The 906,737-nt window shown below is 72.6% G+C and carries 796 protein-coding genes, 3 tRNA genes, 26 pseudogenes and 4 riboswitches (2 of these 829 only partly in view); of the genes and pseudogenes, 400 read left to right on the top strand and 425 right to left on the bottom strand.

Going from position 1 to position 906,737, the window contains the following annotated elements; all coding sequences use genetic code 11:
- Positions 1 to 1,085 carry the 3' portion of a pectinesterase family protein gene (locus OG753_RS35175; RefSeq protein ID WP_405791408.1) on the top strand. Its footprint begins 1,255 nt before the window's first position, so the window shows 1,085 of its 2,340 coding nt (coding positions 1,256-2,340); its start codon lies beyond the left edge, outside the window; its stop codon occupies positions 1,083 to 1,085.
- Positions 1,086 to 1,209: 124 nt separating this feature from the next.
- Positions 1,210 to 1,323: pseudogene (locus OG753_RS35180) on the top strand (SigE family RNA polymerase sigma factor); the annotation flags it as partial.
- A 279-nt stretch (positions 1,324 to 1,602) separates the two neighbouring features.
- Here OG753_RS35180 and OG753_RS35185 read toward each other — a convergent pair.
- Positions 1,603 to 3,033: a DUF2252 domain-containing protein gene (locus OG753_RS35185; protein WP_405792922.1), complete on the bottom strand. Its 1,431-nt coding sequence runs from the start codon at positions 3,031 to 3,033 to the stop codon at positions 1,603 to 1,605.
- A 512-nt stretch (positions 3,034 to 3,545) separates the two neighbouring features.
- A complete protein-coding gene (locus OG753_RS35190) occupies positions 3,546 to 4,640 on the bottom strand; it encodes a glutamate--cysteine ligase (RefSeq protein WP_405791409.1) in 1,095 nt (364 codons plus the stop codon).
- An 897-nt stretch (positions 4,641 to 5,537) separates the two neighbouring features.
- Here OG753_RS35190 and OG753_RS35195 point away from each other — a divergent pair.
- Positions 5,538 to 6,353 carry a sulfite exporter TauE/SafE family protein gene (locus OG753_RS35195; protein ID WP_327265835.1) on the top strand — a complete coding sequence of 272 codons (816 nt, stop codon included), beginning with the start codon at positions 5,538 to 5,540 and terminating at the stop codon, positions 6,351 to 6,353.
- A 145-nt stretch (positions 6,354 to 6,498) separates the two neighbouring features.
- Here OG753_RS35195 and OG753_RS35200 read toward each other — a convergent pair whose 3' ends face one another.
- Both OG753_RS35200 and OG753_RS35205 read right to left on the bottom strand, forming a co-directional pair.
- Positions 6,499 to 7,749, bottom strand: coding sequence for a PP2C family protein-serine/threonine phosphatase (locus tag OG753_RS35200; RefSeq protein WP_405791410.1), 1,251 nt, complete (start codon positions 7,747 to 7,749; stop codon positions 6,499 to 6,501).
- 326 nt (positions 7,750 to 8,075) lie between these two features.
- The gene (locus tag OG753_RS35205) at positions 8,076 to 8,471 is read right to left on the bottom strand and encodes an ATP-binding protein (protein ID WP_405791411.1); all 396 of its coding nucleotides are present in this window, start codon (positions 8,469 to 8,471) and stop codon (positions 8,076 to 8,078) included.
- A gap of 353 nt (positions 8,472 to 8,824) precedes the next feature.
- Here OG753_RS35205 and OG753_RS35210 point away from each other — a divergent pair, with 353 nt between their 5' ends.
- From OG753_RS35210 to OG753_RS35230, 5 genes and pseudogenes are all read left to right on the top strand, one after another.
- On the top strand, positions 8,825 to 9,154 hold the full coding sequence (locus OG753_RS35210; protein WP_405791412.1) for an STAS domain-containing protein: 330 nt from the start codon (positions 8,825 to 8,827) through the stop codon (positions 9,152 to 9,154).
- Between the two features lie 134 nt (positions 9,155 to 9,288).
- On the top strand, positions 9,289 to 10,956 hold the full coding sequence (gene tal / locus OG753_RS35215; RefSeq protein WP_405791413.1) for a transaldolase: 1,668 nt from the start codon (positions 9,289 to 9,291) through the stop codon (positions 10,954 to 10,956).
- 370 nt (positions 10,957 to 11,326) lie between these two features.
- Entirely contained in the window at positions 11,327 to 12,373 is a 1,047-nt protein-coding gene (locus tag OG753_RS35220; protein ID WP_327265840.1) for an acyl-CoA desaturase, read from the top strand.
- Positions 12,374 to 12,961: 588 nt separating this feature from the next.
- A pseudogene (locus tag OG753_RS35225) lies at positions 12,962 to 13,507 on the top strand (hypothetical protein); the annotation flags it as partial.
- A 238-nt stretch (positions 13,508 to 13,745) separates the two neighbouring features.
- A complete protein-coding gene (locus OG753_RS35230) occupies positions 13,746 to 14,249 on the top strand; it encodes a peptide ligase PGM1-related protein (RefSeq protein WP_405791414.1) in 504 nt (167 codons plus the stop codon).
- 66 nt (positions 14,250 to 14,315) lie between these two features.
- Here the strand turns inward: OG753_RS35230 and OG753_RS35235 are convergent, their stop codons facing one another.
- Entirely contained in the window at positions 14,316 to 14,684 is a 369-nt protein-coding gene (locus OG753_RS35235; protein WP_405791415.1) for a PRC-barrel domain-containing protein, read from the bottom strand.
- A gap of 366 nt (positions 14,685 to 15,050) precedes the next feature.
- Positions 15,051 to 15,212 carry a hypothetical protein gene (locus OG753_RS35240; RefSeq protein WP_030302035.1) on the bottom strand — a complete coding sequence of 54 codons (162 nt, stop codon included), beginning with the start codon at positions 15,210 to 15,212 and terminating at the stop codon, positions 15,051 to 15,053.
- A 220-nt stretch (positions 15,213 to 15,432) separates the two neighbouring features.
- Here OG753_RS35240 and OG753_RS35245 point away from each other — a divergent pair.
- Positions 15,433 to 15,877, top strand: a pseudogene (locus tag OG753_RS35245) (hypothetical protein).
- Positions 15,878 to 15,973: 96 nt separating this feature from the next.
- On the opposite strand, the gene OG753_RS35250 reads toward OG753_RS35245, so the two are convergent.
- On the bottom strand, positions 15,974 to 16,555 hold the full coding sequence (locus tag OG753_RS35250) for a DUF2231 domain-containing protein (RefSeq protein WP_405791416.1): 582 nt from the start codon (positions 16,553 to 16,555) through the stop codon (positions 15,974 to 15,976).
- Positions 16,556 to 16,827: 272 nt separating this feature from the next.
- Here OG753_RS35250 and OG753_RS35255 point away from each other — a divergent pair, with 272 nt between their 5' ends.
- Together OG753_RS35255 and OG753_RS35260 are read left to right on the top strand one after the other, a co-directional pair.
- Positions 16,828 to 17,142, top strand: coding sequence for a hypothetical protein (locus tag OG753_RS35255; RefSeq protein WP_405791417.1), 315 nt, complete (start codon positions 16,828 to 16,830; stop codon positions 17,140 to 17,142).
- Positions 17,139 to 17,405, top strand: coding sequence for a DUF4235 domain-containing protein (locus OG753_RS35260; RefSeq protein ID WP_405791418.1), 267 nt, complete (start codon positions 17,139 to 17,141; stop codon positions 17,403 to 17,405). Before OG753_RS35255 ends, OG753_RS35260 begins: the two co-directional genes overlap by 4 nt.
- A 167-nt stretch (positions 17,406 to 17,572) precedes the next feature.
- On the opposite strand, the gene OG753_RS35265 is transcribed toward OG753_RS35260, so the two are convergent.
- The 7 genes and pseudogenes from OG753_RS35265 to OG753_RS35295 form a co-directional block, all read right to left on the bottom strand.
- Positions 17,573 to 17,737 carry a hypothetical protein gene (locus OG753_RS35265; RefSeq protein WP_327265848.1) on the bottom strand — a complete coding sequence of 55 codons (165 nt, stop codon included), beginning with the start codon at positions 17,735 to 17,737 and terminating at the stop codon, positions 17,573 to 17,575.
- 107 nt (positions 17,738 to 17,844) lie between these two features.
- On the bottom strand, positions 17,845 to 18,078 hold the full coding sequence (locus OG753_RS35270) for a DUF6479 family protein (protein WP_327265849.1): 234 nt from the start codon (positions 18,076 to 18,078) through the stop codon (positions 17,845 to 17,847).
- A gap of 125 nt (positions 18,079 to 18,203) precedes the next feature.
- Positions 18,204 to 18,578 (bottom strand): annotated as a pseudogene (locus OG753_RS35275) (cysteine hydrolase family protein); the annotation flags it as partial.
- Positions 18,579 to 18,848: 270 nt separating this feature from the next.
- Positions 18,849 to 20,168, bottom strand: coding sequence for an alcohol dehydrogenase catalytic domain-containing protein (locus OG753_RS35280; RefSeq protein WP_405791419.1), 1,320 nt, complete (start codon positions 20,166 to 20,168; stop codon positions 18,849 to 18,851).
- A 206-nt stretch (positions 20,169 to 20,374) separates the two neighbouring features.
- A complete protein-coding gene (locus OG753_RS35285; protein ID WP_405791420.1) occupies positions 20,375 to 21,526 on the bottom strand; it encodes an aromatic acid exporter family protein in 1,152 nt (383 codons plus the stop codon).
- Between the two features lie 72 nt (positions 21,527 to 21,598).
- Positions 21,599 to 22,003, bottom strand: a complete 405-nt coding sequence (locus OG753_RS35290) for a DUF1622 domain-containing protein (RefSeq protein WP_405792924.1) — start codon at positions 22,001 to 22,003, stop codon at positions 21,599 to 21,601.
- 120 nt (positions 22,004 to 22,123) lie between these two features.
- Complete coding sequence (locus OG753_RS35295; protein WP_327265853.1) at positions 22,124 to 22,894, bottom strand: VOC family protein; 771 nt, start codon at positions 22,892 to 22,894, stop codon at positions 22,124 to 22,126.
- Positions 22,895 to 23,310: 416 nt separating this feature from the next.
- Between OG753_RS35295 and OG753_RS35300 the strand changes: the two genes are divergently transcribed.
- The 3 genes from OG753_RS35300 to OG753_RS35310 are packed head-to-tail and all read left to right on the top strand — an operon-like array spanning position 23,311 to position 24,945.
- A complete protein-coding gene (locus OG753_RS35300; RefSeq protein WP_405792926.1) occupies positions 23,311 to 23,967 on the top strand; it encodes a HemK2/MTQ2 family protein methyltransferase in 657 nt (218 codons plus the stop codon).
- Complete coding sequence (locus OG753_RS35305) at positions 23,951 to 24,208, top strand: CDGSH iron-sulfur domain-containing protein (RefSeq protein WP_405791421.1); 258 nt, start codon at positions 23,951 to 23,953, stop codon at positions 24,206 to 24,208. The genes OG753_RS35300 and OG753_RS35305 overlap by 17 nt, the downstream gene beginning before the upstream one ends.
- The gene (locus OG753_RS35310) at positions 24,208 to 24,945 is read left to right on the top strand and encodes an iron-containing redox enzyme family protein (protein WP_405791422.1); all 738 of its coding nucleotides are present in this window, start codon (positions 24,208 to 24,210) and stop codon (positions 24,943 to 24,945) included. Before OG753_RS35305 ends, OG753_RS35310 begins: the two co-directional genes overlap by 1 nt.
- 26 nt (positions 24,946 to 24,971) lie before the next feature.
- On the opposite strand, the gene OG753_RS35315 is transcribed toward OG753_RS35310, so the two are convergent.
- The 3 genes and pseudogenes from OG753_RS35315 to OG753_RS35325 all read right to left on the bottom strand — a co-directional run.
- On the bottom strand, positions 24,972 to 25,292 hold the full coding sequence (locus OG753_RS35315; RefSeq protein ID WP_327265856.1) for an STAS domain-containing protein: 321 nt from the start codon (positions 25,290 to 25,292) through the stop codon (positions 24,972 to 24,974).
- 249 nt (positions 25,293 to 25,541) lie between these two features.
- Positions 25,542 to 25,976, bottom strand: coding sequence for a PP2C family protein-serine/threonine phosphatase (locus OG753_RS35320; RefSeq protein WP_405791423.1), 435 nt, complete (start codon positions 25,974 to 25,976; stop codon positions 25,542 to 25,544).
- A gap of 106 nt (positions 25,977 to 26,082) precedes the next feature.
- Positions 26,083 to 27,432, bottom strand: a pseudogene (locus tag OG753_RS35325) (GAF domain-containing protein); the annotation flags it as partial.
- On the opposite strand from OG753_RS35325, the gene OG753_RS35330 reads away from it, so the two are divergent.
- The 6 genes and pseudogenes from OG753_RS35330 (at position 27,372) to OG753_RS35355 (ending at position 32,279) form a co-directional block, all read left to right on the top strand.
- Positions 27,372 to 28,595, top strand: coding sequence for a glutamate-cysteine ligase family protein (locus tag OG753_RS35330; protein WP_405791424.1), 1,224 nt, complete (start codon positions 27,372 to 27,374; stop codon positions 28,593 to 28,595). The pseudogene OG753_RS35325 and the gene OG753_RS35330 sit on opposite strands and share 61 nt — an antisense overlap.
- Positions 28,596 to 28,714: 119 nt before the next feature.
- Positions 28,715 to 29,104, top strand: a complete 390-nt coding sequence (locus OG753_RS35335; RefSeq protein WP_327265860.1) for a hypothetical protein — start codon at positions 28,715 to 28,717, stop codon at positions 29,102 to 29,104.
- Positions 29,105 to 29,249: 145 nt separating this feature from the next.
- Positions 29,250 to 29,699, top strand: coding sequence for an SRPBCC family protein (locus OG753_RS35340; protein WP_405791425.1), 450 nt, complete (start codon positions 29,250 to 29,252; stop codon positions 29,697 to 29,699).
- Between the two features lie 98 nt (positions 29,700 to 29,797).
- Positions 29,798 to 29,992 (top strand): annotated as a pseudogene (locus OG753_RS35345) (GlxA family transcriptional regulator); the annotation flags it as partial.
- A gap of 98 nt (positions 29,993 to 30,090) precedes the next feature.
- Positions 30,091 to 30,615 carry a GlxA family transcriptional regulator gene (locus OG753_RS35350; RefSeq protein ID WP_405791426.1) on the top strand — a complete coding sequence of 175 codons (525 nt, stop codon included), beginning with the start codon at positions 30,091 to 30,093 and terminating at the stop codon, positions 30,613 to 30,615.
- A 971-nt stretch (positions 30,616 to 31,586) separates the two neighbouring features.
- A complete protein-coding gene (locus tag OG753_RS35355) occupies positions 31,587 to 32,279 on the top strand; it encodes a peptidylprolyl isomerase (RefSeq protein WP_405791427.1) in 693 nt (230 codons plus the stop codon).
- A 747-nt stretch (positions 32,280 to 33,026) separates the two neighbouring features.
- On the opposite strand, the gene OG753_RS35360 is transcribed toward OG753_RS35355, so the two are convergent.
- On the bottom strand, positions 33,027 to 33,764 hold the full coding sequence (locus OG753_RS35360; RefSeq protein ID WP_405791428.1) for a D-Ala-D-Ala carboxypeptidase family metallohydrolase: 738 nt from the start codon (positions 33,762 to 33,764) through the stop codon (positions 33,027 to 33,029).
- The gene (locus OG753_RS35365; RefSeq protein ID WP_327265865.1) at positions 33,761 to 35,050 is read right to left on the bottom strand and encodes a helix-turn-helix domain-containing protein; all 1,290 of its coding nucleotides are present in this window, start codon (positions 35,048 to 35,050) and stop codon (positions 33,761 to 33,763) included. Before OG753_RS35365 ends, OG753_RS35360 begins: the two co-directional genes overlap by 4 nt.
- Before the next feature lie 1,079 nt (positions 35,051 to 36,129).
- Between OG753_RS35365 and OG753_RS35370 the strand changes: the two genes are divergently transcribed.
- From OG753_RS35370 to OG753_RS35395, 6 genes are all read left to right on the top strand, one after another.
- The gene (locus OG753_RS35370; protein WP_327267026.1) at positions 36,130 to 36,543 is read left to right on the top strand and encodes a phospholipase; all 414 of its coding nucleotides are present in this window, start codon (positions 36,130 to 36,132) and stop codon (positions 36,541 to 36,543) included.
- A gap of 572 nt (positions 36,544 to 37,115) precedes the next feature.
- Positions 37,116 to 37,736, top strand: a complete 621-nt coding sequence (locus OG753_RS35375; RefSeq protein ID WP_405792928.1) for a 2Fe-2S iron-sulfur cluster-binding protein — start codon at positions 37,116 to 37,118, stop codon at positions 37,734 to 37,736.
- A gap of 4 nt (positions 37,737 to 37,740) precedes the next feature.
- Complete coding sequence (locus OG753_RS35380; RefSeq protein WP_327265866.1) at positions 37,741 to 38,760, top strand: xanthine dehydrogenase family protein subunit M; 1,020 nt, start codon at positions 37,741 to 37,743, stop codon at positions 38,758 to 38,760.
- Positions 38,761 to 38,787: 27 nt separating this feature from the next.
- Positions 38,788 to 40,899: a xanthine dehydrogenase family protein molybdopterin-binding subunit gene (locus OG753_RS35385; RefSeq protein ID WP_405791429.1), complete on the top strand. Its 2,112-nt coding sequence runs from the start codon at positions 38,788 to 38,790 to the stop codon at positions 40,897 to 40,899.
- A gap of 136 nt (positions 40,900 to 41,035) precedes the next feature.
- Positions 41,036 to 42,031, top strand: a complete 996-nt coding sequence (locus OG753_RS35390; RefSeq protein WP_405791430.1) for a magnesium and cobalt transport protein CorA — start codon at positions 41,036 to 41,038, stop codon at positions 42,029 to 42,031.
- A gap of 423 nt (positions 42,032 to 42,454) precedes the next feature.
- Entirely contained in the window at positions 42,455 to 42,697 is a 243-nt protein-coding gene (locus OG753_RS35395; protein ID WP_327265869.1) for a DUF6480 family protein, read from the top strand.
- A gap of 475 nt (positions 42,698 to 43,172) precedes the next feature.
- Here OG753_RS35395 and OG753_RS35400 read toward each other — a convergent pair whose 3' ends face one another.
- Positions 43,173 to 44,024, bottom strand: a complete 852-nt coding sequence (locus tag OG753_RS35400; protein ID WP_405791431.1) for a LysR family transcriptional regulator — start codon at positions 44,022 to 44,024, stop codon at positions 43,173 to 43,175.
- An 81-nt stretch (positions 44,025 to 44,105) separates the two neighbouring features.
- Between OG753_RS35400 and OG753_RS35405 the strand changes: the two genes are divergently transcribed.
- The 3 genes from OG753_RS35405 to OG753_RS35415 all read left to right on the top strand — a co-directional run bounded on the left by OG753_RS35405 (position 44,106) and on the right by OG753_RS35415 (position 46,574).
- Positions 44,106 to 44,600 carry a cupin domain-containing protein gene (locus tag OG753_RS35405; RefSeq protein ID WP_405791432.1) on the top strand — a complete coding sequence of 165 codons (495 nt, stop codon included), beginning with the start codon at positions 44,106 to 44,108 and terminating at the stop codon, positions 44,598 to 44,600.
- A gap of 185 nt (positions 44,601 to 44,785) precedes the next feature.
- Entirely contained in the window at positions 44,786 to 45,145 is a 360-nt protein-coding gene (locus tag OG753_RS35410; protein WP_405791433.1) for a DoxX family protein, read from the top strand.
- A gap of 295 nt (positions 45,146 to 45,440) precedes the next feature.
- The gene (locus OG753_RS35415) at positions 45,441 to 46,574 is read left to right on the top strand and encodes an FAD-dependent oxidoreductase (protein WP_405791434.1); all 1,134 of its coding nucleotides are present in this window, start codon (positions 45,441 to 45,443) and stop codon (positions 46,572 to 46,574) included.
- A 101-nt stretch (positions 46,575 to 46,675) separates the two neighbouring features.
- Here OG753_RS35415 and OG753_RS35420 read toward each other — a convergent pair whose 3' ends face one another.
- Positions 46,676 to 46,888 (bottom strand): hypothetical protein, encoded by a 213-nt coding sequence (locus OG753_RS35420; protein ID WP_327265874.1) that lies wholly within the window; start codon positions 46,886 to 46,888, stop codon positions 46,676 to 46,678.
- A 128-nt stretch (positions 46,889 to 47,016) separates the two neighbouring features.
- Between OG753_RS35420 and OG753_RS35425 the strand changes: the two genes are divergently transcribed.
- A complete protein-coding gene (locus OG753_RS35425; RefSeq protein ID WP_405791435.1) occupies positions 47,017 to 49,758 on the top strand; it encodes an NACHT domain-containing protein in 2,742 nt (913 codons plus the stop codon).
- A gap of 402 nt (positions 49,759 to 50,160) precedes the next feature.
- On the opposite strand, the gene OG753_RS35430 is transcribed toward OG753_RS35425, so the two are convergent.
- Both OG753_RS35430 and OG753_RS35435 read right to left on the bottom strand, forming a co-directional pair.
- Complete coding sequence (locus OG753_RS35430; protein WP_327265876.1) at positions 50,161 to 50,628, bottom strand: OsmC family protein; 468 nt, start codon at positions 50,626 to 50,628, stop codon at positions 50,161 to 50,163.
- 167 nt (positions 50,629 to 50,795) lie between these two features.
- A complete protein-coding gene (locus tag OG753_RS35435; protein WP_405791436.1) occupies positions 50,796 to 51,107 on the bottom strand; it encodes a hypothetical protein in 312 nt (103 codons plus the stop codon).
- Between the two features lie 446 nt (positions 51,108 to 51,553).
- Between OG753_RS35435 and OG753_RS35440 the strand changes: the two genes are divergently transcribed.
- The 4 genes from OG753_RS35440 to OG753_RS35455 all read left to right on the top strand — a co-directional run bounded on the left by OG753_RS35440 (position 51,554) and on the right by OG753_RS35455 (position 54,163).
- The gene (locus tag OG753_RS35440) at positions 51,554 to 52,033 is read left to right on the top strand and encodes a BlaI/MecI/CopY family transcriptional regulator (RefSeq protein WP_405791437.1); all 480 of its coding nucleotides are present in this window, start codon (positions 51,554 to 51,556) and stop codon (positions 52,031 to 52,033) included.
- 436 nt (positions 52,034 to 52,469) lie between these two features.
- The gene (locus OG753_RS35445; protein ID WP_405791438.1) at positions 52,470 to 52,943 is read left to right on the top strand and encodes a MarR family winged helix-turn-helix transcriptional regulator; all 474 of its coding nucleotides are present in this window, start codon (positions 52,470 to 52,472) and stop codon (positions 52,941 to 52,943) included.
- Between the two features lie 67 nt (positions 52,944 to 53,010).
- Complete coding sequence (locus OG753_RS35450) at positions 53,011 to 53,415, top strand: DUF6153 family protein (RefSeq protein WP_327265879.1); 405 nt, start codon at positions 53,011 to 53,013, stop codon at positions 53,413 to 53,415.
- A 121-nt stretch (positions 53,416 to 53,536) separates the two neighbouring features.
- On the top strand, positions 53,537 to 54,163 hold the full coding sequence (locus tag OG753_RS35455) for a DUF305 domain-containing protein (protein WP_405791439.1): 627 nt from the start codon (positions 53,537 to 53,539) through the stop codon (positions 54,161 to 54,163).
- A gap of 294 nt (positions 54,164 to 54,457) precedes the next feature.
- On the opposite strand, the pseudogene OG753_RS35460 reads toward OG753_RS35455, so the two are convergent.
- Positions 54,458 to 55,316: pseudogene (locus tag OG753_RS35460) on the bottom strand (class I SAM-dependent methyltransferase).
- Between the two features lie 117 nt (positions 55,317 to 55,433).
- Between OG753_RS35460 and OG753_RS35465 the strand changes: the two are divergent.
- Positions 55,434 to 56,042: a TetR/AcrR family transcriptional regulator gene (locus OG753_RS35465; protein WP_405791440.1), complete on the top strand. Its 609-nt coding sequence runs from the start codon at positions 55,434 to 55,436 to the stop codon at positions 56,040 to 56,042.
- Positions 56,043 to 56,273: 231 nt separating this feature from the next.
- Here the strand turns inward: OG753_RS35465 and OG753_RS35470 are convergent, their stop codons facing one another.
- On the bottom strand, positions 56,274 to 56,645 hold the full coding sequence (locus tag OG753_RS35470) for a helix-turn-helix domain-containing protein (protein WP_327265882.1): 372 nt from the start codon (positions 56,643 to 56,645) through the stop codon (positions 56,274 to 56,276).
- 92 nt (positions 56,646 to 56,737) lie between these two features.
- On the opposite strand from OG753_RS35470, the gene OG753_RS35475 reads away from it, so the two are divergent.
- Entirely contained in the window at positions 56,738 to 57,577 is an 840-nt protein-coding gene (locus tag OG753_RS35475; protein WP_405791441.1) for an SDR family oxidoreductase, read from the top strand.
- Positions 57,578 to 57,587: 10 nt separating this feature from the next.
- On the opposite strand, the gene OG753_RS35480 is transcribed toward OG753_RS35475, so the two are convergent.
- Positions 57,588 to 57,710, bottom strand: coding sequence for a hypothetical protein (locus OG753_RS35480; RefSeq protein WP_405791442.1), 123 nt, complete (start codon positions 57,708 to 57,710; stop codon positions 57,588 to 57,590).
- 868 nt (positions 57,711 to 58,578) lie between these two features.
- Complete coding sequence (locus OG753_RS35485; RefSeq protein ID WP_327265884.1) at positions 58,579 to 59,478, bottom strand: GNAT family N-acetyltransferase; 900 nt, start codon at positions 59,476 to 59,478, stop codon at positions 58,579 to 58,581.
- A 414-nt stretch (positions 59,479 to 59,892) separates the two neighbouring features.
- Here OG753_RS35485 and OG753_RS35490 point away from each other — a divergent pair, with 414 nt between their 5' ends.
- Positions 59,893 to 60,273, top strand: coding sequence for a transposase (locus tag OG753_RS35490; RefSeq protein WP_405791443.1), 381 nt, complete (start codon positions 59,893 to 59,895; stop codon positions 60,271 to 60,273).
- A 310-nt stretch (positions 60,274 to 60,583) separates the two neighbouring features.
- On the top strand, positions 60,584 to 60,925 hold the full coding sequence (locus OG753_RS35495) for a hypothetical protein (protein ID WP_405791444.1): 342 nt from the start codon (positions 60,584 to 60,586) through the stop codon (positions 60,923 to 60,925).
- Between the two features lie 79 nt (positions 60,926 to 61,004).
- Here the strand turns inward: OG753_RS35495 and OG753_RS35500 are convergent, their stop codons facing one another.
- The gene (locus OG753_RS35500; RefSeq protein ID WP_327265885.1) at positions 61,005 to 62,021 is read right to left on the bottom strand and encodes an MASE1 domain-containing protein; all 1,017 of its coding nucleotides are present in this window, start codon (positions 62,019 to 62,021) and stop codon (positions 61,005 to 61,007) included.
- 95 nt (positions 62,022 to 62,116) lie between these two features.
- Positions 62,117 to 63,453, bottom strand: a pseudogene (locus OG753_RS35505) (PP2C family protein-serine/threonine phosphatase).
- Between the two features lie 452 nt (positions 63,454 to 63,905).
- On the opposite strand from OG753_RS35505, the gene OG753_RS35510 reads away from it, so the two are divergent.
- Positions 63,906 to 66,386, top strand: a complete 2,481-nt coding sequence (locus tag OG753_RS35510) for a SpoIIE family protein phosphatase (RefSeq protein WP_405791445.1) — start codon at positions 63,906 to 63,908, stop codon at positions 66,384 to 66,386.
- A gap of 128 nt (positions 66,387 to 66,514) precedes the next feature.
- Here OG753_RS35510 and OG753_RS35515 read toward each other — a convergent pair whose 3' ends face one another.
- Positions 66,515 to 67,789, bottom strand: coding sequence for a PucR family transcriptional regulator (locus OG753_RS35515; protein WP_405791446.1), 1,275 nt, complete (start codon positions 67,787 to 67,789; stop codon positions 66,515 to 66,517).
- Between the two features lie 411 nt (positions 67,790 to 68,200).
- Here OG753_RS35515 and OG753_RS35520 point away from each other — a divergent pair, with 411 nt between their 5' ends.
- A complete protein-coding gene (locus OG753_RS35520) occupies positions 68,201 to 69,538 on the top strand; it encodes a lipase family protein (protein ID WP_405791447.1) in 1,338 nt (445 codons plus the stop codon).
- A gap of 363 nt (positions 69,539 to 69,901) precedes the next feature.
- Here OG753_RS35520 and OG753_RS35525 read toward each other — a convergent pair whose 3' ends face one another.
- From OG753_RS35525 to OG753_RS35535, 3 genes are all read right to left on the bottom strand, one after another.
- Positions 69,902 to 70,615 (bottom strand): VOC family protein, encoded by a 714-nt coding sequence (locus OG753_RS35525; RefSeq protein ID WP_327265890.1) that lies wholly within the window; start codon positions 70,613 to 70,615, stop codon positions 69,902 to 69,904.
- 992 nt (positions 70,616 to 71,607) lie between these two features.
- Positions 71,608 to 72,027, bottom strand: coding sequence for an arsenate reductase ArsC (locus OG753_RS35530; RefSeq protein WP_327265892.1), 420 nt, complete (start codon positions 72,025 to 72,027; stop codon positions 71,608 to 71,610).
- 47 nt (positions 72,028 to 72,074) lie between these two features.
- On the bottom strand, positions 72,075 to 72,272 hold the full coding sequence (locus OG753_RS35535) for a hypothetical protein (protein WP_327265893.1): 198 nt from the start codon (positions 72,270 to 72,272) through the stop codon (positions 72,075 to 72,077).
- Between the two features lie 82 nt (positions 72,273 to 72,354).
- On the opposite strand from OG753_RS35535, the gene OG753_RS35540 reads away from it, so the two are divergent.
- The 3 genes from OG753_RS35540 to OG753_RS35550 are packed head-to-tail and all read left to right on the top strand — an operon-like array spanning position 72,355 to position 74,637.
- The gene (locus OG753_RS35540) at positions 72,355 to 72,669 is read left to right on the top strand and encodes a metalloregulator ArsR/SmtB family transcription factor (RefSeq protein WP_327265894.1); all 315 of its coding nucleotides are present in this window, start codon (positions 72,355 to 72,357) and stop codon (positions 72,667 to 72,669) included.
- A gap of 40 nt (positions 72,670 to 72,709) precedes the next feature.
- Positions 72,710 to 73,486, top strand: coding sequence for an aquaporin (locus OG753_RS35545; RefSeq protein WP_405791448.1), 777 nt, complete (start codon positions 72,710 to 72,712; stop codon positions 73,484 to 73,486).
- Positions 73,483 to 74,637 carry an ArsO family NAD(P)H-dependent flavin-containing monooxygenase gene (locus OG753_RS35550; RefSeq protein WP_405791449.1) on the top strand — a complete coding sequence of 385 codons (1,155 nt, stop codon included), beginning with the start codon at positions 73,483 to 73,485 and terminating at the stop codon, positions 74,635 to 74,637. The genes OG753_RS35545 and OG753_RS35550 overlap by 4 nt, the downstream gene beginning before the upstream one ends.
- Here OG753_RS35550 and OG753_RS35555 read toward each other — a convergent pair.
- Entirely contained in the window at positions 74,580 to 75,077 is a 498-nt protein-coding gene (locus tag OG753_RS35555) for an N-acetyltransferase family protein (protein WP_327267029.1), read from the bottom strand. The two genes, OG753_RS35550 and OG753_RS35555, sit on opposite strands and share 58 nt — an antisense overlap.
- Positions 75,078 to 75,082: 5 nt before the next feature.
- Entirely contained in the window at positions 75,083 to 75,451 is a 369-nt protein-coding gene (locus OG753_RS35560) for a helix-turn-helix transcriptional regulator (protein ID WP_030724816.1), read from the bottom strand.
- A gap of 634 nt (positions 75,452 to 76,085) precedes the next feature.
- Between OG753_RS35560 and OG753_RS35565 the strand changes: the two genes are divergently transcribed.
- The 3 genes from OG753_RS35565 to OG753_RS35575 all read left to right on the top strand — a co-directional run bounded on the left by OG753_RS35565 (position 76,086) and on the right by OG753_RS35575 (position 78,953).
- On the top strand, positions 76,086 to 76,295 hold the full coding sequence (locus OG753_RS35565; protein ID WP_327265897.1) for a hypothetical protein: 210 nt from the start codon (positions 76,086 to 76,088) through the stop codon (positions 76,293 to 76,295).
- 62 nt (positions 76,296 to 76,357) lie between these two features.
- A complete protein-coding gene (locus tag OG753_RS35570) occupies positions 76,358 to 77,728 on the top strand; it encodes an NAD(P)-binding domain-containing protein (RefSeq protein ID WP_405791450.1) in 1,371 nt (456 codons plus the stop codon).
- 1 nt (position 77,729) lies between these two features.
- Entirely contained in the window at positions 77,730 to 78,953 is a 1,224-nt protein-coding gene (locus tag OG753_RS35575) for an MFS transporter (protein ID WP_405791451.1), read from the top strand.
- Positions 78,954 to 79,114: 161 nt separating this feature from the next.
- Here the strand turns inward: OG753_RS35575 and OG753_RS35580 are convergent, their stop codons facing one another.
- From OG753_RS35580 to OG753_RS35610, 7 genes are all read right to left on the bottom strand, one after another.
- Positions 79,115 to 79,381: a metal-sensitive transcriptional regulator gene (locus OG753_RS35580; protein ID WP_383193679.1), complete on the bottom strand. Its 267-nt coding sequence runs from the start codon at positions 79,379 to 79,381 to the stop codon at positions 79,115 to 79,117.
- Positions 79,382 to 79,448: 67 nt separating this feature from the next.
- Positions 79,449 to 80,021 carry a rhodanese-like domain-containing protein gene (locus tag OG753_RS35585; RefSeq protein WP_405791452.1) on the bottom strand — a complete coding sequence of 191 codons (573 nt, stop codon included), beginning with the start codon at positions 80,019 to 80,021 and terminating at the stop codon, positions 79,449 to 79,451.
- Positions 80,022 to 80,107: 86 nt separating this feature from the next.
- Positions 80,108 to 80,854, bottom strand: coding sequence for a sulfite exporter TauE/SafE family protein (locus OG753_RS35590; RefSeq protein WP_405791453.1), 747 nt, complete (start codon positions 80,852 to 80,854; stop codon positions 80,108 to 80,110).
- A complete protein-coding gene (locus OG753_RS35595; RefSeq protein ID WP_405792930.1) occupies positions 80,851 to 81,213 on the bottom strand; it encodes a rhodanese-like domain-containing protein in 363 nt (120 codons plus the stop codon). Before OG753_RS35595 ends, OG753_RS35590 begins: the two co-directional genes overlap by 4 nt.
- Positions 81,214 to 81,253: 40 nt before the next feature.
- Complete coding sequence (locus OG753_RS35600) at positions 81,254 to 82,630, bottom strand: rhodanese-like domain-containing protein (RefSeq protein WP_405791454.1); 1,377 nt, start codon at positions 82,628 to 82,630, stop codon at positions 81,254 to 81,256.
- Positions 82,631 to 82,900: 270 nt separating this feature from the next.
- Positions 82,901 to 83,554: a CBS domain-containing protein gene (locus tag OG753_RS35605; protein WP_405791455.1), complete on the bottom strand. Its 654-nt coding sequence runs from the start codon at positions 83,552 to 83,554 to the stop codon at positions 82,901 to 82,903.
- A gap of 287 nt (positions 83,555 to 83,841) precedes the next feature.
- Positions 83,842 to 84,777 carry an MBL fold metallo-hydrolase gene (locus OG753_RS35610; protein WP_405791456.1) on the bottom strand — a complete coding sequence of 312 codons (936 nt, stop codon included), beginning with the start codon at positions 84,775 to 84,777 and terminating at the stop codon, positions 83,842 to 83,844.
- Positions 84,778 to 84,971: 194 nt separating this feature from the next.
- On the opposite strand from OG753_RS35610, the gene OG753_RS35615 reads away from it, so the two are divergent.
- From OG753_RS35615 to OG753_RS35660, 10 genes are all read left to right on the top strand, one after another.
- Positions 84,972 to 86,048 carry a zinc-dependent alcohol dehydrogenase family protein gene (locus OG753_RS35615; protein WP_405791457.1) on the top strand — a complete coding sequence of 359 codons (1,077 nt, stop codon included), beginning with the start codon at positions 84,972 to 84,974 and terminating at the stop codon, positions 86,046 to 86,048.
- Between the two features lie 5 nt (positions 86,049 to 86,053).
- Positions 86,054 to 86,740: a helix-turn-helix domain-containing protein gene (locus tag OG753_RS35620; RefSeq protein WP_405791458.1), complete on the top strand. Its 687-nt coding sequence runs from the start codon at positions 86,054 to 86,056 to the stop codon at positions 86,738 to 86,740.
- Positions 86,737 to 87,498, top strand: coding sequence for an HAD family hydrolase (locus OG753_RS35625; RefSeq protein WP_405791459.1), 762 nt, complete (start codon positions 86,737 to 86,739; stop codon positions 87,496 to 87,498). The genes OG753_RS35620 and OG753_RS35625 overlap by 4 nt, the downstream gene beginning before the upstream one ends.
- Positions 87,495 to 89,894: a glycoside hydrolase family 65 protein gene (locus OG753_RS35630; protein ID WP_405791460.1), complete on the top strand. Its 2,400-nt coding sequence runs from the start codon at positions 87,495 to 87,497 to the stop codon at positions 89,892 to 89,894. Before OG753_RS35625 ends, OG753_RS35630 begins: the two co-directional genes overlap by 4 nt.
- A 119-nt stretch (positions 89,895 to 90,013) precedes the next feature.
- Positions 90,014 to 90,463, top strand: a complete 450-nt coding sequence (locus tag OG753_RS35635; RefSeq protein ID WP_405791461.1) for a universal stress protein — start codon at positions 90,014 to 90,016, stop codon at positions 90,461 to 90,463.
- A 201-nt stretch (positions 90,464 to 90,664) separates the two neighbouring features.
- A complete protein-coding gene (locus OG753_RS35640; RefSeq protein WP_405791462.1) occupies positions 90,665 to 91,162 on the top strand; it encodes a flavodoxin domain-containing protein in 498 nt (165 codons plus the stop codon).
- 39 nt (positions 91,163 to 91,201) lie between these two features.
- The gene (locus tag OG753_RS35645) at positions 91,202 to 91,798 is read left to right on the top strand and encodes a hypothetical protein (protein WP_405791463.1); all 597 of its coding nucleotides are present in this window, start codon (positions 91,202 to 91,204) and stop codon (positions 91,796 to 91,798) included.
- Positions 91,799 to 91,881: 83 nt separating this feature from the next.
- Complete coding sequence (locus OG753_RS35650; protein WP_401689355.1) at positions 91,882 to 92,184, top strand: dsRBD fold-containing protein; 303 nt, start codon at positions 91,882 to 91,884, stop codon at positions 92,182 to 92,184.
- Positions 92,185 to 92,224: 40 nt separating this feature from the next.
- Positions 92,225 to 92,368, top strand: coding sequence for a hypothetical protein (locus OG753_RS35655; RefSeq protein ID WP_405791464.1), 144 nt, complete (start codon positions 92,225 to 92,227; stop codon positions 92,366 to 92,368).
- Positions 92,365 to 93,375, top strand: a complete 1,011-nt coding sequence (locus OG753_RS35660; protein ID WP_405791465.1) for an AAA family ATPase — start codon at positions 92,365 to 92,367, stop codon at positions 93,373 to 93,375. The genes OG753_RS35655 and OG753_RS35660 overlap by 4 nt, the downstream gene beginning before the upstream one ends.
- 7 nt (positions 93,376 to 93,382) lie before the next feature.
- Here OG753_RS35660 and OG753_RS35665 read toward each other — a convergent pair whose 3' ends face one another.
- The 4 genes from OG753_RS35665 to OG753_RS35680 all read right to left on the bottom strand — a co-directional run bounded on the left by OG753_RS35665 (position 93,383) and on the right by OG753_RS35680 (position 96,981).
- Positions 93,383 to 94,402 (bottom strand): Acg family FMN-binding oxidoreductase, encoded by a 1,020-nt coding sequence (locus OG753_RS35665; RefSeq protein ID WP_405791466.1) that lies wholly within the window; start codon positions 94,400 to 94,402, stop codon positions 93,383 to 93,385.
- A 344-nt stretch (positions 94,403 to 94,746) separates the two neighbouring features.
- A complete protein-coding gene (locus OG753_RS35670; RefSeq protein ID WP_405791467.1) occupies positions 94,747 to 95,349 on the bottom strand; it encodes a CBS domain-containing protein in 603 nt (200 codons plus the stop codon).
- 59 nt (positions 95,350 to 95,408) lie between these two features.
- Positions 95,409 to 96,278: a universal stress protein gene (locus OG753_RS35675; protein WP_405791468.1), complete on the bottom strand. Its 870-nt coding sequence runs from the start codon at positions 96,276 to 96,278 to the stop codon at positions 95,409 to 95,411.
- 34 nt (positions 96,279 to 96,312) lie between these two features.
- Entirely contained in the window at positions 96,313 to 96,981 is a 669-nt protein-coding gene (locus OG753_RS35680; RefSeq protein WP_405791469.1) for a CBS domain-containing protein, read from the bottom strand.
- Positions 96,982 to 97,243: 262 nt separating this feature from the next.
- On the opposite strand from OG753_RS35680, the gene OG753_RS35685 reads away from it, so the two are divergent.
- From OG753_RS35685 to OG753_RS35700, 4 genes are all read left to right on the top strand, one after another.
- Entirely contained in the window at positions 97,244 to 98,152 is a 909-nt protein-coding gene (locus OG753_RS35685) for a universal stress protein (RefSeq protein ID WP_405791470.1), read from the top strand.
- Positions 98,149 to 99,006, top strand: coding sequence for a universal stress protein (locus OG753_RS35690; protein WP_405791472.1), 858 nt, complete (start codon positions 98,149 to 98,151; stop codon positions 99,004 to 99,006). Before OG753_RS35685 ends, OG753_RS35690 begins: the two co-directional genes overlap by 4 nt.
- Before the next feature lie 8 nt (positions 99,007 to 99,014).
- Positions 99,015 to 99,251 carry a hypothetical protein gene (locus OG753_RS35695; RefSeq protein WP_405791474.1) on the top strand — a complete coding sequence of 79 codons (237 nt, stop codon included), beginning with the start codon at positions 99,015 to 99,017 and terminating at the stop codon, positions 99,249 to 99,251.
- Positions 99,252 to 99,451: 200 nt separating this feature from the next.
- Positions 99,452 to 101,182, top strand: coding sequence for a GAF domain-containing protein (locus tag OG753_RS35700; RefSeq protein WP_405791476.1), 1,731 nt, complete (start codon positions 99,452 to 99,454; stop codon positions 101,180 to 101,182).
- A 302-nt stretch (positions 101,183 to 101,484) separates the two neighbouring features.
- Here OG753_RS35700 and OG753_RS35705 read toward each other — a convergent pair whose 3' ends face one another.
- From OG753_RS35705 to OG753_RS35720, 4 genes and pseudogenes are all read right to left on the bottom strand, one after another.
- The gene (locus tag OG753_RS35705) at positions 101,485 to 102,198 is read right to left on the bottom strand and encodes a response regulator (protein ID WP_405791478.1); all 714 of its coding nucleotides are present in this window, start codon (positions 102,196 to 102,198) and stop codon (positions 101,485 to 101,487) included.
- A gap of 50 nt (positions 102,199 to 102,248) precedes the next feature.
- The gene (locus OG753_RS35710; protein WP_405791480.1) at positions 102,249 to 102,914 is read right to left on the bottom strand and encodes a CBS domain-containing protein; all 666 of its coding nucleotides are present in this window, start codon (positions 102,912 to 102,914) and stop codon (positions 102,249 to 102,251) included.
- Positions 102,915 to 103,060: 146 nt separating this feature from the next.
- The gene (locus tag OG753_RS35715) at positions 103,061 to 103,474 is read right to left on the bottom strand and encodes a hypothetical protein (protein WP_405792932.1); all 414 of its coding nucleotides are present in this window, start codon (positions 103,472 to 103,474) and stop codon (positions 103,061 to 103,063) included.
- Between the two features lie 53 nt (positions 103,475 to 103,527).
- A pseudogene (locus OG753_RS35720) lies at positions 103,528 to 103,719 on the bottom strand (hypothetical protein); the annotation flags it as partial.
- A gap of 242 nt (positions 103,720 to 103,961) precedes the next feature.
- Between OG753_RS35720 and OG753_RS35725 the strand changes: the two are divergent.
- Positions 103,962 to 104,837, top strand: a complete 876-nt coding sequence (locus OG753_RS35725) for a universal stress protein (protein WP_405791482.1) — start codon at positions 103,962 to 103,964, stop codon at positions 104,835 to 104,837.
- 79 nt (positions 104,838 to 104,916) lie between these two features.
- Here the strand turns inward: OG753_RS35725 and OG753_RS35730 are convergent, their stop codons facing one another.
- On the bottom strand, positions 104,917 to 105,624 hold the full coding sequence (locus OG753_RS35730; RefSeq protein WP_405791484.1) for a response regulator: 708 nt from the start codon (positions 105,622 to 105,624) through the stop codon (positions 104,917 to 104,919).
- Between the two features lie 265 nt (positions 105,625 to 105,889).
- Here OG753_RS35730 and OG753_RS35735 point away from each other — a divergent pair, with 265 nt between their 5' ends.
- Together OG753_RS35735 and OG753_RS35740 are read left to right on the top strand one after the other, a co-directional pair.
- Positions 105,890 to 106,216, top strand: coding sequence for an STAS domain-containing protein (locus OG753_RS35735; protein WP_405791486.1), 327 nt, complete (start codon positions 105,890 to 105,892; stop codon positions 106,214 to 106,216).
- A 10-nt stretch (positions 106,217 to 106,226) separates the two neighbouring features.
- Positions 106,227 to 106,721, top strand: coding sequence for a pyridoxamine 5'-phosphate oxidase family protein (locus OG753_RS35740; protein ID WP_405791488.1), 495 nt, complete (start codon positions 106,227 to 106,229; stop codon positions 106,719 to 106,721).
- 17 nt (positions 106,722 to 106,738) lie between these two features.
- Here OG753_RS35740 and OG753_RS35745 read toward each other — a convergent pair whose 3' ends face one another.
- Complete coding sequence (locus OG753_RS35745) at positions 106,739 to 108,457, bottom strand: GAF domain-containing protein (RefSeq protein ID WP_405791490.1); 1,719 nt, start codon at positions 108,455 to 108,457, stop codon at positions 106,739 to 106,741.
- A 145-nt stretch (positions 108,458 to 108,602) separates the two neighbouring features.
- Between OG753_RS35745 and ppk2 the strand changes: the two genes are divergently transcribed.
- Together ppk2 and OG753_RS35755 are read left to right on the top strand one after the other, a co-directional pair.
- On the top strand, positions 108,603 to 109,397 hold the full coding sequence (gene ppk2, locus OG753_RS35750) for a polyphosphate kinase 2 (RefSeq protein ID WP_405791492.1): 795 nt from the start codon (positions 108,603 to 108,605) through the stop codon (positions 109,395 to 109,397).
- Between the two features lie 488 nt (positions 109,398 to 109,885).
- A complete protein-coding gene (locus tag OG753_RS35755; protein ID WP_405791494.1) occupies positions 109,886 to 111,394 on the top strand; it encodes a DUF4246 domain-containing protein in 1,509 nt (502 codons plus the stop codon).
- Positions 111,395 to 111,555: 161 nt separating this feature from the next.
- On the opposite strand, the gene OG753_RS35760 is transcribed toward OG753_RS35755, so the two are convergent.
- From OG753_RS35760 to OG753_RS35770, 3 genes are all read right to left on the bottom strand, one after another.
- On the bottom strand, positions 111,556 to 113,598 hold the full coding sequence (locus OG753_RS35760) for a protein kinase domain-containing protein (RefSeq protein ID WP_405791496.1): 2,043 nt from the start codon (positions 113,596 to 113,598) through the stop codon (positions 111,556 to 111,558).
- 848 nt (positions 113,599 to 114,446) lie between these two features.
- Entirely contained in the window at positions 114,447 to 115,331 is an 885-nt protein-coding gene (locus tag OG753_RS35765; RefSeq protein WP_405791498.1) for an alpha/beta fold hydrolase, read from the bottom strand.
- A 320-nt stretch (positions 115,332 to 115,651) separates the two neighbouring features.
- Positions 115,652 to 115,725, bottom strand: a tRNA-Ala gene (locus OG753_RS35770).
- 404 nt (positions 115,726 to 116,129) lie between these two features.
- On the opposite strand from OG753_RS35770, the gene OG753_RS35775 reads away from it, so the two are divergent.
- A complete protein-coding gene (locus OG753_RS35775; RefSeq protein WP_405791500.1) occupies positions 116,130 to 116,783 on the top strand; it encodes a hypothetical protein in 654 nt (217 codons plus the stop codon).
- 374 nt (positions 116,784 to 117,157) lie between these two features.
- Positions 117,158 to 117,820, top strand: coding sequence for a hypothetical protein (locus OG753_RS35780; RefSeq protein ID WP_405791502.1), 663 nt, complete (start codon positions 117,158 to 117,160; stop codon positions 117,818 to 117,820).
- Between the two features lie 36 nt (positions 117,821 to 117,856).
- On the opposite strand, the gene OG753_RS35785 is transcribed toward OG753_RS35780, so the two are convergent.
- The 3 genes from OG753_RS35785 to OG753_RS35795 all read right to left on the bottom strand — a co-directional run bounded on the left by OG753_RS35785 (position 117,857) and on the right by OG753_RS35795 (position 118,920).
- Positions 117,857 to 118,144 (bottom strand): hypothetical protein, encoded by a 288-nt coding sequence (locus OG753_RS35785; RefSeq protein WP_327265905.1) that lies wholly within the window; start codon positions 118,142 to 118,144, stop codon positions 117,857 to 117,859.
- A complete protein-coding gene (locus tag OG753_RS35790) occupies positions 118,141 to 118,545 on the bottom strand; it encodes a hypothetical protein (RefSeq protein ID WP_405791504.1) in 405 nt (134 codons plus the stop codon). The genes OG753_RS35785 and OG753_RS35790 overlap by 4 nt, the downstream gene beginning before the upstream one ends.
- A 108-nt stretch (positions 118,546 to 118,653) precedes the next feature.
- Positions 118,654 to 118,920 (bottom strand): hypothetical protein, encoded by a 267-nt coding sequence (locus OG753_RS35795; protein ID WP_327265907.1) that lies wholly within the window; start codon positions 118,918 to 118,920, stop codon positions 118,654 to 118,656.
- Between the two features lie 152 nt (positions 118,921 to 119,072).
- Between OG753_RS35795 and OG753_RS35800 the strand changes: the two genes are divergently transcribed.
- Together OG753_RS35800 and OG753_RS35805 are read left to right on the top strand one after the other, a co-directional pair.
- Positions 119,073 to 120,086 (top strand): SPFH domain-containing protein, encoded by a 1,014-nt coding sequence (locus OG753_RS35800; protein WP_327265908.1) that lies wholly within the window; start codon positions 119,073 to 119,075, stop codon positions 120,084 to 120,086.
- Positions 120,083 to 120,982: a hypothetical protein gene (locus tag OG753_RS35805; protein ID WP_327265909.1), complete on the top strand. Its 900-nt coding sequence runs from the start codon at positions 120,083 to 120,085 to the stop codon at positions 120,980 to 120,982. The genes OG753_RS35800 and OG753_RS35805 overlap by 4 nt, the downstream gene beginning before the upstream one ends.
- A gap of 405 nt (positions 120,983 to 121,387) precedes the next feature.
- Here the strand turns inward: OG753_RS35805 and lanKC (OG753_RS35810) are convergent, their stop codons facing one another.
- Positions 121,388 to 124,033, bottom strand: coding sequence for a class III lanthionine synthetase LanKC (gene lanKC, locus OG753_RS35810; protein ID WP_405791507.1), 2,646 nt, complete (start codon positions 124,031 to 124,033; stop codon positions 121,388 to 121,390).
- Between the two features lie 167 nt (positions 124,034 to 124,200).
- Here lanKC (OG753_RS35810) and OG753_RS35815 point away from each other — a divergent pair, with 167 nt between their 5' ends.
- The 4 genes from OG753_RS35815 to OG753_RS35830 all read left to right on the top strand — a co-directional run bounded on the left by OG753_RS35815 (position 124,201) and on the right by OG753_RS35830 (position 133,130).
- Positions 124,201 to 127,473: a type 2 lanthipeptide synthetase LanM family protein gene (locus tag OG753_RS35815; RefSeq protein WP_405791509.1), complete on the top strand. Its 3,273-nt coding sequence runs from the start codon at positions 124,201 to 124,203 to the stop codon at positions 127,471 to 127,473.
- A gap of 304 nt (positions 127,474 to 127,777) precedes the next feature.
- The gene (locus tag OG753_RS35820; protein WP_327265912.1) at positions 127,778 to 127,978 is read left to right on the top strand and encodes a hypothetical protein; all 201 of its coding nucleotides are present in this window, start codon (positions 127,778 to 127,780) and stop codon (positions 127,976 to 127,978) included.
- 120 nt (positions 127,979 to 128,098) lie between these two features.
- Positions 128,099 to 131,062, top strand: a complete 2,964-nt coding sequence (locus tag OG753_RS35825; protein WP_405791511.1) for an AAA family ATPase — start codon at positions 128,099 to 128,101, stop codon at positions 131,060 to 131,062.
- Positions 131,063 to 131,297: 235 nt separating this feature from the next.
- Positions 131,298 to 133,130 carry a BTAD domain-containing putative transcriptional regulator gene (locus OG753_RS35830; protein ID WP_405791513.1) on the top strand — a complete coding sequence of 611 codons (1,833 nt, stop codon included), beginning with the start codon at positions 131,298 to 131,300 and terminating at the stop codon, positions 133,128 to 133,130.
- Positions 133,131 to 133,185: 55 nt separating this feature from the next.
- Here OG753_RS35830 and OG753_RS35835 read toward each other — a convergent pair whose 3' ends face one another.
- The 6 genes from OG753_RS35835 to OG753_RS35860 are packed head-to-tail and all read right to left on the bottom strand — an operon-like array spanning position 133,186 to position 141,265.
- Positions 133,186 to 135,339, bottom strand: coding sequence for a prolyl oligopeptidase family protein (locus tag OG753_RS35835; RefSeq protein ID WP_405791515.1), 2,154 nt, complete (start codon positions 135,337 to 135,339; stop codon positions 133,186 to 133,188).
- Positions 135,340 to 135,350: 11 nt separating this feature from the next.
- Positions 135,351 to 136,913, bottom strand: a complete 1,563-nt coding sequence (locus OG753_RS35840; RefSeq protein WP_405791517.1) for an MFS transporter — start codon at positions 136,911 to 136,913, stop codon at positions 135,351 to 135,353.
- A complete protein-coding gene (locus OG753_RS35845; protein ID WP_405791519.1) occupies positions 136,910 to 137,839 on the bottom strand; it encodes a DUF6895 family protein in 930 nt (309 codons plus the stop codon). The genes OG753_RS35840 and OG753_RS35845 overlap by 4 nt, the downstream gene beginning before the upstream one ends.
- A gap of 2 nt (positions 137,840 to 137,841) precedes the next feature.
- Positions 137,842 to 139,038, bottom strand: a complete 1,197-nt coding sequence (locus tag OG753_RS35850) for a radical SAM protein (RefSeq protein ID WP_327267030.1) — start codon at positions 139,036 to 139,038, stop codon at positions 137,842 to 137,844.
- A 38-nt stretch (positions 139,039 to 139,076) separates the two neighbouring features.
- Positions 139,077 to 140,051: a DUF6895 family protein gene (locus OG753_RS35855; RefSeq protein WP_405791521.1), complete on the bottom strand. Its 975-nt coding sequence runs from the start codon at positions 140,049 to 140,051 to the stop codon at positions 139,077 to 139,079.
- Between the two features lie 8 nt (positions 140,052 to 140,059).
- Positions 140,060 to 141,265 carry a glycosyltransferase gene (locus OG753_RS35860; RefSeq protein ID WP_327265919.1) on the bottom strand — a complete coding sequence of 402 codons (1,206 nt, stop codon included), beginning with the start codon at positions 141,263 to 141,265 and terminating at the stop codon, positions 140,060 to 140,062.
- Between the two features lie 552 nt (positions 141,266 to 141,817).
- On the opposite strand from OG753_RS35860, the gene OG753_RS35865 reads away from it, so the two are divergent.
- The 6 genes from OG753_RS35865 to OG753_RS35890 are packed head-to-tail and all read left to right on the top strand — an operon-like array spanning position 141,818 to position 148,428.
- On the top strand, positions 141,818 to 142,903 hold the full coding sequence (locus OG753_RS35865) for a radical SAM protein (protein WP_405791523.1): 1,086 nt from the start codon (positions 141,818 to 141,820) through the stop codon (positions 142,901 to 142,903).
- Positions 142,900 to 143,562 carry an iron-containing redox enzyme family protein gene (locus tag OG753_RS35870; protein ID WP_405791525.1) on the top strand — a complete coding sequence of 221 codons (663 nt, stop codon included), beginning with the start codon at positions 142,900 to 142,902 and terminating at the stop codon, positions 143,560 to 143,562. The genes OG753_RS35865 and OG753_RS35870 overlap by 4 nt, the downstream gene beginning before the upstream one ends.
- Positions 143,563 to 143,573: 11 nt before the next feature.
- On the top strand, positions 143,574 to 143,801 hold the full coding sequence (locus OG753_RS35875; protein WP_401275469.1) for an aroma-sacti cluster domain-containing protein: 228 nt from the start codon (positions 143,574 to 143,576) through the stop codon (positions 143,799 to 143,801).
- Between the two features lie 40 nt (positions 143,802 to 143,841).
- Complete coding sequence (locus OG753_RS35880) at positions 143,842 to 146,991, top strand: adenylate/guanylate cyclase domain-containing protein (RefSeq protein ID WP_405791527.1); 3,150 nt, start codon at positions 143,842 to 143,844, stop codon at positions 146,989 to 146,991.
- Positions 146,988 to 147,821, top strand: coding sequence for a S8 family peptidase (locus tag OG753_RS35885; protein WP_405791529.1), 834 nt, complete (start codon positions 146,988 to 146,990; stop codon positions 147,819 to 147,821). The genes OG753_RS35880 and OG753_RS35885 overlap by 4 nt, the downstream gene beginning before the upstream one ends.
- 25 nt (positions 147,822 to 147,846) lie before the next feature.
- Positions 147,847 to 148,428, top strand: a complete 582-nt coding sequence (locus tag OG753_RS35890; protein WP_383198764.1) for a GAF domain-containing protein — start codon at positions 147,847 to 147,849, stop codon at positions 148,426 to 148,428.
- Positions 148,429 to 148,547: 119 nt separating this feature from the next.
- On the opposite strand, the gene OG753_RS35895 is transcribed toward OG753_RS35890, so the two are convergent.
- Positions 148,548 to 149,381 (bottom strand): PIG-L family deacetylase, encoded by an 834-nt coding sequence (locus OG753_RS35895; RefSeq protein WP_405791531.1) that lies wholly within the window; start codon positions 149,379 to 149,381, stop codon positions 148,548 to 148,550.
- 203 nt (positions 149,382 to 149,584) lie between these two features.
- Here OG753_RS35895 and OG753_RS35900 point away from each other — a divergent pair, with 203 nt between their 5' ends.
- Entirely contained in the window at positions 149,585 to 150,172 is a 588-nt protein-coding gene (locus tag OG753_RS35900) for a hypothetical protein (RefSeq protein WP_405791533.1), read from the top strand.
- Between the two features lie 36 nt (positions 150,173 to 150,208).
- Here OG753_RS35900 and OG753_RS35905 read toward each other — a convergent pair whose 3' ends face one another.
- The 6 genes from OG753_RS35905 to OG753_RS35930 form a co-directional block, all read right to left on the bottom strand.
- Entirely contained in the window at positions 150,209 to 150,802 is a 594-nt protein-coding gene (locus OG753_RS35905) for an RBBP9/YdeN family alpha/beta hydrolase (protein WP_405791535.1), read from the bottom strand.
- A gap of 17 nt (positions 150,803 to 150,819) precedes the next feature.
- Positions 150,820 to 152,202: an MFS transporter gene (locus OG753_RS35910; protein ID WP_405791537.1), complete on the bottom strand. Its 1,383-nt coding sequence runs from the start codon at positions 152,200 to 152,202 to the stop codon at positions 150,820 to 150,822.
- Positions 152,203 to 152,240: 38 nt separating this feature from the next.
- Complete coding sequence (locus OG753_RS35915; RefSeq protein WP_327265929.1) at positions 152,241 to 153,158, bottom strand: TauD/TfdA family dioxygenase; 918 nt, start codon at positions 153,156 to 153,158, stop codon at positions 152,241 to 152,243.
- A 37-nt stretch (positions 153,159 to 153,195) separates the two neighbouring features.
- Positions 153,196 to 154,170: a quinone oxidoreductase family protein gene (locus OG753_RS35920; protein WP_405791539.1), complete on the bottom strand. Its 975-nt coding sequence runs from the start codon at positions 154,168 to 154,170 to the stop codon at positions 153,196 to 153,198.
- A 66-nt stretch (positions 154,171 to 154,236) separates the two neighbouring features.
- Complete coding sequence (locus OG753_RS35925; RefSeq protein ID WP_405791541.1) at positions 154,237 to 155,295, bottom strand: 3-keto-5-aminohexanoate cleavage protein; 1,059 nt, start codon at positions 155,293 to 155,295, stop codon at positions 154,237 to 154,239.
- A gap of 327 nt (positions 155,296 to 155,622) precedes the next feature.
- Positions 155,623 to 156,651: an AraC family transcriptional regulator gene (locus OG753_RS35930; protein ID WP_327265932.1), complete on the bottom strand. Its 1,029-nt coding sequence runs from the start codon at positions 156,649 to 156,651 to the stop codon at positions 155,623 to 155,625.
- Positions 156,652 to 156,858: 207 nt separating this feature from the next.
- Between OG753_RS35930 and OG753_RS35935 the strand changes: the two genes are divergently transcribed.
- Positions 156,859 to 158,352, top strand: a complete 1,494-nt coding sequence (locus OG753_RS35935) for a long-chain-fatty-acid--CoA ligase (RefSeq protein ID WP_405791543.1) — start codon at positions 156,859 to 156,861, stop codon at positions 158,350 to 158,352.
- 137 nt (positions 158,353 to 158,489) lie between these two features.
- On the opposite strand, the gene OG753_RS35940 is transcribed toward OG753_RS35935, so the two are convergent.
- The 3 genes from OG753_RS35940 to OG753_RS35950 all read right to left on the bottom strand — a co-directional run bounded on the left by OG753_RS35940 (position 158,490) and on the right by OG753_RS35950 (position 161,997).
- The gene (locus tag OG753_RS35940; RefSeq protein ID WP_405791545.1) at positions 158,490 to 159,218 is read right to left on the bottom strand and encodes a DUF1775 domain-containing protein; all 729 of its coding nucleotides are present in this window, start codon (positions 159,216 to 159,218) and stop codon (positions 158,490 to 158,492) included.
- A gap of 50 nt (positions 159,219 to 159,268) precedes the next feature.
- Positions 159,269 to 159,931: a hypothetical protein gene (locus OG753_RS35945; protein ID WP_405791547.1), complete on the bottom strand. Its 663-nt coding sequence runs from the start codon at positions 159,929 to 159,931 to the stop codon at positions 159,269 to 159,271.
- Between the two features lie 197 nt (positions 159,932 to 160,128).
- Positions 160,129 to 161,997: a copper resistance CopC/CopD family protein gene (locus OG753_RS35950; protein WP_405791549.1), complete on the bottom strand. Its 1,869-nt coding sequence runs from the start codon at positions 161,995 to 161,997 to the stop codon at positions 160,129 to 160,131.
- Positions 161,998 to 162,416: 419 nt separating this feature from the next.
- Here OG753_RS35950 and OG753_RS35955 point away from each other — a divergent pair, with 419 nt between their 5' ends.
- Positions 162,417 to 162,875, top strand: coding sequence for a hypothetical protein (locus OG753_RS35955; RefSeq protein ID WP_405791551.1), 459 nt, complete (start codon positions 162,417 to 162,419; stop codon positions 162,873 to 162,875).
- Here the strand turns inward: OG753_RS35955 and OG753_RS35960 are convergent, their stop codons facing one another.
- The gene (locus OG753_RS35960) at positions 162,876 to 163,538 is read right to left on the bottom strand and encodes a TetR/AcrR family transcriptional regulator (RefSeq protein ID WP_327265938.1); all 663 of its coding nucleotides are present in this window, start codon (positions 163,536 to 163,538) and stop codon (positions 162,876 to 162,878) included.
- Between the two features lie 461 nt (positions 163,539 to 163,999).
- On the opposite strand from OG753_RS35960, the gene OG753_RS35965 reads away from it, so the two are divergent.
- Positions 164,000 to 165,247, top strand: a complete 1,248-nt coding sequence (locus OG753_RS35965; protein WP_327265939.1) for a cytochrome P450 — start codon at positions 164,000 to 164,002, stop codon at positions 165,245 to 165,247.
- A 60-nt stretch (positions 165,248 to 165,307) separates the two neighbouring features.
- On the opposite strand, the gene OG753_RS35970 is transcribed toward OG753_RS35965, so the two are convergent.
- The 9 genes from OG753_RS35970 to OG753_RS36010 all read right to left on the bottom strand — a co-directional run bounded on the left by OG753_RS35970 (position 165,308) and on the right by OG753_RS36010 (position 181,269).
- Positions 165,308 to 168,304 carry a condensation domain-containing protein gene (locus OG753_RS35970; protein ID WP_405791554.1) on the bottom strand — a complete coding sequence of 999 codons (2,997 nt, stop codon included), beginning with the start codon at positions 168,302 to 168,304 and terminating at the stop codon, positions 165,308 to 165,310.
- Entirely contained in the window at positions 168,294 to 170,090 is a 1,797-nt protein-coding gene (locus OG753_RS35975) for an amino acid adenylation domain-containing protein (RefSeq protein WP_405791556.1), read from the bottom strand. The genes OG753_RS35970 and OG753_RS35975 overlap by 11 nt, the downstream gene beginning before the upstream one ends.
- A 1-nt stretch (position 170,091) precedes the next feature.
- Entirely contained in the window at positions 170,092 to 172,110 is a 2,019-nt protein-coding gene (locus OG753_RS35980; RefSeq protein ID WP_405791558.1) for a non-ribosomal peptide synthetase, read from the bottom strand.
- Positions 172,110 to 175,295 carry a non-ribosomal peptide synthetase gene (locus OG753_RS35985; protein WP_405791560.1) on the bottom strand — a complete coding sequence of 1,062 codons (3,186 nt, stop codon included), beginning with the start codon at positions 175,293 to 175,295 and terminating at the stop codon, positions 172,110 to 172,112. Before OG753_RS35985 ends, OG753_RS35980 begins: the two co-directional genes overlap by 1 nt.
- A gap of 301 nt (positions 175,296 to 175,596) precedes the next feature.
- Positions 175,597 to 176,916 carry a condensation domain-containing protein gene (locus OG753_RS35990; RefSeq protein WP_405791562.1) on the bottom strand — a complete coding sequence of 440 codons (1,320 nt, stop codon included), beginning with the start codon at positions 176,914 to 176,916 and terminating at the stop codon, positions 175,597 to 175,599.
- Positions 176,917 to 177,051: 135 nt separating this feature from the next.
- The gene (locus tag OG753_RS35995; RefSeq protein WP_327265945.1) at positions 177,052 to 178,428 is read right to left on the bottom strand and encodes an MFS transporter; all 1,377 of its coding nucleotides are present in this window, start codon (positions 178,426 to 178,428) and stop codon (positions 177,052 to 177,054) included.
- A 310-nt stretch (positions 178,429 to 178,738) separates the two neighbouring features.
- Positions 178,739 to 178,975, bottom strand: a complete 237-nt coding sequence (locus OG753_RS36000; RefSeq protein WP_405791565.1) for a hypothetical protein — start codon at positions 178,973 to 178,975, stop codon at positions 178,739 to 178,741.
- A 50-nt stretch (positions 178,976 to 179,025) separates the two neighbouring features.
- Entirely contained in the window at positions 179,026 to 179,994 is a 969-nt protein-coding gene (locus tag OG753_RS36005; protein ID WP_405791567.1) for a TerC family protein, read from the bottom strand.
- A gap of 141 nt (positions 179,995 to 180,135) precedes the next feature.
- On the bottom strand, positions 180,136 to 181,269 hold the full coding sequence (locus OG753_RS36010; RefSeq protein WP_327265948.1) for a glutamate--cysteine ligase: 1,134 nt from the start codon (positions 181,267 to 181,269) through the stop codon (positions 180,136 to 180,138).
- Between the two features lie 472 nt (positions 181,270 to 181,741).
- On the opposite strand from OG753_RS36010, the gene OG753_RS36015 reads away from it, so the two are divergent.
- Both OG753_RS36015 and OG753_RS36020 read left to right on the top strand, forming a co-directional pair.
- Positions 181,742 to 182,482, top strand: coding sequence for a class I SAM-dependent DNA methyltransferase (locus OG753_RS36015; protein ID WP_405791569.1), 741 nt, complete (start codon positions 181,742 to 181,744; stop codon positions 182,480 to 182,482).
- 278 nt (positions 182,483 to 182,760) lie between these two features.
- On the top strand, positions 182,761 to 183,801 hold the full coding sequence (locus OG753_RS36020) for an alpha/beta hydrolase (RefSeq protein ID WP_405791571.1): 1,041 nt from the start codon (positions 182,761 to 182,763) through the stop codon (positions 183,799 to 183,801).
- A 100-nt stretch (positions 183,802 to 183,901) separates the two neighbouring features.
- Here the strand turns inward: OG753_RS36020 and OG753_RS36025 are convergent.
- Positions 183,902 to 184,104: pseudogene (locus OG753_RS36025) on the bottom strand (hydroxyurea phosphotransferase); the annotation flags it as partial.
- 153 nt (positions 184,105 to 184,257) lie between these two features.
- Here OG753_RS36025 and OG753_RS36030 point away from each other — a divergent pair.
- From OG753_RS36030 to OG753_RS36050, 5 genes are all read left to right on the top strand, one after another.
- Positions 184,258 to 185,769, top strand: coding sequence for an MFS transporter (locus OG753_RS36030; RefSeq protein WP_405791573.1), 1,512 nt, complete (start codon positions 184,258 to 184,260; stop codon positions 185,767 to 185,769).
- A 188-nt stretch (positions 185,770 to 185,957) separates the two neighbouring features.
- Entirely contained in the window at positions 185,958 to 187,433 is a 1,476-nt protein-coding gene (locus OG753_RS36035; RefSeq protein WP_327265952.1) for an APC family permease, read from the top strand.
- Positions 187,430 to 187,879, top strand: a complete 450-nt coding sequence (locus OG753_RS36040; RefSeq protein WP_327265953.1) for a hypothetical protein — start codon at positions 187,430 to 187,432, stop codon at positions 187,877 to 187,879. Before OG753_RS36035 ends, OG753_RS36040 begins: the two co-directional genes overlap by 4 nt.
- A gap of 67 nt (positions 187,880 to 187,946) precedes the next feature.
- Positions 187,947 to 189,299 (top strand): dipeptidase, encoded by a 1,353-nt coding sequence (locus OG753_RS36045; RefSeq protein ID WP_405792935.1) that lies wholly within the window; start codon positions 187,947 to 187,949, stop codon positions 189,297 to 189,299.
- 126 nt (positions 189,300 to 189,425) lie between these two features.
- Positions 189,426 to 190,421, top strand: a complete 996-nt coding sequence (locus OG753_RS36050) for a hypothetical protein (protein WP_405791575.1) — start codon at positions 189,426 to 189,428, stop codon at positions 190,419 to 190,421.
- Positions 190,422 to 190,448: 27 nt separating this feature from the next.
- Here the strand turns inward: OG753_RS36050 and OG753_RS36055 are convergent, their stop codons facing one another.
- A complete protein-coding gene (locus tag OG753_RS36055) occupies positions 190,449 to 190,877 on the bottom strand; it encodes a VOC family protein (protein WP_405791577.1) in 429 nt (142 codons plus the stop codon).
- Positions 190,878 to 191,364: 487 nt separating this feature from the next.
- Between OG753_RS36055 and gdhA the strand changes: the two genes are divergently transcribed.
- The 5 genes from gdhA (at position 191,365) to OG753_RS36080 (ending at position 197,620) form a co-directional block, all read left to right on the top strand.
- Positions 191,365 to 192,768 (top strand): NADP-specific glutamate dehydrogenase, encoded by a 1,404-nt coding sequence (gdhA, locus tag OG753_RS36060; RefSeq protein ID WP_405791579.1) that lies wholly within the window; start codon positions 191,365 to 191,367, stop codon positions 192,766 to 192,768.
- A 167-nt stretch (positions 192,769 to 192,935) separates the two neighbouring features.
- The gene (locus OG753_RS36065) at positions 192,936 to 194,150 is read left to right on the top strand and encodes a hypothetical protein (protein ID WP_405791581.1); all 1,215 of its coding nucleotides are present in this window, start codon (positions 192,936 to 192,938) and stop codon (positions 194,148 to 194,150) included.
- 92 nt (positions 194,151 to 194,242) lie between these two features.
- Positions 194,243 to 196,282: a UvrD-helicase domain-containing protein gene (locus OG753_RS36070; RefSeq protein ID WP_405791583.1), complete on the top strand. Its 2,040-nt coding sequence runs from the start codon at positions 194,243 to 194,245 to the stop codon at positions 196,280 to 196,282.
- A gap of 133 nt (positions 196,283 to 196,415) precedes the next feature.
- Positions 196,416 to 197,150: an SDR family oxidoreductase gene (locus OG753_RS36075; protein WP_327265959.1), complete on the top strand. Its 735-nt coding sequence runs from the start codon at positions 196,416 to 196,418 to the stop codon at positions 197,148 to 197,150.
- Positions 197,150 to 197,620 (top strand): nuclear transport factor 2 family protein, encoded by a 471-nt coding sequence (locus tag OG753_RS36080; protein ID WP_405791585.1) that lies wholly within the window; start codon positions 197,150 to 197,152, stop codon positions 197,618 to 197,620. Before OG753_RS36075 ends, OG753_RS36080 begins: the two co-directional genes overlap by 1 nt.
- Before the next feature lie 28 nt (positions 197,621 to 197,648).
- Here OG753_RS36080 and OG753_RS36085 read toward each other — a convergent pair whose 3' ends face one another.
- From OG753_RS36085 to recQ, 5 genes are all read right to left on the bottom strand, one after another.
- Positions 197,649 to 200,501 (bottom strand): NHLP bacteriocin export ABC transporter permease/ATPase subunit, encoded by a 2,853-nt coding sequence (locus OG753_RS36085; protein WP_405791587.1) that lies wholly within the window; start codon positions 200,499 to 200,501, stop codon positions 197,649 to 197,651.
- Between the two features lies 1 nt (position 200,502).
- The gene (locus tag OG753_RS36090) at positions 200,503 to 202,785 is read right to left on the bottom strand and encodes an NHLP family bacteriocin export ABC transporter peptidase/permease/ATPase subunit (RefSeq protein ID WP_327267032.1); all 2,283 of its coding nucleotides are present in this window, start codon (positions 202,783 to 202,785) and stop codon (positions 200,503 to 200,505) included.
- Positions 202,786 to 202,814: 29 nt separating this feature from the next.
- Positions 202,815 to 203,621, bottom strand: coding sequence for an HlyD family efflux transporter periplasmic adaptor subunit (locus OG753_RS36095; protein ID WP_327265962.1), 807 nt, complete (start codon positions 203,619 to 203,621; stop codon positions 202,815 to 202,817).
- Between the two features lie 99 nt (positions 203,622 to 203,720).
- Positions 203,721 to 203,960 (bottom strand): hypothetical protein, encoded by a 240-nt coding sequence (locus OG753_RS36100; RefSeq protein ID WP_327265963.1) that lies wholly within the window; start codon positions 203,958 to 203,960, stop codon positions 203,721 to 203,723.
- A gap of 501 nt (positions 203,961 to 204,461) precedes the next feature.
- Positions 204,462 to 206,516 (bottom strand): DNA helicase RecQ, encoded by a 2,055-nt coding sequence (gene recQ, locus OG753_RS36105; RefSeq protein ID WP_405791589.1) that lies wholly within the window; start codon positions 206,514 to 206,516, stop codon positions 204,462 to 204,464.
- A 215-nt stretch (positions 206,517 to 206,731) separates the two neighbouring features.
- Between recQ and OG753_RS36110 the strand changes: the two genes are divergently transcribed.
- Positions 206,732 to 207,202, top strand: coding sequence for a DNA starvation/stationary phase protection protein (locus OG753_RS36110; RefSeq protein ID WP_327265965.1), 471 nt, complete (start codon positions 206,732 to 206,734; stop codon positions 207,200 to 207,202).
- Between the two features lie 76 nt (positions 207,203 to 207,278).
- Here OG753_RS36110 and rph read toward each other — a convergent pair whose 3' ends face one another.
- The 10 genes from rph to OG753_RS36160 form a co-directional block, all read right to left on the bottom strand.
- Positions 207,279 to 209,873: a rifamycin-inactivating phosphotransferase gene (gene rph / locus OG753_RS36115; RefSeq protein ID WP_405791591.1), complete on the bottom strand. Its 2,595-nt coding sequence runs from the start codon at positions 209,871 to 209,873 to the stop codon at positions 207,279 to 207,281.
- A 176-nt stretch (positions 209,874 to 210,049) separates the two neighbouring features.
- On the bottom strand, positions 210,050 to 211,135 hold the full coding sequence (tsaD, locus tag OG753_RS36120; RefSeq protein ID WP_405791593.1) for a tRNA (adenosine(37)-N6)-threonylcarbamoyltransferase complex transferase subunit TsaD: 1,086 nt from the start codon (positions 211,133 to 211,135) through the stop codon (positions 210,050 to 210,052).
- 54 nt (positions 211,136 to 211,189) lie between these two features.
- Positions 211,190 to 211,972: a sulfite exporter TauE/SafE family protein gene (locus OG753_RS36125; protein WP_327265968.1), complete on the bottom strand. Its 783-nt coding sequence runs from the start codon at positions 211,970 to 211,972 to the stop codon at positions 211,190 to 211,192.
- A 52-nt stretch (positions 211,973 to 212,024) separates the two neighbouring features.
- Entirely contained in the window at positions 212,025 to 212,945 is a 921-nt protein-coding gene (locus OG753_RS36130; RefSeq protein WP_405791595.1) for a cobalamin-binding protein, read from the bottom strand.
- Between the two features lie 120 nt (positions 212,946 to 213,065).
- A complete protein-coding gene (gene metE, locus OG753_RS36135) occupies positions 213,066 to 215,390 on the bottom strand; it encodes a 5-methyltetrahydropteroyltriglutamate--homocysteine S-methyltransferase (RefSeq protein WP_327265970.1) in 2,325 nt (774 codons plus the stop codon).
- A 160-nt stretch (positions 215,391 to 215,550) separates the two neighbouring features.
- A riboswitch (cobalamin riboswitch) is annotated at positions 215,551 to 215,777 on the bottom strand.
- A gap of 131 nt (positions 215,778 to 215,908) precedes the next feature.
- Complete coding sequence (gene xdhC / locus OG753_RS36140) at positions 215,909 to 216,769, bottom strand: xanthine dehydrogenase accessory protein XdhC (RefSeq protein WP_405792937.1); 861 nt, start codon at positions 216,767 to 216,769, stop codon at positions 215,909 to 215,911.
- Position 216,770: 1 nt separating this feature from the next.
- Complete coding sequence (gene xdhB, locus OG753_RS36145) at positions 216,771 to 219,170, bottom strand: xanthine dehydrogenase molybdopterin binding subunit (RefSeq protein ID WP_405791597.1); 2,400 nt, start codon at positions 219,168 to 219,170, stop codon at positions 216,771 to 216,773.
- On the bottom strand, positions 219,167 to 220,630 hold the full coding sequence (locus tag OG753_RS36150) for a xanthine dehydrogenase small subunit (RefSeq protein ID WP_405791599.1): 1,464 nt from the start codon (positions 220,628 to 220,630) through the stop codon (positions 219,167 to 219,169). The genes xdhB and OG753_RS36150 overlap by 4 nt, the downstream gene beginning before the upstream one ends.
- Before the next feature lie 454 nt (positions 220,631 to 221,084).
- Positions 221,085 to 222,185 carry a Gfo/Idh/MocA family protein gene (locus OG753_RS36155; RefSeq protein ID WP_405791601.1) on the bottom strand — a complete coding sequence of 367 codons (1,101 nt, stop codon included), beginning with the start codon at positions 222,183 to 222,185 and terminating at the stop codon, positions 221,085 to 221,087.
- Positions 222,186 to 222,216: 31 nt separating this feature from the next.
- Positions 222,217 to 223,041, bottom strand: a complete 825-nt coding sequence (locus OG753_RS36160; protein ID WP_327265974.1) for a hypothetical protein — start codon at positions 223,039 to 223,041, stop codon at positions 222,217 to 222,219.
- A 308-nt stretch (positions 223,042 to 223,349) separates the two neighbouring features.
- Here OG753_RS36160 and OG753_RS36165 point away from each other — a divergent pair, with 308 nt between their 5' ends.
- Positions 223,350 to 223,556: a hypothetical protein gene (locus OG753_RS36165; protein WP_405791603.1), complete on the top strand. Its 207-nt coding sequence runs from the start codon at positions 223,350 to 223,352 to the stop codon at positions 223,554 to 223,556.
- A 9-nt stretch (positions 223,557 to 223,565) separates the two neighbouring features.
- Here the strand turns inward: OG753_RS36165 and OG753_RS36170 are convergent, their stop codons facing one another.
- Both OG753_RS36170 and OG753_RS36175 read right to left on the bottom strand, forming a co-directional pair.
- Entirely contained in the window at positions 223,566 to 224,150 is a 585-nt protein-coding gene (locus OG753_RS36170) for a DinB family protein (protein WP_405791605.1), read from the bottom strand.
- A 224-nt stretch (positions 224,151 to 224,374) separates the two neighbouring features.
- Complete coding sequence (locus OG753_RS36175; protein ID WP_405791607.1) at positions 224,375 to 225,706, bottom strand: DUF3533 domain-containing protein; 1,332 nt, start codon at positions 225,704 to 225,706, stop codon at positions 224,375 to 224,377.
- Between the two features lie 133 nt (positions 225,707 to 225,839).
- Here OG753_RS36175 and OG753_RS36180 point away from each other — a divergent pair, with 133 nt between their 5' ends.
- Entirely contained in the window at positions 225,840 to 226,571 is a 732-nt protein-coding gene (locus OG753_RS36180) for a MerR family transcriptional regulator (protein ID WP_327265979.1), read from the top strand.
- A gap of 13 nt (positions 226,572 to 226,584) precedes the next feature.
- Here OG753_RS36180 and OG753_RS36185 read toward each other — a convergent pair whose 3' ends face one another.
- Together OG753_RS36185 and OG753_RS36190 are read right to left on the bottom strand one after the other, a co-directional pair.
- Complete coding sequence (locus OG753_RS36185; RefSeq protein WP_405791610.1) at positions 226,585 to 227,352, bottom strand: 4'-phosphopantetheinyl transferase superfamily protein; 768 nt, start codon at positions 227,350 to 227,352, stop codon at positions 226,585 to 226,587.
- A gap of 117 nt (positions 227,353 to 227,469) precedes the next feature.
- On the bottom strand, positions 227,470 to 228,273 hold the full coding sequence (locus OG753_RS36190; protein ID WP_327265981.1) for a BTAD domain-containing putative transcriptional regulator: 804 nt from the start codon (positions 228,271 to 228,273) through the stop codon (positions 227,470 to 227,472).
- Positions 228,274 to 228,374: 101 nt separating this feature from the next.
- Between OG753_RS36190 and OG753_RS36195 the strand changes: the two genes are divergently transcribed.
- Genes OG753_RS36195 through OG753_RS36205 form a run of 3 tightly spaced genes read left to right on the top strand, consistent with a single transcriptional unit; the run spans position 228,375 to position 231,863 of the window.
- On the top strand, positions 228,375 to 229,907 hold the full coding sequence (locus tag OG753_RS36195) for an FAD-dependent oxidoreductase (RefSeq protein ID WP_405791612.1): 1,533 nt from the start codon (positions 228,375 to 228,377) through the stop codon (positions 229,905 to 229,907).
- Positions 229,908 to 229,920: 13 nt separating this feature from the next.
- Complete coding sequence (locus OG753_RS36200; protein ID WP_405791614.1) at positions 229,921 to 231,024, top strand: DUF1611 domain-containing protein; 1,104 nt, start codon at positions 229,921 to 229,923, stop codon at positions 231,022 to 231,024.
- The gene (locus OG753_RS36205; protein WP_327265984.1) at positions 231,021 to 231,863 is read left to right on the top strand and encodes an SMP-30/gluconolactonase/LRE family protein; all 843 of its coding nucleotides are present in this window, start codon (positions 231,021 to 231,023) and stop codon (positions 231,861 to 231,863) included. Before OG753_RS36200 ends, OG753_RS36205 begins: the two co-directional genes overlap by 4 nt.
- A gap of 6 nt (positions 231,864 to 231,869) precedes the next feature.
- Here the strand turns inward: OG753_RS36205 and OG753_RS36210 are convergent, their stop codons facing one another.
- The 3 genes from OG753_RS36210 to OG753_RS36220 are packed head-to-tail and all read right to left on the bottom strand — an operon-like array spanning position 231,870 to position 234,104.
- Entirely contained in the window at positions 231,870 to 233,060 is a 1,191-nt protein-coding gene (locus OG753_RS36210) for an MAB_1171c family putative transporter (RefSeq protein WP_327265985.1), read from the bottom strand.
- Positions 233,057 to 233,602: a toxin gene (locus OG753_RS36215; protein ID WP_327265986.1), complete on the bottom strand. Its 546-nt coding sequence runs from the start codon at positions 233,600 to 233,602 to the stop codon at positions 233,057 to 233,059. Before OG753_RS36215 ends, OG753_RS36210 begins: the two co-directional genes overlap by 4 nt.
- Before the next feature lie 7 nt (positions 233,603 to 233,609).
- Positions 233,610 to 234,104, bottom strand: a complete 495-nt coding sequence (locus OG753_RS36220) for an XRE family transcriptional regulator (RefSeq protein WP_405791617.1) — start codon at positions 234,102 to 234,104, stop codon at positions 233,610 to 233,612.
- 178 nt (positions 234,105 to 234,282) lie between these two features.
- On the opposite strand from OG753_RS36220, the gene OG753_RS36225 reads away from it, so the two are divergent.
- Together OG753_RS36225 and OG753_RS36230 are read left to right on the top strand one after the other, a co-directional pair.
- Positions 234,283 to 235,488 carry a sensor histidine kinase gene (locus OG753_RS36225; RefSeq protein WP_405791619.1) on the top strand — a complete coding sequence of 402 codons (1,206 nt, stop codon included), beginning with the start codon at positions 234,283 to 234,285 and terminating at the stop codon, positions 235,486 to 235,488.
- Positions 235,467 to 236,192: a response regulator transcription factor gene (locus OG753_RS36230; RefSeq protein ID WP_327265989.1), complete on the top strand. Its 726-nt coding sequence runs from the start codon at positions 235,467 to 235,469 to the stop codon at positions 236,190 to 236,192. Before OG753_RS36225 ends, OG753_RS36230 begins: the two co-directional genes overlap by 22 nt.
- Before the next feature lie 218 nt (positions 236,193 to 236,410).
- Here the strand turns inward: OG753_RS36230 and OG753_RS36235 are convergent, their stop codons facing one another.
- Positions 236,411 to 237,115, bottom strand: a complete 705-nt coding sequence (locus OG753_RS36235) for an SDR family oxidoreductase (RefSeq protein ID WP_327265990.1) — start codon at positions 237,113 to 237,115, stop codon at positions 236,411 to 236,413.
- Between the two features lie 58 nt (positions 237,116 to 237,173).
- Positions 237,174 to 238,229: a ketoacyl-ACP synthase III family protein gene (locus OG753_RS36240; RefSeq protein ID WP_405791621.1), complete on the bottom strand. Its 1,056-nt coding sequence runs from the start codon at positions 238,227 to 238,229 to the stop codon at positions 237,174 to 237,176.
- A gap of 279 nt (positions 238,230 to 238,508) precedes the next feature.
- On the opposite strand from OG753_RS36240, the gene OG753_RS36245 reads away from it, so the two are divergent.
- The 7 genes from OG753_RS36245 to OG753_RS36275 all read left to right on the top strand — a co-directional run bounded on the left by OG753_RS36245 (position 238,509) and on the right by OG753_RS36275 (position 245,525).
- A complete protein-coding gene (locus tag OG753_RS36245) occupies positions 238,509 to 238,781 on the top strand; it encodes a phosphopantetheine-binding protein (RefSeq protein WP_327265992.1) in 273 nt (90 codons plus the stop codon).
- Complete coding sequence (locus tag OG753_RS36250) at positions 238,774 to 240,009, top strand: beta-ketoacyl-[acyl-carrier-protein] synthase family protein (protein ID WP_327265993.1); 1,236 nt, start codon at positions 238,774 to 238,776, stop codon at positions 240,007 to 240,009. The genes OG753_RS36245 and OG753_RS36250 overlap by 8 nt, the downstream gene beginning before the upstream one ends.
- Positions 240,006 to 241,205 carry a beta-ketoacyl synthase N-terminal-like domain-containing protein gene (locus OG753_RS36255; protein WP_405791624.1) on the top strand — a complete coding sequence of 400 codons (1,200 nt, stop codon included), beginning with the start codon at positions 240,006 to 240,008 and terminating at the stop codon, positions 241,203 to 241,205. The genes OG753_RS36250 and OG753_RS36255 overlap by 4 nt, the downstream gene beginning before the upstream one ends.
- Positions 241,206 to 241,286: 81 nt before the next feature.
- Positions 241,287 to 242,354: an aldo/keto reductase gene (locus OG753_RS36260; RefSeq protein WP_327265995.1), complete on the top strand. Its 1,068-nt coding sequence runs from the start codon at positions 241,287 to 241,289 to the stop codon at positions 242,352 to 242,354.
- Between the two features lie 167 nt (positions 242,355 to 242,521).
- Positions 242,522 to 243,718: an MFS transporter gene (locus OG753_RS36265; protein WP_405791626.1), complete on the top strand. Its 1,197-nt coding sequence runs from the start codon at positions 242,522 to 242,524 to the stop codon at positions 243,716 to 243,718.
- 94 nt (positions 243,719 to 243,812) lie between these two features.
- Positions 243,813 to 244,775: an AfsA-related hotdog domain-containing protein gene (locus OG753_RS36270; RefSeq protein ID WP_327265997.1), complete on the top strand. Its 963-nt coding sequence runs from the start codon at positions 243,813 to 243,815 to the stop codon at positions 244,773 to 244,775.
- A 63-nt stretch (positions 244,776 to 244,838) separates the two neighbouring features.
- A complete protein-coding gene (locus tag OG753_RS36275) occupies positions 244,839 to 245,525 on the top strand; it encodes an HAD family hydrolase (RefSeq protein WP_405791629.1) in 687 nt (228 codons plus the stop codon).
- Between the two features lie 35 nt (positions 245,526 to 245,560).
- On the opposite strand, the gene OG753_RS36280 is transcribed toward OG753_RS36275, so the two are convergent.
- The 3 genes from OG753_RS36280 to OG753_RS36290 all read right to left on the bottom strand — a co-directional run bounded on the left by OG753_RS36280 (position 245,561) and on the right by OG753_RS36290 (position 248,029).
- Positions 245,561 to 246,085 carry a hypothetical protein gene (locus tag OG753_RS36280; protein ID WP_405791631.1) on the bottom strand — a complete coding sequence of 175 codons (525 nt, stop codon included), beginning with the start codon at positions 246,083 to 246,085 and terminating at the stop codon, positions 245,561 to 245,563.
- A gap of 280 nt (positions 246,086 to 246,365) precedes the next feature.
- Positions 246,366 to 247,316, bottom strand: a complete 951-nt coding sequence (locus tag OG753_RS36285; RefSeq protein ID WP_327266000.1) for an RNA-binding protein — start codon at positions 247,314 to 247,316, stop codon at positions 246,366 to 246,368.
- Positions 247,317 to 247,549: 233 nt separating this feature from the next.
- The gene (locus OG753_RS36290) at positions 247,550 to 248,029 is read right to left on the bottom strand and encodes a MarR family winged helix-turn-helix transcriptional regulator (protein ID WP_327267034.1); all 480 of its coding nucleotides are present in this window, start codon (positions 248,027 to 248,029) and stop codon (positions 247,550 to 247,552) included.
- Positions 248,030 to 248,240: 211 nt separating this feature from the next.
- Here OG753_RS36290 and OG753_RS36295 point away from each other — a divergent pair, with 211 nt between their 5' ends.
- From OG753_RS36295 to OG753_RS36310, 4 genes are all read left to right on the top strand, one after another.
- On the top strand, positions 248,241 to 249,371 hold the full coding sequence (locus OG753_RS36295; protein ID WP_327266001.1) for an NADH:flavin oxidoreductase: 1,131 nt from the start codon (positions 248,241 to 248,243) through the stop codon (positions 249,369 to 249,371).
- A gap of 163 nt (positions 249,372 to 249,534) precedes the next feature.
- Complete coding sequence (locus OG753_RS36300) at positions 249,535 to 250,209, top strand: HEAT repeat domain-containing protein (RefSeq protein ID WP_327266002.1); 675 nt, start codon at positions 249,535 to 249,537, stop codon at positions 250,207 to 250,209.
- A 3-nt stretch (positions 250,210 to 250,212) separates the two neighbouring features.
- Entirely contained in the window at positions 250,213 to 251,253 is a 1,041-nt protein-coding gene (locus OG753_RS36305) for a MerR family transcriptional regulator (RefSeq protein WP_327266003.1), read from the top strand.
- Between the two features lie 359 nt (positions 251,254 to 251,612).
- A complete protein-coding gene (locus OG753_RS36310) occupies positions 251,613 to 252,038 on the top strand; it encodes a subtilase-type protease inhibitor (RefSeq protein WP_327266004.1) in 426 nt (141 codons plus the stop codon).
- A gap of 250 nt (positions 252,039 to 252,288) precedes the next feature.
- On the opposite strand, the gene OG753_RS36315 is transcribed toward OG753_RS36310, so the two are convergent.
- Positions 252,289 to 252,714, bottom strand: coding sequence for a hypothetical protein (locus OG753_RS36315; protein ID WP_327266005.1), 426 nt, complete (start codon positions 252,712 to 252,714; stop codon positions 252,289 to 252,291).
- 319 nt (positions 252,715 to 253,033) lie between these two features.
- Here OG753_RS36315 and OG753_RS36320 point away from each other — a divergent pair, with 319 nt between their 5' ends.
- Entirely contained in the window at positions 253,034 to 255,946 is a 2,913-nt protein-coding gene (locus tag OG753_RS36320; RefSeq protein WP_405791635.1) for a BTAD domain-containing putative transcriptional regulator, read from the top strand.
- Here OG753_RS36320 and OG753_RS36325 read toward each other — a convergent pair.
- The 4 genes from OG753_RS36325 to OG753_RS36340 all read right to left on the bottom strand — a co-directional run bounded on the left by OG753_RS36325 (position 255,897) and on the right by OG753_RS36340 (position 263,359).
- The gene (locus tag OG753_RS36325) at positions 255,897 to 256,796 is read right to left on the bottom strand and encodes an alpha/beta fold hydrolase (protein WP_405791637.1); all 900 of its coding nucleotides are present in this window, start codon (positions 256,794 to 256,796) and stop codon (positions 255,897 to 255,899) included. The genes OG753_RS36320 and OG753_RS36325 overlap by 50 nt on opposite strands.
- A gap of 177 nt (positions 256,797 to 256,973) precedes the next feature.
- The gene (locus tag OG753_RS36330) at positions 256,974 to 259,325 is read right to left on the bottom strand and encodes an ADP-ribosyltransferase domain-containing protein (protein WP_405791639.1); all 2,352 of its coding nucleotides are present in this window, start codon (positions 259,323 to 259,325) and stop codon (positions 256,974 to 256,976) included.
- Between the two features lie 214 nt (positions 259,326 to 259,539).
- Positions 259,540 to 261,984, bottom strand: a complete 2,445-nt coding sequence (locus OG753_RS36335; RefSeq protein ID WP_327266009.1) for a SpoIIE family protein phosphatase — start codon at positions 261,982 to 261,984, stop codon at positions 259,540 to 259,542.
- A 196-nt stretch (positions 261,985 to 262,180) separates the two neighbouring features.
- Entirely contained in the window at positions 262,181 to 263,359 is a 1,179-nt protein-coding gene (locus OG753_RS36340) for a PP2C family protein-serine/threonine phosphatase (RefSeq protein WP_405791641.1), read from the bottom strand.
- Positions 263,360 to 263,487: 128 nt separating this feature from the next.
- Between OG753_RS36340 and OG753_RS36345 the strand changes: the two genes are divergently transcribed.
- Positions 263,488 to 263,922: a hypothetical protein gene (locus OG753_RS36345; protein ID WP_327266011.1), complete on the top strand. Its 435-nt coding sequence runs from the start codon at positions 263,488 to 263,490 to the stop codon at positions 263,920 to 263,922.
- A 144-nt stretch (positions 263,923 to 264,066) separates the two neighbouring features.
- On the top strand, positions 264,067 to 264,432 hold the full coding sequence (locus tag OG753_RS36350) for a hypothetical protein (protein ID WP_405791644.1): 366 nt from the start codon (positions 264,067 to 264,069) through the stop codon (positions 264,430 to 264,432).
- Positions 264,433 to 264,588: 156 nt separating this feature from the next.
- Here OG753_RS36350 and OG753_RS36355 read toward each other — a convergent pair whose 3' ends face one another.
- The 3 genes from OG753_RS36355 to OG753_RS36365 all read right to left on the bottom strand — a co-directional run bounded on the left by OG753_RS36355 (position 264,589) and on the right by OG753_RS36365 (position 267,879).
- On the bottom strand, positions 264,589 to 265,386 hold the full coding sequence (locus OG753_RS36355; RefSeq protein ID WP_327266013.1) for a VOC family protein: 798 nt from the start codon (positions 265,384 to 265,386) through the stop codon (positions 264,589 to 264,591).
- Positions 265,387 to 265,533: 147 nt separating this feature from the next.
- Complete coding sequence (locus OG753_RS36360) at positions 265,534 to 266,754, bottom strand: D-alanyl-D-alanine carboxypeptidase family protein (protein WP_405791646.1); 1,221 nt, start codon at positions 266,752 to 266,754, stop codon at positions 265,534 to 265,536.
- A gap of 123 nt (positions 266,755 to 266,877) precedes the next feature.
- Positions 266,878 to 267,879: a hypothetical protein gene (locus OG753_RS36365; protein ID WP_327266015.1), complete on the bottom strand. Its 1,002-nt coding sequence runs from the start codon at positions 267,877 to 267,879 to the stop codon at positions 266,878 to 266,880.
- 240 nt (positions 267,880 to 268,119) lie between these two features.
- On the opposite strand from OG753_RS36365, the gene OG753_RS36370 reads away from it, so the two are divergent.
- The 4 genes from OG753_RS36370 to OG753_RS36385 all read left to right on the top strand — a co-directional run bounded on the left by OG753_RS36370 (position 268,120) and on the right by OG753_RS36385 (position 271,340).
- Positions 268,120 to 268,413 (top strand): hypothetical protein, encoded by a 294-nt coding sequence (locus OG753_RS36370; protein ID WP_405791649.1) that lies wholly within the window; start codon positions 268,120 to 268,122, stop codon positions 268,411 to 268,413.
- Entirely contained in the window at positions 268,410 to 269,000 is a 591-nt protein-coding gene (locus OG753_RS36375) for a hypothetical protein (RefSeq protein ID WP_405791651.1), read from the top strand. The genes OG753_RS36370 and OG753_RS36375 overlap by 4 nt, the downstream gene beginning before the upstream one ends.
- Before the next feature lie 766 nt (positions 269,001 to 269,766).
- Positions 269,767 to 270,591: a hypothetical protein gene (locus OG753_RS36380; protein ID WP_327266018.1), complete on the top strand. Its 825-nt coding sequence runs from the start codon at positions 269,767 to 269,769 to the stop codon at positions 270,589 to 270,591.
- Entirely contained in the window at positions 270,588 to 271,340 is a 753-nt protein-coding gene (locus OG753_RS36385) for a class F sortase (RefSeq protein WP_327266019.1), read from the top strand. Before OG753_RS36380 ends, OG753_RS36385 begins: the two co-directional genes overlap by 4 nt.
- Positions 271,341 to 271,439: 99 nt before the next feature.
- On the opposite strand, the gene OG753_RS36390 is transcribed toward OG753_RS36385, so the two are convergent.
- A complete protein-coding gene (locus tag OG753_RS36390; protein ID WP_405791653.1) occupies positions 271,440 to 272,417 on the bottom strand; it encodes a hypothetical protein in 978 nt (325 codons plus the stop codon).
- 252 nt (positions 272,418 to 272,669) lie between these two features.
- Between OG753_RS36390 and OG753_RS36395 the strand changes: the two genes are divergently transcribed.
- On the top strand, positions 272,670 to 273,404 hold the full coding sequence (locus OG753_RS36395; protein ID WP_327266021.1) for a type II CAAX endopeptidase family protein: 735 nt from the start codon (positions 272,670 to 272,672) through the stop codon (positions 273,402 to 273,404).
- A 6-nt stretch (positions 273,405 to 273,410) separates the two neighbouring features.
- On the opposite strand, the gene OG753_RS36400 is transcribed toward OG753_RS36395, so the two are convergent.
- The 6 genes from OG753_RS36400 to OG753_RS36425 form a co-directional block, all read right to left on the bottom strand.
- The gene (locus tag OG753_RS36400; RefSeq protein ID WP_405791656.1) at positions 273,411 to 275,033 is read right to left on the bottom strand and encodes an alpha/beta hydrolase; all 1,623 of its coding nucleotides are present in this window, start codon (positions 275,031 to 275,033) and stop codon (positions 273,411 to 273,413) included.
- Between the two features lie 221 nt (positions 275,034 to 275,254).
- Complete coding sequence (locus OG753_RS36405) at positions 275,255 to 277,033, bottom strand: SulP family inorganic anion transporter (RefSeq protein WP_405791658.1); 1,779 nt, start codon at positions 277,031 to 277,033, stop codon at positions 275,255 to 275,257.
- Positions 277,034 to 277,047: 14 nt separating this feature from the next.
- Positions 277,048 to 279,792 carry an HAD-IC family P-type ATPase gene (locus OG753_RS36410; RefSeq protein WP_327266024.1) on the bottom strand — a complete coding sequence of 915 codons (2,745 nt, stop codon included), beginning with the start codon at positions 279,790 to 279,792 and terminating at the stop codon, positions 277,048 to 277,050.
- Between the two features lie 60 nt (positions 279,793 to 279,852).
- Entirely contained in the window at positions 279,853 to 280,845 is a 993-nt protein-coding gene (locus OG753_RS36415) for a polyphosphate kinase 2 family protein (RefSeq protein ID WP_405791660.1), read from the bottom strand.
- Positions 280,845 to 281,135, bottom strand: a complete 291-nt coding sequence (locus OG753_RS36420; protein WP_405791662.1) for a three-helix bundle dimerization domain-containing protein — start codon at positions 281,133 to 281,135, stop codon at positions 280,845 to 280,847. The genes OG753_RS36415 and OG753_RS36420 overlap by 1 nt, the downstream gene beginning before the upstream one ends.
- Positions 281,136 to 281,274: 139 nt before the next feature.
- On the bottom strand, positions 281,275 to 281,817 hold the full coding sequence (locus tag OG753_RS36425; RefSeq protein WP_405791664.1) for a MarR family winged helix-turn-helix transcriptional regulator: 543 nt from the start codon (positions 281,815 to 281,817) through the stop codon (positions 281,275 to 281,277).
- Between the two features lie 145 nt (positions 281,818 to 281,962).
- On the opposite strand from OG753_RS36425, the gene OG753_RS36430 reads away from it, so the two are divergent.
- From OG753_RS36430 to OG753_RS36440, 3 genes are all read left to right on the top strand, one after another.
- Positions 281,963 to 283,027 carry an alkene reductase gene (locus OG753_RS36430; RefSeq protein ID WP_405791666.1) on the top strand — a complete coding sequence of 355 codons (1,065 nt, stop codon included), beginning with the start codon at positions 281,963 to 281,965 and terminating at the stop codon, positions 283,025 to 283,027.
- 97 nt (positions 283,028 to 283,124) lie between these two features.
- Positions 283,125 to 283,577, top strand: a complete 453-nt coding sequence (locus OG753_RS36435) for a DUF2809 domain-containing protein (RefSeq protein ID WP_327266029.1) — start codon at positions 283,125 to 283,127, stop codon at positions 283,575 to 283,577.
- A gap of 107 nt (positions 283,578 to 283,684) precedes the next feature.
- Positions 283,685 to 283,918 (top strand): hypothetical protein, encoded by a 234-nt coding sequence (locus OG753_RS36440; RefSeq protein ID WP_405791668.1) that lies wholly within the window; start codon positions 283,685 to 283,687, stop codon positions 283,916 to 283,918.
- 13 nt (positions 283,919 to 283,931) lie between these two features.
- Here the strand turns inward: OG753_RS36440 and OG753_RS36445 are convergent, their stop codons facing one another.
- The 6 genes from OG753_RS36445 to OG753_RS36470 form a co-directional block, all read right to left on the bottom strand.
- On the bottom strand, positions 283,932 to 284,615 hold the full coding sequence (locus tag OG753_RS36445; RefSeq protein ID WP_405791670.1) for a potassium-transporting ATPase subunit C: 684 nt from the start codon (positions 284,613 to 284,615) through the stop codon (positions 283,932 to 283,934).
- A gap of 22 nt (positions 284,616 to 284,637) precedes the next feature.
- Positions 284,638 to 286,737 carry a potassium-transporting ATPase subunit KdpB gene (gene kdpB, locus OG753_RS36450; RefSeq protein WP_405791672.1) on the bottom strand — a complete coding sequence of 700 codons (2,100 nt, stop codon included), beginning with the start codon at positions 286,735 to 286,737 and terminating at the stop codon, positions 284,638 to 284,640.
- Positions 286,734 to 288,398 carry a potassium-transporting ATPase subunit KdpA gene (gene kdpA / locus OG753_RS36455; protein WP_405791675.1) on the bottom strand — a complete coding sequence of 555 codons (1,665 nt, stop codon included), beginning with the start codon at positions 288,396 to 288,398 and terminating at the stop codon, positions 286,734 to 286,736. Before kdpA ends, kdpB begins: the two co-directional genes overlap by 4 nt.
- Positions 288,399 to 288,406: 8 nt before the next feature.
- Complete coding sequence (gene kdpF / locus OG753_RS36460; RefSeq protein ID WP_037789535.1) at positions 288,407 to 288,496, bottom strand: K(+)-transporting ATPase subunit F; 90 nt, start codon at positions 288,494 to 288,496, stop codon at positions 288,407 to 288,409.
- A 324-nt stretch (positions 288,497 to 288,820) separates the two neighbouring features.
- On the bottom strand, positions 288,821 to 289,966 hold the full coding sequence (locus OG753_RS36465; RefSeq protein ID WP_405792940.1) for an RNA polymerase sigma factor: 1,146 nt from the start codon (positions 289,964 to 289,966) through the stop codon (positions 288,821 to 288,823).
- Between the two features lie 8 nt (positions 289,967 to 289,974).
- On the bottom strand, positions 289,975 to 290,382 hold the full coding sequence (locus OG753_RS36470; RefSeq protein ID WP_327266034.1) for a YciI family protein: 408 nt from the start codon (positions 290,380 to 290,382) through the stop codon (positions 289,975 to 289,977).
- Between the two features lie 604 nt (positions 290,383 to 290,986).
- Here OG753_RS36470 and OG753_RS36475 point away from each other — a divergent pair.
- Positions 290,987 to 291,595: a response regulator transcription factor gene (locus OG753_RS36475; RefSeq protein ID WP_327266035.1), complete on the top strand. Its 609-nt coding sequence runs from the start codon at positions 290,987 to 290,989 to the stop codon at positions 291,593 to 291,595.
- 43 nt (positions 291,596 to 291,638) lie between these two features.
- Here the strand turns inward: OG753_RS36475 and OG753_RS36480 are convergent, their stop codons facing one another.
- The 5 genes from OG753_RS36480 to OG753_RS36500 form a co-directional block, all read right to left on the bottom strand.
- A complete protein-coding gene (locus tag OG753_RS36480; RefSeq protein WP_405791678.1) occupies positions 291,639 to 293,417 on the bottom strand; it encodes an ATP-binding cassette domain-containing protein in 1,779 nt (592 codons plus the stop codon).
- On the bottom strand, positions 293,414 to 295,237 hold the full coding sequence (locus tag OG753_RS36485; protein WP_405791680.1) for an ATP-binding cassette domain-containing protein: 1,824 nt from the start codon (positions 295,235 to 295,237) through the stop codon (positions 293,414 to 293,416). The genes OG753_RS36480 and OG753_RS36485 overlap by 4 nt, the downstream gene beginning before the upstream one ends.
- A gap of 66 nt (positions 295,238 to 295,303) precedes the next feature.
- Complete coding sequence (locus OG753_RS36490; protein ID WP_327266038.1) at positions 295,304 to 295,450, bottom strand: SapB/AmfS family lanthipeptide; 147 nt, start codon at positions 295,448 to 295,450, stop codon at positions 295,304 to 295,306.
- The gene (gene lanKC / locus OG753_RS36495; RefSeq protein ID WP_405791683.1) at positions 295,447 to 298,161 is read right to left on the bottom strand and encodes a class III lanthionine synthetase LanKC; all 2,715 of its coding nucleotides are present in this window, start codon (positions 298,159 to 298,161) and stop codon (positions 295,447 to 295,449) included. Before lanKC (OG753_RS36495) ends, OG753_RS36490 begins: the two co-directional genes overlap by 4 nt.
- Before the next feature lie 159 nt (positions 298,162 to 298,320).
- Positions 298,321 to 299,577: a TerD family protein gene (locus OG753_RS36500; protein ID WP_405791685.1), complete on the bottom strand. Its 1,257-nt coding sequence runs from the start codon at positions 299,575 to 299,577 to the stop codon at positions 298,321 to 298,323.
- A gap of 125 nt (positions 299,578 to 299,702) precedes the next feature.
- Between OG753_RS36500 and OG753_RS36505 the strand changes: the two genes are divergently transcribed.
- Complete coding sequence (locus OG753_RS36505; RefSeq protein ID WP_327266041.1) at positions 299,703 to 300,017, top strand: NIPSNAP family protein; 315 nt, start codon at positions 299,703 to 299,705, stop codon at positions 300,015 to 300,017.
- A 96-nt stretch (positions 300,018 to 300,113) separates the two neighbouring features.
- Here the strand turns inward: OG753_RS36505 and OG753_RS36510 are convergent, their stop codons facing one another.
- From OG753_RS36510 to OG753_RS36520, 3 genes are all read right to left on the bottom strand, one after another.
- On the bottom strand, positions 300,114 to 300,326 hold the full coding sequence (locus OG753_RS36510) for a hypothetical protein (protein WP_327266042.1): 213 nt from the start codon (positions 300,324 to 300,326) through the stop codon (positions 300,114 to 300,116).
- A 224-nt stretch (positions 300,327 to 300,550) separates the two neighbouring features.
- Positions 300,551 to 301,732, bottom strand: a complete 1,182-nt coding sequence (locus OG753_RS36515; RefSeq protein WP_405791688.1) for a beta-ketoacyl-[acyl-carrier-protein] synthase family protein — start codon at positions 301,730 to 301,732, stop codon at positions 300,551 to 300,553.
- Positions 301,733 to 301,755: 23 nt separating this feature from the next.
- Complete coding sequence (locus tag OG753_RS36520; RefSeq protein WP_327266044.1) at positions 301,756 to 302,007, bottom strand: acyl carrier protein; 252 nt, start codon at positions 302,005 to 302,007, stop codon at positions 301,756 to 301,758.
- Positions 302,008 to 302,208: 201 nt separating this feature from the next.
- On the opposite strand from OG753_RS36520, the gene OG753_RS36525 reads away from it, so the two are divergent.
- Positions 302,209 to 303,000: a lysophospholipid acyltransferase family protein gene (locus OG753_RS36525; protein WP_405791690.1), complete on the top strand. Its 792-nt coding sequence runs from the start codon at positions 302,209 to 302,211 to the stop codon at positions 302,998 to 303,000.
- 51 nt (positions 303,001 to 303,051) lie between these two features.
- Here the strand turns inward: OG753_RS36525 and OG753_RS36530 are convergent, their stop codons facing one another.
- The 3 genes from OG753_RS36530 to OG753_RS36540 are packed head-to-tail and all read right to left on the bottom strand — an operon-like array spanning position 303,052 to position 307,049.
- Positions 303,052 to 304,068: a beta-ketoacyl-ACP synthase 3 gene (locus OG753_RS36530; RefSeq protein WP_405791692.1), complete on the bottom strand. Its 1,017-nt coding sequence runs from the start codon at positions 304,066 to 304,068 to the stop codon at positions 303,052 to 303,054.
- Positions 304,069 to 304,081: 13 nt separating this feature from the next.
- Positions 304,082 to 305,584, bottom strand: coding sequence for a hypothetical protein (locus OG753_RS36535; RefSeq protein ID WP_405791694.1), 1,503 nt, complete (start codon positions 305,582 to 305,584; stop codon positions 304,082 to 304,084).
- Positions 305,585 to 305,603: 19 nt separating this feature from the next.
- The gene (locus tag OG753_RS36540; protein WP_405791696.1) at positions 305,604 to 307,049 is read right to left on the bottom strand and encodes a lipase family protein; all 1,446 of its coding nucleotides are present in this window, start codon (positions 307,047 to 307,049) and stop codon (positions 305,604 to 305,606) included.
- A 298-nt stretch (positions 307,050 to 307,347) separates the two neighbouring features.
- On the opposite strand from OG753_RS36540, the gene OG753_RS36545 reads away from it, so the two are divergent.
- Positions 307,348 to 307,608: a hypothetical protein gene (locus OG753_RS36545; RefSeq protein WP_405791698.1), complete on the top strand. Its 261-nt coding sequence runs from the start codon at positions 307,348 to 307,350 to the stop codon at positions 307,606 to 307,608.
- Positions 307,609 to 307,622: 14 nt separating this feature from the next.
- Here the strand turns inward: OG753_RS36545 and OG753_RS36550 are convergent, their stop codons facing one another.
- Positions 307,623 to 308,714 carry a polyprenyl synthetase family protein gene (locus tag OG753_RS36550; protein ID WP_405791700.1) on the bottom strand — a complete coding sequence of 364 codons (1,092 nt, stop codon included), beginning with the start codon at positions 308,712 to 308,714 and terminating at the stop codon, positions 307,623 to 307,625.
- 49 nt (positions 308,715 to 308,763) lie between these two features.
- Positions 308,764 to 309,198: a hypothetical protein gene (locus tag OG753_RS36555; protein ID WP_327266051.1), complete on the bottom strand. Its 435-nt coding sequence runs from the start codon at positions 309,196 to 309,198 to the stop codon at positions 308,764 to 308,766.
- A 267-nt stretch (positions 309,199 to 309,465) separates the two neighbouring features.
- On the opposite strand from OG753_RS36555, the gene OG753_RS36560 reads away from it, so the two are divergent.
- The 4 genes from OG753_RS36560 (at position 309,466) to OG753_RS36575 (ending at position 313,330) form a co-directional block, all read left to right on the top strand.
- On the top strand, positions 309,466 to 310,755 hold the full coding sequence (locus OG753_RS36560) for a sensor histidine kinase (protein WP_405791702.1): 1,290 nt from the start codon (positions 309,466 to 309,468) through the stop codon (positions 310,753 to 310,755).
- Positions 310,756 to 310,770: 15 nt separating this feature from the next.
- Positions 310,771 to 311,478, top strand: a complete 708-nt coding sequence (locus OG753_RS36565; protein WP_327266053.1) for a response regulator transcription factor — start codon at positions 310,771 to 310,773, stop codon at positions 311,476 to 311,478.
- 68 nt (positions 311,479 to 311,546) lie between these two features.
- A complete protein-coding gene (locus tag OG753_RS36570; protein ID WP_405791705.1) occupies positions 311,547 to 312,329 on the top strand; it encodes a crotonase/enoyl-CoA hydratase family protein in 783 nt (260 codons plus the stop codon).
- A gap of 260 nt (positions 312,330 to 312,589) precedes the next feature.
- Positions 312,590 to 313,330, top strand: a complete 741-nt coding sequence (locus tag OG753_RS36575; protein ID WP_405791707.1) for a DJ-1/PfpI family protein — start codon at positions 312,590 to 312,592, stop codon at positions 313,328 to 313,330.
- A gap of 22 nt (positions 313,331 to 313,352) precedes the next feature.
- Here OG753_RS36575 and OG753_RS36580 read toward each other — a convergent pair whose 3' ends face one another.
- From OG753_RS36580 to OG753_RS36595, 4 genes are all read right to left on the bottom strand, one after another.
- Positions 313,353 to 313,706 (bottom strand): UBP-type zinc finger domain-containing protein, encoded by a 354-nt coding sequence (locus OG753_RS36580; protein ID WP_327266056.1) that lies wholly within the window; start codon positions 313,704 to 313,706, stop codon positions 313,353 to 313,355.
- Positions 313,703 to 315,250, bottom strand: a complete 1,548-nt coding sequence (locus OG753_RS36585) for an ATP-binding protein (protein WP_405791710.1) — start codon at positions 315,248 to 315,250, stop codon at positions 313,703 to 313,705. Before OG753_RS36585 ends, OG753_RS36580 begins: the two co-directional genes overlap by 4 nt.
- The gene (locus OG753_RS36590; RefSeq protein ID WP_327266058.1) at positions 315,247 to 316,923 is read right to left on the bottom strand and encodes an FAD-dependent oxidoreductase; all 1,677 of its coding nucleotides are present in this window, start codon (positions 316,921 to 316,923) and stop codon (positions 315,247 to 315,249) included. The genes OG753_RS36585 and OG753_RS36590 overlap by 4 nt, the downstream gene beginning before the upstream one ends.
- Positions 316,924 to 317,138: 215 nt before the next feature.
- Positions 317,139 to 318,674: a helix-turn-helix domain-containing protein gene (locus OG753_RS36595; RefSeq protein WP_405791712.1), complete on the bottom strand. Its 1,536-nt coding sequence runs from the start codon at positions 318,672 to 318,674 to the stop codon at positions 317,139 to 317,141.
- A 216-nt stretch (positions 318,675 to 318,890) separates the two neighbouring features.
- On the opposite strand from OG753_RS36595, the gene OG753_RS36600 reads away from it, so the two are divergent.
- Positions 318,891 to 319,589, top strand: coding sequence for a DUF4232 domain-containing protein (locus OG753_RS36600; protein WP_327266060.1), 699 nt, complete (start codon positions 318,891 to 318,893; stop codon positions 319,587 to 319,589).
- On the opposite strand, the gene OG753_RS36605 is transcribed toward OG753_RS36600, so the two are convergent.
- Positions 319,584 to 320,321: an ABC transporter ATP-binding protein gene (locus OG753_RS36605; RefSeq protein ID WP_327266061.1), complete on the bottom strand. Its 738-nt coding sequence runs from the start codon at positions 320,319 to 320,321 to the stop codon at positions 319,584 to 319,586. The genes OG753_RS36600 and OG753_RS36605 overlap by 6 nt on opposite strands.
- A 197-nt stretch (positions 320,322 to 320,518) precedes the next feature.
- Between OG753_RS36605 and OG753_RS36610 the strand changes: the two genes are divergently transcribed.
- The 3 genes from OG753_RS36610 to OG753_RS36620 are packed head-to-tail and all read left to right on the top strand — an operon-like array spanning position 320,519 to position 327,638.
- The gene (locus tag OG753_RS36610) at positions 320,519 to 323,803 is read left to right on the top strand and encodes an FtsX-like permease family protein (protein ID WP_405791715.1); all 3,285 of its coding nucleotides are present in this window, start codon (positions 320,519 to 320,521) and stop codon (positions 323,801 to 323,803) included.
- A complete protein-coding gene (locus OG753_RS36615) occupies positions 323,800 to 326,685 on the top strand; it encodes a hypothetical protein (protein WP_405791717.1) in 2,886 nt (961 codons plus the stop codon). The genes OG753_RS36610 and OG753_RS36615 overlap by 4 nt, the downstream gene beginning before the upstream one ends.
- A complete protein-coding gene (locus tag OG753_RS36620; RefSeq protein WP_327266064.1) occupies positions 326,682 to 327,638 on the top strand; it encodes an ABC transporter ATP-binding protein in 957 nt (318 codons plus the stop codon). Before OG753_RS36615 ends, OG753_RS36620 begins: the two co-directional genes overlap by 4 nt.
- Positions 327,639 to 328,018: 380 nt before the next feature.
- Here OG753_RS36620 and OG753_RS36625 read toward each other — a convergent pair whose 3' ends face one another.
- On the bottom strand, positions 328,019 to 328,477 hold the full coding sequence (locus tag OG753_RS36625) for an LIC_13387 family protein (RefSeq protein WP_327266065.1): 459 nt from the start codon (positions 328,475 to 328,477) through the stop codon (positions 328,019 to 328,021).
- A 15-nt stretch (positions 328,478 to 328,492) separates the two neighbouring features.
- Between OG753_RS36625 and OG753_RS36630 the strand changes: the two genes are divergently transcribed.
- Positions 328,493 to 328,975 (top strand): hypothetical protein, encoded by a 483-nt coding sequence (locus OG753_RS36630; protein WP_405791720.1) that lies wholly within the window; start codon positions 328,493 to 328,495, stop codon positions 328,973 to 328,975.
- A gap of 55 nt (positions 328,976 to 329,030) precedes the next feature.
- Here OG753_RS36630 and OG753_RS36635 read toward each other — a convergent pair.
- Positions 329,031 to 329,134: pseudogene (locus OG753_RS36635) on the bottom strand (TraR/DksA family transcriptional regulator); the annotation flags it as partial.
- 65 nt (positions 329,135 to 329,199) lie between these two features.
- On the opposite strand from OG753_RS36635, the gene OG753_RS36640 reads away from it, so the two are divergent.
- Positions 329,200 to 329,847 carry a hypothetical protein gene (locus tag OG753_RS36640; RefSeq protein WP_405791722.1) on the top strand — a complete coding sequence of 216 codons (648 nt, stop codon included), beginning with the start codon at positions 329,200 to 329,202 and terminating at the stop codon, positions 329,845 to 329,847.
- A 131-nt stretch (positions 329,848 to 329,978) separates the two neighbouring features.
- Here OG753_RS36640 and OG753_RS36645 read toward each other — a convergent pair whose 3' ends face one another.
- Positions 329,979 to 331,721 (bottom strand): immunity 49 family protein, encoded by a 1,743-nt coding sequence (locus OG753_RS36645; RefSeq protein WP_405792942.1) that lies wholly within the window; start codon positions 331,719 to 331,721, stop codon positions 329,979 to 329,981.
- 282 nt (positions 331,722 to 332,003) lie between these two features.
- Positions 332,004 to 333,005: a LacI family DNA-binding transcriptional regulator gene (locus OG753_RS36650; RefSeq protein ID WP_405791724.1), complete on the bottom strand. Its 1,002-nt coding sequence runs from the start codon at positions 333,003 to 333,005 to the stop codon at positions 332,004 to 332,006.
- A 197-nt stretch (positions 333,006 to 333,202) separates the two neighbouring features.
- Between OG753_RS36650 and OG753_RS36655 the strand changes: the two genes are divergently transcribed.
- Both OG753_RS36655 and OG753_RS36660 read left to right on the top strand, forming a co-directional pair.
- Entirely contained in the window at positions 333,203 to 334,144 is a 942-nt protein-coding gene (locus tag OG753_RS36655) for a nitrilase-related carbon-nitrogen hydrolase (RefSeq protein WP_405791726.1), read from the top strand.
- A gap of 99 nt (positions 334,145 to 334,243) precedes the next feature.
- A pseudogene (locus tag OG753_RS36660) lies at positions 334,244 to 334,438 on the top strand (hypothetical protein); the annotation flags it as partial.
- A 27-nt stretch (positions 334,439 to 334,465) separates the two neighbouring features.
- On the opposite strand, the gene OG753_RS36665 reads toward OG753_RS36660, so the two are convergent.
- Positions 334,466 to 335,458, bottom strand: a complete 993-nt coding sequence (locus tag OG753_RS36665) for a hypothetical protein (RefSeq protein WP_405791728.1) — start codon at positions 335,456 to 335,458, stop codon at positions 334,466 to 334,468.
- Between the two features lie 603 nt (positions 335,459 to 336,061).
- Between OG753_RS36665 and OG753_RS36670 the strand changes: the two genes are divergently transcribed.
- Both OG753_RS36670 and OG753_RS36675 read left to right on the top strand, forming a co-directional pair.
- Positions 336,062 to 338,209 (top strand): PIG-L family deacetylase, encoded by a 2,148-nt coding sequence (locus tag OG753_RS36670; RefSeq protein WP_405791730.1) that lies wholly within the window; start codon positions 336,062 to 336,064, stop codon positions 338,207 to 338,209.
- Positions 338,210 to 338,390: 181 nt separating this feature from the next.
- Entirely contained in the window at positions 338,391 to 338,897 is a 507-nt protein-coding gene (locus tag OG753_RS36675) for a hypothetical protein (RefSeq protein WP_327266072.1), read from the top strand.
- A 12-nt stretch (positions 338,898 to 338,909) separates the two neighbouring features.
- Here OG753_RS36675 and OG753_RS36680 read toward each other — a convergent pair whose 3' ends face one another.
- Positions 338,910 to 340,388, bottom strand: a complete 1,479-nt coding sequence (locus OG753_RS36680; RefSeq protein ID WP_327266073.1) for a hypothetical protein — start codon at positions 340,386 to 340,388, stop codon at positions 338,910 to 338,912.
- Between the two features lie 288 nt (positions 340,389 to 340,676).
- Here OG753_RS36680 and OG753_RS36685 point away from each other — a divergent pair, with 288 nt between their 5' ends.
- Positions 340,677 to 342,188 (top strand): hypothetical protein, encoded by a 1,512-nt coding sequence (locus OG753_RS36685; RefSeq protein WP_405791732.1) that lies wholly within the window; start codon positions 340,677 to 340,679, stop codon positions 342,186 to 342,188.
- Positions 342,189 to 342,191: 3 nt separating this feature from the next.
- On the opposite strand, the gene OG753_RS36690 is transcribed toward OG753_RS36685, so the two are convergent.
- Positions 342,192 to 342,689, bottom strand: coding sequence for a methyltransferase domain-containing protein (locus OG753_RS36690; protein WP_405792944.1), 498 nt, complete (start codon positions 342,687 to 342,689; stop codon positions 342,192 to 342,194).
- Between the two features lie 118 nt (positions 342,690 to 342,807).
- Here OG753_RS36690 and OG753_RS36695 point away from each other — a divergent pair, with 118 nt between their 5' ends.
- Complete coding sequence (locus OG753_RS36695) at positions 342,808 to 344,037, top strand: molybdopterin molybdotransferase MoeA (RefSeq protein WP_405791734.1); 1,230 nt, start codon at positions 342,808 to 342,810, stop codon at positions 344,035 to 344,037.
- A 380-nt stretch (positions 344,038 to 344,417) separates the two neighbouring features.
- Here OG753_RS36695 and OG753_RS36700 read toward each other — a convergent pair whose 3' ends face one another.
- Positions 344,418 to 348,671, bottom strand: a complete 4,254-nt coding sequence (locus OG753_RS36700) for a molybdopterin-dependent oxidoreductase (RefSeq protein WP_405791736.1) — start codon at positions 348,669 to 348,671, stop codon at positions 344,418 to 344,420.
- Positions 348,672 to 348,892: 221 nt separating this feature from the next.
- A complete protein-coding gene (locus OG753_RS36705; protein WP_405791738.1) occupies positions 348,893 to 350,011 on the bottom strand; it encodes a serine hydrolase domain-containing protein in 1,119 nt (372 codons plus the stop codon).
- 183 nt (positions 350,012 to 350,194) lie between these two features.
- Here OG753_RS36705 and OG753_RS36710 point away from each other — a divergent pair, with 183 nt between their 5' ends.
- Positions 350,195 to 350,854, top strand: a complete 660-nt coding sequence (locus OG753_RS36710; RefSeq protein ID WP_327266078.1) for a TetR/AcrR family transcriptional regulator — start codon at positions 350,195 to 350,197, stop codon at positions 350,852 to 350,854.
- Positions 350,855 to 351,044: 190 nt separating this feature from the next.
- On the opposite strand, the gene OG753_RS36715 is transcribed toward OG753_RS36710, so the two are convergent.
- A complete protein-coding gene (locus OG753_RS36715) occupies positions 351,045 to 351,737 on the bottom strand; it encodes a hypothetical protein (RefSeq protein ID WP_405791741.1) in 693 nt (230 codons plus the stop codon).
- 12 nt (positions 351,738 to 351,749) lie between these two features.
- Positions 351,750 to 352,097 (bottom strand): S26 family signal peptidase, encoded by a 348-nt coding sequence (locus OG753_RS36720; protein ID WP_327266080.1) that lies wholly within the window; start codon positions 352,095 to 352,097, stop codon positions 351,750 to 351,752.
- 166 nt (positions 352,098 to 352,263) lie between these two features.
- Between OG753_RS36720 and OG753_RS36725 the strand changes: the two genes are divergently transcribed.
- Together OG753_RS36725 and OG753_RS36730 are read left to right on the top strand one after the other, a co-directional pair.
- Positions 352,264 to 352,767 (top strand): hypothetical protein, encoded by a 504-nt coding sequence (locus tag OG753_RS36725; RefSeq protein WP_327266081.1) that lies wholly within the window; start codon positions 352,264 to 352,266, stop codon positions 352,765 to 352,767.
- 35 nt (positions 352,768 to 352,802) lie between these two features.
- The gene (locus tag OG753_RS36730) at positions 352,803 to 353,627 is read left to right on the top strand and encodes a hypothetical protein (protein WP_405791744.1); all 825 of its coding nucleotides are present in this window, start codon (positions 352,803 to 352,805) and stop codon (positions 353,625 to 353,627) included.
- Positions 353,628 to 353,661: 34 nt separating this feature from the next.
- Here the strand turns inward: OG753_RS36730 and dacB are convergent, their stop codons facing one another.
- The 4 genes from dacB to OG753_RS36750 form a co-directional block, all read right to left on the bottom strand.
- Positions 353,662 to 355,311 carry a D-alanyl-D-alanine carboxypeptidase/D-alanyl-D-alanine-endopeptidase gene (dacB, locus tag OG753_RS36735; RefSeq protein WP_405791746.1) on the bottom strand — a complete coding sequence of 550 codons (1,650 nt, stop codon included), beginning with the start codon at positions 355,309 to 355,311 and terminating at the stop codon, positions 353,662 to 353,664.
- A gap of 87 nt (positions 355,312 to 355,398) precedes the next feature.
- On the bottom strand, positions 355,399 to 356,847 hold the full coding sequence (locus OG753_RS36740; RefSeq protein ID WP_405792946.1) for a carotenoid oxygenase family protein: 1,449 nt from the start codon (positions 356,845 to 356,847) through the stop codon (positions 355,399 to 355,401).
- A gap of 312 nt (positions 356,848 to 357,159) precedes the next feature.
- Positions 357,160 to 357,537: a hypothetical protein gene (locus OG753_RS36745; protein ID WP_405791748.1), complete on the bottom strand. Its 378-nt coding sequence runs from the start codon at positions 357,535 to 357,537 to the stop codon at positions 357,160 to 357,162.
- Positions 357,538 to 357,684: 147 nt separating this feature from the next.
- Positions 357,685 to 358,803: a hypothetical protein gene (locus OG753_RS36750; protein WP_405791750.1), complete on the bottom strand. Its 1,119-nt coding sequence runs from the start codon at positions 358,801 to 358,803 to the stop codon at positions 357,685 to 357,687.
- A gap of 177 nt (positions 358,804 to 358,980) precedes the next feature.
- On the opposite strand from OG753_RS36750, the gene OG753_RS36755 reads away from it, so the two are divergent.
- Together OG753_RS36755 and OG753_RS36760 are read left to right on the top strand one after the other, a co-directional pair.
- The gene (locus OG753_RS36755) at positions 358,981 to 359,394 is read left to right on the top strand and encodes an Ig domain-containing protein (RefSeq protein ID WP_405791752.1); all 414 of its coding nucleotides are present in this window, start codon (positions 358,981 to 358,983) and stop codon (positions 359,392 to 359,394) included.
- A 79-nt stretch (positions 359,395 to 359,473) separates the two neighbouring features.
- The gene (locus OG753_RS36760) at positions 359,474 to 360,094 is read left to right on the top strand and encodes a nucleoside/nucleotide kinase family protein (RefSeq protein ID WP_405791754.1); all 621 of its coding nucleotides are present in this window, start codon (positions 359,474 to 359,476) and stop codon (positions 360,092 to 360,094) included.
- 94 nt (positions 360,095 to 360,188) lie between these two features.
- Here OG753_RS36760 and OG753_RS36765 read toward each other — a convergent pair.
- The 3 pseudogenes from OG753_RS36765 to OG753_RS36775 all read right to left on the bottom strand — a co-directional run.
- Positions 360,189 to 360,512, bottom strand: a pseudogene (locus OG753_RS36765) (hypothetical protein); the annotation flags it as partial.
- A pseudogene (locus OG753_RS36770) lies at positions 360,510 to 360,788 on the bottom strand (hypothetical protein); the annotation flags it as partial. The pseudogenes OG753_RS36770 and OG753_RS36765, both read right to left, overlap by 3 nt.
- A gap of 39 nt (positions 360,789 to 360,827) precedes the next feature.
- Positions 360,828 to 361,070: pseudogene (locus tag OG753_RS36775) on the bottom strand (hypothetical protein); the annotation flags it as partial.
- 539 nt (positions 361,071 to 361,609) lie between these two features.
- Between OG753_RS36775 and OG753_RS36780 the strand changes: the two are divergent.
- Positions 361,610 to 362,929, top strand: a complete 1,320-nt coding sequence (locus tag OG753_RS36780; protein WP_405791756.1) for an NAD(P)/FAD-dependent oxidoreductase — start codon at positions 361,610 to 361,612, stop codon at positions 362,927 to 362,929.
- A 34-nt stretch (positions 362,930 to 362,963) separates the two neighbouring features.
- Here OG753_RS36780 and OG753_RS36785 read toward each other — a convergent pair whose 3' ends face one another.
- Positions 362,964 to 363,488, bottom strand: a complete 525-nt coding sequence (locus tag OG753_RS36785) for an NUDIX hydrolase (RefSeq protein WP_383197662.1) — start codon at positions 363,486 to 363,488, stop codon at positions 362,964 to 362,966.
- A 142-nt stretch (positions 363,489 to 363,630) separates the two neighbouring features.
- Between OG753_RS36785 and OG753_RS36790 the strand changes: the two genes are divergently transcribed.
- Positions 363,631 to 364,203, top strand: coding sequence for a hypothetical protein (locus OG753_RS36790; RefSeq protein ID WP_405791758.1), 573 nt, complete (start codon positions 363,631 to 363,633; stop codon positions 364,201 to 364,203).
- A 13-nt stretch (positions 364,204 to 364,216) separates the two neighbouring features.
- Here the strand turns inward: OG753_RS36790 and OG753_RS36795 are convergent, their stop codons facing one another.
- The 3 genes from OG753_RS36795 to OG753_RS36805 all read right to left on the bottom strand — a co-directional run bounded on the left by OG753_RS36795 (position 364,217) and on the right by OG753_RS36805 (position 365,683).
- On the bottom strand, positions 364,217 to 364,537 hold the full coding sequence (locus OG753_RS36795; protein ID WP_327266093.1) for a CPCC family cysteine-rich protein: 321 nt from the start codon (positions 364,535 to 364,537) through the stop codon (positions 364,217 to 364,219).
- 75 nt (positions 364,538 to 364,612) lie between these two features.
- The gene (locus OG753_RS36800) at positions 364,613 to 364,939 is read right to left on the bottom strand and encodes a hypothetical protein (protein ID WP_405791760.1); all 327 of its coding nucleotides are present in this window, start codon (positions 364,937 to 364,939) and stop codon (positions 364,613 to 364,615) included.
- 138 nt (positions 364,940 to 365,077) lie between these two features.
- Complete coding sequence (locus tag OG753_RS36805; RefSeq protein ID WP_383197669.1) at positions 365,078 to 365,683, bottom strand: GPP34 family phosphoprotein; 606 nt, start codon at positions 365,681 to 365,683, stop codon at positions 365,078 to 365,080.
- Positions 365,684 to 366,381: 698 nt separating this feature from the next.
- Here OG753_RS36805 and OG753_RS36810 point away from each other — a divergent pair.
- The 5 genes and pseudogenes from OG753_RS36810 to OG753_RS36830 form a co-directional block, all read left to right on the top strand.
- Positions 366,382 to 367,140: pseudogene (locus tag OG753_RS36810) on the top strand (CHAT domain-containing protein); the annotation flags it as partial.
- Positions 367,141 to 367,225: 85 nt separating this feature from the next.
- Complete coding sequence (locus tag OG753_RS36815) at positions 367,226 to 367,897, top strand: hypothetical protein (RefSeq protein WP_405792998.1); 672 nt, start codon at positions 367,226 to 367,228, stop codon at positions 367,895 to 367,897.
- A 91-nt stretch (positions 367,898 to 367,988) separates the two neighbouring features.
- Positions 367,989 to 368,561, top strand: a complete 573-nt coding sequence (locus OG753_RS36820; RefSeq protein ID WP_327266100.1) for a PadR family transcriptional regulator — start codon at positions 367,989 to 367,991, stop codon at positions 368,559 to 368,561.
- A gap of 106 nt (positions 368,562 to 368,667) precedes the next feature.
- Entirely contained in the window at positions 368,668 to 370,398 is a 1,731-nt protein-coding gene (locus OG753_RS36825) for an acyl-CoA dehydrogenase family protein (RefSeq protein WP_405791764.1), read from the top strand.
- Between the two features lie 186 nt (positions 370,399 to 370,584).
- Positions 370,585 to 371,286: an aspartate/glutamate racemase family protein gene (locus OG753_RS36830; protein WP_327267038.1), complete on the top strand. Its 702-nt coding sequence runs from the start codon at positions 370,585 to 370,587 to the stop codon at positions 371,284 to 371,286.
- Between the two features lie 216 nt (positions 371,287 to 371,502).
- Here OG753_RS36830 and OG753_RS36835 read toward each other — a convergent pair whose 3' ends face one another.
- From OG753_RS36835 to bla, 3 genes are all read right to left on the bottom strand, one after another.
- On the bottom strand, positions 371,503 to 372,018 hold the full coding sequence (locus tag OG753_RS36835; protein WP_327266102.1) for a putative immunity protein: 516 nt from the start codon (positions 372,016 to 372,018) through the stop codon (positions 371,503 to 371,505).
- A 95-nt stretch (positions 372,019 to 372,113) separates the two neighbouring features.
- A complete protein-coding gene (locus OG753_RS36840) occupies positions 372,114 to 373,034 on the bottom strand; it encodes a DUF6891 domain-containing protein (protein ID WP_405791767.1) in 921 nt (306 codons plus the stop codon).
- 86 nt (positions 373,035 to 373,120) lie between these two features.
- A complete protein-coding gene (gene bla, locus OG753_RS36845; protein ID WP_405791769.1) occupies positions 373,121 to 374,059 on the bottom strand; it encodes a class A beta-lactamase in 939 nt (312 codons plus the stop codon).
- Between the two features lie 130 nt (positions 374,060 to 374,189).
- On the opposite strand from bla, the gene OG753_RS36850 reads away from it, so the two are divergent.
- From OG753_RS36850 to OG753_RS36875, 6 genes are all read left to right on the top strand, one after another.
- A complete protein-coding gene (locus tag OG753_RS36850; protein ID WP_405791770.1) occupies positions 374,190 to 374,864 on the top strand; it encodes a TetR/AcrR family transcriptional regulator in 675 nt (224 codons plus the stop codon).
- The gene (locus OG753_RS36855) at positions 374,854 to 375,471 is read left to right on the top strand and encodes a hypothetical protein (RefSeq protein ID WP_327266105.1); all 618 of its coding nucleotides are present in this window, start codon (positions 374,854 to 374,856) and stop codon (positions 375,469 to 375,471) included. The genes OG753_RS36850 and OG753_RS36855 overlap by 11 nt, the downstream gene beginning before the upstream one ends.
- Complete coding sequence (locus OG753_RS36860; RefSeq protein ID WP_405791773.1) at positions 375,464 to 376,072, top strand: GNAT family N-acetyltransferase; 609 nt, start codon at positions 375,464 to 375,466, stop codon at positions 376,070 to 376,072. The genes OG753_RS36855 and OG753_RS36860 overlap by 8 nt, the downstream gene beginning before the upstream one ends.
- 285 nt (positions 376,073 to 376,357) lie before the next feature.
- Positions 376,358 to 377,770: a family 2B encapsulin nanocompartment shell protein gene (locus OG753_RS36865; protein ID WP_327266107.1), complete on the top strand. Its 1,413-nt coding sequence runs from the start codon at positions 376,358 to 376,360 to the stop codon at positions 377,768 to 377,770.
- 104 nt (positions 377,771 to 377,874) lie between these two features.
- Complete coding sequence (locus tag OG753_RS36870) at positions 377,875 to 379,236, top strand: family 2 encapsulin nanocompartment cargo protein terpene cyclase (RefSeq protein WP_405791775.1); 1,362 nt, start codon at positions 377,875 to 377,877, stop codon at positions 379,234 to 379,236.
- A 15-nt stretch (positions 379,237 to 379,251) separates the two neighbouring features.
- Entirely contained in the window at positions 379,252 to 380,139 is an 888-nt protein-coding gene (locus OG753_RS36875) for a geranyl diphosphate 2-C-methyltransferase (RefSeq protein WP_327266109.1), read from the top strand.
- A gap of 89 nt (positions 380,140 to 380,228) precedes the next feature.
- Here OG753_RS36875 and OG753_RS36880 read toward each other — a convergent pair whose 3' ends face one another.
- Positions 380,229 to 381,842, bottom strand: a complete 1,614-nt coding sequence (locus OG753_RS36880; RefSeq protein ID WP_405791778.1) for an FAD-binding oxidoreductase — start codon at positions 381,840 to 381,842, stop codon at positions 380,229 to 380,231.
- Between the two features lie 64 nt (positions 381,843 to 381,906).
- Between OG753_RS36880 and OG753_RS36885 the strand changes: the two genes are divergently transcribed.
- Positions 381,907 to 382,548 carry a TetR/AcrR family transcriptional regulator gene (locus tag OG753_RS36885; protein WP_327266111.1) on the top strand — a complete coding sequence of 214 codons (642 nt, stop codon included), beginning with the start codon at positions 381,907 to 381,909 and terminating at the stop codon, positions 382,546 to 382,548.
- Between the two features lie 33 nt (positions 382,549 to 382,581).
- On the opposite strand, the gene OG753_RS36890 is transcribed toward OG753_RS36885, so the two are convergent.
- Positions 382,582 to 383,046 (bottom strand): MarR family transcriptional regulator, encoded by a 465-nt coding sequence (locus OG753_RS36890; RefSeq protein ID WP_327266112.1) that lies wholly within the window; start codon positions 383,044 to 383,046, stop codon positions 382,582 to 382,584.
- 88 nt (positions 383,047 to 383,134) lie between these two features.
- On the opposite strand from OG753_RS36890, the gene OG753_RS36895 reads away from it, so the two are divergent.
- A complete protein-coding gene (locus OG753_RS36895; protein ID WP_405791780.1) occupies positions 383,135 to 384,001 on the top strand; it encodes an SDR family oxidoreductase in 867 nt (288 codons plus the stop codon).
- A gap of 558 nt (positions 384,002 to 384,559) precedes the next feature.
- Positions 384,560 to 385,294: an NPP1 family protein gene (locus tag OG753_RS36900; RefSeq protein ID WP_327266114.1), complete on the top strand. Its 735-nt coding sequence runs from the start codon at positions 384,560 to 384,562 to the stop codon at positions 385,292 to 385,294.
- 65 nt (positions 385,295 to 385,359) lie between these two features.
- Here the strand turns inward: OG753_RS36900 and OG753_RS36905 are convergent, their stop codons facing one another.
- The 5 genes from OG753_RS36905 to OG753_RS36925 form a co-directional block, all read right to left on the bottom strand.
- The gene (locus OG753_RS36905) at positions 385,360 to 386,496 is read right to left on the bottom strand and encodes a substrate-binding domain-containing protein (RefSeq protein WP_327266115.1); all 1,137 of its coding nucleotides are present in this window, start codon (positions 386,494 to 386,496) and stop codon (positions 385,360 to 385,362) included.
- A 41-nt stretch (positions 386,497 to 386,537) separates the two neighbouring features.
- Positions 386,538 to 387,614, bottom strand: a complete 1,077-nt coding sequence (locus OG753_RS36910) for an ABC transporter permease (RefSeq protein ID WP_405791783.1) — start codon at positions 387,612 to 387,614, stop codon at positions 386,538 to 386,540.
- Positions 387,611 to 389,176, bottom strand: coding sequence for a sugar ABC transporter ATP-binding protein (locus tag OG753_RS36915; protein WP_405791785.1), 1,566 nt, complete (start codon positions 389,174 to 389,176; stop codon positions 387,611 to 387,613). The genes OG753_RS36910 and OG753_RS36915 overlap by 4 nt, the downstream gene beginning before the upstream one ends.
- A 123-nt stretch (positions 389,177 to 389,299) precedes the next feature.
- On the bottom strand, positions 389,300 to 392,101 hold the full coding sequence (locus OG753_RS36920) for a SpoIIE family protein phosphatase (RefSeq protein ID WP_405791787.1): 2,802 nt from the start codon (positions 392,099 to 392,101) through the stop codon (positions 389,300 to 389,302).
- 101 nt (positions 392,102 to 392,202) lie between these two features.
- Positions 392,203 to 393,150, bottom strand: coding sequence for a cyclase family protein (locus OG753_RS36925; protein ID WP_405791789.1), 948 nt, complete (start codon positions 393,148 to 393,150; stop codon positions 392,203 to 392,205).
- A 91-nt stretch (positions 393,151 to 393,241) separates the two neighbouring features.
- On the opposite strand from OG753_RS36925, the gene OG753_RS36930 reads away from it, so the two are divergent.
- Both OG753_RS36930 and OG753_RS36935 read left to right on the top strand, forming a co-directional pair.
- Positions 393,242 to 394,183 (top strand): NAD-dependent epimerase/dehydratase family protein, encoded by a 942-nt coding sequence (locus OG753_RS36930; RefSeq protein WP_405791791.1) that lies wholly within the window; start codon positions 393,242 to 393,244, stop codon positions 394,181 to 394,183.
- Positions 394,184 to 394,202: 19 nt separating this feature from the next.
- Positions 394,203 to 397,568, top strand: coding sequence for an aminotransferase class I/II-fold pyridoxal phosphate-dependent enzyme (locus tag OG753_RS36935; RefSeq protein WP_405791793.1), 3,366 nt, complete (start codon positions 394,203 to 394,205; stop codon positions 397,566 to 397,568).
- Positions 397,569 to 397,604: 36 nt separating this feature from the next.
- Here the strand turns inward: OG753_RS36935 and OG753_RS36940 are convergent, their stop codons facing one another.
- The 8 genes from OG753_RS36940 to OG753_RS36975 form a co-directional block, all read right to left on the bottom strand.
- Positions 397,605 to 398,183: a toxin gene (locus OG753_RS36940; protein WP_401679388.1), complete on the bottom strand. Its 579-nt coding sequence runs from the start codon at positions 398,181 to 398,183 to the stop codon at positions 397,605 to 397,607.
- Complete coding sequence (locus OG753_RS36945; protein WP_327266122.1) at positions 398,180 to 398,656, bottom strand: helix-turn-helix domain-containing protein; 477 nt, start codon at positions 398,654 to 398,656, stop codon at positions 398,180 to 398,182. The genes OG753_RS36940 and OG753_RS36945 overlap by 4 nt, the downstream gene beginning before the upstream one ends.
- A 298-nt stretch (positions 398,657 to 398,954) precedes the next feature.
- On the bottom strand, positions 398,955 to 400,106 hold the full coding sequence (locus OG753_RS36950; protein ID WP_405791796.1) for an MAB_1171c family putative transporter: 1,152 nt from the start codon (positions 400,104 to 400,106) through the stop codon (positions 398,955 to 398,957).
- Between the two features lie 40 nt (positions 400,107 to 400,146).
- On the bottom strand, positions 400,147 to 400,878 hold the full coding sequence (locus tag OG753_RS36955; protein WP_327266124.1) for a TetR-like C-terminal domain-containing protein: 732 nt from the start codon (positions 400,876 to 400,878) through the stop codon (positions 400,147 to 400,149).
- Positions 400,879 to 401,007: 129 nt separating this feature from the next.
- Complete coding sequence (locus OG753_RS36960; protein WP_405791798.1) at positions 401,008 to 401,733, bottom strand: LmeA family phospholipid-binding protein; 726 nt, start codon at positions 401,731 to 401,733, stop codon at positions 401,008 to 401,010.
- On the bottom strand, positions 401,730 to 404,039 hold the full coding sequence (locus OG753_RS36965) for an MMPL family transporter (protein WP_405791800.1): 2,310 nt from the start codon (positions 404,037 to 404,039) through the stop codon (positions 401,730 to 401,732). The genes OG753_RS36960 and OG753_RS36965 overlap by 4 nt, the downstream gene beginning before the upstream one ends.
- 208 nt (positions 404,040 to 404,247) lie before the next feature.
- A complete protein-coding gene (locus tag OG753_RS36970) occupies positions 404,248 to 405,627 on the bottom strand; it encodes a histidine kinase dimerization/phospho-acceptor domain-containing protein (RefSeq protein ID WP_405791802.1) in 1,380 nt (459 codons plus the stop codon).
- Positions 405,624 to 406,310, bottom strand: a complete 687-nt coding sequence (locus OG753_RS36975) for a response regulator transcription factor (RefSeq protein ID WP_401679410.1) — start codon at positions 406,308 to 406,310, stop codon at positions 405,624 to 405,626. The genes OG753_RS36970 and OG753_RS36975 overlap by 4 nt, the downstream gene beginning before the upstream one ends.
- A gap of 224 nt (positions 406,311 to 406,534) precedes the next feature.
- On the opposite strand from OG753_RS36975, the gene OG753_RS36980 reads away from it, so the two are divergent.
- From OG753_RS36980 to OG753_RS36990, 3 genes are read left to right on the top strand one after another with little or no spacing between them, the layout of a single operon-like run.
- Entirely contained in the window at positions 406,535 to 407,395 is an 861-nt protein-coding gene (locus OG753_RS36980) for an ABC transporter ATP-binding protein (protein ID WP_405791805.1), read from the top strand.
- Positions 407,392 to 408,369 (top strand): iron-siderophore ABC transporter substrate-binding protein, encoded by a 978-nt coding sequence (locus tag OG753_RS36985; RefSeq protein ID WP_327266130.1) that lies wholly within the window; start codon positions 407,392 to 407,394, stop codon positions 408,367 to 408,369. The genes OG753_RS36980 and OG753_RS36985 overlap by 4 nt, the downstream gene beginning before the upstream one ends.
- Positions 408,370 to 408,373: 4 nt before the next feature.
- Positions 408,374 to 410,440, top strand: a complete 2,067-nt coding sequence (locus OG753_RS36990; RefSeq protein ID WP_405791807.1) for an iron ABC transporter permease — start codon at positions 408,374 to 408,376, stop codon at positions 410,438 to 410,440.
- 89 nt (positions 410,441 to 410,529) lie between these two features.
- Here the strand turns inward: OG753_RS36990 and OG753_RS36995 are convergent, their stop codons facing one another.
- From OG753_RS36995 to OG753_RS37020, 6 genes are all read right to left on the bottom strand, one after another.
- Positions 410,530 to 411,303, bottom strand: coding sequence for an enoyl-CoA hydratase (locus OG753_RS36995; RefSeq protein ID WP_405791809.1), 774 nt, complete (start codon positions 411,301 to 411,303; stop codon positions 410,530 to 410,532).
- Positions 411,300 to 412,202 (bottom strand): 3-hydroxyisobutyrate dehydrogenase, encoded by a 903-nt coding sequence (mmsB, locus tag OG753_RS37000; protein WP_405791811.1) that lies wholly within the window; start codon positions 412,200 to 412,202, stop codon positions 411,300 to 411,302. The genes OG753_RS36995 and mmsB overlap by 4 nt, the downstream gene beginning before the upstream one ends.
- A complete protein-coding gene (locus tag OG753_RS37005; RefSeq protein ID WP_405791813.1) occupies positions 412,199 to 413,296 on the bottom strand; it encodes an enoyl-CoA hydratase/isomerase family protein in 1,098 nt (365 codons plus the stop codon). The genes mmsB and OG753_RS37005 overlap by 4 nt, the downstream gene beginning before the upstream one ends.
- Positions 413,293 to 414,438, bottom strand: a complete 1,146-nt coding sequence (locus tag OG753_RS37010; protein WP_405791815.1) for an acyl-CoA dehydrogenase family protein — start codon at positions 414,436 to 414,438, stop codon at positions 413,293 to 413,295. Before OG753_RS37010 ends, OG753_RS37005 begins: the two co-directional genes overlap by 4 nt.
- Positions 414,439 to 414,442: 4 nt before the next feature.
- A complete protein-coding gene (locus OG753_RS37015; RefSeq protein WP_327266136.1) occupies positions 414,443 to 415,942 on the bottom strand; it encodes a CoA-acylating methylmalonate-semialdehyde dehydrogenase in 1,500 nt (499 codons plus the stop codon).
- Between the two features lie 185 nt (positions 415,943 to 416,127).
- Positions 416,128 to 416,313: riboswitch (cobalamin riboswitch) on the bottom strand.
- A gap of 64 nt (positions 416,314 to 416,377) precedes the next feature.
- Entirely contained in the window at positions 416,378 to 417,793 is a 1,416-nt protein-coding gene (locus OG753_RS37020; protein WP_327266137.1) for a short-chain fatty acyl-CoA regulator family protein, read from the bottom strand.
- Between the two features lie 385 nt (positions 417,794 to 418,178).
- Here OG753_RS37020 and aceA point away from each other — a divergent pair, with 385 nt between their 5' ends.
- The 3 genes from aceA (at position 418,179) to OG753_RS37035 (ending at position 422,104) form a co-directional block, all read left to right on the top strand.
- Positions 418,179 to 419,465: an isocitrate lyase gene (gene aceA, locus OG753_RS37025; protein WP_327266138.1), complete on the top strand. Its 1,287-nt coding sequence runs from the start codon at positions 418,179 to 418,181 to the stop codon at positions 419,463 to 419,465.
- Between the two features lie 180 nt (positions 419,466 to 419,645).
- A complete protein-coding gene (aceB, locus tag OG753_RS37030) occupies positions 419,646 to 421,238 on the top strand; it encodes a malate synthase A (RefSeq protein ID WP_405791818.1) in 1,593 nt (530 codons plus the stop codon).
- A complete protein-coding gene (locus tag OG753_RS37035) occupies positions 421,235 to 422,104 on the top strand; it encodes a 3-hydroxybutyryl-CoA dehydrogenase (protein ID WP_405791820.1) in 870 nt (289 codons plus the stop codon). Before aceB ends, OG753_RS37035 begins: the two co-directional genes overlap by 4 nt.
- Before the next feature lie 107 nt (positions 422,105 to 422,211).
- Here the strand turns inward: OG753_RS37035 and OG753_RS37040 are convergent, their stop codons facing one another.
- Positions 422,212 to 422,847 carry a TetR family transcriptional regulator C-terminal domain-containing protein gene (locus tag OG753_RS37040; protein ID WP_327266141.1) on the bottom strand — a complete coding sequence of 212 codons (636 nt, stop codon included), beginning with the start codon at positions 422,845 to 422,847 and terminating at the stop codon, positions 422,212 to 422,214.
- A gap of 96 nt (positions 422,848 to 422,943) precedes the next feature.
- Here OG753_RS37040 and OG753_RS37045 point away from each other — a divergent pair, with 96 nt between their 5' ends.
- The 4 genes from OG753_RS37045 to OG753_RS37060 all read left to right on the top strand — a co-directional run bounded on the left by OG753_RS37045 (position 422,944) and on the right by OG753_RS37060 (position 428,180).
- Complete coding sequence (locus OG753_RS37045) at positions 422,944 to 424,392, top strand: amidase (RefSeq protein WP_405791823.1); 1,449 nt, start codon at positions 422,944 to 422,946, stop codon at positions 424,390 to 424,392.
- Positions 424,393 to 424,460: 68 nt separating this feature from the next.
- Positions 424,461 to 427,190 (top strand): LuxR C-terminal-related transcriptional regulator, encoded by a 2,730-nt coding sequence (locus tag OG753_RS37050; protein ID WP_405791825.1) that lies wholly within the window; start codon positions 424,461 to 424,463, stop codon positions 427,188 to 427,190.
- Between the two features lie 178 nt (positions 427,191 to 427,368).
- Entirely contained in the window at positions 427,369 to 427,566 is a 198-nt protein-coding gene (locus OG753_RS37055; protein ID WP_189744317.1) for a hypothetical protein, read from the top strand.
- Between the two features lie 152 nt (positions 427,567 to 427,718).
- A complete protein-coding gene (locus tag OG753_RS37060) occupies positions 427,719 to 428,180 on the top strand; it encodes a hypothetical protein (RefSeq protein ID WP_405791827.1) in 462 nt (153 codons plus the stop codon).
- Between the two features lie 279 nt (positions 428,181 to 428,459).
- Here the strand turns inward: OG753_RS37060 and OG753_RS37065 are convergent, their stop codons facing one another.
- The 14 genes from OG753_RS37065 to OG753_RS37130 form a co-directional block, all read right to left on the bottom strand.
- Positions 428,460 to 429,869 (bottom strand): FAD-binding oxidoreductase, encoded by a 1,410-nt coding sequence (locus tag OG753_RS37065; protein WP_405791829.1) that lies wholly within the window; start codon positions 429,867 to 429,869, stop codon positions 428,460 to 428,462.
- Positions 429,866 to 430,189: a hypothetical protein gene (locus tag OG753_RS37070; protein ID WP_327266145.1), complete on the bottom strand. Its 324-nt coding sequence runs from the start codon at positions 430,187 to 430,189 to the stop codon at positions 429,866 to 429,868. The genes OG753_RS37065 and OG753_RS37070 overlap by 4 nt, the downstream gene beginning before the upstream one ends.
- The gene (locus OG753_RS37075) at positions 430,186 to 430,554 is read right to left on the bottom strand and encodes a cupin domain-containing protein (RefSeq protein ID WP_327266146.1); all 369 of its coding nucleotides are present in this window, start codon (positions 430,552 to 430,554) and stop codon (positions 430,186 to 430,188) included. Before OG753_RS37075 ends, OG753_RS37070 begins: the two co-directional genes overlap by 4 nt.
- Positions 430,555 to 430,722: 168 nt before the next feature.
- Positions 430,723 to 431,490, bottom strand: a complete 768-nt coding sequence (locus OG753_RS37080) for a response regulator transcription factor (RefSeq protein ID WP_327266147.1) — start codon at positions 431,488 to 431,490, stop codon at positions 430,723 to 430,725.
- Between the two features lie 195 nt (positions 431,491 to 431,685).
- Positions 431,686 to 433,410, bottom strand: coding sequence for a tryptophan 2-C-methyltransferase (gene tsrT / locus OG753_RS37085; RefSeq protein WP_327266148.1), 1,725 nt, complete (start codon positions 433,408 to 433,410; stop codon positions 431,686 to 431,688).
- 40 nt (positions 433,411 to 433,450) lie between these two features.
- A complete protein-coding gene (locus OG753_RS37090; RefSeq protein WP_405791832.1) occupies positions 433,451 to 434,665 on the bottom strand; it encodes an acyl-CoA dehydrogenase family protein in 1,215 nt (404 codons plus the stop codon).
- A 32-nt stretch (positions 434,666 to 434,697) separates the two neighbouring features.
- Positions 434,698 to 435,912 (bottom strand): acyl-CoA dehydrogenase family protein, encoded by a 1,215-nt coding sequence (locus tag OG753_RS37095; RefSeq protein WP_327266150.1) that lies wholly within the window; start codon positions 435,910 to 435,912, stop codon positions 434,698 to 434,700.
- 65 nt (positions 435,913 to 435,977) lie between these two features.
- Positions 435,978 to 437,294, bottom strand: coding sequence for an ATP-grasp domain-containing protein (locus OG753_RS37100; protein ID WP_405791834.1), 1,317 nt, complete (start codon positions 437,292 to 437,294; stop codon positions 435,978 to 435,980).
- Positions 437,294 to 438,574 carry a SidA/IucD/PvdA family monooxygenase gene (locus tag OG753_RS37105; protein WP_327266152.1) on the bottom strand — a complete coding sequence of 427 codons (1,281 nt, stop codon included), beginning with the start codon at positions 438,572 to 438,574 and terminating at the stop codon, positions 437,294 to 437,296. The genes OG753_RS37100 and OG753_RS37105 overlap by 1 nt, the downstream gene beginning before the upstream one ends.
- Positions 438,571 to 439,881 carry an ATP-grasp domain-containing protein gene (locus tag OG753_RS37110; RefSeq protein ID WP_327266153.1) on the bottom strand — a complete coding sequence of 437 codons (1,311 nt, stop codon included), beginning with the start codon at positions 439,879 to 439,881 and terminating at the stop codon, positions 438,571 to 438,573. Before OG753_RS37110 ends, OG753_RS37105 begins: the two co-directional genes overlap by 4 nt.
- The gene (locus OG753_RS37115; protein WP_405791837.1) at positions 439,878 to 441,245 is read right to left on the bottom strand and encodes an MFS transporter; all 1,368 of its coding nucleotides are present in this window, start codon (positions 441,243 to 441,245) and stop codon (positions 439,878 to 439,880) included. Before OG753_RS37115 ends, OG753_RS37110 begins: the two co-directional genes overlap by 4 nt.
- Positions 441,242 to 442,309 carry an FAD-dependent oxidoreductase gene (locus OG753_RS37120; RefSeq protein WP_327266155.1) on the bottom strand — a complete coding sequence of 356 codons (1,068 nt, stop codon included), beginning with the start codon at positions 442,307 to 442,309 and terminating at the stop codon, positions 441,242 to 441,244. Before OG753_RS37120 ends, OG753_RS37115 begins: the two co-directional genes overlap by 4 nt.
- Positions 442,306 to 443,841, bottom strand: a complete 1,536-nt coding sequence (locus OG753_RS37125; protein WP_405791839.1) for a class I tRNA ligase family protein — start codon at positions 443,839 to 443,841, stop codon at positions 442,306 to 442,308. Before OG753_RS37125 ends, OG753_RS37120 begins: the two co-directional genes overlap by 4 nt.
- Positions 443,841 to 445,181, bottom strand: a complete 1,341-nt coding sequence (locus tag OG753_RS37130) for a lysine N(6)-hydroxylase/L-ornithine N(5)-oxygenase family protein (RefSeq protein WP_405791841.1) — start codon at positions 445,179 to 445,181, stop codon at positions 443,841 to 443,843. Before OG753_RS37130 ends, OG753_RS37125 begins: the two co-directional genes overlap by 1 nt.
- Before the next feature lie 324 nt (positions 445,182 to 445,505).
- Here OG753_RS37130 and OG753_RS37135 point away from each other — a divergent pair, with 324 nt between their 5' ends.
- Entirely contained in the window at positions 445,506 to 445,745 is a 240-nt protein-coding gene (locus OG753_RS37135) for a chaplin (protein WP_327266158.1), read from the top strand.
- A 66-nt stretch (positions 445,746 to 445,811) separates the two neighbouring features.
- Here the strand turns inward: OG753_RS37135 and OG753_RS37140 are convergent, their stop codons facing one another.
- From OG753_RS37140 to OG753_RS37150, 3 genes are all read right to left on the bottom strand, one after another.
- Entirely contained in the window at positions 445,812 to 446,552 is a 741-nt protein-coding gene (locus OG753_RS37140) for a carbonic anhydrase (protein WP_327266159.1), read from the bottom strand.
- A gap of 117 nt (positions 446,553 to 446,669) precedes the next feature.
- Positions 446,670 to 447,056: a PadR family transcriptional regulator gene (locus OG753_RS37145; RefSeq protein ID WP_405791844.1), complete on the bottom strand. Its 387-nt coding sequence runs from the start codon at positions 447,054 to 447,056 to the stop codon at positions 446,670 to 446,672.
- Between the two features lie 46 nt (positions 447,057 to 447,102).
- Positions 447,103 to 447,483, bottom strand: a complete 381-nt coding sequence (locus tag OG753_RS37150; RefSeq protein WP_405791846.1) for an ATP-binding protein — start codon at positions 447,481 to 447,483, stop codon at positions 447,103 to 447,105.
- Positions 447,484 to 447,636: 153 nt separating this feature from the next.
- Between OG753_RS37150 and OG753_RS37155 the strand changes: the two genes are divergently transcribed.
- From OG753_RS37155 to OG753_RS37165, 3 genes are all read left to right on the top strand, one after another.
- Positions 447,637 to 448,287 (top strand): hypothetical protein, encoded by a 651-nt coding sequence (locus tag OG753_RS37155; protein ID WP_405791848.1) that lies wholly within the window; start codon positions 447,637 to 447,639, stop codon positions 448,285 to 448,287.
- A 129-nt stretch (positions 448,288 to 448,416) separates the two neighbouring features.
- Positions 448,417 to 449,742 carry an MFS transporter gene (locus tag OG753_RS37160; RefSeq protein WP_405791850.1) on the top strand — a complete coding sequence of 442 codons (1,326 nt, stop codon included), beginning with the start codon at positions 448,417 to 448,419 and terminating at the stop codon, positions 449,740 to 449,742.
- Between the two features lie 5 nt (positions 449,743 to 449,747).
- Complete coding sequence (locus OG753_RS37165; RefSeq protein WP_405792948.1) at positions 449,748 to 450,986, top strand: anhydro-N-acetylmuramic acid kinase; 1,239 nt, start codon at positions 449,748 to 449,750, stop codon at positions 450,984 to 450,986.
- On the opposite strand, the gene OG753_RS37170 is transcribed toward OG753_RS37165, so the two are convergent.
- The 3 genes from OG753_RS37170 to OG753_RS37180 form a co-directional block, all read right to left on the bottom strand.
- Positions 450,962 to 451,372 carry a hypothetical protein gene (locus OG753_RS37170; RefSeq protein ID WP_405791852.1) on the bottom strand — a complete coding sequence of 137 codons (411 nt, stop codon included), beginning with the start codon at positions 451,370 to 451,372 and terminating at the stop codon, positions 450,962 to 450,964. The genes OG753_RS37165 and OG753_RS37170 overlap by 25 nt on opposite strands.
- 113 nt (positions 451,373 to 451,485) lie before the next feature.
- A complete protein-coding gene (locus OG753_RS37175) occupies positions 451,486 to 452,943 on the bottom strand; it encodes an amidase (protein ID WP_327266164.1) in 1,458 nt (485 codons plus the stop codon).
- A 66-nt stretch (positions 452,944 to 453,009) separates the two neighbouring features.
- Positions 453,010 to 453,510: a hypothetical protein gene (locus tag OG753_RS37180; protein WP_405791854.1), complete on the bottom strand. Its 501-nt coding sequence runs from the start codon at positions 453,508 to 453,510 to the stop codon at positions 453,010 to 453,012.
- 227 nt (positions 453,511 to 453,737) lie between these two features.
- Between OG753_RS37180 and OG753_RS37185 the strand changes: the two genes are divergently transcribed.
- Together OG753_RS37185 and OG753_RS37190 are read left to right on the top strand one after the other, a co-directional pair.
- Entirely contained in the window at positions 453,738 to 455,180 is a 1,443-nt protein-coding gene (locus OG753_RS37185; protein WP_405791856.1) for a hypothetical protein, read from the top strand.
- Between the two features lie 136 nt (positions 455,181 to 455,316).
- Positions 455,317 to 456,522: a cellulase family glycosylhydrolase gene (locus tag OG753_RS37190; RefSeq protein ID WP_405791858.1), complete on the top strand. Its 1,206-nt coding sequence runs from the start codon at positions 455,317 to 455,319 to the stop codon at positions 456,520 to 456,522.
- Between the two features lie 41 nt (positions 456,523 to 456,563).
- Here the strand turns inward: OG753_RS37190 and OG753_RS37195 are convergent, their stop codons facing one another.
- From OG753_RS37195 to OG753_RS37235, 9 genes are all read right to left on the bottom strand, one after another.
- Complete coding sequence (locus OG753_RS37195; RefSeq protein ID WP_405791860.1) at positions 456,564 to 457,682, bottom strand: glycosyltransferase family 4 protein; 1,119 nt, start codon at positions 457,680 to 457,682, stop codon at positions 456,564 to 456,566.
- Positions 457,679 to 458,953 (bottom strand): polysaccharide pyruvyl transferase family protein, encoded by a 1,275-nt coding sequence (locus OG753_RS37200; RefSeq protein WP_405791862.1) that lies wholly within the window; start codon positions 458,951 to 458,953, stop codon positions 457,679 to 457,681. The genes OG753_RS37195 and OG753_RS37200 overlap by 4 nt, the downstream gene beginning before the upstream one ends.
- Positions 458,950 to 460,347, bottom strand: coding sequence for a lipopolysaccharide biosynthesis protein (locus OG753_RS37205; RefSeq protein ID WP_383192470.1), 1,398 nt, complete (start codon positions 460,345 to 460,347; stop codon positions 458,950 to 458,952). Before OG753_RS37205 ends, OG753_RS37200 begins: the two co-directional genes overlap by 4 nt.
- Positions 460,340 to 461,536 carry a glycosyltransferase family 4 protein gene (locus OG753_RS37210; RefSeq protein ID WP_405791864.1) on the bottom strand — a complete coding sequence of 399 codons (1,197 nt, stop codon included), beginning with the start codon at positions 461,534 to 461,536 and terminating at the stop codon, positions 460,340 to 460,342. Before OG753_RS37210 ends, OG753_RS37205 begins: the two co-directional genes overlap by 8 nt.
- Complete coding sequence (locus tag OG753_RS37215) at positions 461,533 to 463,824, bottom strand: DUF2206 domain-containing protein (RefSeq protein ID WP_405791866.1); 2,292 nt, start codon at positions 463,822 to 463,824, stop codon at positions 461,533 to 461,535. The genes OG753_RS37210 and OG753_RS37215 overlap by 4 nt, the downstream gene beginning before the upstream one ends.
- A complete protein-coding gene (locus OG753_RS37220) occupies positions 463,821 to 464,963 on the bottom strand; it encodes a glycosyltransferase family 4 protein (protein ID WP_405791868.1) in 1,143 nt (380 codons plus the stop codon). Before OG753_RS37220 ends, OG753_RS37215 begins: the two co-directional genes overlap by 4 nt.
- A complete protein-coding gene (locus OG753_RS37225) occupies positions 464,963 to 465,388 on the bottom strand; it encodes a hypothetical protein (RefSeq protein WP_405791870.1) in 426 nt (141 codons plus the stop codon). Before OG753_RS37225 ends, OG753_RS37220 begins: the two co-directional genes overlap by 1 nt.
- Complete coding sequence (locus tag OG753_RS37230; protein ID WP_327266174.1) at positions 465,385 to 466,098, bottom strand: glycosyltransferase family 2 protein; 714 nt, start codon at positions 466,096 to 466,098, stop codon at positions 465,385 to 465,387. Before OG753_RS37230 ends, OG753_RS37225 begins: the two co-directional genes overlap by 4 nt.
- A 257-nt stretch (positions 466,099 to 466,355) precedes the next feature.
- Positions 466,356 to 467,483: a LamG domain-containing protein gene (locus OG753_RS37235; protein ID WP_405791872.1), complete on the bottom strand. Its 1,128-nt coding sequence runs from the start codon at positions 467,481 to 467,483 to the stop codon at positions 466,356 to 466,358.
- 276 nt (positions 467,484 to 467,759) lie between these two features.
- Here OG753_RS37235 and OG753_RS37240 point away from each other — a divergent pair, with 276 nt between their 5' ends.
- The 3 genes from OG753_RS37240 (at position 467,760) to OG753_RS37250 (ending at position 471,118) form a co-directional block, all read left to right on the top strand.
- Positions 467,760 to 468,965 carry a serine hydrolase domain-containing protein gene (locus OG753_RS37240; RefSeq protein WP_405791874.1) on the top strand — a complete coding sequence of 402 codons (1,206 nt, stop codon included), beginning with the start codon at positions 467,760 to 467,762 and terminating at the stop codon, positions 468,963 to 468,965.
- A 118-nt stretch (positions 468,966 to 469,083) separates the two neighbouring features.
- Positions 469,084 to 470,085 (top strand): MsnO8 family LLM class oxidoreductase, encoded by a 1,002-nt coding sequence (locus OG753_RS37245; protein ID WP_405791876.1) that lies wholly within the window; start codon positions 469,084 to 469,086, stop codon positions 470,083 to 470,085.
- A gap of 199 nt (positions 470,086 to 470,284) precedes the next feature.
- Positions 470,285 to 471,118: a polysaccharide deacetylase family protein gene (locus OG753_RS37250; protein WP_327266178.1), complete on the top strand. Its 834-nt coding sequence runs from the start codon at positions 470,285 to 470,287 to the stop codon at positions 471,116 to 471,118.
- Here OG753_RS37250 and OG753_RS37255 read toward each other — a convergent pair.
- The 3 genes from OG753_RS37255 to OG753_RS37265 all read right to left on the bottom strand — a co-directional run bounded on the left by OG753_RS37255 (position 471,082) and on the right by OG753_RS37265 (position 473,807).
- Positions 471,082 to 472,395: an FAD-dependent oxidoreductase gene (locus OG753_RS37255; RefSeq protein WP_405791878.1), complete on the bottom strand. Its 1,314-nt coding sequence runs from the start codon at positions 472,393 to 472,395 to the stop codon at positions 471,082 to 471,084. The genes OG753_RS37250 and OG753_RS37255 overlap by 37 nt on opposite strands.
- A gap of 81 nt (positions 472,396 to 472,476) precedes the next feature.
- The gene (locus tag OG753_RS37260; RefSeq protein WP_405791880.1) at positions 472,477 to 473,184 is read right to left on the bottom strand and encodes a TetR/AcrR family transcriptional regulator C-terminal domain-containing protein; all 708 of its coding nucleotides are present in this window, start codon (positions 473,182 to 473,184) and stop codon (positions 472,477 to 472,479) included.
- Between the two features lie 401 nt (positions 473,185 to 473,585).
- On the bottom strand, positions 473,586 to 473,807 hold the full coding sequence (locus tag OG753_RS37265; RefSeq protein ID WP_405791882.1) for a hypothetical protein: 222 nt from the start codon (positions 473,805 to 473,807) through the stop codon (positions 473,586 to 473,588).
- 34 nt (positions 473,808 to 473,841) lie between these two features.
- Here OG753_RS37265 and OG753_RS37270 point away from each other — a divergent pair.
- From OG753_RS37270 to OG753_RS37285, 4 genes and pseudogenes are all read left to right on the top strand, one after another.
- Positions 473,842 to 474,189, top strand: a pseudogene (locus tag OG753_RS37270) (DUF4259 domain-containing protein); the annotation flags it as partial.
- A gap of 30 nt (positions 474,190 to 474,219) precedes the next feature.
- Positions 474,220 to 475,050, top strand: a complete 831-nt coding sequence (locus OG753_RS37275) for an SMI1/KNR4 family protein (protein WP_405792950.1) — start codon at positions 474,220 to 474,222, stop codon at positions 475,048 to 475,050.
- Entirely contained in the window at positions 475,047 to 476,474 is a 1,428-nt protein-coding gene (locus OG753_RS37280; RefSeq protein ID WP_405791884.1) for a TerD family protein, read from the top strand. Before OG753_RS37275 ends, OG753_RS37280 begins: the two co-directional genes overlap by 4 nt.
- 497 nt (positions 476,475 to 476,971) lie before the next feature.
- Positions 476,972 to 477,769, top strand: a complete 798-nt coding sequence (locus OG753_RS37285) for a rhomboid-like protein (protein WP_405791886.1) — start codon at positions 476,972 to 476,974, stop codon at positions 477,767 to 477,769.
- Positions 477,770 to 477,816: 47 nt separating this feature from the next.
- On the opposite strand, the gene OG753_RS37290 is transcribed toward OG753_RS37285, so the two are convergent.
- Positions 477,817 to 478,773 (bottom strand): ankyrin repeat domain-containing protein, encoded by a 957-nt coding sequence (locus OG753_RS37290; protein ID WP_405791888.1) that lies wholly within the window; start codon positions 478,771 to 478,773, stop codon positions 477,817 to 477,819.
- 549 nt (positions 478,774 to 479,322) lie between these two features.
- On the opposite strand from OG753_RS37290, the gene OG753_RS37295 reads away from it, so the two are divergent.
- A complete protein-coding gene (locus OG753_RS37295) occupies positions 479,323 to 480,822 on the top strand; it encodes an MFS transporter (protein WP_405791890.1) in 1,500 nt (499 codons plus the stop codon).
- Between the two features lie 64 nt (positions 480,823 to 480,886).
- Here OG753_RS37295 and OG753_RS37300 read toward each other — a convergent pair whose 3' ends face one another.
- Positions 480,887 to 482,827: a hypothetical protein gene (locus tag OG753_RS37300; protein ID WP_405791892.1), complete on the bottom strand. Its 1,941-nt coding sequence runs from the start codon at positions 482,825 to 482,827 to the stop codon at positions 480,887 to 480,889.
- A 164-nt stretch (positions 482,828 to 482,991) separates the two neighbouring features.
- Between OG753_RS37300 and OG753_RS37305 the strand changes: the two genes are divergently transcribed.
- Entirely contained in the window at positions 482,992 to 483,795 is an 804-nt protein-coding gene (locus tag OG753_RS37305) for a peptidoglycan recognition family protein (protein ID WP_405791894.1), read from the top strand.
- A gap of 161 nt (positions 483,796 to 483,956) precedes the next feature.
- Entirely contained in the window at positions 483,957 to 484,340 is a 384-nt protein-coding gene (locus tag OG753_RS37310) for an STAS domain-containing protein (RefSeq protein WP_327266188.1), read from the top strand.
- 45 nt (positions 484,341 to 484,385) lie between these two features.
- Here OG753_RS37310 and OG753_RS37315 read toward each other — a convergent pair whose 3' ends face one another.
- From OG753_RS37315 to OG753_RS37325, 3 genes are all read right to left on the bottom strand, one after another.
- On the bottom strand, positions 484,386 to 485,366 hold the full coding sequence (locus tag OG753_RS37315) for a helix-turn-helix transcriptional regulator (RefSeq protein ID WP_405791896.1): 981 nt from the start codon (positions 485,364 to 485,366) through the stop codon (positions 484,386 to 484,388).
- Between the two features lie 135 nt (positions 485,367 to 485,501).
- Positions 485,502 to 486,002 carry a hypothetical protein gene (locus tag OG753_RS37320; protein ID WP_405791898.1) on the bottom strand — a complete coding sequence of 167 codons (501 nt, stop codon included), beginning with the start codon at positions 486,000 to 486,002 and terminating at the stop codon, positions 485,502 to 485,504.
- Positions 485,989 to 486,441 carry an Ohr family peroxiredoxin gene (locus OG753_RS37325; RefSeq protein ID WP_405791900.1) on the bottom strand — a complete coding sequence of 151 codons (453 nt, stop codon included), beginning with the start codon at positions 486,439 to 486,441 and terminating at the stop codon, positions 485,989 to 485,991. The genes OG753_RS37320 and OG753_RS37325 overlap by 14 nt, the downstream gene beginning before the upstream one ends.
- 75 nt (positions 486,442 to 486,516) lie before the next feature.
- Positions 486,517 to 486,579, bottom strand: a riboswitch (guanidine-III (ykkC-III) riboswitch).
- A 154-nt stretch (positions 486,580 to 486,733) separates the two neighbouring features.
- Between OG753_RS37325 and OG753_RS37330 the strand changes: the two genes are divergently transcribed.
- Positions 486,734 to 486,949, top strand: coding sequence for a hypothetical protein (locus OG753_RS37330; protein ID WP_405792952.1), 216 nt, complete (start codon positions 486,734 to 486,736; stop codon positions 486,947 to 486,949).
- A 182-nt stretch (positions 486,950 to 487,131) separates the two neighbouring features.
- Entirely contained in the window at positions 487,132 to 487,989 is an 858-nt protein-coding gene (locus OG753_RS37335) for an SDR family oxidoreductase (protein ID WP_327266193.1), read from the top strand.
- Between the two features lie 34 nt (positions 487,990 to 488,023).
- Here OG753_RS37335 and OG753_RS37340 read toward each other — a convergent pair whose 3' ends face one another.
- The 3 genes from OG753_RS37340 to OG753_RS37350 form a co-directional block, all read right to left on the bottom strand.
- A complete protein-coding gene (locus OG753_RS37340) occupies positions 488,024 to 488,215 on the bottom strand; it encodes a hypothetical protein (protein ID WP_327266194.1) in 192 nt (63 codons plus the stop codon).
- A gap of 103 nt (positions 488,216 to 488,318) precedes the next feature.
- Complete coding sequence (locus OG753_RS37345; RefSeq protein WP_405791903.1) at positions 488,319 to 488,525, bottom strand: hypothetical protein; 207 nt, start codon at positions 488,523 to 488,525, stop codon at positions 488,319 to 488,321.
- A gap of 288 nt (positions 488,526 to 488,813) precedes the next feature.
- The gene (locus OG753_RS37350; protein WP_405791905.1) at positions 488,814 to 490,304 is read right to left on the bottom strand and encodes a cellulose binding domain-containing protein; all 1,491 of its coding nucleotides are present in this window, start codon (positions 490,302 to 490,304) and stop codon (positions 488,814 to 488,816) included.
- A gap of 261 nt (positions 490,305 to 490,565) precedes the next feature.
- Between OG753_RS37350 and OG753_RS37355 the strand changes: the two genes are divergently transcribed.
- Complete coding sequence (locus OG753_RS37355; protein WP_405791907.1) at positions 490,566 to 492,266, top strand: serine/threonine-protein kinase; 1,701 nt, start codon at positions 490,566 to 490,568, stop codon at positions 492,264 to 492,266.
- A gap of 95 nt (positions 492,267 to 492,361) precedes the next feature.
- Here OG753_RS37355 and OG753_RS37360 read toward each other — a convergent pair whose 3' ends face one another.
- The 3 genes from OG753_RS37360 to OG753_RS37370 form a co-directional block, all read right to left on the bottom strand.
- Positions 492,362 to 492,736, bottom strand: a complete 375-nt coding sequence (locus OG753_RS37360) for a VOC family protein (RefSeq protein WP_327266198.1) — start codon at positions 492,734 to 492,736, stop codon at positions 492,362 to 492,364.
- Between the two features lie 37 nt (positions 492,737 to 492,773).
- Positions 492,774 to 493,880 (bottom strand): PP2C family protein-serine/threonine phosphatase, encoded by a 1,107-nt coding sequence (locus tag OG753_RS37365; RefSeq protein ID WP_327266199.1) that lies wholly within the window; start codon positions 493,878 to 493,880, stop codon positions 492,774 to 492,776.
- 129 nt (positions 493,881 to 494,009) lie between these two features.
- Entirely contained in the window at positions 494,010 to 494,837 is an 828-nt protein-coding gene (locus OG753_RS37370) for a LysR family transcriptional regulator substrate-binding protein (protein WP_405791910.1), read from the bottom strand.
- A 58-nt stretch (positions 494,838 to 494,895) separates the two neighbouring features.
- Here OG753_RS37370 and OG753_RS37375 point away from each other — a divergent pair, with 58 nt between their 5' ends.
- Entirely contained in the window at positions 494,896 to 495,300 is a 405-nt protein-coding gene (locus tag OG753_RS37375) for a DUF5997 family protein (RefSeq protein ID WP_327266201.1), read from the top strand.
- An 88-nt stretch (positions 495,301 to 495,388) separates the two neighbouring features.
- On the opposite strand, the gene OG753_RS37380 is transcribed toward OG753_RS37375, so the two are convergent.
- Positions 495,389 to 495,961 carry a YdeI/OmpD-associated family protein gene (locus OG753_RS37380; RefSeq protein ID WP_327266202.1) on the bottom strand — a complete coding sequence of 191 codons (573 nt, stop codon included), beginning with the start codon at positions 495,959 to 495,961 and terminating at the stop codon, positions 495,389 to 495,391.
- A 61-nt stretch (positions 495,962 to 496,022) separates the two neighbouring features.
- Between OG753_RS37380 and OG753_RS37385 the strand changes: the two genes are divergently transcribed.
- Positions 496,023 to 496,190, top strand: coding sequence for a hypothetical protein (locus OG753_RS37385; protein WP_327266203.1), 168 nt, complete (start codon positions 496,023 to 496,025; stop codon positions 496,188 to 496,190).
- A 183-nt stretch (positions 496,191 to 496,373) separates the two neighbouring features.
- On the opposite strand, the gene OG753_RS37390 is transcribed toward OG753_RS37385, so the two are convergent.
- Positions 496,374 to 496,829, bottom strand: coding sequence for a DoxX family protein (locus tag OG753_RS37390; protein WP_327266204.1), 456 nt, complete (start codon positions 496,827 to 496,829; stop codon positions 496,374 to 496,376).
- A gap of 447 nt (positions 496,830 to 497,276) precedes the next feature.
- Here OG753_RS37390 and OG753_RS37395 point away from each other — a divergent pair, with 447 nt between their 5' ends.
- From OG753_RS37395 to OG753_RS37420, 6 genes are all read left to right on the top strand, one after another.
- Complete coding sequence (locus tag OG753_RS37395) at positions 497,277 to 498,233, top strand: tellurite resistance/C4-dicarboxylate transporter family protein (protein ID WP_327266205.1); 957 nt, start codon at positions 497,277 to 497,279, stop codon at positions 498,231 to 498,233.
- Positions 498,234 to 498,297: 64 nt separating this feature from the next.
- Complete coding sequence (locus tag OG753_RS37400; RefSeq protein WP_405791913.1) at positions 498,298 to 498,732, top strand: VOC family protein; 435 nt, start codon at positions 498,298 to 498,300, stop codon at positions 498,730 to 498,732.
- Between the two features lie 70 nt (positions 498,733 to 498,802).
- Positions 498,803 to 499,489, top strand: a complete 687-nt coding sequence (locus OG753_RS37405) for an epimerase (RefSeq protein WP_327266207.1) — start codon at positions 498,803 to 498,805, stop codon at positions 499,487 to 499,489.
- Positions 499,490 to 499,546: 57 nt separating this feature from the next.
- Positions 499,547 to 500,755, top strand: a complete 1,209-nt coding sequence (locus OG753_RS37410) for an RNA ligase (protein ID WP_327266208.1) — start codon at positions 499,547 to 499,549, stop codon at positions 500,753 to 500,755.
- A gap of 3 nt (positions 500,756 to 500,758) precedes the next feature.
- A complete protein-coding gene (locus tag OG753_RS37415; RefSeq protein ID WP_327266209.1) occupies positions 500,759 to 501,733 on the top strand; it encodes an AAA family ATPase in 975 nt (324 codons plus the stop codon).
- A gap of 12 nt (positions 501,734 to 501,745) precedes the next feature.
- Positions 501,746 to 502,096, top strand: coding sequence for an NTP pyrophosphohydrolase (locus tag OG753_RS37420; RefSeq protein WP_405791916.1), 351 nt, complete (start codon positions 501,746 to 501,748; stop codon positions 502,094 to 502,096).
- Positions 502,097 to 502,149: 53 nt separating this feature from the next.
- On the opposite strand, the gene OG753_RS37425 is transcribed toward OG753_RS37420, so the two are convergent.
- A complete protein-coding gene (locus OG753_RS37425) occupies positions 502,150 to 502,593 on the bottom strand; it encodes an SH3 domain-containing protein (RefSeq protein WP_327266211.1) in 444 nt (147 codons plus the stop codon).
- A 536-nt stretch (positions 502,594 to 503,129) separates the two neighbouring features.
- On the opposite strand from OG753_RS37425, the gene OG753_RS37430 reads away from it, so the two are divergent.
- Positions 503,130 to 503,498 carry a YbjQ family protein gene (locus OG753_RS37430; protein WP_327266212.1) on the top strand — a complete coding sequence of 123 codons (369 nt, stop codon included), beginning with the start codon at positions 503,130 to 503,132 and terminating at the stop codon, positions 503,496 to 503,498.
- A gap of 47 nt (positions 503,499 to 503,545) precedes the next feature.
- Positions 503,546 to 504,046: a GNAT family N-acetyltransferase gene (locus OG753_RS37435; protein ID WP_405791918.1), complete on the top strand. Its 501-nt coding sequence runs from the start codon at positions 503,546 to 503,548 to the stop codon at positions 504,044 to 504,046.
- Positions 504,047 to 504,086: 40 nt separating this feature from the next.
- Here the strand turns inward: OG753_RS37435 and OG753_RS37440 are convergent, their stop codons facing one another.
- Together OG753_RS37440 and OG753_RS37445 are read right to left on the bottom strand one after the other, a co-directional pair.
- Complete coding sequence (locus OG753_RS37440; RefSeq protein ID WP_405791920.1) at positions 504,087 to 504,551, bottom strand: hypothetical protein; 465 nt, start codon at positions 504,549 to 504,551, stop codon at positions 504,087 to 504,089.
- Between the two features lie 51 nt (positions 504,552 to 504,602).
- Complete coding sequence (locus OG753_RS37445; protein ID WP_405791922.1) at positions 504,603 to 506,411, bottom strand: serine/threonine-protein kinase; 1,809 nt, start codon at positions 506,409 to 506,411, stop codon at positions 504,603 to 504,605.
- 101 nt (positions 506,412 to 506,512) lie between these two features.
- Here OG753_RS37445 and OG753_RS37450 point away from each other — a divergent pair, with 101 nt between their 5' ends.
- The gene (locus tag OG753_RS37450) at positions 506,513 to 507,142 is read left to right on the top strand and encodes a class I SAM-dependent methyltransferase (RefSeq protein ID WP_405791924.1); all 630 of its coding nucleotides are present in this window, start codon (positions 506,513 to 506,515) and stop codon (positions 507,140 to 507,142) included.
- Between the two features lie 126 nt (positions 507,143 to 507,268).
- Here the strand turns inward: OG753_RS37450 and OG753_RS37455 are convergent, their stop codons facing one another.
- Positions 507,269 to 508,285 carry a DMT family transporter gene (locus tag OG753_RS37455; protein ID WP_405791926.1) on the bottom strand — a complete coding sequence of 339 codons (1,017 nt, stop codon included), beginning with the start codon at positions 508,283 to 508,285 and terminating at the stop codon, positions 507,269 to 507,271.
- A gap of 29 nt (positions 508,286 to 508,314) precedes the next feature.
- Between OG753_RS37455 and OG753_RS37460 the strand changes: the two genes are divergently transcribed.
- The 4 genes from OG753_RS37460 to OG753_RS37475 are packed head-to-tail and all read left to right on the top strand — an operon-like array spanning position 508,315 to position 511,532.
- Positions 508,315 to 509,850 carry a PLP-dependent aminotransferase family protein gene (locus OG753_RS37460; RefSeq protein WP_405791928.1) on the top strand — a complete coding sequence of 512 codons (1,536 nt, stop codon included), beginning with the start codon at positions 508,315 to 508,317 and terminating at the stop codon, positions 509,848 to 509,850.
- A 43-nt stretch (positions 509,851 to 509,893) separates the two neighbouring features.
- Positions 509,894 to 510,340, top strand: coding sequence for an LPXTG cell wall anchor domain-containing protein (locus OG753_RS37465; protein WP_405791930.1), 447 nt, complete (start codon positions 509,894 to 509,896; stop codon positions 510,338 to 510,340).
- An 8-nt stretch (positions 510,341 to 510,348) separates the two neighbouring features.
- Positions 510,349 to 511,011, top strand: coding sequence for a SigE family RNA polymerase sigma factor (locus OG753_RS37470; RefSeq protein ID WP_327266220.1), 663 nt, complete (start codon positions 510,349 to 510,351; stop codon positions 511,009 to 511,011).
- A complete protein-coding gene (locus OG753_RS37475) occupies positions 511,008 to 511,532 on the top strand; it encodes a hypothetical protein (RefSeq protein WP_405791932.1) in 525 nt (174 codons plus the stop codon). Before OG753_RS37470 ends, OG753_RS37475 begins: the two co-directional genes overlap by 4 nt.
- Positions 511,533 to 511,598: 66 nt before the next feature.
- On the opposite strand, the gene OG753_RS37480 is transcribed toward OG753_RS37475, so the two are convergent.
- Entirely contained in the window at positions 511,599 to 512,051 is a 453-nt protein-coding gene (locus OG753_RS37480) for a MarR family winged helix-turn-helix transcriptional regulator (RefSeq protein ID WP_405791934.1), read from the bottom strand.
- 190 nt (positions 512,052 to 512,241) lie between these two features.
- Here OG753_RS37480 and OG753_RS37485 point away from each other — a divergent pair, with 190 nt between their 5' ends.
- Genes OG753_RS37485 through OG753_RS37495 form a run of 3 tightly spaced genes read left to right on the top strand, consistent with a single transcriptional unit; the run spans position 512,242 to position 515,687 of the window.
- The gene (locus OG753_RS37485) at positions 512,242 to 513,492 is read left to right on the top strand and encodes an MFS transporter (RefSeq protein WP_405791936.1); all 1,251 of its coding nucleotides are present in this window, start codon (positions 512,242 to 512,244) and stop codon (positions 513,490 to 513,492) included.
- Positions 513,493 to 513,552: 60 nt separating this feature from the next.
- Positions 513,553 to 513,987: a heme-binding protein gene (locus OG753_RS37490; protein ID WP_405791938.1), complete on the top strand. Its 435-nt coding sequence runs from the start codon at positions 513,553 to 513,555 to the stop codon at positions 513,985 to 513,987.
- Positions 513,988 to 514,046: 59 nt separating this feature from the next.
- Positions 514,047 to 515,687, top strand: coding sequence for a beta-N-acetylhexosaminidase (locus OG753_RS37495; RefSeq protein ID WP_405791940.1), 1,641 nt, complete (start codon positions 514,047 to 514,049; stop codon positions 515,685 to 515,687).
- An 89-nt stretch (positions 515,688 to 515,776) separates the two neighbouring features.
- On the opposite strand, the gene OG753_RS37500 is transcribed toward OG753_RS37495, so the two are convergent.
- Positions 515,777 to 516,085: a DUF3040 domain-containing protein gene (locus OG753_RS37500; RefSeq protein WP_327266225.1), complete on the bottom strand. Its 309-nt coding sequence runs from the start codon at positions 516,083 to 516,085 to the stop codon at positions 515,777 to 515,779.
- Positions 516,086 to 516,199: 114 nt separating this feature from the next.
- On the bottom strand, positions 516,200 to 517,036 hold the full coding sequence (locus OG753_RS37505; protein WP_405791942.1) for an endonuclease I family protein: 837 nt from the start codon (positions 517,034 to 517,036) through the stop codon (positions 516,200 to 516,202).
- Between the two features lie 217 nt (positions 517,037 to 517,253).
- Between OG753_RS37505 and OG753_RS37510 the strand changes: the two genes are divergently transcribed.
- Positions 517,254 to 517,820, top strand: coding sequence for a DJ-1/PfpI family protein (locus OG753_RS37510; RefSeq protein WP_327266227.1), 567 nt, complete (start codon positions 517,254 to 517,256; stop codon positions 517,818 to 517,820).
- A 110-nt stretch (positions 517,821 to 517,930) separates the two neighbouring features.
- Here the strand turns inward: OG753_RS37510 and OG753_RS37515 are convergent, their stop codons facing one another.
- Positions 517,931 to 518,746 (bottom strand): glutamate ABC transporter substrate-binding protein, encoded by an 816-nt coding sequence (locus OG753_RS37515; protein WP_327266228.1) that lies wholly within the window; start codon positions 518,744 to 518,746, stop codon positions 517,931 to 517,933.
- Between the two features lie 467 nt (positions 518,747 to 519,213).
- On the opposite strand from OG753_RS37515, the gene OG753_RS37520 reads away from it, so the two are divergent.
- Complete coding sequence (locus OG753_RS37520) at positions 519,214 to 519,756, top strand: TerD family protein (protein WP_405791944.1); 543 nt, start codon at positions 519,214 to 519,216, stop codon at positions 519,754 to 519,756.
- 157 nt (positions 519,757 to 519,913) lie between these two features.
- Here OG753_RS37520 and OG753_RS37525 read toward each other — a convergent pair whose 3' ends face one another.
- Positions 519,914 to 520,546, bottom strand: coding sequence for a TetR/AcrR family transcriptional regulator (locus tag OG753_RS37525; RefSeq protein ID WP_327266230.1), 633 nt, complete (start codon positions 520,544 to 520,546; stop codon positions 519,914 to 519,916).
- Positions 520,547 to 520,701: 155 nt separating this feature from the next.
- Here OG753_RS37525 and OG753_RS37530 point away from each other — a divergent pair, with 155 nt between their 5' ends.
- From OG753_RS37530 to OG753_RS37565, 8 genes are all read left to right on the top strand, one after another.
- Positions 520,702 to 521,553 carry a phosphatase PAP2 family protein gene (locus tag OG753_RS37530; protein WP_405791947.1) on the top strand — a complete coding sequence of 284 codons (852 nt, stop codon included), beginning with the start codon at positions 520,702 to 520,704 and terminating at the stop codon, positions 521,551 to 521,553.
- The gene (locus OG753_RS37535) at positions 521,550 to 522,452 is read left to right on the top strand and encodes a hypothetical protein (RefSeq protein ID WP_327266232.1); all 903 of its coding nucleotides are present in this window, start codon (positions 521,550 to 521,552) and stop codon (positions 522,450 to 522,452) included. Before OG753_RS37530 ends, OG753_RS37535 begins: the two co-directional genes overlap by 4 nt.
- A gap of 133 nt (positions 522,453 to 522,585) precedes the next feature.
- Positions 522,586 to 522,852, top strand: coding sequence for a GlsB/YeaQ/YmgE family stress response membrane protein (locus tag OG753_RS37540; RefSeq protein WP_030390536.1), 267 nt, complete (start codon positions 522,586 to 522,588; stop codon positions 522,850 to 522,852).
- A 32-nt stretch (positions 522,853 to 522,884) separates the two neighbouring features.
- The gene (locus OG753_RS37545) at positions 522,885 to 524,033 is read left to right on the top strand and encodes a hypothetical protein (RefSeq protein ID WP_405791949.1); all 1,149 of its coding nucleotides are present in this window, start codon (positions 522,885 to 522,887) and stop codon (positions 524,031 to 524,033) included.
- Between the two features lie 89 nt (positions 524,034 to 524,122).
- Positions 524,123 to 524,602, top strand: a complete 480-nt coding sequence (gene rraA / locus OG753_RS37550; RefSeq protein WP_405791951.1) for a ribonuclease E activity regulator RraA — start codon at positions 524,123 to 524,125, stop codon at positions 524,600 to 524,602.
- A gap of 151 nt (positions 524,603 to 524,753) precedes the next feature.
- On the top strand, positions 524,754 to 526,382 hold the full coding sequence (locus OG753_RS37555) for a peptide-N4-asparagine amidase (RefSeq protein WP_405791953.1): 1,629 nt from the start codon (positions 524,754 to 524,756) through the stop codon (positions 526,380 to 526,382).
- Between the two features lie 27 nt (positions 526,383 to 526,409).
- A complete protein-coding gene (locus tag OG753_RS37560) occupies positions 526,410 to 528,116 on the top strand; it encodes a serine/threonine-protein kinase (RefSeq protein ID WP_405791955.1) in 1,707 nt (568 codons plus the stop codon).
- Between the two features lie 81 nt (positions 528,117 to 528,197).
- The gene (locus tag OG753_RS37565) at positions 528,198 to 529,103 is read left to right on the top strand and encodes a phytoene/squalene synthase family protein (protein WP_405791957.1); all 906 of its coding nucleotides are present in this window, start codon (positions 528,198 to 528,200) and stop codon (positions 529,101 to 529,103) included.
- Positions 529,104 to 529,219: 116 nt separating this feature from the next.
- On the opposite strand, the gene OG753_RS37570 is transcribed toward OG753_RS37565, so the two are convergent.
- Positions 529,220 to 529,918, bottom strand: coding sequence for a LysM peptidoglycan-binding domain-containing protein (locus tag OG753_RS37570; RefSeq protein ID WP_327266238.1), 699 nt, complete (start codon positions 529,916 to 529,918; stop codon positions 529,220 to 529,222).
- Positions 529,919 to 530,312: 394 nt separating this feature from the next.
- Complete coding sequence (locus OG753_RS37575; protein ID WP_405791959.1) at positions 530,313 to 531,221, bottom strand: dihydrodipicolinate synthase family protein; 909 nt, start codon at positions 531,219 to 531,221, stop codon at positions 530,313 to 530,315.
- Positions 531,222 to 531,291: 70 nt separating this feature from the next.
- Here OG753_RS37575 and OG753_RS37580 point away from each other — a divergent pair, with 70 nt between their 5' ends.
- From OG753_RS37580 to OG753_RS37595, 4 genes are all read left to right on the top strand, one after another.
- The gene (locus OG753_RS37580) at positions 531,292 to 532,251 is read left to right on the top strand and encodes a LysR substrate-binding domain-containing protein (RefSeq protein ID WP_405791961.1); all 960 of its coding nucleotides are present in this window, start codon (positions 531,292 to 531,294) and stop codon (positions 532,249 to 532,251) included.
- Positions 532,252 to 532,324: 73 nt separating this feature from the next.
- The gene (locus OG753_RS37585) at positions 532,325 to 533,410 is read left to right on the top strand and encodes an S-(hydroxymethyl)mycothiol dehydrogenase (RefSeq protein ID WP_327266241.1); all 1,086 of its coding nucleotides are present in this window, start codon (positions 532,325 to 532,327) and stop codon (positions 533,408 to 533,410) included.
- 137 nt (positions 533,411 to 533,547) lie between these two features.
- Positions 533,548 to 534,852, top strand: coding sequence for an alpha/beta fold hydrolase (locus OG753_RS37590; protein WP_405792954.1), 1,305 nt, complete (start codon positions 533,548 to 533,550; stop codon positions 534,850 to 534,852).
- 120 nt (positions 534,853 to 534,972) lie between these two features.
- Positions 534,973 to 536,757 carry a DNRLRE domain-containing protein gene (locus OG753_RS37595; protein WP_405791963.1) on the top strand — a complete coding sequence of 595 codons (1,785 nt, stop codon included), beginning with the start codon at positions 534,973 to 534,975 and terminating at the stop codon, positions 536,755 to 536,757.
- Between the two features lie 33 nt (positions 536,758 to 536,790).
- Here the strand turns inward: OG753_RS37595 and OG753_RS37600 are convergent, their stop codons facing one another.
- Complete coding sequence (locus tag OG753_RS37600) at positions 536,791 to 537,609, bottom strand: MBL fold metallo-hydrolase (protein ID WP_405791965.1); 819 nt, start codon at positions 537,607 to 537,609, stop codon at positions 536,791 to 536,793.
- Between the two features lie 18 nt (positions 537,610 to 537,627).
- On the opposite strand from OG753_RS37600, the gene OG753_RS37605 reads away from it, so the two are divergent.
- Both OG753_RS37605 and OG753_RS37610 read left to right on the top strand, forming a co-directional pair.
- Positions 537,628 to 538,389 (top strand): PIG-L deacetylase family protein, encoded by a 762-nt coding sequence (locus OG753_RS37605; RefSeq protein WP_405791967.1) that lies wholly within the window; start codon positions 537,628 to 537,630, stop codon positions 538,387 to 538,389.
- 51 nt (positions 538,390 to 538,440) lie between these two features.
- Positions 538,441 to 539,307, top strand: coding sequence for an enoyl-CoA hydratase/isomerase family protein (locus OG753_RS37610; protein ID WP_405791969.1), 867 nt, complete (start codon positions 538,441 to 538,443; stop codon positions 539,305 to 539,307).
- On the opposite strand, the gene OG753_RS37615 is transcribed toward OG753_RS37610, so the two are convergent.
- The 4 genes from OG753_RS37615 to OG753_RS37630 all read right to left on the bottom strand — a co-directional run bounded on the left by OG753_RS37615 (position 539,294) and on the right by OG753_RS37630 (position 543,734).
- Positions 539,294 to 540,094 carry a hypothetical protein gene (locus OG753_RS37615; protein WP_327266246.1) on the bottom strand — a complete coding sequence of 267 codons (801 nt, stop codon included), beginning with the start codon at positions 540,092 to 540,094 and terminating at the stop codon, positions 539,294 to 539,296. The two genes, OG753_RS37610 and OG753_RS37615, sit on opposite strands and share 14 nt — an antisense overlap.
- A gap of 276 nt (positions 540,095 to 540,370) precedes the next feature.
- Positions 540,371 to 541,555 carry an IS701 family transposase gene (locus tag OG753_RS37620; RefSeq protein ID WP_405788671.1) on the bottom strand — a complete coding sequence of 395 codons (1,185 nt, stop codon included), beginning with the start codon at positions 541,553 to 541,555 and terminating at the stop codon, positions 540,371 to 540,373.
- Positions 541,556 to 541,608: 53 nt separating this feature from the next.
- Positions 541,609 to 542,505 carry an SDR family oxidoreductase gene (locus OG753_RS37625; RefSeq protein ID WP_327266247.1) on the bottom strand — a complete coding sequence of 299 codons (897 nt, stop codon included), beginning with the start codon at positions 542,503 to 542,505 and terminating at the stop codon, positions 541,609 to 541,611.
- Positions 542,506 to 542,618: 113 nt separating this feature from the next.
- On the bottom strand, positions 542,619 to 543,734 hold the full coding sequence (locus tag OG753_RS37630) for a hypothetical protein (protein ID WP_405791971.1): 1,116 nt from the start codon (positions 543,732 to 543,734) through the stop codon (positions 542,619 to 542,621).
- A 212-nt stretch (positions 543,735 to 543,946) separates the two neighbouring features.
- Here OG753_RS37630 and OG753_RS37635 point away from each other — a divergent pair, with 212 nt between their 5' ends.
- From OG753_RS37635 to OG753_RS37650, 4 genes are all read left to right on the top strand, one after another.
- Positions 543,947 to 544,924 carry an NADPH:quinone oxidoreductase family protein gene (locus tag OG753_RS37635; protein ID WP_405791973.1) on the top strand — a complete coding sequence of 326 codons (978 nt, stop codon included), beginning with the start codon at positions 543,947 to 543,949 and terminating at the stop codon, positions 544,922 to 544,924.
- Entirely contained in the window at positions 544,921 to 546,114 is a 1,194-nt protein-coding gene (locus tag OG753_RS37640) for an acyl-CoA dehydrogenase family protein (protein ID WP_405791975.1), read from the top strand. Before OG753_RS37635 ends, OG753_RS37640 begins: the two co-directional genes overlap by 4 nt.
- Positions 546,111 to 547,244, top strand: a complete 1,134-nt coding sequence (locus tag OG753_RS37645) for an acyl-CoA dehydrogenase family protein (RefSeq protein ID WP_405791977.1) — start codon at positions 546,111 to 546,113, stop codon at positions 547,242 to 547,244. The genes OG753_RS37640 and OG753_RS37645 overlap by 4 nt, the downstream gene beginning before the upstream one ends.
- 429 nt (positions 547,245 to 547,673) lie before the next feature.
- Positions 547,674 to 548,765 (top strand): IS630 family transposase, encoded by a 1,092-nt coding sequence (locus OG753_RS37650; protein ID WP_405787552.1) that lies wholly within the window; start codon positions 547,674 to 547,676, stop codon positions 548,763 to 548,765.
- Here the strand turns inward: OG753_RS37650 and OG753_RS37655 are convergent.
- Both OG753_RS37655 and OG753_RS37660 read right to left on the bottom strand, forming a co-directional pair.
- Positions 548,762 to 549,829: a hypothetical protein gene (locus tag OG753_RS37655; protein ID WP_405791979.1), complete on the bottom strand. Its 1,068-nt coding sequence runs from the start codon at positions 549,827 to 549,829 to the stop codon at positions 548,762 to 548,764. The two genes, OG753_RS37650 and OG753_RS37655, sit on opposite strands and share 4 nt — an antisense overlap.
- Positions 549,826 to 550,386: an RNA polymerase sigma factor gene (locus OG753_RS37660; RefSeq protein ID WP_405791981.1), complete on the bottom strand. Its 561-nt coding sequence runs from the start codon at positions 550,384 to 550,386 to the stop codon at positions 549,826 to 549,828. Before OG753_RS37660 ends, OG753_RS37655 begins: the two co-directional genes overlap by 4 nt.
- Before the next feature lie 175 nt (positions 550,387 to 550,561).
- Between OG753_RS37660 and OG753_RS37665 the strand changes: the two genes are divergently transcribed.
- The 3 genes from OG753_RS37665 to OG753_RS37675 are packed head-to-tail and all read left to right on the top strand — an operon-like array spanning position 550,562 to position 552,423.
- Positions 550,562 to 551,101 (top strand): GNAT family N-acetyltransferase, encoded by a 540-nt coding sequence (locus OG753_RS37665; protein WP_327266254.1) that lies wholly within the window; start codon positions 550,562 to 550,564, stop codon positions 551,099 to 551,101.
- Between the two features lie 59 nt (positions 551,102 to 551,160).
- The gene (locus OG753_RS37670) at positions 551,161 to 551,529 is read left to right on the top strand and encodes a tyrosinase family oxidase copper chaperone (RefSeq protein ID WP_327266255.1); all 369 of its coding nucleotides are present in this window, start codon (positions 551,161 to 551,163) and stop codon (positions 551,527 to 551,529) included.
- A gap of 30 nt (positions 551,530 to 551,559) precedes the next feature.
- The gene (locus OG753_RS37675; protein WP_405791983.1) at positions 551,560 to 552,423 is read left to right on the top strand and encodes a tyrosinase family protein; all 864 of its coding nucleotides are present in this window, start codon (positions 551,560 to 551,562) and stop codon (positions 552,421 to 552,423) included.
- Between the two features lie 71 nt (positions 552,424 to 552,494).
- On the opposite strand, the gene OG753_RS37680 is transcribed toward OG753_RS37675, so the two are convergent.
- Both OG753_RS37680 and OG753_RS37685 read right to left on the bottom strand, forming a co-directional pair.
- Entirely contained in the window at positions 552,495 to 552,779 is a 285-nt protein-coding gene (locus OG753_RS37680) for a chaplin (RefSeq protein WP_327266257.1), read from the bottom strand.
- A gap of 97 nt (positions 552,780 to 552,876) precedes the next feature.
- A complete protein-coding gene (locus tag OG753_RS37685) occupies positions 552,877 to 553,173 on the bottom strand; it encodes a hypothetical protein (protein WP_405791985.1) in 297 nt (98 codons plus the stop codon).
- A 137-nt stretch (positions 553,174 to 553,310) separates the two neighbouring features.
- Between OG753_RS37685 and OG753_RS37690 the strand changes: the two genes are divergently transcribed.
- The gene (locus tag OG753_RS37690) at positions 553,311 to 554,786 is read left to right on the top strand and encodes a carboxylesterase/lipase family protein (RefSeq protein WP_405791987.1); all 1,476 of its coding nucleotides are present in this window, start codon (positions 553,311 to 553,313) and stop codon (positions 554,784 to 554,786) included.
- Here OG753_RS37690 and OG753_RS37695 read toward each other — a convergent pair.
- On the bottom strand, positions 554,764 to 556,041 hold the full coding sequence (locus tag OG753_RS37695; RefSeq protein WP_405791989.1) for an alpha/beta hydrolase-fold protein: 1,278 nt from the start codon (positions 556,039 to 556,041) through the stop codon (positions 554,764 to 554,766). The two genes, OG753_RS37690 and OG753_RS37695, sit on opposite strands and share 23 nt — an antisense overlap.
- A gap of 266 nt (positions 556,042 to 556,307) precedes the next feature.
- On the opposite strand from OG753_RS37695, the gene OG753_RS37700 reads away from it, so the two are divergent.
- The gene (locus OG753_RS37700; protein ID WP_405791991.1) at positions 556,308 to 557,336 is read left to right on the top strand and encodes a TolB family protein; all 1,029 of its coding nucleotides are present in this window, start codon (positions 556,308 to 556,310) and stop codon (positions 557,334 to 557,336) included.
- 63 nt (positions 557,337 to 557,399) lie between these two features.
- Here the strand turns inward: OG753_RS37700 and OG753_RS37705 are convergent, their stop codons facing one another.
- Positions 557,400 to 558,086, bottom strand: a complete 687-nt coding sequence (locus tag OG753_RS37705) for a GNAT family protein (RefSeq protein WP_327266262.1) — start codon at positions 558,084 to 558,086, stop codon at positions 557,400 to 557,402.
- Positions 558,087 to 558,226: 140 nt separating this feature from the next.
- On the opposite strand from OG753_RS37705, the gene OG753_RS37710 reads away from it, so the two are divergent.
- The 4 genes from OG753_RS37710 to OG753_RS37725 all read left to right on the top strand — a co-directional run bounded on the left by OG753_RS37710 (position 558,227) and on the right by OG753_RS37725 (position 561,743).
- Positions 558,227 to 559,027 (top strand): alpha/beta hydrolase, encoded by an 801-nt coding sequence (locus OG753_RS37710; RefSeq protein WP_327266263.1) that lies wholly within the window; start codon positions 558,227 to 558,229, stop codon positions 559,025 to 559,027.
- A 58-nt stretch (positions 559,028 to 559,085) separates the two neighbouring features.
- Positions 559,086 to 559,496, top strand: a complete 411-nt coding sequence (locus OG753_RS37715; protein WP_405791993.1) for a VOC family protein — start codon at positions 559,086 to 559,088, stop codon at positions 559,494 to 559,496.
- Between the two features lie 33 nt (positions 559,497 to 559,529).
- Positions 559,530 to 560,213: a (2Fe-2S)-binding protein gene (locus OG753_RS37720; RefSeq protein WP_405791995.1), complete on the top strand. Its 684-nt coding sequence runs from the start codon at positions 559,530 to 559,532 to the stop codon at positions 560,211 to 560,213.
- 135 nt (positions 560,214 to 560,348) lie between these two features.
- A complete protein-coding gene (locus OG753_RS37725; RefSeq protein WP_405791997.1) occupies positions 560,349 to 561,743 on the top strand; it encodes an alpha/beta hydrolase family protein in 1,395 nt (464 codons plus the stop codon).
- A gap of 184 nt (positions 561,744 to 561,927) precedes the next feature.
- On the opposite strand, the gene OG753_RS37730 is transcribed toward OG753_RS37725, so the two are convergent.
- Both OG753_RS37730 and OG753_RS37735 read right to left on the bottom strand, forming a co-directional pair.
- Positions 561,928 to 563,700, bottom strand: a complete 1,773-nt coding sequence (locus OG753_RS37730) for a S8 family peptidase (RefSeq protein ID WP_405791999.1) — start codon at positions 563,698 to 563,700, stop codon at positions 561,928 to 561,930.
- A 286-nt stretch (positions 563,701 to 563,986) separates the two neighbouring features.
- Positions 563,987 to 565,417 carry a cation:dicarboxylate symporter family transporter gene (locus OG753_RS37735; RefSeq protein WP_327266268.1) on the bottom strand — a complete coding sequence of 477 codons (1,431 nt, stop codon included), beginning with the start codon at positions 565,415 to 565,417 and terminating at the stop codon, positions 563,987 to 563,989.
- A 105-nt stretch (positions 565,418 to 565,522) separates the two neighbouring features.
- Here OG753_RS37735 and OG753_RS37740 point away from each other — a divergent pair, with 105 nt between their 5' ends.
- Both OG753_RS37740 and OG753_RS37745 read left to right on the top strand, forming a co-directional pair.
- A complete protein-coding gene (locus OG753_RS37740) occupies positions 565,523 to 567,151 on the top strand; it encodes an ATP-binding protein (RefSeq protein WP_405792001.1) in 1,629 nt (542 codons plus the stop codon).
- Positions 567,148 to 567,852 carry a response regulator gene (locus OG753_RS37745; RefSeq protein WP_327266269.1) on the top strand — a complete coding sequence of 235 codons (705 nt, stop codon included), beginning with the start codon at positions 567,148 to 567,150 and terminating at the stop codon, positions 567,850 to 567,852. Before OG753_RS37740 ends, OG753_RS37745 begins: the two co-directional genes overlap by 4 nt.
- On the opposite strand, the gene OG753_RS37750 is transcribed toward OG753_RS37745, so the two are convergent.
- Entirely contained in the window at positions 567,807 to 568,655 is an 849-nt protein-coding gene (locus OG753_RS37750; protein ID WP_405792003.1) for a tyrosinase family protein, read from the bottom strand. The genes OG753_RS37745 and OG753_RS37750 overlap by 46 nt on opposite strands.
- Positions 568,652 to 569,038 (bottom strand): apotyrosinase chaperone MelC1, encoded by a 387-nt coding sequence (locus OG753_RS37755; protein ID WP_383198783.1) that lies wholly within the window; start codon positions 569,036 to 569,038, stop codon positions 568,652 to 568,654. Before OG753_RS37755 ends, OG753_RS37750 begins: the two co-directional genes overlap by 4 nt.
- A 335-nt stretch (positions 569,039 to 569,373) precedes the next feature.
- On the opposite strand from OG753_RS37755, the gene OG753_RS37760 reads away from it, so the two are divergent.
- A complete protein-coding gene (locus OG753_RS37760) occupies positions 569,374 to 570,765 on the top strand; it encodes a glutamate decarboxylase (RefSeq protein ID WP_327266272.1) in 1,392 nt (463 codons plus the stop codon).
- A gap of 58 nt (positions 570,766 to 570,823) precedes the next feature.
- On the opposite strand, the gene OG753_RS37765 is transcribed toward OG753_RS37760, so the two are convergent.
- Together OG753_RS37765 and OG753_RS37770 are read right to left on the bottom strand one after the other, a co-directional pair.
- Positions 570,824 to 572,485 carry a sigma-70 family RNA polymerase sigma factor gene (locus tag OG753_RS37765; protein ID WP_401679767.1) on the bottom strand — a complete coding sequence of 554 codons (1,662 nt, stop codon included), beginning with the start codon at positions 572,483 to 572,485 and terminating at the stop codon, positions 570,824 to 570,826.
- A gap of 125 nt (positions 572,486 to 572,610) precedes the next feature.
- On the bottom strand, positions 572,611 to 573,408 hold the full coding sequence (locus tag OG753_RS37770; protein ID WP_405792006.1) for an IclR family transcriptional regulator: 798 nt from the start codon (positions 573,406 to 573,408) through the stop codon (positions 572,611 to 572,613).
- Positions 573,409 to 573,500: 92 nt separating this feature from the next.
- Between OG753_RS37770 and OG753_RS37775 the strand changes: the two genes are divergently transcribed.
- Both OG753_RS37775 and OG753_RS37780 read left to right on the top strand, forming a co-directional pair.
- Positions 573,501 to 574,190, top strand: a complete 690-nt coding sequence (locus tag OG753_RS37775) for a bifunctional 4-hydroxy-2-oxoglutarate aldolase/2-dehydro-3-deoxy-phosphogluconate aldolase (RefSeq protein WP_405792008.1) — start codon at positions 573,501 to 573,503, stop codon at positions 574,188 to 574,190.
- 2 nt (positions 574,191 to 574,192) lie between these two features.
- Complete coding sequence (locus OG753_RS37780; RefSeq protein WP_327266276.1) at positions 574,193 to 575,197, top strand: PfkB family carbohydrate kinase; 1,005 nt, start codon at positions 574,193 to 574,195, stop codon at positions 575,195 to 575,197.
- Here the strand turns inward: OG753_RS37780 and OG753_RS37785 are convergent.
- Together OG753_RS37785 and OG753_RS37790 are read right to left on the bottom strand one after the other, a co-directional pair.
- Positions 575,163 to 576,419 (bottom strand): serpin family protein, encoded by a 1,257-nt coding sequence (locus OG753_RS37785; protein WP_405792010.1) that lies wholly within the window; start codon positions 576,417 to 576,419, stop codon positions 575,163 to 575,165. The genes OG753_RS37780 and OG753_RS37785 overlap by 35 nt on opposite strands.
- Before the next feature lie 132 nt (positions 576,420 to 576,551).
- Positions 576,552 to 577,877: a glycoside hydrolase family 18 protein gene (locus OG753_RS37790; protein ID WP_405792012.1), complete on the bottom strand. Its 1,326-nt coding sequence runs from the start codon at positions 577,875 to 577,877 to the stop codon at positions 576,552 to 576,554.
- Positions 577,878 to 578,104: 227 nt separating this feature from the next.
- On the opposite strand from OG753_RS37790, the gene OG753_RS37795 reads away from it, so the two are divergent.
- From OG753_RS37795 to OG753_RS37845, 11 genes are all read left to right on the top strand, one after another.
- Complete coding sequence (locus OG753_RS37795; protein ID WP_405792014.1) at positions 578,105 to 578,662, top strand: hypothetical protein; 558 nt, start codon at positions 578,105 to 578,107, stop codon at positions 578,660 to 578,662.
- 156 nt (positions 578,663 to 578,818) lie between these two features.
- Positions 578,819 to 579,691 carry a heavy metal-binding domain-containing protein gene (locus OG753_RS37800; protein WP_405792016.1) on the top strand — a complete coding sequence of 291 codons (873 nt, stop codon included), beginning with the start codon at positions 578,819 to 578,821 and terminating at the stop codon, positions 579,689 to 579,691.
- A gap of 1 nt (position 579,692) precedes the next feature.
- Positions 579,693 to 580,556: a heavy metal-binding domain-containing protein gene (locus OG753_RS37805; RefSeq protein ID WP_405792018.1), complete on the top strand. Its 864-nt coding sequence runs from the start codon at positions 579,693 to 579,695 to the stop codon at positions 580,554 to 580,556.
- On the top strand, positions 580,549 to 580,941 hold the full coding sequence (locus OG753_RS37810; RefSeq protein WP_405792020.1) for a hypothetical protein: 393 nt from the start codon (positions 580,549 to 580,551) through the stop codon (positions 580,939 to 580,941). Before OG753_RS37805 ends, OG753_RS37810 begins: the two co-directional genes overlap by 8 nt.
- A 181-nt stretch (positions 580,942 to 581,122) precedes the next feature.
- The gene (locus OG753_RS37815; RefSeq protein WP_405792022.1) at positions 581,123 to 583,687 is read left to right on the top strand and encodes a molybdopterin-dependent oxidoreductase; all 2,565 of its coding nucleotides are present in this window, start codon (positions 581,123 to 581,125) and stop codon (positions 583,685 to 583,687) included.
- Positions 583,684 to 584,646, top strand: a complete 963-nt coding sequence (locus OG753_RS37820) for an FAD binding domain-containing protein (RefSeq protein ID WP_405792024.1) — start codon at positions 583,684 to 583,686, stop codon at positions 584,644 to 584,646. The genes OG753_RS37815 and OG753_RS37820 overlap by 4 nt, the downstream gene beginning before the upstream one ends.
- Before the next feature lie 118 nt (positions 584,647 to 584,764).
- Positions 584,765 to 585,199 carry a nucleoside deaminase gene (locus OG753_RS37825; RefSeq protein ID WP_405792026.1) on the top strand — a complete coding sequence of 145 codons (435 nt, stop codon included), beginning with the start codon at positions 584,765 to 584,767 and terminating at the stop codon, positions 585,197 to 585,199.
- Between the two features lie 447 nt (positions 585,200 to 585,646).
- Positions 585,647 to 588,178: a twin-arginine translocation signal domain-containing protein gene (locus tag OG753_RS37830; protein ID WP_405792028.1), complete on the top strand. Its 2,532-nt coding sequence runs from the start codon at positions 585,647 to 585,649 to the stop codon at positions 588,176 to 588,178.
- The gene (locus OG753_RS37835; RefSeq protein WP_405792030.1) at positions 588,133 to 589,185 is read left to right on the top strand and encodes an NAD(P)/FAD-dependent oxidoreductase; all 1,053 of its coding nucleotides are present in this window, start codon (positions 588,133 to 588,135) and stop codon (positions 589,183 to 589,185) included. Before OG753_RS37830 ends, OG753_RS37835 begins: the two co-directional genes overlap by 46 nt.
- Positions 589,186 to 589,279: 94 nt before the next feature.
- Positions 589,280 to 590,023, top strand: coding sequence for an ankyrin repeat domain-containing protein (locus tag OG753_RS37840; RefSeq protein WP_405792032.1), 744 nt, complete (start codon positions 589,280 to 589,282; stop codon positions 590,021 to 590,023).
- Positions 590,024 to 590,069: 46 nt separating this feature from the next.
- Positions 590,070 to 590,143 (top strand) — tRNA-Trp (locus OG753_RS37845).
- A 129-nt stretch (positions 590,144 to 590,272) separates the two neighbouring features.
- On the opposite strand, the gene OG753_RS37850 is transcribed toward OG753_RS37845, so the two are convergent.
- Complete coding sequence (locus OG753_RS37850) at positions 590,273 to 590,509, bottom strand: hypothetical protein (protein ID WP_405792034.1); 237 nt, start codon at positions 590,507 to 590,509, stop codon at positions 590,273 to 590,275.
- Between the two features lie 114 nt (positions 590,510 to 590,623).
- A riboswitch (cobalamin riboswitch) is annotated at positions 590,624 to 590,697 on the top strand.
- 73 nt (positions 590,698 to 590,770) lie between these two features.
- Between OG753_RS37850 and OG753_RS37855 the strand changes: the two genes are divergently transcribed.
- Genes OG753_RS37855 through OG753_RS37870 form a run of 4 tightly spaced genes read left to right on the top strand, consistent with a single transcriptional unit; the run spans position 590,771 to position 595,113 of the window.
- Complete coding sequence (locus OG753_RS37855) at positions 590,771 to 591,766, top strand: ABC transporter substrate-binding protein (RefSeq protein WP_405792956.1); 996 nt, start codon at positions 590,771 to 590,773, stop codon at positions 591,764 to 591,766.
- A complete protein-coding gene (locus OG753_RS37860; protein ID WP_405792036.1) occupies positions 591,763 to 592,791 on the top strand; it encodes a FecCD family ABC transporter permease in 1,029 nt (342 codons plus the stop codon). The genes OG753_RS37855 and OG753_RS37860 overlap by 4 nt, the downstream gene beginning before the upstream one ends.
- Positions 592,788 to 593,609, top strand: a complete 822-nt coding sequence (locus OG753_RS37865; protein WP_405792038.1) for an ABC transporter ATP-binding protein — start codon at positions 592,788 to 592,790, stop codon at positions 593,607 to 593,609. The genes OG753_RS37860 and OG753_RS37865 overlap by 4 nt, the downstream gene beginning before the upstream one ends.
- Positions 593,578 to 595,113, top strand: coding sequence for a PE-PGRS family protein (locus tag OG753_RS37870; protein WP_405792040.1), 1,536 nt, complete (start codon positions 593,578 to 593,580; stop codon positions 595,111 to 595,113). The genes OG753_RS37865 and OG753_RS37870 overlap by 32 nt, the downstream gene beginning before the upstream one ends.
- Before the next feature lie 73 nt (positions 595,114 to 595,186).
- Here the strand turns inward: OG753_RS37870 and OG753_RS37875 are convergent, their stop codons facing one another.
- The 3 genes from OG753_RS37875 to OG753_RS37885 all read right to left on the bottom strand — a co-directional run bounded on the left by OG753_RS37875 (position 595,187) and on the right by OG753_RS37885 (position 598,057).
- Positions 595,187 to 595,588 (bottom strand): VOC family protein, encoded by a 402-nt coding sequence (locus OG753_RS37875; RefSeq protein ID WP_383197258.1) that lies wholly within the window; start codon positions 595,586 to 595,588, stop codon positions 595,187 to 595,189.
- 167 nt (positions 595,589 to 595,755) lie between these two features.
- Entirely contained in the window at positions 595,756 to 597,375 is a 1,620-nt protein-coding gene (locus tag OG753_RS37880; RefSeq protein WP_405792042.1) for a N,N-dimethylformamidase beta subunit family domain-containing protein, read from the bottom strand.
- Positions 597,376 to 597,475: 100 nt separating this feature from the next.
- Entirely contained in the window at positions 597,476 to 598,057 is a 582-nt protein-coding gene (locus OG753_RS37885; protein WP_405792044.1) for a hypothetical protein, read from the bottom strand.
- A 241-nt stretch (positions 598,058 to 598,298) separates the two neighbouring features.
- On the opposite strand from OG753_RS37885, the gene galT reads away from it, so the two are divergent.
- Together galT and galK are read left to right on the top strand one after the other, a co-directional pair.
- Positions 598,299 to 599,345, top strand: coding sequence for a galactose-1-phosphate uridylyltransferase (galT, locus tag OG753_RS37890; protein WP_327266296.1), 1,047 nt, complete (start codon positions 598,299 to 598,301; stop codon positions 599,343 to 599,345).
- The gene (galK, locus tag OG753_RS37895) at positions 599,342 to 600,502 is read left to right on the top strand and encodes a galactokinase (RefSeq protein ID WP_405792046.1); all 1,161 of its coding nucleotides are present in this window, start codon (positions 599,342 to 599,344) and stop codon (positions 600,500 to 600,502) included. Before galT ends, galK begins: the two co-directional genes overlap by 4 nt.
- A gap of 336 nt (positions 600,503 to 600,838) precedes the next feature.
- Here the strand turns inward: galK and OG753_RS37900 are convergent, their stop codons facing one another.
- The gene (locus OG753_RS37900; RefSeq protein WP_327266298.1) at positions 600,839 to 601,417 is read right to left on the bottom strand and encodes a GNAT family protein; all 579 of its coding nucleotides are present in this window, start codon (positions 601,415 to 601,417) and stop codon (positions 600,839 to 600,841) included.
- 198 nt (positions 601,418 to 601,615) lie between these two features.
- Here OG753_RS37900 and OG753_RS37905 point away from each other — a divergent pair, with 198 nt between their 5' ends.
- Entirely contained in the window at positions 601,616 to 602,569 is a 954-nt protein-coding gene (locus OG753_RS37905; protein ID WP_405792048.1) for an aldo/keto reductase, read from the top strand.
- Positions 602,570 to 602,591: 22 nt separating this feature from the next.
- Here OG753_RS37905 and OG753_RS37910 read toward each other — a convergent pair whose 3' ends face one another.
- The 3 genes from OG753_RS37910 to OG753_RS37920 form a co-directional block, all read right to left on the bottom strand.
- Positions 602,592 to 603,323, bottom strand: a complete 732-nt coding sequence (locus OG753_RS37910; protein WP_405792050.1) for a carbonic anhydrase — start codon at positions 603,321 to 603,323, stop codon at positions 602,592 to 602,594.
- A 194-nt stretch (positions 603,324 to 603,517) separates the two neighbouring features.
- Positions 603,518 to 604,390 carry an ABC transporter permease gene (locus OG753_RS37915; RefSeq protein WP_405792052.1) on the bottom strand — a complete coding sequence of 291 codons (873 nt, stop codon included), beginning with the start codon at positions 604,388 to 604,390 and terminating at the stop codon, positions 603,518 to 603,520.
- Positions 604,387 to 607,137 (bottom strand): alpha/beta fold hydrolase, encoded by a 2,751-nt coding sequence (locus tag OG753_RS37920; RefSeq protein WP_405792054.1) that lies wholly within the window; start codon positions 607,135 to 607,137, stop codon positions 604,387 to 604,389. Before OG753_RS37920 ends, OG753_RS37915 begins: the two co-directional genes overlap by 4 nt.
- Before the next feature lie 152 nt (positions 607,138 to 607,289).
- On the opposite strand from OG753_RS37920, the gene OG753_RS37925 reads away from it, so the two are divergent.
- Positions 607,290 to 608,822 (top strand): ATP-dependent DNA ligase, encoded by a 1,533-nt coding sequence (locus tag OG753_RS37925; RefSeq protein ID WP_405792056.1) that lies wholly within the window; start codon positions 607,290 to 607,292, stop codon positions 608,820 to 608,822.
- Between the two features lie 396 nt (positions 608,823 to 609,218).
- Positions 609,219 to 610,658 (top strand): alpha/beta hydrolase, encoded by a 1,440-nt coding sequence (locus OG753_RS37930; protein WP_405792058.1) that lies wholly within the window; start codon positions 609,219 to 609,221, stop codon positions 610,656 to 610,658.
- A gap of 36 nt (positions 610,659 to 610,694) precedes the next feature.
- Here OG753_RS37930 and OG753_RS37935 read toward each other — a convergent pair whose 3' ends face one another.
- Positions 610,695 to 611,675: a CorA family divalent cation transporter gene (locus OG753_RS37935; RefSeq protein ID WP_405792060.1), complete on the bottom strand. Its 981-nt coding sequence runs from the start codon at positions 611,673 to 611,675 to the stop codon at positions 610,695 to 610,697.
- Positions 611,676 to 611,962: 287 nt separating this feature from the next.
- Between OG753_RS37935 and OG753_RS37940 the strand changes: the two genes are divergently transcribed.
- From OG753_RS37940 to OG753_RS37955, 4 genes are all read left to right on the top strand, one after another.
- Positions 611,963 to 612,595 carry a helix-turn-helix domain-containing protein gene (locus tag OG753_RS37940; protein ID WP_405792958.1) on the top strand — a complete coding sequence of 211 codons (633 nt, stop codon included), beginning with the start codon at positions 611,963 to 611,965 and terminating at the stop codon, positions 612,593 to 612,595.
- A 16-nt stretch (positions 612,596 to 612,611) separates the two neighbouring features.
- Positions 612,612 to 612,845, top strand: coding sequence for a DUF6126 family protein (locus OG753_RS37945; RefSeq protein ID WP_405792062.1), 234 nt, complete (start codon positions 612,612 to 612,614; stop codon positions 612,843 to 612,845).
- A gap of 70 nt (positions 612,846 to 612,915) precedes the next feature.
- Complete coding sequence (locus OG753_RS37950) at positions 612,916 to 613,998, top strand: dihydrodipicolinate reductase (RefSeq protein ID WP_327266306.1); 1,083 nt, start codon at positions 612,916 to 612,918, stop codon at positions 613,996 to 613,998.
- A complete protein-coding gene (locus OG753_RS37955; protein ID WP_327266307.1) occupies positions 613,995 to 614,474 on the top strand; it encodes a carboxymuconolactone decarboxylase family protein in 480 nt (159 codons plus the stop codon). Before OG753_RS37950 ends, OG753_RS37955 begins: the two co-directional genes overlap by 4 nt.
- Before the next feature lie 147 nt (positions 614,475 to 614,621).
- Here the strand turns inward: OG753_RS37955 and OG753_RS37960 are convergent, their stop codons facing one another.
- The 3 genes and pseudogenes from OG753_RS37960 to OG753_RS37970 all read right to left on the bottom strand — a co-directional run bounded on the left by OG753_RS37960 (position 614,622) and on the right by OG753_RS37970 (position 618,474).
- Positions 614,622 to 616,271, bottom strand: coding sequence for a GMC oxidoreductase (locus tag OG753_RS37960; protein ID WP_405792065.1), 1,650 nt, complete (start codon positions 616,269 to 616,271; stop codon positions 614,622 to 614,624).
- 91 nt (positions 616,272 to 616,362) lie between these two features.
- Positions 616,363 to 617,039, bottom strand: a pseudogene (locus tag OG753_RS37965) (DUF6629 family protein).
- Positions 616,993 to 618,474 (bottom strand): MFS transporter, encoded by a 1,482-nt coding sequence (locus tag OG753_RS37970; protein ID WP_327266309.1) that lies wholly within the window; start codon positions 618,472 to 618,474, stop codon positions 616,993 to 616,995. Before OG753_RS37970 ends, OG753_RS37965 begins: the two are co-directional and overlap by 47 nt.
- Positions 618,475 to 618,723: 249 nt before the next feature.
- On the opposite strand from OG753_RS37970, the gene OG753_RS37975 reads away from it, so the two are divergent.
- Entirely contained in the window at positions 618,724 to 619,167 is a 444-nt protein-coding gene (locus OG753_RS37975; RefSeq protein ID WP_405792067.1) for a hypothetical protein, read from the top strand.
- Between the two features lie 67 nt (positions 619,168 to 619,234).
- On the opposite strand, the pseudogene OG753_RS37980 reads toward OG753_RS37975, so the two are convergent.
- Together OG753_RS37980 and OG753_RS37985 are read right to left on the bottom strand one after the other, a co-directional pair.
- Positions 619,235 to 619,333, bottom strand: a pseudogene (locus tag OG753_RS37980) (IS5/IS1182 family transposase); the annotation flags it as partial.
- Between the two features lie 184 nt (positions 619,334 to 619,517).
- Complete coding sequence (locus OG753_RS37985; protein ID WP_405792069.1) at positions 619,518 to 620,048, bottom strand: DUF6584 family protein; 531 nt, start codon at positions 620,046 to 620,048, stop codon at positions 619,518 to 619,520.
- A gap of 237 nt (positions 620,049 to 620,285) precedes the next feature.
- On the opposite strand from OG753_RS37985, the gene OG753_RS37990 reads away from it, so the two are divergent.
- From OG753_RS37990 to OG753_RS38020, 7 genes are all read left to right on the top strand, one after another.
- Positions 620,286 to 620,576: a hypothetical protein gene (locus OG753_RS37990; protein ID WP_405792071.1), complete on the top strand. Its 291-nt coding sequence runs from the start codon at positions 620,286 to 620,288 to the stop codon at positions 620,574 to 620,576.
- Between the two features lie 370 nt (positions 620,577 to 620,946).
- On the top strand, positions 620,947 to 624,555 hold the full coding sequence (locus OG753_RS37995; RefSeq protein WP_405792073.1) for a S8 family serine peptidase: 3,609 nt from the start codon (positions 620,947 to 620,949) through the stop codon (positions 624,553 to 624,555).
- Between the two features lie 124 nt (positions 624,556 to 624,679).
- A complete protein-coding gene (locus OG753_RS38000; RefSeq protein ID WP_327266313.1) occupies positions 624,680 to 624,877 on the top strand; it encodes a hypothetical protein in 198 nt (65 codons plus the stop codon).
- Between the two features lie 103 nt (positions 624,878 to 624,980).
- Entirely contained in the window at positions 624,981 to 625,751 is a 771-nt protein-coding gene (locus OG753_RS38005) for a hypothetical protein (RefSeq protein WP_405792075.1), read from the top strand.
- 50 nt (positions 625,752 to 625,801) lie between these two features.
- Complete coding sequence (locus OG753_RS38010; protein ID WP_405792077.1) at positions 625,802 to 626,578, top strand: hypothetical protein; 777 nt, start codon at positions 625,802 to 625,804, stop codon at positions 626,576 to 626,578.
- A 50-nt stretch (positions 626,579 to 626,628) separates the two neighbouring features.
- The gene (locus tag OG753_RS38015) at positions 626,629 to 627,909 is read left to right on the top strand and encodes a cytochrome P450 (RefSeq protein ID WP_405792079.1); all 1,281 of its coding nucleotides are present in this window, start codon (positions 626,629 to 626,631) and stop codon (positions 627,907 to 627,909) included.
- A 253-nt stretch (positions 627,910 to 628,162) separates the two neighbouring features.
- Positions 628,163 to 629,122 carry a hypothetical protein gene (locus OG753_RS38020; protein ID WP_327266317.1) on the top strand — a complete coding sequence of 320 codons (960 nt, stop codon included), beginning with the start codon at positions 628,163 to 628,165 and terminating at the stop codon, positions 629,120 to 629,122.
- On the opposite strand, the gene OG753_RS38025 is transcribed toward OG753_RS38020, so the two are convergent.
- Both OG753_RS38025 and OG753_RS38030 read right to left on the bottom strand, forming a co-directional pair.
- The gene (locus tag OG753_RS38025) at positions 629,108 to 630,505 is read right to left on the bottom strand and encodes a gluconate:H+ symporter (RefSeq protein ID WP_405792081.1); all 1,398 of its coding nucleotides are present in this window, start codon (positions 630,503 to 630,505) and stop codon (positions 629,108 to 629,110) included. The genes OG753_RS38020 and OG753_RS38025 overlap by 15 nt on opposite strands.
- A 12-nt stretch (positions 630,506 to 630,517) precedes the next feature.
- Positions 630,518 to 631,039: a gluconokinase gene (locus tag OG753_RS38030; protein WP_327266319.1), complete on the bottom strand. Its 522-nt coding sequence runs from the start codon at positions 631,037 to 631,039 to the stop codon at positions 630,518 to 630,520.
- 131 nt (positions 631,040 to 631,170) lie between these two features.
- Between OG753_RS38030 and OG753_RS38035 the strand changes: the two genes are divergently transcribed.
- Positions 631,171 to 631,893, top strand: coding sequence for a FadR/GntR family transcriptional regulator (locus OG753_RS38035; RefSeq protein WP_405792083.1), 723 nt, complete (start codon positions 631,171 to 631,173; stop codon positions 631,891 to 631,893).
- 101 nt (positions 631,894 to 631,994) lie between these two features.
- On the opposite strand, the gene OG753_RS38040 is transcribed toward OG753_RS38035, so the two are convergent.
- Both OG753_RS38040 and OG753_RS38045 read right to left on the bottom strand, forming a co-directional pair.
- A complete protein-coding gene (locus tag OG753_RS38040; protein WP_405792085.1) occupies positions 631,995 to 633,209 on the bottom strand; it encodes a hypothetical protein in 1,215 nt (404 codons plus the stop codon).
- An 85-nt stretch (positions 633,210 to 633,294) separates the two neighbouring features.
- Positions 633,295 to 634,179, bottom strand: a complete 885-nt coding sequence (locus tag OG753_RS38045) for a sigma-70 family RNA polymerase sigma factor (RefSeq protein ID WP_405792087.1) — start codon at positions 634,177 to 634,179, stop codon at positions 633,295 to 633,297.
- Positions 634,180 to 634,313: 134 nt separating this feature from the next.
- On the opposite strand from OG753_RS38045, the gene OG753_RS38050 reads away from it, so the two are divergent.
- Positions 634,314 to 634,661, top strand: a complete 348-nt coding sequence (locus OG753_RS38050) for a hypothetical protein (RefSeq protein ID WP_327266322.1) — start codon at positions 634,314 to 634,316, stop codon at positions 634,659 to 634,661.
- Between the two features lie 2 nt (positions 634,662 to 634,663).
- Here the strand turns inward: OG753_RS38050 and OG753_RS38055 are convergent, their stop codons facing one another.
- The gene (locus OG753_RS38055; RefSeq protein ID WP_327266323.1) at positions 634,664 to 635,209 is read right to left on the bottom strand and encodes an HIT family protein; all 546 of its coding nucleotides are present in this window, start codon (positions 635,207 to 635,209) and stop codon (positions 634,664 to 634,666) included.
- A 28-nt stretch (positions 635,210 to 635,237) separates the two neighbouring features.
- Positions 635,238 to 636,602: an AMP-binding protein gene (locus tag OG753_RS38060; protein ID WP_327266324.1), complete on the bottom strand. Its 1,365-nt coding sequence runs from the start codon at positions 636,600 to 636,602 to the stop codon at positions 635,238 to 635,240.
- 179 nt (positions 636,603 to 636,781) lie between these two features.
- Between OG753_RS38060 and OG753_RS38065 the strand changes: the two genes are divergently transcribed.
- Complete coding sequence (locus tag OG753_RS38065; RefSeq protein WP_405792090.1) at positions 636,782 to 637,417, top strand: hypothetical protein; 636 nt, start codon at positions 636,782 to 636,784, stop codon at positions 637,415 to 637,417.
- A gap of 90 nt (positions 637,418 to 637,507) precedes the next feature.
- Here OG753_RS38065 and OG753_RS38070 read toward each other — a convergent pair whose 3' ends face one another.
- Together OG753_RS38070 and OG753_RS38075 are read right to left on the bottom strand one after the other, a co-directional pair.
- Positions 637,508 to 637,891: a VOC family protein gene (locus tag OG753_RS38070; RefSeq protein ID WP_327266327.1), complete on the bottom strand. Its 384-nt coding sequence runs from the start codon at positions 637,889 to 637,891 to the stop codon at positions 637,508 to 637,510.
- A gap of 7 nt (positions 637,892 to 637,898) precedes the next feature.
- On the bottom strand, positions 637,899 to 639,788 hold the full coding sequence (locus OG753_RS38075; protein WP_327266328.1) for an ABC transporter ATP-binding protein: 1,890 nt from the start codon (positions 639,786 to 639,788) through the stop codon (positions 637,899 to 637,901).
- A gap of 140 nt (positions 639,789 to 639,928) precedes the next feature.
- On the opposite strand from OG753_RS38075, the gene OG753_RS38080 reads away from it, so the two are divergent.
- Positions 639,929 to 642,079 (top strand): AMP-binding protein, encoded by a 2,151-nt coding sequence (locus OG753_RS38080; protein WP_405792092.1) that lies wholly within the window; start codon positions 639,929 to 639,931, stop codon positions 642,077 to 642,079.
- 128 nt (positions 642,080 to 642,207) lie between these two features.
- Here the strand turns inward: OG753_RS38080 and OG753_RS38085 are convergent, their stop codons facing one another.
- Complete coding sequence (locus OG753_RS38085; RefSeq protein ID WP_405792094.1) at positions 642,208 to 643,995, bottom strand: GNAT family N-acetyltransferase; 1,788 nt, start codon at positions 643,993 to 643,995, stop codon at positions 642,208 to 642,210.
- Positions 643,996 to 644,090: 95 nt separating this feature from the next.
- Here OG753_RS38085 and OG753_RS38090 point away from each other — a divergent pair, with 95 nt between their 5' ends.
- Together OG753_RS38090 and OG753_RS38095 are read left to right on the top strand one after the other, a co-directional pair.
- Positions 644,091 to 644,513, top strand: a complete 423-nt coding sequence (locus OG753_RS38090; protein WP_030384867.1) for a DUF350 domain-containing protein — start codon at positions 644,091 to 644,093, stop codon at positions 644,511 to 644,513.
- A gap of 156 nt (positions 644,514 to 644,669) precedes the next feature.
- Positions 644,670 to 645,110: a VOC family protein gene (locus OG753_RS38095; protein WP_405792096.1), complete on the top strand. Its 441-nt coding sequence runs from the start codon at positions 644,670 to 644,672 to the stop codon at positions 645,108 to 645,110.
- A gap of 57 nt (positions 645,111 to 645,167) precedes the next feature.
- Here OG753_RS38095 and OG753_RS38100 read toward each other — a convergent pair whose 3' ends face one another.
- From OG753_RS38100 to OG753_RS38110, 3 genes are all read right to left on the bottom strand, one after another.
- Entirely contained in the window at positions 645,168 to 646,571 is a 1,404-nt protein-coding gene (locus OG753_RS38100; RefSeq protein ID WP_405792960.1) for a DUF4157 domain-containing protein, read from the bottom strand.
- 357 nt (positions 646,572 to 646,928) lie between these two features.
- Positions 646,929 to 648,158 carry an acyltransferase gene (locus OG753_RS38105; protein WP_405792098.1) on the bottom strand — a complete coding sequence of 410 codons (1,230 nt, stop codon included), beginning with the start codon at positions 648,156 to 648,158 and terminating at the stop codon, positions 646,929 to 646,931.
- Positions 648,155 to 649,198: an alpha/beta hydrolase gene (locus OG753_RS38110; RefSeq protein ID WP_327266333.1), complete on the bottom strand. Its 1,044-nt coding sequence runs from the start codon at positions 649,196 to 649,198 to the stop codon at positions 648,155 to 648,157. Before OG753_RS38110 ends, OG753_RS38105 begins: the two co-directional genes overlap by 4 nt.
- Before the next feature lie 245 nt (positions 649,199 to 649,443).
- Here OG753_RS38110 and OG753_RS38115 point away from each other — a divergent pair, with 245 nt between their 5' ends.
- A complete protein-coding gene (locus OG753_RS38115; RefSeq protein ID WP_405792100.1) occupies positions 649,444 to 650,598 on the top strand; it encodes a calcium-binding protein in 1,155 nt (384 codons plus the stop codon).
- A gap of 72 nt (positions 650,599 to 650,670) precedes the next feature.
- On the opposite strand, the gene OG753_RS38120 is transcribed toward OG753_RS38115, so the two are convergent.
- The gene (locus OG753_RS38120; RefSeq protein ID WP_327266335.1) at positions 650,671 to 651,351 is read right to left on the bottom strand and encodes a response regulator transcription factor; all 681 of its coding nucleotides are present in this window, start codon (positions 651,349 to 651,351) and stop codon (positions 650,671 to 650,673) included.
- Positions 651,348 to 652,706, bottom strand: a complete 1,359-nt coding sequence (locus OG753_RS38125; protein ID WP_327266336.1) for a sensor histidine kinase — start codon at positions 652,704 to 652,706, stop codon at positions 651,348 to 651,350. Before OG753_RS38125 ends, OG753_RS38120 begins: the two co-directional genes overlap by 4 nt.
- A gap of 191 nt (positions 652,707 to 652,897) precedes the next feature.
- Here OG753_RS38125 and OG753_RS38130 point away from each other — a divergent pair, with 191 nt between their 5' ends.
- The 4 genes from OG753_RS38130 to OG753_RS38145 all read left to right on the top strand — a co-directional run bounded on the left by OG753_RS38130 (position 652,898) and on the right by OG753_RS38145 (position 655,137).
- Positions 652,898 to 653,122 (top strand): hypothetical protein, encoded by a 225-nt coding sequence (locus OG753_RS38130; RefSeq protein ID WP_405792962.1) that lies wholly within the window; start codon positions 652,898 to 652,900, stop codon positions 653,120 to 653,122.
- A gap of 63 nt (positions 653,123 to 653,185) precedes the next feature.
- Positions 653,186 to 654,133: an AEC family transporter gene (locus OG753_RS38135; protein ID WP_401679944.1), complete on the top strand. Its 948-nt coding sequence runs from the start codon at positions 653,186 to 653,188 to the stop codon at positions 654,131 to 654,133.
- On the top strand, positions 654,130 to 654,735 hold the full coding sequence (locus OG753_RS38140; protein WP_405792103.1) for an HXXEE domain-containing protein: 606 nt from the start codon (positions 654,130 to 654,132) through the stop codon (positions 654,733 to 654,735). The genes OG753_RS38135 and OG753_RS38140 overlap by 4 nt, the downstream gene beginning before the upstream one ends.
- A 6-nt stretch (positions 654,736 to 654,741) precedes the next feature.
- Positions 654,742 to 655,137, top strand: a complete 396-nt coding sequence (locus OG753_RS38145; RefSeq protein ID WP_327266340.1) for a hypothetical protein — start codon at positions 654,742 to 654,744, stop codon at positions 655,135 to 655,137.
- Here the strand turns inward: OG753_RS38145 and OG753_RS38150 are convergent.
- The 3 genes and pseudogenes from OG753_RS38150 to OG753_RS38160 form a co-directional block, all read right to left on the bottom strand.
- Positions 655,088 to 656,323, bottom strand: a complete 1,236-nt coding sequence (locus tag OG753_RS38150) for a trypsin-like serine peptidase (protein ID WP_405792106.1) — start codon at positions 656,321 to 656,323, stop codon at positions 655,088 to 655,090. The genes OG753_RS38145 and OG753_RS38150 overlap by 50 nt on opposite strands.
- A 12-nt stretch (positions 656,324 to 656,335) precedes the next feature.
- Positions 656,336 to 656,995, bottom strand: a complete 660-nt coding sequence (locus OG753_RS38155) for a BBE domain-containing protein (protein ID WP_405792964.1) — start codon at positions 656,993 to 656,995, stop codon at positions 656,336 to 656,338.
- A 287-nt stretch (positions 656,996 to 657,282) separates the two neighbouring features.
- Positions 657,283 to 657,858 (bottom strand): annotated as a pseudogene (locus OG753_RS38160) (FAD-binding oxidoreductase); the annotation flags it as partial.
- Positions 657,859 to 658,018: 160 nt separating this feature from the next.
- On the opposite strand from OG753_RS38160, the gene OG753_RS38165 reads away from it, so the two are divergent.
- Both OG753_RS38165 and OG753_RS38170 read left to right on the top strand, forming a co-directional pair.
- On the top strand, positions 658,019 to 659,218 hold the full coding sequence (locus tag OG753_RS38165; RefSeq protein ID WP_405792108.1) for a cytochrome P450: 1,200 nt from the start codon (positions 658,019 to 658,021) through the stop codon (positions 659,216 to 659,218).
- 44 nt (positions 659,219 to 659,262) lie between these two features.
- Positions 659,263 to 659,808, top strand: coding sequence for a YrhB domain-containing protein (locus tag OG753_RS38170; protein ID WP_327266344.1), 546 nt, complete (start codon positions 659,263 to 659,265; stop codon positions 659,806 to 659,808).
- Between the two features lie 49 nt (positions 659,809 to 659,857).
- On the opposite strand, the gene OG753_RS38175 is transcribed toward OG753_RS38170, so the two are convergent.
- The 4 genes from OG753_RS38175 to OG753_RS38190 form a co-directional block, all read right to left on the bottom strand.
- Positions 659,858 to 660,736 carry a hypothetical protein gene (locus OG753_RS38175; RefSeq protein WP_405792110.1) on the bottom strand — a complete coding sequence of 293 codons (879 nt, stop codon included), beginning with the start codon at positions 660,734 to 660,736 and terminating at the stop codon, positions 659,858 to 659,860.
- A gap of 456 nt (positions 660,737 to 661,192) precedes the next feature.
- On the bottom strand, positions 661,193 to 662,146 hold the full coding sequence (locus OG753_RS38180) for an IS481 family transposase (protein WP_405792112.1): 954 nt from the start codon (positions 662,144 to 662,146) through the stop codon (positions 661,193 to 661,195).
- Positions 662,147 to 662,255: 109 nt separating this feature from the next.
- The gene (locus OG753_RS38185; protein WP_405792114.1) at positions 662,256 to 662,939 is read right to left on the bottom strand and encodes a methyltransferase domain-containing protein; all 684 of its coding nucleotides are present in this window, start codon (positions 662,937 to 662,939) and stop codon (positions 662,256 to 662,258) included.
- Between the two features lie 58 nt (positions 662,940 to 662,997).
- Positions 662,998 to 664,512 carry an IucA/IucC family protein gene (locus OG753_RS38190; protein WP_405792116.1) on the bottom strand — a complete coding sequence of 505 codons (1,515 nt, stop codon included), beginning with the start codon at positions 664,510 to 664,512 and terminating at the stop codon, positions 662,998 to 663,000.
- Positions 664,513 to 664,629: 117 nt separating this feature from the next.
- Here OG753_RS38190 and OG753_RS38195 point away from each other — a divergent pair, with 117 nt between their 5' ends.
- On the top strand, positions 664,630 to 666,243 hold the full coding sequence (locus OG753_RS38195; RefSeq protein WP_405792118.1) for an IucA/IucC family protein: 1,614 nt from the start codon (positions 664,630 to 664,632) through the stop codon (positions 666,241 to 666,243).
- Positions 666,244 to 666,452: 209 nt separating this feature from the next.
- Here the strand turns inward: OG753_RS38195 and OG753_RS38200 are convergent, their stop codons facing one another.
- From OG753_RS38200 to OG753_RS38210, 3 genes are all read right to left on the bottom strand, one after another.
- On the bottom strand, positions 666,453 to 667,319 hold the full coding sequence (locus OG753_RS38200) for an SDR family oxidoreductase (RefSeq protein WP_405792120.1): 867 nt from the start codon (positions 667,317 to 667,319) through the stop codon (positions 666,453 to 666,455).
- Positions 667,320 to 667,370: 51 nt separating this feature from the next.
- Positions 667,371 to 667,766 (bottom strand): hypothetical protein, encoded by a 396-nt coding sequence (locus tag OG753_RS38205; protein WP_405792122.1) that lies wholly within the window; start codon positions 667,764 to 667,766, stop codon positions 667,371 to 667,373.
- Positions 667,767 to 668,051: 285 nt separating this feature from the next.
- The gene (locus OG753_RS38210) at positions 668,052 to 668,570 is read right to left on the bottom strand and encodes a MarR family transcriptional regulator (RefSeq protein WP_327266351.1); all 519 of its coding nucleotides are present in this window, start codon (positions 668,568 to 668,570) and stop codon (positions 668,052 to 668,054) included.
- Between the two features lie 325 nt (positions 668,571 to 668,895).
- Here OG753_RS38210 and OG753_RS38215 point away from each other — a divergent pair, with 325 nt between their 5' ends.
- The 3 genes from OG753_RS38215 (at position 668,896) to OG753_RS38225 (ending at position 672,937) form a co-directional block, all read left to right on the top strand.
- Positions 668,896 to 669,678 (top strand): GntR family transcriptional regulator, encoded by a 783-nt coding sequence (locus OG753_RS38215; RefSeq protein ID WP_405792124.1) that lies wholly within the window; start codon positions 668,896 to 668,898, stop codon positions 669,676 to 669,678.
- Between the two features lie 404 nt (positions 669,679 to 670,082).
- Positions 670,083 to 671,144 carry a glycine betaine/L-proline ABC transporter ATP-binding protein gene (locus OG753_RS38220; protein WP_327266353.1) on the top strand — a complete coding sequence of 354 codons (1,062 nt, stop codon included), beginning with the start codon at positions 670,083 to 670,085 and terminating at the stop codon, positions 671,142 to 671,144.
- Positions 671,144 to 672,937 (top strand): ABC transporter permease/substrate binding protein, encoded by a 1,794-nt coding sequence (locus OG753_RS38225; RefSeq protein WP_327266354.1) that lies wholly within the window; start codon positions 671,144 to 671,146, stop codon positions 672,935 to 672,937. Before OG753_RS38220 ends, OG753_RS38225 begins: the two co-directional genes overlap by 1 nt.
- Before the next feature lie 120 nt (positions 672,938 to 673,057).
- On the opposite strand, the gene OG753_RS38230 is transcribed toward OG753_RS38225, so the two are convergent.
- Positions 673,058 to 675,265, bottom strand: coding sequence for an MMPL family transporter (locus OG753_RS38230; protein WP_405792127.1), 2,208 nt, complete (start codon positions 675,263 to 675,265; stop codon positions 673,058 to 673,060).
- Positions 675,266 to 675,553: 288 nt separating this feature from the next.
- On the opposite strand from OG753_RS38230, the gene OG753_RS38235 reads away from it, so the two are divergent.
- Complete coding sequence (locus tag OG753_RS38235) at positions 675,554 to 676,795, top strand: sensor histidine kinase (protein ID WP_405792129.1); 1,242 nt, start codon at positions 675,554 to 675,556, stop codon at positions 676,793 to 676,795.
- Positions 676,792 to 677,460, top strand: a complete 669-nt coding sequence (locus tag OG753_RS38240; RefSeq protein WP_327266357.1) for a response regulator transcription factor — start codon at positions 676,792 to 676,794, stop codon at positions 677,458 to 677,460. The genes OG753_RS38235 and OG753_RS38240 overlap by 4 nt, the downstream gene beginning before the upstream one ends.
- Positions 677,461 to 677,824: 364 nt before the next feature.
- Here the strand turns inward: OG753_RS38240 and OG753_RS38245 are convergent, their stop codons facing one another.
- Positions 677,825 to 679,045, bottom strand: a complete 1,221-nt coding sequence (locus OG753_RS38245; RefSeq protein ID WP_405792131.1) for an FAD-dependent oxidoreductase — start codon at positions 679,043 to 679,045, stop codon at positions 677,825 to 677,827.
- A gap of 165 nt (positions 679,046 to 679,210) precedes the next feature.
- Here OG753_RS38245 and OG753_RS38250 point away from each other — a divergent pair, with 165 nt between their 5' ends.
- Entirely contained in the window at positions 679,211 to 682,093 is a 2,883-nt protein-coding gene (locus OG753_RS38250; RefSeq protein ID WP_405792133.1) for a TIM-barrel domain-containing protein, read from the top strand.
- 5 nt (positions 682,094 to 682,098) lie between these two features.
- Here OG753_RS38250 and OG753_RS38255 read toward each other — a convergent pair whose 3' ends face one another.
- Positions 682,099 to 682,638 (bottom strand): DUF6817 domain-containing protein, encoded by a 540-nt coding sequence (locus OG753_RS38255; RefSeq protein WP_405792135.1) that lies wholly within the window; start codon positions 682,636 to 682,638, stop codon positions 682,099 to 682,101.
- Between the two features lie 248 nt (positions 682,639 to 682,886).
- Here OG753_RS38255 and OG753_RS38260 point away from each other — a divergent pair, with 248 nt between their 5' ends.
- Complete coding sequence (locus OG753_RS38260) at positions 682,887 to 683,795, top strand: LysR substrate-binding domain-containing protein (protein WP_405792137.1); 909 nt, start codon at positions 682,887 to 682,889, stop codon at positions 683,793 to 683,795.
- Here the strand turns inward: OG753_RS38260 and OG753_RS38265 are convergent.
- Positions 683,766 to 685,061 (bottom strand): annotated as a pseudogene (locus tag OG753_RS38265) (MFS transporter); the annotation flags it as partial. The gene OG753_RS38260 and the pseudogene OG753_RS38265 sit on opposite strands and share 30 nt — an antisense overlap.
- Entirely contained in the window at positions 685,058 to 685,660 is a 603-nt protein-coding gene (locus OG753_RS38270) for a TetR/AcrR family transcriptional regulator (RefSeq protein WP_405792139.1), read from the bottom strand. The gene OG753_RS38270 and the pseudogene OG753_RS38265, both read right to left, overlap by 4 nt.
- Positions 685,661 to 685,818: 158 nt before the next feature.
- On the opposite strand from OG753_RS38270, the gene OG753_RS38275 reads away from it, so the two are divergent.
- Positions 685,819 to 686,061 carry a DUF6158 family protein gene (locus OG753_RS38275; protein ID WP_327266363.1) on the top strand — a complete coding sequence of 81 codons (243 nt, stop codon included), beginning with the start codon at positions 685,819 to 685,821 and terminating at the stop codon, positions 686,059 to 686,061.
- A 46-nt stretch (positions 686,062 to 686,107) separates the two neighbouring features.
- Here the strand turns inward: OG753_RS38275 and OG753_RS38280 are convergent, their stop codons facing one another.
- The gene (locus OG753_RS38280; RefSeq protein WP_405793000.1) at positions 686,108 to 686,299 is read right to left on the bottom strand and encodes a hypothetical protein; all 192 of its coding nucleotides are present in this window, start codon (positions 686,297 to 686,299) and stop codon (positions 686,108 to 686,110) included.
- Between the two features lie 60 nt (positions 686,300 to 686,359).
- Between OG753_RS38280 and OG753_RS38285 the strand changes: the two genes are divergently transcribed.
- Positions 686,360 to 686,941, top strand: coding sequence for a TetR/AcrR family transcriptional regulator (locus tag OG753_RS38285; RefSeq protein ID WP_405792141.1), 582 nt, complete (start codon positions 686,360 to 686,362; stop codon positions 686,939 to 686,941).
- Between the two features lie 23 nt (positions 686,942 to 686,964).
- Positions 686,965 to 688,512, top strand: coding sequence for an MFS transporter (locus tag OG753_RS38290; RefSeq protein WP_405792143.1), 1,548 nt, complete (start codon positions 686,965 to 686,967; stop codon positions 688,510 to 688,512).
- Here OG753_RS38290 and OG753_RS38295 read toward each other — a convergent pair.
- The gene (locus OG753_RS38295) at positions 688,475 to 689,854 is read right to left on the bottom strand and encodes a helix-turn-helix transcriptional regulator (protein WP_327266366.1); all 1,380 of its coding nucleotides are present in this window, start codon (positions 689,852 to 689,854) and stop codon (positions 688,475 to 688,477) included. The genes OG753_RS38290 and OG753_RS38295 overlap by 38 nt on opposite strands.
- Positions 689,855 to 690,004: 150 nt before the next feature.
- Between OG753_RS38295 and OG753_RS38300 the strand changes: the two genes are divergently transcribed.
- On the top strand, positions 690,005 to 691,420 hold the full coding sequence (locus OG753_RS38300) for a M64 family metallopeptidase (protein ID WP_327266367.1): 1,416 nt from the start codon (positions 690,005 to 690,007) through the stop codon (positions 691,418 to 691,420).
- Positions 691,421 to 691,477: 57 nt separating this feature from the next.
- On the opposite strand, the gene OG753_RS38305 is transcribed toward OG753_RS38300, so the two are convergent.
- Positions 691,478 to 692,044: a DUF4291 domain-containing protein gene (locus OG753_RS38305; RefSeq protein ID WP_405792146.1), complete on the bottom strand. Its 567-nt coding sequence runs from the start codon at positions 692,042 to 692,044 to the stop codon at positions 691,478 to 691,480.
- Positions 692,045 to 692,156: 112 nt separating this feature from the next.
- On the opposite strand from OG753_RS38305, the gene OG753_RS38310 reads away from it, so the two are divergent.
- Entirely contained in the window at positions 692,157 to 693,308 is a 1,152-nt protein-coding gene (locus OG753_RS38310) for an SMI1/KNR4 family protein (protein ID WP_405792148.1), read from the top strand.
- Positions 693,309 to 693,435: 127 nt separating this feature from the next.
- Here the strand turns inward: OG753_RS38310 and OG753_RS38315 are convergent, their stop codons facing one another.
- Complete coding sequence (locus tag OG753_RS38315; RefSeq protein WP_405792150.1) at positions 693,436 to 694,410, bottom strand: zinc-binding alcohol dehydrogenase family protein; 975 nt, start codon at positions 694,408 to 694,410, stop codon at positions 693,436 to 693,438.
- A 95-nt stretch (positions 694,411 to 694,505) separates the two neighbouring features.
- Here OG753_RS38315 and OG753_RS38320 point away from each other — a divergent pair, with 95 nt between their 5' ends.
- Complete coding sequence (locus OG753_RS38320; RefSeq protein WP_327266371.1) at positions 694,506 to 694,991, top strand: MarR family transcriptional regulator; 486 nt, start codon at positions 694,506 to 694,508, stop codon at positions 694,989 to 694,991.
- Positions 694,992 to 695,244: 253 nt separating this feature from the next.
- Here the strand turns inward: OG753_RS38320 and OG753_RS38325 are convergent, their stop codons facing one another.
- The 4 genes from OG753_RS38325 to OG753_RS38340 form a co-directional block, all read right to left on the bottom strand.
- The gene (locus OG753_RS38325; protein ID WP_327266373.1) at positions 695,245 to 695,628 is read right to left on the bottom strand and encodes a hypothetical protein; all 384 of its coding nucleotides are present in this window, start codon (positions 695,626 to 695,628) and stop codon (positions 695,245 to 695,247) included.
- A 295-nt stretch (positions 695,629 to 695,923) separates the two neighbouring features.
- Positions 695,924 to 696,763 (bottom strand): rod shape-determining protein, encoded by an 840-nt coding sequence (locus OG753_RS38330; RefSeq protein WP_405792153.1) that lies wholly within the window; start codon positions 696,761 to 696,763, stop codon positions 695,924 to 695,926.
- Positions 696,733 to 697,074 carry a TraR/DksA family transcriptional regulator gene (locus OG753_RS38335; RefSeq protein ID WP_405792155.1) on the bottom strand — a complete coding sequence of 114 codons (342 nt, stop codon included), beginning with the start codon at positions 697,072 to 697,074 and terminating at the stop codon, positions 696,733 to 696,735. The genes OG753_RS38330 and OG753_RS38335 overlap by 31 nt, the downstream gene beginning before the upstream one ends.
- A gap of 51 nt (positions 697,075 to 697,125) precedes the next feature.
- On the bottom strand, positions 697,126 to 697,452 hold the full coding sequence (locus tag OG753_RS38340; protein ID WP_327266376.1) for a TraR/DksA C4-type zinc finger protein: 327 nt from the start codon (positions 697,450 to 697,452) through the stop codon (positions 697,126 to 697,128).
- A 301-nt stretch (positions 697,453 to 697,753) separates the two neighbouring features.
- On the opposite strand from OG753_RS38340, the gene OG753_RS38345 reads away from it, so the two are divergent.
- The 5 genes from OG753_RS38345 to OG753_RS38365 all read left to right on the top strand — a co-directional run bounded on the left by OG753_RS38345 (position 697,754) and on the right by OG753_RS38365 (position 702,886).
- Positions 697,754 to 698,734, top strand: coding sequence for a histidine kinase (locus OG753_RS38345; RefSeq protein ID WP_327266377.1), 981 nt, complete (start codon positions 697,754 to 697,756; stop codon positions 698,732 to 698,734).
- A gap of 2 nt (positions 698,735 to 698,736) precedes the next feature.
- Positions 698,737 to 699,447: a response regulator gene (locus OG753_RS38350; RefSeq protein WP_405792157.1), complete on the top strand. Its 711-nt coding sequence runs from the start codon at positions 698,737 to 698,739 to the stop codon at positions 699,445 to 699,447.
- 99 nt (positions 699,448 to 699,546) lie between these two features.
- A complete protein-coding gene (locus tag OG753_RS38355) occupies positions 699,547 to 699,987 on the top strand; it encodes a hypothetical protein (RefSeq protein ID WP_405792159.1) in 441 nt (146 codons plus the stop codon).
- Positions 699,988 to 700,059: 72 nt separating this feature from the next.
- Complete coding sequence (gene secD / locus OG753_RS38360) at positions 700,060 to 702,354, top strand: protein translocase subunit SecD (protein ID WP_405792161.1); 2,295 nt, start codon at positions 700,060 to 700,062, stop codon at positions 702,352 to 702,354.
- A 280-nt stretch (positions 702,355 to 702,634) separates the two neighbouring features.
- On the top strand, positions 702,635 to 702,886 hold the full coding sequence (locus tag OG753_RS38365) for a hypothetical protein (RefSeq protein ID WP_405792163.1): 252 nt from the start codon (positions 702,635 to 702,637) through the stop codon (positions 702,884 to 702,886).
- Here OG753_RS38365 and OG753_RS38370 read toward each other — a convergent pair whose 3' ends face one another.
- On the bottom strand, positions 702,887 to 703,228 hold the full coding sequence (locus tag OG753_RS38370; protein WP_327266383.1) for a hypothetical protein: 342 nt from the start codon (positions 703,226 to 703,228) through the stop codon (positions 702,887 to 702,889). It abuts the gene before it with no gap.
- Positions 703,229 to 703,352: 124 nt separating this feature from the next.
- On the opposite strand from OG753_RS38370, the gene OG753_RS38375 reads away from it, so the two are divergent.
- The gene (locus OG753_RS38375) at positions 703,353 to 704,561 is read left to right on the top strand and encodes an IS701 family transposase (RefSeq protein ID WP_405787262.1); all 1,209 of its coding nucleotides are present in this window, start codon (positions 703,353 to 703,355) and stop codon (positions 704,559 to 704,561) included.
- 223 nt (positions 704,562 to 704,784) lie between these two features.
- Here OG753_RS38375 and OG753_RS38380 read toward each other — a convergent pair whose 3' ends face one another.
- Complete coding sequence (locus OG753_RS38380) at positions 704,785 to 704,973, bottom strand: DUF6381 family protein (RefSeq protein ID WP_327266384.1); 189 nt, start codon at positions 704,971 to 704,973, stop codon at positions 704,785 to 704,787.
- 107 nt (positions 704,974 to 705,080) lie between these two features.
- The gene (locus OG753_RS38385; protein ID WP_327267052.1) at positions 705,081 to 705,827 is read right to left on the bottom strand and encodes a VOC family protein; all 747 of its coding nucleotides are present in this window, start codon (positions 705,825 to 705,827) and stop codon (positions 705,081 to 705,083) included.
- Positions 705,828 to 706,074: 247 nt separating this feature from the next.
- On the opposite strand from OG753_RS38385, the gene OG753_RS38390 reads away from it, so the two are divergent.
- Positions 706,075 to 707,052 (top strand): 2-oxoglutarate and iron-dependent oxygenase domain-containing protein, encoded by a 978-nt coding sequence (locus tag OG753_RS38390; protein ID WP_327266385.1) that lies wholly within the window; start codon positions 706,075 to 706,077, stop codon positions 707,050 to 707,052.
- Between the two features lie 89 nt (positions 707,053 to 707,141).
- A complete protein-coding gene (locus tag OG753_RS38395) occupies positions 707,142 to 708,380 on the top strand; it encodes an alpha/beta hydrolase family protein (protein WP_405792166.1) in 1,239 nt (412 codons plus the stop codon).
- A gap of 17 nt (positions 708,381 to 708,397) precedes the next feature.
- Here the strand turns inward: OG753_RS38395 and OG753_RS38400 are convergent, their stop codons facing one another.
- Complete coding sequence (locus OG753_RS38400) at positions 708,398 to 709,678, bottom strand: sulfite oxidase (RefSeq protein WP_327266387.1); 1,281 nt, start codon at positions 709,676 to 709,678, stop codon at positions 708,398 to 708,400.
- 149 nt (positions 709,679 to 709,827) lie between these two features.
- Here OG753_RS38400 and OG753_RS38405 point away from each other — a divergent pair, with 149 nt between their 5' ends.
- From OG753_RS38405 to OG753_RS38415, 3 genes are all read left to right on the top strand, one after another.
- On the top strand, positions 709,828 to 710,361 hold the full coding sequence (locus OG753_RS38405) for a GNAT family N-acetyltransferase (RefSeq protein WP_327266388.1): 534 nt from the start codon (positions 709,828 to 709,830) through the stop codon (positions 710,359 to 710,361).
- 163 nt (positions 710,362 to 710,524) lie between these two features.
- On the top strand, positions 710,525 to 711,145 hold the full coding sequence (locus OG753_RS38410; RefSeq protein WP_405792169.1) for an ankyrin repeat domain-containing protein: 621 nt from the start codon (positions 710,525 to 710,527) through the stop codon (positions 711,143 to 711,145).
- On the top strand, positions 711,142 to 712,332 hold the full coding sequence (locus OG753_RS38415) for a hypothetical protein (protein WP_405792171.1): 1,191 nt from the start codon (positions 711,142 to 711,144) through the stop codon (positions 712,330 to 712,332). Before OG753_RS38410 ends, OG753_RS38415 begins: the two co-directional genes overlap by 4 nt.
- Positions 712,333 to 712,395: 63 nt before the next feature.
- Here OG753_RS38415 and OG753_RS38420 read toward each other — a convergent pair whose 3' ends face one another.
- Both OG753_RS38420 and OG753_RS38425 read right to left on the bottom strand, forming a co-directional pair.
- Positions 712,396 to 712,677 (bottom strand): hypothetical protein, encoded by a 282-nt coding sequence (locus tag OG753_RS38420; protein WP_327266391.1) that lies wholly within the window; start codon positions 712,675 to 712,677, stop codon positions 712,396 to 712,398.
- On the bottom strand, positions 712,674 to 713,420 hold the full coding sequence (locus tag OG753_RS38425) for an HNH endonuclease family protein (RefSeq protein ID WP_327266392.1): 747 nt from the start codon (positions 713,418 to 713,420) through the stop codon (positions 712,674 to 712,676). The genes OG753_RS38420 and OG753_RS38425 overlap by 4 nt, the downstream gene beginning before the upstream one ends.
- A gap of 202 nt (positions 713,421 to 713,622) precedes the next feature.
- On the opposite strand from OG753_RS38425, the gene OG753_RS38430 reads away from it, so the two are divergent.
- From OG753_RS38430 to OG753_RS38450, 5 genes are all read left to right on the top strand, one after another.
- Positions 713,623 to 714,489 carry a DUF4132 domain-containing protein gene (locus OG753_RS38430; RefSeq protein WP_327266393.1) on the top strand — a complete coding sequence of 289 codons (867 nt, stop codon included), beginning with the start codon at positions 713,623 to 713,625 and terminating at the stop codon, positions 714,487 to 714,489.
- A complete protein-coding gene (locus OG753_RS38435; protein WP_405792173.1) occupies positions 714,486 to 719,411 on the top strand; it encodes a DNA-binding protein in 4,926 nt (1,641 codons plus the stop codon). The genes OG753_RS38430 and OG753_RS38435 overlap by 4 nt, the downstream gene beginning before the upstream one ends.
- Positions 719,412 to 719,596: 185 nt before the next feature.
- Positions 719,597 to 720,754 carry an AAA family ATPase gene (locus OG753_RS38440; protein ID WP_327266394.1) on the top strand — a complete coding sequence of 386 codons (1,158 nt, stop codon included), beginning with the start codon at positions 719,597 to 719,599 and terminating at the stop codon, positions 720,752 to 720,754.
- Complete coding sequence (locus tag OG753_RS38445; protein WP_405792174.1) at positions 720,751 to 724,641, top strand: vWA domain-containing protein; 3,891 nt, start codon at positions 720,751 to 720,753, stop codon at positions 724,639 to 724,641. The genes OG753_RS38440 and OG753_RS38445 overlap by 4 nt, the downstream gene beginning before the upstream one ends.
- Entirely contained in the window at positions 724,638 to 726,515 is a 1,878-nt protein-coding gene (locus OG753_RS38450; RefSeq protein ID WP_405792176.1) for a hypothetical protein, read from the top strand. The genes OG753_RS38445 and OG753_RS38450 overlap by 4 nt, the downstream gene beginning before the upstream one ends.
- 25 nt (positions 726,516 to 726,540) lie before the next feature.
- On the opposite strand, the gene OG753_RS38455 is transcribed toward OG753_RS38450, so the two are convergent.
- Entirely contained in the window at positions 726,541 to 726,963 is a 423-nt protein-coding gene (locus OG753_RS38455; protein ID WP_405792966.1) for a hypothetical protein, read from the bottom strand.
- Positions 726,964 to 727,056: 93 nt separating this feature from the next.
- Here OG753_RS38455 and OG753_RS38460 point away from each other — a divergent pair, with 93 nt between their 5' ends.
- Complete coding sequence (locus OG753_RS38460) at positions 727,057 to 727,731, top strand: hypothetical protein (protein WP_405792178.1); 675 nt, start codon at positions 727,057 to 727,059, stop codon at positions 727,729 to 727,731.
- Here OG753_RS38460 and OG753_RS38465 read toward each other — a convergent pair.
- Positions 727,715 to 729,325: a carboxylesterase/lipase family protein gene (locus tag OG753_RS38465; RefSeq protein WP_405792180.1), complete on the bottom strand. Its 1,611-nt coding sequence runs from the start codon at positions 729,323 to 729,325 to the stop codon at positions 727,715 to 727,717. The two genes, OG753_RS38460 and OG753_RS38465, sit on opposite strands and share 17 nt — an antisense overlap.
- A gap of 168 nt (positions 729,326 to 729,493) precedes the next feature.
- Between OG753_RS38465 and OG753_RS38470 the strand changes: the two genes are divergently transcribed.
- Positions 729,494 to 730,447, top strand: a complete 954-nt coding sequence (locus OG753_RS38470; protein WP_405792182.1) for a hypothetical protein — start codon at positions 729,494 to 729,496, stop codon at positions 730,445 to 730,447.
- Positions 730,448 to 730,532: 85 nt separating this feature from the next.
- Here the strand turns inward: OG753_RS38470 and OG753_RS38475 are convergent, their stop codons facing one another.
- From OG753_RS38475 to OG753_RS38485, 3 genes are read right to left on the bottom strand one after another with little or no spacing between them, the layout of a single operon-like run.
- A complete protein-coding gene (locus OG753_RS38475; protein WP_405792184.1) occupies positions 730,533 to 731,564 on the bottom strand; it encodes an NAD(P)/FAD-dependent oxidoreductase in 1,032 nt (343 codons plus the stop codon).
- The gene (locus OG753_RS38480) at positions 731,561 to 732,166 is read right to left on the bottom strand and encodes an isoprenylcysteine carboxyl methyltransferase family protein (RefSeq protein ID WP_383195758.1); all 606 of its coding nucleotides are present in this window, start codon (positions 732,164 to 732,166) and stop codon (positions 731,561 to 731,563) included. The genes OG753_RS38475 and OG753_RS38480 overlap by 4 nt, the downstream gene beginning before the upstream one ends.
- A 4-nt stretch (positions 732,167 to 732,170) precedes the next feature.
- On the bottom strand, positions 732,171 to 733,232 hold the full coding sequence (locus tag OG753_RS38485; protein WP_327266402.1) for a 3-oxoacyl-[acyl-carrier-protein] synthase III C-terminal domain-containing protein: 1,062 nt from the start codon (positions 733,230 to 733,232) through the stop codon (positions 732,171 to 732,173).
- Positions 733,233 to 733,308: 76 nt separating this feature from the next.
- On the opposite strand from OG753_RS38485, the gene OG753_RS38490 reads away from it, so the two are divergent.
- Positions 733,309 to 734,190 (top strand): UbiA family prenyltransferase, encoded by an 882-nt coding sequence (locus tag OG753_RS38490; RefSeq protein WP_405792187.1) that lies wholly within the window; start codon positions 733,309 to 733,311, stop codon positions 734,188 to 734,190.
- A gap of 19 nt (positions 734,191 to 734,209) precedes the next feature.
- On the opposite strand, the gene OG753_RS38495 is transcribed toward OG753_RS38490, so the two are convergent.
- A complete protein-coding gene (locus OG753_RS38495) occupies positions 734,210 to 735,244 on the bottom strand; it encodes a PHP domain-containing protein (protein WP_405792189.1) in 1,035 nt (344 codons plus the stop codon).
- Between the two features lie 53 nt (positions 735,245 to 735,297).
- Complete coding sequence (locus OG753_RS38500; RefSeq protein WP_327266405.1) at positions 735,298 to 735,783, bottom strand: MarR family transcriptional regulator; 486 nt, start codon at positions 735,781 to 735,783, stop codon at positions 735,298 to 735,300.
- A gap of 128 nt (positions 735,784 to 735,911) precedes the next feature.
- On the opposite strand from OG753_RS38500, the gene OG753_RS38505 reads away from it, so the two are divergent.
- Both OG753_RS38505 and OG753_RS38510 read left to right on the top strand, forming a co-directional pair.
- Complete coding sequence (locus tag OG753_RS38505; protein ID WP_327266406.1) at positions 735,912 to 736,322, top strand: organic hydroperoxide resistance protein; 411 nt, start codon at positions 735,912 to 735,914, stop codon at positions 736,320 to 736,322.
- 78 nt (positions 736,323 to 736,400) lie between these two features.
- On the top strand, positions 736,401 to 738,053 hold the full coding sequence (locus tag OG753_RS38510; protein WP_405792191.1) for an FAD-dependent monooxygenase: 1,653 nt from the start codon (positions 736,401 to 736,403) through the stop codon (positions 738,051 to 738,053).
- Between the two features lie 4 nt (positions 738,054 to 738,057).
- Here the strand turns inward: OG753_RS38510 and OG753_RS38515 are convergent, their stop codons facing one another.
- Positions 738,058 to 738,417 carry a DUF6204 family protein gene (locus tag OG753_RS38515; RefSeq protein WP_327266408.1) on the bottom strand — a complete coding sequence of 120 codons (360 nt, stop codon included), beginning with the start codon at positions 738,415 to 738,417 and terminating at the stop codon, positions 738,058 to 738,060.
- A 192-nt stretch (positions 738,418 to 738,609) separates the two neighbouring features.
- Here OG753_RS38515 and OG753_RS38520 point away from each other — a divergent pair, with 192 nt between their 5' ends.
- Both OG753_RS38520 and OG753_RS38525 read left to right on the top strand, forming a co-directional pair.
- A complete protein-coding gene (locus OG753_RS38520) occupies positions 738,610 to 739,887 on the top strand; it encodes a VWA domain-containing protein (RefSeq protein ID WP_327266409.1) in 1,278 nt (425 codons plus the stop codon).
- The gene (locus tag OG753_RS38525) at positions 739,887 to 740,687 is read left to right on the top strand and encodes a hypothetical protein (protein ID WP_405792194.1); all 801 of its coding nucleotides are present in this window, start codon (positions 739,887 to 739,889) and stop codon (positions 740,685 to 740,687) included. The genes OG753_RS38520 and OG753_RS38525 overlap by 1 nt, the downstream gene beginning before the upstream one ends.
- A 53-nt stretch (positions 740,688 to 740,740) precedes the next feature.
- Here the strand turns inward: OG753_RS38525 and OG753_RS38530 are convergent, their stop codons facing one another.
- A complete protein-coding gene (locus OG753_RS38530) occupies positions 740,741 to 743,347 on the bottom strand; it encodes a serine hydrolase (protein WP_405792196.1) in 2,607 nt (868 codons plus the stop codon).
- A gap of 244 nt (positions 743,348 to 743,591) precedes the next feature.
- On the opposite strand from OG753_RS38530, the gene OG753_RS38535 reads away from it, so the two are divergent.
- Positions 743,592 to 744,254: a lysophospholipid acyltransferase family protein gene (locus tag OG753_RS38535; protein WP_327266412.1), complete on the top strand. Its 663-nt coding sequence runs from the start codon at positions 743,592 to 743,594 to the stop codon at positions 744,252 to 744,254.
- Positions 744,255 to 744,326: 72 nt separating this feature from the next.
- On the top strand, positions 744,327 to 744,569 hold the full coding sequence (locus OG753_RS38540) for a hypothetical protein (RefSeq protein ID WP_405792198.1): 243 nt from the start codon (positions 744,327 to 744,329) through the stop codon (positions 744,567 to 744,569).
- A gap of 59 nt (positions 744,570 to 744,628) precedes the next feature.
- Here OG753_RS38540 and OG753_RS38545 read toward each other — a convergent pair whose 3' ends face one another.
- From OG753_RS38545 to OG753_RS38560, 4 genes are all read right to left on the bottom strand, one after another.
- Positions 744,629 to 745,522, bottom strand: coding sequence for a 2OG-Fe(II) oxygenase (locus OG753_RS38545; RefSeq protein WP_405792200.1), 894 nt, complete (start codon positions 745,520 to 745,522; stop codon positions 744,629 to 744,631).
- A 154-nt stretch (positions 745,523 to 745,676) separates the two neighbouring features.
- Positions 745,677 to 746,375, bottom strand: a complete 699-nt coding sequence (locus tag OG753_RS38550; RefSeq protein ID WP_405792202.1) for a hypothetical protein — start codon at positions 746,373 to 746,375, stop codon at positions 745,677 to 745,679.
- A 118-nt stretch (positions 746,376 to 746,493) separates the two neighbouring features.
- A complete protein-coding gene (locus OG753_RS38555) occupies positions 746,494 to 747,381 on the bottom strand; it encodes a PhzF family phenazine biosynthesis protein (RefSeq protein WP_405792204.1) in 888 nt (295 codons plus the stop codon).
- A 71-nt stretch (positions 747,382 to 747,452) separates the two neighbouring features.
- A complete protein-coding gene (locus OG753_RS38560) occupies positions 747,453 to 747,884 on the bottom strand; it encodes a GNAT family N-acetyltransferase (protein WP_327266417.1) in 432 nt (143 codons plus the stop codon).
- Positions 747,885 to 748,083: 199 nt separating this feature from the next.
- On the opposite strand from OG753_RS38560, the gene OG753_RS38565 reads away from it, so the two are divergent.
- The 4 genes from OG753_RS38565 (at position 748,084) to OG753_RS38580 (ending at position 751,438) form a co-directional block, all read left to right on the top strand.
- Positions 748,084 to 748,503, top strand: a complete 420-nt coding sequence (locus OG753_RS38565) for a YciI family protein (protein WP_327266418.1) — start codon at positions 748,084 to 748,086, stop codon at positions 748,501 to 748,503.
- An 80-nt stretch (positions 748,504 to 748,583) separates the two neighbouring features.
- Entirely contained in the window at positions 748,584 to 749,918 is a 1,335-nt protein-coding gene (locus tag OG753_RS38570) for an RNA polymerase sigma factor (protein ID WP_405792968.1), read from the top strand.
- Between the two features lie 92 nt (positions 749,919 to 750,010).
- Positions 750,011 to 750,193 carry a hypothetical protein gene (locus tag OG753_RS38575; protein ID WP_327266419.1) on the top strand — a complete coding sequence of 61 codons (183 nt, stop codon included), beginning with the start codon at positions 750,011 to 750,013 and terminating at the stop codon, positions 750,191 to 750,193.
- 90 nt (positions 750,194 to 750,283) lie between these two features.
- Positions 750,284 to 751,438: a serine hydrolase domain-containing protein gene (locus tag OG753_RS38580; protein ID WP_327266420.1), complete on the top strand. Its 1,155-nt coding sequence runs from the start codon at positions 750,284 to 750,286 to the stop codon at positions 751,436 to 751,438.
- Positions 751,439 to 751,505: 67 nt separating this feature from the next.
- On the opposite strand, the gene OG753_RS38585 is transcribed toward OG753_RS38580, so the two are convergent.
- Complete coding sequence (locus OG753_RS38585; RefSeq protein ID WP_405792207.1) at positions 751,506 to 753,044, bottom strand: AMP-binding protein; 1,539 nt, start codon at positions 753,042 to 753,044, stop codon at positions 751,506 to 751,508.
- Between OG753_RS38585 and OG753_RS38590 the strand changes: the two genes are divergently transcribed.
- The 3 genes from OG753_RS38590 to OG753_RS38600 all read left to right on the top strand — a co-directional run bounded on the left by OG753_RS38590 (position 753,043) and on the right by OG753_RS38600 (position 755,890).
- On the top strand, positions 753,043 to 753,789 hold the full coding sequence (locus tag OG753_RS38590) for a class I SAM-dependent methyltransferase (RefSeq protein WP_327266422.1): 747 nt from the start codon (positions 753,043 to 753,045) through the stop codon (positions 753,787 to 753,789). The genes OG753_RS38585 and OG753_RS38590 overlap by 2 nt on opposite strands.
- A gap of 93 nt (positions 753,790 to 753,882) precedes the next feature.
- Positions 753,883 to 754,293, top strand: coding sequence for a rodlin (locus OG753_RS38595; protein WP_327266423.1), 411 nt, complete (start codon positions 753,883 to 753,885; stop codon positions 754,291 to 754,293).
- Positions 754,294 to 754,624: 331 nt separating this feature from the next.
- Positions 754,625 to 755,890, top strand: a complete 1,266-nt coding sequence (locus OG753_RS38600; RefSeq protein ID WP_405792210.1) for a tryptophan 2,3-dioxygenase family protein — start codon at positions 754,625 to 754,627, stop codon at positions 755,888 to 755,890.
- A gap of 7 nt (positions 755,891 to 755,897) precedes the next feature.
- Here the strand turns inward: OG753_RS38600 and cynS are convergent, their stop codons facing one another.
- Both cynS and OG753_RS38610 read right to left on the bottom strand, forming a co-directional pair.
- Complete coding sequence (cynS, locus tag OG753_RS38605; RefSeq protein ID WP_327266425.1) at positions 755,898 to 756,368, bottom strand: cyanase; 471 nt, start codon at positions 756,366 to 756,368, stop codon at positions 755,898 to 755,900.
- 58 nt (positions 756,369 to 756,426) lie between these two features.
- Positions 756,427 to 757,032, bottom strand: a complete 606-nt coding sequence (locus OG753_RS38610; protein WP_405792212.1) for a carbonic anhydrase — start codon at positions 757,030 to 757,032, stop codon at positions 756,427 to 756,429.
- A 126-nt stretch (positions 757,033 to 757,158) separates the two neighbouring features.
- Here OG753_RS38610 and cynR point away from each other — a divergent pair, with 126 nt between their 5' ends.
- The gene (cynR, locus tag OG753_RS38615) at positions 757,159 to 758,127 is read left to right on the top strand and encodes a transcriptional regulator CynR (RefSeq protein ID WP_327266427.1); all 969 of its coding nucleotides are present in this window, start codon (positions 757,159 to 757,161) and stop codon (positions 758,125 to 758,127) included.
- On the opposite strand, the gene OG753_RS38620 is transcribed toward cynR, so the two are convergent.
- Positions 758,094 to 758,744, bottom strand: a complete 651-nt coding sequence (locus OG753_RS38620) for a DUF4360 domain-containing protein (protein WP_327266428.1) — start codon at positions 758,742 to 758,744, stop codon at positions 758,094 to 758,096. The genes cynR and OG753_RS38620 overlap by 34 nt on opposite strands.
- 301 nt (positions 758,745 to 759,045) lie before the next feature.
- Entirely contained in the window at positions 759,046 to 759,435 is a 390-nt protein-coding gene (locus OG753_RS38625) for a response regulator (RefSeq protein ID WP_327266429.1), read from the bottom strand.
- 98 nt (positions 759,436 to 759,533) lie between these two features.
- On the opposite strand from OG753_RS38625, the gene OG753_RS38630 reads away from it, so the two are divergent.
- Positions 759,534 to 759,812 carry a hypothetical protein gene (locus OG753_RS38630; protein ID WP_327266430.1) on the top strand — a complete coding sequence of 93 codons (279 nt, stop codon included), beginning with the start codon at positions 759,534 to 759,536 and terminating at the stop codon, positions 759,810 to 759,812.
- Positions 759,813 to 760,040: 228 nt separating this feature from the next.
- Here the strand turns inward: OG753_RS38630 and OG753_RS38635 are convergent, their stop codons facing one another.
- Complete coding sequence (locus tag OG753_RS38635; RefSeq protein WP_405792970.1) at positions 760,041 to 763,514, bottom strand: M28 family peptidase; 3,474 nt, start codon at positions 763,512 to 763,514, stop codon at positions 760,041 to 760,043.
- A gap of 184 nt (positions 763,515 to 763,698) precedes the next feature.
- Here OG753_RS38635 and OG753_RS38640 point away from each other — a divergent pair, with 184 nt between their 5' ends.
- Positions 763,699 to 764,658, top strand: a complete 960-nt coding sequence (locus tag OG753_RS38640; RefSeq protein ID WP_327266431.1) for a LysR family transcriptional regulator — start codon at positions 763,699 to 763,701, stop codon at positions 764,656 to 764,658.
- A 9-nt stretch (positions 764,659 to 764,667) separates the two neighbouring features.
- Here the strand turns inward: OG753_RS38640 and OG753_RS38645 are convergent, their stop codons facing one another.
- The 7 genes from OG753_RS38645 to OG753_RS38675 all read right to left on the bottom strand — a co-directional run bounded on the left by OG753_RS38645 (position 764,668) and on the right by OG753_RS38675 (position 770,136).
- Complete coding sequence (locus OG753_RS38645) at positions 764,668 to 765,498, bottom strand: class I SAM-dependent methyltransferase (protein WP_405792216.1); 831 nt, start codon at positions 765,496 to 765,498, stop codon at positions 764,668 to 764,670.
- A 164-nt stretch (positions 765,499 to 765,662) separates the two neighbouring features.
- Positions 765,663 to 765,893 (bottom strand): antitoxin MazE7, encoded by a 231-nt coding sequence (locus OG753_RS38650; protein WP_327266433.1) that lies wholly within the window; start codon positions 765,891 to 765,893, stop codon positions 765,663 to 765,665.
- Positions 765,894 to 766,048: 155 nt separating this feature from the next.
- The gene (locus OG753_RS38655) at positions 766,049 to 767,284 is read right to left on the bottom strand and encodes a serine hydrolase domain-containing protein (RefSeq protein WP_405792218.1); all 1,236 of its coding nucleotides are present in this window, start codon (positions 767,282 to 767,284) and stop codon (positions 766,049 to 766,051) included.
- A 109-nt stretch (positions 767,285 to 767,393) separates the two neighbouring features.
- A complete protein-coding gene (locus OG753_RS38660; RefSeq protein WP_405792220.1) occupies positions 767,394 to 768,659 on the bottom strand; it encodes a mannosyltransferase family protein in 1,266 nt (421 codons plus the stop codon).
- A 114-nt stretch (positions 768,660 to 768,773) separates the two neighbouring features.
- Positions 768,774 to 769,232, bottom strand: a complete 459-nt coding sequence (locus OG753_RS38665) for a hypothetical protein (protein WP_405792222.1) — start codon at positions 769,230 to 769,232, stop codon at positions 768,774 to 768,776.
- Positions 769,225 to 769,722 carry a SigE family RNA polymerase sigma factor gene (locus OG753_RS38670; protein ID WP_327266437.1) on the bottom strand — a complete coding sequence of 166 codons (498 nt, stop codon included), beginning with the start codon at positions 769,720 to 769,722 and terminating at the stop codon, positions 769,225 to 769,227. Before OG753_RS38670 ends, OG753_RS38665 begins: the two co-directional genes overlap by 8 nt.
- Before the next feature lie 340 nt (positions 769,723 to 770,062).
- Positions 770,063 to 770,136 (bottom strand) — tRNA-Met (locus tag OG753_RS38675).
- A gap of 288 nt (positions 770,137 to 770,424) precedes the next feature.
- Between OG753_RS38675 and OG753_RS38680 the strand changes: the two genes are divergently transcribed.
- Positions 770,425 to 770,628 carry a cold-shock protein gene (locus tag OG753_RS38680; RefSeq protein ID WP_030384970.1) on the top strand — a complete coding sequence of 68 codons (204 nt, stop codon included), beginning with the start codon at positions 770,425 to 770,427 and terminating at the stop codon, positions 770,626 to 770,628.
- 162 nt (positions 770,629 to 770,790) lie between these two features.
- Here the strand turns inward: OG753_RS38680 and OG753_RS38685 are convergent, their stop codons facing one another.
- Positions 770,791 to 772,065 carry an MFS transporter gene (locus OG753_RS38685; RefSeq protein ID WP_405792225.1) on the bottom strand — a complete coding sequence of 425 codons (1,275 nt, stop codon included), beginning with the start codon at positions 772,063 to 772,065 and terminating at the stop codon, positions 770,791 to 770,793.
- A gap of 50 nt (positions 772,066 to 772,115) precedes the next feature.
- On the opposite strand from OG753_RS38685, the gene OG753_RS38690 reads away from it, so the two are divergent.
- A complete protein-coding gene (locus tag OG753_RS38690) occupies positions 772,116 to 772,508 on the top strand; it encodes a MerR family transcriptional regulator (protein WP_405792227.1) in 393 nt (130 codons plus the stop codon).
- Between the two features lie 86 nt (positions 772,509 to 772,594).
- On the opposite strand, the pseudogene OG753_RS38695 reads toward OG753_RS38690, so the two are convergent.
- Positions 772,595 to 772,765: pseudogene (locus OG753_RS38695) on the bottom strand (response regulator transcription factor); the annotation flags it as partial.
- Positions 772,766 to 772,811: 46 nt separating this feature from the next.
- On the opposite strand from OG753_RS38695, the gene OG753_RS38700 reads away from it, so the two are divergent.
- Together OG753_RS38700 and OG753_RS38705 are read left to right on the top strand one after the other, a co-directional pair.
- Positions 772,812 to 773,828 carry a sensor histidine kinase gene (locus OG753_RS38700; protein WP_405792229.1) on the top strand — a complete coding sequence of 339 codons (1,017 nt, stop codon included), beginning with the start codon at positions 772,812 to 772,814 and terminating at the stop codon, positions 773,826 to 773,828.
- Between the two features lie 65 nt (positions 773,829 to 773,893).
- Positions 773,894 to 774,598, top strand: a complete 705-nt coding sequence (locus tag OG753_RS38705; RefSeq protein ID WP_327266441.1) for a ribonuclease H — start codon at positions 773,894 to 773,896, stop codon at positions 774,596 to 774,598.
- On the opposite strand, the gene OG753_RS38710 is transcribed toward OG753_RS38705, so the two are convergent.
- Positions 774,578 to 775,309, bottom strand: a complete 732-nt coding sequence (locus OG753_RS38710) for a beta-glucanase (protein WP_327266442.1) — start codon at positions 775,307 to 775,309, stop codon at positions 774,578 to 774,580. The two genes, OG753_RS38705 and OG753_RS38710, sit on opposite strands and share 21 nt — an antisense overlap.
- A gap of 205 nt (positions 775,310 to 775,514) precedes the next feature.
- On the opposite strand from OG753_RS38710, the gene OG753_RS38715 reads away from it, so the two are divergent.
- The 4 genes from OG753_RS38715 (at position 775,515) to OG753_RS38730 (ending at position 781,192) form a co-directional block, all read left to right on the top strand.
- Entirely contained in the window at positions 775,515 to 775,922 is a 408-nt protein-coding gene (locus OG753_RS38715; RefSeq protein WP_327266443.1) for a GNAT family N-acetyltransferase, read from the top strand.
- A gap of 89 nt (positions 775,923 to 776,011) precedes the next feature.
- The gene (locus OG753_RS38720) at positions 776,012 to 776,872 is read left to right on the top strand and encodes a hypothetical protein (protein WP_327266444.1); all 861 of its coding nucleotides are present in this window, start codon (positions 776,012 to 776,014) and stop codon (positions 776,870 to 776,872) included.
- A complete protein-coding gene (locus OG753_RS38725) occupies positions 776,872 to 779,028 on the top strand; it encodes a bifunctional serine/threonine-protein kinase/ABC transporter substrate-binding protein (RefSeq protein WP_327266445.1) in 2,157 nt (718 codons plus the stop codon). Before OG753_RS38720 ends, OG753_RS38725 begins: the two co-directional genes overlap by 1 nt.
- Positions 779,029 to 779,035: 7 nt before the next feature.
- The gene (locus OG753_RS38730) at positions 779,036 to 781,192 is read left to right on the top strand and encodes a bifunctional serine/threonine-protein kinase/ABC transporter substrate-binding protein (RefSeq protein WP_405792232.1); all 2,157 of its coding nucleotides are present in this window, start codon (positions 779,036 to 779,038) and stop codon (positions 781,190 to 781,192) included.
- A gap of 31 nt (positions 781,193 to 781,223) precedes the next feature.
- On the opposite strand, the gene OG753_RS38735 is transcribed toward OG753_RS38730, so the two are convergent.
- The gene (locus tag OG753_RS38735; RefSeq protein ID WP_327266447.1) at positions 781,224 to 781,844 is read right to left on the bottom strand and encodes an L-threonylcarbamoyladenylate synthase; all 621 of its coding nucleotides are present in this window, start codon (positions 781,842 to 781,844) and stop codon (positions 781,224 to 781,226) included.
- 160 nt (positions 781,845 to 782,004) lie between these two features.
- Here OG753_RS38735 and OG753_RS38740 point away from each other — a divergent pair, with 160 nt between their 5' ends.
- Together OG753_RS38740 and OG753_RS38745 are read left to right on the top strand one after the other, a co-directional pair.
- Positions 782,005 to 783,549, top strand: a complete 1,545-nt coding sequence (locus OG753_RS38740) for a sensor histidine kinase (protein WP_405792235.1) — start codon at positions 782,005 to 782,007, stop codon at positions 783,547 to 783,549.
- Positions 783,546 to 784,244, top strand: a complete 699-nt coding sequence (locus OG753_RS38745; protein WP_327266449.1) for a response regulator transcription factor — start codon at positions 783,546 to 783,548, stop codon at positions 784,242 to 784,244. Before OG753_RS38740 ends, OG753_RS38745 begins: the two co-directional genes overlap by 4 nt.
- A gap of 96 nt (positions 784,245 to 784,340) precedes the next feature.
- Here the strand turns inward: OG753_RS38745 and OG753_RS38750 are convergent.
- Positions 784,341 to 784,931, bottom strand: a pseudogene (locus OG753_RS38750) (phosphatase PAP2 family protein); the annotation flags it as partial.
- Between the two features lie 284 nt (positions 784,932 to 785,215).
- Between OG753_RS38750 and OG753_RS38755 the strand changes: the two are divergent.
- From OG753_RS38755 to OG753_RS38775, 5 genes are all read left to right on the top strand, one after another.
- Positions 785,216 to 787,303, top strand: coding sequence for a SpoIIE family protein phosphatase (locus OG753_RS38755; RefSeq protein WP_405792237.1), 2,088 nt, complete (start codon positions 785,216 to 785,218; stop codon positions 787,301 to 787,303).
- Positions 787,304 to 787,430: 127 nt separating this feature from the next.
- Positions 787,431 to 788,234, top strand: a complete 804-nt coding sequence (locus OG753_RS38760) for a methyltransferase domain-containing protein (RefSeq protein ID WP_405792239.1) — start codon at positions 787,431 to 787,433, stop codon at positions 788,232 to 788,234.
- Positions 788,235 to 788,261: 27 nt separating this feature from the next.
- Positions 788,262 to 788,786 (top strand): GNAT family N-acetyltransferase, encoded by a 525-nt coding sequence (locus tag OG753_RS38765; RefSeq protein WP_327266451.1) that lies wholly within the window; start codon positions 788,262 to 788,264, stop codon positions 788,784 to 788,786.
- Between the two features lie 69 nt (positions 788,787 to 788,855).
- Positions 788,856 to 789,662, top strand: coding sequence for a class I SAM-dependent methyltransferase (locus tag OG753_RS38770; RefSeq protein ID WP_405792241.1), 807 nt, complete (start codon positions 788,856 to 788,858; stop codon positions 789,660 to 789,662).
- 759 nt (positions 789,663 to 790,421) lie between these two features.
- On the top strand, positions 790,422 to 790,823 hold the full coding sequence (locus tag OG753_RS38775) for a DUF4440 domain-containing protein (RefSeq protein ID WP_405792972.1): 402 nt from the start codon (positions 790,422 to 790,424) through the stop codon (positions 790,821 to 790,823).
- A 39-nt stretch (positions 790,824 to 790,862) separates the two neighbouring features.
- Here OG753_RS38775 and OG753_RS38780 read toward each other — a convergent pair whose 3' ends face one another.
- From OG753_RS38780 to OG753_RS38790, 3 genes are read right to left on the bottom strand one after another with little or no spacing between them, the layout of a single operon-like run.
- A complete protein-coding gene (locus OG753_RS38780) occupies positions 790,863 to 791,216 on the bottom strand; it encodes a hypothetical protein (protein ID WP_327266456.1) in 354 nt (117 codons plus the stop codon).
- A gap of 58 nt (positions 791,217 to 791,274) precedes the next feature.
- Positions 791,275 to 792,264, bottom strand: a complete 990-nt coding sequence (locus OG753_RS38785; protein ID WP_405792243.1) for a hypothetical protein — start codon at positions 792,262 to 792,264, stop codon at positions 791,275 to 791,277.
- Positions 792,265 to 792,295: 31 nt separating this feature from the next.
- Positions 792,296 to 795,469: an amidohydrolase family protein gene (locus tag OG753_RS38790; RefSeq protein WP_405792245.1), complete on the bottom strand. Its 3,174-nt coding sequence runs from the start codon at positions 795,467 to 795,469 to the stop codon at positions 792,296 to 792,298.
- 134 nt (positions 795,470 to 795,603) lie between these two features.
- Between OG753_RS38790 and OG753_RS38795 the strand changes: the two genes are divergently transcribed.
- A complete protein-coding gene (locus tag OG753_RS38795; RefSeq protein WP_327266459.1) occupies positions 795,604 to 796,503 on the top strand; it encodes an aminoglycoside phosphotransferase family protein in 900 nt (299 codons plus the stop codon).
- Positions 796,504 to 796,569: 66 nt separating this feature from the next.
- On the opposite strand, the gene OG753_RS38800 is transcribed toward OG753_RS38795, so the two are convergent.
- Both OG753_RS38800 and OG753_RS38805 read right to left on the bottom strand, forming a co-directional pair.
- Positions 796,570 to 797,100 carry a hypothetical protein gene (locus OG753_RS38800; protein WP_327266460.1) on the bottom strand — a complete coding sequence of 177 codons (531 nt, stop codon included), beginning with the start codon at positions 797,098 to 797,100 and terminating at the stop codon, positions 796,570 to 796,572.
- A 126-nt stretch (positions 797,101 to 797,226) separates the two neighbouring features.
- A complete protein-coding gene (locus OG753_RS38805; RefSeq protein WP_405792248.1) occupies positions 797,227 to 797,865 on the bottom strand; it encodes a sigma-70 family RNA polymerase sigma factor in 639 nt (212 codons plus the stop codon).
- A 78-nt stretch (positions 797,866 to 797,943) separates the two neighbouring features.
- Between OG753_RS38805 and OG753_RS38810 the strand changes: the two genes are divergently transcribed.
- Entirely contained in the window at positions 797,944 to 798,771 is an 828-nt protein-coding gene (locus OG753_RS38810) for an alpha/beta hydrolase (protein ID WP_327267058.1), read from the top strand.
- Positions 798,772 to 798,881: 110 nt separating this feature from the next.
- Here OG753_RS38810 and OG753_RS38815 read toward each other — a convergent pair whose 3' ends face one another.
- The 6 genes from OG753_RS38815 to OG753_RS38840 all read right to left on the bottom strand — a co-directional run bounded on the left by OG753_RS38815 (position 798,882) and on the right by OG753_RS38840 (position 806,071).
- On the bottom strand, positions 798,882 to 800,066 hold the full coding sequence (locus OG753_RS38815; RefSeq protein WP_405792250.1) for a cytochrome P450: 1,185 nt from the start codon (positions 800,064 to 800,066) through the stop codon (positions 798,882 to 798,884).
- A complete protein-coding gene (locus OG753_RS38820) occupies positions 800,056 to 800,796 on the bottom strand; it encodes a tRNA-dependent cyclodipeptide synthase (RefSeq protein ID WP_327266463.1) in 741 nt (246 codons plus the stop codon). Before OG753_RS38820 ends, OG753_RS38815 begins: the two co-directional genes overlap by 11 nt.
- A gap of 342 nt (positions 800,797 to 801,138) precedes the next feature.
- The gene (locus OG753_RS38825) at positions 801,139 to 802,404 is read right to left on the bottom strand and encodes a serine hydrolase domain-containing protein (RefSeq protein WP_405792252.1); all 1,266 of its coding nucleotides are present in this window, start codon (positions 802,402 to 802,404) and stop codon (positions 801,139 to 801,141) included.
- Positions 802,405 to 802,493: 89 nt separating this feature from the next.
- Entirely contained in the window at positions 802,494 to 803,381 is an 888-nt protein-coding gene (locus tag OG753_RS38830; RefSeq protein ID WP_327266465.1) for a PhzF family phenazine biosynthesis protein, read from the bottom strand.
- A gap of 94 nt (positions 803,382 to 803,475) precedes the next feature.
- A complete protein-coding gene (locus OG753_RS38835; protein WP_327266466.1) occupies positions 803,476 to 804,309 on the bottom strand; it encodes a hypothetical protein in 834 nt (277 codons plus the stop codon).
- 124 nt (positions 804,310 to 804,433) lie between these two features.
- A complete protein-coding gene (locus OG753_RS38840; RefSeq protein WP_405792255.1) occupies positions 804,434 to 806,071 on the bottom strand; it encodes a carboxylesterase/lipase family protein in 1,638 nt (545 codons plus the stop codon).
- A 209-nt stretch (positions 806,072 to 806,280) separates the two neighbouring features.
- Between OG753_RS38840 and OG753_RS38845 the strand changes: the two genes are divergently transcribed.
- The 3 genes from OG753_RS38845 (at position 806,281) to OG753_RS38855 (ending at position 809,219) form a co-directional block, all read left to right on the top strand.
- Complete coding sequence (locus OG753_RS38845; protein ID WP_405792257.1) at positions 806,281 to 807,282, top strand: MerR family transcriptional regulator; 1,002 nt, start codon at positions 806,281 to 806,283, stop codon at positions 807,280 to 807,282.
- A 251-nt stretch (positions 807,283 to 807,533) separates the two neighbouring features.
- Positions 807,534 to 808,220, top strand: coding sequence for a DUF4389 domain-containing protein (locus OG753_RS38850; RefSeq protein WP_327266469.1), 687 nt, complete (start codon positions 807,534 to 807,536; stop codon positions 808,218 to 808,220).
- A gap of 27 nt (positions 808,221 to 808,247) precedes the next feature.
- Positions 808,248 to 809,219 carry a TAXI family TRAP transporter solute-binding subunit gene (locus OG753_RS38855; RefSeq protein WP_405792259.1) on the top strand — a complete coding sequence of 324 codons (972 nt, stop codon included), beginning with the start codon at positions 808,248 to 808,250 and terminating at the stop codon, positions 809,217 to 809,219.
- Positions 809,220 to 809,223: 4 nt separating this feature from the next.
- Here OG753_RS38855 and OG753_RS38860 read toward each other — a convergent pair whose 3' ends face one another.
- The 3 genes from OG753_RS38860 to OG753_RS38870 all read right to left on the bottom strand — a co-directional run bounded on the left by OG753_RS38860 (position 809,224) and on the right by OG753_RS38870 (position 812,830).
- Positions 809,224 to 810,612 (bottom strand): ATP-binding protein, encoded by a 1,389-nt coding sequence (locus OG753_RS38860; RefSeq protein ID WP_405792261.1) that lies wholly within the window; start codon positions 810,610 to 810,612, stop codon positions 809,224 to 809,226.
- Positions 810,609 to 811,334, bottom strand: coding sequence for a response regulator transcription factor (locus OG753_RS38865; protein ID WP_405792263.1), 726 nt, complete (start codon positions 811,332 to 811,334; stop codon positions 810,609 to 810,611). The genes OG753_RS38860 and OG753_RS38865 overlap by 4 nt, the downstream gene beginning before the upstream one ends.
- A 116-nt stretch (positions 811,335 to 811,450) precedes the next feature.
- Positions 811,451 to 812,830, bottom strand: a complete 1,380-nt coding sequence (locus OG753_RS38870; protein ID WP_405792974.1) for an MFS transporter — start codon at positions 812,828 to 812,830, stop codon at positions 811,451 to 811,453.
- Positions 812,831 to 813,240: 410 nt separating this feature from the next.
- On the opposite strand from OG753_RS38870, the gene OG753_RS38875 reads away from it, so the two are divergent.
- Positions 813,241 to 814,575, top strand: coding sequence for a phytase (locus OG753_RS38875; RefSeq protein ID WP_405792265.1), 1,335 nt, complete (start codon positions 813,241 to 813,243; stop codon positions 814,573 to 814,575).
- Between the two features lie 84 nt (positions 814,576 to 814,659).
- Entirely contained in the window at positions 814,660 to 815,502 is an 843-nt protein-coding gene (locus tag OG753_RS38880; RefSeq protein WP_405792267.1) for a PaaX family transcriptional regulator C-terminal domain-containing protein, read from the top strand.
- 39 nt (positions 815,503 to 815,541) lie between these two features.
- On the opposite strand, the gene OG753_RS38885 is transcribed toward OG753_RS38880, so the two are convergent.
- Positions 815,542 to 816,045, bottom strand: coding sequence for an allene oxide cyclase barrel-like domain-containing protein (locus tag OG753_RS38885; RefSeq protein ID WP_405792269.1), 504 nt, complete (start codon positions 816,043 to 816,045; stop codon positions 815,542 to 815,544).
- A 291-nt stretch (positions 816,046 to 816,336) separates the two neighbouring features.
- The gene (locus OG753_RS38890; RefSeq protein WP_405792271.1) at positions 816,337 to 818,004 is read right to left on the bottom strand and encodes a carboxylesterase/lipase family protein; all 1,668 of its coding nucleotides are present in this window, start codon (positions 818,002 to 818,004) and stop codon (positions 816,337 to 816,339) included.
- Between the two features lie 228 nt (positions 818,005 to 818,232).
- Between OG753_RS38890 and OG753_RS38895 the strand changes: the two genes are divergently transcribed.
- The 5 genes from OG753_RS38895 to OG753_RS38915 are packed head-to-tail and all read left to right on the top strand — an operon-like array spanning position 818,233 to position 822,736.
- Positions 818,233 to 819,408, top strand: a complete 1,176-nt coding sequence (locus tag OG753_RS38895; protein ID WP_327266477.1) for an ABC transporter substrate-binding protein — start codon at positions 818,233 to 818,235, stop codon at positions 819,406 to 819,408.
- A 1-nt stretch (position 819,409) separates the two neighbouring features.
- Positions 819,410 to 820,288 (top strand): branched-chain amino acid ABC transporter permease, encoded by an 879-nt coding sequence (locus OG753_RS38900; RefSeq protein ID WP_327266478.1) that lies wholly within the window; start codon positions 819,410 to 819,412, stop codon positions 820,286 to 820,288.
- Positions 820,285 to 821,256, top strand: a complete 972-nt coding sequence (locus OG753_RS38905) for a branched-chain amino acid ABC transporter permease (RefSeq protein WP_405792274.1) — start codon at positions 820,285 to 820,287, stop codon at positions 821,254 to 821,256. The genes OG753_RS38900 and OG753_RS38905 overlap by 4 nt, the downstream gene beginning before the upstream one ends.
- Complete coding sequence (locus tag OG753_RS38910) at positions 821,253 to 822,029, top strand: ABC transporter ATP-binding protein (protein ID WP_405792276.1); 777 nt, start codon at positions 821,253 to 821,255, stop codon at positions 822,027 to 822,029. Before OG753_RS38905 ends, OG753_RS38910 begins: the two co-directional genes overlap by 4 nt.
- Positions 822,026 to 822,736 (top strand): ABC transporter ATP-binding protein, encoded by a 711-nt coding sequence (locus OG753_RS38915; RefSeq protein ID WP_405792278.1) that lies wholly within the window; start codon positions 822,026 to 822,028, stop codon positions 822,734 to 822,736. Before OG753_RS38910 ends, OG753_RS38915 begins: the two co-directional genes overlap by 4 nt.
- Before the next feature lie 29 nt (positions 822,737 to 822,765).
- Here OG753_RS38915 and OG753_RS38920 read toward each other — a convergent pair whose 3' ends face one another.
- The 3 genes and pseudogenes from OG753_RS38920 to OG753_RS38930 form a co-directional block, all read right to left on the bottom strand.
- A complete protein-coding gene (locus OG753_RS38920) occupies positions 822,766 to 823,050 on the bottom strand; it encodes a hypothetical protein (protein ID WP_405792280.1) in 285 nt (94 codons plus the stop codon).
- A pseudogene (locus tag OG753_RS38925) lies at positions 823,028 to 823,186 on the bottom strand (two-component sensor histidine kinase); the annotation flags it as partial. The pseudogene OG753_RS38925 and the gene OG753_RS38920, both read right to left, overlap by 23 nt.
- Positions 823,182 to 823,522, bottom strand: a pseudogene (locus tag OG753_RS38930) (response regulator); the annotation flags it as partial. The pseudogenes OG753_RS38930 and OG753_RS38925, both read right to left, overlap by 5 nt.
- Positions 823,523 to 823,647: 125 nt before the next feature.
- Between OG753_RS38930 and OG753_RS38935 the strand changes: the two are divergent.
- Both OG753_RS38935 and OG753_RS38940 read left to right on the top strand, forming a co-directional pair.
- A complete protein-coding gene (locus tag OG753_RS38935) occupies positions 823,648 to 824,073 on the top strand; it encodes a secondary thiamine-phosphate synthase enzyme YjbQ (RefSeq protein ID WP_327266483.1) in 426 nt (141 codons plus the stop codon).
- A 125-nt stretch (positions 824,074 to 824,198) separates the two neighbouring features.
- Positions 824,199 to 824,606 carry a hypothetical protein gene (locus tag OG753_RS38940; RefSeq protein ID WP_405792282.1) on the top strand — a complete coding sequence of 136 codons (408 nt, stop codon included), beginning with the start codon at positions 824,199 to 824,201 and terminating at the stop codon, positions 824,604 to 824,606.
- Between the two features lie 62 nt (positions 824,607 to 824,668).
- Here OG753_RS38940 and OG753_RS38945 read toward each other — a convergent pair whose 3' ends face one another.
- Together OG753_RS38945 and katG are read right to left on the bottom strand one after the other, a co-directional pair.
- Entirely contained in the window at positions 824,669 to 825,127 is a 459-nt protein-coding gene (locus OG753_RS38945) for a hypothetical protein (protein ID WP_405792284.1), read from the bottom strand.
- A 105-nt stretch (positions 825,128 to 825,232) separates the two neighbouring features.
- Positions 825,233 to 827,470, bottom strand: a complete 2,238-nt coding sequence (gene katG, locus OG753_RS38950) for a catalase/peroxidase HPI (RefSeq protein WP_405792286.1) — start codon at positions 827,468 to 827,470, stop codon at positions 825,233 to 825,235.
- Between the two features lie 411 nt (positions 827,471 to 827,881).
- On the opposite strand from katG, the gene OG753_RS38955 reads away from it, so the two are divergent.
- Positions 827,882 to 828,292 carry a Fur family transcriptional regulator gene (locus OG753_RS38955; RefSeq protein WP_327266487.1) on the top strand — a complete coding sequence of 137 codons (411 nt, stop codon included), beginning with the start codon at positions 827,882 to 827,884 and terminating at the stop codon, positions 828,290 to 828,292.
- Positions 828,293 to 828,310: 18 nt separating this feature from the next.
- On the opposite strand, the gene OG753_RS38960 is transcribed toward OG753_RS38955, so the two are convergent.
- A complete protein-coding gene (locus OG753_RS38960; RefSeq protein WP_405792288.1) occupies positions 828,311 to 828,871 on the bottom strand; it encodes a hypothetical protein in 561 nt (186 codons plus the stop codon).
- 235 nt (positions 828,872 to 829,106) lie between these two features.
- Here OG753_RS38960 and OG753_RS38965 point away from each other — a divergent pair, with 235 nt between their 5' ends.
- The gene (locus OG753_RS38965; RefSeq protein WP_405792290.1) at positions 829,107 to 833,015 is read left to right on the top strand and encodes a Pls/PosA family non-ribosomal peptide synthetase; all 3,909 of its coding nucleotides are present in this window, start codon (positions 829,107 to 829,109) and stop codon (positions 833,013 to 833,015) included.
- 87 nt (positions 833,016 to 833,102) lie between these two features.
- Positions 833,103 to 834,515, top strand: a complete 1,413-nt coding sequence (locus OG753_RS38970; protein ID WP_405792292.1) for a M1 family metallopeptidase — start codon at positions 833,103 to 833,105, stop codon at positions 834,513 to 834,515.
- Between the two features lie 19 nt (positions 834,516 to 834,534).
- Here OG753_RS38970 and OG753_RS38975 read toward each other — a convergent pair whose 3' ends face one another.
- The gene (locus OG753_RS38975) at positions 834,535 to 835,719 is read right to left on the bottom strand and encodes a sensor histidine kinase (RefSeq protein WP_405792294.1); all 1,185 of its coding nucleotides are present in this window, start codon (positions 835,717 to 835,719) and stop codon (positions 834,535 to 834,537) included.
- A 113-nt stretch (positions 835,720 to 835,832) separates the two neighbouring features.
- A complete protein-coding gene (locus OG753_RS38980; RefSeq protein ID WP_405792296.1) occupies positions 835,833 to 837,671 on the bottom strand; it encodes a protein kinase domain-containing protein in 1,839 nt (612 codons plus the stop codon).
- Positions 837,672 to 838,047: 376 nt separating this feature from the next.
- Here OG753_RS38980 and OG753_RS38985 point away from each other — a divergent pair, with 376 nt between their 5' ends.
- Both OG753_RS38985 and OG753_RS38990 read left to right on the top strand, forming a co-directional pair.
- Positions 838,048 to 839,892 (top strand): VanW family protein, encoded by a 1,845-nt coding sequence (locus tag OG753_RS38985; protein ID WP_327266493.1) that lies wholly within the window; start codon positions 838,048 to 838,050, stop codon positions 839,890 to 839,892.
- A gap of 122 nt (positions 839,893 to 840,014) precedes the next feature.
- Positions 840,015 to 842,702, top strand: a complete 2,688-nt coding sequence (locus OG753_RS38990) for a SpoIIE family protein phosphatase (RefSeq protein ID WP_405792298.1) — start codon at positions 840,015 to 840,017, stop codon at positions 842,700 to 842,702.
- A gap of 72 nt (positions 842,703 to 842,774) precedes the next feature.
- Here the strand turns inward: OG753_RS38990 and OG753_RS38995 are convergent, their stop codons facing one another.
- The gene (locus tag OG753_RS38995) at positions 842,775 to 843,662 is read right to left on the bottom strand and encodes a S41 family peptidase (RefSeq protein WP_327266494.1); all 888 of its coding nucleotides are present in this window, start codon (positions 843,660 to 843,662) and stop codon (positions 842,775 to 842,777) included.
- A 129-nt stretch (positions 843,663 to 843,791) separates the two neighbouring features.
- Between OG753_RS38995 and OG753_RS39000 the strand changes: the two genes are divergently transcribed.
- The 3 genes from OG753_RS39000 (at position 843,792) to OG753_RS39010 (ending at position 845,662) form a co-directional block, all read left to right on the top strand.
- On the top strand, positions 843,792 to 844,793 hold the full coding sequence (locus OG753_RS39000) for an RNA ligase family protein (RefSeq protein ID WP_327266495.1): 1,002 nt from the start codon (positions 843,792 to 843,794) through the stop codon (positions 844,791 to 844,793).
- 29 nt (positions 844,794 to 844,822) lie between these two features.
- Positions 844,823 to 845,323: a hypothetical protein gene (locus OG753_RS39005; RefSeq protein WP_327266496.1), complete on the top strand. Its 501-nt coding sequence runs from the start codon at positions 844,823 to 844,825 to the stop codon at positions 845,321 to 845,323.
- Between the two features lie 117 nt (positions 845,324 to 845,440).
- The gene (locus tag OG753_RS39010) at positions 845,441 to 845,662 is read left to right on the top strand and encodes a hypothetical protein (protein WP_327266497.1); all 222 of its coding nucleotides are present in this window, start codon (positions 845,441 to 845,443) and stop codon (positions 845,660 to 845,662) included.
- Positions 845,663 to 845,674: 12 nt separating this feature from the next.
- On the opposite strand, the gene OG753_RS39015 is transcribed toward OG753_RS39010, so the two are convergent.
- Positions 845,675 to 846,529: a hypothetical protein gene (locus OG753_RS39015; RefSeq protein WP_327266498.1), complete on the bottom strand. Its 855-nt coding sequence runs from the start codon at positions 846,527 to 846,529 to the stop codon at positions 845,675 to 845,677.
- Between the two features lie 77 nt (positions 846,530 to 846,606).
- Complete coding sequence (locus OG753_RS39020) at positions 846,607 to 846,966, bottom strand: hypothetical protein (RefSeq protein ID WP_327266499.1); 360 nt, start codon at positions 846,964 to 846,966, stop codon at positions 846,607 to 846,609.
- Between the two features lie 195 nt (positions 846,967 to 847,161).
- Between OG753_RS39020 and OG753_RS39025 the strand changes: the two genes are divergently transcribed.
- The 3 genes from OG753_RS39025 to OG753_RS39035 all read left to right on the top strand — a co-directional run bounded on the left by OG753_RS39025 (position 847,162) and on the right by OG753_RS39035 (position 849,795).
- Positions 847,162 to 847,818, top strand: coding sequence for a DUF4232 domain-containing protein (locus OG753_RS39025; RefSeq protein ID WP_405792302.1), 657 nt, complete (start codon positions 847,162 to 847,164; stop codon positions 847,816 to 847,818).
- Positions 847,819 to 847,955: 137 nt separating this feature from the next.
- Positions 847,956 to 848,309, top strand: a complete 354-nt coding sequence (locus tag OG753_RS39030; RefSeq protein WP_327266501.1) for a hypothetical protein — start codon at positions 847,956 to 847,958, stop codon at positions 848,307 to 848,309.
- Between the two features lie 82 nt (positions 848,310 to 848,391).
- A complete protein-coding gene (locus OG753_RS39035) occupies positions 848,392 to 849,795 on the top strand; it encodes a pyridoxal phosphate-dependent decarboxylase family protein (RefSeq protein ID WP_405792304.1) in 1,404 nt (467 codons plus the stop codon).
- Here the strand turns inward: OG753_RS39035 and tap are convergent.
- The 7 genes from tap to OG753_RS39070 all read right to left on the bottom strand — a co-directional run bounded on the left by tap (position 849,792) and on the right by OG753_RS39070 (position 859,885).
- Positions 849,792 to 852,248, bottom strand: a complete 2,457-nt coding sequence (gene tap / locus OG753_RS39040; protein WP_405792306.1) for a telomere-associated protein Tap — start codon at positions 852,246 to 852,248, stop codon at positions 849,792 to 849,794. The genes OG753_RS39035 and tap overlap by 4 nt on opposite strands.
- Entirely contained in the window at positions 852,235 to 852,750 is a 516-nt protein-coding gene (locus tag OG753_RS39045) for a hypothetical protein (RefSeq protein WP_405792308.1), read from the bottom strand. Before OG753_RS39045 ends, tap begins: the two co-directional genes overlap by 14 nt.
- Before the next feature lie 185 nt (positions 852,751 to 852,935).
- Positions 852,936 to 854,270: a cytochrome P450 gene (locus OG753_RS39050; protein WP_405792310.1), complete on the bottom strand. Its 1,335-nt coding sequence runs from the start codon at positions 854,268 to 854,270 to the stop codon at positions 852,936 to 852,938.
- Positions 854,271 to 854,381: 111 nt separating this feature from the next.
- Positions 854,382 to 856,469 (bottom strand): SpoIIE family protein phosphatase, encoded by a 2,088-nt coding sequence (locus tag OG753_RS39055; protein ID WP_405792312.1) that lies wholly within the window; start codon positions 856,467 to 856,469, stop codon positions 854,382 to 854,384.
- A gap of 163 nt (positions 856,470 to 856,632) precedes the next feature.
- The gene (locus OG753_RS39060; RefSeq protein ID WP_405792314.1) at positions 856,633 to 858,012 is read right to left on the bottom strand and encodes an LCP family protein; all 1,380 of its coding nucleotides are present in this window, start codon (positions 858,010 to 858,012) and stop codon (positions 856,633 to 856,635) included.
- A 175-nt stretch (positions 858,013 to 858,187) separates the two neighbouring features.
- A complete protein-coding gene (locus OG753_RS39065) occupies positions 858,188 to 858,619 on the bottom strand; it encodes a VOC family protein (protein WP_405792316.1) in 432 nt (143 codons plus the stop codon).
- A 177-nt stretch (positions 858,620 to 858,796) separates the two neighbouring features.
- A complete protein-coding gene (locus tag OG753_RS39070) occupies positions 858,797 to 859,885 on the bottom strand; it encodes a DUF5954 family protein (protein ID WP_405792318.1) in 1,089 nt (362 codons plus the stop codon).
- Positions 859,886 to 860,385: 500 nt separating this feature from the next.
- Here OG753_RS39070 and OG753_RS39075 point away from each other — a divergent pair, with 500 nt between their 5' ends.
- The gene (locus OG753_RS39075) at positions 860,386 to 860,739 is read left to right on the top strand and encodes a hypothetical protein (RefSeq protein ID WP_327266510.1); all 354 of its coding nucleotides are present in this window, start codon (positions 860,386 to 860,388) and stop codon (positions 860,737 to 860,739) included.
- Between the two features lie 19 nt (positions 860,740 to 860,758).
- Here the strand turns inward: OG753_RS39075 and OG753_RS39080 are convergent, their stop codons facing one another.
- The 8 genes from OG753_RS39080 to OG753_RS39115 all read right to left on the bottom strand — a co-directional run bounded on the left by OG753_RS39080 (position 860,759) and on the right by OG753_RS39115 (position 868,978).
- Positions 860,759 to 861,382: a TetR/AcrR family transcriptional regulator gene (locus OG753_RS39080; RefSeq protein ID WP_405792320.1), complete on the bottom strand. Its 624-nt coding sequence runs from the start codon at positions 861,380 to 861,382 to the stop codon at positions 860,759 to 860,761.
- Positions 861,379 to 862,341 carry a 3-hydroxybutyryl-CoA dehydrogenase gene (locus OG753_RS39085; RefSeq protein ID WP_405792322.1) on the bottom strand — a complete coding sequence of 321 codons (963 nt, stop codon included), beginning with the start codon at positions 862,339 to 862,341 and terminating at the stop codon, positions 861,379 to 861,381. Before OG753_RS39085 ends, OG753_RS39080 begins: the two co-directional genes overlap by 4 nt.
- A 94-nt stretch (positions 862,342 to 862,435) precedes the next feature.
- Positions 862,436 to 863,608 (bottom strand): acyl-CoA dehydrogenase family protein, encoded by a 1,173-nt coding sequence (locus tag OG753_RS39090; protein ID WP_327266513.1) that lies wholly within the window; start codon positions 863,606 to 863,608, stop codon positions 862,436 to 862,438.
- Between the two features lie 38 nt (positions 863,609 to 863,646).
- Entirely contained in the window at positions 863,647 to 864,882 is a 1,236-nt protein-coding gene (locus OG753_RS39095) for an acyl-CoA dehydrogenase family protein (RefSeq protein ID WP_405792324.1), read from the bottom strand.
- 44 nt (positions 864,883 to 864,926) lie between these two features.
- Positions 864,927 to 867,041: an acetate--CoA ligase family protein gene (locus OG753_RS39100; protein ID WP_405792326.1), complete on the bottom strand. Its 2,115-nt coding sequence runs from the start codon at positions 867,039 to 867,041 to the stop codon at positions 864,927 to 864,929.
- Between the two features lies 1 nt (position 867,042).
- Positions 867,043 to 867,234 (bottom strand): ferredoxin, encoded by a 192-nt coding sequence (locus OG753_RS39105; RefSeq protein WP_327266516.1) that lies wholly within the window; start codon positions 867,232 to 867,234, stop codon positions 867,043 to 867,045.
- Positions 867,231 to 868,568: an NADH-ubiquinone oxidoreductase-F iron-sulfur binding region domain-containing protein gene (locus OG753_RS39110; RefSeq protein ID WP_405792328.1), complete on the bottom strand. Its 1,338-nt coding sequence runs from the start codon at positions 868,566 to 868,568 to the stop codon at positions 867,231 to 867,233. The genes OG753_RS39105 and OG753_RS39110 overlap by 4 nt, the downstream gene beginning before the upstream one ends.
- Entirely contained in the window at positions 868,565 to 868,978 is a 414-nt protein-coding gene (locus OG753_RS39115) for a hypothetical protein (RefSeq protein WP_327266518.1), read from the bottom strand. The genes OG753_RS39110 and OG753_RS39115 overlap by 4 nt, the downstream gene beginning before the upstream one ends.
- Before the next feature lie 435 nt (positions 868,979 to 869,413).
- On the opposite strand from OG753_RS39115, the gene OG753_RS39120 reads away from it, so the two are divergent.
- From OG753_RS39120 to OG753_RS39150, 7 genes are all read left to right on the top strand, one after another.
- Positions 869,414 to 870,766, top strand: coding sequence for an aromatic ring-hydroxylating dioxygenase subunit alpha (locus OG753_RS39120; RefSeq protein WP_405792330.1), 1,353 nt, complete (start codon positions 869,414 to 869,416; stop codon positions 870,764 to 870,766).
- Between the two features lie 246 nt (positions 870,767 to 871,012).
- Positions 871,013 to 872,143, top strand: coding sequence for a spermidine/putrescine ABC transporter substrate-binding protein (locus tag OG753_RS39125; RefSeq protein WP_327266520.1), 1,131 nt, complete (start codon positions 871,013 to 871,015; stop codon positions 872,141 to 872,143).
- Position 872,144: 1 nt separating this feature from the next.
- Positions 872,145 to 873,149 (top strand): ABC transporter permease, encoded by a 1,005-nt coding sequence (locus OG753_RS39130; protein ID WP_405792333.1) that lies wholly within the window; start codon positions 872,145 to 872,147, stop codon positions 873,147 to 873,149.
- On the top strand, positions 873,146 to 873,982 hold the full coding sequence (locus tag OG753_RS39135) for an ABC transporter permease (RefSeq protein WP_327266522.1): 837 nt from the start codon (positions 873,146 to 873,148) through the stop codon (positions 873,980 to 873,982). Before OG753_RS39130 ends, OG753_RS39135 begins: the two co-directional genes overlap by 4 nt.
- A gap of 5 nt (positions 873,983 to 873,987) precedes the next feature.
- On the top strand, positions 873,988 to 875,127 hold the full coding sequence (locus OG753_RS39140; RefSeq protein ID WP_327266523.1) for an ABC transporter ATP-binding protein: 1,140 nt from the start codon (positions 873,988 to 873,990) through the stop codon (positions 875,125 to 875,127).
- A gap of 83 nt (positions 875,128 to 875,210) precedes the next feature.
- Positions 875,211 to 876,548, top strand: coding sequence for a flavin monoamine oxidase family protein (locus OG753_RS39145; RefSeq protein ID WP_405792336.1), 1,338 nt, complete (start codon positions 875,211 to 875,213; stop codon positions 876,546 to 876,548).
- A 109-nt stretch (positions 876,549 to 876,657) separates the two neighbouring features.
- Positions 876,658 to 878,013 (top strand): aminobutyraldehyde dehydrogenase, encoded by a 1,356-nt coding sequence (locus OG753_RS39150; protein WP_327267061.1) that lies wholly within the window; start codon positions 876,658 to 876,660, stop codon positions 878,011 to 878,013.
- On the opposite strand, the gene OG753_RS39155 is transcribed toward OG753_RS39150, so the two are convergent.
- Together OG753_RS39155 and OG753_RS39160 are read right to left on the bottom strand one after the other, a co-directional pair.
- Positions 878,003 to 878,395: a hypothetical protein gene (locus tag OG753_RS39155; RefSeq protein WP_405792338.1), complete on the bottom strand. Its 393-nt coding sequence runs from the start codon at positions 878,393 to 878,395 to the stop codon at positions 878,003 to 878,005. The two genes, OG753_RS39150 and OG753_RS39155, sit on opposite strands and share 11 nt — an antisense overlap.
- 415 nt (positions 878,396 to 878,810) lie before the next feature.
- Positions 878,811 to 879,794 carry an aldo/keto reductase gene (locus OG753_RS39160; RefSeq protein ID WP_405792340.1) on the bottom strand — a complete coding sequence of 328 codons (984 nt, stop codon included), beginning with the start codon at positions 879,792 to 879,794 and terminating at the stop codon, positions 878,811 to 878,813.
- Positions 879,795 to 879,896: 102 nt separating this feature from the next.
- Here OG753_RS39160 and OG753_RS39165 point away from each other — a divergent pair, with 102 nt between their 5' ends.
- Entirely contained in the window at positions 879,897 to 880,487 is a 591-nt protein-coding gene (locus OG753_RS39165) for a TetR family transcriptional regulator (RefSeq protein ID WP_327266527.1), read from the top strand.
- 27 nt (positions 880,488 to 880,514) lie between these two features.
- Here the strand turns inward: OG753_RS39165 and OG753_RS39170 are convergent, their stop codons facing one another.
- The 13 genes from OG753_RS39170 to OG753_RS39230 form a co-directional block, all read right to left on the bottom strand.
- The gene (locus tag OG753_RS39170; protein ID WP_405792342.1) at positions 880,515 to 881,279 is read right to left on the bottom strand and encodes a hypothetical protein; all 765 of its coding nucleotides are present in this window, start codon (positions 881,277 to 881,279) and stop codon (positions 880,515 to 880,517) included.
- A gap of 303 nt (positions 881,280 to 881,582) precedes the next feature.
- On the bottom strand, positions 881,583 to 882,662 hold the full coding sequence (locus tag OG753_RS39175; protein ID WP_405792344.1) for a sensor histidine kinase: 1,080 nt from the start codon (positions 882,660 to 882,662) through the stop codon (positions 881,583 to 881,585).
- Complete coding sequence (locus tag OG753_RS39180; RefSeq protein ID WP_405792346.1) at positions 882,655 to 883,350, bottom strand: response regulator transcription factor; 696 nt, start codon at positions 883,348 to 883,350, stop codon at positions 882,655 to 882,657. Before OG753_RS39180 ends, OG753_RS39175 begins: the two co-directional genes overlap by 8 nt.
- 172 nt (positions 883,351 to 883,522) lie before the next feature.
- A complete protein-coding gene (locus OG753_RS39185; RefSeq protein WP_405792348.1) occupies positions 883,523 to 884,239 on the bottom strand; it encodes a VanZ family protein in 717 nt (238 codons plus the stop codon).
- Between the two features lie 98 nt (positions 884,240 to 884,337).
- The gene (locus tag OG753_RS39190; protein WP_405792350.1) at positions 884,338 to 886,068 is read right to left on the bottom strand and encodes a fibronectin type III domain-containing protein; all 1,731 of its coding nucleotides are present in this window, start codon (positions 886,066 to 886,068) and stop codon (positions 884,338 to 884,340) included.
- Positions 886,069 to 886,233: 165 nt separating this feature from the next.
- A complete protein-coding gene (locus OG753_RS39195) occupies positions 886,234 to 886,446 on the bottom strand; it encodes a hypothetical protein (protein ID WP_405792352.1) in 213 nt (70 codons plus the stop codon).
- Positions 886,447 to 886,534: 88 nt separating this feature from the next.
- On the bottom strand, positions 886,535 to 887,059 hold the full coding sequence (locus OG753_RS39200; RefSeq protein WP_405792354.1) for a hypothetical protein: 525 nt from the start codon (positions 887,057 to 887,059) through the stop codon (positions 886,535 to 886,537).
- Positions 887,060 to 887,111: 52 nt separating this feature from the next.
- A complete protein-coding gene (locus OG753_RS39205) occupies positions 887,112 to 887,555 on the bottom strand; it encodes a glutaredoxin domain-containing protein (RefSeq protein WP_405792356.1) in 444 nt (147 codons plus the stop codon).
- A gap of 243 nt (positions 887,556 to 887,798) precedes the next feature.
- Positions 887,799 to 889,322 carry a glucose-6-phosphate dehydrogenase gene (gene zwf / locus OG753_RS39210; protein ID WP_405792358.1) on the bottom strand — a complete coding sequence of 508 codons (1,524 nt, stop codon included), beginning with the start codon at positions 889,320 to 889,322 and terminating at the stop codon, positions 887,799 to 887,801.
- A gap of 235 nt (positions 889,323 to 889,557) precedes the next feature.
- The gene (locus OG753_RS39215) at positions 889,558 to 889,908 is read right to left on the bottom strand and encodes a hypothetical protein (RefSeq protein ID WP_405792360.1); all 351 of its coding nucleotides are present in this window, start codon (positions 889,906 to 889,908) and stop codon (positions 889,558 to 889,560) included.
- Between the two features lie 191 nt (positions 889,909 to 890,099).
- The gene (locus OG753_RS39220) at positions 890,100 to 891,635 is read right to left on the bottom strand and encodes an adenosine deaminase (RefSeq protein WP_405792362.1); all 1,536 of its coding nucleotides are present in this window, start codon (positions 891,633 to 891,635) and stop codon (positions 890,100 to 890,102) included.
- 260 nt (positions 891,636 to 891,895) lie between these two features.
- Positions 891,896 to 892,288, bottom strand: coding sequence for a hypothetical protein (locus OG753_RS39225; RefSeq protein ID WP_405792364.1), 393 nt, complete (start codon positions 892,286 to 892,288; stop codon positions 891,896 to 891,898).
- 258 nt (positions 892,289 to 892,546) lie between these two features.
- On the bottom strand, positions 892,547 to 893,596 hold the full coding sequence (locus OG753_RS39230) for a winged helix-turn-helix domain-containing protein (protein ID WP_405792366.1): 1,050 nt from the start codon (positions 893,594 to 893,596) through the stop codon (positions 892,547 to 892,549).
- Between the two features lie 177 nt (positions 893,597 to 893,773).
- Between OG753_RS39230 and OG753_RS39235 the strand changes: the two genes are divergently transcribed.
- From OG753_RS39235 to OG753_RS39245, 3 genes are all read left to right on the top strand, one after another.
- Entirely contained in the window at positions 893,774 to 894,049 is a 276-nt protein-coding gene (locus OG753_RS39235; protein WP_327266541.1) for a hypothetical protein, read from the top strand.
- A gap of 282 nt (positions 894,050 to 894,331) precedes the next feature.
- Entirely contained in the window at positions 894,332 to 894,685 is a 354-nt protein-coding gene (locus tag OG753_RS39240) for a VOC family protein (RefSeq protein ID WP_405792368.1), read from the top strand.
- Between the two features lie 494 nt (positions 894,686 to 895,179).
- Positions 895,180 to 895,728 (top strand): hypothetical protein, encoded by a 549-nt coding sequence (locus tag OG753_RS39245; protein WP_405792370.1) that lies wholly within the window; start codon positions 895,180 to 895,182, stop codon positions 895,726 to 895,728.
- A gap of 103 nt (positions 895,729 to 895,831) precedes the next feature.
- Here the strand turns inward: OG753_RS39245 and OG753_RS39250 are convergent, their stop codons facing one another.
- On the bottom strand, positions 895,832 to 896,764 hold the full coding sequence (locus OG753_RS39250) for a hypothetical protein (protein ID WP_405792372.1): 933 nt from the start codon (positions 896,762 to 896,764) through the stop codon (positions 895,832 to 895,834).
- Positions 896,765 to 896,930: 166 nt separating this feature from the next.
- Here OG753_RS39250 and OG753_RS39255 point away from each other — a divergent pair, with 166 nt between their 5' ends.
- Both OG753_RS39255 and OG753_RS39260 read left to right on the top strand, forming a co-directional pair.
- Positions 896,931 to 897,884, top strand: coding sequence for a hypothetical protein (locus OG753_RS39255; protein WP_405792374.1), 954 nt, complete (start codon positions 896,931 to 896,933; stop codon positions 897,882 to 897,884).
- 189 nt (positions 897,885 to 898,073) lie between these two features.
- Positions 898,074 to 900,512 carry a SpoIIE family protein phosphatase gene (locus OG753_RS39260; RefSeq protein ID WP_405792376.1) on the top strand — a complete coding sequence of 813 codons (2,439 nt, stop codon included), beginning with the start codon at positions 898,074 to 898,076 and terminating at the stop codon, positions 900,510 to 900,512.
- Between the two features lie 70 nt (positions 900,513 to 900,582).
- Here the strand turns inward: OG753_RS39260 and OG753_RS39265 are convergent, their stop codons facing one another.
- The 3 genes from OG753_RS39265 to OG753_RS39275 form a co-directional block, all read right to left on the bottom strand.
- Positions 900,583 to 901,146, bottom strand: a complete 564-nt coding sequence (locus OG753_RS39265) for a hemerythrin domain-containing protein (protein WP_327266547.1) — start codon at positions 901,144 to 901,146, stop codon at positions 900,583 to 900,585.
- 534 nt (positions 901,147 to 901,680) lie between these two features.
- Positions 901,681 to 902,196 carry a hypothetical protein gene (locus OG753_RS39270; RefSeq protein WP_327266548.1) on the bottom strand — a complete coding sequence of 172 codons (516 nt, stop codon included), beginning with the start codon at positions 902,194 to 902,196 and terminating at the stop codon, positions 901,681 to 901,683.
- 2 nt (positions 902,197 to 902,198) lie between these two features.
- Positions 902,199 to 902,741 carry a hypothetical protein gene (locus OG753_RS39275; protein ID WP_405792378.1) on the bottom strand — a complete coding sequence of 181 codons (543 nt, stop codon included), beginning with the start codon at positions 902,739 to 902,741 and terminating at the stop codon, positions 902,199 to 902,201.
- A 373-nt stretch (positions 902,742 to 903,114) separates the two neighbouring features.
- Between OG753_RS39275 and OG753_RS39280 the strand changes: the two genes are divergently transcribed.
- From OG753_RS39280 to OG753_RS39290, 3 genes and pseudogenes are all read left to right on the top strand, one after another.
- Positions 903,115 to 903,738: a hypothetical protein gene (locus OG753_RS39280; RefSeq protein ID WP_405792380.1), complete on the top strand. Its 624-nt coding sequence runs from the start codon at positions 903,115 to 903,117 to the stop codon at positions 903,736 to 903,738.
- A pseudogene (locus OG753_RS39285) lies at positions 903,738 to 904,441 on the top strand (NAD-dependent epimerase/dehydratase family protein); the annotation flags it as partial. The gene OG753_RS39280 and the pseudogene OG753_RS39285, both read left to right, overlap by 1 nt.
- 102 nt (positions 904,442 to 904,543) lie before the next feature.
- Entirely contained in the window at positions 904,544 to 904,912 is a 369-nt protein-coding gene (locus tag OG753_RS39290; protein WP_327266551.1) for a PRC-barrel domain-containing protein, read from the top strand.
- Positions 904,913 to 905,028: 116 nt separating this feature from the next.
- Here the strand turns inward: OG753_RS39290 and OG753_RS39295 are convergent, their stop codons facing one another.
- Positions 905,029 to 906,737: the 3' portion of a glycosyl hydrolase 2 galactose-binding domain-containing protein gene (locus OG753_RS39295; protein ID WP_405792383.1), read on the bottom strand. 1,072 nt of this gene lie beyond the right edge of the window; the window shows 1,709 of its 2,781 coding nt (coding positions 1,073-2,781); the start codon falls outside the window, past its right edge; it ends in the stop codon at positions 905,029 to 905,031.

The following is a 906,737-nucleotide window of genomic DNA, read 5'->3' on the forward strand; positions in this document are numbered from 1 at the left end:
GGCGGCCCACCCTCACCGCCGGACTGGAACCCGCCGCCGGACTGCCGGCGAAGCTGGCGGCGAAGGCGGGCGCCGGAGTTCTCACCGAGACCGGCGGCAAGGCCGCTCCCGCCCCGTCCGGTCCGGCCGGCGGCCGGACGCTGACGGTCGCCGCCGACGGCTCCGCGGCCCACCGTTCCGTGCAGGCCGCCGTCGACGCCGCCACCGCGGGCGACACCGTCCTCGTCTCGCGCGGCACCTACCGGGAGACGGTGAACGTCCCCGCCTCCAAGCACGGACTGACCCTCAAAGGCGCCACCGGCAACGCCGAGGACGTCGTCATCACCTACGACAACGCCTCCGGCACACCGAAGCCCGGAGGCGGTACGTACGGAACCGCGGGCAGTGCCACCGCGACCTTCTCGGCCAACGACATCACCGTCACCGGTGTGACGGTCGAGAACACGTGGGAGAGGTCGGCTCACCCGGACGTCAGGGACACGCAGGCCGTGGCGGTCAACGCGTCCGGCGACCGCCAGAGGTACCTCAACTCGCGTTTCATCGGCCACCAGGACACCGTCCTCAACTGGGCCCCCTCCGCCACCGGCCAGTACCGGCAGTACTTCCGACACTGCTTCATCGCGGGGGACGTCGACTTCGTCTTCGGCAACGCCACCGCCGTCTACGACCAGGTCAACATCACCCTGCGCGACCGGGGAGCCGCGGCCGGCGGCCACAACGGATACCTCGCCGCACCGAACACCGATGCCGCCAAGCCGTACGGAATCCTCATCACCGACAGCACGATCAGCAGCCCCGCCCGGCCAGGGACCTACTACCTCGGCCGGCCCTGGCACCCGGGCCCGAGCGCGGTCGGTCAGCTGGTCATCCGCAACACGAGCCTGCCCGCAGCCGTGAAGACAGAGGGGCCGTGGACGGACATGGGGGGCTTCTCCTGGAAGTCCGCCCGGTTCGCCGAGTACGCCAACACGGGCCCCGGCGCCGGAACCGGAGCGAACCGTCCCCAGCTCGCCCCGGACCGGGCCACAGCCCACACCGCCCGCGCCTACCTGGCCGGCACCGACGACTGGAACCCGACGGACTGATGGGCGTCACCGTGTGGACCAGGCCCGGGCGAACCGAAGTGCCCGAACGATGCTCGAACAGACTGCTACGCTCCGGCCCCTGCCTGAGAAGGCACCCGCCGCACCGAGAGGCCGTACCGAAGCCATGGCCGAGGACGAGGCGGCCGCAGAGTCCCACGCATTCTTCGAACGCCACCACGCCGAACTGTCCCTCCTGGCGTACCTGCTGACCGGGGAGGCGGACGCCGCCGACGACCTGGGGTGGCTCTTGTCCGGCCAACCTCATTTTCGCCTCCTTCGCCGCACATCGCCATGTGGTGCGGATCGCACGGCCGTCGCCGCAAGCTCGGGGCGGTGGACCTGCGCAACCTCAAGGACGCACCTGGAGACGGGCCGGCGTCCGGCGCCTCGTGAACCCGACCTCACGGCGTGGCCTCATGGTCTGGACCGCGATCGCCGGCGAAGAGGCGGGCCGGAGCGAGTGCAGCGCGAGCACCGGTGGACCCCGGTGCGGCCCGGCGCCGGCTGTGCCGAGGGGTCAGGCTGCGGGGAGTTCCTGTGCAGGCAGTCGGCCTGCGTGTACCGCGTCGACCAGGGCCTGGTGGTCGCGTTCGTTCTGGTCGGCGTAAGCCTCGGCGAAGGCGACGAGCGCCCGGTCGAAGGATTCACTGCGGCCCAGGTACGCGGCGATCGCGATCCGGTCGCCCGACCGCGCGTGCGCACGGGCGAGGGTGATGCCGCACACCTCGCCGAACGTCTCCAACTGTGCGGGCGACATGGTCTCCGGCATGGCGATGCCCTTCCAGTCGCGCAACTGGCGGATGTAGAAGTCGCGCTGCTTGCCGTCGATCCCGTCCACCCGCTCCCAGCCGAGGAAGATGTCGCTCGCCGCCTGCATCAGCCGCTGTCCGGAGACCACGCGCTCACCCTGGTTGCGGTATTTGCTCGCGCCGAGGTGGGCGGCGAGCACGGAGGTGTCGGCTTCCTTGGCCTGCAGGAAGAGCGGATCCCTGCCGTCGCGGCCGAGCAGCAGCAGGATCCAGCAGCGGGTTCCGACGCTGCCGACGCCGACCACCTTGCGGGCCACGTCGACGAGCCGGTAGTCGTCCAGGAGCGCTCGCCGGTCACTCGCCATCGTGAGGCCGTAGCGTTCGACCAGCCGGCGGAGCTGGCGCTCGAACGTGCTGCGCTCGGCGTCCGGCAGCAGGTCCGCGAGCGGTACCAGCAGTGGGGGGTCCGCCGCGATCCTCGGTCGGCCGTCGACCAGTTCCGTGAGTTTCTCGAAGACGTGCAAAGTGTCATGCGTGCGGGCCTTCGCCATGGCGCCGGTCAGCTTCTTCCGCCCGCTCTTGCCGAGCCGACCGGTGGTCAGGGCCTCGAGGCGGTCCGCGTCGATCTTCGCGTACCAGACGTCGAGGTTGCCCATACCGGCGAAGCCGCGCATCGCCTCGCGGTACGAGCGAACGGCAGCGCTCACGATGCCCGCGCGCTCGGCGTCGTCGAAGCCGTTCGCCCGGCCTGCGATGACGAGACTCGCCGCGAGTCGTTTGACGTCCCACTCCCAGGGGCCGGGCAGGGTCTCGTCGAAGTCGTTGATGTCGAACATCAGCTGACGCTCCGGAGAGGCCAGCAGCCGGAAGTTCAGCAGGTGCGCGTCCCCGCACAGCTGGGCCGTGATCCCCGAGTCCGGGCTGCCGGCCAGGTCGGAGGCCATGATCGCGGCGGCTCCCCGGTAGAACCGGAAGGGCGACTCCGTCATCCTGCTGTAGCGGATGGGGACCAGCTCGGGAACCCGGGCCGCAGATTGCTCCTCCAGTATCGCCAGCGGGTCCGGCCTGTCCGGAGACGGCCGGTACTCGGCGTGCCCGGACCGCGGCGAGCGGCGCCGTGCCTCCTTGCCGTGGTCCGCGCGTTCCTGGGACGTGCTGTGGGGTACCGCGCGCATCGCGGTGGTCGCGCTCTGGGACATCAGTGCACTCCTGCCTGCTCTGCTGCCCTCAGGACGGGAACGGCTCTGCGCGAGCTGTCCTTGGGCATCGGCGACGGCATCGGCGGTGCCGAGGGCCGCGATGGCGTTGACGGCGGCCGTCACGACGCGGGCGGTGCCCACGACGGGGGCGGAAGAGACCAGTACGTCCTGCCACTGCTGGGCAGCGGACCTGCCTTGCGGGCGGGTCGGGTACGGCCCAGGGGCAGGCGAACGACGTGCGACAGTGGGTGTCCGCAGACCACCCGCATGCCTTGCTCCAACTCTAGAACCCCTCCCGATCCTGCGCGCGGGGCAGGCGTGCGAGCGGCCCATGCGCGCCGCGCGATACCGGACACCGCCCTGAACCCCCACGGAACTCGTCGACGGCGCGGGCTGCGCGGGCGCGTCCGGATCTGCAGGCACGTCATCCGCACGGCTCGGCCGGGAGGACCCCGGTGGAGCCTGCAACGCCCCGGTTGCGCCGGCATCCCCCTCGCACAGCCGGCCGGGACTCAGACGATGGTGGCTCCTGAGGTGATCAAGGCACCGACCGCCGGTAGGCCGGCCCCGGCCAGGGCGCGGCGCTGGCGGTCGGCCGACGTTCCCCGCAGGAGCAGCCGATGGACGAGCGAGGTCACCTCGCGGTGGTCACCGCTCTCTTCAAGGGCGGGGCCGATGTAACGCAGGAGCGCGCACAGCACGTCCCCGCTGCTCCGAAGCCGCCCTATCGGGTCCACCAGCGTGCCGCTGATCCCGTGCCGGGCCGCATGCCACGTCGCCGCTTGCAGCAGCTCCGGTCGGCACGGCGTGTGAGCGACTCCCACGCTTTCCTCGGCCATCGCTGTGGTGGCGAGCCCGCGGATGACACCGGCGAGCATCACTGCCTCGTCCGCCTCCAGCTGCACATCACAGCAGCGCACCTCAACAGTGGGGTAGCGCTCGGAGAGCCGGGCCTGCCAGTACAGCTGGCCCCGGTCCGGAATCACCCCGGGCCCCACCAGCGCGTCGGCCCGCGCCTCGTAGTCCGCGAGCCCCGCGAAGTGCGGTGGTGGACCGCTGACCGGCCAGCGGCCGAAGATGATCGTGCGCCAGCTGGCGAAACCGGTGTCCCGCCCGTCCCACAGGGGCCCGTTCGCGGACATCGCCAGCAGCGTCGGAAGCCAGACGCGCAGCCGGTTCAGCACGGCTACCCCGGTCTCGCGGTCGGGCATCCCCACATGGACGTGCATCCCGCAGATCAGCTGCTCGTCGACCAGCAACCGGGCCTCTTGTTGCATCTTCACATATCTCGCCGTGCCGGTGATGGGTACGGGTACGGCATCCCTGACCGGCGCGGTGGCAGAGATGGCGATGCGGCAGCCGTTCGCCTGCGCGGCGGAGGCGACCGCGTGGCGCAACCGCAAGAGATGCCCTCCGACCTCCTCGAGAGCCGTGCACACGGGGGTGGCGACTTCGATCTGAGCCTGGAGCAGCTCGTCCTGGACCTCTTGCTCGTCCGAGAGGGGTGCCAGGCGGGCCGTGGCACGCACCTCTTGCACGAGCGGTGTGGGAAGGAGCGTCTCCGGGTCGACCAGCAGGTACTCCTCTTCGACCCCAACAGTGATCATGCTGGGTGGTACCCCGACCCCGCAGTGATCACCCACAGAAAGGGCCACTACGGCGCATTAGGGCGTATTGGCGCTCTTTTGTAATAGGTTGATCCGGGAGGCATTCCCGCCCGGGCCGTGGAGCGTGGACAAGGTCGTCCGGCCCCGCCGGTAGATGGCGGACCGGTCGTGTCCGCAGGGCATCCTGTACGTCCTCGACAGCGAAGCCAGCCGGCAATTCCTGCGGTGCGTCATGCCGCCAGGGCCTGTGCGGGCGCGGGCCTCGGATCTGCCGGACGGAGGCGGGCTGATCCTGAGGATCACGACGACGTAGTCGACCACCGGCGACGATGACCACCGGCATGACGGTGAGTCCGGACTGACCGTCTCCGGGCCGCTCTGATCCGCCTTCGGCGGCAGCGGCTCCACCGGCTCGGTCGGCTCCACCACCTGCGGGGAGACCGGAGCGGGCTTGCCGGGGATGCCGTCCTCCGGTCGGCGGGGCGTCGCCGTGCAAGGCACCGGCGATCTTGTCAGTAACTGCCTTGACTGGATTCTTCTCGGCCATCACATCTCCAGACACAGGGGACAGGCCCTGCACCCGTGACCCGAAACCATGCGTTCGGAAGCGGGGCTAGCCTGTCCGGCCCTGTGACCAACGCCGAAGACACCGAGACCCGCTGACCGCCGTCCGAGCGGCAGTGAGCCAGACCGGCCTTCTGGCCGGCGTGCCCGTGCGGGGACCCAGCTCTCCTGGAGAGTCACCCGCGACGCAGCCGCCGCCTGCCTGGTCCGTGTCCCGCCCTGTGCAAGGGGTACTCGGAGGTCCTGACAAGTACTGGGCCCGCATCCAGTGGCTTCTCCTGAAGGCGGGGCCGGGCCATAGTAGGTGGGCCGGTGACCAGCAAAGATTCCATCATGCGCACTGACCGGAACATTGCCTCCCTCCGCCCGACGCACACGGCACCCGTGGTGTTCGGTGCGGGAGCCGCCATCGGTGTTCTGGGCGGAATGATCGGACTGGGTGGCGCGGAGTTCCGCCTGCCGCTGCTGATCAGCCTCTTCGGATTCGCAGCGCTCTCGGCCGTCATCCTGAACAAGGCGATGAGCCTGGTCGTGGTCCTGGTCGCTCTGCCCGCCCGTCTGGCGGCGGTCCCGGCTGCCGAGGTGGTCGCACGCTGGCCCGTCGCGGTCAACCTGCTGGCCGGAAGCCTGCTGGGTGCCTGGGCCGGAGCGTCCTGGGCGGTGCGGATGCGCTCCTCGACCCTTTACAAGGTGCTGGCTGCTCTGATGGTGCTCATGGCGGTCGCCCTCGTACTCACGCACACCACCGCCCTGGGCACGCTCGACCTGCCGCTCTGGGCGCAGGTGCCTGCCGGTGTCGTGGCCGGGTTCGGCATCGGCGTTGTCGCGGCGATCATGGGCGTGGCCGGCGGCGAGCTGCTGATCCCGACGATCGTGCTGCTGTTCGGCGAGGACATCAAGACCGCCGGGAGCCTCTCCTTGCTGGTGTCCCTGCCCACGATGCTCGTGGCCTTCGCCCGCTACAGCCGCGACGGCAGCTTCACCGTCCTGGGCGCGAACCGCCGCTTCACCGTGGTCATGGCCGCAGGCTCGATCGCCGGCGCGGTTCTGGGCGGGCTGCTGCTCGGAGTGTTCCCAGACGTGGTCCTCATCCCCGCGCTGGCCTTGATCCTGCTCGCCTCTGCGGTCAAGCTCGCACGTCACAACTGACTCCGCCAGCCTCCCCCGACCCTCGCCGCTTCGGGATGCCTCCCGCTCACGATGCTGCGCACGAAACCTCCGGAGGCATCCACCAGGCGGCGGACAGCGTCACGGAGACGGCTCAGCAGATCGCGGGGAGCGTGCAGGAGGGCGTTCAGCAGGCCCGGTGGCGTACTCGGTGGCCGCGAGACGGATCCGGGTGGCCAGCGCCCGAGAACCCTGCTGCCCCCTGCGTGCCCGGGTGGAGCTCTCCGATCGATGGTCGTGAGGCATCCGTGAGGTCGGCGCCGGTAGCCGCGTCACGCTGCGAATTGCCGATCCCGCGCCAGTCCAGGCACATGACGGTTGCGTCGTCGTCCAGATGGCCGTTACCGGCGTCCACGATCGCCCCGATGAGGGTGCGGGCGGCTTCGCGGGGATGCAGGGCGCGGGTGCGGAGGATCAGGTCCGACAGGTCGAGATTCTCGGCGTTGCGCTCCAGCATGCCGTCCGTCAACATCACCAGCCGGTCACCCGGCCGCAGGTCCAGCGTCTGCACCCGGTAGGTGCCGGCCGGTGATCCATGGACATTCAGGCCGAACGGTCGATCAACTTCGGGAACGATCTCCTGTACCTGCCCCTCGCGCATCCGCAGCGGCCAGGGATGCCCGGCGTTGACGAACTCGGCCCGGCCATCGAGCAGACTGATGCGCAGTAGCTGACCGGTGACGTAACCGCCACGGCCGTGATCGTGCATGGCCTGGTCGGCCTGATGGGCCTGTGCCTCGAGGTCGCCGCCCGCCCGCCGCGCCCGCCGCAGAGCACCTACGACGAGGGTGGCCAGCAGCGCGGCGTCGACGTCGTGGCCCATGGCGTCGGTAACGGAGAGCTGGACCGTATCCCGGTCGATCACGTAGTCGAAGGTGTCGCCCCCGACGTGGTCGGCGGGTTCCAGGGCACCTGCGACCGCGAACTGTGCCGCCTCACATGCCAGCGACGCCGGGAGCAGCCGGTGCTGGATCTCCGCGGCCAGACTCAGCGGCTTGGTGCGCCGGCCCCACTGGTACACATCGGTATGGGACCGGTTGGCGATGACGATGTACGCCAGCGCGTGCGCGGTCTCACCGATCTCCCGCATCACTTCGGCGCCCGGGGCGGTAGGCAGGAACAGCTCCAGGAGCCCGATGGCGTCCCCGCGGTTGGTCACCGGGGCGACGACCCGCACCAGCTCACTGCCGCCCCTGTCTTCCACCTGCGGCCGCTGGCTTCGGATCACGTCGTCGTACAGGGTGCCTCGCAGTCGAATGCGCCGGGCGGGCTCACCGGTCTCGACGCTGCCCGCAGCTCCCAGCCTCACGACCGAACTGCCGGTGAAGTCGGCGATCAAGAATGACACCGAGGCTGCCCCGAGGTGCTCCTTGAGCATGCGCGCGACCACATCGAGCGACTCCACGGGCGCCGCGGCCTCCGCAGCCTCCAACGTCCCGGCCAACGTCATCGCCCTGCCCCGGCGGTTCCGGCTGGTGGAGTGACGAGACTCCTGCCCGTCCTCCGGCTCTCCTGCGGTCACAACGACCCCTTATTGCGTGATGGCGGCCGGGACTCGGTCCCGGGTCGGTAAGACCCGCGCCAAGGCGACGTCGCACAGTCACATTGCACCACGAGACCCTGGGAGGCCGGAGATCCCGCAGCCTGCGCGGCAATCAGTAAAGACGTTGGCTCGGGCCGGGTTCGGCCACAGGCCGACATCTGCTACCAGGGGAGTTCCGCGCAGATGATCTTTCCGCCACCGGCTGCTGGTCTGATCCGGATGTGGGTTGCGAGGCGCTGAATCATGAACCATCCCCACCCACCGGTCCCGTCCGTGCGAGGGGTCCTCGGCTCGGGTGGCCGGGGGCTGGGGTCGGAGACGCAGACGTCGACGGCGTCATCGAGCAGTTCCAGGTGCAGGGAAGAGGGGCCGTCGGTGTGCCGGATCGCGTTAGCAACGAGCTCGGCCACCACCAGGAGCACGTCATCCATGCTCCCGTCCCTGGCGGGTGCCCGTAGGCGGGCTGCGCGCGCGAGGAAGGCGCGGGTGGCCTCACGAGCTGCTGCTCCAGGCCATCCGATACGAGACAGGGACTGGTCCAGGACGGTCGTGGTCACCTGTTCCTCCTTCGCCCGGCGTGCCTGTCTGGCGGATGCCCCGCTTCGCGAACGGAAACCGCGTCACAGTCTGCCGAGTGCAGACAGATGCGGCAGTGGATTGCTGTGGCACGGTCCCGGGCACTTCCGCGGCCCGGGCTGACAGGGGGCCTGGTGTTCCCGGCGTCGGCGTGACAGGCTCGAGGGGAACCAGCCTGGTCTGGTGGGAGACCTCGTGCGCCTGAAGGTGACCGGCGGTACGGGTGGTCTCGCTCGGCTGTGAGTGGCCTTCAGACGGCTGCACGCTTGACGGCCTCTCCGCGTACGCCGGGAGCCGACCGTAATGGGCTTCGATCCCGAACGGCGGACCAGTGATGCTCCCCATCAGGCTTGACCTCGATGTCAGTGTGCAACCCGACGTGACGGCCGTGACCGTGGCCGGTGAACTCGACATGACCACCTGCCCCACTGTCACCCAAGCCACCGACACCCTGGCCCTGGAGGGTCAGACCCTTGCCCTTGACCTGTCGGCCGTGACCCACATGGACTCCAGCGGCCTCAACATGCTCCTCACCCTGCGCAACCGTGCCCGCGCCGAGCACGGCGTGCTGCACTTGTGCGGCGTCCCGCGCCAGGCACTGCGCGTCCTCGAGCTCACCGGCACCCGCAGTCTCTTCACCCTGCGCCCCTGCCTCACTCCGTGAGTGCCGCGCTTGCAGCCGGGCAGGGCGGGCATGCGCGAAGGGAACCACGGTGTCGAGTGCCGCCGCCGACAAGCCCGCCCGTCGGGCGAGAAGCACCTCGGCGCGAGCGGCGCCGCACCATCTGGAGGTCTCACATGTCCGTTCCCGCTGGCACCGCCCCCCTTGCAGCACTGTCCGCGGCCGGAGTGGCGGTCTGGCTCGACGACCTGTCCCGCGAGCTCCTGGCCGGTGGACAGCTCATCGAAGTGGTCGCGGAAAAGCACGTGGTGGGGGTCACGACCAACCCCACGATCTTCGCCTCCGCCCTGTCCAAGGGTGACCGCTACACCGAGCAGCTGCGCCGCCTCGGCGACGGGGGAATCAGCGTCGACGACGCGGTCTTCGCCCTGACCACGGACGACGTGCGAAGCGGCTGCGAGGTCCTCGCCCCCGTCCACCAGCGCACCGACGGCATCGACGGACGGGTCTCCATCGAGGTAGACCCGCGCCTGGCGCAGGACGCCGACGCCACCACTGTCCAGGCCCGGAAGCTGTGGCAAACAGTCGACCGGCCGAATCTGCTCGTCAAGATCCCGGCCACGCGTAAGGGGCTCAAGGCGATCACCGCCGTCATCGCCGAGGGCATCAGCGTCAACGTCACGCTGATCTTCTCACTGGACCGCTACCGCGACGTGATGGACGCCTACCAGGCCGGTCTGGAACGGGCGCAGGCAGCGGGACGCGATCTGTCGGCCATCCACTCGGTCGCCTCATTCTTCGTCTCCCGCGTCGACAGCGAGGTCGACCGCCGCCTCGACGCCCTCGGCACCCCAGAGGCCCTGGCACTCAAGGGCAAGGCTGCGGTCGCCAACGCCCGGCTGGCACACCGGGCATTCGAGGAGATGACCGCGGAGCCGCGTTGGCAGCGCCTCGCGGCGGCCGGAGCACGCGTTCAGCGGCCCCTGTGGGCGTCCACCGGGGTGAAGGACCCGTCCTACCCCGACACCATGTACGTCAGCGAACTCGTCATCCCCGGCACCGTGAACACCATGCCCGGCGCCACCCTGGCCGCGTTCGCAGACCACGGAATCCTCGCCCACCCCCCGACCGGGGACGACTACGCGGCCGCCGCTTCCCACCTCGACGCTCTGGGACGCGCCGGCGTCGACTTCTCCGACGTCACCGACACCCTGGAACGCGAAGGACTCACCAAGTTCGAGGACAGCCGGAAGGACCTCGGAGCCTCGGTGAAACGCGAGATGCACCCCGAAGCCGTCGACACCTGCGACGACAACGGGAGCCCGCAGGGAGGATCCGAAAGCGCCCAGCTACTCGCGATCTACCTCAACGACCACTACTCCGCCGCCACTGGGGGCCTGGAACTCTTCCGGCGCTCCGCAAAGGCGCAGACGAGCACAGAAGCGCACACGGTACTGACCGAACTGACCCGTCAGGCCGACGAGGACCGTGACGCGCTGGCACAGATCATGACCGACCTGGACGTCCCGATCAGCCACTCCAAGGCGGCCATGGGCTGGCTCGCCGAGAAGGCGGGCCGCCTCAAGACCAACGGCCACCTCCTCACCCGCTCGCCCCTCAGCGACGTCCTGGAAGCAGAGTCCATGCTCCTCGGCGTCCAGGGCAAGAAGGCCTGCTGGCGGACCCTGAGGACCCTCGCCGACACCGGCGAACGCTATTCCACCACGCATCTGGACGCCCTCGCGGCGCGCGCCGAGAAGCAACTCGCGCTCTTGGAGGAGCTGCGCAGCGCGGCAGTCACTCAGGCGCTGCGCCCTCACCCCTCCAGCACGCGCTCGCGGTAGCCCCGGGGAGTCGCCGTTTCTGCCGTGAGAGGGGAGTGGACGCCCCCTCTGCGTACGCGCGGTGACCGGGCTATGCCGTCTCCGGGGCCTTTGGGCCCCACCTGGGCCCGCAAGCCAAGCGAGTCAGGGCAGAGGACTCCCGACAGGGGCTGCGCTCGGCAGCACAACCGTGCCGGCTCGGTCTGTCGGGCCGCCGACGGGTTGCCCTAGGCCGGACCATGGCGCAGGGCTGGGGGTACGTCAAGGTCGTTATCCCGGGTATGCGCAGTACGAGGGGAGCGACACCCGCGAGCCGGCGGGGCCCGGCACAGGGAGTTCCGCAGGTGATGTGGCCGCTCCTCCGAGACCGACCAGAAAGCGACCTCTGATCATGAATTTCTCCCAGACGGTGCGTCCTCCTCCCGTACGGGCGGAGTCGGGGAGCGACTTCGCCCGACTCTCCCGGAAGATCCAGGAGGCGGGTCTCATGGCCCGGCGCCCCGGGTACTACGCACTGCGCATCGCGGCCGTGACGGCCCTGTACGCCGCCGGGTGGACGGCCTTCGTCCTGATCGGCGACAGCTGGTGGACGCCAATGGCGGCTGCCTTCCTTGCTTTCGTGTTCGGGCAGGTGGCCCTGCTCGCGCACGACCTCGCCCACCGGCAGGTGTTCCGACTGCGCAAAGCCAGCGAGGTGTCCGGGCGCATCGCCGGCAACTTCGGCATCGGCATGGGATACGGCTGGTGGCAGGACAAGCACACACGGCACCACGCCAACCCCAACCACGAGGACCTCGATCCCGACCTCGACCCGGACATCCTCGTCTGGACGCAGGACCAGGCCCGCACGGCCAGAGGACTGCCGCGGCTGCTCGGCCGATCGCAGGCCTACCTCTTCTTCCCGCTACTCCTGCTGGAGGGGTTCAACCTGCACGTGTCCGGGGTGCGGTCGCTGTTCGACCGCTCGCTCAAGCACCGGGTGTGGGAGGGGGTCCTGCTTGCCGCTCACATCGCCGCCTACCTCGGCGCGCTGTTCCTGGTGCTGCCGCCGGGCAAGGCGGTCGTGTTCCTCCTCGTCCACCAGTGCCTCTTCGGCGTCTACCTCGGCTCGATCTTCGCCCCGAACCACAAGGGCATGCCGGTCCTGCGGGGTGACGAGCGGCCCGACTTCCTCAGGCGTCAGGTCCTGACCTCCCGGGACGTTCGCGGCGGCCGGTTCACCGACATCGTCCTGGGCGGTCTCAACTACCAGATCGAGCACCACCTCTTCCCGAGCATGCCCAGCCTCCACCTGCGCAGGGCCCAGACCATCGTCCGCGCGTACTGCCAGGAGCTCGGGGTCAGCTACTTGGAGACCAGCCTGGTCACCTCCTACCGGCAGACCCTCGCCAGCCTCCACGCGGCCGGAGCCCCACTCAGAGCGCCGCAGACCACCTGACTGCCGCCACGGCCCCCGACAGGGACGCGGGACACCGTTCCACCCCGGTCACGGGCAGGCCGTGGCCGCCGAGGGCCCACCCCTTCGATAGCCTCCTCAGCACAATCCCTCCCGATCACCGTTGAACCCCCATCACCGTCCGACGCGCTCCACTGCTCCGGTCGCAATGCGCCAGGGGGTACCTCGCGGCTCCGTCAACATGTAGCGGGCACATTCGTGACCCAGGGGCAGAGGCGGCGTTAAGGAGTCTGCCGTCGCCGACCGACCCCCCGCTCGGCGCGCGACGGCTTCCCGGCGTTGGGGCCCTGCCAGGACGCCCGCCGCCGGGACATCTCTCTCCAGCAGTGGGGGTTCGGCGTGGAGCGACCGCGGACGGCGCCCGGGCGACAGCTGCCCCGTGAAGGTCACCCGATTGGACGTGAAGGGGTGCCAAGGAGCTTGGTGCGGCGGAGGCTTGGCCCATGGCCGCCCAGCTGATCATCTACCCGCCCCGACCAGCAGGGCTGGCGACGTGTCCGCTACGGCGTTGTTGCCATCGGAGTGGCGCATCGGCCTGCCGATGTTCGAGCCCTTCTCGCCGCGGCCGGTATGGAGAACGCCGAGGGTGTCGACCTCACCGACCCTGACTTTGTGGAGTGGCGGGGGGCCGGTCCCGAGGCGTGGGAACCGTTTCCCCGACCTGCCTCCCTGGTCTGCTCGGATGTGCCGGGGGATGCGGCTCCCCCTCCTGGGCCCGGCCGCGCCCGGAATGGGCTGAGCGGGGGATCTCAGGCTGACCGTGGACGGCCGTGCGGCGACCAGAGGAGCAGAGCGGTGACGGAGACGGGCCCGATCGTCGTTTTCGCGAACTTCCTCTCGGACTTGGCGGTGGACCTCGACGAGGGTCAGATCCTGACGACGTGGGCCCAGCAGGCACCGCGGAAGGCGTGGCTGCTGCGGCCGGGGGACGTGTTCGTCACTCCCGTGCCGCTGAGCCGGGAGTTCCTGCGGTACGTGTACGACCTGACCGGGGTGCCCCCGGAATCGGTGGCGGTCGTCGAGGTAGCACCCGCCGGAGCCGTTCCGCTGGCGCGGGCGGTGCGCGAGGCAGGCCTCGTCGAGCAGGTCCGGGCTCTCGCCGGTGACCGGGGTGCGGCGCTGCTGCCGACGGCGTTGGACGCGTCGGCGATCGCGTTCGCCCGGGACATCGGCATCGACGTCCACCCGTATCCCACGGTCGAGGCCGCAGAGGCCGCCCTGAGGACGACCATGCTGCTCAAGACGAAGACCGGATTCCGCGAGACGGCCGAGCAACTGGGCATGCGGCTGCCGATGGGCCGGATGTGCCGACGCCCGGAGGCCGAAGGGGTGGCACGCGCTCTTCAACGGAGCGATGCGCACGGTTCAGGGCTCCCTCACGGGATACGCCTCTCCGCTGCCGCCGTCCGGCGCGCACGTGGCCGACGCGCTGGAGGAGTGGGGGGCGGCCCTGGGGCGTCACCTGGCCGATCACGGCTACGCCGGGCCCTTCGGGCTCGACGCGCTGGTGGACACCGAGGGTGTCGCGTACGCGAGTGAGAGCAACATCCGCCGTACGGCCACCACCACACCCCACGCCATGGTCACCCGGCTGACTGCGGGATCGGCCGCGCCGCCCCCGGCATGGTCGGTGGCGAAGGGCTCGACCCGGACCCCCATGGACTTCGATGAGGCGCTCGCCCGGCTGCGCGCTTCCCGCCTTGCGTTCGACCCGGATCTCGGCGAGGGCGTGGTCCTCTACGCGGACGCGCCGCCCGACGGCCGTTCCTGGAGGTACGCGGTGATCGCCAGGAGTGCCGGGGACGTGGAGGAGCAGGAAACCGCGTTGGCGGAGGTCCTCGAATTCGAGGGTGGCTGAGCAGCATGATGCCGGGCCCGGCACCCAGGAAGGGTGCCGGGCCCGGCATCATGCTGCGGGACGGGATCAGGCGGGGCGGCCGCCGAAGGGGGCGCCGGTGCCGTAGTACGTGCCCAGCTCGTCGCGGTAGCCCGCGTCGCCGAGGTGCTTGTCGCGGTGGAACTCGGGGGCGTCCTTGATCTGGCCCCTGGTCCGGTCGACGAAGACCTTCCGCTCCTCCGGGTCGATCCTGACGACGGTGCTGGCCGGCAGCAGGACCTCCTTGCCGAAGATCCAGACACCGGTGTCGACCACCAGGTAGGCGTCACCGACCTCGTCGGAGTGCTTGTCGACCTTGCCGATGCTGCCGTCGGTCGCCTCGACCTTGTAGCCGGTCAGATCCGTACCGGCCAGGTGGCCCGAGGTCGGCTGGTAACTCCACACATGCTCAGTCACGCGAAAAACAACTCCTCCGGTCAATGGAGGACGACGGCGAAATGCTTCTCCGCCGACCCTCCTTGTTCCGTACGTCGTGCTCGGCGGATGTGCTGCGTACCGCCTGGACTTCACCTGCCCCGCCTTTACGACTTCACGCACCAGGATTGAATGCGGGACCGGAGCGGCCGTCGATCATTGGAGGTGAGCAGGTTCCCTGCTGCATCACGGCGACCGTCCCGGCTGCCGTCCGGATTCCCTCTATATGCGCCGCTATTCGTTCCGTGTCGGTGACGGCTCGTCTACAACGACATGGCGGTGGCCGGTCACCCTAAGAAGGAGTGACCGGCCACCGCCATGCAGTGTCAGAACTGCGCTGTCGTACGGCTACCAGCGGTACCAGCGGCCGCTACCGCCCTTGGGCCGGGCGACGAAACCAATCAGCCACAGGATCAGGACTGCGATAGCCACCCACCAGAGAATCTTCACCGCGAAACCCGCGCCGAAGAGGATCAGGACCAGCAGAAGAACGAGAAGCAGGGGAACCATAGTTATCAACCTCCGAAGCACCGTCTGCCCGACCGCATCCAGGAAATGCGTTCGATTCTTATGTGTTTTTTATCCCGGTGGCTGGGCAGGAGATCTTGCCTGCATTCCACGAGCCCGCTTCGGCGGAGCCACCTCGGAGCCGATGCATCCGGGGAGACCTTCTTACGCTGGTTGGCCCAATCGCCCCACCGGAGAGGCGTCCTTCGGGCACAACATCCCCATGGACAGCAATCAGGAGATGGATCCGGCACACCGAGTTCCGGACGCGGTCGACGAGAAGACGGTGCGTGCTCTGGGTGTGCTTTCGAAGGCCCTCGAGACCACGGAGCGGGCCCGTGGCCACCTCTACGGGTTCCATCAGCTGACCGGGACGGCGGACTTCGAGCTCGGCGACGCGGCGCGACTCTTGCGGGAGGCGGGCTACGAGGAGCAGGCTGCCCGGGTCGAGCGCGAGATCGTGGGCCGCAACGTCATCCCGGGTCATTGGACGTTCCAGATCATCGAGGCTTACAACTCCACGTACTACCAGCCCTTCGCTGCGGTGGAACGCGCAATCGTCGACGAGGTGGCCGGCGGGCGCGACCACCTCCTGGAGGCCCGCCTCAAAACGCTTCGCCGCACCCCCCCACCATCCTGACCACACCGCAACACCCCCTCCTGAATGACGGCCCGGCCCGGCGAAGGATCCGGGGAGGCCTACCGGAGCCCAGCTTCGATCGGGGCTCATCAGGGCGTACGGAGCGGGTGCGCAAAGGCCTCCCTCACGTTGCAGCGTGCGCTCCTACGGCCTGCCGGTAGGCCACGTGTCCGCCCAGCGCGCCGCTGACGGCTACGGCAGCCAGCCCGCCCAGGGCCCACAGCCGGCCCTTCGCCGAGCGGCTGCGGAGCCGTGCGGTCAGGGACGCGGTGTAGCAGGCCACCGCGGCGACATTGGAGGCCGCGTGGACCAGGCCGACCCGGGCCTGCTCGGGCGGCAGGTCCGCCCAGTCCGCCCAGCCGGCGACCGCGGCCGGTGCGACACCGGCCAGGCCGACGGCGGTCAGGGCGGTAGCCGCGTGGTGTGTACCGGGCACGAAGTCGAGTACCGAGGCCGACAGCCAGCATCCGATGGGTACCTGCACGAGCACGGGGTGCACGGGGTGGCCCAGCGGTCTGCCGCGCAGCAGATCGCGCATGCCGCCCAGGGGGAGTGAGCGGATCCCCCGCTGCAGCACCCTGATGGCCGGATCGGCCACTGTCGTCCGCTCGAGCCGGTCCAGGGTCTTCAGCCAGCATGCCGAAGCAGTGTCGAGGGCCGCGGCCGGCCCGGCAGTGGGAGAGGTGTCGAGGGTGCGTGAGTTCATACACGACGCCTACCCGCTGCCACGCTGCCATCCCGGCCTGGCGCCGACTGCACCCGAACGACAGGCCCGCCGACGGGCCGTGGTCCCTTCATCGCAGTCCTGCTGCGAAGGCGCGCGCAGAGCTCTTGCTCGTGGGGCGGGTGCTGGGGCCGTGCCGGGGTAAGCGCGGCGCAAGAACGTCGAGCGCACTCGCGACGAGCTCAGCCAGACCGTCGAGGCTCTGGCAGCCAAGGCCGACAAGCAAGGCCCGAACCAAGGAGGAGACCGCCGCCATGAAGCAGCAAACCGTCGAAAAGGCTTCCCTCATCGCCGACCAGATCCGCGAGAAGGCGGAACAAGCCGCCCGGCTGGTGCGGGACAGTACCCCCCACTCGGTCCTGGACAAGACCGCCCAGGCCGCCACGCAGGTGTGGGACGGCGCGACCCGCGCCGGACAGTACGCGGCGGACATGACCCCCGACCCGCTGCTCGAGAGGGCCGACCAAGCTGCGAGGGCCACACGAGGCAACCGCACTCCGCTCCTGGTCGCCGGCGCTGTGATCATCGCCCTCGTGCTGGTGCGTCGCAGCCGCGCACGTCGCCGATGAAGGCCTCCGGCGCTGCCTACAAGCCCGTCGGATTCCTCCTCGGGGCGGCGAGCGGCATGGTCGCGGGGGCCGTGTTCAAGCAGGCCTGGAAGATCATCGAAGGTGAGGGTGATGCCCCGGAAGCCACTGACGAAGACCGCACGTGGACGCAGATCCTGCTCGCCGCTGCGATTCAGGGAGCGATCTTCGCCGTGGTCAAGTCGTCGGTCGAGCGATCGGGCGCAGTGGCCATACGTCGTGTGACCAGAGCCTGGCCGGGCTGACCCACCGGCGGTGCCGGTCCTCTTCCCCGATCAGGCCGGCGCCGCCCGGACCGTCCAGCACCCCCGCCTTCACCGGAGAGGGTGACTCACCATGGCTGAACGTGCGCTCGGGGCGCGGCCGGGCGGCCACGCCGACACCTCGGAGCCCTGCCGGGTGGGCGGACGCTTCAGTCGATCTGGCCCTGGGTGATGACCTGGATTTCGTTGGTCTCCTCGTTCCGCACCCGGTACACCGCATGCGGGCCCTCGTCGCGGATCTCCTCGATCCGCCCCTTCTGCGGATCCGGCCGCCCGTCGTGATAGGTGATGCGGTCGTTCTCTCCGTGCGTCATTTTTCCTCCGGTGACGTCTCTTCTTCTAGCAACCGAACGAGACTGCGGGTCCCTGATATCCATCTGGCCATTCCGGGTCCACGGATCAGTGGGTCCGGCCCGTCCACTCAAGGCCGGGGATACTCTTGGTCCTTTTGATCGCGCGCATGCTCTTCCGGGGTCTGCCAGGAGTCCGCGCGGCTTTGTGCGACGGGATTCTGCTCGGTCGGCGGTACTTCGCGGCGCCTGCGCCGGCTCCCGTACCAGAAGGCACCGATCAGGAGGATGACCAGGACCACTCCGGCGAAGATGAGGAAGAGCGAGGCCTGGCCGTCGGCCGCGAGCGTGTCGATAGCTGTCATGCGCGGCCCCTACCCGCGATCCGTGGACATACCAGCAGTCCAACGGGTTTATACCGACTGTGCGCCAATGCCGCGGACCATTGAGGGGCGGGACGCTCCCGCCCGCGCGTGATGGCGCTGCTTCTTCAGTCGAAGGCCTCTGTCGCGGGCACGATGCGGGCCGCCATGTTGATCTCCATCATGGTCAGGGCGGCGTCTGCCAGGTCCGAGCGGATGTGGGCGACGGCATCGCGAGCGATGGTGACGGACAGGTGCCTGATGTGGGCTTCGAGGGCGGAGTACATCACGCACTGCTCCGTCACCTGCCCGCACAGTACGAGATGGTCGATGCCCAGTGTTCCCAACAGGTAGGCGAGGGGCGTTTCGTAGAAGGCGGAGTGGCGTGCCTTGACGATGAAGTAGGAATCCTCGTCCGGCCGTACAGGTTCGACCAAGCCGGCGTGGGGGCCGGCCAAGGCGGCTTCGAGGATCTCCCCGTGGTGGGAACGCCATTTCCCGAAGCGAGCCCGAGGCAGACACCGCACCACCGGTTCGAACGGGTCTCTTGGGCAGCCCGCAGCAGGCCCCGAGCCGTGAAGGCTATGTAGGCGAAGACGAAGAGCGGATTTCCGTGAATCTGGGCATCGGTGCTTGATGGGACCCTTCAGAAATGTTGGTGGCAACTGGCACCACTCGTTCGGGCGTGGGACTTGTGGCGGCTCGGGTGATGAACTGACGGGTGCTGTCCGGGTTCAGCGCCGCCGGCCTGCGTACGACCCAGCCTGTGGTGATCAATGCTTGAGGGCCCGCTCCAGCTGTTGCTTGTTCATGTGCGAACGGCCTTCGATGCCCTGAGCCTTGGCCTCCTGGCGCAGCTCCTCCACGGTATGCCCGGAGGAACCCCCCGTGGCGCGGCTGCCTCGCTTGTCGGCGGATGCCCGGCGGCTACTGCCGTTGGTGCCGTTGGGGTGGAGGACGACCTTGGTCCAGCCGTCGTCGCGGTTGTCGAAGTGTTCGTAGGCCGATGAGGCCTCGTCGAGGCCGAGTTCGTGGGAGACGAGGAAGCTGGGCTCGGCCCTGCCGCCGGCGATCAGGTCACGCAGGGCCCGGTTGTAGCGCTTGACGGGTGCCTGGCCGGTGCCGATGCGCTGGCCCTTGAACCAGAGCATGCCGAAGTCCAGCGGTATCTTTCCCTGGGCTTCGAGCTCGCCCTGGGCCTCGGCGCCTCCGGGGTCCTCGGGCAGGAACACGCCGACGACGCCGATTCCACCGGTGAACCGGACCGAGTCGATCAGCCCGTTCATCGTCAAGGTGGCGTCCTCGTGCCCCTGCGGGTCGTGGGCCTGGTAGCCGACGCACTCGCAGCCGTTGTCCGCACCCAGCCCGAGGGTGGCTTCCTTGACCACCTCGGCCGGATCCTGCTCGGCGGTGTTGATGGCGATGGCGCCGATCTCTTCGGCGATCCGGAGCCGATCGGGCTGGTGGTCGGCGACCCATACACGGCCGGCGCCCTTGAGGATCGCCGAGTAAGCGGCCATGAGGCCGACCGGACCGGCGCCGTAGACGATCGTCTGGTCACCGGGCTTGACGCCCGCCATCTCGGTGGCGTGATAGCCCGTGGGGAAGATGTCCGCCAGCATCACGTAGTCGAGCTGGCGCTCGGCGGCGTCCTCGCCCAGGCGCAGGGCGTTGAAGTCGCCGTACGGGACCCGCAGCAGCTCTGCCTGGCCGCCCTGGTACGGGCCCATCTCGGCGAAGCCGTACGCGGCGCCGGCCATGTCCGGCTTGGGCTGCATGGTCAGGCAGTAGTTGGTGAGGCCCTGTTCGCACTGCTTGCAGAAGCCGCAGGCGATGTTGAAGGGCAGCACCACCCAGTCTTCGACCTTGATCTTGCTGACGGCATCGCCCACCTCGACGACCTGGCCGAGGTTCTCGTGGCCGAGGGTCCGGCCCGTCTCGAAGGAGGTCCGGCCTTCGTACATATGGAGGTCGGAGCCGCAGATGTTGGTGGTGGTGATCTTCACCAGGATGTCGCCGGGGTGCTCGATCTTCGCGTCGGGGACGTCCTTGACCGTCACCGTCCGCGGTCCTTCGTACACTGCCGCTTTCATGGTCGTTCCTTGCCGACGCCACGCTTCACCGGACGCTTCACGGCGGGTGGTGGCACCTTTGTGGGGTGTTGGCGCGGTCAGTCCTACGGGCGACTCGATCGCGGGGCGGCGTCCGGCTGCCTCGGCGGCTGACGCCTCTCTTGTCGCGCCTACCCCGCCCCCCGCTCACCTCACACCACGCCGGGACCACGGGGGAGTGAAGGACCTCAGGTCCTGGCGCGGATCTGCTGGCCCGACCGGAGATCGGCCAGGAGGCGGCCGGCATCCGTGAGGAGCGTGCCCTGCAAGGCGTGTACGGCCGGGGAGGCTTCCGGGGTGGTCCGTTCCTGCTGTTGCACACGGTCGAGTTCTGCGGCCGCTTCGTCGATCCTCGCGTCGAGGAGCTCCGGATCGGTGGGAGACGCCTGGCCCATCTCCTCCATCACCGTGCCCACGGCGCGCAGGACAGCGCTGAAGCCGGGCCGGAAAGCGGCGGGGAGATTCCCGAGTTCGCCGCTGTCGAGGGCGTAGTCCAAGGCCCGGGACATGGAACGGAGGTGGTCCATGCTGCGTTCGGCGACGGTGATTGCCTCCCGAGCGCGGGGGAGGACCTCACCGGATCCGCTGATGGCCGGGCGCGGGTTCATACGGCCGTTTTCGATCTCGGCTTCGATGGTGTGGCGGATGCGCTCACACTCGGCGGACAGGCTGCGCCAGTCGCGGCGCCACTGGCGGAGGTGATCCCGGTCGGGATCGTCCGCTTCGAGGGTGTCGGCGAGGTCGTCGAGGCGCCGGGACATGGTGCTGTAGAGGCCGGTGACGGCTTGCTGACGGTGGTGGGTGTGCCGGGCGGGAGCGAGGACGAGATGGGCGGCGAGGCCGCAGAGCGCCCCGATGCCCACGGACGCGACCAGGTGGCCGATGTAGTCGATCTGTCCCTGGCCGGAGGAGAACGCGAAGAAGCCGACGATGGCGACTTGGAGGCCCTGCTGGCCGAAGCGCCGGATCCTGCCGATGCAGAGCGCGATCAGGGTGAGAAAGGCGAATGTCCAGCCGTGGATACCGGCCACGGCCGCCAGGGTGGCGGCGAGCGTGACTCCCGCTGCCATGGCCACCACGTACTGGAGGCAGTCCCGGACCGACCGGTACACGGTCGCCTGAAGCGCCACCAGCGCGGTGAACGGCGCGAACGTCGAAACTGCAGGCGGTAGCAGGTACCGCGCGAGGATCCACGCCGCCATCGCCGCGACCACGGTCTTGGCGACCAGCAGCACCTGGTCCCGCTCGCTCCCGGCTCCCCGCACCGCGCGCCGCAGATAGTCGGCTTGCTCTGTGGCCGCCGACCAGATCCTTCGCGCCGCTTCCACCCCTCCGGGCAAGATCGACCACCTCCGATGCGCGCCTGCCCCGCAAGCTGCGATCAACGCTCAGATCCGCGTCACAAAGGGCCTTCAGGGAGCTGCGAGGCGAGGCTCGGACCCTTTGCGGACCTGTTCGATCTCGGCCCGCTCCTCCGCGATTTCCCGGGTCAGGAAGAAGTTCAGGAGGGTCCGGATCGCGGCGATGGCAGCCAACTGCCCGATCTCCGTAAAGCCGGGGGCGACGGCGGTGCGCAGCACATCACCCGCGAGCTGGAATTCCAGTCCCAGAACGAGGAAGCGCCCCAGGCTCAACCGAATCTTGTTGAACTCACCGATGAGCGATCGCCTGCGGAGCCCGGTCGAGGCGAAGCGGGCGAACGCCCACAGCGCACCGGTGAAGATGATCAGTGTGCCGGCGGCCTCGATCACACGGACGAGCCATCCGATCAGCTCCTGAACCCCGGACTCGGACAGTAGGTATACGGCCAGTGTCATTGCGCCCGTCCACCCGGCCGCAGCCGTTGCACGGGCGATCCGCGGCACGAGACTCAGCTCACGCCGGAACCTTCTGCGCTTAGCCTCCCCACGCGGCATCCCGGCGTGCAAAGGGCGGTGTCATCCTTGTGGTGCCAGCACTGTGAACAGGGCGCCCTCCGGGTCGCGGAGGGCGGCCCACCGGCTGGCGCTTGAGGTCTCCACTGGAGAGGCGATGCTTCCTCCTGCCGTGGTGGCCGCCTCGACCGCGGCCTCCAGGTCGGGTACCCGGAAGTGGACGTGCCACCGAGGTCGCACGTGTGGGTCGGGGTCTGTGTCCACCGCTCCGCCACTGATCCGTGCCACCGTGTTGTCTCCGTGGCGCACGACGACGTGATCGTGTTCGTAGGCCGGTACGCAGGATGTGGGCGATTCGCCGGCCCAGTCCAGGACCTCCCCGTAGAAGATGGCGGCGGCGAAGGCGTCGCGGGTGCGGAGTTCCAGCCAGGCGGGAGCGGCGCCGCGGCCCACCCCCCAATCCCTGAAGATTCCGCCCTGCCAGAGCCCGAAGACAGCCCCGTCGGGGTCCGCGGCCAGCACGGCCCGGCCCCGACGGAAGGACAGCGGGCCAACCGCGACGGTTGCGCCGCGCTCGCGGATACGTGCGGCGGTGACGTCGGCGTCGTCGACGGCGAAGTACGGCGTCCAGGCAGCGGGCAGCGATGGATTCTCCACGAAACCGGCCACGGGAGCACCGTCGCGAAAGGCGAAAGAGAACCACTCGCCACGTCGGGTCCGTCGGAACGTCCAGCCCATCACGGCACCGTAGAACCGCTGAGCAGAAGTGAGGTCCGCGGTCGTCAGACTCACCCAGCAGGGTGCGCCGGCGGCTTCATGACTTGACGTGGACACAGTTACGGGCCGCCCGCCTATCCTGCTGCTCACCTCGTACGAGACCTTCCCACCGTAGCTCGGTCGGAGGGTTCAGGCGGTGCGGTGGGGCGCCCCTCCGGCAAGCACCCTCCTCATCCACAGGCCTGCCAAGCTATCCCGCACCTATCCCGCACCTATTTCGAGATCGATTCGCATTCGATGCGCCATCTTGATGAGCGTCTTGGATCGAGAGGCGAATCTGCGCTTCTCAGGTCGACGTGCGGTCTGAGAAATGTTGGCGCCAATTTGGTCTGATCCTCCGAAGATCGACGCTCAATTGGATGGGGCGCACGGGTCAGGGCAGGTGCCGTACCTCAAGCAATCGCTGCGGCTCGCCGGCGGGCCGCGGTGACACCGGAGGTACGGTGCCCAGTACTGCTCTTTCCGTGACCACGCTGCCCGGCGGCCTGGTGGCCCTGCCGGGCGTTTACCAGCCGCAGGCGGACACCAGGCTGCTGGCCGCGGCCCTCGCCGATGAGGACCTCGGGTCCCATACAGAGATCTTGGAGATCGGTACGGGCACCGGCGCCCTGGCGCTGCACGCCGCGACCAGGGGTGCCCGGGTCACGGCAGTCGACGTGTCCTGGTCCGCGGTGGCCACGGCCCGGCTGAACGCCTGGCTCCACCGTCTTCCCCTGCGTGTCCTGCACGGGGATTTCGAGGCTCGCGCCGCCGGACGGCACTTCGACGTCGTCTTCTCGAACCCTCCGTACGTCCCTGCTCCGGACAACCGACTGCCCTCGCGCGGGCCGGAGCGGGCCTGGGACGCCGGACTCGACGGGCGCGCGGTCATCGACCGGATCTGCGGGCGCGCCCCGGCCCTGCTGCGGCCCCGCGGAGTCCTGTTGATGGTGCACTCGGGGATGTGCGGCGCCGAGGAGACCCTCGACCGGCTGGCGGGGGCAGGGCTGGCCGCTGAAGTGACGGCGACGGCATCCGTGCCGTGGGGCCCGGTCCTGCGGTCGCGGCGGTCCTGGCTGGAACAGCGGGGCCTGGCGGCCGAAGCCGAGGAGCGGGAAGAGTTGGTGGTCATCCGTGCCCGGCGCCCCTGACCCCGCCCGGTGCCCAGTCCCCGTCACCGCGGAGGTCCGTCGGGTGTCCGTCGAACCGCAGGGCCCGGTGCTGGTCGAGGGCCCCGTCGAGGTTGTCCTGGACGACGGGACGGTGGCCCGGTCCGACCGCTTCGTGGTCGCGCTGTGCACCTGCCGCCGCAGTCGCACGTATCCCTGGTGCGACACCAGCCACCGCCGCCGCGAGAGGACCGCGACGCCGCCCGAGGACAGGAACCCGTGATGACCCCACCCAGCCCGACCGTCACCGACGCCACCACCACGGCAGGCGCCGCCGGCCCGCGCCTCGTCGCGGGCCGGGGCGAGCTGTCGGGCGCCGTGACGCGCGCCCTGCGATCGGGCACGGCGCCGGTGTACGCGCCCGGGGCCGTCCTGAAGGCGGACCCGTGGGGCGAGGACCTGCAACTGTCGCTCCACCTGCTGTACGAACTGCACTACCGCGGCTTCGACGGCGTGGACGGCGAACGCGAATGGGATCCGGACCTGCTGCGGCTGCGCCAGGCCCTGGAAGCCCGCTTCCTGCACGCCCTGCGCACCGAACTGTCCGACGCACCCCGGTCCGTCGAAGAGGCCTTCGCCCCGCTGCTCGCGACCGTCAACCTGATGTCCCTCTTCGGACTGCACCGGGCCATGCGCGGAGCGCTCGTCGGTCACTTCGCGTGCGTCGAGGTCACCTCGTCGCCGGGGTCCCGCCGCCTGGCCAGGGCCATGCGGCGCTGCGGGGCGGGCCCCGCGGCCGAGCACTTCTACGCCGAGCACGTCGAGGCCGACGCCGTCCACGAGCAGGTGGTCCGCCACGAGGTCATCGGTGGCCTCCTCGCGGACGAACCGGAGCTGGAGGGGGACGTCGCGTTCGGCTGCGCGGCGACCGTCCTGGTCGAGGACCGGCTCGCCGCCCACATCCGCGGGGCCTGGGATTCGGGCCGCAGCGCCCTGCGCACGGCCCTGCCGGAGCACTGAGACCCCGCCGGGGCGGCGCGCCGGGCTCAGACCCGGCGCGCCGCTTCGACGTCGGGGGTGATGCGCAGGACCGCCGCAGCGCCGCTGATCTCCAGCAGCCGGCGCAGCTGGGGCGGGAGGGGGCCCGCCACCGCGAACCGGGGGATGCGGTGGTGGGCCTGGACGAGGAGCCGGAGCAGTCCGGTGTCGGCGTAGCTGACTGCGGACACGTCGATGATGGTCCGTGCGGCCCGGGAGGTCCGGGCCTCGGCCAGGGCACGGCGGAACGGAGCGACGGTTCCGCCGTCGAACTCCCCGGCGAGGACGAGGACCAGGGAGCCGTCCCCACGGTCGGGCAGCCGAGTCACGCCGGTCCCGCTCAGCGTGCCCGCCAGCCAGGAACCGTACGTAGGTCGCGGTCTGCGCCGAGAGCGCCCGACTCGGGCGGATCGGAAGCCGAACAGAAACCGCATGCGCACCACTATCGTCGAGGCTGAGGAAATCTGAGGGGCGCCTTGGGAAACCTGCCGCGGGGCCCGCGCCCAGGTCGGCGGCGGGTATGGGTGGCGGCCGTCGTGTGAACCGACAGCGAAACGGAAATCGCCGCTCCTGCCGTCTCAGCACCGCTGTGGCTGCGGGATTGAGGGAGTTCGCACAGCGAGCAGGACGACGTCGTCCTCGGGCGTCGGGTGCGCCAGCCGGTTGCTGATCCGGCGAAGCACCTCGTCCAGGGGGCGGTTCCCGTGGCGGGCGAGCAGGGCGACGAGCTGCGAGACGGCGGCGTCCATGTCCCGGCCGCGGCGTTCGACGAGCCCGTCGGTGTACAGCAGGAGCGTCGAGCCCGGAAGCAGGGCGCGCCGGTGCTCCGTGCGATCGAACGGCCCGAGCGACCCGTGCAGCAGTACGTCGTGTTCGAGCAACTGGGCCACATTCCCATCCGGAGTGCGGAGCAGGGGCGGCGGGTGACCCGCGTTGGACCAGGTCAGCGTCCAGTCGTGGTTGCCGTCGACGGGGTCGAGGCGGGCGTGCACCAGGGTGCCGCTGGTCTCCATGGGCAGGACCGAGCAGGCAGCGTCGAGCGCGGTCAGCGCGGTGGCGGGACTGTAGGGGGGGATGGTCGAGGGTTGCCTGGCGCAGCATGCTGCGGACCTGCCCCATGATCGTGGCGGCGTGCATGTCGTGTCCGGTGATGTCGCCCACCGTGATCATGAGCGAAGCGGTCTCGCCGTCGGAGGCCGCGGCGGTACGGGGCAGGTGATAGGCGTCGTACCAGTCGCCGCCGATCATGTGGTCGTCCGCGGCCGCCTGGTACAGGGCGCTGATCTCGACGTGGTCGGTGAGGGGCAGGTCGGTGAGCATGGCGGCCTGGAGCTCCCGGGCGACGGAGATCCGCTCGTCCAGGTACAGGGCGCGTTCCACCGCCTGTGCGACGTAGCCGGACGCGGCGGTGAGGGTGGCCCGCTCGGTGACGCCCACCTCGTGCCGTTTGGACCAGCAGATCGCGAGCACGCCCAGCAGAGCGCGACTGCCCCAGAGCGGCAGGCACAGCACCGTGGTGAGGCCCATGCGGTCGAAGAAGCGAACCGCCTCGGTGCCGTAGTCGGCGACCATCGCCTCGCGGTCGGGAACGAAAACCGCCCTGCGTTCCCGCATGGCCCGGGTGCTCGGGAACGCCGCGTCCACGGACAACGTGAGAACGCCCCGTTCCACCGCGTTCTCGATATCCGGGTCGGCAACCCGGTGCAGTTCGTCTTTGTCAGCGACCAGCAGACCGACGTACGAGGGCTTCCCGACGCCGACGAACAGGTCCCGCACTCGTCGTCGTACGTCCTCCAGCCCGGACGTCTGGGCCAGCTCCTCCGAGGCCCTCAGCAGGAGCTCGGCATGATCCATCCCGGCCTGGGCTTGTTGCTCCAGACGCTGCGCATCGCTTCTGGCCTGCTCGGCGGCGGCCCGCGCGGTCTCCAGCACCTGCTGCGCGGACCGGCTCTTCGCCGACAGGACGCGCAGACGCAGCTCGGCAGAGCATGCCGCGGCCAGATCCTCCAGGTCGGACAGCTCGCCCGGCTCCCAGGCCCGCGGTTCGTGGCCGATGGCACACAGAGAGCCCACGACGAGTCCCTCGGCGTCGGTCAGCGGCATTCCCGCGTACGCGATGACCCCGAGGTCCGTGATGGCCGGATGGGTGCGGAGCCGTTCGTCGGCGCGGGCGTCCGGCACCACCAAGGGCCGCCCGGAGGCCACCACGTACCGGCAGAGCGAATGAGACAACGGCAGTGCGCGGCTTTCCGCCCAGGGCTCTCCTAGGCCGACCAGTCCGGGCAGGATCTGACGGTCCTCCTCGACCAGCGAAACGAAGGCCACCGGCGCGTGGAGCAATCGGGAAACCAGCCGGGCGAAGCGGTCCATTCCGGTATCGGAGGCAGCTGTCAGTCCGGCCCACCGCAATGCCCGCTGCTGGGCGGCGCTGTCTGCGTCAGCCTCCGTTGCTCGGCCCTGCTCAGGCATGTGCCCTCCGGTCCTGCTCGTCCCGAGGCCCTCAACGGCATCGTAGGACAGCCGCGGGCTGCCGGTCGCGCCTTGCCGGCGCCGGCAAGCACGGGAGGTGCCTGTGGGCCGACTGCCGGCTGCTCGGAGGGGTAGACGCGAGGCAGTGGGGTGAGCCTGAAGCGGCCCGCTCCAGCCTTTGTCCTGCTCGTGGACCGGCGCACGGGTATGCCCATGGCCCGGGGCCCCGCGTCGTCGAAGCCGCGATTCCGATTCCGGGCGGGCAGGCGCAGACGGAGTTCTTCGGACCACAGGTCGAGGTGTGTACCCGTCCCTCGGCGACACCGGCCGTGCTGAGGTCCGAACTGGCCTTGCTGCGGAGGGTGATGGCCGAGGCCGCGGCCGGCGAGGGGTGCCTGCTCGTCGCCACCGGCACTCCCGCCGTCCCGCCGGGGCGCCCGCTGACCGTGACCCCCGGCGAGCGCTACGAGCGGATGGCCGCCCGGTGGTCCTCCCTGGTGGGTGGGTACGACGGGATGGTGTGTGGTTGCCACATCCACGTCGGAGTGACGGGACACGCCCAGGCGCTCGCGCTGGCCAACCACATGCGCCCTTGGCTGCCGACGCTCCAGGCGATCGCCGCCAATTCCCCGTTCTCCCTGGGCCGGGACACCGGCTGGGCCAGCCGCCGTTCGGTCGAGTGGGCCCGGTGGCCGGGCGTCGGCCCCGCGCCCCTGCTCGACGAAGCCGGCTACGAGCGGCTCGCAGGCCACTTGGTCCGCACCGGCACCCTGCTGGACCGCCGGATGATCTACTGGCACGCCCGCCCCTCCGAGCACATACCGACGCTGGAGATCCGCGTCTGCGACGTCAACGCCGACCTCGACGTGGTCGTGCTGCTCACCGCCCTCGTGCGAGGCCCGGCCACCTCACTGCTGCCCGACATCGGCAACGGACGGCCCCCCGGCCTCCCCATCCGCTGCCCTCCAAGCCGCTCACCAGAGGTTGCTGAACCTCGCGGCGCCCGGACCGGCTGCCAGCGGGGACCTGGACCTCACGGCGGAGTTGTCCGACCGGTTGCAGCGCTCTGGGGCGGAGCCGCGAGTCAGCGCACCGCCCATCTCCGCAGAGGGCGCCTGACCGACGTGGTGGGCGAGCTCGCGCGCACCACAGCCCCGGCCTGACGGGCGCCCCGACCGGAGTCGACACGACCACTTGGGTGGACGGTGGGACGATGAGAAGAGCAACGGCAGCGCGCCGACACCGATGCGCGCATTTCCCGAATAAGACAGCAGGCCAGGCCATGACAAAGCAGCCGAAGCCGTCCCAGCCGAAGCACGGCAAGGGACCGAGTCCTCACGAGGGCACCAAGCAGCACGGCTGGTCCCCCGATGTGGACGAGACCCGTCAGCAGGAGAACCCGAGCGCCCACCGTTCCTTCCACCCGGACCAATACGCCCCGGACAAGGGCCCCGGACGTACGGTCTCCAAGGAAGAAGCCGGGAACCCCCACGGCAAGCCGACTAAGAGCCACGGCACACGAGGCGAAGATCAGAGCAAGGGCTCCGGGGAGAAGGGCATGCACGACTTGGGCCCCCGCGGTCGGTCCCAGCGGCCCAGCGGAACGAAGGACGCGTCGGCCACGACGGGCGTGGACCCCCAGGATCCGCCCGGCAAGCGCAGCGCCGGGTAGCGCCGCTCGGCATGAGCCGGCGAGTGTGCCGTGCACTGTGAAGCCGTACTCCCCCTCTCGTGCTGCGATCGCGCTGTCGACGGCACGAGGCGGCTTCGGTAAGTCCTCCGAGTCCGATCGTCGCTTACGCGAGAAGGACCTGCTCATGGCCGTACGAAACCAGCTGATTCACCGTTTGCCACCGGCCGTCTGGACGGTACTCGCCGACCCAAACTGCTACGGGGAGTGGGTGGTGGGACCCTCCGAGTCCACGCCACTTGATCAGGCCTGGCCCGAAGTCGGCTCCCAGCTCCTCTACACCGTGCGACTGGGCCCGTGGTCGACTGAAGGGGTCACAACAGTCAGGCACCAGGTGGCAGGCCGTGAGCTTGAACTGGAGGCGGCTTTCAAGGCTTTGGGCACGGCGAGGATCTTCCTGCAGCTGAGGCCGTGGGGCGAGGAGACCTTGGTCGTGTGCGACGAGCACCCCCTGCGCGGCTTGGGCGGAGCTCTTCACAACCCCGCCGTCGAGGCCCTGCTGCAGCTTCGGCACAGGGGGATGCTGGCCCGCTTGGCCAAGATCGTGGAGCAGCGCGACGAGGTCGGGCATGCTTGACGGGCGACGACCGCGCGAACCTGTCCGTGCGGCACCGGCGAAGTGCTCAGAAGGGCTGTCGCAGCTCGGGAGGCGGCGCCGCGGAGGCACCTTCCGGTGTGACGCTGGGGGCGGACGGAGACCTGGCCGAGGCTGTTGCACCTGACATTCTGATCGTTCCGGGAGGCACGAGGTACCTGACGGGACCGACCGACTGCGATCCTGAGGTCGTCCAGTGGCTGCGCGACCACGCGCCGAAGTCTCAGCGCGTGGTGTCGGTGTGCACGGGCGCGTTCTCTTGGCCGAGGCCGGGGTGCTCGCTCTTGGCCGAGGCCGGGGTGCTCGCCGGCAGGCGTGTGACGACGCACTGGAGTCGCCCGAGGAATTGGCGAAGCGGTACCCCGATGTATCGGTGGACCCGACCCCGATCTTCGTCCAGGACGGCACTGTCTGTACGGCCGCCGGTGCGATGGCTGCGATTGACTTGGCTCTTGCCTTTGTGGAGGCGGACATTGGGCGTGACGCAGCGATGATGGTGGCTCGTTACATGGTCGTCTTTCTGCGCCGCTCGGGTGGGCAGTCGCAGTTCAGCGCCCAGATGCGAGCCCAGATCGCAGAGCGTCCGGTGTTGCGCGAGATTCAGCAGCGGATTGCCGATCACCCCGACGCGGACCTGTCCGTGGAGGCGTTGGCTCACCGGGCGAACCTGTCGCCTCGCCAGTTCACACGCTCGTTTTCCAGCGAAACGGGAACCACCCCAGGGTGCTATGTGGCGCCCACACGCCTAGAAACTGTGCGACGCCTACCGGAGGACACGCAGGACGATGTCGGGCACGTCGCTTCCTCCAGCGGTTACTCCACCACGGAAGCGATGCGCCGCGCACTCCAGCGTGCCCTCGGGCTCTCGCCGAGCCAGTGCCGAAGCCAGCACAGCTGAGGGATTTGCCCTGGCCCTCCTGGACGGCTTCCTCCTATGGCGGTCTCGAACAGGGGCCCAACTCACCCGATCATCCAACAGAGTTGGCCATGGTGGTACTGCTGACCTGGTCGCGTAGGTCTCTCAGGAGGTTCGTGGCGTCGTCCACGGCGCTGACCGGCTACCTGCTCAAGGCTGTGGCCCGGCAGCTGACGCAGGCGAGGCCGCTCGACCGGCCGTATCGGTGAATCGGCTCCGCGCAGAGCATGCACGGTCCGATCTCCCATGCGGGGCAGCCAAGTTCCATCGCGATGACGGCACGTTCGCGGACGGACAGACGGCGCATCTGCACCGGACGGCTGGGGGCTCGGTAGGGGGGATGTTGCGGACCCGCACGGCCACGTGTTCTCCGTCGGCACTGGTCACGACGAGTTCATCCAGAGCGGTAGCGCGTTCCTGCGGGACGCACAGGGCGGGCAGGAACCAGCCACTGTGGAATTTGCCGCAGGGGGAACCAGCTTCAGGGCAGGATCGCTCGCTGGTCGCGGTGCACTTCCAGATCTGAAGGTGCCGTACACCGCCTCGGACGATCATCGCCAAGGGCGAGACGATGCGCTGCCAGGGCACGTCGTCGACCCTGGTCCAGGGTGCGCGATCGATGATCTCCGAAGATGCGTCGCCGGTCACCCAGAGGCGCTATGCCGTTCCCGGGTGGCCCAAGTCTTCGAAGGTCAGGTGGATCGTGATGCCGTACTTGGTGTGGTACACCCCGTTCGCCATGGAAAAGACGATAGGCACTCGCGCGAAGTGCGGGAAGGGCGACCGCAGTCCGAGGGCGCAGAAGACCTGAGCCGGGCTGTGGCGCCGCTGATCGGCCGGAAGTTGCACTCCCGCCGCCCGAACCGCGCCCTAGACTGCGACCGCTCCAGAACCTGGCGATCATCGGGAGGGCGTGCAAGATGAACCGAACACTCATCAGTACATTCGCGGCCGTGGCGTTGGTCGTGTCCGGCGGGAGTGTCGCCACCGCTTCCGACGGCGCTCCGCCGCGCACCACGCACGGCCCTTGCCAGTACACGCAGACCCCGGACGAGCCACCGGCGCGCACTGTTCCGCTGCCGCCCGACCCGCGGCGCACCCCCAGTCGTGGCACGGTCGATATGGCTGTTCCGACCAGCCGGGGCGCGCTCCCGCTGCACTTGGACCGGGCCAAGGCGCCGTGCACGGTCCAGAGTTTCCTGCACCTGGCACGGCATGGGTTCTACGACCGCACGGTGTGCCACCGTCTGACGGCGTATCCGACGCTGAAGGTTCTGCAGTGCGGCGACCCGACCGGTACGGGTGAGGGCGGGCCCGGCTACAAGTACAAGGACGAGCTGCCGGTGGACCTGCCGCCGGCGCCGACCGATCCGACCGGCGCGCGCCGTCTCTATGGGCGCGGCCTGCTGGCGATGGCCAACGCCGGGCCGGGTACGAATGGTTCACAGTTCTTCGTCGTTTACGGCGACTCCGCGCTGCGACCGAACTACACGGTGTTCGGCACGGTCGGCGCCGACGGCCTCAAAACACTCGACAAAGTCGGCGCCGGAGGCATCGAGCCGACTGCGGACGACCCGGCACCGGTCGACGGCACCCCCGTGCTGCGGACCGAGCTGCTTCGCGTCCGGCCGTCCTGCTGGCATTGACGCACCGCGACGTGGCCGCGTCCGCTATGAGCATGCCTGGCGCCTGTGGCTGCCTGGGGCGGACATGCTGGCCGGGTGAAGCGCCCGGGTGCGGAAGCGGAGGGATCCGACTCTTGTGCCCGGACTGCTCCGGCCGGGGCCGGACTCCGGGACGGGCAGAGCCAGATGCCGGGCCATGGAGCCCCGAGCGTATTCAGCCGGCGGCCGTCGCCGATGCCCCTCGGGCCGCCCCGGCCGGCGTCCGGGAGGCCCCCGGATCGTCTCGTGGTCCTGGGTGACGGGTCTGTCGCGCCCGGACGGGGTGCGGCGTACGGAGTCGGTCCGCCGGCGAGGTGAGTTGGCCGGCCGGGTGAGGCGATGGAACGGGGCCGGTGAGGCAGGGGTGCAGGCGGAGCGGCTGCCCCGGCGTGCAGGAACGCGGGGGACGCACACGAGTCCTTGCCGGCTGATCGGGCTGGAGGGCGAAGGGGCGTCGGGCTGCTGCCGTCGGGACTCGTTGCCCGGGGACGGCGGTATGAGCGCCGACGCCGAGGGCTTGCCGGGCGGCCCGGGTTCCCGGCCGGGGAGGGGGCCGGGGCGCGGGGTGCCAAGGTGCCGTACGGATCCGGGCGGCAGCCCGTCGTGCGGGCGAACCTGCCGCACGCTGCCGGGGGAAAGGGCAGCATGCGGCGGGTTCGCTCCAGAAGGCCCCACCCGTGGGGGGTTCTTTCTCCTCTCACCCGACGCGGCCGACGGGGAGGCCCCGGATCAGATGCCGCAGGAGGGCGCCGACCAGAATCGGCTCGGCCGGTGGTCCACGTGGGTGTGGTCGTCGTGGCCCGGGTAGCCCGGCCCGAGGATGCCGGCGAATCCGTGGTTGCGTGCGGCCTGGGCCAGCTTGCACAGGGAATGCGGTCCGGCCGCGAGGTCAGCCGAGTCTCCGTACAGGTGGCGGCTGTCGGCTGCGCCGCCGACCGCCGCGTTGCAGGCGCGTGAGCGGAAGCCGCTGGTCACTGTGATCGGCGCATCGCCGAGCGCGTGCCGCATGGCCTGCAGCTTCCACATGGTGCGCAGGGCATTGGACTTGGCCGTGGCAGCGGAGACCGCGCCTCCGGACCATGTGGTGTTGCAGTCGTTCAGTTCCGCGTACGAGAAGTTGACGGGTGTGCAGTCGTTGTCCTGCAGGGCGTAGATCTTGCTGAAGGTGGCGCTGTCGGCGACGCCGTTGGCGGGCAGCCCGTAGGCCTGCTGGAAGCGGGTGACCGCGGCCGCTGTCGCGGGGCCGAAGGCGCCGTCGATGCCGAGGACTCCTCCGGAGCCGGGATAGCCCGCGACCCGGATCTGCAACTGGGTGACGTCCGCCCCGGAGGATCCCCGTGCCAGGGTGCGCGTCCAGGTGAAGCAGCCGTCGGCATGGGCGGCTCCCGCCGTGGCCACGGTGGTGACGAACAGGCTCACGGCGACCAGCAGCACGGCCAGGAACGGTGTGAAGAGGCGACGGGTCATGAGGGGCTTCTCCCTGGTTCGTTGATCGGAGGGACGCGTGAATCGAGGGACGGGTGGTGAGGAGGAGCGTCGGAGTCGTCGACCCTGGAGGAAGAAAGGTTCGCGGCCGTCATCGCCGCCCGAAGGAGCTGGATGCCGTGCGGACTGCTGGGATCGAGCCCGCTGAACTCCCGGATTTTCTGGAGGCGGTAACTCAGGGTTCTTCGGTGGATGTTCAACGCATTGGCGGTCCGTTCCCGGTCCAGCTCGTGGAAGAACAGCTCGTCGAGGGTGAGACGCAGATCGGTCCCCCTTTCGAGCGGTCCCAGGAAGTCGACGAGGCGGTTCTGCAGTGCCGGCTGTCGGGAGATGGCGAGCTCTATCACCAGTTCGGCCGCCTTGTAGGGGCGCGCCTGTGCATCGGGCATCGCCACCACCACGGACATGATCTGCCGCAGCTCTCGCAGCGTTTCGGGTACCGATCCCACCGTGGTGGCCAGGGCCTGGGCGGCACGTACGGATCGCACCTTTCGAGATGCTGCGGTCACCAGCTCGGCGGACAGCGCTTCCGCGGCGTCCTCGTCACCGTTCACCGGTAGCAGCACCAGCATCTCGTCCCGCCGCGCCTCGGTGGACCAGAGGATTCCGGGCGAAGACCCGAGCACGCCCCGGCTCGCGTCCAGCGCACGGTCGAGGGCTCCCTCCTCCTGCAAGAACCTGCAAATGAGGATGAGATAGCCCTCGGGGAGGAGGATGCCCGCCGCCGCGGCCATCGCCGCGGACTCGGTCGACGCGCGTAGCACCTCGGCAAGGAGCTGACGGCGGGCCTGGATGGTCTCTCCCCGTTCGACGCGAGCCGTGTCGTGGTAGCCCGCCATGGCGGCCGCGAGGATCCGGGCGTTCTCCTGAGCCCCGTACGTGATCAGCTTTGCGAACTCTGCGTAGTTCTCGGAGTTCGCCACCGACAGAACGTCTCGCAGGCCGGCCAGATGTCCCACCTCGAATGCGTCTCGCACGTCGGACGCGGAGAACGAGTCGAAAAGGCACCGGCGCGCCCCCATGTTCCGGAAGACCTCAAGATCGGAGTCGAGGAGGGGAGCTCGGCCGTTGTCGAACATGTCGAGCATGCGGACCGTAGCGAAATCCAGTTCAGCCGGGATCTCTTTGGGGCGTTTCGCATGCAGCTGCGCCACTTTGGGGATTTCGCTCGCCGTCATTTCGAGGACCTTCGAGACAGTGACGTCACGTCGCGCCTTCAACTGCCGGACGAGTTTGGAACCGTTGATGTGACACACCTCTATCGACACCGAAGGAACGCCCGAATCGCACCAGAATGGAGCGGGCGGCCCGAGCTCTGACTGGTAATTTCCAGCACATAGATGCCAATTCGCGAACGCCGAGGGGGTGATCGCCGACCTGCGGGAGAGACTCAAGGGCCTTCCGCCCGGCCGGACATGGCGGTTCACGCCCATCCCGGAAAGCCCGGGCATACAGGTACAACAAACCGTGGTTCCGCTTCATTTCGGCGGCGATGCCAGCCGCCTGGCGGGCCGTCCGGGAAGGCAGTCGCGGGGAATGAAGTACCACCCCGGCCGGCCGACGCCGTCGGGGCTGTCGGCCCGCGGGGCGCGGATCATCACCCACTTGACGTCGCGCGAGACATGGCGCCACAGGACGGTCTGACCGAGGGCCGTCCGGCCGTTCAGTGGCGAACTGGCCGCCGTGGGAACCCTTCCAGGGCTGCACGTTGCCGTAACCCCTGACGTGCGATCCGTCCCAGGTCCGGCACCCGGCCCGTGCGACCGTGGCCACGGCCGCACGGGCCGGGTGCCGGACCTGGCCGTTGGTGAACAGCGAGGTCGACAGCGTGGCAGAGGCGCCACAGCCATCGGCGGCGGACGCGCAGCCGGCGACCGCTCCGACGCGTCTCGACATGGACATTCCTTCCCCCTGGCATGAAGTGGATACCGGGTGACGGCCCGACAGCATGGTGACGCGGCTCGGCATTACGCAGCAGCGGTCAAAGCGGTATTCCCGCCGCCATCCGCGGCGACCGCGCGCACATTCCTCTGCGGAAGAGCAACCAGGAGGTGTTTCGGCCCCCTTTCATCGGGATCAGTGTCGTGCACCTGACAGATGAGCCCAGCATTCATGACGGCAGTCACGACAGGCAAGGGTTGCAGGGAAGAAGATCCGTTCCCGAAGGCGCTTTGCGCAGACGGGTAATTGTCGGACCGTCAGGTCTTCCTGGATGCGCATAGGCCGATGCCGCCGTACGTGATGCACTCCTGCCGATGCGCCGCCCGCTCAATCGCGGGCCGCCAGCTCCCGGAGGTAGCGAGTGATACGTCGCATGTCCGCATTCCTGACCATTCCGGCCGCCACCATGCTCGCCTGGGCCGGTGCCACAGCGACGGCTTCGGCGGCTCCCGCCGACAAATCCCAAGTCCTGTCCAGCTGGACCCAGACCAGCGCCACCAGCTACAGCGCCTTCATCTCGGCGCGCAACAACCAGGGTTCCTGGGCGGCGTACGGCTTCGACTGGTCCACGGACTACTGCTCCTCGTCGCCCGACAACCCGCTGGGCTTCCCGTTCAACCTCTCCTGCGCCCGGCACGACTTCGGCTACCGCAACTACAAGGCCGCCGGACAGTTCGACCCCAACAAGCCCCGGTTGGACACCATGTTCTACGAGGACCTCAAGAGGGTGTGCAGTTCAAACGGGTACGGCGCCACGAAGAAGGCGTCCTGCAACAGCCTCGCCTGGACGTACTACCAGGCGGTCAAGCAGTTCGGCTGACCTGCGGGTGCGCAGACGCGGCCAGGCGGCCGGTGCCGTCCGGGTCGGCGGGGTGCGAGAGGCTCGCGCAGCATCTCGAAGAGCAGATGGCGGTTCGCCGGACCGCTCGCACGTAGCTGCGCCGGGGTGCTCGCGGACCGATCCGTGCCGCAGTCGAGGGGAACGCGGCGTAGCGGGATGCACACCGGGCGTGGCCGGGTGGGTGCGGCAGGGTTTCGGCGGCGGCTCCCTGCTGCCGAGATGTGCCGGAAGTGCAAGCCGTCCGGTACGCGGCCGGTCTTCCCGCCCTCCCCGCGCCCGGCACGCTCCTCGCGCCGAGGTTCCGGCTCCGGGCCGGATGCCGATGCGGGACGGTTCCGGAGCGCCGGGCTCGACCGAGCGAGATGGGGGGCGGCCCGCTGCAGGTGCGGGCCGCGCGATATCCGGAGGGCCGAACGACCGCCCCGCGCTCTCGGAGGAACGCGACGCGACGCGAGGCCGTCACGGCGGGGACGTGTGGCGCGGCCGGGCCGGGGAAGGTGCTAGAGCATACCTCCCGATACCGGACATGGAGGACGGTTGTGGCGGCACGCATACGCAATCCCCTGCAACAGCAGCAGGCCGACCGGCCCCCTCCCGTCGGCCCCTTCCGATCGCGCGTCGTGCTCCGCGTCAACGGCCGGACTCACGTCCTCGACCTGGACAACCGCGTCACCCTTCTCGATGCCCTGCGGGAGCTGCTGGACCTGACCGGTTCCAAGAAGGGCTGCGACCACGGGCAGTGCGGAGCCTGCACCGTCCTCGTCGACGGTCGGCGCGTCAACAGCTGCCTGCTGCTGGCCGTGACCCTGGACGAATCCGAGATCATCACCGTCGAAGGGCTTGCCGCCCCCGACGGCGCCCTCACCCCCCTTCAGCGGGCCTTCCTCGACCACGACGCCTTCCAGTGCGGCTACTGCACTCCCGGCCAGCTCTGCTCCGCCGTCGGCGTACTGCGGGAAGCCGCCGCCGGACACCCCTCGCACGTGACGGACGCGGCCACCGCAGCCGACACTGCCCGCCCGGTCGTCCTGAGCCCCGAAGAAATCGCGGAGCGGCTCAGCGGAAACCTCTGCCGCTGTGGCGCCTACAACGGGATCGCGGACGCCGTGGCGGCCTGCGCCGCCCCTGCGACCCCCGAACGGACCCCGCCACCGACCCCACGCCGGACGTGATCGCGTGAAGCCCTTCGCCTACATAAGGGTCACGAGCCTCCAGGAAGCGGCGGCCGCCTACGCGAGCCACCCCGGCTCCCGCTACATCGGCGGAGGCACGAACCTGGTCGACCTCATGAAGCACGGCGTGGAGACCCCCGACGCGCTCATCGACCTCACCCGGCTGCCCCTTCGCGACATCCAGGAGCTGCCCACAGGAGCGCTCCGGGTCGGAGCCGGCGTGTCCAACACCGATCTGGCCGTGCACCCCCTGGTCCGGACCCGCTACCCCGCCCTGTCCCAGGCCCTCCTGGCCGGCGCGTCCGGACAGCTGCGCAACGTCGCCACCACCGGTGGGAACCTGCTGCAGCGCACCCGGTGCCCGTACTTCCAGGACGTGTCCAAGCCCTGCAACAAGCGGGAACCCGGTACCGGCTGCGCAGCCCGCAACGGAGTGCATCGCGACCATGCCGTGCTCGGCCACTCCGCGCACTGCATCGCCACCCACCCCTCGGACATGGCAGTGGCCCTCACCGCCCTCGACGCCGGTATCGAGCTCTACGACGGTGAGCACGGCACCCGTGAGGTGGCGGCGGCCGACTTCCACCGGCTCCCCGGCGAGCACCCCGAACGGGACACAGTCATCCGCCCGGGCGAGATCGTCACCGCCGTGCTCCTGCCCCCGGCCGCGCCCGGAGCCGTCTCCCTCTACCGCAAGGCCCGCGACCGCGCCTCGTACGCCTTCGCGCTCGCCTCGGTGGCCGCCGTGCTCGAAATCGACGACGGCCGCGTACGCCACGTCGCCCTTGCCTTCGGCGGTCTCGCCCACCGGCCCTGGCGCGCCAGGACCACCGAGGAACGGCTCACCGGCGCCGTACCCACCGACGAGGCCGTCCGGGAAGCCGTGGACGCGGAGCTGACCGCGGCCCGGCCCCTGCCCGGCAACGCCTTCAAGGTCGACCTCGCCCGCAACCTTGCCCGCGACGCCCTCGGGGCGCTGGTCCGCTCCGCCTCCGGAGCCCCTCCCGCCCGCCCCCGGCCGTGACCGCCCCAACTGCAAAGGGGACCCGCGATGCCCACCACGCCCGACAGCCCGTCCGCCCTCGGCAGCCCGGCACGGCGCAGCGAGGGACGCGAGAAGGTCACCGGAGCCGCCCGGTACGCCGCCGAACACACACCGCCCGGTTGTGCCTACGCCTGGCCGGTGCCCGCCACGATCGCCCGCGGCCGTGTCACCTCGGTCGACACCGCGACCGCCACCGCCGTACCCGGAGTGTTCGGCGTACTGACCCCGTACGACGCGCCCCGCCTCGGCGCGGCCGACGACCCCACCCTGCACCTCCTCCAGGACCTGGCCGTGCCGCACCGCGGCTGGTACGTGGCGCTGGCCGTCGCCGACTCCCTGGAGGGCGCGCGGGCCGCAGCCGCCGCGGTACGCGTCAGCTACGAGACCGCCCCCCACGACGTCACCCTCAGCGTCGACCACCGGCGCGCCTACACCCCCGAAGAGGCCAACGGGGGCCACCCCGCACATCGCGAGCAAGGGGATCCGGACGCGGCGCTCGCCGCCGCCCCCGTACGGATCGACTGCGCCTACGCGGTGGCGCCCCTGCACAACCACCCCATGGAACCGCACTCCGCCCTCGCGGACTGGGACGAGCAACGCCACCACCTCACCGTGCACGACTCCAGCCAGGGCGCCGGCCCCGTACGTACGGCGCTGGCCGCACTGCTCAAGCTGACCGACGAGGAGGTCACCGTCGTCTCCGAGCACGTCGGCGGCGGATTCGGCTGCAAGGGCACCCCGCGGCCGCACGTGGTCCTGGCGGCGATGGCCTCGCGTCACTACGGCAGGCCCGTCAAACTCGCCCTCCCGCGCGCCCACCTGCCCGCCACCGTCGGCCACCGCGCGCCCACCCTGCACCGCATCCGGCTCGGCGCCCGGACCGACGGCACCCTGACCGCCCTGACTCACGAGGTCACCACCCACACCTCCCGCGTCCGCGAGTTCGTCGAACAAGCGGCGGTGCCGGCCCGCGTCATGTACGCCGTCCCCGACATCCGCACGTCCCACCGGGTCGTCGCCCTCGACGTACCCACCCCGTCGTGGATGCGCGCCCCCGGCGAGGCACCGGGCATGTACGCCTTGGAGTCGGCGATGGACGAGCTCGCCGACACCCTCGGCATCGATCCGATCGAGCTGCGCGTACGCAACGAACCCCGCACCGAACCCGACAGCGGCCTCCCCTTCAGCAGCCGTCACCTCGTCGAGTGCCTGCGCGAGGGCGCCGAGCGCTTCGGGTGGGCAGCCGGCCGAGAGCCCCGTCGGCAGGGACCGCACCTCATCGGGAGCGGAGTGGCCGCCGCCACCTACCCCGTTCTCATCGCGCCCTCCACCGCCCGTGCGCACGCCTTCCCGGACGGCCGCTACCTCGTCGAAATCAATGCCACCGACATCGGAACGGGCGCCCGCACCGTCCTGGCCCAGGTGGCAGCCGATGCCCTGCGGGTTCCGCTCGACCGTGTATCCGTTGCCATCGGGCACACCGGCCTGCCCGCGGCCTCGCTCGCCGGAGGCTCCTCGGGCACCGCCTCCTGGGGGTGGGCCGTCCACAACGCCTGCACTGCCCTCACCGCGCGCCTTGAGCGCCACCACCATCCCCTGTCGGCCGAGGGACTGTCCGCGTCCGCCGACACCACCCAGTCCGCCAAGCAGAAGTCCCCGTACTCCCGGCACGCCTTCGGTGCGCACTTCGCCGAGGTGCGGGTCGACACGACCACCGGTGAGGTCCGCGTACCGCGCATGCTGGGCGTCTTCGCCGCGGGCCGCATCCTCAACGCGCTCACCGCGCGGTCGCAGTTCAAAGGCGCGATGGTCATGGGACTCGGCATGGCGCTGACCGAACACAGCACGATGGACGCGGAGTTCGGCGACTTCGCCGAGCGTGACCTCGCCTCCTACCACGTACCGGTCCACGCCGACGTGCCCGCCATCGAAGTCCATTGGATCGACGAACACGACAAGCACCTCAACCCCATGGGAAGCAAGGGGATCGGCGAGATCGGCATCGTCGGAACGGCGGCCGCGATCGGAAACGCGTTCTGCCGCGCCACGGGCCACCGTCTGCGTGAACTCCCCCTGACGCCGGACCGCGTACTGACCGCACTGGGCCGTGCCGACTGAGACGCGCGTCACGAGGGCCGCCCCGGATGCCCTGCGGAGATCCGGAAGCCCGCGTGGACCCGGGTCGTGGCGCTGTACGAGGCCGCGGGCATGAAGTGGCAGGCATGAAGTCGGGGCTTTGAAGCATGCGCGATCCATGGAATGTGTGCTGTACCAGGAACGGTCGGGCAGGGCGGAGACAGTCGAGTGCGGGCTGGAGGACGAGGCCTGCCGAACGGTGTTGAAGCGACTGCGCGGGCTCGGCGACGGCGAGTTTGGCTGGGTGCGTCTGGTCGACCCGTCCGAGGAGGAGCTGGTCCAGCTGGCCGAGGAGCTGGGCCTGCACCCGCTGGCCGTCGAGGACGCCGTCCAGGCGCGGCAGCGCCCCAAGATGGAGCGGTTCGGCGAGGTCCTGGCCATTGCGCTCAAGACGCTCTGGTACGTCGAGGAGGAAGGGGCGGTGGAGACCGGCGAGATGATGCTCTTCATCGGGCCCCGCTACGTCCTCACCGTCCGCCACGGCGACATGGACCCGGCTGCCGAAGCGGCCCGCCGACTGGACGCCGAGCCGTCCATGCTGCGCTTCGGCCCGCTGTCCGTCCTGCACGCCGTCCTCGATGTCGTCGTCGACGCCTACGGTGAGGCCGCCGAGACGGTGCGCGGAGCGCTCGACCGGCTGGAGGACCGGGTCTTCTCGTCCGCCCGCGTCGACCACACCGAGGAGATCTACTCGCTGAAGCGGGAGATACGCGAGTTCCGTGACGCCGTACAGCCGCTGGTCCCGGTTCTGCCCGGCCTGCTGAACGGGCTCGGTGAGCAGGAGCGGCCGGCCAAGGTGATCCCGTACTTCCGTGACGTGACCGATCACCTCCACCGCACCGACATCGAGGTTCGGACGCTCGACGAGCTGCTGAACTCGGTCCTCGACGCGCAACAGGCCCGGGTGGGTACCTGGCAGAACGACGACATGCGGCGCATCTCCGCCTGGGCTGCGATCTTCGCGATCCCCACCATGGTCGCCGGCGTCTACGGAATGAACTTCGCGCACATGCCGGAACTCGGCTGGCGCTTCGGCTACCCGCTCGCCGTGTGCCTCATGGCCGTGGCTTCGGGCCTTCTTCACCGCGCCTTCCGTCGCAACGGCTGGCTCTAGTAGTGCCTTGTTACCAGGTCTTGTCACGTCGGGTGTTCGGTCGTTCGCTGGCTGTATGAGGGCTGGGGAGCTTGCCGCGGTGCGGGTCCGGTTGGAGGAGTTCACTTCCGAGGTGTTCGCGCCGTTGGTGCGGCGGGACTGGCTGGCGAGCCGCGTCCGGACCGAGGAGGCCTTGCGTCGCCTGGGGGAGTGTCGGGCGCGTCGCGTGACGGCTCCCGAGGACATCGCCGCCTTGCCGTACCGGCTCCGTAGCGGGGACGGTTCCGACTCCCGAACCGGTCGAACCGGTCGAACGGGCCGATCCGCGAGGAGTGAGCGGAGAGGCTGAGGGTAGCCGCCGAGTGCCCGTCCTTGTGCCTGCGTGCCGGACCGGACCGGACCGGTGCCTGTGGCAGGCGGGGCGGTTATGAGGAGGTGCACGTCATGTCCGCATCGAACCCGGCCTCCGACCCTGACCCGCGCCGGTTGATTCCGCCCGGTGCCCGAGAAGGAGGAGGCGTCCCGCCGGGCGAAACCCCGCCCGGGGAGTCGAGCACCGGTACCGGGGCCGGACCGTACAGGCCCCTGTCACGCGGCTGGGGCAAGGGCCCCTTGGTGCTCATCTGCCTGATCGCGTTGGTGTTCGCCCTGTTCTTCCTCGCCTACGCCATCATCCTGAACATCTGAGCCCCAGCGGTACGGGGAGGACAGGGACCATGTCACCGGACACCGAGACGTACGGGATGCCCGGCGCTGCCGCCGCCGCGGACCGGCCGCCGGCCGTGTACGACGAGCGGCTCTACAACGCGGCTGCGAGCGAGCTCGCGCGCTGACGCCGGGCCGGGGAACCCTGACGGCCTTCTGGCACGCGGCTGGCTCCCCGCCCGACGTCGCGCACCCGTCGTCCGCGTGACCCGCGGCGACGGCCAGGGGAACGGAGGCGTGGACGCCGCGGGGTGCGCTCCGGCTCCGATCCTGAGGGTGCGGCGGGGCGGCGCCACGCGGTGGCCTCGGCCGCCGAGGCGAACGGCTGCTGGACCGCTGCCACGGGCGCGGTACCACTGCGCAGTGCCGCTCGCTGCTGGAAGTCAGCGACGCCTGGCCCTACTTGGTCCCGGACGAGGTCGGCAGAAGAGCACCACCGGGAATACGGATCAGGTGCTCAGTGGCGGTAGGCGGTTGTCGCGGTCTCGACGAAGGATCGGATCAACGGGTTGGTGTCGCCCTCGTTCCACGCCGCCACCACTCGGCTCGGAGGCATGTCGGTCAGCGGCACCACGGCCAGCTCCGCGGACAGGTCGTGTCCGAGCGGGGCCAGGCCGACCGTGCCGTTCCACAGCACCGCCTGCAGACACTCCTGGACGGCACGTACCACTGGGCCCTCGCGCGGTGTGCCGCCGTTCCAGTACGACTGCCAGGCGGGGTCGGTGCCCCGCGGGAATTGGAACCAGTGGCGGTCGCTCAGCTCGGCCAGTCGTAGGCCGTCGCGGCGGGCCAGCGGATCGTCGGCGCGCAGGACCACGCCGACGGGATCGGTCCGCAGCGCACGGACCGTCAGGGCGGTTTCGTCGAACGGCGCCCTGGTCAGGGCGACGTCGACCAGTCCGGCGCGCAGCCCGCACGTCGGGTCGGTCAGATCGGTCTCACGGATGCGGATGTCGATGTCGGGGTGTTTTCGACGATAGGCGGCGGCCAGCCTGGACACTCCCCGGTCTGTGCCGTCGCCCAGGATGCCGATGGTGATGGCCGCGGCGCCGGCCGCCGCGCTCACGCGTACCCGGACGCGGTCGGCATGGTCGAGCAGGGCCCGCGCCTCGTCGAGCAGCACCGTGCCCACCGGAGTGAGCGTGACGCCGGTCGGCGAGCGGGCGAAGAGCAGGGCTCCGACTTCGGCTTCCAGCCGCTTGACCGCCCGGCTCAGCGGCGGCTGGCTCATGTGCAGTCGGGTGGCGGCCCGGCCGAAGTGCAGTTCCTCGGCGACCGCCACGAAGTAGCGCAAGGTACGAAGCTCCACGCTGCAACGATACCCGCCGGGTATCGGCGCCGTGGAACGGGTCTTGGACAGTGAAGCAGCTCGGGCAGTGCACTGGTGAGCATGACCGAACAGGCACGAAACACCGAGCCGCGGACCGGAATCGCCCTGTCCGTGGTGGGTCCGGGCGAGGGCGAGAGGATCGTTCTGGGCACCACGCGCATGCGCGTCCTGGAGGACGGCAGCCACACCGGGCACCGCCTCGCGATCACCGAGTCCGTCCTCGCCCCGCACACCCAGGGGCCGCCTCAGCACCGCCACGGCCTGCACGACGAGGGCTTCTACGTCCTCTCCGGCACCGTCCGGTTCACCGTAGGGGACGAGGACCACGACGCCACCACGGGCACGCTCGTGATGGTTCCTCCCGGTACCCCTCACACCTTCGCCAACCTGACCGACCGGCCCGCCGTCCTGCTCAGCACCTTCACCCCCGACCTGTACGTGCAGTACTTCCGAGACCTCCAGGAGGTGCTCGCCGGCGGCCGGCCGCTGACACCACAGGCCACCATCGACGCGATGAGCCACTACGCGACCGAGCCCGCCACCGACCGCGACTGAAACCGACGGCATGGCACGCCCCGGCCCGGCCACCTTTCTCTTCAGCAGGCCAGGCGGCGTCCCCTCGAACGGCTGCCCCAATATGCCCCAATCTGCCCCGGCCTGCCCGAGCCTGCGCGGGCGCTCTTCTGACACGCAACACAATCGACGGGTCCCCGTGAACCGGTGGACCACGAACGGGAACCATGAACATCGCCTACTGGATCGTCGCGGGACTGCTCGCGCTCTTCTACTTCTACGCAGGCACCCTGAAGGTGATCCGCAGCCGCGATCAACTCCGACCGATGATGACCTGGGTCGACCGGATACCCCTGCCCGCCCTCAGGGCGCTCGGCGCGGTCGAAATACTCGGCGCGACCGGCCTGGTACTGCCGCCGCTGACCGGCATCGCTCCCTCGCTGGCGCCGGCCGCGGCCATCGGCTTCGTACTCCTGCAAATCGGCGCGATCACCGTCCACCTGAGCGGCCGGGACCGCCGGATCGCACTCAACGCCGGACTCACCGTAACCGCGGCCGTGACCATCTGGCTGGCCGTCCGGCTGTGACCAAGCACGGTCTTCGACCGGGGAGTGCGGCTGCCGGGCCGGCCCGGCCCGGCCTCACGGCCGCTGTCACTTCTCGGTGCGGCACCGGGCGACTCGATGCGGCACCCGGCGCCGTCGCACCGGGCGGGAGGCCGGGCCGCATCCCGTTTCGATCAGGTGTCGGGACCGACATGCGGTGTCGGTCAGCCATCGGCGGCTGCCGGTTCGACGTCGGTGGCCTGTCGGTGAGGTCCGGCAAGGTTCCAGGAACGGCCGACCAGAACTCGCTGGGCGGCCCCGATCCCCAGGAGTCACCATGCACATGCCCGTCACGATCATCGGCGCCGGACTCGGCGGACTCACTCTGGCCCGCGTCCTGCACGTCCACGGAATCCCGGCCACGGTCTACGAGGCGGAGTCCTCCCCGGCCATGCGCACGCAGGGAGGCCTGCTCGACATCCACGACTACGACGGACAGCTCGCCCTCGAGGAAGCCGGCCTGATGGACGACTTCCACGCCATCGTCCTGGAGGGCCGCCAGGCAATGCGGGTACTCGACCACGACGGGACCGTCCTGTTCGACAAGGCCGACGACGGCACGGGCAGCCGCCCCGAGGTGCACCGCGGCGAGTTACGGCAGATCCTGCTCGACTCGCTCCCGGCCGGCACGGTCCGGTGGGGGCACAAGGTCAGCAGCACCCGCACCGTCGGCCCGAGCCGCCACGAGGTGACGTTCACCGACGGCGGCACCGTCGTCACCGGCCTGCTGGTCGGCGCGGACGGCGCCTGGTCACGGGTACGGCCGCTGCTCTCCGAAGCCACACCTGAGTACGCCGGCACGTCGTTCGTCGAGACGTACCTGTTCCACGCCGACACCCGCCACCCGGCCACCGCGAAAGCGGTCGGCGGCGGGATGCTGATCGTGCCCGCGCCGGGCAGGGAGATCTTCGCTCACCGGGAAAGCGAAGACACCCTGCACGCCTACATAGCCCTGAGCAGGCCGCAGGAGTGGTTCGCCGCCATCGACTTCACCGACGCCGCCGCGGCCACCTCGTCCATCGCCGCCGAGTTCGACGGCTGGGCACCGGAACTCACCGCGCTGATCACCGACGGCGATACGGCGCCGGTCCTGCGCCCCCACTACGCTCTGCCCACCGGGCACCGGTGGGACCGGGTTCCAGGAGTCACCCTGCTCGGCGACGCCGCCCACCTCGCGCCCCCGAACGGCGAAGGCGCCAACCTGGCCATGTACGACGGCGCCGAACTCGGAAAGGCGCTCGCCGCGCACCCCGACGATGTCGAGGCCGCGCTCACCGAGTACGAGCAGGCCATGTTCCCCCGTAGCTCCGAGCCCGCCACCTTTGAAGGCGGAGAAGTCCCGGGGATCGACGCCGAGCACAACACCGCCCAGGGTCTGATCAACATGATCGCCGAGCAGGGCCGCCAATGAGCCGCTGAGGCACCGCAGTCGTGCTCGCTTCGCTGATCGCGCTCACGCCCGCTCGCGGAGGTGGTTGCTGAAGTCGCTCGGCGCCGCTCCGGCCGTCACGATCACGAGAGGACTTGCGCGAGTACCCCGGTCAGGGTGGCCGCGAGAGTGAACGTCACGGCGAACGCGGAGGCGGCCCGGGCGAGAGCGGCGGGGTACGTGGCGCCGTCCAAGCGTGCGAGCTTGGCGGCGCCGGCGGCGGCCAGCAGCGCGAGCAGGAGAGCGACGACCAAGCCGAGGGCCAGGAGCATCAGATGCGTGGGCGAAGTGGTCACGGGGTCTTCCCTTCCGAGATGGCGGATGAGGGGAACAACATGACCGAAGCGCCGTACGGCGGCGTTCTGGGTGAACCATGATGAACGCATCCGAACAAGGACAGCGCCGTCCGTGAAGGAGCCGCCAGGTGGGGGAGAGCGAAGGCCTGCCGGATGCCCTGGCCGAGTTGAAGGCACGGCTGAGGCTCTTGCATCTGGAGAGCAGACGTGGGCTGTCGATGGCCGGGCTGGCGCGTGAGGCGAGGCGGGGGCGCACCACCGTCAGCCAGGCCCTGCACGGGCCGACCGTGCCCAGCGAAGCAACCGTGGTGGCGCTCGCGCGGGCGCTCGGGACCGATGCGAAGCCGCTGCTGACGTTGCTGGAGCAGGCAAGGCGGCAGCGTCCTGCGCCGGACACGGCGGCGCACGGACCGAGCGGCAGGCGGAAAGCGGCCGCACAGGCCGAGGACCGGCGCCCGCAGCATGCGGAGCAGCGGCCCGGGCAACTGGACACGTACTTGAGAACGGTTGAGCCCACACTCGATGCCCAGCCCTATCCCGGCGTCATCGACGACGGCGTGCCGGCCCTCAGCGCGGTGTACCTGCGCCAGCAGATCCGCTGCCTGGACGAGAAGCCGGACCGGAACAACGCGGACGGCCCGCCACTGGTGTCCAGCGCCGCTACCGTCCCGGCGGACCAGATCCTGACCGGCGCACGCACCTGTGTCGTCATGGCAGGTCCCGGCGCAGGCAAGTCCAGCCTCCTGCGCACCTGGCTCGCCGAAGGTGTCGGGCGCCGCCTGGGCGGAGAAGAACCTGCCGCGCCCGTACCGGTGCTCGTCCCGGCACAGGCCCTGATCGCGAGCGGGAAGGCCCTGCGCGGCGGTAGCCTGCCGGAAGCCCTGACCCGGGCGGTGTCCCGCGAGTACGAGCTCGAGATCCCAGGGCTCTTCGCCTCGCCGCCCCAGCACGGTGTCCCCTGGCTGGTACTGGTCGACGGACTCGACGAGATACCCCGCGCCGAAACCCGCCAGAACCTGCTGCGCCACCTCGCCGTGCACGCCAACGGACCCGACGCGGATCTTTACCGGCTCGTCGTCGCCACCCGTCCGCTGCCACAGGGCGAACTGGACCGGCTCGGCTCCCACGTTCCGCGATTCGATCTGCTGCCGTTCCGACGCGAAGAACTGTCGCGGGTCGCTCACAGCTGGTTCACGGCCCTGGCAGTCCCCGATCCCGTCGGACTCACGAAGCTCTTCATCACCGAGCTGTCGGCCATGGAACAGCTGACCGAGCTGGCCCGCACCCCCCTCATCGCCGGGCTGCTGTGCCAGCTCTACGCCCATCACCGGAGAATGCCCCGCGCCCGGGGCGGGATCTACGACGAGTACGCCGCACTGCTGCTCCTGCAGCACGAACGACGAGCGCAGGACGCGCCCGAGATCCCGGGCATCGGAGAACTCGCCCTCGACATCGCAGGACACATCGCGGCCCGCCGTCTGGCTCCCCAGAACGAACAGAACGAACAGAACGAACAGGACGCCGGCCCGACCCTGACCGGCCTACTGCGCTCCTGGCCCGGCGCATCGCCGGCAGGCATGACACCCAAGGAGACCGTGCTCCGCACCGGCATGCTCACCCAGCGCGCCGGAGAGCTCGAGTTCGTCCATCAGACCCTCCTCGAATACTGTGCCGCGCGCCACGCCACCCGGACGCCGCAGGCGCGCGCCGAGGCGACCGCCCGTCTCTTCGATGACAAGTGGGCTCGGCACTGGCCCTGGAAACCGGTTCCGGACGTCACTCTCCTCGGCACCGGCCAACGGTTCTGGACTCCGCCGGGTGAGAAGGAAACGTCCTACACCGGCTTCCTGCTGGACCGGCTGCTGGCCGACCCGGACGGTGCCGCCCGGGTACAGAAGAAGCTGCTGCGGCTCGCCGGCAGGCGCAACCTGGACGGCTGCCGCTTCCTGGCCGAGCAGAAACGGCTGGGAACCGGTCTGCCGGAGCCCGTCGTCCGAGCCGCCGCGACGTCACTCACCTTCCTCGCCCGGATCACCGACGACGACAGACGCCGTGCGGACCTCAGGGCGAATCCTGACCGCCTGCACCCGGAAACAGACCCTGGGCTGGCGGAGGTGTTTCTTTCCCAGGCCCAGAGGAACCACCGGGTGAGCGCGGCAGAGGCCCTTGGTTGGCTCGGCGGCGAACATGCGGCGGACATTCTGGCCGAACTCGCCGAGGTCCCGTACCTGGCCACCGGCCCGTGGAGAGTGCAGGCCGCCGACAGGCTGGCGGGCGCCGGCGACCCACGCGGTCTGCTGCTGTTGCACCGCCTGGCCACTGACACCCGGCTCCGTGACGATGCGCGGGTCGATGCCGCCGGCTTCCTGGTGGAGCACGGAGATGAGCACGGCGTGGAGCTGCTCCACAACCTGGCCCGTGACGTGAAGCTGCTGCCGCAGGACCGTGCCCTGGCCGTCTCGGTGCTGGCCGCGATCGGCGACCAACCGAGTGCGGACACGCTCGCCGCCCTGGCCGACAGCGCGAGCACATCGCCCGACGTCCGTATGCGCGCGGCCACGATGCTCGCCGTCGTCGACGATGAACGCGGCCCCGACCTGCTCGCGCGCCTGGCCGAGGACATCGACCTGCCCATCGGGACACGCCTGTGTTCGGCCCTGGGGCTGGCACAGTTCGAACCAGCACGCGGCGCGGACACGCTGGCCTCCCTCGCCCACGACAGGACCCTCAAGAGCGCCTGGCGCCTGGCAGCCGTCCGGGAACTCGCCGGCCGCGACCCCGAACGCGCCGCCGCTGTCGTCGCGGTCCTGGCCCACGATCCCACGGTCGGACGCCGCCACCGCCGAAAAGCCGCACGGCTCCTGCGCTGAGGCGAGGGACGTGCCGGCCGCGCGCAGGCTCCGGCCGGTGCCCGGTGGGCCCACCCGGGTCATGGACCTGTTGCGAGTGCCCCGGCCGCCTTCGCCGTAGGCCTACGCGTCCCGGGCGGTGATCCCGCAGCCCGCCGCCCAGGGTGCCAACCGCAAGCGACTCGGCCGGCTCGGCAGCGGGCCTTCGGCCGCGAGGCCTGCCGGCAGCGCAACGCGGGGTCGAACGGTGCACCAACAGGCTCAAGCAATTGGGCGGCCTGGCCACGCGCTACGACAAGACCGCGACCATCTCCCTGGTCGCCATTTGATCTGGTCGCCATTTGATCCGGTCGGCGAGGTGATCCGGAGGAAGCGGCCCAGGTCCGTCGCGGGACAAGGGAGTGGCCGTGCCCGGCCGGACGCTCAGCCCACCGTCACGGTCGGTTCGTGCCGGACGGGGAAGTTCACCGAGTTGGCGATGAAGCAGGCCCGGTGGGCCTCCTCGTGCAGTGCGAGCGCCGCGACCACCATCGACTCCTCGCTGACGGTGATCCGAGGGTGCACCACGGCCTCCGTGAACTGCCCGCCGTCCCCGGCGGTGGCCATCGTTGCGGTCGCCTCGTCGACGTACGAAGTGACCACCACGCCGTTGACCGTGCAGAAGTGCAGGTAGGAGAGCATGTGGCACTGGGACAGCGCGGCGAGCAGCAGTTGTTCGGGGTTCCAGCGCGAGGCATCGCCGTGGAAGGTCGGGTCGGAGCTGCCCAGGATCGCCGGCAGCTCTCCGGCGGCCACCTCGTGTGCCCGTGAGAAGGCGCGGTAGTGGCTGGTGCCGGTGCCGAGGTTGCCGGTCCAGGTGACGCGGGTGGCGTAGGAGTGCAGTCGGGCCATAGCGGCTGCTCCGTCTCTAGATACGGGAGTGGGCGGCGGCGCAGCACAGTGTCCGGGGTGCGGTGCGGTGCGGTGCGGTGCGGGTGCAGGGGCGGCGGCTGCGCCGAGCGGCGCGCGTTGCCGGGCGCCGACCTGGATCGTACGGCCGTCCTGGGAGCGCCGTGCCGTCATACCTCGGCGGCCAGCCGCCGGAAGAACTCAAACCCATGGCCTCCGGGGCCCTTTGGGATGACCGGTCCGGGGACGATGTGCTTGGTGGGCAGGGATGCAGCGGTGTCCAGCAGGATGCTCGGCATGACCATCCGCAACAGTGCGTCGGCCAGGCGTTCGAGAGGCAGGCGCAGCTTGTTCCGCTCGTGCTCGAACGAGGCGAAGAGCGCGGTACGCAGTGACGCGAAGGTCGCCTCGAACTGTCCGGCCCGGCCGGTCTCCCAGGCGGCGGCCAGACCTGGGGACGAGGGCGCGGTCATCAGGGTCACGCGCGCCGCACCGCCGCGCATCACCTCGGCGGCCGCCGTGAGCCGGGCCTCGATGGGCTGGTCCTGCGGGCTCGCAGCGATCAGCGCGACGACCTCTGCAGGGCGGGTGGCCTCCGGAGCGCGGCCGTGAGGATGAGCTCACGGTCCCGGTCGACCCCCGAGCCTTCGATGCGCGGGGACGCGCCGGGTGCGTGTGCCATCCGTCCAGCGTAGAAGGGCGGGCGGGCGCGGGGCCGCAGTGTCCGGGATGTGACGTTGAGCGAAACCGCCCCCGGACGGATGGAGGCCGGTACGGATCTTCCGCTGCGCCCGAGCCTGCCTCGCGCCCGCCCGTAACTGGCCACGGCCGGGCCGGACCCGATCCACGGCCCATAGAGTGAGATAAGGCAAACCTAAATTCGAATCGCGGGCATAGTCGTCCGGGACAGCAGTGGGGCGGTACCGGGATGGTGAGGAATGGACGGGACGCGCGGCGTCCGCATGGTGAGCTCGTCGCGGACGTGCTGGCGATCTTATGGGCGGCAGAGGAGCCTTTGACGCCGCACCAGATCAATGCCGCGCTCGAACGAGACCTGGCCAGGACGACGGTCACCACGATCCTGACACGTCTGCACGAGAAGGGGACGCTCGTTCGCACCCGCGCGGGGCGGGGCTTCGCCTACGCAGCGGCGGATGATGCCGCCGGGCTGGCAGCCGGGCGCATGCGGCAGGAGCTGGAACGGGAGCCGCAGCGTCACCTGGTGCTGAAGCGGTTCGTGTCTTCGCTGTCCGGGGACGACGAGGAGGCATTGCGGCGCCTGCTCCTGGAGCGCGAGCACGGCGATCGACGCTGTCCCGGTTGTGGCCCTGGCCATGCTGACGCGGGTGCATCCATGGGCGCGGCCGCAGCCACGCGCCGGTCGCTGCTGCCGCCGGAGCAGTGCTGACAGGCCGGACAGCACCGGTGGTTCGCCGCTGGTACGGGCACCGTTCGCTGCTCGCGCGCCCGGTCCGTCGCAGGCGAACGAGGTGTCCGGCGACGACCTGTTGGTCCGGGCCTCGCAGGGCTCGCGACGGTGGTGGCCGCATCGGTCGTACTGGGACTGGCCTGGCGTACGGGCTGTACGAGTAGGCGGAAGGCTCGCGGCTCAAGCCCTGCGACGCCGCTGAGACCGTGAGCGTCGACTGCGATGTAGACCAGCCGCCTTGGGCGTGAGTATGGTGAGCCTAGGTTTATTCCACATCCTGCCATCCCCGGAGTGCCGTCTGAGTCCGGGGATATGTGCCCCCGTGACCGGCGTACTGCTGCGGGCTGCGGGAACGACTGACCGCGGCGGGCCGGTTCGGGGGTGACGTCCCCCTCCCCAGTGAGTTGGAGGCGACGTGTACGACAGGGGGAGCGGATCGTCGAATCCCTCCGAGCAGACCGTGGAACTCCTGGCGGCAGCCGGCAGGGCCGTGGAGACGCTGGTGGCCGAGCGTATCGGTGTGCGCGGGTCGAGCCCCCTCCACCAGTCGGTCCTCAAGGCGCTCGCCGATCTGGGGCCGCACGCCCACCTCGATCTCGCCACGCAGACAGAGGCGCCGCTGGATGATGTCGTGCGGGTGATCGATGAGCTCATGGAGCAGGGCCTGGTCCACGCGATGGTTGTCAACATCGGTGGCCGGCATGAGGTGGTGACGCTCACGGAAGCCGGTACTGAGGCCCTGGCGGCCACAGTGGATGACGTGAAGAGCCTGCAGGACGCTCTGCTGGCCTCGATCACGAAGGGTGAGCGCGCACAGCTGCACTACCTGCTGCGGCGGGTGTACACGACTGCCACCCGTGCCGATGGGCTGCGCTCGGTTTCGCCCTGAAGGCGCAGGCGGCCAAGGCGGAGACGACCGCGCCGGTGGCCGTGGCGAGCACCCGTACGATGAGCGCATGACCTTCGCCGCGAAGCCGCTGGGACGACGCCCTGCCGGGCGGGGCTTCCTGCTGCTCGTCCTCGCGGTGCTGGCCGGTGTCCTGGGCATGCACGCCCTGGCCCCGAGCCCCCTGCCGACGGCGCACGCCGGTAGCGGGCACACCATGGTCATGGCTCATACGGAGGCCGACCCGGACGCGGCGGGCGACTGCTCGCACCCGGCCGGTGGATCGGATCATCTCGATCACGCGGACGGAACGTGCGCCGCCGCCGGGGTGAGCTCCTCCTACGCCCCGCCCGCGCTGAGCGCCGCGTTCGGTGGTGTTCCCGCTGCTGTTGTGCAGGCTGGGGCGGCGCCGGAGGCGCCGGTGAGTACGCGGGCGCCACCCGACCTTTCCGAGCTGCAACTCCTGCGGATATAGAGCGGCCCACACGGCATCTGCCGGTCCGGTGACCGGTGAGCGATGCCGTGCCCCGGCACGCCCTGTTCCGTACGCGCGCACGTCCTGACCGTAGGACTGCGCATCAAGGAGTCGCACCCACATGAACCGCAACCGTTCCCTCGTCCGCCGTACCGCCGCCGTCGGGGCCGTCGCAACGGCCGCCCTCGTGCTGGCCGCATGCGGCAGCACCGACAGCCCGGCCGGTCACGGAGGCCACGCTTCCGCCTCGCCGTCGGCTTCGGCCTCCGCCGCACAGGGCCAGCACAACGCGGCCGATGCCGCGTTCGCCAAGGGGATGATCCCTCACCACAGGCAGGCCATTGAGATGGCCGACCTCGCCCCGACCCGTGCGGACTCCGCCGAGGTCAAGCAGCTCGCCGAGGAGATCAAGAAGGCCCAGGACCCGGAGATCAAGACGCTCTCCGGTTGGCTGGCTTCCTGGGGCGAGCAGGTGCCCGCCGAGGGTGCCATGGACCACTCCATGCACGGCGCGGGCGGCGGCATGATGACCGCCGAGGAGATGGAGAACCTGAGGAATGCCTCGGGCAAGGCGTTCGACACCGCTTTCATGGAGCTGATGATCAAGCACCACGAGGGTGCGGTCGCCATGGCCAAGACGGAGCAGAAGGACGGCTCCTACCAGCCCGCCAAGGACATGGCCGACGCCATCGTCACCTCCCAGACCGCCGAGATCGCCCGGATGAACGGGCTCCTCGGCAAGGACTGACTCTCACGAGCAAGAGGCGGGGCGGGCGGGCGTCGCACCCGGCGCCCGCCCGCCCGGTACGCCTGGGCTCTCTCCCACCGTGCCCACCGTGCCCACCGGGGCGGACCGACGGAGGCCGACGGCACGGGCTTGTCGGTACGGGTCACGGACGGCCGGCGGTGTGATTCGTCGTGGTTCGAACCGATCTGTACGGGCGCGGGATCAAAGCCACCAGTTGGTACCGGACGGACCGCGACCGCGACCGCAACCGGCTCGTGCGACACCGGGTCCTTGCCCGGCCCGCATCTGACAGGCTCAGTCGCCCGCGGTGTCCTTCCGGACGGCGGTGACCAGCCACGAGCTGCTGCGCAGCCACACGGCCCCGGCGTTTTCGTAGGGGCGCAGCGCGTCGATCAGTGCCTGTCGGGCCTGCTCCTGGGCATCGGGTGCGACCTGGCCGAGCAGGTGGCGGCCAGGGCCGGAGTCGATCAGGAAGGCCGAGGCGTCCTCGGCATCCTTACCCCAGTTGCCGGCGGCTTCCACCCGCTCCGCGCGGGCGTTCCCGAAGCCGGCGGAGGTCAGGAGGGCGAGCGTGTGGTCGGGGTCGGTCAACGAGAACATGCCCGGTGCGCCGGGCGTGCCGAAGTCTCCGAGCGGCAGGATGCCGTCCAGCGAGGCCAGCGCCCGGAGCCACTCGTTGGCCCCGGCTTCTGCCGCGCAGATGAACGCCAGCCGGCCGCCCGGGCGCAGCGCGCCGCGGATGTTGGCGAAGGCGCCGACAGGGTCTGCGAAGAAGGGTCATGCCGTAGCGGCTGACGGCCGCATCGAATGCCCCGGGGTCGAACGGGTGGACCTGTGCGTCGCCTTGGACGAAGGACACGTTGTGCACTCCTTCGCGTGCCGCACTCGCCCTGGCCCGCTCGAGCATCGGACCCGACAGATCCACTCCCATGGCCCGCCCCCCGCCGCATCGCTGTGCCGCCAGGCGGGTCGTGCGGCCGGCTCCGCAGCCGATGTCGAGCACCTGGTCGGTGTCCCGGATGCCGGCGGCGTCGAGCAACGGCTGGTTGAAGCCGTCGTTGATGGCGTCCCAGCGTTCCTGACTACGGGCCCACTGTGCTCCTTCGTAGCCGTTCCATGCCTCGGCCTGCGTCGTGTTGGTGATTCGGCCCATGGGTGAACTCCCTCCCGTCCGTGCGCAGTACGGCGCCCGGACCCTTAGTATGGGCAAGTGCCCAAACGGTATGGGCGATCGCCCGTACTGGCAATGGGCTTGAGGGAAGGGGCTGTTGTGTCACCTCGTGGAGTCGCGATTCCGGATCTGCGTGAGCGGTTGTTCGCGGCGGCGGAACGGGTGGTGGCGCGAGACGGTGCGGCGGGCCTCACGAGTCGCTCCGTCACGGCTGAGGCGGACTGCGGCAAGGGCGTCCTGCACGCGCACTTCGCGGGCCTGGACGAGTTCGTTGCCGAGCTGGTCCTGGACCGGTTCGCGCGCGGTGCCCGCCAAGCCGAGGCGCTGGACGCGAAGGTGGGGCAGGCCACGGCTGCGGCCAATCTCCAGGAAGTCGTCCTTGCCTTGCTGGATGCCCTGCCCCCGGCGGTGGTGGGTCTCTCGCTGACACGCCCGGCGGCCGCGCTGCGTACCAGGGAAGGTTTCCAGGCGGGAGCGCCCGCGTTCGATGCGATCCAGCACGCCTTTGTCGCCTACCTGCAGGCGGAGCAGCGTGGCGGCCGGATCGCCGCGGACGCCGACGTCGCCACGATCGCGCTGGCGCTGGTCGGCACGATGCATCACCTGCTGATGACGCGCGTTCCCGGCCGCAGCGAGGAGCCGGAAGTGATCGTAGGGCGACTACTGGCCGTACTGCTGGGTGGCGCCGGGCAGCCGCCAACGGCGTGAGCGTCGGATTGGGTGTCGCTGCACGTCCCGCAGCCAGGTACGGCTCGGTGGGGTCCAGGGGGCGGCGTAACGCACTGTGCGACTGGACCCACCGCTACCTCGGCCACATCGAGGCCTCCCGCCACCGCTTCGGCACCTGACGGGCGGAGCCCCGCGCCCGAAGCCGTCCGCCGCACGCATCCGGCAGCCGCGTTGGGGCCGTTGAGGGCGGGCGGCCGGGCTTGTGCGGCACTATGCCGGGCTGCGCGGCGGTAGCCGTTGTGTGATCCGGTCGAACAAGTCCGTCAGCGGCTCGCTGATGTCCTGGCCGAAGTCGGTCAACCCGTAAGTGACCTGAGGCGGCGTCGTCGGCTCGACCTCCCGCCAGACCAGGCCGTCCTGCACCAGCGCGCGCAGGGTCTGAGCCAGCATCTTCTCGCTGATGCCCTGGATGCCGTCGCGCAGTTCGTAGAACCGAAGGTCATTGCTCCGCAAGGAGATCAGAACCCAGATGCCCCACCTGCTGGTCACATGGTCGACCACGTCACGCGCGGGGCAGTCGGTGTGAAACACCTCACGCCCATGGTTCGTCGCGACCGGTTTCAGCTGCGCGCCTTCCCTCATGTCAGGAGCTTACCTCTGGGTATGTCCTTACGGAAAGTAAGCCCAGCTCCTAGCGTCCATCACGGAAGCGCACGACGAATCAGGAGCTGAACATGATCGTGGTAACCGGGGCTACCGGGAATGTGGGCCGACCGTTGACGCAGGCCCTGACAGAGGCGGGCGAGCAGGTGACGGCGGTGTCGCGGCACCGGGCGGAGCTGCCGGAGGAGGTCCGGCACCTGTCGGCCGACCTGGCCGAACCAGCCGCTCTCACAGCCGCGTTGACCGGGGCGAAGGCGCTCTTCCTCCTGCTCTCCGGCAACCTGCACGCCCCCCGAGCCAGGCCGACCGACATCATCCGCCTTGCCGCGTCCAGTGGCGTCCGCCGGGTCGTGCTGCTGTCCTCGCAGGGCGTGGCGACCAGGCCGCTCGGTCCGTCGCGGGTCGCGATGCGCACGGTGGAAGACGCGTTGCGGGACTCCGGAATGGACTGGGTCGTCCTGCGGCCGGGAGGGTTCGCCTCCAACGCCTTCGCCTGGGCCGAGTCCGTCCGCACGCAAGGAACGGTCGCCGCGCCCTTCGGCGATGTAGGGGTTCCGGTCGTCGATCCGGCGGACATCGCCGAGGTCGCGGCGGCCTGCCTGCTGGACAATCGGCACACCGGCGCGGTGTACGAGCTGACCGGGCCGGAAGTGATCACGCCGCGTCAGCAGGCGGAGGCGATCGCAGCCGCGCTCGGCTCGCCCGTACGGTTCCGCGAACTCACCCGCGAGGAGGCCAAGGCCACGATGGCCCGGTTCGTGCCGATCGAACTCGCCGACGACACCCTGGACATCATCTCTGCTCCGAACCCGGCCGAACTGCGGATCAGCCCGGACGTGGAAGGAGTCATCGGCCGTGTCCCGCGCTCCTTCAACGACTGGGTTGCCCGCCATGTCGCCGCATTCCGCTGACGCGGAACTCTCATGAACGGGCGCGCCAGTTGACCTCGAGGTGGACCGACTCGACCTTGTCGAAGGCGCTGGTCCCGGTGTCCATGCCCGCGATGAACGCTGCGTGTGACCAGGCGTCGAAGTTGCCGAACACGAAAGGGAGTTCCAGGCAGTGCGGGGAGCCCAGCCGGCCGTCTTGGGCGGGGGTGGGGCAGTCGAACTCGTCGGCACAGGCCGGGCGGCCACCGGCTGCCCGCGCTTGCGCGAACGCCAGGGTGGGCTTCCTGGCCAGCTCGTCGGTGTTCAGGTCGATGAGGACGTCGACCGGCCGTGCGCCCGGGCGGGCGGCCTCGTAGGCGGCGTACGCTTCGGCGCCTTCGCCGAACGACGCGGCGGCCGCCTCATCGACCGGAGTCCGACGATCCAGCCCGGTGAAAGCCCGCCCAGTGCGGGGGCCCTATGTCTTTGGTCAAGGCGGTCGGGTGGCAGTGTGGCTGTCATGAGTGATGACGTGCCTGTTCGGGAGTCGGCGGGCGAGGCGAGGGCACGCGGTGGTGCGACTCTTGCGGTCATCCGGGCGTGCTGCTTTCCGCCCTCCCCGGCGTTCCCCGAATCCGACTACCCTCGGCTTCTGCCTGGCCGCTGCGACGGCCTGGCGGTGGAGATCTCTCGCCTTCACTCGAGTGCGTGACGCTTCGTGGCGCACCTTCTTGTCGTAGTAGGCCCGCGATGCCGGGGCCCCCAGGGCCGCGAAAGCGGAGAGGAAGGAAGCCCGTTTGAGCTGCTCGTTTCCCCGTCTGGAGGTCCTAGTACTCCAGCTGTAGATCGTGATCTTGCTGGTGGGGCCTGCAAGGGAACGGGCGCGGCCGCCGTTGATCATCGTCGATGTGGACTGACGACGAGACGGTGGCCACTCCACAGCGTAGAACCTGCACGTTCACTGTCGGCCGGCATGCCGCCGGGCACCGCAAGCGGTCCGGACCTGCCCTCGGACCGGACCGCTCACCGCGTGCTACTCCTCGCTAGGCTGCTTGGCCCGCCGGGTGGAAGTTGATGCGTTCACGGATGACGGGGAAGCCAGCCTTGGCGAAGTTTGCGGCCATGGGGAAGTTGGCCTGGTCCGTCGCTCCGCTGACGAACTCCGCGCCCTGCTCGACGAGGAGGTGGGTGCACTCCGCGAGGAGGTCGTAGGCGTAGCCGCGACCGCGCTGTTCCGGGACGACTCCGACGAAGCCGATCGTCGGGCCGGAGGGGTTGTGGGCCGGGATGTGGATGCCGGCCAGGTCGCCCTCCGGCGTGTGTGCGATCTGCCACCATTCCCGTGGGGAGGGGCACCAGTTGAAGAAGTCGAGTTCCTCCTGGGCGGCCTGGTCGAGGCCGCCCTCCTCGATGGCCCTGAGCGCGTGGGCGTCCAGAGTGGCGGAGTGGATGCGGCGCAACGCGTCGAAGAACACGGTGTCGTCGGGTTCGGCGCTGAAGCGCAGGCGTCCGGGCCGCTCGGGCAGACCTCGCTCGGGGGTCCAGCGGTACAGGAAGCGTTCCACCAGGAGCTCGTACCCTGCGGCTCGTGCGGCGGCGAAGCGCGCCTCGGCTCCGGCGCGCAGGTAGGTCTTTTCCCGCCAGCCGCCGGGCAGGTTGATCTCGAGTTCGACTTGCCAGGGAGCGGAGCGCAGGAGTTCGGCCCCGGCCTCCTCCTCGCCCTCGGCCACGTCGAACCAGTTGATGTTGACGGGCTCCGAGTCGTCGGGGCCGCCCCACCACGCACCGCGTGCGACGACCTCGCCGTCGCGCAGGGCGACGCGCTTCCAGTCGGGGCGGAACCGGGTACGTCGGTGGCCTTCACCGGCGCCGAGGGGGTCGGGGTGTGCGTCGAAAAGATGTGCGTCGCTCGCGGAGAGCGCGCGGATGACCGTATCGGTCATGGATTCCTCCGGGATACAGGCTGCTTGGAGCGCTCCCGGTCAGAACTGACGAACTACGCCGGGATAGCGGAAGAGGGAGCGCTGGAAAGGTGTGAACTGCACGGCACTCGCCTCCTTCCATCCATCTCAGGGCGTGAAGCCACACGGTACGTGATCTTCCGCGGGTCCGTCCACGGATTTCCGCGCCCCTTGAAGGAGGGGTTCGCGGGACGATGCAGAGCGCCCTCAAAGGCCCGCGGGGCCGTAGGAGGACTGTAGTACTCCAGCTGTGTGGATTGTGATCTTGCTGGTGGGGCCGGTACGGGAACAGATGCGGCCGCCGTTGATCATCGTGGGTGTGTGGACTGACAACGAGACGGTGCCCACTGGTCACAGCATAGATCCGCGCGTTGGCGGGAGGCGTTTGAGGTGGCCATGGGGCGCATCGCGGGCCGGTTCGCCCGCTATGAACCTCGCCTACGGGCCGGGCGGTTGGTGCTGGGCCTGCTGTCGGACCTGCCGCGCAAGAACTGCTGGACGATCGCGGAGTGGGCCGGCGAGGCAACCCCGCACGGCATGCAGCACCTGCTGTGCCGGGCGTCCTGGAACGCTGATGCCGTCCGCGACGACGTCCGAGAATACGTCGTCGAGCACCTCCACGACGATGCGGCGGCGCTGGTCGTCGACGAGACCGGCGACGTGACCGGGAGCTGTACGTCCCGCGCTTCTGGACGGGCGACCCGGACCGCTGCCGGGCGGCAGGGCTCGGTGAGGAAACCGTCTTCGCGACCAAGCCGGAGCTGGCCCGCACGATGATCGAACGGTTCATGGGATGCCGGACACCGCGTGGACTGGGTCACCGGTGACGAGGTCTATGGCGGCAACCCGAAACTGCGATCCGCCCTGGAGGAAACGCCGCATGGGCTATGTCCTCGCGGTGGCCTGCTCGGCCGAAGTGACCACCGGTGCGGGCACGTTCCGCGCTGATGCCCTGGCCCGGAAGCGGTCCTAGGACTGGGCGGTCATCGACCTGGCCGATCCCTGCCCGGGTCACCGCCAGCTGCTGATCCGCCGCGACCGCACCTGCGGCGAACTCGCCCACTACCGCTGCTACTCGCCGGATCCGGTGCCGCTGACGACGATGGTGCGGGTCGCGGGATCGAGAGGGCGGGTCGAGGAGACCTTCCAGAGCGAGAAAGGGCTGGCCGGCCTCGATGAGCACCAGGTCCGCCTCTACCCCTCCTGGATCTTCCTCGCGGTGGTCCGTGCGAACGAACACGCCCGACAGTCCACCTCTGACGACTTGGTCCCGCTGTCCTGCAACGAGATCCAGCGCTTGTTCATCACCCTCGCCATCCGGCCTCTCCGCGATGCGGCCCACCGGCTCGGCTGGTCCGACTGGCGACGCCGCCGTCAAAAGCGATCACGCATCAGCCATTACCAGCGACAAGCCGCATCCCAGACATGAAGATCACGATCTACAGCTGGAGTACTGGCAGCCTCCGGCGGCGTGTACTGCTCCTGGCGCACGGTCGGACACTGAGCCATCACGTCGGCCACTCGGTTCGTCCGTCGTCCGCTTCCGTCTCGCCCCCGCGATCGGGGAGCCTGGGATGGTGGTCACCGGCGGTGGCCCTGGCCGCCATCTCGGCCAGCAGCATGCAGGCTCGCGCGATCTCTTTCTGGGTCTGGTCGCGCTGGCTGACGGCAGCCGCGACCAGCAGCGCGGTCAGCGAGGAAGCACCGTTGAACGCTTGCAGGGTGATCATGTTGGTGAGCAGATCATGACCGGCGAACGGGCCTGAGCCACGGGCAGCGGCGACGATGGCGAAGGTCGACACGGACAGGGCGCAGAGCGCAGCCCCGGCCAGCTGGAAGCGGAAGGCCGCCCAGATCAGCAGCGGGAAGCCGAGGAACATGAGCGTCGTACTGCTGGTCTCGAGGAAGCCGACGCAGACCGTGGCTGCCAGAAGCAGCAGTCCCTCCGCCCAACGGGACGGCCGCGCACCTTTCGGCCAACGCGCGAAGCGGAGAACGAGCAGGACGGGCGTCACCACCAGTACCCCCATCGCGTCGCCCGTCCACCAGACCGACCAGGTGGGCCAGAATTTCTCGGTGCTCAGCGCGCCGGCGAGGGCCAGGGTCCCGCTGCCCACCGTCGCGCTGATCAGCATCCCGGTGAGCGCACCGAGGAAGATCAGCCCCAGCGCATCCTGCAAACGGTCCAGTTCCGTACGGAAGCCCGTACGGCGGAGCAGCGCGTACGAGCAGACGGGCGCGAGGGTATTGCCCGCCACGATCGCGAGCACGGCCGGGATCGATGGGCCGAGCGGGACGTTGACCAGGAAGGCACCCAGCGCGATCCCGGGCCAGACCCGCAGACCGCGCAAGAGCAGGCTCGCCACGGCGATACCGGTCGGCGGCCACAGGGGGGTGACCTGGCCCCCCACCAGTTGCTGGACCAGTCCCAGCGCGGCTGAGCCGTAGTACAGCCCGGCAACGACGCAGATCTCCAGGGCGGCCAAGCCGGCCTGTCGGAGCCGCTCAGGCCGCGCTGCAGTCATCAGGCGGCACCTCCGCATCAATCGGCCCGATTCCATCATCCGCCGGATCTCTCGGATCCTCCATGGCACTGGTGAGATGGACGCGGACACGGGGATCAGAGGTGCGGGGTGCGCAGGGCGAGGATGGCCAGGTCGTCATGACCGTCGCTGGGGTGGTGATCGGCCAGAGCCTGAACGAACTCCTGCAGGGGCAGGGCGGCGTACATCGTGGCGAGATCGGTGAGCCGGTTGAGACGCTCGTCGATGGGGTGCTCAGGATGTTCGACCAGCCCGTCCGTGAAGAAGACCACGGTGGCGTCCGGGGCAGGAAGCGGGAATGGTCGGGGCGGGGCTGCTCGGGGTCGACCCCGAGCGGTACGCCGGGCTCGGCGAAAAGGTACTCTGCCGGGCGCCCAGGGGCGATCAGCAGGGGTGGGACGTGGCCCGCGCTGCTCCAGTGGAGTCGCCACCCCGGTTCCTCGGGTTCGATGCGTGCCAGGGTCGTGGTGGTGACGGGATTGCTCGTGATGGCGTGCAGGGTGCGGTCGAGCTGGGTAAGGATGGCGCTGGGCGGATTGCTCTGGTCGAACAGCAGAGCCCGCAGCATGTTGCGGGTGGAGGCCATGGAGGCCGCGGCCTTCAGGTCGTGACCGACCACGTCGCCGATGACGAGCGCCACGACGTTGTCGGCCAGTGGGATGGCGTCGTACCAGTCCCCACCGAGCTGACTGGGCTCGGCAGCGGGCCGGTAGATGGCGGCGGCGGCGAAAGGCCGCAGGTCCGGCAGGGTCGGCAGCAGAAGCCGTTGGAACTGCTCGGCGCCGAGGCGAACCCGTTCGAACAGGCGTACCTTCTCGATCGCGATTCCCGCGGCACTGGCCAGGGCAAGGACGACGTTCTCGTCGTGGACGTCGAAGGGATGTCCATCGCGCCGCTCGGAGAGGTAGAGGTCACCGTAGATCGCGCCGCGGACGCTGATGGCGACGCCGAGCAAGGTGTGCATGTGCGGGTGGCCGGCCGGAAACCCGACGGACGACGGATGGGCCGGGATGCTGTCGACCCGCAGGGGTTCGGGGTGGTGGATCAGGTGCCCGAGGACCCCCAGGCCTCGGGGCAAACCGGTCTCGGCCAGATCGGCGCGTTCCTGTTCGGACAGGCCGGCGGTGATGAACTGCTCCAGATGGTCGCCGGACTCGCTGAGTACGCCCAGTGCCCCGTAGCGAGCGCCGACCAAGTCCATGGCGGTGGTCACGATGCGGTGCAGCACGTCGGGCAGCTCCACCTCCCGGCTGATGGACACCACCGCGTCCAGCAGGCCCTGCAGCCGGTCCATGGCGGCCAGCAGGGAGCGGAGTTGCTCATCGATCCTGGCCAACTCGGTGCGCAGACGTACGTGCAGGTCGGGAAGGTGCGGTTGCTGCCCCCGGTGTTCGCCTTCCTCGTTTCCTGCCATCACGAGCGACCGGTGTCAGGATCGCTCCGCTTCCGCACCGACGTCCTCGGGTCTGCCCGCGGGGCACGATGGATCCGCTCGAACAGCCCCTCACCTGAGCGGTGCATTCCGGTCTCCTGACACGACCCTGGTCAATCGGGACCACAGCGTGGCACGGCGATACAGGCAAAACGGCCATTACGCCGAAGGCGGCATGCCCCTGCTGGTGCGCCGCCGCAGTCGGTCGCGCGGTGTCCGAGTCGCAGGCCCTGGCGGGCCGGGCCCTCCGAACTCGGGGCCGATGGCGAACGACCTCCTGCCGACGTACGGCGGCGCGGGGATACTGAAGGTAGGCCGACTGCTCAACCTCCGGTCTCTGGTCTCTGATCGCTCTGGGTAGTCGCCGCGGCAATGCCCGCTGTGCGGTCCGTTCGGCAGGTGGAGCAGGTCGAGCAGGTCGAAGGGTGGCAGTGATGGACGCACCGGCGCCGGGATCGGGCGAGGTGCCCGAGGACCCGTTCGAGCTGCACAACTCCGTCTCGGCGGTCCTGGACGACCACGGCAGGGTCGTCGGCTGGAGCGAGCGCGCACAGGAGCACCTCGGCTACCTGCCCGATGAGGTGCTGGGTCGTATGGCCTTGGAATTGTTGGTCGACTCTCGTGACCATGGGATGGTCCGGGACGCAGCGGCCGAGTGCGCGCGCGACCGGGGCTGGTCCGGCGTCCTGCCCGTCCTGCACCGCGACGGGCGGCGGGTGGAGCTGGGCTTCCGCGTCCGCGCCGTCATCCGCGCCGGCTCGACCCGTGAGTGGTTCCTCGTCGTCGCCCCGGCGGAGGAAGTGCTGCGGTGGGAGACGGACCGGTCGGTCCTGGACGGTCTCTTCCGGCGCTCCCCGATCGGCCTGTCCGTCCACGCCCCCGATCTGAGCATCCTGCGCATCAACCGGGCGCTGGCCCGGTTCACGCAACTTCCCGCGGCGGAGATCCGGAGCCGGCGCATCGGCGACTTCCTCATCGGTCCGGACCTGAAGACCATCGAAACCCGGCTGCGCCGGGTGCTGGATACCGGCGCCCCCCTGATCTTCACCGAGCAGCCCTGTCGCCTGAGAAGCGACCCCGACCACGAGCGGGTGGTGTCGGTGTCGGCGTTTCGGATGGAGGACCCCTCCGGCGGGATCCTCGGAGTCACCCAACTGGTGGAGGACGTCACCGACCGCTACCGGGCCCGGCGGCGGCTCGCCCTGCTCAACCAGGCGAGCGCCCGCATCGGGACCACACTGGATCTCGGCAAGACCACCCGGGAGCTGGCCGACGTCGCCGTCCCCGACCTCGCGGACGCCGTCTCGGTGGATCTGCTGGATTCGGTCGCCCGAGGCGATGAGACCACCGAGGAGGCGAGCGGTCCGGTCCGCAGGATGGCCGTGCACTCGGTCGTGGCAGAGGCGCTGCGGGTGATGTACCCCGCCGGAGAGGTCTTCCGCTTCGACCCGCGCACCCCGCAGGCCAGGTGCCTCGCCGAGCAGCAGCCCATCCTCGAACCTGTGCTCCAGAGCAGTCCCGGCTGGTATTTTCAGGATCCGGAGCGCACGCAGCGCGCCCTCGATCTCCGCGCTCACTCACTGATCGTCGTACCGCTGACGGCCCGCGGTCTGCTCCTCGGCCTGCTCAGCCTGTGGCGGGCCCAGCGGCCGGAGCCGTTCGAGGAGGACGACCTCACGCTCGCAGAGGAGTTCGCCGCGCGGGCCGCCCTGTGCATCGACAACGCCCGCCGCTACACCCAGCAGCATCAGGCCGCTCTGACCTTGCAGCGCAGCCTGCTGCCGCAGGAGTTGCCCGAACACAGCGCGGTCGAGGTCGCGCACCTGTATCTGCCGGCCGATCCGGCCGCCGGCGTCGGCGGCGACTGGTTCGATGTCATCCCCCTTTCCGGAGCACGCGTTGCCCTCGTCGTCGGCGATGTCGTCGGTCATGGTCTGCACGCCGCGGCCACCATGGGCCGCCTCCGCACGGCCGTGCACACCCTGGCCGGCCTCGACTACGCTCCGGACGAGCTCCTCTCCCACCTGGATGACCTGGTCAACCGCCTGGCAGCTGAGCAGGAGCCTGCCGACGGACGCTCGCGGGGCCGGCAGATCGTCGGCGCGACGTGCCTCTACGCGGTCTACGATCCCACCTCCCGGCGCTGCACCCTGGCCCGGGCGGGTCACCTGCCACCCGCCGTGGTGACCTCCGACGGCAAGGTGACCCTGCCCGACCTTCCCGAGGGGCCTCCGCTGGGCCTGGGCGGACTCCCGTTCGAGTCCGCCGAATTGGAACTCGCCGAGGGAAGTCTGCTGGCGCTGTACACGGACGGCCTGGTCGAGGCCCGTGGCCTCGACCTCGACGAGGGACTCGAGCGGCTGCGAGAAGCCCTGTCCCGCCCCGGCCGCTCGCTGGAGGAGACCTGCACGGACGTGCAGAACGCCCTGCTGCCGGATCACCCGCCCGATGACGTAGCACTGCTCCTCGCCCGCACCCGCGTGCTGGCGCCGGAGCAGGTCGCCTCTTGGGAACTGCCCGCGGAGCCGACCTCCGCCGCCCGGGCACGGCACCTGGCAGACACCACACTGACCGGGTGGGGCCTGGGGGAGCTGGCCTTCACCGCCGAACTGGTCGTCAGTGAACTGGTCACCAACGCCTACCGGTACGGCGGCGGTACCCCGGTGACCCTGCGGCTCATCCGCGACCGCAGCCTGATCTGCGAGGTCTCCGACAGCAGCAGCACCGCTCCCCACCTACGACGGGCGCGCACCACCGATGAGGGCGGGCGCGGCCTCTTCCTGGTGGCCCAGCTCACCGAACGGTGGGGCACCCGCTACACCCGGGACGGCAAGACCGTCTGGACAGAGTTCCCCCTCGGCACAGCGGCGGAGGGACACTCGGCGGCTGTGGCGAACCCTGCGCTCGACGGGTGACGCCAGGACTGTATGCGCTCACTGTCCACGGGGTGCCGTGGCGGTGATGGATCGGTCGCGGCTTTCCCCCCGCCCGGTGGCGCTTCATCGCCGGTGTTGCAGGTGCTCATTCAGGCCACCCCGCCATGTCAGCCGGTGTCGGGCTCGCCCTGCCGTACGGAGTCGTGGGCGGCCAGTGCGGCGTGCAGCGTCAGCAGGTCGGCGCCCCGGGCCGCGTCCAGTCCGGTGAGCTCCGTCGCCTTGCGCAGGCGGTAGTCCACCGTGTTGGGGTGTACCTGGAGCCGGGCGGCGGCCCGGCGTCGGTCGAGGCCACAGGAGAGGAAGGTGCGCAACGTGTCGAGCAGTTCCGGGCGCCCGGCCAGTGGGCCCAGCAGCGCGGCGAGCCCGTCCCTGGCCCGGCTCGGGCGGCTCAGCTGGTACTCCAGCAGCACATCGTCGAGCAGGTAGAGTCCGGGCCCTCGACCGGATGCCTGGGCCACCCGCCGTACTTCACCGACCATCCGGGCGGCGTCCGCGACGGAGTCCGGTGCGGCAGCGGCAGCTGCCACCAGCAGCTCCGCGCCGCAGATCCGACCGAGCTGCTCGACGAGCCGGGTGAGCCGCTCCCGGTCCGCGGCGGCGAAGTCGGCGGCCGGCGTCTCGTACGGGATCAACACCAGCCCCCCGTCGCCGGACAGCACGGACAGCGGGACACCCGGTGTCTGGCGCTGCAATTCGTTGCGCAGCCGCCGGAGTTTGCGGCGAGCGGCAACAGAGTGGTTCACGCCGGGCCGCAGCTCATCCGGGTGCGGTCCCATGGCGATGCTCAGGGCGAGGTACGTGGGGGGCAGCCGGATGCCTGCACGGTCGGCCGCGGCCTGCGGGTCGCCGCCCTCCATCAGCCGGGACAGCAGGGACTGCCGGGCGACCTGCTCGTCACCGAGGGCCGCCTGCCGCTCCTGCACGTACCCTGCCGCGACCGCGCAGCTCACCTGTCGGAGGTAGCCGAGCAGTCGGCGCTGGACCAGCAGCACGTCCGGCAGGTCGCCCGGCTCGGCCGTCGCAAGGATCTGGGCCGCGCACTCCTCCGCACCGAAGTGGTAGGCGCCCACGACGGCTTCCAGCGGCACGCCCTCGTCGGCGCGTCGAGCCGACGACTCGCTGATCCTCGCCAACTCGGCCTCCTCCGGCAGCTCGCCGTGGCGCAGCACCCGGATGAAGGCCCGGATTCCACGGTCCACCTCCTTGGTGATCTCACCGTGGAGCTGTTCCGAGGGCAGTGCTCCGTAGGCGGGCAGCTGCTCGACGAGCCGGGCCGTCACCGCCGGCGCCAGGGCCGGCGCGGCGGCCAGAAGCCGCTTGTGAACCGGGACGCCGCCGAACTGCGGCCCCACCGCGCTTTCCGCGGGTTTGGATGCGGTCACAATGCACCTCGCGAATCTCTGTTGTGCGACCCGGAGACATGGCCCCGCCGCGACCCCATGCTGGTTTCCGGGACGTTACTTACTAGTTGGTAACACGCCTGCCCGGTGGATCACCAGACGCGTTCGGACCCAGACCGCATCCTCCACCGGATCCCCACGCCCCCACCCGCACCGGAGGACCGCCGTGCCCGTGCAACAGCCGCCGCGCGCCCCCGCCCGATCACGCCGCCGCCCTGCCGGGGCCGCCTGCGCCACCTGATCCGGGCGCATTCCGCGGACCGGAACCCGAGCACACGTCAGGCCCGGCGCGCGGCTGCCGATGGAACGCCACGACGGCGCCATCAGTGCCGCCCACCGACACCCTTCATCTCCGAGAAGTCCAGCGTTCCCATTCCACGATTCGGGGGAGTCATGCCCAGAAACACTGTTCGTCTCCTGGCCACCGCCCTTGTCGCCGCGATGGTCGTGACCGCCGCTCCTGCGGCAACGGCCGCCGCGGTCACGCCGTCGAGTGCCGGCGCGAGCGACCCCTTCTACACCTACACCGGCAGCGAGCCCCTGTCCTCGTTCGCGCCGGGCACCGTGCTGAAGACTCGGACGCTGCAGTACCACCTCGTGGGCCTTCCCACGTCGCTCAGGGCGATCCAACTGCTCTATCGCACGACCGACGCCCAGGGCCGTCCGTCCGCCAACGTGACCACGGTGGTGCGCAGCCTGACGGGCGACGGCAGCAAGGCGGTGTCCTACCAGTCGTTCTACGACTCGCTCAACCCCGAGGACGGTCCGTCCCGGGCCATCGCCGGTGACCTCACCCTGGGCGGCGTCATTGCGAATGCCGAGGCCGTCTTCATGGCTCCGCTGCTGCTGCAGGGCTACGACCTCGTCATCCCGGACACCGAGGGACAGACCGCCAACTTCGCGGCCGGCCCCGAGTACGCGACCAACACGCTGGACTCGATCCGTGCCGCGACCCGGTCCGCGGAGACCGGCATGGACGCCGACACCAGGTTCGGCCTGATGGGATACTCCGGCGGCGCCATCGCGACCAACTGGGCGGCCGCGCTCGCACCCTCCTACGCGCCCGAGGTCAACGGCAAGCTGGTGGGTTTCGCCGAGGGCGGTCTGCTCGTGGATCCGGCGCACAACCTCAAGTACGTCGACGGCTCCCTCGTGTGGTCGGGTGTCATCCCCATGGCGGTCATCGGCGTCTCCCGGTCGTACGACATCGACCTCAAGCCCTACCTGAACGCCTACGGCCTGGAGGTGTACAAGAAGCTGGAGCACGGGTCGATCGTCGACGCGCTGGGCCACTACCCTGGCCTGACCTGGAAGAAGATGGCGAAGCCGCAGTACTCCGACCCGAATTCGGTGCCTGCCTTCGTCCAGGCGGTGAACAGGATCAACCTCGGCTCGGCACCCACCCCCACCATCCCGGGGTTCATCGCGCAGGGCAACGGGGGAGTCCTGGAAGGAACCTTCAGCAACCGCCCGGGCATCGGCACCGGTGACGGGGTCATGGTCGCCGGAGACGTGCGGACGCTCGCCCGCCAGTACTGCGGAGCCGGCAACGGATCGATCAAGTACCAGCAGTTCGACCTGCTCAGTCACGTCGCCGTGCCCGTCGTCTGGGCGCCCGTCGCGATGGGCTGGCTGAACGACCGTTTCGCAGGCGGCAACGCCCCGTCCGACTGCGGCCGCATCCCCGCAGGCAACTCGCTGGCACCGGAGAGTCCGGTGCCTGCCTCCTGATGCGCCCTGGGCACTCCGGGCCCCGCCGCACCCGCTTCCGCGGCGGGGCGGCATCGCAGCGGGCGCAGGATGCGCGGCGGCAGGAGCGGTTGCTGCAGGAGCAGTGGCGTGCCGCCCGTCCGCAGGCCCTGCGGTGAGTAGCGTCCGGCTGCGACCTCCTCTTCGGCCGGGCCGAACTGCGCCAGCCCCAGCCGGCCGCCTGATCCCACCCGCTCGCCCTTCGCGCAGCAGGCCCGGGACCCGACCTCCATGGGGCAGGCCCGACAAGGTCCAGCCGCAGGCGGCCACTCCGGCACTCCGATCAGCCGCCCCGGCTCGGAGCGGACGCTCCCCGCGTCACGCTCCTGCAGCCGCCGGACGGACTCATTGCGGCGGTTGGTTTCGGAGATCCTTCAGGCGTGCGATGTCATCGTGGACCGACTCCTGCTCCTCGGCGGTGAGGTGGACCGCAGCGGCCTCATCGAGGGCGGTCGTCATGGTCTCCCTGTCGCCCAGGCGGCCGGCGGTATCCGCTCGCAGGACCAGGAGGCGGACCAGTTGCACCGGGGTGGGTCGTTCGCCCTCCATGCGGAGGGCGCGATCGATGATCCTTGCGGCGCCGCTCGGGTCGTCCTTCGAGTCCGCGAAGAGGGACGCCATGTGGAGAGCGCGGGCGAAGGTCTCGTCCGGGGCGGGTCGGTGGTGTTGGTCCGCGCTCGTCGGCTGCCCGACACGGATGCAGTTGCCGCCCGGATCGGTCATGAGGAACTGCCGCACGCCGTACGACATGTCCTTCAGCGGCCCGATGCGTGGCAGCCCGCGGGTCGGGACCCTCCCGTACGCCGACCTGAGGCCGGTCCGGAAGGCATCGTGCAGGCCGTCGACGTCATCGGTCACCACGTAGCACGTGCTGACCGACTGGGTCGGCTCGTACTGCTTCAGGCCGAAGAACTGGAGCTCGATGCCTCCTCGTTCCACGACCGCGTAGGGATTGGGGCTCCGTTGCTGAAAGGTCACCTCGAAGCCGAGCGCGAGGTAGAAGTCGAGGACGGGCTGGAGGGTGCGGCACGGCAGGATCGGAATCGTCTTCTCGGTCATACGGCCACTCTAGTCAACTTTGACTAGAGTGGGGAGCGGATATGGGTGATCCGATCGCCCGGGCGTCGAATGGCCGGTGAGGGTCGGCGGCTCGCGGCGGAGGCCGACCTTCCCGAGGTGCTGCCCCTTGTGACTGCGCGCTTCAGCCGGCGGATGCGTGGTTGAGTCGGCGGCCCTGGCGTCGAAGGTGGCGGACAGGGTGGCCGTCCGGTCCGGCTGCTGCAATCCTCCGTGTGCGCCCCGCTCTCGGGGCGCACACGGGTGAGGAAACGCTCGTGCGATACGGACTTCGTACTGCCTTCGGGGCTGCGGTACCGCTGGTCACGGCTTCGACGGGCTGCTCGGGTGGAGACGGGAGCTCTGCGGTGCCGTCGCCGCGTGGAGGCCGCGCGGGCCGGACCGACCCGGGCCTGTTCGGGAGGAGGGTCCGCCCCGACCCAGCCGGCCACGGCTGCCGGGGCGATCCCGGCCGGTCCGGCGGTGAGGGTCTTGCTCGCGCGCTGCGTCCCGGGGGCGACGTCCAGCACGGCGGACGAGAGCCGGCATCCGATCGGTACCTGCACCAGTACGGGATGCAGAGGGTGCCCGAGCGGCCTGCCGCGCAGCAGATCAGGCATCCCGCCCGGGGGAGCGCGCGGGATGCCCCGCTGGAGCACCCTGATCGCCGGGTCGGCCACCGCGGCCCGTTCGAGCCGGTCCAGCGCGGTCAGCCGCCGGGTCGAGGCAGCGCCGGGTACCGCGGTCCGCCCGGCCGAGGCGCCGGGGGTGTGCGAGTTCATACTCGACGCCTGCCCGGTGTCACGCCGCGATCCCGCTCCGGCCAGGGCCGGCACCCGAACGACGCGCCTCCCGGCCGGGCGCTCGCGCGGGCGTGTCCTTGCCCCCGGATCTCGGCTGTCCGGCGCGGTCAAGTCCTCGCGTCGGGCGGCCACGTGCGCCCCCGGCCGCTGACACTTCAGGCGGTCGCCGCCAACCCGCCCTTCTCGTGCGCCTCAGGCGTTCGGCCTGGCGGCGATCTCGGCGATCAGGCCCTCGATGAGGCCCTTGATCTCGTCGCGGATGGGGCGGACCGCCTCGACGCCCTGGCCGGCCGGGTCCTCGAGCTGCCAGTCGAGGTAGGTCTTGCCGGGGAAGTACGGGCAGGCGTCGCCGCAGCCCATCGTGATGATGTAGTCGGACGCCTGGGCGGCCTCGGGGGTGAGGATCTTCGGCTTCTGGTCGGAGATGTCGATGCCCAGCTCGGCCATGGCGGCGACGGCGGACGGGTTGACCTGCTCGCCGGGCACGGACCCGGCGGAGCGGACCTCGACGCGGTCGCCGGCGAGGTGGCGCAGGAACCCGGCCGCCATCTGGGAGCGGCCGGCGTTGTGGATGCAGACGAACAGGACGGAGGCGGCAGGGGTGGAGGACATCGGTGCTTCCTTGGGGTGAGGCGACTGCGGTGGGGAGCTGTGGGGCTTCAGGGGGCGAGCCGGGTGCGCAGCTCGGAGATGCGGACGTCGGTGGCGTCGTGGATGCCGTGGATGCCGTGGGCGACGGCGATCGGCGCCCCGTCGGGGTCGGCCACGGGCCGGTCGAGGTGGCGGCGGCCGGGCATGGCGGGACGGGCGGCCCCGGCGGACAGGCGTTCGTCCGGCAGGAGGGGCGAGGAAGGCAAGGGCACGGCGATCCCGTTCAAAGGAGCCAAAAGGATCAGCTGGGGCTGGTATCAGCTCCAGCTGATGTGACAGTATCAGTCCATGATGACGTCAGTCGACACTGATCTGTTCCGGGTTCTGGCCGACCCGCTCAGGCTCCGGATCGTGACCCTGCTCGCCCGTGAGACCCTCTGCACCACCCACCTCGTGGAGGAGACGGGCGCCAAGCAGACGAACCTCTCCAACCACATGAAGGTGCTGCGGGAAGCGGGGGTCGTGGAGACGGAGCCATGCGGCCGGTACATCTACTACCGCCTGCGCCCGGAAGTCATCGAAGCCCTCGCCGGTCAGTTCGCCGACCTCGCCCGGACCGCGCGTGCCACCGCAGAAGCGAACCGCAAGCGGTCCTGCCCATAACCTTCCGCGCTTTGCCTCACCTTCCCGAGGAGAACCAGCCTTGACCGCCACCGAGCCCGTCGGCACCCCGATACCTGCCGACGAGCCCCAGCCCGCACCCGGCGCGACGCCGCCCCGCACCCCGCTGATCGCCCGCGCCGCCGCCGAGCTGGTCGGTACCGCGGCCCTCGTGGCGGTCGTCGTCGGCTCGGGAATCCAGGCCACGAAGCTCACCCAGGACGTGGCCCTGCAGCTGCTGGCCAACTCCACCGCCACGGTCTTCGGGCTCGGCGTCCTCATCGCTCTCCTCGGCCCGGTCTCCGGCGCGCACTTCAACCCCGCCGTGACGCTGGCCGAGTGGTGGACCGCCCGCCGAGGCGGCGCCGGCGTCACCGCCCGTGAGCTGGCCGTGTATGTGCCCTCGCAGATCGTCGGCGCCATCGCGGGCGCCGTCCTCGCGGACGCAATGTTCGGTGAGCCGCTGGTCAAGTGGTCCACCCACGACCGCTCCGCCGGGAACCTCCTCCTCGGCGAGGTGATCGCCACGGCCGGGTTGATCCTGCTGATCTTCGGCCTGGCGCGAACCGACCGCCTCCGCTTCGCGCCCGTCGCTGTCGCCTCGTACATCGGCGCCGCGTACTGGTTCACCTCCTCCACCTCTTTCGCCAACCCGGCCGTCACCATCGGCCGCGCCTTCACCGATACGTTCGCGGGCATCGCCCCGGGCTCGGTGCCCGGCTTCATCGGCATGCAGCTGATCGGCGCCGCGGTGGGCCTGGCCCTGGTAGCGGTCATCTTCATGCGCCCCAGGACTCACGACGGAACGCCCTCGGCATGACGCGGCGCGCGGACGTGGTGGTGATCGGCGGCGGCCAAGCAGGGCTCGCCGCCGGATACCACCTGCGCCGTCTGGGCATCGAGCACGTCATCCTCGACGCCCAGACGGCGCCCGGCGGAGCCTGGCAGCACACCTGGGACTCCCTGCGCCTCTTCTCCCCGGCGCAGTACTCCTCCCTGCCCGGACGGCTCATGCCCTCTCGGCCGGGCGAGCTCTACCCGGACGGCGCCCACGTCGTCGACTACCTCACCGACTACGAGAAGCGGTACGCGCTCCCCGTTCAGCGCGGCACCCGGGTCGACAGCGTGCACCGCGACGGGCCCGGCCTACGGGTCGAGACGTGCTCCGGATCGTGGACGGCCCGGGCGGTCATCAGCGCCACCGGAACGTGGACCCGCCCCTTCCTGCCCACCGTCCCCGGCCGGCGGGACTATCAGGGCCGCCAGCTGCACACCGTGCAGTACCGCAGCCCGTCCGGGTTCGCCGGGCAGCGCGTGGTCGTGGTGGGCGGGGGCAACTCCGGCGCGCAGATCGCCGCCGACCTCGCCCACGCCGGGGTCGATCCGACCTGGGTGGCCCAGCGCCCGCCCCGCTACCTCGCCGACGACATCGACGGCCGCGCCCTCTTCGACCACGCGACCGCCCGCCGTCGCGCCCTCGACGAAGGCCGCACCGACGCCGGCGGCGTCGCCTCCCTCGGCGACATCGTGGCCGTCCCGCCCGTACGCGCCGCCCGCGACGCCGGACTCCTCAGCGCCCGACCGATGTTCACCCGCCTCACCACGACCGGGGTCGAGTGGGCCGACGGCACCCGGGCCGAGGCGGACACGGTCATCTGGTGCACCGGCTTCCGCCCTGCCCTTGCCCCCTTCGCCTCGCTGCGCCTGCGCGGGAGCCGTGGCCGCATCGCGATGGACGGCACCCGCACCGCGGACGAACCCCGCCTGCACCTGCTCGGCTACGGCGACTGGACCGGCCCCGCTTCAGCCACCCTCATCGGCGTCGGCCGCCCCGCCAGGGATGCGGCCCGGGAGATCGCTCGCTTCCTCGAGTGTGCACCGGACCGCCGACACCGAAACCGCGTACCGGGCAGTCAGCCCGCCACGGAACTGCGGCGCTCCAGCAGTACGACGTTGCGCCAGACCCCGTGATGGCGGCCGATGCGCTCACGCGTGCCGATGATGCGGAAACCGGCTCGTGCGTGGACGGCGAGGCTGGCGGTGTTCTCGGGAAAGATCCCTGACTGGATGGTCCAGATCCCGGCTGCCTCGGTCGAGGCGGCCAGTGCGTCCAGCAGCGTGCGGGCGACGCCGCGGCCGCGGGCGTCGGGGTGGACGTAGACGGAGTGCTCGACCACGCCCGCGTACGCGCACCGGTCCGAGACCGCGCTCGCCGCGACCCAGCCCAGCACCCGGCCGTCGTCGTCGAGGGCGACGAAGCGGTGGTCGGGCAGCTTGGCCTTGTCGAACGCGGCCCACTCGGGGGCCTTCGTCTCGAAGGTGGCGTTGCCCTCGTCGATCCCCGACCGGTAGATGCCCAGCACCTGCTCGGCGTGCTCGGGGAGCAGCGCCTCGATCCGCACGCCGGTCACGCCGGTCACGCTGTCTTCGCGGCGCCGGCCAGCAGCGCGCCCATGGCGGCGAGCACGGACGGCTCGACCCGGTAGTACACCCACGTACCCCGGCGCTCGGAGGACAGCAGCCCGGCCTCTTTGAGCTTCTTCAGATGGTGGGAGACGGTGGGCTGGGAGACACCGACGTCGGAGATGTCGCACACGCACGCCTCCCCGCCCTCGTGGGAGGCGACAGCGGAGAACAGTCGCAGGCGCACGGGGTCACCGAGGGCCTTGAACATCTTCGCCGCGACCTCGGCCTCCTCGGCCGACATCGGGCGCTCGTTCAGAGGCGGGCAGCAGGCCGCGACGACGTCGGGCTCCAGCAGCGGCAGAACCTTCACATTCGACATACGTCTATGTTGACACACATCGAACCAAGAGGGCAGGGGGTCGGCTGCGGGTCAGGTGGGAGGCCGGAGGGCGGGCCGTCCGGGCGGCGCTCCGGCCGGCGACCTCGCCCCCGGTGCGGGTAGGTCGTCTCTTTCGGATCTTGCTCCCCCAGCTACCGCTGGGAGGTGCCCCCAGGCCCGCGTCGCCCGGCACCGCACCTCGCCGCGTTGTCGGAGCACCGCAGTACGTCCAGTACAACGGCACTCCTCCGCCTTGCGATGCACGGCACCGGGCGACGCGGGCCCGACCGACAAGATCCAAAAGAGACGACCTGGCGGTCCAGGTCCCCGCCGAACGGCATGCCGGGCGGTGCGCCGAACCGGGTCGGGGAGAACAAGGGTCGGGCTGTCGTAGTAGTACGGCCATGAGCCCGGCCCCCGGTCCGGCGCCTCCGGCGCCACCGGCTTCGGTCCTGCCCTGGCCGGCGCACGCGCCGCGGCCGGCCCCGGCTGCCCGCCCCCGATGACGACGGCTTCCACGTGTTCCGCAGCAGCCTCCAAGAATTAGATGAATGTCTATGTTGACGTCTATCGATACAAGTGCCATGCTGATCACGCAAGCCATAGACGAACTTCGAAACAAAAGGGAGTTGTCATGAACGAGTGGACCACCGCCACCAGCCCGAACCGCGCCGCGACGACGGGCTCCTGTTGCGGCACCGCCCCCGCGCAGCCCGCCGCCGAGGTGGCGCCCGCCCAGTCCTCACCCTGCTGCGGCAGCAGCGAGGGCGCGGAAGCAGCCGGAGCCTGCTGCGAACCGCAGGCCAAGCGCGAGGCCGTCGCCACCGGCGCCGGCTGCTGCTGACCACGTAGAGCCCTCGCCCACCCGCCCATCCGCCCACCTGCACTAAGACCCGGAGACATGTCATGAGTGAGACCACCACCGAGCTGCCCGTCGTCGTCATCGGGGCCGGCCCTGCCGGACTCGCGGCAGCAGCCCACCTCCTCGACCGCGACATCACCCCCCTCGTCCTGGAAGCCGGCCCGCTCGCCGGGGCCGCGGTGCGCGAGTGGGCTCACGTACGGCTGTTCTCCCGCTGGGGCGAGCTCGTCGACCCGGCCGCCGAGAAGCTCCTGGCCCCGACCGGCTGGACCAAGCCCGCCGAGGACACCTACCCCTCAGGCGGTGACTGGGCCGAGCGCTACCTTCAGCCGCTGGCCGACGTGCTCGGCGAGCAGGTCCGCTACGGCGCGCGCGTCACCGGCGTCTCCCGCACCGGCCGCGACCGCGTCGTCGATGCCGAACGGGACGCGCAGCCCTTCGTCGTCCACTACGAGAACGCCGACGGCCGCGAGCAGCGCCTCTTCGCCCGCGCCGTCATCGACGCCTCCGGCACCTGGTCCACCCCCAGCCCCGCCGGCGGCAGCGGAATCGCCGCCCTCGGCGAGAAGGCCGCCGCCGACCGCATCACCTACCGCGTTCCGGACCTGAAGGACCCCGCCGTCCGCGCCCGCTACGCCGGGAAGCGCACTGCGGTCATCGGCTCCGGCGCCTCCGCCTTCACGGCCCTCGCCTACCTCGCCGACCTCGCCAAGTCCGAGGACGGCCGGGGGACTCACGCCACGTGGATCCTGCGCCGCGGGATCTCCGGCTCGACCTTCGGCGGCGGCGCGGCCGACCAGCTGCCCGCCCGCGGAGCCCTCGGCCTGGCGGCCAAGGCAGCCGTCGACGGCGGCTACGCCGACGCCGTCACCGGCTTCCGCACCGACACCATCGAGAAGACCGGCGACGGCCGCGTCGCCCTGGTGGGCGAGGACGGCCGCCGCCTGGACCCGGTCGACGAGATCATCGTCCTCACCGGCCTCCGCCCCGACCTGTCCTTCCTGGACGAGCTGCGCCTGGGCCTGGACGAGCGGCTCCAGGCGCCGGTGGAGCTGGCGCCGCTGATCGACCCGAACCAGCACTCCTGCGGCACCGTCTACCCCCACGGCGTGAACGAGCTCTCCCACCCGGAGAAGGACGTCTACCTCGTCGGCATGAAGTCCTACGGACGCGCCCCCACCTTCCTCGCCATGACCGGCTACGAGCAGGTCCGCTCCGTCGCCGCCCACCTCGCCGGCGACCAGGAAGCCGCCGAGCGCGTCGAACTCACCCTCCCCGAAACCGGGGTGTGCGGGGGCGCCGGCCTCTTCGACGAGCCCGCAGCCGCGGAAGAGACCGGTGGCGGGTGCTGCGCGGCCCCGGCCACCCTCACCATCGGCGCAGCTCCCGCTCCCGCTTCGACCGGCGGCTGCTGAGGTGAGCGACCTTCAAAGCGGCGTGGCCGCGACCGGGACGGAGGTCCGGTCGCGGCCACGCGCCGTCCTGCCCGCCCTCTGCCTCACCCAGATCACCAGCTGGGGCATCGTCTACTACGCCTTCATCGTCCTCAACCCGGCCATCACCGCCGACACCGGCTGGAGCGCGGGCGCAACCACCGCGGCGTTCTCCGCCGCCCTCGTCGTCTCCGCCGTCGCCGGGATCTACGTCGGCCGCGCCCTGGACCACCGCGGCCCCCGCATCGTCATGACGGCAGGCTCCGTCCTGGGTTCGCTGAGCCTGCTGGTGATAGCCGCGGCGCCCAACCTGGCCGTCTTCTTCGCCGGATGGCTGCTCGCCGGAGCTGCCATGGCCGCCATCCTCTACCAGCCCGCCTTCGCCGCCCTCACCCGCTGGTGGGGCCCCGACCACATCCGCGCGCTCACGATCGTCACCCTCGCCGGCGGCCTCGCCTCCACCGTCTTCGCACCCCTCACCGCGATGCTCGCCGACCACATGTCCTGGCGCGCCACCTACGTAGTGCTCGCCGGCATCCTCGCGGCTCTGACCGTCCCGGCCCACGCGATCGCACTGAAAGCCCCCTGGCCGCCGGCTCCGCCGAGCCCGCCGCACGTCACCGGCGGCCACGAGGGCGTGGTGCGCAGCCGGGCGTTCTGGATGCTGGCCGTCACCTTCACCCTGTCCGCGTTCGCGATGTACGCCGTCGTCATCGGCCTCGTCCCCCTCCTGATCGAACGCGGCTACACCACCACCCAAGCCGCATGGGCGCTCGGCCTCGGCGGCGCCGGCCAAACCGTCGGCCGCGCCCTGTACGCGATGCTCGCCCGCCACCTCGGCGTCACCGCCCGCACCGTCACCCTGATCGCACTCGGCGCCCTCACCACCGCAGCCCTCTCCACCGTGGCCGGCCCCTACGCCCTGCTCGTCGCGGTGTCCGTCCTCGCCGGTGTGATCCGCGGCAACCTCACCCTCCTCCAGGCCACCGCCGTCACCGACCGCTGGGGGACCACCCACTACGGCCGACTCTCCGGACTCCTCGGCGCACCCGCCCACGCGGCCGCAGCCCTCGCCCCCTTCGCCGGTGCCCTCCTCGCCGGACCCCTCGGCGGCTACCCCGCACTCTTCGCCCTGCTTGCCGCACTGTCGATCACCGCCGCTGTCGCAGCATTCGGGACTCGTCCGGGCAACGGCCCGAGCGGATGACCTTCAGCGTCTCCCGGATCGAACTGGCGCGGCCGACCGGCCAGTTCTTCGAGGACGCCGGCATAGTGCCCTGGTGATGTGCACGGCGGTCACGGCCACTGGTTCGCACACGGCGGTTGACGACCGCAGGGCGGCGTGCGGGAGCGTCTTCCGGGTGGCTGTCAGGCGAGGGCGAGGAAGAGCTTTTCGAGTTCTTCCTCGGTCATGGGGGCCTGGGTTCCGTCGGCGTTGTTCATGCACTGGCGCATGCCGCTGGCCACGATCTTGAATCCGGCGCGGTCGAGTGCCTTGGAGACGGCCGCGAGTTGGGTGACGACGTCCTTGCAGTCGCGGCCGGCTTCGATCATGGCGATCACGCCGGCGAGCTGTCCCTGGGCACGGCGCAGCCGGTTGAGGACTGAGCTGACCGCGTCGTCGTCGACCTTCACCGGGTGCCTCCTGTGTGGTGTGCTGTTCGCCTCCATGGTACCCCAGGGGGTATTCGCTCCTCGCGGGTCAGCGGTTGAGGAGGCTTGCGAGGGTGGCATTGATGTCGCCGGGACGAGGCCGGTTGTGGGGGAGTTTGGCGAGGACGGCCGCCATGCCGCAGGTGTTGGTGAGGGCCGAGTAGGCGAGGCCGCCGGCGACTGCGGCGGAAATGAGCTGGAAGGCGGGGTGGATCAGCCCGAGCCCGAGACCTGCGAGGACGAGGGCGCCGGCGGTCAGACGGACCTGGCGTTCCATGCCCCACGCCGTGCGCGAGGCTTGCTCGGGGTGGTGGAGGTCGTGTCCCGCTGCGGTCCACGCGCCGGTTCCCCCCGTGAGGGTGGCAGTGACGATGCCGTGCTCGGCGAGCGTCCGGCAGGCGCTGTCGGAGCGTGCTCCGGAGGCGCAGACGACGAGAACGTCGCCGCGGTCGGCGGCGTGGCGGATGGCGGGAAGGGCGCGTGAGATCCGGTCGAGCGGGATGTTCAGGGCTCCGGGCAGGTGACCTGCGGTGTACTCGCCGGGAGTGCGCACGTCCAGAACGGTGAGCTCGTGCACGCGGGCGTGGGCCTGGTGGGCGCTGAGGGTGTGGGGGGTGGTCATGGCGGACTGTCTCCTGCTGGTTGTGGGCGGTTCCCGGTGCGGATACCGGGCGTGCTGCGGGGTGTGGCCGTGGGGTGGATCCGCTGTCAGCGGACCGCGTCGGTGAGCATGAGGACCGCGACGCACAGCAGCACGACCGCGAAGATCCGTTGCAGGCTCGGGCCCTTGATCGCGGCGGCCAGGCGCTGCCCGTCCCGGGCGGCGAGGATCGCCGCCCCGGTGAAGGGCGCGACGACCGCCCAGTCCAGGGGCGCGGCGCCGCCCGTACGGACGGTGAGTGCGGCGAGCGAGTTGACGGTGATGACGAGCAGGCTGGTCCCGACGGCCACCCGCATCCTCAGACCCAGTATTCCTACGAGGGCGGGGACGGCGAGGAACCCGCCGCCGACGCCCAGGAACCCGGTGACCGCACCCAGGCCCGCGCCGGCTCCGGCGGCCCGTACGGGACGGACCGGGCGGAGCCCGTTATCGGGCGCGGGGGACGTGAACATGCGCAGCGCAGCGAGACCCGCGACGGCTGCGAACGCCGCAGTGAGCAGTCGTCCGGGCAGGTGTGCCGAGAGGGCGGCGGCCGCCACGGCGGGAGGGATGCCGGCGGCTGCGAAGAGGGCGCCGGTTCTCCAGCGGACGTTGCCGGAGGTGGCGTGGGCGTAGAGAGAGGCGGCGGAGGTGGCGGTGACGATGATCAGGGATGCGGTGGTGGCGGCAGCCGGGGTGAAGCCGAGCAAGTAGATCAGGGCCGGGACGGCGAGCACGCTGCCGCCGCCTCCCAGGGCGCCGAGTGCCAAGCCGACAACGGCTCCGGCGATCAGGGCGAGGACGAGCGTGCTCACGCTATCGAGCCGCGGCTTCCGCGGGCGTCGACGACCGGAAGTCCCGCTGCGGCCCAGGCGTTCATGCCGCCCGTGATGTCGACGACGGCCACGGCGCCCCGTTCGGTCAGGAGTCTCGCGGCCTGCTGGGACCGGTGCCCGGAGCGGCAGATCACCATCAGCGGCCGTCCCTGGGCGGCCCGGGGCAGGTCGGCGCCGGCCAGCAGTGCGGAAAGCGGTGCGTGCACGGCGCCGGGTGCGTGCCCGGCTGTCCATTCCGCCCCTTCGCGTACGTCGAGCAGGACGACGCCCTCGTCACGGGTGCGCTGATGGGAAGCGGCTGGGGTCGTGCGGGCGGGGCGGCGCCGGAAGAGGAACATCATGGGTCCTTCTCTCGTCGGGAACGGGGAGGGCGAGTCGTCAGCTGTCGGTGCGGGGTCCGGTGGCCATCGGGAGGCCGGAGCGCCCGGCGGCGTCGAAGGAGTCGTCGATGGCCACGACGTCGCGCCCGGCGGCGTCGAGCAGGGAGGCCGCGATCCCCGCGCGCATGCCGCCCGCGCAGTGGACCCACACCACTCCGGCCGGTACCTCGTCCTGGCGGCGGTGGAGCTGGTGGATCGGGATGTGCACCGAGTCCTTGATCCAGCCCTCCGCGCGTTCGGACTCCCGCCGTACGTCCAGGACGATCCGGTGCTCGTACGGGTCCAGGGCGGCGAGGTCGGCGAACGTCGCCCGCGGGAAGCTCCGGAGCCGCTCACCCGCCGCAAGCCACTCGGCCGGCTCCCCGGTGGCTGCGGCCGCGGGCCGGTCGATACCGACCCGGGTCAGTTCGCGCTGTGCTTTCGCCAGCTGCTCGGGGGATTCGGCGAGGAGGGTGACGGGCTTGCCCCACGGGATCATCCACGCCAGGTACGTGGCGATCTTCCCGTCGGCCTCGAAGTTGAAGGACCCCGCGACGTGCCCCTGCGCGAAGGCGATGCGGTTGCGCAGGTCGACCACCCACTCCCCGGCGGCCAGGCGGGCGGCGATGTCAGCGGCGTCCGCCACGGGCGGTGCGGTGAGGTCGACCGGAGCGGGGCCCGCGGCGTTGGCCGGCCCCATGTGGGCGTAGTAGGCGGGCACGTCTTCGAGCCCGGCCAGCAGGGCGGAGACGAAGGCGTCGACGTCCTGGACCAGGGCGTCGTTGCCCGCCTTCTCCTTGCCGATGGTGGTGGCGTCCCCGTCGGCCTGGGCCGAGGAGCAGAAGCTGCCGAACCCGTGGGTGGGCAGCACCTGGGTTTCGTCCGGCAGTTCGGCGGCCAGTCGGCGTGCGGAGGCGTGCTGGGCGCGGGCCAGCTCCTCGGTCAGTCGCGGCTCCACCAGGTCGGGCCGTCCGACCGTGCCGATCAGCAGGGAGCCTCCGGTGAACACGGCGACGGCCGCACCCTGCTCCTCCAGGACGTAGGAGGTGTGGTGCGGGGTGTGGCCGGGGGTGGCCAGCGCCCGCAGCGTGATTCCCGCGTCCACCGTCACGGTGTCGCCGTCCCGGACCGGCGTGCGGGCGAAGGACACCGCAGCAGCGGCGGGCACCAGGTAGGCGGCGCCGGTGAGGCGGGCCAGGTCCAGGCCGCCGGTGACGTAGTCGTTGTGGATGTGGGTCTCCACGACGTGGGAGATCCGCACGCCGCGCCGGGCCGCCGCCGTGAGCACCTGGTCGATGTCGCGCGGCGGGTCCACCACCACGGCTGCGCGGGCGCCGCCCGCCAGGTAGCTGCGGTTGCCGAGCCCTTCCAGATCAAGGGTGTCGATGAAGAACACGCTGTCGCTCCTTGCGTCGAGAATTACCCCCGGGGGTATATTTCGAGCGTAGCACGAGTACCCCGGGGGGTATTTTTTTCGCCCTGTCCAGGGACGGTGCTCCGCTCGCTGCCTGTCGGTCCGGGCCGGTTCGCAGCCCGGTGGGCTGGGCGCCATGGATGCGATCGAGCTCGGCGGACCGGCCAAGCGCTACGGGGCGGTGGTCGGGGTGGAGGAACTCACACCCGGCATCGGGCGAGCTGGCCGGCTTCCTCGGGCCGAACGGGGCGCTCACGCGGATGGGGGGCCTTCGAGCCGGCAGTGCACGCCGACCACACCTTCGACGGCTCGGGCGAGGCGTGTGGCGACGGGGACGAGGTGCGGGTCGCGGGTCCTTCCCGTCAGGGTGACGATGCCGTGCGTGACGTCGACCGTGATGTCACGGTGCGAGAGCGGGAAGAGACGCTCGACGACCTCGCGGCGGACCTCGGCGGCCAGGTCGTCGTCGGAGCGGAGGAAGACCTTCAGGAGGTCGGCGCGGCTGACGATGCCGAGGAGGGTGCCATCGGCGTCGACCACCGGAAGCCGTTTGATGTGGCGGTCGGCCATCAGGCGGGCGGCCTGGGGGAGCGTGGCGTCGGGGCGGACCGTGACGGCAGGGCTGGTCATCAGCTGTTCGGCGCGGACCGATCCGGCCTTCGCGGTGTCGCCGAGGCGGCGCATCTGCTCGATGAGGCTCGGCCCTTGTGCGTGGAACTCCTCCTTGGTGAGGAGGTCGGCTTCGGAGACGACGCCGATGACATGGCCTTCGCCTTCGATGACCGGGACCGCGGTGACCTTCCAGCGCTCCATCGCGGTGGCGATCTCCTTGAATTCGGCGGCGGCGGTGACGGTGACGACCGTCTTTGTCATGACGTCGTCGACGGTGTACGGGGTGGAGGTCATGGCTGGTCCTCAGCTGCGTGGGCCGGCATGTCGCTTAGGTGGGGGCGTGATCCAGAAGCGGGCGGCCCGCTGTCGTTCCTTGGAGATGCGGGGTCCGGCGGGGATGTCCACGCGGTGGGCGTGGGCGTGGGCGGGAAGGGCCTGGCGTGCTTCGGGTTCCCTCCCGTCGAGGAGAGGGGTGATGGCGGTCATGACGTGCCTCCAGCCGTTCCCCGTCAGTGTCGCGCCGGCCCCCTGGGATCCGGGAGGGCCTCGCGGTGCACACCGCGGGGGCCGTTCGGCCCCGGTCAGCGGACCAGGACGGCCTCGCCGGAGCGGCTGAGCAGGGCCTTGCGGTACACCTCAAGGGCGGCCAAGGCCATGGGGCTGTCCACGTAGACGGGCACGTGGAGGGGCAGCGTGCCGTCGCTGCGCAGAGCGGCGAGCTCGTGCAGGACCACCTCGGTGCGGTCGATCGCGAAGGCGGGGATGACTATGGTGCCGCCGCGGGACAGTGCCCGCATGATCACGGAGGCGAATTCGCGCTGCGCGCTCGCGTGATCGTGCCGGCGGTTGCCGTACGTCGACTCCATCAGCAGCACGTCGGCGCCGGAGAACGGCTCGGGCGGCAGGAGGAGCGGGTGGCCGGGGCGGCCGAGGTCGCCGCTGACTGCGAGGGTGTGGCCGTCCTCCAGGGTCAGGTGCGCCCAGGCGGAGCCGAGGATGTGCCCGCCGTGGTGCAGCAGCAGCTTCGTACCGGCCATGATCTCGATCTCGCTGCCCACCGGTACGGGGTCGAAGAATGTGACGGTGCGGTCGACGTCGTCATCGTCGTAGAGCGGTTTGGCGGGCCGGTGCTTGGACCAGCCGTGCTGATTGGCGTGCTCGGCGGCCTCCATCTGCAGGCGGGCGCTGTCACGAAGGACGATCTCGGCGAGGCGGGCGGTGGCCGCGCTGGTCAGGATCGGGCCGCGGAAGCCGTGCCGTACCAGGCGGGGAAGGTAGCCGCAGTGGTCCAGATGGGCGTGCGTGACGACGACGGCGTGGATGTCGGAGGCGTCGCAGGGCAGCTTGTCCCAGTTGCGGCGGCGCAGGTCCGCGACACCCTGGAAGAGCCCGCAGTCGACAAGGAGCCGGGCGTGGTCGCTCTCGACCAGGAACTTGCTGCCGGTGACCGTCCGGACACCGCCGAGGAACCTCAGCAGCGCCGGACGGGAGGCGGGAGGCGGGGCCGACCGGGACATGGCAGCGGCCCTCCTTTCGCGGACGGTGCCGGATTCCATGGACGGGTGCCGGATTCCACCCTCGCTTCCACCACGACGCGACAGCGAGAGCCCACTGGTCCCCTCGGAGGGACCGACCGGCCCATGCGGGACGGAGGCCCTTGGGCAGAGCCTTGCGGTGACCCCTTCCCGCCCAGCACAGAGAGGCCGCAGCCATGAAGGCACTCGTCTTCCAAGGTCCCGGGCAGACGTCCTGGCAGGACGCCCCGGACCCCGCGATCAAGGACGCTGCCGACGCGATCGTCCGGGTCGACGCTGTCACCATCTGCGGCACCGACCTGCACATCATCAAGGGCGACGTACCCGAAGTGACACCCGGCCGGATCCTCGGCCACGAGGCCGTCGGAACCGTCGTCGAGATCGGCGGCGACGTGCGCAACGTCCGTCCCGGCGATCGCGTGCTGATCTCGTGCATCTCCTCGTGCGGCCGCTGCCGGTTCTGCCGCGAGAGCCGCTACGGCCAGTGCCGCGGGGGCGGCGGCTGGGTCCTGGGCCACACCATCGACGGCACCCAGGCCGAATACGTACGCGTCCCGTTCGCCGACCTCTCCGTCCACCCGCTTCCCAGCGCCGTGAGCAGCCACGATGCCGTACTGCTCGCCGACATCTTCCCGACCTCCTACGAGGTGGGCGTGCTCAACGGCAACGTGCGCCCCGGCGACACGGTCGTCGTGGTGGGTGCCGGCCCCATCGGTCTGGCCGCCATCGCCACCGCAGGGCTCTACAGCCCCGGGCGGATCATCGCCGTCGACCTCGCCGCATCCCGGCTCGGCGCCGCGCGGGACCTCGGTGCCGACGCGACCGCGAACGCGGAGGAGGAGCCCGAGCGGCTGGTGGAGGACCTGACCGACGGGCTCGGCGCCGACGTGGTCATCGAGGCCGTCGGCGTACCCGAGGCGTTCGAGATGTGCACCCGCATGGTCCGCCCCGGCGGACGCGTCGCCAACATAGGCGTCCACGGAAAGCCCGCAATCCTGCACCTCGAAGACCTCTGGATCAAGGACGTCACCATCACCACCGGCCTCGTCGACACCCACTCCACCCCCATGCTGCTGCGCATGATGGCCGCCGGCCGCCTCCCCGGGGCCGGAATGGTCACCCACCGCTTCGAGCTCGACCAGATGGAAGAGGCGTACGACGTCTTCTCCCGCGCGGGAGAAACCGGTGCCCTCAAGGTCGTCCTCGGCGGACCGCAGCACGACACGGTCGCCGTACCGTCCCAGGAGCGGTGAGTGCGGTGAAGAGCACGCCGAGTACCAACCCGCAGGACGTCGGCGAGACGGCCGGACGCACCGACCTCGGCCGCCGTATCGCAGCCCACCGCACCGCTCTCGGTCTCAGCCGTGAAGAACTGGGCCGAAAGTGCGGAGCCGACGGCAACTACATCGCCTACCTGGAGGAGCACGCGGCCTCTCCCGCCATCGGCACCCTCGTCCGCATGGCCGACGTACTCGGCGTCAGGGTCGACGACCTGACCGGTGCGAGCGCCGACCGCGTCCGCGGCCGTTCCACCGCCCGCCGCGACACCGCGCTGGCGCCGCTGGAGGAGGACGAGTGCCGACGGCTGCTGGGCACGCACGGAGTGGGACGCGTCGCCGTTTTCACCGCCGAAGGGCCGGCCGTCCTCCCGGTCAACTACCTGATCGCAGGCCCCGACATCGCGTTCCGCACCGCCGTGGAAGCCCTCGTGGCCCGAGCGGCGGGCACACAGGTCGCCTTCGAGATCGACAACATCGACGACGTCACCGCAGGCGGTTGGAGCGTCCTGGCCGTGGGCGAGCTGGAAGCCGTCACGGACTCCGAGGAGATCCAGCACCTGACGGCCACGGCCCGCTCCCAGCCCTGGGCGGGCGGACCGCGCACCCACTGGATGAAACTCACCCCCGTCCGGCTCACCGGCCGACGCGTCGCCCACGCGTCATGAGCCATGTGGACGCGGTCGTCTTCGACACCGACGGGGTGCTTCTCGCCACGGCGGTCCGCCACGCGGCCGCTTGGAAGACGACCTTCGACGGCTGCCTCGGGCCATGGCAGCCGTCCCCTGCCGCCGGACCGCCGAGGGCGTTCGACGCCGTCCGCGAGTACCGGGACCTGGTCGACGGCAGGTCCCGCCTCGACGGCGTACGCGCGTTCCTCGCCTCACGCCACATCGACCTGCCTCCCGGCACGCCGCAGGACCTGCCGGGGTGCGCCACCGTCCACGCGGTCGCCGCCCGCAAGGAGCAGATCCTCTCCGAGGCGCTCCGGATCCACGGTGTCGACGTCTTCGACGACGTCCGCCCTGCGCTCCGGCGGCTGCGGGAGATGGGCGTACGGTGTGCGGCCGCCTCGGCCTCCCGGCACGCCCGCCTCCTCCTGGAGGTCACACGCCTCGACGCCCTCTTCGACGCCGTGGTGGATGGTCAGGACGCCGCCGCACTGGCCCTGCCGGGAAAGCCCGACCCCGCCCTCTTCCTCGAAGCCGCAGACCGCCTCGGCACGGATCCGGCGCGGGCCGCCGTGGTGGAAGACGCCCTCGTCGGCGTGGAAGCGGGGCATCGGGGCCGCTTCCACCTGGTCGTGGGACTCGACCGGGATGACGATGCGCACACGGACAAGGCGCTGCTCGCGCACGGTGCGCACCTCGTGCTCCGCGGACTGGCCGGGCTGCCGGCCGCCCTCGAAGACGGCCGTTACCCATGAACGCGCACTGGCACTGGGAGTACCGCCGCTACGATCCCAAGGCCGAGCAGCTGGTCGAGTCCCTGTGCACCCTCGGAAACGGCCGGTTCGCCACCCGGGGATCAGCCCCCGAGAGCGTCGCCGACGGCATCCACTACCCGGGCACGTACCTGGCCGGCTGCTATGACCGGCTCACCTCCACCGTCGCCGGGCGCAAGATCTCCAACGAGGACATGGTCCGACTGCCGGACTGGACCGGCCTGCGCTACCGCTGCCTGCCCGACGGCGCACCACCCGGCGACTGGCTCACCCTGGACCACCCCGCCCTGCGCCGCTGTCGCGTCGCGCTGGACCTGCAGGCGGGAACGCTCACCCGCCGCATGCTCTTCCGCGATGCCGAAGGCCGCCGCCTGGCCGTCACCCACACCCGTCTCGTCCACATCGGTGACCCGTATCTCGCTGCACAGCGCACCGTCTTCGGCGCATACGGCTGGCACGGCAGGATCGAGATCGAGTCCGTGCTCGACGGGGACATCGCCAATGCGGGCGTGGACCGCTACCGCGCGCTGGCCGGGCGGCACCTCGTCGAGCACCGGGCCGGAGTGGAGGCGGAAGGCACTGCCTGGCTGGCCTGCACCACCGCCACCTCACGAGTGAGGATCGGGCTCGCCGTACGCACCTGGGCACGGCCGCCGGCCCCCGTCGGGAAGGCCTGTACGGCCACCACGGCCCGTCAATCGTTCGTCCTGCCGGTCGGGCGCGCGAAGCCGGCAGCGGTGGTGAAGACGGCGGCCCTCTTCACGTCGCTCGACCGCCCCTGGGACGACCCCGTGAGGAGCAGCGTCGAGCATGTAGGACACGCGCCGGACTTTCCCGCCCTGCTGGCCTCCCACACGGCGTCGTGGCAACGGCTGTGGAACGAGGGCGAGGTGAAAGCACCGGGCGAGACCGGACGGGTCCTGCGCCTCCACACCTTCCACGTCCTGCAGACCCTCTCGCCGCACACCGCGGAACTCGACGCAGGCGTCCCGGCCCGGGGCCTGCACGGCGAGGCGTACCGGGGTCACGTCTTCTGGGACGAACTCTTCGTCGTGCCCTACCTCGCACTGCACTTCCCCGAAACCGCCCGCGCCCTGCTGATGTACCGGCACCGACGCCTCCCCGCAGCCCGGGAGGCTGCCCGTCGGGCCGGAGCGCACGGGGCGATGTTCCCTTGGCAGAGCGGCAGTTCCGGGGCCGAGGAGACACAGCGGCTGCACCTCAACCCGCACTCCGGCCGCTGGCTGCCCGACCACTCCCGCCTCCAGCACCACGTGGGCTCCGCCATCGCCTGGAACGTGTGGCGGTACGGCGAGGCCACCGGCGACACCGGTTTCATGCACGGCCCCGGCGCCGAACTCCTTCTGCACATCGCCCGCTTCTGGGCCGGCGCCGCGAGCTGGGACACCGGCCTCGGCCGGTACCGCATCCGCGGCGTCGTCGGCCCGGACGAGTACCACGACGCCTACCCGGACGCCCCCGCGCCCGGCATCGACGACAACGCGTACACCAACGTCACGGCAGCGTGGGTGCTCGCCCGCGCCCTGGACCTGTACGGAACACTTCCCGCGGCCAGGCGCGCCGAGCTCCGCACGCAACTGGGCATCGGCCCCGACGACCTCCACGGCTGGGAAGACGTCTCGCGCCGCCTGTTCGTGCCGTTCCACCGTGACGTGATCAGCCAGTTCCACGGCTACGGCGACCTCGCCGAGCTCGACTGGGACACCTACCGCTCCCGCTACCACGACATTCGCCGCCTCGACCGGATCCTTGAAGCGGAAGGCGACACGCCGAACCGCTACCAGGCGTCCAAGCAGGCGGACACCCTCATGCTCGGATACCTCTTCCGCCCCGCAGAACTCGCCCGCCTGTTCTCCCGCCTCGGCTACCGCTCGGACGACGAGCTCTGGCGGCGGACGGCGGCGTACTACCTGCGGCGCACCTGCCACGGCTCGACGCTCAGCAGCCTCGTCCACGGCTGGGTCCTCGCCCGGCAGCAGGGCGAGGGCGCGTGGCGCTACTGCCAGGAGGCCCTGCTCAGCGACATCACCGACGTCCAGGGAGGCACCACCGGCGAGGGCATCCACCTCGGCGCCATGGGCGGCACGCTCGACCTCGTCGAGCGCGGCATCGCCGGCCTCGATCCCGGCCCGGACGGACTGCACGTCGACCCGGTACCGCTCTCCGAGGTACCCGCCTCCTCGTTCTCGGTGGGCTACCTCGGACACCGGGACATCCGCATCAGCTTCCGGCCCGGACGGATCGGCATCAGGGTTCCGCCGTCCCCGCTGGGCCCCGTACCCCTCGTGCTGCCCGGAGACAGGCGAGTGAGCGTTTCAGCAGGTCAAGAAAGGTGGTTCTGCCTGCCCAAGCAATAGACGGAGTCCCGCCGGCATCCGCCGGAGCGGGCAGCGGTCGCGGCTACGGCCGCTCCGCACTGCGGGGCGTACCCGCCTCGTGCCGTGTGGTGGTACAGCCATCGAAAGGGTGAGCCGAGATGGATGAGCAGCTTGAGATTCCGCGGGTCGTCGTGGGGGTCGACGGATCGGCTTCGTCCCGGGCCGCGCTGCGCTGGGCGGTCCGGTACGCAGGCCTGGTGGGCGGGAAAGTGGAAGCGGTGACTGCCTGGGACCTGCCCGGTGCCGGAACGTGGTCGGCTCCTGCGGTCGACACCGACTTCGACGAGGAGGAGGCCGAGCGGCGCCTGGTGGAGGAAGTGCGCACGGTCCTCGGAGAGGGCGGTGCCTCCCAGGTCCACGAGCGCCTGGTACGGGGCAATCCCGCCGAGGTCCTGGTGGACCAGGGAGCGGGTGCCGACATGCTGGTCGTGGGCAGCCGCGGCCACGGCGGCTTCCGACGGGCCCTGCTCGGTTCGGTCAGCCAGCAGGTGGCACTCCATGCTCCGTGCCCGGTCACGATCATCCGGCCGGACGGACCCGTCGAGTAGTTCCTCGGCGGTCTCCGGGTGCGTTGGCCCGCCGTGTCAGGCGCGAGGTGCGCTGGCGTGCCCTGGTCCGCCACGGTACTGAGCCGCGGTTGCGGGAGGACCGAATGGCCCCGGCCGGGATCCGTCCGGCCCATGCGGTACCGCCGCCGGTTGCGTGACAGTGGCAGCAGTCCCTCATCACGCAGCCGAGGAGTACCCGTCATGAGCACGAAGCGAGTTCTGGTCGCCTACGGCACCAAGCACGGTGCCACTGCGGGCATCGCCGAGCAGATCGGCGAGACCCTCCGCGAGGACGGTCTGGACGCCGTTGTCCTGCCCGCCGACGATGTTCGGGACGTCCGCGCCTACGACGCAGTCGTTCTCGGAGGTTCCCTGTACGCCGGGCACTGGAGCAACAAGGCCAAGCACTGCGCGGAACGCAATGCGGACTCCCTCAGGCACCGGCCGGTGTGGTTGTTCAGCAGCGGCCCCCTCGACCGTTCCGCCGAGGAGCACGACGTCCCTCCGGTCGCGGCCGTCGCCCGGCAGATGCAGCTCATCGGGGCGCGCGAGCACATGACCTTCGGCGGCAGCATCACGGCCCGGACCCCCGGGTTCCTCGCCAAGGCCATGGTCCGCCAGGGCAAGGGCGGTGACTTCCGCAACCCCGAGCGGATCCGGACCTGGGCGCACCACATCAGCGCCGAGCTCGCCGCCTGAGCCGGCGCTCCGGCACGGACACGACCACGGAGGCGCGCCATGCACCACCGCAGGCCGGGGGCGCAGGGCAATCCGCTCAGGCGCGACGCCGACCGCACACGTGCCCGCCTGCACGCCGCCTTCATGCTGGCCTGCCTGCTGGCCGTGATCTGCGGTGCCGCGGTCGGACGAAGCGCCTGGACGGACGCCGGCCGCGCCGCCGCAGAGATCGCTCGCCACCGGAATTCCGTCACGGCAGTGACCGTCGGCGAAACCACCTACCGAGTAGGGTCGGCGCCGAGCACCCGACCTGTCCCGGTCGCTCCCGCGACCTGGCGCGATACCTCCCACCGCGTCCACACGGAAACCGTGCCGGTCCCGGCAGCGACCCGAAACGGTGAAACCATCCGCCTCTGGGTCGACGACCAGGGCAACGCGACCACCGCCCCGCCCGGCAGGGCCCACATCGCTCTGAACGCCATCAGCCTCGGCACCGGCGCCTCGGCCGGAATCGTGCTTGCAGCGGGCGCCATCGTCCGCGCACGCCTGTGCATCGTCGACGCACGCAGCGGACGGGCGTGGGCAAGCGAATGGGCGAGCGTCGAGCCCGGGTGGTCCGGCCGCCTGCGACCCGGACAGGACAGCGGCGATGACTGAGACCGCAGCCGACCAGCGCCTCCGCGCTTTTCCCCCGCAGACCGGCGACGCCGCCACCGCTCCCGAACCCATGGAGGAACACCATGTCGCACACGGCCGAATGGAAGACCCGCATGTACCTGTTCGAGGAGGAACACACCACCAAGGTCCGCATCGAACTCGACACCGGAACCAACCGGCTCACAGGGCACGGCACTGCCCGCTGCAACCCTGCGGACGAGGACGTTCCCGAGATCGGCGACGAACTCGCCGCAGCCCGCGCGTTGGAGGATCTTGCCGCTCAGCTCAAGCGCTTTGCCTACGGCGACATGATGAGGGCCGGGGCCATGCCGCAGGAGGCGCCGCTCACGCTCTCCGGCGGCTGGACGAACGGTGCGTTCGGGTAGCGAGCAGGCGGTCGCCCGGGCAGGGGACGAAACTGGGAGCATGGGTGACGGACCGGCGATCGAGCTGACCGGACTGACCAAGAGGTACGGGCCGGTGGTGGGCGTCGACCGCCTGAGCCTCACGGTGAGACCAGGTGAGGTGTTCGGCTTCCTCGGGCCGAACGGCGCTACTCGCGCGGCATGAAGCAGAAGCTCGGCCTGGTGCAGGCGCTGCAGCACGATCCGCCACTGGTCGTACTCGACGAACCGACCGAGGGGCTCGACCCCTTGGTGCAGGAGACGTTCTTCGCCCTGCTCCGGGAGGCGGCCGCTGCCGGTCGCACCGTCCTGCTCTCCAGCCACATCCTGCCGGAGGTGCAGCGCACCTGTGAGCGGGTGGCGATCATCCGGGAGGGACGGCTGGTGACCGTCCAGAGCGTGGCCGGCCTGCGCGAGGCCCGTGCCCGGCGGATCCGGCTGGCCTTCGTCGACGGGAAGGTGGCCCGGTCCCTGGGCGTCGCCCAGCGGTGGAACCCGCTCATCGTGGTGGTCGCCAACGCGATTCCTCCGGGGCAGCTCTTCACGGCCGGCGGCAAGGGCCCGCCCTCTGCCTACCGGGCGTTCAGCGGATCGAGTGGCGACGTGTCCATCGCCAGCCATCCCGGGCTGCTGGGGGCCGGCCTCACGCACCCGTTCTGGATCGCCATGCAGCTCACCGCGATCGGTTCGCTCGCGGCGGCCGCCGTGGCGGCGGACGTGGAGTCCGGGACGGTGGAACTGGTGATGGTGCGTCCCGTCAGCCGCACCCGGTTGCTGGCCGAACGGACCGCCGCGCTGGTGATCGCGGCGCTCGCCCTGAATGCCGCAGCGACCCTCACCGTCGCGGTGGGGGTGGCGCTGTCACCGGACATCCACGGGCAGGTGCCGATCGGCGGAGTGTTCGCTGCCGGCCTCATGGGGATGGGGTTCGCACTGTGCCTGATCGGGCCGGCGATGGCCGTGTCGGCAGCGGGACGGCGGCGGGCCCAGGTGGTCGGGGCGACGATCGCGATCGGAGCGGTCGGGTTCGCCGTCAACTTCATCGCTCTGGCATGGTCACCCGCAGCACCCTGCGGTGTGCTCTGGCCCCGGCTCGGCATTCTGGTCGGTGCCGGCGTGCTGGGCCTGGCATTCGCCCATCTGGCGATGCAACGCAGAGATCTCGCGCCGTAAGGGGTGCCTACCCCCGGATCTCCAGAACGTCTGTGACGGAACGGCGGGGCGTTTCGGGCCCGGCGGGCCCGTAGCCGAGGCGCAGGACCATCTGGACGTGGCCCATGACCTCCAGCGGGTCGCGGACCGTCCACCGCAGTTCCGGCCATTCGAGGGGCTGTGAAGTCATCGAGGTGGCCAGGCCGTCGGCGGTGGCCTGGAGGAGGACACGCTCCAGCGCCTGTCCGGCCCGCATCCAGTCGACTCGCGTGTCCGCCGGGGTGCCCAGCAGGGCCAGCTGCGGCCGCTTCTCGAACACGGCCCAGCCGCGATCCGCCGCAGGACGGTCCCGGCCGAAGTCGCGTACGGGGGAGGGACCTCGGGAACTGCGCGGACCGAACGCGGCGGCGGGAATGCCGTCACGGCGTGTTCCGGGCGTCCCGGCTGTTCCGGGTCGTCCGGCCGGGGCTTCTGTGTCGCCAGACCAGGCAGAGGTCTCGGCCCGGACGAGCGGATCGATGTCCTCCCGGTGCTCCGCGTCCCGCACCAGCCCGAGCACGGTCTCGATGTGCCAGTCACCGGGGACGGTCAGCCGGCAACCCTCCAGGAGGGCGGCGCTCTTCAAGCCGTCCATGAGGGCGTCCGGCACCGGCTCGTCACCGAACGGGAAGCGACTGGTGTGCCGGCGCCGGAGAGCGGCGTGCAGGGCGGCGAGCTCGTGGTCCTCGTCGGAGGGCCCATCGAGGGTTGCCGTCGCCAGCAGCCACGGCCGCGAGTCGTCGGGCAGCAACCGCACGCGGGCCCGCAGTCCGTGCTGGACCGCCGACACGCGCAGATTGAACAGGGCCGCCGCACATCCGAGGTGGAGAGCCCGGTGATTCGGATCGGTTCGTGTCATGGCGCGGTCCGGATCACCGTGCAGCTCGATGACATTGCCCTCAGGACTGAACACGAACTTCCACGGCTGCGCATTGTGCATGGACGGGGCGGTGACGGCGTCGCCGACGAGCTCGGCGACGGTGCCGGGGGCGAGGATGGTTGCGGTCACTGGACTGTTCCTGTCTGTGCGGCCTCAGTCGTGTGCCACGACGGCGACCGGTGAGCGGGCGTGGTGCATCACCGCAGGGTGATGGGGCCGATGCGGGCGCCGCGCGGTTCGGCCTCGCGCGCGGCCCGGTCGGCCGCGGCGCCGGCGGCGCCCGATCCGTCCGGACCCGCCGTGATCCGGTTCGACATGGCGTGCCTCCTGTGGCTGATCGGCTCTTACAGGCTCCGCCGTTCGCCGTGCTCCGGCCAGGGCCCGAGCGGCCCTACCGGGGACCGAATGGCCCCTGGTCCTGGCCAGGTCTCCCCGGCCCCAGTGCAGGTCCGGTGCCTCATGCGGGCGCTTCCTCATGCGGATACGGGGACGCTGAAGTCCGCCTTCACGTCCACCACGCCGGGTACGGTGCCGACAGCGCGCACGACGGTGTCCTCCAGCGCCGGCTCCGGCAGCGAACCGTTGAGGTAGACGACACCGTTGGCGACGTGGACGTGCACCTCGACGGAGCCCCGTGGAACCAGCTGCTGCACGAACATTTCGCGGATCTCGGCAGCGATGTCCGCATCGGGGCGCAGGTAGACCTTCAGCAGGTCACCGCGGCTGACGACGCCGGTCAAGCGGCCGTCGCCGTCGACGACGGGAAGTCGTTTGAGGTGGCTGCGGGCCATCAGCCGGGCCGCGGCGGGGATGGCGGCGTCCATCGTCACGGTCACGGCCGGGCGGGTCATCAGCTGCTCTGCGGTAGTGACGCCGGCGGTGCCGGTGCCCTGTTCCCTGGGCAGCAGGTCGGCTTCCGAGACGACACCGATGACGCGCCCCTCCTCGGACAGGACGGGCAGGGCGCTGACGTTCCACATCCGCAACGCCTCCACGATGTCCTTGAACGCCGTCCCACGGTCGATGGAGACCGCGGCGTGGGTCATGACGTCATCAACGGTTCGAAGGTGTTTCATGGCCTCTGCTCCGTAAACGTGTGGCCGTTGCTCCGACGGTGTGCAGGTGCTCCGGCCGTCTACTCGTGGGCGACGACGGCCACGGGAGCGGCAGCGTGGTGCAGGACCGCGTGGGCGACAGAGCCCAGGTGCGTGCCGAGGGGGGAGCGGCGCGAGTGGCGTCCGACGACGACGAGTCCGGCGCCCCGGGAAGCCCGGACCAGATGGTCGCCCGCGGATCCCGTGAAGACGCTGTGAGCGATGTCCACGTCCGGGAACTTGTGCCGCCAGGGCAGCAGCATGTCGTCCACCATGTGCATGATGCTCCTGCCGATGTCCTTCTCGTTGTCCGGGTCGAAGAACGGGACGTACGTGTACGCGAGCGGCATCTTCCAGCCGTGCACGGCCCGTAGCGCGCAGCCCCGACGGGCGGCCTCTTCGAAGGCGAAGGCGAGCACGCGGTCGCACGATTCGTGGATGTCGACCCCCACGACGACCTCGGAGCCGGAAGCGCTCCGAGGGCTGTCCGGGTCGTCGGCGACCCGGACCATGACGACCGGGGTGTCCGTGGCCACCAGGGCGGACATCGCGACTGAGCCGACGAGGAACCCCACCAGCCCGCCCAGGCCCCGCGAACCCAGGACCAGCAGTCCGGCGTCGGCGGCTTCGGCCCCGAGGGCCGCCACCGGCCGGGCCGCGAGGCAGCGAGTCGTGATCTCCAGCTGGGGATGGCGTCGGCGCAGCTCCTCCGCCGCCTCCGTCAGCGCCCGGTCGGCCCAGCGATCCACGTCCTGGCGGCCCAGACCCGGGAACACCGGGTCCAGGGGCCAGTCGACGGCGTGGACGAGACGCAGGGGCACGTGCCTCAGAGCGGCTTCCTGTGCGGCCCAGCGCGCGGCTGCCCGGCTCTCGGGGGAGCCGTCGACTCCGACGGTCACGTGGTGTTTCACGGCTGCGATCCCTCCCATGCGGGTCGGTACCTCTTCACCACGGCTGCGCATCGCGTGCGTGGCCGGCGTGCGTGGCCAGTGTGTCGTCGGTCCGGGCTCCGACGTGCGATGCCACAGCGACGACTCCATCGAGTTGTTCGACGAGGCTGAGGAGCACAGCCAGCTGACTCCGGCGCTCGACGCGACCGTTCAGCGTGACGAAGCCGTCCACCACGTGGACCTCGATGTCGCCGGCCAGTACACCGAGTACCTCTGTGAGGACCTCGTCGGTGACGCGCCGGCGTATCTCGGAGTCGGGGCGGACGAACAGGCGCAGCAGGTCCCTTCGGGTGACGATGCCGACCAGCCGGTCCTCCTCGTCCACGACGGGCAGCCGCTCGATACCCCGGCGGGTCATCAGCCGGGCGGCGTCGGCGGCCGTCCCTTCGGCGTGGACGGTGACCGCGGGTGCGGACATGACGTCTCTGGCAGTGGGCGGGCCGGCCGGTGGAACGGCCGGCCGGGTCGTGCGCGGGTCCGGCGCCGCGTGGGCCAGGATGTCCGTCTGCGAAACGACACCCACCACCCGGTCCTCTTCGTCCAGGACGGGCAGCCCTGAGACGCCGTACTGGGCGAGGAGCTTGGCGACATCCTTGAAGGCGGTGTCCGGGGCCACTGAGACGACTTCGTCGGTCATCAGATCCGCCACCTTTATGTGTTTCATGACGCCCTCCTGCTCCGCCGTGTCACGCGAGGCATGTGTCCGAGTCGGGTGTGCCCCCACCATCCGCCCGGGCCCGCCGGCGATCGAGGGCCGAACGGCCCCGTCCGAGGGCCGTGAGGGCCATGCGGGCCCGAGGAACGGGGCGGCGCCGGAGCCATGGGGACCATTGGTCCCGATCGTGGTCCCGTGCGGCCCTCTGCATCGGGCGCTGCCGGTGCCAGCGTGAGGGGTGTCCGCATCGGCTTCTCGGTTGGGAGGAACCGTGGAAAGCACATTCCGCACCCCGGACACAAGCACGGTGGTCGTAGGCGTGGACGGCTCGGATACGGCCCGCGCCGCCGCCATGTGGGCAGCGGAGGAGGCCGTACGCCGCGATCGCCCCCTGCACATCGTCTACGGGGCCGACACCGACGGCAGGACCCTCTACCTGTCGGCGGAGACCGTCGAACGGGTCCGCGCCAACGGCCGGCAGCTCTTGGACGACACGGCGAAGGCTGTGGCGGACGAGTACCCCGGTCTGCACGTGAGCACGGAATTCAGCCGCGCGGACGCCGCCCACAGCCTGCACCGGGCCGGAGCCCTGCACGGCACGATCGTGGTGGGCAACCGCGGCCTGGGCGGCTTCAGCTCCCTCATGCTCGGCTCGGTCGGCCTGGACGTTGCTGCTGCCGCCATGACCCCGGTCATCGTCGTCCGCGGCATCGACGGGGCAGAGGAGACCGGCACCGTGCTCGCCGCCGTCCGTGACGAGCACGACCTCCTGCACGCCCGGTACGCCGCGCGCGAGGCCGAACTGCGCAAGGGATCCCTCCGGCTCCTGCACGTGTGGAACGTGCTGGAGTCCGTCGGCGAGGTGGTCGGCATGCTCGACGGCATCGACGAGATCGCCAGTGCGCACGCCGACGCCCTGCGGGCCGTCACGGACGCGGTGTGCCAGGAGTTCCCCGATCTCGAAGTGCGGGCCGACGCCGAGAAGAGCACCTCCGTCGCCGGCGTCCTGGTCGAGGCCTCCCGCGACGCCGACCTGCTCGTCATGGGCGGCCGCCGTGTCCCCACCGCCCTCGGACTCGCCCGCGACCTGGGCAGGGCCACGCACAGCGTGCTGCACCACGCGCACTGCCCCGTCCTCCTGATCCCCCGGACCGGCAGCGACTTCGGGAGCCGGTCATGACCGGCCACCCAGGCCGTGACATCGTCGTCGGGATCGATCCGGTCAGGGACTGGCACCTGCCCCTGGCCTGGGCCGCCGACGAGGCGCAACGCCGCCGGCTCCCCCTGCGTCCGGTGCTCGCGGTGCCGCCCCGGCACGACACTCACCACGTCGACGACACACCCGGCAGGACAGCCCTGCGGCGGGCGGGGGCCGACCGGCTCGAACAGGCCTGCAGCTGGGTACGCGACCGGCATCCGGAGGTGGATGTCACCGGTGATCTGCTGGGAGGGTCTCCCGCCCCTGTCCTGGGCGGGGTGGCCGAGGAAGCGCGCTTGATCGTGCTCGGCTGCCGGCACCTGAACCGCACCGCGGAGTTCTTCAGCGCCGGATCCATCACGGTCCCCGTGAGCGCCCAGGCCCGCTGTCCCGTCGTCGTCGTGGGCGACGCGGAGCACATCAGCCAGCAGCCGCCGTACGTCGTCGCGGGCATCGACGGCAGCGCGTCCGCCACGGCTGCGGTGGCGTTCGCCTTCGACGAAGCCGATCTGCGCGGGGCCGGGCTCCGGGTCGTCTGCGTCCGGCAGCGGCCGGTGTTCATGCCGGACGACGAGGAGGTGGCTCTGCGGGCTCAGCGCAGCATGCTCTCCGAGGCCACCGCCGGCCTGTCGGACAAGTATCCGGACGTGCACGTCACCCACGAGGTCCTGACCGGCCACCCCGTCGAGGAGCTGGCACGCGCGGCCGAGCATGCCCTGGCCGTCATCGTGGGCCGACGTGGTCGTGGCGGATACACCGGCATGCGGCTCGGTTCCGTCGTCCACGGCCTCCTGCACCGGGCGCACTGCCCGGTGATCACCGTACCGACGGAGTGAAGCCCGCCGTGAGCAGTCGCACGAGTGGAACCGCCCCGGCCGACTCCGCTTCACCAGAGGTCCGGGTCTTCGCCCGGACCGACCCGCAGCAGAAGCTGGACATCGTCCACGCCATCCATGCACCGCCCGCCCCGCCCCCCGGGACGGCGTTCAGCCTGATCACCGGCGTCGTCGCGCGCGCCATGGACCTGCCCCGGCAGAGGAGGCCCTTCGGGTGGACCCACCGTCGGGGCACCGGGCCGTGACGGCGAGGGTGCTGGTCGGACACCGGCCGCACCACCGTGTTCCTCCCCGGCCCCGACGCCCACGTCCGTCATCCGCACGCCGGGTTGAACCGGTCCCGCCGTATGCAGCAGTAGCACCTCTGCGGGAGGGAGCTCCGCTCCTGCCGGGACTACGGTGAAGGAGGTGGTCCTCCACCGTTCCTGTCGGCCGGAGGTGTGACATGTGCGCAGACGGCCGGCCCGCGCAGGGCGGCGTGCCACGGCTGCGGCTGGACGAGCTGCTCGACGAGCTCCAGGTACGCATGGACGAGGTCCGGGGCACCCGCGACCGGCTGAACGGCCTGCTCGAGGCCGTCATGTCGGTCGGCCGCGAGCTGGACCTGCCCCAGGTCCTGCGCGGCATCGTCGAGGCCGCCGTCGTCCTGGTCGACGCCGAGTACGGCGCCCTCGGCGTCATCGGCGACGACCGCAAGCTGGCGGAGTTCCTGCCCGTCGGCATCACGGACGACCTCCGCGCACAGATCGGCGACCTGCCCTCCGGCCACGGCATCCTCGGCGAACTGATCCGGCACCCGGAAACCCTGCGGCTGTCCGAGCTGTCCGATCACCCCGCCTCCTACGGCTTCCCGGCGCACCACCCGCCGATGCACTCCTTCCTCGGCGTCCCCATCCGGGTACGCGAGGACGTCTTCGGCAACCTCTACCTCACCGAAAAGCGCGGCGGCGTCGCCTTCGACGAGGAGGACGAGGCGGTCCTGTCCACCCTCGCCGTCGCCGCCGGCATCGCCATCGAGAACGCCCGCCTCTTCGAGGAGGTCCGCCTGCGCGAGCGCTGGCTGGCCGCCAGCTCGGACATCACCAGCGCTCTGCTCTCCGGCGCCCCCCAGGACGACGTCCTCGAAGGCATGCTGGAGCGGGCCAAGGACATCACCAGAGCGGACATGGGTGTCTTCTACCTGCTCGGACCATCCGGAGAACTGCGCGGCTCCCTGGCGCTGGGGGACGGCGCCGAAGCACACCGGGGCATCATCCTGGCGAGCACCGCCGGGACCCTGGCCGAGGCCGCCGTGGCGAGGGACGGTCTGATCAGGGTCGCGGACGTGGCGACCGACCCGCGCGTCACCGTCCAGCCGGAGCGGTGGACGGGGTTCGGCCCGGCCGTCGCCGTCACCGTCGGCACCAAGGAAAAGCTCAGCGGAATCCTGGTCCTGGCCCGGCGCCACGGACTCGCGGGGTTCGCCACCGCCGAAGTCGCAGCCCTACCCGGATTCGCGAGCCAGGCGGCCCTCGCCCTCGAACTGGCGCAGCGGCGCCGCGACGCCGAGCAGATGAGCTTGCTCGAAGACCATGACCGCATCGCCCGCGACCTCCACGACCTGGCCATCCAGCGCCTCTTCGCCACCGGCATGACTCTCCAGAGTGCCCAGCGCTTCGTCGACCACCCCCAGGCAGCCGAGCGCCTCGCCCGCGCCATCGACGACCTGGACGCCACCATCAAGATCATTCGTTCGACCATCTTCGGACTCCGCGATCACGAGGCGCCCGGCGCGAAACCCAAGCTGCGCTCCCGCACGGCCCAGGCCGTGGACGAAGCCGCCGCGGCCCTCGGATTCGCCCCGGCCCTGCGGATGGAGGGGCTCATCGACACCGACGTACCGTCCGCAGTCGCCGACGAGGTCCTCGCCGTACTCGGAGAGGCCCTGACGAATGTCGCCCGCCACGCCGAGGCCACCCGTGCGGAGGTTTCGATCGTCGCGGCCGACGGCGTCCTCACCGTCACCGTGGCCGACAACGGCGTCGGCCTGCGCGAAGGCGGCCGGCGCAGCGGCCTGAGCAATCTCGCGGAACGCGCCGACAGGCTCGGCGGCAGCATGAAGGTCAGCTCACAGGTGGCCGACGAGTCGGGTACCCGCCTTGAGTGGTGGGTACCGCTCGCGTCACCACCTGCGTGACCGAAGGAGGCAGCCTGTTCGTGGCCTGCCGAACGCAGGGCGCCCAGCACGTCTCGGGGCTCGGTCGGCGAGGACGCGGAGAGTCCGCGCGGATTCATACGGGCGGCGGCCCGACGGTGCCCTGAGGGCTTGGAGGCTCCTCGAGAGCGCTCCGGGCGACGGAGATCCGGGGCAGTCGGCCCTTGGAGGGCCGAGCGGACCTGCGCGAAGGGACCATATGGCCCTCCTGTGCGGTGCGGCCCCTGCTCGGCAGGACGACGAGCAGGGGCCGGTACGCAGTCCAGCTGCGAGGTGATCCGTGGCTAGTGCTGCGGGGGCGGCGCCCCGTCGCCTGGGTGTCCTTGATCGTGGACCTGTGCGGCGATGACGGCTGCCTGGACCCGCCGTTCGACCCCCAGTTTGGCCAGCAGCCGGGAGATGTGGTTCTTGACGGTCTTCTCCGACAAGTAGAGCCGCTTGGCGATCTGGCGGTTGGTGAGGCCGTCGCCGATCAGTTCGAGGACGGCGCGCTCCCGCTCGGAGAGGGCGGCCAGGCGGGTGTCCTCGGGAGCCTTCGCGGCTTCGGGATCGCGCAGGGAGTGCATCAGGCGAGCGGTCGTGGCCGGATCGAGCATGGACTGCCCTGTGGCCACCGTACGAATCGCGGAGACCAGGTCGGACCCCTTGATCTGCTTCAGCACATACCCGGCGGCCCCGGCCATGATCGCGTCCAGCAGGGCGTCCTCGTCGTCGAACGACGTCAGCATCAGGCAGGCCAGGTCGGGCATCCGGGAGCGCAGCTCCCGGCAGACAGCGATTCCGTCACTGTCGGGCAGTCGTACGTCGAGGACGGCGACGTCCGGGCGGAGTGCCGGCCCGCGGGCCAGGGCCTGCTCTGCCGTGCCCGCCTCGCCCACCACGGTGATGTCCTCCTCGGCATCGAGAAGGTCCCGCAACCCGCGCCGGACCACCTCGTGATCGTCGAGGAGGAACACCTTGACGGGGGCCTCCGCGGAGGCGCTCGGTACGTCGGACATGTTCGCCGCCTGATCCGGATGACGCTGCGCATGCTTCCACCCGGATTGTCTCAGGACGGGGTCGTATGTACCCGCCAGGCCGGCGAGGTCACCCCGTCGAGTTCCATCTGTACGTCGACGACCCCCTCGACGCCGCGGATCGCCCGGGCCAGGAGCGGGACCAGAGCCCGGTCCCGCAGCGGTCCCCGCAGGACGACGACGCCGTCCTGCACGGAGAGGTCCAAGCGCGCGCCCGGTGCGAGCTCGGCCAGCACGGACCGGCGGATTTCCTCCTCCAGCTCCTCGTCGGGACGCAGGAACACCTTCAAGAGGTCGCCGCGGCTGACGACGCCCTCCAGCAGGCCGAGCTCGTTCACCACCGGAAGGCGCTTGACGCCCTTGCGGGCCATGATGCGGGCGGCTTCCGTGACGGTGGCGTGGGCGTGGACGGTGACTGCCGGGCTCGACATCAACTCCTCGGCGAGCACGCCGGCGGCCTTGGAGGCTTCGTCCAGCTGGTCCGGCAGAACGGGCTCCTCGCGGCGGAACTCCTCCTTGGGCAGGAGGTCCGCTTCGGAGACGACCCCGACGACGCGACCCTCGCCCTCCAGGACGGGGACGGCGCTGACCTTCCATGCGTTCAGCAGTTCGACGATCTCCTTGTAGGACGCCTCACGGCCGATGGCGATGGCGGTGTGCGTCATGACGTCACTGACGGTGGACTGAGAGGCGGGCATGACCGGCTCCTTCGCCGTGGTCGGTCCGTAGGGTCCTGACAATTCCAGTGTCGGCATTCGGACCTGCGCGTCGGCAGGGTCCCTGTGGGCCGAGGCGGGGACCGACCGGCCCTTGGCCGGTCCGTTCGGCACCGCCCGGCGCGCGCTCAGTACGGCCAGGACCAGTCCGCGGCCTCCGGCAGGCCGGTGCCGTGCTCGCGGATCCAGCCGTGGTGGCGGATGCGCCGGTCGGCCATGGCCCGGCGCAAGGCCTCGGCGCGGCCGGCGAGGCCGGGAACGCGGTCGATGACGTCCATGACGAGCCGGTGGATGAGCCACGGGTAGCCGTGGTAGGCGAAGACCACCGGCCTGTCGGTCGTGAAGAGCGCGTCGTGCTCGGCACTAGCCAGTCGAAGCGGGACTGCTCGCCGGCGACGATCACATTGACCGGGTCGCGGCTTCGCAGGGCGTGATCGGCCACGGCGTGCGCGTCGAGCGCGGGCAGCGGCGGAGGCCGCAGCAGACGGCCTCCGTTCGCGTACGGCACGGCGGCCGGGCGGCGCCCGCCCTCCGGGACACAGGCCAGGACCTGCGCCGTCGGGCGGCCGTCGGCGTCGAAGAGCTCCTCCGGCCGGTGCGTGTGCACCAGGTTCAGGCCGGGGGAGGTGCCCCCATGGCCGAGCAGCCGCGGCTTGATGTGCTCCGGCCGAAGCGGTTCGGCCAGCAGGGGATGGCCCATGAGGTAGATCCGGCCGACAGCCAGGTAGTCGGCGGCGCGCCAGTGGGCATCCAGCTCCGAGATCGAATACGCGGTCAACGCGGTCATGTCCGCTCCTGCGTGCGGAGGTCCGGGACGTTCGTCGACCGAGCCGATACCGGCATCCTGCGCCGTGCCAGGGTGCCGCCGGCAGGGGAGGACCGTCCCTCGGAGAGGGACGATCGGCCCTTTTCCGCAGCTGCCCGGCCCGAGGAGGGTGAATCCCGGTGGCGCCCGGTCCTCCCCCGGCCGGCGCCACCGACCCTGCCGGTGACCCCGATGCCTCGCGCATCAGTACGGAGGACAGACCTGTGAAGCGCACCTTCGTCGTCGGAGTGGACGGTTCCCCCGAGAGCCGGGCCGCTGCCGACTGGGCCGCGCGGGAAGCCGTGCGCCGCGACATGCACGTGCACGTGGTCCACGCCTGGCTGTGGCAGCCGCTCGCCGTCCCGGTCGTCCAGGACCGCGGCACCGAGGCCCGCCGGGCCCAGGAGATCCTCGAGGAGACGGAGGCCGGGCTCACCCACCGCCATCCGCGGCTCTCGCTCTCCGCGGAAGTCGTGCCGGACGTCCCTGTGCCGGCCCTGCTGGGCGCCGCCAAGAACGCGGAGATGCTGGTGCTCGGCACCCGCGGGCACGGCGCGCTGGCAGGCTTCCTGCTGGGCTCCTACGGGCAGCAGCTGATCGCCTCCGCCGAGTGCCCCGTCGTCTCCGTCCGGGCCCGGGACGGCAGGACGGTGTCCGGGGGAGCCGAGGGCGAGGTCGTCGTCGGGCAGCAGGGCGGTGTGGAGGAGTCCGCCGAGGTACTGCGCTTCGCCTTCGAGGCGGCCGCGGCGCGCAGAGTCCCGCTCCGCGCGGTCCGGGCCTGGAGCCTGCCCCCGGTCTACGGCTACAGCCCCGGCTCGATGTGGATCGCCCAGCAGTTCGGCGGGCTGGAGCCGTTCGAGACGGCCGCCCTGGATCAGGCGCTGGAGCCGTGGCGGCTGAGGTTCCCCGAGGTGGAGGTCGTCGCGCACGTGGAGCGGGGCAGCGCCGGCCACGTGCTGCTGTCCGAAGCGTCGGACGCCCGGCTGGTCGTCGTCGGCCGCCGGGTCCGGGAGTCGGCGGTGGGCGCGCGGATCGGGTCGGTGGCCCACGCCGTGCTCCACCACGCGGCCTGCCCCGTTGCCGTCGTCCCGCACCGCTGACCACCGGGCCGACGGCGGGCGAACGACGGAGCCGGGGACGCGGTCGTAGGGCGTGCCCCGCCCTTCCCGCGGACGGCTCCTACTCCGCGGCAGGGGCCGGGTGCCGGCCGGGCCGGGTCAGCGCGTGGCTGGCGATCACCGCGGCCTGGACGCGCCGCTCCACGCCGAGTTTGATGAAGAGCCGCGAGATGATGTTCTTGACGGTCTTCTCCGCGAGGTGCAGTTGCTTGCCGATCTCCCGGTTGGTGAGACCCTCACTGACCATGAGGAGGATCTCCTTCTCCCGGTCCGTGAAGCCCGGGAGCCCCGGTACGTGCTCCTCCTCGGGAACGTCGCCGCGCAAGCGGGCCATCAGCCGCGTGGTGGCGCCGGGGTCGAGCATCGACTGGCCGGAGGCCACCGTCCGGACGGCGGTCACCAGGTCGGTGCCGGTGATCTGCTTCAGGACGTAGCCGGAGGCCCCTGCCATCACGGCGTCCAGGAGTGCCTCCTCGTCGTCGAACGACGTGAGCATCAGGCAGGCCAGCTCGGGCATCCGTGAGCGCAGCTCCCGGCAGACGCTGACCCCGTCGCCGTCCTGGAGCCGTACGTCCAGGATCGCGACCCGGGGGCGCAGTGCGGGGATGCGGATCAGCGCCTGTTCCGCCGTGCCCGCTTCACCGACCACGGTGAGGTCGGGCTCGGCGTCCAGCAGGTCGTGGACCCCCCGGCGGACGACTTCGTGATCGTCGAGGAGAAAGACGCTGATGGGCTCCGTCGCGGGGGAGGGGGCACTGCTGCCGGTCATGACGCAACTCCTTCGCCTGGGTTCGTCCTGGGCACACGAACACCGGCATCCTGCCTTCTCCACGGGCCGAACGGACAGGGCCGATCGGCCCCTCAACGGTGGGGCTGCCCGCGCGGCGGTTACCGGGCGGCCTCGTGAGAAAGGGACCTTCGGCCCTGTCCGGAGGGCCTGCCGGGCCTTCCGGAGTGCACTCGCCCCCCGATGAACTGATGGCGGACGGGGAACGGCGCGACTCGACGGAGCCGCACGCAGCGCGGAGGACGTCATGACGACCGCCTTGATCGACCTGAAGACCGTGGCCCAGGACGACCGCGGCCTGAGAATCGCCCTGGCCGGAGAGCTCGACTTCTACACGGCGGAGCAAGTGGGGCCGCGCCTGCGCGAACTCGCCCGATCCGGCCACCGGAACATCATCCTGGACCTGTGCGACCTCTCCTTCTGCGACAGTGCGGGCATCGACCTCTTCATCGGTCTGCACCGCCGCTGTCGTGCGGAGGGAACGCGGCTCCTGCTGTGCGATGTGCCGCCCTTGGTGGTGAGGTCCATGCGGGTGCTCGCCGCAGACCGCGACCTGCAGCTCGTCGCTTCGTGAGGTGTACGCCATGGATCAGGAAGCCATACAGGGACCCGGCGGTCGGTTCGTCGGGACGACGGCCGCCCGGCACATGCGGGAGCTGGACAGGGCCGAGGCCCTGCGGCTGCTCACGACGGTGTCCTTGGGGCGCATCGTCTTCACGCACCACGCGCTGCCCGCCGTCCGTCCGGTGAACCATCTCGTCGTGGGCGAGGACATCATCATCCGGATCCATGAGGACGGGGCACTGGGCTCTCTGGCGGCGCCCTACGACGCCCCCGGTGTGGTGGTGGCCTACGAAGCGGACGTCATCGATCCCGTCACGCACCTCGGCTGGAGCGTCGTCGTCACCGGTTACGCGAGGGTGGTGGCCGACACCGAAGAGGCGGACCGGTACGCGCACCTGCTGTGTCCCTGGGTGACGCACCCGATGACCGGCGCCCTGCGGATCCGCCCTGATCTTGTCACCGGGTTCCGGCTGGAGGCGGACCCGACGCGGCCCGTGCCGGCGGTCCGGAGCTGACCCCCTCGCCCCCGTTCTCAGCTCCCCGTGGGCAGAGGTGCCCGCCAGACGAGCCTGGTGCCACCCTCGTCGGGCCTCTCGTGGGTGAAGGACCCGCCCAGGCCCTGCGCCCGCTCGTCGAGGTTGCGCAGGCCGCTCCTGCGCCCCTGGGCCGCCATGCCCTTCCCGTTGTCCGAGACGGTCAGCAAGACCTCACCCCGCCCGGCCTTGAGGGTCACGCCGACCCGGGTCGCCTGTGCGTGGCGGGCCGCGTTGCTGAGGAGTTCGCCCAGTACCGCCATCACGTGGTCGGCGATCTGCGGCGGAACGTCGGTGTCGAGCAGACCCTCCATGCTCAGACGTGGCGGGTGACCGAGGGTGGTGGCCGCGTCGCCGACGGCGCGGGCGGCGCGTGCCCGCAGGCCGGGGCCGCTCTCGCGGTCCTTGGTGCGCAGCCCGAAGATCGTCGACCGGATGATCTTGATCGTCTCGTCCAGGTCGTCGACCGCCCGGCCGACCCTGTCGGCGGCCCCCTCGTGCTCGACGAGACGAGCGGCACTCTGCAAGGTCATGCCGGTGGCGAAGAGCCGCTGAATGGCCAGGTCGTGCAGGTCACGGGCGATCCGGTCGCGCTCCTCCAGCAGTGCTATCTGCTCGGCGTCCCGGCGCCGCTCCGCCAGCTCCAGGGCAAGTGTGGCCTGACCTGCGAAGGCGACGAGGGGCTCCAGCTCTCCCTCGCCGAACACCGGTTCTCCCGCCGCGCGGGCGAGCAGCAGGACGCCCCTGCTCTCGCCGGCCGCGGTGCCCAACGGGACGGCCACTGCGGGCCCCAGTCCGTCCTGCACCTGGGCCTCGGCCGGGTAGCGTGCGTCGGCCGGGGCCAGCACGGCCGTCACGGGCCTGCCGGCCGCGTGCGCGGCTCCGGAGAGCGTGCCGGCGAAGGGGACGACGAGGCCTTGCCGCGCGCGTGCGTCCGCACCGACGGCGAACTCCACGACCAGGCCGTCGATACCGGCCACGGGCATGGCGATGTCCGCGAGGCGTGCCGCGGTGATCTCCTGTGCGCGGCGGGCGATGAGCTCCAGCACCGCCGGGCGGGAGCTGCCGGACAGCAGGCTTTCGGTGATTTCCGCATTGGCCCTGAGCCATCGCTGCTGGCGCTGCGCGCCTTCGTAGAGCCGCGCGTTGTCGATCGCCACGCCCGCCGCCACCGAGAGGGTGGAGATCACTGCCTCGTCCTCGGTGTCGAAGTCGATCCCGCCGCGCTTGTCGGTCAGGTAGAGGTTGCCGAACACCTCGTCGCGGACCCGGATCGGCACACCGAGGAAGGTGCGCATGGGCGGGTGATGGGCCGGAAAGCCGTGGGAAGAGGAGTGCGCGCCGAGATCGGTCAGGCGCAGTGGCTCCGGGTGGTGGATGACCTCCCCGAGCAGGCCGTGGCCGGCCGGCAGGGGACCGATCTCGGTGATCTCCTCATCCATGAGTCCCACGGTCAGGAACTGCGAGAGCGTGCGGCCGTCGGGGCCGATCACTCCCAGCGCGCCGTATTCGGCGTCGACGAGCAGCGCGGCCGCCTCCACGATCCGCCGGAGCACCTGGGCGAGATCCAGCTCCCGCCCCACCGACACCACGGCCTCCAGGAGGCTGTGCACCCGGTCGCGGGTGCCGCGTACTTCGTCGATGCGCACCTGGAGTTCGTCCAGCAGTTCGTCCAGCCGCATCCGCGGTACCCGGGTCAACGGATCCCCCACACCCACGCGCTTCCCCTCCTACGGCCCGCTCGGTTGCCCGATCCACGGTCAGCGTATCGACACGCCCGGGCCCGATGGGCGTCGTTGCGCGCGGATGCCCGCCGTGACTGACTTTGATCGAAGCGCCGGACGACGACGGGGAGGATGCGCCATGAGCCTGAAGAAGGCCGTCTACGAGGACGAGCTGCTGCGGCTCCAGACGGAGCTGATCAAACTCCAGGAGTGGGTGCGTGCGGAGGGTGCTCGGCTCGTGGTCGTCTTCGAGGGCCGCGACGCGGCGGGCAAGGGAGGAACGATCAAGCGTGTCACGGAGCACCTCAACCCCCGTGTCGCACGCATCGCGGCCCTGCCCACGCCGACGGAGCGGGAGCGCAGCCAGTGGTACTTCCAGCGCTACGTCGAGCACCTGCCCGCCGCCGGTGAGATCGTCCTGTTCGACCGCAGCTGGTACAACCGCGCCGGAGTCGAGCACGTCATGGGCTTCTGCACACCGGCGGAACACCGGCTCTTCCTGCGTCAGTGTCCGCTCTTCGAGCGCATGCTCGTCGAAGACGGGATCCTGCTCCGCAAGTACTGGTTCTCCGTCAGCGACGCAGTGCAGGAGGAGCGGTTCCGCGCCCGGGCACAGGACCCGCTGCGGCGCTGGAAGCTCTCCCCGATGGACCTGGAGTCCCTCACGCGCTGGGAGGCGTACTCGCGGGCCAAGGACGAAATGCTCGTCCACACCGACACGGTGGACGCCCCCTGGTACGTGGTCGAGAGCGACGACAAGCGCAGCGCGAGACTCAACATGATCGCCCACCTGCTGTCCTCGCTTCCCTACGCGGACGTGGCCCTGCCGTCGCTCACCATGCCGCCCCGTCCTCCTTCCTCGGGATACCAGCGACCTCCCAAGGACCTCCAGAACGCCGTCCCCGACCACGCGTCCACGCTCGGGAACGACTGAAGCGCGGCAGATGCCGACGCGGAGTTGCCAAGTGCACCGTCAGCGGGGAGCCCGGTGTCCGCACGTGGGAGGCCGTCCCCGCTGCCTCCCGGTCTCAGGGGGTACCGCCGGGCGTGGCTCGGTCGGGGTACTGGCCGGGGTCAAACAGGAACTCCGCGAGGACCAGGACGCTTACGGTCTGAGCGCTTCGGTGGGCGTCGACCGCATCTACCCGACCCTGCCCACCGCTCCGGAGGCTTACCGGGCATGGAGCCGCCGGGGGGGCGGGGTCCGAGGCGGAATGAGCAGGACCTGCTGTCCCGGAGAAGGGCCGTCCGGCCCTGCTGGTGACTGAGCCGGGAAGCGCAGTGCGGGAGAGGAGGGGCCGCACACCGCAGCTGAAGCGGCCCTGGCTCCCGGGCCAGCGATGACAGGACCACGGGCGGGCGGTGTCAGTCTGCTGCACTATCCTTCCCGCCACCGCACACCGACTGCAAGGACCAAGAGAATTGACCGGCCTGTCTGCTTTTCCGCTGCCCTTTACTGCGTCCCGTTCCATATCGTTTGCGAAACCCCGGACCCTGCGGGAACTCGGGATCATGCAGTGCAGCGCGCACCTCAGGGCGAAGCCGGGGTGGTTCGACAAGATGAACGACGCCGACATCGTGGCCCGGTGGACGCAGGAGGCGCTCGCCCAGGGCCTCACCGAAGCGCAGCTTCGCTACGTCTTTGCCGAACTCGGGCACTACGCCGCGCTGCGGGACGGACGAACGGGCATCGAGGTGTCCGCCGTTGACGGGGTGTGGCAGTCGGACGCACTGGTCGACGACACGCTCAGGTTCCGGCTGCGCGAGGCGGTCCGGGTTCTGGAAGAGGTGCCCGAAGAGGAACAGGACTGGCACCCCGGATCGGACGGCCAGGTTCTGGATCTGGTTCATCCCTCGATGTTCTGCCTGGTGAGGGAGGCGAGCGGCGCACCGGAGCGGGCCTGGCAGAATCCGACGACCCGCTACTCGAAGTACGAGTTCTCGGAGAGGTTCCAGTGGCTGCCCACGGACGTGGACGTCAGTGACGACGGCGATGTCGCCTTCCGCTCGTATGTCAACAACGTCCATCCCGAGACGCATCACGAACTGCATTCCGTCCTGCCGGACTTGTTCGCACGGATGCTCCCGCTGTGGGAGAAGGTGCTCACGGATCTGCGTCATCCGCGGCCCCTGCGGATCGAGGCCGATCCCTACGGGTGGTACGACTCGAAACCGGAGTATCCGAACAAGTCCTCGTACAGCGATCCCGCGGCCCACCAGGAAGCCCTCCGTGCGTGGGAATCCGCCCACGAAGAATGGTGGGAGAACCGCCGCCCGGTCATCCCGGAGGCCCCGGAGTTCACCGTGCCCGAGGCGCCCGACGAATCCGCCCGGGTCGACCTGCGTGGCCGCCGCCTTCAGGTCATCGTCAAGCTCGCCACCATCCACCTGACCCCGGACAAGCCCGAGTACGCCGGTGGTTCCTGGCACGTCGAGGGCATGCTGAACGAGCGGATCGTCTCGACCGGCATCTACTACTGGGACAGCGAGAACATCACCGAAAGCCGGCTGAGTTTCCGGGCGGCACTCGACGACCCGGACTACGAGCAGAACGACGACGACGGGCTGCGTGAGGTCTACGGCCTGGAGGACGAGGACGCGCTGAACCAGATGCTGGGATCGGCATCGACGCCGGCGGGCCGCTGCCTGGCGTTCCCGAACATTCTGCAGCACCGCGTCGGCGACTTCCGCCTCGCGGACCCCACCCGCCCGGGATACCGCAAGATCCTCGCGTTCTTCCTGGTCGACCCGTCGGAGACCATCGTCTCGACGTCCGACGTGCCTCCGCAGCAACCGTGGTCCGACACCTCGACCATGACGCTTGAACAGGCCGCGGTCTACCGCGAACAACTCATGCAGGAACGCAAGTTCTTCGTCGCCGAACACAACGAGCAGCTCTACGAGCGGGAATTCTCCCTCTGCGAGCACTGAACCTCGCGGCCTGGCGCAGGGCTTCGGCGGGGTGACCCGCGAGGGGGCGGCCGCGGCTTCGAGCTGCCGCCCCCCTCCCATGGATTCGGCTTCAGCCCATCCGGACACGTCCCGCCGGCCTCCGACACCCGGTCACCACCCGGTCCCCCCGCCGACGGGAGTCAGCGCCAGGCGGGATGCCCCTCGGTGGTGGCGCCGGTGGTGAGCGCGCGCTCGCCGGTCTTGTCCGCGCGCACGGCCCAGATCACGGGCTTCTCGTACGGACCGCGGACGAAGGCCACCCACGTGCCGTCGACGGACCAGGCGGGGTCCATCTCATGGGCACTGGTGGCGACCAGTTCACGATCGTCACTGCCGTCGGCGCCCACGAGGCGGATGTCGCCCTGAGTGTTCGTGCCGTACGTCCCCGCCGTGTAGGCGAAGGTGGTGCCGTCGGGTGACCACACCGGGTCGAGTGCCGGATGGGGCAGCCGGGTCACCTGCTGTGGCGCCCGGTTCGGGTCGGCGGGGTCGACCACGTGGATCTGCCAGTTCCCGGGCCCCGTCTCCAGGCAGACCGCGATGCTCTTGCCGTCCGGCGACCACGCGGGATCCTCGACCTGGCCCCCGCCCGAAGTGAGCTGGCGAGCCGTGCCGTCGGCGACGCCGACCACGAACAGCTGCTGGACACCGTCCTTCTTGCGGAGCACGGCGAGCCGGCTGCCGTCCGGCGACCAGGACACCCTGCCGCCGACGATGGAGGTGATCCGCCGAGCGTTCGAACCGTCGGCACTGGCGGTCCAGACGGCCGTGCCCTCGGGCGTGCTGCGGGTGAACGCGAACGACCTGCGGTCGGGGGACCACTGGGGCAGGGTGTCGCATGCGCCTGCGCTCCCTGCGATGAGCCCCACGGGCTTCTCCGTCGCCGCGTCCCGGCGGGCGATGACGCCGTGGCACGTCCCGGGCCAGCCCGGGGCGGTGTCCTGCCGGATCAGCAGGGGATCGGCCGGGAACGGGGCAGGGACGGGGGCAGCGGCGGATCCGGTGGGCGTGGCGGCGCCGGACTTGGAACGGTCCTTGGCGGAGTCCCTCCAGGGCTGCCACACGTACAGGCCGACGACCGCGAGAGACGCCACGAGCACCGCCGCCACCACCGCGCGGCGCCGCCGCCGGGGCTTCTCCGCAACCGCCTGCGGCACCTGTGCGGGGGCGGGGGCGGGGGAGAGCCGCGCCGCGGGTCCCGTCACCGTGCGCGGCTGTTCCGTACGGGGCTCCGCGACGACGGGCGGGACGGCGTCCGGTTCCGCGAGGTCCTGCGCGGTGCCCGACGGGCCGTCCGGCCCGGTGGGACGCACCGCCGGTTCCGGGGCGGGAAGCAGCTGCGTCGCCGCCTCCGGCAGCCAGGAGCCACCGTCTGGGTGGCGGACGGTGAGGGTACCGAGGAAGGCGGCCGGTGTGGGCCGTGCCGCCGGATCCTTGGACAGGCAGGCGCCGATCGCTGCGCGGAGTTCACCGGGCACCGCGGCCAGGTCCGGCTCCTCGTAGACCACCTTGTAGTGCCTGGCCGCGGACGGGCCGTCGCCGAAGGGGGCGCCGCCCGCCGCCTGGGTGAGCACGACCCCCAGAGCGAACATGTCGACCGCGGGGGTGAGCACGCCACTGCCGGTGAGCTGCTCGGGTGCCAGGAATCCCGGCGTGCCGACCTGCAGGCCGGTCTGGGTCAGGGACGTTCCGTCCAGGGCGCGCGCGATGCCGAAATCGATGACACGCGGTCCGTCCTCCGCGACGATGATGTTCGCGGGCTTGAGATCGCGATGGATGACCCCCGCTCGGTGGATCGCCTCGAGCGCCTCGGCCAGGCCGGCGGCCAGCACGGTGAGCGTGTCCAGGGGCAGCGATCCGACGCGCGCGAGTACCGCTTGCAGGGTGGGACCGGGCACGAAGGCCGTCACCAGCCAGGCCGGCTCCCCCTCCGGGTCGGCGTCGACCACCGGCGCGGTGTGGAAGCCGCCGACCCTCCGCGCGGCCGCGACCTCGTCGGCGAACCTGCGCCGGAACCCGGGCTCGGTGCTCAGCTCGGGACGTACGACCTTGACGGCGACCGCACGGCCGGACCGGGAGCGGCCCAGGTAGACCACGCCCATGCCGCCCTGGCCGAGCCGTCCCACCAGCCGGTAGCGGCCCTCGCCGAGCGAGGTGGGATCGCCCGTTTCGAGCGGCTTCATAGGTCCCCCGTTTCACACCTTGCGCGATGAACAGCCTCTCCCTACCTGTCGTGCCGACCACCAGTCAAGCGGAGCCCTTGCGGAGACCCGGCCGGCGTGCCTCCGAGAGCCTGTCCTCCTGGTCGGCCGGGGGCGGGTGTCGGCGTGTGACCGGCGGGGTGGTGGCCGCGCCGGCAGCCGTTCTGGGGGGCGCGATGTCCCCCGGCCGCCGGGGCTGCGCCCAGCGCGAACCGGATGGCGCTGTGCGTGCGGGGGAGGGGCCGCGACGGCCCCCCGATCCCGGCTCCGCAACTCCCGCCGGTGCCCCTCAAGGAACGCGTCCAGGATGCGGGTCGGCCGCACGCGGCGCAGGACGGACGAGGACGTCCCAGGAGCAGCGGCGGCCAATGCCGAGCGGGGGGCCGGCCACTCCACGCGCACGGGCGTCTTCCTTCACACCGCACGCGCCCGACCCGGGAACTTCGAGCGCGAGAACGGGGACGACCCGTGAGGTAAAACCTGGTGGCCGCGCTTGCCGCGGCCACGTCCGTGACGGCCGTCCTGCTGGCCGGCCCTGTGACTCCCGCGAGTGCCTCGTCCGCGTACTGCAACCAGACGACGCCGAACAGCTCGATCCTCTTCTCCAAGGCGAGCACGGGTGTCCAAGGCCGAGGACGGCGGCGGCATCTCCTTCCGCAAGATCGGTACCAGCGGTATCCGGGACAAGGTGGGCCGGACCTCGGACAGCCTGTTCTTCTGCAAGAACAACGGCACCGCGTGGATCTCGACGCTCGTGAACGGCAACTACACCAACGTCGGCCCGCTGCCCCAGCCCTCCGGCTCGAGATTCCCTCGAGCCGGAGGGCCGGTCATGCCTGTTCCAGCACCCCGCGCAGGGCCTGTGCGAACGCCTCCGGCTCGCCGTGCTGGCCGTACTCGCCGCCCAGGAAGCCGCCGTGGTCGCCGGGGAACAGCGTCAGCTCGGTGCCCAGCTGCTCGGCGACGCCCACCGCGGCCCGCGCGGGGAACTGGCCCTCCGACTCCTTGCCGACCGCCACGACGATCCGTGTCTCCGCGGCGCGAAGCGCCTCGAATTCGGGCCGGTACGAGGTGCAGCCGCGCATGTTCTGCCCCAGCAGCGGGTCCCCGCGGGTGCCGTCGTCCTCGGTCGGCAGGCCGAAGGCCGCCGGCTCCGGCGCGGGCTCGTCCTGCCAGTCCGCAGGGAAGGGGCCCTTGCGGCTGGCCGCCGCGATGAACTTGGCCATCGCCGGGCCGGTGCCGGCGCGCAGGTAGGTGGCGTGGATGTCGGCGCACACCTCGAGTACCGCCTCCCGGTCCGGGAGGACCTGGGCCGCGGGCGGCTCGTGCGCGACGAGGGTGCGGACCAGATCCGGGTGGCGGGCGATCAGGGCCAGCGCGTTGACCGCGCCGCCACTGCTGGCGAACACGTCGACCGGGCCGGTTCCGGCAGCCTCGATCACCCGCCGGAGGTCCTCCGCGTGCTCCTGCGGCAGGTTCTCCGAGGCCCCGTCGGTACGGATGCTGCGGCCTGCGCCCCGCGGGTCGTACGTGAGCACGGTCCGGTCGGTGAAGTGCGAGGCCAGCGTGCCGAAGCCGGAGGCGTCCATGGGGGAGCCGATCAGGAACAGCGGCGTGGGCCGGACTCCGCCTGCCACCCCGGCATCCGCGGCACGTACGTCGTACGCGAGCGTGGCGCCGTCCGACTCCAAGGTGCGGGTCACGGTCTCGGTCATGGTGCTTCTCCTTCGGCTGTCGGGCCTTTCGTAGGTAAGACCGTCCCCGCGCACCGAACTCATCGGTGCTCCCGAAGCAATTTCTTCAGCCCGTGCCGAGGGTGACCGACACCTGTGAACGAAGGCCTGACCCGAGGGGCCCGGCCGGATGAGAGGATCGGCAGCACGTACGTCGGTCGGTGCCAGCGTTGCACAGGGCGAGGACGGTCCGGGCTGTGCCTGCGGGCTCGGTCTTCCGGGCCGGCCGTACCCCGACGCAGTGGGCGGTATCGATGCACGCGCGTCCGGGGGCGCCGGTCGTTCCGGAATACGCGCGGCGGGGGAGCAGGCCGGATTCGAACCGGCGTCCTCCCCTCTTGCCAAGAGGGCGCGTCTACCTCTGCGCTACAGCCCCCCGCCGCGGTACGCACACCCTATGGGTGCGGAACGGGATCCGCGTAACAGGTTTTCAGAGCTGTTGTCGGCCGTGCAGTGAACGGCAACGCCGCCTCCAGCATGGCTACGCGCTGCCCGCCCCTCGGGCACCCCGGGGCTGTCCTGCGGATCGGGATCCGCCTATCCTCCCCGTGATTCGGCACAGCGGACAGGAAGGGCGCGTGGATGAGTGCAGAGGGCAGTGGCGGCCGAACGCCGTGGAATCCGTACGGAGAAGGGCAGCCGCCCGTTGCGGGGTGGCCTCCGGCGGCTTCGGCTTCCGCTCCCGCGCGCCGACTGACCTTCGGGCGCCTGTTCAACCCGATCGCCGTGGGGCGCGCCGTGTTCACGCCGTCCCGGCCGGACCGTGTGCACGATCCGGTGGTGAAGAAGGTCCAGGTCCTGCGCACGCTCATCGGACTGGCCGCCCTCACCTGGATGTTGCTCTCCTACGGGGTGGTGCCGGACGCCGATGCCGTCGTCGACGACCGCTTCGCCCAGATCCGCACCACACTCATCGTGCTGGCGGTGACCTTCCCGGTCGCGGTCGCCGCGTTCATCGCGGCGGCCCGCCCGCCCCACCGGCGCATGTTCCTGCGGCGCGCGGTCAAGCCCGCCGGGGCGCTGCTCGTGCTGGTCGTCACGCTCGGTGCGCCGCGGCTGATCACCGGGCTCGGCTACGTGACCGAGGAAACGGACTGGACGTCTTCCGCGGGGCGGGTGGCCCTGCTGTTCGCCCTGGGTGCCTTCCTGTTGTGGCTCGCCCCCTTCGGCCTGTACGGCATCGGCCAGTCGCTGGTCCACGTATTCCGTACGGCGGACCTCCATGAGACGGTCCCGCCGCTCCTCGCGGCGCTCCTCGTATGGGAAGTGGCCCTCTTCGACATGATCCGGGGCACCTACGAAGGCGTGCCGTTCGCCGTCCGGATCGTCTTCATCCTCGGAGCGCCCCTGTCCGTCACCGCCGTGGCGATGTGGGAGCTGAGGCGGCTGCGCACACGGCACGGCATCACCCTGCGCGGAGCGCTGCTGCGCTGACCCGTCCCGGAGCGCACGCCGAACCAGGACGTCGAGCAGTTACCCGCTCCGACGGGCCCTGCACGCGCGGCAGTTCGCGACCGCGAGGGCGAGACCCAGGGGAACCAGCACGAAGAAGAAGAGCAGAACCGCAACCAAGTCGATGGCTGAGAAGTACACGTGACCCCCTTGAACGCGCTTGATCTGAACGCGTTCAAGATAACCTCTGGCCCGCCTTCTCGGAAAGGGGCGCCGAGGGTCCCCCTCGCTCACATCAAGCCGGCGATTCGCCCGAGCCGTGTCCGTGCCCGACCGGCGGGCGGCCGCGGCCCGTAGCGGGTACGTGTCCGGGTCCTCCGGTCCGCCGTTCCGTCGCCGCGTGAGGGGATGGCCCGATGAACGCTCGTGATCTCGCTCGCCGACTGCCGGATATCGCCTCCCTGCGAGACCTGTGCCGTTCGATGGCGATGCTGGACGCGATCCTCCAGCCCGGTGCACCGGAGCTGCGCCACCACCGGTTCGACGCCCACTGGTCCGCGACGCAGGAGCTGGCCTCGATGGAGAACGGCGGGGGAGACGCGTACTCCGTCGTCTTCTCGGCGGCCGGAGCGTACATCCGCGGATTCGACCACGCGTCCCCGATGAGCCCGTACGCGGGCGACGGGACGCCGTGGCCCGGTGTGGTCGACACCGTCCCGGAGGTGTTCCGGTCCTGCGTCGAGGATCCGGCGTTCCGGCGGGAGGGCATCCCGCACATCACCGTCTGCCTGTGGCGGGAGACCGCTGACGAGCAGTGGCGGACGGGAGAGGTCGATTCCGACGGCGGCCGTGCCGTTCCGGACGGATCCGACTGGCTTTTTCGCCGCCTGGTCGAGGGGACGCCAGAGAACTACCAGGCATGGGCCCAGAGGTACTACGGCAGACCGGTGCACCTGGACGCAGTCATCGACGTCTACCGGCTGCGGCCTCTCACGCCGGATGCGGTGGCTGCCCTGAATCCCGCCGTGACGCTGGCGCAGCTCGGTGACACCATCGCGTCGATCGGCTACCCGACCTGAGCGCGGCTCTCAGCGGGCCGCCCCGCACGTCTCCCGCTACCGGAACCGCTCCACGGGTGTACGCCTGCCGGCCCGGAAGTCGATCAGGGCGGCGCCGATGTCGAGCGCGGAGCCGGAGAAGAGCACCGACCGGTCGGCTGCCACGAGGATCGTCCCACCGCCCCGCGCGCGGTGCACGACAGCCACCGCGTCGTCCTCGGGCAGCAGCACGTGAGCGGTATCGGCTTCTGCGGCGATGCGACGGTGCAGCGCCTCCCCGAACTCGATGAGGCTCTGCTGCTCCGGCGTGGGCGCCAGGGCCTTTCCCGTGCTCCCTTCCGTCATTCCGCTGCCACCTCTCCACCGTGGACCGCCGCGAGCCCGGCGATCAGGTCCGCGTCGCGCATCCCGGGCAGGGCGTACCCTTCGGCCTCGTCCCACGGGACATCGAGGTCGTCCATGTGCACGCGCCACTCCGCATCCGGCGTGGCCCGGCGCAACTCCGTCATGCTGTCCAGCACATGGGCGATCACGGGCATCAGGCGACCGGGATCGCGTGGCATTTTGGTGGACCCGGCGACGATCTCGTGCGGCCCGGCCGTACGCCGGTCGTACAGGTACAGGCTTTCCTCGTCGTCGTACGGAAATGACGCCGCGTGCGCGGCGACGACGCGGGCGACGGAGGCCGACTCGGCCTCGGTCAGCGGTGTCGTGCGGTGCGCGCTGTAGTAGAGAGAGACGCTCATGACGGGAAGCGTATGACGGGGGTGTGACAGCCCGGGACCGAGCGCCCTGCAGGGCTCTGCTCGGTTCGGAAGCCGGCCGGGCGCGCCGAGCTCCCTCCCTGCTCGTGACTACGCTGTCGGTGTGTTGCGCTCGAGACGGGCCCGGAGTTCGTTTTCGGCCGCGGCGCACTCGGCCGGTAGGCCGGGCAGGAGGGCAAGGGCGGCCGCCATGAGCTGTGCCGAGGCCCGCGGGTCCTCTCGGACCGCCCGGAACAGCACGGTCGCGTCCATCGGGGCCAGTTGGTAACGCCACGCGGGGTGGCTGTGCGTCGCCGCGTAGTGGTCGGTCAGGATCTCGACGGGGGACAGCTCGGCTCCGCAGCGGCGCAGGAGCATCGCCAGGCCGTGCCGGTTGATGAACCCGCAGATCTCCTCGGCGTCCGCCTGAAGGACTGCGGTGCGGGGCCGGGGCCGGTTCTCTTTTCGTCCCCTTGACGATATGGGCGGGGTCCCTTATCGTCGCGTTGACGAAATGAAGGGGGTCCGCCATGGCCGACATCACCCGGCGCTTCGGATGGCGCCATCTGCGCTCCGCGCCCACCACCCACATACGCCACCACAGGCGCGGCCGGCTCGTCCACGACGGGCGGGGGCTCAGCTTCTGGTACAGGTCGCTCTCGGCGGCGCTTTCCGAAGTGCCGGTCGACGACCGGGAGCTGGCCATGGCGTTCCATGCCCGAACGTCCGACTTCCAGGACGTCGCCGTCCAGGCCACCGTCACCTACCGGATCAGCGACCCGGCCGAAGCCGCGGAACGGCTCGACTTCTCCGTCGACCCGGACACCGGGAGCTGGCGCGGGGCCCCCTTGGAGCAGATCGCCACCCTCCTCACCGAGAGCGCGCAGCAGCACGCGCTGGACGTACTGGCCCGGACTCCGCTGGCCGTCGCCCTGGTCGACGGTGTCACCTCGGTGCGGACGAGCGTCGCCGCCGGCCTCGCCGCCGAGCCCAGGCTCCCGGCCACCGGCATCGAGGTGGTGGCCGTAAGGGTCGTGGCGATCCGCCCCGAGGCCGACGTGGAGCGCGCCCTGCGCACTCCGGCCCGCGAGCAGATCCAGCAGGAGGCGGACCGGGCCACCTATGAACGGCGGGCCGTCGCCGTCGAACGTGAGCGCGCCATCGCCGAGAACGAACTGGCCAGTCAGATCGAACTGGCCAGGCGCGAGGAGCAGTTGATCGACCAGCGCGGCACCAACGCCCGCCGCGAGGCCGAGGAGAAGGCGGCGGCGGACGGAATCCGGACCGAGACCGAGGCGGCGCGCAAGGTCAGCCTGGCACGCGCGGACGCCGAGGCGGCGCGCGAGACGGGTGCGGCGCGCGCCGAGGTCCAGGCCGCCTGGCTGCGCGTACACGACGAAGCCGCCCCCGGAACCCTGCACGCCCTGGCGGCGACCCGGCTGGCGGAGAACCTGCCGCGGATCGAGAGCATCACGCTCTCGCCCGACGTCCTCACGGGGCTCCTCACCAGGCTCGGACGCTCGGAAGGCGGCACGGGCGCGTGAGCCTGGCCCCGCGGGCGGTCCTCGTGCACCGCCGGACCGAGTACGAGGAACTGCTCGCCCGGCACGGGACGCACGGGCAGGCCGCGTTCTTCCTCTCCAGCCGCGGCCGGTCGATCGACGAGGTGCACCGCCGCCACGAGCGCACCCTGCATGCTCTGCGCCAGGTGGCGGCTGCGGTGCCGCTCACCTGGCGCAGCTCCCGGGTGGAGCGGGCGGACCTGGACCGCTTCCTGTTCGCTCCGGAGGACGTGGTGGTCGTGATCGGCCAGGACGGTCTGGTCGCCAACACCGCGAAGTACCTGCACGGACAGCCGGTGGTGGGCATCGACACCGACCCGGGGCGCAACCCGGGGGTCCTGGTCCGCCACCGCTGCGCCGACGCGGCCGCCCTGCTGCGTGCGGCGACCGCTGCCGGTGGCACGGCAGATGAGCTGACCATGGTCGAGGCCGTCGCCGACGACACCCAGCGCCTTCTCGCACTCAACGAGATCTACCTGGGGTCGCCCGGTCACCAGACCGCCCGCTACCGCCTCGGCCCCGACGGCGACACGGGCCCGGGCGAGGCCCAGGCATCCTCCGGGGTGCTCGTGGGCACCGGCACGGGCGCCACCGGCTGGCTGCGTTCCCTGTGGCAGGAGCGCGGCAGCCGGGCGGAGCTGCCGGCCCCCGGCGACCGGCGGCTCCTGTGGTTCGTACGGGAGGCCTGGCCCTCTCCCACGACCGGCACGACGATGGTCGCCGGTGAGCTGGGACAGGGGCAGAGGTTGCAGTTGACCGTGGAGTCGGACCGGATGGTGGTGTTCGGCGACGGCATGGAGGGCGACGCCCTGGAGCTGACGTGGGGCCAGAGCATACGACTGGGCATCGCGGGAACGTCACTGCACCTGGTGACGTGACGTGAGTCCCCTGCCCGACTGCGCCCGGCGCGCGATGGTGCCGCTACGTGTCGGAGAGCACCGCGGCCGCTCGTGCCGACCGGGCCATCGCCATCCGCGACCAGCCCTCCTCAGGTCCTGTCGTCAGGCGCTCCCTCAGAACGCACCGGGCCGGGACCGGTGGCAGGGCCACCCGTCCCGGCCCTTCCGGGTACCGGCTCGCTCGTTACATCGGGTCCGGGAAGATGTCGGTGATGCTCCAGGCGACGCTGAAGCAGGGGAAGACGGAATCGGACTCCGGCTCGGTGTCCAGTGCCTGGAGCGCGAGGATCTGGCTCATGGGTGCTCTCTGCTTTCTTCTCGGGGTTGTGTCGGTCGGTAACTGCACGCCTCGGCACGGAGCTGCTCGCCGCCGTACCGAGGCGGTCATGGGACGCCCGCCCGGTACCGCCGGTCGGCGGCAGGGATCCGGGGACGCGCGTGGTGGGGCTCCGTCAGGAGCGGGCCGGCCAGCAGGCGGTGCAGGGCCAGCAGGACACCGGCCCCGCCACTGGACAGGTCGGCGGTGAACCGCTGCGAACCCGCTCCGAGGAAACGGACGCCGCGCCGGTACGGGACGGCGTACTTCAGCAGGCCGGTCGCCGCGCGCACGGCGTCGCCGCGGGCGGCGTCCGTACCGGTGAGCTCGGCGTGCTCGGTCAGGAACCAGGTCAGGCCGGCGAGCCCCCGGTACAGGCCCGCCTCCTTCGTGGCGCAGGAGACCCGGATGCCGGCGACCAGCCTCGGCAGCGCCGCGGCGCAGCGCTCGTCCGGGGCGGTGGCGACGTAGCGGGTGAGCACCGCCGCGACCCCGGCCGCACCCGTGGCCAGGTACGGCATGGCGCGGGTGAGCTGCGCGTTGTCGGAGATGGACAGGGCACCGTCGTCCAGCGGGAAGGTCCGGTCCAGCTCCTGATGGAGCAGCAGGCGACCCGCCTCGAGGCACCGGGCGTCGCCGGTGTCGCGGGCCAGGCGATGGAGGAAGAGGGCGAGCCCCGAGCGGCCGTGCAGCAGACCGCGGGCATCGTGTGCGCCGAGGGTGGCGGGCAGGTCGCGGGTGCGCAGCAGGCGCTCCCCTGTCGCGGCGGCCCGCTCCAGGTGGCTGTGGTCCCCGGTCAGCCGGTACAGGGCGAGCCAGCCCAGGCCGACCCCGGCCCGCCCGCCGGCCAGCGTGCCGCACGAGTCGGTGAGCGGGTGGTCGTCTGCGTCCCGGAGCAGGTCGAGGGCCTCGTCCAGCAGGCCGAGCCCCGCCAGCACCCGGGCGATGCCGGCCGAGCCGACGAGCAGTCCGGGGGGCAGCGTGCCGCGCAGCGCCAGCGTGTCGCGGCGCAGGCGTTCGCGGATCTCCTCCGGCACCGGGGCCCCGGCGCGGTGCAGGGCGTGCACCACCCCGGCCGTGCCGTAGGCCAGGCACACGTTGTTGGTCCGGAACGCCTCGGGCGAGGGCGGGAAGGCCCAGTCCGGCCGGCCGGCGTCAGCCATCTCCAGCAGCCCCGCGGTCACCTCCTCGGCCAGCCGCTCGAGGCAGCCGCGCGGATCGGTGTCCGGTTCGGCGGGGGAGGGCAGGCGGCGGCCGGGGGCGTCCTGGCCCTCCGCCCGGCCCGTCAGGTCCTCCGTCCGGTCCTGCGTCAGGTGGAAGGCGGTCGCCCGCTGCCACAGGTCGTGCGGCGGAGCCAGGTCCGCCAGATCGCGGCGCAGCAGTACGAGGTTGGCGGGCGCGTGTGCGGCGGTCTCGTTGAACGGCGCCAGGCAGGCGAGCGCGACCGCCGACATGCCGTACCGGTCCTGCAGCAGTGGGTCGGTGTCGGCCCGGAGCAGGCCCGGCGGCGGCGCGAACCCCGGGGTGCCCATCGCGGAGGGCGCCGCGGACAGGGCCGAGGCCGCTTCGAAGTCCACCAGCCGGGCCCCGCCCGAGGGCGTGACCAGGACATTGCCCGGGCTGAGGTCACCGAACCGGTAGCCGGCGGAGTGCAGCCGCTCGAGCGAGGAGTCCAGCGAGGCCAGCAGGCGCCGGCACGCCTCGTAGTACGCGGCGACGGACTCGGCCGTGCGATCGGCGCGGGCCAGCGGGGAGGACCGGCTCAGCCAGCCCACCAGCGGCTGCCCCGCGACGTATTCGGTGACGAGGAAGTCGTGTTCCCACTCCGTGAAGTGGTCCAGCGGCTCCGGGCCCACCCCGGGAGCGGCCGCGTGCAGCTCGCGCAGCACGCGGTACTCGTGCCGCAGCCGCTGCTGCGCGTCGGTCCCGTCGAAGACCAGCCCGTTGTGGGCGCGGGCCTCCTTGACGAAGACCGTGCGGCCGGTCCGCCGGTCCCGGGCCTGGTAGGCGCCGCCGGCGTTGCTCAGGCGCACCGCGCGGGTCACTTCGTAGTCGCGGATCAGGATGGGGCCCGCGTGCGGCTGTTCCTCGTGCTCGACGAAGGGGTCCGTGATCCCCGGGGGCAGCTGGAAGGCGGGCAGCCGCAGGTCCGCGACCTCGCGGCCGGAGCCGTCGCGCACGACCCCCTCCCGGGTGCCGTCCGCCCGCAGCCGGCTGCGGGCACCGAAGGAGCCGTAGCGGTAGTGGACGGTCCGCGAGTCGCGAAAGCGCCGGTCGGTGAGGACGTACGGTCCCTCCTCCCCGTCGAGCGCGCCGCTCAGGCGCTCCAGCAGCCGGCGGGCCGTTGCCGTGTCGGGCGGGTAGACGGCGCAGAACTTGCCCGACTGGGCCCGCCCGGCGTGCTTGTGATGGAGGAACAGGAAGAAGAGCCGGGCGCTCAGGTGCTTGAACGGAACGCCTTCGGAGAAGCAGATGCCGGCGACCGTGTCGAGCACGTGCTGCGCGCGGTCCAGCCGCGCGGACACGTGGATCTTCCAGCCCTGCTCGGCGAGCCCGGTCCGCGGATCGCCCCAGAGCGTCCAGATGCCCTGGGCGGCGCCGCGCACGCCCGGTGGCACCTCGCGGGGAGCGAAGCGCGGACCGGGGTCGGCCGCGCTGGTCAGCGGCAGGTAGTACTCCCGGTCCGCGAGCGCTTCGCCGAAGCCTTCGAGCACGGGATCTCCTCGCAGGGTGGTGGTGGGCGGCCGCGGTGGCTGCGGTGGTCGTGCAGGACGCTAGGACCGGCAGGTATGGGAACGGTTCGGCGACGGCATGCGACTGGTATCCGGTATCCCACCGTTTCGCCGCAGGGCGCGGGTGCTCGAGGCCTGGTGGAGAAAACATGGGGGTCTCTTCCCCATGTGGGGGAGGCACCCCTCGTACCAGGATCGGGCGTGGCGCGGAGCGCTGGGGACGGGCTCGGGGAGGGGCACGGGTGGCTGGGCAGGGGCGGGCCGGGGTTGAGCTGTCGGCGGTCGAGCGGTGGTGGGAGGCCGGTCTCGTCGGTGGTGGCGGGGGTGAAGGGCGGCCGGACTGGGCCGTGTTCGCCGAGGAGGCGTCGGCGGTCGCGCCGGAGGAGGCCGTGGCCCCCGAGGAGGCCGCGGCCCCCGAGGGGAACGTGGCGAACGAGGAGACCGTGGCGCCCGAGGGGAACGAGGAGACCGTGGCGCCCGAGGGGAGCCGTCCGGGGCTGAGCGGTTTCGAGTGGGTGCTGCGGCCCTTCACCGTCTGCGCGGGGGAGCGGCTGGAGCGGGGCGTGTCGGAACGGGCCCGCAGGCTCGTGGACATGACGGCCGTGCGGGACGACCTGGAGAGGCACCTCAGCGGCAGGCTGGCACGGGCAGCGGCGCGGACGCTGGTGCTGGAGCTGTACGAGGCGCGGAGCGCCGGGCGGCTCGACGGGGACGACACGCGGGCCCGGTTCCGGGACTTTCTGGGGCGAGTCGCGTCCCGGAGCGGCCTGACGGCCCTGCTGGCCGGCCGCCCGGTGCTGGCGCGGATCCTGGGGCGGGCTGCGCTGGATGCGGCGGACGCCGTCGCGGAGGCGCTGGAGCGGCTGGCGGACGACCACGCCCGACTGACCGCCGGTCTCCTGGAGTCCGGCGGGGACCCGGGGCTGGTCGTGGGTGTCGAGCCGGGGGCCGGCGACGGTCACCGCGGCGGGCGGAGCGTGATGCTGCTGCGCTTCGCCGACGGGACCCGGCTGGTGTACAAGCCACGGCCCCTTTCCGTGCACGGCCACTTCAACGACCTCGTCGCCTGGTTCAACGGCCTGCCCGACTCCGTGGACCTCCGTACGCTGCGGCTGCTCGACCGGGGTGACTACGGGTGGGTGGAGTTCGTCGGCTCGGCGCCCTGCGCCTCTGCCGAGGAGGTCGAGACGTTCTACCGGCGCCAGGGCGCGCTGCTGGCGCTGCTGCACCTGATCGACGGGACCGACCTGCACCACGAGAACCTGATCGCCGTCGGCGCCCACCCCGTGCTGATCGACGTCGAGACGCTGTTCCACCCGCCGACGACGGCCACCGCCACGGAGGACCCCGCCGCCCGCGCACTCCACGAGTCGGTGTACCGCGTCGGGCTGCTGCCCCAACTGCTGGTGGGCGACGACAGCGCCCTGGACGTGTCCGCGGTGGGCGGCGGTCTCCAAGCGGCGTCGCCCGTCCTCCGGGCGGACTGGGCCGAGGCCGGTACCGACCGGATGCGGCTGGTGCGCAGGGCCGGGAGGTTCGGCGAGTCCGCCAACCGGCCACGTCTTGCGGGCGGCGGGCCCGTCGAGCCGGCGGCCCACATCGAGGCGCTCTGCGCCGGATTCCGCGCCGGGTACACGGCCATCGCCGCGGCCAGGGAGGAACTGTTGCACGAGACTGCCCTGTTGAAGGCGTTCGCCGAGGACGAAGTGCGGGTGCTGGTCCGTCCCACCTGGGTGTACAGCACGCTGCTCGACGAGTCGACGCACCCCGATCTGCTCAAGGACACGGGCGAGCGGCAGCGGGTTCTGGAGACCCTGCGGACCGACGTGCTCGGGACGGTCCTCGCGCCCGACCTGGTGGACGAGGAGATCGCCCAGCTCTGGGCGGGGGACGTACCGCTGTTCACCGCCCGTCCGGGCCGGGACCGCCTGTGGGGCGCGCCGGAGCAGGCCCTGGCCGGCCGTACGGACCGGACCGGGATCGCCCGGGTCGCCGCGCGGCTCGCCGCCCTGGACACGGTCGACCGCCAGGACCAGGAGTGGATCGTGCGGGCCGCGATGGCGACGGCCTCCCGCGCGCCCGTGCACCGGCCCGTCCGGGACCGGCGCAGCCGTACGGCGGAGCGCGCCCCGGAGCCGGAGCGGCTGCTGTCGGCGGCCCGTTCCGTCGGGGACCGGCTGGTCTCCCTCGCGTACCGCGAAGGACCGCGCAGCAACTGGATCGGCCTGGAGCTCCTGGACGACCGTTACTGGCGGATCGGCCCGATGCCGGCCGACCTGGCAGGCGGGTACACCGGGACGGCACTGTTTCTGGCCGAATTGGCGGCGCTCACCGGGGCCGGACACTACGCGGAGGTGGCCCGTACGGCCCTGGCGCCGGTGCCGAAGCTGCTCGACGCGCTGAGCGGCCGGCCCGCGGACCTCCGCGCGGTGGGCTCGGGGGCCTTCTCGGGCCTCGGCGGCATCGCGTACGCGCTCGCCGGGACGGCACGGCTGCTGGACGATCCGGAGGTCGGCTCATGGGCGTCCGCGATGCTGCGGCTGGCCGGCGCGGCGGCTCTCTCCGAGGGGGAGCACGGGGTGGGCGCGGGTGTCGCGGGCGGGCTCGTCGCGCTGCTGGCGGCGCACCGGGACGGCTCCGGCAGTGGCTCGGGAGCCGCTGCCGGTGCGGAGGGGCAGGAGATCCGGAGGAACGCGCGGGCCTGCGCGGACCGGTTGCTGGTCGCCGACCCCACGGCCGGCGGGCGGGGCTTCACGACGGGGGCCGCCGGGCTCGGCTGGGCCCTGCTGCGGTTCGCCGAGGCAGCCGAGGCCGAAGCCGGTGCCGGGGTCGCGGCCGGGGTCGGGAACGCGGCCACCCGCGGCTCCGGGGTCGGGGCGGCCGAGGGCAGCGAGCGCTACCGGCTCGCGGGCCTGTCCGCGCTGCGGGCCGCCGTGGCCGGAGAGCCCGACGGAGCCCGGGGGCCGGGCGGCCGCGGGGGATCCTCCCTGCGGGTTCCCGCCGACGGGCCCCCGCCCGGAGCCCGCGCCTCGGCCTGGTGCGGGGGTCGTGCCGGCATCGCGCTCGCGGTGCTGGACGCGCCGGGTGCCCTGGACGACCCGCACCTCGCGGCCTGGTCCCGCAGGGCCGCCGAAGGGCTGGGCAGGGACAGGCCGGCTCCCGACGACAGCCTCTGCCACGGCGAGGCCGGACTGTGCGAACTCCTGGGCCACAGCGCGGTCCCGGAGCTGCGTGCGCACTGGATCCGTCGGGCCGGAGCACTCCTCGCATCCGTCGAGGAGACCGGTGCCCGCAGCGGCGCCCCGGACGGGGTTCCGCATCCCGGCCTGCTGACCGGGCTGGCGGGGATCGGGCACGGACTCCTCCGGGCGGGGTTCCCGGAGCGCGTGCCGTCCGCGCTCCTCCTGAATGCAGCCGGCTAGGCCGTCTCTTCCGGATCTTGTCGGCCGAGCGCGGGCCCGGGGGCACCTCCCAGCGGTAGCCGGGGGAGCAAGATCCGGAAGAGACGGCCCGGGCGGACCGCGCACCCGGCATCATGCAGGGCCGCCGCCTGCGATGCCCCCCCACGAAGCACCCGACCGCACGACCCGACACACCGCACGACCCGACACACCGCACGACCCGACACACCGCACCACCCGACACACCGCACCACCCGACACACCGCACCACCGCACAGCTCAGCAAGACCACCACTCCTGCGGCTACGAGGAACGGACGACGACCATGCAGATCAACGACTCGGTGAGGTACGTCGACAGCAGCGCCGGCGCGGAGACCGCCGCCCACGACCACCCGTTGGGCGAGGTGACGTTCGGGGCGAGCGGGACGCTGGGACTGCGCAGCCGCCTGCTCAGGACGTCGGACTCCGACACCGCCGCCTCCCTGGACATGCCCTTCACCACCGGATCCCTCACGCTGTTCTGAAGGGAGGACGGGAACGTCGACCGGTGATCTGGCCGGGATGACGTCTTGACTGATCGAGCGGAGGCCGGGGGGTCCCCCGGCCCTCTGCCGTGCGTGAAAAAGATCAAGTAGCCTGCGCCCATGCGAGCGACGTCGTCGGTCATCGTGGGGCGGGACGCCGAGATCCGGCTGCTGGACGAGGCCCTGGAGAGCGTCAGGAAAGGTGCCGGACGGGCGGTGTTCCTCGTCGGGGAGGCGGGGATCGGCAAGTCCCGGCTGGCCGGCGAGTGCGCCCTGCGCGCGTACGACCGGGACATGCCGGTGCTGCGCGGCCGTGCCACGTCCACCGGGCTCGTCGTGCCCTTCCGGCCCCTGGTCGAGGCGCTGTCCTCCCGGTTCCGGGCGGCGGGTGCTCCGGACGATCCCGAACTCCAGCCCTACCGGCCCGCGTTGGCCGGCCTCGTACCGGAGTGGCGGGCCGACGCGGTGGCGCCCGGATATGCGATCTCACTGGTCGAACTGGCCGAGGCGCTGCTCAGGTTACTGGCGGTGCTCGGCCGCGAGCGGGGCTGCGTGATCCTGCTGGAGGACCTGCACGACTCCGACACCGAGACGATCGCGGTCGTCGAATACGTCGTCGACAACGTGGCGGAACTGCCGGTCCTCCTGGTCGGCACGCTCCGGCCCGACCCCGGCCCCGCACTGGACCTCGCGCTCGCCGCCGAGCTGCGCAACACCGCCTCGTTGGGTGAGATGGGGCCGCTGGACGAAGCCGCCGTACGGGACATGGCGGCCGCGTGTCTGGACGTCGGACCGGGTGAGGTGCCCCCGGCCGTGCATCGGCACCTCGCGCAGTGGGCGTGCGGGAACCCGTACCTGGTGGAGGTGCTCCTCGCCGACCTGCTGGACACGGGACGGCTGAGCAGGGCCGACGGCGGGTGGCGGCTCGAGGAGGACGGCGAGGCGACGGTACCGACGGGCGCGGTCCGCAGTTGGGCGCGCCGGCTGGACCGGCTCGACGAACCGGTGCGCGAGTTATTGCTCGTCGCGGCGACGCTCGGCGGCCGGTTCTCCGTCGGGGCTCTCAGGGCGGTGACCGGACTCGACGACCGGGCGCTGTTCGCCCATCTCCGGTCGGCCTCCGAGGTGGGGATCATCGCCCCGGACGGGGCCGCCCACGACCACTACACTTTCCGTCACGTTCTGACGGCGGACGCGCTCAGGGCCTCGCTGCCGCCCGCCGAGCAGGCCGCGCTGGCCCGGCGCGCGGCCTCCGCCATCGAGGATTGCGCCGCCGAACTGCCGGGTGATCATCGTCAGTTGGTGGCCACCCTGCGGCTGGCGGCGGGCGACAAGGTGGCGGCGTCCCGGCAGTTCGCCCAGGTCGGCCGGCAGATGCTGGACGCCGGTGCGTCCGGCTCGGCCGCCGTGCTGCTGGAGCGCGCCCGGGGGCTCGCGGCCGACGAGGAGCGGGACGAGGTCACGGTGCAGCTGGCGATCGCCCAGGCCGAGTCCGGGCGGCTTGACGAGGCGGCCGCCCTGCTCGACGATCTTGCGCCGGCGCCCATCGGATCGCGTGCCGCGGAGGAACGGGCCCAGGCGCACACGCAGGTCGCGTGGGTCGCCACCATGGCGGAGCAGCAGGACGAGGCGCGCCGCCGGATCCGGGCGGCCCGCGCCGTGCTGGGGGTCGCCCCGCGCCCGGAGCAGGAGGCGGCGCTCGCGGTGGTCGAGGGCCACCTCGCGCTGCTGCCGGAGCGGGACGGCCGGGGCGAGGGGCGCGGCCCGGTGGACCGGGGCGGCGAGGGCGATCGTGAGCGGCTGGAGCAGGCGGAACGTTCCGCCCGAAGCGCCGCGCTCACGGCGGAAGAACGCGGCCGGCCCGTGGTGGCCTGCCAGGCGTGGCAGCTGCTGGCCGTGCTGTCCCGGGAACGCGGGTTCGACGAGGCCGACGCCTGCCTGGAACGGATGCTGGCGGTCGCCGAGGAGCACCGGCTCGCGGTGTACCGGGCCGAGGCGCTGGTGCGGCTGGGCACCAACGCGTTCATGCGGACCGGTGGGGCGACCCGTCTGGAGACCGCCCGTACGGCGGCTCACGAACTCGGTTCGCTGGCCCTGCTCCAGGCCGTCGACGGGTTGCTCGCCATGCAGAGCGTGCTGGGCGGACGATGGGACCGGGCCCGGGGGATCGTCGAGCGGTCGGTGGAGGCCAGCGCCCGACTCCAGAACCTGTCGACCCACCGCTACCTGTTGCTCGTCGACGCCACGCTCGCCGCCCACCAGGGGCGGGCCCGCGATCAGGAAAGAGCCCTGGCCCGCTTCCGCCGGGCAGGTGGGGAGGAGTCCATGCTCGTTCCCCTGCAGCGCGGACTGTGCCAGGCCATGGGCGCGCTGATGGGGGAGGACCGGGAGCGGGCGAGGACCGAGCTCGACGCGGCGCTGGCGTGGGAGCGGGAGCACCCGAGCTTCTTCTACCTCAGCGGCCGGTACGGCCTCGGACCCCTGTTACGGATCCTCGACGGCGAGGAGGGCGGCCGTGAGGCGTACCGGGAGGCGCTGGCCTCGCCGGGCGGGCAGCTGGCCTGGAACAGGATGTTCCTCGGCATGGCCGACGCGGTGCTGCGTGGCCGGGACGGCGACGCGGCCGGTGCGCAACGCGCCGTGGAGCGGGCCGGCCGTGCGGCCACGGTGTTTCCGCAGGCGTGGCACCTCGCCCTGCGTCTGACCGCAGAGGCGGCGCTCGCCGATTCCTGGGGTGAGCCGGTCGCCTGGCTGCGGACCGCCGAGGAGTACTTCCACGAGGCGGGCGTACCCCCGCTGGCCGGGGCCTGCCGGGCCGTCCTGCGGCAGGCGGGGGCCAGCGTCCCGCAGCGCCGGGGCGGCCGGGAGCGGATCCCCGCGGCTCTGCGCACCGCGGGCGTAACGCCGCGCGAGTACGAGGTGTTCGTGCTGCTCGCACAGCGGCCCGGCAACCAGCAGATCGCCCAGAGCCTGTCCATCTCGCCCCGTACGGTGGAGAAGCACATGGCGAGCCTGATGACCAAGACCGGCTCCGCTGACCGCTCGGCCCTGTGCGCCCTGTCGGCGGAGCACGCGGATGTCTGAAGGGCGTCCGGCCCTCAACACCCCACCCCTGCAGTGAAGATCCCCGCCCCCGGTGCTCTGCGACACCCTGCGCCGCCGGGATGGGGGACGCCCCCGACTTTATGGGGGCCCGGTCCCCCATGACACCGTCACGGGCGGCACGACTGTACGGGCCCGGCCCCGATGTGTGACGGGTACGCGCCGTGGATCATCGAGGGGACCGACCCACTCCCGTACCCCTACGGAGGTCCGCTCGATGCCGAGTCCGTCAGCGCAGACCGCAGTGCCACCCGGCCTGCTCAGGTTCTCCGTCCTCGGCCCGCTCACGGTCCACCGGGACGACCGGACGCTGCCCCTCGGCCCGTTGAAGCAGCGGGTCGTGCTGGCAACCCTGCTCGGCTCGGCCAACAGCCCGGTGACCGTCGACGCGTTGACCGACGCGGTCTGGCAGGACGAGCCCCCGCGCACCGCCCGCAAGAACCTCCAGGTGTACGTCAGCGCCCTGCGCGCGCTGCTCGCGGATGACGACCGCGACCGGCCGCGGCTCGCCCACACAGGCGGCGGCTACGTGCTGCGCGTGGCGGAGGACGAGCTCGACCTCCTGAGGTTCCGCTCCCTGGTGCGGGCCGCCGAGGGGCAGGAGCCCCGCACGGCCGCCCGACTGCTGCGCCAGGCCCTCGACCTGTGGCAGGGGCCACCGCTGGGCGACGATCTGCGGCAGTCGCCCCGGCTGACGGAGGAGGCCGAGCGGCTGGAGCTGCACCACCTGAGCGCCTACGAGAGCTGGGCGGAGGCGGAGCTGGAGCTGGGCGGCGCGGCGGCGGTGGTCGAGGGGCTGCGCGACCTGGTGGAGCGGCACCCGCTCCGGGAGCGGCTCCGGTCCGCCTGGATGTGCGCGCTGAGCGGGTCGGGCAGGCAGGCCGAGGCGCTCGCGGCGTACGACGACTACCGGCAGCTCCTCGCCCGGGAACTGGGCCTGGATCCGGGCGGCGCGATGGCGGCCCGGTACCGGATGATCCTCGCGGGTGACGGCCGGTCCGGGGCGGGCGGGGCCGCCCGGCCGCCGGCCGCTGTGTCATCGGCGGCAGGGCCATCGACGGCCCTGCCGCCCGACCTCGTCGACTTCACCGGACACGGCGAGGAACTGGGCGCTCTCATGGACCTCTTGGAGGCAGACGGTGCCGGCCGCACCGTACTGCTGTCCGGCCCTGCCGGGGCCGGCAAGACCGCGCTCGCCGTGCGGGCCGCCCATCTGCTGGGCGACCGGTTCCCCGACGGGCGGCTCTGCGTCTCCCTGCGTGACGAGGACGGCCGTACCCGCCCGCTGCCGACGGTGCTCGCGGAGCTCGGCGAACGGACCGGCCGGATCGGGCTGTCCGGGCCCGAGGCGTGGCGGGAGTGGCTTGCGGAGCACCGCGTGCTGGTGATCCTGGACGACGTGCCCGACGAACGCGCCGTACGACCGCTGCTCCCGTGCGGCGGGCGGGGCAGGATGCTGCTCACCGCGCGCGGCCAGCTGGGCGGTCTCGCGCCCGTGCACCGGATCTGCGTCCCACCGCTCGGCACCGCCGAGTCGATGCAACTGCTCGCCGGGCTCGTCGGCCGGAGCCGGGTGCGGGCCGACCGGGAGGCCGCCCTGCGCATCGTGCGCGCCTGCGGCGGCTCGCCCCTGGCGGTCCGGGTGAGCGGGATGCGCCTCGCGGTGCTCCGCCACGTGCCGCTGCGGGAGTTCGCGGACCGGCTCACCGACCCCGCGGGGGCGCTGGACGAACTGGCCTCCGGGGACGTGTCCGTCCGGCGGTGGCTGGCCCACGGCTGGGAGGCGCTGCCGGAGGAATGGGGCCGGGACACGGGACGGCTGGCCGCGGGCACCGGGGAGGGTCCCTTCGGCCTGACCGAGGCGGCCGAGGCCCTCGGCTGCGACGAGCGGCACGCCGTACGGAAGGTGGAGGCGCTCATCGACGCCGGAATGGTGACTTCGCCCTGCGGTGAGGTGACCGCGCACGCGGCGCAGTACGAACTGCCGCACCTGATACGGATGTACGTGCGCGGCTCGGGGCTCGGGATCCCCGTGCCGGTCTCGGGCTGAGCGGCGCCCCGAGGCCCGCTCCGGCCGCCCCCGTCGGGCGACCGAAGCAGGCGTGTCACGGGGTCGCCGGGCCGGGCCCTCCCGGGGCGGGGAGCCCCACCTGTTCCGCGAGGAAGGCGAGGCATTCGGCCTGCAGCGCCACCCCGCGGGACGCGGACCGGTCGCCGTGACCGACGCCGCGCTCCAGCCGCAGCAGCACCGGACCGGTGCCACGAGAGGCGTGCTGGAGGGCGGCGCACATCTTGCGGGCGTGCAGCGGATCGGTCCGGGTGTCGCCGTCCGCGGCCACCAGCAGCACCGCCGGGTAGGCGGTCCCGGGCGTGACCCGGTGATAGGGGGAGTAGCCGAAGAGCGTCGGCAGCAGGGCAGGATCCTGCGCGCTGCCGTACTCGGGCGTCCAGCTCGGCCCGAGGCCGGACCGTTCGTAGCGGACCATGTCCAGCAGGGGGGCCATGCACACCACGGCGGCGTACTTCCCCGGTTGCTGGGTGAGCGCGGCGCCCACCAGCAGCCCGCCGTTGGAGCCGCCCATGATCGTGAGGCGGCCCGGCTCGGTCCAGCCCTCCGCGAGCAGGCAGTCGCCGGCCGCGGCGAAGTCGTCGAAGGTGTTCTGCTTGTTCCGCCCGCTTCCCGCCCGGTGCCAGGCATCGCCCTCCTCGCCGCCGCCGCGCAGGCCCGCCCAGGCGAACACCCCACCGGCCCTGACCCAGGCGAGGACCTGGGCGCGGTACCGGGGGGACATCGTCTTGCCGAAGCCGCCGTAGCCGGTGAGCAGCGCGGGGCGCGGCACGTCCGGACGGCCGCTGGGGGAGATCACGAACATGCGCACCGTCGTGCCGTCCCGCGAGGGGAAGGCGACCTGGCGGGTGACCGCACCGCCGACGCCCGGGGCGTCCGGGGCGTCGCGCTCCCAGCGCGTCGCCCGACCGGTCCGGGCGTCGAAGCGCAGCACCCGCGGCGGTGTGACGAAGTCGGTGTAGGCGAAGTAGGCCTCGTGACCGCCGGGCGCTCCGGCCGAGAAGTCGCCGACCGCTCCGGTGCCGGGCAGCGGGACCGTGGCGGTCTGCCGGCCCTCGACCAGATCGTGCACGGTCACCTCGGCAACCGTGTCGCGGGTCCAGGCGGCCAGGCCGAGCGGGTGCTTCAGCTCCGGGCCGGACAGTACGACGAGGTGGGTGAGCACCGCGTCGGGCCGTTCGGGGATCACCTCGCGCCAGGCGCCGGGGCCCAGGTGCAGTTCCGCCGGCCGGCACGCGACGACGCGTCCGCGGGCGGCGTCGCGGTCGGTGCGCAGCCACACCAGGTCCCGCGGTCCCGTGCCCGGCACCGCGTGCAGGCGGGTGGCGGCGTCCATGCCCTCCTGGACGGGCCGCAGCTCCGGCCGCTCCAGCGGCCCCTGCGACAGGTCGGCTAGGTACAGATCGGTGCCGCGGCCGGTGCCGAGCGTGGCAGTGACGCCGAGCCAGCGGCCGTCCGCAGTCACGCTGACGCTGTAGAACTGGGTCCTGTCCCGGCCCTCGCCGAAGACAAGGGCGTCCGCCGCGGGGTCCGTGCCGACCCGGTGGAGCCACACCCGGCGGTGGTAGCGCCCCTCGCCGGGGTGCAGCGCAGGGGCGAGGTTGCGGACGTAGTAGTACGCCTCACCGCCGGGCAGCCAGCCGATCGACGACCTCCGCACCCGGTCCACCGGCCCGTCGACGATCCTCCCGGTGGCCACGTCGAGCACCTGGAGCACCGAGTCCTCCGTGCCGTTCCGGGACACCTGGAAGGCCAGCAGGTCGCCCTCCACGGAGGGCTCCCAGGCGTCGAGCACGGTGCGTCCGGACGGGTCGAGGGCACCGGGGTCCAGCAGCACCCGCTCCGGCGTGTCCGCCCCGGCCTCCGCCACCATGAGTACCGGATGCTCCTGACCGGCGTCCTGCCGCAGCCAGAAGACCCGGCCGCCGCGGACCTCGGGAGCCCGGGCGCGGTCCACGGCGTCGATCGCCGCCACCTCCGCCCTCCAGTGCTCCAGGTCCGTCCAGGACGCCCGTTGCGCCTCGTAGAGCGCGTCCTGCTCCGCGCCCCACCGGAGTGTCGCGGGGGACTCGGCGTCCTCCAGCGGGCGGTACGGGTCGGGAACGCGCAGACCGTGCAGTTCCTCGACGACGTCCTGCCGCTCCGCGTGCGGGTAGCGGCGGGGCTCCGGGCTCACTCGTTGCTCCCTCATCCGTCGGTGGGTCAGAGGTCGTTGGACCGGTTGATGACGCAGGCGGAGAGCTCCTCGTCGTCGTTGTGGGCGACGACCTCGATGTCCTCGCTCTCCGTCGGCCCAGGGTCCGCCGTACCGGTGTCGGGCATGTCCGTCCTCCTTCGTGTCAGGCGTCCGTGCGCGAACGGACGGGTCTTCTGCCGGGACTTCGGTGGGGTCTGCGGCCGTGTCTGCGGCCGTGTCTGCGGTCCGGTCCTCGGCCGGGAATCGTCGTGCGACGAGCCCTGCCTGCCGGGCAGGGCCGCCATCGCGAAGAAACCGGCCAGGACGACGATCAGCCCCGACGCGGCGATGATCGTGTCGACGGGGCCGAACCGGAGCCCGCCGAGCGAGCCCCCGACGTCATGCAGCACGGATCCGGCGAGCCAGCCGGAGAGGGCCGCGGAGAGCATCGACGCGAGCCGGGTCACCGGATAGAACACGGCCATCACCCGGCCCCGGTACTCCGGGGGCGCCGCCGCGAGCAGCAGCGGTGACATCGCGGTGTTCAGCATGGTGAGCGGAACGGTGAAGACGAAGAGCAGGGCGACACCGCCCAGGAAGCCGGTCTGCCGGGAGTAGGCGACCAGCAGCACACCGCTCACCAGCAGGCCGGTCCAGGTGGTCCGCCGCGCCCCGATCCACTGCACCATCCGGCCCCCGCACAGCGCTCCCACGATGCCACCCGCACCCATGGCCATGCCGAGGTATCCGTAGAGGTGGGCGTCCGCGTGGAGGTTGTCGGTGGCGAAGAAGACGTTGAGGGTGCCCAGGGTCCCGACCCCGAACTGGCCTATGACGGCGAGCAGGAGCAGCGCCACCAGGAACCGGCTGCCCGCGAAGAAGCGCAGCCCGTCCGTGAACTCCCGTCGCAGCGCGCCCTTCCTGCGCTCGGCGGGCTTCTGCGCCTCGCCCTGCCGGGCCGGGCCCGCGCCGGGAGCGCGTACGCCGATGGAACGGATCGCGACGTAGGACACGGCGTACGTGAGGCCGTTGAGGAGCAGGGCCCACTGCAGCCCGGCGGTGAACAGCAGCGGCGCGGCGAGCGGCGGCCCGACGATCCAGGCCGTCTCGGCGGTCGCCTGCCCGATGCCGGCCGCCCGGGCGCGGTCGGCGTCCCCGGTCACCAGGTCCGCGAGGACCGCGAAGCGCGCGGGGGAGAAGAACTGGCCGGCCGCGTGGAGCAGGAGCACGGTCGCGTAGATCAGGGCCAGCCAGACACCGCTCGGGAGCGTACCGGCCGGCAGGAAGGTGACGGCCGCCAGCACGGCCACCAGGCCGCCGCGGAGCACCTCGGTGCGCAGCATCGTGGCGCGCTTGTCCCAGCGGTCGACGAACACGCCGGCGAGCGGACCGATGGCCAGCACGGCTACACCCGACGCCATCACGATCCCGCTGACCGCCAGCGGCGCCCACGACTCGTCCTTCGCCAGCACGGTGGCCACCCACAGCACCAGCGTCGTGCTGAAGACGGCGTCCCCGACGGACGAGACGGCCTGGCCGATCCAGAGCCGGGTGTAGTCCCGGTTGATCAGGGTCAGCCGCGGTCTCATGACGGCCTCGGCGACGAGACGATCAGAGCCATGAGGGCGGTGACCAGGGTCGTGTGGTAGGCCTTCCGGAAGAACTCACCGCCCGGGGCCGACGGGTGCGCCGCGAGCGCCGCCGACCGCCCCGGGATCGCCCCGTCGGGCCGCTGGGCCCGGACCAGGCACTCCACTGCGGCGGCTCCCGAGGGCGTGTCCAGCGGTTCGCTCCCCAGAATGAACCGGGTGAGGACCAGCTCCGCGGCCAGGTCCCACTGCTCGCGCCGGACGCAGTGGCGCAGCAACCGGTCGACCAGGTCCCCGGCGTGCGCGAGGGCGTCCTCGCCCAGCCCGGGGGCGGTCCGGCCGAAGTCGCCGAGGTAGAAGGCGGTGTGTGTCACGGCGTACGCCTGCGGGCCGGTGAGCGGCGCCCCGTCCTGCGCCGCCGCCTCCTGGGGCCCGGCCGCACGGAACGCGACGAGCGGGCTGTGCGGCAGGAGCTCGGCGTACGGCTCGACGGTGTGGCGGACCCCGGCCTTGTCCGCGTAGTGACGGATCTCGATGCGCTGGTACGGGGACTTCCCGAGCGGTGTGAGGAACCCGGGGTCGAGCCCGGCGAGCGTCGCCCGGACCTGGGCGGTGTCGATCGCGGCGGGGGCCAGCGCGGCGTAGATCAGCCCGTATGCGGAGGCGTGCTTGGGGACGTCGGCGAACAGCCGCGGGAAATCCGGGTCCTGCCAGAGCCCCCGGACCAGGGACCCGGCCTCGCCCAGCGCCTCCGGGGGGTCCGCCAGGCGGGCCGCACAGTGGCAGAGGAGGGCCAGTTCCAGCGCCGCCTTCGCTTTGCCGTGGGTCGCCGACCGGGCGCTCGCCGAGAACGGGTCGAAGTGGTCCAGGTTCCCGCGCAGCCAGCCGAGAGCGCCGGCGCAGAGCCGCTCCAGGGGTGAGGACATGGCTACAGGCGCCCCGTCTCGTCCAGGTAGTCCAGCAGGGCCGTGTCGACGTCGTCGCCGAACCTCGCGAGCGTCCGCGCGTCCTCGTCGTAGCGGTAGAGGTCCTGGCAGCCGATCCAGCGGTCGCGGGTCTTCGCGCCCGGCAGGTAGCCGTCGGCAACCGTGCCGACCTCCCAGTCGGGTTTGCCCGCGGTCTCCCAGCAGCTGGCCAGGGTGCCGTCCGCGCTGACCACCGCGCCGTAGCGGCCGTCGGTGTGACCGCAGGTGGCACAGGACTTGCGGGCGCCGGGGCGGCTCACGGTGAAGCCCAGGTCCAAGGCCCGGCGCTGCCACCTGGCGAAGGCGGCCGGGAGTTCGCCCGTGTGCAGCAGGCTGTTGGCGTAGCCGACCCCCACGTCGCCGATGCGGGCGAAGTACAGCGTGCACCGGGCGGGGTCGAGCGCGGCGGCGAGCCGGTCGACCAGGGCGTCCACGCCGTGGAAGGTCTCCTGGGAGACGTTCACCCGCAGCGTCCACTGGAGCGCGGTGCCCTCGGAGGCCTTGGCGATATTGCCGACGATCTTGTCGAAGGTGGCGCCGCCGTCCGCCCGGCCGACCCGGATCCGGTCGTGGTCGGCGCGGTCGCCGTCGAAGGTGACCTGGACGGACGTCAGTCCGAGGTCCGCGAGCCGACGGGCGAGGGACGGGGTGAGCAGCGTCGCGTTGGAGATCATCCAGGCCGAGGTCGGCGCGATCCCCGCGGCCCGTTCCAGCAGTTCCAGGCAGCCGCGCGGATTGAGCAGGGGTTCTCCGCCGAAGAGCAGGATCCTGAGCTTCTCCAGGCCGACGGCGGCCATGTGCCGCTCGGTGAAGCCGAGGATCTCGGTGATGGTCTTCGAGGTGAGGCGGGTCTGGGCGATCCGGGGCGGCCGGCTGCCGCCCAACTGGTCCTGGGCGGTGTTCTGGAAGCAGTAGCCGCAGCCCAGGTTGCAGTGCGTGCTGGTGAGGACGGTCAGCGAATAGGCGCTGATCCGGCCGGGGGTGAACATCCCGCTCTCGTGCAGCCGCTGCTCCGCGTCGGGGCGCAGGGCTCCGTCGGCGGAGACGTGGTGGTCGCGGAGACGGGCCACCCCGCCCGGGCCCAGGAACCACCAGTTCCGCTCGCCCTTCAGGAGACGGGCGCCAAAGGGGAGGGGTGCGGGCGGGGCGGCCGGGCTCAGTTTCACGGGCAGGCCGATATTCACCGCTTGGTCGATGCTCACAGGGTCTCCCGTATTGCCGTTGCCGTTGCCGTTGCCGCTGTCAGGGCGGGGTCGTCGGTCCGGCCGCCGGTGACGATCAGCGTCACCAGCGCCACGACGAGGGTCACTTTGTAGGACTTGCGGAAGTACTCGACGGGCGTGGCGTCCGCCGGGAGCCGCTCGGTGGCGGAGCGTCCGGGGATCGCTCCGTCGGGGGCCTGGGCCGCGGCGAGCATTCGCAGGGCGGCCGCGCCGGAGGGGGTGCGCAGCGGATCCGCGCCCAGGCAGTACTGGGCGAGCAGCAGCTTCGCCGCGACGTCCCAGTCGCCGAGCGCCACGCAGTGGTCCGTCAGCCTTTCCACCACGCGCAGCGCCCGCGCCCGTTCCCCCTCGGGAAGGAGCGGATCGCGCAGGCCGAAGTCGCTCAGGTAGAGAAGGGTGTGCGCAACCTGGCAGCCGTCCAGGTCGGCCACGGCCAGTGTGGCGGCGCGGGGGAGCGGACTCGCCTCGTACAGCTCCTCGTACGGGGCGAACCCGTGCGGGGCGCCCGCGAGATCGGCGTAGAACCTGGCCTCGAGATGCAGGAACGGCGGCTTGCGGCCCGGCGTCAGGTAGTTGCCGGCAGAGAGCCGGGCCAGCACGGCACGGGGCGCGTCGGCGGCGGCGCCGGCCGGTGCCAGTGCCGCGTACATCAGCTCGAACTGCCGTGCGTACCTGTCGTCGAGGGTGAGGAGCTGCGGGAAGTCGGGCCGCTGCCAGACGTGTTCGACCACCTTGGTCACCTCGGCCAGGGCGGGGTCCGAGGGCGCGCACTTCTCCCAGTAGCGGCGGAGCATCGCGAGCTGCAGGAGGGCCTTCACCCGTGGGGTCACCGGCAGTTCGGCGTGCGCGGCCGGGGAGTCGAGGTAGGCCGCGTGCAGCCCCATCCACCGCCGCGCGCCCGCCGACAGGCCGGCCGCGGCCTCGTCCATGCCTACTGATCGCGTACTCATGGTTCTCCTCAACAGACGGCCTGGGCCGGGAAGGCGGGGGGTGCGCCGGCCGTGGGAGCGGCGGACGCGCCGGCCACCCGCTCGGCGATGTCGGCCGCGCGTGCCGCACTGTCGGTGGCGGCCAGTCTGCCGCCGAGTGCGTGGGCACGGGCCCGCAGACCGTCGTCCCGCCACGCGGACTCCAGCAGCGCCGAGGCCTCCACGGCCGGGTTGTTCGGGAAGTGCACGGCCACGCCGGCCCGCAGGCAGGCGCCGGTGAGCAGGGGCTGCTCGGAGCCGTTGGGTGACAGCGCGAGGGGCCGGCCGCGCAGGAGCGCGGCCAGCACGGGCGCGGAGGTGCCGCTGCTCAGCACGAGCCCGGCGCGGTCGACGAGCGGGCCCATCCATCGTTTGCGGACCAGCAGGATGTCGGCCTCCGCGGCGGGCCGCGGGTCGGTCGAACGGCCCTGCTCGACCACGGCCTGGAACCGGCCACCGGTGAAGGCCTCGTTGAGCCGCGGCCACAGGCTCCTGCCCTCGAAGAAGCGGCCGAGATGGACGTAGACGACGGGCTTGCCGTTGCGCGCCAGATGGTCCCCGATCGCCTCGACCTCCGCCGGGTCGGGCGCCGGTTCCCAGGACAGGGGCCCCACGTGCCGGACCCGCTCGGGCAGCCGCGCACCCGGATACTCCAGCTCCGGATCCCCCCGCAGCAGCAACGCGTCGCCCAGCAGCGGCTCGTCCCCCCACCGTGAGGCCCGTCCCGCCAGACCGACCTCCCCCCGGACATCGGCGTGGATCCGCAGGCAGTCATGGGTCCGGCTCTGCCGCGTCCGCCCCAGATGCGGCTCGTCGTCGCCGCCGGCCCGGTAGTCCCACAGGTGCACCGAGAGCCCGACCACCACCACCGGGATGTCCAGTGCCTCGGCGGCGAGCAGGGCGCCGTTGCACAGTACGGAGGTGACCAGCAGGTCGGCCCCCGTCTCCTTGGCCACGCGCAGCGTCGCCCGGTACTGCGCCGCGCCGGTCGGCCCCCACCACGTGGCGGAAAACGCCCGGTGGCCGCCGAAGTCCTCCGCCGCCGCGAACGGCAGTCCGGCATCGGCGGCGACGGACGCCGCGGTGGACCGGCCCAGCACGCTGACGTGATGGCCCCGGCGCCGTAGTTCCCGGCCGGCCGCGATCGCCGGATGGAGGTAGCCGCCGTCACTGAGCGGGCAGAGAAGGATCTTCATGAGGTGCCGCTCCCTACGGCGTGGCGCTGCTCCGGTGCCAGGGTGGCCGCGGGCCCCCGGCTCTGGGCAGGATCTGCCAGAGCCGGGCGGCCCGCGCGGTGCTCAGGCTCGAGGAGGAGTGATCACATCTCCGCGGAGTGGTTGACGATGCAGCCGGCCTCGGCCTCTTCGTCCTCGCGGTGGGCGACGACCTCGATGTCCTCGTTCTCGGTCTCGGGGGTGATGTTCTCGCTCATGTTCTTCTCCTTTGGTTGTCGGCGTCGTTCCGCCGGCTGAGAAGGAAGTTACGGACGCCCGGTACGGGAACGCCTGGCCACCGGTTCGGCGCCGGTATACGCCGAGCACACGGACGCAGTACGGCCCCCGGACCCCGCGGTGCGCCCCGCCCCGCCCTGTCGCACGCGCCGCCGCGCACCGGCGTCCGGCCGTCCCGACCTGCGGACCAACCGATCACCAGGCGTTCGTGAACCGGTAGTTGGCCGCGCACCGGCACGATCCGGGGCATGGTCCGCGCGCGGCACGAGCGCGCGGCACGAGTACAGAGGGGGAGACGTGGAACTGGCGGAGCTCATCGGCCTGCGACCGGTGCCCTGTGGCGGCCTGCTGGTGGCGCTCACCCGCCGCTGCCCCATGAGCTGCGCGCACTGCTCCACCAGCTCCTCCATGGCGGTCTCCGAGCAGCCCGACCCGGAACACCTGCTGCGCTTCATCGGTTCGTTCGGTACGCAGGACCGCCCCGAGGTGGTCATGCTGACCGGCGGCGAACCGTTGCTGCTCCCGGAACTGGCCGCCCGCCTGGCCGGTCTCGCCCGCGCCGCGGGCTCCCGCGTGGCGCTGCTCAGCGGAATGTTCTTCGCCCGTGACGGGCGCGTCCCGGACCGGATCATGCGGGCGATCACGGCCCTCGACCACTTCTCGGCGAGCCTGGACGTCCACCACGAGCGCGAGGTTCCCCGTACGGAGGTGCTGCGCGCCCTGCGGGCCGTGCTCGACGCAGGGATTCCCGTCAGCGTCCACCTCACCGGTACCGGACCCGACGACCCGTATCTTGCGGACGCCGTCGCGGACGTCCGCCGCGTCTTCGCCGGCCGGGTGCCCCTGCTCGTCAACGAGGTCCGGCCGCTCGGCCGCGCCGCGGGCCTGGTCCGGGCGACACCTGCCGGACCGGACGGCTCCCGGGCGACGCCGTGCACCCTCGCGGCCTGGCCCGTGATCGCCTTCGACGGGACCGTGGCCGCCTGCTGCAACCAGTGGACGGTGGACCGCCGTCCCGTACCCCCGCACCTGCGGCTCGGACACATCGCCGACGACGACTGGCCGGCCGTCCGCGAACGATCCCTCGGCTCCCCGGTGCTGCGGATGCTGCGCGCCGTCGGCCCCCGGCGGCTGCACGCCCGCTACGAGACCTCGCCGCCCCCGGACGGCTACTGCCGCAGCTGCCACGCACTCGCCGACCGCCCCGACGCGCTCGCGGGCGCGGCCCGCGACGCCGGCGGCCGTGTCGGCGAACTCCTCGACCGGCTCAGCACGGAACAGCAGCTCGCCGACGGACCCGCCGCCCTGGTGCGCCGCATGGGGTGCGCCCGCTACGCGCACCTGGTCGAGTCCCTTCCCGCCGAGGAGGGGAGCAGTCGATGACCGCGACCGCATCCTTCGCGCTCAGGACCAAGCTCGCGCCCACCACCACCGCCCTGAGGGCCGCGACCGCCCTCCTGTGGCGACCGGAAGGACTGCGGCAGCGGTACCTGCGCTACCTGGCAGCCATGCATCCGCTCGTACGGGCCTCGGTGCCGTTGTTGGAGCGGGCCGCCGAGCGGTGCGCCGAGCTGGACGACCCGGCCGCGCGGAGCCTCGCGGCCTATTGCACACGCCACGCCGAGGAAGAGCGCGACCACGACGCCTGGCTGCTCGACGACCTCGCCGCCGCCGGTGCAGGGCCGGCCGCCGTGCCGCCCCCCGTCGTCGTCGAACTCGCCGGGGCGCAGTACTACCGGATCGAGCACGAGCACCCCGTCACGCTGCTCGGGTACATGGCGGTGCTGGAGGGCAACGCCCCCGGGCCCCGGCTCGCCGACCGCCTCATCGAGACCACCGGGCTCCCCGACGGCGCGTTCCGCACCCTCAGGGAACACGCCGAACTCGACGGCGGCCACCTCGAGGACCTTCACCGGGTGCTCGACGCACTCGCGCCGACCGCGGCACAGCAGACCGCCGTCTCCGTCAGCGCGCTGCACACGGCCAACCTGCTCACCCGCCTCTTCCTCTCCCTCGCCGCCGACCCCGGAGGACACCCGTGACCGAGGACACCGTGCCGTACGAGGACGCCCCGTCCGGCGATGCCCCGTCCGAGCCCACCCTGGAGGCGCTGACCGCCGCGGGGTTCGACCTCGACGCCCTCAGCGAGGAGCAGTACGAGGTCCTGCGTGCCCTGGCCCCTGAAGAACTGGCTCTGCTGGTCGACATCAGGGGGCGGCTCGACGCGGCGGCTCCCGAGGTCCAGGCCCATGCCGACGTGGCGGGCGGCGCTCTCTTCTGACCCCGGCCGCGCCGCGGTCCCGCGTCCACCGGAGGAATCCATGCCTTGCGCCTCGTGCCGGAGCGAACTGCCGCCCGACGCCCGGTTCTGTCCCTTCTGCGGCAGCCCGTGCGCCCCCGGGCCGGTCACGGCCAAGCCGACCGGCCGCAAGGTCGTGACCGTCCTCTTCTGCGACCTGGTGGGTTCCACCGCGCTCTCCGGAGCACTGGACGCCGAAACCCTGCGCTCGGTCACGCTCCGCTGGTTCGACCTGATGAGACTGCGGATCGAGGAGCAGGGCGGCACCGTGGAGAAGTTCATCGGGGACGCCGTGATGGCCGTCTTCGGCGTGCCGACCGTGCGGGAGGACGACGCCCGGCGCGCGCTTGCCGCCGCCCTGGCCATGCGGGAGGCACTCGCCGAGTTCAACGACCGGCTGGAGCAGGGCGTCGGCGTACGGCTGGAGATGCGCATCGGCCTCAACACCGGTCAGGCGGTCACGGGTTCGGCAACCCTTCGGCAGGCGATGGTCTCCGGCGAGGTGGTCAACGTCGCCGCGCGCCTGGAACAGAACGCCGCCGCCGGGGAGATCCTCATCGGAGCGGACACCCTGGCCGCTGCCGGACCGGGCGTCCGGACGACGGAGAGAGGCCGGCTGCTGCTCAAGGGCAAGAGCGACCGGGTCGCCGCGCACCGTCTGCTCGGCCTGGACGAGGAGAAGGGCCCGGAGGCGCTGCGCCGCTTCGACCTCGCCTTCGTCGGCCGGACCCACGAACTGGCCCTGATCGAAGCCGCGTTGGACCGTGTGGTGCGGACCCGCCGGGCCGGTCGCCTGGTGGTCGGCGGGGAGGCGGGCCAGGGCAAGACCAGACTCGTGCGGGAATGGCTCCACCGGGCCGCGGTCAAGACCGCGGCCGGCGGCCCCCGTCACGGCGTCGGGCGCTGCCGGTCCCGGGGCGAACAGCCCAGCCTCGGACCGCTCGCCGACGCCGTGGCCGACCTGCTGAGGCGCGGTGGCACACCCGTACCGTCGCCCGAACTGGACCTGCTCCGCCAGGGCCTGCTTCTGAACGGGACTCCCCACCCGTCGCCGGAGGACACCTGCGCCGCGCTCGCCAGGCTGCTCGCCGGGCTCTCCGAAACGGAGCCCGTGGTGCTGGTGATCGACGACTGCCACTGGGCCGCGCAGCCGCTCTTCGACGCCCTCGACCGGCTGCTGCGGGCACTCACCGACGCGGCCGTCCTCGTCATTGTGCTCACCCGCCCCCAACTCTTCGACGCACGGGCCGAACTGGCCCTGGACGCCGTGCCGCTCGGCGGGCTCTCCGACGCCGAGGCACAACTCCTCGCGGCCGAGCTGACCGGAGGCACGGTGCACGGTGAGCCGCTCGGCCCCCGGGTCCTGGCACGGGTGGGCGGAAACCCGCTGCACCTGGAACAGCTGCTGGCCACGGGCAACCCGGTCGACGCGGACAGTGTCCCGCTCCCCCTCCAGGCCCTGATCGGCGCCCGGATCGACGCGCTCGACCCGCCCGAGCACCGGGCGCTGGGCCTCGCGTCCGTCCTGGGCGGCGACTTCACCGCCGACGAACTGACGGCGCTCGCCGGACATCCCGCACCTTCGTGGACCGGGCCCGAACTCCGGCCCCTGCTGCACCGGCTGGTCCGGCACCGCCTGATCCGGCCGGACGGCGGAGCGTTCCGCTTCGCCGGAGGACTGATCCAGGAGGTCGTCTACGCCAGCCAGTCCAAGCAGAACCGGGCCGACCAGCACGAACGGGCGGCCCGACTGGACTCGGTCCGTCAGCGGGGCAGCGCGGCGGTCGGGGGCCATCTGGAACAGGCGTACCGCTACCGGGTCGAGCTGGGCGCCCAGGACGCGCACACCGACGGTCTGCGTCGGCGCGCCGCCGACGCGCTCGCCGAGGCCGGGCGGCTGGCGCTGGCCCACGCCGACCCCGTGTGGGCGGCCGACGTGCTGTCCCGTGCCACGGCCCGGTACCTGGCGGGCGAGCCGGGAAGTACGGCGACACGCCGGCGGCTCGGCCAGACGCTGCTGGACCTGGGGCGCGGCCCGGAAGGCCGGGCGCTGCTCGAAGAGGTGCTGGCCGAAGCCCTGGCCGGCGGCGGGGAGGCGGTGGAGACCGCGCACGCCCGCCTCGCCCTGGCCTCGGTCGGCCGGTCCGCGGGGCCGGACGAGTCACCGGCGGAGGCCGCCGACGCCACGCTGCCGGTCTTCGCGGCGGCCGGTGACGACCTCGGCCAGGCCAGGGCCTGCCTGCGGCTGGCCCAGCGCGCCCAGGAACATGGCCGGCACCGTACGGCGGAGCGCCTGCTCGCCTGCGCGCTGGACCACGCCGTACGAGCCGACGCCGAGCCGGAGCGGGCCGCGGCCCTCGGAGCCATGGGGGTCTCGCTCTGGCGCGGCCCCCAACCGGTCGCGGACGCCGTGTCCCGTTGCCGCGAGCTCCTCGCCGACCAGGGGGCCGGCCGCCGGGCCGTCCGGCTGACGCTCAACTGCCCGCTGGCCGTGGTGCTGGCCCTCCACGACGACCGCGACGGGGCCCTGGCCTGCCTCGCGGAGGCGGAGCACCTCGCGAAGAGGCTCGGCTACGCCGAGGCCGACGCCTTCCTGCCGATCTTCACCGCGACCGTGGCCGACCTGACCGGCCGCCGGGAGGAGGCGCTCCTGAGCTTGGAGCGGGCCGCCACCGCCGCGCGGGACCTGGGCGCCACGGCGTTGCTGCGCAGTGCCCTGCGGGACACCGCCCGCATCCGGCTGGACCTGGGCGACTGGCGCACCGCCCGCGGCGTCCTCGCCGAACTGGAGGGGGAGCGGGCGCAACCGCCCCGCCCGCGCGCCGAGTCGGCGGACCTCGACGGCCTGCGCGCCCGGATCGCCGCCGCCCGGGGGCTGGCCAAGACCGCCACCCGGCTGGCCGCCAGGGCGCTCGCCTCCGCCGCCCGCACCGACTCGCCCGTCGTCCAGGGCACCGCCGCCCTCGACCTCGCCCGTACCGCCCTCGAACTGGGGCGCCCGGCCGACGCGGCCGCGGCGGCGGCGCGCGCCCGCCGGCGCTTCGCGGGGAAGGGCCACCTGCCCGCCGTACGCCAGGCAGAGGCCGTGGTCTCCCGCTGCCACGGCCGCCCGCCCGGGCACGGCCGCACCGTCGGACGCGTCGGCGGAGCCGGAAAGGAAGCACCACGATGACCACCGCGCAGCACCCGGCGTCCGCACTCACCTGGGCCCTACGAGGGCGGGGCCCCGCGGACGTACCCATCGAGGCCGACGGTCCGCCCGCCCCGCCCGAGAGCGGCCTCCTCGGAGGCACCGGACGCGGCGTACGCGTCTGCGTGGTCGATTCGGGGGTCGAACGGGACCACCCGATGGTCGGCCCGGTCGACCGGTCATGGCGAGTGTTCAAGGACGACGACGGGGTCCACGTCGAGGAGACGGAGGAGGGAGACGCCTGCGGTCACGGCACCGCCTGCGCCGGCATCATCCGGCGCACCGCGCCGGACTGCGAGCTGTCGAGCATCCGGGTGCTCGGCGACCGCTTCTCCGGCAGCGGGGACGTCCTGCTCGAAGGCATCCGGTGGGCCGTGCGCCAGCGGTTCGACGTGGTGAACCTCAGCCTGTCCACCACCCACGACCGCTTCGTGGGCGAGCTGCGCCGGCTGGCCGACGAGGCGTACTTCCAGCAGACCGTGATCGTCGCCGCTGCGCACAACACGCGCGTGGAGAGCTTTCCCTGGCGCTTCTCCTCGGTGATCTCGGTCGGCAGCCACCAGGAGGACGACCCGGATCTCCACCTCTACAACCCCGAGCCCCCGGTGGAGTTCTTCGCCCCCGGTCAGAAGGTCCAGGTGGCGTGGCTCGGCGGCACGTCGATCCGCAGCTCCGGCAACAGCTACGCCACCCCGTTCATCGCGGGGCTCTGCGCGCGGATCCTGTCGAGCGGCCCCCGGCTGACGCCGTTCCAGCTGAAGAACGCCCTGTACCTGTCCGCAGCCAACGTCCGTGTCCACGGAAGCCGGTAACGACCGGCGCCGGAAGGGAAATCCCATGGCTCAGACGATCACCCCTGTCGTGTCCGCAGCACCCCGGCCGGATCCGGTGGTGGCGGAGCTCCTGCAGTCGGTGGTGGACACCGCGCGTGCCATCTTCGGCGCGCAGGCGAGTTCCATCATGCTTCTGGACCCCGCGGCGGACGAGCTCATCTTCGAGGCCGTCTCCGGGCAGGGGCAGGAGTTCCTGGTGGGCCGTCGGTTCCCGGCGGGCCGCGGGATCGCCGGATGGGTCGCCGCCTCGGGGGAGCCGATGGTGGTCGACGACCTGCACGACAGCGTCTCCTTCGACAGGGCCATCGCCGAGTCCACCGGCTACGTCCCGAACGCGCTGATGGCCGCCCCCCTCATCCGCAGGGACCGGGTCCTCGGCGTCCTGGAGGTGCTCGATCCGTCCCCGCAGGCCCGCTCCGGCCTGCCGGAGCTCGACCTGCTGGGCCTCTTCGCCCGTCAGGCCGCCGTCGCCCTGCACGTCCTGACCGCCTACGGGCCGCGGTCGGCCCCGGCAGCCCCGGACGACCCTTCGCGCACCGAACTCCTGCGCCTGCTCTCGGAAGCCCGCCGCCTCGTCGGGGAGTGAGCGGCGCACCTCACGCGGGGACCGTCCTGACGGGGAGGGACCCCGACCGCCGCCGTTGCCCGAGCGGCGGGGCAGGGCCGCCGCCGGGAAGGGGCGGCCCGCCCGGCGGCCCCGCCGGGTCAGCGCAGGCCGGCGAAGAGATCGTTCTCGGGCACGGCCGCGCCGGTGGTGTCCCGGACGCGTACGAAGGTTTCCATGCCCATCAACTCGCCGAACCTCTCCTTGCCCATCCGGAGGAAGAAGATGTTCTCGCCCTGACTGGCGTGTGCGGCCAGCGCGTCGAACTTCTGACCGCTGAACGCGGTGGTGTCCACCCACGTGGTGATCTCGTCGTCGGGGAGGCCGATCTCGGCCAGCGCGGCGGTCTCGGCCGGGTCCGGTTCCGGCATGTCCCCCGCGAACTCGCGCATGATCTTGCCGAACCGCTCCATCGCCGAGCGCGGCATCGTCGTCCAGTACACCTTCGGCGTCAGCGTGGTCATCTCGAGCGCCGCCATCGTGATGCGGTGGGCCTGGATGTGGTCGGGGTGGCCGTAGAAGCCGTTCTCGTCATAGGTGACGACCACATCGGGCCGGTAGTGCCGCATGAGGGCCGCGAGCCGGGCGGCGCCCTCCTCCACGGGGGTGTGCCAGAAGGATCCGGGGGCGTCGTTGGTCGGCCAGCCCATCATCCCGGAATCGGCGTAGTCCAGCATCTCCAGGTCACTGACCCCCAGGACGGCGCAGCTCGCGTCCAGTTCCTGCCGGCGCATCGAGGCGACGGCCGCCGGATCGTGCCCCGGAGCCCCTGGCTTGGCACCCCCCGGCCCGTCACCGCAACCGCCGTCGGTACAGGTCACCAGAACCGTGCGGATGCCCTCTGCCGCATACCGTGCGAGGACTCCTCCGGTTCCGGTGGCCTCGTCGTCGGGGTGGGCGTGCACGGCCATGAGCGTCAAGGGCCGGTGAGTCATGAGGGAGTCCTCCTGCAGAGACATGTGCTGGTCCGAGCGCGCGGCGTGTGTTCCGCGCTCCCGGGAGGCCGGATCCTGCCGGAGCGGATGACATCGTTCCCACCCCTGCAGCACCGGACCCCCGAACGGTGCAACGACGCAGGCCGGACCGGCTGTTCCCGGCCCGGCCGCCCGGCTTTCCCGGCTGCGGATAGCGTGCGGGCATGGCAATGACAAGGAAGCGGCAGGTCCTGTACCGGCAGGGCACCGGATTCTGGCGGATGACGGCGAAGTGGGTTCTGGTCTTCGGGGCCCTGTACCTGCTGGACGGCGGGCTGCTCCGATCGTGGGGCGACGCGCTGGTCTGGCCGATGATCGGGATCCTGCTGTGGGCGCCGTTCGGGATCGGCGTCGTCTGGTACCCGAAGAAGGACCAGAAGATCGCGCTCACGACGCGTGAACTGCGTGTGCGGCGCAAGCGGCTGCCCATGGAAAAGGTGAATCTGCTGCACGTGGCACGGCTGTGGCTGGAGGGGCGGTCGACCGTGGACGACCAGCCGGTGGCGGAATGGCGGCGGTGCGAGCGGGGGGTGTGGGTGCCGCTGCTGGACGGCCGGGCGTACGGCGTGGAGTTCCGCGACCCGGCCGCGTTCGCAGAGGCTTTCGGCGCCTTCGCGGTGGCGGCGTGCGGCGGGCCGGACATGGTCCGCGCGAGGGCCGCGGCGGAAACCTACCCGGACCCGCGCCCGATGCGGGCCCGCTCCAGCGGCGACGACGGATCCTGGACGGACCTCCTGGACATCTTCAACTGAGATGTCCGTCGGGCGCTGGGGCGGGACTACGCGGACCTACGCGGCGGGCTGTGGAGCCCCGTGGTGCCGGCCGTGTTCGAGCGCCGCAACGAGTTCCTCGGCCCGGGGCCACGGGCCGTGTCCGGAGGCGGGGTTGAGGTGTCCGACGGGGCCGAGTTCCACCAGCCGGCTGCCCCACTCCCGAGCGAGTTCCGCGACGCGCCCCGGGGATGCCAGGGGATCGTCGGAGCCGGCCGCGACGATGCTGGGGAAGGGCAGCGGTGTGCGGGGCACCGGTGTCCAGCCGTGCGTCGCCAGCTCGCCGGGGGTGGGGTAGCCGTCCGGCAGCGGTGTCCCGAAATCCGGCGGAGCGACGAGCAGCGCACCCCGGACGTCCGCTTCGTGCCATCGGGCCCACTGCACCGTGGTCATGACGCCCGCGCTGTGGGCGACGATGATCACGGGCCCGGTGATCCGGAGCATCACCTCGACCACATGGGCGACGTGTGCGTCGCGGCTGAGCCGGTTGCGCACCAGCGGGGGAACGGTGCGGACGGTGCGGCCCGCATCACCGAGCCGCTCGGCCAGAATGGTCTGCCAGTGGTCCTCGACGTGTTCCCGCATGCCGGGAACGATCACGATCGTCGGCACGGTGGGCCCGCTCCCCGTCATGAGCGCGCCTCCGGTTCTGCGGCCTCCGCCGTCGCGGCGGGCGCGGTGAGGCGCCGGAGATCGCGTGTGTACCGGCGGCGTCCGGCCAGGAAGGCCGCGGTGGCAGCGATCGCCACGAGCGGGACGATCCGGAGCGCGCCGAGCAGGCCGAGGCGGTCCGCGAGCAGGCCGGTGACGGCGGGGCCGGGGGCCAGTCCGAGCAGGCTCTGGGCCAGCGTGAGCGTGGCGAACGCCGTCGCGGCGATGGCCGCGGGGGTCAGGTTCGCCACCATCGCGGCTCCCGGTCCGGCCGTACCGGCGCACAGCAGGGCCCCCAGCGCCAGTACCAGCAGCTGGACCGGGCCGGCGGGCAGGCGGAACGCGGTCATCAGCAGTACGAGGGAGCCCACGCTGCAGCAGATGGCGACGGTCCACTTGCGGAGGGGGTCGCGCCGGCTGAACCGGTCCGAGGCGATTCCGCCGGCGATCATACCGATGCCGATCATCAGGGCGAAGAGCCCGGCGGTCGCACCGGCCTTCGCGGTCGGCATCTCGTAGTAGCGGTTGAAGTAACTGGGCAGCCAGGCGATCAGGGCGCCCGCGATGAACAGCTGCAGGCCGCTGCCGATGTAGGCGCTGACCACCGAGACGGAGGAGAACAGCCGTGGCAGGAGCACCCGGAGCCGGACGTCGGAGCCGGTGCCGGTACGGGTGCCGGTGCCGGCTGCCCCGTCCTCGGACGGGGCCGTCCGCGGTGTCAGCCTCTTCTCCGTGACCACGACGGCGTAGACACCGGCGAGCACCAGGCCGAAGACACCCATCACGCCGAACGCCCAGCGCCAGCCGTATGCCTGGGCCACGGCGCCGCCGATGGATATGCCCAGGACCGAGCCGAAGGCTCCGCCGGCGATGAAGGCGCCCGAGAGCGTCGCGCGCAAGGTGCGCGGGAAGACGCTGAGGACCACGGCGATGCCCACGCTGCCGTAGGCGGCCTCACCGATGCCGACGAAGAGCCGGCCGATGAACATCTGGCCGTAGCTCGCCGCCACCGCGCAGCCCAGGGTCGCCAGACTCCACATCGTCGCCGCGATGACGAGGGACCTCACCCTGCCCCACCGGTCGGCCAGCAGGGAGAGGGGGAAGGTGAGCAGGCCGACCATCAGTGCCACGACGCCGCTGAGGGAGCCCAGCCGGGCGTCCGAGAGCAGCCAGTCGGCCTTCAGCATCGGGAAGACGGCGTTGAGCACCTGCCGGGACATGTAGTCCGAGAGCAGGAGCGCGAAACTCAGTGCGAAGACCACCCAGGCGTAGCGCCGGGGCACGGGCCATTCCGAGGAGCCGGTGGCCGTGCCGGTACCGGTTCTCTCCGGGGCGGGTGCCGCAGTGGTGAGAAACCCCATTGTCATCACCTCAACTGCTGTTGACGGAAAAAGCAGGGTCAGAAGGTCTTGTCGCCGACGATCCCGGCGCGCTCCATCCTGCGGACGGCCGGCCAGTAGTCCTGGACGGCGTAGTGCTGGGTGGAGCGGTTGTCCCAGATGGCCACGCTGTTCCTCCGCCAGCGCCAGCGGACCTGGTACTCGGGCACCGCGGCCTGGCTGATCAGGTAGTTCAGCAGCTGGGCGGCACCCGGCGCGTAGTCCTGGCCGAAGCGGACGTTCGCGGGCGTGTGGTAGTTGACGAAGTGGGTCGTGAAGGCGTTGACGAAGAGGATCTCCTCGCCGGTCTCCGGGTGGGTGCGCACCACCGGATGCTCCGCGTCCGGGTACCGGGCCGCCAGCGCGTGACGCTGCTCCCCGGGCATGACCGCGCCGAAGGTCGCCTCGATGCTGTGCCGGGCGCGCAGGTCCTGGATCTGCGTCTTGATGTGCTCCGGGAGGCGGCGATGTGCCTCGACCATGTTGACCCAGATCGTGTCGCCGCCCACGGGGGGCGTCGAGACGCAGCGGAGTACGGCCCCCATGGAGGGGTTCTCGCGCCATGTGCCATCGGTGTGGAGCGCGTTCTCGTAGTGCTCGGGCGCGCTGTCCAGGTCCTTGTAGATGCGGACCAGGCCCGGGTGGTCCGGGTCGCTGCCGGCCACCGGGTGGTCCTCCAGCGGTCCGAAGCGTTCGGCGAACGCGACGTGGTCGGCGCGTGTGATGTCCTGGTCGCGCAGGAACAGCACCTTGTACTCGAGCAGAAGCAGCTTGATCTCTGCGAACAGGTCGTCGTCGTGAGCGGCGTCGGCGAGGCTCACGCCGGAGAGCTCGGCGCCGATGGAACAGGTCAGCGGCTCGACGGTGAGGGAGGTACGGAGCGCGTGCGGGCGCACCAGGGCCAGAGCGTTCTGCTGCGGCCGGAGGGTTTCGGGCATGGGACTCACTCCTCGGGTGGCGTGTGGCGGGATGTCCTCAGAGGGCGAAGACGGAGGATCCCGTGGTCCGTCCGGCTTCCAGATCGCGATGTGCCTGTGCGGCGCCCGTGAGGGAGTAGCGCTGGTTGATCTCGATCGTGATGCGGCCGGAGGCGACGTGACCGAACAGTTCACCTGCAAGGGCGTCGCGCTCCGCCGGTTCGGCGATGTAGTCGGCCAGCGCAGGACGGGTGACGAAGAGGGATCCGTTCACGGCGAGCTGCATGGCATCGATCGGTGGCACGGGACCGGAGGCCGTGCCGAAGCAGACGAGCAGTCCGCGCCGCGACAACGAGGCCAGCGAGCCGGGATAGGTGTCCTTGCCGACACTGTCGAAGACGACCGGCACGCCGGCGCCGTCGGTCAGTTCGCGCACCCGCTCGGCCACGTTCTCGCGCCGGTAGTGGATGATGTGCTCGCAGCCGTGGGCCCGCGCGAGCTCCGCCTTCTCCTCGCTGGACACCGTTCCGATGACCGTGACGCCCAGCAGCCTGGCCCACTGGCTGACGATGAGGCCGACGCCGCCCGCCGCCGCGTGCAGCAGCACGGTGTCACCGGCCTTCAGCGGGTGGATCCGGCGCAGCAGATACGCCGAGGTGAGACCGCGCATGGTCATGGCGGCGGCGGTCTCGAAGCCGATCCCGTCCGGTAGTTTGATCAGGTGTGAGGCGGGCATGACCCGCTCCGTGCTGTACGCCCCCAGCGGGCTGCCGGTGTAGGTGACACGATCGCCTTCGGTGACGTGGGTGACGCCGTCGCCGACCGCCTCGATCACTCCGGAGGCCTCGACGCCGATGCCGTCGGGCAGCCGGACCGGGTAGAGGCCCGTACGGAAGTACGTGTCGGCGAAGTTGAGGCCGACGGCGACGTGCCGGATGCGCACTTCGCCCGGACCCGGGTCACCGACGGTGACCTTTTCCCAGTTCAGGACGTCGGGTCCACCGGTTTCGTAGAAGCGGACTGCGTGGGCCACGGGGTTGCTCCGATTGCTCGTGTGTGAGGGCTGGCGGTGGCAGGCGGCGACCGGCGGGTGGCCGGGTCAGCTCGTGAGCTCGCGCAGCATGAAGCCGCGCTGCCCGGGCCGCCGGTTCGGGACCATGCCGAGACGGTCGATGGTCTCGTCGGCGTCGGAGTAGTACGCGCCGATCCTGTAGATCTCCTTGGCCTCCGGGCCGGTCGCGATGTCGCGTCCCAGGGTGTCCGCGAGCCGGACCATCTGCTCGACCTGCTCGACGGAGGACATCCGCTCGCCCTTGCGCCGCCACAGGTTGTCCTCGTTGCCCACCCGGACGTGCACGCCGAGGGCGATGGCGATCGCGTTCATCGGGGCCACGGCGCGCATGGAGCTCTCGATGGTGAGGACCGCGCCGTCCGGTACGCGGCGGATGAACTCGATCAGGTCGGAGGGGTGCCGCCCGGCGAAACCGCCGCCGATCGCGACGTAGTTGAGGACCAGGGGGCCCGTGTACACACCGGCGCGGATGAGCCGCTCGACGGTTTCGAGCTGGGCGATGGTGGCGAGCTGGAAGTGTGGCTGGATGCCGCTCGCCCGCAGGCGCTCGAGGTGCTCGAGGTAGAAGTCGGGACCGGCCTCGACGACCATGTCACGGTAGGCCCGGTAGTACTCGGGCTTCGCGATCGAGGTGCCCTCCAGGTCCTCGTCGGTCATGATCTCGACGATGTTCATCTGGCTGGTGTTGATCGCGATGGTCACCTGGTCCGGCGCCGGCGTGAGGTCGGCCAGCAGGTGCCGGGTGTCGTAGGAGAGCCACTTGGCGTCGCCGCCCTCGCCCTCGGGGGCGAAGGAGATCGAGCCGCCGACCTGCAGGACCATGTCCGGCACCGCTTCGCGCAGCCGGCCCATCAGCTCGTTGAACATGGACATCCGCTTGGAGCCCTTGCCGTCGAGCTCGCGTACGTGGATGTGGAGCACCGTGGCGCCGGCGTTGTAGCAGTCGACGGCCGCCTGGACGTGCTCGTCCATGGTCAGGGGCAGGTCGTCGGCGTCGCCGGGCAGCCACTCCGGCCCGTACGGGGCGGCCTGGATGACGAGCTTCTCCTGGTTCTCGGGGAAGAGCGAGTCGTCGTGAAAGTGCACGGTCCTTCTCCTTCGCGTACGGGTGATCACCGGCCGCGGCAGTCGGTACCTGCGGAGTCGGAACTTCTGGACGGCAGGGACCGGCGCGGGCGGGTCGGGGAGAACATCGGGCGCGTGGGCCCGGGTGCCATCGGCTGGTCCGGAGGAGAGCGGGCGGTAGGGGATACGGCCCGTCTCACCTCCGGCAGCCGACCGCCGTGAGCGGTGCAGCCAAAGTAGGGCCGGGCGAGTACGGCTGCTTGACCCGTGGTGACGGACGACTTGTCATTTGGGGACAGCAGACGGGGGCGGCCCGGGTGCCGTCCGCCGTGCGTGCTGCCGTGGGAGTCAGCCCGTACCCGGGTGCTGGTGCTCCCGGGATTTCTCCTTGCGCCACTGCCTCGGGCTGCACCCGAACTGTTCGTGGAACCACCGGGAGAACGCGCTCAGGGAGGAGAAGCCCAGGAGGTCGGAGATCTCCGTGAGCGAGCGGCGGGGATGGGCCACGAACTGCTCCGCGAGGCGCATCCGTGTGGCATTGAGCAGCGACGAGAACGTCTCTCCCGAGTGGGCCAGATGACGGTGGACGGTGCGCCGGTCGACGCCGAGGCTGCGGGCGACCTGCTCGATCGAGCACCGGCCGGTGGGCAGGAGGGCCTCGATGAGTTCGCGCACGCGGTCCGCCACCGAGGTGTCCCTGGGAGTGGCGGCGATGGAGTCGAAGTACTGCCGGGCGTAGTTCCGCAGCTGCGGGTCCGCCATGGCGTTGGGGGCGTCGAGGTCGTCGGCGTAGAAGACGATGCCGTTGAACTCGCGGTCGAATTCGAGCCCGGGGCCGAACAGGCGGCGGTGCCTGCCGGGGTCCGCCGGAGCGCTGTGGGCGAACCACACCGAGAGGGGCTGCCACCGTGTGTCGAGGAACCCTCGCAGAATGCGGGCGAAGGCACCCACCGCCAGCTCCGTGGCCTGCCGGGCCGGCGCCGTCTCGCCGACCCTGAGGTCCACCTTGATGGTGGCCAGGCCGTTCCCCTCGGACAGGCGGGTGTGGAGGAGCTCGTTGTACATGTGCTCGTGGCGCAGCAGCAGCGCCAGCGCACTGCGTACGTCGGGCTCCTCACGGACGACCAGGCTGATCGGACCCAGGTTGGAGAAGCGGCGCAGCTCGGCCATCCGCAGGCCGAAGTCGTCGTGGTGCGAGCGGGCCGCGGAGAGCTCCAGGAGGCGGACGGCGGCCGGGCCGGAGATCCACCGGTCCTGGACGGCGAGGTCCGCGGTGTCCAGACCGACGCTCTTCATCAGCGCGCGCGGATCGATGCCGAGGGACCGGCTCAGCTCGACGTAACCGTTCAGCGCTGCGGTGCGGACAAGGGGCCTCATCACGTGCTCCAGGTGTTCGGTCCCCAGAAGTTAAGTTTCCCGTCCCGGCACGTCAAGCATCGGGAGTTCGCCCGCCCTAGCATCCCCTCAGCGCGGCCCCGGCTCATGACCCGGAGGAGCAGGCATACCGGACATTCCACGCATGCAGGACTGCCGCCCGCATCGCGGCGACGGCCGATACGAACAGAAGAAAGGGAGACTGCCGGCATGACCAACCTCGCCGCATTCCTGGTGAACTCCGCGGCGGCCCGCCGCGATCACGTCGCCGTGCGCCACGACGACACCACCTTGACCTACGCCGAACTGGACGACGCGAGTGCCAGGTTCGCCGCGGTGCTGCACGGCCGCGGAGTGCGGCCCGGTGACCGTGTGGCGATGACCGTGCCCAACGTGCCGCTGTTCCCCGTCGTCTACTACGGGATCCTGCGGGCCGGGGGCGTGGTCGTGCCGATGAACCCGCTGCTCAAAGCCCGGGAGGCGGCGTACGTGCTGCGGGACTGCGGGGCCCGCGTCGCGGTGGCGTTCCCGCTGTTCGCGCAGGAGGTCGCGACCGCCGCCGCCGAGCTGGGGACCGAGTGCCTGGTGGCGGAGACCCAGGCGTTCCGGGAGCTGCTCACGGCCACCGAACCGCTGTCCGGCCTCGTCGACCGGGAGGACGGGGACCCCGCACTGATCCTCTACACCTCCGGCACCACCGGCACGCCCAAGGGCGCCGAGCTGACGCACGGCAACCTGGTCTCGAACACGGCCGTCACCGCCGAGACCCTGATCCAAGTCGGCCCCGACGACATCCTGTTCGGCGGCCTGCCGCTCTTCCACGCGTTCGGCCAGACCTGTGCGCTCAACGCGGCCATGGCCGCCGGGGCGACGCTGACGCTGCTGCCGCGGTTCGATCCGCGGCGGGCGCTGGAGGTCATGCACCGTGACGGGGTCACCGTGTTCCTCGGCGTACCCACGATGTACTCGGCGCTGCTCCACGCCGAACTCCCCGACGGCTTCGACGCCTCCCGGCTGCGCCTCGCCGTCTCGGGCGGCGCCGCGATACCCGTCGAGGTGCTGCACGGGTTCGAGCGGCGCTTCGACGCCACGGTGCTGGAGGGGTACGGCCTCTCCGAGACCTCGCCGGTGGCCTCCTTCAACCACCCGGACCGCCCGCGGAAGGCCGGCTCCATCGGGGTTCCGATCCGCGGGGTCGAGATGAGGCTCGTCACCGAGAGCGGCTCCGAGGCGGGCCCGGGCGAGGTCGGCGAGATCGCGATCCGCGGTGAGAACGTGATGAAGGGCTATTTCAACCGCCCGGAGGAGACCGCGGAGGCCGTACGCGACGGATGGTTCCACACCGGCGACCTGGCCCGCGTCGACGAGGAGGGGTTCTACTTCATCGTCGACCGCAAGAAGGACCTGATCATCCGAGGCGGCTACAACGTCTACCCGCGGGAGGTCGAGGAGGTCCTGTACGAGCACCCTGCCGTGGCCGAGGCCGCAGTGGTCGGCGTGCCGCACGAGGTGCACGGGGAGGAGATCGCGGCGGTGATCACCCTGCGCGAGGGCGCCGGGGCGACGGCCGAGGAGATCCGGGCCCACGTCAAGGAGCGGGTGGCGGCGTACAAGTACCCCCGGATCATCACCTTCACGGCCGAACTCCCCAAGGGGCCCACGGGGAAGATCCTCAAGCGCGAGATCGTCGTCACCCGCCCCTGAGGAGGCGAGTGGTTGCCGCCGTCCCATGCGAACGTGCCGACGGGCAGCAGCGGGTCCGTCGCGGTGTCGCAGGCGGGGCAGCGCCGGGGCCGGGGCCGGTGTACGGGCGTGCCGTACACCGGCCCCGGCCCTTCGGCTCAGGACTGCCGGCTGCGGCGGGCCCACCAGAAGGCGGCTGCGCCGGCGAGCAGTACGACGGCTGCGACCGCGGCCGCGATGAGGCCGGTGCTGCTGCCTGTTCCGGTTTCGGCCGCCGTCCGTGTCGCGGGGGACTCGGCCGCCGCGGCCGGAGCCGGGGACGGCGGCTCGGCGGACGGGGTGCTCCGGGCCGGTGTGGGCGACGTACTCGGGGCGAGCGGTTTCGCGCCGGGCGCCGCGGGCTTCAGGTCGAGTACCGGGGCCGGATTGTCGACCTTCCGGCCGTCGGCCGGCACCTCGATCCACCGCGAGACCTTCCCGTCGCCGTACGACTCCAGGGTCTTGAACGGCAGGGACTTGACGTCGGGCAGCTGGCGCACGGTGATGCTGTACTCGGCGTCCGTGCCGGTGGCGAGCGCCGCGCCCCCGACGCTGTACCCATCGGGGGTGACCGTCAGCTTCCAGCCCGTCGGTGCCTCCTTGAGGGTCACGGCGTCCGGGGTGATGCCGTCGGGGAGGACGACACGCAGTTCGGTGATGCCCGCGGTGTCCGACTCCGCCTCGGAGGTGAAGGACAACGTGACGTTCTCGGCGAGAGCGCGCGGGTCGGAGGCGCTGACCTCGGCGTGTGCTGCCGCCGGGCCGGCCGCGATGCCCAGGAGCACCAGGGACCCGACGGCCGCGACGACCGGCCTGCGGACGTAACGGCGGTTGTTCGATGCATGCATGGTGAAGGAACCCTCTCGGTACGCGGAGCGGGCCTCACGGAGGCAGCCGTTCAGCCCGCCAGGATCAGGGGAACGTCTCCCGCACACCGGCCAGGGGGCCCTCGGCGCGTCACCGCGTGGCACAGCATCGCCGTCACCGCAGGGGGGACCGTACGGCGGCCGAGCGGGACCGCCACGGCGCGCGGGCCGGCTCCGAACCGCGGCTGCCACCGGGCGCCGAAGGCCACGGCGGCAGCCGCGACGGCCGTCCGGGCCCATCGCCCCATGATCCCCGGCAGCCGGCTCAGTGCCCGGTCCGCGCGGTACATCAGGAGTGCCATCAGGCACGCGGCCGCGCAGTGGGCCAGCGTCATGGCCGACGTGTCGTGGTGTCCTGCCGCACGAGTGAACTCCGGCGTCGCCCAGGCCTGTTCGGGCCCGTGGTCCGGACCGTGCGCGGACAGGGCCCGATGCAGGAGGAGCTGGACGAGGCAGGTGGCCGCGACCACGTACCATCCCGGGCGGCGCGAGCGTGCGGCGAGCCACGAGACGGCGTACACGGTGAACGCACCGCCGCCCGCCCGCTGCCAGGACACCGGATCCTCCGAGGCCAGGCGATGTGCCACGACCGCCAGCGTCGAGCTGAGCAGGGTGAACACGGCAGCCCGCAGCCACCGTCCGCCCCACCGCTCGGGCCACGGGCTGGGGCGCTTCCTCGCGGGGGCTCCGGCCATGTCGGGGCCATCATCCACCGCACCTCGTACCGGCAGGTCCCCACTGTCAATTGCGGAGCAGTTTCCGGGCCGACCGGGCCGACGGGGTCGACCGGGCCGACGGGGTCGACCGGGCTGGCCGGCCCGGCCGGGGCGCCTGATCGACGGACGCCCTCCCGGCGGAGCGCCGTCCGCGAGCGGTTGCGACCGGCCTGCGGTCACGGTGTGACGCGGAGATCCGTGCTCACCGTGACCTGGTCGATCTCTGTGGTGCGAACGGTCACGTCCAGCTTCCATTGACCGGCCATGGGAATCTGCAGGTCGTATGTGGCCCAATAGCCCTTCTGGCTCTTGAGACCGGCGTCGATCGGGCCGATCCCCTGATCGACCTGGGTGAGGGCGAGCCGTAGCTCGGGGACGCTGGAGATGCCGCCGTCCTGCGTGAACACCACCGCTTCCACCATGTTCTCGCCGACGCGCCCCGGCGCCAGAGTGATCTGCACCGTGCCCTGATGCTTCGCGGTACCCATGTCGAAGGGGACCATGACCACCTTCACGTCCGGCTCCTGCCCGGAAGGTGCTGCTGCGGTCGTCGTGGCGGCGCGGCTCGGCGGGGTACCGGTGAGCATGGTGGAGATCACCAGCACGGCGGCGCCGACGACGGCCTCGACCGCCACGGTTCGACGCAGGCGGCGCCGGTACGCGTCGGCATCGTAGGCCGGCGGCTCATCGTCGTCGCCGGGCCCGGTGCGAGCGGGCGCGGCCCCCTCGCCGCCCGGCCCGGCTCCGGTTCGCCCGCTCGGCGCGCCGACGGTCTGGGGGACCCGCACCTCCCGGACCTCGACGACGGCAGCCGGCTTCGTCGTGCCCGGCGAAGCCGCGCCCATCAGGCGGGCGGTCCACCGCCGGGAGAGAGCCGCCACGCACACCAACAGGACCACTGCGGCGACCTTGAGGCCGAGCGTCCGCCCGTACGAGGTGGTGGTCAGCGCTGCCAAGGAGCCCACCTGCCGCCAGGACTGGTACACCCCGGTGCCGACCAGAACGACGACGGCGGCGAAGGCCAGCGCCGAGAAGCGGGTGATCGCGGCAACCGGGATCTCGCTGTTGTCGCAACCGCGGTGACGCAGGGAGGTGAGCAGAGTGATCAGACCGCCCAGCCACACCGCCATGGCCAGCAGGTGCAGCACGGAGACGGGGATGGCGAGGGGCACCTGGATTCCGGCGGACGCGTGCTCGGCGCCGGCCCAGGTGAGAGCCAACGCCAGGGCGAGGACCGGTCCGCCGAGGAGCCGGAAGCGAAGGCGGATGCGGACACCGGGCCTCAGCGGCGTCCTCCGCGACAGCACTGCGGCGAGCGCGAGGAGTACGAGGAGCGCGAGCCGCACGGTCAGGGCGATCCCGGATCTCCCCGTGAGCGTTCGGCCCAGCACGGACGGGTCGAAAGCCGACGACAGGGACCCGCCCGCCTCGTACGGGCCGCGCAGCAGCAACAGGGCCACCGTCGACGCCATCAGCGTGGTCCAGCCGGCGACCACCAGCCGGCGCAGCGGACGGATCCCGCTCGCCGCCGGCCAGCAGACGAGGACGAACGTCGCGGCTCCGACGAGCAGCGCCAGGCCGCTGTAGGCGAGGTAGCGGAAGAAGCCGTACAGGCGGCCGGCCGCCGTGCCGTCCGGAGGGGACTTCGCGACCACCACAGTGGTGTCGGACGGCTTCCCGATGGAAAAGGTGAAGGCGCCGGAGATCGGGTGACCGTCGGCGGAGACCACTCGCCAGGCGACGGTGTAGGTGCCTTGGGCCAGATCGTCCTGCAGAGCCACCTGAGCCGTGTTGTCCTTGCCGTCCGCGTGCTGGGCGGGGCGCGGGTTCACGCGGTCGTTGGCGGGCGACAGTACGCGCAGGGACCCGTCGGGGAAGCTGACCGATTCGGTGAAGGTGAGCGTGACCTGCTTCGGAGCCGATGCGAGGACGGCGCCTTCGGCGGGGTCGGAGCCGCTGAGGGCGGAATGCGCGAGGGCGGGGGAGGCCCCGCCGAGGGCCAGGCCGCACAGGGCGGCCAGCAGCGTCAGGACTACGGCGGACATCCTCGCGAGGCTCGATCCGCTGGGCGTCAAGGGCGGCCTCCGTGGCGGTCGTCATCGGCGGCGTCGCCGTCCGCGCCGGTCGCCGGGGGTGCAGCCGGACGGTGTGGCTCGCCTGAGGGTGCTGGGGACTGCGGCCGGTACGGGGCCGTACCCACCGCAGTGGTGGACGATAGCCCCGCCCCGTCCGGGGCCGGCCGGGTTGCGCAACTTCCGCTAAAGCCGGTCCGCGACCGGTGGGCCGGCGGCCTCTTCCTGTATGGGTACGGCCGCCGGGCGGCCGGGCCGCTGTGCCGCCGGGCCGGCTCCGCCGCGGAGGCAGGGGCTTGACGATTCGCAGCCAAAGATATGACACTCGAAGTGCAAGTTGTTTTGTGGTTTTTCGTAGCTGTTCTTTACCGTCTGTAAGGAAAGGCCCAGACATGTCCGCATACAGCGCCCGATCCTGTTCCCGGCCGAGCAGCACCGGCCCGCGTACACCGTCGGCCGGGCTCGCGCGAAGGTCGGCGTACGCCGCCGTGGGTGCGGCCGTGGGCGGCGTGTGGGCGCTCGGCGCGGACATGCCCGCGTGGGAGCACGCCCTGCGCGTCCTCGTGGTGGTGCTCTGCGTCAGCGTGGCCGGACGTCTGGTCGGCCGCCGTCTCGCCCGGGGCGGGCGGGCCCCCGTCGACCGCGGGCTGTTCTTCGGCCTGGTGGCGGGGAAGGTGCTCCTCGTGGCCGTGGCCCTGATCGTCGACCGGATCGCGGGGCTGTGGTTCCCCGAACCGGCTCTGATCACGGCCGGGTTCCTGTTCGTCCTGGTGGCCGCGGGCGGCCCCGCCCTGCACGGCCGGCTGTCGCGCGGTGTCGGAGGGCGGCGGGAGCGGGCCGCGCGCGCGTAGTTACCGGGAGTGAGCGGGGCTCGGCCGGCCGTCGGAGGGAAGCGGGTCCGTGGTGGCGAGCAGGGCGTGCACGGCCGTCTCCATCGTGCGGGCGGCCGCTTCGGCGCTCAGGCCGCTGCTGCGCCAGTGGTACCAGGCGCCCCAGGTCGTCACCGCGTCCAGTGCGTGCAGCACCTCGGATCCGCGTGCGGCGGGCAGGCGTTCGAGTTCCTCCGCGAAGACCTCGGCCAGTCGCCCCCGGGCGAGGTCCAGTACCTCTCGGGTGACCTCGGTGACGCGGTCACCCGGTGTCGCCAGGCGCATCAGCGTCAGCTGCGCCGGTGTGATCCACTCCAGGATCCGGGCCCGCTGTTCCGTCAGGGCCGCTACCCGCGTGGTACGGGGCCCCGTGGTCGGAAGGGGCCTGATCTGCTCGATCAGTTGCTCCAGCCGGCGGGTGATGGCCGTCTCCACCAGCTCGGACATGTCGGCGAAGTGGTGGAACACGAGGCGTCGGGACACGCCGGCGCGCTCGGCGACCCGCTCCGCGGGGAAGGTGGATTCCCCCTCGTCGAGCAGGGACAGGACGGCCTCGGCGATCTTCACCCGGGACTGCCGGCCGCGCTCGGCGCGCCCGTCCGTGGCGCGCTCCTCGGACCGCGGCTGTCGACCCGGCTGATTCACGGCGCCCCTCCCCGTCTCGCTGGACGCCATTGTCGCAAACGATCGAGCGGCAGCCGGGCTGCGGAGGACACCGGGGCGTAGTGGTTGCTGAACAGGGGCCGCAGCCGACCAGCCGGCTCCGCACCCGCTCGCCGGTCCGTACGTCCGGCGCCGTCAGGTACCAGGCGTCGGGCATCGCAGACGAAGACGCGAGGGGGGCGACGGCTGTCGGGGGTGTGACCTGCGGTTCCGTTGTCCGGCAGGCGGTCCCCGGGGCCGCCGTGCATGCTGGGGAAAGCGGGATCCGAAGTCGCCCGACGACCTGTGCGGACGACGACGGAGGCGGACCCGCTCGATCGCTCCGTGGACGCGCAGCGCACCGTGGGCGCCTGCGCATGAATGCGCCGGCCCTGCACGCCGGCGGTCCGCGGCCCTTGCCACGCCCCGATCCGCCGATCCCGCGAGCCGCACGAGGACGCCCCATGAGCCAAGCCATGCTCCGGCAGATCATCGACTACGCCCACCGCGCCGACCCGTACCCGCTGTACGAGGAGCTGCGCAGGACACCGGTGTTCCACGACGAGGACGGGCCCTACGTCGTCAGCACCTACCACGAGATCCAGGCCCTGCTGCACGATCCGCGCATCAGCTCCGACCCCCGCAACCTCACACTGTCGGCGAACGACCCGCTGGCGCAGTCCGAGGGCGACGACTCGACCCTGCCGCCGGTCTTCATCAGGCGCGACCCGCCGGAGCACGACCGGCTGCGCCGCATCACGAACCGGCCCTTCGGGCCGCCGCACTCCCCGCACCGCATCCACGACATGCGCGGCGAGCTCGACGGCATCGTGTCCGGCCTCATCGACGGCATCCTCGGCACGGGGTCCCTGGAACGGATCGACCTGGTCGAGCAGTTCTCCTACCCCTTCCCGGTGACGGTGATCTGCCGGCTGCTGGGCGTGCCGCGCGAGGACGAGCCGCGCTTCCACGGCTGGGCGGACACCATCGCCGCCAGCCTGGACCCCGATCCGGACGCCGACCCGGCCGACAAGTCCAAGGGCGCCGCCGACGCGCAGGTCGAGCTCGGCATGTACCTGGCCGGCCTGATCGAGGAGCGCCGCAAGAACCCGGGCGAGGACATGCTGTCCCAGCTGGCGGCCGTCAGCGAGGAACCGGACGGGGCCATGGACACGCTGGAGGTCATCAGTACCGCGGCGCTGCTGCTGATCGCGGGTCACGAGACCACGGTCAACCTGATCACCAATGGCATGCTCACCCTGCTGCGCCACCCGGACGTGCTCCAGCGGCTGCGCGAGGACCCGCAGCTGTCCGTGCCGATCGTGGAGGAACTGCTGCGCTACGAGCCGCCCGTGCAGCTGCTGCCCCGGCGCAGCACGCTCGCCGACATCGAGGTGAACGGGGTGACCATCCCCAAGGGCGCGACGGTTTCGCTGATCCTCGCGTCCGGGAACCGCGACCCCAAGCGGTTCGAGAACCCGGACCGCTTCGACCCCGACCGCAAGGACATCCAGCACCTCGGCCTGGGCAGTGGCATCCACAGCTGCTTCGGCGCCCCGCTGGCCCGCCTCGAGGCCCAGCTGGCGCTGAGCGAACTGGCCCGCCGGCTGGAGAACCCCAGGCTGCTGGAGGACCCGCCGCCGTACCGTCAGAACGCGGTGCTGCGCGGACCCCGCCACCTGCCCATCGCCTGCGACGGCATCCGCCCCTGAGCGTGCACGTGCCGCGCCGCGCCCGGAGCACCCGCAGGGGGCTCCGGACGCGGCGGTGCGTCAGGCGCCGTCGGCCGTCATGGCGCCGATCATCTCGGCCAGCACGGTCCTCCGGTCCTCTCCCGCGCGTGCGCGCAGAGGCCGGGCCAGGCGTGCGCTGTCGTAGTGCCAGCGGTGGTCGAGGTCCTGGGGTACCGCCCCGGTCGTACGGAAGTCCGCGCGGGTGCCGAGGAGTTCCATGAGGTCCTGGGCCAGGTCGTGCCAGGACACGTGGCCGCTGCACGCGTTGGCGACTCCGTGCACGGGCCGGTCCAGGCATTCGGCCACCGCACGGGCCAGGGCGGCCGCGTGCACCCAGGCGGCGCCGTACCAGTCGTGTCCACCGGTACCGGGACGCGGCAGTTCGATCGCCAGGCCCTGGCGGGCTGACTGGTAGAGGGTGCCGATGGCGCCCCAGCGCATCTGCTCGCGCAGCCGGTCGTGCGCGCCCCAGACGATCGGTGACCGCACGGCGCTCGCGCCCCCGCGTCCCTCGGTCCCCGCGGCGCGCAGCACCATGGCCTCGCAGTCGAGCTTCGCCCTCCCGTACGGGCTCACGGGCTCGTGGGGCGCCGACTCCTCGGCGACCCGCTCCGTCGCGGGGTGACCGTAGGCGTCGACGCTGCTGACGAAGACGAACGGGCCGCGCCGCCAGGCGTCGACCATCGCCTCCGTCGCCGCCCGGTCCACGTCGTGCCGGGTGAAGGTGCAGGCGGCGTGGACGACCGCGTCCGCCTGCGCGACGGCCTCCCGCAGCCCGGCCAGGTCGGACAGGTCGCCCTCGATGACGTCGACGCCCTCGGTGGCGATCAGATGGGCGGACTCGGGCCGCGCCAGCGCCAGTACGGGGCGTCCCTGCGCGGCGAGTTCACGTACGACGAACGCGCCCACGCCGCCCGTCGCGCCGGTGACAAGCACCGTGCCCGGGCGGACGTGCCGGGAGCGGGGGGCCGGCCTGCTCGCGGTCTTCGCAGCGCTCTGCCGTGCCGCCCGCTCGTCGAGGAGCGCGGCCAGCGCCCGGGGCGTACGGGCCTGCAGCACGTCGAGACCCGTGAGCGGCAGTCCGAGGTCCGTACGCAGCCGTTCGGCGAGCTGCACCGCCTTCAGAGAGTGGCCGCCGAGGGCGAAGAAGTCGTCGTCCGGCGACGGTGCGACGCCGAGCACCGCCGCGAAGGTCTCCCTGACCGCTTCGGCCCGGGGGCCGGACGGAGCGCCGGGCGCGGACGGCCCCGGCAGCCCGGGCAGCCGGGCGTGGTCGAGCGGCCCGGCGGCCGAGCGCGGCAGCGCGTCGAGCACCGTGACCGTGGCGGGTACGGCCTCGGGCGCGAGCGACCGGCGCAGCAGGCCCAGCAGCTCGTGACCGGAGGGGCCGACGCTGTCGCGCAGGACGGCGTAGGCCACGGGCGGTCCCTGCTCGGGCCGGACCACCGCGGCGTCGGCGACGCTCGGGTGGGCGCGCAGCGCCAGCGCGGCGGGGTGGCCCTCGCCTTCCGGGTCAGCGCCTTCCGCAGCAGCGTCCTGCGGGTTGTCGCCGTCCGGATCGCCGCCTTCCTGATCGGCGGCGTCAAGGGGGCCGGAGCCGTCGATCGGGCCGGGGAGCGGCAGCTTGCTCAGGGCGAGTTCCGGGTCGGCCACGACCGCGTGCAGCAGCGCCGCGTAGTCCCGTACGGCCGCCTCCGCCACGGTGTCGTCCAGCGCGTTCGCGTCGTACTGGACGAGCGCCAGCGGCTGCGCGGCGTCGGCGTCGCCGCCCGGCACCAGACCGTAGGACAGGGTGAACTTCGCGCCGTCGGAGGGGACGTCGACGTACTCGGCCGACGTACCCGGCAGCCGCAGCACCGTCGGTTCGCCGAGTACGTCGGCGGTGACGCGGACCAGGGCGGTCCCGTCGGCGCCGCGGGCACCGGCGCCGAGGCGTTCGAGGACCAGGTCGAAGGGGATGTGCCGGTGGCCCTGGGCTTCGAGGAGCGCGTCCCTCACCCGTCGCAGCAGTTCGGCGAAGGACGGGCCGCCGGAGAGGTCCACCCGCACGGGCAGCGTGTTGACGCACAGGCCGACCAGGTCACGCATGGCGGTTCCGCTGCGATGGGTGCCCGCCACGCCGATGACCAGGTCCTCGTCGCCGGTGAGGCGGTGCAGTGCGGCGAAGGCCGCCGCGAGCGACACCGCGAAGAGCGTGGCCTGCCGCTGCGCACCCAGCGCCCGCAGGGCGTCGGGCACGGTCGGCGCCAGAGGCACGCTGCGCACGGCCCCGGGACGCACGGCCGTCCGCGGCGCTGCCGCCGCCGGCCGGGGCAGGCGCGGCGGGGCGGCGTCGGCCAGCAGGTCGCTGCAGCGCTTCAGTTCCGCCTCGAGGCCGGGCAGGCCGTCGTGCTCGCGCCGCGCGTGGTCGGCGTACTGCGGTGGAGCGGACAGCATGTGCCGGCCCGTTCCGTCGGTGGCCGCCGCGTAGAGAACGGCGAGTTCGGCCGCCACGGTCACCAGCGAGGCGCCGTCGACAGCAATGTGATGGAACGTCAGCAACAGGGTGTGATCCTGCGGACCGTGCCGCAGGACGAGTGCCCGGACGGCGTCGCCGGCCGCGAGGTCGAACGGCCGGGCCGTCTCGCGCCGCAGCAGCTCCGGGGCCTGCGCCTCGTCGGTGTCGACGACGTGTACGGGGACCGTCCGCGGCGTCGGGAGCACCTCCTGGCGGGGCTCGCCCTCGTGCTCCGTGTAGCGGGTACGGAGGATGGCGTGCCGGGCCACCAGCCGGGTGAGGGCGGAGGCGAACGCGGCAGCATCGAACGGACCGCGCACACGGGTGGCGAACGGCACGTGGTAGGAGTCGCCCGCGCCGCCGAGCCGTTCCATCAGCCACATGCGGCGCTGAGCGCGGGAGAGGGGGACGCCGGCGGCCGGCGCGGCAGCGGTACCGGCCGTCGTGCGTCGGGCGGTGCCGGCGCGGGCCCGGCGCAGCAGCTCCTGCTGGAGCGCTTGCTTGCGGTCGCGCGCCGCGGAGTCGGTGTCAGTGGACATCGCTGTGCTCCGGGGTCTCGGGGTGGAGGTCCGTGTGGGCGGCCAGGAGGGCGCGTTCGACCAGCGCGGCCTGCGCGGCGACGGTCGGGGAGGAGAAGAAGTCGGCGAGGGAGATCTCCACGCCGAGTTCCTCGCGCAGGTCCTCGGTGACGGCGAGCGCGAGGAGGGAATGGCCGCCGACGAGCAGGAACTCGTCCTCGGCGCGGGTGACCTCGATGCCCAGCGCCTGGCTCCACACCGAGGCGACGGCTTCCTCCAGCGGTGTCATCCGGGCCGCCACCGGCTCATCGGCGAGCCCGTTCCCGGCGGCGTGCGCGCGTCCGGTGAGCGCGCGCCGGTCGACCTTGCCGGCCGGGGTCAGGGGGAGCCGCTCCAGCACGGTGACCACGTCGGGAACCAGGTGGGCCGGCAGGACAGCGGCGAGCCGCTCGCGCAGCGCCGCGCCGTGGGGCACCGGGCCGGGCGCGGCGACGACGAACGCGACGAGGCGTGCCTCGGGGGAACCGGCGCCGTCGACGGTGACGGCGGCGTCGTCCACCTCCGGCTGCTCGCGGAGGGCGTGTTCGACCTCGGCCGGTTCGATGCGGAAGCCGCGGACCTTCACCTGGTCGTCGTTGCGGCCGTGGAACTGGAGGATGCCGTCGGGCCGGACGGAGACGATGTCGCCCGTACGGTAGAGCCGCCCGTCGGCGGCGGGATGCTCGACGAACCGTTCGGCGGTGAGTGCGGGCAGGCCCGTGTACCCGTGGGCGAGCCTGCTGCCGCCGATCCACAGTTCGCCCCGGTCGCCGTCGGCCACCGGGTGACCGTCGGGGTCCAGGACGTGCGCCGTGGCCCCGGCGACGGGCCTGCCGATCGGTACGGGGCCCTCGCAGTCCCGCGCGGTGACCCGGTGGGCGGTGGCGAATGTGGTCGTCTCGGTCGGCCCGTAGCCGTTGACGAGCTCCAGCCAGGGGAACGCGGTGAGCACCTCGCGCGCCTGCGCGGCGGCCATCGCCTCGCCGCCCACGACGACCGAACGCAGCTGGGCGAAGACACGGGAGCGGCGTGCGGCGAGCTGGTGGAAGAGGGCCGTGGTGAAGAACGCCACCGTCACGCCGTACCGCTCGACGTGCCGGGCCAGGTCCTCCAGGGAGGGCCGCTGCTCGGTGCAGACGACGACCGCGGCGCCGTTGGCGAGCGCGACCCAGACCTCGAACGTCGAGGCGTCGAAGGTCATGGACGAGTGGAACAGGACGCGGTCGCGGCCGGTGAGGGTGACGTAGTCCGGTCCGGTGACCAGCTCGGCGATGGCCCGGTGCGGCACGAGGACGCCCTTGGGGCGGCCGGTGGAACCGGAGGTGAACATGATGAACGCAGGGCTGTCCGGGTCGGACTCGTCGACCGGCCGGCCGGTCGTGAGCGGCTCCTCGGGCAGGGCGAGCACGGGACCGGGGAACGCGGCCGCGTCCAGCAGCTTCGCGTCGCCGACGGTGAGCTTCACCTCCGCGTCCGCGATCACCGCCTCGGTGCGCGGGCGGGGCTGGGCAGGATCGAGCGGCACGCACACGGCTCCCGCCAGCCACAGCCCGAGCTGCGCCACGATCGTGCGGGACGAACGCGTCGTCAGGAGCGCCACCCGGTCGCCGCGCGTCACTCGGTGTTCGCGCAGGTGTGCCGCGAGGGCGCGGCCGGCCCGGAGGAGACCGCCGTAGGTGAGGGTGGTGTCGCCGTCCACGACGGCGAGGGCGTCCGGGGTGAGCTCGGCGTGCCGCGCGACGAGCGCGGGCAGGGCGGTGGGCGTCATGTCAGGCTCCTTCCGGGCGCGGGGTCCGGCGCTGGTCGAGGAGGGCGGCGAAGGCCCGCAGGTCGGTGCTGCGCAGCAGCTCGGGGGCGCGCAGGCGGACCCCGGTCTCGCGTTCGACCGTCGCCAGCAGGCGTGCGGCGACAACGGAGGTGCCGCCGGCGTCGGTGAAGTGGTCGCCGAGGCCGGTGCCGGGCCGGCCGAGGAGCTCGCGCACGGTCGTCAGCACGAGTCGCTCGCCGGCGGTTGCGGCGGCGAGGTCGTCGGCAACGTCGTCGGCGAGGCAGGCGGCGTCGTCGTCCGTGGCCGTGCCCCCGGACAGCGCGGCGGCCGGGGACTGTGACGGGTCCTGTACCTGGGCCGAGGCCGGGGCCTGGGCCCGGGCTGCCAGGGCGGGGCGATCCACCTTGCCGTTGGCGTCGAGCGGGAAGCCGTCGACCATGCGTACGGCGGTGGGGACGGCCTGCTCGGGGAGCCAGGCCCGGACCGCGGCGAGCAGATCTGCCGCAGCCGGTTCGGCGCCGTCGGCCGGCCGTACGTGCGCGACGAGGCGACCGTGGCCGGAGCTGTCGCGCAGCACGGTGACGACCGCGGTGCGCACCCGGGGGTCCTGCTCGAAGGCGGCTTCCACCTCGACCGGTTCGATCCGCACTCCGCTGATCTTCACCTGGTCGTCGAGGCGGCCGAGGAACTCCAGACTGCCGTCGGCGTTCATCCGTACCCGGTCGCCCGTGCGGTAGAGGCGGTCGACCGCAGGCAGCCCCAGGTCCTGTGGAGGCGCGGTGAACCGGCGTGCGGTGAGTTCCGGGTCGAGGTACCCGAGCGCCAGGCAGTGCCCGCCGACGCGCAGTTCACCCTCCTGCCCGAGGGCCACGGGGCGGCCCTCGGCGTCCGTGACGACGAGGATGACGCCCGGCAGCGCGGTGCCGATGGGCGGCGGGCTCTGGTCGCCGGCCTGCGCATCGGTGCCGCGCATGGTGTGGGTGGTGGTGACGACGGTGGCTTCCGCGGGACCGTAGGCGTTGTGGACGGTCGCGGTGACGTCGGCGGCCGGGCGGCGGCGCATGCGGTCGCCGCCGACGACGAGGTGACGCAGCTTCAGGTCCTGCGGCCACGGCCGGTCCAGGAGCGGTTCGACGGTGGGAGTCGCCGCCACGGCGTGTGTGAGGGCGCTGTCACGCCACCAGTCGGTGAGGACGTGCGAGTCCCAGCGGGTGTCGTCCGGGGCCGGCACGAGGGCGGCGCCCGAGGTGAGGCCCGCCCAGAGTTCCAGCAGATGTGGGTCGAACGCGACACCGATGAGCAGGGACTGGCGGTCGCCCGGTGCGAGACCGGTCTCCGCCCGGTACCAGTCGAGGGCGACGGAGAGCGAGGACTCGGCCACGGCGACCGCCTTGGGGCGGCCGGTGGAACCGGAGGTGAGGACGGCGTACAGGGCGCCTTCGGGTGCGCGCCGGGTGCCGCGGACGGAGTCGGCGAAGGCCGCCACCGCGGTGGCGGGGGCGTTCACCCCGTTGGTGGGCAGCGGCAGCACGCTGTGCTCCCCGCCGCGGTGGTCCGCGGGCAGGACGTCGGGGTCGCCGATGAGGCAGGCGACGTCGAGGTCCTCTGTGACGGCCTGGATGCGGCGTTCGCCGGGGCGGGGGCCGAGCGGCAGGTAGACGGCGCCGAGGCGGGCGAGCGCGACGGCGGTCACCACCAGGGCGGTGGACCGGTCGAGGCAGACGCCGACCAGGTCACCGGGCCGGACGCGGTCGGCCAGATCGGCGGCGACCAGGGCGGCCGCCGCGTCGAGGTCCTGGTACGTCCAGATCTGAGCGCGGTCGATCACCGCCGGGGCCTGCGGGGTACGCCGGGCCCACTCCTCGAAGCGGCCGAGCACACGGGTCGGTTCGGCGCGGGGGCCCCGGGCGATGCTCGGCAGGCCACCGCTGACGAGGCCGGTGACGAGGCCGGTGTCGAGGGGCGTCCCGGGGATGGCGGGGACGGCGGGGATGGTGGGCGCGGTCGGGGACTGGGTCATCACGACTCCGTGGAAAGGGCGGTGGCGGCGAGGGCATCGGCCTGGTCGGCGAGGACGGGGTTGCGGAAGAGCACCCGCAGCGGCGGGCGGGTGCCCAGCCGGGGCTCCAGCCAGGCGGCCAGCTCGGCGGCCAGCAGGGAATGGCCCCCGCTGTGGAAGAAGTGGGAGCGGGCGTCGAAACGGCTGTGGCCGAGGACCTTGCACCAGCCCTCCGTGAGCAGGGCCGTCATCGGGTCGTCGGACACGGCGCCGGCCGCAGGCCCGGGCTCGGACCCGGAGCCGGTCCCCGGCTCGGTGCCGCGATCCGACGCCGTGGCGTCGCCGGCGTCGAGCGCCGCCGCCCGGCGGGACAGCGCCGTACGGTCGGGCTTGCCGCCGGCAAGGGTCGGCATGACGTCCAGCCCTGCCCACCGGGCGGGCACGAGGGGGCCGGGCAGGCGCCTGCTCAGCTCGGCGTGCAGCGCCTTCTCGTCGAAGGCCGCGCCGTCGGCGCCGCCCTCGAGGAAGCCGACGAGCCTGGGCCCGCCGGGGCCCTCCCGGTCCAGTACGACGGCGCAGGACCGGCCGCCCAGCACCGCGGACGCCGCCGCCTCGATCTCCTCCAGCTCGATGCGGTGGCCGCGCAGTTTGATCTGGTTGTCGCGCCGTCCGAGGAAGTACAGCAGGCCGTCCAGCCCGCGGTAGCCGAGGTCGCCGGTCAGGTAGACGCGCTGCCCGCCGAGCGCGTCGACGGTGACGAACCGGGCGGCCGTCACCTCCGCGTTGCCCGCGTAGCCCTCGGCGAGACCGGGCCCTGCCACGGCGAGTTCACCGACCGCCCCGGACGGCAGCGGGCGGTGGTGGGAGTCCAGGACGTGGATCCGCTCGCCCGGGAGCTCGGTGCCCAGGGGGATCTCGGCGCCCGCCCTGCCCTCGGCGAGGGCGTCGCGGGAGACCTCGTGGACGGTCGAGCTGATGGCCGCCTCCGTGACGCCGTACACGTTGAGCACGGTGGCGTCGGTGTCGGCGAGGACGCCGCGCAACGCCTCCACGGGCAGGCGCTCACCGCCGAGGACCAAGAGCCTGGGCGCCCAGCTCTCCTCGCGCAGTGCGGGACGCAGGTCCTCGCGGGTGGCGAGGAAGTAGCTGGTGGGCAGGTTGGCGACGGTGACCCGGGCGGACACCAGCAGTTCGGTGAGCTCCGCGCCGGTGGGCACCTCGTACTCGGGCAGGACCAGGCACGCACCGGCGTGCAGGGCCGGCAGCACCTCCTCGAGCGCCACGTCGAAGGACGGCTGGGCGAACATCAGGACCCGGTCCGAGGTGGTGAGGCCGAACCGCTCTGCGGCCGACGTCAGATGGTGCACCAGCGCCGCGTGACCGACGGCCACCGGCTTCGGCGTCCCGGTGGAGCCGGAGGTGTGGATGACGTACGCGGTGCCGGGAAGTCCGGCGGTGCCGCGCGCGGGAGGCAGTACGGGGGCGTCGATCCGGGCGGTCGGCAGCGCGTCCGGCAGGGCCGGGGTGCCGTCACCGGTGAGGACCAGCGCCGGGTCGAGCCGCTCCAGCAGCAGGCCGAGCCGGGCCGGCGGATCGGACGGGGACAGCGGGCAGTAGACGGCGCCGGTCCGCAGGCACGCGAGCAGGGCGACGAGCGAGTCGGCCCCCCGCGGCAGGACCACGGCCACGGGCCGGCCGGCCGTCACACCGGCGGTGCGCAGCCGCTCGGCGAGCGAGCCGACGCGGTCGTCGAGCTCGCCGTAGGTGAGGCGGCGGGCTCCGCACAGCAGAGCCGGCAGCGACGGGTGCTGCGCGGCCACGGGATCCAGCGGATCCCGGTCGGACGGGACGGGCACGGGCTCGGCGGCCGGTTCCACCGCGGTCGGATCCAGGTCCGCCAGCGGGGTCTCGGGGCTGTCGAGATAGGCACGCAGCAGGTCCAGGAAACGGCCGGAGAGCAAGCGGGCGACGTCCTCGCCGAACAGGTCCATGTCGTAGTCCCAGACCAGGGTCATACCGGGCGAGCCGTGGCGCGGGGTGACGCCGCGCCGGTCGTCGGGGAGCAGGACCACGTCGAGGTCGAAGCGGGTGGTGCCGGTGTTGAAGCCCTCGAAGAGGGTGATGTCGAGGCCCGGTACGTCGATCTCGGGCAGCGGCGCGTCGTGGGCGCTGAACATCACGGAGAAGAGGGGGTTGTCGGCGCCGGAGGTGTGCATGCCGAGCGCCCGGGTGAGCTCCTGGACCGGCACGTCCTGGTGCGGCAGGGCCCGGATCAGGGTGTCGGTGACCTCGTCCATGGTGTCCTGGGCGGGGACGGCGCCGTCCAGGGCGAGCGGCAGCGGGATGGTGTTGACGAACATGCCCACGGCGTCCTCGTAGCCGAGGGGGCGGTTGCCGACCGCGGTGCCGATGACCATCCGGGAGCGGCCGCTGTGCCGGCGCAGGAGTTCGGCGAACAGCCCCAGGAGCGTGGAGAAGGGGGTGAGACCGCGTGAACGGGCGTGCGCGCGCAGGCGTTCGGCGAGATCGGCGCCGATGGTCTGACGCAGCTGCCCGCCGTGGTGCTTGCGGCGGGCACCGGGCCGGGTCAGGCCCGGCAGCGGCAGGTCGTGCTGCTGGCCCTGCAGTTCGGCCCGCCAGAAGTCGAGGGATTCGGATGCGTACGCGGCCTCGGTCCGCTCCAGGACGTGGTCCGCGTACGACGAGGCGGGCGGGAGCGTGAGGGTCTCGCCCAGGACGTGGGCGCGGTAGACGCGGAAGACGTCGTCGAGCAGGATCGCGAAGGAGTGCCCGTCGTGGATCAGGTGGTGCTCGACGTGGATCAGACGGTGGTGGCGTTCGGCCAGGCGTACGAGAGTCCAGCGGATCAGCGGTGCCTCGAACGTGTCGAGCGGCGTCTCGGCCTCGGTGCGCAGGAGACGGGCGAAAGCCGCCTCGGGGTCCTCCTCCGTGGCGAGGTCGACGGTGTGCAGCCGCGGCGCGCACCGCGGCGCGACCCGCTGCGCCGGCACGGACCCGGCGGAGGCGACGAGTTCGAGCCGCAGACCGGGGTGGCGGGCCAGGGTGGCATCGAGCCCCCGGCGCAGCGCCTCGGTGTCGAGCGTGCCCCACAGGTCCAGTGAGGCGGTGAAGTTGTAGGCGCGACTGCCGGGCTGCATCTGCTCGTGCAGCCAGACGATCTCCTGCGAGGAGGAGAGGGGAAGCATGGGCGATCCCTGAGGTTGTCGGGTCGGTCTCCGTGCCGGTCACGGTCGTGTCCGGTGGTCGTGCGGGCGGCTTCGCGGGTCGCGCGGTGCCGTTTTCTGCGTGGGGGTGGGGGATGCCGTGGGGGAAGTCCGGGGTGCGCGGCGGTGTCGGGCCGCGCTGGGGTGCGGTGTGCGGGATGTGCGGGGTGTGCGTGGTGCCGGGTGGCCGTGAGTGCCGCGGCCGGGCAGGCGGGGTTCCCGCCGGGGGAGTCGGGGACCTGCGGCGGCGGGGCGGCGTCCGGGTGGCGGTGCGGCGGCGGGGTCACCGCACGGTGGGCTCCGAAGGGCGCAGCGCGTGGGTGAGCGCGTCGAACGCCCGCTGCGCGGCCCCGTCGTCGAGCACCGCCCGGTCCCACACCATCCGCAGGCGGATCTCCGCTCCCTGGGTGATGGAGACGGCGAAGGGACCGCGGACCGGCCGGCCGTCGACGTGGATCTCCCGTCCCTCGACACCGGCCAGCACCAGCGGCGGGCGACGGCTGTCGTCGTCCACGGTGAGCAGGCCGTCCAGGCCTCCGGTCCAGCCCGAGCCGGCGGCCCGCGCGGCGGCCACGACCGCGTCGAACGGTACGTCGGCCCGGTCGAGATCGTCCCACCAGGCGTCGGCCGTCGCCTCCGAGCGGGGGCCCGTTCCGAGGCCCGTTCCGAGGCCCGCCTCGGGGCCGGTTTCGGCCGGGAAGACGAGGGTGTTGAGGAAACATCCGACGACCGGTTCCGCTCCCGGGGGACGGCCGCCCCACGGGTAGCCGAGCGGGACCGTGCGGCCGGGGCCGTACAGCTCGCGCGCCGCGGAGCGGCAGGCGTCGAGCAGTCCGGGGAAGGACACGCCGCCGTCGTACGCGGGCAGCCGGGCCTGCGCGACGCCGCTGGGCCGTGCGCCCTCGGGCAGGCGGGCCGGACCGGGCGCCGGGGCGTGGGCACGCAGCGTACGCAGCCTGTCCGCCCAGTACGCGGCGGCCTCGGGCGTCTCCGCCCTTTCCTCGGCGGCGAGTTGACGCAGGACCGCGTCCCGGTAGGCGGCGAGTTCGTTCTCCGTCTCCCCTGGTGCGGCGTGGGAACCGGTGGCCTCCTCGCTGTAGGCGGCGCCGAGTTCGCCGACGATCCGCGCCAGCGAACGGCCGTCGCAGACGGCGTGGTCCAGGGCGACGGCGAGGATCTCCTCCTCGCGCTCCTCGTCGCGTACGAGGAAGAGCCGCAAGGGGGGACCCTGGGCGTCCCAGGATTCCAGCGCACGACGGAGCGCCTCGGCGGGCGACTCTCCCGGCGCGAGGGCCGGCCGGGTTACGCCGACGTCCGGATCGGCCACGCACAGCACGGGCGTGCCCCGTACGACGGAGGGCCGTGAGCGCAGGGCCGTGTGCCGTGCGGCGAGCCTGGACGCCGCTGCCCGCAGGCGTTCGGGGTCGATGGTTCCGTGAGGGAACGCGAAGAACATCGGCACCACGTCGGGGCGTCCCGACGGGTCCAGCGAACGCACCAGCAGGAAGCGGCGCTGTGCTCCGGTGACCGGCAGCACGGTGTCGGACCGGTCGCCGGTGAGACGTCGGTAGCGGGCCAGGTACTGACTCGTGATGCTGCGCACGTGGTCCTCTTCGTCGCGGCAGAGGTCGCGCGGAACGCCGGCGCGGCCCCTGCGGGCATGGCGGTGTGGTCGGTGGCGGCGGGCGGTGCCCGCGCAGGGGTAGTCCCCGGCGGCCGGGCGGCGGCCGGCCCGTGGTCAGCCGGCGGGTGCGGGGGCGGGCCGTTCGTCGCCGTCGGCGGAGGCCGTGTCCCGCTGCGTCCCGCGGCCGGCACCCGCCTCGGCCTCGGGATCGGCCTCAGGACCGGCGCCACCGTCGTCCTGCGGCCCGGGCAGGTCCCGCATCCGGCGCAGCGGCGAGAGCAGCAGTGGCAGTGGTACGGCGAGGATGCCGACGGCGCACCAGGCGAGAGCCGTACGCGACCCGTAGGACTGGGCGAGGGCTCCGCCGAGGAGCGCGCCCAGCGGCAACGTGCCCCACATGAGGAAGCGCAGGGTGGCGTTCATCCTGCCGAGCAGCCGGGGTGGGCACATGCCCTGGCGGAAGCTGACCTGGGCGACGTTGTAGACGACGGCGCCGAAGGAGACGACCGCCGATCCCGCGGCGAACAGGACCGCCCCGGCGAGACCGGGCCCGGACAGGGGCCACAACAGCGCGAACGGGCCGGTCACGAGGACGGACAGGAGCATGACCCGGGCCTGTCCCAGGCTTGCCGCGAGGCGCCCGGCGCACAGGGCGCCCAGGAGGCCTCCCACGGCCGACGCGGAGAGCACCAGCCCGAGTCCGCCGGCCTCCAGCCCGACGACGCGGACGAGATGCACGGTCTGCGTCGCCATGAGGACGGCCGTGCAGAAGTTGGCGAGGCCGGTGGTGAGGGCGATGACCCGGAGCAGCGGATGGCCGAAGACGAAGCGGACACCCTCACCGATCTCCTTGCGCAGCGAACCCCCGGCGGCCGCGGGTTCGGGCGCCTTCTCGGCCTGGTCGATGCGTCGGAGGAAGAGGGCGGAGAGCAGGTAGCCGATGGCGTCGACGATGACGGCGAACTGGGCTCCGACGAGCTGGACCAGTCCGCCGCCGATGCCGGGTCCGGTCACGTGGGCGGTGGAACGGACGGTCTCCAGGGCGCCGTTGCCGGCCATGAGCTGATCACGGGGCAGGATCTGCGGCAGGTAACTCTGGTGGGCGACGTCGAAGAACACGGTGGCCACGCCGGTCACGAGGGCGACGGCGTAGAGCTGGGCCATGGTCAGGACGTCCGCGACCGCGGCCGCGGGGATGCTGGCCATGGCCGCGGCGCGCAGCAGATCCGTGCGGATCATCAGGGGCCGCTTGCGCATCCGGTCGGTGAGCGCTCCGGCAGGCAGCCCGACGAGCAGGAAGGCGGCGGTCTCCGCAGCGGTCAGGAGGCCCACCTGGAAGGCAGGAGCATCGAGTTCGAGGACGGCGACGAGGGGCAGCGCCACCAGTGTCACTTGTGCACCGAGCTGTCCGGTGGCAGCTCCCGCGAGTAACAGTCGGAAGTCGCGCAAGCGCATAGGGCCACCGGCGGTGGCTCGGGATGTGTCGGACATGTGAACGACATTCACGGATGGATCGCACAAGAGTCAAAGCAAACCTGTCATTTTCGGACTTGTTTTGCGGCATAGCGATCGCAGATCGGGAAATTCTTCGCACTACCCGGGGTGCAGCCGCGTGAATTCCTGTCGGTAGCACTGCAACGCGGGACGGGTGGGGCAAGGGGGGACAGGGTGTGCGGAGATGTGCCGGGCGAACTCCCTTACCCTGAGTAACGGGTTCCATCCTGTCCGAAAAGGCTCACCCGTGATCAGGCCCCCGCGGAATCGTCAATTCCGTCCGCTATGGGCGCTGCTCGGCGCCCGGTCACGCTCCGTCCGGACCGGGGTCGGTGGCGGGGCCCCGGGTGACGTCGCCCTCCGGGGCCCGCCGGTCCGCCGTTACGGCCCGGCTGCACGAAGGGTTGTCGCAGGGGGCGTCGGCGTACAGCGGGACGTAGACGCCCATCGTCTTGTGCCGCTGGACGGTGGTCGGCAGCGGTTGCTTGCAGGACGGGCAGAGCTGCCCGGGGCGGGTTGCCGCAAAGTGCTTTATTCCATCCATAATCAGACTTTAGCTCCACTTTGCCCTATTTTGAATAGTTTTTAGGTGAGTCATCGGTCCTCGTGTGCTGCGTCGTGGTGATCGGCGGGTGGCGGTCGCAGCAGGCTGAGCACGACGGACACCGCGAGTACGACGACGATCACGGCGAGGCTCACGGGTGAGGGGATCTCCGGGATCGCCGGGCTGATCAGCTTGTGCGAGGCCTGCAGCACCAGCTTCACGCCGATGAACGCGAGGATCAGGGCCAGCCCTTTGCTGAGGTAGTGGAACCGTTCCAGCATCCCGGCGAGCATGAAGTACAGCGCCCGGAGTCCGAGAATGGCGAACGCGTTGCTGCTGTAGACGATGAAGGCGTCACTGCTCACCGCGAGCACGGCGGGCACGCTGTCCACCGCGAAGACCAGGTCGGCCGCCTCGATCGCGGCCACCACGGCGAGCAGCGGCGTCGCGACGCGCTTGCCCGCTTCCTTGACGAAGAACTTGGTTCCGGCGTAGTCGTCCCGGACGGGCATGATCTTCCGCAGCAGCCGGACGGCGATGCTCCGCCCGGGGTCGAAGCTGTCGTCCTCTCCTCTGAGGATCTTGATCGTGCTCCAGAAGAGGATGGCGGCGAAGACGTACAGAACGGCCGTGAAGCGGCTGACGACGGCGACGCCGGCGGCGAGGAACAGGCCCCGGAAGACGAGGGCGCCCAGCACCCCGAGGAACAGCACGCGGTGCTGGTAGGCCCGCGGCACCTTGAAGTAGCCGAAGATCAGGGCGAAGACGAAGAGGTTGTCGACCGACAGGCTCTTCTCCAGCAGCCACGCCGTCGTGTACTCGACCCCGGCCTGCGTGCCCACGACGGCGAAGACGACACCACCGAAGACGAGAGCGAGACCGACCCACACCCCGCTCCACGCGGCCGCCTCGCGGAAGCCGATGACGTGTGCCTCACGGTGGGCAAGCAGATCGATCGCCAGGGACACCAGGACGGTGGCGGCGAAGACGATCCACAACCAGTACGGCACATCGTGCACAGCGGCCCCCGCAGGACGGCAGGGTAGGGCGGCTCTCCTAACAAATTCTGGAGGACCCGCGCCGAGCTGTCCTCCGGAGGGCCGCTCCGGAGGCGGGGGCGGGGAGGTGGCGGGTTCCCGCGGGCGCGGCGCGGTTCCTCGTCAGCTCCGTGCGTCCGGGCCCGGCCGGTCGGCGCCGGCCGTGGTCCGGCGCGCGCACTGCCGGACGACCGAAGCCAGGTCCCCCTCCGACCGCAGCAGGCTCCGCTGGACGCGCGCGCCGTTGCCGTGCTCCAGGAGGCCGGCGATTCCTGCCCGTACGAGCTCCTCGTCGCCGGAGTCGGCCAGCGCGTCGCCCACGTGCCGGTACAGCGCGTCGACGGCGGCCTCGGGCGCGGACTCCCGCAACGTCTCGGGATGCAGCAGCGGACCGTCGAGCCCCGAGCGGCCCGCCTGCCACGACGCGAGCCGCAGCAGCCCGGTGCTGACCCCGGCCGGGGGTTCGCCCGCCCGCCACTCCCGGGCCGCGGTCTCCACCAGGCCCCGTACGAGGGCGGCCAGCAGGACGGGGGTCGAGGCATCGAGACACACGTCCGCCACCCTGACCTCCACCGTCGGGTAGGAGGCGGACAGCCGTGCGTCGAACCAGATCATCCCCCGGTCGCGCAGCACCCCCGACTCGACCATGGCCCGCACCTCCGCGTGGTAGCGCTCGGCGGAACCGAAGACGTCCACCGGCCCGGCCGCGGGCAGCCGGTTCCAGACCCGGCTGCGATAGCTGCCGTACCCGGTGTCCTCGCCCTGCCAGAACGGGGAGTTCGCGCTCATCGCGGTCAGTACGGGCAGCCAGGGCCGCATGCGGTCCAGTACGGCCACGCCCTCCTCGTCCGACTCCACCGACACGTGGACATGGCAGCCGCAGGTCAGCTGCTCCTGTGCGGTCATGCCGAACTGCCGCGCCACCCAGTCGTAGCGGTGCCCGGGGGACATGGAGGGGCGGACGGCCAGCGGTGAGGTGCCGATGGCCGCCACGACCGCACCGGCCGCCGCGGCGTGCCGGGCGGCCTCGGCGCGCCACCGGAGGATCTCGTCCCGCACGTGACCCATGTCCGTCGCCGGTTTCGTGCCGAACTCGACCTGCTCCTCCTGGAGCTCAGCCTCGAATGTGTGGCCGGCTGCCTTTTCACGGGCCGCCTTTTCGTCGGCTGCGGCGAGCACGGCTCCCGAAACGGCCAGCGGCTCCCCGCTCTCCCCGTCCGCCAGCAGCAGCTCTTCCTCGACGCCCACGCTCCGCATGCAACCGCCCATCGTTCTGTCGTTCTGTTCGCCGATCGGTTGCCACCGTCTGCCCGGGCCCACCGTGAACATGCGCAGGGGCCCGGCAGGGCCGGCCGGGTATGCCCCCTTAACGCCGAACCGAACCGTGAACCGCCGCGCGCTGCTGCCCGGGGGCGGCAGCGCGTAACTATAGGTCGCCGACCACCCCGGCCCCCACGGGCACATATGCGCGAAGTGTCACCCCGAGACAACGCTCGGGCCCACCACACCGCAGGCGCGTGCCGGGACGACCTCGTCGAGCCTCTGCCATGGGGCCGGGCCGCAAGTCGACTGCCGTCCGGCGCGTCGCTGCGCGAGTTCGTCATCCGCTCCGGCCGGGCTGGCACGGAGCCCCGAGGCTGTCGCGGACCGTTGTGGGCGTGCGCTCCGAGTCGGGGAGGACCTCAAATACGTCGACAGTGCCCCGTGGCACCCGGCAAGGTGGCTGCCCATGACCAGCAGCGAACTGTGGACCCGTGCGACCGCCGACCGCTACGACGGCGAGGAGACCGAGGCGTCCTCGGCTGCCGTTCTCGGACCGACCCTCGCCTTCCTCGCCGACCTCGCCGGAGACGGCCGGGCACTGGAGTTCGCCATCGGAACCGGACGAGTGGGCGTCCCGCTCCGGGAACGCGGCGTGCAGGTAGTGGGCATCGAACTGTCCGAGCACATGGTTGCGGTGCTGCGGCGCAAGATCGACGAGAGCACGCTCCCGGTAACCATCGGGGACATGGCCACCACCGTCGTCCCCGGCGAGTTCAGCCTCGTCTATCTCGTCTACAACACCATCACGAACCTGCTCACGCAGGACGAGCAGGTCGAGTGCTTCCGGAACGCCGCGCGTCATCTGGAGCCCGGCGGCCGGTTCGTCATCGAGCTGGGTGTGCCGCCGCTGCGGTTCCTGCCGCCCGGCCAGGTCGCGGTGCCGTTCGACGTCTCCGAGCAGCATCTCGGCCTCGACACCTTCGACCTGGTCGAGCAGATTCTCGTCTCGCACCACTTCACCCGTGACGGCGACGACGGCCGCTACCGCCGCGAGCTGTCCCGGCACCGGTACGCCTGGCCGGCAGAGCTCGACCTGATGGCACGGATCGCCGGGCTCGAGCTGGAACGTCGCGTCGCGGACTGGGACGGGGATCCGTTCACCCAGGACTCCGCGAAGCACATCTCGGTGTGGCGCAAGCCGGCCTGAGACCCGAGGGCGGGAAGGCATCGTGGGCGTCGTCGCGTATCGCTACGGCTTCGATACCCACCGCGGCAGCCCGGCTCGCCGCCCAGACGGACAAGGGGCCGATGACGACAGCGCAATACGTCACCTTCCGGCGGCGATTTGCAACCTTGAGGGTGGAAAAACACATCCAAGTAGGTGGACCCACCCGTTCTGCCCGCTCGAGGGCAGCCGCACTGTTCGGAGCGAAGTTCGTGCACCCTAACCCGCAGCCGCAGCAACCCAGCCGATCCCGGAAGAAGATGTGGATCGGCTCCGCGGTGGCCGTGGCCCTGCTCGCCGGTGCCGGCGCCGGGTTGATCCACTGGAAGACGGACTGGTTCGACGGGAACGGCGAGTCCGTCCTCTATGCGAAGCCCCCCGCCGGAGCGGCCAAGAACGAGGAGACCGGAGGCGGGAAGCAGAGCGCCGCGCCCAGCGTGGACCCGGATCTGTCCCTCCCCGCCGGCCCGTTCACCGACTTCAAGCAGGCGGTCAAGCTGGACGACGGCACCCGCATATCCAAGGCCCGGGTGAAGGGCCCGAAGTCCGGCTTCGAGGGCAGCGTCTGGGTGTGGACGCCCAAGGAGTACGACCGCCCGGAGTACGCGAAGAGCGCCTTCCCGGTCATGATCGCGCTGCCCGGAGGGAACGGGAACGCCGACAACTACTGGGCGACCATGCCGCAGCTGGGGCTCCAGAAGGCCATCGCCGAAGGCGCCGCAGCAGGCAAGAGCCTCCCGTTCATCCTGGTCATGCCGATCCTCAACCCGGACGCCAAGTACTACTACGACGGCTCCGACATCCCCGGCCAGGCCAAGATGGGCACCTGGATAGGCGAGGACGTACCCGACCTCGCCCGGGCCAACTTCCGTACCTACAAGTCCCGTGACGGCTGGGCCTTCATGGGCAACTCCTCCGGCGCCTTCGTCGGTCTCAAGCAACTCCTGCAGAAGCCTGACCGCTTCCGGGCCGTCATAGCCAACGGCGGCGAGATCGTCCCGGACTCCCCGCTCTGGAAGGGCCACCAGGCGGAAATGGACGCCAACAACCCCGAGAAGCTCGCCCCGAAGCTGATCGCCAACAAGGGTCCCGAGGTGAACGTCCTCTTCCAGTACGGCACCAAGGAGGGCGGCCGCGACCGGATGGAGAAGTTCCAGCAGCAGGTCGGCAATGGCCCGGTCAAGGTCACGATCCACGAGATCCAGGGCGGCGACCACAACGGCTGGGACTACGTCCGGGGCATGAAGGAAGGCCCCCTGGAACAGCTCAGCAAGCTGATGAAGGGCCCGAAGCCGCAGTAGCAGCGCAGGTGTCCCGGTCGGAGCCGAAGCCGGCGGTGGCGCCGGACCGCCTCGCGTCGAGGCGGTCCGGGGTGCGTGTCGCGCTCGTCGGGTGCGCGGCTCAGTGGCGGGGCAGCGCCTCGGCCACCTCCGTCTGGGAGGGGTCGATGGCGGTACGCCTGTCCTCGATGTCCCACAGCGTGTTCTGCAGCAGCCGGGCCAGGGTCCAGCCCGCAGCGCGCCGGCGGTCCAGCCCGAGCGCCTCGGTCAGCAGGCCGAAGCGGCGCCGCACCACCCGGGAGCGTCCCCGGTGGCGCGGAGCCTCGGTCGAGCAGCTGCGGGCGAAGCCGGAGAGGAACAGGACGTGTTCGAGCTGCCGGTTTCCGCCACATCGGGGATGCGGTCCTGGCCGAGCTCCTCCTCGGCCGCGGCCGGCTCCGAGCTGCAGGGCGGTGCGGGGCGTGTGAACCTGCCTGTGTGGAACTGCAAGCAGGTCACCCGGCACCCCCGGACCCCGGCCGGTCGGCGCAGAGCGCCGTGCTGATCGCGACCTGTGTCTCGACCCTGGTCGTCAACGCGAACACCTCCGCGGTGAGCATCCTGCTGCCGGCGATCAGCGCGGACACCGGCACGTCCCTGGACACCCTCCAGTGGGCCGTCACCGGGTATTCGCTGGTGGGCGCAGCGGTGATCGTCACCTCGGGGGCGCTCGGCGACGTGTTCGGGCGCCGGCTGGTCTTCCTGGGCGGCCTGGCCCTGTTCATCGCCTCGTGCGTGCTGATCGCGCTGTCCGGCGGCGGTGCGGGCGTGATCGCGGGCCGGGCGATCCAGGGGGCGGCGGGAGCCACCATCCTGGCGTGCGGGATGAGCCTGCTGTCCGTGTCCACCTCGGGGGCGGGGCAGGTACGGGCGGTGACCCTGTGGGGCGGGGCATCGGCGGTGGGTGCCGCGGCCGGGCCGCTCGTCGGTGGTCTGCTGGTGGACGGGACGGGCTGGCAGGGCCTGTTCTGGATCGACGCGGCGATCGCCCTCGCCTGCGTCCCGGTCACGCTGAAGGGTGTCGCCGAATCCCGCGACCCCGACCGCAGCCGCTCCATCGACTTCGCCGGAACGGTGCTGATCGCCGCCGTGCTCGCCCCGGCGCTGCTCGCGCTCAGCGAGGGAGCCGCATGGGGCTGGCTCTCGGCCGAGGTGCTGGGATGCTTCGCCGTCGCATTGGTGTCGGCCTTCGCGTTCGTCGCGGTGGAGCGACGGGTCGAGGCGCCGCTGGTGGACCTGCGGCTGCTGAAGGAACGCGTGCTGATCGGAGCGACCGTCGGGATCCTGCTGAGCGCGGGTGTGATCAACGGCCTGATGTATCTCGTCAGCCTCTACTTCCAGAACCCCGCCACGCTCGCGCTCAGCCCGCTGGAGGCGGGCCTCGCCACGCTCCCCGCGACGGTGGGCCTGATCGCTGTCACACCACTCGTGCCCCGGGCGGTCCAGCGGCTGGGCATCGGACCCGTGATCGCCGCGGGGTTCGCGGCGGCGACGGCCGGCTGCGTGCTGCTCGTGTTCGTCCAGGGCGACTGGCGCTACGGGGCGTTCGTCCTGCCGCTCGTGCTCCTGGCCGCAGGCCTCGGGCTCGTCAACGGTCCGGCGAGCTCCGCGTCCACCTCATCGGTGTCCGCCGACGACGTCGGAGCGGCGTCCGGCATCTCGAACATGGCCCGCTACATCGGAGCGGCCGCGTTCACGGCGGCCGTGGCCACGGTCAACGCGACCGTGGGGGAGTCGCGGAGCGCGGCCGGGGACGAGGCGGCGGACGCGCTCGCGGCAGGTCTGTCCGGGGCGTGCCTGCTGCTCGCGATCGCATCCGGGGTGGGCCTGCTGCTGTCCGTCCTGGCGATCCGCGCCCGACGCCGCCGGGCCGGGCCCGGGGCGTACGGGGCGGCCGCGGCCTCGCACGCCCACACCGTCCCGGTCGGGGGCCCGGCGACCACCGGGTGACGTGCTGCCGAATCCCTCCGGTACGTCCGACGCATCACGGCCGGGAAAGGAGTGCGCCGACGCGCCGGTCACCCGCGCCGCCGGGTCATCGCAGCGCTTCCGCCCCCGGACGGCCGTACCCGAGTCGCCGACGGCGGGAGCGCGGGCGAGCCTGGACAGAATCGGCCCCTGTCGACCCGGAGGTCCCCTTGAGCGCTGCGGATGTGCCCGTCCCGGACGACGTCCCGCAAGGAAAAGCGGCCGGGACCGTGGCGGCCAAGGCCGGTTCCTCGACGCTCACCTGGGTGACCCTCGCGATGATGACGACGGCCTCCGTCGCCAGCCTGCGCGCGGCGCCCACCATGGCGGTGTACGGCCTGGCCTGCGTGTTCCTGTACCTCGTACCCGCGATCGTGTTCCTGCTGCCGACCTCGCTGGTCTCGGCGGAGCTCGCGTCGGGCTGGTCGGGCGGCGTGTACCGGTGGGTGAGCGAGGGACTGTCGAAGCCCCTCGGGTTCCTCGCCGTGTGGTGCCAGTTCGCCATGACGATCTTCTACTACCCCAGCCTGCTGGCGTTCGTCGCGAGCACCCTGGCGTATGTCATCGACCCGTCCCTGGCCTCCAACGGCGTCTACACCGCCATCGTGATCGTCGTCCTGTACTGGACCGGCGTCTGGGTGTCCTCGCAGGGCACCAAGGCGCTCTCCGGGCTCGCCTCCTGGGGACTGATCATCGGCACGCTCATCCCGGGATCCCTGCTGGTGGTCCTCGGCATGGTGTTCCTCGGCCAGGGCAACCCGTCCGCCGCCCCGATGGGCGCCTCCAACATCTTCCCCGTGTGGACGGGTCTGGCCAGCCTGGTGCTCATCGTCAACAACTTCCTGAGCTATTCGGGCATGGAGATGAACGCCGTCCACGTCTCGTCGCTGAAGGACCCTCCGCGGGAGTTCCCGAAGACGATGTTCCTCGCGATGGGGATGGTGCTGCTGATCTTCATCCTGCCGGCCCTCGCCATCAGCTGGGTGGTCCCGGCCGACCAGCTGTCCCTGACCGCGGGCGTCATGCAGGCCTTCGACGCGTTCTTCTCCTACTTCCACATCGGCTGGCTGACCCCGATCGCCGCGGTCGCCCTGGTGGCCGCTTCCCTGGGCGGGATGCTCACCTGGCTGGCCGGGCCATCCAAGGGACTGCTGCTGATCTCGCGTCAGGAGGGTTACCTGCCGCCGTTCCTGCAGCAGCTCAACAGCCACGGCGTCCAGCAGAACATCCTGGTCACCCAGGGCATCGTCACGACGGTCATCGCGCTGATGTACGCACTGATCCCCAATGTGTCCAGCGTCTACTGGATCTTCTCCGTGATCACCACCCAGGTGTACCTGATCATGTACCTGCTGATGTTCCTGGCGGCCATGCGGCTGCGCAAGACCCAGCCCGACCATCCGCGCGGCTACCGCGCCCCGGCACTGAGCCTGATCTGCGTCGTGGGCTTCCTGGCCTCCGCCGCGGCCATGGTCATCGGATTCGTGCCGTCCTCGCAGTTCGGCGGCGGCAGCGTCTGGAGCTACGTCGCCATCGTGGGCGGCGGTCTGCTGCTCCTCGGTGTGATCATCCCCTGGCTGTGCCTGCGGTTGCGCAAGCCCAGCTGGCGCAACCCGGACGCGCAGGCGACAGGAGAGGTCGCATGAGCCCCACCGCCTTCGCCTCCCGGCACAAGTTGATCTACATCGTCGCCATCATCCTGCTCGTCGGCTTCGTCGTGGTGGGGCTGATCCAGTACAAGGCCGTACGGTCCACCAACCAGGCCCTTGACAAGGCCAACCAGCTCACGGACGAGCTGGTGGCCGCCGGGTTCTCCCGGCCCGATCCCAGCACCCTGGCCCGTGCGCTCGGCGAGGACGGGGGCATCGTCTGCGAGGACCCCGCCTCCGCCCTCAAGTCGGCCCTGTGGAAGATCAACATGTCCAACGGGGCCACCGGCCCCGGCCAGCGACCGGTCATCGCCGACAGCCGGGCCCTGCAGGCGGAGGCCCTCGTGCTGAAGGTCTACTGCCCCGACACGCTGCACCGCATCCAGGAGCAGATCGCAGACCTGAAGACCGACCAGACGGTGAAGCGCGGCAACGATGGCTGACCGCGACCAGGACCCTGCCCTTGGCCCCGACCGCGACCAGGAGCCTGTCCTCGACCGGGGCAGCGACATGCCGGACGCCCGCGGCCTCGCCGAACGCATCGACGCGCTGATGCCCCGCGCCAAGGCCGACCTCGCCGAACTGGTCGCCATTCCCTCGGTCGCCGACCCCCGGCAGTTCCCTCCCGAGGAATGCGCGCGGGCCGCCCGGTGGGTGGCCGACGCGTTCACCGGGGCGGGCCTGCTCGACGTACGCCTGGAGGAGACCCCCGACGGCAGCCACGCCGTACTCGGTCACCGGCCGGGCCCGGCGGGCGCCCCGACCGTCCTGCTGTACTGCCACTACGACGTACAGCCCCCGCTCGGCGAAGCCGCCTGGACCTCACCGCCGTTCGCGCTCACCGAGCGCGACGGACGCTGGTACGGGCGGGGCACCGCCGACTGCAAGGGCAACATCGTCATGCACCTCACGGCGCTGCGGGCGCTCGGCGACCAGCTGTCCGTCGGGCTGAAGTTCGTCGCCGAGGGCTCCGAGGAACAGGGCACCGGCGGGCTCGAACAGTACGTCGTCGCGCACCCGGACGAGATCTGCGCCGACGCGCTGCTGATCTGCGACACCGGCAACGCCGCCGTGGGCCGCCCCACCGCCACCACCGCACTGCGCGGCCTCGCCAACGTCGTCGTCACCGTCGCCACCCTCCGCGGCGACCTGCACTCGGGCATGTTCGGCGGACCCGCCCCCGACGCGCTGGCCGCCCTGATCCAGATCCTGTCGACGCTGCGCGATCCCGACGGCGGCACCCGCATCGACGGCCTGGACTGCACCGGCACCTGGACCGGAGTGCCGTACGAGGAGGAGCAGTTCCGCACCGACGCCTCCGTCCTGGAGGGGGTCCGCCTCACCGGATCCGGCTCGGTGGCGGACCGGCTCTGGGCGCGCCCGGCCGTGACGGTCCTCGGTATCGACTGCCCGCCCGTGGTCGGCTCCGCCGCCGCGGTTCCGGCCACGGCCCGGGCCCGGGTCAGCCTGCGCGTGCCACCGGGGACGGACTCCGACACCGCGCTGGCCGCCCTCACCGCGCACCTGACGGCCGCCGCTCCCTGGGGCGCCCGCGTCTCGGTCGAGAAGGAGGGCACCGGCTCGCCGTTCCGCCCGGCCACCGACGGGCCGGCCTACCGGGCCATGGGCCGGGCCATGCAGCAAGCGTACGGCCGCCCGATGGAGTTCCTCGGCCAGGGCGGCTCGATCCCCCTGTGCAACGTGCTGGCCGGAACCTGCCCCGACGCCGAGATCATCCTCATGGGAGTGGAGGAGCCACGCTGCCTCATCCACGCGCCCGACGAGAGCGTCGACCCGACCGAGATCCGCAACATGGCCCTCGTGGAGGCACTCTTCCTCCTGGACTACGCGTCGCAGCGCTGACCCGGACGCCACCGGGGCTCCCGTTCGGTCGGCGTCGTTGTCAGTGGGCGGTGCCATCCTGTTCGGAGGACGGCCGGCGTGCCCGGGCGGGGCGGGTGGCGGGGGCCGAGGGTGAGGGGAAGCAGCATGAGGATCATGCTCGACAACAACATCTGGTCGTACCTGGGGGACGAGCGGGCGGGGGACCGGTTCAAGAAGGTCGCCCGTTCCCTCGGACATCGCGTGGTGACCGCGCCGAGCGTTCTGCTGGAGGTGCTGCAGCATCCGCGGGCGGACAAGCGGGCGGCGATCGTCGAGGCGATGACGACCGCGACGGACGAGCGGCTGCGCAGCGAGGCCGACCGGGAGGGCGCCGAGGTCGTCGCCGAAGTGCGCCGCCTGCACCCGGAGTGGATGCGGTCCATGCCCGACACCGGGCGCGAGGCGACGTGGCGGACCTACTGGACGAAGAGGTTCTGGCGCCAGGCGGTGGAGCACCACGACCGGTTCCGCGATACGGAACCGGCCCGGCGCACTGCGCGCACGGCGCGGTTCGTGGTGGACAACCAGAAGGAGCAGCGCGAGCGTATGCGCGAGGTGGGGTTCGATCTCCGCGACCTCTCACGGATCACCACTTCTCCCCATGAGGAGACCACGGCGGAGCAGCGGGCCGGCTGGGGAGACGGCGAAGGCGTCGCGGCCTGGCGGCCGTACAGCCAGGAGGTGTACTGGTGCGCGTTCGCCACGGGCCGCCGGTCCGTGCTCACCCACGAGGACACCACCTACGCCGACTGGGTCGGTGCCCGGGTCGACCTCCGCGCCATGTGTGCCTCGCGCGAGGCGTTCAACCGGTTCTGGCTGCACGAGGTGGAAGCGGCGCACATGCCGCGCAACTGGCTCCGGTGGGCGGCGGACACGGTGCAGGCGGACATGAAGATCACCGACGGCAACCCCGTCGATGTCCAGCACGCCGCCTATCTGCCGGACTGCGAGGTGTTCCTCACCGCCGACAAGAACTTCCTTCGGGTACTGGACCGCATCGCGGAGCAGTCCCCGGTTCCCGTGGGAAGGGCCCTCCGGGTGGCGCCGGCGGCCCACGACGGCATCGTGGAGGCGATCGAGAGCGCGCTCCGTACCCTCTGAGGTCCCGGCGGGGCCCGCCCCCGGAGATCACGTGACGGGTTCGCCGATGCCCAGGAGGTTTCCCTCGCTGTCACGGAACCAGGCGGCTCGCTCGCCCCGTGCCCCCTTGCTCGGGTAGTTCCCCTCGACCTCGGCGATCCCTTCTTCGTCCGTCCGGAGCCCCGGTAGGTCGACCTGTTCGAAGGTCACGCCGCGCCCCTTGAGTTCGGCCACGACGGTCTCGAGGTCGTCGACCTCCCACCCCATCTGCGTGAAGGTGCCGGGCGAGGATCCCGTCGACGCGAACAGGGCGAAGTCGGTGTCCCCGCACCGGTACAGCAGCCCACCGGGCCGCTCGTCGACGGGCTCCAGCCCGAGGGTCTCGGCGTAGAACCGCCGTGCCCGCTCCAGATCCCGTGCCGGCAGCCTCGTCGCCACGCGCCCCCGGGCCAGAACGTTCCTGTCGTCTGCGTTCATCTCCCCACTGTGGCCCGCGCCCGGCCGTACGCGGCGTCGACAGGCGGGGCGCCCGGGCGCCCGGTCGTGTCTTCCGGTGCTCGAGGCCGGCCCCGTCCCTCCCGTGGGGTGTCGAAGCCGCCGCCTGCCTGATCGCCGTACTCGCCGCCCCGCCCTCAAGGCCCCCCACCGCCACCGCCGGAGGAATCCTCGTTGATCACGAATCGCCGGCGAGCCACCGGTGGGAGAGGTAGAGGCCGGCCGGGCGGGCGAGGTGCTCCCATTCGGCGGCGGGGACCTCGTGGACGGACTCGACGATGGCTCACAGCGGTCGCCGGGCACCGTCGCACGCGACGTTTTTGTCCGCGGGACAGAAGCCTTGCCCAGAGCAGCGTCGTGCGGGGTAGCCTCCAGAAAGGGGCCGATCTCCGGAAAAGCTTTTCCGAAAGCGTGCGCTTGCCGCGCGCTGCACTCGAAATCGACCGGTACTCGCGGCCCCGCGGACACCATGGACCTGCCGTCGTCTGCGCACCGCGCACTCCCTGGAGGGACACACGTGAAGGACTCGAAGGACAGGCTGGAAGCACTGCGGGCCGAGATCGAGCGCCGCAACCCCGCGCAGCCCGAGTTCCACCAGGCGGTACGGGAGGTCCTCGAGACCCTGGCCCCCGTCTTCACCGCCCGGCCCGAGTACGCCGACCCGGCCGTGGCCCTGGTGGAGCGGCTCACCGAGCCCGAACGGCAGATCCTCTTCCGCGTCCCGTGGCAGGACGACCGCGGGCGGGTCCACGTCAACCGCGGCTACCGCGTCGAGTTCAACAGTGCGCTCGGCCCGTACAAGGGCGGACTGCGCTTCCACCCCTCGGTGGACATCGGCGTGGTGAAGTTCCTCGGCTTCGAGCAGATCTTCAAGAACGCCCTGACCGGCCTCGGCATCGGCGGTGGCAAGGGCGGCAGTGACTTCGACCCGCACGGCCGCTCCGACGCCGAGGTCATGCGGTTCTGCCAGTCCTTCATGACCGAACTGCACCGGCACATCGGGGAGCACACCGACGTGCCCGCCGGGGACATCGGAGTCGGCGGCCGTGAGATCGGCTACCTCTTCGGCCAGTACCGGCGCATCACCAACCGCTGGGAGGCCGGTGTCCTGACCGGCAAGGGGCAGGGCTGGGGCGGCTCCGCGATCCGGCCCCAGGCGACCGGCTACGGCAGCGTGCTGTTCGCCGCCGAGATGCTGAAGGTCCGGGGCGAGTCGCTGGACGGGCTGACCGCCGTGGTCTCCGGCTCCGGCAACGTCGCGCTCTACACGATCGAGAAGCTCCAGCAGCTCGGCGCGAACCCGCTGACCTGCTCGGACTCCCAGGGCTACATCGTCGACGAGAAGGGCATCGACCTCGCACTGCTCAAGCAGATCAAGGAGGTCGAGCGCGGGCGCGTGAGCGAGTACGCGGAGCGCCGCGGATCCTCGGCGCGGTTCGTGCCCGGCGGCCGGGTCTGGGAGGTGTCGGCGGACATCGCCTTCCCGTCCGCCACGCAGAACGAACTGGACGCTCAGGACGCCCGAACGCTCGTCGCGGGCGGGGTCAAGGCGGTCTCCGAGGGCGCCAACATGCCGACCACTCCCGAGGCCGTACGGATCCTGCAGGAGGCCGGGGTCGCGTTCGGGCCCGGCAAGGCCGCGAACGCGGGCGGCGTCGCGGTCAGCGCCCTGGAGATGAGCCAGAACGCCGGCCGCGTGGCCTGGAGCGCCGAGCGCGTGGAGGACGAGCTCGCCGCCATCATGCGCTCGATCCACGCCGTCGCCCACGAGACCGCCGAGCGGTACGGCGCCCCGGGCGACTACGTCACGGGCGCGAACATCGCCGGCTTCGAGCGGGTCGCGGACGCGATGCTGGCGCAGGGCGTCATCTGATCCGGCGACCACGCCGCGCCCGGATCCTCCGGGCGGGTTCGTCGCCCACGTGACGCGGTGGAGCGGTCCGGGAGTTGCCTCCCGGGCCGCTCCGCCGCGTCACGGGAGGCGATCGCGCCTCCGAAACGGGAAGGTGCCCGCCCGGTGCTGCCGGGTAGCATCCCCGGATGCCGACGACGATCAAGACGCTGAGCCCGGAAGTCGGGCGGATCGACACCGCGGGCCTGCGCGGGTACGACGCGGACGCCCTTGCGAAGTGCGCGCTCGATGCGGGCCAGCCGTGGTGGCGCCGCACGGCATGCGCGGAGGCGTTGGCCGGACGGGTGCCGCAGCGGCGCGTGGACGAGTTGACCGCCTGCCTCCAGGACACCGGCGACGTGGGCACCGTACGCATCGCACTGCTGCACCTCCTCGCGGACCGCACCGAACTGCTGCCCTGGCTGCGGCACGAGGACCGTGGCCAGGACAGCGCGTACGGCATGGCCGAGGCGGTACTGGAGGCCCGCAGCGCACTCGGCGACCTCACGGCGGTGGGCGCCCTGTCCACGCTCGCCTTCGGTCCCTGGCGTCACCGGCGGGAGATCGGCGAGGCGGAGCTCGACGAACTGACCGCACGCCACGGCGCCGAGGCAGTGCTCGCCCGGCTCGACGTGGCCCGGCCCGAGGACCGCTCCGTCATCGTCCGCATGCGCCGCCACGCGGGCGAGGACGTCACCGACGCGCTCGCGGACCCCGACCGGGGAGTCGCCCACCGCGCCCAGGAGTTCCTGGCCGACCCCGTGCGGCTGCGCGGCGCTCTCGCAGCGGCGCCCACCGAGGAGGCGAAGCTGTGGGCCGTGTACGCGCTGCACCGGCTGACCGATGACACCGCCGAGACCCGGCACCTGTACGAGGAACTGGGGCGGCCCCGCGTCGAGGTGAGCGGCCTGGACGAGGAGCTGCGCGCGGCGATCGTCCACGAGTACGGGCCGTGGGCCGAGGAGCGGAGCGATCCGCGGTGGCGGATCGAAGCCCTGTGCACGCAGCCGCCGCCGGCCGCCGACCCGGCCGAGCGGCTTCAACGGGCCTCGGCCGCGCTCACCGCCGCGGGCCTCGCACCGAAGCCGCCGCTCTCCTGCGGCGAGGCCCACCGGCAGGGGGATGGTACGTACGACGTGATCGGCTACGGCGAGAGCGGCGGCGAGGTGCACATCAGCACGCTCGGCCGCTTCGCCGCCGACCACGACGAGGACCCGGACGTCCGCCGCGCCCTCGAATCGGCCGGCTTCCGCTGGATCGACGACGCCGTCGGCTCGATCCGGGTCACCGACCTGGGGGTGTACCACTTCGGCAGCCGCAACCCGCTGGACGTCCGCACCCTGCTGTTCTACTGGCAGGACTAGAGGGCATTCTCCGCGGCAGGCCCGGCAGGCGCCCTGCCGCCGTGGTTGCGTTCCGTCCTATGATCGCCACTCCGCGTACGAGGGGGCTGGGTATGGGGACAGGCGGGGCGGCATCGCAGCGGGCGCAGGACGCGCGGCGGCAGGAGCGGTTACTCCGGGAGCAGTGGCAGGCCGCCCGTCGGCAGGCGCTGCGCCGGGACGCGGTCGGCGAGGGCGAGCAGCGGGTCCTCGCCCAGCTGTTGGTACTGACCGCGCGCGGATGGCGGCTGCTCGTCGACCGGCAATGGTCCGGGACACGGACCGCCGACGCGGACATGCTGCTCGTGGGACCCGGCGGTGTCTTCGTCATCGGCGTCACGGCCGGCGGCGAGCCGGGGGACGTACACGCGGCCGGGATGCTCGCCGCCACGAAGGCCGCCGAGAGTGCGGTGGCATCCCTCGGAATGTCACCGGTGGCGGTCCAGCCGCTCATGGTGTTCGCCGGGCGGCGCCTCGACGGAAACCTCGGCCGGATACGGCTCCTGGGTGAACACGAGATCGGCCCCGTGCTGATCTCGCAACGGCACAGGCTGCGCGCGGAATCGATCCGCGCGATCGCCGACCACCTCGAGCGGGTCTTCCCGGCCTATGCGGGGTCGGCGATCGACCAGCAGATGACGTCGCCGGCGCGCGAGGGCCACCCACAGACCTCCTCGGACGGGCTGTTCGACCTCGAAGGGCTGCGTGACGCGGTCCTGAAAGGGGCGATGCGAGCACCGATCGAACAGTGGATGACCTTCCTCCACCCCGATCAAGTCGCACTGGTACGCCGCAACTGGTCGGGCCCGGCACGCATCAGCGGACCGGCGGGCACCGGCAAGACGGTCGTCGCCCTGCACCGGGCGGCCCACCTGGCCAGGCGGACGACCGGACGCATCCTGTACGTCACCTTCGCCAACAACCTGCCCCGTGTGCAGAGCACCTTCCTCAAGGCCATGGCCCCGGCCGTCGCCGACCGGGTGGACTTCCGCAGCCTCCACTCCTGGGCACAGGATTTCCTCCAGGAGCGGGGCGTACCGGTGCGGCTGCACGGGGACAAGGCCGAGACCGCCTTCAGTCTCGCCTGGAAACACGTCGGCCGCGGGAGCCGACTGGCCGAGCTCGACCCGGCCCCCACCTACTGGCGCGAGGAGATCGACTACGTCATCAAGGGGCGCGGCCTCACCCGCTTCGAGCAGTACGCGACCGTCCCCAGGCGGCGCCGGAGGGCCGGCCTCCACCGCACCCACCGGCAGGCGGTGTGGGAACTGTACGAGACCTACGAATCGCTGCGCGGCGAGCGCGGCGTCCATGACTTCAACGACATCCTCTCCCTCGCCCTGGCCGAAGCGACCCGCCGGCGCGAGCGGCCCCCGTACTCGGCCGTCATCGTGGACGAGGTCCAGGACCTTACACTCGTCGGCGTGCGCCTCCTGCACGCGCTCGTCGGCGATGAGCCCAACGGTCTGCTCCTCGTCGGCGACGGCCAGCAGACCGTGTACCCGGGAGGCTTCCGCCTCACCGACGCGGGCATCGACATCCGCGGCGACCGCGGCCAGGTGCTGCGCACCAACTACCGCAACAGCAGGCAGATCCTGGACGCGGCCCTCGCCGTCGTGGCCGACGACACCTTCGAGGACCTCGACGGCATGCGCACCCCGGGCCGCCGCGATGTCGACCTCACCTACCACGACGGCGACGTCGTACGCGTCACCAGGCCCACGGTGGAGGCCCATGACAGGGAACTCCTGGACGCACTGCGCTCCCTGCCGGACGGCGCGCTCGCCGACACCGCCCTGCTGTGCCCCTCCATGCGCGCCATCACCCACTACCAGCGGCTGCTCACTCAAGCCGGCATTTCCGTATGCCAGTTGGAGCACTACGACGGCCACGCGGTCGACTCGGTGAAGCTGGGCACCTACCGCAGGGCCAAGGGACTGGAGTTCAAGAACGTCTTCCTGCCCCAGCACGACTCGGTGTTCGCCAGCGGGACCGCAGGCGGCACGGCGACGCCGGAAACGGCCCGGGAACGCGAGGAACTGCTGCGCAGCATGCTCTTCGTGGCGATGACCCGGGCCCGCGACCTGCTGTGGCTCGGCGGCGTCACCGGGTAGGGAGAGGACAGGACGCGCCCCTACGGGGTGGGACGGGCGCTTGCCAGGGTGCGATGCGTCCTGGTTGGCCCGCAGCGGTGTGCCCAGACTCGGTGAGGCGGAGCCATCCGCCTCGAACGAGGAGTGGGACAGCATGAGGAACGAAGCCAGGGCCGTGGCCATCACCGGAGCCAGCAGCGGGATCGGGGAGGAGACGGCCCGGCGGCTCGCCGCCGACGGCCACCGGTTGTTCCTGGGCGCGCGGCGCACCGAACGCCTCGACGCGCTCAGCCGGGAGATCAACGAGGCAGGCGGTACCGCGGCCTTCCGGCGGCTGGACGTCACCGACGCCGCCGATGTACGGGCCTTCGTGGCCGCCGCCCGGGAGCAGTACGGCCGCCTGGACGTGATGGTCAACAACGCCGGGGTGATGCCGCTCTCGCCGCTGGACGCGCTGAAGGTCGACGAGTGGGACCGGATGATCGACGTCAACGTGCGGGGTGTGCTGCACGGGATCGCCGCCGCCCTGCCCGTGATGCGCGCCCAGGGCGGCGGGCACTTCGTGAACGTCGCCTCCGTCGGTGCGTACGAGGTGTCGCCCACGGCGGCTGTCTACTGCGCCACCAAGTTCGCCGTCCGGGCCATATCCGAGGGGCTGCGCCAGGAGTCGGACGGCTCCGTCCGGGTCACACTGGTCTCTCCGGGCGTGACCGAGTCCGAGCTGGCGGAAGGGATCTCCGATCCTGCCGCGAGGGAGGCCATGAAGGCCTACCGCGCCGTGGCGCTGCCGGCGTCCGCCATCGCCGGGGCCATCGCCTACGCCGTCGCCCAGCCGGCCGGGGTCGACGTCAACGAGATCGTCGTACGTCCCGCCGCGAGTGCCCAGTAGTGCCCGCCGGGACGTACCAGGACCTGCTGCACCGGCTGCGGGTCCTGGAGGACAAGGAAGCCCTGCGGGCGCTCATGATCCGCGGCTGGCGGGCGCTGGACCGCAAGGACTGGCGGACCTGGATCGAGTGCTGGGCCGAGGACGCGGTGCTGGAGTTCGGGCCGTGGGGAGAGATCCGCGGCCGGGAGGCGGTCCGGGCGAAGGTGGAGGAGGCGGAGGCGCACTTCCCGAGCATGCAGCACCACATCCTGAACATGGACTTCCGGGTGGAGGAGGACCGGGCGACGGGCATCGGCTACATGTGGTTCGTCGCCGTGACGGGGAGCGCGCCGGGCTCTTCGCCCTACTCCATGGGCGGTCCGTACGACTGGGACTTCCGCCGGGATCCCGAGGGCGGCTGGCTCCTGGTCCGCCAGCGGCTGGGCGTCTGGTGGACCGACGGGGAGGAGACACCCGAGGGCCTCGGGTAGCCGCTGCACCCGGTGAGGGGGCGGTCCGTCAGCGCAGTTGGCGGCGGACCAGGCCGTGGAAGAGACCGGTCGTGTCCGCGAGCAGGCCGGCCGGCGGGCCCTGCTGGACGATCCGCCCGTCCGCCATGACGATCACGCGGTCGGCGTCCATCACCGTGGAGAGCCGGTGGGCGATGACGAGGCGGGTGGTCCGCAGGACGCGGGTGGACTCGATCACCACGCGCTGGGCCTGGTTGTCCAGCGCGCTGGTGGCCTCGTCGAAGAACAGGATGCGCGGCTTGCGGATGAGGGCCTGGGCGATCATCAGCCGTTGGCGCTGGCCGCCCGATACGGTGCCCCCGCCGTCGGACAGGATGGTGTGCATGCCCATCGGCATGGCCTTGATGTCCTCCGCCAGGCCCGCCATCGCCGCGGCCTCCCACGCCTCCTGGAGCGAGAACGTCCCGGCGCCGCGAATGCAGTCGAGGATCGATCCGGTGAGGGGCTGGGCGTTCTGCAGGACGACGCCGCACTGGCGGCGCACGGCCGCCTGGTCGAGCGCGGCCAGGTCCTGGCCGTCGTAGAGCACGCTGCCCGCGACGGGCCTGTCGAAGCCGATGAGCAGCCGCAGCAGGGTCGACTTGCCGCAGCCGCTGGCCCCGACGATCGCGACGAACTCGCCCTGTACGACCCGGAGACTGATGTCGTCGAGCACGAGCGGGCCGTCGTCGCCGTAGCGGTAGGACAGGTTCTTGGCCTCCAGGGCACCGGTCAGTTCCCCCGGCCGGGTACTGGAGCGGCCCACCTCGGGGGTCTCCCGCAGGACCGGTGCGATCTGCTCGAACATCGGCAGCACCGCGGCGGCCGAGATGAGCGCCCCGGTCAGCTGTGTGACCGACGAGAGCAGCATCGTCAGCGCGGTGCTGAAGGTGAGGAACTCACTGGCGGACATGGTGCCGCGCGCCGGGCCGGCCAGCAGCACGAACATGACCAGCGTGCACAGCGGCAGGCAGACGGCCCCGAGGACGGTGATGAGGTTCTGGATCCGGCCGATGCGCTGCTGCAGGTCGCGGGTACGGGCGAACTCCCCGGCCCAGGCGGCGTACGCGAAGCTCTCGGCCGCGGCGACGCGGAGCTTGGGCAGGCCGCGCAGGGTCTGGAAGGCCTGATTGGCCAGGCGGAGGCCGAGGGTGTTCAGCCGGCGCTCGTGGCGGAGCTGCCACAGCCCCAGACCCAGGAAGATCCCCCCGATGACGACCAGCATGGCCAGCGCCGCCATCGCCAGCGGCACGCTGTGTACGAGGAGCAGTACGAGGTTCACCAGGCCGACCGCGCACGCCTGTACGCAGACCGGGCCGATGCCGGACAGCACGCGGCGTATCGCGCTGATGCCCATCGCCGCACCGGCCAGTTCGCCGGTGGAGCGGCCCGCGAAGAACTTCGCCGGCAGCCGCAGCAGCCGGTCCCACACGGCCGGCTGCAAGGTGGCCTCGATGCGGCCCTCCATGCGCAGGAGGGAGACGTTCTGCAGCAGCATGAAGACGGCCGAGACGACGCCGGCCGCGATCAGTGCCAGCCCGGTCTGCACGATGAGGCCGTTCTCGGCCTGCGGCACGTACCGGCCGAGGACCTGGCCGGTGCCGATCGGCACCAGGGCGGCCAGCACCACCGAGACCAGCCCGCCGAGCATCAGGCTGCGCAGCTCGGGGAAGGTGCCGCGCACGCTGAAGCGGATCAGGGCGGGCAGGCCCACCCGCCCGTCGGGCAGGGGGCGGTACAGCATGACGGCGCGCGGTTCGAAGGCTGCCTCGTTGGCCTTCTTGACGCGCTCGCGCCTGCCGGTGGCGGGTTCGACCGCTTCGTAACCGCCGCGCCGCCACAGCAGGGCGACCGGCGTGCCGTCCTTCTCGCGCCGCCCCACCAGCGGACCGCTGTTCTCCCGCCACCAGCGTCCGTCGAGCCCGACCGCGCGGGTGCGGATCCGCGAGGCGAGGGCGATGCGTTCGACGGGATCCAGCTGCTCGGGGGTGGCGCCGGCCTCGCCGGGCGGGGACAGGGTGATGCCGGCCGCTCGGGCGACGACGCGGCACGCGGCGAAGGTCGCGTCGTCGCTCCCGCCCCGGTGGGGGTCCCGGCCGGAACCGGCGATGGACGCCAGCAGGGTCCGGTCCGCCCGGGTACGCGCCGCCCGGCCCGCCTCGATCCCGGCGGCCGTGCGGTCCTCGTGCGCGCGCTCGAGCTGTTCGATCCAGCCGTCCAGGGCGTACAGCAGCCGGTGCTGCTGGTCGACCATGCCCTGCCACATCGCCGCGTCGACGAGGAGGGTGCCGACCGCCTCCGCCTCGTAGGCGGCGCCGTACTGCACGCTGCCGGGGGCGATCTGCATCCACAGGATGTCGTCGTCGGCTCCGCCGTGCCCGGTGGTGGCGATGCCGTCCAGCGGTGCCTGGTAGAGCACGCGCAGACCGCGGCCGATGCCGCGCGCGAAGGCGTCCTCGAGGGGGCTGGGTCCTGCAGGGGCGTAGTGCCCTTCGTCGGCGTACCACGGTCCGCCGGGGATCGGGCTCCCGTACGCCGGGTACTCGGGGCGGTACAGCTCCCGCAGTTCGATGCGGCGCAGCCGGCAGCCCTGCACGGGCCGGCCGACCAGGGTGTGACCGGGGCCCTCGGCCGGACCGAGCAGCAGCGTGCCCGGCTCCAGGCGGCCCAGGAAGTGCCAGTGCCCGGCCTGCGCGGCGTCCACCGCGAACAGGTCCAGCTCGCCCTGGACGACCAGCCACAGGACGAGCGGGCCTTCCAGGAACAGACTGCCCGCGCCCGCGCGGTCGACGGGGGTGCCCAGTGCGCCCAGGGCCGCGACGACCGGGTCCGGGGCCCCGCCCGGCTTGTGCTCGTGCGTCACCTCAGTGCTCCTTGACCAAGGAGGCGTACGGGCCCTGTGCGGCGACGAGATGCTCGTGCCGGCCGCGTTCCACGACCGTGCCCCGGTCGAGCACCACGATCTCGTCGCTGTCGCGCACGGTGCTCAGCCGGTGGGCGATGACCACACAGGCACAGCCGCGGCGGCGCAGGTTGTCGATGATGGTCTGCTCGGTCACCGCGTCCAGGGCGCTGGTCACCTCGTCGAGCACCATGACGCTGGGGCGGCGCACCAGCGCCCGCGCGATCTCCAAACGCTGGCGCTGGCCGCCGGAGAAGTTGCGGCCGTCCTGCTCGACACGGCTGTGGATGCCACCGGGGCGGCGGGCCACCACCTCGTGCACGGCGGCGTCCTCCAGGGCGGCGACGACCGCCTCGTCCGGGATGGAGGGGTCCCACAGCGTGACGTTGTCGCGGACGGTGCCCTCGAAGAGGAAGACGTCCTGGTCGACGAAGGAGACGGAAGCGGCCAGCGCGCCGCGCGGGATGTCCTCCAGCCGCATCCCGTCGATGCGTATGGCCCCTGCCCAGGGCGTGTGCAGGCCGGAAATCAGCCGGGAGACGGTGGACTTGCCGCTGCCGGAGCCGCCGACGAGCGCGACCTGCTGTCCGGGCCCGACCGAGAGCGAGAAGTCCTTGAACAGCGGGGCGTCCAGAGGGCTGTAGCCGAAGGTGATGCCGTCCAGCTCCACATGCCCCTTCAGGCGTCGGGTGGAGGCGGCGGGCTCGCGCCGGGCGTAGACCGGGTCGACCGGAAAGTTCTCGACGTCCCGCAGACGGGCGACGTCGGCCGCGAAGTCCTGGATCCGGCCGGCGACGCCGCCGAGCCGGGAGATCGGCGCGGTGAAGCTGGTGACCAGGGCCTGGAAGGCGACGAGCAGGCCCACGGTGAGATGGCCCTCGACCGCCCGCAGGCCGCCGATCGTCAGGATCAGCGCGCTGTTGAACGCCGCCAGCGTGGGTGCGACGATCGCCAGCCACGCACTGGGCACGCCGAGCCGCTGCTGTACGTCGAGGGTGACCGCGTGCTGTCCGGCCCAGCGGCGGAAGAAGCCGTTCTCGCCGCCCGTGGCCTTCATCGTCTCGATGAGCTGGAGACCGCCGTAGGAGGTGTTGGTCAGGCGGGCGCTCTCGGCGCGCAGCTTCTGGGTCCCGGTGGCCCTCATACGGATCGCGACCCGCAGGGCGATCACATTGAGCAGCGCCACGGCCACGCCGACGAGCGTGAGCTGTGGATCGTAGGTCCACAGCAGCACCGCGTAGAGCACCACCACCACGGCGTCCACGCCCGCGGCGGACAGATCCCGGGCGAGGGTCTCGGCGACCGTGTCGTTGGACTGCAGGCGCTGGACCAGGTCGGCCGGGTTGCGCTGGGAGTAGAAGGTGACCGGAAGTCTGAGCAGGTGCCGGAAGAAGCGGGCACTGCCCAGGGTCGAGGAGATGATGCGCCCGCGCAGCAGGTTGGCCTGCAGGAGCGCGGTGAGGGTCGCGGTGAGTACGAGGGCGACGGCCATCGAGGCGAACAGGACGCCCAGCAGGGACGTCTGCTCCCCGATGAGGAACATGTCGATGTACGTCCGGCTCAGGGCCGGTACCGACACACCGACCGCGACCAGGAGGAGGCTGGAGACCACGGCGGCGGCCATGGTGCCCGAAGTGCCCCGGAGGCGGTCCGGCATGGTGCCCAGGATGCCGGGCCTGCGGCCGCCGCGGCGAAAGCCCTCACCGGGCTCGAAGGTGAGGACGACGCCGGTGAAGCTGGTGTCGAACTCCTCCATCGGGACGAACCGGCGGCCCTTGCCGGGGTCGTTGACGTACACGCCCCTGCGACCGAACCTCCGGGCCGTGCCCTCGTAGACGACGTAGTGGTTGAACTCCCAGAAGAGGATCGCCGGGGCGCTCACCCCGGCGAGCGCGGCCAGGTCCATCTGCATGCCCTTGGCCCCCAGTCCGTACCCGCGGGCGGCCTTGAGGAGGTTGCTGGCGCGGGAGCCGTCGCGGGAGACGCCGCAGGCGATGCGCAGTTCCTCGAGGGGGACGAAGCGTCCGTGGTGGCCGAGGACCATGGCCAGGGCGGCGGCGCCGCATTCCACCGCCTCCATCTGCAGCACGGTGGGGGTGCGTACGGGGCGGGGTGTCCGGCCCCTGGGAGCGGACGTGGGTGTGGGGGCGGACCTGCGGCGCGTGCCGCCCTTCGGCTCGGGGCGGTGTCGGCGGCGTCCGGCGGGCGGGAGCTGCGGCGCCCGCGTCTGCGCACCGGTCTGCACACCGGCCTGCGTCCCGGTCTTCGGCGCGGTCACGGCAGCAGCCAGTCGACCGGGCGCTGTGCGGCGAGGTGGACGGCTCCGGTGACCGGTGTCCTCGACCCGACCTCGTACGGGGGCCCGTCCGCGGAGGACCAGCGGTAGCCGGACGTGGTGGAGGAGGAGCGCTCGAGCCGTACGACCACGGCCACCGGGCTGCCGTGGCGGGAGAACTGTCCGGCGAGAGCGGCGTCGCCGAGGAAGCCGCCGATCTGTGCCTGTGTCAGGGGCGCCCGGCCGACCGCCGTGACGCGCCCGCGCAGCATGCCGAACCGCTGCTGCGGGACGGACTGGACGTTCAGGTCGACCGCGGCGCCCACGGGGATCGCCGAGCCGCTTCCGCCCGGTACGTACAGCACGGCCACCAGCGGGTCCTCCGGATCCTTCACACGTTCCACGGTGGCCACGTCCGCACCTGTGGCGACGACCGAACCCACCTTGGCCACCAGGGTCGTCAGCCGCCCGCCGGTCACCACGCGCACGGGCCGTTCCCCCTGGTCCGTACGGACGTTGAGCAGGGGCGCACCGGCGGCCAGCAACTGGCCCTCCTCGGCGAGGACTCCGGTCACCTGTCCCGCGACCGGCGTCTGCAGTACGTAACTGCCCTCGGCCCGGGTGAGGATGCCGGGTGCGCTCAGCTTGGAGGACACGGTGCCCGTGAGGGCCCAGAAGCTCGCGGCCGCCATGACGACGACCGTGACGGCAAGGACGAGCCGCCCCTGCGGGCGGGCGAAGCGAACGGGCAGATCGAGTTCTTCGGGCGATTGCAGCTTGGAAAGAGCCTTTTGGCGAAACTGCACGGACTATTCCTTCAGCTGCATTCGTATCGGTGGGGCGCGGGGACGCCGGTGAACCCCGGAGCCGTGGGGGACGCTCCGGGGTTCACCGGGATATCCCGATCAGAGACCGGCGCGACCGGTGTTCACCGAAACGCCGGTGATGCCCGTGACGAGGCCGGGGACGTGGGAGACGATGCCCGTGGCCGCCTGGACGGTGTGGAGAGAGCCCACGACACCCACGACGTTGTTGACATCGCTGGTCACGGCGCCGGCCAGGCCGCCGGACACGCTGATGATGCCGCCGGAGACGGCGTCCAGCTCGGTGTCGTCGATCTCGCGGGTCTCGATGTCGTTACGCATGGCGCGCACCTTTCATTGGGGGGAGGAATTCATCACTGCGGGGCCGGCGGCCCGAATTCCGGCCGCCGTGCCCGATTGCTGCGATGGGCACGATGAAAGCATGCGAACGAGGTCTCCACCCAATCCTGTTGACTCCCCATCACGGGCAGACGATCACCTCTGGTGATGGACGTGCAGCTTGATTCACCGAATGGTGGCGACTTCTTCACGAGATCGAGTAACAGATAGGGGCCGCGCGCTTCCGGCGCGGAAGGAATCGTTGTGAACCATCACAAAATGGACTGCGTGGAGTCCGCGTATCGAGGAGTGAGGGAGGCCGCCTGTCGAGATCGCGAACACGATGTGCAGGTTTCCGGAGGGCGCGGGGGGTGACGGATGCGTCACGCCCGGTGCGCGAGCAGGCGGCGCTGCGAGGAGTGCCGCAGAGGGTGCCGCAAACGCCGCCGCGGCGCCCTTGTGCAGGGCGCCGCGGCTCCAACTCCTCCCGGAACGGTGAAAGGGCTACTGCCAGTCGTCCCAGGGCGGCGGCGCCATCTCGTCCAGGTCGAAGGGGGGTTCATCGGGGTCCGGCTCCGCGAGCCGTGCCGCGGACGAGGGCGCCGAGGGGGCCGGAGCGGGGCGGGCCGGAGCGGCCTGCGCCGGACCGGAGGATGCCGGGGCGACGGACTCGGCCGGCGGCGCCGGGGCCGGGCCGGGAACGGTGGCGCCGCACTCCGCCAGGGTGTCGAGGACGCCCTGGGCGTACTTCGCGAGCTTGGCCTCGCCGATTCCCCCGATGGTGCCCAGCTCGTCCGCCGTGGCGGGCAGGAGCGTCGCGATCTCCCGCAGCGTCGCGTCGTGGAAGACGACGTATGCGGGTACGCCCTGCTCCCGCGCCGTCTCGGCCCGCCAGGCGCGCAGGGCCAGGAAGACCGGCTCGGCCGCGGCCGGCAGATCGACCGGCACACGGGCGCCCTTCCCCGAGCGCGACCCGGACTCCTTGCGGGACGCGGCGGCGGGCGCCTTCTCCTTCCGCATCGGGACGCTGCGGCGTCCTCCCAGGACCTCGCCGCTGTCCTCCGTGAGCACCAGCGTCCCGTAATCGCCCTCCACCGCCAGCAGCCGCTGCGCCAGCAACTGGCGTACGACGCCCCGCCATTCCGCGGTGCCCAGGTCCGCCCCGACGCCGAACACCGAGAGGGCGTCATGGTCGAACTGGATGACCTTCGCCGTCTTCTTGCCCTGGAGGATGTCGATGATCTGGCCGGCGCCGAACTTCTGCCGCCGTTCCTTCGCCAGCCGCCACACGGTGGACAGCAGCTTCTGCGAGGCGACCGTCCCGTCCCAGGACTCGGCCGGCGTCAGACACGTGTCGCAGTTCCCGCAGGGCGTGCCCGACTGCCCGAAGTACTCCAGCAGCCGCACCCGGCGGCAGTCGACCGTCTCGCACAGCGCCAGCATGGCGTCCAGGTGCATGCCCAGGGAGCGGCGGTGCGCCTCGTCGCCCTCGGAACCGTCGATGAGCTTGCGCTGCTGGACCACGTCCTGCAGGCCGTACGCCAGCCACGCCGTGGCCGGCTCGCCGTCGCGGCCGGCACGGCCGGTCTCCTGGTAGTAGCCCTCGACCGACTTCGGCAGGTCGAGGTGTGCCACGAAGCGCACGTCCGGCTTGTCGATGCCCATGCCGAAGGCGATCGTGGCCACCACCACGACCCCGTCCTCCCGCAGGAAGCGCGCCTGGTTCTCCGCCCGCGTACGGGCGTCCATCCCGGCGTGGTACGCCACGGCGTCGATGCCCTGCTCCACGAGGGAGGCCGCGGTCTTCTCCACCGAGGCCCGGGAGAGGCAGTAGACGACACCGGCGTCCCCGGCGTGCTCGGTCCGGATCAGTTCCAGCAGCTGCTTGACCGGGTTGTTCTTCGGGACGATGCGGTACTGGATGTTCGGCCGGTCGAAGCTGGCGACGAAGTGCCGGGCGTCCTCCAGACCGAGCCTCGCCACGATCTCGGCGTGGGTGGCCTCCGTGGCCGTCGCGGTCAGTGCGATCCGCGGCACCTTGGGCCAGCGCTCGTGCAGCATGGACAGCGCGAGGTAGTCGGGCCGGAAGTCGTGACCCCACTGGGCGACGCAGTGCGCCTCGTCGATCGCGAAGAGCGACACCTTGCCGCGGTCGAGCAGCCGCTGGGCGCTCTCGGTGCGCAGCCGCTCGGGGGCCAGGTACAGCAGGTCCAGCTCGTCGGCGAGGAAGGCCTGCTCGACGGCCTGCCGCTCGTACGTGTCCTGCGTCGAATTGAGGAATCCGGCCCGCACCCCGAGGGCGTTGAGCGCGTTCACCTGGTCCTGCATCAGCGCGATGAGCGGCGAGACCACGACGCCCGTGCCCTCCCTGACCAGCGCCGGGATCTGGTAGCAGAGCGACTTGCCGCCGCCGGTCGGCATCAGGACGAGGGCGTCGCCGCCACCGGTGACCTGCTCGATGATCTCCTGCTGCTCACCGCGGAAGGAGCTGTATCCGAACACGCGGTGCAATACCTGCAGAGCGTCGGAGATCTCGGGGGAAGTGTCCGGAAGTGCCATCCGCGAAGCCTAGCGGCACCCACCGACACCTCGGCTCCGGCCGCCGGGCGGGTGCGGGCGTCAGGACGTCGCCGAGGTCCCACGGGCAGCGCACGGACATGCCGCCGCCAGGACTCGACCGAACGGACCAGCCAGGGACAAAGGCCCGTTTTGTGCCCCACGCATCGGGTAGTCGCAGTCTGATCGACACCCATCCCGATACGAATGGAGACGTTGTGTCCGTCGTCAAGAATGCCCTCCCGGAAGCCGATCTGAAGGTCGTCGGTGAAGCGCTGCAGGGCGCTCTGGTGGACCTGGTGGACCTCTCGCTCGTCGCCAAGCAGGTGCACTGGAACGTGGTGGGACCCCGGTTCCGGTCCGTGCACCTCCAGCTGGACGAGGTGGTCACCACGGCGCGCACCCACTCGGACGTGGTCGCCGAGCGTGCCTCCGCCCTCGGGATCACCCCGGACGGCAGGGCCGCGACGGTGGCGTCCGCCACCGCTGTCACCGGCGTGCCCGAGGGCTGGATCAAGGACGTGGACGCCGTCCGCATCCTCGTCGACGCCCTCAGCACGGTGATCACCCGCATGCGCGAACGCATCCGGTCCACGGACGAGCCCGACCCGGTCACCCAGGACCTCCTGATCGCCGTGACCGGCGAGCTCGAAAAGCACCATTGGATGTTCGCCGCCGAGAACGCCTGAGGGGACCGGGGCGCGGCTCCGGCCGCCCCGGAGGACTTCCCGGGGCGGCCGTGGCGCGGTCGTGGGGCGGTTTCGATCAGGGCAGGATCTCGACGTACCCGTCGGTTCCGTGCACACGGATCCGCTGCCCGTCCCGGATCAGCCGGGTGGCCCGCTCCACGCCCACGACGGCCGGCAGGCCGTACTCCCGGGCGATCACCGCGCCATGGGTCATCAGGCCGCCCACCTCCGTCACCAGGCCCGCGATGCCGACGAACAGCGGGGACCAGCTGGGATCCGTGAAGGCCGTGACCAGGATGTCGCCCGCTTCCAGATCGGCCTGCGCCATGTCGAGGACGACGCGCGCCCTGCCCTCGACGGTCCCGGCCGAGACCGGTACGCCGACCAGGGCGCCCGGCGGCACGTCGTCGCGCCGGTACGCACCGGTCAGGGCCTCGCCCTCCGAGGTGAGCACCCGCGGCGGTGTCAGCGCGTGGTACGCCCTGAACGCGTCCTTGCGCTCCTGGAGGAGCTCTTGCCCGACCTTGCGGTGCGAGCGCACGACGTCGTGGAGTTCCTGGAAGGTGAGGTGGAAGACGTCCTCCCGTTCGGGTACCAGACCCGCCTCGACGAGGCGCCCGGCTTCCTCCAGCAGGGCCTGCTTGTAGACGAAGTAGCGGCTGATGATGTTGTACTTCGGGTACTCCCGGTACCCGATGAAGGTTCGGACCCGGTCGATCATCCGCTTGGCCTCGTCGGCCTTCAGGTCCCCGTCCGGCAGGACCCGCAGGCGTGACAGCACGTCCTGTTCCTTCTCCTGCGCCCTCTGCCGCCCTTGCTCGAAGCGCCGCTCGGCGGCGCCCGGCCCGAAGTTCCGCACGTTGTCGAGGATCACGGGCACCAGAGTGACGGGCCGCTCGCGCCAGCGCGGCCTGGTGATGTCGATCTCGCCGACGCAGCGCATGCCGTACCGGTCGAGATACGCCTCGATGGCGTCGCGCGCCTCGGTCCCGCCCGCGAGTTTCGCCAGCCCGTCCAGGAAGTCCTCGTCCCGGGTGTCCTGCAGGTACGCCACCACCTCCGGCAGCGGGCGGATCACATCGGCGACGTCGAGCAGGGCCAGCCCCATCTCCGACGTGATGTTGTCAGGGGCGGAAAGGGTCAGCGTGTCGGCCGCGTTCTTCTCGCCCAGCCACTCCTGCAGCCTGTCGTTGAGCCACCAGGTGGCCTCCATGCCCGCCATGATCGCCTGATGGCTCAGCGGATCGCCGAGGATCCGCTTGTGCTCCTCGAATGCCTCCAGCAGGAACGCGAACAGCGCCGGTCCGGTCTTTGTCCGGATGTCGCGCTCCAGGGCGGCGGTGGACACCCGGCTGCGCTCGATCAGATCGGTCACGATGGCCGGATCGGTCTCGATCGGGGCGGGCGCAGCAGCTCCCGGCGGCGGCCCGCCGGGACCCGTGTCCGGGAGCGAGGGGACGAAGCCGTCGCGGTCGAGGACGGTCTCCAGGGCATCCCTGATCAGCGGATCGCCCTTCCCCAGGGCGTCCAGGAGACCGGCGCGGCTCGCGGGCGAGGCCAGGCGCCGGGTGACGTCGACGAACAGCCTCCCGCCGGCCTCCTGCATCGGGACCATGGCCGTCAGCTGCCACATGGAGAACCCCAGGGACTTCATGGGGTCGGTCATCATCTGTCCGTGACCGACGGAGACGTAGACGTGGTTCTCCCGGTCGCCGGTCTCCGGGACGGGGAACAGCGTCGTGATCGGCCGGCTCTGGACGATCCGGAAGCCGTCGTCGACCAGACACCATTCGATGTCCTGCGGGCGGCCGAAGTGTGCCTCGATCCGCCGCCCGAGCTCCACGAGCCGCACGGCCTGAGCGTCCGTCAGCGCCGGCTGCTCCCGGCGCTCCGCGTCGACCGCGACTTCCTGTGTACCGCCGCCCGGCAGGGCCTGCAGGGCACGCTGTTTGGCGGCGATCGATCTGGCGACGACGGCGCCGCCGCGCACGGCGAAGACGTCCGGGTTCACCAGGCCGGAGACCAGGGCCTCCCCGAGGCCGAAGCCGGCGTCCACGGTGGAGACCGTCCGGTTGCCCGTGACGGGGTCGGCCGTGAACAGGATGCCGGACGCCTGCGGGAAGACCATCTGCTGCACGACCACGGCCATGTGCACCGTACGGTGGTCGATGCCGTTGCGCTGACGGTAGGTCACGGCCCGTTCCGTGAACAGCGAGGCCCAGCACCGGCTGACGTGCCGGAGGACCGCCGCCGGTCCCACGACGTTCAGGTACGTGTCCTGCTGGCCGGCGAAGGAGGCCGTCGGCAGGTCCTCGGCCGTCGCGCTGGACCGGACGGCGCAGGCGGCCCGCTCGCCGAGCGCGGCGAGCGCGCCGGTGATCTCCGCCGCGAGATCGTCCGGGATCACGGTCTCTTCGACCACCCGACGAATCTCCGCGCTGAGCGTGCGGATCGCCTCCCGCTCGTCCGGGCCCACGCGCGCCAGCCGGTCGAGCAGGTCGCCGATCGACGGCGCCTGCGCCACGATCCGCCGGAAGGCGTCCGTCGTCACGCAGAAGCCGCGCGGCACGTCGATTCCTTCGATCCGTGACAGCTCGCCCAGGTGCGCGCCCTTGCCGCCGACGACGGCGACCTGAGTCTCGTCGACCTCTTGAAGATCCAGCACGTGCACGTCGTGGCCCCGTTTCCCCAGGTTGTGGCTTTGATCGACAATTCTGCGCCGTGACCCGGGTCTTGTGGCAAGCCCCCCTGCGCGCTATAACTTGAGAGTGGCAAGGAGAGCGCTCTCCTTGCCTTTGTCATTTCCACCGCCCGCCGGTGAGCCCCGGACACCAACCCGCGACGCCCCTATGCGGCGGACGGGAGCGGCGTCAGGGAGGCGTACTCCAGTGGTGCGGACGGGTCGATGGACACGTCCAGCGGCGCAGGCTCCGCCCCGGAGCGCACCAGCAGGTCGCCGACGGCCGCGATCATGGCTCCGTTGTCCGTGCACAAGGTCAGGGGCGGAACGCGCAGTTCGATGCCCGCGGAGGCGCATCGTCGCTCCGCCAGGGCCCTGACCCGCGAGTTGGCGGCCACGCCGCCGACCACGATCAGCGTCTTCACGTCGTAGGCGCGGCAGGCCGCCAGAGCCTTGCGGGTCAGCACGTCCGCGACGGCCTCCTGCAGGGCCGCTGCTCCGTCGGCCACCGGCGGCTCCTGACCGAGCTCGCGGTGCTTCTCTGCCCAGCGGGCCGCGGCCGTCTTCAGGCCGGAGAAGGAGAAGGCGTACGGGTCGTCGCCCGGCCGGGTCAGCGGGCGCGGGAAGGTCACGGCCTTGGGATCGCCGTCACGGGCGGCCCGGTCGATGGCGGGCCCGCCCGGATAGGGCAGACCCAGGATCCGGGCCACCTTGTCGAAGCACTCGCCGGCCGCGTCGTCGAGGGTGTCCCCGAGGTGCAGGATCGGCTCGCGCACCAGGTCCCGTACGAGGAGCAGCGAGGTGTGGCCCCCGGAGACGATCAGCACCACGCACGGGTCGGGCAGCGGCCCGTGCTCCAGGGTGTCGGCGGCGACGTGCCCGGCCAGGTGATGGACGCCGTACAGCGGCACCCCGGCCGCGTAGGCCAGGGTCTTGGCCCCGGCCAGGCCGACCTGCAGCGCGCCCGAGAGGCCGGGCCCGGTGGTGACGGCGACCACGTCGATCTGACTGAGCCGCAGTCCGGCCCGGTCGAGGGCCTGCCGGACGACCGGGTTGAAGGCGTGCAGGTGCGCGCGGGCGGCGATCTCGGGCACGACGCCGCCGAAGCGGGCGTGCTCGTCCATGCTCGACGCCACCACGTGCGCGAGGAGCCTGCCGTCCTGCACGATGCCCGCGCCGGTCTCGTCGCACGACGACTCGATCCCCAGCACCACTGGTCCGCTCACAGCTCCCCGCCTTCTTCTGCGCCACATCCGCAATTGCGCACTATATGTAATAAGAGTCGGATGGTGGCCGCCCGGTGCGGGTCAGCGCAGGATCTGGACGGCGTAGAGGGTTCCGACGCCTACGGCGAGGGTGCCGAGCAGGATGCGGAGGGCCGTCTCGGGCAGGTGCGGCTGGAGACGGGCACCGAGGTATCCGCCGACCAGACCACCGGCCCCGCACGTCAGGCCGAGGAGCCAGTCGGGGGCGACATCGCCCGTGGCGGCCAGGGAGAGCAGCGCATAGGTGACCGCGCCGACGACGGAGGTGATGAAGGTGGCGGCCAGCGCCGCGGGCGCGACGGTGGCAACCGGCGCTCCACGGCCGACGAGGACCGGGCCGAGCAGGGAGCCGCCCCCGATCCCGTAGATGCCGCCGACCATGCCGACGGCCAGGGCCAGCGAGGTCGTGGAACGGGGGGAGGGCCGGCGGGTCGCGCGGGCCGGCGCGGGGCGCAGCGTGCGCAGCAGCAGCCACAGCCCGAGGGGCAGCAGCAGTGCGGCGATGAGGAGGCGGAAGACGCGCGGGCCCGGCACGGCGAACACCCGGATCACCGCGCCGATGATCACGCCCGGCACGGTGCCCACGACCAGCAGGCGGGTCAGCGGACCTCTCAGACTCCCCGCTCTGTGGTGACGCAACAGCGCACCGGGCCCCGCCACGACGTTGAACAGCAGGTTCGTCGGCGTCACCGCCGGGCTCGGCACGCTCAGGACACTGATCTGCACGGGCAGCAGGAAGACGGCTCCGGAAACACCCACGGGCGCGGTGACCACTGATATCAGCAGCCCGGCGGCGAACGCCAGCAGTCCCGTCGACCACGTCACGAAAACCCCCTGGAGAGAACACTTCGGGCCGGAAGCGGCCCCGGCCCGTCCGTCAGTCGCGGTCGAGGCGGAGCGCCTCCGTCGGGCGCACCGGATCACCTGCCGACACCCCGTGCAGGACGTGCGCCAGCACCTCCGCGCCCCGTACGACGCGGGGGCCCGGCCGGTTGAAGCAGGCGGGCCCGTCCAGGACCCACACCTCACCGGCGCGCACCGCGGGCAGCTCCTCCCACCCGGGCAGGGAGGTCAGCAGTTCCCGCTCGCGCAGGGTGCGCTCCGGGCCGAAGCCGCAGGGCATGACCAGGAGCACGTCCGGGCGCGCGGCCCGGACCGCCTCCCAGTCCATCGGCCGGGTGTGCTCACCCGGGGCGGCGATCAGGGCCTCCCCGCCCGCGCACGCGATCTGCTCCGGCACCCAGTGCCCGGCCGGCCAGAGGGGGTCGAGCCATTCGATCGCCACCACCCGGGGCCGCCGCCGCCCGGCCACCTGCGACCGTACGGCCTCGAGCCGCGCGGCGAGCACCTCCCGGCGCTCCCGCGCGTACCGTCCCACGCCGAGCAGTTCGCCCACCGTGACCAGGCAGTCCAGTACGTCGCCCAGCGTGCGCGGCTCCAGGCTCAGCACGCGGGGCCCGCCGTCGAGGACGCGCACCGCCCGGCTCACCCCCGCGTAGGACACCGCGCAGACGTCGCACAGGTCCTGGGTCAGGATCACTTCGGGAGCCAGGGTGGCGAGGGCGTCGGTGTCGAGGGTGTAGAGGGAGGAGCCGCTGTGCGCGGCGCCGCCGACCGCGTCGGAGATCTCCCTGCTGCTCAGGGTGTCCGCGGAGAACTCGGCGGAGGTCACCACGGGCACCCCGGCCACCACCTGCGGAGGCCAGTCGCACTCGTGCGTACGGCCCACCAGATCGGCGGCCAGGCCGAGCTCCGCCACGATGTCGGTGGCCGCGGGCAGCAGGGAGACGATGCGCATCCCCCCGACCCTAGGGGATCCGGCGGCTCGCCGGTCCCCGTCGTCGCGGACGTCGGCCGGTGTGCGTTCGAGGCCGGTCCGGGCCGGACGCGCGGGGCGTCCGGCCCGGAGCCGCGGGTGTCAGGAGCCGTCGCCCGACAGGTCCGCGCGGACCTCGTGCGCGGCCGCGACGAGGTTCTCCAGGGAGGCGCGGGTCTCTGTCCAGCCGCGGGTCTTCAGACCGCAGTCGGGATTGACCCAGAGCCGTTCGGCGGGGATGGCAGCGAGCCCCTTGCGCAGGAGGGCCGCTGCCTCCTCGGTACCGGGGACGCGCGGGGAGTGGATGTCCCAGACGCCGGGACCCGCCTCGCGCGGGTAGCCGTGCGCCGCCAGTTCGTCCGCGACCTGCATGTGGGAGCGGGCGGCCTCCAGGCTGATGACGTCGGCGTCGAGGTCGTCGATGGCCTGGACGATGTCGCCGAACTCCGCGTAGCACATGTGGGTGTGGATCTGGGTGTCCGGCCGGACTCCACTGGTGCTCAGACGGAAGGACTCGGTGGCCCACTCCAGATACTCCGCGTGGTCGGCGGCCCGCAGCGGCAGGGTCTCGCGCAGCGCGGGTTCGTCGACCTGGATGACCGAAGTGCCGGCCGCTTCGAGGTCGCCGACCTCCTCGCGCAGGGCGAGGGCCACCTGGCGGGCGGTGTCGCCGAGGGGCTGGTCGTCGCGGACGAAGGACCAGGCGAGCATGGTGACGGGGCCGGTGAGCATGCCCTTGACCGGCTTGGTGGTCTGCGACTGCGCGTACGTGGTCCAGCGGACGGTCATCGGCTCGGGGCGGGAGATGTCCCCGGCCAGCACCGGCGGGCGGACGTAGCGGGTGCCGTACGACTGCACCCAGCCGTGCTGCGTGGCGAGGTACCCCGTCAGCTGCTCGGCGAAGTACTGGACCATGTCGTTGCGTTCGGGCTCGCCGTGCACCAGGACGTCGATCCCGGTCTTCTCCTGGAAGGAGAGCACCTCGCGGATCTCGTCCTTGATGCGCTCCTCGTAGCCGGCGGCGTCGATCCGTCCGGCGCGGAGGTCGGCGCGCGCGGTGCGCAGCTCGTTCGTCTGCGGGAACGAGCCGATCGTGGTGGTCGGCAGCAGTGGCAGACCCAGGTGCGCCCGCTGGGCGGCGGTCCGCTCGGCGTACGGCTGCGAGCGCCGCCCGTCGGCGTCGGTGATGGCCGCGGTGCGGGCGCGGACCGCGGGGTCGTGGGTGATGGCGGAGCCGGCGCGGGAGGCGAGGTCGGCCCGGTTGGCGGCGAGTTCGGCGGCGATGGCGCCGGTGCCCTGGGCGAGACCGCGGGCGAGGGTGGTGATCTCGGTGGTCTTCTGGCGGGCGAAGGAGAGCCAGCGCCGGATCTGCGGGTCGATGTCGCGTTCGGCGCTGGCGTCCAGCGGGACGTGCAGGAGGGAGCAGGACGAGGCGACGTCGACGCGGTCGGCGAGGCCGAGGAGGGTGCCGAGGGTGGTCAGGGACTTCTGGAAGTCGTTGATCCAGATGTTGCGGCCGTTGACCACACCGGCGACCAGCCGCTTTCCGGGCAGCCCGCCGACGGCGGCGAGGTCGTCGAGGTTCGCGCGGGCGCTGCCGGTGAAGTCCAGGGCGAGGCCTTCGACGGGGGCAGCGGCGAGCACCGGGAGGGCGTCGCCGAGCCGGTCGAAGTACGAGGCGACCAGCAGCTTCGGGCGGTCGGTGGCCGCCCCCAGGTCGCGGTAGGCGCGGGCGGTGGCGCTCAGGTCGGCCGGGGTGCGGTCCTGGACCAGGGCGGGCTCGTCGAGCTGGACCCAGTCGGCGCCGGCGGCGCGCAGATCGGCCAGGACCCGGGCGTAGACGGGCAGCAGCCGGTCGAGCAGGGTGAGCGGCTGGAAGTCCGCGGCCACCCCCGGGGCGGGCTTGGCCAGCAGCAGGTAGGTGATGGGGCCGACCAGGACCGGGCGGGCGGAGTGCCCGAGAGCCAGGGCTTCCTTCAGCTCGGCGACCTGCTTGGTGGAGTCGGCGGTGAAGACGCTGTCCGGGCCGAGTTCGGGGACCAGGTAGTGGTAGTTGGTGTCGAACCACTTGGTCATTTCCAGCGGGGCGACGTCCTGGGTGCCGCGGGCCATCGCGAAGAGGCCGTCGAGCGCATGGGCCTCGACGGCTGCGCGGTGCCGCTCGGGGACGGCGCCGACCATGACACTGGTGTCCAACACGTGGTCGTAGTACGAGAAGTCACCGGTCGGCACCTCGTGGATGCCGGCGTCGGTCAGCTGCTGCCAGTTCGAACGGCGCAGGTCGGCCGCGGTCCGGCGGAGGGCGTCGGCGGTGACGCGGCCCTTCCAGTAGCCCTCGACGGCCTTCTTCAGTTCGCGGTTCTGTCCCTGGCGGGGGTAGCCGTGAACGGTGGCTCGTGCTGCCGTGGCGGCGGGCTTGGGTGTCACGGAACTCTCCTTCGCGAGATGTGTCCTGAACATCCCGGTGACGGGACGCGGACGCGAAGGAACGACAGAACGGGCGGTCCACGCCGCGGGGATGCCGCAGGTGCCGCTCGCTGTGTACGCCGACCCGCCCACGAGGTCACCGAAATGGCCGCATGCGAACGTTCGCGTGCGGGCAACGGGCAGGTCTTCGGACTCGCGGGCACGCCTGCCGGTCTCCCGGCGGGCACCTACTGGCCGTCGCTTCCCAGGACCGTTGTCCGGACCCAGTGCTCATGACGGCGGTCGTTCCCGCTCACCGCTGCGGGGCAGTCCCGGATTCCCACCGGGTTCCCTCTTACGACGCATCCCGCCTGGCGGACGGGGCGAACCAGCTGCGCGAGCAACACTAGGTCGATTTCGTGGAGTTCGAGTACAGCGGTCCACATGCCGGACGCATGAAATGAGACACGGCGGGCCCGGGGCGGGCGTTCCCGGCTTCCGGCCCCGGGCCTGCAGGAACCGGGACTCCCGCGTTCCGGTCAGGCAGGGGCGCGGAGACGGAGTTCGGCGTCCACCGGGTCCGACACCTCCTGAAGGACGGGCTGTTCGAAGGTCCGGAGCAGGTCCGCCGCGACACTCACGGCGATCGTGGCGGGTTCCTTGCCGGTGATCCCGGCCGTCCCGATCGGGGTCTTGATCCGGGCGATTGCGGCCGCGTCATGGCCGCCCTCGGCGGCCAGGCGCTGCCGGAACCGTGCCCATTTCGCAGACGAGCCGATCAAACCGATCGAGCCGAGACCGCTGGTGCGCAGGGCGGCGTCGCACAGTGCGGCGTCCTCGGCGTGATCGTGGGTCATGATCAGGACGTGAGCGCCGGGCGGCAGCTCCGAAAGCACCTCCTCCGGAAGCAGCGGGGTGTGGTGCACATGAATCTGCGCCACCGCGTCCGCGAGCACGCCCAGCCGCTCACCCGTGAGCATGTCGGGGCGGCTGTCGGTCAGGTGCAGGTCGAGATCGTGCCGGGCCAGGATGCGGGCCAGCTCCAGTCCCACGTGCCCGATGCCGAAGACCGCCACCGCCTGGACCACCGGGAGCGGTTCGAGCAGCACGGTGACGGACCCGCCGCAGCACTGCACGCCGTGCCGTCCGGTGACCTTGTCGTTGAGGGCGAACTCCATCATCTCCGGCTCCGGACCGGCCGTGCCGGACAGCTCGCGCGCCCGGTCGATGGCGACGGCCTCGATGTTGCCGCCGCCGATCGAACCCCACGTCTCGGTCCGTCCCACGACGAGCTTGGCACCGGCCCGGCGGGGCGCGTGGCCGCGCACAGCCGCGACGGTCACGAGCACGCCGGGTTCCCGGCGTGCCCGCAACCGTGCGACCGCGGCCACCCAGCTCATGTCAGGCATGGCTCAAGGCGTTTGCGTCGGCGGGGACCACGCTGCCGTCGGCTGCGGGAGCGCACGGGCGCGCGCCGCCCCCGCGGGCCGCCTGGATCGCCCAGTACACCGCTTCGGGCGTCGCCGGGGAAGCGAGCTCGACGCTGGCTCCGGCCGGCCCGAACGCCGCGGCGGCCTGCCGCAACGCCTCCCGTACCGAGAAGGCCAGCATCAGCGGAGGCTCACCGACCGCCTTGGACCCGTAGACCGCGCCCTCCTCCGTGGCGTTCTCCAGCAGCCTGACGTTGAACTCCTCGGGCATCTCCGAGAAGCTCGGCAGCTTGTAGGTGCTCGCCGCCTGGGTCAGCAGCCGGCCCCGGTTCGGCCCGTCGCCCGCGTCCCACCGCAGGTCCTCCAGCGTCAGCCAGCCCGCGCCCTGCACGAAACCGCCCTCGACCTGACCGATGTCGATCATCGGGGAGAGGCTGTCGCCGACGTCGTGCACGATGTCCACCCGCCGGATCCGGTACGCGCCGGTGAACCCGTCCACCTCCACCTCGGCCGCTGCGGCCCCGTAGGAGAAGTACTTGAACGGCGAGCCGTGGAACACCTTCGCGTCCCAGTGCAGACCCTCGGTCCGGTAGAAACCGGCCGCGGACAGCTGGACCCGCTGGAAGTACGCGGTGCGCACCAGGTCGTCCCAGGCGAGCTCCTTGTCGCTGCCGAGGACGCGTGCGACGCCGTCGACGATGCGCACGTCCGGGGCGCCCGCACCCAGCTGGGTGCCGGCCACCTGGAGCAGCCGCTCGCGGATCTGCTCACAGGCGTTCTTCACCGCGGCGCCGTTGAGGTCCGCCCCTGCGCTGGCCGCGGTGGCGGAGGTGTTGGGCACCTTGTCCGTGCGGGTCGGGGCGAGCCGCACCTTGTGCAGTGGAATGCCCAGTGTGGTCGCGGCCACCTGCAGCATCTTGGTGTGCAGGCCCTGCCCCATCTCGGTGCCGCCGTGGTTGATCAGGACCGAGCCGTCCTTGTAGACCAGCACCAGCGCGCCGGCCTGGTTGAAGGCCGTGAGGTTGAACGAGATCCCGAACTTGATGCCGGTGAGCGCGAGGGCGCGCTTGGTGTGCGGGTGCGCTGCGTTGAAGGCCGCAATCTCGGCCCTGCGATCGGTGATCGCGGCGTCGCCCCGGACCTGGTGCCAGACGGTGGAGATCCGTTCGGGGTGCAGGACCGGCTGTCCGTACGGCGTGGACTGGCCCTGCCGGTAGAAGTTGCGTTCGCGCAACTCCATCGGGTCCAGGCCGAGCAGCGGCGCGCAACGACCCAGGATGTCCTCGATCACCAGCATGCCCTGCGGTCCGCCGAAACCGCGGAAGGCGGTGTTGGAGACCTTGTTGGTCCTGGCGATGCGCCCGGTGACGCGCGCGTGGGGAATCCAGTAGATGTTGTCGATGTGGCACAGGGCGCGGGCCACCACCGGCTCGGACAGGTCCAGGCTCCAGCCGCCGTCCGCGGTCAAGGTGGCGTCCAGGGCCTGGATGCGGCCCTCGGTGTCGAAGCCGATCCTCCACGAGGCGTGGAAGCCGTGGCGCTTGCCGGACATGGTCAGGTCCTGCGTCCGGTTGAGGCGCACCCGGACCGGCCGGCCGGTCAGCATGGCGCCGAGCGCGGCGACGGCCGCGAACCCGTGGGGCTGCATCTCCTTGCCACCGAAGCCGCCGCCCATCCGCAGGCACTGCACCGTCACCTCGTGGCTGTGCAGGCCGAGCACGTGCGCGACGATCTCCTGCGTCTCCGAGGGGTGCTGGGTGCTGCTCTGGACGAACATCTGCCCGTTCTCGTCGACTTGGGCCAGCGCCGCGTGCGTCTCGAGATAGAAGTGCTCCTGATCGGAGAACTGGAACGCGCCGGTGAACACGTGCGCGGAGCCGCCGAAGCCGGCGTCGACGTCGCCGGTCAGCATCATGGGCCGGGCACCGTGGAAGCTCCCGGCCGCGATCGCCTCCTCTAGGGTGATCACGGAAGGCTTCTCGTCGAGGTCCACCTCGACGGCCGCCGCACCGAGCCGGGCCGCCTCCAGGGTCTCGCCGAGCACCCAGGCGACCGCGTGTCCGTGGAACATGACCTCGTCGGGGAAGAGCGGTTCGTCGTGCTTCATCCCGGCATCGTTCACGCCGGGCACGTCGGCACCGGTCAGTACGCGGACCACACCCGGCACGGCGAGCGCGGGCCCGGTGCGCAGCGCGGTGATGCTGCCGTGGGCCTTCATGACCTGGACCGGGTAGGCGTGCAGCACGTCCTTGGTGCGGTGCACCAGGTCGTCGGTGTAGAGCGCGGCGCCGGTGACGTGCAGGCCGGCGCTCTCGTGCGGCATCGGAAGGCCGACGACGGGCTTCTCGGGACGCTCGGACAGATGACTCATGACGACACCGCCTCGGTGGATCGCGCGTACAGCTTCAACAGGCTCTGACCGAGCATCGCGGAGCGGTAGCCGGCGCTGGCGCGGTGATCGTCCATGGGCGTGCCCTGGGCCCGCAGCACCTGGGCCGCGGCCTCCACGGTCTCCGCCGCCCAGGGCCTGCCCTCCAGGGCAGCCTCGGCGTCGACGGCACGGATCGGGGTGGCGGCCACACCGCCCAGGCCGATGCGTGCCTTGCGGACCGTCCCGTCCTCGATGTCGAGTGCGAAGGCCACGGCCACGCTGGAGATGTCGTCGAACCGCCGTTTGGCGATCTTGTGGAAGGCCGCGACCGGTGACAGCGGTAGCGGGATGCGCACCGCACGGATCAGCTCGCCGGGACGGCGCACGCTCTGCCGGTAGCCGGTGAAGTAGTCGCAGAGGGGGACTTCGCGTTCCCCGTCGGCGCCGGTGAGGACCACCAACGCCTCCAGCGCGAGCAGCACCGGCGGGCTGTCACCGATGGGGGAGCCGGTACCCAGATTGCCGCCGAGGGTCGCACTGTTGCGGATGAGCCGGGAGGCGAACTGCGGGAAGAGCTCCGCCAGGAGCGGGACACGGCCGTCGAGGCGGCGTTCGATCTCCGTGAGCGTCAGCGCCGCCCCGATCTCGACGTGACCCGACTCGACGCGCAGCGCCCGCAGTTCGGGCAGCCGGTCGACCGCGACCACACAATCCGCACGACGGGAGCGGATGTTGACCTCCACACCCCAGTCGGTGCTGCCGGCCACCACCACCGCGCCGGGCCGCTCGCGCAGCAGCCGCAGCGCCTCGGCAAGGGTGCCGGGCCGCAGGAACGTGCTGTCGTTCCGGGTGTATTCGGTGGCGACCGGTGCGGGCGCAGCCTGTTCTCGGCGCTGCGCCAGGGCGTCGTCCTCGGCCGGCGCACCGACGGCGAACGCGGCGTCGCGGATCGGGCGGTAGCCGGTGCAGCGGCACAGGTTGCCGCTCAGCGCGTGCAGGTCGAAACCGTTCGGGCCGTGCTCGGAGTCGGTGGCGCCGGCCGGCTCCGCGTGCGCGCAGCGGTCGGGACGGTAGTACTCGGCGGCCATGCTGCAGACGAACCCCGGTGTGCAGTAACCGCATTGGGAGCCGCCGCGGACGGCCATCTCCTCCTGTACGGGGTGGAGCGTGGCAGGCGTACCGGCAGGGCCCGCGGTGGCGAGGCCCTCCGAGGTGATGACCTCCTGACCGTCGAGCGCCGCGACCGGCAGCAGACAGGCGTTGACCGCCACCCAGTCGGTGGGCCTGTTCACTCCGGGACGGGCCACCATGACCGAACAGGCGCCGCATTCACCCTCGGCGCAGCCCTCCTTGGTGCCGGTGAGGCCGCGCTCGCGGAGAAAGTCCAGCACCGTGGTGTGGGGTGAGGCCGGTGAAATCGGTGTTTCTTTCCCGTTGACCGTGATCCGCGCCGCTACCATGGCACGTCCTCATTTCGGCGCGCGATCGAGATGACTGTCCTAGTCGCCATTTCAGGTGCTTTCTATTCTGGGGTGCGCAGCTCGAGATCCCGGAGCGCGACACAACGGCACGCGACAACGTGCCGTGGGTGGTGACGGAGACGAAAAGATGCCGGGGCCGCAATCGGGCACGCCGGGAAGGGGCTGCTCAGCAGCCGTGTGCTACACGACCCGGAGCCCAGGCGATCTGGTGCGCGAGGCGAAGCAGCGCGGAGATGGTCGACATCCGGCTTCGCCTCCTTCCAGCAGCTCACGAGTGGGTGGGTGCGGTCGAAGTTACGTTGCCGCAGGTTCGCCGGTCAAGCGCCTCTGGGTGGATTCCACGAAGGCGGGCCGCTTCCGGCGGCATGTGTTCGTAGGGCCGACCAGGGGCGCACCGTGCCGCGGCGCGGCGATCCGCGCGCGGCGCCCGCCCTCACCGCTTCCCGTCCAGGATCATCCGCTCGAGGACCTGCTGCACGCGCAGGCCGTCCGCGAACGAGGGTGTCGGCGGGCGGCCCGCGCGGATCGCCGCGGCGAAGTCGCCGACCTGGTGGATGTGCGCGCTTCCGTACCCGACGGGCTGGCCCGGTTCCCACCACAACTCCTGATACGGATGCGTGCGCTCGGTCACCAGAACCGTCCGCTCCACCACGCCCTGCAGGCCGTCGGATCCCTGCACGAAGACCAGCTCTCCGGGACGCTGCAGCTCGAACGACAGGCGGCCTCGGCTGCCGAACACGTCGATGCCGAGGTCCACCTTGCGCGAGACGGCGACCCGTGACATGCGCATCTCGACCAGCGCCCCGGAGGCGAGCGAGCCGTTGCTCACCGCGATGTCCTCCGTCTCCGAGAAGGGAACCAGGGGAGCATCGGTGGGCCGACGCGGGTAGGGCGCGGTCATCGTCGACGACATGGTGGGCATCTCGCCGGTCAGATGCGCCACCAGATCGACGAGATGGGCACCGAGATCTCCGATGACGCCCGACCCGGCCACCTCCTTGGAAGAACGCCATGAGCCGGGCCGGGCCGGGTCGAGCCGCACATCCTGAAGGAACCGGGCGCTGACGAGCAGGACGTCCCCGAGCTCGCCCCGGTCCATGAGCTCCTTGGCCAGCGCGACCGCGGGAATGCGCCGGTACACGAAACCGATCGAGGAGTGGACTCCCCGCTCGGCCGCCACCGATGCCGCCGCTGCCATGCGTTCGGCGCCGCCGAGGCTGTTCGACATGGGCTTTTCGCACAGCACGTGCCGTCCGGCCCGGAGCGCCGCGACGGAGATGAGCTCATGGGAGTCGTTGGGGGTGCACACGTCGATCACGTCGACGTGTGCGTCGATCAGGTCCTCCGTCCGGCACACCGGAGCGCTCCACCCCCACCGGCGGGCGAACGACCGGACGGCTTCCTCGGAGTCGTCCGGACCGCCGGCCACCGCGACCAGTTCGACGGGTTCCGCGCCGAAGAGGCTGGACGCGTTGCTCCACGCGTACGAGTGCAGTCGCCCCATGAAGCCGATCCCGGCCATTCCCACGCGCACGGTGCCCCTCCCTTTTCCGTCGAAGATCGGACTACGGCGCCCACCACCAGGCGTCGGGTGACCTCCCCGGAATTCCGGCGGCGCCGGGGTCGGCCAGGATCTCGGCCTCCAGAGCACGAAGCCCCTCGGCGTGGTCCGCGAGGGAGAGCCCGGGCGCGAACTCCAGCGTGGTGGCGACACTGCGGATCAGGTCGCCCCGACGCAGCCCGGCGAGTTCCGCATCGTGCATGCGCCACTTGAACGGTGGCGGATAGGTGTCGTTGAGCAGGTACTCGACGAGCACGAGATGGTCCAGCGCGCGACGCGCCAGATGGCTGCCTACCAGCGGCTCACCCCGCCGCAGACCCTGTTTGGCGACACCCCAGGCGTGCTTGACGTAGGACTCGAAGGCGTACGGAAGGAGAGCGGCCAGATCAGCCGGTCTGCGCCGCACCGCGCGATCGATACGGCACAGTCCGTCGCCCGAGTCGTCGATGATCACCCGGTAGTGGTGGAGCGAATGCATCTTCTCGAGGTACAGCTCGTCGAGGTTCGGCGGTGCCGCGAGAACGGCGTCGACGGTGGACCACCGCATCACCTTCAGATCGATCTCGGGCAGATCGGTGAGCACGTAGTGCAACTCCAGGAACGCGGAACGCTCCCGGACCACACGGCGGACCCCCGCCCCCCGGAGCGTGTCGGCCAGCCGCGGCATGCGCGCGTACAAGCCATCACCGCAGAACGCGTAGAGGTCCACGTCCGACGCCTTCGGCTCGACGGCGGTCTCCTGCCATGCGCGACGGCCGCCCAGGACGATGGACGAGAGACCGGTGTGAGCCTGCAGATCCAGGCACCATCGGGTCAACGCCTCGTGCACGCGGCACTCCCCGCCGTCGGACCCCGATTGCTGGTCGGTTGGATGTCGCTCGCCGGTTGCACCGGGATGCTAGCCGACGGATCGTGTCCACCGCATCGATGCGAACTACCTTAAATTTGGCTCCGATTGGCGGTTTCGAAAGGAGAAGGCTCCGCCTGTCGGTCCGCCGAGGTCCCGAGGTCCAGGGGGAACGCGGTGCCCCGGCTCGCGTGCCTGCTGGATGTCGCCCATGCTGAAGAGGAGGGCTTCCGTCGGCCCGAGACTCCTCACCCGTGGCCGAACAGAGGGGCCCGCCAGGAGGAGGACACATGCGGATACGAAGAATGCTGGGACTCGCCCTGGCCGCGGCCACCGTCGCCGGCATCAGCGCCTTCGGCGCCGGCGGTGCTCAGGCCGCCGGGGCTCCGAACATCACCAGAGAAGAGTGCACGGCCGCGGGCGGACAGATCACGGCACGCCCCTACGCGGGCGAAAGCTGTACCTTGCCCGATGGAAGCGCGCAGCCGATCACTTGACGACAGGACCTAGGCCTTGACCGGTGCGGCCGACCTGGCGGCCTGCTCGATCTTCGCCCAGTGGGCCGCCCGGGCTTCCTCGTCGATCTGCTTCCCGTGTTCGGCGCGCAACCCGGTCCGGCCGTCGAGGCCCTCGCGCAGGATGTCGGCGTGCCCGGCATGCCGGATGGTCTCGCCGAGGACGTGGACCATGACGGCGAACAGGTTCGTACGGGGATACGGCTCGGGCCACCAGGGCACGTGGCCGGGGGCGTCGAGGGGAAGCTCGTCGATCGTCGCGTCCGAGTGTTCCCACGTGCGCCGGTAGAACCCGATGATCTGATCGCGGGTCTCGTCCTCGGCCGCCCACTGATCGCTGCCGTCGGAGTCCTGCCACCGGGGCAGCGGCTCGGGGGAAGGACGGTCGAAGACCTCGCCGAAGTACCTGGCCTCGACGTTGGCCACGTGTTTGACCAGGCCGAGGAGGTTGGTCCCGGTCGCCGTCAAAGGCCGGCGGGCGTCGTATTCGGACAAGCCGTCGAGTTTCCAGAGCAGCGCCTCGCGGTCCCGCCGCAGTCTCCCGTGCAGGTTGTCCTTCGCGAATTCATCGATCATGCGGAATGAGCCTGCCATGGGCTGCTCGGGGTCTCAAAATCCCGTACATGGTCCGCAACGAGATGACCGCTCAGTGTCCCGATCGATCTGCTCGACGGGGCGCCCGGGCTCGACTGCGGGATCGGCCGTCCGACCTCGCGTGAGCGCGCCGTCGACGCGCTGTGCGCACAGTTCGATTTCGAGTTCGACGACGACCGCGAAGGCGCAGTGGAGGCCCGCCGGCCTCAGGCCGTGGCCGGCGCAGGGGCCTCCGGGGCCTCCGCGGGGGCACTGGCCTCGGCAACCGGGCGGGGGATGCGGTGCAGGCCCCTGCGGTCGTAGATGCGGGTGACGGCGAAGCCGAAGAGCAGCGCGGCGACGAGGGCGACGCCCATCGAGGCCCAGGCCCGGGTCAGGCCCGCGTCGGCCTGGGCTCCGTAGTAGAGGAGGGAGCGCAGCCCCTCGGTGATCTGGCGCAGCGGCTCGAACTCGGCCAGGGCGCGGAAGAATCCGGGCAGCGCCTGCACGGGCACGGTGGCGCCGGAGGAGGGTACGGCCATCGCGACGAAGACGATGGTGGCCAGCAGCATGCCGGGCGTACCGAAGGCGGCGAAGAGGGCCAGGCTTCCGATGCCGACCACCGCGATGGTGGCGACCGAGTAGAGCCAGAGCAGGCCGAGGTGGGAGGCGTCCATGTCGAGGATGCCGACGGTGGCGACCTCGACCAGCGTGCCCATCACCAGTGACAGGCCGAGCATCATCGCGATGCCGATGGCCAGGGTCCGGACGCGGCTGGTGTGCTGGACGGGCTCGCGCTTGCGGATGGGGCCGAAGTCGGTGTGCAGGTAGCCGAGCGCGGTGTCCACCTGGGAATTGACCACATTGGCGCCGAGCATGCCACAGACGACCAGGACCAGCGCGTAGTAGAAGGCGCTCAGGCCCATCGCGCTGCGGGGGCCGACCGGGTGGCCGTCGGCGACGTTCACCGTCACCGGGTCGCCCAGCTTCAGCTGGGCGGCCGTCGGGAGAGGGGTCTTCTGGGAGCCGGCCTGCTTGAGGAGCTCCTGGCCGAGCTGGGCGGAGGCGGCGTGAGCGGCCTTCTGGGAGGCCTGGGAGGCCATGGAGGAGCCGATGCTGCCGGCCGCCTGGTTCGTCAGCACGGTCAGGGTCGGCGGGGCGGCCTTGCCCGGGGCCGCGGGCTGCGGGGCGGTGAGTGCGGCCACGGTGGCGGAGTAGTCGCCGGGTATGACGAGCGCGCCGAAGACCTTGCCCCGGCCCAGCAGCTTGTCGGCCTCCTCGCGGCTCACGACCTGCCAGTCGATGCTCCTGTCGCCCTTGGCGGCCTTCTGGATGCCGGAGACGACCTGCTCGCCCAGGTTGACGCGGCGGCCGTTGACGTCAGCTCCGCTGTCGGTGTTGACCAGGGCGACGGGCAGGTCGCGGAGGTTGCCCCTGGGGTTGACGTTGCCACCCACGTAGAGCAGGGCGAACAGCATCGAGACCACTGCGGCGATGAGTCCCGTACCGATCCACAACGTGGGTCGGCGGAGCACGGAGGGGGGCGTGGGGTGAGGCATCGACTTCTCCGGTGCGGCTGCGTTCCTGTGCTGGATACTTGCAGTATCCAGATACTGGATAGTGGCAGTATCTTGCTGTGGTGTCCAATCGCCGACGACCGACACCGGACCGCGTGACCAGCAGGGAAGCCGTATGAAGATCTCGGAGCTCAGCCGGCGGACCGGTGTGCCGGTCGCCAGCATCAAGTACTTCCTGCGCCAGGGACTGCTGCCCGCGGGGCGGGCGACGGCCGCGACCCTGGCCGAGTACGGGGACGAGCACGCGCAGCGGCTGCGGCTGATCAAGGCACTGACCACGCTCGGCGGGCTGTCCATCGCCGCCACCCGGGAGGTGCTCGGGGCCGTCGACCACGCCCACAGCTCGGAGAGCGCCCTCGGAGCGGTCAGCTACGCGCTCCCCGTGCCGGTGGCCGCCCAGGGGCAGGGGGCCGCCGGCCACGAGGAGGAGGCCGGGGCCGATGCGGGCGCCGGCGCCGAGGTGGCGGAACTGCTCGCGGCCCTGGACTGGCAGGCACCCGGCAGCTCACCGCACGTGAAGGGGCTGACGGTGGCCCTGGAGGAGCTGCGCCGGCTGGACGCCCAGTACGCCCCGGGTGAACTCGCCGCGTACGCGCGACTGGCCGAGTCCGTGGCCCGGCTGGACCTGGAGCGCGCGGCCGGCCTGGACGACCCGGTGGCGCTGGCCGAGCGGGCGGTCATCGTCTTCGCGATCTGCGCCCCGGTGTTCGAGCTGCTGCGGCGGCTGGCCCAGGAGGACCAGGTCAGGCGCCGGGTCGCGGGCGGCACCGGCCTTGGCGGGCGGCAGGCGCATGACGCGCATGACGGGTGCGACCCGCTCGACCCGCGCGACGGCACGCCTTTGTAGCGTGCCCACCGGCTCATGAGGGGCCGTTGCCGGACCGGAGCAGCACCGTCGTCCAGACGTACGGGCCCACGCAGCGCACCTGGCCCCGGATGATGCATCCGTCGGGGAGAAGTCCTGGCGCGGGCGTCAGGCGCAGCCCGTTGCCCTTGCCGTAGGCGCTGCGGTCGCGGCTGCGGTCGGCGTCGACGCTCTCGTGCGCGCAATCCGGGAGCACCTCCAAGTCGTGGAAGACCGGCTCGCGGGGGAGGACCAGGGCGGTGGCCGCCTTGTAGAAGGCCTCCTTCGCCGAGAACATCACCGTGAGGAGCCATGCGCCCGCGTCGCTGCCCGCCACCAGGGCCTGCTCCCGTGGCGTGCAGACGAGTCCGGCGCTCTCCGGTGACAGCCGGCCGACGCGCTCCACGTCCACCCCCACGCCGGACACGTCCGTCCGTGCGGTGGCCAGACAGGTGGCGGCCGCGCCCCGGCAGTGGCTGATGGATCCCCGCACCCCCGTCGGGAAGAGGGGGCGCCGGGCCTCGCGCAGGACCGGTCCCGACCGGCCCAGCAGCCGCAGGGCGTCGGCGGCCGCGGCGCGCCCCGCGACGAAGTCACGGCAGCGGGCCGGTGAACCTCCCCGGATCAGGGCCCGCTCCGCCGGGTGCAGGACGGCGGCCCCGTATCCGCCCGACAGCCGCAGGACGGCGATCACGCCGCGCGCGGGGCGCACCGCCAGGACCGCGGTTCCCGTGCTCCTGAGGGAGGGGTCGCCCGTGTCTCCAAAGTGACAGATCGCGTCCATCCGGCCCTTCCTCCCCTCGCTTTTATCGGGCTTTCATGGCGACGCCCCACCATCAGGACTCCGGACAGAGCGACGAGGAGGAGGTGGAGCTCCATGTCCGCAGGGCACGCGACGCCGTCACGCCGGCACGCGCCACGACGCACCGTCGGCGGGTTCGAGCCCCAGCTCGTCCCGGAGCATGGTCCTGAGCGCCTGGAAGGCGCTGAGCGCCTCACCGCGCCGGCCCGACTCCCGCAGCGACTCGATCAGGGAGTGGTGGAACCACTCGTTGAAGGGATGTGCGGCGACCAGGCCGCGCAGTTCGGGCACGAGGTGGGTGTGGCGGCCGCGGCGCATCTCCGCCTCGACGCGCACCTGGTGGGCCCGTACGCGCAACTCCTCCAGGTACTGGACGTGACCGGTGAGGACCCGGCCCGGGCGCACCGTGGCCAGGGCCCGGCCCTGCCACAGCGCCAGCCCCTCACGGCATGCGGCGACGGCCTCGTCCGGCCGGTTCCGGGCGAGCAGCCGCTCGCTCTCCCCGAAGAGCCGCGTGAACCGGGTGGCATCCAGCTGCTCCGGATCGATGTCCAGGAGGTAGCCGGACCGGCTGGTGCGCAACAGCTGTTGGGCCGGGAGGTCCAGGACCTCGTCGAGCTGGCGGCGCAGGTGGTAGACGTGCGTGCGCACGGTGCTGAGCGCCCAGCGCGGCGGCCGCTCCTCCCACAACTCGTCGACGAAGGTGTCGACCTCCACCACCTGGCCCGCCCGGAGCAGGAGCAGGGCCATCACCTTGTTCACCATCGGGCCGCGCAGGGTGTGAGGGGTGGGGGTGCCCGCGGAGACGCCGAGAGCTCCGAGCACCGAGAAACAGATCTGGCCGGCCACTGCTGCCAGCACCTCCGTCAGTCCGTCGGCGACACCGTGCGCATCGCCGTTCACCGGCTGGAATACAAGCACGCACACAAGCCGTGGCCAGCGGTTATGCCCCGCAAGAAGCGCACGGCTGCGTCTAAAGAGACATCCGCACAGAAGGTGGAATCATGACCGAATCGTCGCAGGTGCTCATCGTCGGAGCGGGCCCGGTGGGGCTCGTCACGGGGATCGAACTCCTCAGGCGCGGCGTGCCGGTGCGCGTCGTCGACCGCTCCGAGCGCCCCAACCCCCACTCCAAGGCGATCGCCCTGTGGCCACGGGGCATCGAGGCCCTCGCCCGGTTCGGTGCCGCTGACGAACTGCACCGGCGCGGCGTGGTGTTGCGGGCACAGAACTACCACTCGCAGGGCGAGCGCGTCGCCCGGCTGGCGTTCGGTGGCATGCGCCGCACGCGCTACCCGTACGCCCTGTCCATTCCGCAGCAGGAGACGGAGGCGGTCCTGCGGGACGTCTTCCGTGGGCTGGGCGGGACGATCGAGTTCGGGACGTCCCTGACCTCCTTCACCCAGGACGGCGCCGGCGTCAGCGCCGAACTGGAGACGGCGCGGGGCCGGGTGACCGAACGCGTCGGCTGGCTCGTCGGCTGCGACGGCGCGCACAGCAGGGTCCGCGAAGTCCTGGGCGTGCCCTTCCGGGGCAGTTCGTACCCGCAGCAGTTCCTGCTCACGGACGGTCCGGTCCGTACCTCGCTGGCCCATGACGAGGTGCACTACTTCATGTCGGCCGCCGGAGTGCTGGTGGTGGTCGGACTGCCGGGCGGCCTGTACCGGACCTTCGTGAGCGCGGCGCCCGACCAGACGGTGGACGACCCCCGGGACGCCGTGCAGCGCGCGGCCTCCGAGCGGTGCCCGGTGCCGATCGAGCTGGTCGGCGAGCAGCGCACCGGGGTGTTCCGGGTGCACCGCAAGGTGGCCGACCGGCTGTGGTCCGGCCGGGTGCTGCTGGCGGGCGACGCCGCGCACATCCACAGCCCGGCGGGCGGACAGGGGCTGAACACCGGTATCGAGGACGCGGCTTCGCTGGCCTGGCGCCTCGCCGGAGTGCGCGAGGGGCGGTGGGGGGACGAGGTGCTGGCCCAGTGGGAGGAGGAGCGGCTCAGGGTCGCGCGGGCCGTGGTCGGCGACACCGACCTGCAGACACGGATGTGGACGATGAGCGGCTGGCGTGCGCGGGCCCGGGACGCGGCGCTGGGAGCCGCGGGACGCAGCGGAGTCCTCAACCGCGTCGTCGTGCCGCGCCAGGCGCAGTTGTCGTTCGCCCATCCCGGGCCGCGGCAGCAGGCCGGTCATCTGCGGACCGGGATGAGGCTGCCGGACGTACCTCTCGACGCGGAGCGAGGGCGCTGGCTGCGCGACGAGCTGGGCGCCCCGGCGCCGCTGTTGCTGCTGTTCCCCGGAACGGGCAGGCACCGCCGGGACGTCCAGGGCGTGGCCGAAATCTTTCGAAAGGCGCACGAGAGCCTTCGCGTCACCGTGATTTCCGATGCGAACAATTTCGGCCACTCCTTGCTGAGGCTGAGCCGCCCGCGGGCCGTTCTCGTACGTCCCGACGGGACGATCGCCGCGCTGGTCGACCCGTTCCGTGACGAACTCCACTCGGAAGTACGGCATTTGGTCGGGCGAACCGATCGTGTGCGCTAGTTAGGATGACACGGTGCTTATTTCAGAATTCTCGCAATTGCCTCTCCCTGCCGTTCTGTTCGCCGACGGAGTATTCGCCCACCCCGAGGGAAAGACCGTCCAGGGTGTGATCCGGCACAGTACGGTGCTCCGCCCCGTGGCGGTCGTCGACCGCTCCCACCCCCACCCGACCTCGGCTTCCGTACTGCCGGGAACCGATGTCCCGGTCGTCGGTTCCGTCGCCGAGGCCATGAAATACGGCCCCCGGGCGCTGGTGATGGCACTGACCGAGTCCGATTTCGGCGAGTCGCTCGATGGCAAGTTCCTGCACATGCCGAGAGATCCGGGCGACCTGCCCGACCTCTGGTGGGACGAGATACGCACCGCCGTTCGCGGCGGCCTTCACATCATTTCCTGCCTCCATGTGCAGCTCCTCGAAACGGAACTTGCCGGGATGCTCTCGGAAGGGCAGCGCATTGTCGATGTGAGACGTCCGCACGACGTGCTGCCCAAGTATTCCGGGCGGGTTCCCAGGAAGCGCGCCAAACTGATTCACGTCGCGGGCAGCGACTGCGTCGTCGGAAAGCGCACCACCGCGCTCCAGATACACCGGGAAGCCCTTTCCCGCGGGGTCGACTCCGGCTACGTGGGCACCGGCCAGACCTGTCTGCTCGCCGGATGCACCGAAGGGGCGATCATCGACCGGACGCCGGTGTTCCAGGCGGCCGGCCTCGTCGAGCATCTGGTCCAGCAGGCCGACGCCCGCCACGATCTGCTGATCATCAAGGGGCAGGCGTCCGTCATGCACCCCGCGTTCGGCGGCCTGGCCGGCGCGATCCTCCAGGGTTCGCAGCCCGACGCGGTCGTCTTCGCGCACGACGCCGAGCGCGCGTCGCGCTACCACTGGGACCATCTGCCCCTCGCCGACCTGGAGACGGAGATCCGCGCGGTCGAAGCCCTCGGCGGCGCCCCCGTCGCGGCCATCGCCACCCGCGGCCGGGACAACGTACGCCGGCTCCGCCATCTGGGACTTCCCGTCGCCGACGTCCTGGACGGTGACGGCGCGGCCGTCCTGCTGGACGCGGCCCGGTCCGTGTGGTCGTACGAGGACACCGGCCGGGCGGGGGCCGTCCGGTGAGCGTGGAGGTGGTGCTGCGCGCGGCGGCCGGCTTCGCCGAGTGCCCGACCTGGGACCCGGCCGACGGAACACTGCTGTGGGTCGACATGAACCGCAGCGAGGTGCACCGGCTGCGCCCCTCGGACGGCGCCGACACGGTACTCCGCTTCGAACAGCCCGTCGCCGCGGCCAAGCCCCGGGCCGGCGGCGGCCTGGTGCTCAGCCTGCGCGACGGTGTGGCGGTGTGCGGTCCCGACGGGCCGCTGCGGCCGCTCGCCGACTGGTCGGCCGAGGGCGTACGGGGCAACGACGCGGGCATCGACGGCCGGGGCCGCCTCTGGGTCGGCACCATGGCCGGCCCGTCCGCCCCCGGCTGGCTGGGCCGCGTCTCCTCCGGGGGCGTGACGCACCGCGCGCTCTCGGGAACCCGTCTGAGCAACGGCATCGCCTGGAGCCCGGACGGCCGGCGGATGTACTTCGTCGACACCCCGACGTGCCGTATCGACGTGCTCGACTACGACCTGTCGACGGGGGAGGCCCGCGACCCGCGTCCGTTCGCAGAGCTGACCGGGACGGCCGGGGTGCCCGACGGCCTGTGCGTCGACACCGACGGCGGCGTCTGGGTGGCCCTCTTCCGCGGCGGCGCGGTCCGCCGCTACACGCCGCGGGGCACGCTCGACCGGGAGATCCGGTTCCCCGCCGCGCTCACCACGGCGTGCGGCTTCGGCGGGGCGGACCTGACCGACCTCTACGTCACCACGGCACGGCGTGCGCCCGAACACGACGAGCCGCTCGCGGGCAGCGTCTTCGTCGTGCCGGGCGCCGGACAGGGCCTCGTTCCCACGGCGTTCGCAGGCTGAGGACGCTCACGGGGCGACCGCGCGGTCGGGCTCCGGTCGCGCGGCGGGGGAGAGGGCGAAGGCCCGGGAGACCTGCACCAGCCACCGCACATCGGCGGAGAAGTCCAGGTCGTCCGGGCTCATCACCGACACGGGCGCGGCGTCGGTGTCGTCGTCCCGGTCCTGCCTCCCGTCGCGTCCGGGCCCTGCCGCAAGGGCTGCCGCGATGCGCGCCGCCTCCCAGCGCGCCCGCTCCTCCTCGCTCCCGTCGGGCCCCGGGGCGGGAGCCAGCCCGGGGGATACCAGGCCGCCCAGGGCCAGGCAGCCGTCCCGGATCTCGATCACCCGCCGGTGCAGGCGGAAGCGAAGGTCCCAGAGGGCGAACAGGTCGCTGCGGGGCGCGGGCTGCAGGGACGTCTCGGGGTGGGCCCGGTACAGGGCGTACCAGAGCGGGCGCAGCCGCCGGAAGCGGCGGTAGTCGGCCCACCAGGCCGAGGCCGCCTGCACCCGCGAGCCCCACAACGGAGCCGTCCATCCGATGGTGTTCAGGGTCAGCCCCACCGTCAGACAGGTCCGGGTGATGTCCGCCCAGTCGGTGGGGTTCCATCCGCGGTGCACGAGGAACACGTCCGCGAACCGCCCCAGGGAGTACACGAGGTCGAGGCACGCACCGACGGCCGCGGTCCGCAGCCCCCGACGCACCCAGACGTCCTCGGTCAGCCGGGCGTAGAACCAGCACGCCTTCGCCACCACGGCCTTGCCGAGGGCGAACGCCGAGAGGTAGACGACCTGGTAGGCCACGAAGTACGGCTGCTCCCGCGGGTGTACGAAATTGTTGCGCGGGTGCCCGTGCAGCAGGGCCAGTTCGAAGAGGACGGCCATCGCCAACGGCACACAGGCCAGCAGGGCCAGCCGGCGGCGCGCGCGGACGCGGGCCTCCTCGCGCGGGTGCAGCCAGTGGATGAGCAGCACCTGCTGGCAGGCGATCGCCGCGATGATCCACATCTGGACGGACACGTTGTACCAGGTGACCGTGCCGAAGAGCTTTCCGGTCAGGTGGGTGGGCGTGGACATGGCCAGGTACATGCCCTGGCAGCCGAAGGACGCGCACAGCGCCACGAGCGCCGGTTCCCGCTCGCGCCGGAAGACGGGCGGGAGCGTGCGGGCGAACGCCAGCCAGCAGACCAGCGCGCCCAGCGGGTAGCGAATACTGTTCATGTCCGGTCCCGGCGCCGCCAGTCGAGGGACCCCTGGATGCGTCCGAGCACCCCGTCCGCCTCCGCGGCGGTCGTGCCGGGCTGCGAGCGCAGGCCTTCACCGAGGAGGAAGGCCATCACCTCCGCCTCGCGCTCCTGGGTGTCGGAGTAGTTGTCCCGGCACAGCAGGTCCTGCACGAGCGAGGGATCGAGGTCCGGGAAGAGCATGGCGACGGCCGGCGAGCCGGCGGTGCCGCTGCGGTGGCCGCACAGCATGTGTGCCAGCTCGTGGGCGATGATGTGCTCCTGGTGGTGCCGGCTGGTGTGCTGCTCGTAGACGACGTAGTCGGCGTCCGAGAAGGCCAGCCACAACCCGCACGGACCGGACGCGTCCAGGGGCATCGGCAGCAGATGGATGGGCCGCCCCCGGGAGTCGCTGAGGTGGTCGCACAGGGTCATCAGGTCGTAGGACGCGGGCAGTCCGAAGGAGGCCAGCCGCTGCCGGCTCTCCCGGCGCAGCGCCTGGAGGTCGGACCGGCGCCGGTGTCGCTGCAGGAATCGCATGGGCCGTCTATTCCCCGGCACCCGCCGCGGCGTCGGTGCCTCTTTCCTCCGGGCCGTCGCCCTTCGCGTTGTCGCTCTTCGCGTTGTCGCGGCCCGCCGGGCCGCGGGAGGAGGCCGCCGAGTGCAGCAGGCTGACCTCGCGGATGATGCGCGCCAGGTGCTTGCGGCCGGAGTCGTCCATGCTCATGGCCCGCAGGGCGATGTCACGGACCTCGGCGTTGCCCATCGCCGAGGCGATGGCGAGCTGTGCGTCGACCCGCTCGGCGGTGTCGTCGTCGAAGAAGTAGGCGGCGGGCACACGGAAGAAGGCCGCCAGGGCCTCCAGATGCCGCTTGGTGGGGTTGTCGCGCTGTCCGGTGCGCAACTGCCAGACGTACGTCTTGGAGAACGTACCGCCGCTGAGCTCGCTGCAGCCACGAGCGACCTCGTCGTAGGTGTACTCCCGGCCGTTGGTGCGGATGGTCCTGAAGAGTTTGTCGACCTTGTCGGCCAAGGGGGGCATCAACACTCCTTCTCGTCCGCCAGCGTGAACCAGCAGGGTGATGGCGTCCCATCGTAGTTGACAGGCCGCAGGCCCGCACCTACGGTCGGATCGTTAGCTGAGATGAACAGGCGGGTGTATGCCGGCAGCCGTCAACAGTCGGCAGGCCGGTACGGGGGCCCGATTCGGGGAGGCTTGGGTGGGAAACATCTCTGCGCCGGACCACGGTGACGCGCAGCGTGCGGCGGGCGGCGCGGCGCACCGCGCGGATGCCACAGCGCACCGGCCGGGGCCGCGGCTGAGGGCGGCGGCCGCCGGCGTGCTCGCCCGCCACGAGGACGCCCTGAACGCCGATGGCCATCCGCTCATGGAGCTCCCGGAGCTGTGGCAGGAAACCCGCACCCGGGCCGCGCTGCTCCTGGAGGAGTGCGCCCGCGCCCTCGACGCGAGCGCCCGCTCCCGGACGCGCGGGCATCTGGGCCGCGTACGGCCGCCGGAGGGCTCCTTCCGCGAGCTCGGCATCCGGTGGGCCGCCGCGGAACTCGGGCTCGCCGACTGCCTGTCCGTCATGGACCGTCTCACGGAGGTCCTCGTGGCCACCGTCGCCACCGTCGACGCGGCGGGCACCCGGGAGCCGCACACCGAACCCGCGGCGGACATCGTGCGCCGGGTGTGCGCCCGTCACACCCGGGCCGCGGCCCACGGCTACGAGACCCGGCTGCGGGCGCACCGACCCGCCCCGGGCGACGACTGCTGCCGCCGCATGGCCCGCGACGTCCACGACCACCTGGGCGGCAGCCTCGCCCTGGCCTTCCGCCACCTGGAACTCCACCGGCTCAAGGCCCGGACGGCAGGCGCGGGCGATCCGGGAACGGACCGGCACCTCACGGCGATCCACGACGCGCTGCAGGAGGCCACCGCCCTCACGCGCGGCCTGGTGACCGGACTGCGCGACACCCGCAGCGCCGCGCAGCCCGGCCTCGAGGAGGCGCTGCGCCGCCACGCGGACCGGCTCAACCTGGCCGGACTGCCCGTTCGGCTGACGGTGGAGGGCGACGCGTCACGGGTACCGCCCGCCCACCGCCGGGAGATCGTCCTCGTCGTCGGGGAGTTCCTGCGCAACTCCTTCGCCCACGCCGATCCGCAGGCCGTCACGATCGGCGTCCGGATCTCGCACCATCGCGTCGAGGTCCAGGCCACCGACGACGGGCGGGGCTTCCGGTACGACGCCCTCCGCGAGCACCCCGGCGGGCTGACGGCCATGCGCGAGCGGGTGGCACAGATGGGCGGGCGCAGCCTCTTGCTCAGCGCTCCGCGAAAGGGCACCCGGCTGCTGCTGTGGGTGCCGCTGACCAGCGGCCACGGGCCGCATCCGGGGGAGACATGGAACTCATTCGCATCCTGATAGCCGACGACCACACCCTGCTGCGCGACGCGCTGGCGGAACTCCTCGACGCGGAGGAGGACTTCGAGGTGGTGGGGGTGGCGGGCAACGCCGCCGAGACCGTGCGCCTGGCCGCCGAACTCCGGCCCCGCGTCCTCCTCCTGGACATCGAGATGCCCGGCAACCAGGACCCGGCCACCACCGTCCGGCACCTGCGCCAGGCCGCGCCGGAGACCCAGGTCATGGTGCTGACCATGCACGACGACCCCGGACTGGTCCAGGCGCTGCTGCCGCTCGGCATCCGGGGGTTCCTGCACAAGACCGTGAGCCACCAGTCGCTGGCCGGCACGGTACGTGACGTGAGCGCCGGCGGGAGCCGGGTCACCATCTCGCTCTCCGCCCGGAGCCTGGCCGCTCCCGCCCCCACCGACGTCGCGCCGCTCTCGGTCCGCGAGACGCAGGTGGTGGAGCTCGCCGCCGGCGGTCTGAGCAATTACCGCATCGCACGCCGGCTCGACATCGCCGAGGGAACGGTGAAGCGCCACATGCGCAACATCTTCGACAAGCTGGACGCGGGATCCCGGGTGGAGGCGGCCAACAAGGCGGTGGAGCGCGGCCTGATCGCTCCTCCTGTGACCGCCCCCCGCGGCATACGGGACACCCGCCGCCTGCAGGACGCCGTACTCCGCAGCCCGCGCGGCCTGCCGGAAGCCGCCCTGCGCTAGGTCCTGTCGTCAAAGTCCCGCCTGGCCCGCGGCGCTACTTCGACGACAGGACCTAGGTCCTGGGCGCCGGCTGCCCGGCCAGGGTCACGGGACGCGCTTCAGCGACCCGGCGGACCGGGTCCGGAACCGGGCCCGGCCGGACCGGCCCTACGGACCGCATCGCGCGCCCCCGCCGGACCGCGCCGGTGACGCCGCTCGGCACCACCGGCGCGCTCGGCTCAGATGCCCATGCCGATGCCGCCGCCCACCGGCAGGACCGCACCGGTCACATACCCGGCCTCCTCCGAGGCGAGGAAGCGGACCGCCGCGGCGACCTCCTGCGCCGTACCGGGCCGGCCCAGCGGAGTCATCCCCATGACCTCCTTCATGCGCCGCTCGCTCAGCCCGCTCGTCATGTCCGTGTCGATGATCCCCGGCGCGACCAGGTTCACGGTGATGCCTCGGGAGCCCAGCTCCCAGGCCACCGAGCGGGCGAAGCCCACGAGCGCGGTCTTCGCCGCGGCGTAGTTGGTCTGCCCCGGGGAGCCCAGGAACCCCAGCGCGGACGACACCAGCACGATCCGGCCCCGGCGGGCGGCGAGCATCCCGCTCGCCGCGGCACGCACCGTACGGAACACGCCCTTCAGGTTCGTCTCCAGCACCTCGTCGAACGTGGCGTCGTCCATGCGCAGCAGCAGCGTGTCCCGGGTGATGCCCGCGTTGGCCACGAGCACCTCCACCGGACCCTGTTCCTCCGCCACTTCGGCGAACGCGGCCCTGACCGAGGCGTCGTCCGTCACGTCGCAGCGCACCCCCCACAGCCCGTCCGGTGGCGTCCCGGTCCGATGGCCGACCGCCACCCGGTCGCCGTCGGCGGCCAGGGCCCGCGCCACGGCCAGACCGATCCCCCTGTTGCCACCGGTGACGAAAACGGAACGTGACATGTGTTTCTCTCCTTCTGGGACACCGGGCGCCCGCCCGGTCTCGTGAACGGCGCGAAGGTCATCGCGCCGGGGACTCCACCAGCAGGCACGACCAGGTGAAGCCGGCCCCCGCGCTGAAGACGAGGGCCCGGCACCCGGGCTCGGGCAGGCCCCGGGCCACCAGGTCGGCGAGGCCCGCGACCGCGTCGCCCGCGCCCAGGTGCCCCGTCTCCCGGCCGAGATCGAGCAGTTGGGCGCCGCCCACCTGCTCCGCCAGGACCGGGATCCACGACTCGGCCAGCGTCTTCGCGCCGAACCGGGGCAGGACCACATGGGTCAGACGCGGGTCGCGCCCGTCCATGCCACCGTCGGCCAGCGCCTGCGAGACGACCGTGCGGATGGCCCGGCGGTTGGAGGAGGTGAACGGCAGCGTGCCGTGGGTGCGCAGGTAGGCCCGCTTGGTGGCGCGCATGTCGACCCGGTCGCGATGCCCGCGGGCGACCGGCGAGAAGGCATCCGCACCGCGGTGCATCTCCTCCAGCAACGGATCCGCGACCGTCGCGACCGACCGCAGCAGCAGTACGTCGCCGTCCGCAGCGGGCCGGCGCAGCAGCACGGCCGTCCCCGCGTCGCCGTACGCCACCCCGAAGTCGCCCGCCCAGCGGTCGAATCCGGGCTCGGCGAAGCGGTCTCCCGTCGTCACCAGGCCCAGCCGCGGCCGCGCCGAGGGGGACGGGTCCGACGAGGCCAGCCACGCCATCACCAGCCCCATGGCGGCGGCGCCGCCGTTGCACACCTGCTGGATGCCGACGGGCAGGGCCCGCAGGGCGTCGAGCCGGCGGGCCACGTAGTGGGCGGGCGACCACAGGTCGTGCCCTTGGTAGTACATCCACGCGTGCGCCAGCACATCCAGCCGGTCCGGCGCCAGGCCGGCCGCGTCCAGTACCCCGCGGGCCGCGAGGACCGCGGCGTCGGGCGGGGCGACGGTGCGCGCGTCCGGAACGCTCTCATGGCCCAGGGCCGCCGCGTCGCGCTCGCGCAACCGCCCCGCGGCGACCGCGTCCGAGGCGCGGGAGCGCCCCTCGGGCAGCCACAGCCCGGCCGTCACTATGCCCACCGGCTCGGTCGGTCTCATCCCCCGCACCACCTGTCCGCACATCGGATCGTCTTCATCGCCGGAATGCTCGGGCGCCCCGATGAAAGTGCGGGCAAAAAGCGGCCGGAAACCTCCTTACCCGGTGCGGAACACCCCCATGGGCAGAGGGAACGGACCCCGGCGGAGGCACCACCCATGTCACTTTCGGAGTGCTTGCCGCTGCCTCCGGACCTGGGATTGGCTGGTTCAAGCCGCACCGGGGACACGTAGACGCCCCGGCCACGGCCTCCCAGAACCAGCGAATCGAAGGGCCATCAGATGAGTGACATCGCGATATCCGAGGACCGGCGCGCACAGGTGCGGGCCATCGTGGCGGACGTCCTCGAAGTGGACGTGGACGCCCTGACCGACGAGAGCAGCTTCGCCGAGGACTTCGACGCGGACTCGCTGCTCATCATCGAGATCTTCTCGCGCTTCGAGCGCGACCTCGGCATCCGCATTCCGCAGGAGGACCTCACGGAGCTCGACGAACTGCCGAGCGCCTACCTCCTGGTCGAGAAGCACAGCACCCCGGCGGCGCTGGGTGTCTGACGAGGCCTCCGCCACCGGGCGCCGGGTCGTCGTCACCGGGCTCGGCGCGGTGAGCAGCCTCGGGCTCGGCGCCCGTGCGCTCACCGCGGCGATCCGGGCCGGGCGCAGCGGCATCGGCCCGATCGGACAGTTCGACGGTACGGGCTTCGAGCGCGTCCTCGCCGGTGAAGTCCGCGGCTTCCACGCCGAGATGCACCTGCGGGGAACGGACCCCGCGCAGTGGGGGCGCAGCGGCCGCTTCGCCGCCGCGGCGGCGCGGATGGCGGTCACGGACGCCGGACTGAATCCGGCCGTCCTGTCCGCGGGAAACACCGCGAGCTGCTTCGGAACGACCAACGGCGAGTCCCAGGTACTGGAAGAACTGACCCGGCAGTGGGTCGACGACGGCCTCGCCGCGCTCGACCCGGTGCTCGCCGGTCAGGCCGACGCCGGCCGGATCGCCGCCGCCGTCAGCGCCGAACTCGGCCTGAGCGGCGAGTCCATCACCCTCGGCACCGCCTGCGCCGCCGGCAACTACGCCATCGGATACGGCTACGACCTGGTCCGTACGGGGGAGGCGGACGCCGCACTGTGCGGCGGAGCCGACGCCTCCAACCGGGCCACCCACGCCGGCTTCCACCGCCTCGGGGCCCTCGCCGCCGACGTCCCGCGCCCCTTCGACGAACACCGCGACGGCATCGTCACCGCGGAGGGCGGCGCGGCACTGCTCCTGGAACCCCTCGACACGGCGCTGGCCCGCGGGGCCCGCATCTACGCCGAGGTCCTCGGGTACGGCATGACCTGCGACGCGAGCCACATGACCAACCCGGACGCCGCATCGATCGCCGAGTGCATCCGGCGCGCCCACCGGCACGCCGGCATCAAGCCGGGCGACGTGGACTACATCTGCGCACACGGCACCGGCACCAGGGCGAACGACTCCACGGAGACCGCCGCCGTGCGCGAGGTGTTCACCGACGGCCCGCCGCCGATCAGCTCGATCAAGTCCATGCTCGGGCACACGATGGGAGCGGCGGCCGCCTTCGGGGCCCTGGTGTGCTGCGCCGCCCTGTCCGAAGGCTTCCTCCCGCCGAGCGCAACGCTCCGACAGGTGGATCCGGCGCTGGGACCGGGACTCGACTGCGTCCAGGGGCGGGGCCGGAACGCCCGGCCGCGCATCGTGCAGAACCACGGCTTCGCCTTCGGCGGGAACAACGCCGTGACGATCTTCGGGGAGTTCACCGTATGAGCATCGTGGACGAACATCAGCAGCGTCCGGCCCTCCCCTCGCGGACCGTGGTCCCCCTGGCCCTGGACACGGCGGGTGTGGTCAGTGCGGCCGGCGTGGGACTGCAACCCCTCGCCGACGCCCTGCGCGCGGGCGCGGTGGCCGGCGGAGCGCCGCCCGCCGCGCACGAGGCGGAGGACTACCCGCCCCTGAGCCTGCGCCCGGCGGACTTCGCGGCCGCCGACCTCCTCGGCCCCAAGGGACTGAACCGGCTCACGCGCGCCGAACAACTGGGCATGGCCGCCTGCACCCTGGCGCTCGGACCGGTCGCCGACCGCTCCGCGACGGGCGTGGTCCTCGGCAGCTCCGTCGGCAGCAGCGGCGGTGTCGGCCGCTTCACCCGGGACACCTTCGTCCAGGAACGCCCGTACATGGTGAACCCGTCGGCGTTCCCGGGCACCCTGATGAACGCGGCGGCAGGCCGCACGGCCATCCGCCACGGCCTCACCGACGCGAACGCCACCGTCTCCGGCGGCCCACTGGCCTCACTGCACGCACTGCGCTTCGCCCGGAACGCGTTGGTGGCCGGCCATGCCCGCCGGCTGCTGACCGGGGGAGTGGAGGAGCTGTCGCCGCAGAGCGCCTGGGCCTGGCAGCGGGCCGGATCGCTCGCACCCGGCACCGCACTCGGCGAAGGCGCAGCGGTGTTCGCCCTGCGGACCCTCCAAGGCAGCGGCGACGGCGAGAGCCCCCTCGCCCTCGTCATGGCGGTCCGGACCGGGTTCGCCGCAGGCGGCCCCCTCGCCGTCGCCCGCCGCCTGAGCACGTGCGTACGGGACGCCCTCGCCCGCAGCGGTGTCGGCGCCCAGGACATCGCCGTGGTCGCACCCGGTGCGGCCGGCCGGCGGGGCTGGGCGGCCGTGGAGGAACGCGCCCTGCGCACAGCGCTCGACGGCTCCGACGGCTCCCAGTGCTCGGACGGTTCCGGCGCCCCCGGGGGCTCCAGGGGGCGTGACGGGCGGTACGTGCTGCGCGTGCAGGAGGTGCTCGGCGAGACCCACGGCGCGAGCGCCGCCCTGCAGATCGCCGCCGTCGTCGCCCGCTGGCACGACCCGCACCTCGACACCCGTGGCGAGCGGGCCGGCCTCGTCACCTCCGTCGGCCCGGACGGATCGGTCGGCTGCGCCGTCCTGATGCACCCGCACGCGGGGCTCTGACGGCACGCGGCCCCGGCCGCCGTTCCTCCCCTCCCATCCCTGCCTCATCGATCCACCACCAGGTAAGGACATCCCCTCCCCATGCGTTACCGCTACCTCGGCCGAACCGGCCTCCAGGTCTCCGAGCTGTCCTTCGGGGCGGCCACCCTCGGCACCCCCGGCGCGTTCGGCGGACTGCCCGGTGCGAACTGGTCCCAGTTCGGCGTCAACGCGGGCGACGACGCCGTCCGCCTCGTCCACGCCTGCCACGACGCGGGCGTCAACTTCTTCGACACCGCCGACGTCTACCGGGACGGCGAGTGCGAGGAACTGCTCGGCCTGGCCCTGAAGGACCGCCGGGACAAGGCCGTCATCGCCACCAAGGCCCGCTTCAGCACCGACCCCGACGACGTCAACGCGGCCGGCTCCTCCCGGCACCACCTGGTGCGCGCCGTCGAGGCCAGCCTCCGCCGCCTCGGCACCGACTACATCGACGTGCTCTACCTCCACGGCACCGACCCGCGCACGTCCCTGGAGGAGACCCTCGGGGCCCTGGACGACCTGGTGCGCGCCGGAAAGCTGCGCTACATCGGCTGCTCGAACTTCCCCGGCTGGCAGCTGATGAAGGCACTCGACATCTCCGACCACCGCAATCTCACCCGTTTCGCCGCCTATCAGGGCTACTACAACCTGGGCGCGCGGGAGCTCGAGCACGAGATCGTGCCCGCCGCAGCCGACCAGGGCGTGGGCATCACCGTCTGGAGCCCGCTGGCCGGCGGCTTCTTCACGGGCAAGTACCGGCGCGGGCAGGACATCTCCACCGACTTCCGCCTGGCGCACGAGGGCCCCGCCTCGATCGCCCCTCTCACCGATCGCGAGCAGGCCTACGACGTCGTGGAAGTGCTCGACGGCATCGCCCGCGAGCGCGGCGTCTCGATCGCTCAGGTCGCCCTCAACTGGGTGCTGAGCCGGCCCGCCGTCACGTCCGTGGTCTTCGGCGCCAGCCGCCCCGGCCAGCTCCAGGACAACCTCGGCACCGTCGAGTGGGAGCTCACCACCGAGGAGCGGCAGCGCCTCGATGCGGCGAGCGAGCGGCCCGCGCCCTACCCGTACTGGCACATGCGCGCCATCGCCGGCGACCGGAACCTGCCCGGAGACATCCAGCCCTGACCACGGCCGCGCCCGGCCGCGCCCGGCTCCACCCCGCCGCGCCCGGCATCACCCGGCCCACCCGGCCCCACCCGTTCCGCGGAAGCCAGGCCCGAAAGCCCGCCCGAGAGCCGCCCGAAGGCCAGGCCCGGAAGCCCAACCCGGAAGCCCAACCCAGGAGCACAGCCGTGCCCATTGCCGTCATCGCCCTGTCCCTCAGCGGCTTCGCCATCGGAGTCGCCGAGTTCATCATCGCGGGGATCCTCCCCGACATCGGATCCGACCTCTCCGTCTCCATCCCCACCGCTGGACTGCTGGTGTCCGGGTACGCGCTCGGCGTCGTCATCGGCGCCCCCGGCCTCACCGTCCTGTGTGCCCGCACCGAACGCCGTAGCCTGCTGATCCGGCTCATGGTGCTCTTCCTCGCCGGAACGGTGCTGTCCGCCGTCGCCCCCACCTACGGGCTGCTCATGGCGGGCCGGGTGCTGTCCGCCCTCGCCCACGGCGCGTTCTTCGGCGTCGCGATGGTGGTCGCCTCCGATCTCGTTCCCGAGGACCGCAAGGGCCGCGCCGTGTCGATGGTCGCCGCGGGTCTCACCCTCTCCACCATCCTCGGCGTCCCGGCGGGCACCTTCATCGGCCAGCACTTCGGCTGGCGCTGGGCCTTCTGGATGGTCGCCCTCTTCGCCGCGATGGGCCTGGCGGGCATCATCTCGCTCGTGCCCCGTACCCCGGCGCCCGAGGGCACCGGGCTGCGCGCCGAACTGACCGTACTGCGCCGCCCCCAGGTGCTGCTGGTCCTGCTCACCACCGTGCTCGGCTTCGGCGGCGTCATGACCTCGTACACCTACATCGCCGAAATGGTCACCCAGGTCACCGCTTTCGCCGACGACGCCGTCACGCTGATCATGGTGCTCTTCGGCGTCGGCATGTTCGTCGGCAACCTGGTCAGCGGCCGGATCGCGGACCGCGCCCCCAAGAGCGCCATGTGCGGTGCGCTGGCCCTGCTCACCCTCGTGCTCGGCGCGTTCACCTTCACGGTGCACGACAAGACGGCCACCTGCGTGACCGTCTTCCTCTTCGGCGCGGCCACCTTCGCCACCATCGCCCCGCTCCAGATGCGGATCATGACCAAGGCCGACGGCGCCCCCACCCTCGCCTCGGCGTCGAACATCGCCGCCTTCAACCTCGCCAACGCCGCCGGCCCGCTGCTCGGCGGCAGGATCATCTCGGCCGGCCTCGGCTACCCCGCCCTCAACTGGGCCGGTGCCCTCGTCACCCTCGCCGGACTCCTCCTCGCCGGGCTCGGCGTGGCGGCGGAGCGCAGGGAGCGGGCGGCCACGTCCGCCGTCGCCTCACCGAGCGGCAGCGCAGCCGTGCACTGAACGCCCGTGGATCCGATCCGTGGATCCGATCCCTTGTGGATCCGATCCCTTGATCCATCGAGCTGTTGAGCCATCGATACGAAAGGAACTCACCGTGGAAGCAACCGTCCTCGACGCACCCCCCGGCTCCACCACCCCCGCCTACGACCGGACCGTGTCGCGCTCGCTCGTCCACCGCTGGTCCCTGTCCGAGGTGTTCCTCACCGATTCCGTCGCCACCGGCGAGGGCACCTTCACGGCCGCCGCGCAACTGCCCCTCTCCCACGGGTACTTCCGCGACCACACGGCGGGACGTAGCTTCCACGACCCGCTGCTGGTGCTGGAGAGCTGCCGCCAGGCGGTCACCCACGCCGCGCACATCTACGAGGCGGTGCCGCGCGACACCACGTTCATGGTCACGTCCTGGACGCTCGACATCACCGAGCCGCAGGCGCTGCGATGCGGTGAACGGCCCGGGGAACTGCGCATGGACGCGGAGGTCACCGAACGCGGCCGGCGCGGCGGACGGCTGCGCCGGCTGGCCTTCGCCATGGACCTCACGCTCGACGGCCACGTCCTGGGCCGGCTCACCATGGACACCAACTGCACCCCCACCGACCAGTACCACGCCCTGCGCCGCATGCAGCGCGGCACCGCCGTCCCCACGGCGTTCACCCTGCCCGCCGAGCCCGACGGAGCGCCGGTCGAGCCGGCCCGGGTACGCCGGCTGGACCCGGCGAACAGCGTCCTGGACGCCGTACACATGGACCCGGCCACCCTCACCGCCCGGCTCAGCCCCCGCACCTTCCGCAACCGCAGCATGTACGACCACCCCTACGACCACGTCCCGGCCATGGTCTTCAGCGAGGCGGCGCGCCAGTGCGCCCTGCTGCTCGGCCCACAGGACACCGCCGCCCGCGTCCTGCAGCTGCACGGCCGCTTCCTGAAGTTCGCGGAACTGGACGACGAGGTGCGCCTGTCCGCCGTACGCGAGGAGGACGGCGGCCGGGGGGCCCTGCGGATGAGCGCCGTCCAGCAGGACGAAACAGTGGCCGAAGTACTCGTGGCACTGGGCTGACCCGGCCTCCCCTTCCCTCCCCTTCCCTCCCCTTTCCCCTCTCTCCTTCCTCCGGAGTTCTCCGTGACCACGGCACTGCCGACCACCACACACGCCGTCGCGTTCTTCGACGTCGACGAGACGCTCACCACCGTCAAGACCATGTTCGACTTCTACGACTTCTTCCTGAACGCCGTCGGGCACACCCCGCAGGAACAGCAGAGGCTTCAGCAGGACGCCCGCGACCTGCTCCGCCCCGGCCTGCCCCGGGAGCAGGGCAACCGGCTCTTCTACCGGCGATTCGCGGGCTACGGGGCGGAGCGGACGGCGGCCGTCGGCCGGGACTGGTTCGCACAACACCTGCGCAGGGGCGGCTTCTTCCACCAGGACGTCCTCGCGGCGCTCACCGTGCACCGGGAGCGGGGGCTGGCCACCGTCCTCGTCTCCGGTTCCTTCCCCGCACCCCTGGAGCCCGTGGCCGCCCACGTCGGCGCCGACGTGGTGCTGTGCACGCGCCCGGAGATCCGGGACGGGGTGTACACCGGGGAGGTGGAGACGACGATGATCGGCGATGCCAAGGCCCGGTCCGCCCGGGAGCTCCTGTCCGCGCGCGGCATCCGCCCCGAGGAGTGCCACGCGTACGGCGACCACGTCTCCGACCTGGGGCTCCTGCGCCTCGTCGGCCATCCGGTCGTCGTCGGCGACCACCCGGACCTCCTGACGGAGGCCGAGCTGCACGGCTGGCCCCACCTGGCGGGCGTCCCGTCCTGACCCACCCGCCACCCCGCCCGGCCCGCCGGAGCCGGCTACACGCAGACCGGCGGGTCCGGGTAGGAGCAACCGGCGTAGGTGGCGCCCTCGTAGGTGATGCCGCCTTCCATCGGCTGGTCGCAGGTGCCGCAGTTGACGGCGAAGGACGGGTTGACGCGGAGGAAGGCGGCGTTCTTCAGCTCGAAGATCGCCTTCACCGCCTCCGCTCCGTGCTCCTTGATCCCGTGCTGCAGGAAGTCGAACGCGCTGAACTCGTGGCCCTTCTTGCACGCGAACCGGCCGAACCGGAAGGGGCCGATGTCCGGGATCCCCAGCTCGGACTCGATCCGCGCCTTCTCCTCGGCCGACACCGGTTCGAGCCGGGAGGCCTTGACCAGTTCGGGAGTCCAGTGCAGGTCCCGGAGCGTGCGGGCCTGCTCACGGGACAGGTAGAAGGAGGCGGTTCTACGGCTCTTGATGGTCTCCTGCACGAGGGCCACGATCGCGTCGTCGTCCGCCGAGACGACGACCTTCCCCCTGCCGACAGCTGATTCGATCTGGGCCAGCAAAGAATTGTCCACGACGCATCCTTCCAGGTCTGCATCCTGAATCCGGTCTTGCGTTCGCGGGGAACTATTCCGTTCGGCGGCCCTGTTGGGCAGCCGCCACACGGGGGGCCTCACCCACACGGCAGTCCCACCGGCCCGCAGGCCGCGGTGCCCGGCCGGCGGGACGCGCGCCCTCCGGTCCAGGGGGCCTACGGGCAGTTGGACTTGCCGGCCCGCCGCCCGGGCCGTACGGCGCAGGGGGCGGAGCCGCCCGCAAGCTCCTCCAGAGCTGGCCCATCCCGGACTGACCGGGTCACCACCGGGCGCGCAGTACTCCGTCGTCGTCGGGCAGGACGCCGCAGAGCAGCGGTTCGCGTGCGTCGACGTAGAGGGACAGGGTGCACGCCGCCCGCGCCCCGGCCAGCAGGACGGCGAACTGCTCGTATTCGGTGTCGTCGACGATCGCGGCGCTGATCGTCCCGTCCTGCGCCTCCCAGACGATCTCCACGGATTCGTCCTCGGGCAGCGCGGCGAGGACCGCGCCGACGTCAGGGGTCAGGTCGGGCCATACGGCCAGCATGGCGCGCGGGCCGAGACCGGCGCGCACCGTGTCGAGGTTCTCGGCCGTGAGCCGGTGCCAGCGTGCGGCGTTGCGGACGAAGGTCTCCTCCAGGAGCGCCGTCTGCCGTGACGCGAGCACCGTGCGTACGCGTGCCCAGAAGTCCTCGTCGGCGGCCTCGGTCATTTCCGGTTCATCGAGATCCGCCGCGTAGGGCGAGCCCGTGATCGGCTCCGGGAAGAGGCCGAGTTCCCGTGTGCGGGCCACGGCTTCGGTGCAGGGCCGGTCGCTGACCACGTACACGTACTGGTCCCATCCGACGTGGACGGCGAACGCGTCCCCCACCTCCAGCCGGCACCAGGCGCCCTGGTCACGGAGCATGCCCCGGATCAGCTCCAGCGCCACCGGGAGGGAGACCTCGGCCCCGTCGTGGTAGCCGGTGAGGTCGGGCGGGAAGAGCCCGGCGAGGCCGTGCCCCTCCGCGGCCGGCTCCAGGCCGAAGTGGACGAAGCCGGTGACCCCGGGCTCGCGGATCTCCAGACGGTCGATGCCCGAGGCCTCCGCGAAGGCGGCGATCGCCGCCAGATACGCCGCTTCGACCGGCCCGTGGTCACTGGCCGTGTCCTCGGCGCCGTCGTAGTGGCCGTGCTCGTCGCGGTCGGCGGGGTCGTACTTGGTGATCCGGTGGACGATGGACGGCGGCACGCTGCTCCCTGGACGGTCAGAAGGGGGGCCAGCGTAGTTCCCCGGTCCCGTCCGTAAGAGAGGCACCCCCGGCGGCGGGCCCGGGCCGTCTCCTCCCCGGATCCTGCCGGGCCCGCGGCGCCCGGGTGCCACCGGGTCCGCGTACGGCCGGCGTACGGGTGATGCCCCTGGCGTCGCCACGTGACCTCGGGACCTGTGAGCCCGTGCCGAGGGAGTCGGCCGCGCGGGCGTCTCTACGGGGCGGGAGTCACGGGTGCCCGAGGGGCCGTCGGGTGGCATGCGGCGGGGGTGTCGTCTTCCTCCGTGCGCGGCCAGTACCGTCCCTCGAGGGCCTCCGCGCTGCGGTTGAGCCGGACCAGGACGTCCTCCAGCTCCCGTACCTCCTCGGGGGACCAGCCGGCGACCACCCGGGCCAGGCAGGACCGGTTCACCTCACGGTCTTCGGCGAGCCGGCTCCCGCCCTGGACGGTGATGCGGAGCTTGCGGGCCATGCCGCCGTCCGGGTCCGCGACGCGCTCGGCCAGTCCGCAGCGCAGGAGCGCGGCCGTCTGGCGGTTCACGGTCGAGGTGTCGAGCCCGAAGGCCTCCGCCAACTGTCCGATGGACATGGGGCCTTGCGTCTCGATCCGGCTGAGCAGCAGGTACGCCGACCGCTCCAGACGTTCGGGGTCGCGCTCGCGCCGCGCAAGCACCTGGTGCCGCGAGAGCAGCATCAGCTCCCGCTCCAGTTTCTCCAGCACTGAGCCTCCCGCTCCTTCCGGCGCCCCATTATCGCCGACCCGTGGACCGGCGGACCCCTGCCGGGGTGGCCCGTGGGCGGCGCCGTGCGAGGGCCGGGCGGCAATATGCATGATACATAGCGTGTGTACTATGCACTTCTCGTTGTCACCCCGACGAGCCACAGCCTCACCCCGGAGGACCCGCATGACCATCACCACGTCCACCGCCTCCCGCGCGGCCGAGATCCTGTCCCGGCCCGTCACGCTGAACGGCCTGACCGTCCCCAATCGCATCGCGATGGCTCCGATGACGCGGATGTTCTCCCCCGGCGGTGTGCCCGGCGAGGACGTGCAGGCGTACTACGCCAGCAGGGCCGCCGCGGGTGTGGGCCTGATCGTCACCGAGGGCACCTACGTCGGCCACGACTCCGCCGGGCAGAGCGACCGCGTCCCGCGGTTCCACGGCGAGGACCAGCTGGCCGGGTGGGCGAAGGTCGCCGCGGCCGTGCACGAGGCGGGCGGCACGATCGTGCCCCAGCTGTGGCACATAGGCATGGTGCGCAAGCAGGGCGAGGCGCCGTACGCCGACGCGCCCGCCGTCGGCCCCTCCGGCATCCGCGTGGACGGCACCGAGGGGACCGGCAGGGCGATGACCCGCGCCGACCTCGACGACGTCATCGGCGCGTTCGCCGACGCCGCCGCGGAAGCCGCGCGGATCGGCTTCGACGGCGTCGAACTGCACGGAGCCCACGGCTACCTGCTCGACCAGTTCCTGTGGGAGCGGACCAACCGGCGCACCGACGCGTACGGCGGCGACTCGGTGGCCCGCACGAAGTTCGCGGCGGAGATCGTGGCGGCGGTCCGCGAGCGCGTCCCCGCCGACTTCCCGGTGATCTTCCGCTACTCGCAGTGGAAGCAGGAGGCCTACGACGCCCGACTCGCGCAGACCCCGCAGGAGCTGGAGGAGATCCTGGCCCCGCTGGCGGCGGCGGGCGTCGACGCGTTCCACGCCTCCACCCGGCGCTACTGGCTCCCGGAGTTCGAGGGCTCGGACCTGAACCTGGCGGGCTGGACCAAGAAGCTCACCGGCCGGCCGGCCATCACCGTCGGCTCGGTCGGCCTCGACGGCGACTTCATCCGCGCCTTCGCCGGCGAGGGCGCGGCGCTCGGCGACATCGACAACCTCCTGGACCGCATGGAACGCGACGAGTTCGACATGGTCGCCGTCGGGCGGGCGCTGCTCCAGGACCCGCACTGGGCGGCGAAGGTCCTCGGCAACCGCTTCGACGAGCTGAAGCCGTACGACGCGGCGGCGCTCAGGTCGCTCAGCCGGTAACCGTCCGGACGGCCCTGTCCGAGGGACGGCCCGTGACGTCGGTCCAGCTGACGCTCTGGCCCGGGCCGGCCGGCCGGATCGGCTCGATTGCACGGGCAGGGCGACGAGCTCTTGACCTTGACACGGTGACAAGGCCTTCACTGCGGTCGAGGAGGTGGTTGCGATGACCACGGAAGAAGAGGGACAGGACCCCCGGACGGTGCGAGCGCTCCGAGGGCTGGAGGACGGCAACGCGTCGGTGCGGCTGCGGGTGGCGATGGGGATCGGCCTGGACCCGCAGCCGCGTTTCGTCGAGAAGCTCGTCGAGCAGTGTGCGATCGAGCCCGATTTCTCCGTGCGCGAGACGCTGACATGGGCGCTCGCCCGTCACCCGGCGTCCGTCACGGTCCCGCGGCTGATCGACGAGCTCCGTTCCGAGCGGGCGCAGGCGCGCAGTCAGGCGTTGCACACGCTGTCCAAGATCGGGGAACGGCAGGCGTGGCCGGCGATCACCCGGGCGCTCCTGGCCGACACCGACGACGAGGTGGCGCGGAGTGCCTGGCGGGCAGCGGTCGTGCTCGTGCCCGAAGGGGAGGAGGCCGGGCTGGCCGGAGTGCTGGCGACACAGCTCGGGCGCGGCGGGCGTGAGATGCAGCTCAGCCTCAGCCGGGCGCTGATCGCCCTGGGGGAGGCCGCATTTGCGACGCTGGGCGCCGCGATGACGGATACGGACCCGCGCGTGCGCCATCATGCGGTCGCGACGGAAAGGCTGCTGCGCGACCCGGATGCCGGGTTCGACCTCGCGATCGAGGAGGCGAAGCGCGTTGCGGTCCTGCAGGACACGCCAGGAGGAGCGTAGGCAGTGTTGATCGGTGATGTGGCCAGGCGGTCCGGGGTCAGCGCCCGCATGCTCAGGCACTACGACTCGCTGGGCCTGGTGCGGCCGACGGGACGCACCGTCTCCGGATATCGGGAGTACTCCGGCGAGGACATCCGGCGGATCTTCCACGTCGAGAGCCTGCGGTCGTTGGGGCTGTCGCTGCGCGAGGTTGCGCGGGCCCTGGACGACCCCGGGTTCAGGCCCTCCGAACTGGTCGACGACCTCGTCCGCCAGACCCGGGAACGCATCGCCGCCGAGACGGCGCTGCTCACGCGGCTGCGCCGGATCGGCTCCGCGGAACCGGCCGACTGGGCGGATGTCCTGCAGACCGTCGCGCTCCTGCACGCGCTGGGCTCGGAGAGCGCCGGGAAGCGTCAGCGCGCTGCGCTCTCCTCGGGCGAGGACGTGCCGGTACCTGTGGAGGCACTGGTCGAGGCGGCGTTGAACGAGGCGGACACCAACGTCGCCGGTGCCCTTCGGTGGGCCGTGGCGCAATCGGGCGATGCCGCGCTGGACCTGCTGGCGGAGGGCCTGGTCTCCTCACTGGCCGAGGTGCGGGAACGAGCCGTCCGCTCCATCGCCGAGATCGAGCACGAGCGGGCGACCGCCCTCCTGCAGGACGCCCTCGCGAGCTCCGACATCGTGGTCCGCAGGCATGCGGCCCTCGCGCTCGGAGCGCGCGGAGTGCTCGGAGTCGGAGGGGGCGCAGAGCCTGGGGCGGCCGACGCGGTCCGGACGCTCGTCGACATGATCGTCGAGGGGGTGAGCGACGTGGACGCGGCCGACGCGCTGAGCACCCTGGCGGGCAGCCGCCCGGCGATGGCCGACCGGATCGCCGCGACCCTCGTGGGCCGCCTCCCCCACGGCCCCGAGGGGGCGCCCGCCCGGCGACGGCTGACCCAGGCGCTCGCGGACATCCCCGGGGGTGCGGCCGCACAGGCCCTCGCGCGGCTCGCGCACGACGAGGATCCCGCCGTTGCGCTGACCGCGAGGTACATCCGCACGCTCCGCGAAGCGCGGTAGCGGGTCCGAGATCCGAACGCGGAATGGTTGATTCCGTGAGCAGTGCGGACGTGCCACCGCATCGATCCGGTCACTCTGATGAACAGTGTGATGAACGGTGAGTAGCCGCCACCTGGGCCGCAGGTGCGGGAGGCCGGGTCGCGCCGGTCGATGTGCGCTGCTCCCGCACGGCCTGGACCTGCGGGCATCCGGCGGGAGCTGCGCGAACATCCCCGGGCTACCGATATTCGAACGAACTGTCCGTAAAACGACCGCACTTGTGCGGCGTGCCTTTGGATCTGACAGGCTCGGGCCCCGTTGAGTGCCGCACAAGAGCTGCGGCGCGCCTCACAGCCTTCGAATCGAAAGCGAGCCTTCTCATGCGTCACCGCTTAGCCAGCGTCTCCGCCGCCGCCCTGCTGTGCCTCGCCGGCGCCACGGGTGTGGCGGAGGCGAGCCCCGAGAGCCTGCACGCCCCCTCCGCGATGGTCTTCACCGTCATCCAGGGGGACAACGCCGCCACGGGCACGGTCGTGCGGGCGACCGTCCTCAGCTGCGCCTACACCGCCGAGGGAACGCACCCCGCCCCGAGGGCCGCGTGCGACGCCCTCAACGCCACCGGCGGCGACTTCAACCGCCTGCTGGCCGCTCCGAACGCGGGCCGGGCGTGCCCGCGGCACTACGCCCCCGTGACCGTCACCGCGGACGGCGTCTGGCGTGGTGGCCATGTCGCGTGGAAGCACACCTTCTCCAACGCGTGCACGATGTCCGCGAGGCTGAACGGCAACGCGGTCTACGCGTTCTGACGCCGCCGGGCGTTCGCGCAGCGGACGGTTCGCGCTGCGAACGGCTGCGCTACCGACGGGCCCCGGCGTGGTGGGGGCGGGGCCGGCGCCGGGGCAGGCCGCCTCGGGGGACGGGCGGCCGGCCCCGGCGGACCGGGGGACGCGGTCGTGGGGGAGTCGGGATGCCTGCCGCCGGGCCGGGGACACCCCCGTCACGGGCGCAGCGTGCTCTCCCCGGATCGGCGGTCGGCGGCCCGCCGGAGTGGACGGGTCAGTTCTGCCAGGGGGTCCAGCTGCCGCTGTTCAGGCGGTGCCGGGACCAGCGCTCTCCGTCCATGCCGACGATGGAGATGGTCGGGTTCCAGGTGTTGTTGCCTTCGATGCGGACCCCGCTGCGCACGGTGCCGCCCATGGAGGTCCAGTCGCTCCAGGAGCCGCCGGCGTACTGCCAGCGGGTCCACACCGCGAAGTCGGTGCCGATGATGAAAACCTGACGGTTTCCGGCCGGGTACGTCATCCAGGCCTCACCGTACTCACAGATGTAGTCACCGCCGAGACCGGACACGTGGCAGTAGCCGGCAGCGGCGGCGGGCGCCGCGGCCTGCGCCGGGGCGGCGGCGACACCGACCAGGGCGGCCCCGGAGAGTGCGAGGGTGGTGACCGCGAGGGCGGACCGGCGGAGGATGGCCAAGGTCATGTGTGTACTCCCCAATCGGGATGCTGGCGGAACGACTTGACGTTCCGAACACTTCCACCGGCCGCAAACGAAGCTCTAACGGCCCGCTAACGGTCCCCTCCTGCGCCCGGCCTCCCCGCCCGCCTCCCCGCCCGCCTCCCCGCGCCTGCCACCCGCTCCCGATGCCGTCCTTCCGGACGTTCGACGGCGGAACGAGCCTTCCGCGATTGGCCGAGGCCGTACTCATGCCGCCGGATCAATCCGACTTATCCTCAGTCGGGGGCTGTCACTGCAGGAACAGACCGGTACGAAGCGGTACGGATCGACAAGGGTGGGCTTTGTGCAGTTCCGCGTGTTGGGGCCGGTCTCCGTGACGACGGCGAACGGAGGTCCGCTCCCGCTCGGCCCTGCCAAACGCCGGAGCCTGCTGGCCATGCTGCTGGCCCACCCGAACACGCCCGTCGGGGTCGACCGGCTCACCGAGGCGCTGTGGGACGAGGAGCCGCCGAGGCACGCGCGCACCGTGCTGCAGGGACACGTCTCCCGATTACGGGCGGTCCTCGCGCAGCACGGCGCCGCCGCACACGGCGTGGAACTCCTCACCCAGGGAGCGGCCTACCGGCTGCGCCTGCCCGAGGCGCTCGTGGACGCCCACCGCTTCGAGGAATCGCTCCGGCTCGTCCCGCGGCACGCGGACCCGGGGGAGGCCGTGGCACTCCTGCGCGAGGCACTGGCCCTGTGGCAGGGGCCGGCGTTCTCCGGGACCGTGCACAGCGCACCGCTGGAGGCCCCCGCGCACGCGTTGGAGGATTTGCGCCTGACGGCCGTCGAGGCGCTGGCGCACGCGTACGGGCGACTGGGCGACCACGGATCGGCCGCGTCCGTGCTGCGCGCCGAGGCCGCCGCGCACCCCTTGCGGGAGCCGCTCGTGGCCCAGCTGATGCTGGCCCTGGCCCGGGCGGGCCGGCAGGCGGAGGCGCTGGACCGGTTCCACCGCACCCGGAAGCTGCTCGCCGACGAGATCGGCGTCGACCCGTCGGCGGTGCTCACCGACGCGTACAACACCCTCCTGCGCGCCGACACCCGCACGGACACGCACATGGACGCCCACGCGGACCCCCACAAGAGCACCCGCACGGACACCGGCACCGACGCCCGGACGGCCCGTGCGGCGGCCGCCACACCGCACGCTGTCGCAGTACCGCGCGCGGCCACCATGCCGCACGGGGCCCCCGCCGGGCCCGCTGCCACCCCCCACCTACTGCCCCGCCGGCCGCGGGGCTTCACCGCGCGGCAGGACGAACTCGCCGCACTCGACCGGATCACGACCGCGACACCCGGCCCCATCGCCACCCTCACGGGCAGCGCGGGCGTCGGCAAGACCGCGCTCGCCGTGCACTGGTCGCACCTCCGCCGCGGCGACTTTCCCGGCGGCACGCTCTTCGCCGACCTGTGCGGCTTCAGCCGCACACCGGCCCGCGACACCTGCGCCGTGCTCCGCGAGTTCCTGCTCGCCCTCGGCGTCCCGGTCGAGCGGATGCCGGGCTCGCCCGCCGCCCTCGGAGCCCGCTACCGCGAACTGACCGCCGGGCGCCGGCTGCTGGTCGTACTGGACAACGCCCTCGACTCCGAGCAGATTCGCCCGCTGCTGCCCGGCGGGGACGACTGCGTCACCCTCGTCACCAGCCGCGACCGGCTCGACGGCCTGGTGGCCACGGACGCCGCCCGCCCCGTGCCGGTCGGCGCGCTGCCCGCCGCCGACTCCACGGCACTGCTGGCCGCCGTACTGGGCCCGGAAGCGGTGGCGGCCGAACCGGAAGCCGCCGCGCGACTGGCCGGTCTGTGCGACGGACTGCCGCTCGCGCTGCGCGTGGCCGCCGCCCGCCTCGCCACCCGACCGCACCGGGGCCTGGCCTCCTTCGCAGGTGAACTCGCCGACGAGCAGCACCGGCTGGACCTGCTCAAGGCGGAGGACACCGGCGTCGCCGCGGCGCTCGGCCTCAGCCTGCGGCATCTGCGCGAACCGGCGCGAGGGTTGTTCCACCACCTCGGACCGCACACCGGCACCACGCTCGACACCCCGCTCGCAGCAGCCCTCGCCGACTGCCCAACGTCCCAGGCCGCCCTGGCGCTGGACCAGTTGGCCGCGGCCCAGCTGGTCGTCGAGACGGGTCCGCAGTCCTATGTCGTGCACGACCTGGTACGCCTCTTCGCCCGCAGCCTGGCTCCCGATCACGAACCGGGCGGACTGCTCCGGCTGCTCGACCACTGGGTGCAGACCCTGCTCGGGGCGTGCGCGGCCGCGGAACCGGGGGGCGAGCCGTGCTGCGCCCTCCCTCCCGGGGCCCGGCGTTCGGCCCGGATCCGCCGGTTCGCCGACCGGACGGGCGCGCTCGCCTGGTACTCCGCCGAGCGAGGCACCTTGCGGGCAGCGGTCGAGGCTGCCGTCGCGGCGGGCTTCCACGACCGGGCCTGGCGTCTCGTCCTGCTGCAGTGGCCGCTCGTCGTGTGGCAGGTCCGCGACGGCTGGGTGCCCTTGCTCGAACAGGGCCTGGCCTCCGCGGAGCTCGACGGTGATCCGGCGGCCCAGTCCCGGGCGTTGGCGCTGCTCGGCTGGGTGCTGTCCGAGGAGGGCAGGCCGGAAGAGGCGCTGCTGCGGCTGGAGCGGGCCCCCGGTCTCGCCGTCCGGGCGGGGGACGCCGAGGGGGAGGCGGTCGCCCGGATCAACCTGGCCGTCGCGCTCATGCGGCAGGGGGACCGCGAGCGGCCCGGCGCGCTGTTGGCCGGCGCACTCGCCCTGGCCGAACGGGAGGGCCTCACCGAGACGGTCACGCTGGCGCACCAGCACCTCGCCCAGCACCTGCTGTCGGTCGGCGCCGCCGAAGCCGCCGCCGAACACGCGGCCCGCGGACTGGCCCTCGCCGCGCCGGTGCTGGCGGCTCCCCGGCGGGTGGCCCTGCGCACCCTCCACGGTGAGGCGCTGGCCGCCGTCGGGCGTACCGGCGAGGCCGTACGCCAGCTCTCCGAAGCGGTCCGGGAAGCCCGGGCCAACGCCTACGAGGAGGGCGAGGCCGCGGCGCGGGCGGCACTGGACGCGCTGGCGGCCCCGGCACCCGAGCCGAAGCCCGAGCCGGTGCCAGTGCCGGTGCCCGAGCCCGATAGGCGGCCGGCGTGGAGCGTGGGCGCGCGGGGGCTCGTCCCGCTCAGCGGGTGCCGCTCCGGTCCACGATCAGGCGGATCGCCGCGATCGTGAGGTCCGGGTCGTGGAGCTGGACGTAGTGGTCGCTCCCGGTCGCCAGCAGGTGAGGGGTCTGGGGCCGCAGCTCCACCAGCGCCTGCTGGGCCTTCGGCCAGGCCGTCTCCAGCTCGGCGAGCAGCTCCCTGGACATGGTGGGAGGCGCCGCGAAGGGCTCGGTCTTGCTGAGTACCGCGACCGGGACCGGCGGGAGCGGACCACCGCCGTCGATGGCGCCGACCCCGCCGTCGATGTCGACCTGCTCGAAGGCCGGGTCGTCGTCGAACGGCGTCCCGGGGTGCCGCAACGCCTCGACGTACGCCGCCCAGTGCGTCCCCATCGCGGGCTTCAGCGCGGGCCCGAGCGCATCGACCAGGACCAGCCCGCGGACCTGTTCCGGGTGCGTCTGCGCGTACCGCAGGGCGAGCATCCCGCCGAAGGAATGCCCCACCAGCAGGTACGGGCCCGGCACGCGCCCGGCGGACAGCAGCCGGTCCAGGTCCTGGACCATGGCGGCCAGGGGCCGGGTGCCGGTCACGGGCGTACTGCGCGTCGTGAGCGTCGGTGGCTGGGTGTAGCGGATGGTGCCGGGCCGGTCGTAGGTGCACACCCGGGTGAACGCCGCGACGCCGGGCAGCACCGCCGGGGACTTCGGAACCGGCGGCGTGGTGTCGGTCAGCGACCACGGGTCGGAGGCCTCGTGCAGCCCCGCCAGCAGCACCACGGTGGGGCTTCCGGACCCCGAGCACTGCAGGTACAGGCTCCGCCCGCCGCCGATGTCCACCTGCCGACCGGAGTCCGCGGAGTCCCCGGATCCCGGTCCGGCGACGGCCGTCACCAGCAGGACGGCGGCCACCGCAGCTGCCATCCCTCCAGGCACACGCCATCGCATACCCCCAGCCTCCCGCGCCACCCGCTGCCCCGCCAGCCGGCGTACCGGCGGGGGGCGTCCCCGAGGCCCGGGTCAGGAACCCGGGCCATGAACGATCAGGATCCGCGCTGCCGACCACGGGTGCCCGTGACCGACAGCCTCCGCGGCGGTGGTTCAGGACACGAGGGGAGCGGCGTCCACCTCCGTCAGCCTGACCGTGCACAGTCCGCCGCGCTCGCTCTTGACGTCCGTCACCTTGAGCTGAGTTCCCGGCGCGAGGATGTACTCCTCCTCCCCGGTGAAGGCGGAGAAGTTCCGGATCCCCACTGCCTGGGCGGGCGTCACCTCGAAGAGCGTCCGCCTGCCGCGGCTGCCCAGGAAGGCCCGGGCCACGTTCCGTTCGGAGGTGCAGGAGGAGACGCCCCACCACGTCACCGTCCGGCCCACCGGGTACTGGGCCCGAAGGTCCAGCGACACACCGCGCCACAGCGGCTGGGTGTGGGCCGGCAGCCCCGAGACCGCCGAGAACAGCAGCCGCAGGTACGGCAGATAGGGCGTGACCCTGCTGCGGTCCGGGGAGCGCAGGACGGCATTGATCTCGCGGTAGAAGGCTGACTCGCAGGTGTAGAGGTAGAGCGCGGAGATCGCGTCGGCGGACGGGCCGCCGGCCGTCTCGTCCGCCCGCCGCTTGCCGAAGTCGCGCGAGCGGTCGATGTGTCCCGCGAGCCCGGCCAGTGTCTCGGCGACGGGCGCGACCGCGTCCTGGAAGTCCATCAGCGGAGTGTCGAACACACCGGTGATCGCGGGGAGGACCAGGCCCTCGTCCTTGACGCTGGTGAGTCGCTCCAGATACATCTGGTGCAGGTTCATGGTCGACTCGATGAAGGCGCCCATGCGTGCCGCGACGCCGCCGTCCGAACCACCGCCGCCGGCCGACCCTTCGTTCCAGCCCTTGCTCGGCAGCCAGTCGACGCCGTCCGAACCCAGCGACGTGAGGGCCTCGTTGACCAGGGCGAAGTGGTCGCCCTCGCAGAAGATGTCGCCCTGTGCCGCCGGGTTCGCGTGGTCGATGTGCCGGACCTCGACGTCCGGGTACTTCTCCTGGAGCCGCAGGACGACCTTCTTGAGGCTGCGCGCGTGCGCCCCCCACCAGGCGAACACGACCCCGCGGTCCTCCTCGTCGGCATCCTGCTTGGCCTTGAGGATCTCCTCGGCGATCCGTTCGGCGACGGGCCGCCAGAACGCCGTGTGCTGGTCGGCCCCCATCGCCCCGTCCCCGCTGGCGGTGAGCGAGGCGTTCAGCAGCAGCACGCCCTGCGTCAGCATCGCCTGGAACCACTCCGGCGGCTGGACGGTCTCCCGCTCCTTCAGCAGCGCGCGAACGTCGGCGATGGGCGTCTTCTTCGCGATGCCGTACTTCCACATCGCCGCCGCCTTGATGATGCAGCGGATGCTGACGACCCTGCCGAACTGACTGTCCTTCCAGTCGTTGAAGGTGTTGTCGAACATGGCTATGCCCGTCGCGCTCTCCGGTCGCGGGTACGGGTTCTGACCGAAGACGACGACCTTCCACTTGTGCGGGGGATGGGGCTTGAGCGCCTGGAAGGTCAGCTCACGGACCGGTACGACCTCGGGGCTGCGTCCCTTGCCGATGAACCCGGCGGCGTTCGGCTGGGCCTCGATGACCGGCTTCAGGAGCGGAAGCCACGGCTCACCGCCGCCGTTGAAGAGTTCGGCGAGAGACAGGGGGTCGTTCGCGTCGGTCACGGTGGAAGCGCCTTCGGTCGTTGTGATGGTGGCGGTGCTTGCGGACGTTGTCGCCGGCGGAACGTGGCCGGAGGGCTGAGCCGGAGCCGGAGCCGGGGCGGCCTTCGGCGGCACGATGCGCACCCGCTCCTCGACCGGCGCGTTCTCGATGCCGTTCAGCTGCGTGACGATCGTGGCGCGCAGTTCGTCGTCGTCCTCGAACCAGTGGTCGTGGAAGAGCGTGTAGCCGGTCCACATCAGATTGGCGCACACCCGCGCCGGCACCTGGCCGGTCTGCGCACCCATCCCGACCAGCGCCACCGACCGGATGCTGCCCGGCACCTTCCGGTTCTGCCGGTGGACGGCCTGGAACGCGGCGGCGCACGCCAGGGCCACATTCAGCGTGGCGCTCACGTTCTGCGAGGAGCGCACCATGGTCGGCGTCGATATCAGGTACCGGGGAACGGTCGCTTCCGACGGGACGCAGACGGCGCTGCCCACCGGAAGCGTGCCGGCGAACCGGTCGCGGATGGCACGCTGCACACGCACCTGGATGCCGGAGCCGAGATGACGCTTGATGACGGCGTCGACCCCGCCGTCCATCCGGCCGCGGGAGTTGGTCGGGGTGACCCAGGCGTCGACGTCCTCGTCGAGGATCGAGCCCCGGTGGATCTCGATGGCGGGGGTGTCCGCGAACGCAGCTCGCCACGCCTCCACCACACGCTCGTTGACGTCTGTCAGCACCACCCTGAGCGCGGGCTGCGTACTGCTGTCGGTCATCGTCCACTCCTTGTCGGGAAACGGCCTCTGCTACACCCCGAACGTAGCCGCCACCACTGACAACGCAGCTGCTGGAAGAGGAGGATGACCTGCTGTCACGGCTCCGCGAACGCCCGCCGCCGCACCATCTCCGCAACCGGCCGCACCGAGCCGGGCCGTCTCCGAAGTGGGCCGTCTCCGAAGTGGGCCGTGCCGTGCCGTACCGGGCTTCGCCTCAGCCCGTGCGCCGGCCGTTCGTGCGGTGACAGAGGATTTCGGCCCACACCTGCTTGCCGCCGCTGAGCGGCACCGAACCCCAGGCCGCCGTCGTCGCCTCGACGATGAGCAGCCCGCGTCCGCCGGTCGACTCCCAGCTCACCCACACCGGTTTGACGGGGCTGCGCGGCGACGCGTCGTTCACGGCGATCCGCAGCCGGTCCGCCGACAGGGTCAGGTCCATCCCCACCTCGCCCTGTGTGTGCGCGATGGCGTTGGTCACCAGCTCGGACACGACCAGCAGGGCCGCGTCGATCTCCTCCACCACGCCCCACGACCGCAGGGTGCGCGCGGTGAAGCGGCGCGCGTGCAGGACCGCGTTGGGCAGCCGCCACACCGTCCAGTGGCTGCGCTTCGGCCGGCCCGCTGTGCCGTCGTACCGCAGCAACAGCAGGGCCACGTCGTCGTCGCGACGGCCCACGCCCGCCACCAACTCGTCGGCGACCGCTCCGGTGTCGACCGGGTCGGCCGCGGCGAGCACCTCGCACACCCGCCGCATGCCCTCCTCCAGAGGCAGCCTGGCGGACTCGACCAGGCCGTCCGTCAGCAGGACCAGCACGGTGCCGGGGACCAGCCCCGCCTCGGTCATCGGGAATTCGGCCTCCGCGAGCACGCCCAGCGGAGGTCCGCCCTCGACGGCCATCTCCTCCGCGACACCGTCGGGATGGCGCAGAATCGGCGGCAGGTGCCCGGCCCGTACGACCCTGGCGATGCCCTCCTCCATGTCGAGGTCCACATACCCGCAGGTGGCGAACAGATCGGTCTCCATGCCGACGAGCAGCCGGTTGGCCCGGGCGACCACCACATCGGGCGGATGGCCCTCCACCGCGTAGGCCCTGACCGCCGTACGCATCTGGCCCATGATGGTGGCGGCTCCCGCGCTGTGCCCCTGCACGTCCCCGATGACGAAGGCCACGTGACCGTCACGGAGCGGAATGACGTCGTACCAGTCGCCGCCGACCTCGAGGCCGGCCGTCGCGGGAAGGTAGCGGGCGACGGCGATCCCGCCCGGCAGCTCCGGGAGCTTACGGGGCAACAGGCTGCGCTGGAGCATGGTGGCGAGCTCGTGGCCCGCGTCCAGCGCGTGGGCGCGCACCAGCGCCTGTCCCACCAGACCTGCGGTCGCGGTCAGCAGTGACCGCTCCTCCGGGCCGAACCGGTGCTCGGCGTCCCACCCCACCAGACACACCCCGACCATCCGGCCGTCGGCGGGCAGCGGCAGCACCGCGAGGCCACCGGGCCCGACACCCAGCAGACCGGCCTCGAGCGCCGCGCCCGGCGGCCACAGGCTCATGTGCCCGCCACGCAGTGCGCTCTGCAGGGTGGGCAGGTCGCTGAGCGACACGTCCGGCCACTCGGACCGCCAGTCGGAACGCCAGACCTCGGGCCATGCATCGGGCTCCGGAGGATCGAGGGCGGTGACGATGAGCCGCTCGCTCTCCAGTTCGCCGACGGCGACCCGGGAGGCGCCGAGCGGCTCGCGCAGAGCGGCGACCGCCAGCCGGCTGACTTCCCGGATGGTCGCCGCTCCCGCGAGCGTGGCCGACAACCGCTGCACCAGGGAGACCTCGTCCGCACTGGGGCGCAGATAGGTGGCGTCGGCGACCACGCCCAGGACGCGCCGTGGCGTGCCGCCGGAGTCCACCTCCACCCGGCAGCGCAGCCCCAGCCAGCGCAGCTCGCCGTTCGGGCGGCGGATACGGAACGCCAGCTGCTGTCCGGTGGCGGCCAGCCGGTCCGGCTCCACGATCGCCATCAGCGCCGGCATGTCGTCGGGGACGGCGCAGGCGAGCAGGGTCTCCACCTGCCCGTCGAACTGCTCGGGAGGCAGACCGAGCAGTTCCAGCACGTGCGCGTGGGCCTCCATGCGGCCGGTTCCCAGTTCCAGGATGAAGGCGCCGCCCTGGTCGGGCACGAGCGACTGTCCCAGATGCGCCTGCGGGGCCTTGCGTCCGGTGAAGCGAGCGGCGACCGATTCGAGTCCGGCCGCCACCTGGTCGGCGTAGAGCTCCAGGAGGCTGCGGTCGTCGGCGCTGAAGCCGTCCAGGGCCTCCCCGGCGACGATCAGGCATCCGAGCTCCTGGTCGCCGTGTCCCAGGGGCAGCGCGCCCAGCGAGATCCTGGCCGGCGATTCGGGGTCACCGCCCCGGACCCGGGTGGGGAAGTGGTGGGGGTCGTCCTCGATGAACGTGGCGAGTTCCTTGGGGGTCAGCCACAGGGGGCTGCCGGAGCGCAGGGCGTTGGCGGCGGGCGAATGGCTGGCCAGGGCGAGGATCGCGGGCAGTCCGTAGAGGATGCCGCGGTTCCCCGTCAGCTCGGCCAGATGGAGCTCCCTGCCCTGGTCGGCGACCACGTAGACAGCGGCGAGCTCAGCCCCGCAGAACGCAAAGCGATGACTGGTCACCTTCTGTATCACCTCCTTCCGAGGGCAGGCCGGGGACCGTCCTGTCTCCATGCTGTCGCGCCCGGGACCATCCGGGCGAGTCGGGGCGCGCGCCGGAGGGCCCGATACCGCCAGCCGTCACGCGGACCGCACGGACCGCACGGACCGCACGGACCACGCGGTGACGGGGCAGGGTCGCGGGCACGCTGGGCGGCCACTACGCCCGGCCCCCGTCCGGGTGGTCCGCCGCGACCCCGTCCTCCTCCTGCCGGTCGACGATGAGGATCGCGACGTCGTCCGCCAGACGGCTCCGGGTGTGCCGCAGCAATGCCTGGTGCAGGCCCTCCAGGAACGCCTGCCGCGTGTGGTCGCGCATGGTCACCATGGCCGCAGGCAGGTCGAAGAAGGTGTTGTTCCGGTCGCGTGCCTCGAGTACGCCGTCGGTGCACAGCAGCATCCGGTCCCCCGGTGCGAAGGGGTAGCTGTCGATGCGCCCGGGAGGACCGCTGATGAAATCCTCGAGACCGAGCGGGGGCAGGGGGGTGGTGGGGACCAGGGAGCGGACCGTGCCGGCGTGCAGCAGCAGGGGTGGCGGATGGCCGCGGTTGATCACCTCGACCAGCGGGCGGTACGGGCCGTCCGGGACCTGGGCCACGAGCGCGGTGACGAACCCCTCCAGGAGGACGTCGTCACTGGCGGCCGCCCCCGAGACGATGGCGTCCCGCCGCAGGGCGGCCCCGCAGTGGCTGATGACCTCCACCAGGTCGTCCTCGTAGTGCGCAGCCTCCCGGAACGCGCCCAGCACGACCGCGGCGGCCCGTACGGCGGGCAGCCCCTTGCCCCGGACGTCCCCGACGATCATCCGGACGCCGTACCGGGTCTGGACCACGTCGTACAGGTCGCCGCCGATCTGCGCGCCCGTCTCGGCCGCCAGGTACATGCTGGCCGCCCTGAGGGAGCCCAGCCGGTCCGGCACCGGCCGCAGCAGGACGTCCTGGGCGGCCGCGGCGATCCGGCGGACCTGGTTGAGCTCGTTCTCGCTGCGGGTGCGCGCGGCCCGGCTGGTCATGAAGCTCGCCGCCGAGACCAGGAACAGGGCGAGGAAGTTCGTATAGACCTGCTGGCTGCCCCAGGCCTGGTTGTAGGTGGCGGTGGTCACGCTGACGGCGACGGCCGTCCCGGCCGCCGCGAGCGTGCCCCGGGGACCCATCGTCACGGCCGCCAGAGCGGGTGTCGCCACGAGGAGGGGGCCGGTGTACAGGACGTGCAGGGGCGTGAACTCGACGAGGAGCACCAGCAGGGCGATCGCGAAAGGCACGCACTCCGCCAAGACGAAGAGGACCTGGTGGTGGCCGTCGGCTCGCGGGCCGGAGGGCGAGCGCAAGGGCGCTCTCATGACTACAGCCTGCCTCGCCCGCACCCCTGGCCGCCACTCCGGCCGCCGCTCCGGCCACCGGATCCGGGGTGCGCCGGCCCGGCCGGCCCGGTTACTGTCCATGCGAACGACGGGCACCAGGGGGTCGGATGATGGCATCGGCATGGGACGAGGCACTCGCGCGGCTGTGTGCGGTCCACCTGCCGGAGCAGGCCGACGCCGACTTCCCGGACGAGCTCTTCGACCGTGTGGACGAGCTGATCCACGCCTACGGCGCCGACGACATCGCCGAGATCGTCGCCGAGGCAGTGGTGGCCGGGCGGGCGACGGTGCAGCAGGCGATCGTGTTCCTGAACGTGGCGGTGTGGTCGGGGACGGACAACGGCACCTCCATGAAGCGCACCACGGACGAGTGGGTGCGCACGTCGGACGACACGCTGCGGCTGGGCCTCGCGCTGCATCACGATGCCTATCCCCTGCCCACACGGGCCGAGATGGTTGCCGTGCTCGCCGGGACCGCCCTGCGCTTTCCCGAGCATCGGGCGGTCTGTGAGCGACTCGTCGCCGGCCGCCGCCCGGACTGAACCCGGCCCGCCCCCGGTCCATCTGCTCGCGCGACGGGTGCCGGGTCCTTTGCCGGGTAGGCGCGCCAGGACAGTGGCGTACGCGTCCCACCGCCGGCCGCCAAGGCCGACGTGACGGCGCAGGAGAAGGAGAGGGCAAAAGACGTGAAGGAACACACCGTCGAGAAGGCCGCCGAGAAGACCGCCGAAAGGGCCGCCCTGGTCGCCGACCAGATCCGCACGAAGGCCCAGCAGGCCGCGCAGGTGGTGAAGGACAGGACCCCCGAGCCCGTCCTGGACCGCGCCGTCCAGGCATCCGGGCTGGTCGCGCAGGCCGCGGCCCGTGCCGGTCGACTGGCGTCGGACAAGACCCCGGACCCGGTGCGGGGCGGGGCGGGGCGGGCCGCGACCGTGGCGCGGGCCAACCGCAAGCCGCTGCTCACCGGGGGCGCCGTGCTGGCCGTCCTCCTGCTCGCGCGGCTCGCCCGTGGACGGGGACGGGGACGGGGCCGCGCCCGCGGACACCGATGAAGGCGACCGTTCGGGCGGGGCCGTGGCGACGCGGCGCATGACGGGCACCTTTCCGGTCCCGACCAGCCCGTACGCGGGGGGCGGCGCGGCCCGCGGTGAACACCCGCGGGCCGCGCCGCCCTTCGGTCCGGCGTCAGGCCCGCCGGCTCGTCCGGCTCAGCTGCGGACCGGGGTGAGGACGACGAAGTCGGCGTTCGACGGGTCGAGGCAGACGGCGAGACGGCCGACGCCTTCCGCGTCCTCCGGTCCCATCTGTACGCTCCCGCCGTTCTCGGTGACCTTGGCGACCGCGGCGTCGCAGTCGGCGACGGCGAACACGGGGTGCCAGTACGGCCGCCCGGCCGAGAGGGCGAGGTGCTCCTGCGGGAGCTGCATGAGGCCGCCGTGCATGCGCTCCTCCGGAAGCCCGGCGGGAGTGATGAGGACGTAGGTCCCTCCGCCGCCGGGCAGCTCCATGTCGCTGTACTGCCAGCCGAAGAGTCCGCCGTAGAACTCCTTCGAGGCCGCGGCGTCACTCGTGTACAGCTCGGTCCAGGACAGTGAGCCCGGCGCGTCCACCAGCTCGACGCCCTTGTCCTTCCCCGGCTGCCAGACGGCGAACTGTCCCCCCAGCGGGTCGCTGTACTGGGCCATCCGGCCCCACTCGTCGAGATCCCGCGGGGCCACCCGGACCGTGCCGCCCGCGCTTTCCACCGCCCGGGTGGTGGCGTCCGCGTCGGTGACGCTGTAGTAGATCATCCAGGCCGGGCGGGCGCCCTCCTCGGTGAGTTTGCCGAGTCCGGCGACGATCTTTCCGTCCTTGCGGAACATCCCGCCTTCCATGTCCTCCCCCTCGCCCATGGACTCGTAGTCCCACCCGAGGACGGCCCCGTAGAAGGCCGCGGCCGCACGGACGTCGGGGGCCCCGAGGTCGAGCCAGCAGGGCGAACCGGGTACGAAGTCAGTGGTGATCATGCGGATTGCCTTTCGGACGTCGGGTGACCTCAGCCTGGCACCGCACACCACCCCTCGCGCGTCGGCCGCCGCGCCCGGTGCCGTGCCCGGTGGGGCGGCGCATGGGGGCGGTGGTCCGTTCCCGTCACCGCCCCCGCCCTGCCAGCGTCACGGCAGGCGCGTGTCAGGAGCGCCCGGACTCCTGCGTCGTCGGCTTCGCAGGGCGGCCGCGCCGGCGAGGGCCACCGTGACGAGGAACGCTGCCGACCAGCCGTAGGCCGACGGCGAACCAGCCGGGGAATCCTCCGGCACGACGCCGCCCGCGGTCACGGGGGCGACGGCGGCGACGGCACTCGGCTTCCCGGGCGGCGCCGTGGGCTCCAGCGACCCGACCGGATCCACCCGTCCCGCCGCGGCGAATCCCCAGTCGAGCAGGGACCACGCCTCCTCGTACACGGCGTTCGCGCCGCCCCGCTGAGGGTTCATCACCGTGGCGATCAGGGTGCGGCCGCCCCGACGGGCCGCCGCGATCAGCGTGAAGCCCGCCCGTGAGGTGTAGCCGTTCTTGACGCCGATGATCCCCGGGTACCGGCCCACCCCGTCCTCACCGGTCACCAGCCGGTTGGTGTTCTCGATCCCGTACGTCCAGGTGGGGCTGCCGTCGCTGTACGTGCCGCCCGGGAAGCGGGCGTCGGCGGTCGCCGCGTACTCGGCGAAGGCCGGGTCCGCGAGACCCGTACGGCCGAAGACGGCAAGATCGTAGGCCGAGGAGGCCTGGCCCTCCGCGTCGTAGCCGTCCGGGGAGACGACGGTGGTGTCCCGGGCGCCCAAGGAACGGGCCTTGGCCTGCATCTGCGCCGCCGTCACCTCCCACCCGCCGTTCATCTCGGCCAGCACGTGAACGGCATCGTTGCCCGAACTGAGGAAGACGCCCCGCCACAGGTCCGCCACCCGGTAGGTGTGATCCGCGGAGAGACCGACCGTGCTGCTGCCCTCCGGTACGTCGTCCAGCTCGGCATCGGTGACCGTGTGCCGGTCCGAGCCGGGCAGCCGGGGGAGGGCGGTGAGGGCGAAGAGGGTCTTCAGGGTGCTGGCGGGCGGCAGACGGCGGTGTGCGTCGTGGGCCGCGAGCACCTCACCCGTACGGACGTCGGCCACCAGCCACGAAAGGGCGGACACGTCGTCCGGCAGCGCGGGCGCTCCCTGCCGCGCCCGCACATGGGTTCCGGCCCCGTGCAACAGGGATGTGCCGACGGGGGAGGCGGGTCGTGGCGGCAGCGGCTCGGCGCGCGGGGTGCCCGCGGCTGTCGGTGCGAGGAGAACCGATGCGCCGACGGCGAGTGCCGCCGCGCCCGCGGCGGTTCTGCGGCCAGATGATCTGATGCTCATTCAGTCAGCGTAGGAATGGATCGGTCCGCTCGCAGCGACGTGTACGCCGACCAGCGGTAGGCCGGCGCCCCTCCGCCCCGGACACACAGGCGTCGGTCCGGGGGCGGCGGGGCGCCGGCCGGATCACACGAACTCGCTCTTGTGGAAGACGCTGGCGTGACGGACGCCGTCCGTGTTCGAGTGGAAGCCGAAGGCCAGTCGTGGCCCGGCCGGCGACTGCCAGATCGCCATGCCCTGCGGTTCGCGGCCGGGCAGGGACTGTCCGGCCGTGGTCTCGAACCGGTCGACCACCGTGGACTCGCCGACGTCGTTCAGGTCGATCGTGGTGAGGTACGAGGGATTGCCCACCGGGCCCTCCAGCAGGTAGGCGTAGCGGCCGTAGGCGGCGAAACCCTGGAAGGGATGCGCGTCGCCCCAGGCGCCCCGGAACGGCAGCGCACGTTCGGCCAGCCGGTACTCGCCGGTCAGGCGGCCGGCGCGGGCATCGCTCAGGGCGAAGGCGACGATGCGGCGCCGGCCGTCGCCGACGTTGTAGCGGACCACCAGCCGGTCGGTGGACGGGTCGATCACGGGCTGCGGGTTGCCCATCGGGTCGCCGATGGAGGGCGTGCGGTCCTGGATCGACGGGTCGTTCTGCTCCAGCACGCCACCGTTGACGAACCGGAACCGGCCGATCTTGGTGCCGTATCCCGAATCCGTGTTCACCTTCCACTCGGTCCACAGGTAGACCTGGCCGTCGTACGGCTCCACGGCGATCGAGACGCCGTGGCCGAAGCCGTGCAGCGCCATCGAGCCCAGTTCATTGCCCGCCGTATCGGTCCTGGTGACCCACAGGTCGCCGCTCTTGGACCCGGGCTTCGTCTGGAGGAAGTAGACGTGCTGGTGCACGTTGTCGTAACCGAAGGACTGCAGCACCCAGTTGGTGTGCAGGGACTTCTTCCATATCGGGTTGCCGCCGGCGCCGTCGAGCCTGAACCGGGGGGAGTCGGGGACGGCCGCCTCGGCGGCGGGGGCCGCGATCAGGGGCAAGGAGGCGCCGCCGAGCAGGGCGACGGCAAGGCCGCCGCCGGCCCTGAGGATCCCGCGCCGGCCGGTCGTGCGCTTCGCGGTTTCGTCGGTACTCATGAGCTTCCCCTCGTCGGAAACGGGTCGTCTGCGCGGTCTTGAGGACCGGACCCCGTGAACACCCCCGGGTCGGTCGCTCGGGCACCTGACTGACAAACGGTCAGGATTTTACTTCCTTCCTTCTGCGACCGATGTGGTGGTCGGGAAGGGGGGAGGTGTGCAAGGGCCTTGGAGTGCCGGCCCGAATGCCTCTGTCAAGGAAGTCTTGACAGAGGGTGAGTGTCAAGGTTTTCTTGACACATGCCGATCTTGAAGTCGAAGCCCTCCTCCGGGGACCTCCCGCACAGCAGCAAGTCCGCGGCCACGGCTGCCCTGCCGCCGCTCGCGGTGGCCCTGCCCGCCGTGGCGGTCATGTTCCACGACCGCTTCGGCGTTGCCGTCTCGGTCGCCCTGGTCGTCGTGTCCCTCGTGCTCGTCGCCGCCGCGGGCGCCATGGTGGCCCGGGCCGCTGCGGCGCAGGCCGACGCCGTCCGTGCCCGCCGCGACGCGGACGTGCTCGACGCCCTCGAACCGCTCGCCGGTGCGCGGCGATGAGCGACGAGCCCCTGCTCGGCCCGCTGGAGGCCGCCCGGATCCGCGAGGGCATCGCCGCGGCCGTCATCGGCGTCCCCGAGGGGCTGGCCGATTCCCTCGAACACGATGCGGCGGGCTATCTGCGCCTGGTGGACGCGTCGCGCGTCGGGGCCGAAGAGGCGAGCAGGCTCCTGCGCGAGGCCGTACAGGGCGCCAGGGCCGCCGGGCACAGCTGGGAAACGGTGGGCCGCATCCTGGGGGTCAGCCGTCAGGCCGCGCAACAGAGGTTCGCGGGGCCGGCCGCACCCGGTGCACCGACCGGCGGGGGGCCGGGCTCTCCGGAGCGCCGCATCCTCAGCCCGCTCACCGCGTTCAACGAGATGGCCGCCCTGGACGAGGCCGGACGCGACGGATGGCACCTGGTCGGCTACGGATCCTTCTTCCACGAGGTGGAGGCCTCCGGGCACCCGTGGGAGCACTGCCGTGTGACGCTCTCCTCCGGCGGCCGCCACCGGCGGATGGAGGCGGCGGGCTGGATCCCCGTCGGTGAGGGCTGGTTCCCCTGGCGGTACTACAAGCGGCCGCTCGGCCCCGTGAAGGAGAGCTGAGGGCAGCGCGGGCGACCCCGCGCGCCGGCTCCGTGCCCTCACAGGGCGGCATGGCGGGCGCCGTACCTTGCCGGGACCGGACCCTGCGCACCGGCCGGAGCGCGGCGGGTGAACACGGGCGGCCCGCAAGGTTTTTGGCATCAGAGGCCAACTATTCGTCGGGCCGGCTCCGGGGCGACTACAAAGGTCGTCACCGAACCGGACCCGGCGATGGGGAAGACGCCCCGTCGACGACCGGAATGATGTCGAAAGCGGTGGATGCGCGTGCATGCGTACGGCAGGATCGAATGGGGCGCCGGCCGAATATCGCCGAGGAGTCCGAGTTCCGGCCCCTTCGCCTAATACGGACGGTCATGCCGACGCTCGCGCCGCTCATCCCCGCATACGCATCGACGGGCGCGTGCCGGCGGCAGGGGGCCCGGTCGAACGGAGCAACTACGGCCCGGAGAAGGCCGATGACGTGCACCGATCGGCGCTCTCCCCCGAGCCGAAAGCACCTTGGGCAGCGTGATGGTCCGGCTGCCGCGTGAGCGCGAACCGCAGTGCACCGCACGCGGAATTGCGCTGCTCACGGAAAGACTTCGCGCATCCGGACGGCCGGCGCACGTAAGGCCGGTCGCAGAAGTCGCAGAAAATTTTTCATATAGGCACCCATCCGCAGGCGTTGGGGCAACGAATGAGGAACGAGGGCCTCTCCAGGGTCACTCGATTCCATCCCGTACGATCTGCGATTCCCTTCCTGGGGATCCACGGAACAGGAGCGAATGTGATAGTCAAGCGCACCGGTCGCCTCGTGGTTCTCGCCGCCGTACCCGCAGCCGTGTTCCTGACGCTCGGCCTTTCCGGACCAGCTCTCGCGGAGGGCGGAAAGGCGTACCAGATCGACCTGGCGCAGTTGAACGCTTCGGGCTCCAGTGGAACGGTCATGCTCAGCCTCAAGGGCAATCAACTCACGGTGCAGATCGAGTCCGAGGGCATGGTGCCCGGACAGCCGTCGGCCCAGCATCTGCACGGTTCGACGAAGGGGCACGACTTCAAGTGCCCTGACGCCACCGACGACACCGACGGCGACGGCGTCCTCAGCAACACCGAGGCCACCCACGACTACGGCGACATCAACATCTCGCTCACCACCGCCGGCGACACCAAGGCGACCAGCGGCCTGGCCGTGGACCGGATGCCCGTCGCCGACAAGAAGGGCAAGCTCTCCTACAAGCGGACGATCGCCGTCGGCCAGGATGTGGTCGACCACATCAAGGACCTGCACGTCGTCCAGCACGGCATCGACCGCAACAAGAACAAGAAGTACGACTTCGAGGGCGCCGGCAAGAGCGAGCTCGACCCGAAGCTGCCCCAGGAGGCCACGGCTCCGACCAACTGCGGAGAGGTCAAGGGCGCGGCCGTGGGCTCCGTTCCCGTCGGCGGCATCGAGACCGGCGGCGGTTCGCCGGAGCGCATGGACGTGCCCGTGACGGTGCGCGACGGCGTGGCGATCACCGTACTCGCGGTGGTGGCCGGTGCGGTGGCCATCGGGCGCAAGCGCGTCGGCGGCCTCCCCGGCCGCCGGGAGACCACCGGGAGCGGCGCGTGAAGCCGGTCCCCGAGTTCTCCACGGCCTACGCGTCCGGCACGCGGCCCCGCCGCCGCCGGATCGCAGGCCCCCTGGCCGCCGCCGTCCTCGCCGGCTTCCTCCTCGTGGGGTGCGGCGGCCAGAACGCGGCGAAGCCGCCCGTACCGGAGGGGACGCTGCGGGGCGGGGCACCGGCCGCCGCTGACGCCGCACCCACGGGGAAGGCGCCCGCCGGTGGTGTCCCGGCGGCACCCGCGGACGGATCCCAGAACGGTACGGCCGGGGGTGCGGGCGCGGGCAAGGCCGAGCAGGCCCTGGCCCGGTCGGAGCCGCAGAAGATCACGATCCCCTCACTCAACGTGTCCAGCTCCCTGGAGACGCTGCGGCAGAACACGGACGGCACCATGCAGACCCCGAAGGATCCCGCGCTCGCAGGCTGGTACGAGCCGGGGCCCACGCCCGGCTCCCAGGGGCCGGCCGTGATCGCCGGGCACGTCACGTGGAACGGAGCGTCCGCCGTGTTCGAGAAGCTGAAGACGATGAAGGGCGGCGACACCATCAAGGTGACACGGCGGGACGGCAAGACGGTCACGTTCACGGTGGACCGGGTCGCGGAGTACCCGAAGGCCGAGTTCCCCACGCTGGAGGTCTACAAGAACCTCGACCACGCGGGCCTTCGACTGGTCACCTGCGGAGGCAACTTCGACGCCGGTAAGCACTACTACGACAGCAACGTGGTGGTGTTCGCCCGGATGACGGGCGCCGCGTAGCCGGACCGGACGCGAGGACGGGACGTACGACGGGGCGGCGAGGACGTCCGTCGGCCGCAGGGCCCCACTGCGGCCGACGGGCCCGCCGGTGACCGTCCGTCAGCCTGCCGGACCTGCGGGTGCGGACGGCAGTGGTGCGCGGGACCGGCGGACGGGCGGACCGTCGGGGCCGCCGGTGAGCCAGGAGCCGTCGCCCAGGGGTTCCACTTCGTACGGGTGCCTCGCCTCGACGGCGAACTCACCGCTGACCGTGCCCGTGTGCACGTCGATCAGGTAGTGGCGGAACCACTCCTCCTCGTCCTCGCGCTCACCGCCCAGGGTGACGACGGCGGTGTCCGGGGTCAGGTAGCCCCCGCTCCATTCCACACAGGTGTCCTCGGGGTCGTACCCGAAGGCCCCGACGGGCAGGGTGAACAGCACGTCCCCGCTGGGGTGGTCGTGGAAGGCGACGTCCTCCTGCCCGTGGTCGACGGTCATGAACTGCCGTCCACCCGGCGCCAGGCCGATCAGGCAGCGGTCCCACGACGGATACGTCACGAACCGCACCTCGCCGTCGGCGCCGGGCACACCCCTGAGAATGACGGATCCGTCCTGGCCCTCACCGATGCCGAGGTAGACGCTGCCGTCCACGGGGTGCACGTGGTGGCCGGCCCCGTGCCCGGCCGTCTCCAGCTCGCGGCGTGCGAGGACCGCCCCGCTGTCGGCGTCGTACACGACCCACTGGTCCCCGCCCCCGCGCAGCGCCATCGCGTCCGGCCGGTACACCCACACGGTCCGGCCGTCCAGGGACAGCACGCAGTCGGGCCGGTGGCCGTGGGGCACGTCGGAATGCGGCTCGAACGCCGACTCCCACACCAGGTCGCCGTCGCGCGTGAGGCAGACGACCGCGTTCCGCGTCGTGTACACGACGCGCTCCAAGTCGGACCGGACGGCCGATGCCACGGCCTCGTCGCCGGCGCGCGGCCGGAACACCGCGGCGGGCTCCAGCGCCCCGAAGGAGCCGGCGGCCATCACATAGGCACGGATCCACCCGTCGTCCTCGCGCGTGACGATCTTCGGGGGCTGTTCGGGAATCATCCGCCGAGCCTAACGCCCGGGCGCGGCCCGCCCGGCGGCCGGGGACCCGGGCCGCAGCGCACCGGTCCCGCCCTGCACGAGCCGCCCCTCCCGAGCCGACACCCCCGACCGTCAGATGATGCTGACCTGCGTGAAGCCGGAAACAATGGGGATGTTCCGGCACGGGATCGGCCGCTCGAACGAGGAGGTCCAGGGTTTCGCCGGGGGACCGGCCGCGTGCGCCGACTGTCGTCACGACCGAGGTGGGATCCCATGCCCCGCAGTACCCCCGATGGCGCCCGGCGGCTCCGGCGGCCGCTCGGTACCTGGACGGCCGTGGCCATCACGGTCGCCGTCCTCGGCGTCACCAATCTGGCAGTGCACCGCTGGTCGGGCCTGTGGGGCGTGGTGACGGCCGTCGTGGTCAGCTGCCTGTTGCTCGGGGTGCTGCGCCGGGCGGGCGGTACCCTCGCGGACGCCGGCCTGGCGCCGGGCACGCTGGCCCGCGGTGCCCGCTGGGCGCTGGCCCTGATCGGCCTGGTCGCTGTCGTCTACCTGGCCGGGGCCCTGCTGCCGGCCACCAGGACGCTGTTCGAGGACGAGCGGTACAGCGGGATGGACGGCAGCGAGGTGATGCTGCGCGCCTTCGTGCTGGTCCCCCTCGGCACGGTCCTGCTGGAGGAGGTCGCCTTCCGCGGCGTGCTCTACGGTCTCGTGCTCCGCGTCCGCGGCGCGGTGTGGGCGACCGCCGTGTCGAGCCTGCTGTTCGGCCTGTGGCACGTGCTCCCGTCGCTGAACCTGGCTACCGCGAAGCCGGCCCTGACCTCGGTCGTCGGTGAATCCGAGCTCGGAGCCGCGCTGGCCGTTGCGGGGGCCGTGCTCTTCACGGCGGCGGCCGGCGTCCTGTTCTGCGAACTGCGCCGCCGCAGCGGCAGCCTGCTGGCTCCCATGGGTCTGCACTGGGCGGTCAACGCGCTCGGCTACCTCGCCGGGTTCCTGCTTCGCTGAGCGGGCTCACTCCGGCGGCGGCGAGACGATGTTCTTCAGCCGGTCCAGGTCCTGCGCGGTGAACCCGTCGGGCCGCATGACGGCGTTCCAGGCGTCGACGTACGCGGCCTTGTACGTGTGGCCGTGGCCGTCCGGCACGCCCGTGGAGAACGGCAGGTCGGCGGTGACCTGCCAGAAGGTCACGAACGGGATCCAGACCATCGCGCCGAGCACGTCCGTCCCGGGCTTCTCGCCGATCCAGTCGGGCTCGGAGAGCGCCAGCCGCGGGCTCCACCAGACGATCGGGTCGGACGGGTGCATGAGGTAGAGGACCCGCGTGCCGTCCCACGGCCGGTCCGCCGGAGGCAGCCCGGCTTCCGGGTCGTCGGTGAAGCGGACGGTGCGGCCCTCCCGGTAGACGGGCTCGATCTCGGGGCTGCCCGCGTCGCGGTGGTCGCTGAACTCGCGGAACAGGGTGTTGAAGTTGGGCGGGCCGGCGAAAACGGTGCCTGCCGTGCGGTTGCGCAGGTCGTACTCGCCGCTGAAGGCCGTCTCACCGCCGAACGACCCCAGGCTCTCACCCGCCACGAACAGCCGCGGGCGCTGGTCCTGAGGCAGCTTGGACCACTTGTCGTAGACCGCGTCGAAGAGGTCGCGGCCCGCCTCGCGCGCCTTGGACTGGTCGACGAGGTACGACATCCACGACGGCAGGTACGAGTACTGGATCGCCACACTGGCGGAGTCCCCGTTGCCGAGGTACTCGAAGGAGTCCACCGCGGCGGGATCCACCCAGCCGCTGCCCGTGGTGGTCATCACGAGGAGGTTCTCGCGCTCGAAGCCGCCCGCCCGTTCGAGGTCCGCGACGGCCCGTGCCGCCCGGGTCTCCGTGTCGCCGGAGGTCTCCAGCCCGGCGTACGCCCGGACGGGCTCCTGCGCCGTGCGGCGGGTGAACGCGCCGATCTCCTGGGCGGTCGGTCCCTTGCCGGTGAACGCCCGGCCCTCCCGGCCCAGCGAGTCCCACGGCACCAGCGAGCCGGGCCCGCCCGAACGCAGGGACGACGTGGGCTGGTGCACGCCTTCCGGGGTTTCGGTGTCCCGCAGCGAGAAGGCCTCGTTGGAGGCGTTCACGAAGCCGTTCAGCAGCAGCCCGGAGAACGCGGCCCACGCCAGGCCCGCCACCAGGAGCCAGCCGACCACCTGGGCCGCCCTCCGGCCGATCCAGCGGTCGAGCAGATCGGCGGCCCGGCGGTACAGGGCTCGTAGCCCGCGCCCGGCCAGCAGCAGGAGGAGGAAGACGAGCGCGGCGACGAAGGGGCAGGCGACGGTGGCGAGCGCGCTGTAGTCGGTGACCCCCATGAGCCCGCGGATACGGTGCTGCCAGTACTGGCCGAGCCCGAACGCGACACCGAAGAGGACGACCGCGCAGACCGCCAGGACGATCCAGGACCGGCGCGAGGGAGTGCGGGCGTCACGGTCGGCGAAGGCGCGCCATACGTAGGCCGAGATCACGCCCAGCCCGTAGCCGATGGCCGCGCCGATGCCGCAGACCAGTCCTTGAAGCACGCCTCCGCGGGGGAGCAGTGACGGGGTGAAGGACAGGCACGCCAGGAGGAGCGCGCCCCAGCAGCCGGGCAGCGTCAGGCGGGGCACGAGACGGTGTGTGCGCGGTGCCGGCTCTCCTTGCGCGGGCTCTCCCGGTGCAGGCGCCGGCTGGTCATCGGTCATCGCTTCCTCCGTCGTCATGGTCCCGCGGCCCGGCCGGTCCTGCCATCCGGGGCGAAAGCCCGCGGTCGGCGGGCCGCGGCGGGCGCGTTCCACGCACCCGTCGGGCCGTCACCTCCCGCCTCGCTCCTCTCCGTCACCCCTCGCCGTCACTTCTCGTCGGCGGGCGGTTCCTCCGGGGTGGCGGCGGTGGCCGACGCAGAGGTCCACTGCGCTCCGGTACGCAGGCGGAAGGCGGCGACGGCGGCCTCCACGGTGGGGAAGAAGTGGCGGGGGTCGATGGTCCGGGTGAGTTCGTACCGCTCGATCTTCTGCCGCACCGGGTCCTTGAGCTCCGCGAACACGAGGTGCACGTCCTCCTCGTTGAGCGCTTCGTCGAGCTCCTCCAGCACGTCGGCGGCGGTGGTGTCCACATCGGTCATGGGCTCCGCCGCGACCACGATCCAGCTCGGCCGCGGATCCGCGGCGGCCAGCCGCCGGATCTCGTCGCGGAAGGTCTTGGCGTTGGCGAAGAAGAGCGGGGCGTCGAACCGGTAGATGACCAGGCCCGGCAGCTGTTCGGCCTGCGGGTAGGAACGGATGTCGTGGTAGCCCTCCAGGCCCCGCACCCGCCCCAGTACGGTGTCGTACGGCCACCAGGCGCGCCGGAAGACGTTGAGGACGGACAGGCCCACGGCGATGGCGATCCCGGGCAGCACGCCGAGCAGGGCGACCCCGACGAAGGCCGCGAAGCACAGCAGGAACTCCGCCCGGCGCTGCCGCCAGAGCCGTACGGCCCCCGGGACGTCCGCCAGGGACAGTGACGCGGTGATGACCACGGCGGCCAGGGCCGGCTGGGGGAGGTTGCGGAACAGGCCCGGCGCCACCACGAGCATGAGGATGATCAGCGCCGCTCCGACGACCCCGGTGAGCTGGCTCCTGGCCCCCGCGCGCTCCGCCACGGCCGTCCGGGACCCGCTGCTGCTGACCGGGAAGCCCTGGAAGAGCGCGGCCGCCAGGTTGGCCGCACCGACGCCCGCCATCTCCTGGTTGCCGCGGATCTCCTGGCCGGAGCGCGCGGCGAAGGCGGAGGCGTTGGAGATGGTGTCGGCCAGGGACACCAGAGCGATGCCCAGCGCGCCGCCGAGCAGCGGCGCGACGTCGGCGAGCCGTACCTCGGGGATCGTGAACGGCGGGAAGCCCTCGGGCAGTACCCCGACCAGGCCGACGCCGTGCTCGCCGAGGCCGAAGGCGGTGGCCGCGGCGATCGCCAGGACCACCATCACGAGGACGGCCGGGACCTTCGGCAGGAAGCGCTGCAGGATCAGGACCAGGGCGATCCCGCCGAGACCCACGGCGGCCGCCGCCGGTACGACCGCCCCGTCGGCGATCTTCTCCACGAGGCCGACGCACTCGCCGATCAGGTTGTCCGCCTCGACCTTGAAGCCGAGAAGCTTGGGCAGCTGACCGATCAGGATGGTCAGGGCCAGGCCATTCATGTAGCCGATCATCGTCGGTTTGGAGATCAGGTCGGCGATGAAACCGAGCTTCGCCACCGAGGCCAGGATCATGATGGCCGCCACCATGACGGCGAGCATCGACGCCAGTGCGACGGCCCGGTCGGGATCCCCGTCGGCCGCCACCAGGGGCAGCACGGTCGCGGCGATCATCGGTCCCAGCGAGGAGTCCGGGCCCAGCACCAGGATCCGGGAGGGCCCGCACACCGCGTACCCGAGCATGCAGAGGATCGTCGTGTACAGGCCGGTGATGGCCGGCAGGCCCGCCAGTTCGGCGTACGCCATGCCCTGCGGCACCAGCAGCGTGGTCAGGACGACTCCCGCGACCAGGTCCTTCGCCAGCCACTCGCGCCGGTAGGACGACACCGCGCGGATACCGGGAACCGCCCGGAAGCGGGAGAGAACGGCGTGGCCGTCGCGCCGGGTGGTCACGTACCGGCCCTTCCTCAGGCGGCTCTCGACCGGCGGGCCACGAGCTTGCCCAGTTCCCAGACGAGCAGGAGTGCGACGGCGGCCAGCAGCGCCCATCCGAACTGCCGCGCGTCGATCTCGGTCGTCCCGAGGACGCGGCCGAAGCCGTCCATCTGGGTCACCAGCACGGCGAGCACGAACTGGGCCAGGGCGACCCAGTTCATCTGCTTGCTGTCGAAGGTGGAGGTCGTCAGCACGGATTCGGTCTCGCTGCGGCATTCGAAGGCCGCCACGATCAGGCAGAGCGAGAAGGCGGTGAAGGCGATCGACCGGCCGGTCTCGATATCGCCGAAGTGGGTCTCGCCGAGCGTGATCAGTCCGAGCAGGAGGATGGTGATCGCCAGCCCGCCCAGGCCGACCGTGACGAGCACGGGCCGCGTGAGCACCGACTCCCCGCGCGGACGCGGGCGGCGCCGCATGAGTCCGGCGCTCTCCCGGTCGAAGCCGAGCGCGAAGCCGAACGAGGCGTTGACGACGAAGTGGATCCACAGCACTTGGGGCGGGGTGAAGGGCTCCCCGGCGGCGATGTTGAAGACGGTCGCGCCGAGGAACGTCAGCACGAACGTGACCAGCAGGAGCAGCACGAACCGGATGTACTTGGTGAGGTTGTCGTAGATCGTCCGGCCCTGCTCCACGGCGTAGACGATGGTGGCGAAGTTGTCGTCGGACAGGATCATGCGCCCGGCGTTCTTGGCCACGTCCGTGCCGCTGCCCATGGCGATGCCGATGTCGGCGGCCTTGATGGCCGGGGCGTCGTTGACGCCGTCCCCGGTCATCGCCACGACCTCGCCCTTCTTCTTCAGCGTGTTCGCGAGGAGCACCTTGTGCTCCGGGGCGACCCGCCCCACCACACCGATTCCCTCGATGCGGGCGAGCTGCTCCTCCTCGCTCATGGCGGCGAAATCGGAGCCGAGGACGGCCTCGCCGGGGATCCCGATCTGCCGGGCGATCGCAGCCCCGGTCGTGACGTCGTCCCCGGTGACCAGGCGGACCCGGATGTGCGCCGCCTGCGCGTCGGCCACCGCGGCCCTGGCCTCCTCCCGCGGCGGATCGACCATGCCCACGAGACTGGCCATCCGCAGCTCGGTGACGTACCCGAGCAGGTCGCCGTCCGGATCGAACTCGTCCGGGTCCAGGTCACGGGTGGCCGCGGCCATCACCCGGCGTCCCTCACTGCCCATCCGCTCGCTCTGCGACTCGGCACGGCGCAGCAGACCGGCGTCCCAGGGGACCGTCTCGCCCGCCGCGAGCGCGCTGGCGGCCCGCGCCATCACCGCCGGGGCGGCGCCCTTGACGAAGCAGCGCACGACCTGCCGGCCGGAGGGGTCGGTGGCCGAGTGGAAGGTGGCCATCAGCTTGTACTCGGGGTCGAACGGGAGGGTCGCGAGCCGGGGGAGTGCGTCACGGGTGGCGTCGGTGTCCAGGCCGGCCTTGTGCGCGAGCACCAGCAGCGCGCCCTCGGTGGGATCGCCCACCACCTCGCCGCCCACCAGCTTGGCGTCGCTGGCCACCACGTACGGCAGGATCGCGTCCTCGATCCCCGCCGCGGCCCCGGCGGACCCGGACCCGGTGGAGCCGGCGGCGTGGTGGACCTTCCCCGCGAGCCCGTAGCCCGTCCCGGACACCGTGTACCGGTCGGTGGGACTCAGCACTTCGACCGCGGTCATCTGGTTCATCGTCAGGGTGCCGGTCTTGTCCGAGTTGATCGCCGACGTGAACGCCAGCGTCTCGACCGACGGCAGTTCCTTGACGATGGCGTTCCGCTTCGCCAGATTCAGACTGCCGACGGACAGGATCGCCTGGGTCACGGTCGGCAGGGCCTCGGGGATGGCCGCGATGGCCAGGGAGACCGCGCTGACGAACAGGACGTCCCAGGCCTGGTCCCGCTGGCGTCCCAGGGCGAACATCACGATCATGGTGAGGCCGGCCGCCGCCGTGATCCACAGCGTCAGCCGGTCGAGCTCCTTGGTGAGCGGCGGCACCTCCTTCTCGGTGGCCGACAGCATCCCGGAGATCTTGCCCAGCTCGGTGTCCGCGCCGGTGGCGGTGACGACCATGACTCCGCTGCCGTGCGTGACCGGGGTGTTCATGAACGCCGTATTGGTCTGGTCGCCGGGCGACAGCCGGCTGCCCGCCAGCGGACCGGTGTCCTTCGCGGCGGGGACGCTCTCGCCGGTGAGCGCCGATTCGTCGATCTGCAGGGCACTGGCCTCGACGAGACGCCCGTCCGCCGGCACCTGGTCTCCGGCCGAGATGAGCACGACATCGCCGTCGACGAGCTGCTCGGCGGGGATCTCGGCCTCCCTGCCGTCCCTGCGCACCCGAGCCGTCGTCTTCATCATCGACTTCAGCGCGTTCATGGCGCTCTCGGCCTTGCCCTCCTGGCGCAGGCCCACGACCGCGTTGAGCAGGGTCAGCACGATCAGCAGGATCGCGGTGGTCCACTCCTGGATGACCAGGGAGACGATCGCGGCGACCACGAGGACCAGCTGCATGTAACTGCGGTACTGGGCGAGGAACCGGCGCCAGGCCGGGGTCCGCCGCTCCTCGGGCAGCGCGTTCGGGCCGTTCGCGGCCAGGAGTTCCGCGGCCCGCGCCGCGGACAGACCGGCCGCGGTATCGACACCGAACGCCGCCACGACCTCCTCGGGGGAGCGCGCGTACCAGCCGTCCCCGCCGGCCCGGGGCGCCTGCCCCGCGGAATCCGACCGCACCGTCATGGTTGTGCCTCCGATCCGGGGCCGCGGACGCGTCCGGGCCGGTAGCGTGCCATCCGGGGGTTACCGGCCACGCTTCTTCTTCGGCCCGCGGCCGTGCCGGCCGGTCTCCTCCGATTGCGGGTGCCGGTCGGCGTAGGGATCGGCCGGTGCCCCCTCCGGGGCCTCCTTCTCCAGAGCCCGTTTCGTGCCGAGGAGATCCTTCCGCGCCTCTTCGGCCAGCTCGGGATACCGCGGATCGATGTCCATCAGGGTGTGCGCGAGGACCGCCGCCGCGCAGATCCGTGCGAACCACTTCCGGTCCGCCGGAACGACGTACCACGGAGCCCACTTCGTGCTCGTGGCCGACAGCATCTCGGAGAAGGCCTCCTGGTAGTCGTCCCACCGGTGGCGTTCCCGGACGTCGGCCGCGGAGAACTTCCAGTTCTTCTCCGGCCGGTCGATCCGCTTCAGGAAGCGGGTGCGCTGCTCCTCCTTGGACAGGTTCAGGAAGATCTTCACGACCTTGAACCCGTTGTCCGTGAGGTAGCGCTCCCAGCGGTTGATCTCGCGGTACCGCCGGTCCCAGATGCCCTCCCCGAGTGCGCGCTCCGGCAGCTTCTGCCGGAGGAGGAGCTCGGGGTGGACCCGTACGACGAGGACCTCCTCGTAGTGCGAGCGGTTGAAGATGGCGATCTCGCCGCGCTCGGGCAGCCGCCGGGCGTACCGCCACAGGTAGTCGTGGTCGAGCTCTTCGGTGGAGGGCACCTTGAAGCTGCTGACCCGTACGCCCTGGGGATTGACCCCGCTCATCACGTGGCGGATCGTCCCGTCCTTGCCCCCGGCGTCGAGCGCCTGGAGGCAGAGCACCACGCCGTACGCGTCCTGGGCGGCCAGCCGCTCCTGGTACTCGGCGAGCAGTGACACCCCGGTCCGCAGCAGCTCGGCCCCATCGCGCTTCTTGAGGCCGGCCTTGTAGCGGGGGTCGAAGTCCCGCTCCAGGTCCACCTCCGATCCCGGCGGTACCCGCAGCGGCTCGATGAAGTCCGCGATGCGCTCGGCCCTCTTGTCGGACATCAGCTCCCGGCCTCCACATCCGTCCGGACGGCGCCGAGCGCCTTCCGGGCCCGGCGCTCGGCCAGGATCGGTACGTAGGCCCTGACCCTGGCCTCGCGGAACCAGTGGTAGGCGGCCGTGACCGTCGCCTCGACGACGGCCGCGTCGATCAGGGGGTAGGCGGCCCTCAGCCGGTCCACCGTGGGCCGCGCGGAGGCGAGTTCGTCCGGGGCCGCCGGGCGTGCCACGGGATCTTCCGGGCTCGGGCAGGCCGTGGTCAGCTCGGTGCTCTGGAGTGTTGCAGTAGCCATGTCCCACGACCTTCGGGCCGCCGCCGATCCACACATGCCGACATCGGTTGAGGATGCCCCTCATGGGCATTCTCTGTCATGCCGGGTGAAATCGCCCCCCATGGCCATCGCGGGCCCGACGGGGTCCGAAAGGGACGGCTCAGCAGTCGACGGGCCCCTTGTACGCGGCATCGCACTCCGTGTCGCCGCCCCGGACGGCCTCCGCGCACAGGCTCGCTTCGACCTTGCCCAGGAGGCGGGTCAGTTCGGCGCGTTCGGTGTCGTCCAGGCCGTCCAGGGTCTGGCGTTCCAATGCGCCCCACGCCCTGCGGACCTCGACCAGGAGCCCGCAACTGGCGTCCGTCGCCTCGACCAGGGAGGCACGCCGGTCCGAGGGGTCCGGGCGGCGCCGCACGTGGCCGGAGTGCTCCAGGCGCTGGAGCATCTTGGTCACCGTCGAGGGGTCGAGTCCGACCGCCTTGATCAGCTCGGACTGGCGCACGGCCCCGCTGTCCCAGAGGTGCATCATCAGGAACTCCTGCCCCGGGTGCAGCCCCAGGTCCCGCAGGACCCGGCCCGCCGCGATCCGGTGGAGCCGGGCGACGCGGCTGATCGCATGACTCACCGGCCCGTCCAGCACGGCGCCGGGCGCTGCCGCGCACTGCGGGGCGGCAGTCGGCTCCTGTGCGGATTCCGCGGTCATGGGAGTGCTCCTCCAGGTCGTGGGTCCGGCGGTTCCGGGGTGGATTCTACCGGCCACCCACATTTTACCTTGGTCGGCCAAGTAATGAGGTACGCTGCATCCCGGAGCCAATCATTGGCCGACCAACTAACTCTGTGAGGCGAAAATGACCAGCGCTTTCGAACCCGTCCACCTGGCCGGTGCCACCCTCTCCAACCGGATCGCCCTGGCGCCCATGACCCGCAGCCGCGCAGGTGAGGGCGGTATCGCCACCGAACTCGTGGCCGAGTACTACACCCAGCGCGCATCCGCCGGTCTGATCATCACGGAGGGCATCCAGCCGTCCGTGGTCGGGCAGGGCTACCCCTTCACCCCCGGCCTGCACAGCGCCGAGCAGGTCGCGGCATGGCGCCGGGCCACCGACTCCGTGCACGCGGCAGGCGGCCGGATCTTCGCCCAGCTGATGCACTCCGGCCGCATCGGCCACCCGAGCCTGCTGCCCGACGGCCTGGTTCCCGTGGCCCCCTCGGCCGTGGCCGCCCAGGGGCAGCTCTTCACCGGCGACGGCATGAAGGACTTCGTGACCCCCCACGAGCTGACCGGAGCCGAGGTACGGCAGACCGTCGCCGACTACGCGGAGGCCGCCCGCAACGCGGTGGAGGCCGGGTTCGACGGCGTGGAGCTGCACGGCGCCAACGGCTACCTGATCCACCAGTTCCTGGCCCCCGGTTCCAACCTGCGCACCGACGAGTGGGGCGGCCCGGTGGAGAACCGGATCCGCTTCGCGGTGGAGGTCGTCAAGGCGGTGGCAGCCGCGATCGGCGCCGAGCGCACGGCGCTGCGCGTCTCGCCCGGGCACACGTACAACGACATCTCCGAGCCCGACCCCCAGCCCGCCTACGAGGCCCTGGTCAAGGAGATCGACGGGCTCGGCCTGGCCTACCTGCACGTCCTGGAACACGGCCCCGAGGCGCGCGAGGCCACCCTCGCCCTGCGCAAGCAGTTCTCCGGCCCCCTCGTGCTGAACCCGGCGACCGAAGGCCCCACCGACCACCGCGCCCTCACGCTGGTCGACGACGGAGTCGCCGACCTCCTCGCCTTCGGAGCCCTCTTCCTGGCCAACCCGGACCTGCCCGAGCGCCTGCGCACCGAAGGCCCTTACAACACCCCGGACCCGTCCACCTTCTTCGGCGGCGACGCCCGCGGCTACACGGACTACCCCACCCGATAGGGGGTGTTCTGCGAAGCCCGGTCCCCGGGGCGCCGTCCAGCGCTCCCCGGGGCTCCAGCAGTATGACCCCGTGAAACGCGCGAACCCCGTACATCCTGTGTCCCGACGCCGTGACAGTGCCGCCGGCGCCACCCCGGCCTCCGCCACCGACCCCGCACGGACCCGGCTGGTGGCCGCGGCGGCCGCCGCGGTGACCGTGGCCGCGGGGCTCGGGCTGCGGGCCGTCGCGGCGGGGAGCGTGGCGAAGTACGGCGGAGACGCGCTGTACACCGTCCTGCTGCTGGCCCTCGTCGTATCGGTCGCGCCCCGGATGACACCCGTGCGGGCGGCCGGGGTCGCGCTGGCCGCCAGCTGGGCCGTCGAGTTCCTCCAGCTCAGCGCCGTACCGGCAGAGCTGTCCCGGCACAGCACGGTGGCCCGACTGGTCCTCGGTTCCACCTTCAACGCACCCGACCTGTTCTGGTACGTGGCCGGCGCGGCGGCGGGCCTGCTCGTCCACACCGTCATCCTTCGGCGGCGACCCCGGACCGGGGCCGTCGACGCGAGGTGACCCCCCGCACCCAGGTCGGATTCGATCAACAAGGCAGAATCGTCGGACAGTTCCCCGACCGCAGTGGCCCTCGGCGCCGGCCGGCGGGCCCACCAGGGAGGTCAGACGTGCACCACGACGACGAGCCGGTCTTCAAGCGGAGCAAGTGGGGCACGAACCGCTACCACCTCAACCCCGACAACCCGGTGGGGCTGGCCCTGATCGTCATCACCCTGATCTTCGTCGCGACGATGATGATCCTCATGACCAACCGGGCCGGGCCGTTCGCGCCGGAACCCACGCCCACGAGATGGGCCCCGACGCCGGCGACTTCGCCGGCCTACGTACCGACGGCGCCCTGACCCGCAGCGCGGATCACCCGCTCTCGGCGGCCAGTGCCTTGAGGGCGACGTTCAACCGGAGGACGTTGACGCGGGGTTCGCCCAGGAAGCCGAGGGTGCGGCCCTCGGTGTGCTTCTCCACGAGCCTCTCGACCTGCCTGACGTCGAGGCCGCTGCGCTCGGCGACCCGGTGGACCTGGAGCCTGGCGTAGGCCGGGGAGATGTCCGGGTCGAGGCCGGAGCCGGAGGAGGTGACGGCGTCGGCCGGCACGTCCTGCGGCTTCACCGTGTGTGCGGCCGTGGTGTTGTCCGCGATCACGGCGGCCCTGGCGTCCTCGACCTGCCCCACCAGGTCCGGGTTGTCGGCGGCCTTGTTGGTGGCGCCCGAGAGGATCAGCGCGTACTGGGTGTTGACGCTGTTGGCGCCGAGACCGTGGGAAGGACGAGGCTGGAACCACCGCAGGTCCGGCCGGGCGACTTCCTCCGGGTCGTCAGGGTTCTGCTTCGGCAGGTCGTAGCTCTGCCCGATCAGGGACGAGCCGACGACCCGGCCGTCCCCGTCCTTGATCTCGGAGCCGTTGGCCCGGTCGTCGAAGGCGACCTGGGCGATACCGGTGACGGCGAGGGGGTAGAGGACCCCGCACAGCACCGTCAGGACGAGGAGTGCCCGCAGGCCCGCGCCGATCAGGCGCGCGGTGTTGGCAACTGAGTTGGTCATGGCGGATCAGCACTTTCCTGATTCAGGCGAGTCCGGGGATGAGGGTGATGATCATGTCGATGAGCTTGATGCCGATGAACGGGGCGACGAGGCCGCCGAGTCCGTAGACCCCGATGTTGCGACGGAGCATCCTGTCCGCGCTGGTCGGCCTGTACCGCACGCCCTTCAGGGCGAGCGGCACGAGCGCGATGATGACCAGCGCGTTGAAGACGACGGCGGAGAGGATGGCCGACTCGGGAGAGGCCAGGCCCATGATGTTGAGCTTGTCGAGTCCCGGGTAAACCACTGCGAACATGGCCGGGATGATCGCGAAGTACTTCGCGACGTCGTTGGCGATGGAGAAGGTCGTGAGCGCGCCCCGCGTGATGAGGAGCTGCTTGCCGATCTCCACGATCTCGATGAGCTTGGTGGGGTCCGAGTCCAGGTCCACCATGTTCCCGGCCTCCTTGGCGGCCGAGGTGCCCGTGTTCATCGCCACGCCCACGTCCGCCTGGGCCAGGGCCGGCGCGTCGTTCGTTCCGTCGCCCGTCATCGCGACGAGCTTGCCGCCCGCCTGTTCCCGCTTGATGAGGGCCATCTTGTCCTCGGGAGTGGCCTCGGCGAGGAAGTCGTCGACGCCGGCCTCCTCTGCGATCGCCCTGGCCGTGAGCGGGTTGTCGCCCGTGATCATGATCGTCTTGATGCCCATGCGGCGCAGTTCGTCGAACCGCTCGCGCATGCCCTCCTTGACGACGTCCTTGAGGTGGACGACGCCGAGGATCCGGGCACCCCTCTCGTCCTCCACGGCCACCAGGAGCGGGGTGCCGCCGGCCTCGGAGACACGGGCCGCGAGCAGGTCCGCGTCGGCGGCGACCCGTCCGCCCCGTTCCACGACCCAGGCGATGACCGAACCGGCCGCGCCCTTACGGGTCTTCCTCCCGTCCACGTCGACCCCCGACATACGGGTCTGGGCCGTGAAGGTGATCCATTCCGCGTGGGCGAGCTCGCCCCGGCGGCGTTCGCGCAGGCCGTACCTCTCCTTCGCCAGGACCACGATCGAGCGGCCCTCGGGGGTCTCGTCCGCGAGGGACGACAACTGGGCGGCGTCCGCCAGTTCGGCCTCCGACGCGCCCTTGACCGGGACGAACTCGGACGCCTGCCGGTTTCCGAGCGTGATGGTGCCGGTCTTGTCGAGCAGCAGTGTGGAGACGTCGCCCGCAGCCTCCACCGCGCGTCCGCTCATCGCCAGCACGTTGCGCTGGACGAGGCGGTCCATGCCCGCGATGCCGATGGCCGAGAGCAGGGCGCCGATGGTGGTGGGGATCAGGCAGACGAGGAGTGCGGTGAGCACGATCATCGACTGCTCGGCGCCTGCGTGGATCGCGAACGGCTGCAGGGTGACCACGGCCAGCAGGAAGACGATTGTGAGCGATGCCAGCAGGATGTTCAGCGCGATCTCGTTGGGCGTCTTCTGCCGGGCCGCGCCCTCCACGAGCGCGATCATGCGGTCGATGAAGGTCTCGCCCGGCCTGGCCGTGATCTTCACGACGATCCGGTCGGAGAGGACCTTCGTACCGCCGGTGACGGCGCTGCGGTCGCCGCCGGACTCCCGGATGACGGGTGCGGACTCGCCGGTGATGGCGGATTCGTCGACGGAGGCGACGCCTTCGACGACATCACCGTCACCGGGGACGATGTCCCCCGCCTCGCACACGACCAGGTCGCCGACGCGCAGCTCGGTGCCGGGCACCCGCTCCTCCGCCGTCCCCTTCAGCCGCCGGGCGACGGTGTCGGTCCTGGCCCTGCGCAGGGTGTCGGCCTGGGCCTTGCCGCGGCCCTCTGCCACTGCTTCCGCGAGGTTCGCGAAGATCGTGGTCAGCCACAGCCAGGCGGTGATCGCCCAGCCGAACCAGTTGGCCGGGTCGGCCAGCGCCAGCGCCGTCGTGACGACGGAGCCGACGAGAACGACGAACATGACCGGGGACTTGATCATGATGCGCGGGTCGAGTTTCCGCACCGCGTCGGGGAAGGACTTGAGGAGTGCCTTCGGGTCGAACAGACCCCCGCCGACGCGCCCGGCCGGCTTGTCTGCGGTGGGCGGGCCGTCCTGGTGCGGGGCACGGATCGGTGTGATGGTGCTCATGAGGCGAGCCCTTCGGCGAGCGGACCCAGCGCGAGGGCGGGGAAGTAGGTCAGACCGGCGATGACGAGGATCGTGCCGACGAGCAGCCCGGTGTACAGCGGCTTGTCCGTGCGCAGGGTTCCCGCGGTGGCGGGTACGGGCCGCTGTTCGGCGAGCGAGCCGGCCAGCGCGAGGACGAACACGATCGGCAGGAAGCGGCCGAGCAGCATGGCGATGCCGATGGTGCTGTTGAACCACTGCGTGTCGGCGTTCAGGCCCGCGAAGGCGGAGCCGTTGTTGTTGGCGCCCGAGGTGTAGGCGTAGAGGATCTCGGAGAAGCCGTGCGCTCCCGGGTTGGCCATCGAGTTGCCCGGGGTGGGCAGGGCCATCGCCGCGGCGGTGAAGCAGAGCACCAGCGCCGGGGTCACCAGGATGTAGCAGGCGGCCAGCTTGATCTGCCGAGTGCCGATCTTCTTGCCCAGGTACTCCGGGGTACGGCCGACCATGAGGCCGGCGATGAACACCGCGATGATCGCCATGATCAGCATGCCGTAGAGGCCCGAGCCCACGCCGCCGGGCGCGATCTCGCCGAGCTGCATGCCCAGCAGGGTGATGCCGCCACCGAGGCCGGTGTAGGAGGAGTGGAAGGAGTTCACCGCTCCCGTCGAGGTCAGCGTGGTCGCGACGGCGAAGGTCGCCGATCCGGCGATGCCGAAGCGGGTCTCCTTGCCCTCCATCGCCCCGCCCGCGGCCTGCAGCGCCGGGCCGTGGTGCGCGAACTCGGTCCACATCATCAGCGCGGTGAAGCCGATCCAGATGGTGGCCATCGTGGCGAGGATCGCGTAGCCCTGCCGCAGGCTGCCGACCATCCGGCCGAAGGTACGGGTCAGCGCGAACGGGATCAGCAGGATCAGGAAGATCTCGAAGACGTTCGAGAACGGGTTGGGGTTCTCGAAGGGGTGGGCGGAGTTGGCGTTGAAGTAGCCACCGCCATTGGTGCCCAGTTCCTTGATGACCTCCTGCGAGGCGACCGCCCCGCCGTTCCACTGCTGACTGCCACCCGTGAACTGGCCGACCTCGTGGATGCCGGCGAAGTTCTGGATCGCCCCGCACGCGACGAGGATCAGCGCGCCCGCCACCGAGATCGGCAGCAGGATCCGGACGGTGCCGCGCACCAGGTCCGCCCAGAAGTTGCCGAGCTCCCCGGTGCGGGAGCGCGCGAAGCCCCGTACGAGGGCCACCGCGACGGCCATGCCGACCGCGGCGGAGACGAAGTTCTGGACCGCGAGGCCACCGGTCTGGACGACGTGGCCCATGGCCTGCTCGCCGTAGTACGACTGCCAGTTGGTGTTGGCGACGAACGACGCGGCGGTGTTGAACGCCTGGTCCGGGTCTATCGAGGCGAAGCCGAGCGAGCCCGGGAGGCTGCCCTGCAGACGCTGCAGGGCGTAGAGGAACAGGACGCTCACCGCCGAGAAGGCGAGGACGCCGCGCAGGTAGGCGGGCCAGCGCATCTCGGCGGACGGGTTGGCGCCGATGGCCTTGTAGATCCACTTCTCCGGACGGTAGTGCCGCTCGGACGAGTAGACCCGGGCCATGTGGTCGCCCAGCGGACGGTGGGCCAGCGCGAGCGCGGCGATCAGCGCGAGGAGCTGGAGCGCACCGGCGGTTTCGGGGCTCATATCGGTGCTCAGAACCTCTCCGGGTACACGAGGGCGAGGACGAGGTATCCGAGCAGGGAGACGGCCACCACGAGACCGACGATGTTTTCGGCGTTCACAGCTTGGCCACCCCTCGGGCGACGAGAGCCACCAGCGCGAAGACCGCGACCGTGGTGACGACGAAGGCCAGATCGGCCATCGTGAGCTCCTGGATGAAGTGATGAGACGGAATCGGCCGTATGGCCGAAGACGAGCAAACCGCGAGCTCAGCGGTGGGTTAAGCCCCTTTGACGCGCTCCATACGGGCACGGCGGAACTCTTGATGCCGCCCTGACGCGGATACGGCGCGCGGGGGCTCGGCAGCGGTGCGCGAGGCCGCGGGTGCGCGAGGCCGAGGTGCGCCGGGCCGCCGCCGGCAGCGGCGACCGTGGCCCCGCGAGGCGTCAGCGAGGACGGTGGGCGTTGAGCCGGGCCGCCCGGCGCGTCAGGTGATCGCGTTCGGCGAGGTTGGGTGCCTTCCGGGCCGCCTCGGCGTACAGCCGCGCGGCCGTCACCGGGTCGCCGTCGCGCTCGTGGAGGTACGCCGCCACCGCGGCGTGGCGGGGCAGCGAGGCGTCCAGTTCCGCGAGCGCCGCCAGCCCGGCGCGCGGACCGTCGGCCTCACCGACGGCCACGGCGCGGTTGAGCCGCACGACCGGGCTGTCGGTCAGGCGCGCGAGCTCGTCGTACCACTCGACGATCTGAACCCAGTCCGTCTCCCCGGACGTGGGCGCGTCGGCATGGAGCGCCGCGATGGCGGCCTGTGCCTGGAACTCTCCCAGCCGGTCGCGGGCCAGGGCCGCATGCAGGATCCCGATCCCCTCGGCGATTGCCGCGGTGTCCCACCGGCCGCGGTCCTGCTCGGCGAGCGGCACCAGGCTGCCGTCCGGCGCGGTCCGGCTCGCCCGCCGGGCGTGGTGCAGCAGCATGAGGGCGAGCAGCCCGGCCACCTCGGGATGGTCGATCGCGGCCGCGAGCTGCCGGGTGAGCCGGATGGCCTCGGCGGCGAGGTCGACGTCGCCCGAGTAGCCCTCGTTGAACACGAGGTAGAGGACGCGCAGCACGGTGGCGACGTCGCCGGGCCGGTCGAGGCGCACGCCGGAGACCGTGCGCTTGGCCCGGCTGATCCGCTGCGCCATGGTCGCCTCGGGCACCAGGTAGGCCTGGGCGATCTGCCGGGTGGTGAGTCCGCCGACGGCGCGCAGCGTGAGCGCGACCGCGGACGACGGCGTCAGCGACGGGTGGGCGCACAGGAAGTACAGCTGGAGCGTGTCGTCCGCCGCGGGCGCGGGCCCGGGCGGCGGCTCCTCGTCGACCAGGTCCTCACGCCTGCGGCGGGCGGTGTCCGTACGGGTCGCGTCGAGGAACCGGCGCCAGGCCACGGTGACCAGCCAGCCCTTCGGCTCCCGTGGCGGGTCGGCCGGCCAGGTGCGGACCGCTTCGATCAGCGCCTCCTGCACCGCGTCCTCGGCCGCCGCGAAATCGGCTCCGCGACGGACGAGGACGGCGAGCACGCTCGGTGTGAGGCTCCTGAGCAGGGCCTCGTCCATGGACGAGGTCACTCGGTGATGGTGGGCGGCGCGGCCAGGAACGGGCGCAGCTCGAGCCACTCGTGGATCGGCTTCCCGCCCGCCCCGGGGGCGGCCGACAGCTCTCCGGCCAGCTCGAGGGCGCGCTCGTAGCTGTCGACGTCGATCACCATCCAGCCGGCGATCAGGTCCTTGGTCTCGGCGAACGGGCCGTCGGTGACGGGCGGGCGCCCCTCGCCGTCGTACCGGACGAACGTTCCCTCGGGGGCGAGCGCCTGGCCGTCGACGAACTCACCGGTGGTCTCGAGCCGGGCCGCGAAGTCGTGCATGTACTGCATGTGCGCCGAGATCTCCTCGGGCGTCCACCGGTCCATGGGCACGTCGTTGGCCGGAGCCGGGGCGCCGCGGTAGTGCTTGAGCAGCAGGTACTTGGCCATGGTGCTTCTCCTCGGAGCTGGTGCGACCCATTGTGGCCGCCTTCACCCCGGGGACGGAGCAGACTCCGGGTTCTCGACATCGCCCGCCGAAGTTTTTTCTCGAGCGCTCCGCCGAGCCGCCCCCGTCCCGGTCCTCGGCCGGTGCGCGCGACTCAGAAGCGGCTCGCCCGGTGGCGTGCGCGGTGGCCGCCGCCGCGGTGGACGAGCAGCAGGGCCAGCACCATGGGTGCGATCAGCAGGGCCATCGTCGTCATGGAAGTACTCCTGTCCTCGTGGTCCGTGCTCCGTACTGCGTGTTCGGTACTCCTACGCGTCTGGCCGCCGGGCGGCATCCGAAACCTCCCGCCCTGACAACCGCACCGGCGGTGGATCTTGCCGAATGCGCACGGAATCAGCCCGTCCGGATATTGGCGTCCAGAAGGCTTCGGCGGCGCCTTCCCGACGCCCGCCGAGGTGGGACGGCCACGAGGCACCCGGGGGTGGCACTGGCGGAGCGTCTGCCTCAGGCCACGCGCCCCCGCACGCCTCCCGCGGAGACGTTCCCGCACGGTGGTAGCTGGGCAGCCGCTTGATGCTGATCGATCGTCACATGAGGGGAACCCCGATGACCAAGGTCCTGGTGCTGCACAGCGTGTGCCTCGTAAGGTCCGCACTGGCCGCGCTCCTGAGATCCGAAGGCGACTTCGAGGTCACCTCCTCCGGCTGGCGGGCCGCCGCGCGCCAGGCGGAGTTCTTACGACCCGACGTGGCGGTCGTGGACCTCGACTGTCCGGGGGTCTCGACCGCCCTCCTCGCGGACACCGACGCCGCCCGTCTGCTGCCCCACTCGCCCACCCCCTTACTCGTACTCGCCCGTGCCGACACGCCCGGCTCGCTGCGGCGCGCCTTCCGGACCCAGGCACTCGGCTACGTCGACAAGGACGGCTCGCCCGCCCGGCTGATCCGGGCCATCGGCAAGGTCTCGGCCGGTGAACGCTTCATCGATGCCACACTCGCCTCGGCCTTCATGGAAGCCGATCCGATGCCGCTCAGCCCGCGCGAACTGAGCGTGCTGGCCCGGGCCGCCGAGGGCGACTCGATCGCGGAGATCGCCCGCGCCCTGCACCTGGCCAGCGGAACCGTTCGCAACTACATGGCCGCCGTGACCCGCAAGACCGGCGCCCGCAACCGGATCGACGCCATCCGGATATCCCGCCGGGCCGGCTGGGTCTGAGCCGCCGGCCGAGCCGCCCGCCGTCCGGTTTCCTCCCGCGCCGTCATGCGTGCGCGTTCCACAGGCCCACCAGATCCCGGTACAGGGGCGACCTGGCCGGGAGCTCCGCATGCGTGCCCAACACCGCCCGGGTCCCGTCGAGTACGAGGACCCGGTCGGCCCTGGCCGCGGAGGAGATGCGGTGGGCGACCACCACCAGGGTGCCCGGGCGCTCGGCGAGCGCCCGCTCGGCGCGTTCCTCGGTCCGGGGGTCGAGGTGGCAGGTGGCCTCGTCCAGCAGCAGCAGGGGGGCGGGGGAGAGGTAGGCGGCGGCGAGGGCGAGGTGCTGCCGCTCGCCCGGTGAGAGCCGGCCCGGGTCGACGACCGCGTCCAGCCCGCCCAGCCGGGCCACGAGTCCGTCCGCGCCGAGGACGGACGTGGCCCGCTCCACCTCGTCGCCGGGCACCGGCCCGGGGACGAAGTGGGTCAGGTTCTCGCGGACCGTACCCGTGAAGACGTACGCCTGCTGGGGCAGCAGTGTCCGGCGGCCGTCGGGACCGTGCCCCGGCGCGCGTCCCGCGGGGGCACCCGCCACCCGTACGGTGCCCCGGCCGGGCGGCAGCAGGCCTGCGATCAGAGCGGTGAGCGTGGACTTGCCGATGCCGCTCGGCCCCACGACGGCCAGGTGCTCGCCCGGCCCGACCACCAGGTCGAGGCCGTCGATCACGGGGTGCGCACGGGGACCGTAGGCGAAGCGGACCCGACGCAGTTCGACGGCGGGCGCGGGCGGCGCGGGCGGCGCGGGTGGGACGGGTAGCGCGGGTGGCGCGGGAGGAGAGGGCAGTGTGGGCAGCGGGGCGTCCCCCCGCGGCGCCGTCGGCCGCGGCTCGCAGAACCGGTCCAGCACCACCAGCAGCCGGGTGCCCGCCGCGCCCACCGCCGTCATCAGCGCGTCCAGGGCGGGGAGCAGCGACTGCACGAGGTAGGTGAGGGCCCCTGCCACCGCCCCCGTACTCACCCCGCGCCCGAGCAGCCACGGCGTTCCCGCCAGCAGGACGACGACCGGCAGACGGCCCGCGACGCCCAGGGCCAGGGTGCGCAGGGCGGTCCACCGCGCGAGGCGCCCGGTCAGCCGTTCCTGCTCGGCGATCAGCAGCTCCACCCTCGCCCCGGCGCTCGCCCCGCCGCCGCACGCGACGACGTCCCGCAGTCCCGCCGCCAGTTCGCCGGCGCGCGCGGACAGCGCCTCGTCGGCATCGAGCGCCGCACGCTGCACTACGGCCATCGGGTGCAGCGTGGCCAGGAAGGCGGCCGTGCCCAGGAGCAGCGCGGGCAGGACGAGGACCAGCAGGACGGGAGCCAGCGCCGCCAGGCCGAGCAGCGCGCCCAGGGCGGTGAAGACGAACGACCGGGCGATCAGCACCAGTCCGGCGAAGGAGTCCCGGGCCATCTCGGTCTGCTGCGTGAGCCGGGAGACCGCACCCGAGTCACCGGCCCGCCCGGGATCGGCGACGGCCCGCCCGATCGCCTGCCGCACGGAGCGCCGCACCAGACCGTCCCGCAGCGGTTCGACCAGGTCCGCGAGCCCGCCGAACACCCCGCGCAGCGCGAGGGCTCCGAGCAGGGCGCCCGCGCCGGCCACGGCCAGCCAGCCGATGCCGGTACCGGTGCGGCCGGCGAGGAAGCCGTCGTCGAGGGCGCGGGCCACCGCGTAACCGCCGAGGAAGGTGTGCGCGGACTCCAGCAGGGACCACAGCGCGAGCCGGCGCAGCGAACGGTGCCGGCCGCGCAGGAAGCAGCGGCCCTCACGGGCCACCCGGCGCCACGTACCGGTTTCGCTCATCGGACCGCCTCCCGGCCGGGCGGCTCCGCGGCCGGCCGCGGGTGCGGGCCGGGCTCCGCCCCGTCGCCGAACACCGCCCGGTAGCCGGGGTCCCGCCACAGCTCCGCGTGCGTACCGGTCGCCCTGACCCGTCCCGCGTCGAGCCACACCACGAGGTCGGCGCGGGCGGCCGAGGAGATGCGGTGCGCGACCACCAGACGCGTGCCCGGCCGGACGTCGTGGGTCAGGGCCCGCTCCACCTCGCGGGCGGTGACGGTGTCCAGGCTCGACGTCGCGTCGTCCAGCACGAGCAGCCGCCCCGCACGGCAGAACGCCCGTGCCAGGCCGAGGCGTTGCAGCTCGCCACCGGACATGGGCGCGTCCGGGAGCGCCGTGTCGTAGCCCTCGGGCAGGCGGCGGACGAACGCATCGGCACCGGCGGCCCGCGCGGCCGCTCGCACGGCGTGCCGGTCCGGTGCCGCCCGTCCGCCGCCGAAGGCGACGGCGGCCGCGACGTCCTTCCCGAAGAGGGCCGGGCGTTCGAAGGCGTGGCCGGTCTCGCGGCGCAGCTCCTCGCCGGACAGTTCGTCCAGCGGCACACCGTCGAGCAGTACGCGGCCCGCGTCGCACGCGGTGAGCCGCCCCGCCACGGCGGCCAGGGTCGTCTTGCCCGAGCCGGAGCGGCCCACGACGGCGGCGGTCGTCCCGCCGGGGATCAGCAGGTCCACGTCGCGCAGCACCACGGCGCCCGCGCGCACGACCCGTACGCCCTGAAGTTCCAGGGTGCCCGGTCCGTCCTCGGGCAACCAGCGATCGCCCTGGGGGAGTTCGGGCAGGTCGAAGAGGGCCGCCGTGCGGCGGGCGGCGGCCCGGCCGCGCACCACGGCCGCCAGCCGACCCGTCACGGCGCCGACCCCGGCGGCGAGCCCCGCGTAGCGGACCGCGGCGAGGAGCCCCCCGACGCCGAGGGCCCCGTCCGCAAGGCGCATCCCGCCCACGCCGAGGACCACGTAGAGCAGCATCGGCATGAGGGCACTGGTGCGTGCCACGGTCGTGCCGTAGATCCGCCACGTCCGCCGTCCCTCGGCTCCGAGCTCCGGCAACCGGGCCAGTACGCGCGCCTGTTCGCGCTCGGCGGTGCCGGCGGCGGCGATGGTACGGGCGCCCGCGAGCGCCTCCACGAGGCGGCCGGCCATGGCCAGCTGCACCTCCTGGTAGCGGCTGACGCTGGCGCCCGAGTCCCGCGCGAACGCCCTCAGCAGCAGGACGAGCAGCGGCAGTCCGGCGAGGAATGCCAGCCCCGTCCACACGTCGACCAGGAACAGCGCCACCAGTGCGCCGAGCGGAGGAAGCAGAGCAACGGCCGTGCCCATGACGGCAGTCGGTACGGCGCCGGCGGTGGTGGCCTGTGCCGTCAGCCGGGCGGAGAGTTCACCGGGGGAGTGGCGGGCGGCGTGGTGCGGGGCGGTGCGCAGCAGCCGCCCGAGTCCCAGGCGCCGCAGCCAGGCGGTGGAGCGCGCGTCGACGCCGCCGCCGAGCCGGGCCGTCGCCGCGTCGAGCAGGACCTCGGCGGCTATCACCGCCGCGCACCAGGCGGTCCACCGGGCGCCGGAGGGGTCCTGCCGCAGCAGCAGGTCGAGGGTGTGGCCGAGGACCGCCGGTTCGGCCAGGGCCGCGCCGGCGGCGGCCACCGAGCAGGCGGACGCGGCCGCGAGGCGGCCGGCGCTGTGCCGCGCGGCCGCCCGCAGGGCCCGGTCGGCACCGCGGGCCGCCGCTGCCTCGCCGGAGGGGCCGGGCGGGTCGGCGGGGCCGGGCGGGTCTGCCGGGTCTGGCGCAGTCATGAGCGCAGGCTCCAGGGGTGTGGTGCGGGCCCGGGCGGTGAACCGCCCGGGCCCGGGAGGACCTGATCAGTTACAGGTCGTGATGCTCAGGCTGCTGTCGCCGCAGAGGAGCAGGCTGGCGCGGCTCCCGCCGCCACCGCCACCGGTGAGGTGCGCGGCCTCCGTGGCCTCTTCCTTCGGGGTGTCCATCGACTGCAGGTCGAGAAGCGTCATGTCCGATTCCTCTTCACTGTTGTGTTCCGATGGGTCACGGCCCCCGCGAGGGGGACCGGCTCTGGGGCCGCCGCGGTCGACCGCGGCGGCGGGAGGAACGGCAGGTGTGCGCGCCCACCGGGCGCTGCGCCGCCGAGGGCGAGGAGCGCGCCGGCGGTGCCCGTGGACAGGTCCATGGACAGGCGCATCATCTGCTCGCCGGGAAAGGCCAGGAAGCCCTTGTACGGGACCGCGTGCCGGGCCAGTGCCTCCACCTGCCGGGCGATGTCCCCCGGGGCGGAGCCCGGGCCGGGCGTCGTGGTCCGCGCCAGGTGGAGGATCATTCCGGCCGCGCCCCGGAACAGTCCGGGCTGCGCGTAGAAGGTCGCCTGGGCGGCGCGGACGATCTCCGGCCGGGCACGTTCGAAACGGTCGTCCCGCGCGTGCTCTAGCCAGTCGTCCAGCACCATGCCGATCCCCACGCTGCCGGCCCCGAGGTACGGCATCGTGCGCCATCCCTCGTCGACCTGCAGGGTGCCGAAGGCGCTGGTCACGCAGCGGTCGAGATCGCGGTGCAGGGCGTGGCCGGCCCGGATCAGCGACTCCGGGTCGCCGGTGCGTTCGTGGAGCCGCAGATGGAGGAGGGCGGGGCCGGTGCGGCCGTACAGCAGGCCGGCCCGCTCCTTCCCTGCCGCGGCCCCCGCCGCCGCGGCGGGATCGGTCCCGGATCCGGCCCCGGGTTCGCAGAGGAGCTCGGCGCAGCGCAGGGCCGCGGCGTGCAGCGCGCCCTCGCCGGTCGCCGAGCCCAGGGAGTCCAGGGCCAGTCCGATGCCGGCGAGCCCGCTGTGCAGGTCGGGCCCGGCCGACTGCCAGGGCTGGCACAGCAGTTGTTCGGCGAGGGTGAGTGCGCGGTCGCGGTGGCCGAGCCGCTCCAGGGTCCATGCCAGTCCGGCGAGGCCGTCGTAGAAGCCCAGCGGCATGCCGGAGGCAGGCTGTTTGGTCCGGGCCAGCAGCCATTCCTCGGCCTCGGGCCACGGGTCGGCGCCGGTCTCGGCGAGGGCGTACAGCACACCGGCCGCTCCGTTGCCGAAGCCGGTGCCGCCGCCGGCGGTTGCGAACTGGGCCGTGTCCCCGGGGAAGAGCCGGTCCTCGCGGTCGAAGTCGGCGCTCGCCCGGATCGCCGCCGTCATCGAGGCGCGGGCGGCTTCCCAGTCGCCCGGCTCGACCGGCAGGTAGGGGCGGTGGGGGCGGTGGGGAACGATCGCGCGACCGCCCGGTCCGGTGCTGCTGCGACTGCTACTGCTGTCGGCACCGGACTCGGCGAGGATCTCCCGTACCGCCTCGTCGAGGAACTCGCGGGGCACCGGGAACTGCTCGGCGGCGATGTCGGCCAGGTGCGCCGCCTTGGCCCGGTCCATCACCAGCAGGCTGGTCAGCGGCAGGAACAGGGCCAGGCGCAGGCAGGCCAGGGCGTACCGGTCGACGGAGAATCCGCGCCGGTCGGCCGGGGCGACGAAGGCCGGGTTGGCGACGGTCTGACGCAGTCCCTCGCCGACCGGGGCGGCGGCCTCGAAGTCGAGCAGCGCGACCGACATCTCACCGGTGGCACCGTCCTCCGTGACCATGATGTTGAACAGGTGCAGGTCGTTGAAGACGATGCCGCGGGCGTGCACCGCCTCCACGGCCTCCGTCACCCGCCGGTGGACCTCCAGCGCCCATCGGGTGTACCGGGCGAGCTCCGCGGGAGCGGGGTCCGCCTCGATCAGCGGGTGCCGCCGGGCGAAGTAGGTGTTGAGGGGTTTGCCCTCCAGGTGCTGCATCACCAGGAAGTGGTGGTCGCCGACGGTGAAGGTGCCGTGGACCGAGGGCACGCAGTCCAGCCCGGCCAGCTGCTCCAGGGCCCTGCGTTCGCGGTGCAGCCGGGTCACGGCGTCGGCCCCGTCGGCTGCGAGTCCCGCGAAGGGGCGCGCTTCCTTCAGGACGACCGGCTCGCCGGTGCGGACGTCACGGCCGGCGTAGACACCGCCCCCGTTGGAGAAGTGCAGGGCCCGTTCGACCGTGTACGGGAGGCCTTCGAGGGTGACGGCGGCCCGCCGCGCCAGATGGGGCGCCAGGAACGAGGGCGGCTCGACCCACGAGGGCGGCTGGAACACCGGGCCCCGCTGGTCCGGCACCAGCCGGCCGTCCGGATCCTCGATCGCGGGAACGAGCTCGCCGCGGTCGTCGTAGCAGTGGCGCAGCGTGAAACTGCCGTACCGCAGGTGCACGGGACCGTCGTTCCAGCGCAGATCGCTCAGGATGTACGGGCCGGGCTCACCCGCCAGCAGCCTGTCGAGGTCCTCGGCGATGCGCCGGCACTGCTCCTCGTCCGCCGGGTACACGGTGAGGAACTTGCCGCTCGCCGCGCGGTCGGCGTACTTCGCGTTGCGCAGGTGCAGCAGGTACCGGCTGGGCACGAACTTGAACGCGATCCGCCGGTCCACGCAGTAGCGGTGGACCCGTTCGAGGACGGACTCGGCGTTGTCCAGGCACGCCGAGACGTGGATCTTCCAGCCCTGCGGGGGCAGCCGGACGTCGACGGGGCGCAGCGCCAGCCAGTCCCCGCTGCGGTGCGTCTGCCACCCCGCCGGTACGGGGGCGAGCGCGGCCGGGTAGTTCTGCTCGGCCCGCCGGTACGGCGCGTCGTAGAACCAGCGGTCGGCGTCGCAGAAGGCGGCGTACCCCTTGTTCACTCCTGCTCCCTCGGTCGGTGACGTTCCCACGCTGTCACTCGGACCGAGGGCCGCGACAGTCACGGCTGTCACTGATGAGGTGTGCAGTACGCATGAGTCACCAAGGCCTCACCGGGCCTCGACCTACTCCGGGCGGGGCGGCCCGAGGGCAGTGGGGGGTCAGTCCTTGCTGGCCGACTGCCAGCTCATGCCCCAGCCGTACTCGAGGTCCGCCGCCTGCTGCTTGAAGACGCCGGGCGCCAGCAGCAGGTACTTCGCCTCACGCCGGACGATCAGTTCCCCGCCGACGTTCTCGATCAGCGCGATCGCAGCCACCGGTGAAGGAACGGTGCATTCGTCCAGGCGGACCTCGATGGACGGACCCACGGGTGGATGGAGCGTCGCGACACCCTGGAGCCCCGCGAAGCTCGTGGCGCCGGAGTAGATGACCACGAACACGAGGAGGCGTTTGATCTCGGCCGCGTGATCAAGATTGATCATGAGGTTCTCGCCGCCCTCACTCGCGCCGGTCCGGTCGTCGTGGTCCAGCTGGACGTACGGCGGCTGGTCGAAGGAGCCGAACTGGTTGTTGATGGGGTGGACGATCCCCAGCGTTCCGTTCTGCAGCTCCCACAGGCAGGAGAGGTCCAGATCGACGTCCTCCAGCCGGACGGCGTCCCGCCCCTTCCGCATCCAGCCGCGCGGCGGCTGGGCGGCGCTCCAGGTGAGATTGACCCGCATACCGCCGGAGGTGGCCCCCTGTTTGGCCAGCGACACCGCGGGCGCCGCCTTCGTCAGAGTGATCTTCGACAGCCGCACCGGCTGGGCGGGCGCGGGCGGGGGCGCGGGCGCAGGCACGGGCGCGGACAAGGACAAGGTTGGGGCCGGGGCCGGGGCCGGGGCCGGGGGAGCAGGATCGTCGACCGTGATGCCGAAATCGGTGGCGAGCCCGGCCAGCCCGGAGGCGTACCCCTGGCCCACCGCCCGGAACTTCCAGGCCCCGTTGCGCCGGTACAGCTCCCCGAGGACGAACGCGGTCTCCGACGTCGCGTCCGTGGCGTCGAACCGAGCCGTCTCGGCGCCGCTGTCCGCGTCCAGCACGCGCACGAAGAGGCCGGACACCTGACCGAACGTGCCGTCGGTGGAAGCCGCGACCACCACGGTCCCGATCTCCTGCTCCAGCGCCGACAGCGTCACGCCGATCGTCTCGAGCACGCCCGTGCCGTCCTGGCGCCTTCCCTCGTGGCGTACCGCGCCACTGCGGTGCACGGGCTGGTTGTAGAACACGAAATCGTCGTCCGACCGCACCTTGCCGACCGCCGTCAGCAACAGGGCCGACACGTCCACATCAGGTGCTCCGGGCCCGCCCCGCCAGCCCAGTTCCACCCGGACCCTGGCACTCGGCACCGGTACGTTGGCACCCTTTTGCATGGACATGGAGGTCCCCCTTCCGTGACTGCTCCCACCTCTCGCAGCGTACGAGGCTTTGGCGGGCTCCCCTCGTGGAAGTCGCCAATTGGTGATGCCGCAGTGGAAGTTGCGGGAGACGGCATGATGGCGTGGTGATCACCATTCATCTGAAGTACGAGATCGACGTCGACAAGCTCGAGGACTTCGAGGAGTACGGGCGCCGATGGGTCCGGTTGGTCAACCGGTTCGGAGGCACCCACCACGGCTACTTCCTGCCCAGCGAGGGCGACAGCGACATCGCGTACGCCCTCTTCTCCTTCCCCGGCTTCGCCGCCTATGAGAAGTACCGCGAGGACAGCATGTCCGACCCGGAGTGCCGGGCCGCTTTCGAGCTGGCGCGCGAAACCCGCTGCATCAAGCGGTACGAGCGCCGCTTCCTGAGGCCGCTCGACACCCCCGGGGCCTGAGCAGCAGACGGACGCCGGACTCCCGCTCCCGGGAAGTCCGGCGTCGGGCGTCCGGGGTCCGGCGGCCGGAGGATCAGAGCGATCCGTGCGGCCGTCTCATGATTCACGGCCCATGACACGACGGGCCGCCTCTGCCTCTGCCGCGGGCGGCGACAGTTCGTCGAGGGTGTCGAGTTCGTCGTCCGACGCCAGCTCCTGCTCCCAGGCGGCGGCGAGTCGCTCCTGCTCCTCCTGCGGTCTGCCGCTGACGGCCTCCCGCTGGTGCGGTTCCAGAGCCGCGAGGAAACGCCCGACCGCATCCGTCGGCATGCCGTACTCCTTGTCGCCGTGGGGGAGGGGCAGCGGCCGTCGCGAGGCCGTGCCCGGCCCAGGATGGCGAACCCGGCGCGCGCCGTCGGCCCGACACGACGGGCCGCCACCCGAATGCCTGCGCCCGGGCCCGGGAGGCGGTCGGACCGGCCGAGCCGGCCGGACCGGCCGACCCGATGCAGCGGTGCGGGCGGGTCCGCCCACGGGCCTCTCCGCCGCCCGGCTCAGGCGCGTGCCAGGACCGCCACCGCGTTGTGGCCGCCGAAGCCGAAGGAGTTGCTGATGGCGACCGGCGACGGGTGGATCCGGGCCGCTCCGCTCACCACGTCGATGTCCAGGCCGGGGTCGGTCTCGCGCAGCCCGGCGACCGGCGGCACGGTGCCCTCGGCCAGGGCCAGGACGGTGAGTGCCGCCTCGATGACGCCCGCCGCGCCGAGCGTGTGGCCGAGGGCGCCCTTCGCCGAGGTGACGGGCGGCCGGTGGGCGAGGACGCGCCGCAGGACGGCGGCCTCGATGTCGTCGTTCTGCCGGGTCGACGTGCCGTGCGCGTTGACGTGGCCGACGTCCCCGGGGCCGATGTCCGCGTCCGCGAGCGCGGCGCGCACGGCCTGTTCGGCTCCGCGCCCCTCCGGGTGCGGGGCCACCAGGTGATGGGCGTCGGTGGAGGCCGCGTAACCGATCAGGCGGGCGAGCGGGCGGGCCGTACGGGCCGCCGCATGCCCGGGGCGTTCCAGGACGACGGCGCCGGCCCCCTCGGCGATGACGAAGCCGTCCCGAGCGGCGTCGAAGGGCCGGGATCCCTTACTCGACAGGGTGCCCAGCTGGGCGAATCCGGTCACGTTCAGCCGGGTCACGGCCGCCTCCGCGCCGCAGACGAGCGCGATGTCGCACTGGCCGGTCGCGAGCAGGTCCCGGGCGAGGCCGAGGGCCGAGGTGCCCGATGCGCAGGCCGTCGAGAGGGACAGCGCCGGGCCGGTCACCCCGAAGCGCAGCGCGATGTTGGCGCACACCATGTTGCCCAGGTAGCCGGTGAGGAAGTAGGGGGAGACGAACTCCGGTCCGTGCTCGACCAGTCGGGCCTGCGCGGTCTCCTGTGTCCGCGACCCGCCGAAGCCGCCGCCGGTGACGACGGCCACCCGGTCGCCGTCCCATTCCTGTGGATCCAGCCCGGCCTGGTCGAGCGCCTGTGCCACGGCGGCGAGGCCGAAGCGCGAGACCGGATCCAGCCGTGCCGAGCCGCGTTGACGCAGGACCGGGTGGTCCAGCTCCGGGACGCGGCAGCTGAGGGAGACGGGCAGACCGTCCAGGACGGGGTCGGGGGCCGTGGTGGAGCGGCCGGCACGTACGGCCGACCAGGTGCTCTCGCGGTCGCACCCGGCCGCCGTGACCAGGCCGAGCCCGGTCACGACGGCCTCAGGGCGGCATCGGGTCAACGCTCCGTCCGCCGCGCCGCGACGGATCCGGCGAACTCGGCGAGGGTCGCCTCGCGCAGCTCCTCCTCGTCGACCTTGACGCCCAGCACCTCGTGAACGGCGATGGCCATCTCGACGACCATGAGGGAGTCGGTCAGCAGGCCGCGCATCGGCGCGTTCGCCCGTACCTCGTCGGAGGGGACTTCGAACTTCTCGACGAGCAGTTCACTGATCACGTCGAGGACGGATTCCTGCGCTGAAGTGGTCACAAGGGGCTCTCATTTGCGGTATCGAGGCAGTTGCAGCATTGTGTCGCAACGGCCGGCGGTGAAAGGGGAGTGCGATGAGCGGAAGTCGGAATCCGCCTCGGGTGTTCTCGTGCTCAAACAACTATCACGGCACGGTATTTACTCAAAACCCGTCCTCTGTTGACTTCTTGATGATTCAAAGCATGAGAGCAGGGATCATTTATGTCGGAAAGCTTAAGTGATGTGATCGAGGTGCTCGATGCGGCCGGCGCCGAACTCAGGAACGTGAAGCGGCTGCTCGGGGACTCCGGGGAGGTCGCCTGGGGCCGCCTCCTCGACTGGCTGGTGGACGACTGGTTCCGGCTGGACGTGCTGGGGCTCGAGAACATTCCGGCGGACGGTCCGGCGGTCGTCGTCGCCAATCATTCGGGTGCCTGGGGCCTCGACGCCTTCGTCCTCCAGAGGGTTTTCGCCCGCACCCTCCACCGCCCGCTGCACGTCCCCGCGGCCCCCGTGCTGTTCCGAGTTCCGGTGATCGGTTCGTACGCCCGTAAGAAAGGCGCCATTCCGCTCGACCCCCTGCTGGGGCTGGAACACCTGAACGCCGGGGAACTCGTCGGAGTGTTTCCGGAAGGAATCTCCGGACTGGAGAAGCCTTTTCGCAAGCGCTACCGGCTCCGCCCCTTCAGTCCGGGATTCGCGGTCACCGCACTCCGGGCCGGCGCCCCGGTCGTGCCCGTGTCCGTCATCGGCGCCGAGGAGGCCTGCCCCCGGATGGGGGAGATCCCGGCCCTGGCACGCCTTTTCGGCCTGCCCTTCTTCCCGGTCACCCCGCTCTTCCCGCTGCCCTCGAAGTGGATCGTCACCGTCGGGGAGCCGATCCCCGCGCCGGCCCGGTCCCAGTCCTTCGCGGAACGGTCGGCCGCGGCCCGGCAGCTGTGCGCCGACAGCCGGGCCGCCGTGCAGGCCCTGGTGGACCGGGAACGGCGCAGGCGGGACACCCCGTTCTGGTAGAGCGGCCGCGGTGACCGGCCCGGTCCGGCGCCGCAGCGTCGGGCCTGCGGTTCAGCCGCACTCGGTGACCGCCCGCACCTCGGGCCAGACCAGCGTGGTCGAGCCCCAGGCCAGCCCGGCTCCGTACGCGGTGAGCGCCACCCTCTGCCCGGGCACCAGGGTCCCGGCAGCGGCCGCCTGGGCCAGCAGTACGGGCACCGACGCGGCCGCCGTGTTCCCGTACGCCTCGATGTGCGACAGCACCTGCCCCGGGGCCAGCCCCAGCTCGTCGGTGATGCCGTCCAGGATGCGCTGGTTCGCCTGGTGGGCGACCACCACGTCCAGCCCGCCCGGCGGCCAGCCCGCACGGACGAGGGCCCGCGTCAGCGAATCGCACATGCCGACGACCGCCTGCTTGAGTACGGTCGGCCCGTCCATCCGGAAGTACGGCGAGGGCTCCTCCCCGCCCGGCTCCGCCAGCATCCGCTTGCGGGCCCGCGTACCGCCGCCGGGGACCTCCAGCAGGTCGGCCTGCGCGCCGTCGCTGCCCAGGTCGAACGGCCCGAACGCGCCCGGGGTGTCCGGCCCGCCGGCCCGGAGCAGCACGGCGCCCGCCCCGTCGCCGAAGATGGCCGACATCAGCCAGTCCTGCGGATCGAGGAAGGCGCTGAACACGTCCGAGGCCACCACGAGGACGCTGCCGCAGGTTCCGCTGATGATCATGGAGGAGGCCACGGCCAGGCCGTACAGGAATCCGCTGCAGCCCGAGGCCAGGTCGAACGCCGGTACGGTGCCCAGCCCCAGCCGCGCCGCGACCTCCGGGGCCCCCGCCGGCAGCAGCCGGTCCGGGGAGGTCGTCGCGAGGACGACCGCGTCGGCCCGGGACGTCCCGGCGGCCGTCAGCGCGTGCCGGCCCGCCCGTACGGCCAGGTCGACGGTGGCCTCCCCGTCGGCGATGCGCCGGCTCGCCACGCCGATGCGCCCGCGGATCCACTCGTCGCCCAGCGGACGGTGCCCGCACAGCTCGTCGTTGGTCACGGCACGCGGCGGTACGTAGCCGCCGAGCCCGGCCAGGACCGATGTACGCATGAGGGCGGCCACCTCAGTCCGTCAGCCGCTCGGCGGCCCGGCGGACGCCGTCGGCGGCCTTCGCGCACCGCTCTGCGTGCCCGAGCAGGACCATGCGGAACCGCTCGCCGGCCTCGTCCTTGTTCCAGCCGCTGTTCGCGGCGCAGGCCGCGAGGCTCTGCGCGTGCCGCTCCAGCCGGTCGGCGCTGGCGTGGGCCAGCGCACCGTAGGACTCCGGCGCGTACCCGTACGCGGCGGGAGGTGCGGCCGTCGCCGCGCCGCCCGCCGGCCGCCCTTCGCCCGCTGCACGGCCGCAGTCGTCCCGCGGACCGGCGAGGTCCTCGAACGCCACGAGCAGCGTCCGCGGGTCGAGCGTGTCCGGCAGCCGGTCCGCGGTGAACCCCGGCGCGATCAGCACCGGGCGGACCCGCGTCGTGACCGTCCGTACGACGCCCTCGGCGACGAGCGCCGCGAACCGCGCCGCCGCGCACCCGGCCGGGGACCCGCACAGCGCCGCGGGACCCGGATCCCGGTCCGGGCCGACCGCGTCGTCCGGGCCGCGCAGCCAGGCGGGTGCCCGCAGGATCTCGGTCCCCGCCCCGATCGCGAGGTCCTCCCAGACGAACGGCGCCCGCACCGGGTACACGGCTGCGGTCACCGGCGGATAGCGGCGCAGGGCCTCGCCCACGGCGTCCCGCGGGGACACGGCGGCGCCCGCGGCGAGCAGCGCCAGCGCCTGCAGCGCGGTCCCGGCGGCGGCCTCGGAGACCAGGGCGAGAGTGTGCGCGAGGGCCGGGACCGCGGCGTCCGCACCGACACCGCGGGCCGTCAGCCGCCCCGCGAGCGAAGCGGGGTCCGGGTCGGCCAGGTGCAGGTCCAGCCGACGGCGCAGGGCCGCGGACCCGGCGCCGTACGAGCGGTCGCCCGCGGCCGCCGTCGCGACCGCGATCACCTCGCTCAGCAGGGTGTCCGGGGCGGCCCCGGCGCCCGCCACCACGCGCCGGCTCAGCCGCAGCATGCTCCGGTACCACGCGTGCCACTCCAGGGTGCCGTCCCCGCGGCGGGCCGCGACCGCCCGGTCCACGTCCTCGGCGAGCAGGGCGTCCAGCGACTCCGGCGCCTCCAGTGCCTCCGGGCCCTCGGCCGGTGCAGCCGATGCCTCGCGGTCCAGTGGTGCGTGCGGGGACAGGCCGTACCGCTGTCCGCCCGCGGTGAGTCCGGACACGGGTCCCAGCGCGCCCGCCTCGTCGGCCCGGGTGAGCAGCCCTTCGGTGTCACCGGCGGTCAGCGGCACCAGGAAGGAGCCGTACGGGGTGCTCAGCCGGACCGGGCGTCCGGACCGGGTGCGGCGCAGGTGCGCGAGCAGCCGGCGCGTCAGCCCGTCCCGGGTCAGGGCGTCCAGCCCCAGCGCGCGGGCCGGGGCGTCCGTCCACGGCAGGCGCTGGGCGACCATGGCCGCGCTGAACACGGCGTTCTCCAGGGGCCGGGCCGTCGCGGGCCGTCGCGCCGCCGTGGCCGGGCTGTCGGCAGTGGTCATCGGTCGGTCTCCCTCGTGGTCACTTGTCGCGGAGCATGTACGGCTGGTTGCCGACGACTTCGCCGTCGTAGGCGCTGATCAGCTTGTTGACGTGCTCCCGGTAGTGCGTCAGCTCCCCGCGCAGCGTGTCGGAGTACGCCTGCGGGGCGTGCGACAGCGGGTAGTCGTACGACTCGTCCAGCCAGGCCAGTTCGACCCAGCTCGCGGGGATGTCGTTGGGCGAGGCCGGTCCGCGGCCGTCCAGCATCGGGATCACGTCGTGCTTGTTGACGAGGCTGATGACCCGAGTGGTGTGGTCGGCGGGCCGCTTGCCGTCGATCGGCGAGCCCACCGTGATCACGTGGGTGACCCGGTAGGTGGACGACACCTCGACGTCGGCCGCGAGGTTCATCGCGGTGAGACCGCCCAGGCTGTGCCCGACGATCATGAGTTCCGACCCGGCCGGGACCCCGGCGCGCAGCAGCAGCTTCCTCGCGGCGCGCGTGTACGTGGTGTCCGTGCGCAGCAGTCCGTCGAAGGCGCCGACCAGGTCCTGCGGGGTGCTGTTGCTCAGCAGGCCGAAGCTCGTCCCCGGAAGCAGCAGGACGTGCCGGACGGCGCCGTCGGCGCAGGCGACGCGGCGCAGCAGCACCAGGCCGTGGTTGCCGAGGGCGCCGATGTCGCCCACGTAACTGACGATGTCGTTGCGGGACGTGGCGAGGACCTTCGCCAGGATCGCGTCCGGCTCGGTGCGTTCGGCCCGGCCCGGCCCGGGGTTGAGGAACTTCAGCACGGAACTGGGCAGTCCGAAGAAGGGGTCGGTGGTCGGCACTCCGCCGGCGAGCGTCACCCAGGAGAACTCGTCGTTGACGGGGTTCTCGTCGAGCAGCCCGAGCAGGGCCAGCAGTTCCATGATCACGGGACTGATCGTGGTCAGGGCGCGGGTCACGCCGAGCAGCTCGGTCAGCGCGTGCATGGCCCGCAGCGCCTCCAGCCGGTTCCCCGCCACCATCGCGTCGGTGACGCGCCGGGCCGGCGGCGAGTCCAGGTTGGGGTGCTCGACGGCGGCCGCCTCGATGCGCAGGGCGAAGGCGTCCACGGCCATGGCCACCTTGGCGGGGCGACGGTGGGTCATGCTCCCGGCCATCCGGGCCAGTTCGCCGATCAGGCCGCCGTTGGCGCCGAAGGCGAGCCCCGACGGGCTGGTGAGCGCCCGGGCGCAGGTCACCGCCGTGCCCAGCGCCCAGCCGGGGCGCCGCAGGACCTCCAGCCCGAACCGTCGGCTGAACAGGGCTCCCGTGAGCTCGGCGCCCGACTGCCGGGCGGTGAGGGCCGCGTCCGCGAGCAGGACGGACGCGAGGACGAGGAGCCCGGCGTCGGTCCGGTCCGGGGCCGGGGCGCCTTCCGGGACCCGGGCCGCCGGGACGGCCGCGGCCGCGGGGGCCGCCCGGTCGCCGACGGCGTCCGGCCCCTCCCGTGCGGGCAACCGCTGATCCGTGTTCCCGACCACCCGAGGCGTCACTTTCCGTACCTCTCGTCCCTGCGCACCGGCCTCGCAGCCGCGCCCGCCCGTACCCGCTGTGTGCGCTGGCATGGTGGCACCGAATGTGATCGTTTCCGCCCGCTCCGAGGGCGTCCGCCTGCGGTGGAGACCGCGCGGGGCGGTGACGGTCGCCCACCGGACACCCCCGGGAGCCCGGATCCACGGGCTGTCCGCCGCTCCGCGAGCCGGCGGTGCGCCTGACGGGAGCCGACGGGATTCGACGGGCCCCGGGGGCTGAACGGTGAGCACGGGTGTTGACGCGGGGGTGCGACAGGGGGCGCTGTCGGTGGTGACGCTCAGGAGGCAGGCCGAGGGCGTGGCGGGCGCCGACGGAGCCTCCCCGCTCACGGCCGGCCGGGCCCTGGTGGCCGTCCACGACTGGACGTTCCTGTTCGGGCCGATCCCGGTGGCCGGATCGCTCGCGGCCCTCCTCGTCTTCGCCCGGGAGGTGACACCGGCCGTCCGGCTGCTCGCCAAGGGCTTCGACGGGAACGCCGGATGACGTTCCCGGCGGGCTCAGGCCATCCGGTCCACGTTCCACATCGGCAGGCTCCGGAAGAAGTCCACGGCGTCCGCGCGCCAGTACGGCTCCCAGGACGCGGCCTCGGCCGCCGCGGCCTCCGCGTGCCGCCGGATCTCCGCCTTGAGCCCGCGGTCGACCCCGGCGGTGCGGGCGATCTCCCTGATCCGGTCGAGAACGCCGTCGGTGCATCCGGGGTCGCCGAGCGCGCCTTCGACCACGGCCGCCTCGGTCCCGGTCGTGGCGGCCAGGAGCGCGCGGACGGCGTAGGTGCGGCGGCCCGAACGGATGTCGGCCCCGGTGGACTTCGCCTCGGCCGCCGTGTCGTCGCCGGACGGGCCGAAGAGGTCGAGGAAGTCGTCGCGCATCTGCTCGGAGATGCCCACCAGCCGTGCGTACCGGTGCAGTCGGGCGCGGTGCGGCGCAAGATCCTCGCCCGCGGCCAGCAGGCCCATCGTCAGAGGTGCGAGGACCGAGTACCGCGCGCTCTTGAAGTCGGTGACGGTGTGCAGGAATTCCTCGTCGGGCAGTGCATGGGAGTCCCGTTCCAGGTCGGCCAGCTGCCCGGCCACGGTCTCCGCCGCGGTGCGGGTGTGTATGCCGAGCAGGGCCTGGCGGAGCTCGGCCGGAACCGGCGCCTCCAGCAGCACCTGCGTGGACAGGAACGCGGCGAGGTCCCCGGCCAGCACCGCGAGCCCGAGGGCGGTGGCGTCCTGGCCGGGGAACTCCCGGCGGTACGCGTAGTACGTCGAGGGGCCGCCTCGGCGCAGGGGCGCGTCGTCGATGATGTCGTCGTGCACGAGCCCGTGCGTCTGGAGCAGCTCGATGCTCAGCGCCGCCTCCAGCAGCCCCGGCACCTCGTCGGTGGTGACCAGCCGGGCCGCCTCGTACAGCAGGACGACCCGCAGCCGCTTGCCGCCGCGCATCGAGAACTCCCGCAGGAGCTCGAGGCACCGGGGGACGTACCGGCTCGGCACGGGGACGTCGAAGCGCCCGGGGAGGCCGTCGAAGTACTGCTCGAACCGGGCGTCGAAGCGGGTCCGGTGCGCGGCGACGCGCTCGAAGGCGGCGGTGACGTTGGCATGCATGGAGATCAGTATCGGTGACCGCCGGGAGCCACCGCCCGGCGCGCACTTCCTACCAGGCGGCCCGGCAGTTCAGCAGCTTGGTGGTGCCGACCTTGCGGTCGCAGGCGTAGGCCTTCACGTCCTTCTTGTTCTTGAAGGTCCAGCTCTTCGAACCGTTGACCACCGCCACGTAGTTGGTGACGGGGTGCCAGGCACCGCCCTTCCAGTCCTGGTACGAGAGGGCGAGAACGGCCTCGTAGCCGTCGCCCGCCACCTTGTCCCTGGCCGTGGCGCCCTTGAACGATCCGGCGTAGATCTTCTCGTTGGTCTGGGGGATCGTCCCCGACACGTGGTACTCGTACGTACCGCTGATCTCGGCCTTGCCGGTGGAGGAGGTCTTGTTGAAGCCGAAGGTGGCCGCGGCGGCGGTGCCGGCCAGCCCGATGACGAGGGCCGAGGCGGCGGCGGATGCTCCGACGAGCGTGCGCTTCGCGAGCGAGGTCATGGCTGTGTCTCCCTTTTCCGGGGAATCGAAGGACGAGCGGGTGCGCCGCCACCATCCCGTGCTGCGTTGGGTGGCCGGCCAGACAGAAAGCTAGGCGAGCAGGGGGCCACACAGCGGCACGCACCGGGATGATTCGGATCTCCACCCGGTGCGGGTGTCGCGCGGCCCGCCTGCAACCGTGGCGGTAGCGGGGGATGCGGGCGCGGTAGGGCCCGGTCCTGCGGCAGGACCATGGCCCGGCCGTGCGCCGGCCCGTAGGCTGCGCCGATGCACGCTCGATTCGGATTCCCCGACGGGCTCGGGGGACGGCGGTCGCTGGTCGTCGACTCGCTGCTCGCGCTGGGCTACGTCGGCGCCGGGCTGCTGCTCGGGCGGGAGCAACCACCGGCCGGCTGGCGGTCCGTGGACGAGCTCGGGGCGGTCCTGACCGCGCTGGTGGGCCTCGTCCTGCTGGCCCGCCACATCGCGCCCGTCGCGGTGTTCGCCGCCAGCTGCGCGCTGTGGACCCTGTTCATCGCCTGCGGCTACTGGCCGGTGGTCAATTCGATGCCCCCGCTCCTGGGCCTGTACACGGTGGCGGCGACCCGCCGCGCGCGCCCCTCCGTCGTGTGCGCGGCCGTCGTGGCCGGGATCTGGGTGTACGCGGGGCTGAGCAACCCCGACAACAGCTCCATGCCCACCGTCCTCGCCCAGGCCGTCCTGTTCCCGGCCGTCGTCCTCGTCGTCGGGCGCGGCTCGGGAGCCCTCGCCGAGAGGAACCGGCAGTTCGCCGAACTGACCGCCCAACTGCGCGCGCAGCAGGAGGAGAACGCCCTGCGGGTGCTCACGGAGGAGCGGGTGCGCATCGCGCGCGAACTGCACGATGTGGTCGCGCACCACATGTCGGTGATCTCGCTGCAGGCCGGCATGGCCTCGTACGTCTTCCCCACCGACCCGGCGTCGAGCCGGCGGGCCCTGGACACCATCGCCGACACCAGCAGGGAGGCGCTGGAGGAGATGCGCCGCATGCTCGTACTGCTGCGTGTCGGCCAGGAAGGGGCGGGACAGCGGGAAGGGCGGGCGCATGCGGACGGGGCGGACGCGCTGGAGGACGGCGCCGCCGACGCCCCGGCCCCCGGGCTCGACCTGCTCGACAGGCTGCTCGAGCGGGTGCGGGGCGCGGGGGCCGAGGTCACCATGGAGGTCACCGGATCCCCCGCCCGGCTTCCGCAGGGCATGGCCCTGTGCGTCTACCGGGTGGTCCAGGAAGCGCTGACGAACGTGCTCAAGCACGCGGGGCCGACCAGGGCCGCAGTCACGATCGGCTACGAACGACACACCGTCGTGGTGTGCGTGACGGACGAAGGAAGCGGCAAATTCCAGCCAAACACCGGGGTTTCACCTGGTCACGGCTTGATCGGCATGCGGGAACGCGCGAGCATCTACGGCGGGTCGGTCACCGCCGGCCCCCGCGCCCTCGGCGGGTTCGAGGTACGGCTCACCCTTCCGGCACCCACCACCAGTGACCGGCCGGGTGGCCTCCCGGCCCCGGGTTCCGGGGACGTCCGTTCCCGATGAGGACTGGAATCTCCGATGCCCACGGTCCTGGTGGTCGACGATCAACTGCTCATCCGTGCCGGGCTCGTGTCCCTGCTCAACGCCGCGCCGGGGCTGACCGTGGTCGGTGAGGCGTGCGACGGGGACGAAGCCGTCCGCCGGGCCGAGGCCACCGCGCCCGACGTCATCCTCATGGACCTCCGGATGCCGGGCACCGACGGCATCACCGCGACCCGACGCATCCTCGGACGGGCGGGTGACACGGCGCCGAGGATCCTGGTGCTGACGACCTTCGACCTCGACGAATACGTCTACAACGCCCTGCGCGCGGGCGCCTGCGGCTTCCTCCTCAAGGAGACGCCGCCCGAGCGCCTGATCGCCGCCATCCACACCGTGGCCTCCGGCGACATGCTCTTCGCGCCGACCGTCACCCGACGCCTGATCGAGGCGTACCACCCGGGGCCGACACCGCCGGAGGCCGTCGCCCCCGAGTGGGACACCGTCACCGGCCGGGAACGCGACGTCCTGCGGCTCGTGGCCACCGGCGCGACGAACACGGAGGTCGCCGGACGGCTCTTCATCAGCGAGGCCACCGTGAAGACCCACCTGAACCGGGCGATGGCCAAGCTCGGACTGTCCAGCCGCGCCCAGGTCGTCGTCTTCGCGTACGAGACCGCACTCGTGACGCCCGGTGGCCCGACGGCCCTGCCCTCCCCCCGGAGCCCGGCGGGCGGGGCGGGCTGACGGCAGGATCCGAAAGAGACGGCCTGGCTGCCCCCACAATGGAGGCCGGTGAGCGGGAGGGGCGCGGCATGGCGGACGATCAGGGCTCGGTACGGGTGGAGCGGGAGGGTCCCGTATTCACGGTGATCCTGAGCAGGCCGGAGGTGCGCAACGCCGTCGACGGCCCGACGGCGCAGCAACTGGCCGACGCCTTCCGTGAATTCGAGAACGACGAGAACGCGGCCGTCGCCGTCCTCTGGGGCGAGGGCGGAACCTTCTGCGCGGGCGCCGACCTCAAGGCCATCGGCACCGAACGCGGAAACCGCGTACGCCCCTCGGGCGACGGGCCCATGGGACCGACCCGGATGCGGCTCGGCAAGCCGGTGATCGCCGCCGTCGCGGGGCACGCGGTCGCAGGAGGCCTGGAGCTGGCGCTCTGGTGCGATCTGCGGGTCGCGGAGGAGGACGCGGTGTTCGGCGTCTTCTGCCGCCGCTGGGGCGTGCCGCTCATCGACGGCGGCACGGTGCGCCTGCCCCGCCTGATCGGCGAGAGCCGCGCCATGGACCTGATCCTGACGGGCCGTCCGGTCACCGCCGCGGAGGCGCACGGGATCGGCCTGGCCAACCGCGTGGTCCCCGTGGGCCGCTCGCGGGCGGCCGCCGAGGAACTGGCCCGCGAGATCGCCGGGTTCCCCCGGCTCTGCCTGCGCCACGACCGGATGTCCGTCCTCGAACAGCACGGACTGTCCGAGACGGACGCTTTGGCGGGCGAACTCCGGCACGGGATGGTGCCCCTGACCGCGGGCGAAACGCAGGCGGGAGCGGGCCGGTTCGCCTCCGGGGCGGGCCGGCACGGCACCTTCGGCCCCTAGGTCCTGTCGTCGAAGTCTCGCCTGGCCCGTGGCGCCCGGCCGGCGCTACTTCGACGACAGGACCTAGGCGGACCGGGCGCCGCCCCGCTGCGCGGCCCACGCCGCCCGGGAGCGGGCCGCTGACAGGTCCGGGCCGGGCCCGGCAGGCCAGGGCGGTGTGGTCGCGGCCACAACCGGGTTCGGGAACCCGGGCATTCACGCCTCCGACTCCTGTCACAGGGGCGGCGTGACCGCCCGGGCGATCGGAAGGCAGTCATCGGATGAATCGCAGGAACGTGCTCCGGGCCCCCGTCGCGGCCGGCGCCGCAGCCACCCTGGCGGCAGCCACCGGGGTGGCCGCGGCGGCTCAGCCGCCGGCCGCCGGGAACGCGGCGGGGCCACTGCGCGTGCAGGTCGTCATGTACGACGGGGTGGAGGAGCTCGACTTCGCGGCGCCCTACGAGGTGTTCGGCGCGGCCCGGTTCTTCACGGGCCGCGAGATCGACGTCCGCTACGTCACCGCCGGACGCCCCGGCGTCGTACGCGCCGCCTACGGCACCCGGGTGGGCGTCGAGTACGCGTGGGCCCCGCGTGAGGCGGACGTCCTCCTCGTACCCGGCGGGGGATACGCACGCCGCGACAGCCCCGGGGTGTGGGCGGAGATCCGCAGCGGGGTGCTGCCGCGGAAACTGGCCGCGGCGGTGCGCCCGGGCCTGACCGTCAGCGCCGTCTGTACGGGCACCATGCTGCTCGCCGCCGCCGGACTGACGACGAACCGGCCCTGCACCACCCATCACAAGGCGCGGCCCGACCTGGAGAAGCAGGGCGCACTGGTGAAGAACGCCCGGGTGGTGGACGACGGGGACCTGGTCACCGCCGGTGGCATCACCTCCGGCCTGGACCTCGCCCTGTGGCTCGTACGCCGGGAACTCGGCGCCGACGCGGCGACCGGTGTCGAGGCGATGCTCGAGTACGAGGCCCGGGGCACGGTGTGGACTCCGCCGACGGCCGGGCGGCCGTAGCAGCAGGCCGGGACGGGGGTCGTCAGCGGTGGAGTTGCCGCGTCCAGTCCTGGGGGACCCGGTCGGCCGGCCCCGGGGCCGGCTGGTCCGCGGGGTGCTCGCCCGGAGGGGCCAGCCCGGGACCGGAGTCGTACAGGGCGTCGGTGTCGTAGTTCCAGAACCACTCCTCGCCCGGCTCGAAGCTCTGCACCAGGGGGTGGCCGGTGGACTTCCAGTGGGCGGTGGCGTGCTGGGCCGGGGAGGAGTCGCAGCAGCCGATGTTCCCGCACTGGGCGCAGCGCCGCAGGTGGAACCACCAGCCGCCCAGCTCGTCGCACTCGGCGCAGCCGGTGCCGGTGGGCGGGGCGCTCGGGTCGATTCCCTCGATGTCGGTCATGCGGGCTCCTCGGAGTTCTGAGTTGCGGTCGCGGTCTCGGGTGGGGTCTCGGTCGCGTTCTCGGGTGGGGTCGCGTTGCCGGTCCCGGCGCCGGGACCGGCCTCCGTCTCCGTCTCCGGCGCGGTCAGCGGCAGCAGCACCTGGAACCGGGTGTCGCCCGGCACGGACTCGACCTGCAGGCTGCCGTGGTGCTTGCTGACGACGATCCGCCAGGAGATGTCGAGGCCGAGACCGGTGCCCTCGCCGACCGGTTTGGTGGTGAAGAAGGGGTCGAAGATGCGGCTGCGGATGTCCGCCGGGATGCCGGGTCCGGTGTCGCGGAACTCCACCAGCAGGCGGTCGCCCTCCCGCGCCGTGCGGACCGTCAGCGTGCCCTCCCCGCCCGTGCTCCCGATGGCGAAGACGGCGTTGTCGATGAGGTTGGTCCACACCTGGTTGAGCTCCGCCGGATAGGCCGGCACATCCGGTACGGAGCGGTCGTAGTCCTTGACCACCCGCACCCGGGAGCCGATCTTCCCGGACAGCATCAGCAGCGTGCTGTCGAGGAGTTCGTGGACGTCCACCACCCGGTACGGTGCGCGGTCGAGCTGCGAGTACTGCTTGGCCGCGTCCACGAGGTGGGAGATGCGGGTGGTGGAGTCGTCGATCTCGTCCATCAACAGCTCGGTCTCCACCGTGTAGTTGAGCCAGCCGATCGCCGAAGGCAGGATCTCCTCGGACACCGTCGCCGCGACGTGCTCCAGCCAGTCCGTGTCCAGTCCCGCCTGCACGAAGGTCGGGGCGAGCCGCCAGCCCTCCTGGATGCCGTGGTCGTCGAGCCAGTCGGCGAGCTCGTCCTCCCGGTCGGAGGCCTCCAGAGGACTGAGCGCCGTGGCCTTCGCGACGCGTTCGACCGTGCGCTCCTGGATCTCGATGAGGTCGGCGATCACCTCGCGCGAATACTGGCCCTGGGAGATGTGGGCCAGCTTGTGCCGCATCTTGCCGACCCGTTCGCGCAGCGTCGCCGTGGCCCTGACGGCCGCCGCCGCCGGGTTGTTGAGCTCGTGCGTGAGCCCGGCGGACAACGACCCCAGGGCCAGCAGCCGCTCCCGCTGCCCGATCGCCCGCTGGGTGTTCTTGGAGCCGAAGAACAGCCCCTCCAGCAGGTGCGCCGCCATGGGGAACCACTCCCGCATGATGTCCGCGAACGACTGGGCGGGGAGCACGAAGAACCGCGTAGGCTCCGTCACCCGCATGGAGTTGACGTACGTCTGCGGGACCTGTTCGCCCAGGTACGCCTGCATGGCCCCCGCGTACACGCCCCGCTGCGAGGTCCGGCTCACCTCGACGTCGTCGCCCCCGACCCGGCGCGACAGTACGACGGTGCCCTCGATCATCACGTAGAAGCAGGTGGCCGGGGCGCCCTCGGCGTACACCAGCCCCATATCGAAGCGCTCCACCCGCCCCTCGCCGCACAGCCGCCCGAGCTGCTCCGGGGAGAGCTTCTCGAACAGGAACAGCGAGGAGATCTCCTGCGGGCTGCAGGGCATGACCTCTCCGCTCATGACTGCTCCAGGTACCGGTGGACGAGCATCACGGCCATGGCTCCCTCTCCGACGGCGGACGCGACGCGTTTGGCGGACTGGGCGCGCGCGTCGCCCGCCACGAACACGCCGGGAATGTTGGTCTCCAGGTGGTACGGCGGCCGGTCCAGCTCCCACTCTGCCGGTGGCCGCCCGTCCGGGGTGAGGTCCGGCCCGGTCAGGATGAAGCCGTGCTCGTCGCGGAGCACCGTACCGTCCAGCCAGTCGGTCAGCGGGGCCGCGCCGATGAACACGAACATCCACTGCGCGTCGACGAGTTCGGTCCCGCCGCTGTCCACGTCCCGCAGCGTCAGCTGCTCCAGGTGCCCCTCGCCGTGCGCCGCATCGACGACGGTCCGGGTGCGTACCGTGATGTTCGGCATCTCCTCGATCTGCTGGATCAGGTAGTACGACATCGAGGCCGCCAGGGACTCCCCGCGCACCAGCAGCGTCACCGACTTGGCGCCCCGCGCCAGGTACATAGCCGCCTGTCCGGCCGAGTTGGCGCCGCCCACGATGTACACGTCCTGCCCCTGGCAGGAGGCCGCCTCGGTCAGCGAGGAGCCGTAGTACACCCCGCAGCCGGTCAGCTGGTCGCAGCCCGGCGCGTGGAGCTGCCGGTACGACACACCGGTCGCCAGGATGATGCTGTGGGCGGCGATCGCCGAGCCGTCCGAGAAGTGGACGACGCGCGCCGCGCCGTTCACCTCCAGCCCGGTGACCTCGCGCGCCGTGAGGATCTCGGCGCCGAACCGCCCGGCCTGGCGGCGGGCGCGCTCGGTGAGCTGCGCACCCGACACCCCGTCCGGGAAGCCCAGGTAGTTCTCGATGCGGGAGCTCTGCCCGGCCTGTCCGCCGGTCGCCGAACGCTCGATCAGTACGGTGCGCAGGCCCTCCGAGGCCCCGTACACCGCCGAGCCGAGCCCGGCCGGGCCGCCGCCGATGACCACGAGGTCGTAGAAGTCGGCGGTCGGCGTCGTCGCGAGTCCCACGTGGGCGGCCAGTTCGGGGGCGTCGGGCTCGATCAGCACCTTGCAGTCGGGGGTGATCACCAGCGGCAGCCGCTGCCCGTCGGCCCCGGCCGCCTCCAGGAGCCGCCGGCCCTCCGGCTCGTCGGAGGAGTACCAGCGGTACGGCACCTGGTTGCGGGCCAGGAACTCCCGTACGTGCGAGGAACGCGCCGACCAGCGGTGACCCACCACCTTCGTCGCGGGTACCGGCCGGTAGTCGCTGGAGCGCCAGGCCGTGAGCAGATCGTCCAGGACGGGGTAGAGCTTCTCCTCCGGAGGGTCCCAGGGCTTGAGCAGGTAGTGGTCGAGGTCGACGACGTTGATCGCGTCGATCGCCGCATTGGTGTCGGCGTACGCCGTCAGCAGCACCCGCCGCGCCCCCGGGTACACCTGCAGGGCCTGTTCGAGGAACTCGATGCCGTTCATCTGCGGCATGCGGTAGTCGGCCAGGACGACCGCCACCAGGTCGCCCCGCAGCTTGAGCTCGCGCAGCGCCTCCAGCGCGGACTCACCGGACTCGGCGCGCACGATCCGGTAGTCGGCGCCGTAGCGGCGCCGCAGGTCACGGGCGATGGACCGGGAGACTCCCGGGTCGTCGTCCACGGTCAGAATCACGGTCCGCGCTGCGTCGGCGGCCTGTGCCATACGTCTCCACCCCGAGAGCTCTGGGCAGGCGGCACGGCAAGCCGCCCGCGCCGGTTCCCGTTCATCGTAGGGTCGATCCTCCCCGACCGCTCCGGGACGACGCGGGCCGTGCGCTCCCGGTGCGCGGCCGGTCGCTCCTGGTCAACGGCCCGGAGCCTCGGGGGTGTCTTGCCGATCACGCCGGGCTCGCCCGATCGCAGGACACCCCCGAGGGCTCAGGAGGCCTTCCCCGCCCTGACCCACCCGTCGCCGCCGAGGGGGAACACGTAGCCGGGCCGCCCGTTGTGACCGCTGGTGCGGAAGGGCTTGCCGTTGTGGTCGATCCGGAGGGTGCCGCGCCGGGATCCGCTGGACCAGGACAGTTCCAGGTACCAGCTCACGTCGTACGCGGAGGTGTCCGCCCTGATGTGGAGCACTTCCGGTTTGGACTCGCTCACCGTGTACGGGAAGCCCCGCTGGTCCGCCTCGGGCACGACGGCCGGGCGCGCGGCGTCGAGGGCCACGGTGAAGGAGCGGGTCGGGACGTCGGCCCCGCAGCCGACCCCCGGGTAGCCCATGGCGTAGTCGTTCCAGGCGAGGGGCGCGCGCCTGCCGACCGTGCGGACGGTCAGGCCGTCCAGGACCACCGTCTCCCTGCCGGCGCCCTGCAGGGTGACGGTGACGTACTGCTCGCCCGCGGACACGGCTCCGGCCGCCGCCACCCATGCGGGTGCGTCACGTTCCACGGGCGGCGGTCCGACCTGGGCCGGAGGCTTCTCGATCAGGTAGTGCTGGGCGCAGGGCGTCTCCCAGCTGTACGGCTGGGTGGTCACCTTCACCGGCGTGCCGGAAGCGCTCCCGGGGTCGGGGGCGGAGCCGGGGGCGGCGGGTGCGGAGCCGGGGGGCGAGGCCGCGGGGTGAGTCCCGGCCGGGCCGTCCTCCGGGGTGCCCGCAGGGTTCCCGGACGGCGATGCGGGGGCCGCAGCCGGGCCGCCCGTACGCTGCTCCGCTCCGCCCGGAGCGAGGGTCGCGGAGCCGACGGGGCTGTCGCGGACGTCGGCGCTCCGGGTCAGGAGGTCCGTGGAGAGGGCGAGAACCCCGGCGACGGCGGCGACGGCGACCATGGCGGTTCCGGCGAGGACGGCCCTGCGCGGGCGGCGCCGCCCCGTCGGCGCGGTCTCGCCGGAGGTCTCGGTCGTGCCGACGGTCGTGTCGGTCTCGCCGGTGATGTCGGTCGTGCCGGCGGTGCCGGCGGCGTAGGCGGCGTAGGCGGTGTCGGCAGGAAGGGCTTCGGCGGGTACCCGATCGGCTGCCTGCTCGGCTGCCTGCTCGGCCGCCTGCTCGGCCGCCTGCTCGGACTCCTCCGCCGCCGGAGGCGTGGGCTCCGCCTCCGCCTCAGTTCCCGCTTCCGCTTCGGCCTCCGCTTCGGCCTCCGCCCGCGTCCCGGCCGTGGCCGGCCCGGCCCCGTCCCGGGCGGTCGCAGCGGCTCTCTCCGCGCTGCCCGTATCGCCGCTCCTGCGGCTGCGGTTGGTGTCCGCCAGCACCCAACTCCTGTGCAGGGCGACGAGTTCCTCGGGCGTGGCCCTGCAGAGGCGCGCGAGACGTTCGACCGGTGCGTAGTCCGTCGGGACCACGGCGCCGCTGCAGTACCGGTGCAGGGTCGACGTACTCATGTGGAGCCGCTTGGCGAGTGTTCCGTAGCTGTGGCCGGACCGGTCCTTCAACTCCCGCAGCAGTCCGGCGAACTCGGACTCGGCCGTGTCCTCGGGCACTGTTCCTCCCACCCGGTGTCCCGTTCCGCATCCCAGGAACAGGTTGTTTCAGCAGCTCAGAGCCTGTCTCGGCATTCCAGCGTCCCTGACCGCCGAGCAGATGTGGCGGCCGGGACGGATCTCGGCACAGGCTGAGGTCATCCAAGCACACCGCTCCCGGCGCCCGGTTCCCACCGGTGGGTCCCCGCGGTCGTGCCCTATGAGAGGCCGTCAGTCATGCACGCGTTCCACCTCCTCCCCACCTCCTCCTCCCGGCGCCATGCGGCTGCCGCCGCTGCCGCCCTCGTCGTCCTCGCCCTCACGGCGTGCGAGGACGGCGGGGGATTCAAGGACGGGGGAGCCGCAGCCACCTCGGGCGCCGCCACGGCCGCCCCTTCGGGCACCCCGGACCCGGGCTCCGCGACGCCTCCCGCCGGGACCACGGCGAAGGCCACCGCCACTCCCACCGGTGGTGCGAAGGGCTCGCCGGACGCGTCGGGTGCCGGGAGCCACGTCCTGTGCAACGGCTCCAACACCGGCGTCACCGTCCAGCCGGTCTCCCGCCCGCTCAACCACATGCTGATCACGGTGAGGAACACCGGCTCGAAGACCTGCGACCTGACGTACTACCCGCTGCTCCGCTTCGACGAGATGCAGTGGGCGCCCGCGGCCCGGGAGGAGACCCGGCCCCAGGCGGTGGTGTCCCTCGCACCCGGCGAGTCGGGTTACGCCGGAGCGCTGCTCTCCGCGGCCGACGGAAGCGGCGAGGGCGGGACGACCGGACACCGGCTCACGATCGCCTTCCAGGGCCGGACGCCCAGGAGCGACGGCGGTGCGTCCGCCACCCCATCCCTCCCGGCGGCCGGTGTCCCCTACGACAGCTCGCTGACGGTCACGTACTGGCAGCGGAACGCCGCGGACGCGCTCGGCTCATGAGCCGGTCTCGACGATGCGGCCGTCGCGCAGTTCCACGACCCGGTCGGCGAGCTCGATCAGGTTGGGGTCGTGGGTGGCGACCAGGATGGTCACCGCCTCGCTGCGCACCACCGCGCGCAGCAGTTCCATGACCGACCGGCCGGTCTCGGAGTCGAGCTGGCCCGTGGGCTCGTCCGCGATGATCAGGTCGGGGTCGTTGGCCAGGGCGCGGGCCACCGCGACGCGCTGCTGCTGGCCGCCGGAGAGCTCGCCGGGGCGCTGCTCGGCGTGGTCCGCGAGACCGACCAGGGCGAGCAGGGTCCGGGCGCGCTCCTCGCGGACCTTGGCGGGGACGCGGCGCAGCCGCATCGGGACGCCCACGTTCTCGGCGGCGGTGAGGACGGGTATCAGTCCGAACGACTGGAAGACGAAGCCGATGCGGTCGCGGCGCAGGGCGAGCAGGCCCGGCTCGTCGAGGGCCGCGAGGTCGGTGCCGTCGAGGGTGATCCGGCCGCCGGTCGGGGTGTCGAGGCCGCCCACGAGGTTCAGCAGGGTGGTCTTCCCGGAGCCCGACCGGCCCCGGAGGGCGGTGAGTTCGCCGCGGCGGACCTCGAAGGACACGCCGCGCAGGGCGTGGACGGCCTGCGGTCCGCTGCCGAAGCTGTGGTGCACGTCCTCGACCACGACGATCGGTGAGCCGTCGCCCTCCCGCGCCGCCGTCGCGACCGTCGCCGGTGCCTGCTGATCCCTCATCGCGTCTGTTCCCCCGTCGTGTTGTCCCCGTGGGGCGTCCCGCCCCACGGTCCGCACACGCTGCCGCTGCAGCTTTCTGATCGCATTTGCGCATCCGCCACACCAATCACGCAAGCCCCTTCCCCCTATCGCCCGTATCTGGCAGCATCGTCCGCTATCCGGTACCGAGGGTCCGGACAGGGGGAGGAATTCAACACGTGCTCGGCTTCGTCGTGCGCCGACTGCGCGGGCGGTGGCCGCTCGCCGTCGCCGTGCTGCTCACCGTACTGATCACCGCGACCACTCTGACCGCCTTGACGGCCTTCACCCGTGGCGTGGGCGAGGAAGGGCTCCGACGGGCCCTGACCGGCGCCGAACAGCCCCGGACCACCGTCGTCGTCACCAGCGGCCGTCCCGTCTCCTCCCGCGGCCAGGACGACGAGTCCGTACGGGCCTTCGCGGACCAGGTGTTCGGCCGGCTCCCGGTGGCCTCCGAGAGCGTGGCCCGCAGCCGCTCGTACGGACTCCCCGGCGTCGCCACCTCGGGCCGCGACGCCGACCTGACGCTGCTCGCCGCCCTCGGCAAGGACCACGTGCGCCTGCTCGCCGGCCAGTGGCCCGCTCCGGTGGCCGCACCCGCCGCCGGCGCGCCGGCCGCGCCCACCCAGGTGGCGGTGCCGCGCGCGGCGCTCGCCCGGCTCGGGCTGACCGAGTCCGCGCTGCCCGCACCGGTCCGGCTGGAGGACCGGTTCGGCGGACCACCGCTGACCGTGCAGATCACCGGCGTGTACCGGGCCGCCGACCCGGACGCCGCGTACTGGCGGCTCGACCCGCTCGGCGGCCGGGAGGTGCAGGCCGACTCCTTCGCCGTCTACGGCCCGCTCCTGGTGGACGACAGCGCCTTCACCACGGGCGGCGTGCTGCAGAACCACCGCCTCACACTGCTGACCCCCGACCTGCGCACGATCACCGCCGCCGAGGCCGAGGCCGTCCGGACCGCGACCGAACCCGCGAGCGTCTCCCTCGAAGGCGCCGCCTCGCTCCGGACCGCCACCGAACTGCCCAAAATCCTGGGCGAGCTGAGCGCCGGCACCGTCGTCGCCCGGTCCACCCTGCTGATGGGCGCCCTCCAGCTGGCCGTCCTGTCGACCGCCGCGCTGCTGCTCGTCGCCCACATCCTGACCGTCCGCCAGGAACCGGAACGGGTCCTGCTCACCGCCCGCGGCGCCTCGCGCCGACGCCTCGGTGCGCTGACCGCCGCCGAGTCACTGCTGCTCGCCCTGCCCGCGGCCGTCCTGGCACCCCTGCTCACCCCGCCCCTGCTGCGCCTGTTCGGCCGGTTCGGACCGCTCGGCCGCGTCCACCTGGACATCCCGGACACCTGGCTGGTCTGGCCGGTCGCCACCGGCTGCGCCCTGGCCTGCGTCCTGCTGACGACCCTGCCCTCCGTCCTGCGCGGAGCCTCGGCCGCAGTCCTGCGCCGCGCGGGCAGCAGGCAGGCCCTGGTGACGGGCGCCGCCCGCTCCGGCGTGGACCTGGCCGTCCTGGTCCTCGCCGTCCTCGGCTACCAGCAGCTGTCGCAGTACGGCAGTACGGACGCCCCCGCACCCGGCGCCTCGGCCGGCGGCGGGCTCGGCATCGACCCGGTCCTGGTCGCCGCACCCGCCCTGGCGCTGTGCGGCGGCACCCTGCTGGTCCTGCGGCTGCTGCCGTTCGCGGCGCGGGCCGGCGGCCGGCTGGCGGCCCGCGGCAAGAGCCTGGCCCCGGCGCTGTTCGGCTGGCAGCTCGCCCGACGGCCCGGCCGGGCCACCGGACCCGTACTGCTCCTCGTACTCGCCGTCTCCAGCGGGATCCTGGCCCTCGGCCAGCACACCGCGTGGTCCGCCTCCCAGCGCGACCAGGCCGACTTCGCGAGCGCGGGCGGCCTGCGGATCTCCGGGAGCAGCATGTCCCCGATGGGACAGGGCGGACGCTACGCGGCACTGCCCGGCGGGGACCGCCTGACCCCGGTGGTCCGCCGTGAGCAGAAGCTGCCGGACGCGAGCCTCGCCGACGTCGTCGCACTGGACGCCGCCAAGGTCGGCGAACAGGTGCCGCTGCGCGCGGACCTGCGCGGCGGGCGCACGATGCAGGAGCTCTTCGCACCGCTCGCGGAGCCGCTCGCCGCGGGCGCGGACCCCGCCCCCGCGAGCCCCGGCGTCGCCCTGCCCGGCTCCCCCCGCAGGATCGACCTCGACGTGTCGGTACGGGCCTCCGGTACGAGCTGGGCCGCCGTGAGCCTGCTGCTGCGCGACCGGTTCGGAGCCACGTACGGGACGGCCTCCGTCACGCTGCCCGCCGAAGGCAACGCCACCCTCCCCTTCCTTCTGGACGCGCTGACCGGCGCCCCCGTCGGATCGGCGGCCACCCCGCTGACGCTGGCGGGGATACGCCTCTCGTACGCGGGGGACGGCGACCACCCGGGCGACGGCAGTGCCCTCACCCTGCGCCGGATCGCCGTCTCCGACACCGCGGACGGCCCCGCCGGGAGCGTCACCGTGCCCGCCGGCAGCTGGCAGACGTCCCCCCTGCCGGGCCCCGGATCCCCGCGGGCCCCCGAGCCGTCCCCCGTCCCGGCCGGCTCCACGGACCTGCTGCAGCTGCGCTACTGGGGAGGCTTCGGCACCCTGCAGGGCGTCACCACCGTCCTGTTCCCGGCGCCCCCCGCGCCGCCCGGCGCCGCGGTCCCGGCCGTCGCCACCACCCGTTACCTGCGCTCCCTGGGCGCCAAGGTGGGCGATACGGTCCCCATCACCGTGGACGGCGCGAACGTCCCGATGCGGATCACCGCCTCCGTGGAGTCCCTCCCCGTGGCCGGACGCTCGGCGATCGCCGTCGACCTGCACGTGCTCGGCCGGTTCCTCCTGGAGTCCTCCGGCCGGCAGCCCGCCTCGCCCACCGAGTGGTGGCTGCCCGCCACCTCGGCGGCCGACCCGGTACCGGCCCGCGCGGCGGCCCAGCTGCGCGACGGCGCCCGGATCGAGCGCGTCCAGCTGCGCGAGGAGATCACCGAACGGCTGCTGGACGACCCGCTGAGCGCCGGCCCGCAGAGCGCGCTGGCCGCCCTCGCCGCCGCGTGCGCGGTCCTTGCGGCCATCGGCTTCGCCACCTCCACCGCCGCCGAACGGCGCGTACGCGGCAGGGAGTTCTCGGTCCTGCTCGCGCTCGGCACGCCGCGCCGCTCGCTGGCCCTGGCGTCCGCCGCCGAGGGCGGCGTACTGATCGCCATCGGGACCGCGGTCGGCACCGGCCTGGGCATCGCCCTCGTCCACCTGATGGCGCCCCTCGTCGTACTGACACCCGCCGCCGGCCGGCCCTTCCCACCCGTACAGGTGGACATGCCGTTCTGGCAGACCCTGCTGACGGTCGCCGCCATCGCCGCCGTCCCCCTTCTGTCGGCCGCGCTCAGCGGCCCCCGGGGCCGCGACATCGCCGCCCGGCTGCGCCCCGTGGAGGAGATGTGACCACCCCGCCGCCGTCCGCCACCCCGCCGTCCGCCACGCCACCGCCGTCCACCACCCCGAGGCCCGCGCCCTGGGTCAGGACCCGGCTGCGGGCGGCTCCGCTCGGCACCGTACTCGGCGCAGCACTGGCCTTCGTGGCCGTCCTGCTGGCCGCCGCACTGCCGCGCGCCCAGGACAGGGGCGCCGACCAGGCCCTGCGCTCCTTCCTGGAGCAGCGCGGAGTCGCCAACACCAGCCTGCAGGTGACCGCGCCCTCCCCGGACAGCGGGCAGAGCGCCCAGGCCCTGGATGCCACGCTGGAGAAACTGCTCGCCCCCACCGGCACCGGATCCGCCTTCCGCGTGGACCCGGAGGCGACGGTCCACGGCACGCGCACCACCAAACGGCAGCCCCTGCAGAATCCGGAACTCTCCCGCCCCTCCGGCCTTCCGCCCGCGATGAACCTCCTGCACGTCCGCCAGGCGGAGGCCCACGTGAAGCTGGCCGAGGGGCGCTGGCCCGCCGGCACACCCGCGGCCCCTCCCCGGGGCGGCACCGGGGGCACCGCCCCCCTGCAGATCGTCCTCTCGCAGAAGGCCGCGGCGACCCTCGGCGCCCGCGTCGGATCCGTCCTGCAGAGCGCCCCCCGCGTCGACGGCACACCCTCCGTCGAGGTCGTCGGCCTGTACGCCGTCCTCGACGAGACGGACGACTTCTGGACGGACAACCTGGGATGCCTCGCCCGCGCCTGCGCGCACTACAGCGGGGAGAACCTCTCCTGGCACGTCGACGCCCTGGTCGGCACCGGGGACCTCGACCGGATGGCCGACTGGAGCCGCGCCGCCGAGGACTTCTGGCGGCTGCCCGTCGACGTCGGCCGCCTGCGCGCCGACCGGCTCGACGCCACGAGGAAGGAGATCGCCTCGTACGTGGCCGGGCCGACCGCCGCCACCCTCGCCCGGGAGACCGGCCGCACCCGGCTGCACACCACCTCGTGGCTGCCCGAGCTGTTCGAACAGGCCCGCGCCCGTACCCAGGCCGCTGCCCCGCTCGCCGCCATCGGCCCCGCCGGGGTCGCAGGCGTTGCCTTCGTCGTGCTGTGCCTGGCCGGCGCACTCGCGGCCGACCGCCGCGACGCCGAACTGCGCCTGCTGCTCGCGCGCGGCGGCTCGCGCGCCGCCATCGTCGGCCGGCTCCTCGGCGAGGGCGCCGTCACCGTGCTCCCGGCGGCCGCGGCCGCCACCGCGCTCGCCGTCCTGCTGCTGCCCACCCCCAGGCTCGTGCCCGCACTGCTCTCGGCCGCGGCCGTCGCCCTGGTCGCACTGCTGGCCTTCCCCGTACGGGCGGCCGTACTGCTGACCCCGGCCCGCCCGGCCGGGCGGTGGCGCAGGCCCGTGGCCGAACTGCTCGTCCTCATCGCCACCGCCGCCGCCGTCCTGGCGGTGCGCCGCCGCGGGGTCGCCCCGCCCGGCAGCGACGTCGACCCGCTGCTGATCGCCGCCCCGCTGCTGCTGGCCCTGTGCGGAGGGCTGCTGCTGGCCCGGATCCAGCCGGTCGTCACCGGCTGGCTCGCCCGGGCGGCCGGCCGTGGCTCCGGACTCGTCGGCTTCCTCGGACTCGTGCGCGCCGCCCGCGGCGCGGCGGCGACTGGCACCGGTGCCCGCGGCCGCAGCGGCCCCTCCGTCCTGCCGATGGTCGCGGTGCTCCTCGCCATCACCACCGGCGGCTTCGGCGCCGCCGTCCTGCAGTCGGTGGACTCCTCCCGGCTGGGAGTGGCCCGGCTGACCGTCGGGGGCGACGCGGCGATCTCCGCGAGCGGGAAGTCCCCGCTCCCCGAGGGCCTCGCGAAGGCCGCCGGCGAGCTGCCGGGCGTGCGGACGTCCGTACCGGTGTGGGTCGACCACGACTCCTCCGTACTGGGCACCCCCCAGCGCTCCGGCCAGGTCACCGTGATCGTCGCCGAACCGGCCGCGTACGCCGAGCTGTCCCGCGTCATCGGCTGCGGCGCCTTCGACCCCGCCCTGCTGGCCACCAAGAACGGGCAGTCCGCCGACGTCCCGGTGCCCGCACTGTTCAGCGCGGGCCTGGCCGGACGGGACGCGCGGGGCGGTACCTACCGGGTGCTGCCGGGCGAGGGCGGAGAGCTGCAGGTCCGGGTCGCGGGCGTGATCGACTGCACCCCGGCCCATCCGGCCCGGGACGCCGCGACCGTCATCCTGCCGGCCGGTGCCGCGAAGGCCCTCACGGGCGTCGCCGACCACCCGAACCGCTGGTTCGGCCTCGGTTCCGTCGACGGTGACCGGCTGCGCGCGCTGGTCCGCTCCAAGCTCCCGGCGGCGTCCGCGACTCCCGGCCCGGCCCCGGCCCCCATCCCGGGTTCCGGTTCCGCCGAGGGCCCGGCCCCGGTCGACGAGGTGTACCCCGTGAGCACCAGTGCCGAAGCCGTCGACGGGCTCGGCGCCGATCCCTTGCAGCGCTCGGCGCAGCGCCTGTTCTGGGCCTCCGTGGCCGGAGCGGCGGGCTTCGCGCTGCTGGCCGTACTGCTGACGCTGATGCGGACCGTCCCCGAACGCGCGGCCCTGCTGGCCCGGCTGCGCACCATGGGGCTGCGCCGCAGGCAGGGCGTCGCGCTGATCCTGGCCGAGACCCTGCCGCAGACCCTGGCCGCGACGCTGGGCGGGGCCCTGGTGGCGGCAGCCGCCGTGGCCCTGCTGGGCCCGGCGATGGACCTGTCCACGCTGGTCGGCGCGCGCGTGCCGAACGGAGTACGGCTCACGGCGGGGCCCGTACTGACCCAGGCCCTGGGCCTGGCCGCCCTGGTCGCCGTCGCCGTAATCGTCGAGGCGGCGACATCCGGGCGACGGCAGATCACCACCGAGTTGAGAGCGGGAGACCAGCGTTGAACACCGACCAGCCGACGTACGAGGAGCTCCGCCGCCGGGCGACGGCCGCCGCGGAGCCCCGCACCCCGGCGGCCGACGCCGCGATCGCCTGCGACCGCCTCGTCCGGATCTTCAGCCAGGACGGCATCGAGGTACAGGCCCTGCAGGGGCTGGAGCTGACGGTCGACCAGGGAGACCTGATGGCCCTGGTCGGCGCCTCCGGCAGCGGCAAGTCCACCCTCCTGAACATCCTGGCGGGCCTGGACGTCCCGACGGCGGGCAGCGCGGCGGTCGCCGGCTACGACCTGCTGGAACTGTCCGCCCGGGACCGGCTGCGCTACCGCCGCGAAGCGGTCGGATTCGTCTTCCAGCAGACCGCCCGCAACCTCCTGCCGTTCCTGACGGCCGCCCAGAACGTCGCCCTGCCGATGCAGTTGAAGGGCGGCGGCTCCCGCCGCGGCTCCGGCGCCCGCCGCGCCGCCCGCGTCGGGGAGATCCTGGACGCCCTCGGGATCGGCGACCTGGGGCACCGCCGCCCGGCGGAACTGTCCGGCGGCCAGCAGCAGCGCGTCGCGATAGCCGTCGCGATGGCCAACGACCCCAAGGTGCTCCTCGCCGACGAACCCACGGGCGAGCTGGACTCGGAGACGGCCGCGGCGGTCTTCGAGACGTTCCGCACCGTGAACAAGGAACTCGGCGTGACGGTGGTCATCGTGACGCACGACCCCATGGTGGCGGGCGAGGTCCGCCGCACGGTCGCGATCCGCGACGGCCGCACCAGCAGCGAGGTCCTGCGCCGCCTGGTCACCGACGAGCACGGCGAGGAATCGATCAGCGAACGGGAGTACGTCGTCCTCGACCGCTCCGGCCGGGTCCAGCTCCCACCGAAGTTCCTGGAGGCCCTGGGCATGGAACACCGTGTGGCGGTCGACCTGGCCCCGGACCACATCGAACTGCGCCCGGACCGCAGCTAGGCTCTGTCTCCTGGGTCAGCGTCCTGGCCGGATGAGTCGCCGTTGGCCGCGCTGCGCGCCGTCGGCATGCTGGATCGGATCGCCGCCCGGGCCGGCCGGAAGGCCGTCGGCGTGCTGTGGACGGCCCGCCCCTGCTCGTGCGGTTTCCAGCCGGGGTCGATGGCGGCGACTTCAGCTCGGCCGCGCGCCTGCCGGTCCTGGTCTCAGCCCGGTAGGTGCGCCGTCGATCCGACAGCCACCGCCGCCCGGGCGGGAACGTCCCCTCGGCTCTACGTGCTGGTGCGGCACGTCGAGGTGGTGCACCCGGTGGCCCGGCCGATGCGCGGCGGGGTGGCCGGGCCGGCCGGCGGGGGTGCGGCGCACATCCTGCCGAGACCGGATCAGGGTGTCGCCCGGCGCAAGGACAGGGCGAAGGCGCAGCTGGTGACAGTGAGGACGACGATCGGCGGCATGGGCAGGAGCAGGACGGAAAGCGCCAGGCCCACCAGTGAGGCGACGAGCGGGATCCATCCGAAGGGGGTGCGCCGTTCGATCAGTGCCGGGGCGTGCCGGACGGCGGTGAGGGCGAGGAGCCCGCACACGATGACGAACAGAGCCATGACGAGGCTCATGCCCTGGACGATGTCGAGGGTGCTGCGCTCCAGACCGAGGAGGGTCGTCCTCGACTCCCGCATGGCTGCCGAGGAGGCTTGCTGCTCGGGGGTGGGGTCGGCCAGCGCCGTCGCGGCTGCAAGAGCGAGGTGTCCCGTGCCCAGCAGGAGGAAGCCGCCGGCCCCGACTCTGAAGGGTCGCAGCGGCTTGGGCCGGGGCTTGCGCTCGAGGACGGGTGTGACGGTCACGCTCACCGTGGCTCCTTGAAGTCGAACGAGGCCGCCCTCTACAGCAGTAGAGGGTGTGCGCCGCACTCTACACATGTAGAGGCCTGGTTGTGGGGGCGGCTGCAGCTCGCACACCGGATGCAGGTCGTCCTCCTGCACCGAAGCCGGACTGGTAACGGGACCTTCGCAGCGACCTTCGCGCCCGTTGATGGTGGTGGATGGCGGATCGACAGTGCCTTGGTCGAGCGCGACGTCGAACGCTATCGAGGAACGAACGATGCCTATGACTGCGTCATGCTTGAGTTGGTGATCAGCGCCATCGTGCTCGGTGAGCCGGCGACAGACCTCCGTTCGAAGCTGGTCGAGTTGAAGCGTCGGGAGTCGGGTTCCGATGCTCCGGCCGGCGTGATCCAGCACAGCGCCCTGGGGCTGCGCTCGGACTCCCAGCCGATCACTCCGGGACCGCTGAAGAGACGTCGGATGCAGATCAGGCTGCAGGCGATCGGCTTCGCTGCTTGATCGCCCGTCAGCCCTGCCTGCGCACGCAGCCGAGTGAGTTCAGCCCCGAGCCGATCACGTGAGACCGCTCGAAGGCGGTGCTGCCTCCTTCGGGGTCGTGCTCGTCGTCGACCGCGACCATGCGACAGCCGCGCCGATCCCGTCGAAGTCGCGGCTCAGCCCGGCCGCCCGCGCGAGGCGCCCTCGCCCCCGGGCCTGTCACAGGCGGCCAGTAGCCTCTCGCCATGCAGACAGCACTGATGATCTACGACGGCTCCGCACCGGCCGATTCCGACGTCGCGCGTACCGGGGGCCTGCCGCTGGCTCCTGCCGGATTCGCCTGGCCCCTGTGCGGCTGCGGGGGACCGCTTCAGTTCTTCGCCCATCTCCCCGTCGAAGACGGTGTCCTGTCGGTGTTCCTGTGCCAGAACGACCCCGGGGCGTGTGAGTTCTGGGACGCGAGCTCCAGCGCGAACAGGGTCTATCTGTTTCCCCGGGAGGAACTGCGGCCGGTAGCCGTACCCGAAGCGGGACTGACGCTGCTGCCCGCCACCTCCGCCATCCGCACCCACGTCGTGACGATCGACCCCGAAGATGCCTGCGACGAGGAAGGGATCGAGCCTGACGCCTACGACCTTGCCCGCTCGGGATGGAAGCGGGAACCCGAAGAACGATTCGGGAAGCAGCGCGAAGTGCTCGGGTCACTCGGGGGCAGCCCCTCCTACCTCGAGGACGACCGCCTGCCCGTGTGCCCCGCCTGCACCGGCACCATGGAGTTCGCGGCACACCTGGAGGAGGGGACAACCCGGGAGACCGCGATGAACCTCGGCGGTCAGCTGGGCTACGTCTTCGTCTGCCGCCCTTGTCGTGAGGGAGCCTTCCTCACGGACTGAGGGCCACCTGCGAGGAGTACGTCGACGTCAAGAGACTCGGCCGGATCCCCGTCGGAGGCGGCCACAACCCCCACCGGCATCAGTGGCCAGACATCCGCCGGCCGCGTCACCAACCTGTCCGGACAGCACACCTAGAAGGGTTCGGCGGCCTGCAGGAGCGCCTGCGGCAGGTACGGGGATTCGACGCGGATGTCCCAGCCGCGGCGACGGGCGTGGCAGGCGAGTGCGAGGACGTCGAGGTTGACGGAAGCGGCCGGTTCGGCGGAGCGGTCGGCGACCTCGTAGTACGCGCGGTGGGCTTCGAGCGCGTCGGCCAGGGCGAGGTTGAAGCTCTCCTCGTCGCCCTCCACGAGCTGCGAGAGCAGCACGGTCGGCGGCATCGCGAAGCCCCAGTCCTTGGCCTGCTCGGTCTGTTCCAGCGCCCGCTGCGCGGCCGGTCCGGCATCGACGCCCTTCAGATAGGCGTGCAGGGCTTCGCAGTACCCGTTGACGGCGGAGCCGTCCGGGCGGGCGAAGGCGGGGCCGGTGAGGACCAGCGGGGCGAGGTCCTCGCGTGCGCCGGTGATCAGGGCGAAGGCGGTGGCCCGCTGCCAGTTCGCCGCGCCGGCCTCCTCACCGCGCCCGGCCGGGTAACGCAGCGTCCGGCCGCCGACGCTCACCTCGGCCTCGGTGCCCGGCTCCGCCAGCGCGATGCGGAACAGGGCCGCCCCCGCGCCGGAGGCCAGACGAAGGGTGGCGAGCTGGGCATCCGTGATGTCGCCGGGGTTTCCGGCCCGCCACTTGAAGAGGCGCTCCTGATCGGCCATGACGTCGGCGAGACACCCGACGGCAAGGGGCTTTCCGTCGGCGGGGGTGAACGCCTCTCGCACGTGTTCCTCGTACATGGCCTCGACCCGCCGCAACCCGTCACGCTCACGCTCACAGGCGGGCCGCTCCACCACCAGCGGGCCCGCGGCGAGGGCGGCGACCGCGTCCGGCCGGCGGTTCCGGCCGAAGCCGGCGACCCGCGGACCCCGGGTCTCGAAGCCGGTGATCAGCGCGTGCGGGAGGTAGTCCGTGCGGACGGCCGGCGCCCAGCCCAGGGTCCGGTACGCGAGCGCCGCCAGGGCGATGGGGACGAGCGGGAGAAGGCTGCTCGTGGAGGCCGCCGGGCCCTGCCGGGCGGCGTGCCCGGCCAGGAGATCGGCCAGTCCGGCGCCGAAGGCCTGCCGGTCCTCGGCGGCCAGCGCGCGCAGCGTCCGCAGCGCCAGGCTGTTCGGCCGGTCCAGGAGGGGCTCGCCCGTCTCAGCGGCGTGGGTACGGATGCGATCCAGGGCCGCGTCGACGGCGGCGATCTTGGCCTGCGCGCTCGGCGGGTACTCCTCGTCATCGCCGGTGTAGTCCAGGACCACGGCCGTCAGTCCTGTGGCGAGCTCGCCCGTGGGTGTTCCCTTCTCCTGCGCGGCGAACTTCTCCCGGGCGAAGTGGAAGGCCTCGCCGTGCCACTGCGCCTTGCCCCTGAGGACCGCCAGGCAGAGCGCGTCGATCCAGTCCCCGGGCGTGACGCTCTCCTCGTGGTCGTCCTCACCCGGGTCGTAGCGCACGCCGAAGTTCACGTAGTCCAGGAAGACGTTGAAGCTGCAGTGCGGGTGGTAGGCCGCGTAGGCGACGGCGCCGGCCGCGGCCTCGGAGGCGTCCTTGAGGGCGGCTTTCGCCTCCGCGGTGCCGAGGCCGGGCGTCTCGACGGAGAGGGCACCCAGGTAGTCGAGGAATTCGTCGGCGATCGACTGCCACTCGTAGGCGGCCATCCGGCCGGCCCGCGACATGGACCGCACCTGGCCTCCGATACGGTTCGTGAAGTCCTCGCGCGCTGCCGACACGACGGCCCCGCTCACCTGGTGACGTTCTATTCGCACTGCCCTGCTCCTTGATCGAATCTCTGCGGACAGCCTAGGTGCGGGATCTGACAGGCCGTGTGGTGTCGGGCGGCGACACCTTTGTCACCCGGGTGACACCGCAAGCCCTGCTCCGGTGCATGGACAGCGCCGGACTGACGCTGGTCGCGTTCGCGTGGGCGGTCGCCGACGACCGCGTCGCCGTGGGGGGCTCGGGAGGTGCGCGCGGGATCCTGGCGGGGATCGATCCCGTCCTTCGCCCCTCGGGGCGCGGGCGGTCCGTCAGCCGGCTCCCGTCGTGGAGGGCCTGGTTTCCAGGACCCAGGTGTGGTGGCGGACGGTGTCGGGCGCCGCGCGGCCGGCGAGGATGTCGGACAGGAGTTCCGCGCAGGCCCGTCCGTAGCCGGCCGGGCGCAGATCGACCGCTGTGACGGGCGGCTCGGCACTGCGGTTCGCGACGCCGTCGACGCACGAGGCGACCAGCAGATCGGCACCGACCGTGCGGCCGAGGGCGGTTGCGGCGCTCAGGGCTCCGGGGGCGGCTCCGTCAGGGGCGCAGATCACGGCGTCGATCCCCGGATCGGATGCGAGCAGCCGACGGGTGGCGGCCTCCGCGTCGGCCGCGGTCGCCGCGAACGGCACGGTGCGCAGGGCGACTTCGGTGCCGTACGAGGTGCCCCAGGCGGCCGCGGTCTCGCGCAGGGCCCGGGCCCAGGCCGAGGTGCCCTCGGGGGCGAGCAGCGCGGGGCGGCGGGCGCCGCGGTCGCGCACGTGGTCGAGGAGGGCGGTCAGCGAGGCGGCGTTGTCGCAGACCACCGCGCCCGTGGGGGTGGGGGAGGGGCCGAGGTAGCGCTCCCCGGTGACGACGGGGACGCCCGCGTCGAGCAGACCCGGTACCGCGCTGTCGCCGACCTCGGGGTCGATCACGAGGAGTCCGTCGACCCGGGAGGCGAGCGGGCCGGAGGCGCCGCCGGCCGGGGCGAGCAGGACCACGTCCAGGCCGCCCTCCTGGGCGCGCTCGACGGCCCCGAAGGCCAGGTTCATGTAGTAGTCCAGCCGGGTGGCGGTCTGCGGCAGGTGCAGGCCGATGGCCCCGGTGCTGGAACGGCGCAGCCGGCGGGCGGCGCTGTTGGGGCGGTAGCCGAGCTCCTCCGCGATCTCGCGGACCCGTTCACGGGTGGCTTCGGCGACCCGGCCCGAGCCCTGGAGCGCGTCGGAGACGGTGCTCTTGGAGACGCCGGCGGCGCGGGCGACATCGAGCAGGGTCACGGCAGGTGGGGTCACGCCCCGAATTCTAGACGTTCGGTTCGGCCTTGCCGGAACGTTCCGGCAGGGTTTACATTCGTTACGCCGGAACGTTCCGGCACCACCATGGCCCTCCATCCGTCGCGCGGTGCCGCGCCGGGTGCCCCTTGACCGATCGTTTCCGCGTCCCGCATCCTGACTGAAAATTCAGTCAGATCTTCGAAAGCAGCCCGCCCGTGACCTCGTACGCGCTCCTCACCTCCTACGGATCCCCCCTCGGCTCCCCGGGCCGCACCCAGCCCGGCGAACGCGACCCGCTGCGCGTCGGCCTCGTCCAGATGCGCTGGTACGCCGACGCCGCCGCGCACGACAACCGGCTCCGCGAGGGCGTCGCCCTGGCCGCCGGGCAGGGCGCCACCGTCGTCTGCCTCCCGGAGCTCACCCGCAGCCCCTACTTCTGCAACACCGACGACCCCATGGCCGACGGCGCCGCCCGCTACCTGGAGGACGTGGAGACCGGCCCCACCGTCGCCCTCGCGGCCGAACTCGCCACCGGGCTCGGCATCACCGTCCACGCCTCCCTCTACGAGCGCGCCGAGGACGGCGGCCTCGGCTACAACACCGCCGTCTGCGTCGACTCCGACGGCAAGCTGATCGCCCGGACCCGCAAGAACCACATCCCCGCCTTCCCCGGCTACCGCGAGGACCTGTGCTTCCGCCCCGGCGACAGCGGATTCCCCGTCGTCAGCCACGAGGGAGCCCGCTTCGGCTTCCCCACCTGCTGGGACGAGTGGTTCCCGGAGCTCGCCCGCGCCTACTCCCTGGCCGGCGCCGAGATCCTCGTCCACCCCACCGCCATCGGCTCCGAGGTGGACCTCCCGGACTTCGACACCCGGCCCATGTGGGAGCACGCCATCACCGCCAACGGCCTGGCCAACGCCCTCTTCGCCATCGTGCCCAACCGCGTCGGCACCGAGGGCCGTTCCACCTTCTACGGCTCCTCCTTCATCTCCGACCCCTACGGCCGCGTCATGCTGCGCGCCCCGCGCGACCGCGAGGCCGTCCTCGTCGCCGACCTCGACCTCGACCAGCGCCGCGACTGGCTGGAGTTCGGGCTCATGCGCACCCGCCGCCCCGCGCTCTACGGAAGCCTCACCGAACGGCTCGACGTCCTCTAGAGGGGCGCCCTGCCGTCGTCGTACTCCGCCTTGCCGATGACGGCCCGCCGGATTCCGGAGCCGCCCCCTCATCGCCGCGCCGCTCGCCCGCCCCGTCTCCGCCGACGAATGGCCCCGGAGCAGGTCCGGGTCCTGGAGCAGCGGAACATCGCCAAGTGCGGCAACCCGCTGGGCCCGACCGCGGACCGGCTCTGCGCCAAGTACGGCTCCTGGCGGCAGGTCACGGACGCGTCGATGCGCACCGGCTACGCCGTCGACCGCGAACTCGGCCTCGCGTACCGGCCCTGCCCGGTTTGGGGAGTGTCGCGCCGATCGCGCCGGTCACTTCGGTGCGACGGCACCGGAGTCCGGCGACTGCTGGAGCCCCGAGGCGTCGACCGCCTCGAAGTCCGATCCCTTGAAGTTCTTGAGCGCGTTGAGCTGGGAGTTGTCCCAATGGGGGTTCTCCTCACCGGTGATGTACCAGGGCGAGCCGTTGTCCGCGACGATGACGCCGTACTTCTTGAGCGCCTCGGCCACGGCCTTGGCCTGCGGGGCGAGTGATGAGGTGTCCACCGAGCCCTTGAGCCGCAGGCGCAGCCCCATGGGAGGCAGTGAGCTGTCCGCCGCCGAGCCCGCCTGGTGCCGTGCGGGCCAGAGATGGCTCTGGTCCGAGCGAGGGACTGTGATGCGGATCGCGTGGTCGATCCGCCCGGCCGCCGCCTCGTCGTGGCGTACCAGGCCGGGGAGGATGGCCAGGCCGGCGGCGTCGGCCGAGGTCCATCCGTCGGGCCGCAGGGCGTTCGACCGCAGGTCGAAGACCGCACCCGAGCCGGCGTGCCAGGCGCTGCCGCCCTGCTTCTCGGCGTCGAAGAGCTCGTAGGACTTGCACAGGGCGCGGTCCCAGACGACGACGTGACGGTCCCCGTCGCTCGCCGGACCGTTCTCGATCCTGGCGTCCTGCGGGATCCGGTACCCGGCGGGATCGCTCTCCTCCGGGTAGTCGAAGGAGAGCGTGGACTCCGGCACCGTCGTGTCCGAGACATTGATGGGAATGCCGAAGGGCTGCCCCTCGACGAGTCCCGCCCCGAAGTCCGGGTGGAGGGGCTCTGCGGCCCCGATCGAGGCGACGTACCGGTCGGAGCTCGGGTGCACGGGAAGGGTGTCCACCGGGGCGTGCCAGAAGCTGTCCGGTGGCGCCGTGGTGCACGAAGACGCCTGCCTGCCCGGCTGCGCGGCGCCCGACAGGACACATGCGGCGGTCACGGTGACGACGGTGGCCACGGCGGGGATCCCCCTGCGAGGGCGCGAGGCCCTGGTGCGCTGCATCGACATCGACCGTCCTCGGGGCCGGTCGGTCGACTCGGATCGGCTCGATCCGCCCAATCCGAATGTGCGAAATGGGTCATATCGGTCGTTCTCATCCATGTTAGTGCCGGAGGGGGCGGGCCGCCTCGGCTTCACCGATCGGTGCGCCGGGTCGATCCGGACGGGAGGGGAGGGGGTCGCGTCACCGATGGTGGGTCGTGCGTGGGTTCGGGGCTCGGGCGGGCCGGGCGGCAACGGGTGTCGCGGGGTGCCGCCGCGCCCTCGGCCGCCCCGAGGAGCGGTGTGCGATGCGACACGTGCAAGGGGGGAGGGTGGGGGAGTGGTCGTGCTCGTCGACTCGCCGATGCCGGGTCAATCGGCTGGTGGCCAGCGCATATACCGGTTCCGGCGCCATTGGCGGGCGTATTACCCAAGAGGTGATAAATCGGGCAAGCCGTATGCATTTCTGGCACAACTGGCTTTCCCGTCATAAGTGACTTGAGGGTGTGTCAGCCACAAACGTGCGGGACATAATCGGCGCCGGTCGTCTCCAGGAGCAGTGGAGCCAGCGGGGCACCGACCGACCTCCCCGCGGATTGCCGCACCGGACCGACCCCCAAGGCGCTGTACATGTCCCTGGCCAGCCGCACCCGACTCGCGGCCCTGCTCGCCGCGTTCTCCGTCGGCGTCGCCGGCGTCACGACCTGGGCCTACGGGCACGGGCAGGCGGGCGAGCCGCAGGCGCTGGCGCCCGAGGCGATGGTCAGCCCGAGCGTGACCGAGGGCTCCGCCCTCCAGGTCGTCGCCCACCCCGACGACGACCTGTTCTTCATGAACCCCGACCTGAGCCGCTCCATATCGACGGGCATCAAGGTCACCACCGTCTACCTGACCTCCGGCGAGTCCGACGGCCGGAACGAGGCCCACAGCCCTCACCTCCAGGACGCGGCAGGTCCCGCCGACCGCGCCGCCTACGCGGAGGCCCGGCAGAACGGCATACGCGCCGCCTACGCGCAGATGGCCACCGGGGACCGGACCAGCGCCTGGGAGCGGAGCTCCATACCCACCGCCGGGGGCGGCAGCGCCGAGGTGGACGTCCTGGTCGCCAGGCCCCAGGTCAACCTCGTATGGATGCAGCTGCGCGAGGCCCGCAGCATCTCCGGGGACAATCCGGACAGCCTCCGTGGCCTGTGGGACGGCCGCACCCCGGCCCTCGGCGCCCAGCTGACCTCCGGGACGCCGGTCGAGCAATGGTTCTCGTACACCAAGGACCAGGCCGTGGCCGCCATCGCGGGCGTGTTCGAGGCCTACCGGCCGACGACGATACGCACGCAGGACCCGACCCCGGGCCGGGCCGAGGGGGGCGGCGCCTTCCTCGACCACCAGGACCACATGTACGGCGCCCGCTTCGTGCAGGCCGCCGCCGACCGCTACGCGAAGTCCACGGACCGGCCCCACTTCTCGGTCCAGAACTACGTGAGCTACCCCAACAGCTCGCTGCCCCCGACGCTCGACCCGCAGACCGCCGAGGAGAAGCTCGGCTACCTCAAGACCTACGCCTGGACGGACCACCAGGACTGGTGCGGCAGCCCCGCGGGCTGCGGCGACCGCAAGACGGCGACCAGGCCCGCCGGGGCCGGCTGGAGCCAGACCATCCGCTACAGCCGCGGTGACGGCACCTCCTGGATGACCGAGGGTGTCTCCGGACGGCTCTGGGCCTTCGCCGCCCTGGACGGCCGGATGGCCTACTGGTCGCGCAGCGGCCCGCAGGCCCTGTGGGAGGGTCCCGCGTTCCTGCCCGGCGACGGCATCGACTCGGGGGCATCGGCCGTCCGGCTCTGGGACGGCCGGATCGGCGTGTTCGCCACCCGCACCACCCTCGGCGCGACGCCCCAGGACTACGGCCGGGAGATCGTCTACGCCCTCCAGAGCGAGGTCGACGGCGGATTCGGCCCGTGGCAGTCGCTGGGCACCCCGGACACCGTGGACCCGTCCGGTACCTCGGCGATCGGCGCGCCGTCCGTCGCCGTGGATCCCGAAGGCCGGATGACGGTGTACGTCCGCGACTCCCGGCGTACGCTGCGCGCCCGGGCGCAGGCGGCGCCGGGCGGTGCCTTCGGGGAGTGGCGGGCCCTGGGCGGCGCGGGTCTCCAGGGCGACCCGGTCACCGCCACCGACGAGTCGGGCCGGCGCCACGTGTACGCGGCCACGGCGGGCTCCGTACTGGCCTGGGTCCAGCCGGCGCCCGGCGCTCCGTTCGGCGGCCCCTTCCCGACCGGACTGCCCCAGACGACGGGCGCGCTCTCCGTGCGCCCGGAGGGCGACGGCGTCCGCCTGTTCTTCCGCCGGCCCGGCATCGGCACCGTCGCCACCGGTCTGGCCCGCGTCGCCGGGTCCGCACCGGAGTTCTCCCCGGTCGCCGAGGCCGGCGGCCTGGGCGGCTACGGGGCGGTCGGCATCGCGGGCGACCTGCTCGCGGGCCGCGCGGGCGCGGGCACGATCGGCGTGGCGGGCATCGACGGTCCGCAGCCCTGGCAGGAGTCCCAGATGCTGTACACGGGCGCACCGGCCGCCGTGGCGGGGTGGGCCGGTACGGCCGTCGCGGCCGCGCTGGGCCTGGACGCCGACCTGCACGTCATCTCGGCGGTCCCGCCGGGCGGCTCCCTGCCGCCCGGCAGCCGGACGCCCTCCCCGTGGCACCGGGCGGTCCAGCCCTGGACGCTCGCGCAGGCCGGAAGGCCGGGCTCGACGGTCGCCGGAGGCCAGCCGCCGCAGTGACCTGCGGCGGTTGCGGCAGCCCGCTGCGGCTGCGACCGGGCCTGAGCCCGACGCCCGACGCCCGCCGGGTGGCACGGCGGATCGGGGCGGGTGAGGATGGCGGGCGGACCACCTCACGGATCAAGGGCGGCCGCACTCCAGCCAATCGGACCCATCGGACCAACGGGCGATCGGGGCTTTCATGACCCCTCCTCACACCTCGTGCCGACGCGCGTGCGGCGGACCGGGGCGGCCCCGGGCGCTGTCCGCCCTCACCGCCTTCGCCACCCTCACGGCCCTGGTGGGTGCATGCAGCAACGACACCGCGCCCGACTGGGGATACCCGGAGCTCGGAACGATCCTCGGCTCGCTCTCCCGCGACCTCGAAGAGGGCTGCGGCGCGACGACCGCCCCCGCGAGCTGCGCGGAGCGGCTCGACAGGCTCACCGCCCCGACGGAGCGGGCCTTCGCCGAGGTCCTCGATCACAGACTGCTCGATGTCGCGACCGTGGCCGCGATGAACGATCTGGACCGTGCGAGGGAGGTCCGCGTCGGCGCCGCCGAGGAGGCCCGGTCCCGGCAGGAGCCGGACCACCTCCCCCTCCGGCGCGCGGTGGAGGCCGAGAGGCTCGCGTACCAGAGGCTGCTCTCCGAGCTGCAGCGCCTGCGCACCGCCCCACCGCCCGGTGACGGAACGGATCCCGTCTGAGGCGGCGCCGCCCTACTTCCTCGGCGGAGGGGTGGGGAGCGTGCTGCCGTCGAGGGCCACCAGGGAGAGGACGACGATCGAGCCCGTCCAGGCCAGCGGCGCGACCGACGAGGGCCTGCCCGTCCGGTCCACCTTCTCGGGGAGTTCCCCGAGCGGGTTCCGCTTGGAGAGGACCCAGTCCAGCACCCGCCCGGCCTTCGCCGCCTTCCCCGTACAGGCCCAGGCGAGGGCGAAGAACGAGGTACTGGGCGTCCAGGCGTTCGCGCCCCAGGGCGCCGTCGGGTCGTTGCCGGGGGTGAGACCCCCGTTGGGCAGGAGCAGCGCCTCGTACGTGGAATCCAGCGCCCGGGGCAGGTCCGCCGGGGCCGTGTTGAAGGGCGGCGCCATGAAGGCCACGGCGCTGTCCCGGCCGTGCTGCCCGTCGACGGTGCGCTGGTAGCCGAGGGGGGCGAACCTCCGGGAGATCCCGGCGGAGAGCCGTCCGGCGGCGGCGCTCCAGCGTGCGGCGTCCGCGGGCCGGTTCAGCTCGGTGGCGAGGTCCGCGGCGGAGTTGAGCCCGGCCAGCAGGGGCGCGGCCGTGCCGATGTTCGTCGTGTTCGTCATCACCTCCCAGTAGTCCGGGGAGGCCGGGGGCAGGCCGTCCGCCCCCAGGGAGGCCGCCGCACGGTCGGCCGCCTTGACGATCATCGGGTAGAGGCCGGCCAGCCGGGCGCGGCGGGTGACGGGAGGCGCCGTCCGGTACCACTGCCAGGTGGCCCAGGGAACCCAGCCGTTGGCGTCGAGCTGCCGGCGCCTGCCGTCCGGCGGGCCCGATCCGTCGAGCTTCGTGCGCGCCTCCCACGTACCGTCCTTGCGCTGGGTCGCAGCGCTGTACAGCAGGATCCGGTGGGCCTCGGCGTCGTGGCCGGTGTGGGCGAAGGCCGCGGAGGCGAAGCTGGAGTCGCGCGGCCAGGAGTACATCCAGCCCGGGGACCATCCCGCCGCCATGGCCCCGTTCGGCCGCAGCAGTCCCCTCATGGCCAGCAGGGCCCGCTCGGCGGTCGCGCGCTGCGCCGGCGTGCTGCCCGGGACCCGGCCGGCGGCCAGCCAGGCGCGGCTCTCCGCGATCTGCAGACGGGCCGTCGGATCCTCGGGGGCCACCACGGCCGACGCGGTCCGGCCCGCGGGGAGGTACTTCCACCGGCCGGACAGCAGCCGCAGTACGTGGCTCCCCTCGACGTACCGCGCGCCCTGGGCGACGGACGAGGGGATGCCCTCGGCGGCGGTCGTGTTGGACAGGAGCCCGACGGCCGGCGCGACGAGCATCGACAGGGGCGCGTAGCGGCCCTCGGCATCGCCGTGGCTCTGGTGTCCGAGGGGCCGGACGAAGAACACCGGCCGTTCCTCGTCGGAGTGCCGGCCGACGGGGCCCGCCGCGACGCACACGGGCAGGGCGACGCTCGCGAGTGACGCCGTGACGGCCGCCCATCGAACGAGCGGGGCAGCAGTCATCGCCACTCCTCCTGTCGGGCTTCCGTTCGCGCGGCCCCCGGATCTCCCATCGTGGGACAGCCGTGCCGGGCCCGCCACGACATGCCCGCCGCCCGGGTGACCGGGGGACCCGGAGCGATCCTCGCGTCCACGCACGGAGCAACGGCGCAACGGCCGTGGCAGGGCCGAAGTCCCCCGTGGCGCACGGAACGAGGGGCCGCGGGCCCCGTTGCGGCGAGCCCTCTCCCGGATGCCGCCGGACGGCGGGCCGGGCACATTGGTGTGACCGTCGCTGCGAAGGGCTGGTGAATGAGCACTGCTTCGGCCGAGGGCAACCGCCGGTTCGTCCGCAGGCTCCTGCTGGGCGCGGGCGGCTGCCTCGCCGCAGCGGCCGGGGCCCTGATCGCGGTCGGGTGCTTCCTCGGGCTCTACGTCCGGCCCACGTCGGACGACTGGTGCGCCGCCTGGAAGTCCCGCGATCTGGGAGTCCTCGGCATCACGCACGACTTCTACGCGACACAGAACGGCCGGATCACCAATGCCTTCCTGAGCGGCATCGTCTACGGCGACGGACTGGCCGGGGTGAAGATCCTTCCCACCGTCATCGCCGTCACCTTCACGGCCGGTCTGGTCCTGCTCGGCATCCAGTTCTTCCGCTACCTCGGTGAGAGACCCCGGGTGATGTTCCTGATCGCCGCAGCCCTGGCCCTCCAGGCACTGCTCTACTACGGCGGCACGCGCACCTATCAAGTACTGCTGTGGGCGCCGGCCACGATCTCCCACACCGTTCCCGCCGTCATCGGGGCATGGGCCCTGCTGCTGGCGATCCGGACGGTCCGCCGGCCCCGTGGCGCCCCGCGCACGGCGGGCTTCGCCGCCGCGTTCGCCATCGGGTTCGCGATCGGCACCCTGAGCGAGTCGTTCGCCCTCGTCAGCGGCCTCCTCGCGGCCGCGATCGCCCTGCTGGCCCTGCCCGGCCTCAAGCTGGCGCGGACCTGGCTGCCGTTCACCTGGTGCCTGCTCTGGTGCGCCGGACTCGTCGTCGGACTGGCCGTGCTCTACACCTCCCCCGGTGCCCGCTGGCGCCGGGCCCAGCAGCCGCCCAAGGAGCCGATGCTCTCCGCGACCGAACTCCGGGGCGCCTTCGAGGACTGGCAGCTCATGTGGGACTCCGTCAGCGGCCAGTGGGCCTACCTCGGCGCCGTCGCCGTCGGTCTCCTGCTGGGCCTGGCGGCAGGGCTCGGTGCGTCCGGGCCCGCGCCATCGGCGGTGCGCGGGAGCCGGGAGCCGGGCCGGGCCGTCCCGCGGAGGATGCTGATCGCCCTGCTGCTGCTCCCCGTGCCCGTGGTGGTGCTCGGCTCGTTCGCGGTGGTGCTGGGCCTGCGCAGCGGCTACGGCCCGAGCGGATGGACCTACGCCCGTACCTGGACCAACTACCTCGTACTGATGGAACTGGCGCTGTGCGTCTACGGGGTGCTGCTGGGGGCGTGGGCCCGCCGGTTCCTGGCGCGCCGGGAGGCCGCGGCCGTGGCCCTGCCGGCCGCCGCCGTGGCCGCGGCCGGCCTGGCGGTGGCCTCGCTGGCCGTGCTCGTCCCGAACGTGAAGCAGCTCACCACCACCACCGTCACCCGCGCGGTCGCCTGGGACGCCCAGAACTCCCGGATCCGGACCGAGGCCGCGGCGGGCGCCGGAGACCTCGGCTACCGGCGCATGCCCATCGGAAGCCTGGCCGAGCCCTTCTTCACATCGGACTACGAGCGGGACTGGGTCGCCGCCTGCATCGCGCACTGGTACGGCATCGACCGGATACACCGCCTCTGAGGGTCAGCCGCGCGGCATCGCACGGGCCAGGAAGCGGGCGGCGCGCTCCGCGCGGCCCGAGGGATGGAAGAGCAGCAGGACGCCGTCGGCCGCGGTGACACGGGCCCATTCGCGCAGGGCCGCGGACGGGTCCGGGAGATGGTCGAGCAGTCCCGCCGAGAAGATCCCCTGAACGGACCCGCCGGGCAGGGGGGAGCCGGGTGCAGTCGGCGGCGACGAGATGCCCGTGGCGGGTGCGGCCGTGCCGGGCGGCGGCGGCCGGCATGGCCGGTGGCCGGGGTGAGGTCGACACCGAGTACGTGGCCGCGGGCGCCGACCTGCGCCCGCAGCGCGGGCACGGCCCGTCCGGTGCCGCAGCCGAGGTCCGCGGCCCGCCCGCCGGGCCGCAGCCGCAGCCGGGCGACCGCGGCCTCGTACGCGGGGGTCTGGTCGGCGAACCGCTCCTCCCAGGCGTCGGCCCTCGGGTGAGATCGGGACGCTCGCGATCCGGGCGCTCGCGATCCGGGACGCTCACGAGCGGGGCGCTCACGCGGGCAGGCCGTCGGCGGTGAGCGGATCGGAGCGCAACCGCAACCCTCCCGCGGGGACCCGGAAACGCGACCGCCCGACAGTGGGGTCCATGCTTCCCACGACCGCCGCCACCGCCGTCCGCACACCCCGGATCCCGGCACGGCCGCCGGCCGTGTCCTGGGCGCGGGCCCGGGCGCTGGCGCACGGCGCGGCGCGTCCGTTGCCGGCCCGTACGGTGGCGCTGGCCGGCGCGGCCGGGCTCACCCTCGCCGACGGCCTGCGCACCCTGCAGCCGCTCCCGGGCTTCGACACGGCCGCCATGGACGGCTACGCGGTGTCCGGCCCCGGTCCCTGGCGGGTGCGGGCCGTCGTCCGCGCGGGCACGTCCTGGCCGGGCGTGCTCGGCCCGGCGGAGTGCGTGGAGATCTCCACCGGGGCCGAAGTGCCGGCCGGGGCGCAGGCCGTACTCCCCCTGGAATCTGCGGTGACCGGGCACGACGGCCGGGTGTCCGGACCTCTGCCGCCGCCGGGCCGGCACATCCGGCGCGCGGGCGAGGACGCTCCCGCGGGCCGCACGCTCGCCCCGGCGGGCACCGGGATCGGGCCCGCGCTGCTCGGGCTCGCCGCCTCCTGCGGCCACGATGCGCTGGCGGTACGGCCGCGCCCCCGGGTCGGCGTACTGATCACCGGGGACGAGCTGGACCACGCCGGCGTTCCCGGCCGCGGCCGGGTGCGCGACGCCCTCGGTCCGCTCCTGCCGTCCCTGGTCACCGAACTCGGCGGTGAGCCCGGCGATGCGGCCGGACCGGTGCGGTACGTCCCCGACCGGCCGGCGGGAAGCCTGGCCGGGGCCGTGCACGAGGCCCAGGGGCACTCCGACGTCGTCGTGGTCACGGGCTCCACCTCCGTCGGCGCCACCGACCAGCTGCGCAGGCTGCTGGACGACTGCGGGGCGCGGATGGTCGTCGACACGGTCGCCTGCCGGCCCGGCCATCCCATGCTGCTCGCCGAACTCGCCCCGGACCGATGGGTGGTCGGTCTCCCGGGCAACCCGTACGCCGCCCTGGTGGCCGCCCGTACCCTGCTCGGCCCCCTGATCGCGGGCCTGTCCGGACGCGTCCTCGATCCCCTGCCGCAGGTCCCCGTGCGCGGGTTCATGCGGCCGGCGCCCGGCCTGACCCGGCTGGTACCCGTCGCCTGGGACGGCGTGCGGGCCACGATCGCCGACGGGCACCGCGCGGCCTTCCTCCAGGGCGCCGCCGTGGGCGACGCGCTCGCCGCGATCACCCCGGACTGGACCGACGGCAGCCCCGCGCCGCTGGTGCTCACCGCCCGCTGACGGCCGTCGGGCGAGATCGAGCCGCCGCTTGTACGAGCCGCCGAAACCGCGGAGTTCGTCCACGGGGCGGACCTCCAGCAACCAGTGGGCCTGCCACCCTCCCGCGACCGTGCGGCGCAGGGGGCGGTCGTTCTCCGGGCAGATGTACGCGTGGCTCGGAGAGCCGGGCGGCGCGTCCCCGATGTCCGCCGACGGACCGGTCCCGGTCAGGTGGCCGGCGTGCCAACCGCCCAGTGTCCAGACCGCTTTGGCCGCGAGCGCCCGGACCTCGGCGTACAACTGCCCGCCGGTGATGCCCGGATCGGCGAGGAGCAGCTCGCGACAACGCGCACGCGGTGGCGCACGGGCAGGGGAGAGGCGTGCGCGTTGCCCGGACGCGCTCAGTACACGTCGCGCGCGTACCGCTTGGCGGCCGAGAGCTGCTTCAGGTACGCGGCCGCCTCGTCCGCGTCGAGGCCGCCGTGCGCCATCGCGATCTCGCGGAGCGCCCGGTCCACGTCCTTCGCCATCCGGCTCGCGTCACCGCACACGTAGAAGTGGGCGCCGTCCTGGAGCCAGGACCACAGCTGGGCTCCGTGCTCCCGCATGCGGTCCTGGACGTAGACCTTGGTCCGCTGGTCCCGGGAGAAGGCCAGGTCGAGGCGGGTGAGCGTGCCGTGCCGGTGGAGTTCCGCCAGCTCCTCGCGGTAGTAGAAGTCGGTGGCCTCGCGCTGTTCGCCGAAGAACAGCCAGTTGGCGCCCTGGTGCCCGAGCGCGCGGCGGTGTTCGAGGAATGCCATGAACGGCGCTATTCCGGTCCCCGGGCCGACCATGATGGCCGGAGTGTCCGCGCCCGCGGGCGGGCGGAAGTGTGCCGAGCTCTGGACGAACAGCGGTACCGGCGTGCCGGGTTCGGCGTCCGCCAGGAAGGTGGAGGCCACGCCCTTGCGGTGGTGGCCGCCCGGCCCCTCGTAGCGCAGGACCGACACGGTCAGGCCCACCTCCCGCGGGTCGACGAGGGGGCTGGAGGAGATGGAGTACAGGCGCGGCTTCAGCCGCCCCAGACGCTCGGCCCATTCCTGGGCGCTGAGCCGCACCGGGAACTCGGCCAGGACGTCCACTGGCCCGCGGCCCCAGGTCCACCGGGCGAGGCCGTCCTTGTTGTCGGGGCGCGTCAGCTGCTTGAGCCGGCGGTCGCCGGTGTGCTCGGTGACGAAGCGCAGCAGGTCGGGCGTGAGGCGGGTGATGTCGAGGTGCCGGTGGAGCGCCTCGGCGAACGGCATGGGGTCGCGGCCGGGTACGGCGACCTCGGCGTCCGGGGCGAGGCCGGTGGCGGCCAGCCATTCCGTCACCAGACCGGGGCAGTTGACCGGCTGGACCGCCAGAGCGTCGCCCGCCTCGTACGCGGGACCGTCCTCGCCCAGGTCGAAAGCGAACCGGCGGACCTCCTTCGTGGCGCCGGGCAGGCTGAGCAGCCGGTTGCCGGACAGCCGGGCGACGTACGGGGAGTTACGGTCGGCCACCGGCCGGGTCCGGGGTCCCGCGGCGGCGCCCGGGTCCGGGGCGGCGGCCGCGAGCGCCGCGCGCACCTGCTCCAGCCACCGGCCCGCGGGCTCCTCGTAGTCGGGCTCGCAGTCCACCCGGGCCAGGAGGCGCAGGCCGCCGAGTTCTTCGAGGCGCTGGTCGAGCCGGCGGCCGTGGCCGCAGAAGGCGTCGTAGGTGGAGTCGCCGAGGGCGAGTACCGCGAACCGGACGTCCTTCAGGCGTGGCGCGTCGGTGGCGCTGAGGGATTCCCAGAACGCGGCTCCGTTGTCCGGCGGGTCACCGTCACCGAAGGTGCTGGTGACGATCAGCAGATCCGTGCCGGGTTCCAGGGAGGTCGGAACGCGCTCCGCCATGCTGTGCACGCTCGCCGGGGCGGCGGCGGCAGTGCCCAGTTCCGCCGCGATGCCGGCGGCGAGGTCCTCGGCGTTCCCCGTCTGCGAGGCCCACAGCACGACGGTCCGCCGGGTCCGGCGCACCGGCCGGGCCGGGGGGTCCGCCTCGGCCGGGGCCGGTGCCGGAGCGGCCGGGGGAGCAGCGGCCAGGGCGGTCGCCGTGCGCGAGTACGCGCCGGCGAGGACACCGTCGACCCAGAGCGCGTGCCCGGCCTCGAAGGGGGCGCCGGCGGGGAGCGACGGGACGTCCGCGCCGGGCGGGGCGGAGGCGAGCCCGGTCAGGAACCCGGCGAGGTACTGGCGCTCCCGGTCGGAGAGGGCGGGCGGTGTCCGGTCCTGCAGCCCGAACACGTCGGTGAGGGCCGTGAGGGCGGTCACCGCCGGGGCCGTGCCCGGACGGGGCAGTGTCGCGGTGGTGCTTCCCGACGACGCCCGGGCGGGAGCAGGGGTGCCGAGGCCGTCGGGGCCGGGATCGCCGCCGACGGGTGCGGGTGCGGTGGCAGGCGGCAGGGCCGCCACCACGGGGACCGGGGCTGTCGTCTTCGTCAAAGTCACCGCGCACATCTTGAAACCGGGCTGGAAGGAGATCGGGTCGACGGCGTCGTCGGTGACGGCGTTGACGCTGAGGTACTCGCCGAACAGGTCGTTCCAGTGGAAGGGGGCGAAGCAGTTCCCCGGCCGGACCCGGTCGGTGACGACCGCCGGCAGGACGGCCCGCCCGCGCCGGGAGGCCACCTCCACCCCGTCGCCCTCCACGATGCCGAGGGCGGCCGCGTCCTGCGGGTGGATCTCCACGAAGGGTCCGGGGTCGAGCCTGTTGAGCTTGGCGACCTTGCCGGTCTTGGTCAGGGTGTGCCACTGGTGCTGCAGACGCCCCGTGTTGAGGACGAACGGGTAGTCCTCGTCGGGGAGTTCGCCGTCCGGCAGGTGGGGGCGGGCGAAGAAGACGGCCCGTCCCGTCGCCGTCGGGAAGGCCAGCCGGGGGCGGCTGCCGTCCGGACGCTCGGCCGGGGCCCGGCTGACCCCGTCGTTGAGGTAGCGGACCGGATTGCGCTCCGGCCCGTCCGGGGCGGCCGGCCACTGCACCGGGCCCGAGCGCAGCCGCTCGTAGGTGACACCGCGCAGGTCCCAGCCGGTCTGCGGGTTCCAGGCCTGCCGCAGCTCCTCGAACACCTCCTCGGCGCACGTGTACGTGAAGGCCTCGGCGAATCCCATCGCGCAGGCGACCTGTGCGATCAGCTGCCAGTCGGGCAGGGCCTCGCCGGGCGGATCGGCCGCGCCCTGCACCAGGGTGAGGTTGCGCTCGGAGTTGATCATCACTCCGTCCGACTCGGCCCAGAGGGTGGCGGGCAGCGCGATGTCGGCGTAGGCATTGGTTTCGGTCTCCGCGAACACATCCTGGGTGATGACGAGTTCGGCGGTCTCCAGGGCCCGGATGACGGTGCTGCGGTTGGCGACGGAGGCGACCGGGTTGGTGCAGATGATCCAGCACGCCTTGATCTCACCGTCCGCCATCTTCTCGAACATCTCGACGGTGCCGCGTCCGGCGTCGGTGCGCAGGGTGCCCTTCGGCACACCCCACAGCTCCTCCACGTACGTGCGGTCCTTCTCCACCAGGACCGAGCGCTGACCGGGCAGACCGGGTCCCATGTATCCCATCTCCCGTCCGCCCATCGCGTTGGGCTGGCCGGTGAGGGAGAAGGGGCCGCTGCCCGGGCGGCAGATGGCGCCGGTGGCGAGGTGCAGATTGACCAGGGCGTTGGTGTTCCAGGTGCCGTGCGTGGACTGGTTCAGGCCCATGGTCCAGCAGCTCATCCACTCGCCCGCTTCGCCGATCCAGCGGGCGGCCAGCCGGATGTCGGCCTCCGGTATGCCGGTGATCTCGGCGACCTGCGCGGGCGCGTAGTCCCGTAGGAAGGCGGGCATCTCCTCCCAGCCCTCGGTGTGCTCGGCGATGAACGCGGGGTCGGTCCAGCCGCCCTCGACGAGCAGGTGCAGCAGTCCGTTGAGGAGTGCCAGGTCGGTGCCGGGCCTGATCTGCAGGAACAGGTCGGCCTTGGCGGCGGTGGCGTTGCGCCGGGGATCGACCACGATGAGTCTGGCTCCGGCGGTCTTGACGCGGTCCATCATCCGCAGGAAGAGGATGGGGTGGCAGTCGGCCATGTTGGAGCCGATGACGAAGAAGGCGTCCGCCCGGTCGAAGTCCTCGTAGGAGCCGGGAGGGCCGTCCGCGCCCAGCGAGAGCTTGTAGCCGCTGCCGGCGCTGGCCATGCACAGCCGCGAGTTGGATTCGATCCGGTTCGTCCGCAGGAAGCCCTTGGCCAGCTTGTTCGCCAGGTACTGGGCCTCCAGGGACATCTGGCCGGAGACGTAGAGCGCGAGTGCGTCGGGGCCGTGCGCGTCGAGGATCCGGCGGAGCCGGGCCGCCGTCTCCGCGATGGCCGTCTCCACCGGGGCGGCGGCGGGCTCGGCGCCCCGCTCGCCGCGGACCAGTGCGGTCGTCAGCCGGCCGGGCGCGGCCAGCATGTCGGCGTGCGTGGCGCCCTTGGTGCACAGGCGTCCGCCGTTCGCGGGGTGCTGCCTGTCGCCGGTGACCTTGGCCACCGTACGGCGCCCGTCGCCGCCCGTGACGATGTCCAGGACGATCCCGCAGCCGACGCCGCAGTAGGAGCAGACCGTACGCACCTGCTGCCCGGCCGCTGCCTCCGCCTCCGCCACAGCAGACCTCCTCGCGCCACCGGCCGACACCGCCCCGGGCCGCTGCTGCCCGGTGCAGGTCGATCCCGTTGCGGTCCACCGTAGGAAATCCCTGTTGCGTACATGTGTCGGGCGGTGCCACCCGGGGGTTACGAGTGGCTTCGCCAAGATCGCGACGGGCGGTGAGGCGATCAGCGGCCGGGTGCGTCCGCCCCCGGGCCCGGCCGGGATGGTGCGGCCGGTCAGCCGTACATCGCCACGCGGTGCAGGGCCTCGAGCGCGCCGTCGATGGGATGGGGCTGCGGCCTGCCCGAGGAGTCGAGCCGGTTCCACCTCTGCGCGTTCACCGCGACCGCCATCTGCCGCATGCCGTCGGCGCGGGTCATGGCGAGCGCTCCACCGCCCCAGACCGTGCCGCCATGACCCCAGAAGGTGTCCTGCCCCGGCTCCTGGACCGGGTACAGCCCCAGGCCGTAGTCCATCGTCTTGCCCTCCTGGGACACGACCCGGACCGTGCGGCGCATCTGCGCGAGCGACGACGGGCTGACGATCTCCCCGGCCAGCAGCATGCGGTAGAAGCGGTTGAGGTCCGCGACGGTCGATATCAGCGAGGCCGAAGGACCCGTCCATGACATGTCGAAGACGCTGTAGTCGCGCGGCGGGTCGATCATGCCGAACCACGCCTCGTAGAGCAGTGAGTGCGGCCCGTTCACCTGCGGCCCGGTGGGGATCTCGGTGTCCCGGAGCCCGGCGCGCTCGATGACGTTCTCGGTGATGTACCGCTCGGCCGTGGTGCCGGTCACCTGTTCCAGCAGCTCGACGAGGAGCAGGTAGTTGGTGTTGGAGTACAGCCCCGGCGCGCCGCCCGGGGTGCCGACGGCAGGTGCGGCGACCCCCAGCCCGATCAGCTCGACGGGGTCGAACCGTGTGAACCGGTGGTCGTCCAGGCTCTGGGGGCCGGTGTTCGCGAGGTCGGGGAGCGCCTTGAGGGAGGGGTAGGCGTAGGGGAGGTACTCGGCGAGGCCGCTGGTGTGGTTGAGCAGCATCCGGACCGTGATCGCGTCACCGCGTTCCCCGGGCACCAGCTTCGGAAGGTACCGGCCGACCGGGGCGTCGAGACCGATCCGGCCGCTCTCGACCTGCTGCAGAACCGCGGCGGCGGTGAAGGTCTTGGTGATGCTGCCGACGCGGTGCCGCATGTCGGCGGTGACAGGGCGGCCGGTGGAGACATCGGCGACCCCGGCGGCGCCGCGCCAGATCTGGTCGCCGTCGCGCACTTCGGCGAACAGCCCCGGCATCCCGGCGCGGTGCACGTTCTCCAGGGCGGCCTTCAGCTTCGCGGGATCCAGTGGGTTCCTCACGGTATGCGTCCTTTCGTATTCCGCGGGTGGAGCTCCACGTCGGGAGCCCGGCCCGGGTCAGAGGGCACGAGTGGCGTGCCGGCCCGCCTGCTGCCGGGCCGGCACGCTCATGTCCTCATTATGCACGCGGTGCGTGCAACACCAAGTGCATGGGTTAGGGTGAGACCCGGAAAGAGGAGTGAGATGGCACCGCGAAGGCGTTGGTCGACCGACGAGATCCTGGACGCGGCGGCGGAGTTGCTGCGCACGAGCGACGCCGAGTCGTTCAGCGTGCGCAAGCTCGCCGCTGCCCTGGGAACCGATTCCTCCAGCCTCTACCGGCACTTCCGCAGCAAGACCGAACTGCTGCGCGCGGTCGCCGACCGGATCCTCGCGGCCGCCATGGACGGCTACCGCCCCGAGGGCGACTGGAAGCAGCGCATCACCGCCCTGGCCCTGCGCGTGAGAGAGGCCTTCGGGCAGCAACCCCAGCTCGCCGGGGTCTGGGGACGCTATGCGTCGGGCGGCGCAGGTTCCCGGCTGGTCATGGAAGAACTGCTGCAGGCCCTGCGGGCGTCGGGACTGCCCGACGAGCAGATCCCGGCGCGCTACCACCGGATCGCGGTCCTCATCGCCTCGCTGATCGCTTCCGAGGCCGGGGTCAGCACCATCACCGCCGAAGAGTACGAACAGGGCATGGAGCTGTTCCGCGTCGCGGTACTGGGCGCCGACCCCGAACGCTTCCCCGCCCTGGCCCACTTCGCGCGCGACATCCGACCCCTCGGGGCGGACCGCCGCGCCGCGTTCGAAGAGATCCTCGCCGCCCAGCTCGCCGACATCGAGGCCGCGGCCGGCCCCCGCTAGGTCGTCTCTTTCGGATCTTGCTCCCCCAGCTACCGCTGTGGGAGGTGCCCCCAGGCCCGCGTCGCCCGGCACCGCACCTCGCCGCGTTGTCGGAGCACCGCAGTACGTCCAGTACAACGGCGCTCCTCCGCCTTGCGATGCACGGCACCGGACGACGCGGGCCCGACCGACAAGATCCAAAAGAGACGACCTAGCCTCCCGGCTCTGGAACGTCGTCCGTCGCCGCCTGCCACTGGTCCGAGTACTCGATGTGGATCTCGCGCGCGTCACCCAGCACACCGGCGTTGGAGTGGAGTGCGGTGCAGAAGTGCGGGTAGCCCCGATGGACCGGCACATAACCCGGGCCATTGCGGGCGACGTCGAAGAAGTGGCGGGCGGTGGCCCTGAACACCGGCGCGCTCCCCGTCATGAACAGCGTCTCGGCGTGCACGTGCTGGTGGAACAGGTCCCGGTTCTCCCGGTAATGCCGAGCCTCGGCGTCGGCCGGCTGCTCGTCGGCCTTCGCCGGACGGGGCAGGGTCACCGTCTGCGGGCGGCCCCGGCCGAGGCGGGAGCGTACGTCCTTCCAGCGCGCGGGCGGGAACTGGAGCGAGTGGTGCAGCAGCACGAGATCGAGCTGCCGGCTCCCCGGCTTCGGCAGCTCGCGCCCGGGAGCGCGGTTGCCCCGCATCGGCAGGTGGACCAGAGAGCGCGGGGACGAGGCGGCGAGCGTCCACAGGCCGCCGACCAGCTTCGCCGCCTGCTGGTCGAAGTAGGCGTCCATGTGGCTGTCGTGGTCGACGAGGACGGCGCGGACCAGCGGCCGCGCCGGTCGGATCACCTTGAACTCCACCGGTCCGAGCCGTGCCCGGTGGATGGTGACCGGTAGCTTCAGTTCCTGCACCGGAACGGCCCCCTACGCCGCACGCGTCTTGTCCGCGGCGCCCGCCCGGGGGACACCGTCGACCGCCACGCAGATGCCGAAGACCCGGTCGTGGCCGGTCCAGCCGTTCACCCGGCCCCGGTTGTTGCTGATCTGCACCCGCCTGCGCACCGGATCCACGGCGGACACCAGGTGCAGGTACACGGTCCCGGCGACCCGGGCGAGGACGATGTCCCCCGCCTTCAGCCTCGCCGGTTCCACCGGAGCGACCACCACCTGCTGACGACTGCGTATCAGCGGGACCATCGAGGAGCCGCTCGGCCGGAACTCCACGGTGGCTCCGCCGGCGACCCTGCCGGCAACTGCGTCCAATGCACCCATCCGAGGATGCTGACAGATCCCGCCGCGGGACCCCACCGATTTACGTCCGGGTCCCGGCCCGGTCCCGCTGCGGCGGGCGTTCGGTGTGTCTGCGGCGGTCCGCTCGGCGCCGGCGGTATGGATGGTGGGGTCATGCGGGGCGGCGGGCGAGAGCGAGGAGCGGCACGTGGCGGCGATGGTCGGACTGTTCTGGGTCACCCCGGACGCGGTGTACGTGGGCTCGCCGCCGAACGCCATCGGGGTCTGCGTCCGGCTCACCGCCGACGGACTGGAGGCCGCGGACCCGGACGGTTCCCTGACCTGGACCTGGCAGGGGGTGCGCTCCGCGGTGGTCGAGGACGCACCCAGCGAGAGCCGGACGAGCCGCGCGTCGAAACTCCTCGGGTCGGTGGTCTCGGCCGCGATCGGCGGCCTCACCGGCGAGGGGCCTCCCGAGATGACGCTGCGCCTGGACACGGCCGACGGATCGCAACGGCTCACCGTGTACTCGGCGGCGGCCGGCGGGTACATCGACGAGGAGGTGCGGCTCTCCCAGGAGCTCCTCGACCGCTTCGTCGCGGGAACCGCGGACCCGCGGGCCCCCGGGGCATGGGGCCGCGTGCACGCAGGGGAGGGCACCCCCGAACCCCGTGCGCGGGAGGCACTGCTGCGTGCCTGGGCACAGACGTAGCCGGGTGCCCCGCAGCCCGTCTCTAGGGTGGCGGGATGACCCACCTGCACGATGCCGACCGGCTTGCCCTGAATCTGCTCGACGCCCGCCTGCAGGCACTGTCCGACGGAGCGACGAAGCTCCCGCCGCCGCAGGTGCCGGCCTGCCCCGACGGCCGGCCGGGCGCGGCCGGCGACCTCGTCCGCCGGACCCTGGATCAGCTGCACCGCATCCCGCGCGAGCCTGCGGACGCCTTCGGTCTCCGGGTACGCACCCTGCTCCTGGAGTTCCGCAGCCGCCGCTGCCCCTGGAACGCTGCCGCGACACGTCTGCTCGACGACGTCTACGCCTTCGTGTCCACCGGACCACGCCGCCACGCGGACTGGAAGCACGACGTCCTCGCCGTGATGAACCGCCGGGTCCGTGATCCCCGGGGCTGGGTGCGGCTGGACGGGGACCGTACCGAGGACACCCGTTGGGGTCTGCCCGCATATCCCTTCGACCCGCCCGCCGTGGCGCGATGGCCCGACCTCCTGTACCCGCTGGAGGCGGAAGCCGCCCACGGGGCGCTCGCCGTCATGACGGAGGAATGGCAGGCGGAGCCGCGCCCCGTCCGCGGCAGGCCGGACCGGGACGCGGTACTGGCCGATGCCCGGACCCTGCTCGACCGGTACGGCCCCACCGCCCGCTACTGGACCAACGCGCGGGCGGCCGCCCATGACCGGGCCCCGGACTTCGTCGCGGCCGGCCTGCAGGGCACCGCCTCGCACACCTTCCTCACCTCCGCCTACGTCCGGGGGCTCGACCTGTTCGACGATCTGGGCCTGATCGCGGTCGGCGACGAGGAGGTGGGCGTCTTCTGGTCGATCGGGGCCTACTGACGCGCTCCCCGCACCGTGCTCCCGGCACCGGCCGTCAGGGCGAGGAGGACTCCTGGAGATAGGCGGCGATCAGGGCGAGGTCATTGGCGATCGACAGCACCTCGGTGGGGTCGGCGCCCGGCGTTGACGCGCCGTTGACGCCCGCGTAGAAGGTGTCGAACCGGCCGCCGCCCTTGTCCAGGTAGCCCGCGATCGTGATGGCGCCGACGGCCAGCCGGTCGTTGAGGGCGTCCCCGCCGACGGCCGCGCCGGTCTTCGCGAACACCTTGCCCCGGGCCGGACAGCTGCGGCAGTTCTCGGCCAGCAGGCCGTCGACACCCAGGATGGGCAGGGCCTCCCGGAACAGCTGCGCGTCCGGCGTGCGCTGCCAGTACGCCAGCATCTGCACCAGGACCTGCGGGGTGGCCCGGTCGGCCGGGTTGCCGCCGCGGCCGTCCATGAGCTGCGCCTGTTTGCGGTCGACGCCCGCCCGGTCCAGGAAGTCGGCCAGTACGGGGAAGCCGGCCTCGCACTGGTTGCCGTCCGCCGTGACGGCCAGCAGGCAGATGCCGAGGTTCGCGCCCAGGTTGTGGCTGACCTTGAGGATCAGCTTGGCGTACTGGGCGTAGGGCGGGGAGGTGTACGCGGCCACCCGCGGGCGCCCGTCGTAGTCGCGCGGCAGCCGTCCGACCGGGTTGGGGCCCGACGGGTCGGCGGTGACGTGCACCCCCGCGCGTTCGAGCGCCTCGATCAGCGCGACGCGTCCGAAGGCGGCCGGGTCGCCGATCGGGGAGGTCCGCAACAGCGGTTCGGCGTCCGCCGCGATGGTGCCGGTCAGCCGGATCCGGGTGCCGCCGTCGGTCGCCGTCGCGGTCACGGCGGTCGGTTGCCCGGCCGCCACGGTCTTCACCGCCGAAGTGACCTCGTACGGAGCGACCTTCGGCCGCCAGTCCAGCCGGGCGTCCGCGCCCGCCCGGCCCCCGGGGGTGGTCATGAGGTCGATCAGGTTGTCGTTGATGATCAGCGGTGTCGGGGTCGGCACGAGCTCCGGGTCGGGGAGGAACAGCCGGCTGTCGACGATCACGTCGCCGTCGACGCGGGTGATGCCCGCCTCGCGCACCTGCCGGGCGAGCCGGTCGATCCCGTCGAGGGGGTTCTCCGGGGTGAGGGTCGCGCCGGGGAAGTCGTTGGCGTAGGTGTGGTCGAGGTCGGTGTACGCGACCGTACCGTCGGGGCGGGTCCTGCCGCCCATGGTGAGGTCGCCCTGGGCGACGAGGTCGAGGTCGCCGGTCAGGGTGGCGCCGTCGCGCTCGCCGACCGCGTAGAGCGGGGTCACGAAGCGGTGGTCGGCGCCCAGGGTCTGCCACGGGCCCGAGACGCTGAGCAGTTTGGCGGTGGAGCCGGGGATGAAGAACTGCCCCGGGAAGAGGCTGTGCACCACACGGCCGCCGTCCGGTTCGGTCTGCAGCAGGCCCCACTGGGCGTTGCGGTACTCCGGCTTCCGCATGATCGCCGTGATGCGCGGGTCGAGGCCGGCGAGGCCCGTGTCACCGGCCGGTGGAGGCGGGGACGACGACGTCGAGGACGGGGCGGGGGTGGGGTCCGCGCCGCTCGCCGTGCCCGGGGCGAGGGCCACGAACAGCAGGGCGGCGCAGGCGGCGGCCGTACCGCGCCGCAGGGGTGCGGGGTGGATCGGTCTGCTCACAGCGCGCTCCGTTCGTCGCGGCTGCCTACTCCCGAGGCCAAGCAACAGGGTGGCACGGTCGGGACGCGGGGGCGCGCCGGGCGGGTTTCACTCCTCGGTGGGCAGCCAGCAGCCGTGCAGGCCGAGCGGGACGCGGACGGGGATCCGGGCGCGGGCCACCGGGCCGGAGGCGGGGTCCTCGGCGGGGATGACCAGGAACCAGCTCGACCCGTCGGTACGGTCGGTGGCGAAGGTCAGCCAGTGGCCGCGCTCCTCCGACCCGGACCCGGAGCCTTGCCCGGGCTCCGGCGCGAAGACCGGTTCACCGACCGAGAGGTTCCCGGCCGCCCAGACGCGGGAGGTGCCGGTCTCCCCGTCGTACCAGCGCACGGCGTCGTACTCGCCCGGCAGCAGGTCCGTCCGCCCGGTGGCGGTGGCCAGAGCGGTGTACCGGTGGCGCCGGCCGATGCGCCGGTCGTCGACCCGCGGGAACTCCACCCGCGAGTCGTCCAGCAGGGTGCGGGTCATGCTGCCCGCGGCCGGGTCGATGCGCGCCCGTACCAGGCCCCCGTCGGCCGGTCCGCCGTCCTTGTCCGCTCCGCCGTCCTCGTCCGGGCTGCCGACGGTCAGCCGGCTCCACTGCACGTAGTCCAGGACCACCGGGGCGTCCGCTCCCGGGCCGTCGTCGTACGCGTTCACCGTGTGCCACACCCAGAAGGCCTCGTCGGACGCCCAGCGCAGCGGCCCGCCGTCGCGAGGGATCAGGGCCACGCGGGTGCCGCGCTCCGGGCGCCAGGCCAGGAAGGAGCCGCCCGCCATGGCCGCGGCGAGGTCGAAGAAGGCCGGAGCGAGGACGAGGACCGCGTAGCGGTCCGTCAGGGCCATGTCGTGGATCATCATCGGCTCGTCCACCCCGTCCACGGGCGTGGGCCCACGGCCGACCGTGCCGTCGGGGCCGATGACCGACCAGGTCAGGTAGGGCGGCTCCAGGCCGTAGCAGAAGACGACCATCTCGCCCGTGATCGGATCGATCTTGGGGTGGGCGGTGATGCCCGCCGGCAGGCTCCCGGCGAAGTCCTCGCGGCCGAGCGTCGCCAGCTCCGTGTCGATGCGGAAGGGGCAGGCCGACTCGGCGAGGGCCAGCAGGCGGCCGGCGTGCCGGACGACGTTGATGTCGGGCAGCTCCCGGAAGGTGCCCGCGAGCTTCGGACCCACCTGCTCGGCGTCCGGCACGATCATCGATTCGAGGCCGCCCCACAGGGCTCGGCCGGCGCGTTCCTCGGCCACCAGCGCGGGGGTGCGGACGAAGCGGTTGCGGTAGCGGGCCCGGCCGCCGGAGAGCCACACGCCGTGCAGCATGCCGTCGCCGTCGATGGGGTACAGGTACGAGCCGATCGGCGTGAACCGCGGATTGGGGCCGTTGCGCAGGTACAGGCCGTCCAGGGTGTCCGGCAGCGCGCCCGTCACCTCCAGGTCCGCGACGTCGACCTCCTCGGACACGGGCGCGAAGGTTCCCAGCAGGTGGGGGACGCGGGTGGGGTCGAAGAGGGGTGGCACGTACGTGTTCACGGGACCTCCCGGGGCGCGTGGTCTCCTCCGCCGGCGCGCTTGCAGCCACCTTCCAGTGAAACGCGCGTCGGGCGGGGCTGCCAGGCGGCTCGGACCGGCCCGGGATCCCGTGGGCGGCCGGCCCCGGAATGCGGCCGGCCGCGGGCCCCCGCGAGCCGGTGGCGCGCGAGCACGGGGACTCGCCGTTGTTCCGCCGGACGAACCGCGTGCTGACGGCCGTGTGGGGCGGTGGAGTTCACCGCCCGGTACCCGGAACACGTACGCGCGCAGGCGCAGGCCGCGGGGCGGGCGGCCTGAACCTCAGGTGGAGGTGAAGAGTTCTTCCCGCACGCCGTCGAGCACGAAGCCGTTGTCGAAGCGGACGCGAACCGTCACGCGCGGCCGCTGCTCCTGGAAGGCGGTCCACGCGGGTTCCAGGGCGCCGACCTTCTCCTCGAGCTGCTTCCGGCTCTCCGGCGGCATCTGATGCCCGAAGGAGTCGAGGAGCGACTTCAGGCGCTCGTACTCGCGGACGTCCTCGCTGCTCTGCGGCCGGTGCTCGTCCACCCGCTCGACGGTGCCGGCGGTGCCTGCCCCGAGGGCCAGGAAACCGCCGACGGCCTCTCCCTCCGAGACGACCGGACCGGTCAGTGCGAGATCCGCGGCCAGCGTCACCCGGAGGCCTTCGTGCAACGTCATCGATCCTTCATCTCCCAGGTCGGTGCACGAGCCTAGCGGTGGTCCGCGCGCCGGCCGCGACCGGCACCGCTCGGCACGAGACGGCCATCGGCCGGTCCGAGCCGTCGTGGTCGCCGCCGACCCGCGCGGGGTTGCCCCGGACGGTCGTCAGCCGCGGGCCGACAGGTGGTCGGCGATGGCCTCGTGGGTCAGGTGGAGGCCCGTCCGCAGGACGGCATCGTGCCGGTTGGGGTGGGCCTCGCGCTGGGCGAGGTCCAGGCCGCGGGCCCGCTCGAGTTCGAGCTCCGCGGCGCGGTCGTCACCGCGCAGGGCGGAGTCGAGGCTGAGGGCGGTGGACCGGAGCAGCGGGGCGAGGTCGCGCAGGGCGGGATCGGGACGGGCGGAACCGTCGGGTCTGTCAGGTCCGTTGGGACCGGTGGTCCTGGCCGTCGTGGCGGCCCTGGCGCGTTCCCGGAGCTCCTGGGTGAAGAACTGGAGGGTGAGGGCGGTCCGGGCGGCGAGCCGCAGCCGCTCCCCGACCCCGTCGGGCGGCCGGCTCGGCGTACGGAGGTACAGCCGGGGGAGCCGCGTGCGTCGAGCGGCCCGTTCGTAGGCCGCGAGGCCGCCCTGTGGCTGCAGCCACAGATCCTCGGCCTCCCCGGGGAGCTCCGGGGCGGCGGGCGGTGCCCCGGCCGCGAGCCGGGAGGCGACCGCGGCGAGGAGTCCACTGAGTTCTCTCCGGTAGGCGTCGAGCCCGGTCACCGCCGACCGGTACGGGTCCGGCGGCCACAGCAGCGGTCCGAGCACGACGACGGTGACGATGCCGACCGCGCTCTCCACCAGGCGGGCCAGGGGGTAGCCGGGGGCGGCGGTCGCGTAGATCACCAGTGCGGTGATCAGGACCTGCTGGTTGGGGGAGCCGCCCCGGTACATCAGGTACATGCCCGCGCAGCCGCAGACCAGTACGGCGAGGAAGGACAGCGAGGCCGATGCCGACGCCGAGGTCACCGAGGAGGCCGAGGGCGGCGGCAGCCAGTGCAGGACGAACGTGCTCAGCGCCACGCCCACGACGACGCCCACGAGCCGGTCCCACGCCAGGCGCGGAGCGGCGTACACGTCCTCGCGAAGGATCAATACGGCCGGCAGGGCGGCGGGCACCGGGACCGTGCTCGTGCCCCACCACAGGCAGAGGAACCAGGGCACGGCGGCGCACACGGCCAGGCGGGCGGCGGACCGCAGCCGTGCGCGGGGCGGCGGGTTGTGCGGAACGGCGGCCGTACCGGGCATAACGGACATCGTAGGGGCCGCGGAGCCGGTCCACGCGCCTTCTGGCGGACGCGGCCCGCCCCGCCTATGATTCCGACGCGCCACGCACCTCGAACATTCATACCCACAACGGGCGATGACGGCCTCCGGGACCCGTACCGGAACTGCCGCCCCCGCCCGACGAGTTCGGAGGTCCTGTTGAGCACATCCACGCGCGCTCCACGCAGACTGGCGGCCCTGGCAGTCGGCCTGACGGCCGTCCTGGCCGCATCGGTGGGCCCGGCCGTCGCCGCGCCGCACAGCACGACCGCCCCGGTGACACGTACGGCGGCCGCCGCCCCGTCCGTGGTCAACCCGGGCAATCAGGTGTCCCTCCAGTACGACTACGCGCACTTACAGATGACCGCCACCGGCGGCGCGGCTCCCTACACATGGTCGGCGGTCAGCCTGCCTGCCGGTGCCACGATCAACGCCTCGACCGGCTTGATCTCGGGCCTCCTGCGCAGCAGCGGAATCCGTACGGTGACCGTCACCGCCAAGGACGCCAAGGGCGCCGTCGCCTCCACCACCTTCACCTGGCGCGTGATCCGGGACGCCTGCCCCCGCTGCTGACCCGGCGCACGCTCCCGGTGCCCCCGGCCGCGATGCCGGTCGGGGGCGCCGGGGCGTGCACCTCGGGCAGGATGTGCGGATGCGCACGACGACGGAACCGGTAGTGAGGGCCGAGGCGCTGGCCGCCCCGGGCGGGCGGCGCATCCTCGGCATCGCCGGCCCCCCGGGGGCCGGAAAGTCGACACTGGCTGCCCGGATCGCCGACGCGCTCGGGCCGGAGCGGGCGGTGGTGGTCCCGATGGACGGGTTCCACCTCGCCCGGGCCGAACTGGACCGGCTGGGCCGGGCCGACCGCAAGGGCGCCCCGGACACCTTCGACGCCGCCGGCTACGTGGCCCTGCTGCGCCGGCTGCGCGCAGCGGACGGACCCACGGTGTACGCGCCCGCCTTCGACCGCTCGCTCGAGGAGCCGATCGCGGGCAGCATCCCCGTCGCCCCGCACGTACCGCTGGTGATCACCGAGGGGAACTACCTGCTGCACGACGTGGGGGAGTGGGCGTCGGTACGCCCGCTGCTGGACGAGGCCTGGTACCTCGCCCCGGCCGAGGACCTGCGCCTGGACCGGCTGATCGAGCGGCACGTGCGCCACGGCAAGGACCCCGCGTACGCGCGCGAGTGGGTGGCCCGGTCCGACGAGGCCAACGCCCGGCTCGTCGCCCCGGGCCGCGACCGCGCCGACCTGGTCCTCGACACCGGCTGACCGGACGCCGGGCCGGCCGCCGAACCGCCGCCGGGGCGGTGTGCCCCTGCCCCGGCCGCGGCTTTGATGGTGGCCCCGCATCGGTTCCGGCTGCTCAGCCGACGCGTTCGATGCGTGCGCGTCGGATGAGGTTCTTGCCGGGTTCCCGGACCTGTTCGAAGGCTGCGTTGTTGAGGAGGGCGCAGCTGCCGGAGGGGCCGTTGACGGTGACTGTGGTGGCCTTGCCGTTGTCGAGGTTGGTGACCTTGAGCTTGGTGCCTACGGGGAACTGGCCGCTGCTGGCTGCGGGTGCGCCTCCTTCGCCGGAGAGGGTGACGGTGGAGCCGGGGCATACGACTTCGCCGGTGGCGGGCGGTACTTGGGCGGTGGGCGCGGCGGGGGCGCCGGCTGCGGGGGCTTGGGCGTCGGCGCCGCCGCCGACGCGTTCGATGCGTGCGCGTCGGATGAGGTTCTTGCCGGGTTCCCGGACCTGTTCGAAGGCTGCGTTGTTGAGGAGGGCGCAGCTGCCGGAGGGGCCGTTGACGGTGACCGTGGTGGCCTTGCCGTTGTCGAGGTTGGTGACCTTGAGCTTGGTGCCTACGGGGAACTGGCCGCTGCTGGCTGCGGGTGCGCCTCCTTCGCCGGAGAGGGTGACGGTGGAGCCGGGGCATACGACTTCGCCGGTGGCGGGCGGTACTTGGGCGGCGGGCGCGGCCGGGGCGCCGGCTGCGGGGGCTTGGGCGTCGGCGCCGCCGCCGACGCGTTCGATGCGTGCGCGTCGGATGAGGTTCTTGCCGGGTTCCCGGACCTGTTCGAAGGCTGCGTTGTTGAGGAGGGCGCAGCTGCCGGACGGGCCGTTCACGGCGACGGTCGTCGCCTTGCCGTTGTCGAGATTGGTCACCTTGAGCTTCGTCCCCACGGGGAACTGCCCACTGCTCGCCGCCGGCGGACCCGCCTCACCCGACAAGGTCACCGTCGATCCCTGGCAGACGACATCGGGTGCGGCGGCGTTGCCGGTCGCGATCGTGACGACGACCCCTCCGGTCACGAGGGTTCCCGTGACGACAGAGAGCACGAGCTTCTTCTTGAGACTCATAGTCCGTTTTCTGGACACCTGACACTCCTCGATCCGATGGACGCTGTCCCCCCGACGTCCTGCATACGGCCGCCGTCACACGCGAGTTCGGTCCTGTTGCCTTTTTACGAATCCGGCCGCGAGGAGGTTTGGGCCACTGCACACGGGCATACCGCGGGGCTCGTGGCCGAGGGGCGACGGGCAAAGTGGCAGGTCACGCGTGCGGCGTCCGCTGTGGCTGCAGGTGCGCCGTGCACACACCGCCCGCCATGAGCCGATGCGGGGCGGGCGAACACAGTCAGCTTTAAGGTTCAGTTGATCTGCCCTTAAGCAACGGGGGTGATGGGGGCGCAACCCCTGCAACCCTTGACACATGGTCATGTTCCTGACAGCAGTTGCACTGCGCACTGCACCACTCTCACGAACGAACGGCACGGCATTCAGAAGGGGGAGATCGGCGCATGACCAAGCCTGAGAACGCGGGGGACGACTACGACATCGTCATCGGCGGAGCCGGCCTCGCCGGCAGCGCCGCGGCGATCCTGCTGGCACGCCGCGGCGCACGCGTCGCACTGCTGGAACGCCGCTCGGACCCCGAGGCGTACAAGGTGCTGTGCACCCACTCCCTCTCGGCCAACGCCTACCCGGTGCTGGACGAACTCGGCCTCGTCCCCGCCCTGGAGGAGGCGGAAGCCGTGCGCAACGAGGTCCGCTGGTACACCCGTTGGGGATGGATCGAGCCGAAGGCGGCGCCGGGAGGCCCTGGGCTGCCGTACGCGTACAACGTCCGGCGCAGCACTCTGGACCCCTTGATCAGGTGCCGTGCGGCACAGACCCCCGGCGTCGATCTGCTCCTCGGTCACCAGGTGACGGGGCTGGTCCGGGAGGCCGGGCGCACCGTGGGCGTCCGCGCGTCGACGTCCCGGGGGGAGCGCGAGATCCGGGCCCGCCTGGTGGTCGGTGCCGATGGCAAGGAATCGGCCGTGGCGAAGCTCGCCGGGGTGCCTGCCCGTCAGTTCGAGAACGGCCGGTTCGGCTACCTCGCCCAGTTCCGTGACCTCCCGCTGCCCGACGGGATCAGTCACACCTGGTTCCTCGAGCCCGACATGGCGTACGCCTTCCCGAACGACGGCGGGGTGACGGTCGTGGCAGTGCTCCCGGACAAGAAGCGCCTGCCCGCCTTCCGGGAGGACCTGGAGGGCAGCTTCCTCGCATTCGTCCGCGCCCTGCCCGAGGCGCCTCCCCTCGACTCCGCAGAGCGCATCTCGAAGATCATCGGTTTGGTCGACTACCCGCTGCACAGCCGGAGGCCGATCGCACCGGGTGTCGCGCTCATCGGCGACGCCGCCCTGACCGGCGATCCCCTGTGGGGCGTGGGATGCGGGTGGGCGCTGGAGTCCGCGCAATGGCTGGCGGAGGCGGTCGCCGGGGCCGTCACCGGTCGGGGCGACCTCGACAGGTCACTCGCGGCATACGCCCGGGGGCACCGGCGCCGGCTCCGTGGTCACCAGTACCTGGCCGCCGACTTCGCCAAGGTGCGCCCGTTCAACCCCGTGGAGCGCCTGATGTTCTCGGCGGCGGCGCGCGATGCGTCGCTCGCGCGGCACATGCACCTCTTCGCGTCACGCCTGATCGGTCCGCTGCGCTTCCTGAACCCCCTGGTGCTGGCCAAGGCGTCGGTGATCAACATCAAGCACCTCCGCCGGTCAGGTGCCGGGGCGGGTGCGGATTCGCCCATTCCTGCATCAGGGAGCCGAGATGTGCACGGGGCGGGCCGCTGAAGGAACGGGGACAAGGCCGCACGGGCCGGGCGCTCTACGGTGCACCCGACCCGTGCGGCGCGACCATTCCATGACCGGGCGTCAGGTACCGGCCGAACGCCTTCTGCCCGTCCGGAACGAAGAGCCACTGCCGCACGGCCTCCTGCAGCTCCGTCTCCGTCAGCCAGCCGTGCCAGGCGACCTCCTCGGGGTCGGGCGTCACCTCGCCGGTGATCACGGCCTCGTGCACGCCGAGCCAGTACGGGCTGATCGCCCCCCGGCACAGGAACTTGAACAGGAAGCGCACCGGCGCATCAACGCCGAGCTCCTCGGCCAACTCCCGCGCGGCCGCCTGCTCGTAGGTCTCGCCCACTTCCACGGCCCCGCCGAACATCACCTCGTGATGGCCGGGGAACCGGGACCGGTTCTCGGGCCGCCGGTAGACCAGGACCCGCCCGTGCTGATCACGGCAGATCGTCGTCGCGATGCGGTGCAGCCAGCCACGGCGGATGGCCTCACCGCGTTCCACCACCGCCAGCACCCGGTCCTGATCGTCCACACGTTCCACCGGCTCACCCATGGCGCCCACGATCGCACACGCCCCGTCAACGCTCCCGCCCTGCCGGTACCCGCCGACCCCGATCCCGGTCCGGGGGAGCCGTAGGGTGGCGGTGGGGGCCCTGCGGTGCGTGAGGGCCGTGAACGAGGGATGGGGTCTCCTTATGCTGAGCAAACAGGCGCGGACCGAGTGGTGGGCGCAGCTGCCGCAGGGGATCCGCGACGAGGTCGACGGGTACGTGCTGCAGGACGCCATGCTCGCGGCGATCCGGATCCTCGTCGATATCGGCTTCGTCCGGCACGGTGTCGGGGTGGGCACCGCTGAGGCCATCGTCAGTGAGCGGTACGGCCATTACGGCGACAGGATCGCCCGTGCCCCGGATAGCCCTCTCGACCTGGAGTCCTTGGCCCTTCGGGCCGGTGGGACGGCCGGTCGTACCGTGGCGGTCGAGGCGATCTGGGACGGCGACACCAGCGGGTGGTTCGTGGTGTTGCTGGCCGTCACCGCCGAGCCGGCGGAGGAGAGCGTACTGGCCACGATCACCTGGAGCAGCGCCGAACGGTACCTCGGAGAAGGCGCCGACCGGGGCGGAAGGTACCCGATGGCGGTGGTCGCCGAACGCGTGGGCGGCGCCCTGGCCGACCGACTTGATGTCCCCTTCCACTTCGCGAGCCCGGACGACCCTGATGACGAGGCGCCGCGCTGGAAACCGGACCGGGGCGCCGCTCGGGAGTAGCCCGGCGCAGCGCCTACTCGGCCGGGTCCGGGATCCGGCGCCGGGCTTCCGACCGCCAAAGCCCATCACCACCCAGGGTGATGGACTCATCGGATTCCTCGGCCACCTCCTTCACGTAGTCCAGCCGGGCCTGCGTCAGGCTCAGCCGGCCGTTGGGCCCGCCCCGGACGAAGTGCGCGTCCGCATCGTCCTGCCCGTCGTCCTCCCAGCCGCACTCCGGGCAGATCTCGAAGTCGGCCCGCTCCTTCAACGTCCGCTGGAAGCAGCACGGACATGCGACAAGGCCACGCGCGGTGTCGATCGGGGGAGTGTGGGGCGGTTGTTGAGAAGCCATGGCCCCATTGTTTCCCTCCCCCGAATCGTCCAGGGCCAGCCCGCCAGCCCGCCAGCCCGTCGGCCCGGCGGGGTGTCAGAGTGCGGGCGCGAGGAGGGTCAGACGGAGGATCGCGGCCAGGGCCGCCACCGCGGGAAGGGCGAACCACCCTCTGCCGCGCAGCCATTCGGCCTTCATGAACACCCCTGAGAGGAGCGCCGTCACGACGGTGAGCGCCAGCGCCAGTCCGGCCGCGATACCCGAGTGGGCGACCGCCTCGCTGTCCCAGGGGCCACGCGGCTGCGCCGCGTAGGCGAGCAGGACGAGGTAGCCGGAGGCGAGGTTGCCCACGGCCAGGACGAGCACGCACACGACGGTGCCCATGACGTGGGAGGCGGCGCCCCCCACGGGGCGCTGACGCACCGGGTTCCGTGCGTCGTCCCCCGCTGTGCCCTCTCCCCTACCCAGGACGACATCCGCCGCTCGTACCCAGGGCCGGACGGCGCTCCGGTGAGCACGGTCGGGCCGCGCGGCACCGGAACCGACCGGGCGCAATGCACCTCACGGGACTCGCCAGACGTTCGCGAAGGCCGCGTTCTCGATGGACCGCCGCTGGCGTACGGCTTCCAGTTCCATCACCGCGTCGTTGACGATGGCCAGTACGGTCGTCACCGCTTCGTCGTCGCGGCGCGGTTCGTCCTCGGAGTCCTCTCCCCCGATGCCGACGGCCGAGGCGAGGGCGGCGAGGACGGGCTCGTCCGCCTCCCAGCGGCCGAGGGCCTGGCGGCGGGCGGGCGTATCGGCGAGCTCCAGACGGTCGGTTCCGAAGGGCAGCAGGCCGCGGCGGCCCCGCGTCAGCTGACCGGCCTCCTCGAGGGCGGCCTGGTACGCCGTGGAGAGATCGCGGCCCCGGCGCCACAGCCAGTCCTCGACCCGCTCGTACGGAGGCTGCCGGGTGAGCACCGTCTGGGCCTCGGCCAGGAGCTCGTCGTGCAGTTCCGGCTGCTCGCCCGGCACGATGCGGTCGCCGTCCAGGGCGGCGGCCCGCGCGTCGAGAAGATCGATCAGCTCGGCGCCGGCGAGCGCGAGCGACAGGTCGCCCTGCCCCACGGACCGGTCCGGCTGCGGGTCCATGGCGATGATGAACAGGTCCTTCGCCGTGCTCATGAACGGCTCCCCTCGAAGTCATCGGAAGTCGGATCCGCTGATCACCTTCCCATGGTTGCACCAACGCTCACCATCGCCGCCGTGTTCCGCGCACCCGGCGTCCGGCGTGCCGTCGGGAGGCGCCCGGTCCCGCCGAACCGGGGACATGCGCCGGGCGGATTGTCTACCCTCGCTTTCGGGCGGGGGAGGGGCGCGTGGACGAGGGTGACCGGCGGGGCGCGGATCCGGTGGACCGGCGCGTGGCGCTGTCCCGGGAATGGGACCGGCTCGTCGGCGAGGTGCGCGAACTGGGCCGCGCCCGCGGCATTCCCGAACTGGCCGGTTTCCTGGATCCCCCGCGCGCGGCCTCGCTCACGGCCGCGAGCCGCGACGGGGCCGTGGTGGTGGTCAACATCAGCCGCCTGCGCTGCGACGCCCTGCTGATCACGGAGTCCGGTGTACGGGGCCTGCCGCTGCCCGGAGTGACGGCCGACGCGGTGGAGGAACGCACGGTCGCGTACGTGGCGGCCCTGCGCACCCTGGAGCAGGCGGGCCGGGAACTACAGGCGGCGAAGGGGCGGTTCGACGACGGCGACCAGTCCCCGGAAGTGTTCTACCGGGTCTCCGCCGCGCGGGTCGCGCTCTCCGCGGCGCGGACGGCGGCCGAGAGCGAGCTCGACGCCGTCACCGGGTGGCTCTGGGACGGGATCTGCGGTTCCGTGCTCGACGCGCTGGGGCACACGGGGAGCCCGGCCGCCGGAGCACCGCTCCCGCGGCTGTGGTGGTGCCCCACCGGCCTGCTCAACCTGCTGCCCCTGCACGCTGCCGGACATCACGGCGAGATCGTGGACGGCCCGCCTCGAACGGTCCTGGACCGGGTCGTGTCCTCGTACACGCCGACCGTCCGCGCGCTGCTCACGGCGCGCGCCCGCCCCGGCGCCGCCGCGACGGGGAACGGGGACGGGAGTGGGGACGAGGTCGGCCGGATGCTGTTCGTCGCGCCGGAACCGGTCGGCCTGCCGCCCCTGCAGTCGATCGACGCGGACCGCGAAGCACTGGCCGGGCGCTTCGGCGAGCGCCTGACCCGGCTGGAGGGCCCCGACGCCACCTCCGAGGCGGTGCTGGCGGCGCTGCGCCGCCATCCGTGGGTGCACTTCAGCAGCCATGCCGGACAGGACATGAACGATCCCGGGCTGGGCACCATCGCCCTGCGGGAGGACGGCCTCACCGTGCACGACCTCGCGCAGCGCAGCTACAGCGGGGAGTTCGCGTTCCTGTCGGCCTGTCAGACGGCCGTCGGGGGCATGGACCTGATCGACGAGGCGATCACCCTGGCCAGTGCCCTGCACATCGCGGGCTTCCGCCACGTGATCGGCACCCTCTGGTCCGTGTACGACGGAGCCACCGCCGACATCACCCGGGAGTTCTACGCGAACGGCGCCACCCCGGCCGGCGGACCGGGGCCCGCGCGCGCGGCGGACTTCGACCCCGCCGACGCGGCACGCAACCTGCACCGCGCGGTGCGCGCGATGCGTGACCGCGACCGTTCGAGGGCGGGCAGGGGTGGAAGGCTCCGCCGACGGCCTCGGGGAGGCCGTGGACATCCTGGAGGCGGCTGCCGCACAGGACGGGCCCGACGCGCACGAGGCGCTGATCCGGCTCGCGGCGGCGCTGCGCCAGTGGGCCGCCCATGTACGGGAGAACCCGCCGGTGCGCGGCGGGGCGGGGGATGGGGGTCCGCAGCCGGACTTCGCCACGCTCCGGCGCAGGTCTACCGATGCCTGGCGGCTCGCCGCCCGGCGGGAGGCGGCCCCCGCCTTCCGCCGCCTGCACGCGGCGTCCCTGTGGAGCGCGCAGACCACGGAGGAGCACCCGGGCTCGGCCGAGGCGGCGGAGGCGAGCGCCCTGGCCGTGCGGTTGCTGCCGCTCGCGGCATGGCGCGGCCTGGACCGGCTCAGCCAGGAGAGCCGGCTGAAGTCGGTCCGGTTCGGCCTGGCCACCGGCGCGGCCGCCGACCAGCTGGCACAGGGGGATCCGGCACAGGCTCTGGAGCTGCTGGAACTGGGGCGCGGGGTCCTCTGGTCCCAGAAACTGGACGGCCGCACCGATCTGAAACTGCTCGGGGCCGCGTCGCCCGAGCTGGCCGAGAGCCTCACCAGGGTCCGCGTACTCCTGGAGGAGGCGCGGGACCCGTCGGCGCACACCGGGCGCAAGCGTCTGCTGCCGACACCGTGAGGGGCCGGCGGTCCCCTGCGATCGGGTGAGCCGCGTCTCACCTGACCGGTGCCGCTTGTCTATGCAACGAGTTGCATAGAAAGATCGGGGCATGGCGCTCGACCACGCGATCCTCGTCTCCCTGCTGGAGAAGCCGGGCTCCGGCTATGAGCTGGCCCGCCGGTTCGACCGGTCCATCGGCTACTTCTGGACCGCCACCCACCAGCAGATCTACCGCGTCCTCAAGCGCATGGAGGGCGACGGGCTGCTCACCGTCCGCCAGGTGCCGCAGCAGGGCCGGCCGGACAAGAACGAGTACTCCGTCGCCGGCCCCGGCCGCAGCGCCCTCGCCCGGTGGCTGCACGAGCCGATCGAGCCCGAGAGCCTGCGCCACGACCTCGCCGTCAAGATCCGCGGCGCGGCCTTCGACGACCCGGCCGCACTGATCCACGAGGTCGAGCGGCACCACCGGGCACACAGCGACCGGCTGGCCCGCTACCTCGCCGGTGAACTGCGCGACTTCACCGGGCCCGACGCACCCGCACCGCTCGACGCCGGCCAGGAGCTCCAGCACGTCGTGCTGCGCGGCGGCATCGCGTACGAGCGGATGACGATCGCCTGGCTCGACGACGTCCTCGCCACCCTCCACCGGCTCGGCGGCACACCGCCGCCCGCCACCACCTGAACCGCACCGCACCGCGCTCGGCCACACCGCACCGCACCTCGCCGTGGCCGCCGCCGCGCCGTCCCTCCACGCGTCCGACCCCCAACCCCTCGGAAGGTGAACCTCCATGGCAGACGCCCTGCTCTTCAACCCGCACACCTACGACCCGGCGCACTTCGACCCCGAGACCCGCAGGCTGCTGCGCGCCACGGTCGACTGGTTCGAGAGCCGCGGCAAGCGCCGGCTGATCGAGGACTACCGCTCCCGCGCCTGGCTGGCGGACTTCCTCGCCTTCTCCGCGAAGGAGGGGCTCTTCGCGACCTTCCTGACCCCGGCCTCGGCCGCCGGTGAGGGGGAGCCGGACAAGCGCTGGGACACCGCACGGATCGCGGCCCTGAACGAGATCTTCGGTTTCTACGGGCTCGACTACTGGTACGCGTGGCAGGTCACCATCCTCGGCCTCGGTCCGGTCTGGCAGAGCGACAACGCCGACGCCCGCGCCCGCGCCGCGGAACTCCTCGCCGGGGGCGAGGTGTTCGCCTTCGGTCTGTCCGAGAAGACCCACGGCGCCGACATCTACTCCACCGACATGCTGCTGCAGCCGTCCATCGACGGGGACGGCGGTTTCCGCGCGAGCGGCTCCAAGTACTACATCGGCAACGGCAACGCCGCCGGCCTCGTCTCCGTCTTCGGCCGCCGCACCGACATAGAGGGCCCCGACGGCTACGTCTTCTTCGCCGCCGACAGCCGCCACCCGGCGTACAAGCTCGTCAAGAACGTCGTCGACTCCTCCAAGTACGTCAGCGAATTCCGCCTCGATGACTACCCGGTCCGCGCCGAGGACGTCCTGCACACCGGCCGGGCCGCCTTCGACGCCGCCCTGAACACCGTCAACGTGGGCAAGTTCAACCTCTGCACCGCCTCGATCGGCATCTGCGAGCACGCGATGTACGAGGCCGTCACCCACGCGCACAACCGCGTCCTGTACGGGCGGCCCGTCACCGCCTTCCCGCACGTGCGCCGGGAGCTGGCCGACGCGTACGTCCGCCTGGTCGGCATGAAGCTGTTCAGCGACCGCGCCGTCGACTACTTCCGCGCCGCGGGCCCGGACGACCGCCGGTACCTGCTCTTCAACCCGATGACGAAGATGAAGGTGACCACGGAGGGCGAGAAGGTCATCGACCTGATGTGGGACGTCATCGCCGCCAAGGGCTTCGAGAAGGACAACTACTTCGCGCAGGCGGCCATCGAGATCCGCGGACTGCCCAAGCTGGAGGGCACGGTCCACGTCAACCTCGCCCTGATCCTCAAGTTCATGCGCAACCACCTGCTGGACCCGGCCGAGTACCCGGCCGTGCCGACCCGCCTCGACGCGGCCGACGACGCCTTCCTGTTCCAGCAGGGTCCGGCCCGGGGCCTGGGCTCCGTACGCTTCCACGACTGGCGCACCGCCTACGAGGCGTACACCGAGGTGCCGAACGTGGCCCGGTTCCGCGAGCAGGCCGACGCCCTCTGCGCGTTCGTGGCCACGGTCGCCCCGGACGAGGAGCAGAGCCGCGACCTCGACTTCCTCCTCTCCGTGGGCCAGCTGTTCGCGCTGGTCGTGTACGGCCAGCTGATCCTGGAGCAGGCCCGCCTGACGGACCTGGACGAGTCGGTGCTCGACGAGCTGTTCTCCGTCCTCGTACGCGACTTCTCCGGCCACGCCGTCGAGCTGTACGGCAAGGACTCGGCCACCGCGCCCCAGCAGGAGTGGGCGCTCGGCGCGGTCCGCCGCCCGGTCGTCGACGAGGCCCGCGCGGCGCGCGTCTGGGCCCGGGTCGAGGCCCTGTCCGGCACGTACGAGATGGCCCCGTAGGAACGCCCCCCGGGGACCGGCATCGCCGCCGGCCCAAACCGAAGCCGGTCCCCGCCAGGCCATTGACCTGGGTCGTAGTCGCGGCTTCTTCCTGCGCCGCATCGGTGCACGCCCGCCACACCTGATCAAAGTAATTCTTATGGATGGATCGCATTGCTAGGATCCATGCTTATGGATGGCATCTCGATGAAGACGATCGGCCTGCTCGGCGGGATGAGCTGGGAGTCGACGGCCGAGTACTACCGGCTGCTCAACGAGTTCACCCGCGAGCGGCTCGGCGGACTGCACTCGGCGCGCTGCGTGCTGTATTCCGTGGACTTCGCGGAGATCGAACAGCTCCAGGCGCAGGGCCGCTGGGACGAGGCGGGCCGGGTGCTGGCGGCGGCCGCCCGGTCGTTGGAGGCCGCGGGCGCGGACCTCGTACTCCTGTGCACGAACACGATGCACAAGGTTGCCGACCAGGTGCAGGCGGCGGTCTCCATTCCTTTGCTGCACCTGGCCGACGCCACCGCGGACGCGGTGCGGGCGCAAGGCCTGCAGCGGGTCGGTCTGCTGGGCACGGCGTTCACGATGGAGCAGGACTTCTACCGGGGGCGCCTCGCGGCGGGTGGACTGGAGGTGTCCGTGCCGGATGCCGGCGGACGGTCCCTGGTGCACCGGGTGATCTACGAGGAGCTGTGCCTCGGTGTCGTGCGGGAGGAATCCAGGACCGCGTACCGGGAAGTCATCGCGGGCCTCGTGGCGGCCGGCGCCCAGGGGATCATCCTCGGCTGCACCGAGATCGAACTGCTGGTGAGCGCCGAGGACAGCCCGGTGCCCGTCTTCCCCACGGCACGGATCCACGCGGCGGCGGCCGTAGACGCCGCGCTGGGCCGGGGCGTGCGGTGAAGGTGCTGATCACGAACGGGCCGGCGTACACGGCCGTCGGCGTTGCCAGTGGCGTCGTGCACGATCAGTGAGTCAGTTCTTCCACGGGGACGGGGAAGACGCAGAGGCCGGCCGGCGAGCATGCAGTGCGGGCCCCGGGCCGCCTTGGCCGGCGCGGGGCGGGCCCGGGCTGATCGATGGTGGCCTTGCTTCGTGCGGGCGGTGTTGAAGGTCGGGTCAGCAGTCGAACACCGACCAGCAGATGTCGTTGCGCAACCGCTGGTCGTCCAGTACCAGCTCGCGAATCGCCGTGGGGAGCTGCGTGCGCTGCCACTGGCACTCGAGTCGCCCTGCCGTCTCGCTCTCGGCCTTCGGTGCGGCAGCGCGTGCGGCCTTGATCGCATAGGCGGCCGCGCCGAGTTCGTGCGCTGCGACGTGTGCGACGACTGCGGCCTGGCCGGCGGCGTAGGCGGCATGCCGTGCTGCGCCACGCAGGTCACGGGCCGCGCCCATCGCATGGCCGCCTGCCGCGCGGGCCTCCATCATCTTGACCTCGCCCCGCACCCAGGCACGGGCGTGCTCGATCGCCTGACGCGGCCGTGGGTCATCGGGCCTTGCCGACTCGAAGAGTTCGAGGACGTGCTCCGCGCACGCTGCCGCCCACAGGGCGAGGAGATGGTGATCCGGATCGGTGAGGGTCCCACCGCGGCGGATCGTCACGAAGCGGGGGTCCCTGACCTTCGGGAGGATCATGGTCGGCATTCCTTCCTGCTGGGATGGAGCGAAGCCTGCGAACCAGGAGGCCGATCCGCAAGCCCGGCCGACATCAACCTGTCCGGAAAGCACACCTAGCCGACGAGGCGTCTGTGCCAGGTCAGCGGGGTGACGGTGATGGACTGGCCCGGATCGCCGTCCCAGCGGGTGGGCAGGCCCGCACGGGTCAGGGCGGCGACGACCTCGCGGCCCACCGCGGCGGTGGTCGCGGACGTCCCGTCGAAGCTGCCGTACAGGAGGGTCAGGCCGTGGCCGGCCGTCGCGGAGTCCGTGCACTGGTCGTGGAAGTACACGAAGCCGCGGGCGTCCGGGCCGCCCTCCGCGCCGATCTCGGCCTCCCCGCAGCTGCGGCAGCAGGTGAAGTTCTCGCGGGCCGTGATGCCCGCCGCGTCGAGCTCGGCGAACGCCCGGGACAGCCGCTCCGGGTCGGTCTCGCCCGCCCATCCCGTCTGTTCCTCGACCCGCTCGAGCCACATGCGGTCGGCGAGCGCCTCGGCCTGGGCGCGGGAGACGGGCCGGTGGTCCCCGGAGACGAGGTAGTCCTCGGCCAGTTCGGTGAGCCGTGCCCGCGTCGTGTACCCGCCGGCCAGCACCTCGCGGATCCGGTTCTCCAACAGCACCCGCTCCTCCTCGTCGAGTTCGAGCGGGGGCGCGGGCTGCGCGGGCGGGAACTCCACGCGTTCCCAGACCCGTCCGGCGTCCCAGCCGTCCCGTCGGCCGTCCGCCCAGGCGGTCATGGCGGCGATGACGGCCTCGGGTCCGTCGACGGACGTCCCGAAGTGCCGCTCCGGGCTGCCGGCGCGGTGCTCCAGGGTGTAGTCGCCGCCGGTGCGGTGCCACACCTGGACGAAGACATCGGGCAGGTCGGGAACCGTTTGGACGACGAGGAACCGGTCGCCCTCACGACCGATCCGGTGGACCAGCGCGGCGAGTTCCCCCGCGGAGGGTCGTACGTGCCGGGGGCCGGGTTCGGTCAGGACCGTGATCGCGAGCATGGTCACCAGTGTGCCGGGCGGCACTGACGGCGGGCCGCGGGGGTGGTTCCGCTGCCTGCGCCCCCGCCCCCGCCCCCGCCCCGGCCTCAGGCGAGCGCGTCCGCCAGCAGCTTCGCGGTCCTGGCGATCAGTGTGTTGTCGCGCGGTGCGTTCGCCTCCGGCAGGGTGCTGAGGATGGCCAGGACCACGGGCGGGCGTCCCGGGGGCCAGGCGATGCCCACGTTGTTGTTGGTCCCGTACGACCCGGCGCCCGTCTTGTCCGCGACGGCCCAGTCCTTGGGCAGGCCGGCCCGGAGCCGTTCGCCGCTGGTGGTGTTGGACAGCAGCCACCGGGTCAGCTGCTCCCGGTGCCCGCAGGACAGGGCGTCCGCGAGCGTGAGCCGTGCGTACGTCCGCCCGATCGCGCGGGGGCTGGTGGTGTCGGTCACCCGATCCGGCTCGGCCGAGTTCAGTTCGGGCTCCATGCGGTCGAGCCGGGTCGTACGGTCCCCCACCGAGCGGCAGAAGCGGGTGATCGCGGTGGGGCCGCCGAGCTCGCGCAGCAGGAGGTTGGCGGCCGCGTTGTCGCTCTGGGCGATGGCGGCGGAGCAGAGCTCCGCCACGGTCAGGCCACCCGCGATGTTCTCGGGAAGCTTCGTGATCTCTCCGCCGCCCGCTTCGGTGACGTCCTGGAGGGTGTAGTGGATGCGCTTGGCGAGGTACGTGCCGTCGTGGTCGAGGTCCCGCATCACGGCGGCCGCGGCGACCGTCTTGAACACCGAGCACATGGGGAACAGTTCGTCCGCCCGGTGGAGCACGGTCCTGCCGGTGGCGGTGTCCCGTGCGTACACCCCCAGCCGTGCCCCGTACTCGCGCTCCAGTCCGCGCAGTTGCGCCACGACACCGCCTGCTTCGCCGTACGACGATGCGGCACGGGCCGTGCCCACCGGCAGGGACGCGGCCAGCGCGGCCCCCGCCCCCACGGTCAGCAGTGCGCGGCGGGAGGGTGATGCGCCCGTGGTCGGGGTCGGGATCGGGGTGTTCACGTCGGGTTCTCCTCTTCCTGGCCGGCCATGTGATCGCGAAGACGTCAAACGTGATCATTTCGGTTCCCCGGAGGAGGGAAGGAGGAAGAGTGTACTGGTGGTACACACTGCTGGTGTGTACCGTTGGTCCATGACTCCGCTCCCTCGATTCCATCGACTGCCGGCCGAGCGACAGGAGGCGATCCTGGGCGTCGCCCGCGCGCATTTCGCCGAGCACGGACCCGAATCCGCCTCCTACAACAAGATCATTGAGGCGGCCGGCTTCTCGAAGACCGCCGCCTACCAGTACTTCGACGGCCGCGAGGACCTGCTCGCCGCCGTGCTCGACGACGTACTGGACCGCCTCCTCGGTGTCCTCGGGCCGTGGACCCCGGCCCGCGACGAGGCGGAGTTCTGGGTACGGCTGGAAGCGGGAACGCGCGCCCTCGTCGCTCATCTGCAGGACCATCCGGATGATCTCTCCCTCGCCGACGCCGCCGTCGGCCGGGCCCGGGGCGGTGCCTGGCTCGGCTGGTTCCAGGCCGTGGTCGAGGACGGGCAGCGGCTCGGGTTCATCCGGACGGACGTGGACCGGGCGCTGCTGGCCGGTGCCACCGCGGCTGTCATGCGGGCGGCCGACGCATGGGCGCTGAGCGCACTGCGCGCGGCGCACCCGACGACGACGCAGCTGACGACGCACCCGACAACGGCGTACCCCACCACGACGCAGCCGCCGGCCGCCGCGCCCGGGAGCGAACAGGTGTGGAGCCTGCTGCGCGGGCTGTGGAGCGGTGGAACGGACGGAGGGCTCGGGCGTGCGCACTGATCTGGAGATCCACTGGGAGATACCGCCCACGCCCCCGGGCGTGCTCGGACGGCTGGAGCGCTTCATGGGGCCGGGCAAGTCCCGCTCCGAGTCGGTGGTGGAACTCGTCGGCGCGGGCGGGTGCGCCGTGCTGCTCGCCGCCGGGGTGTGGTCGTCGGGCATCCACCGCGACTGGTCCGCCCTGCAGTCGGCCGTGGTCGTGCTCATCGGCCTCGACCTGCTCGGCGGGATCCTCACCAACGCGACCAACTCCGCCAAGCGCTGGTACCACCGCCGGGACCCCGGCGCCCGGCGCGCCCGCCTGCTCTTCGTCGGCGCGCACGTGCTGCACCTGGCCGCGATGGGCCTGGTGGTGCTCGACGGTGACCGCGGCTGGACCCTGGGGAACACCGCGCTGCTGCTCCTCGCCGCCGTGGCCGTGGAGTTCACTCCGCTCCACCTCAAGCGCCCGGCCGCCATGGCTCTCTACTCGGCCGTCGTCGTGGTCGGCCTGTTCTGGCTGCCCGTGCCCTCCGCCCTCGCCTGGTTCGGCCCCCTCTTCTTCCTCAAGCTCCTGGTGTGTCACCTCGTACCGGAGGCGCCCATGGAACGGCGGCGCGATGCCTGAGCCCGACGCCGGACACCTGGAGTGCGACGACGCACCGTCGCCCGCGCGATGCGCGCCCGTGCTCGCCGCCGCCTTCGTCCGCGAACCCGCCATGGCGTGGATCTCGGGCGGATCGGATCCCGTACGGCAGGCGTGGTTCGGCGCCACGCTGCGCACGCACGCCACGCTCCGCGGCGGTCGCCGCCACCTGCTGGCCGACCGGCAGGGGCAGCCTGTCGCCGCGGCCCTCCTGACCCCGCCGTCCGCCGTGCCCTCGGGTGCGGCCCGGGCGGCCTGGGCGGCCCGCACCCTGGCCGGCTGCGGGCCGCGCGCCCTGGTGCGGACGCTGCGCTACCTGCACCGCACCGAGGCCGAAGTCCCGCCCGGAGCCTGGACCCTTGAGTTCATCGGTGTGGAACCGGAGTCGGTGGGACGGGGTGCCGGAGGGCGGCTCCTCGGTCACGTGATCGCCGAGACCCCCGCGCCCGGCGGTATCTTCCTCACCACCGCCGACGAGGCGAACGTCCGGCTCTACCGCCGCTTCGGCTTCACCACGCTGCGGCGCCTGCAGGTCGGCCCGCTGGAAGTGACCGCGATGTGGCGGCCGAACACCCGGCCGTAGGTGCCTGCTGACAGGGGCGGGCGGTCTCCCGGGCCGCCCGCCGCGCCGCGTTTCGGCCGTGTTCGCCAGCAAGGCCGAATATCACCTATAACCCCGGCAAACCACCTGCAGGACAAGATCACTGCATCGAGGTAACGCCAACGATTTTCAGGCTCAAGTGGGCGTACCGGCCGTTACTGTTCCCCCGGATCTGTACGGATTCCCGGATAATTCGCCCCCTTTTTCCTCGTTCCCTGGTGACGCGCGCGTCCGCCGTCACCACCCTTACGAAGGAGAGCTCGCCCGATGACCGTTGACACCAGCCCGGAAGCGCAGTTGGAGCCGCCGCGGCAGTCCAGCCTGAGCACGGCGGCTGCCCGCAACCTCGCCAGCACCACCAAGTCCGCCCCGCAGATGCAGGAGATCACCTCCCGGTGGCTGCTGCGGATGCTCCCCTGGGTGGAGACCAAGGGCGGCACCTACCGGGTCAACCGCCGGCTGACGTACACCGTGGGTGACGGCACCATCGAGTTCGTCCAGGACGGCGCGGACGTCCGGGTGATCCCGCGCGAGCTCGGCGAACTGGCCCTGCTGCGCGGCTTCGACGACGACGAGGTGCTGACCGCGATCGCGCACCGCTGCGTCCAGCGCGACTTCCGGGCCGGTGAGGTGATCGTCGAGCGCGGTACCGCCGCCGACCAGATCCACCTGATCGCCCACGGCCGGATCAGCCAGACCTCCGTCGGCAAGTACGGTGACGATGTCGCCGTCGCCGTCCTCGCCGACGGCGACCGGTTCGGCGAGAACGCCCTGCTGGACGCCGACGCCACGTGGGACTACACGGCCACCGCCGAGACCCCCGGCGTCCTGCTCACCCTCTCCCGCGGCGACTTCGCCTCCGTGCTCGCCGCGGCGCCGCAACTCCAGGCCCACATCGACCGGTTCAGCTCGCTCCCGCAGCAGCGCCAGAACCGGCACGGCGAGGCCGAGATCGCGATGTCCGCCGGCCACAGCGGTGAGGCGGACCTGCCCGGCGCGTTCGTCGACTACGAGCTCAAGCCGCGCGAGTACGAACTCTCCATCGCGCAGACCGTGCTGCGGATCCACACCAGGGTCGCCGACCTCTACAACGGGCCGCACAACCAGACCGAGGAACAGCTCAGGCTCACCATCGAGGCGCTGCGCGAGCGCCAGGAGCACGAGCTGATCAACAACCGGGACTTCGGCCTGCTCCACAATGCCGCCTTCAAGCAGCGGATCCAGACCCACTCCGGCCCGCCGACCCCGGACGACCTCGACGAGCTGCTCTGCCGTCGCCGCGGCTCCAAGTTCTTCCTCGCCCACCCCCGGACGATCGCCGCGATCGGGCGCGAGTTCAACGCCCGCGGGCTCTACCCGGACCACGTCGACGTCGGCGGGCAGCAGGTGCCGGCCTGGCGCGGGGTCCCGATCCTGCCCTGCAACAAGATCCCGATCAGCAAGGAGAACACCAGCTCGGTGCTCGTCATGCGCACCGGCGAGGACAACCAGGGCGTCATCGGCCTGCGCCAGACCGGTCTGCCCGAGGAGTACGAGCCCGGCCTGTCGGTGCGGTTCATGGGGATCAGCGAGCAGGCGATCATCTCCTACCTGGTCACCACCTACTTCTCCGCCGCGATCCTCGTGCCGGACGCCCTCGGTGTGCTGGAGAACGTGCAGATCGCCCGCAGGCGGGACTAAGAGGACCAGCCCGACGGCCGCGACAGCCCAAGCCCCTCCTGTCCCGGCCGGCCGAGCACGCCCGGGATCCGGGACAGCCCACTTACCTCTCCAAGGAGTTACGGATGCCCGATCCTGGGCCTTCCCCTCTGCAGTCGAGCCTGCCCGCCGCCGTGGCCTCCTTCGGGGCCCACGTTCTCGCCAACACCCTCGCCGCCGGCGTCGAACCCCCGTCCGGCACCGGGCCCGCCCGTCCTGCGCCGCCCGCCCCGCCCGCTCTTCCCGCGGGGCCGCCCGCACTGACCCCCGCGCCCGCACCCGCCCCCGTACCCGTACCCGTACTCGACGAGGGTGCGGCCGCGGCCGCCGCGCCGCAGCCGAGCCCCGCCCTGGCGCGGATCCTGCGCGGACCCAGTGGACTGGGCACGGCGAGCCTGCACTGGGGCCGGAGCGAGGAGCCCGCGGCGCCCTCGGCCACCGGGACACCGGGTGCGCCCACGCCGGCGGCCGGCCGTCCGATCCCGGGCCTCTACCACCACCCGGTGCCGGAGCCCGATCCGGCGCGGGTGGAAGAGCTCAGCCGCAGGATCAAGGCCTGGGCCATGGACGAGGTCGCGTTGTACCCGGAGGACTGGGAGGACCAGTTCGACGGCTTCTCCGTCGGGCGCTACATGGTCGCCTGCCATCCGGACGCACCCAGCGTCGAGCACCTGATGCTCGCCACCCGGCTGATGGTCGCCGAGAACGCGGTCGACGACTGCTACTGCGAGGACCACGGCGGTTCGCCCGACGGCCTCGGCGGACGCCTGCTGCTGGCCCACACGGCCCTCGACCCGCTCCACACGACGAAGGAGTACGCGCCGCAGTGGGAGGCGTCGCTGCTCTCGGACGCGCCACGGCGCGCCTACCGCTCCGCCATGGAGTACTTCCTCCAGGCGACCACTCCCTCGCAGGCCGACCGGTACCGGCACGACATGGCCCGCCTGCACATGGGCTACCTCGCCGAAGGGGCCTGGGCGCAGACGGAGTACGTCCCGGAGGTGTGGGAGTACCTGGCGATGCGGCAGTTCAACAACTTCCGCCCCTGCCCCACCATCACCGACTCGGTCGGCGGCTACGAACTGCCGGCGGACCTCCACGCGCAGCCCGCCATGCAACGGGTGATCGCGCTCGCCGGCAACGCCACCACCATCGTCAATGACCTGTACTCCTACACCAAGGAACTGGCCAGTCCCGGACGCCACTTGAACCTGCCGGTAGTCATCGCCGAACGCGAGGGCTGCTCCGACCAGGACGCCTATCTGAAAGCCGTCGAGGTCCACAACGACCTCATGCGCGACTTCGAGGCCGCGGCCGCCGAGCTGGCCGTCACCTGCCCCGTTCCGACCGTGCAGCGCTTTCTGCGGGGAGTGGCCGTATGGGTCGACGGCAACCACTACTGGCACCAGACCAACACGTATCGCTACAGCCTGCCCGATTTCTGGTAAAGATGGGAATTGTTCATGACTAGCACCGATCTCACCGCCGCCACCGGTACCTCCTCCGTGTTCATCCCCAGCCCGGTGACTCCCTACCAGGGGGACATCGCCCGTTACTGGGACCACGAGGCAAGGCCCGTGAACCTCCGCCTCGGCGACGTCGACGGCCTTTACCACCACCACTACGGCATCGGCGACATCGACCACGAGGCCCTCGGCGACACCGCGGACAGCGCATACGAGAAGAAGCTGATCGCCGAGCTGCACCGCCTGGAGTCGGCGCAGGCCGAACTCCTCCTCCAGCACCTCGGCCCCATCGGGCGCGACGACACCCTCGTCGACGCCGGCTGCGGCCGCGGCGGCTCGATGGTCATGGCCCACCAGCGCTTCGGATGCAAGGTCGAGGGCGTCACCCTGTCGGCCAAGCAGGCCGAGTTCGCCAACCGGCGCGCCCAGGAACTCGGCATCGAGGACCACGTCCGGGCCCGCGTCTGCAACATGCTCGGCACGCCGTTCGAGACCGGACAGGCCGCGGGCTCGTGGAACAACGAGTCGAGCATGTACGTCGACCTGCACGACCTCTTCGCGGAGCACTCCCGCGTCCTCGCCGTCGGCGGCCGGTACGTGACCATCACCGGCTGCTGGAACCCGCGGTACGGCCAGCCCTCTAAGTGGGTCTCGCAGATCAACGCGCACTTCGAGTGCAACATCCACTCCCGCCGCGAGTACCTGCGCGCGATGGCCGACAACCGTCTCGTCCCGCAGGCCGTCATCGACCTGACCCCCGAGACCTTGCCCTACTGGGAGCTGCGGGCCACGTCCTCCCTGGTCACCGGCATCGAGGAGGCGTTCATCGAGTCGTACAAGGACGGCTCCTTCCAGTACGTCCTGATCGCCGCCGACCGCGTCTGACCGAGCGTGGCCTCGCCGGGCCGGGGCCGTCGTCCGACGGCCCCGGCCCTTCGGGCTGTCCGGGGATCTCCCGGGCGTCCCGGACCCGGTCAGTCCACGAGCACGCCGGGGTTGAGGATGCCCCGCGGATCGAGTGCCCCCTTCGCGGCCCGCAGTGCGAGGGCGAAGGGCTCGGGGCGCTGACGGTCGTAGCCCGGGCGGTGGTCCCGGCCGACGGCGTGGTGGTGGGTGATGGTGGCCCGGTGGCGGTGCAGGACCTCGCTCGCGACGGCCTTGAGGTCGTCCCAGACGGCCAGCTCGTCACCGGGCCGGCCGGCCGCCAGGACGGTGAAGTAGGGCGCCGCGCCGTCCGGGTACACGTGCGTCAGGCGGCAGTTGACGGTCGCCGGGTGTCCGGTGGCCTTCAGCGCCGCCTCGCCGACCTCCCTGCGCACCTCGTCGATCAGGGCGGGGATCCGGTCCCAGGTGGCCGCCGTCTCGAAGGTCTCCGCGACCGCGCCCATCCGGGCCAGACCGTCCCGGAGGTAGGGCATCCGCAGGAACGCCGAGCGCCAGGCGCTCACGGCCGCGTCGCCGTCCGGGGACTCCTCGCGGCCGCCGCTCCCGTCCGCCCCGCCGTACCGGCCGCCGTGCGAGCGGGCCAGCGCGACGGCCCGTTCCAGTCGGCCGGTCACCGGCTCGTCCGCCGACTCGAACCCGAGGACCAGTACGGAGCTGCCGTCGTGCGCGGCGCCCGACAGCGCGGCCTCACCGGAGTCCAGCAGGCGGCAGTTGGCGGGGGAGAGGTCGGACTGGGCGAGGGCGCGCACCGCCCGGAGCGCGTCCTGGAAGTCCGTGAAGGCGACCGCGGCGGACGCCTTGTGGCGGGGGCGTTCCTGCAGGCGGACCCATGCCTCGGTGATGACGCCGAGGGCTCCTTCGGAGCCGAGGAACAGGCGGTCGGGAGAAGGGCCCGCCCCGGAGGCGGGCAGCCGCCAGGAGCTGCTGGTGCCGGCCGGGGTGACGACCCGCAGCGACTGCACGAAGTCGTCGATGTGCGTACGGCCGGTGGCGTAGTGGCCGCCCGCCCGAGTGGCCAGCCAGCCGCCGAGGGTGGAGAACTCGAAGCTCTGCGGGAAGTGCCGCAGGGTGAGGCCGTGGGGGCGCAGCTGATCCTCCAGGCTCGGCCCGAGGGTGCCCGCCTGGATGCGCGCGGCCCGGCACTCGGTGTCGACCTCCAGGACGCGGCCCATGGTGGTCAGGTCCAGCGACATGACGGCCCCGTGGGCGTCGCCGCGGTATTCGACGCCCCCCGAGACCGAGGAGCCGCCGCCGTACGGGACGACGGCGACCTGCCGCTCACCGGCCCAGTCCAGCAGATCGGCGACGTCGCGGTCGCCGGTGGGGCGGGCGACGAGGTCGGGGATGCGGCCGGGGCGTCCGCGCAGGGCGCGCACCACGTCGCGGTAGGCCTTGCCCATGGCGTGCGCGGCGCGGTCCCCGGGATCGGCGCTGACCAGGTGGGCGAGGCTCCGCGGGGGCTCTGCGGCGGGGCCGGCGATGCCCAGGTCGCCGACGCGGGGCACGGGGAGCGGGCGGCTGAGCGTGCCGGGGAGCAGGGCGCCCATCGCGGCGCATTCCGCGTCGTCGGGATGTGCGTCCGTCCAGCCCCAGCCCCACCAGGAACGGGTGCGGGACGTCGGCTGCGGGGTGGTGCCGGCCATGGCGGCGCTCCAGGGGTCGAGGTAATTTACCTAGCGGTAAATTACCTACTGATAATATCCACTCATGGCAACCCCGTCCTCGAATTCCTCCAAGGCCGGCACCAAGGGAGTCCCGCGGCAGCACCGCCGCCGGCAGATGCTGGAGGCGGCCACCGAGGAGTTCGGCACCCGCGGCTTCGCCGCCGCGTCGCTGCCCGCGATCGCCGCGCGGGTGGGTGTCACGAAGACGCTGCTGCATCAGTACTTCGGCACCAAGGAGGACCTGTACGTCGCCTGCCTGGTCCCCGTCGGGGACCGGCTGCTGGAGACGGTCCGCGCGGCGATGGGCGAGGGCGGGACCGCGCCGCACACGCCGCTGCGCGTGCTCCACGGCATCTTCACCGCCCTGGAGGGGCAGCGGGAGGCGTGGTTCGTGCTCTACGACACCACCCTGCCGCCCGGTGGCGAGGCCGTCCGCCGGGCCTCGGAGTACTGGGCGGCCATCGACCGGCTCGCCGCCGGCGGCACCGCGGAGCTGCTGCGCGCGGCCGGATCCGCCGACCCGCTGGACGCGGACGCGCTCAAGTACGTCTGGCGGGACCTGGTCGCCACCCTCGTCCGCTGGTGGGTCAAGCACCCGGAGCAGACCCCGGAGGCCATGACGCAGCGGTGTGCCCGCCTCTTCGCGGCCGCCGCCACCCTCACCCCGGACGGGCGTTCCGGCTGAGGGCCGCCAGGCCTGCCAGGCCTGCCAGGCCTGCTAGGCCGGTGCGTCTTTCGCGGCCTTGAGCTTGCGCCAGACGGTGCCCAGCGCCTCCAGGTCCCGCTCGTCGAGGAGCTCGGTGAAGACCGGGGCCAGGGCCTCGCGCCGGGTGGCGTCGGCCTCGGCGAACACCGTACGTCCCGCGTCCGTGAGGGAGACCTCGACCGACCTGGCGTCGCGCGCCGAGGGGGTGCGGGTCACCAGGCCCCGGGTCTGCAGGGCGTCGACGACGCGGGAGACCTGGCTGCGGCTGAGCAGGGTGCTGTTGCCGAGTACGGAGGCGGGCACCGGCTCGGGGCTGGAGGCCAGCCACAGCATGACCTCGAACCATGACACGGGGAGGTCGTGCGCCCTGACCAGGGCGCGGTCGACGCGGTCGGTCATGACCGTGCCGGCCCACACCAGCCCGTAGAAGGCGTAGTCGGCCGCCGGCTTCTCGGTTTCGGTGAGCTTCTTCGGCATGTCGGCAGTCTAGAGCTTGCGTGCGCACGCACATAATTTTATGGTGTGTGTGCACGCACATAAATCACCCTTCGTGAAAGGCCTCGTCATGTCGACCATCCCCGCCACCCCCGGCACCCCCTCCCGCACCGTCCTGATCACGGGCACCTCCTCCGGCATCGGCCTGGCCGCCGCGATCGCCGCGGCCCGCGCGGGCTGGCGGACGATCGCCACCCTGCGTGACACCGGCCGCGCCGACGCCCTGCGCAAGGCGGCCGCCGAGGCGGGCGTCGACATCGACATCCGGCAGCTCGACGTCGTCGACGCGGACTCCGTCGCCGCCGCCGTGGAGGGCGTGATCGCCGACTACGGCCGGCTGGACGCCGTCGTGAACAACGCCGGCGCCGGGCATGTCGGCACCCTCGAACTCGAAACCGTCGCGGACGTCCGCGAGGTCATGGAGGTCAACTTCTTCGGCGTGCTGAACGTCTCCAAGGCCGCAATGCCGCACCTGCGGGCCACCGGCGGCCGCCTGATCACGGTCACCAGCGTCGGCGGCGTCATCGGCCAGCCGTTCAACGAGGCCTACTGCGCGGCCAAGTTCGCGGTGGAGGGGTACATGGAGAGCCTGGCCCCCGTCGCGAGCGCCGTCGGCGTCAGCGTCTGCGTCATCGAGCCGGGCGCCGTGGCAACCGAGTTCGTGAACAACATCGGCCTGGACCTCGAAGCCCGTATCGCCGCGGCCGGCCCCTACTCCGACGCGCTGCGCCACTACGTCGAGCGCACGGTCGGCCGGTTCCTGGACGGCGCGCAGACTCCGGACGGTGCGGCCGAGTCCGTCATGGAGGCGCTCACGGTCGACCGGCCCGCGTTCCGCATCCAGACCTCGCAGTGGGCCCGCGATTTCACCGGCAACAAGCTGGCCGACCAGGACGGCTCCGCGGTCGTCGGCATGACCGGAACCTGGGTCGCCTGACCCGCCGACCTGTGCTCCGCGCGGAACCGGGTCATCATGGCCAGAGGTGGACGAGTCCCCCGTGCGGTCCCCGGATCGCGCGCGGTGGCCCGCCCCCGGTCGGGAGGTGACCCGTACGCATGGACGAATCGCGCAGAGCCTGGTTCATGATCGGCGTTGTCATCGCCGTCATCCTGCTGGACCTCATGGCCATCATCCTGATGAACGCACTCGGGTGATGGCCGTGTGACGGTACGCCGCCGCTCCCTGTGCTCCACGGTGCGGCGGCGCCCGTCCGTGCCGCGCGAGGGGGTCGGCACATCTCGCCGGTCAGGCCGTCGTCCCGCTGCCGCTTCCATCCCTGACATTCAGTCAATTTTCCTTGCCTTCAAGGCTTTTACGATCCTTCACCACGCAAGGTACGGAGTCTGTCCGGCCCCTTGCTGTGCCGCCCCGGTTCGCGAATGATGCTCCCGGCGTGTCGGTCGACGGTGCTCGGTCCTGATCTGGCCGCCACCCTCGCACCCGGCGGCCAGGAGGCCTGTTTTGCGGACGAACCGTCACATCAGGAGAGCGACCATGGTCGTCGGCGCCGCCCTCGCGGTGGTGATCGCCGTTCCCCAGACGGCCTTCGCGGCGCCGCCCCCGGCGCTCCCCGGCAAGGCCGAGGCGATCGAGCTGACCTACCAGCCGGCCTACGACTACGACACCGACGGCTGCTACCCGACACCCGCCATAGGACCGACCGGAGTTCTGAACGGCGGACTCAAACCGACCGGCGCCCTCAACGGCAACTGCCGGGACGCCTCGGACCTCGCCAACACCAACGGCTACTCCCGCTGGACCTGCAACAACGGCTGGTGCGCCGTCGTGTACGCGCTCTACTTCGAGAAGGACCAGGCCCTGCCCGGCATCGAGCTGGGCGGCCACCGCCATGACTGGGAGCACGTGGTCGTGTGGATCCAGGGCAACGAGGCCAAGTACGTCGCGACCTCCGCCCACGGCGACTTCAACATCCACTCGCGCGATCAGATCCGCTGGGACGGCACCCACCCCAAGATCGTCTACCACAAGGACGGCATCGGCACGCACTGCTTCCGTGCGGCGAACACCAACGACGAGCCGCCCGAGAACCACCGCCGGGCTTGGCAGTTCCCCACGCTCGTCGGGTGGTCGGGCTACCCGGCGACCCTGCGGGACAAGCTCACCCAGGCGGACTTCGGCAGTGCGCACTTCGGGCTGAAGGACGGCTCGTTCGCGTCCCACCTGGCGGAGGCCAAGCCGGCCGGCATCCCCTTCGACCCGTACCAGTAGCGCCCGGTGCGCGACACGGGCACCGGCCCCGCTCCGAGCGGGCCCGGTGCCCGTCCGGCGTGTCGTCAGCCGCCCCAGATCCTGCGGTACGCCTCGCGGTACCCGGACGGGTCCCAGGACGTGGCGCCCTTGCTGTTCCCGGCCGTGGCGACGTGCACGGGCGCCACGTACCCGCTGGCGGGCCCGCCGCTGAAGGCGCGGTTGAACTCGTCGATGATCTGCCAGCCCTGCTGGTTCAGCGGTTCGGGAACGGTGGCGGCCTGGTACTGCTCGCTGTTGATGCGCTGGAAGGCGGAGGGGTCCCCGTCGCCCGCGCCGATGTTGAAGGGCGGCCCGGAGCCCGGCTTCCCCGCCGCCCGCAGGGCCGGGGCCGCGTCGGCGAAGTACAGGTCGTTGATCGCGGCCGAGTACGTCCAGTCGTCCTGGAAGCGGGAGAGCAGCGAGGAGACCGTCTGCGGGGTACGGCTTCCGGCGTCCGGGATGGGGATGTTCTCGTAACTCAGCAGCCGTACGCCGGAACAGGTGGCGAGCTGTTTGCGGATCAGCTCGGACTTGTTCCTGGCGAACGGGATCGAGTCGTCGGTGAAGAGGACGACTCCGGCATCGCCCCGGGAACGGGCGATGATCCAGTCCGCGCTGATCCTCGCCACGTCCTCCACCTTCGTGGTGATGTTGGTGAACAGCTTGGGCTTCGTACTCGGGCCGGGGGTGCCCACCGCGTGCCAGCCGATGACGGGGACGTCCGCGGCTTCGGCCCGCGCCATCTGCCGCGAGGTCAGCTGGGGATCGAAGCCGCCGATGACGATGCCCGAGGGCCTCAGCGTGATGGCCTGGCTGAGCGCCGCCTGGATCCCGGCGGGAGTGCCCTCCCCGTCGATCACCCGGACTTGCCAGCCGATGGCCTTCGCGGCCTCCTCGACGCCCTTGGCGACGCCCGCGACACCGGGGTTGGTCATGGTCTGGGCGACGTAGACGATGGACTTGCCGGGCACCGCGGCGGGGCCGGTCGTGGGGCCGTGCCAGGCGGTGTCGGTGTTCTCGGCCTGCGCGACGGCCGAGATGGCGCTCGCGAGGGCGGTGGGGCAGCCCGCCGCGGGAGGCGCGGCGCCGGTCGGGACGCCGTTCCCGCAACCTGCGACGAGGGCGGCGGCCGCGGTCAGCAGTGCGGCGGTCGTGAGGGGAGTCCTGCGGTGCGGGGCCATCGGGTACACGGTGCTCCTGACGCGGTGCGCGTACGAACTTCCTAGGGGGTGTCCTTCGTCGGTGCGGCGGACGGCTCTGCGGGCGGCCGGCCGGACGGGGTGGCGCCGACCCGCAGCCGGCGGCGGGCGGAGTAACCGGCCAGGCCGACGGCGATGAGCAGAGTGGCGCCGTTGAACAGCGGCGTGGCCCAGAAATCGGCGCCGAGCTGGCCGATGCCGGCGAGCCCGATGGCGAGGACGGCGACGGCCACGACGGTGCCGAGGGCGTTGACGCGGCCGGGTTTGATCGTCGTGGACCCGAGCAGGGCGCCGACGAAGGCGGGCAGCAGGTAGTCGAGGCCCACGCTCGGGTTGCCGGTCTGCTGCTGGGCGGCGAGGAGGACCCCGGCGAGCCCGGCGACCAGGCCCGATCCGGCGAAGGCGTAGACGGAGTACCGGTGGCTGGGGATGCCGATGATGTCGGCGGTGCGCCGGCTGGAGCCGATGACGTACATGTACCGGCCGAGCGGCAGCCGTTCCAGGACCACCCAGAGCGCGGCCGCGAGGGCCAGGACGTAGTAGGCGGGCAGCGGCAGGCCGAGGAACCGGGAGTCGTAGAGGCCGGTGAAGGCGGCGGGCAGGCCGTCCGGGCCGGGGACGATCCGGGAGCCGTCGGTGATCCAGCCGGTGGCGGCGTACATCATGCTGCCGGTGCCGAGCGTGGCGATGAAGGAGTCGATCCGCACGTACTCGACGATGACGCCGTTGAGGACGCCGACCAGTGCCCCGCCGAGGACCACGGTGAGGCAGGCGAGCGGCCAGGGCCAGCCCGTGTGGACGATCAGCTGCATCACCATCACGTGGGCCAGGCCGAGGCCGTAGCCCATGGACAGGTCGAACTTGCCGGTGGCGATGGGGATGGTCGCTCCCAGCGCCAGGATCGCGGGGATCGACTGGTTGAACAGGATCGAGGAGACGTTGTCCCGGGTGGGGAAGGTGCCCGGCAGGACAAGGGAGAAGACCAGGAAGAGCAGGGCGGCGAGGGCCACCAGGCCGTAGGTGCCGATGTGGTGACCGCGCAGGCGGTCCAGCAGGGTTCGCGGCGACGGCGACGGCGACGGCGAGGGCGGCATGGTCATCGGTCCGTCGCGGTGCCGGTGATCGCGGGCATGGCCGAGGCGGTGCGGGTCAGTTCGGCGACGGTGAGGGTCGCACCGCTCAGCTCCGCGCTCACGGTCCCGCGGACGAACACCAGCGCGCGGTGGCACACGTCCGCGACCTCCTCGAAGTCGGTGGAGATGAGCAGGACCGCGAGGCCGGAAGCCAGGGCGTCGTCGAGCAGCCGGTGGATGCCGGCCTTGGCGCCCACGTCCACCCCGGCGGTCGGCTCCTCGAGGATGAGCAGGCGCAGGTGCCCGCGGAGCCACCGGCCGACCATGACCTTCTGCTGGTTGCCGCCCGACAGGGTGGCGATCGGCACCTCGCTGTCGCGGGGGTGCACCGAGAACCGGTCGATGAGGGCGGCGGCCTCGGCGCGCTCGCGGCGGGGGCTGATCCAGTGCGTCGCCGGCCTGCCGGACGCGCGGGGGTTCGCCAGGAAGTTCTCCCGTACGGTCAGGTCGGCGGCGCAGCCCTCCTCCTGACGGTTGGCCGCCACGAGGCCGACGCCGCATGCGAGAGCGGCGTGGACCGTACGGGGGTGGTAGGGCCGCCCGGCGAGCCGTACCAGCCCGCCCCGGACCGGCCGCGCGCCGGCGAGGGCGCGCCCCAGCTCCATGTGGCCGGCACCGGTCAGGCCCACCATGCCGAGGACCTCACCGGCGCGCAGGTCGAGGCTGATCTCCCCGGTGGACGCGGTCCGCACCCGGTCGAGGCTCAGGAGGGGCGCGCCGGTGTCGGCCTCTGTGGCGGCGGGCGGTGTGGCGGGTGCCCGGCCCGCCGGTGTGTGGCCGACGATCGCCTGCACGAGACGGGCCGGGCTGTGGCCGGCGAGCGGGCCCCGGTCGACGAGCCGTCCGTCGCGCAGGACGGCGAAGGTGTCGGCGACCTCGTAGACCTCGTCGAGCCGGTGGCTGACGTAGAGGATGCCGTGCCCGCGGTCGCGCAGGGTGTGCAGTACGTCGAAGAGCCGCGCGCAGTCCGCGGCGGGGAGGGTGGCGGTCGGCTCGTCGAGGACGATGAGCTCGGCGCGGGTGGCCAGCGCGCGGGCGATGGCTACGAGCGAGCGCTCGGCGGGGGCGAGGCCGGTGATCCGGGCGTCGGCGTCCAGATGGCCGGCGACGATCCGCAGGGCGGCGTCGCAGCGCTCCCGGGTCCGCCGCCAGGAGATCAGTCCGCGGCGGCGGGGGTAGCCGGTGCCCAGGGCGATGTTCTCGGCCACCGTCATCCACGGGACGAGACCGAGGTCCTGGTGGATGAAGGACATGCTCCGGGCCGCCGCGTGGCTGCCGAGGGGGTGGCCGGCCACCGTGACCTCGCCCTCGTCGGCGTGGTGGACCCCGGCGAGCACCTTGATGAGGGTGGACTTCCCGGCCCCGTTGGGGCCGAGCAGCGCGAGGACGCTGCCGCGGTGGATGTCGAGGTCGACGGAGGCGAGCGCGACGGTGCCGCCGAACCGCTTGCTCAGGCCGCGCATCCGGACCAGGGGTGCGGCACCGGATCGCGAGGATGGACTCGCCCAGGTGTCGGGAGCGTCATGCACAGACTTCTCCGGGGGTCGGCCTCCGAGTTCTTCCCGACGGTACGGGGCACTCTACGGGGATATGGGCGTCCGTTCCCGGCATGTCGCCGCGCCCTGTGACCCCGATGGGCGAACGATCAGGGGTCAGGCCGCGGCCAGGGTGCACTCGGCCCAGATGACCTTGCCCTCGGTGGTGTAGCGGGTGCCCCAGGCCTCGGCGAGCTGCGCGACGAGGAACAGGCCGCGGCCGCCCTCGTCGGTGGTGGCCGACAGACGCATGCGCGGGGCGCTGCTGCTGGCGTCGTGCACCTCGCAGATCAGGTTGCGGTCGTGGATGAGGCGTACCCGGATGGGCGCGGTGCCGTAGCGGACGGCGTTCGTGACCAGCTCGCTGAGCAGCAGTTCCGTGGCGAACGCGGACTCCTCAAGCCCCCACCGGCTCAACTGGCGCACGGAGGCGGCGCGGACCTCGGAGACGAGGGCCGGGTCGGCGGCCAGGTCCCAGGTGGCGATCCGGTCCGGGGGCACGGCGTTGGTGCGGGCGACGAGGAGCGCGATGTCGTCGCAGGGGTGGTCGGGTGCGACGGAGTCGAGGACCGCCTGGCAGGTCTCCTCGGGGGCGCGGTCGGGGTGGGCGAGCGCGCGGTTCAGCGCGTCGAGGGCCACGTCGAGGTCGCGGTGGCGGTCCTCGATGAGCCCGTCGGTGTACAGGACGAGCTGGCTGTGCTCGGGGAGCCGCAACTCGACCGACTCGAAGGGCAGGCCGCCGAGGCCGAGCGGGGGACCCGCGGGCAGGTCGAGGAGCGAGACCGTGCCGTCGGGCCGGACCAGCGCGGGCGGCGGATGGCCCGCCCGGGCCATCGTGCACTGCTGGGAGATGGGGTCGTAGATGGCGTACAGGCAGGTGGCGCCGACGATGCCGGTGCTGCCGGAGCCGGGCTGGTCGCCGCCCTCCTCACGGTCGAGGCGCACCATCAGGTTGTCCAGGTGGGTGAGGAGCTCGTCGGGAGCGAGTTCCAGTTCGGCGAAGTTGCGGGCGGCGGTGCGCAGCCGGCCCATGGTGGCGGCGGCGTGCAGTCCGTGGCCGACGACATCGCCGACGAGGAGGGCGACGCGGGCGCCGGACAGGGGAATGACGTCGAACCAGTCCCCGCCCACCCCCGACTCGGCGGGCAGGTAGCGGTGGGCCACCTCGACCGCGCTCTGTTCGGGGAGGCCGCGCGGGAGCAGGCTGCGCTGCAGGGACAGGGCGAGGGTGTGCTCGCGGGTGTAGCGGCGGGCGTTGTCGATGCAGAGGGAGGCGCGGGCGGCGAGCTCCTGGGCCAGCGAGCGGTCGTCGTCGCCGTAGGGGGCGGGGTCCTGCGAGCGGTAGAAGCAGGCGACGCCCAGGATGGCGCCGCGGGCGAGCAGGGGGACCGTGATGAGGGAGTGGATGTTGTGCGCGAGGAGCAGTTCGGCGTGTGCGGGATCCTGGGCGATCCAGCCGAAGGCGGCCTTCAGATCGGGCTCCAGCACGGGCTGGCCGGTGGCGACGGCGCGCATGTGGGGCGTGGTGGGGCGCAGGCTGACCCGGGCGCCCACCGGGTAGAAGGGGCAGTCCTGGCGGATTCCGTGGACGACCGTGCGGTGCATCTCGGTGGTGGGGCGGGGGGACTCCTCGCCCAGCAGTACGGCTTCGGGGAGGTCGATGGTGACGAAATCGGCCAGTCTCGGGACCGCGGTCTCGGCGAGCTCCCAGGCGGTGCGGCTCACGTCCAGGGTGGTGCCGATGCGGTTGCTGGCCTCGGCCAGCAGTTCCAGACGCCGCCGCGCAGCGACGGCGTACTTGCCCACCTCGGGCTCGCCCACCAGCACGAGCCCTCTGACCCTGCCCGGGGCGGGGTCGCCGGACGGCTCGTCGGCCGGCCCGTCGGCGCGCGCTGCGCCGTGTACGCGGACGGTCGCGGGACCGGGACCCGGGGTGACGAGGGGATGCGGTCCGGGCGGCGCGGCGGCCGGGGCGTGGGTGTGGTCCGGGCCGGGGGCGTGCCGCTCCGAGTCCTCGGGGAGCAGCGCCTCGACGACCACGCCCTCCACCCCGGAGGCACTGGTCACGGGGCGGCTGACCAGCGTGACCCATCGGCCGCGGGACAGGGGCACCTCGGCGGCGGCCCGCCGGTCCGCGGACATCAGCTCCGTGGCCTTCTCCTTGAGGGTCGTCTGATCGCTCTGCTCCAGTTCGCTCTGGAGGAACTCGTCCATGCCGACCGGGTGTCCGTTGAAGCCGTACTCGCCGGTCCGGGCCAGGCTCGCGGCGTCGAGGTAGGCCTGCAGCAGGCCGTGCTCGCGAGCCGAACTCTGGTCCATCAGCCGTCGTTCGATGGCTTCGGCGGCCTTGCGCACCACGGGGATCAGCGCCGGGTCCGCCTCGGTGTAGGGGTAGCCGAGGCACAGGACGCCCTGGATGTGCCCGCTGAGCTGGTCGCGCAGGGGGATGGCGGTGCAGGCGCTCGACTGGGACCGCTCGGCGAAGTGCTCGGCGCCGTAGACCTGGCACAGTCGCCGCTCCGCGAGGGTGAGCCCGATGCCGTTCGTGCCGGCGACCTGCTCGGCGAAGACGAACCCGGGAACGATCTGGATCGGGGCGAGCTGCCTGAGCATGGACTTCTCGCCGAAACGGCGGGCGAGCACCATGCCGTGACCGTCGGCGAGACAGATGTTGGTCCGGCTGCCCGCGAAGATCGACTGGAGCCGGTCGAGCACGGGCTCGGCCGCCCGAAGCAGGGGACCGTCCGGGTCGATGTCCTGCTTGAAGGGGAGATCCAGCTGGTCCGGCGACAGCCCCAGCAGACGGCTGCGCTGCCACGAGCTGAGGATCGGACTTCTCACGCTCCCCTCGACGGACTCGCCCTGCAGGAACCGGTCACGAAAACGCACGGGGCCGATGCGGTCCCCGACGACCCCCATGTGCATCACTTCCCCTCACCGGAGCACCCTCGATCGCCAGATTTGAGTATATTCCTCACGTTTCGGCAATGAGCAGGGGAGCGAAGGGAACAGCGCCGCCGTCACAGGATCGCGACCGGATTGACGGGCGAACCCGTCCCGCCGGGCACGTTCAGCGGCGTCACGACGAGCATGAACGCGTACCGTCCCGCTTCGGCGCAGGCGGCGGCCAGCGGTTCCAGGTCGAGGTTGTCCAGCAGCGGTACGCCCATCGCCGCGACCGCCAGCGCGTGGACGGGGGAGTGCAGCCCCTCGACCGGGGAGGGCCGTACGTCGCTGTCCCCGTCGGCGCCGAGCAGTGCGACGGCGCGCTCGGCGAGCAGGGGCACGGCGTCCACGTGCCAGCCCGCGCTCGCCACGTCGGGGTTCCAGGGGCCGAGTTCCCGGCGCCTGCGCAAGGCTCCCGAGCGCAGCAGCACCGCATCGCCGTCGCCGACGGTCACGCCGAGTGCCCGTTCCGCGGCGACGAGGTCCCGCGCGTGCACCGCACGCCCCGGTTCCAGCCATTCGATCCCGAGGGCGGCGGGCAGGTCGATCAGGACGCCCCGCGTGACCAGCGGGCCGAGTGCCGAAACGGAGCCGAAGCGGGCTCCCGCGGCATCGACCTCGTCGCGCGCCGCGCGGCCGCCGTACAGTCGCCCCCGGTAGGCGACGTGTGACAGTGCGTCGAGGTGGCTCACCCCCTTGCCGTGGTAGTCCACGGCGAGGAAGTCCTTGTAGACGGACGGCTCCGGTGGCTCCACGTCGCCCAGCTCCGACATGTGGTGCAGGGCGGGCTTCGTGTTGTCAGGCCCGGGGCGGGTGTCCCAGGGCCTGCCCAGCGGGACGACCGTGCCGGAGCGGGCCGTGGCGGTGGCCCTGCGCACGTGCTCCGCCGTCACCCGGTTCCAGGCGCCGCGATCGGCCGCCGCCCACCGGCCCCACGTACGGACCGTCTCGAACAGCGCGTCGAAGTCCTCCCGGGAGACGGCGGGCCCGTTCGCGGGGCCCTCGGCGTGGTTGCTGCCCATGTGCCCAGTGTCCGGCGGTTCGCGTCGGCGCGCTGGCCGGTACGCGATCTACCCGGCCGGGGGCGCCGGGCGCTCGCGCTAGTGTGCGCACGTGAGCTTTCATGTCGTCATAGGTTTTGGACCGGCCGGCGCAGCCACTGCCCGGATCCTCGCCGAACAGGGCCATACCGTAAGGGTCGTCACCAGATCGGGGCGAAGCCCGGAACCGGGAATCGAGCACGTAGCGCTGGACGCGACCGACTCCGGGCGGCTGACCGACCTGGCGCGGGGCGCGGCCGCCCTCCACAGCTGTGCGGCGCCGCCCTACCACCAGTGGGTGGGCCAATGGCCGCCGCTGGCCTCGTCGCTGTGCGCCGCGGCCGAGGCGACCGGGGCCGTACTGGTCATGCTGGGCAACCTCTACGGCTACGGCCCGGTGGACGGTCCCCTCACCGAGGAGCTGCCGCTCGCGGCGACCGGCCCCAAGGGGCGGGTGCGCGCCGCGGTCTGGGAGCAGGCCCGGTCACTGCACGAGCAGGGCCGGATCAGAGCGGTCGAGGTGCGCGCGTCGGACTTCTTCGGACCCGGCGTCACCGATGGCGGCCACCTCGCCGGACGGGTCGTGCCGCCGCTGCTGCGCGGCAAGCCGGTCACCACGCTGGGGGACCCGAACGCCCCGCACAGCTGGACGTACCTCCCCGACGTGGCCAGGACACTGGCCGAGGTCGCGGGGGAGGAGCGGGCGTGGGGGCGGGCCTGGCACGTGCCGACCCAACCGGCTCTGTCCGTAGGAGAGATGGTCGACCGCCTCGCGGCCCGAGCGGGAACGGGGCCGGTCGCCGTGCGCAGGCTCCCGTCCGCCGTGGTCGGCGTGGCGTCGCTCGTCTCCCCGCTGCTGCGTGAACTGAAGGAAGTCCGCTACCAGTTCGACCGCCCGTTCATCGTGGACTCGAGCGCCTACGAGAAGGCGTTCGCGGCGGCGGCCACGCCCGTCGACGAGCAGGTCGAGGCGACGGTGGACTGGTGGCGGGAGCGACTGGCGACCGGCGGATGACGTGCGTGACGGGACGGGCATGGACCACATAGAGGACCCGAGGGGCCCGCGGCGGGAGGACATCGCCGTCGTGGGGATGGCGTGCCGGTTCCCGGGAGCGCGCAATGTGAACCAGTACTGGCGGCTCCTGACGGACCCGCAGCCACAGTTCGGGGCGATCCCGGACGCGCGCTGGCGTTCCGCGGCCTTCCTCAGCGACAACTTACGTGACACCTCGTCGGCGTACACGGACACCATGGCGCTGCTGCCGGACGTGGGCCACTTCGACGCGGCCCACTACGGCATCCCGCCGCGCCGGGCCCGGGCGATGGACCCGCAGGCCCGGCTGCTGATCGACCTCGCCCGCGAGGCGATCCAGGACGCGGGGTGGGAAGCCGACGGCTTCGACCGCGAGGAGACCTCCGTGATCACCGCTCTCACCGAGGGCGGCTACCGAGAGCTCAGCACCCTGCAGGTCCGGATGCGCCAGCTGGCCGGTGGCGAGTTCGGGGCGCGCATCGCCCACCCCCGCCTGCCGGATTCGGTCCGCGCGGTGGACGGGCTGAGCGGCACCTCCGTGGCCGGGCTCCTGCTCAACATGGGCCCGAACACGATCAGTTCCGTCTTCGACCTGCACGGCGAGAGCTACGCCCTGGACTCGGCGTGCTCGGGCGGACTCATGGCCGTCGCCAACGCGGTGCACGCACTGCGCGCGGGCCGCTCCCGCATCGCCCTCGCGGGCGGCGCCCAACTGGTACTCACCCCCGACCTGCTGGTCGGGCTGTGCCGGATCGGCGCCATCTCGCGCAGCGGACGGTGCCTGCCCTTCGGCGCCGGGGCCGACGGCTTCGTCCTGGGCGAGGGGGCGGGGGTACTGGTGCTGCGGCCCCTCACCGACGCCCTGGCGGCCGGTGACCGGGTCTACGCGGTGATCCGCGGTGTGGGAACGGCCAACGACGGGACCGTGCAGGGCGGCATGCACCCGCAGGCGGCCGGGCAGCTGCGCACGCTGCGCCGGGCCTACCGGGACGCGGGCCTGGCTCCGGACGCGGTGGGCTACCTGGAGGCGCACGGCACCGGGACCACGGTCGGCGACCCCGTCGAACTCGCCGTCCTGCGCGAACTGCGCGGTGAGGGAGCCGAACCCGCCTACCTCGGAGCCGTGAAGGCCGTGGTCGGGCACTCGCTGAACTCCGCGGGGATCGCCGGGCTCATCAAATCGGTCCTGGCCGTGCAACGGGGCGTGATACCCCCGCAGCCGGACTGCGACCTCGCCGATCGCTCCGGGCTCGACGCCGCGCGGCTGACCGTACCGACGGCCCCGACCCCGTGGCCGGACCGCGCCGGTCCGCGCCGGGCGGGGGTGAGCGCCTTCGGCTTCGGAGGCACAGGTGTCCACCTGGTGGTGGAGCAGTGCACCGCGGCCCCGGCCGCCCCGGCCGCCCCGGCAGCACCCGTCGCAGCCGACGGCGCACCGCACGTACTGTTCCTCAGCGCGCGCGACCGGGAAGGGCTGGCCCGCCACGCCCGGGAGCTCGCCGAGACCATCGCAGCAGACCGGCCCCCGCTGGCCGCGGTCGCGGACACGCTCGCGCGCCGTACGCCCCTCACGGAACACCTCCGCGTGGTGGTGCGGGACACGGCCGACGCCATCGCCCGGCTGACCGAGGCGGGCCGTAGCGAGGGCCGCGCGGAGGGCCGCGCGGAGCACAACGCCACCGGCCCGGCGCCCCGGCCCACGGGGGTGCGGACACCCCCGTGCACCCTGCCGCCGAGCCCACTCGCCCCGCGCCGTCACTGGGTCGTGGACGAATCGGCGCGGGACGTGCCGCATCCGGTCGTCACGGAGCCCGTCGCACCGGCCGTGAGCCGGTCGGACGGAGCGTCCGGCGCAGCGGCCGTCTCCGCCGCCTCCGCCGCTTCCGTCGTGCTCGAAGAGGTCTCCCGGGCCGGCGTCTTCCCGCTCTCCGAGCTTGGCGAGGACCTGCTGCTGGTGGCCGACCTCGGCTTCGACTCCCTGATGCTGCAGGAGCTCGAAGTCAACATCGGCAGGCGCATACCGGGTTTCCGGGCCGAGGAGCTGTTCTCCCGCGAACTCACGGTCGGCCGGCTGGTCGAACTCGTCGATCCGGACCGGACGCGGAGCGCGGCGGCCCCCGCCGGAGCGGCGACCGGACCGGGGCCCGCCGAATGGAGCGCCGGCACGGCCGACATCGACGAGTTCCCGGAGGTCGGCGAGCTGGAACGACGCCTCGGCTGGATCACCGACAGCGGCGCGGACAACCCGTACTTCCGGGTCCACGAGGGCAACGTCCGCGACACGACCGTCATCGCGGGCCGCGCCTTCCTGTCCTTCGGCAGCTACAACTACCTCGGGCTGTCCGGTCATCCGGCGGTCAACGAAGCCGTGCACCGAGCGGTGGAGCGGTACGGCACCTCGGTCTCGGCGAGCCGCGTGCTCTCCGGCGAACGGGACCTGACCGTACGGCTGGAGCGGGCGCTGGCGGACTTCCTCGGCGTCGGCGACTGCCTGACGCTCGTGAGCGGCCATGCCACCAACGTCACCGCGATCGGACACCTCGTCGGCGCGGAGGACCTCGTGGTGCACGACGCGCTCGCCCACGACAGCATCCTCCAGGGCTGCGCGCTGTCCGGGGCGGCCCGACGTCCCTTCGCCCACAACGACATCGGCCAGCTGGAGCACATGCTGCGGCTCAACAGGTCCCGCTTCCGGCGCGTGCTGATCGCGGTCGAGGGCGCCTACAGCATGGACGGCGACCTCGTCGACCTGCCCGCCGTGATCGAGCTGAAGAAGCGCTACGGGGCCCTGCTGATGGTCGACGAGGCCCACAGCATCGGCACCGTGGGCGAACGCGGGCGCGGAGTGGGCGAGTTCCACGGCGTCGACCGATCCGAGGTGGACCTGTGGATGGGCACCCTCTCCAAGGCCTTCGCCAGCTGCGGCGGTTACCTCGGCGGCTCGGCACGGATGGTGCGCTGGCTGCGCCACACGCTCCCCGGCTTCGTCTACAGCGTCGGCCTGACCCCGCCCAACGCGGCCGCGGCACTGGCCGCCACCGAGCTGCTCATCGCGGAGCCGGAGCGGGTGCGCGCGCTCCGGCGCAACTCCGGGCTCTTCCTCGAACTGGCCGCCTCGGCCGGTCTGGCGACGGGCACCAGCGCCGACACCCCGATCGTTCCGTGCATCTTCGGCGACTCGGAGCGGACCCTGCGCGTCGCCGACGCACTGTTCGCCCGGGGCGTCGTCGCCGACCCGATCTTCCACCCCGCCGTCGCGGAGGGGCTGTCGAGGCTGCGGTTCTTCATCACCGCCGAACACCGCGCGGACGACATCCGGCGCGCCGTGTCGATCCTGGCCGAGGAGGTGGCGGCCACCGGGCGATGAGGGAGCCACGTCAGATCACCACGTCAGATCGCCGCGTCAGATCAGCGTGCGTTCGATGCGGCTGAGCGTCGCGCTCCTGGCGGGATTGCCGTCCGTGCCCGGTTCCGCGGCCGGCTCCGCGTCGTGCCGCTTCCCGGCGTCGTCCATCCGCTGGGAGAGGAGGTAGGCGATGATCTCCGCCTCCTGCTCCTGGACGTCGTCGTAGGTGGCGCGCAGGAGCATGTCGCGTACGAGTTGGGGGTCGAGGTTGGGGAAGAGGAGGCGGGCGGCCGCCTCGTCCAGCCCGCCCGCGCCTCGATGGCAGCAGATGATGTGGCCCAGCTCGTGCAAGATGATGTGCTCCTGATGCGCGCCGGTGGTGTTGGCGTCGTAGAAGATGAGGTCCTCGTCGCGTGCGGCGACCCACATGCCGCACGGATGCGACGAGGGCATCTGCATCGGGACCAGCGTGATCGGCCGGTCGCGCACCTCACCGAGGTGGCGGCAGAGCTCGGCCACATCGGCCACCTTCGGCAGGCCGAGCTCGGCGATCCGCTGCGCGCCGGCCTTCCGGAGCTTCTTGAGCCGGCTGCGGCGGTCCTGGTCGGCCGACCGTTCCTTGCGGGCGCCCCTCATCCCGGCTCGGAGGGGTCGGCGACGGGCGGCAGGCCCTGCATCTGCCGGTACTGGTCCATGATGGCCGTGATGGCCTGGAGGTTTTCCTTCTTCATCCCGGCCGCCCGCATCGCCACGGCGCGGACCCCGGACTGCCGCAACGCCTCGATGGCGGCGAGCTCACCGAGCACGGACTCGGCGACCTTGTCGTCGAAGAAGTAGGCCACCGAGACGCCGAAGAATCGGGCCAGGGCGGACAGGAGGTCGGGCGACGGGTTGGAGCGCTTCCCCGTGCGCAGCTGCGACAGGTACACGCCCCCGACCTTGAGGTCGGGGCTGACCCGCTTGAGCTCGTCCGCGACCTCGGCATTGGTCCAGTGCCTGCCCTTGGGGCGGACCGTCCTGAACAGGTCGTCGAGGCGCACCGCGAGCAGGGGACGTTCGGCACTGCCGGTCCCGGAGCCGCTCTCGCCGTCGTTCTCAGTCCCGGTCATGGTGAACCTTCCTCCGTCGCCTCCTCGGTATAGCCCTCAGCTAAGCGCAAGTCTCACAGATTAGCGGTCAGTTGACAATTGCGCCTGACTCGGCCAACGTTGGGGACCGGTCGATAGCTGACAGCTAACTTGGCTCACGGGGGATGCCAAGTTGGTCGTCGGTGACATCGAACTGGCCCGACCCTCGGGGGATGGGCCGGGCCAGTCCGGGCGGGAGCCACCCGTCCGGCCGCCCGAACAGCGGGGGAAACGGGAAACCCGCCCGGTTTGACGGGGGATGCAAACCGGGCGGGAGTTCTCAACTCGCCTTGCCGAGCTTACTGTAGGCGGCTGCCACTTTGGTGAGCCATGCGAGCTCTGCCGCGAAGTTGTTCGTATCGCGGTCGTCGAAATCACCGGCATCCTTGTTGTACTGGGGCACCGTGTCGGTCAGTTTTGCCTGCAAGGCCCGCTTGATCCGTGCCGCTTCGGCGAAAGCCTGCCGGGACTCCGCGCTCCCCTCCTTGTCCGGATCGCGACCCCCGTGGGTGCTGCGGTCGATGTACGGACGCAAGTCCCGCCAGCCGTCGCGTATTTCGACGACCCGGCGGTGCAGCCGGTAGTCGAGGTCGGAGACCGAGGCACCGGGCGGTTCCAGGGCGATGTCCGGGGATGACTCGTAGAGGTCGCGCCAGAGCGGGTAGAGAGCCCGGTACGAGCGGTAGGTGCGGGACCAGTCCAGGAGCCGGGTCGCCGCCGGCCCCCAGGAGGAGTTGGTCAGGCTGAGCGAGAGCATCACGATGCCCGCGGCGCTGAAGACCGAGGCGGCCACCTTCCAGGCGCCGATGTCGACCCCGCTCGCCGCCGTGAGGATGTTGACCGTCCTGGCCGCGCAGTAGAGGAACAGGACCACCGCGGTGACCGAGAGCAGCCGCAGGGCCTGGCGCAGCGAGGCGTTGTCCGTCATCCGGGCGTACGGGCCGCACTGGAGGTAGATGGTGACGCAAGGAATCGCCTGGGAGACGATGAACGCCAGGAGATAGGTGAGGAGCAGCGGCTCGCTCGTGCCGTCGAAGTCCGATGCCGGCCGGCCGGTGCCGTCGGCGAGGAAGAAGAGGGCCGTCAGCAGCACGTCGAGGACGATGCCGGTGACCAGCCAGTAGCGGGTCCTGCGTACCGACTCCTCGTCCGCGGCGGCCCAGCGCAGCAGGATGATCTGCGCGCTGACGCAGAAGGCGACCGCCGACAGGTGCATGAGGAGGATGGCCAGATTGCCGACTCCCAGCAGGGGGGCGCCCCCCATGGCCAGGGCCCCCATGGTGAAGGTGAGGCACTGGAGCAGCAGGGTGGCGATCAGCGTGCGGTACGCGCCGTCCCTCCAGCTGCGCCGCGCCTGGCACAGCCGGTAGACGAGCGCCGCGTACGACGAGAGGGCGGCTATGACGAAGCACAGGGTTCTGGTGGTGTTCACGTCCCGGATTTCTGCAGCAGCCGCACGTGCGGCGGAAGGGTCAGTCGGTCGTCTCGGGCAGGGGGACCACGAGGCCGATGCTCTCGGCCGCCACGGCGATGGCGTAGTCGAAGAAGGCCGCCTCGTCTCGGACACTGTCGTGGGTACGGCTGAAGACCTGGAACACCAGGAGGCCGATCAGATTGCTCCACAGGACGATGCCGCGCTCGATGATGTCCGAGAACGGAGCCTCGGGCGCGCCGCCGAAGAGCTGCACGGCCTCCGGCAGGAGCAGCGGCGGGCCGGGCACCGACCGCCGGGGCGGGGTGAGTTCACCGGCCTCCAGCGCGGAGCGGACGATGCCGGCGAGGACCGCGGGGGTCCGCGAGGCGGAGGGGACCGTGTCCTGCGGGGCGTGGTAGCCCGGCACGGGCGAACCGTAGATCAGGGTGAATTCGGCGGGGTTCTCGAACGACCACCGCCGCAGCGCGCGGGTGACCGCGAGGAGCCGTGCGCCCCCGGACGCACCGGCCTCCCGCGCCGCGCCGTCGGCTTGTTCCATCGCCTCGCCGGAGGCGTCGTAGGCGTCGATGACCAGGGCGGTCAACAGATCGTCGCGGTGCGGGAAGACGGCTTCGACATCGGCGACGGGGAGGCCGCTGTCGCGCGCCACGGTGTCCGGGGACAGGCCTGCCGCCCCGAGTTTGACCAGCTGCCCGCGCGCGACGTCCTTGATCACCACCGCCGGGGTGATGTCGTCGTCGCCGGTCGGACTCATTGCGGAAACGTCCATGCCGGAACCGTACCCGCCGGCCCCCGCAGCGGTGAGTGCGCTCTCGCCGACGCCCAGGTCATGCACTGTTTTCCGGCCACCGGGCGGGTTCGGAACGTTCCGGGCGAATGCGGTCGACCGGGGTCGGTGTCAGCTGTCGGTGAGGGCGCTGGGCCCGCCCGTCAGGGCGACGTGCAGGCCGTCCGGCCGGACCTCCGCGGAGGTGGCCGCGAGTCCGAGGGGATAGTCCGTTGGCGCACCCGCTCCTGGCCCGAAGCCATTGGCCCCGATCCCCAGCCGGTCGGTGGACACGGAGCGGCCGAACAGGGTGAGCCCGTCGACGGCGAGGGTGACCTTGCCGTCGGCGAGTACGGGACGCAGCGTCAGCCGCCCGACTCCGCCCGGGCCGACGTCCGCGAGTACGGTCCCCTTCGCCGGATCGGTGGTCACCGCCGCGACGGCCACGGACGGTACGGCGTCGCGGATCGCGGCGGCGAGGGACTGCGTCGAGACCGTCACGTCCACGTGGGAGCTGCCGACGGTGGTCGCCGCACCGAGACGGACGTCGTCCAGCCTTGCCCGGACGCGGACTTGGGAGAGCCGCCCGACCCGGGCGTCGTCGCTGCTGATGTCGAGCCGGGGGATGTTCTCGTGCGCGAGGCCCCACAGGGCCCAGCCGTCGGTGACGCCGACCGCCACGTCGTCGCCGAGGCCGGGCGCCGCCTTCGCGACACGGCTCTGGATCAGGCCGCGGACGGTGTACTCGGCCGCGCCGGTGGCGACGACGGCCAGCAGGACCACGGTGGCCGTGACCGTGAGGACGAGGTGGCGGCGCAGCGCTGCCCAGGTCCCGGTCTTCGTCAGGGCGCGCTTCATCGCCGGTCTCCTCGGGCGGGTGCGACATCGAGTGCGGGCGCGGGTTCGGGTTCGGCTGCGACTTCGTGTCCCGGTGCGGGTGCCCGTGCGGGTCCGGCTTCGGGTGAGGGCGGGGGAAGGACCTCCGGCCCGGCGGCGGGCCCCTCCGGGTCGAGGTGCGGAAGGAGCCGGTCCAGCCAGCCGGGGAGCCACCAGTTGGCGCGCCCGAAGAGGTACATGGACGCGGGTACAAGGAGCAGGCGGACCACGGTGGCGTCGATGATGACGCTCACCCCCAGGCCCAGCGCGAGCATTTTGACGGCGACGTTGGTGGAGAGCAGGAAGGCCAGGAAGACACTGGTCATGATCAGCGCCGCACAGGTGATCACGCGGGCGGTGGCGGCGATGCCGGTGGCGACGGCCAGGTGGTTGTCCCCGTGCTGCAGCCACGTCTCGCGGATCCGGGACAGCAGGAAGACCTCGTAGTCCATGGAGAGCCCGAAGACGATCGCGAACATCATCATCGGTACGTAGGACTCGACGGGCACCTTCTCGCCGAGGCCGAACAGCGAGCTGCCCCAGCCCCATTGGAAGACGGCGACGACCACTCCGTAGGCAGCGGCGATGGAGAAGAGGTTGAGCACGGCGGCCTTGAGCGCCACCAGCGGGCTGCGGAACACGGCGAGCAGCAGCAGGAAGGCGGCCGCGACGACCACCGCGATGATCAGGGACAGTTTGGCGGTGAGCGTGTCGGTGAAGGTCTGGGCGGCGGCGGTCGTGCCGGTGAGGTAGCCGGTGGCTCCGGTGCCCGACAGCGCCTGCGGCACCGTCTCGTCCCGCAGGGTGTGGATCAGGTCGGCGGTGGCCCGGTCCTGCGGCCCGGTGGTGGGCACGACGGTGGTGATGAGCAGGGCGTGATCGGGGCTCGCGACCGGGGGAGTGACGGAGGCGACGCCCGGTACGGCGGCCAGGTCCCGCTGCAGGGCGGCGGCGAGGTCCTTGCGCAGGCCCTCGCTCGCGATGTGACGGCTGTCGAGATGGGTGACGACGGTCAGCGGGCCGTTGGCGCCGGGGCCGAAGCCCTCGGTGATCAGGTCGTAGGCGCGGCGGTCGGTCCTGCTGGTGGACTGGGCTCCGGCATCGACGTGGCCGAGCTGCAGGGAGGCGACCGGGACGGCCAGGACGCCGAGGACGAGCAGGCCGCTGACCAGGAAGAGCCAGGGCCGCCGGCTGACCCGGAGCGCCCAGCGGTGCCAGACGTCCGATTCACCGGTGGGTTCGGCGACCGGCCTGCGCACGTGGAAGCGGTCGATCCGGCGGCCGAGCAGGCCCAGCAGGGCGGGAGTCAGCGTCACCGACGCGGCGGCGGCCACGACGACACTGAGTCCGGCGGCGAAGCCGAGGGCGCCGATGAACCCCACGCCGGAGGCGCAGAGGCCACCCAGGGCCATGGCCACCGTGGCGGCGGCGACCAGTACGGCCCGGCCGCTGGTGGCGACCGTACGCCCGACCGCCTCGAGGGTTTCCGTTCCGGCGTGCAGCAGGGCCCGGTAGCGGGTGGCCAGGAAGAGCGCGTAGTCGATGCCGACTCCGAGGCCCATCATCGCGGCCAGGGTCGGGGCCGCCTGGGCGAAGCCGAACTGCCCGGCGAGCAGGCCGAGACCGGCCAGGCTGACGGCCAGGCCGATCACGGCCGTCAGCAGCGGCAGCCCGGTGGCGGCGATGCTGCCGAAGCCGATCAGCAGCACGAGCACGGCGACGGCCAGGCCGATGGCCTCCGAGGCACGGTCGGCGGACTTGGGCGTGGCCAGCTCCCCGAGCGGGGCCCCGTACTCGACGGTGACGTCGGCGGCGCGCAGCGGCTCGACGGCGGTGTCGACCCCGGTGAGGTAGGAGGGGTCGAAGCTCGCCGGGTTGCCGTCGAAGCGGACGGTCACCTGGGCGCTCCCGCCGTCCGCGGAGACCGCCCCGGGCGTGGTGAACGGATCGGTGACTGACAGGACGTCCGGCAGCCGGCGCAGGTCGGCGACGGCCGAGTCGATCGCCGCCCGGTGCCCGGTGACCGGTCCTTCGTCCGTGGTGAGCACGACGGCGGAGGCCGTGCCGCCGGATCCGGTGGTGTGGGCCGCCAGCAGGTCGGCGCCGGTCTGGGTGCTGGTCCCGGGCAGGGAGAAGCTGTCCGCGAAGGAGCCGCCCCATGTGTGGTTGGCCAGCCCCAGGCCCATCAGTGCCAGCACCCACAGGGCGACGACCCGCCAGGCGTGCCGGGCGCACCAGCGCCCGCTCCGGTGGAGCAACCCCGGCCCCTGGGCCGATTCAGTGTTCATGGGGGTCACTGTGCGCGGTGTGTGTAAGGGAGCCGTGGGCGCATTGTTCGGGGAATGTACGGGCTTACGGGCACGCGGGCGTACGGGCACCCGGGCCTACGGGCACGCGGGCGTACGGGCACCCGGGCCTACGGGCGCGCGGGCGTACGGGCGCGCTCCCCGTGCCCGGCGAGGCGGCGGGGGCGGGGGCGGGCGGATCCGTGATTCCTCAGCCGGGGGCCGGTGCCGACGGGAGGGTGACGGTGAAGCAGGCGCCGCCCTCCGGACCGTGCCCCTCGACGCGGATGGCCGCGCCGAGCCGGCCGGTCAGGCGGTGGGCGATGGCCAGGCCGAGGCCGCTGCCGACCGGGCGGGTGCCCCGGTAGCGCTCGTGGAGGGCGCCGTGGGCGAAGGCGATGCGCACGTCGTCGTCGGTGAGGCCGGGCCCGCCGTCACGGACCTGCAGTTCGGCCCCACCGCCCGTGGCGGCGGCGCGGACGGCGAGGACCAGTGGTGCGCCCTCGGGGGTGACCCGCAGGGCGTTGCGGACCAGGCCGTCGATCAGCTGCCGGACCCGGAAGGCGTCCGTCGCGACGACGACGGGCGCCTCGGGCCGCTCCAGCCGGAGGTCGACGCCGTGGCGTGCGCACAGCCCGGTCCAGAACGCGGCGGCCTCGGAGACGACCGCGCGCAGGTCGGCCGGGGCCACGGCCAGGCGGAAGTCGTCGGCCTCCAGCCGGGCCAGGTCCAGCAGGTCTCCCAGGAACCGGTCCAGGCGCCGGGTCTCGTCGGCCAGGATGCCGCCGACCTCGGGCACCCGGTCCGGCTCGATCAGGTCGTCGGCCAGAGCCTCGGCGTAGCCCTGGAGAGCGGTCAGCGGGGTGCGCAGGTCGTGGGAGACGGAGAGCAGGAACTCCCGCTGCCGGTTCTCGCTGTGGGCCAGCGCCCCGTCCAGGACGTTGAGGGCGCGCCCGATGTCGGCAGTCTCCCGGGGGCCGTCGACCGGGGCCGGTACGCCGCGTTCGCCGTCGGCGAGCCGGTGCGCGATCTGTGCGGCCGTCACGAGCGGACGAGCGATCCGGCGGGCCAGCAGCGCGCCGGCGAGGGCCGCTCCGAGCATGCCGAAGACCAGCGGCACGATCACGTTGCGGCGGATCCGGTTCGTGTCCTCGGTGACCACGTTGTACGGCTCGGTCAGTACGACCGCGCCGCCCCGTACACCGGGCTGCCCCACCAGTAGTACGTCCTGGCCGCCCAGGATGCCGGTGGTGGAGACCGGATCCCCCGCCAGCAGAGCCGACTTGGAGACCCGGTCGAGGGCCGGGCTGGCGGTACCGCTCACGGCGCCGTCGGGCGAGACGACCGCGATCTGCACGCCGTTCGGCCCCGCCAGGGCCTGGGCGCCGGTGAAGAGCGCCTCGGACAGGGCGGGCAGCCGGCTGAGGACCCGGGCCTGACGCGTCAGCCGGTCGCGTTCGCGCTGCTCCGCTCCGTGTGCGGCGGTCTGCCAGGCGATCAGACCGGTCAGGGCCACGGCGAGCGCCGCCACCACGGTGGTCAGCACCACGATCTTGCGCGCCAGGGAGCCGGGGCGGCGGGTTCGGCTCACGGGCCGGGGGCCGTCGCGCTGTACCCGACGCCGCGGACCGTACGGATCGGGCTGGCGTCGCCGAGCTTGGCGCGCAGCTGCGAGACGAAGACGTCGACCATGCGGGTGTCGCGGTAGCCGGGGTATCCCCACACCTGGGCGAGCAGTTGCTCGCGGGTGAAGACCTGGCCCACGTGGTGGAGGAGGTGGGCGAGCAGGTTGAACTCGGTGGCGGTGAGCTCGACCGGCTCGCCGTCGCGGCGCACCGTGCGGCTGACCGGGTCCAGGTGGAGCCGGCCGGTGCTCTCGGGCGGCGGGCCGGGAGGGCCTGCCGCGCGCCGCAGGACGGTCCTGACCCGGGCGACCAGCTCGCGCGGCGAGAACGGTTTGGTGAGGTAGTCGTCCGCGCCGAGTTCGAGGCCCAGGATCCGGTCGGCCTCCTCGCCGCGCGCGGTCACCAGCAGGACCGGTGTCCAGTCGCCGGCGTCGCGCAGGGCGCGGCAGAAGGCGATGCCGTCCATGCCGGGCAGGCCGATGTCCAGAATGATCGCCACCGGGTGCATGCGCCTCGCGGCCGCGAGACCCGCGGCCCCGTCCGCCTCGACGTGGACGCCGAAGCCGTCGCGCGCCAGGTAGAGGCGCTGCACGTCAGAGATGTGACGCTCGTCCTCGACGATCAGCACGAGGCCCCTGGACTCCGTCATAATTGCCTCTCGCACGGTGGGCAGCATCGATGCTAACCGCGTGAACCCGCCGTTCCGGTGGGCGCGCCGCCACCCGTACATTCCCCGAACAATGCGCTGACGGCGCCGACGGCATGCGGCCTGCACGGGTTTGTCCGGATGTGCGGTCTTGGCTGGTTCCGGCCCTTGCGATCGAGCGGCCGAAAGTGCTTGCAGTGTTCTGAGGGTAGGCTAACCTAACCATCGTGCAAGCAGCTGAAGAGACCTCCGCGGACACACGTCCCCTCGGTCATGAACTCTCCGCCAAGGGCGTCACCGTGGCGTACGACGGAGTCGACGTCGTACACGACGCCTCCATGACGCTCCGGCCCGGCGAAGTGACCGTCCTCGTGGGGCCGAACGGCAGCGGCAAGTCCACCGTGCTGCGCACGATCGCCAGGCTGCAGCGCCCCCGGGCCGGCACCCTCGTCATCGACGGGGACGCCGACGGATTCGCGCTGAGCCCCCGTGAGTTCTCGCGCCGCGTCGCCCTCCTGACACAGGGACGCCCCACCCCGAGCGGCCTGACGGTACGGGACCTCGTCGCATTCGGCCGGTACCCCTACCGCGGACGCTGGGGCCGGGACGACCCGGGCGGCAGGGCCGCGGTGGAGCGCGCGCTCGCCCTCACGGGCGTGGAGGACCTCGCCGAACGCGGCGCCGAGTACCTGTCCGGCGGACAGCTCCAGCGCGTCTGGCTGGCCGGCTGCCTCGCCCAGGAGACCGGCGTGCTCCTCCTCGACGAGCCGACGACCTACCTTGACCTGCGCTACCAGGTCGAACTCCTCGACCTCATGCGCGATCTGGCGGACGGCCACGGGATCGCCGTGGGCGCCGTACTGCACGACCTCGACCAGGCCGCCGCCGTCGCGGACCGGATCGTCCTGCTCCACGCGGGACGGATCATCGCCGACGGCGCACCCGAAGACGTACTGACGCCCGAGCGGCTGACCGACACCTACGGCATCCGCATCGACGTCGAAACCGACCCTCTCACCGGACAGTTGCGCACCCGCGCGATAGGCCGGCACCACTTGCGAAGCGAAAGGCTCAGTACCACCTCATGAGACGACTCCTCCTCACCGCGGCGGCCGCCACCGTCGCGGCCCTCACGCTGACCGCCTGCGGCACCACCGAGCCCGCCGCCGACGACGCGAAGAAGACCGCCGAGCCCCTCGTCCTCACCGACGCCTCGGGCGCGAAGGTGGAGCTCGCCGGCCCCGCCAAGAAGGTCGTCGGCACCGAGTGGAACGTCGTCGAGAGCCTGATCTCGCTGGGTGTCGAGCCGGTCGGCGTCGCCGACGTCAAGGGCTACAAGACCTGGAACACCGCCGTCCCGCTCAAGAACGAGCCCAAGGACATCGGCACCCGCGGTGAGCCGAGCATGGACACCATCGCCTCGCTCAAGCCCGACCTCGTCATCGCCACCTCCGACCTGCCGCCGGCCGCCCTGGAGCAGCTGCGCAAGGTCGCCCCGGTCCTGGAGGTGCGCCCCGGCGACGCCGCCGACCCGATCGGCCAGATGACCAAGAACCTGGACCTCATCGCCCAGGCCACCGGCACGACCGAGCAGTCCGGCAAGCTCAAGCAGGCCTTCCAGACGAAGCTGGACGCGGGCAGGAAGGCGCTCGCCGACGCGGGCAAGGCCGGCGCCCCGTACGCCTTCGCGGACGGCTACGTCGTCTCCAACCAGGTTTCGATCCGCCCGTACACCAGCGGTTCGCTCATCGGCGGGGTCAACGAGAAGCTCGGTCTGAAGAACGCCTGGACCGTTCAGGGCGACCCGGCCTACGGCCTGGCCACCAGCGACGTCGAGGGCCTCACCAAGCTCGGTGACGTCGAGTTCGCCTACATCGGCAACGACGGCGACAAGGACAGCAACCCGTTCGCCGGTGTCCTCGCGCAGGACAAGGTGTGGACCTCCCTGCCGTTCGTGCAGAAGGGCAACGTGAACCGCCTGCCCGACGGCATCTGGATGTTCGGCGGAACCGAGTCGATGAACAAGTACATCGATTCCGTCGTCGCCGCTCTGACGAAGTAACACCATGGCCGTCACCGCAACAGCCGCCGCCGCCCGTCCGTCGTCGCTCACGTCCCGGACGGGCGCGGCCGCGGTGACGGCCGTGCTGGTCCTCATCGTCACGGGCCTCGCCGCCGTCGACATCACCCAGGGCACCGCAGCCGTCGGCGCCCCCGAGGTGTGGCGGGCGCTCACCGGCCGGGCCGAGGCGGGCGACGCGTCCGTCGTCATCGCCTCCCGGCTGCCGCGCATGGCCGCCGGACTGTTCGTCGGCGCCGTCCTCGGCATGGCGGGCGCCGCCCTCCAAGCGGTCAGCCGCAACGTCCTCGCCTCGCCCGACACCCTCGCCGTCAACGCCGGCTCCTACTTCGGCCTCGGCCTCCTCGCCGTCTCCGGCGTCTCCCTCCCGCTGCTGGCCTCCTCCGGCGTCGCCTTCGTCGGCGGCCTCGCCGCGGCGGCCGTCGTCCTCGGGCTGTCCGGCCTCGGCGCCGGTACCGTCCGGCTCGTCCTCGCGGGCAGCGCCCTCACCCTCGGCCTCTCCGCCATCACCGAGGGCCTGCTCCTGCTGTTCCCCCAGCAGACCGACGGCATCTTCCGGTGGAACCAGGGCAGCATCGCCCAGCACGGCTTCGACGGAATCCTGCAGATGGCGCCGATCGGCCTGATCGCCCTCGTCGGCCTGCTGCTCCTCGCCCGCCGCGTCGACGCCCTGGCCCTCGGCGACGACGCCGCCCGCGGCCTCGGCGTCCCCGTCCGGTCCACCCGGGTCACCGCCGTCGTGCTCGCCGCCCTGCTCTCCACGGCCGCCGTCACGCTCGCCGGACCCGTCGGCTTCGTCGGCATGTGCGCCCCCGCCCTCGTACGGCCGCTCGCCCGCCGCATCCGCGGGTTCACCAGGAGCCGTGCGAGCCTGCCGGTCGCGGGACTCACCGGTGCGGCGCTGGTTCTCGGATCCGACGTCCTGCTGCGCGCCTTCGTACGGTCGGACGTGGCGGTCGCGGTGCCCACCGGCGTCGTCACCAGCCTCGTCGGCGCCGTCTTCCTGATCGTCATGGCCATCCGGGTCAAGGACACCGCCGGAGCCGCCGCAGTCGACCGGCTGCGCATCAGGAGCCGGGCCGTCTTCCTCACCACCACGGCCGTCCTCGTGGCCGTCCTCGTCGGCGTGATCCTCGCCGCCGTACTGCTGGGCGACACCAAGCTGCTGCTCGGCGACGTGCTGAACTGGGCCCAGGGACGGGCCGGACGGACGATCACCTTCGTCCTCGACACCCGGGTGCCGCGCATCCTCGCCGCCCTCCTCGCCGGAGCTGCGCTCGCCCTCGCCGGAACCCTGGTGCAGGCCGTGACCCGCAACCCGCTCGCCGAACCGGGCATCCTCGGCGTCTCCGGCGGCGCGGCGCTGGGCGCCGTCCTCCTCGTGACGACGGTGCCCCTGGCCGGATCCTGGAGCGTGGCGGGCGCCGCGTTCGCGGGCGCCGCCCTCAGCTCCGTCATCGTCTTCGGACTGGCGGCGCGCGGCGGGTTCCAGCAGAACCGCCTCGTCCTCGTCGGGTTCGGCGTCGCCACCGCGTCGGCCGCCCTCGTCAGCCTCCTCATCATCCTCACCGACCCGTTCAACGCGACGAAGGCGCTCACCTGGCTCTCCGGCTCCACCTACGGCAGGACCCTGCCCGACGTGGTGCCCCTCGCGATCGTCCTGGCCCTGGGCCTGGTCATCGCGGTCGCCCGGCGCACCGAACTCGACCTCGTGTCGCTCGACGAGGACACCCCGAGGCTGCTCGGACTGAGCCTGGGCCGCGGACGCTTCGGCTTCCTCCTCATCGGCGTCCTGCTCAGCGCGACCGCCGTGGCCGCCGCCGGCACGATCGGCTTCGTGGGGCTCGTGGCGCCGCACGCGGCCCGCGCCCTCGTGGGCCGGCAGCACACCCGGGTGGTCCCGGTCGCGGTGCTCCTCGGCGCCGTCCTGGTCTGCACCGCGGACCTGGTGGGCCGCACCGTGATCGCACCGGCCCAGCTCGGCGCCGGCCTGATGACCGCCGTGATCGGTACGCCGTACTTCCTCCATCTGCTCGTGCGCAGCCGCCGTTAGGCGCATGCACGCGGGCCCGCCCGAGGGCAGATGGAAAGGACCGGGTACGACGCGCACCGGCGCGCCGTACCCGGTCCTTCGTGCATGGCTCAGCCGTGGCTGAAGCGGGGCGGGCGCTTGTCCACGAAGGCGGCCATGCCCTCCTTCTGGTCGGCCGTGGCGAACACAGCGTGGAACAGGCGGCGTTCGAAGCGGACGCCCTCGGTGAGGGTGGTCTCGAAGGCCCGGTTCACGGCCTCCTTGGCCATCATCGCGACCGGCTTGGACATCCCGGCGACGGTCTCGGCGACCGCGAGGGCCTCGGTCAGCAGATCGTGGGCCGGGACGATCCGTGACACCAGGCCGGCCCGTTCGGCCTCGACGGCGTCCATGGTGCGGCCCGTCAGGCACAGCTCCATCGCCTTGGCCTTGCCGACGGCCCGGGTGAGCCGCTGCGAGCCGCCGATGCCCGGGATCACCCCGAGCCTGATCTCGGGCTGACCGAACCTCGCGCTGTCGGCGGCCAGCAGAATGTCGCACAGCATGGCGAGTTCGCAGCCGCCGCCCAGGGCGTGGCCGGATACCGCCGCGAGGGTGGGCGTGCGTACCTGGCCCAGCCGGTCCCAGGCGGTGAACCAGTCGGAGAGGTACATGTCCATGTAGCTCTGCGGCCGCATCTCCTTGATGTCGGCCCCCGCCGCAAAGGCCTTCGCGGAGCCGGTGAGGACGATGCACCCGACCCCGGGGTCCCGGTCCAGCTCCTCTGCGGCGGCCACCACCTCGGTCATGACCGTGAGGTTCAGGGCGTTGAGGGCCTCCGGCCGGTTGAGGGTCAGGACGGCCACCCGCCCCTTGCGCTCCAGCAGGATGGTTTCGTACGTCATGCGGGTGTTCCGTTCCGGGGTCGCAGGGTGCGGACGATCGCCGAGAAGTCGAGGCCGGCGCCCTCGCCGGCGGCGAAGGCCTCGTACAGCTCGGCGGCCTTCAGGCCCAGGGGCGCCTCCACCCCGCAGGCCCGCAGGGCGGTCGCCGCCAGGGCGAGGTCCTTGGCCATGAGCGGTGCGGCGAAGCCGGGCAGGTAGTCACGGTTCGCGGGGCTGCCCGGAACCGGTCCGGGCACGGGGCAGTTGACGGTCAGGGCCCAGCACTGGCCGGAGGCGGTGGACGCCACGTCGTAGAGGGCCTGGTGGTCCAGGCCGAGGCTCTCGGCGAGGACGAAGGCCTCGCTCACCCCGATCATCGAGACGGCGAGGATCATGTTGTTGCAGATCTTCGCGGCCTGCCCGGCGCCCGCCGCCCCGCAGTGCACGGCCTTCTTTCCCATCGCGCCGAGCAGCGGCTCCGCGGCGGCGAACTCGGCGGCGGCGCCGCCCGCCATGAAGGTGAGGCTCGCCGCCTGCGCACCGACCACTCCGCCCGAGACGGGTGCGTCGAGGGACCGGTGCCCGGCCGCCACTGCCGCCTCGTGAGCCGCACGGGCGTCGGCCACGTCGATGGTGGAGCAGTCGACGAAGAGCGTGCCGGGCCGTGCGGCGGCCAGCAGCCCGCCCTCCCGGTACAGGGCCAGGACGTGCTTGCCCGCCGGCAGCATGGTGATCACCACGTCGGCCCCGGTGGCCGCCGCGGTGGCCGAGGAGGCCGGCTCCACCCCCGTCGCTGCCGCGCCGGCCAGCAGCTCCGGCACCAGGTCGAAGCCGAGGACGCGATGTCCGGCCTTCACCAGGTTGGCCGCCATCGGGCCACCCATGCGGCCCAGTCCTACGAACGCCACGGTAGTGCTCACCAGGGCACCTCCTGAGTCGAATCCGGATGCGTCAGAGCCAGTTCGCGCTCGCCGAGCGGTGCGAAGAACCGTTCCACGTCGGCCGGACCCACCTCCGCCAGCGAGGGTGGTGACCACCGCGGGTTGCGGTCCTTGTCGATGACCTGCGCCCGGATCCCCTCCACCAGGTCGGGCGAGGACAGCGCCGCGCAGGAGATCCGGTACTCCTGCTCCAGCACCCTTTCCAGCGGGCCGAGTGCGCGGACGCGCCGCAGGGCGGCCAGCGTCACCTTCAGCGCCGTGGGCGACTTGGCCGCAAGGGTGGCCGCGGCCTCCTTCGCCGCCGGGACGCCGCTGCGCAGCAGTCGCTCCACGATGTCCTCCACCGTGTCCGCCGCGTAGCAGTGGTCGATCCATGCGCGGTCGCCGTCGAGTACGCCGCCGGGTGCGGGCCCGACGTACCGTTCCAGCACCTCGTGCACGGAGCTCCGCGCAAGGTCCCGGGACAGCCCGGGCAGCAGCTCCGAGGGCACGAAGTGATCGGCGAGCCCGACGAGCAGCGCGTCCGCCGCACCGGCCGGGGCACCCGTCAGGGCCAGGTGCGTGCCCAGCTCGCCGGGCGCCAGCGCCAGCAGGTAGGTGCCGCCGACGTCGGGGACGAAGCCGATGCCCGTCTCGGGCATCGCCACGCGGGAGCGTTCGGTGACGATCCGCACGGTGCCGTGGGCGGAGATCCCGACGCCGCCGCCCATGACGATGCCGTCCATGAGGGCCACGTACGGCTTGGGGTAGCGGGCGATGCGCGCGTTCAGCCGGTACTCGTCGCGCCAGAAGTCCGCCGACGCCCTGCCGCCGGTGCGGGCGTCCTCGTGGATCGCGCGAATGTCGCCGCCCGCGCACAGGCCGCGACCGCCGGCGCCCTCGATGACGACGGTCGCGATGTCCGGGTCGTGCTGCCAGAGCGACAGCGCCTCGTCGATGCGCAACACCATGGAGTGGGTCAGGGCGTTGAGCGCGCCTGGGCGGTTGAGGGTGATGTGCGCGGCGCGGCCCTCGGTCCGCAGCAGGACATGGCCGGGCTCGCGCTCGTGGTGAGCGTGGGATTCGTGGTTCATCGCAGGGCCTCCGTGAGCCCGCGGGCGACGATGATGCGCATGACCTCGTTGGTGCCTTCCAGGATCTGGTGGACCCGAAGGTCGCGGACGATCTTCTCGATGCCGTACTCGCTCACATAGCCGTAACCGCCGTGCAGTTGGAGGGCCCGGTCGGCGACCGCGTAGCCGGTGTCCGTGGCGAACCGCTTGGCCATCGCGCACAGCTGCGGGGCCGGCGGGTCGCCCCGGTCCAGCGCGTCGGCGGCCTGGCGGACCAGGGCGCGGGCCGCGGCCAGCTCGGTGGCCATGTCCGCGAGGCGGAACTGCAATGCCTGCGCGTCCAGCAGCCGGGCCCCGAAGGCCTCCCGGTCGGCCAGATACGCCAGACTGCGGTCCAGTGCGCTCTGCGCACCGCCCAGCGAGCAGGCGGCGATGCCGAGCCGGCCGCCGTTGAGAGCGTTCATGGCGATGCGGAAGCCGTCGCCCTCGGCGCCGAGCCGACGGTCGGCGGGGACGCGGACCCCGTCGAGGATCACCTGGCGGGTGGGCTGGGCGTTCCAGCCCATCTTTCGCTCGTTCGGACCGAAGGAGACCCCGGGGTCGTCGCGTTCGACGACGAAGGCGGAGATGCCGCCCGAGCCCTGCGTGCCGGTGCGTGCCATGACGATGTAGACCTCGGAGGCACCCGCGCCGGAGATGAACTGCTTGACCCCGGTCAGTACGTAGCCGTCACCCGTGTGCTCGGCCCGGGTGCGCAGTGCGGCGGCGTCGGATCCGGCGCCGGGCTCGGTCAGGCAGTAGCTGCCCAGGGACCGGGCGCTGCACAGATCGGGGAGCCAGCGGGCCCGCTGCGCCACGTCCCCGTACCGGTCGATCATCCAGGCGACCATGTTGTGGATGGAGAGGTACCCGGCGATGGACGGACAGCCGGTGGCGAGGGTCTCGAAGACGAGGACGCCGTCGCTGCGGCTGAGCCCGGACCCGCCGTGCTCCTCGCGGACGTAGACGCCGCCGAGCCCGAGGTCCGCCGCCTTGCGGATCACGTCCAGCGGAAAGTGCTTGTCCTGGTCCCAGGCGACGGCGTACGGGCCGAGCTGCTCCTGGGCGAAATCGAGGGTGACCGCGGCGAGGGCGAGCTGATCGGGGGTGAGCGTGAGGGGCACGGGCTCAGCCCATCGTCGGGATGGTGAAGCTCGCGCTCTCCTTGGCCCCGGAGGGCCAGCGCGAGGTGACGGTCTTGGTACGGGTGTAGAAGCGGATCGAGTCGGGGCCGTGCTGGTTGAGATCGCCGAAGCCGGACCGCTTCCAGCCGCCGAAGGTGTGGTAGGCCACGGGAACGGGGATCGGCACGTTGACGCCGACCATGCCGGCGCCCACCCGGCGGGTGAAATCGCGTGCCGTGTCGCCGTCACGGGTGAAGATCGCGACGCCGTTGCCGTACGGGTGCTCGGTGGGCAGGCGCAGGGCCTCCTCGTAGTCGGCGGCCCGTACGACGGACAGCACCGGGCCGAAGATCTCCTCGCGGTAGATCCGCATCCGGGGGGTCACGCGGTCGAAGAGGGTGGCGCCGGCGAAGTAGCCGCTCTCGTGCCCGGGGAGGGTGAACCCGCGTCCGTCCACGACGAGTTCGGCGCCCTCGGTGGCACCGATGCCGACGTAGCGGTTCACCCGGTCGAGGGCGTCCCGGCTGACCAGCGGCCCGAAGTCGGCCCCGGGGTCGTCGGAGCGGCCGACGCGCAGGGTGGCAATGCGCTGCTTCAGCTTCGTCACCAGCGCGTCCGCGGTCTCCTCGCCGACGGGGACGGCGACGGCGATGGCCATGCAGCGCTCGCCCGCGGAGCCGTAGCCGGCGCCGATGAGCGCCTCCACGGCCTGGTCGAGATCGGCGTCGGGCATCACGATCATGTGGTTCTTGGCGCCGCCGAAGCACTGGGCGCGCTTGCCGTGGGCGGCGGCGGTGGCGTAGATGTGCGCGGCGATCGGGGTGGAGCCGACGAAGCCGAGAGCCTGGACGCGCGGGTCCTCGAGGAGGGTGTCGACGGCCTCCTTGCCGCCGTTGACCACATTCAGCACACCGGGCGGCAGACCTGCTTCCAGGAACAGCTCGGCCAGGCGCAGCGGTACGGACGGGTCCCGTTCGGACGGCTTCAGGATGAAGGCGTTCCCACAGGCCAGGGCGGGGGCGGCCTGCCACAGGGGGATCATCGCGGGGAAGTTGAAGGGGGTGATCCCGGCGACCACGCCCAGTGGCGAGCGCAGCGAGTGCACGTCGATCCCGCTGCCCGCGTTGTCGGTGAACTCGCCCTTCAGCAGGTGCGGGACGCCGGCGGCGAACTCCACCACCTCCAGGCCGCGTTGCAGATCGCCGTGGGAGTCGGCGACGGTCTTTCCGTGCTCGGAGGACAACAGCCGGGCGAGGGAGTCCCGTTCGCCCTCCACCAGCTGGAGGAACCGAAGGAGCACGCGCGAGCGGCGCTGCGGGTTCCACTGCCCCCAGTCGGCCTGCGCCTCTTCGGCGTCGGCGATGGCGGCCTCGGTGTCGGCCCGCCCCGCGAGCGGGACACGGGCCTGGACGGCGCCGGTGTTGGGGTCGTGGACGTCGGTGAAGAGACCGGAGGATCCGGTGGTGTGCTTGCCGCCGATGAAATGGGTGAGTTCGCGGACCATGGGTGCCTGCTCTCGTCAGGTTGGATCCGGGGATGGCACGGCGGACCCGCGGACGGCACCCGATGGGGTGCGCCGCTGGGAGGGCCGTGGGACTACGAGCGCGCGAAGGCGTGCGTGCGCTCCGCCGGATCACCAGGGTCGTGGGTACAAACCGGTGCCATGCGTGTCTGCTCCATCCTCGTGGAAAACACGGAACGTTCCGCGGCCGGTATCCTGACTCCCGGATCCCCGCGCGCCGCCCGCCTTCCCGACAGACCTCGTCAGTGGCGTGTGGATGGCAGCACACTCCCCGGTCACAGTGGCGGGACCGTGCCGGATTCTCACCGGCTTCCCTGCACCGCGGACCTTGTGCCACGAACATATAGTTGGACGTCCTAGTAAGTCCAGAGCCGCCGCCGCGCGCCTTCGCCGGCCCCGTGGCCGACTGACGTCCCCTCAGTCCTGTGCCGGGGCGCGGCTCCTGGTCACCGGGTACGGGATGAAGGTGCTGCTGTTCTCGTCGACGGCCAGCGCCCGGCCGAGCGGCGGAACGGCCCGCTGCGGGCAGTCGAGCCGTTCGCACAGGCGGCAGCCCATGCCGATGGGCGTCGCGGCCGCCGTGTTGTCGAGGTCGAGCCCGTCGGCGTACACGAGCCGCGATGCGTGCCGGATCTCGCAGCCCAGCCCGATCGCGAAGGTCTTGCCGGGCTCGCCCCATCCGCCGCGGTGGCGGGTGACGGCGCGCGCGGTCCACAGGTACCGCTGCCCGTCGGGCATGGCGGCCACCTGGACGTGGATGCGGCCCGGCGCGGCGAAGGCCTCGTAGACGTTCCACAGTGGACAGGTGCCGCCCGCGCGGGAGAAGTGGAACCCGGTCGCCGACTGCCGCTTGGACATGTTCCCGGCCCGGTCCACCCGGACGAAGGAGAAGGGAACACCGCGCAGCCTGGGACGTTGCAGGGTGCTGAGCCGGTGGCAGACGGTCTCGTAGCCGATCCCGAAGTGGTCGGTGAGCCGCTCGATGTCGTAGCGGAACTCCTCGGCGGCCGCGTGGAACGCGCGGTACGGGAGGATGAGCGCGCCCGCGAAGTGGTTGGCGATGCCGATCCTCGCGAGGGCGTGGACGGGAGAGCCGGGCGGGAAATCCTCGGCGGCCAGCCGGTCGAGCTCGGCCCCGTACTCGATCAGCGCCAGCTGGGTGGCCATCCGGAACGCCTGCTGCCCCGGCCGCAGCCGGTTCGACAGGTGCAGTACCCGGGAGGAGGGGTCGTAGTGGTGCAGCCGGTCGGAATCCGTGGCCGTCCTGACGCCGTGCCGCTCGGAGAGCCGGCGGGCCAGGGCGCTGACCACGTCCCCCGGGCGGATACCGATCTCGGCGGCGAGACCCTCGGCGGCGAGATCGGTGTCGTGGAGGTAGTTCTGCCGGCGGTAGAAGAACTCGCGGATCTCCTCGTGGGGTGAGCGCGGGCTGTCGGCCGCCACGTCCCGGCCGTCGGCGGCGTCGGCGAGGCGCTCGGCCAGCAGCCGGCTGCGCCGGCCGAGGTCGAGCAGCACCGAGGCGACCGCGGGCATACGGGTGGCCAGTTCGGCCAGGTCCGAGGGGGAGACGCGGGCCTGGGCCACCTCGTTCGCGAGCGCCTCGCGCAGATCGGCGACCAGACGGCTGGTGTCGCGCTCGGAGAAGAAGCCCGGATCCACCCCGAAGGCCTCGGTGAGCCGCAGCAGGACCGGGACGGTGAGCGGCCTGGAGTCGTGCTCCATCTGGTTGAGGTAGCTGGGGGAGATGGCGAGCATCCGGGCCAGGTCGGCCTGGGTCATCCGGCGCTCCTCGCGCAGCCGCCGCAGCCGCGCTCCCGCGTACGTCTTGCTCACCGCACTCCTTCGCCGCCGGGCCGGACACGCGACGCCAGGATACGGGGATCTGTCTGCCCGACGGCCTTCGCAACCTTGGCAATTGTGGCGCCGAAGATTCGCAAAGCTTGGCAGATGTACCTGCTTGATGGCACTCGGTGTCGGTGCCAGAGTCGATGCAGCGGCCCGCCGGACACGGTGGCCGGGAAGGACTGACCGGCCCGGCTCACGCCCTGATTTAGGGGATCCGGGCAGTCCGCCCCGGCGGCTCGGCAGCATTGCTCACGCTTCGGCCCCAGGCCGGGTTCGGCGGCCGCGATCCCCAGCTGGGCACAGAGTGCCAATGCTTTCGATCCCTCGGGCGGCGCATTGGCAAGACACGCGACGGACAGAAACGGTGACGGTCATGGCAGAGGCGAACACGACGGCGGCGGCCGAGCAGCTGAGGCAGCGGTGGGCCGACGACCCCCGCTGGGCGGGCATCGAGCGCACCTACACGGCCGAGGACGTGGTGCGGCTCTCGGGCAGCGTCCGCGAGGAGCACACCCTGGCCCGGCGCGGCGCCGAGCGGCTGTGGCGACAGCTCCACGAGCAGGACTACATCCACGCCCTCGGCGCCCTCACCGGCGGCCAGGCCGTCCAGCAGGTGCGGGCAGGCCTCCAGGCGATCTACCTCTCCGGCTGGCAGGTCGCAGCCGACGCCAACCAGGCCGGGCACACCTACCCGGACCAGAGCCTCTACCCGGTCAACTCGGTCCCCCAGGTGGTCCGCCGGATCAACAACGCGCTGCTGCGCGCCGACCAGATCGCCACCGCCGAGGGCGGCACCGACACCACGGACTGGCTCGCGCCGATCGTCGCGGACGCCGAGGCCGGCTTCGGCGGCCCGCTGAACGCCTTCGAGCTGACGAAGGCGATGATCGCGGCGGGCGCGGCCGGCATCCACTACGAGGACCAGCTCGCCTCCGAGAAGAAGTGCGGCCACCTGGGCGGCAAGGTCCTCGTGCCGACCGCGCAGCACGTCCGCACCCTCAACGCGGCCCGGCTGGCGGCCGACATCGCCGACACCCCGACCCTGATCATCGCCCGTACCGATGCCCTCGCGGCCACTCTGCTGACCAGCGACGTCGACGAGCGCGACGCGGAGTTCTGCACGGGTGAGCGCACCGCCGAGGGCTTCTACCACGTGCGGAACGGCATGGCCCCGGTGATCGCCCGCGGCCTGGCGTACGCCCCGTACGCCGACCTGATCTGGGTGGAGACCGGCACCCCGGACCTGGCCCAGGCCCGCGAGTTCGCCGAGGCGATCCACGCGCAGTACCCGGATCAGATGCTGGCCTACAACTGCTCGCCGTCCTTCAACTGGAAGGCCGCGCTGGACGACGACCAGATCGCCAAGTTCCAGCGCGAGCTCGGCGCGATGGGCTACCGATTCCAGTTCATCACCCTGGCCGGCTTCCACTCCCTCAACCACGGCATGTTCGACCTGGCCCGCGGCTACGCGGAGCACGGCATGACCGCCTACGTCGACCTCCAGGAGCGCGAGTTCGCCGCCCAGGCCCACGGGTTCACCGCCGTCAAGCACCAGCGCGAGGTCGGCACCGGCTACTTCGACCTCGTCTCCACCGCCGTCAACCCGGCGTCCTCCACCACCGCGCTCTCCGGCTCCACCGAGGAGGAGCAGTTCCACTAGGACCCGCCCGATCCGGGCCGCAGGCCGCCCGGAACACCCCGGGCACCACCTCGCCGTAGGGCCCGGGGTGCCCGAGTGCACGCAGTACCCGGGCGCCCCGCCGGCACCGTCACCCGCGTTCCTCGAAGGCCGGAGAAACCAGCTCCCGTCCGGCCCTCCCCTCTCCCGGAGGAGACCCGCATGTCCATTCACGCACCGACCCGCCGCGTCGAGGTCCTCGGGACACCGGGCGACCGCCACGACGAGATCCTCACCCCCGAGGCCCTGGACTTCATCGGCCGGCTCGACGACGCGTTCGCCGGCCGCCGCCAGGAGATCCTCAAGGAGCGCACCCGCCGCTCGGCCCACCTGGCCGGTGGCACCCCCCTCGTCCTCCCCCTCGCCACCCGCGCGATCCGGCAGGACCCCGAGTGGAGGATCGCGCCGCCGGCGCCCGGTCTCACCGACCGCCGCGTGGAGATCACCGGCCCGCCGGACCGCCGGATGGCGGTCAACGCCCTCAACTCCGGCGCCCGCGTGTGGATGGCCGACCTCGAGGACGCCACCTCGCCCACCTGGGACAACGTCATCGGCGGCCAGCTGGCCCTGCTCGACGTGATCGAGCGGCGGATCGACTTCACCACCCCGGAGGGCAAGGAGTACCGCCTCGGTACGGACCTCGCGACCATCATGGTCCGCCCGCGCGGCTGGCACCTCCTCGAAGAACACCTGGAGATCGACGGCCGGCCCATGTCCGCGTCCCTCGTGGACTTCGGCCTCTACTTCTTCCACTGCGCGCAGCGGCAGATCGACGCCGGCCACGGCCCGTACTTCTACCTCCCCAAACTGGAGAACCGGTACGAGGCACGCCTGTGGAACGACATCTTCCTGTTCGCCCAGGACCTGCTCGGCATCCCGCGCGGCACCGTCCGCGCCACGGTCCTCATCGAGACGATCACCGCCGCGTTCGAGATGGAGGAGATCCTCTACGAACTGCGCGAGCACAGCGCCGGGTTGAACGCGGGCCGCTGGGACTACCTCTTCAGCCTCATCAAGACCTTCGGTCACCGCACCGATTTCCAGCTCCCCGACCGGGCCGCGGTCACCATGACCGCCCCGTTCATGCGGGCCTACACCGAACTCCTCGTCCGTACCTGCCACAAGCGCGGCGCCCACGCCATCGGCGGCATGGCCGCCCACGTCCCCAGCAGGGACGCGGAGGCCAACACCGCCGCCCTGGCGAAGGTCCGCCTCGACAAGGAGCGGGAGGCCGAGGACGGCTTCGACGGCTCCTGGGTCGCCCACCCCGGTCTGGTCCCCGTCTGCCGTGAGGTCTTCGACGGCGTGCTGGGGGAGCGGCCGAACCAGCTGGAGCGCACGCGCGAGGACGTCGAGGTCGACGCCGCCGATCTGCTGTCGGTCCGCCGGATCGCGGCCCCGCCGACCTCCGAGGGCATCCGTTCCAACGTGGCCGTGGCCCTGCGCTACTTCGACGCCTGGCTGCGCGGCCGCGGAGCCGTCGCGCTCAACGGGCTGATGGAGGACGCCGCCACCGCCGAGATCGCCCGCGTCCAGATCTGGCAGTGGCTGCGCCACGACCGGGTGGAGCGCTCCACCGTGCTCACCCTCCTCGACGCCGAATGCGAGGCACTGGCGGAGGAGGACCCGCAGGCCCTGGTCACCGAGGCGCGGGACCTCTTCGTGGACACCGCGCTCACCCCCCGCCTGCCCGCCTTCTTCACCCCCGAGGCCTACACCCGCCACCTGGTCCGCCGGACGGAGACCTCCGCATGAGCATGGACATCAGCAGGGTCGGCATCGTCGGCGGCGGCCAGATGGGCTCCGGCATCGCCGAGGTCTGCGCCCGCGCAGGACTCGACACCGTCGTCGCCGAGGCCGACGCCACCACCGCCCGGGCCGCCCGGGAACGCGTCGCCGTCTCCCTCGAACGCGCCGTGCAGCGCGGCAAGCTGGACCGGATCCCCGCCGAGGACGCCCTGGCCCGGCTCGTCTTCACCGGCGACCTGGAGGACCTCGCCGACCGGCAGCTCGTGATCGAGGCCGTCACCGAGAACCCCGGAGCCAAGTCGGAGGTCTTCACCCGCCTGGACAAGATCGTGGAGGACCCGGAGGCCATCCTCGCCACGAACACCTCGGCCATCCCGATCATGCGCCTCGGCATGGCCACCGGCCGCGCCGACCGGGTCGTGGGCCTGCACTTCTTCAACCCCGTACCCGTCCTGCCGCTCGTGGAGGTCGTCTCCTCCCTCCACACGTCGCGGCAGACCGTCGCCGCCGTGGAGGCCTTCGCCCGCGACACCCTGGGCAGGACCACCGTCCGCTCCCAGGACCGGGCCGGCTTCGTGGTCAACGCACTGCTGATCCCCTACCTGCTCTCGGCCATCCGGATGGCCGAGTCCGGGTTCGCCGCGCCCGAGGACGTGGACGCCGGAATGGAACTGGGCTGCGCCCACCCGATGGGACCGCTCAAACTCGCCGACCTGATCGGCCTGGACACCGTCGCGGCCATCGCGGAGTGCCTCTACGAAGAGTTCAAGGAACCCCTGTACGCGCCGCCCCCGCTGCTCCAGCGGATGGTGCAGGCGGGGCTGCTCGGCCGCAAGAGCGGCCGCGGGTTCCACACGTACGGCCGGGGCTGAGGGGCCCCGGCCCGTCTCCTGGGCAGAGGGTGCGCCGGAGACGCAGGAAGGCGGCGCGGGTGGGGCGAGTGGTGTCGCCCCACCCGCGCCGCACCCCGTACGGCGTGTCAGGCGGTCCTTCCGGGAGGGCCGGCGGGGAGGCGTTCCCAGAGGCGGACCACGTGCATGTGCAGGGCGTCCTCGGCCTCCTCGGCGGTCAAGTGCCCTATGAGCACATGGCTGGTCAGGCCGTCCGCGAGGGCGAGCAGGGCCCGGGCCTCGTGCTGCGGATCGGGCGTTGCGGCGTCATCGTGGGCCGGGCCGCTCCCGCCCGCCTCCGTGATGAGGCGGGCGAGGAGGCCCTGGAGAGCCGCGTAACTGGTTCTGAGCCGGGCGGCGAGCGGCTCGCTGACGGCGGCCTGGGCGACGAACGCGAGCCACACCCGTGCCTCGGCGCGGTGCTCTCGGCGGAGCAGGGCGATCTCGGTGGCCGCATGACCCAGGGCGGTGGCGGCCGACTGGGCCGGGCTGCTGGACAGACGGGCCCGTACTCGCTCGGTGATGCGCTCGCCGACATGGTCGACGGCGAACAGGAGCATCTCCTCCTTGGTGCGGAAGCAACGCTGAACGGCGCCCAGGGAGACCTCCGCGCGGGCGGCGACGTCGCGCATGGTCACTCCCTCGGGGCCGTGTTCGTCGGCGAGGAGGCAGACGGCCTCGGCGATCCGCCGACGTCGGCTCTCGTAGTCCACCTGCTTGGGCATGTTCGGGCGCCTCCTTTATTCGATACGAGCGTATCGCATCTGGGTTATGGTTCCGACGCGAGCGCTCAGATCACAGGAACGGGGAGGACAGGAATCGTGCAGGACGCCCTATGGAAGATGCCGGCCGCGGCCCAGGCGGAGGCGGTGCGGAACGGAGACGTGTCGGCCGTCGAACTGGTCGACAGTCACCTGGACCGCATCGCCGACGTCAACCCGCAGGTCAACGCGGTCACTCAGCTGATGGCCGAGCGTGCCCGCGACGCCGCGGCGCGGACGGATGCGCGCCGGGCCGCAGGCGAAGAACCGGGGCCGCTGGCAGGGGTGCCGTTCACCGTGAAGGAGACGACCCCCGTCGAAGGCGTGCCGACCACGATGGGAGTCACGCGCTTCCGCGACCTGGTGGCGGCGGCCGACGCACCACCGGTGGCCCGGCTGCGTGCCGCCGGAGCCATTCCGATCGGGCACAGCAACGTACCCACCCTGATCCTGGCCGGGATGCACACCCGCAGCGAACTGTTCGGCGACACCGTCAACCCGTGGGACCGGTCCCGGACTCCGGGAGGCTCCAGCGGCGGCGACGCAGTGGCCGTCGCCACCGGCATGGCCGCACTCGGGCTCGGCAACGACTCCGGCGGATCAGTACGGATCCCTGCCTCGTTCTGCGGTGTGGCGGGACTGAAGCCCACCCCCGGGCGGTTCCCCGCCGACCACCGTGTTCTCGGCCCGGAGGACCCGGGACCGGCCTCGCAGATGCTGGTCACCGACGGGCCCCTGGCCCGCAGGATCGCCGACCTGCGGCTGGCCTACGAGGCACTGGCCGGGACCGACCCGCGGGATCCGCGGGCCGTACCGGTGCCCGTCCGCGGTGAGCCGCTGCCGGGACCGGTGAAGGTCGCGGTCGTCGCCGATCCCGGCGGCCACGGTGTCCACCCCACGGTCCGCGGTGCTGTCACGGCAGCGGCAGACGCGCTGCGCGACGCCGGGTACGACGTGCGTGAGATCGCGGACGTTCCGCGGCTGGACGAGGCCCTCGATGCCTACCACCGGATCGTCGTGACCGAATTCGCCCCGACCTGGCCGGTGGTGCGGACCCTGCTCGGAGAGGGCGGAGACCGCTACATCGGGATGACGATGGAGAAGACCCCGCCCGCGAGCGCGGCGGAGTTCATGCGGCTGATGGGCGTCCGGCTGGGCATCCGCCGCTCCTGGGCGGAGTTCCTCGACGAATACCCGCTGCTGCTCGGGCCGGTGTTCACCGAGCCGGCCGTGGAGCCGGGGCTGGAGTCGCGCGACCGGGCGGGACGGGAACGGGTCGGCTCGGGCATGCGCCTGTGCACCGTGACCAGTTTCGTGGGCGTACCCGCGGTCTCCGTACCGACCGGAGTGACCGACGGCCTGCCCTCCGGCGTGCAGATCGTCGGGCGCGCCTTCCGGGAGGACCTGTGCCTGGACGCCGCCCAGGAGGTCGAGGACCGCCTCGGAGTGCTCACACCGATCGACCCCCGCCCTGCCGGCGCGCCACCCCGTATCCCCCGAACCGGGTGACACGACTGGTGATCACCACCGATCACCGGTTCAGTGGGGTGCGTGGACCGATCACAGTCCGTACCTCCGTGGGAACACCGGTGACCTCCATGGACCACCGGGCACCGACCGGCGACCCCATGCTCACCGCCAGGTTCGCGCCTCCCGCCGTGCCCGGACTGCTGGTGCACCGGCCCGAACTGCTGAAGCGGCTGACGGCCGGGGTGCGCGGGCCGCTCACCCTCATCAACGGTCCGGCCGGATCGGGCAAGACCGTGCTCACCGCCCACTGGGCGGCCGACGGACGCGCGCCCCGTCCCCCCATGTGGCTCACCGTGGAACCCGACGACGCACCCGGCGCCTTCTGGGCGTACGTCCTGGAGGCCCTCCACCGGGGCGGGGTGGCGCTGCCGGCCGGAGTGGGCAGGCCGACCCGCGCCGAAGGGGTGACCCGATCGTTCCTGGTGCGCCTGGCGGACGGGCTGGCCGCGACCGCGCAGCCCGCGGTGCTCGTGCTCGACCAGTTCGACACCGCGCAGCCGCCCGCGACCACCGAGGGGCTGGACTTCGTACTCCGGCACGCGGGCGGGGGCCTGCGCATCGTGCTCACCAGCCGGTCCGACTCGTTGCTGCCCCTGCACCGCTACCGGGCGGCCGGGGAGATCACGGAGATCCGGCACGCCGACCTGCGGTTCACCGACGAGGACGCCGAGGCCCTGCTGGGGGAGCACGGCCTGGACATCTCACAGGCCGGGGTCCGGCTGCTGATGGAGCGCACCGAGGGCTGGGCGGCCGGGGTCCGCCTGTGCGCCCTGGCCATGCAGCGCAGCGCCGACCCGGAGGCCTTCCTCCGTCAGTTCGCGGCCGACCGCACCACCATCGCCGACTACCTCCTCAGCGAGGTGCTCGACGCACAGCCGCCCCTCACCCGGGACCTGCTGCTGCGCGTCTGCGTCACGGACCGCGTCCACCCGGATCTCGCGGACGCGCTGACCGGACGGGACGACGGCGCGCAGACACTTGCCGGACTGGCCCGCGACAACGCGTTCCTGGAGCAGATCGACGCCTCGGCCTGGTACCGGCTGCACCCGCTGTTCGCCGAGGTCCTGCGCGCACACCTGCGCCAACGCCGCCCCGGTCTGGAGCCGCGGCTGCACGGGCGGGCGGCGCGCTGGCTGGCCCGCACCGGCCGGCTCACGGAGGCGGTGCTCCAGGGCGCGGCCGCCGGGGACTGGCAGTTCGCAGCGGCCCAGCTGGTCGACAACCTTGCGATCGGCCGCCTCCTCACGGGCCTGGAGGCGGATCAGCTGGGCCGTGCGTTCGCCGGAATGCCGGCCGGGACGCCCGGAGCGGCACCGGCGCTGGTCGGCGCGGCCTGCCGGCTGGCCGAACAGGACGTCGCCGGTGGCGAGGCAGGGCTGCGGCGGGCGGACACCTCCCTGACCGCGTCGAGCGGTCCGGCGGCCCGGCTGGGCCGCGCCTTCCTCGGCGTACTCGCCGGGCGGCTGGCCGGTGATCCGAAGGCCACCGAACGGGCGGCCGCCGACGCCGACCGGCTGCTGAGGGAGATCGCGCCACCGCTGCTCGCCGGGCACCCCGAGCTCCGCGCCCTGCTGCTCGCGCATCTCGGTGCCGCCGAGCTCGCCGCCGGGCGCCTGGACCGGGCCGGGTCCACCCTCACTGCCGCCGTCGCCGCGTGCGGGGCGCCGGGAGGCGAGGACGCGGCCGGCGAACACCCGGCGGGAGAGCATCCGGGGATGGAACACCCGCTCTGCGACGCGCTCGGCTCACTGGCCCTCGCCGAACTGCTGCGCGGCCGGTTGCGGCAGGCGGCCGAGCACGCCCGCGCCGCGCTCGCCGTCGCCGAGCAGTCCGCCCTTCCGCCCGGGCGCCGGACCGGTGTCGACCACCTCGTCCTGGCGGGAGTGGCCGTCGAGCAGGACGACCTCGCGGCCGCCCGCCGCCACCTCGACCTGGCGGCCGCGGCCGTCGGATCCCGCCCGGACCCCGCGACGGCCGCCCGGGCCGCCGTCATCGGCGCCCGGATCGCCGCGTCCGAGGGCGACGCGGACACCGCGCTCGCCGCCCTCCGCGCGGTGGACGCGGCCGGGCTGTCCGCCCGGGTGCGGGACGAGCTGGCTGTGGCCGAGTCGGCCGTGCACCTGGCGCGCGGCGACGCCGTCGCGGCCCTGCAGGTCCTGGACGCCGTGGAGGCCGCGTCCGCGGAGGCCCCCTGGGAGACACCGGAGGGCGACCGGCCGGAGTACGCGGTGGCCCGCGCCCGCGCCCTGCTGGCCGCCGGCCGGGGCGCGGACGCGGGGCAGGAGCTGGACGGAGTACCGGGCGACGACAGCGTCCCGGCACCGGTACGGGCCCGGGCGTGCCTGCTCCGGGCGCAGATCGCCGCCGCGGACGGAGACCCCGACGGTGCGCACCGTCGGCTGGGCGAGGCGCTGGCGCTCGCCCGCCCCGAGGAACTGCGCCGGATGTTCGTCGAGAGCGGCCCCTGGACGGGCCGGACCCTGCGGAAGGACCCGCAGCTGACCCGGTCGCACGGCTGGCTGAATCCGCGCACACCGGTGCGTACGGCACGTACCCCGCAGGACGGCGGAGCGCCCCCGGTGGTGGAGCCGCTGAGCCCGCGGGAGACCGACGTGCTGCGCAAGGCCGCGGATCTGCTGTCCACGGAGGAGATCGCGGCCGAGCTGTACGTATCGGCCAACACGGTCAAGACCCACCTGAAGAGCATCTACCGCAAGCTGGGCGTCGCCCGGCGCAGCGAGGCCGTCCACCGGGCGCAGGACCTCGGGATGCTCTGACGAACAGCGGGGGCGGAGGCCCGCAGGTGCGCCATTTCGCCCGCACCGGGCGATGCCGAGCGTCGCGCGGGCGCCCACGATGGCGGGTGAAGGCCGGGACCGGGCCGGGGGCCGCTCTCGCCCCGGCCCCCGTACGCCCGCACCCGATGCCTTCGATCCGAGAGGAGTGAGTGCTCCCATGCGCTACGAATTCCGCATCTCGGGGGTCGTACCGGACACACTCGCCGCGAGCTTTCCCGAGCTCGACCGGATTCCCGTCCCCGAGCAGACGCTGCTGTTCGGCAGCGTGGCGGACGAGGCCCACCTGTACGGGCTTCTCACCCGCTTCCAGTCCCTGGGCCTGCGGGTGCTCGAAATGCGCCGGCTGCCGGCCTGAGCGAGGACGGGCAGCCGGCGCGAAGACCACCCGCTTCGGGTGATCACAGCCACCGGCCCGCCGGACGAGACTGCGATGTGGGCACCGAAGCCTGTGACCGACGAGCGAGCAGGACGGTCCTGCGCTGTACCGCCAACTGTGAGGTGAATTCCATGGGCCAGCCGACACCGACCGGGGGTAACTGGAACACCGGCCCCGCGCCGGGCAACACGCCGCCGTACCCGAGCGGCGACGGCCAGGGCGCCGGGAACGTGGGCACGATGTTCGCCGCGGTCCTCCTCCTGGTGACCGGATGCCTCGCGGTGTTCCAGGGCATCGCGGCCATCGCCAACGACGATGTGTACGCCCGCATCGGCAGCTACGTCTTCGAATTCGACCTGACGGCGTGGGGGTGGATCCACCTCATCATCGGAATCCTCGTCGTCCTCACCGGAGTGGGCCTCTTCGCCGGCTCCAACGTGGCCAGGGGCGCGGGCATCGCCCTCGCCGCCATCAGCGTGATCCTCAACTTCATGTGGCTGCCGTACCAGCCCTGGTGGTCGATCATCATCATCGCGATCGACGTGTTCATCATCTGGGCCCTGTGCACGAGTTGGACGCACGAGACCGAGTGACGCACAGCGCCCGCAACATCGGCGGCACCCGATCCGGAGACGGCTCGGGTGCCGCTGCGTTGCGCCGACGGTCCCGCTACGCGTACACCGGGAAGGACTTCGAGCTCCGGGACGCGCTTGTTCTGCAGCGGAACACAGGCCGCCCGGCCGGCCTGTCGGGTCCGCCGTACGGGGCCGACCACCCCTGCCGCAGGGGCAGGAGCTGGGACGACTCCTCGGGCGGGGCTCCGGAGGACGAGCGGCAGCGGCACGCTGACCGACACCGCCCGCAAGGACACCTCAGGTTCCGACGGCCTGCCCGAAGGTGAAGAAGCCGTCCGGGTCCACCCGTTTCTTGATCTCGACGAGCCGCGGGTAGTTGGCGCCGTAGTACGCCGTCCGCCAGTCCTCCAGATCCGGGTCGATGAAGTTCTGGTACGCCCCCTCGCCCACGTACGGCGCCATCGCCTCCCGCAGCTCCGTCAGCCAGCGGAGGTTCGCCTCCACGATGGCGGCCCCGTCCTGCTCGGACCAGGAGGTGTCCATGCTGACCAGGCTCAGCGCGTCGCGGTGGACGAACGCGGTGTCGCCCGGCGCCACCCGGTTGATCGCGCCGCCCCAGGTGTAGAGGGCCAGGCCGCAGCCGTCCGGGTTGCCGCTGCCGGGGCGGCGTCCCAGCAGGGAGAGGACGGTGGAGAGGGCCTCGGCGGGCAACGGCTCGGTGGCGAACCGCGTCCGTACCGCGAACGCCCCGGCGGAGGTCTCGTGCAGCAGATAGTCCTTGGCCTCCCAGAACGTGCGGTCGGCGATGTCCTCGCGCACCGGACGGGTCGCCGCGAGGGCCGGGGCGAGCAGCTCGCGCAGCTCGCCGGCCGGGCCCAGGTGCAGAGCGACGGCCGACACCGTGGCCCCGGGCCCGTCCGCGGCGCTCACGCCGAGCCTCAGCGAGAACTCGTCCGGTGCCTTCCGCGCGATCTCCTGCATCACCGTGAAGACCTCCGGTGCGTCCGCCCCGTCCCAGAGCAGCAGGCAGGTGGATACGTCGCGGACCGGGCTCGCCCGGAAGGTGAAGGACAGGTTGATGCCGAAGTTGCCGCCGCCGCCCCCGCGGCAGGCCCAGTACAGGTCGGGGTTCTCCTCGGCGTCACAGGTCAGCAGTTGCCCGTCCGCCGTCATCAGCGTGGTGCGCACGAGCGCGTCCGCCGTGAGGCCGAGCTTGCGCGAGGTGGAGGAGGAGCCCCCGCCGAGCGTGAGGCCGGCGATGCCGACGGACGCGCCGTTGCCCAGCGCGAATGCCATCTCGTGGGGCTGGACCGCGGCGCACACGTCCGCCATCAGCGCCCCGCCCGCGGCCGTGACCAGCCCGGTGGATCCGTCGGCGGTCACCGTGTTCAGGGCGCGGAGGTCGAGGACCAGGCCGGTGTGGGCCGAGTATCCGGCGTAGCTGTGCCCGCCGCTGCGCGCGACGAGGCCGATGCCGCTCTCGCGTGCCCACTCGACGGCGCGGCGCACATCGGCGGTGTTCGCCACCGACAGCACACCGCTCGGTGTGGTGCTCGCGTACCGCTTGTTGAACGGGGCTCCGGCCGAACGGAATCCGGTGTCGCCGGGGCGTAGCACGCGGCCGGTCACGGCCCGCTCCAGTCGTCGCCAGTCGCTGTCGGACGCGCCCTGTGCCGCGCCCGTGCGCGCGCCCGGGTCCGGGCTCACCGGACCTCCTCGATGTAGGAGATCCCGGTCGCGGCGTGCGGGCCGTAGCGCTCCCACTCCTCACGCAGCAACAGGCGTCCGTCCTCGGCCACTTCGGGTGTGTTGACGGTGCGGCCGCAGACGACCTCGCCCGTCGCGAAGACGATGGTGTAGCCCATGGAGAGGGTGCCGTCCGCCTCGCAGGTACCCACGGTCCAGCCGCGGCGCACCTCGCCGCCGACGACCTCGCCCCACACCAGGTCGCCCTGCTGGTGGTAGACGGCGACGGTCCGGATGTCGCCCTTGGGCTTGCGGAACCTCCGCCCGTCGTAGTTGATCACGGGGCCGCCTCCGGCTGGCGGGCGAGGAAGTCGGCCGACATGTCCGGGCCCCACCAGATCGCGTAGTAGGAGAAGTCCTCGTCGTGCTCGTTGACGATGTGGTGCTCCACCCCGCCCCGCATGAGCGCGATGTCCCCGGCGGCGAGCGCGTGCCGCCGGTCGTCACAGACGACCTCGGCGCGGCCGGACATGACGATGAACATCTCGCGTTCGTGGTGGGCGTGGGAACCCGTCACATCGCCGGGGCGCAGCACGCACCAGGCTCCGCGAAAGGGGGTGTCCAGTCCGGGCCACGGGTGGAGCAGTTTCAGATCCAGCCCGTGGTCCCGGACCAGGTTTTCCGGCTCACTTCTCCGAATGGTCACATCGGATTGTTCCTGGTCGGTCAACGTCCCACTCCGATCGACGTCCCTCATATTCACGGCGGCGCGTGACGTCGTTCAGGCTAGAAGGCCGAGACTCCCTGTCGACAGGGGAATTGTTCCCTTGTCGAACGGGAATTGCCGGTACGGGAATGATCGCCGATCAGTGGATCAGCCGTGCCCGAGACCGGCATCCCGGGCGAGCACGATGGCCTGCGAGCGATCGGCCACACCGAGCTTGCCGAATATCACCGAGACACGGTTGCTCACCGTCTTCGAGGCGAGCACGAGCTCGCGGGCGATGGTGGTATTCGACTTGCCCGCGGCGATGCGTTCCAGCACGTCCCGTTCCCGGTTGGTCAGTTGCGGGAACGGATAGTAATACTGCTGCCCGGACGTCGCGCGCATCAGTGCGCCCAACCGCCCGGCGATCGACTTGTCGATGATGGCCTCGCCGGCCGCCACGGCCTGGATCCCTCGCAGGATCTGGTCCGCGTCGGCCCGTTTGAACAGGTAGCCCCGTGCGCCCGCCTGGAGCGCCGAGGTGATGGCCTGGTCGTCGTCCACGGCGCTGAAGACGAGGATGCCCGTATCGGGCCATAATCGCAGTACCTCGGGAATGACCTTCGCCCCGGCCGCCCCGTCCATCTGCGGGTCGAGCACGAGGACGGCGGGCCGGCACCGGCACATCTCCTCGATCACCTCGTCCGCCGTCGAGGCCTCTCCGACGACCGCAATGCCCCCGGACCGTTCGAGAACGGAACGGACACCGTGGCGAATTGCCGGCTGGGCGTCGGCGAGGACGACGGAAACCGAGGTGGGGACCCGGCGGACGACCGGGAAGTCCTGGTCGGGCCGGAGCGGCGCACCCTCTCTTCGTGTATCGGCTTGTGGCGAGAGTGGCCACAGTAATCTCATGGTGGTTGATTTCTGGTTCATTCGTACCTTCCCCCCACTCGATGGTGCAAGGCGGGCCAGACGGCCGACCGGTACCCAGAATGGTGCAGAGGTCCAGCCCACCGCAACGGTGAGGAGTGCGAGAAGAACTGCGATAGTTATACCTGTGAGAGCATCGCTATTCGCGGCTTATTCGGCGGGCTTCGCACATGCACCGACAATTGAAATCGAGCAATCTCAAGCGCCCACTGATCCGACCGCTCCGACATCCTGCGCGCGGCGCAGGATTGCCTCCCGGTCGCGCCAGTGCGCCCAGAATGCGCCGGTGTATCCGAGCCCTCCCAGACTGGTCAGGAAGGGATTGTCCGCATAGTTGTTGTCGTGCTCGCTGGAGCCGGCCAGCGTCGGCAGCATCACCCGGTGGTGGTCGGACGGGTCGACGAGCTCCCACAGGAGATCCACGGACCGGCTCCAGCGTCCGGAGGGATCGGCGACCGTACCGGTGTCCTCCAGCAGATCCGGCGAGAAGTAGCAGACCAGACGGAAGTTGCCCGACTCGTCGAACATGAACTGCCGCTCGTACTCCACAGGCCCGGAACACCGGGACAGCGGCTTCAGCACGATCGGCCCGGTGGCCGTGTTGGACTGCAGCCCCGGCACCGTCCGCACCCCGTCGCACCGCTCGGCCATCGCGATGCCCAGCGGAGTGTGGGGGAAGAGCCGGAGCCCCAGCGAGAAGCCGGTCACGGTGGCGTCCAGTGCCATGAACGCGTCTACGCATTCGCGCATGGTCTGCGGCGTCTCGCCGGGCATTCCGAAGAGCGCCTCGACCATGGTCAGCATGCCGTTGGCGTGGCAGAGCCGCACCAGCCGCTCGGTGTCCGCGAAGCTGTAGTAGGTGGTGCCCTTCTCCGTGATCTTCCAGCCGCTCAGCATGTCGGCGCGCACGTGGTCCGAGCCGACGTTCACCCCGCGACAGCCGGCCGCCGCGAGCAGCTCGGCGAACTCTTCGTCGAACGGGGAGGGCTGGCAGTAGACCCACAGCCGCAACGCGTTCAGCGGATTGCCCGCGTCGGCGTGCTTGCGCCGGACGATCTCGCGCAGCAGGTTCTTGGCGTGGGATATGGACAGGTTGAACTCGCTGTCGGTGGTGTGCTGGTCGAGGATCCCCTGCGCGGCCAGGGACTGCATCTCGTCGACTACGGCCGCGACGTCGCGCCGGCCCGTCCGGATGCCCTTGGCGTCCGGCTCCACGCAGTGCGAACAACGGTAGGTGCAGCCGTTCTTGGTGAGGATCCCGGCCAGCCCGCCGCGCTGGTAGTACAGCAGGTTGTCCACCTTGAGCGGCGCCCCGGAGCGGCGGACGTACGTCCCGGAGCGGTCCACCTGCCAGCTCCGGTCCTCGAACTGCCCGGCGGGCAGCGGCGCCGCCACCGTACGGCGCCCCGCCGCGGTGAGCGCGGGCGGCGGCACCCTGGTCACTCCCTCCGGGGTGTTGCGGATGAGCCCGCTCACCGTGTCCGTGCCGCGTCCGGTGACCAGCGCGTCGGCGAGGTCGCAGATGATCTGCTCACCGGGCCCCTTGACGCCGAAATCGATGCCGAAGTAGTCGACCAGCGCGAAGGGCATGGACGAGAATCCGATGCCGCCGCCGACGATCGGCGCATCGGTCAGCCGTCTGATCTCGGTGATGATCTCCTTGTGCTCGCCGACGAAAGGGCGCTGCTCGAAGGCGTAGACGGTGTCGGTATTGCGGATGGTGACACCGACCAGCACCGGACTGCGCGCTCCGAAGTACTCGGAGAGGCAGGACTTCCAGTCCTCCCGGTGGAACGTGAGGTCGACCACCTCGACCTCGAAGTCGGCGGCCTCCAACGAGGTCGTGAGCACATCGAGCGCGTAGGGCGCGATCGGTGGGTGCACCTTGTTGGGATTGACCAAAAGCACCAGGCCTCGGCCCATCGGACTTTCTCCCCCCTGGCCTGCACGCAGGCGAATCGCGTTATCTGACGATGCCGAGGCAGATGCCGAACTCGGGCTTCCCGCCCAGCAGATAGGCGCCGGCCGACTGCAGGATGCGGTCCTGTGCGGTGGCGTGCTGGCACATCGTGGTGGTGTCGCGCATCCAGCGGTCCATCGGCGACGACTGGTGGATCGACCAGGTCTGGAGCAGGTCGCAGAGCCGGCCGACGATCGACCGCGACGTGCGGAAGGCGTGCACCCAGGCGATCGGCGACGCCGCCCGTTCCTCGGGCGTGAGGTCGTCCAGGGTGCCCCCGGCGGCCAGCACCTCCCACTGGCGGCGCTGGCTCGCGTACACCGCGCTGCGGGTCGCGAGGAAGTCCGCCTCGCACTCGGCGAGCGTGGTCTGGGCCCGGAAGTGGTCCTTCCACGCCACCCCGGTCATCCGGTCGACCCGGGTCCGGGCGATCTCCCGGGCGTGGTCCAGAGCGGCCCTGGCCACCCCGAGCGCCACGCCGCACATACTGCGCGTGAAGGCGTCCGGCTGGGCGAGCGGACCGGGCCGGCCGCGTACCCTGCCGAAGCTGTAGGTGTGCTCCTCGGGTACGAAGACATCGGTCATCGTGTAGTCGCAACTGCCGGTGCCGCGCATGCCCATGGTGTGCCAGTTGTCGATGACCTCCACCTGCGACCGCTCGACCAGGAACTGCCGCGACTCGTGCGGATTGCTGCCGTCCGGGCTCGCATACGGCTTGCCGTCCTCGAAGACGAACGCACCGGAGGTCACCCGGTCGCAATGGGTGATCCCGCTGCCGAACGACCAGCGGCCGGAGAGCCGGAACCCGCCCGGCACCCGCTCGGCGTGCCCCGTCGGCTGCAGCAGCCCGGCCGTGATCGTGTCCGGGGTCGGGAAGACCTCCTTGGCCACCGTCTCGTCGAGGAAGGCGCTGAAGATGCCACTGCTCGCGCCCATCACCGAACACCAGGCCGCGGAGGCGTCCCCGTACGCCAGCGTCTCGACGACCTCGGTCTGCTCCATCGTGGTCAGCGCCAGGCCGCCCAGCTCACGGCCGAAGGCCATCCGGAACACCCCGGCGTCGCGCAGCATGTCCACCACGTCCGCCGGCAGCCGCCGAGCCTCCTCGATCTGCGCCGACCGCTCCCGAAGCAGCGGCGCCAGCTCCTTCGCACGGGCCAGCAGCTCCGCCGCACTGGCGGCGGGAACCTCGGCCCCCGGGGTCCGGGTCGTGGTCATGTGATCGCCTTTCATCAGGGAGCGTCCCGGGCCTACTTGACGATGCCGAGGCTCATCCGGAACTTGGGCGGCCGGCCCAGCAGGTAGGCGCCGCCGGATTCGAGGATCAGGTCCGAGGCCGCGACGTGCTGGCACATGGTCGCGGTGTCGCGCATCCAGCGGTCCATCGGCGAGGACCGGTTGATCGACCAGGCCTGCAGCAGGTCGTAGAGCCGGTTCACGATCGCCCGCGAGGTACGGAAGGCGTGCACCCAGGCCAGCGAGGACGCGGCCCGCTCGGTGGCCGAGAGATCGTCCAGCGTGCCGCCTCCGGCCAGCACGTCCCAGTGTCGCTGCGAGCTGCTGTGGACGCCGCTGCGTGCGGCGTTGAACTCCGCCTCGCACTCGGCGAGGGTGACCTGCACACGGAAGGTGTCCGCCCACACCGTGTTCGTCATCCTGTCCACCCGGGTGAGCGCGGTCTCCCGGGCGTGGTCCAGAGCGGCCCTGGCCACCCCGAGCGGCACCGCGCACAGGCTGCGCATGAACGAGTCGGGCTGGGCGATCGGAGTGTCCGTGCGGCCCCGCACCTTGTAGAAGGTGTAGGTGTGCTCCTCGGGCACGAACACGTCGGTGATCGTGTAGTCGCTGCTCCCGCTGCCGCACAGGCCCGTGGTGTCCCAGTTCCCGACGACCCCGACCTCGTGGGCCGGCACCAGGAACTGGCGCGACGCGTGCGCGTTGCTGCCGTCCGGGCTCGCCCACGGCTCGCCGTCCTGGTAGATGAACGCCCCGGAGGTCACCCAGTCGGCATGGGTGATCCCGCTCCCGAACGACCACCGGCCCGTCAGCCGGAAACCCCCGGGAACGCGTTCCGCGTGTCCGGCCGGCGCGATCAACCCGGCGGTGATCATGTCCAGGCTCGGGAACACTTCCTTGACCACGGCAGGATCCAGGAAGTTGCTGATCGCGCCGGTCATCGCGCCGATCGCCGCGCACCAGCCGGCCGAGGCGTCCCCGTAGGCCAGCGTCTCCACGACCTCGGCCTGCTGCACCGACGTCAGTTCGGGACCGCCCCACTCCGGACCGAAGCACATCCGGAACACTCCGGTGTCGCGCAGCATGTCCACGACGTCGGCCGGGAGCTGTCGGGCCTGCTCGATCTCCGCCGACCGCTCCCGCAGCCGCGGAGCCAGCGCCCTGGCCCGCTCCAGGATCTCCGCCGCGGTGGTGGGTGCTTCCGTGCCCGGGTTCCGGGTCGTGCTCATGTGTTCCCCCTCGGGTGATGGTGTGCCGTGTGGCGCCGCGGTCCCTCGCGTCCTCGCGGTGCCGGTCATTCGTCCACGTCGAGCAGTCCGGCGGGCATCGCGAACGGGGCGTCCGGATCGGGCGGGCCGATCGGCCCGGCAGCCACCTCGACCAGTCCCGCGGCCGTGTCCAGCCGGTCGAGGCAGGTCCGGGTGTCGTCGGCCTCGCACACCACGAAGGAGTGGCGCGCCAGATAGCCGCCCGGAGGCAGCCGCAGGGTGGTGCCCGGCTCGGCCATCGGCGCCGCGGCGACCAGGCCGGGGGCCCCGGCCGGTACGCGAACCGAGCGCAGCACGCAGTCCCGCTCCGGGTAGCCGAACCGGATGCCGGCCACCGCCCGCCGGGTGGGTCTGGTGTCGGGCCGCTGCCCGGTCGCCACGTCGAACAGCACCTCACCCGGCTCGATGCCGGTGGCGGTCCTGCCGAGGAACGGGATCAGGTCTCCGCCCAGGCGGCCGTTGATCTCGATGACGAGGGGACCGCGCGGGGTCAGCCGCAGTTCGCTGTGGGTGATGCCGTCCTCGATGCCGAGCGCCCGGTGGGCGCGGGCCAGGGTGCTCATCAGCTCCTGATCGGCCATCAGCGGGTCGGCCGCGTCGACCAGGTGCCCGACCTCCTCGAAGTACGGCTGGTCGCTGCTGTGCTTGCGGGCGAGGAACATCGGAAGGTACTCGCCCTTGTGGACGGCGCCGTCGACGCTGATCTCCGGGCCGGGGGCGTACCCCTCGACCATGGCGCTCGCGCGGTAGGGCCCGGGATCGACCTCGCTCGCGGCCAGGGCGATCCGGAAGGCCGCCTCCACCTCGGCCGCGTCGGCCGCGAACACGACACCGATGCTCGCACCCATCGCCCGGGGCTTGACCACGACCGGATATCCGATCCGGTCCGCCGCCGCCCTGGCCTGTCCGGGCGTGGTCGTCAGCTCGAAGCCCGGCTGGTAGAGGCCCGCGGCGGTGAGCTCGGCCCTGGTGCGCCGCTTGTCGCGGCAGCCGCGCACGCCCGGTACGGACAGACCCGGCACCCCGAACTCGGCCGCGAGCAGCCCGGCGTCCAGGACGAGCGGCTCGTCCCAGCACATCAGTCCGACGATGCGGCGCCGGCCGGCCACCTCACGGGCCGCAGCGGCCATCGCCCCGGAGTCGAAGACGTTGGCGACGATGATCTCGTCGAAGTAGTCGCGCTGCCAGGTGGGCTTCAGGTTGTTGAGCAGCACCATGTCCAGCCCCGCGGCCCGGGCGCGCCGGCGGATCGGCGCGATCAGGTACTCCCGGTACACCTTCAGCCCGCTGCCGATGACCAGCAGGGTGTCGTTGCCGCCCGTGCCACCCCGGCCGGTGCCCATCACACCCTCCCGGAGCCGGCGTCGGCGCGGCGGGTGAGGAGGTCGGTGAGGATGTCGTGGGAGCGGTGGGCGAGGACGCTGATGAGGGAGTCGGCGATGCCGTGGGTCTCTTCGTTGACGCCTTGGAGGTAGACGGCGCCCCAGGCGGATTCGCCGAGGTCCACCCGGTAGTTGCGGCTGACGGTGACCTCGTCCAGGCCGACCCGGGCGGCCAGCTCCCGTACGAGCGCCGGCTTGCGGGCGTCGAAACCGGTCCCCAGCACCACCAGGTCGCAGCGCAGCGGCTCGACCTTGCCGCTCAGCCGGTCCCGCAGATCGAGAACGACCTCCCCGCCCTCGGTCCGCGCACCCGCCACCTCGGTCATCGCGCGCACCTCGGAGCGCTGCGGCCCCACCATCTTCTGGCGGTACAGCATCGTGTAGAGCTCGTCCAGGAAGGGCGGTGCGAGCCCGGCGTAGTTCGTGAACCGCATTTCGTCCAGGAGCTGTGCACGGACCTCGGCCGGGCTGTCGTAGAACTCGTCGACGAAGGACGGGTAGAACAGCTCGTTCACGAACTTGCTCGACTGGTAGTTCTGCAGCCCGATCGAGCGCACCACCATGGTGATCCGGCTCGCCGGCAGGTTCTCGTGCAGCGCGAAGAACATCTCCGCGGCGCTCTGCGCGCCACCCACCACCACGACGCGGACCGGTTCGTCCTTCGGTATCTGTGTGATGCGGGTCCGGTACTGGGCGCTGTGGATCAGGCGGTCCGCGGGGAGGCCGGCGAAGACCTCGGGAACCCGGGGGTCGCGGCCGCCGCCGATGACGAGGTCGCGGCAGCGGATGGTGTCCCCGTCGGTGAGCCGTACGCTCCAGCCGGTCAGGGAGCCGTCGGCGCCGTGCACGGGATCGACCCGGGAGGCGCGGGCGTCGTAGCGGATCCGCACCTTTTCCAGGGAGGCGGCTACCCACTGGAGGTAGTCGGAGAACTCCCACCGGAAGGGGTGGAAGGTCCCCAGATTCACGAATTCGTCCAGCCTCCCCTGCGCATGCAGGAAGTTGAGGAAGGAGAACTTGCTGCTCGGATTGCGCAGTGTCACCAGGTCCTTGAGGAAGGACACCTGGCTGCGCGCCCAGGGCATCAGCAGATCGCGCTGCCATTTGATGTCCGGTCCCTGCTCCAGCAGCAGTGTGCCGTCCGCCAGTTCGGCCGGTCCCGACTCCTCGATGGCCACCGCCAATGCCAGATTGGCCGGACCCGCACCGATCGCCAGAACACCGACTTCCCGATCAGTCACTCTTCCCCCTCGATATCGATTCGGACCATGCCGGCGGCGGCCTCGGCCCGCCGGAGCGCCTCGGCCGGGCTGTCCGCGGTGGCCATGACGATCCCCGCCCGGTGCCAGGAGTGGCGCAGCTCCGCGACCGGGTGGCCCGGCTCCACGGTGACCGCGGCCAGGAACACGCCGTCCGCCCGCCGGGCGGCCTCCACACCGTGCACGGCGGCCACCCGGCCCGGTGCGGCCGCGAGGAACCGCACGGCCGCACCGCCCTTGGCGCGCCGGGGCAGCCCGCCCGGCAGCGCCTCGCCCTTCAGTACCGCGTAGTAGCTGCGCAACAGCTCCACCGGATAGGCGAGTTGGATCGTGTCGAGGATGCCCCCACCGGGCAGTCGCCCCGCACACTCCACGAGGTACGGAACACCGTCGGAGACGATCCACTCACCGTGGACGAACCCGTCGCGGAATCCGACGGCCTCGACCAGGAGCGCGGTCCGCGCACCGAGCAGCCGCGCGAGTTCGTCCGGGATGTCGGCCGGCACGACGTGCGCCAGCTCCACCGGATGGGGCCCCGGGAACAGCTGCTTGCCCGTGACGTTGACGAACAGTGCGACGCCGTCCCGCACCAGCATCTCGACGCTGTACTCGGGCCCCTCGACGTACTGTTCGGCCAGCATGGCCAGCGCCATGGGCCGGTCGGGCACGAAAACGCCCTCGTCCTGGACGAGGCAGTCCGCCCACGCCCCTTCGACCTCGGCCGCGTCACGGATCACCCTGGTGCCCACCGATGCCTGACGGTTCGCCGGCTTGAGCACGACGGGCCCCGGCCGGCCGCGCAGGAAGGCCCGTACGTCGTCCGGACCCCGGACCGGGACACTCACCGGGTTCGCGATGCCCGCGGCCGCGCTGACCTGCCGCAGCAGCGCCTTGTCACGCAGGATCTGCGCGGCGCCGAGGCCTGCGCCCGGCAGGCCGTAGCGTTCCGCGAGCCGGGCGGCGAACGGGGTCGCGTACTCGATGGCGGGGACGACCGCGGCGGGGTCGAGTCCGGGATGGGCGTTGAAGAACTCGTCGGCCTTCCCCGCCAGGTGGTACTCCCACTCGATGAGGCCTCGGACGAACGCCACCCCCTCGAGCTGCTCGTGCACCCGCCGCTTGCGGACGACGTCCGGCTCCTCGACGTAGATCACCGAGTCGTCCGGCTGGAACGCCCCGATCGCGGCGAGGGTGACGCCCACGAACCCGACCACCAGGACCGGCCTGCCCGCTCCGGCCACCGCCGCAGGCCGTACTCCGGGCCCGGCCCCCGGACCCTGCCCGGTCACGAGGCACCCCCGACGACTTCAGGCTTTCCGGCGGAGTCCGGCTCGGGGTCCGTCACGGCGACCGGTTCGGGCGGCCGTCTCACGCCCGCCAGGGCGAGCAGTCCGGCGACGGCCGTGACCACACCGCACAGCACCCAGAAACCGCTCCCGAGCCGGCTCCAGGCGTAGACCCCGAACAGCGGGGCGAGGGCCCCGGCCGCGCCGCCCACCGCCTGCATCGTGCCGATGTAGCGGGCCTTCACCGTGGAAGGGAACGTCGCGGGGTGGGCGAACATGCTCGGAGCGGCGATCATGATGCCCGCCACGACCAGCACCGCGCCCGCGATCGTGAACGCCCCGGACCGGGAGGACAGTGCGTACACGGCGAGTCCGACGGCTTCCACCAGGTGGCCGGTGATCACGCGGACGTGCTTGGGCAGCCGGCTCAGGTACGCGGTGATCTTGAGCTCGCACGTGATGAGCACGACGGAGGACACCGTGAGCACCGTGCTGTAGAAGCTGGTCGGGTAATCGCTGGCGGCGAGCTCCAGCGGCAGGGCGATATGGCCCTGGGCGTAGGTGAGCGAGCCGAGCAGGACGGCGGCCAGGTAGGAGAGGTACTTGCGGTCGCGCAGCATCGCGGCGTAGCCCGAGGCGGCGGGCCCGGCGGGCCCGGCGGGCCCGGCCGGCTCGCCACCGTCGGCCGGGGCCTCGGCCGCGGCTGTCGCCGCTGTCGCCGCCCCGGCGGAGGAGTCCTGCCCGTCCTCGTCCCCGGCCCCCTCCGGCGTGGTCTTCCGCGGCAGCAGGACGAAGGCCAGCAGGGCGTAGACCAGCGCGGTACCGCCGTCGATCCAGAACAGCAGGTCCCAGTCGACCAGGATGAGTCCCGCGGCGATCAGCGGCGCCAGCGCCGCGCCCATGTTCAGCGCGATGCGCATCATCGAGAACGCCATCACCTGGTACCGGTCCGGCATCAGGTCGCTCAGCATCACGGCGGCCGCCGGCCGGTAGGCCTGGGTGAACAGGCCCGCGAGCCCGACGACGACGAGCAGCGGCCACAGCATCCCCGGCCCGCTCAGCCACGAGATCGCCGCCACCAGCGGGGCGGAGCCGGCCATCGCCGTCACGATCGTGGCCCGCGGACCGAACCGCTGCGTGAACTCCGCGCCCAGCATCGTTCCGAAGATCGACCCTGCGCTGTAGGCGACGAGGGTCAGACCCGCCGCGGCGACCGACATGCCGCGGAAGGTCAGGTACAGCACGAGGAACGTCTGGACGAACGCGCCGAGCTGGTTGACCAGCACGCCGCCGAGGAGATACCGCACCGGCGTCGGGGTCGCCCTCAGCGCCTCGAACACGCCGATCGGGGTTTCCTCCTTCTTCATGCCGCTCCCTTCATCAAGGCATCGACGATCCGCCCCGCGACGAGCGGAGCCTGGCTGAACCCGGAGCCGCCGCAGGCCGCCCGTGACCACACGGCGGGACCCACGCGGGCCAGAACCGCGCCACCGGTGTCCGCGGCGCACGCGTAGTGGCACTCCTTGACCGCCGCCACCGTGTAGCGCTCCAGCCCGGACAGCGGCGCCGCCCGCGCCAGCCGCTCCACCCAGGGCGCCTGGTCCTCGCGCGTACTTCCCGACGTACTGGGCACTTCCCGGGCGACGGCATCGGAGCTGATCTTCAGGAGCGCGCCCCCTCCGGGCGGCATCGCCCACGCCCGCCCGTCCGCGCCGATGCCGCCCGCGGCGGGCGCCGTCCGCCACCACCGCGCCGCATCCGCGGGCGGCCGCAGGTAGACCATGGTCTGGCGGTGCAGGACGACCTGATGCTCCACCAGATCCCGGGTCCACGGCCCGGCCGCGACCAGCACCAGATCGGCCCCGAGCTTCTCACCGCCGGCCAGCAGCACGTGAGCGCAGTCCACGTCGATCCGGACGACCGGGCTGTACGGCCGCACGCTCACCGCGGGATGCCCGGTGAGCCACCGGACCGCGGCCCGCAGCACCCGGTCCGCCAGCAGCACCCCGCCGTCGGCCTCCAGCACCGCGGCCGAGCCGGCGGGGAACGCCAGGTGCGGCAGCCGCTGGGGCTCCACCGTCCGTACGGGCACACCCGCGGCGGCGGCCGCCGCGGTCACCGAGGCCAGCTGTTCCCGGGGCCGAGCCGTGACCACCCCCACACGCCGGTAGAACCCGGCCCCCAGCAGGGCCTCCAGCTCGAGCCACCGCCGGTGGGCGGCGACCATCCGCCCGGTGGCGTCCGCGTCGTCCGCGCTGAGAGTACGGATGACCCGGTGCTGGTCGGACGAACTCGACCCCGGATTGGGGACCGGGCCCCGGTCCAGCAGGGTCACCCGGTGGCCCGCCCGCGCGCATTCCACCGCGGTCAGCAGCCCGGTGACGCCCGCTCCCACCACGATCACCTGCCGGGAGGCGGCGGCCGCCCTCACGTTCCCGTCTCCGCCAGCCGCGGCAACCGTACGGGCGTGACCCGCGTGGCGTACGACCGGGCGGGGACAGTCCGGTCCGGCAGGGCCACCCCGGCCAGGTCGATCAGCACCGGCGCCGCGCAGCGCAGGAACACCTCCACCTCGTGGCAGAAGTCGCCCGCGTCGCCCGGACCCACCTCCCACCGGTCCAGCCGCGCCAGCTGCTCGGACAGGGTGAAGGCCACCGAGGTCAGGCTGAACCGGCGCACGTCGTAGGCGGCGGAGAATCGTTCCAGCATCAGTCCGGCGGCCACCCTGGACCGCTCGGACACCGGCAGCGGCCCACGGCCCGCCCACGCGGCGGCCTTGTCCGCCACCCGGTTCCAGGGCCGCACGAGCCGGGTGCCCGTCACGTGCTCCAGGGCAGCGCGGCCGAAGTTGGTGCGCTGGAAGTCCGGGCCGGTCACGGCGAGGTAGAAGCGGATGAGATCCCTCGGCACCTCGGCGGCCAGTTCCCGCCCCGTGACGACATGGCCGCGGCTGGTGGAGAACTTGTCGTGGTCCAGCTCGTAGAACTCGTTCGTGACGAAGTGCTCGGGCAGCGTGTAGCCGCCCAGCGCCAGCAGCATCGCGGCCCCGACCACCGCGAAGGCGAAACCGGCGTCGGAGCCGAAGAAGTACGCCACCTGCGTGCCGGCATCGGAGAACCACAGCTCGTCGTCGGCGGCCGGCACCGCCCCGCGCTGCTCCGCCGCGAGCGCGGTGCAGTGCATGCTCCAGGCGATGGCCTCGGCATCCGCGTAGATCACCTGGCCGGCGACCTCCGGGAACGGCGCGGGGATGCCCCAGGAGATCGGCAGGGTGACGGGATAGTCCGGGAGCGGCCGGGACAGGATCTCCTCGATCATCTGGGCCAGGCGCGGCCGCATCGTCGCACTGCGCCCGGCGAAGTACTCCACGAGCGCGTCGCGATGGTCCTCCAGGGGGAGCACCAGGACCTGCTGCTCCCGCAGTTCGACCGGATCGTCGGGGTCCAGGGTCGAGCGCGGTGCGATGAGGTCGGCGGATGCGATCCAGTGGCCGCAGTTCTCGCACAGCCCGGCGCAGCCGTCGGCGAGGCACACCGGGCAGCCGCCGCGCACGTAGGCGTCGGTGAGGTACTCGCCCGTGCGCGGAGCGTACGGGAACCTCACGGCCTGGAGCCGGAGCCTGCCCGCGCCGTGCAGGCGTTCGAAGAAGTGCCGGACCGTCTTCACGTACCGGTCGTCGAACCGCACGAACCCGTCCGGTTCAATGCCGACGGCCGTCAGGGTCTCCTCCACCTGCGCGGCCGAGCGGACGCGCAGCTCCTCGGGCGGCACGCCCAGTCTCCGGGCGGTGGTCACGATGTAGTTCTGCGTGAAGTGCACGCCCGTGCCGAACAGCACGTCCTGGCCGGCGGAACGCGCGTACCTCGCACAGACGTCCGCCGCGAGGAACGGGCCGGCCAGGTGGCCCAGGTGCAGATCGCCGTTCGCGGTGGGGCCGGGGGCGATCACCAACGTCCGCTTCATCACGCGCTCCTGTACTCGGTGACCGCGGCGGCGACGGCCCGGCCGTCGGTGCTGCCGGTGCTGTCGGTTCGGTCCGTGCTGTCGGCGCGGCGGGTGAGGAGGTCGGTGAGGATGTCGTGGGAGCGGTGGGCGAGGACGCTGATGAGGGAGTCGGCGATGCCGTGGGTCTCTTCGTTGACGCCTTGGAGGTAGACGGCGCCCCAGGCGGATTCGCCGAGGTCCACCCGGTAGTTGCGGCTGACGGTGACCTCGTCCAGGCCGACCCGGGCGGCCAGCTCCCGTACGAGCGCCGGCTTGCGGGCGTCGAAACCGGTCCCCAGCACCACCAGGTCGCAGCGCAGCGGCTCGACCTTGCCGCTCAGCCGGTCCCGCAGGTCGAGAACGACCTCCCCGCCCTCGGTCCGCGCACCCGCCACCTCGGTCATCGCGCGCACCTCGGAGCGCTGCGGCCCCACCATCTTCTGGCGGTACAGCATCGTGTAGAGCTCGTCCAGGAAGGGCGGTGCGAGCCCGGCGTAGTTCGTGAACCGCATTTCGTCCAGGAGCTGTGCACGGACCTCGGCCGGGCTGTCGTAGAACTCGTCGACGAAGGACGGGTAGAACAGCTCGTTCACGAACTTGCTCGACTGGTAGTTCTGCAGCCCGATCGAGCGCACCACCATGGTGATCCGGCTCGCCGGCAGGTTCTCGTGCAGCGCGAAGAACATCTCCGCGGCGCTCTGCGCGCCACCGATCACCACGACGCGGACCGGTTCGTCCTTCGGTATCTGTGTGATGCGGGTCCGGTACTGGGCGCTGTGGATCAGGCGGTCCGCGGGGAGGCCGGCGAAGACCTCGGGAACCCGGGGGTCGCGGCCGCCGCCGATGACGAGGTCGCGGCAGCGGATGGTGTCCCCGTCGGTGAGCCGCACGCTCCAGCCGGTCAGGGAGCCGTCGGCGCCGTGCACGGGATCGACCCGGGAGGCGCGGGCGTCGTAGCGGATCCGCACCTTTTCCAGGGAGGCCGCGACCCATTGGAGGTAGTCGGAGAACTCCCACCGGAAGGGGTGGAAGGTCCCCAGATTCACGAACTCGTCCAGCCTCCCCTGCGCATGAAGGAAGTTGAGGAAGGAGAACTTGCTGCTCGGATTGCGCAGTGTCACCAGGTCCTTGAGGAAGGACACCTGGCTGCGCGCCCAGGGCATCAGCAGATCGCGCTGCCATTTGATGTCCGGCCCCTGCTCCAGCAGCAGTGTGCCGTCCGCCAGTTCGGCCGGTCCCGACTCCTCGATGGCCACCGCCAATGCCAGATTGGCCGGACCCGCACCGATCGCCAGAACACCGACTTCCCGATCAGCCACACTTCCCCCTCGAACACAGAGATCCGACTCGCGGACGGGCAGTAGCGAGGCTAGATTTCCGCCGTTCCCGATCGATAGGGGAACTTGTCCCGTCGGCTGGGGAATCTCGGGCCGGGAAGCGGCACTGACCGGGGAACCGGTCGGGTGGTCCGACAAATGGGGGGCCGGGTACCCCCAAACGGAGGGTGCGGTGACACCCCTTCGAGGGAACCGGGCAGCTCGAACCGGGCCGGAAGGCCGTCAGCTGCCGAAGGAAAGGGCGACGGCCCCGCTCGGGGCCGTGCGGTGCTCCGGCATCGCTGTGCGGTTACAAGGAGATGTCACGTGTCGCGTGTTCTGAAGAGTGCGGGCCTTGCCCTGGTGCTGGGCCTGGCGGTCATCGGCGGTGCGTCCTCGGCGTCGGCGGACGCCACCGCGGAGGGCATCGCGGCCGGCTCGCCCGGTGTGCTTTCGGGCAACCTGATCCAGATCCCGGTCCACATCCCGATCAACCTGTGCGGCAACAGCATCAACGTGATCGGCGCGCTCAACCCGGCTGCCGGCAACGTCTGCGTCAACGCCTGAAGCTCGTGAAGCGCGGCTCATCCCGGTCGGAAGGTCGACCGGGATGGGCCCGCGCCCGGGCCGCCGTCAGGTCAGGGTGCGTACGTGCTGGTCGCGCAGCTCGTAGCGGGCGGCGTGCACGGCCAGTTCGCCCGTCGCCACCCTCCGCGCGAGGTCGGGCTCGGCCGCCAGTCTGCGCCGTACGTTGAGCACATGGGCGTTGATCGTCGCGTCGACGCGGGCCTCGCCCTGCGTGCTGCGGTCGATGGAAGGCCGTATCTGATCGGCCAGGTACTGGACATGAGCGGGGAGCGGTTCGCCCGTCCCGTCGGCGCGGACCGCCGCGGTGACCGCCCCGCACGACTGGTGCGCCAGGACGAGCACCAGCGGTACGCGCAGCTCCAGAACCCCGTACGCGATGCTCCCCAGCACGGCCTCGTCTAGCACCTCACCCGCCGACCGGACCGTCAGCAGATCACCCAGCCCCTGGTCGAAGACCAGTTCCGGCGGAACCCGCGAATCGATGCAGCCCAGCACGATCGCGAAGGGCTGCTGGCCGTGGGCGAGCCGGCGGCGCAGGGACGCGGACTCGTGCGGGTGCTCCTGTCCCTGGGTCCTCCACCGCCGGTTGCCGGCCACCAGCCGGCTCAAGGCCTGCGCGGGGGTGCTCACGCGCTCGGCGCCCTCCTGGTCCCATGAGGTGGCGAGAGCGGGAAAGGCCGCACCGAGGGTCAGACCCGCTCCGGCGGCCGCCGTACCCGCAACGGCGGTGCGCAGCAGGGCGCGTCGGCTGCTCCGAGCCGGTGCGGTTCGTGTGTTCGAAGACATGGCCGGACCGTAACCCGCTCTTCCCGTAAGGGAGTTGATCAGGCGGGCACAATGGCGTGATCCGCTCGCGGGCGGGCCTGATGGGGGCGGGATCTTCTCAGCATGCGGGCGCCGGGGTCAGGGAGCGCCTTCCGTGCCCGTGGGCCGCGCCGGAAGAGTGTCGCCGTCGGCCTGCCCGGCGCCGATCCGGGAGGCGAGTCGCCGGGTCGCGGCCTGCGCGCCCGATGCCATCCGCCGGGCCTCCGCCTCGAGTGCCGCTTCGCCGCGGCCGGTCAGGCGGTAGTACTTGCGAAGCCGGCCCCGGTGGGTCTCCTCGCGGTCGAGCTCGATGGCTCCCTCGGCCGTCAGCCGGTCCAGCACCCCGTAGAGCGTCCCGATGCGCAGCTGCACCTGCCCTTCGGACAGGGCGGTGGTCTCCCGGACGATGCCGTAGCCGTGCCGGGGCTCGTCGGCCAGCGCGGTCAGTACGTAGAACGCCGTACGCGTCATCTCTCGCGGGGCCATGAAGCCAGCATATCCTGACAATCAGGATATATTGGATGCATCTCGGTCAGGCGGCGGCCTGTGCCTGCAGGGCCGGGTGCCAGACGGCCCGTACGGACTTCCCGGACCGGTGGGGCCGTACGGTCACGGACGAGGCCAGCTGCTGCACGATGCCCCAGCCGAACCCGCCCCCGTTCTCGGCGTCGCCCGGCCGCGGCGCCGGGAGGGTACGGCTGCCGTCGTGGACCTCCACCACGAGGCCCTCCTGCCGGCACGACATCCTCAGCAGCCAGGCGCCCTCCGTGTGGCGGACGGCATTGCCCAGCAGCTCGCTCACCACGAGCAGCACATCGTGCACGTCGGCCCACGGACACCTCGCCTGCAGGAAGCGCCGTGCGGCGCGCCGGGCCAGCGCGGTGTTCGTGCGGGAGGAGTCGAGGACGAGCATGGCAAGAGGCTCCTGCTCAGGAGGGAACGGTCGGAGGCGGGCCGAAGGGCCGTACACCAGGTTCCCAGCGGCCGAGCCGGTAGGGCCATCGGCATTTCGGCCGACCCGGGCCCACGTGCGAGGCTTGCCCCGCACCCGGGAGGAGACCACACCATGCACACGCCGAGCCGGCCCGAAGACCTCGAACACCCCGAACTGCTGTGGGCCAGGGCGGTGACGATGGCGGTGGTGGACACCGCCTGTTCCACCGGCACCGAGTTCGCCCTGGACGACGACGGTCTGTGGTGCCACTCCACCGGTGGCGACGGCTGGTGGCGCCTGACCGTACTGGACGGGGGACACGCGGTGTTCTGCGGCCAGGACCCCGACGGCAGCCACACCCACGTCGACGGCGAGCAGATCGACTTCCTCGCGGACGGACCCGACTGGCTGCCCTGGGACCTCCTGCGGGACGACGCCGCGGGCAACCTCTTCGGCTTCGTCTACTGGTGGCAGGACGGTGCCTGGCACCGCATCCCGTACCCGGCCGAGCTGCAGGAGGACGGACTGGAGGGGGCCGCCGCCTGGGTCGGCGCGGACGAGGAGGAGTTCCTCGGACTGACCGTGTCCTCGTTCGACGTGCCGGGCAGGATTCCCGCGAGCCTGACCGGGGCCGTCGCCCGGTTCGCGGCGCTCGCGCGGGAACGCAAGGCCGACGCGGCCGCCGTGGCGGCCCTGTTGGCGGCGGGCCACACCGAGGGGCGGCCCGCCCCGCGCCTCGACGCGGCACTCGACCTCGCCACCCGCGCGGGCATCCTCGCGTAGGGACCGTCGGACCGCCGGTCCCCGTGGCGTGACGGGAAGCACCCGGCATGACCGGGGACCGGGGGACCGGCGTACGGCAGATGGCGGACGGCACTTGTGGAGCCGCGCTGCGGTCAGCACGCTTGATCCATGACCACTCCCGCCCCCGGTCCGGTGCGGCCTCCTGCGACGGCCCGGCCGGACGAAGCACGCCGGGCGCTGGTGGCGGGATCCGTGGGCAACTTCATCGAGTGGTACGAGTTCGGGATCTACGGCTACTTCGCCACCGTCATCGCGGCGCAGTTCTTCACCCCGGAGGGCGGCAGCGCGGTGGAGGGGCTCGTCAAGGCGTACGCGTCGTTCGCCCTGGCCTTCTTCTTCCGTCCGGTCGGCGCCGCGGTGTTCGGGCGGTTCGGTGACCGGGTGGGCCGGCGGCCCGCGCTGGTCCTGGTCGTCTGTCTGATGACCGGTGCCACGGCGATGATCGGCGCGCTGCCGACGTACGCCTCGATCGGCGCGGCCGCGCCGTGGCTCCTGACGCTGCTGAGGATCCTGCAAGGGCTTTCGGCGGGCGGGGAGTTCGGCGGGGCGGTCTCGGTCATGACGGAGTGCGCGCCACCGGGCCGCCGGGGCCTGTACGGAGCCTGGCAGTCCTTCACGGTCGCGCTCGGCCTGCTCGCGGGCGCCGGTGTGGCCGTGGTCCTGGCGAGCGTACTCACCACCTCGCAGCTGCACGGGTGGGGCTGGCGGGTGCCCTTCCTGCTGACCCTGCCGCTCGGGCTCGTCGCGCTGCGGCTGCGGTTGCGGCTGCCCCCGGACGAGCCGCCGGCCCCGGCGCGGCCCGCCCTCACGGCGCCCGCCCTTGTGTCCGGGCGTCGTTCGGCGGAGACGGTCCGGGCCGTGGCGTCGGGCATCGGGCGGATGATGGGCTGGTCGGCGGCCGGATACACCTTCCTGGTGGTCCTGCCCTCCTACCTGCAGAGCACGCTCGGCACCACCTTCCAGCAGGCACTGCTGGGCACCGTCCTGGCGAACCTGGGGTTCGCCGCGTCGATCCTGCCCGCCGGCGGGCTCAGCGACCGGATCGGGCGACGGGCGGTGATGGTGGCGGGGGCCCTGCTGGTGGCCGTGCTCGCGCTCCCGCTGCTGCACGTGGTGCAGGACCCCGACGGGTCGCCGTACGCCAAGGGAGCGGCGCTGTTCGCCGCCGGGGCCTGCGTCGGCCTGATGGCGGGTCCGGGACCCGCGATGCTGGCCGAGATGTTCCCGGCCAGGGTGCGCTGCACCGGGCTCGGGCTGGCGTACGCCCTGTCCAACGCCGTGTTCGCCGGCTGTGCGGGACTGATCATCACCGAGGTGGCCGAGCGGACCGGGGACGTCGACGTCCCCGGCTACTACGCCGCTGCGACCTGCGCGGTGAGCGTCGCCGCACTGCTGACGCTGCGCGGGGACGACCACGAGCGGGCGCTGCGGTGAGCCGCCTGCGCGTGATCGGGCTGATGTCCGGCACGTCGTACGACGCCATCGACGCGGCCGCCGCCGACCTCTCCCTCCATGGCGACACGCTGGTGCTCACGCCCCTCGGGATGATCAGCACGGCCTACGACGACGAGCTGCGGGCGGACCTGGCCGGGGCCCTGCCGCCCGCCGCGGCGGACCTGGCCACGGTGTGCCGGCTCGACACCCGCATCGGGCGCGCCTTCGCCGAGGCGGCGGTGCGCGCGGACGAGGAGCTGTGCGGCGGACGGGCCGACCTGGTGGCCTCGCACGGGCAGACGGTCTTCCACTGGGCCGAGGACGGCCGGGTGCACGGCACGCTCCAGCTCGGCGAGGCGGCCTGGATCGCCGAGGCGACCGGCCGGCCCGTCGTCTCCGGATTCCGCACCCGCGATGTGGCGGCCGGGGGACAGGGAGCGCCGCTGGTCAGCGTCGTCGACGTGATGTGGCTGCGGGGCCGGCCCGGGGTGCCGGTCGCACTCAACCTGGGCGGGATCGGGAACGTGACGGTCGTACCGGGCGGCGCGGAGGGGGCCGGGGGAGAACCGCTGGCCTTCGACACCGGACCCGCGAACGCGCTCATCGACGCGGCCGTGCGCGCGCTGGCGGGGCGCGACCCCGCGGACGCGGCGTACTCGATGGACGCCGGCGGAGTTCTCGCCGCGCGGGGCACCGTCCACCCACCGCTGTTGCGCAGGCTGCTGGACGAGCCGTACTACGCCCGTCCGGCGCCGAAGACGACGGGCAAGGAGCTCTTCCACCTGCCCTATCTGCTCTCGGCGCTGGACTCGTGCGGGCCGCTGCCCGTCGAGGACGTCGTCGCCACACTGACCCGGCTCACGGCCCGCACCGTGGCCGATGCGATCCGGCCCTTCGGGGCGACCGAGGTGATCGCGTCGGGCGGGGGGACGCGCAACCCGGTGCTGATGGACCGGCTGCGGGAGGAACTGGGCGGGGCCGGCGGTTGCGCGGTGCGGTCCTCGGGCGAACTCGGGCTGCCCGCGGGGGCGAAGGAGGCGTACGCGTTCGCCGTTCTGGGCTGGCTCACCGCGCACGGCCTGCCCGGCACCGTCCCCTCGTGCACCGGCGCCCGGCACGCGAGCGTCCTCGGCTCGATCACGCCGGGCGGTCCGGGGCTGCGCCTGCCGGGGCCGCCGGCGGCCGCGCCGGTCCGGCTGACCGTCGGGGCACGGGGGGATCAGCCGGGCCGGCGGCGTTCGTGACGTGAGTGGCGTCCGTAGCGGGCGCGCCAGCGCGCAAGGAGCTCGGCCGGAGTGCGGGGCGAGGGCGTCGGCTCCGCGGGCCACTCCTCGCTCCGCGTAAGGGGCAGGAGCGGCATGAGGGAGCGCGTTCCCCCGATCTCCAGCGAGCAGAGCGGTGCGCCGCCGGGGATGTCGGCGCGCCCGATCCGGACCGTGAAGGGGCGCGGTGCGCCGCCGTCGGTGAGCTCGCCGCGCAGTTCCGTCACCGCGCGGCTCTCGGATGGCGTGGAGGACACCACCTTGCCGTAGACGAGCAGCTCGGTACGCCCACGCCCCGGACTGCGCACGACGGTGATCGAGTGGCCGTCCTGGTCGAGGTGGAAACGCTGATGGGCCCGAGCCTGCATGGCCGCCTCCTGGATCCGTCCCGCGACTCCAGCCTAGGTCCTGTCGTCGAAGTAGCGCCGGTTGCGGGCCAGGCGGGACTTTGACGACAGGGCCGAGGGGGCTGGGCGGTACCTCACCCGGTCGGCAGCGGCGGCCGGTGCTGCGCCCACGGCCGGACGGCCTCCAGCTGCGCCGCCACCCGCAGGATGCCCAACTCGTCGTCGCGGCGGCCGACCAGCTGCACGGCGAGCGGCAGACCGTCCGCGCCGACACCGGCCGGGACGGACGCCGCCGGGTGCCCGGTGACGTTCCACAGGGCGGTGTAGGCGACCATCGGGCGCGAGCGCACCATCGCCGTCAGCAGTCCGGCACCGTCCAGTGCGCCCGCCGGGCGGGGCCGCTCGGCGATGACCGGGGTCACCAGCAGGTCCATGGTGGTGAACATCCGGTCGGCGCGCTCCGCAAGCCGCTCGCCCGCCCTGATCCCGCGCTCCACGGCGGACTCGGGCACCAGCCGGGCCAGCGCGAGGGCGCTGCGGGTCCGCCGCTCCAGGAGATCGGTGCGCTCGACCGCGGCGGCCTCCGCCCGGACGCCGCCGCAGAACTGGGCGACGAACGGGGCCGTCGCGTCGGGGTAGCGGGGGTCGACCTCCCGCACGTCGTGGCCCAGTTCGCGCAGCGCCCGTACGGTCTCCAGCAGGGCTTCGACGTGCTCCGGATGCGGGCGCACCCCCGGCACGGCGGGCTTGGCCGAGTAGCCGATGCGCAGCCTGCCGGGCGGGGTCTCCAGGGCCCGTACCCAGCCGGTGTCCGCGGGGCCGGGGCCCGGGCCGGCGCTCCACCGGTCGGTGGGGGTGGTGCCGGCGAGGACGTCGTAGAGCAGGGCGGAGTCGCGCACGGTCCGGGTGAGGGGGCCCACGGTGCCGAGGGCGTACCAGAGGTGGGCGTTGGGGGCGGTGGAGACGCGGCCGCGCTGGGGTTTGAGGCCGAACAGACCGCAGCAGGCGGCCGGGATGCGGATGGAACCACCGCCGTCGCCGCCGAGCGCCGCCGGGACCAGACCGGCCGCGACGGCGGCGGCGCTGCCGCCGCTGGAGCCGCCGGGGGTGCGGGTGGTGTCCCACGGGTTGAGGGTGCGTCCGTACGCGGCGGATTCGGTGAAGGGCCACTGGCCGAACTCGGGCATCGCCGTCTTGCCGATGACGACGGCCCCGGCGGCGCGCAGGCGGCGTACGGCCTCGGAATCGGCGGTGACGGGGCTGCGGTTGGCGGCGCCGCCGAAGGTGGTGACCTGCCCGGCGACGTCCAGTTCGTCCTTGACCGCGATCGGCACGCCGTGGAGGGGGCCGAGGGGCTCCTGCGCGTCCCGCGCGTCGGCCTCGGCGAGGGCTTCGCGGGCCAGGACGATGCGGAAGGCCCCGAGGGCCGGGTCGGAGCGGGCGATGCGGCGCAGGGCGGCTTCGACGAGGGCGCGGGAGGTGGCCTTGCCGGTGCGTACCTGTTCGGCCTGCTGCTCTACCCCGAGGAACATCGACTCCGCGTCGTCCCGGTCCTGTTCCCTGCCCGCCGCGTCGTCCCTGTCGATGGCCACCACGTGTCCCCCTCGTCCTTACCTGCCGGTAACTGCGGCCAAGGCTGTCCTTCCACGGACCGCGCGTCAAGCGCGTGGGGCCGAAGTCGGCCTGTGAGCAGCCTGGTTGGGGGCGACATGGTCTGACGTCCCGCAGGGTGGCGGGTGCTCCTGGCCGCCCGGGTCCGTTCGGAGTTCGGCCACCAACCGGTGCGCGTACTCGTCCTGCGGAGCGAGGGACCGGACCGCTTCCCAGGCCTGCTGGAGCCGGCCCGTCTCGCCCAGCAGCCTCACGAGCCGGTACAGGGCGCCACTGTCGCCGCCCTCGGCGCGATGGCGCAGCGCCTCGTCCATCCCCCGCTCGTGGAGCGATCCGTTGAGTCTGCGACGTGCGTGGACATCCGTGAGTGCGAGTTCCGTGAGCTCCGTGAACCGCTCCGCGCAGACGAGTAGACGCATGTGCCACAGATGGCTGTCGTGTGCGTGGTAATCGGCGGAGTAGCACTCGGCATGGGCACTGACCAACGCGATGGCCGTATCCCAGTCCCGGATCTGTTTCGCGGCCCGTGCCTGCTCGTACCACTCCATGCGAGGAGTATCGCGCAGTGCTTCTCGTCGGCGCATCGTGAGCGTGGTGGCCGGCCGGCACCGTCGGCGAACCGGCGGGACTCGCTCGTTCAGGTGACCCCTCTGCTCTCCGCCCCGGCGGGAGGGGACCCGGTGCCACGATGTGGCTCGAAACGCACGTGCGAGCGCCGTGGCATCCGCCGCTGACCGGGGGAGGGCCCTGATGCGCGGAACAGGGAGGCCCGGCGGTGACCGACTCCATGACGGACACCCGGTCCCGGATCCTCGGCGCCGTCCTGCTCGTGGTCGGCTGGCTCGTCGTCGCCTGGGCGCTGACGGCGGCGTACGACGCGCCCTGGGCCACGTACACCGGATCGCCGGAGTGCGACGGGAGGGCGATGCGCCCGGGCGACGTGTGCATCAGCACCGGATCCAACAACGGTACGTACGAGGAGATCGTCGCCCGCAGGAAGGCGAACGCGAAGGCGAACGCCTGGAACACCGTGGAGGCCGCCGGGTTCGTCGGCGCGGGCCTGGTCTACGCCGGGGCGGCCGTCGCCGGGGTCGTCGGCCGCCTGCGGGAGCCACTGCGCACCTCGCTCGTCCTCGGCGCCGGTACGGTGCCGATGCTGGGCGTCGCCGCGGCTCTCTGGCCGCTGCAGGCCCGGGTCGAGGCGGCGTCACCCGTGCCGATCGGACTGCTGGGCCTGCCCGCCGCTGCCGTCACGGCCGCCCTGGTCGTTTTCGCCCTGTCGTCCTACCTGGCCGCCCTCTGGGACGGGCCGCAGCAGGAGGACGCGCCCCACGGCGGAGCGCTTCCGCCGACGGGCGAGGAGGTCGAGGCCCGGCGCACAGCCGCGTCCGCGGCCTTCGACCTGGGTGAGTCGGACGACCCCTGGGCCGCCCGGCGGATCACGAAACCGCGCCCGGCCCACTACCCGGTCTTCGCCGTTCGCGGCGTACAGGCCATGGGAGTCCTGGTGTTCGCGGCGTCCTGCCTGCTCGCCGTCGCCCTCCGGGCGGGGGCGGCCGACCTGCCCGGCTGGCTCCCGGCCCTCGGGGCGGGCGCCGGCGGCCTGTTGTTCACCGTCCACGGACTGCGCTTCCCGCACCGGGGCGGCGGACCGGTGCGCCGGGGGTACGCCGTGGCGGCCGTGTCGGCCCTCGCCGTCGCCGCGGGTGAGCTGACGTCCCTCTCCGCGGTGACCTGGCCCGGCCTGCTGAACGCGATGGCGTTCTCGGCCGCGTTCTGGACGCTCGCCTCGTGGTTCGGCACGACCCTGCCGAACGCGCCGGTCGCGGGGAGGGTGGTGTACACGCTGCTGGGCCTGACGCAGCTCCAGACGGCTGCCGTGGTGGTGTCGGCGGCGAGTGCCTCCGCGTCCTCGGTGGTGTCCGAGGTGGCGGCGTACGTCACGGGCGCCGTCGTGTTCGCGTGGGCAGGCCGGTCGTTCGACCGCGCGTCGAAGGCGGAGGCCCTCGGCGCGGTGCCGCCGACCGTCTCCGTCACCTGCCTGGCCGCCTCGTCGGTGCTGCTGGCCGTCACCGCCTACCGGACCGCTGTCGGGGGCTCGGGCTGGTTCGTGTGGGCGGTTGCCGCGGGTTGCGCCCTGGTCGGCGCCGTCCAGGCCCACGCGGCGGCCGCCCGCGTGGGCGCCGCCGACCGGTCCTCGCCGTCGGGAAGCGGCTGAGTACACGCGACGGCGGAGGGGGTTGGCCGCCGCCTGCAACACGCAGAGCGGTCGAGCGTGAGCACGCAGTGCGGGCGGGACGCGGACCGGACCGGGAGGGGGAGGAGCATTCGCACACTTGGCTTAGGCTGACCCCATGGTGGGGCACTCAAGTACACGTCAGCGGCTCGTCGTCGCCTTCGTCTCGTTCGTCCTGGCGACCGCCGCGACGGTCGTGGCGGCGGCTTCGTCGACGGGTCCGGCGTCCGAGGCGGACGCACCATCCGCCGGCGGATTCCAACGGCCCCCCGAGCCGCCCAAGGAGCACGACCTGCGACTCGGCCTCTCCTACGGTGACACCCTCACCTGGAAGTCCGACGACGGCCTGGCCGCCGCCCTCAACGACGCGGTGGGCCTGGGCACCACATGGATCCGGGTGGACCTGTCCTGGAACAACATCCAGCCGGACAGCCCGCGCACCTACCAGTGGCAGCGCTTCGACCGGATCGTCAAGGCCGCCCGCGAACGCAACCTCGACGTCCTCGCCACGGTCGCCTACACCCCCGGGTGGGCACGGGCCGCGTCCTGCACCGGGCACCGGCCCACGTGCCCGCCGGCCGACCCCAAGAAGTTCGCCGCGTTCGCGAAGCTCGCCGCCCTGCGCTACGCGCCCCAGGGCGTGCACACGTGGGAGGTCTGGAACGAGCCCAACCTCCCCCAGTTCTGGCACCCCAAGCCGGACGCGAAGGCGTACACGACCCTGCTGAAGTCCACCGTCGCCTCGCTGCGCGAAGCCGATCCGACGGCGTACGTGCTGATGGGCGGTCTGGCGGCCGTCGGCACCTGGGAGTCGATCAAGTACGTCTCCCACGTGGACTTCCTGGAACAGGTCTGCCGGCTCGGCGGGAACAAGGTGGTCGACGCGCTCAGCTACCACCCCTACGCCTGGCCCCAGCTCCCGCACGACGGCAAGGTGTTCAAGGAGATCAGCAGCGCCGGGGAGAACCTGGTCGGCGTCGCCGAGCGGCACGGAACACCCGGCATACCGGTGTGGCTGACGGAGACGGGTGCGCCGACCAACGGTCCCGGCAACGCCGCCGCCGACGAGAAGTCGCGGACTGAGAACATCACGCACGTCACCGAGCAGCTCCAGGCGCGGATCGCCACCGACACCGTGCCGACCGCCGCGAAGGAGAAGTACGTGGCGGCCGCCTTCTGGTTCGCCCATCAGGACACGGCCACCGGAAACGACAAGAGCCACTCCAAGTACTACGGGCTGCGCCGCTACGACGGTTCCGCGAAGCCCGCGTTCGCCGCGCTCCGGGCGGCCATCGAGGAGTACGTGAAGAAGCAGCCCCGGTAGCACCGGTAACCCGGGCAGTACCGGGGGCCGGCGCGGCGGGGTCACAGTGAGCGGAACAGTGCCACGTACCGGGCCAGCAGGCCGTCCCAGGAGAACCGTTCGCGCGCGCTGCGCAGCCCCGCCTCGCCCAGCCGGTCCGCCAGGGCGCCGTCCTCCAGGAGGCGCCGGCAGGCCCCCGCCAGGGCGCCGGGGTCGCCGGGAGGCACGAGCAGACCGGTCCGCCCGTCCTCGACGACGTACGGGATGCCGCCGACCCGCGAGCCGACCACGGGGGTGCCGCAGGCCATCGCCTCCACGAGGACCATGCCGAACGACTCGGCCTCGGTGACGGAGGGCAGTACCAGCACCGCCGCTTCGCGGACCGCCCGGACGAGGTCGGGTCCGGTCAGTTCGCCCGCCGCGGTGACCCGGTCCGCGAGGCCGAGGGACGCGGCCAGGGCGAGGTGGTCGGCGACCGCGTCGCCGCCGCCGACCAGGCGCAGCCGGGCCCCGGGTACTTCGGCCAGGGAGCGGACGAGGACGTCGACTCCCTTCCATGCCGAGGACCGGTCCATGCGGCCGACGTACAGGAGCGTCGGGGGGCGGGTGGAGGGCGGCGAACCCGGCGTGAACCGGCCGGTGTCGACACCCGGGCTGATCTCCAGTGCTCCCGGCCGTCCGGCGGCCAGCGAGACCGGGGACACGGCGACCAGGGCGCGGGCCCGTGCGAACACCCGGGGCAGCACGCGGCGTTCGTACACGCCGATGAGGCGGTCCGCGGCGCCGGTGCCGGGGCCGCCCTTGAGCATCGAGCCCGCGTGATAGGTGAGCACGGCGGGGCGGCCTCCGGCCACGGCCACGGCGATGTCGCCGAGGCCCGGTACGGGGGCGTGGGCGTGGACCACGTCGGCGCCGGTGCGGCGCAGCCAGTACCGCACCTGGAGCGGCCACAGGGGACTCAGGGGGGTGTTGGACAGCCGGAGCCAGGAGCCGAGCCGGACGACCCGCACCCCGTCCTCGACGGAGGTACGGGTGCGCAGCCCGGGGCGGCTGGTGAGGACGACCGCGTCGAGACCGGGCGCGTCGTGCACGGCCCGGGCGACCCGGGCCGCGTACTGCTCGACTCCCCCGAGGTGCGGCGGGTAGTAGGGGGCGACGACCGCCACGGTGCGGGGGTTCACCGGTCGGCCCGCGGCAGGCCGGCCGGCTGCACGGCCGACCTCAGCAGCTCGGGGAAGCGTCCTGCCTCGGCGACGTATTCGGGCAGGCGGCGTCGCAGCTGCTCGCGGTAGCCGGAGTCGTCCTGGAGCAGCGGTTCGACCAGCGCCCACAGCCGGGCGTGGGTCACGTCCTCGATGGGCAGCACGTGGGCGCCGAGGCCGAGGTCGGCCATGATGCCGCGGGTCTTGTGCTCGTACTCGATGGCCACGCAGGGCACGCCGCTGGTCAGGGAGAAGATCACCGAATGGAAGCGGGTACCGATCAGCAGGGCGCACTCGCCGTAGACGCCCTTGAGGTCGCGGTAGTCCACCCGGTCCTCGATCAGCAGGGGCGCCGCGGTGCAGTGGGCGGCGATCCGGCGCTCCACGATGCGGTCGTCGTCGCCCAGGTAGTCGGTGCTGACCTGCGGGATCAGCACGACGCGGGCTCCGGTGGCCTGGACGGCGTCGATCGTCGCGGCCAGGGCCCGTTCGTACGCGTCCTGGGCGGCCGGGGCCAGCCAGCGCCTGGCCGTGACCCCGACCAGCCGCTGCTCCGGTCCGACGCCGAGCCGGGCCCGCCAGTCGGAGGACGGCGGCGGGGCGAACGCGAAGCCCGAGTCGACGCCCCGGGTGACGGCCGCGTCCGGCAGGCCGCATCCGCGCAGCTGGGCCACGCTGACGTCCTCGCGGGCCAGGACGAGCGGGGACCGGCCGAGGGCGCGGGCGACCAGGCGCCGCTGGACGGGCGAGGGGAACGGACCGTAGGACTGCGGCGCGAAGACGACGGGCACGCCGGCTCGCTGGGCGAGCAGGACGGGCAGCAGGACGAAGAAGACGTTCTGGTGGCCGTCGAGCCCCGGGCGGGCCAGGACGTACGCGCCTCCGTTGGACACGACCAGGTCCGCGTCGGCCAGGGCGTCGGCTTCGCGCCGGGCCTCGGCGGGCAGCGCCCTGCGCAGGAGACCGGCCGCGGTGCGGGGCAGCAGGAGGAGGCCGGCGGCGGCCGCGCCGACGCACACCTTCCGCAGGATCCGGCGGGACAGCGAAGCGGTTCCGTCGGCGACGTGGCGGCGGATCGAGCCGAGGTTCGGGGCGTCCTCGAAGGCGGGGTGGACGGCGGGATCCTCCATGCCGGCGACGCGGACCTCGGCGCCGGGGAACGCCTCGCGGATCTGGCGCAGGCAGACGGAGAGCAGCGCGGCGTCGCCCGCGTTCTCCCGGACGTAGGCGTTGATCACCACGATCTTCACGGGCGGTACCTCTCGGCTGGTGGTGCGGCAGGTGATGCGGCGGCGGACGGCGCGGGCGGGGCCGTCGGCCCGGGCAGGCGCACGGCGCGCAGCTGAATGGTGTCCACGGGGGACCAGGCGGGTCCGGGGTCGACGTCCGGCTCCGGCGGGCGGGGCGCGGAGGGCCGGCCGCGCAGCAGCGCGGCGGTGGCGAACAGTCCGGCGGCCAGGTTGCCGATGCCCCAGGCGCAGCCGACCCAGACCAGCCCGCGCGGCGCCCACCACGCGGACAGGCCGATGGTGGTGCACGCGAGGATGGCGTTGGCGGTGATGAGCTGCTTCATCCGCTGGGCCAGCTTCAGCCCGAAACACGCCCAGGTGTTGAGGGCGACGGCGAGGGCGGCGACGGCGAGCACGCTGAGCAGCCCGCTCGCGGCCGTCGTGTAGCCGCCCCCGAACACCAGCAGGAGCAGCCCGCTGCCGGCCGCGACGACGGCGACGGCAGGTACCTGCACGGCGGCGATGATCTTCGCGGAGCGGCGCAGTAGTTCACCGAACCGCGACGGGTCGGAGGAGACCTCGGCGAAGACGGCCTCACCCACGGCGGTGGAGACGGAGTTCAGGAGGGCCGCGATCTGGAAGGCGACGAAGTAGTAGCCGGCTTCGGCGGCGCCCAGCTTCTGGAGCACGATCAGCGGAGTGACGAGGACGGGCGCCAGGTTGATCAGGCTGGAGACGTAGCTGGCGACGGAGAAGCGGAGTTGTTCGCGCAGCCGGGTCCCCCGGGTGCGGAAGTCGAACCGGAAGCCGAGGCGGCGCCGGAGCAGGATCAGGGCCGCCGCTCCGGCGACCGCGTAGCCGATGCCCGCCGAGCCGAGGATGCCGGCCGCGCCGAACCCGACGAGGGCGGCGGGCGCGGCGAGTTTGGCGAGGCCCTGGAGGATCCCGTCGAACAGCACGTTGTACTGCGCCATGCGGGCGCTGATGAAGACCGACTTGACCAGGAGGTTCAGCGAGGCACAGGTGCAGGACAGCACGAACAGGGCGGCGAGGAGCGGGTGGTCGCGGACGAAGAGCAGCTTGTGCCCGTACCAGGGCAGCCCGAGCAGGTAGATCCCTGCGGCGGCGCAGGAGACCAGCAGCACCAGGGCCGTGGACTGGGTGATCTGGCCGTTGCGGGCCGTGCCCTCGGCGGGGAACCGGATCAGGGTGCTGTTGAGGCCGAACATGCTGAGGTAGGAGAGCAGCGAGGTCGCGGAGATCAGCGAGGTGGCCAGCCCGACCTGCTCGGGCGGGTAGAAGCGGGCCACGACCACCCAGAAGAGGAAGCTCAGCCCGGCCGTCGTGACGGTGGACGCCAGCAGGAAGAACGAGCTCCGGAACATCTGGTCCGCGGGCCGGGCGTGCCTACCCACGGCCGACGTCCCGGTAGTGCCCGAGCAGCGCCGTGACGTGCCGGTCCCAGCCGAAGGACGCCTCGGCGAACGCGCGGGCGGCGGCGCCCGTCTCCGCCCGCCCGGCGGGGTCCGCGACCAGCGCGTCGAGCGCGGCGCGCAGTGCGGGGACGGTGCGGGGCACCAGCAGGGCGACCCCGCGGTCCAGGCCGTACGGGGCGTAGCCGGGGTCGTCGGTCGTGACGACGGGCAGGCCGGAGGCCATGGCCTCCTGGACGGTCAGCGGGAAGCCCTCGGCGGTGGAGGGCAGGGCGAAGATGTCGCACGCGCGGTAGGCGTCGGCGAGGTCCTCGGCGGACAGGGTGCCGAGGTGGTGGACGCCGGAGCGCCCGGTGAGGGCCGCGCTGTCACCGTCACCGGCGAAGACGAGGTCGTAGGCGGCGGCGTGGCCGTCGCGGTTGTCGAGGGCATCGCCGGAGCCAGCGGAGTCACCGGCGTGGGCGTCGAGGAGGAGGCCGTACCCCTTCTTGGGGACGAGCCGGCCCGCGAAGAGCACCAGGGTGCGTCCGGCCGGCAGACCGAGCCGCGCACGGGCCGCGGCGCGCTCCGCCGGGTCGGCGGGCGGCCGGAACAGGCCGGTGTCCACACCGTTGGCGAGGTGGTGGCGGGCCTCGGCGCGGGCGCCCAGCTTCCGGACGAACGCGGCCACGTCGGCGTTGAGGGTGAGCACCCGGCGGGCGCGGCGGAGCTGGGGCCTGCCCGCGACCGCGTAGACGACCCGCTGGACGGCGCGTACGAGGGCCGAGGGGTGCGCCACCAGGCCGACGTGCTGGGTCACCACGGTGGGGGTCCGGGTGACGGCCGCGGCGAGTCCGGCCGCCCAGGAGGAGGCGTAGAGGCAGTCGTGGACGTGGACGACGTCGGCGTGGCGGGCCCAGCGCAGGGCGGTGGGCAGCAGGGCGGGCGAGAACAGCGGGAAGGGGACGCCCGACCGGCGCTCCACGACGTTGGACGCGGCGACGCGTACGACGCGGACGCCGTCCTCGTCGTGCGTTCCGGCGCGGTCGCCGCTGGTGAGGACGGTGACGTCGGCGCCGTGCCGGGCCAGGTGCAGCGCCTCGTTGCGGACGACGTTCTCGATGCCGCCCAGGTGCGGCGGGTAGTAGTGGCTGACGAGCAGGACCCGGGGCCGGCGCCGGACGTTTCTCACCGGTAGATCACGGCCCCTTCATTGCTGTAGATCAGGTTGCGCGTGGTGTCGAGGAGCTCGCGCGGATACCGGTACGTCACGAGGTCGCCCCGGAAGAATACGGTGACCTCGTCCTTGCGGGTGGGGGTGGATCCCAGCAGGACGTACGACTGCGAGCGCAGCAGCGCGGGGTGGACGCTGTCCTGCGTGCGGACGGTGAAGAGGGTCTGCAGCCGGCTGAAGGAGTACCGGTCGGTCTGGACGACGAGGTCGTCGCCCGCCGCCCGCTGGTTGAGCCACATGGCGGCCCGGCGGTCCTCGGCGTGCGGGTAGTAGATGTCGTAGGAGGGGCCGGAATTGCTGAGCGCGAGCTGCGCGGGGTAGCCGCCGAGTGCCTTGGGGACGGCCCCGGTCAGGTCGAGCAGCAGCCCGGCGACGAGGACGCACAGCACGGGGACGGCCCGGTGGCCCGCCCAGCGCACCGCCCACAGGGCGCCGGCCGCGATGAACGGTGCGAAGAACAGCAGGCCCTGCTGGAAGGCGCGGAGCACGCTGTAGTCGACCGACAGCTGCGGCACCAGTGTGAACAGGCCCATCATCGCGAGGGCGCCCACGGTCAGGGTGGTCTGGTCGCGGACGGGCGTGAACGGGCTCCGGCGGCCGCGCAGGGCGATCACGAACCCGACCAGGACCAGGACCTGGAGCAGCAGGGCGGCGGCCTGGCGCAGCACTCCGTTCAGGGCGGGCACGCCGATGCCTACGGTGTCCAGCGCCCGGCCGACGGGGGTCAGCGGCAGGTTCTCCTTCTCGGCCACGGGCGTGGGGTACTTCGAGAGACCCTCCAGCGGCAGGTACTTGCCTTCGGCGCGGTCCGCCCGGGTGTAGCCGATGGTGTCCTCGCGGTACTCGGCGAGCCGCTCCTCGGGGGTGACTCCGGCGCCGCCGAAAAGGCTGTAGCGGGTGTCGGAGGAGCCGCCGCGGGCGTCGCCGGACCCGAAGAGGTCGCTCGCGACGACGCGCAGGGTGCTTTCGAGCTGGCCGCCGGTGTGGGTGAGCGGACCCGCCCAGAGCAGGGCGAGAACGGCCGGTACGGCCACGGTCCACCAGGTCAGGAAGGTCCGCATGTGGTCGTGGCCGCGGGCGCGGTGCGGACGGGCGCGGCCCCGGCGCGAGGCCAGCCGCCAGGTCTTGTCCACGATGAACGCGGTCGCCAGGGTGCCGACGATCACGTAGATCGTCGAGTAGTGCGACAGGACCACTCCGGCCAGCAGCACGGTGAACATGACGCGCCGCAGGGGCAGCGGGCGCCGGGAATCCGTCAGGACGAGCATGGCGCAGGCCAGGAGCAGGAAGGCGATGGCCTGCCGGCCCAGGAACGGCATGTCGGTGAAGAAGGTGGGGAACGCCATGAAGAACACGGCGGAGAGCAGCGCCACGAGCGGGGACGCCACATGGCGCACCGCGCGGTGGACCAGCACCGGAGTCAGGGCGAACAGCAGGGGCAGGACGGCCTTGAAGACGTAGATGTCCTCGATGCCCGTGAGCCGGAACACGCTGACCGGGAGCAGGGTGATGCTCAGGCACGCGTTGTAGGGGTCGGTGTAGGCCGAGATGTCCCAGAACTCGCCGCCGAGGGTGAGCCGGAAGTAGAGGTACTCGCGCTGGATGTCGTGCCCGGTGATGTACCAGCCGCGCAGGGAGGTGAGCAGCAGCAGGGTGGCGGAGGCCACGTAGATCCCGGCCTCCAGTACGACCGCGGAGGAGCGGCCGTGGCGCACCAGCAGAAGGACGACCAGCGCTGCGACGAGGACCAGGGCGGCCGTGCTGACGCCGCCGCCCAGGCCGTTGTTGAGCCTGATGGGACCGGCCACGGCGAGCAGCAGCGCGACGGCGGACACCCAGGCCACCGGGCGGGCGCCGCGCAGGGGTGCGCCGCGAAGGAGGGGCCGTTGCGACTGGGGGGCGAGGATTCCGAGGACGAGGAGCACGACGGTCGTCGCCGAGGCAAGGACCAGCCGGGTCAGGGGCCGTTCCACGCCGAGCAGCGGCAGCAGGGTGTTGACGCCCAGCGCCACGAGGATGTCGAGGAGCACGGCGAGGCCGGCCGCCAGCATGAGGGAGCCGCTGCGGGTGGAGACCACCTTGTCGGTGAGTCCGCGCAGCAGCAGTACGGGGGCGGCGAAGAGCAGCCACAGGCCGACCGGCGCGAGCAGGAGGGCGGGGACGCCGGGCAGCGTCTCGACGGCGCAGGCGGGGCCGAGGCTCAGCAGGACACCGAGTCGTCCGCGCAGCCAGTGGGGCGGGTTCATATCCCTGCTTTCCGGTACACGAGCTCCACCTGCCGGGCGACTTCCTCCCACGTGTGACGGCGGGCCCGCTCCGCGCTGCGGCCGGCCAGCAGGCTGCGCAGGCCGGGGTCGGCCGCGAGGCGGTCCACCGCGGCGGCGAGCGCGGCCGGCTCCGGTGCGGCCAGCAGGCCGACGTCGTGGAGCAGTTCCGTGTTGCCGGGTACGTCGGTGGCCAGGACCGGGAGGGCGCCCGCCATGGCCTCCAGTGCGGCGAGGGGCATGCCCTCGCGGTCGGAGGGCAGGACGAAGGCGTCGGCGTCGGCGTAGGCGGCGAGGAGGTCCGTACCGTGCAGGGGCCCGGTGAACTCGACGCGCTCGTCCAGGCCGAGGCGGTCGGCCCGGGCGCGCAGGTCGGCGTCGAGTTCGCCGCCGCCGACGACGCGGAGCCTGACCGGGGAGTCGACCAGGCTGATCGCGTCGAGCAGGCGCGCGAGGTTCTTCTGGGCGCTGAGGCGGCCGACGTAGAGCAGGCGCAGGGGCCGGGTGGCGGAGGCGTCCGCGCCGGCCGGGTCGGTGGATGGGTCAGCGGCAGGGCAGGGGTCGGGGGCGGGCCGGAAGAACTCCGGGCCGACTCCGTTGGGCACCACGTGCACGCGCGCGGGCGGCACCCGGTAGGTCTCCTCGACGAAGCGAGCCTGCTGCTCGGTCAGCACGATGACCGCCGCTGCGGCGCGTGCCACGCGTCCGAAGACGTGCTTCTTGTAGGCGGGCAGGAGTCGGCCGAGGCGTCCGCTGGCGTCCACGTCGAGGTGGAAGTGGAGCACGAACGGCTGCCGGCGCAGCCGGGCGGCGAGCGCCACGGTCTCCGGCAGGAGGGCGTGCGCGCAGTGCGCGTGCAGAACGGCGCCGCGCGGCGCGGCCAGGAGCGAGCCGAGCAGCCCGGGTGCGATCGCGGTGTGCGCGAACTCGGTGGCGCGGTGCCTGCGTACGGCCACACCCTCCTCCCGGGCCCGCCGCGGCGCGCCGCCGGAGCCCAGCGTGGTGGTGACGACGCGGACGTCGTGGCGTTCGGCGAGGCGGCGGGACAGGTGCAGCACGACGCGCTCGAGGCCGCCGAGGTGCGGGGGGTAGTAGGGGGTGATCTGGAGAACGGTGCGCATCAGAGTTCCGGGGGCGGGCCGAAGCGGAAGTGAAGGGTCTGGGGATGCCCGGTCAGCGAGACCCGGACCAGGGCGACGTCGGCCCCCTTGGCGCGGACCCGCGCCGTGACCGGGACCGCGGCGCCCTGGTGGGGTTCGACGGGGTAGGTCTCGGTCGCCAGCACCTTGCCGTTCGCGGCCTCGACGGTGAGCGTCGCCACCAGCGAGCGGGCACCGGAACCGCGGTCGTTCACGGCGAAGGGAACGAGGACGCTCGCTCCGTCGAAGCGCGGGTTCTCGGTGAAGTAGAGCTCGATGAAGGCGGCCTGCCGACGGGTGAACGAGTCCAGGAGGACGCCCCGCACGGGCGGCAGCGACCAGGCGCCCGCGCACAGGCCGGCGGCCACGACGAACGCCAGGGCCGCCCGGATCAGACGCTTCCTCATGCCGGGGTGTGCCGCCGTTCGTAGCGCGTGGAGCGGTCCTCACTGGGCCGGCGGAAGCGGTGCTCGAAGAGCTGACGCAGGTTGGCCATGCCGTCGGGCAGCGCGTTGAGCTTCACCTGGCCCTGGCGGTTGCGGTACTCGATGGGCACTTCGAGGTAGCGGTAGCCGGCCCGGGTGGCGGCGTTCTTGATCTCCTGGGAGAAGGCCATGCCCGTCGACTTCACGTCGACGCCGTCCCAGACGTAGCGCCGGAAGACCCACATACCGGACTGCGAGTCGCGCAGTCCGTTGCGGAACAGGGCCCGGCTCAGGGCGCTCAGGGCGTGGTTGGCGACGGTGTGGGACCGCTTCATCGCCGAGCGGTTCTCCCGGCGGAGCCGATTGGTCGTCATGAACTCGACGTCGGCCTCGGCCAGGGTGCCCAGCAGCTCGGGCAGGTGGTCGAACGGGTAGGTGCAGTCGGCGTCGCCGGTGGCTATGACATCGCCCTTCGCCGCGCGGAACCCGGCGTGGTAGGCGTTGCCGTAGCCCCGCTCCGGCTGGGAGACGACGATGGCGCCGAGCGAGGCGGCCACCGCTGCGGTGTCGTCGGTGGAGGCGTTGTCCACGACGATGACCTCGGTCTCCCAGCCCAGGGCACGGAGCGCGCCCGTGGGAACGGAGTTCATCACGGTGGGCAGGTTGGGCGCCTCATTGAGCGCCGGAATCACGACGGAAAGCGTATTCAATTCATCCCCCGGTGCCGGACAAGGACTACGGCCGTACGAGCGCCGCGGCAACTGAGGGCCTTCACATCGTGGAGTCTCGGCCGCACACGTCAAGCCGGGCGGTCTGCTGGGTGTTCACTGCTACGGACGTCAACCCGGTATCCGGGCCAGCGGTGACCTTATCCGACTAGTGAGACGACGATCCACCAGGGTGATCTGCCCGTGATGATCGAATCGGTGCAAATCCGTGCGGAAAAGGATCAACCGATGAGCCACGAACCGACAGGCTTGATCTCCTTGTCCAGCTTTCCGCCCTTCAGGGCGAGAACCTGATCCGCGGTCAGGGGCTTGTCCCACACCAGCACGTGACCGATGACACCCGCCCACGGCCCGCTCCAGATCCCGTGGTGGCGGGAGCGGCCCAGCTGCAGCGGCCCCTGGCCCGCCCAGGCGGCCGCCACCGGGGCGCGGCCGGCCTCCTTGCCGTCGACGTACAGCGTCAGCGTCTTGGCCTGGGCGTCGTACACGCCGGTCAGCAGGGCCCAGGTGCGGACGGTGTTGAACCCGTCGGAGACCGCGCCCACGGCGGTCGAGGCCGCGCCCTTCTGGTCGGTCTGCATCCGGAACACCCACGACTTCTTGCCGTTGCTGTCCTCGCGGCCCAGCTCGAAGGAGTACGAGGCGCCGTCGCCCTGGCTGATGGCGAACCGCGAGCCGGCGTCGGCCTCGTTGTAGACCCAGGCGGAGACCGTGAAGCTCTTGGACGCGTCGACGACCTGCTCGGCGGCCTGCGCGTAGGAGTTGCCGTTGCTGCGCAGGCGCAGCACGTTGCCGTTGTCCACCTTGCCGAGAACGGCGTCGGGGCTGAGCGCGATGTTGATCTGGCCGGAGCGGTCGCGCAGCAGGTTCGGCTCGCCCGGCACGGTGGGCGCGTTGGCGTCCGAGGGGTCCCCTCCGGGGGCGGCGGTCGCCGACTGCGAAGGGCCGGGGCCCGGACCGTCCTTGTCGCCCTTGTCCAGGATGAAGAACCCGGCGCCGACGCCGAGACCGCAGGCCGCCACCCCGATGGCGATCATCCATATCCGCTTGCGCGTCCGCAGCTGCGACTCCGAACGGTCCGCCAGCGCCTGCCAGTCGGGCTGGGGAGAAGGCGTGAACCCGGCCGGAGAAGGCACCGGCTGCGGCTGGGGTGCCTGGGGTGCCTGGGAGTAATGCGGCGGCTCTCCGGCAGGCCCGGGCTGGGGCAGCGGTTGCTGGTACGGATTGGGCTGCCCGGGCTGCTGCGGGAACCCGTAACCGCCGGGCGTCCCCTGGGGGTATCCATAGCCCCCCTGCCCCGCCGAGGGGTCCTGCTGGGGAGTGTTCGCGCGATCCGTACCGTCAGTCATGGGACGGATCGTAAAACATGACTGCCGGGACGCCACCAGACGGTATGCCACGAGCTCCGGAGCACCGCACGGACACGGCCCCCGGCCACCGGCCGCGCCCGCCCGCCAGGAGGGGTCCCGGCCCCGCGGCAACCCCGGTCCGGAGGCGAATTGCGCAGCCAACCGGGGGTCCGCGGCGCGCGCCGCGGACCCTGCGCACCGCTCGGGCTGCTACTGCTGGGCCGGGCCGGGCGCCGCCCGCCCCGGCCGTCCCCGCGCACACCAGGAGCCACGCACATGCCGACCCGTGTCGCCCGCGCCAGCCGAAGCCGCCTCCGCACCGGGCTGTCCGCCACCGCCCTGACCGCCGCCGCTCTCGGAGGACTCCTGCAGCCCGCCCAGGCGGCCGGCGACCCGGGCCCGGGCGACGGCCGCCCGCGCCACGAGAAGGGCCTGCAGCGGCAGCTCGACGGGCTGGTCGCCCAGGCGGACGGCCCGCCCGGAGTAATCGCCATGCTCACCCGGGGCGACCGTACGCAGGTGTACACGGCCGGTGTCGGCGACATCGAGACCGGCCGCGCACCGCACCCCGACGACCACATGCGCATCGCCAGCATCGCCAAGGCGTTCAGCGGGGCCGTCGCCCTCCGGCTCGTCGACCAGGGCCTGCTCTCCCTCGACGACACCATCGGCGAGCGCCTGCCCGACCAGCCCGAGGACTGGCACGCGGTGACGCTGCGCCAGCTCCTCCAGCACACGAGCGGCCTGCCGGACTACTCGGCCGACCCCGAGTTCCTGGAGATCCTCACCGCCGACCCGCGCCACGTCTTCGACCCGCGCACCCTCCTCGACTTCGTGGCCGACGAGCGGCTGCGCTTCCTCCCCGGCTCCCTGTACGAGTACTCCAACTCGGACAACATCGCCGTCGCGCTGATGGCCGAGGCCGTCACCGGCCGCCGGTACGAGGACCTCCTCAAGGAGCTCGTGTACCGCCCTCTGGGGCTGCGCCGAACCAGCCTGCCCCTCGGCTACCGGCTCCCGCGTCCGTACCTGCACGGCTACGACGTCCTGCCGCCGGCCGAACCGGAGGACATCAGCGAGGCCCTGAGCGCCTCGGGCGTCTGGGCCTCCGGCGGCATCGTCTCCACACCCAGGGAACTGGGCGCATTCATCCGCGGTTACGGCGGCCCCTCGCTGCTGTCGCCGCAGACCCGCAAGGAACAGCTGACCTTCCGTCCGGGCGACTCCTCGGAGCCGGCCGGCCCCGGCACCAACGCCGCCGGGCTGGCGATCTTCCAGTACACCACCCGCTGCGGCGTGCTCTACGGCCACACCGGGAACTTCCCCGGCTACACGCAGTTCGCCGCCACCACTCCCGACGGCACCCGGTCGCTGACCTTCTCCATCAACACCCAGACCAGCAAGAGCAACAAGCCCGCGCTGCTGGCCCGACTGCGCACCGTGCAGGAGAACTTCGTCTGCGCCCTGCTCAAGGACCACTGAGCCGCAGCGACGCAGCGACGCAGCGACGCAGCGACGTGGCGACGTGGCGGTGTGGCGGTGTGGCGCGAAAACGATCACGCTCGCCCGCACCGCCACCCGCGATCCCTATGCTGACGCCATGCTCGACATACCCCTTTCAGCGCTGGAAGTCGCGATGGTGCAAACGGGCACCCGAGCCGTCGACACCCTGCGGGACACCGCTGCCTTCGCCCAAGGACTGGAGGCGCTCGGCTACCACCGCATCTGGTACGCGGAGCATCACCACTCTCCCGCGATCGGCGCCTTCCCCCCGGTCGTCCTGACGGCGCACGCGGCCGCGTCGACCTCGGCCGTCCGTCTCGGTTCGGGTGGAGTGTTGGCCCCCAACCACGCCCCCATCACGCTGGCGGAACAGTTCGGCACGCTGGCCGCCCTGCACGAGGACCGCATCGACCTGGGCATCGGCCGCGGTCCCGGCACGTTCGACGAGGCCACCGCGCGGGCGCTGCGCCGAGGCGCCGGCCCGGCGACGGATGCCGAGTACCGCGACGACGTGGCGGCGATCCTGTCGTTCCTGGTGGACGAGGTGGCGCTGGGTCCGCTGCCCGAACCGTGGCTGCTGGCCTCCAGTCCCGCCGGGGGCGCGATCGCCGCGGAACTCGGCCTGCCGATCGCGGTCGCGCACCACATCCGGCCGGACAACACCCGTGCGGTGCTGGAGCGTTACCGCTCCGCCTTCACCCCGTCCCGCTGGTGCGAGCGGCCCCGCGTCCTGCTGTGCGTGGAGACGGTGTGCGCGGAGACGGAGGAGGAGGCCGTCCGGCGTGCGGGGCCGATGAACGTCGTCAAGGCCGGCCTCCTCAAGGGGGAGAGCCAGGCACCCTTCCCCACTCCAGCGCAGGCGGCCACCCACCCCTTCACCGAGCAGGAACGGCAGGCGCTGGCGGGCTTCCGGTCCCAGCAGGCCGTCGGCACACCCGAGACCGTCGTCGAGCGGCTCGCACACCTGGCCGCCGAGACCGGGGCGGACGAGCTGATGCTGGCCACGCCCGTCCATGACCTCGCCGACCGCATCGCTTCGTACGCCCTCATCCGAAAGCACGCCGGAGCCGCGACGGCGCCGTGGACCGGCGGGCCGTGAGACTGCTCACAGCCGACGCGGCACCGCGGAAGCGCCCACAGGCGTTGGCGCTCCGCGGTTGTCGGCCTCCCGCCGGGCCGCTCGTGTGCACTGAACCACACAAAATGGGCCATTTGGTTGAGGGAGTGCTCCAAACGGATGACCTAGCCTGGACCGACCAGCGAGATCCGGGGGCTGAGGGCAAAGGAAGAGCACGTCCATGCGCATCACCACCAGTTCCGCACGTCGTCGACGGGCGGGATACGCCGCTGCGGCCGCCCTCCTCGGCCTCCTGGCGGCAGCCGGCACCCCGGCGTACGCGGCCACGGACGGCTCGGCGGACCGCGCCCCGGACGCACCCCCCGCCGGCAAGCCCGCACCGGCCCGTGCCGCGGGCACGGCCGCGGGCGCCGCTCCGGGAGCCGCCCAGGGGGCCTCCGGGGTGCCGGTGGGGATCTCCCGGCTGGCGCAGGGCGCGGGCCGTCAGGTCGCGATCACCATCGACGACGGCCCGGACCCCCGCTGGACGCCGCAGGTCCTGGAGACGCTGCGAAAGAACCACGTCAAGGCCACCTTCTGCATGATCGGCACCAAGGCGCAGAAGTACCCGGAGCTGGTGCGCGCGGTCGCCGCCGACGGGCACCAGCTGTGCGACCACTCCGTCGATCACGACGTCACGATGGACCACAAGCCCGTCGCCTACCAGCGGCAGCAGATCCTCGAGGGCAAGGCCATGATCGAGAAGGCCGTTCCCGGGGTCCCCGTCACCTACTACCGCGCGCCGGGCGGAGCATTCACCCCCGAGAGCCGCGCGATCGCCGCCGCGAACGGGATGCGGCCGCTGGGCTGGAGCGTCGATCCCCAGGACTGGAACAGGCCGGGCCTGAAGGCCATCCTCTCCAGCGTGGAGGACAAGCTCCCCCACCGGCCGACGGTCCTCTTCCACGACGGGGGCGGCGACCGCAGCGAGACCGTCGCCGCGCTGAAGAAGTACCTGCCCTGGCTCACCGAGCAGGGCTACGGCTTCTCCTTCCCGGCCCGCACCACCCCGTAGCGCCCCGTAGCACCCGGTTTCGACCCGTCCGCCCCCTGCGGTGCGGGGAGGCGGAAGCCGTTGAACAGGTCGTCCATGCCGCGCAGGGCCAGGCGGGCCGGCGTGGCGCGGACCGCGAGATCACGGACGGCCACCACGACCGGATTGCGCAGCACTCCCAGACGGCCGACGCGGCGGGCCCGAAGACGCACGGCGTCGGTGCGGTCGAGCCGGGCGGCGGTGTACGCGGCCAGGGCGGCCGGGACGGCCGTGTCCACGCCGTCCGCACCCTCCCTGGCGCTGGCGCTGTCGCTGTCGCCGCCGATTCCGCCGTCTCCGGGTTCTCCTCCGGCGGGCAGCAGGGCGGCGAGGATCACCGCGTCCTCGATGGCCTGGCAGCCGCCCTGGCCGAGGTTGGGGGCCATGGCGTGGGCCGCGTCGCCCAGCCAGGCGATCCGGCCGTGGTGCAGGCGCGGGAGCGGGGCCGCCAGGTCGTAGAGGTCGTTGCGCAGGACTTCGGACGGGCCGAGGCGCCCGACGCGGTCCAGCAGGGCCGGAATGGGTTCGTGCCATGACCCGAAGCGCTGCCGCAGTTCGGTGCGCGGGTCGGCGAAGCCGGTGTCCGGCGGGACGACGGCCGTGGCGTAGAGGTAGTAGCGGCCGTCGACGAGCGGGGTCACCCCGAACCGCCTCCCCGGCCCCCATGTCTCGCTCATCGCCGGGATCCGCAGGTCGGGAGCGTCCACGATGGTCCGCCAGGCCGTCTCGCCGATGTAGTGCAGTCCGGGGTGCGCGGGGAAGTGCGCACGGCGCAACGGGCTGTGGATGCCGTCGGCGGCGACGACCAGATCGGCGGGAAGGTCCGGCCCTGCCGCCGTACGGACGGTCGGACGGCCCTCGGCGTCGTCGACGCCGGTCACCTCGGTGCCGTAACGGAGGGCCGACGGCGCAAGAGCGGCGGCGAGGGCGGCGGTGAGGGCCGGCCGCGGGACGGCGAGGGGCGCCCGGCCGTAGCGGGCCCTCATGTCCGCGGTGCCCGCCCGGGTGAGCCACCGGCCGTCGGGGCGGCGTACACCCATCGCCGTGGGTACGGAGCCGCCGATCGCGCGGGAGACGTCCACGCCGACGGCCTCGAGCGCGCGCAGGGCGTTGGGGGCGAGGCCGATGCCGGCGCCGGTGACGGGGGGTTCGGGAGCGCGTTCGCAGACGGTGACGTCCCAGCCCCGGCGGTGCAGTGCGACGGCGCTCGTGAGGCCGCCGATCCCGGCTCCGACCACCACCGCACGACGGTTCGTCATGACCAACCCCCCTGTTCGGGCTACCACTTTAGAACGGTGGGTCCGTGCACACACCCGCAGCCGGTCCCGGGCCCGGCCTTGTCAATGGGCGAGCCGGGTGGCGAGGCCATCGAGGACGATGTCGAGACCGTCGGCGAACTTCCGGTCGCGGTACGCGGCGTGGTCCGGGGCGGGGTCCGGGGCGGGCTGCCCGCGGTCGGTGCCGGGCTCGGTGGGGAGGATGTGGGCGAGGAATTCGGCTTCGGTGCGCCCGGAGCGGGCCACGGTGGTCAGCCAGGCGGATTCGGTGGTGCTCATGCCGATCGCGTAGGAGAACACGACGTCGATCGCGCCGTGGGGGTCGGGGAGGCCGACGGTGGTGAAGAGGTCCGCCAGCCGTTCGGAGATGGCGGCGAGGTTGGGCCCGAGGTAGGCCAGGCCGGCCCGGCCCAGTTCCGCGCACAGCCAGGGATGCCGCAGGGCCGTGCTGCGGAAGGACATGGCGCACTCGGATACGCCGGCCCGCCAGTCCGGGCCGTCGGTCCGCGGCAGGACGACCTCTCCCAGGATCTCGTCCACGGCCAGTTCCATCAGCTCGTCCCTGTTGGCGACGTGCCGGTAGAACGAGGTGGCACCGGCGTTCAGCCGGGCACCGAGCTTGCGCATGCTCAGCGCTTCACCGCCGGCCTCGTCCAGGATCGCGATCGCCTCGCGGACGATCACGGCGCGGCTCAGCGCGGGCTGGCGCGGCGCCACCTGGGGGCGTGTCCACACGGAGGGGACGGGATCGCTGTTCGTCTTCGCTGCCACGCGGGCTTCCTTCCAGGGTGCGCACAGTGTTCGCCTGAAGGGTACAGGTGGACCACAGCCCCTCCGGGGGACCGTCGAACTGCCTCCGGAAAAGCATTTGCGCACAGTGTGCTCATGTGCATACGGTGTGCTGGCTGTGGTGCTCGGCACGCCATTCCGGCCGGTGCCGGTGGCAACGTAATAGGCGTACCCGACGGGGGTGGGTACGCACTGTGCGAGGACCGCGGGCGTGGGCGGGCCCCTCGGAACCGACTGCCGCTCCGAGGTGCCCGGCACCGCGCGCCCCCCGGTCGGGGGAGGGTCCACAACGTCCACCGCCTCGAGCGGGACGAACGTACGGCTGTCCCGGGAGGGGACCCTACGGGTTCGGTGCCCCGCCCTCACCGTTCAGATGGACATGGTCACCGGGGCGGCTCGCACCGTCGGGGAAGCGTCACGGTTCCGGGCCGGTGCTCGAAGGTGTCCATGACCAGCCACTCGTCGAGCTCGGGGTCGTAGAGGTTCTGGACACCGAACTGCAGCACCTGCCAGAAGGTGCCCCGGTTGTTCTCGTTCACGTAGATGTCGCCCAGTGCGAGCGGCAGACGCGGGTGGTTCCCGGGAGGCAGCTCCGGGAGGACCACGCCCACCCTCCCGTGGTTCACGTGCCGCTGCGGGGTGCGCCGGAGGGTCTCCCGCCCCACGAACCGGGCGTTCTCGAACCCCTCGTTCAGCGACTCCAGGCCGAAGCCCGGCGACAAGGCGGCGGACTTCTGCGGTTCGCTCGACGAGACCGCCGCACCCGGCAGGCCCGGCCTCCTCCGTGACGCGCTCGTCCGGGTCCTCGACGCCGACGACCCGCTCGATCAGCACCTGGCGGTCGAGGCGGTGGCCGCGGCGGCTCTCGTCGCCGCCTAGTGCCCCGGTGGCCGCCCCGTCACCAGCGGCTACGGGCGGGACCTGCCCGTCCCGGCGCTCCCGGCCGACCTGCGCGAGACCGCCGTCCGTGCCCTGGACCGGATCACGGCCGAGCCGTCGGAGCTGCGGGAACTGTGGATGACGTCCGACCGCTACCTCTACTGGCTGCACAGCCTGCACCTCCTGCGCCGGGTGCTCACCTTCCCGGCAGCGCAGCCGGTGGCCGATTCCTGGGCCAGGATCGACGCGTGGATGCAGCGACACGCCCCCGCCTCCTACGCCCTGCTCGCGCCCCCCGCCGATCCCGCCGAGGTCGAAGCCGCACAGAAGGCGATGGGGATACGTTTTCCCGCTGACCTTCTGGAATCACTGGCCTGTCACAACGGGATCACCGAGTGGGACAACCTGGTCCCGGGCCGGCCACCCATGTCCGTCGCGGGGATCCTCGCCCACTGGCAGATGTGCGTCGAGATCGCAGGGGACGATCCCGACCTGGCCGAGGTGTCCGACGGGAGCGACGAGGAGCCCTGGTGGCACCCGCAGTGGATCCCGTGGGCGCAGAGCGACGGCGACTCCGACGTCATCGACATGCGTGAAGGGCCCGGCCAGGGCCGCCTGGGCAGCGCGGCCCACGATGACACAGGCCACTTCCATGACGGCTGGCCCAGCCTCGCCACCTACCTGGCCGCCGTTGCCGACGCCTTCGAATACGGCTCCGAGGTCGATGGGGACGTCCCGTTCCTCACCACGGAGGGCACGGTGTGGTGGGACGGGTCCGGGACGACCGTACTCAACGGGACCCCCCCTCACCCCCGCGCCACGCTCGCCGGGGCAGGCCGCTGCGCGCCGGCCGTAGCACGGCGGCCCGGCCGGTGCTCCGGGCGTTCCGGCCGGTTTTCCCCAGGCCTTGTCCCGGAGGCCCGATGGCCGCAGGATCGGCACATGATCCATTCTGGGGAGGGGAAATGATCAAGGGGGGCAACGGCTTTGTTCCGACGGTGCCGCTAAGGCTCGCCGTGCGGAGCGGAGTTGATGTCGCAGTCCTGCTTCTGACGGAGCAGGGACGGGTCAGGGGGGACGGCGACATCGTGTTCCACGGTGCGCCGGTTCATCCTGCGGGTGCGGTGCGGCTGTTGGGGGAAGAGGCCGGCACCGTGTGGGTGGAGACCGGACTCGCCGCCATCGAGGAGCAGATCGTCCGGGTCCTGGTGGTGGGATCCACGGAGGTCGGGTCGCTGCGGGATGCGGGCGAGTTGTCCGTGGAGGCGTTCGCGCCGGACGGCACGTCGGTCGCCCGGTACGACGTGACGGACGCGGGCGGCGAGACGGCGATGGTGCTCGCGGAGGTTTACCGGCGGGCGGGGGGCTGGAAGTTCCGTGCGGTGGGCCAGGGTTATGTGAACGGCCTCGCAGGCCTGGCGAAGGACCACGGCGTGGACGTGGCGGAAGGGGCCTCGGCGCCCCCGCACCAGGTTCCGGTGCCGGCCCCGACGCAGTGGCAGGGCGTGGCCCAGGCTCCGGGCGTATCCCAAGCTCCGGTTCCGTTCCAGGTCCCGGCGTCGGCTCCGGCTCCGGTTCCGTTCCAGCCGCCGGCCCCGGCCGCCCCGGCGCCGGCCTTCGCGCCCGCCGCCGCTCCGGCGCCCGTGTTTCAGGCCCCCGGCGCTCCGGCGCCGGCCGTGGCCGAGCAGCGGCCGAGCGGCCAGGACTGGATGTTCGGCGCCGTCTTCGAGCCGCACACGTGGACGGGCCGGGACAACGACGTCATCACGGCGAACGGGCTGCCGCCGGGGGCGGTCGTGGTCGATCTCAGCATTCGGGGAGACGGGTACACGGGTCTGTGGCCCCTCACCCGGTTCAACAAGGAGGGGGAGACCCTCGTCAACAGCACGGAGGAGAACTTCCGCGGCCGCGTGCTCGTCCAGGTCCCGGAGAACGGACGCCTGCGTCTGCAGCTGAAGGCGGAGGGTCCCTGGCAGCTCCAGGTGCTGCCACTGGCCGCAGCCACGCTCCTGACGGAGGCCGAGCTGGAGTGCCGCGGCCCCGACGTCCTGCTGCACACCGGCGGCATAGCCGATTTTGCACTCCATTACCGGGGCGACGACAATCTCATAGTCAATCTCTTCGAACTGGAGGGACACGACGACCCCGCGACCCTGCCCACGAGCGACAACGTCGTGAATGAGATCGGCAAACGGCGGGAGACCGTTCCGCTCCCCGAGGGTCCGGTCATCGTGCAGTTGGAGATGGCGGACGGTCCGTGGAAGGCGAGGCTGAAGCACCTGGAGCCGCACAGCCGGCCGTCGCACGGCGGCGGTACGCCGAGGGGCGCCGGTCCGGTGCCGGTGGCCGACGTGGGCAAGACCAAGGGCTGGCTGCGACGCACCCGAGGCTGAGCCTCCCCCCTGCCGGTCGCCCGCCGCACAGGGAAGCCGGTATGGCGGGCGACCGGCCGGGCGAGTGTGCCTGCCTTGGGTCCGGACGACACGGATCCATGGCCGGCAACCCCTCTGAGCGCCGCTGTGGCGCCTTCGCGGGTTGGTGTGCTGCCGGTCGGGTCAGCAGCACTGCCAGGCGAAGCCCGCCCGGTCGAAGCGGCCCGCGGCGAGGTCGGCGGGGGTCTTGCCGGGAGGCGCCGGGCCCGGACACCGCGTGGGCGATCTCCCACTCCGCCGTCCCCTGTACGGGCACGGGGTGGCCCCCGAGCCGGTGTCCCACGTCGCCCGGGCCCGAGTCGGTGTCGACCCTGCCGACGGTGATCGTGCCTGCGTGCCGGGCGACGAGTCGGCGCGCGTGCCGCGGTGCAGGAGTCGGCTGTCAGGGTCCGCCGGGCGGCGGCATCGGCGGTACCCGCCGACCTCCGCCCCCGGCTCGACCTGCAGAATGCCACGGTATGAACTCTCAGTCACTGCGGGGTCCTTCGGACAGAGCGCTCCGCGCCGTGCGGGGATACCCGCGCCGTGCGCCGCTCACTCTCGCCTATGTCTGCCTGCTCCTGATCAGCCATGCCTGGGTCGGCTACGGACTGTCCGACGAGCGGGCGGCCGCCGTGTTGGGCCACGTCAGCACCAACCTGGACAACCTGCGAGATCATCCGGTTTCGGCGCTGCTCGGCAGCGTGATGTTCTTCGACGGCACGCTCACGGATGTCACCTCAACCGAATTCGTGGGTACCTTCATCACCTTGGGCCTCGGTGTCTGCTGCTGCCTGGCCTGGGCTGAGCACCGGTGGGGGAAGCTGCGCGCCGTGGCCGTGTTCCTCGGCGGGCATGTCGCGGCGACTCTCCTCACCGCGGTCGTCATCGCCGTTGCCCTGCGACACGGTTGGTACCCGACCGCCGTGCGGCAGTCCTTGGACTACGGGGTCAGCTACGGAGCCCAGACCGTGCTGGCGATCGGGACGCTCGCCCTGCCGCGCTGGGGCCGCCTCCCTTGGGCCGTCTTCGTCCTCGCATGGCCTCTCGGTGGCGCCGAATGGACGACCGGGCCGCTGCCGGACTTCACCACGATCGGCCACCTCATGGCAGCGGTCCTCGGCTTCGGGCTGTTGGGCGTCCCGGCTCTCAGGCGGCAACGGCTCCGCCCCGCCGAACCGGCCGCCCCCACGGGCGACTTCGAGCCGCTCAGCCGAAGCTCCGCACCTGAGTCGGCGTCATCGGCGTCCGGAACGGAAACACCTCCATCGGTCTGAGATCTGAGCCCCAGCGACGGCGAGAGCGAAACTCGCCGCCGGCTCGGTCAGTCACTCCAGTAGTTGCGTTCCGGCAGCTCGACCCACACGTCCGGAGGGCCCACCACAGCGCGCGCATCGGTCGGACTCACTCCGACCGCGGCGCAGGAGTGGGCCACGGCCCTGTGCCGGTAGAGGTAGGAGTTCAGCACTCCCGCCGAGGTGTCGTTCTCGTACGGTCCGCCGCCCGGGTGGCCGTCCCGGCTCTCGATGGTTCCGTGGCGCGCGAGGCTCCCCTGGTTGCCGCTCTTGGGGTTGGCGTACAGGCCGTAGCAGACGGTGCCGACGGACAGCCGGGCCAGCACGCCTGGCATCTGTGGTGCGTATCCCCAGGGCTGGGACACGATGCAGCCGCCCGGCACTGACGTCACGCCGACGATACGCAGGCTCTCGTCCATGTCGTACTCGTACGGGGCCTCGAGCAACTCGTCGATGACCTCGTCCTTCACCGGCACCGCATCCAGGCGGCGAACAGCTTCGGCGGCGTCGATCCCCGCCACGCAGGCCAGTCCCGTGCCGTCGTAGTGGAACTCGCCCAGCGCCGCCACGAGTCGAGCGGCCTCCTCGGCCGCCGCGCGCTCCGTGGTGGTCAGGTCCACCCCCGCCGGTATCGCGAAGAGCCCCGGCGTCGGTCCTGCGAGACTCAGCCGCCCCGGCGACCACCCGCCGATCGACGGCTGCCAGGGATCGGCCCCGGCGGCTGCAAGGGCGCGCGCGTTCTCCGGCTTCCGGGAGACGACGGCCTCCCACAGGGCCGTCACCCCGCCCTCCAGCGCGTCCACGTCGGCCACGCGACCGGCGATCTCCGCGACGACCTCCGAAGAGCCGAACACCGCCGCACGATGCAGTGGGCGGCCCCCGCTCCATCTCTCCGGGTCGGCTCCCTCTTCGAGGCGCCGACGGATGTCGTCGTGGTCCGTCCACTCCCAGCCCATGCCGGCCCAGCCGTCATCCACTGCTGACATCGATACCCCTCCATCGCCTGACGCCACGGTTTCCCCGCCCGTACACGCCCTCACACGCTCGCACACGGGTCTGACAACCCGCCGCTCGTCGTCGGCCTCCTCGGCCCCCGCCGGGGCGGCCGCCGACACCCGCCCCGCACCGTCCCTCACCTGCCGCGGGGTCGGCACCCCCGACGCCCGCGTCCGCCACCGGGCCGAGATCCTCATCGACACGCCGATGGGCGCGGTCTGGAACCTGCAGACCGACATCGAGCGCCGGCCGTCCTGGCAGGCCCCCGTGACGACCGCCGAACGACTCGACCGCGGCCCGATTCGCCGGGGTTCGGTCTTCCGGTGGACCACTCCCGATGGACCCCGCGTGGGCCGGCAGCGCCAGGTGTGTCGCGGTCATTGCGGCCGGGGACCGCGCGCAAGCTGGGAGCAGTGGCGGCCGGGTCCCGCCGAGCGCCGGACCCTACGGGGAGATGTCCCCGGCCGGGGCCGCATGACCGGCCGGTTCGAGGGAAACCGGCAGGGCGGGGGCGATCGAGCAGGAGGGATCAGAAAGCGATGGCATCCACCGCCTCGTCGCCGGAGGACTCCGTACCGGCCGGAACGGGTACGGTCACCACGGCCGTGCCGGCCCGTCTCGACCGGCTGCCGTGGTCCCGGTGGCACTGGATGATCGTGATCGGCCTCGGCACCGTATGGATCCTCGACGGGCTCGAGGTCACCATCGTCGGCAACGTCGCCGGCCGTCTTGCGGAGGAAGGCAGCGGCCTCGACATCACGGCCGCCCAGGTCACCGGTGTTGCCGCCGCCCTCTACGTGGCGGGTGCCTGCTCCGGGGCGCTGTTCTTCGGCTGGCTGACCGACCGCTACGGCCGTAAGAAGCTCTTCATGGTGACCCTGGCCGTCTACCTCGGCGCGACCGCCATGACCGCGCTGTCGTTCGAGTCCTGGTGGTTCTTCCTCTTCCGCTTCCTCACCGGCTTCGGCATCGGCGGCGAGTACGCGGCCATCAACTCGGCGATCGACGAGCTGATCCCGTCCCTCTACCGGGGCCGGGTCGACCTCATCATCAACGGCAGCTACTGGCTGGGCGCGATCGGCGGCGCCCTGCTGTCCGTGGTGATGCTGGACACCGACATCTTCCCGCAGAACCTCGGCTGGCGGCTCAGTTTCGCCCTCGGGGTCGTCCTCGGCCTCGTCATCCTCCTCGTACGACGGCACGTTCCGGAAAGTCCGCGCTGGCAGTTCATCCACGGCCGGGCGGAGGACGCCGAGGAACTGGTCTCGTCCGTCGAACAGCGGATCGAGGACGAGAAGGGCGAGCCGCTCCCGCCGCCGGCCGGTGAGATCACCATCCAGCAGCGCAAGAGCATCGGCTTCGGCCTGATCGCCAGGACGGTCTTCGGCCGCTACCCGCGCCGCGCCGTCCTCGGCCTGTCGCTCTTCATCGGGCAGGCGTTCCTCTACAACGCCATCACCTTCGGCTTCGGCACCATCCTCACGACGTTCTTCGACGTCCCCACGGGCCATACCGGCTACTACTTCGCCGTGATCGCCGCGGGCAACTTCCTCGGCCCCCTGCTGCTCGGGAAGCTGTTCGACACGGTCGGGCGCCGGATCATGATCTCCTCCACGTACCTGCTCTCGGGCGTGCTCCTGTTCGCGACGGCCTGGCTGTTCGACCGCGGCTCGCTCACGGCGACGACGATTACGGTCTGCTGGTGCGTGGTGCTGTTCTTCGCGTCGGCGGGTGCCTCCAGCGCGTACCTGACCGTCTCGGAGGTGTTCCCCATGGAGACCCGTGCCATGGCCATCGCCTTCTTCTACGCGCTCGGCACCGCGGCAGGAGGCATCAGCGGTCCGCTGATCTTCGCGGACCTCACCGAGTCGGGCGTGGTTGGCGACACGGCGCTCGCCTTCCGGATCGGTGCCGCACTGATGTGCGCGGCCGGTCTCGTGGCGGCGTTCCTTGCGGTCAAGGCCGAGCGGCGCTCGTTGGAGGACATCGCCGAGCCCCTGTCGGTGGCGAAGCCGGCTCCGACCTCCGCCTCCGGCTGACCTTCGCCCCCGTGCCGGACGCGCCTCCGGCTGATCGCCGCCCCCGTCCAGGACCCGCCGCCGGTCAGTCCCGGCCGCCTCCCGCTCCGTCGAGGGCGCTGAGCGTGCCACCGCCGGCCAGGGTTCCCGTCAGGGTCACCGGCCCGTCCGCGCCGGACCAGGGAGCCGCCAGAGTACGGGTGGCGGCTTCGGCGCGGACGGCCCCCGTCGCCGTGATGCCCGTGACCTGACGGCTTCCGGCGGCCAGCAGGTACCAGCGGCCGGCCGGTGAGCGCCAGCGGAAGCCCGCGAGCAGGTGCTGCCCGAACCGTCCGCAGGCGGCGGTTGACCGGGCGCTCGCCACGTCCTGCGGAGCTCCGGACTCGGGGCGCAGCCGGACCAGCACGTCGCCGGGCCCGGCCCATCCGGAGGCCCGCGTGCAGGACCAGACCGCGCGCCCGCCGCCGTCGGGCAGCTGGCCGGCGGCGAAGTCCCAGACGTTGACGGCCCGGTACGCACCGCCGCGCAGTTCGCCGAGCCGGCAGGCCTGGGGCGCCCAGGCAGCTCGGGCCTCGGGGCCGGTGGCCTCGCGCGGCTGGCGGGCGGGCGCCGCGCCGGGCCCGTCCGGCAGGGGCGTGTACGTCAGGTGCACGGGGGACAGCGCGCCGAGGTCGGCCAGCACGAAGGAGTGCTTCTCGACGATACGGGTCGAGGAGGTGAGTTCGAGGACGGGCCAGGACGCGCAGGGTCCGGTGGCGGGGGGTACGGCGGCCGGGGCGGTGACCCCGTCGGCGGCCACGGCGAGCGGGCGGGCCGGGTCGCCCGGTCGCTGCAGGTCGCGGGTGGCGGCGCGGGCGATCCAGGGGGCGAGGAGATAGCGGGCCGCCGCCCCGCCGGGGTCCCGGGACAGGCTGAGGGCGGCCGCGGTGGTGACCCCGGCCTCGTCGGTACGGGCGACGTCGAGCGTGCGGGCGCCGGACCCGGTGGCGGGCTCGGCGTAGCGCACTATGCGGTCCCCGTCGCGCAGCAGCACCACGGCCCGGCCGTCCAGCTCGCCCGCGTACAGCAGTTGGGGCGGCCGCGCCGGCGGGTCGGCCGTGGTGCGCGGCGTCGTGGTGACCGGGTTCGTGCCCGGGGCGGCCCATACGCGCAGGGCACGGGCGAGCAGGTCGCGGTCGCCGGTCCGGCCGCCTCGGGCCGGCCAGGCGGTGAAGTCGACGCGGGCGGTGTCGGCCCATGCCTCGGCGGGCACGCGCTCGAGCCGGGCGGGGTCCAGCACCCCGGAGGCCGCGGGGCCGGCCGTCGGCCGCATGCCGGGACCCTGGGGCGGCCCGTGGAGGGAGAGCGCGGTGAGGGTGACCGCAAGGGTGGCGAGCGCGGCCCAGGCGGCCCGTGCCCGGCGGCGACGGCGCAGCAGGTCGGTCGGGCGGGCGCTGACGACGCTCGCGTCGAACTCGGGTCGGCGCAGGGCCAGGAGGAGCGGCTCCCCGACCGGCAGGGCGAGGGCGTCTTGCACGGCGCCCGCCGGATCGGCGGCCCCGGCCCGGGCGAGGAGACGTACGGCCTCGTCCTCGGCGAGGTCGTCCAAGTGGTGCAGGACGAACGCCGCCCGGACCGGGGCGGATGCGCCGGCCAGCGTCCGGGCGGCCTCGTCGATCCCGCCCGCGGGCGGCCACAGCCGTAGCCCCCACACGAACGGCGGGACCGGTGGCCATCCGGCGCGGGCCCGTACGAGGGCCGCGGGGCCTGCAGGGGTGAGGGCGGCGCGCAGGACGCGGGCACGCACCAGCGTCAGGGGCCCGTCGGGGTCGCCCGCGGAGCCTTCGGCCGGTGCGGAGGCCACCGGAGAACCGGAGCGGGGCAAGGCCCGCTGCACGGCCTTGTGGGCCAGCAGGACGCGGGTGTGCCGGCCCAGGGAGTCCGGGAGCGTCAGGTAGGCGAGCCGGACCAGGCGGGGGTACTGCTCGACAAGGACCGCCTCGGCGTGCTCGACGGCGGCGGAGCCGAATCTCTGAGAGGTGCTCACGCCCGCGTCAAACGAGTGAATCCTGCGATGGTCACACGTCGCGCGCCCCACCCGTACGGAGTCGGCCCGGTCACGCTTCGGGGCGGGGCCGGTCGGGGACAGTCCGCATGCGCGCGGTGTGTCTGCGCGGCCCGTGGTGCCGAGGTCCCCTTCAATGGCGCCGCATGACCTTCTCCGCACTGCACCAGCCGCCGGAGCGCGCCGCGGCCCCCCACACCCGCCGGTCGCTGCTCACGGGAGCCTTCGCCCTGGCCGCCGCCGCGGCCCTGCCGCTCGCCGCGGCCGGGCGGGCGTACTCCGCCGCCGCCACCCCGGACATCATCGGCTGCGCCGCCTGGGGCGCGCGGGCGGCGTCCGAACCCGTTGCCATCCTCGCCAACCGCCCCGAGCGGATCGTCGTCCACCACACCGCGACGGCGAACGTGACGGACTACTCGAAGCAGCGCGCCTTCGCCCTCGCCCGCGCGATCCAGACGTACCACATGGACGCGCAGGGCTGGATCGACACGGGTCAGCACTTCACCATCAGCCGCGGGGCCTTCGTACTGGAAGGACGCCACCACAGCCTGGCGGAGCTGCGCGGCGGCACCCGCCAGGTGCGGGCGGCGCACTGCGTCGGCCAGAACACGGTGTCGATCGGCATCGAGAACGAGGGCACCTACACCTCACAGGTCCCGCCCGCGGCGCAGTACGCGGCGCTGGCCGACCTGTGCGCCCACATCTGCGACCAGTACGGCCTGCCCGCCTCGGAGATCTACGGCCACCGGGACTTCAACGCCACCTCCTGCCCCGGAGACCGCCTCTACGCCCTGCTCCCGACCCTCCGCAAGGACGTCGCCGCCCGCCTCGGCACGCCGGTGCCGGAATCCGAGGAGGCCGCCGATCCCATCGGGGACCTGATCCGCCAGGCCACCGGTGGGTCGGCCTCGACATACGACGAATACCTCCCGGCGGGTCTGCTGCCCTGACGGGACGCCGCCCCGGCGCACCGCCGGGGTGGCCGCCTGTCCACGAAACGAACACATGCGTTCCTTCGTTTCCGGGGCTGTGCGCCGCCCCGGGCCCGGATAGCGTCGTGTCCGGGTGGTCGCCGGCGAAGGTCCACCCGTGCATCGACGGGAGGAGCGAGATGAGCCCGCTGGCCGACCACGGTCCGCACAGCGTCACGGTCGTCACCGGCGTCGACCGCAGCGTGGTCACCGTGACCGGTGACATGGACCTCGACCACGTCGACGCGTTGAACAGCGCGCTCCTGGGGGCGTGCGCCGATCCCGGGGCTCCGGAGCGGGTCGTCATCGACCTCACGCGGCTCGCGTTCTGCGACTCCGCCGGCCTCAACGCCCTCTTGCGCGCACGCGCGTTGTGCGAGTCGAACGGGCGCACCCTGATCCTCGCCGGCCCCGGGCCCCAGTTCATGCGCCTGCTGTCCATCACGGGCGCCGATCTGCTGTTCAACCTGGGCGTCCCCGGGCCGGGGGAAGCGGGCGACGGGACGGCCCGCGCGACGCCCTGACCGCGACGCCCTGACCGCGGCGCCCCGATCGTCGTCGCGGTCGGGTCAGCCGGGTCCGGCGGCTCTGAGGGTGACGGACGGCGCCACTCCGTACGTCTGACGATAGGCGGCGGCGAAGCGGCCCTGGTGGGCGAAGCCCCACCGTCCGGCGACGGCGGCGACGGTCGTGGGGCCGAACGGCTCGGCGGCGCGGAGTTCGGCGTGGGCGCGGGCCAGCCGTACGCGGCGGAGGTGGCCGAGCGGTGTGGTTCCGGCGTGGCGGGTGAAGGCGTACTGGACCGCACGCGGCGTGACCGGTACGGAGGCGGCGATGTCGGCGAGCGTGATGTCGCGGTGGGCGTTGGCCTCGATGAACGAGACGGCCCGGCGCAGGGTGTCGCTGTGTGCGTCGCGCGTGTCCGCCGGGGTGGCCCGGTCGGCCCGGGCGCTGTTCGGCAAGGTCCGGAGCACCGTGGCCGCGAGGTGCTGGACGGCTGTGGACACCAGCAGGTCGTCGCCGTCGCCGTCGCCGTCACCGTCGGCGTACGCGGCGGTGTCGTCGAGGACGTGGTCGCGGAGGTAGGCAACGGCCGCGCCGAGCCGCCGGTTCTCGGCCGGACCGACCGGCCGGGCCCCGGTGATCCGTACGTCCTTCTCCCCCGGCAGTGAGGCGACCCGGTTCAGCAGGCGGGGGTCGAACATCGTGATCGTGTACCGGGCCGCGCGGACCTGCCCCTCGTAGGGCCGGTCGTGGGGGGCGAGGAGGAAGGTCTCGCCGGGACCGTAGATCTCCTCGCGGCCGCCGGTGGTGTCCACGATGCTGCCGCTGTGCATCGTTACCAGGCACACTTTGCCCAGGCAGCCCGCGTCGTAGCCCATCGTGTAGCCGAACGACAGACGGTCCACGCTGAGCCCGCCGACCGCGGTACGGGAGATCCGCGCCCTGGTGTCGGCGGGGCGGCCGCCGATCTGCATGGGGGTGTACGCGGAGGACAGGAAAGCCTCCGTGGCCCCGAGGTCACCGCTCTCGAACAACAGGTGCGTCATCCGAGCCCTCCCTCACCGGTCTGCTCGGCGTGGCCTGCCGACGTCATTCGCCTGTCAGTATGCCGTGGCCCGGGCGGGAGGGGTGGGCCGAGGGGGTGCCCGGCGGGCCCTCACCGGGCGGGAGCGGTACGGGGGTTACAGCCGCCAGTACGCGCCGGCGCGGGAATCGACGTGCACCACGTGGCGTCCGACGCGCACCACGTGATGGTCCTGGCCGGACCAGGAGCCGCAGACGCCGTCGGCGTCGGCGTCGGGCAGAGGGGTCCAGATCTCCAGGAAGGTGGAGCCGTCCGGGTTCGTGCCCCGCTCGACGAGGTTCGCACCGTCCCACCGGAAGGTACCGGCGTCCTCGCCCGGCTCGCCAGTGAGGTGGTGGAAGTGCACCTGGGAGCCGTCGAAGGACGTCGTACCTGCGAAGCCGCGGCTGTCGGCGTAGTACGACCCGGCCTGCAGCCACACCACTTCGCGGTCCTCGGCGAGGGGTCCGCCGTTGCGGCTGATGCCGCGCCGCAGCCAGGCGCCGTGGTCGGGCACGCGGACGCCGGGCACGTCCGGGCCGTCCGGGCCGTCCGGGCCGTCCGGGAGGTCCGGGAGGTCCGGCCGGCGCCCGGCCGGCCCGGGCTCAGGCGCGGTCATCGGCGGCGGGCTCGTCCACGGCCAGGAGCGTCAGCGGCACGTTGCCGCGCACGGCCTGCGAGTACGGGCAGACCGCGTCGGCCCGGTGGAGCAGGGGCTGGAGGTCCGCCGCCCGCCACCCGGGCAGGCCGACGGTGAGGGTCACCGCGAGGCCGTAGCCGGCGGGTGTGTCCGTGGTGCCGAGCTCCACCTCGCAGGCCACCCGCGCGGCGGAGGCGTCCGCCCCGAACTCGGCGGCGACCTCCGCGAGCGCGGAGGTGAAGCAGGCGGCGAAACCGGCCGCGAACAGCTGCTCGGGGTTGGTGGTGCCGGGCACCTTCTTGCGCGGCGGGGCCAGGCGTACGTCCAGGCGTCCGTCGTCCGTGCGGACGGATCCGGTACGGCCCCCCGCGGCGTGTGCGGTCGTCCGGTACAGGCTGCGGGTGCGTGGCACGGTCATGGCGTTCGGCCCATCTTGCTCGACGAGGACACTGCCCGGGTACGGACAGCGGACGGCGCTGCTCGTGCAGCACCTCGCGCGTCGTCGTGCGTAACCGGGTACGGCGCATCTCGTCCGGGGCCTTGGACCGGCCGCCGGACAATCTAGCAACGAGGGCCGCGGTCCGGGGGCACCCCCCGCGGTGAAGTTCCTCACCCGGCCGCCTACCCGCCGGACCTGCGGGCGGCGGGTAGGCGGCCGGGTGGGTGCGTTGTGGCCGCGGCCCGCTTCCTAGACTCGACCCGTGGACGCGATGAGATGCACGTACTGCGATGCCGTCGGCCTGGAGCCGGGTTTTGTCGAGGACACGGGGGAGGGGGCCCGGGGGTACGCGCGCTGGATCGCCGGGCCGCTGGAACGCGGTCTGTTCGGCGGTGCCAAACGGCTGGGCAGGCCCCGGCGGCGCATCGAGGCGTACCGCTGCCCGCGCTGCTCCCACCTGGAGCTCTTTGCGACCGACCCCGTCTGAGGACGTCCTGGCCCGGCGGCGGCCCGGGGGTGGTCCGGGGGTGGGGCCGCGCTCTGCGCGCCCGTACGTGCGCCCGCGCGCCTCCGCACGCCCCCGCGGGAGGGGATGACCGCGGAGGGCCGCCCCCCGACGATGGCCGTCATCACCACGGTCCGGAACAACTCACTCGTCACGGGGGAACGATGGGACGACGCTGGCTGGTCACGGGATGCTCCTCCGGCCTCGGGCACGCGCTGGCCACGGCCGCGGCCCGGGCAGGGGACGAACTGGCTGTCACCGCCCGCAAGACCGCAGACCTGGAGGACCTCGCGGCCGCCTGGCCCGGCCGCATCGTCCCGGTGCCGCTCGAACTGCGGGACGCCGCCTCCTGCGAGGAGGCCGTCCGTAGCGCCGTCGACCGTCTCGGCGGCATCGACATCCTCGTCAACAACGCGGGCATCGGAATGTTCGGTGCGGTCGAGGAGGTCTCGGACACCGAACTGCGCGACCAGTTGGAGACCCTGGTCGTGGGCCCGTGGCGGCTCACCCGGCTCGTCCTGCCGCTGATGCGCGCCCAGGGCCACGGCCACATCGTCAACATCTCCTCCGTGGTCGGCCGGATCGCCTTCCCGGGCCTGGGTGCCTACGTCGCCGGGAAGCACGCCCTGGAAGGCATGAGCCAGACCCTGGCCGTCGAGGCGGCCCCGCACAACATCCGCGTCACGGTGGTGGAGCCGGGGATGTTCGCCACCCGCTACGGCACGTCCATGGCCCAGTCGCAGCGTCGGGTCCCGGCCTACGACGTGACGAACCGCGAGATGCTCGAGGGCGCCCGCGGTCTCGCGGAGAACCCGGAGACCGGGCGCCCCGAGGACTTCGCCGCGCGGGTCCTCGACATCGTCGCGGCCCAGGGACCCACGCCGTTGCGGATCCCCGTCGGCGACGACGCCTACGGCTACCTGGAGCTGGCCGAGGAGGCCTCCCGCGAGGAGTTCGCCGCGGCCCGGATCCTCGCGCAGGGCCCGCTCGTGCCCCAGCTCCCGCCCCCGCCGTCGGTCTGACGGCGGGGGCGGGCGGCCGCAGTCCGTCCCGCCGTCAGCGCGCGTGGTGCTGGATGCCCCGCTGCGGGGGTACCCGGTTCGACCGGGGAGTGCGCGAGCGGCGGTGCCCGGCCCGCTGTCGGCGGCCCGGGAAGGGGTTGCGCCGGACGGTGGCGCTGGGGGCCGCGATCAGAAGTCCGACAACTGCGAGGACCACGACGAGGATGAGCACGGTGCCGAGGGTCATGTTCCTGCCTTCCGTCGGGTATTGACTGCCTGTCACTACTTCTTGTTACCGAATTTCGGGCCGCTAAACACAGAGGGTTACCGGACGTGCCGTCATGGGGGCCTCAGCGGCCCGGGGCGGCACGGATCGTCAGGCCGTGGAGACGGCGCGGACGATGCATTTCCCAGCAGGCCAGGGCCGTGAGGGTGACGGGGGCTCCGAGGATGAACAGGGCCCTGGCGCCCGCCGGGACCTGGGGGTGGGCGCCGGTGATGACGTCCAGGAGGGCCATCCCCCACACCAGGACGCCGGCCAGCACCGGCGGCACCACCTCGTGGAAGTTCGGCGGTACGGAAGACGTGCACGAGGGACAGGACGATGCCGTAGAGGGCGATCCTTCCGGGCGGCCCGACGGCGTTGTAGGTGACCATCAGGCCCACCAGGGTGCCGAGTCCCGGCCCGGTCCGCCACCGCTGGAGCCTGCGGACCGCAGGTCGGTCACGAGGCCCGGGCGCGGGGGACGGTCACGAGGGACGGGCGCGACGGCGGAGCCGACGGGTCTCACCGCCGCCGCGGTACCCGTCGGCCGCCGTTCGGGCCTCGAGCGGCGCGCGAGCGGCTACTTGAGCGCCGAGAACGCCTTGGTGAAGGCCAGCGGTTCCTGGAGGATGGAACTGCACGTCGCATCCGCGTGGTTGACCGCACCGGCCGCGCACTGCTTGTCGCGCGTGGAGGACCACATGGCCAGCCGGCCGATTCCCTTCGACGCCGCGAAGCCCACGAGCTGCGTCGCGTCCTCCACCGTGAAGATCTCGCTCACGACGTCGTTGACGCCGATCATCGGGGTGACGGCCACGGCCTTCCACGCCGCAGCGTCGGAGAGCCCGAGCACGCCCTTGATCTGCGCCTGGGTGGCGGTCGCGGCCGAGATCGCGTACTGCCCCATGTCCCCGCTGTACGCGGGCCCGTAGTCCATCGCCATGATGTTGACCGCGTCGACCCGCACGCCGTTCTTCTTCGCGTCGGCCAGCAGGGCCACGCCCGGCTGGGTCAGGCCCTCGGGCATCACCGGCAGCGTGAAGGCGACGTCCAGACCCGGGTGGGACTTCTGCAGCCGGGCGATGGCCTGCGCGCGGCGGGCGTTGGCCGCGGTGTCGGGCAGGGCGGCGCCCTCGATGTCGAAGTCGACCTTGGTGAGCCGGTAGTGGTCGACGACCTTCCCGTACGCGGCGGTCAGGTCGTCCACGGTGGCGCAGTTCAGGGCCAGTTCGTGCCCGGCGGCCCCGCCGAACGACACCCGTACGTCGCCGCCCCTGGCGCGCAGCGCACCGGTCTGGGCGGCCACCTTGTCGTTCGCGAGATCCGTGACGCCGCCCCACAGCGGTGCGCAGCCGCCGCCGGAGGTGATGAAGGCGAGGTGGAACTCCTTCACGCCGGTCTTCGTCGCGGTGTCGAGCAGGTCGTACGAGGGGTAGAGCGAGGTGTCCACGTACGGGGCGAAGCGCGCGCCGCCGCCACCGGGGGCGGGAGTGGGGACGGGGGCGGTCGCCGTGGGGGAGGGCGACTTGGTCCCGGTGGGCGCGGCGGACGTCGCGGGTGCGGTCGGCGCCGGGCTCGCGGTGACGGTGGGCCGGACGGTGGGGCGTCCGCTGGGCTGGGCCGTGGCGCCCTGGTCCACCGAGCACTTCACCCCGTTGATCAGGCACCCCGTGGGGTCGCCGAGGGTACCGGTGCCGCTGGTGACGAAGCCGACGGTGACGGAGGCCCCGGCGGCCAGCTGCGCGTTCCAGGCGGCGGGCTTCACGGTGACGCGGCTGCCGGAAACGGTGTGGGTGCCGTTCCACAGCGAGTCGATCTTCGTTCCTGCGGGCAGGTCGAACTGGAGGGTCCAGTCCGACTGCGCCCGGCCGGTGCCGTTGGTGATCACGTACTGGCCGGTGTAACCGCCGCTCCAGGAGCTGGACTTGGTGTACACGGCGCCGACGGAGGTCGCCTGCGCCGTACCGGTGAGCGCGAAGGCCGCCCCACCAATCACCGCCGCGGCCACGATCGCGCCCGTGACCTTCGCCGTACGACTCGTCCTGCGCCGGTGCCCGACTGTGCTGCCCATCACGTGCCTGCCTCTGTGTTACTGGGGAGTTGGGGGATCGAGCAGCACGCTAGCCGCACCGAAACGGACATTCGTTCGTTTCTGTATGGCGGCGATGAGCCTTAGGTTCCACTTAAGGTGGAGGTAAGGGCGGGCTACGGAAGCCGGGGGGAAGCCGGGGGAGGGCACGGTTACGGCGCCCGTCGGGGTCGGTGACGGACTAATATCCACCTGCCCGGCCGACCGGGCGCACGGGGCGATTTCGGGGGAAGCATGGCGGAGATGGTGGACACGTCGCTGAGTGTGGGTGTCCTGGCCGTGGCCGGTCCGGCGCTCGTGGTGCGGCTGTTGTCACTGCCGCTGCTCCTGCGCGCCCAGGATGCCGTGCGTGAGCGGGTGTCGGCCGCCCGGGACGGGCGTGCGGCGCCAGGCAGGGCGGCCGTCGTCGGGGAGCTGGCGGTACAGCTCGGCGGCGGCGCCGTCCTGGTGGCGCTGCTGCTGATGCTGCGCCGGTCCCTTCCCGGCCTGGACATGCTGGCGGAACCGGCCGCCTGGGGGCAGGCGTTCCCCCTGGCCATCGAGTTCGGCCTGCCTCTGACGCTGGCCCGGACCTACTTCGTCGGCGGGGCGATCGTCGCCCTAACGCTCTGGCTCCTGCTGTGGTTCCTGACGCAGCGCAACCTGCTGACCGCCGGTGCACCCGCGCAGCCCGGGGCGCCGTCTCCGAATGGCCCGCGGACGGCCGCCCTGCTCGCCCTCCGGGTGGCCGTCGGCGTGTTCGCACCCGTCGGGGTGCTGCTGGCTGCCCTCGTGTTCCAGGCCGTCGCCCTCATCGCCAGCTCCAGGGCCCGGGGGACGGCCCGTGCTGGCGGAGGTCTCCCCGTCACGGTCACGCCCTCGGTCGTGCCTTCGATCGCTCCGTCGGTGACGCCCGCGGCCGCGGCCACAGCCACGGCCCCGCCGCTTGCGCCGCTGACCCCGCTGGTTCCGCCGGCGCCCTCGTTCCCGCCCGCGCGGCAGGTCCCGTACCTTCCGACGCAGGCCGACCGGAGCACCGGAGCGGTGCCGCAGGTCGCCTGTCAGGAGCTGAACCCGAACGAGCCGCGCACGATCGCCGGATACCAGCTGCTCGGCCGGATCGGGGCCGGCGGGATGGGAACGGTGTACCTGGCCCGGCGCGAGGGGGCGGCGACCCAGGTGGCCCTGAAGACGATCCACCCCGAACTCCTGGACCACGCCGAGCTGTTGCTGCGCTTCGAGCGCGAGGTGGAGGTGCTGTCCATGGTGTCCGGCGCCTACACCGCCCGGGTGCTCGACGCCGGGGTGGACGCCGGACGCCCGTACCTGGCCATGGAGTTGCTCGACGGACGGCCCCTCGACGTCCACCTGCGGGAGCAGGGCCCGATCCGCTCCCCGGAGGCGCTGCGCGCCCTGGCCCTCGCGCTGGCCGTGGCGCTCTCCGGTGTGCACAGGCTCGGCCTCGTGCACCGGGACCTCAAGCCCGCCAACATCATGCTCACCACCGCCGGACCGCGCCTGCTCGACTTCGGGATCGCGGCGCTCGTGGACGGCACCCGGCTCACCCGCACCGGCGGCGGACCGGGCACCCTGACCTACATGGCACCGGAGCAGTTCGGCGACGAGCGTGTCGGGACGGCCGCCGACGTGTGGGCGTGGGCCTGCTGCGTGGTGTGCGCGGCCCACGGCACCAGTCCGTTCTCGGCGACGAGCACGGGCGCGGTGATCCGCCGGATCGTGGACACCGGTCCCGAGCCCGCCGCGCTGGAGGCGGTACGGGCGCTCGATCCGGCCCTCGCGGCCGCCGTCGGGCGGGCGTTGACCGCGGATCCCGCCGGGCGCCCGGCGGACGGCGCGGCCCTGGTCGAGCTGCTGACCGGGCCCCAGGGGCCGGACCCGAGGCTGCCGGACGCGGGCGCGGTCCGCGAGCAGATCACGCAGGGCTGGCGCACGCTGACCCTCTGACCCTCTGACCCTCTGACCCTCTACCCCCTGGCCCTCTGACCTGACCCGGCCGACTCGGTCGTCCGGACCGTTCCCGTTGTCCCGGCCGGCCCGGGTCAGCCGTGCGTGGCGTCGATGACGCAGAAGCGGTTGCCCTCGGGATCGGCCAGCACGACGAAGTCGGGGTCCTCCGGATAGGAGTCCCAGTCGACCTGCCGGGCACCCAGTGACACCAGTCGCGCCACCTCCGCCCCCTGCTCCGCGGCGTCCGCCGCGTACAAGTCGAGGTGGACGCGCGGGTGTTCCTGTACGGGGCTGACACTGCGGCCGAGGGCCAGGCCCGGACCGCCTGCCCCGTCGGCCGGGACGAGGACGGTCCAGCCGTCGTCCACCTCGCCGTCGCGGGGTACGTATCCCAGCGCCCGGGTCCAGAATTCGGCGGCCCGGCGCACGTCCGCGGCGCCCATGACGATCGTTCCGAGGGTCAGCATGATCCGATTCTGGCAAACCGGGGCCGGCCCGACACCTCTAAGGGCGCAACGGACGAGAGATGGCCACCATCGCAGCGTCGTCGTCGAGCCGGTGCCCGGCCGCGTGCGCGAGCAGGTCCTCGCACAATCGGTCCAGCAGGGCCTGCGGCGCCAGGCCCGACCACGCGGTCACGCGCTCCGCCAGGGGGTAGAAGGCGCCCGACCCGTCGCGCGCCTCCAGGACGCCGTCCGTGTAGAGGAGCAGGACGTCGCCGTCGCCGAAGGCGAAGGTCTGCGCGGTGACGTCCGAAGCCACGAGTCCGGCGAGACCCAGCGGCGGCGCGGGCCGCGGCACCTCCAGCTGGACGGCTCCGCCCGCGCGCAGCACGAGCAGCGGCGGCGGATGGCCGCAGCTGACGAGGTGCAGCACTTGCCCGGCGTCGGGGATCTCCAGGACGGCCGCGGTCACGAAGCTCTCCCCCTCGTCCCCGGCGCCGCCGTCCAGGTCCGCGGAGACCGCGGCTTCCAGGTAGTCCACCAGGCCCGGCAGCCGGGCCTCCTGGTGGGCGGAGGCCCGGAAGGCGCCCATGACGAGGGCGGCGTCCCCGACCGCGTCCAGCCCCTTGCCCCGGACATCGCCGATGATCAGCCGCGTTCCCGTGGCCGTCCGGGCGGCGGCGTACAGGTCGCCGCCGATCTGGGCCTCGGCCGCGGCGGCGAGGTAGACGGAGGCGACACCCAGCGGACCGATCCGGTCCGGCAGGGGCCGCAGGACCACCTCCTGCGCGGTCTCCGCCACCGAACGCAGCTGGACCACTTCCTTCTCGTGCACCTCGCGCAGGTGGGCGAAGAAGGTCACGAACACCGAGATCATCACGAGCGCGATGATCTGGAAGGTGTGGTTCAGGTCGGTCACGGTGGTACTGCCCACCGCGACCACGATCTGCGCCAGTACGGCGACCACACCCACCAGGGCCGTCATCCGGGGACCCGCGAACGACGCGGTCACCGCCGGTGCCGCGGCCAGGAAAGGTCCCAGGTGCACCTCGGGGGGAGCGATCAGGTCGACCGCCGTCACCAGGGCGATCAGCGCGAACGGAACCGCCAGCTGTGCGTGCCTCACCTGCGGGTGGTGGTGTCGTGCGTGCGACCGCCGGAGATACATCCCCCCCTGCATACACCGAGAGGCGATCCGGACCCCCGAAGCCAGGCCGTCACGGGCCCAGCCGGTACTGGACCGGGCCCATCCCGTGCTCGGTCCGTACGGGCTTCGCTCCCCAGGCCCTACGTCCTCCTACGGACGGCGCCGGGGCTTGCCGCTCTTGCCGCCGCCTTTGGGGGCACCGGAACCGCCGCGGGTGTTCTTGCCCGCCGGCTTCCCGGACCCCGACCTGCCGGCCCCGGCCTTGCCGGCCCCCGACTTCCGCTGAGCCCCGCCGGCGCCGCCCGCTCCCGCACCCGTTTCCGGGCGCTTGCGCTTCGTCTTGGGCTGCGGCGGGGTCGGCGCGCGGCCCCGCGTGCTGTTCACGGTCCGGCCGCGGACGATCCCGATGAACTCCTCCACCAGATCGGTGGTCTCCTCCTGCGGCCACGACAGCGCGACCCGCGATGCGGGCGCGTCCGAGACCGTCCGGTAGGTCAGGTCCTTGCGGTGGTGCAGACGGGCGAGCGACTGCGGGACGACGAGCACGCCCACCCCGGCCGCCACCAGCTCGATCGCGTCCGCCGTCGTCTCGGGGCGCTCGATCGCGGGCTTCCCCGGCAGCTGCTCCCAGGCCAGGGTGTCGTCGAGGGGGTGGAACACGATCTCGTCGGCGAGGTCCTCGGTGGACACCTCCTCGGCCGCGGCCACGAGGTGATCCTTGGGGACGACGACCACCGTGGTCTCGGTGTAGAGGGGGATCGCGCTGAGGTCGTCACGGTCGACCGGCAGCCGCACGAACCCGGCGTCGGCGCCGCCCGCCCGCAGTACGCCGAACGCCTCGGTCGGGGACACCGCGACCAGGGTCAGGGGGACGTCGGGCAGCCGCTCGTTCCAGATACGCACCCATTTGCTGGGTGTCACCCCGGGGACATAAGCGAGCCGGAACGAAGGGGGTACTGGTACTTCCGAGCCTGTCACCCCGCAAGGTTACCGGTCGTGGTCGGAGGTAGCGCACACGCTCGATACTCTTGACACCATGACGTCGCACCAGAACACCCAGACGATGAAGCCCGCGACCGCGGCGAAGAAGCTGGGCGTGTACCTCGAGGCCACCCCCGCAGAGTTCCAGGAGGGTGTCGTCTCGCGCAGCGAATTGAGTGCGCTCCAGGCCGAGCCGCCCCAGTGGCTGCAGGAGCTGCGCGCCAACGGTCCGCACCCCCGACCGGTGGTGGCGGCCAAGCTGGGCGTCTCCATCGCAGGCCTCGCCCGCGGCGGGGTCACCGAGCCCCTCACCACGGAGCAGATCGAAGCGCTGAAGCAGGAAGCCCCCGAGTGGCTGCAGCGCGAGCGCGCCACCCAGGCCGAGGTCCGCAAGGAAACGGTCCGCATCAAGGAGAAGAACGCGGAGCGCGCCGAGAAGGCCCGCGACCAGCGCTCCTGACCTGCGGCTCCGCCTCCCGCCAGGCCTGGCTCCCCCACGGGGAGGCCAGGCCTGACGCCTTCCCGCGTCCTGCGCCCGCGCCCCGCGCCTATGGGGCGTCCTCCCGAAGCAGCCGCACCGCCCGGTCGAGCCGGGCCCGCCTGGTCTCCGGCGTGAGCGCCTGGAGCAACGGCAGGATCACCTGGTAGCGCCCGGTCCGGTCGAGCGCCTCGAACGCCTTCCGGGCCTCCGGATCCGCCTCGAACGCCGCCGCCAGATCGGGTGGCACCGTCGCCGTCCGCTGGGACTCGTAGGCGTGCGTCCACCGTCCGTCGGCCTGCGCCCTGCGCACCTCGGCCAGACCCGGCTCGCGCATCCGCCCCGCGGCCGTCAGCTCCGCGACCTTGTCGACGTTCACCTGCGACCACAGGCTCCTGGGCCGGCGGGGTACGTACTTCTGCAGGTAGTGGCGCTCGTCGAGGGCACGCCGCTGCCCGGAGATCCAGCCGTAGCACAGCCCGATGTCGACCAGCTCGTCGTCGGTGACCGACGCGATCCCGGACTTCTTCTTGGCCAGCTTGATCCACACGCCCTCGTGGCGCGTGTGGTGCTCGGCCAGCCAGCTCTCGAAAGCCTCGGCGTCCGCGAAGCCGACGATCTCCACCCCACCCAGTTCCTCCATGCACCCAGGCTATCGGCCACCGTCCGGGCGCCGACGCGTTCGCCCTCGTCATGGTGTTCGCGTGGAGTGCCCGGACGCCGCACTGCTGTCGGTCGGCCCGAACGGCTCGATGAACACGAGCCTGATCCCGTACCTGTCCCTGGGTGTCGCCTGCATGACCGGCCATCGGTTCCGTGAACACCGGCAGCACACCGCCGAGTTGCGCACGGAAGACACCGCATGCAGCTGACGGGTCAACGTGCCCGGCAGGGCACGGCCGTCCGACAGGCCGCGTTCAGCCGCAGCTTCGTCCGCGCGTCCGGGCCCGCGGAGCCGCAGGAGCGGGGCGCCGCGGGCCGTGGCGAGGGATTGCCGAGCGCGACCCCGGCGGGGCAGGGCGTTCGAACGGTCAGATGGCCGAGGAGCTGTTCATCTAGGCGGTCACGGTCTCCGGGCGGTTCTCGTCCCGGCGTCCGACCGAGGCCGAGGACCGCGAGGAGAACAGCCCGTCCACCGCCAGCGCGCCGGGGCCGGTGAACACCAGCAGGAGGAAGGCCCAGCAGAACATCGCCGAGGCCTCGCCGCCGTTCTGCAGCGGCCACAGCGCACCCGGCTGGTGCACGGTGAAGTACGCGTACGCCATCGAGCCGGAGGCGACGAAGGCGGCCGCCCGCGTGCCGAGACCCAGCAGGATCAGGGCGCCGGCGACGAGCTGGATGGCGGCGGCGTACCAGCCGGGCCAGGTTCCGGCCGCGACGGTGCCACCACCGTGCGCACCGCCGAGGACACCGAAGAGGGAGGCCGCACCGTGCGAGGCGAAGAGCAGTCCGGTGACGATCCGGAACAGGCCGACGGCATAGGGCTGGGCATGGTCGAGACGGGCGTTCATGGGGGAGGCTCCTTCGGTAGGGGACGGGTCCCGAAGTCGTGCCGAGGCCCTCGATCGAGGGCGAGCCATAGGTTAGGTAGGCCTTACCGGGCTGACAAGCGCGAGTTCCGGCCACCACCGAGGGCGTCCGACGCTACAGCGCGCCCCTCGGGCCACGCCGTCGGCGCGCGCGGCGGCCGGCGGGCCGGGGACCCGGGCGGCCCACCCTGACGCGGCAGCGCCCGCCCGGCGCACGGGGGACGGGGACCCGCCGGTCCGCCCCCGGTGACGGACCGACAGGTCCGCGCCCGACTCCGATCCCAGGACCGGCCCGGATACCCGCATGTGCATCGCGCGCAGGCTCGCTCGAACCGGCGCGCAGGAACCATGCCCACCCGGCCGTGTGGTTCCCGCGCCGGTCGGCCCTGTCCACTGGCGGCCCGCGGAACGGTGGGGTCCGCTGGAGGCGTGAGCATCCTCCCCGGCCGTGACTGGTGGACCGGACTCCCGCCGGCGGCGGGAGCCGCCGTCATGGCCACCGGCATCATCTCCGTCGGCCTGCACCTGACCGGGTACGAGGTGGTGTCGCTGGCCGCGCTCGCCGTCGCCGGGGCGCTGTGGCTCGTACTCGCCGCCGACTTCACCTTCCGGCTGCTGGGCGACCGCGGACGGTTCCGGGCGGAGGCCGACACCCCGGCCGCGCTGACGGCCGTCGCCGCCACAGCCGTCATCGGAGCCCGGCTCTCGGCGCAGGGGTGGCAGACGGCCGCTGCCGTGCTGCTCGTGCTGGCGACCGTGGTGTGGCCGGGACTGCTGATCAACGTCGTCCGGCACTGGGGGCAGCGCATGCCCGGGGCGGCGTTCCTCGGCTGCGTGGCCACCCAGGGGCTCTCCGTCCTCGCCGCCTCCCTCGCCACCGCCGAGCATGTGGACTGGCTGGCCTGGGCGGCACTGGCCGCCTTCTGCCTCGGGCTGTTGCTCTACCTGGCGGCCCTCTTCCGTTTCGACCTCCGAGAGGTGGTGGGCGGGGCGGGGGACCACTGGGTGGCGGGCGGTGCGCTTTCCATCTCGGCCCTTGCCGGATCCAAGCTCACGGCCTCACCCGTATGGACCGGTTCGGCGCACGGCACCCTGCGTACCGTCACGCTGGCCCTGCTCGTCCTGTCCCTCGTCTGGTACGTCGTCCTCCTCGCCGCCGAACTGCGCCACCCGAGGCCGCGCTACGACATCCGGCGCTGGGCCACCGTCTTCCCGCTCGGCATGACGGCCACCGCCTGCCTGTCCGTGGCGGACCCGGCCGGCATCCCCTGGCTGCGCCCGCTGGGCGAGGTACTGCTCTGGGTCTCCGTGGGCGCCTGGCTGCTGACCTTCGCCGCCCTGGTCGCCTCTCATCTCGGCGCCCGGCGCGGGGCGGAGCGCCGATGACGCGGCCCCGGTTGGCGCACGCCGCCGTGTGGCAGTCACGACGGCACCTCAGTAGGGTCCCGGCATGGCCTACACATTCCAGGTGACCATCGACTCGGCCGACCCGCACAGCCTCGCCGACTGGTGGGCCGACGCCCTGGGCTGGGAAGTGGAGCCGAGCGACGAGCCGTTCATCCGCGGCCTGATCGAAGCGGGCCACGCGACCGAGGACGACACCAAGACCCACCGCGGCACCCTCGTCTGGAAGGTGGGAGCCGCCATCCGCCACCCGGAGGGTCTGGAGGGCGCGCCCCGCGTCCTGTTCCAGCTCGTCCCCGAATCCAAGACCGTCAAGAACCGGGTCCACCTCGACGTCCGGACCGGCTCCGACGACCCGCAGACGGTGGTCGAACGCCTCATCGCCCGCGGCGCGAAGCACCTCCACGAGGGCCGCCAGGGCCCGAGCGTCTGGACCACCCTCGCCGACCCCGAGGGCAACGAGCTCTGCGTCTCCCACTAGGTCGTCTCTTCGAGATCCTGCCGGACCGGGTCGTCCGGCGAGATGTCGGCGAGACGCCTACGCTGCCCGTGTGAACGTCATCCTCTTCGGTGCGACCGGCATGCTCGGCCGGGGCGTCCTGCGCGAATGCCTGCGCGACGATGCGGTCGGGAGCGTCCTCGCGATCGGACGCACACCGCTCGGAGTCAGCCACCCCAAGCTGCGCGAGTGCGTCCAGGACGATCCGTCCGACCTTGCCGCGGCCGGGGTCGACCCGGCCGCGTACGACGCCTGCTTCTTCTGCCTCGGCGTCTCCTCCGTCGGCATGACGGAGGAGGCCTACCGGCGCGTCACCCACGACCTGACGCTCGCCGTGGCCCGGCCGCTGGCCGCCGCCAACCCCGGCATGACCTTCGTCTACGTGTCCGGCGTGGGCACGGACAGCACCGTGCAGGGCCGTTCCATGTGGGCCCGGGTCAAGGGGAAGACCGAGAACGACCTGCTGGAACTGCCCTTCCGCGCCTACATGTTCCGCCCCGGGATCGTCCAGCCGGTGCGCGGCGTGCCCTCGAAGGCCCGCATCTCCCGGATGTTCTACGCGGTCCTCGGCCCCCTGGTCCCCCTCGTCCGATGGGTCGCCCCGAACAGCGTCATCACCTCCGAGGCCTTCGGCCGAGCCATGATCGCCGTCGCCACGCCCGGCACCGAGGTCCCCGGCCACATCCTGCGGCCCGCCGACATCAACCGCCTGGGCGGTGCCCCGACCAGGCATAATTGACTACCGGGCACACCCTCCCGCACGTGAGAATGAGCCATCTCAAACCGGGAGGACCCCATGAGCCAGGAGACCCTGACTCTGCATGACCTGCTGCCCGCACAGGCGCTGGCGGACTCGATCGACGCCGGGTACGTGACCCGCAAGTCGCACCCCGAACTGCCGCTGTCCATCTACACCTACACCCGGACGGCCCAGTACGAACGCGTCTGGAACGAGGTCACCACACGCTGCCGCGGACTCGTCGCCGACGACACCACCGGCGCGATCGTCGCCCTGCCGCTGCCGAAGTTCTTCAACGTCGGCGAGCACGAGTCCGGCCAGCCGTACGCCCCCGCCCTCCCGGACGAGCCGTTCGAGGTGTACGACAAGGTCGACGGCAGCCTCGCCGTCGTCTTCCACTACGCGGGCCGCTGGCGGGTCGCCTCCAAGGGGTCCTTCATCAGCGCCCAGGCGACCTGGGCCCAGCGCCGGCTCGACGGCCGGGACACCGCCGCTCTGCGTCCCGGCACCACGTACCTGGCGGAGATCCTCTACCCGCAGAACCGCATCGTGGTCGACTACGGCGAGCGCCGGGACCTCGTCCTCCTCGCCGCCTTCGGCCAGGACGGCACCGAGGTCCCGCTCGCCGAGGCCGCGTCCCACTGGGAGGCGATCGGCTCGGTCGTCACGGTGTGGCCCGCCATGCCCATCGACGAGCTGGTCGCACTGACCGAGTCCAACACCCTGCCCGGCGGCGCCGCCGCGACCGGCACCCAGGCGGAGGGCTTCGTGCTGCGGTTCGCCTCCGGCGTGCGCGCGAAGGCCAAGCTGTCCGAGTACGTACGGCTCCACCGCGTGCTCACCAAGGTCACCGAGCGGGACATCTGGCGCGCCCACGGCATCCAGCGCTTCGCCGGCCTGCCCGCCAAGCAGGTCGCCCAGGGCCTCGGTTCCACGGTCGCCGAGATCGAGGCCTCGGGCGGCAAGCCGCTGGACGCGCTGCTGGACCAGGTGCCGGACGAGTTCGACGCCTGGGTGCGCGAGGTGATCGACCGGATCGAGGGCGAGGCCGCACGGCGCGAGCGCGCCATCGACGAGGCGTACGCGTCGCTCGCACACCTGGCCGCCGACCGGGGGGCCTTCGCCCGCGCCGTGAAGGAACTGCCCGACCGTGAGGTCAGGCCCGCGATGTTCCTGCGCCTGGACGGCCGGCCCACGGAGCTCGCCGTGTGGCGCAACGTACGGCCGGAGACCTCCGACCCCTTCACGAACGACGAGGAGAACTGACCCGTGTCCGAAGAGACACCCGTGGCCGCTGCCGAGGAGGCCCCGCTGCCCGTCGTCCACCTGATGACGGGCCTGCCGGCTTCCGGCAAGACGACTGCCGCGCGCGCCCTGCAGGCCGAGGCCGGCGGCCGCATGCGCCGCGTCAACCTCGACGACCTGCGACTCATGCTCGACCTGCCCGACCCCGGGCGGGGCCGCAGCTACGCGCACGAGCAGACGGTCCTGACCGTCCAGGACGCGGCGGTCCGCGCGGCGGTCGACGGCGGTTTCGACGTGGTCGTCGACAACACCCACCTGACCAAGCACATCCCCAAGCGGCTCAAGGCCGCGGTCGGCGGTCTGGCGACCTTCGTCGTGCACGACTTCACCGACGTCCCGCTGGAGGAGTGCCTGCGCCGGGACGCCGCCCGGGAGCGTCAGGTCGGCGAGGAGATCATCCGCATCCTGGCCGAGAAGCACGCGAAGGTCCGCAAGGGTGGCTGGCGGCTGACGGCGGAGTGGATGAACGGCGGGGCGAGCGGAGTGGCCGCGCCTCCGGTGACGGAGTACGTCCCCGACCCGGCACTGCCGGCCGCGGTGATGTGCGACATCGACGGCACCCTCGCCATCACCGGCGACCGGGGACCGTACGACTTCTCGCGCTGCGAGCTCGACCTGCTCAACGAGTCGGTGCGGCACGCGCTCGACGCCTTCCGGCGTGCCGACGGCGACGTGATCGTGCTGCTGTCGGGGCGCGGCGAGGAACACCGCCCGCAGACCGAGTCCTGGCTGCGGCGCCACGAGGTGCCGTACGACGAGCTGTGGATGCGCGCGGCCGGTGACACGCGCCGCGACGACGTGGTGAAGGCGGAGCTGTTCGACGCGCACGTGCGTCACCGGTACGCCGTACGGGTCTCGCTCGACGACCGCGACCGGGTGGTCGCGATCTGGCGCCGGATGGGCCTGCCCACCTGGCAGGTCAACTACGGCGACTTCTGAGGGTCCGGCCACGTGGCGAGCGTGCTGATCGTGGACGGCGCGAACGTCGTCGGCTCGGTGCCGGACGGCTGGTGGCGGGACCGGCGGGGCGCGGCCGTCCGGTTGCGCGACCTGCTGGCCGCGCGGGTCGGGGACGAGGAGATCATCCTCGTCGTCGAGGGCGCCGCCCGGGGCATCGAGTCCGTTCCCGGCGTACGGGTGGACCCGGCGCCCGGGAGCGGGGACGACCGGATCGTGGAGCTGGCCGCCGCCCATGCGGAGCGCGGCTGTGTCGTGGTCACGGCCGACCGCGAACTGCGGGAGCGGGTCCGGGCGTACGGAGTGCGGTGCGTGGGCCCGCGTGCCGTACGCCCGGTGGACTGACTGCCTACTGCCTACTGCCTACTGCCTACTGCCCCATGCCGACTGCGGTCGGGTCAGCGGCAGTACTTCACCTCGGAGAGGTTCTTGACGTAGCGGGCGGAGACCCAGCGCTCCTTGTCGTACGCGATCTTGGGCATCGCGGCGTCCTGGCCCCAGTCGCTGTTCCGCTCGGCCAGGCGGTACCAGATGCTGTTGCCGTTCACCTTGTCGCCGTGCTTCTTGCAGGCGATCTGGACCTTGGTGTTCGGGTACACGTGGCCGAGGGACTGCGCGCGGGTGCTCGGCCTGCTGCGGACCGTCAGCGGGCCCTTCGACACGACCCGGCCGGTGGCACGCTGGGCGGGGTACACCCCGGGCTGCGCCCCGCCCACGACGATCTCCTGCGGCGCCGGATTGTCCGTCGGACCGTCGTCCGCGACGGCGCCGCCCGCTCCGACCAGACCGAGAACCAGGCTGCCGGTGGCGAGAGCGAGGGTGGTTCTGGTGGGCTTCAGCATGAGCCGGCTCCTCTACGAAGACATCCACCCGGCCGCGACGCGCGGCACGGGGCGGCAACCAGGTGGTTGCCAGGGACGACTATGGAGAGGACGGGGCGCTTAGTGCCGGTGGCTCACCGCCGTTTAACCCGATATGACCAATTTGGCCACTCGGGATGCGCCGGCCGTGCCCTCCCCCGAACGGGCACGGCCGCGCACACCGGGACCCGTGAGTACAGGGCCTGTACCGGCCGGTGAACCGGCAGAGGAAAATCTACGGGCGGACCGCCCCCACCGCGCCCCTCCACGGGTGGAGACCCGCCTACTGTCCTGGGGGGCGACGCCATACAACCTGGGGAGTACGCGCAAGGGTTCGCGTGCACGTCACCGCCCACCCTGCGGCGTGACAACGCAGGTGCACCGCTGCGGGGGCAGGGCGGTATGTCCGGCCACGCCGGGCCGGGGTCCTGGCGTACGGGTCCGGGCGTGGCCGCCCGGATGCTACGAACGCGCGGTTCGGCGTGCGGGAGGCGACGGCCCGCGCCAGAGTGGGGGCCATGGGTATCGAAGACTACGGCGGCGGCGCCGGCGCGCACGAGAGCGGCGTCCTCGTCGTGACGACCAATGACGTCCCCGGCTACCGGGTCGAGCGGGTGATCGGCGAGGTCTTCGGCCTCACCGTCCGCTCCCGTCACCTGGGCAGCCAGATCGGCGCAGGCCTGAAGTCGATGATCGGCGGCGAACTGAAGGGCCTCACCAAGACCCTGGTGGAGACCCGGAACCAGGCCATGGACCGCCTCATCGAACAGGCGAAGGCGCGCGGCGGGAACGCCGTGCTGATGATGCGCTTCGACGTCACCGACGCGCAGGACGTCGGCACCGAGGTCTGCGCGTACGGGACGGCCGTGGTCCTCGTCCCCGCCTGACCCCTCCGGCCGGACGGCTGTGCGGCGGGGATGCGATGCTCGGTGGCGTGAATGCTCAACGCGAGGTCGTCGTCGTCCGCGTGCCCGGCAGTGCCCTCGCCGCCCGGGACGGGCTGGCCGAACTGCTGGCCGCCTACCATCTGCGGACCCAGGCCGAGAAGGGCGAGGCCGTGGCCGGGGTGGAGGAACTGCCCGGCCGCTACCGGGCGGAGATCGCGGATCCACGAACCGCGTTCGCCGCGGACACCGTGCTGCTCGCGATGAGCGGGGACGCCGCCGTGGGCTGCCTGGTGGTGACCGCCCCGGCCGAGGGGCGGTCCGAGGTGAAGAGGCTCTGGACGGCCCCGGAGTTCCGCGGGCTGGGCATCGCGTCCCGCTTGGTCGCCGCCGCCCTCGCGCAGGCCGCGGAGAGCGGGACCGGTGCGGTGCGGCTGTCGGTGTGGAAGTGGCGGGCGGGCGCGATCGCACTGTACGAGCGGCTCGGGTTCGCCCGCACCGATTCGTGGGACGAGCGGGACCTGCTCGTCTGCATGGAACGGCCCGTGTGACAGGCGTGCGGGGCCATGGGTGCATGGCCACGACGCCCGGTCACGGGGCCGGCCGCCGCTCCCCGCGGTCCTCGGCGCTCCCGCGGGCGAGGATCGTCCTCAGCGCCGCCAGGTCGGCCGGCTCGGTGCGGCGCAGACGGCCGCGGCCGTCCGCGTCGAGGTCGGCGGGGCGGACGACGACCAGCCGCAGCCCGTGCGCCGGGATCTCCACGTCGCGCCGCGCGTCGTACAGGGCACGCTGCTCGCCGCGGTGAACGCCGCTGATCGTGAGCCGGTCCGGCTTGTCGAAGTGGGGCACGGGCCGGTCGTGCTGCAGTTCGCGGTATTCCACCACGAGCTCGTGGCCGGGCCAGTAGGCGTCGACCGGCAGCCTGGCGCGGCGACCGCTCGTTCCGGGGTCGCCCAGCAGCCAGTCGAACCTGTGCTGCGGCAGGGCGTCCTCGCCGAGGATCCGGTCGCACAGCCCGATGACGTACGCCTCGTCGCTGTCGTCTCTCGTTCCCATGACCGGGCATCCTGCCACTCCGACCGGCCGATGCCCCGTCTTCGGCAGCAACTACCGCTTCCAGAGCGTCACTTCGGTGAGGTACGTCGGGACCTTGTGCAGCCTGTCCGTCGAGGGTTCGACGCCGACGATCTTGATCATGGCCAGGTTGCCCTTGGACGTGACGGTGCAGAGCAGGTCGCCCTGGACGATGGCGCTGTCCGCACCGCTGAGGTCGGACTGCGGCAGGCGGTCCGGGATGGGATCGGTGGCCGCACCGGTCTCGCACGCCTCGGGGGTGGCACCCTTGCTCTTGCCGAACGAGGTTCCGTTCTTGATGTCCTCGAAGCCCATGGCCAGTTCCCGGTCCTTCCAGCCGATCTCGTCGGAGGTGGCCACCTTGGGGAAGTCGAGGTCGACGTCGTTGACCTTGCCGAACTCCCTGGGTGCCAGGAGCTTCAAGGGCCTGTCCTTGAACACCGCGGTGTAGGTGCGACCGGAGGGCGAGGCCGACGCCGAGGCGGACGCCGAGGGGGTCCGGCCGTCGGCCTGCGCCACCGGCGCCGCGGAGTCCTTCGGGGCGTCCGCCGTCTGCTTCGCGCCCTTGTCCTCCTCGCGCGTCAGGTACCAGGTACCGCCCGCGGCGACGGCGACGGCCAGGACTCCCGCACCCACGGCCAGGGGTACGCGGCTTCGGCGCGCCGGGGGAGCGGGCGCGGGCGCCGCCGGAGCGGCGTGGGCGGAGGAGTGGGCATAGGCCGGTGCGGTGGCGGCGGCGGTGGGCGCGCCGTACACCGGGGCCTGGGTCGGCGCGTAGGCCATGGGGACCGGCCCGGAGGCCTGCGTGGGCGCGTACGCCGGGGGCGGGGGCGGGGTCCGAGCCGACGCCGGGGCAGGCGCGGCGGCAGGCGCCGGGGCCGGGGCCGGGGCCGGAGTCGTGGACGGAGCCTGCGCCTGGGCTTGTGCCTGCGCCGACTGCTCGCGGCGGGCGATCTCCGCGGCCAGCGGCCCGGGCAGCCACCCGTTGAAGTCGCGCAGGTCCCGTCCCGCCACTCGGCCGCACCACTCCGCGAGCTCGGCCGGGCGCGGCCGCTGCTCGGCGTCGGCGTGCAGGCAGCGCTCCAGCAGCTGTCGCAGCGGCTCCGGGTAGCCGGTCAGATCCGGCGCCTGCTGCGGGGTGTTGGCTATCGCCGCGGCGATGGACAGGCCCGCCCCGTCGCCGTACGGGTGGCGGCCGGTGGCCACGACCGCGGCGATCAGCCCGAGGGCGAAGACATCGGTCGCCGGGGTGACCGTGCGGCCGAGCGCGTGCTCGGGCGACATGTACTGGGGCGTCCCGATGAACCCGCCGCTGCGCGTCAGCTGGGTGGTGTCGGTGGCCCGTGCGATCCCGAAGTCGATCACCCAGGGGCCGTTCGAACCGAGCAGGATGTTGCTCGGCTTCAGATCGCGGTGCACCACCGAGGCGGCGTGGACGGAGTGCAGGGCCTGCGCCGTGCAGCCGATCAGCTGGAACATCGCGGGCAGCGGCAGCGGGCCGTGGGTGGCGAGGGCGTCGTCGAGCGCCAGGCCCGGCACGAACGCGGTCGCCAGCCAGGGCTGTTCACCGCTGGTGTCGTGGTCGAGGACCGGCACGATGTGGTAGCCCTGCACCCGGCGGGCCGCCTGCACCTCACGTTCGAAGCGGACCCGGAAGTCCTGCTCCTGGGCGAACTCCCGGCGGATGACCTTCAGGGCGACCGGCTGGTTCCCCCGGGTCCGCGAGAGGTAGACGGAGCCCATGCCGCCCTCACCGATCTTCGCGAGCAGCCGGTATCCGGAGATCTCCTGCGGATCCTCCGGTCCGAGCGGTTTCAGTACGGCGGCGTCGGCGTTGGACATGGGCTCCCCCTTGATGATCACTGGCACCAGATCCTAACGGGGGCGTCGCCCGCCACCGCACCGGCCGGTACGGTGGTCGCCCGAGACGAAGGGGCGGCCCGATGAGTCAACGCAAGTCGGCGGCAGACGTGTTCGACGAGCTGGGGGAGCGCTACGAGGAAGTGTTCGGCCGAGTGCCCGGTCAGCTGGCGGCACTTGACTGGCTCACCGCCCGACTGCCCGCCGGGGCGCGGGTGCTGGACGTGGGCAGCGGCACGGGACGGCCCACCGCCGAGGCGCTGGTCCGGGCCGGCTGCGCCGTCACCGGTATCGACGTGTCGGCGGCCATGGTCGAACTGGCCCGCGCCAGAGTCCCGCAGGCGAACTTCGAACAGGCCGACGTACGCACATACACGCCCCGGCGGGCCGGCTTCGACGCCGTCTGCTCCTTCTTCCCGCTCCTGGTGATGGACCAGCCCGAGGTCGCCGGAGCACTGGACCGCATGGCGTCCTGGGTCGCCCCGGGCGGGTACTTCGTGATGGCCACGGTGCCGGGGGACATCCGGGGCCTGGACATCGAGTGGATGGGCCACGAGGTCACCGTCAGCAGCCTCTCCACGGCGGACCACCTGGCCAGGCTCGCCGACCGCGGCCTGGAGGTGCTGCACCACCACACCGCGCACTTCCAGCCCGCCGACGACCGGGCGGGCCCCGAGGAGCACCTCTTCTGCTACGCGCGCCGGAGCGTGTGACCGGACGCCGGCCGCGCCCGGTACGGACTGCCGTGCGCGGGAGCGGACCGCCCCCGCCGTCCCCGCCTGCCGCCCGGACAGGCGGCTGACGCGGGCCGGATCCTCGTCACCGGCCCGCCGGGCGCCTCAAGGGGACGCGGGAGCCCGGTCGGTGCGGGGCTCCCGCGCGTCCGCCGACGGGGCACGTTCCGGACGCAGGCCCGCGGCCAGCCCCACGATCACCACCAGCAGACCCACCCACACCGTCGGGCCCGGGACCCCGCTGCCCGCGAGGACCCCGGCACCGGCCGCGGCCAAGGGAGCGATCCCGGTCAGCAGCCCGGCGCGGCCCGCGCCCACGGCGGCCACCGTGCGGTACCAGAGCAGGAAGGCCACCGCCGTCACCATGACGGCGAGGTATGCGGCCGCCGCCCACTGCGACCGATCGAGCGAGGTCACCTCGGCCGGGCTCTCGAAGAGGACCGTGAGCCCCACCAGCATCAGCGCCCCCAGCCACACCGCGTGCACGGACACACCCCACGCGCCGTGCCGACGCAGCACCGGCACCGCGAGCAGGGTGAACGCCGCCTCGCAGCCCAGCGCGAGCGCCGCCCAGGCGACCCCGGCGGCGTCCGTCCGGCCCGTCCCCTCGACCAGTACCGCCCCGGCCACCACGACCGGAGCCGCCAGCAGCACCCGACGGCTGGGCCGCCGCCCCTCCAGTACGGGCCCGATCAGACCCAGCAGAATCGGTACGGAGGCCACCGCGACGGCGATGACGGCCGGTTCGGCATGCGCCACCCCGCGGACCACGGCCACGTTGAACAGCACCAGCCCGGCCGCCGCGATCCCCGCCAGCCACAGCCACTCCCGGCCGCGCGGCAGGTGGACCGGCACCCGGGCGGCCCGGGCCAGGGCGAACAGCAGCAGCGCGGCGGCCGTGTACCGGACAGCCTGGGTGGCGAACAGCGGGGCGTCGACGAGCGCCCGCGAGACCGTGACGCTGCTGCCGACCAGTGCCATCCCGGCGATGCCCGGCGCCAGGTCCCGGAGCGCCGTGGAGGCGGGCGCGGCACCGGAGTCTGATGCGGAGCCGTAGCCGGGGGAGGGGACGGGGCCGGCGGTGGGTACGGAGCCGGAGGCAGAGGCGCGGGGTGAGTGCATGCGATCCAGCGTGGCCGCACAATGGCCCCATGAGCAGGTCCAATGAGGGTGCCTCCGAGGGGTCCAAAAGTCCGAGCGGTTCGGACTTCCTCCAGCTCGACGTGGGTCCGGTCCCGCCCGGCGGCCGTACCGAATGGCTCGCGGGCCGGCTGCGGGCCGCCATCGCCGACGGCACCCTCCCGGTCGGCAGCCGGCTCCCGGCCAGCCGCGTCCTCGCCGCCGAACTGCGCGTCTCCCGCGGGCTCGTCACCGAGGCCTACCAGCGCCTCGCGGAGAGCGGCCAGGTCAGCGGGCGGGGCCGGGGCGGCACCGTGGTCGTCGCCGCCCCACCACCCGTCTCCGCCCCCACCCCTTCCGCCCCCTTTGCCGCCCCCGCGCGCGGCGGGCCGGTGGACGCCCTGCGCGCCGTACCGTGCCGGATCGACCTCTCGCCCGGGGTGCCCGACCTCACCGCCTTCCCGCGTACCGCCTGGCTGCAGGCCGAGCGCCGGGTGCTCGGCGCGCTCACCTCGGCGGACTTCGGCTACGGGAACCCCCAGGGCGCGCCCGCGCTCCGCGAGGCGGTCGTCGGCTGGCTGGCCCGGAACCGGGGGATCCGCGCCGACCCCGACGAGGTGGTCGTCGTCGCGGGCGTGGCCCAGGCGCTGGCGCTGCTGGCGCACGTCCTGCGGGAGGAGGGCGTGCACCGGGTCGCGGTCGAGGACCCCGGCTCGCTCGGCGCCCGGCAGCAACTGGAGTACGGGCGGCTGGAGACGGTCCCCGTACGGGTCGACGGGGCCGGGCTGGACGTGGCCGGGCTCCGGGCGAGCGGGGCCGGCGCCGTCCTGCTCACACCGGCGCACCAGTTCCCGACCGGGGTCGTCCTCGACGGCGAGCGCCGCCGGGACCTGCTCGGCTGGGCGGCCGCCGGGGGACTGGTCATCGAGGACGACTACGACGCCGAGCATCGCTACGACCGCGCCCCCGTCCCCGCCCTGCGCGCCCTGCTGCCCGAGGGGGTCTGCTACGCGGGGAGCGTGTCCAAACTCCTCGCCCCCGCCCTTCGCCTGGGATGGCTGCTGGTCCCGCCGCGCCTGCTCGACGCCGTGACCGCCGCCAAGCGCTACGCCGACCTCGGCAACCCGGTCCTCGCCCAGCTGGTCCTGGCCCGGCTGATGGACTCCGGTGATCTGGAGCGGCATCTGCGCTTCGTCCGGCGCCGCCACCGCCGTCGCCGTGACGTCATGCTCCGGGCGGTCACCGAGCTGTTGCCCGGCGCCCGGGTGCACGGCGCCGCGGCCGGACTGCACCTGATGGTCACCTTCGAGGGAGCCGGATTCGAGGACACCGCCCTTGCCTCGGCGGCCCTGGCCCTGGGCGTCAAGACCCACCCGCTGTCCTGGCACCGAGTCCGGCCGGGCCCGCCGGGCCTGGTCCTCGGCTACGCGGCGGGCCCGGCCGGTGAGATCGAGGAGGGCATCGCGGTCCTGGCCACGGCCCTTGCGGGTGTCCTTCCGGAAAGCGGCCGGAAAGTTCTTCCGAAGCGGCGGCAACCTCCCGGGGGGTCGCGCGTCGTGCGGGGGTGAAGGGCGTGGTCCCGCGCCCCCGACCCGACCGTGGAGAACCACCGTGAAGAACCTGAAGCGCGTCCACCCGGCCTTCCGCCGGACGGCCGTCACCGCTGCCGCCGCCGGGGTGGCCGTCGCCCTCGCCGGCCCGGCCTTCGCCGCCGGCGGTGGCGCGGCCGCGCCCTCCCCGGCCGTCAGCGTGCCCGCGAGTGCCTCACCCAGCGCGGGCGTGGCCAAGCCCTCCCCGTCGGTGAGCACCCCGCCGAGCGCGGGATCGGACACGAGGAGCGCGTCCCCCAGCGCCGCCCCCAGCGCCAGTCCGTCGGCCCCGGGGTCGAGCGTCCGCCCCAGCGCGTCGCCCTCCGAGCCGGCCGCCGCCCCCGGCACCCCGGAGCTCGCGCATACTGGCTCCTCGGCGACCACCGTCGCCATGGGAGCGGGGGCCACCGGTCTGGTCCTGGCCGGCGCGGGAGCCCTGTACGCCGTGCGGCGCCGCGCGAACAGCTGAGGAACCCCGTGCTCCAACTCGCACCACACGTCGGCCCCCTCACGCCCGGCTTCGGCCGGGGGTGGCGGGGCCTGTGGTCGTTGCTGCGGCGCGAGCGGTCCGCCCCGCCCGTCTCCCCGCGGCCGTACGGCGGCCCGTACGGGTCCTCGTACCCGCACGACCACACGGTCCACGCCGACCTGCGGCCGCCCACCGTCACCGAGCTCTACCACGCGCACCGGCTGCGGATGGTCCGGCTGGCGGTGCTGCTCGTCGACGACCTGGCCACCGCCGAGGACGTGGTCCAGGACGCCTTCACCGCCCTCTACCGGCGGCACGGGGAACAGATCACCGAGGTCGACAACGCCCTGGGCTACCTGCGCACCGCGGTGGTCAACACCTCGCGCTCCGTGCTGCGCCGCAGGCGCACCGCCCGGGCCTGGACCCCGCCCGTGGCGGCCGACATTCCGTCCGCCGAGGACCGCGTGGTCCTGGACGAGGCGCACCGCGAGGTGCTCGCCGCGCTCGGCCGGCTCACGCCGCGCCGCCGCCAGGTCCTGGTGCTGCGGTACTGGGCCGATCTCAGCGAGGCGGAGATCGCGACCACCCTCGGGATCAGCCGGGGAGCCGTGAAGTCCAACGCGAGCCGCGGCCTGGACTCCCTGGAGAAGATTCTGGAGGGACGGATATGACGGGTGACGGCGAACGCCTCGCCGAGCGTCCCGTCGAGCGCAGGCTGCGGCAGGCACTCGACGCACGCGCGGACAGCATCGACGTCCGTGGACTGCGGCCCGCGGATCCGCCGGGGGCGCGGGCCGGACGGCTGCCGATGGCCGGGCTGCGGAGGTTCGCGCTGCCGCTGGCGGGCCTGGTGGCGGCCGCCGCAGCCGCCGGGGTCGGCTACCTGCTGCTGGCCCCGGACGCGTCGCCGGGCCCGGGGCTGCCGGCCACTCCACCGAGGATCACGGCCCCCGGCCCGTCCTCGGAGCACTCGAAGTCGCCGACTCCGGCGCCGTCCGGATCCGGGCGGCCCAACCCGGGCGTGGACTCCTCGGGGAGCCCGTCCGCTTCCTCGTCCCCCTCCCGGTCGGGGAGCCCGTCGGCCACGGGCTCTCCCCGGTCGCCGGGATCGGCGAGCCCGTCGGCGAGCCCGTCCGGCGCGCGAGGCGCCTCCGTGACGCCCTCACCGCCGTCGGCATCGGCCTCGCGCTAGGTCCTGTCGTCGAAGGAGCGCCGGTTGGTGCCGGGCGCCCGTAGCTCGTCGCCCGGCGTCCGGCCCTCAGCGGCGGAGGTTCTCCACCGCCGCCACCAGCGGGGCGAGTTCCGGCTTGCGCGAGGCCGCGTCGAGGGCCTCGCGCAGCGCGGTGTCATTGGTGGGGCGGGCCGCGGCCAGGAGGGCCAGGCCCGCCTCGCTCACGTCGGTGTAGATGCCCCGCCGGTCGGTGTCGCAGATGTAGCGGTTCAGCAGGCCGCGGTCCTCCAGCCTGCTGACCAGCCGGGTCGTCGCGCTCTGGCTGAGGACCACCGATTCGGCGACCTGGTGCATGCGCAGGTGCCCGCCCGGTCCGCTGTGCTGGCGGCTGAGGACGTCGAGCAGCGAGTACTCGCGCACGCTGAGGCCGTGCCCGGCCTGCAGGGCCCGTTCGATGTGCGCCTCGATCCGCCCGTGCAGGAGGGAGAGGGCGCACCAGCCCTGGGAGAGGGCGGTGAGCGCGCTGTCCGTGGCCGTCATGGGCTCCTCCATCGAAGCGTCCCGGGCTGGGTCTGTGTCCACCAGGATAGTCCACATGCGCAATAGCCCGCGCTTGCAAATATCCCGCGTCTGCAATTAATGTGGACGCATGCAAGTGGCGAGCGCAACCAATTGCGTCATGTCGGCGCCCGCCCCCGCACCACCTCCTCCCCTGAAGGACACCTCCCCCATGCCTCTCGCACTCCTCGCCCTCGCCGTCGGGGCCTTCGGGATCGGCACCACCGAATTCGTGATCATGGGCCTGCTCCCCGAGGTCGCCGGCACGTACGGGGTCTCGATCCCCACCGCGGGCTTCCTGGTCACCGGCTACGCCCTCGGCGTCGTCCTCGGCGCGCCGCTGATGACCGTGCTCGGCACCAGGATCCCCCGCAAGCGCATGCTGATGCTGCTCATGGGCCTCTTCATCGCGGGCAACGTGCTCTCCGCCCTGGCCCCCGTCTTCGGCTTCATGCTCGCGGGCCGCGTCGTCGCCTCACTCGCCCACGGCGCCTTCTTCGGCATCGGCGCGGTCGTCGCCGCCGAACTCGTCGCCCCCGAGAAGAAGGCCGGCGCGATCGCCATGATGTTCACGGGACTGACGGTCGCCAACGTCGTCGGCGTCCCGCTCGGCACCTTCGTCGGGCAGACCATCGGCTGGCGCGTCACCTTCCTGATCGTCGCCGCGCTCGGCGTGGCCGGTCTGCTCGGCATCGCCCGGCTGGTCCCCGATCTGCCCAGCCCCGAGGGCGGCGTGCGGATCCGCCGCGAGCTCGCCGCCTTCCGCAACGTCCAGGTGCTGCTCGCGATGGCGATGACCGTCCTCGGCTTCGGCGGAGTCTTCGCCGCGATCACCTACATCACCCCGATGATGACCAACGTCGCCGGCTTCGCCGACTCCTCCGTCACCTGGCTCCTCGTCCTCTTCGGCCTGGGCATGGTCGCCGGCAACCTCATCGGCGGCCGGTACGCCGACCGCGCACTGATGCCGATGCTGTACGTGGCCCTGGGCGCCCTCGCCGTCACCCTCGCCGTCTTCACCCTCACCGCACACACCAAGGCCGGCGCCGCCGTCACCGTCGTCCTCATCGGCGCCCTCGGCTTCGCCACCGTGCCGCCGCTCCAGAAGCGCGTCCTCGACCAGGCCGCCGGGGCACCCACCCTGGCCTCGGCCGTCAACATCGGCGCCTTCAACCTCGGCAACGCCCTCGCCGCCTGGCTCGGCGGACTCGTGATCACCGCCGGCCTCGGCTGGACCGCCCCCAACTGGGTCGGCGCGGCCCTGGCCGCCTCCGCCCTGGTGCTCGCCCTCGTCTCCGGCGCACTGGAACGCCGCACGGCGGGACGCCCGGCCCGGGGCGAGCGCGGCGACGGGCCCGAGCGCGGCGCCGTCGTGGCGGCCGGAGCGCCCGGGCCGTCCGAGGCCGTCCCCGCCCGCCACTGATCCATCCACCGGTCCCTCCCGATCGCGCGTAGGCACCCCCCCCGCAAGGAGAAACACCCCGTGTCCACCCCCACCCCCACACGCACCGCCGTCGCCCCCCTGACCACCGAGGACGCCGACCTGCTCGTCGCCACCGCCGCGTCCGCCGCCCAAGCGGCCGGGGTCAGCGTCAGCGTCACCGTCCTCGACGCCGGGGGCCACCTGCTCGCCTTCCGCCGCGACGACCGCGCCGTGCTGATCTCCGGCGAGACCAGCACCCGCAAGGCCTACACGGCGCTCCAGCTGAAAGCGCCCACCGCCGACCTCGTCGAGGCCGTCCTGCCCGGTGGCCCCTTCCACACGCTGCCCACGGCCCTCGACCGCCCGCTGCTGTTCATCGCGGGCGGGTTGCCGGTCCACCGCGAGGGCCGTCTCATCGGCGCCGTCGGCGTCGGCGGCGGCGCCCCCGACCAGGACCACCGCTTCGCCGCCGCCGCGCTGGAAGCCCTTGTCTGAGGCCGCCGGGTCGCGCGCCCGTGTCCCCCGTGCCAGGTTGGTACGGGGGAAACAGGCACATGATGAGCAAACCGAGGCGGAACAAGAGGGTCCACGTCATCGCGACGGCCACGGTCGCCGCGCTGGTCACCCTTGCCCTCCCGGGCTGCACGGCCGCCTCGGACGAGGTGCGCACCCCGGGCGCCAGGGACTCCTCCTCCACCACCGCCGCCCGCACCACGGCGGCCGCCCCGGCCGAGGCCGCCCCCACTCCCACACCCAGCCCGACCCACGCCCTGTCCACGGCCCCGCGCACCATCCCGGCGGTCCGGGAGCACGTGCCCGCGCGCGGCCCCGGCTGGAAGCCCGCCCCCGACGCCCGTGTCGTCGTCGCACCGGACGACACCGCCGCACTGTCGGACGAGGCGAAGCTGCTCGCCGGTGAACTGCGCATCGGGTACGGAGAGTCGGCGGCGCCGCGCGCCGGTGACGTGGAACTGTCCCTGGACGCCGGGGCGGCGGGAGGTCCCGAGTCGTACACCCTCGACGTCAAGGACGGCCGCGTCCGCATCAACGGACCCGACCAGGCCGGGGTCTTCTACGGCACCCGCACCCTCAAGCAGGCGGTGAAGAGCGCCGGATCGGCCCCCGAGGGCACCGTGCGCGACGCCCCCGCCAAACCGCAGCGCGGCCTCAACCTGGACATAGCGCGCAAGCACTTCACCCCCGAGTGGATCAAGGACCGGCTGCGGGAGATGGCCGACCTCAAGCTCAACCAGCTGGGCCTGCACTTCTCCGACGACCAGGCCTTCCGGATCCAGTCCGACACGCACCCCGAGATCGTCTCCACCCCGCACCTCACCAAGGCCCAGGTCCGCGACATCAACGCGCTCGCCGCCCGGCTGCACATCACGGTGGTCCCCGAGATCGACTCGCCCGGCCACCTCGGCGCGGTGCTGCGCGCCCACCCCGACCTCCAGCTCCGCGACACGCAGGGCCGGGCGGTCAAGGGCGCCGTCGACATATCGAACCCGGCGTCCGCCAAGCTCGTGGACGAGCTGCTGCGCGAGTACATTCCGCTCTTCCCGGGACAGGCCTGGCACCTGGGCGCCGACGAGTACCAGGCCCTGGTCTACCGCGACCCGCAGGCCTCCTTCCCCCAGCTCGCCCGCGCCGCCCAGCAGCGGTACGGGCCCTCGGCGCGGGTCCAGGACCTGGCGACGGGCTGGCTGAACGACCGCGCGGACGTCGTCCGGCCGTCGGGGAAGGCGCTCAAGGCGTGGAACGACGGGTTCTTCGCGGGCGGGGTGACGAGCGCCGCCAAGGACATCCAGGTCGAGTACTGGACCGGTAAGGAGACGGGCGCCCGGCCGCCGCTGGAGTACCTGCGCGAGGGCCGCAAGGTCGTCAACCTCAACGACGAGTTCCTGTACTACGTGCTGGGGGAGCCCAACCAGTTCACGTACCCCACCGGGAAGCGGATCTACGAACAGTGGACCCCGCTCGTCCTGCGCGGCACGACCCCCGTCCCGGCCTCGTACGGGCCGCAGATCCTGGGCGCGCGCCTCGCCGTCTGGAGCGACCTCGCCAACGCCCAGACCCAGGCCCAGGTGGCCCAGGGCATCCGGACACCGCTGGCCGCGCTCTCGCAGAAGGTGTGGGACTCCCGCACGCCCCAGCTGCCCTGGGCCGACTTCAAGGCGCTCGCCGACCGGCTCTGAGGGGCCCGGGGGGGAGGGGCGCCGCCGTTCACGGACGGCCCCGGACCGGCGGCCATGACCGCGGACGGATCCTACGGCTCCTACGGCCCCTACAGCTGCCCGGTGCGCCCGCGGCCCTGCCCGCGACGCCGGAGCCATTGAGTGACCAGCGGCAGCGCCAGCAGGGCCGCCGCCGTCCACACGGCGGCGAAGGCCCAGAGCAGGAGCCGGGACACGGTGACCGAGGCCGCCACGAAGAGGGCCACCGCCACCGCACCGAGCAGCCAGGCCGCCACGGTGCGATGACGTCGGTGCGACGTGGACCGCAGGATCCGGTCGAGCGAACGGTCACCCTTGAGTTCGGCCTCGATCGCGGAGAGGGCGCGCTGCTCACGATCGGAGAGTCCGGCTCCGTCCATCACGACGTACCTCCGCCGGCTGCTGCCGTCGGGCGCGGATCGCAGCCTCTGGCCTGGGAATACCCGGCCTGACGCGGCCCAACCCCCGCAGGACGCCGTGACCGGCGGCGGCGGTCACCAGATGGAGTTGACCCACTCCGGGTGGTCGATGAACGGGTTCCGGTTGTGCTGGTACACATCGAATATGACCTGGTTGCGGCGCTGCTCGAAGGCGTCCGGCGGGTCCATCTGGTTCCACTGCTTCAGCAGGCTGATCCGCCCGTGGGCCGGGGCGGAGCCGTTGTTGACCTGGTCGTTCAGCTCCAGGTTCGCGAAGCCGTCGCCGCCGTCGTAGCGGACGGCCATGTAGAGCAGCATCCGTGCCACATCGCCCTTGACGGCGTCGCGCGGCTCGAAGGAGTCTCCGTCGGTCAGGCTGCCCGGCGCCTCGCCGACCGGGCTGCCGCCCTTGTCGAAGTCCTTGTTGCCGCGGGTGCTGTTGACGGTGACGTCCTCGGGGCGCAGGTGGTGCAGGTCGGTGCCCGGGCCGGTGGCTGTGCCGAAGTCGCCGTGGCTCTTGGCCCAGACGTGCTCGCGGTTCCAGTCGTTGGACCCGCCGCCGTTCGTCGCCTTGGACTGGGAGCGGCCGGAGTAGAGCAGGATGACGTTGTTGGCGTTCGCCGGATCCTGGTCCGTCACCTTCAGGGCGTTCCACACGCCGTCGTAGCTCACCTTGGACTGGGTCTTGATGATGTCGTGCAGTGCGCTCTTCAGGGCGGGCCCCGTCTTGCCCTGGGCGCCCGCGTAGTAGTCGGCGTAGTCGGTGTATGCGCTGTACGGGTCGGCCGCGGCGGCCGTCGGGTTCTCGGGGGCCGCTGCCGGCTGCTGGCCGGCGGACGCGGCCGCCGGGACGGCGAACAGGGCGACGGCGGCGAGGCCGGCCGCCCAGGGGGTGACGCGCGAGATCTTCATCTGGTGGGGGGTACCTCTCCAAACGCACCGTCCCCGCCCGGGGAATTGGCGGAGTGTCAGTGGCAGTGCGAGGGTCACATTGTCATGTGCCGAACAGATGAAGACCATGTGTCGGGACTGCGGATCTTCGTGTGTGCCGGCCACCCGCCGCGGGCAGGGTAGCGATGGCCCCCGGCGGGGCCGGACCCACCATGACCAGCCCTATCGGGAGCAGCCCATGGCAGTGAAGATCCTCATCGTGACCGGCGACGCGGCCGAATCGCTGGAAGTGCTGTATCCGTACCAGCGCCTGCGCGAGGAGGGGTACGAGGTCCACATCGCGGCGCCGCAGGTGAAGAAGCTGCGGTTCGTGGTCCACGACTTCGAGGACGGCTTCGACACCTACACCGAGAAGCCCGGCTACACCTGGCCCGCCGATCTGGCCTTCGTCGACGTGGTCACCGAGGACTACGCGGCCCTGGTCGTCCCGGGCGGCCGGGCGCCGGAGTACCTGCGCAACGATCCCGAGGTGCGCCGGATCCTGGCCGCCTTCGCGGAATCGGACAAGCCGATCGCCCAGATCTGCCACGGCCCGCTCATCACCGCGGCGGCCGGGGGGCTGACCGGCCGCCGGGTGACCGCCTACCCGGCACTGGAGCTGGACATGAAGGCGGCCGGCGCCGAGTTCGAGGACTCCGAGACCGTGGTCGACGGCACGCTGGTCTCGGCCAGGGCGTGGCCCGACCACTCGCGCTGGATGAGGGAGTTCCTGACCGTACTGCGGAGCAAGGCTCCGGTGGTCTGAGCGGGATCACGCGGGCGGCCGTGACCCCATGGGCGGGGTCACGGCCGTCACATCGTGGGGCGGGGGCCTATTTCAGGCCAGACGGGCGGGCGTCACCGCCGCGGCGATCGTCAGCCGACGGGGGCCACCGGCGGAGCCGGCTCGTACTTGTAGCCCGGACCGAAGTTCTTCTTCACGGCAGCCTCCCAGGCGCCGTCCGAGACCATCTTCTTCAGCGCGTCGTTGATCTTGCGCTGGAGGTCCTTGTTGCCCTTCTTGACGCCGATGCCGTAGTTCTCGTTGCTCAGGTTCTGGCCGAGCAGCTTGAACTTGCCCTCGTTGCCCTTGCGGGCGGCGTATCCGGCCAGGATGGAGTTGTCCGTGGTCATGGCGTCGACCCGGCTGTCCTGGAGGGCGACGACGCAGTCCGAGTAGCCGCCGAGCTCCAGCAGGCCCGCCTTGGGGGCGAGGTTCTTGCGGAGGTTCTCGGCGGAGGTGGAGCCGCTCACCGAACACAGGCTCTTGGAATTGAGGTCCTCGGGCTTGGTGATCGACGCGTCGTTGGCGCGGGTCAGCAGGTCCTGGTGCGCGACGAAGTACGGGCCGGCGAAGTCGACCTTCTCCTTGCGCTTGTCGTTGATCGAATAGCTCGCCACGACAAACTTGACCTCGTTGTACTGCAGGAGCAGCTCACGGTCATTGCTGTAGACCTGCTTGAATTCGATCTTGTCGGGCTTGTAGCCGAGTTCCTTGGCCACATAAGTGGCGACGTCCACGTCGAAACCGGTGAAGGTGCCGTCGGTCTCCCGCATACCGATACCGGGCTGGTCGAACTTGATCCCGATCGAAAGGGTCCCGGCCCCCTGGTCCTCGTCACCGACGCACCCGGAGGCGGTCAGGGCGATTGCGATCACTGCGGCGACCGCACCGGCCTGGGGAACCTTCATGCTGCACTCTTTCCTGAGGAACGCGGGACGCGTCACCGGGATCGCCGGAGGCGTGTGGAACCGCGCGAATAACGGGGACGTCGGGACGCGTGTACGAGGAAGCTAGGAAGCGGACGGGCACAGCGTCACTACATTTGAGGAAAACTTGAGGATAACGATCCGGTTGTGCTGCAGATCTTGCGGCCGGCCTGGCGCGGGGCGGGTGAAAAGGGCAGGCGCGGGAGCGGGTCCGGTGCAGGTGCATGGGAATCTGCTGCTCTTGGGCGAAGGGGTGTAAATCCCTTTCATCCGCACTCTCCGGTTTCCCGAATGTGAGGCACGCGTACGTCCGCCGCCCGGCGGCCCGCCGGACCGGGTGGGCGCGGTTCGGCCGGCCGAACTGGCCGGGAACGTACGATCGTTCGGCCCGGGCCCGGGGGCTCGTGGGATCATGAACGGGCAATGCCCGTGAGTGAAGGGGGAGTTCGATGACCGGTGTGCGCAAGGGCCTGGCCAAGGTGGAGTTCGCCCTCCGGTGGGATCCCAGCCCGGCCGGAACGCCCGCGAACGACCTCGACATAGTGGCCGCGGTCTACGGCGCCGCGGACCCCCACGGGGCGCCCGTCCAGCTGGTGCACTTCGGCAGCCGGTCGCCCGACGGCACCATCGCCCTGAACCGGGACAGCCATACCGGCCAGGGCTTCGGCTTCGACGAGGTGATGACCATCGAGCTGCACCGGATGGCGTCGCGGTCGAGCCGCGTGGTGGTCGGTGTGGTCATCCAGAACGCCGATGCCGGTGACGGGGGCCGTGCGAAGACCTTCGCCGACATCGCCGGCACCGGGTTCCGGATCCGCGAGGGCCACACGGACCTCGCCCAGGGCGATTTCGCCACCGTGTCCGCCGCCACCGCGGCCACCGTCGCCGAATTCAGCCGCGACACCTCGGGTGCCTGGTCCTTCGAGCCGTGGCTGCACGGAGTCGAGGCCGATCCGGAGGAATTCGCCCGGACCATGGGCGCCCTGCGCTGAGACGGGCCGCCGGACCGGCGGGGGATCCGTACAGATCGGGCGGCGGCCACTCCTGGGGTGAGTGGTCGCCGCCCGATCCGGGTGGCGCGCTGCCGCCGTCCCCACGAGGCAGCGCGGGCAGGTCGCCGTCAGGTCATCAGGACGGCGGCCCGCCGGTTCAGGGGGCCTGACCGGCCGGGGGCCGGGTGGGGCCGGAGGGCGCGAGGCCCAGGGACGGGAGCATCACGGCGTCGACGAACCGGACCAGGTAGTCGGCGTCCGCGTACCGCCCCTCCAGTACCGGCCGGATGCGGAGCACACCCATCAGTTGTGCAGGCAGGAACTCCACGGCCGGATGGTCCGCGGCGATCTCGCCGCGCTCCACGGCCCGTCCGACCATCACGGCGAACGCCGCCAGCTCCGGCTCGACCAGCGCCTCGCGCAGGGCGGCCTGGAGCTCCTCGTCGCTGAGCACGGCGTGCCCGAGGGCCTGCGTCAGCCGGGTGTCCCTGCCCGAGGTGCCGGCGGCGATCCGGGCGGCCTCGCGCAGGTCGCCCGCCAGCGAACCGGTGTCCACGGCGACGAGCGTGCCCCGCCGGCCGGCGCGCAGGGCGGCGGCGACCAGCCGGGGCTTGGTCTTCCACTGCCGGTAGAGCGTCGACTTGCCGCAGCTGGCCCGGGCGGCGACGCCCTCCATGGTCAGGGCCTCGTAGCCGTGCTCGCGCAGCTGCTCCAGGACGGCGTCGAAGAACTCCTGCTCACGCTCCGGTGTGATCTTGGAGCGACGCGCGGGGGTCGGTGTCGACGTCATGGGATGCGGCTCTCCTCGAGGGCGTCTCGGCGGCAGGTTCCACTGAAAGAAGTGTACGGGAACGCGAGCGTATCGGTACACCGGCGTATCGATACGCGAATGTATCGATACACTGGCGTGTCGCTGTGTGCGTCAACAGGAAGAGAGACCGGGGGATGAGCTCCTACCCCACCCCTGCAGGGCCGGCAGCCGGACCGAGAGCCGCGCGCCGCCGCCTCGTACGCGAGCTGCTGCTCGTCGCGGGCTTGTTCACCGTCTACAAAGCCGGCCGGCTCCTCTCGACCGACCGCGCCGACGAGGCCCTGCGCAACGCGGCACGAATATGGGACGCCGAGCGCGCCCTGCACCTGCCCGGCGAAGGCGCGGTCCAGCGGCTGCTGCTGCACGGGGACGCCCTCGTCACCACCGCCAACACCTACTACGCGGGTGTCCACTTCCCCGCGACCGCGCTCTTCCTGATCTGGCTCTACGTCCGCCGCCCCGCCCACTACCTGTGGGCGCGCCGCGTCCTCGCCGGGCTCACCGGCGCCGCCCTCGCCCTGCACCTGGCCTTTCCGCTCGCACCCCCGCGACTGCTCGGCGCCGCGCGGCTCATCGACACGGCGCAGGTCTACGGGCCCAGCGTCTACCGGGCCGCGCCGGCCGAGGACACCCTGGCGAACCAGTTCGCCGCCATGCCCTCACTGCACTTCGGCTGGGCGCTGATGCTCGCGCTCGGCATGATCGCCGCCACCTCCTCGCGCTGGCGCCCGCTGTGGCTGCTGCACCCGCTGCTGACCCTGCTCGTGATAGTCGGCACGGCCAACCACTACTGGCTCGACGCCGTCGTCGCCGCCGCCCTCCTCGGGGCGGCCCTGCTGTTCGTCCCGCGGCCGCGCGCGGGCGACGACCCGGGCAGGGGCTCCGGTCCGGACCCGGAAACGGGCTCGGAGACCGGCTCCGGCACCCCCGTACGAGGCCTGCCGCGCCCGCGGAGCACGGTCGTGGCCGTAGGGGCCGGGCGATGAACGACACCGCCCTCGCCGTCGGCCTCTGCCTGGCGTCGGCCGTGGCCTACGCGGCCGCAGCCGTGGCCCAGGAACGGCTCGCCCGGGCCGCCGTCGCACGCAGCGCCAAGGCCCTGCTGGGCTCCGGCGCCTGGTGGTGGTCGGCCGGGCTGAACGCGGCCGCGGCGCTGCTGCACGCGGCAGCCCTGCGGTACGGCCCGCTCACCCTGGTGCAGCCGCTCGGCGCCCTCACCCTGGTGGCCGCCGTCCCGCTCGGGGCGCGCAGGTCCGGCCGCCGGGTGGCGGCCACCGAATGGCGGGGCACCCTGGCCACCGTCGCCGGGCTCGGCCTGCTCCTGCTCCCGGCCTCCGGGCCGGCCCCCGACGACACCCTCACGCTGGTCGAGGCACTGGCTGTCTCCGGGGCGACGACCGCCGTGATCCTGATGCTGACCGCGGCCAAGGACCCGGGGGCGGGACTGCGCCACGCGACCGCGTCGGGCCTGGCCTCCGCGGCGGCCTCCGCCCTGACCCAGACGGTTGCCGTGGCGGCCGGCCGCGGCGGAGCCCTGCTCAGCTTCCGGGTCGTCTCGGTGGCCCTGCTCGTCGTGGTGTTCGCGGTCGGCGGGATGCTGCTGTCGCAGCGGGCCTACCGCGGCGGACTCGGCGCCCCGCTCGCCGTGGTGAACCTGGCCAATCCGCTGGCCGCGGCCGCCATCGGCATGGTCCTGCTCGGCGAGCGGCTGCAGGGCGGAGTGGCGGGGCTGCTCTTGGCGGGGGCCGGAGCCTTCCTGGCGGCGCGCGGGGTGCTCCTGCTCACCCGGGCGCCCGCCGCCGGTACGGGTGCCGGTGCCGCTGCGGGTGGAGGTGCCGTCGGGAGTGCCGAACTCTCCGTACCGGCTGGGCGCGTGGCGCTCTGAGTCCGTGGCGCCCCACGTCCGCGAGGGCCTGAGCCGATGGGGGGCAGGGCCCGCGGAGAACCGATTCAGCCCAGGTGGCGTCCTCCACGGAGAACGCCCGAACGACTGAACGACCGAAGCGGAGTGACTGGACATGGGGATCGTCAGCTGGATCATCCTGGGACTGCTGGCCGGGGGAATCGCCAAGGTCCTGCTGCCCGGCCGGGATCCCGGTGGCCTGATCGGGACCACCCTCATCGGCGTCGCCGGAGCCTTCATCGGCGGCTGGCTCTCGGCGAAGGTGCTGGACAAGCCGATCCAGACCGAGTTCTTCGACCTGGCGACCTGGGGCTCCGCCATCGCGGGCTCGCTGGTCCTGCTGATCGGCTACCGCATCCTGTTCGGCAACTCCCGGGACTGACCCGCGCACCCGCCGGCCGTAGGGTCAGCCGCATGAGGAGATCCACCCCGCTCGCCCGCGTCCTGGGCGCCGCCGCACTGCTGTGTGCCGCCGTCGCCCTCGGCGCCACCCAGGCCGCCCGGGCCGGAACCGCCACCGGGGCCGCCCGCCCGGACATCCTCATCCCGCTGCTCGCGGCCGGTGTCCTGGCCGCCGGCTGGGTGCTCGCCGTCCGGGTCGCGCCCCTGGTCGAGCCGCTGCCGGCGGCCCCCGCCCGTACCGGGATACCCGCCGTGCTCGCCGCCGTCCGCCGCGACCCCGGCCACCTGGCCGGCGCCCTGCTGTTCGTATGGGCTCCGTACGCGGCCGCCGCGGCCGCCTATGCCGGCAGCGGGTCGGCCGCCGGCAGCCTGATCTGCCTGATCGCCTTCTTCTTCGCCATCGGCACCTCCCCGTACGCACTCCGCGATCTGCTCGGCAGGCAACTCGGATCCGCCGAGCGGCTGCTGCGGGAGGACGCCGCCGCCGGGCGGGTGCACGCCGTGCGCGTCCGGATCGACCGCGCCGTGCGGGAGGACCCGCCCGGCCCCGCCGCCACCGGCATCCGCCCGCCCCGGGCCGATGCCTCACGCCGCCTCGAGCTCATCCCGGGTACGCCGGACGGCGCCCCGCCGCCCGTCGGGTTCCGGCCGATGTCCGGCTCCGGCTTCCGGACCCTCACCGGTGACAAGCACCTGGCCGAGGCCGCCGCCCAACTCGTCGGCCACGAGGCCTGGCTGTGCTGGCCCGCCCGGTGGAAGCTGGCGCTGGCCGCCCCCACCGACCGCAGGTTCCCGCTGCCCGCCGCCCTGGTCACCGACAGCGGACACGTCGTATGGGGCCGCACCTTCGAGGAGGACTGGGACCGCTACCTGCGTTCCGGCGCGGCCCCCGAGCACCCGACCGACCCCGGCCTCACCGCCGTTCCCCTCCCGCGCCCCGCACGCTTCGTCCCCCGGGCGCACGGCCGGGGACTGCTCGCCCTGGCCGCGGCGTTCCTCACCGCCCTGCCCTGCCTCCTGGGCCTCGTCACGCCGCCGGTGGCGCTCTTCCTCGCGGTGAGCGCGGGCCTGCTGGTCCTCGGCGCGGGCCTGTGGATCAGCGGCAGCGCGACCCGGGCGGACCCGCGGCTGTGGACCGTACGGGAACAGACGCGGCCCTGAGACGCCCCGCCGCGCCGGACCACCGGCCGATTACGCTGACCGCACCAGCGCGACGGACGAGTACGAGCAGCGAGGAAACCGGTATCCCGATGAGTGTCACCCCCGTTCCCACAGCCGACCTGTACGACGAGTACGGCGAGTCCCTCGGCATCTGCGCCACCGGCTTCCGCCAGTTCGGCGGCCGCCGGCTGTTCGCCGGCCCCGTACGGACCGTCCGCTGCCACGAGGACAACGCACTGCTGCGCACGCTCCTCCACACGCCGGGCGAGGGCGCGGTGCTCGTCGTGGACGGCGGCGGCTCACCGCGCACCGCCCTGGTCGGCGACCTCATCGCGGGCGCGGCCGAGGCCAACGGCTGGGCCGGCCTGATCATCAACGGCTCGGTCCGCGACAGCGTCGCCCTCGGCGGACTCGACCTCGGCATCAAGGCGCTCGGAACGGTCCCCCGCAAGAGCGGCAAGACCGGCGAGGGCGCGGTCGACGAGCCCGTCACCATCGGCGACATCACCTTCCGCGCCGGGGACACCGTCCACGCGGACGACGACGGCGTGGTCGTCCTGCCCCGCTGACGCCCGGAGCGGACCGAACGTACGGGAGCACACCGGAGCGGACGGGAGCGGCCCGCTGCGGCCCGCGGCGGCCCGCAGCGGATCAGAACCGGCCAGGGCCGGAGCCCGGGCCCTGGCACGGCCGCGGCGGGCCGGGTTTCACTGCGGGCCCATGAGACGACGACACCGCATCACCGGCCTGCTCGGCGCGATCGCGCTGACCGCCGCCACTCTGGCCACCGCGGGACCCGCGTACGCCGGGACCCCGGCGGCGGACCCGCCGCCCGCCGAGTTCGGCACCGACTGGCACGACCCCCTCACCGCGGCCCCGCCCGTCGCCCGCCCCGCGACCCGGTCCTGCCAGGTCACCCTCGCGGAGGCGCAGTTCCGCGACTTCACCCCGTACCGCGGCGGCTACACGCCGCCCGTCGGCTGCGGCACGGCCCGCTGGGCCAAGGTGGTCCTCCGCCTCGACGGCAAGGTCAAGGGCCGCCAGTACGACCGCCTCGGCCATCTCTCCCTCGGCGGGGTGGAGGTCCTGCGCACCTCCACCCCGCAGCCCTCGCCCGACGGCATCACCTGGTCCGTCGAGAAGGACGTCACCCGCTACCGCGACACCCTCGCCCGCCCGCAGCCCGTCGAGATGCTCATCGGCAACGTCGTCGACGACACCTACACCGGTGTCATCGACGTCAAGGTGACCCTGACCTTCTACGCCGCCGACGCCCGCACCCCGGCCCCCGACACCCCCGACCGCGTCCTGCCCCTCACCTCCCCGACGGTCACCACCCCGCGCAACACCGAGCGGCTCCTCGCCGAGGTGTACGCCACCGGCTCGGGCGGCGGCTGCGAGGAGTACTGGTACATGACCACCCCGGAGGCGGCCCCGTACTCCTGCAAGGCCGCCGACGGCCCGCACCGCGAGGTCCGCGTCCTCGTCGACGGACAGCTCGCCGGCATCGCCGCGCCCTTCCCGACCGTCTGGACCGGCGGCTGGTCCAACCCGTTCCTCTGGTACGTCACCCCCGGCCCGCGCGCCTTCGACGTCCAGCCCGTCCGCTACGACCTCACCCCCTACGCGGCCCTCCTCAACGACGGCCGGCCGCACCGGATCGAGGTGTCCGTAGCCGGGGTGCCGGCCGGACAGAGCGGCTGGAGCACTCCCACCAACCTGCTGCTCTGGCAGGACGAGACGCGCAAGGTCGTCACCGGCGCCCTGACCCGGCACGAGGAGAGCGAGCCGGCCGGCCACTCCCGGTGGACCCCCGCGGCGCCCGGCGCCCGGCACCGCCTGGACACCGAGGGCGGACACGGACTGACCGTCGCCGGGTACCTGAACACCTCCCACGGCCGGGTGGCCACCACCGTCTCCCGCACCGTGCGCGGCACCTCGGTCCACCACTGGACCGACGGCGAGAACCAGGACGCGCTCAACGCCACCTGGACCGACGAAGAGAGCGTGACGCACGGGCCGGCCACCACCCGCACCGCCCGCACCTACACGATGGACGGCGAGACCACCCTCGGCGCCGGCGACCGGCTGCGCACCGTCCTGTCGCTCGGCGACCGCGCGGACACCATCACCCTGCGCGGCGGCAGGGCCGTCGACAGCTCGCGGCTCGACGACCGGTACACCGGCGATGCCACCTACACCGCGAACGTCCCGCGCGACCAGCGGCACGCGGTCGCCACGACCTCCGCCCGCTACCGGCTGTACGGGTCGGCAGCACCGGGCGGCTGTTACGACCGCACCGTGGAGACCGCCCAGGGCACGCTCACGGTGGACCGCCGACACTGCTGAGCCGGCCGCCCCCTACGATATGCGGCCATGGACACGAGTGAGGCCGGCAGACAGCTGATCGACGGCCGTTTCGAGCTGGTCGCACCCCTGGGAAGCGGCGGCATGGGTACGGTGTGGCGCGCCCGCGACATCGCCCTGCACCGCGAGGTCGCACTGAAGGAGGTGCGCCCGCCGGACCCGGCCACGGCCGCCGCGCAGCCCGGTCTCGCCGACCAGCTGCGCGAACGGGCCGTCCGCGAGGCCCGTGCCCTCGCCCGCCTCGCCCACCCCCACGTGGTGACCATCCACCACATCGTGGAACCGCCGGACGGCGCCGACGGCCACCCGTGGATCGTCATGGAGCTGGTCCAGGGCGGCTCCCTGCACGACCGGCTGGCGTCCGGGCCGATGCCGCCCGCCGACGTGCTGCGGCTCGGCCTCGACGTGCTCTCCGCGCTGCGCGCCGCTCACGACGAAGGCGTGCTCCACCGCGACGTGAAGCCGGCCAATGTGCTGCTGCGCCCCAACGGGTCGGCCGTGCTCACCGACTTCGGCATCGCGGCCCTGCACGGTTCGACCGGGCTCACCTCGACCGGGGTGCTGATCGGCTCGCCCGAGTACATCGCGCCCGAACGCGTCCGCGGCGAGGAGGGGCTGGCCGCCTCCGACCTGTGGTCGCTCGGCATGCTGCTCTACGTGGCCGCCGAGGGCGTGCACCCGCTGCGCCGGGCCACCAGCCTGGCCACGGTCGTCGCCGTGCTCGACGAGCCGATCCCGGCGCCCGTGCGCTCCGGGCCGCTGGCGCCCGTACTGGAACGGCTGCTCGTACGGGACCCGGCGGCGCGGCCCGACGGGGCGCAACTGGAACAACTGCTCCGGGACGCGAGCGCTGCTCTCGGTTCCGGCTACGGGGCGGGCGTCCCGCCGGTCGCGGCCGCACCCGTATCGGCCGCACCGGTCGCACCGGTCGCCGCGCCGGCGGTCCCGGGCCAGTTCGGCCCGTACGGCGGCCCCTACGGCTCACCCACCCCGCCGCCGTTCGGCCCGGGAGCTTCCCCCTACGCGGCCACCACCACGCCCGTCCCGCTCAGGCCCCCGGCCCCGCGCCGGCGCCCGGCCCTGATCGGGGCCGCGCTCACGGCGGTCCTGGCGGTCGCGGTCGTCGGGATCATCCAGTGGCTTCCCGACGGGAACTCGGGCGACGACGACGCGAAGGACGCCCGCGCCACCCGGCCCGCCGTCGCCACCCAGGCCGTACCCCCGGCCTCGACCCCCGCGCCGAAGGCGAGTGCCTCCAAGGCCGGCACGGCCCGGGGCAGCATGCTCACCCCGCAGAACATCCGTACCGCCCTCGAGGCGCTCAAGGTGAAGACGGGCACCACGACCTTCGTGGACCTCAAGGTCTACGACGGCTACGTCCTCGCCTCGATCCCCACCGCCGCCGGTGCCGAGACCGTCGACGCCTGGCAGTACCGCGACGGCGAGGCCAGGCGCACGGGCCCGGACGGCACGGTCGAGGAGGGCGAGCCCCTCATCGACATGGCGACCGTCAACTGGGACGCGCTGCCCGGCCTGCTGGAGCAGTCCAAGAAGGAACTGGGCGTCGAGAAGCCGACCTCGACCTACGTGATCGTCGAGCCCTGGATGATGGACCAGGTGCCCTGCATGCGTCCCTACCTCAGCGACGAGTACGGCCGCGGCGGCTATGTGCTCGCCGGCATCGACGGCAAGGTCAAGAAGGTCGTCTCCTCCTGACATCGTGTACCCGTACGCACGTGCACGCGCACGCATGCACGTGCGTCCGTACGGTCCGACACGTCAGGGAGCACGACCACCATGCCCAGTTGGCGCACCACCCTCACGGCGGCCGGGATATCCGGCCGCCCGCTGCGGGACGACTACACGCACGCCGCCCGCCGGGTACTGCGCCGCGAGCCCGCCCCCTACCTGGCGCTGCGGCTGCTCGCCGCGCCACCGCTGGTGCCCTTCCTCGCCGCCGGTCTCGCCTTCATGAACCTGGTCGACGACGTCGCCGAGACCGGAACCCCGCAGCAACGCGCAGCAGGTCTCGCGGCGTTGTCCGAGCGGGTCGACGCGGCACTGAAGTCCGGGGACAGCCCCGACCCCCTCCTGCGGGCCTACGCGCACGCGGTGGACTCCCGCGGTCTTCCGGCGCACTGGGTCACCCGCTTCCTCACGGGCGCCGCCACCGCGGAGGCCGGCTTCGACGGCTTCGCCGCGGAGGAGGACTTCCAGACCTACCTGGACGACTACGCGTGGCCCGGTGTGATCGTCTTCACCGGACTCCAGTACCGGGGCGGCCCCGACCCCGAACAGGCCGCGGGCTGGCGGCGGTTCGTCGACGCCGCCCAGCGCGTGGACTTTCTCGCCGACCTCTGCGGGGACCTCGCGGAGGGCCGGCTCTGCATCCCGCGCGCCCGCCTCGCGGAGCACTCGGTGACCCGCGCCGACCTGGAACGGGCCCGTGACACCCCGGCCGTACGGGAGCTCCTCGCCGCCGAGTGCCTGCGTGCCCGTACGGCACTGGAAGCCGCGGGCGGCATCCTCGACCTCGCCAAACCAGGGCTGCGGCGCGTGATCGCGACCATGACGGAGCTGATGGCGCACCAGCTGACCGCGGTGGAGCGCGCGGGGATCACCGCCCTGCGCCGGGACACCGGCTACGGCCCGGCGGCGCCCGTGCGGATCCTCGCTCGCGCCGCCCGCCGCCGCCCCGCCTGACCGGTTCGGCCGGTCAGGTCCTCGGTCCGGGTTTCCAGGTGTCGCAGTCCGGGTGGAGGAACGGCAGCCGCGGAGCCCGGGCCGGCACCGAGCGGGGGAACGACGGGAACGCCTTCCTAGTAGGGTCCGTTCACGTTGTCGATCGAACCGTAGCGCTTGGCCGCGTAGTTGCAGGCGGCGGTGATGTTGGCGACCGGGTCGTAGGAGTCCAGCGAGGTTCCGGGCACGTGGTAGGCGCGGAAGGTCGGGTCGATGACCTGGAGCAGACCCTTGGACGGGATCCCGTTCCGGGCGTTGATGTCCCAGTTGTTGATCGCCAGCGGATTGCCCGAGGACTCGCGCATCACATTGCGGTGAATTCCGTTGTAGGAGCCGGGAATTCCGTGCTTCGCCATCACGTCGAGGGACTCACGGATCCACCCGTCGAGATTGTTCGCGTAGGCCGTGGCGGGCTTGGCCGCGGGCTTGAGGGCGGTCCGGGCGGCGGACCTGCTCGCACGCTCGGTCTCCGCCTGGACGCCGAGCTTCAGTTTGATGCCGGGCCGGATGATCGACGGATCATTACCGACGACGGTCCGGTTCGCCGCGTAGAGCTGCTTCCAGCCGCCGCTCAGGGAATGCTTTGCCGCGATCTCCGAAAGGGTGTCGCCCGCGACCACGGAATACGTCGTGGGGGCGGCGGCCGTCTCCACCGCCCCGGCGGTGGTGGCGCTGATCAGCGGGAGAGTGAGGGCCGCGCCACCGGTGCCGGCGAGCGCCAGCTTGCGGGTGATCCGGTAGTGCTTCGGCCGACGGTGCTTACCCTTTGCAGGCATGGCGGAATTCCTCACGTGGGGGGACGGGAGATCCCGGGCGGCGGCCGTATTCGGCAGCTGACCACCAGGAACGAGGTGACCGTAGGCGAGCGCGCCACGCGGGAACAAGACCCGAATTCCACCGATAGATCGACATCTCGCTATCGGTCGGGTAAATGACCTTGAAGGGGTATGAGGGCAATAGCCGATTCCCTTTCCGGGGAAAGGGAATCGGCTGTTCTGCGGAAATGATGTTGAGGTGTCCGGTGTGGCTCACATCACGGGTCGTGGGACGCGTGACCAATACGGGCAAGTAAGCCCTCGGGGTGCCTCATTGGGGCGACTTGCCCGTAGGAGGCGAATCACCCATTCAGGACTCTTTCCGGCGTATTGCCGGCCGGTGCGCGTCCCGGCGTCACGCCAGGGCGTCCAGGGCGGCCGTCACCGCCTTCACCGACCCCTCCGAGGCCGGCAGCAGGGGCAGCCGGACGTCCGGGGTCGGGATCCGCCCCTGAGCGTGCAGGACGCCCTTGAGCACCGTCGGATTCGGCTCGGCGAAGGCCGCCGCAGACATCCGGGCCAGGGCGTGCCCCAGAGGCCGCGCCCGCTCCGCGTCGCCCGCGCGCCAGGCCGCGGCGAGCTCCGCGAAGCGGCCGGTCGCCAGATGGGCCGAGGCCAGGATCCCGCCCGCGGCGCCGAGGGCCAGCAGCGGGGACAGGTAGACGTCGTCGCCGGCCAGCACCTCGAACCCGGCCGGCAGATCACCGAGCAGTGCCACCGTGTCCTCGCCGATGCCGCCGCCCGCGTACTTCATCCCGGCCACCCCCGGCAGCGATCCGAGCGCCCGCAGTGCGGCCGCGTCCAGCGGCTGCCCGGTGCGGTAAGGGATGTGATAAATGATCAACGGTACGGGGCTCACCGCGGCCAGCCGCGCGAAGTGCGCCAGCACCCCCGCGGCCGCCGGCCGCACGAACGGCGGCACCGTCACCAGCGCCGCCCGCACCTGCGGCCACCGGGTCAGCCCGGCCAGCGAGGCCTCGGCGGCCCGGGTCCCGCCCGAGCCCGCGCCGACGGTCAGCGGCGCGCCCCGCTCCCCGCAGACCCGGGCGCACACCTCGGTGACGAGGTCGCGCTCGGCCTCGTCGAGACCGGCCGCCTCCGCGGTGGTCCCGAGCGCGACGATCCCGGTGGCGCCCGCGTCGAGCATCTCGTGGGCGAGCGCCTCCAGCGCCTCGGCCGCGACCTCCCCGGTGCTGGTGAAGGGGGTGACGAGCGGTACGTGGATCCCGTGCAACGGGAGAACTTCTGCGATGTCCTGTGCCATGCGAAAAGCCTCACCCGCGCAAAGGATCAAATCCAGTTCGCGTTTCTTACCTGAACCGTAAGCTGAGCCGATGCTCGATGTACGACGCCTACGCCTCCTGCGTGAGCTCGCCCGCCGCGGAACCATCGCCGCCGTCGCCGAGGCCCTCGCCTTCAGTCCTTCGGCCGTCTCCCAGCAGCTCGGCGTCCTCGAACGGGAGGCCGGCCTGCCCCTGCTGGAGCGCACCGGCCGCCGGGTCCGGCTCACCCCGGCCGGCCAGAACCTGGTCCGGCACGCCGAGGCCGTCCTCGAGCGGCTGGAGCAGGCCGACGCCGACCTCGCCGAGGCACGCGGCGGCCTCGCCGGAGCCCTGCGGATCGGCGCCTTCCCCACCGCCACCCGGGCCATCGTCCCGGCCGCGCTGACCACCCTCGCCCGGCGCCACCCGGGCCTGGAGCCGATGGTCTCGGAGACCGACCCGGCCGCCGTGGCGCACGCCCTGCGGGCCGGGGACCTGGACGTGGCCCTGGTGCACGCGTACGACTTCGTACCGGCCGAGCCCGAGCCGGGACTGGCCACCGAACCGCTCTACGGCGAGATGATGTACCTGGCCGCTCCCGCCGACGGCGCACCGGGCGACCAGGGCGACCCCGGCCGCTCCGGCGCGCCCGGGGAACCCGACCAGGGGAGCGTCCTGCGTGCGCACGCCCGGGACCCCTGGATCACCGCCACCCCCGGCACCCTCTGCCACACGATGACCGTACGGGCCTGCCAGGCAGCCGGCTTCAGCCCGCGGGTCCGTCACCAGGTCGACGAGTTCGCCACCGTGCTCGCCCTCGTCGCGGCGGGCCAGGGCGTCGCCGTCGTACCCCAGCTCGGGGTCACGGGCCCGGCCGATCCGGCCGTACGCCTCACCCGCCTGCTGATGCAGCGCCGGACCAACCTCGCCTTCCGCAGCGGATCCGGCACCCACCCGGCCGTCGCGGCCTTCGGCGCCGCGCTCCGGGCCGCAGTACCGCCGGATCTGGCCGGGTCGCGCGCCGAAACGTGACACAACTCCCGTACCGGGTGCCGTCCGTGTACGTTCGTTGATCCAGACCGATTCGATCAGAGCGGGGTACGACGTGACGCATCGCGTACGAGGGGTCATCGCCCGGAGCAAGGGCGCACCGGTGGAGACGACGACGATCCTCGTGCCCGACCCGGGACCCGGCGAGGCGCTCGTGCGGGTGCAGGCCTGCGGGGTCTGCCACACCGACCTGCACTACCGCGAGGGCGGCATCAACGACGAATTCCCCTTCCTGCTCGGCCACGAGGCCGCCGGAGTGGTCGAATCGGTCGGCCCGGACGTCACCTCCGTGGCGCCCGGCGACTTCGTCGTCCTCAACTGGCGTGCGGTGTGCGGCACCTGTCGCGCCTGCAGGCGCGGACGCCCCTGGTACTGCTTCGCCACGCACAACGCCACCCAGCCCATGACCCTGGAGGACGGCACCCCGCTCTCCCCGGCCCTGGGCATCGGTGCCTTCGCCGAGAAGACCCTGGTCGCGGCCGGCCAGTGCACCAAGGTGGACCCGGCGGCCGCCCCGGCCGCCGCCGGACTCCTCGGCTGCGGGGTGATGGCGGGCCTCGGCGCGGCCCTGAACACCGGCAACGTCGGGCGGGGCGACTCCGTCGCCGTCATCGGCTGCGGGGGAGTGGGCAACGCGGCCGTGGCCGGAGCGCGCCTCGCGGGCGCCTCGCGGATCATCGCGGTGGACCTGGACGACCGGAAGCTGGAGTGGGCCCGGGGCCTGGGCGCCACGCACACCGTCAACGGGCGCACGGACGACGTGGTCAAGGCCATCCAGGGCCTGACCGGCGGCAACGGAGCCGACGTGGTCATCGACGCCGTGGGCCGCCCCGAGACCTACCGCCAGGCCTTCTACGCACGCGACCTCGCCGGGACGGTGGTCCTGGTGGGCGTGCCGACCCCGGAGATGAAGCTCGAACTCCCGCTCATCGACGTCTTCGGCCGCGGCGGGTCCCTGAAGTCCTCCTGGTACGGGGACTGCCTGCCCGAGCGCGACTTCCCGCTGCTCATCGACCTCTACCTGCAGGGCCGCCTCGACCTGGACGCCTTCGTCTCCGAGACCATCGCGCTCGACGGCGTCGAGGACGCCTTCGCCCGGATGGAACGCGGCGAGGTCCTCCGCTCGGTCGTCGAGTTCTGACAGCCCGTCCGGCCCGTCCGGCCCGTCCGGCCGGACCCGGCCCCACCTAGAATCGGGCCACCACCCCGCGCCCCCGCCGCCACCCGGCCGGGGCGCGGTCCTACTTCACCTCGTACCCCTGGGGGCCGTCCGTGACCATCGCACACAGCTACCGCCAGCCCGGCACGGTCCTCACCGACCACCGGTTCTCCGTCCCGCTGGACCACGAGAACCCGGACGGGGAGCGGATCGAGCTGTACGCCCGCGAGGTCGTGGCCGCCGGCAAGGACCCCGAGGCGCTGCCGTGGCTGCTCTACCTGGAGGGCGGTCCGGGCTTCGGCGCCCGCCGTTTCATCGGCCGCCAGGCCTGGCTGGAGCGGGCCCTCACGGAGTACCGGGTGCTGCTGCTCGACCAGCGCGGAACCGGTCGGTCCACCCCGGTGAACCGGCAGACCCTGCCCCTGCGCGGCACCCCCGACCGGCAGGCCGAGTACCTCGCCCACTTCCGTGCCGACTCCATCGTGCGCGACGCCGAGGCCATCCGCCCCGGCCTGACCGGGGGTGCGCCCTGGACCGTGCTCGGCCAGAGCTTCGGCGGCTTCTGCACGACCCGCTACCTCTCCACCGCGCCCGAGGGCCTCACAGCCGCCCTGATCACCGGCGGTCTGCCGTCCCTGACCGCCACCGCCGACGAGGTGTACGAGGCCGCGTACCCCCGCATCGAGCGCAAGAACCTGGCCCACTACGCCCGGTACCCCATGGACGTCGAGCGCGCCCGCCGGATCGCCGCCCACCTGGCGGACCGCCCGGCCGAACTGCCCGGCGGCCACCGCCTCACCGTCGAGGGCTTCCAGTCCCTCGGCATCCTGCTCGGCACCGGCGACGGCAGCCACCAGCTGCACCACCTCCTCGAGGACGCCTTCGTACCGACTTCCGCGGGCCCCGCCCTCTCCGACGCCTTCCTGGAGAGCGTCCGCGGGCTGCTCTCCTTTGCCGGGCACCCCCTGTACGCGCTGGTCCACGAGGCGATCTACGCCCAGGACCCCGCCACGCCCACCGCCTGGGCCGCCGAACGCGTGCGCGCGGGCCACCCCGGCTTCGACGCGGACAAGGCCCTCGCCGGCGACGGGCCGCTGCTCTTCACGGGCGAGACCATCCACCCCTGGCACTTCACCACCGACCCGTCCCTCGCCCCGCTGCGCGAGACCGCGGAGATCCTGGCCGCCCGCACCGGCTGGCAGCCGCTCTACGACCCGGCGCGCCTGGCCGCCAACGAGGTGCCGGTGGCCGCCGCCGTCTACCACGACGACATGTACGTGGACACCGCGCACTCTCTGGAGACGGCCCGCTCCGTCCGGGGCCTGCGGACCTGGGTGACGGACGAGTTCGAGCACGACGGCGTCCGCGCCGGCGGCCCCCGCGTCCTGGACCGGCTGCTGTCCCTCGCCCGCGACGAGGTGTGACTGCTGTCCGTGCAGGTCAGAGGGGTGATCGGGGCCTCGAATAATCGTTCCCGCAGAAGTTGATCACATGGTTAGGGTGGGCCCTCTTACCCGAGGAACCGACCGATGTGTGGAGCGTGCATGCTCAGAACGATGTCGAGCGCCGTCTCGCTGGCCCTGGCCGGCGCCCTGGCCGTGACCGGTGCGGCGGTGGGAACGGCAACGGCCGCCGCCGCACCGGCCGTCAGCGCCGCGGGGGCGGGGGAGACCCCCGTCGGCGCACAGGCCTGGACGCGCGTGTCCAAGAAGTACCCGAACCGCTCCTCCTGGAACACCGCCGACGACCTGCGCGTCGGCAACGAGGGTGCTGCGGAGGGGCTGTCGCGCGCGTACCTACGGCTGGACACCACCGCCCTGGCGGGCGCCACGGTCTCCAGGGCCACCTTCCGGATCACCAACACGGGAGCCGCGTCCTGCACGGGCCGTCCGGTGGAGCTGTGGAGCGTCGGCGCCGTCTCGGCGAAGACGACGTGGAAGAACCAGCCCGTCAAGGGGGTCCGGCTGGCGACGGTGACGGACGCCAGGGGCCGCGAGGGCTGCGCGGCGGGCGACCTCGAGTTCGACGCCACCGCGGTGGTGAAGGAGGCGGCGGCCGCCTCCCGGACCTCCGTCACCGTCGGCCTGTTCGCCGCGGACGAGTCCGACACCTCGGCCTGGAAGCGCTTCGCCCCGGCGACGGCGAAGCTGGAGACCACCATCGGCAGCCCCGTGCCGCCGGTGATCAGCTCCCCCGAGTTCCCCGACGCCTCGAACGGAGCCCCCGCCAACACCGGGAAGGCCCGTACGCCGGGCACGTTCACGTTCGGCACCGGCGGCGCCGCGAATCTGGACAGGATCGTGTACTGGTCGGACTTCGACGGGCGGGAGCGCACCGTGGCACCGGGCGCCAACGCCGTGATCACGCCCACCGCCTCCGGTCCCCACATGATCTACGCGTACAGCGTGGACAAGGCCGGGCGGCGTTCCGACCAGGCCGTGTACCGCATCTGGGTCCTCGCCAGTGAGGGCCCGGACGCCCCGGGCGACCTGAACGGCGACGGCCTGCGCGACCTGTGGACCCTCGACCCGGACGCGAAGCTCCGCTTCTCGGCGGGGCGGGCCGACGGCACCTTCGCCGCGCCCGTCGCCGGCGGGGCGTCCTTCGCCCCGGGAGCCCGGATCGCCGCCACCGGGGACTGGAACGACGACGGCTACAACGACCTGCTGGTACTCGAGCGCCCCACCGGACTCGGCAGGAACCTGCTCCGGATCCACAGAGGCGACGGCCTCGGCGGCATCCGGCCGGGCAGCGGCACCGTCCTGACCGTTTCCTGCCCGGTCGCCGATCCGGACAGCGGCTGCGCCGGCGAGGACCCGGCCTGGACCGGCGACGACCACTGGTTCAACGCCGAAGCCGTCGTGCACGCGGGAGACCTCAACGCGGACGGCCAGCCCGACCTGCTGGTGAAGCAGGGTGCGAAGCTCTGGGCGTACACCGCCAGCCTCTTCGCGAGCCTGGACGCATTCGGCGGCCCGGTGCTCGTCGGCGACGGCGGCTGGGACGCCGTCTCGGTCCTCGCCCCGGGTGACGCCGACGGTGACGGCGCCGGCGACCTGTGGGTGCGCGACGACGCCTCCGGCGACCTGTTCGCCGTGAAGGGCGCCAAGGACGCCTCCGGGCAGCTCGACCCCAGGAGCTGGGGCACGGCGCAGCGCGTGAGGATCGGCTCGGGCTTCGGCCGGACGGCCTACCCGACGCTCGCCTCGGCGGCCGACTTCGACCGTGACGGACGGGCCGACCTGTCGGCCGTCGGCGCGGACGGCAAGGCCGTCTGGTTCCGCGCGACCGCCGCCGGGATCGAATCGACCCCCCGTCCGATCGGCTGATCCCGCCTCAACCGGCCGGGCCGGCGTCCCCGTTCAGGGGCGCCGGCCCGGCGTCGCTTCCGCGGGCGGCTCCACGAACGCGTGGGTCAGGTGCGCGGTCGCCAGCAGGGCGCCGCGCTCCCTCGCCCGCGCCAGCAGCCCCTCGCGCGAGGCCCGGGCGGTCTCCCGGTCGCGCTCGTGGGAGTACGGCACCGCCGGGTCGCCCAGCTGCACCGCGTGCACCAGTACGTCCCCGGTGACCACCACATCGCGGGCCCCGGCGCCCTGGTCCACCAGTACCGACTGGTGTCCCGGGGTGTGCCCGGGCGTCGGGAGCAGGGTGATGCCGGGAGCCAGCCGGTGAGTGCCGTCCACCTCGTGCAGCTGCCCGCTCGCGCGCAGCGGCGCCACCGTCCAGTCCCACACCGGGTCCGCCCGGTCCAGCGCGGACACCTCCGCGCGCTGCACGACGTACCGGGCGGCCGGGAAGAACGGCTCCCCGTCGTCCCCCGACGACCAGCCCGCGTGGTCCTCGTGAAGGTGTGTCAGCACCACCGCCTCCACATCGGCCGGTGCGATACCGGCCGCCGCGAGCGCGTCCGGCAGCCGGCCCGGCACCGGGGCCCAGGCGGCGGCCGGGGACCGGGACGGCCCGACCCCCGCGTCCACCAGCACCCAGCGACCGCCGGGCCGGGCGATCGCGAAACACCGGAAGTCCAGCACCCATGCCCCGTCCGGCCCCCTCGCGCCCGGATCCAGCTGCGCCGCCCGTGCCCAGGCGGCCGCGTCCGCGCCCGGGAAGGCGGTGCGGGCCGGCTCGAAGAAGATCCCCGTGGCGTCGAGCAGCGCCACCACCTGCCCGTGTCGATCCATTCGCCTATTGTGCGAGACATGACCGAACAACCTGATCAGCAGACCGCCTTGCAGCACATGCCCACCGACTGGACGCGCGCGCTCGCGGTGGTCGCCCACCCCGACGACCTGGAGTACGGCTGCGCCGCGGCCATCGCGGACTGGACGGACGGGGGCCGGGAGGTGGTCTACCTGCTCGCCACGCGCGGTGAGGCGGGCATCGACAACCTCGCCCCCGCCGAATGCGGTCCGCTGCGCGAGGCTGAGCAGCGGGCGAGCGCCGCGGTCGTCGGCGTGTCCGAGGTGGAGTTCCTGGACTACCGCGACGGCATCGTCGAGTACGGCCTCGACCTGCGCCGTGACATCGCCGCGGCCATCAGGCGGCACCGGCCCGAGCTGATCCTCACGCTCAACCACCGTGACACCTGGGGCGGCGCGCAGGGCGGCGGCTACTGGAACACCCCCGACCACAAGGCCGTCGGGCGGGCGACGCTGGACGCCGCCGGGGACGCCGGGAACAGGTGGATCTTCCCCGAGCTCATCGAGCAGGGTCTCGAGCCGTGGAACGGTGTGCGCTGGGTCGCGGTGGCGGGATCGAACACGCCCACGCACGCGAGCGACGCCGGCCCGGGGCTGGAGCGTTCGATCAAGTCCCTGATGGAGCACAAGGCGTACATCGAGGTGCTCACCGACCAGGACCCGGAGGAGTACGTCCGCACCTTCCTCACCGGGAACGTCCAGCAGGCGGCGGCCCGGTTCGGCGGGCGCCCGGCCGTGCCGTTCGAGGTCTTCCCCCGCTGACCGCCCGCCCCTAGTCTGACGATCCGTCAGGCATGTGCCTGGTGAGTGGATGTGCCAGCCATCGGGCCGGGGGTGCGGGACACGGTGATCGACACCATCTCCACGGAGATCGCGGAGGGTGAGGAGCGGATACGGCTGGAGGTCGCGGACGGCCTCGCGGTCCTCACCCTGTGCCGCCCGGACAAGCTCAACGGCTGGAGCTGGGAGTCCACCCGCCAGCTCGGCCTGCTGGCGGACCTGATCCGCTTCGACGAGTCCGTCCGGGCGGTGCTGCTGCGGGCCGAGGGCCGGGCCTTCTGCGCGGGCATCGACGTGACCGCCCCCGGCGGCGCCATTACGGGTGGATCCCCGGCCGAGCGCACCCGCAACTACTACGAGGGCATCCGCTGGGTGCACGAGCGGTTCGCGGTCCTCGCCCGGCTCCCGCAGCCGGTCGTCGCCGCCGTCCAGGGCCACTGCCTCGGCTTCGGCTTCGAGCTGGCCCTGATGGCCGACGTCCGGGTGGCGGCCGAGGACGCCGTCTTCGCCCTGCCGGAAGCCCGGCTGGGCGTGGCGGTCGACGCGGGCGGAGACCTGCGCATCGCCCGCGAAGCGGGAGCGGGCTGGGCCAAATACCTGGCCCTGACCGGCCGCCGCATCGACGCCGCGACGGCGCAGCGGCTCAATCTGGTCCAACTGGTCGTCCCCGGAGAGGAGCTGGAGGAGGCCTCCCGCGCACTGGCGCAGGAGATCGCCGCGAACGCGCCGCTCGCGGTCCAGGGCATCAAGCGCGCGGTCGACGCCTACGCCGACGCCGCCCTCCCCGCGGCCCTCGACCGGGTGGCGATGACCGCGGCCCTCACCCTCACCTCGGAGGACTGCCGGGAGGGATACACGGCCATGGCCGCCCGCCGGCCGCCGCGCTTCAGCGGAGGCTGAGCACCGGCCTGGTCGAGAACTCCTCGTACATGCCCTCGCCGTCCGGTCCGTACGTGAACTCGGCCGCGTACGGATTGCGGTTGGCGGTGGCCAGCGGCAGCCAGGCGAGCAGGTCGCCGTACCCACCGCAGGCGGCCTCGCCGCCGTCGCCGCCGTGCACGGCGGCCGGGTCGGCGCTCAGCTCCGTCCCGTAGCAGTCGTGGGCGATGTGCAGCCCGAAGGCGTTCGGCTCGTGCCGCACACCGCCGGCCCCGTACGGCGGCTCGTCCAGGGGGCACTCGTTCCCCCACCGGAAGAGGGTGCCGGCCCCGGCCCCGCACGCATGCTCCCACTCGTCGGCGCCGGGCATCCGCAGCCCGCGCGCAGCGAGGGCGGCGGGCATGTCCGCAGCCCTCGCGGTCAGGGCCTCGTCCTCCACGGCCATGAGCACGGTGGCCAGCGTCGCGGTGCGCGGCGGGCTGAGCACATCGGCGAGATAGGACCTGAGGTCGGGCCGCCCGTACCCGTACCCCTCCTCCGCGCTCTCCGCGTAGTCGGCGCTCTGCGCGGGCGTCGGCTCCCAGGCGTCCAGGTCGAACCCGAGGCGCACCGTCCCGCCCGGTACGAGGGCGAACTCCTGCCCCTCGCGCTCGATGCGGACGCGGTGCAGCGGCCCGCCGAGGTGCTCGACGGCGTCGAACAGCACCACCCGGCCGCCCGCCTGCGCGGCGGCCTCGTGTGCGATGCGTCCGGCGGCGGCGGGGTCCAGCGAACGCCAGCGGTCCAGGGTCAGATCGGCGAGAGACATGAGGCGATCCTCGCACCGGTCACTGACAACCGGAGCCGGGGGGCCAGGGGGTGTCTCGCCGATCACGCCGGGCTCGGGGGGCTCTGGTGCGGCCTGATCGGCAGGACACCCCTTAGTACTGCAACGGTGTTTGCTGTGATGGTTTGTTGGCTTCTGGTGGTGTGTGACCGCGTTGTTTGTAATGGCTGACACGTGCCTGGAACTGTCGACGCCGTCGCCAGTGTGACCAGTGCAGGACGTGGTCGATGCTCGGGCGGGGCCGGGTGAGGCGGTGGATCAGGCGTCGGAGTTCGGGGAGGGTGAGGGGTACGAGCTGGGAGGATCCGTTTCTGCTTTCCCGGTGTCGATTTCGCGGGCCCGCAGGACGGTGAGGCAGGCATGGGCGGCGATAGCCAGGGTCATGTGGCGGTGCCAGCCGTCATAGCGGCGGACCTGGTAGTCGTCCAGGCCGCACTCCTGCTTCGCGCTCTGGAAGCATTCCTCGACCGCCCACCGGGCACCGGCGATACGGATCAGCTCGTCGAGTGTGGTCTCGGCCGGGCAGTAGGCGATGTAGTAGGAGATCTCGTCCGGCCGTCGGACGCTGCGGCGGGCGATCACCCAGTGCCGGCGGTCCTCGCGATGCCAGGGACGGACCTCGACCCTGGCCCAGTCGTAGACCCGCGGGCCGTGGGCTCCCTCCCCGCAGGAACGGCGCTTCCACTTCTGCCGGGGCAGCCCCGGGAACAGGTCGTGGACGGGGTGGTCGATGGCCCAGCGGGTGACGACGGTGTCGTGCCGGGTGGTGGCCATGACGTGAAAGACATCGGCCCGCTCCAGCTCCGTGCGCCAGCCTTTGGAGAAGCCGTAGGCGGCATCCGCCGTCACCCACCGGAACGGGATCCGGTCCGCGATCGCCCGGCGGACCATGGCCTTGGCCATCACCACCTTCGTCTCGAAGCCGACCGTGTCAACGATGCCGGCGGCCCGGCACCGATCGCGGTCATCGGTCCATGACGTGGGCAGATAGAGGCGGCGGTCGATCAACGTGCGGCCACGGGCGCCGGCATAGGCGAGGAACACCCCGATCTGGGAGTTCTCCGTCCTCCCGGCGGTTCCGAAGTACTGGCGCTGGACGCCGGCCGAGCGGACACCCTTCTTCAGAAACCCCGTGTCGTCCACGATCAGCACCGCTCCCGGGTCGCCGAGATGCTCGACGACGTAGTCCCGCACATCGTCCAGGACCTGATCCGCGTCCCAGTCGATCCGGTTCAGCAGCCGGTGGATCCGGTCCGGACCCGCATACCCGGCCTCCTCCGCAAGCGTCCAGCCGTTCTTCCGCTCCAAAGGAGCTATCAGCCCCCGCATATAGGCAAGAGCCGACTCCCGCGGCTCCGACCTGGCGAAACGCTGCACGAAACGCTCATGCAAAACCTTCAGTTCACCAGCCCACAACCGAGCATCCCCAAGTTCCCCACCCATGAACTGACCAACGAACGACCTGCCCAACCGTCACAGCAAACACCGTTGCAGTATTAGAGCGTGAACGGGCCGCGCCCCAGCTGGGTTCGGACCGGGACCACCTCGGGGTTGACCACCGACCGTCGCTGCCAGTTCGCCCCGTCGACCACCAGGGTGTGCCCGGTGATGAACCGGGCGTAGGGCGAGGCCAGGAAGGTGGCGGCCCAGCCCAGTTCGCGCGGCGCACCGACCCGCAGGGCGGGCTGCCGGGCGTCCTTCGCGTCGGGCGCGGCGCGGTCCAGGCCGCCCTGGATGTCCTCGGTCATGTCGGCGTGCGGGAACAGCCCGGGGACGAGCCCGTTGATCTGGATGCCGTACGGGCCCCACTCGACCGCCAGCGTCTCCACCAGGTTCTTCACCCCGGCCTTGGCCGCGGCGCTGTGGGCGAAGCCCGGCCCGCCCGTCCAGGCGTACGAGGCGCCGATGTTCACGATCGACCCGGGCGTGCCGGCGGCGAGGTGGCGGCGGCCGAACTCGCGGGTCATGAACCAGGTGCCCGTCAGGGTGATGTCGACCACCGCCCGCCAGGCGTTCGGGGAGAGGTCCTCCGCGGGGGAGGGGAAGTTGGCGGCCGCGTTGTTGACCAGAACGTCCGGCAGGCCGGAGGCCGCCTGCGCGGCGTCGAAGACCTCGGCGACCCGCTCGGGATCCCTGATGTCGCAGACGGCGGCCGTCACCCGGCCCGCACCGGGTACGGCCGCCAGCTCGTCCCGCGCCGCCTTGAGCTGTTCGGCGCGCCGGCTCGCGATGACCAGATCGGCGCCGAGCCGAGCGAACTCGGCGGCCACGGCCCTGCCCAGCCCGGTGCCGCCGCCGGTCACGAGGACCACCTGCCCCGCGTAGGTCCCGCGGGGCAGGGCGGCGGCGCCGAGCGGCGGCGGCGTGGGCAGGCCGGGCAGAGGGGTCTCCATGCGCCCATCGATAGCGTGCGGGCGCTCGGAACACCATCCCCGGGCGGCCCCGAGTGCCGCCTGGGTCCTGTCGTCAAAGTAGCGCGGGCCAGGCGGGACTTTGACGACAGGACCTAGCTGCCGGAGTTGTACGCCTGCTTGGTCGCGCAGGTCCAGATCACCGGCTTGAGCTTGCCCTTCGCGTTCACGGCCGATCCGCCGACCCGGTCGTCGTCCGAGGCCGCGTCGGCCATGCTCGCCCCGCCCCCGGCCAGCCGCGGCAGGGCCTTGACCGGACCGGAACCGGAGCGCAGCAGGGCCTGGTCCGGCAGGGTCATGAGTTCCGGGTGGAACTTGGCCGTTCCGACGCTGAGGTTCGTCGTCGCGCTGATCGCCTCGAACGTGGCGTACGGGTGCGAGCTCAGCCCGCCCGGGGCGGTGGCGGGACCGGTGAGCGGGGGCTCCCAGACGAGCGGGGCGTACTCGTGCCACGGTCCGGCCCAGTCGTAGCCGACGATCCGGCGGCTCTCGTCGATGTCCTGGACGTAGCTTTCGTTCGCCGTGGGAGCCAGCAGCCGGGCGGCGGAGCCGTCCCCGGGCCACAGCACCGGGTGGGTGCCCTCCAGGTGCTGCCCGGTCTCGGGGACCTCGTAGTCTTGGGTGGCCATGCCGAGGATGTCGCCCTGGTTGTTGATGCCGGTGACCATCGTGATGCGGGTCCCCGGGCCGGCGTCGGCCGGGACGGGCAGTTCGCGGACCTTCTGGCCGTCCTTCCAGACGGTGCCGACGGCGCTGTCGGAGCGGGAGACCACGTACCCGGCGTCGTTCACGTCGGCCTCGAGGTCGGAGCCGTAGCTGTCCGGCAGCAGGGTGATCGCCGCGGCGCCCGCCTGGTACGTGAACAGCGAGGTGCCCGTGAAGTCGTGCAGGACGCCCACCATCAGGCCGTGCGCGTTGACGGCGAGCACCTGGCCGGTCTGGTTCTGGTCGGTCAGCGGGACCCGGTGCAGCGTGGTGCCGGTCCAGTAGACGGGCTTGCGGCCCGAGACGCCGACGGCGAGATTTCCCGCACCGAGGTCGAAGATGCCCTGGCTGCGCGGGGTGTCGCGCATGTACGACTCGTCGCCGATGGTGCCGAGCACCTGGATCTTCGGCGTGCACTTCGTTTCGGCCGCCACGGCCGGGCCGGCCGCGGTGATCAGGCCGGCCACGACGATGGCGGCGGCGGCCGCGGACATGCTTCTTCTCATGTGGTTGTCCCCCCTGGACAGGTGCTGTTCCCCGTTGAGTCATGACACGTGCACGCCACATGTTGCCTGATCTTGAGCCGAATGTGGCCTGAATGACGCGTGCTGATGCGGACTCGAAGGTTCTCCACCTCGGCCGGCGGTTCACAGGAAGGCAAGCGACCGCTTAGTATGCGCGCGGAGTGTGATTCCTCGACGGCGGCTGGAGGCCCCGGATGCAGGCATGGCGAGTACATACCCCGGGTGAGCCCCGAGAGGCCCTGCGCCTCGAAGAGATTCCCGAACCGGTCCCGGGCGAGGGCGAGGTGCGGCTGCAGGTGCTCGCGGCGAACCTCAACTTCCCCGACGCGCTGCTTGTCCGCGGCCAGTACCAGATCCGCCCGCCGCTGCCCTTCACCCCCGGCGTCGAGATCTGCGGCCTCACCGACGACGGCCGCCGCGTCATCGCCAACCCGAGCCTGCCCCACGGCGGCTTCGCCGAATACGTGATCGCGTCCGAGCGGGCCCTGCTCCCGGCCCCCGAATGCCTGAACGACGCCGAGGCCGCGGCCCTGCACATCGGCTACCAGACCGGCTGGTTCGGCCTGCACCGCCGGGCGCGCCTGCAGCCGGGCGAGACCCTGCTCGTGCACGCCGCCGCGGGCGGGGTCGGCAGCGCGGCCGTCCAGCTCGGCAAGGCCGCCGGGGCCACCGTCATCGGGGTCGTCGGAGGCAAGGCCAAGGTGCGCACCGCCGAGGAGCTCGGCTGCGATCTGGTGATCGACCGTACGGGCGAGGACGTCGTCGCCCGGGTCAAGGAGTTCACCGGCGGACGCGGCGCCGACGTGATCTACGATCCGGTCGGCGGCGACTCGTACACCGCCTCCGCCAAGTGCGTGGCCTTCGAGGGCCGGATCGTCGTCGTCGGCTTCGCGAGCGGCAGCATTCCCGCCCCCGCCCTCAACCACGCCCTCGTCAAGAACTACGCGATCCTCGGCCTGCACTGGGGTCTCTACGCGGCCAAGGACCCGGCCGCGATCCTCGCCTGCCACACCGAACTCACCCGCCTCGCCTCCGAAGGCGCCGTCAAGCCCCTGATCAGCGAGGTCGTCGCACTCCCCGGCCTCGCCGACGCCGTACAGCGCCTCGCCGACGGCACCACCACCGGCCGGGTGGTCCTGGCCATGCCCCGGCAGCCGGGTGGGGTCCGATGACCGCGATCACCGCCGACCGGCTGCTCACCCGCGTCCGGGACCTGCTCGCCGCGCACCCGCCCGCGACCACACCCCGCACCGACTTCCTGCGCGCCCGCTACGACGCCGGACTCGCCTGGGTCCACTACCCCGAGGGCCTCGGCGGACTCGGCGCACCCCGCTCCCTCCAGGCGGCCGTCGACGCCGAACTGGAGGCCGCCGGCGCGCCCGACAACGACCCGCGCCGCATCGGCATCGGCCTCGGCATGGCCGCACCCACGATCCTCGCGTACGGCACCGAGGAGCAGAAGCACCGCTTCCTGCGCCCCCTGTGGGTCGGCGAAGAGGTCTGGTGCCAGCTCTTCAGCGAGCCCGGCGCCGGATCCGACCTCGCCGCCCTCGGCACCCGCGCGGTCCGCGAGAGCGGCTCCGGCGACTGGATCGTCGACGGCCAGAAGGTGTGGACCTCCAGCGCCCACACCGCCCGCTGGGCCATCCTCATCGCCCGCACCGACCCCGCGCTCCCCAAACACCAGGGCATCACCTACTTCCTCTGCGACATGCACGCCCCCGGCGTCGAGGTCCGGCCACTGCGCCAGATCACCGGCGAGGCCGAGTTCAACGAGGTCTTCCTCACCGGTGTCCGCATCCCCGACAGCCACCGCCTCGGCGCCGTCGGCCAGGGCTGGGCGGTCGCCCGCACCACCCTGATGAACGAGCGGGTCTCCATCGGCGGAATGCGCATCCCCCGCGAGGGCGGCATGATCGCCCCCGTCGCCGCTGCCTGGCGCGAGCGCCCCGAGCTGCGCACCCACGCCCTCCACCAGCGGCTGCTGGAACTGTGGGTCGAGGCCGAGGTCGCCCGGCTCACCGGCGAACGACTGCGCCAGCAACTCGCCGCCGGACAGCCCGGCCCCGAAGGTTCGGGCATGAAGCTCACCTTCGCCCGGCTCAACCAGGAGATCAGCGGACTGGAGGTCGAACTCCTCGGAGAGGAAGGCCTCCTGTACGACGACTGGACCATGCGCCGGCCCGAGGGCGTCGACTTCACCGGCCGCGAGGCCGGCTACCGCTACCTGCGCGCCAAGGGCAACAGCATCGAGGGCGGCACCAGCGAAATCCTCCTCAACATCGTCGCCGAACGCGTCCTCGGCCTGCCCCCCGAGCCGCGCGACGACAAGGACCTCGCCTGGAAGGACCTGTCCCGATGACCGCACCGACGACGCCGGTGGCACCGGCGGCACCGACCGACCTGCTCCACTCCGGGACCGAGGAGGAGCTCCGCGCCGCCGTACGCGCGCTGCTCACCGACCGGTGCGACGCCAAGACCGTCCTCGCCCGGATCGAGACCGGCCGGCCGCACGACCCGGCGCTGTGGCACACCCTCGCCGCCGGGATCGGCGCGGCCGGACTCCTCGTACCCGAGAAGCTCGGCGGGCAGGGCGCGAGCCACCGCGAGGCCGCCGTGGTCCTGGAGGAGCTGGGCCGGTCCGTGGCGCCCGTTCCGTACCTGACGAGCGCCGTCCTCGCCACGGAGATCCTGCTCGGCTGCGACACCCCCGAAGCCGCCCCGCTGCTGCGGGAGCTCGCCTCGGGCAGCACGGTGTGCGTCCCGGCCGTGCCGCTCACCCTCGCTCCGGGCGCACCCCTCCCGGCCCCCGTGCGGGAGGGGGGCGCAGGGCTGCTGAGCGGCACGGTCACGTCCGTGGCGGACGCGGTGGCCGCCGACGTCCTGCTGGTACTGGCCGACACCGGGCTCTACGCCGTCCCGGCCGCCTCGGCCCGGCTGACCCCGCAGGTCCCGCTGGACCTGACCCGCCCGCTCGCCACCGTCACGCTGGAGGCGGCGGCGGGCACCCGGCTCGCCGACCCCGGAACGGCCCGGGCGGCCGTCGCCGGAGCCCTGCTCTCCGGGGCCGGACTGCTCGCCTCCGAGCAGCTCGGGCTCGCCGAGTGGTGCCTGGCGGAGACCGTCGGACACGTCCGGGGCCGCCACCAGTTCAACCGCCCCGTCGGGTCCTTCCAGGCGCTGAAGCACCGCCTCGCCCGGCTCTGGCTCGACGTGGCCGGCGCGCGCGCCGCGGCCCGGGCCGCCGCCGACGCCCTGGCCACGGCGGCCCCCGACGCCCCGCTGACCGTCGCCGTGGCCCAGGCCTACTGCTCGGGCGTGGCCGTCCGCGCCGCCGAGGAGTGCGTGCAGCTCCACGGCGGCATCGGAATGACCTGGGAGCACCCCGCCCACCTCTATCTCAAGCGGGCCAAGGCCGACTCCCTGGCCCTCGGCACGGCGGGCCACCACCGCGGCCTGGTCGCGGACTTCGCGGAACTCCCCGCCCCCTAAGGGCTGTCCCGTAATCCCCGGCGGGCGCACGACGCCAGCTACGGCACCTCGCTGCGTTGTCGGATCGCCCGAATACGCCCGGTATGAGTACGACCCTCCGCCTTGCGATGCACCGCATCTGACGCCGTGCGCTGACCCACCGCGGATTACGGGACAGCCCTTAGGTCCTGTCGTCAAAGTAGCGCCGGTTGGGCCCGGACCTAGGCCGTCTCTTTCGGATCTTGCTCCCCCAGCTACCGCTGGGAGGTGCCCCCAGGCCCGCGTCGCCCGGCACCGCACCTCGCCGCGTTGTCGGAGCACCGCAGTACGTCCAGTACCACGGCGCTCCTCCGCCTTGCGATGCACGGCACCGGACGACGCGGGCCCGACCGACAAGATCCGAAAGAGACGACCTAGTGACCTGAGTCTGAGGTTTGTCGTTAGTTCGGTATGAGTCGTCCGGGTCCGAAGATTCCGCCGTTGTCGGTCACTGACGCCCAGCGTGCTGTGCTGGAGGGCTGGTTACGTCGTCGCACGACGGCCCAGGCGTTGGCTCAGCGGTCGCGGATCGTGTTGGAGTGCGCGGAGGGGCACTCGGTCATGGAAGTGTCGCGGCGGCTGCGGATCGCTCCGGACACGGTCCGCACCTGGCGGCGGCGCTTCCTCGAGCACGGCCTGGACGGGCTGGGCGACGAGCCGCGGCCGGGTGTCCCGCGGAAGATCACCGATGCGGATGTCGAGCGGGTGATCGTCAAAACCCTGGAAGAGACGCCGAAGAACGCGACGCACTGGTCGACCAGGTCGATGGCCGCGGCCACGGGCATGTCGCAGTCGACGGTCTCCAGGATCTGGCGGGCGTTCGCACTGGCACCGCACCGGACACAGACGTTCAAGCTGTCGACGGATCCGCTGTTCATCGACAAGGTCCGTGACGTCGTCGGCCTCTATCTCGACCCGCCGGAGAAGGCTCTGGTCCTCTGCGTGGACGAGAAGTCGCAGATCCAGGCCCTGGACCGGTCCCAGCCGGTCCTGCCGATGATGCCCGGTGTTCCAGAGCGTCGCAGCCACGACTACATCCGCGCCGGCACCACCACCCTCTTCGCTGCCCTCGAAGTCGCCAGCGGCAAGGTCATCGGCTCGCTCCACCGCCGCCACCGGGCCGCCGAGTTCAAGAAGTTCCTGGCCAAGCTCGACAAGGAGGTCCCGGCCGGTCTCCAGGTCCATCTGATCCTCGACAACTACGCGACCCACAAGACGCCGGACGTGAAGAAGTGGCTGCTGGCGCACCCTCGCTTCCACCTGCACTTCACGCCGACCAGTGCGTCCTGGCTGAACCTGGTCGAGCGGTGGTTTGCCGAACTCACGCAGAAGAAGCTCAAGCGGGGAGTCCACCGCTCCGTCCAGGCCCTCGAACGCGATATCCGGGCCTGGCTGACCGACTGGAACGACCAGCCCAAGCCCTTCGTCTGGACGAAGACGGCAGACGAGATCCTCGACAAAGTCGCCGCCTACTGCCACCGAATCTCTGACTCAGGTCACTAGGAGGCCGGTGTGCCCGTACCGGGCATGGGGCTCCCCTTCGGCGGTCGTTCCTGGTACGGGGGGATGCTCTGCTGGGGGCCGGCCGACAGGATCGTCGAGCGCTTGGCGGGCATCCCGTCGTACTTCCCGCCGCGGTAGTGGATGGTCTCCTCCAGCGGCCGGCGCGTCTTGGGGTCGATGATCACGCGGATGCGCGAGTGGGGGATGTCCGCTTCGACGGCGGTCCCGGCACGGCCCGTGCTGTCCTGGACCGGCCCGACCAGCCGGAGCCCCGGCATGTCCGCGAGGACCTCGTACACCGCCGCACGCTGAGGCGGAGCGAGGGGCGCGAGCGTGAGCAGGCGGGTCAGGGTGCCCATGTAGGCCGTGAAGGTATCGCCCTTGCCGGGCGTGCCGGGACCTCCGGGGAAGAAGTCCTCCAGAACCACCTTGAGTGCCGCGGCGTCCGAGGGAAGCCGCTTCAGCTCCTCCCAGCTGAGGTCCTTCCTGCGGGCACCCGGGACGGAAACGATCCAATGCGGCGCGAACCCGACGGTCTTGACGATCTCCCCGTCGGCTCCCTGCTGGCCGAACACGGAATCGGACGACACCCACGAACTCCCGTCGTCGACCAGCGGAGTCTCGAAACGATCGATAGACGTGGAGTGGGGATCGCCCCAGTAGGAGTTCCGCGTGTGAGCCTTCCAATACGGCGCGTCCGTGGGCGTGGTCGTGTCCCCGGCCTCCGTCGCGGCGACCTGGCGCAGGAAGTCGGCGGCGCTGGCGGTCGCCGCGGGCGGCGACCCCCGCAGGCCGCTGACCGGGTAGATGCTCACGCCCGCCGCGATCGCGGCGATCGCCACGGCCGACACCAGAAGCCTGCGGGTGCGCTGCCCGGGGCCTCGCGGCCGGAGCGGCACGATGCCGGGCACGGCTGCGCGTTCCGCCGCCTCGGCGGCGCGTACGGCCGCGAGAGCGGCCTCCACGACTGCGGGCCCGGGCGGCGCGACCTCGCCGGCCGCGCGCAACCGGGCGGCGCCGGGGAAGTCCAGGAGGTCCAGGGGGTCTGTCGTGCGGTCCGTCATGTCATCTCTCCGGAAAGGCTGGGGGAGTTGGGGGTACCGAGGGCGTTCCGCAGGCGACCGCGGGCGCGGTGGAGCCGCGAGCGGGCCGTTCCGGCCGGGATGCCGACCACGTCCGCCGCCTCGGTGGGGGTGAGCTGCTCCCAGGCGACGAGCAGCAGCAGATCGCGTTCCACGGCCGGCAGGCCGGCGATCTTCTCGCGCAGCAGCGGCGCGCAGGCCGCGGCGTCCAGGCGCTGGTCCACGGCCTGCCAGGGGTCGCTGCCCGGTTCCGGCGGATGAGGATCGGACCGGTCCTGGCCGAGCCGCCTCCAGTGACCCGCGAGGACGTTCCGGGCCACGCCGAACAGCCAGGCCCTGGCCGTGCCCCGGGCCGCGTCGAATCCGGCGCGCCCGGCGAAGGCCTGCAGCCACACCTCGGCCAGCAGGTCGTCCGCCGCGTTCGGCGCTCTTCGTGCCAGATAGCCGTGCAGGTGCGGCGACAGTCCTACGACCAGGGCCTCGAAGGCGCCGGGTTCCCGGGCCGATCTGGTCAGCAGTTCGTCTTCGTCCGCGTTCACACGCGTTCCCCTCCCCGGCCGCCTGCCGTAGCGGCCTCACCCCGTACTTGGCGCCTTCTCGCGAGAGCGTTCGCGCTTCCCGTCCTGCCCCGTCGCGATCACCGCCGTGGTGGCCCCCCGGCCGACGCCCCCACCCGCCTGCGACGGGCCTCGGGCCGATCCCTATCCTCGGCCCATGACGGCCACCATCACCGCCCTCACCGCCAACGGACTCCGCGCCCACCGCGACGAACTCGCCGCGCTGCTGCTCGCCGTGGTCGACGGCGGTTCGTCCCTCGGCTTCCTCGCCGGCCTCGACCACGTGGGCGCCGCCGCCTGGTGGGACTCCCTGCTGCCCGCCGTCGAGGACGGCTCCCTCGCGCTGTGGGTCTCCCGCACCGGCGGCGACGGCCGTATCGACGGCACCGTCAGCTGGTACCGGGAGTCCAAGGCCAACGGCCGCCACCGCGCCGAGCTGCGCAAACTCATGGTCCATCCGGCGGCCCGCGGCCGCGGCACCGCCCGCGCGCTGCTCGACGAGGCCGAGTCGGCCGCCGTCCGCGCCGGGGTGGTGCTGCTGTTCCTGGACACCGAGACCGGCAGCGGCGCCGAGCGGGTCTACCGCTCCGCCGGCTGGACGGAGGCCGGCACCATCCCCGACTACGCCACCGATCCCGAGGGCCGGCTGCACCCCACCACGCTCTTCTACAAGCAGCTCCGCGGCGCTCACGGGTGACCTCGCCCGCCGCGCGGCGTTAGACCCGTAGCCGCCGGCCACCGAGCGAGGGAGACCGTATGTCCGCAGCATCGCCCGCCGCACCACTGACCCGCCGCGCGGTTCTGCGTTCGGCCTTCACCGCGGCCGTGCTCGCGGGTACGGCCGCGGCCCTGGCCCCCGTACTGCGGGCCCGGCGCCCCCGGCAGACCCTCACACCGGCGCCGCTCGCCGAGGAGGAGACGTACCGCGGCCGGCACATCGCCGTGGACGTCGCGGGCGTCCGTATCGACGGCCGCCCGCTGCACGTCATGCGCCGGGCCGACGGCAGCTACCTCAGCGGGATCAACCACTTCCAGTCCTATCCGACGCCACTGGAACTGGCCCGGGCCGCCGTCGACGAACTGGGCACGGCCCAGCTCGCCCTCGCGGCCCCGCACCACGGCTGACACACCCACGGGAACGGGAGGAGCCCCGCGTTGCACACCCGGCAGAACCAGAAGAACCTCACCAGCGCCCAGAAGAAGCGGTTCACCGCGGCGGTGCTGGAGCTCAAGCGCGACGGCGCTTACGACGCCCTGGTGCGCACCCACGACAAGTACTTCGTGCCCGACCGCGACCGCAAGCTGCGCGTCGGGCACATGTCCCCGTCCTTCTTCCCGTGGCACCGGCGCTATCTGCTGGAGTTCGAGCGGCAGTTGCAGCAGATCGACCCGGGCGTGAGCGTCCCGTACTGGGACTGGACCACCGACACCAGTCCGGTCTCCTCCCTCTGGGCCGACGACTTCCTCGGCGGCACGGGCCGGGCGGGCGACCGCAAGGTGATGACCGGGCCGTTCGCCTACGACAAGGGCAACTGGACGGTGACCGTGGGCATCACCGAATCCGCCTTCCTCACCCGCAACCTCGGCCGGCCGCAGAACCCGATCACCCTGCCCACCGCGGCCGAGCTCCAGTGGGCGATCGACGACCCGACCTACGACGTCTCGCCCTGGGACTCCACCGCCACCGCGGGCGGCTTCCGCAACAAGCTGGAGGGCTGGGCCGCCCCCAGGAGCGAGCGCTGGCGCAACCACAACAAGGTCCACCAGTGGATCGGCGGCCACATGACGGGCGGCACGGCGCCCAACGATCCGGCGTTCTGGCTGCACCACGCCTTCGTCGACCTGATCTGGGACCGCTGGCAGCAGAAGCACCCCGGCTCCGGCTACCTGCCCGCCGCCCCGCCGGCCGTCGGCGACCTCCAGCGCGGCCGGGTCATCGCCCTCGACGAGCCGATGCCTCCGTGGAACATCACCCCGCGCGAGATGTCCGGCCACCAGGGGCTGTACCGCTACGAATGACGCGCCACGCCACGAGGAAGGGCCCCCGCCGTCCGGCGGGGGCCCTTCCGTGGATCACGCGATCAGGGCGATCAGTGGCCGTAGCCCGAGCCCTCGGTGTGGTGGTCGCCGCCGCCGGACGCGTTGACGCAGGTGTTGCCGAACGCCGGGTTCAGCAGAGCGATCACGTTCACGGTGTTGCCGCAGACGTTGACCGGGACGTGAACCGGAACCTGGAGCAGGTTGCCCGACAGGACACCGGGGGAGCCGACCGCCGCACCGTGCGCTCCGGCATCGGCGACAGCCAGACCCGCACCGGCGACCACTGCGCTACCGGTGACAGCGGTGATGGCGAATGCCTTCGCGATACGCGACATCAAGATCTCCTCGTGAGATATGTGGGGCGCCACAGAATCTGTGGCATTTGACATGGCATACAACGCGGGGGCGGCCGAGGGGTCACGGCCCGTGCGCCTACCCGGTGACGGAAAAACGAACGGAGGCGAAGTACGGCCGCACCTGACCGACCTCGCCGGGCCGCAGGACCCGCAGGATCCGGCCCGAGCACCTGGGGCCCTCGAACAGCGTCGCCGAGCTCCCGGTCCCGTTGGTGACCGCCCGGGCGCCGCCGCCCTCCGCCTCGACACAGCCCCTCGGAGCGGCCAGGCCGTGGACCCGGTCGTCCTGGCCGACGTACTGGAAGTCGGGCCCGGACGCCGCCAGGGCCGGGGCGGGCAGGAGCGTGGCACCCGCCAGAAGCAGGACGGGCACGGCATGGTGGATACGCAGGAATCGCATGCCCGTCCAACCGCGGCGGGCCCGGACCCGGTCACGCCTTGTCACCCGTTGGACGGCTGTGCGAACGTGCGACCGGCACCGGTACGGGCACCCGCACCACAGGAGGACCGATGAGCGCAGACGACGCCGACGACGGCCGAGGCAGGCCGCGGGTCAGGACTGCGGCCGGAGTCGTCGAGGGGCGGACCGGGCCCGTCGGCACGGCCGTCTTCCTGGGCATCCCCTACGCGGCGCCGCCCGTCGGCGCCCTGCGCTTCGCAGCCCCCGCGCCCCCGGCCGCCTGGGACGGCGCACTGGACGTCGGGGCCTACGGGCCGACGGCGCCCAAGGTGCCCTACCCGGACACCTTCGCGGCCCTGCTGCCCGACCCGGTGGTCCCCGGGGACGGCTGCCTGAACCTCAACGTGTGGACCCCCGACGCCTCCCCGGGCGCCCGGCTGCCTGTCATGGTGTGGATCCACGGCGGGGCGCACACCCGCGGCTCCTCGGCCGTCCCGGTCTACGACGGCTCCGCCTTCGCCCGCGACGGGATCGTGCTCGTCTCCGTCAACTTCCGCCTCGGCGTCCTCGGCTACGGGCTCTTCCCCGACGCCCCCGCCAACCGCGGCCTGCTGGACCAGATCGCCGCCCTCGAATGGGTCCGCGACAACATCGGCGCCTTCGGCGGCGACCCCGACCGCGTCACCGTCTTCGGCGAATCCGCCGGAGCCATCAGCATCGGCTCCCTCCTGGCCGCCCCGCGCGCTGCCGGCCTCTTCCACCGGGCCGTCCTGCAGAGCGGGGCCCCCGAGGTCCTGCCGCGCCCCCGAGTGCGCGCCATGGTCCGGCGGATGGCCTCGCTGCTCAAGGTGGACGCCACCGCGGCGGCCTTCACGGCCACCCCCCTGCCCGACCTGCTCGCCGCCCAGGCGGCCGTCCTGCGCAGATCGGGCCCGCTCCTCGGCGGACCCGCCTTCGGTCTGGTCACCGACCCCGGCACGATCCCGGCCGACCCCCTCGACGCCCTGTGCGACACCGCCGTCTCCGGCGAGGTGCCGCTGTTCCTCGGATGGACCCGCGACGAGTACCGGCTGTGGCTCGCCCCCACCGGCGGGATGAGGCTGCTGGACCGCATGGGTCCCCTCGCCGTGGCGCTGGCCCGGGCCCGCTCCGGCAAGGACCGGGCAGCCGTACGGGCGCTGCGCGCCGCCCTGCCCGGGGTCGGTCCCGCCGAGCTCGCCGGGCAGCTGCTCACCGACCGGCTGCTGCGCGACCCCCTGCGCAGGCTCGCCGGGTCGCGGCGGCCCGCGCCGAGCTACCTGTACGAGTTCGGCTGGCCCTCCGGCATCGAGGGGCTGGGCGCCTGCCACGCCCTGGAACTGGGCTTCGTGTTCGACACGCTCGCGGTACCGGAGGCCGCCTGGCTGGCCGGGCCGGACACCCCGCAGACGCTGGCCGACGAGATGCACGCGGCCTGGGTGCGGTTCGCGGTGACCGGCGATCCGGGCTGGGCGGCCTGGAACGGCGACGGCCCGCCGAAGGTGTTCGGCGGGCCGGAGCTCGATGCGGGACGGGCACCGGTCGTTACTCGACAGGTCCTTCCATGACCTTGCTGATGTACTGGACCGGTCCCTCGCCCATGTTCGGGACATAGGTCTTGGCGTTGTGCTGGCCGCCCTTGATGACCTTCAACTCGGCATGGACGGGGCCCTTGTTGCCGTAGGTGGCGACGAACTTCTGCACGTCCGGAAGGGTCTTCTTGTTGTTCTCGCTGTCACCGACCTGGAAGGCCAGGTAGACCTCCGGACCCTTGCTGTCGATGAGCTGCTTCGCCAGGAGCTCCGGGTTGTTCTCGGCCTTCTCCTTTTCGTGGCCCTTCCACAGCGAGGAGTCCGGGACGATGTCCGGGCCGGAGGCGATCACGGCCTTGAACTTGTCCGGGTGCTTCAGCACGGCCTTCAGGCCGGCGAACCCGCCGGTGGAGGAGCCCATGAAGGCCCAGCCGTCACGGGACTTGACGGTGCGGAAGTTCGCCTTCATCAGGTCCGGGACGTCCTCGGTCAGCCAGGTGCCCATCTTGGGCTGGCCGGGGATGTCGGAGCCGTCCCAGTAGACGCCCTTGTCGTCCGGCCCCGGGTTGAGCACCGGCATGGCCAGGATGAAGGGCTTGCTCTTGCCCTCGGCGTACCACTTGCTGATGCTGGTCTGGAGCCCGAGGTCGGTGCCCATCCAGTAGTTGCTGGGGTATCCGGCGCCGCCCGGCAGAGCGATCATGACGGGGAAGCCGCTCTTGGCGAACTTCGGGTCGTCGTACTCCTTGGGGGCCCAGACCCAGACCTTGCCCTTGAAGCCGGACTTCTTGCCGTCCAGGGTGGTGACGGCCACGTGCGTCCCGTCGGGGAGCGTCATCGAGTTCTTGAACTCGGCGGCCGGCCCGGTCGGCATGAGCATCTTGGAGTTCGCCGACGGGGCATTGCCGTTCTTCTTGCCGTCACCCGCGGGCGTCTTCCCGAACGACACCGCGGAGCCCTTGTCGGTGAACGGGGGTATCTCGTAGTGGTTCAGCACGAGTGCGGCGATGCCGGCGAGCGCGAGGACGGAGGCACCCGCGATCAGCCAGCGGCGGCCCCGAGCCCTGCGGCGCGGCGGCTCGGGTTCCTCGTAGGGGCCGTGCTGCCCGTACTGGTCATGCGGTGCGTACTGGTCGTGCGGTGCGTACTGCGCCGGCTGTCCGTACGGATCCTGCTGCCCCTGCGGCGGCCGGCCGTACGGCCGGCCGTACCGGTCGCCCTGGGGCGGCTGCGGTATCTGTCCTTCCGGCCGGTACGGCTGGTACTGCTGCCCGTCGGGTGCGTACGACATGTGCGGTGGCTCTCCGGCTGGTGCTGCCCCAGAGGGGCGTGGTGGTCTGAACTGCGGGTCCTTCCGTTCGAAGGATGAACGAAAGCTTGTCAGGGTTCCGTATTTTTACTTCTCTTGGGGTGCCCTGGGGGAGGCCATTGCCTGGCGCCCGTACGGCCGGTGGAGTTCACCGGCCCGTCGCCGTTCATGCCTGGCTCTTGCACGGGCCGCTGGGTATGGTGCCCCCGCTCCGCCCCCGGAACCCCGTCCCGCACCGGAGTCATCCCATGACGCTCCAGCGCCGCATCCTGATCTTCGCCGCGGCCGTGGCCCTGCTCGCCGCGGTGGCCGTCCTCGCGGTCCAGCGGGCCTCCTCCCGCGCCGACGAGAAGAACCACGCCCGGGCGGGCGGCCCGGGGGTCACCCCGGGTGCGGTCTCGCTGGCGCCGGGCGACGGCGGGCGGCGGATCGTGTTCCGCAACATGGCCTGGGGGCCGCACCGGGACGAGCTCGCCACCGTCGCGGCCGGCGCGCCGGACGGCGCCCGCACCGCGTCCGGGGTGAGCTGCCTGCGCTTCCACACGGCCGGAGGCACCGGGGTCTGCCTCCAGGCGGACCGCAGCGGGGTCCAGGACGGCTACCGGGCGGTCGTCCTCGACGCCCGGTTGAAGGAGGTGTCCGCGCACCCGCTGGGGGGACTGCCCACCCGGGCCCGGGTCTCGCCGGGCGGTCACCTCGCCGCCTGGACCGTCTTCGTCGGCGGGGACTCGTACGCGGGGACGGACTTCTCGACGCGGACCTCGGTGCTCGACCTGCGCACGGGCAGGTTCGACGCCTCGCTGGAGGACTACGCGATCCTCAAGGACGGCAAGCCGTACCGGAGTGCCGACGTCAACTTCTGGGGAGTGACCTTCACGGCCGACGAGCGGACCTTCTACGCGACGCTCGCCACCGGCGGCCGGACCCATCTGGTCCGCGGGGACCTGGCGGAGCGGACCGTGACCACCCTGCGCGAGAACGCCGAGTGCCCGTCGCTGTCCCCGGACGGGACCCGGGTGGTGTTCAAGAAGCGCGTGCCGGGCCTGCCGGCCGAGGCGCCGTGGCGGCTGTTCGCGCTGGACCTGGCCTCCGGAGCCGAGACCCCGCTCGGCGAGGAGCGGAGCGTGGACGACCAGGTGGTGTGGACCGACGACAGGACCGTCGTCTATGCCCTGCCGGGGGACTTCGGCGCCGACCTGTACGCCGTACCGGCCGACGGGAGCGGCGCCCCGACCCGGCTCATGGACTCGGCCCTCGCCCCGGCCTTCCTCGGGTGAGGAGGCCGCGGCGGGGGCCGGGGGCAGGACCGTTTTTCCGTTCTTCCGTCCGGCCGGACGGCCTTACGCGGGGATCAGGGTCTTGCGGCGGCGCTTGCGCTGCGCGCCCGCCGAAAGCCTCAGCTCGATGATCGACCGCACGGCCGGCCACTCCTCGTCGAGGATCGAGTAGAAGGCCGTACTGCGGACGGCGCCGTCGAGCCCCCGCGAATGGGCCCTGCGGACCCCTTCACAGGTGAAGCCCAGTCTTTCCATGGCGGCTCGCGACCGGCCGTTGCGCGCATCGGCACGCAGCGAGATGCGCCGCACCCCCCAGGTCTCGAAGGCATGGCGGAGCATGAGCAGCTTCGCCTCTGTATTGATGCCGGTGCCCTGGGCGCCCGGGGACAGCCAGGTATTGCCGATCTCGGCGGCATCGGGGATCGCCGTGGCCGGATCGCCGAACGGGACGCCGGGCACGGCGGGCCAGACCAGCGGCCCTTGCCAGTAGTCGAGTTCCAGGAACCGGGTCGAACCGACGACCCGCCCGTCGGTGGCTCTGACCACCGCGAACGGGAGCGATCGACCCGCAGCCTGATCGGCGAGGGCACGGTCGATGTACTCGTGGGACGCCTGCAACCCGTGCGGTACGGGAGTGAAGGCGTAAGTCGTACGATCCTCGGCCCCGGCCACGGCCAGGGCCTCGGTGTGGTGGGGGGCGAGGGGCTCGAGCCGCACGGTGCGGCCCGCGAGGTGTACGGGTACGGGCACGGAGCCTTCGGTCCTTCTGGGCGGTGGGGTGGTTGCACAGTCTGCGTCCATGACGTCGCCCCCCGTGCAAAACACGAGTGAAAGGCAACCGGCTGTCAGGTGAACGCGAGTGGCTCAATGTAGCCCCTTAAAGTCCTCTCATGAACCCCCAATTTGGCAATGGCGTGCCACTGATTTTCGACGACTTGGGTCCCCGCGACGGAGCGCCCGTAATCCTGATCCACGGACATCCCTTCAACCGCACGATGTGGGCCCCCCAGACGGCCGCGCTGACGGCCGCCGGGTACCGCGTGATCACGCCTGACCTGCGGGGATACGGGGAAAGTCCGGTGGTCCCGGGCAAGGCTCTCCTGGCGGATCTCGCGGACGATCTCGCCGCCCTGCTCGCCCGCCTGGGTATCGAACAGGTGGTCGTCGGCGGTGTGTCCATGGGTGGTCAGATCACGATGGAGGTTCGACTGCGCCACCCGGGTCTGGTACGGGCGATGGTGCTGTCCGACACCTCCCCGGTACCGGAGACGCCGGACGGTGCGAAGATCCGCCGGGAGACCGCCGAACGGCTGATCGCGGAAGGCATGCGGCCCTACGCCGAAGAGGTCATCGACAAGATGCTGGCGCCCTACAACGTGACCGCCATGCCCGGGACGGCCGCCCGGGTGAGCGCCATGATGTGCGCGACCGACCCCGAGGGCGCCGCCGCGGCGCTGCGCGGCCGGGCCGAGCGCCCCGACTACCGGCCCGTGCTCGCGGAGGCCGTCGAGCCCTGCCTGGTGCTCGTCGGCGCGGACGACGTCTACACCCCGGTGGCGGAGGCCGAGGCCCTTCACGCGCTGCTGCCCCATTCGGCGCTCACCGTCATCGAGGGAGCGGGCCATCTGCCGGGCCTGGAGCGGCCGGACGCCTTCAACCGGGCCCTGCTGGACTTCCTCTCCGGTCTCTGAGCGGGGCCGCGGGGGCGGCCGTAGAGTCGGGACGATGTTTCCGTCGAGGAGGACGTTCATGCTGCGAGGGTTTGCGACGATCAACTTCTGGGCCGACGACCTGGAGGCCGCGAAGGCCTGGTACACCGAGCTCCTCGGGATCGCCCCGTACTTCGAGCGGCCCGGGTACGCAGAGTTCCGCATCGGCGACTACCAGCACGAGCTGGGCATCGTCGACCGCCGCTACGCCCCGCCGGGCGCGGCCAAGAACCCGGGCGGCGCGGTGGCCTACTGGGCGGTCGACGATCTTCCCGCGGTCCGGCAGCGGCTGCTGGACCTGGGCGCCGAGGAGTACCAGCCGGTGACCGCGCACGGGGACGCGGGCTTCGTCACCGCGGCCGTCACCGATCCCTTCGGCAACGTGCTGGGCATCATGCGCAACCCGCACTACCTGGAGATCCTCGAAGGGGCGACCCCCGACCCGGCCTGACCCCCGCCCCCGGCCGCTGAGATCATTTCCGGTATGGACGACGTACTGCGGCGACTGGCCGCCGTGGGGCCCTTCTTCACCGTCCCCTGCGGGACGGAGCCGCCCGGCCCCGGCTTCCGGCCCCTGACCGCGCTGTACAGGGAGCGGCTCGGGCCCTACGTGGCCGAGGTGGGCCGGCGGATCGGCAGCGGCCCCGGCCGGGTGGCCGCCTCGACCGCGCAGTTCGGGATCGTCTCCCGGCTCTGGTCGCTGGGGCTCGGGTGCGCGGCACTGGCGGGCCGCGTACCGGACCTGTCCGCCGACCGGGTGTGGTGGCGGCTGCCGGACGCGGGGTCGCTCCAGCTGTGGCTGCCCGACCCCGGCCCGGGCCTGCCGGCCGAGGCGCTCGGGGAGAACGTCCTCGCGAACCTGGCCGTGCTCGACGAGGGCCTGCGGGAGCGCTTCGGGGTCTCGCCGAAGGTCCTGCGGGGCAACGCGGCGTCCGGGCTCGTCGGGGCGCTGCGCGTGCTGATCGACCGGGTGCCGTCCGGCGCGGCCGTGGAACTGGCGGCCGCCCTGCTGGCCGACGGCGGAGCGCTGGCGGGCACCGGCACCTTCCTCCACGAGGAGGGGCTCGGGGTGGCCTTCGTGCGGCGCAGTTGCTGCCTGTACTACCGGGTGCCCGGGGGCGGGCTCTGCGGGGACTGCGTACTGCGGACCGGGCGGCGAACCGCCTGACGCCCCGCCTGACGCCCGGCCTGACGCCCGGCCCGACGCCCGGCCCGACGGGCGGGACGGCGGGCGGGGCCGTTCGGAGCAAGGGAGGGCGCGGCGCGCCGCGACCCGCCACGGGCCCGGCGTACGGTCCGCTGCATGACCGCTCGCACACCGCACCAGCCCTCCGCACTCACCCGCCGCGCGGCCCTGACCGGGCTCGCAGCGGGAGCCGGGGCTCTCGCCGTCGGGGGCGGGGCCCGCACCGCGGCCGCCGCGCCCGTGCCGGCTCCCGAGGCCGCCGATCCCACACCCGGGGCGATGAAGCTCTTCGACGATCCCGGCTTCAACTTCGCGGGGCTGCTCGCACTGGGCGCCGCCGGGATGCGCGCCTCGGAGGTGGGCGAGGTACTGACCGCGGTCAACTCCATCAACGCGGCCGGACTGTCCGAGCAGACGTTCAGCGACACCTTCCGCGCCTGGGGGGACCGGCTCGCCGCGCCCCCGGCCGCCGGCCGCCACGGCCACGACGCCCCCTCGCAGACGCGCCGCTTCCGGTCCCTGCGCGCCGCCCAGTACTACGGGCAGGCGCTGTTCTACGTACTCGGCACCGACCACCCCGGTGACGAGGAGGCGGTCTACCTGGCCGGGCGCAAGGCCTGGGACACCTTCACCCGGCTCTGCTCACCGGCCGCCGTCCGCGCGAAGGTCCCGTACGGCAAGACGCACCTGCCGGTGTGGTTCTTCCGCCCGGACGGTCCCGAGCGGCCGCGCCCCACCGTGATCCTCACCAACGGCAGCGACGGCCAGAACGTGGACATGTGGACCTACGGCGTGGCCGCCGCCCTCGGCCGGGGCTGGAACGCCCTCGTCTACGACGGGCCGGGCCAGGGGCAGCTGCTGTTCGTGGAGGAGATCCCCTTCACCACCCGCTGGGAGAAGGTCGTCGGCCCGGTCATCGACTGGCTGGACGAGCGCAAGGACGTGGACAGCGGCCGGATCGCGATCACCGGCCTCAGCATGGGCGGCAACCTCGTCGCCCGCGCCGCCGCCTTCGAGCACCGGCTCGCGGCCGTCGCCTGCCAGCCCGGATGCGTGAACCCGTGGCTGGGGTTCGACGCGGAACTGCGCGCGATCATCACGCCCGACAAGGAGGAGACCAACCGGGTCTGGAACGAGGAGGTCGTCCCGGAGCTGACGCCGCAGCTCGCCTTCACCGTCAAGAAGCGCTTCGAGATCTTCTCCAGGGAGGCGCTGCGCCAGGCCCGCGAGGGCATCGTTCTGACGGACATCTGGACACCGGCGCAGGTGGCCATGGGCCTCGACATCACGAAGGTGGTGGCGAAGATCAAGGCCCCGACGCTCGTCCTGGACTACGACTTCGAGCTGTTCTACCCGGGGCAGCCGCGGCAGATGTACGACCTGCTGCGCACGCGCCGCGAGTACGTGAAACTGACGGAGGCCACCGGGGCGCAGTTGCACTGCTCCCCGATGGCCCCGCAGCAGCACTGCGACGTCGTCTTCGACTGGCTCGCCGACGTCCTGCAGCGCTAGGTCCTGTCGTCGAAGTCCCGCCTGGCCCGCGGCGCCCGGCACCGCACCTCGCCGCGTTGTCGGGGCGCCCGAGTACGTCCAGTACTCGGGCGCCCCTCCGCCTTGCGATGCACGGCGCCGGACACCGCGGGCCCAACCGGCGCTACTTCGACGACAGGACCTAGAGGACTTGCCGACCCGGCCTCTAGAAGGTCAGGTTCCAGGAGTCGACCTTGCCGATGTCGCCGCCGGCGTTGTCGTTGACCCGCAGCTTCCAGGTGCCGTTCGCGACCTCGGAGGAGGCGTTGACGGTGTAGACCTGGTTGATGTTGTCGGTGCTGCCGCCCGAGCGGTTGTGCACGGTGTAGACGGTGCCGTCCGGCGCGACCAGGTCGACCTTCAGGTCACCGATGTAGGTGTGCACGATGTTCACGCCCACCTTGAGGGTGGCCGGAGCGTTGCCGGTGACACCGCTGACGGTGACCGGGCTCTCCACGGTGCCGTTGTCGCTGATGGCGAAGTCGGCGGTGTTCTCGAAGTACTTGCCGGGCGGCGGGGTGCTGCCGACGGCCTTCAGCGCGTCGACCTGGCCCTCGCCGAAGAAGCCGTTCTTCGCCGTGGTGCCCTTGCAGCGGCTGTCCGACGGGCAGGCGACGTCGTTGGCCTGGGTGGCCAGCTTGTCGCGCAGCTGCGCCGGGGTGATGCCCGGGTTGGTGCTGGCCAGCAGGGCCGCCACACCGGCGACGTGCGGGGACGCCATCGACGTACCGCTCATGCTGCCGTACTTGCCGCCCGGCAGGGTGCTGTAGATGCCGGTGGCGTCTCCGCCGGGGGCCGTCACGTCGACGACGTTCAGACCGTAGTTGGAGTACGAGGCCTTCGCGGTGGTGCCCATCGCCGAGACCGTGACCACGCCCGGGAGCTCGGTCGGGATGTCGAGGCAGGCGTTGGTGATGGTGCGGGTGACCGGCGTCGAGTCGTTCGGGCTCTCGGTGTCGGTCGTCTTGTTGGCCAGGTCGAGGTTGGAGTTGCCGGCCGCCGCGACCTGCAGCGAGCCCTTGCCCTCCGCGTACTCCTGGGCGCGCTTGACGCCCTCGATGATCGCGGCCTGGTCGGCGTTGTCCGGGCAGTTGAACTGCCACGGGTCCGTGTAGTAGCTGTTGTTGGTGACCTTGAAGCCGTGGTCACCGGCCCACATGAAGCCGCAGACGGTGTTCTCGGCGAAGAAGAGCGAGGAGTTCGGCTCGGCGATGCGCACCGAGGAGATCTTCACGCCCGGGGCCACGCCGATGACGCCCTTGCCGTTCTTCGCGGCCGCGACCGTACCGGCCACGTGCGTGCCGTGGGTGCCGACGTCCCGCCAGGCGCCGGTACGGGCGTCCGGCTTGCCGTAGGCGCACGACGCGGAGTCCGCGGCGTTGAAGTTCGGGGCCAGGTCCTGGTGCTGGTCGTCCACACCGGTGTCCAGGATGCCGACCTTGACGGTGGCCGAACCGGTGGTGACGGCCCAGGCCTGGTCGGCCTTGATCTGCGTCATGTCGGCGCGGACCGGCTCGCCCGAAGGCGTCGTGGACTGCGCCGGGTTGGCGGGCAGCGCCGGGTTGTAGGCGTCCGCCGGCACGTCCGAGGTGCGGGTGGCGCCGACCTGCTGGACCCCGCTCACACCGCGCATGGTGGTGGCGAAGGAGGCGGAGGCCGAGTGGGCGGTGATGACGCCGATGGCGTCGTAGTACTGGAACACCGTGCCGCCGTTGGCGGTGACGGCGTTGCGGACCGCCGTGGTGTCACCGGGGGCGGTGATCACGAGGTAGGCGCGGGTGCCGGCAACCCAGGTCGCACTCTGGGAGGTCGGGGCCGCGGCCTTGGGGGCCGCCGCGGGGGCGGGGGCCGAGGAGCCGGACGGAGAAACCGGAGCGGTGCCGGCGAGTGCGGCGGGGGCTCCGAACGCGAGTGCCGCGCCGAGCGTGGCGGCCAGCACGAGCGTACGTCGAGGTCGGCTGGATATGTGGGGTATCAATGCGTCCTCCGAAGACCCGGTGGTCAGGCCGGGTCGAACGAAACAAGTGGTGGACGCAAGATGTCATGCACACAGCCTGTTACGGAAGTACCTTTTACAGCATGGGGGTTCGTTTATCGGTGGCCGAATACCGACTATGGGTGCAAGTGCGGATAATGCGGCGGGCCGGCCGGGCTGGGCACCGTGGGGGCGAGCCCTGCCCGGCCGGCCCGTGGGGGCGTACCGGCCGGATCCGAAGGGAGACGGTTTAGACCGGCACCCCGTCCTTGGGGCTGTCCGAGGGCAGCGGCACCGAATGCGCAGTTCCCGCGGCCTCGGCCGATGCGGTGGATCCGGCGGAGCCGGTGTGCCCGGCGGACCGCCCCGGTTCGGCCGGCTCGGCCACGTGCCCGTCGTCCACCAGCGTGCTCTCGTCGAACGGCAGCCGGCCCGCCAGGACTTCGGTGGCCCGCTCGTGGTCGAACTCCTTCGTCCACGTCCCGATGAGCACCGTCGCGACCGCGTTGCCCGCGAAGTTCGTCAGGGCCCGCGCCTCGCTCATGAACCGGTCGATGCCCACGATCAGGCCGACGCCGTCCACCAGTTCGGGCCGGTGCGACTGCAGTCCGCCGGCGAGGGTGGCCAGGCCCGCGCCGGTGACCCCGGCCGCACCCTTCGAGGCGATGATCATGAACAGCAGGAGTGAGATCTGCTCGCCCAGCGCGAGCGGCGTGCCCATCGCCTCGGCGACGAACAACGAGGACATCGTCAGATAGATCGCGGTCCCGTCCAGGTTGAAGGAGTAGCCGGTCGGCACCGTGATGCCGGTGACCGGCCGGGACACCCCCAGGTGCTCCATCTTCGCGATCAGCCGCGGCAGCGCCGACTCCGAGGAGGAGGTCGAGAGGATCAGCAGGAACTCCCGGCCGAGGTAGCGCAGCAGGGAGAAGACGCTGACCCCGGTGCACACCCGAAGCAGCGTGCCGAGGACGACGAACACGAAGAGCAGACAGGTGGTGTAGAAGCCGATCATGATGACGGCGAGGGACTTCAGCGCGTCGATGCCGGTTGCCCCGACCACCGCCGCGATCGCCCCGAAGGCACCGACCGGAGCCGCCCACATGATCATCGCGAGCACCCGGAACACCAGCTTCTGGATGTGCCCGATGCCCCGCAGCACCGGCTCGCCCGCCGCGCCCATGGCCTGCAGCGCGAACCCGCAGAGCAGCGCCACCAGCAGCGTCTGCAGCACCTCGCCCCCGGTGAAGGCGGACACCAGCGTGGTCGGGATGATCCCGAGCAGGAACTCCGGCGTGCTCTCGGCCCCGCCCGCCTTGGCCTGCGCCTCGCCCGCACTGCGTGCGGCCTCGGTCAGGTGCAGTCCGCTGCCCGGGTCCAGCAGGTTGCCGACCAGCAGGCCGATGGCGAGTGCCACCGTGGACATGACCATGAAGTAGCCGAGGGCGAGTCCGCCCACGGCGCCCACCTTGGCGGCCTTGCGTACGGACCCGATGCCCAGCACGATCGTGCAGAAGATCACGGGCGAGATCATCATCTTGATGAGGTTGACGAAGCCGGTGCCCAGTGGTTTGAGCTCCACGGCCACGCCGGGGGCGGCGAAGCCGACGGCGATGCCGAGCAGCACCGCGCCGATCACCGCGATGTAGAGATAGTGCGTTCTGTCGCGTCTGGCGGCCACGATGCCTCCCGGTGGTGATTGCGTTCGGGGAGACCATCGCCCAGGGCTGTGACCCCGGTCACCCTTGCGTTCATTGAGTTCACGACCCGGTGCAGACTGAGCGCCATGTTCCGCTTCCCCAGGCCCCCGCGCAGCCTCGCCGGCCAGCTCTTCGCCATGCAGGTGCTGCTGGTCGCCGTGGTCGTCGCGGGCTGCGCCGTCTTCGCGTACGCCACCGCCCGCGGACAGGCCGAGGAGGCCGCCCGCCGCCAGGCCGGGGCCGTGGCCCACGCGGTCGCCGACTCGCCGTCCGTGCGCGAGGCGGTACGCGGAGCGGCGCGCGGGATCGACCCGTCCACCGAGCTCCAGCCCTACGCCCAGAAGGTCCGCGCGGACTCCGGGGTGGCCTTCGTGACGATCATGTCCCCCGAGGGGCGGCGCTGGACCCACCCCGACCCGCGCCGGATCGGTGAGTCCTTCATGGGCAACACGGCCCCCGCGCTGCGTGGTGAGACCTTCAGCGAGACGTACACCGGCACCCTCGGCCCCTCCATCCGCGTGGTCACCCCGCTCCGGGACGACGGCCGGATCGTCGGCCTGGTCAGCGCGGGCATCACCGTCCGTGCCATCAGCGACCGGCTCGCCACCCAGCTCTCCGCCCTCGCCTGGGTGGCCGGCGGCGCGCTCGCCCTCGGCGGACTGGGCACGTACATCGTCAACGCACGGCTGCGCCGGCACACCCACGGCATGAACGCGACCGAGCTCAGCCAGATGTACGCCTACCACCAGGCGGCCCTGCACGGGGTCCGTGAGGGGCTGCTGATGCTCGACGGGCAGCGCAGGATCACCCTGATCAACGACGCCGGGCGCGAGCTGCTGGGACTGCCGGGCGAGGTCACCGGCACCGGGGTCGCCGACCTCGGTCTGCCCGCCCCGATCACCGGGGCCCTGCTCGCCGACCGGCCCCGGGTGGACGAAGTGCACCTGACCGCGGACCGGGTGCTCGTGGTCAACAGCTCACCGGTCGCCGGCGGAGGCCGCCGCGGCACCGTGGTCACCTTGCGCGACCACACGGAACTGCAGGCACTGACCGGTGAACTGGACCACGAGCGCGGCTTCACCCAGGCACTGCGCTCCCAGGCCCACGAGGCGGCCAACAGGCTGCACACCGTGGTCTCGCTCATCGAACTCGGCCGTGCGGACGAGGCGGTCGACTTCGCGACCGCCGAGCTGGAACTCGCCCAGGCCCTCACCGACGAGGTGGTCACGGCGGTGGGGGAGCCGGTGCTGGTGGCGCTGCTGCTGGGCAAGGCCGCCCAGGCGCACGAGCGGGGCGTCGAGCTGGTGGTCACCGCCGACAGCCGCAGTCTCGCCGAAGGGGGCGGGCTGCCGCCGGCCCGGGACCTGGTCACCGTGCTCGGCAATCTCATCGACAACGCGGTCGACGCGCTCACCGCCGTACCGGGCGCCCGGATCGCGGTGACCCTGCGGCCCGAGCCGGACGAGCTGCTGCTGCGGGTCGCGGACAACGGGCCCGGACTGCCCGAGGGGGTGGACGTCTTCCGCCGGGGCTGGTCCGGCAAGGGGGAGGGCCGGGGCCTCGGCCTCGCGCTGGTCCGGCAGGTGGCCGAGCGCTACGGGGGCGAGGTGGTCGCGGCGCAGGGCCCGGGCGGCGGCGCGGAGTTCACGGTCCGCCTCCCGATCGTCTCGGCGCCCGCACCCGCACCCGCCGCGGGGCCGGGGGGTCCGCGATGAGCGGCGCCGAGGTCCGCGTGCTGGTCATCGAGGACGACCCGGTGGCCGCCGACGCGCACGCCCTCTACATCGGCCGGGTGCCGGGCTTCACCGCTGTCGGCGCCGTCCACTCCCTCGCCGAGGCCACCCGGTTCCTGGACCGGAACCGGGTCGACCTGCTGCTGCTCGACCTCGGTCTGCCCGACGGGCACGGGCTGCGCTTCGCACGCGGACTGCGCGCCGCAGGGCATCCCGTCGACGTGATCGTGGTGACCTCCGCACGGGACCTGGCCGTGGTCCGCGAGAGCGTCTCCCTCGGGGTGGTCCAGTACGTACTGAAGCCCTTCGCCTTCCCCACCCTGCGCGAACGGCTCCTGCGCTACGCCGAGTTCCGCCAGGCGGCGGGCGAGGCGGCCGGCCAGGACGACGTGGACCGGGCGATGGCGGCCCTGCGCGCACCCCGCCCGGCCGAACTCCCCAAGGGGCTGAGCGCGCCGACGCTGGACCGGGTCGCCGCCCTGCTGAGGGCGGCGACCGAGGGACTGACCTCGGCGGCGGCGGCCGAGGCGGCCGGGATCTCCCGGATCACTGCCCGCCGCTACCTGGAGCACCTGGTGGACACCGGCCGCGCGGACCGCACCCCCCGGTACGGCCAGGTCGGCCGCCCCGAACTGCACTACCGCTGGCTGGCGGCGGCGACCGGCTCGGTGTCGAAGGTGTAGAACTTCCGGTGGTCCAGCATGTCCGCCGGGGTCACGTTGTTCCAGGGCCGCATGGTGTCGTTGAGGTCGACGACGTTCTGCGTGCCCGCACCCGGCAGGTAGGTGGACTGGGGGTGCTTGGCCTGCCAGTCGGCCCACAGCTTGTCGATGAAGGCGTGGTGCATCCAGAACACCGGGTCGTTGGGGGAGACCCCGGTGGACATCTGCCCGCCGACCCACACGTGCACCCGGTTGTGCAGGTTGGCGCCGCGCCAGCCCTCCAGGTGGTTGCGGAACCCCTGGGAGGAGCTGTTCCAGGGCGCCATGTCGTAGACCGGCATGGCGAGTACGGAGTCCACCTCGGCCCTGGTCGGCAGCTGGGCGACGGACGTGCCGAGATCGCGTCGCAGGTAGGAGCGTCCGTCCACCCGGACGTTTATGTTCCACCGGCCCGTCGAGTATGCGAACGGGCCGTCCATGACCTGCCCGTCCCGGGCCCGTCCGGTGCCGCCGAGGAAGTCGGGGGCCCAGAGGGAGGAGCGGGAGGTGCGGTCGGCGGTCCAGTCCCAGTACGGCAGCGCGACGCTCGCGTCCACTTTCTGCAGCGCCTCCTCGAACTCCAGGAGGAAGCGCCGGTGCCACGGCAGGAAGGAGGGGGAACGGTGGCCGACGCGGTCGCCCGAGTCGGTGTCGCCCATGATGAAGCCGTTGTGGGTCGTGACGAAGCGGTCGTAGCTGCCGTTGCGCTTGAGCTCCAGCAGGGCCGAGGTGAAGGCGCGCTTCTCCTCGGGGGTCAGCGTGGCCTGGTTCTTGCGTACGGTCATGCCGCACCTCCGAAGGGGACGAGGGCGGCGCCCTGGAGATCGCGGACGGCGGCGCGGGCGAGCAGCTTCGGGTCGGAGAAGGTCTCGTAGTGGTTGATCACGCTGATCCAGGTGCCATCGGCGTTGCGCATGATGTGGAGTTCTCTGCCGTCTATCCGGACGGTCGGTTGGCCCGGCGAGTGATGGCCTCCGTGATGGCCACCACCACCTGCGGTGATCTGGATACGACGGCCCTTGTAGACCTCGTCGACCGTGCCCGGGGTGGTGGGCTCGGAGGGAGTCGCGGCGGCGTTCGTGGCGCCGGCGGCGGCAGCGGTCAGACCAAGGACGGTGAGTGCACCGGCGGTTGTCCCCAAGGCCTGACGGCGAGTGATCTTCTTCATGGCCCGAAGAGGTATCAGGGCGGGAGAGGGGGTTGGCCTGTATCCGGACATCAGTGGATACGTTGCCGGTAGAACAAGTTGGATGATCTTCCCGTCCGGAGCGGCTCCGGGGGTCCGAACGGGAAGATCTGCGGGATGCAGCCTACTGGACGGTAATTTTTGCGGGGTGACGGGGGTCGTATGGGCGGGGTCACACCGCAGAGTCGGCCGGAAGCAGAGCGTCAGCACCCCTTCGCGATCTGTCACGGACCTTCGCGGGTCGGCGGCGTCAAAGTGCGTCGCGCCGTCATCGGGCTCATCCCTGATCGAGGGGTTTTGTCACTTATAGTCCCGATATGGCTCTTCATGAGACGAAGGACGTACGCGCCCAGGACGCCGACACGGACGTGTTCGCGTCCACGCTGAGCGGCCAGATCCTCCCCAAGTACAAGATTCCTGAGGACCACTCACCCACCGAGGTCGTCTACGAACTGCTCCGCAACGAGCTGCTCCTGGACGGCAACGCGGCGCAGAACCTGGCCACCTTCTGCACCACCTGGTCGGACGAGGGCGTACACCGCCTGATGAACGTCTGCCTCGACAAGAACATGATCGACAAGGACGAGTACCCGCAGACCGCCGAGATCGAGTCCCGCTGCGTCAACATCCTGGCCGACCTGTGGAACGCCCCCGCCGGCACCACCGCGGCGGGCTGCTCGACCACCGGCTCCAGCGAGGCCGCCATGCTCGGCGGGCTCGCGCTCAAGTGGCGCTGGCGCGAGCGCCGCCGCGCCCAGGGTCTGCCCACCGACCGCCCCAACCTGGTGTGCGGTCCGGTCCAGATCTGCTGGGAGAAGTTCGCCCGCTACTTCGACGTCGAACTGCGCCAGGTCCCGATCGAGGGCGACGCCACCGGCCTGCAGGCCCATCAGCTCGCCCAGTACGTCGACGAGAACACCATCGGCGTCGTCGCCATCCTCGGCGTCACCTACACCTGCGACTACGAGCCCGTCGCCGAGATCGCCGCCGAGCTCGACCGGATCCAGGCCGAGCACGGCTGGGACATCCCCATCCACGTGGACGGCGCCAGCGGCGGATTCGTGGCGCCCTTCCTCCACCCCGACGTGGTGTGGGACTTCCGGCTGGAGCGCGTGGCCTCGGTCAACACCTCCGGCCACAAGTACGGGCTCGCGCCGCTGGGGGTCGGCTGGATCATCTGGCGCAGCGCCGACCTGCTCCCCGCCGACCTCGTTTTCAAGGTGGACTACCTCGGCGGTGACATGCCGACCTTCGCCCTCAACTTCTCCCGCCCCGGCGGCGAGATCATCGCGCAGTACTACCTGTTCCTGCGTCTGGGCCGGGCCGGCTACCGGCGCGTCCAGGAGGCCTGCGCCGACACCGCCCAGTACCTGGCCGGGGAGATCGCCGACATGGGCCCCTTCACGCTCCTCTACGACGGCAAGGGAGCCCTGCCCGCGGTCTCCTACAAGCTCACCGACCCGGTCGGCGCCCGCTTCAGCCTCTACGACCTCTCCGACCGGCTGCGCATGCGCGGCTGGCAGGTGCCCTCGTACCCGCTTCCCGCCGACCGCGACGACACCGTCATCCAGCGCGTCCTCGTCCGGCACGGCGTGACCCGCGACCAGATGGCCCTGCTCGTCACCGACCTGCGCGCAGCCGTGGAACACCTGACGGCCACGCCCCCGCCCGTACCGGCGGCCGAGCCGCGGTCCGGCTTCCACCACTGACACGCGCCGGTGGCGCCGGCCCCGGCGCCACCGCCCGGCGTGACCGGCAGGACGTCTCCTAGCGTGCGCCGAAGTTCTGGGTCCACCAGGGGCCGCCCGAGCCCTGGTGGATTCCCACGCCGATGTCCTTGAAGGAGCAGTTGAGGATGTTCGCGCGGTGGCCGGGGCTCTTCATCCAGGAGTCCATGACCGACTGCGCCGTCTGCTGGCCCCGCGCGATGTTCTCCCCGTACGTCGACCAGCGGTACCCGGCCGAGGTCGTCCGGTCGCCCGGGTCCGTGCCCTCGGGGCTGGTGTGCGAGAAGAAGTCCCGGGCCGCCATGTCGTCGGAGTGCCCCTGAGCGGCCGCGCGCAGCTGGGAGTCCTCCTTGAGGGGGCCGCAGCCGGCGGCCGCCCGCTCGCTGTTGACCAGGGCCACGACCTGGCCGGCCACCCCGGACGGCGGGGCGGGCGCGGGCTTGGCCGCCGAGGCGCGCGGGCTCGGGGACTTGCTCTTCGACTGCGTGGGGCTCGGACTCGGGCTCGCCGACGGGCTCGGCGAGGCGGAGGGCGAGGGGGACGCGGAGGGTGAGGGCGACTCCGAGGGCACCCCTGCCGACTCGGTCGCCGAGAGCGCGGCCAGCGGGGTCGGGAGCGCGGCGGCGCCGTCCTTCGTGTCACCGGAACCGGGGAGCCCCCCGAGGTACACGAGCCCGCCGCCCGCGACACAGGCGGCGAGCACCGCACCGCCGATCACCCGGCGGCGGCTCTGCCGCCGCCTGCGCAGCGCGCCGCGGCCACCGGCACCTGAGCCCTCAACCAGCCCGTCAGCCGGCAGGTCACCCGGGCCGGCGACCGGGGTGAGCTGCGTCGCCGCGTCGTCGAAGCCTCCGTCAAGGCCCCCGTCGAAGCCTTCGGCGAAGGCAACGCTCGTGGTGGCGAAACCGGCCGCCCCGGCCGTCTTGACCCCTGCCAGCAGGGCCGCCGACACCGGTACCAGGGCCAGGCCGGCCAGCAGCCCCTCCGCCGGAACGAGTCCGCTCCAGAGACCGGAGCAACGTACGCATTCACGGGCGTGCCGGGCTATTCGCTTGCGCCACAGCGCCGAGGGCTGCCCGTCCCAGCCCGCCAGCACGCTCCGCAGCTCCTCGCACGCCGGACGCGTGTCCAGAGCGCGCTCCACCACGCGGGCCGACTCGAGCTGAGCCTTCATCCGCTGCACCCGGACCGCCGCGTGCTGCGGGGACAGCTCGAGGGCGCCGGCCACCTCCGCCCGGGTCAGTTCGCCGGCGCACTCCAGCCACCACAGGGACAGCAGCGCCCGGTCCTCGGGCTCCAGCCAGCGGGTGGCCCGGGCCGTCTCGCGACGCTGCCCGGCCAGCTGGAGACGGGTGACGGTCAGGTCGACGAAGTCGGCACCCGGGTCGGCGACATCGCTCGCCGCCTCCAGGGTGCTCACCCCGAAGCCGCTCTGCCGGGCCTGCCAGTGCGCCCGCACCCGGTTCATCGCGATGGCCACCAGCCAGGACCGGAAGCTCTCGTCGGCCCGCAGGCCGCCCAGCCCGTCGAGCGCCCGCAGCATCGTGTCCTGCACCACGTCGTCCACGTCGCAGGACCCGTTGAGGGCCCGTCCGACGATGTTGTAGACGAGCGGGAGATGGGCGCTGACGAGCTCGTCCTGCGCGCGCGGGTCGCCCGCGCGGGCCGCTGCCACGAGTGCCGCGGTGTGCTGAGTAGCCATGTGATGTTCCCTGTCCGTACCGGCGGTCGATGATGCCCGATACATGGGAGACCGTCGACCGGGGCGTCGATAACAGTTATCCGGAAGAATCTTCCTGAGGAAAGTTCCGGGCCGCCGACCGGGGGTCAGAGGAGCGGAGCCAGGGCCTCCGCGGCTGAGCCCAGGGCTGGTGCGTACGCCTGGATCTCCTCCCGGGAGACCAGGAAGGTGACGGCGGTGACGCTGACCCCGCCGACCGGCCGGCCCGCCGGACCGAGGATCGCGGCGCCGATGCAGCGGATGGCGGGCTCGTTCTCCTCGTCGTCCAGGGCGAAGCCCCGGGCCCGGACCTCCGCCAGTTGGGCGTACAGGGCCCGCTCGGTGGTGAGCGTCTGCGGGGTCCGGCGCGGCAGCCCGGTGGCGCCGATCAGGTCCCGCACCTCCTCGGCGGGCAGGTGCGCCAGGACGCTCTTGCCGATCGCCGTCGTGTGCAGGGGCATGCGCATGCCGACACGGGACGCGGTGCGGAAGGGCTGGTCCTCCCCGCCCTCCAGCTTGCGGATGCAGGTGATGGTCTCCCCGGTGTGCAGGGCGAGATGGACTGTCTGGCCGGTTGCCTCCCGGAGTCCGCCGAGGATGCGCCCGATGCTGGCCGGCTCCCCGGCGCCGACGAGGGCGGACAGTCCGCGCAGCCGCGGCCCCACCCCGTACCGGCTGTCGGCCTCCCGGCGCACGAAGCCCTGCTCGGCCAGTGAGGCCAGGATGCGGAAGGTGCTCGACTTGGGCACGGCGGCCGCGGCCGTCAGCTCGGCGAGCCGGTGCGGTCCGCCGGGCGCGGCGACCGCCTCCAGGACGCGCAGGGACTTCTCCAGGGCGGAGCCGGCGGCCGAGGTCCGGCCCGGGCGGACGCCCGTCGCGCCCGGGGCTGCTTCATCCGTTGACACGAGCACTCCTGGCGTGTGTAGGGTCTAGACCACATGGTTCCGTCATACGGTACGCCGTTCCACTACGTGGAACGCAGGGGAGGGGTCCCGCGATGCCCGATCACCCGTCCGGCCACCTGTACGCGGTGCTGGCCGCCCAGCGCGTGCTGCCGGTCCTGCGCAACTCCGACGCCGACGAGGCCGTCCGCCGCACCACCGCCCTCCTCGCCGCCGGTTGCCGCGCGGTCGAGCTGACCACGTCCACCCCCGGCTGGGCCGGGGCCGTCACCCGCACGGCCCCGCTGAACGACGTCCACGGCCGCAGCGCCCTCATCGGCGTCGGCACCGTCACCACCACCGCGCAGGCCGAGACCGCCCTGGACGCGGGCGCCGCCTTCCTGATCTCCCCGTACCCGGCCCCCGAGGTGCGCGCCGTCGCCGTACGCCGCGAAGCCGTCTTCATCGAGGGCGGGTTCACCCCCGGAGAGGTCGCCGCCGCCGTCCGCGCCGCCGGCGCCGCCAAGGTCTTCCCCGCTCACGTGGGCGGCCCCGGATTCGTCCGCTCCCTCAGGGCGGTACTGCCCGCGGCGGTGATCATCCCGACCGGCGGCATCCGGCCCGCCGAGGTCCCCGGGTGGCTGGCCGCGGGCGCGACGGCCGTCGGCATCGGGGACGGACTGCCGTCCGACCCGGGCGAACTGGCCGCCGTGTTCGCGGGTGTGGACGCGGATGCGGATGCGGATGCGGATGGGGATGCGGACGCGCCGCGCCGCGCGCCCCACGACGCCGCCGCGGGGCGCTGACCGTGTCCGGAAGGCCCGCCACCGACTACGACGTCCTTGTACTCGGTGAGGTCCTGGTCGAGATCCACGCGGGCACCGCCCTGCGCGAGGCCGCCGACGGCACCCCGGCCCGCATCTCCTACTCCGGGGACGCCCTCAACGCGGCGGCCGCCGCGGCCGCGGCCGGTGCCCGCACCGCCCTGCTCGCCGTGGTCGGCGACGACGAACTCAGCGTCCCGCTGCTGCGCCGGGCCGCCGGGCTCGGTGTGGACGTCTCCCACGTCCGCCGCGCCCCGCACCCCAACGGCGCCTACCTGCTCTCCGCCGACACCGACGGCGACCGCGAGTTCGTCTACTGGCGCACCCGCAGCGCCGGTTCCACCCTCGCACCCCGGCACGTGGCCTCCTGGCGCGAGCTGCTGACCCGTTGCGGCGCGCTCGTCACCAGCGGCATCACCGGCGCCCTGTCGCCGAGCAGCCACGACGCCGTCCTGGCCGCCGCCCACCTCGTGCACGGGGCCGGCGGGCACCTGACGTACGACCCCAACTTCCGCTCCCGGCTCACCGGCCGGGCCGAGGCCCGCGAGCTGCTGGCCCGGATCGCTCCGCTGACCGGGCTGCTCAAGACCTCCTGTCCGGCCGACGCGCAGGCCCTCGTGGACACCGCCGACCCGCGCACCGCCGCCGCACGCTGCCGCGCGCTGGGCGCCCGTACGGTCGCGGTCACCGCGGGCGCCGGCCGGATCCTGCTGGACGACGGCACGCGGGCGGCGTACCGGTCGGTGCCCGTCAACGCCGCCCCGGTGGATGCGACCGGGGCGGGCGACTGCTTCACCGGCACCACCACCGCCCGGCTCGCCCTCGGCGACTGCCTCGAGGACGCCGTGGCGTACGGCACGGCGGCAGCCTCCCTCTCGGTCTCCGGCCGCGGCGGCACCGGGCACGTCCCCGCCTTCGGCGAGACGGCGGCACTGGCCGCCGCCCACCGGCGGATCAGCCCTCCGGGGCAGTCGTCTCCGGCTCGGTGACCCAGCCCGCGGCGAGGACCAGCCGCGAGGCCCGGTGGACCGCCAGGAAGCCGAACGGCCGGTCGATGCGGACCTCGGCCCGGCGGACCCGGTGCTTCCCGCGGGGCGGTGCGCCGGTGCCGGGCCGCGCCACGACGGCGGTGACGGCCGCCGCCTCGAACCCCGCCGCGTGGAAACGGGCCGTCGCGGCCTGGTGGGCCGAACCGATCGCCAGCGGCTCGGAACTGATGCCGGGGAAGTGGGCGGACGTCTCGTCGGTGGCGCTCTCCAGCCCGAAGAGTGGCGCGTGGTCGAGCAGATCGTGCTCGGTGCGCAGGGAGAAGGCCACGGTGGAGACGCTCAGCAGGTCCCCCGGGACGTACGTGACCACGGTGCGGATCGCCAGGCCGGGGCCCGGGGTTCCGTCGGGGAGCGCGTTGCCTGCGACGGAGGGTGCGTCGCCGGTGACGACGGCGAGACCGGTCGCCAGCACCTCGCGTGGCGGTGTCCGCTCCCCGCCGAGCAGGAGGTGCACGTCCACGTCCTCGGTGCCGGCCACCTCCAGGACGGTCACGGCTCCGGCAGGCCCGCCGGCCACCCGGACGTCGTCCAGCGAAGAGGTGGTCCGCGACAGGCGCCGCAGGGCCCGCCCTGCCCAGGGGCCCTCGGCCTCCATCGCGGATGCCCCGTTCGGCCCCTTGGCCTCATTGGTTCTGTTGACCTTCTTCGCCTCCTTCGCCTCCTTCGCCTCCTTGAAGGGGGCGGCCCACCGCACCCGGAGCGCGAGCGCGGAGGCCAGGACGAGCCGGGTGTCCTCGGGCCACGACACCGGTACGTGCTCGATCAGCCCGCCGGTCCGCTCCGCCGCCCACGTGTCCAGGACCTTCCCGTCGGCGTCCGGGACACCGGTCAGCGTTCCCCGGGCGCCCGCCGGGAGCTTCGCCGACCAGACGTCGTCCAGCGGGACTTCGGCCCTGGTCCACAGTCCCGTCGCCGTCTGCAGACCCCGTACGTCCGCCAGTGCGGCCAGCAGCTCCCGCGCCGCCCCGGCTGCGGCCCGGGCGGGCAGGCCGAGCGACTGCGCCAGCTCGTCGCGGGCCGGCCCGGCCGCGCCGTCGGCGAGCAGGGCGAGCAGCGGCCAGACCCCGGCGGCGGCGTGGACGGTGCCCGCGTCGCCGGCAGGGGCCTGCATGGCCCAGCGCGTCGCGAGACGGTTGACCGCCCGTATCGTCGAGTTCCTCATGCGGTGGAGCGTAGACGGGCGGACGGGGAGCGCACGTGGAGGGGCGCCGCCGGGCCGGATGGAATTCCGCGGCCCGGCGGCGCCGGTCGGAGGTGGCGCCCGGCGCAGGCGGGAGTGCCGAGGCGGGCCCGGTCAGCGGCCGCGCAGACCCCGGTCGACGGCTGTCATCAGCTCTCCGTCGGCGGTGTCCGCGTCGAGCGACCAGACCATCGCACCGCCGAGGCCGTGCGCGCGGATGTACCCGGTCTTGGCTCGCAGCACCTGCGGGTCGTCGTACGTCCACAGGGTGGTGCCGTCGAACAGCCAGGCGTGGCCGCCGCGCCGGTCCCGGTGGACCGTGTAGGTACCGGAGTCGGCCAGCTTCTTCAGCGCCTTGTAGTCCTCGTACCCGGCGGCCCAGGTGGCCGGCGCCGGACCCGTGGCGGGCTGCCCCATGCCGTCCCCGCCACCGCTGACGCCGGTCCAGCCCTGCCCGTAGAACGGCATGCCCATCACCAGCTTCTTCGCGGGGGCGCCGCGCCGGAGCCAGGCGCTCACCGTCCCGTCGACGCTGAAGTCGCCCCGGGCGTGGAGCGCGGACTGCTGGGCGGTCCTCGGTTCGCCGGACACGTGGAAGTCGTAGCCCTGGAGGGTCACGAAGTCCAGGTCGCGCATGATCCGGGGGACGTCGAAGCCCGCGTCGATCTTGGCGGGCGCGGTCGGGACGAAGGCGGACAGCTCGTACTTGGCCTTCTTCTGGCTGCGCGCGTAGGCGTCGAGCTGTGTGCGGAACTCCTTGACGAGGGCGGTGAAGTTGCGCTTGTCCTCGGGCCTGAACTTGGTGTCCGTGTCACCGGCGGAGCCGGGCCACTCCCAGTCGAGGTCGATCCCGTCGAACACACCGGCCGCCGCGCCCGCGCCGCCGCGGGCGCCGTCCTGCGGGAGGTTGCCCTTGATGTAGAGGTCGATGCAGGACTCGACGAAGGCCTTGCGGGAGGCCGGGGTGAGCGCGGCGTCCGAGAAGTGGGTGGACCAGCTCCAGCCGCCGAGCGAGATCAGCACCTTGAGCCCGGGGTGCTTGGCCTTGAGCTCGCGCAGCTGGTTGAAGTTGCCGGCGAGCGGCTGCTCGCCGGTGTCGGCGACCCCGTCGACCGAGTTCGCGGCATCGAGCGGACGCACGTAGTCGGCCCAGGCGTCGGCCTCGCCGGGCACGTTGCCGGTGAAGCACTTGCCCTGCGGACTGACGTTGCCGAAGGCGTAGTTGATGTGGGTGAGCTTTCCGGCGGAGCCGTTCGCGTCCAGGTCCTGGACCTGGAAGTCCCGTCCGTAGACGCCCCATTGGGTGAAGTAGCCGACCTTCTTGTACGGGCGGTCGTGGCCGCCGCCTTCGGCCTGCGCGGCCGCGGCGGGCGCGAAGGCGGTCAGCAGGGAGAGGGAGCAGGCGGCGACGGCCAGTCTGCCGAGCATGCTGCGGCGCATGGGCTTCCTTTGCGGATGCGGGGAGCGGGGCGTGTGCGCGTGCGCGGTGCATGCCGGAAACTATTGGTCTGGACCAGAGCGGTCAAGGGGGCGGCCGAAACTCGCCCTCCGCGGGAGCGCCAGCCTCCACCGGCCGGTTCGGTGCCGGATGCGGGGAGCCGGAGGGGTGATGAAACTTTCGGCCTGGGATGATGTGCGCCGGGGAGCGGGTCGAAGACGGGGCGGGGATGAGCGGGCGCGTGTTCGCAGGGGACGAGCCGGACGGCCACCGGCCGCTGAGGAGATGGGAGCCGGTGGCGGTGCCCGGGCCGGAGCCCGACTGGCGGCCCGCGCCCGAGTACCAGGCGAACCCGAATCCGGCGCTGCAGTACGGGATGTGGGATTCGGTGGCCCTCTCCCACCGGCCGATCGGTGTGCTTCCGCCACCCCTGCAGGCGTACGCGGCCAGGCTGGTGCTGCTGGTGGAGCAGAGCTGGGAAGACCTCGGTCAAGTGGACGTCGCCACGTTCCGACTGGGCCGGCACTTCTTCGTCCTGAGTCAGTTCACCGAGGTGGAGGACACGGGCGTCACCGTGTGGCTCGACCGTCGGCACACCGACGGCGAGGCGGCCCTCGCGGAGCTCGTCGACATCCTGGGCATCCCGGGTGACCGCGTACGCGACATCACCTGGTGCCCGCATCCGGTGGTGGAGCATGAGCTCAACCCGCGGCCCCGCCCCGAGGACGCTCCGCGTCCGTCGCGCCTGCCACGCCTGCCGCGCTTCCTCCGGACGAGGAGGAAGTAGTCGCGGAAGGGGTGTGCGTCCCGACGGTCCAAGGGCCAGGGGCATCAGATCAGTTGGAGCCAGTGATCACTCTCGCACCGGTTCCTTCGATGGCGTAATCTGCCGAAATGCCGACGTGAACCGTGCGGTGGGCCGAGAGACCGAGGGCAGGAGCCGATGGCACCGCGACGAGACACCGGTCCGCCGGGCGCCGCTGCCGGCGGGGCGGCAGGACCGCGGTCGGACGGCACCTGGGACTCGGCGCTGTCGTCCGAGGAGTTCACCGCGATCAGCGGTGCCGGGTTCGATCCGGTCGGGCAGGTGCTCGGCGCCGCCGTGTTCAACATCGGGTCCGCGGGCGGCTGGGAATGCCCGGGCAACTGGTCGGTCACGGGCGATGGCGTGGTTCCGTCGCCGAGGTGGGCGGCGTCCTCGTCGCAGGTGGTGAGGACGATGTACCGGGCCCGCAGGCTGGCCCTGTCCCGCGCGGTGGCCGAATGCGGCGCCCTCGGCGGCGACGGGATCGTGGGCGTCGAGCTGCAGGTCGGCGGGTTTTCGGCAGGGAGCATGGAGTTCACCGCGCTGGGCACCGCGGTCCGCGCCCGCTCCCGCATCCGGCCGCGCACGCCCTTCACGTCACATCTGGGCGGTCAGGACTTCGCCAAGCTCCTGCACGCAGGATGGGTTCCCGCCCAACTCGCCTTCGGCATCGCCCTCGCAACCCGGCACGACGACTGGCGCACCTCGCTCCGGATCCCCGGCGCCACCGGGAACCAGGAGGTCGACGGCTACACCCAGCTGATCGGCCACGCCCGCCGCGATGCCCGCAAGCAGCTCGTCCTCGACGCGGCGAAGCACGGCGGCGACGGGTTGGTGGTGGACGACATGGATCTGAGCGTGAGCGAGAGCGAGTGCCCCACGTACGGATCGACGCGAGACCTCAGCGCGGAGGCGGTCTTCGTCGGCACCTCCATCGTCCGGTTCGGCCGCTCCGCGCGGCCCGCCGGCGCCGGACCACTGACCATCATGAGACTGGAGCGCGAGCACTGACATGACCGAACGAACGGGGCTGGAAGCGAACGGGGAAGCTGCCCGGCCGGCAGCGCAGGACACGGCCTTGGACGCGATGCGGCGGCTCGCGCAGCTCCAGCCGGGGGAGAAGGGCTCGTTCTTCACCTCGGACCTGTCCGTGAACGAGTTCCTGCTGGTGCGCGAGGCGGGCTTCCGCCCGCTCGGCCTGGTCCTCGGCTCCTCCGTCTACCATGTCGGCCTCCAGCTCGGCCGGTGGTCGAAGAACCAGGAGCTGACCAAGCTGTCACAGGCCATGTACGAGGCGCGCGAGCTCGCGATGAGCCGGATGGAGGCCGAGGCGAGCGCTCTGGGGGCGGACGGGATCGTGGGCGTGCGGCTGGACATCGAGTTCAAGGAGTTCGGATCGGACATCGCCGAGTTCATCGCGGTCGGCACGGCGGTGAAAGCCGACGGCGCGGACCCGGGACCGGGCGGGACATGGCTCAACAACAAGGGCAAGCCGTTCACCTCGGACCTGTCGGGCCAGGAATTCTGGACGCTGATCCGCGCCGGATACGCGCCCCTGGACCTCGTCATGGGGTCGTGCGTCTACCACGTGGCGCACCAGCGCTTCACCCAAGTGCTGAGCAACGCGGGCCGCAACGTCGAGATCGAGCCCTTCACCCAGGCCCTCTACGAGGCGCGCGACCTGGCGATGAGCCGCATGCGGGCCGAGGGCCAGGCGCTGGAGGCCGAAGGCATCGTGGCAGTGCAGCTGCGGCAGCACTCCCATACCTGGGGAGGGCACACCACCGAGTTCTTCGCCATCGGGACGGCGGTGCGCCCGCTCCGCGACGACCACGTCATCGACCGACCGGCCATGGTGCTGAGCCTCGATGCCTGAGCCGGAAGTGGAGCTGCTGGCCGCGGCGCTGCGCCAGGACAGCACGGACCTGAACCTCTACGCGAACGTGCTGACCGCGAAGCTGGCGGATTCCCTGCCCGCCGGCGCCGTCCGGGTCGGACGCAGACGTTCCTTCGCGGAACGGGTGGCCGGACGCGCGGGTTCGGTCGACGAACTGGACGTCGTGCTCGGAGAGCAGCGGCTCCTGCTGAGGATGGACCACGGCCGGGTGACCGGGGAGATCTGCCACGAGGTGCGGGGCATCGTGCTCTCGCGGCGCCGGGTGGAACTCGACGAGTGGATCGATGCCCTGGCCCGCGCTCTGGCGGACGCCGCGGCCTCGAGCGCCCGCGCCCGCGAGGCCGTGGAGCGCTTCCTGGCCTGACTGTGCCCTACTGACCCGTGCCCGGACCTGTCCACTGACCTGAGCCCTGACAGGGGGCCTGGCGGCGTACCTGACCCGATGCGGTCGCCGAACTGCGCCGGAGCCGTGAGCGGGATATCAAGGAGCGTGAAGACGGGCGCGAGGCCCGTCAGACGCCATCCCGCGGTGAGGAGAACCCCTCGTGGAGTTCGAGGTCAATGGCATCCGGCACGCGGTGGACGTGGAAGACGACCCGGCCGCCGTGGAGGTGGTACGGGACAGGCTGGGGCTGACCGGCACCAAGCTGGTCTGCTCGGGCGGGGTGTGCGGGGCCTGCACGATCCAGGTCGACGGCGAGCCCCGCGTGTCCTGCCTGACACCGGCGGTCGCACTGGCCGGACGACAGGTGACGACCGTGGAGGGCCTGTCCGGCCACCCGGTCGGGCGTGCCTTCGCCGGCGAGGACGCCCTCCAGTGCGGCTACTGCACACCCGGGTTCGTGGTCGGGGCGGCGGCGTTCTTCGAACGGTGGCGGGCCGCCCACGGCCGCACCCGCCCGGGGCGGGAGCCGATCGCCGACGCACTCGCGGGTCACCTGTGCCGGTGCGGTGCGTACGAGGGAATCTTCAGCGCGGTGGCCGCGGCCTGCGCCGGTGACTACGACACGGAGCCGGCCGGCGGGGAGGCGCCCGCGGTCCCGCGCGCCGAGGCCCCGCAGAAGACCGACGGATCGGCCCGGTACACCACGGACCTGCGCCCCGAAGGGCTGCTGGAGGGGGTGATCATCCGCTCGCCGCACGCGCATGCGCACGTACGCTCCCTGGAGGCCGGGGACCTGCCGCTGGTGCCGCTGCTGCCCCCCGACGGCGTGGTGCGGTACGCCGGGCAGCCGGTGGCCGCGGTCGCGGCGCCCGACCGGGCCTCCGCACGGGCGGCGGCCGCACGGGTGACGGTGGACTACGAGGTGCTGCCGGCGGCCCTGGACCCTCGCCGGGCCCGAACCGGGGAGGGCCCCCTCGTCTACGAGGACAAGACGGCGCGCAAACGGGCGCCCGGTTCCGGCGAGACCCCCCAACTGGTGCCCGCCCGGTGGCGCGGCAACCTGCGGGGCCCGTCCGCCATGAGCAAGCGCCCCGCCACGGCCGTGCGCCGCATCACCGAGGCCCGCAGCCGCACCCCCGAGCGGGTGGTCGAGGGCGTCTTCACCACCGCCGCCCAGACCCACACCCCGCTCGAACCGCACGCCTGCCTGGCCCAGTGGATCGACGGCACCCTCCACCTGGACGTGTCCACACAGTCGGTCAAGCACACGGCCGAGCTCGCCGCCGAGCGCTTCGGTCTGCCCGTCGAACGGGTGGTGGCGCGGGCCGTCCACGTAGGCGGCGGCTTCGGCTGCAAGATGGGTCTGACCTCCGACGTCGTGGCCGCGGTCGAGCTCGCGCGGCTGCACGGCGCCCCGGTGCGCGTGGTGCTGGACAGGGACGAGGAACTCACCGACGGCGGATACCGGCCCGGCGCCCGGATCCGGCTGGCCATGGTCGCGGACGCAGCGGGCGGACTCAGCGCACTGGCCATGGACGCGGACACCGACGGCGGCATCTCGGTCGGCGGTACCGTGGCGGCCCTGGCCCGCTTCATGTACGGGAAAGCCCCCCGTCGGCTCCGTGACTTCGACACGGTCACCCACCGGCCTCCGGGCGCCCCCTTCCGCGGTCCGGGCGGACCCACCATGTGCTGGGCCCTGGAACAGGCCGTCGACGAGATGGCCCACCGGCTCGGCCAGGACCCGATCGCCCTGCGCCGCCGCTGGGACGGCAACCCCAAGCGGCACGCCCTCTACGACCGGGCCGCCGCGCTTCCCGTCTGGTCGGGCCCCCGCGGCGGCACCGGGCGGTTCCGCCGCGGCGTCGGCGTCGCGGCGGCCAACTGGCTGTACTTCCTCGATCCCGTCACCGAGGTCGAACTCACCGTCGAGGACGGGGTGGTCGTCGCCCGCTGCGCCGTCCAGGACATGGGCACGGGCTCGCGCACCGTGCTGCGGCGGGCCGTCGCCGCCGGGCTCGGCCTGCCGGAGGGGAGGGTACGCGCCGAGGTCGGCCGGAGCGATACCGTCCACGGCCCCACCTCGGGCGGCAGCCGCACCACGCCCTCCCTCGTGCCCGCCGCCGCGGACGCCGCCGCCCGGCTGCGCGAAGCGCTCGGCGGCGGTGACGTCGCCCCCCGGCTGGCCGCCGCGCACGGGGTACGGGTGACCGGCCGGCGCCCCCGCGACCGCCGGGGATTCGTGACCCCCTTCACCATGGGCGGGATCGTGATCGGCCGCGGCTTCACCGGATCGGTGCAGGTCGCCGAGGTCGAGGTGGACACACGGCTCGGTCGGATCCGTCCGCTGAGCGTGTGGAGCGGCATCGCCGCGGGCCGCATCCACGAGGACCGCCTGGCCCGCAACCAGTGCCAGGGGGCCGTCGTCCAGGGCGTCGGCTACGCCCTCTACGAGGAACGGCGCACCGACCCGGCCACCGGGCGGGTTCTCACCGAGAACCTGGAGGACTACCGCATCCCCGGCATCGGCGACACCCCCGAGATCACGATCCACTTCCATCAGGAGGGCTTCGAGCACGTGCCCGGTGGTGGAGTCGGCCTCGGCGAGATCGCGACCCTGCCCACCGCGGCCTGCCTGGCCAACGCGGTCCACGACGCCACCGGCTGGCGCCCCTACGACATGCCCATCCGCCCCGACCGGCTCCTGGAAGGACTGGGTACGTGAGCACCGAGACCGCCCTCACCGACCTCTCGGCCGCCGTCCTGTCGCGTGGCGGGGAGCTGCGCGCCGGTGGCACCGACACCACTGCCCGGCAGCGCAGCGGAGTTTCCCCGGGGCCGTTCACCGACCTCGGCGGAGCCGGCCACCTGCGCGGCTGCACGGCACTGCCCGGCGGCGGCCTGCGGATCGGCGCCCTGACGACCCTTGCCGAGCTGGCCGCGGATCCGCACGTACGGGCCGGCTGGCCGGCCGTGGCCCTGTCGGCCGGGACCGCGGCCACTCCGCAGATCCGCTCCGCCGGCACCGTGGGCGGCAACCTGCTGCAGCGCAACCGGTGCTGGTACTACCGCAACCCCCACTTCAGCTGCCTCCAGAAGGGCGGCACCGGCTGCCCGGCGCGCCAGGGCGACCACCACTTCGGCGTGGTCAGCGGCGACGGTCCGTGCGTCGCCCCGCACCCGTCCACCCTGGCGATGGCCCTGCTCACCTACGATGCCGAGGTCCAGGTCCACGGCGAATCCCCGCGCGGCGTCGCCGACTTGTACGGGGACGGCGACCGGCTCTCCCACGGCGACCACCTGCTGCCGCCGGACCGCATCCTCACCGCGGTCCACCTGCCCGCACCGCTGCCCGGCGAACGCGCCGCCTGCCACCGGGCCATCAGCCGTGCCCATGCCGAATGGCCCCTGGTCGAGGCCACCGCCCGCCTCGTGCTCGACGGCTCCACGATCACGCACGCCGCCGTCGCGGCGGGCGGGGTGGCCCGCGTACCGCTGCGGCTCACGGAGGTGGAGGCCGCCCTCGCCGGCCGCGAGGCCACCCCCGACTGCCTCGCCGCAGCCGCGGCGACGGTCCTCGCCCGCTGCCGGCCGCTGCCGCAGACCGGATACAAGGCCAAGCTGTTCAGGGACACCGTCCTGGAGGTCCTGGAACGGGCCGTCGGCCCGGCCGGCGCCGTCTAGCAGACCATTCGTCGCCGGTGGTCCGCAGGCACTCAGGCGGAGATCCGGAGGAGACCCGCAGGCCCCGGGCGGCCTGGCAGGCGCTCACCACCGTGGCCGCACATCGGAGGACTCCATCATGATCACCACCGTCGACGAGGCCTTCCTGCGGCGTGCCATCGCCGTCGCGGCCAACGCCGTCGCCCTGGGCGACGCACCGTACGGCTCCCTGCTGGCCGGCCCGGACGGCGCGATCCTCGCCGAGGCCCACAACACGGTGCGCCGCGACAACGACATCACCGCCCACCCGGAACTGAAACTCGCCCGCTGGGCGGCCCGCGAACTGGACCCGGACACGGCCGCACACACCACCATGTACACGAGCTGCGAGCCCTGCGCCATGTGCGGCGGCGCCATCGTCCGCTCCGGTCTGGGCCGGGTCGTCCACGCGCTCTCCACGGATCAACTCGTGGAACTCAACCCGCAGTCGGGGGCCTGGCCGACTGTGGAACAGTTGGGCCCGGCCCTGTTCGACGAGGCGCGCGCCCCGATCGACGCCTACTACCGGCCATGACCCACGCGACGGAGCCCCGCACCCCCCGGCGACCGGGTGGAGCGGGGCTCCTGCGTCGGTGGGCCGCCGCGTTGTGGCGGGTCGGGTCGGGGCGGGTGCGGTGCCGACGGGATTTGAACCCGCGGACAGATGGGGGCAGGTCCGCCCCGTCTCCGTCAGTCGTCGTGAGCGGGACCCCACCCACGACGATCGCAATGGGCCGCTCTGCCACGGCTCCACACCCTGCGGGACTGCGCGCGACCCCGCTGCGCTCAAGGTAGGGGCGTCGTCCGCCGGGGGCGAATCATTTTCGGGGTCGCCCGTCACGGGTCCGGTCGGTCCCACCCGACAGGCTCCTCCTGACCCGTTCGGACGCAATCCCGCGTCGTGCGCGGGCCGCCCGGCCCCCTGCCGTCAGAATCACCGGTCGGCGGGGCAAGTCCGGTACGCAAACAGGAGGCGGACGGCGTGGAGCTCACACGGCGCGATGTCATGAAGGGGGCCGCCGCCGGCGGGCTCCTGCTCGGGTTCCCCGGGCTCACCGTCCAGTACGGGGCCGTGGCCGCGCCCGCCTCCAGACCCCTGGCCGACGCCGTCGCCGATGCCTGCGCCCGCCTCGCCGGCCAGGGCTGGCGCACGCTCCTGCGCACCGTCACCCGTGGAATCCTCGACATCGGCGCCCCCGACCTGGCCGCCGAGCTCGCCAAGCCGGTGCCCGAACTCGACCGCTCCGTACCCGGCTTCGGCGACTTCGCCCCGACGCTCCCCGCCCGCGGCATCGAGCCCGGCAACCCCGCGCGCAGCCTCCTCTACCACGCCTTCGCCTCCGCGGCCGTCCTCACCGACGGCCGCGGCCGCACCCTGGGCGGCTTCCCCACGCTCGCCGAGATCGAGGCCGTCGAGAACTACGTCTACGGGGTCCGCCCGCCCACCCTCGACCGGCTCCGGGAGACCGCCGGTGAGAACCCCCTCGGCGTCGTCGTCTTCGCGCTCGACTACCGCGACGCCACCGGCTCCGTCCACGGGCGCCACGCCGACCTCTGCTTCTCCCGGACCGGCATCACCCGCATGGGCACCATCGGCCCCCGTTACGACGCCCGCAGCCGCCAGTTCACCTCGCTGGAGCCGAAGCAGCCGTTCGTCTTCCGGACCGTGCCCCAGCGCTTCGCCCCGTACCTCGCCATGCAGGTCACCGGCGCCGACCCCCGGCTGTTCGGCCCCCGGGACGTCGTCACCGGCGACGACGAACGCTCCTTCTGGGTGCCCCTGCACAAGCTCTTCCCCGGCCGGGAATGCCTCGAAGGCCTCGATCTGACCCTCTCCCTCGACTCCCGCCTGGTCAACGAGAAGCTCAAGCGGATGCACCTCTTCCTCCGGGAACAGGGCTACCCCACCGAGTGGACGGGCAAGGACCTCGACGCCTTCCCCTTCACCATCCGGGGCGACAGGATCGCCTCGCTGCTGCCCCCGCAGCAGGCCCAGGGAACCGGCGTCCTCGCCCCACAACCCCACCCCTTCGCCGGCCGCGCCAAGTTCAAGGGGGAGTGGCTCAGTTTCAACGTCTCCGCCGACCTGGTCCAGGATCCGGGCATCCTCTACTTCTCCTCCGCCCAGCTGATCCCCGGCGCGGTCGAGACCGAGCCCACCTACATGGAGGGCGCCGCCCCCGACAACGACCGCCGGTCGCCCGAGTACGTCAACATCCGCCACCGCCTCCACGACGACGGCCGCCTCGAGGACCTCAACCTCAACCCGGACATGGACACCATCATCCGCACGGGTGGCTACCGGGCCCAGCACTGGATCGACTTCGCCGGCGACGGCTTCGTCTCCGTCGAGTGCCCGCAGCTCGGCTCCGAGATCGACACCTTCAAGCCCGCCTTCTGCAGCGTCGCCCCGCCCGACTTCTTCCCGCACGTCAACCAGCACGACCTCGCCGCATGGTGGCGCACCTCCGTCCCGGAACAGACCCGGGCCGCCCTGTGGGCCGTACCGCCGCGCGCCCTCTCGGAGTTCCGGTTCGCCGGTGACATCACCCTCCCCAAGGGTTTCGACATCTACGACGACACCCTCACCGCCGTCGTCGGCCCGCCGGCCCCCGGCGACCCGGTGGCCCGCCCCCTTCCCGACGACGCGCGCGGCCGCTACACGGGGCTGCCGGACGCGGCCGCCGGTGTGACCGACCCGGGCTGGGAGGTCAGCCAGGGCCTGGTCTACAACGAGCCCGGAGCCCCGCTCCAGCGCTACATGCAGGCGTACAGCCTGGGCACCCCCTTCCTGGAGGACGCGAAGCTGTGCGCGGCACTGGGCAGTTACTGGCCGTCGGTGGCCCCGGACGCGACCCGCACCTTCACCCCGCTCAAGGACGCACCCGGCTTCCCCTACCCGTGGCCGACGATCGTCCCCATGACCGACACCGAGATCGGCATGCAGGAGGTGCGCGGCCTCGGCCGGCTGCCGTGGGACGGCATCCGCGGCCCGGAGGTCAGGACGGTGGACGGCCGGCCGGTGGCGGCCTACCAGGACATCGACCGCGCCGACTACATCACCACCCAGGACCGGCTGACCGCCCACCTCACCGCCCGCGTCGACCTCGCCGAGACCAAGGCACGGGTCCTGGCCATGTCGGCGGTCTACTGGAGCCTCGGAATCCACGACCCGGACTTCACGGCCCGGTTCGGCGACCGGGCCGTGATCGAGATCCTCAAGGCCAAGTCCGCCTGGGCCGTGCTGTCGTTCACCGTGGCCGAGGCCGGCGACGAGGAACTCGCCCGGGCCCAGCAGGCCGCCGGCGGACGCCTGAGCGGCCCGCGACGCTACCGCTTCCGCGTCTACCGGCCCGGGACCGAGCGCAGGGACCCCGCCGACATCCAGAAGGTGCTGGTGGAGATCACCCAGGACGTCACGGCCTACACCGACGGCCGGACCGTCCTGCTGCGCAGGGACGGAGGACCGTGGACACGCGACACCTCGATCCCGGCACCGACGCGGACGTCCTGATCGCCGGGGCCGGCCCCGCCGGCTGCGCGGCGGCCATCGTGTGCGCCGCCGCCGGCCTGCGGACGGTCCTCGCCGAACGCGCCGCCGGCCCCGTGGCCCGCCCCGGCGAGGCCCTGCACCCGGGCGCGGAGACCCTGCTGGCCCGGCTGCTGCCCGACGGCTTCGCCGATGCCGTCCGGGCCCGGCACGAGGGCATCACCGTCGGCTGGGGCACGGAACCCCGGTTCCAGCCGTTCGGGCGGGACGCCGCCGGGCCCTGGTACGGCTTCCAGGTGGACCGGCAACGGCTGGACGCCCTGCTGCTGGAGCGGGCCCGGCGCGCGGGCGTGGACGTCCGCCTCGGCTCCCGGGTGATGGAGCCGGTGCTGCGGGGAGGCACCGTCACCGGAGTCCGGTTCCGCGGCCCGCAGCCGCCGCTGCGCACCCGTACGGTCATCGACGCGACCGGCAGGGCCCGCTGGCTCAGCCGCGCCCTGGGCCTGACCGGGCCGCCGCGCTCGCCGCGGCTGCTCGTCCGCTACGGGTACGCGGCCGGGGCCTGCCCGGAGCGCGACGCCGCTCCCGCGATCGTCGCGGACCACTCCGGCTGGACCTGGACCGCGCGGGTGGGACCCGCGCGGTACCAGTGGATGCGACTGGACCTCGTACCGGAACAACGGCGCCGCCCGCCCGCCGGGCCGCCACCGGAATTCGCGGGGCTGCGCCCCGAGGGGGCCGCCCGGGCGGCCGACGTCAGCTGGCGGTTGTGCCCGAGGGCGGCAGGACCCGGGTGGTTCGTGGTGGGCGACGCGGGAGCGCTGCTGGACCCGTCGTCCTCGCACGGCGTGCTGCGGGCCCTGCTGTCCGGCTGGACGGCAGGCTCGCTCACCGCGGCCGTCGCGGACCGGACCCTGGAGCCGGAACAGGCGGCGGGCACGTACCGGAACTGGCTCCACGAGGGCGCCGAACGGGACATGGCCCACCTGTCCTCCCGCTACGCCGAGCTCGGCGCCCACGGCTTCGGCTGACGGCAGCGACGGGGTCGGACGGAGGCCAACGGGGTTGCGGGTGCCGCGCGATACTGATCACGACAGTGCACCCGGAACCGAAGAAGGACGGACCATGGAATCCCTCGCATCCGGTGACCCGCTCGCCGTTGCCGTCACGGAAGCGATCCGGGGCGGAGACCTGGCCGGGCTGCGGGAGCTCCTGGACGCGCGGCCCGGACTCGCCGGGGTCACCGTCGTCCAGCGCGGTGCCGCGGCCGGTGGGCGGAGTCTGCTGCACATCGCCACCGACTGGCCCGGTCACTACCCCGACGGCGCGGAGGTGATCCGGACCCTCGTGGCCGCCGGGGCCGATCCCGGGGCGCGGTTCGTGGGGGCGCACGCCGAGACGCCGTTGCACTGGGCGGCCAGCAATGACGATGTGGCGGCCGTCGACGCTCTCGTCGCCGCCGGGGCCGACCTCGAGGCGCCGGGCGCGGTCCTCGGCGGGGGGACCCCGCTCACCGACGCGTGCGGGTTCGGGCAATGGCGGGCGGCGCGCCGGCTGGTCGAGCTCGGGGCGCGGCCCGGTCTGCAGGAGGCCGCAGCGCTCGGACTCCTCGACAGGGTCGAGGAGTTCCTGGCGGCGGACGCCCTCGCCGAATACGTCACCAGCGCGTTCTGGCAGGCCTGCCACGGCGGCCGGCTGTCCACCGCCCAACACCTCCTGTCCCGCGGAGCGGACATCGACTGGATCGGATACGACCGGCTCACCCCGCTCGACATCGCGCTGACCGGTGAGCACACGGAACTGATCGCCTGGCTGAAAGGATCCGGCGCCCACACCGGTGCGGAACTCGCATCCGGGCCGGGCGGTTAATCGAGTGGATCCCCGGATCCGGCCGTGCCAAGGTTGGTTCCACCGAAGGGGCGTAGCTCAGTTGGCCAGAGCACCGGTCTCCAAAACCGATGGTCGCAGGTTCGAGTCCTGCCGCCCCTGCCCTACGGACAGCACGCCCGGCCGGGAGTTTGCCTCCCCGCCGGGCGTCGTCCCGTGCACGGAGCTTCGTCATACGGAGTTCCGTCGGAGGCCGTTTCGTCGAACGCCGTTTCGTCACACGCTGCTTCGTCACACGGCGCGGAACGCGTTCTCGCAGTGCGTGCAACGGCGGTCGGCGGTGAGGCCGAGGTTGCCGTTGGTCGCCGGTGCCGGGTTGTCGACGGCGATGCGGTCCCAGTACAGGGGATCCGGTTCGTTGATCCATCCCCAGCCGGCCGCGCGGAGGTCGTCGACGTAGTGGACACACGAACGCGGCAAGTGGGCGTACCCGCCGGGTGAGATCAGGATGCGTTCGATGAGGGTCATGGGCCCATCCTCCAGGACCGTTCCCCTGCGCCGGTGCCGCGTCCGGCCCCTCGGGGCCGGTGACCTGCTCCCCTTCTGGCAGACTGGCCGCGTAACCCCAGGCGGTGCAGGACAGGAAACCGGTGCGATTCCGGTGCGGTCCCGCCACTGTGACCGGTCGTTCCCCCGCGGGCGACCGGAAGTCAGACCCTGACGCACCGCCTCCGCTCGCAGTTTCACGTCGACCAGGGGACGCGGATCCCCCGGAGAGGCCCCGTCATGCTGTCGCGTTCCCGCGCCGCCCTGCGCGCGCTCGTCCCCGTCGCACTCCTGATACCCCTGGCCGCGTGCGCCGGTTCCCCCGGAGCGCAGGAGGGCGCCGCCGCGGGGGACCCCGCCGCCGCGCCCGGCTTTCCGTACACCCTCACCAACTGCGGTGTGAGCAGCACCTATCAGGCCCCTCCCCGGCGCGCGGTCACCATGAACCAGCACGCCACCGAGCTGCTGCTCGCGCTCGGGCTGGAGGACCGGATCGCAGGGTCCGCCTACCTCGACGACGCGGTCCTCCCCGCGTACCGGCCCGCCTACGACAAGATCAAGGTGCTGGCCAAGGAGTACCCCTCCAAGGAGATCCTGCTCGGCGCCGACCCCGACTTCGTCTACGGCGGGTACGCCAGCGCCTTCGACAAGGGCCAGGGCCGCGACCGCGAGGGACTCGCCAAGTCCGGCATCAACTCCCGGCTCAACGTGGAGTACTGCACCGAGGGCAAGGTCGGCCTCGACCAGCTGAAGACCGAGATCACCGAGGTCGCACGGACCTTCGGCGTACCCGAGCGCGGCGCGAAGCTCGTCGAGGACGAGCAGCGCCGCATCGACGCCGTGACCGCCCGGGTCAAGGACCGGCCCCGGCCGTCCGTCTTCGTCTACGACTCCGGCGAGGCCTCCGCCTCCACCTCCGGGGGCAACGGCATCGGCAACGAGATCGTCTCGCTCTCCGGCGGTACGAACGTCTTCGCCGACCTCTCGGACACCTTCGGCGAGGTCTCGTGGGAGAAGGTCATCGAGCGCCGGCCCGAGGTCGTCCTCATCTACGACTACGGCGGCACCACCGTCGAAGCCAAGAAGCAGCGCCTGCTGAACGACCCGGCCCTCGCCGACGTGCCCGCCGTGAAGAACCGGCGGTTCGTCGTGCTGCCGCTCTCCTCCGCCGTCCTCGGCGTGCGCGTCGCCGACGCCGTGGAGTCCCTGGGCGGTCAGCTCCACCCCGCCGGCCCGTGAGGCTGCGCACGGCCGTCGTCCTCCTCGTGCTGGGCTCCGCGCTCGTCGCCTCGGCGATCGCGGGCCTGGCCCTGGGGGCCGTACGCATCGCCCCCGAGCGCGTTCTCGACATCGTCCTCGGCGGTCTGACGGGGGAGCCGCGCACCGGAGCCTTCGCCTCCATCGTGTGGGACGTCCGGCTGCCGCGCGTCCTCCTCGGAGCCGTCGTCGGCGCCGGCCTCGCGGTCGCGGGCACCGTGCTGCAGGCCCTCGTACGCAACGAGCTCGCCGACCCCTTCCTGCTCGGCGCGTCCTCAGGGGCCTCCGCCGGAGCCGTCCTCGTGATCGTCTTCGGTACGGGCGCCTTCGCGTTCGGCATGGGCCTGCCGCTCGCCGCCTTCGCCGGATCCATGGCCGCGCTCGTCGCCGTCTACGCGATGGCCCGCCGCGGCGGAACCATGACCACCGGCCGGCTCACCCTGGCCGGCGTCGCCGTCCAGTACGTCCTGTCCGCCCTCACCAGCCTCGTCCTCGTGCTCGCCGCACACCCCGACCAGATCCGTTCCGTCCTCTTCTGGACGCTCGGCGGCCTCGGCGGGGCCCGCTGGGACGAACTGGGCCTGCCCTCCCTCGCGCTGCTCCTGGGCACCGGACTGCTCATCGCCCTCGCCCGGCCGCTCGACCTGCTCCTGGCCGGGGAGGAGGGGGCGCGCACCCTGGGCCTGGACACCGGACGCTTCCGCGCCGCCGCCTTCGTCCTCACCTCCCTCGTCATCGGCGTGCTCGTCGCCCACAGCGGGGCGATCGGCTTCGTCGGACTGATGGTTCCGCACGCCGCCCGGATGGTCGTCGGCGCCGGACACCGGGCGCTGCTGCCGGTGTCCGCGCTGGGCGGGGCGGTCTTCCTGATCCTGGCCGACCTGATCGCCCGTACCGCGGCCTCGCCCGCGGAGATACCGGTGGGCGTGGTCACCGCGCTCGTCGGCGGGCCGTTCTTCCTGTGGATGCTGCGCCGCTCCACCCGGACCGAAGGGGTCACCGGATGACCGGGAACCCGGTGCGGCCGCCGGTGGAACTCACCGTCGAGGGCGTGCGGTACGAGACCGACGGACACACGCTGCTGCACGGAATCGACCTCACCGCCCGCCCCGGCGAGACGGTGGGCGTGGTCGGACCCAACGGCAGCGGCAAGACCACCCTGCTGCGCTGCGTCTACGGCGCGCTGCGCGCCAGCGCCGGCCGGGTCCTGCTGGACGGCGCCGACGCGGGCACGCTGACCGTCAAGGAACGGGCGCGCCGCGTGGCGGTCGTACCGCAGGACGCGAGCGGCACCCTCGGGCTGACCGTCCGCGAGGTCGTCGCCATGGGGCGCAGCCCGCACAAAAAGTTCTGGGAGCAGGACGGCCCGGGCGACGCGCGGCGCGTCGCCGAGGCCCTGGAGACCGTGGACGCCGGGCCCTTCGCCGCCCGCCGCTTCGACGAGCTCTCCGGCGGCGAACGCCAGCGCGCCCTGGTGGCCCGGGCCCTCGTCCAGGACCCCGGCCTGCTCGCCCTGGACGAACCGACCAACCACCTGGACATCCGCTACCAGCTGGAGATCCTGGCCCTGGTCCGCGCCCTGCCGGCCACCGGTCTGCTGGTCCTGCACGACCTCAACCTCGCCGCCGCCTACTGCGACCGCCTGTACGTCCTGACGGGCGGCCGGGTCGCCGCCTCGGGCCCGCCGGCCCAGGTGCTCACCGAGGATCTGCTGGCCGAGGTGTACGGCGTACGGACCCGCGTCGAGGTCCACCCGGACACGGGCACGCCGAACATCGTCTACCTTCCCTTGGATGGGGACAAACGTACGACGACCCGCTGCTGACCGGTGGCTGGACCGGGACTGGGGGCCGGGAGCGGAGCCACGGCTGCGGCGGCCCTGGCTCCAGGGGCTGAGCTTCAACGCGGCCACACCGGACCACATCCGGATCCGGCTGCTGGACATGGACCGGAACCGGGAGCTGGGCCTGGGCCTGTACGTCCTGGCGCGGCGCGACCTGCCCACCGCCGTCGTCGACGCCGCCATCGGCCACCCGGACCGCAGGGTCCGCGGCCAGCTCGCCGAGGTCCCCGCGTGCTTCGCTCTTTCCACCGCCCAGTGGTCACGGCTGGTACTCGGTGAACCGAGCGGCGCCCGGCGCCAGTTGACTCTCCAGGCCGCCGGCGATGCCCGGCGGGAGCTGACGCCGCAGGCGTACGGGAGGCTCGCGGCGGACCCCTGCGGACCGGTCCGGGAGGAGCTGGCCCGGTTGCCGGCCCTGCCCCTCCCACTGCGCCTGGCCCTGCTGGCGGACCCGCTGCCGCGGGTGCGGGCCGCTGCGTGCGAGGCCATCCCCTGGCGTGCCCTCGACGACGAGTCGCGGGCGCGGCTGGCCGCGGATCCCGCCCCCGTCGTACGCACCGCGGTCACGCTCGCCCGGCACGAGGAGGTTCCGCTCACGGCGGCGTTCTTCGACATCGCGCACGGAGCCGGCCGCCTCGTCGAGGGCCACCGGCTGGACCGGGACCTGGCACGGCGGCTCTGCGCGGACCCGGACCCTTCGCACCGGCGGAGCCTGGCCCGCAACCCCTACCTGGACCCCGACCTGGTCCGTGTACTCGCCGCCGACCCCGACCACGAGGTACGCCTCGCCGTGTCCACGCGACCGGAACTGACCGAGGAGCAGCGGGCCTCCGTACCGGTGGACATCGACCCGCGGCTGATCCGGCGGCCGATCCCCTGGGTGGTGGCGCTGCACGACGACGAGGACGCCATGCGCCACCTCGCGGGGTCCGCGCACCTGCTGCTGCGCAGCAGCGTCGCGCTGGCCCGGCGGCTGCCGCCGGACGTGGTGGAACGGCTGGCCCGGGACGAGGACAGGGTCGTACGGCTCTTCCTCGCCGAGCGGTGCGACGACGCCCCGGCGGACATGCTGCTGGAGGTGTGGCAGTGGTGGAACGGGAGCATCTCCACCCCCGACCGGCCCTACGGGCACCCGAACTTCCCGCGGCGCGACCTGCTCCGCCACGCCGACGACCCGCACCCGCGGCTGCGGCAACTGGCGATCGACGACCCGGACTCGACGCCCGCGCTGGTGGAACGTTTCGGCAGGGACGAGGACGCGGAGGTCCGGCTGCGCGCCGCCACCGACCCCAGGCTGTCGGCGGACTCCGTGGTCCGGATGCTCGACGACCCGGACAGCTGTGTACGCGCGATGGCCGCCAGGCATCCGAGGGTGCCGGTGCCCGTCCTCATCGGGCTGCTCGGCTGCGAGGCGACGGCGGGGGCCGCGGCCCGGAATCCGGCGCTGCCGGTGGCCGTCATGGACCGGATGACCGGTCAGTGGTGACCGGCGGGGCCGCCGCCGGCGGGGGACGGAGCGAGGCGCTCGTCCCCCGCGACGCGGACAGTTGCGCCCAGGCCTACTCGGCGCCGGGCTCCTGGTAGCCGTACGGACGCGTGATGATCTCCATCCCGTGCCCGTCGGGGTCCGTGAAGTACACCCCGCGGCCCCCGTCGTTGTGGTTGATCTCGCCGGGGTGCTTGCCGTGCGGGTCGGCGAAGTACGGGACCCCCGCCGCGCGGATCTTCTCGAACGCCGCGTCGAACTCCTCCTCGGAGATGAGGAACGCGTAGTGCTGGGAGGTGACGGACGACCCGGGCGGGACGGTCGCGAAGTCGAGGGTGACGCCGTTCGCGGTCTCGACGGGGACGAAGGGTCCCCACTCGGTGCCGACCTCGAGGCCGAGGATGTGCGCCAGGAAGGCGGCTGACTCCCGGTTGTCACGGGAGTGGATGATCGTGTGGTTCAGATGAACGGACATGAATGAATGCCTCCGAAAGGCACGTCACGGCGCCTCCATGCCTCACCCGGCCGGTGACCGACACGCGATGCCGTGATCACGATCCTAAACACCCCTTTCGCGTGAAGTCCACCCTCCCCGCCCCGGATGCGCTCCGGATGCCACGGCCCGGACGCGAGGCCCGCGCGTCACGAACTCCCGTACACGGCGTTGACGTTGTCCTGCGCCGGGTGCGTCCGCCCGGCCGGCCCCGTGGCGAACACCCGCAGCAGGTTCTCCGTCACGCGCGTGGTCAGCGCCCCCGACCGCGCGTCCAGACCGTGGTTCCTTCCGCTCCGGCCGTCGCCCGTCGCGTCCAGGGCCTCCACCCACCGCATCGTGCCGGTCGCGAACACCCCCGCCCCGCTCGGCACCGTGTAGTAGGCCGTGTCCTGGTGGCTGGGCCGCCCCTCGCAGACCACGGGGGAGTGGGCCAGGATCTCGATCGGCCGGGGCGTCGGGAACCCGGTGTCGACCTTGTCGTACTCGACCCCGACCAGGTGCTCGAAGCGGTCGCCCGCCTGCGCGCCGGTGCCCTCGAAGAGCCAGTGCCCGGGGTGGGTCACCACGTACGGGGCGTCCACCGGATAGCCGTCGTAGATCACGCCGAGCAGCGAGCTCTCCGGGTCCGCGCCGGGCGCCGAGCGGAAGTCCACCGTCGCCGGATGGCCCCGCCTGAATCCCGGGTCCTGGTCGTAGGAGGACTTGTAGCAGACCAGCGTACGGTCCGGCCCCAGGTCGGAGGCCTCCAGCCGGATCCGGCGGTAGCAGCAGTTCGCGCCCAGGATCGCGATGTTGGTGCCGGCGTCGCGGGCGGCCGTGAAGTGCGCCCGCTGCTCCGGCGACCAGTATTCGTCGTGGCCGAGGGAGAGGACCGCGGACGCCCCCTCCAGGAGCCGCTTCTCCCGCGCCACGTCCGTGGTGGTCGTGTACGCGAGGGGTATGCCGAGCCGCTCGGCCAGGGCGATCAGCGGAGCCTCGTACACCAGGAACAGCCCCGCGCCGTCGTCGTACTCGTACGGCCGGTCGAAGCTCACCGCGAGGGAGCGGGAGGCGTAGCCGCCGCTGGGCCCGTCGTAGCTGCCGTAGCCGCCCCAGCGGTTGTACGCCTGCCAGGTGGCGACCGCGTTGACCACGACCGTACGCCCGGCCGTCGTCGCCGACCGGACGGTGACCGGTACGAAACGCTGCCCGTCGCCGCCCTGTGCGTCGAGCCGCAGCAGGTAGCTGCCCTCCGGCCAGTCCTTCGTGTCGACCGTGGTGGTGCGGGCCCACCGCGTGCGGACCGTCCGGGTCCCGGAGTCCACCGTGTGTTCGGGCTGACGGGTCCCGGGCAGGGCCTCGGAGCGCCATACCAGCCGCGCGCGGGCGCCGCCGTACCAGCCCATGCGGTAGGCGGAGACGGTGAACCGGGGTGCGGTCGTCGACACGTACAGCCCGAGGGACTCGCCGGGCAGGACGCTGACCCTGTCCGCGAAGCCCTCGATCGCCCGCGCCGGCCCGGCCTTGGTCACCGGCCAGTCGGCGTGGCCCGGGCGGGCGTTCTCGGCCTTGACGTCGAAGCCCTGCGGTCCAGCGGCCGAGGGCGTCCCACCCGCTCCGTCGCCGGTACTACGGTCTTCGCCGCTTCCGCTTCCGCTTCCGCCTCCGCACCCGGCCACGGTCCCGAGCCCCGCAGCCGTGGCCGCTCCCGTCGCGATCGCGAGGAACCGCCGCCTGCCTGCGCCTTCGCCGTCCGCGGCGGGCCCTGCCATGTACTCCTGATCCATGACGGGCACGTTATGTGACGCTCGGGCCCAGGATTCCACCGGCCCGTTCGATCCGGTCGTCCCTTGACCGGCGGCAGGTTCGGCGGCGGTGGCGGCGGGGCTACAGCGACTGCACGGGCGGCCCCAGCACCCGCAGACCGACCTGAGCGGCCAGCCACTCGGCGCGCTGGAGGTCACCCTGCCGCACGCACACGGACAGCATGTGCCCGTCGACCCGATCGCCCCACAACTCACGGCAGTTGAAGGCCAGTTGCACCCCGGAGTACTTGGAGGAACTCCAGTCCTGCTCCGGGGTGGCCGGCCAGCCGCCCAGATGCCAGTGGATGCCCGCAGGAACGTCGCCGACCACAGCGGCGAGGTCCGCCTCGAAGCTCCCGAAGGCGATGTCCTCGTCGAAGTGGAGGCTCAGGGGCAACAGGGCGCCCAGCGCCGCCGGGTCGGCCGGCAGCTCGCCCGGACGGAAGTGGTGGGGGTCCGAGCCGGCCTCACCCGAATCGAGCCAGGCCTCCGCTGGAAGAGCGGGCAGGATCCGTTCGACGTCCTGGAGCGTGCTCAGCGTCGCCCACGCGGTGGTTTCCGCGTACTCAAGTGTTTCGGCGAGCTCGAAGAGCCGCTCTGCCGTGCGAAAGGCCTGCACGGCATCGGCCGTCTGCATCACCGGGTAGGCGTAGGAGCATCCCATGGACACACTCTGCCAGGCCCGCTCCCGCGGGGACGGCCGGGCAGGGCTTCCGCCTGTTCTCCCGTGAGCTCGGGTCGGCCCGGTGCGGGTGGCGGGCAGGCGCGGGTGTTGCGACGGACCCGGCGGCCGAGGGGGATCGTCGTCTCGAACGGGAGTGGCCCCGCCGCCGGGATGCCGTTGCGCGAGCGGTACGGCCCGGGCCGCAGCAAGGCCGTCACCGGCGAGTGAGAGAGTTGCCTCCGTGAAGCGCACGAGCACCCTCCTCGCCGACGGCCGCGAGATCCTCTACTACGACACCGGCGACGGGGCTGCCCGCGCCCGCCCCGACACGCGTCCGCTCGATGCGTCGGCCACCGCGAGCAGCTCCGAGGTGCGGCGCGATCCGCTGCTCGGCGACCGGGTCGTCGTCGCCTCCCACCGGCAGGGCCGCACGTACCATCCGCCCGCCGACGACTGCCCCCTGTGCCCGTCCACCGAGGGGCGCGCGAGCGAGATCCCGGCCCCCGACTACGAAGTGGCCGTCTTCGAGAACCGCTTCCCCTCCCTCGCCGGCGACACCGGCCGCTGCGAGGTCGTCTGCTTCACCCCCGACCACCTGACCTCCTTCGCCGAGCTCGACGAGGACCGCGCCGCGCTCGTCCTCGCCGCATGGATCGACCGCACCGCCGAACTCTCCGCCCGCGAGGGGATCCAGCAGGTCTACTGCTTCGAGAACCGGGGCGCCGAGATCGGCGTCACCCTCGCGCACGCCCACGGCCAGATCTACGCCTTCACCTTCGTCACCCCGCGCACCACCCGGATGCTCGCCACCGTCGCCGCCCACCGCGCCCGCACCGGCGGCAACCTCTTCGACGAGGTCCTGGCCGCCGAGCGCAACGAAGGCACCCGGGTCGTCCTCGAGGCGGAGCACTGGACCGCCTTCGTGCCCTACGCGGCGCGCTGGCCGTACGAGGTCCACCTTTACCCCCGCCACCGGGTCCCCGACCTGCCCGCCCTCGGCGACGCGGCCCGCGCCGAGTTCCCCCGGGTCTACCTGGAGCTGCTGCGCCGCTTCGACCGGCTCTTCGACCGGACCGAGCCGACCCCGTACGTCTCCGCCTGGCACCAGGCCCCGGTGGCGGGCGAGGGACGCGAGGACTTCGCGCTCCATTTGGAGCTGTTCACGATCCGCCGGACCGCGGACAAGCTGAAGTACCTGGCCGGGACCGAGTCCGGCATGGAGGCCTACATGAACGACGTCCGGCCCGAGGACGCGGCCGCGCGGCTGCGGGAAGTGGCGAGCACGTGAGCGGGTCGGCGCAGGACGGCTTCCGGCAGCTGTACGGATACTCGCCCGAGGGCGTCTGGGCAGCCCCCGGCCGGGTCAACCTGATCGGCGAACACACCGACTACAACGACGGCTTCGCGCTGCCCTTCGCCCTCCCGCAGCGCACCGAGGTGGCCGCCGCCCGGCGCACCGACAGCACCCTGCGGGTCCACTCCGCCGACGCGCCCTCCGGTGCGGTCACCCTCGATCTCGCCGGTCTCGATCCGGCGAGCCCTCCCCGGGGCGCCGCGAGCTGGGCCGCGTACCCGGCCGGCGTCGTATGGGCCCTGCTGGACGCCGGTCTTCCGGTCGGCGGCGCCGACCTGCACGTACGGTCCGACGTACCGACCGGCGCCGGCCTGTCCTCCTCCGCCGCACTGGAGGTGGCCATCGCGCTGGCCCTCACCGACCTGTACCGGATTGCGCTCACCCGCCCCGAACTGGCCGCACTGGCCCGGCGCGCCGAGAACGCGTACGTCGGCGTCCCCTGCGGGGTCATGGACCAGATGGCGTCCGCCTGCGCGACCGGGGGACACGCCCTCCACCTGGACACCCGCAGCCTCGAACAGCGTCACATCCCCTTCGACTGCGCGGCGGCCGGTCTGCGCCTCCTCGTCATCGACACCCGCGTCAAGCACGCGCTGGCCGACGGCGCGTACGCCCAGAGGCGGGCCTCCTGCCACCGGGCGGCCGAGGCCCTCGGCCTGCCCGCCCTGCGCGACGTCCCGTACGAGGGGCTGGAGCGGGCACTGGCCCGGCTCGACGACCCGGTTGCGCGCAAGCGGGTCCGGCACGTGGTCACCGAGAACGAACGGGTCCTGCGCATCGAGGAGTTGCTGCGCGCGGGCCGACTGCGCGAGGCGGGCCCACTGCTCACCGAGGGCCATGTCTCGCTGCGCGACGACTACGAGGTGTCCTGCCCGGAGCTCGACCTGGCGGTGTCCACGGCCGACGCGGCGGGCGCGTACGGCTCCCGGATGACCGGCGGTGGCTTCGGGGGTTCGGCGCTGGCCCTGATCGACGCGGACGCCGAGGGGCCGGTGACGCGGGCGGTGACGGAAGCCTTCCGCCGCGCGGACCTCACCCCGCCCCGCATCACGACGGCCGCCCCGGCGGCCGGCGCCACCCGCCTCGTCTAGGCCGTCTCTTTCGGATCTTGCTCCCCCAGCTACCGCTGGGAGGTGCCCCCAGGCCCGCGTTGCCCGGCACCGCACCTCGCTGTGTTGTCGGGGCTCCCGAGTACGTCCAGTACGCGGGGAGCTCCTCCGCCTTGCGATGCACGGCACCGGGCAACGCGGGCTCGGCCGACAAGATCCGAAAGAGACGGCCTAGGTCCTGTCGTCAAAGTAGCGCCGGTTGGGCCCGCGCTGCCCGGCACCGCACCTCGCTGCGTTGCCGGGACTCCGAGCACGTCCAGTACCTCCAGTACGTGGGGAGCTCCTCCGCCTTGCGAGGCACGGCACTCGTCCACGGCGTCACTCGGGGTTCGCCCACTCCTCGCGAAGCATCCCGAAGAGCACGCGGTCGTAGCGCTCCCCCTCCACCAGCACGGCAGACCGACGGCGGCCTTCCTCGCGGAAGCCCAGCCTGGTGAACGCGCGCACGGCGCGTTCGTTGCCGCTCCAGGTGTCCAGCTCCAGCCGGCTCAGGGAGTACGCGCCGAACAGGTGTCCCACGAGCAGCCGCAACGCATCACTACCGTGGCCGCGGCCCCAGAACTCCCGCTCACCGATGGTGACTCCCAGCGTGGCCACTCCGGCATAGGGGTCCAGGTCCCGGTAGTCGGCCATGCCTATCACTTGCCCGCCTGCCAGGTCCTCGACGGTGAACACGGCCGACTCCCTGGGGATCAGCCGCAGCATGCTGTCGAAGCCAATCCCGATCGCCTCTGCCGTGACCGGGCCGAAACACGGGTCACCAGCTGCTGCCCAGCGCACCACCTCCCGGTCGTTGCGCCACCGGAGGTGGTGCTCGGCGTCTTCGGGGCGCAGCGCGCGCAGCCTTACCAGTTTTCCTTCGAACATCGCGCAACCGTAACCGATCGCAGTGATCACTCAAGGCTGACAGCGGATACGCGCATGCCCTCGGTACACGTGCGTCAACCGCTGTCGTGGTCAGGAGAGTTACGAACTGGGCACGTGTCACACGGTATTCACGGCAGGCTGCCGAAGTTTCGCTCCGGCGCCCGACCGCGCCGCCTAGACTGACCGTTCGGTTGATCATGTACCCGTCGAGTCGGAGGAACGAAGAGCATGCGCCATCTCCCCCTGGGCAGTTCAGGACTGCTGGTCTCCGCCGTCGGCCTCGGCTGCAACAACTTCGGCGGCCGACTGGACGCCCAGGCCACCCGCGCCGTCGTCGACGCCGCCCTGGACGCGGGCATCACCCTCCTGGACACCGCCGACATCTACGGTGGCGCCGGCGGCTCCGAGGTCCACCTCGGGCAGGCCCTCAAGGGCCGTCGCGACCAGGTCGTCCTCGCCACCAAGTTCGGTTACGACGGCGTGGACATGAAGTACGGGCCCGCCGCCGGATCCCGCGGCGGCCGCTCCTACGTCCGGCGGGCCGTCGAGGAATCCCTGCGCCGCCTCGACACCGACCACATCGACCTCTTCCAGCTCCACAGCCCCGACCCGGCCACCCCGATCGCCGAGACCCTGGCCGCGCTCACCGAGCTCGTCGCCGAGGGCAAGGTCCGCTACATCGGCCACTCCAACCTCTCCGGCTGGCAGCTCGCCGAAGCCGCCCACGTCGCCCGCGAGAGCGGCTCGGTCCCCTTCGTGTCGGCGCAGAACGAGTGGTCGCTGCTGGAGCGGTCGGCCGAGCGCGAGCTGGTCCCGGCGGCCCTCCACTACGGCGTCGGCGTGCTCCCGTACTTCCCGCTCGCCAACGGCCTGCTGACCGGCAAGATCCGCCGCGGTGCTCCCGTACCGGCGGGGTCCCGCCTCGAGGGGCGCGACGCGTACCTCACCGAGGAGCGCCTCGACGTCGTCGAAGCGCTGGCCGCGCTCGCCGAGAAGCACGGCCGGACCGTCCTCGAACTCGCCATCGGCTGGCTCTCCGCCCAGCCCGGCTGCGCCTCCGTCATCGCGGGAGCCACCTCCGCCGAGCAGGTGCGCGCCAATGCGGCCGTCGCCGACCGCCCCCTGGACGCCGAGCTGCTGGCCGCGATCGACGCCATCCCCGGGGCGCAGAAGCCGCAGTGACGGCCGAATGCCCGGACCGGGCCTACGCGGGCGCTCCCGTGAGGACTTCGACCTTGCCGGTGTCCAGCGAGTAGTACGCGCCGACCACGGCCAGGGCGCCCTTCTTCACGAGGGGCGCCAGGTCGGAGTTGGCGCGCAGATCGTCCGCGGTGACCCGGATCTGGTTGTGGATCATGGTGTCGACGGGGTCGGCGCCGGGGTCCTGCGCCGTCAGCAGGTACGCCGGCTCCACCGCCTTCACGATCGCCTGGAGGTTCCCGGGCAGGGGCGCGCCGTCCTTCAACGACTTGTACGAGGCCTCGATGGCGCCGCAGCGCTGATGCCCGAGCACGACGATCAGGGGCGTGCCGCCCGTCATGGGCCCGTACTCGACGGAACCGGTGACCACCGGGCCGATCGCCTGCCCGCCCGTGCGCAGCACGTACAGATCGCCGAGCCCGGTGTCGAAGACGAGCTCGGGTGCCACCCGGGAGTCGATGCAGGTGAGGATCACCGCGAACGGGTCCTGCGCCGCGGCGACGAGCGCGCGCCGCTCGGGATCCCGGTCGGGATGGTCCAGGTCCCCGCTCACCCAGCGCGCGTTCCCCGCCATCAGGCGGGCGAACGCGGCCTCGGGCGTGGCCGGCCGTGGCTCCGGGGCGGCGGTCGTGGCCTTCGGGGTGCTGGCCGGCGCGCACCCCGCGAGTGCGGCGCCGGCGGCCGCGAGGCCGCCGGTCAGCACGGCCCTGCGAGCCGGACGTCCTGCTGCGTGCATGGGTGACATCCCTCGGTCGTGATGACCGCGATTGTTCAGCGCGCCGCGGCGATCGGACCGCAGCCACACCCGCGCGCGGCCGCATTGCCACGGACGGCCCACGCACCTCGACGGCACACGGCGCACGCACACGGCCCACGGCCCGGGGGTCCCGGGCGGTGGGCCGTGAAGGGCGGTGGGCCGTCCGCGCCGCGTCAGGACACGATGTCCTTGCGGGAGAACCCGCGGAAGGCGAGGGCGAACAGCACCAGCGCGTACGACACCGACACCACCGTCCCCTTGATCATCCCGCCCCACTCCAGCTGCGGCTGCAGGGCGTCCGCCCACGCGAACTGCCAGTGCGCCGGCAGGAACTCCCGCCACGAGCCGAGCGCCGTCACCGCGTCCAGCACGTTGCCGACGATCGTCAGCCCGACCGCCCCGCCCACCGCACCCAGCGGCGCGTCCGTCCGCGTCGACAGCCAGAACGCCAGCCCCGCCGTCACCAGCTGCGAAACGAAGATGAAGCCCACCGCCAGCGCGAGCCGCGGCACGGTGTCCCCGGCCGCCAGCGCCCCGCCCGCCGGGAGTTTCAGTGGCCCCCACCCGTACGCAGCCGTACCCGCCGCCAGCGCCACCACCGGCAGCAGCACCATCGCCGCCAGGCTGAAGCCCAGCGCCACCACCAGCTTGCTCCACAGCAGCCGCGCCCGCGGCACCGGCGAGGCCAGCAGGTAGCGCAGCGAGGACCAGCTCGCCTCCGAGGCCACGGTGTCCCCGCAGAACAGCGCCACCGGCACCACCAGCAGGAAGCCCGCCGAGACGAACAGACAGGTCGCGGCGAAGTTCGCGCCCGAGGCCGTGGCCGTGTCGATCAGGGTGATGCGGTTGTTCCCGCCGCGCCCGCCGTCCGGCCCGCCGCCCACCGCGAACGCGATGATCATGATGAAGGGCAGTGCGGCCAGCACCCCGCCCATCACCAGCGTCCGCCGCCGGCGCCACTGCCGCAGCGCCTCCACGCGCAGCGGCAGCGTGCGGCTCGCCCGGTAGCCCGGAGCCACCTCCCGTGCCGTGGTCGCCGTACTCACGCCGTACCTCCGATCAGGGTGAGGAACGCGTCCTCCAGTCGCCGGTGCGGTCCCACTCCGGTCACCGGCACCTCCAGCCGTACGAGTTCGGCGATGAGCCCCGCGGCCGTCGCGCCCTCGAGCCGTACGAGCAGCCCGTCATCGGCGGTCACCACGGAACCCACTCCCTCCAGGGCCGCCACCTTCTCGACGACCACCTCGTCCACCGGCTCGGCCAGCGTCACCAGCAGCATGTCCCCGCCACCGGTGATCTCGGCGACCTCGCCCGCCGCGACCCGCTGTCCGCGGTCCATGACGACCAGGTGCGTGCAGGACTGCTCCACCTCCGACAGCAGGTGGCTGGAGACGATGACCGTCCGCCCGCCCGCGGCGTAACGGATCATCACGTCCCGCATCTCGCGGATCTGCGGCGGGTCCAGACCGTTCGTCGGCTCGTCGAGGATCAGCAGGTCCGGCATCCCGAGCATGGCCTGCGCGATCGCGAGCCGCTGGCGCATGCCCTGCGAGTACGTGCGTACCGCGCGCTCCAGTGCGTCGCCGAGCCCGGCGATCTCCAGGGCCTCCGCCATGTGCGAGTCCTCGGCCGGGCGGCCGGTGGCCTGCCAGTACAGCTCCAGATTGGCGCGGCCCGTCAGGTGCGGGAGGAATCCGGCGCCCTCCACGAAGGCCCCGACCCGCGACAGCACCGGCGCCCCGGCCCGCACCGCGTGCCCGAACACCCGGATCTCCCCGGCGTCCGGCGAGATCAGTCCCATCAGCATCCGCAGGGTGGTGGTCTTGCCGGCGCCGTTGGGCCCGAGCAGTCCCAGTACCTGCCCCTTCTCGACGCGGAAGGACAGGTCCCGCACCGCGTACCGGTCCTGCGACTTCGCGTACCGCTTCGTCAGTCCGGTGATCTCCAGGGGTACGTCGGCCAGTGCGGCTTCCGGCTGCGACGCGCCCGGGCGCGGCCCGCCGCCGGCGCCGCGGCCGGTGCGCCGGATCCCCAGCAGCGCCGCGGCCAGCGCCAGCGCGCCCAGCGGCAGCCACCAGATCCAGGCGGGCAGCCCGGCCGCGGCGGTCCGTACCTCCGTGGCGACGGGCACGGCCAGCGGACCCTCCACCGAGACGGTGTAGCCGGCCGGCGCGGCCGGGCTCGCGTAGCCGAGATCGGTCGCGGCGACCACCAGCCGCAGCCGGTGTCCGGCCTCGACGGAGTGGTCGATCGCGGGAAGCCGCAGTCGCACGGTCGCGCCCTGCTGCGCGTTCTCCACGCGCACCGGGGCGACCAGCTGGCTCGGCAGCACCTGCTGTCGGCCGTCGGGCCCCACGTCGTACACCTTGCCGAACAGCACGGCCGAACCGTCGGCGGCGCTCGACCTCACCTTGAGGGTGACGGCCGGGGTGCCGGTGATCCGTACGTCCTCGGTCAGGGGGGCCGACTCGAACCGGGCGTTCTGCCCGGGGAAGTCCAGCGAGAGCCCGGCCCCGAAGGCGGCGAGCTGCCCGCCGATGCCCGGGAGCGAGGACAGGGCGGGAGGCGCGCCGCCCGCCGGATTGGCGAAGGTCTGCTCCGGCCCCGTCAGGGCGAAGTCCTGCGGGCCGGACGCGAGCCCCGGGTAGCGCTCGCCGCTCGCGCCGCGCAGCGTGACCTGGCCGTCCGTGGAGTCGATGCCGCCGGAACGGGTGACCCGGAACGCCGGGCCGGTGTCCACGCCCTCGTCCCCCTTGAGGTGCCGGTCGAACCAGGAGGCCACCCGGGCCTCGACCCGGCCGGCCTCGCGCATTCCGCCGTCGTGCCCGCCGGCCGCCCAGTCCACGGAGACGGGCGCGCCGTTCGCCGCGATCGCCGCGGCCATGGCATCGGCCTGGTCCAGCGGGAAGAGGGAGTCGTCCTTGCCCTGAACGATGAGGGTCGGCACCTTGATCCGGTCGCCGACCGCCGACGGACTGCGCTGCTCCAGCAGGGCGCGGGCCTCGGCGTCGGGCTTGCCGGCCACCGCGACGCGTTCGTACATCGCGCAGAGCTCGGGCTGGAACCGCCCGCAGCCGGGTGCGGACTCGGACCCGGGCCGCTGGCCGGACGCGGACCCCGGCCGCTGCCCGGGAACGGCCTGCTGCATCCCGTCGGTGGAGCCGCTGGTGAAGAAGATGCCGGACCAGAGCTTCTTGAAGACGCCGTTCGGGAAGAGCGAGTCCGCGAGGTTCCAGTAGGTGATCTCCGGTGCGATCGCGTCCACCCGCCGGTCGTATCCGGCCGCGAGCAGCGAGATCGCCCCGCCGTACGAGGCCCCGGAGACGCCGACGCGCGGATCACCGGCCGCGTCCAGCTTCACCTCGGGCCGGGCCGCGAGCCAGTCGATGAGCCGGGAGACGTCCTTGACCTCGTGCTCGGGGTCGTTCAGGCCGATCCGGCCCTCGGAGCGGCCGAAGCCGCGCGCCGACCAGGTCAGGACGGCGTACCCGTCACGGGCGAGGCGCTCGGCCTGCTCGCGGACATCGTCCTTGCTGCCGCCGAAACCGTGCCCGAGGAGGACGGCGGGACGTTTTTCCGCACCGGCTCCGTCCCCCCGGCCGCCGCCGGCCGTGAAATAGGAGGTGTCGATCGCGGCACCGGGCATGTTCATGACCTGGTCCTGGCGGTGCACGGCGGGCGCGTCGCCGGCCGCGGACGCGGCCGCCCACGTACCGGCCCCCGCCACGACGGCCAGCGCGGCGGCGCCCGCGAGCAGGCGGTCTCGGCGGCGCCGGGGCATTCGGAGCTTCATACGGGCAGCCTAAAGGCCCGCTACCCGGGCACCGAGCACCCACAGGCGGAACCCCAGACCTTCTCAAGGACTATGCCGGGCCCCGCGTGTACCGCACCCGCGGTACACGCCCCCGACCTGCGCAGTACGTCCTGTGGCGGGAGGATGACCGCATGCTGCTGGCCGATGTCGCGCGCGTGTCCCGGGAGGTCGCCGAGACCTCCGCCCGGTCCCGCAAGACCGCCCTGCTCGCCGAGCTGTTCGCCGCCGCGCCCCCGGAGGAGGCCGGCCTGGTCATCTCCTACCTCTCCGGGCGCCTGCCGCAGGGCCGCCCGGGCATCGGCTGGCGCACGCTCGGCCAGGAGACCGAACCGGCACCGGAGCCCGGCCTGAGCGTGCGGGAGGTCGATGCCGCGGTGAGCGAACTCGCCGCCACCCGCGGTGCCGGTTCGGTGGAGCGCCGGAGCCGGATCCTCGGCTCGCTGCTGGGCCGGGCCACCGCGGCCGAGCAGGCGTTCCTGCGCAGCCTGCTGTCCGGCGAGGTACGCCAGGGCGCGCTGGACGCGGTGGCCCTGGAGGGGGTGGCCGCGGCCACCGGAGTACCGGCCGCCGACCTGCGCCGGGCGGTGATGCTCGACGGTTCGCTGCCCCGCGTCGCGGCGGCCGTACTGGCCGAGGGCGCCCGGGCGCTGCGCACGGTCACCCTGCGCGTGGGGCAGCCCGTACAGCCCATGCTGGCGGGCACGGCGAAGTCGGTCGCGGAGGCACTGGCCCTGCTCGGGCCGTGCGCGGTGGAGGAGAAGCTGGACGGGATCCGCGTCCAGGTCCACCGCGAGGGGGACGACGTACGGGTGTACACGCGCTCCCTGGACGAGATCACCGAGCGGCTGCCGGAGGTGGCGGAACTGGCCCGGTCGCTGCCGGGGGAGCGGTTCATCCTCGACGGGGAGGTCATCGGCCGCGCGGCGGACGGCCGCCCGGTCCCCTTCCAGGAGATCGCGAGCCGCGTCGGGTCGAGGATCGACGTCGGGGCCGCCCGGCGCACCCTCCCGGTCTTCCCGCACTTCTTCGACGTCCTGGTGGTGGGTGAGGAGGTCCTCCTCGACCTCCCGGTCCGCGAGCGCCACGAGGCGCTCGCCGCGCTCGTGCCCGAGAGCGCGCGGGTCCGCCGCCTCGCCGTCGAGGACCCGGCGGAGCAGGCGGCCGAGGCCGAGGAGTTCTGGGCCGAGACGCTGCGCCGCGGCCACGAGGGAGTAGTCGTCAAGGGGCTGGACTCGGCCTACGCGGCCGGCCGGCGCGGCAAGCACTGGCTCAAGGTGAAGCCGGTGCACACCCTGGACCTGGTGGTCCTCGCCGCCGAATGGGGCCACGGGCGGCGCACCGGACTCCTGTCGAACCTGCACCTGGGCGCGCGGACCGCCGACGGGTCGTACGCCATGCTCGGCAAGACCTTCAAGGGGCTCACCGACGAGATGCTGCGCTGGCAGACGCAGGCCCTGCGCGCGCTCGCCACCTCGGACGACGGCTTCACCGTGCGGGTGCGGCCCGAGCTGGTGGTGGAGATCGCCTACGACGGGCTGCAGCGCTCCTCGCGCTACCCGGCGGGGGTGGCCCTGCGCTTCGCAAGGGTCCTGCGCCACCGCCCGGACAAACCCGCGACCGAGGCGGACACGGTGGCCACGGTCCTGGCGGCACACGCGGCCTAGGTTCCGGCTCTTCGGCCAGCGTCGGGTCCGGATGAGGAGGCCGGCGAGGGGGCGTGCGCCGCCGTCCGCGGAACCTGTTCGGGTGAGCAGCGGGTGCTGGGCGTACTGGTTCCGTGGTGAGGTGAATCGAGATCGCGGGACCTCCGGCACGGGTGGCCGGCTCACGTGGGAAGGAAACCAATGCCAGGTCTCATATCCGGAGGGCGTGGGCGCGGTCGCGGTCGCGGGCGCGTGGCGCCACGCGCCACCGCGTTGGCTGCGTGCGTGTGCTTCATGACCGCTGCTGCTGCGGCGCCGCACGCCGTTCGTGGCGGGGGGAGCGGGGAAAGCGGAGGAACGAGGCTGAGGTGGGGGCCGTGCGCGGAGCCTGCCGGGCGGGGGTCCGAATGTGCGACGTTGCCGGTCCCCCTCGACTACGACCGTCCGTCGGGGAAGGTCGTCGATCTTGCCGTGATCCGGCGCAGAGCCACCAGTCCGTCGACAAGAATCGGTTCGCTGTTCTTCAATCCCGGCGGACCGGGAGGAGCCGGCACCGACGCTCTGCCGGCCTGGTACGACCGATTCTTCCCTGCTGAGCTGCGCAAGCGCTTCGACATCGTGAGCTGGGACCCGCGCGGTGTGGGCCGCAGCACGGCGGTGCGGTGTTTCGGCGACGCGGAGGAAGCGACGGCCTTCTGGGCACGGCAGCCCGAGGGGTTCCCGGTGGGCGAGAAGGAGCGGAAGGTCTGGTTCGCCGGAAGGGCGGAGCTGGCCCAAGGCTGCAAGAAGCGTGCCGCGAACCTGCTGCCGTACGTCTCCACGTACTACAGCGCCCGCGACCTGGACCAGTTGCGCCGGGCCGTGGGTGACGAACAGCTGCACTACTGGGGCGTCTCGTACGGCACGTTCCTCGGCGCGGTCTACGCCAACACCTTCCCGGACAAGGTGGGCGGCCTCGTCCTGGACGGGAACGTCGACCCCCGTAACTACGTGGACGGCGCGATGAGCGGCGAACCGGGGCAGACCACGTCGTTGCGCATGGGATCGGACCTGGGCTCGGCCGACACCTTGGACCAGTTCCTCAAGCTGTGCGGCGAGGCCCCCGCATCCCGCTGTGCGTTCTCGGCGGGCAACCCCAAAGCGACCCGCGCGAAATACACGGAACTGATGCGGCGGCTCCAGCGCCGCTCAGTGGGCGGGTGGACCTACGCCCGGGCCGTCACGGAACTGCGGCAGGACCTGTACATCGTCCACCCGGGCTGGACGAGCGCCGGGGAGATGCTGCAAGCACTGTGGCAGGAGCGCGAGCCCGAGGCGGCCGCGCCCCCTCCGGCAGGAAGGTACCCCGGCGCCGAGCAGGAGGCCGCCGTGGTCTGCACGGACAGCCCCAACCCCCGCGCGCTCAGCCGCTACGCCCAGCTCGAGGCGTTCAGCGCCGAACGCGCGGGCGACCTCGGCCGCCGCTGGGTCTGGGACTACGAGTGGTGCGCGCAGTGGCCGGCCACGGCCGCCAAGCGCTACACGGGCCCGTTCGACCGGACCACCGCCCACCCGATCCTCGTCGTCAACCCCGTCTATGACACGGCCACTTCGTATCGGGCGGCCCAGTCCATGACGAGCCAGCTGGCCGATGCCCGGCTGCTGACCCTGCAGGGCTACGGCCACACCGCTCTGCTCAATCCCAGCACCTGCGTGAACGACCACGCCGTGCGCTACCTCACCACAGGCGCCCTGCCGCCCGCCAAGGCCACCTGCCGACAGGACACCCCGCCCTTCGCCCCGGCCGGACCGAAAGCTGGCGTCGCAGCAGGCGCCAGAGGTCCCGCCGACACCCCCCATGCCGACCGCCACTCCTAGAACCGCCCTGGTGGGTGCGGGATTCGCCGGAAGGGCCTACGCGTCGTCGAGGTCGCCGTCGTCCTCGCGCAGTCTGCGCCACAGCCGGGTGCGGTGGAGCACGTAGAGGGCCGCGAGGAGGAAGACCACCTGCAGGCCCACGGCGAGCAGCCAGAAGACGGCTCCGCTCTCCAGCTCGTCCGTCAGGTAGGCGAAGTTCATGCCGAAGAACCCCGTCAGGAAGGTCAGCGGCAGGAAGATCGTCGATACCACCGCCAGGCGGTTGATCACGCCGTTCTGGTCGCCCGACACCAGGGAGGAGTAGCTGCCGAAGGCTCGCCGGGCGCTCTCCTGGAGGGACTCGATGTCCGTGAGCACCAGATTCGCGGTGCGCCGGTACTCGTGGACGAGCTGCTGGCGCTCCTTGTGGAAGCCCCGGTTCATCACCCGGCGCGTGACGCTCTCCTCGGCCACCCGGTGGTAGGGGAGCAGGGTGTGGTGCAGCAGGGCCGCGGTGCGCCGCAGCCGTGCCAGGCGGTAGAGCTGCTCGGGCTCGCGGCGCCGGAACATGGCGTCCTCAAGGTCCTCCACCTCCAGCAGTGCCTGGACGGCGGCCCGGCGGTAGGTCTCCATGGCCTCGTCCAGCAGCAGGAACAGCATCGCCACGGAGTCCGGCGGGCTCTCGGCCGGGAACCGGGCGGTGACGTCCCCGATCAGGGGGGCCGGCCCCCGGTGCACCGTGACGAGGTACCGCTCGGTCACCAGGGCGTGGACATGGATGACCCGGTCCGTGTCGACCGCGGGCACGACGAAAGCGGCGCTGTCGCCGAAGATCTCCGCCCTGGCCGACTCCCCCTTGCGCCCGAGCCACGCCACGTCCTCCGCCTCCAGGCCGAGGAGCAGGGCGAGCGGCTGTTCGCCCGGCGTGGTCTCCTCGGGCAGTTCCACGTCCACGAACAGGAACCGGGACGTGGCGAGACGCTCGCGTGCCTGCGACACGTGGCCGCGCGTCAGGGTGCCCTCCGGCATGGACAGCATCGATACGATCATCGTCCCTCGCCGTAGGTCACCTGGTGCGGTGCCTCCCAGCCTGTACCGGGCGGGATCCCGCGCAACCGCGGTGACGCATTCGCCCCGCGATGCACCCTCGAAACGGTGAGGGACGGTGAGGGGCAGGCCACGTCCGGCGCAGTATTGCCTCAGAGGCAAGATGGTTTGCCAGAAAGGCAAGATTCTGGCTCAATCGAGGCATGAAACCCGGTCCTGCCCCCGGTCCCGCCGCGGCCCCCGGTCCCGAAGACGCGGCCGGAGACCCGGCCGAAGCCATGGCCGACGAGCTGCCCGCCGTGGCACCGCAGCTGCGCGAGCTGCGCCGCCGCGCCGGACTCACCCTGGAGGCCGCCGCCGCCCGCGCCAGGCTCTCGCCCGCCCACCTGTCCCGCCTGGAGACCGGCCGGCGCCAGCCCTCGCTGCCGCTGCTCCTCGGGCTGGCCCGCACCTACGGTACGACCGTCTCCGAGCTGCTCGGCGAGACCCCCGCCGTCGCGGATCCCATCGTACGGGCCGGCGGTCCGGGTGCCCGCGAGGCCGACGGCTGGACGTACTGGCAGGCGGGCGGCTCAGGCCGGGGGATGCAGGCGCTGCGCGTGCACGTCCCCCACGGCCGCAGCCAGGGCGAGCTGGTCCGCGTACACCCCGGCGAGGAGTGGCTCTACGTCCTGGAGGGCCGGCTGCGACTGCACCTCGGGGAGGCCGAGCACCTGCTGGAGCCGGGGGACAGCGCGCACTTCGACTCGCTGACGCCGCACCGGATCGGCGCGGCCTCCTCGGGCGGGGCCGACCTGCTCTTCGTCCACACCCTGCTGCAGAGCAGCCTGGCCGGGCTGTGCCTCGGCGGCGCCACCACGACCGCGCCCGCGCCCGCCGGGCCGGCGCCCACGACCACGCACCACCGATAGCGGAGGAGCCGTACCCATGTCCCAGACCGAGAACCCCGCGACCACCACCACGGGCACGACCACGGGCACGACGACGCCCACCGCCGGGACCGCACCCACCGACGCGGGCGCGCCCACGACCATACGGGCCCGCTTCGAATCCAAGTTCCCGCGCGGCCTGATCATCCGGCTCATCGCCTACCTGTTCGTCGGCCATCTCTTCGCCTTCTTCGTCTACCTCCTCTTCGTCCTGGGCGGCCAGAACCAGTAACCCGCGCGGACGAACGAGTTCAGGCCGCGCGACTCTGGCAACGTCAAGGCCCTGTGGCTACCCTCCGCGCATGATTTCCACGGTTGTCTGGGGTACCGGCAACGTGGGCCGTCTGGCGATCCGTGCCGTCGAGGCCCATCCCGCGCTCCAACTCTGCGCAGTCATCGTCCACAATCCAGCCAAGGTCGGCCGCGACGCGGGCGAACTCGGCGAACTCGACCGCCTGTTGGGGGTCGAGGCCACCGACGACATCGAAGCCGTACTGGCCGCCCGCCCCCGGGCCGTGGTGTACGCCGCGTCCGGGGACGTGCGGCCCGACGAGGCCCTCGCCGACATCACCCGGGCCGTCCGGTCCGGCGCGGTCGTCGTCAGCCCGGCCCTGTACCCGCTCTACGACCACCGCAATGCCCCGCCCGAGTTCCGGGACCCGGTGCTCGCCGCCGTCGCGGAGGGCGGCGGCACGCTCTTCGCCTCCGGCGTCGACCCCGGCTGGGGCAACGACGTCCTGCCGCTCCTGCTCAGCGGACTCGGCACCACCATCGACGTCATCCGCTGCCAGGAGATCTTCGACTACTCCACCTACGACCAGCCGGACTCCGTCCGATACCTCGTGGGCATGGGCCAGCCCATGGACTACGAGCCGATGATGCTCATGCCCTCCATCCCGACCATGGTCTGGGGAGGGCAGATACGGATGATGGCCCGGGCGCTAGGGGTCGAGCTCGACGAGATCCGCGAGACCTCGGACCGCCGCGCGCTCGACACCACGGTGACCACCCGGACCATGGGCGAGTTCGAGGCGGGGACTCAGGGTGCGATCCGCTTCGAGGTGCAGGGCATCGTCGAGGGCGAGCCCCGCATCGTCATCGAGCACGTGACCCGCATCCACGCCTCGTGCGCTCCGGACTGGCCGACGCCGCCCGACGGCGGCGACGGCGCCCACCGGGTCGTCATCGAGGGCCGCCCCCGCATCGAGGTCACCATCGAGGCCACGGACGAGGGCGACAACCGCTCGGCGGGCGGCAACGCCACGGCCGTCGGCCGCCTCGTCGGCGCCATCGACTGGCTCACCGAGGCGGAGCCCGGACTGTACGACGCCCTCGACATCCCGCTGCGCCCCGCCATCGGCAGACTCGGAAGGAAACAGTCATGAGGATCGACATCCCCGAAGGCCAGCACCCGATCGAGTACGTGTGGGGCGACATGGTCCCCGGCATCGGCATGGCCGCCGCGAACTTCTCCCTGTCGGTGTACGCCCACACCACCCTGGGCCTGCGCGAGTTCGAGGCGGCCCGGCTGCGCGTCGCGCAGATCAACGGGTGCGTCTTCTGCCTCGACTGGCGCACCGAACGGGAGGGGGAGAAGGTCGAGGAGGAGTTCGCCGACGCGGTCACCGAGTGGCGCACGACCGACGTGTTCGACGAGCGCACCCGGCTCGCGGCGGAGTACGCCGAGCGGTACACCCTCGACCACCACGGGCTCGACGAGGAGTTCTGGGACCGCATGACCGCGCACTACAGCCAGCTCGAGATCGTGGAGCTGACGATGAGCATCGGGTCCTGGCTGGCCTTCGGCCGCCTCAACCACGTGCTGGGCCTGGACAGCGTCTGCATGCTGCCGGGGCACTGAGCGGCGAGGTACCGAGCAGCGGGGCAGCGAGCGGCGGAGCACTGAGCCGCGGGGCAGCGAGCGTCGGGGCAGAGGCGCGGCGCTCATGTAATCGGGGCCGTTCGGTGACATCCGAACGGCCCCGGCCGCTGGGGGGAGGACGCGGCCCTACGGGAGGTCGGTGGCGATGATCTTCTCGATGTTGCGTTCGGCGAGAGCCGTGATGGTGACGAACGGGTTGACGCTCGCGTTGCCGGGGATGAGCGCGCCGTCGATCACGTACAGGCCGGTGTAGCCGTGCAGGCGACCGTAGTTGTCGGTGGCCTTGTTCAGGACCGCGCCGCCGAGCGGGTGGTAGGTCAGGGTGTCGTTCCAGATCTTGTAGGCGCCGAACAGGTCGGTCCGGTAGATCGTCCCCTCCTTCGAGTTGATCTTGTCGAAGATGGTCTTGGCCATCGAGATGGACGGCTGCTTCCAGGCGGTCTGCCAGCTCAGGTCGACCTTGCCCGTCGCCGCGTTCCAGGTGAACTCGGCGCGGTTGGGGTTCTTCGTGATCGACAGGTAGAACGAGGCGTACGTCTCGATCCCGGTCGGGAGCGGAGCCACCTCGGCGAACGCGCCGCCCGCGTCCCAGTTGTCGATGCCGGAACAGGGGATGGTCGACTGGAGCTTGCCGGTCGGATCCCACATGTGGTTGGCGCGGCCGCACATGACGTTCCCGTTCTCGCCCCAGCCCTTGCCGACCTCGCCGTTGAGGTTCGGCAGGGCTCCCGTGGCCTTGAGCTTGACCAGGAGCTTGCTGGTGCCGACGCTGCCGGCCGCGAAGAACACCCGGTCCGAGGTCACGGTCTTGGTGGCCACGGTGTCACCGGTGGTGTTGATCTGGTCGATGGTGACCGTGTAGCCGCCCCCGGCGGCGGGGGAGACCGAAGTGACCTTGTGCAGCGCCGAGATGGTGACCCGGCCCGTGGCCCTCGCCTGGGCGAGGTAGGTCTGCACCAGCGACTTCTTGCCGTGGTTGTTGCCGTAGAGGATCTCGCCGGCCAGGGCCGACTGGGGGGCGGTGCCCGCGGCCTCCCGCTTCATGTAGTCCCAGTCGTACACGTCGGGGACGAAGGTCCAGGCGAAGCCGGAACGCTGGGCGTGCTTGCGGCCGACGCGGGAGAACTGGTAGCAGTCGGCCGTGTCGAACCAGGCCGGGTCGATCATGCCGACCCCGAGTCCGGCGTTGGCCCTCGGGTAGTAGGTGCCGTACATCTCGTCGGCGTCCACCGTGGGGAGCACGGCGGAGAAGTTCGCGCGCTTGGGCGTGACCGCCATGCCGCCGTTGACCAGCGAACCGCCGCCGACGCCGCGGCCCTGGTAGACCGTGATGCCGGCGAAGTCCTCGGCGTCCAGGATCCCGGTGTACTTGGGGACGTCCTTGTCGATCGGAAAGCCGAGGAAGTTGCTGAGCGGGGCCTTCGTCCGGGTGCGGAGCCAGAACGACCGGTAGTCCGGGGTGGTCACCTTGGGGAAGATCTTGCCGTCGGAGCCCGGGGTGTCCCAGGACATGCCCATCTCGATCATCTGTACGTCCACGCCCGCCTGCGCCAGCCGCAGGGCCGCCACCGATCCGCCGTAGCCGGTGCCGATGACCAGGGCCGGTACCCGGGCACCGTCGGCGATCGCGCCGGGTGGGGCGGCCGCCTGCGCCGGGGTGATGTGCCCCGCCAGGGCCACGGCCCCGATAATGGAACCTGTTCTACCGAGGAAACCGCGTCGGGAGAGTCCGTTGGAGCTGTTCTTCGTGTTTCTGGGCACGGCTTTATCACTCATGTGACGTTCCTCACTCTTGGCGGAATGGGAACGAGTTCTACTGCTGCCCGCGTGCGAAGTCACTACATACGTCTAGGTAACTTTCGGTCGATCACGTGACAGACGATGCGGCGCGCGGGCGCCGGACCCGGCCCAGGACCAGCAGCGACGCGACCGCCGCGAAGGCGCACCAGGTGGAGGCGAATTCCAGCCGCCACAGCGCTGAGCAGGCCAGCGCCCCCGCCGCCAGCACCACGCCGAGGGTCCGCAACCGCCCGTCCCCGGCGAGCAGCAGGGCGCCCGGAGTGGCGAACAGGTAGCCCGCCAGGACCAGCGGCATCCACGGAACATTCACGCCGTAGCCGATGGTGTGGCCACGGATCTCGGCGGTCACCGGCCGGGTCGCGAGGCAGTACGAGAGCACCGCGGCGGTGGCCGCACCGGCGGCCATCGGCCCCCACAGGCGACGCCGGATGCCGGGCGCGGCCGCCAGCAGGACCCCGGCCGGCACCCAGACCGCCAGCAGCGGCAGGGCGATCACGGCCCAGGCCGTGGCGGCCGGGGAGCAGCCCCGCCCGTACCCCACACGGCGGCCTCCACCAGCTGGTGCACACCCATCAGCAGCGGCAGCGCGGCGACCGGCAGATCGCGGGCCCGCCGCACCCGTGCCACGCACACGATCCCCACGGCGGCGACGACCGTGCCCGCCACCGGATCGGCCGTCGGGCTCCAGCACACCGGATCAGCCCCGCCCCTCGCGGGGTTCGAGCGGCGGAGAGACCACCGCACAGTGCGTGTGGCACTGCGGGTGGCATCCCCCGGGCGCGGGGGAGCGCACGGTCGCCCAGGCCACGGCCGCCCCGACCAGCAGCGCTCCCGCGCACCAGAGCATGGCCGGCCCGAACGCCGCGTCGAACTGGCTCGCCGAGCGGTACGACTCCGGCCCCATCCCGGCCAGCAGCGGCAGCGCCGCCACGGCGAGCAGCCCGGCGGCGCGCGCCGCGGCGTTGTTGATGCCGCTGGCCAGGCCCGCCCGGCCGGGGTCCACGGAGGACAGCACGGTCGCCGTCAGCGGAGCCACCAGGGTCACCATGCCCATGCCCAGCACCACCATCGCGGGCAGTACGTCCGTCGTGTACGAGGCCGAGGGCCCCACCCGCAGCATCAGCAGCATTCCGGCCGCGCACAGCAGCGGACCCACCGTGAGCGGGATCCGCGGCCCGATCCGCTCCCCGAGCTCTCCCGAGCGGGCCGACAGCAGGAGCATCAGCACGGTCGTCGGCAGCAGCGCGGCCCCGGCGCCCAGCGCGGAGTATCCGGCCACCACCTGGAGCTGGAGCACGATCAGGAAGAAGAAGCCGCCGAAGGCCGCGTACACGCACAGGGTCACCAGATTGACGGCCGTGAACTGCCGGGAGGCGAAGATGTCCGGCGGCACCATCGGATCCGCCCGCCGCCGCTCGACGAGCACGAAGGCGATGCCCAGCAGGACCCCGCCCACCGCCGCGACGATCACCGTCGGCGACCCCGTGGAGGCCTCGATCAGCGCGTAGGTGACCAGGCCGAGGGAACCCGCGCCGAGCACCGCCCCGGCCACGTCGAAGCGCCCGTGTGCATGTGGGTCCCGCGATTCCGGTACGTGCCGAAGCGCCACCGGCACGCACAGCGCGGCCACCGGCACGTTCAGCAGGAACACCCACCGCCAGCCGGGCCCGTCCACCAGCCAGCCGCCCAGGAACGGGCCCACGGCCGCGCCCACCCCGCCCAGGCCAGACCACAGGCCGACCGCGCGGCCCCGGTCCTCGGCGCGGATCGACCCCTGGATCAGCGCGAGGGAGCCGGGGGTCAGCAGCGCCCCGCCGACGCCCTGCAGGGCCCGGGCGGCCACCAGTACCCCGGCGTTCGGCGCTATGCCGCACAGCAGCGAGCCCACCGCGAACCACACCACGCCCAGGACGAAGATCCGGCGCCTCCCGAAGCGGTCGCCGAGGGCCCCGCCGACCAGGATCAGCCCGGCCAGGGTCAGCATGTATGCGTTCGACGTCCACTGGAGCACCGCCAGGTCGGCGTCGAGGTCCTCCCCGATGCGGGGCAGCGCCACGTTCACCACGGTCGAGTCCAGCAGGGCCATGCTCGACCCGAGCACGGTGGTCAGCAGGATCCACCGGCCGCGGGCGGACGCGAGCGGGACACCGGGGACGTTCGGCTCGGCGGGCGCGGTCATGCTTTCAGGCTGGCCCGCGCGGCCGGTACGGGCCACCGGGAGCGGACAGGAAATCCCACGCGCCCGCCCGTCGCCGGACCAGGCCGCCATCCAACCCGCCGGCCCTCGGGGGTGTCTTGTCGATCATGCCGGGCGGGCGGGCTGATCCGGCCTGATCGACAAGACACCCGCCTACCACCGTGGCGCCGCCGCGCGTCACAAACTGGTCAAAGCCGCCCGCGACCCCGCCTCATCCCCGACAGTGTCGGGATGCGCACACACCGCACCCGTGTCCTGCTCGTAACCGCTGCCGCCGCCGCATGCCTCGCCCTCGCGGGGTGCAACCCACAGGCCGCCGACGACGGCACCGGCCCGGCATCCGCCACCCCCGGCGTCACCCCTCCCGCCGCTCCTCCCGCCACCACGGCCGCCGCGCCCGCCCCGGCCGGCAGCACCCCGGCGCCGCCGAAGGCGGGAAAGCCGTCCGCCGCCGTCCCCGACTTCGTGGGCCAGGTCCTCCAGGCCGCCCAGGACGGCGCGCAGGCGGCAGGCTTCTTCCTGCTCTCCTCGCACGACGCGCTGGGCAAGAACCGCAACCAGGTACTCGACCGGAACTGGAAGGTCTGTACGCAGACCCCGGCCGCCGGCACGAAGACCGGCATCGACACGAAGATCGACTTCGGCACGGTGAAGATCGAGGAGTCCTGTCCCTAAGGGCTGTCCCGTCAAGATCTTGAGCCGGCAGGTCCGTGATCGACGGATGTCGGCTCGTCCACCGGCCGAGTGCACAGTTGTGCAGGTGGGCGATTTTGCTCATCGCGTGATGGACGCCGTCGCCCTTTGAGCGGCAGTCTCGCAAGATCTTCCAGGTCTTCATGACGACCTGGTGGTTGGTGGAGCAGCGAGAGTTCGGTGAACGGGACCATCCAGGACGGCTGCGACGCCGTAATCACAGCAGACATCGCGAGATCATTTCACTCGTCGCCGGGTATCCCGTTCACAGCAGTTCCGGACGATCTCACCGGCCTTGCGCGGTGCTCCCCACAGAGCCTGGGTGACCTGCGTCAGTCGAAGAGGGCAACAACTCCAACCACCCAGATTGCGACGAACGCAAGGGCACCCACCAGGCAACCGATGCCCGCCAGCACACCGCCGACTGTCCACGGCTCGGAGGGCGCCCCCTCGTACTTCTCCTCCAGACCGTCCCGGTACGAGGCAGGGTCGTCCCAGTCGACGAGGCGCTCCAGCTCCTCGGCGCAGGATGTCCGCACTGCAGTCAGCTGCTTCTCCGCAAAGGCGGTGGAAGCCTTTGCCTCGGGGCCGCGCCAGGCGAGGGCCTTCATCCTCCATGCGGGAGATCCGTACCGCTCTTCGAAGGCGGCGGTCTCGTCGGCGTCGCGGTCCGCTTCGAGGTACATCCAGCGTCCGGCCTCGGCGGTGTCGCCGTAGAGCCGGTACACCTCGGCCAGACGCCGGCGGGGTGTCAGGTCGTGCGGGAAGGATGAGACGAGACCGCGCAAACGCTGGCGCGCAAGGGGAACCCGTCCGGCGGCCAGGTCTGCCTCAACTCGGACAAGGGTCTCTCCCAGGGGCATGAACGCATGATCGATTATTCCACTGGCCGCCGTCGACCCGGTTGTTCGCCCAGCACCTCCTCGCTCCGAACGGAAACCACTGAGCGGGAGACCCCCACTTGCGGGACGGGCCTTGAGGGGGGTGTCTTGTCGGTGTCAGAACCCGCGAGCCCGGCGTGATCGGCAAGACATCCGCTCGGGGGCGACACACCTGCGACGTCGTTCATGTTCCGGCCCACCCGCTCCTACGCTTCGGGCATGGCTCTGTGGATGACCTGGACGATCACATCGGCCGCGTCGGCGGGTGAGAGCGTGGACGACGTCGAGGGAGCGGTCCGGGCCTTCGACAGGTCGGTCCAGCAAATCCTGGACCGGTTCCCGGCCACGAGCGGCGTGCCCGCGGCGGTCCTGCGCGATGCGGCGCGGGACATCCGTACGCGGATGCTCAGTGACGGTCGTGCGGCCGTGGAACGCGGAGAGCGCTGGTCCGCCGCCGCAGGGGAAGTGGACGTGACGCTCGTTCCGCGGGACGGCGATTCACCCGGCTGAACCGCCGACGGTCCGGGCGGACACCCCGTCGGGCCGGGCAAGCACCCTCCTGCCGCAGGCCCGGCCCGGCCCGGCCCGGCATGCGACGCGCCGTGCGACGGCCATGGACCCGCAGGTCGCGAGCGTGTCCCGGGTCGTTGCCGCGCGACGTGCCGGCCGCGCGTTCCCCCTGGGCACGGGCGAAGGCCGGGCGCCGGTCCTCCGGTACGCGAGCGGTCCGCCGACGAGCCCGCGGGCTCCGTCGTTCCCGGACCGAGGACGGCCGAAAAGCCCCCCTTGTAATGAGCATGACGCCTCGTTCACCATGACCCGCGCACGTCACGCGCACCCTTCCCGCACAACCCGCACACGGCGTACGAGGAGACAACACGTGGCTCAACGCAACAACCGGTCCTCACGAGCCTTACGGCCCACAAGGTCATCACGGCCCGCGCGGTCCTTACGTACGGCGCTCGCCGCCCTCACCTCGGTCCTGCTCCTGCCGATCGGCGCGGGCGTCGCCGCGGCCGCGCAGGACCCCGGCCCCGCCGCCCTGACCGCGGCCGAGCGCAAGATCGAGCCCAAGCTCCGGGCCCAGCTCGACGACTCTGCCAAGGCCGCCTTCTGGGTCTACCTCGACAGCGCCGCCGACCTCACCGCCGCGGGGAAGCAGCAGACCCGCGCCGCAAAGGCAGAAACGGTTCTGCGGATCAAGAGGGACCACGCCGCGCGCAGTCAGGCCGAGGTCGTCAAGGCCCTGCAGGGCGCGGGGGCCGAGTACACCTCGTACTGGATCGTGAACGCCGTGCGCGTCGTCGGCAGCCAGAAGCTCGCCGGGACCCTCGCACAGCGCCCCGAGGTCGCCCGGATCGACGCCGACGACAAGGTCGTCCTCCCCAAGCCCACCGAGGGCAAGCGGGAGAAGGCCGTCGCCGACGCCATCGAGTGGAACATCGACCGGATCAAGGCCCCGCAGGTCTGGGACCAGGTCGGGGTGCGCGGCGAGGGCATAGTCGTCGCCAACATCGACAGCGGCGTGGACTACACCCACCCGGCCGTGAACAACCAGTACCGCGGCAAGAAGGCGGACGGCACGTACGACCACGCCTACAACTGGTTCGACCCGGCGGGCGTGTGCACCACCGCGGCCCCGTGCGACAACAACGACCACGGCACCCACACCATGGGCACGATGGTCGGCGACGACGGCGGCGCCAACAAGATCGGCGTGGCCCCCGGCGCCAAGTGGATCGCGGCCAAGGGCTGCGAGTCGAACTCCTGCTCCGAGGCCTCCCTCCTCGCCTCGGGCCAGTGGATCGTCGCCCCGACCGACCCGAGCGGTCAGAACCCGCGCCCCGATCTCGCCCCGCACATCGTCAACAACTCCTGGGGCGGCAGCGGCGGCGACACCTGGTACCAGCAGATCGTCGACACCTGGCGGGCGGCCGGCATCTTCCCGGCCTTCTCCAACGGGAACTCAGGCCCGAGCTGCAACACCGCCGGCTCGCCCGGCGACTACGCCAGCTCCTACAGCTCCGGCGCCTTCGACATCAACAACGCCATCGCGTCGTTCTCCTCGCGCGGCGCCGGCCCCGGCGGCATCATCAAGCCGAACATCGCCGCCCCCGGCGTGAACGTCCGCTCCTCCGTTCCCGGCGGCGCGTACGAGGCCTTCTCCGGCACCTCGATGGCCTCGCCGCACACCGCGGCCGCCGTCGCCCTGCTCTGGTCCGCCGCGCCCGCCCTGGAAGGCGACGTCGCGCAGACCGAGGCGCTCTTCGACGGCACCGCCCTGGACACCGACAGCAGCCAGTGCGGGGGCAACGCCGCCGACAACAACGTCTTCGGTGAGGGCCGGCTCGACATCCTCGCCGCCGTCAACGCCGCCCCGCGCGGCGCCATCGGCTCGCTCGGCGGCACCGTACGCGCCGGCGACCAGCCCGTCGCGGGCGTGAAGATCACCGCCGACGGCCCGATCGACCGCACCACCACCACCGGGGCCGACGGCAGCTACCGCTTCGCCTCCCTCTCGGTCGGCGACTACACCCTGACCGCCGCCAAGTTCGGTTACGGACAGCAGACCGCGACGGCCACGGTGACCGAGAACGGCACCGCCACCGGCGACTTCACCCTGACCCAGGCCGCCTCCGGCAAACTCACCGGCACGGTCTCCTCGGCCGCCGGCCCCGCCGCGGGCGCCTCCGTCACCATCGCGGACACCCCGGTGACCGCGACCGCCGACGCCCAGGGCCGCTTCGAGGTGGCCCTGCCGCACGGCACGTACGACGTGAACGCCACCCACGCCTCCCGCTGCGTCACCGGCGGTACGGCGAAGGTCACCGTCGCCGGAGACGCCACCGTCGCGGTCAGCCTGCCCGAGCGCACCGACGGCTACGGCTACGCCTGCGCCGCCGCGGGCGACCGCCCGTACGTCGAGGGCACCCGCCAGCTCGCGCTCACCGGTGACAACACCACCGAGCGCGTCGACCTGCCCTTCCCGCTGCCCCTGTACGGCAAGACGTACGGCCAGGCCTGGATCGGCACCAACGGCACCGTCAGCTTCGGCGGCAACAACACCAGTGACATCAACGGGGACCTCCCGAGCACGGCCACGCCCAACGCGGCCCTGTACCCGTTCTGGGACGACCTCGTCGTCGGCGCCACGGGCAGCGGATCCGGCGTCTTCACTGCCGTCACCGGCACTGCTCCGCACCGGAGTTACGTGATCGAGTGGCGCCAGGTGGCCCACTGGTCGGCCCAGGCCGACAAGTTCTCCTTCTCGGCGACGATCGGCGAGGACGGCACCGTCTCGTACTCCTACAAGGGGACGGGCGGCACCGGGATCAAGGGCGGCTCCTCGGCCACGGTCGGTGTGGAGAACGCGGCCGGAACCGACGCCTTCAAGTACTCCTTCAACACCGGGGTCATCACGGACGGCCTGTCCATCGCGTTCCGGACCACCAAGAGCGGAGTGGTGGCGGGCCGGGTACTCGACGCCAACGACGGCAACGGCGTCGCGGGCGCCACGGTGACCGTCGGTACCGGCGACGCCGCGGTCTCCGCCACCACGGCGGCGGACGGCGGATACGTCGTCCAGAGCCCCTCGGGCTCGCTCCCCGTCTCGCTGGCCGCACCCCAGTACGAGTCCGCCACGGCGACGGTGAACGTCAAGGCCGCCGACGTCACGGCCGTGACGCAGTCCCTGCGCACCGGAAAGGTGACGGCGTCCACGCCGTCCGTCGAGGTCGTCCTCCCGGCGGACCAGCGGCGGACGCGGACCCTGGACCTGACCAACCCGGGCCTCGGCACGGCGTTCACGGTGTCCGAGGAAGCGGCCTGGCTCACGGCCACACCGGCGACCGGGAACCTCCCGACCGGCGCGAAGACCCCGGTCACTCTTACGGTCGACACGACCGGACTGGCCCCGGGAACGGTCCTCACAGCCGACCTGAAGATCACCTCCGCGAGCGGCCGGACCCCGGTCCTGACCGTCCCGGTCAAGGTCGTCGTTCCGCGCTACCAGGTCGGCCTCGACGCGGGCTCCGGCTACGGCAGCACCGACGCCCTGGGTGACGCCTGGTCCCCGGACCGCAAGTACACGCCCGGCTCCTACGGCTACCAGGGCAACGGCACCATCCAGTCCACCGGCCGCACCATCGCCGGTACGGACGAGCAGCGGCTGTTCCGCAACGCCCGTGAGGGCATGTACGAATACCGCTTCGACAACGTGCCGAACGGCACCTACACGGTGGAGCTCGGCTTCGCGGAGCTCTCCTCCACCAAGCCGAACAAGCGCGTCTTCGACGTCCTGGCCGAGGGCACGCAGGTCCTGCCCTCCCTGGACATCGCCCTGGAGGCCGGCACCTACAAGGCCCTGACCCGTACGTACACGGTCACGGTCACGGACGGGGTCCTCAACATCCGCTTCGTTACGCACAGCGGATTCGGCAAGCCCCTGCTCAACACCCTGCGGGTGACCGACCGCCCGGACAAGAGCTAGGCGAGCACAGGGGCGCCCGGGTAAGGACGTACGTACCCGGGCGCCCCGGACGGGCCGCGCCCCACGCCTCAGGACCGGGTGCGGCCCGTCCGCCCGGCACCGGCGGCTGCAGCTGATCGGGCGATTGGCGGAGCTCGGCGATCCGCGCGCCGCGGAACACCTCCACGCCGTCGCCCTGGACACCACCGTCGACGCCTCGTCCCGCGGGTACGCCGCCGAGGCCCCGGACGCGCTCGGGGACACCCGGGCAGCCGGGATCCTCGACGCGCTCGCCGACGGGCCCGCTCAGGACGACGGACATCCGGGCCGACCGGGGTGGTGAGGGGGCGCACGGTGCCGGCCGTGAGCGGCATTCGGGTGGCGGGGGCCCGGTCTCGCCCCGGCCTGCCGGGCCGGCCCGGGCGGGCTCGTTAACGTGGGCGACCATGACCCTCCTGTGCGACCAGGCCACCGCCGTCCGGGCCCTCGTCGGGTCCGCCGACCCCGGGGCGGTGTGGGCCGTCGGCGGCCCCGAAGGCCCACAGGCGGGTTCGGAGGCCGGACCCGCGGACGAAGCCTTCGACGTGGGCGGCCTCACCGCCGTCCTCGCGCTCTGGCCGGTCATCGGCGCCCTCGTCGACGAGGGCGCGCTGCACCTGCACACGCCCCTCACCGCCTACGGGGACGAGGCCTCCGCGGACACCCCCGACGGGACCACCGCCCACCACCTCCTCACCCACCCGGGCGGCGCCGCGGCCCTCACCCGTCTCGCCGAACACCTCTCCGGCAGCCCGCTCGCCGACCTCGCCGCCACCCGGGTCTGGCACCCCCTGGGCATGACCGGAACGCGTTTCACCGATGCCGCCCTCCACGCGCCCCTCGGCGACCTGGTCCGCTTCCTGCGGCACGTCCTCGCCGCCGCGGCCCCCGCACCGGCCGGCTCCACGGCCCCGGAGGGCATCACCGAGGGCATCACCCGCGCCTGGGCCACCGAGTCGCTCCGGATCCGCACCGGCGAACTCGTCCCTGCCCGCGGACTGCTCTGGCAGCCCGCCCCGCACGGGGTCTGGACCCACCACGCCCCGCAGGACGGCGGCCCGGCCCTCTGGATGTCCCCCCGCCACCACCGCTGGGCGGTCCTCCTCCCGACGGCCGTGCGCAGCGGGCTGCGCACGGCGTTCCGCGAAGCCGTCTTCACCCCAACTTCCGTCATGTAAAAGGAAGTTGTGTCGGATCCTGGGGGCTCCCCCCAGCAGGTCGTGGCCGGATGAGGAAGACCCGACAGCGAGACAGCGACGTTCCCGGGCCGCATGCGCCGTGGGACGAGACCGCATCCGGCCCGTGGATGGGCGGCCACTACTGGACCGACCCGGACGGCGGACTCCGGCCCGCCGTCGTCGGCGACGAGTTCGACCTCGTCATCAGCCTCTTCACCGGGACCGGCCACGGACCCGGACCGCGCGCCGAGCACGTCGTGGCGCCCGTCCCGGACGCCGCACTCGACGCCCACCAGCTGCACACCGTCCAGCGCCTCGCCCGCACCGCCGGCCTCGCCCTCGACGCGGACCTCACCACGCTCGTCCGCTGCCACTCGGGCTACAACCGGTCCGGCCTCGTCGTCGCCCAGTTCCTCGTCGACCGGGGCCTGGTCCCGCCGAGGCCATTGCGTGCGTACGCCGCGGGCGCTCCCCGTCGGCCCTGCACAACGCGGTCTTCACCTCCTACCCCACCGCCGGACCGGACATCGCGGTGCTGCTCGTCGGGCTCGACCCCTGACGTGCTCCTCGGGGCGCGGAGTCCGCAGGTGGGACGTACGGTGATGCCGTTGTCGCCGAGCGTTGTCGCTCCCGCCGCGGAGGTACACGGATGCGTACGGTCCAAGGGGCCGCCCTCGACGGGCTCCGAGCCCGGGTACGGGCCCTCGCCGCCCGGCGGCGCCCCGAGCGAGTCGGTCGGTCCCCCCGCGGTGAGGCACTGCCCGCGGACTGCGGGCCCGCCGTGCCGGGGCGCGGCGCGGGAGCCCCCGACCGGCGGACATCCGTAAAGGAATCCTTCCTCCGGCAAGCGGTCCCGGCCCGTGAGACCACCGGGCGCGTGCCCCTCGCCGGCCTCGGAGCCCTGCTGCGGGGCCTCGCCCGGCCCCGCCCCGGAGCGGTGCGCGCCTCCGCCGCCGCGCTGCGCGCCCTGCGCGCCCGGCACGGCGACGCCCCCGTCCTCGTACGCACCCGCTCCGGACGGACCGTCCTGGTCCTCCTCGATCCGCAGGACGTGCGCCGGTTCTACGCCGAACCCGTCGGCGTCCTGGCGGCCGACCCGCCGGACAAGTGCCGGGGCCTGAGCCCGCAGGAGCCCGCCGGCACCGGCTGCTCCCGCGGCGAACTCCGCGCGGAACGTCGGCAGGTCAGCGCCGAGGTGCTGGCCGCGGGCCTGCCCGTGCACCCCTCCTGCGGACTCTTCCTCGCTGCCCTCGCCGAGGAGGCCCGGCACCTGACCGCCGGTTCCACCGGCGCCGGTGCCCCGACCGCCACCCTCGACCTCGCCCGCGCCCGCTACGCCGTCCACCGCACTGCCCGGCGGATCGTGCTCGGCGACTCGGCCGCCGCCGACGAGGAACTCACCGGATGGCTCACCCAGCTGCGCGCCGAGGGCAAGGGCCTGCGCGGCGGCCGGGCGCGCGCCGCCCGCTCCCTGCACGCCAGGGCCCGCGCCCGCATCGAGGCGTACGCGGGCCACGCCGACGGCGACACGCTGGTCGGACGGGCCGCCCGTTACGCAGACCCCACCGGGACCGTCGACCCCGTCGGCCAGGCCCAGCACTGGCTGCTGGCCATGGACGCCGTCCCGGACACGCTGCTGCGCACCCTGCTCCTGCTCGGCGCGCACCCCGCGGAACAGGACCTGGCCGCGGCCGAGGCGGCCGCCGAAGCCACCGCGGGCGCGGGCCGGGGCGAGCTGCCCCGGCTGCGGGCCTGCGTACGTGAGTCCCTGCGCCTGTACCCGGTGGTGTCCGACCTGATCCGCGTCACCGGCGCCGAGACCGAATGGCGGGGCGTGCGCCACCCGGCCGGCACTTCGGTGCTGCTGCCCGCCGCGTTCCACCAGCGCGATCCCGAACGGGTTCCGGCGGCGCACGTGTTCGTGCCCGGCCGGTGGAAGAACCCGGGTGCGGACCAGGACGTCCGGATGGCGCCCTTCAGCCATGGCGGCGGCCGCTGTCCGGGCGACCAGCTCGGCCTGATGATCACCGCTGCGCTCTGCGCCGAGGTGCTGCGGACACATCGGGTCGGCCGCGGCCGGCCGGTGCTGGACCCGGTGGGGCCGCTGCCCGCGGCGCTCGACCCGCGCGGGATCCGGCTGACGCTCACCCGCCGCTGACATCCCGCCGCCGAGATCCCGGCGCCGGGCCCGGGGCCATCGAACGCCGCGACACCCGCCTCACCTCGCAGGACGCCTGCCGCCCGACCTGTGCCGCCCGACCGCTGACCGCCCGAAGCCCGAAGCCCGAAGCCCGAAGCCCGAAGCCCGAAGCCCGACCGCTCACCGCCCGAAGACCGAAGCCCGACCGCATACCGTCTGACGCCCGACCGTGCCCGCCCCCGAACCTCCTGCCGAACCCCACGAGGATGACATGCCCGACGCCGCGACCTCCGCGTCCACCGCCCCGGACATCGACCTGCTCGACGCCCCGTGCCGCGCACTCGCCGAGGCCGCCGACGCGGTCGGCGAAGCCGCCCGCTACGCCTCCGGCCTGGCCTTCGGTGCCCGGCTGCCCGCAGCCGCCCTGGCCCGGGGCGGCCGTACCCGGCTCGGCTGGCGCACCCTGTTGCGTACCCTCACCGACCCGGCGGGTCTCGGCTGGGCCCCGCGCGGTCGGGGCATGGCCCGGGCGGGCCGGCTCGCCGGAGTCCTGGCGGGCCGGGAGAGCCTCGCGATCAGCATCGCCGTCTGTGGTCTGAAGGCCCGGATCCGGGCCGTGAGCGCGGGCCGGCCCGAACTGCTCGACGATCCCGGCGCGGCCGCCGTCCTCGGCGCCGTGGAAGCGGGCCGCCAGGCCGAGGCCGTCCGTCTGTTCCGCGCCATCATGCGCGAACAGGGCGCCGAGCACGCCTTCTCGCTGCTGGCCCCGTCCTTCGCCGACATCCTGGCCTGGAACGCCCTGACCGACGCGAACCCCTTCAACGATCATGCCGGCTGGCAGGTCGCCACCGGCCGGGCCGAGACCGCCCAACCCGTCCTCGGGCTCGGCGCCGCCTTCGTGGCGTTCTGCGACCGGGGCCCCGGTCTGCCCGAACGGCCCCCGCCGGGGCCCGCGTCCGGACCCTCCCGGGGCCCGGCCCGCCGCCGGATCACGGCACGGCCGCCCCGGCCGGCGCCCCGGCCGCAGGCCGGCGGCCTGTCGGGTCACGCCGCCGCGTTGCGCACGCACGCGTTCCGGCTGCACGGGGCGGCCGCCGAGCCGGGGTGGCACGGACCGGGGACCGAGGCCCTGCGTGCCGAGGTGTCCAGGCTCGCCGCCCGCTGCGCGACGGCCGCGGGCGGCATGGCGCTGGCCGCCGCCCAGTTGAAGGGCCGGCTAAAGGACCAGTGACAGCAGCAGGACGAGGCCCAGCCCGACCACCGAGATGATGGTCTCCATCACCGACCAGGTCTTCAGGGTCTGACCGACGGTCATCCCGAAGTACTCCTTGACCAGCCAGAAGCCGGCGTCGTTGACGTGACTGAAGAACAGCGAGCCGGCCCCGATGGCCAGGACCAGGAGCGCGGTCCCGGTGGTGGACATGTCCGCCGCGAGCGGCGCGACCAGCCCGGCCGCCGAGATGGTCGCCACCGTCGCCGAGCCGGTGGCCAGCCGGATGGCCACGGCGATCAGCCAGGCCAGCAACAGGGTCGGGACTGCCCAGTTCTTCGACACGTCCAGGATCATCTGACCCACGCCCACGTCGATCAGCGTCTGCTTGAAGCCGCCGCCCGCGCCCACGATCAGCAGGATTCCCGCGATCGGGGCCAGGGACTTCTCCACCGTGACCGAGATCCGCTCCCGGGTGAACCCGGCCGCTCGGCCCAGCGTGAACATGCCCACCAGGACCGCCGCGAGCAGCGCGATCATGGGGGAGCCCGCGACGTCCGTCACGCGCTGCACAGGGTTCGCGGGGTCGTCGACCACGATGTCGACAAGAGCCTTGACGCGCATCAGTGCCACCGGGAGCAGCACGGTGAACACCGTGGCCCCGAATCGCGGGCGGTGTTCCAGCTCCGCCGAGGGACGCGGCGCGATCATGTGCTCGGGCGCCGGGATGTCCACCCACCGCGCCGCGTACCGGGAGAACACCGGCCCGGCGATGACCACGGTCGGGATCGCCACGAGCACACCGAGCCCGAGGGTGATCCCCAGGTTCGCGTGGAGCGCGTCGATGGCGACGAGGGGGCCGGGATGCGGCGGGACCAGGCCGTGCATCACGGACAGGCCGGCCAGCGCGGGGATGCCGATCCGCATCAGGGAGTAGTTCCCCCGCCTGGCCACCAGCAGCACCACCGGGATCAGCAGCACGATCCCGACCTCGAAGAAGAGCGGCAGCCCGATCACCGAGGCGATCAGCACCATGGCCCAGGGCATGGCCCGGCCCTTGGCCCGAGCAAGGATCGTGTCCACGATCTCGTCCGCGCCGCCCGAGTCCGCCAGCAGCTTCCCGAGGATCGCGCCGAGCGCGATGAGTACGCCGACGCCCGCGACCGTGGCCCCGAGTCCGGCGGTGAAGCTGGAGATCGTCTTGGCCAACGGTGCTCCCGCGAAGACCCCGAGGGCCAGCGAGCCGACCGTCAGCGCCAGGAAGGCGTGCAGTTTGAGGCGGGTGATGAGCAGGACGATGACGGCTATGCCCGCGAGGACGGCTATCCCCAGCTGGGTGTTCCCGGCCGAGGTGATCGGTGCGGGGGCGGCCGCCGCAAGTGTCTCGACGCTGAGACCGGTCACGGTGACGTTTCCTCAGTTCTCGTGTGCGGGGAGCCGGCGCAGAGCGGCCAGCGCCCGCCCGGTGATGTCCTGCGGGGAGCCGGACACGTCGACGACGACGCCGGGTTCGTCCTCCTGGAGTGGCTCCAGCGTCGCGAACTGCGAATCCAGCAGGGTGGTGGGCATGAAATGGCCCTTGCGGGCCGCCATGCGCTGCTCGATCAGCGGGCGTTCGCCGGTGAGGTGGACGAAGACGGCCCCGGGGGCCGCGGCGCGCAGCCGGTCCCGGTAGGCGCGCTTGAGCGAGGAGGCGGCGATCACGCCGCCGCGCAGGCCGGCGCGGTTGCGGATCCATTCGCCGATGGCGTCGAGCCACGGCCACCGGTCCGCGTCGTCGAGCGGGGTTCCGGCCGACATCTTGGCGACGTTGGACGCCGGGTGGAACGCGTCGCCCTCCGCGTACGGAATGCCGAGTGCCTCGGCGAGCAGTCGGCCCACGGTCGTCTTGCCCGTACCGGCCACGCCCATCACCACAATGACGCGCTGGGTGCTCACGCCTACCTCGCTGTCCTCGTCGACATCGGTTCGTGCGGCACCACTGAAGCGCATTAAGTAGTACTTATTCAAGCCTCGGGTCGGAAACATCACATCTTTCGGCGGAGGGAGCGTCACCGTACGCTTACGCCATGACCACCGCAGGCAGTCCCGGGCACGCGCAGGGGCAGGGGCTCCACACCCATGTGCTGGACACCCTCGGCCTCGCGATCACGGCGGGGGAGTACCTCCCGGGCAGCGTCCTGCGCACGGACGAGATCGCCGAACGCTTCGATGCCTCCCGCACCGTCGTACGGGAGGTGGTCCGCGTCCTGGAGTCGATGCACCTGGTCGAGTCCCGCCGACGGGTCGGCGTCACGGTGCGCCCCACCGACGAGTGGAACGTCTACGACCCGCGCGTGATCCGCTGGCGGCTCGCCGGCACGGACCGGCCCCGGCAGCTGCGTTCCCTCACCGTGCTGCGATCCGCGATCGAACCTGTCGCGGCCGGTCTCGCCGCGACCCTGGCCACACCGGATCAGTGCGCCGAACTCACCGAGGCGGCCCTCGGCATGGTCCGCACCTCGCGCGGCCACCAGCTGGAGGGCTATCTGCGGCACGACATCGCGTTCCACCGGGTGGTGCTCAACGCCTCCGGCAACGAGATGTTCGCCCGCCTCGGGGACGTCGTCGCCGAAGTCCTGACCGGCCGCACCGAACACGCGGTGATGTTCCACGATCCCGACCCCGCCGCCGTCACCCTGCACGTCCAGGTCGCCGAGGCGGTGCGCGAGCGGGACGCGGCGCGCGCCGAGGCGCTGACCCGCCGCATCGCGGTGGGTGCGCTGGAGGAACTGGACGTGCTCGCGCCCTGAGCAACCGGGGCGGGGCCCGGGGGCGGGCCCGGGGGCGGGGCCCGGGGGCCGGGGCCCGCGAGCCCGGCGTGATCGGCAAGACATTCCCCAGGTGTGCGGGGTCAGCCGCAGCCGCCGCACCCTCCGCACCCGCTCCCGCATCCCCCTCCACAACCGCCCCCGTCGCCCGAAGAGGAGGAGTCCGAGCCCTTCGACTCCGCCCGCTCCCGCGCCCGTTCGCGCCTGCGCTCCTCATCGAGGCGCGTCCGCTCGCGGACGGCCTCGCGGTGCGAGGTGCCCGCCGGCGTCCAGTGACTCAGCCCGTGACGCCGACGAGGCAGCAGCGGGGCGGCCGTGACCTCCGGGACGATGCGGACGTCCGACTCGTACACGGCGCACTCCAGGACGATCTCGGCCCCCTCGTGCACGGCTCCGTACAGCACCGCCTGGAAGGGCTCCGCGTACGGGCCGACGTCATGGTGGTTCGTGCGCAGGGCCCGTGCGGACCCGGCGACCAGGACCCGCTTCCCCAGGACCGTGTCCCGGACCCGGGGGGAGTGGGCGATCAGGGGCCGGCCGGCGGGGGAGTCGGCGTCCGGGTACAGCCAGTGGTGTCCGGAGACGGAGGCCCGTACGCCGACCAGCAGTACGGGCTGCGGCCGCGCGCGCAGGCGCCGCGCCGCCCGCCACCGGGCCAGGCCCCGCCCCAGCAGCGTGGTACCGGCGACCAGCAGGACCGTGGCGAGCAGCCGCCCGCCGAACGGGCCGTACGGGTGGGTGCGGGCGGCGTCGGCCGCGAGGCAGCACACGGACCCGAGGCCGATGCCCGGCAGTCCGCGGCGCAGGTGCGCGGGCGGAAGGGTGGCCGGCAGCGGGAACCGGGCGGATCCGGCTGCGGCGAGGGCCAGTTCACGCTGTCGGCGGCGGGCGAGCAGGCGGAGCAGCGCCCCGGTGAACGCCCAGGCGGCGAGCGCGAGGACCAGGACCGGACCGATCCGGCCCGCGGTGTCGGAGGTACCGGCAAGGGCGAGGGCGGCGTCGGCCGCGAGGGCGGTCGCGGCGAGCAGGGTGGCCGCCGGCAGGTACCGGAACCAGAAGGGCAGCGCGGCGAGCAGGAAGCCGGCCGAGAGACTGCGCCAGTCCTCGCCGTGCCGGTCCGTCAGCAGGAGCGCGAGGACGGCCGGGACCACGAGGAGCCATCCTCCGGCGCCGGGCGCGAAAACGGTCGGGACGCGGCCGGCCCGGAGCCAGCGCCGCGCGTGGTCGACACCCCACGCCGCGACCGGAGCGCCCTCCGGTATCGCCGCAGTGGGCAGGTGCTTGACGTAGTCGGTCACGGCGCCAGTATGCGAGCGCCGTGCCGCGGCCCAGAAGGGGCGGCCGCGGCACGGAATCGCTACGGCCGCTTACCGGTGCCGGGTATCAGATGTCGAGCGCGGCGAGTTCGAGCGCATCCAGACGCACGGGGTCCGCCACGATGTCGATCTCCGTGATCAGCCCGTCCTCGATCGTGAAGCCGAGCACGAGGAACAGCCGTCCCAGCGGGGCCATCGCCAGGCCGACCAGCCCGTCGACGAGGGCCGGCATCGTGGCCTGCGCCCGCTGCATGGCGGCCATCGCGCTCCTGGCGACGGTGACCGCGCCGCGCAGGAGGACCGGGGCGTGGGTGGGCACGACGGCCGCATCGGCCCGGAGCACCACGTCGGGGTGGAGCAGGGTGACGAGCGCGTCGAAGTTCCCGCCGCGGGTGGCGGCGAGGAAGGCCTCCACCACGAGGCGCCGGCGGCTCGGATCGGCCTCGGACGCCAGAGGTGCTCCCCGGACCCGGCGGCGGGCGCGGCTCGCGAGCTGACGGGTGGCCACGGGGGACTTCTCGATCATCGGGGCGATCTCGTCGAAGGGCACGGCGAACAAGTCGTGCAGCACGAACGCGAGCCGCTCGGCGGGAGCCAGCCGGTCGAGCACGACGAGCAGCGCCAGCCCGACGGAGTCGGCCAGTACGGCCTCCTGTTCGGGGTCGACGGTGTCCTCACGGCCGGCGACGCGGTCGGCGGGCGACGCGTCCAGGGAGTCCTCGCGGCGGGACTCGCGCGAGCGCAGCATGTTCAGGCACACGCGGGACACGACCGTCGTCAGCCATCCGCCGAGGTTCTCCACCGCACCGACGTCGGAGCGGCTCAGGCGCAGCCAGGTCTCCTGTACGGCGTCATCGGCCTCGGCGAGCGAACCGAGCATGCGGTAGGACACCGCTCTCAGATGAGAGCGGTGCTCTTCGAAACGCTCCGTCAGCCCTGAATTCCCGTCCACCGGTCCCCCCGCGTCGATCGCACCCGGTGGATCATCAAAACAGATCACGAGGCTGCTGGATAATGGCGCCCGAACAGCAGAAGCGAGTGGAGACGCCGGGCCCACGTGTGGTCCGGCAGGAGAGGGAGCCCCCGATGGACGTGCAGCACTTCGAGCGGATCACCGCATTCATCGAGGCGCGGCTCACCCCGCTGTTCGACGAGGCGACGGGCAGCGAACACGGCTTCGCCATGGACGACACCTCCCGCGCCCTGCGCGCCCTGCGCAACTCCGTCCTGGAGGCCTCCGCCATCAAGGGCCTCATCGAGAAGCGGGAATCCGCCGAGCCGGCCATGCGCCGCGTCATCGACCAGTCGGTGGAGCACAACTGGGACGTGCTGCGCGGCATCGCCCGCCAGTGGGAGGACCACGCCGACTTCCGCCACGAGTTCAAGCACCACGCGTGGGAACTCGACCACCACCACACCCCCGCGCAGGCCTGACCTCACGGAGGCGGTGCGAGCACCCCGCGCGCGGCGAGGGCCGCGCGCAGGAGCGTCGCCGTCGCCGCCTGCTCCTCGGCCGACCGCGACAGGACGCCGTTCTCGGTCATGAGGGCGTGGAACTGCTGCTGTTCGTACGGGACCCCGGGCGGCAGCGCCGCGATGTGCCAGTGCAGGTGGGCGTTGCCCTGCCGGCTCCCCAGCGAGTACAGGTAGGTCCGCTCGCAGTCGAGGACGTCCTCGACCGCGAGCGCGACCTCCCGTACGACGAGCATCAGCCGGGTGTAGGCCGCCGCGTCCAGGTCGCGGACGGCATGTTCGATATGTGCCCTGGGAGCCACCAGGACCTTTCCGGGAAGCGTGGGCCAGCGGTCGAGGAAGGCCACGTGGTGCTCGTCCTCGTGGATCGTCTCGTGCACGAAGCCGGGGTGCCCGGCGAGGTAGGCGCACACGAAGCACGGCCCGCCGCGGGTCCGTTCGACGTACGCCCGGAGATCCATCGGCTCACGGTCCATCGGTTCACGGCCCATCGGCATCGGTGTCGGCACCGACGCATCCTCCCACCGTCCCCGCCCCTCAGCGGCCGGACGGCGCATCCTGCAGGCGGCCCGTCACCACCAGGTTGCCGTCGGGGGTGCGGCGTGCGAGGTCTCCGGTGCGGAACCAGCCGTCGGGGGTGAAGGAGCGTGCGTTGAGGTCGGGCGCCCGGTAGTAGCCGCGAGGCGTGCAGGGGCCGCGGGCGATGAGTTCGCCCGGCTCGCCGTCGGGCACCTCCGCGCCGTCGGCGCCGACCACGCGGATCTCGTCGTCGGGCGAGAGCGGGCGGCCCTGTGTGGAGAGCACGCTCTCGTCCGGATCGGCGGGCCGGGTGAGCGTGAGCGGTCCCTCGGCCCGGCCCGACACCTGCTGCACGCGGCAGCCCAGTTCGGGACCCACGCGTACGGCGGTCGCCCGGGGCAGGGGAGCGCCGCCGATCTGCACGAGACGCAGACTGCTCACATCGGCCCGGACCGACGCGAGCGCGTCCAGCCAGCCCTCGGCGACGGCGGGCACCACCGACGTGACGGTGACCCGCTCCCGTTCGATGACCGGGAAGCACGCGGCGGGGTCCGCGCTCTCGGCCAGCACGACGGTGCCGCCGACCGAGAGGGTGCCGACGATGCCGGGGCAGCCGAAGGCGAAGTTGTCCCCGGCGGGCAGCGCGGCGAGGTAGACGTCGTCCTCGGTGAGCGACACCAGCCCGGCGGCGGCCCGCACCTGGTAGGCGTAGTCGTTGTGGGTGCGCGGCACGAGCGCGGGCTCCGCGCCCGCACCGTCGGAGAGCAGGAAGAAGGCCACCTGGGCGGCGCTCTGCGGGAGCGGCCGCTCCGGCGGTGAGTCGACGGAGGCCAAGGGGTAGTACTGGCAGCCCGCCGCGTCGATGCTGAAGCCGCCGTACGGGGACGCCTCGCCAGGGGCCTCCAGGGTGAACACCCGCCGCAGGAAAGGCCCTCGGGCCGCGATGTCCGCCGCCATCGCCACGAGGTCGAACCCCTCGTGGGCCGGCGGCCCGACGTGACCCACGGCCTGGCTGACCCGCACGAGGCGGGACACCTCGGCCGCCCGGTGCGTCACCGGGCAGAGCACGGGGACCACGCCGGTGCGCATCAGCGCGAAGACGGTGATGACGAACTCGGGAACGTTCGGCAGCTGGACGACGACCCGCTGCCCGGGCCGCAGGCCGCGCAGCCGGAAGCCGGCGGCCATCCGGTCCACGCGCCGGTTCAGTTGCGCGTACGTGACGCGGGTGCCGCCGTGCACGAGCGCGGTCCGCGGCCCGTGGTGCCGGGCCCAGCCGCGGAGCAGGTTGTCGAGCGTGTTGCCCTGCCAGTGCCCGGCCGCCCAGTAGCGGTCGACGAACGCCTCGGGCCAGGGGGTACAGCCGTCGAGCATGGGTGTCATTCGCTTCCTCGGGACCGACCTCGTCGTGTTGACCCCGGCAAGCCAAGCCCCCAACACGCGCCCACGCAATGCGCGTTCCGGACCATGCGCGCGCCGCGCCCTCGGTGGAACGTCCAAGGAGCCCCGTCGCCCGGGAGCACGGCCGGGACCCGGTCCGGTGTCGGTTATCGTCCTCACAAATGATCAACAACCGGGTGGGCCCGCTCCTGGCCCCGCCCGGAAGGGGGAAGAACACCATGCGCCACCGAACCGCCGTCGTGCGAGCGGCCTGCCTGGCCGCGACCGTGCTGACGACCGCCGCGCTGTCCGCCTGCGGCTCCTCCGAGCCCGTCGCCCCGCGCGAGGACAGGGCGGCCCCCCAGCCCTTCGGGAGTCCGACGACCGTGAGCGAGGACGTCCGGATCACGGCCGCCGCCGAGGGGTTCATGAAGGCGTGGATGCTCGACCCGGCCGACGTCAAGGCCATGTGCGAGCACGAAACCAAGGCGGCACGACCCAACTTCAGCGATGACGGCGGAACGGTCGACGGCTGCGTCGCCGCACGCAAGTCCCTGACCGAACGGACCCCGGAGCCGGGTGCAGCGCCGCTGCGGTTCACCATCGACCACATCCAGGACGTGAAGGCGTCCCGGAAGCACCCGGCCGGCAAGGGAGTCCTCGCCACGGGCCAGCGCGACGGTGGCAAGCCCTTCCGCTATGCGCTCCGCCTCATCCTCGAGGACGGCCAGTGGCGGGTGGAGCAGGACGAGGACGTGAGGAGCCGCTACAACCACACGGCTGACCCGGTCGCCGACGTCCTGTGGTCCATGGGGTGACCCGGCGCGGGCCGTGGCGGTCCGGCGGTCTCCGCCGTGCCGCCCGGCTCCGGCGGTCGGGGGCGGGCCGTGCTCGGGGGCGGGCCGTGCTCAGGGGGTGTCCGCCGTCTTGCGCGGGGTGGTCTGCTGGACTGCCCAGCCGTTGCCGTCCGGGTCGGAGAAATAGACGAAGGAGCCCCACGGCAGGTCCTGGATCTCGGTCACCTCCACCCCCCGGCCGCGCAGGTCCTCGTACGCCTCCTCGATGTCCGTGACGACCACCTGCATGTTGTCCAGCGACCCCGGGGTCATCCGGGTCAGCCCCCTGCCGATCGCGATCGAGCACGCCGAGCCCGGTGGGGTCAGCTGGACGAAGCGGATGTCCTCGCTGACGGTGACGTCGTGGTCGGCGTTGAAGCCGAGCTTCTCGTAGAAGGCCTTGGCCCGGTCGACATCGCTGACGGGGACGGCGACGAGTTCCAGTTTGATGTCCATCACAGCATCATGCTCCCGACACCGGTGCCTCGCCGCCCGACACCGCGAACTGGGTGCGGTACAGCTCCTCGTAGCGGCCGCCGGCCGCCAGCAGCCCGGTGTGCGTGCCCCGTTCCACGATCCGGCCGTCCTCGACCACCAGGATCAGGTCCGCCGCCTGCACGGTCGACAGCCGGTGCGCGATCACCACCGCGGTCCGGCCCGCCAGGGCCTCGCCCAGGGCCTCCTGCACCGCGGCCTCCGAGGTCGAGTCCAGGTGCGCGGTGGCCTCGTCGAGGATCACCACGCGCTGCCGGGCCAGCAGCAGCCGGGCGATGGTCAGCCGCTGCCGCTCCCCGCCCGACAGCCGGTACCCGCGCTCCCCGACCACCGTGTCCAGGCCGTCCGGCAGTGAGGCGACGAGCCCGTCGAGGCGCGAGCGCCGCAGGGCCTCCCAGATCTCCTCCTCGGAGGCCTCCGGCCGGGCCAGCAGCAGATTGGCCCGCACCGACTCGTGGAAGAGGTGTCCGTCCTGGGTGACCATGCCGAGCGTGTCGCGGATCGACTCGGCCGAAAGGTCCCGTACGTCGATCCCGCCCAGGCGGACCGCGCCCGCGTCCGCGTCGTACAGCCGGGGCAGCAGCTGCGCGATCGTCGACTTGCCGGCGCCGGAGGAGCCGACCAGGGCGACCATCTGGCCCGGCTCGGCCCGGAAGGACACCTCGTGCAGCACCTGCGTCCCGCCCCGGGCGTCGAGGGTGGCGACCTCCTCCAGGGAGGCGAGCGAGACCTTGTCGGCGGCGGGGTATCCGAAGGAGACCCGGTCGAACTCCACGGCCACCGGCCCTTCCGGGACCCGGCGGGCGTCCGGCTTCTGCGCGATGAGCGGCTGCAGGTCGAGGATCTCGAAGACCCGCTCGAAGCTCACCATTGCGCTCATCACCTCGACGCGGGCCCCGGCGAGCGCGGTCAGCGGGGCGTACAGCCGGGTCAGGAGCAGGGCGAGGGCGACGACGGAACCGGCGTCGAGCGAGCCGCGCAGGGCGTAGTACCCGCCGAGCCCGTAGACCAGCGCGAGGGCCAGGGCCGAGACGAGGGTGAGGGCGGTGATGAAGGCCGACTGGGCCATTGCCGTACGGATCCCGATGTCGCGTACGCGGGCCGCGCGGGCCGCGAACTCCGCGGACTCGTCGGCCGGCCGCCCGAAGAGCTTCACCAGCGTCGCGCCGGGCGCCGAGAACCGCTCGGTCATCTGGGTGCCCATCGCCGCGTCCAGCGCTGAGGCCTCCCGCTGCATCGCCGCCATCCGTGCGCCCATCCGGCGGGCCGGCAGCACGAACACCGGCAGCAGCACCAGCGCCAGCAGGGTGATCTGCCAGGAGATGCTGAGCATCACCACGAGGGTCAGCAGCAGGGTGACCGTGTTGGAGACCACCCCCGACAGGGTGTTGCTGAAGGCCCGCTGGGCGCCGATCACGTCATTGTTGAGGCGGCTGACCAGGGCTCCGGTCCGGGTCCGGGTGAAGAAGGCGACCGGCATCCGCTGCACGTGGTCGAAGACCGCCGTCCGCAGGTCCAGGATCAGCCCCTCGCCGAGGGTGGCGGACAGCCGGCGGGTCAGCAGCCCTAGCCCCGCCTCCGCGACCGCGATCACCGCGATGAGCAGGGCCAGCCGGGTGACCGCGCCGCTGTCGCGCCCCTCCACGATGGTGGTGACGACCCGGCTGGCGAGCACCGGCGTGGCCACCGCGAGCAGGGCGGTCACCACGCTCAGCAGAAGGAAGAGGGTGAGCCCGCGGCGGTGCGGGCGGGCGAAGGCGGCGACGCGGCGCAGGCCGGCCCGGGAGAACGGGCGACGGTCCTGCTGGGCGTTGATCGCGCTGTGGAGCGACGTCCAGGCGGTGACTTCCATGTCCATGGCTCGAACGCTAGGACCTCAACCGAGCTCGAGGTCAAGGCATGCGTTACGGACCGCCCGTACGGGAAGCCAACTCCTGCTCCATGGAGGGATATACGCGACCGCCACCCCTTGTCGGTGCCCGGTGGCATCATCGGTTCATGACGCAGGGATCCGAGTCCGTACGTTTCGGCAAGCGAACCACCGACACCGTCCTGCACCGCTTCGAGCAATGGGCCCGGGACACCCCCGGAGCCCGCGCGCTCATCGCCGGCCCGGACAGCCTGACCTACGGGGAACTGGACGCGCGCGCCGACCTGCTGGCGCGCCGTCTCCTCGACTCCGGCCTGCCGCCCGGCGGACTCGTCGCCATCGGCACCGCCCGGCAGAGCGAACTGGTCGTCGCCCTCCTCGCCGCCCTCAAGGCCGGCGGGGCCTATACCGTGATCGACGTCCGCGCCCCGCGCAGCGGGCGTCGGCAGCTCACCGCGGCCGAGCCCCACGTCCTGCTCACCGACGCCGCCCAGCAGGCCGCCCTCGACAACGGCAGCGGCTTGCGGGTGATCCGGCTCGACGCGCAGACCACCGCGATCGGCGGACCGCGCACCGAACGGCCGGCCGAGCCCTCCGGCGGGCCTTCCGGCGGGCCCTCCGGCGGGCCTTCCGCCGGGCCTTCCGCCGGGCCGTCCGCCGGGCCGTCCGCCGGGCCTTCCGCCGGGCCGTCCGCCGGGCCTTCCGGGCCGTCCGCCCCGTCACCCGGCCGCACCGCCGTCGTCCTGTTCGCCGGGGCGGCCGAGCCGCGCGCGGTCCGCGTGGGCCACGGGATGCTCCTGGCCGCCCACGAGGGCTGGGCCGAGGTGGCCCGGCCGACCCCGCAGGACCGGCACCTGTTCACGGCCGGTACGGACGTCACCGCCTTCGCCGCGGGCTGGACCCGGGCCCTGTGCTCGGGCGGCGCCCTCGTGCTCTCCCCGCGCTCCGACCGGAAGCCCGAGGACATCCGCGCGGCCCTCGAGACCGACCGCGTCACCGTCCTGCACACCGACCCGGCCGGCGCCACCCGGCTGCTGATCGAGGACGCGCCACCGGCGGCCGCCGGCCCGCCCGGCCACCGCGGTGCGGACCCCGCCTGCCGTTCGCTGCGGCTGCTCGCCGTCTCGGGCGACCGGCTCTACCTCGACGAGCAGGCCACCCTGCAGGTCCTGCTGCGCCCCGGTGCGCGCGTGCTCAACATCTACGGATCCGCGGAGTGCGCCGGCGTCGGCACCTGGTTCGAACTGGCCCAGTTGCCGCACCCGTTGGACGACCCGGAAACGATCTCCCTGCTCGGCACCGCGTTCCCCGGCTTCCGGGCCGACGTGCACGGCGGGGAGATCCGCATCGTTCCGCCGGACGGCGGTGACGCGATACCCACCGGCGACCTCGGCCTCCTCCGCGACGACGGGCTGCTGGAGTTCGGCGGCCGCATCCGGGACCGGATCACCCTGCCTGGCGGCCGCATCGTCGACCCGTACCGCGTGGAGTCCGCGATCCGCAGCCACGAGGGCATCGGCGCGGTCATCCTGAAGGGAGTGGACGGACCCCGCGGCCCGCGGCGGCTCGTCGCCTACGTGGCCCCACCGCCCGGGGGACCGACCCGGACCCCGGCGGCCGTGCTGCCGGACATCGAGGGGCTGCGCGACCACCTGGCGGGCAAGGTGCTCCGTGAGGAATCCCCGCGCACCGTGATCCGGCTGCGCAACCTGCCCCGCAACGCGGCGGGCCGGGAGGACCGGGACGCCCTGCCGCTTCCCATCCTGCCCGCGGCGGCGGCGCGGCGCGGCGGCGCCAAGTCCGGCAAGTACGGTTCCGCCCCGGGCGGCCAGGAGGGGATGCCGGCGTCCTGTGCGGCGGGCTGCGGGGGCGTCCTGGGCTTCGTCGCGCTGATCATCACCAATCTCCTGTGGCCCGGATCGACCGACCTCACCGGAGTGCCGCAGCCCTGGGCGTTCCTGTTCTCCGTCCTCTACCTCTTCGAGTGCCTCGCCTTCGGCATCGGCCTGGTGTTCCTGTTCGGCGGCCGCGCCCGGATGCTGCGTCAGCGCCGCAGCCCCGCCCTCACGGTGGCGGCCCATCTGGCCGTGTCCTACCTGCTGTTGGCCTGGTGGCCGCAGGACAACCTCTACCGGCTGGCAGCCAAACAGGACTGGCCGCTCCAGGCCGCCCTCGTCTACACCTTCAACGTCCCGCTGATGATCGCGGGCGCCGTCGCCGCGGCCTACGTCGTCGCCAGGCCGGCGGACCCCTTCGACTTCCACCCCCTCGACGACTGACCGGACCGCCGCCTGGACCGCCGGCCCGACCGCCGACCGGCAACCGACTGCCGCCCGCCCGCCGACCGGACCGACTGTCGCCCGACCGCCGACCGGACCGCCGCCGACCGGTCGGCAGTGCGGGCCGGTCACGGCGCGGCGAACACCGCCCCGACCGCCAGGGCCTCGGCCCGGACCAGCGCCTCGGCCGCGTCCAGCGCCTCCTCGCTGCGCGCGGCCACCAGCACACCCAGCCAGGGCGCGGGCTCGAAGGCACCCGTCGGGATCGCGGGAACGAACACCGCCCCGAGCCCGGCGCAGCCCCGCACCAGGGCCGCGCACAACTCGTCCAGCTGGGCCTCGGGCAGCCGCGCGCCCAGCTCCACCCGGTCGGCGATCCGTACGAGGTGACCCGCGCCCCGCAGCACGTCGAGCCGCGCCGCCACGATGAAGGCGATCGACGGCCCGGTCAGCCGCAGGTTCGTCTCGGTCGGCGCGAGCCGCCCCTCCCCGTCGGCCACGAAGTCCACGTCGAACCAGCCCCGGTAGCCGGAATCCGCCAGTTCCCGGCCCACCGCCGACCCGAAGGCGAGGAGGGGCTTCTCCGCCCAATTCGGCACCACGCCGGGCCCCACCGTCGCACCCCGGTAGCAGCCGTCGTCCGTCACGTCCATCACCGCCCCGCCGACGTCGTGTACACGGCCCGCGTCGTCGACGAACCCGTCGTACGTCAGGTCGCGCGGACCGCCGGGCCCTGCACCGGCACCCTCCCCGCCCCCGGCCGCCGGACCGCCGACGTACTCCTCCACCAGCAGCGGCCCGCGCGGCAGCCGGCGCACTACGGCCAGGGCCCCGCCCGCGGCGCGGACCTGCGCGGGGGTGACCACCGTGGTGCCCGAACCCCCGACACCGTGCTCCGATTTCAGAACAGTGCTCTCACCCGCCCTGGTCCGGGCCGCCAGCAGCCGGGCCGCCGACCATCGCCCGCGGGCCGGCCACTGCCGGGGGAGCACGATCCCCGGATGCCCGCCGTCCGCCAGGATCCGCCCGAACAGCCCGTGCGCCGCGGACTTCGACTCGTAGCGGAGCTCCCCGGGCCGCCACGGCCGGCCCGCCAGCAGACCGAACGCCGGGGTGCGCCCCCACGGTACGAGGGGCAGCCCGGCCCCGGTGAGCCGCGCGGCCAGCGCCGGCCGGGCCCGTACGGCATCGGCAAGGCCCGGATCCCCGTCCACCAGCCCGTCGTGGACCTCCACGCCGGTCCAGCCCAGCTGCCGGCAGACCAGCTCGGTCCAGCCGCTCGGCACCGCCCGCGGCAGCACCAGCACGGCCGGGTACGGGCTGTAGAAGGCGGCGAGGCAGGCGTAGTGGTGCGCGGGCCGCTGCTCCCGGTCCAGGGTGGCGTCGCCGAACTGTGCGTTGAACTCGCCGACGTTGCCCAGGTGCACGGCCCGCCCGCCACCGGTCCAGGCCCGCGCCCAGCCGGCCAGCGGGGCGGGGCTCACCTCGAAGCGGACCAGGGCGGGGGCCGGGTCCGGTGCGGCCCGGGCCACGGCCCCCATCGCCCGGTAGAACCCGGCCGCGTGCGGATCGGAGTCGATCACCAGCCGGCGCACGCCCAGCTCGGCGGCCCGCCGCAGCACGTCCCGGTACAGCAGCCGGCCCACGCCCTGTCCGACGGCCGACGGCTCCACGAAGAGCAGCCCCAGCCGTGCGAGCGGGCCGGCGCCCTCGAGAGAGGAGACCCCGAGCACCTCGCCCTGGCCGTTCTCGGCCACGACGATACGGCGGGCGGTCACGTCTTCGGCCCGGATCCGCAGCTCCTCCGCACACGCGGCGAGGAACCCGCGGTCGTAGCCCCAGTACGCCTTGGACCGCATCACCAGCCCGGTCAGGTCCTCCGCCTCGGCCGGTCGAGCGGCCCTGACCTTTACCATCTGCTGACCTCCCCATGGTCCGCGTCAAGGCCGTGCGATAGATTCGGCCTCTCCACGGCACATACTTTCCCACCCACGCGGAGACAGGCTTCTCAATGAGCGACATCATCAACGGACTTGGCCGCACCAGCGCCTACGGCGCCCTCGGACTGGTCCTGCTGATCCTCGGTATCGTCCTGGTGGACGTACTGACGCCCGGGAAGCTGCCGAAGCAGATCTGGGAGGAGCGCAACCGCAACGCGGCCCTCTTCCTCAGCTCCGCGCTCCTCGGCATCGGCGGCATCGTCTTCACCTCGATCTGGACGACGTACTCGGACTTCGGCAAGGGCCTGCTGTCCACCGCAGCCTTCGGCGTGCTCGGCCTGATCCTGATGGCGGTGGCGTTCCTCGTGCTCGACCTGGTGACCCCGGGCAAGCTCGGCGCCATCGTCGTGGACCCGCAGCCCCACCCGGCGGTCTGGGTCTCGGCGGCCTGCAACCTGGCGGTGGCCGCGATCGTCGCCGCCTCGATCGCCTGACGCGGAGCACCGTACACAACGAGAGCGCCGCTCCCCCGGGGGAGCGGCGCTCTCGCCGTATCCGGACCGCAGCCGGCGGTGTCGTCCGCCGGCCCGGTGCCGTAGCTGGCGTCGTGCGCCCGCCGGGGATTACGGGACGGCCCTTAGGGTGCTCGCATGGAACAACGCATCACCCTGGTCACCCTGGGGGTTTCCGACCTCGCTCGCGCCAAGGGTTTCTACGAGGCCTTGGGCTGGCGGGGACAGGAGGTCCAGGAGACGGTCTTCTTCCAGGCCGGCGGGCTCGCGCTGGTGCTGTGGGGCCGGGAGGAGCTGGCTCGCGACTGCGGAGTCGAGCCCGGACCGGCCGGCGGGTTCGGCGGGATCGTCCTGGCCCACAACGTCCGCTCCGAGGCCGAGGTGGACGAGCTGCTGGCCGCCGTACGACGGGCAGGAGGCAGCGTCACCAAGCCGGCGGCCGTCAACGCGATCGGGTTCTACTCCGGCGCTTTCGCGGACCCGGACGGCCATTGCTGGGAAGTGGCTCACAACCCGGGATTCCCCCTCGCCGCAGACGGCTCGGTCACGCTGCCCGACTTCGGCGGCGCGAAGACGTGATCGCACGGGTGCCGTGGATGTCCGGAACGCGCTTCGGACATCCACGGCAACGCCTGATTACGCGGCGATGGCTTCCTGCTGCGCCGAGGGCAGTTCTTTCCCCGACCGGTTCTTCACCAGTGTGACGTCTTCGACGAAAAGCTGGAAGAGCAGCTGGCTCGCGCCGAGCTCCCTGCCGTTCTTTCCGTTGTTCCCCTGCGCGATGCCCAGGCTGTAGGGTTCCTTGTCCTCGGCCTTCACGCCGATGTACCCGCCCAGTGTGCCCTCGTTCGCGTTCGCGTTCCGGTATTCCCCGGTGTCCTCGTTCGCCTTGCGGATCAGGTCGTTCTTGTAACCCGGCCCGAGAGCCATGTGGTTTGGATGGAAAAGGAGTTCATGGGCGCCCGGCTTCAGCGTGAACTTCAGCTGGACCGCATAGGGTTCGCCCTGGGTTTCGTAGTATCCATCGGCCTGACCCTGGTCGCCGAGATGCGACCCGATGGTCATGCCCGTGAGTCCTTTTTCCCTGAATTCCTTTCCCGTGCCCGTACCGGAACCTATGTAGTCCAGCAGTTCTTTCCGCGCGGTTTCGTTTCCCCAGTAGGTCAGAGCGCTGTGGGCCTCGTCGAAGCTCATGGACCGGTACAGCTCCATCCGCCCGGCCTCGTCGCCCATCCGCGCCAGCTCGGTCAGAAGCTGGGGGCCGACGGTCTTGACGACCTCATCCATCGAGCGCGGGGGCTTGCTGGCCTTGAACTTCTTCGCGCTCGCCTTGGAGGCCTTGATCTGCGCGCCACGGTCCTTCGCGGCCTTGCTGCTGGCCCCGCCCAGGCCCGCCCTGTCCTCCCAGTACTCGACCGTCATCCGCGCCTGGGGGTCCTCGACGCGCTGCACGGCGGTGTGAGGGCCCGAGGCGGGGGAGGGCGCCGCATGACGCTGCACGTGGGCGGCGGCCAGGTGACCTGCCGCCATGACCCGGCCGGCATTTGCCTCCGCCTCGCGCTCGAAACGGTCGGAGGGGTCGGAGACCCGCAGCCCCGCTCCGTTGTCGGTGCCCGCGACGGGCCCCTGGCGCTGCTGGATGACGTGGGTGAGCTCGTGAGCGAGGGTGTGCTTGTCGCCGCCGCCGTCACCGAGGACGACGTGGCTGCCGGAGGTGTAGGCACGGGCGCCGACTTCGGCGGCGGAGGCGCGGGCGGCGCTGCCCTCGTGGATGCGGACGTCGGAGAAGTCCGCTCCGAGCCGCGCCTCCATGTCGGTGCGGGTGGCGTGGTCCATGGGACGTCCTGGGGCGCGCAGGACGTCGTGGACGGTGGAGCGCTGCACCGCGGGCTGCCCGGCGTGCTCGGCCGGCCCGGCGTGTTCGGCCTGCTCGTGTCCGCATCCGTCGGAGTGCTGGTGCTGTTCCTCGTCCCGGACGCGACCGGCCCTGTGCAGCATCTGGACGACCGCGGCGTTACCCGCGCCGGCCTGCAGCGCCATCAGCCCCACGGGTGGCGCCGTCACCTGCTGCGCGGTCGCGGCAGGGCGGGAGGAATGCAGTAATTGTTCGTCGGTCTTCCGCGCCGGGCGGGAGTGCTTGGGGCTCACGCGATCGCCTTCTCCATGCGTCAGGGCGGCCGCGTCGCGCGGCTGCCCGGCCACGCCCCCGAGGGGCGGTCACACCGGTCGTGACCAGGGGGTCTGAAGTATTATCAGCTACCTTGTCGGCGCGAGGCCAACTCCCGGCCGCCACGGCACGGCTGCGCCCGGGGCAGGAGGGGCCCGCCCCAATTGCGTTGCACGGCTTCCGTGGTGACCTCGTCCCGTACCGGCACAAGCGGGCTGTCTGCGCACCACTCAGGCGAGGCCCAGCGCGAACACCGCGAATCCCGCCGCCAGCACCCCTGCCACCGTCCGGCGCAGCGCGCTCGCCCCGCGCCCCTCCCGCGGCGGGCCCTCGAAGCGGCGCGCGTAGCGGGCGATGAGAACGAACAGCACCGCGAACACCGGCATCCACGCCAGCCGTGCCGCGATCCAGCCCAGGCTGTCCGGCGCCGTCGTGAGACCGGCCACCCCGCCCACGAACGAGCCGGGCACGGCGGCCGCCAGCATGGCCGTCTGGTGCCAGCACAGGATCGTCATCGCCGACAGGTTGATCACGACCACCGGAGCCCACAGGGCGGGCCGGTCCAGGAGTTTCGCCAGCCGGTCGCGAAGCAGGATCGCCGCCCCCGACTGGACCGAGGCCAGGGCCAGTACCAGCAGCGACGGAGGGTGCGAGTTGGTCCGTGCCGCACCCGGTACGCCCACCATCGACGCCGGATAGTGGAAGACCGCCAGCAGTGCCGCGAACAGCAGTGCCCCGCCGGCCAGCAGCAGCCAGGCCCCGCGCCGCCCGATCCGCCGCTCGCCCCACGAGACGCCGAGCTGGTACGCGAACAGCCAGCCGGGCAGGATGTTCACCAGCGAGATCCAGGACGGCACCGAGTCGGCGAGCGGCCCGTAGCGCAGGAAGTCCACCAAGGCGACCGAACCGAGCAACGGGGCCGCGGCCCAGCCTCCGAGGCGCCGCGCCGCCCGCACGCAGTACGGTGTCAGCGCGGTGACCACCACGTACACCCCGACGAACCACAACGGCTGGATCACCAGCGTTGCCCCGGTGCGCAGCGACGCCTGCGGCACGCCGGCCGCGTACAGCACGGGCGCGGCCACCGCCCACACCGCGGTCACCCCGAGCACCGGCCGGCCCAGCCGGACGATACGGCCCTTCAGCCAGGCGCCCGTCGAACCGGTGCGGCGCCCGAAGGAGAGCGCTGACGCGTATCCGCCGACGAGGAAGAAGATGCCGAGCATCTGGAGCGCCCAACTCGCCGGCGCCAGACCGCCGAAGGCCGACAGCGGGCTCGCGTTGTGCAGGCCGCCTTCCGGGTCGAGGGTGAAGCCGCCGAGCAGCCAGTGCCCGGTGGGCACGGCCAGCAGCGCCAGGGCGCGCAGCCCGTCGATCGCGCGGTCGCGGTGGGCGGGCGTCTGCCGGTCGATCCGCGCGGCGGCCTTCCGCAGCGGGGCCAGGGTGGCCGAGGCGCTCATCGGAGCTCTCCCTTGGCGATCGCGGCGAACGCCGTCAGTGACTGGGTGCCGGGCGCGAAGTAGCCGGTGTGGCCCTGTACGTCGGCTGCGGGCACCCGGCGGGCGCCGAATGCGGCAGACGCCGGGTCGGCGCCGTGACCGATCCCCGCGAATTCGACGTTCGGGACGTCGGCGATCCAGTCGGACGGCCCCCGGGCCGCCCAGACGCGGGCGTCGGTGCGCAGGGCGGCCGCGGTGGCGGCACGCATCCCGGGGGAACCGAAGGCGACGACGTCGGTGGCGTCGGTGTGCCGGGCGGCGAGCCCGCACACCACCGAGCCGTAGCTGTGGCAGAACAGCACCGGGTCGGGCGCGCCGACCGCGTCGAGTCCCGCGGTGAAGCGGGCCAGACGGAACGCACCCGCCCGGGCCAGCCGGCCGTCGGCGGCGTCCAGGCCGACGCCGACCGGGGTGGTGTAGCCGATCCACGCGACGACGGCGGTGGCCCCGCCGGTCGCCCCGCGCAGGGAGCGCGCCATCCCGGCCGGGCCGGTGTGGGGCCCCCGCCGGGCGTCGTACACGGTGGCGTCGTTGTCGGAACCGGGCACGATCACCGAGACGTGCGCGGCGTGCTCCAGGTCCCCGAACACCTCGGCCACCTGCCCGCGGCCGCGTGGGTCGAAGGCCAGGATCCGGCGGTCCGGCGCGGCGAGCGGGGCGTACCGCGCCTCGCCCGTGGCGGCCGCGGCGATCCGGTTGGCCTCGTACCGCAGGGGGAGCGGAGCCCCGTCGAGGTTGCCCACCACCAGCGGGTGGGACCGTACGAGTGCGCGGCGCGCCGCGTCGTCCAGCCCGGCGAAGAACGCGGCCACCTCGTGCGGTGCCGCGGTCGCCGGATCGGGCAGCGGCCGGCCGGACGCCGTGTCGGCCCGCCATGCGGCGGTCCCCGGCGGCGGTCCGGTGACCGCTGTCTGGCTGTCGCCCGAGGCCCATCCGGCGGTCCCCCCGACGACGGCCACCGCCAGCGCGGCAGTGACCAGCGTCCTTCCGAAGCGGCGCATGCCCCTTCTCCTCTCCTCGTGACGAGGTGGAAGGTAGGCAGTGGGTACCGGCGGGCACGTCGCACCGTGGAGCCAAGTCGGCTGTCATACCCCAGTAGGGGGTGGAGGAGACCGGCCCCCTTCCCGCAGGTGCGATCCGCATCGGCCGTCTGCCCGAGCCCGTCCGTGTGTCGGCGCGGATGGAGCCCCTGCGCCGACTAGTTGTGGTGATAGTCCGACTAATCGAGGCAAAAGGAGTACCGCCGATGTCCCACTGGGAACCTCCGCGCGCCGAACCGGGACGGCGCCCGCGCCGGATGGCCGCCGCCGGTGTCGCCTGCGCCCTCGCCGCCGGATCCGTCGTCCTCCTCGGTACCACGGAGGTCAACGCACGGGCCGTGACCTGCTTCGGCGTCCCCGCCACCATCGTCGTCACCGCCCCCGGCGCGACCACCGACGGGACCGAGGGAGACGACGTGATCGTCGGCACCGCGGGCGCGGACACGATCCACGGCCGGGGAGGCAACGACCTCGTCTGCGGGCTGGCCGGCGACGACATCCTCATCGGCGGACTCGGCAATGACCAGATCGACGGCTCCGCGGGCAACGACCAGCTGCGCGGCGACAGCTTCAGCCCCGCCGGCGATGCCACCGGCGGCGGCAACGACCGGCTCGTCGGCGGCGACGGGGACGACCAGTTCACCGGCGACAGCTACGCACCCGCGGGCGCCGCCACCGGCGGCGGCAACGATCAGCTCGTCGGCGGCCCCGGCAACGACCGGCTGACGGGGGACAGCCGGGGGCAGAGCGCGTCCGGCGGCGGGACCGACCGGATCGACGGCGGCCCCGGCGACGACTCCCTGCTCGGTGACTCCGGCGCGTTCGCCGGCAACGCCACGGGCGCCGGGAGCGACGTACTGCTCGGAGGGCCCGGCGCCGAATCCCTGACGGGGGACAGCGAAGCCGCACAGCACGCGTTCGGCCACGGCGGCAACGACCTGCTGGACCTGGGACCCGACGGCGGGGTCTCCGCGATCGGGGACCACGCCGTCACCGGCCCGGCGGGAGGCCGCGCGACCGGCGCCGGCAACGACCGCATCATCGGCGGCGCCTTTGACGAGTTCCTCGTGGGCGACAGCACCCCGGCCGACGCGACCCGGACCGTCGCGGGCCACGACACGATCAGCGGCGGCGCCGGTAACGACCGCATCTTCGGCGACAACGTCGACCTCACCGGCACCGCGAGTGCGGGCACCGCGGGAGGCAGTGACCTCCTCGACGGGGGCGACGGCATCGACACCCTCAAGGCGGGCCCCGCCACCGATTCCCTCGACGGGGGCGCGGACGCCCCGGACGCCTGCGACGGGGAGGGCGGAACCGACTTCACCACCGGCTGCGAGATCCCGGCCGACCTCCCCTAGTGCGGTGGACCTTTCCGGTCACAGCACTAGGCATCACGCCGGGCTCGGGGGCCCTGGCACCGAGCCGGTCGTCTAGGCGGAGTCGCCCGGCCGCACCAGCCCCGCCTCGTACGCGAAGATCACGGCCTGGGCCCGGTCCCGCAGGTCGAGCTTGCCCAGCACCCGCCCGATGTGGGTCTTCACCGTCTGCTCCGCCAGCACCAGATGACCCGCGATCTCCTGGTTCGACAGCCCGCGCGCGATCAGCTCCAACACCTCGGTCTCGCGCGGGGTCAGCCCCTTCAGCCGCAGTGCGGGGTCCTTGCGCGGTGCCGGGCGCTGCTGGACGAAGTCCGCGATCAGCCGCCGGGTCACCGACGGCGCCAGCAGCGCCTCGCCCGACGCGACGACACGGACCGCCGCGATCAGATCGGCCGGCGGGGCGTCCTTGAGCAGGAATCCGGAGGCTCCGGCGCGCAGGGCCTCATACACGTAGTCGTCGATGTCGAAGGTGGTCAGCATCAGCACCTTCGGCCGGTGCACCACCCCGGGCGGGGGATCGAGGATCTCCCGGGTGGCCGTGAGCCCGTCCATCTCCGGCATCCGTACGTCCATCAGCACCACGTCGGGATGCGTGGAGCGGGCCACCTGGATCCCCTGCCGGCCGTCGGGGGCCTCGCCCACCACATCGATGTCGGCCTGCGCCGACAGGAGCGCGGCGAACCCGGCCCGCACCATGGCCTGGTCGTCGACGATGATCACGCGGATGGTCAACTGGCGTCCTTGCTCGGGTCGTTCAACGGCAGCCGGGCGGCGACCCGGAAGCCGCCGTCGGGCAGCGGCCCGGTGTCGAGGGTCCCGCCGGTCAACCGTACGCGCTCCCGCATCCCCACCAGGCCGTGCCCCGTGCCCGAACTCTCCAGCTCCACCACGGCGTCCCGGGCCGGACCGTTGACCACGAGGACGAGTACCTCGTCCTCGTCCACGGTCACCGAGACCCGGGTGGGCGCGCCGGGCGCGTGGCGCACCACGTTGGCCAGGGCCTCCTGCACGATCCGGTACGCCGACAGGTCCACCGCCGGGGGCGCCGCCCCGGCGGCCCCGGCCGCCAGGGACAACTCCACCGGCTGCCCGGCCCGTACGGTCGCCTCCACCAGCTGCTGGAGCCGGTCGATCCCCGGCTGCGGGGTCCGCTCGCCGTCGGCCCCTTCCGCCCCGCCCGCCCCGTCGCCGCGCAGCACGGTGAGCAGCCGCCGCATCTCGCCCAGCGACTCCCGCGCACTGGCCGCGATCGCCGCGAACTCCTCCCGTACCGGCTCCGGCATCCCCGGCACCCGGTACGGCGCCGAGTCGGCCTGCACGGTGATCACCGACATGTGGTGGGCGACCACATCGTGCAACTCGCGCGCGATCCGGGCCCGTTCCTCCAGCAGGGTCCGCCGGGCCCGCTCCGCCTCGCTGATGCTCTCCTGCTCGGCGACCCGCTGTTGCGCGTCACCGAGGCCCCGCAGCGCGCCCGTCAGGACCAGCATGACCCCGCTGAGCACGAAGAGCAGGGCGTTGGTGTTCATCGAGCCCGAAGGCGCGGAGAAGCTCAGCACCGTCCCGATGACGCCGGTCGCCAGCCACACCCCCACCAGCGTCCGGATGGACTCCCGCAGCCCCAGGCAGGCCATCAGCACCAGGTAGCCGATGATGGTCATCGGGGGCCACGGCCAGGACTGCCCGGCCACCTTGTCGGCACTCAGCAGCAGCACCGCGCCGGCGGTGTCGGCGGCCAGGACCAGCATCCAGGCAGGCAGCGGCCGGGTCACCGCGAGGAGCAGCGGCACGGTCTGCGCCACCCCCAGCGCGCCCGCCCAGCCACCGCCCACAGCGTAGTTGTCGGCCAGCACCGTGATGGTCACCGGCAGCAGGGTGACGACGAAGATGCCGACGACGACGAAGGGCAGCGCCCGCTGCCACCGCTTGGGCGCCTGCCCGAACAAGGGCTGCGCCGCCCCGGCCGGTGTACGCAGCACCAGGGCCAGCTGCCCCAGCGCGCCGGGCACCCGCCCGCCGGCCGCCGAGGAGGTACGGACGCGTGCGCGGGTCCGGCTGCGCAGCCGGGTGCGGGCTCTGTCGCTCATGATCGGACCAGCCTATGCTCCGCCGGCGCCCTCGTCCCCGGAGAACGGCCATGACACCGCCCCGCCCACCGGGCACCATGGACACCATGGACACGCCCCGCACCGACTGGATCACCGTCGCGGCCTACCGGAACCTGCCGGGCCGCCTCCACCCGGCGGCGGCCGTCCGCGCTTGACTGCGCGACCGCGGCATCGACTGGACGCCCTTCGCACCGGACGAGATCCAGATCGATCTGGCCTGTGGCATCGGCCCCGACGGCCACTGGCACGGCTGGTTCGGCATACGCGTCCGCGCCGACGCACTGCGGAGGCTCGGACTTCACCCCGACCAGCCCACCGCCGGAGCCATCGGTGCGTCCCCGCCCGGCTGGTGGCACGCCGCCGCAGAACGCCGCGCCCGCCTCGAAGGGGGATAGGCCGCGTCGAGAGCTACGCTGCTGCCCGTCGATCATGGGGCCGCAGGTACGGGGGATGCAGGCATGGGTGGCGCAGCCGCGTTGGAGAAACTGGTACCGGTGCTGCTGGCCTTCGGAGGCGGGGTACTGCTCGCGCGCCGGAAGATCGTTCCGGCCGAGGCATCCAAGGTCTTCTCCGACTACGCCTTCCTCTTCGCCGTCCCCTGCTACCTCTTCGGCAACATCTACGCCAGCGACCTCGCGGCCCTGTTCAACTGGCGGGCGATCGGCGGCTACGCGGGAGCCGCGGCCCTCGCCGTGCTCGCGGTGTCCCTGGCGGCCGTCGCCCACGGCCTGCGCGAGCCCCGCGACGTGGCGCTGCGGGTGATGGCCGGAGTCCAGGTGAACACCGCCTACTTCGCCGTCCCCGTCTTCATCACCGTGTTCGGCACCGCGGCGCCGATCTTCCCGATCCTGCTGTTCCAGGTCTGCGTCCTGTCCCTGGTCGTCATCGCCCTCATGGAACTGGGCCGCGCGGGCCCCGCGGCCGGCGGCCCGGGCCGCCGGCTCTCGCGGGCCGTCGGTGCCTCGCTCGCCACCCCGCTGGTCCTCGCCTGCAACGCGGGGATCCTGCTCAACCTGCTCTCGGTACGGATCCCCGCGGTGGTCCTGGACGGCGCTTCGTTCGTCGGGGACAGCGCCTCACCGGTGGCGCTGTTCGCCCTCGGCCTCCACCTGGGCGGCCTCGGTCTCGATCTCCGGGGCACCACGCGCGAGGAATTCGCCCTCATAGGCTTCAAGTGCCTGGCGTTCCCGCTGCTGACCTGGGCGGTGTGCGGGTGGCTGTTCGGCGTACGCGGCGAGTGGCTGGCGTACCTCGTCCTGATCGCGGCGATGCCGACCCCGCAGAACCTCTTCATCTTCGCCCAGCGCTACGACGTGGGCGTCGACCTCTCCGCGTCGATCGTGATCAAGAGTTCGCTCGTGTCGCTCCTGTTGCTGCCCCTGTGGCTGCAGACTGTCGCACCATGAACGCCTCTCCCACCGGCCCCGCGATATCGCGCAGCGCCGTCACCTTAGGACTCCTCGCCGCCTGGGCCGTGCACGACCTCGAGGAAGTGGCCACCATGGCGCGCTGGTCCCGGACCCGGATCCCCGCCCTGCGTGAGCGCCACCCCCGTGTCCCGGACCGGATCTGGCGGAGCATGGAAGCCGTGGACGGCCGCGAGTTCGCCACCGCCGTCGGCGTGATGGGACTCATCGTCGCGGCCGCCTCCGCCGACGGGTACCGCACCGGCGGACGCTCCTCCTTCTACCAGGCCTCCCTGAACGGCTTCGGCCTGCACGGCCTCGTCCACATGGCGCAGGCCGCCGCGACCCGGGGCTACACCCCGGGGGTGGTCACCTCTCCGCTGCTCGTCGTCCCCTTCACCCTGTGGGCCCGCGGCCGGCTGCGCCGCGCCGGTGTCCTGCGGCCGGCGCGGGCCCGCGACATCGCCTCGGGCCTGGCGCTCGCGGGCGCGGCCACCGCCGCCTCGCACGCCGTCGCCCGGCGGATCCGCCGGGCCGCTCCGGCGCGTTGGCCGCGTATCCGGGCGCTCGTCCTCGTACCTCGGGCGGCGCCGGCTCGTTGACCCGGCATGGAACTGCCGACCATCGCGGCGCCGGGTGTCGGGGAACGGGCCGATGCCGTGGCCGATGCCGCCTGCCACCTCTACGACACCATCGCCCCCTGGGGGACCGGCGCGCCCGGACGGTGGAGCCGGACCGCGGCCGAGGACGCCGCGGAGGCGATCGAGACCACCGCGCACGCCCTGGCGTCCATCGACCCGGGCGCCGAGGTCGTCCTCGCGCCCGTCCACGCGGCCCTCGCCGACCTGCGCCGTCGCCTCGGACTTGCTCCCGCCGACGCGCTGACCGGCGACGGGCTTCCGGTGACCCCGCGCACGGTCGGCAACCCGCGCCGCACCCGTTGGGTGCGGGTGCTCACCGCGCCGCCTTCGCCCCGGCAACCGCCTTCTCGTACAACTTCCTGATGTCCGCGCCGAAGTAGGAGCTGTACGAGGTGTCCGTCCTGTCCCCGCCGGTCTTCCAGCCGCCGATCACCCCCACCACGTCACCGGTCCCGGTGCGCGCGTCGTAGCGGTTCAGGAACGGGCCGCCGCTGGTCCCGCCGGGATAGCCGGTGCAGTTGATCCGCAGGAACGATCCGGGGATCTGCGCGTCGCTGCTGGTGAACTTGGTCGTCCGGTTGGCGCACACGCGCGGCCGGGCGGCGGAGGACGGGTGGCCGATCAGAGTGATCCGCGCGTGCGCGTAACCGGCGCCGGTCACCAGCCGGTTCCCGCCGACCACGGACTCCACCGGGAAGCCCCTGGCGTCCGGCCCCACCTGGGCGAAGGCCACGTCGAGAGCGGCGGCGCGGTCGACGCCCCGGGACCGGTAGCGGGGGTCGATCCAGATCCTGGAGCGTCCGGCCGCGTCCCGCAGGACCGGGAACATGCCGTACGGCTGCGGCTTCGCCTTCGTGTACTTCGGTACGAAGGCCACCTGCTGGGTGTCGGAGCCGAGCAGGCAGTGCGCCGCGGTGAGCACGAGGTTGCGGCCGGGGGAGGAGACCACGCTCGCGGTGCAGAAGTAGGCCCCGCCGCCCTTGACGAGGAACATTCGGCCGGCGACCGGGATGCCGTCGAAGTTCTGCCCGATGCCGGCGGTGAGGGCCGGCAGGCGCGGAACGACGGGGGGCGCCGGGGCCGGAAGGGGAACAGGAGCCGGTGCCGTGCGGGTGGGGCCGGGCTTCGTGGTCGGTGCCGGCGCGGGTGTGGGTGCCGGCGCGGCGGCGGGGCTCGCGGAAGGCGCCGGCAGCGGCTCCGTCACGACCGGGGGCGGAGCCGGCGTCGCGGCCGGGACCGGCGTGGCGCCCGGAGCGGGTTCGGGCAGTGTGGGCGGCTCCGGGGGCACGGGGTCCACGGGCTCGGGCTCCGCCGGGGGCACGGGGTCCACGAACTCGGGCGGCGCCGGGTGCACGGACGGCAACGGGACGGCGGAGGCCATCCGTTCGGCGGTCCAGAAGGACCGGGCCTCGCGCGCCGTCCAGCGGCCTGCGGCCACCGTCGCGGCGGGCGCGGCGCCCGCCACGCTCCCGGTCGCGGCCATCGGCAGCGGCCCTCCCGGCACCAGCAGGGCGGCAGCCACCACGGCCATCGTCAACGTACGTCGCATGCCGGACACTCCCTAAACGGCCTGGGGGAAACGGAAGAGCCGGTCCGGGTCGTAGGCACGCCGGACCTCCTGCAGGCGGGCGAGGTTCGGGCCGTAGTAGGCCTCGCGCCAGCCGGTGAGCTTCGGGTCGGTGTAGTTCTGGTAGGCGCGCCCGCTCGCCCAGGGCCGCAGGTCCTGCCAGAGTCCGTCGAGCCAGCCTGGTGCCGGGCCACGTCGGCGGCCGGTGCGGACTCGGGCCAGTAGGCGAGGTACTGGGCGAGGAAGGCGCTGTCGCGGTGCACGAAGGCGGTGCCGCCGGCCGCGACCCGGTTCACCGCTCCTCCGCAGACCCCGTCGAACTGCACGACGCCGCGACCGCCCCGGGGCACGCTCGTCCCGTACCGCCGCACGCCGTCCAGGACCGCGCCGATCGCGGCGTCCGGCAGTCCGCCGCCCGTCCAGAAGTCGGACCGGGCGGCGTACGAGTCCCGGCCGAGCCGCCCCTGCGGGTCCCGGCCGGGCAGGGTGCCCGGCAGCCGGCACTGGGCGGGGCCCAGCTCCGGGCAGCCGGACATGGCCCGGACGGTGTCCTCGTGGCTGCGTACGACGATCCAGCTGTCCCGCGGCGCCCCGCCGGCCAGGTCCGACAGCCGGGTCATTTGCGCCTCCAGCTCCCGCCGCCCGTCGAGGCACACCACCCGCACCGCCGGGGTCCCGGCCTGCGCACCCGCCCCGGACCCGGCCTCGACGGTGAATTCCACCTGGCTCCAGAACGGGTCCGGCAGCCCGGCCAGCCAGCGCTGCCAGCCCCGCAGCACGGCCGCCGAGTCCGAGCCGGGCCAGTGGAGTTCGGCGAAGGCGCAGTCACCGACCGGGTGCGAAAGGAACCGGAACTCGGTGACCACGCCGAAATTGCCGCCCCCACCGCCGCGCAGGGCCCAGAAGAGCTCCGGATCGCGGTCGGCGGAGACCTCGCGGACGATCCCGTCAGGGGTGACGACCCGCGCCCCGGTGAGCCGGTCGGCGGTGGTGCCGTGGGCACGGGAGGCAAGGCCCAGGCCGCCGCCGAGGGTGAGCCCGGCGATACCGACGGAGGGACACAGCCCGGTCGGTACGGACCGCCCCCGCCCGGCGAGGGCCGCGTGCACGTCCCCGAGCCGGGCCCCCGCGCCGACCCGGACGACGTTCCCCCCGACCGACACCGCCGCCATGGCCCCGGTGTCCACGACCAGCCCGGCGGAGCGGGTGGACCAGCCCGCGTAGCCGTGCCCGCCGCCGCGCGGGACCACCGGCGCGGCCGAGCGGCGGGCGAAGTCCAGGCAGACGGCCACGTCCGCGGCGTGCGCGGGATAGGCCACCGCGGCCGGGGCCACGGCGTCGTACCGCGGCTGGAACAGCCGGCGGGCCTCGGCGTAGTCCCGGTCCCCGGGGAGCACCACGCGCCCGTCGATCCCGCGCGCCAGCGCGCCGTAGTCCGGGGTCCGGGCCGCCGCACCCATGGTGGCGAGGACGGCCGCGGCCGCGCTGCCCAGCACTTGGCGGCGATGGAGGCTCATACCTCCTTCCTGCCACCGCCCGGCCCGATAGCCGTGCAGGCGGGTCCCACGCACACCGGGTTGCCCCCTGAACGGCGCACAGCCGAAACGGTTCTATTTGTAGGACAGTCACACTGAAAACCACTCCGCGACCGGCGAACGGCCGCCGTACGCTGCCCCCATGGCTCTCGTGGATCTCCGTACGCACGCCGAAGGGTTCAAGGCCGACCCGTACCCGTTCTACGACGCCCTGCGCGCCGCCGGCCCCGTCCACCGGCTGGTCATGGGCGGCGAACGCACCTGGCTGGTCGTCGGCCACGAGGAGGCCCGACAGGCCCTGACCCACCCGGCGCTGTCGAAGAACTGGCTCGGCTCCGGCCTGTTCGCGGACACACCCGTCCAGGCCGTCGCCACCAGCATGCTGGACGCGGATCCACCCCATCACACCCGGCTGCGGCGCTTGGTGGCCCGCGAGTTCACCTCCCGACGCGTGGAGTCCCTGCGCCCCCGCGTCCAGCAGATCACCGACGAGCTGCTCGACGAAATGGCGGCCCGGCCCGACCGCCGGGCCGACCTGCTCGCGTCCTTCGCCGTACCGCTGCCGATGACCGTCATCTGCGAACTCCTCGGCGTCCCCGGCCTGGACCGGCAGCGCTTCCGCTACTGGTCGGGCGAAATCGTGGCTCCGCCGGACGGCATCGGCGCGGACCCCCGCGCCGTGGACGAGATGACCGCGTACCTCTTCGAACTCGTCGAGGCCAAGGCCGGGGCCGGGGAAGCGGGCGAGGACCTGCTGGGCGCGCTGATCCGGACCCGCGACGAGGAAGGCGGCCGGCTCTCCCCGGACGAACTGATCGGGATGGCCTTCCTGCTCCTGGTCGCGGGCCACGAGACGACGGTCAACCTCATCGGCAACGGCGTACGGGCCCTGCTCGCTCACCCCGAACAGCTCGCCGCGCTGCGCGCCGACCCGGACGGGCTGATCGACGGCGCGGTGGAGGAGATGCTCCGCTACGACGGCCCGGTACAGCACGCCACGTACCGCTTCGCCGCGACCGACCTGGAGCTGGGCGGTGTCTCCATCGCGGCCGGCTCCTCCGTCCTGGTCGCCCTCGCCGCGGCGGACCGCGATCCGGCGCGCTTCGCACACCCCGGGCCGGAGGTCTTCGACATCCGCCGCACCGGCCCGAGCCATCTCGCCTTCGGACACGGCATCCACTTCTGCCTCGGCGCCCCGCTCGCCCGCATGGAGGGCCGCATCGCGATCCGGGCGCTGCTGGAACGCTTCCCCGACCTCGCCGAGGATCCGGACGCGGGCCCGCCGGACTGGCTCCCGGGCGGCTTGATGCGGGGCGTGACCCGGCTGCCGCTGCGCTGGTGACGCCGGAACCCGTTCGACCCGCGCCCGAGCCGGAGGAGAAGACCATGATCGTCAAGGAACGTGCCGTAGAGCTCGTGGAGTCCTACCTGGCCGAAGAACGGCTGACATGGCCGTGGAGCGGGCCGGTGCCCGAGCTGGTCGCCTGCCACGTCGAGGAACACTCGGTCGGCTGGCTCGTCTACTGGAACACGGCGGGCCACGCCACCCGCACGCGCGAGGTGGGGGGCGCCGTCATGTGCGGCGGCCACCTCCTGGTGGACCGGCACGACGGGAGCATCCATTTCGTCCCTTCCGCCGGGTGGCTGGACGAGGGATGGGAGGAGGACTACCTCCTGCAGACCAAGGGCATCAGAGCGCCCGACCCGCTGGCTCGCGCCGTTCGCGAACTCGTGCGCTCCGCGGGAGTCGTGGCCGCCATGGGCCATCTGCGCAAGCAGGCACCCAGACTGGGCCTGCCGGAGGCGAAGGCCTACGTCACGGCTGTCCGCGACGGCGGCGAACCACCGGAGGAGCTGGCGAGCCTCACCCGCAAGGAGCGGGCATGGCCGCTCCTGCCCATCGAAACGGTGGCCGGTCCGGTCCGCTGCTGAGCTTGAATGCGTGATGTCGGCCGGTCGTCCATGGTCAGGCCGGCTACGGTCACCCCGCCTGGGATCGAGCCGGTGCGGTCCGTGGACGGGTGACCTGGGCATGGTTGCGGGCCCGGACGGCGCGGCGCTCCCCGGCCTCGGCGAGCACCACGGCTCTGGCTTCCTCTCCGGCGTCGAACGCCGCCGGAGAGAAGCGGTCGTCGGCTCTGACGTGCCGTTCCCAGTCGTCCTGCCAGAACTCCACCGTCCAGCCCGGCCACGACTCTGGTACTTGGTAAGCCTGTGGCGAGGAGTAGAGGGACCACCAGCCCAGGTGGCGGCGTTCCGGGTCGAGGTGGATGCCGGAGTTGACGTGCAGGTCGCAGCCTCCGTGCCCGGGGGCGTCCGCCAGGCGGTTGAGCAGGGCGGCGCCCTCGCGGACAGGGTGGTCGAAGGCGTCAGAGGCGACGTGGCAGCGGCCGGTGCTGACCGTGATCACCACACCGCCTGGGTCGGGGCCGGCCAAGTCCTCGTCGTCGGGGGCGAGGAGCGGGGCCAAAATCGGGTCCGAATCGCGGCAGCGGACGTACTCCGGATCCAGCCCGACGTACTCACGCAGTTCGGCCGAGCCGTCGTACAGCCAGCGGACCTCCCAGCCCGGCCACGCGGCCCGGATCAGCTCGAACATGGCCGCGCGGTGGCGGAGCTCAGTGCTGGGCCCCTCCCAGGCGAAGAACAGGAGTACCTTCCGGCCGAGGTCGAGCAGTATCCCGCCCTGGGCCATCGTGTCTTCCAACCACCAGCCGTCTTGGCGGAGTCCGGGAAGCATGGCGAGAACAGGCGTCGGCCCTTCCAGCAGGTCGAGGTCGATTCCGACCGCCCAGCCGGTCCGGTACAGCTCATCTGTGCCGTTCTCGCGGACCACGATGACGTTGGCTCTGTCTCCCATGGGGTCAGGATGACCGGGCAGGAGACTGTCGGCCATCCGTTTTCGGCGGTTTCGAGGCTCCGGTGTCCAGAGAGTGAGGGCGTGCCGACGGGGTGGAGGCCGGGGGCGTGGCCATGCACCTTGGAGTTGTGCAGTGACCATTGTCCGGTGCCGGCACGGCAAGGCGGAGGGGCGCCCTCGTACTGGACGTACCGGGCGCCCCGACAACGCGGCCAGGTGCGGTGCCGGGCGCCGCGGGCCTGGGGGCACCTCCCAGCGGTAGCCGGGGGAGCAAGATCCGGAAGGCGCGGCCCAGGCCGTCTCTTTCGGATCTTGTCGGGCCCGCGTTGCCCGGCACCGCACCTCGCTGCGTTGTCGGGGCTCCCGAGTACGTCCAGTACGCGGGGAGCTCATCCGCCTTGCGATGCACGGCACCGGGCAACGCGGGCTCGGCCGGCAACATCCGAAAGAGACGGCCTAGGTGTGTTGTTCGGACAGGTTGGTGACGCGGCTGGCGGGTGTTTGGCCTGCGATGCCGGTGTGGGGTCGGTGGTAGTTGTACCAGTCGATCCAGTCGGTGAACGCGGCCCGGCGTTCGGCGTCTGAGGTGTAGGGCTGCCGGTAGGCCCATTCTTCGAGCAGGGTGCGGTGGAAGCGTTCGACCTTGCCGTTGGTCTGTGGTCGCCAGGGCCTGGTCCAGCGGGGGCTGATGCCCAGATCACGGCAGGTCTGGCGCCAGGTGTTCCTGGAGTAGGCCCAGGCGTTGTCGGTGACGCCCCGTTCGACGGTGACGCCCCGTTCGGCGAACCAGGCAACGGCTCGGATCAGGAAGCCGGCGCAGGTGGGGGCGGTCTCGTCGGGGAGGTCTTCGGTGTAGGCGAGGCGGGTGTGGTCGTCGAGGGCGGTGTGGAGGTAGGCCCAGCCGGCGCCGGTCTTGTGGCGGCGGCCTTCGGCCCGGCCGAGGGCCTTGTGGCCGCCGCCCTCGGGGATCCTGCCGAGTTTCTTGACGTCGATGTGGATGAGTTCGCCCGGGCGGGCGCGTTCGTAGCGGCGGACGGGTTCGCCGGTGGCCCGGTCCAGGACTGCGAGCGGCGGCAGGCCGTGCCGAGCGAGGATGCGGTGGGCTGTCGAGGGGGCGATCCCGCAGCGGGCGGCCAGCCGCAGGGGCCCGATCCGGTGCTCGCGCCGCAGCCGCAGTACGTGTTCCTCCACCTCGGCCGCAGTCCGTCGCGGCTGGTGGTGGGGGCGGCTGGAGCGGTCACTCATTCCGGCGACGCCCAGCGTGCGGTAGCGCGAGGCCCATCGGGCGGCGGTGGTGTGGCTGACCTGGAAACGTTCCGCGGCCCGCCGCACGGGCCAGCCGTCGTCCACGACACAGCGGGCCAGACGCAGTCGCCCGGTCTCGGTCAGCGGGGCATTACGGTGGACCACGAGGGCCTCCTGTCTTCGGTTCAGATGTCGCAATCCACACCGAACCCGGAGGCCCTCACCCATTTCAAGAACCCGGCACGCGTGTCACCAACGTCCCGGGACAACACACCTAGCCCTTGCGCGCCAGCAGGAAGCCCTGGCGCGACTTCTCGTCGGCCACCGCCTCGCGGACCAGCCGGGCCACCTCGGTCAGTCCGGCGCCGGCCAGCAGTTCGGCGATCAGCCCGGGCGGGGTCCGGTACACGTCGAGCCCGACCGGATGCCCGTACGCGTGCTCCGGCCGGATCCTCCCCGGGGCCTCGTCCGGGGGGAGCTGCTGCTCCTCGCCTGCCTTGAACGCGATGAGCAGGTGGCCGCCCGGTGCCAGCACCCGGGCGAACTCCGTGAACAGCGCGGGCAGTTCCGAGGGAGGGGTGTGCACGGTGGAGTACCAGGCGAGGACCCCGCCGAGGACCCCGTCGGCCACGTCCAGGGCGGCCATCGACCCCACCTCGAACCGCAGCCCCGGATAGCTCCTGCGGGCCACCGCCACCATCGCCGGGGACAGGTCGACGCCGAAGGCCCTTACGCCGAGCCCGTCCAGATGCGCCGTCACCCGGCCCGGGCCGCAGCCCAGGTCGGCCACCGCTCGCCCCCCGCCCCCCGCGTCGTCGCGCACGTACTCCGCGAAGGCGGCCAGCATGGCCCGGTCCAGCGGCTTTTCGGCCAGTTCGGCGCTGACCAGCCGTGCATAGTCGACGGCGACGGCGTCGTAGGACGCCCGTACGGAGCTCAGGTACGAGGTCTCTGTCATGCCCCTGAACAGTAGCCTCCAGAGCCCGTCCGAGGGGAAACCGAGCGGGTGCTCCCGATCACCCCACGAGCAGCGGATTGGGCAGTTCCGCCCACTGATCGCCAGGAACCCCCGGGCTCAGCCGCATCAGGGTGAGCGCCTTGGTGGGCAGTGGCCCGGTCAGCAGCGCCCGGGTGTCCGGGGTGGCCGGCAGGGCGGTCGCCTGGGCGAGGGCATCGGCGAACGCCCCGGCCGAGCCCGCCGTGGCACCGAGCGCCCCCGTCAGCAGGGACCCGAACAGCTTGCGCCGCAGGACGCTCACGTCGTCGGTGACGAGCCTGCCCGACAGGGGCGGCACCGGCAGGCCGTGCCGGGCCAGCCGCGCCGGGCTGATCCGGATGTCGGCGAGGTCGCGGTAGACCAGCCGGAGCGGCGCGCCGGTGGCGGAGAGGACGACGAGGAGGTTCTGGCCGTGGGCCTCCAGCGCCACTCCCAGCTCCAGCACCCGCAGGCACACCGAGAGGGCCAGCCGTGCGAACTCCGCCTGCCAGGCCGCCGAGCGCGCCGGGGCGAACGAGGTCAGCGCCGCCACCGGCAGCACCCGCTCACCGGCGGCGGCGTCCGCGTAGGCCTCCGGCGGCTCGCGCAGCACGGCAGCCAGGTCCGGGCTGTGTGCGGTCGCCGCGCCGAGCGTGCGCGTGATGTGCAGCCGCCCGTCGAGCCGCTCGGCCAGGCCCTGGGCGAAGGCGGAGACGGCCGCCGCGGTCTCGATGGAGTAGACGGAGATGTCCCGTACGGACGAGGTGAGCCGCGCGCTGAGCGCGGTCTTCACATGGGCCCCGCCGTCGGCAGGGGCCAGGGTGCGCAGGGCCATCAGCGGATGAGCCGCAAAGCCGGGCCGCACGCGCTCGTGCTTCAGGACGTGCGCCGCCTGCCACGGATGTACCGGGACCAGGATCCGTCCGGCGTCCCGCATCTCCCGCGGCCAGTCGCCGGTGACAAGGCACTCCTCGGCCCGTACGGCGACCAGCCCGAGCTCCACCACCGGCCGGTGCTCGGGCGCGTACGCCAGCTGCTCGGCCACCGAGAAACCCGGCCGGGAACGGCAGTTCGGGTGGTAGGGGTGCCCGTCCACCACCCGCTGCTCCCACTCCCAGGTGGTCAGCGGGGCAGGGTCTTCGGCGGCGGACGGCTGTCCGGCCCGGGAGAGCGCGAGGGAGGCCGTACAGGCATCCAGCTCGGCGGCGAACTGCTCGCCGTGCGGCACCCCGAGGGCCGTCACCAGCCGCGCGGCCTGCCGGTAGGCCCTGCCGTCGAGCAGCACCTCGCTCACGTACGGCCCGGTCGCGTACGGATCCGGCAGCGGGCCCTCCAGCCGGCGGCCACCGGCCAGCAGCAGCGCCAGACCGTCCGGCCCGCCCTCCCGGCCCTCGACCCAGGGCAGTGGCTCGTGGGCGAGGGCCCGCCACAGCCGGGTCAGCACGGCGGCCCGGGCACCGCCGAGCGCGGCGGCGTACGAGGGTCCGAGCGACGGTCGTACGTCGGCCAGTTCGGCGGCGACGGCCTCTTCGGCCGGGGAAGGGGAAGGATGCATGCTGAGGCTCCGGCATCGGAATATCGCTTTGCGGGATGATCAAGTAATGATTGCGGATACCGAAGATCACGGCTGGTGGTTGCGCCCTGCGCACCTCCGGCGCACCGGATGGACCTAATGGAATCAGTGGACCTCAACGCCGCCGCCGACGCGTACGCCGCCACCCCGCTCCTGAACTGCCTGCTCAGGGAGGCGGCCGACCCCGTCGCACCGGACGGGCCCGACCGGGCCGACCGGCCCGGCCGGCCCGGCCGGCCCGGGGAACGGCACGACGCGAGCACCGGAACAGGCGTGCGCGTCCACCGGCTGCGCGGCAGCGGCCGGCTGCTCCGGGTGCGCGGCGGGCGCCGGCCCGTACGCCCCGAACTGCGCACGGAGGACGGCTGGCACCCGCTCAGCCACACCGAACTGGCCAAACTCGTCTCCGACGAACTGGGCCGGTTCACCGGTGCCCCCAACGACGAACTCCCCGTCGAGATCACCGACAGCCGGGACGCGATCGCCGCGCTGCTGGCCGCCCGGACCGCCGCCGAACCCCCGGCGGACCCGTACCTCCTCTCCGAGCAGTCCCTGGTCATGGGCCATCCGCACCACCCCGCCCCCAAGGCCCGCGGCGGGGCACCGGCCGGGACCTGGCTGCCGTACGCGCCCGAGGCCTTCGCCCGGTTCCCGCTGGTCTTCCTGGGGCTGCGCGAGGACCAGACCGCCGAGGAGGGCGGACCGGCCGCCTCCGGCGCCATCGACGCGCTCGCCGACGCACTGGACGGGCCGCGCGCCCCCGCCGGATACCGCCTGCTGCCCGCCCACCCCTGGCAGCTCGACCTGGTCGGAGACCGGCCCGCCGTCCGCGAGGCCTTCGCCGAGGGGCGGCTCCTGCACCTCGGGGAAAGCCGGCGGCCGGCCTGGCCGACCGCCTCGATCCGGACCCTGTACGTGCCGGACGCGTCGGCCGACCTCTTCGTGAAGTTCAGCCTCGATGTCCGGATCACCAACGACGTGCGCCGGCTGTGGCGCCACGACCTGCTGAAACTGCGCCGTACGGACGCGGCCGCGTCGGCCGGCTTCGCAGCCCTGCGCCGCACCGGCTCGGCGGCGGCCTGGCTCGCCGACCGCGGCTACCGCACCGCCGCCTTCGCCTTCGAGGAGCTCGCGGTCCTGGTCCGCGACGGCCTGCACGCCCACACCGTGCCCGGGGCCACGCCGCTGCTGGCCGCCGCGCTCGCCGAGGGCTACCCCCAGAGCCCGCCGGCCGCAGGGACCGACCCGCTCCGGTGGTGGCGTGCGTACCTGAGCCAGGTGGTGCCGCCGGTCCTCGAACTGTTCGCCCGGCACGGCGTGGTGCTGGAGGCGCACCTCCAGAACACCCTGGTCGCCGTCGACGCGGCGGGCCTGCCCGTGCAGGCCCTCTTCCGCGACGCCGAGGGCGTCAAACTGCTGGCCGACCTGCCGCGGGCGGACGCCTGGCAGCGCCTCGTCTACTGCCTGGTGGTCAACAACCTGACCGAGATCGCCGGGGCGCTGGCCGGACGGCACCCCGACGTCGCGCCGCTCCTGTGGCCGGCCGCACGAGAGGAGTTCCTGCGCTACGAGGCCACCCGCGGGCTCCCCGAGATCGCGGAGCTGCTAGCCGCCCCGACCCTGCCGGGCAAGACCAACCTGCTGCTGCGCTGGACCCGCGCGGACGGCGCCGACGCCCGCTACCTCCCGCTGCCGAACCCGCTGCGCGGCTAGGTCGTCTCTTTTGGATCTTGTCGGTCGGCCCGTGTCGTCCGGTGCCGTGCATCGCAAGGCGGAGGAGCGCCGTTGTACTGGACGTACTGCGGTGCTCCGACAACGCGGCGAGGTGCGGTGCCGGGCGACGCGGGCCCGGCAAGATCCGAAAGAGAAGACCCTAGGCCGATCCGGTCTCGGCCGGAGGGTCACGGCAGAGACGACAGGACCTAGCGCCGGAAGTGGGCGTGGTGTTCGTGGAGGAAGGCGTCGAGGGTGCGGGGCGGGCGGCCGAGGATGTCGCCGACGGTGGTGGTGGGGGTCTCGGGACGGGCGACGGTGAGTTGCTGGATCTCCGTCACGTGGGCGGCGAGCCAGGCGGGCATGCGGGCGTGGCGGACGAGGTCGGCGCGCAGTTCGTCCGGGGTGAGGTCGACGTAGCGAATCCGGTGGCCGGTCAGGGCGGTCAGCCGTGAGGCGAGTTCGGGGTGGGAGACGGCTTCGGAACCGGTCAGTGTGTAGGTGCCGCCGGCGATGTCCGGCCTGGTGAGGGCTGCGGCGGCGACGTCGCCGATGTCGCGGCAGTCGACGTAGTTGCAGGGCGCGTCGCCCGTCGTGCCGAGGATGCTGCCCCGGATGACGCCGGGGGCCAGGCGCAGGAGGTTCTGCATGAACGCGTAGGGGCGCAGAACGGTGTGGGGGAGGCCGCTGCCGCGCAGGTGTTCCTCGACGGCGTGGTGTCCGCGGGAGACGGCGACGGGGGAGTCGGGTTCGGCGGCGGGTGCGGAGATCTTGACGATGTGTCCGATGCCGCTGTCGGCCGCGATGTCGATGACGCGGGTTTCGAGTTCGACCTGTGCGGGGCCGTTGGCCATGGCGAGGAAGAGCCGGCCGGCGCCCTCGAAGGCGGTGCGCAGGGAGCGGGGATCGGCGGCGTCGGCGTACCGGACCTCGACGGCCGGCCGGTGTACGCCGGTTGTGCCGGGGATCGGCTTGTTCGGGGTGCGGGTCAGTGCGCGGACGGGGGTGCCTGACGTGAGGAGGCTGTGAACCAGAGCGTTCCCGGTTGCTCCGGTGGCTCCCATGACAACGATCATCGTGTGCTCATTTCCTGGTGACGTCCCCGGCGGCGGATGCCGCCGGGCGGGCTATGCGGCGGACGCCGTGGTGGCGCTGCGCCAGCGCAGGGTGACGATGGTGGTGGCGAGGGCCGCGGAGAGGGGCAGATCCAGGCGCAGGCGCTCCAGCCACGGGGTGGCGGGGACCGGGGTGTGGGCGGGCAGCCATTGGGCGGCGAACCATCCCAGGAGGGCGGCCGCGCCGACGGCGGTGAGGGCGAGGGCGGCGGTCAGCACGCCGCGCGGCGCGGTGACGGTCCACCGGCGGGTCTGCCCGCCGTTGCGCAGCCAGGTGCCGACCAGGAACGCCACCACGGCGGAGGTGCCGGCGATGGAGGTGCAGGCGGCGACGGCCAGTTCGTGCTGGCCGGTGAGGAGCCCGGCCGTACCGGCCGTGAGCGCGGGGGCGGCGTAGGCGGTCAGCACCTCACGCCACAGGGTGAACGCCCGGGAGACGCGTCGGGACGTGTGCCGGGATGTACGCCGGGATGTCCGGGGTGTTCGGGTTGTCCGGGAGTCTGCTCGGTCCGGGCCGGGTCTGTCCTCGGTCGCGGGCATGCTGGCCTCTTTCTCGTACGGGTGAGGGGAGCGAAGGGTTGGTCCGGCTCATATAATTAGGTGGCTAACTATTTGGGTGTGAAAAGGGCCCTGCTCGTGGAGCGGGGCCGGGACCGCCGAGGCGGCCGGGGGTCGGGTGGCCGGGTGGCCGGGTCAGTCTGCGGCCAGAGCCGCACTGCCTTGCACGACGCGGGCCAGCAGGTCCAGGAACACCGCGCGCTCCTCGACGGAGAGCCCGCCCACCATCGCCTCGAGCCGTCCGAAGTGCTCGGGCGCCATGTCGCGCAGGCGCTGCGCCCCGCGCGCGGTCAGGACGGCCACCGTGCCCCGGCCGTCCTCCGTGGACGGTCGGCGGGCGACCAGGCCCTCCCGTTCGAGGCCGTCCAGCAGGCCGGTGACCGTGGCCCTGGAGACGTCGAGATCGACCGCGAGGCGTGAGGGGGACTTCTCCCCGCCGTGGTCCTCGAGGTCGGCGAGCAGCCGGTAGCGCCCCGTTGACAGGCCGAACCTGGCGAAGTGCGCCTCGGCCGCCCGGCCGACCCTCGCGCCTGCCGAGATCAGCCGCACCGCGACCAGTACCGCCTGTGGATCGACCTCCAGGCCGTAGTGCTCGACCTGTCGCCTGGCCTGGTCCAGCGTGGGTGCCTCGCCGTCGGCGCCGTCCTTCTTCATGGATTTAATATGGCGGCTAATTACTTCGCCTGTCAAGGCGCCCCGCGGTCTGCGGTCCGTTGCCGGTGGGTCCTTGGGCCTTCTGGTCCCGGTGTGCGGCTTCGGCCAGTTTCCGAGGGGCCCGGTCTGCCCGTGGCTGCGTGCGATCACCTGCGGCGTGGCCGCTCCGCGTGCCGCCGGCCCTCCGGAGGGGCCGGCAGGACGCCGGTGCGGAATCGGCCAGACCGGGGCGCGTACCCCGATCCGCTCTTCTGAAAGGTATAGACCAATGTTAGGTTGGCTGGGCAGACCGCGCAGTCCTTGACCACCCGTCAGAGGAGAAGCCATGCCCTCCCCTTCGCGGGGCGGCGGCCAGGCCGCCATGCCCAAGTATCAGCGGATCGCCGCAGCCCTGCGCCGCGATCTCGACCGCGCCGCACGCACCCCCGGCGGCAGACTGCCCTCCGAGCGCAGTCTCGCCGAGCGCTACCAGGTCAACCGGCAGACCATCAGGGCGGCCCTGCAGCACCTGCGCGAGGACGGCCTCGTCGTCACCGGCCGCCGCGGCACCCGACCCGCCGTTTCCGTCGTCCCGGCCGCGGCGGGCTCCGGCCCGGCCGGGACGACGGCCGCGGAGGCCGGGCTTCCCGGGCAGGCCCGGATCCGGAGCCGGCTCACCCTCCTCACGGTCCCGCCCTCGCTCGCCGCACTGCTCGGCATGGCCGGCGGGGACCGCACCCTGGTCCATCACCACCGCGAAAGCGGCCCGGCCGGAGAGACCCTCCGGCACGCCGTCACCTACTTCAGCCCCGGGGCCGTCGCGCGCAGCCCCGAGCTGACGGCCCTGAGGAACCGGACCCAGGATCCCCACGAAGGGGACCTGGCCTCCCTGCACCGGTGGCTCGACCGGGCCGCGGCGGGCGGCAGGGTCGCCGAGACCCTCACCATGACCCGCGTCACCCACCCGCCGGCCACCGCCCCGGCCTGCGGCCTGACGGTACGACGCACCCTGCACGACCCCTCCGGCCGGCTGCTGGCCGTCACCGACCTGGCCTTCCCCACCTGGGACCGCCTCACCTTCCACCGCGACCGCCGCGACCACGCGACCGCCGGATTCCGCATCACCTGAGAGGTGTCCTGCCGAGCCCGGCGTGATCGGCAGGACACTCCCTGGGAGGACTGTGTCCCCGGCCACACCCCGGGCGGCGGTGCGGCCGGGCCCGGCGGACCGGCCGGCCGCCCGGTCGCGGTCCCAACTCGTCCCCGGGGGACGGGTGTACCCGTCCGAGGTCGCCGGGGGCCGCCCGGGCCGGGGCGACCGTCCGCGTACGGGGCTCCCGTACCCCCGCACGTGAGGAGGATCACCCTTGCGTTTGCTCGGGTGAATGGGGGGCATCGGCGCTGCTGGAGCGGAACCACGTCCTCCGGCCATGCGTGCCGGAGTCGAGGCGCACACGGGCAGATCCCGTCCCGCTCCACGGCCCCGCCGGCCAGCCGGTGCGGGCCGTACTTGGTACGACCCGTGAGGTGTATGTGTCCACGCTCCAGGCCGAACACGTCTACAAGGTGTTCGGGAGGCGCCCCGCCGACAGTGAAGCCGCCGTCCGCGCACTCCAAGGCGGCGCCGGCCGCGACGAGTTGCGCGCCGACGGGACCACTGCCGCCGTTATCGACGCCTCCTTCGAGGTCCAGCCCGGCCAGATCTTCGTGGTCATGGGCCTTTCGGGATCGGGTAAGTCCACGCTGCTGCGCATGCTGAACGGCCTCCTGGAACCCACCGCCGGGCGCATCCTCTTCGGCGGCCAGGACCTCACCACGCTGAGCGCGCGCGAGCTGCGCCACGTACGGTCCACGAAGATCTCCATGGTCTTCCAGCACTTCGCGCTGTTCCCGCACCGCAATGTGCTGGAGAACGCCGGCTACGGCCTCGAGGTGCAGGGCGTGCCCCGCCCGGAGCGCGAGCGGCGCGCCGCCGAGGCCCTGGCCCTGTGCGGGCTCGAGGGCTGGGAGGAGTCCTGGCCCGACGAGCTCTCCGGCGGCATGCAGCAGCGGGTCGGCCTCGCCCGGGCCCTGGCCACCGACGCCGAGCTCCTGCTGATGGACGAGTCCTTCAGCGCGCTGGACCCGCTGATCCGCCGCGACATGCAGGACCAGCTGCTGGAGCTCCAGAAGCGGCTGAAGAAGACCATCGTCTTCATCACCCACGACCTCAACGAGGCCATGCGCCTCGGCGACGGCATCGCCGTCATGCGCGACGGCCGCATCGTCCAGCAGGGCACCGCGGAGGACATCCTCACGCGCCCCGCCGACGACTACGTCGCCTCCTTCGTCCAGGACGTGGACCGTTCCCGGGTCCTGACGGCCGACGCCGTCATGGACGATCCGGACCCGGCCGCAGACGCCTGCGACTGCCCGACCGTCACCACCGGGACCCCGCTCGCCGACCTGTGCGCCGTCAGCGCCCGGGTCCCGCACGCGGTCGCCGTCACCGGCGCGGACGGCTCCGTCGTCGGCTCCGTGCCCCAGGACCGCCTCATCGCCTTCATCGGCGACGAACAACGGCCCCCGATGTACTGCGCGGAGGTGGCCGCCTGATGCCCCGCCTGCACCTCGGCGCCTGGGTCGACAGCGGAGTCGACTTCCTCCAGAGCCACCTCTCCTGGCTGTTCGAGGCCATCACCTCCCTCGTCACGGGCCTCTACGACGGAATCGACGCCGTCCTGTCCGCCCCCGCCCCGCTGCTCTTCGCGGGCATACTCGCCGTCGCCGCCTGGTGGCTGCGCGGTCTGCTGGCGGGCCTGCTCGCCTTCGCCGGCTTCGCGCTGGTCGACTCCCTCGGCCTGTGGGAGGACGCCATGTCCACCCTGTCGCTGGTCCTGGTCGCCACGCTCGTCACCCTGGCCTTCGCGGTCCCGCTGGGCATCTGGGCCTCCAGATCGGACCGGGTCAGCGCCGTCCTGCGGCCGGTCCTGGACTTCATGCAGACCATGCCGGCCATGGTCTACCTCATCCCCGGCATCATCTTCTTCGGGGTGGGCGTGGTGCCCGGCATCATCGCGACCATCATCTTCTCGCTGCCGCCGGGCGTCCGGATGACCGAGCTCGGCATCCGCCAGGTCGACGCCGAACTGGTCGAAGCCGCCGAGGCCTTCGGCACCAGCCCGCGCGACACCCTCGTACGCGTCCAGCTCCCGCTGGCCCTGCCCACCGTCATGGCGGGCGTCAACCAGGTCATCATGCTGGGCCTGTCCATGGTCGTCATCGCCGGCATGGTCGGCGGCGGCGGTCTCGGCGGCGCCGTCTACAAGGCCATCGGCAATGTCGACATCGGCCTCGGTTTCGAGGCGGGCGTCTCCATCGTCATCCTCGCCATGTACCTGGACCGGATGACCGGCGCGCTCGGCCGCCACGTCTCCCCGCTCGGCCGCCGTACGCTCGCCAAGGCGCGAGCCGCCGCGACCGGCGCGGCCAAGCTGTGGAACCACCGCCCCCAGCCCGCGTACGCGATCAGCGGCGCCGTCGTCCTGGCGCTCGTCGCGGGCGGCCTGAACACCTTCGGCGGCGCCGCCGCCGAGGACGGCCCGGCCGGGGCCGCGGACATCGGCAAGGGCCGCACCCTCTCCGTCGGCTACATCCCGTGGGACGAGGGCATCGCCTCCACCTTCCTGTGGAAGGAGCTGCTGGAGCGCCGCGGCTACAAGGTCGACGCCCGCCAGCTGGAGGCCGGGGCGCTCTACACCGGCCTCGCCGGCGGCCAGCTCGACTTCCAGACCGACGCCTGGCTGCCCGTCACCCACGCCCAGTACTGGGAGAAGTACGGGAACAAGCTGGAGGACCTCGGCTCCTGGTACGGCCCCACCTCGCTGGAGCTGTCCGTGCCCTCCTACATGAAGGACGTGCGCTCGCTCGCCGACCTCAAGGGCAAGGCGGACCAGTTCAAGGGCCGGATCATCGGCATCGAGCCGAGCGCCGGCGAGATGTCGATCCTCAAGGACAAGGTCCTGAAGGACTACGGCCTCGACGGCGAGTACAAGGTCGTCGACGGCTCCACGCCCGGCATGCTCGCCGAGCTGAAGCGGGCCTACGAGAAGAAGGAGCCCGTCGCGGTCGTGCTGTGGTCCCCGCACTGGGCCTACTCCTCCTACGAGCTGACCAAGCTGGAGGACCCGAAGGGAGCCTGGGGCAAGGGCGACGGGATCCACACCCTGGCCCGCAAGGGCTTCGCGCAGGACGAGCCGAAGGTCGCCGCATGGCTGAAGTCCTTCAGGCTCACCGAAGAGCAGCTCACCGGCCTGGAGGCGAAGATCCAGGAGACGGGCAAGGGCAAGGAGCAGCAGGCGGTCCGCGCCTGGCTCCAGGACCACCCCGAGATCGACCGGCTCGCCTGACACCCGGGGCGGGGCGGGGCGACCGGACGGCGAAGGCGCCGCCGCGCGCGGGACCGACCGTACGACGTACCACGTACGGGGCCCTGCGTGCGGCGGCGCCTTCGCCCCGTCAGGGGCGGCTCAGCCGACCAGCACCCGCTCCGGGGTCCTCTGCTTCTCGGTGTCGTCGGCGTCGGCCCCGGACCGGCGCGGACGTACCGGCCACCACAGGGACCGGCCCAGCACAGTGGCCAGCGCGGGCACCAGCACGATCGACAGGACGAACGCGGACAGGATGATGCCGAGGGCCGTCGCGAAGCCGATCTGCTGGGTGGACGGGGCGGGGGTCACCGCCAGGCTTCCGAAGGAGGCGGCCAGGACCAGGCCCGCCGTGGCGATGGCCGGAGCCGTGTGCCGGACGGCACGGCCGACCGCGGCGCGGGCCGGACCCGGCCGGGCCATCTCCTCCCTGATCCGGTCGCTCATCAGGATGTTGTAGTCCGTGCCGAGCGCGACCACGAAGAGGAACAGCACGAGCGGCAGGGTGAAGTCCACCCCGGGCCGGTCCAGCGCGTGCTGGAACACCAGGGTCGACGCGCCGAGGGTGGCGGCGAAGCCGAGCCCGACCGCGGCCAGCAGGATCACCGGCGCCAGCAGGCTGCGCAGCAGGGCGATCAGGATCAGCGCGATGAGCGCCGCCGCCACGGGGAAGACCACCCGGAGGTCCTTGTCCACCGCGGTCGCGATGTCGGCGAAGACGGCCGCCGTGCCGCCCACGTGTGCCTCCGTACCGGCGGGGGTGTGCGCCGTGACCGCGGCCCGGAGCGGTCCCGTCACCAGGTCGCGTGCTTCCTGGCGCTGGGGGTCGGCGGTCAGGAACAGGTCGATCCGCGCGGCCCGCCGGTCCTCCGTCAGTACGGTGTCCGCGACCTGGCCCACGCCGCCGACCCGGGCGAGGGCCTTGGACAGCCCACCGAGCCGTTCGGAGGTCAGGACGGCGCCGTCGGAGGCCGTGACGAAGACGCTCGTCGGGTCCGACACCCCGGCCGGCAGGGCGCGGGAGATCTCGGCCGCGGTGGTCACGGCTGCGGTGCGTTCCCCGCCCCCACCGCCCTGCCCGTAGTCGATGCGCATGCCCATGACCCCGGCGGCCAGCGTGCCCAGCAGCGCCAGCGAGGCCAGGACCAGCGCGACCGGCCGACGTGCCACCCGGTCGCCCATGCGGGCGGCGGACCCCGCGCGGGGCTCGCGCTCCAGGCTCCGGGAGGGCCAGAACATCCTTCGGCCGGTGACCGCCAGCAGGGCCGGCATCAGGGTCAGGCTGCCCAGCAGCATCACGAGCACGGACAGGGCGATGGCCGGCCCGAGGACCTGGAACTGGCCGAAGGAGGCCACTCCGAGCGTGGCGAACGCCGCGACGATGGTCAGGGCCGCCGAGGTGATGGCCGTACCCACCCGTCCGGCGACCAGGGCGGCGGCCTCACGCCCCGACTGCTCGGGGTACTTGCGCAGCTGCTCCCGGAAGCGGAAGAGGAGGAACAGGAAGTAGTCGATGCCGATGCCCATCAGCACCACGCTGATCAGGCTCGGTGTGGACTCGGCCAGTCCGGTCCCGGTCAGCAGCGCGGCGCCGACCACCACGCCCGCCGCCGCGCCACCGATGACGGTGACCGCGAGCAGGGGCAGCAGGGCCGCAAGGGCGCTGCGGAAGACGAAGACGTGCAGCAGGACGATGACCAGGAGCATGGCGCCGCCGACGATCGCCGACCGGGTCTTCTCTGCGTCCGTGCTGTCCACCCGGTCGGCGATCCCGCCGGTGAAGCCGGTGCGCAGCCCCTCCTCGGCCAGCGCGTCGCGCACCGAGTCGCGGAAGGCCCGGTAGGTGTCCTGCACACCGGGATCGGCGGGATTCCCGCTCAGTTCGACGGACAGCAGCCGGAAGGAGCGGTCGGGCGCCGTCATGACCGGACTCACCCGGGGGACCTGAGAGTGGTCCTGCGCGAGGGGCATGGTGTCCTCGGTGCGGGGCATGACGACCCGCTGCCGCGACAACCGGGCCGCCTGTGCGTCGATGCGCTGCTCGTCGGCGGCGGTGAGCGGTGCCTCGTCCGACCGGGCCACCAGCACGGTGAGCGGATTGGCGTCCGGGTCGGCCCCGAACCGCTCCTCGGCGATCTTCAGGGCCGCCGCCGAGTCGTAGTGCGCGGGCAGGAACCCGCCGCTGCCGGTCTGGATGGCGCGGAAGACGAACGCCTGGCCCAGGACGGCCGCCGTCAGTCCCAGGACCGCCCACAGGGCGATCACCTTCCACGGACTTCTCGTCGAGAATCCGGTCAGGGCGCGGATCACTGGCTTCCTCCGGTCTGTGCGGTGCGGACCGGGGTTTCCCGGCCCGACTCCAGACCATCAGGGGAGAGCGGACGAAACGTCAGGGCGCAGGAGGATCCGCAGCCCGGGACCAGGGTCCGGACGCCCGCGCCGACCAGGACTCCGGTCCTGGTCCGGACCCCGACCGTGGTCGGGCGGCAGGGGAGACGGCCGGTGCCAGAATGGGTCTCGACCACCGGGGAACAGGACCGGCGGCACGGGGGCGGGCACGGACGCAGCATGGGCGTGGGCAAGGGCGGGGGCGGGGTCATGAGTACGCGTGCGGATGTGGATGCGGGAGCGGCTGGGGATGCGGGCGCGGAAGGCGAAGGGGACCGGGGACCCTGGACGCGCAATGACGCGCTCGTCGCGGTGGCGGCCGCCGCCACGGACCTCGTCGGCTTCTCCCTGAGCACCCTCGCCGAGGGCGGCACCCTCAGCGTCACCGCGGCCGTCCTGCTGGTGGTTTCGGCGATGGCCCTGCTGGCCCGGCGCGTCCGCCCGGTGCCCGTGCTCGCCGCGATACTGGCCGTCGGCGTACTGGTGAACGTGGTGGCGCCGCAGTCGCCGCACTTCACCCTCAGCCTGACGATCGCCCTCTACACGGTGGCCAGGATGCACCGCCCCGGCGTCGTCGTGGCGGCCGCGGCCGCCGCGGCGGCGCTCGCCTCCGCCGGGCAGAGCGGCTGGCCGCTGTCCTTCGGCTGGTGGGGACTGGCCGGCACCGCCACCGCGGCGCTCATCACCGTCACCGCGGCCTGGGCGGTCGAGCACCGGCAGCGGGAGGCCGAGGCCCGGCGGCTGCTGCTCGCAGACCGGGCGGTGGCCGAGGAACGCCGCCGGATCGCCCGCGAACTGCACGACATCGTCGCCCACCACATCACCACCATGCAGCTGATGGCCGGCGGGGCCCGGGCCAACCTGGCCTACGACCCGCAGGCTTCCCGCGAGGCCCTCGTCACCCTGGAGGAATCCGGGCGGATGGCGCTGCGCGAGATGCGCCAACTCCTCGACGTACTACGGGCCGGGGAGGAACCGGAACACAACCCGCCGGCGCCGCAGCCCGGGGCCGGCGACCTCGCCCGGATCATCACCGAGTCCCGGCTGGCCGGTACGGAGACGGAGTTCACCGTGGACGGCCCGGTGCGCCCGCTCCCGCCGAGCGTGGGCCTCACCGTCTTCCGCATCGTCCAGGAGGCCCTGACCAACACCCGGAAGCACGCGGGCCGTGCGCGCGCCCACGTACGCCTCACCTACGACCGGGACGAGGTGGGAGTGGAGGTGCGCGACGACGGCGCGGGAGCGCAGGCACCGCCCGCACGCCCCGCGGCGCGCCCCGGGTACGGTCTGATCGGTATGCACGAGCGGGTGGCCCTCCAGGGCGGAACCCTGGAGGCCACCGCCGTCGCCGGCGGCGGATTCCGGGTGGCGGCCCGCATCCCTGCCCCCGCCCCGGCCACTGTCCCTGCCCCGGTGTCCCTGACACCCTCCGGAGAGGAACGGCACGGATGATCCGTGTACTCATCGCCGACGACCAGCCGCTGGTACGGCGCGGCCTGGCCCTGATCCTGGGCCCCGACCCGGAGTTCGAGGTCGTGGGCGAGGCCGAGGACGGAGCCCGTGCAGTCGCCCTCGCCCAGCAGGTGCGGCCCGACGTGGTCGTCATGGACATCCGCATGCCCGTCCTCGACGGGGTCCGGGCCACCGCGGAACTCGCCCGCACGCTCCCCGGCACCCGCGTCCTGGCCCTCAGCACCTTCGACATGGACGAGTACGTGGTCGCCGCCCTGCGCGCCGGCGCGTACGGCTTCCTGCCCAAGGACGTATCCCCGGAGGAGCTGATCGCCGCGGTCCGCATCGTCCACGGGGGAGAGGCCGCCGTCGCGCCGCGGCTGCTGAGCCGGCTCCTCTCCGCCTACGTACGCACCCCCGAGCGGCCGCGGTCGTGGGCGGCCGGGACCCCGGTCGAACTCACCCCGCGCGAGCTGGAGATCTGGAGGCTCATGGCCACCGGCCGGGGCAACGCCGAGATCGCCGCGGACCTGGACATCAGTGTCTCCACGGTCAAGAACCACATCACCGGCATCTTCGGCAAGCTGGGCGTCCGCGACCGCGCACAGGCGGTGATCGCGGCGTACGAATCGGGCCTCGTGGAGGCCGGCAGCGGGAGCGGTTGATCACCAAGTGCCCGTAAGAGGGCCGGATTCCCCCTGCTGACCGCACCTCTGACCAGCCGGAACACTGGATGATCCGCCCGTGCGTACCAGGGTCCGTCCATGGCACAGTGCGATCAGCCCAACCGCACGACCAGGGAGCCTCCATGCGCGATCCGCACGCCACGCAGCTCACGGCAGCCCCCGAGTGCCTGCCGGAACCCCGTCCGCTGCCCTGCTGTCCGGTGTGCGACGGCGCACCGGAACGGATCTCCTGGCGTCAGCGCCCGGGGCAGCCGGTGGTCCTGGCCTTCGAACCCTGCGGCCATCGCTGGTCCTCCCCGGCCCCACCGGTCCTGGCGGTCACCCCACCGCGTCCCGAACCGGTTTAGGGGGTGTCTTGCCGATCGAGCCCGGCGTGATCGGCAGGACACCCCCTGGGCCGGGGGCCGGCGACCGCCTCGGCGAGCAGACGGCGCCCGGCCGGGATGGTGAGTGCGCCGCGCACCGCCGTGTCCCGTACGACGCGGGCGGGTGCCGAGCGCAGGGTCCAGGCGCGGGTCGCGAGATCGGTGCGGGCGAGGACGCCCAGCGCATCGACGCGACGAGCGCGGCGCCAGGCCGTGAGCGCCTCGTGGGACGGGCCGCCGCGGGCCGCGGCAGTGGCCGCGGGCAGCGCCGCCGCGAGGGAGACCGCGTCCCGCAGACCGAGGTTGAGCCCCTGCCCGCCGATCGGGCTGCACACATGGGCGGCGTCGCCGATCAGCAGCACCCGCCTCCCGCCGTCGTGCGCGGCGAGGCGTCGGTGGGTGCGGAAGGTACTCGTCCAGCGGCATTCGCGGACGGTCGCCGTCCACCCCCGGGCCGCCGCCTCGGCGACGAGCTCCTCCGCGCCGCCCCCGCCCGGCACGTCCCCGCCCGGCATGCCGCCGTGCGGAAGGTGCAGGACGACCCGGGTCCAGCCGTCGAGGTGCATGGGCAGGACCACGAGCAGGCCGCGCGGCCCGCCGACCATGTGCACCCGCGCCGGATCCAGTGAGGGTTCCTCCACACGCAGGTCGGCAAGCCGCCACGTGCCCGCGTACGTCCTGCCGCGGAACACCGTTCCGGTCAGGGCGCGCAGGGTGCTCGACGCGCCGTCGGCCGCCACGGCCCAGCGGGCGCGCACCGGGTCGAGGGTGTCCGACCGTACGGTGACGCCGTCGGCGTCCTCTTCGACCGAGCGGACGGCCGTCGCACGGTGCACGCGCACACCCGCGCGCTCGGCCTCCGCGGCGAGCACGCCCTCGGTCGCGCATTGCGGGACGGTGAGGATGTACGGGTAGGGGGAGCGCAGCCGGCCCAGGCCGAAGCTGCCGAGCCGGCGCCGCCCCGACCACATCTCGACCGTGTCCACGCGCCGGCCCAGCGGGAGCAGCGACTGGGCCAGTCCGCTCGGGGTGAGGGCCTCCAGGGTCCGCGCGTGCAGGTCCGTCGCGCGGGATTCGGTCACCGGCCCGGGACGGCGTTCCAGCACCACCACATCGAGCCCGGCCCGGGCGAGCAGCAGCGCTGCGCCGAGCCCGACCGGTCCCGCCCCCACCACTGCCACATCGGCGTCGGTCACCATGGCCCGAACTCTAGGGGATGTCTTGCGGAACTGTCGGATGCTCAAATCTGCGTGATCACACGGGACTTCGAGCATCATCTTTCACGAAGGGCCGCCGGAGCGCTATCTTGCCAGGAGCATGCCAAGGAGCTGTGTCCGTGTTCGGGACCGCACGAGGAGTGCCCCATGAGACTGCCAAGCATCCGCAGGAGCCAGGGTCGGCAAGGCCCGTCAGGCAGCCGGGTTCACGCGGCGCGACGGCGGCGCAGGCGACGCACCCCGGCCATCGCCGCGCTGCTCGCCGCCACCCTCGCCGTCGTGGGGCTGGCCGCGGCCGGACCGCTCGCCGTACCCGCGTCCGCGGCCTCCGCAGCCCCCGCCGGGGCCACGGCCACGGCGGGCGACGTCACCGGCTTCACCCGGTCCGGGAACACCTTCACCATCACCGCCTCCGGCGGGGCCAGGGCCCGCGTGGTCATCGCCCGCGCCGACATCTTCCGGCTCTGGCTCTCGCCCGACGGGTCCTTCACCGACGACCCGGCCGGCTCCGACCTCGCCCCCACCACCGACTTCGGCCCCGCGGACGCGAGTTACTCGGACGCGGGCCCGTACTACCGGATCACCACCGGATCCCTCTCCATCCGGGTCAACAAGGCGCCCCTCAAGTTCTCCGTCTACCGCGCCGACAACACCACCCCCGTCTGGCAGGAGACCCGGCCCACCAGCTGGACGGGCACCCGGACCACCCAGTACCTGGCCCGGGGCGCGGACGAGCAGTTCTACGGCACCGGCCTGCGCCTGGGCGAATGGGCGCTCCGCGGCAAGACCGTCCCGATCGCCGTCGACAACAAGTGGCGCGAGAACGACAACGCCAGCCCCGCCCCCTTCTACATGTCCACCAACGGCTACGGCGTCATGCGCAACACCTGGGCCCCCGGCTCCTACGGCTTCCACGCGCCCACCACCCTCGCCCACGACGAGAAGCGCTTCGACGCCTGGTACTTCACCGGCGACTCCCTCAAATCCGTGCTCGACGCGTACACCGACGTCAGCGGAAAACCCTTCATGGCGCCGATGTGGGGCTTCGAGCTCGGCAACGCCGACTGTTTCAACGCCTCCAACCCCGACTACCAGGGCGATCACAACCGGCCGCGCCACCGGACCACTCCCGACGTCGTCGGCTACGCGGCCGACGCCCGGGCCGCCGACATGCCCTCGGGCTGGTTCCTGCCCAACGACGGCTACGGCTGCGGCTACACCGCGCCCCTCAAGTCGACGGTGGACGCGCTGAAGGCCAAGGGCTTCCAGACGGGCCTGTGGACCTCCACCGGCCTCGGCTCCATCGCCGACGAGGTGGGCACCGCCGGCAGCCGGGGCGTGAAGACCGACGTGGCCTGGATCGGCAGCGGCTACAAGTACGCCTTCAACGGCGTGCAGCAGGCCGTGGACGGGATCGAGAAGAACTCCGACGCCCGCCGCTACGTGTGGACCGTCGACGGCTGGGCGGGCACCCAGCGCAACGCCGTCGTCTGGACCGGCGACACCCACGGCACCTGGGACGACATGCGCTGGCACGTCCCCGCCATCACCGGAGCGGGCCTGTCCGGCCTCAACTACGCGGCCGGCGACGTCGACGGCATCTTCGGCGGCAGCCCGAAGACGTACGTCCGGGACCTCCAGTGGAAGGCCTTCACCCCGGCCTTCATGACCATGTCCGGCTGGGGCGCGACCAACCCGTCCGCCGGCTACCAGGACAAGCAGCCCTGGCGCTTCGCCGAGCCGTACCTCTCCGTCAACCGCAAGTACCTGCAGCTCAAGATGCGACTGATGCCGTACCTGTACACGATGAGCCGCGTCGCCCACGAGAGCGGCGTACCCAGCACCCGCGCCATGGTCCTGGAGTACCCGAACGACCCGGTGGCCCGCGGCAACCTCACCAGCGGCCAGTTCATGGCCGGTGACTCCTTCCTCGTCGCGCCCGTCGTCTCCGACACCTCGGTCCGCGACGGCATCTACCTCCCGGCCGGGACCTGGACCGACTACTGGACGGGCCGTACGTACGCGGGCCCCGGATGGCTGAACGGATATCAGGCGCCCCTCGACACCCTGCCGCTCTTCGTCAAGGGCGGCGCCGTCGTACCGATGTGGCCGCAGATGAACCACACCGGCGAGAAGCCCGTGGACACCCTCACCTACGACATCCATCCGCGCGGCACCTCCTCCTTCAGCCTCTACGAGGACGACGGCCGCACCCGCGCCCACCAGTCCGGTGCCTTCGCCCGCCAGCGGGTCGACGTCACCGCCCCGCCGGCCGGCTCCGGTACGGTCTCCGTCTCCGTCGGCGCCCCCTCCGGCAGCTACACCGGCAAACCGGCCTCCCGCGGCTACGAGTTCACCCTGCACGTGGCCACCGCGCCCGCCACCGTCACCGTCGACGGAGCCCCCGTGCCGGGCCTGGCCTCCAAGGCCGCCTACGACTCGGCCGCATCCGGCTGGTTCTTCGACCCGGCCGACCGCTCCGGAGTGCTCTGGATCAAGACGGGTACGAAGGCGGGCGCCTTCACCGTCTCGGCCTCCGGCACCAGCCTCCCCACGACCGAACCCCTGCCCGCCGCCACCCCGATCGACCGCTCGGCCTGGTCCCTGGTCCACGCGGACAGCGAGGAGACCGCCGCCGAGAACGGTGCCGCCGCGCGCGCCTTCGACGGGAACCCGGCCACGCATTGGCACACCGCCTGGTCCTCGGCACGGCCCGCACCGCTCCCGCACGAGATCCGGATCGACCTCGGCGCCCGCTACGCGGTGGACGGCCTCGGCTACCTGCCCCGCCAGGACGGCGGCGTCAACGGCCGCATCGGCGGCTACGAGGTGTACGTCTCCGACACCACCACCGACTGGGGGCCACCGGTGGCGACCGGCACCTTCGCCGACACCGCGACCGCCAAGGCCACGGACCTCGACCCGAAGCAGGGCCGCTACCTACGCCTGAGAGCACTGACCGAGGCGGGCGGCCGCGGCCCGTGGACCAGCGCCGCCGAGATCACCCTCACGGGCCGCCCCGCCCCCTGACCGCCTCAGCCCTCCCCGTCGCCGAGCACGGCCCGGCACTCCCGCCGGGTCGGCTCGCTCAGGAGCCCGCCCAACCGCGTGAACAGGGCGAGGAGTTCGCCTCCCCAGGCCTCGCGAAAGGCGGGATCGATCCGCGCGAGGTCGAGCTCGTTGGCCGCCGACAGCTCGGCGAGGTCCCGCCGCAACGCAGGGGAGGGGGAGTGGACGCGGCCGGTGAACCGGTCCCGGAAGACCGCGTCCTCGAGGGCGAGCGTCGGGTACGAGGCCGCCCGGTCGCAGGCCGCGTACAGGTACACGATCTCCTCCGCCTCGTCGCCGATCACCGCGGCCAGCTCGGCCCGCCGCGCGAGCGGCAGCAGGGCGGTGGGGAATCCGTCCGTGCCGTAGAACGCGTGGCACAGACCCGCCCGTTGGAGCGCGGGCCGCGCACCCCAGGACGCGAGGAGTCCCCGTACGCGCTCAAGGTGTGCGAGGAGGGTCCCACCCGGATGAGTGATCTCCCGCGCACCGAGCTCCCGCAGCCAGGCGACGACGTGATCCGGCACCGCTGTGTCCCTCCGGTCGTTCGTGGTAACCGAGTTGAGGCCGGGACGGGCCCGAGTCGGGCCCGGATCGGGGCCGGGGCCTGGGCCGGGTGGGTCGACACCCGTCCTCGCCCGCGCCCCGGGTTCCGGACACCGTGGCGAAGGCGGGGACGGGTTGCCGCCCGGGCCCTGCACCGATCTTGATCCCATCGAAAACCCAAGTCAATCCTCCGATTTACTCCCCATACCCAAGCGATATCTTGGGTCTCATGACCCTCGACGATCTTCGTGTGTTCGTGGCGGTCTGCCGCGCCGGCAGCCTCAGCGCCGTGGCACGCGACCTCGGCTGCACCCAGTCGGCCGTCAGCCAGCACGTCCGCCGCCTGGAGAAGCAGACCGGCACGAGCCTCCTGGAGCGCCACGCCCGCGGGGTCGTACCCACCGAGGCCGGCCGCATCATCCAGGCGGCCGCCGCCGACGGCATCGCCGGACTCGACGGAGCCCTGCGCCGGGTCGACGACCTCGTCCGGGGCGGTGGCGGCACCGTCCGCGTCACCACCGGCGGGACCACGGTGCGGCACTTCATGTCCGAGGCCGTCGTCACCTTCCGCCGCCGCCACCCCGAGGTGAACCTGGAGTTCCAGACCGAGAACTCCATCCGCAGCTGCCTCGACGCCCTCGCCGCCGACGCCCTCGACCTCGCCTGGATCACCATCGGCGGCCCGGTCCGCGGCATCGAGCTGCGCCCCGTCATGGAACTGCCCTGGGTGCTCGCCGTCGGCGCGGACGACCCCCTCGCCGCCCGCGCCCGCATCGAACCCGCCGACCTCGCCGGAATCCGCCACATCCGGCTCCCCAAGAACTCCGCCTCCCGCGCCCACCTCGACGCCGCCTTCGCCGAATCCGGCATCCGCGTCAGCTCCGACACCAGCGTGGCCGACTGGGACACCGCCCTGCTGCTGGCCGAACTGGGCCTCGGACACGCCGTCGTGCCCGCGCTGCCCGGCTGGCAGATCCCCGGCTCAGACGGCCCGCTGCGCCTCGTGCCGATCCCCGCGCTGCCGCCCCTCGCCGTCGGATGGGCGGTCCGCCGCTGGGCCGCCCTCGCCCCGCCCGCCCTCGTCTTCGCCGACGAGGTCGCCCGCAGCTGCCGGGCGCGCGCCGCCGGGCAGCAGTGACGCCGCCACCAGTCCTACGGCGGCCAGCGCGGACAGGGCCACCAGCGCCGAGCCGCGCAGCCCGGCACTCGCGGCGACCGCGATCCCGAGCGCCGGGCCGACGTTCATGGCCGTCTGCTTGAGCCCTCCGACGACCCCGGCGTATCCGGCCGGGGCCTCGCCGACCACCGCCCCGGTCGCGGTGACCATGACGACGGTGAACCCCGCGCCGAGCACCCCGAAGGCCACCGGGGACGCGGAGCCCAGCCCGGCGATCCCGGCGACGACCAGCCCCGTACCGACCAGTGCGGTCCGCCGCGGCCCGTACCGCCGCAGGGCCCGGCCCGCGACGGGCGCCCCCGCGACCATCAGCGCGGTCAGCGGCAGCACCCGCACCCCGGTGGCCAGGGGGTCCAGTCCCTCGACGTCCTGGAGGTGGAACGTGGCGGTGAACAGCGCCCCGAACATGCCCGCGGAGACGATCAGCAGCAGTCCCATCGAGGCCGTCACCGCCGTGGACCGGGCCACGGCACGCGGTACGAAGGGCTGCAGCGCCCGGCGCTCACGGCGTACGAAAACAGCAGCCAGGGCGGCGGCCGCCCCGAAGCCGAGGAGCGTGCGCGAGGCCGTCCACCCGTATCCGGGCACTCCGACGAGCGTGTGCACGAACACCGCGAGGGCCGTCGCGAGCAGGGCCGCGCCCGTGAGTTCCAGCCGCCCGCGCTCCGCACGCGGCGGTGCGGGGGCGCGTACGGCGAGTGTCAGCGCCGCTATCACCAGGGCCACCGGCACATTGATCACGAACACGGCCCGCCAGTCCCACCGGTCGACCAGCACGCCCCCGAGCAGCGGACCGGCCGCCGCGGCCACCCCGATCGCGCTGGTCCGCACGGCGACCGGGCCGGAAAGCCGGTCGGGCGGATAGGCGAGCCGCAGCAGCGCCAGCGTCGCGGGCTGCAGCAGCGCCCCGAACACGCCCTGCACGGCGCGCAGGGCGATCACCCAGCCCACGCCCGGCGCGAAGACGATGCCGGCCGAGGCGCCGGCGAAGCCGAGCACGCCGACGAAGAGCAGCCGGGAGTGCCCGTACCGGTCACCCAGGCGCCCGGCGACCACCAGGAAAGCGGCCACGGCGAGCAAGTAGGCGGTGCTGGTCCACTGGACCTGCGCCACGCTCGCCCCCAGATCGCGCCGCAGGCTCGGCTGCGCCACGGTCAGCACGGTGCCGTCCAGTGCGACGAGCATGGCTCCCGCCACACTGACGAGCAGTGAGATCCGCTGCCTCATACGGGCTCCGGCCCGAGGTGCGCGTCGACGGCGGCGCCGACGAGCCGATCGACGCCGTCGGCCGGGGCGCCGCCCAGGACCAGCGGCAGGCTGCCCCAGCGCCACAACTGGGCCACGCCGTGCAGGTTGGCCCACAACGCGGCGGCGGTGACGGAGGGTTCGGCCGCCCCGCACTCGCGGACGAGTCCGACGAGGAGGCCGAACATCGCGAGCGTGGTCTCCCGCAGCCGCGGCCCCTCGGCGGGCCCCCGGCCCGTACTGTCCAGCAGGTCGTGCCGGAACATCAGCTCGAACATCCCCGCGTGCTCCAGCGCGTAGCCGACGTACGCGCACCCGATCGCCCGCACCCGCTCGCGCGGGGGCAGTTCCCCGGCGCCCGCCGCCGAGGTCGCGAACCGGGCGCCGAGCTCTTCGAACCCGCGCCGGGCGATCGCCGACAACAGCGACTGGTGCGTGGGGAAGTACCGGCGCGGCGCCCCGTGCGAGACGCCGGCCCGGCGGGCGATCTCCCGCAGCCCCAGAGCGCCGGTCCCCTCGCTCATGACGAGCTCCACGCCCACGTCGATCAGCCGCTCCCGGAGCGGTCTCTCCTGGTCCATGGGCACTGTCTACCAGCAGGTGTAGACAGTGTCTACTCCCGCTGGGCGGCCGGATTCGTGCGCCCGGAGGCCCTGTCCCGCGGTGCGGGGGATGATGGAGTGGCCGGGGAGGACGGACGAGTGTGATCCCGCGGCCCGGCGGAGGAGGTGTACGTGCCATGACCGAGAACGACGGCGGTCCGTCGGCGCAGAAACTGGAGGAGGGCCGGCTGCTCAAGGAGCTGGAGGCCATTCACCGCACGCGCCACGAGACCCTGTTGCACGGGTCCGACGACGCCCTGGTCACCCACACGAAGCGGATGAACGAGCTGGAGCACGAGTACGTACGCCGCCACCCGCAGCGGGCCCAGACCGCCGGCCGCACCCGCACGGGGGCCCGTGCCCGAACCACCGGGGAGTAGCCCGGGCGGATCCCTCCGGTCAGCAGGCACGACTCCCGGAGCCGGGTCAGCCGTGCGCGCTCCGGGCCGGGTGAGACCTGGCGTCGCCGTGCAGTCCGACGATGACGACGGGCAGGGTCGCGGCCGGCGCCGGTTCGGGCTCTCCCGTGTTCGTATGCGCGGGCAGGTGCACGCCGGATTCCTGCCGGGGGTCACCGCGCTCACCGCGCCCTCCTGGTGATCCCTGTGTGGTGGTCATGCATCTCCTTTGCCTCGAATGAGACAATCTTGTATCGTTCGAGGCGAAGGAGGCTCACTCATGGTGAACGAAGAAGAACTGCTGGACGGTGCCGCCCGCATCCTCGCCGGCGATCACAGCGCCTCGATGGTGCAGATCGCCGCCGGCATCGGCACCAGCCGCGCCACGCTGAGCCGCCGCTACGCAACCCGCGAGGCACTGCTCAAGGCCGTCGCCGTCCGGGCGATCGAGGTGGTCGACGAGTGCCTGGCCCCCCTCGACCTGGCGCCGGGCGCCGACGCGGCCGCATTCGACACCGCCATCGAGGACCTGGTCATCGCCCTGATGCCCGCCGCGCACCTCTACGGATTCGCCTCGCGGGACGCCACCGTCCTCGCGGACCCGCAGTTCCGGGCCGGCGTCGACCGGCAGGACCAGCGGGCCCTGGCCTTCCTCGCCCACGGCCAGCGGCTGGGCCGGCTGCGCGCGGACCTGCCGCCGTACTGGATCTGGTACTCGCTCTGGGGCCTGCTCGACGCGGCCGCCGAGGGCGTGCGCGACGGCCACCTCGCCCCGCGCCAGATCGGCCACCTGGTCCTGACCTCCTTCCTCAGCGGGACGCGGCCCGTCGCGCAGCCCCCCGCCGGCGCTCCCGCGCCCTGAAACTCCCCTCCACCGTGCGCAGCGTGCGCACCTCTGAACGGAACTTCATGCACACCCCCGCGCTGGACCCCCGTAGGTGGATCGTCCTGGCGATCCTCTCCGGCAGCCTCCTGCTCATCTCCATGGACACCACGATCCTCAACGTGGCCTTTCCCTCGCTCGTCGGTGACCTCCGGCCCGGGGCCGTGCAGCAGCTGTGGATCATCGACATCTACGCGCTCGCCCTGTCCGGCCTGCTGGTCACCGCCGGTGCGCTCGGCGACCGCTGGGGGCGCAAGCGGCTGCTGATGGCGGGCTTCGGCATCTTCTCGCTGGCCTCGCTCATAGCCGTGTTCTCCACCGAGGCCTGGCACGTGATCGCGGCCCGCGCCCTCCTCGGCATCGGCGGCGCGGCCATCATGCCGTCCACCGTGTCGATCCTGCGCACCGTCTTCACCGACGCCAAGGAGCGCGCCTTCGCGCTCGCCGTCTGGGCTGCCGTCTTCGGCGGCGGCATGGCCTTCGGGCCCGTCGTCGGCGGACTCCTGGTCCAGGACTACGGCTGGCACTCCGCCTTCCTCCTGAACCTCCCCGTCGCCGCCGTCATCGTCGCGGCCGGCCTGCGCTACCTGCCCGAATCGCGCTCGCCGCGCAGCGCCGGCAAGTGGGACTGGTGGGGCGTCGGCCAGTCCGTCATCGGCATGCTCGCCCTCGCGGGCGGTATCAAGCAGCTCGGCAAGAGCGGGATCGCCGAGCCGCTGCCCTGGGCCCTGCTCCTGATCGCCGCCGTTGCCCTGACCGTCTTCGTGCGCCGCCAGCTGAGCCTGGACAACCCCCTGCTGCAGGTACGGCTGTTCGCCAGGCCCGCGTTCAGCGTCGCGGCCACCGCGATCTTCCTGCCCATGGTGGGCATGGGCGCCATCCTGTTCCTGGTCACCCAGTGGTTCCAGTACGGCGAGGGCTACACCCCGCTGGAGGCCGGACTGCGCCTGCTGCCCGCCCCGCTCGCACTGATTGCCGCCTCGATGGTGGCCCCGTCGCTGATGCAGCGGTTCGCGATCCGCCACGTGCTCGGCGCCGGACTGGTCGTCCTGGCCGCCGGCATGGCCCTGCCCTGGACCTTCCAGCAGTTCACCGACCTCGGCTACCCGGCCTTCGCGGCCGCCCTGACCGTGATGGGCCTGGGCGCCGGACTCGCCACCACCGTGGCCTCGGTGACGCTGGTCTCCGCCGCGCCCGCCGCCGAGGTCTCCAGCGCCGCCGCCATCGAGGAGACCTGCTACGAACTCGGCTCCGCCATGGGCGTCGCCGTCCTCGGCTCCACCGCGGCGGCGCTCTACCGCGGCAACCTGCCCGCCCTGGACCTGGACGGCCCCAGCACCGCCGCCGTACGGGACTCCGTCGGCGAGGCCGCGCACACCGCCGAACGCCTCGGCGGCGCCGTCGGCCAGGCCCTGCTCGACACCGCCTCGCACGCCTACACCCTGGCGATCACCCCGGCGTTCCTGCTGGCCGCCGTCCTCGCGGTCGCCGCGGCGGCCACGACCTGGACGCTCATTCCGCGGGACCTGCAGCCGACCGAGAACCACTGACCCGGGGGGTGCGCGGGGCCGGCGTCGCGGGCGCCGGTCCCAGGGTGGTGGTCCCGGGCGCCGCCCGGTGCCCCAGGCCCGTGCGGTACGCGTCCATGGCCGCCTCGACCCGTCCCGTACGCCGCAGCAGATCGCCCAGCAGCCGGCACAGGTCGGCGAGATCGCCCGTCGCCCCGCTGCGCTCCAGCAGCGCCAGCGCCTGTACGTAGTGTTCCTCCGCGGACTCCGCCTCGCCGCGCTCCTCGGCCATCAGGCCGAGGAGCCGGTGCGCCCCGCCCGCGTGCACGGCGCCGTGACTGTCCCCGAGCTCCAGCAGGGCCGAGAGCAGCCCGGCCGCCTCCTCGTACCGGCCCAGCTGGCGCAGTACGTCGGCCAGCTCGACCTCCACCTGCGCCGTGTAGAGCCCGGCGCGCCGCGCCGACAGCATGTCCCTGGCCGTGCGCAGCTCCCGCTCCGCCGAGGCGAGCTCGCCGTTCTGCGCCTGTACGTATCCGCGCATCCAGTGGCAGTGCGCCAGGTCGGTCCGCAGCCGCAACTGGCCGTAGATCTCCTGGGCCTTGGCCAGTGAGGCGTCCGCGTCGGCCACCCGCCCGCCGGCCAGGAAGGTCCGGGCCACCTGCCGGTGCATGCCGGCCACCAGCGCCGGGTCGCTGACCTGCGGAGCCAGCGCGAGTGCGAGCTCGGCGGCGCGGGCGGCGCGGGCGTGGGCACCCATGTCCAGGTACGGCCCGATGATCGCGGCGTTGAGGAGCACCAGTGCCTCGGGATCGGCGAGCCCGCTCGAGCCCAGCTCGTCGATGGCGGATTCCAGCAGGTAGCAGGCGTAACGCAGTTCGCCGGCCAGCAGGTGCGCGACGGCCCGGCCGCGGATCGGCCGGGCCCGGCGGGGCAGGGGCTCGTCCGCCAGGAGGCGCTCGGCCGCCTCGAAGTGACCGATCGCGTCCGGCAGTTCGCCGGACTCCAGCGCGCATTCGCCGAGCCCGAGCCGCGCCTCCGCCTGTTCGGGGGCCAGCCCGAGCGCTTCTGCTTCGCCGAGCAGCCGCCGGTAGCGTACGGCGGCCTCGTCGGCCGCACCCGTGGCGAGGGTCTGCTGGGCGTCGGTGAGCGCGAGCCGCAGCTCGGTGGCCAGGTGGGCGGGTCGGCCGGTGGCCAGCTCCTCGTACGAGGTCCCCAGGCGGTCGGCGAGGAAGCGCAATGCCGTCTCGGAGGGCCGTACCTTGCCCGACTCCAGCGTGGAGATGTAGGCCGATGTATAGGAGGGTTCGGCCAATTGCCGCTGGGTCAGACCGAGTTCACCGCGCATGCGCTGAACCCTGCGACCGATCCGCGCCGGTTCGTCCATGAAGTCCCCCTGGTTGCTCGAACTCCCCAGTATTCAGGGGGAGCAGGCATTGCGCACGTCCCGTGCGCCACCTAGTTTAAGCAACCGATTCACTGCACTTAACAAACGGTTTAACAAACCGCTCAACTTCCGTTCCCGGGGGAGGACTTCATGGATCCAGTCAGAGGCGCAGTCGGGGGACCGGCCGAGGTACCGGCAGGAGGACCGGCCCGGCGTCGTCCGGCCGTGCGCCCGGCCTGGCGCGTAGCTCTCGCGGCGATCTGCGCCACCGCCGCACTGGTGGCCGCCGGACCCGCGGACGCGGCGGGTGGCGCGGGCGCCGCGGGCGCTCCCCGGGTGGAGGTCGAGATACCGGGGCCGGAACACGGTGGTGACGCCGGCTCGGGCCACGCCCGCGTCCCCGCCGCAGGCAGCCCCGCGAAGGCCTCGGGCCGGCTCTCCCCGGCCGAGCGGGCGGCCGACGGCGGGGTCACCAAGATGATCGACAACGGCTCCACCGCGGACCGCCTCGACGTGGTGGTCATCGGCGACGGTTACACCGCCGACGAGCTGGCACGGTTCCACACCGACGCCGAGCAGAAATGGGCCGAGGTGACCGCCGTCGAGCCCTACACCACGTACCGCAACCTCTTCAACGTCTGGACGGTCGACGCGGTCTCGCACGACTCCGGAGTCTCGGGCGACCCCGACCCGGCCACCGTCCGCGACACCGCCCTCGGCTCGTACTTCTGGTGCGAGAACATCGAGCGGCTGCTCTGCATCGACCAGCCCAAGGTCGACGCGTACGTGGCGAAGGCGCCCGCCGCCGACCTCGTCATCGTCCTGGCCAACAGCGCCAAGTACGGCGGGGCGGGCTACAACGAGCCCAGCGCCACCCTCGGCTACGAGGGCATATCGACGGCCTCCGCGGGCCACCCGAAGTCCGGCCAGGTCGCCATCCACGAGACCGGCCACTCCCTCGGCAAGCTCGCCGACGAATACTTCTACCCGGGCGTCCCGGACTACGAGAAGTACACCGGCCCCGAGCCCGCCGAATCCAACAGTTCGGCCCTGACCGCCGAACGCATGGCCGACCGGCGGGCCAAGTGGCACCGCTGGCTCGGCGAGGAATCACCGGACGGCGGCACGGTCGGCGCGTACGAGGGCGGCAACTACTTCGTGACCGGGCTCTACCGGCCCACCGACAACTCGCTCATGCGGGTCCTGGGCAAGCCCTTCAACCTGCCCGGGGTCGAGTCGATGATCGGCGGCTTCTACCAGCACGCGCGGATCGTCAGCCCGGTCACCCCGACGGACCGCACCCTACGGCTGCGCAACACGGCGAAGGTGTCCGTACCGAAGCTGGCCGGCGCGGACGGCCGTCAGCTCGTGGTCCGCTGGTACCTCGACGGCCGGGAGCTGAAGCGGTTCGCGGGCCGCACGGAGGTGCCGGTGGCGGAGCTGTGGCTCTTCGACCTCCGCACGCACCGCCTGTCGGTCACGGCGGAGGACCGCACCCCGTCGGTGCGCGACCCGAAGGTCATCCGCACCCTGCGCTCCACGGTGGACTGGAACGTCCGCCTGTAGGGCGTGTGGCGTGAATCGAAGTGCCGGCGATCGCGGGCGGATCTCAGCAGGCCGCCGTCAATTCCTTGGGGAAATGACGTCCTCCAGTGTCCGGGGTGTGGGGTAGATGCGCTCCGCGGGGAACAAGCGCTGTGCCTTGGCGGCCTGCCCGGTCTGTATCAGGGTCGAAGCTTTTCGGATCTGAGGGGTGAGGTCGGTGAGACCGACGATCCAGTCGTCGGTGAACGTGCGGATCAGATGACGACCGATGCCGACCTGGATGCTGTAGTGGTTCAGTGCCGCCCCGCGCGGCGAGCGCTCCGGGTCCCACTGGACATGTACGGCTGCCCGGGCCATCGCCACCGGGTCGGCGGTCGTCAGCACGGCCCGGGACAAGGCCTCCTCCCAGCCCTCCCGGGTGATCCGCACCGCGAGAACGCGTTCCTGGCCGGGCTTGCGGGCCCAGTTGCTGCGGTGCATCAGCCACATGAACGACGGCTTGATCCACGTCATCCGGCCGAACGAGAACGGCGCGACGAAGCGGCCCGCTCGCAGTGCGGCGTCAGCTATGGCGGGCGAGTAGGCCTGATAGACCACGATCGTGCGAGCGTCGTAGTCGGCACGAATCTGATGCTGGGGCGTCATCCTCCGCACCTTGCCATCTGCTCCGCCGACGCGGCGAGCGGATTCTGCCTGCCCCGCCCCGCGGCCGGTGGGCGGCGATCAGGCTGTCAGTGTCCTTCTCTAGGCTCAGCTCATGACAAAAGACCTGGTCCGGGATTCGTGGGTCCGCATCGACGAGTGGCTGCGCGAGAAGGCCCCCCGCACCTTCGCCACGCTCGGGCCGCCCGCGGACCATGAGGAGATAGCTGCGGCAGAGGAGGAACTGGGCGTCACCTTCCCTCCCGATCTGGTCGCGTCACTGCTCCGGCACAACGGGGCTCTGGACGGCGCGGAAGCCTTCCGGTTCAGCACGCACGACCGGCTGCTGTCGGTGAGCGAGATCGTCGGGGACACCAGGTTCATGCGCAGCATCGCCGAGGACCTGAACGAGGAGGAGGCCGAGCACTACTGGATCGACGCCTACTTGAAGTTCGGTTCCTACGGGGTGACGGCCGACGGTCTCACGATCGACTGCCGCCGGGGGCAGGACTCCTACGGCGCGATCGGACGCTTCTTCGATGAGACCGGCACCGACTTCGGGCGGGCCGACTCGCTGGGCGCGTATCTGGCAGACCTGGCCGACCAGCTGGAAGGGGGCCGGGACGGGGGTGCCGTCACGTTCAACGGCCGGCTGTTCTGGGAATGGGCCGGGCCTCCCGGACCGGACTGGGGCAGCGCCGATGATCCCCTTCCCCGACCGGACGAGCTGCTGCCGGAGCTGGACCTGTCCTGCCGTCCCACCGATGTCCTGCATGTCGGTTTCCTCGACGGTCTCGAGGAACTCGGTGCGCTGCTGGCGGTCCTGCCTCGTGAGCAGGTGGCCAAGGCCGCGCGGAAGCAGCTGCGCAGAGTGGCCGTGGAAACGGGCCTGAACAAGTACCCGGAGGTCAGGTCGGCCCTGGACGCGCTGGACCGGGGCGAATCCCCACCACGTCCGGAACAGACCGACCCGCTGGCCCTGCGACTGCGCACGGTGATCGTGCAGGCGAACACCCACCGGGACGCTCCTCGCAGGTGGGCCGCGGAGAAGATGGTGCACGGAATCTGGGGCTCGCCCCACAGGTCCGTGTGCGAGAGCGCGAGCATCCGCGCCCGTCTCACTGTCGACTGGCGTACGGATCTGCACGCGGACCTGGGCAATCCGCCACTGCCATCGATACCTGACGATCGCTTCTGGGGGACCCTGGCCAATCCCGCCATCGACTCCAGCTGGCATGCGGCTCAGTACGCCCAGGACCAGGACTGACCCCCGGGGTTTCCGGTTCCACCGGAGCGCTCCAGCCGGCGGCCCCGCCGGCCGGAGCGCTCCGTAGCAGCGGGGTGCGACCGAGCACTGCACCTGCCCCATGGGCCCTTGCCCTGCCGATGCCCGGTCACGTGAGGTGCGGCGCGACCCGCACGATGCTCTTGCCGTATGTCCTTCCCCCGGCGAGCCGGTCCAGCGCCTGATCGAGGTCGGTCATCTCGTACTCTGCGGTGATGTCCGGCCGGATGTGGCCCTCGGCCACGGCCCGCAGGGCGTGCCGGGCGCTGTCGGCGAGCCGTTCGGGGTGGGTCCGGCTGAGCAGGTCGCTGTTGTAGGACAGTGCGGACCGGCCGCTCATCAGCAGTTCGTCGCTGTCGAGTGCCGCGGGCGCGGAGCCGGCCAGGGCGCCGTACATTGCCAGCCGCCCGTGGGGGGCCAGCCACCGCAGGCTGGCCAGGCGGGTGGGGCCCCCGACCGGGTCGAGGGCGACGTCGAACGGTTCCTCTCCCGTCGGCCCGTTCTCCCCCGCCCCGGCGAACTCGGCACGTGTGATCAGCCGGTCGTAGCCGAAGCGAGCGGCGTAGGCCGCGCGTTCGGAGTCGCCGACGACGCCTACGATCCGCCCGGCGCCGGCGGCCCGGGCGAACTGGGCGGCCATGGTGCCGACGCCGCCGGCCGCTGCGTGGACCAGGACGCGCTCGCCCGGCCGCACCTGGGTGACCGTGTGGATCAGGTCGTATGCGGTCGGAGTCGCCCAGCCGAACGCGGCGGCGGTGCGCGGGTCGAGCCCCCCGGCGTCGAAGGTGAGCGCGGCAGAGGCGATCACCACCTCGGCGAAGGCGCCTCCTCCGGTCAGGGCGGTGACCGCCCGTCCCAGCAGGGCCTCGTCGACACCGGGGCCGACATCGACGACCTGCCCCGCGGCCTCGAACCCGGAGACGAAGGGCCTCGCTACCGGGAAGTGGCCGCGGCGCACGAGCTCGTCGCCCCACTGGATTCCGGCGTAGCGGACGGCGATGGCGACCTGGCCGGGGCCGGGCGCGGGCCGGTCGATGTCGGTCAGCCGGAACCGGTCGTCGGTGTCGAGGACGACAGCCTTCATGTCTGCGCTCCCTGGTGAGTCAGTATGCTGATACAGGTGCTGTGGAGACCGTAGGTGAATCAGCATGCTGAGTCAACTAAGGGAGCTGATTCAAAATGGAGGAATCGATGGTCGCCACGGCGGCGAACCAGGGAGCCGGGATCCCGGCCGAGGACCACCTGTGCGGACGCATCCGGCGCGCCGAACAGGCCCTGATGGGCCACCACGAGGCCGTCCTGCGAAGCCACGGCCTGACCATGACGCAGTACACCGTGATGCTCGTGCTCGCGGCGGAAGCGGACCTGTCCGGCGCCCAGCTCGCCCGGGCCTGCGGCGTCACCCAGCAGACCATGGCAACGGTCCTGACCGGCCTGCACAAGAAGGACCTCATCGCCCGTACGCCGTCACCGGCCCACGCCAAGGTCCTCCTCACCTCCTTGACCGACCAGGGTCGCAGCGTGCTGGACCGCGCCTATGAGGAGGTCATCGTCCTCGAACGCGCCCTCGCCGAGGCCTTCAAGCCTGGGGAGTACGCCGCCCTCTGCGCCCTGCTGGAGCGCGCCACCACCGTGCTCGCCGAGCAGACCCCCCGCCGCCGGTAGCCCGGCGCTGTGGTCGCTCGTGGAGGGCGGCCACCTCAACCCGGTTGAGCGCTGAAGCGGTCCGTCCGCGACACACGCGAAGACCCAGGAACCTCGGTCTCAGCAGTTGGTGGCACCGATGTGTGCGCGGCCGGGGTTCGAGCAGGCGTTGTTGGTGTTGGTGCCCTGTCGAGCTCAGTGGGCGAGCCGGCGAACACCGCCTGCGCCGCGCGCCCGGACGCACCTGGCCGGGCGACCACCCGGGTGGAACGGGTCAGAAAACGGTGACCGTGAAGGGGTTGTCCACGTAGTTGCCGTTGAGGTCGTACGTGAAGACGGTGACCGAGTCCGGACCGCAGGTCGAGTTCGGGTCCGTGCTGAAGCTCCGGCGGTTGGAATTGGGCAGCTCGACGTGGACCACGCTGAACGCCAGGTTCACCTCTTCGCTGACGTTGACGCAGTACCGCCCGGTGTTGACGTGACGCACCCAGTCGATGTTCTTCGCCCGCTTCAGCGCACCGGCGGCACTGACATCAGCCGCCGCCTGCACGTACGGCGAGGTGATCGGCCTCGGGTCGGCCGCGGCGGCGGCCGCGGGGGCGGCGAGAGCCCCGGTCAGGGCGAGCGCGGCTGGCAGGACGGGCAGGAAACGGAACATGACTCACACTCCCGGCGAGGGCGCCCTACAGCGAGTTGCGGACGATCCACCCACATTCGTCCAGCGCGCACCGAGGCGCGCCGACACGCTGGTGCGGCATCGGCCAACCGGGCCCGAAAGTCACCCGCGTGGCCCGGACACCCCTGGCCTCACACCACGGTGACGGAGTGACGGACCCCGCGTCGAACAGATGGCCCTGCGTGGTGCGGGGCAGCCGTGGTCGGCTGCGCCCGTCCTGAGGCGTAACCCCCGCCCGCAATTTCACATCCGGGAGGAGTGCGGGGTCCCATGTTGGTCACCTCCCGCGGAGCGAGGGGTGGGAGTGTGCGGCGTGCAGTACCTTGGCGGCGCCGCGGAGGGCGGCGGTGTGCGGCGCCGGGGCCACGTGCAGGGGGGTCCGCAGCGTGTCGGTGAGCCGGTGGGCGAGGTCGGGGACCAGTGCGCCGCCGCCGGCCAGGAGAGCGCCTCGTTCCAGGGCGCGGGCGGCGAGTCCCGTGGGGTCCTGGCGGACCATCGAGGTGATCATTCGGGCGACCGTCTCACTGATCCTCCCTGTGACGTCGGGGCTGCGGGCCTGGTCGTTGGTCCCCAGGGCGGTGCAGCGGGCGTCGACGACGGCGCCCTCGCCGAGGAGGACCACTTCGGTGAGGTGGGCGCCCACGTCCACCACGAGCAGCGGCCGGGTGAGGTCGGCGTCCGCGGTCAGGGCGATGGCGCGGGCGGCGGGCACGGTCAGGACGGTGCGCGGGCGCAGAACCTGTACGGCGGTGCGGGCGCGTTCCCGGTGCGCGGGGCCGTCGAGCACGGGCGTGGTGATCACGACCAGGGGGCGGGTGCGGCGGGGCAGGCGGGGGCGCAGGAGCCGGTCCAGCATCCGGGCGGTACCGGCGACGTCCACGATCGCACCGTGCCGGACGGGGTGGACCACCTTCGCCCCGGGGAAGGTGACGGTGGGCACGTCCAGGAGCATCCCGCGTCCCGCGACCCAGGCGCGGGTGCGGGCGCTGCCCAGTTCCAGGGCCAGGCCGCAGCACTGCCGGCACAGCGGCCAGGGCCGGTGACCGGTACGGGAGGCTGCGGCATCGGCGAAGGGGGTGCCGGCGGTCACCGTCCGGCCTCCCGTACCTGCTGGCATCGGGCGCAGTAGCGTGCCTGCGGCACGATCATCAGACGCTCGCGGTCGATGGGCCGCCGACACAAGTGACAGGCGCCGTAGCGGCCGTCCGCAATGCGAAGCAGTGCGGCCCGGACGTCGACGAAGACCATGTACGCGGCGGCGGCGAGCGCCACACGCACCTCGGCCTGGTGGTCCGGAGCCGGATGCGCGGCGGTGAGCCTGCACAGCTGTTCCCGGCGGAAGACGAGCTGTTCGTGCAGGTTCTCCCGCAGCGTGGCGATGTCCGCCGGCGACAGGTGTGTGCTCTGCCGGGCGATGGTCTGTTTCATGATTTCACCCCAGGTGGACAGGGCGGGACGGGCGGCTGGGCGGGGTCGGCATCAGGTGGTGGCGCGGTGCTGGCAGGGAACGCAGTACCGCGTGTAGGGGAGGATCTCCAGGCGTTCCACGGGGATGTACGTGGAGCAGGCCTGGCAGGTGCCGTAGGAGCCGGCCTCGAGCCGGGCGACGGCGGCGTCGATCTCGGCAATGACCCGCTGATTGGCCTCGGTCTGGGTGGCGACGAGGTGGCCCTCCCGGCTCGGGCCGCTGTCGAGGGCGCGCAGTTGCAGGGCGCGGCTGCTCCGCGCGTCTTCGAGGCGTTGGCGCGCGTCGGACGGGGTCAGCCGTCCGGGGCGGGGGCGGGCCGGGGATGTGTCGGAGGGCACGGGGGTTCCTTTCGTCGCCGCCGGTCGGACGGGGCGGCTGCCCGGTCTCGGTCACCCCGAGCCTGCCCGCCCCGCCATCGGAAGCCCATGGGGCGCATGACCCATTTGCCGTCCGCGCCGGACCATCACGGCCGAGAAGGTATCTGGCCTCCGATATGGGGCTCAGCACCCATAGACGGGCTGCTACATCGAAGGCACAGTGGGTCGGATTAAGCGGTAATCAAAGGCATCCGTCAGGCTGACGGGGAGTACCGGAGGAGCACCGGACCGAGTCCGGCCGTAGGAGGAGTGGGAGGCTTTCGTGTCGCTGTTCTGGCGGGTCTTCGGGCTGAACGCCATGGTGCTGGGCATCGCGACGGCGCTGCTCCTGTGGGCGCCGGTAACGGTCTCGGTGCCCGTGCTGCTGACCGAGGCGGTCGTGCTGGTGGGCGGTCTCGCCATCATGCTGGTCGCCAACGCCACACTGCTGCGCTGGGGCCTGGCCCCGCTCGGCAGGCTGGCAGGGCTGATGAGCACCGTCGACCTGCTGCGTCCAGGACAGCGCCTGTCCCTGCCCCGGTCCGACGGCGCAGGCGCAAGCAACGGCGCCGGCCGCGAGATGACCGAGCTGATCCGCACCTTCAACGCCATGCTGGACCGTCTGGAGCACGAACGCGCCACCTCCAGCGCCCGGGTGCTGCTCGCCCAGGAGGCAGAGCGCCGGCGCATGGCCCAGGAACTGCACGACGAGGTCGGGCAGAGCATGACCGCGGTCCTCCTGGTGCTGGGACGCGCGGCGAACGCGGCCGACGAGCCGCTGCGCGAGGAACTGCAGCAGGCCCGCGAGGTGACCCGCGACAGCCTGGACGAAGTCCGCCGCCTGGTGCGCCGCCTGCGCCCCGGCGTCCTGGACGACCTGGGGCTGCCCAGCGCGCTGAGCTCCCTCACCCGGGACTTCGCCACGCACAGCGGCCTCAGGGTCGCCCTGCGCTTCGACGAGGAACTGCCCGAACTGGAGCGGGAGATCGAGCTCGTGCTGTACCGGGTGGCCCAGGAAAGCCTGACGAACGCAGTCCGGCACGCGGACGCTTCGTGCATCGAAGTGAGCCTGCTCCGCGACGGCGAAACGGTGGTCCTGGAGGTCGCCGACGACGGCCGCGGCATCGCCGCCGTGCACGAGGGTGCCGGGATCCGCGGCATGCGCGAACGGGCCCTGCTCGCCGGAGCCGCCCTCCACGTCATCTCCACGCCCGGAAGGGGCACCCGGATCCGACTCGCCACCCCGCAAGCCAGGGAGCCTTGACCATGCCCGACCCCGCCCCTCCTCCCGAACCCGTCCCGGCCCCCGCGGCTCCCTCTCCCCGCACCGGGCCGATCCGTATCCTCCTCGCCGACGACCACGCCCTCGTGCGCCGCGGCGTACGCCTGATCCTCGACCAGGAGCCCGACCTGCGGGTCGTCGCCGAAGCGGGGGACGGAGCGGAAGCCGTCCACGCGGCCCGCACCGAGGACATCGACCTTGCCGTCCTGGACGTCTCCATGCCCCGGTTCACCGGACTCCAGGCAGCTCGCGAACTGGTCCTGCTCAAACCGGACCTGCGGATCCTGATGCTCACCATGCACGACAACGAGCAGTACCTCATCCAGTCGCTCAGGGCCGGCGCCTGCGGGTACGTACTGAAGTCCGTCGCCGACCGCGACCTGGTGAGCGCATGCCGGGCCGCGATGCGCAACGAGCCGTTCCTCTACCCCGCCGCGGTCAGCACCCAGGTGCGCAGCCATCTGGACCGAGCGGCCAACCGTACGGCCGGCCCCGGGAGCCTCCTCACACCGCGCGAGGAAGAGGTGCTGAAACTGGTCGCGGAGGGCCATTCGTCGAAGGACATCGCCCAGATCCTGTTCATCAGCGTCAAGACCGTGCACCGCCACCGGGAGAACCTGATGCACAAGCTCGGTCTGCGAGACCGGCTGGCGCTGGCCCGGTACGCCATTCGCGCCGGACTCATCGAAGCCTGAACTCCGGTCGCTCGACCTCCCACTGCCCTGCGTGCCCGCACCGGCTCCGTCATGCCCCTCTGCCATTTCGCACGTCGACTCCCGGAAAGGGGGCGGTACATGGATCCGGCACCCGGCTCCGCCCCGGCCGCGCCCCACCGGTTCGCGGCGGCGCTGGCGCTGCTCGTGGCGCTCGCCGCCCTGCTGGCGGCGACCGCCCCGGCGAGCGGGCCAGGCGTCCAGACCCCGGCCGCCCGTTCGGCGGCAGCGGCCGCGGCGACGCCCCCGGCCCGCGGCCCCGACCGCGACGGTGACCTCGCCCGTGATGCGGCCCGTCCCGGCGACGGAGAGCCCACCGCCTGCCCGGCTCAGGCACGGCCCCGCCCCGCACACCTCGACGAGCGGCCCTCCCCGCCGGACCCCCGAACCGGGAGTACGGACGGTGCATCCGCAGGGGCGACCGCCTGCCCGTGCGTGCGCGTACCCACCCGCTCGTCCCTCCCGGGCAGCCGGCCCGCCCAGGACAGCGGACGGTCACCGCCCACGCCACCAGGCATCTGACGACACCCCCCTTCCCCGGTCGCGGCACCGGTATCAACCACCGCGACCTGCTTGCCTGGAGACGGACCCCTCTTGAAACGTCGCACACGTCAAGGCCGTACATCGCGCCTGCGCACGCTGCTCGCCCTCGCGATCATCGCCGGTTCACTCGCCCTTGCCCTCACCACGCCGATCCGCCTGGGACTCGATCTGCGAGGCGGCACCCAGATCGTGCTGGAGACCCGCTCCACCCCCACCGCGCCCGCCGGCCGCGAAGCGACCGACCGCACCCTGGAGGTCCTGCGCGGCCGCATCGACGCGCTCGGCCTCGCCGAACCCACCCTCGTACGCTCCGGCGACCACCGCATCATCGTCGAACTGCCCGGCGTCCACGACCCGAAGAGAGCCGCGGACGTACTCGGCCGCACCGCACAACTCACCATCCACGAGGTACTCGGCAGGGCAGCCGATCCCTCCGCCGCCGGCACTCCACGCGCCGAGCCGGGAACGGAACGCGTTCTGCCCGACGACTCCGGACAGCTCTTGCGGTTGCAGACCGCCGGCCTGACGGGAACGGACATCAAGGGCGCAGATGCGCGCTTCGACCGACAGGGCGGCGCCGGGTGGCACGTCACCATCGACTTCACCGACCGGGGCGGCGACAAGTGGACGCAGGCCACCGCAGCGGCCGCCTGCCACGGGGACGGTGACCCCCGGCGTCGCATCGCCATCGTCCTCGACGACCGGATCATCTCCTCGCCGCAGGTCGGCCGGACCGTCACCTGCCAAGGCGGCATCTCCGGCGGCTCCACCCAGGTCACCGGCTCCTTCGGCGAATCCGAAGCCCGGGAACTCGCCCTGCTCATCTCCGGAGGCGCCCTACCCGTACCGGTCGAGACCATCGAACAGCGCACCATCGGCGCAGGCCTCGGCGATGCGGCGATCAGAGCCGCCGTTCTGGCCGCAGCCATCGGCAGCGCACTGACCGCGCTGTTCGTCATGGCCGCGTACCGGCTCATGGGCCTGCTCGCCACGATCGCCCTCGCCGCGTACGGCCTGATCTCCTACGCCGCCCTGGCGGTGCTCGGCGCGACACTGACCCTGCCCGGCCTCGCCGGATTCGTCCTGACCGTCGGAATGGCCGTGGACGCCAACGTCCTCGTCTTCGAACGCGCCCGCGAGGACTACGCAGCCCGCAGCCGCCCCAGTCCGCGCGTGGCCCTCACCGCGGGATTCCGCGGGGCGATGAGCGCCGTCGCCGACTCGAACATCACCACACTGATCGCCGCCGGCCTGCTGCTCACCTTCGCCTCCGGCCCCGTCCGCGGCTTCGGCATCACCCTCGCCATCGGTGTCCTGGCCTCCATGATCAGCGCCTTGCTGATCACTCGGGTCCTGGCCGAACACGCGGTGGCCCGCCGCTGCGTACTCCGCCACCCTCGTGCCACGGGGATCGCAGGCACCGGATGGGTACGCGACCGCCTGCTGCGTCGCAGTCCCCACCTGATGCGGCGGCCGCGCCGCTGGCTGGCGGCCTCGGCCGTCCTGCTCGTCCTCAGCGCGTCCGGCATCCTCCTGCGCGGGCTCGACTTCGGTATCGAGTTCACCGGCGGCCGGCTCATCGAGTACGGCACCAGCCGCCCGGTCGATCCCGACCTGGCACGCACCGCACTCGCCGACGCCGGATTCCCCCGCGCGCTCGTCCAGTCCTCCGGTGCCACCGGGCTGGCGGTCCGGTCCGAGAACCTCACGGACGGCGAAGCGGCCACGGTCGCCTCGACCATCGGCCGGCTCGGGGGCGACACCGAGGTGCTCCGCGACGAACTCATCGGACCCACCCTCGGCGAAGAGCTGCGCCGCAACGCCATCGTGGCCCTCTGCCTGGCGCTCGGCGCCCAACTGCTCTACCTCGCGGTGCGATTCCGCTGGACCTTCGCCACCGCAGCCGTCGGCGCGCTCGCCCACGACGTACTCATCCTCACCGGGGTGTTCGCCTGGCTCGGCAAACCCGTCGACGGCGTCTTCCTGGCCGCACTCCTCACCGTCATCGGCTATTCGGTCAACGACTCCGTCGTCCTCTTCGACCGCGTCCGCGAACTCTTCGCCCGTAACCCCACCGGATCACCGTCCCACCTCACCAACCGGGCGATCCTCCAGACCCTGCCCCGCACCGTCAACACCGGCATGGGCGCGGCACTGGTCCTTCTGTCCCTTGCCCTGCTCGCAGACGACGCCCTCACCGACTTCGCCCTGGCCCTGCTCATCGGCCTCGCTGTCGGCACGTACTCGTCCGTCTTCACAGCGGCCCCTCTCACCATCGAACTGAGCCCGCCCGGGAAGACTCCGAGTGCCGCCGCGCCAGTGCCGCGTGCCCCTGACCGCTGCTAAGGGCTGTCCCGTAATCCCCGGCGGGCGCACGACGCCAGCTACGGCACCTCGCTGCGTTGTCGGATCGCCCGAATACGGCCGGTATGAGTACGACCCTCCGCCTTGCGATGCACCGCATCTGACGCCGTGCGCTGACCCACCGCGGATTACGGGACAGCCCTTAGGGAAACGCCCAGGACCAAGCAACAGCCTTCAGGAGGGGCGGGTGCCGCGCGGGCAGGTGGGGCAGGGGGCCGGTACTGGGCGGCGCGCATGTCGAGGTGCCTCTGGAGGAGTGACCATGGAGTTCAGGACCGCAGCCGCCGGACGGGACGAGTGGTCCTATGTGCCGGGTGTCGGCGTCGGACCGCTCCGGTTCGGTACGACCGTCGGCGAAGTGGCCGAGGTGGCCGAGCTGCTCGGCCGGGCGACGGTCGGCGAGGCTGCACGGCACCACGCGATCTTCTCGCCGACCCGAAAGCCCGAACTCCATCGTCGCGGGGCGGCTCCTTCACCGCCTGCCGTCACGGCCTATAACGGCCGAACTCCATGATCAGCCGGGCAGCTGCTCGACGGCGCTGGTGCCGCTGCCCTGCTGGGACTCCCACGTCCACGTTTCCTCCAGACGGAGGCGTCCGTCGGGGAGCTCCGTCACGAGCGAGGTGCAATGCCCGGACGCGGTCGTGCCGTCGAGCCGGAGCTGGACGTAGCGGAATTCGACGGTGCGGTCGGCGCGGGTGCCGACGAGGTAGCCCCTGGCCACGTCCCCGCCACGGTATTCGGCCCAGACCCGGCCGTCCTGCTCGTGGTACTCGAACCGGGTCAGCCGGCCGACCTGGCCGGGCGCCTGGTCGGCCACGGGAACGAAGACGAGGCCGTCGAGCGAGCGCGCCACGGGTGACTCCTGGAGGAAGGCGGTCCGGGCCGGAGCCCGGCCGCGGGGACGTCCGAGCCTTCACCCTAGTAGTGCTTTGTTATCCGGTCTTGTCACGTCGGGTGTTCGGTAGTTCGCTGGCTGTATGAGGGCTGGGGAGCTTGCGGCGGTGCGGGTCCGGTTGGAGGAGTTCGCTTCCGAGGTGTTCGCGCCGCTGGTGCGGCGGGACTGGCTGGAGAAGGGCCAGTTGTATCTGCGGGGCCTGTTGCTGGACGGCCGACGCAAGTCGATGCAGCCGATGGCCGGGCGTCTCGGGGTGGACCATCAGCGGTTGCAGCAGTTCATGACGTCCTCGACCTGGCCGGTCGCTGACGTGCGGGCCCGACTGGCCTGGCGGGCGGTGGCTGTGGTCCGCCCTGAGGTGTGGGTGGTGGACGACACCGGTTTCCCCAAGGACGGCACTGCTTCGCCCGGGGTGGCCCGCCAGTACTCCGGCACGTTGGGCAAGGTCGGCAACTGCCAGATCGGTGTCAGCGTCCACGCCGCCTCGGACACGGCTTCGTGCCCGCTGTCATGGCGGCTGTTCCTGCCCGCCGCATGGGACGGGCCCCAGGCCGCTGCACGCCGGGCTGCCTGCCGGATCCCCGACAGCGAACATCACCGCGCGAAGTGGCAGCTCGCGCTGGAGATGCTCGACGAGCTGTCCGCGATCGGCCTGCGGCCCGCCGCACTGGTCGCCGACGCCGGCTACGGCGCGAACGCCGACTTCCGTCACGGCCTGGAAGACCGGGGTCTGGCCTACGTCCTGCAGGTCAAGGGTGAGATGACTGCCCACGGTGAGGATGCCGAGCCGCATCAGCCCGCCTACAGCGGGCTCGGTCCCCGCCCTCTGCCCCGATACCGCACCCGGCCACGTTCCTTACGCGACCACGTGCTGGCTGCCGGAAGAAGCCGTGGCCGGACGCTGACCTGGCGCAAAGGCTCCAAGGCCGCGATGAGCTCGCACTTCGTGCTCCTTCGGGTCCGCCTCGTCGGCCGCCGCCCGAAACCGGCGGCCGACGGGACGATTCCGCTGGTCTGGCTGATCGCGCAGTGGCCCGAGGGTGAGGCGGAGCCGGTGAAGTACTGGATCTCGAACCTGCCCGCGAACATCCCCGCCAAGGACCTGGTCCGGCTGGCGAAGGCCCGGTGGCGGATCGAGCACGACTACCGCGAACTGAAGACCGCTCTGGGCCTGGACCACTTCGAGGGACGTTCGTTCACCGGCTGGCACCGCCACGTCACCCTCGTCACCGCCGCCCACCTGTTCCTCACCGAACAGCGGACCTGCCCAAAAGCCCCTGCCAGGGCCTGACCCTCTACCAGGCCCTGGACCTCCTCCAACACCTACTCGCCACCTGGACCGGCACCTGCCCCACCTGCAGACAACCCACCCCATGGCAGCCCCACGACACCAGTTAACAAAGCACTACTAGGGGGTGTCCTGCCGATCACGCCGGGCTCGCACACCGGCCGGTGGCCGCGGCGACGGGGATCGCGGCGGACACCGGCCGGTGCCGGGTGGGTGAGGCGTACGGCTACATGGGGTCCATGCCCCGGTCGTCCATACGGCCCTCCTGCTCGCTCTGCTCCTGGAGACGGCGGGCCTTCTCCTTCAGCCGGCGGCGCTCCTCGGGGTCGGTGGAACGCTCGGCCGCATCGTTCAGCTCCTGGGCCTTCGCGCGCATCTGCCGGGACCGGCCCCGGGACTCGCCTGAAACGCTCATGTTCGCTCCTTGATCTGGGGGGGAGAGCGGGCGGATTCAGCGAACCAGGACTGCCGTGAGCCCGCATCTCGAAGCGTCGGTGAGGGTGGCGGCGGGGCGGGCCGACCTCAGTCCGTTCCCGTCCCGAGGGCGGTCGTGAGGGTGAACAGGGCTCCGTCCGGGTCGCGGAGCGTCACCCACCGCTCCACCGCGTTCGAGGTGACGTCCGAGACGGGCCGCCCGCCCAGCGAGACGGCGGCCGCCACCGCCGGCTCGAGTTTCGGCACGCGGAAGTGGACGTGCCAGCGTGGCCGGGTGTGCGGGGAGTAGGAGGCGATCTCCACGGGGCCGCTGTTGAGGCGGGCGACCGGTTCGCCGTCCTGCCTCAGGACGACCTGGTCCTCCTCGTACGAGACCTCGCAGCAGCCGGCGCGGCCCGTGGCCCACTCGAGCACTGCGCCGTAGAAAATCGCAGCGTCGAGGGCGTTGCGCGTGCGCAGTTCCAGCCATGCGGGGGAGCGGCCCCTGCCCACCCGCCAGTCCGCCTCCACATTCCCCTCCCAGATCCCGAAGACGGCGCCGTCGGGGTCGGCGACGAGCGCGGCGCGGCCGCCGGACTCGAAGGAGACGGGCCCGACCGCGATCGTGCCCGTCCGCTCCCGGATCCGGTCCACCGCCACATCGGCGTCGTCGACGGCGAAGTACGGGGTCCACGCCGCGGCGACCCCGAGGTCCGCGGCCAGCGCCCCGATGCCGGCCACCGGGACACGGCCCTGGAACGCCACCGAGAACGCCTCGCCGAGGCGGTTCGGGCGGAATCTCCAGCCCACGACCGCCCCGTAGAAATGCTGGGCCGTGCCGAGGTCGCGCGTCATCAGGCTCACCCAGCACGGGGCCCCGAAGACTTCCCTCGTCGAAATCTCCACCACTCGCTCCGTCCCTGATGAGCCGCCCGCACGACTTCTCATTCTGGTACTTCTTCGGGCGATCTACGTGATCGGCCGCGGCGAATGCACACGGAAGGTGTCCGAGAATCACGCTCCGTGGCGATCCCGTGCGGCGGTGCGCGGCGATAGCCTCGGTCCCGGACGCCCCCGCAGCCCTCCGGAAGGCAGGTCACCCATGGCCGGATCCCAGATTCCCGTGATCGATCTCGGGCCGTGGCGGTCCGGCGGTCCCGAGGTGCGGGCCCGTACCGCCGCCCGCGTCGACGAGGCCCTGCGCGCGGCCGGTTTCCTGCTGGTGACCGGGCACGGTGTGGACCCCTCGCTGCCCGCGCGGATCCGGGAGGCGGCGGGCCGGTTCTTCCGGCTGCCCCCGGGCGCGAAGGCGCCGTACGCCGTCAAGGTCGGCGGCCGGGGCTGGCTCGGCCCGGGGGCGGAGGCCAACAGCTACGCCGAGGGGACGGCCTCGCCGCCCGACCTCAAGGAATCCTGGTCCTTCGCGGCCGAGGACCCGACCGGCATCCCCTCCGTGGACGCCGAATGGTTCGCGCCCAACGCCTGGCCGGCCGAAGTGCCGCAGCTGCGACCGCTGGTGACGGAGTACCTGCGCCTCATGCGGTCCCTCTCCGACGAACTGCTGGAACTGCTGGCCGTGGCCCTGGGCCTCGCCGAGGACCACTTCACCCGCCACACCTCACACCCCACCTGGGGGTTCAACCTGAACTGGTACCCGGGCACGGACGTCGTCGGCCTGCCGCTGCCCGGCCAGTTCCGCATCGGGGCGCACACGGACTTCGGGACGGTCACGGTCCTCGACCGGCAACAGGGTGCGGGCGGGCTCCAGGTCCACACCGACGCCGGCGGCTGGCAGGACGCGCCCTACGACCCGGCGGCCCTGACCGTCAACATCGGCGATCTGATGGCCCGCTGGACGGGCGACCGCTGGCGCGCGGGCCGCCACCGCGTGCTGCCCCCGCCCGCCGACACCCCCGCCGAGGAGCTGATCTCCCTCGTCTACTTCTACGAATGCGACCCGCACACCCGGGTCGAGTCACTGCCCGCCCCGGTCGGCCGGGTGACGCACGGCCCCGTCGACTCCCACACGTACCTGCGGGGCAAACTGGACTCGATCAGCGTGGATCATACTCAGGAGTGACCCGGCGGATTCCCGTCCCCCCGAGGTCGGACCGCGGATCGGCCTCGGAGCCGACGATCCGTCAAAACCGCTCGCATAGCGTGATGTTCATGAGCAACAACCGCAGAACAGCCGCCTCCCTGACCCTCCTCGCCCTCCTCCTGCCGTTACCGATCGCCACCGCGGGCGCCTCGTCCGCCGCGGAATCCGCCGTCGCCGTAGCCGGGACGTTCACGGCCGGGCCCGCTGCCGCCGCCCCCGCTGCCGCCGCCCCCGCTGCCGCCGGGACCGAGAACCGTCACGACTCGCGGGTGGAACTCCCGCGCCCCACCGGCCGTTTCGCCGTCGGCCGGGAGGACCTGCACCTGGTGGACAGGAGCCGAACCGACCCCTGGGCCGGTTCAGGGCCGCGCGAGCTGATGGTCACCATGCGCTATCCGGCGCGGCACGACACCGGCCGCACCACGCGCTACCTCACGTCCGAGGAGGCCCGGCTGCTGCTGGTCGACCGGAAGCTGGACCAGGTGATCCCGGTCGAGACCCTGACCGGTACGCGGAGCCACGGCCGGACGGGAGCCCGGCCGGCCACCGGGAGGTACCCGCTGATCGTCCTGTCCCCGGGCTTCACCGTTCACCGGGCCACCCTCACCGCCCTCGCCGAGGACCTCGCCTCCCGCGGTTACGTCGTCGCCGCGGTGGACCACGCGTACGAGAGCGTGGGCACCGCCTTCCCCGGCGGGCGCGTGCTGACGTGCCTGGCCTGCGAGAAGGTCCGGGGCGAAGAGGGGTACCGGACGGTCGGCGACACCCGTGCCGGTGACGTGTCCTTCCTCCTGGACCGCCTCACCGGACGCGACCCCGCCTGGCGTCACGCCGGACTCATCGACAGGAGCCGCATCGCGATGGCCGGCCATTCCATCGGCGGATCCTCGACCGCCGCAGCGATGGCCGCCGACCGCAGGATCCGCGCCGGCGTGAACATGGACGGCGGCTTCTCCACGCCGGTCCCCGCGGCCGGACTCGGCGGGCGCCCCTTCATGCTGCTCGGCGCCCAGCAGCGCGGTCCCGGCGGCAACGCGAGCTGGGACCGCGACTGGCCGCTGCTCGACGGCTGGAAGCGCTGGATCACCTTTGCCGGCTCCGGCCACTTCACCTTCACCGACTTCCCGGCGATCGGCGAACAGCTGGGCCTGCCCGACGACGAGGCCCCGCTGCCGGGCGCCCGGTCCGTCGAACTGACCCGGCGCTACGTCGGCGCCTTCTTCGACCGGCACCTGGGAGACCGGCCGCAGCCCGTGCTGGACGGCCCTTCACCCGACGCGCCGGAAGTCGCCTTCCACACCCCGTGACGGGGGTCCGCCCCCGGTCAGACCACCGTCACCGGGTGGCGGACCACCGCGTCGAAGAGGTAGCCCTGCGTGTTGTGGACCGAGCGGTCGGGCTGTGTCCGCCCGGTCGCGTCGCTCGCCCGTGCCAGCAGCGAGGTCGCACCCGTGGCCCTCGGGGTCCACGGCACCGACCAGCGCACCCACCCGCCCCGCCGCGGAGCGTCGTGCAGGTGGGCCCGCCGCCAGTGGCCGCCGCCGTCCGTGCTGACGTCGACGCGTGTGACCGGGGCCGCGGCCGACCAGGAACGGCCGGTCAGCAGCCGGGTCCGGTGCACGGGAACGCCGGCCCCCAGCTCCAGCTCGAAGGCGCTCTTGAGGGTCTGCCGGGTCAGCGGCTCACTGCCGGCCGCCGGGTGCTCGGGCCCGAACAGCCGGTACATCTCCGTGTTCCACGGCGAGTACAGCGGCTCCCGGCTCACCTCGATGTCCCCGACCCACTTGACCGACGAGATCCCGACCCAGTCCGGCACCACGAGGCGGACCGGCCCGCCGTGGTCGGGAGGCAGCGGCCGGCCGTTCATCTCGTAGGCCAGCAGTACGTCGTCCAGCGCCTTCGCGACCGGCAGCGGGCGCCGCACCCGGCCCAGGTTCACCCCGTTCGCGACCACCTCGTCGTCCAGCCCGCTCGGCAGGACGTCCACGGCGCCGCGGGTCACGCCCGCCAGGCGCAGTACGTCCGACAGCCGCGCGCCGCGCCAGTGCGCGACGCCGATCGCGCCCAGCGTCCAGGCGGTGCCGGTCACCGGCTGGCCCTGCTGCGTGTCGTAGAAGCTGCGGCCGTTGCCCGCGCACTCGATGAACAGCGTCCGCTCCACCGGCCGCAGGGCGCGCAGCCGCTCGTACGACAGCTCCAGCGGGCCGCCCGCGAGCCCGTCGCCCCACACCTTCAGCCGCCAGCCGCCGGCATCGATCCGCGGGGTGGAGGTGTGGTTGCGGACGAAGAACCGGTCGATCGGAGTGAGCGGGCCCGTGCCGCGCAGCGCCGCGAAGTTCGTCTCCGCGTTCGTACCGCGAAGGGTGAACAGCTCGGGCGGCAGCGGCTTGACGGTGCGGGGCACCGGGTCGGCGAGGTCTGCGCCGGGCGCGGCCGACGCCGTGCCGCCGCCCGCCGCGACGCCCAGCGATCCGGCGGCGGCGCCCACCGAGAACAGCTTCAGCAGATCACGGCGGTCCACCCCGGCGGAGCGGGCGCGGCCCCGCGCCCACTGCCGCAGGCGCGTGCGGTCGTACCGGCTCTCGTCCGACAGATCGAAGGGCATGGCAGGAGCACTCCTTGGTCGCGGTTCCCACGGACCGTAGAGGTCCGCGGCGAGCCGCGGGAACCTTCCCGCCGTGCCCGCCACGAACCCGCAACATCACCGCAACGGCCGATTACCGCTGGTCGGCGGAATTTCGGCAGGATGAGGGCATGACCGAGATCCGTACCCCCCGACTCCTCCTCCGCCGCTGGACCGACGACGACCTCGTCCCCCTGTCGGAGATCAACGCCGACCCGGAGGTGATGCGCTGGATCGGCGAGGGCGACACCCTCGACCTGGACCGGACCGCCGAGGACATCGAGCGCTGGGAGGAGGAGTGGGACGAGGAGGGCTTCGGGATCTTCGCCGTGGAGCTCCTCGGCTCCGGCGAGCTGATCGGCGCCGTCGGCCTCTCGGTCCCCGAGCACCTGCCCGAGGCCCTGCCGGACGCCGAGATCACCTGGCGGCTCGGCCGCCAGTACTGGGGCCAGGGCTACGCCTCCGAGGCCGCGCAGGCCACCTTGGAGTTCGCCCTCCAGGACCGCGGCCTCGACCGGGTCGTCGCCATCAACCGGGCGGGCAACGAGGACTCCGAGAACGTGATCCGCAAGCTCGGCATGGTGCTGGAGCGCGACACCACGGACCCGCGCCACGGGCACCTCCTGCAGATCCACGGCATCGACCTCACCGAGTACGAGGCCTGATCCCTCCGGCCGCATCAGCCGATCGGACGACCCCAGGGTCCTCCGGACCGCGCGCGGGCTCCGTCCACCGGGCGGACCCGGCCGGGGCCGCGGCGCGGCGAGCATGGACCGGGGGAGCGGGAGACGTACCCGGCCCTCCCCGCCCGGAGCCGAGAGGGACACCATGAACGCGCACGACCGACTCCTCCTCGACGGCGCCCGCCGCGGTGATGCGACGGCGGTGGGCACGGCGCTCGCCGCCGGCGCCGCCGTGGAGGCCCGCGACGAGGAGCTGCGCACGCCCCTGCTGCTCGCCGTGCTCGGCGACCACCTGGCCGTGGCCGAACTGCTGGTCGCCGCCGGTGCCGACCCGAACGCCCCGGACTCCCGGGAGGACAGCCCCTGGCTGGTCACCGGCGTCACCGGCAGCGTGCGGATGATGCGCCTGCTGCTGCCCGCCGGGCCCGACCTGAAGCAGTGCAACCGTTTCGGGGGGATCTCCCTCATCCCGGCTGCCGAGCGCGGGCACACCGCGTACGTGCGCGCCGTGCTCGCCGAGACGGACATCGACGCCGATCACGTGAACCGGCTCGGCTGGACCGCCCTGCTCGAGGCCGTGATCCTCGGCGACGGCGGCCCGCGCCACGAGGAGGTCGTCGCGGCCCTGCTCGCGGCGGGCGCCGATCCCCTGCTGCCCGACCACGAGGGGGTGACCCCGTACGAGCACGCCGCCCGCCGGGGCTTCGACGGCATGGCGAGGGCCCTGAAGGCGGCTGCGGGTACGGAAGACGGGGCCGGCCGATGAACCGCCGCACCCGGGACACCCGTACGGCCCGCGACGCCCGTACGGGCACCCACGACGCCCGTGCGCACACCCGGCGCACCCGCACGCGCGCCCGTGGCGCCCTCGCGGCGCTCGCCGCGGCCCTGCTGCTCGGATCCTGCACCCAGAACGCGACGTCCGCGCCGCCGGGCCCGGCACCCTCCGCCGTTTCCCCGCTGCCGGCCACCGCCCCCACCCCGCAGGGCCTGCTCCTGACCGCCGACTTCGGGGCGGACACCGTGACCTTCGTGGACCCCGAGCGCGGTGCGGTGGCCTCGGTCCCCGTCGGCAGGGCCCCGTACGCACTGGCCGTGGGCGCGGACGGCCGCGCGTGGGTGGCCACCGCCGAGGGCGTCGCCGTCGTCGACACACGCACCCGCGTACGGGTGGCGCTGATCCCGCACCGCACGGGCACCGGACCGGTCACCGACGGCGAGTACCGCGGCGGCGGCATGGGCATCGCGCTCTCGCCCGACGGCGCGCGGGCCTACGTCGGGGTGAACGTCCCCGGCACCACCGGCGTCCTGGAGGTCATCGACACGGCCGGGCGCGAGGTCACCGCCGTCGTGCCCGTGGGCAGGCGGCCCTTCGACGTGGACGTGTCGGCGGACGGCGCCGAGGTGTACGTCACCGGCCACGACTCCTTCGACGTCACCGTCGTGGCGGCCGACTCCCTGCAGCCCCGCCGGATCGAGGTCGCCCCCTACGGCACCGAAGGCGGACTCGGTTCCTGGCTGAAGCCGCACTACGCCGTCGTACGGCCGGCCGACGGGAAGCTGCTGCTCCCCTTCGAGGGCGAGCGGCTCGCGGTGGTCGACCCCAGGACCGGGCGGACGGCGATCGAGCCGATGACGGCCGACACCCACCAGCACGGCGTCGCGGTCACGGCGGACGGCCGGCTGCTGGTGGTCGGCACCGGAGCCGTGCAGCCGGGCGACGGCAGGGGCCCGTCGCTGACGGTCCGTTCCCCGGGCGGCGCCGAGCGGGTGTACCCGCTGCAGGGCCCGCACGAGGACGTGGCCGTCTCCCGGGACGGCCGGACCGCGTACGTCACGGGCGGCTACACCCGGGACGGTCACTGGAACGGCATCACGGTCGTCGACCTCGACACCGGAGCCGCCCGCCGGCTCGCGGCGGGCGCGCGACCCCTGGGCATCGCCGTCCTCTGAGCCCCGGCGCCCCGGCCGTACGCCGCTGCCCCCCGCCCATACAGCACGCCTCGGCCGCGCGCCTCAGCCCGCGGCGCCGCCCGGTGCCCCGGCCCCGCCGCCCGCGCGGATCGCGGCGAGGGCGGCGGCGTGCAGGGCGGCCGGGGCGCCGTGATGGGCGCGGGGGCTGCCCGTGAGCGTGTACCACTCGTCGGCGTCCTTGTACTGGACGTCGAACCGGAGCACGCCCCCGTCCTCCTCGGTGCTGCGCAGCGTCAGCGGGCCGGTGATGACGCCGACCTCGTCGGTCATGGCGCCGCCCGGCCCGGCGAGCACCTCGTCCTGCCACCGGTGCGCCTGCGTCATGAGGCGCAGGTGTCCAGCATCGTGGTGAGCATCTTCTTCTCCGGTTCGGTGACGGTCAGTCCGTACGTGGACTTCACGGTGGTCCAGGCCCGCCCGTACTGGCACCAGGCGGCCTTGTCCGGCGGCTGCCACAGGTCGGGGCTCTGGTCGCCCTTGGAACGGTTCGAGGCCGCGGTCACGGCCAGCAGCTGAGGACCGGTCAGATCGTTGGCGAAGGCCTTGCGCCGGGCGGAGTCCCAGCCGGCCGCGCCGGAGCGCCAGCCCTCGGCGAGCGGGACCATGTGGTCGATGTCCATCTTCCCCGCCTCCGTGACGGCCACCCCGTCGTAGAAGCTCTTCCAGTTGCCGGAGACGGCCTTGCACTCGGCGTCCTGGGTGACCTCCGTGCCGTCGCGCTTGAGCACGACCTCACGGGTGTCGCACTTGTTGCCCTGCTGCGCCCAGTGCGTGAACTTGTCCCTGCTGTAGCCCGCCATCGTGCCGACCGGCGCGACCTCGAGCGCCGCCAACCGGGTCCGGGCCTCGGCGACGGTGACCATACCGGGCAGTACGTCCCCGCCGGCCGGTTTGGCGTCGTCACCCGGTGACTTCGGCGACTTCGGCGCGGCGGAGGACGGCGATCCCGCGGGCGCGGACGCCTTCGGATCCCCGCCGCCCGGCGCTGCCGGATCGGAACACCCGGCCGCGGCAGCCAGCAGCAGCGCCATCAGTACCGCACCAGGCACACGTATCTGACGTCCCATAACCCCACCCCGAGCCGGTACCGCTCCGCACGCTGTCCCGGAAACCCTACCCAGAACCGGACAATCAACCTACCGAGGGCCCTCCGGTGGGCGTTGTCAGTGGCCCTCGCTAGTCTCCCGGCATACCGCAGCTCAGGGGGGTCGGCTCCCCCCTGTCAGGGCTGCGCGGAACAGTACGGGACAGGCGGAGGGGCACGGGCTGATGGCTTGGCTGGCAGCGGGCGAGGGGTACGAGATCGCCCTGGTGGAGGGACGGGTGGCGGCGAGGTCCGCCACCGGGCGGACGGCGGGGCGGCAGTTGAAGACACTGCCCAAGGCACTCAAGGACCATCCCGAGGTGGACCGGCTGCGCCGGCTGGCCGAGTGGCTCGACCGGCACGAGGCGGCCTGCGTCGCACAGGTCGACGGCTGGATGGTCTCCTCGCTGCCCGTGCCGACCGAACTGCTCGCCCGGGTCTGGCCGGACGAGGCCTGGCAGAGCGCCCTGCGCGACGTGGCCGTCGTCGGCGACGACCCGGACGAGGTGGGCTTCCTGCGGGACGCCACCGCGTCCGGCGAGCTGAAGGTGGTCAACCTCGACGGCGAGACCGTACGGCTCGCCCCGCGCACGGTGACCCTGCCGCACCCGGTGCTCCTGCCCGACCTGGACGACGTACGGGACTTCGCGGCCGAACTGGGCATCGTGCAGCGCGTCGAGCAGATCCACCGGGCCACCTGGCGCAAGCCCGCCGAGCTCGCCGCCACCGCCACCGAGGTACGCGACTACGCGGGCGGGGTCTTCCCCACCCGCTTCAGCCTCGCCGCCCGCGCCACCAGCCTCGGCTACCGGGTCTCCGGTGGCTACGCCACCTGCAAGGTCCGGGACTCCGGCAGCGGCACCGAGGCGGCCGTGTGGATCGGCGAACCCTATTACGAAGACGAGATGACCACCGGCGCCCTGAGCTGGCACGACGAGGACGGCCGGGCGGTACGCCTGACGGAGGTCGGACCAGTCGCCTGGTCCGAGGGAATGCGGATGGCCGCGGCGCTCTACGCCGGGCGCAAGATCGAGGAGGGCGGGGACGCGTGAGCACCAACCAGGAAGACACCGAGATGCACAAGGCCGAACTGCTCCTCAAGGCAGGTGCCGTACTGCCGTACGACACCGCGGACGCCGCCCCCGGAGCCGTCGAGCTGACCGCACGCTCCTACCGCCACCCCGGGCTCGGCGACGACCGCGTCGTCGTCCGGCTCGCGCCCGCCGAACTGGGCGCCGCCGAGGACCTCGCCGCCGGCTTCCTGGGACTCGTACGGGACGAGGGCGAGCCGCCCGTCGTCGGCCTGAGCAAGCGCCAGGCCCTCGGCTTCCCCGAATGGGTCCTGGTCCACCACCCCGAGGACGGCCACCACGCCCTCGCCGTCGTCCCCGAGCTCGACCGGATCGCCCGGCAGGCCAAGACCAAGCCCAAGGCAGCCCTCGACGCCTGCCTCGAACTGGCCGACCGCCTCGCCGCGTCCGTCCCGCACTTCCTGCCGCTCTTCCACGAGCAGGCGGCGCGCCTCTTCCTCGCCGTCGAGAACACCACCTACGCCGCCCAGCTGTTCGGCCGGGCCCGCACCGCCGAGGCCCAGCACGGGCTGAGCATCGACGAGGACCGCCTCGACGCCGTCTTCCTCGAGTTCGCCCTCGTCGGCGCCCTGCCGGTGAAGGTGCTCACGGGCTACGGCAAGGCCCTGGCCGGCCGTGTCACCGCCGCCGAGGCCTACGACCGCTTCCGCCGCCTGTGCGTACGCCGCACCGCCGGCGGGCTGCCGCCCTCCGCCCAGGCCGCCGCCGAACTGCGCCGCCTCGCCCGGGCCGCGGGCCTGACCGGCACCGAACCCGAGCAGGACTACCTCGCCGAACTGCTGCCCCTGCCCGCCACCCTGCGCGCCGCGCTCGGCTGGTGGAAGGCCCACCGCGGAGCCCTCGTCGCACTCGCGCGGCGCGTTCCCGCCGTCCGCGGCACCCTCCTGGGGCTGACGCCGCCCAGCGGCGACGGCGGCGAGTTCACCGCCCTGTGGCTGGAGATCCTGGAGGAGTCCGGCGCCACCGCCGGGCTCGCCGACGGAGCCCTGCCCGCCGAGGAGCGCTGCGCCGACGGAACGGCCGGCTGGCTCGAGCGCTTCCACGCCGCCCGCCACTCCGGCTGGGGCCGGCGCCCCACCCTCCCGGCCCTCCTCGACCTCACCGAGCGGTGCGCCGGACAGCTGCGCACGGAACTCGCCCGGCCCGAACGGGAGGCGGGCCTGCAGGTCGGCGTCGAGGACACCGACCTCCTCGACCTGCTGCTCTCCCTGGACGTACCGGTCGCCGACCCCGAGGCCGAGACAGAGAACCGCCGGCGCCGGTACGACAACCTGAACCTGACCGAGTGGGCCGACGGCGACGAGCGCCGCGACCTGCTCGCCCTCGCCGCCGACGAGCGCTTCCACCCCGCGTTCCGCCGCGCCCTGAACAGCCTCGGCAACGGCAGCGCAGAGGTCGTCCGGTGCGTCGCCGCCTCGCCCGGCGGCCGCCCGCTCCTGGCCACGTGGGTGCGCGACGTCGCCCTGGCCTCCAGCGCCGCCGGTCTGCCCGGAGTGCCCGACGCGATCGCGCGCCTGAGCTGGCTGCCCACCGAAGCCCTGGAACTCGCCCCTGCGGAAGTGGCCGCCGCCGCGGCCGCGGACCTCGCCGAAACCCTCGCCCGTACCCTGCGCGGCGGTCTCTTCGAGGAGCTGGCCTGGCCCTCCTGGGAGGAGGCCGTCACCGAACTGGCCCCCGGCCAGGGCCGGGAGGCCCTGAACGTGGTGGAGGCCTGGCCCTACCTGATCGTCGCCAACCAGACCCAGGTCCGGGTCATCGACGCCGAGTCCACCGTCCTCACGCACGACCTGCGCGTGCCGACCGGGCACTCGCACCACCACAGCTTCCACTACGTCGACGGTGAGCTGCTCGTCTTCTGGTCCTCTTGGAGCACGAACGGGACGCAGGCCTACTGGCACCACTCGCCCGGCACCGTCTTCACCCTGGACACCGACCGCAGCCACTGGTCGCTGCGCAGCGAACACCTCTCCCTGCCCCTCCCGGGCGGCGGGCGCACCACCGGCGGCGGAGTCCTGCACCGCGGCGACACGAAACTGCCCGACGAGCGGCCCCTGCTGTCCGACGGCACCTCGTACTGGGCGTGGCAGCGCCGCGACCAGCAGACCGACAGCGGCTGGCTCGAGTACGACCCCGCCGGCGGCACCTACGGGCGCCACTCCCTGCCCGCGTTCTTCGCCGACGCGCTGCGCGCCGACGCGGACACCGCGCAGCGCACCGGTAGCCGCACCTGGCTGAGGCCCGCGCCCACCGTGGCCGGCTCGGTCCTGGGCGAGCCCGCCGGCGGCCTGCTCGGCTGGCGGGCCGTACGCGTCCCCGGTCACGGCTGGCAGGGGACCGACACCGGCGGACGCAGCGTCGCCGTGCCCGAAGGCCGCGACGCGCCCGTCGCCGCCCTCGCCTTCCCCGGCGACGACCGGCCCCGCGCGCTGTCCCAGCACTGGCAGGAGCTCAGCATCACCGACCCGGACGGCGTGATCACCGCCCGGTCGCGCGACGGCCACCGCCGCCGCACCGCCTTCGGCACGGGCAGCGTGGACCTTCCGCCGCTCTCGCACTGGTACGCCCTGCGCCCCCGCGACGCCGAGGGCTCGGCCGTCCTGCGTGCCGCCGACCGGGAGACCGCGGCAGCGCTGCTCAAGACGGCCGCAGCGGCGGAGAAGGCCGCCGACCTGCCCGACCTGGTCGGCGCCGCCCTGCCGCGGATCACCGCGCCCAAGATCATCGGCGGCATCGTCGAGGTCCTCCGCTTCACCCTCGCCCAGCAGAAGGTCCTGGACGCGATCGCCGCCCGGCTCCACCCCGACACCACCCCCGTCGAGGAGCGCGAGCAGGGCCCCGGCGACCGGCTGATCGCCGAGGGGCTCAAGGGCCTCATCGGCCCCGGCTACTACCGCTGGAGCGGCGAGAGCGACGCCGCCCACTACACGCTGTGCGAACTCGAGGCCGCCCGCACGCGGACCGACGCCACCCAGGTGCCGGGCCTGCTGCACTTCGACACGCCCGCGCTGCCCTACTGGTCCTTCCACTGGACGCCGCTGCTCGACCAGCCCGCGGCCGTCGCCTACCGCGCCGTCACCGTCGCGGCCACCGACGAGCAGCGGGCGGGTCTGCTCACCCTGCTCGGCGCGGTCGACGCCCTCGGCCTGGCCTCGGCCGAAGGGTCCGCCGACCGCTGGCGCCGGGTCCTGCTCCGCCTCGACCGGCAGCACCTGCTCACCCCGGAGGGCGAACGCAACGTCCACCACCGCAGCCTGCTGCCGCTGGGCGGCGGAGCCGTCCTCGCACTGACCGAGCACAGCGAATCCGTGCCCGAAGGCCACGAGTTCGGCGCCCTGCTGTACGACCCCACCGGCCGCTTCACCGTCCCCGGCCCCTACACCCTGCGCGGCGACGCCCCGCTCGGCGACCGCGATCGCGGCCCCGGCTGGCTGACGGCCTTCCTCGGCGCGGCCGCCGAGCACGGCCCGGTGCCCTTCCTCCCCGAAGCCGCGGAGGAGTTCGCCCGGCTCACCGGAGTCTCGGGCGCCCTCGCCCGCCTGGTGCTCGCCGGACTCCCGGACATCGACACCTTCGAACGCAACTTCCTGGCACCCGAACTGCGCACCGCCCTCGGGGTCAAGGCCACCGATGCCGCCTACGCCCGCGACGAGCTCAAGAGCCTCGACGCCGAGCTGCGGCGCGCGATCGTCGGGGCCCTGCTCCCCGCCGATCCGGCGAAGCTGTGGAGCGAGGGACCCGACGTGGCCGCCGCCGCGGAGATCTGGAACCGGCGCATGGGCCGTCGTACCCCCGTGCCCGACTGGCTCGCCACGGAGGCCGCGCGCGCCGTGCGCGGCACCGCCCCGCACCGCATCCTGGCGAGCCTGCTCGACCCCGCGGCCGCACGCGAGCTCTCCGTCGACGTGGCCTGGACGGTCAAGGGCGACCACGTGGAGCCCCGTGAACCGGCCACCGACCCCTTCACCGCGCAGACCCTGACCGGCATCATGGCGATGGCCGCCTGGCTGGCCCACCGGCTGCCCGCGGGCGATCCCGTACGAGCGGCCCTGCCGCCCGCACTGACCGCTGTACGACAGCGGCTCGCCGCGCCCGAACTGCTCCTGGAGATCGCGCACTACACCAACCTTCCCGACTTCCGGAAGGCCGCGGGCACACCGACCGAGACCGGCGAGGGCTACGAGCGCTACGGCGCCGTCGTCATGGCCACCCACGACGACCAGCCCCGGCCCGCACTGCGCCCGGCGCTGCTGGACTCCACCGGCTCCGACCCGTACCTGCCGGTGCTGCGCGGCGACGACCAGCGGCCCTCCGCCGTCGAAAGGGCGCTGCGGACCGCCCACGATCCGCGCTTCGCCGCGCTGCTCGCCGACCCGGGAGCCCCGGCGGCCGGCGGCGTGGACTCGGAAGGCACCTGGTGGCCGCAGGACCCGGGCCGCTCCGTGCCCGAACTGGTGGAGGAGGTGAGCGCCGCGCACGGCCTGGGCGCCGACGCGGCGGCCCTCTACCTCGCGCTGCTCGCCATGCCCGACCCCACCGACCGCAACACCGCTCGCTGGACGGGCTGGAAGCCGGCCCGGCTCAAGGCCGCCCGCGCCGAACTGGCCGCCACCGAACTGGTGGTGACGGCCGGCCGTAGCCGGGCCGGGCGCTCGCTGTTCCTGCCCGGCGGATGGGCCGAAATGGCCTCGCCGGCGCTTCCGGTCGAGCAGTGGAAGCTGCCGATGTACGGCCTGAGCGTCGGAGAGGCTCCGCTGCGGGGCGTGCTGGCACCCACCGAACCCGCCGCTGAGCTCTACCGCCGGGCCTGGCAGCGGGTCCGGGAGGGCGACGTGCCGCGCTTCGAGGAGCTCAAGGTGAAGCGCACCCGCGCCCGCCGCCGCTGAACCGCGGCCGCCGGACCGCCGTCGCTGAACCGGCGCTGCTGAACCGGCGTTGCTGATCCGCCGCCGCTGAACCGGCGTCGGTCGGCGCGGCCGCCCCCGCCCACCGGAAACGGCGCGGCGCACCTGCCCGCAGGTGCGCCGCGCCCCCCGGACCATCCGCCCGTTGCACAGCCCAGAGGAACCCGATGACCGTCACCGAACAATCCGCCCCCGCCGCCCGGCAGGTGCTGCCCGCCGAGGAGCGCCACGCCGCCGAGCTCGCCTTCCTGGCCGCCCAGGACCCGGGCCCCCGCCCGCCCGGCTGGGCCCTGACCCCGCGCGCCGTCGTCACCTTCGTCTGCGGCAGCGACGGGGCCGAACTGGCCCTGCCGAAGCGCCGCGCCGGACTCCCGGCCAAGCTGGCCATCGCCCCCAAGTTCGTCGGCGAACGCGCCCTCGTCGAGCGCTGCGTCGTCACCCTCGCCGGAGAGCGCGGCCTGCTCCTCACCGGCGAGCCCGGTACCGCCAAGTCGATGCTGTCCGAGCTGCTGGCGGCCGCCGTCAGCGGCACCAGCGCCCTGACCGTCCAGGGCACCGCCGGCACGACCGAGGACGCCTTCCGCTACGGCTGGAACTACGCCCTGCTGCTCGCCCAGGGCCCCACCCCGCAGGCCCTGGTCGACTCCCCGGTGCTCTCCGCCATGCGCACCGGACGTGTCGTCCGCGTCGAGGAGATCACCCGCTGCCTGCCCGAGGTGCAGGACGCGCTCGTGTCGATCCTCTCGGACCGGCGGATCAGCGTGCCCGAACTGACCGCCACCGAGGACGCCGTGGTCTCCGCGGCACCCGGCTTCACCGTCATCGCCACAGCCAACCTGCGTGACCGCGGCGTCTCGGAGATGTCCGCCGCCCTCAAGCGCCGCTTCAACTTCGAGACCGTCGCGCCGATCGCCGACGCGGACGCGGAGGCCACGCTCATCCGCCGCCAGGCCGTCGCCGCCGTCCAGCGGGCCGGCGCCGCCTTCGGCGTCGACGACGCCGTGCTCGACGCCCTGGTCACCGTCTTCCGCGATCTGCGCTCCGGACGCTCCGCCGAGGGCTGGGACGTGGAACGCCCCGGTACGGTCATGTCCACCGCCGAAGCCGTCCAGGTGGCCGCCTCGCTCGGGGTCGCCGCCGCGTACCTGCCGGGCGGGGACGTGCTGGACCTGCTCCCGGGCCACCTGCTGGGCGTCGTGCGCAAGGACGACCCGGCCGACCACGGACGGCTGCTGGGGTACTGGGACGGCCCGGTCCGGCGCCGGGCCGAGGACGGCTCGCCGATGTGGCGCCGCCTCTGGGACCTGCGCGGGAGCCTGCGTTGACGCACACCGACCCGCGCGCCGCGGTCGATGCCCTCGCCGCGGCCCGTGAGCCGTACCTCATCGGGGTGCGCCACCACAGCCCCGCGCTGGCCGCCGTGGTTCCCGACCTGCTGGACGCCTCGGGCGCGGACGTGGTCTGCGTCGAGCTCCCGGAGGAGTTCCAGCCGTGGCTGGAGCACCTCGCCGACCCGGAGACGGTCGCGCCGGTCGCCCTGGCGGGCACGGGGGAGGACGGCCGGCTGGCGTTCTACCCGTTCGCGGACTTCTCCCCGGAGCTCGCCGCGATCCGCTGGGCCCGCCGGTCCGGCGCGGCCGTCATCTGCTGCGACCTCCCGCTGTCGGACCGCGGCTGGACCCGCCCGACGGCGGCTCCGTCCCCGTCCCCGACTTCGGCCCCGGGCGAGGGCCCCGGGCAGGATCCGGCGGCGGACCCCGGTTCGGACCGGGCCCCGGGCACTGGACGGGGCGCGGACCCGAAGCAGGGCTCGGACCCGGCCGGAGCGTTCGCCGGGCAGCGGCCCGGCGGGTCCTTCGCCGACGGCCTCACCGCTGCCGGCACGGGGCGTGACGGCGACGACCTGTGGGACCGGGCCGTGGAGGTCCTCGCGCCCGGCTGCACCCCGGAAGCCGTACGCCGTGCGGCGCTGGGCGTCGGCTGGGCGCTGCGCGCCGACACGAGCGCCGTCCCGGCGACGGACCTGGCCCGCGAGGCCCACATGCGGGGCGTGATCGCAGGCGCGGTCGCCGCCGGCCACCGCGTGGCCGCCGTGATCGGCGCGTTCCACGCCCCCGTCCTTCCCGGCACGGCCGCCGACAGCGCGCCGGCCGCCCACGGCAACGGCCCGGGGGCCGGCTGCGCCCACGACTGCGACGCGGACGCAGGGGCCAAGTCCGGCTGCGGCCGGTGCTCCGGCTCCGGCGCCGATCCGGGCTCCGCCCACGACCACGATGCGGACTCCGGCCACCGGTCCGGCGCCGAGGCCGGCACCGGCCTCGAGCCGCACCGGGCCGGGGCCAGGGGTGTGCCCGGGCCGCGGGACGGCGGCGCCGCCTCCGCGGTGCCGGCCGCGGGCTCCGACCCGGCCGTCACCTCCTTCGTGCCGTACTCCTTCGACCTGCTCGACTCCCGCTCCGGATACCCCGCAGGGATCCGGGACCCGCGCTGGCAGCAGGCCGTCCTGGAAGCCGGCGGCGACCCCGGCCGGGTCCGCGAGGCCGCCTCCGTGGCCGTCACCGGACTCTGCCGGGAGCTGCGCCGCGCCGGGCACACCGCGGGCACCGGCGAGGCCGCCGAAACCCTGCGCCTCGCCTGCGACCTCGCCACCCTGCGCGCGCTCCCCGCGCCCGGCCGCGGCGAGCTCCTCGAAGCCGTGACCACCGTGCTCGGCCAGGGCGAACCGCTCGGCCGGGGCCGGGCGCTGGCCCGCGCCCTCGAGGCCGTGCTCGTCGGCACGGCCCGCGGCCGGATCACCCCGCACGCGCCGCGCTCCGGACTCGGCCCCTCCGTCGAGGCCGAACTCGCCGCGCTGCGGCTGCCGGCCCCCGAGGACCCCGCGCCCCGCGAGATCCGCCTCGACCCGCTCCGCTCCGCCCTCGACGGCCGCCGCGAGGTCCTGCTGCAACGGCTCCTCGTGTGCGGCGCCTCCTACGGCGAGCCCCTCACCGTCGCCGCCACCGGCGACGGCACCGCCCTCGGCACCAAGTGGCGGCTGTCCTGGACGCCTTCCGTCCCGGCCCGGCTGGACCTCGCCGGGGTGCGCGGCGTCACCGCCGGACAGGCGGCCGCCGGCACGCTGCGCGAAACCGCCCGCCGCGCCGCCGCCGACGGCGGGCCGACCCCGGCGCAGATCCTGGCCGGCCTGGCCGCCGCCGCGCGGTGCGACCTGCCCGAGCTGGTCGACGTACGCCTCCAGGAGGCGGCCACCGCCCTGCCGCAGACCGCGACCCTGCCCGAACTCCTCGACGCCCTCGACCTCCTGGAGGCCCTCCACCGCGGCCACCTGCCCGGCACCTCGCCCGCTTCCCGGGCCGCCTCCGCCGGCCTCGCCGGGGACCTCCTCGAAGCGGCCGTGCGCTGCCTGCCCGGCCTCGCCGGGAGCGAGGACCCCGCCGACGCGACCGCCCTCGTGGCCCTCGCCGACCGCGCCGCCGCCCACCACCTGGGCCTGCGCACGGACGACGCCCTGGCGGCCCTGGCCGACTCGGCGTCCCCGCTGATGCAGGGCGCCGCCCTGGCCGTACGGGTCCTCCTCGACCTCGACCCTGCCGCGGAGCTCGGTGGCCGCGCCGCCGGATGGATCGACAGCGCGGGCACCGCCGACAGCCGGCGCGCCCTCACCCGGCGGCTCGGGGGACTCCTCACCGCCGCCGGACCCCTGCTGCAGTCCTCGCCGGCGGCCCTCACCCCGCTCCTCGACCGCGTGGAGCACCTCGCCGACCAGGACTTCCTCGACCGGCTCCCCGCGCTGCGCGGAGGCTTCGACGCCCTGTCGCCCGCCGCCCGTGACCGGCTGCTGGACACCGTCACCGAGCGACTCGGCGACCGGATCGACCTCGCGCTCGACGCGTCACCCGCCCTGCTCGCCCTGTGGGCCGCCGCCGACGCCGCCGGACTCGCCGCCCTGAAGGCCCTCCCGCTGCCCGGCCCACCGGCCGCGCCGGACACCCCGCCGCCGACGCCGACACCGCCGACGCCGCCGACGCCGGCCCCGGTCCCCGAGGCCCCCGACACGGCCCCGAGCCGGCAGTCCGGCGGGGGCGACGGCCTGCGGCTCGCCCCCGCCGACCGCTGGCGGCTGCTGCTCGGCCGCGAACGCGACCGGCTCCCCGCGGGCGCCCGCCGCTACGCCCACGCGCTGGACGAGCTGTACGGCGCCGGGCGCGGCGAAGGCTCCGCCGACCTCGAAACCGGCCAGGGCCGGGGCGGCGGCCAGGACGCCTCCTTCCCCACCGCCCGTGAGTGGTCGCAGGAGCTGGAGGCGCTGTTCGGCGCCGACGTACGGGAGGAGGTGCTGGCAGGAGCGGCCGAAGCGGGCCGCACCGACGTCCTCACCCAGCTCGATCCGGCGGCCGTACGGCCCTCCGTGGAACTGCTGAGCTCCGTACTGTCCCTCGCCGGCGGGCTGCCCGAGGCCCAACTCGCCCAGCTGCGACCCCTGGTGAAGAGGCTCGTGGACGAACTCGCCAAGGAGCTCGCCACCCGGATGCGCCCGGCCCTCTCCGGCCTCGCCACCCCGCGCCCCACCCGCCGCCCCGGCGGCCGGCTCGACCTGGCCCGTACCCTGCGCGCCAACCTCGCGCACACCCGGCGCCGGGCCGACGGCAGCGTGGTCGTCGTCCCGGAACGGCCCGTCTTCAGCACCCGGGCGAGCCGCGAGGCCGACTGGCGGCTGATCCTGGTCGTCGACGTCTCCGGCTCCATGGAGGCCTCCGTCATCTGGTCGGCCCTGACCGCGGCCGTGCTGGGCGGCGTACCGACCCTGTCCACCCACTTCCTCGCCTTCTCCACCCAGGTCGTGGACCTCACCGACCGGGTCGAGGACCCGCTCTCCCTGCTGCTGGAGGTCCGCGTCGGCGGCGGCACGCACATCGCCGCCGGTCTCGCGCACGCCCGTTCCCTGATCACCGTCCCGAGCCGCACCCTCGTCGTCGTGGTCAGCGACTTCGAGGAGGGCGCGCCGATCGGCGGGCTCCTCGGCGAGGTCCGCGCGCTGGCCGCGTCCGGCGCCCACCTGCTGGGCTGCGCCGCGCTCGACGACGAGGGGACGCCCCGGTACTCGGTCCCGGTCGCGCGGCAACTCGTGGCGGCCGGCATGCCCGTGGCCGCCCTCAGTCCCCTCGCCCTCGCCCGCTGGGTGGGCGACCGCCTCCGTGGAGAGTCCCGTTGAGCACCGAACTGCCGCCCGTCGCCCCCGAGGTGCTCGCCGAAGCCGTCGAGAACCTCACCCCCCGCCTGCGCAAGAAGCTGGACGCCGCCACCGAGGGCTGCGCAGCGGGCGCCACCGCCGGGGCCGACGGCACCGTCACCCTCCGCTTCGGCGAGGACGCCCTCGTCACCCTGCGCCCCGGTCCGGCGGGTGCGATCACCACGGCGGAACAGGCCACGTGCAGCTGCCTGCTGGCGCCGCGCTGCCTGCACCGGGCCGCGGCCCTGGGCGCGGCCCCGCTCGCGGACACACCGCCCGAGCCGGAGCCGGAGCCGGAGCCCGGGCCGGAGCCGGCCGTGGACCGGGGGCCGGACCCGGCCACGGCAGCCGCGTCCCGCGAACCTACGGCGACCGCCGAGCCCGCGGCCCCCACCGAACCTCCGCCGGCCCTCACCGGGGCCCAGCTGCGCGCCGCGGCCGCCCTCTGGCACGTGGCCGCAGAAGCCCTCGCCGCCGGGGTCACGGCGGGCGGAGCGGTGGTCCAGGCCGAACTGCTGCGCGCCGCGCACACCGCCCGCCTCACCGGGCTGCCGCGCGCGGAAGCAGCCGCCCTGCGGGTCGTACGCGGCCTGCGCGCCGCCCGCGAACGCCGGGCCGGGCAGCGGCTCGGCGACCTCACCGGAGCCTTCCGCGAACTCCTGCACACGGCCGCAGTGCTGGCCTCCGGATCCGCCGACCCCGCACTGACCGGCACCGCCCGCCGGGCCTACGCGCCGGGCGGCAGTCTCCAGGTGCAGGGCCTGTGCCGGGAACCCGTGCTCTCCGCCACCGGATACGGCGGAGTGGTCACCCACCTGATGGCCCCGGACGGCACCCGCTACTCGGTCTCGGACGTCCGCCCCGGCGGCCTGGCCCGCGCCCGCGGAGCCGGTTCCGCCTCCGTCGCCCTCGGCGGCGCCGTCCTCGACCACGCAGGCCTCGCCCGCGGAGGCCTGCGCATCGTCGGCGCGACGGTCTCCCCGGAGGGCCGGCTCGGCGCCGGACGCGGGGTCAGGGCCACCCCGCTGCCCGGCATCGCCTGGACCGAACGGCCCGCAGCCCCGCTCTTCGCCCGCCCGGCCGCCGAGGCCGTCGCCGAACTGCTGGCGGACCCGGACGGAACCGAGTCCGCGCTGCTCGGCTGCGACGTCACCGTCGTCGGAGCGGCCGGCGAACACCTCCTCGTCCGCGAGACGCGCCCGGACGCGCCCCTGTTGCGACTGCTGCCCGCACACCCGCACCCGGAGCTGGCGCACACGGACAACCTGCGCCGCATCGCCTCGTACCCCGGTCTCCGGCTGCGCGTCCTGGGCCGCCCCGACCTGGACCGCGCCGCCACGCTCCGCCCGCTGGCCGTCGGCCCGGTGCCGGGAGCGGACTACACGCTGCGACTGCCCGAGGAATGGCTGGGCCGGGCCGACCTCGGCTACGACCGCCTCCAGGGCATGCACTTCCCGGCGGGGGCCGCCCTCGCCCCGGAGCCCGCGGCTGCCGACGGCCCGGACCCGCTGGCCGACTCCCCGCTGTGGCGGGTGCGCCGCCTCCTGGAGACCGGGGTCGCGGGCGGCCGCCGTGCCCTGGCCGAGACGGCCCGCGGAACGGCGTCCCTGGCCTCGGCCTCGTACGCGCCGCTGCGCCGGGCCGGTCTCACCGCGGCGGCGGACCTGGCCGCCGCCCTGGCCGCGGAGGCCGACCGCCGTCCCCGCGACGTCTTCGGCCGGCTGGCCGACCCCTCGCCCGACGGCTACGCCTGGGCCTGGCTGGCCGCGGCCACCCACCTGGCGGCGGCGGAACGCTCCCTGATCGCCGCGTCCTGGAAGGCCGGTCCGGGCGAGGCGCAGCCCGCGCCGCGCTGAGATCCGCCCAGTCGGCGCACGGCGGTCAGTCCGGGCGAAGCCACGCGCGCAGTGCGCCGAGGTCCGCCCCGGTCAGACCCCGTCCCGGATCGACCCGGTGCAGGAGCGCCCGGTCCGGGTGCCGGGCGGCCACCCAGGCGCGGTCGGCGCCGGTGATCTCGTCGTCGACCCAGATGAAGGGGCGCCCCGCCGCGTGGTCGAGGAGGGCCGGGGACTTCCAGTGGAGCCCGCCCCGCCCGTCCTCGTCGGAAGGCTCCGGCCAGGCCACCACGGGCAGCTCCGGGAGGCCGAGCCGGGGCGCCACGCACTCGTTGGCCTCCTCCAAGAGACGGCCTAGTCCTCCCGGGCCGGAGGGTGATCGTGGTGCGAGAGGGTGTGACCGACGCTGTGGCGAGCGCTGCGTGATGACCCACCAGGCCCGGCCCGGCCTTCCGCGCTCGCCGCTGATCCCGAGGGGATCGCGAGGGGGACCGCGACGGGGCGCGACAACGCGGGAACCCCTGACGCCCCGATCGCCTCTTGGTGGTCGAGGGGGATGGACATGACGAAGACAGCAAGGTCATTGACCGGACGGCTGCTGGTGACGGGGCTCCTGTGCGCCGTTGTCGCGGCGTGCGGGACCACACGGGCGGGGCAGGCCGCGCCGCCCGCCGGCGTACCCACGCTCGCTCCGGCCGACTGCGATCTCGATCCGCCGACGGACGAGGGCTCGGGCGGGAACGCGGGTCCGCCGACCGACGAGCAGACGGGCGCGTACGCCGGTCCGCCGACCGACGAGCAGACGGGCGCGTACGCCGGGCCGCCCACCGACGGCGAGACCGGTGCGTATGCGGGGCCGCCGACCGACGGCGAGACCGGTGCCTACGTCGGCCCGCCGACCGACGGGGAGATCGGCAACGGCGGGGGCCCCTGCGGCCCGGCCGACTGGTTCGACATGACCCGGGACTTCAGCGCCTACTACCTGAAGCACCGGGAGACGTCCGAGGAGGGCTACACATACCCCGAAGCGGTCAAGGAGACCCGCGTCCGCAAGGTGCACACCGTCGGCGAGGCGCGGATCACCTTCACCACCAGGGAAGTGGGCAAGGGCCGCGCCGAAGCCGCCCGCAGGATCGCCGCGCGGTTCGCCGCCTGGCGGCACGAGGTCTACGGGGACACGGGCACGGTGACGCTCCTGGTTCCGGACGACGGGGTGGTCGTCACCGAGTCCTGGTGACCCCGGGCCACCGCGCGTCCCAGAGCGCGCAGTGGTGTTCGGCCCGGGCGTCCACCGTACGGATCCCACCGGCCCCCGGCGCCAGCGACAGCACCGCGCTCCCGTTCCGGTCGCGCGGCCACGGCGGGGCCCCCGGCGCCGCCGGAACACCGGTGCGGGCGAATGCCGTCCAGTAGCCGGTCATCCGGTCCGCGAGCCGGCGCTGCGGTTCGGTCAGCGGCACCACCGTGAACAGATAGGGCAGTTCGAAGCCGTGGGCCGCGCCGTACGGCAGGTCCGGCGGCTCCGGCAGCCCGGTGAAGTCCGGCGCGCCCCGGTCGCTGAACCGGTACGCGTACACCGGCACGTGCCGGCCGAGCGCCGCGCCGTCCCGCAGCGTCGGGCAGACGAACGACGCGTCGGTCAGTACGGTGGCCCACGCCACCGCCGGTGTCGCGAAGGCGGACACCGGATAGGAGGCCTCCACCGCGCGGGCGGTCGGCGCGTCGAAGGACTGCGCCAACCGGGCCCGGTAGGCCCCCTCGTCGGGGATCGGGTACGCGGCCAGGGTCTGCGCGAGGAAGAGGCGCATCTCGTCCCGGGTGGCGCCCTGGATCACCGGCACCCGGTGGAACCGGCCGGCCTCCAGCGCCCGCCGCGGCTCCAGGGGCAGCACGTCGTTGCCGTAGGAGACCAGCGAGAAGCGCTGCATCAGCTCGGCGGTGGCCAGGGCGGCCGGGTCCAGCCGGCGCAGGCAGTCCAGTACCCCGCCGGGCCGGTCGCAGCCGAGCCGGGCCGCTGCCAGGGCGCCGTCCGCCACCGTCTGCCGCTCCGGCACGAAGGGCTCGTACGTGCCGAGGCCGGGCAGCAGGGCCCGCGGGGGCGCCGTGGTCGAGCACGATCCGCTCTGCACGATCGCCCGGTGGAACAGGCCCGCCGAGGCCGGGGACGTCAGGTGCGCGCACACGCTGAGGGCCCCGGCCGATTCACCGAAGACGGTGACGTGGTGGGGGTCCGCGCCGAAGCGTTCCGCGTTCGCCCGCACCCAGCGCAGCGCCGCCCGCTGGTCCGCGAGGGCGAAGTCGGGGGCTCCGCCGAGCTCCGGATGGCCGAACAGTCCGAAGACGCCCAGCCGGTAGTTCACGGTCACCACCACGGCGCCGCCCTGCACGGCCGCCCGGTCGGGCCGGTAGGCGTCGCCCGCGCCGCTGAAGAAGCCGCCGCCGTGGAACCAGACCATGACGGGACGCGGCCGGCCGGCGGCGGCGCGGCCCGCCGGAGCGGTGACGTTGAGGTAGAGGCAGTCCTCCGAGCCGGTCGGTCCGCCCGTTCCCACTACGGGCAGCTGCACGCAGCGCGGACCGGCGGCCCCGGCATCGCGCACACCTTCCCAGCGCCGCACCGGCTCCGGCAGCCGCCAGCGCAGCGGGCCGGTCGGAGGAGCGGCGAAGGGAATGCCCTCGAAGGTGTCGTACGCGCCGTGCCCGACGCCCCGGACCGGCCCCCGGTCGGTGTCCACCACCGGCCGGTCCGGCCCGGGCGCGGCGCCCAGCAGCAGCAGTACGACGGGCAGGAGGAGCGCGCAGCGGCGACGGACCTGGCGAAAGTCGGGCACGGTCGACGCCCTTTCCCCATGGGATCCGGGAGGAGACCCCCGTTTGCCCGCCCCGAATGGCGCAGTGAGCGGAAGTGGCACTCAATGTAACAAAGCGTGCGCTTCCCATGACGCACGATGACCGGCGCGCGATTGCGTAGACCCGCGCGTCGGCGAACGGAGCTTTCCATGAATGACCCCATCACCCTCGCGGCGAAACAGCACGACGACGACCGCCACGGGATCCCCGACCCCATCGCACCGGACGAGCCGATCACGCCGCCCATGCGGACCCTGCTGGAGACGGCGGCCACCTGCCGTCCGGTCGAGGAGGTCACCGCACTCGTGAGCCTCCTCAAGGAGGGCGGCCCGCTGCCCGACGCCGGGCACGACGCGCTGCGCACGGCCGCCGTGACCCGGCCCGTGCAGGACGTACGACGGATGGTCGCCCTCCTGGGCGAGTCGCCGCAGGAGGTGGCCGAGGCGGACCTCACGCTGCGCGCCGCCGCCGTCGGACGGTCCATCGAGGACGTCGCCCTGCTGGTGACCATCCTCGGCAAGGAGGACGCGGCCGAGGCGGAGCGTCAGCGCCGCACCCCACCAGCCGTTCCGGCCGTCGCGCCGGGCGCCGTGTTCCCCGCCGCGCCCGAAGCCCCGTACGAGGCGCCGTACGTCCCCCCGTACGCGGAGCTCCACGACGCCCCTTACCAGGAGCCGCCCCGGCGCACCGCCGCCGTCGACCCGCCCGCCGCCTCCCGCGTCCGGGCACTGCGCCACGTGCTGCGCTGGCCGGTGGCGGCCGCCCTGCTGGTGAGCGGCGCCCTGCACCTGCCGAACGACCTGACGGCCCTGCAGTCCGCGGCCCCTGTCGACTACCTGCCCCTTCTCGCCACTGTGCTGTGCCTGGTGAGCGGAGCACTGGTGGCGCTCCGCGACACCCCGGCGGTGTGGCGGGCGGTCGCCGCCACGGCGCTCGGCGTCGTCGCCCTCCACGTGCTCGGCGGGTCGATGCAGTACGACCCGCTGGAGGGCGCGGTGGGCGGCACCCTGGCCTGGGCGGGCATCACCGTCATGCTGTGCGCGGCGGCCGGCGCCGTCCTCGCCGGCCTGGCGCTCAGGAACCACCGGGAGAGCTCGGCCTGACCGGCCGCCGACCCCGCCCGGACGGCACCCCGCGCCCCGCGCGCGGGGTGCCGTTCCGCGTCAGACCGCGTCCGGCCGCCCGCGGTCACGCGAGCAGGTTCACCGCCCCCGTGAACACGCGGGGGAGACGGGCGGCCAGCGGGACGATCCGTGGCGCGAGCCGCGGCCGGTGACGGGCCCACAGCAGGGACGCGGTGAGGGCGCGGTAGCTGCGCGAGAGATCGCGCCAGGCCTGCTCGTAGGCCTGCGGACGCCCCGCCCGCACGCACCGCACCAGCTCGCCCGCCGCCGTCACGGCCAGGGTGAGGCCCTCACCGGTCAGCGCGTCCACGTACCCGGCCGCGTCCCCCACGAACAGCACGCGCCCCGCCACCCGTACGCGAGCCCCCTGGCGCAGCGGCCCGGCCCCGCGCACCGCCGTCGCGGTTCCCGCCGCCGCTGCCAGCCGCTGCGACAGCACCGGGAAGCGGGCCAGCTGTACGTCGAAGGGGGCCTGATCGGAGGTCAGGACGGCCACGCCGATCCGGTCGGGCGCCAGCGGGGTGACGTAGGCCTCGCACCGCTGCGACCAGTGCACCTCGACGAGGTCGCTCCACGGCGGGACGGCGAAGTGGCGGCGCAGTCCGTAGCGCGCCGGGCGGCGCGGCGCGAGCGGCGCCGACAGGCCGAGCCCGCGGCGGACGGGGGAGTGCAGGCCGTCCGCCGCGACGAGGTAGCGGGCCGTGAGCCCGGCCGCCTCGACCTGGTGGACGTCCTGGCGCACCTGGTCGACGCGCCCGGGGACCACCCGTACGCCGAGCTGCGCGGCGCGTTCGGCCAGCGCGGCCTGCAGTTCCGTGCGCCGGGAGCCGAGGCCCGGGCCGGACCGGAACAGCCCCTCCGCGCTGCGGCCGCTCTCGCCGTCGACGTAGCGGATGCCGTGGAACGGCTGCCCCGTGACGGGGACGCCCAGCTCCCGCAGGTGGCGTACCCCGCCCGGCATGAGGCCCTCCCCGCAGGCCTTGTCGATGGGGGTGGCCCTCGGCTCCACGACCACGGCCTCGAGGCCGGCGAGCGCGCCGTGGATGGCGGTGGCCAGTCCGGCCGGACCGCCGCCGGCGATCAGCAGGTCGATCACGAGGCGGCGCCGGCCGAGGGGACGGAGGCGGGCGCCCGCAGCCGGCCGCCGTCGGTGAGGGCTGCGTCCTCGCAGCCGATCCGTACGCGCAGCAGCACCAGGTTGAGCACGGTGAAGCCGATCGCGGTCAGCCACGCGGAGTGCACCAGCGGCAGGGCGACGCCCTCAGCGACCACGGCCACGTAGTTGGGGTGGCGCAGCAGCCGGTACGGTCCGGCCTCCACCAGCGGTAGTCCGGGAACGACGAGCACACGGGTGTTCCAGCGCCGCCCGAGGGTGGCGATGCACCACCAGCGGAGGCCCTGGGCGGCCACGGCGACGCCGAGGGCCGTCCAGCCGAGCAGCGGGATGAACGGCCGTCCGGCAGCCCAGGGTTCCACCGCACAGCCCACGAGCAGCGCGGTGTGCAGGGCGACCATGGCCGGGTAGTGGCCGCGGCCGTACTCGCGGCCGCCGCGGGCCAGGCTCCAGGCGGTGTGGCGGCGGGCGGTGACCAGTTCGGCGAGCCGCTCGGCGGCGACGAGGCCGATGAGCAGCAGGTACAGGGTGAGTGAGGTGGTGGCGGTGAAGGCGGGCAGGGAGATCGGGCTCATCGAGATCATCGGGTCACCAGCGCAGGAGGACGAGTTCGGAGGCGAAACCCGGGCCGAAGGCGAGCATCAGCCCGACCGATCCGGGCGGAGGCGGTCCCGCGCTCTGGACGGAGTCCAGGATGTGCAGGACCGACGCGGAGGAGAGGTTTCCGACGGCCGCGAGCGAACGCCGGCTGGCGGCGAAGGCCGACTCCGGCAGCGCCAGTGCGTCCGAGAGCGTGTCGAGGATCTTGGGGCCGCCGGGATGGCAGATCCACGCGCCGACGTCCGCGGGCTTGAGGTCGTGCGCGGCGAGGAAGGACTCGACCTCCTCGGCCACGTGCAGCCGGACCAGGTCCGGGAGTTCACGGCCGAGCACCATGCGCATCCCCCAGTGGCCGATGTCCCAGCCCAGGAGGTGCTCGGTGCCCGGGTACAGGCGGCTGCGGGCGGCCACCACCTCCGGTCCGGCGCCGGTGGCGTACAGGGGGTGGTCGCGGCCCACCGCGACCAGCGCACCCGCGCCGTCGCCGAAGAGCGCTCCGGCCACCAGGTTCGCCATCGAGGCGTCCGTGGACTGGAGGGTGAGGGAGCAGAGCTCGGTGGACAGCAGGAGGGCGGCGTGGCCGGTGCGGCCCGTCAGATGGTCGTGGAGGTGGCCCACTCCGGCGGCGCCGGCCGCGCACCCGAGGCCGAACAGCGGGACCCGCCGCACGTCGGGACGCAGGCCCGCGCGGGAGGCGAGGCGGGCCTCCAGCGAGGGGGTCGCGAGCCCGGTCACCGTGGTCGACATGACCAGATCGAGCTGCGCGGCCGTCAGGCCGGCGTCGGCGAGGGCGAGTTCCAGGGCCCGGGCGCCCAGCTCCAGGGCCGTCTCCAGGAAGAGGGCGTTGGTCGTGCCGAAGTCGTTCGCCGGGCCGTACCGCTCCAGCGGGAGCGCGAGATGCCGGCTGTCCACGCGCACCGAGCTGTGGACGCGGCGCAGCAGGGCGGTGTCGGAGCCCGGGGGCAGGAAGCGGGCGAGCGCCTCCGTGATCTCGGACTGGGGGTGGCGATGGGGCGGGAACACGCTGCGCACTGCCAGAACACGTGTCATTCCTTCACCATAGAAAACAACTGACACAGGGTCATGAATCAGGCGAACCGGGCGCGGCGCCGCATAGCGTGGCGCCGTGCCCGCGCGAACCACGCAGACCCACCGGCCCGCCACGGAGATCACCGGCGGCGCAGCACCCCGCTCCGCCGCCGCCGTCGCGGCCGGCCTGGCAGGGGCGTGCCATCCGCTGCCCGCCGCCGCCGTGACCCTGTTCGCCGCCGCCCTGGCCGCCGCCGCGGGCCACGGCCCCGTAGGGGCGGCCCTCACCGTGGGCGCGGTGGCCGCCGGACAGCTGTCGGTGGGCTGGTGCAACGACCGGGCCGACCTGCGGCGCGACCTGGCCACGGGTCGACCGGACAAACCGCTCGTCGCCGGTACGGTGACACCCGCGGCCGTGACCCGGGCCGCGGCCCTGGCCCTGCTGTTCTGCGTCCCGCTCTCCCTGGCCTGCGGGCTGCTCGCCGGCGCCGTGCACCTCGTCGGCGTGGCGGCCGCCTGGGCCTACAACCTCCGGCTCAAGCGCACGGCCGCCTCCTGGGTTCCCTACGCCCTGGCCTTCGGCCTGCTGCCCGCCTTCGTCACCCTCGGCCTGCCCGGTGCCCCCTGGCCGCCCCCGTGGCTGACGGCCGCCGGGGCCCTCCTCGGCGCGGGCGCCCACTTCGCCAATGTGCTGCCCGACATCGAGGACGATCTGGCCACCGGGGTGGCGGGGCTGCCGCAGCGGCTCGGGGTGCGGGCCTCGGCGGCGCTGGCCGGGCTGCTCGTCCTCGGCTCCACCGCCACCCTGGTGGTGGCACCAGCGGGGCGGGTGACGGCGTACGGCTGGCTGCTGCTGGCCGTGACCACCGCGGCACTGCTCCTCGCGGCCCGCCGGCCCGCCGGAAGGCTCCCGTTCCTGGCCACGATGGCGGTGGCCGGGGCGGACGTGGTCCTGCTGGTCGTCGAACTCCGCTCCTGAGCCGCCTCCGCAAGGCCCGCTACGGAGCCTCCCGGGTGCGGGTCCAGGTCAGGAGCGCCTCCGCCGGCCACGTGTTGATGACGCGCCCCACCGGAACCTCGCACTCCACGGCCCGCTCGCAGCCGACGATCTGCCAGTCCAGCTGGCCCGGGGCGTGCGCGTCCGTGTCGATCGCGAAGAAGGTGCCGGCCGCCACCGCGAGGCGCAGCAGCCGTCGCGGCGGGTCCAGGCGTTCGGGCCGGCTGTTGATCTCCACGGCGGTGCCGCTCTCCGCGCAGGCCGCGAAGACCGCCCCGGCGTCGAACTGCGACTCCGGACGGGTCCGGCCGGTGACCAGCCGCCCCGTGCAGTGGCCCAGTACGTCCATCAGCGGATTGCGCACGGCCGCCAGCAGCCGCCGCGTCATCGCGGGCGAGTCCATCCGCAGCTTCGAGTGCACCGAGCCGACCACCAGGTCGAGCCGTTCCAGCAGCTCCGGCTCCTGGTCCAGCCCGCCGTCGTCGAGGATGTCGCACTCGATCCCGGTGAGCAGCCGGAAGGGCGCCCAGGTGGCGTTGAGCTCGGCCACCACGTCCAGCTGCTCGCGCAGCCGCTCCGGGGAGAGCCCCCGGGCGACGGTCAGCCGTGGCGAGTGGTCGGTCAGTACGGCCCAGTCGTGGCCCAGCGCGGACGCCGCCCGGCCCATCGCCTCGATGGGGCTGCCGCCGTCGGACCAGTCCGAGTGCACGTGGCAGTCCCCGCGCAGCGCAGCCCGCAGGGCGGTGGCGGCGGGGGAGGCGGGCGGTCCCTCGGGGAGTGATGCGATCTCGTCCTCGAGCGCCTGCAGATAGGCGGGCACACCGCCGTCCACCGCTTCCCGCACGACCTGGGCCGTCTTGGGGCCGATGCCCTTCACGGACTCCAGGGAACCGGCCGCGATCCGCTCGGCCAGCTCGCCCTCGCCCATCCGCGTGACCACGGCCGCCGCGGACCGGAAGGCGCGTACCCGGTAGGTGGGGGCCTGCGCGCGCTCCAGCAGGAAGGCGATCCGGTCCAGCGCCGCAACCGGGTCCATCGCGCACCTCCTGCCTGCCGGCTCCCGGACCCAGTGTCCGGCGCGGGAGGCGGCTACGCCTCTCCGGTCTCCCGGGGCACAGCGGCGTCGAGGGCGGCGGTGAGGCGGCTCAGGCGGGCCTGGAGGTCGACGACCTCGGCGAGCTCGAAGCCGGTCGCGGCCGCGATCCGCCGGGGCACCTCCACCGCGCGGACGCGCAGCGCGGCGCCCTCCTCGGTCAGGTGGGCGTGCACGGACCGCTCGTCCTCGGTGCTGCGCTCGCGGCGGACCAGCCCGGCCGCCTCCAGCCGCTTGAGCAGCGGGGACAGCGTGCCGGAATCCAGCCGCAGGTGCCGGCCGATGTCCTTGACCGGCATCTCGCCGTGCTCCCACAGCACCAGCATCACCAGGTACTGGGGGTAGGTGAGCCCGAGGTCCTTGAGGACGACGCGGTAGAGGCCGCCGAAGGCACGGCTCGCGGCGTTCAGCGCGAAGCAGATCTGGCCGTCGAGGCGCAGGAAGTCCTGGTCGGGGTGGGTGGCGGTGGGCTGCTCGGTCATGCCGCCCAGTGTACCCGGGGTGAACTTGCGAGGCATTGAATTGTGCACAACTGAATTGTGTGCTCTAGTAGTGGAGCGCGGCCGACCACCGGCCGCCACCACGGTTCATTTCTGCGAGAGGACCTCTCATGGACGCGCTCTACACCGCTGTCGCCACCGCCAACGGCCGCGAGGGCCGCACCGTCAGCTCCGACGGCCAGATCGACCTCGCCCTCGCCATGCCCCCGGCGCTCGGCGGCAACGGTCAGGGCACCAACCCCGAGCAGCTCTTCGCGGCCGGCTACGCGGCCTGCTTCGCCAGCGCGCTCGGCCTCGTCGGCCGCCAGGCCAAGGCCGACACCAGCGAGGTCTCGGTCACCGCCGAGGTCTCCATCGGCAAGGACGGCGCCGGCTTCGGCCTCGCCGTCACCCTGCGCGTCGAGCTGCCCGAGTCCCTGGCCGGCGAGACCGGCGCCCTGCTGGTGAAGCAGGCGCACGAGGTCTGCCCGTACTCCCGCGCCACCCGCGGCAACATCGACGTCGACCTCGTCGTCGAGTAAAGAGATGCCGGACGCACGGCGGGCGGCCACCATGGAGGGGCATCCACTCGTACGGGGGCCGCACGCCAGGAGGCGCCAGTGGCGCACACCTACGCAACGGACGTGCTCGTCGCAGGCGCCGGCCCGGTCGGACTGACCGCGGCCGGGGAGCTGCGCAGGAGGGGTGTCTCCTGCCGGATCGTCGACCGCCTGCCGGCCAGGCTGCCGTTCGCGAAGGCGGTCGGCATCCAGCCGCGCACCCTGGAGGTCTGGGACCGCATGGGGATGGTCCGCGCCGCACTGGAGGCGGCCGTCCCGATGCGGGGCCAGTTCCTCTACATCAACGGCGCCGAACAGGCCCGCACCGAGCTCTCCGTGCCGCCCGAAGTGCCGTACGGATTCGCGGCGCTGCCGCAGTACGAGACCGAGCGCGTCCTCGACGAGTTCCTGGGCCGGTTCGGAACGGCCGTCGAACGCGGCACCGAACTGGTGTCGTTCCGGCAGGACCCCGACGGGGTGACCTGCCGCCTGCACACCCCGTCCGGGGAAGAAGAGGTACGGACCCGGTTCCTCGTGGGCTGCGACGGCGCGCACAGCATCGTCCGCAAGGGGCTGGGCCTCAGCTTCGAGGGCGGGGCGTTCGCGGAGGAGTACATGCTCGCCGACGTGCGCGTCGACTGGGACCTGCCGCCCGGGTACGCGGTGCGCTCCATGCACCGCAACGGCGACGGGGCGGTCGACGACGTCCTGGTGTGCATCCCGCTGCCCGGCCACGGCCGGTACCGCATGTCGATGATGGTGCCGCCCGAACTCTCCACCGCACCGCAGGCCGATGCCGCCGGAGACGGCATCACCCATGGCCTGCAGAGCGGCCGCAGCCCCGGACTCGCCGACATCCAGGCCGTCGTGGACCGGCTTTCACCGCAGCCGACCACCGCCTCCGACATCCGCTGGACCTCGGTCTTCCGCATCAGCCACCGGATCGTCGACCGCTACGGCGACGGCCGGGTCTTCGTCGCCGGGGACGCGGCGCACATCCACCCGCCGACCGGCGCCCAGGGCATGAACACCGGTATCCAGGACGCCTGGAACCTGGCCTGGAAGATCGCCCTCGCCGTCGGGGACGGCACGGCCCACCCCCGCATGCTCGCCAGCTACGACGCCGAGCGGCGCCCCGTCGGCGAAGAGGTCGTCGGCCGCACCGTGCGGCACGCCGTCGAGGGGATGGAGAACGACCCGGACGACCCGGCGACCCTGATGATGCGCGAGGCCCAGCTCCTCGTCGGCTACCGCGGGAGCCCGATCGTGGACCCGCCCGGCGACGGACCGGGACCGCGTCCGGGCGACCGGGCCCCCGACTGCTCCGGCCTCACCCGGCCCGTCGCCGCCTACCCGATGCGCCTGTACGACGTCCTGCGCGAGCGGGAACACGTACTGCTGCTCTACGGAGCCGGCCCCGTCACCGGATCCGGGCTCGACGCACTCGTCCGTACGGCACGGGACCTCTCCGGCGGCCGGATGGAGGTCTGCGTGCTGCTCCCGGCCGGTGCGGGCGCCGACACCGGCTTCGAGGCCGACGGGACACCACTGCCCGTGTACCGCGACAGCCGGGGCGAGTTCGCCCGCCTCTACGCCGCCGAGGAGCCGACGGCCTTCGTGATCCGCCCGGACGGATACCTGGGCGCCCGGCTCTCCCCGCCCGCCCCGCAGCCGCTGGCAACCCACCTCGCGGCCGTCTTCCCCACGAACTGATCCGTCAGGCGCGGGCGGCGGCCTCCCGGCGCTGCCGCTTGCCGAGCGGGGCCAGCGACATGTCCTGGGCCTGCGACTTCAGCGGCTTGAAGCCGTACCCGTGCTCGGTCAGCCAGCTCTCCGCCGCCAGCTCCGCACGGGCCGTCGCATCGAGAATGTCCTCCTCCGCCTCACCCGAATCCAGGAAGCGGAAGGTGAAGAAGGGGCGGGCCGCCAAGTCGTACGACAGGTGGCCCTCGGTGGTGAAGCGCGCGCGCAGCATGTCGTGCTCGGGCGCGGCGGCGAGCAGCTCGGCCGTCTGGTCGTCGGTCAGGGAGTCGAACGAGCCGCGGACGGTGATACGGAAGGTACGGGTAGCACTCATCCCCGGAGCCTAGATCGGGCACTCCGTCCCCTGCACCCGGATATCCGCCGGTCCGCCCCGGCCCGTCGGCCCCGTCGGCCCCGGCCGCCCCGCCGACACCGGCGAAGGCCCGTACGGACCGCACGCACACCCCGAAAGGCCCGTCCGGGAGCACGTTTTGGATAGTCGGACGATCCTCAATACGATCCGGCGATGATCACTAGAAAACGGCTTGCGGTCGGGGCGTGCGGCCTGCTCGCCGCCCTGGCCGTCGGGCTCTTCCCGGCGAGCGCCACCGCCGCCGACGAACCGACGGCGAAGGAACCCCCCAAGGTCGACCTCGTCCTCGACGTCAGCGGCTCCATGCGGGCCAACGACATCGACGGACAGTCCCGCATGGCAGCGGCCAAGCAGGCCTTCAACGAGGTCATCGACGCGGTCCCCGCCGAGGTGCGCCTCGGCATACGGACCCTGGGTGCCGACTACGCGGGGGAGGACCGGGCGGTCGGCTGCAAGGACACCAAGCAGCTCTACCCGGTCGGACCGCTCGACCGGACCGAGGCGAAGACCGCCGTGGCGACCCTCGCCCCCACCGGCTGGACCCCCATCGGCCCCGCCCTGCTCGGCGCGGCCCAGGACCTCGAGGGCGGCAACGCCACCAAGCGGATCGTGCTCATCACGGACGGCGAGGACACCTGCGCCCCGCTCGATCCGTGCGAAGTGGCGCGCGACATCGCCGCCAAGGGCATCCACCTGGTCATCGACACCCTCGGCCTGGTCCCGGACGCCAAGACCCGGGCCCAGCTGACCTGCATCGCCGAGGCCACCGGCGGTACCTACACCTCCGTGCAGCACAAGGCGGAACTCTCCAGCAGAGTGCGCCAACTCGTCGACCGGGCCGCGGACCCGGTCGTCAACCCGGTCGCCACCGAGGGCGCGAAGCAGTGCGAGGGCGCACCTCAGCTGAAGGCCGGCCTCTACAGCGACCGCGAGACCTTCGGCGAACACCGCTGGTACCGGGTCGACGTCCTGCCGGGCCAGGAACTGCGCGCCTCCGTCAGCATCGGCGCCGACCGCGCCGTCAACAACGACTACGGCGTACTGCTGCGCGCCACCACCGTTCACGGGCGGGAGATCGTGCGCGGCTCGGAGGCCGGTGACGGGCGCACCGACGTCCTCTCCACCGGACTGCGTTACCCGAAGGCCGAGACCGACGGCGCGGACTCGGACGACAAGCCCGTGCCCGAGACCGTCTGCCTCCAGGTCAGCAACTCCTTCTCCGCTCCCGCGTCCGTCAAGACGACCCCGGGCATGCCCGTCGAGCTCACCATCGATGTGGTGGACGGACCCGACGAGGCCTCCGACGTGGCCGCCTTCGGCCTCGGGCGGGGCTGGTGGCTGCTGGCCGTACTGGCACTCGCCGGACTGCTGGCCGGTCTGGTGTGGGGATGGATCTCCCGCTGGCGCATCTCCGTCTGGAGGACCAACTGATGCGTGGAGCAAGCAGACTGACCGCTTCCCTGCTGGCCGCGGCCGCCGCCCTCACCGTGGCGGGCACGGCCGTGGGCACCGCCGTCGCGGACACGCCCTCGCCGAGTGCCACCGCCTCCGCGAGCCCGGGCGGCGCCAAGGCCGAAGCAGCCCCCACCGAGGCGGGCACCAGCTTCCGTACCGCCGCGGCGTTCCGCCCGGGCCAGAAGGCCACGGCCGGCGCGTCCAGCGGTGACTACCTCTACTGGGTGCTGCCGATCGACGCGCAGCAGCGCGTCACGGTGAAGGCCGCCGTCACCCTGCCCGAATCGAAGGCCCGCCACGGCGCCTCGACCTGGCAGATCGACGTGTACGACGGACTGCGCCGCCGCCAGGCCTGCACCTACGGGACGCAGACCGCAGCCGCCGCCAAGGACGCCGCGACCGTCGAACTGTCCTGCACCCTGCGCACCGTCCGCGCCGGCGCCGAGCCGTGGGCCAACGACCCGCTGCCGGGCAGCTACTACGTACGCCTGACGGTCGTCGACCTGCCGGACGAGGACCTGGGCCTGCCGGTCCGGGCGTCCGTCGAGGCCGAGGTGAAGGAGACCGGCGGCAGCCAGGCGGTCGACGCCGCACTCTCCACCCCGCTGGTCGCCGGCACCGTGACGGCGACCCTGCGCGAGCCCGAGGACGGCTGGTCCGGCGGCTGGTGGTCGGACCGCTGGATCTGGACGGCCGCGGGCGGCGCGCTCGCGGCCCTCGCGGGCCTCTTCGGATACTCCCTGACGCGCGGCTCCGGCCGCCCGCCCCGGGCCTGAACGAAGGGGAGGCCGCGGCCCTTCGGCCGCGGCCTCCCCCACCCGTCCGCGGGTCAGCGTCCGCGGGTCAGCCGGGTCTGGAACGAGGGCTCGGCCAGGTTCCCCTTGACCGCGACGGGCACGCTCCTGGCCCCCTCGCCGTTGCCGACCGTCAGCAAGCCCATCTCGGCACCGTCCTTCGCGCTGTGCGGCAGGGGCCCGGCTCCGGCAGTGGGGCCGAGGGACAGCTTCAGCTGCTGGCCCGGTACGCCGATGACGTTCAGGTCCTTGGTCGCCACCAGTGGCGTACGGCTGCCGAGCCCGTCGTCCACGTGCCCGACGACGTCGCCCTTGCGGATCACCGGGACCGACGCGAGCGCCGTCCGTACCGCCTCGATGATCGTCTTGCTGTTCGCCAGCACCAGTTTCAGGCTGTTCCCGCCGTCCTCGTCCGGCCCGTCCACCCGCTGGTCCATCAACGTGCCGAGGATCAAAGGCGTCTCGTCACCGATCGACTTGTACGCCGCCCACATCAGCGTCCCGCCGGCCGGCGTGCTGGAACCGGTCTTGATGCCACGGATGCTCAGACCCTGGGCGGTGAGCAGGATGTTGTTGTTCTCGAGCCGCTTGGACAGCCCCTTGATGGTGGCGTTCGGAAGCGCGACGATCGACCGGAACGTCTCGTCCTTCATGACGGCTTCGGCGAGCTTCAGCTGATCGGCGGCGGTGCTGACGGTGGCCGCGTCCAGACCGCTGGGGTCCGTGTAGGTGGTGCTGTCCATGCCGAGCTCCTTGGCGGCGGCGTTCATCTTCGCGACGAACGCGGCTTCGGAGTCGGTGCCGGAGTCCCAGCGGGCCAGCAGGCGGGCGGCGTTGTTGCCCGAGGGGATCATGAGCATCTTGAGCATGTCCTGCTGGCTGAACTTCGTACCGGCGGCCAGCCCGGAGATGCGGGACTCGTGCTCGGAGGTTCCGTCCGCGACGAACTTCGCGTCGATCGTGATGTCGGGACCGGGCTCCGTCTTGCGCAGCGGGTGGTCCTTGAGGATCACGTAGGCCGTCATGACCTTGGCGACGCTGGCCGTCGGAACGGGCTTCTGCTCGCCGAAGGTGCCGAGGTCCCCGGAGCCGGGGACGCGGACGGCGCCCTGGCCCTTGGCGGGCCAGGGGATGGTGAACTGCCCGTCCAGGGTGCGGTCGGTCGCGGAGGCGACGAGCTGCGGGGCCGGCAGCGGGCGCAGCAGCTGGGCACCGGCGCCCGCGCCCACGAGGAGGAGCAGGACCGGCGCCCATATCTTGACGCGGCGCACCGCGGTCCGGCGCGGGGTCTCCGTCGGGGCGGGGGTGTTGGTGAGCTCGGCCAGCAGGTCGAGCGGGGGCAGCGGTGCGGCGGGTGCCGGCCCGGCCTCGGGCGGCCGCGGCGCGGTGGGCCCGGTGGGCGCGGGAACGGCTTCGAGGTCCTTGAGCGCGACGAACTTGCTCGTCCGCTCGGAGTCCGCCTCCACGTCCCGCGCCCAGGACGGCGTCGTACGCGGAGCATCGGGCCGGGCGGCCTCGGGCCGCGGCCGTGCGATGAGCTGCGTCTCGTCGGCTGCCGCCGCGGGCTCGGCGCGGTCCCCACCCGGAACCTCCTGCGTCCCCTCGGCTCCACCCCGGGCACCGACGCCGCGCGCGGCCGCGGGCTTTGCCGGAGTCGCGCCCTTGGCTTCGCCCTCGGCCTTCGCGCCATGCGCGGGCTCGGCCTCGGGGGCGTCCTTCTCCTGGTCCTTCGTCGGGGCTTCGGTCGTGGCGTCGGATTCGGCCGCGTCGTCGGCCTCGGCCACGGCCTCCGCCTCGGACGCTGCGGGGGTCTTGGCCTTGGCTTCGTCCTTGGCCGTCGCGTCGTGCGTGGGCTCGGCCTCGGGGGTGTCCTTGTCCTGATTCTCCGTCTGGGCCGGTGCCTCGGCCACGGCCTCCGCCTCGGACGCTGCGGGGGTCTTGGCCTTGGCTTCGTCCTTGGCCGTCGCGTCGTGCGTGGGCTCGGCCTCGGGGGTGTCCTTGTCCTGATTCTCCGTCTGGGCCGGTGCCTCGGCCACGGCCTCCGCCTCGGACGCTGTGGGGGCCTCGTCCTTGGCTTCGTCCTTGGCCGTCGCGTCGTGCGTGGGCTCGGCCTCGGGGGTGTCCTTGTCCTGATTCTCCGTCTGGGCCGGTGCCTCGGCCACGGCCTCCGCCTCGGACGCTGTGGGGGTCTTGGCCTTGGCTTCGTCCTTGGCCGTCGCGTCGTGCGTGGGCTCGGCCTCGGGGGTGTCCTTGTCCTGATTCTCCGTCTGGGCCGCTGCCTCGGCCGGGGCCTCGGACTCCACACCCTGCGCGGGCCCACCTTCGGGGAGCGCATCGGCCGTGGCTTCCGCTTCGGCCTCGGCGTTGCCGCTGGTCTTCACCTCGGCTTCGTCCGTGGCTCCCGCGTCCGCGGTGGGCTCGCCGACGGTGGCGTCCGTGTCCTGATCCTCCGTCCGGACCTCGGGCTCGGCCCGAGGGGTGTCGGTCGCCGGACCGGCAGGTTCGCCCTCCGCCGCCTCCGGCCCCCCGTCGTCGGCCGTCGGCTCGGCGGAATCCTCCTGGGTCTCCGCCTTCAGGACGGTGGTACCCGCCTCGATCTCCGGGTCGTCCGAGGAACCGCCCGCCACCGTTACCGCCTTCATCCCAGCCCCGCCTTGCCGCTCACACCGTGCCGATACGTTCGGCGAGGACCCGACGGGTCCTCGCCGAACTGCTAGATGCCCCCGGTGCCGCGCTCGTTCCGCGCGCGGGATCTTGTGACCGTTCGGTCATATTCGGTGAGTACGCCTACTCATGACCGTGCCCGCCCGCCCGGCCGACCATGGACCGAAGCGCACCGAAACACATCGCACCGCATCGCTTCGCACCAGCCGAACGGGGCCGTCCATGCTCAGCCGAATCGCCGCCACGCTCGTACCCGCCTTCGGGCGGCTGACCGTCACCGCCGACCCCGGAGTACGGCCCGCCCCCGGTGCCATTCTGGTCGCCAACCACACCTCCCTCGCCGACCCGGCCGTCGTGGTCGCCGCGCTGCGCCGGTACGGGATCGAGCCGGTCATCCTGGCCACCAGCGGCCTCTGGCGCGTACCGCTGCTCGGCTCCGCGCTGCGCCGCGAGGGCCACATCGCCGTCCACCGCGGCACCACCCGCGCGGCCGACTCCCTCGACGCCGCGGCCGTCGCCCTCGCCTCTGGCCGCAGCGTGCTGCTCTACGGCGAAGGCAAGCTGCCCCTACGCCGCGACGCGAGGGAGACGGCCCCCGGCCCCTTCCGCAGCGGCCTGGCCCGGCTCGCCGCCGCGACGGGAGCCCCGGTCGTGCCCGTGGGCCAGGCAGGCGTACGCCGCCTCTGCTCCGGGAACGGTGCCAAGCAGCTCGCCGGGGTCTTCACCGCCCCGCTGCGACGCCCCTGCCTGCACGTGCACATCGGCTCGCCGCTCCACCTGCCCGACCGGGTGCCCGAGGCGACGGACCGAGCCCGCCAGGCGGTCACCGCGGCCTGGCGGACCGCAGCGTCCGCCCTCGGTGAGGCGGGCGGGGAGAGGATCTGAGGCATGTCCCGATCGGCCCCCCGGGCCGTGTCGCCGAGCCCGTCACCGGCCGCGGCGTGCGACCGTCTCCGCATGACCGAAGGCTCGACACCTCACATCTCGCCGGCGCGGATCACCGTACTCGGCGTCCAACCCGGTAACCCTCCCTTCCGCATCGTGGAGGTCGACGGAGAGTTCGTCGGCAGAGCGATGTCGATGACGGACGTATTGCTGGTCGCGGCGGAGGTGGGGATCCCGATCCACGACCTCGACGACCTGGAGGTGGTCCGGTGGGTCGGCGGCGGCAAGTTCACCTGGACCACGACCGCCATGTGAGCCCGCCGCTGCGGCAAAGCCCCTCGGCGAAGAGGCCCTGCGGCAGGAGCGAGGCGCCGTCAGGTCAGGGGCGGGCGGCGATGCTCAGCGGTGCGCGGGGTGCCTTTCGGCACGGGCAGCCTCAGGCGGGTGTCGGGGTTGGCCGGCGGAAGCGCGACCGGCCTGGCACCGTCGTGGTCCTGCGCGACGTCGTGGAGCGGGCGGGTGCCTTCCGCCGCGTCCGCCAGCCACTGCCAGACCCCCGGCCCGTGGCCGTCCGGCTGCCCGGCGGCTGATTCCCCGTTGGAGATCCATGTCGTGAGGGTGAACCGCTGGTCCGCGAACCGCCCGCTGGGGCAGGTGGACGGTACGACCTCGTGAAAGGCGCCGGCCGGGAAGAAGACGATGGTGTCGTGCTCGGGCTCGACGGTCCGGTAGGACTCCGCCGGCCGTGCCCTGCCGTCGTGCACCACGGTGTCGTACAGGCGCAGTTGGCCGCCGCCGAAGCCACGGGGCGTGCGGTGGAGGTAGTACACCGCGGACAGCGCCGTGCGCACGTCCCGGACGCGCGAGGCGTCGGTGTGGATGCCGAAGTGGCCGCCTTCGCCGTGCGCCGTCAGCACGGTCAGCGACCGGGTGAGCGCGGACCGGTGGCCGAGGACCTCCTGAACGGGCGGCAGGCAGTCGGCGAGGTGTGCGCTGAACACCTCGCTGGTCACGGGGAGGACCAGGGAGTCCCGCCCCTTGCGGGACACCTGTCCGGTGAGGGGGTCCAGGACGGTGCCCGCCGTGAAGTCGTCCTCCCGGGATATCGCGTATTCCAGAAGGGCCGCGGCGCGTTCCGCTCCAAGGAAGTTCTCGAACCGGCAGACCGGTGCCTGTACCGCGAGGGCGGGGGACCACTGATCGGAGGGCGGCAGTACTCGGGGGCTGATTTCCATCGGCATGGCCGGTTCCATCGTGTATCCGCTCATAGCCCGGAACCGTACGACGGCGGCCGTCCGCGCCGAAGGGGCACACGGGGGCGCACGGGAGTGCACGGCGTACGCCCGCACCGGGTGCCCCGGGGTGGTGCCGGTCGGCGGTAAACGGAATTCGTGCGGGGAACCGGACGGGACCGGGGGAGTCTCAGCGGGTGGTGTGCCCGAGAACGACATGGGCCGCGACCTCACGGCCCGCGTCCGTGTCGATGAACGACACCATCACCGGGCTGCTGCCCGTGGGCCCGCCGGCCGTCGCACGCAGCCGGTAGCGCTCGACGCGGACGGCCTCGCGGGCGAGCGGGCCGCCGCCCGTGAAGAGGGACGGCGGCTTGGCGTCATTGGCGATACGGAAGTCGGCCGGGCGCCAGGTGCCCGCGCCGGGGTCGAAGCGTTCCAGCAGGAAACCGGGCCCGCTGCCCGCCGCACCACCGGGTTCGCCGACCAGCATCTCCATCTGGAAGGCGACCAGTACGTGCCGGTACTCGGCGGAGTTGCCGTTCCGCAGGGTGACGGTGAACTCCTGCGGGGCGCCACCCCGTACGAGGGCCAGCCGGCCGCCCCGGGTGTCCACCGCGACCGTGAGCCGGGTCGGGGCCGGAGGCGGCGTCGGTGTCACGGCCCGGGTCGTGGGCGGCGCGGAGGCGGAGGGCGACGCCGGGGCGGAGGCCGTCACCGGGGCGGAGGCCGATGCCGACGGTGACGGTGACTGCGCGGTGGACGCCGAAACGGAGGCAGCCGCCGGGGCCTCGGCGGCCTCGTCCCCGCATCCGGTGATGCCTGCCAGCAGGACGGCGGCCACGGCCGCCGCGCTCAGGCCCCGGCGGGGGCCTCGGGATGCGGGCATGAGATCGGGTCCTCCAAGGTCGGCTTCGGGCTGGAAGCTAGCAAGGCGGCGCCCCTGCCTGCGAGGCCGAACGGGCTTCGACGCGGCGACGTTTCGGTCACGGGCGGCCCGGCGCCGCTCAGACGCGGAGGGTCGCCTCCAGAACGGTGACCGCCCGCCCGGTGAGGTGGACCCGGTCCCCGTGGACGGCGGCCGTCACCAGGCCGGGGCGTGCCGAGGCCTGGAATCCGGTGAGGGCGTCGGTGCGGCCCAGCCGAGCCGCCCAGTAGGGGGCCAGTGCGGTGTGGGCACTGCCGGTGACCGGGTCCTCGGGGATGCCCCTCGCCGGGGCGAAGAAGCGGGAGACAAAGTCGTACGCGTCTTCCGTCGCCTCCTCGGCCGAGGTGGCCGCGGCGCCTGCGGCCACCTCGGCGACGGCGGTGACGATGACCCCGCGCAGATCCTCGCGCAGGCTCAGGGCCGCGACCGCCGCGAGGTCGGGGCACAGCGTCCGTACGGTGGCCTCGTCGGGCAGGACGGTGAGCAGATCGCCCAGCGCGCCCGTACGGAACGTGGCCTCCGGCCGTGCCCCCAGGGCGTCGGCGAGGCCCGCCGGTACCGGAACCTCCGTCACCGGGGCGGCCGGGAAGTCCAGAGTGATCTCCCCGTCAGCCCCGTCTGCCCCCTCACCAGCGGCCCGCGCGGTGAGCAGGCCGCTGTACCGGCTCAGGAAGCGGACCGGGCCACCCGTCAGCAGACCCTCCCGGCGCAGCGTGTGAACCGTGGCCAATGTGGCATGGCCGCACAGATTGGCCTCGACGAGCGGAGTGAACCAGCGGATCTCCCAGTCGGCCTCGCCCCCGGCCGGGAGCGGCAGGGCGAAGGCCGTCTCGGGATGGTTCAGCTCGGCGGCGATCTGCCCCAGCCGTATGTCGTCGGGCCAAGGGCCGGCCGGGAGCAGGCAGACACCGGCAGGATTTCCGGTGAAGGGACGGCTGGTGAAGGCGTCTACGATCTGGATGCGCATCCCGTGAACGTAGCGAGGCCGATCCGCCTCGCGGCAAGGCCAATTCCCGGTCCGTGGCCTGCGGTCGTCCCTCAGCGCAGCGGCTTCTCGAAGCTGAAGGCGGTCACGGCCATCCGCTCGCGGAAGTAGAAGCGGTGCGCATCGGTCCGCTGGGTGCCGGACTCCAGGGTGAGGGCGGTGCAGCCCGCCGCCAGTGCGTGCCGCTCCAGGTGCGCGAGGAGCTCGTGCCCCACTCCGGCGGAACGGGCGGCAGCGGCGGTGACCAGGTCGTCGACGTAGAGCGAGCGGACCATCGAGGTATTGACGACGATCCGCCAGCCGGCGGCGCCCACGCACACGCCGTCGGCGTCGTAGGCCGCGGTGAAACGAAGCCCCTGGCCGCGCGCCTCCGCGACGATCTCGAGGAAGAGCTCCTCGGTGAGGTGGGGACGGAGTTCGAGCAGCACGGGGAGCAGGTCGGCTGCGAGCCGCGCGTCGCCCGGCTCGAGGTCGATGATCTTCATACCGTGAGCCTACTGGGCCGGGCCGGGAACTCTCCGGGTGAAAAACGTCGCGCGGTCGCGGCCGGCATGTCGAAATGGGAAGGACGGCTCCGACGTCCCATGCGAAGAGGCTCCCGATCCCGATCCGCCTCCCGATCCGGACTTCGGCCCGGATCCCCGGTTCCGGAGCCGCCGCGCAGAGCAGAAGGAGTGGCACCCCATGAAGTACATGCTGATGGTCCTCGGGAAGCAGTCCGACTACGACGCCATGGGCGGCGCCGCGAACAGTGACAGCCCCGGATGGTCCGAATCGGACCTGAAGGCGATGTTCGACTACATGGGCGCCCTCAACGACGACCTCGCCGAGTCGGGCGAGTGGGTCGACGGGCAGGGACTGGCCGATCCCCGCCAGGCCCGCCTGGTCACCGCGGCCGCCGACGGCAGCCCCGTGGTCTCCGACGGGCCGTACGGAGAGGCCAAAGAGGTGCTCGCCGGCTACTGGATCGTCGACGTCGCGGACTTCGCCCGGGCCGCCGAGATCGCCGCCCGTGCCTACGCGTGCCCGGTCCCGGACGGTGCGCCGAACTACCCGGTCGTCGTCCACCCCGTCGACAGCCGCTCGGGGGCCGAGATGTGCTGACGGACCCCGGCCCCGGCCCTGGCCCCGGCCCCGGTCCAGGCCCCGACCCGGCCTCCGAAGCCGCCTCCGCGGGCGAGGACCTGCTGCGCCGACTGGCGCCGCAGGTCCTCGGCGCGCTCGTGCGCCGCTACGGACACTTCGACGCCGCCGAGGACGCCGTACAGGAGGCCATGCTCGCCGCCACCCGGCAGTGGCCCGAGGAAGGCCGCCCGGCCAATCCGCGCGGCTGGCTGATCCGCGTCGCCTCCCGTCGGCTCACGGACCAGCTGCGCAGCGAGGAGGCGCGCAGGCGCCGCGAGGAGACCGCCGTCGCACTGACCCCGCGCGACGAGTTCGTGGCGCCGCCCCCGGGGGAGGGCCGCGCCCCCGCCGAGGACGACACGCTCGCCCTGCTCTTCCTCTGCTGTCACGCCGATCTGGCCCCCGCCGGCAGGATCGCCCTCACCCTGCGCGCCGTCGGCGGCCTCACCACGGCCGAGATCGCCCGCGCCCTCCTCGTGCCCGAAGCCACGATGGCCCAGCGCATCAGCCGGGCGAAACGGCGCATCAAAGCCTCGGGGGCGCCGTTCGGCATCAGGAGCGACGGCGACGCCGACGCCGGCACCGGTGCCCCCGACCCGCAAGGGGCCGAGGAACGCGCCGAGCGCCTCGCCGATGTGCTCCACGTGCTCTACCTGATCTTCAACGAGGGCTACACCGCCACCTCGGGCGGCGATCTGCAACGCGCCGACCTCGCCACCGAGGCGATCCGCCTCACCCGCGACGTCCACGCGCTGCTGCCGTCCGACGGAGAGGTGTCCGGCCTGCTGGCCCTCATGCTGCTCACCGACGCCCGCCGCGCCGCCCGCACCGCAGCCGACGGCAGCCTGATCCCCCTCGCCGAGCAGGACCGCTCCCGCTGGGACCACGACGCCATCACAGAGGGAGTCGCCCTGGTCAGCGACGCGCTCACGCGCACCGCGCTCGGCCCGTACCAGCTGCGCGCCGCGATCGCGGCCGTGCACGACGAGGCGGCGAGCGACGAGGACACCGACTGGGTGGAGATCCTCGCCCTGTACGAGCTGCTGATCCGGCTGGTCCCCGGTCCCGTGGAGCGCTTGGGCCACGCGGTCGCGGTGGCCATGGTGCACGGGCCGCGGCGAGCCCTGGCCCTGCTCGCCGAGCTGGACGAGGACCAGCGCCTTGCCGGGCAGCATCGCCTCGAGGCCGTACGGGCCCACCTGCTGGAGAGGGCGGGCGACCGGGCCGCGGCGCGCGCCTCCTACGCGAAGGCGGCCGGCCTCACCCTCAGCGTCCCGGAACGCCGCTACCTCCAGTTCCGGGCCGCCCGGATCGCGGAGCAGGAGGAGCGGGACGAGCAGCAGGAGCCGGAGGAACCGGCCGAACGGACAGGACCGGCGGAATCGGCAGAATGAGAAGTCCGGGCGGTCCCGCCGGATGCCCGTCCCGGCGTCCGCATGTCGGACATGGTCCACCGTTGTCGTACGTGCCGCCTACTCTTGATCACGTGAGCCCGACCCCTGACGATCACCCGGTCCCCGAACGTTCCCTCGCCGAGATCAACGCCGACATCCGCTGCCTCTTCGCGCGCGCCGAGGGACGCCTCTCCGACGCGGAGCGGATCCGCCACGCCGCCCTGCTCGGTGAGTGGGCCTCGGCGATACGCGCGTCGGTGGTACCGGCCGCATAGCGCGCCCGGCCCCGGTCACGCCGGACCGATGATTTCGCCGGCCGCGGCCAGTCTTCCCTACGAGCATCCGCACGTACGAGAAGGTGGACCATGAGCGACCTGCGCAGTCTTCTGGAGACCTACGTCGGTGACGGATCGCTGCCCGGCGCGGTGGCCCTCGTGGCCCACGACGAAGCCGTGGAGGTCGCGGCGGTCGGCTCCCTCGACACCGCCGGCACCGCGCCCATGGCCCGCGACTCCCTCTTCCGGGTCGCGTCGGTCACCAAACCCGTGACGGCCGCGGCCACCATGATGCTCATCGAGGACGGCCTGCTCTCGCTCGATCTCCCCGTGGCCCGCTGGCTGCCGGAACTCGCGGCGCCGACGGTCGTCCGTACGCCGTCCGCACCACTCGACGACGTGGTACCCGCCGTCCGGCCGATCACCGTCGCCGACCTCCTGACCTTCCGCGCCGGGTACGGCTTTCCCGCCGACTTCTCGCTGCCCGCCGTGACCCCGCTGATCGGCGATCTGAAGCAGGGTCCGCCCAGCCCCCAGGAGGTCGCGGCGCCGGACGAGTGGATGGCTGTCCTCGGGGGGATCCCGCTCCTGAACCAGCCCGGCGAGGCATGGCTCTACAACACCTGCTCCGACATCCTCGGGGTGCTGATCGCCCGTGCGACCGGGCAGTCCTTCCCTGACGTCCTCGCCGAGCGCGTCTTCGAGCCGCTCGGCATGCGGGACACGGCGTTCGTCGTTCCCCGGGAGCAGCTCCACCGGTTCACCAGCTCCTACCGGGCGACCGCCGACGGAAAGGGCCTGGAGCTCATCGACGCGCCCGACGGCCAGTGGAGCAGCCTCCCGGCCTTCCCCTCCGGTGCGGGCGGGCTGGTCTCCACCGTCGACGACCTGCACGCCTTCGGCCGGATGCTGCTCGCGGGAGGCTCCCACGGGGGCCGACGGCTGCTCTCCGGCGCGTCGGTACGGCAGATGACCACCGACCACCTCACCGCGCCGCAGCGCGAGGCGGGCGCCCTGTTCCTGGAGGGCCAGGGCTGGGGCTTCGGCGGCTCGGTGGACGTGGCCCGCATCGACCCGTGGAACGTACCGGGCCGTTACGGCTGGATCGGCGGCACGGGCACCGCCGCCCACATCGTCCCCGCGACCGGGACCGTCACCGTGCTCCTGACCCAGCGGGAGCTGAGCGGCCCGGCCTCGCCCGAGGTGATGCGCGCGTTCTGGACCTACGCCGCCGCGCGGCCCTGACCTCCCGCCCCGCCCCCGTCGCTCCGTCCCCCGCCCCCGTCGCTCCGTCCCCCGCCCCCTGCACCCCCTAGCCCCGCGCCGCCCGGTCCCGCAGCCGGCGCTTGTCCGGCTTGCCGCGGGCGGTGAGCGGGACCGCCTGTTCCCAGAACACCGCGGTGGGCCGGTGCGCCGGGGCCAGTTCCTTCTCCACCAGGTCACAGGCCTCGGCAGCGATCCCCGGGCCGGGCGCGTACCCCGCCGCCGGTACGAGGAAGGCGCACACCTCCTCGCCGGTGAGCTCACTGTGCCGCCCCACCACCACGGCCTGCCCGACGCCGGGATGCCGGGTGAGCGCGGCCTCGACGGGCACGCAGTACACGTTGTCCCCGTGGACCATCACCACGTCGTGGACCCGGTCGTCCAGGTAGAGGTAGCCGTCCGCGCCGAAGTGGCCGACGTCCCCCGTCCGCAGCCAGCCGTCCCGAAGCACTCCGGCCGTCAGCCGGGGCCGGCCCCAGTACCCGGTCATCATCGCCGCCGACCGCATCCACACCTCGCCGGTGCGCCCGGACACCACCGCGGCGCCCCGCTCGTCGCGCACCTCGACCTCCACGCCGGCGACCGGTCGCCCCACCGACGCCAGCAGTTCCGGCCGCCCGCCCACCGCCGCATCGTGGTCGGCGGGGGACAGGCGGCAGATCACCGCCGTCTCGTTCGTGCCGTATCCCTGCCGCCACCGGCCGCCCCAGCGGGTCACGGCCTCCCGCAGCCGTTCGGGGTGGACGGGCGAATCGCCGTAGGAGACCGCCTCCAGCCCGGGTACGCCGCGGGCGGTCACCGGGTCGTCCAGCAGCCGGTACAGCATCGAGGTCGTCAGGTACGTGGACACCCGCCCCAGGCGTCGGCAGGCCGCCGCGAACTCCCCGGGTGAGAACGGTTCGAGGATCTCCACCCGCCCCCCGGCCCGCCACTGCTCCAGGCACCGTCCACCGGACCGCTGCGCCAGCGATGTGACCGACAGATGGACCGACTCCGCCCAGGCCGCCGGCTGTACGGCGTTCCGCGCGGCCATCGCGCCGAAGGTGGAGGCCACGCCCTTGGGCCGCCCGGTCGTCCCGCCGGTGTACGTCACCCGTGCCACGTCGTCCTCCCGGGCCTGCACGGAGACCGCCCCGGGCTCGTGGCCGGCGGCCCGGCGGAGCAACTCCGCCAGGTCCAGCAGCGGCGCCCCGGTGCCGGGCACCGGCACATCGTGGACGACCAGGTCCGGCCGGCAGTCCCGCAGGATGTGGTCCAGCCCGTACAGCGCCGGTCCGGCCAGCACCTGGGTCAGCCGGGCGCCCAGCAGGTGAGCGGCGATCCGTACCAGCAGCACCTCCGGCCGGTTCGACCCCGCGACACAGGCCAGCCCCGATCCGCGCCCGACGCCCGCCCCGGAGAGCACCCCGGCCAGCCGGCGTGCACCGCCCAGCACCTCCTGGAATTCCAGCACGTCCGGTCCCACGCCGAGCGCGGGCTGCCCCGCGTACCGCTCCAACGCCCCTACCAGGGACGTGACATACCGCGCGGCCACCATGTGCGACTGCCTCTCCGCGCCGCTCCGGGACACCGGCATCATGGACGCCATGACGAACGAATCCCGTGCTCGTTCCTTCAGCTCCGCGGCCGCACGCTACGCCGCCCACCGCCCCGCGTACCCGCCCGCGCTCTTCGACACGCTGGCGGAGATGGCCGGCTTTCCGCTGGCCGGAGCACGGGTCGCCGACGTCGGGGCGGGAACGGGTATCGCCACCGCCCTGCTGGAGGCCCGCGGGGCCCGGGTGGTCGGGGTGGAGCCGGGCGAGGGCATGGCCCAGGAGTTCCGGCGTTGCAACCCCCGTACGCCGCTCGTCCGCGCCGACGGCAACCGGCTGCCGCTGGCCGCCGGCAGCCTGGACCTGCTGACGTACGCGCAGTCCTGGCACTGGACCGACCCGGCCCACGCCGTGCCCGAGGCGCTGCGCGTGCTGCGTCCCGGCGGGGCGCTGGCGGTCTGGCAGAACGACCCGGACGTCGGGGTCGGCTGGATCGCGGACCAGCAGGCCCGGATCGAGGAGCGGTTCGGCCCGGGGTGGTACATCAACGAGCGCGCGCTCTCGCAGGAGGGGCTGCGGTTCACCGACCGCCGGCTGTTCTGGTCGCGCCGCGTTCCGGTCGACACGCACCTGGCCAAGCTGTCCACGCACTCCCTGTTCCTGATCGGCGAGCCCGGCACGGATGCCTTCCTGGAGGAGGAGCGCGCCCTCCTCATGGACCGGTTCCCGGACGGATGGGTGGAGGAGCACTACGTGGTCGAGGTGAGCGTGGCGGTCCGGGGGCGCGACATCCGATAGGGGCTGTTCGGGTGAAGCGGCGCAACCTGCCGCCGCCCCGGACGTTGATCAAGGTGCTTATCACCGTGCACTCGTGCGACAGAAGGACCACTGATGATCAAGAAGTTCATGGCCACCGCCGCCGCCACCGCGTCGATCGTCGGCGCGGGCGCGGCCATGGCCGCCCCGGCCATGGCCATCGGCAACGACAACGGGATCAACACCGTCAACGGCAATGGTGCCCAGCAGATCTACGGCAACCAGAAGACCGCCGGTGACCTGAGCCCGCAGCTCGGCCTGGTCCAGGGCACGCTGAACAAGCCCTGCATCGGTCTGCCGGCGAAGGTAAACGCCCAGTCGATCCTTGCTCTGGTCAACATCGGTGTCCAGGACATCAACGTCCTGTCGAACCCGCAGAACCAGCAGTGCACCGAGAACTCCACCCAGGCCAAGGGCGACGAGCCGCTCTCCCACATCCTGGACAACATTCCGGTCCTGTCCGGCAACGTCTCGGCCGGCAGCTGACGCGTCCCCTCGTACGAGCCGGGGCCTCCGACGCCTGCGCGAGTGCCCACGGGGCCCCGGCTTGTTCCACCCGGATCCACCGGTTCCACGGATCCGTCTCCTCCACCGGCGCGCGGCGGCCCTGCGGCCGTCGGAGTGGGCACCGAACCGTATGCCGAAGAGCCTCCTGCCCGGCCGGGCGGAGGCTCTTTTGCGTGTCTGCGCGTCCTTTCCGCCCGTGTCAAGACACGAATGTTCGAGACATGACGCGCACTGCTCTGATCATGCTCACTTGAATCTCCTGCTTCACCCGGACGGCGTGAGGCCCACCAGGTCCAGGAGGCGAGTGGCGATGAACCCGGAATGCGCGGAAGCGGACCGATGGGCGGCCGCCGGGCACGTGAACGGCGAGCTGGACGGGCTCCACCTGGCTCGTACCGTCACGGAAGAGGTGCGGCGGACCGGAAAGCACTTCCTGCCGCGATCCCTCCTGCTTCGGCTCGGCGACATCCGGAACCGCCCCGCCGAGGACCGCCCGCCCTTCCTCCGGGCATTCCTCGACTGCGTGCTCGACAAGCACGAGGGGCGCTACTGGAACAGGACCTACCTCTCCCTGCCGCTGCTGGAGCTCCTCCTGGACACCCCGGAAGACGCTCCGGACCCGAACCGGATGGCCACCCTGCTCATATCCGACGTCATCCGCTTCGAGACCCGGTGGGCAGCCTCGTCCCGCGAATCCGCCGCGAGCGACCCGCCGGACCCGGAGACCCTGCGCAAGCGGCTGCGCCACGCCCTGCGGTTCGTGGCGCACGACCTCGACGGACCGGAGGCCGACGAACTGATGTCCCGCGCGGCCGACGCGTCCCGGTCCCACTGGGCGGACGTCGCCGACCTCCTTCCCCGGCTGACGACCGAGGAAGCGGGCCACTGGTTCGACGTGACGGTCCAGCCCGTGTACGTGCTCCACGACGAGTACTTCTTCATCAGGGCCCTCCAGGCCCATGAAATGATCTTCACGGCGATCGCGACGGACGTACGGTCGGCGGTCGAGGCGCTGCGCGACGGCCGCCTGGCAGCGGCGGCGGCCGACGTGGAGCGCGCCGCCGGCCTCTTCGAGCGGGCCTCCGCCCTGTTCCGGATGGTTGCCACCATGCGGCCGGGGCACTTCGACGGTTTCCGCCACTTCACTCAGGGCGCCAGCGCCATCCAGTCCGAGCAGTACAAGCGCTTCGAGATCCTCTGCGGCCTCCCGACCGCCCCGCGGCTGAGGTCGGAAGCCTTCACGAACGTGCCCGCCGTACGTGCCGAGGCCGAGGACGCCACCCACGACACGGTGGTGCGGGCCTATCTCGACCTCCGCCGCTCGGCCCGTTTCGACGAGGCGGAGTGGAACCGCTTCCGCACCGCGCTCGGCGGGCTGGAGGAAAGGCACCAGCGCTGGAAGTCCACCCACCGGAGCCTCGCCGCGCGCATGCTGGGCGACGCGCACGGATCGGGTTACACCGCGGGCGTCCCCTACCTGGCCGAGTGCCTGGACAACCGCCTCTTCTGGCAGCTCGGCGAGCAGCGCGGGGCGGGGTGCCCGACGGGCGCTCCCATCGCGAGCGAACGAACCTGATGGATCATCAGAAAGGCCGCGTCGGAAGGTACTTGCCGTCCAGGGTGATGACGGCCCGCTCACCGCCCTCGGGATCGGCGACCTTCCTGACGGCCAGCTTGAAGTTGATCGCGCTGATGATGCCGTCCCCGAACTGCTCGTGGACCAGTGCCTTCAGGGTCGTCCCGTAGACCTGGAGCATTTCGTGGAAGCGGTAGATCGTCGGATCGGCCGGGATGCCGCCGGGGACGGACCCGCGGGTCGGGATCGTCTGCAGGAGCAGCACCGCGTCCTCGTCCAGGTCCAGCAGCGCGGCGACCGCCTTCGCGGCGGACTCGGGCAGCGGGTGCTGGCCCAGCAGGGCGGCGGTGACGAAGGCGACCGACAGGCCCGCCGCGTCGGCGAGCTGCTGCCAGGAGAGGTCCTTGCGGGTCTTGGCGTCGACGACGGTGACGGCGAGGGCCTCGCGGGCGGTGGGGTCGAACTGGGCGTGCGGCATGGAAGTGTCCTTCGGGAGGGGAGGGGAGGGGGAGCGGGAGAGAGGGGGAGCGGGCGGGTCAGGCGGCCGTGGTGGTGGCGACGTCGGTGACGCCGCCGGATCCGATGTCATAGACCCATCCGTGCAGCGAGAGGTTTCCCGCGGCCCGGGCGCGGGCGACCGAGGGGTGCGTGGCCAGGTTCGCGAGCTGGACGCGCACGTTCTCGCGGATCAGGGCCGCCAGCCGGCCGGGACCGGCGCAGCCCGCGGTACGGGCCACCGAGGCGTCCGCATGCCGCAGCCAGCCCGAGACGGAGGCGGCGGCGCTCAGGTCCGCGCCCTCGGCCAGGGCGGTCATCGCCCCGCAGGCCGAGTGCCCGCACACGACGACCTCGGTGACACCGAGGACGGCCACGGCGTACTCGATGCTGGCCGCCACCCCGTCCGGCCCCGGTGCGTGGGCGGGTACGAGATTTCCGGCGGTGCGGACGACGAACAGCTCGCCCGGCTCGCTCTGCGTGATCAGTTCCGGCACCACACGGGCGTCCGAACACCCGATGAACAGGGTCGTCGGCCGGTGCACCTCGGCCAAGCGGGCGAAGAGCTCCGCCTTGGCCGGAAACACCTCGCGCTGGAATCGGGCGACGCCGTCCGCGAGATCGTGCGCGGGGGTCATGGTCTGCATGGTCACTCCCTCTGGTGGGATCCGCCCCGTGTGGGGCTCGACGTGTTCCACCATGCATGAGCTGCATCTATTGTGTCCAAGACGCAATATCCATGTCTGCCATCGATACCATCTATAGTCGATTTCATGGCCCTGGAACTGCGTCACCTGCGCTATTTGATCGCCGTCGCCGAACACGGCAGCTTCACCCGCGCCGCCGAAGAACTGCGGATCTCCCAGCCCACCCTGTCCCAGCAGGTGAAGCAGCTCGAACGCGCCGTCGGCGTGCAGCTGTTGGACCGTACCGGGCGCGCCGTGCGGCTGACCGACGCGGGCGCGACGTACGTGCACTACGCGCGCGGGGCGCTGCGGGACCTGGCCGCCGCCGAGCGCGCCGTCATGGACCTGGCCGACCTCTCCCGCGGCCACCTGCGCCTCGCGCTGACCCCGACCTTCACCGCGTACCTCGTCGGCCCGCTCGTCGCCGGGCTCCACCGTGCCCATCCCGGGATCGCCCTGGAGGTCCGGGAGATGCCCCAGGACCGCATCGAAGCCGGCCTGCTCGCCGACGAGCACGACCTCGGGCTCGCCTTCGAGGGGCCGCACCTGCCCGGCATCGCGGCGACCCCGCTGTTCATCGAAACCCTCGGCCTGGTCGCCGCCGCCGACGCGGACCCCGGCCCGCTGCCCGTACGGGACCTCGCGACGCGCCGACTGGCGCTGCTCAGCGGGGACTTCGCCACCCGCGAGCACGTCGACGCCTACCTCGCCGCCCACGGTGTCCGGCCGCACATCGCGGTCGAGGCGAATTCCGTGCACGCCCTCACCGAGATCGTCCGGCGCACCTCACTGGCCACCGTCCTGCCCGACGCGGTCACCCACGACCACCCGTACCTGCGCCCCGTTCCGCTGGACCCCGCCCTCCCGTCCCGCACGGTCACCCTGCTGCGGAGGGAGAGTGCGTACCAGAGCGCCGCGGCCCGCGCCTTCACCGGGCTCACGGCCCGGCTGGTGCGCGACCGCGGCTACCGCCTCCCGCTGCGCGCGAACGCGCAGCGGGAGGCGGCCACGAGCGGGGCGGATCACTTGCCGGGGCACTCCTTCCAGGCCAGGTGATAGATGGTGTTGATGCTGCCGTCGGTGGAGTCCATCGTCATGTAGCTGGTGGACGAGGGGGACGAGGTTCCTCTGGTGACGCGCAGCTCGGTGTTGATGTTGAAGTTGCGCTGGACCCCGCACGGCGCCCAGACCAGTTGGGCCCAGTCGGTGACGTCGGTGGCCTGCCAGTTGTCCTCCTGCGGGCCGCTGAAGGTGTGGGTGCGGGAGGCGGTGTCCGGCGAGCCCTGGAAGTAGTACGAGGCCTTCTCGGTGCTCTTCGCGCCGGGGGCGAGGGAGGCGTAGCCGCGGTAGTCGGCGCTGGCGACCGCGTAGGTGAACCCGTGGGGCACGTGCACGATCAGGCTGAGCTGGCAGTTCTTGCGGGCCGCGGTGGGCGGGGCGCCGCCGCCGATCTGGGCGAGGTACTGGCTGTAGGTCACGGTGAACGCGGTGTTGTCCTGGGACACGGCGACCTGCGCGGTGTCCTTGGGGCACCCGGATCCGTTGACCGTGGCGACTTCGATCACGATGCGGTCGGGCGGCGGGTCCACGATCGTGGAGGGGGCGGCCTGGGTGGGAAGGGTGGCGGTGAGCAGGGCGCCGATCGCGCCGCTCACGAGGAATCCGCCGGACATGGTTCTCCATTCCACTGCTTCGGTACCGGGCGGCGCGCAGGCGTGTGCCGGGGCGCCGGAGGGTGGGGGGTGCGGCCGGCCAGAGCGGGGCCGGGTCGTCACACCGGTGTGCAGGGTGGAACGGGGCATGTCCATGAAGGGGGATATGGGCATGTCCCTGACAAGTCCCGGTCGGTGTGGACCGGGTGCCCGAATCGTAGGAACCCCCGGCGGGCCGGACCAGGGCGATGTCCGGCCAATCGCCCTCCGCGCGCCCGGACCGGCCGGATCCGGTCGACCGGCCCGGCGCCGAGGAACGGGATCAGGCCGCGGCCGGCCGGGCCAGTCGCTCGACGCGGGCCATGAACTCCGTCGGGTGGAAGGGCTTCGCGAGACAGTCGCTCACACCGGCCTCCAGCGCGTGGACCGTGCACTCCGGATCCGCGGGCGGCAGCGCGAGGATCGGCACCCGCCCGTGCTCCGGATCCCGGCGGATCTCCTCGAAGAGCGCCACCTCGTCCAGGCCCGGCCCGGTGCGCTCGCAGATCACCAGGGCGATCGGGCCGGCGCTGCCCAGCAGGGCGACGGTGTCACGCCCGCTCCCGCCGTCGACCACGGCGAACCCCCGGGCCACGAGGAGCCGCTCCAGCAGCCCCCGCAGGGTGGTCTCCCTCGCCACGAGGAGGATCCTGCTCGGGGTGTCGCCGCTCATGTCGTGCCTCTTCATCCGTGTGGGGGGGTCCCGCAGAGCCTACGAGGCGGGGCGTGTGCACGCCCGCTCCGGGGCACCTGATCCGGTAGCTTCGCTCCATGAGCACAGAGCCGCAGAGCTTTGAGATCCTGCTGGTGCCCGAGCACATCGAGAACCTGCGCGGCGAGTCCGCGGCGGACCGGGCCCTGCGCTCGGCCGTGGTCGAGGCCACCGGCGAAAAGGGCGCATCCGGCTACCCCCGCTACCGGGGGCAGGGCGTGGAGGCCGACATCGACCCGAGTACGCGCACGGTCGAGGCCCTGCTCGTCGACGGCGCGGAGCTGGACTACGGACTGGTCGCCATGATCGCCCCCGAGCGGGGCCGCGGCGGCCGCTGACCGGTTCCCGGGACCGGCCGGATCGGAGCGCTCCGGGAATCACGGAAGTCCTCGATGTTGGCCGGGAGCGGTCCGCCGCCGGAACCCGGCGGTTCGGCCCCGGACGACTCCACCCACCGCGACGCTCCCGCTCCCCCGGGCGGGGGAGGGGGACGGGACGGGCCCGGCCCGGTCCCCGAGGTGCGGAGACCGGGCCGGGCCGTTGTCGGCCGGGAGATCAGGCGGACGTCAGCTCACCTGGAGGGTGACGTCGTCCACGACGAAGGAGGTCTGGAGGGACTGGTCCTCCGTGCCGTTGAACTTCAGGGTGACGCTCTGGCCGGCGAACTGGGAGAGGTCGTAGGACTTCTCCGCGTAGCCGGAGTTCGCGTTCAGGTTGGAGAAGGTCTCCAACGTCTGGCCGCCCACCGAGACGGTGAAGCGGTCGTACACGACGTTCTCGTCCTCGTCCGTGTCGATGTGCAGGAAGAAGCCGAGGCGGTACGTGGAGCAGCCCGACGGGATGGTCAGCGTCTGGGAGGCGCTGTCCGTGTGGGTGGACCCGTACCCGTTGAGCCATGCCTTGTAGGTGCCGCCGTGCGGGGTCTGCCCGGACTGGTTGGTGATGACGCCCGCGGTCGCACTCCACGGGGTGGCGCCGTTCTCGAAGCCGCCGTTGACCACCAGCTGGCGCGGGGTGCAGGTGCCGCCACCGGTGACGGTGAGCGTGTAGGTGGTGGTGTGGCTGACGGTCCCGGAGCCGGTGATCGTCAGGGTGTAGGTGCCCGGCGCGGTGCTCGCGCCGACCTGGACGGACAGGGCCGAGGAGCTGCCGGACTGGACGGACGTCGGGCTGAGCGTCGCGCTCACCCCGGCCGGTGCGCCGGAGACGGAGAGCGCGACGGTCTGGGCGGCGCCGCTCACGGTCGTGGTGCCGACCGTCGCGGAGGTGGAACCGCCGGGGGCCGCGCTGCCCGCGGACGGGCTGACGCCGATGGAGAAGTCCTGGGCGGGGGTCTCACCGCCGACCGCCTGCTTCCAGACGGCGTAGGCGACACCGTCGGCGCTGCGGTTCAGCACCGTGGCGTTGATGTTGTTCGTGGTGTCGCAGGAGCTGTGGTAGCAGGGGTCGTAGGCGGCGTTGGCCGTGCCGCCCCACTTCGTGGCCTGCGCCGAGGTCTTGCGGGCGCTGGCCCCGGCCGCGTAGCCGGAGGTGGGGATGCCGGCCTGCTGGAAGGAGTAGTCGTCGCTGCGGCCCTGGCCCTCGGTGTTCTCCTCGGGCGCGAGGTTCAGCGAGGTCCAGTACGCCTTCAGCGGGGCGGCGGTGGCTGAGTTGACGTTGTTGATGAAGTAGCCGCCGTTGGTGGACCCGACCATGTCGAAGTTGTAGTAGCCCTTGATGGCCGCGCGCTGCGTGCTGCTGAGCTGGTTGACGTAGAACTCGGAGCCGTTGAGGCCCTGCTCCTCGTCGGTCCACCAGGCGAAGCGCACGTGCTTGGTCATCGTCGGGTTCTTCTGGGCGAGGACGAGGGCGTTCTCCAGCAGGGTCGCGGAGCCCGAGCCGTTGTCGTTGATGCCGGGGCCGGCCGAGACTCCGTCGAGGTGGGCGCCGAACATGACGGTCTGGTCGGCGGGGCCGCCCGGCCAGTCGGCGATCAGGTTGTTCGAGGGGTAGGTGCAGGAGGTGCAGTTCTGCTCGGTGACCGTGTAGCCGGCCGCCTGCAGCTTGCCCTTCACATAGGCCAGCGACTGGGTGTAACCGGCGCTGCCCGCACGGCGGTGGCCGCCGTTCTGGCTCGCGATGGTGTTGAACTGGGTCAGGTGCGCCTGCACGTTGGCGACGTTGACGTCCGGCGGGTCGTTGCCGGGCTGGGTGCCGCCGACGTTGAGCGAGTAGTCGACCGTGTGGGAAAGGGCCGAGCCCTGGCCCTTGACCACGACGGTGGACGCGCCGGGCGCCGCGTTGGCAGTGGCGGTCAGGGTCAGTACCGAGGACTGGCCGGACTGCACGGTGGCCGGGTTGAAGGAGGCGCTCACCCCGGCCGGCAGGCCGGAGGCGGTCAGCGTCACCGACTGGGCGTTGCCCGTGGTGACCGCGGTGCCGACCGTGGTGGTGACCGATGCGCCCTGCTGGACGGTGCCCGACGACGGGTTCAGCGACATCGAGAAGTCGTTGTTCTGGCCGCTCGGGGTACAGGTCGGGTCGGCGGACTGGGCGGGCACGCTGATGGCGTCCCAGGCACCCTTGGTCCTGTTGAAGAGGTCACAGGTGGTGTCCAGCGACTTGGCGGAAGTCAGCGTCGCCGTACGGTACTTCTTGTAGGACATGCTGCTGGTCTTGAGGAGCATGCCGCCGTAGAAGATCTTTCCGGCGTTCTGGACGCCCACACCGGTCAGCGTGGTCCCGTTGCAGGTGCTGCTGCTGGGCTTGCCGCCGCCCGGGTTGGTGCCCTCGGCCAGCAGGTAGAACCAGTGGTTCATGGGCCCGGCCGCCGCGTGCACCTCCGTACCCGGTATCGCGGAGCTGTAGCAGGCCGGGTCGTTGTTGACCGCAGCCGGGTTGTACATGTTCCGGATCGGGCCCCGGCCCTGGAGGTTGATCACCTCGCCGACCGTGTAGTCCGGGGTGTCGTACGGGGCCGGCTGGTTGATGTACGCCTCGGTCAGCGCGCCGAAGATGTCACCGGTCGCCTCACCGAGCCCGGACTCCTGGCCACTGGTGCCGCCGGGGGTGTTCGAGTCGATGGCGTGCCCGTACTCGTGGGCCACCACGTCCACACCGGCGATCCACTCGTTGGCGCTGTTGCGCCCGATGGTGACCGAACTGCCGTCCCAGTAGGCGTTCAGGTCGCTCAGGCCGACCTTGGCGGGGAAGCTGCGCCCGTTGCCGCTGACGCCGTTGCGGCCGAGCCACTGGGAGAGCATGTCCCACTGCTTCTGCGCGGCGAACATCAGGTCCACGCAGCCGGTTTCCTTGCTCGTGGGGTTGCCCGTGCCCCAGGAGTCGGAGGACTTCGTGAAGACCGTGCCGGTGCTGTAGTCCGCACAGCTCAGGCCGGTCCGGTTCGGGTCGCGCAGGGTGTAGCTGGAGCCCGAGTTGGTCGTGTCGATGGTGATCGGGCCCGGCCCGTTCCACTTGCTGTTGCCGGTGCCCGCGACCACCTCGTCGTAGCTGTCGACGAAGGCACCGGTCCGCGCGTCCACGAAGACGTGCAGCCTGCTGGGCGCGGTCTTCGTACGGCCGCTGAGCACGGTCTCCCAGGCCAGCACCGGCTTGTCGTCCCTCAGGCGGACGACGAGCCGGCTGCTCTCGACCTTGTCGACCGAGACCAGCTTCGCCCGCGAGGTGGCCTCGGCGTCCTTCGCCGAGACCGAAGCCCGCGTCGAGACATCGATGCGCACAGAGCTGGCGGACTGCAGTGCGCGTACCTTGCCGGTGCCGTCCGCGAGCACGACCGCGTCGCCGCCGACGACCGGCAGGCCGCGGTAGCTGCGCTCGTACGAGACGGAGTAGAGATCCTTCACCCAGGGGGTGACGAGGCGTCGCTCGTACTGTTCCTGGGAGGAGTTGACCAGGGAGTCGAGACCGCTGTCGACGGCCTGGTCGGCGGCCGCGACCGCGCGTGCCGCCGGTGTGTCCTTCTGGGACGGGGAAGGCTGCGCCTGCTGCGCAGCCGATGCCGTCCCGGCGAGGGCGCCGGCGAGGCTCGCGGTCAGCGCCATCGCTGCCACGGCCGCCGTCCATCTGCTGGGATGCAACGTCCACTCCGATCGTGGGGGGTGGGGGGTGGGGATGGGTGTTCGTTCGCGGCCGAGTATGAGCGTGAACATGACGAGATTGGGACATCTCGGCAGGCATAAGGCCCGCGTTATGGTGCCGTGGCGGCACGACTCGTACGCTGCCCGGATGCAGCTGGAGTTGAGGCATCTGCAAGCCGTCTGCCGGATCGCGGAGGCGGGCAGCCTGGGGGGTGCGGCGAGGCGGCTCGGCGTGTCCCAGCCCGCACTCTCCGCCCAGCTCCGGCGCATCGAACGGGTCACCGGGGGCGAGCTGTTCGTACGGGGACGCAGCGGCGTGGAACCCACGGCGCTCGGCCAGTTCGTGCTGGCCAAGGCGCGTCGCGTGCTCAGTGAGATGGATGCTCTGGGAGCTCAGGCGCGCGCCCTATCGACCGGCGGACCGCTGCGGCTGGGCTGCATCCTCCTCGTGCTGCTCGACGGCCTCCTCGCTCAGACCGACCTGTCCATGTCAGGTCGGGACATCGCGGTGGACCTGGAGGACTCGGTCACCGTGCTGGCGCGGATGCTGGGCGCCGGGCGCTACGACGCCATCGTGTACGGAGAGGTCAACGACCACGAGGTCCCGCTGCCGGAAGGAACCCTGGCCAGGACGCTGATCCCGAAGGAGCCGTTCTGCATCCGGCTCTCCGCGCGGCACCCCCTCGCGGCCCTGGACCGCATCGAACTGGCCGACCTGGCCGGGGAGTCGTGGATGACGCTGGTGGAGGACGACGACGGCGGCCCCGAGGCGCTCGTCACGGCCTGCGCGAAGGCCGGATTCAGCCCCTCACTGCGCTACCGCATCACCGACCGCAAGATGCAGCACGACCTGATCGCCGCCGGCCGCGCGGTCGCGCTCACCCAGCCGACGGCCCCGCCGGGGGAGGGCACGGTGATGCGCCCGCTGGTCGGCACCCCGATCATCGGACGCATCCGCCTCGCCTGGAGCCGCGCGGCGCTCTCGGCCGGGGAGGCTCAGCTGCTTTACCGCGCCGCGGCCCGCGCCTACCTGGCCAATGTCGACAACAACCCCTTCCACAAGGAGTGGTGGGACGCGCACCCGGAGGTGCACCCGGTCCTCGACTGACCGGCGGCGTCAGTTCCGGCGGTGAGCCGTCAGCAGGAGGTACTCCCACTCCATGACCCCGTCGACGGTGTGCTCGGCGGCGAGGGCGTCGAGCGCCGCGTCCAGCTCGGCGACCTTGTCCGGATCGCCGGCGACGGCGCGGTAGACGGCGATCGTGGGCCCGTAGCAGGCCTTGAAGAACTCGCGGAAGTCCGAGGGCCCGGTGAACCGGTCGACGCGAATCGTCCGGCGCCGTGAGTCCACGTCGGTGACCGCGTCACCGAGCAGCTCGTGCACGTGCTCCTCGTCCCCCCACAGCGGGGGCGGCTGGGCGCCGGGCGGAGGCGGGGGAGCGTAGGGCTTCATCGTGGCGAACATCCGGCCCACGAACCCCTGCGGGGTCCAGTTGATCAGCCCGACGGTGCCGCCCGGACGGCAGACGCGGAGCATCTCCTCGGCGGCGGGCCGGTGGTGCGGGGCGAACATGATGCCGACGCAGGACATCACGATGTCGAACTCGCCGTCCGCGAAGGGCAGGTGCTCGGCGTCGGCCTCCCGCCACTCCAGCTGAACCCCGCGTACGGCGGCCAGGTGCCGGCCGACCTCCAGCAGCTCGGGGGTGATGTCGGACGCCACCACGTCGGCACCGGCCAGGGCGGCCGGAATGGCGGCGTTCCCCGAGCCGGCCGCGATGTCGAGCACCCGGTCGCCGCGTCGGACACCGCACTCCTCCACGAGCACGGTCCCGAGCTCCGAAACGACGTGGGTGGCGACCGACGTGTAGTCGCCCAGTGCCCACATCGCACGGTGCTTGGCCTTCAGGGTGCGGTCCGCCTGGGCCGCGTCGCTCGCCTCGGTCATGACAGCCGTCCTCCAGGACTCGGGGCCGCCCCCTCTCCGAGCATAGGTACGTTTCGGGGACCCGGCCCGTCGGCGGTCCCACGGGCGGCGTCCCCTGGCGAGGCGGCGCGTGGCAGGGCGGGGCGGCGCCGGCAGGGCGGGGAGGGGCGCCCTTGCCCGCGCGATCAGTCCCGGGACCCCGGGCGGCCGAAGTCGCGCGCGAACCCCTCGCGGAAGCCGGGCCGCTCCAGAGCCCGCTCGAAAGCACGTGCGGCACGGGTGCGCGCGGCCTCGTTCTCCTGCGCGGAGGCGAGCTCGGCGAGGTACGCGCGCAGGCTCAGCCCGCGCTCCGCGGCGAGCACGGCGAGACGGTCGTGCACATCGGTGTCGACCTCGACGGTGGTGGTGTCGGCCATGGTCCGAGTATGGCGCGCCCGGTGACCGGGCGGGGGCCCGTTCGGCGCAGGCGTCCTGCCGGCGCGGAACACCCCCTGTGCACAGGGGGCCCTCCGCGGTCACCGGGCGCGCCCTCCCCGCCCGGTGACCGCGGCCAGGGTGACGGGAAGGGCCGTCAGTTCTTCCCCGTCAGAGAGTTCCCGGGCGCCAGGGCTTCGGCGATGCGCCCGGCGATGGTCTGTGCCGTGTTGTCCTGGGGGGCCTTGGGTCCGACGGTGGTGGAGACCGCGATGGCCAGCTTCTCGCCCGGGAGGTAGGCCTGGATGGCCGCGTACCCCGCGAACGAGGGGTTCGACTGGATCCAGCCGTTCTGGACGATCACGCCGTAGCCGAAGTGCAGGGCCGGAAGCTGCCGGAAGCAGCTCCTGGGCGGGCAGCCGGGTATGTTGCCGCCGAGGCCCACGGTGCCCGGGTCGAGCTGGGTCTTGAAACTCTGCGGAGACAGGAGCTCACCGGTGCCCACGGCCTCGGCCGAGCGGGCCAGGTCGCAGATGTGGGTGGTCAGGACCGCGCCGGGGGCGGTGGTCCAGGAGGGATTCCAGAAGGTGGACTCCTCGTACTTGCCGCGCTCCGCGTCGAAGGAGTGCAGGACGGGCTCCTCGATCTGGGGAGTGAAGCTGTTGACCGTGTTGTCCAGCCCGGCGGGCCCCGTGATCTGCTGCTTCATCACCTCGGCCAGCGGCTTGCCGGAGATCTTCTCCAGGGCCTGTCCGAGGAGCACGAAGTTCGCGTGGGAGTAGCTCCAGCTCGTCCCCGGCTCGTACCAGAGGGGGTGGGCGGCGGAGATGCCCACCAGTTCGTCGGGCGTCCACTGGCGGAACGGGTCGGCGTACAGGGCCGCGATGAACTTCGGGTCCGGTACGTAGTCGTGCAGGCCCGAGGTGGAGGCGCCGAGCATGCGCAGCGTGATCTCGTCGGCGTGCGGTGCGTCGGGAAGCCAGCGCGAGATCGGGTCGTCGAGGCCCGCCTTGCCCTCCTCGACGAGTTGCAGCATGGCGATGCCCATGTAGACGATGGCCACCGAGCCGGCCCGGAAGTGCATGTCCGCCGTGGCCGGGACACCGGTCATCGACTCGCCGAGTGCACCCGTGACGACCTCCTTCCCGTCGCGTGTGACCCGCAGCACGACCGAGTTGAGGTCGAGTTCCTTCTGCGCCGCCCTGGCGATGTCCATGATCTGCTTCGCTTCGCCGCCCGAGGGCGCGGGGGACGCCACGCAGGACGCGGGCGCGGACCCGGCGCCGGTCGCCGCCCAGGCGCCACCGGCCGGCAGGACCGTGGCGAGCAGCGAGGTGGCGCACAACAGCGCCGTCCGGGCGCGGCCCGGGTGCGCGGTCACGACTCCGGCCATGGCGATCTCCTGCCGCGAAGGGCCCCTCGTACGGGGCCCACCCTTCGATGGAACGCCCACCCTGCGGGTTGGGCCAGTCGGCGCAGCGTGGGCGACGGCCCGGAGCGGCTCAGCCGGCCCAGCGGCCCGTGAGGAAGGTGATGGCGACCACGGTGGAGAGCGGGCCGACGACGTAGAAGTAGGCGGCCTGGATCCGGGGGCGCCGCAGGCTCCAGGCCGCCAGGCCGATCCACAGCGGCCACCACAACAGGGTCGAGCGGGGGACGGAGGTGTACCAGTAGGAGGTGCCCAGGGCCCACAGGGTGAGGGCGATGTACAGGGCCTCGGGCCGGCGGCGGGCCCGGAGCAGCACCACCAGGAGCACGACGCCGACGACCATGGCCAGGAGCTCGGCCTGCCACATGAACGCGTAACCGGTGGCCTGAGTGTGCCCGAAGGCGGCCTCCCAGGTGTTGGCCCACGCCTCCCACGGCGCGTGGAAGTCCCGGTACCAGCCCCGCTCCTGGGCGTGCTTCCAGGCCATCCAGTCCCCGGTCCGCGTCTGCAGGAACCAGCTGTAGAGGACGGGTGCGAGCGCGGGCAGCAACAGCCACGGGGCCGAGCGCCAGGCGCGCAGGCCGCGCACCGTGAGGACGAAGTGGAGGGCGAGGGCGGCCGCGAGGAACAGGCCCGTGATGCGGACCGAGCAGGCCAGGCAGGCCAGGACCGCGGCCGCCGGCCAGTTCTGGCGCTGCGCCGCCAGCCAGGCGGGCAGGGCCAGAGCGAGGAAGAGCGCCTCGGTGTAGCCCGCCGCGAGGAACACGGCGCACGGTGAGAGCAGCAGGAACGCCACCGCGCGGCGGCCCGTTTCGAGGTCGGCGAGCTGATGGCGGGCGATGCGGGCGAGAGCCAGGACGGCGACGCCTCCCGCGACGAACGAGATCAGCGCTCCGGCCGCGGCCCAGTCGGGGACCACGGTGTGAACGGCGCGCAGGGCGAGGGGGAAGCCCGGCAGAAAGGCCTCCCGGTTGTCCCAGCCGGCCGTCCAGGGCCCGGCCTGGGCGGGGAAGTACCCGTCCTGGGCTATGTGGAGGTAGTGCCACCAGTCCCACTGCTGCCAGGGCGAGAGCAGTGAGGCCGGCCGTCGGGTCTCGCCGTTCTGGGGGAACAGCCATCCGACGGCGCCCGCGGTGGCCCAGATGCCGACGCGGGTCAGCAGGTAGAGCCACAGCACTTCGCGCTCGCCCGGGCCGAGCCGCAGGAACGCCGGGCGGGCGCGGCCGATGCGTGCGGCGCGGCCGGGACGCCGGCCTGCCGGGCCGGAGTCGCGCACGGGGGGCCGGGCGCCGGTGGAGCCGGGGAGTTCGGTGGGCCGACGCGGGGCGGAAACGGGCATATCGGTATCTCCTGGCCGTCTGAGGGCGTGCGGAGTCACCGGCCCTGGTTCGGGCCGGTGTCCGCGGGCGAGTTGCGCGGGGAGAGGGGGGAGTTGCGGTGGGGGCTGCCCGGACTACCGGGGCGACCGCGGGGGAGTCGGGGACGTGGACGTAGTCGGATACGAGGTCCCGGTGGCGCCGAGTGGCGGCGCCGTGGTGCTGCGCGGCGGCGTCGTGCCGGGCGGCGGCGACATTGAGCTGCCGGGCGTCGCGGTGTTGCTGGGCGGCGCCATGGAGTTGACGGGCGTCGTGGTGCTGCTGGGCGGCGGCGCGGAGGTCGGGGACGGGGCCGCGGGAGAGGGGGTGGTCGCGGGGAGGGTCGGGCCCGGGTCCGCCGGGAGGAACGCGGACAGGGCCGCACCGGAGCCGGCGAGGACGAGCAGGCAGGCGGCGGCGATGCCGGCGATCCGGCGCCGGCGGTGCCGTTCGCCGCGCCGCTCGATGACGGCGACGGGTGAGGGCGTGGTGGCGGCCTGTCCGGCGGAGGCCGCCTCCCGGAACAGGGACCGCAACGGGTCGTGGGAGTCAGGCATCGGGAGCCTCCTCAATGCGCGGGTCCTGCAGATGGCGGGAGAGCGTGGCGCGACCCCGGGTCAGGTGGGTCTTGACCGTGCTCGCGGACAGCGAGGTCTCGGAGGCGATCTGCTCGACGGTCAGATCACACAGGTAGTGCAGCGCCATGGTCCGGCGCTGCTTCAGGGGCAGTTGCCGCAGCGCCTCCACGAGCGCCACCGCCTCCGGCCCCGGACCCTCCACGTGGCCGGCGGGGGCGGTGCGCTGCCAGGCGTCGGCGGTGCGCCGCCGCCCGCGCCAGCGGCTGACGGCGAGCCGCCACGCGACAGTGCGGATCCATGCCTCGGGCCGGCCGTCACGGTCCAGCTGGCGCCGGCGGCCCCACCCCCTGACGAACGCCTCCTGCACCACGTCCTGTGCCTCGTGGTGGTCGCCGAGCATCACGTAGAGCTGTCCTGTGAGCCGTCCTGCCGCTTGCGCGTAGAACTCCTCGAACTCCTCGATGGTCAAAAAATCGCTCCCGAATCCATGTGTCCCTCTCACGGGGCATACGCCCCCCGCATCGCATCCGGTCGACACCGGACGACAGATCGCTGTGTGAGTGCCGTCACACGGTCGACGGGGTACCCATCGTCGCGGTGACCAGGGCCGGGACGGGCGACGGCGCCACGGGCCGCCGGGTGATGCGGAGGCGGGGCCCGGGACCGGCCCCGGCTCGAGCCCCGGACGACGGAGGGAGGGCGGAGGGGAGGGCGGAGGGGAGGGGGAGAGGGGACCTGGATCGGGGCGGCCTCGGGCCCGGCACAGCAGAAGGGCCCGGATCCATGAGGATCCGGGCCCTTCCGAGCAGTAGCGGGGACAGGATTTGAACCTGCGACCTCTGGGTTATGAGCCCAGCGAGCTACCGAGCTGCTCCACCCCGCGTCGGTAGACCTCACACTACGGCATCCCCGGGGCGCCTCTCGACGCATTTACCCGCGGCCGCGCCCGGAGTGTGGCCGAAAGGGCTGAATCACGCCGCCAAGGCGAGATCATTCCCCCTGGTGACAGTGCGTGCAGGCGTGTACCTTCACGGGTAGCTGTCGTGGTTCCAAGTGCCTTGCCCGTGCCGTTCGGTGTGGGCAGTTTTGCTGTGTTGTGCCGTAGGACCAGGGCGATCACCTCCGTCTTCCACGCCGTGTGGAAGACGTACGTCAACGGGAAGGCATGAACATGGCTACGGGAACTGTGAAGTGGTTCAACTCGGAGAAGGGCTTCGGCTTCATCGCCCAGGACGGCGGCGGCCCGGACGTCTTCGCCCACTACTCGGCGATCAACGCCTCTGGCTACCGTGAGCTCCAGGAGGGTCAGGCCGTGACCTTCGACATCACGCAGGGCCAGAAGGGCCCGCAGGCGGAGAACATCACCCCCGCCTGATTGCCGGAAGCCGGCCCGGCCTGACCGCCGGGCTCCGGAGAACCGTTTCCCCACCCCTTCGCTGAACGGGCTGCGGAAAAGATCAGGGCCGTGCGGCCATGCCGCACGGCCCTGATCCGTTTCCGGGCAGCAGAGCGGGGCGAGGTGGCGTGCACGGCAGTGTCAACCGGACGAAGGGACCCTGACGCGCCGCTGCCCCCAGGCCCGGAACGCGGCCCCCACCACGGCGAGTACGACGGTCGCGCCCCCCGACGCGGCCAGCACCTGCCGGGGCCCGAGGAGCGCGATCAGCGGACCGCCGAGCGCGGTACCCACCGGCCCGGCGGTGAGGAGCGCGGCGCTGCGCGCGGCGAGGACCGTGGTCAGCCAGGCGGCCGGCGTGCGTTCCTGGAAGAGGGTGTAGGACAGCGCCGTGAACGGTCCGTAGATCAGGCCGCCGAAGGTGAAGCAGGCCAGGGTGACGGGTGCGGACGCGCCGAGGCCGAAGGGTACGAGCGCCAGCCCCCAGCCCGCGACGATCCCCAGGGTGACCGGCCACAGCGGGAAGCGCCGCAGGGCCCCCGCGGCCAGCCCGCCCAGCACCGCGCCCGCCCCGAACAGCGCCCAGTACAGTCCGAGCAGGCCCGCCCCCGCGTGCAGGTCGTCGGTGACGTGCAACGGGAGCGCGACCTCCGCCGGGCCGTAGAGGAAGTTGAAGAACCAGGTCAGGGCGAGGACACCGAGGAGCTCGGGCTGCTTGCGCAACAGCCGAAGCCCGGCCGCCGACCGGTCGGCCCCGTCCGCCGCGACCCCCTCCTGCGGCTCCTCCTTCTTCGCGGGCGCGCCCCTCAGCCGCCCGACCTGGACGGCGAGCACGGCGAACGACAGTGCGTCGAGGCCGATGAGCCAGGCGGGACTGATCACCGCCGCCAGGAACCCGGCGAGGGCGGGTCCGATGACGATGGACGCCGAGACGCTGGAACTGACCAGCGCGTTGGCGGCCAGCCGCTGGTCGGGGGGAAGGATCCCGGCGAGCAGCGAGTACTTCCCCGCGTTCCCCCAGGCGTGCAGTACGGACGAGCCCGCGAGCAGAGTCACGTACAGCACCGGGTGCAGCACCCCGGTGACCCAGGCCAGCGGTATGCAGCCGAGGAGGACCGCGCGGATCCGGCTGTCGGCCACCAGCAGGCGGCCGGCCGGAAGCCGGCGCAGCCACCGGCCGAAGAGCAGGGCCCCGGCGGCTCCCGGGAGCGCGTACGCGGCGAGCGCGGCTCCCAGGAGCATCCCGGACTGCCCCGGCGGCGCGATCTCGATGGCGAGCCACGCGACCGCGACCACGCTCATCCCGTCACCGAGATCGGAGGCCGCCAGTGCGGGCAGCAGCCGCCGGAAGTCGGCGTGCGCGAAGAGCGGCCGATAGGCCGGGGGGAGGAGGCGAGTTGTCCGTGCGGCAGTCACCGGGTCAGACTCGTGGTTCAAGCGCACTTGAGGTCAAGGGGGAGTGACGCGTGCGACAGCTCGGTATCGGTGAGCTCGCCCGGCAGGTCGGGATGAGACCCTCCGCCCTGCGCTACTACGAGAGTGTCGGCCTGCTGCCGGCCGCCGAACGGGCCGCCGGCCGGCGCGTGTACCCGGTCGGCACCGTACGGCGGATCGCGCTGATCAAGATGGCCCAGCGGGCCGGATTCACCCTCGCCGAGATCCGCGATCTGCTCGACGGCGACGCGGAGCGCGGCGCCACCCGGCAGTGGCGCGCCCTCGCCGAGAACAAGCTTCCCGAACTGGACCGGTTCATCGCGCAGACGCAGATCCTGCGCGACGCCGTCGCCGACTGCCTGGCCTGCGGGTGCATGAACTTCGAGAAGTGCCAACTGCTCGCCGCCGAGGGGCCCGGTTCCTGACCCGCGAGCCCACGGGCCCGCTGGACAGCCCTGCTGAACAACCGCGCTGAACGGCCCGGCTGAACGGCCCGGCTGAACGGTCCGGCTCAGCGGCCGCTTTCCGCGGCCCGCCCGGCCAGCCCCGCCTCGTGCGCGGCGATCGCGGCCTCCACCCGGTTGCGTACGCCGAGCTTCCCCAGGATCGCGCTGACGTGTGCCTTCACCGTGCCCTCGACCAGCCCCAGCCGAGCGGCGATCTCGGCATTGGACAGCCCGGCCGCCGAGCAGGCCCGGCTGCGGGAGCGCACCCGGATCGCCGCCGACATGCACGACTTCCTCGGCCATGAACTGAGCCTCATCGCCCTGCGCGCCGGCGCCCTGGAACTCTCGCCCACCCTGACGGGCCAGGATCGGGAGGACCTGGCCGTTCTGCGCGCGGCCGTCTCCGACGCCGTCGGACACCTGCGCGACACCATCGGCGTCCTGCGCGACGGCTCCGAGGGCGAGGCGCCGACCGCCTCGCCCGTGGAAACGGTGGAAGAACTCGTCGCCCGGACACGGGAGTCCGGGGTCACGGGGCACCTCGGGCGGGAAGGAAGTTCCCGGGCCCTCCCGCCCCTGGTCGACCGCAGCGCGTACCGCGTCGTCCAGGAGTCGTTGACCAACGCCATCAAGCACGCACCCGGCAGCACCGTCCGCGTACGCATCACCCACCAGGACGACCGGACCGACATACGGGTGACCAACTCGGCCCCGACGCCCACCGCTGCGCCCGTCGCCCCCGGCCGGGCCGCCGGCCGCACCTCGGGCCATCGCGGGCTGACCGGTCTGCGCGAACGCGTCCGGCTCATCGGCGGAACACTGCACGCCGCACCCCGCGAAGGCGGCTTCGAGGTCCGCGCCACCCTGCCCGACCAGGTGGGCCCGGAGCGCCCGCGCACCGCCGAGGGGCCCCGGGAGGAGACCGGTTCGGAATCGGCCCGTCGGCTCGTCGCCGCCCGGCGCAGTGCCCGGCTGCGCTTCGTCGCCGCCTTCGCCGCCTTCGCTGCCTTCGCCGCCCCGGTCGCCTTCGCGCTGCCGGCGCTCGCCTGCGGCGCGTACCTGGCCCACCAGCTGACCAGCTGCGTCCTGGGGCCCGTGGACTTCGCCGCGCTGCGCCCCGGCCAGGACCGTTCCGAGGTGGCGCCCCGCCTCCCGGAGCGGCAGTTCCGGTACGTCCCGGACGCCGTTCGGGCGCGGCCCGCACCCCCCCCGACACCGTGTGCGAGTACTACCGCTCGAACGGCAACCTGCTGGAACAGGTCGACGTGTACAGGCTCTGCTACAGGGGCTCCCTCCTGACGGCCAAGGACGTGCTGCAGGGCTGAGCGATCGGCGGACCCCGGAGGATGAGGCATGATCGGGGGATGTCTGATCGCATCATTGCCGCCTGTGACGGAGCGGCCAAGGGAAACCCCGGGCCGGCCGGCTGGGGCTGGGTCATCGCCGACTCCCAGGGACGTCCGGAGCGTTGGGAGGCCGGTCCGCTGGGGCGGTCCACCAACAACATCGGGGAACTGACCGCGCTCCAGCGGCTGCTGGAGGCGGTGGACCCGGGCACGCCGGTCGAGGTGCGGATGGATTCCCAGTACGCGATGAAGGCCGTGACCCAGTGGTTGCCGGGCTGGAAGCGCAACGGGTGGAAGACCGCCTCCGGCCAGCCGGTCGCCAACCGGGAACTGGTCGAGGCCATCGACCGGCTGCTGGCCGGTCGCGACGTGACCTTCCAGTACGTCCCGGCCCACCGCGAGGACGGCGACCACCTGAACGCGATCGCCGACCAGGCCGCCAGCGACGCGGCCGTGGCGCAGGCGGCCGCCGGTACGGCGCTCGGGAACCCGGACATGCCGGTACCGGCTCCGGCCTCGGCCTCGCCCGCGCGCCGCAAGTCCGCCGCGCCGAAGAAGCGTGCGTCCGCGGGCACCACGGCCGGCGGATCCCGGGCCATCAAGGCGAAGTTCCCCGGCAGCTGCCCCTGCGGGAAGCCCTACGCCGCCGGGGACATGATCGCCAAGAACGGCAGCCGCTGGGGCCACCAGGCCTGCGCCTCCCTAGGGTCGGTGGACGCGTAGGTACGCCACGTCGTAGGACATCTCCGACACACCCTGCTCGGGCGCCGGGTGGTAGCGGCCGGCACACACCGACAGGTTGACGATGAGGTACGCCCGCCAGGTGCGCCCGACCCCCCGGCGGTCGGCGAAGACGCGGGTGCCGTTGACCCACCACACGACGGAACGGCTCCCGAATTCGACCTTCAGGTCCACCCAGCCGCCGGGGGTGATGGAGGCGTCCCGGTGGTAGCGGGAGCCGCCCTTGACGTGGTTGGAGAGTTCGAGCAGGTCGGGGTTGTCGGGGTGGTACTCGAAGATGTCGATCTCGTTGCCGCCGTCGCGCCAGGTCCAGATCGCGGGCCAGGCCCCGATCTCGCGGGGCAGGCGCACCCGGGACTCCAGGATGTCGCCGACCCGCACCATGAAGCCCTCGTCACTGCCCTCGGTGGTGAGCAGTCCGGCGTTCCACTTGCCGTCCGGGCGGCGGGTGGCCCGGAACGTGCCGGTGCGGCTGTAGGAGGAGTCCGCGACCAGGTGGTCGAGCTTGTTGTCACCGGGGTTGGTGGGGCCGCCGTTCGGATACGCCCAGGACCGGCCGGCGACCCACTGGGTGGCGGACCTGAAGTCCGCGGTGAAGACCGGGGCCCGGACCGCGGTCGGGGCGTCGTCGTCGTGTGTGCCGGTGGAACGTCCGGTGAGCCGTCGGAGCCGAGCGAGAACCTGAGTGAGCACGAGTGCTCCTTCCCCATGAATGGACGCCCCTGCAGCATGCCCGGCTGCGATGCGCTACATACCGGTGGACCGGTTTGTCTTTCGCCTTCTCTGTAATGTAATAATCAATAGACGGCTGGGACTATTACGCGTGAAGGTGTTCCCCGTGGGGACCGCCCAGGTCCGGGATTCCGACTCGAAGAACTGAGCGAGGAGTTGCACCAGTATGTGGAAGTGTGAACGAGTCATCGGCGCCGACCTGGACGTCGAGGAGGTCATCGGCGTCTACCGTGCGTCCACCCTCGCCGAGCGCCGCCCCGTCGCCGATGGGGAACGGTTCGCCCGGATGCTGGCCGGAGCCAATCTCGTCGTCGTCGCCCGGACCGAGGACGACCGCCTCATCGGCATCGCCCGTTCCATCACCGACGGCGCCTACTCCACCTACGTCGGAGATCTCGCCGTCGACGTCGCGTACCAGGGGAAGGGCGTGGGCCGCGACCTCATCCGCGTCACGCGGGAAGCGGCGCCCGAGGCCAAGCTGGTCCTGCTCGCCGCACCGGCCGCCGTCGACTACTACCCGCACGTCGGCTTCACCCGCCACGAATCCGCCTGGACGCTGGACCGCCTGCAGTAGGCCGGTGCGTCGGCGCTCGCTTCGAGGGCGCCAACGCACCTTTTCCGTATGCCGGTTGCGCGCGACCACGGCGCGGTAGCATCCGTGCCGTGGGGGGACTTGTAGGACACAACAGAGGGAGCACCGTCCTGCGCGCCTGCGGCTGCGCGGTGGCGGGTTTGTTCCTCATCGCCGGTTGCGCGGACGACGGGACGCCGAAGGGCGGTGCGGCGAGCCGCACCCCCGCCATGTCGGGCACGCCCTCGGGCACCGGAGGCTCCGGTGCGGGCACCCCGGCTCCGACGGGAAGTCCAGCGGCCCCGCTGGTGCCCGAGCTCGACGAGTCCAAGCAGCCGAAGACGGCCGCCGAGGCGCGCGACCTGCTCGGCCGCATCATGATCGCCGAGCAGGCCCTCGGACCCGAGGTCGTGCGCAGCACCCCGTTCGAGAGCGATCCCGGCCGCTGGCCCGTGCTCGACGAGGGCTGCGTCTGGCAGATCGCGGGCCTGCCGGCCGACGTACTCGCCACGAGGACTCGCTCCTTCCACATTCCGGCCAAGGACGGCCGGGGCCGGGTGCGGTTCAACGCCACGGTCACCGTCCACCACAACCGCGAGGAATCCGGCTGGGAGACCGCCCGCGCCATGGAAGAGGTGCTGCGGTGCCCGGACCAGAAGCTGCGTGAGGGCGAGGACCTCAAGAAGCTGTGGGGCGGCGTCCTCTACCTCGGCGAGCAGATGAACGGCTGGACCGAGGACGCCTTCACCGAATCCGGCACGTACGTCAGCGCGCAGGACGGCGGGCCCTATTACTACACCTGGTCACAGGCCCAGTTCGGGCCCGTCACCGTGGCCATCGCCGCCAGGGGCGCGGCGGGCTACACCGACGAGGACGTGAGCGCCTTCGTGGTCCAGGGCACCAGCCGGCTGATGCTGCAGGCCAAGCAGGAGCTCGGAAAGGCGGCGGGCTGATGGAACCGCTCCATCCCTCGGACCCCTCCCGGATCGGCGGGCACCGGCTCCTCGGACGCCTCGGCGCGGGCGGCATGGGTGTCGTCTACCTGGGCCGCACCGAGGACGGCGCGCTCGCCGCCGTCAAGGTGATCCGCGCGGAGTACGCCGAAGAGAGCGACTTCCGGGCCCGCTTCCGCCGCGAGGCCGAGATCGCGGCCGAGGTGGACAGCCCGTGGGCCGTGCGGATCACCGGCGCCGACCCGGACGCGCCCGAACCGTGGCTCGCCACCTCCTTCGTCGCCGGACCCTCGCTCGCCGAGGCCGTCGCCGCCCACGGCCCGCTCCCGCTGCGCGCCGTACGGATCCTCGGCAAGGCCATGGCCAAGGCCCTCGGGGTGATGCACGAGCAGGGCCTCGTACACCGCGACGTCAAACCCGCGAACGTCCTGCTCGGCATGGACCGGCCCCGGCTCATCGACTTCGGGATCGCCCGCGGCGGCGAGCACACCGCCCTGACCTCCGCAGGCGCCGTGCTCGGCACCCCCGGCTTCCTCCCGCCCGAGCAGGCCGAGGGCCGCCCCGCCGAACCGGCCGGCGACGTCTTCTCGCTCGGCTGCCTCCTCGCGTACGCCGCCACCGGCCGGCTGCCCTTCGGATCCGGCACCGTGGACGCGGTGCTGTACCGAACGGTCCACGACGAGCCGGACCTGGGCCCGCAGATCCTCGCCGACCCCGAACTCGCCGCACTGCTGCGGACCTGCGTCGACAAACATCCCGACACCCGCCCCACCGCGGCCGAGGTGGACGCGGCACTGACCGAGGACACCCCGGGGGAGGGCACCGACTGGCTGCCCGACCCGGTCGTCGCCACCATCGCCGAGCGGGCCGCCGCGCTGCTCGCCCTCCCGGGCATCGACGAGACCGTCGCCGACCCGGACGCCGCCCCGGCGCCCGGTACCACGGCGCCCTCCCGCAGGCGGTTCCTCGCCCTCGCGTCCGGCGGCGCCGTGCTCGCGGCCGGAGGCGGCCTCGCCGGCTGGCTGGCGCTGCGCGACCGGGACAAGCCCGGGGGCCGGGCCGCCGACGCCCCGCGGCAGTGGGTCATCGGTGTGCAGGCCGACCTCTCCGGCCCGCAGAAGGCGGCCGGGCAGGCCCAGGAACGCGGCGTGCGCCTCGCCGTCGACGCCTTCAACGCCCGCAAGGACAAACCCTTCACGCTCTCGGTCGCCACTGCCGACGACGCCGGCAGGGCCGACCGATCGGCGGCCGCCGCCACCAAACTCATCGCCGACCGCGACCTGTTCGCGGTGATCGGCCCCACCGGCAACGAGTCCGTGATCCCCTGCCTCGAACTGTACGGCGAGGCCTCCGTACCCCTGGTGACCGTCTCCGCCCTCGCGACCACCTTCAGCATCACCAACCGGCGCAGCTTCTTCCAGAGCTGCCCGATGTCCTCGGCCCAGGCCGCCATGGTCAACCTGCAGCTCGCCGGAAGGCAGGGCGTCCGCAGGCTGGGCATCCTCAGCGACCGCGGCGGCGACACGGACACCTGGCAGGCCGCCCAGCTGGTGGCCCGCACCATTACCTATTTCGCGCCCGAGGCCACCTACTACGGGCGGGTCGTCCCGCGCGGAGTGCAGGACCTGGCACCGGTGGTCACCGACATGCTCGCGCACGGGGTCGACGGCCTCTTCTACACCGGCACCCCGGCCGGCGGGGCCAAGGTCGCAGGGTTGCTGGCCGCCGCCGGTTTCAAGGGACCCCGGGCGGCGGACTACACCATCGCCGGCCCCGAGTTCCTCGCCGCGGCCGGCGCGACGGCCGAGGGCTGGCAGTTCTTCACTCCGTACACGGGCCCGGAGGCCCCCGAGGTCGCGGAGATGACCCGGGCGCACCGGGCGGCCTACGGCTCCGCCCCCGGCATCTGGACCGCGGAGGCCTTCGACGCCACCCGCCTGGTCATCGACCGGCTGGTCACCACCGCGGCGGGCGGAGCGCGCCCGTCCCGCGACGGCCTGCTGACCGCACTCACCCAGGGCACCTTCCGCGGCCTGACCAAGGAGTACGCCTTCGACGACCGCCGTCAGGTCAAGGGCAACGTCTACTTCGTGCACAAGGTGGAGGGCGGCCTGATGCGATACATCGGCCCGGCCAACCAGCCCGTGGCGGGGTAGCCCCCGGATGCGCCCGCTCACCCCGGCCGATCCGGCCGTGATCGGCGGCAACCGGCTGCTCGGGCGCCTCGGTTCGGGCGGCATGGGCACCGTGTACCTGGCCCGCTCCGCCACCGGCAACCTGGTCGCGGTCAAGGTCATCCGCGCCGACCACGCCGCGAACCCGGACTTCCGCGCGCGCTTCCGGCGCGAGGTGGAGGCGGCCGGGCAGCTGACCGGGCGCTGGGTGGTCCCGGTCGTGGCCGCCGACCCGCAGGCGCGCGAGCCCTGGCTGGCCACCCCCTTCGTCCCCGGGCCGTCCCTGGCCGAGGCGGTGGGAGGGTACGGTCCGCTGCCCGCACGGGCGGTACGGATCCTGGGCGCGCGGCTCGCCGAGGCGCTGGCGCAGGTGCACGCCGCCGGGCTGGTCCACCGCGACGTCAAACCGGGCAACATCCTGCTCGCCCCGGACGGGCCCCGCCTGATCGACTTCGGGATCGCCCGGGCCGAAGGCGCGGTCACGCTGACCGCCGCGGACGCCGTCCTCGGCACCCCGGGCTACCTGGCTCCGGAACAGGCCCGGGCGGACGGGGTCGCGGCGGGCGCACCGAGCGACGTCTTCTCGCTCGGCTGCGTGCTGGCGTACGCGGCGAGCGGCCACGGACCCTTCGGCGGTGGGCACGCGGCCGCCGTGGTCTACCGCACGGTCCACGACGAGCCCGAACTCTCCCAGCTCCCGCATGAGTTGCTGGACACGGTGCTGGCCTGCCTGGCGAAGGACCCGGGTGCCCGGCCGACCCCGGGAGAGCTGCGCGCCGTACTCGGCGACGGCCTCCCCGGCGGCGCGGACGCCGAGGACTGGCTGCCGGCCCCGCTGCCCCGCCTCATCGCCGAACGCTCCACCAGAGCCCTGGACCTGCCCGCCCCGGAGCCGACCCGGATCGACGCGCCGGAGGTGACCGTACGGGGCCTCACGCGCCGGCGGCTGCTCGCGGCCGGCGCGGGCCTGGCCGTCGTCGGCGGGCCGGTCGTCTGGTTCACCACCCGCGGGCGGGCGCGCGGCACGACCGGGCCCCCGGCCCGCGACCTCGCCACCCTCACCCTCGGGCTGCAGGCCGACCTGACCGGTCCCGGCAAGGAGAGCGGACTGGCGCACGAGCGCGGGATGAAGCTGGCGGTGGAGCGGCACAACGCCCGGCCGGACGCCGCGTTCCGGCTGGCCCTGCGCGTCGCCGACGACGGCGGGGACGCCACGCGCGCCGCGCAGGTGGTCAAGGAGCTGGCCGCCGACCCCGCGGTGGTCGCACTCGTCGGCCCCACCTGGGACGCGGCAGTGCCCGAGCTGGCCACCGCCTGCAACACGGCCGATCTCGCCCTGCTGCTCGTGTCCGCGGACAGTGCGGAGACCGCCACCTCCCTGCCGGACTGGCGCACGATGGTCGCCACCCGCCCGGCCGGCGACCAGCTGGCCCTCCCGGTGATCGACTACTTCACCCGCGTCCGTCCCGTCCGCCGCACGGGCCTGGTGGAGGACGTCGAGGGCGGCGAGCCCGCCCATCCGCTCGTCCGGACCCTGCAGCAGTCCCCGCCGTCGAAGGGCACGGTCAGCGTCCACCGGATCCCGGCGGGCAGTTCCGACTTCGCCGGCGCCGTACGCGCGCTGACCGAGGCCGGGGCCGAGGCCGTCGTCTACGCGGGCACCTCACCGCAGCGCGCGGGCCGGATGGCCCGCGCCCTGACCGAGGGCGGATTCCAGGGCCGGCGGATGGGGATCCACCACGCCATGGAACCGGCCTTCCTCACGACCGCCGGTCAGGCCGCCGAGGGCTGGCTGTTCAGCGCCCTGTTCACCGACCCGCAGGCCGTTCCCGCCGCCGCCGGGTTCGTCGCCGCCCACCGCGCCGCGTACGGGCAGCCGCCCGCCCGCTGGGCCACCGAGGCGTACGACGCCGTGGGCCTGGTGGCCGATGCCCTGACCGGCCTCGGGGAGGACGGGCGGGGCCGGGCGGGCCTGACCCGCCGGATCTTCCGGACGGCGCACCAGGGCCTGGCCAAGCCGCTGTCCTTCGACACCAACACCCATGTGCTGAAGAGAGAGGGCAACGCCTACCTCTACCAGGTCGAATCCGGCGCGTACCGGTACCTGGGCCGCTACCCGGACGTGAAGCCGTCGGCCGCGCCGTGACCGGCCCCCGTGGTGACCGGCCGCGACGTGACTACTCGAACCGAGAGGTGTCACCGGCCCCGCGGCGCACGATCTCGACATCGCCGCCGGAGAAGTCGATGACGGTGGTCGGCTCGGTGCCGCAGTCACCCGAGTCCAGCACGGCGTCCACCTCGTGGTCGAGCCGCTCCTTGATCTCCCAGCCCTGAGTCATCGGCTCGGCCTCGTCGGGCAGCAGCAGGGTGCTGGAGAGCAGCGGTTCGCCGAGCTCCGCGAGCAGGGCCTGGGTGACGACATGGTCGGGAATCCGGACACCGACCGTCTTCTTCTTCGGGTGCAGCAGCTGGCGCGGCACCTCCGACGTCGCGGGGAGGATGAAGGTGTAACTGCCGGGGGTCGCCGCCTTGATGGCCCGGAACACGTCGTTGTCGATCTGGACGAACTGACCCAGCTGCGCGAAGTTCTGGCACACCAGAGTGAAGTGGTGCCGGTCGTCCAGGCGCCGGATCGACCGGATCCGGCTGATGCCGTCACGGTTGCCCAGCTGGCAGCCCAGCGCGAAGCAGGAGTCCGTCGGGTATGCGACGAGCTTCCCGGAGCGGATCATGTCGACCACGTTGTCGATGGTGCGCCGCTGGGGATTCTCAGGATGAACGTCGAAGTATTTCGCCATCCGCCGAGCGTACGCGGTCGAACCCCCGCCGCCGGTACGCCCGAGCCACCCCACCGGGCCCGCCGGGGCCTGCGGGTCAACGCCTTCGCCCCGGCGTTCGACCCCGGCGGGCGACCCCGGCGGCCGACCCGGGGCCGGGAGGTTCCGTAGGGTCGGGTAGGTGAGATCAGTGATCATCAAGGCCCGGATACCGGAACCGGTCGTGTCCGCGGGGCTGTTCATCGGAGCGGTCGGTACCGTCGGTGCGAGCGTGACCGGCGCGTGGTGGGGGACACCCGCGGCGGTCTGCGCGTTCCTCGCCGGCCGCCGGCCGGGGCGGGGCCGGAGCGCGGCCGTGGCCCTGGGCGTCGTGATCGCGGCCGCCGTGCCGGCCGTTGTCCTGCTGCCCCAGTGGCTCCCGTGGGCGAGCCGGTTCGTGCTGACGCTGCTCGTGGCCGCGATGCTCCCGTGGTTCGCGGGCCGCTTCCTGCGCCAGTACCGGGAGCTAGTGCGCGCCGGACGGGAGCAGGCCGCGCGGCTGGAGCGGGAACAGCGGCTGCTCGCCGAACAGGCCCGGCTGCGCGAACGGACCAGGATCGCGCAGGACATGCACGACCTCCTCGGCCACGAACTCAGCCTCATCGCCCTGTCCGCGGGGGCGCTGAAACTGGCCCCCGGCCTCCCCGAGGCCCACCGCGCCGCCGCCCACGACATCCGCACCAGGGCGGGGGCCGCCGTGGACCGGCTCGGCGAGGTGATCGGCCTCCTGCGCGAGCCGTCGGACAGGGCGCCGGGGCCCGCGCCCGCGTCCGGGCCGGGCGCGGCCCCCGGGATCGCGGGGATCGCGGGCCTGGTGGACCGGGCGGCCTCGGCCGGGCTCGACGTCCGGCTGCGCGTGATGGGCGAGCCGGCGGCCGCCGAGCCGCCACGCGCCGTCGACGGCGCCGTGCACCGTGTTGTTCAGGAGGCCCTGACGAACGTGGCCAAGCACGCGCCAGGGCACCGGGCCACCGTCGTCGTCCGGCACGCACCGGAGCGGACCGAGGTCACCGTCACGGACGAGCCCGTCCGCACACTGTCCCCTGCCCGGGTCCCGCTGCCCCCTGCCCGTGTCCCGGTGCCGGTGCCGGCGGTCCCGGAGGCGAACGGGCCGGAGGATGATCCGCCCTCCGGAGCATCCCGCCTCGGGCTCATCGGCCTGGACGAACGGGTCCGGCTGGCCGGCGGCTCCCTCGCCGCAGGCCCCGAGGGCGACGGCTTCGCCGTCCGCGCCGTGCTGCTGCACCGGCCCGGCGCAGCCCCGCCGCGCCCCTCAGGCCCGGCCCGGCCGGCCGACGCGATGCCGCCGGAGCACCGGAGCGCCCGCCGCCGGCTGCGCCGGACCGCCGTCGCAGCCGTGCTCGTGCCGTTGTGCACCGCGTCCCTGCTCATCCTCGGGGTACGGGCATGGGACACCGCCGCCGCACGGCATTCCGTGCTCGCACCGCAGGACTACGCCCGGCTGCGCCCCGGGCAGCCCCGCACCGAGGTGGCCCCGTACCTGCCGGACCGGCAGACCCACCGCCGGCCGGCCGCCTCCACACCCGAACCGCCCGATGGCGCCTGCGAGTTCTACGTACAGACCGCCGACCCCTTCGACGACCGCTCGGGGGACATCTACCGCCTCTGCTTCCGGTCCGGCCGGCTGGTCTCCACCGACACCTTCACCGGGAGGGAAGTCAGATGATCCGAATCCTGATCGCCGACGACGAGCCGATGATCCGCGCGGGAGTCCGCGCCGTCCTCGCCACCGATCCCGGCATCACGGTCGTCGCCGAGGCCGCCGACGGCCACGAGGCGGTGCGGCTCGTGCAGAGCCACCGCCCGGACGTGGCCGTCCTGGACATCCGGATGCCGGGCACGGACGGTATCGAAGCGGCCGCCGAGATCCGGAGGACCGTACCCGGGACGGGAGTCGTGATGCTGACGACCTTCGGCGAGGACGAGTACATTCTGCGCGCGCTCGGCGAGGGAGCCACCGGCTTCCTGATCAAGTCCGGCGAGCCGGAGGAACTGGCGGCCGGTGTCCGGGCGGTCGCCGACGGAGCCGCCTACCTGTCACCGAAGGTCGCGGCCCGGGTCGTCGCCCACCTCGCCGCCGACGGGGCGGGCGCCCGGGCCGGCCGCCGCTCCGCGGCCCGCGCCCGGGTCGACGCGCTGACCGGACGGGAACGGGACGTGCTCGGCCTCCTCGGCGGCGGGCTCTCGAACGGGCAGATCGCGCGCCGGCTGCAGCTGGCCGAGGGGACGGTGAAGGGCCACGTCAGCTCGATCCTCGCCCGCCTCGGCGTCGACAACCGGGCCGCGGCGGCGGTGGTCGCGCACGAGGCCGGAGCGGTCCCGGCGCAGCCCGGGAGCCGGACGGCGCCCGAGGAGCGCTGACGCCGCGCGTGCGGCGGCGGGCAGGAGCACGAGCCGTACACTCACCACGGTGCTCGCGCCCAGCGCCGCACCCGCGAGGACGTCGTGCGGATAGTGCACGCCGACCAGCACCCGCAGCAGGGCGGCGGCCGCGGCCACCAGCAGGGCCAGGGCCGCGAGCCGGGGCCGGGGCCGTACGAGGGTCAGACCGACCGCCAGCGCGACGGCGAGCGTGGCGTGGTTGCTCGGGAATGACCAGTCGCCCACCGCGGGGCACGCCGCAACGGCCCGGGCCCCGGCCACCGCCCGGCACGGCCGTTCCTCGTCGACCAGGAGTTTCAGCGCCTTGCTGAGCCCGTAGGAGACCACGGTCCCGACGGCCGCCACGGCCACGCCGGCCAGACCCGTCAGGTCACGGCGCCGCAGGGCGCTCCCGCCCGCCCAGAGCAGCAGCAGGCCCAGGAGCAGCAGGGTTCCCTCACTCGCGATCTCCAGCACCTGCCCGGCCCACCTCGGCCAGTCGTCCGTCACGCCCCGGGAGAGCACGCGGTAGGCCGTGGCCGAGGCGCCCTCCGTGACGTGCACCGGCTCGTTCGTGCCCAGCGCACCGCCGGGCGCCGCCCAGGCGACGGCCGCGGTGCCCGTGCCGGCCGCCGCAGCGGCCAGTGCGGTCCGCGGGCCCCATCCGTATCGGGTGTTCGATTCCATGGGGTCCGACCGTAGGAAACGCGGAGCCCCGCACGCCCCGGCCGAACGACCGCCCGGGGCCCCGACGAACGGCGGGGTTGCGGTGTCCGCCGTTCCGTGCCCGGTGCGGCGCAGGCCGCACGTGGTGACGACGGAGCGGGCCCGGGCGACCCCTGCGCGGCTGCTCCGGACGCTGCGGGGCAGGTTCCGGGGCACGATGAGAGGTAGCCGTGCGCCTCGGACCGCCTCCAGGGCGGGTGGGAGCGGGCGGCATCGGGCCGACGATGCCGGAAGGAGCGTCGCCGATGGGAGCGATCGACGGGTCGGAGACCAGTGGGCTCAGGCCCGGCATGTCCGGGGTCACCCCGCCGAGCGGATTGCTCGACGTCCTGAACGTCGCGGCGGTCGTCCTCGACTCCGAAGGGCGGGTCGCCCTGTGGAGCCCGCAGGCCGAGCAGCTGTTCGGCTGGACGGCCGCGGAGGCGCTGGGCCAGCCGGCCGCCCGGCTGCTCGCCGCAAAGGAGCACGTGGGCCTCGTCACGGAGCTGTTCGCACGCGTCATGGGAGGCGCGGGCGACTGGGCGGGCGCCTTCCCGGTACGGCGCAGGGACGGCACCACGCGCCTGGTGGAGTTCCGCAACATGCGGCTGCTCGACGAGCACGGCGACATGTACGCCCTGGGCATCGCGACCGACCGTACGAGGCTGCGCCAGCTGGAGCGGGACCTCGCGCTGTCCGCGCGCCTGGTGGCCCAGTCCCCGATCGGGCTCGCCGTCCTGGACACCGAGCTGCGGTACGTGCTCGTCAACCCGACGCTGGAGCGGATCAACGGGCTGCCCGCCGAACAGCACATAGGCCGGGGCGTCCGCGAGGCCCTGGCCTTCCTGGACGACGCGGAGGCCGCCGAGTCGGCCATGCGCCAGGTCCTGGCCACCGGAACCCCGCTGCTCGAACAGTTCACGGCCGGCCGCGCCCACGGCGGCGAGCGCACCGAACACGCCTGGTCGGTGTCCTACTACCGGCTGGAGGACGCCACCGGCCGGGTCCTGGGCCTGGCCACCTCCGTGGTGGACGTCACCCAGAGTCACCAGGCGGCCCTCGAGATCGCCCGCAGCCGCCGCCGCCTCGCCCTCATCGCGGACGCCACCGTCCGCATCGGCACCACCCTCGACCTCGACCAGACCGCCCGTGAGCTCGCCGACGTCGTCGTGCCCGAGCTCGCGGACATCGCCGCCGTCGACATCCTCGACTCCGTCCTCGAAGGCAGGCCGACCCTGAGGTCCTCCGCCCACGAGCCCGCCGTGTTCCGCGCACTGGCCCTCGCGGCGGCCTACCCCAGCGACGCCGTCCGCGCCGCCGACCCGCCGGGGGACATCGCCCGCTACGCCGCGGACCGGCTGGTCACCCAGTCCGTGACCACCGGCCACCCCGTCCTCGTCGCCCACGTGCACGCCCAGGACATCTCGCGCATCGCCCGCGACAGCACCGCCGCCAACCTGCTGACCCGCGCCGGACTGCGCTCCTACCTGGCCGTCCCGCTCATCGCCCGCGGCGAGGTCCTCGGCGCCCTCGACCTCAAACGCACCCGCAACCCGCTGCCGTTCAACGACGACGACATCGTGCTGGCCGGGGAACTCGCCGCCCGCGCCGCCGTGTGCATCGACAACGCCCGCTGGTACCGCAACGCACACCACACCGCCCTCGCTCTTCAGCACCACCTCCTCCCGCACAACCCGCCGCCCACCCCCGGTCTGGAAGTCGCCTACCGGTACCGGCCCGCCGCGGCCAGCAGTGAGATCGGGGGCGACTGGTTCGACGCCATCGCCGGACCGGACGACACCACCGTCCTCGTGGTCGGAGACGTCATGGGCAGCGGTATCAACGCCGCCGCCAGCATGGGACAACTGCGCACCGCGACCCGCACCCTCGCCGAACTCGCGCTCGACCCGCCCCAGGTGCTCCACCAGCTGGACCACACGACCGCCGCGCTGGAGGAGACCATCGCCACGTGCGTCTACGTCGTCTTCGACCCGCACGCCGCCCAGTGCCGGGTCGCCCTCGCCGGCCATCTGCCGCCCGTCCTCATCCGCGCCGGACAGCGCCCCCGACTGCTCGACCTGCCCACCGGAGCACCGCTCGGCGTGGGCGGCATCCCCTTCGAATCCACCGCCATCGCCCTGGACCCCGGCGACCAGCTCGTCCTCTACACCGACGGCCTGGTCGAGACCCGCGACCAGCCCATCGACGAACGCCTCGACCTGCTGCTGACCCTGCTCGCCGACACCGGGCGGCCGCTGGAGGAGACCTGCGACCGCCTCCTGGACTCCCTGCGCCGCACCGACGACCACGACGACGTCGCCCTGGTCATCGCCCGCGCGAGACCCCTGCCGTAAGCCGCAGCGCGGCCCGTCCGGTGTGCCACAATGCGGATTCGAGCGACTGGCGGCCCGGAGATGGAAACGACCATCGGGAAGCACACGCGCGGGAGCCGACCGCCTGGGCTGCCGCGGGAGTGTCGCCATGAACGCTTTCACCGATGTCGACCGCAGCGGTCGCGGCCCGGAACTCCTCCACTACCTCGACGACGCACACCGCGGACTGGCCGCGCCCAAGGGCGTGATGCGCGCGGGCCTGGACGTACCGGCGGGCCATGACGTCCTGGACCTGGGCTGCGGTGCGGGACACGAACTGGTCGAGCTGGAGCGCACCGGACGGTGCGCGTTCGGCGCGGACTCCAGCCGCCTGATGCTGGACGCGAGCCGACAGCGCCTGGAGGCCCTCGGGCTCCCGGTCCGTCTCGTCCGCGCCGACGCCCACCGCCTGCCCTACGCCGACGGGGTCTTCGCCGGCTGCCGCGTCGAACGCCTCCTCCAGCACGTCGACGACCCCGCCGCCGTCCTCGCGGAAGCACACCGGGTACTGCGCCCGGGCGGAAGCCTCGCGGTCCTGGAGCCGGACTGGGCGACCCTCGCCCTGGCGTCCGAGGACCCGGAGGCGGCGCGCATCATCGCCGACGCCGTCGGCGGCCACGTTCCGCACCGCCGGATGGGCCGGCAGCTGCGCGGTCTGCTCGTTGCGGCGGGCTTCGCCGACGTACGCGTCGAGGTCGAGCTCGTCGTCTACACGTCGGTGACGGAGCTGTCCCACGTCATCTCCCTGGAACGGGCCGCACACGCGGCGTGGACCGGAGGCCTGATCCCGCAGGAGCGTGCGCAGGTGCTGCTCCGTGAACAGCACCTGCTGTCGGAGTCCGGCGCCTTCCACGCCACGTTCCAGCGCACCACGGTCGCCTGGGCCCGGCGTCCTCCCGCCACAGGTCAGTGACCTGCGGCGACTGTTATCGTCCGGGGTATGCCCGAGCTCATAGTCCCCACCTCCCGCCTGTACACGTCCTGGCTCGCCGCGCGGGCGGAATGGGGACCCGACGCCCACATGGACGGCGGCGGGCTCGGCTCCGACGACGACGTGGACACCCCGGAGGGCTTCGCGGCCTGGGTGGAGCGACTGCACCGGTACGGGGACCGCACGGCGCCGGTCGACCACGGCCGCGTCCACGCGACCTACTGGTGGATCGCCGAGGGCGACGAGTATCTGGGCGCCATCGACCTGCGGCACCACCTGAACGGCTTCCTCCTCGACGCGGGCGGCCACATCGGCTATGGCATCAGGCCCTCGGCCCGCCGCCGGGGCCTGGCCACGTGGGCCCTGGCCGCCGTCCTGCACGAGGCGCGCCTCATGGGCATGGACCGGGTCCTGCTGACCTGTGACCCGGACAACGAGGGGTCGGTCCGCACGATCGAGGGCAACGGCGGAGTGCTCGAGGACGTCCGCGAAACCCTGATCGGCCCGAAGCGGCGCTACTGGATCGATCTCTAGCCCGTCCCGGCGGTGCGGGACCCTGCCGTTCCCACTGCGGCGCGGCCGCGGTGGGTCGATAGTGGGGCTGTGGGCGAAAGGCCTGAGGGACCCGGGCAGGGCGGTGCCGAAGACGGCACGGCCTGGTCCGGACGCGCCGGTGCGCAGGCCTTCGCGGCGGTCGACGCGGCCACGGACCGGCTGCTCGGGTATCCCTTCGTCTTCCGGGAGCTGTCCCGCCGGATCGGCGCCGGCGAGGTCCTGGTGGACTACGGATGCGGACCGGGCAAGGTCGCCGACGAGGCGGCCCGGCGGCTCGGCGCCCGGGTGCTGGGTGTGGACACCTCCCCGGAGATGCTGGCACTGGCCCGCGGCTCGGCGACCGCGGTGGCCGAGTACCACCTGGTCGAAAACGGGCGCGCGAGCGGACTGGCGGACGGTTGCGCGGACGCCGTGATGTGCAATCACGTACTGGCGTCGCTCCCGGCCGAGGAGGCGGTGCTCGAGGTGTTCACCGAGATCCGCCGACTCCTGCGGCCGGACGCCCCGTTCGTGCTGCTGTCCACCGATCCCGCCTGCAGCGGCACGGAGTACGCCTCACTGCGGATCGGTGACCCGGGCGAGGTCTACGGGCCGGGCGACGAGCTGACCGTACGGCTCCGGCGCACGGACGGCTCCTGGCAGGAGGCACGCAACCACGCGTGGCCCGTCGGCGTCCTTCCGGCCCTGCTGGAGCGCGCGGGCTTCCGGGACGTCGTCCAGCACCGGCCGACCGTGGAGGAGGCGCTGACGGTGGCCGACGCGGGCTTCGCGACCGGCCGGGCGTGGTCGGCGGAGCGGGCCAGGCCGCCCCTGGTCATCACGACGGCCCTGGCGACACCGGCTCCCCTCACGTGAGACGTGCCGGCGGTGCCTCGAAGCCCGGTGGATGACATGACGGCCCACGGTCTCTACCGGGGGGCCGGCCGCAACGGGGAGCCGGCGCCCGGTGCGTCGCCCGGTTCGGCGTCAGGCGCCACGGCCGCCCCGCGGGCCACGAAGGCAGCGGCGCCCACGGGGCCCGGGGTACCGGAGGAGTCGGCACGGGTCACCCCGCAGGACGGCAGGCTGCTGGAACGCTTCCGCAGGAGCGAGGTGCCCCGGGGTCATGGACAGCCGTCCGAGAACGCCCTCGCGGTGATCCTCCGCGGAGCCGACGGCTCCGGCCATCTGGGCTGGATGACGGATGAGCAGACGTACTGCTTCGCCTCGGTCCGCGCCAGTGGATCGCTCTCCAGCCGGTGCGGACAACTCCCCGCCCGGCACGCACCGAACACCGCGGCCGGCCCACAACTCGGCGCCCACCTCGCGGGCGAGGAGTACCACTACTACACCGCGCTCGTCCTCGACGGGCAGGGCCGGTTCGCCTTCACGGGCTCCCACCCGAGCTTCGGACCGGTGCACCGGGCCACAGTGGCCTTCCCGTCGGGCAGGACGGCGGCCCTCCTCGTCTACGAGGTCCTCGGCCCGGACTGCCACGCGGACGCCGAGATCTGCGACGGCGGCCGCACCCACTGCTTCATGGCGACGGCCCCATGGAAGATCCGGCCACTGCCTGACCGTCGACATCGAGCGCCCGCAGGGCGGTGTGAGCCGCGCCGGTGTTACTGTCGCGCCATGTCGTCCAAGGCCGAAATAGACGTGGTGACCGCCGAGTTCTTCGGCGCCTTCGACAACCGGGGCGGCAGGACCGCCGATCTGGACCGGATCCGGCGGCTGGTGCTGCCCGGCGGAGTGATCACCATGACCGGACCGCAGTTCACGGTCTACACCGTGGACGGATTCATCGAGCCGCGCAGGCGCCTGCTGGCCGACGGCCGGCTCACCGAGTTCTCCGAGTGGGAGACCTCCGAACGGACCGATATCGCGGGCGACATCGCGTCGCGGTTCGGCGAGTACGGCAAGTCCGGGATCCTGGACGGCAAGCCCTTCGAAGGGGGCGGGACCAAGACCATCCAGTTCGTGCGCACCGCGGACGGCTGGCGGATCGCGGCCTTCGCCTGGTATGACCAGCCCTGACCGGGGCGCGGCGTGCAGCGGCACGCCGCGCCGCGCTGCTCAGCGGAACTCGTGGACCAGCTCGATCTCACCCACGATGTGGGCATTGAACTCGTCGAGCTCCTCGGCCGGAACCCACAGTTCGAGGATGGTCCGCCCGCCCGCCTGCTGTACCGGGTACCGGCGCAGGAACTCCGAGTCGACCTCGAAGCGGGTGACGTAGCCGACCCCGCTGTGCTTCACGTTCCAGTCCCTCGCGATCCTGATCGCGTAGTCCTCGTTGAGGACGGGGTAGAAGATCGGCTGCTCGGGCAGACGGGGCGGCCAGGCGCGCCAGTCGAGCTCCCGGACCAGGTCCAGCTCCTTGGGGCCGGTCGGGCGCCACAGGGTCGTCGTTGTCTGCCGGCCGCTCATGGGGATCGCTCTCGGATGGTGGTGGGGCCGCCGAAGCGGCTGGTCAGGACAGCGGACACTACCCGCCGGACCGGCCGGGCGGCCACGCCGTTTTCCCCGGGGCCGGGGCCGGGGCCGGGGCCAGCGCGGTGCGGAGGCGGGCGAGCCAGTCACCGGCGGTGCCGTGCACCCCGGGGTGGTCCGCGCGAAACCGCTCCCATGCCTGCTCGTCCACCCGGACGTCGGCCAGGCACGGAGGCTCGGCGAGGAGCTGCCCCCGGCAGGCGTGCGCCAGCAGCACGGCGTCGTACAGGTCCTTGCACTGCGGGCCCTCCCCGGACGCCGCGTCCTGGCGCAGCCACCGCAGCTTCCAGGCCAGCGACAGCCCGCGGCTCGCCGTCCGCACCGCCGTGACCCCGCCGTCGCCGCGCGGGACGGCCGTCCAGACGGGTGCTTCGGGCAGCCGCTCGTCGTGGGAGAAGTCCAGTTGTGCCACACCCACCGGGCCGGACTCCGCGCGCCACGGTATGAGGATCCTGACCCCGGCGGGCCCGTCCTCCGCGTGGGCGTACGCGTACGCCCAACTGCCGTCCCTGCTCGCCCCGTCCGCGTCGAGCAGGACGCCGGCAGCTGCCTGCGGTCGGGCGCGGACGAGTTCCAGCAGGTCGTCGTAGGGAGGGAAGCCGTCCGGCTCCGGCTCGGGTTGCCAGACCAGGCCCTCCGGCGGAACCTCCGCACGCAGCCCCCGCGTCCCGAACTCCTCCTCCCCGTCCGCCCAGATCTCGTAGCGGGCCGCTCCGTCGGCGGCCTCCGGCCACTGCTGCACGGCGTCGTACGCCGCGACGTACGGGTGGGGGTGCAAGGCGTCGACGGGGACGGGCGAGGGCGGCAGCACGACGAAGTCGAGGTCGCCCGGCGGCCGGGCCCGGCTACCGGCCCACGCGGGCATGACCATGCTGCCGCGCAGGACCAGGCCGTCGCCCCAGGCGGATTCCGCGATCAGCCGCAGGAGGTGGTCGAGGGCGGCGCGGCCGGGCCCGGCCGCCCCCACCCTGTCGTTCGCTTCCATCCCGCGACCCTAATTCCGGCCACTGACACCCCTACGCGTGCGGGCCGCAACAGCCGTCGCGCAGCATCTGGTCCAGGACCGTCCGCCAGTCGTCCGTCTCCGGGGCCTCCGGAGGCGACGGGGTGAAGGCACGCTCCAGGAGAGGGAGTTCACCGACGCGCCCGCCCCGGACGGTCCCCCGTACCCGGACCAGGTCGTCGAAGTCGGTGAAGGGGTCGCCGTCGACCAGGGTGAGGTCCGCGATCCGGCCGGGTTCGACGGTGCCGAGCCGGTCCGCGACGCCGAACATCCGGGCCGGGGTCCGGGTCACCGTCGTCAGGGCCTGCGCCGGTGTCAGACCGTACCGGTGCAGGGCACGCAGCGCGAGGTGGAGATGGAGGCCGACCGGGGTGAGCGGCGCGTCGGTGCCGAGCGCCAGCCGACCGCCGTCCTCGATGACGCGCCGGTAGACGCCGACCTCCCGCTCCAGGGCGGCAGCCTGCTCCGCACTCGGCGGCCCGGCGGCCGCGGCCCGCACGGCCGCCACGTCCCACGGCGGCATCAGGGACGTCACCCGGGCGTCATCGGCGAGGGCAGGATCGGCGCCGAGCAGCGGGAGCGCCGTGAAGGGCGTGGCGACGAGATCGAAGGCGCCGTGTGTGTACACCTCCAGGGTGTCCTGGTAGGTGTGCCCCCGCGGGCTCGCCCCGTGCCCGTACTCGGCACGCTCCGTCGCCACCAGATGCGTGGTCAGGTCCTGGCCGGACCGGATCCCGGGGGCGCACAGATGGGAGCCGGCCAGGACGCCGAGCCGCTCGTGCGCGAAGCGGGCGGCCTCGGCCATGTACGAGTAGGGCGCCCGTACGTACGTCTTGACGAAGTCCCAGTCCAGCGCCTCGGCCCGGGCCAGTGAGCGGGCGAACCCCGCACGCGTGCGATGGGCACGCCCCATGCTGTAGGCGACCCTTGAGCCGTCGAGGAGCTCTCCGCCCGCCAGCAGCCGGGGCGCGGCGAGCCGCCCGGCACGGATGTCCTCGCGCAGCCGGGCCTGCTCGTAGGCGGAACCGCCGAGCGAGACGACGGTCGTGACCCCGTAGGCGAGGTGCAGCGCGCCCTGGCGCGCCCCGTACGTGTAGGGGTACGGGTGGACGTGCGAGTCCCACAGGCCCGGCAGGACCGTGCCGTCGGAGGCGTCCACGGTGCGGGTGGCGCGGCGGCCCCTGCGGTGCGGCTCGACGGCGGTGATCCGGCCGCCGGAGATCAGGATGTCGACGTCGGCGCGGGGCGGCGAGCCGGTGGCGTCCCACAGCAGTCCCGCGTGCACCACGGTGTCGACCGGTGCGGGGCGCCGGTGGGTCAGGGCGACGGGTACGGTCCTGGGCGCACCGGCCGGTGCTCCGGAGCCGTCCAGGGTGAGCAGGCGCAGCCGGGCGCAGGACTGGTAGAGCAGGGTCCGGGAGTCCGCGGACCACGAGGGGTGGTCGGCGGGCTCGTCGGCCAGGAGGCGTGCCGGGCCGGCCGGGGTGCCGTCCGGGCCGACCGGCAGCAGCCAGAGCGCCGATTCGCCGACGCAGGCCAGGAAGCGGCCGTCGGGGGACCAGACCGGGCCGGAGGCGTAGCGGTCCGAGAGAGAGGCGTGCGGGGCGAGCGCGTGCAGGCGGGCGGCCCCGGTGGCGGTGTCGACGACGCGGATGAGGTTGTACCCCTCGCGGAAGCGCCGGCTGAGCCGGTTCCGGTCGCACAGGGCGAGGTACCGGCCGTCGGGCGACCAGCTGGGCGGGCCGGGCAGCCCTCCGCCGCCGAGGGCCGCGACGAGGGGGGTCTCGGTCCCGGCTGCGAGGTCGCGGACGAGGAGCCGCCCGGCGAGGTCGAGGGCTGCGAGCCGCTTGCCGTCCGGCGACAGCACCCCGTAGACGCGGCCGCCCGGGGCGAGGACGCTCTCGCGGCCGCCGTCGAGTTCCCGGCGGCGCACGGTGTTCAGCCCGTCGCGGTCGTCGGTGTAGACGAGGGAGCGGCCGTCCGGGCTCCACACCGGCCCCTGGACGTAGGCGGTGACGGGAGCCTGGAGGATCTTGCGGGGCGCCCCGCCTGAGACGGGTGCGACCCAGAGCGCGTTGAGCGCGGCGAAGGCGATGCTGCGGCCGTCGGGGGAGAGGGCCGGCAGGTGAATGCCCCGCACCGGGAGGCTCCGTTCGGCCTCCAGGACGTACTCCTTGAACCGGAAGCGGGGGCGCGGCACTTCGAGGGTGGCGTCGAGGGGGATCACCCGGTCGGCGGCGCCGTCCCGGTGGGGGCGGATCACCCGGAAGCGGCCGTCGAGGGTGATCAGCAGCCGGTCGTCGCCGAGCCAGCGCGGCGGGGCGGGCGCGAGATCGCCGTCGAGGGGGACCCGACGGCCGTCCGCGAACAGCGAGAGGTTCTCGGCCTTGCGGGGGCCGGGAGCCGCGGACAGCCAGGCGGTGCGTCCGGCCGGGGAGAGCGCGGGGGCCAGGAGCCTGCCGTCGGCGACGGTGTGCTCCACCGTCACCGTCCCCGCGGCGCCGGGCTCCGCGGCCACGGAGGCGAGGGTCCGGGCGGTCAGGGTTTCGCCGGTGGGGGTGCCGCGTACGAACAGCACGCGCGAGCCGTCCGGCGACCAGACCGGGTCGAAGTCCTCCCACTCCCCGTCCTGGCCGGGACCGTCCTGCCCCGGCAGGCCCGTCAGCCGGCGCGGGGGGCCGCCGGTCACGGCGACGGTCCAGATCCGGTACGGGCTCCCGGCCACCGGATCACCACCGCGTTCGGAACAGAAGGCGAGGCTGCGGCCGTCGGGCGACCAGGCGGGCGCGCGGTGGTCGAAGGGGCCGTCGGTGAGCGCGCGCAGGCCGGAGCCGTCCGCGTTCATCACCCAGATGTGGAAGGCGCCCCCGCGGTAGGCGCTCATCGCCACCCGGCGGCCGTCGGGCGAGAACACCGGTCGGCCGGGTTCCAGGTCGGGCGGGGTCAGCGGCGTCGCGGGACCGCCGTCCGGGGGCAGTGACCAGAGGACGCCCTGCACCTCGGCGACGACCCGCTCCCCGGTGGCCGTGGCGGTGGCCGCCCCGTTGGTGGCCCGGGTGAAGCGCAGCCGGACCGGTTCCCCGGCGGCGCTGTCAGGGGCGGCGGCCGCCGCGGACGAGCGGCCGAGCAGCGCCGTCAGGGCTCCCGCCGAAGCCGCCTGCAGAACGGTCCTTCGCGCAACTCGCAACCCGACCACTCGCCCCGTCCGTCGATGACTGCCCGTGATGTCCTGTCAGCGACCCAAACGATCACGGCGCCGGTTCGGCAACGGCGGCGAAAAGGGTTTGACCCGTGCCGTCGCCGGCGATCGGATGGCGTTCCATGGATACAGCACAGATGCATCCCGGCACGCACCCCGTCGACGAGGACCTCGTACGCCGTCTGATCGCCGCGCAGTTCCCCCGGTGGGCCGGGCTGACCGTGGAGCGGTTCCCGTCGGGCGGCACGGTCAACGGCATGTACCGGCTGGGCGACGGCATGGTCGTACGGCTGCCGATGCTGGCGAGCGGGGCCGGGGACGTGTCGACGGAACGGGAGTGGCTGCCCCGCCTCGCGCCCCGGCTGCCCACGGCCGTCCCCGAGGTGCTCGGGGCCGGCGAGCCCGCGCACGGGTATCCGTGGGCGTGGTCGGTGTACGGGTGGCTGGCGGGGGAGAACCCCGTGGCCGGGGCGCTGAGCGAGCCCGTGGCGCTGGCCGGTGACCTGGCCGGGTTCGTGGCGGCGATGCGGAGCATCACTCTGCCGGGGGCGCCGCAGGCGTACCGCGGAGGGCCGCTCGGCTCGCTCGACGCGGCTACCCGGGCGGCGATCGGGCAACTGCGGGGGATACCGCAGGAGGGTGTCGACTGCGATGCGGTGGCCGCCGTATGGGAGGACGCGCTGCGCGCCCCGGAGTGGGACGGGCCGCCGGTGTGGCTGCACGGCGATCTGATGCCGGGCAATGTGCTGGTGACCGGGGGCAGGCTGACCTCGGTCATCGACTTCGGGTGCATGGGGGTGGGCGATCCGGCCTGCGATCTGTTCCCGGCGTGGAACCTGCTGCCGGCCGGTGCGAGGACGGTCTTCCGGGAGGCGCTCGGCGTGGACGACGCGACCTGGCGGCGCGGCCGGGGGCGGACGCTCTCGCAGGCAGTGATCGCGCTGCCGTACTACCGCACGACGAACCCGGCGATGGCGGACAACGCCCGGCATGTGATCAGGGCGGTGCTGGGAGAGGACTGACGACGCCGCGGGCCGGAAAGGCGGGGGCGCCGGTGATGCCGCTCCCGCCGTCCGGCCGCGTACCGGTCAGGAACTGGCGGCGGACGTGCAGGCCGAGCTGCCGCCGCAGAAGGTGACGTCCCAGTGGTTGCTCTCCCGGGCGTAGACGTTGCCCGCGGCGGAGCGGTAGCGGGCGGCGCCGTCGCCGCGGTTGGCGATCCGGGTGAAGCTGCCGGTGACGTAGTTGCTGACGCAGGAGGACGGGTTGAAGTCGATCTTGTAGCCGTTCCAGTGGCTGTAGGTGCCGGAGGCGTGGCCCACCTCGGTCCCGCCCGTGATGGTGAGGGTGCAGTTGCTCGCCCTGCGCAGGGTGGTGACGTCACTGATCGTCGCGGCGTTGACCTGCTCCAGCGAGGTGCAGGTGCTGTTGTTCCGGTTGCTGCAACCGCCACTGGAGGACAGGCCGATGCCGCCCGTCGCGTTCAGCCTGCTCACGGCGGACGCATGGCTGAGCTTCGCCGGTGCGGCGTGGGCGGTGCCGGGAACGAGCAGGGCGACGAGGGCGGTGGTGGTGCCGACGAGGCCGGTGGCGAGGGTGCTGCGGACGCGGCTGCGCATGAGGATCCCTTCGGTCGGATCGGCGTGCTGGCAACACCCAGTTCAGCAGCGGGAGTCGATCCTGGCCAGGCCGCACCGGCCGCCCGTCCGGCTCTCTCCGACACTCTCCGGCGCCGGCCGGACGGGTCAGCGCTCGCGCTCGCCCGAGAGCCGCTGCTCCTGGAGCCGGTCGCGCTGCAACTGGTGGGCGAGGGTGCGGCGTACCGCGGCCGGCACCGTTGCCGTCGTGGCGGCCGTCGGCTTCGGCGGGACGTCGAGGGCGCGGCTGATGACGTCGTAGGCGGCCCGCACGTCCGCGGGCAGCTCCGCCCGGTGCGTCATCAGGTCCTCTTCGAGGAGGCGCCGCAGCTCGTCGACGGTCCGGGAGGTGAAGCGCTTGCGGCCCCGGGCGAGGGCGTCGACGCAACGGGTGCAGCGCGCGGCGTCGAGGGATTCGGCGACCACCTCGGCAAGCCCCCAAAGCCGTCCTTCGAGCCACGGCGTGTCGTGCTGGTCGAGGTCGAGGTCGAGCCCGACCGGGGGCGCGGCGGCGTCGACCGCGTACTTCGCCACCTGCTTGGACACGGCGGGCTGACTCATGTCGGCGATCCGGGCGATCCTGTCCTGGGTCCAGCCGAAGCCGGCGAACAGCTTGATCATCTCCGTGCGCAGCTTCCGCATCTCCTCGCCCGCGCGGATGACCTCGTTCATCCCGGCGAGCATCCGCGCGGCCTGCTCCTCCGTCAGCGTCCCCGGCATCTGGTGCGTACTCTCTCGGCCTGCCACGACACGGTTATACACCGGGACGCAGCCATCGTCATAACCAGGTTGTACAACCAGGTTATGACTGACAGGATCCGTGCCATGCCCACCTTCACCGCACCCGACGGCACCCGGCTCGCCTACCGCGTGGAGGGAAGCGGCGACCCGGTCGTCTGCGTCCCTGGAGGCCCCGTCGGCTCCGCCTACCTCGGAGACCTCGGCGGACTGTCCGCGCACCGGCGGCTGATCGCCCTGGACCTGCGCGGCACCGGCGGGTCCGCCGTGCCCGAGGACACCTCCTCCTACCGCTGCGACCGCCTCGTCGAGGACATCGAGGCCCTGCGCGGACACCTCGGCGCCGCCCGGATCGACCTGCTCGCCCACTCGGCCGGCGCCAACCCCGCGATGCAGTACGCGGCCCGGTACCCGGACCGCGTGCGCAGGCTCGCCCTGATCGCCCCCGGCACGCGCGCCGTCGGCATCGACATCTCCGGGGAGACCCGGCGGGAGCTCGCGCGACTGCGCGAGGGCGAGCCGTGGTTCCCGGCCGCCTTCGCCGCGCTGGAGGCGATCAGCGAGGGCAGGGACGGTGACCCGGAGGCCCTCGGCCCCTTCTTCCACGGCCGGTGGGACGCCGCGGCCCGGCGGCACCACGCAGCCTCCCGGCCGGACAACGCGGAGGCCGTCAGGCTCTTCGGGGCCGAGGGCGCCTTCGACCCGCAGGCCACGCGCGCGGCGCTCGCCGTCTGCGGGACGCCCACGCTTCTGCTCGCGGGGGAGTTCGACGTGAACAGCCCGCCGCGGTCGGTCGCCGAGTGCGCCGGGCTGTTCCCCGACGCCACCCTCGTCGTGCAGCGCGGGGCGGGGCACTACCCCTGGCTCGACGACGCCGCCCGGTTCGTGGCGACCACCGCGGCCTTCCTGCAGTAGTACGGGCCCCCGCGCGGGGCGGGATGCGGCCCGGGCAGGGCGATGGCCCCGGCAGGATTCCCCCCGGCCGGGGCCATCACCGGGCAGGCGCGCCGCGCGCGCCGACGCGACTACCAGAGCACGGGCAGGCGCTCCGGGATGCGCTTCATGAAGCGGGTGCGCCACACGAGCTGGTCGACCGGCACGGCGAGGGCGAGGTTCGGCATCTTCTCCAGGAGTACCTCGATGGCGATCTCGGTGTGCCGCTTGCCGAGAGCCGTGGCCGGGCAGTAGTGCTGGCCGCCGCCGAAGGAGAGGTGCGTGCCGGCGTTCGGCCGGTCGATGTCAGCGACGTGGGGGTCGGGGTACACGTCCGGGTCCGTGTTGGCGGCCTCGACCAGGACGAGCATGAGCTCGCCCTTCTTCACCTCGACGTCGCCGAGGGTGAGGTCCTCGAGGGCGAGCCGGGGCAGGCCATCGGCGATCGACAGGTTGATGCGCAGGAGTTCGTCCACGGCGGCCGGGATCTTCTCCGGCTCCTTGCGCAGCCGCTCCCACATCTCGGGGTTCTGGAGGAGCGAGACGATCGCCATGGTCAGGAACCCCATGGTGGAGATGACTCCCGCGCCGAACAGCGTGACACCCACGGTGGCGAGCATCTCGTCCGTCAGGTGGTCGTAGTCGGGGTCGTTGCGCAGCGCGGCGAGCTCGGCGATCAGGCCGGTGGTGGTGGGGTCGTCGAGGCGCTCCACCATGTAGGCGATGTCCCGGTCCCAGTTGAGCTTGGCGCCGGTGACCGGGCAGGCCGAGTTCATGAACGCGATGTCGAGGCTGGCGGCCAGGCGCGGTGCGTCGGACTCGGGGATGCCGAGGATGCGGCAGTGCAGGTTCTCGGCGTACGGGTTGGTGAACTGGCCGCGCAGATCGACCGGCGCCCCGTGGCTCAGGAGGCTGTCGACCAGGGCGGTGGCCTGGTCGCGCATCCAGTCGGTGAGGCCGTCGGTCTTCGGGTTGATCGCCTTGAGGACGGCCTTGCGCAGCCCCGCGCCGGTGATGTTGCCCATGTTGTTGACGACCTCGGGCGGGATCGTCAGCGCGTACTGGCGGGGAACACCGGGCGCCGAGGTGTCCTTGAGACTGAACCGGGGATCCTCCAGGACCTGCTTGGCCAGCGGATAGGAGGAGACGAGCCAGGCTTCGTCCCCGGCTATCGTGCGAACCCGCTTCACCGGTTCGCTGCGCAGCTCCTCGATCTCGGGCGGGAGCTGGTCGCCGCGCGCGGAGAACGGGAAGTCGAGCAGGGTGTCAGTGGACATCGGGAACTCCTTCGGCGGGGGTGATGATGGCGTGGCCCTGGTTGCGCGAGGCGCGCAGGCCCGAGCCGCGTGAGTAGAGCAGTTCCGCCATGGGCAGGAGCTGGTGGTAGCAGTTGAGGGAGGACGGCACGCCGAGGATGGCCGGCGTGTCGAGGAAGAGCGGAGCCTCGGCACAGACGTACTCCAGGCACACGTCACGCTGCCGGGTGGTGGCGGCCTTGCCGTTCAGCACCTTGGAGGAGAGAAACGCGTCGACGAGTGAGTTGCAGGTCTCGCGGAACTCCGGGTCGATGTCGATCAGGTTCGTCAGGTGGTTGTGGAGCGTGCGGTACGCCGGAATGTCCGTGAGGGAGGACATCGGGCGGGCACGGAGGCGGACGCCGGTGGGGTCGGCTTCGGCAGCGGCGTTGTTGACCTTGGCGCGGACTCCGCGCAGGTTCTTCACCGCTTTGCGTCGTGCTTCGTCCTCGCCGTAGCCCAGGGCCTCGTACATCTCGGCCACGTGCAGGTCGGTGTAGATGAGGTCGACCTGCTCGAAATTGCGCATGCCCCAGTGGGCGAGGTCGATGACACGTTGGGCCGAGAAGTAGCTGTTCCCCGGGGAAATGCCAATGACGGCATGATCGCCTTCGGTGCTGATCACCTGGCAATGCGGGGTGTACGGCCGGACTGTGAAGACTTCGGTTGCTGTCGTCAACAGGGGTCGGGTCCTTTGCGCCGCAAGTCCCATGGGGCCCTGTGCCCCGGGTGTGGCGGCGACGTGAGGGAAAGCTACCTGAACTGTGTGCGACCTTCCATGTCTCCTGGGTAGTAACTCATCTGTCGGACAACACCGTTGACCCGGGCATCTTTTACCGGTGTCGATCCGGCCCCGACGGGAGCCCGCTGACCGCGATTTGTGGGCAGTTTCCGGACCGGGCGCACTCTGTGGCAATCGGTCGGCCGACAGGAATTCCACATGGCCCATTCCTGGCGGTGGTTGTCGCTGATGGATCCTCAATCCGCTATCAGGAGCGCGAATTCACGGACGGGCCGTCGGCGTGTTCGTTCCGGGCACTGCGGAAGGCGCGGCTCAGCCGGCCTTGGGGGCGACCGGCTTGTGACCGGGGTACACGTGGTCGGGGCTCACGATCGAGGTGACCGCCTCGCCGAAGAGCGTGCTGGGCTCCTGACCCTTGTACAGGCTGTCGGTGTTGAGGACGATGACCATCGTCGCCTGAGCCTGCGGCAGGTAGACGGGCAGCACCTCGTAGCCCGGGATCGAGCCGTTGTGGCCGATCCAGCCCTGGACGTTGAAGATGCCCAGCCCGTATCCGGCACCCGGAATGTCCATCGGGGTGGTCTTCAGGCGCTCGGCCTGGGTCTCAGGCTTCAGCAGCGTGCCGGTCGCGAGGGTGCGGGCCCAGCTGCGCAGGTCCTGCAGGTCGGAGACCATTTCCCCGGCGGCCCATGCCCAGGAGGGATTCCAGTGGGTCGAGTCCTCGACCTTGCCCGAGGCCGTCTGGTCGGTGTAGCCGTGCGCGTAGGGATCGGGGAGGGCCGGGCTCGTGGGGAACACCGTGCGGCGCAGCCCGGCCGGCCCCAGGACGTCCTTGGTGATGACGTCGTGGAGCGGCCGACCGGTGATCTTCTCCACGACCAGGCCGAGCAGGATCAGGTTGGTGTTGCTGTAGTCGAACTCCGCGCCGGGCTCGAACAGCACGGGGTGCTTGAAGGCGACGTCGAGCAACTGCTGCGGCGTGAACGACCGTTCCGGCTCCTCCTCGAACGCCTTGACGAAGTCATCGTCCAAGGTGTAGTTGAAGAGGCCGCTGCGCATGCCCGCCAGTTCGCGCAGGGTGATCCGGTCGCCGTTCGGAACCCCTGTGACGTAGGTGCCGATGTGGTCGTCCAGGGACACCTTCCCCTGGTCGACCAGCTGGAGGAGCGCGGTGACCGTGAACGTCTTGGTCTCGCTGCCGATGCGCACATGGAGGTCGCTCGTCATGGGCGCGCCGTTCGCCTTGTCCGCCACGCCGAAGGACCGTACGTAGCTCCCCTTGCCGGGAGCCCACAGGCCGACCGTCACACCGGGCACCTGTGCCACGCGCATGACCTCACGCACGGCTGCGTCCAGTTGCGCCGCGACGGCCGGTGTGAGCCGGACGAACTCCGAGTCGGCGTCCGGGAACGGCGTGGAAGGGGACGTGGGAGTGGGGGTGGGGGCGGCAGAGACGGGAGCGGACCGCTGGGGGACGGCCGACCCGTACGCGGATCCCGCGACCGCCGGGGCGATGAGCACTCCTGCCGCGGCAGCTGCCGCGCAGGCCCGGCGCAGCCGGATGGGGGTTGGCTTCACGGCATGGTCTCCTGCCGTCCGAGGACCCGGGCAACATCCTCAGCGTAGGTCCGGGTGACTCCGGTCGCGAGGCGAGCCGTCCGCCGCCGTCATGCCCCGGACCGGCGGGCCCGGACCGGCGGGAGCTCGTGGAGGCGCCCCTCCGCCACGAGGGCGACGCCGCCTCCCACGCGTACCGAGCGGATGTCCCGGCCGTGGCCATCGGCGCTGATGGTCATCTCACCGGTGCGCCCGGTGAACCGGCCCTGGCGCAGGAGGCTCGGCTCACCGGATCCGATGCGGCCGTGGCTGCGCAGGTACGCGGCGACGCATCCCGCACCGCTGCCGGTGGCGACGTCCTCCAGGATCCCGTCGTTGGTCCAGTGCCTCCCCTCCATGGCCGTACCGTCCAGCAGGTAGGCGAAATCGGCGCCGAGGCGGGCGAGCGGCCCGTCGAGGGGCTCGACGACGCGGGCGCGGGCCAGCGCGTCACCGCGTACGGGGAGCACCAGGTAGCGCAGGCCCGTGGAGACGACCTCCGGGGGCAGGGCCGGGTCCAGGTCGGACGGCTCGAGGGCGAACAGGGCGGCCAGGTCCTCCGGGCCGGGCCGGCCGAGGAAGGCGGCCGGTCCCTGGTCGAGGAGGCCCGCGAACCGGCCGGGGCCCCGGCGGTCGGTGGTGACCTCGACCGACCGGGCCGGCAGCCGCAGGGTCCAGGCCTCGTGGTCCGTGGCGCCGTGGAGAGCGTGCAGGACTGCGGCGGCGCCGATGAGGGGGTGCCCGGCGAAGTCCAGTTCCCCCTCCAGGTCGAAGACGCGCGCCCGCCGGCCGTGCCCGGATTCGCCGTCGCGCATCAGGAAGACGGACTCGAAGTGCCGCATTTCCCGGGTGATGGCCAGCATCCGGGCGCCGGTCAGCGCGTCGGCCCCGGGGAACACCGCAAGGCTGTTGCCGTTGTAGGGGCGGTCGGTGAAGACGTCGACGTGGTGGTAGCGCATGGCGGCGACGCTACCGGGCAGGGGCCGTGCGGTCCGCAGCGGCGATACGGAACGACCGCGTCGTCGTCCGGGGGCGGGGCCCGGGAGTCGGAGGTCAGCGGCCCAACGCCGTGCGCAGGGTGATCCCGTAGCGGATGCGCAGGCGCCGTACCTCCCAGACGGAGAGCGCGGTCACCGACAGCGGGCCGCCGAGCATGAAGGTGTAGAGCACCTCCGGCGGTGCGGCGACGTCTGGGCCGGTGAAGACCTGGAAGGCGAAGAGCGACCAGACCAGCAGGGGAGAGATGAGCGCCGGGAGCAGCTGGTGCACGTCCGCGACCCGCAGGCACACCAGGACACAGGCCAGGGCGGAGACGAGCGTGAAGAAGGAGGAGCCGAGCAGCAGGACGAGGGCGGCGATCCAGCCGACGACCAGGACCAGGAAGGCCAGCACGGAGGAGAAGAACCCGGAGCCGGTGATCGCGGAGAAGAATTCCTTGAGGTCCCCGCCGCTGATCAGGTCGCCCTTGAGGGTCGTGAAGGACAGCCACATGCAGGCGGGGCCGCTGACGAGAAGGAAGGCCGCGCTCATCGGCCTGCGCAGCCGCTCGGCGAAGTCGCGGCGTCTGTCCGGGGTGCTCGCGACGAGGAACGCCGTGATGCCGATGACGCTGCCGACCGCCAGGATGCCGCAGGAGAGGCCCAGTTCGACGAGCTTGCCGAGGACGAACTCGCCGCCGCCGCCGCTCAGCGGGTAGGCCACCACCAGCCAGACGGCGGCGGTCAGGCCGAGGACCGTCCGCGCGCGCTGCATCCAGGTGATGAGCCCGTCCTCGACGTGCTCGGCCATGGGGGAGTAGTCGAACTCCACCGTCCAGGACCTGAAGAACGCCTTCAGCGCGCCGCCGGGCGCCGTCCGGTTCCCGATGATGACTCTGGTCCCGCTCACTTGCTCTCTCCCCGTGCAACACCTGTGCCGCGCCCGCTCCGTGGGGCAGGCGTGCACCGCCACGGACGTCGAACACCCTAACGGTTCGGCGATCAAGCTCCTGCCCGCCGGGGAGCAGTACGGTTCATCGGGCCACGCGGCCCCAGAACGAGCAGTGGTGGGCGGCACCGACATCGACGGGGCGGATCCCGCCCGGTCCTGGAGCCAGTGACTGCACCGAGCGCGTGTCGGGTGACGAGGGGCGCTGGACGGGCCAGAACGGCGCGCCGGGGGAGTTCGGGTCTCCTGTGCGCGCGAAGTTCGTCCAGTACCCGGTCATCCCGTCGGAGAGCTCGCGTTGGGCGTCGTCCAGCGGTTTCCCGGTGGGGAAGGAGGTGAACAGGAACGGCATCTCGAACCCGTGTGCCGCGCCGTAGGGGAAGCCGGGGTTCGCCGGCAGACCTGCGAGGACGGGAGCGTCCGCATCGTTGAACTCGTAGCCGTAGAGGGGGAGTCCGGGCGCGTGAGCGGCCATGGCGCGGGCCGCCTCCAGTGTGGTGCACGTGAAGGACCGGTCGGTCAGCACCGCGGCCCAGGCCAGTGCGGGCGTGGGGTGCTGTGCTGCCGGATACCGCTCCTCGACGGCCGGGGCCGCCGGCCCGAAGGCGTCCACCAGGCGGGCGCGGTAGTCCTCCTCGGTACGGATGGGGAACGCGGCCAGCGACAGGCCGACGAACATCCGCATCTCGTCGTGATTGGTGCCCTGGAGGACCGGCACGCGGTGGAAGCGTCCCGAGGTCATCGCCAGGTCCGGCGCCACGGGCAGCAGTGGGTTGCCGAAGGCGGGCCGGTTGAAGGACTGCATCAGCTGCGTGGTGGCGAGGCGGTCCGTGCTCTGACCGCGCAGGCACGCCAGCACCTCGTCCCGGCCGCCCGTCGCGCAGCCCAGACCCCGGGCGGCTTCCGTACCGGCCGCCTGGACAGCGTGCTGGGAGGCGAAGGGCTCGTACGCCGGAGTTCCGGGTCCGAGGGCACCTCGGGGGAAGGACGTGAAGCAGGAACCGCTCTGGAGTACGGCCCGCCGGAAGAGGCCGGCGGCCGTCGGCGAGGTGAGGTGTGCACAGATGCCGAGGGCCCCCGCGGACTCGCCGAACAGCGTGACACCGGCCGGGTCACCGCCGAAGCGCTCGGCGTTCGCCTTCACCCAGCGCAGTGCGGCCTGCTGGTCCGCCAGGCCGAACGGCGGGGCGGAGCCCAGCACCGGGTGGCCGAAGTAACCGAAGACCCCCAGGCGGTAGTTGACCGTGACGACGACCGCGTCGCCCCGTACTGCCAGTGATCCGGCGTCGTAGTCGTTGCCGGACCCGCCCAGGAACGCACCGCCGTGCAGCCACACCAGCACGGGCCGCTTCTGTCCGGCCGGCCTGGAGGCCGGTGTCGTGACGTTGAGGTAGAGGCAGTCCTCGGACCCGATGACCGCTCCCGCACCCGGCGCCGGCATCTGTACACAGGGCTGAGCCGCAGTGGTCGCATCGCGGACGCCGTGCCAGGGGGCAGCAGGCGACGGGGCCCGCCAGCGCAGCGGTCCGGTCGGCGGAGCGGCGTAGGGAACACCGCTGAAGGCCGTGTACGAGCCGTGCGACACGCCGCGTACCAGGCCGCGGTCGGTCTGTACGACGGTGCCGTTCTGCCCCGAGGAGTACGGGGAACCGGGTGGTGCGGCGGACGCCGGCAGGGCGGTGGCCATGAGGAGGGCCAGCGCGCAGAGCAAGGGGAAGAGCACCGCGCGGAGCGGGTGACGTCGGCACGGACGCGGTGCTGTCGTGGTCGGGGACATGCGTATCCACCGTTCCTGGTCGGACGGGATCGGACGGGACGGAGGGGATCGGGCGAGGCCCGGGCGGCGGGCACCGTGGCCCGTCGCCCGTTCGTCCCGATGCGCTCGGTTCTCCGTACGCTAGGACCTCCCCCGCGCTGGAGATTCAAGGGACTATGACGCACGACACATGGAGCATCGGTGAACTCGCGGCCGGAACGGGCGTCCCGGTGAAGACCCTTCGCTACTACTCCGACAGCGGTCTGCTGCCCGTGGCCGGCCGCAGCACCGGCGGTCATCGCCGCTACGGCCCGGATGCGTGGGAGCGGATCCGCCTGATCCGACGCCTGCGGGCGCTGGACACTCCGATCGCGAGCATCACGCAGGTGGTCACCGGGGAGCGCGCCCTCGGCGAACTCGTGGCGACCGAGCTCGAAGCCGTGGAGGAACGGCTGACCGAACTGCGGTGGCGCCAGGCCACGCTGATGTCCCTCGACGACTGCACGGGTGACGAACGGCTCCGGCGCCTCGAGATCCTCTCGCGCGTGCAGCGGCTCCCCGAGGCCCATCGCAGCCTCACCGATCACTGGTACCGCCAACTGTCCGCGACCATGCCCGAGCACCGGCTCGACATCATGATCGCGATGCTGTCACCGGGCCCGCCGCAGGACCCCGATCCGGCCTCGGCCCTGGCCTACGCCGAGCTTCATCTGCTCGTCGCCACCCCCGGTTTCACCCGCTGGACCCAGGACCACGAGGAAGAGATGCGGGACGCCCCGGCTTTCTACGGGGAGATCGACGAGGCGGCCGCCCTGACGGCCGCCGCGGTGGCACGGGGTCTGCCGCCCGGCCCGGGGGACGCGGTGAACGCCTTCGTATCCGCCCATGCACGGGCCCGGCGGGAGTCGGACACCCCCGCCTTCCGCACGTACCTGCATCAGCTGGTGTCCAGGTCATCCGGCTTCGACCCCCGCCTGGAACGCTACTGGGCCCTGGTCGGCACAGCGACCGGCGGGCGCGTGCTCAATATGACGGTGGCTCATCAATGGCTGACCGAAGGGCTGTCGATATCGATCTCCGGCGACAGAGACAGAGACAGAGACAGAGACAGCGAAGGCGAAGGCGACAACGGCAGCGCGAGGCCGGGCAGGAACGCCCCGGCGGGCCGGGCGGGATAGCACCTCCCGGAACTTCGTGGCTCGACAGCGGCGACCAGCCGGCCCCGGGCCCCGTATTCCCAGGTCCGATGGGCTGCCGAAGCCTGGGTTCCGGATACAGCCGGCCGTCAAGCCACGTGTTCTCGTGTCACGCGATCCCGTGGCAGGCGGGTATCCGGCCGCCGGGGCTCAATGAGAGGGCGGCTCACGCGGAGCACACGCACTGCGGGCCGTATCGAAGCGAGCCCCGTGCGAGAAAGGCTGTGGCAGCGATGATTGCTTCCGTCCACCCCCTGCGTGTCGAAGCGAACCTCGATCCCGGACTGACCCGATGGATGTGGCTGGTGAAGTGGATCCTCGCCATCCCGCACTATGTCGTCCTGCTCTTCCTGCAGATCGCGTTTCTGCTGCTGAGCGTCATCGCGTTCTTCGGCATCCTCATCACCGGCAGCTACCCCAGACCGCTCTTCGACTTCAACGTCGGCGTCATACGCTGGAGCACACGCGTCAGCTATTACTCCTCTGCGGTGCTCGGAACCGACGACTATCCGCCGTTCACCCTCAAGGACGTGCCCGACTACCCGATACGCGTCGAGGTCGCCTACCCCCAGCGGCTGTCCCGCGGACTGGTCCTGGTCAAGTGGCTCCTCGTCATACCACAGTTGTTCGTGGTCGTACTGCTGGTCACCAGCGGCTGGAACGCCTGCCGGTACATCGAGGACTACAGCCCCTTCTCCTCTGGGCTCATCGGCCTGCTCACCCTCGTTGCCGTGGTGGTCCTGGCATGTACCGGGAGCTACCCGCGCGCCCTGTTCGACCTGCTCATGGGTCTGACGCGCTGGATACTGCGGGTGGTCGTCTACGCCACCCTCATGACCGACGCGTACCCGCCCTTCCGGCTCGACATGGGAGGGAACGAACCCAACGCAGGGGTGCCGCAGCCGGCGGGCGCCGGCTGACGGGGACGGACGGCCTAGGCTTGCGCCGTGACCAGCCCAGTGGTGAACCGGAGGCAGGCGATGGGCGCCGGGGCCGGCGCCCTGGCCGTGGCGCTGGCCGCGTGCGCGGGGGACTCCGGGCCGGTACGGCGGCTACGGCTCGCGACGGGGCCCGAGGGCGGGCCGTACAACGCGTTCGGGCAGGCCCTGGCGCAGGCCGTCGCCGCCGGCGGCCGCCGGATCGAGATCGTCCCGGTGAGCACCGCGGCCAGCGTGAACAACCTGCGGAAGCTGGACGAGGGGTCGGTGGAGCTGGCACTGGCCATGGCGGACGTGGCCCAGGACGCGGCGCTGGGCCGGGAGTCCTTCCCCCGTCCGACCGCCGTGACGGCGCTGGCCCGGGTCTATGTGAACTACACGCACCTGCTCGTCCCGGCGGACGGGCCCGTGCACTCGGTGAAGGACCTCGCCGGACGCCCCGTCGCGGCCGGCGCGGCCGGCTCCGGGGTCCGGGTGGTGGCGGAACGGGTCCTGCGGGCCGCCGGGCTGAACGGCGCACCCGCGGCGACGGCGGACGAGCGGCAGCTGGGCCTCGCCGCGTCCGTGAGCGCCTTGCGCGAAGGGTCGGTCGCCGCACTGTTCTGGTCCGGCGGGGTGCCCACCCCGGCGCTGTCGGAGCTGGCGGGCGAGCTGCCACTGCGCTTCCTCCCCCTCGACGCGTACGTGGGCGCGCTCCGGGAGCGCTACGCCCCCGTCTACACGGCGGTCACGCTCCCTGCCGGGGTGTACGGCCTGACGGAGCCGGTGGGAACCATCGGGGTCGGCAACTACCTGCTGGCACGGGCGGACGTACCGCAGGACACCGTGCGCGAGCTGCTCCAAGTGGTGTTCGAGCGGTGGCGGGACCTGCTGCGGGAGGTCACGGCCGGGGCGAGGCTGGAGCCCCGGTTCGCCATCTCGACCGGCGAGGTGCCGCTCCACGCGGGCGCCGTCGCGTACTACCGGTCGGTGTACGGCTGAGACCTCACGGCGCCGGGATCCGGAGCTCGACCACCAGACCGTGCGGCACATGGCCGCTGACGTCGAGCCGACCACCGCTGATGCGGGCGATCTCGTCGGCGATGGCCAGGCCCAGGCCGCTGCCGGGGACGTTCTGATGCTCCGGGGCGCGCGCGAAGCGCCTGAGCAGAAGGGGCAGTTGCTCCTCGGGAACCCCCGGGCCGTCGTCCGTGACCCGTACGACGGCGCTCCCGTCCGTCCCGTGCGTGGCGCGCACCTCGACGCGGCCGCCCCGCGGGACGAACTTGACGGCGTTGTCGAGGAGCGCGTCCAGGATCCGGCCCGCCGCGTCGGGCAGGGCGCGCGCCGACAGGTCCCCGGCCGGACAGGACGCCGTCAGGTGCACGCCCGCGGCACGGTAGACCGGAGCCCAGGCCGTCACCCGGTCCCGCACCGCCCGCGCGACGTCCTGGACGGTGGGCTCCGCCGTGCCGGACTCCACGCGGGCCAGCGCCAGCAGGCCGTCGAGCAGCTCCTCCAGGCGTTCCGCCTCGTCCAGTGCGCGGCCGTGCTCGGCCAGGCCGGGCCCGGGTGCGAGGTACGGTTCGACGTTCTCCAGCTGCAGGACGAGCGTGGCCAGCGGATTGCGCAACTGGTGGGAGGCATCGGCGACGAAGTCGCGCTGGCGGCCGATGGAGTCGGCCATGGCCTCCGCCATCGCGTTGAAGTGCCGGCGCAGGTGGCGCAGTTCCGGCGGGCCGGTGTCGGACACGGCCCGGGCCTGGAGGCTGCCGGCGGTCAGCCGCTCGACCGCCCGGTCCAGGTCCCGCACGGGGCGCATCAGCCAGCGCGCGATCCCGGCCGCGACCAGGGCCGCCGCCGCGAAGGCGGTCAGCGCCCCGGCGGCGATGAGCGACCAGCGGGCCGCCACGTCCCGGCGGGCGGCGTCGGTGGGTACGGCCATCAGGACCGCCCCGCTCACCCGCTCGTCCCGGCCCACCGGCTCGGCCAGCACGACGGTCCGAGGGCCCCAGGGGAGAAGGGTGGGCAGCCGGTCGGTGGAACGGCCGGTGAGGGCGCGGCGGCGGGCGTCGGAGTCGGCGGCCGCGCCCGTGGCGGCCTCCGCCGCCGGCCCGGTCCCGGCCCGGGCCACCGTGGCCCCCGCGGTGTCGACCACGACCACCCCCGCTCCGTACAGCTGGGCGTAGCGGCTGATCTCGGCCGAAAGCTCCGCGCGATCGGCGGCGGTGCGCATCCGGTCGGCGAGATCGGCGAACCGTACGGCCTCCGAGCGCCGTTGGAGGAGCAGGTGCTCGGTACGACCGCGTGCGGAGGCGTCCGCCAGGGGGATGCAGAGCAGCAGCGCGGCCGCCCCCATCAGCACCATCAGCACCGCGAGGAGCCTGCGCCTCACCGCTCGCCGCCCGGGTCGCCGCCCCCTGTATCGGGCGCGGCCGTCGGGGTGCCGAGCTGGTAGCCGAACCCCCGGACGGTACGCACCAGGCCGGAGCGGCCGGTCTTGGCGCGGATGCCCGCCACATGGACGTCCAGCGAGCGGGAGGCCGCGAGGAAGGCGTCCCCCCAGATCCGGTCCAGGATCACCTCGCGGGAATGCACCTCGTCCGGGCGGGCCGCCAGGAAGGCGAGTACGTCGAACTCGCGCCGCGTCAGGCGCACCGCGACGCCCGCCACCGTGACGGTCCGCCCCGACAGGTCGACCTCGACGTCACCGGTGCGCACGGGGCGCGGCCCGGCCGTGATCGGCTCGGTACGGCCCGGGTGCGGGTCCGTCCGGCGCCGTACGGAATCGATGCGGGCCATCAGTTCGGCCATGCGGAACGGCTTGACCACATAGTCGTCGGCGCCCGCCCGCAGCCCCTGCACGATGTCGCGCTCCTCGCACCGCGCGGTCACCACGATCAGCGGCGCGTCGCATACGGTACGCAGCCGCCGCAGCAGCTCCAGCCCGTCGAGATCGGGAAGGCCCAGGTCGAGCAGGACGAACTCGGCCTCGCGCGCGTGCCGCAGGGCGTCCAGGGCACGCCCGACCCGGCGGACGGTGTGCCCGCGCAGGGCGAGGGCCGTGCCGAGGGCCTGGGCCATGCGGTCGTCGTCCTCGACGAGAAGCGCGTGCATAGACAATTCCTCGTGACCTGTGACCTGTGACCTGTGACTGGACCCCGGCCACCGGAGCCCCCGTGACCCGGCGCAGCAGCTTACGGGAGCCGGCGCGCCGGGCCACCGGGGACGGATCAGCGTGCGGCCTCGGCCGCAGCCGTCGCCGGCCGGTCCGGACCCGGGGCGAGGCCGCCGTCCTCCTCGGCCTCGGCGCGGCTGAGCGCGGCGTTGCGGGTGTCCGGCATGAGGACGTAGGTCACGAGGGAGATCAGCGCGCACCCGGAGACGTACCAGAAGAACATGGTCTCGTGACCACTGTTCTTGAACCACAGCGCCACGTACTCCGCCGTGCCGCCGAAGAGCGCGTTGGCGATCGCGTACGGCAGTGCCACGCCCAGCGCGCGCACGCGCGTCGGGAACAGCTCGGCCTTGACCGCCGCGTTGATCGAGGTGTAGCCGGTGATGATGACCAGGGCCAGCAGGGACAGGCCGAGCGCGGACCAGTACGAGGACGCGGACCCGAGGGCGGTCATGATCGGGTAGGTCCCGACGGTGCAGCCCACCGCGAAGGTGATGAGCAGGGGCCGGCGGCCGATCCGGTCGGACAGCATGCCGGCGAAGGGCTGCAGCACGGCGAAGAGGGTCAGCGCGGTGAAGCTGACGAGCGTGGCGGTGGTCTTCTCCATGCCCGCGCTGCCGACCAGGTACTTGGTGAGGTAGGTGGTGTAGGTGTAGTACGCCACGGTGCCGCCGAGGGTGAGCGCCATGACCAGCCCCGCCTGTCGCCGGTACTGCCACAGGGCCTTGAGCGTGCCGCGCGTGCTGTCGTCATGGGCTTCCTCGCCCGCCGCCGACTCCTCCTTGAACGCGTCGGTCTCCTGGAGGCGTCGCCGCAGCCAGAAGACGACCACCGCGAACAACGCCCCGACGACGAAGGGAATCCGCCAGCCCCAGCTCTCCAACTGGGCAATGGTCAACGTGTGCTGAAGGGTGATCAGAATGCCCAGGCCGAGCAGCTGGCCGCAGGTCATCGACACGTACTGGAAGGACGAGCCAAGGCCGCGCCGGTTGCGGGCGGACGCTTCGGTCAGGTAGGTGGCGCTGGCCGCGTACTCGCCGCCGATGCTCATCCCCTGGAGCAGCCGCGCGAGCAGCAGCACCAGGGCGCCGAAGTACCCGGCCTGGCCGTACGTCGGTGCCACGGCGATCAGCAGCGCGGCCACCGACATCATGGTGACGGTGAGGGTCAGCGCACTCTTGCGGCCGTGCCGGTCGGCGGCGCGCCCCAGGATCCAGCCGCCGACCGGGCGCATCAGGAAGCCCACGGCGAAGATCCCCGCCGTGTTCATCAGCTGGGTGGTCGGGTTGTCGCCGGGGAAGAAGGAGTCGGCGAAGTAGATTGCGAAGCTGGCGTAGACGAACCAGTCGTACCACTCGACGAGATTGCCCAGCGAGCCGCCGACCAGGGCGAGACGGCGCTTCCTGCGCTCGTCCCCGGGCGGCGGTGCGGGCATGACGACGGACGAGGACATGGCGGCTCCAGACGGAAGTCCCTGATGAGAGACGGCAGAACTGCCCCGGTGGCGGGGGAGTGTCCAGAGCATGCGGCGGCGGTCGTACCCGGACAAGGTTCGCCACGCAGATCTAACGTTCCGCTAAGGAAGCCCTCGGGCGCCCCGTCGGGCGACCTCTCGGGCGACCGCTCTGGTGAGCTGTCCGGCGTGTCCTCGGGAGCGCCCTTGGGAACGCCCCCGGCAGGACCACGGGCGCGCCGGATTTCACGGTGCCGTCATGTGCACGTCACGCTAGCTCCATGGGGGCCACCCGCAGGTGGCCCACGGTGGGGGCGGCCCGCCGCCGAGCGCCGGACGACTCCGCGCACCACGCGGCCGGCCCGACCCCGTACCCCTCACCAGGAGGCAAGATGCGCGTGATCCCGAGCAGGCGGACCCCGGCCGTGACCGCGGCGGCCGTGGTGGCACTGGGTGTGATCGCGGTGCCCGCGCACGCCCGCGACGCCTCGGCGCCGCCGCTGCCCCGGGTGTCTGCCTCCGTGGAGACGCCCTCCCTCTTCGACGACGAGGCCGGCGGCAACGCGAACGCCGACGACCCGGCGATCTGGCGCAACGCGAAGAACCCCGACCGCAGCCTGGTGATCGCCACCGCCAAGGAGGGCGGCCTGCGCGTCTACGACCTGGACGGCCGTCAGGTGCAGAGCCTGCCGGCGCCCCCGCCGCCGCGGGAGGGAGACATGCCCGGCCGCTTCAACAACGTCGACCTGATCAGCGGACTCCGCTTCCCGGACGGCCGCCACGACGTGGCCGTCGTCTCCGACCGCGGCCGCGACCAGCTGCGCGTCTACCGGATCGACCCGAAGCGGCCCACCGCCCCGCTGGTCGACGTCACCGACGAGACGGCCGCCCCGCACGTCTTCTCCGCCGGCCAGGACGAGGTCAACGAGCAGCGGACCGCCTACGGACTCGCCGCCTACACCGACCGCCGCAGCGGCCGCTCGTACGCGGTCACCAGCCGGCGCCACGCCACAGCCCTCGCGCTGGCCGAGCTCCTGCCGAACGCCGGCGGAAAGGTCGGCTACCGCACCGTCCGCACCACCTCGCTGCCCTCCTCCTTCACCCTGCCCGACGGAAAGGCGTGGGCACCGTGCGCGGAACCGGGCGAGGAACCCCAGGTGGAGGGCATGGTCATCGATCCCGACACCGGTGACCTCTACGCCGGCCAGGAGGACGTGGGCATCTGGAAGCTCGACGCCGACCTGCGGTCACCCGCACGCCTGATCGAGAAGGTCCGCTCCTACGGCGTACCCGGCACCTGGAACCCCGCAACCGAGGAATGCACAGCGGGCGCCGACCCCGGCTTCGGCGGCCGGCACATCGCGGCCGACGTCGAGGGCCTGACCATCTGGCGCGACCCCGCGCAGCCCGCCCGCCGCGGCTACCTGCTGGCCTCCAGCCAGGGCGACGACACCTTCGCCGTCTTCGACCGCGGGCACGGCAACGCGTACGTCCGCGGCTTCCGCATCGGCGACGGCGCCGGGCCGAGCTCGCCGGACGGCGCCCAGGAGAGCGACGGCGCCGCGGTCACGAGCGAACCGCTGGGCAGGAAGTTCCCCAACGGCCTGCTGGTCGTCCAGGACGGCCACAACACCCCCGCGACCACCGGACCCGACGGGGAGGCCCGGACCGACACCGACTTCAAGTTCGTGGACCTGGGCCTGCTCAAGCGCGCCGCCCGCCTCTGACCCCGGCCGCGGGGACCGTGACCTGGGCGGCGCCGCGTTCGCCCAGGTCGGTAGGATCGCCACCGCAGACGACGGAAGGCGATCATGGCGGACAGTCCCCTCAGGCCCAGCTCGTTGATCAACACGGTCTACGGGGCGTTCCTGCGACGGCTCGGAGGCTGGATCTCCGTCGCCGATCTGATCACCCTGATGTCCGAGCTCGACGTGGACGGCCCGGCGGCGCGCTCGGCGATCTCCCGGCTCAAGAAGAAGGGCGTCCTCGAACCGGAACGCCGGGGCGCCACCGGCTACCGGCTCAGCCCGGGTGCGCAACCCGTCTTCGACGAGGGCGACCGGCGCATCTTCGGCAGCCTGGAGCCGGCGAAGCTGAGCGACGGCTGGGCCATGGCCGTCTTCTCCGTACCGGAGTCCGAGCGCTCCTACCGCTACCAGCTGCGCACCCGGCTGACCTGGCTGGGCTTCGGCAACATCGCCCCGGGCGTGTGGCTGGCGCCGGGCCGACTCCTCGGCGACGCCCGTGACATGCTCGTACGGCTCGGCCTCAGCGACTACGTGCACCTGTTCGCCGCCGACTACGCCGCCTTCAGCGACCTGCCCGGGACCGTCAGCTCCTGGTGGGACTTCCCGGCGATCGAGGAGCAGTACGCCGGGTTCACCCAGGCGTACGGCCCCGTCGCCGCGGCCCTGACCGGGCAGCCCGGTATCGACGGCGCCGAGGCCTTCCGCCACTACGTGCCCATGCTCACCCAGTGGCGCCGCCTGCCGTACCTCGACCCCGGACTGCCCGCCGAGCTGCTCCCGGCCGACTGGAACGCGGTGGCCGCGCGGCAGATCTTCCAGCAGCTCAACGAGGTGCTCGCCCCGCCCAGCCTGCGGCACGTGCAGGAGGTCACCGGCCTGACCGAGGAGGCGGCGGACGCCCCCTAGGGGGCGTCGGGCCTTCTCGACGGGCGGGGGCGGGGCCGGTCACTTCAGGTGGATCGTGAATGTCCTCGCGCCGTTGACGATCGGCCCGACGTGGACCGAGCCACGAGCCCGGTCGAATTCCCCGGTGCCGCCGGTGATCGCGTTGTCGAACGAACCGGGAGGGCCCGGGACGATGCCGAAGACCATCCCCTGCACGGAGAGCTGGCCGCCCGGGAGGACGTAGGTCACGTAGCACGCCTCCGCTCCGCCCTCGGCGACCCGGGTGGTGGTGCAGGTGCCGCCGGTTTCGCCGACCTGGTTGCCGGCCGCGTCATGGAGGGTCGAGCGGACGACGGTCCGATCACCCTGGGAGGGACCGCTGGAGTTGACGGGGAAGCGCGACTGCTGCGCGAGCCTGCCGGTCAGTGTGATGACCCGTTGCTTTTGGGGCTTGGCGTGGGCGGCAGGGGAGTCCGTCGCGTCTGCGGTCACGGCAGGGGCCCAGGCGAGAAGGGCAACCAGGGCGGTGGCCGTGCCGAGACAGGCGGCTCTGATGGGGCGCATCGTGTGGCTCCTGAAGTGTTGATGCTCATGGATGGTCACATGACAAAACGGTCATGCGATCTCATTCATAACCTCGGCTTTCCCGCCACCCGGAACACCCCGGCGCGACTCACCGGCAGGTCCGACCGGTCGGACCAACCCGGGACGAGAGACAGCCCGCCCGACAGTGCGCCCGGGTCGCGGTACCGGGCGCCGCGGCTCAAGCACGGCACCGTTCCACGGACGGGCGGACGGGCGGACGGGCGGACGGGCGAACGGACGGTCGCGTCGCAGGCGAGGTGACCCTTGCGGTCAGTCCGCCCCGGGACCGTCCTGGCGGGCGGCCTGTCGCGACGTCGGACGGTGCAGACGCCGCCAGTACCCGGCGAGGTCGTCAACGGCGCCGGTGACCGAGTCCAGGCTCATGGTGGTCCGTGCGTTGCGTTCGTAGCGCTGCCAGTGCGGCATGGGGCTGCGGTTGGGATCACCGGTGCGGATGAAGGAGATCCAGGACGCGTGCACGGCGCCGGCGAGACCGTCACGGATCCTCGGGTTCAGCCCCGCCAGGAACGGCGCCTGCGACCACTTGTCGAAGTTGTTGAAGACGAACGGCAGCTCCAGACAGTGCGGCGAGGCCAGTTGCCCGTTGTGCGCGGGCGTCGGGAGGTCGAACTGGTACGCCCAGACCGGCCGTCCGTGGGCCGCGCGCCGCTCGGCCAGGTCGATCCCGGGGATGCGGAACAGGTCGTCGCCGATCAGGTCCATGAGGACGTCGACTGGGCGGGACCCCGGCCGGGCCTCCTCGTACGCCGTGTAGGCCTCGGCCGCACGGGCCCCGAAGGTGTCCCGCGCCCGCGCGAGCACTTGGTCCTTGGTGGCGGCGGCGTAGGGCTCGTTGAGCGCGAAGGCGAAGGTGGCCTCTTCCCTGGTCCATCCGATCAGGACGTCGATGTCCGCCCCCGGGCCGCTGAGCAGCAGGTCGGCCGGCCGGCGGGTCAGCGTCGCGTCGTCGAGCACCGGCAGGAACGGGGTCGACCAGTACCCCCACCGTCCGGTGCGCCGGAACATCTCGATGGTGGCGCCGATCAACTGGGGCCAGGGGAGGGCCCGTAGCTCCGTCACGTTCCTGACCCCGAGGATCTCGAGGTAGGTGGCGCTGCGCCGGAGGGACTCCGCGCGGCCGGGGATCTGCAGTCCGAGCGGCGGACTCTGCAGGATGGCGCGCCGGAACAGCGGGCGCCCGGTGGGCCGGGCGCCGGCGAGGGCGGCGACCGAGAGTGCGCCGCCGGACTGCCCGGCGAGGGTGATGTCGTCCGGGTCGCCGCCGAACGCGGCGATGTTGTCCCGTACCCAGCGCAGCGCGGCGAGTTGGTCGGTGAGCCAGAAGTTCCCGTCGGCGCCCTCCTCGCCGAAGTAGAGGTAGCCCAGCGGCCCGAGACGGTAGTTGAGGGTCACGACGACCATGTCGCCGTTCCGCGCGAAGGTTTCGCCGGAGTAGTGGGGCAGGGAGCCGGATCCGGAGATGAAGCCGCCTCCGTGGATCCAGACCAGGACGGGCCGTTTGGCGTCGTCGGCGCGGGGCGTCCAGATGTTGAGGGTGAGGCAGTCCTCGCTGAACGGGGGAGCGCCGTGGGTTCCGAGCACCGCGTCGCCCCCTTCCCGGTACAGCTGCGGGGCGCTCGGCCCGAAGGCGGTCGCATCGCGTGTCCCCTGCCACCCGGGGTGGGGCTGGGCAGGGCGCCACCGCAGAGCGCCGACCGGGGGAGCGGCGTAGGGCACGCCCTTGAACATGGCCAGCCCGCCTTCGACGCTTCCGCGCAGCCGCCCCGCGGGCGGCTCCACGACGAGCGGGGTCCCGCCCGCCGGCGGGGCGGCCTGCGCCGCGGCGGCCGGGCCGCCGGGGATGCCGGAGAGCAGCGCGGCACCGGTCAGCACCCCGGTGTTCCTGAGGACTCTGCGCCGTGATGGATCGTCGGTCATGGTGCTTCACTCCCTGACTGATCATGAATTCGCCCACCGAAGTGGTATAGCGCGAAATTGACGATGGTTAGTGCTACGGCACATGTGAGACGCCGGTCAAGGGGTGGGGCGACACTCCAACGGGTATGTTGCGATCTCTTGACGGCCGTCGATATTTCACGATAGACACGTGTCACCTCAGGAGCAGCATCCGGTCCGCGAGGGCCGTCGACAACGTACGGAGTCTCCATGGCAGGTCGCTTTCGCCCCCTGGTTCTGATCACCGTCACCACGAGCCTCTTGCTGGCCACGGGGTGCGGCGGCGCGAGTCTCGGTACCGGCGAAGACAGCAAGCAGAAGGGGCCCGTGAGGATCGGGCTCCTCGTTCCCCGGTCCGGCACCTACAAGGCGCTCGGCGACGACATGAAGCAGGGCTTCGAGCTCTACGTCCGACAGCACGGCGGCAGACTCGGCGGCCGCGAGGTCGAGATCGTGATCGCGGACGAGGGGGAGACGGCCGACTCGGGCAAGGCGGCGGCGGAGAAGCTCGTCAAGCAGGACCGGGTACTGGCGGTCAGCGGCGTGGTCAGCTCGGCCACCGTCAACGGGGTCAAGGACCTGTTCGAGACCGGCCGGATCCCGCTCGTCGGCTCGAACGCCTCACCGACGACCCTGACCGGAACCAAGTACATCTGGCGCACCTCGTACGTCAACGACGAGCCGGGCAAGGCGCTCGGCAAGCACGTCGCCGAGCGGGCCGGGGGCCCGGTCTTCCTCATCGCCGCGGGCTACCAGGCGGGCAAGGACGAGATCGAGGGCTTCAAGTCCACCTTCCTGGCCGCCGGCGGCAAGATCGCGGGGGAGGAGGTCTACACCCCGTTCCCGGGGACCAAGAACTTCCAGCCCTACCTCTCGCAGATCGAGAACTCCGGCGCGAAGGCGGTCTTCTGCTTCTACGCAGGCGGCGCGGCCGTCGACTTCGTCAAGCAGTACCGTGACTTCGGCCTGGCCGGCCGGATCCCGCTCTACGCACCCGGCTTCCTCACCGAGGGCGGCGTACTGAAGGGCCAGGGAGACGCCGCGAACGGTGTCCTCACCGCCCTCAACTACAGCGCCGACCTGGACAACGCCGCCAACCGGCAGTTCGCGCCGGCCTACCGGGCCGCCCACGGCACGGAGCCGACCACCTACGCGATGGCGTCATGGGACGCGGCGCAGGTCCTCGACAAGGCGATCAAGGCGGCCGGTGCCACCGTGACCCCGGAATCGGTCAATGCCGCCATCTCCACGGTGGGGGACATCGACAGCCCGCGCGGCACCTGGCGGTTCAACAGCGGCGGCACACCGATCCAGCCCTGGTACCTGCGCGAGGTCAGGCAGGGCGCCAACACCGTCGCCGGCGACCTCGGCCGACTGGGCGGCTGAGATGCCCGGATGGCTCGACGGCAACCTCGTCAGCGTCGTCGACGGCATCGCGTTCGGGCTGCTGCTCTTCACGATCGCCGTCGGCCTCTCCCTGGTCTTCGGCATGATGGACGTCCTCAACCTGGCGCACGGCACCCTCTACCTCGCGGGCGCCTACACGGCCTACGCACTGTCCGACGGAACCCTGCCGGGCCTGCTCCTCGCCCTCGCGGCCGGCGCCCTGGTGGGCGCCCTCGGGGGAGCGGTGCTGACACTGCTCACGCAGCCGCTGGCCCGGCGCGGACATCTGGACCAGGCCGTGCTCACCCTCGGCATCACGTTCATCGTCGCCGACCTCCTCGCCGCCGCCTTCGGCAGCGAGGTCCTGCCGACGGATCCGCCGGTACCGCTGCGCGGGACGGTGAACCTGCTCGGCCACACGTATCCCGTCTACCGGCTGGTGTTCATCGCCGTCGCGGCCTGCCTCGCGGTGCTCGTCCACCTCGTCTTCGAACGCAGCTCGCTCGGAGCGCTCGTACGGGCCACCGTCGCGGACCGCGACATGGTCCGGGCCCAGGGCGTCGACGTCCGCAAGGTGCTCTACGGGGTCTTCGCGCTGGGCGCGGCCCTGGCAGCCGTCGGCGGTGTCCTCGGCGCGCCGATCCTGGGACCCGGCCCGGGCGTCGACGAGAGCGTGCTCGTCCTCTCCCTCGTCGTCGTGGTCGTCGGCGGCCTCGGATCCGTGCGCGGCGCCCTCGCCGGGGCACTGCTCATCGGCCAGGTTCAGACCCTCGGGGTGGCACTGCTCCCGCAGTACGCGCCCTTCCTCCTCTTCGGCGCCATGCTGGTGGTACTCGTGGTCCGCCCGCACGGCCTGGTCCCGTCGGCGGTGCGCACATGAGCGCGTTCCGGACCTCCCGGACCTCCCGATCGGCAGGGGCCGCCGTACTCCTCGGGCTGGCCCTGGCCCCCTTCCTGCTCGGCCCGTACGCCATCTCCACCCTGTCGCGGATCCTCGTGTTCGCCCTGCTCGCGCTGAGCGTGAACCTGCTCACCGGGCTGACCGGGCTCCCGACCCTCGGCCAGTCCGCCTACTTCGGCGTCGGCGCCTACACCGCGGCGATCGTCGCCAAGGGCCTCACCGACATCGGACCGATCCAACTCCTCATCGCGGCAGGCGTTTCCGCGCTGGTGGCCGTGCCCACCGGATGGCTGGCCGTCCGGGCCCGCGGCGTGGTGTTCCTCATGCTGACGCTGGCCATCGGCGAGATCGTCTACAGCGCAGCCGTCAACTGGAAGCCGGTGACCGGCGGCAGCGACGGGATCTCGGGCGTCCCGCCCGTCGTACCGCTGCCCGGCATGCCCGCCCTGGAGCTCGACGGGCTCGTCTACTTCTACGTGCTGGCCATGTTCCTGCTGCTCCTCGCGGCCGTCACCCGCCTGGACTCGACCCCGTTCGCCCTCGCCCTGCGCGGGATCCGCGACAACGAACCCCGCATGAAGGCCATCGGCTACCCCACCCGTCGGTACGCCCTGACCGTCTACTGCGGCGCCGCCGCGCTGGCCGGCGCCGCCGGGTCGCTGTGGGTCTCGGTGCAGCGCTTCGTGTCACCCGGCGACGCCGGATTCGAGATCGCCGCCCTCGCACTGCTCGCCGTCGTCATCGGCGGCTCCGGCTCGATACGGGGGGCCTGCGCGGCGGCCGCGCTCATCTGGCTGACCCGTGACTACCTCGGAAACCTCGAAGCCGTCGCCGGACACGGGCCGCTGCTGCTCGGGCTGCTCTTCGTCGTCGCCGTCTACACACTGCCCCGCGGGCTGGCCGGCGTACGGCTCCCGCACCAGCCGAGCCGGAAGAGGACGGCGTGAGCGATCTCGACCTACTGCACCTACGCGGAGTGTCGAAGCACTTCGGCTCCTTCACCGCCGTCGACGAGGTGTCCCTCACCGTGCGTGCCGGCGCGCGGCACGCGATCATCGGCCCCAACGGCGCCGGAAAATCAACGCTGTTCGGCCTCATCTCCGGAACCCTGACCACCAGTACCGGAACCATCACCCTGGACGGGCGGGACGTGACCCGGCTGCCCGTGCACCGCCGGGTCGGACTCGGAACGGCCGCGACCTTCCAGCACTCCAGCCTGTTCATGCGGGAGACCGTGCTGGAGAACGTCCTGCTCGCCGCCCTGCTCCGGACGGGGGCGGGGGCCGGGACGGGGCTCGGCGGATGGCGGAAGGTGAGTGCCCGGGCGGAGGTCCTCGCAGGGGCACGCACCCTGCTGGAACGCGTGGGGCTGCCCGACCGGCACGACCTCGCGGCGGCCGCCCTCTCCCACGGCGAACGGCGGCAGCTCGAAGTCGCCGTCGCGCTGGCCATCGAACCGCGGCTGCTGCTCATGGACGAACCGGCCGCCGGCATGTCACCGGCGGAGACGCAGCGCCTCACGGAACTGATCGCGGCGCTGCCCGACGAGGTGACCGTGCTCCTCGTCGAACACGACCTCGACATGGTCTTCGAACTCGCCGACACCGTCACCGTCATGCACCTCGGCCGGCACCTCACCACCGGCACACCGGATCAGGTGCGGGCCTCCGCCGAGGTCCAGCAGGCCTACCTGGGCACCACCACGGAGGTCTCCTCGTGAAGCCGTTCTTCCACGTGCGCGGACTGCGCTCCGGCTACGCCGGCGGTGTGGTCCTGAGCGGCGTCGACCTCGATGTCGAGCAGGGCGGGATCATCGCGGTCCTCGGACGCAACGGGGTCGGCAAGACCACCCTCATCTCGACCGTCATGGGCTTCGTCCGGCCGTACGAGGGCAGCATCACGCTCGGCGGCCGGGAGCTCGCCGGGGCCCGCGTCGACGTGATCGCCCGGGCCGGGGTGGGTGTCGTACCCCAGGGGCGCCGGGTGTTCGCGCCGCTGACCGTGGCGGAGCACCTCGCGATCGCCGCACGGCGCCGACCCGCGCAGGGGCCGTGGACCCGGGCACGGATCCTCGACCTGCTGCCGAGGCTGGGGGAGCGGCTCGGGCACCGGGGCGACGAACTCTCCGGAGGGGAACAGCAGATGCTCGCGATCGCCAGGGCCCTGCTGGGCAATCCGGGCCTGCTCCTCCTCGACGAGCCGTCCGACGGCCTCGCCCCGGCGATCGTGGCCCAGGTGGGGGAGGTGATCCGAGAGGTCGGCGCGCAGGGCATGACGGTCGTCCTGGTCGAGCAGAACCTGGGGCTCGCCCTCTCGGTCGCCGAGCACGTCGCCGTCATGCGGAAGGGGAGCATCGTCCACCGGGCATCCTGCGCGGAGTTCGCCTCCCGCCCCGACGAGCGCCGGCGTCTGCTGGGCGTCGAGTGAAGCGCCGACGTGCCGTCTCCACGACGCCCTCATCGGGCGTCGGCGTCATCGCCGATGCCGGTGTCGCGCACTGCCGGGGCGAGGTGTCGGGCGGTGTCGCGGGTGGCGCGCGGTACGCGCGGGCCCTGCTCGACGAGCCGGGCGGCGCGGCCCATCGTCCGCAGTGCGCGCACGGATCCGACGGCGGGCACGGCGTCGATCAGCGCCGACACGGGCCTGGACCCGGCGAGTTCCGCGGCGAACAGCACCCGGCAGGCCGAGCCGCCCTCGCCGCCCGGATCTCCGCCTCCGTCACTCCTCGTCCTCCTCCGCACACTGCTCAGGGTCGGTCCGGGGCAGGCGGAGCGTCCCGACGGCCCCGCCGTCCGGGGCATTGGCGAACTCCAGCCCGGCCCCGATCACCCGGGCCTGCCCGAGCGCGATCGTCAGGCCGAGACCGTGCCTCCGCCCTGTCGACCGGCTTGGTGACGTAGTCGTCGGCCCCGGCCTCCAGCCCGCCCACGATGTCGGTGGCGGCCCCGTGGGCCGACAGCATCAGGATCGGAACCGTGCTCGTCTCCCGGACCCGGCGGCACAGCCCCACACCGTCGAGCTCGGGGAGCATCATGTCCAGGATCAGCAGGTCGGGTCGCTGCTCCCGGAACAGCTCCAGCCCGTCAGTCCGTCCGCCGCGACCGAGATCGCGAAGCCGTACCGCTCCAGCGCGATGCGGACGGTGTCGCGGATCACCGCGTCGTCCTCGACGAGCAGCAGACGGCGTACCGGCGGATCGGTCACCTCGGTCACGAATCCCCCGGAGCGTGAGCGGGGACGGAGCGAGCCCCTGCGATTTTCGTAAGCGGGCCCGCCGGTCCGGCCGACACCGGCCGAGGTTGCGCGCAGCTGGGGAGCCGGGGCGCGAGGATGCAGCCATGGCCGACACCTTTGTTTCACGAACGATCGACGTGACGACCGGAGACCGGGAGACCGTCCACGACCTGACCGACGCCTGCGCCGCGTTCCTGCGGGAGGTGGCCGGGGGCCGGAGCGGACTGCTCAACGTCTTCACGCCGCACGCGACCGCCGGACTCGCCGTCATCGAGACGGGAGCGGGCAGCGACGACGACCTCCTCAAGGCCCTGGAGTCCCTCCTGCCCGCCGACGACCGCTGGCGGCACCGGCACGGATCCCCCGGTCACGGCCGGGACCACGTACTGCCCGCGATCGTCCCGCCCCACGCGACGCTGCCCGTGATCGACGGAATGCTGGAACTCGGAACCTGGCAGTCCGTCACCCTCGTGGACACCAACCGGGACAACCCGCGGCGTCAGGTCCGGCTGTCCTTCCTCGGCTGCTGACCCGCGCTGCGGTCCACAGGGTGAATACGTATCAATCATGACAGGTCAGAGGCGGTTTTCGTAGGATCAAGGGCACAGTGAATTGCCCTTGTTCGGACCCCTGTGCGGCTTTCAGAATCACCGTCATGACCTTCTCAGCGAACGCCAATCACGATGCGGTCCTCCGAGCCCGAGTGGCCCTCCTCGGATCACAGACCCTGCCCGTCCGCCACGAGGTCGCCGCCTACCGTGTGCTCGCCCGGGTGAGCCCGCTGGCCTATCTGCCGCTGCTGACCGTCGCGTTGTACGAGTACAGCCGCCAGGACTTCGCCCACCTGCCCGAAACCGCTCTGGCCCTGCGGGCCGAGGCGGTCGACGCGGCCCGCCGCATGTACGCCATGGAGCCGTCCCGGGACCTCCTGCTCCTCAAGGCGCTGAAGCGCTACCGGAAGCAGCTGGTGCTGATGGGGCGTCAGGAAGAACTGGACGCCGTGGACCGGGCAACGGCCCTCGTCGAGTCGGGCCGGCCGTGGCCCGGCGGCACGGGCGCGTAGCGGCAGCCCCGCCGTCCGGGGAGCCGACGCCGGTCCACGTGGAGACGCGGACCGGCGTCGGTTCACCACTGCCAGACGAGTGACTCGCCTTCGGCCACCTCGGACCAGCGCTCGGCCGCGCGGTCGAGCGCGGCCGAGGCCAGGGCGATCTGCCGCTCGTCCAGGGGGCTCCGGCCCAGCCCCCTGCCCTCCGTACGCTGTCCCGACCAGACCCGGTAGGCCCAGTTGACGGCCAGTTCGGCCCGCATGACCGCATCGCCCTCGCGCCGCAGGACCTTCAGCCCGGAGCGGCGGTGGCGGGTCGGCGCGACCGGTTCGAAGCCTTCGAACGTGGCCCCCTGCGCCGTGGCCCCCCAGAAGCCGTCGTTGATCCCGAGCGCGCTCTCGACCGCAGCGTGCACGAGGTCGTGCGGCATGGACGGACCCGTGGGCTGCGCGGCCAGCCGGACATCGGGGCCCCGTCGGCCGCGCACCTCCAGTTCGTGGCGGTCGTCCGGAAGCTTCCGGAAGATCATCTCCATTGCTCCGCCTTCCAGCAGCCCGGGTCGGGCGGTCCGTCGTGGAGGTACGCGGGCCCGGCCGCGTACCTCGAGGGGCGGGCCGGCCCGTGGGGGCCGGCCCGGACGTCACGGCCGGGCGAGGTCGAACCGGTCCAGGTTCATCACCTTGTCCCACGCCGCGACGAAGTCCTTCACGAACTTCTCCTTCGCGTCGTCGCTCGCGTAGACCTCCGCGAGCGCGCGCAGCTCCGAGTTCGACCCGAAGACCAGGTCGGCACGGCTGCCGGTCCACTTGACCCGGCCCGTGGCGCCGTCGCGGCCCTCGAACGCGTGCGCGTCCTCGGACGTCGCCGTCCACGTCGTGCCCAGGTCGAGAAGGTTGACGAAGAAGTCGTTGGTGAGGGACCCGGGGGTCGCGGTGAGGACGCCGAGCGGCGTCTGCTGGTGGTTCGCGCCCAGTACGCGCAGGCCGCCGACCAGGACCGTCATCTCGGGGGCGCTCAGGGTCAGCAGGTTCGCCCGGTCGAGCAGCAGGTACTCGGCCGGCAGCCGGTTGCCCTTCCCGATGTAGTTGCGGAACCCGTCGGCGACCGGCTCCAGCGCGGCGAAAGACTCCACGTCCGTCTGCTCCTGCGTCGCGTCCACGCGGCCCGGCGTGAAGGGGACCTGAACGGCGAAGCCGGCGTCCTCGGCGGCCTGTTCGACGGCGGCGGCGCCGGCCAGCACGATCAGGTCCGCGAGCGAGATCCGCTTGCCGCCGCTCTGGGCGGAGTTGAAGGACTCCTGGATCCCCGTCAGGGTGCGCAGCACCGCGGCGAGCTGGTCGGGGTCGTTGACCTCCCAGCCGCTCTGCGGCTGGAGGCGGATACGCCCGCCGTTGGCACCGCCGCGCTTGTCGCTGCCGCGGAAGGACGAGGCCGAGGCCCACGCGGCCGAGACGAGCTGGGACACGGTCAGGTCCGAGGCGAGGACCTCACGCTTGAGAGCGGCGACGTCGGCGGCGTCGACGAGTTCGTGCGCCACGGCGGGCAGCGGGTCCTGCCAGAGCAGCGTCTCGGCCGGGACCTCCGGGCCGAGGTAGCGCACGACCGGGCCCATGTCGCGGTGCGTCAGCTTGAACCAGGCGCGCGCGAACGCATCGGCGAACTCGGCCGGGTTCTCCAGGAAGCGCCGCGAGATCTGCTCGTAGGCCGGGTCGATCCGCAGCGAGAGGTCGGTCGTGAGCATCGTCGGGGCGTGGGTCTTCGACGCGTCGTGGGCATCGGGCACGGTACCCGCGCCGGCGCCGTCCTTCGGCCGCCACTGGTGCGCCCCGGCGGGGCTCTTGAACAGCTCCCACTCATAGCCGAACAGGATCTCGAAGAAGCTGTTGTCCCAGGTGATGGGGGTGTTGGTCCAGATGCCCTCAAGGCCGCTGGTGATCGCGTCGGCGCCCTTGCCGGTGCCGAAGGAGTTGCTCCAGCCCAGGCCCTGCGCCTCCAGCGGGGCGGCCTCCGGGTCGGCGCCGACGCTCTCCGCCGGGCCCGCGCCGTGGGTCTTTCCGAAGGTGTGGCCGCCCGCGATCAGGGCCACCGTCTCCTCGTCGTTCATCGCCATCCGGCGGAACGTCTCACGGATGTCGCGGGCCGCGGCGATCGGGTCGGGGGTGCCGTTCGGGCCCTCGGGGTTGACGTAGATGAGGCCCATCTGGACGGCGCCGAGGGGGTTCTCCAGCTCGCGGTCACCGGTGTAGCGCTCGTCGTCGAGCCAGGTGGTCTCGGGGCCCCAGTACACGTCCTCGTCGGGCTCCCAGACATCGGCGCGGCCGCCGCCGAAGCCGAACGTGTCGAAGCCCATCTGCTCCAGGGCCACGTTGCCGGTCAGGATCATCAGGTCGGCCCAGGACAGGTTCTGTCCGTACTTCTTCTTGACGGGCCACAGCAGGCGGCGGGCCTTGTCCAGGTTGCCGTTGTCCGGCCAGCTGTTGAGCGGCGCGAAGCGCTGCTGGCCGGCTCCCGCGCCGCCGCGGCCGTCGCTGATCCGGTAGGTGCCCGCGCTGTGCCAGGCCATCCGGATCATGAACGGACCGTAGTGGCCGAAGTCGGCGGGCCACCAGTCCTGCGAGGTGGTCAGCACCTCCGCGATGTCCCGCTTCACGGCGGGAAGGTCGAGGGTCCGGAACGCCACCGCGTAGTCGAACTCCTCGCCCAGGGGGTTGGCCACGGCCGGGTTCTTGGCGAGGATCTTCAGGTTGAGACGTTCGGGCCACCACTGGCGGTTTCCGCCGCCTTGAGTCGGGTGCGGGGCACGTCCGTGGGCAACGGGACAGCCCTCCCCGCCCTCGGACTTGGCGTCCGTGACGATTGCATCGTGGTTCTCAGACATGGGAATCCTTCCGTACCAGGCGGATCACGGTGTTCAGGAACTGAATGCGACTGAATGCGATGGAACAGCCGGGGCGCAGGGCCCCGAGTACGTGGGCTCGGCCGGTACGTGGGCTCGGCCTCGCCGATCGCCTCGACGCCGAGGGGTCACCGTCCCGGACGGCAGTGAGCGGGGGGACGCCGGCGGCCGGTCACGCGCGTGCTCGGCCCCGCGCAGCTCCTCGGCGGTGGTCCGGCACGTCTTCGTCACCTGCCGCTCTGGTGTCTTCCCGTCTCTTGGCTATCCACGAAACCGATCCTACGATGGACGGAATCCAAGTCAAGAAGAACACCAGGACCACATCCAATCGGATTCCGGATGCGGATCCGCAGACTTCGGGACATCCCGTCGAACCTGAACAGGTGGGCCTGTATGAGTGACCTGCTGGAGCGTTTGCGCGGGCGTGGCTGGCGGATGACGTCCCAGCGGCGTGTGGTCGCGGAGGTCCTCGACGGCGACCACGTACACCTCACGGCGGACGAGGTGCACGCCCGCGCGGTGCAGCGACTGCCGGAGATCTCCCGGGCGACCGTCTACAACGCCCTGGGCGAGCTGGTGGCCCTCGGCGAGGTCGCGGAGGTCACGACCGACGGCCGGGCGAAGCGCTACGACCCCAACGCGCACCATCCGCACCAGCATCTGGTGTGTTCCGCCTGCGGCCTCATCCGCGATGTCCACCCGACCGGCAACCCGCTGGCCGGCCTCCCGGCGGACGAGCGCTTCGGCTTCACGGTGTCCGGGGTCGAGGTCACCTATCGCGGACTGTGCCCGGACTGCACGTAGCCGCGGGCGCCCCCTGCCCTACCAGTCCTCGCCCTCATCCACTTCCATGTGACGGGCGGTGCGCCAGGCCGCTTCGAACTCGTCCCTGCCGATCTCCATGCCCACGAGTTCCGGGTCGTAGAGGTCCACGACGGGCGGGTTGAAGGGCCAGTCGTCCGGGCCGCTGCGCACACCGGGCCCGTCCGGGGCCAACTCGACCTGGCGCAGCCTGCGGCCGTCGGCCTCGACCTCCATCAGGTAGAGCGTGTGGTCCTCGTCGTCCTCGTCATCCCAGCGCCGCCGCAGCCACGTGATCTTCCGGTCGGCGAGCGCGCCGAAACCCTCGCGGCCGCGCTGGGCGTCCCGCTTGGCCCGAAGTCCGTCCAGCCCCGCGGGCGTGGTGGTCCCGTCGGCCCAGGCCTCGTCCAGGTCCCAGCCCTCGGCCGCCTCCACGGTGGCCGGGGTGTCGACGACCTCCACGTCCGCGAACGTCTCGCGCACCTCCCGGACCGAGCGCGCGTGGACCCACCACCACGAGCCGCCCATGCCGTAGTCGTGGAGGACGAGGAAGCGCGACACGGGCGCCAAATGATCGGTCATACCGGCCGACGATATGCGAGCGGTCGCTCACGCTCCGCGCGGGCCCCGCGTCCCGACACGCCCGACGTGCCGCGGCCGCAATACCGTCTCTTCCCAGCCACGCGCAAGGCTTCAACAAGAAAACCCTTGATGGCGCACTAGACTGGTGGGTTGTTTGGCGCTGGTCCGGAACAACCTGGGCAGACCCGGGCTCCGCCGGCGACCCGGACGTGCCGGGAACGAGACGCGAGGGCCGATGGCAGTCACACCTGAGCGCGGTGAACTCACTCTGCTCGACGACGGGGAGACGCCGGAGGAGTCCGGCAAGCACGCCCGCTTCACGGCCGGCCCCGCCGCCCCCACCCGCACCCTCGTCGACATCTTCGAGGCCACCGTACGGACGTACCCCGACGAGCTCGCCCTCGACGACGGAACCACCCGTCTGACCTACCGGGCACTGGCCGTCGAGGTCGAGCGCCGCCGGCGGGCCCTCGCCGCCGCCGGAGTGGGACTCGGGGACCGGGTCGGCGTCCGCGTGCCGTCGGGAACCAACGAGCTGTACGTGGCCATCCTCGCGGTGCTCGCCGCGGGCGCCGCCTACGTACCCGTCGACGCCGAGGACCCGGACGAGCGCGCCGATCTCGTTTTCGGCGAAGCCGGCGTCCGCGCGGTACTCGGCGGCGGACAGCGCATCCACACCGGCCGCCCCGCGGCCACCGGCGCCCCCGCCGCCGCGCGCCCCGGCCCCGAGCACGACGCGTGGATCATCTTCACCTCCGGCTCCACAGGCAAGCCCAAGGGCGTCGCCGTCAGCCACCGCAGCGCCGCCGCCTTCGTGGACGCCGAGGCCGCCCTGTTCCTCGCCGACGAGCCGATCGGCCCCGGCGACCGCGTCATGGCCGGACTGTCCGTGGCCTTCGACGCCTCCTGCGAGGAGATGTGGCTGGCCTGGCGCTACGGCGCCTGCCTGGTGCCCGTACCCCGCTCCCAGGTCCGCAGCGGCGCCGACCTCGGCCCCTGGCTCGTCGAACAGGAGATCACCGTGGTCTCCACCGTGCCGACCCTGGCCGCGCTCTGGGAGCCCGAGGCACTCAACGAGGTCCGGCTCCTGATCTTCGGCGGCGAGGCCTGCCCGCCCGAGCTCACCCAGCGCCTGGTCACCGAAGGCCGCGAGGTCTGGAACACTTACGGCCCCACCGAGGCCACCGTCGTCGCCTGCGCCGCCCTCCTGACCGGTGAGGAGCCCATCCGGATCGGCCTCCCGCTGAACGGCTGGGAACTGGCCGTCGTCGACGAGTCCGGGGAGCCGGTGCCCATGGGCGGCAGCGGCCAGCTCGTGATCGGCGGCGTGGGCCTCGCCCGCTACCTCGACCCCGACAAGGACGCCGAGAAATACGCCCCCCTCGCCTCCCTCGGCTGGGAGCGCGCCTACCGCAGCGGTGACCTCGTACGCGCCGAACCGGACGGCCTGGTCTTCCTCGGCCGCGCCGACGAGCAGATCAAGCTCGGCGGCCGCCGCATCGAACTGGGCGAGGTGGACGCGGCGCTCCAGGCGCTGCCCGGCGTCGCGGGCGCGGCCGCCGCCGTACGCACCGCACGCAGCGGCAACCAGCTGCTCGTCGGCTACCTCGTCACCCAGGACGGCTGGGACCACGCCGCGGCGGTCACCCGGCTGCGCGCCGAGCTGCCCGCCGCCCTCGTACCGCTGCTCGCCCCCGTCGACGAGCTGCCCACCCGCACCTCCGGCAAGGTCGACCGCGACGCGCTGCCCTGGCCGCTGCCCGACCTGGAGACCTCCGGCCCCACCGAGCAGCTCTACGGCACCGAGGCCTGGCTCGCCGAACAGTGGAGCGAGACCCTCGGCGTGACCGTCGCCGGCGCAGCCGACGACTTCTTCGCCATCGGCGGCAGCAGCCTCGCCGCCGCACAGCTCACCACCCGGCTGCGCACCCGCTACCCGAGCGCCGCCGTCCTCGACATCTACCAGCAGCCCACCCTGCGCAAGCTGGCCCGCCACCTGGAGAAGTCCGCCCAGGGCGACGGCGCGGCCCGCACCGTCGCACCGGTCCCGCTGCGCTCCCAGGTGACCCAGTCGCTGCTCCTGGTCCCGCTGTTCACCCTGGTGGGCCTGCGCTGGACGGTCGCCCTGCTGGCCTTGGGCAACGTACTGCACCACTTCGGCAGCTTCTCGTGGGCGCCGACCGCCTCGTGGTGGCTCGTCGCCGCGGGCGCGGCGCTGCTCTTCAGCCCGCCCGGCCGCCTCGCCATCGCCGCCGGCGGCGCCCGCCTCCTGCTGCGCGGGGTGAAGGCCGGCCGCCACCCGCGCGGCGGAAGCGTTCACCTGCGCCTGTGGACGGCCGAGCGGCTGGCCGAATGCGTCGGCGCCACGTCCCTCACCGGCTCGTGGCTGGAACGCTACGGACGCGCCCTCGGCGCCAAGATCGGCCCCGAGGTCGACCTGCACTCCCTGCCACCGGTCACCGGAATGCTCAAACTCGGCCGCGGCTGCGCCGTCGAGTCCGAGGTGGACCTGTGCGGCCACTGGCTGGACGGGGACCACCTGGAGATCGGGCCGGTCAAGGTCGGCGCGGGCGCCGTGGTCGGCACCCGCAGCATCCTCTTCCCCGGCGCCCGGGTCGGAAAGCGCGCCGAGGTGGCCCCCGGCTCCGCCGTGGTCGGACAGATCCCGACCGGCCAGCGCTGGGCCGGAGCGCCCGCCGGCAAGCTCGGCAGGGCCAAGCGCAACTGGCCCAAGGAACGTCCGCCGCGCGGTCTCTTCTGGCGGGCCGCCTACGGGGCGGCGGGCTTCGGCCTCACGGCCCTGCCCGTGCTCGCCGCCCTGCCCGCCCTCCTCGTGGTGAGCCGGTTCGTGCCCGCCGACGCCGGGCTCACCGGAGCACTGCGCGGAGCGCTCCTCGCCGTGGTGCCCGGGGCGCTCGCCTTCGGGTTCGCGTACGCGGCCCTGCTGCTGGTCTTCGTACGCCTGCTCAGCCTCGGCCTGCGCACGGGCACCCACCCGACCCACAGCAGGGTCGGCTGGCAGGCCTGGACCGTGACCCAGCTGATGGACCTGTCCCGCGAGACGCTCTTCCCGCTGTACGCCGGGCTCATCACGCCGGTGTGGCTGCGGCTGCTCGGCATGAAGATCGGGCGGGGCGCCGAGGTGTCCACCGTGCTCGCCCTGCCGAGCCTGACCACCGTCGGAGAGGGCGCCTTCCTCGCCGACGACACCCTGACCGCCCCCTACGAGCTGGGCGGCGGCTGGATGCGCATCGGACAGTCCGAGATCGGCCGCCGGGCCTTCCTCGGCAACTCCGGAATGACCGCCCCCGGCCGCTCCGTGCCGGACGACGGGCTGGTCGGCGTACTGTCCGCCACCCCGAAGAAGGCCAAGAAGGGCAGCTCCTACCTGGGACTTCCGCCGGTCCGGCTGCCCCGCTCCACCGCGGACGCCGACCAGAGCCGGACGTACGAGCCGCCCGCGCGGCTGCTGTGGGCGCGCGGGCTGGTCGAGCTGTGCCGGCTCGTCCCCGTCTTCTGCTCGGCCGTCCTGGCCGTGCTGACCGTGACGGCGCTCTGCGCCCTCATCACGGCGAGCGGCCTGGGGATCTGGGGAGCCGCGCTGCTCTCCGGTGCGGTGCTGCTCGCCGCCGGAGCGGCCGCCTGCGCGGTCGCGGTGACCGCCAAATGGCTGCTCGTGGGCCGGCACCGGACGGGGGAGCACCCGCTGTGGAGCGGCTTCGTGTGGCGCAACGAGCTGGCCGACACCTTCGTCGAGGTACTGGCCGTGCCCTGGCTCGTCGGATCCGTGCCCGGCACGCCGGCTCTGGCCCTGTGGCTGCGCGGGCTCGGGGGCCGGATCGGCCGGGGTGTGTGGTGCGAGAGCTACTGGCTGCCCGAGACGGACCTGGTCGTGCTGGGCGACGGGGTCAGCGTGAACCGCGGCTGTGTGTTGCAGACGCACCTCTTCCACGACCGGATCTTGAGGACGGATACTGTGGTCCTCCGTGAGGGCGCCACCCTGGGCCCGGGCGGAATCGTCCTGCCCGGGAGCACGGTGGGGGCCCGCAGCACCCTGGGTCCCGCCTCCCTCGTGATGGCCGGGGAATCCGTCCCCGCCGACACCCGCTGGCTGGGCAATCCGATCGAGGCGTGGCGGTCCTGACCGGGCCTTCCGCGCCGGAGCCGGCAGCAGCGAGCGCACCGGCACACAGCACGTCGTACGAGCACAGCGCAGGGAGCGGAAGCGGCAGTGAGCGGCCAGAGAACAGAGCCATCGGACCCGTACTTCCCGGCCAACGGCGACTCCCGTTACCGAGTGCACCGGTACGAACTCGCTCTGGAATACCGCCCCGGCCCCAACCGGCTGGCCGGGACGGCCCGCCTCAGTGCGATCGCCGGCCGGGCACCGCTCACCGAGTTCCACCTGAACCTGGCCGAATTCAGAATAGGCCGCGTCCTCGTGAACGGCCGGGCCCCGCACTACACCCACCGCGGCGGCAAGCTCCGTCTGCGCCCGGCCAAACCGCTGCCCGCCGGCTCCGCCTTCACCGTGGAGGTGCACTGGTCGGGAAACCCCAAGCCCGTGCGCAGCCCCTGGGGCGGCCTCGGCTGGGAGGAACTGACGGACGGCGCCCTCGTGGCCAGCCAGCCCGTCGGCGCGCCCTCCTGGTACCCCTGCAACGACCGGCCCGCGGACAAGGCCTCCTACCAGATCTCGGTCAACACGCCGTCCGCCTACACGGTCGTGGCCGGCGGCCGGCTGCTCACGCGGACGACGAGGGCCAGCACGACCACCTGGGTCTACGAGCAGTCCGCACCGACCTCCAGCTACCTGGTCGGGCTGTCCATCGGCATGTACCAGACGGTGCTGCTCGGCGACCCCGGACTCGGGGGAGTGCCGCAGAGCGCCCACGTGCCGGCGCACCTGCTGCCGCGGTTCTCCCGCGACTTCGCCCGGCAGCCGGCCATGATGCGGCTGTTCGAGGAACTCTTCGGGCCCTATCCCTTCGGTGAGTACGCGGTGGTCGTCGCGGACGAGGAACTCGACGTCCCCGTGGAGGCGCAGGGCCTGTCCCTGTTCGGCGCCAATCACGTCGACGGCGTACGCGGCTCGGAGCGCCTGATCGCCCACGAACTCGCGCACCAGTGGTTCGGCAACAGCGTGACCATCGCCGACTGGCGGCACATCTGGCTGAACGAGGGCTTCGCGAAGTACGCCGAATGGCTCTGGTCGGAGCGCTCCGGCGGCCGCACGGCGCACGAGCTCGCACGGACCGCGCACCGGACGCTGCTCGCGCAGCCCCAGGACCTGAAGCTGGTCGACCCCGGGCGCAAGCTGATGTTCGACGACCGCCTCTACCAGCGCGGCGGCCTCACGATGCACGCGATCCGCTGCGCCCTGGGCGACGACGCGTTCTTCCGCATGCTGCGCGACTGGGGCACCGTGTACCGCCACGGCGTGGTGTCCACCGCGAGCTTCACCGGCCACGCGGCCCGCTACGCGGCCGAGCCGCTGGACGACCTGTTCTCGGCCTGGCTGCACCGGACGGCCCTCCCGCCGCTCCCGGCGCCGTCGCCGCAATCCCCGCCGTCGATACCGGCGAGGCCGAAGTACCCGCCGACGAACGGCGGCCCCAAGGGCCGGGGCAAGGCCTCGGCGTAGCGGGCCGGGCGCACGTGGCTCAGGAGGCCGCGCGAACAGCGGCGAGCGGCATGCGGGCCCGCACCTGCCATTCCCCCTCGGGGGTGGCGCCGGCCCGGAAGGTGCCTCCGGCCAGGGTGACGCGTTCGCTCAGTCCCTTGAGCCCGTAGCCGGGGCGCGAGGTCCCGTGGGTGGTCCCGTCGTTCGTTATCCGCACGGCCGCCTCGTGGGGGCGGACGCGTACCTGGACGCTGACGTGGCGGCAGTGGCGGGCGTGCTTGCGGATGTTGGTGAGGGCCTCCGCCGTCACCCGGTGCAGCGTGGCGGCCACCTCGGACGGCACGGTGTCCGTCGGGCCCTCCTCACTGAAGTACGCCGGTACACCGTGCAGGGCGAACCCCTCCACCAGGGCGCGCAGGTCGTCCATGCCGGCGGGCGCGGCCTGCGCCACGCCGGACCCGCACGCGCCGAGCCCGCCGACCATCTGCCGCATGGAAGCGAGCGCCTCCGTACCGGTCTCCTCGATGCGCTGCAGCGCGGGCAGGACCATGTCGGGCCGCCTGGCGGCGACCGCCCGGGCGCCCTGGGCCTGGACCACGATGCCGGTCACGTGATGGGCGACGTAGTCGTGCAGATCCCTGGCCAGTTCGATGCGCTGCTCGAGCCGGACGTGGTGTTCGCGCTGCCGCCGGTACGCCGCCACCATCCGCGCGGTCACACTCGCCCCGGCCACCACGACAGTGATCAGGGTGAGACCGAACGCGACGGAGAGGCTGCCCTCCTGCACGCCGATCGACAGGGGGCGCACGATGACGGCCGCCGCCAGCAGGAGGGCGACGGGCGCGGTGGCGGCCGCCGGACCGCGCCGGGCGACGAGGGCCAGCACGACCAGGAGGGCGACGGGCTCGAACGCCCCGTAGACGAACGGCACACCGGCGGTTCCGTAGCCCAGGTGCAGGGCCGCGGAGCAGGCCAGCGAGGCGGCGGCGGCGCCACCCCCGGCGTAGGCGTAGAGCCGGGCCTCCTTGAGCAGGGGCAGCGTGACGAGGACGGCGCCGACGGCCGCGGCCGACAGTGCGAGCCAGCCCTGCTGCGCCGAGCCGGTGAACGCCCTGGCGTGTACGTCCGTCCAGGTCGCGGCCGCGAGCACGCAGGCCGCGAGGGCCTGCAGGAGGACGCCCGTCCTGCCGGGAGCGGCGAGGAAGCGGAGGAAAGGAGACCACATACGGCGCAGAGTAGATCATCGGCCCGCCCGGTTCCTCCGCCGAAAGTCGTAGTCGTGGGGACCGTGGCCGGATGCTCCCGGCAGGCTCCGGAGGGTGACGACCGGGACGCCCGTCAGCTCTGTTTCGACCAGCGCTGCGACGCCTCTCCGCCGCACGTCTTCGTCACCAGGCCGCTGCTCATGCCGAGGTCGAGGCAGCCGCCGCTGAAGTCGTTTCGGAGGCTGCCGCCCGACCCCGTGCGCCACAGCCGGGCGGTGCCCTGACCGCAGTCGCCGACGAAGACGGCCTGGCCGAGCATATTGGCGTAAAGGCAGCCGCCGCTCTGCTGGTTGACGAGCTTGAAGCTGCCGTCCGCGCTGCCCTGTACGGTCCACCGGGCGCTCGCGTCCGCGCAGTCGCCGTGGTCCGAGGAGCCGAAGACCTGGGTGATGCACCTGCTGTTGTTGCCGTTGCGGAAGCGGTAGGTGCCGGACGCGGGAGGCACCGGGGGAGCCGGGGCCGTGGGCGCCGTGGACGTCCCGCCGTTGGAGGGGCGCGTACTGCCGGAGCCGCCCCCGTTCGCCGGGTTGCCGGAGTTGCCGGCGCTGCCCGAGCCGGGCTGGGTGCCGGGGCCGGTACCGGGGGCGGCGCCGCCGACGCCTGCGGCGGCCGCGGCCGGGGAGCTGCCCGTGGCTCCTTGCGCCGGGTCCTGGGCGGGCGGCTGCGCGGGTGACGCCGTACCCGAGGGGCCGCCGGCCGCTCCCGCCGCCGGGGCCGCCGGATCGGCCGGCGCCGTGACCGTGGAGGAGGGGGAGTTGCCGGGTCCGGCCTGCGGCGCCGAGGTGTACGGCAGGTGCTGGACGGCAAGGGTCGTGCCGCCCGCGACCACGACGACGGGCAGGACGGCGAGGAAGACCCGGGTACGGCGACGGCGCTCGGGCCGTCCGGCTCCGGCACCGGCCGTGGCCGGGGGCGCGGGGGCGACGGGGGCTGCGGGCTCCGGATCCGGCTGTGCCTTCTCACCGGTGAGCGGAAGGGTCGGTACGTCGGCCTCCTGCACGTTCGCGGCGAAGGCGGCCCGCTCCGTCAGCCGCTCGGTGATCGCCTCCGGCCACAGCGGGGCGGCGAACGGGCCGTGCGCGCGGGCGCGTTCGAGGAGCTCGGCGGCGGTGGGGCGCCCCTCGGGATCCTTGTCGAGGCAGGCGGCGACGAGCTCGGCGAGGTCCGGCTCCAGCTCCCGCAACGGCTCCAGATCGGGCTCCTCGTGGACGATGCGGTACAGCACGCCGTGCCCCGACTCGTCGCCGAACGGCGGCTGGCCGCACGCCGCGTACGCGAGTACCGAGCCCAGCGCGAACACATCGGTGGCTCCGCTCAGCCGCCGCCTGCCCGAGGCCTGTTCGGGCGCCATGTAGGCGGGGGTGCCCACGACCATGCCGGTCCGGGTCAGCTGGCTCTGCTCGGCCGCCCGGGCCACGCCGAAGTCGATGAGGGTGAGCCCGTCCAGGGTCAGCATGACGTTGGACGGCTTGAGGTCCCGGTGCACCATGTCCAGCGCGTGCACCGCCGCCAGACCCGCCGAGGCCTCCCGCAGCAGCAGCCACAGGGCCCGCGCGGGCAGCGGCCCGCCGTGCAGGGCGATGGCCTCGCGCAGGGTGAGGCCGGGGATGTACGCGGTGGCGAACCACGGGGGACTGGCGCTGCGGTCGCTGTCGAGCAGCGGCGCGGTGGCGTCCGCGGGGAGCCGGGCGAGGTTGTCCAGCTCGTGCCCGAAGCGGCGCAGGAAGTCCTCGTCCTCACCCACGACGGAGGACAGGAGCTGCTTGACGGCGACGTACCGGCCTTCCCGGACTCCGAGGTACACCCGGCCCATGCCTCCGGCCCCGAGCCGCCCCGCCAGCGGAATGGACCCGATCCGGCGTGGATCCCCCGCCCCCAGCGGCTCGGCCCCGCTCCCCGTCAGCTCTAACACGTCAGCCCCGCTCGAACTAGAAACAGTTTCCAGAAATCTAACCCGGTGATCCCGAGACGGCAACGCCGGTGCGAAACCGCCGAGTTGATCCCGATTCCGGCCGGAGCGGCCCCGCCCCGGCCGCGGGTTCCCGTCGCGCCCCCCGCCGCCGGCGCGCACGGGCCCGGCGTTTCGGCGGCGGGCGGCGCGTACGGCCTGCTGATCAGCGCGTGCGCGGGGGATACCAGGCGTGCACAGGCAGTGAGAATCGTGACAACTATTACATTCATCCCAAAATCGAACCCTCGGCAGGGATCATTAAGCCCCGTAATTGTCGTATATGGCTGCCTTTGCGGCCCGCGCCACCTGCTGGACCGGTCGGCGCTACGGGAGAGACATGGGACGCGTGCGCAGCTGGACGGGCAACCGACGGATCGCTCTGCCGCTGGCAGGGGGAGCCGTCGTACTCGGACTGGGCGGCCTCTACGGGACCGCGTTCGCGGTCGGTGGCGACATCGACCAGGGCACGCGGGTCCTGGGGGTGGACATCGGTGGCATGAGCCGGGCCGAGGCGCGCACCACGCTGACCAGGGAGCTCGGACCCGCCGCCGCGGCCCCGATCGCGATGCGGATCGGCGACCGCGTGGAGAAGGCCGATCCCGCCGCGCTCGGGCTCTCGCTCGACACCGACGCGACCGTGGACCGCGCCGTACGCAACGGATACGGTCCGGTCACGGTCATCGGCGGCCTCTTCTCCTCGGACGAGCGGGACCTGGCGCCCGTGATCCGCATGAACGAGCAGACGGCCCGCGCCGCGGTCGACCGCCTCGGCGCGACCACCGAGCAGCACGTCCGCGACGGCGTGATCGCGTTCGATGAGGGCACCGCGAAGGCCGTCGCGCCGCTCCCCGGGGTCGACCTCGTCGAGGACAAGGCCCTCGACACCCTCCGCAAGGCCTACCTGCGTCCGGATGCCGGCCCCGTCGTGCTGCCGGTCACGCGCACCGAGCCGCGCATCGGCGCCGAGGAGACCGGACGGGCCATGCGCCAGTTCGCCGAGCCCGCGATGTCCGGGCCCGTCACGCTCACCGTCGCCGGCAAGCGCATGTCCATACCCCCCGCCGTGCTCGGCGAGCACCTGAAGATGCGGGCCGACGGACAGGGCCGCCTCGTACCGGCCCTCGACTCCAAGAGCCTGCTCGCCGACCCGGCGGTGGCCCGCCCGATCGAAGAGGTCACCCGCGCGCCGCGCGACGCCGAGCCCCGCCTCGAAGCGGACGGCAGCGTGGTGATCGCCGACCAGGGCCTGGCGGGACGGAAGGTCACGCAGGAGGCGCTGGGCCGGGCCGTGCTGCCGCTGCTGACCCGCACGGGCGCCGCCCGCAGCGGCGAGGTCGCCACCGTGGCCGTCGAGCCGGACCTCACCAGCGCAGAGGCGCGGCGGCTGGGCATCAAGGAGAAGGTCTCCTCCTTCACCGTCGAATTCCCGGCCGCCCCCTACCGCACCACCAACGTCGGCCGCGCCGTCGAGCTGATCGACGGTTCCGTCGTCATGCCCGGCGAGGAGTGGAGCTTCAACCGCACGGTCGGTGAGCGCACCCCCGAGAACGGCTTCGTCGACGGCATCATGATCAACGACGGCCAGTACGTGAAGTCCCCCGGCGGCGGAGTCTCGGCGGTCGCCACCACCATGTTCAACGCGATGTTCTTCGCGGGCGTCAAGCCCGTCGAGTACGGCGCCCACTCCTTCTACATCGAGCGCTACCCCGAGGGCCGGGAGGCCACCGTGGCCTGGGGCACCCTCGACCTGCGCTGGATCAACGACTCCGGCCACCCCCTCTACATCCAGGCGAGCTCCACCGACACCTCGCTGACGATCACCCTCCTCGGCACGAAGAAGTACGACGAGATACGCGCGACCAAGGGGCCGCGGACCAACATCACGCCGCCCGCCCAGCGCACGGGCAGTGGTGAGACCTGCGAGGTCCAGACCCCGCTGGAGGGCTTCGACGTCACCGTCGGGCGCGTCTTCGTCCAGGGCGGCAAGGAAGTGCGGCGCGAGGACTTCAAGACCCACTACACGCCGCGCGACGAGGTCACCTGCACCCCGGAGGGCACCCCGGAAGGGGCTCCGGAGGCGACTCCCGGGGCCACTCCCGGCGCCACCCCGAAGCCCCCGCTGCCTTCGTCCGGTCCCGCCGCGAACGGCCTCCAGGCCGCGGCCGAGCGCCGCGCCGGCTGAAGCCGCCGGGGGACCAGGGGTGACAATCCGGGCGCGTATCGTGCACGCCGGGGGCCAGAGGGGCGCGGAGGTGCTACAACTGGGTTCGTGACCATTCCTCGCCACCCGTGCCGGGCACGTCGGTGCGGTCACTGCTAGGCAACCGGAAGAAGAGCGTCGCCGGACAGGTATTCGTCCTCCAGGTGGCGATCGTGGTGTTGCTCGCGGCCGGGGCGCTGCTGGCTCTGGTCCTCCAGTCGAAGCACGACACCGAACGCGAGGCGCGCAACCGGTCGGTGTCGGTCGCCGAGACCTTCGCCCACTCCCTGGGCCTCCAGGACACCCTCAAGACGTCCGATCCGTCCGCGACCCTCCAGCCGCTCGCCGAGGAGACGCGCAAGGCCGCCGGGGTCGACTTCATCGTCGTGATGGACACCAAGGGCATCCGGTACAGCCACCCCCAGCCCGACCGCATCGGGAAACGCTTCGTCGGGACGATCGAGCCCTCGCTCGCCGGCGAGGTCCACACCGAGAGCGTCGACGGACCGCTCGGCAAGGAGATCCAGGCCGTGGTGCCGGTCACCGCGCCCGACGGCAAGGTCGTCGCGCTCGTGTCGGCGGGCCTCACGGTCAAGAACGTCACCGGCGTGGTCGACCGCCAGCTCCCGGTCATCCTGCTGGCCATCGCCACCGGCCTCGCCCTGGCCACCGTCGGCACCGCGCTGATCAGCAGACGCCTGCGCCGCCAGACCCACGGGCTCGGCACGCAGGAGATGACCCGCATGTACGAGCACCACGACGCGGTGCTCCACGCGGTCCGCGAAGGCGTGCTGATCACCGACGGCGAAGGCCGCCTCCTGCTGGCGAACGACGAGGCCAAACGCCTCCTCGGGCTGCCGGAGGACGCCGACGGCCGCCACATCGCGGACGTACCGGGCCTGGACCGCCGGATGGCGGACCTGCTGCTCTCCTGCCGGGAGGCCACCGACGAGGTCCTGGAATCCGGAGACAGGCTGCTCGTCGTCAACCAGCGGCCCACCCACCCCGGGGGCCGCCCGGAGGGCGCCGCCGTGACCATCCGGGACTCCACCGAGATGCAGGTCCTGACCAGCCGGGCGGAGACCGCCCGCCGGCGCCTGAAGCTGCTGTACGACGCGGGCGGCGACATCGGAACCAGCCTCGACGTGGTACGGACGGCCGAGGAACTCGCCGCCGTGGCCGTCCCCCGGTTCGCCGACTTCGTCACGGTCGACCTGGCCGACCAGGTCATCGACGGAGAGGAGCCCCGCGCGGGCTCCGACATGCGGCGCACCGCGGTCAGCGGCATCCGCTCCGACCACCCCCTCTACCCCGTCGGGCGGCTGATCGACTTCCTGCCCTCCACCCCCCAGGCGCGCGGCTACGGCACGGGCCGGGCCGAGCTGGTGCCCGACCTGGCCGACGCGCCCGGCTGGCAGGCCCAGGACCCGCCGCGCGCCCACGCCATCGTCGAGTACGGAATCCACTCGCTCATCGCGGCTCCGCTCATGGCCCGGGGCGTCGTCCTCGGGGTGGTCAACTTCTGGCGGTCGCAGAAGCAGGAGCCCTTCGACGAGGACGAGCTGTCCCTGGCCGAGGAACTCGTCGCCCGCGCGGCGGTCAGCATGGACAACGCGCGCCGCTACACCCGCGAACACGCCCTCGCCGTGACCCTCCAGCGCAGCCTGCTGCCGCGCGCCCTGCCCGAGCAGAGCGCCATGGACGTGGCGCACTTCTACCTGCCCGCGCAGTCCGGGGTCGGCGGGGACTGGTTCGACGTGATCCCGCTGGCGGGATGCCGCGTCGCCCTGGTCGTCGGGGACGTGGTCGGGCACGGGCTGCACGCCGCCGCCACCATGGGGCGGCTCCGTACGGCCGTGCACAACTTCTCCTCGCTCGACCTGCCGCCCGACGAGATCCTGGCCCGCCTGGACGACCTCGTACAGCGCATCGACCACGACGGGGAGGGCGCCGACGTGAACGGCGGCGTTCTGGGCGCGACCTGCCTGTACGCCGTCTACGACCCGGTGTCCCAGCGCTGCACGATGGCGCGCGCCGGCCACCTGCCACCCCTGGTGGTCGCCCCCGACGGCACCACGGAGATCGTGGAGCTGCCGGCCGGGCCCCCGCTGGGGCTGGGCGGCATGCCCTTCGAGACCGCGGAACTGGACCTCGCGGAGGGCAGCCAGCTGGTGCTCTACACGGACGGCCTGATCGAGGAGCGGACCCGGGACATCGGCGAGGGGCTGGAACTGCTGCGCGTGGCGCTCAGCCACCCCGACCGGGACCCGCACGAGAGCTGCCGGGCCGTGCTCGACATGCTGCTGCCGCCCCGGCCGACCGACGACGTGGCCCTGCTCATCGCGCGGACCCGGACGCTGGGGCCGGACCGGGTCGCGCAGTGGGACGTACCGTTCGAGCCGAGCGCGGTGGGCGCCATGCGCAACGCCGCGGCGAAGAAGCTCGACGAATGGGGTCTGGCGGACCTGGGCTTCGCCACGGAACTGATCCTCAGCGAACTGATCACCAACGCCCTGCGGCACGGCAGCGGGCCCGTCCGGGTACGGCTGCTCCACGACCACAACCTGACCTGCGAGGTGTGGGACGGCAGCAGCACCGCCCCCCACCTGCGCTACGCCGCCACCACCGACGAGGGCGGACGCGGCCTGTTCCTGGTCGCGCAGCTCAGCGAGCACTGGGGCACCCGCTACACACCCGAGGGCAAGGTCATCTGGGCGGAGCTGGCCCTGCCCGGTGGCGTGGGCGACAGCGAGGCCGCCCTCGCGGCATTCCTGGACGTGGACCCGATCTGACCGGTCCGGGGTTCGGGCCCGGCCCGGGCGCCCGGCTCCGGCCCGGCTCGGACGCCCGGCTCCGCGCCCGGTTCAGGCGCCCGGCCGGAAGGCCTTGAGCGCCGTCTCCAGCGCCTGCTCCGCCGGCACCCGGACGTCGGGAACGACCCCCACGCCCTCCCAGTTCCCGCCCGTGACGGTGTTGATCGTCCGAGCGGTCGGCACGGTCACCAGAACGTGCTCGGCGACCGCGTGCCGGGCCGTCGGATGGGCGCCGCCCCGGGTCGTCTCGCCCACGACGACGGCCCGCCCCTGCGCCTGCAGGGTGTACGCCACGTCCTCGCCCCCGGAGAAGGTGACCGCGCTCGTCAGGATGTGGACCGGCCGGTCCAGGTAGCGTGGTGCGGGAAGGTGCGCGACCGTCCAGAACTGGCGGGTCGTGTCCGAGGTCCGGTCGTAGATGTCGTGCAGGTGCACCTGGTCGTCGGGGAGGAAGTAGCTGCACCACATGGCGGCCCCCTCCGGCACCCCGCCGAGGCAGCCACGCAGGTCCAGTACGAGAGCGGAACTGTGCGCGACCAGCTGCATGGCCGCGCCGATCGCGCTCGCGCCCTCGGTGGCGCTCGCGATGCGCCGGAGCTCGATGAGCCCGATGTTCCCCTCCAGCCGCTCGACGCGCTGGATCCCCTGGTTCTCCGCCCGGAGCAGCGCCAGGAAGGCGGCCTCCCCGCCGTCGTCGTCCACCGGGTCCAGCGACTGCGGCTCGTCGGTCCACAGCAGGCGCAGGTGCTTGTCCGGGCAGACCTCCTGGAGGTGGGCGGTCACCGTCTCGCAGAGCTCCGGCCCGTCCAGGCCCTCATAGGCCCCCGCCGCGAGACGGCGCCGGATCTCGGCGTCGACGACCACGGTCTTGTCGGGGAAGACGTAGCCCGCGACGATCCGGTCCAGGGCACGTCCGATGATCTGTTCATTGGTAGGCATGAGGGGTCATGCTAGAGCGCCAACACCCCAGCGGCCAAAGGGTTTCCACCGGGCGCGACCAGGGCCGGGGCACACCCCCCCCGGAGTTAATCCGACGACCTTGACCGACGGGCTGACTACGATCGTGCGGTGCACCCCGAACCCCGTCCCTGGACCCCCTACCCGAAGATCCCCGCGAACACCCGGCTGGGCGAGGCCCGCGGGCGGAACTGGGTGGCCCACGAGAAGATCCACGGCGCCAATTTCGCCGTCGTGTGCGACGCGTCGGGCGCACGCCCCGCCAAGCGGCGCGAACTGCTCGAGGACGGCGGACTGGACGACTTCTTCGGCGTCGGCCGCATCTGGCCCGCCCTGGCCGTCGCCGCGACCCGCTGCGCACAGACTCTGCGCGAGGACACCGGAGCCCCGGCCTCCGCGGTCGTGACCGTCTACGGCGAACTCGCGGGCGGCCGCTACCCGCACCCCGGCGTACCGGCGACGCCCGGGGCCGAGCCCGTGCAGACCGGCGTCTGGTACGCGCCCGGACTGGTCTGGCTTCCCTTCGACGCCACCGTCGCCGATGCCGACGGCCCGTACTGGGTCGGCGACCGGACGCTGCGCGCTGCGGCGGCCGCGGCCGGGCTGCTCTGCGTCCCGCTGCTGGCCGAAGGCCCCCTCGCGCGCCTCCAGGAGCTCCCGGTGGTCTTCCCCACCCGGCTGCCCGGCCTGCTGGGCCTGCCCGCGCTCACCGGCAACCTCGCCGAGGGCATCGTGGTCAAACCCGCCGGGGGATCCCGCGAACCCGGTCGGCCGATGGCCAAGTTCAAGCAGCCCGCCTTCGCCGAGGACGAGCGGTTCGACGGCTCGCGCCCGTACGAGGCGCCCCCCGAAGGCGCCGCCGGAGTCCCCGGCTGGCTGCTCGCCCACGGCACCGGCCTGCTCACCCCGGCCCGGGCCGCCTCAGCGGTGAGCAAGCTAGGACCCCGTACCCCGCCGGAGGAACTCGCCGCCGAGATCGCCCGGGACGCGACCGAGGAGGTGGCGCAGGAGCTGGGCGGCCTGGACGGGGCGACGTACCGCGCACTGGAGGGATCCCTGCACGCCGGGGCCCTCTCCCTGGCCCGCTTCGACGCGGCCGACCGCCGCGTCTGACGCACGGAAGCACTGTGCATACTGCTGCCATGAAGTCCCCGCCCGCCGCGCGCATCCACCTGATGATCACCTTCGTCCTGGTGACGTGCGGCGTGGTCGGCGGAGCCTGCCTCGGCCTGCTCCTCTCCGGCAGGCTGATGGCCGTGGTCCTCGCGGCGGTGGCCGGACTCGGCGCGGGGCTGGGATCGTTCTTCTCCCGCCGGCAGGTCCTCGCCCTCTTCCGGCCCGATGCCGAGGCGGTTCCGGCCGACGGCTACGCCGAGGGCCTCGCCGACGCCGCGCTCGTCTGCATCGCCACGTACCAGGCGGCCGTCTTTCCCCTGACCGCCGAGGGGGTGAGCGAGGTCGAGCGGGAGGCCCGACGGAAGATGGCCTACCGGATCTCCGCCTACGAGGGCCTGCCGTACCCGGTACGGACCTCGGCGGCGGCCGCTCTCGAGGCCATCGACCAGGGCGTGGACCCCAAGCGGGCGGAGACCGCCATGAAGGCGCTCTGTCTCACCGTCTACGACAACCGCCGCGGCCGGTGACCCGGTCCTTTCACCTCATTGTGTGATCGGCTGGTCGGCAACGGTTGGGCCTCGGTCCGGCCTCCGGCAGTGGCCTGATGCGGATCATGGCGTTGTCCGGTTATGGAATCTGACGGGATGCTGTTCGCTCGGGCGCCGCTCGACGGTGTCGTCTGGCTCGACACACTGGTACACGATCCGGCCTGCGGCTCGTGTCCGCGCCTGCGGGGGGCGGGGGAGGACACCGAGGAGGCCGACGCCGACGGGATCCCGGTCCTGTCGGGCCGGGCCCGCAACTGGATGGTGGCCGCGTCCGCGGTCACGGTCGTATCGGCCGTGCTGACCGTCGTGGCGAACTGACGGCCCGGCGGGTCATCGACCGGACCGCAGGGCGAGGGTCCAGGTCCGGTGGGTGTGCTCGTCGGACCGGTCGGGGTGCCTTTCGGTGACCGTCACGGTGAGCTGGTCGCCGGTGAGGCGGAGCTCACCGTGGTAGCGCCAGACTTCTTCGGGGTCCACGGGCAGGAGCTCGGCGAGAACCGTGTCCCCGAGCCCGCGGTCCACGGCGCGCAGTACCCCGGCGTCGAGAATCAGGATCGTGCCGTCCGCCAGCACGAGCGGCTTCGGGGTCTGCGGGTCGGTGAGCAGCGGGCCGCGCTCGATGCCACCGCCCGGCAGCAGCCGGACCACCCGGCCGGTGGTGGGGAGGCGGCGGTCGGTCTCGACGACCCTGATGCCGGTCCCGACGACGTAGTGGCCGTAGCTGCGCCAGGTGTCGTACAGGGTGCCGTCGCGGTCGTACGCCCAGGTGTCGAAGACGTCGTAGCCCTCCAGACCGAGTACGAACCGCCCGCCGCCCAGGGCCGCGCCGCGCTCCCCGCGCAGTTCGGCGATCCGGCTGCCGTCCGCCAGGTCGAGCAGCACGGCCGGGCCGAGGTTGCCCCAGGCCGTGTACGCGAGGGAGTCAGTGGTGACCAGGACCCGGCCGCCCGAGATGTGGGCGGCGTTGGGGCGGCCGGAGCAGGCGGCGGTCCAGCGGGTGCGGCCGGAGCCGTCGATGCAGCTGATCTTCCCGGCGGTGCCGTGGATGCGCAGATCCTGGCGTCGGGCGAGCGGCAGGCCCGCGGGACGGGACGGACCGCCGGGCGGCAGACCGTCCTTGCGCTCGTGCCCCAGCACCGTGACGCGCCATGCGTCGGCACGGCCGGCCTCCTCGGATCTCCCCATGGGCCCAGATGCTAACGACTCGTTCCGGGGGACGCGTGGCCCAGGCCCCGATCGCCCCGGTCGGGAATCGTCCCCTGTCACCAGACGACGATCCCGCCGCCCTCGGCCTTGGCCCGCAGTGCGGCGGCGACGATGTTGTCGAAGCGCTCGGCGACGTATTCGGCGTGGTAACCGCCCTGCCCGGCGAGGTGGTCGAGGTGCGGACGGACCGCCTCGCACTCGGCGAGGAACTCGTCGATCTCGTCGCGCTCCACGTAGAGGTTGTCCCCGTCGAGCCGTGGGAAGAACCGGGCGCCCAGGGCCCGGATCGCCCCGGATCCCCACAACCGGGTCCGGGTGCTCTCGAATCCGGCCAGCGTGTCGCCGTACTCGGGGTCCTCCAGGAAGTCGTGGCCGCCGTCGGCGTCGTAGACAAAGGTGTGCACGAGGAGACTCATGGTCCGATTCTCCGGAGCACGAGCACGCCATGTCGAACGCATTGGCGATGCTGCTCCGGACCGCGTCCGGCCGTCATCGTGGTCGAGTCGGCAACACACCGTCACCAAGCTGTGAAGGTTGTGCGGGACGCTGGTGCTCATCCAGTTCGGCCCAGCCCGGCGCGTTCCGCGCTTCTCCTCAGGGGGACCACCATCATGAGCACTGTTCGCAAGGCCGCCATCGCCCTCGCCGCCGCATCCGCACTGGCCCTGACGGCCTGTGGGCCCACCGAGGACGGCGCGGCGGGCGGGGCCGGAACGCCGACCGCGAGCCCCACCGGGAGCGTGAGCGCGGGCCCGTCCACGAGCCCGGCCCCGGGTGCGTCGAAGTCCGCCGCGCCGTCCAAGCCCGCGACCCCGTCCAAGGCGCCGGCGCCCGGCTCGACCGACCCCGACTTCGACGTCTTCCCGTGCAGCACCTTCGACGTGAAGTTCACCGCGACCCTGGCCGAACCCACGACCAGCAGCTACCTGCTGAAGATCACCAACAAGAGCTCCAAGGCGTGCCGGGTACTGGGGCATCCGGTCGTGACCTTCGGCGACCTGGACGGCCAGGCCACGGAGCGCGGCGCAGCCCCCGGTATCGAGGACGCGATCCGGCTGGAACCGGGGCAGTCGGCCTACGCCGGGCTCATGGGCGGCGCAAAGGACGGCAAGGGCAAGACCGTCGACTCGATCGGGATGACCATGAACACGGAGTCCGACCTGAAGCAGACTCCGCTGAAGGCGTCGACCCCCGGCCTGAACGTCTCGCCCGACAAGAACTCCGTGACCGCCTGGATGAACAACGCGGAGGACGCACTGAGCCTGTAGGTCCGCTCCGCGGTCCGGGTGACGGGCCCGGCACACCGGCATTCATCCGGTCGGCCGAGCAACGGAGGCCACGCGCGCCCGACCGGGTCAGGCTGTGGTCAAGGACCGTCACCACCGCACAGACGAGGACCGAGCCCATGTCCCACAGCCGACGACGTATCAGCATCATCGCGGGCGTCGCAGCACTGCTGCTGACCGCCAGCGCCTGCTCGGGCCTGGGCCGGAGCACCGTCGGCATGCTGAGCTTCCGCGGGCACGACTCGCCGGTGGAGCTGAGCTACTCCAACACGCTGGTCGTCGGCTGCCACAAGATCGGCATCCCGGAGGGTGCCACGCACGTCGAGAACAACACCCTCGTCGACATCGTGCTGTACCGGACGGACAACTGCCAGGAGCCCGAGGGGGCCGACGGGATCTATGTGGCCACGACCCTCTCCAACGTGACGGCTCCCGTCAGCAGGCCCTGGCGCAGCTTCAGCGTGATCCACTGACCCGCAGACCCGACCGCCGGCCGACCGCCGCCCGTCGGCCCGCCGCTTGCGGGCGGGCGGCGGCTGTCCCATAGTCCGAGGTATGGACGAGCGCGAGGCGGCGCTCCGACAGGCGCACGGTCATGCCGTCCGCTGGCTGGCCAGCCTGTCCGACCGCCCGGTTCCCGCCCGCGCCCCGGTCGACGAGATCGTGGGCGCGCTCGGCAGCGAGCTGCCCGACGCACCCAGCAGGCCCTCCGAGGTCGTCGACCTGCTGGCCACGGCCTGTGAGCCCGGGCTCACCGCGTTCCCCAGCGGCCGCTTCTACGGCTTCGTGGTCGGCGGCACCGAGCCGGCCGCACTCGCCGCGGACTGGCTGGTCAGCGCCTGGGACCAGAACTGTGTCATGCGCGCGGTCTCGCCCGCCTACACCGCGGTGGAGGAGATCGCCGCGACCTGGCTGCTCGACCTCCTCGGCCTGCCGCCCGACAGCGCCGTCGGCTTCACCACCGGCGCCACCATGGCGAACTTCACCTGCCTCGCCGCCGGGCGCGACGCCCTGCTGCGGGGCGCCGGCCACGACATCGCCCGCGACGGACTCGCCGGCGGGCCGCCCGTACGCGTCGTCGCGGGCCGGGACCGCCACATGGCCATCGACCTGGCCCTGCGCTACCTCGGGCTCGGCCGCCCCGAACTCGTGCGGGCGGACGACCAGGGACGCATCGACCCCGACGCCCTGCGCGACACCCTGACGCACCGCGCTCCCGGACCCACGATCGTGATCCTCCAGGCCGGGGACATCCACTCCGGCGCCTTCGACCCCTTCGACGCGGCGATCCGTGCCGCGCGCGACGCCGGGGCATGGGTGCACGTGGACGGCGCCTTCGGCCTGTGGGCAGCCGCCTCCCCGGCCCACGCCCACCTCACCGACGGCTGCGCGGGGGCGGACTCCTGGGCCACGGACGCGCACAAGACCCTGAACGTCCCCTACGACTGCGGCCTGGCCGTCGTCCGCGACCCCTCCGCCCTCCGGTCGGCGATGGGCCTGCAGGGCGACTACCTCATCCAGCACGAACACGGCGACCCCGTCGACAAGGTCCCCGAACTCTCCCGCCGCGGACGGGCCTTCCCCGTATGGGCCGCGCTCAGGTCGCTGGGCCGCTCGGGCGTGGCCGACCTCGTCGACCGGCTGTGCCGGCACGCCCGCGCCTTCGCCACCGGCATCGCCGCCATCGACGGCGCGACCGTCCTCAACGAGGTGGCCTTCACCCAGGTCTGCGCCGAGTTCGGCGACGACGAACGCACGGACCGGGTACTCGCCCGCCTCCTCGACGAGGGCACGGCGTGGATCAGCGGCTCCACCTGGCACGGCCGCCGGGTCATGCGCATCTCCGTGAGCAACTGGTCGACGACCGACGAGGACGTCGCGCGCACCCTCGACGCGATCCGCCGCGCGTCCCAGGGATCCGGCGGGACCCGAGACGGCGAGGGCCCCGCCCGTGCCTAACTCACGCCGTCCGCGATGTGGTGCGCGATGTTGATGTCCGGCCCGTGGGCCGCGCGCAGGTCCTCGGCCCAAGCCGTACTCCGCGTACCCGCGTACGTGACCCACCCCGGCGTGACGCCCAGTCGGAAGCCCCCGGGGAGCGGCTCGCCCTCCGGTGTGCGGGGAAGGAAGTCCAGCGGTGAGGGGCCGTCCGACGCGTACACGACGCAGTCGGCGGCGACCGCCAGCGGGAACAGGTCCGCCTCCCGCGCCACCTTGAGCATCTTGCGGTGCGTGTTGACCCGGGCCGTCGCCCCGACGGCGGCCCGGATGTCCGGCCGCCGGGCCGGGCGTGGCGGGGCCGCCCCGTACGGACGCCCGGCGAGCATGTCCAGACCGCCCTCGGCGGTCGCCTCGATCGCGCCGAGAACGGCGGCCGCTCCGGGATCGATCCGCGCGCTGCGGGCCATGGCGTCCAGGAACTCCTTGCCGGTGAGACCAGGGGTCACGCCGAGATCGGCCATGGTGGCCAGATAGCCGTCCCGCAGCCGTTTGTACCAGGCGTCCAGGTAGCCGCCGCTGCGGGTACGGACGTACGCCTCGAGGGGGTGGACGGCGAAGCCCAGCTCCACCGCGTAGGCGAGCGTCGGGGTGGTGTACCAGGCCGCGCCCGCCGGGGGCCGGCCGTGCGGGGTGAACGGGGAGGGCAGGCGCGCGTCGAGGGCGATGTGGGACAGGTCCACGAGCCAGCTGCCGGGCAGGGTCTTGTCGAAGCGCGGCCGCTCGACGTGGACAGGGGCGCCCTGCCCCACCCTCAGCCGGTTCGCCGCCGAGGCCAGCATCATGTTCACCCTGATGCCGACCACGTGCGGTGCGCGGAGCTCGGCGGCGGTCGGCGGACGCGACCAGGAGTGCGTTTCCTCCCGCAACACCCGGTCCGGTTCGCGCAGGTGGGAGCCGAAACGGTCGCCCACCGGCACGGGGTGTCCGTCCGGGTCCTCGCACGGAGCCAAGTCCACCACTTCCGTCAGCGCACCCGGATTGGGCGCGGACACCCAGGCTCCGGTCCGCTTCTCCCGGACGGCACGGGTCGGCGGCCGCAGCGCGGTCATGAGCTCCAGGCCCGTGTCGGCGGGCGAGCCGCACGGGGTGATGACGCGCTCGGCATAGGTGCCGAGCACCCGGGCGACCTCCGCGGGCGGGCGCTGTGCGGTCCCGCCCCAGTGGCGGGGGTCGAGCGCGCCCCAGGGCAGCACGCACAGCTGCACCCACTGCCGTCGGCCCCCGGCGCCGGAGCGGTACAGCCGGGTCCAGGCACCGACGCCGGGCCCCGCCGGCTGCCAGCCCGCCCGCCGAAGCCGCACGACGGCCTCGTGTTCGTCCGGAAGGCACCGGGAACCGCCGTCCGGGCGGGCCGGGAGGCCGAACCGTCCGGCGCCGGTGTCGGTGAGGACCAGCAGGGGACCGGCGTCCTCACCGTGGCGGTTCAGCCGTGCCACGCCGAGCCCCGCCCGGGCCGTCGCCCACTCCAGGAGCGCGTCGAGCGTGGTGGCGGGGGAGTGCAGCACGCGGCCTTCCGCGCCGTACGCCCGTACCCGGCCCTCCTCGGCGTCGATGACGGCGAGCGGCCCGTTCCCGAATCGGGATGCCGTGGTGTCGGGGAGGGCGGCCCGGTTACGGAGGCGGATCCGGGCAGCCACGGCGTTCTGGGCGAACTGCTGGGGTTCGGGGCTGCCGCGCTCGCGCATCCGGCGCCGTACGGAGCGCCAGGCGTCCTCCAGGCTCAACTCCGGCCCACCGCCCGCGATGCCGCGCTCCAGCAGGGCGATCAGCTCACCGGTGAACTCCGGGAACCGGGCACCCGGCGGGACGAAGGAGCGCCGCGTCGGCGGAGCCGAGGTCAGCACGCAGTCCCCGTAGTCGTCCGCGTCGGGCACCTGCACTGCGCCGCCACCGCCGCTCCCGTCCGGGTGCTCGGCCTCCTCCAGGGCGTGGGCGAGATCGACACGGGTGGGGACGCCGGCGCCCGACATCGCACCCGCCAGGCCGCTGTAGCAGCAGTCGAGCACCGTCACCCGGTGCCGCGCCCGGTAGCCGGCCTGCCGCAGCACATCGCGCAGCATCCGGTACGGCAGCGTCCCGATCTGCGGATGGTCCGCATCCGCCTCGGCCAGGGCCAGGTACAACCGCTCGTCGCGGTCGCGCAGCCCGTGCCCGGCGAAGTACACGAAGAGGGTCTCCGTGGCCTCCAGGGCCGCGTCACGCACCGCGCCCAGCACCTGGGAGACGGAGGCGTCCGCGCCCAGCACGGTGACGTGCGCGGCGGGCAGCCCCCAGACGGAGGGATCCCGCAGCAGATCGGCGAGGCGCCGTGCCCCGGCCGCCGCCGCGGGCAGGGGCTCCAGGTCCGGGTGGGTGAATCCGTCGATCCCGATCAGTACCGCCCGGCTCTCGACCGGGTCAGGAACCGGCACCGTGGGCATCCTCGGACGTGCCCTCCGGCGTTCGCCCTGAGACATCCGGGGCGTCGGCGGCATCCTCGGCATCCGGGGTGCCTGCGACATCCGGTGCCGGCCGTCCCGCCGCCAGGGCGCGTGCGATGCGGGCCGCGTCCTGCGGCGTACCGTCCTCGACGACCACACGGACACCGTCGTACTCGACCACCAGTCGCGATCCGGCGCGCAGCCGGGGCGGCAGCGAGGCGCGGAACGTCCGGTGTGCGTACACCAGCGCCGTGGCGGAGAAGCCGGACGAGACCGCGAGGCTGATCCACTCGACCACATCGCCACCCGACATGGCTCCGCCCGGGGCCGCCGCGCGGACGCGGTGAACGCCCGCGTGCCGGGAGACGTCGCGGTCCTGGGCCAGCCAGTCGGCGAAGTCCCCGGTGAGCCGGGTTCGTTCGGTGGGTCCGGCGACGTCGGCCGCACCCGGGCCCCCGTCACCGGACTCGATCCGCACACGCATGCCAGCCATCCCCGGTCCCCCTGCTTCCGATACTTCCAACTGCCCTGCGCACACTGCCGCAAGCCGATCTCACCTTAACCGTGCGGATCTTGTGGCGGTGTACGAGGCCGGAAGTGCGCAGCGGGAACGGCTTGACCCCGACCTGCGCGAGAGCGCCTCGCACACCGCATCCTCGGGGGAGGGCTGACACGGGGTCACTTCAGCGCGGAGGTGAGGATGACGGGCGTCGGGCCGTCGGGGCGGACGGTGATGCTGTACGCCGCCCGCTCCGGGACGGACCGGAAGTCCGGGACGTGGCCGGGCAGCAGCTCCTCGAGGAGGGCCACCGACTCGCGCAGGGCGAACTGCTGACCGAGGCAGGCGCGGGGACCGATGCCGAAGGGCAGGTAGGCGCCCGGCCGGGTGGGACGGCTGCCCGCGGCGGTGAAGCGCCGAGGATCGAAGTGCTCGGGATCCGGCCACAGGCCGCGATCGCGGTGGGTGAGGTAGGGGCATACGAGCAGGTCCGTGCCCGCTTCGACGGCGTAGCCGGCCAGGACGTCGGCCTCGGCGGCGTGCCTGGGCAGGAGCCAGGCGGACGGGTAGAGCCGTAGCGTCTCGCTGACCAGGGCCTGGATGGCCGCGCGCCGCTCCGGTGAACCGGGGCGGCCCGCCGCGAGCGCCTCCTCGCGGGCCGAGGGGTGGCGGTCGAGGAGCAGATACAGCCAGGTCAGCGTGGTCGCGGTGGTCTCGTGGCCGGCGACCAGCAGCGTGACGAGCTCGTCGCGCAGCAACTGGTCGGTGTACTCGGGGCGTTCGGCGGCCGCCTCCACCAGAACCTGCAGCAGCCCCGGCCCGTCGGGGCCGGGCTCTCCGGCCCGGGCCGCGGCCACCGCGTGCCGGGCGACGGCGTCGATCCTGGCCAGATCGCCGGCGACGGCGTCCCGGGCGTCCACCTGATCCGCGGGCAGGCTCGGCAGCGCGGCCACCACCGTGGCCACGGCGGTCAGTTCGTGTGCCGTGGCCTCGTCGAGAGGGTGCCCGGTGAGCGCCCGCCAGATGGTGTCCAGGGCGAAGCGGCGCATCTCCTCGCCGAGGTCGAAGGTCCGCCCGGTGCGCGCGTGGCCGGCCCACCGCTCGGCCGCGGTCCGGGCCGCCGCGGTGATCCGCTGCTCGTAGCGGCGCATCCCCGTCCCGGTGAACTGCGACTGCAGCAGCTTGCGTTGCCGCTGCCAGGCTTCGCCGGTCGCGGCGAGCACCCCGTCGCCGATGAGCAGACGGGCGCGGTGGGAGCGCTTGACGTACCGGGCGGGGTGCCGGGCGAGTACGTGCTGAACGGCTTCGGGTTCGGTGACCAGGACGGTCGGCTCCGGTCCGAGGCGGAACGCGGCGACACCGCCGAGGCGCTCCCGTACCTGCGTCAAAAGGTCGACCAGTTCACCCTTGTGGGTGCGCCACCGCTCCACGCAGTCGGCGTCCGCCTCGGGGAGGGCCCGCCCCGTCCCGGACCGCGGTGGGACGAGCGGCCTGCTGCTGGCGTCGGTGGCCACGGCTGTTCTCCTGTCCGGCTGCCGGGACGGTGCCCCGGGGAGTGCGTCGGCATCACGGACTGTACGTGCGCGGACGTGCGCGGTGACAGTGCCGGAGGGCCGATGGCCGGTTCACGCGGGTGGCGGGTGGGCGGGCACGCCGATGCGGGCCGCGAGGAGGGCGATGTCGTCGTCGGCGGACGCGGGGACCAGGTGCGCGATGAGGGAGTCGCAGAGGTGGTCGAGCGATTGCTGGGGTGCGCCGAGCAGGCCGGTGAGCTCGGCGAGGCGCTCGTCGATGTCGCGGCTGCGGGCCTCGATGAGGCCGTCGGTGTACAGGACCAGGACGCTCCCCGGCGGCACGGCGATGTCGGTGGTGGTGAAGGAGATGCCGCCGACGCCCAGGGGGACGCCCGGCGGGGTCGTGACGAGGTAGACGGTGCCGTCCGGCTGGACCACGGCCGGGGGCGGGTGTCCGGCGCGCGTGACCGTGCAGTGTCCGGTGACCGGGTCGCAGACCACGTAGAGGAAGGTCGCGAGCATCGGATCCGACAGGTCGGCGAGGGTGGCTTCGAGATGGTGGAGCAGGGCCGTCGGAGGCATGTCGAGGCGGCCGAGGGCGCGGACGGTCGCGGAGAGGCGCCCCATGACGGCGGCGGCCGCGATGCCGTGGCCCATGACGTCGCCGATGAGGAGCGCGGCCCGGCCTCCGCTGAGGGGGAGGACGTCGTACCAGTCACCGCCGACCTCGTTGACGTCGCTGGCCGCCAGGTAGCGGTGGGCGATCTCGATGCCGGGCGGTGGGGTGACGTGCTGGGGGAGCATGCTGCGCTGGAGGACGACCGCGGTCTCGTGTTCGTGGTGATAGAGGCGTGCGTTGTCGATGCTGATGGCGGCGCGGGCCGACAGCTCACCGGCGAGGGTGACGTCGTCGGACCCGAAGGGGCCGGTCCGCCCGGTGCGGTAGAAGGTGGCGACGCCGAGGACCATGTCACGGGCGACGAGCGGGGTCATCATGAACGAGTGCACGCCCAGCTCCAGGAGCTGGGCCGGCTTGGGGGTGTGCCGGGCCGCGGGTGCGACGGTCCGGTCGTCGAGGTGGGCGATCAGGAACGGCTGACGGGCAGCGAGGGCCTGGCTGTAGGGGGCGGTCGTGGGGAAGATGAGGGTCCTGCCCAGGGGCGCCAGGGCCTGTGTGACGGCGGAGCCGGTCAGGGGTGCCTTGCCCAGACGGCGCAGGGCGACGCCCCCGGCCAGGCCCGTGCCGGGTTCGATGCCCCGGGCGAGGGAATCCAGTACGTCGACCGTGACGGCGCTCGCGAGGTGCGGGACGGCGAGGTCGGCGAGTTCCTGCGCCGTGCGCTCCAGGTCGAGGCTGGCGCCGATCCGGGAGCTCGCCTCGCTGAGCAGCGCGAGGCGGCGGCGGCCCGCCTCGGCCTCGGTGTGGTCGCGCTGCTGCGTGGTGATGTCGAGGAGCGAGGCGATCACGCCGATCGGCCGGCCGCCCGGGTCCTCGACACGCACGTACGAGCACGACCACACATGGTCGTGCTCCGGGTCGGCCGGGGTCCGGCCGGTACGGCGACGGTCGAGGACCGGCTCACCCGAGTCCAGGACCTGGCGCATCGCCTCCTCCATCTCGCCGGCGTTCACCTCGGGCAGCAACTCCGCCAGCCGCCGCCCCACATGGGCGGATTCCGTGAGGCCGTTCATCGCTTCGAGGGCCGGGTTGACCTGGAGGAACCGCAGCTCCGTGTCGAGGACCCCGATTCCGACCGGCGAGCGGGCGAACAGCCCGTCCCAGACGGCCGAGGACCCCCGGATACGGCGTGCTGCGTGCGCGTCCGCGGCGAAGACCAGCACGGCCGAGGCGCCGTGGCGGCGGTCCGGGACCGGGCAGGCCCAGATCTCCAGCTCCAGCGGGTGACCCTTGCTGTGCCAGGCGGTGACCGTACCCATCACCCCGCGCCCGGTGGCGGCCGTCTCCCACAGGGCCCGGCCCAGGCTGCGGTCGGCTCCCGGATGGAGCAGGTCGGAGATGTGCCGCCCCAGCACCTCGGGCGGGGCGTAGCCGAGGAGCTGCTGGGCGCCGTGGTTCCAGCGGACGATCATCCCGTCGCTGCTGGTGGCCACGAGTGCGACCGACAGGGCGCCCAGCCATCCTCCGGCGTCCTGGGCGGCGCTGCTGATCAGGTCGTCGAGCGGCATCTCCTCATGCATCCTGCACCCGCTCCTCCGGGGCGGCCCCGGTCTCGCGCTGCGGCAGCCCCGCAGGACCGGGATGCGCCGCCGCCACCGCCGCCCCCGCACCGCAGCCGCGCCGCCGTCCGCTCCTGCGGCCGCTCACCTGGTGCGGCCTGCGGCTGTGCGTCGTCCACACCTCTTATCGTCGCCCGGATGGCTCTGTGGCGCCCCCCGGCCGCGCGGCTCCCGCGCCGGCGGCCGCCGCGGCGGGGGCGGCGACGGCGCAGCGGAGGCGGTCGGCGGTCACCGGGGCGCCGTCGGCCACGTTCCGGTCGTACGTCACGGCCCTGACCTGCACGGGCCGGACTCCGACGGCGACCGCGACGACCGCGTCGAGATCCGGGTCGGCCTGCAGGCGGGAGCCGGGAAGGGCGGCCGCGACGGTCGCCGCGTTCTCCTGCTGGCCGGTGGCGTAGCGGATGACGGGCGGGCCCGCCGGGCGCACCGGCGGGGCGGTCCGGGAGGTGTCGGTGACGGAGAACCCGTTGCCGCGCAGGGCGGCGGCCACGTCGGCGTCGTCCACGTGGACGGTGATCCGGGCCGGGTCGGTGGGGGCCGGATTCTCGGCGACGGGCTGGATCCGGGTGTCGCCGGTGATCGGGCGGTCCGCGCCCAGCGCGTCCCAGAGCGCGGCGGATCGGGCCTCGTCCCATACGAGGGTGGAGCCCACACCGGGTACGCGGTGGTCGAAGAGCCGGATCGGGACGGTCGCGAACTCCGTCCGGTCCGCCCGGAGGTGACCGAGCGACCAGCCGATGCGGACCAGGTCGTCCAGTCCCGTGCGCTCGTCGGTGCGTACGGTCTTCAGCAGGGTGCGTACGGTCCGCGCCGTGCTGATCGGGCCGTTGAGGGAGCCCTCCGCGGTGAGGCGCGCCAGCAGGTCGTTGACCACGCGCTGCTGGCGGCGGACCCGGCCGAGGTCGCCGGGCCGGAGGTTGACGTGCCGGGCCCGGACGTAGCGCAGGGCGTTGTTCCCGTTGGCGAGGTGGCGGCCGGCGCCGATGTCGAGGCCCGAGTTCTCGTCCTTGAGAGGGGTGTCCGTGCACACGGTCGCCCCGCCGAGGTTGTCGACCGTCTTCTCGAAGCCCGTGAAACCGGTCTCCAGGTAGTGGTCGATGCGCAGCCCGGTGGCCTTCTCGACGGTGGCCACGGTGAGCGGGCCCCCGCCGATCGCGTACGCACCGTTGATCTTTCCGCTGCGGGCCGGGCCGGTGGTGCCCGCGTACTCGACGTAGGAGTCGCGCGGGATGGAGACGATGCTCGCGCGCCGCCGGTTCTGGGACAGGTGCACGAGCATCATCACGTCGGTGCAGTTGCAGCCCTTGCCGCCCACGTGGAGCCGCCGCTTCTCGGCCGCGGAGATCCCGGCACGGCTGTCGATACCCACGACCAGGATGTTCGTGCCCCGGCCGCCGACGCCGACCGTCGGCGCGCTCGTGGCCGAGACGGCCTGCGAGCCGGCGAAGGTACCGCAGGAGAGGGCGGTCAGCAGGGTGAGGGCGACAGCGGTACGACGCAAGGCACATCCCCAAAATAGAACGAACCGGCTGAAATGGGGAATGTACTGGCCGTCTGTGCGAGCGGCCGGGCTGTACGCGCCGGGATTCCTCCCAGGAGGGGGCGGGCTTGGTACATCTGCCCGCCGTCGCGTCGGTGCGGGGTCGGGTGCGGCGTCCGGCGCGGCGTCGGGCCGTTCAGCGCTCGGACAGCTCCGAGGGTGCCTCCTGGACGACCCAGCTGTTGCCGTCGGGGTCGTCGAAGGTCAGGAAGGAGTTCCAGGTGTCGCCCTTGCCCTCCTCCCAGCCCGTCGGGCCGACGTGCCGAATGGGGGACACGTCCACCCCTCGGTCGGCCAGTTGTCCGCGGGCCGCCTCGATGTCCGTGACGCAGAGCTGCAGCCCGTGCAGAGTGCCGGGGGCCATGGCCTTGCTGCCGGGTGCCGCGGGCATGCCGCGGAGCATGGCGATGGAACACCGGGAACCCGGCGGGGTCATCTGGATGATGCGGACGCCGGGGGAGACCTCGTCGTCCAGGTCGATGGTGAAGCCGACCTTGTCGGCGTAGAAGCTCTTCGCGCGATCCATGTCGGTGACAGGGACGGGGACTACTTCGAGCGTCCAGTCCATGGGGTGTCTCCCTCGGGGCGTCAGCAGGTCTCGGACAGGGGGGTCCACCGTTTCCCATGAGGTCCTGCGGCGCACGTAGAAACGCCCGCCGGACCCCGACTTGTCCGCGGAGGGCGAGCCGGTGGTGGGCCCTCCGCGGCTGTTGCGTGTTGAGTGTTGCCCGGTCCGTCGGCCGGGTCAGGCGTCGGGCAGGACGCGGCCGTCCTCGTCGAGCGTGAGGTGGATGCGCGCGGGGTCCTGGCTGTTGACGTCTGACGGCCGCGGCCCCTCGGGCCCGTCGGGACCCCAGCGCAGCAGCCGACGGGTACGGGCGATCTGGTACACGGCGTCCTGGAACTCCAGCCGGTTGACGCGCCCGGTCCGGAGCGTGTCGGCGGCCCCGGCGTACGCCGCCAGCTGCGCGGCCCGCAGGTCGGCGGACTCCTTGCCGTCCGGGGCGGTCCAGGTACGGGCGTCCGCGCGCGGGTCGGCGTCCTCGGGGATGTGGCCGCGCATCCGCGGCCACATCCAGGTCAGGGCGAAGTCCAGCGACTTGCGGGCGGCGTGCGGGGTCGCGTGCGGACCGCTGACCGGTCGCCAGCCACCCGCGGTCCGCTCCACGACGGTGAACGTCGGCGGCATCACCAGGACGTCCGGATGGGTCTCCAACGCCCGCCGGGAGTCGGCGCGCACCTCCTCGGGGAACCGCGCGCCGGTGTAACACAGGTCGCGCAGCGACAGCTGCTCGAACGCCTGGGTCGGGGTGACCGGCGCGTCCGGATCCACCACGAGACCGTCGTCGATCTCGCATTCCCTGACGGCCCGGTCCCAGTCGGGCACGAGGGGCTCCGGATCGGTCGGGCGCGGTGCCTCGATACCGCCCGGACCCGAGGCGGCGTACTCCTCGGCGCGCACCACCCGGTACCGGGTCCCGGACATGAGGAGCTCGTCGACCCGCTCGCTCTCGAGCCGGGCGACCGCCGCCAGCAGTGCACGCCGCTCCGCCCGGTCCTTCGCCTCGTCCTTCGCGCGGAACCACAGCTGCGAGTTCAGCCCGTCGCGGGCCTGCTGGGGGCAGCCGGCCGTCACTTCGAGCACGACCCGCCACCGCGGCCCGTCCCCGGCGGACTGCGCCGCCACCCCGAACAGCGGGCCGCGCACCACCACATCGCCCGCACGCGCCGCGGCGTCGAGCGCGTCGGCCTCCACTGCGGCCTCCACCGGCTCGACCGGTACCCGCACCACCACCGGCCGCGCCCCGCGCGGCCTCATGTCCCCACGGTCCATGCCCCCATCCTGCCGACGACGGCCCGGCACTGCCCCTGATTCGCCGATTCCCCAGCCTCCGGGGTCCCCGGGCGGTACCGTCCGCACACCTTCCGCCGCACCCCTGACATTCGGCCCGGCCGGGTCGGTGGACGTGTCGACCGTGTATGCGTCGGTGGACTCCCGGCCCACCCTCGTGGAGGCTCTGCGGCGTAGGGACCCGCCGGATCGGAGCTAGGGGTGTTCTGCCGGTCAGGCCGGACACCCCTTTGGGTGCGCGCCACCCCACCGGGCGCTGTCCCCCGAGGGGGTCCGGTGGGGCGGGATCGTGCAGCGAGGCAGCCCGCCTCAACCCTTGAATGGGATGCTCCGACTGTAGGGCCGGCCACTGACAATGCCGGGCGATCCCCGCCCCTGAATCGAATGAACGTCCGATATCGGGCTCGGCGTGCTGGACCGGTCGGTCCGGCGCACCCTGGGGATGTGGGGGACCTTACCGAACGCGTGGGGAGGTTGGACCGATGCGCAAGTCCGACGGACCACAGCCCTGGGGGCCGTCCATGGAACCGCCCCCGGACCTGCTCTACTCGCCCGCCGGCGAACCGCTCGACGACGGTCGGCGCACCGCGGTCCTCGACTGGACCGTGAACCAGTACGTCAGCCTCGGGTGGCGCGTCGAATCCCGCTCCCCGACCCAGGCCGTGCTGGTCCGCGGCGGCGACGTCAACCACGTGCTGCACGCGATCCTGACCATCTTCACGTGCCTGCTGTGGGGCGTCGTCTGGATCGTGCTGGCCCTGGGCAACAAGAAGGAGCGCGTCGCCCTCACCGTCGACCCCAACGGCTACGTGCAGACCGTGCACGGTCCGGGCTGAACGCGGCCGTCCCCTGCGGTCAGGCCTCCCCCTCCGTCTGCGGGAACTGGGGGCCGATGCCCAGCGTGGGTGCGATGGTCCGCCAGATCGTGGACCTGGCCGACGTCAGGTCCACCCGCGGATCGTCGAGCATCAGCCGGATGCCGAGGCCGTCGCACAGCGCCAGCACCAGGGTTCCGAGCGCGGCCACGTCGCACTCGGTGAACTCCCCGGAGCGGATGCCCCGTTCCACGGCCCCGGTCACCCAGGCGTGCAGCTGGTCGTACAGGTCGACGGCCAAGTGCCGGGCCGCCGTGTCCCGCTGGGCGCGCACCCACAGCTCCTGCCAGAGCTTCCAGTCCTGGCGCAGCTCGGCATCACTCGGCAGCATGCTCCGCAGGATGCGGGCCAGGACGACGGAGGCGGGCACCGAGTCGGCAACGCCCACGGTGTCCGTACCGGTCTGGGCGAAGGAGTGCGTCATCGCCTCGGCGAAGAGCTTCTCCCGGGTGTCGAAGTGGTAGTGCAGCAGGGCCTTCGACACCCCGGCGTGCTCGGCGACCTTGCGCATGCTGACGTTCTCGAAGCCGATGTCGGCGATGACTTCGCACGCGGCCGTGAGGATTCGCTCACGCGTCTCGAGTGCGCGCTCGGCCTTGGTCACGTTGGCTGCTCCCCGTGTCGGCGCCCGTGAACCGGGCGGGTGGGCCCGGTTGCCGTGGCCACCATGCCCCCATCCTCGCTCATCACGACACCCCCACGGGCGCCGTAGGTGTGGAAGCCCCGGCCCGTCTTGCGGCCCAGCCGGCCCGCGTCGACCATCCGGGCCAGCAGCGGCGGCGGGGCGTACAGCGGCTCCCGGTACTCCGCGTACATCGACCGGGCGATGGCCTGCACCGTGTCCAGTCCGATCAGGTCGGCCAGGGCGAGCGGCCCCAGCGGGTGCGCGCAGCCCAGGGTCATGCCCCGGTCGATGTCCTCGGCAGAAGCGGTGCCGCACTCGGCCATGCGTACGGCGGCCAGCAGGTAGGGCACCAGCAGTGCGTTCACCACGAAGCCCGCCCGGTCCTGGGCCCGGACGACCTCCTTGCCCAGCACCCCGGTGGCGAACGCGCGCGTCCGCCGCACCGTCTCCTCCCCGGTGAGCAGGGAGGGAACCAGCTCGACCAGGGGGAGCACCGGGACGGGGTTGAAGAAGTGCAGGCCGACGACCTGCTCCGGCCGCGAGATGGCGGCGGCGAGCCGGATGACGGGGATGGAGGAGGTGTTCGTCGCCAGGACGGCGTCCCGGCGCTCCACCACCCGGTCCAGCAGCGCGAACACCTCCAGCTTCGCCCTCTCGTCCTCGGCGACCGCCTCGACGACGAGGTCCCGGTCCGCCAGCCCGGCCACGTCGGTGGTCACCGAGATCCGGCCGACGGCGGCGTCCCGTTCGGCATCGGTCAGCTTTCCGGACGCCCTGGCGCGTTCCAGGGAGCGGGTGATCCGCTCCAGGCCCGCGACCGCGGCCGTACGGGTCGTCTCCAGCACCACGACGTCCCGCCCGGCTCGGGCGCAGACCTCGGCGATGCCGGATCCCATCAGCCCGCAGCCCACTACCCCGACCCGTTCGACATCGGTCATCGATCCGTCCTCCCTCCTGTGGTTCCTCAGGTCCGTACGGGGCGGGCGGCGGTCCGGGCGGCACCCGCGGGCACCGCCCGGACCGCCGGCCCGGTCACCCGGCGGAGGGCATCTGCAGAACGCCCGTACCACGCTTGACCAGTTCGCCTGCGATGATCAGGCGCTGGATCTCCGACGTGCCCTCCCAGATGCGGTCGACGCGCAGTTCGCGGTAGAGCCGCTCGACCGGGTAGGAGCGGTCGTAGCCGCGCCCGCCGAAGATCTGCAGGCACCGGTCGACGACGCGGCCCGACGCCTCGCTGGCCGCCAGCTTGGCGATGGCCGCCTTGGCGTGCAGCGTCTTACGGTCGAGCGCGCCCTCGTCGACCTCCCAGGCGACCTGGTGCGTGTAGGCGCGGTTGACGGCGATGTCGACCGCGCAGTCGGCGAGCATGCCCTGGATGAGCTGGAAGTCGGCGATGGGCGAGCCGAACTGGCGGCGTTCGATCGCCCAGTCCCGGGCCAGTTCCAGAGCCCGCTCCGCCGCCCCGATCGTCCGGGCGGCGATCATCAGCCGCTCCTCGGTGAACCAGGAGCGCGTGATGTCGTAGCCCTGGCCCACCTCGCCCAGCACCGCGTCCTCGGGGACGAACACCTCGGTGAAGGTGAACTCGGGGTGCTCGTAGACGAAGGTGTGCATCCAGCGCGGCACCCGGGTCATCTCGATGCCCGTCGTGTCCTTGTCGACGAGGAACAGCGTCGGTGCGCGCTCCTCCCCGGCTGCGGCGAGCACGATCATGAAGTCGGCGTGGTCGCCGACGGTGACGAACCACTTCTCGCCGTTCAGCACCCACCCGCCGTCGGTCCGCGTCGCCGTGGTCCGCAGGCTCTGCGGGTCGGAGCCGGCCTCCGGCTCGGTCACCGCGTAGCAGTCCCGGCGCTGCCCCCGGATCACCGGGACCAGGTAGCGCTCGCGTTGCTCGGGCGTGCAGTACGACAGGGCGTTGGCCGGTCGCCACACCATGTCCCACAGGGCTCCGGTGAGCCGGCCGAGCTCCGCCTGGACCGTGACCTGCTCCAGGATCGTGAGACCGGCGCCTCCCCACTCCTTCGGCATGTTGACGGCCTGCAGCCCGCTGTCGAGGACCGCGTCGCGGATCTCGGTGTGGGCCTGCGGGGGCAGCCCGTTGTTCTCCTCGCAGTCGAGCTCGTACTTGGTGATGAAGTCGGTGAGCGCGCGCGCCGAGCTCCGCAGTTCTTCCTGACGGGCGGTGAGGCGGAAGTCCATGGGTGTCTGTCCTCTGGGTCGTGTCGGGGGAGCGGTCGTCAGGAAGCGGAGGGAAGGGAGCCGGGAAGCGAGCCGGGAAGGGAGTCGGGAAGGGAGTCGGCACGGGTGACGGGGAGGGCGAGGGCCCGGGTGCCGCGCTTGATCAGCTCGTTGGCGATGATGAGCCGCTGGATCTCGGACGTGCCCTCCCAGATCCGGTCGACGCGCAGTTCGCGGTACATGCGCTCGACGGGGTACGTACGGTCGTAGCCGCGCCCGCCGAAGATCTGCACGCACCGGTCGATGACCCGCCCCGCGGCCTCGCTCGCCGCGAGCTTCGCCGTCGAGGCCTTCGCGTGCAGCGTCTTGCGGTCGGTCTCCGGCCGGTCCGCCTCCCAGGCGACCTGGTGCGTGTAGGCGCGGTTGACGGCGATGTCGACCGCGCAGTCGGCGAGCATGCCCTGGATGAGCTGGAAGTCGGCGATGCGGGAGCCGAACTGGCGGCGTTCGATCGCCCAGTCCCGGGCGAGTTCCAGCGCCCGCTCGGCCGCGCCCACGGTCCGCGCGGCGATCATCAGCCGCTCGTCGGTGAACCACTCCTTGGTCAGTTCGTAGCCGTTGCCGACACCGCCGAGCACGTCCTCGTCGGGAACGAAGACATCGGTGAACGTGAACTCGGGATGCCCGTTCACCGCGGAGTGCATGAACCGCGGGACGCGCGTCATCTCGACCCCGGGCGCCTCCTTGTCCACGAAGAACAGGGTGGCCGCACGCTCGGGCCCCGCATCGGCCTGCACCAGCAGGAAGTCGGCGATGTCGCCGCAGGTCACGAACCACTTCTCGCCGTTCAGCAGCCATCCGCCGTCGGTACGGGTGGCGGTGCTCGTGCCCGATCCGGGGTCGGAGCCCGCACCGGGCTCGGTCACCGCGAACGCGTCGAACCGCTCGCCCCGGATGACCGGCAGCAGGTACTTCTCCCGCTGTGCCTCGGTGCCGTACGCCAGGACGTTCGCCGGCCGCCAGGGGATGTCCCAGAGGCAGTTGGTGACCTTGCCGAACTCCTCCTCGACGATGACCTGGTCCAGCAGGGACAGGCCCGCGCCGCCCCATTCGGCCGGCATGTTGATCGCGTAGACGCCCGCCTCGACGGCGGCACGGGTCAGTTCGCGGACGGTCTCGACGGGCAGCGGGCCGCCCGCCTCCTCGGAGCGGTCCTCGTACGTCATCAGGAGCCGGGAGTAGGCGGCGGCTCGGGCCTTGAGGTCGGCCTGCTCGGGTGTGTAGCGGAATTCCATTTGCGGTCAGTCCTCCAGAGCACAGGGGGTGGTGGGTGGAGCGGTCAGCCCAGGACGGCCCGTGCGTCCAGGGCGAGGGCGCCGTCCGGGCGCACCAGCAGGGGGTTGACCTCCAGCTCGGCGATCTCCGGATGCGCCGCGGCGACGGTGGTGATCCGCTCGATGACGGCGGCCGCCGCGGCCACGTCGACGGCCGGCCGGCCGCGTACGCCGTCCAGCAGCGCCGCACTGCGCAGACCGCGCAGCAGGGCCTCGGCCCGCCGGGCCGGCACGGGCGCCAGCGCGAAGGCGACGTCGCGGAGCGTCTCGGTGAGGACACCGCCGAGCCCGACCAGGGCGACCGGCCCGAACCGGGGGTCCTGGTTCACGCCCACGATCAGTTCGATGCCGTCCGTGAGGTCGGCCATCGCCTCGACCGAGTAGGCGGGCGCACCGAGCCGGGCGTGCATCTCCCGGTACGCGGCCAGGAGCGCGTCCCGGTCGGCGAGGCGCAGCGCCACGCCGCCGGCGTCGGACTTGTGCAGGAGGTGCAGGGCCTTCAGTACGTACGGCCCGTCGAACTCCGCTGCCGCGGCGAGCAGTCCCGCCTCGTCCGTGATCTCGCGCGCCGGCGGGAACGGGACGCCGGCGGCGCCGAGCAGCGCCCGCACCCCGTGGTAGCCCGGATCCCGCAGCGGCTCGGCCGCGGCCGGCAGCGGCGGGACACCGCCGGTGCCGGCCGCAGCCCGGCCGGTCATCGCCGCCAGCGCGCGGGCGGCGTCCTCGGTGGCGGCGAACACCGGCACCCCTGCCTCGGCCAGCACCCGGCAGCTCGGCGACTGCGGATACATCGACTGCACGACCAGGGGCTTCGGTACGCCGGTCAGGTGCGCGACGATCTCCTTGGCGGCCGCGGTCTCGCCGTCGGCGAGTACGGAACCCCCCGACGGGCCGCCGCCCAGACCGCCCTCGGAGGCGGCGTACCCGCCGAAGTACCCGGTCATCAGGACGGCGTCGACCTCGTCCGCGGCGAGGAGCTCCCGGGCGGTGTCCGCGTACGAGAGGGGCCGCTGCTCACCCATGCCCGCCAGGTCGACGGGGTTGCCGACCGAGGACTGCTCCCACAGCACGCCGCGCAGCGCGTCCTGCGTCGGCGCGCCGAGTTCCGGTACGCCGAGCCCGGCGTCCTCGGCCGCGTCGGCGGCGATCGCGCCGTGGCCGCCGCCGTCGGTGAGGACCGCGGTGCGCCGGCCGCTCGTACGCGCTCCCGCACCCAGTGCGGCCAGGACGACGGTCATCTCCCGCGGCGTGCGGACCAGTTCGACCCCCGCGTCGCGACAGGCGGCGGCCACCACGTCGGACGAGGTGGTGAGCGCCCCGGTGTGGGACTGGGCGCTGCGCGCGGAGGCGGCGCCCCGGCCGGCGGTGAGCAGCACCACCGGCTTGCCCGCGGCGGCGGCGGCCGCCGCGAAGGCGCGGCCGTCGCCGAAGTCCTCGGCGTACACGGCGATGGCGGAGGTGGCCTCGTGGCGGGCGCAGTCCTGGACGAGGTCGACGAGGGTGACGTCGGCCTGGTTGCCCAGGGAGACGAAGCGGGAGAAGCCCAGGCCGTGCGGCTCACCGCGGAGCTGGAGCTCGAGGGCGAGGTTGCCGCTCTGGCTGAGCAGGGCGACACCGCCGGGGGCGAAGCGGTCCGAAGCCAGGTACAGCTCGGTGGTGTTGTCGGCGATGCCCAGGCAGTTGGGTCCGACGAGGACGGCTCCGGCGGCCCGGACCCGCTCGGCGATCGCGCGCTGCCGGGCCAGGCCCGCGGGTCCGGCCTCGGCGAAGCCCGCGGTGATGGCGACGAGGGCCTTCGCCCCGCAGGCCAGGGCTTCGTCGACGGCCGCCTCGAAGCCGGCGCCGGGTACGGAGATCACCACCAGGTCGACGGGTTCGCCGAGGGCGGAGAGGGAGGGGGCGGCCGTCCGGCCGAGTACGGTGCCGCCGCGCCGGTTGACCAGGTGCACGGGTCGCCGGTCGGGGGCGCGCAGTGCCTGGGAGGCCACGGCGTGGCCGTACTTCGCCGGGTCGTCGCTGGCGCCGACGACGGCGACCGAGCGGGGGTCGAAGAGGGCGGTCAGGTCACGGGGCATGTCATCACCGGGTATGCCATCACGGGGCATGTCGTCGCTGGGCATGTCATCCCTCCACGCGGAGGGCGGAGTTGGGGCAGCTGTCGACGCAGGCGCGGGCGGCGTCCTCGGTGCCGGCCGGGACGGCGACGGCGATGACGTTCGCGTAGCCCCATTCGTCGAGTTCGACCAGATCGGGTGCGGGTTCCTGGCACAGTCCGTAGCCCTGGCAGCGGGTGGAGTCCAGCAGGAGTTTCACGGCGTTCCTTTCAGCGCGGGCAGCGGGATGGTGGTGGGGGAGGCGGCCGGTGGCGGCGCGGGCACGCGGGCCGGGCGCGGGCAGGCTCCGGCGACCTGCGGCACGGCCACCGTGAGGCGGTGGCGGCCGTCCGCGGGTGCGGCGTCCGCGCACACCGGGCACGGAGCGGCGAGATGGGAGCGGACGAGCCCGGGGAAGGAGCGGAGCAGGCTGCCGGCGATCCCCGCGGCGGCGTCGAGCAGCCCGCAGGCACCGCGTCCGCGCAGGCCCTGCGACCAGCGGTGCAGGTTGTCCGCGGTGTCCGGGCCCGCGGTACCGGCCGCGAGGCCGTACAGGGCCTTGCCGACGGCGGCGGTGCCGGAGACGCAGACCCCGCACTGCCGTGCGCTCTCGGCCGCGAGGTGGGAGGCGGCATCGGCGGCGGTGGTCACCGGGCAGCCGTCGGGGGTGAGGAAGTGGATCGCACCGCAGCCCAGGGCGGTGCCCGCCGAGCCGAGTGCGTCGGGTTCGAGCGGGAGGTCCAGGGCGTGCGCGTCGACGAGTCCGCCGAAGAGTCCGCCCATCAGTGCTCCGGCAGCGTCGGGGCTCCCGTGGCGCGCAGCCAGTGTGCGCAGCGGGATCCCGTACGGGACCTCGGTGAGCACCGGCGCGGCCGGGCCGCCGGACAGTGTCACCAGGGTGCTGCGGGCGATGGCGCGCCGTTGGCCGGGCCGGGCGGCGGTGAGCGCGATCCGGGCGAGCGTCTCGACGTTGGACACCAGGGTCGGCGCACCGCCCACCCCCCGCTCGAAGGGACGGGGCGGCTTGGCGGTGGGCAGGGCCGGCCCGCCGTCGATCCGGCGGACCACCGCCGTTTCCTCGCCGGCGACGTAGGTGTGGTCGGTCTCGACGACCTCCACGGGCAGCGGCGGCGGGTGCTCGGCCAGGGCCCGGCGCACGCTCTCGCCGGCGGCCGGGTCCGAGAGGTACACGAAGCCGCGTACGGCGCCGGTGACCGCGGCGGCGCGGACGAGACCGTCGAGGACCAGGTGCGGGCGGGCCCGCAGCAGCCAGCGGTCCTTGGCCGAGCCCGGTTCCCCCTCCTCGCCGTTCGCCACGACGACCGGGCAGCCGCCGCCGTGGCGTACGGAGCGCAGCTTCACGGCGGCCGGGAACCCGGCCCCGCCCCGGCCCCGCAGCCCGGAGGCGGCGAGGTGGGCGAGCAGCTCCTCCGGGCCCGTGGCATCGTCGTAGCCGCCGGTGGCGCGGTAGGCGTCGGCGCTCTCCGCGACGTGCGGTGACGCTCCGAGGACGGTGCCCGGCTGTTGTGACGCCGGTAGTCGGATGGTGGTCATCGGCCGGCTCCTGTTCCGGTGTGGGTGCGCAGGGCCCGTACGGCGCTCTCCAGCGCCGTACGGTCCTGCGCGGTGCGGCCGTATCCCGGTCCCGGGAGGCCGATGAGCATGTGGTGGTGGTCGAGGACGACCTCGGCCGCGAGCAGGGCGGCGGCGGGGTCGCCCGCCCGTGAGCCGGCGGCCACGCCGGTCACCAGGTCGGTGACCTCGGCGAGGTAGCGGAGCCAGCTGTGCCGGCCGCCGCGCAGGATCAGGCGCTCCACGCGGCGCCGCTCGGTGGCGGCCAGCTCCTCCTGTCGCCCGCCGGGCGCGCCGTGTGACGAGGCGCGCAGGGCGGCGACCGCCATGGGGAGTTCTCGCTCCGGTTCGGGGGTCAGTCCGAGCCAGTCCAGACGCCGACGACCGCTCATGCGTGCCTCCGGGAGATGGGATGCCGCCGCCGGCCCGGCGCCCGGTGGGAGCCGTGGGTGCGGCAGGGGGATCGGAGGGGATCGGGGGTGCGGGCCCGGGGGACCGGGCGGGCCGCACGGCTGCGCCCGCCCCGGTGAACAGGACGAATGCGGAGCAGTGCCGGTGCGGCGACAGGAAAGCACGTTTGCTGACCGATCGGTCAGGCAAGAATCACGCTAGCTGACCGATCGGTCAGTGAACAAGTCTTGACCCGGCGGAAATGAGCCAGCAATGTGGCTGTCCAATCGGTCAGCCCGGTCCCGGCGTCCCGCCCCGGCCGTCTGTCCGCCCCTGGGCCGTGCTGCCCTGCCGTGTTCTGTTTCGTCCTGCCTTGCCCTCGCCTCGCCATCGAACGCCGACACCGATCGCCGCACTCCGGCACGGAGGAGTCACCGATGCACTCAAGAGCTCCCGAAACACCGATAGGCCGCTCGGGCCGAACCGACGGCGCCGATGGCTCCGGCCGAACCGACGGCGCCGAGCGCACTGCCCGTGCCGGCCGGACCGGCCCACCGGGCCAGGCAGTCGCGCCCGAGGCTTCCGAGGTCGCGGTCCCGGAGACCCCCGCGCCCGAGGCCGCCGTGCCCGAGGCCCCCGCCCGGCGCGCCGCCCCCGGCGCGGCCACAGCCGGCGACGCCCCCGGGCCCGCCCTCCCGGCCCGCTACTACACCGATCCCGACACCGCCGCCGCGGAGACCCGGCACGTCTTCGGCCGGTCGTGGCAGCTCGTCTGCCACGAGTCCGACCTCCCGAACCCGGGGGCACGGCTCGCCGCCACCGTTGCGGACCGCGAGGTCCTGGTCGTCCGTACCGAGGACGGCGGCCTCGCCGCCCACCTCAACGTCTGCCGCCACCGCGGAACACGCCTGGTCACCACCCCCGAGCCGGACGGCAAGGCGATCCGCTGCCCGTACCACGGCTGGACGTACCGGCTCGACGGAAGCCTGGTCGGCGCCCCGGAGGCCCGTCAGATCCCCTGCCTCGACAAGCCGAAGCTCGGCCTGTTCCCGGCCCGCGTCGAGTCCTTCCTCGGCTTCGTCTTCGTCAACCTCGACCTCGACGCCGTGCCGCTCGCCGAGAGCTGCGCGGGCCTCGCGGAAGCGGTCGGCCACTACGCCGGAACCGACCTGGTGCCGATCGGCCGCGCCCGCATCCACGACCTGGCCGCCGCCGAAGTGCAGCAGGCCAACTGGAAGGTGGCGGTCGACAACTACCTGGAGGGCTATCACGTCCCGGTCGCCCATCCCGGCCTGATGCGGCTGCTCGACTACCAGGGCTACACCTGCGAGATCGAGGAGTCCTACGCGCTCTTCGCCTCGCCGCTGCGCGACAAGCCGTCCTCGAACTGGGCCGAGCGCCTCTATCAGCGCATCGCCGCGCCCATGCCCGGCCTGGCCGAGGCCGATCGCCGCATCTGGCGGTACGCGGTGATCTACCCGAACACGCTCATCGACTTCTACCCCGACCACGTACTGGCCTGGACCGCCATCCCGACGGCGGTGGACCGCGTCGCCGTACCCGGTGCGTTCTACACCCGCCGCGGCACCAGCCTGCGCACCCGCCTCGCCCGGCGCCTGAACATCCACATCGGCTGGATCACCAACGACGAGGACGCCGAGCTGGTCGCGCGGGTGCAGAAGGGGCTCTCCACCCCCGGGTTTGAGCCGGGGCCGCTGTCCCGCCGGGAGTCCGCGGTCGGCTGGTTCGCCGGCCGCATCCGGGCCGACCTCGACGGCGCCGAGTCGTAACCACCGCATCGGCACAAACGCACCATCGCACGCACCGCCGTTAGCCCGCATCACCGCAAGCCCGCATCACCGCAAGCCTGCATCACCGCAAGCCCGCATCACCGGCACGACCGCATCACCCCGCACGACCGCACGTGCGCAACGCAACGCGGACCCGCACACCCCGCCCCGCGCCCACCGCACCGACCGAGCCCCCACGCACCGCTCGTTCCCGCCGTCCCCCTGCGGCCCTACGGAGAGGACCCCATGTCCCCCGAGGCACTCCCCCCGACCAGACGCTCCTTCCTCCGCGCCGGCACCGCCGCCGCCCTCGCCCTGACCGCAGCAGGCTGCGGCTTCGCCACCGATGACGCCCGGGCCGGCAGCGCCACCGCCGAAGCACCCATCGACGTCAAGGTCGACGGCGACCTCGTCTACTTCAACTGGGCGGACTTCGTCGACCCCACCGTCTTCGAAGGCTTCCAGAAGGAGTACGGCGTCAAGGTCGTCCAGTCGAACTACGACTCCATGGAGGGCATGGCCGCCAAACTCAACGCCGGCAACCGCTACGACATCATCTTCCCCACCGCGAAGTGGGCGCAGCGTCTCGCGGCCGGCGGCCGGCTGCGCACGATCGACCACTCCCGGCTGCGGGGCGCGGAGGCCGTGTTCGGCGGCTACGACTATTTCGCCGACCCCTGGTACGACGCCCGTTCCGCGCACACGGTCCCCTTCACCATGTACAAAACGGGCATCGGCTGGCGCCGGGACCGGCTCGGCGACCTGACCGGCTCCTGGAACGACCTGTGGAACGACAAGGCCAAGGGCAAGGTCTTCGTCCTCGACGACCGTGACGAGGTGCTCGGACTCGGCGCCCTCAAGCTGGGCCTCGACCTCACCACCGGCGACGTCGGCGATCTCGCCCGTGTCACCGACTCCCTGCGCTCGCTCCGCCCCCGCCTGCGCGGTTTCTCCAGCGACAGTTACAACAACCTCCTCAACGGAAACGCCGACATGACCCAGGCCTGGAGCGGGGACATGGCCGCCATGCTCGCCCAGGCCGAGGACCCGGCCGTCTTCGGTTTCGAAGTCGCCCGCGAGGGAGCACCCGTCAACTCCGACTGTTACGCCATCCCGGCCGACGCGCAGCACCCCGGCACCGCGATGCTCTTCATCGACTACATGCTCCGCCCGGAGAACGTGAAGAAGAACATCGAGTACATCGGCTACCCGATGCCCGTCCGCGGCACCGAGGACACGTACGCCGCGCTCGTCGAACCGTTTCCCCAGTGCGTGGTGAGCGCCGACGACCTCAAGGCCGACCTCTTCTTCCGCAACGGTGACGCACGGGCCGAACGGGCCCGCGACGCCGCCTGGACCGAAGTGAAGGCCGGCTGACATGGCACGCAGCAACCAGACCGGGACCGAGGTCCGCCCGCCCGAGGACCCGGCCGCCGGGGACGGACCCACCGGCCCGGCCCGCACCCGCACCCTGAGCCGGACCCGTACCCGGACCCGCGGGCGGGCCGAGACGGCGCCCCGTACCGGCGCCAGGTCCCAGCCGCGCCTGTGGACCTGGCTCCTGCTCCCCGGCACCCTCTGGATGACCGGCTTCCTCGTGGCCTCGCTCCTCCTCGTGGCCACCCTCGCGCTCGGCACCACCGACCCCCTCGGCAACCCGCGCTTCGGCCTCAACTTCTCCAACCTCACCGCACTGGCCGACCCCGCCTACAGCACCGTCCTGCTCCGCTCCCTCGGCTACGCGCTGATCACCTGCCTCATCAGCCTTGCCGTGGCTTACCCGGTCGCCTACGCCATCGCACTGCGCGGCGGCCGCTTCAAGAACCTGCTGATCGCCGCGATCGTCGTCCCGTTCTTCGCCAACTATCTGGTGCGGATGTACGGCTGGTCCGTCGTCCTCTCCGACGACGGCCCACTGCTGCGGGCCCTGCGCGCGGTCGGCCTCGCCGACGACGGCACCAAGATCCTCCAGACCGGCGTCGGAGTCATCGCCGGACTCGTCTACGGCTTCGTCGTCTTCATGATCATCCCGCTGTACGCGGCGATGGAGCGCATGGACACCTCGCTCATCGAGGCGGGCCGCGACCTCTACGGCGGCCCCCTGCGCACCTTCCTCTTCGTCACCGTCCCCGCCACCCGGCAGGGAGCGGCCGCCGGCTGCGTCCTCGTCTTCCTGCCCGCCATGGGCGACTTCGTCAGCGCCCAGCTCATGGGAGGACCCGACCAGATCATGATCGGCAACCTGATCCAGGACAAGTTCTTCCAGGGCCAGAACTGGCCGCTCGGCTCGGCCCTCACCATGCTCCTGATGGCGGTCCTGTTCATCGGGATGCTCGGCTACCTGCGACGCACCCGCAAGGACGAGGCGGAGGCCGCCCGATGAGCACCCAGCAGCGCCGCCGGCGCGGAGCCGAGCGCCGGCCCCGCTTCGCCATCGCCGTCACCGCCCTCTTCTTCGCGCTCCTCTACCTCCCTGTCGGCGTCGTCGTCCTGTTCTCCTTCAACGCCCAGAAGTCCCTCACCGTCCTCGACGGCGTCAGCCTCCGCTGGTACACGGCCCTCCTCCACGACGACGCACTCCTCGACTCGCTCGGCATGAGCCTGCGGGTGTCCCTGGTCGCCATGGCCGGCTCGCTCGTCCTCGGCGTTGCCCTGGCGCTGGGCCTCGTACGCAGCCGCAGCCGCCTGGGCTCCTTCGCCGGCCTGATCATGCTCGTCCCGCTGATCACCCCGGAGATTGTCACCGGCGTCGCAGCGATGCTCCTCTTCAAGGGCCTCGGCATCACCCTCTCCACCACCACCGTGATGCTCGCCGAGATCACCTTCTCCATCTCCTACGTGACGGTCATCCTCCGCTCCCGCATCGCCGCCCTCAATCCGGAGGTCGAAGAGGCGGCCATGGACCTCGGCGCCACCCGCAGGCAGGCACTGCGCCTGGTGACCCTGCCCGCACTCCTCCCCAGCATCCTCGCCTCCGCGGTGCTGATCTTCGCCCTCGTCTTCGACGACTTCGTCCTCGCCTACTTCACCACCGGCGTCGACCCCCAGCCGCTGTCCGTGCGCATCTACTCGGCGATCAGATTCGGCGTGCAGCCCACCATCAACGCCGTCGGCACCCTGATGCTGGCCGGATCCATCGGCCTCATCGTCCTCGCGCTCGCCATCCCGCGCCTGTTCGGGCGCAGGGGCGGCCTCGACCTGCTCTCCGGGAAGTGACAGTCATGACCCCGACCCCCAAGACCTCGCCCGCCAAGACCCCGACCGCGGTGCCCCCCATTCCCGTCCACCCGACCCCCGCGGTCCGGCTGGACCGCGTGAGCAAGCAGTACTCTGCCGCGGGCGACACCTACGCCGTGCGCGACGTCGAACTCGACATAGCCCAGGGAGAGTTCTTCTCCCTCCTCGGACCCTCCGGCTGCGGCAAGACCACCCTCCTGCGGATGATCGGCGGCTTCTCCGACCCCACCGCGGGCAGCGTCCTGCTCGACGGCCAGGACGTCACCGGCCTGCCGCCCAACAAGCGCAACGTGAACACCGTCTTCCAGAGCTACGCCCTCTTCGACCACCTCTCGCTCGCGGACAACGTGGCCTTCGGCCTCAAGCGCAAGGGCGTCGGCCGCGCCGAGATCCGCGAACGGGTCTCCGGCATGCTCGACCTCGTCCAGCTCGGGCACCTGGCGAACCGCAAGCCGCCCACCCTCTCCGGCGGCCAGAAGCAACGCGTCGCGCTCGCCCGCGCCCTCGTCAACCGGCCCCAGGTACTGCTCCTCGACGAGCCGCTGGCCGCACTCGACCTCAAACTGCGCCGACACATGCAGGTCGAGCTCAAGCAGATCCAGCGCGAGGTCGGCATCACCTTCGTCTTCGTCACCCACGACCAAGACGAGGCGCTGACCATGTCGGACCGACTCGCCGTCATGAACGAGGGCCGCGTGGAGCAGTGCGGAACCCCCGAGGACGTGTACGAGCGCCCCACGAGCAGCTTCACCGCCTCCTTCATGGGCACCTCCAACCTCGTCCCCGGCACCTACCGCTCCGGCCGCGTCGTCCTCGACGACGGGCCCGAACTGCCCGTCGGCCACCGGCCGGCCGTCGCCGAGGGCAGCAGGGTCAACCTGTCTATCCGCCCCGAGAAGATCTGGCTGTCCGACCTGGAGCCCGACATGGCCCGGGCCGACGGCGTCGTCCGCGAGACCGTCTACTGCGGCCCGACGACCACCTACCTCATCGAGCTGGCACCCGGCGTCACGGTGTCCGTGCTGGAGCAGAACACCGTCCGCTCCCGCAGGGAGGACCGCTGGAGCGGCGGCGAGCGCGTCGAGATCGGCTGGAAGCCCGAGCACTGCCTGGTCCTGGACTGAAGCCCGCCCCGGGCCGGTACCGCACCCCGGCCCCGTCCCTGGCCCCGTCCCGGACTCCGACCCGCGATCGAAGGAACACCCCCATGAACCACGACGTCATCGTGCTGGGTGCCGGCCTGGCCGGTCTCGCCGCCGCACGCGACCTCGCCGCCGGCGGAGCCGACGTCCTCGTCGTCGAGGCCCGGGACCGGGTCGGCGGACGCGTCGAACAGACCGAACTCCCCGACGGCCGGCTGGTCCAGCTCGGCGGCGAGGTCGTCGGCCGCGCCCACACCGCGTACCTCACCCTTGTCGCGGAGCTCGGCCTCACCCTGGTCCCCAGCTACGTCGCCGAGCCCGGCGCCCTCACCCGCGCCACGCCCGAAGGGGTCTCCGCGGGCGATCCGCCCCACTGGTTCGGCCCCGGCGACGACACGTGCCACCAGAAGGTCACCGCCGCGTTCTGCGCACTCGCCCGCACCGTCGACCCGGACGACCCCTGGTCCCACCCCGACGCGGCGGCCCTGGACCACACCTCCGTCGGCGACTGGCTGCGCGCCCAGGGCGCGACCCCGGCCGTCGTCCGTCTCTGGGAGATCGGCCAACTCGCCCTCGCCGACGGCTCGTACGAGCGCACGTCCCTGCTCGCCGCCCTGCGCAAGCACGCCGCCGTCCCGGTACCGGAGGCCGCGTCCGGCGGCCCGGACCACTACGACTACGAGGCGTGGGAGGGCCTGCGGGTCGCCGAGGGATCCGCGACGGTCGCCCTGCGCATGGCCGCCGGCCTCGGCGGACGCGTCCGTACCGGAGCGCCGGTCGAGGCCGTCACCGTCCGCCGGCCCGGCCACTGCTCCGTACGGCTGGCCGGCGGCGAGACCCTCACCGCCGGCGCCGTCGTCAGCGCCCTGCCCGTCGGCCCGCTCCGCCAGGTCACGGTCGCCGGTGTCTCCGAGGAGCGACTGGCCTCCCTGCACCGTCAACGCCAGGCCCTCGCAGCGAAGTTCGTCGCCGCCTACGACCGGCCGTTCTGGCGGGGCCGCGGCCGCAGCGGCCTCTCCGAATGCGAAGGGGTCCTCGGCAGCACCTGGCCGCAGAGCGACGGCATCCTCTCCGCCCTCGTACCGCCCGAAAGGCTCGGGGTCCTGCTCGGCATGCCGGGCCCGCTGCGCACCCGCGAGCTGCTGGCCGACATCGCCCGCCTCTACGGCGACGAGGCCCACCGGCCGCTCGCCACCTACGTCCGGATGTGGGGCACCGACCCCTGGACCCAGGGATACGTAACCCAGTGGACCCCCGGCGACGTCACGGCCGTCGGCCCCCGCCACGGGACCCACGAACCACCCTTCTACGTCTGCGGATCCGACCAGTGGGTGGCCGGCTACATGGAGGGCGCGGTACGCACCGGCCGCGACGCCGCCAAGGAGGCGCTGCACCGTGGCTGACACCGACAACTGGACCGGCAGCCCCACAGACACCGCCACCCCCACCGCCGTTGGCTCCGTGCTCAACCACATTGCGGGCGTGGACCGGCCCGCCGTCTCGGGCGGGACGATGGAGCTGGTCGACCCCGCGACCGGGCGGGTGCACGCCCACGCCCCGCGCTCGGGCAGGGCCGACACGGACGCCGCCTGCGCGGCGGCCACAGCCGCGTACGCGCACTGGTCCACGACCACACCGGCCGAACGCCAGCGCGCCCTGCTCGGTATCGCAGACGCCATCGAGCAGCACGCCGAGGCCTTCGTGGCCGCCGAGACGGGCGACACCGGGAAACCTCCCCGCCAGTTCAGGACCGAGGAACTGCCCGCGATCGTCGACACCCTCCGCTTCTTCGCCGGAGCCGCGCGCAACCTGCCGGGCGTTGCCGCCGCCGAGTACACGCAGGGCCGCACCTCCGTGCTGCGGCGCGAACCGGTCGGCGTCTGCGCCCAGATCACTCCCTGGAACTACCCGCTGATGATGGCGGTGTGGAAGATCGCCCCGGCGATCGCCGCCGGCAACACGACCGTGCTCAAGCCCGCCGACACCACGCCCTCGTCATCGGCGCTCCTGGCCCGCATCGCGGCCGCGCACCTGCCGCCGGGCGTGCTCAACGTGGTCTGCGGCGACCGCGACACCGGCCGGACGCTCACCGCCCATCCCGCTGTCGCCCTCATCGCGGTCACCGGCAGCGTGCGCGCCGGCCGGCAGATCGCCGCCGCCGCGGCCGCCGACCTCAAACGGGTCCACTTGGAGCTCGGCGGCAATGCCCCGGTCCTGGTCCACGACGACGTGGACGTCGAGGCGACCGCCGCCGCCCTCGCCGCGGTCGCGTACTACAACGCGGGCCAGGACTGCACGGCGCCCAGCCGGCTCCTGGTCCACCACCGGGCGCACGACGCGTTCGTCGAGGCCCTCGCGGCCGAAGTGGGCAAGCTGCGCACGGGTGCCCCGGACGAGCCGGACGCCGACTTCGGGCCGCTCAACAACGCGGCCCAGCTCGCCTCGGTCCGGTCCTTGCTGGACGGGCTGCCGCGGCGCGCCGAGATCGTCACCGGGGGCGCCCGCCTCGCGCGGCCCGGCTTCTTCCACGAGCCCACCGTCGTGGCCGGCGTCCGCCAGGACGACGAGATCGTGCAGGAGGAGATCTTCGGGCCCGTCGTGACCGTGCAGTCCTTCGCGGACGAGGAGGAGGCCCTGCGCCTGGCCAACGACGTCCGCCACGGCCTCGCGGCCAGTGTGTGGACCACGGACCACGACCGGGCGATGCGCGCGACCCGGGCCCTGCACACCGGCATCGTCTGGGTGAACACCCACGGCACGACCGTCTCCGAGATGCCCCACGGCGGGGTCAAGCACTCGGGCTACGGCAGCGACCTGTCGATGGCGGGGCTCCTGGACTACACGCAGGTCAAGCACGTCATGCTGTGATCCCGTCCGGGTGGGCGGCCGACACCTCGTCCAGAATCCCGGGCAGCGGGCCCGGGTGGCTTCTCACTAGGGGGTGGAACGCGGCCCACCGCCCGGCGCTCACACCACCGGCGGCCCGGCGTGCCGGCAGGGCCGCGGTCTTGATGACCGCGCCGAGGTGGTCGAGCGTGACCGTGTGCGGGTCCTCGCGGGTGTGGTGGGCGACCGTGGTCCGCAGGGCATGGCGCGCCGAAGCGGCGCTCGTCCCGAGCGGGCCGGTAGCGCAGGGCGGCTTCCACTCGGGCCGCCAGGTCGAGCGCGGCGGCAGATACGGCTCCCGGGGCGGGCCGGCTGCCCGGTCCGCAGGACTGCCGCGGCCTCCGGCGGGCAGTCGGGGCGGCACGCCAGGATGCCCGCGGCCGTGCGCGGCAGCCGGCGGCCGAGCCCGGCCCCCGCAATCGGCGCCCGGTCGATCCGGTAGGGCTCGCGCAGGACAGCCTCCGTCGAGTGCGGACCGCCCAGGGCGTTCGATGCCCGCCGTGCGCCGCCCGCAGGGCCCGCAGCAGTGCGCCGGTGCCGAGCCGGCGTTCGACGGCCGTGTCCAGGAACGGCTCCGGATCCGCCTCGGCGCAGGCGGATCCGCCTCGGCGCAGGCGGCGACATCGGCGTCGGCCGGATCGTCGTGCCCGGTCAGCGCTGTCGCCACCCGCACGCACCCGGACGGCTCTGCCGTGGGCGCGTACGGTCGCCCAGGCGGCGGCGCGGGTGGTCGGCCCCGCAGTGCCGCCCCCGGCCCGGTCTTCCGCACCCTGGCAGGATCAACCGTTCAGGGAGGCCATCAGCTCGGGGGAGTAGCGGTCGCCCGAGGCCACCCCGTGCGGGGCCACGGCGTCGATGGCGGCAAGCTCGGCGGGGGTGATCGTCACGGCGGTGGCGGCGATGTTCTCATCGAGGTAGCGGCGGCGCTTGGTGCCGGGGATGGGGACCGCGCCCTGGTGGAGGGTCCAGGCCAGGGCCAGCTGCGAGGGGGTGACGCCCTTCTCGGCGGCGAGCCGGCGCACCTGGTCCACCACGGCGAGGTTGCGGTGGAAGTTCTCGCCCTGGAACCGGGGGTCGGTGCGGCGGAAGTCGTCCGCGGCGAAGTCGTCGGGGCTGGTGATGGCACCGGAGAGGAAGCCGCGGCCGAGCGGGGAGTAGGCGACGAGCCCGATCCCGAGTTCGCGGAGGGTGTCGAGGACGCCGTCGTGCTCGATTCCGCGCTCGAAGAGGCTGTACTCGGTCTGTACGGCGGTCAGCGGGTGCACCGCGTGGGCGCGGGCGATCGTGGTGGGGGAGACCTCGCACAGTCCGACGTGGCGGACCTTGCCCGCCTCGACCAGTTCGGCCATGGCGCCCATGCTCTCCTCGATCGGCACGTTCGGGTCGACGCGGTGCAGGTAGTAGAGGTCGATGTGGTCGGTGCCCAGGTGGCGCAGGGAGCGGTCGGCCGAGCGGCGGATGTACTCGGGGCCCGCGTTGTGGCCGAGGAAGGTGCCTTCGTCGGTGAACTCGATGCCGGTCTTCGTGGCGACCACGGCCTGCTCGCGGCGGCCCGAGAGGGCCTTGCCGAGCAGCTGCTCGTTGCGGAAGGGACCGTAGCCCTCGGCGGTGTCGAGGAGGGTGACGCCCAGCTCCAGGGCGCGGTCGATCGTGGCGAGGGACTCGGTCTCGTCCGTGGCGCCGTAGTGGGCGCTCATCCCCATCAGGCCGAGGCCTTCGGCGCCGACCTTCAGTCCCTGGGTGCCCAGTGCGCGGATCTCCATGGTGTGCTCCTCGAAAGAAAGTAACTAACTGGATAGATAGAGTTTGCGACGCGTCGGTTCCGTTTGTCAATAACTGGATAGTTACTTGCTAGGCTGCGGCCCATGGCACGGGATTCCCACGCGACGAAGGCGCGCCTGCTCGACGCGGCCTTCACCGAGTTCGCGACGTACGGCATCGCAGGCGCGCGCGTCGACCGCATCGCCGAGGCGGCGCAGGCGAACAAGCGGCTCATCTACGTCTACTACGGCAACAAGGAGCAGCTCTTCGACGCGGTGCTCCAGCGCGCCCTCGCGACGGGCTCGGAGTCCGTTCCGTTCGACGTCGAGGACCTGCCCGGCTATGCGGGAGCGATCTTCGACCATCTCGTCGAGCGCCCGGAGCTGATGCGCCTCGTGCTGTGGAAGCAGCTGGAGCGCCCGGGATCCACGGAGGCGGAGGCGTCGTCGTACGAGGGCAAGATCGCGGCGGTGCGGCAGGCGCAGGAAGCGGGCCGGATCGACGCAGGCATCGGCGCGGCCGACGTGCTGACCCTGGTCATGGGCCTGTCGCAGGCGTGGTTCGGCGCGGTGGGCGGCCCCGCGGCGGGATCGGCGGGCGCCGCGTGGGCGGCCGAGCGGCTCGCCGAGCACCGGACGGCGGTGGTGGAGTCCGTCCGCCGGATCACCGCCCCCGCGGGGGCGGACGGGGCCTGAGGGGGCGCCGCCCCATCTGCCCTCGTGTCAGCGGTTCGGGCCGGCGAACTCCAGCAGGGTCCGCTCGTACCGCCCGCCGAAGCCCAGGCGCGTGACGTGCTTGAACGGGAACTTCGACGGCTTCGGCTGCCACCGCGCGTCGGGGTCCACCTCCCGCAGCCGCAGCGACTTCGGCCGCACCGCGGCCACCTCGCCGATCCAGCAGGCGTCCGGCGCGTGCCGCTCGACGTGCACGGACACCAGCCCGAAGGCACCGGAGGCGCCCTCCGCCAGCTCCGCCAGCCCGTCCAGTGCAAGCTCGGGCTGCGGCGCCCGGGCGGGCCAGAGCCCGCGCCGGCGCAGCGCCCGTACGGTCAGGCTGTCCTCCCCGCCCCGCCACCGGACCTTGCTGATGTCCGCGGTACGCACGGCTGCCCAGCCGTCGAGCTGGACGTCACTGCACAGGGCGATCAGCGTCCAGGCGGCGCTCGTCCCGACGACGAAGCCGTCGAGCCGGTCCGCGTCCCGGATCCCCGAGTGGTGGACGCGGACCAGTGCCCCTGAGGACACCGCCTCGTCGAGCCGTGCCATGACCTTGTTGTCCATGGGGAGATCCTGCACGGCAACGCGGCGCGGAGTCACCGTCGCGAGCACCGTGCCCGGTACTCCGAGGCGCAGATGCGTATCCCCGACGAAGTACTTGCCTCCGCCGATGACGTCCACCGCAGGCTCAGCCGGATGTACGGGGTCCTCAAGCGCCTCGACGGCGGAATCCCGCCGCGACGGGAGGGCGAGTCGCTGGAACAGGCGCACGCCCGGATCGTGGAGTGCTGGGACCAGCTCAGCGAGATGCGCCGGGCCATGCGGCAGAGCCTCGGTCTCTCGCTGACTCAGCCTGACGCAGCAGCATCGGACCACGCTGTCCTGCCCTCTGACGACATGGTGCGGGGGCAACGTGGAGGCGGGACCGGCGGGCGGTCCTGACCGCCCGCCGGCCGGGTTTGTTCTCGCCGAAGGGCAGATGCTCGAAGCCAGGCGCGTGGCGGGGCTCGGCACGGCAGGTGCGCCGTGACGCCCGGTGGGGCGGGTGGCACAAGGCCGGCTCGGGGACGATGTCTACGGGGTGCCGGGAAGCCGGACCGTGACGACGAGACCCCCGGCAGGGCGGGGGACGAGGTCGAGGGTCCCCCCGTGGGCGCGGACGATGCTGTGCACGATGGCCAGGCCGAGCCCGACACCGGCGTGCTCGTCGGTGCGTACGCGTTCCGATCCCCGCCGGAAGGGTTCGGTCAGGGTCGGGACCAGATCCGGTGGGACGCGACGGCCCGTGTTCTCGACCCGCAGCACGCTCGTGTCGCCGTACGCCTCGGTGTGGACCGTCACGGTGCCCCCGGCGGGCAGGTTGTGGACCACGGCGTTCTGGACGAGGTTCATCGCCATCCGCAGCAGGAGCTCCGCCGAGCCGCAGGTCCGGGCCGCCCCGCCGTCGACCTCGAGCGTGATACGACGCTGTTCCGCGAGGGGAAGCAGCGTTTCCGCGGCCTCTTCGGCGACGAGGGAGAGGTCGACGCTCTCGCGGGCGAAGCTTCCGCTGTCGCCGCGGCTGAGCAGCAGCAGGGCCTCGGTGAGGTCGATCGCCCGCGTGTTGACGGCCTGAAGGCGCTCGATGAGCTCGCCCCGGTCACGCGTGGGGTCCTTGAGGGCGACATCGAGGAGCGTCCGCGAGATCGCCAGCGGAGTGCGCAGCTCGTGGGAGGCGTTCGCCGCGAACCTCTGCTGCTCGTCGACGTGGGACTCGAGCTGTCGGAGCATCGAGTCGAACGCGTCGGCGAGTTCACGGAATTCGTCGTGACGGCCGGTCATCCGGATCCGGTGGGACAGCGACCCGTCCCCGGCCATCCGTGCGGCCTCCGTGATCTGCGCGAGCGGTGCGAGCATCCGGCCGGCGAGGATCCAGCCACCGACGAGGCCGAACACGAGCAGGAAGAGCATCGCCACGGTCGCGGCCGGGGCGAAGGTCCGTACGAGGAGATAGCGGTTGGGCGAGATCCCGAGAAGGCCCTGGGAGTTGTCGGGTACGTAGCGCAGCAGGAACACCCACACCACGGCCAGCAGGAGAGCGCCGGCGACGGCGAGGAACCCGGCGTAGCTGAGGGTGAGTTTCAGCCGGGCGCTGAGCCCCGGGCGTCTACGCATGCGTACGACCGGGCGCGATGGCGTCCGTACCGGTGTCGATCCGGTAGCCGACGCCCGGCACGGTGGCGATGATCGATGGTTCGCCGAGCCGTTTGCGCAGTGCGGAGACGGTGATGCGCACGGCGTTGGTGAGGGGGTCGGCGTTCTCGTCCCAGGCCCGTTCCAGCAGCCCCTCGGCGCTGACGACCCCGCCCTCGGCGGCCACGAGGACTTCCAGGACCGCGAACTGTTTGCGGGTGAGCGCGACGTGGCGTCCGTCGCGGAAGACCTCCCGCCGGAAGGGATCGAGCCGCAGGCCCGCGATCTCGCGGACCGGCGGCCGGGCGTGGGCGCGCCTGCGGTCGAGCGCCCTCAGCCGCAGGACCAGCTCCCGCAGCTCGAACGGTTTGGTGAGGTAGTCGTCGGCGCCGAGCCCGAACCCGGACGCCTTGTCGTCGATCCGGTCGGCGGCGGTGAGCATGAGGATCGGGATGCCGCTGCCGGAGGCGACGATGCGCCGGGCGACCTCGTCGCCGGAGGGCCCGGGGATGTCGCGGTCCAGGACGGCGAGGTCGTAGGAGTTGACGCCGAGCAGCTCCAGGGCGGAGTCGCCGTCGGCGGCGATGTCGGCCGCGATGGCCTCCAGCCGCAGACCGTCACGGACGGCTTCCGCCAGGTAGGGCTCGTCCTCGACGATCAGTACGCGCATGTCCGAAGCCTAAGCAGAGCGACATATCGCCGACGTATGCAACGGCGTGTGCCGCGATGTATGCAACCGCGCGAGCACACCGGACCCACTGCCCCGACCCACTGCCCCGACCCACTGCCCCGACCCACTGCCCCGACGCGCCGCCAGGACGTGCCGTCCGGGCGCCGGCTGCTCAGCCTGCCGAGGCCGGCGCCGGCGTCGGCACCGGGCGAGGCAGGTCCGCCGAGGCCTGTACCGTCGTGCGCCACCAGCGGCGCGACGCCAGCGCGGCCAGCGCTGCGCCCGCGGCGTTGACCAGTACGTCGTCCACGGACGACACCCGGTCCAGCCGCAGGACGTACTGCGCGGCCTCGACCACGACCGAGCAGCCCGCCCCGAGCGCCAGGATCCGCGGCAAGGATCCCAGCGCCGCGAACCGCATCGGGGCGAAGAACCCCAGCGCGGCGAAGACCAGCAGGTTGCCGCCGATCCCGAGCGGCCCCATCGTGACGAGGTCCCGCAGCGGCACCAGGCTCACCCGGCCGGGCACGATCCCGGCCCCGGAGCCCGGCATCATGGTCATCCACACGAACGGCACCGTCCCGTGGACCATCCCCACGTCGGCCAGCGACATCGGCCACGCCCCCGCGATGCCGGCCGCACGCCGCCGACGGGCCAGCGCCCAGGCCACCAGTACGCCGAGCGGCACGACGACGAGCGTCATGAGCACCACACCGTTGAACGTGTCGAAGCAGCCGTGCCACCGGCCGGCCATGCACGTCGGAGCGGACATCATGAGCGGCCGCCGCACGACGAACAGGGCGCCCGCCAGAGCGAGTACCGCCAGGCCGAGGAGCACCCTCCCGCGCGTCCGACGGGACGGTGCCGACAGGGATGTGTTGTCGTTCATGCCGCCATTCGACACAGGGAGCCGTTGCGGTGGCGTATGCGAAATCCGATACGCCCGCGATACACGGCGTCCCGCGTCCCTCTGTCCGCGCCGCGAGATCAGACGAACGCCGGGCGGACGCAGCCCCACGAGTGCGTCACGACGGCGGTGCCGTCCGCACGCAGCGCCTCGAAAGTGTAGAAGTACGTGCCACCCGGGGCGCCCGACTGGTCCTGGTACTTCTCGGTCGTGACCGGCAGCAGCCCGGTGTGGAGCGGCTCGTACGCCGCCGTGGACGGGTTCCACCGGGAGACCCGGTAACCGGCTATCCCGGTGCACAGGGAGGCTTCCCTGCACCACCAGTAGATGCCGGGGCTGTCCTCTCCGGTGACCAGGGTGCTCCACGACATGCCGAGCATCTCCAGCCCCTGGGTGGGGAGGGTGACCGGCGGACGGAGGTCCAGCTCGGTGGCCGTGACCGTGGCCACCTGGGGGTCGCTGCTCGCGAGCGCGTTGTCCCAACGGTCCTTGGCGACCACCACGTAGACGTTGGTCTCGCCGTCGGGCATGCCGGCGCAGAGCATTGCCAGCGCGTCGGAGCCCTCGTCGGTGCACCGGTCGAGCCAGCGGATCGTGCCGTCTGGCTGGCGGACGCCGCGCAGGCCGACGTACGAGGTGACGTCGTCCTCGGCGGGGGCCGACCAGCTCAGCAGCATCCCGTCGTTGCGGGGCGTGGCCTTCAGACCGGTGACCGGGCCGGGAGCCACCCGGTCGCCGCTGCGGAGGGTGACCGGGGCGGACAGGGCCGACTCGTTGCCCGTCATGTCCACCGCGGTAACGGCGTAGGTGTAGTGGGATCCGGGGGCCATGCTCTCGTCGGTGCACAGCCCGTCGCCGTTGTCGCCCACCTTCACGCAGGTCACGCGGGTGAGGTGGGAGGGATCGAGGGTCTGGCCCGGTGAGCGGTACACACGGAAGTGCCCACCGTTCGCCCGGTCGTTGTCGAACGAGTCGGACATCTTCCAGTACAGGTGCGTCCGGGTGGCCTCGACGTAGGAGCTCAGCGAGGTCGGGGCCGGCGGCGGTGTCCGGTCGATGCCGTCGCCGGTGACGACTGCGGAGTACGCCGACGGGTTGCCGCGCGCGTCCAACGCTCGGACGCGGTAGTACCGCAGCGTCGTGCGGGGCGGGTTGTAGTCGTCGTACGAGGGCCCGGTCGAAGTCCCGAGCAGGGTGTAGGGACCCGCGGCGCTCGCGGCGGCGTACACCTCGTACTTGGCGGCGTCGGCCACCGGCTGCCAGCGAAGCGTGGCCGTGAAGAAGTCGTGGCTGATTCTGAGGCCGGAAGGGGCGACCGGAGCCGTCCGGTCCGCCGTGATGGCCGAGACGGCGAGGCTGCCCTCGGATTCACGGCCGGTCTTGCTGACGGCACGGACCTGGTAGTGGACGGTCTGACCGGTCGGGTTCGGAGTGTCGACGAAGTACGGGGTGGTGAGCAGGGCGGAGCCGCTGACCTGGGACCAGTCGGTGGTGTCGAGCCGGCGGTACACGCGGTAGCCCGCGAGGTTGGTCTCCTTGCTCGCCGTCCACCACAGGCTCGCCTGGTTGACGACCCCGTCGTAGGAGCCCCGCAGCCCGGTGGGCTGGGCGGGGCGGGCGAGCGGATTCGTCCAGCCGGGATTGGCCCCCCGGGCCTTGGGCGTTTTGGCCGAGGCGGAGGGCGCGGACGGCGCGTCGGCCGGGGATTCGAGGCCGACTGCAACCGCGGTGGGGGCGCTCACCAGAACACCACTGGTCGTGGCGAGGACGGCCGTCGTCGCCAGGGCCGTCAGCCGGGTACGAGTTGTCACGGGGGAAGCAAGCCTTTCCGGACCCGGCGGCGGCATGAAGGAGCCGCTCCGAGAAGAGAAGAAGGGGGTGTGGAGGAAAGGCGGTGCGGGTGGGGCCGGTGGTCCGCCGGAGGGGAAGTGTACCGATCGGTTCGACCATGGAACAGGGTGGTCCGGGGTTCGTCGTCACGCTCGTTCGGGGAGGTCACAGCCGGGGTCGAGTCCCAGGTACCACTCCTTTTCCGTGGAGAGGGACCACTGGGATTCCTCGTCGACGTCCGGACCGTAAGGATCCTCGACGTCCGCCCGGCAGGTGAACACATCCGAGTCGGGAGGACCGACCGTGCTGAGGAAGCCGGCGGTACGGGCTGCGTGCAGGTGGTTATGCCGTGCAGCCAACTTCCGCCCCATCGGCGAGGTATAGCGGTCCGGGGCCTGCGCACCGCTCTCCTTGCCGTGGTGGCGGGGTGGGGGCCCGGGTGTGGCTTCAGCGTGTGAAGAGTGGCTCGTAGGGGTGGCCCTCCGACGTGAGGATCAGAACGAAGTCTTCTCCCGGCTGCGTGGCCACCTCGCGCAAGCGGTCCAGGACCTCTGCCCGGTCCGGAAGGTCGAGGCCAAGGGCCGCGGCAGCACGGTCTCTTCGGGTCACGAGGTCCGGCATGTCCTCCAGATACTCGGCCTCGAGGCCACGACTCTCCTCAACCGTGAATGCCCGGCAGTCGCGCCACCACGGGAGCACCAGCAGCAGCCGCACCAGCTCGGGGAGGCCGATGGCAACCAGAGCCGAACCTCCTTCGGAGTCGGCATAGAGGATGGGACGTTCCTCGCCGCCTTCACCGCAGAAGAAGTACGTGCCGCCGGCACCGTCGCCGGCGAACCCCTCGAGCGAGGAGCCCGAGGCGAGGTGCACTTCCTCGACATGATCGCCTCGGTCCAGGTCGAAGTCACCCGGCCAGGCGAGAAAGCGGGCAGCTTCGTCCTGCTCACGGAGGCAAGTGATCAACGATTCCATGGGCCGCAGCCCATGGCCCGCTGCACGACGACCATCATGGGGAATCAGTCGCTCAATCCCGTGGGCGGGCGGCCGCCTGTGTGCGTACCCATTCGACGTCGGGGTTCACGTGCGGCCGGCCCGCCACCACGACGGTCGGTACGGTTTCGTCGCCCCCGTTGAACGCCCGTACCGCGGCGGCGCCCGCCGGGTCGCGCCAGATGTCGACCCAGTGCAGCCGGTGGGCGCCGCGGCCCAGCCGGATCCGCAGGCGCAGACAGTACGCGCAGCCCGGACGCCAGTAGACGACCGGCCGCCCGTCGGCCGCGCTGCGGCGCTGTGCTTCGGCCGCGCCGACCGACCGCGGGAACGCCAGTGGGGAGTTCAGCCCCGCCAGCAGGACGAGCAGGAGCAGGAGGGCAACGCCGGCTCCGGGCGACCCCTTGCCCACGAGGGCACCCGCGGCGAGCAAGCCGCAGGCGACGAGCAGTATCGGCAGGATCCAGGCGCGCATCATCGGCGCAGGCTATCCCGGGCCCCGGGCGGCTTCGTCCGCCAGCCGGTGGGCGGGCGGCTCGTACGTGGCTCCGGCCCGGGGAGCTAACGCCAGCAGCAGATCGACGGCCGCCGTGCAGGTGGCCCCCCTCGCCCACAGCGGCGGCGACGGAACAGCAACCGGGCCGCCACGCGCGCCGGCGTACGCAGCTGCGTTCCCTCGCCCGGCACTCCCCGCGTCGGCGATCACCTCGCTCCGGACCCGTCAGCGTGTGTCGGGAAGGTGCCACCGGTGGGGGGCGACGAGCGCGTCGATGCTGTCCGGCCCCCAGCTGCCGGGGGCGTACGGCTCCACGGGGCGGGGTGCTTCGAGCAGCGGCGCCGCGACCTCCCAGAGGCGCTCGATGCCGTCGGACCGGGTGAAGAAGGACTGGTCACCGAGCATGGCCTCCAGGAGGAGGTGCTCGTAGCCCTCCAGGGAGTTGTCGGCGGTGAAGGAGCTCCGGTAGCCGAAGACCATGTCGGCCTCCGCCAACTGCATGGCGGGTCCCGGCTTCTTGACGAGGAACCGGGCGGTGATCGAGCCCGGATCGGCGAAGTCGATGACGAGTTCGTTGCCGCGGCCGTCGGCAGCGGCCCGCGCGTCCAGCGGGAACATGCCGAGGACGGGCTCGCGCAGGCCCAGGGTGACGACGTGCCGGCCCTCGGCCAGCGCCTTGCCCGAGCGCAGGAGGAAAGGGACCCCTGCCCAACGCCAGTTGTCGATCTCGACGCGCAGCGCGACGAAGGTCTCCGTGTCCGAGGCCGGATCCACGCCGGGCTGGTCCCGGTAGCCGGTGTACTGCCCGCGCACGACCTGAGCTGGGTCCAGCGGCCGCATGCTCCGGAAGACCTTGACCTGCTCGTCCCTGAGCGACTGGCCGTCGAGGACGACCGGTGGTTCCATCGCGACGAATCCGAGCAGCTGGAACAGGTGAGTGACGATCATGTCGCGGAAGGTGCCGGTGCCTTCGAAGAAGTGCGCGCGGCCCTGGATGTCGATCTGCTCGGGCACATCGATCTGCACATGGCTGATGTGCTCGCGGTTCCAGAGTGGTTCGAAGAGACCGTTGGCGAACCGGAGGGCGAGGATGTTGTCCACCGCCTCCTTGCCCAGGAAATGGTCGATGCGGAACACGCGGGACTCGTCGAAGGCGGCGTGGATGGCTGCGTTGAGCGCGCGGGCGGACTCGAGGTCGGTCCCGAACGGCTTCTCGACGATGACCCGGGCGTCCTGCGCGAGGTCCGTGGCGCCGAGCAGATCGACCATCGAGGTGAACGCGACGGGCGGTACGGCGAGATGGAAGAGCCGTCGCGGAGTGCCTCCGACGGCCTGCTCGGCCCGGCGCACCGCCTCCACCAGCGGCTCCGGGGCATTCGAGTCGGCCGAGCCGAAGGACAGGGCGGCCTCGAACTCCTGCCAGTCGGGGCCCTCGGGGCCGGAGCGACCGAACTCCGCCACAGCCTGCCGCGCGTGGGCGCGGAACTCCTCGTCGCTCAGGGCCTCGGCCGCCGGGGCGGAACCCACGATGCGGTAGCGCTTCGGCATCAGCCCCGCCTTGGCGAGGTGGAACAGGCCGGGCAGCAGTTTGCGCCGGGCCAGGTCTCCCGTGGCACCGAAGATGACGATGACGTGGTCCGCCGGGCGCGGCTGGGCCGACGAGGCGGACCCGGCGGACTCGGAGACGTCGGCGAGGCCGGAGAGGTCGGCGGACCGGGCGGGCTGGGCTGGCTGGGCTGGCTGGGTCATGGCGGGCATCCTCACGCGTCCGCGCCGGGGCGCTTCATGGCACGGCGCACGAGACCGGTAACCACTGCCCGAGTCCGCCCGTACGAGGTGCACGGGTGTGCCTGAGGCCATCGCCGCACTGTCGTCGAGGACGGTCGTATCGCCCTCAGGACCCCACTGTGCGCGCCCACCACCGATCCGGCACCCGGGAATCGACCACCCGGGTCACGCCGGGTACACCCTGCGCACCCGCGGCTCAGGCGTGGCTGAGGATGACCAGCAGCGCCGTGCACTCGGCGAGGACCTGAGCGGCGAACGCCACCTTCCGCACCCGCGCGGCCGACGCGGCCAGCGCCGTCACGAGCCCTGCGGCGGCGACACCGGCACCCGCCCAGAACACCCACCCCGGCAGCCCGGGGGAGCACTGCTCCCCGTACGTCAGGCAGCGCGACGCCTGGTAGGAGGCGAGGGTCAGTACGCCGGCCAGCACGGCCGCCGGAACGAACAGGACGGCGGACAGGACCGCCAGGAACCGTGTCCGGTCCTTCTCGGGTGCGCCTGCGGCTGCGGCCGGGGGAGCTGCGGGGACGGGGGCTGATGCGTTCATGCCTCCATCCCATCGCGACCGGCCGGGCCCGTGCAGGCGTCCTCGTACTCAGATCGCGGGTGCACCGTACTCAGTCCGGCCCTCCGGCCCCGATCCGTCACGGCGCGGCATCCGGACACGCGGCCGGCCCGCACCCTGCGAGGGGCACGGGCCGGGCCGTCGCTCCGACCGCGTCTACCCGGGCTCCAGGGTCAGCGCGGGCCGGGGCGGGTGGTGCGGGCGTGGGCGGCCTCGAAGCGCTGGAAGGCCGCCTCCTGCCGCCACTCGACCTGCGCCTTCGGGCTGGCCTTCAGGAAGCGGGCGCACCGCTCGCCCGGACGCTCGGCGCCCTGGCGCTCGCCGGCGCACGCGCCGACCGGCCGGTAGCCGGTGCGGACGTCATGGTTCCACAGGCCGCGGCCGGGCAGGAACGAATGCTCCAGAGAGGCCCGGGCCAGGTCCTTCAGCTCCGAGTAGCCGAGCCCGTACATCTCGGCGGCCCGGCGGTACTCGTCGGTGATCTCGATCCGGGACACGCCCGGGTCGTCGGTGGCCAGGACGACCGGGACGCCGTGGCGGCGGTAGGTGGCGAAGGGGTGGGCGTCGCCGGAGACCCGCAGGATCTGCTCGTTGCTGTGGAAGGGGACCTCGACCGCGATCCGCCGCTCGGCCATGTAGCGCATGAGCGACTCCCAGCGGTCCTCGTGCAGCACGGACACGCCGTGCCCGATCCGCTCCGCGCGGCCCGTCTGCGCCGCCTCCCTGATGTGGAAGGTGAGCTCCTCCGGCTTGACCAGGCCGGGCACCAGCTCGCCCGCGTGCAGGGTGATGTGCGCCTTCGGGTACTGGGTCTTGAGGTAGTTCAGCATCCGCATGTGCAGGCGGTAGTCGCGCAGGGCGACCGGGTCGTCCTCCGGCTGCACCAGGTTGACGGCGACGAAGCGCGGGTCGCGTTCGGCCAGCCGCATGCCGAGGGCCATCTGGGTGAAGACCCGCTGCGGGGTGCCGGCGCGGGCGACCTGGGAGATCCAGCGGTACGGAAGGGAGCACGCGGCATCGGGCTGCGGGGTGTCGCAGTGCGCCGCGGCGCGGAACTCGGTGTCGGTGCTGTCGGCGTCGGCGCGTGCCTGCCGGACCACCGCGTCCAGACCGCCGGCGGCCAGCAGCTTGTCGTGCATCCGGCCGAGGTCCGCGTCGAAACCGACGCGGTCGGCGAGTTCACGGGCCGGACCGGAGGCCGGGGAGATCATGGTCTCCAGATAGAACTGGTTCTGCCGGGCGGCGGAACCCGCGACCTCCGCGAGCAGCCGGCCGGGATGGCGCCAGGGCACCTCGCCGAACTTGCCGAAGGTCGCGAAGAAGTGGTCGTGGCCGTTGCCGTCGGCCGGAAAGTCCTGCATCGACCAGGCCCGGATGACCTGCTGCCGGAACACCGCGTCGGTGACCGCGTCGGCCGCGGGCCGGGTGCCCGCCCCGCACGGAGGGGGCACGGCGGTGGTGGTGTCGGTGGTGATGCACAGGCCGTCCCCGGCGGCGAGTTCGATCAGGAACTCGGTGGTCACCGCACCGGCCAGATGGTTGTGCAGGTCACCGCCCTTGGGGAGGTCGGCGAAGAAGTCGCCCGACCGGGCCGGGTCCAAGGCCGGGGCCGGGGCCGGTGGCGCTAAGGGGGCGGATGCCGCGTACGCGGAGGCGGGTGCGAGCAGGGCGAGCGCGGAGAGCGCACCGATCAAGTGGGATGGGATCACGGGCACATGGTGGTGAGGCGGACGGCCACCCGGCGGGATGCCGGGCCGGGCGCTGCCCGGTGTCACCCGTGAGGCCCCGCGGAGGATCGTTCCTCCCGGCGGGAACCCGACTTCGCGCCGTTGCCGCGGTGTTGCGTCGCGCTGCTTGGCCGGGAGGCGAGCCGGTCAGTGAGCCAGCCGTCCAGTCGGTCCGTCGGCGCGGTGGGTCAGCCAGCGGGTCCGTGGACCGGCCGGTCGGCCGGAGCAGGTTCTCCGCCCCGTCAGACGGGCTGATGGCTGAACCAGGCGCGGCTCTCCGGCTGGTTGGGGCGGACGATCGCCAGGATGGCCGGCACGAGCCAGATCACTCCCAGAATGGGCATCACCTGGAAGAACGCCCAGCTGAAGGGGAGAGCCGTCCAGCCGTAGACGAAGGCGGAAACCCGCAGATTCTGATGGCGGCTGGGGAACTTGAGGGCGGTCGTGACACCCCACGCGGCCACCGCGAGCACGAGCAACCCGGCGAAGACGACCTTGCCGGAGTTCGCCTCGCCCGGCGTGCTGCAACACGGCGTCGAGGCGTCGGCCTCGCCCCAGACGGCAGTGGCGACGGCCACGCTGTTGGTCACCAGAGCGAGCCCGAGGACGGCCTGAAGGCCGCCCAGGACCATCATGAGAATCCGGAGGTTCCTGACGGCGCCCGGCATCCGTGCGCCGGGTGGAATCGCCTCGTGGGACAGTCCACTCGGTTCACCCGGACCTCCGGTTCCGCCCGGTCCCCCCGATCCGGGGTTGCCGTTCGCGCGAGCCCGCTCCCACGGCCGTCCCCCGCCTGGTTCCCCATCGTTCCGGCTCATCCTGACGGTCCTCCCCCTGGGAAAGTCATCGCACCTGCGCGCCATGCTCCGGCCGCTCCTGTCGGCTGTCCAGCCTCAAACCGGCCACCGCCGGTCCGCACAACCGGTGCTGTTGAGCAAGGTGAGGCCGAGGTGGGTCAGGGTATGGAGGGCAGCCTTCCGCTCCCGGGCGAGGGCGGTCAGTCCGGCGGCGCGCAGCGTGGTGGCGTGCTCGCTGGCGCTCGCCGGCGAGATGCCTGCCCGCCGGGCGAGCTGCGTCGTGGTGGACGCGGGATGGTCGGCGATCACGCACAGGACGACCGCCCGGGTACGTCCGAGGAGCGCGGACAGAGCCGGTGGCACCGGAGCATCGACCCGGCGTGCGTCAGCCGGGGGAGCCCACAGCGCGGCCGCGTCGACCGGATCGTGCAGGGCCGGATAGACCATGACCACGCCGTCGGCCCCGGAACCGGCGAACAGCTGGGGTACTGGCCCGCAGAACACCGACGGCGCCAGGATCAGTGGCCGCCCGGCCAGGTGGAAGTCGGCGACCGGGTGGACGAACGGGCGATAGCCGGGGATCTCCAGCACCGGCGGCCTCCACCGGACCATCGGGCCCATGCCGTCCAGCAGCGCCGCCACTCCGCCCCGGGCCATGAGGCGCCCCCTGCGTGCCACGTCGCCGTCCAGGTGCTGGTGGATGCGGCCCCAGTACGAGGCGACCCCCACCCGGTGGCAGTCCCGCAGCGCCCCCGCGAGCCGCCCCACGGACTGCCGGTCGGCCGCCATCACCCCGGCCAGCCACCGAGCCCGCCGCCTGCCCGCACCGGCGCACACGCCGAACTCCTCGCGCAGCCGGCCCTCGGGCGCACTGACCAACCGCTCCAGCCCCTCGTCCATGCAGCCCGCAGTCCCCACCAGGGTGAACAGGTCCACCAGCCCGCCGGCCGGTGAGCCGAGGAACTGCGCGGCGTGCGGTCCGTCGCCGGTGACGAGCGGGCCCGTACGCGCACGCCAGCCGCCGAACAGGACTCTGCCGTCACGCCGCTGGAGGTTCCACAGGCCGAGCGAGGTCTCCGCGAGCGGACCCAGCACTTCGACCTTCACCCGAGCCAGGTCCTCCGCGGTGAAGTGCAGTCGCAACACACCGGCCTCCTCACCTGCCTGGGCCGAATGCTTCCCGCTGCGCTCGGTTCGGGTCAGACCGAAACGAGTCGAATTCCCTGCGGGCCGGAGCGAATCCTGTTCGCCAGAGCGTCACTTACCGCTGAGCGTCCGCTGTCGGGGGAACGGCCTCAGCAGACTCATGGAAAGGCAGAAACCATGCGCACGACAGTGAAACGGGCTCTGACCACGCTCGCCGCCGGCGCGGCCGTCGTCATGATGGCCACGGTGGGGGCCTCGGCCGCCACCACTGCGGACACGGCGGCCGCCGCCGCCACGCCCGCGGCCCTGGCACTCCCGGCGGCCGCCCCGGCCTGGGAGCACATAGGCGAGTTCTCCAAGGCGGAGTGCTACTCGCTCCGGGACTCCTATGCGGGCAAGGCCAAGTGCGTCCGCAACGCGGGCGGTCTGTACGACCTCTACGTGAAGGTGTGATCCACCGGTCACCCGGAGCGGGCGCGAGCGAGAGCCGTCGGAGGGCGAGCACGGGGGGCGTCCACGGGCGGTCCGCGAACCGAACCCGCTGATGGTTCGTGCGGGCTGAGCGGCGGTACGCCTCGCGGATCCGCGGATCCGCGGATCCGCGCATCCGCGCACGCACCGGGCCGGGCCCGGCCCCGACGACCCGTCGCGGGGCCGGGCTTCGGGCGCTCCCCGTGGCGAGCCGCGTTGGTGTGGTGCAGCCTCGGCCGTTCGCCGTCCTGGCAGGATGGTGGCATGGAACGTGTGCTTGGAATCGGCGGATACTTCCTGCGGGCCTCCGACCCGGCGGCCCTGAGCGCGTGGTACCGCGACTGCCTGGGGCTGGACGCAGATGAGCACGGCCTCTGGCAGCAGGGCGCCGGGCCGACGGTGTTCGCGACGTTCGAGCCCGAGACCGACTACTTCGGGTCCCGCACCCAGCGCACCATGCTCAACTTCCGGGTCCGCGACCTCGACGCGATGCTCGTGCAGTTGCGGGCCGCGGGGGCGGACGTGGCGGACGGAACACAGGACATGGAAGGTGTGGGTCGCTTCGGCTGGGTCACCGACCCCGAGGGCAACCGGGTCGAGCTGTGGCAGCCCGCCTGACCGCGGAACCACCGTCCGGTCCGTGCCCCTGCAGGGCGCGACGGTAGCGGACTTCGGTGACGGACACCCGTCGTGGCCGTCGGCCTGTACGGCGCCGACAGCGGCCCCGCGTGCCCTGTCAGGAGTCCGTACAGGGCCACTTGCCGCAGCCTTCGGAGGACACCACCCACCCGGTCATCCCGGATGCGCATGTGCAAATACCTTGATCGCTCGCGCGGGTCCCGCCTGGTAGGCTCCGCCCCGGAAACGATCAACCTCCTGGGCAGGAAGCACCTCAGACACAACCCCTGCATGCCTACCCGGTGAAGGGCGAACTCCCGGACGCACATCAGCACCGTGCCGGCCACGAGCACGATGCTCCCCGTGACTTCGCATCAGATCGACTCGGGTGAGCGGCTCAGTCGCGCCCCGGAGCGCACCCGGTCCATGCACTCGGCCTTCTGACGGGCCGTATGGACTGACGTCAACACGCACAAGCTTGTGGAGAACCCCTCATGACGACACCGCACCACCCTGCCGGCCACACCCCCGTTCCGGGCAACCCCTACAGCCACAACGCGGGCGGAGGCGGAGAGGCCGCCTACGCCCCGGCCCCCGGCGGACATGCGCCGAGCGCATACGCCGGCCCGGCCCCCGCCGCCGGCCAGGCGTCGCCCCCGTGCCGGGCCTGCGGTGCCCGGATCGCCGTGAACTTCAAGGTCCGCGCCCACATGGGCATTCTCATCATGATGAAGTTCGAGCACCTGGACGGACCGTTCTGCCGTGCCTGTGGCATAGCGGTCGTCCGGCAGATGACCTTCCGGACCCTGTTCCTGGGGTGGTGGGGACCGCTCTCCCTGGTGATCCTCAACCCGTTCACGCTCGTATGGAATCTGACGGCCTACCTGAAGTACAGCAAACTTCCTCCGTCGGCGCCCCTCCCCGGACGCGCCCACCTCGACACGGGCCCGCCGGTCCTCAGGCGGCCGCTGTCATACGTGGCCCTCATCCCCCTGGCCTGGGCCATCTGGGTCGTCACCCAGATCGTGACCCACGAGATGTGAACCGTACGGGCGGCCGGATCGGCGACGTAGGTTTCCGACGCGGCCGCTGTGGGACCGAATGCCATCCCGATCACGTCACCGTCGGCGTCGTGCTCCAGTGTGGTCAGACCGTGCGTTCGGCCCCGTAGTAGCCGTGCCGCATCCGGAACCTCATGGGTTCGGTTCCGTGTGCCTCGATGTGGGCGATCAGCAGTGACTTCAGCGGCTCGGGCAGGTGCCTGCCGTGTGCTCCGGTCCACTCCAGCGAGCCGAACAGCCCCGCTGCTCCGTCGAGTTGAGCCGGAGTCGGAGGCTGTGCCGCGCACGCCGCGAAAATGAGGTCGGAAGGTTCGGCCAGAAGCTGGAGCTCCACCGCCCGGTCGTACCACATCAGGCCGCCGGTGGGCTCCCTGGCGGAGATCCCGGCCCATGCCAGCAGGGCGCGGATCCGCTCGATCCCGTCGGGGTGGAGGCGCCGGGTGAGAGCGGCGAGTCGGTCCTCGGCGTCGCGCAGGTCACGTGACCACGCTTCAGCATCGCGCCCGGGCGGCTGCGCCACGGCCTCGGCGGCCTCGGTCAGTCCGGGCGGCGCGGACCGTACCCAGCGCGCCCGCCGCCGCTCGGCAACGGCCTCCTCGGCCGCCAGCTCGGCCTGAGCCTCCCTCGATCCGGTCAGGCCGTGCTCAGCCAGCCACGCAGTGAGCGCCGGACCGTCACGCAGGTCGGCGTCACCATCACCGAGCCCGCGGATCCCGGTCTGGTGGTGCAGGGTCCAGCGGGCGATGAGTTCGCCGTTCGCGTCGTGAACCATGATCGTCGGCCAGCCGTTGCAACGGCACCGGTCGCCGGTCCCGCCGTCCACGATGGCCAGGAGCTCGGCCAGGTCCGCCAGGTCGGCACCGGTCACGTCGATCCGCGGTGCGCCGGTGGAGTCGTCCTCGTCGGACGGGACCTGCCCCTCGACGATCACGACGCGTGCGGCACGGTTCAGTACCGTCCGCAACCGGGCCGTGGTCGGCGGGCCGTCGGCCCCGGCGGCTGTTCCCTGGAAGATCACGTGCGCGAGCGTATCCCTGCAGTCCGCGTCTGCCTTCCGCGGGTCCCGCGCCGGCGTTCGCAGGTCCGTCCACCGCGCTGTCCAACGCTCCGTCCGTGCGTAAACATGCACAGGAAGCGACGTGGCGGCGTGGGCCGGAGCCACGGCGCGGGGCAGGGTGGCCGGTATGAACGCGGACGTGGACGACGTGGACGTGGAGGCGGCGACCTTCGAGCTGTACGGGCTGAAGCCGGCGGACTTCACCGCCGCCCGCGCCGCCGCCGTGGCCCGGGCCCGCCGGAAGAAGGACACCGCCGCCGCGGCCGCGATCGGCGGACTGCGCAAGCCGACCCTGGCCGTATGGGCGGTGAACCTGCTCGCCCGCACCCATCCGGACCAGGCCGAGGCACTGCTGCGCCTCGGCGCCGAGCTGCGCCGTTCGTACCGGGAGCTCGACGGCGAGCGGATGCGTGCGCTGTCGCACGAGCAGCACCCGGTGATCGGCGCGCTGGCCGTGGAGGCCGGACAGCTGGCGGCCGGGGCGGGGGAGCAGCTCAGGGAGACGGTGCTGCGCGAGGTCGGAGAGATCTTCCACGGGTTGCTGGCCGATGAGGAGGCCGCCCGCCGATGGGCGTCCGGCTGCCTGGCGAAGGCGCCGGCCGTGGCGGTGGGGTTCGAAGGGCTGGAGCCCGCTCCGGGCGCCGCACCCCCGCCTGCCGATCCCGCCGGGGCCCGGTCGGCCGCCCGCAACGAGGAAACCGGGTCCCGGCGGGCAGGACGGGCCGCCGAGAAGCGCCGTGCCCGGACGGCCGCCGTACGGGAACAGGCTGCGGAGGCATCGGCAGCACTGCAACGGGCCGAGGAGCTCCTGGCGGAGGCGACGGCCGCCCGGGACCGGGCCGAGGACGACGCGGCCGGCCTGAGCGACGAACTCGCCGCCCTGCGGCAACGGGCCGAAGCGGCCCGGCGAGAGGCGCAGGAGGCCAAGCAGCTGCACCGACAGGCCGAGCAGGCTCATGCCGGGGCCGTACGGGCAGCGGAGAAGGCCGCCCGGAGGCTGGAGGACCTGGAACGAAGCGAAGGGCCGAGCGAGGGCGTGAGCGGGACCGTGAGCGGGAGCGGGAGGAGCGACAAAGGCTGATGCCCGGAGCCGCCCGGAGCCGCCCGGGCGGCGGCCCACCGGCCGTCCCGCCCGTTCCCACCCGCAGCCGCTCGGTGGCACTCCGTAGCCGATCCGCATGCCGCCGGAAAACCCCGGTCCGAGCGTTGCCCACGACCGGTTGCACGGCGGCCCATTACCCGCAGTGCGCGACCGTGCCATGCTCGAAGGGTGCAGACGGATCCGACGGCTTCGGGCGACGGTGCGTCGCCCGAGGTACTCGCCCTGGCCAAGGTCGTGGCCAGGCTCCGGACCGAGGTGGCGGACCTGGAAGGCCTTGCCTCCGGCGCGGCGGTACTGGAGCGGGCGAAGGGCGTGCTGATGGCCCGGGAGGGCGTGTCGGCCGATGAGGCGTACGAGCTGCTCGTAGAACACGCCGGGCGCCGGCGCAGGACCCTGATGGAGGAGTGCTGGATCACCCTCGGCGGGATCCGGTCCCGGACCGCCGCACCGCCTCCGCAGCCCGTGGCCCCCGGCACGACGAGCACCGATGCGGCCCCGGACCGCCCCCGGTCCGTCTTCAGCTCGGACCGCTGCCTCACCGGCGACCGCGATGCCGCCGGCTCGCGTGCGCTCCTGGCAGGCCTGGCCGCCGCGCTGGCGGACGCCCGCAGCACGGGCGATGCCGCGGAGGTCCTGCACGGGGCGCTGCGCCTTCCCCTCGGCGTGGACGGCGTGATGATCTACACCTTGGACGGGGCCGGGGGGCTGGAGCTCATCGGCCGTTCCGGGATCGATCAGGTACTGGCCGCGCAGTGGCGGGACATCCCGCCGCCGGCCGGCGTTGCCGTGCTGGAGGCGATCACCTCCGGTGAGCCGCGATGGCTGGACGATCCGGAGCGGGACCCCGAGAAGTACCGGCTCATCGGGTCGCCCGGGCGATGGCCGACCCGCGCGTGGATCCCCGTACCGGGCGAGGAGACGGTCACCTGCGCCGTCGGATTCTTCCGGAAGGTCGCCATCCCCTTCGGCAGCGACGACCGGGCCCTGCTGCAACAGGCCGTTCGCCTGTGCGGCGGCCCCCTGCGCGTCCTCGAGCACCGCCCTGCCCGGCCGGCGGACCCGGAGGTTGCCGCCGTCCAGAGGATCCTCGATACGGTGTCCGGTGCGGCGATCCTTCTCACGCCCCTGCGTGCGCCGAGCGGCGAGGTGGAGGACTACCGCATCGAGGCGGCCGCTCCGGACTCGGTGGACGTGGCGGGCCGCCAAGGCAGGGAACTGGTGGGCCGGAGGATCCTGGAGACCTATCCGACCGTGGCCGGAACACCCTTGTGGCAGGGCTACCTCGACGCCCTGGACACTGGAGCCACCTACGAGGGCGAGCCGTTCTCGTACCAGGAGGTGACGGCGGGGATCCCCGAGACGTCCGTCTACTCCGTGCGCGCCACGCGGCTGGCCGGCCGGCTCATGGTCTCGTGGATCCGCCACGACACCACCGCACGCGAGATCCGCCGGCTGGCCACCATGCAGCGCCTGGGCAACCTCGGCTGGGCCGACTGGAATCTGACCACCGACACGGTCAACTGGTCCGACCAGGTGTACGCGATCTTCGACCGCCCGCCCGACCAGGGGCCCATGAGGCTGGAGGAGCTCCCGCAGCACCTCGTTCCGGACGACCTGCCCGCTCTCGCCGACGCCGTTCAGCGGCTGCTGGGAGACGGTACGCCGATCGACCAGTCCTTCCGCATCAGCATCGCCGACGGGGTCCGGCACCTGCGCATCGTCGCCGAGGCCGAGACGGACGCCTACGGGACCCCCGTCGAGGTGCACGGCTTCTTCCAGGACCTCACCCCCCAACGGGACACCGAGCTGGCCCTGATCGAGAGCGAACGGGCCGTGCTCGTCCAACGGGGCGTGCTCCAGGCCGAACGGGCCATCGCCGCACGCCTCCAGCATGCTCTGCTGCCCATTCCGGAACAGTCGATCGAGCTGGTGGGTCTGCGCGTCGACATCGCCTACGTGCCCTCGGACACCGGAGTGAACGTAGGCGGTGACTGGTACAGCGCCATCGAACTGCCCGACAAGAGCGCCCTCTTCGTGGTCGGGGACGTCGCGGGCCATGGCCTGGATGCCGTCGGGACCATGGCCCAGCTGCGGTTCACCGCCAAGGGCATGATCATCACCGGCTCTGCGCTGCCCGATGCCATGGGCCGGCTCAACACCCTCCTCCTGCACACGGCCACCACCCCGTCCGCCACCACGGCCACCATGATCATGGCGCGCTACAGCCCGGTGGAGCGGCGTCTCGCGTGGGTGCGGGCCGGGCATCTGCCGCCCCTGCTGGTCCGCGGGGGAGTGGCTCGCTTCCTCCCCCTGCCGGAGGGCAACCTCCTCGGGGCGTCCTTCGACTCCGTGTACGCGGAGGTGACGCTGGACCTGGAGCCCGGCGATCATCTCCTCCTGTACACCGACGGGCTCATCGAAGTACCCGGGGAGGACATGGACTGCGGTCTCGGCCGGCTCGCCGAGGCGGCCGCCGGGGCCATGGGCGGGGGATCTCCCGACCTCCTGCCCCGGCTCCTGGCGGCCCTGCATCCTGCCGGGCAAGACGACGTGTGCGTCCTGGACATCCACCTTCCGGCGGAACCGGAACAACGCGCCGGCACGTGAGGCCGGCCGAAGCCACTGGGGGCACCGGGGGCCACCGCGGGCCGGCTGAGGCAGGCGCGGCTCAGAAGTGTCAGGAATCCTTGCCGCGCCCGCTCATCGCGTCGCGGAGGCGGTCGACGAGTCCGACCCCGGGTGCGAGCAGTTTGTTGGCCGGCGGCTTGTCCGGGGCGGACGGGTGCGGGCGGGTCGGTGCGGTCTTCTTGGCGGAACGGACCTTGTCGCCGAGCTCGCCCAGCACGTCCGCCGAGCACTGGGCGCGCAGCCGCGGGAAGAGGCTGCCCTCCTCGTCGGCGATGTGCTCGCGGATTTCGGTCATCAGCTTGTCGACCAGTCCGTCGAACCGGGGGTCAGCGGCGTCGCACCCTTCGAGGTCCTTCATGATCCGCTCGGCCGCCGCGTGGTCCTCCAGCTCCTTGTCCGCGATGGCGTCCCCGTCGGGCAGGTGCTCGCGCACCGCCGGGTACAGGTACTCCTCCTCGGCCACGGAGTGCCGGACCAGTTCGATGGTCAGCTTGTCCGCGTACCGCTTCCTGCGGGGGTCCCCGGAGGGCAGCGCCTGGATGTTCTTGAAGAAATCCTCCACCTCCTGGTGGTCGGTGGTCAGCTCTGCGATGACGTCACCGCCGTGTCCCATGGTGTTCTCCTCCACTAGGGTCGTAGATGGTGTGGTCTGCCGCTCGTGGCCGGCGGGTACCTCTGACTGCCGCCGGCTCGATTCGCGCCTACCCACCTCCCTCCGGCGCATTCCCGCGGCTCCCGGAGGACCTCCGCACGGATGGCGCCGGTGTCACCCGTCGACGGGCATGCACACGTGGACGCGTTTCCCACCGGCGGGCGTGGGCACGGCACTGACCTCACGTGCGATGTGCCGGACGAGGATCCAGCCCCAGCCGCCACTGCCGCTGAGGTGCGGCAGCCGAGGCACGGGCGGGGCCGAGCTGGTGTCGGTGACGTCGTCAGGGAGGTCGAGGTGTCGCTGGGGTTCATGGAACGCGGGAGTCATCGCAGGCTCCGGGTGAAGTGGACGCTCTTACCTCTGTAGGAGCGCATGCCCGCCCCGGGCCGCCGCATACCCGGCTTCCGCACCGGCCTCCTCCGACGGCGGCGCGCCGGACCCGTAACAGCGGGTCCGGCGCGCCGCGGCCGCGTCGGGTTTCGGGATGTGTTCTCAGGTGTTGAGCAGCCGGTTGAAGAAGGAGCGGTACTGCTGGAGCGCCAGCCGCAGCTCCTCCGTGGCGACCTGTTCGCCCTGGTCCCACTGGCCCTCCAGGCCCTGCTTGCGCGTGGAGAACGTCTGGGCGAGCGCCTGCATCACCTCGGCCACCAGCGCGTCCGCCGACTTGACCGCGTCCTGCGGGTCATCCACGAACCGCCCCTGGATCTCGCTCCACGTCGTGCGGTAGCGCTCCGCCTCCTCACCGCCGAGCAGCGGTTCGTCCGCCGCCGAGGGCTGCCGGTCCTCGTGGCCCGTGCCTGCCTCCTCCGTGGCGGAACCGTCGTCCCCGTACCGGGTGTCCGCCGTCGCCTCCCCCGGGTACGTGGGCACGCGCCGTTCATCGTCCAGCCGGCCGTCGTCCAGCCGCGGGTCCTGGGTGGTGGTCGCCGTCCCGGGGTTCGCAATGTCCTCGGTCGTCAGCTCGACGCCGGCGGCCCGGTCCTCTTCCCTGTCCGATCGGTTGCGCATGTTCACCGACTCCTCTGGTCACTGAGCAACTCCTCGAAGAGCGCGCGGTAGTGCACCATCGCTCCGCGGAGTTCCTCCGTCGTCGTCCGTCCCGCACCGCTGCGCTCCTTGACGTCGTGCGCGGCGCGATAGTGCTCCAAGGTCTGTCCGTGCTCCACAGAGAGATCACGCACCTGGCGGTTGAACCCCTCCGTGGGGTATCCGCGCTCGCGCATCAGCCGGATGACCAGCTCGTCGGCCTCGCCGACGGAGCCCTCCGGCCGGTCCACGAACCGCTCCTGGACTCCGCTCCACTCCTGCGCGTACTGGTGGCGCCGCTCCGACGGGAGCTCCTTGAGCTCGAATTCCGCGTGGCGTTCCTCGCGGGCCCGCAGCTCGCGCTCCGCGGCCATGCGGCCGCCCTCGGCCTCCACGGTGCGTTCGTACTCGGGCCCGAAACGCTGCTGCAAGTGGCGTCGGCGGGACATCATCCACAGCCCCACGCAAAGTGCGATGACCACGACCGCCGCGATGACGATCACGGTGATGAGCATGCTGTTCGACATGGCTCGCCTCCATCCGGGCCTCACCGGCCTCTGCCACGCGGCTGCCCGGCGCGACACCGGCCAAACGCAGGCCCGGCGTTGGTCCTGGGAGAGGCTCCGCCCGTCCGGCACCCGCCGGGGCGTGATCCCGGCACCGGGAGCAGATGCGGCGCTGGGCACTCGGACGGAGGGGCGTACGTACCGGGCGGGGCCCGTCGGCGCGCGGACGGAGGTGTGGAAGAGGGAGGTTTGAAGGCCGGGAGGCCGGTCAGACGCCAAGAGCCACCCATCTGTCCCACGCGAGCACCGCGGGTCGAAGACGGGCGCACGATCTGTGAACGGCTCCGTGGGTCCGTGGCGGCAGCCGGGACGTCCACAGGATCGGAACAGCGCCATGAACGCTCACCACAGCAGCTCGCGATCCCCTTCCTCCGCTCCGCCCCGCACCCAGCGCCTCCTCGCGATCTACCTCAACGACCACCTCGCGGGCGCCAGCAGCGGCGTGGCACTCATCCGCCGCATGGCCCGAACCCACCGCGGTACACCGGCCGGGCCTCCCCTGGCCGAGCTCGCCGAGGACATCTCCGCCGACCGGGAGAGCCTGCGCGAGGTCATGACCGCCCTCGACATCCCCGCGCAGTGGTCCCGGGTGGTCGTCGGCCGCCTCGCCGAAAAGGTCGGCCGGGTCAAACTCAACGGTCGTCTGGTGAGCCGCTCCCCCCTCAGCGACGTCCTCGAACTGGAAGCCATGCGGATCGGTGTGGAGGGCAAGGAAGCGCTCTGGAAATCGCTCGCCGTCATCGCCGAAACCCACAGCCACCTCGAGCGGGCCGCCGTCGACCGGCTCCTGTCCCGCGCCCGGGATCAGGCAGCCGTACTGGAGGGACTGCGCGAGGAGGCCGCACGGCGCACCTTCACGCCCACGCCCATGGCCGCGGACGAGCCTGCTCACTCCGGCCGGGGCCGCCCCGGCCGGGCATCGCGGCCCGGCCGATCCCACCGGACGAGGTGGGCCTGATGAGGGTCGTGGTCACCGGTGCCACCGGCAATGTGGGCACCAGCGTCGTGAAGGCCCTGGCCGCCGAACGCACGGTCACCGACGTGCTCGGTGTCGCCCGCCGCCGCCCCGGCCTTCGGATCCCCGAAGTCCGCTGGGCCGACGTGGACATCGACCCCGGTCGCGCCGACCTGGCGGAGGTGTTCGCGGGAGCGGACGCCGTCGTGCACCTCGCCCGGCGGTTCCAGCCGACCCACGACCCCGTCGTCACCTGGCGCACCAGGGTGCTGGGCAGCATCGGTGTCCTCGAGGCGTGCGCGCGGGCCGGGGTGCGCGCCCTGGTACACGCCGCGTACTCACCGGGCCCCGCCGACGAGTCCCGGCCCACCCACGGCTGGCCGGGCGCCGCCTACACGGGGGAGAAGGCCTAAACGGAGCGCTGTCTCGACGGCTTCCAGCTCGCGCATCCCGGCATGCGGGTGGTCCGGTTGAGGCCGGCGTTCCTGTTCAAGGAAGGGGCCGCCGACGAGCAGCGCCGGATCTTCGCCGGACCGCCAATCCGGTGGCCGACCCGGTCCTGGACACGGCCGCGGTCGCCGGCCTCCTGCGCTCGCGCACGCTGCCGCTCCGGGCGGGCGCGGCCCGCGCCGCACTCGCCGCAGCCTGGCGGCTGCACCTCGTACCGGCCACCCCGGGACTGCTGGACGCCGTACTGCGGCTTCCGCGTGTCCTCGGCGCATGAGGTCCGGGCCGCGGGGCAGGCGGTGGGCGAAGCGACCGAGCGAGATCCGGCGCAACGACGTCTGACGTGAGGAGTGGTTTGATCATGCACGACGACATGTGGGCCTACCGGTCCGGAATCGTCCACCCGACCGGGGAGGACCTCACCGGATTCAAGGTGGAGGCGGCCGACGGGAGCATCGGCAAGGTCGACAAGCACTCGGCGGAGGTCTCGGACGCGTACCTGGTCGTCGACACGGGAGTCTGGATCTTCGGCAAGGAGGTGCTGATCCCGGCCGGGACGGTGACCGGCATCGACCGGGAGACGCACACGGTGCACGTGGACCGCACCAAGGAGCAGATCAAGGCGGCCCCGGAATTCCACCGCGAGAACCACCTGGCCGACCCGGACTACCGCGTCCAGATCTCCAAGTACTACGGAGCCACCGGCCGGCTCGGCGGGCCCTTCGTGTAGGCACGCTCCGGCACCCGCGGCATCCGGGCACGCGCGCGGCCCCCGCCCGACACGACGTCGGGCGGGGGCCGCGCAGTTCCGCTGCCCGCCCTGCGGGACCTGCGAGGCGCGCGCATTCAGGAAGGGTCCGGGGTGATGTGCGTGGTGGGCGTGTTCCACCCCGAGATCCGGATGCGGGGCGCGTCACCCCTGACGTCCGCCGCCCGGTACTCGGCGGTTAGGACGGCACTCTCACCGGGCCAGAGACTGACCTGGTTGTCGTCCCACCGGACCGGCAGCACGGGTGCGTCCAAGCCGTCGACCAGCCGGACATCGGTCAACAGCGCGGGCGTGTTGCCGCTGCCCGTGTTGCGGACGGTGACCGTGGTGGTGGAGCGTCCACCCGCGTGCTGCGTGGTGCGTGCGGTCGCCGTCACGGTGGCGGCCGCCAGGGACTTCAGCCCGGTCAGGTCGCCATGGGCCGTGACCGGGGTGTGGTACCAGTCGCTGGAGCCGTAGTCGAGGACGTCCGGTCGGGTGGAGAGCCAGTAGACGTTGCGGCTGACCTCGCGCCCGGCGCCGTCGGTGAGCGTCAGCCGGGCGAGGTACGTGGAGTCAGGGAGGTCTTGGCCCTCCGCGAGGGCCGGAACGGTCAGCGCGGTGGTCCTCGCCCCGTCACCGCCGACCTGCAGCCCGCGTACGGTGCGGTCGTAGCGGGAGGTCCCGTCGGTGGCGAAGAGGGTGACCCGGGCGGTGAGCCCGGACACGGCCGCCGGCCGCCGGTTGATGACGGCCACCGTCCGGTCGTCGTAGGAGTACTGGATGTGCAGGGGCTCGTTGGCTTTCTTCGCGCCGTAGTAGGCGCCGCCCCGGTCGAGGTAGCGGTCGATGAGCTGCCAGTGCAGTGAGGTCCAGCCGCTGTTGAACATCCAGTAGATGACCCCGGTCGAGGGGGCGCTCGCGTCCGTGGCGTTGCGGGCGTACGCCTCGAACTGCGCCCGGACGTTCTCGTACTGGCTGAGCTGGGCCTTGGCGACGTAGTCCCCCAGACCGTGCGGAGCGCCGTAGCGGCGGGCGAGGGCGTCGTTGAACAGCTTGAGCGTGTTGTAGGTGGGGGAGGGGGAGCGGTGGTACTGAGGGGCGGACGGCGACTTCCAGAGGGTTTCGAGTTCCGCCGGAGAGAGCATGCGGCGCAGCGTGTCCAGGGTCGGGACGGAGGGTCCGGCGCTCGTCTCGGAGTTGAATCCCGTCGCGCCGCCCTCGCGCTTGTCGTACCAGTACGAGGGCGGGACCCAGTCGTAGGGTCCGGGCATCCGCATGCCGGAGGGGCCGTTCAGGGCCGTGGTGACGTCGGCGGCGGCGGGGATCACCGGGGTGGGCCAGTCGGCGGCGCGCAGGGCGTCGAGGTAGTCCCGTTCGGTCGCCGCGTCGGGTGCGAAGTCGCTGCCGATGAGGAAGGACAGGACGCTGGGGTGGCTGCGCAGCCGGGCGGCCTCGGCCGCCATGGACGCCCGGGCAGTGAGACGGTCGGCGGCGCCCCATTTCTCGCCCGAACCGGAGGGGTTGACCGGCCCCTCCCACTTGTTGCAGCACTCCCAACCGGGCAGGGTGAGGATTCCGTGCCGGTCGGCGAGGTCGAAGAACTCGTCCGGCTCGAGGTGGCCTTCGAGCCGGAGCGTGTTGAGGCCCGCGTCGAGCGCTGCCCTGATCCGGTCCTCCGCGGCGGTGGTGTCCCAGCGCAGCAGCTCGTCGGCCGACCAGCCCGCGCCACGGATCAGGAGGGGGCGGCCGTTGACCGAGTACTGGCGGGCTCCGGCGGAGTTGAGAGGTGCCTTCACCTCGCGGA

The sequence above is a fragment of the Streptomyces sp. NBC_00029 genome (assembly GCF_045160505.1).
Taxonomy (GTDB): domain Bacteria; phylum Actinomycetota; class Actinomycetes; order Streptomycetales; family Streptomycetaceae; genus Streptomyces.

What these genes read in the sequence shown, in the direction of transcription:
- OG753_RS35185 (WP_405792922.1), bottom strand. Translation starts at nt 3,033, where the DNA reads ATGTCCCAGAGCGCGACCACCGCGATGCGCGCGGTACCCCACAGCACG.
- OG753_RS35190 (WP_405791409.1), bottom strand. Translation starts at nt 4,640, where the DNA reads ATGATCACTGTTGGGGTCGAAGAGGAGTACCTGCTGGTCGACCCGGAG.
- OG753_RS35195 (WP_327265835.1), top strand. Translation starts at nt 5,538, where the DNA reads ATGCGCACTGACCGGAACATTGCCTCCCTCCGCCCGACGCACACGGCA.
- OG753_RS35200 (WP_405791410.1), bottom strand. Translation starts at nt 7,749, where the DNA reads ATGCTCAAGGAGCACCTCGGGGCAGCCTCGGTGTCATTCTTGATCGCC.
- OG753_RS35210 (WP_405791412.1), top strand. Translation starts at nt 8,825, where the DNA reads ATGCTCCCCATCAGGCTTGACCTCGATGTCAGTGTGCAACCCGACGTG.
- tal (WP_405791413.1), top strand. Translation starts at nt 9,289, where the DNA reads ATGTCCGTTCCCGCTGGCACCGCCCCCCTTGCAGCACTGTCCGCGGCC.
- OG753_RS35220 (WP_327265840.1), top strand. Translation starts at nt 11,327, where the DNA reads ATGAATTTCTCCCAGACGGTGCGTCCTCCTCCCGTACGGGCGGAGTCG.
- OG753_RS35230 (WP_405791414.1), top strand. Translation starts at nt 13,746, where the DNA reads ATGCGCACGGTTCAGGGCTCCCTCACGGGATACGCCTCTCCGCTGCCG.
- OG753_RS35240 (WP_030302035.1), bottom strand. Translation starts at nt 15,212, where the DNA reads ATGGTTCCCCTGCTTCTCGTTCTTCTGCTGGTCCTGATCCTCTTCGGC.
- OG753_RS35250 (WP_405791416.1), bottom strand. Translation starts at nt 16,555, where the DNA reads ATGAACTCACGCACCCTCGACACCTCTCCCACTGCCGGGCCGGCCGCG.
- OG753_RS35255 (WP_405791417.1), top strand. Translation starts at nt 16,828, where the DNA reads ATGAAGCAGCAAACCGTCGAAAAGGCTTCCCTCATCGCCGACCAGATC.
- OG753_RS35260 (WP_405791418.1), top strand. Translation starts at nt 17,139, where the DNA reads ATGAAGGCCTCCGGCGCTGCCTACAAGCCCGTCGGATTCCTCCTCGGG.
- OG753_RS35265 (WP_327265848.1), bottom strand. Translation starts at nt 17,737, where the DNA reads ATGACGCACGGAGAGAACGACCGCATCACCTATCACGACGGGCGGCCG.
- OG753_RS35270 (WP_327265849.1), bottom strand. Translation starts at nt 18,078, where the DNA reads ATGACAGCTATCGACACGCTCGCGGCCGACGGCCAGGCCTCGCTCTTC.
- OG753_RS35280 (WP_405791419.1), bottom strand. Translation starts at nt 20,168, where the DNA reads ATGAAAGCGGCAGTGTACGAAGGACCGCGGACGGTGACGGTCAAGGAC.
- OG753_RS35290 (WP_405792924.1), bottom strand. Translation starts at nt 22,003, where the DNA reads ATGACACTGGCCGTATACCTACTGTCCGAGTCCGGGGTTCAGGAGCTG.
- OG753_RS35310 (WP_405791422.1), top strand. Translation starts at nt 24,208, where the DNA reads ATGACCCCACCCAGCCCGACCGTCACCGACGCCACCACCACGGCAGGC.
- OG753_RS35320 (WP_405791423.1), bottom strand. Translation starts at nt 25,976, where the DNA reads ATGGAGACCAGCGGCACCCTGGTGCACGCCCGCCTCGACCCCGTCGAC.
- OG753_RS35330 (WP_405791424.1), top strand. Translation starts at nt 27,372, where the DNA reads ATGCCCGCTGCTGGGCGGCGCTGTCTGCGTCAGCCTCCGTTGCTCGGC.
- OG753_RS35335 (WP_327265860.1), top strand. Translation starts at nt 28,715, where the DNA reads ATGACAAAGCAGCCGAAGCCGTCCCAGCCGAAGCACGGCAAGGGACCG.
- OG753_RS35340 (WP_405791425.1), top strand. Translation starts at nt 29,250, where the DNA reads ATGGCCGTACGAAACCAGCTGATTCACCGTTTGCCACCGGCCGTCTGG.
- OG753_RS35360 (WP_405791428.1), bottom strand. Translation starts at nt 33,764, where the DNA reads ATGACCCGTCGCCTCTTCACACCGTTCCTGGCCGTGCTGCTGGTCGCC.
- OG753_RS35370 (WP_327267026.1), top strand. Translation starts at nt 36,130, where the DNA reads ATGCTCGCCTGGGCCGGTGCCACAGCGACGGCTTCGGCGGCTCCCGCC.
- OG753_RS35385 (WP_405791429.1), top strand. Translation starts at nt 38,788, where the DNA reads ATGCCCACCACGCCCGACAGCCCGTCCGCCCTCGGCAGCCCGGCACGG.
- OG753_RS35390 (WP_405791430.1), top strand. Translation starts at nt 41,036, where the DNA reads ATGGAATGTGTGCTGTACCAGGAACGGTCGGGCAGGGCGGAGACAGTC.
- OG753_RS35395 (WP_327265869.1), top strand. Translation starts at nt 42,455, where the DNA reads ATGTCCGCATCGAACCCGGCCTCCGACCCTGACCCGCGCCGGTTGATT.
- OG753_RS35405 (WP_405791432.1), top strand. Translation starts at nt 44,106, where the DNA reads ATGACCGAACAGGCACGAAACACCGAGCCGCGGACCGGAATCGCCCTG.
- OG753_RS35410 (WP_405791433.1), top strand. Translation starts at nt 44,786, where the DNA reads ATGAACATCGCCTACTGGATCGTCGCGGGACTGCTCGCGCTCTTCTAC.
- OG753_RS35415 (WP_405791434.1), top strand. Translation starts at nt 45,441, where the DNA reads ATGCACATGCCCGTCACGATCATCGGCGCCGGACTCGGCGGACTCACT.
- OG753_RS35430 (WP_327265876.1), bottom strand. Translation starts at nt 50,628, where the DNA reads ATGGCCCGACTGCACTCCTACGCCACCCGCGTCACCTGGACCGGCAAC.
- OG753_RS35440 (WP_405791437.1), top strand. Translation starts at nt 51,554, where the DNA reads ATGGTGAGGAATGGACGGGACGCGCGGCGTCCGCATGGTGAGCTCGTC.
- OG753_RS35450 (WP_327265879.1), top strand. Translation starts at nt 53,011, where the DNA reads ATGACCTTCGCCGCGAAGCCGCTGGGACGACGCCCTGCCGGGCGGGGC.
- OG753_RS35455 (WP_405791439.1), top strand. Translation starts at nt 53,537, where the DNA reads ATGAACCGCAACCGTTCCCTCGTCCGCCGTACCGCCGCCGTCGGGGCC.
- OG753_RS35470 (WP_327265882.1), bottom strand. Translation starts at nt 56,645, where the DNA reads ATGAGGGAAGGCGCGCAGCTGAAACCGGTCGCGACGAACCATGGGCGT.
- OG753_RS35475 (WP_405791441.1), top strand. Translation starts at nt 56,738, where the DNA reads ATGATCGTGGTAACCGGGGCTACCGGGAATGTGGGCCGACCGTTGACG.
- OG753_RS35485 (WP_327265884.1), bottom strand. Translation starts at nt 59,478, where the DNA reads ATGACCGATACGGTCATCCGCGCGCTCTCCGCGAGCGACGCACATCTT.
- OG753_RS35490 (WP_405791443.1), top strand. Translation starts at nt 59,893, where the DNA reads ATGGGGCGCATCGCGGGCCGGTTCGCCCGCTATGAACCTCGCCTACGG.
- OG753_RS35500 (WP_327265885.1), bottom strand. Translation starts at nt 62,021, where the DNA reads ATGACTGCAGCGCGGCCTGAGCGGCTCCGACAGGCCGGCTTGGCCGCC.
- OG753_RS35510 (WP_405791445.1), top strand. Translation starts at nt 63,906, where the DNA reads ATGGACGCACCGGCGCCGGGATCGGGCGAGGTGCCCGAGGACCCGTTC.
- OG753_RS35520 (WP_405791447.1), top strand. Translation starts at nt 68,201, where the DNA reads ATGCCCAGAAACACTGTTCGTCTCCTGGCCACCGCCCTTGTCGCCGCG.
- OG753_RS35525 (WP_327265890.1), bottom strand. Translation starts at nt 70,615, where the DNA reads ATGACCGAGAAGACGATTCCGATCCTGCCGTGCCGCACCCTCCAGCCC.
- OG753_RS35530 (WP_327265892.1), bottom strand. Translation starts at nt 72,027, where the DNA reads ATGTCCTCCACCCCTGCCGCCTCCGTCCTGTTCGTCTGCATCCACAAC.
- OG753_RS35540 (WP_327265894.1), top strand. Translation starts at nt 72,355, where the DNA reads ATGATGACGTCAGTCGACACTGATCTGTTCCGGGTTCTGGCCGACCCG.
- OG753_RS35550 (WP_405791449.1), top strand. Translation starts at nt 73,483, where the DNA reads ATGACGCGGCGCGCGGACGTGGTGGTGATCGGCGGCGGCCAAGCAGGG.
- OG753_RS35560 (WP_030724816.1), bottom strand. Translation starts at nt 75,451, where the DNA reads ATGTCGAATGTGAAGGTTCTGCCGCTGCTGGAGCCCGACGTCGTCGCG.
- OG753_RS35565 (WP_327265897.1), top strand. Translation starts at nt 76,086, where the DNA reads ATGAACGAGTGGACCACCGCCACCAGCCCGAACCGCGCCGCGACGACG.
- OG753_RS35570 (WP_405791450.1), top strand. Translation starts at nt 76,358, where the DNA reads ATGAGTGAGACCACCACCGAGCTGCCCGTCGTCGTCATCGGGGCCGGC.
- OG753_RS35585 (WP_405791452.1), bottom strand. Translation starts at nt 80,021, where the DNA reads ATGACCACCCCCCACACCCTCAGCGCCCACCAGGCCCACGCCCGCGTG.
- OG753_RS35595 (WP_405792930.1), bottom strand. Translation starts at nt 81,213, where the DNA reads ATGTTCCTCTTCCGGCGCCGCCCCGCCCGCACGACCCCAGCCGCTTCC.
- OG753_RS35605 (WP_405791455.1), bottom strand. Translation starts at nt 83,554, where the DNA reads ATGACCTCCACCCCGTACACCGTCGACGACGTCATGACAAAGACGGTC.
- OG753_RS35610 (WP_405791456.1), bottom strand. Translation starts at nt 84,777, where the DNA reads ATGTCCCGGTCGGCCCCGCCTCCCGCCTCCCGTCCGGCGCTGCTGAGG.
- OG753_RS35615 (WP_405791457.1), top strand. Translation starts at nt 84,972, where the DNA reads ATGAAGGCACTCGTCTTCCAAGGTCCCGGGCAGACGTCCTGGCAGGAC.
- OG753_RS35625 (WP_405791459.1), top strand. Translation starts at nt 86,737, where the DNA reads ATGAGCCATGTGGACGCGGTCGTCTTCGACACCGACGGGGTGCTTCTC.
- OG753_RS35630 (WP_405791460.1), top strand. Translation starts at nt 87,495, where the DNA reads ATGAACGCGCACTGGCACTGGGAGTACCGCCGCTACGATCCCAAGGCC.
- OG753_RS35635 (WP_405791461.1), top strand. Translation starts at nt 90,014, where the DNA reads ATGGATGAGCAGCTTGAGATTCCGCGGGTCGTCGTGGGGGTCGACGGA.
- OG753_RS35640 (WP_405791462.1), top strand. Translation starts at nt 90,665, where the DNA reads ATGAGCACGAAGCGAGTTCTGGTCGCCTACGGCACCAAGCACGGTGCC.
- OG753_RS35645 (WP_405791463.1), top strand. Translation starts at nt 91,202, where the DNA reads ATGCACCACCGCAGGCCGGGGGCGCAGGGCAATCCGCTCAGGCGCGAC.
- OG753_RS35650 (WP_401689355.1), top strand. Translation starts at nt 91,882, where the DNA reads ATGTCGCACACGGCCGAATGGAAGACCCGCATGTACCTGTTCGAGGAG.
- OG753_RS35655 (WP_405791464.1), top strand. Translation starts at nt 92,225, where the DNA reads ATGGGTGACGGACCGGCGATCGAGCTGACCGGACTGACCAAGAGGTAC.
- OG753_RS35660 (WP_405791465.1), top strand. Translation starts at nt 92,365, where the DNA reads ATGAAGCAGAAGCTCGGCCTGGTGCAGGCGCTGCAGCACGATCCGCCA.
- OG753_RS35670 (WP_405791467.1), bottom strand. Translation starts at nt 95,349, where the DNA reads ATGAAACACCTTCGAACCGTTGATGACGTCATGACCCACGCCGCGGTC.
- OG753_RS35680 (WP_405791469.1), bottom strand. Translation starts at nt 96,981, where the DNA reads ATGAAACACATAAAGGTGGCGGATCTGATGACCGACGAAGTCGTCTCA.
- OG753_RS35690 (WP_405791472.1), top strand. Translation starts at nt 98,149, where the DNA reads ATGACCGGCCACCCAGGCCGTGACATCGTCGTCGGGATCGATCCGGTC.
- OG753_RS35700 (WP_405791476.1), top strand. Translation starts at nt 99,452, where the DNA reads ATGTGCGCAGACGGCCGGCCCGCGCAGGGCGGCGTGCCACGGCTGCGG.
- OG753_RS35705 (WP_405791478.1), bottom strand. Translation starts at nt 102,198, where the DNA reads ATGTCCGACGTACCGAGCGCCTCCGCGGAGGCCCCCGTCAAGGTGTTC.
- OG753_RS35710 (WP_405791480.1), bottom strand. Translation starts at nt 102,914, where the DNA reads ATGCCCGCCTCTCAGTCCACCGTCAGTGACGTCATGACGCACACCGCC.
- OG753_RS35730 (WP_405791484.1), bottom strand. Translation starts at nt 105,624, where the DNA reads ATGACCGGCAGCAGTGCCCCCTCCCCCGCGACGGAGCCCATCAGCGTC.
- OG753_RS35735 (WP_405791486.1), top strand. Translation starts at nt 105,890, where the DNA reads ATGACGACCGCCTTGATCGACCTGAAGACCGTGGCCCAGGACGACCGC.
- OG753_RS35740 (WP_405791488.1), top strand. Translation starts at nt 106,227, where the DNA reads ATGGATCAGGAAGCCATACAGGGACCCGGCGGTCGGTTCGTCGGGACG.
- ppk2 (WP_405791492.1), top strand. Translation starts at nt 108,603, where the DNA reads ATGAGCCTGAAGAAGGCCGTCTACGAGGACGAGCTGCTGCGGCTCCAG.
- OG753_RS35760 (WP_405791496.1), bottom strand. Translation starts at nt 113,598, where the DNA reads ATGAAGCCGCTCGAAACGGGCGATCCCACCTCGCTCGGCGAGGGCCGC.
- OG753_RS35765 (WP_405791498.1), bottom strand. Translation starts at nt 115,331, where the DNA reads ATGACCGAGACCGTGACCCGCACCTTGGAGTCGGACGGCGCCACGCTC.
- OG753_RS35780 (WP_405791502.1), top strand. Translation starts at nt 117,158, where the DNA reads ATGAACGCTCGTGATCTCGCTCGCCGACTGCCGGATATCGCCTCCCTG.
- OG753_RS35785 (WP_327265905.1), bottom strand. Translation starts at nt 118,144, where the DNA reads ATGACGGAAGGGAGCACGGGAAAGGCCCTGGCGCCCACGCCGGAGCAG.
- OG753_RS35790 (WP_405791504.1), bottom strand. Translation starts at nt 118,545, where the DNA reads ATGAGCGTCTCTCTCTACTACAGCGCGCACCGCACGACACCGCTGACC.
- OG753_RS35795 (WP_327265907.1), bottom strand. Translation starts at nt 118,920, where the DNA reads ATGCTCCTGCGCCGCTGCGGAGCCGAGCTGTCCCCCGTCGAGATCCTG.
- OG753_RS35800 (WP_327265908.1), top strand. Translation starts at nt 119,073, where the DNA reads ATGGCCGACATCACCCGGCGCTTCGGATGGCGCCATCTGCGCTCCGCG.
- OG753_RS35815 (WP_405791509.1), top strand. Translation starts at nt 124,201, where the DNA reads ATGGGGGTCTCTTCCCCATGTGGGGGAGGCACCCCTCGTACCAGGATC.
- OG753_RS35820 (WP_327265912.1), top strand. Translation starts at nt 127,778, where the DNA reads ATGCAGATCAACGACTCGGTGAGGTACGTCGACAGCAGCGCCGGCGCG.
- OG753_RS35825 (WP_405791511.1), top strand. Translation starts at nt 128,099, where the DNA reads ATGCGAGCGACGTCGTCGGTCATCGTGGGGCGGGACGCCGAGATCCGG.
- OG753_RS35830 (WP_405791513.1), top strand. Translation starts at nt 131,298, where the DNA reads ATGCCGAGTCCGTCAGCGCAGACCGCAGTGCCACCCGGCCTGCTCAGG.
- OG753_RS35835 (WP_405791515.1), bottom strand. Translation starts at nt 135,339, where the DNA reads ATGAGGGAGCAACGAGTGAGCCCGGAGCCCCGCCGCTACCCGCACGCG.
- OG753_RS35840 (WP_405791517.1), bottom strand. Translation starts at nt 136,913, where the DNA reads ATGAGACCGCGGCTGACCCTGATCAACCGGGACTACACCCGGCTCTGG.
- OG753_RS35845 (WP_405791519.1), bottom strand. Translation starts at nt 137,839, where the DNA reads ATGTCCTCACCCCTGGAGCGGCTCTGCGCCGGCGCTCTCGGCTGGCTG.
- OG753_RS35855 (WP_405791521.1), bottom strand. Translation starts at nt 140,051, where the DNA reads ATGAGTACGCGATCAGTAGGCATGGACGAGGCCGCGGCCGGCCTGTCG.
- OG753_RS35860 (WP_327265919.1), bottom strand. Translation starts at nt 141,265, where the DNA reads ATGAAGATCCTTCTCTGCCCGCTCAGTGACGGCGGCTACCTCCATCCG.
- OG753_RS35870 (WP_405791525.1), top strand. Translation starts at nt 142,900, where the DNA reads ATGACCGCGACCGCATCCTTCGCGCTCAGGACCAAGCTCGCGCCCACC.
- OG753_RS35880 (WP_405791527.1), top strand. Translation starts at nt 143,842, where the DNA reads ATGCCTTGCGCCTCGTGCCGGAGCGAACTGCCGCCCGACGCCCGGTTC.
- OG753_RS35885 (WP_405791529.1), top strand. Translation starts at nt 146,988, where the DNA reads ATGACCACCGCGCAGCACCCGGCGTCCGCACTCACCTGGGCCCTACGA.
- OG753_RS35890 (WP_383198764.1), top strand. Translation starts at nt 147,847, where the DNA reads ATGGCTCAGACGATCACCCCTGTCGTGTCCGCAGCACCCCGGCCGGAT.
- OG753_RS35895 (WP_405791531.1), bottom strand. Translation starts at nt 149,381, where the DNA reads ATGACTCACCGGCCCTTGACGCTCATGGCCGTGCACGCCCACCCCGAC.
- OG753_RS35900 (WP_405791533.1), top strand. Translation starts at nt 149,585, where the DNA reads ATGGCAATGACAAGGAAGCGGCAGGTCCTGTACCGGCAGGGCACCGGA.
- OG753_RS35910 (WP_405791537.1), bottom strand. Translation starts at nt 152,202, where the DNA reads ATGGGGTTTCTCACCACTGCGGCACCCGCCCCGGAGAGAACCGGTACC.
- OG753_RS35915 (WP_327265929.1), bottom strand. Translation starts at nt 153,158, where the DNA reads ATGCCCGAAACCCTCCGGCCGCAGCAGAACGCTCTGGCCCTGGTGCGC.
- OG753_RS35930 (WP_327265932.1), bottom strand. Translation starts at nt 156,651, where the DNA reads ATGAGGCCCCTTGTCCGCACCGCAGCGCTGAACGGTTACGTCGAGCTG.
- OG753_RS35935 (WP_405791543.1), top strand. Translation starts at nt 156,859, where the DNA reads ATGACCAACCTCGCCGCATTCCTGGTGAACTCCGCGGCGGCCCGCCGC.
- OG753_RS35940 (WP_405791545.1), bottom strand. Translation starts at nt 159,218, where the DNA reads ATGCATGCATCGAACAACCGCCGTTACGTCCGCAGGCCGGTCGTCGCG.
- OG753_RS35945 (WP_405791547.1), bottom strand. Translation starts at nt 159,931, where the DNA reads ATGGCCGGAGCCCCCGCGAGGAAGCGCCCCAGCCCGTGGCCCGAGCGG.
- OG753_RS35950 (WP_405791549.1), bottom strand. Translation starts at nt 161,997, where the DNA reads ATGTCCGCCGTAGTCCTGACGCTGCTGGCCGCCCTGTGCGGCCTGGCC.
- OG753_RS35955 (WP_405791551.1), top strand. Translation starts at nt 162,417, where the DNA reads ATGTCCGCATACAGCGCCCGATCCTGTTCCCGGCCGAGCAGCACCGGC.
- OG753_RS35965 (WP_327265939.1), top strand. Translation starts at nt 164,000, where the DNA reads ATGAGCCAAGCCATGCTCCGGCAGATCATCGACTACGCCCACCGCGCC.
- OG753_RS35970 (WP_405791554.1), bottom strand. Translation starts at nt 168,304, where the DNA reads ATGTCCACTGACACCGACTCCGCGGCGCGCGACCGCAAGCAAGCGCTC.
- OG753_RS35975 (WP_405791556.1), bottom strand. Translation starts at nt 170,090, where the DNA reads ATGACGCCCACCGCCCTGCCCGCGCTCGTCGCGCGGCACGCCGAGCTC.
- OG753_RS35980 (WP_405791558.1), bottom strand. Translation starts at nt 172,110, where the DNA reads ATGACCCAGTCCCCGACCGCGCCCACCATCCCCGCCGTCCCCGCCATC.
- OG753_RS35985 (WP_405791560.1), bottom strand. Translation starts at nt 175,295, where the DNA reads ATGCTTCCCCTCTCCTCCTCGCAGGAGATCGTCTGGCTGCACGAGCAG.
- OG753_RS35995 (WP_327265945.1), bottom strand. Translation starts at nt 178,428, where the DNA reads ATGTCCGACACATCCCGAGCCACCGCCGGTGGCCCTATGCGCTTGCGC.
- OG753_RS36000 (WP_405791565.1), bottom strand. Translation starts at nt 178,975, where the DNA reads ATGGATGGAATAAAGCACTTTGCGGCAACCCGCCCCGGGCAGCTCTGC.
- OG753_RS36010 (WP_327265948.1), bottom strand. Translation starts at nt 181,269, where the DNA reads ATGCGGAGCGTGGGCGTCGAGGAAGAGCTGCTGCTGGCGGACGGGGAG.
- OG753_RS36015 (WP_405791569.1), top strand. Translation starts at nt 181,742, where the DNA reads ATGACCAGCAGCGAACTGTGGACCCGTGCGACCGCCGACCGCTACGAC.
- OG753_RS36020 (WP_405791571.1), top strand. Translation starts at nt 182,761, where the DNA reads ATGTGGATCGGCTCCGCGGTGGCCGTGGCCCTGCTCGCCGGTGCCGGC.
- OG753_RS36040 (WP_327265953.1), top strand. Translation starts at nt 187,430, where the DNA reads ATGAGCCCCACCGCCTTCGCCTCCCGGCACAAGTTGATCTACATCGTC.
- OG753_RS36045 (WP_405792935.1), top strand. Translation starts at nt 187,947, where the DNA reads ATGCCGGACGCCCGCGGCCTCGCCGAACGCATCGACGCGCTGATGCCC.
- OG753_RS36050 (WP_405791575.1), top strand. Translation starts at nt 189,426, where the DNA reads ATGAGGATCATGCTCGACAACAACATCTGGTCGTACCTGGGGGACGAG.
- OG753_RS36055 (WP_405791577.1), bottom strand. Translation starts at nt 190,877, where the DNA reads ATGAACGCAGACGACAGGAACGTTCTGGCCCGGGGGCGCGTGGCGACG.
- gdhA (WP_405791579.1), top strand. Translation starts at nt 191,365, where the DNA reads ATGGACCTGCCGTCGTCTGCGCACCGCGCACTCCCTGGAGGGACACAC.
- OG753_RS36065 (WP_405791581.1), top strand. Translation starts at nt 192,936, where the DNA reads ATGCCGACGACGATCAAGACGCTGAGCCCGGAAGTCGGGCGGATCGAC.
- OG753_RS36070 (WP_405791583.1), top strand. Translation starts at nt 194,243, where the DNA reads ATGGGGACAGGCGGGGCGGCATCGCAGCGGGCGCAGGACGCGCGGCGG.
- OG753_RS36075 (WP_327265959.1), top strand. Translation starts at nt 196,416, where the DNA reads ATGAGGAACGAAGCCAGGGCCGTGGCCATCACCGGAGCCAGCAGCGGG.
- OG753_RS36100 (WP_327265963.1), bottom strand. Translation starts at nt 203,960, where the DNA reads ATGCGTAACGACATCGAGACCCGCGAGATCGACGACACCGAGCTGGAC.
- recQ (WP_405791589.1), bottom strand. Translation starts at nt 206,516, where the DNA reads ATGGCACTTCCGGACACTTCCCCCGAGATCTCCGACGCTCTGCAGGTA.
- tsaD (WP_405791593.1), bottom strand. Translation starts at nt 211,135, where the DNA reads ATGTGGCGCAGAAGAAGGCGGGGAGCTGTGAGCGGACCAGTGGTGCTG.
- OG753_RS36130 (WP_405791595.1), bottom strand. Translation starts at nt 212,945, where the DNA reads ATGCGCATCGTCTCCCTGCTGCCCGCGGCCACCGACATCGTGGCGGAG.
- xdhC (WP_405792937.1), bottom strand. Translation starts at nt 216,769, where the DNA reads ATGAGCTGGGTGGCCGCGGTCGCACGGTTGCGGGCACGCCGGGAACCC.
- xdhB (WP_405791597.1), bottom strand. Translation starts at nt 219,170, where the DNA reads ATGAGTCATCTGTCCGAGCGTCCCGAGAAGCCCGTCGTCGGCCTTCCG.
- OG753_RS36150 (WP_405791599.1), bottom strand. Translation starts at nt 220,630, where the DNA reads ATGGTAGCGGCGCGGATCACGGTCAACGGGAAAGAAACACCGATTTCA.
- OG753_RS36165 (WP_405791603.1), top strand. Translation starts at nt 223,350, where the DNA reads ATGCGGATACGAAGAATGCTGGGACTCGCCCTGGCCGCGGCCACCGTC.
- OG753_RS36170 (WP_405791605.1), bottom strand. Translation starts at nt 224,150, where the DNA reads ATGATCGATGAATTCGCGAAGGACAACCTGCACGGGAGACTGCGGCGG.
- OG753_RS36175 (WP_405791607.1), bottom strand. Translation starts at nt 225,706, where the DNA reads ATGCCTCACCCCACGCCCCCCTCCGTGCTCCGCCGACCCACGTTGTGG.
- OG753_RS36180 (WP_327265979.1), top strand. Translation starts at nt 225,840, where the DNA reads ATGAAGATCTCGGAGCTCAGCCGGCGGACCGGTGTGCCGGTCGCCAGC.
- OG753_RS36185 (WP_405791610.1), bottom strand. Translation starts at nt 227,352, where the DNA reads ATGGACGCGATCTGTCACTTTGGAGACACGGGCGACCCCTCCCTCAGG.
- OG753_RS36195 (WP_405791612.1), top strand. Translation starts at nt 228,375, where the DNA reads ATGACCGAATCGTCGCAGGTGCTCATCGTCGGAGCGGGCCCGGTGGGG.
- OG753_RS36210 (WP_327265985.1), bottom strand. Translation starts at nt 233,060, where the DNA reads ATGAACAGTATTCGCTACCCGCTGGGCGCGCTGGTCTGCTGGCTGGCG.
- OG753_RS36215 (WP_327265986.1), bottom strand. Translation starts at nt 233,602, where the DNA reads ATGCGATTCCTGCAGCGACACCGGCGCCGGTCCGACCTCCAGGCGCTG.
- OG753_RS36220 (WP_405791617.1), bottom strand. Translation starts at nt 234,104, where the DNA reads ATGCCCCCCTTGGCCGACAAGGTCGACAAACTCTTCAGGACCATCCGC.
- OG753_RS36230 (WP_327265989.1), top strand. Translation starts at nt 235,467, where the DNA reads ATGGAACTCATTCGCATCCTGATAGCCGACGACCACACCCTGCTGCGC.
- OG753_RS36235 (WP_327265990.1), bottom strand. Translation starts at nt 237,115, where the DNA reads ATGTCACGTTCCGTTTTCGTCACCGGTGGCAACAGGGGGATCGGTCTG.
- OG753_RS36240 (WP_405791621.1), bottom strand. Translation starts at nt 238,229, where the DNA reads ATGAGACCGACCGAGCCGGTGGGCATAGTGACGGCCGGGCTGTGGCTG.
- OG753_RS36245 (WP_327265992.1), top strand. Translation starts at nt 238,509, where the DNA reads ATGAGTGACATCGCGATATCCGAGGACCGGCGCGCACAGGTGCGGGCC.
- OG753_RS36255 (WP_405791624.1), top strand. Translation starts at nt 240,006, where the DNA reads ATGAGCATCGTGGACGAACATCAGCAGCGTCCGGCCCTCCCCTCGCGG.
- OG753_RS36260 (WP_327265995.1), top strand. Translation starts at nt 241,287, where the DNA reads ATGCGTTACCGCTACCTCGGCCGAACCGGCCTCCAGGTCTCCGAGCTG.
- OG753_RS36290 (WP_327267034.1), bottom strand. Translation starts at nt 248,029, where the DNA reads ATGCTGCTCTCGCGGCACCAGGTGCTTGCGCGGCGCGAGCGCGACCCC.
- OG753_RS36295 (WP_327266001.1), top strand. Translation starts at nt 248,241, where the DNA reads ATGACCATCACCACGTCCACCGCCTCCCGCGCGGCCGAGATCCTGTCC.
- OG753_RS36300 (WP_327266002.1), top strand. Translation starts at nt 249,535, where the DNA reads ATGACCACGGAAGAAGAGGGACAGGACCCCCGGACGGTGCGAGCGCTC.
- OG753_RS36310 (WP_327266004.1), top strand. Translation starts at nt 251,613, where the DNA reads ATGCGTCACCGCTTAGCCAGCGTCTCCGCCGCCGCCCTGCTGTGCCTC.
- OG753_RS36315 (WP_327266005.1), bottom strand. Translation starts at nt 252,714, where the DNA reads ATGACCTTGGCCATCCTCCGCCGGTCCGCCCTCGCGGTCACCACCCTC.
- OG753_RS36325 (WP_405791637.1), bottom strand. Translation starts at nt 256,796, where the DNA reads ATGGCAGCTGCGGTGGCCGCCGTCCTGCTGGTGACGGCCGTCGCCGGA.
- OG753_RS36330 (WP_405791639.1), bottom strand. Translation starts at nt 259,325, where the DNA reads ATGACCGACAGCAGTACGCAGCCCGCGCTCAGGGTGGTGCTGACAGAC.
- OG753_RS36340 (WP_405791641.1), bottom strand. Translation starts at nt 263,359, where the DNA reads ATGAGAGCGCCCTTGCGCTCGCCCTCCGGCCCGCGAGCCGACGGCCAC.
- OG753_RS36345 (WP_327266011.1), top strand. Translation starts at nt 263,488, where the DNA reads ATGATGGCATCGGCATGGGACGAGGCACTCGCGCGGCTGTGTGCGGTC.
- OG753_RS36355 (WP_327266013.1), bottom strand. Translation starts at nt 265,386, where the DNA reads ATGATCACCACTGACTTCGTACCCGGTTCGCCCTGCTGGCTCGACCTC.
- OG753_RS36360 (WP_405791646.1), bottom strand. Translation starts at nt 266,754, where the DNA reads ATGAGCATCAGATCATCTGGCCGCAGAACCGCCGCGGGCGCGGCGGCA.
- OG753_RS36365 (WP_327266015.1), bottom strand. Translation starts at nt 267,879, where the DNA reads ATGAGTACCGACGAAACCGCGAAGCGCACGACCGGCCGGCGCGGGATC.
- OG753_RS36370 (WP_405791649.1), top strand. Translation starts at nt 268,120, where the DNA reads ATGCCGATCTTGAAGTCGAAGCCCTCCTCCGGGGACCTCCCGCACAGC.
- OG753_RS36375 (WP_405791651.1), top strand. Translation starts at nt 268,410, where the DNA reads ATGAGCGACGAGCCCCTGCTCGGCCCGCTGGAGGCCGCCCGGATCCGC.
- OG753_RS36390 (WP_405791653.1), bottom strand. Translation starts at nt 272,417, where the DNA reads ATGATTCCCGAACAGCCCCCGAAGATCGTCACGCGCGAGGACGACGGG.
- OG753_RS36395 (WP_327266021.1), top strand. Translation starts at nt 272,670, where the DNA reads ATGCCCCGCAGTACCCCCGATGGCGCCCGGCGGCTCCGGCGGCCGCTC.
- OG753_RS36410 (WP_327266024.1), bottom strand. Translation starts at nt 279,792, where the DNA reads ATGACGGTGCGGTCGGATTCCGCGGGGCAGGCGCCCCGGGCCGGCGGG.
- OG753_RS36415 (WP_405791660.1), bottom strand. Translation starts at nt 280,845, where the DNA reads ATGTCCGACAAGAGGGCCGAGCGCATCGCGGACTTCATCGAGCCGCTG.
- OG753_RS36420 (WP_405791662.1), bottom strand. Translation starts at nt 281,135, where the DNA reads ATGGCTACTGCAACACTCCAGAGCACCGAGCTGACCACGGCCTGCCCG.
- OG753_RS36425 (WP_405791664.1), bottom strand. Translation starts at nt 281,817, where the DNA reads ATGACCGCGGAATCCGCACAGGAGCCGACTGCCGCCCCGCAGTGCGCG.
- OG753_RS36430 (WP_405791666.1), top strand. Translation starts at nt 281,963, where the DNA reads ATGACCAGCGCTTTCGAACCCGTCCACCTGGCCGGTGCCACCCTCTCC.
- OG753_RS36445 (WP_405791670.1), bottom strand. Translation starts at nt 284,615, where the DNA reads ATGACCAACTCAGTTGCCAACACCGCGCGCCTGATCGGCGCGGGCCTG.
- kdpB (WP_405791672.1), bottom strand. Translation starts at nt 286,737, where the DNA reads ATGAGCACCATCACACCGATCCGTGCCCCGCACCAGGACGGCCCGCCC.
- kdpA (WP_405791675.1), bottom strand. Translation starts at nt 288,398, where the DNA reads ATGAGCCCCGAAACCGCCGGTGCGCTCCAGCTCCTCGCGCTGATCGCC.
- OG753_RS36465 (WP_405792940.1), bottom strand. Translation starts at nt 289,966, where the DNA reads ATGGACGAGGCCCTGCTCAGGAGCCTCACACCGAGCGTGCTCGCCGTC.
- OG753_RS36470 (WP_327266034.1), bottom strand. Translation starts at nt 290,382, where the DNA reads ATGGCCAAGTACCTGCTGCTCAAGCACTACCGCGGCGCCCCGGCTCCG.
- OG753_RS36475 (WP_327266035.1), top strand. Translation starts at nt 290,987, where the DNA reads ATGACCAAGGTCCTGGTGCTGCACAGCGTGTGCCTCGTAAGGTCCGCA.
- OG753_RS36480 (WP_405791678.1), bottom strand. Translation starts at nt 293,417, where the DNA reads ATGAGCGAAACCGGTACGTGGCGCCGGGTGGCCCGTGAGGGCCGCTGC.
- OG753_RS36485 (WP_405791680.1), bottom strand. Translation starts at nt 295,237, where the DNA reads ATGACTGCGCCAGACCCGGCAGACCCGCCCGGCCCCGCCGACCCGCCC.
- OG753_RS36490 (WP_327266038.1), bottom strand. Translation starts at nt 295,450, where the DNA reads ATGACGCTTCTCGACCTGCAGTCGATGGACACCCCGAAGGAAGAGGCC.
- OG753_RS36500 (WP_405791685.1), bottom strand. Translation starts at nt 299,577, where the DNA reads ATGTCCATGCAAAAGGGTGCCAACGTACCGGTGCCGAGTGCCAGGGTC.
- OG753_RS36510 (WP_327266042.1), bottom strand. Translation starts at nt 300,326, where the DNA reads ATGCCGACGGATGCGGTCGGGCGTTTCCTCGCGGCTCTGGAACCGCAC.
- OG753_RS36525 (WP_405791690.1), top strand. Translation starts at nt 302,209, where the DNA reads ATGTCGGAAAGCTTAAGTGATGTGATCGAGGTGCTCGATGCGGCCGGC.
- OG753_RS36530 (WP_405791692.1), bottom strand. Translation starts at nt 304,068, where the DNA reads ATGCGTACATCGGTCCTGGCCGGGCTCGGCGGCTACGTACCGCCGCGT.
- OG753_RS36535 (WP_405791694.1), bottom strand. Translation starts at nt 305,584, where the DNA reads ATGACCACTGCCGACAGCCCGGCCACGGCGGCGCGACGGCCCGCGACG.
- OG753_RS36550 (WP_405791700.1), bottom strand. Translation starts at nt 308,714, where the DNA reads ATGCATGCCAACGTCACCGCCGCCTTCGAGCGCGTCGCCGCGCACCGG.
- OG753_RS36555 (WP_327266051.1), bottom strand. Translation starts at nt 309,198, where the DNA reads ATGACCTCGCTCGCGAAGCGCACGCTCGTCGGAGCATCCGCCGCCGCC.
- OG753_RS36560 (WP_405791702.1), top strand. Translation starts at nt 309,466, where the DNA reads ATGCACGCTCGATTCGGATTCCCCGACGGGCTCGGGGGACGGCGGTCG.
- OG753_RS36565 (WP_327266053.1), top strand. Translation starts at nt 310,771, where the DNA reads ATGCCCACGGTCCTGGTGGTCGACGATCAACTGCTCATCCGTGCCGGG.
- OG753_RS36570 (WP_405791705.1), top strand. Translation starts at nt 311,547, where the DNA reads ATGGCGGACGATCAGGGCTCGGTACGGGTGGAGCGGGAGGGTCCCGTA.
- OG753_RS36575 (WP_405791707.1), top strand. Translation starts at nt 312,590, where the DNA reads ATGAATCGCAGGAACGTGCTCCGGGCCCCCGTCGCGGCCGGCGCCGCA.
- OG753_RS36580 (WP_327266056.1), bottom strand. Translation starts at nt 313,706, where the DNA reads ATGACCGACATCGAGGGAATCGACCCGAGCGCCCCGCCCACCGGCACC.
- OG753_RS36585 (WP_405791710.1), bottom strand. Translation starts at nt 315,250, where the DNA reads ATGAGCGGAGAGGTCATGCCCTGCAGCCCGCAGGAGATCTCCTCGCTG.
- OG753_RS36590 (WP_327266058.1), bottom strand. Translation starts at nt 316,923, where the DNA reads ATGGCACAGGCCGCCGACGCAGCGCGGACCGTGATTCTGACCGTGGAC.
- OG753_RS36600 (WP_327266060.1), top strand. Translation starts at nt 318,891, where the DNA reads ATGCACGCGTTCCACCTCCTCCCCACCTCCTCCTCCCGGCGCCATGCG.
- OG753_RS36605 (WP_327266061.1), bottom strand. Translation starts at nt 320,321, where the DNA reads ATGAGGGATCAGCAGGCACCGGCGACGGTCGCGACGGCGGCGCGGGAG.
- OG753_RS36640 (WP_405791722.1), top strand. Translation starts at nt 329,200, where the DNA reads ATGCAGACAGCACTGATGATCTACGACGGCTCCGCACCGGCCGATTCC.
- OG753_RS36665 (WP_405791728.1), bottom strand. Translation starts at nt 335,458, where the DNA reads ATGTCGATGCAGCGCACCAGGGCCTCGCGCCCTCGCAGGGGGATCCCC.
- OG753_RS36670 (WP_405791730.1), top strand. Translation starts at nt 336,062, where the DNA reads ATGTCCCTGGCCAGCCGCACCCGACTCGCGGCCCTGCTCGCCGCGTTC.
- OG753_RS36675 (WP_327266072.1), top strand. Translation starts at nt 338,391, where the DNA reads ATGACCCCTCCTCACACCTCGTGCCGACGCGCGTGCGGCGGACCGGGG.
- OG753_RS36680 (WP_327266073.1), bottom strand. Translation starts at nt 340,388, where the DNA reads ATGACTGCTGCCCCGCTCGTTCGATGGGCGGCCGTCACGGCGTCACTC.
- OG753_RS36685 (WP_405791732.1), top strand. Translation starts at nt 340,677, where the DNA reads ATGAGCACTGCTTCGGCCGAGGGCAACCGCCGGTTCGTCCGCAGGCTC.
- OG753_RS36695 (WP_405791734.1), top strand. Translation starts at nt 342,808, where the DNA reads ATGCTTCCCACGACCGCCGCCACCGCCGTCCGCACACCCCGGATCCCG.
- OG753_RS36710 (WP_327266078.1), top strand. Translation starts at nt 350,195, where the DNA reads ATGGCACCGCGAAGGCGTTGGTCGACCGACGAGATCCTGGACGCGGCG.
- OG753_RS36720 (WP_327266080.1), bottom strand. Translation starts at nt 352,097, where the DNA reads ATGGGTGCATTGGACGCAGTTGCCGGCAGGGTCGCCGGCGGAGCCACC.
- OG753_RS36730 (WP_405791744.1), top strand. Translation starts at nt 352,803, where the DNA reads ATGACCCACCTGCACGATGCCGACCGGCTTGCCCTGAATCTGCTCGAC.
- OG753_RS36745 (WP_405791748.1), bottom strand. Translation starts at nt 357,537, where the DNA reads ATGACGTTGCACGAAGGCCTCCGGGTGACGCTGGCCGCGGATCTCGCA.
- OG753_RS36750 (WP_405791750.1), bottom strand. Translation starts at nt 358,803, where the DNA reads ATGCCCGGTACGGCCGCCGTTCCGCACAACCCGCCGCCCCGCGCACGG.
- OG753_RS36760 (WP_405791754.1), top strand. Translation starts at nt 359,474, where the DNA reads ATGCGCACGACGACGGAACCGGTAGTGAGGGCCGAGGCGCTGGCCGCC.
- OG753_RS36780 (WP_405791756.1), top strand. Translation starts at nt 361,610, where the DNA reads ATGACCAAGCCTGAGAACGCGGGGGACGACTACGACATCGTCATCGGC.
- OG753_RS36785 (WP_383197662.1), bottom strand. Translation starts at nt 363,488, where the DNA reads ATGGGTGAGCCGGTGGAACGTGTGGACGATCAGGACCGGGTGCTGGCG.
- OG753_RS36790 (WP_405791758.1), top strand. Translation starts at nt 363,631, where the DNA reads ATGCTGAGCAAACAGGCGCGGACCGAGTGGTGGGCGCAGCTGCCGCAG.
- OG753_RS36795 (WP_327266093.1), bottom strand. Translation starts at nt 364,537, where the DNA reads ATGGCTTCTCAACAACCGCCCCACACTCCCCCGATCGACACCGCGCGT.
- OG753_RS36805 (WP_383197669.1), bottom strand. Translation starts at nt 365,683, where the DNA reads ATGAGCACGGCGAAGGACCTGTTCATCATCGCCATGGACCCGCAGCCG.
- OG753_RS36820 (WP_327266100.1), top strand. Translation starts at nt 367,989, where the DNA reads ATGGCGCTCGACCACGCGATCCTCGTCTCCCTGCTGGAGAAGCCGGGC.
- OG753_RS36825 (WP_405791764.1), top strand. Translation starts at nt 368,668, where the DNA reads ATGGCAGACGCCCTGCTCTTCAACCCGCACACCTACGACCCGGCGCAC.
- OG753_RS36830 (WP_327267038.1), top strand. Translation starts at nt 370,585, where the DNA reads ATGAAGACGATCGGCCTGCTCGGCGGGATGAGCTGGGAGTCGACGGCC.
- OG753_RS36835 (WP_327266102.1), bottom strand. Translation starts at nt 372,018, where the DNA reads ATGATCCTCCCGAAGGTCAGGGACCCCCGCTTCGTGACGATCCGCCGC.
- OG753_RS36840 (WP_405791767.1), bottom strand. Translation starts at nt 373,034, where the DNA reads ATGCTCGCGATCACGGTCCTGACCGAACCCGGCCCCCGGCACGTACGA.
- OG753_RS36850 (WP_405791770.1), top strand. Translation starts at nt 374,190, where the DNA reads ATGACTCCGCTCCCTCGATTCCATCGACTGCCGGCCGAGCGACAGGAG.
- OG753_RS36860 (WP_405791773.1), top strand. Translation starts at nt 375,464, where the DNA reads ATGCCTGAGCCCGACGCCGGACACCTGGAGTGCGACGACGCACCGTCG.
- OG753_RS36865 (WP_327266107.1), top strand. Translation starts at nt 376,358, where the DNA reads ATGACCGTTGACACCAGCCCGGAAGCGCAGTTGGAGCCGCCGCGGCAG.
- OG753_RS36870 (WP_405791775.1), top strand. Translation starts at nt 377,875, where the DNA reads ATGCCCGATCCTGGGCCTTCCCCTCTGCAGTCGAGCCTGCCCGCCGCC.
- OG753_RS36875 (WP_327266109.1), top strand. Translation starts at nt 379,252, where the DNA reads ATGACTAGCACCGATCTCACCGCCGCCACCGGTACCTCCTCCGTGTTC.
- OG753_RS36880 (WP_405791778.1), bottom strand. Translation starts at nt 381,842, where the DNA reads ATGGCCGGCACCACCCCGCAGCCGACGTCCCGCACCCGTTCCTGGTGG.
- OG753_RS36885 (WP_327266111.1), top strand. Translation starts at nt 381,907, where the DNA reads ATGGCAACCCCGTCCTCGAATTCCTCCAAGGCCGGCACCAAGGGAGTC.
- OG753_RS36890 (WP_327266112.1), bottom strand. Translation starts at nt 383,046, where the DNA reads ATGCCGAAGAAGCTCACCGAAACCGAGAAGCCGGCGGCCGACTACGCC.
- OG753_RS36895 (WP_405791780.1), top strand. Translation starts at nt 383,135, where the DNA reads ATGTCGACCATCCCCGCCACCCCCGGCACCCCCTCCCGCACCGTCCTG.
- OG753_RS36900 (WP_327266114.1), top strand. Translation starts at nt 384,560, where the DNA reads ATGGTCGTCGGCGCCGCCCTCGCGGTGGTGATCGCCGTTCCCCAGACG.
- OG753_RS36905 (WP_327266115.1), bottom strand. Translation starts at nt 386,496, where the DNA reads ATGGCCCCGCACCGCAGGACTCCCCTCACGACCGCCGCACTGCTGACC.
- OG753_RS36910 (WP_405791783.1), bottom strand. Translation starts at nt 387,614, where the DNA reads ATGACCATGCCGCCCTCGCCGTCGCCGTCGCCGTCGCCGCGAACCCTG.
- OG753_RS36920 (WP_405791787.1), bottom strand. Translation starts at nt 392,101, where the DNA reads ATGGGGGTCGTCGGGGACCGCATCGGCCCCGTGCGTTTTCGTGACCGG.
- OG753_RS36925 (WP_405791789.1), bottom strand. Translation starts at nt 393,150, where the DNA reads ATGGGCAGCAACCACGCCGAGGGCCCCGCGAACGGGCCCGCCGTCTCC.
- OG753_RS36935 (WP_405791793.1), top strand. Translation starts at nt 394,203, where the DNA reads ATGGACCACATAGAGGACCCGAGGGGCCCGCGGCGGGAGGACATCGCC.
- OG753_RS36940 (WP_401679388.1), bottom strand. Translation starts at nt 398,183, where the DNA reads ATGAGGGGCGCCCGCAAGGAACGGTCGGCCGACCAGGACCGCCGCAGC.
- OG753_RS36945 (WP_327266122.1), bottom strand. Translation starts at nt 398,656, where the DNA reads ATGACCGGGACTGAGAACGACGGCGAGAGCGGCTCCGGGACCGGCAGT.
- OG753_RS36955 (WP_327266124.1), bottom strand. Translation starts at nt 400,878, where the DNA reads ATGGACGTTTCCGCAATGAGTCCGACCGGCGACGACGACATCACCCCG.
- OG753_RS36960 (WP_405791798.1), bottom strand. Translation starts at nt 401,733, where the DNA reads ATGAAGCGCGCCCTGACGAAGACCGGGACCTGGGCAGCGCTGCGCCGC.
- OG753_RS36965 (WP_405791800.1), bottom strand. Translation starts at nt 404,039, where the DNA reads ATGAACACTGAATCGGCCCAGGGGCCGGGGTTGCTCCACCGGAGCGGG.
- OG753_RS36975 (WP_401679410.1), bottom strand. Translation starts at nt 406,310, where the DNA reads ATGACGGAGTCCAGGGGCCTCGTGCTGATCGTCGAGGACGAGCGTCAC.
- OG753_RS36985 (WP_327266130.1), top strand. Translation starts at nt 407,392, where the DNA reads ATGAGACGACTCCTCCTCACCGCGGCGGCCGCCACCGTCGCGGCCCTC.
- OG753_RS36990 (WP_405791807.1), top strand. Translation starts at nt 408,374, where the DNA reads ATGGCCGTCACCGCAACAGCCGCCGCCGCCCGTCCGTCGTCGCTCACG.
- OG753_RS36995 (WP_405791809.1), bottom strand. Translation starts at nt 411,303, where the DNA reads ATGACGTACGAAACCATCCTGCTGGAGCGCAAGGGGCGGGTGGCCGTC.
- OG753_RS37005 (WP_405791813.1), bottom strand. Translation starts at nt 413,296, where the DNA reads ATGAACCACGAATCCCACGCTCACCACGAGCGCGAGCCCGGCCATGTC.
- OG753_RS37015 (WP_327266136.1), bottom strand. Translation starts at nt 415,942, where the DNA reads ATGGTCCGCGAACTCACCCATTTCATCGGCGGCAAGCACACCACCGGA.
- aceA (WP_327266138.1), top strand. Translation starts at nt 418,179, where the DNA reads ATGGCAGAGGCGAACACGACGGCGGCGGCCGAGCAGCTGAGGCAGCGG.
- aceB (WP_405791818.1), top strand. Translation starts at nt 419,646, where the DNA reads ATGTCCATTCACGCACCGACCCGCCGCGTCGAGGTCCTCGGGACACCG.
- OG753_RS37035 (WP_405791820.1), top strand. Translation starts at nt 421,235, where the DNA reads ATGAGCATGGACATCAGCAGGGTCGGCATCGTCGGCGGCGGCCAGATG.
- OG753_RS37040 (WP_327266141.1), bottom strand. Translation starts at nt 422,847, where the DNA reads ATGCCCAAGCAGGTGGACTACGAGAGCCGACGTCGGCGGATCGCCGAG.
- OG753_RS37055 (WP_189744317.1), top strand. Translation starts at nt 427,369, where the DNA reads ATGCGCTACGAATTCCGCATCTCGGGGGTCGTACCGGACACACTCGCC.
- OG753_RS37060 (WP_405791827.1), top strand. Translation starts at nt 427,719, where the DNA reads ATGGGCCAGCCGACACCGACCGGGGGTAACTGGAACACCGGCCCCGCG.
- OG753_RS37080 (WP_327266147.1), bottom strand. Translation starts at nt 431,490, where the DNA reads ATGAACCAGAAATCAACCACCATGAGATTACTGTGGCCACTCTCGCCA.
- tsrT (WP_327266148.1), bottom strand. Translation starts at nt 433,410, where the DNA reads ATGGGCCGAGGCCTGGTGCTTTTGGTCAATCCCAACAAGGTGCACCCA.
- OG753_RS37090 (WP_405791832.1), bottom strand. Translation starts at nt 434,665, where the DNA reads ATGACCACGACCCGGACCCCGGGGGCCGAGGTTCCCGCCGCCAGTGCG.
- OG753_RS37095 (WP_327266150.1), bottom strand. Translation starts at nt 435,912, where the DNA reads ATGAGCACGACCCGGAACCCGGGCACGGAAGCACCCACCACCGCGGCG.
- OG753_RS37100 (WP_405791834.1), bottom strand. Translation starts at nt 437,294, where the DNA reads ATGGGCACCGGCCGGGGTGGCACGGGCGGCAACGACACCCTGCTGGTC.
- OG753_RS37115 (WP_405791837.1), bottom strand. Translation starts at nt 441,245, where the DNA reads ATGAAGAAGGAGGAAACCCCGATCGGCGTGTTCGAGGCGCTGAGGGCG.
- OG753_RS37125 (WP_405791839.1), bottom strand. Translation starts at nt 443,841, where the DNA reads ATGAAGCGGACGTTGGTGATCGCCCCCGGCCCCACCGCGAACGGCGAT.
- OG753_RS37140 (WP_327266159.1), bottom strand. Translation starts at nt 446,552, where the DNA reads ATGTCTTCGAACACACGAACCGCACCGGCTCGGAGCAGCCGACGCGCC.
- OG753_RS37145 (WP_405791844.1), bottom strand. Translation starts at nt 447,056, where the DNA reads ATGGCCCCGCGAGAGATGACGCGTACGGCGTTCTACGTACTGACCGCG.
- OG753_RS37150 (WP_405791846.1), bottom strand. Translation starts at nt 447,483, where the DNA reads ATGCTCGTCCTCGACTCCTCCCGCACGAACACCGCGCTGGCCCGGCGC.
- OG753_RS37155 (WP_405791848.1), top strand. Translation starts at nt 447,637, where the DNA reads ATGCACACGCCGAGCCGGCCCGAAGACCTCGAACACCCCGAACTGCTG.
- OG753_RS37160 (WP_405791850.1), top strand. Translation starts at nt 448,417, where the DNA reads ATGACCACTCCCGCCCCCGGTCCGGTGCGGCCTCCTGCGACGGCCCGG.
- OG753_RS37170 (WP_405791852.1), bottom strand. Translation starts at nt 451,372, where the DNA reads ATGCAGGCTCGGGCCCATCAGCGTTTCCACCTCGACCAGGACGGCCAC.
- OG753_RS37180 (WP_405791854.1), bottom strand. Translation starts at nt 453,510, where the DNA reads ATGGAGTGGTACGAGCAGGCACGGGCCGCGAAACAGATCCGGGACTGG.
- OG753_RS37190 (WP_405791858.1), top strand. Translation starts at nt 455,317, where the DNA reads ATGGTGGGGCACTCAAGTACACGTCAGCGGCTCGTCGTCGCCTTCGTC.
- OG753_RS37215 (WP_405791866.1), bottom strand. Translation starts at nt 463,824, where the DNA reads ATGAACCCGCCCCACTGGCTGCGCGGACGACTCGGTGTCCTGCTGAGC.
- OG753_RS37220 (WP_405791868.1), bottom strand. Translation starts at nt 464,963, where the DNA reads ATGCGCACCGTTCTCCAGATCACCCCCTACTACCCCCCGCACCTCGGC.
- OG753_RS37225 (WP_405791870.1), bottom strand. Translation starts at nt 465,388, where the DNA reads ATGAGGAAGCGTCTGATCCGGGCGGCCCTGGCGTTCGTCGTGGCCGCC.
- OG753_RS37235 (WP_405791872.1), bottom strand. Translation starts at nt 467,483, where the DNA reads ATGACTGACGGTACGGATCGCGCGAACACTCCCCAGCAGGACCCCTCG.
- OG753_RS37240 (WP_405791874.1), top strand. Translation starts at nt 467,760, where the DNA reads ATGCCGACCCGTGTCGCCCGCGCCAGCCGAAGCCGCCTCCGCACCGGG.
- OG753_RS37245 (WP_405791876.1), top strand. Translation starts at nt 469,084, where the DNA reads ATGCTCGACATACCCCTTTCAGCGCTGGAAGTCGCGATGGTGCAAACG.
- OG753_RS37250 (WP_327266178.1), top strand. Translation starts at nt 470,285, where the DNA reads ATGCGCATCACCACCAGTTCCGCACGTCGTCGACGGGCGGGATACGCC.
- OG753_RS37255 (WP_405791878.1), bottom strand. Translation starts at nt 472,395, where the DNA reads ATGACGAACCGTCGTGCGGTGGTGGTCGGAGCCGGGATCGGCGGCCTC.
- OG753_RS37275 (WP_405792950.1), top strand. Translation starts at nt 474,220, where the DNA reads ATGACGTCCGACCGCTACCTCTACTGGCTGCACAGCCTGCACCTCCTG.
- OG753_RS37280 (WP_405791884.1), top strand. Translation starts at nt 475,047, where the DNA reads ATGATCAAGGGGGGCAACGGCTTTGTTCCGACGGTGCCGCTAAGGCTC.
- OG753_RS37285 (WP_405791886.1), top strand. Translation starts at nt 476,972, where the DNA reads ATGAACTCTCAGTCACTGCGGGGTCCTTCGGACAGAGCGCTCCGCGCC.
- OG753_RS37290 (WP_405791888.1), bottom strand. Translation starts at nt 478,773, where the DNA reads ATGTCAGCAGTGGATGACGGCTGGGCCGGCATGGGCTGGGAGTGGACG.
- OG753_RS37295 (WP_405791890.1), top strand. Translation starts at nt 479,323, where the DNA reads ATGGCATCCACCGCCTCGTCGCCGGAGGACTCCGTACCGGCCGGAACG.
- OG753_RS37305 (WP_405791894.1), top strand. Translation starts at nt 482,992, where the DNA reads ATGACCTTCTCCGCACTGCACCAGCCGCCGGAGCGCGCCGCGGCCCCC.
- OG753_RS37310 (WP_327266188.1), top strand. Translation starts at nt 483,957, where the DNA reads ATGAGCCCGCTGGCCGACCACGGTCCGCACAGCGTCACGGTCGTCACC.
- OG753_RS37315 (WP_405791896.1), bottom strand. Translation starts at nt 485,366, where the DNA reads ATGACGCACCTGTTGTTCGAGAGCGGTGACCTCGGGGCCACGGAGGCT.
- OG753_RS37320 (WP_405791898.1), bottom strand. Translation starts at nt 486,002, where the DNA reads ATGACCGCGCCTGAGCCCGGGCCGGCCGGGCGCCGGCCGGACCTCCCG.
- OG753_RS37325 (WP_405791900.1), bottom strand. Translation starts at nt 486,441, where the DNA reads ATGACCGTGCCACGCACCCGCAGCCTGTACCGGACGACCGCACACGCC.
- OG753_RS37330 (WP_405792952.1), top strand. Translation starts at nt 486,734, where the DNA reads ATGAGATGCACGTACTGCGATGCCGTCGGCCTGGAGCCGGGTTTTGTC.
- OG753_RS37335 (WP_327266193.1), top strand. Translation starts at nt 487,132, where the DNA reads ATGGGACGACGCTGGCTGGTCACGGGATGCTCCTCCGGCCTCGGGCAC.
- OG753_RS37340 (WP_327266194.1), bottom strand. Translation starts at nt 488,215, where the DNA reads ATGACCCTCGGCACCGTGCTCATCCTCGTCGTGGTCCTCGCAGTTGTC.
- OG753_RS37350 (WP_405791905.1), bottom strand. Translation starts at nt 490,304, where the DNA reads ATGGGCAGCACAGTCGGGCACCGGCGCAGGACGAGTCGTACGGCGAAG.
- OG753_RS37355 (WP_405791907.1), top strand. Translation starts at nt 490,566, where the DNA reads ATGGTGGACACGTCGCTGAGTGTGGGTGTCCTGGCCGTGGCCGGTCCG.
- OG753_RS37360 (WP_327266198.1), bottom strand. Translation starts at nt 492,736, where the DNA reads ATGCTGACCCTCGGAACGATCGTCATGGGCGCCGCGGACGTGCGCCGG.
- OG753_RS37365 (WP_327266199.1), bottom strand. Translation starts at nt 493,880, where the DNA reads ATGTATCTCCGGCGGTCGCACGCACGACACCACCACCCGCAGGTGAGG.
- OG753_RS37375 (WP_327266201.1), top strand. Translation starts at nt 494,896, where the DNA reads ATGACGTCGCACCAGAACACCCAGACGATGAAGCCCGCGACCGCGGCG.
- OG753_RS37380 (WP_327266202.1), bottom strand. Translation starts at nt 495,961, where the DNA reads ATGGAGGAACTGGGTGGGGTGGAGATCGTCGGCTTCGCGGACGCCGAG.
- OG753_RS37390 (WP_327266204.1), bottom strand. Translation starts at nt 496,829, where the DNA reads ATGAACGCCCGTCTCGACCATGCCCAGCCCTATGCCGTCGGCCTGTTC.
- OG753_RS37400 (WP_405791913.1), top strand. Translation starts at nt 498,298, where the DNA reads ATGGCCTACACATTCCAGGTGACCATCGACTCGGCCGACCCGCACAGC.
- OG753_RS37410 (WP_327266208.1), top strand. Translation starts at nt 499,547, where the DNA reads ATGAGCCAGGAGACCCTGACTCTGCATGACCTGCTGCCCGCACAGGCG.
- OG753_RS37425 (WP_327266211.1), bottom strand. Translation starts at nt 502,593, where the DNA reads ATGCTGAAGCCCACCAGAACCACCCTCGCTCTCGCCACCGGCAGCCTG.
- OG753_RS37430 (WP_327266212.1), top strand. Translation starts at nt 503,130, where the DNA reads ATGGGTATCGAAGACTACGGCGGCGGCGCCGGCGCGCACGAGAGCGGC.
- OG753_RS37440 (WP_405791920.1), bottom strand. Translation starts at nt 504,551, where the DNA reads ATGGGAACGAGAGACGACAGCGACGAGGCGTACGTCATCGGGCTGTGC.
- OG753_RS37445 (WP_405791922.1), bottom strand. Translation starts at nt 506,411, where the DNA reads ATGTCCAACGCCGACGCCGCCGTACTGAAACCGCTCGGACCGGAGGAT.
- OG753_RS37450 (WP_405791924.1), top strand. Translation starts at nt 506,513, where the DNA reads ATGAGTCAACGCAAGTCGGCGGCAGACGTGTTCGACGAGCTGGGGGAG.
- OG753_RS37455 (WP_405791926.1), bottom strand. Translation starts at nt 508,285, where the DNA reads ATGCACTCACCCCGCGCCTCTGCCTCCGGCTCCGTACCCACCGCCGGC.
- OG753_RS37460 (WP_405791928.1), top strand. Translation starts at nt 508,315, where the DNA reads ATGAGCAGGTCCAATGAGGGTGCCTCCGAGGGGTCCAAAAGTCCGAGC.
- OG753_RS37475 (WP_405791932.1), top strand. Translation starts at nt 511,008, where the DNA reads ATGACGGGTGACGGCGAACGCCTCGCCGAGCGTCCCGTCGAGCGCAGG.
- OG753_RS37480 (WP_405791934.1), bottom strand. Translation starts at nt 512,051, where the DNA reads ATGACGGCCACGGACAGCGCGCTCACCGCCCTCTCCCAGGGCTGGTGC.
- OG753_RS37485 (WP_405791936.1), top strand. Translation starts at nt 512,242, where the DNA reads ATGCCTCTCGCACTCCTCGCCCTCGCCGTCGGGGCCTTCGGGATCGGC.
- OG753_RS37495 (WP_405791940.1), top strand. Translation starts at nt 514,047, where the DNA reads ATGATGAGCAAACCGAGGCGGAACAAGAGGGTCCACGTCATCGCGACG.
- OG753_RS37500 (WP_327266225.1), bottom strand. Translation starts at nt 516,085, where the DNA reads ATGGACGGAGCCGGACTCTCCGATCGTGAGCAGCGCGCCCTCTCCGCG.
- OG753_RS37505 (WP_405791942.1), bottom strand. Translation starts at nt 517,036, where the DNA reads ATGAAGATCTCGCGCGTCACCCCCTGGGCGGCCGGCCTCGCCGCCGTC.
- OG753_RS37510 (WP_327266227.1), top strand. Translation starts at nt 517,254, where the DNA reads ATGGCAGTGAAGATCCTCATCGTGACCGGCGACGCGGCCGAATCGCTG.
- OG753_RS37515 (WP_327266228.1), bottom strand. Translation starts at nt 518,746, where the DNA reads ATGAAGGTTCCCCAGGCCGGTGCGGTCGCCGCAGTGATCGCAATCGCC.
- OG753_RS37520 (WP_405791944.1), top strand. Translation starts at nt 519,214, where the DNA reads ATGACCGGTGTGCGCAAGGGCCTGGCCAAGGTGGAGTTCGCCCTCCGG.
- OG753_RS37525 (WP_327266230.1), bottom strand. Translation starts at nt 520,546, where the DNA reads ATGACGTCGACACCGACCCCCGCGCGTCGCTCCAAGATCACACCGGAG.
- OG753_RS37530 (WP_405791947.1), top strand. Translation starts at nt 520,702, where the DNA reads ATGAGCTCCTACCCCACCCCTGCAGGGCCGGCAGCCGGACCGAGAGCC.
- OG753_RS37535 (WP_327266232.1), top strand. Translation starts at nt 521,550, where the DNA reads ATGAACGACACCGCCCTCGCCGTCGGCCTCTGCCTGGCGTCGGCCGTG.
- OG753_RS37540 (WP_030390536.1), top strand. Translation starts at nt 522,586, where the DNA reads ATGGGGATCGTCAGCTGGATCATCCTGGGACTGCTGGCCGGGGGAATC.
- OG753_RS37545 (WP_405791949.1), top strand. Translation starts at nt 522,885, where the DNA reads ATGAGGAGATCCACCCCGCTCGCCCGCGTCCTGGGCGCCGCCGCACTG.
- rraA (WP_405791951.1), top strand. Translation starts at nt 524,123, where the DNA reads ATGAGTGTCACCCCCGTTCCCACAGCCGACCTGTACGACGAGTACGGC.
- OG753_RS37555 (WP_405791953.1), top strand. Translation starts at nt 524,754, where the DNA reads ATGAGACGACGACACCGCATCACCGGCCTGCTCGGCGCGATCGCGCTG.
- OG753_RS37560 (WP_405791955.1), top strand. Translation starts at nt 526,410, where the DNA reads ATGGACACGAGTGAGGCCGGCAGACAGCTGATCGACGGCCGTTTCGAG.
- OG753_RS37565 (WP_405791957.1), top strand. Translation starts at nt 528,198, where the DNA reads ATGCCCAGTTGGCGCACCACCCTCACGGCGGCCGGGATATCCGGCCGC.
- OG753_RS37570 (WP_327266238.1), bottom strand. Translation starts at nt 529,918, where the DNA reads ATGCCTGCAAAGGGTAAGCACCGTCGGCCGAAGCACTACCGGATCACC.
- OG753_RS37575 (WP_405791959.1), bottom strand. Translation starts at nt 531,221, where the DNA reads ATGGCACAGGACATCGCAGAAGTTCTCCCGTTGCACGGGATCCACGTA.
- OG753_RS37580 (WP_405791961.1), top strand. Translation starts at nt 531,292, where the DNA reads ATGCTCGATGTACGACGCCTACGCCTCCTGCGTGAGCTCGCCCGCCGC.
- OG753_RS37595 (WP_405791963.1), top strand. Translation starts at nt 534,973, where the DNA reads ATGCTCAGAACGATGTCGAGCGCCGTCTCGCTGGCCCTGGCCGGCGCC.
- OG753_RS37600 (WP_405791965.1), bottom strand. Translation starts at nt 537,609, where the DNA reads ATGGATCGACACGGGCAGGTGGTGGCGCTGCTCGACGCCACGGGGATC.
- OG753_RS37605 (WP_405791967.1), top strand. Translation starts at nt 537,628, where the DNA reads ATGACCGAACAACCTGATCAGCAGACCGCCTTGCAGCACATGCCCACC.
- OG753_RS37615 (WP_327266246.1), bottom strand. Translation starts at nt 540,094, where the DNA reads ATGTCTCTCGCCGATCTGACCCTGGACCGCTGGCGTTCGCTGGACCCC.
- OG753_RS37620 (WP_405788671.1), bottom strand. Translation starts at nt 541,555, where the DNA reads ATGGGTGGGGAACTTGGGGATGCTCGGTTGTGGGCTGGTGAACTGAAG.
- OG753_RS37625 (WP_327266247.1), bottom strand. Translation starts at nt 542,505, where the DNA reads ATGGAGACCCCTCTGCCCGGCCTGCCCACGCCGCCGCCGCTCGGCGCC.
- OG753_RS37630 (WP_405791971.1), bottom strand. Translation starts at nt 543,734, where the DNA reads ATGAGAAGAAGCATGTCCGCGGCCGCCGCCGCCATCGTCGTGGCCGGC.
- OG753_RS37635 (WP_405791973.1), top strand. Translation starts at nt 543,947, where the DNA reads ATGCAGGCATGGCGAGTACATACCCCGGGTGAGCCCCGAGAGGCCCTG.
- OG753_RS37640 (WP_405791975.1), top strand. Translation starts at nt 544,921, where the DNA reads ATGACCGCGATCACCGCCGACCGGCTGCTCACCCGCGTCCGGGACCTG.
- OG753_RS37645 (WP_405791977.1), top strand. Translation starts at nt 546,111, where the DNA reads ATGACCGCACCGACGACGCCGGTGGCACCGGCGGCACCGACCGACCTG.
- OG753_RS37650 (WP_405787552.1), top strand. Translation starts at nt 547,674, where the DNA reads ATGAGTCGTCCGGGTCCGAAGATTCCGCCGTTGTCGGTCACTGACGCC.
- OG753_RS37655 (WP_405791979.1), bottom strand. Translation starts at nt 549,829, where the DNA reads ATGACGGACCGCACGACAGACCCCCTGGACCTCCTGGACTTCCCCGGC.
- OG753_RS37665 (WP_327266254.1), top strand. Translation starts at nt 550,562, where the DNA reads ATGACGGCCACCATCACCGCCCTCACCGCCAACGGACTCCGCGCCCAC.
- OG753_RS37670 (WP_327266255.1), top strand. Translation starts at nt 551,161, where the DNA reads ATGTCCGCAGCATCGCCCGCCGCACCACTGACCCGCCGCGCGGTTCTG.
- OG753_RS37680 (WP_327266257.1), bottom strand. Translation starts at nt 552,779, where the DNA reads ATGTCGCGTATCGCGAAGGCATTCGCCATCACCGCTGTCACCGGTAGC.
- OG753_RS37690 (WP_405791987.1), top strand. Translation starts at nt 553,311, where the DNA reads ATGAGCGCAGACGACGCCGACGACGGCCGAGGCAGGCCGCGGGTCAGG.
- OG753_RS37695 (WP_405791989.1), bottom strand. Translation starts at nt 556,041, where the DNA reads ATGTCGTACGCACCCGACGGGCAGCAGTACCAGCCGTACCGGCCGGAA.
- OG753_RS37700 (WP_405791991.1), top strand. Translation starts at nt 556,308, where the DNA reads ATGACGCTCCAGCGCCGCATCCTGATCTTCGCCGCGGCCGTGGCCCTG.
- OG753_RS37710 (WP_327266263.1), top strand. Translation starts at nt 558,227, where the DNA reads ATGAACCCCCAATTTGGCAATGGCGTGCCACTGATTTTCGACGACTTG.
- OG753_RS37715 (WP_405791993.1), top strand. Translation starts at nt 559,086, where the DNA reads ATGCTGCGAGGGTTTGCGACGATCAACTTCTGGGCCGACGACCTGGAG.
- OG753_RS37720 (WP_405791995.1), top strand. Translation starts at nt 559,530, where the DNA reads ATGGACGACGTACTGCGGCGACTGGCCGCCGTGGGGCCCTTCTTCACC.
- OG753_RS37725 (WP_405791997.1), top strand. Translation starts at nt 560,349, where the DNA reads ATGACCGCTCGCACACCGCACCAGCCCTCCGCACTCACCCGCCGCGCG.
- OG753_RS37740 (WP_405792001.1), top strand. Translation starts at nt 565,523, where the DNA reads ATGTTCCGCTTCCCCAGGCCCCCGCGCAGCCTCGCCGGCCAGCTCTTC.
- OG753_RS37745 (WP_327266269.1), top strand. Translation starts at nt 567,148, where the DNA reads ATGAGCGGCGCCGAGGTCCGCGTGCTGGTCATCGAGGACGACCCGGTG.
- OG753_RS37750 (WP_405792003.1), bottom strand. Translation starts at nt 568,655, where the DNA reads ATGACCGTACGCAAGAACCAGGCCACGCTGACCCCCGAGGAGAAGCGC.
- OG753_RS37755 (WP_383198783.1), bottom strand. Translation starts at nt 569,038, where the DNA reads ATGAAGAAGATCACTCGCCGTCAGGCCTTGGGGACAACCGCCGGTGCA.
- OG753_RS37760 (WP_327266272.1), top strand. Translation starts at nt 569,374, where the DNA reads ATGGCTCTTCATGAGACGAAGGACGTACGCGCCCAGGACGCCGACACG.
- OG753_RS37765 (WP_401679767.1), bottom strand. Translation starts at nt 572,485, where the DNA reads ATGGCTACTCAGCACACCGCGGCACTCGTGGCAGCGGCCCGCGCGGGC.
- OG753_RS37775 (WP_405792008.1), top strand. Translation starts at nt 573,501, where the DNA reads ATGCCCGATCACCCGTCCGGCCACCTGTACGCGGTGCTGGCCGCCCAG.
- OG753_RS37785 (WP_405792010.1), bottom strand. Translation starts at nt 576,419, where the DNA reads ATGAGGAACTCGACGATACGGGCGGTCAACCGTCTCGCGACGCGCTGG.
- OG753_RS37790 (WP_405792012.1), bottom strand. Translation starts at nt 577,877, where the DNA reads ATGCGCCGCAGCATGCTCGGCAGACTGGCCGTCGCCGCCTGCTCCCTC.
- OG753_RS37795 (WP_405792014.1), top strand. Translation starts at nt 578,105, where the DNA reads ATGAGCGGGCGCGTGTTCGCAGGGGACGAGCCGGACGGCCACCGGCCG.
- OG753_RS37800 (WP_405792016.1), top strand. Translation starts at nt 578,819, where the DNA reads ATGGCACCGCGACGAGACACCGGTCCGCCGGGCGCCGCTGCCGGCGGG.
- OG753_RS37805 (WP_405792018.1), top strand. Translation starts at nt 579,693, where the DNA reads ATGACCGAACGAACGGGGCTGGAAGCGAACGGGGAAGCTGCCCGGCCG.
- OG753_RS37810 (WP_405792020.1), top strand. Translation starts at nt 580,549, where the DNA reads ATGCCTGAGCCGGAAGTGGAGCTGCTGGCCGCGGCGCTGCGCCAGGAC.
- OG753_RS37825 (WP_405792026.1), top strand. Translation starts at nt 584,765, where the DNA reads ATGATCACCACCGTCGACGAGGCCTTCCTGCGGCGTGCCATCGCCGTC.
- OG753_RS37840 (WP_405792032.1), top strand. Translation starts at nt 589,280, where the DNA reads ATGGAATCCCTCGCATCCGGTGACCCGCTCGCCGTTGCCGTCACGGAA.
- OG753_RS37850 (WP_405792034.1), bottom strand. Translation starts at nt 590,509, where the DNA reads ATGACCCTCATCGAACGCATCCTGATCTCACCCGGCGGGTACGCCCAC.
- OG753_RS37865 (WP_405792038.1), top strand. Translation starts at nt 592,788, where the DNA reads ATGACCGGGAACCCGGTGCGGCCGCCGGTGGAACTCACCGTCGAGGGC.
- OG753_RS37870 (WP_405792040.1), top strand. Translation starts at nt 593,578, where the DNA reads ATGGGGACAAACGTACGACGACCCGCTGCTGACCGGTGGCTGGACCGG.
- OG753_RS37875 (WP_383197258.1), bottom strand. Translation starts at nt 595,588, where the DNA reads ATGTCCGTTCATCTGAACCACACGATCATCCACTCCCGTGACAACCGG.
- OG753_RS37880 (WP_405792042.1), bottom strand. Translation starts at nt 597,375, where the DNA reads ATGGATCAGGAGTACATGGCAGGGCCCGCCGCGGACGGCGAAGGCGCA.
- OG753_RS37885 (WP_405792044.1), bottom strand. Translation starts at nt 598,057, where the DNA reads ATGGGATGCTCCTACGCCTACCCGGTGATGCAGACGGCCGATGCCGTG.
- OG753_RS37905 (WP_405792048.1), top strand. Translation starts at nt 601,616, where the DNA reads ATGCGCCATCTCCCCCTGGGCAGTTCAGGACTGCTGGTCTCCGCCGTC.
- OG753_RS37910 (WP_405792050.1), bottom strand. Translation starts at nt 603,323, where the DNA reads ATGCACGCAGCAGGACGTCCGGCTCGCAGGGCCGTGCTGACCGGCGGC.
- OG753_RS37920 (WP_405792054.1), bottom strand. Translation starts at nt 607,137, where the DNA reads ATGAAGCTCCGAATGCCCCGGCGCCGCCGAGACCGCCTGCTCGCGGGC.
- OG753_RS37925 (WP_405792056.1), top strand. Translation starts at nt 607,290, where the DNA reads ATGCTGCTGGCCGATGTCGCGCGCGTGTCCCGGGAGGTCGCCGAGACC.
- OG753_RS37935 (WP_405792060.1), bottom strand. Translation starts at nt 611,675, where the DNA reads ATGCTGTCCATGCCGGAGGGCACCCTGACGCGCGGCCACGTGTCGCAG.
- OG753_RS37940 (WP_405792958.1), top strand. Translation starts at nt 611,963, where the DNA reads ATGGCCGACGAGCTGCCCGCCGTGGCACCGCAGCTGCGCGAGCTGCGC.
- OG753_RS37945 (WP_405792062.1), top strand. Translation starts at nt 612,612, where the DNA reads ATGTCCCAGACCGAGAACCCCGCGACCACCACCACGGGCACGACCACG.
- OG753_RS37950 (WP_327266306.1), top strand. Translation starts at nt 612,916, where the DNA reads ATGATTTCCACGGTTGTCTGGGGTACCGGCAACGTGGGCCGTCTGGCG.
- OG753_RS37955 (WP_327266307.1), top strand. Translation starts at nt 613,995, where the DNA reads ATGAGGATCGACATCCCCGAAGGCCAGCACCCGATCGAGTACGTGTGG.
- OG753_RS37960 (WP_405792065.1), bottom strand. Translation starts at nt 616,271, where the DNA reads ATGAGTGATAAAGCCGTGCCCAGAAACACGAAGAACAGCTCCAACGGA.
- OG753_RS37970 (WP_327266309.1), bottom strand. Translation starts at nt 618,474, where the DNA reads ATGACCGCGCCCGCCGAGCCGAACGTCCCCGGTGTCCCGCTCGCGTCC.
- OG753_RS37975 (WP_405792067.1), top strand. Translation starts at nt 618,724, where the DNA reads ATGCGCACACACCGCACCCGTGTCCTGCTCGTAACCGCTGCCGCCGCC.
- OG753_RS37985 (WP_405792069.1), bottom strand. Translation starts at nt 620,048, where the DNA reads ATGCCCCTGGGAGAGACCCTTGTCCGAGTTGAGGCAGACCTGGCCGCC.
- OG753_RS37990 (WP_405792071.1), top strand. Translation starts at nt 620,286, where the DNA reads ATGGCTCTGTGGATGACCTGGACGATCACATCGGCCGCGTCGGCGGGT.
- OG753_RS38005 (WP_405792075.1), top strand. Translation starts at nt 624,981, where the DNA reads ATGACCCTCCTGTGCGACCAGGCCACCGCCGTCCGGGCCCTCGTCGGG.
- OG753_RS38010 (WP_405792077.1), top strand. Translation starts at nt 625,802, where the DNA reads ATGAGGAAGACCCGACAGCGAGACAGCGACGTTCCCGGGCCGCATGCG.
- OG753_RS38020 (WP_327266317.1), top strand. Translation starts at nt 628,163, where the DNA reads ATGCCCGACGCCGCGACCTCCGCGTCCACCGCCCCGGACATCGACCTG.
- OG753_RS38035 (WP_405792083.1), top strand. Translation starts at nt 631,171, where the DNA reads ATGACCACCGCAGGCAGTCCCGGGCACGCGCAGGGGCAGGGGCTCCAC.
- OG753_RS38050 (WP_327266322.1), top strand. Translation starts at nt 634,314, where the DNA reads ATGGACGTGCAGCACTTCGAGCGGATCACCGCATTCATCGAGGCGCGG.
- OG753_RS38060 (WP_327266324.1), bottom strand. Translation starts at nt 636,602, where the DNA reads ATGACACCCATGCTCGACGGCTGTACCCCCTGGCCCGAGGCGTTCGTC.
- OG753_RS38065 (WP_405792090.1), top strand. Translation starts at nt 636,782, where the DNA reads ATGATCAACAACCGGGTGGGCCCGCTCCTGGCCCCGCCCGGAAGGGGG.
- OG753_RS38070 (WP_327266327.1), bottom strand. Translation starts at nt 637,891, where the DNA reads ATGGACATCAAACTGGAACTCGTCGCCGTCCCCGTCAGCGATGTCGAC.
- OG753_RS38075 (WP_327266328.1), bottom strand. Translation starts at nt 639,788, where the DNA reads ATGGACATGGAAGTCACCGCCTGGACGTCGCTCCACAGCGCGATCAAC.
- OG753_RS38080 (WP_405792092.1), top strand. Translation starts at nt 639,929, where the DNA reads ATGACGCAGGGATCCGAGTCCGTACGTTTCGGCAAGCGAACCACCGAC.
- OG753_RS38085 (WP_405792094.1), bottom strand. Translation starts at nt 643,995, where the DNA reads ATGGTAAAGGTCAGGGCCGCTCGACCGGCCGAGGCGGAGGACCTGACC.
- OG753_RS38090 (WP_030384867.1), top strand. Translation starts at nt 644,091, where the DNA reads ATGAGCGACATCATCAACGGACTTGGCCGCACCAGCGCCTACGGCGCC.
- OG753_RS38095 (WP_405792096.1), top strand. Translation starts at nt 644,670, where the DNA reads ATGGAACAACGCATCACCCTGGTCACCCTGGGGGTTTCCGACCTCGCT.
- OG753_RS38100 (WP_405792960.1), bottom strand. Translation starts at nt 646,571, where the DNA reads ATGGCGCTGCAGGCCGGCGCGGGTAACGCCGCGGTCGTCCAGATGCTG.
- OG753_RS38105 (WP_405792098.1), bottom strand. Translation starts at nt 648,158, where the DNA reads ATGAGCGCCTCGGCCACCCTGGCCCCGCTGCGGAAGGCCGCCGCGCGG.
- OG753_RS38110 (WP_327266333.1), bottom strand. Translation starts at nt 649,198, where the DNA reads ATGCGCCGCTTCGGAAGGACGCTGGTCACTGCCGCGCTGGCGGTGGCC.
- OG753_RS38115 (WP_405792100.1), top strand. Translation starts at nt 649,444, where the DNA reads ATGTCCCACTGGGAACCTCCGCGCGCCGAACCGGGACGGCGCCCGCGC.
- OG753_RS38125 (WP_327266336.1), bottom strand. Translation starts at nt 652,706, where the DNA reads ATGAGCGACAGAGCCCGCACCCGGCTGCGCAGCCGGACCCGCGCACGC.
- OG753_RS38135 (WP_401679944.1), top strand. Translation starts at nt 653,186, where the DNA reads ATGGGTGGCGCAGCCGCGTTGGAGAAACTGGTACCGGTGCTGCTGGCC.
- OG753_RS38140 (WP_405792103.1), top strand. Translation starts at nt 654,130, where the DNA reads ATGAACGCCTCTCCCACCGGCCCCGCGATATCGCGCAGCGCCGTCACC.
- OG753_RS38145 (WP_327266340.1), top strand. Translation starts at nt 654,742, where the DNA reads ATGGAACTGCCGACCATCGCGGCGCCGGGTGTCGGGGAACGGGCCGAT.
- OG753_RS38150 (WP_405792106.1), bottom strand. Translation starts at nt 656,323, where the DNA reads ATGCGACGTACGTTGACGATGGCCGTGGTGGCTGCCGCCCTGCTGGTG.
- OG753_RS38165 (WP_405792108.1), top strand. Translation starts at nt 658,019, where the DNA reads ATGGCTCTCGTGGATCTCCGTACGCACGCCGAAGGGTTCAAGGCCGAC.
- OG753_RS38170 (WP_327266344.1), top strand. Translation starts at nt 659,263, where the DNA reads ATGATCGTCAAGGAACGTGCCGTAGAGCTCGTGGAGTCCTACCTGGCC.
- OG753_RS38175 (WP_405792110.1), bottom strand. Translation starts at nt 660,736, where the DNA reads ATGGGAGACAGAGCCAACGTCATCGTGGTCCGCGAGAACGGCACAGAT.
- OG753_RS38185 (WP_405792114.1), bottom strand. Translation starts at nt 662,939, where the DNA reads ATGACAGAGACCTCGTACCTGAGCTCCGTACGGGCGTCCTACGACGCC.
- OG753_RS38190 (WP_405792116.1), bottom strand. Translation starts at nt 664,512, where the DNA reads ATGCATCCTTCCCCTTCCCCGGCCGAAGAGGCCGTCGCCGCCGAACTG.
- OG753_RS38195 (WP_405792118.1), top strand. Translation starts at nt 664,630, where the DNA reads ATGGAATCAGTGGACCTCAACGCCGCCGCCGACGCGTACGCCGCCACC.
- OG753_RS38200 (WP_405792120.1), bottom strand. Translation starts at nt 667,319, where the DNA reads ATGATCGTTGTCATGGGAGCCACCGGAGCAACCGGGAACGCTCTGGTT.
- OG753_RS38210 (WP_327266351.1), bottom strand. Translation starts at nt 668,570, where the DNA reads ATGAAGAAGGACGGCGCCGACGGCGAGGCACCCACGCTGGACCAGGCC.
- OG753_RS38215 (WP_405792124.1), top strand. Translation starts at nt 668,896, where the DNA reads ATGCCCTCCCCTTCGCGGGGCGGCGGCCAGGCCGCCATGCCCAAGTAT.
- OG753_RS38225 (WP_327266354.1), top strand. Translation starts at nt 671,144, where the DNA reads ATGCCCCGCCTGCACCTCGGCGCCTGGGTCGACAGCGGAGTCGACTTC.
- OG753_RS38235 (WP_405792129.1), top strand. Translation starts at nt 675,554, where the DNA reads ATGAGTACGCGTGCGGATGTGGATGCGGGAGCGGCTGGGGATGCGGGC.
- OG753_RS38240 (WP_327266357.1), top strand. Translation starts at nt 676,792, where the DNA reads ATGATCCGTGTACTCATCGCCGACGACCAGCCGCTGGTACGGCGCGGC.
- OG753_RS38245 (WP_405792131.1), bottom strand. Translation starts at nt 679,045, where the DNA reads ATGGTGACCGACGCCGATGTGGCAGTGGTGGGGGCGGGACCGGTCGGG.
- OG753_RS38250 (WP_405792133.1), top strand. Translation starts at nt 679,211, where the DNA reads ATGAGACTGCCAAGCATCCGCAGGAGCCAGGGTCGGCAAGGCCCGTCA.
- OG753_RS38260 (WP_405792137.1), top strand. Translation starts at nt 682,887, where the DNA reads ATGACCCTCGACGATCTTCGTGTGTTCGTGGCGGTCTGCCGCGCCGGC.
- OG753_RS38270 (WP_405792139.1), bottom strand. Translation starts at nt 685,660, where the DNA reads ATGGACCAGGAGAGACCGCTCCGGGAGCGGCTGATCGACGTGGGCGTG.
- OG753_RS38275 (WP_327266363.1), top strand. Translation starts at nt 685,819, where the DNA reads ATGACCGAGAACGACGGCGGTCCGTCGGCGCAGAAACTGGAGGAGGGC.
- OG753_RS38280 (WP_405793000.1), bottom strand. Translation starts at nt 686,299, where the DNA reads ATGACCACCACACAGGGATCACCAGGAGGGCGCGGTGAGCGCGGTGAC.
- OG753_RS38285 (WP_405792141.1), top strand. Translation starts at nt 686,360, where the DNA reads ATGGTGAACGAAGAAGAACTGCTGGACGGTGCCGCCCGCATCCTCGCC.
- OG753_RS38295 (WP_327266366.1), bottom strand. Translation starts at nt 689,854, where the DNA reads ATGGACGAACCGGCGCGGATCGGTCGCAGGGTTCAGCGCATGCGCGGT.
- OG753_RS38300 (WP_327266367.1), top strand. Translation starts at nt 690,005, where the DNA reads ATGGATCCAGTCAGAGGCGCAGTCGGGGGACCGGCCGAGGTACCGGCA.
- OG753_RS38305 (WP_405792146.1), bottom strand. Translation starts at nt 692,044, where the DNA reads ATGACGCCCCAGCATCAGATTCGTGCCGACTACGACGCTCGCACGATC.
- OG753_RS38310 (WP_405792148.1), top strand. Translation starts at nt 692,157, where the DNA reads ATGACAAAAGACCTGGTCCGGGATTCGTGGGTCCGCATCGACGAGTGG.
- OG753_RS38315 (WP_405792150.1), bottom strand. Translation starts at nt 694,410, where the DNA reads ATGAAGGCTGTCGTCCTCGACACCGACGACCGGTTCCGGCTGACCGAC.
- OG753_RS38320 (WP_327266371.1), top strand. Translation starts at nt 694,506, where the DNA reads ATGGAGGAATCGATGGTCGCCACGGCGGCGAACCAGGGAGCCGGGATC.
- OG753_RS38325 (WP_327266373.1), bottom strand. Translation starts at nt 695,628, where the DNA reads ATGTTCCGTTTCCTGCCCGTCCTGCCAGCCGCGCTCGCCCTGACCGGG.
- OG753_RS38330 (WP_405792153.1), bottom strand. Translation starts at nt 696,763, where the DNA reads ATGCCAGCAGGTACGGGAGGCCGGACGGTGACCGCCGGCACCCCCTTC.
- OG753_RS38335 (WP_405792155.1), bottom strand. Translation starts at nt 697,074, where the DNA reads ATGAAACAGACCATCGCCCGGCAGAGCACACACCTGTCGCCGGCGGAC.
- OG753_RS38350 (WP_405792157.1), top strand. Translation starts at nt 698,737, where the DNA reads ATGCCCGACCCCGCCCCTCCTCCCGAACCCGTCCCGGCCCCCGCGGCT.
- OG753_RS38355 (WP_405792159.1), top strand. Translation starts at nt 699,547, where the DNA reads ATGGATCCGGCACCCGGCTCCGCCCCGGCCGCGCCCCACCGGTTCGCG.
- OG753_RS38365 (WP_405792163.1), top strand. Translation starts at nt 702,635, where the DNA reads ATGGAGTTCAGGACCGCAGCCGCCGGACGGGACGAGTGGTCCTATGTG.
- OG753_RS38375 (WP_405787262.1), top strand. Translation starts at nt 703,353, where the DNA reads ATGAGGGCTGGGGAGCTTGCGGCGGTGCGGGTCCGGTTGGAGGAGTTC.
- OG753_RS38380 (WP_327266384.1), bottom strand. Translation starts at nt 704,973, where the DNA reads ATGAGCGTTTCAGGCGAGTCCCGGGGCCGGTCCCGGCAGATGCGCGCG.
- OG753_RS38385 (WP_327267052.1), bottom strand. Translation starts at nt 705,827, where the DNA reads ATGACGCGCGACCTCGGCACGGCCCAGCATTTCTACGGGGCGGTCGTG.
- OG753_RS38390 (WP_327266385.1), top strand. Translation starts at nt 706,075, where the DNA reads ATGGCCGGATCCCAGATTCCCGTGATCGATCTCGGGCCGTGGCGGTCC.
- OG753_RS38395 (WP_405792166.1), top strand. Translation starts at nt 707,142, where the DNA reads ATGAGCAACAACCGCAGAACAGCCGCCTCCCTGACCCTCCTCGCCCTC.
- OG753_RS38400 (WP_327266387.1), bottom strand. Translation starts at nt 709,678, where the DNA reads ATGCCCTTCGATCTGTCGGACGAGAGCCGGTACGACCGCACGCGCCTG.
- OG753_RS38405 (WP_327266388.1), top strand. Translation starts at nt 709,828, where the DNA reads ATGACCGAGATCCGTACCCCCCGACTCCTCCTCCGCCGCTGGACCGAC.
- OG753_RS38410 (WP_405792169.1), top strand. Translation starts at nt 710,525, where the DNA reads ATGAACGCGCACGACCGACTCCTCCTCGACGGCGCCCGCCGCGGTGAT.
- OG753_RS38415 (WP_405792171.1), top strand. Translation starts at nt 711,142, where the DNA reads ATGAACCGCCGCACCCGGGACACCCGTACGGCCCGCGACGCCCGTACG.
- OG753_RS38420 (WP_327266391.1), bottom strand. Translation starts at nt 712,677, where the DNA reads ATGACGCAGGCGCACCGGTGGCAGGACGAGGTGCTCGCCGGGCCGGGC.
- OG753_RS38425 (WP_327266392.1), bottom strand. Translation starts at nt 713,420, where the DNA reads ATGGGACGTCAGATACGTGTGCCTGGTGCGGTACTGATGGCGCTGCTG.
- OG753_RS38430 (WP_327266393.1), top strand. Translation starts at nt 713,623, where the DNA reads ATGGCTTGGCTGGCAGCGGGCGAGGGGTACGAGATCGCCCTGGTGGAG.
- OG753_RS38440 (WP_327266394.1), top strand. Translation starts at nt 719,597, where the DNA reads ATGACCGTCACCGAACAATCCGCCCCCGCCGCCCGGCAGGTGCTGCCC.
- OG753_RS38460 (WP_405792178.1), top strand. Translation starts at nt 727,057, where the DNA reads ATGACGAAGACAGCAAGGTCATTGACCGGACGGCTGCTGGTGACGGGG.
- OG753_RS38470 (WP_405792182.1), top strand. Translation starts at nt 729,494, where the DNA reads ATGAATGACCCCATCACCCTCGCGGCGAAACAGCACGACGACGACCGC.
- OG753_RS38480 (WP_383195758.1), bottom strand. Translation starts at nt 732,166, where the DNA reads ATGATCTCGATGAGCCCGATCTCCCTGCCCGCCTTCACCGCCACCACC.
- OG753_RS38485 (WP_327266402.1), bottom strand. Translation starts at nt 733,232, where the DNA reads ATGACACGTGTTCTGGCAGTGCGCAGCGTGTTCCCGCCCCATCGCCAC.
- OG753_RS38495 (WP_405792189.1), bottom strand. Translation starts at nt 735,244, where the DNA reads ATGGACCCGGTTGCGGCGCTGGACCGGATCGCCTTCCTGCTGGAGCGC.
- OG753_RS38500 (WP_327266405.1), bottom strand. Translation starts at nt 735,783, where the DNA reads ATGACCGAGCAGCCCACCGCCACCCACCCCGACCAGGACTTCCTGCGC.
- OG753_RS38505 (WP_327266406.1), top strand. Translation starts at nt 735,912, where the DNA reads ATGGACGCGCTCTACACCGCTGTCGCCACCGCCAACGGCCGCGAGGGC.
- OG753_RS38515 (WP_327266408.1), bottom strand. Translation starts at nt 738,417, where the DNA reads ATGAGTGCTACCCGTACCTTCCGTATCACCGTCCGCGGCTCGTTCGAC.
- OG753_RS38520 (WP_327266409.1), top strand. Translation starts at nt 738,610, where the DNA reads ATGATCACTAGAAAACGGCTTGCGGTCGGGGCGTGCGGCCTGCTCGCC.
- OG753_RS38525 (WP_405792194.1), top strand. Translation starts at nt 739,887, where the DNA reads ATGCGTGGAGCAAGCAGACTGACCGCTTCCCTGCTGGCCGCGGCCGCC.
- OG753_RS38530 (WP_405792196.1), bottom strand. Translation starts at nt 743,347, where the DNA reads ATGAAGGCGGTAACGGTGGCGGGCGGTTCCTCGGACGACCCGGAGATC.
- OG753_RS38535 (WP_327266412.1), top strand. Translation starts at nt 743,592, where the DNA reads ATGCTCAGCCGAATCGCCGCCACGCTCGTACCCGCCTTCGGGCGGCTG.
- OG753_RS38540 (WP_405792198.1), top strand. Translation starts at nt 744,327, where the DNA reads ATGACCGAAGGCTCGACACCTCACATCTCGCCGGCGCGGATCACCGTA.
- OG753_RS38545 (WP_405792200.1), bottom strand. Translation starts at nt 745,522, where the DNA reads ATGAGCGGATACACGATGGAACCGGCCATGCCGATGGAAATCAGCCCC.
- OG753_RS38550 (WP_405792202.1), bottom strand. Translation starts at nt 746,375, where the DNA reads ATGCCCGCATCCCGAGGCCCCCGCCGGGGCCTGAGCGCGGCGGCCGTG.
- OG753_RS38555 (WP_405792204.1), bottom strand. Translation starts at nt 747,381, where the DNA reads ATGCGCATCCAGATCGTAGACGCCTTCACCAGCCGTCCCTTCACCGGA.
- OG753_RS38560 (WP_327266417.1), bottom strand. Translation starts at nt 747,884, where the DNA reads ATGAAGATCATCGACCTCGAGCCGGGCGACGCGCGGCTCGCAGCCGAC.
- OG753_RS38565 (WP_327266418.1), top strand. Translation starts at nt 748,084, where the DNA reads ATGAAGTACATGCTGATGGTCCTCGGGAAGCAGTCCGACTACGACGCC.
- OG753_RS38580 (WP_327266420.1), top strand. Translation starts at nt 750,284, where the DNA reads ATGAGCGACCTGCGCAGTCTTCTGGAGACCTACGTCGGTGACGGATCG.
- OG753_RS38590 (WP_327266422.1), top strand. Translation starts at nt 753,043, where the DNA reads ATGACGAACGAATCCCGTGCTCGTTCCTTCAGCTCCGCGGCCGCACGC.
- OG753_RS38585 (WP_405792207.1), bottom strand. Translation starts at nt 753,044, where the DNA reads ATGGCGTCCATGATGCCGGTGTCCCGGAGCGGCGCGGAGAGGCAGTCG.
- OG753_RS38595 (WP_327266423.1), top strand. Translation starts at nt 753,883, where the DNA reads ATGATCAAGAAGTTCATGGCCACCGCCGCCGCCACCGCGTCGATCGTC.
- OG753_RS38600 (WP_405792210.1), top strand. Translation starts at nt 754,625, where the DNA reads ATGAACCCGGAATGCGCGGAAGCGGACCGATGGGCGGCCGCCGGGCAC.
- cynS (WP_327266425.1), bottom strand. Translation starts at nt 756,368, where the DNA reads ATGCCGCACGCCCAGTTCGACCCCACCGCCCGCGAGGCCCTCGCCGTC.
- OG753_RS38610 (WP_405792212.1), bottom strand. Translation starts at nt 757,032, where the DNA reads ATGCAGACCATGACCCCCGCGCACGATCTCGCGGACGGCGTCGCCCGA.
- cynR (WP_327266427.1), top strand. Translation starts at nt 757,159, where the DNA reads ATGGCCCTGGAACTGCGTCACCTGCGCTATTTGATCGCCGTCGCCGAA.
- OG753_RS38620 (WP_327266428.1), bottom strand. Translation starts at nt 758,744, where the DNA reads ATGTCCGGCGGATTCCTCGTGAGCGGCGCGATCGGCGCCCTGCTCACC.
- OG753_RS38625 (WP_327266429.1), bottom strand. Translation starts at nt 759,435, where the DNA reads ATGAGCGGCGACACCCCGAGCAGGATCCTCCTCGTGGCGAGGGAGACC.
- OG753_RS38630 (WP_327266430.1), top strand. Translation starts at nt 759,534, where the DNA reads ATGAGCACAGAGCCGCAGAGCTTTGAGATCCTGCTGGTGCCCGAGCAC.
- OG753_RS38635 (WP_405792970.1), bottom strand. Translation starts at nt 763,514, where the DNA reads ATGGCGCTGACCGCGAGCCTCGCCGGCGCCCTCGCCGGGACGGCATCG.
- OG753_RS38640 (WP_327266431.1), top strand. Translation starts at nt 763,699, where the DNA reads ATGCAGCTGGAGTTGAGGCATCTGCAAGCCGTCTGCCGGATCGCGGAG.
- OG753_RS38645 (WP_405792216.1), bottom strand. Translation starts at nt 765,498, where the DNA reads ATGACCGAGGCGAGCGACGCGGCCCAGGCGGACCGCACCCTGAAGGCC.
- OG753_RS38650 (WP_327266433.1), bottom strand. Translation starts at nt 765,893, where the DNA reads ATGGCCGACACCACCACCGTCGAGGTCGACACCGATGTGCACGACCGT.
- OG753_RS38655 (WP_405792218.1), bottom strand. Translation starts at nt 767,284, where the DNA reads ATGGCCGGAGTCGTGACCGCGCACCCGGGCCGCGCCCGGACGGCGCTG.
- OG753_RS38660 (WP_405792220.1), bottom strand. Translation starts at nt 768,659, where the DNA reads ATGCCCGTTTCCGCCCCGCGTCGGCCCACCGAACTCCCCGGCTCCACC.
- OG753_RS38665 (WP_405792222.1), bottom strand. Translation starts at nt 769,232, where the DNA reads ATGCCTGACTCCCACGACCCGTTGCGGTCCCTGTTCCGGGAGGCGGCC.
- OG753_RS38680 (WP_030384970.1), top strand. Translation starts at nt 770,425, where the DNA reads ATGGCTACGGGAACTGTGAAGTGGTTCAACTCGGAGAAGGGCTTCGGC.
- OG753_RS38700 (WP_405792229.1), top strand. Translation starts at nt 772,812, where the DNA reads ATGCACGACTTCCTCGGCCATGAACTGAGCCTCATCGCCCTGCGCGCC.
- OG753_RS38705 (WP_327266441.1), top strand. Translation starts at nt 773,894, where the DNA reads ATGTCTGATCGCATCATTGCCGCCTGTGACGGAGCGGCCAAGGGAAAC.
- OG753_RS38715 (WP_327266443.1), top strand. Translation starts at nt 775,515, where the DNA reads ATGTGGAAGTGTGAACGAGTCATCGGCGCCGACCTGGACGTCGAGGAG.
- OG753_RS38725 (WP_327266445.1), top strand. Translation starts at nt 776,872, where the DNA reads ATGGAACCGCTCCATCCCTCGGACCCCTCCCGGATCGGCGGGCACCGG.
- OG753_RS38730 (WP_405792232.1), top strand. Translation starts at nt 779,036, where the DNA reads ATGCGCCCGCTCACCCCGGCCGATCCGGCCGTGATCGGCGGCAACCGG.
- OG753_RS38735 (WP_327266447.1), bottom strand. Translation starts at nt 781,844, where the DNA reads ATGGCGAAATACTTCGACGTTCATCCTGAGAATCCCCAGCGGCGCACC.
- OG753_RS38745 (WP_327266449.1), top strand. Translation starts at nt 783,546, where the DNA reads ATGATCCGAATCCTGATCGCCGACGACGAGCCGATGATCCGCGCGGGA.
- OG753_RS38755 (WP_405792237.1), top strand. Translation starts at nt 785,216, where the DNA reads ATGGGAGCGATCGACGGGTCGGAGACCAGTGGGCTCAGGCCCGGCATG.
- OG753_RS38760 (WP_405792239.1), top strand. Translation starts at nt 787,431, where the DNA reads ATGAACGCTTTCACCGATGTCGACCGCAGCGGTCGCGGCCCGGAACTC.
- OG753_RS38765 (WP_327266451.1), top strand. Translation starts at nt 788,262, where the DNA reads ATGCCCGAGCTCATAGTCCCCACCTCCCGCCTGTACACGTCCTGGCTC.
- OG753_RS38775 (WP_405792972.1), top strand. Translation starts at nt 790,422, where the DNA reads ATGTCGTCCAAGGCCGAAATAGACGTGGTGACCGCCGAGTTCTTCGGC.
- OG753_RS38780 (WP_327266456.1), bottom strand. Translation starts at nt 791,216, where the DNA reads ATGAGCGGCCGGCAGACAACGACGACCCTGTGGCGCCCGACCGGCCCC.
- OG753_RS38785 (WP_405792243.1), bottom strand. Translation starts at nt 792,264, where the DNA reads ATGGAAGCGAACGACAGGGTGGGGGCGGCCGGGCCCGGCCGCGCCGCC.
- OG753_RS38795 (WP_327266459.1), top strand. Translation starts at nt 795,604, where the DNA reads ATGGATACAGCACAGATGCATCCCGGCACGCACCCCGTCGACGAGGAC.
- OG753_RS38800 (WP_327266460.1), bottom strand. Translation starts at nt 797,100, where the DNA reads ATGCGCAGCCGCGTCCGCAGCACCCTCGCCACCGGCCTCGTCGGCACC.
- OG753_RS38810 (WP_327267058.1), top strand. Translation starts at nt 797,944, where the DNA reads ATGCCCACCTTCACCGCACCCGACGGCACCCGGCTCGCCTACCGCGTG.
- OG753_RS38815 (WP_405792250.1), bottom strand. Translation starts at nt 800,066, where the DNA reads ATGTCCACTGACACCCTGCTCGACTTCCCGTTCTCCGCGCGCGGCGAC.
- OG753_RS38820 (WP_327266463.1), bottom strand. Translation starts at nt 800,796, where the DNA reads ATGGGACTTGCGGCGCAAAGGACCCGACCCCTGTTGACGACAGCAACC.
- OG753_RS38830 (WP_327266465.1), bottom strand. Translation starts at nt 803,381, where the DNA reads ATGCGCTACCACCACGTCGACGTCTTCACCGACCGCCCCTACAACGGC.
- OG753_RS38845 (WP_405792257.1), top strand. Translation starts at nt 806,281, where the DNA reads ATGACGCACGACACATGGAGCATCGGTGAACTCGCGGCCGGAACGGGC.
- OG753_RS38850 (WP_327266469.1), top strand. Translation starts at nt 807,534, where the DNA reads ATGATTGCTTCCGTCCACCCCCTGCGTGTCGAAGCGAACCTCGATCCC.
- OG753_RS38865 (WP_405792263.1), bottom strand. Translation starts at nt 811,334, where the DNA reads ATGCACGCGCTTCTCGTCGAGGACGACGACCGCATGGCCCAGGCCCTC.
- OG753_RS38870 (WP_405792974.1), bottom strand. Translation starts at nt 812,830, where the DNA reads ATGCCCGCACCGCCGCCCGGGGACGAGCGCAGGAAGCGCCGTCTCGCC.
- OG753_RS38875 (WP_405792265.1), top strand. Translation starts at nt 813,241, where the DNA reads ATGCGCGTGATCCCGAGCAGGCGGACCCCGGCCGTGACCGCGGCGGCC.
- OG753_RS38880 (WP_405792267.1), top strand. Translation starts at nt 814,660, where the DNA reads ATGGCGGACAGTCCCCTCAGGCCCAGCTCGTTGATCAACACGGTCTAC.
- OG753_RS38885 (WP_405792269.1), bottom strand. Translation starts at nt 816,045, where the DNA reads ATGCGCCCCATCAGAGCCGCCTGTCTCGGCACGGCCACCGCCCTGGTT.
- OG753_RS38890 (WP_405792271.1), bottom strand. Translation starts at nt 818,004, where the DNA reads ATGACCGACGATCCATCACGGCGCAGAGTCCTCAGGAACACCGGGGTG.
- OG753_RS38895 (WP_327266477.1), top strand. Translation starts at nt 818,233, where the DNA reads ATGGCAGGTCGCTTTCGCCCCCTGGTTCTGATCACCGTCACCACGAGC.
- OG753_RS38900 (WP_327266478.1), top strand. Translation starts at nt 819,410, where the DNA reads ATGCCCGGATGGCTCGACGGCAACCTCGTCAGCGTCGTCGACGGCATC.
- OG753_RS38905 (WP_405792274.1), top strand. Translation starts at nt 820,285, where the DNA reads ATGAGCGCGTTCCGGACCTCCCGGACCTCCCGATCGGCAGGGGCCGCC.
- OG753_RS38935 (WP_327266483.1), top strand. Translation starts at nt 823,648, where the DNA reads ATGGCCGACACCTTTGTTTCACGAACGATCGACGTGACGACCGGAGAC.
- OG753_RS38940 (WP_405792282.1), top strand. Translation starts at nt 824,199, where the DNA reads ATGACCTTCTCAGCGAACGCCAATCACGATGCGGTCCTCCGAGCCCGA.
- OG753_RS38945 (WP_405792284.1), bottom strand. Translation starts at nt 825,127, where the DNA reads ATGGAGATGATCTTCCGGAAGCTTCCGGACGACCGCCACGAACTGGAG.
- katG (WP_405792286.1), bottom strand. Translation starts at nt 827,470, where the DNA reads ATGTCTGAGAACCACGATGCAATCGTCACGGACGCCAAGTCCGAGGGC.
- OG753_RS38955 (WP_327266487.1), top strand. Translation starts at nt 827,882, where the DNA reads ATGAGTGACCTGCTGGAGCGTTTGCGCGGGCGTGGCTGGCGGATGACG.
- OG753_RS38960 (WP_405792288.1), bottom strand. Translation starts at nt 828,871, where the DNA reads ATGACCGATCATTTGGCGCCCGTGTCGCGCTTCCTCGTCCTCCACGAC.
- OG753_RS38965 (WP_405792290.1), top strand. Translation starts at nt 829,107, where the DNA reads ATGGCAGTCACACCTGAGCGCGGTGAACTCACTCTGCTCGACGACGGG.
- OG753_RS38975 (WP_405792294.1), bottom strand. Translation starts at nt 835,719, where the DNA reads ATGTGGTCTCCTTTCCTCCGCTTCCTCGCCGCTCCCGGCAGGACGGGC.
- OG753_RS38985 (WP_327266493.1), top strand. Translation starts at nt 838,048, where the DNA reads ATGGGACGCGTGCGCAGCTGGACGGGCAACCGACGGATCGCTCTGCCG.
- OG753_RS38995 (WP_327266494.1), bottom strand. Translation starts at nt 843,662, where the DNA reads ATGCCTACCAATGAACAGATCATCGGACGTGCCCTGGACCGGATCGTC.
- OG753_RS39005 (WP_327266496.1), top strand. Translation starts at nt 844,823, where the DNA reads ATGAAGTCCCCGCCCGCCGCGCGCATCCACCTGATGATCACCTTCGTC.
- OG753_RS39010 (WP_327266497.1), top strand. Translation starts at nt 845,441, where the DNA reads ATGCTGTTCGCTCGGGCGCCGCTCGACGGTGTCGTCTGGCTCGACACA.
- OG753_RS39015 (WP_327266498.1), bottom strand. Translation starts at nt 846,529, where the DNA reads ATGGGGAGATCCGAGGAGGCCGGCCGTGCCGACGCATGGCGCGTCACG.
- OG753_RS39020 (WP_327266499.1), bottom strand. Translation starts at nt 846,966, where the DNA reads ATGAGTCTCCTCGTGCACACCTTTGTCTACGACGCCGACGGCGGCCAC.
- OG753_RS39025 (WP_405792302.1), top strand. Translation starts at nt 847,162, where the DNA reads ATGAGCACTGTTCGCAAGGCCGCCATCGCCCTCGCCGCCGCATCCGCA.
- OG753_RS39030 (WP_327266501.1), top strand. Translation starts at nt 847,956, where the DNA reads ATGTCCCACAGCCGACGACGTATCAGCATCATCGCGGGCGTCGCAGCA.
- OG753_RS39035 (WP_405792304.1), top strand. Translation starts at nt 848,392, where the DNA reads ATGGACGAGCGCGAGGCGGCGCTCCGACAGGCGCACGGTCATGCCGTC.
- OG753_RS39045 (WP_405792308.1), bottom strand. Translation starts at nt 852,750, where the DNA reads ATGGCTGGCATGCGTGTGCGGATCGAGTCCGGTGACGGGGGCCCGGGT.
- OG753_RS39055 (WP_405792312.1), bottom strand. Translation starts at nt 856,469, where the DNA reads ATGCATGAGGAGATGCCGCTCGACGACCTGATCAGCAGCGCCGCCCAG.
- OG753_RS39065 (WP_405792316.1), bottom strand. Translation starts at nt 858,619, where the DNA reads ATGGACTGGACGCTCGAAGTAGTCCCCGTCCCTGTCACCGACATGGAT.
- OG753_RS39070 (WP_405792318.1), bottom strand. Translation starts at nt 859,885, where the DNA reads ATGGACCGTGGGGACATGAGGCCGCGCGGGGCGCGGCCGGTGGTGGTG.
- OG753_RS39075 (WP_327266510.1), top strand. Translation starts at nt 860,386, where the DNA reads ATGCGCAAGTCCGACGGACCACAGCCCTGGGGGCCGTCCATGGAACCG.
- OG753_RS39085 (WP_405792322.1), bottom strand. Translation starts at nt 862,341, where the DNA reads ATGACCGATGTCGAACGGGTCGGGGTAGTGGGCTGCGGGCTGATGGGA.
- OG753_RS39090 (WP_327266513.1), bottom strand. Translation starts at nt 863,608, where the DNA reads ATGGACTTCCGCCTCACCGCCCGTCAGGAAGAACTGCGGAGCTCGGCG.
- OG753_RS39095 (WP_405792324.1), bottom strand. Translation starts at nt 864,882, where the DNA reads ATGGAATTCCGCTACACACCCGAGCAGGCCGACCTCAAGGCCCGAGCC.
- OG753_RS39100 (WP_405792326.1), bottom strand. Translation starts at nt 867,041, where the DNA reads ATGCCCAGCGACGACATGCCCCGTGATGGCATACCCGGTGATGACATG.
- OG753_RS39110 (WP_405792328.1), bottom strand. Translation starts at nt 868,568, where the DNA reads ATGACCACCATCCGACTACCGGCGTCACAACAGCCGGGCACCGTCCTC.
- OG753_RS39115 (WP_327266518.1), bottom strand. Translation starts at nt 868,978, where the DNA reads ATGAGCGGTCGTCGGCGTCTGGACTGGCTCGGACTGACCCCCGAACCG.
- OG753_RS39120 (WP_405792330.1), top strand. Translation starts at nt 869,414, where the DNA reads ATGCACTCAAGAGCTCCCGAAACACCGATAGGCCGCTCGGGCCGAACC.
- OG753_RS39125 (WP_327266520.1), top strand. Translation starts at nt 871,013, where the DNA reads ATGTCCCCCGAGGCACTCCCCCCGACCAGACGCTCCTTCCTCCGCGCC.
- OG753_RS39130 (WP_405792333.1), top strand. Translation starts at nt 872,145, where the DNA reads ATGGCACGCAGCAACCAGACCGGGACCGAGGTCCGCCCGCCCGAGGAC.
- OG753_RS39135 (WP_327266522.1), top strand. Translation starts at nt 873,146, where the DNA reads ATGAGCACCCAGCAGCGCCGCCGGCGCGGAGCCGAGCGCCGGCCCCGC.
- OG753_RS39140 (WP_327266523.1), top strand. Translation starts at nt 873,988, where the DNA reads ATGACCCCGACCCCCAAGACCTCGCCCGCCAAGACCCCGACCGCGGTG.
- OG753_RS39145 (WP_405792336.1), top strand. Translation starts at nt 875,211, where the DNA reads ATGAACCACGACGTCATCGTGCTGGGTGCCGGCCTGGCCGGTCTCGCC.
- OG753_RS39150 (WP_327267061.1), top strand. Translation starts at nt 876,658, where the DNA reads ATGGAGCTGGTCGACCCCGCGACCGGGCGGGTGCACGCCCACGCCCCG.
- OG753_RS39160 (WP_405792340.1), bottom strand. Translation starts at nt 879,794, where the DNA reads ATGGAGATCCGCGCACTGGGCACCCAGGGACTGAAGGTCGGCGCCGAA.
- OG753_RS39165 (WP_327266527.1), top strand. Translation starts at nt 879,897, where the DNA reads ATGGCACGGGATTCCCACGCGACGAAGGCGCGCCTGCTCGACGCGGCC.
- OG753_RS39175 (WP_405792344.1), bottom strand. Translation starts at nt 882,662, where the DNA reads ATGCGTAGACGCCCGGGGCTCAGCGCCCGGCTGAAACTCACCCTCAGC.
- OG753_RS39180 (WP_405792346.1), bottom strand. Translation starts at nt 883,350, where the DNA reads ATGCGCGTACTGATCGTCGAGGACGAGCCCTACCTGGCGGAAGCCGTC.
- OG753_RS39185 (WP_405792348.1), bottom strand. Translation starts at nt 884,239, where the DNA reads ATGAACGACAACACATCCCTGTCGGCACCGTCCCGTCGGACGCGCGGG.
- OG753_RS39200 (WP_405792354.1), bottom strand. Translation starts at nt 887,059, where the DNA reads ATGGAATCGTTGATCACTTGCCTCCGTGAGCAGGACGAAGCTGCCCGC.
- OG753_RS39205 (WP_405792356.1), bottom strand. Translation starts at nt 887,555, where the DNA reads ATGATGCGCGCCTGGATCCTGCCGATACTGCTCGTCGCCTGCGGCTTG.
- zwf (WP_405792358.1), bottom strand. Translation starts at nt 889,322, where the DNA reads ATGACCCAGCCAGCCCAGCCAGCCCAGCCCGCCCGGTCCGCCGACCTC.
- OG753_RS39215 (WP_405792360.1), bottom strand. Translation starts at nt 889,908, where the DNA reads ATGAACGCATCAGCCCCCGTCCCCGCAGCTCCCCCGGCCGCAGCCGCA.
- OG753_RS39225 (WP_405792364.1), bottom strand. Translation starts at nt 892,288, where the DNA reads ATGATGGTCCTGGGCGGCCTTCAGGCCGTCCTCGGGCTCGCTCTGGTG.
- OG753_RS39235 (WP_327266541.1), top strand. Translation starts at nt 893,774, where the DNA reads ATGCGCACGACAGTGAAACGGGCTCTGACCACGCTCGCCGCCGGCGCG.
- OG753_RS39240 (WP_405792368.1), top strand. Translation starts at nt 894,332, where the DNA reads ATGGAACGTGTGCTTGGAATCGGCGGATACTTCCTGCGGGCCTCCGAC.
- OG753_RS39245 (WP_405792370.1), top strand. Translation starts at nt 895,180, where the DNA reads ATGACGACACCGCACCACCCTGCCGGCCACACCCCCGTTCCGGGCAAC.
- OG753_RS39255 (WP_405792374.1), top strand. Translation starts at nt 896,931, where the DNA reads ATGAACGCGGACGTGGACGACGTGGACGTGGAGGCGGCGACCTTCGAG.
- OG753_RS39265 (WP_327266547.1), bottom strand. Translation starts at nt 901,146, where the DNA reads ATGGGACACGGCGGTGACGTCATCGCAGAGCTGACCACCGACCACCAG.
- OG753_RS39270 (WP_327266548.1), bottom strand. Translation starts at nt 902,196, where the DNA reads ATGCGCAACCGATCGGACAGGGAAGAGGACCGGGCCGCCGGCGTCGAG.
- OG753_RS39275 (WP_405792378.1), bottom strand. Translation starts at nt 902,741, where the DNA reads ATGTCGAACAGCATGCTCATCACCGTGATCGTCATCGCGGCGGTCGTG.
- OG753_RS39280 (WP_405792380.1), top strand. Translation starts at nt 903,115, where the DNA reads ATGAACGCTCACCACAGCAGCTCGCGATCCCCTTCCTCCGCTCCGCCC.
- OG753_RS39290 (WP_327266551.1), top strand. Translation starts at nt 904,544, where the DNA reads ATGCACGACGACATGTGGGCCTACCGGTCCGGAATCGTCCACCCGACC.